The sequence below is a fragment of the Tetragenococcus halophilus genome, assembly GCF_001712815.1.
Taxonomy (GTDB): domain Bacteria; phylum Bacillota; class Bacilli; order Lactobacillales; family Enterococcaceae; genus Tetragenococcus; species Tetragenococcus halophilus.
This window is the reverse complement of record NZ_CP012047.1, coordinates 1038089-1960834: the sequence shown is the minus strand read 5'-3', so window position 1 is coordinate 1960834 and position 922746 is coordinate 1038089. Positions and strand designations below refer to the sequence as shown.

The window sequence follows — 922746 nt, the reverse complement described above, 5'->3', positions numbered from 1 at the left end:
ATGGTATTGATTTTTATTGGTATAGCTCCATTTTTAGCGGGGACACTTATTTTTATCGGACGCAAAGTTCATCCTATTTTTGAGCGAGTTTTTCGAAGTTATGACCATTTAAATAATATCGTACAAGAAAATTTACATGGTATACGAGTCGTAAAATCTTATGTACGTCAAGCATTTGAAATACAAAAGTTTCAGAATATTTCGCAAATCGTTTATAAACGATTTTCAAAAGCGGAGAAACTACTCGCATTTAATCAGCCGCTTATGCAATCGACTGCTTATATTTGTATTCTACTTATTTCATGGGTAGGGGCCCACTTGATTGTTGGACAAACGATGTCTACTGGTGAATTGTCCAGTTTATTTGTTTATACCTTTCAAATTTTAATCAGTTTGAATATGTTTTCTATGGTGTTTGTTATGTTTTTAATTTCCCGCGCTTCTGCCCAACGGGTGGTGGCAGTTATGGAGGAAGAAAGTGACTTAAAAAATAATGATGTTGCACTAACAACTGTTGCCGACGGCCGTGTTCATTTTCATCATGTCTTTTTTCAATATCCAACGGCTTTAAATCATCGTGTGCTAAAAGATATTTCTTTTTCTGCTGAAACTGGCGAGACAATTGGCATTGTAGGGGGTACAGGAAGTTCTAAGACCACACTAGTACAATTGATTCCACGATTATATGACGTAACGGATGGGCAAGTCGAGCTTGCGGGAAGGGATGTAGGCGACTATGATATGGATGCGCTTCGACAAAATATCGGTGTCGTTTTACAAAATAATATACTGTTTTCAGGAACAATTATGGAAAATATTCGTTGGGGAAATCCTCAAGCTAGTAAGCAAGAAGTTAGAAATGCTTGTATTATGGCGCAAGCCGACGAATTTATCCAGGAGCTCCCCGATGGCTATCAAACTTATATTGAACAAGGAGGCTCAAACGTTTCAGGGGGGCAAAGGCAACGCCTATGCATCGCACGTGCATTACTTAAGCAACCTAAAGTTTTAATTTTGGATGATTCAACAAGTGCTGTGGATACTAAAACTGAATCGAAAATTTTGGAAACATTTAGGACAAAATTACCCTATACAACCAAGTTTATTGTTGCACAGCGAATTACTTCTGTACAAGATGCTGATAAAATTCTGGTCCTTGATAACGGTGAGATCACCGATATAGGTGCGCATAATCAGTTATTACAAACGAGTGCTATCTACCAGGAAATTTATGAAGCACAGACGAAAGGATTTGGTGAAGCAGATGCAAAATAACAAAATATTAGCACCTTTGCTACGTATCCTTACTTATATTTGGCGTGATTATAAACTAATTCTCATGCTCGTTATTCTTTTTGTACTTTTGAGCACAGGGGCTAATACATTGGGATCTTTATTTATTCAACAAGTGGTCGACGATTATATTACGCCGCTTTTGTCACAGAGCAATCCAGTTTATACTGGACTTTTAAAAATCATTTTAGTGATGGCTTCTATTTATCTGATAGGTGTCATTGCCTCATTATTGTTTAATCGTTTAATGGTCACCGTCAGTCAAGGCACGCAAAAAAATATTCGTGATGACATGTTTGCTAAGATGCAAAGTTTACCGATACGTTTTTTTGATGAAACACCTTCAGGAGATATTATGAGCCACTACACTAATGATATTGATACGCTTCGTCAAATGATCTCTCAGAGTATACCGCAAGTTTTTCAAGCGGCAACCCAAATGTTAGGCGTTTTTATTGCGATGTTAACTTTAAATGTGCCATTGACCTTTGTCGTTTTATTTACCGTTATTTTGATTTATCTTGTGGTGAAAAAAATCGCTGGTTTAAGTTCGCGTTATTTTGTTTATCAACAACGTTCATTAGGTGAGGTCGACGGTTATATTGAGGAGATGACATTTGGCCAAAAGGTTGTTAAAGTATTTACTCATGAAGAAGCATCCAAACAAGGTTTTGTCAGAAAAAATAATCGCTTATTTGAAGATGCCTCCAAGGCTAATCAACTAGCAAATATTTTGCTGCCTATCATGATTAACTTAGGAAATTTGCAATATGTTTTAATTGCATTAATAGGTGGGCTGTTATCGATCAATGGAATGATTACGTTATCTATTGGTACTTTAATTGCCTTTTTGCAATTGAGTAGAAGTTTCAGTGGTCCGCTTAATCAAATTTCTCAACAGGTAAATTTTATCGTGATGGCTTTAGCAGGAGCGGCACGTATTTTTGAATTGATCGATACAGCTCCAGAAGAAGACCACGGGAAAGTTACCTTAGTTAATGTTGACAAACAAGGAGAACAACTGGAAGAAAGTAGTTTTCGTACCGCTCGTTGGGCATGGAAACAAGTGCGATCTGATGGCAGTGTTCAATATACTGAAGTGAAAGGAAATATTAATTTTGCTCATGTGACCTTTGGTTATAAAGAAAACCAAACAATCCTTCATGATATTTCTCTTTACGCGTATTCTGGTCAAAAGGTTGCTTTAGTAGGTGCTACTGGTGCTGGGAAAACAACCGTCACAAATTTGCTCAATCGTTTTTATGATATTGATCGAGGAACAATTTTTTATGATGGTATTGATATTACAAAAATAAAAAAGGCAGATTTACGACGTTCACTCGGTATTGTTTTACAAGATACAAATTTATTTAGTGCAACAGTGAGAGAAAATATACGTTATGGTAATTTGGAAGCGACAGATAAACAGGTAGAAGAAGCGGCAAAACTTGCTAATGCTCATCATTTTATTGAAGAATTATCGGATGGATATGAAACGCTGATTAGTGGACAAGAATCCAATTTATCACAAGGACAGCAACAATTATTATCCATTGCTCGCGCTGCTTTAGCTAACAATCCGGTGTTGATCTTAGATGAAGCCACTTCTAGTATTGATACTTTAACTGAAAAACTTGTGCAAAATGGTATGGATTCACTGATGAAAGGAAGAACCGTCTTTGTGATCGCCCACCGTTTATCAACGATTCAAAACTCTGATGTAATTGTTGTTTTAGATCATGGACAGGTTATAGAACGAGGCACTCATGATCAACTTATCCAAAACAAGAAAACATATTATCAATTGTATACAGGGAAGCTGGAATTGTCCTAATATATGAAGGAAAGAGTAACAGAAAGGAAATTTTTTAAATGCGGTTAGATCAAGAACAAATTCGTAAAATCGGGCAAAAGCAGATTGTTGAAACAATAAGACTGCGTTTACCCCACGTGGTCTCGTTGTTTGCTTACAATATTTCAAAAACGGATATGAGTGTTTATAGTTTATTACACCAAAATACAGCAGAAACTGGAAACTTATGGATGACATTACGTGTTGCCGACCATCCCTTGTGGTTAAAAAATGCACAACAAGTCTCAATTGATATGGGTTCTCCCGCTGATTTAATCCGCTTGCCCACGGCGATCTCAAAGGTTTTTTCCTGTGATATGAAAGCGAAAAATTGCTATCAAATGACAAACAGTGAACTAGCGGTTTTAGAACTACTAGATAACTGTCAACAAAATGGCTTAGTATGGGCGGTTCGTTTACCAGAAGAAATTTTTACTGCTTTTAAAAAACGTCCTTTGGATTTGCAAAAAGATTTCATGCAAGCCGAAGTTTTTTTAACGAATCGAAATAATGTCAATGCATTACTTATGCCCTTTACAATCCCTTGCTTTCAAGAGCAACTAGCTAAATTATACGGGAGAAATTTATTATTTTCGCAGTTTTCCCGTCATTATTTATTGAAACTTTTACCAACAAATCAATGGATTCAACCAATGTTAGAAAAAGAGCAAAAACTTTTAGATTGGCGACAACAGATCATTTATGACTATGGAGAAGATTTTTATCAGCGATGTCAACAAGCTTTACAAATTTAACTGATTTTATCTCTGGGTTAAAGGAATCAAATTTTATCTAAAAAGACGATAGATAACAAATTGTCTTAATTTTAAAAACTTTTAGAAAAAAGGTTGACTTATTTTGTCAGAAGAGTTAGATTATTCAGTAAATAAACAACAAGAAACACAAAGATGAGAACTTTTTGAGACATGAGACGTTTACAGAGAGGTTTTGATTGCTGGAAGAAATCAGCGTCGTCTTCAAATATATCAGCTCAGAGTGGTAAAAATGGGAATTTTTGCTGGTTGCCTACCATTAAAAAGGGACGCGTATCGTTTAAGTAAGTTTTAACTGTACGTGGAGGTTTTGAAGCATTTTCAAAGCAAAAATAGGTGGTACCGTGGAAACGCCCTATAAAGCATAGGCTTTGTGGGGTGTATTTTGTTGTTGTAAAGTTTTTATTTTTAGTCGAGGGGGATTTTCATATGGCAAAACAAAGAGTAGAAGATTTAGATTGGAATAATTTGGGCTTTCGTTATCGAGACCTACCTTATAGATTTAAGGCAGAATTTAAAGAGGGTAAGTGGCAAGAAGGGGAATTAACAACAGATGCTACCATGTATCTGTCTGAAGCAGCAGAAGTCCTACATTATGGACAAGAAATTTTTGAAGGCTTAAAAGCTTATCGACAAAAAGATGGAAGTATCAACCTTTTTCGTCCCGAAATGAATGCAAAAAGATTTGAAAATTCCGCGCAGAGAATGGCGATGGAAGCTTATCCTGCTGATAAATTTGTAGAAGCTGTCAAAGAAGTAGTCCGTGCTAACGAAGAATATGTACCACCCTATGGCACAGGGGGCTCTTTGTACCTTCGTCCATTTATGATCGGCACAGAACCGCTTGTAGGTGTGGCTCCTTCAACAGCGTTTCAATTTCGTATTTATGCAACGCCGGTGGGTGCTTATGTTCAAGGTTTGACACCTACACCTTATCTGATTAGTGACTTTGACCGTGCAGCTTTTGCGGGTACAGGCCAAGTTAAGACTTCGGGTAACTATGCAGGCAGTCTGTATCCAGCGATGCAAGCTAAAAAAGAAGGTTACGCGGATTGCTTGTATTTAGATCCAAGAGAACATAAATACATCGACGAATTTGGCGGAGCTAATTTTTATGGTATTACTAAAGATGGACAATTTTTAACACCTAAATCAGATTCGATTTTGCCGTCGATCACCAAGCAATCCTTATTTGAAATTGCAGAAAAACAAGGGTTGAATCCTAAAGAGACGTCTATCGCTTTAGAAGATATTGATCAGTTTGTTGAAGCTGGTGCTATGGGAACAGCAGCTGTTATTTCTCCTGTGGGTTCTTTAACTTATCATGGCAAAAAGTATATCTTTAACGAAACTGAAGTAGGACCAAAAACACAAGCACTGTATGATGAACTTGTAGGGATACAACTAGGTGATCGTCCAGCGCCAGAAGGTTGGATTCAAAAGGTTGAGGTCTAAATAAAATTGATAAGAAAAGAAAACTAATAGTGCTTTATAAAGTTGGTTTTCTTTTTACTAAAAAATATACAGTCAACGTTTAAGGATTGTTAATGATAGGAAGTGATCAAATGACGCGAAAAATAGGTGTCATTGGTATGGGACATGTTGGATCTACCGTTGCGCATGACATTATTGCCAAAGGTTTAACTGATGAAATGGTTTTGATTGATACCAATGAAGCTAAGGTAAATGCAGATGCTTTGGATTTTGAAGATGCCATGGCAAACGCAACTTTTCATACCAAGTTAATTGTCAATGATTACACTGCATTAAAGGATGCCGATGTTGTCATTTCAGCTATAGGAAATATCAAATTATTGGAAAATAATACGACAAACGATCGCTTTGTGGAATTACCCTTTACTAGCCAACAAGCGGCTAAAGTCGCGTTAAAAATTAAAGAGTCAGGTTTTGATGGCGTATTAATTGATATTACAAACCCCTGTGATGTTATTACAGCAATTTATCAAACGATGACAGGCTTACCCAAAAACCAAGTAATCGGTACAGGTACACTGTTAGATTCAGCTAGGATGAAACGTGCAGTAGGGAAGGTATTTAAGATAGATCCACGTTCTGTTGCTGGATATAACTTAGGCGAACATGGAAATTCGCAATTTACTGCTTGGTCGACTGTTAATGTTTTGGGAAAACCAATTGTAAAGGTCGCGCAAGAGCGTCCCGTTGATTTTACTCAATTAGATGAAATTGCTCGGGCTGGAGGTTTTACTGTATTGCATGGGAAAAACTATACGAGTTATGGTATTGCAACCGCAGCTGTACGGTTGGCTGATATTGTAATGCGTGATGCTAGAGCAGAACTGCCAGTTTCAAACTTTCGTAATGAATATCATACCTACCTTTCCTATCCAGCTGTGATAGGAAAAACTGGTGTCGTCGAAACACTACAACTTGATTTAACAGATGAAGAGATTGAAAAATTGCGACTTTCAGCGCAGTATATTAAAACAAAATTTGACGACACAATGGAAAATTTACAAGATAACTAATATTTGGGAGGAAAATTATGTCAGTTGGGGAAAAGCTTTATCAAGCTTATCGCACAAATACACCTTTAAAGTTAGGTGAGTTAGGTCTTAATGACAAAACAGAAGCTTATCAGATTCAAGATGAGGTGTTGCAACTTAAAGAAGCAGCAGGAGAAAAGTTAGCTGGTTATAAGATCAGCTTAACTAGCCGAGAGACACAAGACCTTTTTGCTAGTGACTCTCCTTTATACGGTGGTATGACAGATGTCACAGTAAAAAATACTGTTTCTTTACGGGAATATAATCGTCCGCTATTAGAACTGGAACTGGTCTTTTTAGTAGATGAACCCATTTCTTCTGATGACACTGCAGAACAGGTTTTTGAAAAATGTCGTGTAGCTCCCGGTATCGAAGTTCCAGATGGACGTTATGAAGACTGGTTTCCTAAAGCGTCTTTATATGAAGTCGTTGCCGATGGTGCAGTAAATGGCGCAATTGTTATAGGTGACCCGCAAAAGTTGACTTACTCAGATGTTGCTGCTATTAAAGCAACATTGACTTTAGATGATAAATTTGTAAAAGAGGGACCTTCAACAGAAGTGCTAGGTCATCCAGCTAAAGCTGTTTTGTGGTTGGCTAAAGAGTTAGAAAAACATGGAAAAAAATTAAAAGCAGGACAATTTGTTTCTTCAGGTACCTTTGTTTTACCAGAACCACTACAACAAGGACACTATCAAGCTGAATTTGAAAATGTTGGTAGTGTGAACTTAGAAGTAACAGATTAAATAAACAACAATAATTTTTAGGAGCTGAGGGTATTAAATATCTTAGCTCCTAAAATTTGATAAGAAGTATCGTCAAGATTTCGCTGTTTCAAATTTTGTTATTCTTTGTAACTAAATTCGAAATGGCTGATTTTTGGAGATGGGTCACCTGTTATGTCTATCTCTAAAATGATTTCTTTCGTTTCTCCTTGTGTTGTTTCTTCGCCCACTAAGATATATTTTTGTGGGTGATCGATATCTTGGGCGATGGTTTTAATATTTCCTGTACTTTCATCTTCTGTTGTATCGCTATCAAGTTGACTATTGTTAATGGCATCTTCGGTCATGTACTCTTCTACTTGTTCATTTCTTTCAGAAATGTCGGAAAAATTCAACCAGTTCTCACCAAAAGCTTTCAAGGTCGATTCGATTGAAACATTTTGATCATTAGAGCGATTGCTTGTGGTTTCAGTAGTTTCATTTATTGTCTCAGATGTTTCTGCTAAAAAGAAGTCATCATCGCGTTGGCTCAGACGTAATAAGTAAAAAACGCAAATGATAAAAAGAATAATTCCCACGATCCAAAAGAAAATATGACGCTTTTTCATAGCATCCACTCCCCAATTATGTTAATTCCATTATAACAATTTTTTTCATTTATAGACACGTGATTTTTAATGATGAAATAAATCGTTTTATTGCTAATTTTTACAGTAATAAGAGTAAGTGCTAATATAGCAATATACAATAATATTATGAATGAAAGAATGAAAGCAATGAAAAATAAACAAGAAAAAGTAAGGGTAGAAAAAGATTCGCTGGGTGCAATAGAAATTCCAGCAGGTGCGTGGTGGGGACCGCAAACAGAACGTAGTCGCCGTAACTTTACTACGGGAGGAAAAATGCCATTAGTAATTGTTAAAGCAATTTTGCAAATCAAAAAAGCAGCAGCTCAAGCGAATGCTGAGTTAGAAGTATTGGGAAATGATAAAGCAAATGCTATTGTTGCGGCTGTAGATAAGCTAAATTCTTTAGCAGATAATCAATTACGTGTACATTTTCCACTTGTAATCTATCAAACGGGTTCGGGCACCCATACAAATATGAATGTAAATGAAGTGATTGCTTATTTGGCAAATGAACAACAGCCGCAATTGAATGTTTTACCTAATGATGATGTGAATAAAGGACAAAGCTCGAATGATATTTTTCCTACAGCGATGAATATCGTTGCTTCACAATCTATTATTGAAGTGAAAGCTTCTTGTAAGAAAATGAGCCAGACCTTAGAAGAAAAAAAGCAAAAGTACTGGGATACCGTTAAAATAGGACGTACTCATTTGCAGGACGCAACACCTTTAACTTTTGGTCAAGAATTATCTGCTTATCAAAGTATGCTTATGCACGATTTAAGTTTTATTGAAGAAATAGAGCCCAGTCTGCATGAATTAGCTATTGGCGCTACGGCTGTAGGAACTGGGGTGAACGCTCATCCAAAACTAGCAGGAAAAATTACCAATAAATTGTCCGAGTTGTATCAAATCCCTTTTACAGCAGAGGTCAATAAATTTTATAGTTTGTCTGCGCATTCGCAATTAAATGCCATGCATGGCGCACTAAAAACTTTAGCTGCTGATTTAATGAAAATTGCGAATGATTTACGCTTTTTAGCTTCTGGTCCAAGAGCAGGGTATGGGGAGTTAAGTATTCCAGCCAATGAACCTGGGTCCTCTATTATGCCAGGGAAGGTAAATCCAACCCAGGCGGAAGCTTTGACGATGGCTACAATTCGTGTGATGGGAAATGACACTACAATTTCTATGGCTAGTAGTCAAGGGAATTTTGAAATGAATGTTTATAAGCCTTTATTAATTTCCACCTTTTTAGAATCTGCTGATTTACTATCGGGAACAGTCCATTCTTTTACTGAAAAATTTTTGGATGGATTACAGGCAAATAAAAGTCATATGAAAGAACTAGTTGACCAGTCATTGATGCTGGTAACAGCTCTTTCTCCTCATATAGGTTATGAAGAAAGTGCTCAAATCGCGCAGAAAGCCGAAAAAGAAGGGACCACATTAAAAGAAGCAGCACTATCTACAGGTAAAGTTAATGCGCAAGAGTTTGATCATTGGATAGATGCTTTAGCAATGACAAATAATCACAAGACAAGGGATTAGTGTTTAGTTTTCATATGAGCATCCACCTTATTTTAAATAGCGAACGTTTTGTTTAAAGCGATTTTAAAGTTTCTTTAATTAGTTGCAATTTTGTAAGTTTTTATGTTAGTTTCAGAGAAGGTTATCTTTGGTTGCCTTTTAAATCATTGGCAATTTGTAAGAGTTCCAACAGAAGTAAATGTTATTTTTTCTTTATTGGAATCTTCATTATTAGAAAAGAAAGAAGAGTGGATTTATGATGTCAACAGGTATGGGAATCATGTCGATGCTTTCCCCGGTATTAACTTATGTAGCATTAGCAGCTGGAATATATGCGATTATCCGTTTAGCTGTAAGACACGCAATTAATGATACAAAAGAAAAAACAACAATCAAAACAAAAGCAGGAGCTTTCTTTACTGGCGCTTGGTTCTGGTTGATTGTTGCTGTCGTTGTGTTTATTATATCGATGGCTATGTCTATCTTTCCTTATATGGGAATGGGCATGTAATTTTAGAAGATAAATAAAAAGCTGGAAGACGTCCAAAACGTTTTTCAGCTTTTTTATTTGGCTCTTATTTCTTCGGGCCTACTTTTAAAAATGGCATTTTATTTCTTAAAAAGAAAATCACCCAATAGGCCAGTCCAATTTTTCCTGCATTAAAACCAGCTACTAAAATAAAGAATTGGATAAGGATAGAGGTTGGGTTAATAGAGGCCGTCCCTGCTAGTAAGTAACTGAAGTTCATGAGAAGTCCGAAAAAAGCTGCAGTAGTAGTTAACGTGCCAAATATTGAACCTAAGCCGACTAATAATTCTCCCCAGGAAACCAAAAAATCAAATAATTCAATATTAGGAAATACAAATTCTTCTAGAAAATCTGTATACCAAGGGTAAGCATTAACGCCAGTATCATCTAATACCGGTCTTTTATATTCACTGTTAAATAGCAAGTAAACAATTAAGATAACAACAGTAATGAAATACTAGCGTTTATTTCCTATAAGGCATTGTCTTTTGTTTTCATATTGTACTTTTACTAAGACCTTCCTTTGCATAACTAGTAATTTTTACTAAAATAGAAAAGAGGATAGCAATAGTATTATTGCGTCGACCACTACATATATACATAAGTGGTTCTTTCTATTGTCATCTAAAGGGGGCTTTTAGCAGTAGGTTTTACAAAATTATTAAGCTGGAGGAAAGAAAATGAAATTATTAATTGTCGCATTAGGCGTCGCTTTTTTGATTTTTTTGATTGTTAAAGTCAAATTGAACACCTTTATTTCTTTAATAGTCACTGCTTTTTTAGTTGGTTTGGCGCTAAATATTCCATTGGACCAACTACCTGAAATCATCACTAGTGGTATGGGAGACCAATTAGGCGATCTGGCTATTATTTTTGGTATGGGTTCTATGATCGGTAAGCTAGTTTCTGATTCTGGAGGCGGATACCGTATCGCCAATACCTTGATTGACAAATTTGGGAAAAAACAGATACAGATCGCTGTGATTATCGCTTCATTTATTGTCGGATTAGCACTATTCTTTGAAGTAGGTTTAGTTGTCTTACTGCCTATTATCTTTGTTATTGCTAGAGAATTAGAAATTCCGCTTTTGGTATTATCCATTCCGATGGCAGCAACATTAAATATTATGCATGGATTTATTCCACCACATCCAGCACCCACTGCAATTTCGGGGATTATGGACGCGGATATTGGTCAAGTCATTTTATTTGGTTTAATTGTGGCAATTCCGACAATTATTGTTTCTGGACCTATATTTAATTATTTTTTGCATAAATTCTACCCTAAAGTTTATCGGATTCAAGAAAAAATACCAGGGTTAGGTGAAGTAAAAGAATTTAAATTAGAAGAAACACCTTCTTTTTGGATGAGTGTTAGCACAGCTATGATGCCGGTGATTTTAATCGGTATTGCGACTGTTCTGGGTGGGATGTTACCTGCTGGTTCCACACAACAAATTATTGAATTTATTGGCGAGCCAGACGTTGCAATGCTTTTATCATTGTTATTTGCAATGTATACTATACCATGGGGTATCAGCAAAAACGTTCCATGAAAGAAATTAGTACAACCATTGAAGAAGCTATTACGCAAATCGCCATGATGTTGTTCATTATTGGCGGTGGTGGTGCGCTTAAACAAGTATTAGTCGAAGGAGGGATTTCTGAATACATTTCTTCCTTGTTTACAGACATTAATCTTTCACCGATTTTTGCCGCTTGGCTTGTAACAGCGATTTTACGTGTAAGCTTAGGTTCTTCTACAGTTGCTGCTATGACCGGCGCTGGATTAGTCGCTCCTTTAATTGCACAAACAGGAGTAAATCCAGCTATGATGGTACTTGCTGTAGGTGCAGGAAGTATTTTTGCCGATCACGTAAACGACGCTGGTTTTTGGATGATCAAAGAATACTTTGGTCTTTCGCTTAAGGAAACATTTTTAACTTGGACAACATTGACTTCTGTATTATCAGTTACCGGTTTGCTTTGTGTTTATGGTCTTTCTTTAATAATATAGTTGTAAAGACAGGAAAGGAAGTTTTTGTAAATGGATTATGTTATTGGAATGGATATTGGAACAACCAGCACTAAGGCTGTTTTATATAATTTAGCTGGAAATGTTATCGATTATACCAATCATTCATATGAATTATATCGTGATGCAACAGGAATGGCTGAACAAGAACCAGAAGAGATTCTTGAAGCGGTTACTGCTAGTTTAAAAAAAGTTATTGCATCAATTAACTGGCAAAATGACAAACTGAGAACTGTCTCTTTTTCTAGTGCCAATCAAAGTTTGATTGCTTTGGATGAAAATTTTCAACCGCTAACTCGGATTATCACTTGGGGAGACACGCGAGCTGCAGCAGCGGCTACAAAGATAAAAAATTCAGCGCAAGGACAAGATTTATATGAACGTACAGGGACACCGATTCACCCGATGTCTTCATTATGTAAAATCTCTTGGTTAAAAGAAGATGTTCCTGAGGTTTATAATAAAGCTGCCTACTATTGTGGTATCAAAGAGTATGTACTTTATCGCTTATTCGGTATATGGCAAATGGACGTGTCGGTGGCTAGTTGTACAGGGATGTATAACATCTTTGAATTACAATGGGATGACAAAGCTTTAGCGCAAACTGGTGTATCTAAAGAGCAATTGCCAAAAGTTGTGGATGCTTATGAACAGTTTTCTGGTATGAAAGAAGAATACACGAAAATTACCGGTTGTCCACAGGATGTTACTTTTGTTCAAGGCGCTTTTGATGGTGCATTATCCAACTTAGGCGTCAACGCCATTGATGATGGCGTAGCAGCCGTAACCATTGGCACTTCAGGAGCGATTCGTATGGTTAGTGACCATCCAGTGATCGATCCTAAAGGACGGATCTTTTGCTATGCTTTAACGAAAGAGTTATGGGTGATCGGCGGCCCGGTTAATAACGGTGGAACTGTTTTTTCCTGGGCAAAAGATAATTTATTTGACGCCGAAAAAAGTACAGCCGATCTTTTGGCCAAAGATAGTTATGATTTATTGACTGAGATTGCTGCACAAGTCCCTGCTGGTTCCGATGGCTTATTATTCCATCCCTTTTTAGGAGGCGAACGGGCACCTATATGGGACGCAAATGCGCGTGGTTCCTTTTTCGGTTTAACGCAAATGCATACAAGAGCACATATGGTTCGTGCTGTTTTGGAAGGGATTGTCTACAATTTATATACGGTACTTTTGGCTTTAGAAGAAGTGTTGGGACAACCGCAATCTATTTTAGCAACAGGCGGATTTGCTCGTTCAGAACTGTGGCGTCAAATGTTATCTGATGTTTTCGAACGTCCGGTAACGATACCTCAAGCGTTTGAATCTTCTTGTTTAGGCGCTGCTGTCGTTGGAATGAAGTCTATTGGTGTCATTGATGATTTAGCTGAAGTCAAAAATTTTGTCGGTGAAACAGAAACTTATGCGCCTAATCCAGATCATTTTGATGTTTATCGGGAACTCGTTCCCATCTATATTCGATTAACCCGTCAATTAAAAACTGAATATCAGACAATTGCTGAATTCCAGCGTAAATATGCGCAAAAAGATTCAGCTTCTGATTGAAGTTAATCATCAAGATAAATTCGTTTGAATAACTTGTTGTTTGCTGGTCATTAATGTGGAGCCTAAAAAAACTGATCATTGCTTGAGTTGAGCAATGATCAGTTTTTTAGTTATCTTAAGCTTTGACTGAAGCGCTAGAAACACTGTCGACGCTTGCTTTTTCAGAAGCGCCTGAAACACTATCTGCTTGTTCGGATTGCGTGGTTGAAGCGCTTGATGTTGCATCAACTTCAACTGTTTCGTCTTTAGCAAGTCGCTGTCCTGTTTGTTGTAAGTACCAATCAATAATAGGTTGAAAATCTAGGACGTACTCATTGACGCCCATATAGTTCCCTGAGTCATCATGCATTGCTTGATAACTGTGTACTACATATTTATCGGGGCCATGTGTTGGTACATGGATACGAACAACGTCCCTTTTGCCATGACGTAATTGGGAAAGTACCCATTTAACGTTTTTATAAGTAGCAGGTGGGTGACAGTTTGCTAATGGGTTTCCAACTTGTCCCGGTACCCGGCCGGCAAACATTTCTGCTTTATCTTCGGTATAATTATAGAACAAGAATTGATTATTACTATCAGCAAAAGTCAATTCCATCGGCATGGAAGCGAGTAGGGCGTTCAATTGGTTAACCGTTAAAACACCACGGTTTAATTTCACATAAGTATCACCTTCAGCAGCGTCTACTTTTGCGCTAGCTTGTTCTACCCAATCTTCAGCGGACATATCGATACCTTCAATGGTTGTATCAATTTTACCGGTAGCTTCCAAATCTTCTTCTTCTGATAAGTCTTTTTGCGGTTCGTTCATTGAAGATAGAACTTGGATAAAATTAATGAACTTTTCTAAACAAGTTTTCAAAAAATCAACCGTTCCCTGATCTTTTAAATTATTTTGTTCATCAAAAGCTTCTTTTACTTCACCCAGCAGAAATTCATTACCTGGCATGACAATTGCGTTTACGCCTGGAGCTTCTAAAATTTGACGCAAGTGTAATTGTGCGCGAGACGAACCTTGATTATAATAGGATGCGCCAACTAACATGACAGGCTTATTTGAAAGCGGTTGGATTTTAAAGGATAACCATTCAAGCACACTTTTTAAACCAGCGGGAATCGTGTGATTATGCTCAGGCGTTGCAATGATTACGCCGTCTGCATTTAAAATTTTACGATTAAGCTTTTGAATAGGCGCGTTATCTGTTTGATCAAGACTTTGATTAAACAGAGGAATATCTTTAATTTCTAAGATTTCAATATCAACAAGTGATTTAAAGTGCTTTTTTATATATTGTAGTAACAAACGATTATAGGAAAAATCAGCGTTAGAACCTACAATTCCGACTAATTTCATCATAAGAATTCTCCTTTTTTAAATAGTTTCCCAATCAAAATTTTCAGCTTCTTTTTTGTGAGCTTCATGCGCATGGGTCAGTTGTTTTGTAAGTTCAACAAAAACTTGAAAATCTTTGAACAAACCATCTAATTTATCTACTTGATCGAAGTCTTTCAAATCATTTTGCTCATTAAACGCTTGCAATGAATGGCCTAGCAAAAATTCTGAACTAGGCATAATACGAGCTTTTAGTTCAGGTGAGTCTAGAATTTGTCGTAAATGAGATTGCGCGCGCGATGAGCCTAATGTTCCATAAGAAGCGCCTGTAATCATTACAGCTTTATCTACAAATGGATAAACATCATATGAAAGCCAGTTTAAGGCGTTAGTCAAAGCAGCGGGAATGGAGTGATCGTATTCAGGGGTGCTAATAATGACACCATCTGATTGTTCAATTTTTTCTGCCGCTTTTTTTACAACTTCGGGAAGACGGTTTGCTACCGGTTTATTAAAAATTGGAAAATCTTTGATTTCCATTAGTTCAATGGTGGCTTTATCTGAAAAATGCTTTTGCATAAATTGTAATAATTTTCGATTGGTAGAGTTATCTGAATTGGTTCCTACTAATCCAATGAAATGGTTCATAAGAAAACTTCCTTTCTGCCAAATACTATAACAATAAAAGAATACTTTGTTACACTTTTCATTATAAAACTTTCACAAGGAAAGTCAATGACTTTCCTTGTGAACTAGAAAAAAAGTCATGATAAGAGAAATTTAACAAAGATTTTTAACAATGATGTAGTACAGAAAAAGTAGCTGTATTAACTATAATAAATAGATACTATTCCCGTCTTTGCTTGATTTTTTTAAATGTTTTTGGCGATAATTTTCCCAGATCTTTCAATTTTGTTTCAATTAAATTTAAAACTTCATTGCGATTTTCAATATTATTTACATAGTCATATTTTTCACGATCAATTGTTAACAAAATAGCAGAGGGATAGCCATCTGCCCATTTTTCATAAGCATGATGAACACGATGGTAGTAGTCTATTAGTTCTGGTTCCCGTTCTATGCTTTCCATCTCTCGTCCACGTTTTTGGATTTCATTGATCGCATGCTCTGAGTCAATTTTTAAGTAAATGACTAAATCGGGCAAACCATTCCAAGGGATACCATTAACATTTGCTTGCATTTCCTGGGATAAAGTTACATAGACGTTAAAATCTTCATCGGCGATCTCTCCGTGTTCATGTAACTGCGAGGCCATTACAAAATCAGATGCTAAAGAAGAATCCATGACGGCATTTTGTTGCGTAATTGCTTGACGTAATTGTTGATATCGAAAAGTTAAAAAAGCCATTTGCAAGATAGCGCCATTTGATTTTCTACTTTCTTTACCTAAGGAATAAAATTTTTCTAGCATATTCAAAATTAATCCATTATTTTCAATATCTTCATAATAGATAGCGGAGTTTAAATCTTTTGCTAAAATTTTTGCTAAAGATGTTTTTCCTGCAGCAATGGTTCCCATGATATAAATCATCATCATCCCTCCTATAATTTTCATTTTCTCAATAGTCCCATCCTATTGTCCAGTAGAAAGCGCTAAATTTAAAAGTGATAAAAATTTAATAAAAAGTACCTAAATAATAAAAATAAATTTATGTAATTTTTGTATTAAAATAAACATTTGCAAAAATTGGCTATTTATAGCTATCTATCTTATTTTAAAATAAACTTGTTTTTTTTAATTTTATTAGAAAAAGTTTAGTTATTGAAATTGTCAGACAAAAGTGATATTGACGGAAAAGTTTCAGAAAATTAAAATTGAGCTTGTCGTTTTATACGAAGTGAAACAAAATTGAATTTGAATATGGAGGGTTAGCATGAACTCGAATGAAAAGGATGCCTCTTTTTTAGGACACCCTCGTGGACTTTCTACATTATTTTTTACAGAAATGTGGGAAAGATTTAGTTATTATGGTATGCGCGCGATACTACTATACTATATGTATTATTCGGTAGCAGATGGCGGCTTAGGTTTTGACCGAAGTACAGCTTCGGCTATTATGTCGATCTATGGTTCGCTTGTTTTCTTATTAAGTGTTGTCGGCGGATATGTAAGTGATCGTATTTTAGGTAGTAGACGCACAGTCTTTATTGGTGGCATTATGATCATGCTAGGTCATATTGCTTTATCATTGCCTTTTGGAAAGGCAGCTTTGTTTGCATCGATCATACTCATCGTATTAGGTTCAGGTTTACTAAAACCTAATATTTCGGAAATGGTCGGTGACTTATATGATAAAAAAGATTTAAGAAGAGATGCAGGTTTTAATATCTTTGTTTTCTCGACCAACTTAGGTGCATTTATTGCCCCACTTTTTGTCGGTTATTTGGGCCAAGAAGTGAACTTTCATCTAGGTTTTTCATTAGCAGCCATTGGAATGTTTTTTGGTTTAATTCAATATTTCCGTGGCGGTAGGAAATACTTACCAGAAGAAACATTAAAAGCGCGCGACCCTATAAAGTCAGAAGAGGTAAAACCTTTAGTACGTAAAAGTCTATTAGTTATTGCTGCAGTAGCTGTGCTTATACTATTTATGCAATTAGCAGGAATATTAGACATTAATAACGTTATCAACTTGATTACGATTTTTGCAGTTGTTATTCCGATATATTATTTTGTTATAATTATTAAGAGTAAAAAAATCACGACGACGGAACGTTCCCGGGTGTGGGCTTACATTCCACTGTTCATCGCCTCCATTCTTTTTTGGTCGATTGAAGAACAGGGCTCTGTTGTACTTGCTTTATTTGCTGAAGAACGGACAAATTTATCGCTTTTTGGATTTACTATTCCTTCAAGCTGGTTTCAAACATTGAACCCTTTCTTCATTATGATTTATACCCCACTTTTTGTTTGGTTATGGACAAAACTAGGAAACAAACAACCTTCTTCGGCGAAAAAATTCACTTATGGTTTATTTTTTGCCGGAATTTCATTCTTATGGATGATGCTACCTGGGATATTATTCGGGACAGACGCTAAAGTTGGACCACAGTGGTTATTGATGAGTTGGGGCCTAGTGATTATAGGCGAAATGTTAATTTCACCTATTGGACTTTCGGTAACAACTAAGTTAGCCCCTAAAGCCTTCCATTCTCAAATGATGAGTATTTGGTTCTTAAGTGATGCTGTGGCACAAGCCATTAATGCACAAATTGTTCGCTTATACAGTCCTGGTACTGAAGTGCTATATTTTGGTATGGTAGGTGTAATTACAGTAGCTTTTGGCGTGATGTTAATGTTTATGGTGCCGCGTATTCAAAGATTAATGAACGGCGTTAATTAAGTATTGAACCCAAGCCAGTTAAACTAGCAGTCTTAAATAAAGGCTGCTAGTTTTTTTATGTAAACAGTGCTTAAAATGCTGGTTTAGCTAAAATTATTGAATATATAGACTTAAACGAGAGATTTCTATTTTTGTATTGCCTTTGAATATAGAAATCTAGGATTATTTGTTATAATATAAAATGATTCTAAAAACATATACATATTTCATAGATGAAAGAGGGAACAAGTTGAGTGTTTTCAAAGATTTTAAACGTTATAAATTCCTTGTTTTAATTGTACTTATCTTAACTTTCGCTAACACTATCGGCGAATTACTGTTACCCAAGATGATGTCACAAATTATAGACGTTGGTGTCACTGATCAAAATATTTCCTATATTTTAAGACTCGGAACATTGATGATCGGTGTAACCTTGATTACTATTTTAGTCCGAGCTTCAGCGGCTTATTTTTCAGCTAAAACGTCAATGCTATTTTCTAGAGACTTAAGAAAAAGAATGTTTAATAAAGTGAATCGCATGACTTTTGATGAAACTGAATATTTTAGTATTTCTTCATTAATTACACGTACGACAAATGATATAGCACAAATCGAGCAATTAGTGTTGATGGGCTTACGTCCTTTAGCAAGAGCGCCTTTAACTTTTATTGGTGGTTTGTTTATGGCTTTTACTACCAGTGTTCGTTTGTCGATGATTGTATTTGTGAGCTTACCATTTTTAGCCATTGTTTTATATTTTGTTATCAAAGTAGTCGTTCCTTATTTTCCTCGCTTGCAAAAAGCGTTAGATCACATCAATCTTTTATTACGTCAGCGTTTAACGGGCCTAAAAGTGATTCGTGCTTTTTCTAGAGATAAGCAAGAAGAAGAATCTTTTGAAGACGCTAATGATAAATATTACCAAATTGGTTTGAAGGTAAACAAAGTGATGCAGACGATCAATCCCATATTGACATTGATTTTGAACTTGTCTATTGTGGCGACTTTGCTTCTTGGTGTACGTTTTGTCCAACAGGGCACGTTATCGATTGGCGCTTTGATGGCTTTTGTCCAATATATTACACAGGTATTAAACGCTGTGATCATGGTAACGCGTATGATGACTATGCTGCCTAGAAGTGTTGCTTCCATTGACCGAGTTAAGGCGGTATTAAATTATCCTTCACGTTCAGTAGGTGGAAGTAATGTGTTAAATGAACCGATCACTTCTGTAAAAGCACAAGATCTGACATTTTATTACCCTGATGCTAATCTTCCGGCTTTGGAAAATTTGAACTTTTCAGTTTATAAAGGCGAGGTCATGGGGATTATTGGTGGTACAGGTTCAGGAAAATCTACATTGTTGAAGTTATTCATGCAATTTTATGATCCTTCAGAAGGGAAACTGTTGATTAATGACCAAGCAATAGACACATTGAATCCAGAAAGTGTACGCGAAAAAATCAGCTATGTACCACAACAAAATTATTTCTTTTCAGATAGTGTTCGAGGCAATCTATTTTATAGTAATCCAGATGCCAGTGATGAGAAAATGCTTGATAGTTTGGAAACGGCACAGGCAATGCAGTTTTTACCAAAAGAAAAGCCCTTAGAAAAAACCGTTGCTCGTGGCGGGCGTAACTATTCAGGGGGGCAAAGGCAGCGTTTGGCTATTTCGCGTGCTTTAACGCGTCCAGCTTCATTATATGTTTTTGATGATTCATTCTCAGCACTTGATTATAAAACAGATTATGAATTACGTTTAGCTTTACAAGGCAAACTTAATGATGCTGCAACCATTATTGTTGCCCAAAGAGTTGCGACAATCCGGCATGCCAATAAAATTCTGGTATTGGAAAATGGTAAAGTACAAGGCCTAGGCTCACATGACGAATTAATGCAAAGCAATCAGATTTATCGTGAAATTGCTATTTCTCAAGGAGAAGAGGAGGATGTATGATGGCAAACTTTTATGAAAGCTATCCGACAAGTTGGCAGACTGTTAAACGCTTATTTAGCTATCTAAAAAATTATAAAAAAATTCTCCTTTTGTCGTTAACGATGACTATTATTTCTACCATAATGGAAGTTGCAGCGCCGATTGTTATGGGGTCAATTTTAAACCATGTCCAATCGGCGATGACTAGCCAAACCAGTCTTGATTTTAATTATGTGCTTCAAACCGCTTTGTTGTTAACAGCCTTATATATATTCTTGGCCTTAAGTAAGATTATTGTTGAACGCTTATTGGTACGTTTGTCACAATCATTGATCAAGATTATGCGGACGGAAGTTTCGGAAAAAATTAAAAAAGTTCCCTTTAGTTTTTTTGACCAACATTCGACAGGAGATTTATTAAGTCGAATCACTAATGATGTGGAAGCTATTGGACGCAATGTACAACTAAGTGTGAGCCAAATTGTTAATAGCATGTTGATGTTTGCAGGTATTATTATCATGATGGTTTTCATCAGTCCAATTTTGTTTTTAGTCTTTTTCATTACCGTGCCTTTAAATATTTTAGCTACTAAAATTATTATGGGACGTTCACAAAAATACTTTCGAGCAAAGTCTGAACGCCTAGGCGCAATGGTTGGTTATGTCGAAGAAAACTTTACGGGTACAGATTTAATCAAAGCTTATAACTATCAAGACCAATCAAATGAAGAGTTCAGAGCATTTAATGATCGTTTATTTGATGTTTCTTACCGTGCTAGTTTTATGGCTGGCATACTCAATCCAGTGATGACTTTTATTGGCAATGTGGCTTATGTATTAATTGCGATTGTAGGTGGTTTGTTGGTTGTTAACGGGACGATTATGGTAGGAGATGTACTTGCCTTTATGCAATACAGCCAAAATATCCGTCGCCCAATTGATGTGATTGCTGAAATGGCTAATACCTTGCAAGAGACGATTGCTTCTAGTAACCGGGTGTTTCAATTCTTGGATGCACCTGAAGAAGTTGAAAATACCAGCCATAGAATTGAAGGCCCTATTGAAGAAATCAAGCTTGATCACATCGGTTTTGAATACGAGCAAGGACAGCCGGTGATTCGCGATTTAACACTTACAGTTCAACAAGGGGAAACGGTAGCGATTGTCGGACATACAGGAGCAGGTAAGACCACGCTAGTTAATTTATTATTGCGCTTTTATGATGTAACAAGAAATCAGATTTTGATTAATGGTATCGATATTCGTACTGTACCACGCGATAATTTACGTTCCTTTTTTGGCATGGTTTTACAAGATACCTGGTTAACTCAAGGGACGGTCTACGATAATATTTTATACGGAAAAGTCGATGCGACAGAAGATGAAGTCATCCAAGCTTCTAAACAAGCGCATGCACACCACTTTATTGAAACGTTACCTAATGGCTATCGTACAGTGTTAAATGAAGATGCAACGAATATTTCGCAAGGACAGCGGCAGCTTTTAACGATTGCTCGAGCTTTTGTAAGTGATCCAGATATTTTGATTTTAGACGAAGCAACGTCCTCTGTGGATACGCGGACTGAACAACTGATTCAACAAGCAATGGCAAATCTGATGAAAGGTCGTACGAATTTTGTTATTGCACATCGTTTGTCAACAATTGTTGATGCGGATAAAATATTAGTTATGGACCAAGGTGATATTGTTGAACAAGGAAGTCACAAAGAACTTCTGGCAAAAAATGGAATTTATACGGAGTTATACAATAGTCAATTTTCGGAATAAAAAACGAATGCGGGGTTACGAATGGAAAATTTGTTAGAAACATTCAATGAACGACGTGGCGATTTATGGAGTGAACTAATCAATCACTTAGGTATTTCGGTTGTCTCTCTTTTGATAGCCATGTTGATAGCTATACCCTTGGCGATTTGGGTGGTGAGGCATCCTAAAGTCGCTGAAACTGGCTTGCAAATCGCAGGTATTTTACAAACAATTCCTTCTCTGGCCTTACTAGGGTTATTGATCCCCATAGTTGGCATAGGTACGACACCTGCGATTATTGCGCTTGTCATTTATGCCTTATTACCCATTTTTCAAAATACCTACTTGGGTATTTCAGAGATTGATCCAGCCATTGAGGAAGCGGCTGATGCTTTTGGTATGTCTAAAATGCGTAAATTATTTAAAGTAGAACTTCCGATGGCACGCCCAGCTATTGTTTCTGGTATACGTACGGCTATGGTGCTGATTATCGGTACGGCAACGCTTGCTGCGTTAATCGGTGCTGGCGGTTTAGGTACGTTTATTCTTTTAGGTATTGATCGTAACGATATGCCATTGATTATTATTGGTACAATTTCGGCTGCGTTACTATCTATTATTTTAAGTTCATTGATACGTTGGTTTGAGCGTGCAAAACCTTGGCATTCAATGGTCGGTCTAGCTATTCTTATTATTTTACTAGGAGGTGGCGGTGTTTACTCAGCTTATGCTAATCGACAACAAACAGTCGCAATTGCAGGAAAGTTAGGCTCTGAACCCGAAATTTTAATCAATATGTATAAAGAATTAATTGAAGATGAAGATTCAGATATTAATGTTGAAGTCAAAGCGAACTTTGGGAAAACCTCCTTTTTATATAATGCGGTTAAAAATGATCAAGTTGATATTTACCCTGAATTTACTGGAACCGTATTAGAATCACTTATTGACGATGAGTCCATTGATACACAAGGACTTTCCGAAGAAGAAACTTATTCTCAAGCAAAAGAAAAGCTCCAAGAACAAGATCAGCTGACTTTATTAGAGCCTATGAGCTATAATAATGCTTATGCATTAGCAGTCAAAGATGACTTTAAAGAAGAACAGCAATTAGAATCTATAAGTGATCTTGCTAGTATTCAAAGCGATATCCAAGCTGGGATGACTTTAGAATTTATTGACCGTGAAGATGGGTTACGTGGGATTGAAGATTTATATGATTTAGATTTTGAAACAAGCTCTATGGAACCTGCGTTACGTTATCAGGCCATTGATGATGGAAGGGTCAATTTGATTGATGCTTATTCTACAGATAGTGAATTGCGACAGTATCATTTAAGTATATTAGAAGATGACAAGGGGCTGTTTCCAAAATATCAAGGAGCGCCGCTGATGAAAACAGAATTTGCAGATGATAATCCGCAAGTAGTAGAAGCCTTGGATAAATTGGGTGGAAAAATTACGGAAGAAGAAATGCAAGAAATGAATTATGAAGTTAATGTAGAAGATCAAGCAGCAAGTGATGTTGCTCATAATTATCTTGCCGACAATGGTTTGTTAGAGGGGGATGAATGATGAGTACAGCAATTGAATTTCAAAATGTTTCAAAATCTTTTGGCGATACCATGGTCATTCCTGACATGAATCTTTCCATTGCTCAAGGAGAACTATTTGTACTCGTTGGAACTTCTGGAAGTGGAAAAACCACCTCACTTAAAATGGTAAATCGTTTAGAAGAACCAACAGAAGGTAATATTTTCATTAGCGGGAAAAAAGCAAAAGATTATCCTTTGCAACAATTGCGTTGGTCGATGGGATATATCTTGCAGCAAATTGCGCTTTTTCCTACGATGACAGTTGCTCAAAATATCGCTGTTATACCAGAAATGAAAAAAGTTTCTAAAAAAGAAATTAATCGCTTGGTAGATGATTTACTAGCAAAAGTTGGTTTGGATCCTGACAAGTATCGGAATCGTATGCCAAGTGAACTTTCTGGCGGTGAACAACAACGAATTGGTATATTACGGGCTATAGCGTCAAAACCAGATATTGTTTTAATGGATGAGCCTTTTGGTGCTTTAGATCCGCTATCCCGGACTACTTTACAAGATTTAATTTTAGACTTGCACAAAGAATTAGATAATACGATTATATTTGTAACCCATGATATGGATGAAGCGATGAAACTAGGGGACCGAATTGGTATTATGGGAGACGGCGAATTATTACAAGTAGGAACTCCTAGGGAATTAGCCCAAAACCCTACCAATGATTTTGTTCGAGATTTCTTCCGTTCGAGTGCAGATAAGAGCGTTTATCAAGTCTCTGTTAAACAGGTAGCTCAAAAAGAAGGCTACGAATCGGCACCAAATGATGAGAAGAAAGTGAAACAGTTACAAGAAGACGCTACGTTACAAGATGTTTTTACTGCTTTAAGTAGTTATGACTATATTGAAGTGTTAGATTCACAACAAAATTCATTGGGATACTTATCTAAAAATCAAATTTTCCAATATTTAAGTCGAGTGTAAAAAGTAAAATATCCGAACTATATTTAATGAGCTTTACAGTCTTGTCAAAACTCATTCTATAGTTCGGATATTTTTATTTTAAAGATTTTAGAGGTTGTAAAATAAAAATTTGTCTTTTTCCATGTTTTAATCGGTTTACCTGAGTAAAATTATTGTGCGCGATTCGCTCTTTTTTATTGCAAATAATGGCAATTACCGAATTATTCACATCAAGCGTTTGATAAATATTATCTAATAATCGCTTAGTAGGTGGTTCTTTACTATCTCCTTGCCAATGTGTCATATTCCCATAAGGCAAGTCGGTTATAACGATATTAACATTTTCAGAAAAAGTAGGGCTATCTTTTGTGATATCCCATTGAAAGCACTGGACCTCTTTTTGAGGTGCTTTTGCATCTAGTAACATTGTTGCTAAACGATTTGCACTGTTAAGCACTTCTGTTGATTGCGTCTGTTCGTCTTGGGCTTTGTTATCTGCTTGTAATGCTTTTATTTTTTGCTGTAGGCTTTCGCCGGTGAGAAGATCCAAATTTTTGCGAGCATATGTAAGTGCTTTTTCATCGATATCGCTACCATATATTCTTGCTAGATTAGTACTATAAAGAAAACCTAGAACGGTTAATAGATGGGCCCCGCCACAGCAAGGATCATAAATCGTTAAATGATCTGTATTTTTAAGAAAAGACAAGCATCTTGCCATAATCTCGCTTGCAACTCGCACAGGAAAAGCAGGGGTTCTAGGGGCATTTATTAATACTTTGTCACTAGAAAAATCACTATAATCTTTTTTTAAAGCTTCAAATTTAAATTTCATTTTTGCAGACTCTTTTCTAAAACTACTTTTTATTGGCTTTATATCCGATATGTAAAGCACAAGCGCCCAGCATAAATGTCGTATAAAAGGTATTTATAAACCCAGCTTGTTGAAACATCTGTTTAAGTTCTTTTACATGGACAAACTGTTGCGTTGTTTGTTGAAGATAGACATAATCTTTGCGATCGTTATGTTTTAATTTAGCAATTGTAGGAACGAGTTTAAAATAAAGATACCAAAAGGGATAAACTAGTTTATTTTCTGGTTGAGAGGTCTCTAAACAGGCAACCATTCCTCCTGGTTTAACCACGCGTTTCATTTCTTTTAATACTTGAGAGGCATCAGGTACATTACGTAAGCCAAAGCCAATGGTTATTAAATCAAAGGTGTTATCTTCAAAAGGAAGAGCCATCGCATCTCCTTGTAATAAAGTTGTTTGTTTATCAGCGTTGGCTTGTTTTATTTTTTTATTCGCAATTTCTAGCATGTTTTTACTAAAATCTAGTCCCACGACCTTGCCCGTTGTTCCTACAGTTTTGGCTAAATCAATCGTCCAATCACCTGTACCACAACATAAATCAAGAGCTTGTTGGCCTGTTGTTAATGAAAGCTTAGTCATGGTTTTTTTTCGCCAACGTTTGTGCATTCCTAAAGAAATGGCGCTATTTGTTGTGTCGTATGTAGCTGAAATACGATCAAAAAGCGCCTGCACTTTGGCTTCTGAATTTTTATTCGTGCGAGACATTTTCTTCTCCTTTAGTTGAGTTCGTTAGTAAGATTGTATCAAAACGAGGGTAAAACATAAATCAATTGATTTTGGCTAACTGTAGCTTAAAACGAAAAAGAAATTAAAAATTTAATGACCAGTAAGCAAATTTGGTTTAGAATATAATACGGAAGGAGAGATACTATGAGTAAACGAATGGGTTTTAAAGAGGATTTTTTATGGGGTGGCGCGGTAGCTGCTAACCAAGTTGAAGGCGCTTATGATGTTGATGGTAAAGGCCTATCAGTACAAGACGTTACTCCTGATGGCGCTATGGGGCGTATTACAGACGGTCCAACAGAAGATAATCTGAAATTACAAGCGATTGATTTTTATCATCATTATAAAGAAGACATTGCACTTTTTGCAGAAATGGGCTATAAAGTTTTTCGTACTTCAATTGCTTGGAGTCGTATTTTCCCTAATGGCGATGATGAAGAACCCAACGAAGCTGGTCTACAATTTTATGATGATGTATTTGATGAGTGCTTGAAATATGGGATTGAACCTTTAGTTACATTGTCTCATTATGAAACACCTTTACATTTGTCTGAAAAATATGACGGCTGGAAAGATCGACGAATGATTGGTTTTTTTGAAAAATATGCTCGAACAGTCTTTAACCGTTATAAGGATAAAGTAAAATATTGGTTAACATTTAATGAAATTAACTCTGTTTTGCATATGCCATTTATTTCAGGTGGGATTAAAACGCCTAAAGAAGAACTAAGCGATCAAGAGTTATATCAAGCGGTTCATCATGAACTAGTAGCTTCTGCTTCAGTAACTAAAATTGCTCATGAAATCAATCCTGAGTTTCAAGTAGGGTGTATGGTTTTGGCTATGCCGACTTATCCAATTTCATCAAATCCTGAAGATGTTTTAGCAGCAAAAGATGCAGAAAATACAAATTATGCCTTTACTGATATTCATGTTCGTGGACAATATCCTGGACATTTGTTACGCTTTTTTGCGGAAAATGATATCGCTATTCAATTTGCAGAGGGTGATGCAGAGTTACTAAAAAATCATACAGTAGATTTTATTTCCTTTAGTTATTATATGAGTGTTGCAGCTGCAGCACATCCGGAAGAATATAGTTCTGGCGCCGGTAACGTTATTGGTGGTATTGAAAATCCACATTTAGAAAAATCAGAATGGGGATGGGCCATTGATCCCGTTGGCCTTCGAATTGTTCTAAATGATTTTTATGATCGTTACCAAGTACCTTTGTTCATCGTGGAAAATGGTTTAGGTGCAAAAGATCAATTAATCCAAAATGAAAACGGCCAGTATACCGTTGAGGATGACTATCGAATTGATTATATGCAACAACATCTAGCTCAAGCCAAAGAAGCTGTTAAAGACGGCGTTGACCTAATGGGCTATACTGCTTGGGGTTGTATTGACTTAGTGAGTGCATCTACTGCGCAAATGAGTAAACGCTACGGTTTTATTTATGTCGATCGTAATGACGATGGGTCTGGTTCATTCAATCGTTATAAGAAAAAATCGTTTAACTGGTATAAGAAAGTAATCGAAACAAACGGAAAAAATTTATAATTTCAAAAGATACAAAAGGCGGGAGAGCTTATATTCTCGCCTTTTTTTAAATGATAAAATAACGTAAATAATTGTTGTAAACAGGATTTATTTATTGACTCCTTAAGGTTTTCGGGTAAAATAAAATAAAGGCCCCCTTGCTGCACATTCAAATGTATGATACAATTCTGTTCGTTTTGCAGAGGAGTTGAACGTAAAGATGAAAAATAAATTTAATCTTCAAGCATTACTGATCAGCTGTCTTGCAACATTTATTTTGAGTGTAGCAGTGAAAAATGACGCAAATACTTTTGTGGCTGCACCTTTTCAATCAATTCAAGAAAGAATATCAGATGAATCCCATGATGAACAACAGCCTCAAAATTCACAGGAGCAAAGTCAGATAACAGAGACGACGAGCACAACTTCGATGAATGAACAGCAAATGACAATGTCTTCAAATATGACACAAGGCCCTGTTGAAAAAACAAGCGATTATTCAGAAGAGGCAAGTTCTGAAAATCAAACGTCAACTAGTAGTAGTGTTACTGATGATTCAATAACAGAAACGACTGATAGTCAAGAACAAGAAACGACTGAAACAAGTGAGCGCTCAGATTCAAATCAAACAAGCGAAACTACAGATACAACTGAACAGACCGAAACAACAGAGCCTGTAGAAGATACTGAAAACACTGAAGCACAAGAAGGTTCTGATTTTGAATTTTCTGATGCAAATCAGCAAGAAGAAACTGCTGAAAATACAGCGGAACAAGAGCCAACACAAACTTCTGAACAAGAAGAATAATAATGCAGTAAAAGACAAGTATAGAACGGTAGAAATTTCTATACTTGTCTTTCTTTTTTTAGATAAATCGCTGGTAAGTTTTCTACTAACCAAACGCCACTTTTTGTAGAGTAAAAAGCATAACCATCAGTGGCTGCTTTTTTTGCATACACCTGGAAAATGATAGGGGAAGTGTCATGTCGACTACCAATTTTTATTGCGGTTTCTAGCTTTTCTGATAAATGAACAAATTCTCTTCCCATCTTATTTAAACCTTCAGCTTGAATGATTTCAGCTGCAGCTTGGCTAGTTCCATGATATAAAATTTTAGGAGGTATTACAGCTTCTTGTAGCGGCAAGACGGAAACACTATGTCCATATAGCGCTCTGATTTTTGTTCCTTCAATGACGTATCTTTGTCTGGGGCTATTATTGATAATTTCTTCGATTTTTTGTCGGTCGATTTTTCGGCTATAGTGTGCATTAAACTTATTTATTAATTCATTGATTTCCACTCGTCCATATTCGTCTAATGTAATGTTAATTTTTTCGGGGTGATGACGTAAAACAAGAGCCAGTTGTTTGCTTATTTTAGTGAGTTTTTCATCCATATAATCCCTCCTGCTCTTATTATTTTAGCAAAATGGAGGCTATATATCATAGTAATAACTCCTCTAAGCTAATTAAATAAGACACCGTTATGTTTGTTTATAAACTTACCTTTTGTTAGAATTAAATTAATGAATGTGTTGCTGTTTTTCGGGAATTGACAATGAAATGAAAGGAAGAGATTTCATGAGTAAAACAGGAAATATTGTAGAATTAATTGGAAATACACCTATGGTTAAATTAAATCAAGTTGTACCAGAAGACGCTGCAGAAATTTATGCAAAGTTAGAATTTTATAATCCTGGAGGTTCAGTTAAAGATCGTATCGCGCTTGCTATGGTAGAAGCAGCAGAAAAAGATGGACGTCTTCCAGCTGGAGGAACGATTGTTGAACCAACTTCAGGTAATACGGGCATTGGTTTAGCTTTAGTTGCCGCGGCTAAGGGCTATCGGTTAATCATTACGATGCCGGAAACAATGAGTGTTGAAAGACGCTCTCTGATGAAAGGCTATGGCGCTGAGTTAGTTTTGACGCCAGGTGCAGATGGCATGAACGGGGCTATCCAAAAAGCGCATGAGCTGGCCGATGAAAATGGCTATTTCTTACCTATGCAGTTTGAGAATCCAGCAAATCCTGAAATACATGAAAAAACGACTGGACAAGAAATTATCAAAGATTTTGAAGGTAAATCTCCTGATGCATTTATTGCAGGAATAGGTACAGGAGGAACTGTCACAGGTGTTGGACATGCACTGCAAAAAATAAACGAAGATGTTCAAATTTATGGTTTAGAGGCAGCTGAAGCAGCTTTGATTAAAGAAGGAATCAAAGGAAAGCATAAAATCCAAGGTATATCTGCAGGACTTATTCCTGAGACTTTGGATCGTTCAGTTTATCAAGATATAGTAACAGTATCAAGTCAGCAAGCAATCGATATGGCGCATAAAGTAAGCAATAAGGAAGGATTCTTGCCAGGAATCTCAGGCGGAGCAAATATTTTTGGTGCAGTTGAAATTGCTAAAAAATTAGGAAAAGGAAAAACCGTCGTTACTGTAGTTCCAGACAACGGAGAACGTTACTTATCTACCGATCTTTTTAAATTCGATGAGTAAACGATTGAGGTTGTAGCCTTGCTACAGCCTTTTTTTATTCAAAGTTTTGTAGGCTGAATAATAAAGAAAGAGCAGAATATTATCTATTGAATATGTAAGGTACCATAAAGTTTTATGTGGAGATCTGGGACCTTTATAACTCTTATATTTTAACGAATGGATAAATTTTGATATGATATACGTAAAGGAAAGGTGAGCTTGATGTCTGGACGATTGTTTCATTATAATACCTTAGGTACTTTGATGAAAGGCGGATTTGACGGTGCTTTTACGTTTGAAGAAGTATTAAAAAATGGAGGTATCGGTATAGGAACTGTAGATCACTTAGATGGGGAATTAGTTATTTTGGACCATCATGGTTATCGCTTTGATGTCACTGGACAAATTCATGAAGTTCACTTGGAAGACACAACGCCTTATGCTGCAGTAATTGACTTTATCCCGGAAAATAAAACGACTTTAAATGAAAAAATAAATAAAGAGATTTTAGAAGAAAAAATGTTAGGACAATTTTCGAGTAAAAATGTTTTTCAAGCCGTAAAATTACATGGTAGATTTAGTAAAATAAAATGCCGTTCGGTACAAAAACAAGAAAAGCCGTATCCTGATCTAGTGGATGTTGCTAGAGACCAAGCAGAATTTACAGCCGAAGATGTCACCGGAACGCTAGTTGGTATCTATACGCCAGCGCTTTTTGGAACGATTTCGGCTTCAGGTTTTCATCTACATTTTATTAGTGATGACCATCATTTTGGCGGACATGTGTTGGCTTTTGAAATCAATGAACCGTTAATTACATGGCAAACAATTGATACAGTGGAACAAAAATTTCCTGTGGGCGATCCAACATTTATGAAAACAGATTTTGATTATAGTAGCGTATTGGAAGATATTGCGGAAGCTGAATAAATAAAATAAGGAGGCGTTTGATTATGAATAAAGTAGCTGTAGTTTTTGCGCCAGGTTTTGAAGAAATTGAAGGATTAACAATCGTGGATGTTTTACGTAGAGCGCAAGCAGATGTGACAATGATTGGCTTAGCTCAAGAAGTGACTGGTAATCACAATATTACAATAAAAGCTGATCAAGTATTAGATGAAAGCTTACAAGATTACGATATGATTGTTTTACCAGGCGGAATGCCAGGTGCTAAAAACTTAAAAGAAAACACTACGGTTATTGAAAGTTTGCAGAAAGCCTATAATAATGGAAAACAAATTGCTGCAATCTGTGCAGCGCCGATCGCTTTAGAAGAAGCTGGCATACTAAAAGATAAAAATTATACCTCTTTTCCTGATTTTGCCGACGATATTCAATCAGGCAAACGTTCAGAAATGATCGTTGTAAAAGATGGGCAAGTGACGACAAGTCGTGGGCCCGCAACTGCGCTAGCTTTTAGTTATCAACTGGTAGATATATTAGGTGGCAATAGTGAAGAAATTAAAGAAGCGATGCAATATAATAAATTAGTTCATTCCTTTTTGGATAAATAATGATTGACAAATGGAAAAAAACTCGATATATTTAAGCTAATCATTTAGTACGGAGGGTCCAATATGAGTTACGCAAAGCTTAACACTTTTTCATATAGCTGTTGTCAGACGTCGCGTTGTGGCGATGTCTGGCTGGCTTTGCGTGAACTTTAATAAGTTACTTTAAAAGTTCAAACGACATACTAGCTTTGAAGGACCCAGGGCGCGGAAATCTTAATTGATTTTCGCGCCTTTTTTCGTATAAAAAGAAAGGTGGCAATAGTAATTGTTAGTCAAACAAGTAACACAACTGATTGGAGATACTCCTCTGATTGATTTACAAATGGAAATACCCAAGCAAAGTCACATATACGCAAAACTGGAAATGTATAACCCAGGGGGCAGCATTAAGGATCGATTAGGAAAATATTTATTTCAAAAGGCGATGAAAGAAGGAAAAATCAACCAGCAAACAACAATTATCGAACCTACTGCGGGTAATACTGGTATTGGTTTTGCTTTAGTTGCACAAGCTTATCATCTGCCAGTTATTTTGGTAGTACCCGAAAACTTTAGTTTTGAAAAACAGGAATTAATGAAAGCTTTGGGCGCTAAAATTATTCATACGCCAAGTGATGAAGGAATTAAAGGCGCTATAAAGAAAGCCCGGGAATTAGAAAAATCATTAACGAATACATTTGTACCAATGCAATTTGAAAATAAAGAGAATCCAGAAACTTATTATCATACACTAGCCCCAGAAATTACTAAAGACTTACAAAAGCCTGTCACTGCTTTTGTGGCAGGCGCAGGAAGTGGAGGTTCGTTTGCTGGGACAGCTAAATACATGAAAGAAAAATATCCTGATGTTAAAGTAATAGTTGCTGAACCAGAAGGCTCTATTTTAAATGGAGGTCCCATACATCCGCATAAAACAGAAGGAATTGGCGTTGAATTTGTTCCTCCTTTTTTTAAAGATGTAAATATCGACGAAGTATTAACAATTTCTGATGAACAAGCTTTTTCATATGTTAATCAAGTAGCAAAAGAACAAGGGTTGTTTATCGGAAGTTCAAGTGGCGCTGCATTAGCTGCCAGTTTGCAAGTTGCAGCAAAACTTCCTCCAAATAGTAATATTGTCACTATTTTTCCAGATACTAGTGAACGTTATTTAAGTCAAAATATATATCAATAAGAAAGGAGAATTCATCATGGAATTCAATACAAAATTAATACACGGTGGCACTTCAATGGATGAAACAACAGGAGGGATGTCGGTTCCTATTCATATGGCAACGACTTTTCAACAAAAAAAGATCGGGCAAAGTAAATATGATTACTCACGTTCGGCAAATCCGACACGTGAAGCAGTTGAAGAACTGATTGCTGATCTTGAAGGAGGAGCTGCTGGTCTTGCTTTTGCTTCTGGTTCAGCAGCAATTAATACGATTTTTTCTTTATTTTCTGCAGGTGACCATTTTGTCGTCGGTAATGATGTTTACGGTGGGACTTTTCGTTTGATTGACTCAGTGTTAAAACGTCTCGGACTAACATTTACAGTTGTTGATACCCGTGATTTAACTGCGGTTAAACAAGCGATTACCCCTAAGACAAAAGCAGTTTATCTTGAAACGCCTACCAATCCGCTACTTCATGTGACTGATGTAAAAGCTGTCACAGAAATTGCGCATGAAAATAATCTATTAAGTATCATCGATAATACTTTTAGTTCTCCTTATATTCAACGCCCCATTGAATTTGATGTAGATATTGTTATTCACAGTGCTTCTAAATACTTGGGTGGACACAGTGATGTGATTGCAGGTCTTGTGGTTACAAAAGACGCACAATTAGCAGAAGAGCTTCGTTTCTTGCAAAATGCGGTTGGTGCTATTTTATCCCCACATGATAGCTGGCTCTTACAAAGAGGGATGAAAACATTGGGGTTACGAATGAGAGCTCACTTACAAAATGCTGATGCTGTTTTTGACTATCTAAGTAAGCAAGAAATGGTAGAAAAAATTTATTATCCAGGGGATCCTGAAAACGAGGACTTTACTATCGCTAAAAAGCAAATGAATGGTTTTGGCGCGATGATCTCGTTTGAATTACAAGAGGGTTTGGATCCTAGCGCATTTGTTGAACAATTACAAGTAATTACCCTAGCAGAAAGTCTTGGTGCAGTGGAAAGTTTGATCGAAATTCCTGCTTTGATGACCCATGGTTCAATTCCGCGCGCAACTCGTATAGCAAATGGGATAAAAGATGAACTGATTCGCCTATCTGTTGGTGTAGAAGATCCAAACGATCTTTTAGCTGATCTTGAAGAAAGTTTTAACCACTTGAAAGGAAAATAGCTATGTTTGAAACAGCTCGTTCTATTTTAAAACAAGACCCTGCGGCTCATAGCGTGGCTGAAGTTATTTTTACCTATCCTGGGATGCAAGCTCTTTTTTGGCATCGTATTGCGCAATACTTTTTTCAACATCATCATCCCTTTTTAGCAAGCTTAATCAGGCGTCATAACGAGCATCGTACAGGAATATCTATTGCTCCTGGCGCACAGATTGGAAAACGTGTTTTTATTGACCATGGAGTGGGAACAGTTATTGGAGATACAGTAATTATCGAAGACGATGTGGTGCTGTTACACGGGGTTACTTTAGGGTCACGTCGTATTGAAGACACTGGTAGAAGGCATCCTCATATCAAACAAGGGGGTTATATAGGTTCAAATGCTGAAATTTTAGGTCCTGTTACAATTGGAAAAAAAAGTAAAATTGGTGCAGGCGCAGTTGTCTTACATGATGTCCCCGATTATGCAACTGCTGTAGGTAATCCAGCACGCATTATTGAACATAATGATGAGTAAGATGCCGTTATTTCTATACTATATTCTAAAAAAAAGCCAAACTATTATTTGAACAAACCATATTTTAAAGAAGGAACATCATCTGATATAGATAGATAAAAAGAAAAGTGTATGTTTTTTAGTTAAAATTTTTAGTCTCTATAAGACGAGGTAAACGTATTCATGAAGAGAACTAGAAAAAAAGTAAAGTTATTTTTTCGGAAAGAAACGTTATTTAAAAGGGAAAAATGACAAACATTTTTCTCCTTTTAACAATAAATAGGATAGAGAAATTTAAAAAGGATTCAAAAGGCTACTAACCTTTTGAATCCTTTTCGTCTTTAAAAGTATTATCATCCATATTATCTAGAGCGTATTCGCATGCTTGCAGTACAACACTTGTAAAAGTAGTATCATTTTCTTGTGCGATTTGACTGATGCGTTCATTTAAATTTTGAGGAAATCGGATGGTTTTATTTACCGAGTCGTTTTTTTCTGATCTAACTTTAAATTTAGCCATATTCTCACCTCTATCTTTCGTTTTTATTCTAAGGGGTATTTTATTTGATGTATGCACGTTGTTATAAAATGCAAAACGCCTTACATGAAAATTGCAAATTGTGTTTCATAGTGGTAGACTATCTCCTAATAGTTGGAAATACACGAATCATTGCGTAAAAGATGCGCCTTTACATTAATATTTGTGCTTTCTAAGTCTAATACTACTTTTCTAAAGAACTGTAAATATTTTTAGAATAATTATCCATTTTTTAGTTATTAGAAATCTGAGTACAATCGTTCAGTTTTTATGAGTAAGTATTAAAACAGAACTTTAAGGAGAAAAAAATGCAAATTATCTATCATTTATCTTCATTTTTACTTTATTACCCTTTGGTGATGTCTGTATTTTGGTTGATTGGGGCCTTGTTTTATTATTTTTTAATTGAACGCAAGCAAACAGCTATTGATTATAATAAGCAGCGTGAAGGGATTACTTTTATCGTCTCATGCTTTAATGAGGCAGAAACAATTACTGCGACGGTGACAAATATCAGTAAGCTTTCTTATCCACAAAAAGAACTTATTGTAATCAATGATGGAAGTCAAGATGATACAGCTGATGTGTTGTTAAAACTTAAAGAGCTTTATTCTTTTCAATTTATTGATTTGAAACAAAACCAAGGAAAAGCCAATGCTTTAAATTTAGCCGCTAAAAAAGCGAGATATAACTATATCATGTGTGTAGATGCGGATACAATCATTGACGATCCGGCACCATATTATATGATAGATAATTTTTATATTTATGAAAATCTCGGTGCTGTTACTGGGAATCCAAGGATACAAAATAAAAAGAGTTTATTAGGAAAAATACAAAAAGTAGAATTTGCTAGCATTATTGGAGGCATTAAACGAGCACAATCAATGAATGGTTATATTAATACGATTTCCGGTGTGTTTACGCTACTTAGTAAAAAAGCGCTAGAAGATTGCCAGTATTGGGATATCGATATGGTGACAGAAGATATTGCTCTGTCTTGGAAAATGCACTTACATAATTATGTGATTGCTTATGAACCTCATGCGCTTTGTTGGATGATTGTTCCTGAAACGTTGCGTGGTTTACTTAAACAAAGAATTCGTTGGGCACAAGGAAACCAAGAAGTATTGATTCGTGATTTTAGGAAAGTATTTAAAAAGAAGAGTCTTCCTTTCTGGTTTTTGTTTTTAGAACAATTAGTTTCAATCGTATGGGTGACTTCTATTGTTTTTACACTTATTTATTTATTATTAACCCTAAATTTTATTGATTATTATTTTTACGAAGAAACACTAAACATTATTTTAGCTTCAAGTTTTGTGTTGATCACAACAAATATTATTTTATTTTCTGTACAACTTTGTATTGATAGCCGCTATGAGCGGAAAAACATGTTTTATTTCTTATTTTTAAGTTGGTACCCGCTTTTTTATTGGATGATTAATGCTATTACAAATGTTTTTGCGCTACCCAAAGCCTTAAGAAGAAAGAAAGGAGTTTATGCAACATGGAAAAGTCCGGACAGAGGCAACAAAACACGTTAAGAAAAGTTTTGGATAAGTTAAGGGAATTAGCGCTTGTTTTTTTCTCTTTGTTATTATGGGGATTTTCTTTATTAGCGTTTTTAACTATTATATTTACTTTATTGGGCGTTGATCTATATTATGTACAATTGATACGAACGGTTTTAAAGATTACACGTTTAGACCTAATGGATTTAATTCACTTAAATCTTATCGTTGGTGCAGGTATCATTGTTTATTTAACCGTAACTTATTATTTTGGCCCGTTTAAACAAAGAGGTGGAAAAATAAAAGAAAATGAAAAAGCAAAGTAGATTTTACTTAACAATATTCTTGCTTCTTTTTAGCTTGCTCTTTTTTAATCATATAAGTGTAAAGGCGGCAGAAGAAAGTACTGAAGAGTCAGCTGAGCGTTTGGATTATGAGCCAAATTCAGTATTAGCGCTAAACTATCACAGGGTGCGTAATATTAATTGGTTAGATCGTTTTTTGATGTTTTTTTCTAATCCATATGAGTTAAAACGTTATAGTGTTTCAACTGAAGAGTTCAAGCGACAGATAAATTGGTTGATCGACCATGACGCAAAGTTTCTAACATTAGATGAGTTATTAAAATATAAAGAAGCTGGCCAATTTCCCGAAAGAAGTGTATGGATTAACTTTGATGATATGGATCATACGATATATGATAATGCTTTCCCTATTTTAAAAAAATTAGCTATCCCGGCAACAGGATTTGTTATTACAGGCCAAATTGGGAACTTGAATTTTAGTGATATGAACATGATTAATACAAAGGAATTAAATGAAATGTATCAAACGGGATTGTGGGAATTTGCCTCACATACCCATGATTTACATTATTTAGATGCTAAGAATCGTTCATTGTTAGCAAGAAAAAATTATACAACTATCTATCAAGATTTACAAAAAAGCAATCAATATTTAAAAAACGAGTGGGACATTGATAACCGGACACTTGCTTATCCTTATGGTGAAGGAAATGATACAGTAGCAAAAGCACTAGAAAACACAGGAATTCAATATGCTTTTACATTAGAAGAAAAAGTGATCACGCCCGATTTGAATGATCAATATTTACCACGTATTTTGATGAATAATAGTTCTTTTGAGCGTTTAATTGAGACATGGAAAGGATTTGAGACCAATGAAGTCGACTAAAAATATCCATCAATATGTTTTCGTTATTCTTATTATAATAACGATCATCTCACAGATTTTGCTTAGTTATACTTTCAGATCTTCTGTGGATGATAATCAAATTAAAACTTTATTTTGGGTTCGTCATCTTTTTTCTTTTGGCATACCCGGGGTACTTATTTTATGGCAGGTTCAAGATACTATCTTACATGCAAAAGAAAAAGCTAAGGACTATTTATGGGGACGCATACGATATATTTTCATCCCTTATCTTATTTTTGGTCTTATTTATAGCATGTACGAAAGTCAAGTTAATGAAGAAAGTATTTATGATAGTTTCTTGAATATTGTCATTCAAGGAAATTGGCATGGTGCATTTATACTGGTTATTTTGCAATTTACTATTTTGAATCTCTTGTTAAGGAAAAGATTTCGGCATTATAAAACATTGGTAATAATAAGTCTTGTGGTCAGTGTAGGATATCTTGCTAACCAACAAATTTTCCAATACTCTTTTTTTAATAATAGTACAAATATACTAGGATGGTTGTTCTTTTATTTTTTGGGAACTTATATCGGTTATCATTCTCATACTTTAAAAGAACTAACTAAAACTTGAAACCTACTTTTCGATACGTATCCCTTGGTATACCAAGGATCTCATGCACAAAATTAACTTCAACCTGCTTGCTTGAGCTGTTTTTGTATAGAGGAAGGTAGTTTTTCAAGGAACTGTTCGATAATGTTATTTAATACGGCTTCATCCAAAACATATTCATCCGCAAAAGCTTCTTGGAATAAAACGAGTAATTGCAGAATGGCTTCCGATACAGAAAGCTCGGAAAGCTCATCAATGAGAAGATAAAATAACTCGCCAAGCGTTCGGTCGTCTTTACTTTCACGTTCTTGCACCGCTAGGATCATATAACCGATAGCTACCAGTGTCGTATGCGCAAAGATCCCGTCATAAGAAATCCCTTGGTACTTGGCTAATTTTAAGTATTGTTTGCACATCTTGAAGTAGACTTCCACCGACCAGCGTCTAGCATAGAGCTGAATGATCTCGTCTTCGGTCAGATCGATATCGGTCGAAGCTAAGACCAAATAGTCGTTTCGTTTATTGCGATTGCGAATATATACCAACTTAATGGGAAGGACTTCCCCTTCTACGACAGCTTCTACTTGGACACTCAAAAGATAGCGAGAACGACCGCGGCGTTTCTTGTTTCGTTTGAAGATTTCTTTGACATCCATCTTTTGGCCTTGATAACGGTAGTAGATCTTTTGACTACGTTTAACCATCGCTACGCAGTGGCATTTCAGGTCACGGATCTGTTGGAACATTTTGGGACTGGAAAACCAAGTATCGAATAAGACATAATCCGCATGGATCCCTTGGTTCAAAGCCGATCGAAGCAGTTCCAGTGTCACTTCCGTGCCTTTACGAAGCGCTTGAGCTTTACGTTTCCCCCTATTCGTGCGTTGATCCCCGATATCAAGGTCAGATTGGAGCTTTCTTTTCCCGGAGAGCAAGGAAAAAGCGACGGGGACAAAGCTGTTGCCATCACTCCAGCCTAATTGTAAATAACGAAATCCTTTGAAATATTTTTTCTTGGCATGGTCGTATTGTAAAGCGGCACACTCCACTTTTTTCGCATTCAAGCGAGAATACATGGAGTCATCCACGATAAACGTGGTCTTTCGGGCATCATCCGTCAATGGACGTAGGAAAGTAATGACGGATTTAGCCACTAAGATCAGTAATTTTTGCCAATGAATGTGCGGATCATTCAAAACGTTGCGAAATGTTTTATCTGAAAATGATAGCTTTTCCTTTTGCTTTTGGTAAAACCGATAGGTAGAACCGTTGGTAAAGATCGAAGCTAATAGGAACGAAAAAATAACAGAAACGGAGAAACCCTTCCTGTGCACGGCATTCGATTTTTTAAGAGCAGAAGCTACATGGAACTGATGAAAAAAATCAGACACAGAGGTAGAAATTTTTTCTGAATTTGACGTTTTTTGTGTTATAATTGACATGGCATGAACACTCCTTGGTTAGTGGTTTTTCGTTGATTCTATTATACCAGGATTTGAGTGGTTCATGCTATTTTTGTATCAAAAAACGTTTATTTATCAAGGGATGAACTGTATTTTTGAACTTTCAAGTTTTAGGAACTAATTAAAAATAATAAGCCTATCATTGTTTTAGCTACTATATTCGCATTTTTCTTGTTTCCTTATTTTAATGAAGGTTATAGCGCTGAAGTGAATTTATTAGAACCCGCCTTACTTCCTTTTTTTGCTTGTTGCTTTTTCTTAATATATAGTTTGGCAACGAGCCTAGTAGGCTTAAAACAAGATTTGACTAAAAGAATCGCATCCTATGGTTCATTCATATTATTGTTCTTTCCTATCATTGCTCCTTATTTATTTTCTTTCTTTGGTTTCTTAGAAGAACAAACTGCTTTATTATTTATTTTTGGTTTACTATTTATTTTAGGTATGTCACTTGGTGTTGCAGAAATCCTCAATCAGTATACATTGACCCGATTTTTGTTAGCAAAAGCATTTTTTACTGATGATACTAAGTAATTATGGCTGATGAAAATATAGAAAAGTCTATTTGTCTTTTTAAAGTAAAAAGACAAGTAGGTTTTTTATTTTTTAATAGAGAAATAGGGACTATAAAAGTCTTTACGGAATGTTATTTTTATAATTAAATCAATATTGTTAATGATTAGTTTTTTACTAATTATTACAGATAAGCGTTTGAAGGTATTTTCAAACGCTTATCTGCTTTTAGTTATTTGTCCGCTGCAATGGACAATTTTTAGGGAAACGCTTTCTGAAATATAGATTAAGATAAAAATATAAGGGAGGAAGAAAAAGATGTCGGCAAAAGAAAACCGAGAACAAAATCTACTGCTTCTTCTGTCAAAACAAAGAGATTATGCCACTTCAAATAAGTTAGCCAATGATTTAGGCGTTTCAACGAAGACCATTTATCGTTTAATTAAAAAAATTAATAAAGGGTATCCAGAAGGGGATTTAATTTCTGCTGAAAAGGGGCGAGGCTATAAATTAGATTATGAGAAATATATCTCAACTAGTATGACGCAAATTGATAGTAAATTAACATCTTACTCTCCTGAGGCAAGGCGTAACCGTGTAATGGAAGAATTATTATTAACTTCTCCTAAAGCCAAAAATGTATACGATTTATTTGAAGATTATTATGTAGGAGATTCGGTTATTTTTAACGATGAACAAATTATTGCAAATCAACTGGAAGAATATCAGTTAAAGTTAGTGAGAAAAAATCGCACATTAGCAATTAGAGGAGAAGAAGCCAGTGTTCGTCAAGCAATAGCTGATCTTATAAAAGCTTTTAATACGATTGATGTTGAAGAGTTAGCTAGTGTAAAAGAATCAAGTTTAAACACTTATGATGCTTTATTTGTTCTTAACCAAATAAAGAAAATGGAAAGGGATTTAAAAATAACTCTTCCTTATCCATATAATATTAATATTTTTTCTCATCTATATATTTTGCTTACGCGTTCCAGAAACGTTGGTTTAACAAAAATTAATGATAAAAACGATCTAAGTAAAAATGAAAAACAGCAAATGCAAAAAGATAATATATTATATGAAGTTGCAAATGCGACGATAACTAATGTTGAACGGTACTTAAATGACCATTTACCAGAAATAGAAATTTTTTATTTATATCAATATTTAGCTTCTTCTCGTATGCAAGGTATTGCTAATGATACGAGTAAGTTTTCCAAACAAGTATCCCAAATTACTCATACTTATATTGAAGAAATGAGTGAGAAATTAGGTATTATTATTACAGATAGTTTTATTTTTTCTGACTTAGCCAATCATATCAAACCGATGATGAATCGCTTGGAGAATAAAATACGAATCAAAAATGGATTGTTAGATGAAATAAAAGTTTCATATAAAGAAATTTTTGAAGAAGTTTCCAAGGTTTCTAAACAAGTGAGCGAGCTATATCACCTACCGTTTATCAATGAAGATGAAAATGGCTTTATCACGCTTTACTTTGCTCGAGTGTTAGAAGTTTATCAAATGCCGATAAAAACAGTCATTATGTGTACAACAGGAGTGGGGACCTCAGAGCTCTTAAAAGCAAAAATTGAAAAGAAATTTCCAGAACTAGATATTATTAATGTGTTAGCAACAAGAGACTTGGAACGATTTCTGGAGGAATATCCAGAAACAGAATTGGTTTTAACTACGATCAAACTAAAAAAGTCACTTCCTGTTAAATCTTTACTTGTAAGTGCTATGTTAACTTCTGATGACCAGAAAAGAATTCAGCATAAAATTGAGGAGATTAATCATGAAGCATGATCAATTATTCAATATTTATAAGGAACAAAACTTTTCTTCTAAAGAAGAAATTTTAACTTTTTTGAGCAAAGAAAGTTGTAAATACACAGGAATTTCTAACATAGAATTTAAAAATGAGATATTAAAACGAGAAGAACAAGGAAGTATTGAGATTGCTCCGGGAGTTTTACTACCACATTTTGAAAGTTCTTCATTTATTAAAAGTAAAATTTTTATTCTTCCTATAAAACCAGAAATAAAAGAATGGAATGAAGAAATTCAAAATGTCCATCTTGTAATAGCTATTTTATTAAAAACCGATGAAGACAGTTCTATAAAACAAAAAATAACTCAATTTACCAGGAAATTGGCAGATGATGATTATTTAGATCGATTGATGAACGCAGAAACTAAAAATAATAATTAAGGAGACGAGGGTAATGAAAATCGTAGGAGTAGCAGCATGTACAGTAGGGATTGCTCACACTTATATCGCTCAAGAAAAATTAGAAGAAGCTGGCAAAAAAGCAGGACACGAAGTACACATTGAAACAAGCGGCACTATTGGTGTGGAAAATGCGCTAAGTGAAGAACAAATTAAAGAAGCAGATGTAGTGATTTTAGCGATTGATGTCAAGATTAGTGGTCGTGAAAGGTTTGAAGGCAAGCGTGTGATCCAAGTGCCGACAGAGGTGGCTATAAAATCTCCGAACAAATTGATTCAAAAAGCTGAAGAAGTCGTAAAAGAAGATCAAAAAAGTAAGTAGGTGTTGTGAAAAATGGAAATTAGTGAAATTTTAGATCAAAATATTATTAATACAGATTTGAACGTTGCGACAAAAGAAGAAGCCATTGAGCATATTGTTGCTTCATTAAAAGCAAATGATTACATTTCAGATGAAAAAGCATTTGTTCAAGATATTTATGCTCGTGAAAAAGAAGGAAAGACTGGCATTGGAAATTATATTGCCATACCCCATGGGAAAAGTTCTGTTGTAGATAAGGTAGGGGTAGCGATATTTATTAACAAACAAGAAATTCCATGGGAATCCATCGATGAACATGGTGTGAAAGTCATTGTATTATTTGCTGTAGGAGATAGTAATGAAGGAGCAGAGCAACACTTAAAGTTATTAGCGCTTTTTGCTAAAAAATTAGGGAATGAAAAAGTAGTACAGAATTTATTAGAAGCCGATACTGCTGAAAAAGTTATTACAAGTTTTACACAATCGTAGAGGAGGGAATTTTACATGGAGACAATCAGGAAACTAAATCTTAAAGGCCATTTATTAACTGCTATTTCTTATTTGATTCCAATTGTTTGTGGTGCAGGCTTTTTAGTGGCTATTGGTTCAGCAATGGGCGGAGAAAGCCCAGCAGATTTAACGGGTAACTTCAGTATTTGGGATGCTCTTGCAACTATGGGTGGAACAGCTCTAGGGCTCTTGCCAGTGGTTATTTCTACAGGGATTTCTTATTCAATTGCTGAAAAAGTTGGTATTGCTCCAGGATTTATTGTTGGATTAACAGCCAACGTTATTGAAGCAGGCTTTATTGGAGGCTTATTAGGTGGTTTTATTGCAGGTTATATCACGATTTTGATTGTAAGGTTTTTAAAGGTGCCAGAGTGGGCCAAAGGGTTAATGCCAACTTTAGTGATCCCATTTTTAAGTGCATTAGTAAGCGGATTAATTATGGTTTATATTATCGGTACACCGATTTCTGCATTTACTACTTGGCTAACAGGCGTATTAAATAGTCTAAATTCTTCTTCAATTCTTGTATTTGGTATAGTAGTAGGTCTTTTAAGTGCAGTTGACTATGGAGGGCCAATTAATAAAACGGTTTTTGCCTTTGTATTGACGCTACAAGCTGAAGGTATTAATGAACCAATCACCGCTTTACAACTAGTTAACACTGCCACGCCTATCGGTTTTGGCTTAGCTCATCTTTTTGGAAAAGCCATTAACAAACAAATTTACACACAAACTGAGGTTGAAACATTGAAATCCACTGTCCCTATGGGCGTTGTGAATGTTGTTGAAGGTGTGATTCCGCTAGCAATGAACGACATTATTCGTAGTGTAATAGCAAGTGCAGTAGGTGGTGCAGCCGGTGGAGCAGTTTCTATGACTTTAGGTGCGGATTCCACTGTGCCTTTTGGTGGCGTATTAATGCTACCAACGATGTCAAGACCTATGGCAGGTGTTCTTGCACTACTTGCAAATATCGTTGTTACAGCTCTAGTGCTGGTAGTTATTAAAAAGAAACTTTCCCCTGAAGATCTTGCAACACAAAAAGAAATCGAAGAAGAAGACATTGATTTGAATGATATTCAAATTTCCTAAATTTGAGAAAGAAGGTTCATAGATGAATAAGGTACAGTTTTCCCCTTCACTAATGACGATGAATTTGGATAAATTTAATGAAGAAATTCGTTTTTTAAATGAACATGTAGATTCTTATCATATCGATATCATGGATGGTCATTACGTACCCAATATTTCCTTATCCCCCTGGTTTATTGAAGAGACTAGAAAAATAAGTGACGTTCCCATGTCTGCTCATTTAATGGTCACACAACCTAGTTTTTGGGTACAACAATTAGTTGATATAAAGTGTGAATGGATTTGTATTCACGCAGAAGTCTTGGACGGACTTGCTTTTCGTTTAATTGGTCAGATTCATGACGCAGGGTTAAAAGTTGGAATCGTGTTGAATCCAGAAACGCCAGTTAGCACAATATATCCTTATATCTCTTTATTAGATAAAGTAACAATAATGACCGTCGATCCAGGTTTTGCGGGTCAAAAATTTATCGATTCAAGTTTAGACAAAATTGTTCAGTTAAGAGAATTACGGAACAAAAATGATTATCAATATTTGATTGAAATGGACGGTTCATCCAATCGAAAATCATTTGCAAAAATTGATAAAGCGGGGCCGGATATATATATTGTGGGAAGAAGCGGACTATTTGGCTTAACAGAAAATATCGAGAAGTCTTGGCAAACGATGATGAAAGATTATAAAGAAACCACTGGTAAGACTTATTATAAGGAATAAATTTTCAAAACAATTATTTGTATGTAAAAAAGCTGTGATGTCTTGTCATAGCTTTTTTATTCAATATATTTTTAATTTCTTTGAATAGTTAGCTAATTATGCTAAAATTTTAGCAATATCTATCGCTATTAAAATTATTCAGAAAGAAGGAACAGCTAATGAGCACAGTTACTGAAAGTATTCATTATTTAAAAGAACAAAACTGGATAGACTTAACGCATACAGTGACAGCAGAAATGCCCTATTTTCAGGCTTTTAAGCCGATTGCGGAAAAAACATTATATACAGTTAGAAATGATGGTTTTTTTGCCAAAGAGTATACTTTAGCTACCCAATATGGTACGCATATTGATGCACCTGTTCATTTTTCTGAAGGAAAAAGGCCATTAGAAGAGCTAGAGTTAAAGGATTTTATTCTTCCGATGTTTGTTATTCATAAAGAAAAAGAAGTAGAGACAAATCATGACTATATGTTGTCCGTAGATGATATTCTAACTTTTGAAAGAGAATATGGTGAGATTCCTGCAAAAAGTTTCGTTGCTTTTTCTAGTGCCTGGTCTAAACGTTGGGGTAATCCAACAGATTATTATAATTTAGATGAAGATGGACAAGCTCATACACCAGGTTGGTCAGTTGAAGCTCTGAAGTTTTTACATGAAAAAAGAGATGTAACAGCAGTCGGTCACGAAACTTTGGATACAGACCCGGCGATTGAAGAAACTCGAAATGGTCATTTGCTTGCTGAGTTATATTGGTTATCTCAAAATAAATATCAAATTGAAGTAATGAATAATCTAGCGAAAGTTCCTGCTAAGGGAGCGGCGATTTTCGTTGGTGCACCTAAAATTAAAGCTGCGCCTGGTTTCAATATCCGTGCTTTTGCGATTGTTCCAAAAGAAGATGAATAAATTTGCAGCCATCTTAAAAAATAAGATGGCTTTTATTGTGTGCCAGGCATGGCATTTATCTAGCTAGTGAAAGTCTAGTCACGGGTAGTTACCGCCAAGTGTAGCGAGCCACAAGCCGAAATCAGTGATGATGGGGTGAAGGAAGTGGTGGCGCAAATCTCTTGAGCCTACGTACAGGAACTTGATGAGGCTAAATGGGGGAAAAGGCTGCAATACAAGCCGAAGTCCAAAAGGTAAACGTAAAACCAAGACAGTAAATCAAGAGGTTGTGGAGAGAAAGATAAATGTCTTACCCTGGGAGATCTTACGGACGTTTGTGAACGGTCGAAAAAGGTTTGTCGTAAGAAGTCAGCTGAGGCCATAGTAGCTACTGCCTCATGTAGTGAAGGGCTGAATGTTTGTATAGTGTGAATCGCTAGAAGAAAATATCCAAGCAGTCTGGAAATGAGGATACCCTAGAACGGTAGAACGTAACTATCGATGGGAAAAGTAGTGAGGGCGATCTTGGATCCATCTACGTCTAGAGGAGGAACAGCGCATGAGATTCATTGAAAAGATCACGAGTCATCAAAATATGAGACAAGCCATCGAGCAGGTCAGAAAGAATAAAGGCGCTCCGGGTGTTGATAAAATGACAGTCAACGAACTTGACCATTACTTCTATCAACATGGACGAGACCTTGTTCAGGAGATTCGATCGATGACCTATCGACCTAAGGCAGTCAAGCGAGTCTATATCCCTAAAGCCGATGGAAAACAAAGACCTTTAGGGATTCCAAGCGTGGTAGACCGTGTGGTACAACAAGCAACCGCGCAACAACTGAGTCACATTTTCGATGTTCACTTCAGTGAAAGCAGTTATGGTTTTCGTCCCCATCGAAGTGCACATCAAGCGATTGGAAAAGCACTCGATTACTTGAATGAAGGTTATGAGTGGGTGATCGATATGGACATTGAGAAATATTTTGATACGGTTCATCATGATAAATTAATCTCGACCCTTAGAGAAAGGGTCAAAGATAGAGAAACTTTACATTTAATACGTGTTTTCTTAAAAGCAGGGATTATGGAGAATGGTTTAACGAGCCCAAACGAAAAAGGAGTCCCGCAGGGCGGCCCTCTAAGCCCCCTTTTAGCGAATATTTATCTGAATAAATTGGATAAAGAGTTAGAAGCAAGGGGGCTACGTTTTGTTCGTTATGCGGACGACGCGGATATCTTTGTCAAAAGTGAGCGGGCAGCCAATCGTGTAATGAAATCTATTACGAATTGGATTGAAAGAAAGCTTTCCTTACGAGTGAACGTCACAAAAACCAAGGTTGTACGACCGATACAGAGTCAATTTTTAGGGTTTACCTTTTGGAAGAACCAAAAGGGGTGGCAGTGTAAACCGAGCAAAGTCAGTAAAACAAAGCTCTATGACAAAACCAAAGCCATCCTTAAAAGAAAACAGGCGGTGTCGCGACCTTTAGCGGTGACATTCACGAAACTAAACCAAACGATAAGAGGCTGGATCAATTACTACCGTATCGGGCGTATGAAAACCTATCTAGCAAAGTTTGGACAATGGCTACGACATAAAGTCCGAGTGATCATCATAAAGCAATGGAAACTGCCACAACGAATCTATACGAATCTACAACAATTAAACCGATTATTCAAATGCCATTTTACCAAAGAGAATATTTATAAGGTGGCAAATTCGAGGTTAGGTTGGTATAGGAAATGTGGTATGGACGTCGTCAATTTTATCCTAAGTCCGAAAGTTTTAGCCATAAAGAAAAAGGATCGACCTGGATTGGTCAATCCTTTAAATTACTATCTTAATCAAGCGTGAAAACAATACAAATGGAGCGCCGTATACGAGAACCGTACGTACGGTGCGACGGGAGGGGCGGAAATTTATTTCCCCTCTACCCTATTGCCTTTTTAGTTACTAGTATTTAAAAGATTTTCCAAAGTTATTTTACAATTTTTATTGTTTCTAATAGTGACGTTGTAAACAATTTTCTTGTTTATTGTATAACGTCATGTAGCTCATTTTAGTTAAGAAAAATAAACTGGTTATTATTTTAATTAGAGTTATTGGTATGAAAGGTTTGAAAACGATTTGACATTGTTTGATTATGAAAGTAAAATTTGTGTTATAATGAAGTAGCGTTAGTGAAAAAACAAACAATAACTAGTAAATAAAAAGCCATAGATTATTATCGAGAGGAGTTACATAGCAATGGCAGTAGAAACAAAAAGCAGAGAATATGAATATGGATTTCATGATGATGTTAAGCCTGTTTATTCTAGTGGTAGTGGTTTGTCTGAAGAAACCGTTCGAGAAATGTCACGAATTAAAGAAGAACCACAATGGATGCTTGATTATCGACTGCGTTCACTGGAATTATTCAATAAGATCCCATTTCCTAAATGGGGGCCTGATTTGTCCGGTATTAATTTTGATGATGTTATTTATTATCAACGGTCGAGCGAAAAAAATACGAATAGCTGGGAAGATGTGCCGGATAAGATTAAAGACACTTTTGAACGCTTAGGTATACCACAAGCAGAACGTAAGTATTTAGCAGGTGCAGCGGCACAATACGAATCTGAAGTCGTTTATCATAATATGAAGGAAGAATTTGCTAAACAAGGGGTTATTTTTACTGATACAGATACTGCCTTGCGTGAATATCCTGAACTAGTTAAAAAATATTTTGCTAGTGTGATTTCTAATTCTGAACATAAATTTGCGGCATTGAATGGGGCTGTTTGGTCCGGGGGGACATTTATTTATGTACCAAAAGGTGTTCAGTGTGAAATTCCAGTGCAAACGTATTTTAGAATTAATGGGGAAAACGCAGGACAGTTTGAACGTTCATTGATTATTGTAGATGAAGGAGCTTCTATTCAATACATTGAAGGATGTACAGCACCTAATTATTCAGCGAATAGTCTTCATGCGGCAAGTGTTGAGATTGTTGTAAAAAAAGATGCCTTCTTTCGTTATACCACTATTCAAAACTGGTCGGATAATGTTTATAATCTAGTTACTGAAAGAGGAACAGTGGAAGAAAACGGTACTTTGGAATGGATTGATGGTAATTTGGGTAGTAAGGTAAATATGAAATACCCTTGTAGTATCTTAAAAGGTCCAAATGCTAAAACTTCTGTACTATCAATGGCTTTTGCTAACTATGGACAACATTTGGATGCTGGTTGCAAAGTTTATCATAACGCACCAAATACATCTAGTACGTTAATCTCAAAATCGGTTGCTAAAGACGGTGGCAAGACCGATTATCGGGGGCAAGTAAAATTTGGTCGTAATAGTAGAGGTTCCAAATCACATATTGAGTGCGATACGATTTTAATGGATGACCAATCAACTTCTGATACAATTCCGTATAATGAAATTTTAAATAATAATGTAGCTTTGGAACATGAGGCTAGTGTGTCAAAAATTTCTGAAGACCAATTATTTTATTTGATGTCTCGCGGTATTAGCGAAGAAGACGCTACGGCAATGATTATCAATGGTTTTATGGATCCAATCACTAAAGAATTACCGATGGAATATGCAGTAGAAATGAACCAATTGATCAATATGAGTATGGAAGGATCAGTTGGCTAATAGTGGTTTATAAGCCCCACAGGTTGTAAAAATGCAACTTGGGGTTTTTTATTTGAATAGTAATAACTAATTTTTTACTAGCTTGGAAAAAATAATTTTAGGTGCTATAATTAGTCTTGTGAAAAACAAAGCATGATAAGATTATTATATTTCGTTAGTAATTATACTTATAAATATTTAATTAAGCGCTTTCTGATCGTTCGTAAAGGAGATAAGAAGTATGGTATTTCAAAAGTTATTGGATAGTATAAATAAAGGGCAAGATACTGTTTTGGTTACAATCATTGAAAGTATTGGATCTACTCCTAGAAAAATTGGAACAAAAATGTTGATGAGTGAAAGAAAACATTTAGCTGGAACTATTGGAGGAGGTATTGTTGAATACGAATGCGAAGAAATGGCTAAACAGCTAATAAAAGAACAAAAAAATGCACGTCGTTCCTTTAATTTACGACCAGACGATAAAGAAGGTCTAGGAGCTGTTTGTGGGGGTAAGATGGAAGTTTTGTTCCAGTACTTACCTGGAGAAGATCCGTCTTTAAAAAGAATCTGTCAAGAAATGATTTCTCATGAAAAAAATCATCAGCCTGCATGGTTATGGTTTCCTCTTAACTTAACTTCAAAGGATTCTTTAATTTTTTATAGTGATACTACAGGCTGGCTGGGTACATACGACCAGCAAGCAATAAGTACTAAAGCAAAAAGGAAGACTGATAGGTATGAAGTTAATTTAGAAACTTATTTAGTAGAAGAATTATTCCAAGAAGGTAAGGTCGTTATCTTTGGCGGGGGGGGGCACGTATCACAAGCATTGGTGCCTATACTGAATTATCTAGACTTTTATTGTGTTGTGGTAGATGACCGCCAAGATTATTTAAATGATAATTATTTTCCTTTAGCAAATGAATGTATTACGGCTGATTTAGAAAGAATCGAAGCGTTCGTTAGGATAAATTCGAATGATTATACGGTTATTATGACAAGGGGCCATCAATTTGATGAGGAAATATTACGTCAACTGATAGCAATCAAACCGTTTTATATTGGTTTAATGGGTAGTAAACATAAAATAGCAATGATCAGGAAAATGAAGGATTTGCCACAGAAACCCTAAATCAAATTTATATGCCGATCGGACTTGAAATAAAAGCGGAAACTCCAGCAGAGCTTGCGATTAGTTTATCTGCAGAGCTTATTGGAAAAAGAGCGGAGACAAGATAGCTTATGCTAAAACCAAAAGGAAAGGAATCTTCTCAAACAACCTATATGAATTACGCTGCGACTTCATTGCATAAGCCGCAACCGGTAATCGATGCAGTAACAAATTATTTACAAAATAATAATGAGATAACACCACAAAGAAGTTATTTAAATTTTTCTGGGCAGAATATTATATTTCAAGGGCGCGAAGCAGTTGCTGATTTTTTTCATGCAAAAGATTCATCAAAAGTCATTTTTACGCAAAATATTACCTTATCCTTAAATATGATTTTGCATGGCTTGTTGCAAACTGGAGATCACGTAATTACAACTTCTGTCGAACATAATGCAGTTATGCGACCGTTGTATCTTCTAGAACAAGAAGGAGTAGAAGTAAGTTATCTTGCTTGTGATACAGCTGGAGAATTGACCCCTGAAAAGATTGAGTCAGCTTTACAAAAAAATACAAAATTGCTAGTTATGACGCATGCTTCAAATGTACTAGCTTCTGTTTTACCGGTAGAAAGATGTTTTGAAATTGCACATAAGCATAAACTTTTAACTGTACTGGATACTGCCCAAACAGCAGTTTTTTTACCCATTGATCAGCAAAGCTCACATATTGACGTGTTGGCTTTTACTGGACATAAAAGTCTTCTTGCTCTTACAGGAATTGGTGGCTTTATTTTATCAGAAAAAGCGGCACATCAAATGCAACCATGGTTGACTGGTGGAACAGGGTTATTTTCTGATTCTGTTGTACAACCTGATATTTTACCTGATAAGTTTGAAGCAGGAACACCTAACAATGTAGGGATCCTGAGTTTAAAAACTAGTTTAGAATGGATTAAGCAAATAGGAATAAAAAACATCCAGGAAAGTGAACAAGCATTAACTCAACAATTTTTGTCTGGACTTAAAGGAATGCCTTTAAAGATATTAGGAAATACCGACATTACTAATAGAGTACCTGTGGTTTCTGTTGTACCACAACAGTTAGAAGTTAACGAGTTGACGCAATTTTTATATGAAGATTATGGCATTATCACTCGTCATGGACTGCATTGTGCCCCAAGCGCTCATAAAACTGCAGGAAGCTTTGAAACGGGAGCGTTACGCTTTAGCTTTGGTTTTGAAACGACGACGACTGAAATTAACCATTGTTTGACAGCGCTTGAAAAAATTCTGATAAAGGGAGGTAATTAAGTGGAAAATTTTCTTTCTAGCTGTACATCTGGCGGTTGTGGCGCCAAAATTGGCGCCAAAGATTTGACTGGGTTATTACAAGAAATTCCTCGGAAAAAAGACGATCGTTTACTAGTAGGTTTTGATACTGCAGATGATGCGGCTGTTTATCAGATCAATGAGGATCAATCTCTTATTTCAACCATGGACTTTTTTTCACCTATGGTTGAAGATCCCAAAACCTTTGGCAAGATTGCAGCAGCAAATGCTTTAAGTGATATTTATGCGATGGGAGGTAAACCATTATATGCGCTAAATATTGTTTGCTTTCCAGAAAAAATGGATAAAAAATATTTGAAAGAAATGCTAACTGGTGGTGCTGAAAAAATAGAGGAAGCCAATATCGTATTAGCTGGAGGTCATTCGATTTATGATCATGAACCTAAGTACGGACTAGCTGTAACAGGTACGTTGAGTAACAGAAAGATTATCAACAATAATACACCAAAAGAAAAAGATGTATTACTTTTAACTAAGCCTCTAGGGGTAGGGCTTGTACAATCGGCTGTGCGCGTAGGATTAGCAGATAAAGAGATAGAAAAAGCTGCTCTTTTTTCTATGCAGCGCTTAAATAAAGATGCTTCTGAAAAATTGAAACAATATGATGTTCACGCTTGTACAGATGTTACTGGTTTTGGTTTTTTGGGACACTTGGTGGAAATGGTTGAAAAAGACTATACAGCGGTGGTGGATACTAGTCTATTACCTCTTTTGCCTAAAGTTTATTATTTTGCTGAAGAATACTTAGCAACTGCAGGCGGTCAACGAAATCGGGAATTTTTAGAGGAAAAGGTTCCATTGGCAGATATTGCACCTGCCATGCAAGAAATTTTATTTGATCCGCAGACCTCGGGTGGTTTATTAATCAGTGTGGCTGCAGACAAAGCGCAAGATTTATTGTCAGAAATACAAAAAGACGATCCGCAAGCACAAATGATCGGTGAGATTGTCAAAAAAGAGGATGTACCTATTATTCTTTTATAACGGAAAGAAGGAAATTTAGCATGTTAAAAATTAACGCTTTAGGAAAACCATGTCCTATTCCAGTAGTTGAAACAAAAAAGGCACTTCGAGATCGTGGAGAGCAGAATGAGCCCATCGAAGTTTCTGTTGATAATCAAGTTTCAGTGAATAATATTACTAAAATGACGGATGATTTGGGAATTGAAACACAAATAAAACAACTGAATGACGAATACTTTACTATTACTTTGATGCCTAAAAAAGGGCTAGATAAGCTCTCAAATGTTAAAGAAGATACAGTGTTAATGATTGGAAGCAAGACATTAGGTAAAGGTGATTCAGCGCTAGGAGACTTGCTAATGAAAAGTTACATTTATTCTTTAACTGAATTAGATGATCTACCGAGCACGCTGATTTTCTTTAATGAAGGAGCCTTTTTAACCAATTACGGTTCACCTATTCTTGCTGATTTAAAAACTTTGCAGGAAAAAGAAGTCACTATTTTGACTTGTGGTACTTGTGTAGATTTTTATGAATTAGAAGAAAAGATTGCTATTGGAGATATTACGAATATGTTTACTATCAGCGAAATCCAAATGAAAGCTGATAAAGTCGTTACACTGTAGAAATGAGGGTGAATTATGGAATGTTTGTTGACTTTTTCAAACACTCACCAAGTCATGAAAGCTGAGGATGTACTTAATAAACAAAATATTTTTACAAAACCAATGCCGCTGCCTAGAGACCTTGGAAACTTTTGCGGAATTAGTTTACGGATTGACAGAGGACAGATTGAACAAAGTTGTGAAATTTTGCGATGTAATGATGTTAGTTTGGATGGAATTTACGACATTATACAAAAAAATAATAAAAAGGAATACGTTTCATGGAAAAACTAATTGATTGTTTTGAACTCGAGGATTACGAGGTTGTATCGATCATTGGTAGCGGGTGGAAAAACCAGTCTGCTTATATTTCTTGCAAAAAAATATTGTCATGAAAAAGTTTTACTAAGTACAACGACTAAAATAGGTTATCCCAAAGCTAATATTTATGATCGCTTAGTTATTGATCCCTTTGAAAACTTAGCAGCGGAAATTGGCATTACTATGGCAGGAAAAGTTACTGCTAAACATGAAAAAAAGAAAATCAGTATGCCTGAGTCAGCAGCTTTTAAACAATCTTTTCCTCTGTTTGATAAGGTTTTTTTAGGAGCAGACGGCGCAAAACAACGACCTCTGAAAGCTTGGGCTGATTTTGAACCTGTCATTGTAACCGAAACGACAACAACGATCGGAATTATCCCTCTTTGTGTATTGGGGCAGCTAACGGATGAAACAATTATCCACCGCTTACCTTATTATTTAAAGTTAGTTTCTGCTAAAAAAAATTCACCCATTACTGTACAACATTTAGCGCAATTGATTGAACATCCAGAAGGATTATTTGCTAAAGCTAGAGGAGAAAAGATTCTGTATATCAATCATGTGGAAGTGACAAGAGATCTGGAACTTGCCAAACAAATTGTTCAAAAATTGAGTCCAATGTTTAAAAAGCAATTAAAAAAAATTATTGCTGGTAATACATTTTCAAATAAAGGATGGATTTTATGGGGAAAATAGCAGAAACTGTAATAGCAATTCGTGGTGGTGGGGATATTGCAACAGGTGTGATTCAAAAATTATACCATGCCGGTTTTAAAGTAGTGATTTTAGAAACAGCGCAACCTTTAGCGATTCGGCGTACTGTAGCAGCCTGTAATGCTGTTTTTTGGGGAAAATATCAAGTGGAAGATTTACATATAGAAAAAATACAAAAACCAGAAGAAAGTCAGTCTATCTGGCAACAAGATAAGATACCATTGTTGATTGACCCTGAAGGGAAAAGTCTAACTTTTTTCAAACCAATGGTTGTTGTTGATGCAATTTTGGCTAAAAAAAATCTAGGGACTAATATTGGCATGGCACCGTTCACTGTCGCATTAGGTCCAGGATTTACGGCAGCAGAAGACGTGGATGTTGTTGTTGAAACAATGCGTGGACATAACTTAGGCCGCTTATTTTTTTCAGGAAAAGCGCTAGCTAACACTGGTGTGCCAGGAAAACTGGGTGGAAAAAGTGCAGAACGGGTTGTTCATTCTCCCGCTACTGGTAAAGTTAAACATGTTCGAAAGATTGGCGACCATGTAAAAAAAGATGAGTTATTATTTTATGTGGGTGATACGGCAGTTTATTCACCTTTAGAAGGAACTTTACGAGGAGAAATCGCTGAAGATCTTGCTATACCAAAGGGATTGAAATGTGCAGATGTAGATCCTAGACCTTCTCAAGATGTTGATTGTTTCACTATATCGGATAAAGCTCGCGCATTGGGAGGCGCTGTATTAGAAGCAGTTATGATGTATTTAAATAAAAAGACAACCACCACTGTAGTGTCTTCTAGGAGTTAGTGAAAGGCTAGCTCTTAGAAGACACTACTTTTGTTAGTGAAGGCTGTTTTTTATATTAGCCAATATAATTGTATAGTGTATATTTCGATATATTAAAGTATTTCGCTACTTTATCGCCAGATTTAGTGATTAAAAAAGCGCCCTTATTACTTAAAAACTGTATACTTTTGACTTTATCTTCTTTTGTCATCAGTGCTACAGGTTTACCAACTAATTTAACGGATTCTTTAATCAGTTCGTCTAATAGATCGTTAACGTTTTGTGGAATGAAGCTTGGTTCTACTTCATCTTCAGGTTCATCGGTAATGGTTAATTTATGCAAAGTATTTTCTGCTGCAAATAAAGAAGATGTGTCAAAATTTATAGCAAGAATTGCTTCGAGTTTGCCATCCTCTCCTTTATAAAACATTGTACTTGATTTTAATACTCGACCATCGCGTGTGCGGGTTAGATAATTATAATTGTCTTCGATTTCTTCGGGATCTTTTTGCAGCGTTTCCAATACAACTTGAGATGGGCCATCGCCTATATGACGATTAGTTATATGACCGTTTTCTATGGCAATGATTGAATGATCCGTTTTATTTTCGTCGATTTTATGTACCACGACTTCACAGTCTTCACCAAATTGTATTGCTATGGCTTTAGCGATTTGTTTTAAAAAGTTAGCATTTTGTTCAGATAGCATAAAAACCCTCCAGCTAGTATTTTATTTTCTTTTTATAATAGTATCATGTAAATTTTCAATTAACAAATATTTATGAGCTTTGAAACATTTTTAATAGATCCAAAAAAATTTTTAGATAAGCTTTTTATTTTTTAGATAACGTGCTATACTAAAGTCAGCAAAAGTTCGAGCCACAAAAAATTATAGTATACAAATCGTGTACAAGGAATTTCTTGTTGGTAACGAGAATATTAGGAGGACAACTTATGTTACTGCTTGGAAATGGTCACTTAGTCACGCACGAAAAAGAAAAGGGTTTCATAGAAAACGGTGCAGTATTAATTGATGGAAAAGTAATCAAAGAAGTTGCAGATACAAAGACCTTGAAAAAGAAGTACCCGGACGTTGAATTTATCGACGCTCAAAATGGCTTGATCATGCCAGGTTTTATTAATATGCATAATCATATTTATAGTACTTTTGCCAGAGGGTTAAGTATCAATGGCTATCATCCGAAGAACTTTTTGGATATTTTGGAGGGTCAGTGGTTCAAGTTAGATAGCGAAATGACCAATGAAACAACTTATCATAGTGGACGAATCGCCTACTTGGAAAGTCTCAAAAATGGTGTTACTACCATGTTTGATCATCAAGCAAGTTATGGAGAAATCGAAGGAAGTTTAGACCAATTATCAAAAGCTGCTACTGAAATGGGCGTACGTACTTGCTTATGTTATGAAGTATCAGACCGTCATGGAAAACAAGCAGCAAATCAAGCAATTGAAGAGAATCTTCGTTTCATCAATAAAGTTCAAAACCAAACAAGCGATATGCAAAAAGCGATGATGGGAATGCACGCTCAATTTACTCTATCAGATGAAACAATGGAAAAAGCAGTGGGGAAAACACCTGAGGGCGTGGGTTTTCATATCCACGTAGCAGAAGGTATCGCAGATGTACATGATGCCTTGCACAAATATCACAAGCCTATTATAAATCGTTTATTTGACCTAGGTATTTTAGGTAGACAAAGTTTATTAGGACATTGTATTTATATTAACCCGCAAGAGATGCAATTGATTAAAGATACTGACACGATGGTTGTAACTAATCCTCAATCTAATATGGGAAATGCCGTTGGCTGTCCGCCAACTTTACGGATGATGGACGAGTTTGGTATTGTTTGTGGCCTGGGTACAGACGGTTTTACCACTGATATTACGGAATCATATAAGTTTGCGAACTTGATTTATAAACATACTTTAGTAGACCCAGGTGCTGGTGGAACCGAAGTCCCAGAAATGTTATTTGCCAATAACCCTAAGATGGCGAATCGTTATTTTGACACTAAACTTGGAGTCATTGAAGAAGGAGCAGCTGCAGATGTTATTATAGCCGATTATCAAGCCCCTACACCGATAACCGCAGATAATGTTAATGGTCATATTCTAATGGCGGTTAATGGCAACAATATTACAGATACAATCATTAATGGTGAGGTAAGGATGAGAAATAAAGAAGTATTAAATGTCGATGAGGATGAAATTTATGCTAAGGCAGGAGAAGAAGCAAAGAAATTATGGAGTAGAATCAATAATTAGAGGTGAAAAAAATGAGTGATGTAATGCGCCCTATATCCATTGAATCGTTATTAGATTGGGTTATGAAAGAATACAGAAAAACAGGAACTATTTTTGGTATCCGGCAGTTTTATAAAGCGGATAAAAGTAAAAAAATATCCTTATTTAACGAAAAAATGGAAGTACCGTTTGGTCCAGCTGCTGGTCCTCAAACACAATTAGCTCAAAACATCGTTGCGGCTTATGTTAGTGGTGCTAGGTTTTTTGAATTAAAAACAGTGCAAGTGATCGACGGAGAAGACACAGGAATTGCAAAACCATGTATTTCGGCTAGAGATGAGGCTTATAACTCAGAGTGGTCAACAGAATTGCGTGTACCACAAGCTTTTGAAGAGTACACGAAAGCCTGGTTTGTTTTAAAACTATTAAGTCGAGAGTTTGATTTAGGCGATCCTGATGGTTTTATCTTTAATATGAGTGTTGGCTATGATTTGGAAGGAATCCTAACGCCAAAAATCCAAAAATATATTCATGATATGCAAGATGTTTCAAAGACACCAATTTGGGGAGAATGCTTGCAAGCAGCACGGAAATATATGGAACAATTTACACGTATTGATGAAGAATACTTGAATGAAATTAGTCCCTATGTTTCACGTTCTATAACATTATCAACTTTACATGGATGCCCTCCAGATGAAATTGAAAAAATAGCTACTCACTTTATTAAAGAACAGCAACTCCATACTTTCATTAAATGTAATCCAACTTTGCTAGGCTACGATTACGCTCGTGAAATGATGAATAAACTTGGTTTTGACTATATGGAATTTGATGATCATCATTTTGTAGAAGATTTGCAATTTGAAGAAGCTGTTCCAATGCTTAAGCGATTACAAAATTTAGCTGATAGGTTACAACGAAATTTTGGAGTAAAAATAACGAATACTTTCCCTGTAGATGTTGGTCAAAATGAATTACCTGCAGAAGAAATGTTTATGTCTGGTCGTGCGTTGTTTCCTCTGAGTATCGCTGTGGCTAAAAAACTATCTGACGCTTTTTCAGGGAAACTACAGATTTCTTATTCCGGTGGAGCAGATATTTTCAATATTAAAGACTTATTTGAAGCGGGAATTTGGCCGATTACAGTGGCTACTACATTATTAAAACCCGGTGGTTACCAGCGTATACAACAAATGTCCAATGTAATCTCTTCTTTGGAATATCCTAATTATATTCAATTAGAATTGGATAAATTAACAGAACTAGTAGAAAAATCAAAAGCTCAAGCACTTTATCAAAAACCTATAAAACTACCAATTTCTCCCAAAATTAAAGAGAAGTTGCCATTACTTGACTGTTACACCGCTCCATGTCGTGGAACTGGTGGTTGTCCTATTGATCAAGATATCCCAGCTTATTTACGCTATGTTAGTGAAGGAAAGCATTTGGAAGCTTTAAAAGTAATCGTGGATAAAAATCCGTTACCTTTTATTACAGGAACGATCTGTGCGCATCCGTGCCAGACAAAATGTACACGTCAATTTTATGAAAATTCTATCGATATTCGAGGCGTGAAGTTAGAAGCTGCCGAAAATGCTTATGATGAATTAATGGCAACGATGGAAAAACCTGAAAGAAAAGAAAATGCACCAAAAACGGCAGTAGTTGGTGGGGGTCCAGCAGGTATTTCAGCCGGCTATCTTTTAGCCCGTGAAGGTTATCCAGTAACTGTTTTTGAAAAAGGTAATGATGCAGGTGGTGTTTGTAGCCAAATCGTACCAGAATTTCGTATTTCTATGGAAAGTGTACAAAAAGACGTAGATATGGCTAAGTTCATGGGAGCTGAATTTAAAACTGGAGAAGCAGCTCCAGCAATTGATTCTTTGAAAGATGCTGGCTATGAAAATATTATCTACGCCATTGGCGCTCATAAGCACAATAATCTTCGCTTAGATAAAGGTGAAGCAATTAATTCCTTAGAATTTTTAAGTGATTTGCGAGTTGACCCAAGACATAATGTTTATGGTGAAGATATTGTTGTAATTGGCGGTGGAAATACAGCTATGGATTGCGCTCGGGCTGCTAAACGCTTGCCAGGTGTCAAGAATGTTTCCTTGGTTTATCGTCGTGATAAACGAAATATGCCAGCGGATGAAGAGGAACTTTTGACAACTTTAGATGAAGATGTGACTTTCCGTGAATTATTGTCGCCTGTATCATTAGAAAATGGTTATCTGACTTGTGAGGTAATGAAATTAGGAAAAAGAGATGAATCCGGCCGTCAGCGTCCAGAATCAACCGGTCAATTTGTTGATATCAAAGCCTCGACAGTCGTTTCTGCGATTGGAGAAAAAGTGGATGACAGTTACTTTAATGAACTGGGCATTCAAACAGACCCAAGAGGTCGCGTGCTTGTTGATCCTGATACTTTAGAGACAAACTTGGAGCATGTATATGTAGTAGGGGATGCTCACCGTGGTCCAGCTACCATTGTTGAAGCAATTGCAGATGCTACAAAAGCTTGTAGTAGTATTTGCGAAATCCATAATAAAAATTATGAACGTGCGAATAAAAATATTGATTTACAAGAACCTCGGAGTAAAAGAGGAATATTGCTAACAGATGAAGATCCAGTTTCTCAGGCTGAACGTTGTCTGGAATGTTCGACAATATGTGAATCTTGTGTGGATGTATGTCCCAACCGAGCGAATGTTGTTATTAATGTAAATGATCGTCCACAAATCATGCATATCGACAGAATGTGTAATGAGTGTGGGAATTGTGAAACTTTCTGCCCTTATTCTAGCGCGCCCTATAAAGTTAAATTTACCTTGTTTAATAATGAAGAAGATTTTTATAATAGCACAAACCAAGGATTTTATGTGATTGATCAAGCAACAAAAACTTGCTTGGTTCGTTATAAAGATAAGGAACAGACGGTTGAACTTAATACAACAAGTAACACAGATATTGCAGATGGAATCATAGATTTAATGGAAACAGTAATTGATGATTACGATTTCTGTTTAGCTAATTAAGAGGTGAAAATCATTGGCGATGCTAATCAAAGGCGGAACGGTCGTTTCTACAAGCGGCCGTCGTCAATTGGATGTTCGGATAAAAGATGAAAAGATTATAGAGATGGGATGCGATTTAGAGGTTAATGAAGACAAAATTATAGATGCTTCTGCTTGCTATCTTTTCCCAGGATTTATCGATGGGCATACTCATTTAGAATTAGAAAATGACTTAGCGACAACTTCAGATAACTTTGTAACCGGCAGTCAGGCGGCAGTTGCCAAGGGAACAACGACTATCATTGATATGGCGACACCCGTTCGCGGTAGTTCCCTAAATAACTGTTTGAAAACTTGGAACCAAATGGCTGAAGGTAAGGCCTCTTGTGATTTTAATTATCATATGTCACTCATTGAATGGACCCCTGCAATAAAAGCAGAAGTTTCAGAAATGATTGCTCAGGGGATCACATCTTTTAAAATGTATATGGCTTATGACGCGATGCGTGCTAGCGATGCTGAACTCTTTGAAGCTATGAAAGAAATAAAAAAAGTGGGTGGTATATTAGGCGTTCATTGCGAAAACGGTGATGTAATCAATCAATTACAAAAAGATTATTTGCAAACTGGAAAAGTAGCGCCCAAATACCATCCATTATCACGGCCTAATGTATTAGAAGCCGAAGCGATTAATCGTTATCTTACCATTGCAGGCCAAGTAGGTTTAGCCGTTAACATTGTGCACTTAAGTACGAAAGAATCGTTAGAAGTAGTGAAAAGAGCGAGAGCAAAAGGACAAGTAGTGTATGTTGAAACTTGTCCCCAATATCTACTTTTAGAGGATTCCTTATATGACTTGCCGAATTTTGAAGGCGCTAAATACGTTTGTTCACCTCCTTTAAGAAAACCTACAGATAATAAAGCTTTGTGGCAAGGCGTGATCGATGGACATGTTCAAACAATTTCTACGGATCATTGCGATTTTAATTTCTCTAATCAAAAAATTAACGGTAAAGACGACTTTACTAAAATACCAGGGGGCATGCCAGGTGTTGAAACACGTCCAGAGCTAATTTATACAGCCGGCGTTATGACAGAAAAGATCAGTTTGGAACGTTTTGTTGGTTTGTTATCTGAAGATATCGCTAAACAGTTTAATATGTATCCTAAAAAAGGGGTTATTCAAATTGGCAGTGATGCAGATATTGTCATTTGGGACCCTGAACAAAGGGATGTTATTAGCGCAAAAACACAAGTAACAAATTGCGATTACACTCCTTATGAGGGTTTTGAAACGATAGGAAAAGCACGTGATGTTTTTCTTCGAGGAGATAAAGTTGCTGAAAACGGAAAAGTTTGTAAAGAAAAAATCGGAAAATTTGTTTTCCGGAAAATTAATGAATGAAATTGGAGTGAAAAGTTTGGAAAAAATCAGATGGGTTAAAAATGAAATGCCAAAAACCGAGGATCCATATTTATATTTAATGGATAAGGCGAATATGGAAAAGGCACGTGCGTTTCACAAAAGTTTCCCACAATATAATGAAACACCCTTAGCTAAATTGGATCATATGGCTCATTACTTAGGAGTGAAAAATCTTTTTGTTAAAGATGAGTCTTATCGCTTTGGTTTAAATGCTTTTAAGGTATTAGGCGGTTCTTTTGCTATGGCAAATTATATTGCCGAACGTACAGGAAAAGATATTTCAGAACTTGATTATGACACATTAACATCAGATGAATTAAGAGAAGAATTTGGACAAGCCACCTTTTATACAGCTACAGATGGCAATCATGGCAGGGGCGTAGCTTGGGCAGCTAATAAATTGAGGCAAAAAGCAGTTGTATTAATGCCCAAAGGCTCTACTCAAACACGCTTTAATAATATAAAAAATGAAGGCGCTGACGTTACGATTGAAGACGTTAATTATGATGAATGTGTTAGAAAGGCCAACGCATTGGCTGAATCTACTAAAAATGGTGTGATGGTTCAAGATACAGCATGGGAAGGCTACGAAAAAATTCCAGCCTGGATTATGCAAGGTTATGGAACAATGGCAAGTGAAGCTGATGAAGAAATGAAAGACGTTAGTAAACGCCCTACACATGTTTTTATTCAAGCAGGTGTAGGTAGTTTAGCAGGAGCAGTTATTGGTTATTACGCCAACTTGTATCCTGAGAATCCACCTAAGATAGTTGTTATGGAAGCCCAAGCAGCAGATTGTTTGTATCAGTCAGCTAAGCAAAAAGATGGAAAAATTCGTTTTGTTGATGGTGATCTAGATACAATTATGGCTGGTCTTGCTTGTGGCGAGCCCAATACAATTTCTTTTGATATTTTAAAAAATCATGTAGACGCTTTTGTTTCTTGTCCTGACTCTGTATCAGAAAAAGGGATGCGTATGTTAGGCGCACCGATTAAAGGAGATCCACAGGTTGTATCTGGTGAATCAGGTGCTGTAGGAATGGGCTTAATTGCTAGTTTGATGAAAGACCCTGAATATAAGGATCTAAAAGAATATTTAACTTTAGGTAATGATTCAGAGATTGTGTTGTTTTCAACAGAAGGCGATACGGACCCTGATAATTATAAACATATTTTGTGGAGGTAGAAAGAATGGATTTAGAAGCAATCAAAAAACAAGCACAAAATTACGAAAAGGATATGACAAAATTGCTACGTGATTTGGTCAGAATTCCGGGTGAGAGTGCTGATGAAGGAAAAAAATTACAACGTACTAAAGAAGAAATGGATAAACTCGGTTTTGATCAAGTAGAATTTGACCCGATGGGAAATTTACTAGGATATATGGGAACAGGTAAAACATTAATTGCTTTTGATGGACATATGGATACAGTTGCGATTGGCGAAAAGAAAAATTGGCAATTCGACCCCTATGAAGGTTATGAAAATGACAGTGAAATTGGCGGACGTGGAACATCTGATCAAGAAGGCGGAGTTGTTTCTGCTATCTATGGCGCTAAAATCATGAAAGATTTAGGCTTATTGAGCGATAAATATACTGTTTTAGTCACAGCAACTGTTCAAGAAGAAGACTGTGATGGATTATGTTGGCAATACATTATTAACGAAGATAAGATTCGTCCGGAATTCGTCGTTTCTACTGAGCCGACTGATGGCGGAATTTATCGGGGACAACGGGGCCGTATGGAAATTCGGGTTGATGTTCGCGGTGTTTCCTCACATGGATCGGCGCCAGAGAGAGGCGACAATGCAATTTATAAAATGGCAGATATTTTAAATGATGTACGTGCATTAAATAATAATGGTTGTACCGAATCAACTTCTATCTATGGTTTAGAAAAAATGTTACATCAACAATTTAATTCAGATTGGCAAGAAGCACAATTTTTAGGTCGAGGAACGATAACAGCATCGCAAGTATTTTTCTCTTCGCCAAGTCGTTGTGCAGTAGCGGATGGTTGTTCTGTTTCCTTAGTCCGTCGTATGACAGCTGGAGAAACATGGGAAAGCTGTTTAGAAGAAATCCGACAATTGCCAGCTGTGCAAAAATACGGCGAAGACGTTGAAGTTTCAATGTATGACTATGATGTCCCAAGTTATACTGGCCAATCATATCCAATTGAATGCTACTTCCCGACATGGGTTATTCCAGAAGATCATGAGGTTACAAAAGCTTTAGTTGAAACTCATGATCAATTATATGGGGATAAACGGCAAGGACCAGATTCACAAATAAAAATGCGTGAAGTACGTCCTGTTCTTGATAAATGGACTTTTTCAACCAATGGCGTCACTATTATGGGGCGCAATGATATCCCTTGTATTGGTTATGGACCGGGCGCAGAAGATCAAGCGCATGCGCCAAATGAAATCACCTGGAAAGAAGATTTAGTTCGTTGTGCTGCGTTTTACGCAACTTTACCGACAGTTTATACGAAATAAGAAATGAGGAAAAGTGAATGGCAAATTTTGAAAACTTATTAGAAGAAATCAATAGTTACAATACCACAGATATGTTTGGAAATGATTTTATGCAGACTTGGCATAAATCAGAAGATGAATTAAAAGCAACTTTAAAAGTTGCAGATGCGCTAAGAAATTTACGAGAAAGAAATATTTCAACCAAAATTTTCGATTCTGGACTAGGCGTTTCTATATTCCGTGATAATTCAACGCGGACACGTTTTTCTTTTGCGAGCGCTTGTAATATGTTAGGTCTGGCTGTCCAAGATTTAGATGAAAAAAAATCACAAATTTCGCATGGTGAAACAGTTCGTGAAACAGCAACAATGATTTCTTTTATGGCGGATGTGATCGGGATTCGCGACGATATGTATATCGGTAAAGGTGATGCTTATATGCGCGAAGTTATTGAATCCGTAAAAGAAAGCCAAGAAGACGGAATTTTAGAGCGACGTCCTAACTTAGTTGACTTACAAGACGATACTGATCATCCGACACAGGCTTTAGCTGATTTAGATCATATCATTCATGAAGTAGGGGGGATTGAAAACTTAAAAGGCAAAAAAATCGTCATGTCGTGGGCTTATTCGCCATCTTATGGTAAACCTCTATCTGTTGCTCAGGCAATCATCGGCTTGATGACACGTTTTGGCATGGATGTGACTTTGACTCATCCAGAAGGATACGAAGTAATGCCCGAAATCGAAGAACTAGCGCAGGAAAATGCGGAAAAATCAGGTGGTTCTTTTAAAAAGACTTATGATATGAAAGAAGCATTTACCGATGCTGATGTTATTTATTGTAAAAGTTGGGCACCTTTTAAAACGATGGAAAAAAGAACGGAATTATACAGCGAAGGTGACTTTGAAGCAATTGATGAGTTAGAAGATGAGCTATTAAAGCAAAATAGACAGCATAAAGATTGGGCTTGTACAGAAGAAATGATGGAGTTAACAAAAGATGGTAAAGCATTATACATGCACCCACTTCCTGCAGATATTACAGGCATTTCTGCAGATGAAGGCGAAGTAGATGCTTCTGTATTTGATCGTTACCGCAAGGAATTGTACAAAGAAGCTAGTTACAAACCCTATGTAATTGCTGCGATGATTTTCTTAAGCAAATTCCAACTGCCTGGACAAGCTTTAAAAGATTTGGAAAAACGGGGAAAACAACGACATTACGACGAATAATTAGCAAAAGTAGAGAAGTTTTAAGGAAATGAAAAAGATTTCTTTACTTAAAACTTCTCTTTCTTTTTTGAAATGAAATAATAAAAAATTATTGATTCAGGAGGAAAAAGATGACAAAAGTTGTAGTAGCTTTAGGCGGTAATGCTTTAGGAAATAACTTGAAAGAACAGATGGAAGCTGTGAAAAAAACAGCGGTTAATGTAGTGGATCTTATTGAAGAAGGCTATGAAGTAGTATTAGCTCATGGTAATGGTCCACAAGCAGGAATGATTAAACTAGCGATGGATGAAATGACGGCCAAAGATCCTAAAAAGTATCCTCCGGTATCTTTATCCGTTAGCGTGGCAATGAGCCAAACTTACATTGGTTATGACTTACAGAATGCTTTAAGAGAAGAGATGCTTTCTCGCAAGTTGGAAAAACCGGTTGTTACGATCGCGACTCAAGTTGAAGTAGATCCTAATGATCCTGCTTTTGACAAACCAACAAAACCAATTGGTCGTTTTATGGCTAAAGAAGAAGCAATGCAAGCTGCTATGGAAAAAGACATTGTAGTAGCAGAGGATGCGGCCGAGGTTACCGGCAAGTCGTCGCTTCGCCAAAACCCAAAGAGATCATAGAAATTGAAACAATCAATCATTTGATCAGTGCCAATGAACTAGTGATTACTTGCGGTGGTGGGGGAATTCCCGTTATAAAAGGAGAAAATAACCACTTGCAAGGAGTTCCAGCAGTTATTGATAAAGACTTTTGTAGCGCTTTGTTAGCTGAAACGATCAATGCGGATTTTTTAATCATTTTAACAGCCGTTGAACAAGTTGCTTTAAATTTTGGTAGTCCAGAACAAAAAAATCTAGCAAAAGTTTCACCCTATGAGCTACAAAAATATATTAACCAAGGACATTTTGCACCTGGTTCTATGTTGCCAAAAGTTGAAGCGGCAATGAACTTTGTCAAACAAACAGATAAAAAAGCTTTGATCACCTCTTTGGAAAAAGCAAAAGAAGGATTAGCTGGTAAAACAGGTACGCTAATTACAAGTAATTAAGGAAGAAGGTAAGAAATTGACAAAAAATATGATTAATACAAAGCAAGCACCTACAGCTGTAGGGCCATATTCGCACGCTGTTTTAGTAGGAAATCAAGCCTTTATATCAGGTCAATTAGGCTTAGATCCTGTATCAAAAAAATTACAAGCAAGTGTAACCGATCAAGCAAAACAAGCATTTAATAATCTGGGAGCAATACTGCAAGAGGTGGACTTAACCTTCTCTGATATTGTGAAGACTACTGTTTTTTTAACAGATATGGCAGATTTTGCAGCAGTGAATGAAGTTTATGCAGATTATTTCGGCGAATGGAAGCCAGCTCGTTCTTGCTTTGTTGTAAAGGAATTACCATTGGGCGGTTCTTTTGAAATCGAAGCCATAGCTATGAAGTGATGGGTCTGTCTGCCCGCTCGAAAGGAGAAGACGAATGGAGTCGAAAAAAGAATTAAACGCTCTTTATAAATATGATGCTAAACCTCAGTTTGGTGAAATCCTATCTTTAGGTTTACAACATGTAGTCGCGGCGATTGTAGGTATTGTGACCCCAGGATTGATGATTGCAGAAGTAACTAATTTGAACGAAGCCAATACTACTTTAATTTTACAAACGTCTTTAGTCTTTGCAGGAATTACTACCTTGATTCAGCTCTTTCCAATTTTTGGCCGTTTTGGCGCTCGTTTACCTGTTATGATGGGGGCTAGTTTTGCTTATGTACCTATTCTACTGGCAATTGGTGCTGAGTTTGGTATAGGCGCGATTTTTGGCGCGCAGTTAATTGGTGGTTTGACAGTGATCTTTGTTGGTCTGACCATTAAGAAAATTCGTTTTATCTTTCCACCGATCGTAACTGGTACAGTCATTTTAAGTATTGGTTTTTCCTTATTTCCAGTAGCTGTCAAATATATGGCAGGAGGAGCCGGAAATGAAGGCTACGGATCTTGGCAAAGTTGGTTAGTAGCCATTATCACTTTTGTCATTGTTTTTTACTTAAATAATTTTGGCAGAGGATTTTTGAAATTATCTTCGATGTTAGTAGGAATGATTATTGGTTATATTGTTTCATTATTTTTGGGAATGGTTGATTTTGTTCCTATAGCAAATGCCGGAATTGTACAAAGTATTTTGCCGCTTCATTTTGGTTTAGAATTTAAAGCTGTTCCAATTGCGACTTTGGTCGTGATGTATTTAGTTGATTCTGTGCAAACAATTGGGCAATTTACTGCTACAACATTTGGTGCTATGGATCGTCAGCCTACGGATAAAGAAATTTCTGGCGCAATTATGGGTAGTGGACTGGCTAACTTTTTAGGAAGCCTGTTTGGTTCAGTCCCTTGTGCAACATTTGGACAAAATGTAGGCCTAGTTGTTTCAACCAAAGCAATCAACAAATATATTTTTACTTTTGCCTCGGGTGTTTTGTTAATTGCAGGCTTTTTACCTAAAATTGCTGCTATTTTAACAACCATACCGCAATCAGTTATCGGTGGTGCAACGATTTCTGTTTTTGCTACGATTGCAATGACAGGGTTGCGCACGGTAGCTAACGAAGGACTGACACCGAAAAATACTACAGTTGTCGGAACTTCTTTAGCATTTGGGATCGGGATTGCTCTTTCAGAAGGATCACTTGCTGGTTTTCCTGCGTGGGTGACGACAATTTTTGGGAACTCTGAAGTAATTTTAACCGCAATTATTGCAGTAATCTTAAATCTCATTTTAAATAAACCAAAACCAGAAAAAATCCTACAAGAGTAAATTTGTAAAAATAATCAAAAAGGATCGTTTTTTACTGGAAAGCCGTTATCTATTGTATATTAGTGGAGGTTTTTTATGACAAAGCAAAATGAACTATCTTATAAAATGACCTTACGGTTGAAAAAGGGTGAAATTTTTTTTGGTCCTGGCGTTTTAGATGTTTTAAATTTAGTGAATAAAAATGGTTCATTGAGTCAAGCGGCTAAAGAAATGGGAATGTCATATAATAAAGCTTGGCGTATTGTTCAAAAGGCAGAAAAATTATGGGGGAAAAAATTGATTGTTTCAAAAATTGGTGGTTTCCAAGGAGGAGGTTCCCAGCTAACGCAAGAAGGAAAGAAACTTGTCAGAAAGTATGAAAGTTTTGAAAAAGAAGCTAACAAGAAAGTTAAACAACTTTTCCACGATATTTTTTTAACAGAAAAGAAATGATAAAAGTAGTAAAAAACATTAAAATTAATAATTAATAGACAAGAAAAGTAATAAAAAAAGGATGCTTATTTTGACTTATATCATCACAATTATATTTGCCAATAAAACAGAGAAAATATTTTTATTTTACAAAAATATTTTTTTATATGGTATAATGTGAAAAAGATCATTTAAATTAAGGGTGTGTTAAAGGTGTATTCGTTTATAGTGAATGGGGAAACGGTCAGTTGTGAACAAGATAAAAGTCTGATGCATTTCCTACGTGACGAAATGCGACTTACTGGGACAAAAAACGGTTGTGATAGTGGTTCTTGTGGAGCTTGTACCGTGCTCATTGATGGAAAGGCTTGCAAGAGTTGTCTGTTTAATTTATCAAAAGTAGAAAATAAAGAAATTACTACGATCGAAGGGATATCATCACGACAAAAGGATGTATTTAGTTATGCATTTGCTAAAACAGGAGCAGTTCAGTGTGGATATTGTATTCCGGGAATGGTTATTTCTGCGGTCGGATTACTAAAGAAAAAACCTGAACCTTCTGAAAAAGATATTCGTAAAGGAATACGGGGGAATATCTGTCGTTGTACCGGTTATATTAAAATTATCGAAGCGATTCAGCTGGCAGCGCAAATGTTGCAAAAAGATACGCCAATTCCTGACGATAATTCCAATGGACATTTAGGTACGGACTTCCATCGTTTAGATGCAGCTGAAAAAACACTAGGTACGGGAGCTTATGTTGATGATATCAACTTACCTAATTTGTTACATGCTTCAGCAATACGAAGCGCTTATCCCCGAGCAAAAGTATTAAAAATTGATGCAACAAAAGCAAAAGAGCATCCAGATTGTGTCGCAGTTTTCACTGCAAATGACGTGCCAGGAAATAATAAAATTGGACATTTAGAATTTATTTCAGATTGGGACGTTATGATACCTGAAGGAGAAATCACCAGATATGTTGGGGATGCGATAGCTTTAGTTGTTGCAAAAAATAAAGATAGTTTAGACCAAATCAAAGAACAAATTGATATTACTTATGAAAAACTTCAGCCAGTATTGAGTGCAGAAGCAGGCTTAGCCGAAGATGCGCCTAATATTCATCCTAAAGGAAATACATTATCTTATGAACACTTAATTAGGGGAGAGGCAGATGAGGGATTAGCAAATTCTAAATATGTTGTTTCACAACATTACTCTGTTCCTATTAATGAACATGCATTTATGGAACCCGAATGTGCGATTGGGCAGCCTGAAAAGGATGGTGTCCTTTTATGGACTGCAGGACAAGGAATCTATGATGAACAAAGAGAATGCGCACGTATGCTTGGTTTAGCTCCAGAAAAAGTACATGTCCAAGCCAAACTTATAGGCGGTGGCTTTGGTGGTAAAGAAGATATGAGTGTTCAGCATCATGCTGCACTAGCGGCGTACTTGTTACAACAACCAGTTAAAGTGTTATTGACACGTGATGAAAGTTTAATGATTCATCCTAAACGACACGGGATGGAAATGGACTTTACAACTGGCTGTGATGAAGAAGGGAATTTGACTGCTATGAAAGCAGTTATAAAAGCGGATACAGGCGCTTATGCATCGCTGGGCGGCCCTGTGTTGCAGCGTGCTTGTACACACGCTGCTGGACCTTATAAATACAAAAATATTGATATTGAAGGTTTTGCCGTTTACACAAATAATCCGCCAGCTGGGGCGTTCCGTGGTTTTGGTGTATCTCAAAGTGCTTTTGCAATTGAAAATAATATTAATCTGTTGGCAGATAAAGTTGGCATTTCCCCTTGGGAGATTCGTTATAAGAATGCGGTCGCAGCTGGGGATGTTTTACCAAACGGTCAATTAGTTTCTTCAAATTGTGCTTTGAAAGAAAGCCTATTAGAAGTAAAAGAAACATATGAACAAGCTGAGCATGCTGGCATTTCCTGTTTTTTCAAAAATAGTGGTATTGGTGTAGGTTTACCTGACACAGGTCGTTGTATTGTTTCCGTTGAAGATGAAAAAGTTCATATACGGACAAGTGCGGCTGATATAGGACAGGGAATCGCAACTGTAGCGGCACAAGTAGCACTGGAAGCTTTAAACTTATCACCAGATCTTATTGTTGTGGAAGGTTCAGATACACGTAGAACACCGGATTCAGAAACAACAACTGCTTCTCGTCAATCTTTATTCACGGGTGAGGCAGTACGCCGCGCCGCTCAAAAACTACGTATTGATCTAGATATGGGGTACTTACTTAGTGATCTAGAAGGACAAGAGTATTATGATGAGTTTTCGGCTAAAACAGATGCGTTGCATTCAGATAAGAAAAATCCAGTAAGCCATGCAGGATACGGCTATTGTTCAGAAGTTGTTGAGTTAGATGAAAAAGGGAAAATAGCAAATATTGTTGCTGCTTATGATATAGGGCAAGTTGTTAATCCTCGAGCAGCTGAAGGGCAGATTGAAGGCGGCGTCGTGATGGGGATGGGTTATGCTTTAACAGAACAATTTTTAATGGAAGATGGCTATGTTAAAGCTCGTTATACCAATTTGGGATTGTTGGATGCATCGAAGGTTCCACCAATTAAAACAACCTTTGTCAAAGCGCCAGGTCTACATGAAGGCTTAGCTTATGGTATCAAAGGTGTAGGGGAGCTTGCTACGATCCCAACGGCACCCGCGATTTCAGGAGCGTACTATGCCTTTGATGGCAATCTTCGCCCGACTCTGCCTATTGAAGATACACCTTATCAAAAGAAAAAACGAAAAAAATAGTTAAGAAATGTGCAAAGAGGTGTTTGCTTGATTTCACATACTAGTGCAGTGATTATGGCCAGTGGCTTCTCAAGAAGAATGCAACAAAATAAATTATTTTTAATTTATAAAAAACAGACTTTCATTGAAAGAACAGTGGAAACGGCGCAAAAAGCAGGTTTTTTTGAAGTAATTGTTGTCATTCGTCCAGAAGATTATAAAAAGTGTAACTTTCCTGACAACGTAAGAATTGTTTTTAATAGGCAAAGTAATTTAGGCCAAAGTATGAGTGTACGTCTGGGAATAATGAATGTAAGAGGAGATCATGTCATGTTTTTGCCAATTGATCAACCACTTTTAACGGCAAAAGGGCTCCAGAAAATTGCCAATTTTGGCGATAAAAAAGCAATTGTTGTTCCTTTTTATGATAAAAAACCAAGAGGTCCCGTCTTTTTTGGAAAATACTATTTTAAAGAACTTATGCAAGTGACTGGAGACACAGGGGGACGTAGTGTTCGTGATCGACATAAAGAAAATTGGGTCTGTCTTGAATTTTATGATGAACAATTAAAAGACATTGATACTCAAAGAGAATATGCTCAACTTTTCTCAAAAAAGATTGAAATAAAGTAAAAAGTTGTTTACAATAATTCTAAAGAACAAAATAAAAAAATGCCGCACTGTCGTAACTGTCTAGAGGCAGAATCAAAAATGATTCTGTCTTTTTTAATAAAAAAACTTTTCACAAAAAAATTTTTATACAAGCTAATTAAATGTTGAAATTCTTCTTTTTTGTGATATAGTTAACTTAGTTAATAATGATTTTAGTTTGAAGGATAAACTTATAAGTGAAAGGACGTTGGAAGATGACATTAGCAAAGATTGTATACGCTAGCATGACTGGGAATACAGAAGGAATTTCAGAAATTTTAGAGGATCAATTTTCTAATTTAGATATAGAAGTTGAACGTGTGGAAGCAGATGATGCGGATGAGGATTTTTTTGATGATGCAGATATTTGTGTGATAGCAACTTATACTTATGATGAAGGAGAGCTACCCTTTGACTTAGAAGATTTTTATGATGAGCTACCTGAACAAGATCTTTCTGGTAAAGTTTATGGTGTTGTAGGCAGTGGTGATAGTGAATTATACCCAGATTTTTTCTGCGATGCAGCAGTGGATTTTGATAAAGCATTTGCTGAAACTGGAGCTACAAAAGGACACGAAGTCGTAAAAATAGAAAATGACGCAGATGATGAAGATGAAGTTCTTTTGAAGGAATTTGTTAAAGCATTAATTGATGCCTAGTGGTTAGTTTAGATGAGGAGGACTACAGTGTTTACAATTTCCAATTGTAGAAAGCTTGCGGTAAATGAATACGAATTTTGGGTTAAAGCACCACAAATTGCATCTAAGGCAAAAGCAGGCCAATTTGTTATTTTACGAATTGACGAATTTGGTGAAAGACTTCCGTTGACAATTGTTGATAGCGATAAACAGGCAGGTAAGATTCACCTGATTTTTCAAGTAGTTGGGAAGTCTACTGCGGCACTGGCAGAATTATGCGACGGGGATTTTCTAAAAGACCTGGTGGGTCCTTTAGGGAAAGCTACTGAAATTAAAAATTATGGAAACGTTTTACTGGTTGGCGGTGGCGTAGGAATTGCTGCATTATACCCGATTGTAAAAGAACTCAAAAAAGCTGGTAACTATGTCATAACGGTTCTTGGAGCAAAGACAGAAGATTTAATTATCTTGGAAAAAGAGTGCGAAGAGGTATCCGATGAATTATATGTTATGACAGATGATGGTTCAGCAGGCGAAAAAGGCTTGGTCACTGATGCTATGTCGAAAATTTTAACGCATCAAACAATCAATTTTTGTTGGGCAATTGGACCTAGCGTGATGATGAAATTCTGTACGCTTACAGCAGATAAGTATGATCTTCCGATATATGTTTCTTTGAACCCTATTATGATTGATGGAACAGGAATGTGTGGTGGTTGTCGTGTCACCATTTCTGATTCAATTAAATTTGCTTGTGTTGATGGTCCGGAGTTTTTAGGATCAGAGGTCCATTGGGATGAGTTTATCTCTAGGATGGCGCAATATAATGAAGAAGAAGCACTTTCATATGACCAACTTAAAAGGCAGGTGAAAGAAAATGCCTAAAAGAAGCTATACTCAAACGCCTATGGCTGAACAAGAGCCGACAATACGTAAGCATAATTTTGAGGAAGTAGCTTTGGGTTATACAGTGGCGCAAGGAAAACTGGAAGCTAGCCGTTGTTTACAGTGTAAAGACGCGCCTTGTATTAAACATTGTCCTGTTATGATCGATATACCGGGTTTTATTCAGGCGATTAAAGATGATGATATGCCCAAAGCCTATCAAATTATCAACCGATATTCGAATTTACCAGCTATTTGCGGTAGAGTCTGTCCGCAAGAAAAACAATGCGAAATGGTTTGTAAATTAGGTAAATCAAAGAAATTTGAAGCAGTAGCTATCGGTAAGCTAGAACGTTTAGTGGCCGATTGGTCATTTGAGCAATCTTCAAAAGACAAGGCCGTCAAATTAGACAAAGGAAAAGTTGCAGTAGTTGGAGGAGGGCCTTCAGGGCTAACTGTAGCTGGTGATTTAGCAAAAATGGGTTATGAAACTACCATTTTTGAAGCATTACATAAAGCTGGTGGTGTTTTGAGTTATGGCATACCTGAATTTCGTTTGCCTAAAGAGATCGTGGATAAAGAAATACAACAAATTAAAGATTTGGGTGTAAATATTCAGACAAATGTTGTTGTGGGGAAAACAATTGATATGCAAGAAGTTATGGACGAATTTGACGCTTGTTATATTGCAATTGGTGCAGGAACTCCTAAGTTTTTGGGGATATCTGGTTCAGGGCTAAAAGGTATTTATGCTTCAAGTGAATTTTTGACAAGGGTTAATTTGATGCATGGTTATGATTTTCCTAATTATGATACGCCGGTTGAAAAAGGCCGTAATGTTGTTGTTATTGGGGGAGGAAATGTGGCGATGGATTCAGCACGTTCGGCTAAACGTTTAGGAGCTGAGAAAGTAACAGTTGTCTATCGCCGTTCAAAAGATGAATTACCTGCTAGAAAAGAAGAATTTTATCACTCAGTGGAAGAAGGAATCGAGTACAGTTGGCTAACAAATCCAGTTGAATATTTAGGAGATGAGAATGGAAATTTAATTGGTGTTAAATGTATCAAAATGGAACTGGGTACTCCAGATGATAGTGGACGCCGACGACCGGTTCCCATTCCGGGCAGTGAGTTTATTATTAAGGCAGATGAAGCAGTTGAAGCTATCGGTCAAGGTGCCAATCGGGTATTATTAGACGTTTTTCCTGAATTGGACTTGAACCATTGGGGATATATAGATGCGGATGAAGAAACATGTGCTACTAGTATTGCCGGAATATTTGCTGGCGGAGACATCGTCACAGGAGCTGCTACTGTCATCTTAGCGATGGGAGCAGGTAAACTTGCAGCAAAAGAGATAAGCAATTATGTCACGCAGGAAAAGGCGAAGAATAGAGAAGGAAGTTTACAATGAAAATAATGAAAACAATGGATGGAAATACAGCGGCTGCCTATATTTCCTACGCATTTACCGAAGTTGCAGCAATATTTCCAATCACCCCTAGTTCTACAATGGCTGAAGTTGTGGATGAATGGGCTGAACAAGGAAAAGAAAATATTTTTGCCGAACCAGTAGAAGTTGTTGAAATGCAATCAGAAGCGGGTGCTGCTGGCGCTGTTCATGGTTCTTTGAAAACAGGCGCGTTAACTTCAACATACACAGCGTCTCAAGGTTTATTATTGATGGTTCCTAATATGTTTAAAATCGCTGGAGAACTTTTACCAAGTGTTTTTCATGTGGCTGCTCGTGCAGTTTCAACGAATGCTTTGAGCATTTTTTGTGATCATAGTGATGTAATGGCAACGCGTCAAACAGGCTTTTGTATGCTAGCTGAATCAGGCGTACAACAAGTAATGGACCTATCTGCTATTGCTCATTTAGCAAGTATTGAAGGTAGTTTACCGTTTACCAACTTTTTTGACGGCTTTCGTACTTCCCATGAGTTACAAAAGATAGAAGTGATCGATTATGATGATTTGAAAGAAATGGTTGACTGGGATCAGCTAGAAGTTTTTCGTGAACGAGCAATGAATCCTAATAAGCCTTCTGTTTCTGGCTCAGCGCAAAACCCAGATATCTATTTTCAATCACGTGAAATGGTGAACCAATATTATGATAGAATGCCAGCAATTGTTCAAAAATACATGAAAAAAATTAACCAACTAAGAGGCACAGATTACGATTTAACTACTTATTACGGCGCGCCAGATGCCACCGAAGTTGTCGTTTCAATGGGTTCAGTTGAACCAACTGTTCGGCAAGCTGTTGCTTATTTAAATGAAAATGGTGGCAAAGTTGGTCATCTTAATATTCATCTATATCGACCGTTTCCGACCGAAAACTTATTAGAAAAGTTGCCTGACACTGTTGAACGAGTGGCTGTGTTAGATCGTACTAAAGAACCGGGATCTGATGGAGAACCATTATTATTGGATATACAAAGTGCACTTTATCAACATCCTAATCGTCCAATCGTTATCGGAGGACGTTATGGCATTGGTTCAAAAGATGTTACTCCAGATCAAATCGTGAGTGTTTATGATCATATGCAGTTACCTGCGAATGAATTAAAAGCTCGTTTTACAGTAGGCATTGTCGATGAAGTGACCAATTTATCCTTACCTAAAACTGAACCATTAGATCTAACACCAGACTCTACTTTTCAAGCACGTTTCTGGGGATTTGGTTCTGACGGAACAGTAGGCGCTAATAAACAAGCGATTAAAATTATTGGTGATCATACAGATAAATACGCACAAGCTTATTTTGACTATGATTCTAAAAAATCTGGTGGCTTGACGGTTTCTCATTTGCGTTTTGGTGAGGAAAAAATAGACTCTACTTATTTAGTGGAAAAACCTGATTTTGTTGGTTGCCATAATGCAGCCTATATTTATAAATTAGATCTGGTAAAAGGCCTTCGTGATGGTGGCACTTTCTTATTGAATACTGTGTGGAATGAAGAACAAGTTCATAAACATTTGCCAACCAATTTAAAACGTTATTTAGCTAAACATCATAATAAATTCTACATTATTAATGCGATGGATATTGCAAAAGCGACTGGCTTAGGACGTCGTATTAATACGGTAATGTCGGCGGCTTTCTTTGAAGTAACAGATATTATGGATAGAAAAGAATTTTTACCATTGCTAAAAGATGAAATTGATAAAACATATGGTAAAAAATCACAAGAGATCGTAGAAAAAAATTGGCAAGCAATCGATCAAACTTTTGAAAACCTACATGAAATTACTGTACCAAAAGAATGGGCTGAATTAGAAGAAGTGCCTTCTAGATCTTCTAATGAAGAAAAAAGACCTGATTTTGTACGTAACATTGTAGACCCAATCGCTAGAAAAGAAGGCGATAGTTTAACAGTTGGTAATTTAATTGATAATGGTATGTATGATGGTCGTTTGCCTATGGGAACAGCTGCTTATGAAAAACGTGGGATTGCTTTAGAAGTGCCAGAGTGGATTCCAGAAAAATGTACATTGTGTAATGAATGTGCCTTTGTCTGTCCTCATGCGGCCATCCGTCCTTTCTTAGCTGATGAAGAGGAGATGGAAGAAGCGCCAGAAGGTTTCATTGTTCGTGATTTCAAAGGTAAAGATGGGTATAAATACCGTATCCAAGTTTCCTTAGAAGATTGTACAGGTTGTGGTTTATGTGTAGAAGCTTGTCCTGCCAGTGCATTAGTTATGAAAGATTATGAAGATCAGCAAGAACAAGCTATTAACTGGGCATTTGCGATGACATTACGCCAAAAAGAAAATCCAATGAAGAAAAATTCGGTCCGGGGATCTCAGTTTGAACAACCTTTACTTGAATTTTCAGGTGCTTGTGCAGGGTGTGGTGAAACGCCATATGTTAAATTACTGACACAACTATATGGCGACCGAATGATGATTGCAAATACTACTGGCTGTTCTTCTATTTGGGGCGCTTCGGCTCCTGTAACTCCTTACACTACTAATGATAAGGGGCAGGGTCCTGCATGGAGTAACTCTTTATTTGAAGATAATGCAGAATATGGATTTGGTATGCATATTGCCAATCAAGTAAAACGTAATCGTGTTGTCCATAAAGCGCAACGTGCGCTAAATGAGAAATTAGGTTCTGAAGAAACACAAAACTTGCTTAAAGACTGGATTGACCATAAGGATGAAGGTGAAGGGTCCCGACAAAGGGCCACTAAACTGATAGCTGCTTTAGAAACCGAAGATGATAAACAACTACAATCTTTATTAAAAAATCAAGAAATGTTTGTTAAACCAAGTCAATGGTTGATTGGTGGAGATGGTTGGGCCTATGATATTGGTTTTGCTGGAATAGATCACGTAATAGCTAGTGGAGAAGATGTTAATATCTTGGTCATGGATAATGAGCTTTATGCTAATACGGGTGGTCAGATGTCTAAAGCAACACCAACTTCTGCTACAGCAAAGTTTGCTGCAGGTGGTAAAAAGACAGCGAAAAAAGATCTTGGTATGATGGCTGCAACTTACGGAAATGTTTATGTAGCACAAGTTGCTATCGAAGCAAATCAAACACAAACAGTTAAAGCAATTACTGAAGCGGAAAGTTACCATGGGCCATCAATAGTTATCGGTTATACGCCATGTATTAATCATGGATTACGTGGAGGTATGAAAAATTCAGTCAAAGAATCCAAGGAAGCTGTTGAATCCGGTTATTGGCAGTTATATCGCTATGATCCTCGACAAAGTGCTAAAGGGAAAGATCCATTACGGATGGACTTTAAAAAAGCGGACTTTAATAAGATTCCTGATTTATTGAATATGCAAACCCGCTTTACTGCATTGAAGAAAATTAAAAATGATCCAGAACTAGTTGGTCAGATGTATGATCAAACGATGAAAGATATGCAACAACGTGCTGGTACTTACGACCGGATGGGACAGATGAATAAAGCAAAGAAAAAATAATTTAATTAAACTTCTTATGAAAGTTATAAAAGTCTGATGTTTTACTATTTAATTAGTAAGATATCAGACTTTTTTGATTTTTAAACCTAAGTGAACAAAGAATGTTTTCATTTTTCACTAGTTATTCGATTTATGAACAAACAGTGTTTTTCTTTTTCATTACTTGTTCAATGATTCAATAGATAATAAAAAAAAAGTCCCTTTATTTTTTTAATTCTCCTCTTTTATATTTCACATACTTTTTAAACAATTTCTTTGCATTATTATTTTGTACATATTATTATAGAGAATGGAATTACGATAATTGAAAGGAGATTAACAAGTATTATGACTGATCAAAAAATAGATGGGTGGGTTGCAGGACTCAAAGTACTAGAAGAGTGGGGCGTGCAAGACGTTTTTGGCATCCCAGCTGGCTCATTGAATTCTTTGATGGATGCTTTTGAAAAAGAACAAGAAAATATTAACTTTATTCAAGTTCGCCATGAAGAAACAGGAGCACAAGGGGCAGCTATGTATGCCAAATTCAACAACAAATTAGGTGTTTGTCTTGGTTCTGCCGGACCTGGCGCAACTCATTTATATAATGGTTTGTATGACGCAAAATTTGATAACGTTCCAGTATTAGCTATTTTGGGTCAACGTGCACTTAGAGAAGCTAATATGGACGCTTTCCAAGAAATGAACCAAAATCCATTATTTAATGATGTAGCGGTATATAACCGTCGGGTAGCTTACCCTGAACAATTGCCTAAAGTTCTTGATGAAGGTATTCGTGCAGCAATTGCAAATAATGGCGTAGCTGCTGTTGAAGTTCCAGTTGACTTCGGTTGGGAACAATTAGATACAGCAACTCGTTATTCGTCTGCTGAAGATTATCGCGATTTCCCTGAACTTGGATTAAATGAAGCAGATATCGATGCAGCAGTCGAAGCTTTGTCTAATGCTAAACGTCCAGTAATTTATGCTGGAAAAGGTACGCGTGGTCATTCAGATGATGTTATCGCATTAAGCCGTAAAATTAAAGCACCTGTCGCTATTACAGGGATAAACTTTGATGACTATGACTATGAATTTGATGCTCTTTTGGGTTCTGCTCACCGTGTAGGTTGGAAACCAGCGAACGAAGCATTTGAAGAAGCAGATGCAGTTTTATTTGCAGGTAGTAACTTCCCATTTGCTGAAGTAACAGGTAAATTTGATCATGTTGATAAATTTATCCAAATTGATATTGATCAACAAAAATTAGGGAAGCGTCATTTTGCTGATGTTGCAATCCTTGGTGATGCTGCTACTGCTATTCGTGCAATTACTGATAAGATTGACGAAAAAGAAGACAATGGTTGGTATCAAGCAAATATTGATAATGCTGCAAACTGGAAAGCTTATATGCAAAAATTAGAAAATAAGACATCTGGTCCTCTACAACTTTATCAAGTATTTAAAGCAATTAACGATATATCAAAAGAGAATGCTGCTTATTCTATTGATGTAGGGAATACTACACAAACTTCTATCCGTCACTTACACATGACACCGAAAAACTTATGGCGCACTTCTGAAGTATTTGCCACAATGGGTAATGGTCTACCAGGAGCTTTAGCCGCTAAATTAGATCAACCTGAACGCCAAGTTTGGAACCTATCAGGTGATGGTGGCTTTGCTATGGCTATGCAAGATGTTGTGACAGCTGTAAGATACAATTTGCCTTCTATTCATGTAATATTTACTAACGAACGTTTTGGTTTTATTCGTGATGAACAAGAAGATACAAACGATAATTATTATGGCGTTGATATTAACGACGTAGACTTTGCTGCAATTGCTAAAGCACAAGGAGCAGTAGGTTATACAGTGACTGAAATTTCACAATTAGCTGATGTTTTCGCAAAAGCAAAAGCTGATGAAGAAGCAGGACGTGTGGTATTAATCGATGCTAAAATTACTGAAGAACGTCCTCTTCCAGTAGAATCATTGAAATTAGATCCTTACTTCTTCTCAAAAAATGAAGTAGATGAATTCAAATCACGCTATGAAGCTGAAGAACTACAACCATTCAGTCATTATTTGGAAGAACATGGTTTGGAAGTTGACCAACACAAACGCTAATATAGATTAGTTAGAAAAAAGGATAGTTCTTAATAATAGGAACTGTCTTAAGTAAAGAAGCGATCGCAAATGATGTATTCATTCTGCGGTCGCTTTTTTGGCTTATTATAGAAATCATAATAAAACTAGGGTTACTTTGATAAAGCAGCTCTAGAAATTAGCAAAACTAGAGTTAGATAAGGAAAGTAGATCGAGAAATCAAGAAAACTAGAGTTAGATAAAGCAAAGTAGGTCGAGAAATCAAGAAAACTAGAGTTAGATAAGCAAAGTAGGTCAAGAAATAAGAGGAACTAGAGTTGGATAAGGAAAGTCTCTAGAAATAAGTAAATTTAGTATATCAAATCATGTATGTTTAAGCTTTTCTGTTCAATTGTTAAAACTAACTTAAGAAAGCTCTGTTAATATTATAATTCTCTAAGAAATTTAAAGAAAACCAGTATAGGTCAGCAAAACTCGTTAAAATAAAATTGATTAAAGGGGAGAAGTTCCCTAAAAATTAACAAGGAGGAAATGTAGATAAAATGGACGCCAAAACGAAAGTTGCTGCTGGTATTTTAGCTTTGTTGACGTTTTTTTCCGCACCGTTATTTTCACTATTTATGGGCGCGTTAGTTGTTCTTTATTTGCACCTTAAACAAAAAAGAGCAAATGCTTAGAAAAAAAAGGAAAGTCGCTTCTAAACTGAAGGCTTTCCTCTTTTTTTATTTACGTAATTCGTCTAAAAGTTGCGTCTTTGAAGCAGTTTGGTCGTCTTTTGTTTTCAAAATTTTTGCAGGAGTGCCTCCAACAACGCTTCCTGCTTCAACATCTTTGGTTACGACTGAACCTGCAGCTACAATGGCGTCTTTTCCTACACGTACGCCTTCTAAAACCACAGCATTTGCGCCGATAACTACATTGTCTTCAATCACAACAGGATCAGCAGAAGGTGGCTCAAGAACGCCTGCTAAAACAGCACCTGCGCCAACATGTGCGCGTTTACCAACAGTTGCACGTGCTCCTAAAACAGCGCCCATGTCGATCATAGTTTCTTCACCGACGACTGCGCCGATATTAATGACTGCCCCCATCATTACCACTGCATTTTTTTCGATGATTACTTGATCGCGTATCATTGCGCCAGGTTCGATTCGAGCATCGACAGTCGTAAAATCCAGCATGGGTACAGCTGATTTTCTACGATCGTTTTCAAGATAGTAATCGTTGATTACTTCTTTATTATCAGATAAAAATTGTTGAATATTATCAGCATTACCGATTACAAGGTTGCCAAAAGTTTTAACGTTATTGGTAGACATTTGTGAGATGTCGCCATTGATATAAGCTTTAACTGGTGTTTCTTTTTCAGCTTCTTTAATAAAGTTTGCAATTTCATAAGCATCTGTAAAACGTAATTCTGACATTTCATCACCCTTTTATTTTAATAAGTCACTCATAGAATACATTCCTGGACTTTGGTCTTTCAAAAATAGACCAGCTTTTAATGCGCCGTTAGCAAAGATACGGCGGGACAAAGCAGTATGTTTAAATTCGATCACTTCGTCATTTCCAGCATAAATGACAGTATGTTCTCCTGGAATCGTGCCTCCCCGTACTGCATGAATCCCCATTTCATCTATAGGATTAGAATTTTCTTTGCCGCTTCGTCCGAATACATAGTCCTTTTTCGCTTGAGAAGCATCGTTGATACTGTCAGCAAGCAATAAAGCTGTGCCACTGGGCGCATCTTTTTTTTGATTATGATGCTTTTCGACAATTTCAATATTGAAGTCATCTTCTAACGCTGGTGTTATTTTCTGCAAAGCTTCAATTAATACATTAATCCCTAAAGACATATTTGCAGAATAAAAAATTGGAATGGTGTAACTTGCTTCTTCCATTTTTTGTTTGGTATTTTCTGAAAGACCAGTCGTTGCTATAACAACAGGAAGTTTTTTTTGTACACATTGTTCAATCAGTTCAGGAACACTACTTTCATGAGAAAAGTCGATAACAAAATCGGCTGTTTCTTTAACATCTGCAAGTGTTTGATAAACTGGGAAATCCACTTCTTGTTGATTTCTATCAATCCCTGCAACAACACTTAAATCTTCGCGAACTTTTATTTCATTTTGTAATTCTTGTCCCATACGACCAAAGCAACCATTTAAAATAACGTTAAACATTAAGTTTCCCCCTTATAAAAGCCCATATTTTGTCATTTGCGTTTTTAAATTAGTTAAGGTTTCTTCTTCAGGCTCAGCTAAAGGCAAACGATAACTTAATTCGCATTTTTCCAAAAGAGAGACGGCTGCTTTAATTGGCACAGGGTTAACTTCTGAAAAAATAGCTTGAATTAAAGGAAGTTGTTTTAATTGGGTAGCACGAGCTTGTGCAATATTACCCTCTAAGAAATTATGAACCATTGTGGCCCGTTTCTTTAGGCAGTATGTTGGAAATAGTGGAGATTACTCCTGATCCTCCTACAGCTAGAAGCGGTAATACTTGGTCATCATTTCCTGAATAAAGCGCAAAATTTTCATCCACTAATTGTGCTATTTCAACAATTTGAGCAATATCCGCACTGGCTTCTTTAATCCCTACGATATTTGGAATTTGTTTTAGTTCTTTTACTGTTTTGTAGTCTAAATTCATTCCAGTACGAGAAGCCACGGAGTATAAAATAACAGGTAGTTCAATAGTGTCACAAATTGCTTTGTAATGAGCGATAATGCTTTTTTTCGTTGCTTTATTGTAATAAGGAGTCACGACTAGTAGCGCATCAGCTCCTACACGTTCTGCTTCTTTTGCCAAGTGAATTCCATGCTGTGTGTTATTGGAACCTGTTCCAGCGACAACAGGAACTCTTTTATTAACTTTGTTAACAACAGCCTTAATGACTGAGATATGTTCTTCATCGTCTAATGTAGAAGCTTCACCTGTTGTTCCACAAGCGACGATGGCATTAATTCCCTCGCTAACTTGCCATTCGACTAGCTCGTCTAATTTTTTATAATCAACTGAGCCGTCTTTTTTCATAGGCGTGACTAATGCAACACCGGAACCTGTAAATACTGACAATGACGTCACTTCCCTTCAAGTAATTCAATAAATGAAAATTCAAAATTGTTTAAACTTTTTCACTATTGATTAATTGAAATTATATAATATAATAAGGACAAAATTCAATGATTTCAGTGAAACGATAACAACTTTTAATAGAAAGTGGTTTTTTATGCAGATAAAAGAAGATATCCAAAATTTATTAGATGATGTAACAAGCTATCGGCGTTATCTTCATCAAATTCCTGAATTAGGTTTAGAAGAAAAGCAAACAGCAGAATTCATTCGAGAAACATTACAGTCATTTGGTGTTAAGGACATTTATACTATGCTGACAACGGCGACGGTTGCAGTTTTTCATGGAGAAAAGCCGGGAAAAACTTTAGCTTTTCGTTCGGACATCGATGCTTTACCAGTAACTGAAGAAACTGGCGTTAGCTTTGCTTCAAAGACAGAAGGAAAGATGCACGCTTGTGGACATGATGGTCATGCTTCAGCTTTACTGGGGTTTGCCAAATATTTAAGTCAACATCCAGAAGCTGTTAAAGGTAGGATTGTTTTAGTTTTTCAACCGGCTGAAGAAGGTCCAGGGGGTGCGCAACTACTTCTTAATGAAGGATTGATTGAAAAATTTGGTATTGATCAAATCATAGGCATTCATCTTTTTCCCGAATTTCCGGAAGGAACGATTGCTTGTCGTCCTCATGCAATGATGGCAAGAAATGGAGAAATAACGATTAAAGTTAACGGTAAAAGCGCGCACGGTGCTCAGCCTCAGCAAGGCCATGACGCGATACTAGCTACTTCAGCGATTATTCAGGGCCTGCATAGCATTATTTCGCGCAATATCAGTCCACTAGATACGGGCGTATTAACTTTTGGCGAAATTACTGGCGGGCAAGCAATGAATATTATTGCTGGACAAGTAAAAGTTGAAGGAACAATGCGGGCTTTTAGCGACGAAGCTTATGATATAATGACACAGCGTGTGAAAGAAACCGCTGAATTTATTGCCCAAGGATACGGTTGTCATGCAGAAGTCCATTTTAATCATATGTATCGGGTAGTAGATAATGATCCTAAGATGGTAAAAGCCTTGGAAAAAGTAGCTGGAGACGATTATTTTGAATGTCAGCCTTATATGTTGGCCGAAGATTTCTCTATGTATCAACAAGTTATCCCTGGCCTCTTCTTTTTTGTGGGGACGCGTAATGAGAATAAGGGGTATGTTTATCCTCTACACAGTGAAAAAATGCAATTTGAAGAGAAGAACTTATTGCGTGCTATTCACTGTTACGTACAATTGATTGAAAAATTAAATACTAAGGAGACGGCAGATGATTAAAGAAATTAAAGATAACCATTTGTATTGGGATGGTTGTGACACTGTTGAGCTAGCAAAAAATTATGGGACCCCTTTATATGTTATCTCACAAACAGCGATTGAAAAGGAATGTCGCGCTTTACAGGAACAATTTATAAAAAAATATGATAACGTCCATGTCGCTTATGCATCAAAAGCTTTTAACCATTTAGCGATGCTGAAAATTATCGAAAAAGAAGGCTTAGGTATTGATGTAGTTAGCGGAGGTGAGTTATACACAGCAATTTGTGCTGAGTTTCCCGCTGATCGTATAGAGTTCAATGGGAACAATAAGTCTGATGAAGAATTAGCGCAGGCGATTGACTATGAAGTAGGACGTATTATTGTTGATGGTCGTCAAGAATTAGATCATATTATTGATATTTGTCGTAAGAAAGAAAAAAAAGCGAATGTTTTATTTCGAATTACACCGGAAGTGGATGTAAATACCCATCAGTTTATTTCCACTGGGCAGAAGGATTCAAAATTTGGTTTGCCTTTAGATAAAGATTTACTGTTGCCGGTTTTACAACAAGCGATTAAAAGCCCTGAAATTAATTTTTATGGTATTCATTTTCATATAGGTAGTCAGCTTTTTGATAATTCCACTCATTTAAAAGCTGCAGAAGTTGCTTTACAATTGGCTTTAATGATTAAAGAAACTTTTGACTATGAAATAAAGGAGCTTAACTACGGCGGTGGATTTGGCGTACGCTATACACAAGAGGATGAAAGACAGCCCTATGCTTATTTTCTTGATCCGTTAATGAAGCTAACAGAAGATTTTTGTCACAAAAATGACTTAAAACGCCCGACAATTGCTATAGAACCTGGTCGTAGTATTGTAGCTGAAGCAGGGATCTCACTGCATACGATTGGTAATATTAAAAACTTGCCTCATATTCGAAAATATGCTGCTATTGATGGGGGAATGACAGATAATATTCGTCCTGGTTTATATCAAGCAAGCTATACAGGAATGGTAGCTAATAAAGCATCTCAAAGGCCAGAAGAAACAGTTACGATTTCAGGAAAAGCGTGTGAAAGTACGGATATTTTAATTGAAGACATAGAAGTACCGACGATTACCTCAGGTGACATTTTTGCGACATTTACTACAGGTGCTTATGGATATGCTATGGCTAATAATTATAACAAGCTGGCAATACCAGCTGTGGTTCTGGTCAATAAAGGACATGCTGAAATAATTGTAAAACGACAAACGTATGCGCAAATCATCCAGAACGAACGCATACCTGATTCTTTGAAATGAGGTAATTTTATGGAAATTCCCTTTTATAAAATGCAGGGAGCTGCAAATGATTTTATTGTTATAAATAATATGAAGTTAAGGTTATCAGATGAACAACTGGTATCTTTGACAAAGCAAGTGTGTCGTCAGCGTTTTTCAGTAGGTAGCGATGCTTTAATGGCACTTGATTTTCCGCAAGCTAATGCTGATTTTCGGATGAAGTTTTATAATGCGGATGGTACAGAAGCAGAAATGTGTGGCAATGGTGTACGTTGTATTGCACGCTTTGCTTATGAAACAGGTATTGCAAAACAACAGATGACTATTGAGACAAAAGCTGGTAATGTCGATTGCTGGCGTTTGGATAAGCGACAATATAGAGTGCAAATTAACGAACCTTCTGTCGAAAATTTTGATTTGTCATTTCCTGGAACAGACTTTTTAGTGGACTATGTGGAATTAGGTGATCCGGGCGTGCCGCATCTGGTTATCAATTATCCTCAATTAAAAGAAATTACCTTAGCAGATATTAAACCTTTAGCTAAAAAATTACGTTTGTGGGATGCATTAGACAAGGGTGCTAACGTAAACTTTTATGCATTTGACCAAAATAATGAAGTCATTTTACGTACTTTTGAAAGAGGCGTAGAAGATTTTACTTTAGCCTGTGGCACGGGGGCTGTTTCTACGGCTTATGTATTGAAAAAAAAGCAATTGATAAAGAATGATTTCATTACACTTCATGTTTTAGGCGGTGTCCTTGAAGTAGAAGAAAATAAGCAACATTTTTATCTGATTGGAGATACGAATATTGTCACTAAAGGTTACATTTGCGATGAGGATCTTGTGATTTAATAAAAATAACAGGTATTTCTTCATAAAAAATTCAATCCCTGAGTGTATAATAAAAAGAAATGAAAAAACAAGGAGAGAATAAGTAATGTTTCCGATGGGATTTTTCTTTGACCCAACTTTTATTCTGGTCATCATAGGTATGATTATTTCGATGATCGCTTCATCATATGTCAATCGGACCTTTGAACGTTATGATGCGGTAAATAGTAAGCATCAAGTGACTGGTACCGATGCTGCTCGTTATATTCTACGCAATCAAAATATTGATGATGTAGGTGTACAGCAGATTTCGGGGAATTTGACTGATAACTATAATTCGGGTAATAAAACATTGAGTTTGTCACAAGCAACTGCGCAATCGACTTCTGTAGCAGCAATAGGAGTAGCCGCCCATGAGTGCGGACATGCTGTCCAAGACGCACAAGGATATTTTCCTTTACGATTAAGAACAGCTATTGTTCCAATCGCCAATTTTGGAACCAATCTATCAATTCCTTTATTAATTGTAGGGATTTTGATTAGTGGATCGAGTGGACAAATGATTATTAATATTGGTTTGTTGGCCTTTTCCTTAGCTTTTATTTTCCAACTCGTTACTTTACCGGTGGAATTTAATGCTTCAAGACGAGCTTTGCAAATTTTATCAGAGGGTGGTATATTAACAAACGAAGAAGTTCCACAGGCTCGAAAAGTCTTAACCGCTGCTGCTTTAACCTATGTTGCAGCTGCGGTCAGTGTATTGTTGCAATTACTACGTCTGTTTTTGTTATTCGGCGGTGGCCGCAGACGCTAGAAAAATTCCCCCTTTAGAGTGTTTTTATTTGTTTTATCATGTTATTATAGGATTGTAGGAAAATGAAAAAGGAGATGAACAATATGAAAGTAACAACTAAATTAGCATTAGGTTTAAGTGTAACAGCTGCGGCTGGTATTGCTTCAACAGTATTTGTATCAGATAAAGTGATTACTAAAGTTCGTCATATTGCAAATCGTAAAAAGGCTGAACGTTTTGTAGAAGACAAATTTAAAGGCAATGAAACTTTATTAAAATTTGTTGATAATTTAGAGGACAAAGATATTGAGTCCTTCATGAAGGTAGCACAAAAAGTTAGTAGCAAACGTGATAAGGTTGCAGAGTATGGTGACAACGTAAAAAATGCTACTGAAAATGTAAAAGATAAAATTGCCGATTTAATCGAACATAATTGTTAATTATAAACTTCTGAGTAAATGGATTATTTGCTCAGATTTTTTATTTAACTGGAGGGAAAACTCATTGAAAGAATCTTTTCTAACACAAGAAAAAAAGCATTTTTTTATGAACGAAGCCATTAAAGAAGCGCACAAAGCTTTAGCTCTGGCTGAAGTACCAATCGGTGCGATTGTTGTTTTAAATGATGAGATTATTGGACGTGGATATAATAAACGTGAGACAAGCCAGGATGCATTAAGTCATGCAGAAGTCACTGCTATTAAAGAAGCTTGCAATAGCATCGATAGTTGGCGTTTGGAAAATGCGCAGTTATTTGTGACCTTAGAACCTTGTCCTATGTGTGCAGGTGCTATTTTACAGTCACGAATTGAAGAAGTTTATTTTGGGGCTTTTGATCCTAAAGCAGGTGCTTGTGGCAGCTTAATTAATTTATTAGAGGATACACGTTTTAATCATTGGTGTTATGTAGAATCAGGAGTTTTAATGGATCCCTGTGCATCTTTATTAAAAGATTTTTTCAAAGATATACGCGCCAAAAAACAAAAGAAGAAAGAAATGTTAGAAAAGGACTAGTCACATCAAGAAAAATACGATATAATATTAGTGCCGAAAGGCTAGGACAATGGGAACGTTGTGAAGGGTGTCAGATCTGGAAGGAAGCAGCACTAAGCAGCGATTCTCATGTGTCTGATTAATGTTTAAAAGATACACAGCCGAATATAAAAAAGAAACCTAGGAAATGTCCTAGGTTATTTAGTGCTATCGATTTTGCTTTGCAAATTTTTGTCAGCAGCTTGGTTAATAAAGTTGTGAATCAATATTTTGCGGGAAATAGCTCAGTTTGGTAGAGCACTTGCTTCGGGAGTAAGGGGTCGCAGGTTCAAATCCTGTTTTCCCGATTTTTAATGAAGTTACCAAAACGAAATCAGGAGCATTTTTGCTGCCTGTTTTTTTGTATCATCCAAAAAAACAGATGATTCATTTAAAATGTCACTATTTAGAACACGAGGGAGATCATGGAAAAAATACGAATATTACATACCAATGATTTACATTCTCATCTTGAAAATTGGCCGAAAATTCGTCGCTTTCTTCAGGAACGTCAAAAAGTAGAGGAAGAAGAAACGGCGATTACTGTTGATTTAGGAGACTTCTGTGATCGTTGGCATCCTTTAACAGAAGCCACAAATGGCAAAGCAAATGTTGCTTTGATGAACCAAGCGCATTATGATGCAGCTACAATTGGCAATAACGAAGGAATAGGAAATTCTAAGAGCGAATTAAACGATTTATATAGTGAAGCGGACTTTCCTGTGATTTTAGATAATCTTTTTGACAAAAGTACATTGCAGTTGGCGGATTGGGCGAATGAATTTAAGATTATGACAACGAAAATGGGTACAAAAGTGGGATTAATCGGAGCTACTGCCCCCTTTTCTTTGACTTATACGCAAAATGGCTGGGATGTACGTAACTGGTCGGATATTTTGCCTAATATTGTCCAATTTTTACAGGAAAAAGTTGATGTTTTAGTGTTACTAAGTCATTTAGGTGTTAACGACGATCAATTGATCGCTAAAGAGTTGCCAGCTATTGATGTCATCATAGGATCTCATACGCATCACTTATTTGTTAATGGGAAAAAAGTGGGCGATACTTTACTGGCGGCAGCTGGTAGATTTGGCCAATATGTTGGTGAGGTGAGTCTTTTCTTAGATGAAAACCATCGGATAGATACATTACGTGCAAATACATTTGCAACCGAGAAAATGATATCTTATCCTGAAGACGAAGAGGAAATTTTTAATTATAACAATAAAGGAAAGAAGTTATTACAAGAAAAGAAAGTGGCCTGGCTCCCAGATAAACTGAGTGTGGAAAACCAAGAGTATTCTTTAATTGATGAGGCTTTACAAGCGGTGAAAAAAAGAGGAAAGACGCAAGTAGCTATTTTAAACACAGGACTTTTTTTAGATGATTTATCAGCTGGAATTATTAATCAAGATGATTTGCATAAAATTTTACCTCATCCTATGCATATGATTCGCGTTACTTTAAAAGGTTCTGATCTTGTTCGGATGGTTTTGGAAATGGAGAAAAATCGACATTTTTTACGTAATTTTCCTATTCGAGGTATGGGATTTCGGGGTAAAGTGTTTGGTCAGATTGTTTATTCAGGGATACAATATGACAGTATGAATCATTCTGTAAAGTGGATGAATCAAGACATTGATCCAGAAAAATCCTATAGTTTCACCACAGTGGATCATTTCATGTTTATTCCTTTTTTCCCTACGATTGAAATTGCAGGTAAGGTAGAATTTCTTTTTCCCGAGTTTATTCGTACAGTACTAGGCAATTATCTCGCGCAAAAATATCCACTTTCATCAAAAAAATAGGTATAATATAGCTTAGGCGGTGAAAAAATGACCAAAGAAAAAGAGAATATCACAGAAGAAGTCACAGCAGTTTTATCAGAAATTGTAGAAGATGACGAAAAAGAAAAACCACAAAAAGGCAAAGAAGTCCTTCCAATAAGTGAATCAGAATTTATCATTGATAATCGTCGTTATAAGTTAGTGGCCAACTATCGTGAAGGTTTTGATGCGAGTAAATTTGGGGAAAGATATACAGACATCTTAGCAAAATACGATTATATTGTAGGAGACTGGGGCTACGAACAGTTACGCTTAAAAGGGTTTTTTTACACGAAGAATCGCAAATCTTCTCCGGACCAAAAAATTAATATGTTAGAAGATTATTTATATGAATATTGTAATTTTGGTTGTGCTTATTTTGTTGTTGAATGCGTTGATCGCCCCCATACAAAGACAAAACCCAATCGTCGACATAAGAAAACGCATAACAAGAAAAGCAAACAGGCGCATGTAGCTGAAAAAAAGACAAAAGTAGAAAAAAAGCCGACAAGTAAACCTGTTATTAAGAAAAAACAGACAAAAGAAAAACGTTCTGATGCAAAAATGGTTACACAAAAAGAAACAAAAGAATTCGTTATTCGAAAGAAAGAGGACCAATGAAGATGGCATACAAAGGATATTTAATCGATCTGGATGGCACGATCTACTTAGGTTCAGAGCCAATACCAGCAGGCAAACGTTTTGTTGAATCTTTACAAGAAAAAAAGATTCCTTTTCTTTTTGTAACGAATAATACAACAAAAAGTCCCGCTACAGTTCAAAAGCGTTTAGCAAATGAATTTGATATTTATGTAGAAAAAGATCTTGTTTACACAGCTAGTTTAGCTACTATTGATTATATGAAAGATGACGCAAAAGGGCGCAAGGTTTATGTAATTGGTGAAGCTGGCCTTATTGACTTGATTTTAGAAGCTGGTTTTATTTGGGAGGAAGAAACCCCTGATTATGTTGTAGTCGGTCTTGATTCAGAAGTAACATATGAAAAATTTACTATCGCTACCTTAGCTATCCAAAAAGGTGCCAGCTTTATCGGCACAAATTCTGATAAAAATTTGCCCACAGAGCGTGGTTTAGTTCCAGGAGCTGGAGCATTGATAAGCTTGCTAGAAACAGCAACGCAAACAAAAGCTATTTATGTTGGCAAGCCAGAAGCTGTTATTATGGAAAAAGCCTTAAATCGTATTGCTTTAACTAAAGATGAGGTTCTTATGGTCGGAGATAACTATGAAACAGACATACGTTCAGGTATCAATAATGATATCGATACATTATTAGTTCTTTCGGGTTTTACACCCAAAAGTGCTGTGCCTTTATTAGCAGTTGCTCCAACTTACGTGATAAATAATTTAGATGAGTGGGAATTTGATCAATGAAAAAATCACAAATTTGGCTTGAACGTTTAGGTATTGGCTCTTTATTTTTGACACTTATCAGTTTTGCGGTAGCTTTGACGATCAATGCACGTTTTATTTATGTAGCAGATATTGATTATTTAAATATTTTAGATTTTGTGAATTTAAGCAAGGAAAGACTATTGGAAAATTATGATCAACTGATCGCTTTTTTAAACCGTCCTTGGGTAACAGAGTTAAATTTACCAGATTTTACAATGTCTGAAGGCGGCAAAGCCCACTTTTATGATGTGAAAAAATTGTTTCTCTTTGACTATGGCGTTTTTTTAGTAACTTTTATTCCCAGTATCCTCTTTTGTTTCCACTTGCGAAAAAAGAGACGTTTTTGGCGCTTAATTCGTCCTTTTCAATGGGGGATGGCAGCGCCGGTCGCTTTTTTATCTTTACTGGTCATTGGTTTTGATAGATTTTTCATTATGTTTCACCAGATATTTTTTACAAATGACGATTGGATGTTTGACCCGGCAACAGATCCGATTATCAATGTACTACCGGAACAATATTTTATGCATTGTTTTTTCTTCTTTTTTATTTTGATCGAAGTTCTCTTTTTAATTATGATGATGATTGGTAAAAAAGAAGTGCAAGGAGACAGAATCCGTTAACTAATGGATTTTGTTTCCTTTTTTACTATGGAAAAAAATTGCGGATGTAGTTTAGGTTATTTACTTTTAATGTATTACAGTAATATAATAAAATAAGTACAGCTTTTTAAGCGCTTTACTTGTTAAAATTGAAGTCAAAAGAGAAAATGAAGTACAATTAAAAAAAGTATAAAAGAAAGAGGCGGATGATCATGCGATATCATGTAATGGAAAGTAATGATATTCGACGTAATTTAGCAACAGAAGAATACTTAATGGATACAGCGGATGTAACAGAACCTTTGTTACTGTTATATATACAAAATCCATGTATTATTATTGGACGCAATCAAAATGCTTATGAAGAAATCGATTTAAATTATTTACGTCAGCATCAGATTGTATTGACGCGTCGAGTTTCGGGTGGTGGTGCTGTTTATGATGATCTAGGAAATATTAGTTTTAGTTTCGTGACTAAAAAAGGTGACACAACTTTTGGAGATTATCGAGGCGTAACGACACCAATTCTAGAAGCTTTACGAAGTATGGGAGCCAAAGAAGCAACATCTGGAGGTCGCAACGATCTGTACATGGGAGATAAGAAATTTTCTGGTAATGCAATGTATACTAAAAAAGGAAGAACTTATTCGCATGGGACTTTGATGTATGATGTTGATTTAACGGTTTTAGATAAAGTGTTAACGGTTTCTAAAGAGAAAATTGAGTCAAAAGCAACACAGTCTGTTCCTAAAAGCGTAACCAATGTCAAACCTTATTTAGCACCGCAATTTCAAGCTCCCACGATTGAAGCCTTTCGCGATGAACTGATCTGTCATATTTATCAAGTGAACTCATTAAAGGAGATTTCAGATAAAAAATTAGAGCTGACAGATGAAGATCGTCAAGGAATCCAAAAATTAGTAGATAAACGCTATGCAAATGATGATTGGGTTTATGGACAAGCGCCTAATTTTGAATTTAATCAAAGAACACGTTTGGCTGATGTAGGTATTGTCGATGTTCATTTATCAACTGAAAAAGGGAAAATATCAGCGATTCAATTTTTTGTCGATTTTTTTGGTACAAAAGATATTGAAGGTTTAGAAGAAATACTACAGGGGGTTACCTATAAATATGAAACAATCAAGGATGCTTTAGAAGGTGTAGATGTCTCTGAATATATCTTTAATTTTTCTAATCAGGCGTTATTAGACTTACTTATGAAGTAAGGATAGAGCTAGTAATTTAATAAGAAAAATTTTCACGTCTTAAACTTTATTTACATTTAAGATTCACTGTTCTTTCATACCTTGTATGCTAAATTATGTTATAATATTTAAAATATGAGGTAGATGGATAGGGGATATTACGCGTGCTTTTCATATTTCTTATACTTGTATTTTTAATTTGTCTTCAGACGCCTAAAAAAAGTTTAGGCCGTAGGTTAGCAATTTATTATACAAGTTTTTTATATTTAGGGATAACAATATTTTTATATAATCAACAAAAAATAGATCTTTCTAATTGGCAGTCCTATTTTTTATTGCGTTTTGATGATGAAAAAAGTGCTTGGATCAGCTTGTCGACAGCCCTTATTACAGTTAGTCTAACGCTTCTTTTTTGGAAGTTATTTCAGTCAGGTTACTTAAAAAAAGTATATAGTTATTCAAGAAAAAATTGGCTGATTTACGCTCTAGCGGTTCTACTTATTTTTGCGGGTTTTCTTGCTTATTCTAGTAGTCGGTATGCGATGAAAGGTATTGATAATACAAGTCTCGACCAGATTTTATTTACCATGTCACAGCCTATAAGAGGAAGTGACCCCGGACAAATTATTAACTATATGATTGATCCGCTACTTGAAGCGCTTTTAATTACAGTTCCACTCGCAACACTACTTTATTTCGCAACTACATGTTCTTTTAAATTTGGTGCCATTTATCTACAAAGACAGCCCCATTTTAAAACGAAAAAAGTGATTTTTTTTGGTTTGATTGGTTTGATTTTTGGGATATTTTTAGGTGGAAAAGAGATAGGTTACGCTGATATCAGAGCATTTTATTTTGAAAATACGAGTATTTATGATGAACATTATGTGAATCCGCGAGAAGTGGATTTGAAATTTCCTAAGAAAAAACGAAATTTAGTTTATATTTTCTTGGAATCTATGGAAAGTAGCTATTTTTCTAAAGAACTAGGTGGCATTCAAGAACATAACCTATTACCGAATTTTGCTGATTTAGCACAGAATGAGGGAATCAATTTTTCTCATTCGAATAAGCTAGGTGGGATGTTACAAATTCCAGGGGCAAATCAAACGGCTAGTTCTATGGTAGCTCAGACTTCAGGGTTACCGCTACGCCCCTCAACGAGTTTAAATAGTTCGGAAAGTTCAGAAGAAAATAGTGCGGAATATTTCCCAGGGGCATATGCTTTAGGAGAAATTCTGGATGAACAAGGGTACAATCAAGCGCTATTGATGGGCTCTGAAGCTGAATTTGCGGGTAGAGATAAATATTTTACTCAACATGGCGGCTATGATATCCGTGATTATCATTGGGCTGTAGAAACAGGTCGTCTGCCGGAAGATTATTATGAATGGTGGGGTTATGAAGACCGTAAGTTGGTCGATTATGCCAAAGAAACATTAAATGAACTTTCCCAAGAAGAGGCTCCTTTTAACTTAACAATGTTGACGGTGGATACGCATTTTGAAGATGGTTATGCAACAGAGGACACGCCAGATTTATTTGGAGATCAATATAGTAATGTAATCCATGATTCAGACAGACAAATTGCACAATTACTAGAATGGATGAAAAAACAGCCTTTTTATGAAGATACAACGGTTGTTTTAGTAGGGGATCACTTGACTATGGATAGTGATTTCTTTGATTCTGTTGATCCAGATTATCAGCGTTCTGTATTCAATTTGTTTTTAAACACCAATAAACAAAAGGTGCGTAATAAAAATCGAGAATTTAGTGCAGTGGATATGTTTCCTACGACATTATCGGCTTTAGGCGTGGAAGTACCTGGTGATAGGTTAGGCTTAGGTGTTAATCTTTTTTCCGATCAGCTGACACTTATTGAACAATTTGGTTATGATTCTTTCCAAAATGAGCTGATGAAAAAATCAGACTTTTATAATAAGAAATTAATGCAAGACGATGAAAAAGACAAGGACCGTGAGTAAACTTCGTCTATAACTAGCTTATTGTTTATTATTTGTGTTAGTATAGTAAAGGATAATTCTTAGGAGTAAAGGAGAATGAATAATGATTGCAGCAAGTGATTTAAAAGCTGGGATGACTTTTGTTCAAAAAGATGGCTCTTTAATTAAAGTGCTAGAAGCTAGTCATCATAAACCAGGTAAAGGCAATACAGTGATGCGCATGAAGTTAAGAGACGTGCGAAATGGCACCACTTATGATACAACTTTTCGTCCGGAAGATAAGTTTGATCAAGCAATAATTGAAACAAGAACGGTGCAATTTTTATATGCAATGGATCAAATGGCTTATTTTATGGATATGACTTCTTATGAACAATACGAAATTCCAACCGAAAATATTGCAGATGAAATGAAGTATTTGATTGAAAATATGGAAGTAAAAATTCAATTTTATGGCAGTGAGGTTATTGGAATTCAACTTCCTACAACGGTTGAATTGCGAGTAACAGAAACTCAACCTTCGATTAAAGGCGCTACTGTCACAGGTTCAGGTAAACCAGCAACTTTAGAAACAGGTTTAGTCGTAAACGTACCAGATTTTGTCGGAGAAGGCGAAATGTTAGAAATCAATACGCAAGAAGGCGCCTATGTGAAACGCGCTGGTAAATAAAATTAATATTGTCATATACTGCGTTCTTAAATCAAAAATATTTTAAAATGATTAGTTTCTATGTGTCATTTATTACACATGGAAACTTTTTTATTAGGAGAAATAGTATTTTTGCAAAAAGCATTTAAGGATTAATATTTTCTTAGCTTTATTTTCTCATATTTTGTTTGAATTATATTTAAAGATAACGGTAGATATCTTTTTATTTTAGTTTGAATCATGTATACTGTAATTAATCTAAATAAGATATTCAGTTATTCTTTAGTAGTTAAGAGAAGATAGGGCAAAAACAGGGATATAACTGGACGAAATGAAAGGGTTAACATTGTTATTGTTAGTGAAGATTTAATTAGTAAAAAGGGGGCTATTTATGAGGTTTTCGTTTATGCATAAAGAAGGTGGCGCTCACCCAAATGAGCAAAAAGGGTCCACGGATACAAAACCGATTGTAGAAGCTTCAGTACCGAAAATGATGATTTATCCTATGTCTATGCATATCGGCGCGCCAGCTGAACCTATTGTTGAAGTTGGTGACCAGGTAAAAGTAGGGCAGATGATTGCAAAAGAGGGCGGTTTCGTTTCTGCACACGTTTATTCATCGGTTTCGGGTATTGTTACGGCGATTGAAAGTCGCTTACAAGCAGGTGGTAGTGAAGTTGAAAGCATTATTATAAAAAATGATTACATGTATACAAAAGCTCATCCTATCATTACTCCTGGTCACTCAAGTGAAATGTCAAACAAAGAAATCATAGATACTATCAGGAAGGCGGGCATTGTTGGTATGGGAGGTGCTACTTTTCCTGCAGCAATTAAATTAGCACCTCCTGAAGAAAAAAAGCTCGACACAGTTATCTTAAATGGTGCCGAGTGTGAGCCTTATTCTACCTCTGATCATCGAGTAATGTTGGAATATACTAATGAGGTTATTAATGGTATCGATATCGTTTCAAGCTTATATCCTGATTTAAAAAATATTTATCTTGCAATAGAAGATAATAAAAAAGATGTAAAAAAAGCGATGGAAGATGCGACCTCGGGTAATGAAAAAGTGACTGTACAAGAACTAAAAGCAATGTATCCTCAAGGTTCAGAGAAAAATCTAATTAAGAGCTTAACAGGACGTGAGATTCAAGCAGGTGAATTACCAGCAGACGTACATGTCGTGTTACTAAATGTTTCCAGCGCCAGGGCAGTTTACCATGCTTGTGAGCTTGGAGAACCTTTGATTGAACGTGTAATTTTTGTTTCCGGCTCGCCTGTAAAAAACCCGCAAAATTTGAAAGTAAGAATCGGAACACCAGTGGAGTCAGTGATCGAAGATTGTGAAGGTTTTTCAGCGATACCAGGTAAGATTTTATCTGGTGGTCCGATGATGGGAAAAGCGATTAACGATTTGAGTGTTTCGGTGAGTAAAGGAATGACAGCAGTCTCTGTATTGACGCGTAAACAAGCGCAAATTGAAGAACCAAAGGATTGTATCATGTGTGCGGAATGCCTGCATGTTTGTCCAGTGAGTTTACAGCCTATTTTGATTTCGGAAGCCTTTGAACGAGGCGATATTGAAAAAGCAGAAAAATTAGGAGCGATGGATTGTATTGAATGTGGAAACTGCTCATTTATTTGTCCGTCGAATATCCCCTTATTAGACAATATCCGTGGCGCTAAAGCGGCGATTCAGGCAAAACAGGAGGGTTGAGTGTATGGAAAACACTATTGACAGGAAAAAAATAGAAAATAATTTGAAGGTTGGCCCCTCCCCACATATTCGCTCAAAACGTACAGTGGAAGGGATAATGACTGAAGTATTGATTGCTCTTGTACCACCGATTATTGCGGCCGTTTATTTCTTTGGCTGGTGGGTATTTGTTCAATTAGCAGTTGCTATTATTGTTGCAGTTTTTTCTGAATTTTTATATCAAAAAATCACCTACCAAAAAGTAACGATTCATGACCGTAGTGCCTTGGTTACCGGCACGCTGATTGGATTAAGTTTTCCGATTACAGCACCACTTTGGGTCGTGGCGGTCACCTCATTGTTTGCTATTGTCGTTGTTAAACAATGGAATCTAGGTCTAGGAAAAGGAGGTATAGGACGAAATTATTTAAATCCTGCGGTGACAGCACGTGTATGCGCCAAAATTTTCTTTACGCCTTTTTTCACAGATTGGGTTTTGCCTACCGGTTTTTTTGGAGGTCCCTACGGTGGAGTGGATGCGGTCTCTTCTTCTACGCCTTTAGAATTTGTTGGTCATGGGGCGCAAAGAGTTTCCGCTAAAGTGCCTGATTTAGGTGAACTATTTTTGGGGCTCGATTTAGGGGGCAATATTGGAGAAACATCGAAATTAGCGATTGTTATCGGAATGTTATTCTTAATTTTTCGACGTATTATCAATCCCAAGATTCCTATTTTATTTATCGGTTCAACAGTTCTGGTCATGTGTTTTTGGGGAAATTTTAATTTAGAATTTATGCTGACGCATGCTTTAACAGGAACACTTTTTTTCGGCGCAACTTACATGGCGACTGATTATAGTTCAGGTGCTTTAACTCCAGCTGGAAAAACGATATTTGCAGTGGGCGGCGGCGTTTTAACTGCTCTGATACGAATGATCTTTGATTTTCCTGGAGGATTTGGTATTGCCATCATTATTATGAATATCTGTGCACCTTTTATCGATCAAAAGCTAATGCAGAGAATTTATGGGCATCATAAACGTCCGCAGGTAAAATTCGATCGCCAAAACCCAAATCAATTGTAAAAAAACTGCGTACAAGCGGTCTTTTTCAAAAGATAAACTAGTAACGCAGCTTTTTATTTTTAATTACTTTAAGCACCTTCAACCATATCGCGCCGTTTATAACCTAAATAACCGAGGAATATGAGTGCTATACTGATTCCTGTGATGGCAAAGAAAGCAACAGGTTCAAAGCTATCCATCGGCATATGAGCAAGCCAGTTTTCGACAGCAGTATTAAAAAACCACTCGGGTAAATCTAAAATGTTGTTAAAATAGCTAAGAACAAAAGAATATCCTAGGTAGATATAAACAAATTTTCCCAATCTTGGTACCCAACCTAACGCTAAACTTGCAAGTCCCGTATAAAAGAGGACGGATGGTAAAAAGTTATAGCCAGATGTCAGAAAATCCATAAGGTCCATTGAATGATTATCCATCGAATAGATGGCTGTACTACCTAAACTACCTGCAGCGAATAAAATGCCAAGTATTTCACAAAAAACAGCTAATATTACAGTCGTCCAATAAAATTGTCCACGAGATACTTTTGTAGTGAAAAGTTGACTTAAATGTTGGCGGCTTTCTTCTACAAAGAGCTTGTTTACAATATTGATAGGCAAAATGGCGACTAAAAAAATCATGACGAGCATAATTGTGCTGGTAAATGACTCTTCGATGGAAATATCAGAAGCAGTAAACATTTGCTGTATCAGTTCATTACTTTCTATAAAGGTAGCCATATCTCCATAAATAGATCCATAAGCAGCTCCCATAATAATAAAAGCTATCAACCATGCAATAATTATACCTTTGTTAATTTTTATAAATAAACTTGGAACAGATAATAAAGATTGTTTAGCGTTTCCTCGTCCTTGTCTTTCGGGTAAATAACCTCTATCCATATCACGTTTTCCTTCAAGTGAAAAAGCTATAATAGCAGCAACTACACTAAAGATAACAGCGAAAATAAGAAGAATCCAATTATTTTCTGTAAAAGGATAAGTTAAATAAGTCCACCCCAAGGGATTGAACAAAGAAATATCGACATTTGAAACGTCAGTCCCTGCACGTATAATATATAAAAAACCAATGATTCCTAGAGAGGCACCTGTTGCTCCAGAAGAATTTGGCATGATTTGTGCCAAAATCAGAGCAATTGTTGCGCCAGTGATCCCTGCCATAGCTATAGTAGCACCAAACAATAAAGAACCTTCAGCAGAAATCGTATTGATATTAAAGCTGATCATGATACCACTGATAAAAATAGCTAATAAAACATTAATAATTATTGTTTCTATCATAGTTGCAAGAGAATTCGCTTGTCGTCCAACTTGAAATGAACGTACAAGTTCAGTTAATCCAAGATCCTCTTCTTTACGAGTATGGCTTGTTACATGCAAAGCAGCAATTATCAAGGAAAATAAACTACAAAATAGTAACATTTCATTAGCATACATCGCTCCTATTGTATAATCTGTTGCGGATTCAATCGGAGTGGGTCCTACCATAGCTACCATGGCAGGATTTTGCATCGTTTCATACATTCCCTGTAATCCTTGTCCTTTTGCTATCTCTTCAAAAGCTGGGCCAAATCCAGCTGAGAACAGGCCAATACCTAGTATCCAAAGAATGATTTTGAGCCAGTCTCTTTTGAAATATTGGAAGAGCAAGGTTAGCGTTTTATTAAATCTTTCTTGCATAGCATTTTTTTCCTTCTTTCAATGTTTATCCTTTGTAATGGCGCATAAAAAAATCTTCAAGCGTAGGGGGGACAGCTTCAAATTTTTTTACGCCTAACTTACTTGCTTCTAACAAAACTTCATCAAGATATTTATTTTCTACAGAAAATACGGCTTGATTATCTGTTTGTTGGAAGTTATGAATCCCACTTACTTCGGACATTTTGGCTACGTCTTTTTCAGTCACTAAAGTTACAGTAGGACGTGTTAAATGACGTAATTCATCAAGCGACCCTGATTCCACAATTTCACCTTGACGAATAATAGCAATTTTATCTGCTAAATGTTCTACTTCATTTAAACTATGGGAAGAAAGAAGAATGGTCTTTCCTGCATCTTTGATTTTTTGAACTTCTTCTTGGAAAATAGCGCCCTTTAATGGATCTAGCCCCGAAGTTGGTTCATCAAAAATATATAAATCTGAATCGACAGATAAAGCTGCAATTAAGCCAACCTTTTGACGGTTCCCTTTAGAGTAATTTTTAGCTTTTTTCTTTGGATCTAATTCAAAACGTTTCACTAATGACTCTCGTTTTTGTTTGTTTCCACTGCCATGAAGTTTCATAAATAGATCAATAATTTCACCGCCGCTAAGGTTTCCCCAAAGTGATACGTCGCCAGGGACATATGAAATCCGTTTGTGTATGTCGAGACTGTCCTTCCATACATCTTTTCCGAAAATTTTTGCTTGCCCTGCAGAACGTTTGATAATACCTAGTAAAATACGAATAGTTGTTGATTTACCTGCCCCATTTGGTCCAATGAAACCAGTGACTTCACCAGCTTTCACTGAAAAAGTAACATCAGTTAATGCTTGAAACTTGCCGAACTTTTTTTGCAGTTGATTCGTCTTAATGATTTCTTCCATTTTTTATCTCTCCTTTAGTCAATCAAGATACAACTAAGATCTAACAATATATTAAAAACTATATAGTTTAAATTAGTTTTTAAAATAAGATTTAAAGGCTAAAAATAAACTGTATAAGCTTATTTGGTTTTATAATATTATATTTCAATTGAATAGTCAATAATGATGGTTAATAATAGGGTTGCTAGTTTGTGATTTTGCGTATAGAATAGAAGAAAATAACAAAAAGAGAGTGGGGACTCGTTTGAATGGTTTTGAAAAACGAAGAGAGGAAAAAGAAAAGCAAATTCTTGAAGCAACTTTTAACTTATTGAATACAAATGCAAGCCAAGAAAATATAACAATGGAAAAAATAGCTAAGGAAGCACATGTAGGAAAAACGACGATTTTTAAGTATTTTGATAGTAAGGAAAATCTTATTCGCAAGATGTTTCAGTCTTATATAGAACAACTAATCGAAGATGCAAGAAAAATTGTCTATGACGACCGCCCCTTTGAGGAAACATTGATTGCACTGAGTCAAAATAAGATAAATTACTTAAATAAAATTACTCAACAGTTTTACTTGGAATTAATGAACTATATAACTGAAAAAAATGATAATGAATTATCTCTTTTAATGCGACAGTTTACTAAAGAAAATCAGAATATGATGCTTGATCTATTTCATCGCGGCCGAAAAGAAGGCAAAGTCGCTTTGAAATACTCTGATGAATTTTTAATTATTTTTTTCCAAACATTGATTGAAGGAATGTCAAAACCATATGTATACGAAAGGATGAAGCCTTATACGACTGAATGGACGGAAATATTAATTAAAGGTGTTGCCCCCTAAGAATAATATTGTAAGGTTTGCAATTAAAACACAAGTAGGTACAATGAACTTATCATAAATGAGCGTCACTTTAATTTGTTAGTAGTTAAAAGTGATGTTATAGAATTATTTATAGAGATGGTGCTCTCTATAACTGCCAGGGCTGGTTGATGGTGCCTGTTATATACTAGTGTTTATTTGGTTTATAGTTAAATAAACGCTAATATATAGCAGTTTTTTTGTTTTTTAAAGAAAGAACATACTTGCGACTATAAAAGAATTTAAATAAATATCTTTCTTGATAGTTTTCCAATTGTCGTGTCAATATTATAGGAGATTAGGGTAAAGTAACATTACAAAAGCTTATTTATCGAAAATTACTATAAATAATATTATTTTTGCACTTAAGAGGGGAGTGAGCAGATGAAGTATCTACTACGCATTATCATTAGTGAAAAAGCGGGGACGTACCAATTAGCAGATTACAAATGGCTTGAACAATTTTTATGGAAAAATGGTTTTTCTGGATTGACAGTCCGGCGTAGTGAAATGAATCTGAACTATCAAAATAAGCGTCGTATTAGTATACTTGAAGACCAGCAATTTAACGACTTATCGCTTATTGTTGAAACAATAGATAGTGGACAGCGGATTATGAGCGTTTTGCAAGAAATAAAAGATCACTTGAAACATGGTCAGATAAGTATAATAAAAGGAATGGAGGAAAAAGACATGAGTACCCATGATCACTTTGCCGTAAAAGTATACACAAAAGAAGAGAATTCATGGTTTAGAAAAGAAGAATACGAAAAGGTGATTGATTTTTTTCAAGAAAAAAATGCTATTTGGACTTCTATGACTAAAGGGATTGTTGGTTATGGGAAGGACCATGTTATTCACAAACAAAAATTATTTGCTCGCAGTGAGCAGACACCAATTGTTATTGAATGTGTTATTTCTTCTGAAAATCTAGATGAGCTATTACAAGGTCTAGATAGTGTTGTAGAAGAAGGCGCCATATTTACTACACCTATACATTTAATCGCAAATAAATAATTTTTGAGGAGATTCCGGCATGTACTATGTTTTACTTGTTATTTTTGGGGCACTTGGTGCAACTTCTAGGTATATTTTAAGTTTCATTATTGACGCAGGACAGTTTCCTGGCGCCACATTAATAATTAATTTATTGGGGTGTTTTTTACTTGCTTTTGTGACCCGTTTTTTAAGTCAGCTTCCATATTTATCTGCTAAGTTGGTATCAGCGATTGGGACTGGCTTTGTTGGTTCTTTTACCACTTTTTCGACATTTTCTTTGGAATCTGCAGAATTATTTCAAAACGGTGAATATGGTTATGCTGGTGGTTACATACTAGCTAGTTTGTTTGGCGGTTTACTTGCTTGTATCATTGGATATCAAGTGAGTAACTGGCTGATTATTCGGAGGAAAGGAAGGGGCAAAATTGTTCGTTAACTGTCTTACGGTTTCTGCAGGGGCAGCCTTTGGCGTGCTGGTTCGTGTTCTTTCAACAAATTGGATTAAGAGTCAATGGACGTATACTTTTCCATTTGCTACTTTTGTGATCAACATTTTAGGTTCTTTATTACTGGGATTACTGACTGGTTTAAGCGTTGGCTCTGTATTCTCCCTTTTAGCAGGTACTGGATTTATGGGCTCTTTTACTACATTTTCAACTTTTAACGTAGAAAATGTAGAATTACTTCGCGAAAAAAAATATAAATATTTTTTTAGCTATGTAGGAGCTTCTTATGTTTTGGGCATTTTAGCTGCTTTTTTGGGGATTGTTTTGGGAAATTTATTAAAACACTAGTAAAAAATTGCCACAATAAGATAAAAAATGTCAGGCATGTATGCGGCTCAGTCCATTTTGTGCCAGATATTTTTATCTTGATGCAAACGTAAATAATTTTCTTTTTCCATACGGGATAAACTCTTAAAAAAAGCTTCGGCCTGTGTTGCTTGGCTTCTTGTGTCAAAGATCTCAGCGTGAATAATATTAAGTGGGCGTCGACTTTTGGGGTGGGTGTATTTAGCACCAGTCCCTTCGTTATGTTCTTTTAAACGTCGCGTGAGGTCTGTTGTATAGCCGCCATAAAAACTGTTGTCTTTACAAAGTAGTACATAAAAATATTGTTTTTTATTGTCCATAAAGTAACCTGCTTGTTTCTAAAGAATAGTTACCGGCAGTATCATATGTAAACATCGGCGGAAGCACTTTAAAACCGTCCAATTTTCCATCTTTTATTCCTTCGATCAGCAAAATATTAGCATCTTTTTCGGGTTTGGGGTAGACAAATTGGATACGTTTAGGTGCTAAACGATTTTTTTTCATTAAGTCAATGATTTCTAAAAAACGATCCGGGCGATGAACCATAGCAAAGTGTCCATTCATTTTTAATAATTTGGACGAAGTAAATAAAACTTCATCTAGGTCGGTATGTGTTTCATGACGTGCTATGGCATAATAAGGGTTAGGGTTTTTACGATTTGTAGGCAGTCCTTTAAAATAAGGCGGATTGCAAAGGACTAAATCACAAGAATCGCTAGCGATTCTATTTAAACTATCCTTTAAATCCAGCGGAAAAACCTCGATTTGTTTTTCTAAGTGATTAAGTGCAACGCTTCTTTGTGCCATATCCGCTAGCTTTTCTTGTAGCTCAATTTGATAGATTTTACTTTTTGTTTTCTTAGCGATAAATAAACCTACAGCGCCGTTTCCAGCACATAGGTCAACAATTTTTCCTTTTTTAGGGATTTTAGGGAAGTTAGCTAACAACACCGCGTCTAAGGAAAATGAAAAGACTTTAGGACTTTGAATAATTTTAATACCGTCGGCAAAAAGTTGGTCGATACGCTCATTTTCTTTTAAACACACGTTTTAGCAGCCTCCTTTTGTAGTCTACTATGTATTATATCTTTTTTTCTTAAAAATTAAAACGAGTCCCAAATAAAAAACTTGTCAAAAGAAATTTTTTCTTGCATACTATTTTTAGAAGTAAAAAGAACATATTGAAGGAAAGAGCTCATGTTTTATATATTTATGCGTGGTCTTGTCAAAGGAATTTTATTTTTAGCTAATGGCAATGCTCATTATGAAAATAAAAATTTGTTGCCACAAGATGAAAATTATATTTTGGTTGCTCCACACAGAACCTGGTGGGAGCCGCTTTATTTAGCCGTGGCTGCCGGCCCTAAAAAGTTTGCTTTTATGGCTAAAGAAGAGTTGTTTAAAAATCCGATCCTACGATTTATCTTAGTGCATGCAAATGCATTTGCGGTGAAAAGAGACAATCCAGGTCCTAGTACCATCAAAACACCGGTAAAACTATTACGTAATACGGATTTAAGTTTGTTGATGTTTCCTAGTGGAACGAGGCATTCGTCTGAATTAAAAGGAGGTACGGTGGTTATAAGCCGTATGGCCAAGGTGAGGATTGTGCCATGTGTTTACCAAGGACCTTTAACATTAAAAGACTTATTCAAAAGAAAACGTGTGACAGTTCGATTTGGCGAACCGGTTGAATTAGGAGATATTAAAAAGACAGATGAAGCAGGTATGCAGATTGTCGAGCAACGTTTACAAACTGCTTTTGACCAGTTAGATAAAGAAATTGATCCTAATTTTCATTATGAAGCAAAATAGATCATAGTACAGCGCTGCAACAAGGGTGCTGTACTTTTTTGGCTTTAGATGAGCTGAAAAAGTGGTATAATAATGGGAAAGACATTTTTAGAGGTGAAAACTTTGCGATTTTTACATACAGCCGATTGGCATATCGGAAAAAAACTTCATGGTTACGATTTATTAGTCGATCAAAAAGAGATCATTCATCAGATTTTAGATATTGCACTTACACAGCAGGTGGACGCCATTGTTATTGCAGGAGATCTGTATGATCGAAGTGTCCCTAGTGTAGAAGCCTGCGAATTGCTTAATCAAACTTTTATTGAGATGAATCTAGAAAAAAAGCTACCTATTTTGGCTATTTCCGGCAATCATGATTCGGCGGTTCGCTTAAGTACGGGCATGCCATGGTATGAGCAAACTGATTTTCATCTCTATACAGATTTGAAGCAGTCTTTTGAACCAGTTGAAATAGGAGATGTACAATTCTTTTTACTACCCTATTTTGAACCTATTGCAGCGCGTCTTTATTTTGCAGAAGAAAGTTTGTCTTTACAAGCTGCTATTAAAAAAATCATCGAGAAAATGCGGACAGCTTTTGATAAAAATAAAAAACAAGTACTTGTGACCCATTTTTTCATTGCTGGCAGTACGCGTAGTGATTCTGAAACAGCAGTGGAAGTGGGCGGGTTAAATCGTATTTCCTATGAACTGGTGCAAGATTTTGATTATGTCGCTCTAGGGCATTTGCATTCAAAAAATGCTTTAAAAACAAAAAATGCTTTTTATAGCGGCTCGCCATTAAAATTTTCATTATCCGAAAAAGATGATTCAAAAGGCGTATGGATCGTTGATAGTCGATCAGTAGCCCCTGAATTTCATGAGCTGGTAGCTAAACGAGATGTTTGTAGTTTACAAGCTTCTTTTGAAGAACTAACTGATCCAAGCTTTTATCAGCGAATGGATCGTAATTGTTTTTGGTATTTTCAGTTAACAGATCGTAGTGTGATTACAAATATGATGAACCAATTGCGTGCGATCTATCCTAATATATTAGGCGTTGAACGAGTCAATGGACGACGTGAAACAAAACAACTAGAAAAAGTACAACATCGCAAAAATACGCCTTACAGTATGTTGACTTCTTTTTTTGAAGATATTACAGGCGATCGTTTAACCAAAAAGCAGCGGGATTGGTTGGATGAAGGATTACAACAATCACTGGATACAGAAAAGAGGAACGATGATGCAACCTAGAAAATTAATGTTAAAAAACTTTGGCCCTTTTTTGCATGAAACCGTTGATTTCAGTGAATTTCAATCTGCCGGATTATTTTTGATCTCTGGTAAGACAGGAGCAGGAAAAACCACAATTTTTGATGGCATGACTTTTGCTTTATTCGGGGAGACTTCGGGGCGTTTACGTACAGGTAAAGAAATGCGTTCTACTTTTGCTCCAGCACAAGAACTAACAGAAGTTCGCTTTAGTTTTGAACATCAGGAAATGATTTACGAAATTATACGTTCTCCTGAACAAACGGTGGGCAAGAAAAAGGGTGAAGGATTTACCAAGCAGACTGCTAAAGTTCATTTATCGATTTTTTCTACTTCTGGAGCTTTGCTTACGCAATATAGTAAAAAAGGTGAAGTAGACCGTTTTATTACTGAACTACTGAATGTTAACGCAAAACAATTCTTCCAAATTGTTTTATTGCCGCAAGGAGAGTTTCGTAATTTTTTAGTGGCTTCTAGTAACGATAAAGAAAAGCTTTTACGAAATTTATTTGGCACGCAGCTCTATCAGCGACTAAACGAATGGTTGCACGCCCAACAAAAGAATGTAGAAAAAGAGCTAACTAGACAAACGGATCAGTTAGAAAACTTACGGCAACAGTTTCAAGGTGAATTTGAGTCTCCAGCTTCCTACCAAGAAACTTTGCTGAAATGGCAAGATGCCTTAGAACAATTAGAGCGTGAAATTGTTGAAGAAAAAAGACAACTTGAAAAACAAAAAGAAATGAAAAAAGAAGCGGAAAAAGCTTTTTATAAAGGTAAGGAAATTACCAATGCATTGGATGAGTATGATAAATTAATCCAAAAGCAAGAAACTTTAAAAGCAAAAGAATCTAAAATGGAAGAAACAAAGCAATATTTTGCCCAACTTTCTTGGATAAATGAAAAAAAAGATTTGCTCAGACAAGAAGATGATTATGGTAAAGAAATCGAAGAAATCAATCATTCCTTAAAAGATATAAAACAGCAGTTAAAGAAAAACCAAAGTGAACAAGAGGCTTTAAGAAAACAAAAAGAAGACTATGAGAAATGGCAAACACAACAAGAAGATAAGCAGTACGCTTTAAAACGTATTAATGATGAGTTGCCCACTGTTCAAAAGATCAATCAGCTGGCAAAACAAAGTGAGCAGCTTTACGCAAGTATGACACAAAGACAAAATGAAATAGATACTTTAAAAAAACAGTTAGAAAAAAACCAGTCACTAAAAGAGGATTTAAGTCAAAAAACTCAGCAAAAACCAGCTTTACAAGAAGAAAAGTTACAATTATATCGTTACGATGAACTTGTAAGACATTTTGTAGAAGCACAAGCAGAAAAAGACAGTCAAAAAACTGCTTATAAAAAGACACAAGAAGAAATAGAGCGATTAAAGCAACAGTTAGAAGTTTACCAACAGGCAGAAAAAAATAGTAAAGACCAACTAACAACAGCACGTAGTGAAAATGCCAAGATGCAGATTGCTCGTTTACAGTTATTGTTAAAAGAGGAAGAGCCGTGTCCTGTCTGTGGTTCATTACACCATGATTCTGTTTATGCTAAGCAACATAGCTATACATTGGCAGAAATTACACAAAATGAAGAGAACTTAGCCCAAAGTGAAGAAACGTATGCTCAAACATTGGAAGAAAAACAAAAAACTTCGGCAGCTCTAGAAAGTCGTAGAAAAGAACAAGAACAAATCAGCGTGAAACTGACAAAAGCGCAAGAAAATCTGCAAGAACTGACAGAAGAATGTGAAGCTACTTTAGAGATTTCCATTGAAAAAACTGAGCCAAAAGCTTATTTACAAAAATGGCAAGATAAACTAAATAAAGAGATAAAAGAAATCGAAGAAGCTGAGAAAAAGCAGAATTTATTAATAGAAGAAGCTGAAAAGACAAGTGCTAAATTGTCACAATTGCAAGAACAGTATTCAAACGATAAAGAGGAAGTAACAAAACTTTCAGCAGAGCAGGATACCCTAAAGGGGCAGCTAAGTTATCAAAATACTGAAGATCTGGAAAAACAAAAAAGTCAATTAGAAGAAGAGATAACAACCATCCAGAAAAAGATAGATCAGTATAAGCAAGAAGAAGAAAAAATACAAACGGATCTAACAACCTTAAATGAACGAAACAGTCAATATCAGCAACAAGTTCGTCGGTCACAAGAAAAAAGAAATGGGATCAAACAAAAGCTTGATCAAGCGATTCAAAAGAGTTCTTTTGTTTCATCAGAAGAAGAGATGCGTCAACTATTGCCAGAATTAAAGCAATTAGAATCTCTGCGCGAGATCATTGAACAAGATCAAAATGAACGAGAATATACAAAAAAACGCCTGCATGAACTTAAGGATTTTAAAGAAAAGTTTCGCCCGGACTTAAAAAATTTAGAGAAAAAAAGGCAAGATGCTGAAGAAAAAGAAGCATCGGTCCAAACCTCATTGATCCAAAAACAAGAAGTATTGCGTTCGAATCAAAAAATAATGGCGGATTTTCAACAGTTATATGCAACAAATCAAAATGAAATGGAAAACATGAGCCAAATTAAACAGTTGGCAGAAACGATGAATGGTGATAACCTAGAAAGACTGGGGATCGAACGCTATGTTTTACAGTCTTTTTTTGCAGAAGTCTTGGAAGTAGCCAACGTGCGTTTAAATAAATTAACACAAGGGCGTTATCAGTTCTTGCTTTCTAATGAAAAGGGCAGTTATAAAAAATCCACAGGCTTAGAAATTAGTATCTATGATGATCATGCTGGAACGAGCCGGCGAGCACATACCTTATCTGGTGGTGAAAGTTTTATTGCCGCTTTGGCACTAGCTTTATCGCTAGGCGATGTGATTCAAAGTCATGCTGGTGGTGTTTTGATTGAGACGTTATTTATAGATGAGGGCTTTGGCTCCTTGGATGAAGAGGCGCTGGAAATGGCGATTGAAGCTTTAGAAATGGTAGAAGATGAAGGAAGGATGATTGGCATTATCAGTCATGTACAAGAGCTTAAAAATCGTATCACACAACAAATGATCGTAAAAACAGATGGTAGTGGACAAAGTTATATTACTAACCGTGTAGTTGACTAAGGAAAGGAGGAAAGTAAATCATGAAATGGAGTATACCTGAACGAATTATTGAAAGAGGAAGAGAGTACTTAAATGATGGTCGTGTGCTTTCTGTTACCCCTGATCCAGAAAACCAAGTTTGGCATGCTGAGGTTTTAGGTGGAGAATTGTATCGAGTGGACTTAGATGCTAGCGCTAAAGAAGAAGATTACTGTCAGTGTTCTTACTGGGAAGAACATGGCTTTTGTAAGCATACAGTTTCTGTTGAACTATATCTAAGACAACAAGGCAAATCACGTAAGATAACAGCTGCGTCTGTGCCTAAAAGTGATAGTTTTTCAGCTTCAAAAATGTTTTCAAAAGGGCTGAACCATTTGGCACATCAACAAGATCGCTCACAGGTCCCTCTGCAAATCGAATGTCAGTTGGATAGTATAGCCACCAACCCTTATCGTGGAGAACTTGATGTATTAGGCATCTCATTAAAAATTGGCCAACATCACGGACGTAGTTATATGATAAAAAATATCTATAAATTTCTACAAGTTTATCAAACAGAAAAGGTATATGTAGCGAATAAACGAAATAGTTTCTATTTAAATCATAATGCATTTACCCAAGAAGAAAATGAATTATTACAACACTTGGCCTCTTTAGCACAAACTCAGGAACTTTTCGGTCGAACCGGAGTTTTAGTAGAAGGTAAACTAGATAAAAAGTATTTATTATTGCCTGTAGAATATGCCAAAGAGTTTATCCAAAAAATGGCTGACTTTCCTTTTGTATTTCAATTTGATGACCAAAAATTGCGAGAACTAAGCTTTTCTGAACAAACTCGAGTGTTATCGTTTCAAGTAGCTAAAGCAGAAAATTCCTTTAAATTATCGGTTTCCCATGATTTCGATAAAGTTTTTCAATACTATGGTTGGGCCTTATATGATGGAGAAATTGTGGAATTATCAACTGAACAAATGGACATCTATCTGACGATGGAACAGCTGCTTAAACGCTTAAAAGAGCCGATCATCTCTTATCCGCAAGAAGAGTTATCTGAATTATTTAAACAAGTTTTACCGCTGTTAAAAGAAATTGGAGAAGTAGAAGTTGATGATGAAGTTTACCAATATATCAGTGATGTAGACTTAGTGTTACGCTTTTATTTGAAAAAACGTAAAGGTATGATTGAACTACGAATTGATAACGTTTATGGAGATATTATCTTTTCAAGTGATTCTGCGCATCAACAAGTTCCTGAAAATCACCCTGAAGTGTTGCGCGATTATGAGCGGGAACGTCAAGCAAAAGCTGTGGTCGAACAATTAGGCTTTAAACAAACCGAGACAGGTTGGCATAAAAAAATTCCTAAGGGCGAGGAATTGTACCGTTTCTTCAACCAAGAACTGTATTATATGCGCCAATTAGGCGAAATTTATATGGGGAAAAAATTACGTGAACTCTACTTAGATGGTCAGAAATATAAGCCACATATTAATGTGAGTGAGTCAGGTTCATGGTTAGATGTTTCCTTTGATATCAGTGGAATTAACCAAAATGAGGTGGATTCCATCTTACAAAGTTTAATGAAAAACGCTGATTATCATACCTTAGAAAATGGACAAGTTCTTTCACTTGATTCCGAAGAATTTCAAGAAACAAGTCAAATATTATCGCAATTACGTGATTCTATACATTCTGCGAACCAAGGCACTATGAAAGTTCCCTTAAATCAAGGTTTACAGGTGCAAGATCAGCTAGCAGGCCAGGCAAACTTCAGTGAAGGCTTTCAACAGATGACTTATGATCTTACCCATCCAGAAGACTTTTCAGCGCTGGTTCCTGAAGGAGTACACCCGCAGTTACGTGATTATCAAGTTGTTGGCTTCCGCTGGTTAAAAATGTTAAGTTATTACCAATTTGGTGGTATTTTGGCAGATGAAATGGGATTAGGAAAAACCTTACAGGCGATCAGTTTTCTTCTTTCAGAAAAACAAGAGAAAGGCGGAATTAAAACAGTGATTGTAGCACCTGCTAGTTTAACCTTTAATTGGCAACAAGAAATCAAACGTTTTGCGCCTTCGCTTACTTCATTAGTTGTTTCAGGAAATAAGAGCGAGCGACAAAATTTACTAGAGCAAAATGTAGATATTTGGATTACTTCTTACGCCAGTTTACGGCAAGATATTGAAGAATACCGACAATTAGCTTTAAGCTATTTAATTTTAGATGAAGCCCAAATGGTTAAAAATAGTGCGACTAAAACTGCTCAAGCACTACGTTCATTATCGATTGCGCATCGTTTTGCCTTAAGTGGGACACCGATTGAAAATAATTTGGATGAATTGTGGTCCTTATTTCAAATGATTATGCCAGGATTTTTCCCGAATAGACAACAATTCCGTAATTTATCGCAAAACAAAATTGCTTCAATGATTCGCCCCTTTATCTTAAGAAGAGATAAACAAACTGTTCTACAAGACTTGCCTGATAAATTAGAAACAAACTATTATAGCGCATTAACGGATGAACAAAAGAAAGTATATCTAGCTTATCTTGAGCAAATGCGCGAAGAAGTTTCCTCGATGGATACAGAAGACTTTAAGAAAAATCGGATGAGTATCTTAGCGGGATTAACACGTTTGCGCCAAATTTGTTGTGATCCAAGATTGTTTATTGAGGATTACCAAGGCGGTTCCGGTAAGTTGGAACAAGTAAAAGATTTAATCCAAGCAGCTAAAGAAAACAATCGTCGAATTTTACTATTTTCTCAATTTACGAGTATGTTATCTATCATTGAAGAAGAACTGGCTGATTTAGGTATAGAAACCTTCTATTTAAGAGGAAGTACACCACCTAAGGATAGGATCGAAATGGTAGATGCCTTTAATGCTGGAGAACGAGATGTGTTTTTGATTTCCTTAAAAGCTGGCGGTACTGGTTTGAATTTAACCGGTGCAGATACGGTGATTTTATATGACCTGTGGTGGAATCCAGCTGTTGAAGAACAAGCTGCCGGTCGTGCGCATCGTATAGGCCAAGAAAAAAATGTTGAAGTTTGGCGGATGATCGCTGAAGGCACGATTGAAGAGCGTATGAATTATCTGCAACAAGAGAAAAAAGAGCTCTTTAAAAATGTCATTCAGGGCAATGAAGCACAATTACAACAAATGACCGAAGACGATATCCGGTCTATTTTAAGTATTGGCGAATAATATAGACCCAATAAACTTTAAGGGCCTGTGACATAAGTAAAGACAAGACAAAAATACCCGAACTATATTTGATAAGATTCTCTAATTGTCGTGAATTTGCGACGAGTAACCGCAGGAGCAATCTTTCTTATAGTTCGGATATTTTTTTATTAAAGGAACTTATGTCACAGGCTCTTTTCTTTTTTCCAAAAAGGTTTTGCTTTTATGCCGCGACTTTTTTATAATAAAGTTTGTTGTTATCAGTTAAAATGGAGGGTGGTGTTTTGTTGAAACGCTTTTTTGGTTATTATCGACCCTATAAGTCCTTATTTATATTGGATTTTAGTTGTGCTATTGTGGCCGGAATTTTGGAACTTGCTTTCCCTATTGCTGTCAATCAAGTCATTGATAAGATCATGCCGCAAAATAACTTTCGCATTATTTTACTTGCTTGTATTGGTTTATTATTATTTTACATTATTAATACTGTCTTACAATATATTGTCGTATTTTTTGGCCACAAACTAGGTGTTTTAATAGAAACGGATATGCGTGATGAATTGTTCAAAAAATTGCAGAGTCAATCATTTACCTATTATGATGAACAGAAAACGGGAACATTACTCAGTCGTTTGACCACCGACCTATTTGATATTTCGGAAGTAGCACACCATGGGCCAGAAGATGTTTTTATTACGGTTATGACTTTGTTAGGCTCATTTATTTTAATGTTGAACATGCATGTAAAACTAGCGATTGCCACTTTTATATTGGTACCTTTTATTACGGTGGCTTTAGTTTTCTTTAATAAAAAAATGACGAATGTTAATACTGAAATTTATGAGAGTATCGCAGAGTTTAATGCAGGTGTTGAAGCCGCTGTTACAGGAATTCGTGTCACGCAGTCTTTTGCAAACGAGGCTTATGAAAATAGTCGTTTTACCCGATTAAGCCAGTTATATAAACGAGCAAAGTTAATGTTTTACAAAGTGATGGCAATAAGTTCGGCTTACAATTATTTAATGATTCGCTTAATTAATTTATTTGCCTTAGTTTTTGGGGCTTATTATACTATTCAGGGACAATTAACCAATGGTGAGTTTGTTGGCTTTATCTTGCTTTCAAATGTATTTATACGCCCTATTGAAAAAGTGAATAATATGATTGAAGACTATCCTAAAGGCATTGCGGGTTTTAAAAGGTTGACAGAAGAGCTGGATCGCAATAGCACTATAGTTGACTTGCCTGAGGCTATAGATGTTGAAAGTTTAAAAGGGAATATTTCTTATCAAGATATTTCTTTTTATTATGCTGATGATACAAAGGTGTTAGATCATTTTAACCTTGAGATTACCGCTGGTGAAACAGTTGCCTTTGTAGGAGAAAGCGGATCAGGTAAAACGACTTTATGCAATTTGTTACCCCGTTTTTATGAACCGAGCAGTGGAAAAATAACAATCGACGGTATTGATATTCAAAAGATAACTTTAGCTTCATTAAACAAATTGGCGTAGTCCAGCAAGATGTTTTTTTATTTCCTGGTACAATTCGGGAAAATATTATTTATGGTAAACTTGATGCTAACCAAGAAGAGATTGAACAAGCGATTGATTTGGCTCATTTAAGAGGCGTGATTGATCATATGAGTGAAGGCTTAGATACAATTATTGGAGAACGTGGTGTTAAATTATCGGGAGGGCAAAAGCAACGTGTTGCGATTGCTCGTATGTTTTTAAAAAACCCGCCCATTTTGATATTAGATGAAGCTACTTCGGCGCTTGATACAGAAACTGAACAGCTTATTCAAGGCTCGTTAAATTCATTGGCCAAAGGTCGGACCACGCTGCTCATTGCCCATCGTTTGATTACAATCAAACAAGCGACACGAATCATTGTTATGAGTGAAAAAGGAATTTTAGAAGAAGGGACCCATAAAGAGTTGATGATAAAACAAGGGCACTATAAAAAGTTATATGACGCACAGTTTCACGTTTAAAAGATCGTACCAATGAATAGTTTACTTTTTTATTTAATAACAATAAAATTTTCAGGAAATGGACAAATGCACTAGTAATTATTAAAAAGATATGAGATAATAAAACAGTAGTATAATAGAAATAGTTTTGGCTTTACTATCACAAAGGAGTGATGCACATTGTTAACACTATATACTTCCCCAAGTTGTACATCTTGCAGAAAGGCTCGCGCTTGGCTGCAAGAACATGAAATTCCTTTTGTAGAACGTAATATTTTTTCTGAACCATTAACAAGTGATGAATTAACAAATATTTTGCAAATGACAGAAGATGGCACAGAAGAAATTATTTCGACTCGTTCAAAGGTGTTTCAAAAGCTAAATATAGATTTGGATGATCTTCCGCTCAATGAACTATTAAAACTAGTTCAAGAAAATCCAGGTTTATTGCGACGTCCTATTATGATTGATGATAAAAGATTACAAGTTGGTTTTAATGAAGACGAAATCCGGCGCTTTTTACCGCGGGATGTTCGTCAAATGGAACTACGTAATGCACAAATGATGGCAGGTTTATAAAACGTTGAGGGAGATATTTTCCTCAACGTTTTTTTAAGGGTATAAAGAAAGCCTAAGAAAGGTTCGTTTTGAAGTTTTTTCTCTTTACATTTTAAACACTTCAGTTACAATGAACTTAGAGTATGAAAATAAGTGAGGTGTAGCTAATATGGAAATGGAGCACATCAATGAAAATACGATCCGTGTATTAATCAAAAATGAAGATTTAGCTGCCAGAGGAATCACTTTTTTAGACCTACTTGGAAACCGTAAAGAAATAGAAAAGTTCTTTTACAGTATTTTAGAAGAGGTTGACGTTGAAGAAGAATTCAAGGGAAGCGATGCTGTAACTTTCCAAGTATTACCAAAAGGCGATGGGTTGGAATTATTTATTAGTAAAAATGTTCCTTTTGATAACGTTGATCCTTACGAAGCGTATGGAGACTACTATTCTCCTGAAGAAATAACAGAATGGTTGAAACAAGAAGACCCAGACGCTTATGAAGGTTATTCACAAGATGAAATTATGGATTGGTTTAAAAATCAATTCCCTGAAAAAACGCAACAGGAAACAGTCGAACCTGAAGCTGAAAGTTCTAAACATTCCTTTGTTTTTGAAATTGGAACGTTTGAAGATATGATTCAATTATCATCTGAAATTTATTTGGAACAAGCCCAAAGTCGGCTTTATTTGTTGAATCAGGTCTATTATCTAAAGGTAGATTTTGCAGAAGAAGCAGTGGAAACAGTACAAGCAGAAAATCAATTAGCTTATTTAACTGAATTTGCTAAGAAAGTTACTATGACTCCTGATTATCTGATTGAACATGGAGAATTAATTATGGATCATGACGCTTTAGCAAAAACGCGAAAGTATTTCTTATAAGTTGAAAGTGCATTTGGACGAAAAATAAAACTATTTTTCGTCTTTTTTTATTTTTATGTAAAAGTTTTTGCAAAAAAATACGTATTTTCTTTTAAAGGAGGAAATAATGTATGCTTATTGCAAATTCTAAAACAAAGACACATATCGATGCTCGAAACTATAACCCTAAATTAGAGGGTAGTGATGTACTTTTTTGCCCTAGTTGTCAAGAACCGGTCTTTTATAAACAAGGCAAAGTAAAATTATCTCATTTTGCGCACTATTCTAATACAAACTGTAGTAGTTTTAGCGAAGGTGAGACTTACGAACATTTAGCATGTAAAGATTTTTTAAAAGAGTGGTCAAAAAGTGGTCAGTTGGAAGCATATTTACCTGAATTACACCAACGTCCTGATATCTTATATAAAAATATTGCAATAGAAGTGCAGTGTTCGATGTTAGCGATTGAACGTTATCTAGAACGAACCCGAAATTACTTAGCCCACGGTTATTTACCTTGGTGGCTGTTGGGTGAAAAGTTGAGTCCTAAAAATAAATTTGGCAACTTACAAAAGGCAGCTAGCTACTATCACCCAAAGAGTGGATTTCACCTATGGCTAAGTAAAGCCAAGCAAAAAGAAATCTGGTTATTATATCATATTCGTTGGCACTACCAAGTGGGCTTTTTTTATCGTCTGAAAAAATGGAAAACGCATGATTTGCCGCTTTTTAAGTTATTCAAGGTGCTGCCTTCTAAACAACCATCTTTCGTTTGGAGACCTGAACAGTACCGTTTATTTATCTATAAAAAACTAGGGCAAAAACAGGTGAAGACTGTTCGACTACAAGAAAAATTATATACGTTGGGCGGATCTTTTCAAAATTTGCCGGATTGGTGCTATCAATCGAGTTACTATCAGTTTTTCTTTGAAGATGAGTTATTATTTTTACGTTTCTGTTATTTAAAAACTGGATCTTTTTCCCAATGGTTGAAAAAAATCAAGTATTTAGAACATTCTTGGTTATATCCTTTTGCTTCGCAAAAAGCAATCTTACAAGCGATTTATATAGAATGTCAGAAGTTAGCAGGAAATGGCTAGAAGCTTTTTGCGGCTGCAAAAAGTTATGATAAACTTGTATCATGAAAGGTAAATAATTTTTACCTGTATAGTAAAGGAGAAGAGTAAATGTCAGAACCTAAAAAATTACCTAAAAGAGACGAAGTGGCAGAAAATTTGACTTGGGATTTAACAAAAATCTTTAAAGATGACCAAGCATTTGAAAAAGCTTTTAGCGCGCTACAAGAAAAACTGCGGTATGCCGATTCCTATAGAGGAACTCTAGGAGATGGCTCACAAGCATTTCTAGCTGCACTTGAATATTTATTAGATGTTTCTCGTCAATTAGAGACTGTCTATGTTTATAGTCATTTAAAAAATGACCAAGATACCTCAAATACAATTTATCAAGCGCTTAATTCTAGAGCAGAGTCTTTGGTAACACAAGCAGATGAAAAATTATCTTTTTTCGAACCGGAATTATTATCGTTAAGTGATGAAAGGATTTGGCAGTATTTTAAAGACGAACCAAAACTTGAAATTTATCGACATTTTGTTGAACAAATCGTAGCAAATCGTGCCCACGTTTTGCCAAAAGAACAAGAAGCTTTATTAGCAGGCGCTGGAGAGATTTTTGGTGCTTCTAGTAACACTTTTTCTATTATGAACAATGCTGATTTTGTTTTTCCTGTCATTGAAGATGAAAATGGAGAAAAAGTACAGCTTTCTCATGGTGTTTATGGACAATTAATGGAAAGCACTGATCGTTTAGTGCGTGAGAATGCTTTTAAAGGACTATATAGTGTATACAAGCAGTTTGGTAACACTCTTGCTTCTACACTGAATTCACATATTAAAACACATAATTATCAAGCAAAAGTGCGCCATTACCATTCAGCTAGAGAAGCTGCTTTATCAAGCAACCATATTCCAGAAAGCGTTTATGATCATTTAGTAGATGTGGTCAATAAAAACTTAAACCTTCTTCATCGCTATATGGGACTTAGGAAACGTTTATTACAAGTGGAAAAATTGCATATGTATGATGTTTACACGCCACTTTTAGGCGAAGCTCCTATTAGTTTTACTTATGACCAGGCGGTAGATAAAGCGTTTGAAGTACTAGCGCCTATGGGAGAAGAGTATTTAAGTGTCGTGAAAAAGGCCTTTGATGAACGTTGGATCGATGTTGTAGAAAATCAAGGAAAACGTAGCGGTGCTTATTCTTCAGGTACTTATGATACCAATCCTTATATTTTATTAAATTGGCATGATACATTGGATCATTTATTTACCCTGGTACATGAAATGGGGCATAGTGTTCATAGTTACTTTACCCAAAATAATCAACCTTATGTATATGGAGATTACTCAATTTTCTTAGCAGAGATTGCTTCAACTACCAATGAAAATATCTTGACTGAACATCTTTTACAAACAGAAAATGACCCACGCGTTCGGGCATATATATTAAATCACTATTTAGACGGTTTTAAAGGTACAGTTTTCCGTCAAACACAATTTGCGGAGTTTGAGCATTTTATGCACACTGAGGACGCTAAAGGCACACCATTAACAAGTGAGTTTTTAAATGAGCATTATGGAGAGTTGAATAGACGATATTATGGTGATGAAATGGAAGACGATCCAGAAATACATCTTGAATGGTCGCGTATTCCTCATTTTTATTATAATTACTATGTGTTCCAATATGCGACAGGTTTTTCTGCTGCTTCTGCCTTGTCACAAAAAATCTTATCAGAAGACTCGAGTGCCTTGGATCGTTATTTGACCTATCTAAAATCTGGTGATAGTGATTATCCTATCGAAGTGATGAAAAAAGCTGGAGTGGATATGACAAAATCGGATTATTTAGAAGATGCGATGCATGTTTTTGAAGAGCGGTTAAATGAGTTAGAACTACTCGTTGATGAATTAGAAAAATAATAAATAAAAGAAGTGGGCCGATAGCTAGGTTGTTATTGGCTCACTTCTTTTATTTACATTGTTTGTTTTAGCGATCGATAATTATTGTTGCATATAAGCGGCGCGTTCGATTTTATTTTTAGCTGGTCTATAAGTAATATCAAACTTATCTAACAGCTTTTTAAAATCCTGTTTTCCTTTTTCAGAATTTTCGACTTCCAGCTCTAATTCATAGTCATGTTGGTTGGCGTACCAACTTTCATCAAGTGCTAGTAAGCCTTCATCGATCGAAAATTCTGCTCGTTTTGTTGTTAACTCAGCAAATAAAATTAAGTCATTGGCTGCGATAGCATACTCAGCTAATTTATCTGCCACATGGCCATTTGTTAAGATTTTTTGTTGATTTATCAATTGTTCTGTCTGTTCAATATTTAGCTGATCGGTTGTTTCCAGCAAGCCGACTTTTGCTGGTGTTTTTAATGTAAGCTCTCCATAACTTGCAAATTGGCGTATTCGAAGACCACAATGATTCATTGCTAATTTTTGATCAAATGTATCAAAATAGCAATTTTTTTGTGTGTGAAAATCTGTGCCTTGTAATTGATAATATTGAACAATCCGGTTATAATCATTTTTTGTTAATAAAGTTTTGAATTCAATTTCGTTTTGTTGACTCATAACATTTCGCCCCTTTACTTCTTTTTACAAAAAAATTTGTTATCCGTCAATGTTTTAAGCTAAAATGAAATTTAGTATTAAAAGATAGTAAAGCTTTTTTATCGATTATGATAGAATGGTAAATGGATGTTCGCTTGGAAATGAGGGATCGTAAATGGAAAAAAATTGGGAAAGTATATTAGCTCCTTACGAACAAGTTGTTACTGAACTTAAAGTTAAGTTACGTGGTATTCGTAAAGAATTCCGCGAAAAAAATGAGCACATCCCTATTGAATTTGTTACCGGACGTGTAAAACCTGTGGATAGTATTTTAGCTAAATCAAGGTTACGAAATATTCCTTTTGATCGATTAGAAAGTGAAATGTCTGATATTGCAGGTTTAAGAATTATGTGTCAATTTGTAGAAGATATTTATGAGGTAGTAAAAATTTTACGTAGTCGTAAAGATATGAAAGTTATTGTGGAAAGAGATTATGTGACTAACAGTAAGCAGAGTGGCTATCGTTCATATCACTTAGTGATCGAATATCCTATACAATTAGTAGAGGGTCCACGCAATCTTTTAGTTGAGATTCAGATACGTACGCTAGCGATGAATTTTTGGGCAACAATTGAACATTCTTTAAATTATAAATATCAAGGTGATTTTCCAGAAGAAATCAGTAATCGTTTGATACGTGCGGCTGAAGCAGCCTATCGGTTAGATGAAGAAATGTCAAGCATCCGTGAAGAAATTCAAGAAGCGCAACATCTTTTTTCTCATGGTAAAAGAGTAGAACATTCGGTAAGCACTAACGGGAAACCCAGAAAGGAGATGCATGATGACTGATGGAAAAGTAGCAATTATTCAAAATAAACAAGAAGCATCTTCTATTGCCAAAAAAAAGTTAGTCTCCCTTTTACAGGAGGCGAATTATACCATTGATCAAAACGACCCAAATATCGTTATTTCTATTGGAGGCGACGGTACATTCCTTTCTGCCTTTCATGAATTCGAACATAAACTTGATCAAATACGTTTTTTAGGGGTGCATACGGGGCATCTGGGATTTTACACGGACTGGCGAGATTTTGAATTGGAAGAGTTGGTATCTAATTTATCCAATAAACAAGAATCTTCGATCAGTTATCCTTTATTAGATTTACAGGTGAAATATCGCGATCAAAAAGCCCCAAAACGTTTTTTGGCATTAAATGAAGCAACGATGAAACGGGCGACTAGAACGATGGTGGCTGATGTATATATTAAAGATGAATTATTTGAACGTTTTCGCGGAGATGGACTTTCGGTCTCCACACCTACAGGTTCCACCGCCTATAATAAGAGTGTCGGAGGCGCTGTATTGCATCCTAGAATCAACGCCTTTCAGTTAGCAGAAATAGCTTCCTTAAATAATCGGGTATTTCGGACATTAGGTTCACCGATCATTATTTCAGATAGCGAGTGGTTGACCATTAGTTTAGAAGAAAGCTCAGATTATATGGTAACCATCGATCGGGCGACTATCCAGCATGATGATATTGAATGGATCTCATTTAAGATTGCAGATGAACGTATTCACTTTGCCTCTTATCGCCATATGCATTTTTGGCGACGTGTAAAAGATGCATTTATTGGAGAAGTATAAGAGAGTAAATGGCGCAAAAATAGTGTATTTTTAAATCACTACACACCGATCTGAGATACTCTTTTAATACCAATGCTTAAAAGAAAAGTATTGCTGAACCAGCTCAAGGGTATACGAGGAGGTGTAAATCCTATGGAATTTTGTTATGTCTATCAGAAAAAAGAGCCACAACAAGTCAAATTTTTTCTAAAAGAACAAGGAATCTCGAAAGGATTGCTGGCAAAGATCAAATTTCAAGGTGGCAAGATTTTTGTTAATGAACGAGTAGAGAATGTATTGTACCCATTAAAGACAGAAGATAAAATAAGAGTGATTGTCCCGGATGAAGGTAGTCATGAAAGCTTATTACCAGATGATACACCGATTGCTATTGTTTACGAAGATGAGCATCTACTCGTAGTAAATAAACCTGCGGGGATTCCTTCAATACCGGCACAGTATCATCCTAATGGAACCATGGCTAACCGTGTGAAAGCTTATTATCAAAAACAAGGATACAAAGATCAAGTGATCCATGTTGTGACCCGTTTGGACCGAGACACATCAGGTTTGATGTTGTTTGCTAGGCACGGCTTTGCCCATGCTTTGTTAGATAAGGAATTATATAAGAAAAAACTGCACAAAAAATATCAAGCAATTATTTCTGGTAATCTATCCACACTTGAATCACATGACTTAATCAAGCTGCCGATTTTGCGAGATCCAAGTTCGATTATTAAAAGGCAGACGGGCTTTAATGGTAAGTCAGCAGAAACTGAGTATTGGCTTAAGCAACACAACGAGGAATTTGCTATAGTTGATATTCAACTCCACACTGGAAGAACGCATCAGATTCGTGTTCATTTTTCTGCTATTGGTTTTCCGCTAGTAGGTGATGAGCTGTATAGTGGCGTAATGACTGACAGCATACAAAGACAGGCGCTACATTGCGCAAAATTGGAATTTATCCACCCTTTTACTAAAGAAAAGCTTTATTTTAAACAGGAATTACCACATGATATGAAAGAGCTAGAGCAAATGATTGAAATGAGGTGACAAGATTGGATGAAACACAAGAATTGGAAGAACGTTTTGCTCAATTAAGAGAGGATTTAAAAGGAAATTATTTACAGGATTTCCGTGAAAACTTCCTAGAGATGCATATTTATGAACAAAGCCAGTTCTACCAAACCTTAGAAAAAAAGCAACGTCAGCTTGTATATGCCTATCTGTCACCTAAAGAACTAGCCGATATGTTTGATGCCTTGGAAGAAGATAACGAAAATATAAAAGACTACCTGGGAGAAATGCGCGCAAATTACGCAAGTGAGATGTTAGCGCAAATGTATACAGACAATGCGGTAGATTTGTTGAATACCTTGGATAAAAAACAGATGGGTAAGTATTTAAGTTTGATGGATGAAGAAGATGCTTCAGAGATCAAAGAGCTTCTACACTACGAAGATGAAACTGCTGGTGCGATCATGACCACAGAATTTGTCTCAATCGTAGCTAATCAAACGGTACGTTCAGCAATGTATGTATTAAAAAAAGTCGCAAAAGCTGCAGAAACAATTTATTATACCTATGTCGTAGACCAAGATAATCAATTGGTAGGGGTTATCTCGTTAAGAGATCTACTGGTAAGTGATGATGACGAAATGGTGGCTGATATTTTAAATGATCGGGTCATTTCGGTTCATGTGGGCGACGATCAGGAAGACGTTGCCCAAACATTTCGTGATTATGATTTTCTTGCTTTGCCCGTTACTGATTATGAAGATCACCTTTTGGGAATTGTTACCGTTGATGACATCATCGATGTTATCGATGATGAAGCAGCTAGTGATTATTCCGGCTTAGCTGGGGTCAATGTGGAAGAAGTTCATGAAAATCCTGTAAAGGCAGCTAGCAAACGCTTGCCTTGGTTGATTACCTTGCTTTTTTTAGGTATGGCAACTGCGAGTTTGATCAATCACTATGAAGCATTGGTTAGTGAAGCTAGTATTTTAGCTGCTTTTATTACACTGATTACAGGGACAGCAGGTAATGCTGGTACACAATCTCTTGCTGTGGCGGTAAGGAGATTAGCGTTTAATGATAACAAAGCAAAAAGCTATTTACAGACGATATTTGGCGAGGTTTTGACAGGGGTTGTAACAGGTTTTATCACTGGATTAACGATTTTAGTTATTGTTTGGATTTGGAAAGGCAATCCGATACTAGGCTTTGTTATTGGCATGGCAATGATGTGTGCGATAACGGTAGCTAATTTGGCGGGAAGTTTGATTCCTATGTTTATGGATAAATTAGGTTTTGACCCGGCGGTCGCAAGTGGCCCTTTCATTACTACTTTGAGTGATTTAACGAGTGTTTTAATCTACTTTAATATCGCAAGTCTATTTATGAGTTATTTCATTGGATAAGGCTAAAAACTTATAATAAAAACAGCAAAAAGACTTCAAGACCTTTTTGCTGTTTTATTATGTTTCTAAAAAGAAACAATTTTTGTTCCGTGTGCTTCATTTACACCTATTTGGCGAACAATTTCTTCGATATTTTCTGATGTGATCCCTCCGCCGGGTAAGATTGTTATACGATTGTTGGCATAATTATTTAAATCTATCAGATGATTGATATTTTCAGTGATTGCCGTATCGCTTGGCCCTCCATGTGTTAGGATACGAGTGACGCCACGCTCGCTTAGCCAATCAATGGCTTCATATTGACGATCTTTTGCTATCTGATCAAATGCCATATGGAAGGTGATTTGTAAGCCTGTAGCAGCTTCTATTAACCGATCTAAGGCTTCTTCATCCAGCCAATTATTTGGGGTTAGACATCCTAAAACAATACCGTCTACACCTAATTTTTTAGCTTCGATCAAGTCAGTTTCCATGATTCGTAGTTCAATGTCATTATAGATAAAATCACCAGCACGTGGACGAATCATCGTGACAAGAGAGACATCTTTTTCACTAGCGTAAGCAAAACTTTCTTCAATAACCCCTGTACTTGGCGTAGTACCGCCAACACTAAGATTATCACAAAGTTCGATTCGTTTAGCGCCATTTGCGATAGCTGCTGGAATATTTGTATAATTTTCTGCGCAAAATTCCTTTATTAACATATAATTCTCCCTTTTATTTTATTATCTATCTAGTATTCTATCATGAAATTATGCTAAAGTATGGGGATAAGGAGAAGATCATGAAGAAAAAAATAGAAAAAAGTCAAGAATTTATTCATAAATATAAAAATTTATTTCGCTGCCCCCTTTGTCAGCAAAAACTGCAAGAAAAGGAAAAAAGCCTGCGTTGTAGCAATGGTCATCAGTTTGATCTTTCCAAAAAGGGTACCTTATATTTTTTAAATCATCAGATAAAAACAGAATACCAAAAGAAAATGTTTGAACATCGACGAGTGATGATCAAAAGTGGGATGTATCAACCGTTGTTGGAGTTTTTGGCTAGCTATTGTGAAAATGAACAGCTTTTAGATGTCGGTTGCGGAGAAGGCAGTTTTTTACAAGAAATTGCTCAAACTACTGCTATTCAACCAAGTATTGGCTTTGACATCGCTAAAGAAGCTGTTTATTTAGCAACTGAGGATACTCATGATATCTTTTGGTGCGTAGCTGATTTGACGAATATGCCCTTTAATAACCAATCTTTTTCCACCATTTTAAACATCTTTACACCATCAAATTATAGTGAGTTTGCTCGTGTACTGCAAAAAGGAGGACAAATCATTAAAGTGGTGCCGCAAAGTGGCTATCTACAAGAGTTAAGAAAAGCCTTTTATCCCGATGACGATAGGAAACAATCTTATTCAAATGAACAAGTAATTGAAAAATTTAAGCAATCTTTTTCTTTAGATGCCTATAAAAGATTTACTTACCGCTTTGCTTTATCTGAAGAAAACCAGGATTCCCTATTAGAGATGTCTCCTTTAGAATGGGGCGTTTCGGACAAACAAAAAGAAAAGTTAAGGCAAAACCCATTAAAAAATATCACAGTCGATTTGGACGTGTTAATTGGGAAAAATTAGTGAAAAATATTTGAATTTTTTTACTTGAATTTATTGCATTTGCAAAACTAGTTTGTTATATTAGGAACAAGTTGCTTTTCATTGGTTTTTATCAGCATCCTGTTCTGATAAAAGTTAGTGAAAAGAGCTTCACTAACGTAACGACTCGCAGTGCTTGACACCGAGTTGCTACGTTTTTTTGGCTCTTTGTCAAATAGTGTTGTTTAAGCAAAACCTTTATAAAAAGAAGGACTTCGGTTCTTCTTTTTTTGTTATTTTATAAGATCTCAAGAAGCCCTTGTTGAATAAGCACTCGCTTACGTAGATGATTAAAAGAACGAAAGCCAAAGGCAATCCGTTGAATTACTTTAATCAAGTTGTTTTTCCCTTCAAGTTTGCCGTTGGAATACGGTTGAGTAAAAGATAAGGTAATTTCTTTACGGTACTTTTGGAGGTGACGTAAGGATTTTTTAAAGGGTTCTTCTAATAAAGGCGACAGTTGATCAATGATAGCGAAAAATGGTTGCGCTTTGCCGTTTTCAAAAGCGTCAAGCAGATCTTGATAAACATCATAAGAAGCCTTAAGCACGGGATCAATGGTTAATAAGTAATCTACAACTTCCGATTCCGTCACATATTTTTGGCGAAAAAGAGGGAACTGTTTCAAATGGTCGTACCCCAAGTTTTTATGCTTTTTTTGGAGCTGTTTCCAGTATTTTTTTAATTTGCGATAATCCTTCATTTGTTGGGCGCTCTTTTTGTCCAGCTGGTTCATCGACCGAATCCGCTGCTGGTTAAAAGCTCGAGAAATCTGTTGGATAATGTGGAAATGATCCACAAGAATCTTGGCCTTCGGAAATACTTGAGGGATCATTTTTCCATAAGCCGAATTCATATCCATAACCACATGTTGGACTCTTTTCCGCGCTTGTTGAGTAAATCGTTGAAAGTAAGCAATCAGTTTGAAATTGCGGCGATCGTCCAAGATATCGATAATTTTTCCTGTCTGAGCGTCACTGAAGATAAAACACATGGCTCCTTCACAGTCCTTCGTGCCTTTGAATTCATCGATTAACAAATGTTTCGGTAAATGGTTGGGATTGAATTTAAGTCCTTGATAGAAGGTATCCAATACGCGTTCCACGGTTTTAAATGAGACCCCATAGCGTAAAGCAATATCTTTCATCGATAGTTTTTTCTTCAAGTCTATCGCAATGGCAAACTTCAAGGCTTGCGAAATATAACAGTCTTTGGCGATATAATAGGTCCTGGCACTAAAAGTATGATGACAGGATTTACAATAAAATCGTTGCTTAAATAAGCGTAAAACGCTGGGCACTTCCTGATAAGGAATTAATTGAATATCCGAAGCCTTTGGCGAATGTTTAATAAGAAGATTCTCTTCATTTATGAGGCCACAACATTCGCAAGCTTTCGGGGTGTAGGTAAGGACACCGTAAAAGACATTCGTCATTCGATGATGAATGGGTTCTTTTTGAACTGCTTGAGCGGAAAAAAAGATGTGAGGGTCCTTAATATTGAGTAAGTTTTTAAGGCCTACATCTAGATTTTGATCTTTAATTTTGATATCTTTGTATTGAAGCATTTGTTTTCTCCTTTTATTTTGGTGTCCAACTTAATTATAAAGGAAACAAATGCTTTTTTGTTATATAAAAAATTAGTGTTATTACTAATTTTTTTAGTAACAACACTAAATATTATAGACCCGTTTTTTTTTGCCTTTGTTTAAAATGAGTTATTTCAGCTGTCAAACACGAAAAAGTGCGTTATTATAATAGTATTAAATATTTAATGTAAAACAAGAAAAGAGGAACTTTTAGTGAATCATATCGCGTTATTTGAACCATTGATCCCAAATAATACAGGAAATATTGCAAGAACTTGTGCGGCGACGAATTCTCCGCTACATTTAATTGAACCCTTAGGATTTTCGACAGATGACAAACATTTGAAACGAGCAGGATTGGACTATTGGGATAGTGTAGATATTACTTATCACAAAAATCTTGATAATTTTTTAGCTATGGTAGGAGATAATCCTTTGCACTTGATTTCAAAGTTCTCACATAAAATTTATAGTGACGAGAATTTTAATGATGGTCTCGATCATTATTTTCTTTTTGGCAAAGAAACTACGGGTTTGCCTGAGGAATTTATGCGTGAAAATGAAGACAAATGTTTACGTCTTCCGATGGATGATACCCATGTACGATCGTTAAACTTATCTAATACCGTCGTTGCTGTGGCTTATGAAGCTTTGCGACAACAAGGCTTTCCTAATTTGGAGTTAACTCACCACTACGATCATGATAAATTAGACTAAAGAGGGAAGGGGAAATAAAGTGAGGCTATATTTTACTAGACATGGTAAAACAGAGTGGAACGAACAAGGTCGTTTTCAAGGGATGAACGGAGACTCACCTTTACTTCCTACAAGTTTTACGCAGATTCGTGCACTTGGCAACCACTTAAAAGATATTCCCTTTGTCGCTGTTTACTCGAGCCCTTCGCAGCGTGCAAGACAAACAGCTGAGGGGATTGTACAGCAGTGGCAAAATTCAGTACCTATCTATTATGACTCAAACTTAAGAGAGATGGGCTATGGTAAATTAGAAGGCAAAAGTATTGCTGAAATGCATGCGCATTATGGAGAGACACTAAACAATATGCGCCACCATTTGGACCTTTATGACCCTACGGTGTTTAATGGAGAAACTGTAGCTGTTATGCTAAAACGTATGACAAAGACGATTACAGAAGCTGCAAGTCAGTATAATGATCCTATACTTTTTGTAGGTCATGGTGCCTCAATGACTGCAGCAGTACAATTTTTGGCAGGAAAAGACACCGCCGATTTGCGTAATATGGGCGGACTCAAAAATAATAGTTTGTCTATTTTAAAAACAAAAGATAAAAAAATTCCTTATAAATTAACTTTATGGAATGATGTTAGCTTTCTTCCATAAAGTGCTCAATCTACATGAAAGGAGCGGCTTGTTCATTGTCAGAAGATAATTATATCATTGGTAAAATTGCGGCGATTTTTTTTAGAAATCCTAATAATTTTTATAAAGTGCTTCTGGTTAAGATTACTGAAACAGACATGGACTATGGTGAAAAAGAGATCGTAGTTACGGGAAGTTTTGGTAATGTTCAAGAAGAAGAATTTTATCGCTTTTTTGGGGAACGCGTGGTTCATCCAAAGTATGGTGAACAATTTAAAGCCAATTCTTACCAAAAGGATCAGCCGACTTCTGAAACAGGTTTGATCAATTATCTTTCTAGCGATAAATTTCCTGGTATTGGGAAAAAGACTGCTGAAAAGATTGTCGACCTTTTTGGAGAGAATGCTATTGATAAGATTTTAGAAGAACCTTCCTTACTAGAACAAATTACAGGTTTGACTAAAAAAAAGCGGGAAATGTTATTAGATACGATCCGTCTAAATTATGGTATGGATAAAGTTATTGTCGGGTTAAATCGCTATGGTTTTGGTAGCCAATTAGCATTTACTATTTATCAAACATACAAAAATGAAACATTAGAGGTTATTGAAGAAAACCCTTATCAATTGGTTGAAGATATTGAAGGGATTGGTTTTAAAAAGGCTGACAATATCGCTGAGCAGTTGGGTATTGATGCGACATCAGATAAAAGGATTCGTGCAGCTATCTTACATCAAATCTTACAACAATCAATGGAAACAGGAAATACTTATATTGAAGCTAAAAAACTACTAGAGCAAGTCTTACATATATTAGAAAGTAGTCGTCCCGTTGAAATTGATCCAGAAAAAGTTGCCAATGGTGTAATCGAGTTAGTAGAAGAAGGCAAGATCCAACAGGAAGAAACGACCCTTTATGAAATTAGTTTGTATTTTGCAGAATGGGGCATTGCTTCATCTATTCAACGACTCATGCAGCGGAAACAGGAAATCAATTATTCAGAAAATAAAGTGAATAAAAACTTGCGAAAATTAGAAAAACGTTTAGGTATCGTTTATGGAGATTCGCAAGAAGTAGCAATAAAAGAAGCTATTAAATCCCCTTTATTTATCTTGACAGGCGGACCAGGAACAGGAAAAACCACCGTTATCAGTGGTATCGTACAGTTATTTGCTGAATTAAATGAAATTGATTTGGATCCTAGCCAGTATTCAGAAGAGACCTTTCCTATTTTACTAGCAGCACCGACAGGACGTGCCGCTAAACGGATGAATGAAACTACCGGACTACCTAGCAGTACGATCCATCGTTTATTAGGTTTAAATGGGCGAGAAAATAATGCAAAAAATGCGGAGCCTAAAGAACTTGAAGGTGGACTTTTAATTGTTGATGAAATGTCTATGGTAGATACTTGGCTAGCAAATACCTTGTTTAAATCTATTCCTGATAACATGCAGGTGATTTTTGTTGGAGACAAGGACCAACTACCTTCTGTAGGCCCTGGGCAGATTTTACATGATTTATTAAATGTCGCCGAGATCCCACAAAAAGAACTGACTGAGATCTATCGGCAGGGAGATGGTTCTAGTATTATCCCTTTAGCTCACGAAATAAAAAATGGTCAACTTCCTAATGATTTTATACAAAATCAAAAAGATCGGTCTTATTTTTCTTGCCAGGTACAACAAATAGAACCACTGATTTCTAAGGTGGTTTTAAAAGCGAAGGAGAAAGGATTTACTCCACAGGATATCCAAGTTTTAGCTCCTATGTATAAAGGACCTGCTGGCATTAATGCATTAAATAAAAAGATGCAAGAAATTTTTAACTCCAATAAAGAGGGGACAAAAAAGGAAGTTACATTTAACGATACAGTCTATCGTATTGGTGATAAAGTGCTGCAGTTGGTTAATTCACCAGAAGATAATGTATTTAACGGCGATATGGGCGAAATTACAGGTATCATCTACGCAAAAGATTCGGAGGATAAAGTGGATGAACTAGTTATTGCTTTTGATGCAAATGAGGTAGTTTATAAGCGCAACGAGTGGAACAAGATTACGCTTTCTTATTGTTGTTCTATTCATAAAGCACAAGGCAGTGAATTTAAAATGGTTATTTTGCCTATGGTCAATCAGTATTATCGTATGTTACAACGGAATTTACTTTATACAGCTGTCACTAGAAGCAAAGAGATGTTGATTTTACTGGGGGAAACCTCTGCTTATAGTCGTTGTGTTGAACAAGTATCAACGCTACGTTTGACTACTTTAAAAGAAAGAATCAGTGGCATCGATTCGATTTCACAAGCAATGAGGTTAAAAATTTTAAGCTATGAAAATGAGCAAGAAGAAGCACCCTTTGAAATTGGCGCAAGTAAAAGAAAGAACAAAATTAAAGAAAAAGATTCAACAACAAAAGTAGTTACTTCCGATTTATTTGAACAGTCAACTAAAGAGACTTCCGAAGTGTTGTCTGGAGAGTTAACAGAAAAAATGATTAATGAAAAAGCGGTTGATCCTATGATTGGTATGGGCAATCTCAAGCCATATGATTTTCAAACAAGTGGAAAATAAAAATGCAGAGGCACAAGCTTAAGCTTATACCTCTGTATTTTTTATTATACTTGTTTAGAAAAATGTAAATTTTTATCAATAAAATACATGACTGGAGCTGAGATACTCATAATGATCAACTCACTTAAAGCTGTTGTTAGATAAGTAAACCAAAAAGGAAGTTCTGCAGTTAATGTTAACATTAAGGCAATTAAGAACATGCTAAAAGTAAAGAATAAAGTATTCAAAACTAAACGAGCCTTGATATTTGGCACTTTCTTTTCTAATACAGCAGTTAATAGCAGCGCCAATAGTGTTTGGGCACCTCCGAAGATAACATCTAGTGGGCCTTCACCAAATAATAAGTTAAAAACTACCACACCGGCAAATACACCCCATAATAATTTCCTGTTAAAAACGACCAGATGGTTCAAGCTTTCTGATAACCTAAACTGGATTGCTCCAGAAGATAAGGGAGAAATGAAACTTAATGCTACGTAGAGTGCAGTAATAATTGCATTGGCGGTAATGACTTTTATTCTGTTGTTTGTCATGTAAATCCTTCTTTCTCCAAGTTTTGATTACGCAGGATGGTTGATGAACTGCAAAATTTTTAGATCATTAAAAAAGTTCTGGCTAGGACGTAAAAAACAAAAACCACAATTTTCAACTGGCTTTTGAATAAGAACGTGCTTCTTTTGGTTGTTTTTTTATTGTCACGACATTGGGTCTTTTTTTCTTATGAACCTTTTTCTTTCTTTTTATTACATATACTAGAAATAATAAACTATAGCCGATTAATAAAGTGGCTTGCATTCCTACAAAAGCTTTTTTAATGATTGAAGGTAACTCCAGCCCCAAAAAATTTTGTAAGGTGAACTGGATAGCTGTCAATAGCGCAGAAAAACCAATTAAATGGTAATACTTCATATCAATTCTCCTCTTAAAAAGAAAGTATAACAAAATTTAAAAAAAATAGTAACTATTTTTTAACAAAATCTTACTTTTTGTATAGAAAACGCTTGCATTTATTTTGGAAATATGGTATAAAATAAGTGTAAGGAGACATAAGAATTCCCAGTAAGGCAGCCGAAAAAGGAGCTGCGAGAAAAGAATTGTTGTGAATCTTAAATGAACGAAAAAGGATGTGGGAATTTGAGTTACTCCTTACTAATTGAATAGGAATCCGATGAGTGTATGAGCATATGATTGAAGTGGACATACGAACCTTCAAGATTATGTTAGAACAATTACTTTAAGAACGTTGAAAGACTTTCTCAAAAATCATTCTCATCGGATTCTATTTTTTTGCCTTTTTTTGGCTATGAGCGTGTTATAATAGACAGAAAACACTTTGGAGCAGGTTCATGAAATTTCATTATTATCTTTTAATCAATCCAGCAGCTGGGGGCGGCAAGGGTCAAAGAGTAGGAAAACAGATTATTTCGTTAATGGAAGAAAAACAACTGCAATTTACCGTCATACAAACAAAATATCCCTCACATGAAGCCGAGATCGCTAGCGAATTAACGGCTTCTGTTTTATTTAGCTGGAATGCTAAAGAAGATAGCGTGTCTTTTCCTCTACTGATCGTTATTGGTGGAGATGGTACACTTCATCAAGTCATCAATTACCTAACAAGTCAAATTCCTATCGCTTATATTCCAGCAGGTTCGGGGAATGATTTTGCTAGAAGTTTAGGCTTTTTACAATCGCCTGCAAAAATTTTGGAAGATATACTACAAACAAGTAAGCCACGCAAACTTTCTGTACTCAGCTGCTATGAAAAAAATAGCGATATTCATAGTCTTTGCGTGAATAATATCGGTGTCGGTTTGGATGCGGCTATAGTACATGCTACAAACCATTCAGCTGCAAAGCAACAGCTGAATATATATAAATTGAACGCTTTGTCTTACGTAAAAACAGCCTTAGGTGTACTTTTCAGACAAAAAGGATTCCCAATTTCAATTGAATGTAATCATCAAACCTATTACTTTGAACATGCTTTTTTATGTACTGCGACGAATCATCCTTATTTTGGCGGAGGGGTCAAAATAGCACCAATGGCTAATGTATATGAATCAGGAGTTGAACTAGTAGTCGTTGAGAGACTTCCAATGTTAAAAATTTTTTATTTAATTATACTATTAGGACTTCAAAGGCATGTAAATTCAAAATACTTCCATCGCTTTAAGGCTAACAGAATCCACTTAAAAACTTTTAGCAAGCAATTTTTGCAAAAAGATGGAGAGGATTCGAGTAAAGCTTCTTATGATTTTATTTTGTCCTCTCAACAACAACTATTTTGGTTCTAGCTTTTAATATTTTATCAAAAATGTCAGCTCAATGACCCGATTCGGGAAATTTTGCTGACATTTTTTTAAGCATGGTTTGCTAAGTTTTCAATTTCGACAACTTTAAAGTCTTTACTTTCTAAATGACTGATTACTTCGTCTAATGTTTGCTGATTGGTATTAGAAGCTAAAGTGATCATTGTTCGACGAATAAACTCGTCTTTATCGATATCAAGCGTTATGCAACTTGCGATATTACTATACTTTGAGATGATTTTTGTCATATTTGCTAGATCACCTTGTTTACCAGTAGAAGCAATAGTTAAAACATAGCTTCCTTTTTCAACGTTCCATGATTGCGAAAGCATATTTAATAAAGAACTGTGGGTCAAAATACCATAAAAATAGTTATCTTCATCAAGAACAGCGATATAAGGAAGTTCCTTAATGGTAAAGAAAACTTGAAAGAAGGAAGAACTTGTATGAATAAATTTTGTTGCATTTTTTAACAAATGTGTTACAGGTAAGGTCATATCGCCACCGTTTGCTTTGTGACGATAAATATGCATCTTATAAATATTTCCTCGGAAAATTTTATTACTTTCATCTAATATGGGAACACAACGAAAGCCTGAATCTTCTAGGATTTGTAACGCTTCTTCTAAAGTATTGCTTTCTGTTACTGTGGTTAGATCTTGTTTTTTATATACCATCGTTTTTAATAGCATATAATCGCCTCCCTACTTTTTTCTTTATAGGATACTATGATACCATAAATTAATGAATATTTTTGTATCTTTTTTTGACACTAGTGATAATTCGTGGTAATGTGTCTATGCCAAAAAGCAGTTGTAAACCTAGGAGGTAGTGTGAAAAATGAGCAAAAAGAAGACAGCACTTGCTTGTTCAATATGCGGCTCACGTAATTACACAAAATCTACCAGTGAAGGAACAGATGGACAACGTTTAGAAACGAATAAATTTTGTAAGTATTGTAATAAACATACATTGCATAAAGAAACGAAATAATTAATAAATTACCCATTTTAAGGAGGATACAGATGAAATTTTTACGTAGTGTAAAAGACGAAATGAAAAAAGTAACATGGCCAAATGGAAAACAGTTGCGCAAAGATACAGTTGTAGTGATTGAGACATCTCTAATTTTTACTGTGATGTTCTACATTATGGACACAGGCATTCAAAGTCTATTTACTTGGATACTACAATAGTAGTTGTATTTTTTAAATGAAGATACTAGCGAAACTTTTGGAAGAATGCTATAATACACACGAGGAAAACTTCGAGGAGAACTTGGGGTTTTTTTATTTTATAAGAATAAAAGGAGCCGAAAAAATGGAATCTTTTGAAAAAAGATGGTATGTGCTTCACACGTATTCTGGTTATGAAAATAGAGTAAAGATGAACTTAGAATCACGGGCACAAAGTATGCAAATGGATGACTACATATTTCGTGTAGTTGTACCAGAAGAAAAGGATACAGAAGTCAAAAACGGTAAAGAAAAAGAAGTTGTTCATAAAACATTTCCGGGCTATGTGCTTGTTGAAATGGTCATGACTGATGAGTCCTGGTATATTGTTCGTAATACTCCTGGAGTGACTGGATTTGTTGGTTCTCATGGTGCAGGAAGCAAGCCGTCTCCTTTATTACCAGAAGAAATCAATTCTATTTTACATTCACTTGGTATGAGTACAAGAACAGTAGAGCTGAAAGTTCAAAACGGTGAAACTGTAAAAATTATTGAAGGTGCCTTTTCTGGCTTAGAAGGACAAGTTGCTGAAATTGATGAAGAAAAGCAAAAATTAAAAGTAAACATTGATATGTTTGGGCGCGAAACCAGCACTGAACTTGACTTTGATCAAGTAGATAAAATTGACTAAAGATAGAAAAAACTACAGTATCATGACGATGCTGTTGTTTTATTTCCATAAACGCTGTTCAATTAACTCGTTAACTTTCTTATTTTCATGAAGCATACTATGGCTTGATCTATCGCCTTGAATGATAGAATAATCTACCTTGAAACCATTATTTTTTAATAAGGGGTAAGTTGATAAAGCACTAGTTAAAGGGACTGTACCATCGCTATAGTTTTCTTTACTTAATTGACCTGCAATTAATAGCACCGATACATCATCTGGTATTTGGGGTGTTAATTCTGTAAAATCTTGGTATCTTCCAGATAGTTCTTCTGGACCATCTTTTAATAGATCTTCGATTGATTGGTAATTGCTAGTATCAACAAAATCGTTAAAGGGAGCGCCGATCGCAATAAAGTTTTCGACTTCTGGCAATGTATCTTCTTGTCCATAGCTTCCCATATATCTGTAGGCACTAACACCACCCATTGAATGACCTACTAAGTTGACTTTATCTATTTGGTAGTCTTCTTTTAAAAAGCTTAATGTGCTTTTAACCCATTCAGTTTGATTCCATTCATCATTAACATTGTCTTCAAAAATAACTTGTATTAAAGGGTTTGTTTTTTCCCCGCTTAGTTCACCTTGAGTGTCGATAGAACCATCTGCATGCACCGTTATAAGCATTTCACGCTGAGCGATATTTTCTTCTTGCATGTCATTGATCATCGACTTAAACGAGTTGGTCGTTCCTTGATAGCCGTGAATAAATAGCGTGGGTGTTGCTGATTTTTTTAAAGCTGGTTGCAAGCGCTGTGATGCCTTGGTTTCGTTGCTTGCTTCAGTGGTATGATTTGTTTCATCTGATTGGGATGTATGCTGCGCTTGAGCGCCACTTGAACTTTGACATCCACCTACAAACAAGGCCAATATTAAACTGATGGAAAACAAAAATTTCTTCATTCTTGTACTCCTTAAAATTCTTTTGGTTCATTATAAGCTTATGCTGAAAAAATGCAAAGTAATTCAATCGAAAGTTTGAAAAAAATAAAGAAAGGTCTTGCAATAAAGCATATTTTTGATATACTATCTTGAGTGTGCGATGTGTATTTGTCGCATATGATAAGCGTGGGAGGAGAAATTTTTATCTCTAATTAACCACATCACGGACTTAAGGAGGTATGTCTCGTGGCAAAAAAAGTTGAAAATATCGTCAAATTGCAAATTCCTGCAGGTAAAGCAACACCAGCTCCACCAGTAGGACCGGCATTAGGTCAAGCAGGAATTAATATTATGGGTTTTACTAAGGAATTTAACGCTCGTACAGCAGATCAAGCTGGTATGATTATTCCAGTTGTAATTACTGTATATGAAGATCGTTCATTTACCTTTGTAACTAAAACGCCACCAGCAGCTGTATTATTAAAAGACGCAGCAAATGTTGATAAAGGTTCAGGCGAACCAAACAAAAACAAGGTGGCTAAAGTTACTAGTGACCAAGTAAGAGAAATCGCTGAAACGAAAATGGAAGACCTAAACGCAGCTGACGTTGATTCTGCTGTACGCATGGTTGAAGGAACTGCTCGAAGCATGGGGATCACTGTAGAATAGTTAGATCTCTGAACGTAGCTTCTCGGTTGAGTCTATGTTGAAAAACGTAGAACACGTGGGAGGTTCTACCGTTATAACCACATCAAGGAGGAATCGCATATAATGGCTAAAAAAAGTAGAAAAATGCAAGAAGCGCTAGAAAAAGTTGATACAACAAAAGCGTATGCTGTTGAAGACGCTGTTGCATTAGCAAAAGATACAAGTATTGCAAAATTTGATGCAACTTTGGAAGTTGCGTATCATTTAAACGTTGACCCTAAAAAAGCTGATCAACAAATCCGTGGAGCAATTGTTTTGCCAAACGGTACTGGTAAGGATCAAAAAGTTTTAGTATTTGCTAAAGGTGATAAAGCAAAAGAAGCTGAAGATGCTGGTGCTGATTATGTGGGTGAAAGTGACTTAGCTGATAAAATTCAAGGCGGCTGGTTTGACTTTGACGTTGTAGTAGCAACACCAGATATGATGGCACAAGTTGGAAAATTAGGACGTGTTTTAGGTCCTAAAGGTTTGATGCCTAACCCTAAAACAGGCACTGTTACAATGGATGTAACAAAGGCTGTTGAAGAAGTTAAAGCAGGTCGGGTTACTTACCGTGTGGACCGTAATGGGAATATTCACGCACCAATTGGTAAAGTATCTTTTGATGATGGCAAGTTAGTGGAAAACTTTAAAGCTATCCACGATGTACTAGAAAAAGCTAAGCCATCAGCAGCTAAGGGTATTTACATGCAAAATGTTACTGTAACAACCACATTTGGTCCTGGTATTCATGTAGATCCAGCATCATTATAATAATAAAATAAAATATTGACGCAAACACCTTTTCTATGTTAAGGTGTTTGACGTTAATAGTTAAGTTTACCGAAGACAGTAGGTGACATCTCGTCGTAAACCCTACCGAGGACTTTTATTGGTGTATATCAATAGACCCTCTATGTCTGCGGTGGCATAGAGTTTTTTTATTGAAAAAACTCTTCCATCAAAATCAGGAGGTGAAAGAAAAAATGAGTGAAGCAGCTATTGCAAAAAAAGCAGAAATTGTGACCAACGTTGCCCAACAATTAAGTGCAGCAGAATCTGTTGTTTTTGTTGACTATCGTGGTTTAACAGTAGACGAAGATACACGTTTACGTAAACAGTTGCGTGATGAAAATGTTGAAATGCATGTCATTAAAAACTCTATTCTTAGTCGTGCAGCAAAAGAAGCTGGTTTAGACGGTTTAGAAGATGTTTTTGTAGGTCCGACAGCTGTTGCTTTTAGTAATGAAGACGTCATTGCTCCAGCGAAAATTATTGATGAATTTTCACAAGAAGCAAAATCATTAGAAATTAAAGGCGGCGTTATTGAAAATAGAGTGGCTACATTAGATGAAGTTCAAGCGCTGGCAAAACTACCAGATCGCGACGGACTACTATCAATGTTGTTATCTGTATTGCAAGCTCCTGTACGTAATGTGGCTTACGGACTGAATGCAATTATTGAAAAGAACGAAGAAGATGCCGCTTAATGGCAAGCTAAAAAATACTTATCATAATGGAGGAAAATAAAAATGGCATTAAATATTGAAAACATTGTCGAAGAAATAAAAGGTGCGACAATTTTAGAATTAAACGATTTAGTTAAAGCTATTGAAGAAGAATTCGGTGTATCTGCTGCAGCACCAGTTGCAGCTGCTTCTGCAGGAGAAAGCGAAGAAGCTGAAGAACAAACTGAATTCACAGTAGAACTTACTGATGTTGGTGACCAAAAAGTGAAAGTTATCAAAGCTATCCGCGAAGCAACTGGCTTGGGCTTGAAAGAAGCAAAAGCTGTCGCTGATGGTGCTCCTTCACCAGTTAAAGAAAATGTAGCTAAAGAAGAAGCTGACAGTTTGAAAGCTGCTTTAGAAGACGCAGGTGCTTCAGTAGAATTGAAGTAGTCAGTGAACATGATAAAAAAGCTAAGAAATCTTTTGATTTCTTAGCTTTTTTATTTTAAGCAATTAGTGTAAATCTATATTTTTTCAATTGTTTGAAATGAAATATTGTTGGCTTTAAATCAATCACTCAATATAATTTCTTCAATAATAAAAACCAGCAAAAATAAAAAACGTAATTCTTTTCTTTTGATATATGTAAGGTGTAGGATAAATTATGAAAGAAGATAATGAACATTGGAGGGATGGTTGATGAAAATCGCAGTTGTAGCAGCAAATGGTAAAGCAGGAAAATTAATTACAAATGAAGCTGTCAAACGTGATTATGATGTGACCGCGATTGTACGTCACAAAAATCAAACAGAAGCTTCACAAGTTTTACAAAAAGATCTTTATGATTTAACAGCTCAAGATTTAAAAAATTTTGATATAGTGGTTGATGCTTTCGGCGTTTGGGATCCTGCAGATATGGGTTTACATGAAAGCTCGTTGATGCACTTAGCAGATTGCCTGAGTGCTACGAATACCCAATTATTTGTTGTGGGGGGGGGCTGGTAGTTTGTATGTAGATGCTGAACATAAAAAGCAATTGAAAGATACCCCTGGTTTTCCCAAAGAAGCACAGCCAGTCGCAGTTGGAATGGGTAAGGCTTTAAAACGGTTAAAAGATCGTAGTGATGTGCAATGGATTTATGTTAGTCCGGCGGCAAGTTTTGAACCTGATGGAGCAAAGACAGACGATTACACGATCGCTAGTAACGAGTATGTGGAAAACGATGAAGGCGAAAGTAAGATTAGCTACAGTGACTACGCTAGCGGTTTTGTCGATGCGATGGAGTCAGGAAAATATAACCAAGTGCAAATTTCTATTTATCAAAATTAATTTTAAGTGATGTACGATTTAACCATTGATCATAAAAAAAATATGATAGAATTCGAGTTATTTTAGCCTCGTTTTCTATCATATTTTTTAATTTTAGTTTGTAGTAATAGTAATAAAAGAATCTCTGTTATTTTTGTTGTTGAGTATACAATTTATTATCATACATTTTAAAAAATGGATAATAAATAAGAATAGAAACGGCCAAGTTAATAAAGGCAATTAGCACACCACGAAAATCGCCGCCGGTCCCTAAAAATGCGCCCGCTCCAACAGGAGAAATCCAAGGGATACCGGAAATGATTTTGTTGACTAAGCCAACTGAAGCAGAAAAATATGAAATCGTTACATTAACGATAGGCGTTACTATAAACGGGATCATCAAATAAGGGTTATAAACAATGGGCGCACCGAAAATAACGGGTTCATTGATATTAAACAGCCCTGGTAAAATCGCTGCTTTTCCTAATATTTTTAACTGATCTGATTTGGCATTAAAGACCATCAGCAAAACCAGACCTAATGTGCTGCCAGCGCCACCTAGAAAAATATACATATTGACAAAATCGCCAGCAAAAATATTATTAGCGCCATTAATATTTTCGGTTAGAGCGACCAGCAGAATAGGATTAATAAAACTGTTTTTGATAATAGCCGTACCATGAACTCCTACCACCCATAGTAAGTGAATTAGTAACATAATGATAACAATGCCTAGCCAAGAACCTGTCAATCCTTTTACGAACTCAAAAGGCTGCGTTAAAACCGCATGTAAATCGGTATGGAAAAAAGCTAAAATACCATTAATGATCACCATAGTAAATGCGATGAAAATTGCTGGTATTAAAGAAGCGAATGCTTTACTAACACCATCAGGTACGCCTTCAGGCATACGAATGGTAATGTTTTTTATTATACACAAGCGATATATCTGTACCGCTAAAATGGCTGTTAAAATTCCGATAAAAATACCCACACCGCTAAAACGTGTAACCCAACTATCAAGCGCTACGCCGTTATAGATAATTGACTCTTCAGCATTATTTTGCAGCAATTGAGCTTGTCCGTTTTGAATATCCACTTGAACAATTGTTAATAAAAATGCGAATAGTCCTAAAATTGCACCGACAAAACTACTCATTTGTTTTGCAGTATCTTGTCGATAACTTTCTGTTAAATAAAAAGCCGTAGCCAAAGTATAAAATATCGCAATCGAGTCAATCGACATGGTTGTAACCACGCTGTAAAGTGGAGACAATTTCAGCACCGTTTGTTCAAAAAAGGGGGCTAGGGGTGGTATGATTTGTGGTAAATTGTTGATAATTAAAAAGATCGAACCAACAATGGTAAAAGGAACAGTTACTACACCTGCTTGCATGATGGCTTGTATGACACGTAAGTTAGCTAATTTATTAAGCGGTGGCATCAGTTTGTTTTCTAAAAATGTGAACACTACATTCATTAATTTCACCGGCTTTCTGCTGGGATTTTATTTGTTTGGATTAATTTTTGATACCAATAAAAGCTGTCCTTTTTATAACGTCTAAGCTGTTTTAATTCTTTTTCTGTTCTGTCAACATAAATAAAACCATAACGCTTGCTGATCCCTTCATGGACACTAATCAAATCGATCGCTGACCAAGGACTATAACCAAATAAATCAACGCCTGCTTCGATAGCTTCTAATGCTTGTTCAAGATGTTGTTTCAAGTAATCAATGCGGTAAGGGTCATGAATTTTTTTATCTTCAGTTAAATCATCTTTGGCTCCCAGACCGTTTTCAGTGATAATGATTGGTAAATGATAGCGATCATAAAGTGTTTGTAGGGTCGTCTTAAATCCATCTGGGTCAATCGTCCAATTAAATTGGTTTTTCTTAAGATAAGGGTTAGTGACGCCTTTGTAAAAACCCCAATCCATGATGTCCTCACTTTGTTGATCACTGATTCCTTCACTCATATTATTTTTATCCATTGGTTTTTCTACAGTCATTGTTGTATAAAAGTTCATAGCAATAAAATCTGGAAAGTTTTCTTTCATTACAGTTTCGTCCTCGGGTGAAAAAGTAATAGAAATATTTTTCTGTTTTAAATAATCCTTAAAAACTGTATTGTAACGACCAAAACAAGAAAAATCGAGATAAGCCCAATTTCGTACACTATTGAAATATAAGGCAGCCTGATTATCCAGTGGTTTACTTGTCGCTGGATAAACCAATGAGATATTAGGTACAGGTCCTATTTGCCCATTTTCTACCAGTTCATGGCAAAACTTAAAAGCGTATTTTTCTGCCATCATCAAATGATGGAATTGCTGGTATTTTTCTTTGATAGGAATTTGTTTTCCTAAAATTTTTTGATCAACCAGTAGCATGATATTTGGTTCGTTGATTGTTAACCAGTATTTGACCTTGTTGCCATAGGCTTTAAAAACGGTTTGTGCATATTCTTTAAAGGCGTCAACAGTCTTACGATTGGACCAACCGCCTATATCTTCTAAGACTTGCGGCAAGTCAAAATGGTTAAGTGTGATCATAGGTTTTATATTATGTGTTAAACATTCGTCAATAACATTTTGATAATGATCGATACCTGCTTGGTTGACCTCTTTACGACCTTGAGGAAAAATACGAGCCCAGGAAATTGAAAAACGAAAAACTTTGACACCCAGTTCTGCTAATAACTGAATATCTTTTTTATAGTGGTGATAATGGTCACTTGCTACTGTGAAATCGGCAATTTCATGATTATCGCGTATTCTAGTATCTTGGACAGTCAATCCTTTACCATCGCTTTTATAAGCACCTTCTGTCTGGTGTGCGCTGATGGATGCACCCCATAGAAAATTATCCGGGAATTTATGTGACATAAAAAAGTCTCCTTTTTCAATTTAAAAAATCTATTAATAAGTATACTAATTTCTGTGAAAAATTTCTATGATTGGGCTTTAAGAATACCCGTTTGTCCTTTATACAAATCCTAAGTTAAAGATTTAAAAAAGTTCGAATAGGATTTGTTCAAATTGTGGTTTTTTTAAGCAAAATTGCGTATAATAGTAAGTAGCGAATTTTGAAAAGAGGTGGAGAATTTGGTTTATCAAGCACTTTATCGCGTATGGCGTTCACAACGATTTGATGATGTGATTGGTCAAGAAGCCATTACTCAAACCTTAAAAAACGCGATTACGCAAAGTCAAATTTCCCATGCTTATTTATTTACAGGACCACGAGGCACGGGAAAAACTAGTGCTGCAAAAATTCTTGCTAAAGCCGTCAATTGTCCTAATAGTGTCGATGGTGAACCTTGTAATGAATGTGAAATTTGTCGTTCAATTACAGACGGTACTCAAGAAGATGTGATTGAAATCGATGCTGCTAGTAATAACGGCGTTGAAGAAATTCGTTTGATTCGTGAACGGGCAAATTATGCTCCTACTCAGGCTCAGTATAAAGTCTATATTATTGATGAAGTTCATATGTTATCTACAGGAGCTTTCAATGCTTTGTTAAAAACCTTGGAAGAACCTAAAAAAAATGTGATTTTCATCTTAGCCACAACAGAACCTCATAAAATTCCAGCAACCATTATTTCTAGAACTCAGCGTTTTGATTTTAAACGAATTGATACAAAAGATATTGTAGATCATTTAGCATATATTTTAGAAAAAAATGAACTTAGTTTTGAAGATGAAGCATTAAATGTTATTGCACAAGCAGCTGAAGGCGGTATGCGTGATGCTTTAAGTATTTTAGATCAAGCTATTTCCTTTAGTGATGATACCATTACATTACAAGATGCTTTAGAAGTAACAGGTAGTCTGACTTATGATATGATGGACCGTTTTATTTTAGCTTGTAAACAAGAAAATACAGTGGAGTGTTTAAGTTTGTTAGATGAAATGTTGGCTTCAGGTAAGGAAGCAAGGCGGTTATTAGAAAACTTACTGCTTTATTGTCGTGACTTATTGGTTTATCAAAAAGCACCTAAGCTATTAGCTGAAAAAGCCCAGCATTTTACCGCAACATTTAAGCAATCTGCAGAAGAAATTGCTGCCCAACAAATTTATTCGTGGATTCATATTTTAAATCAGGCACAAAATGAAATACGTTTTACCACAAGTCCTAGAATATATTTAGAAGTTGCTACTGTAAAATTGTCTGAAGGAATTTCTACTGAAAATAGTTCTTCGGTGGACGCCGCTGCGCAGCCTGCTGATACGCAAGAGCTAGTAGGGCTAAAAGAGCAAGTAACGGCATTGCAACAAGAAGTTAATCAGTTAAAAAATCGTTTGGAACAACCACAAAAAGTCCAAACGAAGACACAACAGCACAAAGAAAAAAAGCCGGCGTCTACTGGTTATCGTGTGCCTAAAAAACGAGTATTTAAGGTTTTAAAAGAGGCTAGAAAAAAAGACTTAGTGAATGTCAAAGAAATTTGGGAGGATCTCTTAGCAAGTTTGAGTGTAACCCAAAAAGCGATGTTAAGAGCAAGCCAACCCAAAGCCGCTAGTCCTAATGGATTGGTCATTGCTTTTGATTATGAAATTATTTGTAAAAAAGCAGCAAACGATCAGGAATTTGTATTAGCTGTACAAAATAATATTAGCCGTATGATTTCAGACTATGTACCGGATTTAGTCTACATTACTGATGAAAGTTGGCCTACTTTACGACAAGAATTTCTTTCTGGTCATAAAGAGGAAGCAGATGAAGATGAATTGACTGAACAAGAAGAAGCCAAAAGCACTACAACTGACGAACAAAAGGAAAACTTGGCGGTTTCCAAAGCGCAAGATTTGTTTGGTGAATTAGCAACGATTAAAGAAGATTAGAAAGTGAGTGAAGATATATGAAAGGCATGGGTAACATGCAAGGCATGATGAAACAAGTACAAAAAATGCAAAAAGACATGGAAAAAGAGCAAGAAGCGTTAAATAAAAAAGAATTTAGCGGAAAAGCGACGAATGGTTATGTAAAAGTCACAGCAACTGGAGATCGTACAATTAAAGATGTGCAGATTAAAGAAGATGTCATCGATCCAGAAGATCCAGAAATGTTACAAGATTTGATTGTAACAGCTGTAAATGATTGTTTAGAAAATATTGATAAAGAAACAAAACAGACGATGGGCAAATATACACAAAACATTCCAGGAATGTAAAAAATGACTCTTTGTCAGTCGATGCCTATTTTTCTGATTTGTTAATAAAGGAGTCTTAATTGTGCAATATCCAGAACCTATTGCTCGTTTGATTGCAAGTTATATGAACTTACCAGGTATCGGCCAAAAAACAGCGACACGTTTAGCTTTTTATACCATTGATATGAAAGATGAGGCAGTAAATGACTTTGCTAAGTCTTTATTAAGCGTTAAACGTGATTTAACTTATTGCAGTGTTTGCGGAAACATTACCGAAGATGATCCCTGTGAGCTATGTGCAGATACAACGCGAGACCGTTCGTGTGTGCTTGTAGTAGAAGAGCCTAAAGATGTGATGGCTTTGGAAAAAATGAAAGAATACCAAGGACTTTACCATGTTTTACACGGGGTGCTTTCTCCGGTGGAAGGTACAGGACCTGAAGATATTAATATTCCTAACTTGATCAAGCGTTTAGAAAATGAAGAAATAAAAGAAGTAATTATTGCTACTAATGCTTCTACAGAAGGTGAAGCTACTGCGATGTATCTTTCACGTCTGATTAAGCCAGCGGGGATTACAGTCACACGGCTTGCTCATGGCTTGTCTGTTGGAAGTGATATTGAGTATGCTGATGAAGTGACTTTATCAAAGGCAGTAGAAGGCAGAACAGAATTATAAAAAATTGTAGGCAAAAAGGAGGAACTAGGGTGGATGGGCTATTCATAACAATTGAAGGACCAGATGGCGCCGGCAAAACTAGCGTACTTAATGAACTATTTCCGCGCTTACAATTTGCCTCCGAAAAAGAAATGATCAAAACAAGAGAGCCAGGGGGCGGGAAAATTGCGGAAAAAATCCGTGAACTTATTTTAGATCCGGCTTATGAGGAAATGGACGATCGTAGCGAAGTATTACTTTATGCTGCGGCGCGCAGACAACATATTATTGATGTGATTTCTCCGGCTTTAAATAATGGGAAAATTATCTTATGTGATCGTTTCGTGGATAGTTCTATTGCTTACCAAGGTGCGGGTCGGCGTGTTGGGATAGAAGAAGTCGCTCAAATTAATCAATTTGCAACAGAAGGGCTTACTCCTGATTTTACGCTGTATTTAGATGTTGATTCGGACACCGGATTAAAGAGAATTCAAAGATCCCGAGGATATCAAGTTGACCGATTGGAGTCAGAAGGGTTAGAATTTCATCAAAGGGTTCGTCATGCCTATTTAAAAATAGTTGAACAAAATTCAGCTCGGGTACATAAAATTGACGCCAGAACTGATTTACAAGATGTAGTTGACCAAAGCTTTTCAGCAATCTGTACAGCTTACCCAGATTATTTTAAGGAGATGGTAGAATGAAATTAGTATTAGCGATCGTTCAAGATAAAGATAGTAATCGTTTGGCTAATGAATTTATTGAAGCAAACATTCGAGCGACAAAATTGTCATCTACTGGCGGTTTTTTGAAAGCAGGAAATAGCACTTTCATTATTGGGGTAGAAGATGAACGAGTGGAAAAAACTTTAGGTTTAATTAAAAAAACTTGTCAGTCAAGAAAGCAATATGTCTCCACACCTCCAATGACGTTAAATGTTTCTTTGGAAGGTCAAGTACCATATCCTGTAGAAGTGGAAGTTGGTGGCGCTACAGTATTTGTTTTACCTATTGAAAAATTTCAACAATATTGAATTGTCAAGCGGTTATCAGTAGAAAAAACAAGGAGAATTTAAATGGGAGAAGAAAATTTTTTAGCCCAAAGTCAGCCTCTTGTTTATTCGCAAATGAAAAAAAATGTAGAGCATGAGCGTTTGGCTCATGCTTATATTTTTGAAGGGGTTAGTGGTTCTGGAAAACACGATATGGCATTATGGTTAGCCAAACGTTTATTGTGTTTAAACGTCAATGAGAATCAGCCTTGCGATCAATGTGTAAATTGCATGCGAATCAACGAAGGAGAACATCCCAATGTTCAAGTGATTGAACCAGAAGGGCAAACCATCAAAGTTAATCAAATACGTCAACTACAAGAAGAGCTTTCCAAGAGCAGTTTTGAAAAGGGAACGCAAATATCTATTGTGCAAGAAGCTGATAAAATGAATCCGAGTGCGGCAAACAGTTTGTTAAAGTTATTGGAAGAGCCCGTTGGCGACTCAATAGCTATTTTAGAAACAAACGTTTTAGGACAAGTTTTACCGACGATCCAATCGCGTTGCCAAATTGTTCATTTTACGCCTTTAGCAAAGGAACATTTAATCAAACGATTAGAAGAAAAAGATTTGGGAACAAATACAGCCAATTTGATTGCTAATCTAACGAATAGTTATGATAAAGCAGTTGAAATCTCTGAAGATGAATGGTTTAATGAAACTAGGAAAATCATAGCTAAGTGGTTTGATTACCTTAAAAAAGGAGATCCGCAAGCTTTTATTTTTGTGCAAAAAAAGATCACTGCTCAAGCAAAGGAAAAGCAGCAGCAAGGGATGATTTTTGCTATGCTATTAGTTTATTTTCAAGAGGAGCGAAACCACTCGTTAGAAGATAAACAAAAGACACAACGGAACAATAAAATACTTGAGTTGATTTTACAAGCGCAAAAAAAATTAGCTGCTAATGTGGCCTTTCAAGGCATAGCTGAGCAATTAGCTTTGCGAATCATTGACTAGTTCCTTAAGAAAGGATGAGTGACGTGATCAATGTAGCAGGCGTTCGTTATCATAAGGCTGGCCCTATTGATTATTTTTTAGCAGGAGATGAAAAGCTCTTATGTGGTGATAAAGTTTTAGTTGAAAAAAAGCATTTAAAAGCGATTGCTAATGTGGTAATTAGCAATAAAGAAGTGACAGAAAAGGATTTGCCAGGTGAAATAGGTTCAATCTTACATAAAGCGACTAAAGAAGAATTATCACAAGATATGAAAAATAGAATGGACGCCCAAAAAGCACTAAGAATTGGAAAGCAAAAAGTAGATGAATATCGAATTGATATGAGATTAGTTGATGCTGAATATACTTTCGAACGGGATAAAATAATCTTTCGTTTTACTGCAGATAAACGAATCGATTTTAGAGAGCTTGTTAAAGAATTGGCAAGTGTTTTTAAAACAAGAATTGAATTACGTCAGATAGGTATAAGAGATCAGGCAAAAATTATCGGTGGAATTGGTCCTTGTGGACGGCAGTTATGTTGTTCTACCTTTTTAGGAGAATTTGCTCCTGTTTCAATTAAAATGGCTAAGGATCAAGGGCTTTCTTTGAATCCAAGCAAAATATCAGGTCTATGCGGACGTTTAATGTGTTGTTTAAATTATGAAAACGAAGAATACGTGCAAGCTAAAAAAGAATTGCCTGATTATGGTAAGGCAGTTATGACACCTGAAGGTAAGGGACGAGTCGTTGGGCTTAATTTATTAAGTCGTGTGGTAAAGGTCCGTCTAAAAAGTCAACAAGTTCCTGTAGAATATGATTATGAAGAATTGAAAGAAACGCTTAAAGCAGGTGATGCACATGTCGATGGATAAACGTTCTTTGTATGATGGATTAAATGAATTTGAAGAAGATTTACAAAAACTATCACAAAATTTGATGGAGATGAAGGGTTCTTTACAAGAATTGGTTGAAAAAAATGCAACACTAGAGTTAGAAAATCAACGGTTAAGAGAACGTATCCATGAATTAAGTCAGCAGGACGCTAAACTTCCAGAAAGGGAAAAACAAGAACTTTCACGATCACGTTTAAATCTTGAAAAAATTTATGAAGAAGGTTTTCATGTTTGTTATGATTTATACGGTGCAAGACGTGAACATGATGAACCTTGTGCCTTTTGCTTGGAAGTTATTTACCGTGATAGTAGCAATAAATAGGAATTGACTGGATCATTTTTTGATACCCAGTCTTTTTTTATAAAAAAATTTAGTGGAGGCAAGTATTGAAAAAACAAAAAAGTTATCAAGATGAGCTAGGAAAATTATATCTTGTGCCAACGCCCATTGGCAATTTAGAAGATATGACTGTACGTGGTGTAAAAATATTAAAAGAGGCTGACTTAATTGCTAGTGAAGACACACGTAACACACAAAAGTTATTAAACCATTTTAAAATTGAAGTTGCGCAAAAAAGTTTACATGAACATAATTACAAACAACGAATCCCAGAAATTTTGAAGTTATTAAAAAAAGGGCAGACGATTGCGCAAGTAAGTGATGCGGGTATGCCTTCTATTAGCGACCCCGGACAAGAATTGGTAGCTGCTTGTATTCAAGAAGGGATTGCTGTGATTTCTTTGCCTGGTCCAACAGCAGGACTAACAGCTTTGATTGCTTCTGGATTAAACGTTCAGCCTAATTATTTTTATGGATTTTTACCCCGTAGAAAAAAAGATCAAAAAGCAGAATTAAAACAATTGGCGACAATAAAGGCGACAATGATTTTTTATGAGTCGCCTTATCGTTTAAAAAATACTATTTCAAATATGAATGAAGTATTTAATCCCCAAAGAAATGCTGTTATTTGCCGAGAATTAACTAAAATCCATGAAGAATATCTTCGTGGCACCTTAGCTGAATTAAAGGAATATTTAACTGAAAATACACTGAAAGGGGAGTGCTGTCTCCTTGTTGAAGGCCAGCTGGAACAAGAAGTCGACAGATCACTACCACAAGTCCCTTTAAAAGAACAAGTAGAACAATTCATTGCTACAGGACTTAGTCCTAATGATGCAATTAAAGAGGTAGCTAAACAAAACAAGTTAAAAAAACAAAAGGTCTATAATGCTTATCATGAGCTAAATAAATAGAACAATTTGCAGGGGAACGTTCGTTTGAGTATAATGGAACTGAGGTGGGGAAGATGAACGGCTTACAATTTCCATTAAAAAATGATACTTCACGTAAAGTTATTCATATTGATATGGATGCTTTCTTTGCTTCAGTTGAAGAAAGAGATAACCCGAAACTAGCCCAGTATCCACTTGTAATCGCTCGTCATCCTAAAGATACAGGTGGGCGTGGTGTTGTGACAACTGCGAATTATAAAGCGCGCAAATATGGCATCCATTCAGCAATGAGTGCGCAAAAAGCTTATGAATTATGTCCTCACGCGACTTTTGTTCCAGGGAATCATCAAAAATACCGAGAAATTTCTCAAAAAATACGTGAAATTTTCCATTGTTATACTGATATCATTGAACCTGTGTCAATCGATGAAGCCTATTTAGATGTGACAAATAATAAAATAAATAGTAGCTCAGCGATAAAGATCGCTAAATTGATTCAACACGATATTTGGCAAGAAGTTCATTTAACTTGTTCAGCGGGTGTTAGTTATAACAAATTTTTAGCCAAATTAGCTTCAGATTATCAAAAACCGAGAGGGATGACGGTGGTTACGCCGGATGAAGCCGTTGATTTTTTGCGCGGTTTACCTATTGAGAAGTTTCACGGTGTTGGCAAAAAAACAGTACCTAAAATGCACGAGTTAGGAATTTATACAGGAAATGATCTTTACCAAAAAAGTGAAATGGAATTAATCCAGATTTTTGGGAAAATGGGATATTCTCTTTATCGGAAAGTTAGAGGTATCCATAATTCTCCTGTTCAAGTCACTAGAGAACGTAAGTCTGTTGGGCGTGAACGAACTTACGGCAAAGCCTTAACGAGTGAACAAGAATGTTTATCACAGCTAAGAATTATGGCAGAGCAAGTAACAGAAAGTTTAAAGAAAGCGCAAAAGCATGGCAAGACAGTTGTATTAAAATTACGTTATTCTGATTTTGAAACCATTACTAAACGCGCGACAGTCCAAGAATATATTTACCAAAAAGATGATATTTTTTCACAGGCAAGTTTAATCTTTGAAGAAGTGGCTCAAGTGGAAAAAGGGGTGCGACTTTTAGGGATTACAATGACGAATTTAGACCCGTTAACGTATGAGAATATTGTCCTTCCTTTATGGGAAACAGGTGATCCTTATAAATAAATAGATAAAATACTATTTTTTCGTTATTTCATTAAATTAGAATAGTCCAAACAAATTTTTAAAAATTGACGTAACCGTTCTATTGAAGGAAGAAATGATAAGAATTTTCAGCTGTATTTTGTATCATTCTAAGCGCCTGTTGACGGCAGAATTCCAGACTTTTCCCTTTACAAAAATAGTTTAATTTTCAGGCAATTCTTTAATCAGTTCTGAAAATTGAATAACTGTCTGCCAGTCAAGCTGGACTTTCCGATTGGAAGAGAAGTTTTTTGTTGGTAAAAAACCGAGGCTGGGACATAAATAAAGACAAGGCAAAAATACCCGAACTATATTTGATAAGATTTTCTAATTGTCGTGAGTTTATGACGAAGACCTGCTGGACCGCAGGAGTGATCTCTCTTATAGTTCGGATATTTTATTAACAAAGGAATTTATGTCGCAGCCTCTTCGGTTCTAAATTAAATCTTGTTTTTTTATTTGTTCATATTGGGTATCAGCATCATGACATTTTTCCCAGATAACCGCTTGTCCAATTTCCAACGACTTTGCTACATCAATAATTCGCTGATTGCTGCTGCCACGAAATTGTAAATTTAGATTTTTTTTACTCAATTCAAAGCGTCCATCTACTAAGATATCTATTTTTGCAAGCATCTCCAGCTTATCATCAGTATCTTGCAATAATTCTTCAAAAGTATAACCTGACCAGCTCCAGATATCTTTTTTATTACCGTAAACTTCTTTAGTATGGTTGATAACTTGCAAGCAAACTTCGGTATTTAAAAAAGGTTCCCCTCCTAAAAGCGTCAATCCTTGTACATATTCGGGTGCGAGATCCTTGATAATTTGTTCTTCTAGTTCTTGGGTGAAAGGTTGACCATAACGAAAGCTTTGGACAGCTTTATTAAAACAACCTTCACAGGCAAAAAGACAGCCACTTACATATAGGCTATTTCTTACGCCCTCACCATCAACAAAATTGAAGGGTTTATAATCTGCGATATAATTTTTACTATAGTCTTTTGCTTGCCATTCTTTAGGTTTTGGGTTACGCAATATAGTCCTCCTTTAGCAAATAATTTATTCATTTCCCATATGCTTTACACGAGAAGCGATTTCTTTATGACGTCCATGAACCATAGGACGAGCTTGTGGGTTGCCTAGATATCCGCATGTCCTTTTAACAACATCACAAGTTTTAGGATCATGATTTCCACATTGCGGGCATTCAAACCCTTTTTCTGTTGCTTTAAAATCACCTTCAAAACCACATTCATAACAATGATCGATAGGTGTATTCGTTCCTAAATAGCCAACACGATCGTAAGAATAATCCCAGACAGCCTCGAGTGCTTTTGGATTTTGCTGTAAAACAGGGTATTCGCAGTAATGAATAAAACCACCTGAGCAGTATTTTGGATAATCCTTTTCAAAATCTAATTTTTCAAATGGCGTAGGATCCTTACGAATATCATAATGAAAGCTGTTAGTATAATACTCTTTGTCTGTGATGTTTTTTACTGTGCCAAACTTTTCGGTATCTAAACGGCAAAAACGATCAGTTAAGCTCTCACTCGGTGTGCAATAGACGCTAAAGTGATACCCATATTCGTCTCCCCATTGGTCGGTATTATTTTTAAGCTTTTTGACAATGTCTAAGGTAAAGTTTTTAGCTTTTTCATTACTTTCCCAGTTTTGTCCATAAAAAGCTGATGCTACTTCATATAAACCGATATAACCAAGTGAAACAGTGGCACGTTTATTTTTGAATAGTTCATTTACCGATTCTTCGCGCCCTAGACGTTTACCAAAAGCGCCATACATATACAAAATAGGAGCATTTGCAGGATTTGCTTGTTTACAACGCTCTACCCGATAAACTAAAGCGTCCTTTGCAATACTTAAACGTTCATCTAAAATTTTCCAAAAATTTTCTATATCGCCTTCTGCTTGCATGGCTATACGCGGTAAGTTTATCGTAACTACGCCTAAATTCATACGTCCAACATTGACCTCTTCGCCTTGCTCATTTTTCCACCCCTGTAGGAAGGAACGACATCCCATAGGCACTTTAAAGCTACCTGTTAATTCAACGATTTTGTCATAATTTAAAATATCTGGATACATTCTTTTCGTAGCGCATTCTAAAGCGAGTTGCTTTATGTCATAATTAGGATCTTCAGGATGTAGGTTAGTCCCATTTTTAATGCTAAAAATCAATTTAGGAAAGATCGCTGTGCGCTGCTCGCTACCTAAACCGTTGATTCTATTTTGTAAGATCGCCCGTTGAATTTCTCTAGCAAACCAATCTGTACCCAAACCAAAGCCAACAGAAGTAAAGGGTGTTTGGCCGTTTGAAGTAAATAAGGTATTGATTTCATATTCTAGACTTTGCATGGCATCAAAAATATCTTTTTTTGTTTTTTTCATGGCGAATTCTTTTTGTCGCGTCGGATCTTCAATCCAAATTTTTGCTTCCTTCAAATGTTTCTGATAATTCAATTTAGCAAAAGGGGCTAAAGTTTCATCTAAGCGATCGGCAGAACAACCACCGTATTGACTGGAAGCGACATTTGCAATAATTTGTGAAATTTGCGCTGTTGCCGTTTGGATAGATTTTGGCGGCTCAACTTCAGCATTTCCAATTTTAAAGCCGTTGTTTAACATTCCTTTAAAGTCGATTAAACAGCAATTTGTCATCGGAGCATAAGGTTGATAATCTAGATCATGATAATGAATATCTCCTTTTTGATGCGCATTTGCTACATGTGGAGGTAACATTTTAAGGCCGATTGATTTTCCAACAATACCCGCAGTTAGGTCTCTTTGTGTATTGAATACATCGCTATCTTTATTGGCATTTTCGTTGACTACCGTTTTTTCTTTGCCCATTAATTGATCGATACTAAAGTTGATGTCAGTTGCTTGGCTACGTTTAAAATCTCTTTGCGTTCGATAGTTGATATATTCTTGAGCTAGTTCATATTCGTGGTTTTCTAAAAGTGTATGTTCAACGATATTTTGGATCTCGTAAATTTTAACATTTTGTTGAAAACGATAGTTGATTTCACTAATTACTTGTTCTACGATTCGATTGATATGTTCATAATCGAGTGGAGATAAGTTACCTTCTAGGTGCTTTTTAGCTTTTAGCAGTGCATCATAAATTTTTTGTGCGTTAAAATGAACTAAACGACCATCACGTTTGATTACTTTCATATCTGAAAGTTGAGAAGATAAAGAGATACTTTGCTCACTAGTTCTTTTTGTCGTCATAAAATGGACCAACTCCTTTTTTGTATTCAACTATTATCATAATTTATTTATAAAAGAAAATCAACAATATATTGTACTTAAACGGTTGATAATAAATTATATGCACTATATATTGTATATGTAATTTGTGAAAGATTATTAAATTATAGCTTCATGTTAGTACTTATGCTGACTTTTGAAAAATCACAAAGTAAACAAAGTTGTAAAGTTTTTTGTTCGTTGATAAGATAAAAGCATGTTACAATAAGTAAGTGTATAAAAGGGAGGAAAAAGAAAATGATCTATGTGCCAAATGAAAATAACGATCCGCGAGTTAATTTAGCTATCGAAAATTACTTACTTGATAAAATGAAAACGGATGAACCGATTCTTTTATTTTATATCAATGAACCCTCAATTATTATAGGGCGTAACCAAAATACTTTTGAAGAGATCAATCAGGACTATGTCGATGAACATGGCATTCATGTGGTAAGACGACTTAGTGGAGGCGGTGCTGTTTACCATGATTTAGGTAATTTAAATTATAGCTTTATTACACCAGACGATGGTAACTCTTTTAGAAATTTTGCAAGATTTACTGAACCTGTAGTAAATGCACTTCATGATATGGGAGTTGAAGGGGCCCGTCTTAAAGGCCGTAATGATTTAGTGATTGATGATATGAAATTTTCCGGGAATGCGATGTATTCGACCAATGGTAGAATGTATGCACATGGGACTTTAATGCTTGATAGTGATAAAAACGAAGTAACCAATGCTTTAAAGGTTCGTAAAGATAAAATTGAATCAAAAGGGATTAAGTCGATTCGCTCACGAGTAACTAATATTAAGCCTTTCTTGCCTGAAAAAAACCAAGATATGACGACTGAAGAGTTTAGAAACGAAATTTTAGTGAAAATCTTTGGCGTGGACTCTGTGAATGAAGTGAATACTTATGAACTGACAGAAGATGATTGGAAAAATATTAAAGAATATACCGATAAATATTATGGAAACTGGGACTGGAATTATGGACACTCACCCGAGTTTAACGTTGAACGTTATGAACGTTTTTCTATCGGTTCAATTGATATACGTTTAAATGTTAAAGAAGGTAAAATTGCAAATGCTAAGATCTATGGTGATTTCTTTGGTCTAGGCGATATTAAAGATGTAGAAGACCAACTGATCGGTACTAGATATGAAAGAGAAGATTTGAAAAAAGTAGTGGATGCCATTGATGTCAAGAAATACTTTGGTGATATGAAAAATGAAGATTTATTTAATTTAATCTATTAAGTTAAATAAGTGATAAACAGCTGTGCGGCTTTTTAAAGGAAAGGCGGAATGTAGATGTCTACTGTTAAGATCAATCAACAAGAACTTTTTCCCATCGGTTTAGGTACATGGCATATGGGAGAAGACCCAGCTAAAAAAGAGCAAGAGTTAGAAGCCTTAAAAACTGGAATAGAACACGGCGCTGTTGTCCTTGATACTGCAGAAATGTATGGAGATGGTGGCTCTGAACTTTTAGTAGGAGAAGCGCTTCAATCTTTTAACCGCAAAGATCTATTTTTGATTTCAAAAGTGTATCCTTGGAACGCTTCTAAAAAACAATTGCCTGTCAGTTTAGATAACAGCTTAAAAAGATTGGGCACGGATTATTTGGATCTTTATTTACTTCATTGGACAGGTAATGTTCCTATTGAAGAAACAATAGAGGCGCTGGAAGAAGCGAAAAAGGCAGGAAAAATCAAGGCGTGGGGCGTTTCTAATTTTGATGTAAAAGACCTAGAAAAGATGTATCAAAAGGAAAATAGTCAAAACTGCCAAGTAAATCAAGTCCTCTATAATTTGGGTGAAAGAGGAATCGAGTTTGATTTATTGCCTTTTATGCAAGAAAAGCAACTTCCTTTAATTGCCTATGCGCCCATGGCTGAAGGTGATCAATTAGGAGGGCAATTGACTTTTAATGCCAAGCTAAAAGAAATTGCACAAAATCATCAAGCAACGGTTTTTCAAATGCTACTGGCTTGGAGTATAAGAAAAGGTCAAACATTAGCCATTCCGCAATCTAGTAATCCAGAACACGTTATCGAAAATATCGAAGCAGCCCAAATTCAGTTGACAGATGAAGAAATGAAACAACTGGATAAAGAGTTTCCTAAACCAACTTCTAAGCAGACTCTGTCTATTATTTAAAAGGAGTCAAGCAAAACAACATGAAAAAAGCGGAGTTTAGGCAATCTAGCTAGACTCCGCTTTTTGTGTACAAAATTAGTATGCTCGAGCAATCCAAACAGTATGTTTTGCAGGTTTTCCACTCACAATGTCCTTCTCTTTTTTAACAGGCGCTTCAAAAGGAATGTTACGAGTCGTAAAGCCGGTCGCTTCTTTGATTGCTTCTTCTGTTTCTTCAGTACCATCCCAACCGACTAATACAAACCCGGCAGGCTTTCCTTCTTTTTGGCAATTATCAATATGAGCTTTTAGTTCTTCTAAGCTATCAATATTGTAATATTCATTTTCTTTTATGCGTTCTTGGGCTTTTCTCAATAAACGTGGTGTCATAGCAGCAAGTTCTGCAGCTACAAAATGATTGATTTGTTCAAATGGCACTTTTTGTTTGTCCGCTACATCGCGACTTTTGACCATTACATGGCCATTTTCAATGTCACGAGGTCCACATTCAATGCGGATGCAAGCCCCCTTTAATTCCCATTCATTAAATTTATAGCCTGGCGTATTGTCACTATCATCCATACGTACACGATAGCCCGCTTCTTTTAGATCGCTGAAAATTTCATCTAGTTTTTCCATCACGCTAGGATTTTTCTTCCAAGGTCCTACTGGCATTAGAACAATTTGATTGGGTGCGACAGTAGGAGGCAAAACAAGCCCATTTTGATCGCCATGAGTCATAATCAAAGCACCAATAAGGCGTGTAGAAGCGCCCCAAGAAGTCGTATGAGCATAGACGTGTTGGTTTTCTTTATTTAAATAAGTGATATCAAAAGCCTCAGCGAAATTGGTTCCCATATAATGCGATGTACCGGCCTGCACAGCTTTGCCATCTTGCATCATCGCTTCGACAGAATAGGTATCAACAGCACCAGCAAAACGCTCAGAATCCGTTTTTTGCCCCTTATAAACTGGAATAGCTAAAAATTCTTCGCAAAGTCGAGCATATTCATCTAAGACATTCATCGTACGCTTATGGGCTTCTTCTTTGGTTGCATGTGCGGTGTGTCCTTCTTGCCATAAAAATTCGGATGTACGTAAAAATGGCAATGTTTTCTTTTCCCAACGAAAAACATTTGCCCATTGGTTAATTTCATAAGGAAGATCGCGATAGGAATTAATCCAATCAGAAAATGCGTTACCAATCGTTGTTTCTGAAGTTGGGCGTAGGCCTAAAGGTTCTTCTAATTTTTCATCACCTACTTCAGTGACCCATGGAATTTCAGGAGCAAAGCCTTCCACATGATCTGCTTCTTTCATAAAAAAGTTTTGTGGAATCAACATGGGGAAATAAGCGTTACGAATGCCTTCTTTTTTTAAAAATTTGTTGAATTCTTCTTGAATATGTTCCCATAGCTCATAGCCATCAGGACGAAAAATAATAGAGCCTCTAACTGCGGAATAAGCCATCAGCTCAGATTGTTGTACTGTTTGTAAATACCACTCTGTAAAGTCGTTTGTTTGTTCTGCCATTGTTTTCCTCCTTGTAAAATAAAAAAACATCTCATCCTATAAAAAGGACGAAATGTGTTCATTTCGCGGTACCACCTTTATTGATCACTTTATGCGATCCAGCTTCAAAAGGATAAGGGCTTTAACCCGTCTGTTCTTGGTAGGTTCATAAAGACAGGGGCACCAAAGTTTCAGCCGAGCTTTGGTTCTCTAAAAGCGTGTCTTTTATTACTAGTCCAATTTCTGATTTAAGATTAATAGGAAACAAAGAAAAAAGCAAGGGAAAACTGAGAAAAGATTGCAGGTTTTTACAGAAATTCGTATAATAAAAAAAGTGAAAAATACGAGGAGAGACAAATATGCAAAACGAAATGATGCATCGACCAGTAGTTAAAGCAGAACTAGTGGATTATATGCGCAGCCAGCAAAAATCATTAACAGGAAAATTAAATATAATAGAAAAAGATGCTAATAAGCGAGGCGTTCCTATTATTCCACATGAGACAGTCGTTTTTATGGAATTTTTATTAGGACAAATTAAACCGCAGCAAGTTTTAGAAATTGGAACAGCGATTGGATTTTCAGCGAGTTTAATGGCCCAATATGTGGGAGATAAAGGTCATGTTACGACAATTGACCGTTTTGACAAGATGATTGCAGAAGCCAAAGAAACTTTCCGGTTTTTAGAATTGGAAGATAAGATCACCTTACTTGAAGGACAAGCAGCCGATATTTTACCCACGCTAAAAGGAAGCTATGACTTTATTTTTATGGATAGTGCCAAATCTAAATATATCGAATTTTTACCTGACTGTCTGCGTTTGTTAAAAAAAGAGGGCGTTTTAATGGTCGATGATGTTTTTCAAGGAGGGACTATTCTACAATCTGAAAAAGAAATTCCCCGTGGTAAACGAGGAATCCATAAGAAATTAAATCAGTTTTTAGATACTGTGAACCAGCATCCAGATTTGACCTCTTCTTTAGTACCATTAGGCGATGGGGTGATGTTAATTACTAAGAAAGCAGATGAAGTGGTTCTTTAACTAAAACAATTTGGAAAATAAGTGGCATTGCCATTTCGAAAAATATGCAAAAGAATTTGGAAAACATTAAAAAGTAATTGACATTAATAAAAGCTTTTCCTATAATTATCTTTGTTGTCAAAACCATTGTCACAGTAGCTCAGTAGGATAGAGCATTCGCCTTCTAAGCGAACGGTCGGGGGTTCGAATCCCTCCTGTGACGTTATTAATAAGCGGTAAGCCTTGATTTATAGGTGCTTATCGCTTTTTTTGTATCAAAAATGTGCCGAATTTTCTTTAAATAATATTTATAATCAATGTGTTTTATGAGAAACTGAAGGAATCAAAGCAGGTGTGAAATTGGAAGACAATAATATCTTTATGTTATGTAAAAAATTTAATAAGTCAGCTTTTAAAGAACTGGATAAAAAGTATATTGTTAGAAATTTAAAGGAATCGGAAATAGAAATATGGAAAACAATTCACTTTGATACCTATGCAGATAAAAAAGATTATCGTTATATAGTAGATGAATATTATAATAATTATTTCTCTGACAGAAAAGATGAATTTTTAAATGCTTGTAAAGTTATCTGTGATGTAAATAATAATATCTTAGGAACTTGTTTTTTATGGAAAATTAGTGCAGGACTATGGTCAATTCAATGGTTTAAAGTGATTAACCAATATGCCAACAAAGGAGTTGGAAGGCAATTACTGTCTTATGTTTTAACTGAAGTTAAACTGGACTTTCCTATAATTTTACATACACATGCAGCTAGTTTTTCTGCTATAAAGTTATATGGTGACTTTGGTTTTGAATTTTTAACCGATAATTATATTGGTTCTAGAAAAAACGGTTTAAATGACTCGTTCGACTTAATAAGAAAGAATATAAAATTAAAAGAATTTCATTTTACTTCTCTTTCTGATTCAGAAAGAGAAGTGTTAGCTTCTTTTGATAGTGAAGACTTTTAAAGTATTTAGTATATAGTTAATAAAAGAAATACTAATATGTTTTATAGACAATACTAAGCTTTTTCAACTCGCGTTAGCCGTCTTTTTTCAACTTTTCATTGACGAATTCTTTGCTTTTTGATAAAGTAAGTATGTTGTAATTGTGGGCTTTCCTACAGCTACAACCGCTCTGAGCAAGTTTTAAGTGCTATGATAGCCGCTTGGGATGGCGAGTCTAAGTTTATTATTCAAGGAGGTGCACAGGTATGTACGCGATTATTAAAACAGGTGGAAAACAATATAAAGTTGAAGAAAACCAACCGATCTACATCGAAAAATTAGATGCTGAGGCTGGGGAAAAGGTGACCTTTGATGAAGTTGTTTTAGTTGGTGGCGATACGACAAAAGTTGGTAGTCCACTAGTTGAAGGAGCAAGTGTTGAAGGTACAGTTGATAAGCATGGCAAGCAAAAGAAAGTTGTCACTTATAAATACAAACCTAAGAAAAGTTCACACCGTAAACAAGGCCATCGTCAACCTTATACTAAGGTAACGATCAATGTAATCAATGCATAATTTAAGTATAAGCAGGAGCTTACAATGATTAAAGGTACTTTCAAGCGTGACAGTTCTGGAAGGATTACTTCCTATGAGATAACAGGTCATGCAAATGCAGGTGAATACGGATATGATATTGTGTGTGCAGCGGTTTCTGTTTTAGCAATTAGCACAGTTAATGGTATTGATTCATTAGCTGGTATTGAGCCGACTGTTCAGTCAGAGGAAGAAAATGGCGGTTATTTATACGTCGAAGTTCCTTCAGACAATACACAAGAACAATCCAACATTGTGCAGATATTATTAGAAAACTTATTGCTTGGTATGCAATCTGTTCAAGAGCAATATAATGACTATGTTCAATTAGAAACAACTTAATAATTTGGGAGGTGCATCGTATGTTGATGACAATGAATTTACAATTATTCGCACACAAAAAAGGTGGCGGTTCAACAGCTAACGGACGTGACTCTGAATCAAAACGTTTGGGTGCTAAACGTGCTGACGGTCAAACTGTTACTGGCGGATCAATCCTTTATCGCCAACGCGGAACAAGAATTTATCCAGGCGTTAACGTGGGTAAAGGCGGAGACGATACTTTGTTTGCAAAAATTGATGGTACTGTACGTTTTGAACGTTTAGGCCGCGAAAAAAAACGAGTTTCTGTTTATCCAGTTGCTCAAGAAGCGTAAATAAGAACAAAACAGCTTGATTTCTAAAAATGAAATCAGGCTGTTTTATTTTTTAGAGGATTTTATTATTAGGAGGTTTTATAATGAGGGATGATGTAATAACAATTAGAAAAGCGACAGCTGAGGATGCTAGTGAAATTCTAGCGATTTATGCACCTTATGTAGCAGAAACTACGATTTCATTTGAGCAGCAAGTTCTAGAAGTTGCAGAATTTGCTACACGTATTACTAAGACTTTGCCTGATTATCCTTATTATGTTGCTCAAGATAATAAACAAAATATTTTAGGTTATGCTTATGCGGGTGCTTATAATTCACGTGTTTGTTATAATTTAACAGCAGAAATTAGTATATATGTAAAAAAAGATGTTGCACATAGAGGTGTGGGGACAACTTTATATGAAGTGTTGGAAGAACAATTAAAAAGGCAACATGTGGTTAATCTGTTATCAATTATTGCCGTGGGTAATCAACAAAGTGAGCAATTTCATATCAAACAAGGTTTTGAACAAGTTGGTTATTTTCCTCATGTAGGGTATAAATTTGACCGCTGGCTAGATGTGATTTGGATGCAAAAAACACTTCAGACAAATTTATGTTACCCAGGAGACTTTATCCCGTTTTCTGAATTTTAAGAGACAATTTGTTAAGTGTATAATAGGAAAAAAGCTTTTAAAGTAAAAATTAGTTATCTTTGTTTTTCAATTAATTTAGTAGCGAGGGATATATTTATTTACACTAATTGGTAATGATGAACAAAAGAAGGTATAATAAAAAAAGATGATGTGGAATTATTGTTTGGGTTTTGAAACGAGGTGAAAATCGTGAATAAAAGAATGGAAAAAATTTACCAATACATAGCACAAAAAAATAATTCTGGCACGAAAAGTGAGCCAACGGCAGTAACTACAAGTGAAATTGCTCAAGCATTGGCTATTCAAAGAAGCAATGCTAGTAAAGATTTAAATCAGTTGGTACGTGATGAGAAAATAATTAAAACAGACAGTCGGCCAGTTAAATATTTTTTAAATCAAGATATGTCTGAAGAAAAATATGTAAAAAGCTATAAACAAGAACGGGAACCTCGAAAAAAGCAACAACCACAACATGTTCAGTCATCATTTGTTTCAAGAGAGGATATTTTCTCCAATATTATTGGAATCAACGGTAGTATGAAAAATGCTGGTGAACAAGCAAAAGCAGCGATTTTATATCCTCCTAGAGGGTTGAATTGTTTGATTACAGGTCCAACAGGCTCGGGGAAAACCTACTTTGCTCATGCGATGTTTCAATTTGCTAAAGCTAATAATGTTATTGCTAGAAATAAAGAACTCATTGTTTTTAATTGTGCCGATTATGCCAATAATCCAGAACTTTTGATGAGCCATTTGTTTGGTTATGCCAAAGGCGCTTTTACGGGTGCAGATGAAGAGAAAACTGGCGTTATTGACCAGGCTGATCAAAGTATGCTTTTTCTAGATGAAATCCACCGTTTGCCGCCTGAAGGTCAAGAGATGATTTTCTATTTTATGGATCATGGAACTTATAGTCGTTTAGGTGAAACAGGCAAACATCATTCTGCTGAAGTTCGAATTATTGGTGCGACGACCGAAGATCCTAATTCTACGCTTTTGGATACCTTTGTTCGCCGAATACCGATAAACATTCAACTACCTTCTTTTGTATCACGTCCTGCTTTTGAAAAAGTTGATTTAGTCAAGGTAATGGTTTCTCATGAAGCACATCGTATTCAACGTACGATTTCATTAACTGAAGATGTGGTTAAAGCATTAATTGGTAGTGTTAGTTATGGGAATATCGGACAATTAAAATCAAATGTTCAACTTGTTTGTGCAAGAGGATTTTTGAATCATATGCATGAAGAACAAATTGATATTACTATTGAAGATGTGCCAGAAGGGATCCGTTCAGGATTAATTTTGTTAGCTGATAATCGAGGGACATCGACAGAGCTTTCGCAAAACCTTGAATCAAAATTAGTTATCCAGCCCAATGAAGATAGCTTGAATATTCAAGCAGATTCTTATGAATTACCTTATAATTTATATGATATTATCGGAGATAAAGCGGAGTTATTAAAATCAGATGGCATCGATCAAGAAACGATTAATCATTTTATTTCAACCGATATCAATGTTCATTTAAAATCATTTTATAAAGATCACGGTTTTTCTTTTTATGCAGATAATAAATTAAGTGAGTTTGTTGACCGTAAAATTATTGAATTGACCAACCGGATTTATACGATGGTAACCGATCGTTTGGGAAATGATTTTCAATCTAATTTCGTCTACGCAATGAGCTTACATATTAGTTCTTTTCTTAAAAAACTGCAATTAGGTGAAAAGCGAGAAGTTAATGATAATATTAGAGAAATGGTTACTGCTTATCCGCAAGAACTAGAACTAGCTAAAGAGATCCAACAATATATTGGGAAATGGTTTAATATTTTAATTCCTGAAAGCGAGATTTACTACTTGGCTGTTTTGCTGGTTTCTTTAAGAAGTGCCTCTCAAGTGGGAAGAATAGGCGTCGTTGTAGGAGCTCATGGGAATAGTACAGCAACGAGTATGGTGGATGTGGTGAAACAATTATTAGATATTGAACAAGTAGCGGCAGTGGATATGCCTTTGGATATGCCCCCTAAGATTGCTTTAGAAAAACTAAAGCAAGCGGTGCTTTCTGTTCATGAAGGCAGTGGTGTCTTGTTATTGGTAGATATGGGCTCTTTAGTGACCTTTAATGAAAAAATTCAAAGAGACACAGGGGTGTTTGTTCGAACAATTGATATGGTAACAACACCGCTTGTATTAGAATCTGCTCGTAAAGCTTCTGTTTTTGGCACCAGTCTAGACGACCTTTATGAATCGTTAAAAAACTTTCACGGTTACAGTTTAGATTTGCTACCTACAACTTTAACAGAAAACCATCTACCTAAAGCAATCCTTGCCATTTGTGCTTCTGGCGAGGGGACGGCTGTTCATATAAAGAAAATGATTCAAGCAACGCTTAATAAAAAACAAATGACAGATATTGAGGTCCTTACTATTTCAGCTGTGGATTTAAATCAACAATTATCTAAAATTCAACAGCAGTATCAGGTGATTGCAACCACTGGAGTAGTCGATCCGCAATTGGCAGCTCCTTTTATTACATTGGAGAACTTTATTACACAAAATACCGATGAATTGATTGATAAATTATTGTTAAATAATCAGAAGCTAATTTCTGAAGAGCCGCTATCTTTTAACGAAGTGGAGACTAAAGATGTTTGCCTGAATTATTTAGAAAAAAACTTCACTTTTTTAAATCCGCAGAAATTAATCGCACCTTTATTGCAATTTACTGAAGAAATTATGGATAATTGGCAAATCCCTAGAAAAGAACAAGGTTTTTGTATTAATTTTCTTTTACATGCAGCGGGGATGGTCGAACGAGTAGTGCTACAACAACCTTTGACAGTATCTGAAGATGAGAAAGTGGGATTGCAAAATAATTCAGAATATGAAGCACTACATCTTCAAGTAACCTCATTGAGCAGAGTTTTAAATTTAAATTTCCCTGTGTCCGAAGAGTTTTACTTATTGGAGCTAATCAAACGGCAAGAAAAAGAGTAAATATGCTGAAAATACACTAAGAGATACACTAACGACACTGTATCTCTTAGTGTATTTTTTAATTTGTTTTAAAATCCTGTTATGTAAGTAGTGTATCTTTATTTTTTGGCACATAAATTGCTTCTAAATGAATGAAGGAGGTGTGGTAACTGATAAATCAATGAAATTAAGGAGGCGGTCAAAATTTGGATATCCGTTTAGCGCGTATAGACGACCGGTTAATTCATGGACAGGTCACTACATCATGGACTAAACGAACCGATATTAATCGTATTATCGTGGTCAGTGATACTGTTGCGTTTGACCATCTGAGCAAATTCCTTTTGCAACAAGCTGCGCCACCAGGAATAAACGCCAATGTCGTGACAGTAACTAAAATGTTAGAAGCGTATAATAGTGCGTTGTTCCAATCACAAAAAGTTATGCTATTATTCACCAATCCGCAAGATGTAGAAAGATTAGTGCGCGGAGGAATCGTATTGAAATCATTAAATATCGGTGGGATGCGTTTTGAAAATGGGAAGCAGATGGTGACAAATTTTGTTTCGGTAGATGAAAAGGACCAAGCTTCTTTTCATTATCTGGCTAAACAAGGAATTGAATTGGAAGTTCGCAAAGTTCCAACTGATCGCAAAATTAATTTAGTTGATTTGTTGGATAAAAAAGAAAGAACAAAACAATAAAAAATTGTAAATTAGGGGGTAAAAAAATGGTAGGAATCATCCTAGCAAGTCACGGGGACTTCGCCGATGGTATTTTGGAGTCAGCGACCATGATTTTTGGCGAACAAGAAAATGTTGCTTCTTGTGTGTTAAAGCCAAGTGAAGGCCCAGATGATATAAAGAAAAAAATGGAAGACGCTATTCACTCATTTGATGATCAAGAAGAAATTCTTTTTTTGATTGATTTATGGGGCGGTACGCCATTTAACCAAGCGAATAGTTTGTTTGAAGAACACAAAGATAAATGGACCATCGTAGCAGGCATGAATTTACCGATGGTGATCGAAGCTTTTGCTTCTCGTCTTTCTATGGACTCTGCCCAACAAATTGCAACGGCTATCATCCCTAGCGCAACCGATGGGGTCAAAATAAAACCAGAAGAACTGGCACCAGCTGGAGGTAATGATCAAGCAGCGGACGATACGGGCGCACCAGAAGAACCTAAAGGCTCCTTACCTGAAGGAACAGTTGTTGGCGATGGTAAAATAGAATATGTATTAGCGCGTATTGACTCTCGTTTATTACATGGGCAAGTTGCGACAAACTGGGCCAAGGCAACAAATCCCAACCGGATTATTGTTGTTAGTGATGCTGTTGCGCAAGATAGCTTGCGTAAAAGTTTAATCGAACAAGCAGCGCCACCAGGAGTAAAAGCAAATGTTATTCCGATCGATAAAATGATCGAAGTAGATAAAGATCCACGCTTTGGTAAAACAAGAGCTTTATTGCTTTTTGAAAATCCTGAAGATATGCTAAGAGCAATTGAAGGTGGCATGGACGTTCACGAGGTTAATATCGGTTCTATGGCCCACTCTAAGGGAAAAGTTGTAGTCAATAATGTTATTTCAATGGATGAAACAGATATTGAATCTTATGAACGTATGGAAGAATTGGGCGTGCAATTTGATGTACGTAAAGTACCAAGTGATTCAAGCGGGCGCCTGAATGATTTGCTTAAAAAAGCGAAAGCTGGCTTACAAAATGCCAAATAAAAAAGTAAAGACTTAGGAGGTTTATTATGTCAGATTTAAATGCAATTCAGATGATATTGGTCGTAGTTGTTGCATTTTTTGCTGGTATGGATGGAATTTTGGACCAATTTCAATTTCACCAACCATTAGTTGCATGTACCTTGATTGGACTTGTAACCGGCAATTTAGAAATTTGTGTTATGTTAGGCGGTTCATTGCAAATGATCGCTCTAGGATGGGCGAACGTTGGTGCGGCTGTAGCTCCGGATGCTGCATTGGCGTCAGTAGCTTCTGCTATTATCTTAGTTTTAGGTGGACAACAACAAAGTGGTATCTCAACTTCAATCGCTGTTGCCATTCCTTTAGCTGTAGCGGGTCTATTTTTGACAATGATCGTTCGTACACTTGCAGTTCCAGTTGTTCATGGGATGGACAAGGCAGCCGAATCAGGAAGTTATCGTAAAATTGAATTGTTGCATATTTTAGCGGTTTGTATGCAAGGATTGCGTATTGCTCTTCCAGCAGGTGCTTTGCTATTTATTCCTGCAACCACTTTTCGCCAGTTCTTAGAATCAATGCCTCAATGGTTGACTGACGGTATGGAAATCGGTGGTGGCATGGTTGTTGCTGTTGGTTACGCAATGGTTATCAATATGATGTCTAGTCGTGAGGTATGGCCGTTCTTTATCTTAGGTTTTGCTATTGCGGCAGTTACTGATTTAACATTGATCGCAATTGGTGCCATTGGTATTGCTTTAGCACTTATTTATATCTCGCTTTCAAAACAAGGTGGTTCTTCCGCAGGTGGAGGAAGCAATGGTGGATCTGGTGATCCTCTAGGCGATATACTCAATGATTACTAAAACTGATAAAAGGAGGAGATAACTCATGGCGGAAGAAAAAATTAAATTATCAAAAAGAGATCGTTTAAATGTTGCATGGCGTAATACCTTTGCCCAAGGTTCATGGAACTATGAACGTATGCAAAATGGTGGTTTTGTTTATGCGATGATCCCGGCAATCAAGAAATTATATTCAGATAAAGAAGATCGTAAATTAGCATTACAGCGTCACTTGGAATTTTATAATACGCACCCATATTTAACTGCACCGGTACTTGGTGTAACTTTAGCGATGGAAGAAGAACGTGCTAGTGGCGCACCGATTGATGATGTTGCGATTCAAGGTGTGAAAGTCGGAATGATGGGGCCTTTAGCAGGGGTTGGAGATCCAGTATTTTGGTTTACTGTTCGACCAATGTTAGGTGCTTTAGGTGCTTCATTAGCAATTGGCGGTAATATTATGGGACCAATCATTTTTTTCGTAGCTTGGAACGTTATTCGTTGGGCTTTCTTATGGTACACACAAGAATTTGGTTATAAAGCAGGTTCAGCGATTACAGATGACTTGTCAGGTGGATTGCTACAAGATGTTACAAGAGGTGCTTCAATCTTAGGGATGTTTGTGTTGGCTTCGCTGGTAGAAAGATGGGTAAACATCGACTTTCAGCCAGTAGTTTCTCGGACACCTCTGCAAGAAGGAGCTTACGTTGACTGGGACAGTATCTCGATGTCCCCAGAAGGCTTACAATCTGCTTTCCAACAAGTAGAAGAAGAAGGAAGAGCTTTATCGAGTACTGAAGTAACGACATTACAAGACAACTTAGACGAATTGATTCCTGGTCTAGCGGGTCTATTGTTGACTTTCTTGTGTATGTGGTTATTACGTAAAAATGTTTCACCAATTATCATCATTTTAGGGCTCTTTGTTTTTGGTGTTGTTGGTCACGTAATTGGCTTGCTATAATATTTTATAAAAAAGTGGACAAAAACAGCATTCCAAAAGTTTTTGTTTTTGGGCCTGGCCTGTTTTTGTCCTATCTTTTTGTACATAAAAATGATCCATGCTAAAATTACAAGTGAGGTGGAACTGTACATGGTACAATCATTAAACACAAAAATAGATTTAACAATGGACGCGACATCTTTTGTAGGTTTAGCTAAATATGGCCAAGTTTTAATCGGAGACAAGGCGTTTGAGTTTTATAATACAAAAAATGCACAGGATTACATTCAAATTCCCTGGGAAGAGGTGGACTATGTGGTCGCCAGTGTCTTATTTAAAGGGAAATGGATTCCGCGTTATGCTATAGAAACAAAAAAAGATGGGACTTTTAATTTTGCTTCAAAAGACACTAAAAAAGTTTTACGCGCTATGCGACCTTACGTTGCTTATGATCATATGGTACAAGCAAACAGTTTTTTCAAAGTAATTAAAAGAGGATTGCTTTCTTTCGGAAAGAAAAAGAAGCGTTCAAGATGAAAGGGAATATTTTTTATTAGCTCATAAGAAAAACTTATTTTTCTTATGAGCTTTTTTCTTAATAGTTAAAATAACTCTCTGCAATTATTGGTCAATGTGGTTTTACTATAAATTGTCTCAGCGTAAATAAGGGAGACAATCGCTGCTCTTATTTAAACTTCTGGCAAAAATAGCAATACATTCTTGAAAAAACATGATATGATAAATATGTGAGTAGTTGTAGGAAATATGTAGATAAAGATAAAGGAGGCAAGAACTATGGAAAGTTTGTTGCTCACGATCGGGTTTATTGGTTTAGCGTTAGCTGTATTAACACCGCTTACTAAAATTGCCTCTCTTGTGACACTTGCTAGTTTTACTGTTTACTTTTACGCTATCGGGGTAGAAAATTGGATTCCTCTTGTGTTATTTATTTTCGGGTTACTTTTAATTGTTTTCGAAATTTTCATACCAGAATTTGGAATAACGGGCGTATTAGGTGCTATTTTACTAATAGCTGGTTTGTATTGGACAGTTGGGGATTTAATGCAGACGATTCGAGATTTGAGTATGGCCGTTATTATCACAACTGCTTTGGTAGTATATTTGGGAAAAAGAGGCTACTCCTTGACGAATGTGAATAAACTGGTCTTACAAACAGATTTGCCTGCTGGTAGTAAAACTAAGACAGATGATCAGTCACCCAACCTGTATCCAGGCCTAACTGGAACAGCAAAAACACCATTAAGACCTTCGGGAAAAGCAACTTTTGATGAAGAAGAAGGACCAACGTTTGACGTTTTAAGTACTGAAGAATTTATTTTAATGGGAACGCCTATTGTTATTGAAAAAATTCAAGGGACAAAGATTTTAGTAAGAAGTCAAAAAATGAAGGATGGAGGATAAATTTATGAATGATTTACAATTTGGGGGCGGCTTTATCGGGATAGTGATTGCTGCTATTCTTATTGTTATTTTGCTGATCATTTTCTTGCGGTTTGTACCTGTTGGATTATGGGTTACAGCATACTTTTCAGGTGTGAAGGTTGGTATCGGTACTTTGATTGGCATGCGGTTGCGTCGGGTCAACCCGCATCGGATCATTCGTCCACTAATCAAAGCCACAAAAGCCGGATTGTCACTTTCAACGAATCAACTAGAAGCGCACTATTTAGCTGGTGGGAATGTAGACAGAGTGATCGATGCATTGATCGCTTCACAACGAGCAGAGATCGATCTGGAATTTGAAAAAGCGGCGGCGATTGATTTAGCAGGACGGGATGTTTTTGAAGCAGTTCAAGTTTCTGTAAATCCTAAAGTAATTGAAACACCTAAAGTGTCAGCTGTAGCTCAAAACGGGATTGAACTTATCGTAAAAGCTAAAGTAACCGTTCGTGCAAACATTGAACGTTTAGTTGGTGGTGCTGGCGAAGATACAATTATTGCTCGTGTGGGTGAAGGAATTGTTACTACGGTTGGTTCTTCTGAAAAGCACGAAGAGGTATTAGAAAATCCAGATTCTATGTCACAAACGGTCTTGAAAAAGGGGCTTGATTCAGGAACTGCTTTTGAAATCTTATCTATTGATATTGCAGATGTAGATGTAGGCCGTAATATTGGTGCGCAATTACAAACGGATCAATCTGAAGCCGATAAGAACATCGCGCAAGCAAAAGCTGAAGAACGTCGTTCCATGGCAATTGCTCAAGAACAAGAAATGCGTGCAGAAGTGGTACAAGCTGAATCCAAAGTTCCATTAGCGATGGCCGAAGCTTTACGTCAAGGAAATTTAGGTGTTATGGATTATTACAAACTGCAAAATGTCGAATCAGATACTGAAATGAGAAAGTCTATTTCAGGTCAAGCAGATCAGTCAGAAAATGAGTGATTCTATGTTTAATTTTTTGGATTCAATGATTCAGTTTCTCTTAGATAATCTTGGGTTAATTATTGTTTTGCTTTTGTTTGTGGTGAATCTGGGAAGGAAGCGAAATTCGAAAAAACAAAGAAAGCAAAATCATAGTGATAAAAAGGCTTCTTCTTCACAAGACGGTTCTAACAAAAGCAATAGGAAAGGAGCCACAAGTCAAATGAACAAAGAGTCACAACAAGCAAAACAAAAGAGGAATGCCAATAGACAGCGTAATCGGCAAACAGAAACTGTTAATCAAAAAAATGTAGCTAAAACGACACAACAAAAACCAGAACGAATTAGACAACAACGAGCAAATGTTGCACAAACTAGCCGTGATTCTTTGAATAAACGACAAACGATAAAATCAGCCAATCAGCTTAGTTCAAAAAAGCCTAGCACAAAGAAACAGTCAAAAAAGGCTTATCTTGGGAAAAAGAATTTAGTAAATGCTATGATCTACAAGGAAATATTAGATAAACCGCTAAGTTTACGAGATGAAAATAAATAAAAATAACCGAACTATGTTTGATGAGATTTATTGTCGAAAAATTACGACAAACTTCTACTGGAGTGTTTAAATATCTCTATTCATAGTTCGGTTATTTCGTCTGTTTATCATTTATGGATAAATTTAACTCGTTTAACTTATTAGTGAAGTTTGCTATAATAAAAAAGAACTCACACGGAAAGAAGGAAATAAATATGTCACGGTTAGCTCGTTTGAGAGAAAAGATGAGTCAAGAAGAAATAGATGGCTTTTTAATTACCAGCCCGTATAATTTACGCTACTTTACAAACTTTACAGGAACCACAGGCTTAGCGCTTGTAACCAAAGAGCAAGCTTTTTTTGTTACAGATTTTAGATATACACAACAAGCCGCTAAACAAGCTCAAGAATTTGAGATCGTAAAAAATAGTGGTAATATTTTTGCTAAAGTAGCCGAACTTGTCGAAAAGAATGCAGTGCACGCTCTTGCTTTTGAAGAAGATTATATCAGTTTTTCTGAATATAGTTTGTTAGAAGAGTTAATAACTGAAAGTTCACTAGTACCTGTTTCGGGACTTCTGGAAAGTTTAAGAGAAGTTAAAGACGACCAGGAAATTGCAAGGATTAAACAAGCCTGCAGTATTGCCGATCAAGCATTTGATCATATATTGAAAATGGTTCAACCAGGAATGACTGAAATTGAAATCGCGAATCAATTAGACTTTTTCATGCGCTCATTAGGTGCTAGCGGTGTTTCATTTGAAACCATCGTAGCTTCTGGAGTACGCTCTGCTATGCCTCATGGTGTGGCAAGTAATAAGACAATTGAACAAGGCGATATCATTACAATAGACTTTGGTTGTTATTATGAAGGCTATGTTTCTGATATGACCCGGACGTTTGCTATTGGTGATCCGGGAGAACAATTAAAAGAAATTTATCAAATTGTACTAGATGCTCAATTGAAAGTAATTGAAGCAGCTAAACCTGGTGTGAGTGGTATCGAATTAGATGCTGTTGCTCGTGATTACATCGCCTCATTTGGTTATGGGGAAGCTTTTGGTCACTCAACCGGGCATGGTATTGGTTTAGATATTCATGAAGGACCTAATGTTTCAATGCGAGCTGATAAAACATTTGTGCCTGGAAATGTCATTACCGATGAACCGGGTATTTATTTGCCAGATGTTGGTGGCGTCAGAATTGAAGATGATTTATTAATTACTTCTACTGGAAATGAAATATTAACACAGTCGCCAAAAGAGCTGATTATTTTATAAATTTTTCAATTTTTGGCGTTTGAAAAGTTTTAACATAGCTTATCTAATAATTAAATGATAAACTAAAAATGAAAAGCAATCCTAAAATGGAGGAATCTAAATGGCTGATGAAAAGAATTTTGTTTTAGATGCAAATCAAGAACTAGGAGAAATTGTGATTGCTCCTGAGGTGATCGAAGTGGTCATCGGTATTGCTGCTTCAAAAGTTGAAGGCGTCTATCGTATGCAAGGCAATTTCGCTAATAATGTTACTGAATTTTTGGGGCGTTCTACTTATGGTAAAGGCGTCTATTTAACAATGGACGAAACTGGAATTAAAGTTGATATCTATACTTACATGAAATATGGCGTTTCTGTTCCTAAAGTAGCAATGGATATACAAAACCGAGTAAAACAACAAGTCTTGTTTATGACAGATGTGGAACTTGCTGAAGTAAATATTCATGTTGTGGCAGTTATTCCAGAAAAAACGGAACAGTTGGATTTAGACGATTTTTTTGAAAATGATGAGGAAGAAAATGAGTAAAGAACTATCAAGACATGAGATAAGGAAAAAAGCAGTGCAGGCTTTATTTCCACTAGATATAAATCAATCGTTAGCTAAAAAAGATGCAATTGATGCAGCACTAGAATTAGAAAACAGTGAAATCGTTGATAAAGCGCAAGAAAATTTTGTTCCGCCATATTTAGATCTCTTAGTTACAGGGGTTTGTGAAAAAAAAGCGGAACTTGATGAAAGAATAAAAAACCATTTACGTAAAGGATGGCGTCTTGAAAGGCTATCTAAAATGGATTTAGTTGTTTTACGCATTGCTTTATTTGAAATGTTGTATGTAAATGATACCCCTAATAGAGTCGCATTGAATGAAGCAATCGAATTAACAAAAACTTTCAGCGATGAAAATTCGCATAAATTTGTCAACGGTATTTTATCGGCAGTAAATACGGAAATTGAGGCTAGCTTGTGAGGCTAGCTTCTTTTATTTAAAAGTAAAGTTATGCTAAAATAAAAAGATGATTTGAGGGAGTGAACGATAATGACAACATTGATAAATGGTAGACAATTAGCAGATAGTATGCAGGAACAGATGCGTTTAGAAGTTGAAAAGTTAGGAAAACAAAATGCGTTTCCTGCTTTAGTTGTTTTTTTAGTTGGGGATGATCCTGCAAGTAAAACCTATATAAAAAATAAAGAAATTGCTGCGCAAAAGATCGGTATTCATACAAAACTGGAACATTACCCCTCAGATATCAGCGAAGAAAAATTATTGATTGAGATCAAAAAATATAACGATGACCCGCATTATCATGGAATCTTAGTACAATTACCTTTGCCGGAACATATCGATGAGGAGAAAGTATTACTTAATATAGATCCTAAAAAAGATGTGGATGGTTTCCATCCTATAAATATGGGAAAGCTTCTATCTGGCAAAGCAGAAGCGATTCCTTGTACGCCGTATGGTATTATGAAGATGTTTGAATCATATGAGATCGAATTATCCGGGAAAAATGCTATTGTGATTGGACGTAGTAATATTGTTGGCAAGCCAATGGCGCAATTACTTTTAGCTAAAAATGCGACGGTAACAATGGCACATTCTTATACTAAAAACTTAGCAGCATTAGCCAAGCAAGCAGATATCATTGTTTCGGCCGTGGGGATAGGAAACTTTGTCACAAAAGAGTTCGTTAGAAAGGGAGCCGTAGTCATTGATGTGGGCATGAATCGTGATGAAAATGGCAAGTTGATCGGTGATGTCAAATTTGACGAAGTCGAACCTATAGCGAGTTATATCACTCCTGTGCCTAAAGGTGTCGGTCCTATGACGATTACTATGTTAATGCAGCAAACGATTCAAGCTTGTAAACGTCAGGAGTTAAGTTAGACGATGGAATATTTAACAGTCAGTGCACTTACTAAATATTTAAAAAGAAAATTTGATGCTGATCCTTACTTGGAAAAGGTGTTTTTGACAGGGGAAATCTCTAATTTTCGTTTACGACCTAATCATCAATATTTTAGTATAAAAGATGATAAAGCGAAAATTTCAGCTGTGATGTTTAAAAATGCCTTTCGCAAATTAAACTTTCAACCTGAAGAAGGGATGAAAGTGATGGTTGTTGGGCGTCTTTCTATTTATGAAACGACAGGAAACTATCAAATTTATATTGATCAAATGCAACCTGATGGTATTGGCGCTTTATATCAGGCTTATGAACAGTTGAAAAAAAAGTTAGAAGCTGAAGGGCTATTTCAATTGCCTAAAAAAACTTTGCCTAGATTTCCTAAGCGGATCGCTGTTTTGACTAGTCCTAGTGGAGCGGTTATCCGTGATATTATGACAACCGCTAAAAGAAGATATCCTATCGCTCAAATTGTTTTATTCCCAACGGTTGTTCAAGGAGAAAAAGCAGCGGATGATGTTGTAAAAAATTTACAAGGTGTAAAAGAACAAGGAAACTTTGATACAGTGATTATCGGTCGCGGTGGTGGTTCGATTGAAGATCTATGGCCTTTTAATGAAGAGCGAGTGGCTAGAGCGATTGTAGCTTGCGATATCCCTGTTATTTCTTCTGTTGGTCATGAAACAGACACTACGATCGCCGATTTAGTTGCTGATGTTCGTGCGGCAACCCCTACAGCTGCGGCGGAACTTGCTGTACCCGTTTTATCAGAAGAAATTTTACGCATCGAAGAAAAGCAGGCGCGCTTGCAACAGGCTTATATTCGACAAATTCAGCGCAAACAAGAACGTTTCCAACGAGTACAAAACTCATACATTTTTCGTCAGCCAGAACGCTTATATGAAGCACAGTCCATTAAATTGGATCAACTTAACCAACGTATGAATCAAAGTTTACAGCGTCTAGTTTATGAAAAAGAGAAAAACTATACACAGATAGATTATCGTTTTAAGCAAGCAGCGCCTCATACAAGGGTAAAAGAAGCAAAACAAGAGGTAGAATATTTAAAAGAGCGCTTAAAAAATCGAGCGCAGCAAATTATGACGATCAAACAACAGGCTTTTGAGCAGACCGTACAAGCGCTAGATTTATTAAGCCCGCTAAAAATCATGGGGCGAGGATATAGTTATACAACTAAGGATACAAAAGTAGTAAAATCTGTTCAAGAATTAGCCAAAGAGGATCATTTGAATATTCATTATAAAGATGGTCGAGTACAAACAAAAGTGATTGAGATTGAGGAGGATGAAGATGGCAGAGGCAACATTTGAAGAGTCTTTGGAAGAATTGGAAAAAATTGTTAATCGTCTAGAACAAGGAGACGTTGCCTTGGAAGAAGCTTTAGATGCTTTTCAAAAAGGAATGGCGTTAAGTAAACAGTGTAAGGAAACTTTGTCTAAGGCAGAAAAAACTTTAACCAAAATGATGACTGAAGATGGAGAAGAAAAGCCCTTTGAAGAGGAAGAGCAATGAGTACTTTAACAAGTTGGCAAGAAAGCGAATTGCCTAAAGTAGAAAAACAGTTGAAAGATTTTGTGCAAACACATGCTGAAAATGAACAGTTAAAAGAAAGTATGCTATATTCCATTAATGCTGGTGGTAAGAGAATACGTCCTTTATTAGTGTTAGCTACAGTTGAGTTTTTGGGACACAGTCTTACCCAGCAGGTATATCAAGTTGCTGCTGCATTAGAGATGGTTCATACTTACTCACTTATCCATGATGATTTACCTGCTATGGATGATGATGATCTACGTCGTGGTCAAGCAACCAATCATGTGGTTTTTGGTGATGCTTTAGCTATTTTAGCTGGCGATGCCTTGTTAACTGGGGCTTTTGAACTAATTGCTGGAACGAAATTAGCTTCGTATAAGAAAAACCATTTGTTGCGACTATTGGCAAAATCAGCGGGGGCTCGTGGAATGGTCGCCGGGCAGGTTAATGATATCCAAAGTGAGCAGCAAAGTTTGTCATTTTCTGAATTGACAGCTCTGCATCAGAAAAAAACAGGGGCTTTGATTCGTTTTGCTGTGGTTAGTGGGGGAATTTTAACGGGTCAGGATGAAAAAGTTTTAAATCAATTAGATGATTTTGCCACTCATTTAGGATTAGCTTTTCAGATTAGAGATGATTTGCTTGATGTATTAGCCACAACTGAACAGATGGGCAAAAAAACGCAAAAAGACGAACTAGCAGGAAAAAATACATATCCCGGGTTATTAGGAATAGCGCAAGCAAAGACAGCTTTGAGTACGGAATTAGAACACGCACATGCTATACTGGAAAATTTGTCTTTAGATGGTTTTAACTCTAGTTTATTAGAGGAGATTGTTCAGTTATTTGAATTGGAAAGAGGCAAGGAATGAAAAAAGAACGTGTAGATGTTTTGGCCTTCCAGCAAGGACTTTTTGAAACTCGAGAACAAGCGAAAAGAGGCGTGATGGCTGGGACTGTTTATACGCAGAAAAATCAGCGCTTAGATAAAGCAGGCGAGAAAATTCCGCAAGATACTGTGCTTAAACTCATCGGTGAACAACTGCCTTATGTTTCAAGAGGTGGTTTAAAGCTAGAAAGAGCATTAAAAGTATTTGGTCTTCAAGTAAAAGATAAGATTTTACTTGATATTGGCGCCTCCACTGGTGGTTTTACCGATTGTGCATTACAAAATGGTGCAAAGTTAAGCTACGCGCTTGATGTCGGATATAATCAGTTAGCCTGGAAAATTAGACAAGATCCCCGTGTTGTGGTCATGGAGAGGACGAATTTTCGTTATTGTAAACCTTCTGATTTTACTTATGGTGAACCTGAAATAGCTACGATTGACGTGTCCTTTATTTCGTTAAAAAAAATTTTACCCGCTCTTTATCCAATACTCGCAGATAAGGGAGAGGTTATGGCACTAATTAAACCGCAGTTTGAAGCGGGAAGAACTTCTGTTGGAAAAAAGGGAATTATACGTGACCCGCTTGTTCATCAAGAAGTGTTAGCTGATATCTTAGACTTTACCTTGCAAAAAAACTACGATGTAGAAGCTATAGATTATTCGCCAGTTACAGGGGGGCAAGGAAATATTGAATTTATTGTTCATTTGAAAAAGTCAGAACAACTGGGCATCGATCAATCAGATATAAGTATTAGTCAATTAGTTGCTAAAGCTCATGATAAATTGAATAAATAAAAAAGAAACGTCAATCATGCGTTTCTTTTTTTTATGGCTTTTTATTTATTTGTTTAGTAAGAATGCGCGTCTCTGGCTTTTCTTATGGTGCAAAATGAGCTATGATAAATACGATTTAGAAAAAATTTCAAATAAAATAAATAATTTTATCAGGAGGAGCAAAATGCGAAAAGAAGAACGACAACAGCTGATCGTTGAACTACTGGAAGAAGAAAATATTCAAAAACAAGAAGAACTAGTTGCAGCTTTACAAGCACATAATGCTGAAGTTACACAAGCTACTGTATCAAGGGATATCAAAGAATTAAAATTGATTAAAGTTCCAGCAGCAAGTGGTGGCTATCGCTATAGTATTCCTGTAGAATCAGACGAGGACATGAATGAAAAATTAAATAAACTATTAAAAAATGCTTTTGTATCGATCGATCAAATGGATAAATTTGTTAGCTTAAAAACTTTGCCTGGTAATGCTTCGGCGATTGCGAATTTGATCGATAAACGTTTTGATGAAGCCTTATTTGCGATCTTAAATGATGACGATAACATTTTAATGATCGCTAAAACTATGCAAGATCGAGAAATTTTATTTCAAAGCTTACAAAAGTATGTTCAATAAAGGAGCATTTCATATGTTATTAGAGTTGTCCATTGAAAATTTTGCGATTATAAAACAGCTACATTTAACCTTTCATAAAGGGATGACTGCCTTAACTGGAGAAACCGGTGCTGGAAAGTCAATTATTATTGATGCAATGGGATTACTAGCAGGAGGAAGAGGATCGACAGACTACATTCGCCAAGGAAAACAAAAATGTGTGTTAGAAGGTTTATTTGAACTTCCTAAACATTCGTCTTTTAAAGTTTTACTTGATGATTTAGGTATTGATCAAAGAGACGAGCTGTTAATTATTCAACGAGATATAACGAGTTCTGGTAAAAGTATTTGTCGTGTGAATGGTAGAATTGTCACCTTAGGAAACTTAAAAAGGATTGGCGCTTATCTAGTAGATATTCAAGGACAAAATGAACATCAGGATTTATTGCAAGCTGAAAAACATTTACAGTTGGTAGATAGTTTTGGTTCCCAGTCTTTTAAAGATCAACTAGCAGATTATCAAAAAAAGTATGATGCATACCGTGAGTTAGAAAAAAGAGTTCGAGCCATTCAAGAAAATGAGCAATCTTATATACAACGGATTGATATGCTGAATTTTCAGAAAAAAGAAATTGAAGAAGCAGGTTTACAAATAAATGAAGAAGAAAAGCTGGTTGAAGAGCGGGATAAATTAGCGAACTTTCAAAAGATTGTGGACGCTTTTGCTAAAAGCCATGAAATTTTAGCTGGCGAATCAGGAAACAGTTTAGATGGAATAGGCGAAGCAGCGCAAGAAATCCAAGAAGTCGCCTATTTAGATAAAGAGTATGAACAAATTAATGAAAATGTTCAGAACGCTTATTATTTGTTACAAGATGCTGCTGGTGAAGTTTCTAATATCCTTGATCAGATGGAGCTTGACGAGGGGCGTTTAGAAGAAGTGAATGCCCGTTTAGAGGTCATTCGACAGTTAAAACGTAAGTACGGCGAATCCATAGCTGCTGTTTTGTCTTATGATGAAAAAATTTCGGCAGAATTAGAGCAAGTGGATGTTACCGGTAATAAATTAGAGGAAATGCAAGCAGCTCTAGACCAAAAACATCAGAATGTCTGGGAAATTGCTGAGAGTTTACATACGCAGCGAAAACAAATTGCACAAAAATTAGAAAAAGATATTTTACAAGAATTGTCAGATTTGTATCTTGAAAATACGCAATTTGAAGTGCGTTTTTTTGAGGAAAAGAAAGAATTAAACAGAAATGGCCTGGATCAATTAGAGTTTTATTTAACAACAAATCCTGGAGAACCTTTAAAACCCTTAGCTAAAGTTGCTTCAGGTGGGGAGCTGTCACGTATGCTACTGGCTTTAAAATCAATTTTTTCTAAAGCACAAGAAAAAACAAGTATTGTTTTTGATGAAGTAGATACAGGCGTTAGTGGGCGAGTCGCACAGGCGATTGCCGAAAAAATTAGCGGTATTGCCTATGGGTCTCAGGTACTTTGTATTACACATTTGCCACAAGTTGCAGCAGCGGGAGATTATCAATATTTGATCAGTAAAGAAGTTCAAAGTGGCCGGACAAAGACAACGGTTCAAGAGATTGATACAACAGAAAGAGTTCAAGAGATTGCTCGGATGCTTTCTGGTGCTGAAATCACTGATTTGACTATGGAAAATGCGAAAGAGATGCTAACACAAGCAGGAAAAATTGCATAAAAAAACAGCTTCTTTTAACAGAAGCTGTTTTGTTGATTTTTAATACTTACTGATTACATCACAGCTGTTACGGCACTCATTACAATTGTACCAATTGTTGCAATCAGCATAATCCAAATGACTACCTTTGTGATTTTAGAAAAAGTACTTGTGGGCTTTTTATCTCGCATGTTTATTCATCCTTTTAATATTTTAATGATAGTTTACAACCTATATTCATAGAAGACAAGAAAAGAACATGAAAAACTATAAAAGATTCTTTTTCTTTAAAAACTTTATTGTAAACCAGCTAATGACAACTGTAACTAGTATGATGATCCAAAAAGCATAGGGGTTTTTGGCAATGGGTAATCTAACGTTCATACCATAAATTCCACCAATAATCGTTGGAATCGTCAGAACGATGGTTATCGAAGTTAATATTTTCATCACATTATTCAAATTATTGGAAACAACAGAAGAAAAGGTGTCATTCATATGGCTAGCAAATTTTAATTGAATATTTGCTGAAGTTAATGATTGTTGTGTTTCTACTATAATATCATGTAAATGGTGTTTAAATGCATGATTTTTTTGAAATAATTTTGTATTAACTAAAGCTGTTAAAGTTTTTAAGTTAGCTGATGTAGCTTCATCAAAAGAAACCAGACTTTTTTGAATATCCATAATTTGATATAATTGTTCGTTTTGGGTGGAAACTTTAATTTGTTTTTCTAAGTTATCTAAATGATCTTTGGTTTGTTTTAAATAGTCATTAAAAGAAAGAACGACTTGCCACAAAATTTCTAATAAGATATTCATCTCTGGAACGTTATCATTGGGTTTAAACTGATGATTGACTACTGTTTGAAAAAAAGGTAATGGATAATTACTTACTGTAATAATTCTGTTTTCAGGTGTTATGATTAAAGATAACGGAAAAGTTTCAAATTGTTGAAAACCTGAAGGGCTTTTTATCTCATAAGGAAATTGAAGAAGCAAGAGCGCTGCTTTTTTCATCTCTTGTTGATTTAAGCCTTCGCTACGTGAATTTTCTTCATCATCTAAAACAGCTGATAGATAGTCTTTAGGTAGGTTATATTTATTTGTCAAAGTACTGATTTCACGAGAGTTTGGGTCTTCAACATGGAGCCACAATGTTTTTTTATCGCTTGTATCTTGTCTAATTAAGTAGCTATCATGAAATGTATAATAATAAAGCATAAACTCCCTCCTTCATTTGCTTTAACAGCTAATTATATTTTACCAGAAATTTAAAAAACAATGAAATAGCTACTTCGTATATTAAGAAAACTATTTCTTAGAAAGGATGACAATATGTCTACATTTTCACCGATTTATTTATTTTGGTACATCTTCCCAGTCATTGTTTTATTTGCATCAAAGTTATGTATATCTGTTTTTTCGCTAAATAAACGTTTCCGTTTAAAAGCTACAGATATTGCTGTACCATTTTTACTTTTTGGGATACACCAACTGTCAACGCTTAGTTCTCAGTTTTCCATCTTCCCTTATTTTTTAATCACTCTTTTATTATTAGGAATTGCTTTGGCTATATTTCAAGCCTATTTTTTTGAAGAGATTGTGTATCGTCGATTTTTTAAAATGTACTGGCGCTCAGTATTTTTATTTGCATTGGTCCTATATATCATCTTGATTATTTTTAGTATCGTCCAATTTTTTTAGTTTTTCTAAATAAAAACTTTTAAAAATCTTTTTAAACTCTCCTATTGTCAGTCTTATTCATTTGGTAAGAAAAAGTCAAAAAAGTTCTTTAGTAATTTTAGACAAAATGTGGTAGAAAGTGGGGGATTGTGGTAGACTGTGTTTATCAGGTGGTAATTGGGGGGATAAACATGCTAATGGGTGAATTTGAACACTCAATAGACACAAAAGGTCGTTTGATCGTTCCGTCCAAACTTCGTGAACAGCTAGGGGAAAAATTTGTTGTAACGCGTGGTTTAGATGGTTGTCTATTTGGCTATCCTCAAACTGAATGGGAGAAACTTGAAGAAAAATTAGATCAAATGCCCCTTGCTAAAAAAGATGCAAGAAGTTTTGTTCGTTTCTTTTATTCTGCTGCCACTGAATGTGAAATTGATAAACAAGGCCGAATCAATATTCCCAATACATTGAGAAAGCATGCAAGTCTAGAAAAAAATTGTGTAATTATCGGCGTTTCAACTCGAATTGAAATTTGGGATAAAAAACGTTGGGATGATTTTTCTGAAGAAACAGAAGAAAATTTTGATGACATTGCTGAAACAATGATTGATTTTGGCTTATAGAAAGAGGAAATAGATGGTAATGTTTCAACATTTTACAGTGCTGAAAGAAGAAACTGTAGACAATTTGGTTATCGATCCTCATGGTACTTATGTCGATTGTACTTTAGGTGGAGCTGGTCATAGTCAATATTTATTGGAACAGTTAGCTTTAGACGGCCATCTATATGCTTTTGATCAAGATCAAAAAGCAATTGATTATGCTAAAAAACGTTTGGCTCATTATGTAGAAAATGGGCAGGTAACTTTTATAAAACGAAATTTTCGGTTTATAAAGGAAGAACTTGAAAAATTAAATGTGAATAAAGTTGATGGTATTTTTTATGATTTAGGTGTTTCCTCGCCTCAATTAGATGAAGCCCAGCGCGGTTTTAGTTATCATCAAGAAGCACCGTTGGATATGCGGATGGATCAGAGTCAAACAATATCTGCTTATGAAGTCGTAAATGAATATGATTACCAACAATTAGTAAAAATATTCTTTCGATATGGTGAAGAACGTTTTTCTAAGCAAATTGCTCGTAAGATTGAGGCGACTCGTAAAAATCAACCAATTGAAACGACAACACAACTTGTAGACGTTATAAAAGAAGCGATTCCCGCTCCTGCAAGACGAAAAGGCGGACATCCAGCCAAAAGAGTGTTTCAGGCAATTCGCATTGCCGTTAATGATGAATTAGGCGCTATCGAGGGATCATTAGAACAGGCGATTGAGATTTTAGCTATAAATGGACGCATTGCGGTTATTACCTTCCATTCTTTGGAAGATCGTATTGCAAAAAATATATTTAAAGAGTATAGCCGAGCGAAAGAAACACCGCCTGGCCTTCCAGTCATTCCAGATGACTTTCAACCTATTTTGGCTTTAGTGAACCGTAAGCCAATTTTACCGACGGAAGAAGAAATTAAAAAGAATAATCGCTCACGTAGTGCAAAATTGCGTGTAGCTAAGAAAATAAAGGAGGAGTAAAATCAATGGCAGAATTAAAAGCACAAAATGCTTCTTATGAAATGGAAGATGAATTTTCACAAGAGCAGACAAATACTCAACCATCTGATACTCCTAACCGTCCTGATGTGGTGGTTGTTCCTTTATCTCCTACTCGTAAATTAGAAAAAATTTCCCGTTTGGAGAAATTTTTAGTCGCTATTCTAGTGACGGCTTTGATCGGTTTAGGCTTACTTACGATTAGTTTACGGACAACGATAAGTGAAGTAGAACAGGATGTGTCTTCCTTACAAGAAAATGTCAGCCAAGGCCAAGCGGAAGTGACACGTTTACAACAAGAAAAAAACGAATTAACAAAAAGTGAAAGAATTCAAAAAATTGCTGAAGATAAGGGGCTATCGATTGATAGTGAACATTTAAGGAAAGTGAAATAAATGCGTATGATAGAAAAAATCCGGCAATACTTTAAAAAGAAAAATTTATCTGCAAGGAACAATCGCAAAAAAGTAGGAATTATTCTCTTTGCTACGAGTATTGGGTTGTTCTTTTTATTTGTAGCTCGTTTAAGCTATATCGTAGTTGTAGGCGATGTTGCCGGAGAGTCATTAGAAACACAAACAAAAAATTTATATCAAGGATCAGAGGTCGTAAAAGCCAAGCGCGGAACGATTTATGACCGCAATGGAGAAGCTATTGCAGAAGATGCAACATCATATTCTTTGTATGCAGTACTGTCTAAAGCTTATACAAATGGTGATGAAAAACTGTACGCAGAAGAAAAGAATTTTGATAAACTAGCAGAGATCATCTCAGATGCGGTGGGCGATGTTGATAAAAAAGAAACATTGCAGGTATTAAAAGAAGGATCACAAGAAAATCAGTATCAAGTGGATATCCCTAATGCGAAAAGTATCAGTTTACAACAAAGGGAAAAAATTGAAAATGCGATGGATGAACAAAATATTGCTGGTTTATACTTTACCGAACATCCATCTCGTATTTATCCAAATGGTGTTTTTTCCTCTCATTTTATTGGATATGCAGATGTCCAAAATGATGAAGAGACCGACCAAGAAAGCTTAGTGGGCCGCATGGGTATTGAAGAAGATTATAACGATGTCTTAAAAGGGAAAGATGGAAAGATTATTTATCAAAAGGATAATTATCAGAACCCCTTGCCAGGCACAGTCGCTGAGTCACAGTCAGCTGTTGATGGCAAAGATATTTATACGACTTTAGATAATAGATTACAAAGTTATTTGGAAACATTAATGGACCAAGCTTGGAAAGACATTGATGCCCAAGATTTGACTGCTGTATTGATGGATGCTAAATCCGGCGAGATTGTTTCTATGTCACAGCGACCAACTTTTAATCCAGAAACGAAAAAAGGGATCAATGATGATGATTTTGTTTGGTCAAATTTATTTGTAGAAGATAACTACGAACCGGGTTCAACGATGAAAACCATGACCGTTGCAAGCGCAATTGACAATGGAGCGTTTGACCCTGAGGAAACTTATAAACCTGGGGAAACCAAGCTAGCTGATGCTACGATACGAGATTGGGACTATGAAAGAGGATCAAAGCCTAGTTTAACAATGCGACAAGCTTTGTCCTGGTCAAGTAATGTAGGTATGGTTAAACTAGAGCAAAGAATGAAAGATAGCTGGCAACGTTCATTACAAGAATTTGGTTTTGGCAGAAGTACACATTCGGGGCTTTCTGGCGAAAAGAGTGGTACTTTGCCTGAGGATAATGTTGTCAGTCATGCAATGACCGCTTTTGGACAAGCTATTGGTGTGACTCAATTTCAAATGTTACAGGCTTTTAGTTCGATTTCTAATGATGGCGCTATGTTAAAACCACAAGTGATTGATAAAATAGTGGACGAAACAAATGATGATGAAATAGTGAATCAACCTGAAGTTGTCGGTCACCCAATTTCTGAAAAGGCAGCTAAAGATGTACGAAAATATATGCGAGATACTGTAGAAAGTGAAGAGTATGGTACAGCTTATGATCAGTATAAAGTACCTAACGAGCATGTTTCTGCTAAAACAGGTACAGCACAAATTTCTCAAGATGGAAGCTACTTACAAGGGGATTATTTATATTCAGTCGTTTTAATGACACCTTCAGAAGATCCTCAATATGTTATGTATCTTACTATGAATCAACCAGAACAAGAAGATACTGAAGTGTTACCTAGTATTGCCAATCCATTGTTGGAACGGGCGATGGACCTTAATGAGGTTGATGAAAGTGAAGATAACCAAGAAACAAGTAGTGAAAGAGTACGAGTAGAAGATTATCGTAACCTAGAAGCAGATGCTGCAGCTAGTGACGTACAAAAGAAAGGTTTGACCCCAGTAGTTATTGGCGATGGTAATAAAGTAGTGCAACAATCTGTAGACAATGGCGAACGATTGATGTCTTCAGAAAAATTATTACTTTTAACCAATGATAAAACACCAATGATGCCTGATGTTAGTGGCTGGTCAAAAGCTGATCTTGTTAAGCTAGGAGATCTTTTAGATGTTGATGTAAGCTTTGAGGGTGAAGGCTATTGTGTTGAACAAAGTGTAGAACCTTATGCTGAAATTAGTGACAATAAGTTGCATTTTGACCTAGAAGAAGACTAATAACAAAGTAACGAAATAAAAGATAAATTGATATGAGGAGAGAAAAGATATGGATTGGACAAAAATGATTCTGCCACTTGCAAGCGGCTTTGCCATTACAGTCATCTTAATGCCGTTATTTATCGGCTATTTTCAGATGAAAAAATATGGACAGGAGATTCGCGAGGAAGGACCAAAATGGCATAATGTTAAAGCTGGTACTCCTACAATGGGCGGGGTCGTTTTTCTTGTTGGTTCAATCATTACAGCTATTTGGGTTGGCCTATGGCAAAAAGCAGTCACTCCTTCTTTTTCCATACTGCTTTTTGTTTTAATTTTATACGGACTATTAGGTTTTCTAGACGATTTTATCAAAGTATTTAAAAAAAGGAATATGGGACTAACCTCTCTACAAAAACTCATTGGACAAATTGCTGGCGCATTAATTTTTTATTTTGTCTTCTTGTATGAAGGCAACGCAAATGTTCTTAACTTTTTTGGCTTAGCTGTTCCTTTATCAATTTTTTACGGTTTATTTATTATGTTTTGGTTGGTCGGCTTTTCCAATGCGGTTAATTTAGCAGATGGTATTGATGGATTGGTTTCAGGTCTTGCCATTATTTCTTTTGCTAGCTACGCTGTGATCGCTTGGTATCAAAACCAAATAGACGTACTGATCATTTGTTTAAGCGTGGTCGGTGGGTTGATAGGATTTTTCTTATATAATCGAAAACCCGCAAAGATTTTTATGGGCGATGTAGGCTCACTAGCCTTAGGCGGACTATTAGCTGGTGTTTCGATTCTTTTACATCAAGAATGGACCTTACTTTTGATAGGTTTGGTTTATGTTATTGAAACAGCCAGTGTAATTTTACAAGTGATTAGTTTTAAATTGACAGGTAAACGAATTTTTAAAATGTCACCAATCCACCATCATTTTGAAATGAACGGCTGGTCTGAGTGGAAAATTGATGGTATATTTTGGTTAGTTGCCCTTATTTTTTCAATGATTACCTTATTTATTTGTATAAATTAATGGAAAAATAGGCAGTAGAGTTGCAGGAGATGAAAAATTTGAGAAAAATTACAACATATAAAAATAAAAAAATACTTGTTCTAGGATTAGCGAAAAGTGGTGTCAGTGCGGCCAAATTATTACACGATTTGGGCGCACTTGTTACCGTTAATGATGGAAAACCGTTTGAAGAAAATCCAGAAGCACAGGATTTATTAACTTTAGGTATCAAGGTGATTTGTGGAAGTCATCCCATTGAGTTGTTAGACGAAGACTTTTTTATGATGGTAAAAAATCCGGGTATTCCTTATAGTCATCCCTTAGTTAAAAAGGCTCAGGAAAAAGAAATTCCTATTATTACTGAAATTGAATTAGCCTATCAAATCTCAGAGGCTCCTACGATCGCTATAACTGGAACCAATGGAAAAACTACGACTACCACAATGATTGAACATATATTAAACGCTGGCATGGTAGATAATAAGGCACATCTAGCAGGCAACATAGGCTATCCAGCAAGTACAGTGGCAAAAGAAGCGAAAAAAGATGATTGTCTTGTTATGGAGGTTTCTAGCTTTCAACTAATGGGCGTAGAGCAATTTCATCCTAAGATTGCTGTTCTTACTAATCTATATGAAGCTCATCTTGATTATCATGGCAGTCGTGAAGCTTATGTTGCTGCTAAATGGAGAATTCAGCAAAATATGACCTCAGATGATTTTCTGATTTTAAATTGGAATCAAAAAGAAATTAGAGAATTGGCGCAACATACGAAGGCGACAGTTATTCCATTTTCTACGCAAGAAGCTGTTGAAGGTGCTTATTTACATGAAGGAGTGCTTTATTACAAAGATTCAGCCATTCTTTCAGCAAATGAGTTGGGCGTTGCCGGTACACATAATGTCGAAAATGCCTTAGCCTCAATCGCCGCAGCAGCTCTGTGGGGTGTTGACTATCAAGTAATCGCAGATACTTTACGTTCTTTTGCAGGGGTTAAACATCGAACACAGTATGTAGGTCAAATTAATGGTGTATCTTTTTATAACGATTCGAAAGCTACAAATATTTTAGCAACACAAACAGCTTTAAGCGGCTTTGATCCACATAAACTGATTTTATTATGTGGTGGTTTGGACCGTGGCAATGATTTTGAATCTTTAATCCCTTCATTAGAAGGTGTTAAGGCAGTTATCTTATTCGGACAGACAAAATATAAATTAGAAGATGCTGCGAAAAAAGCAGGTGTTTCAACAATTCGCTTTGTTGAAGATGCTGAAGAGGCTGTACCGTTAGCTTATGAGCTGAGTCAAAAAGAAGATACGATTTTACTATCTCCGGCTAATGCAAGTTGGGATCAATATCCTAATTTTGAAGTGCGCGGTGATCATTATATAGCAGCAGTTGATCAATTAAAGAAAGAGAAAAGGAGTCCTCAATGAAAATATTAGTTACAGGCGGAGGCACAGGCGGTCATATTTATCCTGGACTCGCTTTTATCAACTATGTAAAAAAAATTAGTTCAGACTCTTCCTTCTTGTATGTAGGTGCAAAACGAGGGATGGAGAACAAAATTTTACCGCAAACAGATATTCCTTTTCTAACTTTAGAAATTCAAGGCTTTAAACGCAAACTAACTTTTGAAAACTTTAAAACGATTCAATTGTTCTTAAAAAGTATTCGACAAGCCAAAAAAATAATCAAGGATTTTCAACCAGATGTGGTCATCGGAACAGGTGGCTATGTTTCAGGTGCTGTTGTTTATGCGGCTTCCAAATTAAATGTTCCTACAGTGGTTCATGAGCAAAATAGCGTTCCAGGAATTACCAATAAGTTTTTAGCTCGTTATGTTGATAAAGTGGGTATTGCCTTTAAAGATGCAGCGCAATATTTTCCTAAAGATAAAACCGTTCTAGTAGGAAATCCTAGAGCACAGGAAATTGTTGGAATACAGCGTTCGGACTTGTTACGCGATTTTGATCTTGACCCAGAAAAGAAGACACTTTTAGTGTTTGGAGGTAGCCAAGGCGCATTAAAGATTAACCAAGCTGTAGTAGCTGCAATCCCTGAATTTGCTAAAAAAGACTATCAAATTCTTTATGCTTCCGGAGAACGCTACTACGAAGAAATTAATGAAACGATTGGTATGACTAAAGATGCTTTTACCAATATTAGTATAAAGCCCTATATAAAAAATATGACAGAAGTAATGGCTAATTGTGAGTTATTAGTTGGTCGTGCCGGAGCAACTTCAATTGCTGAATTTACTGGTTTAGGTTTACCTGCCGTTTTAATCCCGAGTCCTTATGTAACTAATGATCACCAAGCAAAAAATGCAATGAGTTTAGTCAATAATGGGGCCGCTAAAATGATTAAAGACGATCAATTGACAGCTGAGAACTTAGTCGCTACCGTAGATGAAATTATGGAAGATGACACACTTTTACAACAAATGGCAGCAGAATCAAAAAAACAAGGGATACCAGATGCAGCGCAACGTTTGTATCAATTGGTGCAATCAATTATTTAAAATAAAGAAAATTTAGCAAAGGAGGCGAACAATATCAGTAAAAGAGACAAGCGTGATCGTAATTCTTCAAAAGAAGACGATAATCAAGATGAATTAACTCCTTGGCAAAAAGAGCACTTGCATTATTTAAAAGAACGAGGTAATGAAGAAAAAAATTCAAAAACAAGCGAAACTAATCAAGAAACAAACTTAGAAAATCCTAAAACAGTAGAAGAAGATACGTCGACAAAGACAAGTTTTGAAGAAGCAGAAAAAAAAGAACGTGTTTCTTTTGCTGATCGACTTCCTAAGTTAAAGAGTTATCGGAATAAAAAATTACATAAACGTTTAATTACGATCGTAACGATTTTTGCCGTACCACTTCTGCTTACTCTTTACTATGTTTCGCCACTGAATAGTTTAGCTAAGGTTGAAGTAGCAGGAAATCAAAATGTTGCTTCAAAAGAAATCTTTGCTTCCTCAGGTTTACAACTTAATCAAAATCTGTGGCGTCAGTATTTTGATCGAGATCAATTTACCAGAAGGTTAATTCATAACTTTCCGAGAATAAAAAACGCTAAAATCAGTTTTTCTTCATTGAATCAATTTAAAATTAATGTAACCGAACATCAAGAAGTTTCTTTATTGGCGAAAGATGGTAAATATTTTCCTATTTTAGAAAATGGACAAATTGTTCAAGAACCCCAGGAAAAAGCGGATAAAGAAAAGGTCATATTGGAAGATTTTAAAGAACAAGATCACATCATGGCGACGATCAAAAATTATTACAAGCTACCAAAAGAAATACAAAGTGGTGTTTCTCAAATTAACTATACGCCGACTGAAGATAACGATGAATTAATCACTATTTTCATGAACGATGGCAACCGCGTGATTCTTAATGTTTCGAATATGGATCAACAGATGGAATACTATCCACAGGTTGCAGAGGAAATGGATGAAAAAGGTATAATTGACATGGAAGTTGGTATTTTTGCACGTCCTTATGATGAGAAAAATGAAGAAGATGACAAAGAACAAGAAGCTTCAGAATAAAAAATATAATTTTTCCTATAAATATCTGAATATTTTTCATTAACTTCTTTCTCAAAACGCTTGAACTATGGTAAAATTAGTGACAGTGAATATTAGGAGACTTTATAAAAATAAATATGAACGTTATTTGTTCTCGATAGTAGGTAAAAAAGTAGGAGGGAATCCCATCCATGGCAAAAACTGGAATGTATGTTGGTCTAGATATCGGTACAACTTCAGTTAAAGTTGTTGTAGCTGAGTATATAGAAGGCCAAATGAACATTATTGGTGTAGGAAATGCAAAATCAGAAGGGATCAATCGCGGTATTGTGATTGATATTGATAAAACAGTTCAAGCAATTCAGCGAGCAGTTGCTCAGGCAGAAGAAAAGGCCGGAATACAAATCCGTAATGTCTGTGTTGGTTTGCCTGCCAATCTTTTAGAAGTTGAAAATTGTCAAGGTATGATCGCTGTTAATAATGAGTCAAAAGAAATTACAGATGAAGATGTGCGTAATGTAGCTTCAGCAGCGCTTGTCCGTTCTATCCCTCCTGAAAGACAAATTATTACGATCTTGCCACAAGACTTTACAGTTGATGGCTTTGAAGGAATCAAAGATCCTAGAGGCATGATTGGCGTACGTTTAGAGATGAATGGCTTGATTTTTACTGGCCCCAAAACAGTGATTCATAATGTTCGCAAATGTGTAGAAGAAGCAGGTTTATATATAAATGAAATGGTTATTACACCATTAGCACTAACCAGTTCGATTCTTTCAGATGGTGAACAAGATTTTGGCACGACGGTTATTGATCTCGGTGGTGGAAAGACTACAGCTGCTGTCATGCATGATAAACAATTAAAATTTACTTATGTGGATCAAGAAGGCGGAGAGTTTGTTACAAAAGACATTTCTACCGTGTTGAATACATCGTTTAACAATGCTGAAGCATTGAAAATCAATTACGGAGATGCTTATCCTGACAGAACTTCTACCAGTGAGGAATTTCCGGTAGATGTCATCGGACAATCAGAACCGGTAAATGTTGATGAACGTTATTTATCTGAAATTATCGAAGCTCGTATTGAACAGATCTTTATAAAAGCAAAAGATGCGCTTGATGAAATTGAAGCCCTCGAATTACCAGGAGGGGTTATTTTATCTGGTGGAGCAGCAAGTCTTCCAGGAGTGGTCGATTTGGCGCAAGAGGTATTTGGAGTTAATGTAAAACTTCATGTGCCAAATCATATGGGACTTCGAAATCCAGTTTTTACAAATGTTATTAGTATCCTGGAATATGCTGCTGAACTTGGAGAAGTTTACCAACTAACTAAAAGTGCAGTAACGGGTGAAACAACTCAAGTTGAGCAAAGTTCGCAAGCTTATACTAGAGAAGCAGTTTACGAACAACCGACATATGAACCAGAAGAACCAGATTATCAAGAAGCAGATGAAGCAGAAGAAAAAGAAGGACTTGGCGATAAAGTCAAAAACTTTTTCTCGAATATTTTTGAATAACAAGCGCGAAAGGGAGATAGATTATGGAATTTTCAATGGATAGTAACCTCAATGAGGGTGCAGTAATCAAAGTGATCGGCGTTGGCGGCGGTGGCGGCAACGCGGTGAATCGGATGATTGAAGAAAATGTTAAAGGTGTTGAGTTTATTGCTGTCAACACAGATGTACAAGCTTTAAAAAATTCAAAAGCAGAGACCGTTATTCAATTAGGTCCAAAATTTACACAAGGTTTAGGCGCTGGTTCCCAGCCTGAAGTTGGAGAAAAATCAGCTGAAGAAAGTGAAGACGCTATTCGCGAAGCTTTAGGCGGAGCGGATATGATTTTTATTACTGCTGGTATGGGAGGCGGCACAGGTACTGGTGCTGCTCCGATTGTAGCAGGTATTGCTAAAGAATTAGATGCTTTGACAGTCGGTGTTGTAACCCGGCCATTTACTTTTGAAGGACCTAAACGTGGTCATTTTGCGGCAGAAGGTATTGCAAAATTAAAAGAAAATGTAGATACTTTACTAATTATTTCAAATAATCGTTTGTTAGAAGTTGTTGATAAAAAGACGCCAATGCTTGAAGCTTTCCGTGAAGCAGACAATGTTTTACGTCAAGGTGTTCAAGGAATTTCTGATTTAATTACTGCTCCTGGCTATGTCAATCTAGACTTTGCCGACGTAAAATCAGTAATGAAAAGCCAAGGAACAGCACTTATGGGCATTGGTATTGCCAGTGGTGAAGAACGTGTTGTAGAAGCTACTAAAAAAGCTATTTCTTCTCCGCTATTAGAAACATCGATTGACGGAGCAGAACAAGTTTTACTTAATATCACAGGCGGTTTGGATATGACTTTATTTGAAGCACAAGATGCTTCTGATATTGTTGCTGGTGCTTCCACCGGTGATGTGAATATTATTTTAGGAACTTCTATCAGTGAAGATCTAGAAGATGAAATTCGTGTGACTGTCATTGCAACAGGCATCGACCCTACAAAAAGCGAAAAAAAGCCCGGACGCGCTTCTAGACAAAACCAAAATCAAGCAAGCGAGAAAAGACCAATTTTTGACATGGATCAAGCACAACCTAAGCAAAAAGAAGAAAATGATTTTTCTGATTGGGATATTCGAAAAGAAGAAAATGTTCGTCCCAAGATCGATGATACTCAATATGAAGAAATCGAAAAAAAAGATTTTGATACTTTCAGACGAGAAACATCAAAATCAGATGATGACGAGTTAGATACACCACCATTTTTCCGTCGTAAAAGATAAAGGGGGAAGAGCACATGATTTCTGATAACTTGCGTAAGGTTAAGCAAGAGATGCAGGATTCCTGTGCTCTTGTTTCACGTTTGCGCTCAGATGTTACATTGGTGGGTGTGACAAAGTCTGTAGATCTTGGTCAAACCATAGAATTAGCTAAACAGGGTGTGGACCATTTAGCTGAAAACCGAGTAGACCAATTTTTAAGCAAAAAGGAAAAGATGCGTGATTTTACTAATCTTTCCTGGCATTTTGTTGGTAATTTGCAACGTAGAAAGGTGAAATCAGTCATAAATGAGATTGACTTTTTTCATGCTTTGGATAGTATAAAACTAGCCAATGAAATCCAAAAAAGAGCAGAAAAGACAATTTATTGTTTTGTAGAGGTTAATGTGAGTGGTGAGTCGTCAAAACAAGGCGTTACTTCTGAAAACTTGCTGGATTTTATTGAACAGTTAAAAACGCTTGATAAAATAAAAGTTGTCGGCTTAATGACGATGGCTCCGCTAAATTCAAGTAAAAAAGAACAACATGAAATTTTTGCTAAGTTGAAAAAGTTACAAGAAACAATTCAAAAAAAGAATTTATCTTTTGCACCTTGTACCCAAACAAGTATGGGAATGAGTAATGATTTTTCAGTTGCAATTCAAGAAGGGGCAACATTTATCAGAGTGGGTACAGCTTTATTCAAGGATTAGGAGGAGGGCGTGCTATGTCATTTATGGAGAAAGTTTCAAACTTTTTCGGTTTGGAAGATGAAGAGTATACAAACAGTTATCAAACAGGGCAAAATAAATCAGTACCACCACGGCAAAGTAGTGCTGCACCGGTTAACAAAACGGTAAAGAGTCAGCCTAAAAAACCACAGCCACAAGCTTCTAACGGGCCGGCTGTTCGAAAACCAGTACAAACAAAATCACAACCTAAAAAACAAATGCAAGCAAATTCACCTACGACAAAAACTAGCAATAATGAGCAAAGTCCTAAACAACAAGCACCTAATCGATCCGATAACAATGTTGTGGCGATGAAAGCAAACCAAGTAAAGCAAACGCAAAAAAGTCAATCAGGTAAGATTATGATTATCGAACCTAGGGCTTACTCGGAAGCAATGACGATTGCTAAACATGTTATTGGTGGTGAATCGGTTCTAGTTAACTTTCGCTTGATTGAAGAGCAGCAAGCTCGTCGTATTGTTGATTTCTTAACAGGCACTGTGTACGCTGAAGATGGAGATATCAAACGGGTGGCCGATGAAATATTTTTGTGTACACCAAAAGAAGTTGAAATTGATGGTACAGCACAATCATTAGTCGAAAGTAATTTGTTTGATTTATAGCATGGAGGAGGAAATAACATCGTAATTTATCGATTAGTCAGTTTAATAAATGATATTGCATATTTGTATACAATTTTACTTGTAGTATATGCACTTTTATCTTGGTTTCCAGGTGGTTATGATTCTGCCATTGGTCGCTTCCTACGTAAAATATGTGAACCATATTTGAGTTTATTTGACCATTTAAATTTATCACTTGGTCCTGTCAATTTTAATATAGCTTTTGCTATTATTGTTCTTCAACTGGCTGTACAAGCACTATCTCTTATTATTGGATCGATCTTTTAACGGGGAGGGAAAGTAATGGATGCAAACGTATATCAGCATTTTAGAAGCGAAGAACGCCCGTTTATTGATACCGTAGAAGATTGGATCGAACAAGTAAATATGCAGTATGCTCCAGTACTGACCGAGTTTTTGGATCCTCGACAAGCATTTATTCTAGAAACGCTTGTAAGGCAAGAATCAGAACTGAAATTTCGGTTTTTTGGAGGATATGAAGAGGCAGAAAGAAGTCGCTGTTTAATTTTTCCTAATTACTATGAACCCAGCCAAGAAGATTTTGAAATTGATTTATTTAATGTTCATTATCCTAAGAAATTTACTGTGTTGAGTCACGGAAAAATATTAGGGAGTTTGGTTGGTACAGGTATTCGAAGAGAATTTCTGGGAGATATTATATCAGATGGGGAAAATTGGCAAGTCTTTATTGCTAAAGAAATTAGCAGTTATGTTCAATTACAATTAAGCAAAATAGGCAATGTAAAAGTTCGGTTAGAAGAGCTATCTTATGTAGATATTTTAATACCCAAAGATGGATGGACCAATGAAAATACAACTGTAAGCTCTTTGCGCTTGGATAATGTAATCTCAACGGTATTTAATATCTCAAGGCAACGTGCAAAGCAGTTAACTGAAACAGGAAAAGTGAAAGTAAACTGGGCGCCAACGCAACGGCCAGATTTTGTATTGGATCTTTTAGATATTGTATCTATACGAGGTTTTGGTCGTTTGCAGATTCAAGTGATAGAAGGTACAACCAAAAAAGGGAAAATCCGCTTGGATCTAGGCGTTTTACGTAAATAAAATAAAGAGGTGTATAAAAATGGCATTAACTCCATTAGATATTCAAAATAAAAACTTTCAAACAAAAATGAGAGGTTACGAAAAAGATGAAGTCGACGACTTTTTGGATATTATCGTCAAGGACTATGAAGAAGTCGTACAAAGAAATCGAGAATTAGAAAAATCATTGAAACACTCAGAAGAAAAACTAGAATATTTCAATGAATTAAAAGATGCGTTGAATCAATCGATTGTTGTCGCTCAAGATACAGCAGACAAAGTGAAAAAAAGCGCTAATAAAGAATCTGAAGTAGTCGTTACTTCCGCTCAAAATAAAGCAGACGAATTAGTAGCCAATGCAGAAAAACAAGCAAATCAATTAACTGAAGCGGCACAAGAAAAAGCAAAAGAAATTCTAAGCGACGCAACACAAAAAGCTCGTGAATTGACTACAGAAACCAACGACTTGAAAAAGAAAACCAGGGTCTTTCATAATAATCTATCTCTGATGCTTGAAACGCAGTTAGAACAAGTAAAAAGCCCTGAATGGGATGAGATTCTTGCGCCATTTTCAAGTTATGTACAAGATAGTCATGAAGTTTTTCGTGAAATATTGGCAGAAGAACTTGACAAGGAAAATGATTCTGAAGTAAACTCAGAACAAGTAGATACTGAGCAACCTTCTTCAGAAGAACAAGACACACAAGATGAACAAGAAGATGTGTCGGTTGTGGAATCGAGCAATCGAGTTGTTCCAGTTTCCACAGAAGATCATGAAGATACAGAAGAATACGGTCGATAATAAGTAGAACAGCAAAACAGTTTGTATTTTTTAAAGCGAGTCGGTGATAGTGAAAGTCCGATAAACTCTGCATTTTGTTAGATCATCTACAAATCTTATTCCTGAACTAAAAATTAGGGGATAACGGGTAATCTCGTTAAAGATTCTAGAGGAAAATAGCAATATTTTTAAACTTTGGGTGGTACCACGACACGTTCGTCCCTTTTGGGCGAGCGTTTTTTTGTCGTACAATTTTATTTGCTAAAATAACCATAAAGGAGAATGATACTATAATGAAAATGAAAGATACACTTCATTTAGGAAAGACTAAATTTCCAATGCGCGGCAATTTACCTAACCGTGAAGGAAATTGGCAACAAGAATGGGAAGAAAACAATATTTACGAAAGACGACAAAAAATAAATGAAGGCAAGCCTACTTTTGTTTTACACGATGGCCCGCCTTTTGCCAATGGAAATATTCATATTGGTCATGCGTTAAATAAAATCAGTAAGGATATTATCATCCGAGCAAAATCTATGTCAGATTACCGGGCACCTTATGTTCCTGGTTGGGATACACATGGGCTTCCTGTCGAGCAAGTACTGGCGAATAAAGGCATTAAAAGAAAAGAAATGACTACTGCCGAGTATCGGAAAAAATGTTATGAATATGCGATGACACAAGTTGATAAACAGCGTGATGATTTCAAACGTTTAGGAGTACAAGGAGAGTGGGAAGCCCCTTATCTAACATTAGCTCCTAGCTATGAAGCAGCTGAAATTCGTGTCTTTGGTAAGATGGCCGAAAAAGGTTATATTTATAAAGGAATGAAGCCAATTTATTGGTCTCCTTCAAGTGAGTCATCTTTAGCAGAAGCAGAAATCGAGTATAAAGATATCAAATCACCTTCGATATATGTTAGTTTTCAAATAGTAGATGGTAAAGATCTTTTAGATGAAAATACATCCTTTATTATTTGGACAACAACACCTTGGACAATTCCATCTAACTTAGCAATTACGGTTCATCCAGATTTTAATTATGTACAAGTCAATGCAGATGGTAATAAGTATGTGGTTGCTAAGGACTTATTAGATGAAGTACAAGAAGTTTTGGGTTGGGATAATGTAGAAATACTACAAGCATTTAAAGGACAGCAGTTGGAAAATATGACAGCCCAACATCCTTTTTACGATCGTACTTCTTTACTTATTTTAGGAGATCATGTCACTTTAGATTCTGGTACAGGTTTGGTACATACTTCACCTGGTCATGGGGAAGATGACTATTATGTAGCTAAGAAGTACGGACTTCCAGTTCTCTCACCGGTTGATAGCCGAGGGGTATTTACCGAAGAAGCACCAGGTTTTGAAGGAATTTTTTATGATAAAGCAAATCCCATGGTAACTGATTTATTAAAAGAAAAGGGTGCTTTATTAAATCTTGACTTTTATGTCCACAGTTATCCTCATGATTGGCGCACAAAAAAACCAGTTATCTTTAGGGCAACGCCGCAGTGGTTTGCTTCGATTGATCAATTCCGACAAAATATTTTAGATGAAATTGAGAAAGTTGACTGGATTATCCCATGGGGAGAATCACGTTTGTATAATATGATCCGCGACCGAGGTGACTGGGTTATCTCAAGACAACGTGCTTGGGGCGTGCCACTACCTATATTCTATGCGGAAAATGAAGAAGCGATTATTACCCCAGAAACGGTTGAACATGTAGCACAATTATTTGAAAAATATGGTTCTAATGTTTGGTTTGAACGTGAGGCCAAAGACTTATTGCCAGAAGGTTTTACCCACCCAGGTTCGCCTAATGGAGCGTTTACTAAAGAAACAGATATTATGGACGTTTGGTTTGATTCTGGTTCTTCTCATGCAGGTGTGTTACGTCAAAGAGATGAATTGACCTTCCCAGCTGATATGTATTTAGAAGGTTCGGATCAATATCGTGGTTGGTTCAACTCCAGTATCACTACTAGTGTGGCCGTTAGTGGTAAAGCACCCTACAAATCGGTGTTATCCCAAGGATTTACTCTAGACGGCGAGGGCCGCAAAATGAGTAAGTCGCTAGGAAATACCATTGTTCCGGATAAAGTGATTAAACAAATGGGTGCTGATATTTTACGTTTATGGGTTAGCAGTGTTGATTATGAATCTGATGTTAGAGTTTCTATGGATATCTTAAAACAAGTATCAGAAGTCTATCGTAAGATTAGAAATACGATAAGATTTTTATTAGCTAATACGAGTGATTTTGATCCAAAAACAAATAGTGTAGAATTTGTTGATTTACGTTCAGTCGATAAATATATGATGGTTCGTTTAAATGAAGTAATTAAAGAAGTACGAGATAATGGTTATGAAAAATATGACTTTTTGCACGTTTATCGTACGATTTTGAATTTCATTACGGTTGACCTATCTTCATTTTATTTGGATTTTGCTAAAGATGTTGTTTATATTGAAGAAGAAGACAGTTATTCACGTCGTTGTATGCAAACTGTTTTTTACGAAGCGACAGTGGCAATTGCTAAATTGCTAACGCCAATTATTCCATTTACAGCTGAGGAAATCTGGTCTTATTTAAAAGAAGAAACAGAATATGTACAGTTAACAGATTTTCCTGCTTATCAAGTTTATGCAAATCAGGATGAATTAATGGATATTTGGACGGCATTTATGAACTTCCGTGATAAAGTATTAAAAGCATTAGAAATTGCTAGAGATGAAAAACTAATCGGTAAATCAATGGAAGCTAAAGTAACAATTTATCCAAACGAGCAAGTAAAATCGATGTTAACAGCTACAGATGCTAATATTGCTCAATTATTGATTGTTTCTCCTGACTTCTTTGAAGTTGAAGAAGTTGGTAAAGAGGTACCCGAAGAGGCTGTAGTATTTGATGATGTAGCCATTTTAGTTGAAAAAGCAGATGGTCCAGTTTGCGAACGCTGTCGTCAAGTAAGAAGCAGTGTAGGAGAAAATGAAAACTTCCCGACTATGTGTAGCCATTGTGCTGCTATCGTAGAAGATGAATATCCTGAAGCAGTTCAAGCAAGTTTTGAATAGTATTTAGAAATAAAGGCTTTATAACATAAAAATTTCCGGACAAGATCTTGTCCGGAAATTTTTTGTTTAGCTATATTATTTTAACAAACCACGTTGACGATACCATTCATCAGGTTCCCAAATCCAGTGTCGGCCATCTTTTTCAAGTAATTGATAGGCTTCTTTAGGGCCCATTGTACCGGCTGGATAGCCAGGAGGAGTCTGTTGATCCTTATCCCAAGTTTGGCGGATACGGTCGACAATTCGCCAAGATTGCGCAACTTCATCCCAGTGAGTGAAGTTTGTACCGTCACCATTTAAAACATCAAGCAATAGTTTTTCATAAGCTTCTGGTGTGTTTTCGATAATATCGGCGCTATTACGATGTTCTAATTTTACTGGCTCTGTTTGAAAACCTTGGCCAATTTCCTTACCATTCATAATTAAGGAAAAGCCTTCAGTAGGTTGAATGTAAATCGTCAAAACATTGGAATCCAATTGGTTTTGTTTATGTGGACCGGTAATAGAATTTTTGAAAACATTCACTGGAACTTGTTTAAAGACGATATTAATACGTGTTCCTTTTTCTGTTAAATGCTTTCCGGTACGGATATAAAAAGGTACACCTGACCAGCGGAAATTATCTATTAAAAATTTTCCGGCAACAAAAGTTTCCGTTAAAGAATTTTCATCGACATTTTCCTCGTCTCTATAGCCTTTAAAATGTTGATCATCAATTTCACCTTCAGTATACTGACCTCGAACAAAGTTGTTTCTTACTTCATCTTCTGAATACATACGAATAGAATCTAAAGCTTTAATTTTTTCTGCTCTTATACCTTTTTCAGAAAAAGCAACAGGTGGTTCCATAGCAAGTAGTGACAACATTTGTAAAATATGGTTTTGAACCATGTCTTTTAATGCACCGCTTTTGTCATAATAACCTGCGCGTTCTTCAACACCTACTTCTTCAGCCAGACTGATTTGAATGTTATCGATGTATCGATTATTCCAAATAGATTCAAAGATCAAGTTCGCAAAACGAATTGCTGAAATATTTTGGATCATTTCTTTACCTAAATAGTGATCGATTCGGTAAATTTCATCTTCTGCAAAGACTTGGTTGATTTCTTCATTTAATTTAAAAGCAGATTGGTAATCATTACCAAAAGGTTTTTCAATGATCACCCGATGATAACCCTTTGTATTCATCATTCCCTGAGATTTTAAGTGGGAGACAATAGTGCCAAAAAAGTTGGGGGACATCGCTAGATAAAAAATCCGATTGCCTTGGATATGATATTTTTCATCCAATTGATCACTTAATTCTTTCAATACATCATAGTGACTTGTATCTTTAACATTATGTGACTGATAATAAAAATGAGAAGCAAAATCTTGTGCTTCTTTATCTGATGGTTCAAAACTTGCGATTGAATCTTTAATTACTTGATGGTAAGTTTCATCACTCCATGGGCGACGTGCGGTTCCGATAACTGCAAAATCATCGTTTAAGTCTCCTTTTTGATATAAACGGAATAAAGAAGGATATAATTTACGCCTTGCCAAATCGCCAGTTCCGCCGAATATAGTCATCAATACATTTTTTGTTTCCATTTTTTGCACTTCCTTTAATAAAATTAACCAGAGTCGTTCTTAAATTTTATCAACAAATATGGTGCTTGCTGCTTTATAGCTAACTTGCACGCTTTTAGCTTGCGTTTGGATAGTGATCGGTCCTTCATAAGCAGCAACGTCGGTAATCGTGTATTCTTCATTAATACTTACATTAATATCGACTAGATAATCTAACAATTCACGTTCGTCCAAGACGCGTGCGATGCGTACTTTTGTTCCTACCGGATAATCCGTAAGCTTTTCTCGCTTTTTCTCATGAACTAATTGGTTTTCTTTAGGAATCATTCCACCATGTGGACAATGTTTTGGATGTTCTAAGTATTCGTTTAAATGATGAGCAAGTGTTTCAGAGGTTACATGCTCTAGTACCTCTGCATCGTCATGAACTTCATTCCAACTATACTTCAAATGCTCAACTAAAAAGACTTCCCAAAGACGATGACGGCGAACGAGCGAACTAGCTTTCTCTAACCCTTTGTCTGTCAGGTGAACACCTTGATAGGGGGTGTGTTCTACCAGGTTTTCTTTTACCAGTTTATTGATCATTTCACTGACAGAAGCTGCTGATACATCAAGCCCTGAAACGATTTGTTTGTTATTGATTTTTGATTGATCACCACCAAGCTCTAAAATTAATTTGAGGTAATCTTCCCTATTTGGGGTCATTTTTTTCATCCCTTCTGTATGAAGTTGATTTTAACAAATATTGATCGCTTTTACTACGCAAAATACTTGTACCTCTTAGAAAAACGAAATTTTACAAAAAAAGCAAAAACGAAGAATCTCCGTTTTTGCCGGTGGTTCTTATTAAGCCCAATCGCCATCGCGAAAAACGGGGATAACTGTACCGTCTGCTTTGATGCCGTCGATTGACATTTGATTGGAACCTACCATAAAGTCAACATGTGTTTGGCTTAAGTTTAATCCACGTTCTTTAAGTTCTTCATCGCTCATTTCAGTTCCATCTTGAAGATTGAAGGCATAGGCAGAACCTAATGCTAAGTGGTTGGAGGCATTTTCGTCAAATAAAGTGTTAAAAAAGATGATTCCTGATTGTGAAATAGGCGAGGGATCAGGAACTAAAGCGACTTCTCCAAGAGATTTGGCACCTTCATCTGTTTCTAACAAATTTTTTAAGACATCTTGCCCTTTTTCCGCGGAAAAATCAATGACTTTACCATCTTTAAAAGTAAATTTCATTCCTGAGATGATAGAACCTGCATAACTTAATGGTTTTGTACTTGAAATAAAACCGTCAATACGTCGACTGTCAGGGGCCGTAAATACCTCTTCAGTGGGCATATTTGCAATAAATTTTTCACCCCTAGCGTTAAAACTACCAGCGCCTTCCCATAGGTGATTTTTTGGAAGCCCAATCGTTAAATCGGTGCCGGGGGCTTTATAATGAAGCGTGTCAAACTGTTGTTCATTTAATTCATTAGCTTTTGCTTCTAAAGCGTCATCGTGTTTTTTCCAAGCAGCTACCGGATCTTCATGGTCTACTCGCGCGGTTTTAAATATTTCATTCCATAAGGCGTCTACAGCTTGTTCTTTTGTTAGGTCTGGAAATACCTTTTGGGCCCAGTTCTCACCGGCGGCTGCTACAACGGTCCAACTCACCTGATTTGATTGCGTTGCTTTGCGTAATTTAGCTAAACCCTTACCAGCGGCTTTTTGATAAGCTGCCACTCGCTGGCTATCAACATCAGCTAATGCACCAGGGTCAGAAGAGATAACAGAGATACGACTAGCACCCTTTCTTAGCCATTCATCTGCCTGCTCGATTTTATATTGAGGAAAGTCTTCAATCCGATCGAAGGAAGCATGTGCTAAAAATTCTTTTTGAATGATTTCATCTGACCATTCAACAATTACTTCAGCAGCCTTAAGTTCATAGGCTTTTTTTGTAATAAGTCGGGCTAGCGGCGCTTGTTCAACATTGATTTGTAAAACAACTGTGTGAGACTGTTGTACATTAACACCCATTTCTACAATTAAGTGCGCATATTTATCTAAATTTTCTTTAAACTTTGCGGAATTCATCTTTTATTCCTCCTTTATAATACTTTAATATAATAACATTAAGATATTATAGAAACAAATTATCGTCTTAATGTATGTGTCAAGTTTATTGAGGTTGAATAAAAAAACCGTCTTTGGGGCAGACACAAAGTTATCTTTCAACCTCACTTTCGTTCGGTTTGCCCTCATCATCTCTAACAAAAACAAGTTTTTATTAGAGATAACTCGGAGTCATTAGTAATTGATTTAATCCTTTGGCGAATTGGCCTAAAGGCGCACTTTTCGCTTTTCCTTCGCCAATCTGTCCTTTAAATGCACCTTCATGGGCTTGGAAACGAGGCTTTTTCTGTACCCAACGTTTCATAGCGTGCCAACGTTTTTCCTGGGCAACCACATCATTCGGAAGGGCTTCGTATTGGTTCAACCAACCTTCCAATTCTTGGTTTCTTAAACTATCAATGACACGAATCATGGCTTGGGCCCCAGTTGTTGTCCACAAACGACCTTGGCGCTTCATGCGATAGGTGATTTTCCGATGGGTACTTTCGATCGTGCCAATACAAGCTTTAGGGTCCCTGATTCCTCGTGCTTTCAATGATTTTAAATAAGGCCAACTTCTTTGAAGATAGTGATGCAGTAAACGTAAATGTTCTAACGCTTCGGCCTCCTTTTCTTCAATCAAGCTTTCCGAAGTATCTAAAACCAGCTGGACCTCTTGCCAATTATAATGTTCAATCGCTCGTATCATTCGATGTTGGAGCTGGGGAACAAAAGCCATTCGTTCCTTGATTTTCCGGTGGACATGGTATCGATCACGGAAGTGTTCATGACGCAAACAACCTAAAGCCAGTTCATCAAACACCGCTTTTTCATAACCCGAACCGCCGTCACTATTGGAAATGACCACGGTATGACTTAAATCATAATAGGCTTGAAGATAGGCCATCATTTCTTTGTATGCTTTTTGCCGATTCAGATGACTCACAAAGTGCGGGGCGATCATTTCCGAACGGTTGCCTACTTTCTGGCTGCCTTCACACACTTGAAAACGGTGAACTTCAAGAGATTGTTTCTTCTGTCCGTTGATCTTTACGCCGTCTCCTTCCAGATATAAATAGGGCACTTTTTTCTTGGGGATCACGCCCTCATAACGACTTTCATGCGTGCTTCTGGCTTGGATGAATTCGCCCGTTTTAACCACCAATTGTTGCACATTTTGATGACTCATCTGCCAAGAAGTTAAACAGTCGATCGCTTGAGAAACATGACGATAGACCATGTTACTGCCTAATTGAGCCACGTTTCGCAGAACCAGCGAACTATAACGAAGGCCTTTTCGAATCCCTAGAAATTCATCTAAAGGGTAACGAATGTCGTTGGCTTGATTTTTCATTCGCCGACGAACATAGGTCACGGGACCAAACAAGAAGGTGATGGTTCTTTCGCTTTTACGATCGACGCGAAAGCCTTCTTTCTTACATTGCGCACAAATTTCTTCATCAAGCGTTTGAAAAGCTAGTTGGGTAATGGTCGCTATAAGTTGTGTAAAAAAGATCATCATGGCTCTTTCTCTTGCTAAAAAATTCGTTTCCTTCTTCATTACTTCCACTAAATCTGTTACAATAGAATCCATAAGAAACCGCCTTTGTTCATTAGTGCCTGTCACAGCCCAATGAATAGAGTAACGGTTTCTTTTTTATTCGTCTAGAGGATACCTCAATAAATTTTACACTTAGCTTAATAAGATAAGTATAAATGTCTTATTTTATCGGATTTAACAGTTTTTTGAAAAGAAAAGTAACATGTAATTTTGAATTATTGGAAAAAAATGGTAGAATGAATAAAATGATAAATAACAGTACTCGTCATTTAAGGAGGCAGAAACAAATGGCAAGAAAGAAAACGATCACAAGAGACCAGATCTTAAAAGCGGCTTATGAAGTTGTTGCAAAAGAAGGCTTCGCCAGATTTACTGCACGAAATATCGCGGCCAAAATGAAGTGCTCCACCCAACCGATTTATCTAGAATTTAAAAACATGGAAGACTTAAAGCAAGCATTACTCAAAGAAATTTTCGACTACCTTTCTGCTGAGGTCCTTCCAAAAGAACACTCCGAGAATAAATTAGTCGACTTAGGTTTTAACTACATTGAGTTTGCCACTAAAGAAAAGAAGTTGTATAAAGCTTTATATTTAGAGGAAGGTTTAGGCGATAAATCCATTCAGAAGTTTTCTTTTGATTATTTTGTCAATCTGGTTCAACAAATTCCAGAATATAAAAATTTGCCGGAAGATAAGCTTTCTGCTTTATACGCAGGTTTTTGGATTGTAGTGACAGGACTTGCTGCTCTAACTGCTGCCAATATTATGAAACCAACGAATGAAGAAATTAAAATCTTATTAACAGAAACAATTAAAAATCTAACAACCAATAATGATGAATTAAATCAAGCTTTTTCAAGCTTTAAATTTCATTAAAACAAAAGCAAGGACATTCATTCTAAAGAATGCTCTTGCTTTTTTTATATCATTGCTTGCTGTGTTGTAACTAATTCGGAAGCAAAAGCTTTCAATTGTTGAATATCTTCTTCTTCTGCGGCTAAATCAACTTTGATTTTTTCAGTGCCTTTTTTAGCACCAGCGGTTAAAAAGGCTTCTTCAAAGCTATCTACTGCTGTAGCATAGTTTTCGTAAAAAGTGTCCCCCGAACCGCATACACCAAATACTTTACCTTGTAAATCTAATTGTAGTAAGTCTTCATAAAGATCTAGCATCTCTTCTGGGATTGTGCCTTCGTCATAAGTGTAAGCTGCAATAATACAAATATCAGCTTCTTTAAATTCTTCAGCGTCAATTTGAGTACATTCGTCAATATCTACTTCGATATTTAAGTTTTCTAAAGCTTCACAGACAATATCAGCAATCACTTCTGTGTTTCCTGTTAAACTACCATAAATAATTTTTGCTGAAGTCATATGTTTCCTCCTAATTATCGCAAGCGAAAATGTATATTTATTTTATACCTATTATTTTATTATTATAGCAAATAAAACATCTTAAGTGAAATATCTCTTTGCGTTTTATTCCTTTGAATTTGGAAAAAAAGAAGCGCGTGTGGTAAAATAAGTAAGATTTCAATAAAGGAGACAAAAATATGATTACGCTAAAATCAAATAGAGAAATTGATAGTATGGATGAATCTGGGGCCTTACTAGCGGATGTACATAAACAACTTCGGTCATTTATTAAGCCTGGTGTAACTAGCTGGGATATCGAAGAATTTGCGCGAGATTACATTGAAAGCCACGGTGGAATTGCGGCACAAATTGGCTTTGAAGGATATGAGTACGCTACCTGTACAAGTATTAATGATGAGATTTGTCATGGTTTTCCGCGGAAGAAAGCTTTAAAAGAGGGCGATTTAATAAAAGTTGACATGTGCGTTGATTTAAAAGGTGCCGTGTCTGATTCATGTTGGGCATATGTGGTTGGAAAACCTTCAGAAAAAGTAAAAAAATTAATGGAAGTTACTAAAAAAGCCTTATACCTTGGTATTGAACAAGCACAAGTGGGCAATCGTATTGGTGATATTGGTCATGCTATTCAAACATATGCTGAAGGAGAAGGCTTTAGTGTGGTACGTGATTTTGTTGGCCATGGTATAGGTCCTACAATTCATGAAGAACCCACGATTCCACACTATGGAAAAAAAGGCAAAGGACTTCGCTTAAAAGAAGGTATGGTCATTACAATTGAACCTATGATTAATACTGGAACTTGGGAAATGAAAATGGACTCAAATGGTTGGACCGCATATACACAAGATGGCGGGTTAAGTTGTCAATATGAACATAGTTTAGCGCTTACTAAAGAAGGCCCACGTATCTTGACCTCACAAGGTGAAGAAGGCAGTTACTAAAAGGAGAAGGCGATGAGTAAAAACGAAGTTGGTAACGATCAGAAGAACATTTCGAGATTTTTTAGTATTGCAAAAGAAAGAGTTAAGATATCCGAATTTACCACTTATTCAATTGTAGTGGCTTATTATTTGTTATTATCTCTTTTTCCATTATTAATTACTGTGGGAAATATTCTCCCCTTTTTAAGTATTGATCCTAGTTCCGTATTGCCATATATTCAAGAAATTATGCCAAGTACAATTTACCAATTTTTAGGTCCTGCGATCAAAGACTTACTTACCCAAAGCTCAGGTGGATTATTGTCTATTTCGGCAATTACCACAATTTGGTCTGCAAGTAAAAGTATCAACGCTTTACAAAAAGCAATGAACAAAAGTTTAGGTGTCGAACAACGTACAGGTATTGTTGCGAGAATTCTTTCTGTACTCGTTTTGATTCTTTTCTTGTTTGCAATGGTTGCTTTATCACTTATTATTGGTGCAGGGCAAGTGCTGTTGGATGCTATACAACCGATTTTTGCAATCCCTGATTCGTTTGTAAATATATTCCAAACGGTGAAATGGCCGCTTACTTTTGTTGCTTTATTCTTACTAATGGCGATTATTTATTGGATGATACCTAATGTTAAGATGAAACTACGTTCAGTTCTTCCTGGGGCAATTTTTGCGACAATTGGTTGGTTATTGTTGTCACAAGTATTTGGTTTATATGCTAGGTATTTTGCGACCACAGTAAGTGGTTATCAAATTATCGGAAGTTTTGTTGTTTTGATGTTATGGCTAAATTTTGCAGCTATGATCATTATTTTAGGTAGTGTGTTGAATGCTTCGATGGAAGAGTTTTATAATGGCGAATTGAAAGAAAGTGACAAGATTTTCTGAAGTAAAAAAGATGAATGAAAGCGAGAAAAACGAATGGGTTTCACGTTTCAATTTATATTAAAATTATTTGCGACAATGTTTTTATCAATTATCTTAACGCCATTGCTTAAATTATTGTCTTTTAAAATCGGCGCTGTCGACCGTCCTGGTGAACGTCGTATTAATGAGAAAACAATGCCCACAGCAGGTGGATTAAGTATTTTTATTTCATTTGTTGTGGCTATTGTGTGGGAATTTAATGATATGTTAGATGCAAAGCAGATTTGGCCAATGCTAATTGCTGCTTTTATTATCATTTTAACAGGTTTAGCTGATGATATCTTTGAGATAACACCAATGCAAAAAACATTAGGGATTATTGTCGCTTCTTTGGTGATTTATTTTATTGGAGATATCACTATCGATACGATTTCAATTCCTTTTTTGGGATCCTTTCAATTGGGTTGGTTGAGTTTGCCTATGACACTTATTTGGATACTGGCGATTACCAACGCCGTAAATTTAATTGACGGTTTAGATGGTTTGGCTTGTGGTGTAGCAGTGATTGCTTTAGTAACCATTGGTCTAATTAGTTATTTCTTTTTGCCAACCAACGGTGTTCCACTTGCGATTATGATTTTTTCTCTAGTAGCTGCGATCGCCGGCTTTTTTCCTTATAACTTTCACCCGGCAACGGTATTTTTAGGAGACACAGGGGCTTTGTTTTTAGGATTCATGATTTCTGTTTTTTCTTTGCAAGGGTTAAAAAATGCGACATTTATTTCGGTTTTAACTCCTATGTTTATTTTGGGCGTTCCTATTACGGATACTGTTTATGCAATGTTACGTCGTTATTTTAATAAAAAGCCGATTTCATCAGCTGATAAAATGCATTTACATCATCGCTTGCTTTCTTTAGGATTTACTCATCGTGGTGCGGTACTTACGATTTATGCTTTGGCTATGGTGTTTGCCCTGATTGCACTATTAATGAATTATGCTAGTACTTGGGCAATTATATTACTTGTAATCAGTACATTATTTGGTCTAGAATTATTCATTGAACTAATTGGTTTAGTAGGTGAAAATCGACAGCCATTAATGCACACATTGAAATTTGTAGGTAATCGTAGACACCGCCAACAAATATTAAATAAGACAAAACATAAAAATAAACATGAGAAAAAATAAAAATTGGGAGTTGGTTTATTAGACTTCCAATTTTTTTATATAGAATAATTGTGGAAAAATTAATCCTTTGACAAATTTTGATTACAGATGTAAACTTGTTAAGTAAGAGAGGAGCAGACTTATGAACACATTGGTAGAACCTATTAAAATCAGCGATTCCGAATGGGAAGTTATGCGCGTTATTTGGACTAAGGGAAGTGCTGATGCAAAAACGATCAATGATTTGTTAAGCAGCTCCAAAGGTTGGAAGCTAGCGACGACAAAAACATTATTAGGTAGACTTGTTAAAAAAGATATTTTACAGACCGAACAGCTAGGTAAAAAATTTGTCTATACTGCAAAAGTTACTGAAGAAGAGACTGTTCGTAGTGCGACAGAAAATATTTTTTCACATATATGTGCTAAAAAGGTAGGAAGCACAATTGCTGATATGATTTCAGAGGCAGAATTGACGCAAGAAGATATTGACAATATCCAAGATATTTTATCGGAAAAAATGGCAGTAGCAGATATTGCTTGTAATTGTATTCCTGGGCAATGTATCTGTAAAGAATAAATAAAGAAAGGAAGCTAAAGTATGAAGCAGAAGTTTTCTATCGAAGGAATGAGTTGTGGTCATTGTGTTGCACGCGTTGAAAATGCGGTTAATGAACTACCGGGCATTCAAAAAGTAAAGATACATTTGAAAAGAAGTAATGGTACAGTTAAATTTGATGAAGGACAAGTTAATAGTGAGCAGATTGCAGAAAAAATTAACGATACTGGATATAAAGCTAAAGCAGTTTAAGGTTAAAAAATGAAGGATGTGAATCAGCATTCTTCATTTTTTATTACTTGAAACTGTAAACCTCCCAACTGCCTATGCTATAATAAATTTGATGAAAAAAGGAGGGCAGTGCAATGGAATTAAAAAAGCTTGAAGTGCCAACTTCTTCTATTACAGAAGTAAAACGCTCACCTATGGAGGTATTTGAACAAGCCAAACAAGCAGGTACTGCTGTGTATGTATTTAATAGAGAAAAAGTAGCGGGAGTCATGCTCACACAAAATCAATATGAAACTTTATTACAAGAGTTAGATGCGTTACGCAGTGAGACAAAAGATTTTTCAAGCACACCGCAAGAGCACTTTGTTGATACAGGTTTAGAAGAATTATATCAACGCTTACAGAACAGTTTAATGACAGCTTCCAGTATTTCAGCAAAAACGTTAGATGAGCGTATGGTTTCCAATGGTTTTATTACTAGGAAAACTGGGTTTGGCGGTGTAACAGATATGATCAATGAGCTAAGACAGTCTGGAAAAATTGTCTATCAATTGCGACAAAAATCAAATGATCAAAATGTTGTTGCTGAAATTATGGGTAAACAGGATAAAAGCGAGCACTTATCTGATCACTTAATAGTGGACAAAATTTATATAAAATAAAATGAGTGTAGAGACTGAAAGAAGTAAAATTGTAAATTTCTATTTCGGCCTCTTTTTTTTAAAAAGAAAAATGAGAAATTTTTGAATTTTCTACGTTTTTAGTCTAAATTATGATAGGATAACAACAACTAGAATTACAAGTTTATGTTAAAGGAATGATAAAAATGGCAGACGTTTCTCAAAGATTTAATCCACGTTTAGATCAAATCGCGGTTTCTATGATCCGTCAATTTGATGAACGTGTTTCAACGATACCCAATATTTTGAAATTAACATTAGGTGAACCAGATTTTAATACGCCTGAGCATGTTAAAGAGGCAGGAATTAACGCAATAAAAGAAAATTACAGTCACTATACAGGGATGTCTGGTGTTGCCCAGCTTAGAAAAGCAGCTGCTCGGTTTGTTCATGATAAATATAATTTATCCTATGATTTTCAATCAGAAGTACTAGTTAGTGTTGGTGTGACAGAAGGAATCGCTGCAAGCTTAATAAGTGTCTTAGAAGCTGGTGATAAGGTGATTGTACCTTCTCCAATTTTTCCCGGCTATGAACCTATTATTACCTTAACAGGAGCCCAGCCTATTTATATTGACACAAGCGTGAACGATTTTATTCTTTCACCTGAAGTGTTAGAAGAAACATTACAAAAATACGGAGATGAAATCAAAGCGATTGTGTTAAATTATCCAAGCAATCCAACCGGTGTGACTTATTCTCGTGGAGAAGTGCAAGCTATAGCTGATGTATTGAGAAAGTATTCAGTTTTTGTCATTAGTGATGAGGTATATAGTGAATTAACTTATGAAGGAGAACATGTATCCATTGCCGAATATCTCCGTGAACAAACGATTTTACTTAATGGTTTGTCTAAATCCCATGCGATGACTGGCTGGCGTTTAGGTTTGATTTTTGCGCCGGAAGAATTGACGAAACAAATTATAAAAACCCATCAATATTTGGTTACTTCGGCAGTCACTTCGGCACAGTTAGCCGCTGTGAATGCGCTGACCGACGGATTTGATGATGCTTTACCTATGAAAGAAGAATATCGCAAACGTCGTGACTTTGTTTATGGAGAGTTACATCGTTTAGGTTATGAAGTAGCTAAACCGACCGGTGCTTTTTATATTTTTGCAAAAATTCCAGAAGGTTATATAAAAAACTCGATGGAATTTTGTGTAGACTTGGCTGAAAAAGAAAGCTTAGCAATTATTCCTGGTGCTGCTTTTGGCGTAGGCGGAGAGGGTTACGTACGGTTGAGTTACGCAGCTAGTATGCAAGATTTAGAAGAAGCGATGAAACGGATTGAACATTATATGCAAAACAATAAAGTTGCGTAGTGGATAAAAGTAGAATCGAACAATTTGGTGTTTGCCTTGAGTAAATCTAAATTGTTTGATTTTTTTCATTTTTTAAGCAAAAGGATTGTTAAAAAATATATCTTTATTTTAGGAATGGATAAAAGGACTATTGCAATAGTACATAAAATGGTATAATAGTAGGCGGCTTGGTTAGAAAGAGAAACTTATTTTTAGAGGAATAGATGAATGGTTTTCTCAGAAAAATATATCTGTTTCAACCTTGAGATAATAGCGATAATTAGGCGGAGATGAATAAAATGGAAATTGAAAAAACAAATCGTATGAATACACTTTTTGAATTCTACGCCACATTGTTAACAAAAAAACAAATGAATTATATGGAGTTATATTACGCAGATGATTTTTCTTTAGGAGAAATTGCCGAAGAATTTAACGTGAGCCGTCAGGCTGTGTATGATAATATAAAACGAACGGAAAAGATTTTAGAAGACTACGAATATAAACTATCAATGTATTCAGATTATAGAATTCGAAGTGAGCTGTTGGATCAGCTAACTGATTATATAAAACAAAATTATCCGGCAGATGAAACTTTGACAAATTTAGTAAAAGATATTCAAGAAATCGATGAATAAAGGAAGGAACAATATATGGCATTTGAAAATTTAACAGACCGCCTGCAGCAAGCGATGAAAAAGCTGCGAAAAAAAGGAAAAATTTCGGAGTCTGATGTAAAAGAAATGATGCGGGAAATCCGCTTAGCTTTACTAGAAGCCGATGTTAACTTACAAGTAGTTAAAGACTTTACTAAAAATGTTCGTGAACGTGCGGTGGGTGCAGAAGTATTAGAAAGCTTGTCGCCTGCTCAACAAATCGTGAAAATCGTTGATGAAGAGCTGACGAAAACACTTGGCTCTGAAGCGGTAGGGCTTAATAAAGCCCCGAAGATACCTACTGTTATCATGATGGCTGGTTTACAAGGTGCTGGGAAAACTACATTTGCCGGTAAACTAGCCAATCATTTGATAAAAGATGAAAACGCGCGTCCTATGATGATCGCAGGTGACGTTTATCGTCCGGCAGCTGTGGATCAATTGAAAGTATTAGGTCAACAATTAGACGTACCAGTATTTGAAATGGGAACTGAAGAAAGCCCGGTAGAGATCGTTAGACAAGGGATGGAATTGGCTCATGAAAAGAAAAACGACTATGTACTTATTGATACGGCCGGACGTTTGCATGTTGACGAAGCGTTAATGGAAGAATTACAAGACATTAAAGACATTGCGCAACCTAATGAAATTTTACTGGTTGTTGATGCCATGACAGGACAAGATGCCGTTAATGTTGCTGAAAGTTTTAATGAACAATTAGGTATTTCAGGAGTTGTTATTACAAAACTAGATGGTGACACACGTGGGGGTGCGGCGCTATCGATTCGCTCTGTCACTGGCGCGCCAATTAAGTTCACCGGAATAGGTGAAAAATTAACTGATATGGAAGTCTTTCACCCTGATCGGATGTCTAGTCGAATATTAGGCATGGGCGACATGTTGACTCTGATTGAAAAAGCGCAACAAGATTATGATGAACAAAGAGCCGAAGAGATGGCTGAAAAAATGCGAGAAAATACATTTGATTTCAATGACTTTATTGAACAAATGGACCAGCTATCCAATATGGGCTCGATGGAAGATATCATGAAAATGATCCCAGGGATGAATCAAATGCCAGGAATAGACAATGTGCAATTTGATCCTAAGGATATGGAACGTAAAAAGGCGATGGTTTATTCTATGACGCCTGCTGAACGTGAAGATCCTGATCTGTTGAATCCAAGTCGTAGACGACGAATCGCTGCTGGCTCAGGAAATAGCGTAATCGAGGTCAACCGTATGATCAAACAGTTTAAAGAGTCTCGTAAGATGATGCAGCAAATGTCTAAAGGAAACATGGATAGTATTCCGGGCATGGATCAGATGCTCGGCGGCGGTGTTAAGGGGAAAATTGGCAAAATGGCAATGAACCGCTCAATGAAAAAAAATAAGAAGAAGAAAAAGAAGAAAAAAAAGAAATAGAAGTATTTTAATGTTTTAAGAAATGCTGACACCTTTTTGTTTGTCGTGTTTAATAAAGCATGATATTATAACAGTATCAGAAAGGAGACGATGTGATGAGTACAAATAAAGATGATTTAAAAGGGAAATTCACCGAGGCAAAAGGAAAAGTAACAGGTGATAGTACTGAAGAACTAAAAGGAAAAGCACAACAAGGTCTCGGTAAAGCAAAAGACAAAGCACAAGAAGCTGCTGATAAAGCAGCAGACAAAGTAAATGAGCAAGTTGATGAAAAAAAAGATGAATCACAAGATAATGATTCTGGAAATAACGAATAATAGAGCAGAGATAACGAAATAGTCAATGGCTATTTCGTTATTTTTTAAGTTTCTACCTTCGTATTATCAAATGTTTAGATTTGACGTTGGAAAATATTCAAATTATAATACGCCCCGTTAGATCATATATATAATATTTTTAAACAATAGTTAAATTGATGCAAATGTCAAAGGAGCTTTTCTAAATGAAAAAAGCAACAGAATTTGAAAGATTATTAAAATCACTAGATGGGCAAAAATATGGTGCATACAAACGCACGCAAGGTAGGTATCAGTTCGATAACTATCAACTGTCTATTGATCATGTTCAAGTTGATCCCTATGCCCCACCAACCAAAGCACGAATAATTATTGATCGAAGTGTTCTTGATATCCCTGATGAATGGCTTGACTCAAAATATAAAAAAATTGCTGTTTCAGATTTTTTGACAAGAAACTTTTTTAAAAAATTACAGCCTTTCAATCAAGCAGTTAAAGGAGCCGGAACCAACGGAAAAGTTTTTATAGATCGTTGTGGGCAGGAAATTTTAGAAAGAACGTCGGTCTCCATTAATGACGAGTCAATAGAAGTTCGTTTTGAAGTCGGTTTACCTGCTGCTGGCAGAACAATTTTAGGAAAATCAGCGGCACACATTTTTAATAAAGTCCTGCCACAAGTTGTCAAACAGGCACTGTTTTACCGCAATCTAGATCAGAAAGCACTAAAGAAACAAGTGACATTGGTGTTAGATCAAGTATATATTAGAGAAGAATTAGCTCGTAAAAGATTAGTAGCTTTTGTGGGAAATGATTCTATTTTGCCACGGCAAAGTGGTGTTTCTGATAGACCGCTAAAAGATGCGATTTTATTTACGAGTCCTGAAAATTTTGCGATTACCTTGGATCTACCCAGTGGACAAACTGTTACAGGGATGGGAATTCCAGAAGGTGTGACTTTGATTGTGGGAGGAGGCTTCCACGGGAAGTCTACGCTCTTACAAGCTTTGGAACGTGGTGTTTATCATCATATTGCCGGTGATGGCAGAGAAATGGTGATCACACGTCAAGATGCTGTTAAAGTACGGGCTGAAGATGGTCGGAATATTGAAAAAGTAAACATTAGTGCTTTTATTAATAATTTACCAGCTAAAAAAGATACGACACAGTTCACCTCGGACAATGCTAGTGGCAGTACTTCTCAAGCGGCTAATGTAATGGAAGCTTTGGAAGCTCAGTCTTCTTTATTGTTAATTGATGAAGACACTTCTGCTACCAATTTTATGATTCGCGACGGTAGGATGCAGCAATTAGTTGCACCAAATAAAGAACCTATTACGCCATTTACCGATAAAGTCAGTCCCCTATATGATACATTAGGTGTATCTACCATACTTATTGTGGGTGGTTCAGGGGACTATTTTGAAGAAGCCGATCAAATTCTTATGATGGATGAATATCATCTTAAAGATGTGACAAAAACAGCCAAAGATATTGCAAATTCTGCTGGATATCAAAGGGAAAAACTGACCGATAGTCAATTTGGCGAGACACCAGTAAGAATTCCATTAAAATCTAGTTTTTCTAAGAAGGGAAAAGATGCCCGCCTAAAATCACAAGGGCAACATGCTATTTTATACGGACGTGAACCGATTGATATTTCTGGCTTAGAACAGCTTGTTGATGACAGTCAAGCCAACTGTATAGCAATGATGATTGATTTTTTCCAAAAAGAATTACTCAATGAGCAAGTGACACTTACTCAGGCAGTGGATCAAGTTTATGACTATATTGATCGTTTTGGATTAGATGCGATTTCTCCTTATGATGGACATCCTGGGAATTTGGCTTTAGCTCGTAAGCAAGAACTTTGTGCTGCAATTAATCGTTATCGTGGATTGAAAATAAAAAGTTAATTGAAGTAAAGTTTTGATATGATAATTATAACAATTTTAAAATGAAAAAAACTTTGGTCAGATTTAAAAATCGACCAAAGCTTTTTTTTTTTGTAAAAACTATTTTGTTTATCCGTTGACTCTGCTAGCGATATCTACGACATTGCGAGCTTGTTTTTTCACAGCGGCTTCAACATCTTCTATCATGTTGCCATTGTCATCTACAGTCACTGAAGTTCCATAAGGGTTACCTCCTGCAGTGGTATATTCAGGTTGAGTATAACCAGGTGCTGCAATAATAGCTCCCCAGTGCATCATTTGAATATAAAGAGATAGAAGTGTAGCTTCTTGTCCACCATGAGCATTGTGAGCTGAAGTCATACCTGTTACAACTTTATTTGCAGTTTCACCAGTTGCCCATATTCCGCCTTGTGTATCGATAAATTGTTTCATTTGTGCAGCCATTACACCAAAACGAGAAGGAACGCTAAAGATAAGGCCGTCTGCCCATTTGATATCTTCTGAAGTTACTTCTGGGACATCTTGCGTAGCATCATAGTGAGTTCTCCAAGCAGGATTTGCATCTATTGCAAAATCGGGCGCTAATTCAGGTGCTCTAACTAAACGAGCCTCAGCACCTATGCTTTCTACTGCTTCTTTTGCCCATAGCGCTAATTGATAGTTCGTACCTGTGGAACTGTAATAGATAATTGAAATTTTTGTCATAAAACATTCTCCTTTAAATTAATTCGTAATTTTACTTACAATTAATAAGTTAAAACAAAAGAATAAAAATGTCAATTTATTTACTTATTTTTCGTAAGTTCTTTTACAAAGATTATCCTATAAAAAGTTATTTTTTTGCAAAGAAAATGCATGGGGTTTTTATAAAAAAATTAGTCTGTAAAGAAAAAACTCTTTACACTATATGCAAAAGCTGTTAAACTACACTTTGTGATCAAAATTAATGGAGGTGTGAAATTGGCAGTAAAAATTCGTTTAAAACGCATGGGGGATAACAAACGCCCAACTTATCGTATTGTAGTAGCAGACTCACGTTCACCACGTGATGGTCGTTTTATTGAAACTGTGGGCACTTATAACCCATTGAGAGAACCAAGCGAAGTGAAAATTGAAGAAGATGCTGTATTGAATTGGTTAGCCAAAGGCGCTCAACCATCTGATACTGTTCGTAATATCCTTTCTAAAGAAGGAATTATGAAAAAGCATCATGACGCAAAAAACGCTAAGAAATAAGGTGACTAACTATGACAGATTTGACCGATTTGGTCTTAACGATCGTTCGTCCCTTAGTTACCCAGCCTGATCAAGTGTCAGTCGAAATTGATGAAACTGATAAATTTTTCGAGTATAATTTATCGGTTGCGCCAGTTGATGTTGGACGAATCATTGGTAAACAAGGACGTATCGCAAAAGCAATTCGAATCATTGTTTACAGTGTGAAAACTGACGATCGTAAAAAAGTACGATTGAACATTTTAGATGGCAAAGAGTAATAAAGGCAAAAATCATCACTCGATGGTTTTTGCTTTTTATTTATAAAAAAATAATACATAGAAAAAGATGATAGCACAGGAAAATGAGAAACCCATGTTGAATGAGTAGCGATAGCTCAAAGAAATAGGAGAAATGGCTATTTAGTGTTTTGTTAGTTATTTGAAATTGAATATATAAAGTTAGCTATTTAAATACGGCTAAAGGTGGATGTTTTTTGTGTGAATGTATATCATAATAAGTAGAGAGGAGGCGTCTGTATGGAGACACTTATTGCTTTTGCTATTGGACTTTTTCTTCTAGCGTGGACTATGCGAGCAAGAAGCTGTTTTTCACGTTTTATAGCACTTGTGCTTTTTATTTTTTTACTTTGGGTTTATCGGATCGAAGTTGCTAATGTAGTGGACCAAATCGGCAATATTTTTAATGTAGACAATATTTCGGAACGGTTTTACCATTTTCTAATGACCATGTGGCAAAGACTGATTCAATGGTTTGGCCAGCTGATTCAGTAAAAAATTAAACTCAATTATTTTAAACTTTAAATTTAATCAAAAAACTGCTAGTAAAGTTATTTTACTAGCAGTTTTTTAGTAAATATTATTTTAAATGCGCTTTTATCCAAAGAAGGACAATAAGACACCTGCAGTAACAGCAGAGCCGATGACACCAGCAACGTTAGGACTCATCGCATGCATTAAAAGATAATTATTTGGATTATTTTTAATTCCTTCTTTTTGCACAACACGAGCAGCCATTGGAACGGCCGAAACTCCGGCTGCGCCAATCAAAGGATTAATTTGTCCGTTGGTCATCTTATACATAATTTTTCCTATCAACACACCAGAAACAGTTCCCACTGCAAAGGCAATCAAGCCTAATATGGTAATGACAATTGTTGACCATGTTAAAAAGGTTTCTCCTGTAGCTTTTGCTCCTACTGAAACGCCGAGAATGATTGTAACAATGTACATAAAGGAATTCTGTAAGGTTTCAGATAATTTAGGAACTTGACCACTTTCTCGGATAATATTACCCAACATCAACATCCCAACCAAGGTTGTGGCCGACGGGATAAGTAAACTAACAAAAAGTGTGGTAATAATTGGAAATAAGATCTTTTCTTTTTTGGATACGGTACGCAGTTGTTCCATTTTAACTTTACGTTCTTTTTCAGTCGTGAGTAAGTTCATAAGAGGCGGTTGTATAATAGGAACTAAAGCCATATAAGAATAAGCAGCTAAGGCAATCGCAGGCAAAATATGGTCGGCTAGTTGACTTGTTACATAAATCGCTGTCGGTCCATCGGCACCCCCGATAATTCCAATAGAAGCTGCTTCTTCTGGGGACATCCCTACGACAATAGCTAAAAAGAAGGCGCTAAAAATACCAAATTGTGCTGCACCACCTAAAAGTAATGTCTTAGGATTTGCTAAAAGCGGGCCAAAGTCCGTTGATGCACCTAAGCATAAAAATATCAATGGAGGGTATATTCCTAGATCAATTCCTTGATAAAGATAATATAAAAGACCTCCTGATTCACCATTGGCTGGTTCATCCATTAATCCACTTAATGGCAGATTAACCAACAGTATACCAAAAGCAATCGGTATTAATAAATATGGTTCATACCCTTTTCGAACAGCTAAGTATAAGAAAATAAGGGAGATGATAATCATAATCAATTCCTTATAAGTCATACTAAGTATTCCTGAGCTTTGAACCAATTCGTTTACTATATCTAACATAGACTTGGTACCTCCTCAGAAATTATAGTTCAAATAAAACATCGTCTGCTTCAACAGCTTGACCTTCAGTTACGTTAATTGCTGAAATGGTACCGTCTGCAGGTGCGACAATTTCATTTTCCATTTTCATTGCTTCTAAGACAATGACTGTTTCGCCTTCTTTTACGGCTTGTCCAGCTTTTGCTTGTACTTTGTAAATATTTCCAGGCATTGGGGCAGTCACACTTTCTCCTCCTGATGTTGCTGTAGGGGCAGGAGAAGCTTGCGTTTGTTCTTGTGATTGTTGTGGCTGACTTTGCGTTTGGACTGCTTCTTTTGGTTCGCTTCGCTCGTTTTCGCTAATTTCTTCTATTGTTACTCTATATAATTTACCATCGATTTCTACTTCGTAGTTATTCATTTTCATTCCTCCATTTAATGATGATTTGTTTAATTTCTATCTCTTTTAAATTTATCAACTACTAAACTCATAATAAGTGCTACTTTTTCAGGTGGGATTGTTTCTTGTCTAGCAGTTTCTACTGGACTTTTTTCTTGACTTGCAGAAAGATCTTCTTGATTATTTGCTGGAAGGGGTTGATTATTATTTTCTTTGTCAACTAAATTTTTTACGATGGTTAAAATTCCCCATAAACCGATTAATACAGTAAATACAGCAGCCATAGCTACTATCATTAGCATTAGTCCATCGATTATTGTAAAGTTTGCCATTCTGACACCCTCTCTTTATTATATCTGCGTTACTTTAATTTTTGTAATGTCATCTTCTTTACCGTCCGCTGGTTTATTAGAGTATTTATTTTTTAGATAAGTTAAACCAACTTGCGGGAACAAAGCATAAGTTAATACATCTTCTTCAGTTTTAGCTAAATCACCTAACTCAGCAGCTAATGATTTCATTTCTGGTTCTAAATGATCCGCTGGACGGTCTGTCATGACAGTTTCATCGCCGATGATATTTTTTCGTACAGTTTCATCTACAGGAGCAGGAGATTGCCCATATTCGCCCCGAAGATAACTTTTTATCTCATTTGGCACCATTTTGTAACGTTCTTTAGCAATCACATTAAATACCGCTTGTGTACCGACCATTTGACTCATTGGTGTAACTAATGGTGGATAGCCTAAATCCTTACGTACAGCAGGAACTTCTTTTAATACCTCATCATATTTATCTGTTGCGTTGGCTTGTTTCAATTGAGAGTAAAGGTTGGATAACATGCCACCAGGTACTTGGTAAAATAAAGCTTTAGGTTCTACATCCATCATCTTGTAATCAAAGATTCCTTCATCGATATATTTTTGTTTGATGGGTTTAAAATATTCTGCTACTTCTTCCATTGCATCTAAATCAACATTTAAGTTGTAACCATATTCTTTTAAGACATAGGCCATGGTTTCGGAAGCAGGTTGGCTTGTTCCACTTGCAAATGGTGAAATAGCTGTATCGATAATATCTGCGCCGGCTTCAACTGAAGCTAAATAAGTCATTTCAGAAGTTCCGCTAGTAGCGTGTGTGTGAATTTCAATCGGAATATCTGTTACTTTTTTCAGCTCAGTGACTAATTCTTTAGCGACTTCTGGTGTCATAATGCCAGCCATGTCTTTGACACAAATAGAATCAGCGCCCATATCAACTAATTCTTGGGCAAGTTTACTATAATATTCCACTGTATGAACAGTGCTGATAGTGTAACACATCACTAGCTGAGCATGTTTATTCGCTTTTTTGACTGCTTTAAGTGAAGTCTTCAAATTTCTAGTATCATTCAATGCATCAAAAATTCGAAAAATATCTATGCCGGCTTCAGCTGCATTGGCGACAAAACTTTCAACAACATCGTCAGCATAATTACGGTAACCTAGCAAGTTTTGTCCTCTTAACAACATTTGAAGCTTAGTATTTTTCGCTCTTTTCCGAATTTCACGCAATCTTTGCCAAGGATCTTCGTTTAAAAAACGAATAGCAGCATCATAAGTAGCGCCGCCCCAACATTCTAGAGATGTATAGCCAGCTTGGTCTAGTTTTTCAACAATGGGTAACATATCTTCTGTTGACATTCTGGTTGCCATTAAACTTTGATGAGCATCTCTTAGTACAGTTTCCATGAAATTAATGGTTTTATTACTCATTTTTTTCTTTACCTCCATTTTATTTTTATCTTGCTTAAATTACTAACGCATATAAGTTCATTCTACGGGATAATGAAACTCAGTCAACCAACATCATCGAAAAAAACACTTTAAATACATTGCTATTTATGTTTGTTTTATAGCTATATAGTTTAATAGGGAATTTGGAATCTTTTATGAATAGGATAAAATACTTTTAATGTTTTTTAAGTGTACTTTTGCTAAAAAATTATTGAAACCGGTTGTTGTGTATTTTATGATAATTTGAGTGGTTTAGCGCTGTAGCTAACATTTTTTATTAAATAAAAGGAGAGAAGGCTATGAGTAGTGAAGAGAAGAAAGGGGTAAAACTATATGGTGCCCCCTGGTATTTAACGGTTATTGTCTGTTTAATTATCCTTGGAACCATGTTTATGGGAGGACTAGGGACGGATATGCCGAGTACCTTTGCTTTAATGCTGGCAATTGGTATTCCTTTGTATGAAATCGGTCAACGGTTGCCCATCTGGAACAAGTATATTGGTGGAGGAATTCTTCTAGCATTTATAGGGATGTCTGTTATTGGTACCTATAATTTAATCCCAACGGAATATATTACATCGATTGATAATTTTACTGGTGAAACGAACTTTCTAACGTTTTATATCACTGTATTGATTACTGGTTCTGTGTTGTCACTAGAAAGAAATATATTGTTAAAAAGTTTTGCGGGTTATTTTCCGGCTATACTAGGTGGATTTGCAGGAGCTATCCTACTGGCTATTGTCGGTGGTATGTTTTTTGGTATTAGTCCAGGTGAACTTGTTACTCATTATGCGCTTCCTATAATGGGCGGCGGTAACGGTGGCGGTGCGATTCCTTTATCGGAAATTTATGCGGATATTACAGGAGAAGGAAGCGAAGTTTATTATAGTTTCGCCATTATTATTCTAACGATCGGGAATATTTTTGCGATTTTTATAGCCGCTTTATTGAACAAACTCGGACAAGCATTTCCTAAATTAACTGGAGATGGAAAAACGTTGATTCGTGGCGCTGAAGAATCTGATATTTCAGATAAAACGTACACACCAACCCTTGCCGATGTTGCCTCTGGCTTATTACTTGGTTTAGGCTCTTACTCAGTGGGGCTTTTGTTTAGTAATGTTTTATTGCCGGAAATTTTCGGGTTCCCTATCCATGAGCTAGCTTACATGGTTATTTTCGTAGTCATTCTTTGTGCCTTTGGTATTGTTCCTGAAAATGTACGTATGGGTGCTAAACGTCTGCAGACCTTCTTTACCAAACATTTAACGTTATTGATCATGGTAGGTGTGGGTGCTGATTTAGATTTGAATGAATTGCTTTCAGCCATTACTTTCTCCAATATCGTTGTTTCTTTATTTGTTATCATTGGTGCAGTTGTTGGTGCTGGGCTCGTTGGTTATCTGGTTGGATTTTATCCAATTGATACAGCTGTTACCGCTGGTTTATGTATGGCCAATCGTGGCGGTTCCGGAGACTTAGCGGTATTAGGGGCTGCTAATCGTATGGATTTAATTGCTTACGCCCAGTTATCTAGTCGTCTAGGTGGCGCGATTATATTGGTACTCGCCAGTGTCTTATTCTCCATTTTATTATAGTTGATTAGATTAAAGTTATCTATGTTAATCGTTTTTGAACAATTTTTTTAAATTGTTCAAAAACGATTTTTTTATTAAACTATTCTTTAACCTATCTGTTGACCTAACCATAGGGAAGTAAGCTATTTCTAAAAATGAGATCTCTCCATGAACCCATAAAATTAATGATATTTAAAGTGATAAATTGTTCTTTAAGTGTATTTTTCAAGATAAAGATTGAAAACGATTTCCCGATACACTATTATAAGTTTGTATTTAAGTTATATTAATGAATAAGTTTATTTTTTTATTCTATAGAAAGTGAGGTATGGGAGTGGTTTTATGGTAACAATCGTTTAACAAAATAAGGAGAGTGAATTTTATGGTTAATAATGGAAAAAAAGGGTTTAAATTATATGGTGCTCCCTGGTATTTAACGCTAATCGTCTGTTTAATTATCCTTGGAACCATGTATATGGGAGGGATGGGCACCGATATGCCGAGCACCTTTGCTTTGATGTTGGCAATCGGGATTCCTTTAAATGAAATTGGCAAGCGATTACCCATCTGGAATAAATATATTGGTGGAGGAATTCTGCTAGCTTTTCTAGGATCATCTGTGATTGGTACTTATCATTTGATTCCATCAGAATATGTCACTTCAATTGACAATTTTACTAGTGAAATAAATTTCCTAACGTTTTATATTGTTGTTTTGATTACTGGTTCTGTCTTATCATTAGAAAGAAATATTTTGTTACGAAGTTTTGCCGGCTATTTTCCTGCTATCCTTGGAGGGTTTGCGGGAGCCATCTTACTAGCTATTGTCGGTGGCATGTTTTTTGGAATTAGTCCAGGTGAATTGGTTACTCACTATACGCTTCCTATCATGGGCGGTGGAAATGGCGGCGGTGCGATTCCTTTATCCGAAATTTATGCGGATATTACAGGTGAAGGAAGTGATGTCTACTACAGTTTTGCTATTATTATCTTAACGGTTGGAAATATCTTTGCGATCTTTGCAGCTGCTTTATTAAATAAACTGGGACAGGCTTTTCCGAAGTTAACGGGTGACGGAAAAACTTTAATTCGCGGAACTGAAGAAGCGGACATTGCAGATGAAGAGTATACACCAACTTTAGCTGATGTTGCTTCTGGATTAATGCTTGGACTAGGAGCTTATGTTGTAGGTCTTTTATTCAGTAGCGTATTATTACCGGAAATTTTTGGTTTCCCCATCCATGAGTTAGCTTATATGGTTATTTTCGTGGTAATCCTCTGTGGATTCGGTGTTGTTCCTAAAAATGTACGCATGGGTGCGAAACGTTTGCAAACTTTCTTCACCAAACACTTAACGTTATTAATTATGGTAGGTGTAGGTGTTGATTTAGATTTGAATGAATTACTTGCAGCGATCACTTTCTCTAATATTATCGTTTCTTTGTTTATTATTATTGGTGCAGTTGTCGGATCTGGTTTTGTTGGCTATTTGGTTGGATTTTATCCAATCGATACAGCTGTCACCGCTGGTTTATGTATGGCTAACCGAGGAGGTTCTGGTGACTTGGCAGTATTAGGTGCTGCTAACCGGATGGACTTAATTGCTTACGCACAATTGTCTAGTCGTTTAGGCGGTGCGATTATATTAGTACTTGCAAGTGTTTTATTTTCTATTCTATTATAATAAATACACAAATAAAGCTTCAAAAGGTACATCTTATGAGCACCTTTTGAAGCTTTATTAAATAATTTTTTCTAAAAAACTAAAATAAATGCCTAAACTTAATAAATCAGCTGCGCCACCTGGGCTTAGATGGATCTCTATTAGCTGTTTGTTGAATTTTTCTAGGGCTTTTTTAAAAGTAATGTTGTCTAATTCAGCTTGATGAATGTTTAAACTATCTTGCTTAACCTGCTGCCAACCAACGATGCCACCCCGATGTAAAAGGTTGCTATCTTCTATCTGACTCATGACTAAAATCAAACTACGTAACAGGAATGTTTCGGTGTCTTCTGATGCGTTGTGCTGACGCAAATAAGGTAATAATACATTTGTTAGAGCAGGATATCCTTTCATTGCTTCCCCACGTATGCCTAATGTTCCAGTTTCAATATATAATTTTTCGCCATGCGTTAGTTGTTTTTTTTGTGTTACTTGATAAAAGTCCTGTTGAGCTAAATCTTGGGTCATTTGTGCAACTAAATTTAAGATAGCCTGACTATCTTTGGGCAAAAAAGGCAGTGAATGAGTTTTCATATAAAAACCTGTGGCTCCCAATAACACAGCAAAAGAAAAGTTAGCGCCTTTATGTGTGTTTACGTCATTTGTGGCTAGTAACATATCTTTTTCGGCTTGTATTCCTGCTTTACGTAAATTGTGAAAAAGGTCAGTTAAATCTGCATTGTGTTGCAACCCTAATTGAAAGTACTCTTGAAAGTGAGGCGCTAAGCTTTCGATACTGTTGATAAATGTAAAAAAGTCCATGTCATCGTGAGCCCCATTGTTAAAACGATCTACAAGACCAGGTTTTGGTGAAATAGCTACTTCGTAATAAAGGGATTTTGTTGCAAAACGAGCGATTTGTGTTGTTAATGAGTTATTCAATCTTTCTTCTTTCCATTTCTTTTAGAATAAATTGCAACGAACGGTCGATATGTTCATGTGTAATCAAGGTGATCTGTTCCACATCTTGATTTTTCATTCCGCGATAAATAAGCCAGTGTTCGTTTAATGCTAAACTTCTTCTAGCTGAAGCGCGAATAGAAATATCACGAAAGTAGACAAGATAAGTTTGTAAATTCGTCACAATTTCTTTTAAACGTAACATTTGGCTTTTTTCATAAATAAACTCGTTAAAATCAGAAAAGTTTTGTAGAAGATTATCCACCTGGTCTGTTTTATTGTAATACTCACCGCGCTCTAATAATTGCTCTAGTTCAGCAAAATCTTGCTCATCCATTCGTTCCATTGCTCTGATTGTCGCTAAGGTATCTAGGGCCTTACGTATATCATAAATCTCGTAAGCATCTTTGATACTGATTCCTTTGACGACAATGCCAATGCGAGGGACATGTTCGACTAGCTGCTCTTTTACCAGTTTTTGTAATGCAAAACGGATAGGGGTCCGACTGAAATTTAGTTCCTCCGATAGTTCTTTTTCATTGATTCTTTTCCCGGCTGGAATATTACCTAAAATAATTGTTTTACGTAAAGCTTCATAAACGGCGACTTTTAAAGGCTTATTTTGTGTTAGGTCAAGGTTACATTTTATTGCACTGACAATAGGACCCACCGTTATTCCTCCTCGATTTTTAAGTATTTCGCTTAAAAATGCTTTTTCCTTATTTTACCATAAAATAAAGTGTTGGGATAATAACTTCCTTTTATTAGCTTAAAGACAACTAGAGCCAATGAAATTTTTTATATTTTATGTTTATTTGGTTCTTTTTAGGGCTAAGAACACGAAAAGAACAATTTTATTGCCCATTTTGCCTACAAATTTTGTAAACTTTTCCTATAATGGAGATGTGAGTAATTTTAGAGAGGAGCTTTCTATGCAGCGTTTAAATTAATCGTTATGTAAAGCACAAATCTTGTTTTGTTCTATAATCGCTTGATATCATAAGGCCAAGCTTGCCGTTAGAATTTGGTTGAAATAAAAAAGTGCAATCTTTATAAAAATTAGTAAGCATGTATTGCAGCTGTTAAAAATTTTATTTTATTCCCAAATGTACATGTTCAAAAGGGGATGAAGGTAATGAATAATAAGTATATAAGTAAACGTATCTGGTTGGATAAAGATAAAAGAGGGTTGGAAGATTGGCGTCATCTTATGGAAAAAGCAGGTCTTCAAACAGGAGAAACACTTGATTATACAGTAGGTATCTATGACGATAAAAGATTAATTGCCACAGGCTCTTTTGCTGAAAACATTATTAAGTGCGTGGCTGTCTGTAAGGACTATCAAGCAGAAAACCTACTCACACAAGTTTTAACAGCTTTGATCGAAAAAATGAACGAAAGTGGATACTATCATTACTTTTTATATACTAAACCAGAAAAGGAAAACGTTTTTCGCTCACTGGGCTTTAAGAAAATTATCGCCAATGATGATGTCTTGTTTATGGAACAAGGTCCTGATGACTTTTCGTCTTATCTACAGCATTTGCAAGACAATAAAAAAGCGGGACAAGGCGCAGGAATTGTAATGAATGCGAACCCTTTTACCAAAGGACACCAGTATTTAGTTGAATATGCCGCCCAAAAAAATGACCAGGTTTATGTATTTGTTTTGTCAGAAGATCATTCTGAATTTTCCACAAAAGATCGAGTGAAAATGGTCGAAGCGGGTGTCAGTCATTTGAGTAATGTAACTGTTTTTCCTACAAGAAAGTATCTTGTGTCGCAAGCGACTTTTCCAGCTTACTTTTTAAAAGATAAGGCCGAATTAACGGTGGCTAGGACACAAGCTAGACTAGATGCACAAATTTTTAAAGAAAAAATTGCGCCGGTCTTAGAGATAAATGTGCGTTATGTAGGAGAAGAACCTTATTCTAAGGTGACTGAAGTGTATAACCAAGCAATGGAAGAAGTTTTTAGTGATGATTTAACATTAGTGATTTTGCCTAGAAAAGAGGTTAATGGCTCAGTCATTTCAGCAACCAAAGTTCGCAAAGCAATAGCAGAACAAGATGAAACGTTACTCTTAGATTTTTTGCCCAAAACGACGTATGATTATTTAGAAAAAAATTTTAGATGAGGTGAAAAAAGTGAAAGTTTTACAAAATGCAGTAAGTGGAACAATGGAGTCTAGTGATATTCAAATTACTATCCAACCCGTTGATACAACTGATATTCAAATCGATTTGGATAGCAGTGTTGAAAAACAATTCGGCCGTAAAATTCGTCAAGTGATTACAGATACCTTAGAAAATTTAGCGATACAAGGTGTTAAAGTTACAGCTGTAGATAAAGGTGCATTAGATTGTACTATTCAAGCACGTACGATTACAGCTGCTCATCGTGCAGCTAAACAAGAGCAATATGATTGGAAGGAGATTGACTCATGGAACGTTTAAGAAGAACGATGATGTTTGTCCCGGGCCAAAATGCGGCAATGTTAAGAGATGCGCCATTATACGGGGCAGATTCAATTATGTTTGATTTAGAAGACGCTGTTTCATTGCCTGAAAAAGATTCCGCTCGTACTTTGGTTCATAATGCTTTGCGTACATTTGATTATAGTCAAGTAGAAACTGTTGTTAGAATCAATGCTTTAGATGCTGGTGGTGAACTTGACGTTGAAGCTATGATATTAGCAGGCATTAACGTGATTCGTTTACCTAAAACTGAAACAGCCCAAGATATTGTTGACGTTGAAAAAGTGATTACAGAAGTAGAAAAACAAAATAATATCGAAGTTGGCACAACGAAAATGATGGCGGCTATCGAATCAGCAGAAGGCGTGTTAAACGCCCCTGATATTGCTAAAAGTTCTGATCGATTGATTGGTATTGCCTTAGGTGCGGAAGATTATGTGACCAACCTAAAAACAGAACGTTATCCAGATGGTAAAGAGCTATTTTTTGCACGTAGTATGATTTTACATGGTGCTAGGGCTGCTGGTATTGCTGCAATTGATACAGTGTATTCTAATGTTGAAAATCCTGAAGGACTTGAAAGTGAAGTACGACAAATTAAACAACTTGGTTTTGATGGAAAATCAGTGATTAACCCACGGCAAATTCCAATTGTAAATAAAATTTATGAGCCAACGGAAGATGAAGTGCAAAACGCTAAAGAAATTATATGGGGGCTGCGCGAAGCACAAGAAAAAGGTTCGGGTGTGGTTTCTGTAAACGGAAAAATGGTGGATAAACCCGTCGTTGAACGTGCAGAACGTGTGGTTGCTTTAGCTATAGCTGCAAATATGATTAAAGAGGAGGATATTTAGTTATGGTAGTAAATAATGTTGGCAAAGATATTCCTCAAGAATATGCGGACCAGTTTGGGATTTATGAAGGAGAACTTGCTCATATTAGCGAATATAAAGAAGCAAGCCGTCAAACAAAACCAACAAAACCCAATGATGAAAAATTATTAAAAAGTATTCGAGAAGCTATTCAAAAAACAGGCTTAAAAGATGGGATGACGATTTCTTTTCACCATCATTTCCGTGAAGGCGATTATGTAATGAATATGGTTTTAGAAGAAATTGCAAAAATGGGCATTAAAGACATTTCAATTGCGCCAAGTTCAATTGCGAATGTGCATGAACCATTAATTGATCATATTAAAAATGGTGTGGTAACAAATGTTACTTCTTCTGGCTTGCGTGATAAAGTGGGTGCAGCTATCTCAGAAGGTATTATGGAAAACCCAGTTGTGATTCGTTCCCACGGAGGAAGAGCGCGGGCGATTGCTGCTGGCGATATCCATATTGACGTAGCCTTTTTAGGGGTACCAAGTGCTGATGAATATGGTAATGCGAATGGGACAAAAGGAAAGGCTACTTGTGGATCATTAGGTTATGCAATGATCGACGCCAAATATGCAGATCAAGTTGTAGCTATTACGGATACTTTAGCTGATTATCCGAATACACCGATAAGTATTCCACAAACAGATGTGGATTATGTGGTAGAAGTGGATAAAATAGGCGATCCTGAAGGTATTGCAAAAGGTGCTACTCGTTTTACTAAAGATCCAAAAGAATTAATTATTGCAGAAAATGCAGCCAAAGTGATTACAAATTCACCTTACTTTAAGCAAGGATTTTCTTTCCAAACAGGTACAGGTGGTTCTGCCTTAGCTGTTTCCCGTTACATTCGTGAGCAAATGATTGAAGATGGTATTACGGCAAGCTTTGCATTGGGTGGTATCACGAATGCGATGGTTGATTTATTAAAAGAAGGCTTAGTGGAAAAAATCATTGATGTACAAGACTTTGACCATCCATCAGCTATTTCACTTGATGAAAATGATAATCATTACGAAATTGATGCGAACATGTATGCTTCACCATTGAGTAAAGGTGCAGTGATTAATAAATTAGATACAGCAGTTTTATCGGCTTTGGAAGTTGATACAAACTTTAATGTCAATGTAATCACTGGTTCAGACGGCGTTCTTCGAGGCGCTTCGGGTGGTCACTCAGATACGAGTGCTGCTTGTAATATGAGCTTGGTTATTTCACCTTTAGTTAGAGGTAGAATACCAACATTTGTTGATGAAGTAAATACAGTCGTTACGCCAGGTGATAGTGTAGACGTGATTGTGACAGAAGTAGGTATTGCGATCAACCCAAATCGTCAAGATTTAATTGAGCACTTTAAAGACCTAGATGTACCGCAATTTACTATTCAAGAGCTTAAAGATCAAGCTTATAGTATTGTTGGTCAACCTGATCCGATTGAATATGGAGATAAGACGGTTGCTTTGATTGAGTATCGTGATGGTACTTTAATCGACGCGGTGAAAAATGTCTGAGCAAGTATTTTCAGGGGCTGAAGTTTCTCTAACTGAAATGCTTGACGCTCGTGAAATGCGTGCTAGACGACAAGAAGCGTTTTTGCAGGAGTATCCTGAGACCACGCTTTTGCTGGCGACAATGAATATTCCAGGACAAGTTAAAAATTCGGTGGTGTTAAGTCGAGTTTTTTCACAGATGGTCGCACAAATCAAACAAGAGTTATCTTCTTATTCTATTGTTACAAGCGCTGAGTATAATCTTAAGACAGGACCTGAGTTTTATTTAGTGGCAGATATTACACCGGCAACTTTAAAGAAAAAAATGGTTGGTCTGGAAGAAAATGATGCTTACGGGCGATTATTTGATTTGGATGTCCACTATTTAGAAGAGGGCTTACAAAGCTTGAGCCGTCAAGATATCGAAATTTCTCCAAGACGTTGTTTCATTTGTCAAAGAAATGCCAAAGAATGTGGGCGTGAGCGTCGTCATTCGACTGAAGAAATGCAAGCAAAAGTTGTAGAAATTATCGATAAAGAAGAATAAATAGAGTCAATAATAAAGCAGCGCGTGAATTTTTTGTCACGAGCTGCTTTATTGTTGTGAATAATATGATTGATAGTGAAAGCTATTGTACGGATAAGCGCATAAGATCAGCAAAACTACGTGCAAAACCAGCAATAGGCACATAAGATTAGCGGACTTATGTGCTAAGCGAGCAATAAGCACATAAGAGTAGCAAACGATGAACTATTAGTCATAAAAAAATACTTATTTTTTTGTATTTCAAACAATAAATGAGATGACTATTGTTAATAACGTTAAATAAATAATATTAATCAGATAAAAATTGCGAGTAAACAACTTACAATCATTTGGAATTTGGATACGAACAATTTTATAACCAATCAAATTGGCCAAAGAAGCAATCAATGTGCCTAAGCCGCCAATATTGACCCCTAAAAGAATCGACTGATGGTACTTAGTAAAAGGCGCTAGCAAGATGGCTGCAGGTACATTAGAGATCACTTGCGAAGCCAATATACCATCTAATAGTGTATTCACTGGATTAGTGAATGTTTTTTGTAGCCAGTTAATCAATTCCTCCGATTGACTGAGATTCCCCACAATAATGAAAAAGAAAGCAAAAGTACAAAGTAAGCGATAATCGACTTTTCGGAAAAGTTGGGGCTGCCAAAATAAGACAATAGCAGCGACGATGATAAAGGCTATAAGATACGGAATTATACTAAAAACACCAGCGATCATTACGACCATTAAAAGACCATAAATAACCGCTTTTTGATGATCGAATGGATTGCTAGTTATTGTTAAGCTGAGAGATTCTTTCGGGATAAATTGGATAGATACCATAAGTAATACCAATGATAAAACAGCTAATAGGCCAGTTGAATAGAAAAATTCCAATAAAGGAATATCATAATACGAATATAAAAATAAATTTTGTGGATTGCCAAAGGGGAAAAAACTACTGCCTAAATTTGCCGCGATAATGATATAAACGCTACCTAACAATACGGATTGACGATTGGCAATCACTTTTGTCATTCGCAGATAAATAGGCAATAAGGTTAATATTGCCACGTCATTAGTTAAAAACATTGAGCTAAAAAAGCTCAACAATACAATATAGCGAATGAGCTGTCTTAAAGTTAGACTCTTTTTAACTAAGACTTGCCCAAAATAGCTCAAAATGCCAGTAGAATCTAGCCCACTAATAATCAGCATTAAGCCACCTAGCGTTGCAATGACTTTGATATTAATACCTTGGATAGAAAAACGACCCAAAGTTACAGCAATAATTGCCAATAAAAGTGAAATACTAAAAAAAAGATCGTTGCGGAAAAAACTAAACAAACGCTTCATTCATAAACTCCTTATAAATTTCCTAGTAAAACTATTCTAGCACTCTTTTCTTTAAGGTAAAGAAAAAGAAGTGGATTTGTTTACTTACTAAAAGTAAGATAGTAAAATAAGGCTAATAGAAGGAAAAGAAGGAGCAAAATAAATGATAAATTTTATGAATTTTATCCCAAAAAAGAAATCAAAGAAAAGGGTGATCTTTCCAGATTTTCAGTTGTCTGAGAAAATACGTTTTGGAAAAGCATTGGCAAGACAAAGGTTTTACTTACCAGAAAGACAAAAAAGGAAGCTTATGGTTTATGGACCCAAATGGTATTAAAATAAAATTTGAAATCGCGTCGATTATGCACGAATGACTTCAAATAGTAAGAGAAGAGGCTATAAAAAAAAGCTAACAAGTTGATAAAGTAAGGGCATGATTCCTACTGCATGAATTAGGCGAGCAATTTGAATCATGGCAACACTGTTCATATTGACACCATAGTCCGCTGAAATCAAGGCAATATCTGTAGCCCCAGCAGGACATGAAGCAAACAAAGCTGAAGTAAAGTCCAACCAACCTTTGCGTTTATTTATTTGAGCATATAGATAACTGATGAATAGGTAAATAATAATTAAAAGGACAGCTGGAATAATGAAAGTCTCTAAAGATGCTGCGATTTCACGGGTAAAACTAGAACCTACCATTGAACCAGCTAAAATTTGAGCGAACTGTCGGATTTGGATAGGAAAAGCACTAATGTTGGTACGTAATTTAAACAATGAAGAAAATAGCAAAGACAAACTAAGCGTTCCAGCGGGGAAACCTAACAAGTAACCCAGCAAACCTCCACATATTCCAACGAGCATAACAGTTAAAAACTGTTTTATATTTAAAGCTTGCTTCTTTGTAGCTGTTACTGTTTCTTCTTTTGTTGGTCCTTGAGATTTTTCGCTAGTAAAAAGTTGAATCCAAGCAGGAAAAAGCAATAAGACACCTATACTACGTACTAATTGCATAATGGCAACCACATGAATTTCAGAATCGAAATCTGCGGCGATTAAAGTGGTGTCCATTAAGCCACCTGGGGTAGTTGCTAAAAGTCCGGTTAAGATATTCCAATCAAAAATGTAGGAAAAAACAATTCCGAATATAAATGTATTGATTGTTAAAAGGACTAAAAGAAGAAGCGTCGGCTTTATAACATGTTTTAAATGAATGACGTCAGAACGAGTCAATTTTTGACCGATAAAAATACCGGCTACAATTTGCGCGATCACCTTCGCTTGTTGGGGAAAATAAGCAGTATCTGTGAGTACAGAAAAAAGCATGACCGCAAGCATGCTGCCAATCATAAAAGGCGCAGGTAAATGTAGTTTCTGTCCAGCTTTTGCCCCTATAAATGCGACAGTAAAAGTAAAAAGCATGGAGATGCCAAGAGACATTAGAATAACCTCCATTAATAAAAATGAGTTTATGACAGTTACATTATTACTCCTCTTGTTTAATTTCTTGCAAAAGTTTTTTCATTTCGTCCGTCCATTTGATTTTTTCTAACATATCAGGTCGGCGTTGCCATGTACGTCGCAGTGCTTCTTTTAATTGCCAAGTTTCGATGAGTTTATGATTCCCATTTTTTAAAACTTCGGGCACCTCCATGTCATTGAATACAGCAGGTCGTGTATATTGAGGATGTTCTAGTAAGCCAGTTGAATGGGAATCGGTTTTTGCTGATACTTCATTTCCTAATACTTCAGGTAACAAGCGTACCGTTGCATCGATCATCACCATTGCCCCTAATTCGCCACCAGTTAGTACATAGTCTCCGATAGACACTTCATCTGTCACTAAAGAGCGTATACGTTCATCGTAGCCTTCATAATGACCACAGATAAATACTAAATGCTCCTCCTGAGAAAAATCTTCTGCCATTTTTTGGTTAAAGGGAGTACCTGCTGGATCCAATAATACCACTCGCTTTTTAGACTCAGGTGTCGCTTCTTTAATTGCTTGTAAATTATCATAAATCGGTTGTACTTTTAAAAGCATACCAGCACCGCCACCGTAAGGATAATCATCTACAGTGTGGTGTTTATTATCTGAATAATCTCGAAAATTTGAAATATTCATCTCTAGTTGTCCATTTTCTTGTGCTTTACCTAAAATGGATTCGTTCATAGGTCCTTCAAACATTTTAGGAAACAAAGTTAATACATCAATCCTCATCATCTAACAGCCCTTCTGGAATTTCTACATAAACTTTTTGATTTTCTAGGTCGATTTTTTTTACGACAGAGCTAATAAATGGAATTAAGGCGTCAGCTTTATTCTTTCTTTGCACTACCCAGACATCATTTGCACCAGGCGCAAGAATTTCTTTTACCTGCCCTAATTTTTCTCCATTTTCTTCATAAACATCTAAACCAATGATTTCGTAATAATAATATTCGGCTTTGTCTAATGGTGTAAGTTCAGTTTTAGGCACCATCAGTATACCCTCTCGAAAACCTTCAACATCGTTAATGGAGGGGTAGCCTTCAAAAGATAATAAGTCAAAACTTTTATGTTTCCGATGACTCGCTACGGTTAATTCGACGGGTTCTTTATTTTTTACAAAAACAGTTAATTTTGTGCCTTTTTGATAACGTTCTTGTGGCGCATCAGTTTGTGAAAGCACACGAACTTCTCCTTTAATTCCTTGTGTATTTACAATTTTTCCCACTTCTAAATATTCAACCAATATCTTCCCTCGTTTCTTGTATCGTCTTATTTATTTTAGCACGCTTAGAAAGTGAAAGCTAGATTTGCTGGTTTATGTGAGAAAATACTATGGTATTTTTTTCGTTCATGATATAATAAAAGAAAAGGAGGCGCTTACAATGTTAGAAGCGTATAAAAGAATATTAGTTGCTATTGATGGATCTAATCAATCGGAAAAAGCTTTTAAAGAAGCAATCGAAATTGCCAAACGAAATAATGCTACTGTTTTTTTGACTCGGATTATTAATGATGTTGAATTGACAACCAGCGCTTATGCCTTTTCTCGTCTGTTAAAAGATGAAAAACAAAACATTGAAGAGGATATGGATGACAAAGTAAAAACTGCGCAACAAGCTGGTGTAAACAATATCGAAAGAATTGTTGAAATTGGTTCACCTAAAGAAATGATTGGTATGGATTTACCACAAGAACATGCGATTGATTTGATTGTTATTGGTTCAACAGGTAAAGGGGCGATCGCACAGGCTTTAGTAGGAGCAACGACTTCTTTTGTTGTAAACCATGCACCTTGTAATGTGATGGTCATTAAATAACTTTAATAAATTAAAAAGCAATTAAGGTACAGTTTGTAAAAAGTATCTTAATTGCTTTTTTTGTATCTAATAAAGTATTAAAAAGAAGTTTTTCTATGGTAAAATGTCTTTTAGAAAATTCAGCTATGCTATAATAAAAAGAAAATTAAAAAGGGGAATGACCATGCGTGCAGTTTTGACTGTGATCGGTAAAGATAAAGTCGGTATCGTGGCAGGTGTAAGCCAAAGTTTAGCGACATTAAATATCAATATTGTGGATATGACACAAACAATTATGCAAGATTATTTTACGATGATGATGATTTTAGATATGGATAAACAAACTAGCTTTGATTATATACGTCAAGAGCTAGATAAGACGGGTCAACAATTAGGTGTAAAAATTAGTATTCAAAATGAAGAAATTTTTAACGCTATGCATAAGTTAGGTTAGGAGATAGGACATGGAAAGTAACCAAATATTTGAAACCATCCGGATGATAGAAGAAGAAAATTTAGATATTCGAACAATTACTATGGGCATTTCATTGCTAGATTGTATTGATGCTGATATTGATACAGCTTGCAGTAAGATTTATCAAAAAATCACCACTTGTGCTAAAGATTTAGTCAAAGTAGGTGATCAAATTGCTGCAGAATACGGGATTCCTATTATTAATAAACGGATTTCAGTTACGCCGATTGCAAGTATTGCTTCAGCTACAAAAGCAAGGAGTGTAGATTGCGTGAAATTTGCTAAGACATTGGATCAAGCAGCTAAAGCAGTGGGTGTAAATTTCATTGGAGGCTATACTGCATTAGTAGAAAAAGGATTTCAAGGAACGGATTTGGCACTGATTGAATCGATTCCTCAGGCTTTGGCAGAAACCGACTATGTGTGTTCTTCTGTAAATATTGGTTCAACAAAAGCTGGAATTAATATGGACGCGGTAAAACGCATGGGTACTGTGATTAAGCAAACTGCAGAAAAATCAGATTTAGGTTGTGCTAAACTTGTAGTATTTGCTAATGCTATAGAAGATAATCCATTTATGGCGGGTGCTTTTCATGGTTTTGGAGAAGCTGATAAAGTAATTAACGTAGGCGTTAGCGGGCCTGGTGTTATGAAAAGAGCAATAGAAAAAGTTAAAGGAGAATCTTTTGATGTTATCGCTGAGACTGTTAAAAAGACAGCCTTTAAAATCACAAGAATGGGACAGTTAGTGGGTAAAGAAACTTCCAAACGTTTAGGTATCCCTTTTGGTATCGTTGACCTTTCTTTAGCACCGACGCCGGCCGTAGGTGATAGTGTCGCTCAAATTTTAGAAGAGATGGGACTAGAATCAGTCGGAACCCATGGAACTACAGCGGCATTAGCTTTATTAAATGATGCTGTTAAAAAAGGTGGTGTTATGGCTTGTAATCATGTGGGGGGTCTATCAGGAGCTTTTATTCCAGTATCAGAAGACGCAGGGATGATTCAAGCAGTTGAAGCTGGTGCATTAAATTTAGAAAAACTAGAGGCGATGACAGCGATTTGTTCAGTTGGCCTAGATATGATTGCAATCCCTGGTAAAACACCAGCTGATACGATCAGTGCAATGGTTGCAGACGAAGCAGCTATTGGTGTAGTGAACCATAAAACAACGGCAGTACGAATCATTCCAGCTAAAGATAAAGATGTGGGCGATCATATTGAATTTGGGGGCTTACTAGGTTCAGCACCCGTGATGAAAACCAATGATGCAAGCTCTTCTGAATTTATCCAACGTGGAGGCAGAATCCCTGCACCTTTGCATTCATTTAAAAATTAAAATGGAGAGAGTTAATTATGTGGAATAAAGAAGAAAAACAAAAAGCCTACGAAATGATGATTTCACAGCAAAATGAATTGATCAAAGATGAAAAAAATTGGTTAGCCACTTTATCTAATGCATCAGCTTTGTTAAATATGAGCTTACCAAACACTGTATTTGCAGGATTTTATTTATTTGATGAGAATGAATTGATATTAGGGCCATTTCAAGGAAATGTCTCTTGTACACGAATCCAAATGGGCAAAGGTGTTTGTGGCGAAGCTGCTGATACAAATCAGACAGTGATCGTAGGAAATGTAAAAGAGCATCAAAATTATATCGCATGTGACTCCGCGGCGCTTTCAGAAATTGTGGTGCCGATGGTTAAAGATCAGCGATTGATCGGTGTGCTTGATATTGATAGTAAAGAAATAAATAGTTACGATCAAACCGATAAAAAGTATCTTGAAGATTATTGTAAACAATTACTAGAAGTATTTTAGAGCAAATAAAAAGACTTGACGCTATTTTGCCAAGTCTTTCAAAAGGTATTTCGAGCGGCTATTCAATAATTATGAACCAGAGAATTGACGATATAACCAATCGAATGGCGCAAAGAAAATATCTTCCATATACTCGTCCCCCTCTATTCAATAGAATAACATAAGTACCGATTACAGGTTCATTAGTTTTTATTACAAATTAAATAAGTTATATTTCACACATGTCATATTTGATGAGCGAATTATTTGAAATAGATTTTGTATATGTTATACTAATTATTGGTAGAAATACCCCCTTAATTAAGGGGACGTTACGGATTCGACAGGCATAGATTGAGCTTGAATTGCGCTTTGTAGGTTGCGTCTACGTAAAAACGCTCAGTTAAATATAACTGCTAAAAATAATAACAATTCTTACGCTTTAGCTGCGTAAAACCAGCTAGCGTAGATCCTCTCGGCATCGCCCATGTGCTCGAATAAGGGTCTCAAATTTAAGTGGGATACGCATTAACTTTCCGTCTGGAAGTTAATGAAGAGATCATCAGACTAGCTTTATAAGCGGTTTGTCACTCGACGGCTTATAAAGCGAAATTAATCGAGATGACTATGAGCGTAGATATTCAAGAGGCAATATGTCTGGACGCGGGTTCAACTCCCGCCGTCTCCATTTGGAGATTAATCAATGCTTCTGATTGCTGATTTTTCAGCTTTCAGAAGCATTTTTTCTTGTTAGTTTTTTTATGATAGAATCTTTATACGAGAAAATTATCTGTAATAATTTATAAATCAATGTATGTTAAGTGAGGTTAAAGTAATGCGCTTATGGCATGAAGAATTGGTACCATTATTACCTAGACAACAACTATTGGGGCAACACAGAGAATGTTGCGCCTTACGTGGAAAAGGGTGGGGGAAAAACCATGCGACGGTAAATTATGTTTTCAATCATTCGCCTTATAAGTTGTATCAATACCATGTTTTGGTTATGGAAGAAATCTTAAAAAGAGGATATAAACCAAACGAGCAATGGTTTGATCCTTTATACCGGGGTCAAACTTGTCCAAAATACGAAAGCATAAAAAGTTTAAAGTTGGAAAAACCGATTTATGAGGAACACGATGTTTTATATCTCCAGGATTGTTTGGATAATCTAAAAGAAAAAGGAATAGACCTAACGTAAATAAATAGATAAATATAGATAAAAATTCTTTGTTTTTTGTCGATTTTTGAATGAAAAGCTTCAAATAATTAAATGTCTATAAGGTGTCATAAAAGGTTTCCTCAATTTACAGCTAATTTAAAAAATTATATAAGACGTTGTAACAAAATTACAAAGGTTTCTCAAAGAAAGTGATAATTTATTGGTCCGTTATTTTAATTTAAGTTATACTAGTAAAAGAATGAGAAATGAACAATTATTAGTATCTTATTTAAAATGACTAGAATGTTGTGATTTGTCATAAAAATAAAATCACAAAAGATCAATAAACAAGAGGTGGCAACATGAATGTATTAATGATCGAAGATAATGAATCTGTTTGTGAAATGATGCAGATGTTTTTTGTAAATGAAGGGTGGGAAGTGACTTTTAAATATGATGGACAAACCGGAATTGATGCTTTTTTAGAGAATCCACAAAATTGGGATATGATTATACTAGATTTAAATTTGCCTGAGGTAGATGGCATGGTTGTAGCTCGTAAAATTCGCGAAGTTTCTAGTACGGTACCATTAGTGATGCTAACGGCTAGAGATTCAGAAAGTGACCAAGTGATTGGTCTTGAAATTGGCGCTGATGATTACGTAACTAAACCTTTTAGCCCGCTGACTTTAATTGCACGAATAAAGGCGCTGCATCGTCGTAGTGATTTAAGAAGTACCGCAACAACTAAAGAGGTTTCGAAAAATGATACGGAATTTGATGTAAAAACAGCACATTTTCAAATGAATACAAAAACAAGAGAAGCTTATTTAAATGGCGCAGAGATTGTTGATCTAACGCCTAAAGAATTTGATTTGCTTTACACATTAGCAAATAAGCCGCGACAAGTATTTTCCCGCGAAAAATTACTTGAGTTAGTGTGGGATTATCAATACTTTGGTGATGAACGAACAGTAGACGCTCATATCAAAAAGTTACGGCAAAAGATTGAAAAAATTGGACCACAAGTTATTCAAACGGTTTGGGGCGTTGGCTATAAGTTTGATGATTCGGGTGTTGAATAATGCGTTATTTATACCAACAGTTGCTAGCTTTCTGGATTGTGATCTTAGTGACGCTGGTAACACTAGGGATTACTTTTACCCAGATGACTAAACAAACCATCGAAGAGAACAATTACCATCAACTTTTTGGTTATGCTGATGCGGTTGTAGAAGAAATCAATGAAAATATGCCGGCCAATTCATTGGAGACAGCGATTCAAAACTCATTGAATCGTTCAGAGGCGATGTTAAACCAACAAAATGTCCATTTTACTTTTATTACTGATTCTAAAGAAGTGCTCTATCCAACTAGACCAGAAAAGCAGATTTCATTTCCCTTTAATAATTTTTGGAAGCAACTTCATGCAGGACAGCAACAACAAGTAACAGCCAGTAAGAATATTTATGGGGAAGAAGAAGCGACTTCTTATGCGATGATTCCCTTTAATTTAGATAATGACTTTTATGGTGCGCTGATTGTGACGCAATCGGCTCAAAATGTAAAAAATTCAGTGACAGAATTTACCAATAATTTACTAAAAGGATTTGTCTTATCTGTCATTGTTGCTTTGGTGATTAGCTTTTTATACGCTAAATTTCTGGTAAGGCGAATCAACCGGATGAAGGAAGCAACAAAAGAAATCGCTAATGGAAACTTTGATAACAAATTACCTTCACGTCATCGCGATGAGTTTGATGAATTGGCTGAGGACTTCAATAAAATGACGGATTCTTTAAAAGAATCACAAGAAGAAATCGATCGGCAAGAAGAGCGACGTAGACAGTTTATGTCAGATGCTTCCCATGAGATGCGCACACCATTAACTACAATTAATGGTTTATTGGAAGGACTGCAATACCAAGCGATTCCAGAAGATCAAAAGGATAATGCCATTCGTTTAATGAAAAATGAAACCAATCGTTTAATTCGTTTAGTCAGTGAAAACCTAGATTATGAAAAAATCCGAACAAACCAAATTTCTATTGTAGTGAAGAAATTTGACGGAACACAAGCATTACAAACGATATTAGTACAAATGGAGAAAAAAGCAGAAGAAGCCAATGATCAACTGATTTTAGAAACAAGTGAATCAGTTCCAATTTTTGCTGACTATGATCGGTTTGTTCAAATTATTGTTAATATTATTCAAAATGCTATTCAGTTTACTGAAGATGGCGAAATTCGTATTAAGATTGAAAAGGGTTATTTAGAGACGATTGTCACGATTACCGATACTGGGATTGGTATGACTGAAGACCAAGTAAATAATATCTGGGAACGTTATTATAAAATTGATCCTTCTAGAAAAAATAAAAAATTTGGAGAATCAGGTTTGGGATTGCCAATCGTACAACAATTGGTAAACATGCATAAAGGAACAATCGAGGTTCACAGTAAGCCAAATAAAGGAACTAGCTTTGTTATCACTTTCCCTGATACTGATCCGGATAAAGAAGTCGAATAAGAAAATGCAATAAAAAATAAAACAGCCGAACTATACTTAGTGAGATTTTCTGGTTATCGTGAATTTACGACTAAAACCAGCTGGAAGCTTGGAGTAATCTCTTCATATAGTTCGGCTATTTGTTTTTATTTAAAGAATTTCGTCAATATTTATGGAGTGGAGTAGTTGCTCATTTTTACTAAATAGTAATATGCGTAATGAGTACTTTTGGACAAGTTGATGACAAAAACCTAAAAGCCATTGCATTTGTCCAACAGTCATTTGATCAAAACAGTCATGAAGGTAAATAATCGAATTTTCTTTTAACAACAAGTGTACAAATTGTAATTTGATTTTATCAATTTGAGAAAGTTCGTTTTTCTGCTTGGTAAATAACCTGGGATTAATCTCAGCTAATTTGACATAGGATAAAAGTTTTGGACGTTTGGTTTTTTCTACACCTAGAAGAATATTTTCTTTTAATGATAAATAAGGTAGTTGCTGCCAATCTCCTGTAACTTCACCAATAGTGGGCTGTGTTCGTTTGTTTTTTTGCTCTAAAAATTTCTTTTTGTAAACGTCGGTTGTTACAAGATAAAAGCCAGCAGCTAATTGTTCTACATTAGTTATTTGTTCCAAATTTATGCCTCCAAAAGTAATGAACGCCTATTGCACCGATTTGAGTTGGAAAGACTAAGAAAATAAAATTTCGCATGGTTTGACCAAGTGATATAAAAAGAATTTTTGTCCATTCCTTACTAGACAATAAAATTGTCTGAATCAGTGCCTGATTTGTACGTGGAAAACGTACGACTAAATTGTCTAGATTGTCTTGTCCAAACTGTTCAGTGATTGTATTTGTACCATGGACCATTTCAATTATTTTCAAATGTTGATTTAAAATAATTCCTACAAAAAAATGTTGAAGAAGCATTATCATAGCTGCAAAAATTAAAAAAAAGATGAATAAAGGGAAAATCATTTCTAATAAATTAAAATAAACCCAAGAGAGTGTTCTGTTACCTGAGTTTTTCCAAATCAGGTATTCTTTTTCCTTGATTATTTGACAAATAAAAAAATAAATGAAAAATAGCGCAGTAAAAAAAATAAGGGCTGCTTTTTTTACAAAATCATAATAACGTCCGATAGTTTCAGTAGGTTCTTGTATATATCCTAAGATGCTTTGTTTTTCTAATGAATAGCCAGAAGAACTCAATAAGTCTTCCATATGACTATAAATGAAAGGTAATGAAATTTTTAAACTATCAATAATAAATAATAAAAAAAAGGAAATGACTAAAAAAATTACATAAAAAGCAGTCATACGTCGATGATATTTTAGACTAGCTAAAGCAATTTTTGAAAAAGACATAATTCTCACCTTCTTGATTTTAGTATATAAAATGAGTTTGAAAAAAATATGAATAACTTATAGTAAAAAAAAGAAATCCGAGATCAATCATTGATGTCGGATTTCTTTCGTTGTATCTTACTCATTATTTTCGTTATTGTTTTCTTCTTCTAATTATTCCTTAGCTTCTGGATGATACTCTTGATAGGATTTTGATTCATATTCATCCTCAGTAGATTCATCGCCATTTTCTGAATAGATACTGGTAGATTCATCGCCTAAATCTTCCTCTTTTTTAAGCAATCGCTTATCAATATCTTTGTAATCATAATCATTAGGATCAATTGGATTAAGCCCGCTTCCAGAGTGGAAACGAAGTAAATCACCTTGTGTTACCTTATCGGAAGTTTCAAGCTGTTTATTGACCGCATCTTGTAATTCCTTAACTGTTGCTTGTTGTTCTTCTGTAGGTGATTCAATTGGCTCTCCACTTTCGTTATCATATAATGTACCTGAATAATTTGTATAATCAGGGGATACGAAGGAGCCGTCTCGCATAGCTGCTACTTCTTGGTGTTCGTCAGACAACAGATCTTGTCCCATTTGAATATAATTTTTGGTATCTACTCCCAATAAATGTAAGAGTGTAGGCATCGCGTCTACTTCACCGCCATAGGTATGATCAACGCCACCTTTATCTTGTCCAGGAACATGAATCATGTAAGGAACGCGTTGCATTTGAGCATTGTCATAATTATCCCATTCACTACTATCTTTACCTAATAATTCTGCTAGGTTTTCGTTACGTCCATCAGAAATTCCATAGTGATCTCCGTATAAAACAATGACGGAATTATCGTATAAACCAGATTCTTTCAAGTAATCGAAGAACTCTTCCACAGCTGTATCCAAATAGTTCGCCGTCGCAAAATAACCATTGATTGTGTTATCTGGTGTATCAGCAAGTGGGAAACCAGCTTCATCATTTGTAAACTCAGAATAAGGATAATGATTTGATACAGCGATAAACTTGGAATAAAACGGTTGTTGCAAGTGTTCAAGATATTGGGCAGATTGTTCGAAAAATGGTTTGTCATGTAAGCCATATTGGAATGAATTCTCATCATTGACATCATAATAATTTGCGTCAAAGAAATAATCATAACCAAAGTGTTTGTAAACTTCATTACGATTCCAAAAGTTTCCTTCATTTCCATGGAAGACAGCAGAATCATAATCTTTTGTTTGTTTTAAGATATTTGGTGCTGATTCAAAAGTATTTTTTCCACCGAATTGCGTGAAAAACGATCCTTGGTTTAAACCAAACAGTGAGTTATCCATTAATGTTTCTGCATCACTAGTTTTTCCAGCCGCAACTTGATGGAAGAAGTTATCAAAACTAAAGGTACTATCATCATGGAATAAGCTATTAATAAAGGGCATTACTTCGTGTTTTTCGCCATTTTCATCTTCTAGTTCATAATCAACTAAAAATTGTTGCACACTTTCTAAATGAATATAGATAACATTTTTGCCTTCTGCCATGCCATAATATTCGTCATTAGGCTCAGCATAGTGATCATCAACATAATCTTCAACTTCATCCATATCGTTAGGGCTAGCTTCTGCTCGAACTTGTGTTGTCTGATAAGTTTGAACAGCGTCGTAAGCTGTATAAGCGTTAATACCAAGATATTTTACTAGATAATCACGAGAGAAAGTACGGGTTAATAGACCTGAACGATCTGTTTCTGCTAAAAATAGATTTCCTGAAAAAACCATTACAGCTAGGGCTGTGACAGCTAAAGCTGTTCTAGCTCGGATGGGGCGATCGTCTAACTTGATTTTTTTCATAACAAGTGCGATTGCGATGATAACAAAATCAATAAAGTAGAAGATATCACTTACTTTTAGCAGCTCTAATGTGCTACCTGCCAATCCTCCAGCAACTTTACCGGCACCTAAAATGGTATTAATAGTAATAAAGTCAGTAAATTCACGATAATAAGCGACATTTGCAAAAAGTAATACTGTGACCAAGAAATAAATAAAAAGCATGGTAAAATACGATGCCTTGGTTCTTCTTACATATAAAGCAATGGATAATAGAAATAGCGTTGTCGCTATTGGATTAATTAGCAGAATAAAATACTGGATCGGACTGTCAACACCTAAATTAAATTCTGTAAAATAGGCAAAGATATTTTTAGCCCAAAGTAGTATTGTTAATAGGCCAAAAAAGCCTAATCTTGTATTTAGAAGATTTGGTATTTTTACATTCTTCAAAAGTTTGTTCCTCACTTTCTGACCTGGGTCATGAAAAATTTTTCTACTGTTTTCATTCATCAATAATATTTTACTAAGCCCCGGTTTGACTGTCAATAAAATTAGGTTTGTGTAGGGCAAATTAAGTTTTTCTTATCAATTCTTTCGTGAAAGACAAAAATTGTAGGATTTGATATACTTAATTGGTAAGCATTGAATAAGATGAACAGGTGAAAATATGGAAATTAAGATCACGCAACAAGCGGCAAAACGTGTACAAAATGGCTATCCCTTGTTACAAAAAGATGATTTAATGGATCAAATACAAGAAAACCAATGGGTCGATTTTGTTAACAAAGAAGGAAAACGTATTGCAAAAGGATATCTTGGTGTACAAAATAATGGTGTGGGTTGGAGTTTAACTACAAAAAATCGCCCGCTTAACCATGCATTTTTTGTTGAATTATTTTTTCGGGCAAAAGAAAAACGTCGAGCTTTTTATCAGGACAAAAAAACCGACGCCTTTCGGTTACTTAATAGTGCAGGAGATGGCCTAGGGGGTATGACAGTAGATAAATATGGTGATTTTGCTGTAGTTTCTTGGTATAATCGTACTTTATATAATAAACAAGAAGAAATTATTTCTGCTTTTAAAGAAATTTTCCCCGAAGTAAAGGGAATCTATGAAAAGTTGCGTTTTCAAACAGATCAACCCTATTCAAACCTGCTTGCAGGAATAAAAGCTCCTGAACCGTTACATATTAAAGAAAACAATGTAAATTATGTGGTATATTTAAATGAAGGATTAATGACTGGAATCTTTTTAGATCAGCGAGAAGTTAGAGCTTTACTTGCTTCAGGCTTTGTTAGAAACAAAGATGTTTTAAATATGTTTAGCTATACAGGCGCATTTTCTGTCGCCGCTGCGGTAGGCAAAGCTAAAAGTACCACCAGTGTTGATCTAGCAAAGCGCAGTTTGAAAAAAACAAAAGAACAGTTTAATGTAAATCAAATTGATCTTGAGCAACAAATGATTCATGTAATGGATACTTTTGATTATTTTAAGTACGCCAAGAAAAAAGGTTTAAGCTTTGATTGTATTATTTTGGACCCACCGAGTTTTGCTAGAAATAAGAAAAAAGTATTCCGGGTAGCTAAAGACTATGGGAGCTTAGTTGAAGATAGTGTAGAAATTTTAAATAGGCAAGGAATGATTATTGCTTCAACCAATGCAGGCAATGTTTCTTCTAAAAAATTCCAAACAATGATTGAAAAAGCTTTGCAAGAGAAAAATGTTACTTACAAATTAATAAAAAAATTTCATCTTCCTAAAGACTATGTTGTTCATTCGTCTTTTCCAGAAGGGGATTATTTAAAAGTTTATTTTTATCAAATTGAAAAACGTTAATAGAAATGAGGGAGTTTTTTGTTAGAGATAAAAAATACCAAGATAGGCAACGGACGTCCTAAAATGTGTGTGCCTATTACGGGGAAAACTACAGAAGAAATAGCAGAACAAGCAAATCGTGTAAAACACTCAGTCGCTGAGATTGTAGAATGGCGCGCTGATCTTTTTCATGAAAGTGAAGAGATTGATGATATGATAGATACTTTAGAAATGATTGCAGGGATTCTTCCAGAAAAAATTCTGTTATATACCTTTCGTTCTGTTGAAGAAGGTGGAAGCCGGCCAGTCTCTTTAAAAATGTACCATGATTTGTGTTTGTCAGCAGCTAGCACACAAAAAGTTGACTTAATGGATATAGAATTTGGAAAAGTTGAGTATTTAGGACGTAAGTTTGTGCAAGATTTAAAAATTCAAGGAACTAAAATCATGATGAGTAGCCATGATTATGACCAAACACCAGAAGATGCGACGATGATTTATCGTGTTGGCGTTATGAATCAATTTGGCGCCGATATTGGAAAAATCGCTGCCATGCCTCATAATTTGCAAGACGTATTAAGAATGATGAATCTTGTTTCAAGAGTTCGAGCTTTTAATGAATTACCTATTGCAACCATTTCTATGTCAGATTTAGGGAAAGTCTCAAGGATCACAGGAGAGATTACAGGTTCTGTTCTTACTTTTGGTTCATTGGATGAAGCGCAAAGCTCAGCACCTGGCCAAATTCCTATTGATGAATTGCAATTTGTGTTAGAAACATTAAGTGTAAAAGAAAAATTTAGTACAAGCGATAATGATGAGAGGGAAGTTCATTGAGTAAGAAGAAAAAAGACAAGACGAACGCTATTCGCCTTGTTGAACAACAAAATATTTCTTATCAAGAATATGAATATGCTTGGAATGAGGCGCAGTTGAGTGCTGATCATGTAGCTGATGAGTTAGATGAAAATATTTCTCAAATTTTTAAAACTTTAGTCGTTGTAGGAAATAAAACCGGCACACTTGTTGCTGTGGTTCCTGGAGATAGAGAATTAGATTTAAAAAAGATTGCAAAAGTCAGTCAGAATAAAAAAGTTGAAATGTTACATTTAAAAGGCTTAGAAAAGACAACTGGTTATATCAGAGGTGGTTGTTCGCCTATAGGGATGAAAAAGAAATTTCCTACTTATATTGACATAACAGCCAAAGATTTTGCTTCAATTTTAGTTTCAGCAGGAAAACGGGGGCTGCAGATCGAACTTGCGCCAGAAGATTTAGCAAATTTGGTAAATGGTGAATTTGCTGATATTACAGTATAAAATATGCAATGATAGAATAGTACAGAAATAAGACAATAGTAGAGTAGCTATGTGATAAGTATTTATAAAATTGGCTACTTGGGCTATTGTCTTTTTTTAATAAGTAAAGCGCATTAAGTTCATGATATTTTTTGGATTTTTCGGAAAAATTATTTGAAAATTACAAAAAAAGGTGCGCATAAAAAATTTTTCTGATAAAATAGCAGGAAATACGGAGGAGGTATTTTTATGACAAAAATCAATGATGCAATAACCGCAGTACAAGAAACGGTCCATAATAAAGATCCACATCAGACAGAATTTTTACAAGCAGTGGATGAATTTTTATCTACTGTAAAACCCTTTTTAGAAAAAAATCCTGAATATGTGGAAAAAAATTTATTAGCGATATTGACTGAACCTGAACGTATTTTACAATTTCGTGTGCCTTGGCAAGACGATCAGGGAAATTGGCGCGTTAATCGTGGCTATCGTATTCAATTTAATTCGGCATTAGGGCCTTATAAGGGCGGACTTAGATTCCATCCTAGCGTTAACTTAAGTATTTTAAAATTCTTAGGTTTTGAACAAATCTTTAAAAACAGTTTGACCGGTTTACCTATTGGCGGCGGCAAAGGTGGGAGTGATTTTGATCCAAAAGGAAAATCAGATGATGAAATTATGCGTTTTTGCCAAAGCTTTATGACAGAATTATCCAAACATATTGGACCAAATTTGGATATTCCAGCCGGTGATATTGGTGTTGGTGCTCGTGAGATCGGGTATTTATACGGTACTTATAAACGTTTAAAACAATATGACACCGGGGTATTGACAGGTAAGCCACTAGATTTTTGGGGTAGCAAAGGGCGCACTGAAGCGACCGGGTATGGCGTTGTCTATTTTGTTAAACATCTTTTAGCGGATAAAAACGAAAATTTTAAAGGCAAAACTGCAGCAGTTTCTGGAAGTGGAAATGTGGCAATCTATGCGATTGAAAAATTACAACAATTAGGCGCTAAGCCAGTGACTTGTTCCGATTCTAATGGATATATTTACGATAAAGAAGGTATTGACTTAGATTTATTAAAACAGGTCAAAGAAGTTGATCGTGATCGTTTAACTGCTTATACTAAAAAACGCCCGCAGGCTCAATATTATGAAGCTGGCAATGTGTGGGAGTTAAAAATACCTTATGATCTTGCTTTTCCGTGTGCTACGCAAAATGAAATTGACAAAGAAAATGCAGAAGTTATCGTGGAAAATGGCGCTAAGATTGTAGCAGAAGGGGCGAATATGCCTTGTGTAATGGAAGCTAGCGAATATTTTATTGACAAAGGTATCTCTTATTGCCCTGGAAAAGCAGCAAATGCTGGAGGGGTTGCAGTTTCTGCTTTAGAAATGAGTCAAAACTCACAACGTTTGCAGTGGGAAAAAAATGACGTGGACAAGCAGTTAAATACGATTATGAAGAAGATCTATGAAAGTACTCGTGATGCTGCCCAAGAGTATGGTTCAGAAAATAACTTTATGCTTGGTGCCAACATTGCAGGATTTGATCGAGTGGCTAAGGCAATGACTGAGCAAGGTCTTGTATGATGGAATAATTACTTGAAAAACAATAATAAAAAAAGTATAGTAGCAGTGTATACATTACTACTTTACTTTTTTAAGGAGGAGGCAACATGGGACATATTTCATTTGATTATTCAAAGGTAACACCATTTGTTAGTGAACATGAACTTGACTATATGCAAAATCAAGTAACCGCTGCAGATACAGCGTTAAGAAACGGAACAGGTGCTGGAAATGATTTCTTAGGCTGGATCGACTTGCCGGAAAACTACGATAAAGAAGAATTCTCTCGTGTTAAAAAAGCAGCAGAGAAAATTAAATCAGATTCTGATGTATTAGTTGTGATTGGTATTGGAGGCTCTTATTTAGGAGCACGCGCAGCTATTGAGTTTTTACAACACTCATTTTATAATGCGTTACCAAAAGAACAACGAAAGACACCACAAGTGGTTTTTGCGGGTAATTCCATTTCTTCTACCTATCTTGCAGATCTGATTGAAATGATCGGTGATCGTGATTTTTCTGTAAATGTTATTTCAAAATCTGGTACAACTACCGAACCAGCCATCGCATTCCGAGTATTTAAAGAATTACTGATTAATAAGTATGGTGAAAAAGAAGCCAATAAACGAATTTATGCGACAACAGATCGTCAAAAAGGTGCTGTAAAAGAAGAAGCTGACGCGCAAGGCTGGGAAACTTTTGTCATTCCAGACGACGTAGGTGGACGTTTTACTGTATTAACACCTGTTGGTTTATTGCCTATTGCTGTTAGTGGCGCAGATATCGACGCTTTAATGCAAGGTGCGGTTGATGCTCGTAAAGCGTATATGGATCCAGACTTGAAGAAAAATGAAGCTTACCAATACGCTGCTTTGCGTAATATTTTGCACCGTAAAGATAAAGCTATTGAAATTTTGGTCAACTATGAACCAGGAATGCAATATTTCTCTGAATGGTGGAAACAATTATACGGTGAATCAGAAGGAAAAGATCAAAAAGGAATTTATCCATCAAGTGCGAACTTTTCAACAGATCTTCACTCTGTGGGCCAAACGATTCAAGATGGCACACGCAATGTATTTGAAACTGTTGTAAAAGTAGAAAATCCACGTAAAAGTGTTTCTATTCCAAAACAAGAATCCGATTTAGATGGATTAGGTTACTTACAGGGAAAAGAAATTGACTTTGTAAATACCAAAGCATTTGAAGGAACATTACTAGCACATACGGATGGCAATGTTCCAAATCTATTATTGAAAATTCCAGAAATGGATGAGTATACATTAGGATATACCATGTATTTCTTTGAAATTGCTGTAGGAATCTCAGGTTACTTAAATGGCGTAAATCCGTTTGACCAACCGGGAGTAGAAGAGTATAAAAATAATATGTTTGCCTTATTAGGTAAACCAGGTTATGAAGACTTGGCAGGTAAATTAAATGAACGGCTATAAATCAGTATTTGTAGTCTGTAGGAAGAAAAAAGGCGCTCATTTTGAGCGTCTTTTTTTGCATACAAAAAAGCTGTTAGCAGTAAAAGTGCTCATTACTACTAACAGCTTCAGCAAGAAGAAACAGTTGAATTCATTTGAGAGATCCTTTCTCTAGACGTTGGCTTTTTCAGCATTTAAGTTTTTAATTGCGTGTTCGATGGTTACACCGTAAGCGACATGTTGTTCATCTTTTGAATCAATTGCCATAAATTGGTTTGTGTTTGTATCAAAAGCGATACGATAAGCTAAATCTTCTTTTTTAAATGTCATTTATACATCCCTCCTTAAAATTTTTTATAACAACAACCTTTCGTACTATAACATAATTACAAAGTATGACCAAAAATTTTGTTTGACACTTAAACTATGACCTCAAATTTTTTTATAATAGAAATTGGATGATGTGTTCACTGCCATATAATAAAACGAGACTATATGCAAAGACAGAAGCAGGTTTTGCTAATAAAATAATCCAGGTAAACTTTTTAAAAGAAATTTTAGTTAAACTTGCCATTAAGCACAAAGCATCATCTGGAGCTATAGGGAAAAATATAGCTAAAGTAAAAAGACGATCAAAACGTTTTTGGTTATCTAGCCAATGAATATATTTATAGTAAGTTTTTTCATTTACTAAGCGCAAAACAAGGGGTCTTCCATATTGGCGTCCTAACCAAAAGAGTATCAGAGAACCGATACAAATTCCTATATAATTGTATAAAAAACCCTCTAATGGTCCAAAAAGTAAAACACCGGCAGCTAGAGAAATTCCACCAGGTATAATTGGAATGACCACTTGTAAAATTTGGATCAAAACAAATATCAAAGGAGCCCAAAATGTTTTTTGGCTTACAAATTCCTGTAGACTTTGTAAATCGTCGAAAATTCCTAGATGGTAAAAATATACTGTTAAAAAGATTAAAGCAAAAAAGCCACATAAAGAAATGAAGTTGATTAGTCTTCTTGATGTTGTAATACTCAATATATGCCACCTCTGTTTTCTACCACTCTAATTATAATTATAATCAGAATTATAAAAAAAGCATGCAACTAGCGACCGATTTCAAAAAATTAGTATTTTGTTAAACCCTTCTAAAACGCAACCATTTATTAATAATTTGTTCTACCAAACTAGTTACCATCAAGCCTCCCGCAATACTTATAGCCGTAGTTGTTACAACCATTAATTTTTGAAAACCAGCGTTGGGGTCTTCCAAAGCGAAAGCCCGAACCGCTTCATAAGAAGGTCCGCCGGGAACTAAGGGGATTAGACCTGGAATATAGAAAATGATCATAGGCATTTTCTTTTTCTTTGAGAAAAAGATACTTAAACAACCAATAATAAATGCTGCGGCAAAATTAGGAAAAGCGATGTTATGAAATAATTGATTTAAATAAAAATATATCATCCAGCCTACAGCACCAGTAAAGCCACTAGCTAAAAGTGCACGACGCGGGATATTTGCTATAAAGCCAAATGCTACACTACTAAAAAAACTAAAAGAAAAATGAAGCAAAAAAGTCATGTTAGAATTCCTCCAAAAATAGACAGCACACAAGCAATGCCAATAGCAATTGCTGCAGCTACAATAATAGCTTCAGTACCACGAACAAGTCCACTAACAAGATGTCCGGCTAAAGTATCTCGTAAGGAAGCTGTAATTGCAACCCCGGGTACTAAGGGCATAACCGCGCCAATACACATGTAATCAAAACTAACGGCAAGATTTGTTTGCGTAAAGGCAAAAGCCAGTAAACCGATGACCAATGAAGCCAAGAAAGTATCAAAAAAACGTAAGTCGAAACTTTGTTTAATGAGATGTTTTGCAGAATAACCGACCCCACCTATCAATAGCGTAGGGATGAAGTTTAACCAACTACCGCCAAACAAAATCATTAAAAACGCACTTAAAAACGCTGCACTGAGAATTTGTATCGACAGTGGAAACTCAGGAGTATTTTTATCAATTTTTTTGAGTTGCTGATAGAGTGTTGTTAAATTGACGCTTTTTTCAGCGAACTCTCTGGATAATTGGTTTACAGCTTCAACTTTTTCTAAATTAATATTTCGTTCACCTACATTTTCAATCTGGGTAGAGTGACTACTTTTCAATCCCATGAAAATACCAGTAGCTGTAACATAACTTTTACTATCAGGTTCATTTGCATTTTCAGCAATACGGTTCATCGTATCTTCTACACGATAAACCTCAGAACCACTCTCCATCATGATTTTTCCAGCTAATAAACAAGTATCTATTAATAAATTTTTGGTTTTTTCCATACTTATTCTCCTTGTCTAACAAATAAACAATAATACTTATAAAAAATACAAAAACCTCTTCCATCATTCTATCTGTTTGCCTAGGGACTTACAAGAAAGATTTTAGTGATTAAACAAGGAAGCTCATACTACTTATGTTAAATAAGTCTGTTGATTGAAATAAAAAAGGTAAGTAAAAGAAAAATGTGAATTTTACTGTAACAATAGTTGATTATACACAAATAACCGTTTTTATAAAACGTATATAAATCCCTTTAAAAAATTGTATTTGTCGGTTAAAATAACAGTATACGGGCGTAAAGAAAAAGAAGGGGGGCTATGTTATGCGACATAAAGTATATACAAGAGAACATATTTTAAAAGCTGCTTATGAGCTGATTGAAAAGGATGGGTTTAGTAACTTTACAGCACGAAATGTGGCAAACCAAATGGGTGTGTCTACGCAGCCGATTTACTTAGAATTTGATAATATGGAAGATTTAAAGCAGACCTTGATCAAAGAAATCTTTGACGATCTGACAAAAAAGGTTTTTAGTGTGGAACATACTGGAGATAAAGTAATAGATATTAGTATTAATTATATTGATTTTGCACAAAAGAACCCGCGTTTATTTATGGCGATGTACCTTGATGAAAAAGGTGGCGGTAAAGCGATGTATGATCTTTCTTATCATTTTATCAAGGAAACACTTCTGCAGGAAAAAGAATATCAGAACTTATCTGAAGAATATATTGAAGCTCTTTTTCACGGTACATGGATTACGATTACCGGGCTAGCTACCTTGATGTTGTCAAAAGTTATTGTCCCGTCACGCCAACAAACGATTACTATTATAGAAAACAGTGTAAATGTTATTTTAGAAAGTAATTATGAAGATATTAATTTAAGTGGCGGAAAGAAGTAAAAAAACTAACAACCCATCTTTTTGCTTAGATAAAGGCCGAATGTATGCGCTTTAATTGCTGGCATGACCTTATCTAAGCTTTTTTATTTTTGAAAAAAAGAAATCATTTAAGTTTAACGTAGTCAAAAACGGGGTCAATAAATAAAAACAAGGCAGAAACGCTATTTTATCAACGTTTCTGCCCTGAGGGAAGGAGAGTACGGGATTTGAACCCGTGCACCGCTTTTGTACGGCTCGCTGGATTTCGAGTCCAGTGCATTACCGCTCTGCCAACTCTCCGCAAATAATATTTTCTCATTTTTTTATAAAAATGCAAGAGTCATTTTTTATTTTCTTGAAACATTTCAGCTGAAAGTTTTTATCATGACTATAACCTATAGAAAAAGCAATCTAGCAGAGTCTTTTATTTTTCACTCAATAAGTGATTCTACTAGATTGCTATTATTTTTCAATTAGATAGCTAACAGGTCTTCTAAATATTCGACCATACCGTCTTCATCGTTGGTTTTGTCTGTAATGTCGTTGGCAACACTTTTGACTTGTTCTGTGCCATTTTTCATTGCAACGCCCCAACCCGCATAATCAAGTAATTCAACATCGTTATGTTCGTCACCAAAGGCGATAATATCCTTTTGTTTAATTTGCATTGATTCGGCTACCACTGATACTGCCATCGTTTTTTGCACACCTTTAGGCACTACTTCTAAAACAGCGTTAGGACCGCCCCAAGTACGCACTTCAATGTCATCTGCAAATTGTTTTGTCAACGTTTCAACAACAAAGCTTGAATATTCGTTTTTTGTTTTAAGCATGACAGAAGTCGGATTATTTTTTAATTGAGAAAATAGGTTGGCATCAGAAGCAGTATCTGCGGCAAAGAAGTCCTTTTGAAAGTTTTGCAGGCTGTCGATAAAAAAATTCTCTCGATTTTCGGCTGCGATGAAGTCTAAATGTAGTTTTTCTTTTTGCGCAAGAATTTCAAAAGCGATCTCTCTTTGGATAGAATACTCTTTTTCATACGCCCATTTTTGTTGAGGTTTATGAACTAATGCTCCGTTAAAATTGACCATGGGAGTGTCTAATTTTAACTGTTGATAATAGTGGGCGCTCATGCGATAAGGACGACCGGTTGCAATGCTTACAACATGTCCTTTATCTCTAGCCTTTTGTAGTATCCGTGCTGTTTTAGTGCTGATCAACGAAGTACTATTCAATGTTGTACCATCTAAATCTAGAGCGATTAACTTTTTTGTCATAAAAATCTCCCTTGTTAATGATTTTCATCTAGTCTACCATAAATATTCTCTTTTACAAATTGTTAATAGAAGTCCTCTGTATATTTCGATAAAATACGAACATTTATGTTTAGAAGAATTAATTTTGTTAAGTTTTAATTGAATTGTTGATTTTATATCTCTATAATCAATAGTTGTTCAAAGTAAAGTTAAAGTTTAGAAAGTGTTCTTATTTTTCTTGAACATGATAATTATATGAGGAGTGAAAGAGGGAATGGAGAAGTTTTTCAAGTTAAAAGAAAATGGGACAAACGTTTCAACAGAACTCATGGCGGGAGTAACAACATTTTTTGCTATGAGTTATATTTTATTTGTAAACCCTACAATATTATCAGCGGCAGGCATGCCATTTCAGGCGGTATTTTTGGCCACGATCATTGCTGCAATTATTGGAACTTTAGTCATGGGGTTATTTGCTAATGTACCTTACGCCCAAGCTCCTGGGATGGGGTTAAATGCTTTTTTTACTTATACAGTGGTTTTTGGTTTAGGGTATAGCTGGCAACAAGCTTTAGCGATGGTATTTATTTGTGGTTTAATTAATATCTTTATTACAGTAACAAAAATTCGTAAATTAATCATTCGGGCTATCCCTGAGACTATGCAACATGCAATCGGTGGTGGAATCGGAATTTTCGTGGCTTATTCTGGCTTGAAAAACGCTAATTTACTCACTTTTTCAGCTGACTCTGATTCGGTTATTGACGCTACAGTAGAAAATGGAGAGATAATGAGCGCCGATATTAATGGAGGCATTGTTCCTGCATTATCAAATTTTGATAATGCACCTATGCTTTTAGCTTTGATTGGTTTAGCTTTAATGACGATTTTAGTAGTAGCCAATGTTCGTGCAGCAGTATTAATTGGAATTGTTAGTACGACTATTATTGGGATTTTTATGGGGGTTGTTGATTTAAGTACGATTGATTGGCAAGCGAATTCCCTAATGCAGTCAATCAATGAGTTAGGTACAACATTTGGCGCAGCTTTTGGACAAGAGGGGATGCAATCGTTATTTAATGATTCAGCTAAAATCCCACAGGTAATTATGACCATCATTGCTTTTAGTTTATCTGATACCTTTGACACAATCGGTACATTTATAGGCACAGGTCGACGTACGGGCATTTTTTCAAAAGAAGATGAAGATGCTTTAGAAGATAGTAAAGGGATGAATACCAAGATGGATCGTGCGCTATTTGCAGATGCGGTAGCTACTTCGATTGGATCTGTTTTTGGCTCTTCAAATACCACAACTTTTGTTGAGTCGGCAGCTGGAATTGGTGCTGGTGGAAGAACCGGATTAACTTCTGTCACTGTAGCGGTTATGTTTGCCTTGAGTAGTCTATTTTCTCCATTAATAGCACTTGTTCCTGCCCAAGCAACGGCTCCTGCTTTAGTGCTAGTAGGAATTATGATGCTTTCTTCTTTTAAAGACATTGATTGGACTCGATTAGAAGATGCAGTACCTGCTTTTTTTGCCTCAATATTTATGGGGTTGTGTTATAGTATTTCTTACGGTATTGCAGCTGGATTTATTTTTTATACGATTGTAAAAATTGTTAAAGGTAAAACACAAGAAGTTTCTTCTATCTTATGGGTCATTGATCTATTGTTTATCTTAAATTTTATTATTTTAGCTGTACTTTAAAATTTGGAAATAAGAAGTCTTGAAAGATTCTTTATTTCTCATAAAGTAGTACAAGAATTTAAAATCAGAAACAATTGCTTGAAAAGAATAAAAAACCCGTTACAATAAAAAGAGTAACGGGTTTTTAGTGATTAGTGTGTTTGTTTTTTATTAGGATAAGCGATTGATCCTATAACTATAACGATGATACCGACAATGACAGAACAAATTGCCGTCAAGGTAAAATCATAGTTTGTGCTGGTTAGCGCACTGCCCAAAAAACCAACAACCTGTCCTAAAATTAAAGACCAAATAATTGTGATAAGGTAGCGCATTGCTACACCTTCTTTCAATACTTACATATTCGGTTTCAGTTTATCATAATTTAAAAACTTGTAAAGTGAAAACATTTCAACTTTACGCTTCTACTACATAATTTTTAAGGGAGACATGAAATTGAGCGCTTCACATTTAACAGCATTGTCATCTTACTCTTTATTACAAAGTACGATCAAAATTCCCCAATATGTTCAATTAGCGAAAAAAATGGGCTATAAGTATCTAGGAATTACAGATAGGAATAATCTTTATGGTGCTTTAGCCTTTGTAAAGGCTTGTCAAAGGGAACAAATACATCCGGTGATCGGATTGTTACTTGAATATTACTCCCAACAAACTCAAAAAGAGCATGAAATCTTTTTATTTGCAAAAAATAACCAAGGATACAAAAAGCTTATGCACTTATCAAGCCAAAAAATGAGCGGGACACAAGTTTTATTAGAAGAGTCTTCCTTAACCGACTTATTCGCTATTTTACCTGTTGAAAATGAATTAACTGAATTACGTTTTGAAGACGAAAAAATAGCTAAAAATAGAGTGTCTGCGTTGCAAGCAACCATTGGAAAAGATCAGCTCTTTTATGGTGTTGCTTATCAAGAAGCTTTAGCAGATGAAATGAATGAATGGATGCAACAGCAAGGAGTACAAGCGGCTGCTTATCAATTGATAGATTCACTTTATCCAGAGGAAGCTTTTTCAGTAAAAGTCATGCATCATATTAAAGAAGGGGAACAAATAGAAAATCTCCAACAAGAGATGCAAGGAGTTACTTCTTTTAAAAATTTAGAAGCAGCCGAAAAAAAGGCAGCTTGGTATGAAACAAATGCACCCCAAGCTTTGCAAAAAACTGAAATGATTGCAAAAAATTGTCAGGCACAAATTCCTTTACATCAAAAACTGTTACCACATTATCCTATAAAAGATCATAAAAGTGCTAGCCAGTATTTAAAAGAGCTGTGTGAAACAAAACTCCCCCAACGAGTTGCAAAAGTTGACGCTCGTTATCAAGAACGCTTGGATTATGAACTTTCAGTTATCCACAGAATGGGTTTTGATGATTATTTTCTGATTGTTTGGGATGTTATGGACTTTTTACATGAAAATAAAATTGTAACTGGCGCAGGACGCGGCTCAGCAGCGGGTTCTTTAACTGCTTATGTCTTGTCTATTACAGATGTTGATCCAATTAAGTATGATTTATTGTTCGAACGTTTTCTAAATCCTGAACGTAATACAATGCCAGATATTGACTTAGATATACCTGATAATAAAAGAGGAGAGGTTTTACAATATGTAAAGCAAAAGTATGGACAAAATCATGCTGCACAAATTGCTACATTTGGGACAATGGCTGCTAAGATGGTTTTACGTGATACTTGTAGGGTCTTTGGCTTATCTCAAAGTGAAGCAAATCGTTGGTCTAATGCCATTCCTAAGCAAATGAAAATTACTCTGGAAAAGGCCTATGATCAGTCAAAAGCGCTGCGAGAATTAGTCAATATGAATGAACGGAACAAACAGTTATTTCAAGCAGCCAAGACACTGGAAGGACTACCGCGTCATGTATCAACTCATGCGGCAGGGGTAGTGATCAGTGATCAAGACTTATTAGATTTAGTTCCCTTACAAGAAGGTTCTGAAGGTATTTGGTTAACCCAATTTACTATGAATGATGTAGAAGAAACTGGACTGTTAAAAATTGACTTTTTAGGCTTACGTAATTTATCGATTATTGCTGATACCTTGCAAAGTATTCAAAAGATTACTAAACAAGACATTAGTCAAAAAGATATTCCTTTAGATGATAAAGAAACGTTACGCTTGTTTCAAAAAGGAGATACTACAGGTGTGTTTCAATTTGAATCAGCAGGTATTCGCAATGTTTTACGGCGCTTGATTCCTGAAACAATCGAAGATGTTGCAGCAGTGAACGCATTATATCGGCCAGGTCCGATGCAAAATATTGATACCTTTATTAAAAGAAAACATGGACAAGAAAAAATCGATTACCTAGATTCAAGTTTAGCGCCTATATTAGAAAATACTTATGGTGTTATCGTCTATCAGGAACAAATTATGCAGATTGCTTCGCAAATGGCTGGTTTTACTTTAGGTCAGGCTGATATTTTGCGGCGAGCCATAAGTAAAAAGAAAAAAAGTGTTTTAGACAAGCAACGACGCTATTTTATTGAAGGTGCACAAAATAAGGGCTTTACCCAAGAGAAAGCGAATCAAATGTATGATTATATTGAACGTTTTGCGGATTATGGTTTTAATCGCTCGCATGCCTTTGCCTATTCTTTTGTCGCTTTTCAAATGGCTTATTTGAAAGTTCATTACCCAGCGCCTTTTTATAAGGCCCTGTTACGTTCAGTCTTGCATACGCCTAAGAAGTTAAAAGAATATCTTAGCGACGCTAAAAATGCTGGTGTCAAAGTTTTAAATCCTTCGATAAATCAAAGTGCGTATTCCTTTTATTTAAACTCTTTGCAAGAAATTCGCTTTGGTTTGGGAAGTATTAAGGGCATCCGTCGTGATTTTATTTATGACATTCTTGCAGAAAGAAGAGAAAATGGCAATTACGCCTCGTTAAATCAGTTTCTAACTCGGATGAATCAATATAATAGTAAGTGGTTGAAAGAAGAAAATATCCGTCCCTTAATAGCTATAGGAGCATTTGATGAGTTAGAAGAAAATCGTCGGCAAGCAATTTCTCAACTAGAAGGTAAAATCCAAAATGTAGTATACAGTGGAGGTAGCCTTGATTTATTAGATATGATGGCTTTAAAAAATGAAGCACTTACTGATTTTAGTCTGGAGGAAAAATTAAATTTAGAAGAACAATATTTAGGTATTTATCTATCAGGACATCCTGTAGAACAATTTGAGAAAATCAAGCAAAGAAAAAAAGTAACCGATATTTCTGAACTTGTCGAAAATACTACTGTCAATTTGTTGATCTATGGCACTGAAATTAGAGAAATTCGAACAAAAAAGGGTGAACAGATGGCTTTTTTAGAAGGAAACGATCCAACGGATGAAACTTCTGTAACTATCTTTCCGCGCTTGTATCGTAAAGTTAGAAATCAGCTGGAAGAAAATCAGGTCTATTATATTGAAGGTAAAGTGGAAAAAAATAAATATAATGATCAACTTCAAGTGATTGCTAATCAAGTGGTTGTAGCTAAAACACTGGCTGATACGATTGCTGATAAAACAGCTTATTTGAAGATACCAGCAGCAGCGGATCAAAAGCAACTTGTCGCAAGTTTGCATGCTGTGATTAAACAATTTAGGGGTAATGTACCGATTATTATTTACTACGAAAAAACCGGAGAAACTCGCTTATTACCGGAAAAAAATTGGGTGACTTATACAAAAGATTTGCAGAATTCTTTAGAAGAGATTATAGGCTCAGGAAATGTTGTATTTAAATAATTTTCTGGAATGTTTTCATTAAATATTTTCATAAATCACGTTTTTTTCTTGTTTTACCAAGACATTTACTTTAATTAATGATAGAATATTAAACGAATTGAAGGTTTTAAAAGCAATCATTTGGATTTGCTATATTATACTATTAATGAGGTGAAGTAGAATATGAAGCGCATTGGAATTTTAACCAGCGGCGGAGACGCACCTGGTATGAATGCGGCGATTCGTGCGATTACACGTAAAGCGATTTTTAGCGGAATGGAAGTTTACGGAATCAATTATGGTTTTGCTGGATTGGTAGCTGGAGATATCCGTCGTTTAGAAATAGCTGATGTTGGAGATAAAATTCAACGTGGAGGAACCTTCCTTTATTCAGCACGTTATCCTGAATTCGCGACAGAAGAAGGACAGTTAAAAGGTATAGAACAGTTAAATAAATTTGGCATTGAAGGCTTAGTTGTCATCGGTGGCGATGGCTCTTATCATGGAGCGCTTGCTTTGACAAGACACGGTTATCCAGCAGTTGGTATTCCTGGTACCATTGATAATGATATTCCTGGTACCGATTTTACTATTGGTTTTGATACAGCTACTAATACTATACTAGATTCATTGGACCGTATCAGAGACACAGCGACTTCTCATGTACGCACATTTATTATTGAAGTTATGGGAAGAGATGCAGGCGATATTGCTTTATGGGCAGGAGTAGCTGGAGGCGCTGACGAGATTATTATCCCTGAACATGATTTTCATATGGATAAAGTTGCAAAACGTATTCAAGAAGGTCGCGATCGTGGCAAAAAACATTGTTTAATTGTTGTAGCTGAAGGTGTAATGGGCGCTAATGAATTTGCTGAAAAATTAAAAGACTATGGCGATTTTCATACAAGAGTCTCTATTCTTGGCCACGTTGCCCGTGGTGGTTCACCAAGTGCTAGAGATCGTGTGTTGGCTAGTAAGTTCGGTGGTTTTGCAGTTGAGCTTTTACAAGAAGGTAAAGGTGGTCGCTGTGTTGGCTTGCTTGATAATAAGGTCGTTTCATCAGATATTGTTGATACACTAGAAAATGGCAAGCATCAACCTGATCTTTCCCTTTATGATTTGAACCAAGAATTGTCATTCTGATATTTTCTTTTGATGAGATAAATTAGACATACTATTTTAAATAAATAAGGAGTATATTATTAATGAAAAAAACAAAAATCGTAAGTACCTTAGGACCTGCTAGTAATTCGGTAGATACGATCGCAAAATTGATTGAAGCTGGAGCGAACGTTTTTCGTTTTAACTTTTCTCATGGTGATCACGATGAGCATTTAGATCGCATGGATAAAGTGCATCAAGCAGTTGAAAGAACTGGAATAGACGTAGGGATTCTTTTGGATACAAAAGGTGCTGAAATCCGGACAACAGCTCAAGCTACTGAAACAGGTAAGATCCCTTTTGAGATCGGCGATAGAGTACGTATTGCAATGGATGCGGAATTAGAAGGTACAAAAGACAAAATTTCTGTTACTTATGAAGGTCTTTTTGATGATGTTCATGAAGGTGGACACGTGTTATTTGATGATGGTCTAATTGACATGCTTATTTTAGAAAAAGATGAAAGCAATCGGGAACTAGTTACTGAAGTGCAAAACCCTGGGATTTTGGGTTCACGTAAAGGCGTGAATGCGCCAGGTGTTTCTATCAGCTTACCTGGAATCACTGATAAAGATGCTGATGATATTCGTTTTGGCTTGCAGCATAATATTAACTATATTGCAGCAAGTTTTGTACGTAAAGCACAAGACGTATTAGATATTCGGGAGATTTTAGAAGAAACAGGAATGACTCATGTTCAAATCTTTCCTAAGATTGAATCTCAAGAAGGTATTGATAATATTGATGAAATACTGAAAGTTTCCGACGGTATTATGGTTGCCCGAGGCGACATGGGTGTTGAAATTCCTTCTGAATTAGTCCCTATGGCGCAAAAAAATATTATTAAAAAATGTAATGCTGCAGGTAAATCAGTTATTACAGCAACACAAATGTTAGAATCTATGCAAGAAAATCCACGTCCGACCCGTGCAGAAGCTTCTGACGTTGCTAACGCTGTTTTTGACGGAACAGACGCAACTATGCTTTCTGGCGAATCAGCTAATGGAAGCTATCCAGTTGAAGCTGTTACCACTATGGCTCGTATTGATGTAGAAGCAGAAAAATCAATGTTACAACTTGGTTCTTACCAAATTAACCAATTTGATAAAACGGATGTTACGGAAACAATTGGTCTTTCTGTAGCACGTGCTGCCAAGAATTTGGGTGTTAAATGTATCGTAGCTGCGACTGAATCTGGTCATACAGCTAAGATGATTTCAAAATATCGTCCAGATGCAGATATTTTGGCTGTAACTTTTGATGACCATACTAAACGCGGTCTGATGTTAAACTGGGGCGTTTATCCAACAGTTACAGAAAAGCCTGAAACAACGGATGATATGTTTGAATTAGCAACAAAGAAAACCTTGGAATTAGGTTTTGCTAAAGAAGGCGATTCGATTTTGATTACTGCTGGTGTACCTGTGGGCGAACGTGGTACAACAAACGTTATGAAGATCCAAATGATTGGCTCAAAATTAATTGAAGCCCAAGGCGTTGGCGATCATTCAGTAGTTGCTAATACTGTTGTAGCTAAGAATGCTGAAGAAGCTGTGGCTAAAGCTAAAGATGGAATGGTTCTAGTTGTACCATCAACAGATAAAGAATACATGCCAGCTATTGAAAAAGCAGCTGCTTTAGTTGTAGAAGAAAGTGGTTTGACTTCACATGCGGCAGTTGTTGGTGTAACCCAAGACTTACCTGTCATTGTGGGTGCTAAAGATGCTTTGAATATTATTAATGATGGTGAATTAGTAACAATTGATTCTCGTCGTGGCATTGTTTACCGTGGAGAAACGATGGCAGTTTAATTAAAATAGAACTGTTTAGTTATGATTAGTAAGTAAATAGCGGCTAAAAAGAGCAATATTTACTTCCATTTTAGAGTTTACAGGTGACGAATATTTCGTTGACAAAGATAATTTCCGTCTGTATAATAGCTCTTGTTGCTTAGGGGTGAAATAAATGAAATGGTCTTTAGCAGAATTAAGAAAAAACCAAGAAACACCGCTGCAGTTTAATGAAACACTTGACCTTAAAAATGAATTGATGACTCGAGACAAACAAATTTTAGACCTTGCACCTGTACAGGTTGAGGGTTTGGTTGTGGTAGAAAAAGAAGATTATATTTTACATTATATAGTTACAACAACTATCACTTTGCCTTCGTCTCGTTCACTTGAGCCTGTAGAATTACCAATGAATTTTTCGGTAGATGAAGTGTTTATGACACCAGAGCAGTATGCACAACTAGATGAAACAGTATCAGTTGAAGAGATATTGCTGTTAGAAAACCAGCAATTGGACTTAAGTGATTCGGTTGCTGATAATATATTACTTGAAATTCCCGTGCAAGTGCTCACTGAAGAAGAAAGAAAATATGGCACAATGCCTTCGGGCGATGATTGGGCTGTAATTTCAGAAGAAGAGTACAATAAACAAAAAGAAGCGGAAAAAGAAAAAAGTACAGATCCTCGTCTTGCAGATTTATCTTCATTATTAGAAGATTTAAAAGAAGATGACAGATGATTAATTACCTCAAGCAAACTTTGAATAGATAGATCACACTACAAGGAGGTGTAGTAAATGGCAGTACCAGCTAGAAAAACTTCGAAGTCAAAAAAAGCGAAACGCCGTACTCATCACAAAATGACGATTACTGGATTGAACGAATGTCCAAATTGTGGTGAAATGAAAAAAAGTCATCATGTATGCGCAAATTGTGGCTATTATGATGGTAAAGACGTTACCGCAAAAGAAGAAGCATAGATTCATTTAAATAGAAAATGAGCAAAAACCTTAGGCTGACCATGGTGCCTAAGGTTTTTTGTGCAATAAAGATATTTTAAAAAGTAGTATGGGGAAATAAAAATAAACGATTAACCTTAGGCTATTTTGCCGAACTTATTTTAAATAACGAAATGTTTTTCATAAGAGCAACTTACCATCTTGATTATTATAATTTTTACCTGTTAATGGTTTAATTGAACGATAATTCCCCTGAAAATAAATAAAAAATGATTTATATTTATTTTGTTCGTTTTGTTTTTTTATAAAAACATCAATGTTATTTTAAAGAATAAATTGTGGCTGTTTTATACAATCGTTTATTGTTTGTGTTCTGACATGTAGACATTTTATAAAAAAATGAGGTATAATAGGACAAATGAAGTGTTTGTTTTTATTTTATTTATTATGTTAGGGGGCTGTTTTATATGAAGAAAAGAAATGTTATTAAGTTGGTTATGTTGGCAAGTACATTAGCGTTGGCTGGTTGCGGTGGGAGTGACAATAACGCTGAGGAAGATAATTCCGAAGGTAAAACAGAGGATGCTACAGTTAAAATTAATCAAGGAGACTATGTTTTACAAGACGGCGAAACAGTTGAAGATGGAGAAGGTTATCTAGCTCTAAATGTGGGCATTAAGAATAATACCGAAGAGACCTTACAGGTATCAGCAAGCGAATTATCGCTTTATGATAGTGATGATAATCAGATTTCTAATGCTGATATCTATACAGATGATGATGACTTTGAAATGTTTCGAGGAACAAACTTATCTGGAGGAAAAAGTACTTCGGGTTATGTAGTATTTAAAGTAGATAAAGATAAAAAATATAATTTACAATATGCACCAACAGCTTCTCAAGACGAAGAAGCCGATGCAGAAGAAGTGGAAATTGCATTAGATCCATCAGATTATAATGATCCTTCAGAAGATGTTCAAGAAGTGATGGATCAGTATATTTCTCAAGTATTTTTGGCTGATGAAAATACAGAAGATTCAGACAGTGATACGCAAGTACAATTAGAAAATAATACTGAAGAAGAACATGCAGATTTTAACCAAAGTTTTATTGATGAATTAAAAAATGAATTTGATGCTTACTCTCCTTCAGATGGTGAGCTACAAAAAGCAGTTGAAGCATTTGAAAAGACGAATCAGGAAAAAGCAAATGTTGAATATACCATGGCCTCCTTGACGCCTACTCATGCATCTGTTTATGTAAAACCAGAAGTGATTGATTTTAATAAAATTGACTTTGAAGCTATTACGAATAAATTTGTTGACGAAAACAAAGGGAAATATGACGATTATGAAAAGGCGCAACAAGATGCCGAAAAATATATTTTGCAGGAGCTTCCAGAACAACTTAACGAGGAAGATGTAGAACAGCCGCAGTATATGTCTGCAGATGGTTATAAAATAAATTTAACGCAAGAAGATGGTACGTGGACAGTCGATACTTCAGATTCAAATGATAATTATGATTATAAAGGGTTAATATCTGGTTTTATGGGAGGATTAGGTGACCAATAAAATAAAAAAGATCATCTTAATATTTGCTGTGCTATTGAGCGTTGTTATCGTCATGTTAGGGTGGAACTACTGGAAAAACTCTACAAAACATCAGGTGAAAATACTGACAGAGGCGATTGAGAAAAAAGATTATGAACAGTTTAAAGAAGTTGTTCCAAGCTTTGCTGATGGAAAGAAAATAAACAAACGGACTTTTGCAATTTTTGCGGGTAATTTTTCGGGAGAAAGTAAAGAAACGAACATAGAAAAGTATGTGACTAATTCGAAAATTTTTACTCCTAGAAATCAAGATGATTGGAGGGAACCCACCCAATTTTTGCCATATCCACGTTATGTAGACTTAGAAATAGCAGATACAACAACGGTGACATTATCAGTTGGAAGTCATTTAGTGGAAAATAAGAATGAAAAAGCAGGACCATTAATTGGTGCTAATTATGAAATCTCTTATGGTATTAGCAGTTCCATCTATGGAAAGTCAGAAGAAAAACACAGGGAAAACCTTACTAGTGAAAATCAAACTTTTGATTTTGATGAACAACAATCTTTTGTTCAAAGTAAAGATTTTCAAGAACAATTACTAAAGCAAGTGGTCTCTTATTATGTATCTATGAATCAAGGAATCCAAAATGATTTAAACTTTGAAAATCTTGATGCAGCTCAGAAAAACACGAAGGCATTATTACAATATACTTTTGACGAACTACGTCCCTATGCTGAAATGATTGAACAATCTTTTCAAGAGTTTATCATGAATACCGAATCGCTTAAAATTGAAGGAAGTGACGAACCCACCGTCACATTTGATCTGTATACAGACAATACCCTTTCTGTTGATTTAAAAACAGAAGAAGATAAACAAGAAGAAACACTATCTAATTCTTCCCATAATGCCATTGTGACATTACAATTTGATGAAGATATGGAGGAATGGTTGGTTCAGTCAATTGATTTTGAGACTTATGCGCAAGAACCAAGTGATTGGCAGCAGAATCGGAAATTTCAACTTTCAGAGGCAAATAAAGTTACTTGGCAAGAAAAAGACGGGAAACAAGCTGATCTTTAGAACTAGCTCATAGACAGTCACTTACTTAATAAAAGAAAGAATGTTTTAGTAAAAACTAAATAATAAATCATGAAATCTCAGTGCTTTTCTTTGAATAAGTCTGTTTTTACGCTATAATATAAATGGTTTATTAATTTAAGTAATCTTAGGAGGACTGTAAATGGCAAAACAAGAAGTCGGCGTTGTCGGTATGGCCGTGATGGGTAAAAACTTAGCTTTAAATATTGAAAGCCGCGGATATTCCGTTGCATTATATAACCGCACTGGTTCAAAAACAGAAGCAGTTGTTGAAGAAAATTCCGATAAAAATTTAAAAGCTACCTATAGTGTAGAAGAATTTGTTAATGCAATCGAAAAACCTCGGCGTATTGTATTAATGGTTAAAGCTGGTAAAGGAACGGATGCAACGATTCAATCACTTTTACCTCACTTAGATCAAGGCGATGTATTAATTGATGGCGGGAATACCTTTTTTGAAAATACGATGCGAAGAAATGCTGAATTAGCGGACTCTGGAATTAACTTTATCGGCACTGGTGTTTCCGGCGGTGAAGAAGGCGCATTAAAAGGACCTTCGATCATGCCAGGTGGTCAAAAAGAAGCTTACGATTTAGTAGCGCCAATTTTAGAAAAAATTGCTGCTAAAGCAGAAGATGGTACGCCATGTGTTACTTATATCGGTCCTAATGGTGCAGGTCACTATGTGAAAATGGTCCATAACGGAATTGAGTATGGAGATATGCAATTAATTGCTGAATCATACGACTTGATGAAAAATGTATTAGGATTATCTGTTGATGAAATGGCTGATATTTTCTCAGAATGGAACCAAGGGGAATTGGATAGCTATTTAATTGAAATTACTGCTGATATTTTGACACGTAAGGATGACCAAGGTTCAGACCAACCGATTGTTGATATGATTTTAGACTCAGCAGGAAATAAAGGGACTGGTAAATGGACAAGTCAAAGTTCATTGGACTTGGGTGTGCCTCTACCCTTGATTACAGAGTCTGTTTTTGCTCGCTATATTTCGGCCTTTAAACAAGAACGTGTGCAGGCAAGTGAAATCTTACAAAAAACGCCTGAATATTCCTTTACAGGGGATAAAAAAGAATTGCTCGAAAAAATTCGCCAAGCGTTGTATTTCAGCAAGATTATGAGTTATGCACAAGGATTTGCTCAATTGCGTGCAGCATCTGATGAGTATGATTGGAATCTGCCATTTGGTGAAATTGCCAAAATTTGGCGTGCGGGTTGTATTATCCGTGCACAATTTCTACAAAAAATTACAGATGCTTATGATACAAATCCAGATATCGATAATTTGTTGTTAGATGATTATTTTAAAGAAATTGCGGAAAAATATCAACAAGCGGTGCGAGATGTTATAGGTGTGGCTGTGCAAGCTGGCGTACCGGTGCCAACATTCTCCTCAGCGATTGCTTATTTTGATTCTTATCGTGCGAAAAGATTACCTGCTAATTTAATTCAAGCACAACGGGATTTCTTTGGTGCTCATACTTACGAAAGAGTAGATAAAGAAGGTATTTTCCATTATTCTTGGTATGATGAAAAATAAGAAAAAATGACGATAAAAAAAGAAAGAGATGAGTCCGTTCTAATTTTTTTCGGACGAATCTCTTTTTTATTTTGTATGGACATGATAAACTCTGTATAGTGTTTTATTGTTAATACAGTAAATAAAGCCAAAAAAAGGAGAATAAAATTTAATGAGCGGTATTCTAATAATTGAAGACGAGAAAAATTTAGCTCGGTTTGTTGAATTAGAATTAAAGCATGAATGTTACGATACCGAGGTTCATTATAATGGAAGAACTGGTTTAGACGCAGCGTTAAATAACGACTGGGATGCAATTTTGCTTGATTTGATGTTACCCGAATTAAACGGCTTAGAAATATGTCGTAGAGTTCGTCAAATAAAAAATACACCTATTATTATGATGACTGCTCGTGACTCGGTGATCGATCGAGTTTCTGGTTTAGACCATGGTGCAGATGATTATATTGTTAAACCTTTTGCCATTGAGGAACTTTTGGCACGGTTACGAGCTTTATTGCGCCGCATTGATATTGAAGGAGACAAAAATTCTGGTAAACAGACGACGCTTAATTATCGTGATTTAGTTATAGAAAAAGAAAATCGTGTGGTAAGACGTGGCTCAGAAGTTATTGAGCTAACAAAGCGGGAATACGAACTTTTACTAACTTTAATGGAAAATGTAAATGTTGTTTTAGCAAGAGACGTCTTGCTAAAAAAGGTTTGGGGATATCAGACAGAAATCGAAACAAACGTTGTGGATGTTTATATTCGTTATTTGCGTAATAAGATAGATCTCCCGGATGAAGAAAGTTATATACAAACAGTACGAGGTACAGGGTATGTGATGCGTTCGTGAAAAGAAAAAATAGTAAGAAAAAAGAACTTAGAAAACCTTCTTTGACGTTAAAGTGGGCTTTTGCAAGTTCTTTCTTTATATTTGTAGTCATTACCGCTTTTGCCGTTATTACATATAAAACAGCGGTTAATCTTATGTTTGAAAGAGAGCAAGAAGATGCAGAACAGACCACTTATGAAGCCGTTTCGCATTTAGCTGATGCTAATAAGGAACTAGATAGACAGACTTCTTATGAAAATTTAATTGAATTCCCTGATATAAATAGTAATTTAGAAAAAGACAGTCAAGAAAAGAGCAGTTATGTATCCGAATTTGGACAAGTTAATCTGAGCTTATATGTTTATGATCTACAAGAAAAACTAGTTTTTAGGACAAGTCAAGTTGAGCTAGACTTACAATCACAAAACGCCCAAGGGCCTACACTTACAAGGAATAAAGGGCAACCTGCTTTTTTGTTGGTACAGCCAGTTTACTCAAAAGAAACGCGAGAAAAAATAGGTTATGCACAGGCCTTTTATAATATTTCTTCGTTTTACGATATTCGAAATCACTTACTTCTCACCTTGATTGTATTAGAAATTCTGTTCTTAGTTGTAAGCAGTATTCTGGGGTATTTATTATCCGCTCATTTTTTAAAACCGTTGAAGACACTACGTAATACGATGGAAAATATTCAAAAAGACCCTCAAACAACAATTCATGCTCCTGAGCCAAAAAGTAAAGATGAATTGGCGGACTTATCAGATATATTTAATGATATGCTAGATCGGATGCGTTCCTATACTGAACAACAAGAACAATTCGTTGAGGACGTTTCCCATGAATTACGTACGCCTGTTGCTGTTATTGAAGGGCACTTAAAGATGTTGCAGCGATGGGGAAAAGAGGATCCAGAAGTTTTAGAAGAATCAATAGAAGCCAGTTTACAAGAAATTGCTAGGATGAAAACTTTAGTTCAAGAGATGCTGGATCTTTCGCGTGCGGAACAGGTCGATATCTATTATAAGAACGAAACTTCTTCAGCTAAAGAGGTTGTCTACCAAGTCTTTAACAATTTTAAGATGCTATATCCAGAATTTATGTTTACAATTGATGATGATTTAAATGAAGAAGAAACAGTGAAAATCTATCGTGATCATTTCGAACAAATTTTAATCATTATCATGGATAATGCAATTAAGTATTCTACCCAACGTAAAGAAATCCATCTTTCCATCTCTCGTAACCAAACAGAATTAGAATTGGCTATACAAGATTTTGGTGAAGGTATTACGCAAGAAAATCTCAATAAAATTTTTCACCGTTTTTATCGGGTAGATAAAGCAAGAGCCAGGGATAAAGATGGAAATGGTTTAGGTTTATCGATTGTTAAAAAATTATTAGATAATTATAAAGGTACGATTGTAGCAGAAAGTAGTTTAGGTCAAGGAACTGTTTTTAGAATAAGCCTTCCCTTGGTTTAAATAAAAGGGCGAATTATCCAACTGATTTTTTCTGGAAATTTTAGAAAACAATAACAAATAAACGAACTTTGAAAACGAACTAAGCGTAAAAGTTCGTTTTCAAAATTTTTCTTTATTTCATTAATTTTTATTATTGATTTTTACTCAAAGAATTGCTATATTAATAGATGTGCTTAATAAGCCAACACATTTTTTTGAAATTTATTAGTGAAAAAAGTTGTTGACGGATTTAAGAACAAATGATATTATAACAAAGGCGTTAAATTAAACGTTGTTGTTGGTTAAATGTTAACCACATAATCGATTAAATATTTTGTCTCAAACTTTCAAAAAGTTATTGACAAACACTTGTCGAATTGATAAGATATAAAAGTTGCTACGGCAACAAGCAGTAGACCTTTGAAAACTGAACAAAGCAAGCAAACGAACCAATGTGTCGGGCGCTTCTTTGAAAGAAGAAGCAACCAAGCAATAAACGCGAACAACACGCGAGCAAAAAGTTGAAGAGCTAAGTACGATCAACGGTGTTGATCGATCAAATTCAAGATGAGAGTTTGATCCTGGCTCAGGACGAACGCTGGCGGCGTGCCTAATACATGCAAGTCGAACGCTGCTTAGAAAGAAACTTCGGTTTTTTTCTAAGCGGAGTGGCGGACGGGTGAGTAACACGTGGGGAACCTATCCATCAGCGGGGGATAACACTTGGAAACAGGTGCTAATACCGCATACGGCTTTTTTTCACCTGAAAGAAAGCTCAAAGGCGCTTTACAGCGTCACTGATGGCTGGCCCCGCGGTGCATTAGCCAGTTGGTGAGGTAACGGCTCACCAAAGCAACGATGCATAGCCGACCTGAGAGGGTGATCGGCCACACTGGGACTGAGACACGGCCCAGACTCCTACGGGAGGCAGCAGTAGGGAATCTTCGGCAATGGACGCAAGTCTGACCGAGCAACGCCGCGTGAGTGAAGAAGGTTTTCGGATCGTAAAGCTCTGTTGTCAGCAAAGAACAGGAGAAAGAGGCAATGCTTTTTCTATGACGGTAGCTGACCAGAAAGCCACGGCTAACTACGTGCCAGCAGCCGCGGTAATACGTAGGTGGCAAGCGTTGTCCGGATTTATTGGGCGTAAAGCGAGCGCAGGCGGTGATTTAAGTCTGATGTGAAAGCCCCCAGCTCAACTGGGGAGGGTCATTGGAAACTGGATCACTTGAGTGCAGAAGAGGAGAGTGGAATTCCATGTGTAGCGGTGAAATGCGTAGATATATGGAGGAACACCAGTGGCGAAGGCGGCTCTCTGGTCTGTAACTGACGCTGAGGCTCGAAAGCGTGGGTAGCAAACAGGATTAGATACCCTGGTAGTCCACGCCGTAAACGATGAGTGCTAAGTGTTGGAGGGTTTCCGCCCTTCAGTGCTGCAGTTAACGCATTAAGCACTCCGCCTGGGGAGTACGACCGCAAGGTTGAAACTCAAAGGAATTGACGGGGGCCCGCACAAGCGGTGGAGCATGTGGTTTAATTCGAAGCAACGCGAAGAACCTTACCAGGTCTTGACATCCTTTGACCGCCCTAGAGATAGGGTTTCCCCTTCGGGGGCAAAGTGACAGGTGGTGCATGGTTGTCGTCAGCTCGTGTCGTGAGATGTTGGGTTAAGTCCCGTAACGAGCGCAACCCTTATTGTTAGTTGCCAGCATTGAGTTGGGCACTCTAGCAAGACTGCCGGTGACAAACCGGAGGAAGGCGGGGATGACGTCAAATCATCATGCCCCTTATGACCTGGGCTACACACGTGCTACAATGGGAAGTACAACGAGCAAGCCAAGCCGCAAGGCCTAGCGAATCTCTGAAAGCTTCTCTCAGTTCGGATTGCAGGCTGCAACTCGCCTGCATGAAGCCGGAATCGCTAGTAATCGCGGATCAGCATGCCGCGGTGAATCCGTTCCCGGGCCTTGTACACACCGCCCGTCACACCACGAGAGTTTGTAACACCCAAAGTCGGTGCGGCAACCCTTAAGGGAGCCAGCCGCCTAAGGTGGGACGAATGATTGGGGTGAAGTCGTAACAAGGTAGCCGTATCGGAAGGTGCGGCTGGATCACCTCCTTTCTAAGGAAAAATACGGAAGGTCGACATATCGTTTGCGCTTTGTTCAGTTTTGAGAGGTTTACTCTCAAAACTTGGTTCTTTGAAAACTGGATAGAAAAACAACAATCAACACCAACCGAGAATCCGCGTTGAACACGTTTTTTAACGAAGTTTACGCACATGTTCGAAGGGCTTTGATCGCTCAAAGCAAACACCTTCGAGAAACCCTTGACCGCAAGGTCAAGTCAGGTTAAGTAAGAAAGGGCGCACGGCGGATGCCTTGGCACTAGGAGCCGATGAAGGACGGGACCAACACCGATATGCTCTGGGGAGCTGTAAGTAAGCTTGGATCCAGAGATTTCCGAATGGGGAAACCTCGCATTTTTTATCGAATGCGGCTTGACCTGTGAATACATAGCAGGCAAGCGGAAGACGCAGTGAACTGAAACATCTTAGTAGCTGCAGGAAGAAAAAGAAAAATCGATTCCCTGAGTAGCGGCGAGCGAAACGGGAATAGCCCAAACCAGAATGCTTGCATTCTGGGGTTGTAGGACGTTTATTCACGGACAGGACGGTTAGCCGAAGGCTTTGGGATAAGCCGCCGGAGCGGGTAAGAGCCCCGTAGGCGAAAACTGTCAGGTTCGTAAACGGATCCTGAGTACGACGGGACACGTGAAATGCCGTCGGAAACCGGGAGGACCATCTCCCAAGGCTAAATACTCCCTAGTGACCGATAGTGAACCAGTACCGTGAGGGAAAGGTGAAAAGCACCCCGGAAGGGGAGTGAAAGAGATCCTGAAACCGTGTGCTTACAAGGAGTTAGAGCCCGTTTATGGGTGATAGCGTGCCTTTTGCAGAATGAACCGGCGAGTTGCGCTGGCTGGCGAGGTTAAGTCTGAAAAGACGGAGCCGCAGCGAAAGCGAGTCTGAAATGGGCGTTGAGTCAGACGGCGCAGACCCGAAACCAGGTGATCTACCCATGTCCAGGTTGAAGGTGCGGTAAAACGCACTGGAGGACCGAACCCACGTACGTTGAAAAGTGCGGGGATGAGATGTGGGTAGCGGAGAAATTCCAAACGAACTTGGAGATAGCTGGTTCTCTCCGAAATAGCTTTAGGGCTAGCGTCAAGGAAGCAATGATGGAGGTAGAGCACTGTTTGGACGAGGGGCCCGTCTTGGGTTACCGAATCCAGATAAACTCCGAATGCCATTGATTGCCCCTTGGCAGTCAGACGGTGAGTGATAAGATCCATCGTCGAAAGGGAAACAGCCCAGACCACCAGCTAAGGCCCCTAAATGTATGTTAAGTGGAAAAGGAGGTGGGGTTGCTTAGACAACTAGGATGTTGGCTTAGAAGCAGCCATCATTGAAAGAGTGCGTAATAGCTCACTAGTCGAGTGACCCTGCGCCGAAAATGTACCGGGGCTAAACATACTGCCGAAGCTGTGGAAAACACCTTAGGTGTTTTGGTAGGAGAGCGTTCTAAGGGCGGTGAAGGTCGACTGAAAAGACGGCTGGAGCGCTTAGAAGTGAGAATGCCGGTATGAGTAGCGAAAGACAGGTGAGAATCCTGTCCACCGTAAGACGAAGGTTTCCTGGGGAAGGCTCGTCCGCCCAGGGTTAGTCGGGACCTAAGCTGAGGCCGAAAGGCGTAAGCGATGGCCAACAGGTTGATATTCCTGTACCTGTTATCTTCATTTGAGTGATGGAGGGACGCAGGAGGCAAAAGAAAGCAGACGAATGGAAAGGTCTGTCCAAGCAGTGCATCGGAGAAAGAGTGAAAGGCTTTTTCTTGTCAACGACAAGCTGTGACGGGGAGGGAAATTTAAGTACCGAAGTTCTGGCGTCACACTGCCAAGAAAAACTTCTAGCAAGAAGGTAATGGCCCGTACCGCAAACCGACACAGGTCGTCGAGGAGAGTATCCTCAGGTGAGCGAGCGAACTCTCGTTAAGGAACTCGGCAAAATGACCCCGTAACTTCGGGAGAAGGGGTGCTGCTCTAACGAGCAGCCGCAGTGAATAGGCCCAAGCGACTGTTTATCAAAAACACAGGTCTCTGCAAAATCGTAAGATGACGTATAGGGGCTGACGCCTGCCCGGTGCTGGAAGGTTAAGAGGAGTGCTTAGCGTAAGCGAAGGTACGAATTGAAGCCCCAGTAAACGGCGGCCGTAACTATAACGGTCCTAAGGTAGCGAAATTCCTTGTCGGGTAAGTTCCGACCCGCACGAAAGGCGCAACGATTTGGGCACTGTCTCAACGAGAGACTCGGTGAAATTTTAGTACCTGTGAAAATGCAGGTTACCCGCGACAGGACGGAAAGACCCCATGGAGCTTTACTGTAATTTGATATTGGGTGTCTGTGATGCATGTACAGCATAGGTAGGAGCCGTAGAATTCGGGACGCGAGTCTCGAAGGAGGCATCCGTGGGATACTACCCTTGCATTATGGCCACTCTAACCCGCGCCACTGATCGTGGCGGGAGACAGTGTCAGATGGGCAGTTTGACTGGGGCGGTCGCCTCCTAAAAAGTAACGGAGGCGCCCCAAGGTTTCCTCAGAATGGTTGGAAATCATTCAAAGAGTGTAAAGGCAGAAGGGAGCTTGACTGTGAGAGCAACAACTCGAGCAGGGACGAAAGTCGGGCTTAGTGATCCGGTGGTTCCGCATGGAAGGGCCATCGCTCAACGGATAAAAGCTACCCTGGGGATAACAGGCTTATCTCCCCCAAGAGTCCACATCGACGGGGAGGTTTGGCACCTCGATGTCGGCTCGTCGCATCCTGGGGCTGTAGTCGGTCCCAAGGGTTGGGCTGTTCGCCCATTAAAGCGGCACGCGAGCTGGGTTCAGAACGTCGTGAGACAGTTCGGTCCCTATCCGTCGCGGGCGTAGGAAATTTGCGAGGCGCTGTCCTTAGTACGAGAGGACCGGGATGGACCTACCGCTGGTGGACCAGTTGTCGTGCCAACGGCATCGCTGGGTAGCTAAGTAGGGCAGGAATAAACGCTGAAAGCATCTAAGCGTGAAGTCCCCCTCAAGATGAGATTTCCCCTTTCTAAAAGAAAGTAAGATCCCTGAGAGAAGATCAGGTAGATAGGTTCGAAGTGGAAGACCTGCGAGGGTTGGAGCGGACGAATACTAATCGATCGAGGACTTAACCACAAAGGTTTGGATTTTCGGTGAAGCGAAGCAGTTGTTTTTCATCCAGTTTTGAGGGAACCAAAAGGTTCACTCAACGTCAAGTTGTGTGGTGATGATGGCAAGAAGGAGACACCTGTTCCCATGCCGAACACAGTCGTTAAGCTTCTTAGCGCCAATTGTAGTGAGGGGCTTCCCCTTGTGAGAGTAGGACATCGCCACGCATTATTCCGGCATAGCTCAGTTGGTAGTAGCGCATGACTGTTAATCATGATGTCGTAGGTTCGAGTCCTACTGCCGGAGTTCTCTAATGAGAATATTATTTGAAGAGTTTGGGCTTCTTTGAGCTTGGAGAGTTGTCCGAGAGGCCGAAGGAGCATGATTGGAAATCATGTAGATGGTATTCACTGTCTCAAGGGTTCGAATCCCTTACTCTCCGTAACTAAGTTTGGTCCGTTGGTCAAGAGGTTAAGACACCGCCTTTTCACGGCGGTATCACGGGTTCGAATCCCGTACGGACCATTGACTGATAGTTGGAGGTTTAGCTCAGCTGGGAGAGCATCTGCCTTACAAGCAGAGGGTCATAGGTTCGAGCCCTATAACCTCCATACGGTCTGGTAGTTCAGCTGGTTAGAATGCCTGCCTGTCACGCAGGAGGTCGCGGGTTCGAGTCCCGTCCAGACCGTTGTTTTTAATTTTACAGTGTTGGATCGATAGCTCAGTCGGTAGAGCAACGGATTGAAGCTCCGTGTGTCGGCAGTTCGATTCTGTCTCGATCCATTATGGAGGAGTAGCGAAGTGGCTAAACGCGGCGGACTGTAAATCCGTTCCTTCGGGTTCAAAGGTTCGAATCCTTTCTCCTCCATTTATAGGGACATAGTTCAATGGTAGAACAACGGTCTCCAAAACCGTCGATGCGGGTTCAATCCCTGCTGTCCCTGCCATGGCGAATATGGCGAAGTGGTTAACGCACCGGATTGTGGCTCCGGCACGCGTGGGTTCGATCCCCACTATTCGCCCTTAGCATTATTGGGATATAGCCAAGCGGTAAGGCAATGGACTTTGACTCCATCATGCGCTGGTTCGAATCCAGCTATCCCAGTTAGGTTTCCTATTGAAAAATGGGATTTTTAATAGTATGATGGCGGTATAGCCAAGTGGTAAGGCAGAGGTCTGCAAAACCTTTATCACCGGTTCAAATCCGGTTACCGCCTTAGTACTAATAGTATTTTGCCGGCGTGGCGGAATTGGCAGACGCGCTGGACTCAAAATCCAGTGCCCGTTAAGGGCGTGTCGGTTCGACCCCGACCGCCGGTATTAAAACTAAGCGACAAACATTGAATTACCAGTGTTTGTCGCTTTTTTGTATCCAAATTTATTTTAAAGTGATTTTTCCGATAGATTCGTTCAAACCAACTCTTTTATCATCGACCAAATCTAGTGACTCAATTAAATTTGGCGAGAGTGTAATAAAGAGAATATCTGTCGTTTTCTTTTTAGTAAGAATGTAGTCTAAGTCCATCTCTGTAAGTAGATTACCGGCTTTGACATTTTGGTTTAATTTGACCGTATTATGAAAACCATGTCCATTTAAATCAATGGTATCAATTCCTATATGAATTAAATATTCGATATTATTTTCATCTTGAATACCAATAGCGTGTTTAGTCGGAAATAAACTTACAATTTTACCATCAACTGGTGAATAAACATTACCTTCAAAAGGCGTAACCGCAAAGCCACCTCCTAAAGTTTTATTAGAATAAACACTATCATCTACTTCTTCGATATCTTTTAATTTTCCTTTTGCCAAAGGATAGAGAGGAATCGTAGTATTTTTCGTTTTATTATCATTTATTTCTTTTCGGGTAATACTTTTGAACATTAAGCTTATAGGGCTTTTATTCGTTTCAAATAATCCAGCAATGTTCATTGAAATACTTGATTCTAGGCTATTAAATATTCGTTTTTTATTTATATGATAAAAGACGAGATAAAATAAAATAGACAAAATTGTTCCTAAAAAGACAAAAGAGAATAAATTTTTATGATTCTTTTCTATTGCTTCCCAAGAAAGCTGTAAGCTTAGTAAATAACTAGACAAAATAAAAGCAATACTATATTTTAACTGCTTGACGTGTGAAATAGTTGCTGTCCCGGTCTGAGGAAAACGATTGTCTTTCATACTAACTCACCTTTCTCATAAATTTTAATCAAGTAATTTACTCATCATCTTTATTATAATTTAGCATAAATTATTTCTAACGCAAAATAATTAGTTTCGTAAGAAAGTAATTATAATTACTTTAAAAAATAAAGAGATGATTTATAAAATATCATAAAGTAATTTTAAATGAAATTTGTGATACAATGATTTTAAATAATGGATTAAATAAAAATGGGGTGGACAAATGCGGTCATTTATTTTCGACTTTAATGGTACATTGTTTAGTGATTCGGCCTTACATGAACGGGCTTGGCAAGAATTTATTTTTGAACTTATAGGGCGTAAATTTTCTAAAGAAGAATTCGATCAAATACATGGACGTACCAATCATTTGAATATGGAGGCAATTTTAGGAGAGAAGCTTTCGAATGAAAAAGCAAATCAACTGTCAGAAAAAAAGGAAGCGATTTATCGTGATTTAGTTTTAAAAGAGCAACAAACCCAGTTAATTGAAGGAGTCACTGACTACCTTGATTTTTTAAAGAATAAGCAACAACTAATGAATATCGCGACAGTTTCTCCTAAAGTAAATTTAGATTTTTATTTTGAATTGTTTCAATTAGATCGATGGTTTGACTATCATCAAGTTGTTTATAATGATGGAACACTAAAAAGTAAACCAGCACCTGATTTTTACGTTCAAGCAGCTTTGAATGTAGGCGCTGATCCTAGACAGATGGTGATCTTTGAAGACTCACCGATTGGTTTACAAGGCGCTTATAATGCACAGGCTAATAAAATTATTGCGGTGGCCACAGGCGATAACCACAAGAAATTAGAAGGAACGGGGCTAGTCGATTTTGTTATCGATGATTTTACTGAAGCACGTATTAGAGAGATCTTAAAAGACGAATAAATACATTTACTCTATGAACAACGATTGCAGGGAACTATTATTAACCACGGATTTAAGAATTCGCGATATTGCTATGGGAATTGGGGTAAAACTATTATATAGTTTCATTATTTAGGTAGGCATGATTTGCAAAACAACCCTAATTATGATTATCATATTATAGTAGAACATCATTTACTATAAGGAGATAATATTAGATGGCACTAGAGAAAGAGGATATTTTATCTGCAATTAAAAATGAGACAGAATTATTTTGGTTAAATGAGGAATTATTACCAATAAAAGAAGCGAATCAAAAAACAAAATATTCTTTTGATGATATTCAAGATGCAGAAGCACGTTTACAACGTTTTTCCAGCTTTATAAGAAAAGCATATCCTGAAACTGAAGAGGCGTCTGGCATTATTGAGTCAACGATAACCGAAATACCCAATATGCGACAATTCTTAGATGAAAAGTATCAAAAAAATCTTAAAGGTTCTTTTTATTTAAAACGAGATGATCAATTATCGATTTCTGGTACTGTTAAAGCCAGAGGAGCGATTTATGAAGTTTTGAAACACGCTGAAAAGCTAGCTTTAGAACACGGCCTGTTGACTAGCACAAAAGAAGATTATGCTGTATTTGCTAGTCCAGAGTTTCAAAACTTTTTCTCTAATTATAATTTAACTGTAGGAACCACAGGGAATTTAGGGATTAGTGTTGGTACAATGGGAAGAAAGTTAGGCTTTGATGTAACTGTTCATATGTCTGTAGAAGCAAAAGAATGGAAAAGACAATATTTACGTGATTTAGGCGTAAACGTTATTGAACACGAATCGAATTTTTCCCTAGCTGTTAATAAGGGACGTGAACTTTCAGAAGCCGATCCTAAAAGCTATTTTGTGGATGATGAAAATTCTGAAACTTTGTTTTTAGGCTATACAGTTGGCGGCTATCGTATGAAAAATCAACTTAATCAAAGTGGAATTACAGTAGACAAAGAGCATCCACTATTTGTTTATCTGCCTTGTGGTATCGGTGGTGCTCCTAGTGGGGTGACATTCGGCCTTAAACAAGCTTTTGGCGATAATGTTCATTGTATCTTTGCAGAACCTACAAAAATGCCAAGTATGTTGATTGGTTTGGCTTCTCATCGATTTAATAACGTTTCTGTAGAAGATATCGGTTTAGGCGGAACTACAGTAGCTGATGGTTTGGCTGTGCCGAGAACTTCTGCCCTTGTTTCTCAATTGATTCGCTATTACTTTAGTGCTGGTTACACGCTTCAAGATGAAACGTTTAAACGGTTATTGTGGAATCTATATAATACAGAATCTATTTTCTTAGAACCAGCGGCTGTTGCGGGAGTTGCAGGTCCGTATGTTTTAATGTTAACAAAAGCGGGGCAAAATTATATTAAGGCTTACAATCTGCAAGACAAATTAGACAATGCTACCCATATTGCATGGGCAACAGGCGGTTCAATGGTTCCGGCAGATTATAGAGAAGAATTTATTGCAGAAGGAAGACAAGCAGAAAAAAAGCAACCGAGTCCCGTAAGCTAAAGCCAGTAAAACTATATGATAGAAAAAGCGCTAATTCAGCTGAATTTAGCGCTTTTTCTATTTTACAAGACATGAGATGTTGTGTTCTTCCATAATTTTTCCAAAGTAACCCAAGTCCTCAGTATGAAGTTGCGGAATATCTTGCATTTCATATTTACGATTTAAATTTTCATATTTTTTCTGCCCAAATTGATGAAAAGGTAATAATTCTATATTTTCAACACCCATTTGCTTAAACAAACGAGCAAATTGTCGGGCATCTTCCAAACTATCATTAAAGTGAGGGATGACAGGGATACGTACTGTTAGATCCTTTTGTTTTTCTAAAGCTAAAGCTAGATTTTTTAAGATTAACTTATTGGACGTACCAATTCCTTGGCGATGCTTATCAGGATCGTAATGTTTTACATCAAAATACAAAGTATCCACTTGTGCAATAAATTTTTCAAAGATGTGAGGATTAGCTTGCCCCGTGGTTTCTGAAGCTGTATGGATTCCCTTAGCTTTTAACTGTTTTAACAGTTCAGTAGCAAATTTGGCTTGATACAATACTTCCCCTCCTGAAAGAGTGACGCCACCACCAGATTCTTCATAAAAAGGAAGGTCTTTCATGACTTCTTCTATGATTTCATCAATTGTTTTATATTCACCAACAGTAGTGTATGTTTTTTGCTGATCGTCCCACATTTTTTCTACCTTACCACTTTGTGATTCAGGGTTAGCACACCAATAGCAACGTAAAGGACAGCCCTTGAAAAAAACTACCGTACGAATGCCCGGGCCATCATGGATACTGAACTTTTGAATATTAAAAATACAGGCCTGTAGTGGTGTTTTTGTCGTCATATAAATCCCCTTCTTTTTTTAATCAAGTTTATAATATCACAAAAACTAACATACGTAAAACGTATAAGTTACGAATGAAAGTTTTGCATAGAAAAATTGTTAGCTATTTATAAATATGGTATTCTTAATAAAATAAAAGTGAGGGATAGAAATGTCTCGAGAAGAAGAAATTATTGCCATTGTAAGTGAAAATAAAAAAATAGAAGTTAACGAATTAGCTGATCAATTAGAGGTATCACGGGTTACGGTCCGTAAAGATTTGGATAAATTAGAAGAAAGAGGGATTCTTCATCGACAACACGGTTTTGCTGTATTAAATAGTCAGGATGATATCAACTACCGTTTAGCAATTAATTATGATTTAAAAAGAAAAATTGCTAAAGAAGCAGCAAAATTGGTGAAAGATGGTGAAACTGTCATGATTGAGTCTGGTTCAACTTGTACGTTATTAGCAGAAGAACTAGCTTATCGTAAAAATGATGTGACAATTATTACCAACTCTAATTTTATTGCTTCTTATATTAGAAAAGCTGAAGCGGTTAAAGTATTATTGATTGGCGGAGAATATCAAAAAGATTCGCAAGTGAATGTAGGACCACTGGTAAAAAAAGTAATCAGTGAATTTCACGTGGATAAGTTATTTGTGGGAATCGATGGCTTTGATGAAAAAAGAGGATTCACTGGTAGCGATGTAACCCGTTCTGATACAGCCAATACTTTGATGCATTCTGCTAATCGCACGATCGTTTTAACTGATTCAAGTAAGTTCTTGCAAGTAGGCGTTGTCTCGGAATTTGCATTTGATAAAATTTCGATGGTATATACAGATAAACGTATAGAAAAGGAGAAAATAAAATTTTTAGAAAAACAAGAAACCCAAGTTATTACTGTTTAGTTTATTTAAAAGAGCTGTGTTCAGCTCTTTTTTTTTATGGTTATTTTTGAGTTTTGTGAATAAATATGCTATATTTACTACGAAAGAAAGACAAATGGTTTCAAATGAAAAAAGGAGAATCACTATGAAGATCCAAACAACAGAAAAAGTAACTGGTGAGCTGCCGCATTTTGGATTATTGACGGATCGTATGAATGAATATCGCGAAACTGTGTTAGAAAAGAAGCCCTATATTTGTGCAGAAAGAGCTTTGTTAGCAACTGAAGCTTATAAGAAGAATCAAAACCAGCCAAATGTTTTAAAACGTGCTTTGATGCTGCAAAATATTTTAGATAAAATGTCTATTTATATTGAAGATCAAACGTTAATCGTCGGTAATCAGGCAAGTTCAAACAGAGATGCGCCGATTTTTCCGGAATACACTTTAGATTTTGCTATGAATGAATTAGATACCTTTGAAAAACGTGATGGTGACGTATTCTATATTACAGAAGAAACCAAGGAACAAATCCGTTCTATCGCGCCATTTTGGGAAAATAATAATTTACGTGCTAAAGCAGGCGCATTGCTACCTGATGAAGTCCGCATATTTATGGAAACAGGGTTTTTTGGTATGGAAGGAAAAATGAATTCAGGCGATGCGCATTTAGCGGTGGATTATAAACAGTTACTTGAAGTTGGATTGAAAGGCTATGAAAAACGAACGTTAAACGCTAAAGCAGCATTAGACTTAACTAAACCAGAAAGTATCGACAAATATCATTTTTATAACGCGATTTTAATTGTAATAAATGCTGTGAAAAATTTCGCAAAGCGTTATGCGAAATTGGCAGAAGCAATGGCGGAAACGGCTGATACAAAACGGCGCGCAGAGTTACTTGAAATAAGCCGTATCTGTAACAAAGTACCTTATGAGCCAGCAGAAAGTTTTACAGAAGCACTACAAGCGACTTGGTTCATTCAATTAATTTTACAAATTGAATCCAATGGACATTCTTTGTCTTACGGACGTTTCGATCAATATATGTACCCTTATTTGAAAGCGGATTTAGCTAAAGGTGCTATGACTGAAGATAAAGCAGTTGAGCTATTGACTAATTTATGGATAAAAACATTAACGATTAACAAAGTACGTAGTCAATCACATACTTATAGTAGTGCAGGAAGCCCTTTGTACCAGAATGTTACGGTTGGTGGTCAAACAAGAGATAAAAAAGACGCGGTTAATAAACTTTCATTTTTAGTTTTACGTAGTGTAGCGCAAACCAAATTGCCACAACCTAATTTGACTGTACGTTATCATGCAGGCTTGAATAAAGACTTTATGAACGAAGCAATTGAAGTGATGAAGCTAGGTTTTGGTATGCCTGCTTTTAATAATGATGAAGTGATTATTCCATCGTTTATTAAGTATGGAGTAGCAGAAGAAGATGCCTACGATTATAGTGCTATTGGTTGTGTAGAAACAGCAGTTCCAGGTAAGTGGGGTTATCGTTGCACGGGGATGAGTTATATGAATTTTCCTAAGATTTTAACGATTGTGATGAATAATGGAATTGATCCTGTATCAGGCCATCGTTTTACTCAAGGGTACGGGCATTTTAAGGATATGCAGGCCTTTGCTGATTTAGAAAAAGCCTGGGATAAGACGGTTCGAGAGTTAACACGTATGAGTGTGATTGTTGAAAATGCGATTGATTTAGGGATTGAAAAAGAAGTTCCTGATATTTTATGTTCAGCTTTAACAGAAGATTGTATCGGTCGTGGACAAACAATCAAAGGAGGCGGCGCCATTTATGACTTTATTTCTGGATTACAAGTGGGAATCGCAAATCTTGCGAATTCACTGGCGGCTATTAAAAAATTAGTTTTTGAAGAAGAAAAAGTAACACAAGAAGAGCTTTGGGAAGCCCTAATGACGAACTGGGCAAGTCAAAGAAGTCAAGAAATTCAACAAATGATTCTTCATGAAGTGCCTAAGTACGGAAATGATGATGATTATACTGATCAATTAGCAACTAAAGCTTATGATAGCTATATTGACGAGATCAAAAAATATCCGAATACACGCTATGGGCGTGGACCTATCGGCGGTATTCGTTATTCGGGAACTTCTTCGATTTCAGCAAATGTTGGGCAAGGACGTAGTACCATGGCAACGCCAGATGGGCGTAAAGCTTGGGCCCCTTTAGCAGAAGGATGTTCACCTTCACATAATATGGATCAAAACGGCCCCACTGCAGTGTTAAAAAGTGTATCCAAGTTACCAACAGAAGATATTGTGGGCGGTGTTTTACTGAACCAAAAAGTAAATCCACAAACATTAGCTAAAGAAGAGGACAAGCAGAAGTTAATGATGTTACTGCGTACATTTTTCAACCGATTAAAAGGATACCATATCCAATATAATGTGGTTTCGAAAAAAACATTACTTGATGCACAAAAAAATCCAGAAAAACATCGAGACCTAATTGTACGTGTAGCTGGATATTCCGCATTTTTCAATGTATTATCCAAAGCAACGCAAGACGATATTATTGAGCGTACAGAACATGTGGTATAAAAGCTTCAATGAGGACAGCTAAAGAGATAGGTTGTCCTCATTTTTGTTGTGTGCCAGGCATGGCATTTATCTAGCTAGTGAAAGTCTAGTCACGGGTAGTTACCGCCAAGTGTAGCGAGCCACAAGCCGAAATCAGCGATGATGGGGTGAAGGAAGTGGTGGCGCAAATCTCTTGAACCTACGCACAGGAACTTGATGAGGCTAAATGGTGGATAAGGCTGCATATCAAGCCGAAGTCCAAAAGGTAAACGTAAAACCAAGACAGTAAATCAAGAGGTTGTGGAGAGAAAGATAAGTGTCTTACCCTGGGAGATCTTACGGACGTTTGCGAACGGTCGAAAAAGGTTTGTCGTAAGAAGTCAGCCGAGGCCATAGTAGCTATGATATTACATGTAGTGAAGGGCTGAATGTTTGTATAGTGTGAATCGCTAGAAGAAAATATCCAAGCAGTCCGGAAACGAGGATACCCTAGAACGGTAGAACGTAACTATCGATGGGAAAAGTAGTGAGGACGATCTTGGATCCATCTACACCTAGAGGAGGAACAGCGCATGAGATTCATTGAAAAGATCACGAGCCAGCAAAACATGAGACAAGCCATCGAGCAGGTCAAAAAGAATAAAGGCGCTCCGGGTGTTGATAAAATGACAGTCGACGAACTTGACCATTATTTCTATCAACACGGACATTCCCTTGTTCAAGAGATTCGATCGATGACTTACCGTCCGAAAACAGTCAAACGAGTTTATATCCCTAAGCCCGATGGAAAACAAAGACCTTTAGGGATTCCAAGTGTCGTGGACCGTGTGGTACAACAAGCAACCGCGCAACAGCTGAGTCGCATTTTCGATGTTCACTTCAGTGAAAGCAGTTATGGTTTTCGTCCCAATCGAAGTGCACATCAAGCGATTGAAAAAGTTCTTGATTACTTGAATGAAGGTTATGAATGGCTCATTGATATGGACATTGAGAAATATTTTGATACGGTTCATCATGATAAATTAATCTCGACCCTTAGAGAACGGGTCAAAGATAGAGAAACGCTTCACTTAATACGTGTTTTCTTAAAAGCAGGGATTATGGAAAATGGCTTTGTTCGTCCGAATGAAACGGGCGTTCCGCAAGGCGGACCTTTAAGTCCCATTTTAGCGAATATTTATCTGGACAAATTGGATAAAGAACTAGAAGCAAGAGGACTCTATTTTGTCCGTTATGCGGATGATACGGATATCTTTGTCAAAAGTGAGCGGGCAGCCAATCGTGTAATGAAATCTATTACGAGTTGGATTGAAAGAAAGCTTTTCTTACGAGTGAACGTCACAAAAACCAAGGTGGTACGACCGACACAGAGTCAATTTTTAGGGTTTACCTTCTGGAAGAACCAGAAGGGTTGGCAGTGTAAACCGAGCAAAGTCAGTAAAACAAAGCTCTATGATAAAACGAAAGCCATCCTTAAAAGAAAACAGGCTGTGTCACGACCCTTAGCGGTGACATTCACGAAACTCAACCAAACGATAAGAGGCTGGATCAATTACTACCGTATCGGGAATATGAAAACCTATCTAGCAAAGTTTGGGCAATGGTTACGACATAAAGTCCGAGTGATCATCATAAAGCAATGGAAACTGCCACAACGAATCTATACGAATCTACAACAATTAAACCGATTATTCAAATGCCATTTTACCAAAGAAAATATTTATAAGGTGGCAAATTCGAGATTAGGTTGGTATAGGAAATGTGGCATGGACGTCGTCAATTTTACCCTAAGTCCGAAAGTTTTAGCCATAAAGAAAAAGGATCGACCTGGATTGGTCAATCCTTTAAATTACTATCTTAATCAAGCGTGAAAACAATACAAATGGAGCGCCGTATACGAGAACCGTACGTACGGTGCGACGGGAGGGGCGGAAATTTATTTCCCCTCTACCCTATTAAAAAATGATTTTTTGCATTTAAGGAAGGTCGCTGCTTTTTGTGAAATTCTCCTTATTTGTGTGTAAAAATGTTAGAATAAAGGTGAGAAGGTTATCCATAACAAGAAGCTTGGTAAGAACTGTTAATGATGCAATAAGGAAGGAGGCAACGATATGTCAGAAAAACGATTTGAAGAAGTTTATAAGCAAGGTAAATTAACGGCGGAAAAAATTATTCGTGATAATAAAACAGGCGTTTTGTATTTAGTTTATCAAGAAGGATATGGCATGGGACTGACTGTTATGGTTGATAAAGATGGAAAACCATTAGTGGATGAGTCTTTTAAAGATGAATGAAAAGGTTCATAATTGTTAGTTTTAAATACTATTAAGAGATTTTACGAACGTTTTGAAATTACGCTCTGTGAAATCTCTTTTTTATTTGTCTATTGAGTTTAACGCTGCGTAATACCTTATAGTTTTAGATAAGAAATTCTTATTTATAATCAAAATAAAAAGGTGGTAGCGATGAATTTTTTAGTAGAAGATACGACTAAACAATATGAACAGCTGTTTTCTATGAATAGTGATAGAGATAGACAGGACTACTTTCGATACTCCATGATGAAACCTTTTGAAAAAATGTGGGAAACAATTAATGTTCCGTTAAAGGCGAAAGAATCGAATGGGTATGATGTAATCATGGCGACTCATATGTTGGGTTATCTTGATGTATCGGAGACTGAGACAGGAAAGAAAGCCTTAGAAAAATTAAAAGATATTCAAGCACTTAAGACAGCTTATAATACGTTGGCTGATTGTATCCATTTTATGGAAAAAAACAATTTAAGCATAAATGCGGATGAATTAAGATTTGGCATGTATATTGCGGATCCAAAGAAACTTGAATTACAAAAAGGTTATTGTGGATTCGGTGGTATTCCGGGGTTTATACAAGTGTCTATTTATCCTGATTCTTATAATATTCCTAAAATCCCTGCGGTCATTGCCCATGAGTTTAACCATAATATCCGTTTTTCCTATTTTGATTGGAATCACGGTGATGTAACTGTTGGTGATTATATAATCATAGAAGGATTAGCAGAGTCATTTGCCAAAGAGCTTTATGGAGAAGAGTTTTTAGGGCCTTGGGTCACCTCCTTTGATAAAGAAGATTTAGACTACTCTATTGAAGTAATAAAAGATGCATTAGATGTTAAAGGATTTGCGGAAGTTAGTAGCTATATGTTTGGTGATAAAATTTCAATAGAGCAAGGCTATAAACCTGTAGGATTATCACCGTTTGCTGGTTATGCTGTAGGGTTTCAAGCTGTACAATCTTTTATGAAAGAAAACAATATAGGGATTGCAGAAGCAACCTTGATGGAAACAAAAGAAATAATGAATAACTGTAGATTATTCGGTAAATAAAGACAAGTAAACTAATGGGCAAGAAGCGTTTAGAAGAGAACATGATTTACCAATAGTTAACTTTTGAAAATATAAACTAAAAAATGGCTTATCTTTTACAGCTTCAATCATTTTTCCGGCTCCCCATTGACAACTTCTCTTATTTCCGGTAACATTCAGAAAAATATAAAAATTCTGTGATGAGAAAAGTAGATTTGGAAAACATTTAGAGAGATCTTGTTTGGTGAAAAAGATCTGTTGGAAGAATTGAAAATGGTCTCTGAGAAAAATTGTTGATAGGTAAACAATTTCGGGTTATGTCTACTCGTTAACAAAGGACACCGATAGTAGTAGATTTGTCGGGATAAGAGAAGGAAACTTCTGAACAAAGGTGGTACCGCGATTATTCGTCCTTTTATCAGCATTCAATTGCTGGTAAGAGGGCTTTTTTTATTTTAAAAATTAAAAGAGGAGGCGTTTTTTATGAAAAAAGAATGGAAAAAAATAATCACAGGGTTTTTGGCAATTGCTTCAATGACTTTATTAGGTGCTTGTGGTGCCGGAAATAGTAATGAAGATAGTGAAGATAAAACAGTTAGACTTGGGGTTGTAGGAGAAAATAATGAAGATTGGGAGTATGTACAAGAGGAGCTAAAAGAAAAAGAAGATATCAATTTAGAAATCGTCACTTTTACTGACTATCGTACACCGATTACGGCCTTAGAAGATGGGTCAATCGATCTACATACCTCTTTGACGGAAATTTTTATGGATGAAATCAACGAAGAAGGAGGATTTAGCAATACAACGATTGCTTATACTAACTTAAACCCATTGGGGATTTTTTCCGATAAAATTGAAGACGTAGAAGACTTGGAAGATGAAGCAGAAGTTGCGCTACCTAATGATGTTTCCAATGAAAGTCGTGCTTTATTGCTTTTACAACAAGCGGATTTAATCGAACTAGATGAAGATAAAGGGAATATGCCGACGACAAATGATATCACAGCTAATCCAAAGAACTTGCAATTTGAAGAATTGGACGCGAATCAAACGATTCGTTCGTTGGATGATGTTGATATTGCTTGTGTCAATAATAATGTAGCTGTAGATGCTGGGTATATACCAACTGAAGATGCGATCTTCTTAGAACCAGTGGCAGAGTCGTCTAAACCTTATTATAATGTGATTGCTGCGCGTGAAGACGAGCAAGATAATGAAATATATCAAACAGTTGTAGACTATTATCAAACAGACGAAGTTAAGGAAGTTATTGATGATATGACACAAGGATCAAGTATTCCTGTGTGGTAATTATGGTTTGGACTTATTGAATTTTCAGCTCAATTAGCTCATGATATGGCCGAAAAAAGTCGAGCTGTTATTGCTACATTAGAATAATAAAATAGGGACTGGAAGATAAGAGACATCCTCTTTTAACTTCCGGTCTCTTTTTATCTTTTGTTTCCTGCTTACTTTTCATTCATGATAGCATTTATGAGAAATAAAAGTAAAAGGTAATATTTTAATATTTTGTATGCTTTTTACCTATAGGGGCTATTTTCTATAGGTATTTGCTAACCCTAATAAGCTCATTTATCATGATAATTAATAAGTGATATAGAGGAATTTATACTTTTTTTCTGCTTGACTTAAAGTTCAGGTTAAGTTGTAGGATAAAAGTGTAGTGAGCATTTAAAAATGATGAATAGTTAAACATAAACTATGTAGTTACCTGATAAAAGATACTAAATTAATTTTCTAATGGTGCATAAGTTCGAATAAACTGACATACTTACTAGATACTGATAAAATGGAATTGAAAATTATCTGGTATAAAGAACTGCTGCTACCATTGTTTCAGTTATTGGTCCATAGTTAAATGAAAAGATGACTTTAGTTAAATAAAACAGGAGGCAAAGAATTGAAGATTGTGATAATGGCAAATTCTTTCATTCAGAGGAATGTCTTTAACTATTAAAACTCTATAAAATTCCCTTTAAGGAGGTGACCAGTACTCTTTTTTCAAAATAATTACTAAAAATATTAGGCATTACGAAAGGAGAAACACAGAATGAGCATTTTAACAGAACAATATACTTTATCTAATGGAGTGAAAATTCCGAAAATTGGCTTTGGTACTTGGTTAGTAGACGATGATAAGGTGGTAGAACCGGTAAAGGATGCAATTAATGCAGGTTATCGTCATATCGATACGGCCCAAGCTTATGAAAATGAACATGGTGTAGGCGAAGGGATCCGCAATTCAGGCGTAGCACGTGAAGATATTTTTGTCACAACAAAATTAGCGGCTGAAATTAAGAACCATGATGAAGCTGTAGAAGCCATTAACCAATCACTAGAAAGAATGGGTGTGGATTATATAGATATGATGATTATTCATAGTCCACAACCTTGGAGTGATTTCAAAAATGGCGAACATTACTTTGAAGGCAACTTAGCAGCTTGGCGTGCGATGGAAGAAGCATACAATGATGGCAAGCTTCGTGCGATTGGGGTTTCTAACTTTGACCAAGAAGATGTAGAAAACATTTTAGAAAATGGTAGTGTAAAACCAGTGGTCAATCAAGTTCTTGCACACGTAAGCAATACGCCTTTTAATTTAATCGAATACTGTCAAAAAAATGATATTTTAGTAGAAGCTTATTCTCCAGTTGCTCATGGGGAAATCTTAAATAATCAAGAAGTTAAAGGTATGGCTGAAAAATACAATACAAGTGCAGCGCAATTATGTATTCAATATTGTATACAATTAGGTTTATTGCCTCTACCTAAATCAGAAAATCCGGATCATATTCGCAGTAACGCTGATTTAGATTTTGAAATTTCGGCAGAAGACCTAAACAAACTAAAACAAATAGATCGTATTAAAGATTACGGCGATTCCAGCGGTTTTCCAGTCTTTGAGCAAGACCAAGACTAACTGATTTTTCATTTGAAAGGAGCTTTTTTATGAGTGCTTGGACAAAAGAAGAATTAGATGCCATTTTTAAGGATGATAATCTTTATATATCGATTCCTAATGAAGATGGATCAATGCACAAACCTACCTGGATTTGGATCGCTCAAGCCGGAGAGAATCTATATTGTCGTGGATATGCCGGCACTTCTGCGCGCTGGTATCAATCAGCCAAAAGAGCAGGAGAAGGGCATATTTCGGTAGGCGGTGTAGAAAAAGATGTTCGTTTTGAATTTCCTACAGATAAAGAAACAAACGATCAAGTAGATGAAGGTTATCGTCAAAAATATGAAGGTAGCCCTTATTTACCACCTATGATTAATGAACGCGCTCGACAAGCAACGGTGCGCTTGGTTCCGACTGATTAATTTTCAATTTTATAATTACTAAAAACAGCTTCTTATCAATCAATCTGATAAGAAGCTGTTTTTTTAAAATAAAAGTTTATTCGTTGTAGTGACGGATTGTACCCTTGATTTCACTGATGCTGTAGGGGGTTTTGTCATAAAATTTCTTATCTTCACTTGTATCTAAAGTTTCAGAAAACATTTCTTCATACTGACCGATTGATAATTTTGTTCTTCGTGCTAATTGTTTTTCGTGCAAATATTTCTTTAAATATTTTTGATAGTCTTTGACTAATTTCATACTAAAAAATTCCGCCACCGAACCTGAACCATAACTAAACAGACCGATGCGATCATTTTCTTGTAAGGCCGTACTATTTTCTAATAGAGAGATCAATCCTAGATATAAAGAACCTGTATACATATTTCCTATTTTTTTACTGTAAACTATGCTTTCTTCATAGCGGGAAAGCAGGCGATTTTGTTCATCTTCTGTCCCATTTTTTAGTACCGATTTTAACGCTTTTTTTCCCATTTTTGTATAAGGAATATGAAAAGTAAGTGCAGCATAATCAGAAAAAGAGCTATGGTTTTGTTTTTTGTTTTCCTCCCAGATTTTTTGGAAAGATTGAATATAGGTCTCATTAGATAAGGGGCCATCAACTAAAGGAAAAGTGTAACCGACAGGCCGCCAAAAGTCGTAAATATCTTGAGTTAACATCACATTGTCATCCTCAAAAGTTAAAATTTTTGGTTCAGCACTTACAAGCATTGCGACTGCACCAGCTCCTTGCGTCGGTTCACCACCAGATTTCAAGCCGTATTTTGCTATGTCACTTGCGATAACTAAAATTTTTTTATCAGGATGTAGCGTGACATGTTCTTTAGCAAATTGTAAGCCTGCAGTAGCGCCATAACAAGCTTCTTTAATTTCAAAAGCGCGTGCAAAGGATTGAATACCTAATAAACGGTGCAATATGACTGCCGAAGCTTTAGATTCATCAATACCTGATTCGGTAGCTACGATAATCATATCGATTTGGGTTAAATCAGTAGCTTCTAAAATATTTTGTGCTGCATTAGCTGCAAAAGTGACGATATCTTGTGTTTTGGGAGCTAAGGCCATTTGATCTTGCCCAATACCTATGTGAAATTTAGCAGGATCTACCTTTCGTATATCAGCAAGTTCTGTCATATCGATATAATATGCTGGACTATAAAAACTGATCTTATCAATACCAACGTTCATCTTTGTTTCTCCTTTGTGTTATTTATATAATAATAAATTTAACACACTTTAGATAAATTTAGATAGTTTAGATGTATAATTTAAAGTTTGTTAAAGAATGCTCAGTAGTTTATAAGACTCTAAAAGAACTATTTGTTTTTTTAACAAAGAATGCTATAGTTCATTTTGGAGGTGACGATGTGAAAGATGTTGTAATTATTGATGCTTTGAGAACGCCTGTTGGTAAATACCAAGGATCTTTAAGTCAATTATCAGCTGTAGACCTGGGGGCAGCTGTGTCTAAAAAACTTATAAATAATAACAAAAAAGCGGCTGCTGCAATCAAGCAAGTTATTTTTGGCAATGTGTTACAAGCAGGAAGCGGGCAAAACCCAGCCAGACAAATTACCTTAAATAGTGGATTATCGGAAAGTGTATATGCCTCTACGATTAATGAAGTTTGTGGCTCGGGAATGAAGGCCATTTCGCTAGCTTCACAAGCTATTTTATTAGATGAAGCAGAAGTGGTATTAGCTGGAGGTACTGAAAGTATGAGTCAGGCGCCTTATTTAAGCTATTATAACCAACAAGAAGATACATATTCACAACCTAAACCAGTCATGCTTTCTGATGGTTTAACCGATGTTTTTAGTGGCCAACATATGGGTCTTACTGCTGAAAATGTAGCAGAAAAATTTAATATCACAAGAAAAATGCAGGATGCATTTGCGCTACGTTCACAAGAAAGAGCTGCTAATGCTCAGGAAAAAGGGTATTTTTCTAATGAAATACTGCCTCTTGATATCGCTGGAAAAATGGTAGATAAAGATGAAGGTGTGAGAAAAGACACTTCTCTGGAAAAACTAGCAAAATTAAAAACGGTATTTAAGAAAGAAGGAACAGTAACAGCGGGGAATGCTTCTACGATTAATGATGGAGCGTCAGCTGTACTTCTTGCTTCCAAAAATTTTGCTTTAGCAAATGATCTTTCCTATTTAGCGGTTCTTAAAGATGTGGTGGAAGTAGGCGTCGACCCTAAAGTTATGGGAATTTCTCCTATCAAAGCTATTCGTCAGTTGTTAGAAAAAAATGCATTAGCCATAGAAGATATCGATCTTTTTGAGATCAACGAAGCTTTCGCCTCCTCTTCTATTGCTGTGGAACAAGAATTAGAGATACCTGAAGATAAAGTCAATGTTTGTGGAAGCGGGATTTCTATAGGACATGCGATTGGAGCTAGCGGCGCTCGTATTATTACAACCGCTTGTCACCAGTTAGAACGTGTGGATGGCCGTTACGCTGTGGTGTCGTTATGTGTAGGTGGAGGTCTTGGACTGGCGGCTTTAATTGAACGACCAAAATCTAATAGTTCTCATAAGTTTTATAAACTAACTAGAAAAGAAAGGCTAGATTTCTTAGTCTCTCAGAATAAAATGACTAGTAAAACCGCTGATGAATTAGAAAGAACTATTTTGCCAGAAAGTATTGCGGGCAATTTAACGGAGAATCAAATGAGTGAAATTTCCCTTCCTATGGGTCTGATTCCCTATATGTCTGTTAATCAAAAAGAATATTTTGTTCCTATGGCAACCGAAGAACCCTCGGTAGTAGCGGCTTGTAGCAATGGTGTACAGATGGCTAAAAGCTCAGGTGGTTTTACCGCTGTAATGAAGAAAAAAGAGATCCGTGGACAAATTGTTTTCATGAATGTCACAGATAAAGAGACTGTTATTGAACAAATCAAAAAAAATGAAGCAGAGATTATTTCTACTGCGGAACAATCTTACCCTTCTATCGTGAAACGTGGTGGCGGAGTGAAAAGAGTTGCAGTTCGTGATTTTGCGGAAGATCCCAGTTTTTTAAGTGTTGATTTAATTGTAGATACTCAAGACGCCATGGGAGCAAACATGTTAAACACGATGCTTGAAGCTGTGGCCACGCTTTTTCGCCAATGGTTTTCTGAAGAAATTTTATTTAGTATTTTAAGTAACTACGCTACTGATGCTTTAGTAAGTGCTGAATGTTATATTTCATTTGCTAGCTTAGGAAAAGGCGATGTTGAAAAAGGAGAAAAGATAGCTGAAAAGATTGCTGCTGCTTCAAACTTTGCACAAATTGACCCTTTTCGCGCAGCTACACATAACAAGGGGATTATGAATGGTATCGATGCTGTGGTTCTTGCAACCGGAAATGACACCCGAAGTGTAAATAGCGCTGTTTATGCGTATGCGGCAAAAAATGGAAAATATCAGGGATTAAGCCAGTGGGAGATTGTAGATAATCAACTTAAAGGCAGCATTGAATTGCCACTTGCTGTAGCTACTGCTGGAGGTGCAACGAAAGTTTTACCTAAGGCCCAAGCAGCACTGCAAATATTGGATGTAAATGACGCAAAAGAATTGGCCGAAGTGATTGCTTCTGTTGGATTAGCCCAAAATTTAGCTGCTCTTAAAGCCTTGGTTACTGAAGGCATTCAAAAAGGACACATGGCACTACAAGCGCGCGCTTTAGCATTAAATGTTGGGGCAAAAGACTTTGAAATACAAAAAGTAGCTACCCGACTGAAAAGACAACCGATGAATGAAGAAAATGCGCGGGAGATTCTACAAGAACTAAGAAATAAATAAAAACCGAAAGCATCTGCTTTCGGTTTTTTTGTGAATTGGAGGCACATCGTGAGAGTTGCCACCGATAATTAATAGATTGGAGGCACATCACAAAAGTTGCCACCCGTAATTCGTTATTGAAGAACGAAATAGAAAAGCATTAATCAATAATATGATATTGGTTAACGAAAACGTTATTCAATAAAACGATAAGTTCTCTCTCTAGATGGCCTAACTTTTCATATTTTAAAGAGCACTACATACGGTTAATAATTTCTTCCACGTTTTTTATCGTAACAGAAATCGTTCCATCTGGATTGTTAATAAATTCAATAAGCTCAGTATCTCGATATACATCAAGTGGAACCACCAGCTCAATGCCATTAGAGAGTTTTAGTTTTTGCTTGCCATACTTTTTCTCAGACACTTCACGTACTTCACGCATCATTGGTGTTTGGCTGCTAAGTCCTTGTTCTTCAACTTCTTCTTCAAAAGACATTCTTGCTGTAACATTGTCCTTAAAAACTTGTTCAGCGACTTGTTTTGTATCGATTTGTCCATGTTCTTCGATTGTATCATAAACAGCCTCTTTAACGTCTGCGACTAGATCATAGCTTGGGGTATTGAATTTTTCGCCAATTTCTTCGGCCGTTTTTTTAATCACTTTGACATTGTCTTCTAAAGAAGGGGCAGGTTGGGACTCAATAACTTGATTAGAAAAATAATTCATTTTCTCACCGGAAAAAGTATATTTTTTCTCAATGAGCTCATAAGTTAAATCTGTTAGATTGATCGTGATCCCTTCATCCGCTTTTTGTGTTTTGCCTGCTAATATTGCTCGATTAATAATGAGATCATTTTGAATGCCGTGTTCGTTAGTAGCAACGTAATGCGTATAACCTTCAGTATATTTAACTTTCAAAAAAGCAACGTACATTGTAGTATCAAGTTCATATAACACGATAAAGACATCACTGTCAGGTGCGTCCTCACTTTGTTGATAGCTTTCGTACCAGCGAGTGACAAAAGATTCGCTAAAACTGATGAAATTTTTTTCAGCTTGTTGACTTAATTGCGCAATTTCTGAATCTTCTGCTAAAGTTCCTGTTTTTGTTTGAGAACTTGTTAATTTTTGTATTTTTTTGATTAAATAATCTCGAATGTACTCCGTACTCAAATCTAATTCTACTTGAGAAAAGACAGGGTCGCCTGACTTTCTGTCAATAATATGCATGATCGCTTGTTTTAAATAAATGTCCATAAGTGATGTCTTCCTTTCATTTTCCATTCTATAGTGTACAAAAAAATTATTCGTAAAGAAAGGCAAATAGCTAAAGCAAATTTATTTCTTAGTTATGAAACGGTTTTAATTGAATGTTTTCAAAGTTTTTTCACAAAAATCTCTGTTCAATGTGGTCATTTTTTCTTATAATCAAATAGTATTTTTGAAAGGGGAACATTATGAAAAAGAAAAAATTAGCCAAATTACAACAACAATTTCAACCGTCTTTTAAATCTATACAGTCTAACCTATTTCATAAAATGCAAGAAAAGGTTACTGCTAAGTATGGTTTCAAAGTAAAAGCATTTACGCAAACAGATCGTCCGAATGTATTGATTGTTCGACGCTTAGATTTAGATGAGGATGCGCGAAACAAAGAAATAAATTTATCTTTAGATGAAAATTTCACGAATATGGTTCAACGAATCCAAAACGGAGAAAAAGATTTAGGAGAACTTTTTAGTGATAATTTAGCGCAAGAAGTTGCTAGCCATTGGACTTCTGTTAACGAAACAATTACGCAAAATGATAGTGTTGTAACTGAAAATGAAACAGAAACAAAAGATCAAATGACCTTAAGTGCTTTCGAAGATGAAGTGGCAAGTTACACTAACTTCTATGTAGAAACAACTGACGATCGCTATGAAGTTAAAGAACAAACGAAAACTGAATCTCGCCTTTTAGCAACAATTTCAACGCAAAGTGAAAATGAGTATACAATCGAAACTGCTTTAAAAAGAAAATATAAATTAAAACTAGCACTTATTCCAATTATTGAAGCATTTGCTAATACGCCAATTGAGAATCGTTAATACACTGAAGTTAGGGAGTTTATTACAGAAAAGTGTTATAAATGAATGGCAAAGAAAGTCCAACCAAACAAATGTTAAAGGAATTCAAAGAAAGCTTACTTTTTATTAAAGATTATATTTTTTACGCTTGTTTTATAGACAGTTTTTTCAAGAAATAGTAGGCTAAGTTTTGATCTTAAAAAGGGTTGGATGACAAATTCATGAAAAAAAAGCAGAAGTCGATATTGAAAAAAGTACTATTGTTGATTTCGATAATAATACTTACCCTGGGTGGTTATTATTTCTATAGAAATTATCAAATTTTAAAACAGGTACATCAATATGAAGGTCAAGTCGCAAAAGCGGTACAAAAAGAAAATATTCCACAGCATAAGGATTTAGTACTGGGAATCATTTTTACAGAAACCAAAGGTGAACATGATGATCCTATGCAAAGTTCTGAAAGTAAAAGCGGCTATCCTAATCAAATTGATGAATCACAAGAAAGTATTGAACAAGGCGTGGCTTTTTTAGCAGAAGCGATTGAAAAAGCAGATGCTAAAGGTTGTGATTTGTGGACTGCTGTGCAAGCCTATAATTTTGGTTTAGATTATATTGATTATGTGGCGGAAAATGGGAAGAAACACAGCTTGGAACTTGCAGAACAATATTCAAAAGATACGCTATCACCTCAACTTGGAAATACCTCACAAACAAGATACCGCTATTTAAGTTTACATTCTGTGTTTTACAATGGTGGTTACTTATATCATAACGGAGGGAACTTCTTTTACTCAGAACTGGTAAAAGACAATGAGAAAAAAATAAAACAAACTGACTTTTTATTTTAAAATCAATTAGAAACAGGAGAAAAAGCTAATGAAAAATGAAACTCGGCCAGCGCAATTCGGTACTAAAGACTGGATTTTACGTTTTGTTAAAGGAATGTTTATTGGCTCTGGTTTTATTTTACCAGGTGTTTCTGGTGGTGCTTTAGCCGCAATATTTGGTATTTATGAACGAATTATTGGTTTTTTAGCTCATATTACAAGAAATTTCAAAGAAAGTGTTTTATTTTTTCTTCCCGTTGGTTTAGGTGGACTTACTGGCATATTTATCTTATCATTTGCCGTTAGTTTTTTATTAGGTAGTTATGCAAGTATTATTTTATGGTTTTTTGTTGGTTGCATCGTCGGAACCGTCCCAGCTCTATGGAATGAAGCAGGAAAAAAGGGACGTTCTAAGCGAGAAATTATTATCTTAACCATTAGTTTTATAGCAGCAACTATCTTTTTATGGAAAGGTGCTAGTTTATTTACAGAAGTTCCGCAAAACACATGGACCTGGATGCTTGCAGGGTTTTTGATTGCTTTAGGCGTCATTGTCCCTGGTTTAAGTCCGTCCAACTTTCTTATTTACATGGGAATGTATAAGGCGATGGCGGATGGGTTTAAAATTTTAGACCTTAGCGTCATTATCCCCATTGGAATTGGCGGTATTATCACTGCTTTGAGTTTATCTAAGGTGATTGATTATATTTTTAGCAAAGCTTACCCGCAACTATTCCATTTCATTATGGGAGTGGTCTTTGCTTCAACGATTATGATTATTCCAACTGATTATACGGGCTTTGGCCTTCTTAGTTATAGCGCTTGTGTTGTCATGTTAGTGCTAGGGGTGCTTTTAGGTGCTTGGATGAGTCGTTTAGAAGAGCGGTATAAATAGTAGCAATCAAGCTAGCGCCTGTGAGCAAAAGATTTGTAAACTGTGGAGAATATGATATAATAGTACATGTAGAAAACTGTCTATTTTTTAATCGCACTGATATCATGTTGGTGCGATTTTTTACCGATAGAACAGCTCATCGAGCATTTCTATAGGGGGTGAGTAAACGTGGCGAGAATTCCACAACAAGTGATTGATGACGTCCGTGAAAAAACGAATGTCGTTGATGTTATTGGACAATATGTGCAACTGAAAAAGTCTGGCAGTAAAAATTATTCGGGACTTTGTCCGTTTCATAATGAAAAAACGCCATCGTTTTCTGTTGCTGAGGATAAGCAGTTTTATTACTGTTTTGGTTGCGGTCGTGGTGGCAATGTTTTTTCTTTTATTCAAGAGATTGAAGGTCTTTCTTTTGCTGAATCAGTCATAAAAGTGGCTGAATTAGAAGGGATTGAAGTTGCGGAAAAGTATCAAGATGTTTCAGGTGAAAATGAGGTAAATTCCAAGCAACAACAATTGATTCAAATGCATGAAAAAGCAGCTGAAGTTTATCATCATATGTTGGTGAACACTGCTGCAGGTGAAGCGGCCCTCGATTATTTGCATAAAAGAGGCTTGGATGATCAGTTAATAGAAGAATTTAATATCGGTTTTGCTCCTAATCAACGTGATTTTTTGTCTCGTGTTTTTCAAAATGAGTCATTAAATACAGAGGCTTTTCCTGAAACTGGGTTATTTGTAGAACGTGAAAATGGAGATTTAGCCGATCGTTTTTATCAGCGAATCATGTTTCCTATTCGTAATTATCAAGGGAAGACTGTTGGATTTTCGGGTCGTTTTTTCGCAACGGAAGATTTTGCTGATAAAGAACAACCGAAGTATTTAAATTCGCCTGAAACAACACTGTTTAACAAACGTGAAATTTTATTTAACTTTGATAAGGCACGTAGTAGTATACGTAAAAATGGTACAGTTTACTTGTTTGAAGGATTTATGGACGTGCTTGCAGCTTATCGTTCAGGCGCAACAAACGGCATTGCTTCAATGGGAACTAGTTTAACAAACGAGCAGATTGCTGCAGTGACCCGACTTGCGCAAGAGTTAGTTCTTTGTTATGACGGTGATGAAGCTGGTGTTGCTGCCACAGATCGAGCGATTGGTCATTTACAAGAGTCAAGTCACATTGATCTGTCAGTGATCAGCGTTCCAGAAAAACTTGACCCAGATGAGTATGTAAAAAAATATGGGCAAGAGGCCTTTATGAAGTTACTTGAGCATGGGAAAGAAACTGTATTTTCTTTTAAAATGCGTTATCGACGTATGAATAAAAATATGTCAAACGAAAAAGAACAAGTTGACTATGTTCAAGAATTACTCCATGACTTATTAAATGTAGACTCTTTGATTGAGCAGGACCGCTATTTAACACAATTGTCCACGGAGTTTCAGATTTCTAGAGAAACTTTACAACAGCAGTTACGTGATTTAAGGCAACAACAAAGAAGTAAAAAACAGACACCCAAGCAAGTAGATGTCCCTCCTGTGCAAGAGGCGTCTCAAAGTTCACAAAAAAAGACGCAAGTACAAAAAGCAGAGGAATTATTACTATATCGTTTGTTTAATGATGAAACACTTAATCAGCGTTTTAAACAGGCGCAAGTCACATTTGTTCATGAAATTTATCAAGAGCTATATATGCTTTTTGATGCCTATATAGAAAGTGAAGGTGAATTTGTTCTAGCAAAGTTTTTGGATTTTCTAAAAGATGACAAGCGTTTGCGCAATATTGTTAGTACAATCGCCAGTTTAGATGTGCCAGAAGAAGGAAGTCAACAAGAATTTGAAGACTTACTGACAGTCATACAGTCATCAAGTCTGGTAGAAGAAATTAAAGACAAAAGAATTAGACAGCAAGAAGCTAGTCAAAAGGGTAACCAACAATTAGAATTAGATTTAGCGGTTGAAATTATCAATCTTACTAAAAAGTTAAAGCAAGCCAAGTAGCAGCATCGAAGGAGGACTTCTTTTATGGCAGAAGAAACAAAAGTTAAATACGAAACAGCGGTTAAGGATTTTATTAAGCAAAACAAAACAAAGGGACAAGTCGTTTATGATGAATTATCTAATGCTTTAGCTACTCCTTATTCATTGGGCGCTGAAGGTATGGATAAACTGATTCAACAAGTAGAAGATGCAGGAATCAGTGTGGTAGACGAAAACGGTGAACCTTCATTACGAAGCTTAAAAACTACTGAAAAAGTGGAAAAAGAAAAACCTAGAGATGATCTATCAGCTCCTACAGGTGTAAAAATTAATGACCCTGTTCGTATGTACTTGAAAGAAATTGGTCGTGTTTCATTATTAACAGCTGAAGAAGAAGTTGATCTAGCCTTAAAAATCGAAGAGGGCGATCAAGAAGCAAAACAACGCTTAGCAGAAGCCAACCTTCGTTTAGTTGTTAGTATTGCAAAACGTTATGTAGGACGTGGCATGCAATTTCTTGATTTGATACAAGAAGGTAACATGGGCCTGATGAAGGCTGTAGAAAAATTTGATTATCGTAAGGGATTTAAATTTTCAACCTATGCGACTTGGTGGATTCGTCAAGCGATTACACGGGCAATCGCCGATCAAGCAAGAACTATTCGTATTCCAGTTCATATGGTAGAAACAATCAATAAATTGATCCGTATTCAACGTCAATTATTACAAGACTTAGGTCGTGAACCAACACCAGAAGAAATTGGCGCGGAAATGGACTTGCCAACGGAAAAAGTTCGAGAAATACTAAAAATTGCGCAAGAACCAGTTTCCTTGGAAACACCCATTGGTGAAGAAGATGATTCTCACTTGGGAGATTTCATCGAAGACCAAGAAGCGACAAGTCCTTCTGATCATGCGGCATATGAGTTGTTAAAAGAACAGTTGGAAGACGTTTTGGACACGCTAACCGACCGAGAAGAAAATGTTTTGCGCTTGCGTTTTGGTATTGATGATGGGCGTACACGTACATTAGAAGAAGTAGGCAGAGTATTTGGCGTGACACGCGAAAGAATTCGTCAAATCGAAGCAAAAGCTTTACGTAAATTACGTCATCCATCTCGTTCAAAACAGTTGAAAGATTTTCTAGAATAATAAGTAAAGACTTTTAAAGGCTTGTTAGGCTTTTAAAAGTCTTTTTTTTATAAAAATAGAGAACTTATTGGCGGCAATATCTCATATAAAATGAAAATGATAGACCCCTTTTAACGTATGATAATTATTTGTTCTTCTCTTAATGAAAATAAGTAGAAATCCTCTTGTTTATCCTCTTTAGTTTCGATATGATGTTAAGAAAATAAAGGGTAAAACTAGAAAGGGCATTTTTATGGAAGAAGTGAAATATGAAACGTTTGTAGATGGGATGAAAGCTTGTGTACCTACGATTTTGGGTTATCTGGGAATCGGCTTTGCTTTAGGTGTTGTGGGTAAAGGTGTTGGTTTATCTGTTTTTGCTATTTTTTTAATGTCTGTCATTGTTTATGCTGGCAGTGCTCAATTTATCATTTGTGGTTTAATAGCGATTCAAGCCCCTATTACTTCCATTATTGCTACGGTCTTTTTAGTAAATCTTCGTCATTTTTTGATGAGTCTTTCGGTGGCTCCTTATTTTCGTCAAGCTTCATTATTGGAAAATGTAGGCATCGGTACCTTACTAACAGATGAATCTTATGGTGTTTTGACAATGGCATTAAAAAGAATGGGAAAAGTAAGTGTTGCTTGGACAAATGGATTAAATATTTGTGCTTATTTGACGTGGATTGTCGCAACAGTATTGGGAGGTCTATTAGGAAACTTTATCCCGGAACCAGAGATTTTTGGATTAGACTTTGCTTTGGTGGCAATGTTTTTAGGGCTTTTTTTATTTCAAGTGGAACTACCATTAAAAACTAAAACTAGACAAACTTTGCTTGTTCTACTGAGTGTTATTCTAGTATTATATCTATTGATATGGCTGACAACTCCTGAAATTGCAGTGATTGTTTCGGCTCTTGTAGGCTGCTTGGTGGGGGTGATAACACATGATAAGTATTGAATATTTGTATTTGATGCTAGGTTGTTTTGTCGTTACCTGGATACCTCGAATTTTACCCTTTGCTTTTGCTAAAAAAATGCAATTTCCAGAAAAATTTCGTTTGTTTCTTGATTATCTACCATTGTGTATCTTGGCGGCTTTACTCGTTCAAAACTTATTAAGTGTCCCAACAGGTAAAGCGCCTATATTAAATATTCAAGAAACAATTGCATGTATCCCTGCTCTAATTGTGGGAATTTATACAAAAGATTTGATGAAAATCGTTGTCACAGGTATTATAGCAATAGCACTTATTCGTTTTTTTGTTTAAAGGAGAAAAAATTTTATGAATGAATTACTTGCAACTGTCTTTACTGGGATCGTTACTGATGAAAATGATCATCATTACTTTGTCCAAAAAAACGGTCAAACTTTTAAGTTAAATAAAGAAGAAGGAAACCACGCTTTAGGAGAAGCAGTTGAGGGTTTTGGTTATTTGAATCAAAAAAAGGAAGCTTCTTTTACTACTGAAATCCCTAAAATTAGAAAGGGTCACTACGCTTTTGCGCCAGTGACTGATGTGCGTCGTAATTTAGGGGTGTTTGTTGATATTGGCTTACCTGACAAGGATATTGCTGTTTCTTTAGATGAACTTCCTACAATGCACGAGCTATGGCCAAAAAAAGGTGATCGTTTGATGATTGCTTTAGTTGTTGATAAAAAAGAGCGTATTTGGGCATCTTTAGCAGAGGATAAGAATTTTCAATCATTGAAAAAAATAGCGAATGAAAATATGCATAATAAAGATATTTCAGGTACAGTTTATCGTCCCAAAATTGTGGGTACTTATCTGCTAACAGATGATTATTATATAGGCTTTGTTCATCCTTCTGAAAGATATATGGAACCTCGTTTAGGAGAACATGTTTCAGGGCGGGTCATTGGTGTGCGACCAGATGGTGTATTAAATATCTCGTTAAAACCTAGAGCCTACGAAGCGATTCCTGATGATGCGGCGATGATATATGCTTATTTAAAACAAAGACCTGGACAAGAAATGCCTTATACAAACAAAACGCCTCCAGAAGATATTAAGCAATTATTTGGTATTAGTAAAGCACAATTTAAACGTGCGTTAGGACATTTGATGAAACAAGGTTTAATTGTGCAAGAAGAGGGTCTAACAAAAATGGTACAAAATTCTAATTGAGAACGCTTGTTTATTTTCTCTTTCTATTTTATACTTATTTTAAAGTTTCACTAGCTATTCTATTTTTAGATTATAATAATTATAAATAGTGGAGGTTATTATGAGTACCGTAGAAACATTGAAAAAGACCAAAAAACAACTTCATGAATCAGGATTTAAACTGACACCGCAAAGAGAAGCGACTTTACTTGTTTTGTTAGAAAATGAAAAAGATCATTTATCAGCAGAAGAAATCTTTTTCTTTGTTAAACAAAAAAATTCAGATATCGGTTTAGCTACGGTATATCGAACACTAGATATCTTAGTTGATCTAAAGATCGTAGATAAAATTAGTTTTGACGATGGGGTTGCGCGTTATGATCTTAGAAAAGAAGGAGCTAAACATTTTCATCACCACTTGCTCTGCCTTGAATGTGGAAATATTGAGGAAATTAATGAAGATCTATTAGGGAATGTGGAAGAAATTGTTGAAAAGAATTTTCATTTTGTTGTAAAAGATCATCGCCTTACTTTTCACGGAATATGTCAAAACTGTCAAAATAAAGCCAAAGAAAGCTGACATTCAGCTTTCTTTTTTGCTGTGAATCACTACGATTTAGCGACCAAGGGGAGCTAAGAGTAGATCCTTCAAGGCCTTAGCGACTTGTCGCTTAGACCTTGATGAGATCGAAGCGAAAGCGAAGAGATGAACAGTACTAGGGCGGGCGGAAGCGAGGCGTAGTGTCCTTTATTTTAGAATAAGATTTATGTCTAATGTAATTTTATTTGAAGATGAAACATATAAAGTGATAATTTTTTGCTAAATTGATTGCAGTTTCGCTTTGTTTTGTGAGATAATTCAAAAGCAAACTGAGAAGGTGGGAAATCAATGGATGAACAAGTAACAGATTATTTACACTACCTTTTGATCGAACGAGGTCTTTCTAGTAATACTAGGAAGAGTTATCAGCGAGATTTAGAGCAGTATCTTGCATTTTTACATGAAAAAGAAATTACGGATTGGCAGAATGTGGATCGTTATACGATTGTTTCTTTTTTACAGCTTTTACAAAATGAAAAAAAATCTGCAGCGACTCTAACTCGTATGGTAACAAGCTTACGGCGTTTCCATCAATTTCTTAGACAAGAGCGCTATACTGATCATGATCCGATGCAACATATTGATTCACCTAAAAAAACACAGAAACTACCTGATACACTAAGCCTTAGTGAAGTGGAACGTTTAATTGAGACACCTGACACTAAAAAAGTACTAGGTATCAGGGATCGTACAATTTTAGAAGTAATGTATGCAACAGGACTACGTGTAAGTGAATTAATTGGTTTGAAATTAAATGATTTGCACTTGGCCATGGGATTAATGCAGACTACAGGAAAAGGCGATAAGGAGCGAATTGTCCCCTTAGGTGATATGGCGATTCATTGGTTGGAAACTTACTTGGAAGAAGCACGGCCAATATTGTGCCAAAAACATCCTGAAGAGGAATACTTATTTGTGAATGGGCATGGAACAAGTCTTTCTCGTCAAGGGATTTGGAAAAACTTAAAAGCCTTGGTCTTAAAGGCAGGGATTATGAAAAATGTTACGCCCCATACTTTGCGCCATAGTTTTGCTACTCATTTGTTGGAAAATGGTGCAGATCTTCGGACCGTTCAAGAACTTTTAGGTCATGCGGATATTTCCACCACCCAAATCTATACACATATCACCAAAAAACGAATGACTGATGTGTACAAACAATATTTTCCCCGTGCTTAAATAGTTAAATGTATAAAGATAACGGATGAGGAGCAATCATGGAAGAGATTAAAGTGAAATTGGATGTATTTGAGGGACCTTTGGATCTATTATTACATTTGATTAAAACATTAGAAATAGATATTTACGATATTCCGATTGCACAAGTTACTGATCAGTATATGAACTATATTCATGCAATGGAAAGTTCGCAACTGGAAGTGGCAGGAGATTATCTTGTGATGGCAGCTACATTAATGTCTATCAAAAGTCAGATGCTTTTGCCCAAACAAGAACTAGATGATGATGAGGATACTTATGAAGAAGATCCTCGAGAAAACTTAGTTGCGCAATTACTAGAATATCGAAAATACAAATATGCAGCTGGGCAACTTTGGGAAAAAGCTGAAGAACGAAGTCATTATTTTACCAAAGAACCTATGGATATGGATGAATATAAAGATGAGGAGACATCGCTTGAGGCAAATCAATTTAATACGATCGATTTATATCTAGCTTTTCAATCTATGTTAGAAAAAAAGAAAAAAAGAAAAGTGCTAAAAACAACGATCGCTGCTGATGAAACGAGTATTGATGAAAAAATACGTACAATCGAGACACAACTTTATCAGCGAAAAAATGCGCGTGGCGGTTGTTTGCTGGATAGCTTTATGGATAATTTTGAAACCAGTGAAATTGTGGTAACATTTATTGCATTATTAGAATTAGTTAAGAGCCGAAAAGTTAATGTGACGCAAAATGTTAATTACAAAGACATCCTGCTTTATCCAGTGTATGAAGATGAAGGAGAGCGTTTAAATGGATAACATGGGGAAATTAGAAGCCTTGCTTTTTGCAGCAGGTGATGAAGGGGTACGTTTAGAAGAACTGAGTTTTCTGATTAATCAACCGGCGTCTAAAGTTTATCAATTAATTCAGACATTAAACGAAAAATATCAAGATGATCGCAGTTCTTCTTTAAACGTTCTTGAGTTAGGAAATCACTTTGTTTTAACGGCTAAAAAAGCGTATGCGCCCATTTTAAAAGAATACGCTAAATCTCCGATAGCCAATCGCCTTTCTCAGGCGGCACTTGAGACTTTGTCGATTATTGCATATAAACAACCGATTACTCGCATGGAAGTAGATGATATAAGAGGTGTGCAATCTTCTGGATCTGTACAAAAATTAGCGACCAACCGTCTAATTGAAGAAAAAGGACGGGTAGAAGGTCCTGGTAGGGCTATTTTGTATGGAACTACGGAATATTTTATGGATTATTTTGGATTAAAATCTATGGAAGAATTACCAGATATTCAAGCGATGGAAGAAGAGTTATCAGCTGATATACCACTTGATTTATATGCCGATCGTTACGAAGAACCAACAGAAGAAAAAGGAGATAGTTAAATGCAACGATTACAAAAAGTGATTGCCCATGCTGGTATTGCTTCTAGAAGAAAAGCAGAGGAATATATCACACAAGGGCGTGTGAAAGTTAACGGAGAAGTGGTCAAAGAGTTGGGGGTTCAGGTAGCTAAAAAAGATCAAGTTGAAGTTGATCAAGTACCTATCTACCAAGAAGAACCTGTTTACTTTATGTTTTATAAACCACGGGGCGTTATTTCTGCGGCTTCAGATGATAAAAATCGTACGGTTGTCACAGATTATTTTACAGAAGTAAAAGAACGGATTTATCCGGTTGGCCGCTTGGACTATAATACTTCTGGATTGTTGCTTTTGACAAATGACGGTGATTTTTCGCAAAAGTTAATGCATCCCAAATATGAGATAGACAAAGTCTATATTGCTAAAGTAAGTGGCATTGCAACAAACAAAAAACTATCACCTCTTAGCAAAAAAATGCATATCGAGGGGAAAACATTAGCTCCAGCAAAATTTGAAATTTTATCAAGTGATAAAAAAGCACAAACGAGTATTGTTCAATTGACCATTCATGAAGGTCGCAATCACCAAGTAAAAAATATGCTAAAAGCTTGTGGTTTTCCAGTTGAAAAATTAAAGCGTGAACGTTATGGACATCTGACACTAGAAAACTTACAAGTTGGAAAATATCGCGAATTGAATAAAAATGATGTGAATCGTTTAATTGAAGAAACAAAAATAAAATAGTTGAAATTATTGTTCGTTCATGTATAATGAAGTTGAAAAAAATAATAAAGGTTCGTCTTCAGGGGCAGGGTGCAATTCCCGACCGGTGGTAAAAGTCCACGAACTGCTTGTTACAAGTGGTTGAATCGGTGCAAATCCGATACCGACAGTACAGTCTGGATAAAGAAGATAGAGCATATTTGGTTTAGCTGACTTTTGTTAGTACAAATACTCTATTCTCCCTTGGGAAAATAGAGTATTTTTTTTTTTTTTTATTAACAATATAAAAACCAATAGGTTCGATTGAAGATGAATCCTTGAAATAGGAGGATTTATATGCACAGTAACGCTCGAAAAATGGTGACAGTAGCGATGTTTGCAGCAATGGGTTTGGTGTTACAATATATTGCGTTTCCAGTTATGCCAGCTTTTGGATTTTTAAAGATAGATTTTAGTGATATCCCAGTGATTTTGAGTATGTTTTTATTTGGACCGGTTAGTGGAATCTTGACTGCTTTTCTTCGCTCGTTTTTGCACCTTATCACAACTGGTCTTGCGCCACAAAATATTGTAGGGGATGTTGCTAGCTTTTTAGCAACAACTGTTTATTGTCTGCCAGTTTATTACTTCTTTAATAAAGGAGCAAACTTACGAAACAAAATTTCAGGAACCCTTTTAGGTATACTTTCCATGACCTTGTTTATGAGTGTTGCTAACTACTTTGTTATTACACCTTTATACTTGAGGTTTTTCCAATTATCAGTAGATGAAATGCTGGGTATGCCATTGGCAAATTATGTAGTGTTAGGAATTTTACCATTTAATTTAGTAAAAGGTGGACTGGTAAGTGCTGTATTCTTAGTTCTGCACGCTAAGTTACTCCCATGGATCAGTAGAAAACAAAATCATTCAACGCCTCATTCCTCAACCATTAAATAGAAAAAATCTTATAAAACTAACTAGCCAGTTAAACAAAAACAATGTTTAGCTGGCTATTTCTATCTATTATCAACTTGTTTCATAATGAGTAGAGAAAGAAGGTATTACTAAAAAAGGGAGACACCCCCTTAAAAAATAAATAACTAAAGGAAAATTTACTTTGACTTTATTTCAGAGAAGAAAATTTTGTGTATAATAGATATAGGATTATTTTTCTAACAAAATTGCTCTTACTGGGCATCGCTTATAAGCTTTAATGACATCTTCTTGATCTTTAACAGCGATAAACTGTTGATAGGCTTTGGGCTCTTGAGAAAACAAGACAACACCGTTATCATCATAATCAAAAACTTCTGGTGCGTATAAGGCGCATAAGCCGCAAGCGATGCAGCGTTCTGGGACAATTTTACATAATCGTGACATTTGCTCACATTCTTTCTGGAGGATTATATGGATGAATTTATTTTATCGTTGTTTATAGCAGATAACAAGTTGAAAAAAACTACTCTTTACCAGCTGTTAGTGGGAAAACACACGACTTCTGTCTTATGTTATGCTTATTTTCACGACCTTTTGCCTTTTTTTTCAGTCTTTCCTAGTTTAAAAGAAGAAGAATTTTACCAAATATTAGCAAAAATAAATAAACAAGGCTACATAAAAGAAGAAAAGCAGCAAATAAGTCTAGTAAAAAATTTGTATTCGTCTAATTTGTTACAAACGCCTGCTTTTCAACCATTGAATTTTTTTAAATTTGGAAGAAAAGAAGAAGTATGCTGGCGTTCTGTACGTTTTCTATTACAGGCGGTATCATTTTTGGGAAAAGAAACAAACTATGTTCCTCTAGAAAACGCGCCTATTTATACGCAAAGAGTTCGGACAGTCATTCACCAGTATAATGGCAATTTAGCTGATACTTTGTATCAGGAAACAGCAGAAATACTAGAAGTTTTATCAGAAGAACATGCGGATTTATTAGCACAAACACTTTCAGGTTACCAGCAAGAAGGGGCGGCCTTTTTTCAATTAGTGGCGGATAAATACACACAATATCCATGGTTGGATCTATATAAATCGGCAGCGATCCATCATTTTTTAGCTCAAATGATTAAGCATCCAGAGTATTTATTATATAAGTTTTTACGTCCTTTTCTTTTGCAAAATTATAACCAAAGTATGTTAAAAACTCGCAAGTTAATTCAGCAAGGATGGTCTCTTGATAAAGTGATGCAACAGCGAAAATTAAAAAAAGGTACGATTCAAGATCATCTGATAGAATGGGCGCTAGCAGATTCAGCCTTTCCTTTTTCCAACTTTTTCTCACAAAAAACTCAAAAAGAGTTAGAAAAATTGCCCATAAATTCTTTTGCTTATCCCTTTAAAGAATTAAAAGGGGACTTTAATGCAAGTTTTTTGGAAATTCGACTCTATCAAATATGGAGGAAAAAAGAATCACTATGTTAGAAGAAACATTATATCGTTACTTTCGCTATAAAAGTTTTCGTCCTGGTCAAAAAGAAACGATAAATTCATTACTAGAAGGAAACGACAGTTTAGCTATACTTCCAACTGGTACAGGAAAGAGCCTTTGTTATCAGCTGCCTGCATATTTAAGAGAGGGCACAGTACTGATCGTTACTCCTTTAATTTCTTTGATGGAAGATCAACTGGCTTCTTTACAAAGAAATGGTGAAAAACGAGGCGTGCTTTTAAATGGTAATTTGAATGAACAAGAGAAAATGTATGTATTGGACCATTTTTCTAGTTATAAATTTGTTTTTTTAAGCCCGGAAATGCTTATGCAGGAAAAAATATTATCAAAATTACAACTTTATCATATTGCTTTATTTGTTGTTGACGAGGCCCATTGCATTTCGCAGTGGGGAATTGATTTTCGACCTGAATATAGGAATTTAAAACAAGCTAAAAAACGTCTACATAACCCTGTGACGCTAGCTTTGACAGCAACAGCTACTGATGAGGTAAAAACAGAAATAAAAAACTTATTGTTAAGTAAAAATACTGTAGAACACTGCTATTCTGTCGATCGTCCTAATGTCTCCTTGTCTGTCATACATACACAGGCAAAATTGACGGATTTGAAAAAACTGCTGGATAAAGCTTACGGTTCAGTACTTATTTATTGCGCAACAAGAAAAAAAGTAGAGGAAGTCTATGATCGCTTAAAAAACGATTATATTATCGGCTACTATCATGGTGGATTGGATAGCAGCCAGAGAAGACTTCTGCAGGAACAATTTATTAATGATCAGCTACAAATCTTAGTCTGTACAAATGCGTTTGGTATGGGCGTTGATAAATCTGATATTCGTTTAGTGATTCATTATGAACTACCTGATAGCTTAGAAAATTATATGCAAGAGATTGGTAGAAGTGGTCGCGATCAAAAACCTAGCAACGCAGTTCTTTTATATCAAGAAAAAGATGAAAAAATTCATCATTTTATGCAGCAACAAGCACAACAAGAGCGTCAATTTTTTGAATTTTATTTAGATCAGCAATTACTGAGCAAATTAACCGAGCTGCAAGAAAAATGGTTACAACAAATTAAAGTTTCAGACCAAGATAGTTTTCTTACACAATTGAGACAAAACGAAACAGAAAAGCAGAAAAAACTTAAACAAATGCTTGATTATATTTATTTTGATGGCTGTAGGCGAGAATTTTTATTGAGTTATTTTGGAGAAACATTAACAAAAATTCCTGAAAGGTGTTGTGATTTTCATGGAATAAAAGAAGTAATTGATGATAAAAAGGAATACTGTTTTTCGGTAAATAAAACACACTGGCAAGAAATTTTACTAAAAATGTTTAAAGAAGAAAATTCACAACAATTTAGGAAGACATAAAGAGACAACATATGGTATAATACAGCGGAAAGATAGTGAGTGGGAGGTCATTTAAAGTGAGTAGAAGAGATAGAAGAAATAAAGAATCACAAGGGCAAGAACCATGGGAACAACCCATCTATGATACAGAAAATGAGGATGAAAATTCATCGCGTTCTCAACAACGTCAACAAAAGAAAGGAAGTAGCGGCTTTTTAACGATTGTTGTCGTTTTATTGGTTTTAATTATTGCTGTACCAACTGTTGCTGGTTTATGGGTGATGAGTCGTAATAATGATACTGAAACTGTTGCTAACACCGAACAGACTTCGACAAGTACAACTGAGTCAACGACATCAACAACTACAGAAGAGTCTTCGACAGAAAGTAGTTCCACTGAGGAAAGTTCTTCTGAAGAGCCAGAAGAAAACGAAGATGAGCAAGTTGCTGAAGATGACCAACAAGCAGCTGGGAATCAAGATCAACAACAAGCTGCAGAAGATGACCAACAAGCCGCGCAAGATCAAGGGCAACAAGGCCAAGGGCAAGAAGGTCAAAATCAACAAGATCAAAATCAAGGACAAGGTCAACAGGGCCAAGGACAAGGTCAACAAGCTCAAAATCAAGGACAAGGTCAACAAGACCAAGGCCAAGATCAAGATCAACAAGGCCAACAAGATGATCAAGAAGGCGGCGAAGGTTATGCGACAGTTCAATCTGGGGATGGATTACAACAAGTAGCTGAAAGAAATGGAATGAGCGTAGAAGAACTTGCCGAATTAAACGGGATGGATCCAAGTAATTTCCATATAAATCCTGGACAAGAGTTAAGAACTAGATAAAAAAGCCGCTCATGCGGTTTTTTTATCTATCTATAAACTTTAAAATTTTCAAGTTTAGGCGAGGAGAAACGACATGCATGAAATCAATATAGCTATTGACGGTCCAGCATCTTCTGGAAAAAGTACAGTTGCTAAAATTATCGCACGAGATTTTGGGTTTATTTATACGGATACAGGGGCGATGTACCGCAGTGTTACTTATTTGGCTTTAAAATATCAAGTATCTTTTACAGATGAAATGGCCCTGGTTGAATTAATTAAAAATTATCCAATTACTTTTAAGCAAACAGAATACGGACAACTAGTATTTGCAAATGGTCAAGATATTACAAAAGCGATTCGTGAACCTGAAGTAACCAATAATGTTTCTGAGGTTTCAGCTTTTCCTAGCGTCCGCGCTCATTTAGTTAAAGCACAGCAAGAGATTGCTAAACCAGGGGGTGTGGTGATGGATGGAAGAGATATTGGCACAACGGTCCTTCCAGAGGCTGAGGTAAAAATTTTTTTAGTTGCTTCAGCTCGTGAGCGAGCAAAAAGGCGCTATAAGGAGAACCAATCCAAAGGAATAGAAAGTGATTTTGAAACCTTAAAAAAAGAAATTGAACAACGTGATTATACTGATTCACACCGCAACGCTTCTCCATTGAGACAAGCTGAAGATGCCATTTTAGTTGATACAACTGGGATGTCCATCGATGAAGTGGTGACGGCGATCAAAAGCGTGGTAAAAGAAAAAAAGTGTAAGGGGGAATTTGGATGAAGAAAAAGTTTGTCGCAGGTATTGCTTTTTTCAGTGCTTTGTTTATCGTTGGTTGTTCAAACGAACAAGATGCAGCTGACACAAGTGAAGCCACAAGCCAAACAAGCCAAGCACAAGAAGAAATTACCGCGACAGTTGAGATCGAAGATGAAGATCAAACGGTCGATGAAAAAGAAATAGAGACAACAACAGATGAAACACTCATGGAAGTTATGCAAGATAATTTTGATATTGAAGAAGATAGTGGTATGATTACAACAATTGAAGACATCGAACAAGATGAGGGCGAAAACATGTATTGGACATACACTATAAATGAGGAAATGGTCAATACTGGCGCTGATGAAACCACGCTAGAAGATAACGATCAAGTTGTCTTTACTTACGATAAAATGGAATAGTTATAAGTGATAAAATTATTTCAGATAAATGATGTGATTAATTTGTAAGAAGCCTGTGAAATGTAAATTCAGACTTTTCAATAAAAATATACAGAAATCGCTTTATTTTTTTATTATTATAGCATAGACTAAAGAGTGAAGTGTTTTTTAAATCGTTGGTTAGGAGGACATAAGTTATGACAGAATTTGAAAATAATAACTTTGAAGAAAACGGTGGAACGATGGAAGATGCGTTAAATGCTGTTCACGATGTAAAAGTTGGGGACATTGTAAAAGGTGAAGTGCTTGCTTTAGAAGATAGACAAGCGATCATCGGAATTGAAGGTACAGGTGTTGAAGGTGTAGTTCCTGCTAAGGAATTATCGACTTTACCTGTCGAAGACATCAATGAGGTAGTAAAAGTTGGAGATGTGCTTGATCTTGTCGTTATTTCATCCATTGGAAAAGACAAGGAAAATGGTAGTTATTTACTTTCCAAACGTCGTCTTGATGCGAAAAAGGTTTGGGAAGAAATTGAAGAAAAATACCAAAATGGTGAAACAATTGAAGCCCCAGTAACAAACGTTGTTAAAGGTGGTCTTGTTGTTGACGTAGGTGTACGTGGTTTTGTGCCAGCTTCTATGGTTGAAGACTACTTTGTTGACGATTTTAATGAATATAAAGGAAAAACATTAGAATTCAAAATTATCGAAATTGAACCTTCAGAAAATCGCTTGATTTTATCACATAAGGCGATTGTCGAAGAAGAAAAAGAACAGAAGAAAGCAGAACTACTTGCTTCTATTTCAGAAGGTGATGTCATCGAAGGGACAGTGGCTCGCTTAACTGATTTTGGCGCCTTTATCGATCTAGGTGGCATTGATGGCTTAGTTCATGTTTCTGAAATTTCACACTCACATGTGGGTAAACCTAGTGATGTGTTGAGTGTTGGCGATAAGGTGAATGTAGCAGTTCTATCAGTCGATCCAACGACCGAACGTGTTTCTTTATCCATTAAAGATACATTACCTGGTCCTTGGACTGATATTGAAGAAAAAGCACCTAAAGGAGCTGTTTTAGAAGGCACTGTAAAACGTTTAACAAGTTTTGGTGCTTTTGTCGAAGTATTCCCAGGCGTAGAAGGCTTAGTTCATATTTCGCAAATTTCGCATAAGCATATTGCGACACCGCATGAAGTGTTATCAGAAGGCGATCAAATCCAAGTGAAAGTCTTAGATGTTAACCCTGAAGAACACCGTATTGCTTTAAGCATTAAGGCACTGGAAGAAAAACCGGAAGAAACAGAAGAATCATATGAACCTGAACCTGAAGATTATCAAGACGCTGAAGACGGATCAGGATTTACTATGGGAGATATTTTGGGTGAAACATTAAGGGATGACGAAGAAGAGTAGTTATCACACGTTTATAAAAAAGGCTGTTTTAAACAGTCTTTTTTTTATGAAAAAATGAAATGTTTAAGAGTACTTGCAAGTTTAAGTTTCATTGGGTACACTGGTTAAGTTAAAAAAGTTATCGCATAACGAAAAAGGAAGTTGCGTATTTTTATCGTTTCGGCTATAAGTGCTAGCTATTTTCGTATACAAAATTCGTTGTGCAGTTCAAGATGGAGGGAAGAAAATGGCAAATCCAACGATAGCGATTGTTGGCCGACCAAATGTTGGAAAGTCAACGATTTTTAACCGAATTGCTGGAGAACGTATTTCGATAGTAGAAGATACGCCAGGCGTAACTCGTGATCGTATTTATACAAAAGGTGAGTGGCTAAACCAGGAATTCAACATTATCGATACAGGTGGGATTGATTTAAGCGATGAACCGTTTAAAGATCAAATTAAACACCAAGCAGAGATTGCTATTGAAGAAGCTGACGTTATCCTTTTTGTCACGAGCATTCGTGAAGGGGTAACAGATGCGGATGAAACAGTAGCGCGTATTTTATATCAAAGCAATACACCAGTAGTATTAGCAGTTAATAAAGCAGATAATCCTGAACTGCGTAACGATGTTTTTGATTTTTATACCTTAGGGTTAGGAGATCCTTATCCAATTTCAGGTAGTCATGGTATCGGTCTTGGTGATGTTTTAGATGAAGTCGTCAAATACTTTCCTGAAGAAGAAAGTAACAAAGATGAATCAATGATTTATTTTAGTTTAATTGGTCGACCAAATGTGGGAAAATCTTCTTTGATCAATGCGTTATTAGGGGAAAACCGCGTGATTGTTTCAGAGATCGAGGGGACAACGCGCGATGCGGTTGATACTCGCTTTGTCAGCGAAAGTGGCCAAGAATTCACTATGATAGATACTGCTGGCATGCGTAAACGCGGGAAAGTTTATGAAAAAACAGAAAAATACAGTGTAATGCGTGCGATGACAGCTATTGATCGTTCAGATGTGGTTTTAATGGTCTTAAACGCAGAAGAAGGGATACGAGAACAGGACAAGAAGGTTGCTGGCTATGCGCACGAAGCAGGCCGTGCGATTATAATTGTCGTAAATAAATGGGATTTATTAAAGAAAAAAACGGATACCATGCAGAAATTTGAAAAAAAGATTCGCAATGAATTCTTATATCTAGATTATGCGCCAATTATCTTTGTCTCAGCAGAAACAAAGCAAAGATTAAACCAGCTTCCTGATTTAATTGAACGCGTCGGGATGAATCAGAACCTTCGTGTCCCGTCGTCTATCTTAAATGATGTCATTATGGATGCTGTAGCAATTAATCCAACGCCCACTGATAAAGGTAGACGCTTGAAAATCTTTTATGCAACACAAGTGGCAGTGAAGCCACCAACTTTTGTGGTTTTTGTGAACGATGAAAATCTGATGCATTTTTCTTATGCCCGCTTTTTAGAAAATCAAATTCGTCGAGCATTTGAATTTGAAGGGACCCCTATACGGATTATTCCACGTAAGAGAAAGTAAAGATTTTACCACAGTTTTTGGCTTTTGGCAAAAGAATATCTTTTTTTCTAAATAAATAGCAAAAAAAGAAAAAAATAGCCTCAAAATGGCGAAAATCCTTGATATTAAAAGGTTCTTATGATAACGTTATAACAGAATATTGATCGAATATATCAATATTTGTCACGGGATTTTGAGTGATTCAAATGAACGTGATTTATACCGAAACATCATTATATTTTCAGGAGGTGATTCCATCCATGGCAAATAAAGCAGAATTAATCGAAAAAGTTGCAGAAGCGACTGATTTGACTAAAAAGGACGCAACTGCAGCAGTTGATGCTGTGTTCACAACGATTCAAGATTCTCTAGCTAGCGGCGAAAAAGTTCAATTGATCGGTTTTGGTAACTTCGAAGTACGTTCTCGCGCAGAACGCAAAGGACGTAACCCACAAACTGGTGAAGAAATTAAAATCCCAGCAAGCAAAGTACCAGCATTCAAACCTGGTAAAGCGTTAAAAGACGCTGTAAAATAAAACTTGTATCTTAAAAGACCCTTGATCTCTCAAGGGTCTTTTTGTTAACCAAATTTGCAGACTCAAGTCCTGCCAAAAAAAGTGTAAAACTTTGGCTTTTGTCCATCAATTAAGAAAATGAAGGTGTACCTTTTTATCTAAGTTTCCCTGCCTTTTTGTTTAAATGATGAAATTTCTCAAACGAACTATATTCGTGATATAATAAATATATGTAAACAAAGGCGGGGAAGACCTATGCAATTAACCTACCAAAGACAAGATTTAACCACACAGATCACTTATGGTAAGCCTCTTGCAAGAAGTATCGAAGATGTACTGCCAGATAATAGACATGTGATTATTTTAACCAATCAACGTTATTATGACCAATTTTTTCAAAAGATTCAGCAGGCATTTCCTACAAATGATATTGATTGGTATATTGCACGCAATCAGCTATATTGTAACCATTTAGAAGAAATGATGGAATTCTTGCAGTTTTTAGGTAGGTTTCCTTCATCAGAAAGATACCTTTTCATTGCTTTTGGTAATGAAGGCGTTGTACAATTAACTGGCTTTTTACAGCGTACCGTAATGTTGTCGGGAGAATTTTGGGTTATTCCACCATCTTTTCGCTCTTTTTTCAGTGCATTGGTCGAAAATAAAATGATTTGTAAAGCGCCTTATAATGAGTTGTTACAACAAAAAAATTTACCAACACATATTTTTTTAGATCAAACGATTATTCAAAAACAAAATGATGGGAAACTGGTTGATTTACAAATGTTTATTCAAGCTGGCTTAGTTAGTGATTATGCATTTTTACATCAATTGTTTAAAAATTTTCCGTCACAAAAACAATTACATACTGCCTCTTTTATGGCTTTTGTTGAACATATGACAAGATTATATGAAACGCAGGCTTTAGCCATAACTTCTTATGGCACTATATATGAAAAAGCTTTTTATTTAACGGAAAATGGACATCTACTGTCGGCTTATATGAAACGCTTTTTAGGCTTGCTTTTGCAATTATTTTGGAATTTAGAAATTAATGACTCGACTTTTCGAGTAGAAAATTTTATGGTTTGGTTAAAAAAACTTGGGTATCCCATTGAGTTGCCTGAACGGTTGTCGATTAGTGAATATTTAGAAAATGTACTTACTTTACAAGAAAATCAGAAACTGTCCGTTCTATCGGAAATTGGGGAAACTGGTGCTTCTTGTTTTGCTAATGAAAAGACAATGATAAGGGCGGTAGAACGTTATCAGAAAATTATTTCAAAGATTTGAGGAGAATATATGACATATAGTGAAAAAATGTTAGATGCTTTAGATCAAGAGGACTTTGCTGAGGCACAGTTACAATTAAATCAAGCAATCAAAGAAGATAATGAGGATATTTTAGAAGAATTGGGAGAGTCATTACTTTCAATTGGATTTTTAGAAGAAGCAAAACAGGTTTTTGAAAATTTAAAATCACGCCATCCTGAGCAAAAAGAAAACAATCTGCCGCTAGCTGAAATTGCTGTTGAAAATAATGAGACAGATGCAGCGTTGGAACTATTAGAAGAAATTGGTTCTGATAGTGAATTATATCCGCAAGCTTTGTTGGTTACAGCAGATTTATATCAAGTTTTGGGCATTCCGGAAGTCAGTGAAAGCAAGTTAAAAGAAGCTTCTCGTATTCTTCCTGATGAACCACTGATTCAATTTGCTTTAGCAGAGCTATATCTATCTATGGATCGTTTTAACGAAGCAGCATTTATCTATCAACATTTATTAGAACTTGGTGAAGAAGAAATCAATCATGTGTCAATTAAAGAACGCTTGGGAACAACACTTAGTTTAGAAGGAGATTTTGAAAATGCTGTTGAGTATTTGGAAGCTTCTCTAGAAGAAGGAGAAACTGACGAACGCCTTTTCCAAACGGCTTTTGTTTATCGGCAGTTAAAAGATAACGACAAATCGATACGTTATTTGCAAGAATTGCGTGAATTAAATCCGCAATATCGAGCTTTGTACCTCCCATTAGCTGAAAGCTTACAAGAAGAAGAATTGGTTGAAGAAGCACAAACGGTTATTGAAGAAGGCATTCAAGAAAATCCTTATCAAGTGGATTTATACCATTTTGCTTCTGAGAATAGTTATAGGTTACACGATGCTAAAAAAGCAGAAGATTATCTATTACAGGCTTTAGAACTAGGAGAAAAGACGGAAGAAACACTTTTAACGCTTAGTAATTTGTATATCAATGAAGAACGTTTTGAAGAAGCGATAAAAACAGTACAGCAAATGGAAGATACACAAAATCCATACGCTTTATGGAACTTAGCTCATGCTTATAATGAATTGGAAGATTTTGAGCAAGCTGGCCAGTATTACGAACAGGCTAGCGTTGAATTAAAGCATGAGCCTGATTTTATGAAAGAATACGGTATTTTCTTGCGTGAAGAAGGGCGCTTAGAAGAAGCAAAATCTTATCTTTCACATTATCTTGAACATGAACCTGGAGATATGGAAGCTGAATCAATTTTGGATGATTTATCGGAAAGATGGTGAAAGTATGGAAATTCCTACACTAGATAAAAGACGTTTTTTAAATTGGCTGGTTTCTCATGAGTTTTTTGCAAAAAGAGAAATCCCTTGGATCTTAAATTACTTAGCAAATCATGAACCTATCTTAAAACATGTTCACTTTGTTGAAAAAGCCAGACGAACGCCTAGAGGGATCACGATTTGTTCTCGTCATTTTTATGGAGAGCCTATCGCTTTATTTATTGAAGGAGAAATGTTTAAAGATAGCGATCAGATTTTTCATGAAATACGTTTGAACTGGCAAGATCCACTCTATCTTGAAATACAATTTGATAATGCTTGGAATAATGAACTGTACTTAGGCGTGTTGGAAGACAATCCATATTATCGTTGGAATGACAATATGGACGATAAAACTTTAGCTAGAATAAAACATTATTTTAGAGAAGAAAATATCCAAGCAGAAATAACAGAATTGTATCAGCTAATTGATCTAGCACTAGAAAATGACGATCAAGCGACCTTTATGGAACTTTCGGAAAAAGTAAATCAATTAATTGCACAAAAGCAAAAGGAAGTAAATAATCATTCATAGCAAATAAAGCTCTTGTCACGCTGGATAAAAGGTGGGAATGAGCTTTTTTTGTATTTTGATAGACTTTCCTTTTCTAGGAATTTTAAAGTACTTTTGCTAAAATAGAAAAGAAAACATTAAAAGGAGGCCTTCCATTGTCTGATAATTACACTTTAACAGCTATGCAAAAAGAAGTAGATCAATATATCCAACAATTCAAGTCAGGTTATTTTACCCCTTTAGCGCAAATGGCGCGTCTTACTGAAGAGGTTGGTGAACTGGCCAGAGAAGTGAACCATTATTATGGCCAAAAGCAAAAAAAGCTTTCGGAAGTACCGAATACTGTCGAAGAAGAATTGGGCGATATATTATTTGTTACAATGATTATGGCAAATTCATTAGATGTTGATTTAACTGAAGTGTTTGAAAAAAATATGGCAAAATTCAACCATCGAGATCATAATCGTTTTGAAAGAAAAGATGAAAAACAAGAATGAAAGTATGTAGGAAAGGGCTAAGAAATGAAACTAAGAGAAATTCCAACTGAGTATCAACAAGCATTACCGATTCTAAAAAAGATCGAAAAAGCGGGACATGAAGCTTATTTTGTGGGCGGTAGTGTGCGTGATGTTTTATTAAATCAGCCCATTCATGACGTTGATATCGCGACAAGTGCTTTTCCCGCCGAAATTAAACAAATTTTTCCTAAGACAATTGACGTAGGAATTGAGCATGGGACAGTTTTGGTGTTAGAAAAAGCAGGACAGTATGAAATCACAACTTTTAGAACAGAATCAGCTTATCAAGATTTCCGTCGCCCAGATCATGTTGAATTTGTTCGTTCGTTAAAAGAAGATTTGAAACGTCGTGATTTTACTATTAATGCTTTTGCTATCAGAGAAAATGGTGAAATCATTGATTTATTTGCTGGTCTAAAAGACTTAGACCAGCATGTTTTACGAGCAGTGGGCGATCCTCACGAGCGCTTTTTTGAAGATGCTTTACGCATGATGCGGGGGTTGCGCTTTGTCAGCCAATTAGGGTTTGATTTAGAAAACGAAACTTTTGCTGCCATTAAAGAAAACCATCAACTATTAAAAAAAATATCTGTTGAACGGATTAATGTAGAATTTGTAAAGTTTTTACTAGGAGACTACAGAAAAAAAGGTCTACAAGCCCTTGTTAAAAGTCAATGTTTCGAATATTGTCCTGGTTTAGCAGGTATGGGCGAAAGACTGTTGGCTTTTTCCAAATTACCAGAAAAAGTTATAAAAAATGAGAGCCAAGCTTGGGTTTTGTTGATCGACCAATTAGCTATGGAAGAAAAGGATATCCGTCCTTTTTTGAAAAGCTGGAAATGTTCAAATGAATTAATTAAAACCGTCCAAGGGGTGTTTTATGGCTTACAAGCTCGAAAAAAAGCAAACTTTTCAGTTGATTTGTTATACGAATTAGGTGAAAACTATGCTATCTTGGTAGAGGAATTACTTCCATTTTATGGTTTGACAGCAGATCTTGCAAAAGTACAAGCTGATTATCACATGCTAGCGATTCATTCTTTAAAGGATTTAGCTGTTAATGGAAATGACTTGATGAATTATTTTGCTAAAAAACCGGGAAGTTGGTTGAAAGAGCAGTTAACTTATCTAGAAAGTGCTGTCTTACACCGTCATGTTTCAAACACAAAAGAAGAATTATTACATTTAGCTAAAGAAAAAATGGAAAAATAGTAATGAGCCAAGTAAAAGACTAGTTTTAGATAAGCATCTAGTCTAACCGCTGTATTTACCTTGACTGAGCTTTGTGCTAAACTTAGATTGTAAGATTATTAACAAACAAGATAAGGGGAGGATTTGGAGATGGCAAGACAAATGAAAGCTTTAAAATTATTCTTTCGTAATGGCGAAACTTGGACGATCGATCGTCGGCACATCGGAGATTTATGGATCAAGCAAGTAACGACTAGTTATGGGAGAATTAACGGTAGTGATTTTGTAGAAATTCATCCTTGTGCTGCTTTTAAAATGGAGGTTTACCAAGAAGGAGATCATGTTGCGACTTCTGATATCAACTTAGGTGGCCTAGAAATGGGAATGTTCTCTCGCGCATTAAAATATGAAGATATTGAATATATGCAAATTGTATATCAAAACGGCGAACCTGATACAGTATATTTCCCATATAAGGATAAAGATGAAGAAGGATTAGACAATGTAAATCAAACAACAAAAGTCAGTGAAACGACAAAAAATCTTTATGTTGTCATTGATCCTGAAAATACAGTGGATGATATCTACAGTGATTATTTAGTTTAAGTACTTTAAATGGCGAGAATCTATCAATAGATCCTCGCTGTTTCTTTGTAAAATATATTATGTTAATTGAAAGAGAACAAAAATGGCATACAAACGGAAAAAAACAAGACCTAAAACAGTTAAAGCACTGCTTAGCTCGCTAGTGCTTCTTCTATTATTTACGGCAACTGCTGGCAATGTTGACTTGTCAAAGATTGATTTTAACGATTTTGGTTCTGTAGTTGAAGCATTTGAAACGCAAAATAACACGGCTGATTATTCGCAATTAGAGAATTTACCTGAATATAATGGAGAAGACGAGCTTGTTACTTTAAATAAAGATCAACCATTTTTTACTGAAGAAGAGTTGTCGCTAGAAGAAGGCGCTTGGCAAAGTTTTTCTAATTTAGATAGGATGAACCGAGTTGGACCAGCAAATGCTATGCTACATAAGAAAATGATGCCTGGACAAGAGCGGGGCGATATTTCAGAAGTCTATCCTTCAGGTTGGAAGCAAAAGAAAATCACTGGCGGACAGTGGTTGTATAATCGCTCGCATCTCATTGGCTTTCAGCTAACAGGAGAAGATGACAACTGGAAAAATTTATTTACCGGTACCCAACAAATGAATCAAGGGCCAATGAGAGAATATGAGGAAGAAGTAGCAGTTTATTTGAAAGAAACACAACATCATGTTCGTTATCGTGTAACACCTTTATTTAAAGAAAAAGATCTGGTACCTAGAGGAATTGAGATGGAAGCACGAAGTATCGAAGATGATCAACTTCAATTTAATGTTTATATCTATAATATACAAGATGGCTACCAAATTAATTATGAAACAGGCACTTCTAAAAAAGATTCATAGCAATGCAATAAAAAAATCTCAAAAAAGTGGTAAAAAAACATTTTTTTGAGATTTTTTTTTTATGATTAATGTTACAAGAAATATAATATAACAGACTTAAATAAAAATAAAATTCTTTTGAGATTTTTTTATAAAAACATTAGTTAATTAGCGTTTTATTGAACTATAATTGTTGAATTCTGTTCATAAAAAATAACATAGTTATTTTTTAATTTATAGCTTTTGTCATCTTTTTTAACAAATTGTAATGAATTGTTACGTTTTTTTTACACATGAAATACAAATCAATGGTAAATTATCAATTGTAGCACAAAACAAAACGTTAATTAAAAAAATTTGGAGGACAATGAAAAATGAAATTTAGTAAGACTTTAGTTTTTAGTACAGTATTGGCAGCAGGAGCAACATTAGCATTTGGCGCAAGCGATGTAAATGCAGACGAAACTTACACTGTTAAACCAAACGATTCATTATCAAAAATTTCAATGAAGTTTGCTGGTGACAACAGTTTAGTGAATAAAATTGCAGAAGACAATGATATTGAAAACTCAAATATGATTTTTGTAGGGACTCAATTAACCATTGCAACAGATGGTTCTTCTAGCAATGAAGCTCCTGTACAACAAGAAGCTCCTAAGCAAGAATCAGCGCCTAAACAACAAGCTGCACCTAAACAAACATCAAGTTCAAAACAATCTTCAGGAGAATCATCTTCTGCAAAAGCTTGGATTGCAAATAAAGAATCTAGTAATTCCTACTCAGCTACTAATGGACGTTACATTGGTAAATATCAACTGGATTCATCTTACTTGAATGGTGACCACTCTCCAGCAAACCAAGAAAAAGTTGCTGATCAATATGTTAACAGTCGTTATGGTGGCTGGGATGCTGCTAAAACTTTCTGGCAAGCAAATGGCTGGTACTAATAAGTCGAATAAATAATCATTTTAAAGTCTTATCTTCGGGTAAGGCTTTTTTTATTACATAAAAATCTGGAATATCCATGAAAGTTTATTACTTTTGTTAAATGTATCCAATTAATATTAAATGAGAGTAGATAGACCATAGAAACGGAAAATTAATGTTGAATGGGAAGCAATAGACCATAGAAATAGAAAAACAATGTTGCATTAGAAGAGATAGCTCAAAGAAATAGAGAAACATTGTTGTATTAGAGGATATATTAAAAAAACTGCTAAATAACCAGGAATGATTATTTAGCAGGTGAATGACTTTTTTATTTTGTTTCACGATGCAAAGTAACTTTTCTTTCACGTGGGCAATATTTTTTCTTTTCCAAACGGTCTGGGTTATTGCGTTTGTTTTTGCTTGTTAAATAATTGCGTTCTTTGCATGAAGTGCATTCTAATGTAATGTTTACACGCATGACATTTCCCTCCTATAAATAACTAGATACTCCATTTTTTTGGACTTAACTATCATATCATGTTTGTAGGTAAAATTCTAGAATTTTAGATAAAAATGTTAAGTAAGTTTGCTTGACGCAAAATTTTGTATATCTGTATCTATTTGAACATGGTAGAATAGATACATATTGTCTTAAACAAGTAGAATAATTTTGAGATATTGGAGTGGAAACAATGGATAAAAGCATACTACGACAAGAAGGAAAACAACAATTAGAAGAGTTAGCTAAACATATAGATAAGAAACGAAAAAAGGAACAACAAATTGCCACACTTTTGTTCCATTCTAAATTATGGAAAGAGGCTCAAACAATTGGGATGGTTCGCTCGCAGTCGTTTGAACTCAATACTGAACCTATTATGAAAAAAGCTTTAAGTCAGGGAAAAAAAGTAGTAGTACCTAAAACCTTACCTGAACGTCAGTTAAATTTTTATGAAGTAGATGAAAATACAACTTATCAGTTATCTGATTTTGGGATTGAAGAGCCTATGAATAACTTAGTTATAGCAAAAAAAGATATTGATTTAATATTGGTACCTGGATTGATATTTTCGAAGAAAGGCTATCGTATTGGCTTTGGTAAAGGCTACTATGATCGTTTTTTGGAAGATTTTTCTGGCAAAACGTGTGGTTTAGCCTTTTCTGAACAACTAAATGATGATTGGCAAGCAGAAGAGTTTGACCAAGCAGTGATGCGCATTTATACTGACACTCTTGAAGGGAGCTATGTCTATGAATAACATTCAACTTCGTCGGTGGCTTAATCAACCGATTATTACCTACTTCTTTTTGGGCATACAGATATTGGTGTTTATCATTTCCTATCTTTTTCCTGGCTTAATTGAATCACAAGGTGCGATGTTTGGTCCCTTTGTAGTGTATTATTCGCAATATTGGCGATTTATCACGCCTATATTTATACATTACGGGTTAATGCATTTTGCTGTAAATTCAATTGTGCTATATTTTATGGGGCAGCGCTTAGAAGCTATGTATGGCCATATGCGTTACTTTTTCATTTACCTTCTCAGTGGAGCTGCAGGAAACTTGTTAAGCTTTGCTTTTAATTCACCAGGGGTACAATCGGCCGGTTCCAGCACAGCACTATTTGGTTTATTTGGTGCTTTTGTTGTTTTAGGAGTACACTACAAAAATAATTATGCCATCCAAGTTCTAGTACGACAATTTACTTTATTCATTGGGATTAGTTTGCTTTTTAGTTTATTTGATCGTTCGATAGATATTTGGGGACACATTGGAGGTTTACTTGGCGGTGCGCTGTTAGGTAACTTATTTGGTTTACCCCAACGCTTACGTGATTATTCAATCCATGTTCGCATAATTTCGGGTATTGCGCTAGTATTTTTACTAGGCTTTTGTTTGTTCTATGGTTTTAAAAAATATCAATTACTAGTATAATATTTAGGAAGTGTATATATGGATAGTTTATATGACGTGCAACAATTATTAAAACGTTTTGGCATATTTGTATATGTAGGCAAGCGGATCTATGATATCGAACTGATGAGCATTGAACTCAAAAAGCTCTTTGAAGCACGACTGATAGATCAAGAAACTTACCTAAAAGCTAGAAATATATTAATAAGAGAACATCGAATTGAAGAAAGCTGGGGGGATAATTGAATGGCTGAAGAAAAAATTATGGGAATCGATTTAGGTGGTACGACTGTCAAATTTGCTATTTTGACAACTGAAGGTGAGATTCAGCAAAAATGGAGTATTCAAACGAACATTTTAGATGAAGGTTCTCATATTGTTCCTGATATTATTGCATCAATTAATCATCATTTGAATTTATATGATATGCAGCCTAAAGATTTTATTGGTATTGGTATGGGGACACCAGGTAGTGTTGACCGGAAAAAAGGAACAGTTATTGGTGCTTATAATTTAAAATGGAAGACAACTCAACCTGTCAAAGAACAAATTGAAAAAGAAACAGGAATTTCTTTTACACTAGATAATGATGCTAATGTTGCTGCATTAGGTGAGCGTTGGAAAGGCGCAGGTGACAATGAGCCAGATGTTGTGTTTATGACATTGGGAACCGGCGTTGGAGGTGGTATCATTATGGAAGGTGATCTCTTGCACGGCGCAGCAGGGTGTGCCGGAGAAGTGGGTCATATCACAGTAGACCCGAATGGTTTTGAATGTACTTGTGGTAAAAAGGGATGTATTGAAACAATTGCAAGCGCAACAGGAATTGTTCAAGTAGCCCGTAAATTGTCCGAAGAATATGCGGGAACATCTGAACTGAAACAGAGTTTAGATAATGGTGAGGATATAACTAGTAAAGATGTTTTTAAACTAGCAGAAGAAAAAGAAGATCAGCTTGCATTGATGGTAGTAGACTATGTTTGTTATTATCTAGGATTAGCTTGTGGGAATTTGGGCAATTCATTAAATCCTTCTTCTTTAATATTAGGAGGGGGCGTTTCGGCTGCAGGAGAGTTTCTTCGTAGTAAGGTAGCGAACTATTTTGAACAATTTACTTTCCCTCAAGTAACTGAAAGTACAAAAATAAAATTAGCGCAACTAGGTAACGATGCTGGAATTATTGGCGCGGCTTCGTTAGCTTTGAAACTAAAAGATTAGAAAGGTGACAGAACATGAATTTTTTGCAAACTTTGACGCTTATTTTAGCTGCTATATTAATTGCTATGGGGATTAATTGGTTATATTTTTATATACAAGGAAAGCGTTCAGCAAAGGTCATTGATCAAGAGACATTTCGTCAAGGAATGAGAAAGGCGCAAGTCATTGACGTTCGTGAGAAAAAAGAATTTGACGGCAACCATATTCTAGGTGCCAGAAATATTCCTTATACTTTGTTGAATAATTCAATAGGATCTATTCGTAAAGATCAACCAGTTTATTTATATGATACTGGAAAAACACTAAGCGTACGAGCTGCGAATAAATTACGTAAGAATGGCTATAAAGATATCTACATCTTAAAAGAAGGATTTAACGGCTGGGAAGGTAAGAAAAAGTCTAAGAAAGTAACCTAAAAAAAACAAGACCTTATGTATATCGAACTTTTCAATTGCTTTAAAAAGTTCATACATAAGGTCTTATCTTTTTTATCTAGCAAAACTTTTACGACGTGCTTTTTTGCGATTTTCATCAATCATCGCTTCTTTTTCTTCGATTGGTTCAATCACTTGTTTTTTTACTGATTGTACTAAACAAGCAGTTGCGGCAGTAGTCGCTAAAGAACCTACAATAAATCCAAGAGTAAACTTCTTCATTATTTTTCACCTCATTTATTTATCTTATCTTTATTATGAATGAAATGACTAGATTTGAAAAGAGATATACTTATATTTGTTAAAGAAACTTTTGTCTTTTAGTTTTATTATAATAAAAGACTGTTTCAAAATTTAGTTAACAGAATTCAATATGAAAGCATTTTAATAATAAATTGAAATTATTTACTAAATGTTTTATAATAGTTTTACTAAAAAAATTATTTCTAAGGCTTAGTTTAAAGTAATTTATGTATTTATTTTAAAGGAGCGAAAAATATGGAAAACAAAGTAAAAAAAGTATTTTCTGAAATTTTTGATCATCCGGCACAAGGGACTTACTTTGCCCCAGGCAGGGTAAACTTAATTGGTGAACATACAGATTATAATGGCGGTTATGTATTTCCAGTACCAATTACGCTAGGTACATATGCTGCAGTTAGAAAACGTGAGGATCGTTTAGTTCGACTCTATTCGGAAAATTTTTCTGAAAAGGGAATAATTGAGTTTACCTTAGGAGATTTAACTTATAAAGAAATAGATGATTGGGCAAACTATCCTAAAGGCATGCTATTTTTCTTAAAAGAAGCAGGTTTTTCTATTAATTCAGGTTTAGATATTGCTTTTTATGGCAATATACCTAATAGTGCTGGACTTTCTTCTTCAGCTTCAATTGAATTGTTAATGGGTGTTATCCTACAAGATTTATTTGAGTTATCTATTACTACACTCGATTTAGTCAAGTTAGGACAAAAAACAGAGAATCAATTTATTGGAGTAAATTCAGGTATTATGGATCAGTTTGCTGTAGGGATGGGACAGTCAGATCATGCTTTATTGCTAGATACTAATACCTTGGATTATGAAGTGGTTCCAGCTGAATTTGGGGAATATGTCATTGCAATTATGAATACGAATAAATCACGAAAATTAGCAGATTCAAAATATAACGAGCGCCGTAAAGAATGCGAACAAGCTTTACAATATTTACAAAAGGAATTATCGATTCAATCATTAGGAGAACTGGAAAACAAAGACCTTGTGGCCAATGCAGCTTTGATTGAAGATGAGATATTATTTAAGCGTGCAAAACATGCAGTGACAGAAAATGAACGAACCAAAAAAGCAAAAATAGCCTTAGAAAAAGGGGACCTGGTTGAGTTTGGAGAATTGTTGAATGCTTCTCATACTTCGTTACAAAATGACTATGAAGTGACAGGAAAAGAACTGGATACGCTAGTGTTTGCGGCGCAACAACATCCTGCTGTCTTAGGGGCGCGAATGACTGGTGCTGGTTTTGGGGGTTGTGCCATTGCTCTGGTGAAAAAAACATTCTGGCAAGACTTTGTAAAAGATGTTTCTCAGACATATTTGGATAATATTGGATACGCAACCGATATTTATCAAGCGAGTATTGATGATGGCGCTAGAAAGCTATAAAATGAAACAGATAATATTTATAGAAAATGACCAATTTAAGGAGAGAATCGTATGACAATTTTAGTATTAGGCGGCGCGGGTTATATTGGCTCGCACGCCGTTGATCAGTTAATTAACCAGGAGTATAAAGTGGCTGTTATTGATAATTTATTAACAGGACATCAAGCTGCAATTCACCCTGAAGCTCACTTTTATCAAGGAGATATCCGCGATAAAGCTTTTGTCAGCGAAGTATTTGCAAAAGAAGATATTGAAGGAGTCATTCATTTTGCTGCTAGTTCTTTGGTAGGTGAATCTGTAGAAGATCCGTTAAAATATTTTAATAATAATGTTTCAGGAACTGAAATAGTATTAGAAGTTATGCAAGAATTTAATGTGAAAAATATTGTCTTTTCTTCAACAGCAGCAACTTATGGAGAACCAGAAGAAGATCCGATTACTGAAGAAACCCCAGCTAATCCTAAAAATCCTTACGGAGAAAGTAAATTAATGATGGAAAAAATGATGCGCTGGTGTGATGAAGCCTATGGAATAAAATTTGTTGCCTTGCGTTATTTTAACGTTGCTGGAGCTAAAAAAGATGCTTCTATCGGAGAAGATCATCGACCAGAGACGCACTTGATTCCTATTATTTTAGAAGTAGCTTTAGGACAAAGAGAGCAATTAGCCATTTTTGGTGATGACTATGACACTGCAGATGGAACTTGTGTGAGAGATTATGTCCATGTAGAAGATTTGATAGCAGCTCACATTTTAGCTTTGGAATACTTAAGAGCGGGAAATCCAAGTAATATCTTTAACCTAGGAAGTAATTCAGGTTATTCTGTAAAACAAATGCTAGAAGCGGCTAGAGAAGTAACAAACAAACAAATTCCGGCTAAAGTGGCCCCTAGACGTGCAGGTGATCCTGCTACTTTAGTTGCTGCTAGTGACAGAGCCAAAAGGGTTTTAGGCTGGCAGCCCCAATATACTAGTGTGAAAAAAATTATCGAAACTGCTTGGGATTGGCATGTAAATCATACAAATGGCTATGAAGAGGAGGAAAAAGAATGATCAGTCAAACAATTTCCGACTTTGCAACCTTAGCTATTGCATCCGGTGGTTGGATGGAAATGGATCGCATCTATTTACAAAATCGTATTTTGGGTATGATTGGTGAAACAGAGTTTGAAGAAGCTGAGAATCGTTCATCCTCTAAAAGCTCGACACAATTAATGGACGAGTTAGTCGAAGTAGCTAAAAATAACCATATAGTTGGGGAATCCCTTTCGGAACAAGAAACCTTCGCCTCGCAATTAATGGATTTTTTAACGCCACCACCGTCAGTTGTGAATGCCTTTTTTGCGCAATACTATGCCAAAGGTCCTAAAGAGGCTACGGATTATTTTTACGATTTGTGTAAAACGAATGACTATGTAAAAACTCGTGCGATAGCTAAAAATATTGATTTTCCAGTAGAAACGGAGTACGGCAGCTTAGAAATCACCATTAATTTATCCAAACCTGAAAAAGATCCTAAACAAATTGCCTTAGAAAAAAATACGGCACAAGGAAATTATCCTCAGTGTCAATTATGTATGGAAAATGAAGGTTATAAGGGGCGCGCTAACTTTCCTGCTAGGACGAATCATCGGATTATCCGGATGAATTTAGATGGAGAATCTTGGGGTTTTCAATATTCTCCTTATGCTTATTATAATGAGCACTGTATTGTTTTGTCAGAAAAACATCGGCCTATGGAAATTACGAAACAGACCTTTGACCGATTGTTAAAAATTATTGAAGTTCTACCTCATTACTTTATGGGTTCTAACGCTGATCTACCGATTGTAGGAGGTTCAATCCTTTCTCATGATCATTATCAAGGCGGCCGTCATACTTTTGCCATGGATAAAGCACCGATTGAATTTTCTTTTTCTTTAAATAAATTCCCTGATGTTACTGCAGGAATTGTAAAGTGGCCGATGTCTGTGATTCGTTTGCAAAGTAAAAATAAAGCAGAGCTGGCAAGAGCTGCGCATGAGATTTTTGCCAAGTGGACGGTTTATTCAGATGAATCATTAGATATTTCTGCCTATTCACAAGACGGTACACTGCATCATACGGTAACACCTATTGCTAGAAAAAAAGAGGATTTTTTCGAAATGGATATTGTCCTGCGGGATAACAATGTTTCTGAAAAACATCCTGATGGTATTTTCCATCCACATAAAGATGTTCAACATATTAAACAGGAAAATATTGGTTTAATTGAAGTGATGGGATTAGCTATACTACCGCCACGTTTGAAAACTGAACTAGAAGAAGTAGAAAAATATTTATTAGAAGAAGAAAATAAAATGGCTTCTTATCATAAAAAGTGGGCTGATTCTATTAAAATGAATCATCAGTTAACAAAGGAAAATGTCAATGAAGTCATTCAAAAAGAGCTTGGTCAAGTATTCAAACGGGTATTAGAAGATGCCGGTGTATTCAAAAGAGATGAACAAGGGCAAGCAGGTTTTAAACGTTTTATCGATACTTGTCTTACTCGCTAATTTGGATGTTATCTACTTCAAGGAGGGGAAACTTTGGCAACTATTAAAGATATAGCAGATAAAGCAGGAGTTTCTCCTGCTACAGTTTCACGAGTTTTAAATTATGACCCCCAGTTATCTGTAGGAGAATCTACGAAAAAAGAAATTTTTGAAGTAGCTGAAAGGTTAAACTATACAAAATATAAGCAGAAGCAAAACACACAACTGACGATACGTTTAGTACAGTGGTATAACAAGGAAGAGGAACTAGAAGATCTATACTATTTAGCGATTCGTTTGGGCATTGAAAAAAAAGCAGAAGAATTAAATGTTCAATTACTTAAAGAACCACTAGAGCAGTTATCTGAGACGAATGTACAAGCGACGATTGCCCTTGGGAAATTTGACCAAAATCAAGTGAAAGAACTCGAAAAACACGCTGAAACATTACTATTTGTAGATTCTACTGGAACAATTTCGGGACATAATGCGATTGTGATTGATTTTGAGCAAGGCGTCGAGTTAGCCATTGATCATTTTATCCGTGAAAGGCACCAAAAGATTGGGATTCTTTCAGGAATTGAATATACTAAAGAAAGCCAACACCAGATTAAAGATCTTCGATTGAAATTTTTTAAGGAACAATTGCAACAACTAAAAATGTATCAAGAAAAGTATCATATTGAAGGCAGTTTTACTGTTGCGGGTGGTTACCAAGCGATGAAAGATTACCTGGTCTCAACACGGGATATACCCACAGCTTTATTTGTTTCTAGTGATGCATTAGCTATAGGGGCGATGCGTGCTATCAACGAACGAGGATTTTCAATTCCAGAAGATATTTCGCTAATCGCATTCAACGATTTGAGCGTATCGAAATATGTGAATCCAGCGCTTTCTACTATTCGCGTTTATACAGAATGGATAGGAGAACTAGCGGTAACGACTATGCTAGAATTAGCCAAAGAAACAGCACCTGTTGCTCGTAAAATTACAGTTGAGACTGAATTGATATTACGACAATCAACTGTGATGAAACAGAAATGAAGGAAAAATAATAGCGTTAATAAGCAAATTTGATAAATTTTGTTTATTAGCGCTATTTTTAAGTAAAAACTATTCGATACTAGTGACTACATTTTTAAAGAACCCTCGCTTATCCCAGCAATAAAGTATTTTTGTAAAGAAATGAAGAGGAGAATCACTGGAATAATCGCCAATAATAAGCCGGTTAATGCTAGTTCCCACTGCGTGGTGAATTCACCGAAAAATGAATATAATTCTAACGGTAATGTACGCATTCCCTGCTGATTAACCACTAATGAAGGTAATAGATAGTCGTTCCATATTTTCATTCCATTTAAAATAATAACAGTTACAGTGGTAGGTTTTAAAATGGGTAAGATTACGCGAAAGAAAATACTTATACGATTTGCGCCGTCAATGTTTGCTGCATCATCCAAATCCGTTGAAATACTACGCATAGCGCCGTAATAAAGATAAACCGATAAACTGACCGAAAAGCCAATATTCATGATAGTTAAGCCTGTACGGTTCAATAAATTGATTTGTCCAAAAAGGTTGATTAAAGGAATCATGATCGCTTGAAAGGGGATCAACATTGTAACCCCACAAAAGTAGTAAATGAAGGTGCTTAATTTTGAGTCGCGACGATGCAATACATAAGCCGCCATGGCGCTAAATAATACTGTTAAACCTACACTAGCCACAGTGATAATCACTGAATTGCCAAAACCTGATACATAATTCATAGCCTGAAATGCATTGGGGTAGTTAGCAAGTGTGATTTCTTCAGGTAAACCAATAACGTTAGACAAAATCTCGGTACGTGTTTTAAATGAATTAATGAAAATTAAAAAGAAAGGATATAACCAACTAAGTGATAATACGATAGCTAAAATAATAACTAGTAATTTATTGAAATCGAGTTGTTTTTTCATATATCCATCTCTCGCTTTCTAGTTAAATTCAATTGAATCACTGTTACGATCGTTACAATAATAAAGAATATTACACCCTTTGCTTGGGCATATCCTTGGCTATATTCTTGAAAAGCTGTGTTATAAATGTTCATTGCTAACATTTCTGTGGAACCAAAAGGCCCACCATTTGTTAAAGTTAAGTTTAAGTCGTAAAGTCGAAAAGCATTTGTTAATGTTAAAATAGACTAATAGTAAAAGCGGGAGCTACTGTCGGAAATTTGATATACCAAAACATTTGCCAAGCATTGGCACCATCCATTTTGGCTGAATCAAGTACGGTTTGACTAATTGAAGTTAAAAATGAAATATAAATCAGCATGACATAGCCGCTCATTTGCCATACAAAGACAATGACTAGTGCCCAAAAGCCAGAAACGCTAGTTGCTAGCCAGTTGTCAAAAAAAGGGATACCAGTTGTACTTCCAATAGCAGAAAAAGCTTGGATGAAAATAAATTGCCAGATAAATCCTAAAATGACACCACCGATTAAATTAGGAACAAAGAAAGTGGTTCGTAAAAAGGTGGCAAATTTCCCCTGAATCGTTGTTACTAATAAGCCAAGACCTAGTCCGATAATGTTGACTAAAATAACTGAAAAAATCGAAAACCAAAAGGTAATATTCATACTCTCTAAAAAGCGTTGATCGCTAAATAACTGTTTATAGTTTGTCAGGCCAATAAAGGACATCGTTAAGCCATTAGAATTGGTAAATGAGGTATAAATACCGTAAATAAATGGCAGAACGATAACGAGAAATAAAGTAATTAACACGGGTGCTAAAAAAAGCCAATAAGTTTTTTTCATGTGCTTGTAATGGTTCATTGACATCATCTCCTGCAAAAATAATGAGTTAATCAACAGTTTGCACTTGTCTCATTTGTTTGAAATCAGCTGAGGTTCGCTTTGTTAATTCTTCCCAGGAAAGCTGACCGGCGAGATATTTTTGGAAATTAGGCGCTAAGGAGGCTCGTAAAAAACCATAAGGCTCTTGTTTGTAAGTCATAGGCGCAGCTGTATCGTCTAAAACTTCTTGATATAATTGGCGAGAGACTGGTGCAGAAATGTCATCAATATCCACATCTTTTGTCGGCGGAACTAATTGAAATTCGTCAGAGACGATTTCTTTTCCTTTTTCGCTTGTATATAAGAAATTCAAAAATTCAACCGCTGCTTGTGTTTCATCTTTAGATTTTGTTTTGTTAATACCGATCACCCAATTGGAACCAGCGACATTTCTTCCTGGTAAGTCATCATCAGCAAACACCGGTAAAATCCCTAATTTTTCTTGGACGAAGGAAGGGTCCATATCATCTAAAGCAGGAACAATCCAATTTCCCTGATGAATCATAGCGACTTCATCATTAAAAAATAAATCTTCTACAGAATGGGGATTAGTCATGGTAACTACTGGTTGTACGGTGTGTTGATTGATTAAATCGGTATATTCTTTCATACGATCGCCATTTTTCCAATTTAGTTCTTTGGCGTTAAAGGCGACATTGTTGTCATCGTCAAATTCCGAAGCTGCAAAGTTGGCAAAAAAATGGTTAGCTACATTTTCGTCTTCTCCTTCATAAGCAAATACTTCAGCTAAGCCCAGTTCTTCTTTTTTATCATCCAATGTCTCAACAACTTGCTTGAAATCAGCAAAATTCTGTATTTTTTTTGGATCAATACCAGCTTTAGCAAAAATTTCTTTATTATACATAAAACCAAAACCTTCAATCCCCATAGGTAATGCTAAAATCTCATCATCTAACGTTCCAGCTCCTAGAAGTTGTGGGAGCATTTCGTCTGTAAGTTTGAGATCGCTCATTTCAAGTAGATAATCTTTGTAAAAATCAATATCTGGTAAACCACCCAACATCATCATTGTGGGAGCATTCCCTGAGATAAACTTTGACAATAATGCAGCACCACCATCTCTTGAGGTTACAGTAGTAATGGTGACTTTTACATTAGGATGCTCTTTTTCAAAAGACTTACCAGCATGGCGCAACCCTTCAGCAATTTCTGATTTTTGATTAAAAAATTCAATCTCTACTTTCTGCTTATCCTCGGAACGATTGAAAAAACTAAAACCACTTAAAAATAAAAAAATGAGACTGATAAAGATACTGAATAAAAATTTTTTCTTTTGTCTCATATTATTTTCCGCCTTTCTTTTTTTATAAGACTTTCTAACAAAACAGGGTTACTAAATAAGAAAAATGATAAATTAAAAATAATACGTTTATAATATAATTTTAACGATTTCTTTTGAATAACCGCTAGTGAATGCGCTTTATAATTAATTAAAAAATAACATATAAGTTTTGGAAAAGCCACCAAAACAGTTTCTGTTAATATATTAAAATTGCATTAATAAAAAATTAATTTATTTTTTTAAGTCATTTATGGACAAATAGTGTTTTCCTTTCATCTTGGGTTGTCAATCCTAGTTTCTTTTACAAATTCATGATAAAATATGTAAGGATTTTAAAAGAAGGGAACAGAGAAATGAAAGTACTGGCAATGGATACATCTAATCCGACGATGGCAGTTGCTATTATGGAAGATCGGGAAATTTTAGGTCAATTACAAACGATGGTGAATAAAACACACAGTAAAACGTTGATGCCAGCGATAGATTTTTTAATGGAAAGTGTGGGCCTAACACCTGCTGATTTGGACCGTATCGCAGTTGCGCAAGGACCGGGGTCTTACACAGGCTTGCGCATTGGTGTAACAACAGCAAAAACATTAGCAAATACCTTGTCTATAGATTTGGTAGGTATTTCAAGCTTAAAAACGATTGCGGCCAATTGTATCAATGAACATGATTGGATTGTCCCGCTTTTTGATGCGCGTAGAGAAAATGTTTATGCTGGAGTTTATCAATGGAAAGACCGTAAACTAATAAATATCTTAGAAGATCAGCATATTTCCCTTGAGCACTTATTGGGTCAGTTAAAAGATCAACCATGTCGCTTTGTGGGCGCTGATGTAAAAAAATTTCAGACGCAGATTGCTGAAAAACTTCCTTTGGCAAAGATTAACTCGATTACACAATGGGACTATCCTAATGGCGTAGTGCTTAGCCAATTAGCGCAAGACGAAAGCCCTGTTCGCGATATTCATCAATTTTTACCGAATTATCTGAAACGTGTAGAAGCCGAAGAAAAATGGTTAAAAACGCATCAAAATGGGGTGCAAAATTATGTTGAAAAAATTTAGATCTGCGTTTTCAACTTTTCATCACAAAGAACGTTATGTCACGCATGAACAAGAAATTGCGGACAAAAAATTTATAATACGTGAAATGAGCACAGAAGATATTAAAGAACTACTCCAATTAGAGCGGACGGTTTATGCCGGCGAGCTTCCTTGGACACGTAGTGCTTTTTTAGCAGAATTGTATTCACGTTATGCTCATTTGTATTTGTGTGTCTTATATCAAAATAAGATTATTGGTTTTGTCGGTAGCCGAGCTTCTTTAGATGACTTACATATTACACATATAGCCATACATCCAGATTTTCAAAAAAAAGGTATTGCTTCATTTTTGCTAAAAGAAGTTGAGGCTTTTGGTTATAGACAGCATTGTCAGACAATTTCATTAGAAGTGCGGATAAGTAATATCGATGCCAAAAGATTGTATCGTAAACTAGGATATGAGGCTAAAAAAAGAATGGCAAATTATTATAGAATAGGAAATGAAGACGCACTTTTTATGGTAAAGAAGGTTAAGTGATGCGTTTAATTAATGAATGTTTTTTTCCGCCAAAAAAATTAGCGCAGCAGCTATTTGTGTTGTCTAGTAAAAGTTTTGCTGCAGGCTCTCCCTGGACAAAAGAACAATTTGAAGCAGAAATTCGCAATAAGCATTGTGGGTATCTGATCCTTGAAGATGAAGAGATTGTAGCCTATCTTTGTTATCATCAGTTTTTGGATGAAATGGAAGTCTTTAATCTGGCGATTTCACCCGATGAACAAGGAAAAGGTTATGGACATCTTTTATTGCATCATTTAAATCAAATAGCTTTAGCTGAACAGGTGGAGCAAATTTTCTTAGAAGTAAGAGTATCCAATCAGGCGGCTCAAAATTTGTATTTAAAAAATGGTTTTAATAAGACAGGCCATAGAACCGGATATTATTCAAAACCGGTAGAAGACGCGTTAGTCATGGTAAAAAAAGTGAGGCCAGAAAAAGATAATGAGCGAATTGATATTAGGTATTGAAAGTAGCTGTGATGAAACAAGTGTTGCTATTGTTAAAGATGGTCAAACGATTTTAAGCAATATTGTAGCTTCACAGATTAAAAGTCACAAACGTTTCGGTGGCGTGGTTCCAGAAGTTGCCAGCCGTCACCATGTAGAACAGATTACCCTGTGTATTGATGAAGCCCTGCAAGAAGCACAAATAGATAAAAAAGATTTAACAGCTGTGGCTGTAACTTATGGACCAGGTTTAGTGGGCGCTTTGTTAATTGGCGTACAGGCAGCTAAGGCTTTTGCTTGGGCTAATCATTTGCCCTTAATTCCAGTAAATCATATTGCAGGACATATTTATGCTGCGTGTTTTGAAGAAGAATTGCAGTTTCCTTTACTAGCTTTAGTTGTCAGTGGAGGACACACAGAATTAGTTTATATGAAAGAAGACGCTTCTTATGAAATTATCGGAGAAACCAGAGATGACGCAGCAGGAGAAGCTTATGATAAAGTTGGAAGGGTGCTGAATTTGAGTTATCCAAGTGGTAAAGAAATTGACCAGTTAGCTCATTTAGGAAAAGATCATTATCATTTTCCTCGTGCGATGTTACAAGAAGATAACTTTGACTTTAGTTTTAGCGGACTAAAAAGTGCGTTTATTAATCTTGTTCACAATGCCCAGCAACGTCAGGAAACATTATCGCAAGAAGATTTAGCTGCTAGTTTTCAAGCAAGTGTGGTTGAAGTGCTGGTCAAAAAAACAATACATGCTGCTAAGGCGTATCCTGTTAAACAGTTGGTGTTAGCAGGAGGGGTAGCTGCTAATCAAGGTTTGCGCGAAACAATGAAACAAAAAGTAGCAGAACAATTACCTCATTCTACTCTAATCATTCCAAGCTTACGTTTATGTGGGGATAATGCGGCGATGATCGCAGCAGCAGGACAAACTGAGTTTAATAAACATAACCTAGCGGATTTAAGCTTAAATGCTTGTCCAGGCCTAAGTTTCTAGCTTTTCCACAAGCGCTAGAAGTTTAGCTAGATTAAGAATAAATAGTTGAAAAAATAGTGAAATTATAGTATACTGTTTAAGGTTTCTGAAAAGAGACTAAATCCACATCTTATCGTGATCAGCGAAGTGGTGCTGATATTGTTCAGTTCTTCAATGAGACGATCGATAGGAGAGGAAAATAAAACCACATGGAGGAATTAAAATGGCAGTATTAAGTATGAAACAATTACTAGAAGCCGGCGTACATTTTGGTCACCAAACACGTCGCTGGAATCCGAAGATGAAGAAATATATCTTCACAGAAAGAAATGGTATCTACATCATTGACTTGCAAAAAACAGTTAAGTTAGTAGATGCAGCTTATGAATATATGAGAGAGGTCGCTGAAGAAGGTGGCGTTGCGCTATTTGTAGGTACTAAAAAACAAGCACAAGATTCAATAAAAGATGAAGCAATCCGTGCAGGACAATACTACGTTAACCATCGTTGGTTAGGTGGAACTTTAACGAACTGGCAAACAATTCAAAAACGCGTGACACGCCTAAAAGATATCAACCGTATGGAAGAAGATGGTACTTTTGATGTGCTTCCTAAAAAAGAAGTTGTAGGATTGAATAAAGAACGTGAACGTTTGGAAAAATTCTTGGGTGGTATTGCTGATATGCCTAGAATCCCAGATGTTATTTACATCGTAGATCCTAGAAAAGAACGTATTGCTGTTCAAGAAGCGCATAAATTGAGTATCCCAATTGTTGCAATGGTTGATACTAACTGTGACCCAGATGAAATTGATGTTGTTATCCCTTCTAATGATGATGCAATTCGTGCCGTTAAGTTGATTACTTCAAAAATGGCTGATGCATTGATTGAAGGTAATCAAGGTGAAGACGAAGTCGCAGAAGAAGATTTTGTAGACGAAGAAAATGTAACTGCAGAAAACGCTCCTTCACTTGAAGAAATGGTAGATGTAGTCGAAGGTAATAATCAATCAGCTGAATAAGATTGAATAGCGGGGCTGTTTCAAAGGCTGGGCGAAAAGCTGCACTCTCCTTTGAAACAGCTTTTTTTCAAAAATATTATACAAATGAAGCAGGAGGAATAAATAAATGGCTAATATTTCAGCAAAATTAGTAAAAGAATTACGTGATAAAACAGGCGTCGGTATGATGGATGCTAAAAAAGCACTAGTAGAAGTTGAAGGCGATATGGAAAAAGCTGTAGACTCTTTGCGTGAAAAAGGAATGGCTAAAGCGGCTAAAAAGAGTGACCGCGTGGCAGCTGAAGGACTAGCTTCTGTTGCTGTTGCAGGAAACACGGCTGCTATTGTCGAAGTAAACTCAGAAACTGACTTTGTTTCTAAAAACGAAAAATTCCAAAATCTAGTAAAAGAAATTGCCGAAGTTGTTGCAAAAAACAAACCAGCTGATATGGACGAAGCAATGAAATTAAAAACTTCTAATGGCAATATTGAAGCAGCTTTAATTGAAGCAACGCAAGTGATTGGTGAAAAAATCAGTTTCCGTCGTTTTGAAGTCCTTGAAAAAACAGACAACGCTGCGTTTGGTTCTTATTTGCATATGGGTGGTAGTATTGCTGTTTTATCTGTTGTTAATGGTACAACTGATGAGTCAGTTGCTAAAAACATAGCTATGCACGTAGCAGCAATCAATCCTCGTTATATCGATGAAAGTCAAATTCCACAAGATGAATTAGAACATGAAAAATCTATTTTAACCGAACAAGCACAACACGAAGGTAAACCTGAAAAAATTGTTGAAAAAATGGTTGAAGGTCGTTTGAACAAATATAAAGCAGAAATTTGCTTAGTTGACCAACCTTATGTAAAAGATCCTGATATGACAGTTGAAAAATATGTTAGTGGACAAAATGCTACAGTAAATACTTTTGTTCGCTATGAAGTAGGCGAAGGTATTGAGAAAAAAGAAGAAAACTTTGCAGACGAAGTAAAGAGCCAAGCTAACCAATAATCGTTAGTTCCTTAAAAATAGGAACGCATGCAGATGCGCTCCTATTTTTTGTGAGCCGTGTGTTAACATTTCACAAATAAAACAGTATATAAAATTATTCAAAAATAAAAAGTTATTATTTAAAGTAAAAAATAAACAAGCGCAATTTTTCAACTGCGCAAATACAATGAATATGCTACAATGATAACAGAGAATTTACGGAGGAATCGTGAGGATGAAACCAAAATATCAACGTGTGGTACTAAAATTGAGCGGTGAAGCATTAGCTGGCGAAGATGGCTTTGGCATCAATCCGCCAACGATCCAAAAAATCGCTGAGGAATTAAAAAAGGTTTATGAGTTAAATGTTGAATTAGCTATTATAGTTGGCGGTGGAAACATTTGGCGAGGACAAGTTGGTGCCCAAGTTGGCATGGAACGTGCGCAAGCCGATTATATGGGAATGCTAGCAACCGTGATGAATGCTTTAGCATTACAAGATACTTTGGAAAACGTGGGTGTACCAACACGGGTACAAACTTCTATTGAAATGCGTCAAGTGGCTGAACCTTATATTCGTCGTCGTGCTGAACGACATCTTGAAAAAGGAAGAGTTGTTATTTTCGCTGGGGGTACAGGCAACCCTTATTTTTCAACGGATACTACAGCTGCCTTGCGCGCTGCTGAGATTAAAGCAGATGTTATTTTGATGGCTAAAAATAATGTTGATGGTGTTTATTCAGCAGATCCTAAAGAAGATGAAACAGCTGTTAAATTTGAAGAATTAACGCATTTAGAAGTTATCTCAAAAGGGTTGGAAGTCATGGATTCAACCGCAAGTTCTTTAAGTATGGATAATGATATTCCAGTGGTAGTATTTAATTTAAATAAAGCTGGAAATATCGAGCGCGCCGTCATGGGTGAAAATATCGGAACAACTGTAAAGGGGAAATAACACATGGCAGATAAAGTTTTTCAACAAGCAAAAGAAAATATGGAAAAAGCTACAGATAATCTGCAATATCAACTTGGACAAATACGCGCAGGTCGTGCAAACGCAAGCTTATTAGATCGTGTGAATGTTGTCTATTATGGTGTGCCAACACCGTTGAATCAACTAGCTTCTATTACCATTCCTGAAGCACGAGTATTGATGATCAAACCATTTGATAAAACAATGCTGCAAGAAATTGAAAAATCGATTTTGGCTTCTGACGTTGGCATCACGCCAACTAACGATGGTTCAGTCGTTCGATTAGTCATTCCTCAGCTGACTGAAGAACGTCGGAAAGAATTAGCAAAAGAAGTTGGTAAAGATGCAGAAACAGCAAAAGTGTCGGTAAGAAATGCTCGTCGTGAAGCAATGGATGAATATAAAAAGCAAGAAAAAAATAGCGACATTACCGAAGATGACTTGCGAACTGCTGAAAAAGATATACAAGATTTGACAGATCAAAATATCAAAAATATCGATGATATATCTTCTGATAAGGAAAACGAATTATTAGAAATGTAAATCTTACTTTAAAAAAACAGAACTCTAGCCGGTTCTGTTTTTATTTTGCTTTTTTATGAAAAATCGGAAATAAATACAAAGGAAATAGCAAATCGATGTCGAAAAAGAAACGATAGCATATAAAAACGGTAAACTTATGTTGAATAAGAACAGATAGCACATAGAAACGCTTATGTTGAATGAGAAGGAATAGCTCAAAAAAACAACAAACCTTTGTGCTAGCAAAAGAGCAAGGATTATAAAATTAGTGATGACCTTCTTTTATTTTCAGTGGATAGTAATTTTTAAAAAATTCTTTTGTTCTATTAATATTTTCAATCATATTTTCAATTATTATAGGCAATGAGTTTGTTTATTGTTATAATAAGAAAGATAAAATTTTGTTTCTTTCCCATACATTTAGGGATGAATGAAGTTAGGAGATAAAAACAATGTTGCGTTTTTTTCCAGAAAAAAATAAAACTTTTCAAGAAGAACAAGAGTACACTTTTGATTCAGAATTACCTGTGCCTAAACATATAGCAATTATTATGGATGGTAATGGACGTTGGGCACAAAATCGCAGATTGCCCAGGGTAGCTGGACACAAAGAAGGTATGGAAACAGTAAAAAAGATCACGAAGCATGCTTCTTATTTAGGCGTTAAAGTGTTAACACTTTATGCTTTTTCGACAGAAAATTGGAGAAGGCCTGAAGAAGAAGTCAATTTTTTGATGCAATTACCAGTTGACTTTTTTGATACTTTTGTGCCAGAGTTAATGAAAGAAAATGTTCGTGTAAATGTAATGGGAGAATATGATGTCTTACCAGCGCATACACAAGATGCAGTCAATCGAGCGGTAAAGCAAACAAGTGAAAATACAGGAATGATTCTAAACTTTGCTTTAAATTATGGCAGTCGTGCAGAAATGGTTTCGGCAGTAAAAAATATTGCAACAGATATTAGCGCAAAAAATATTGAAGTTGAGCAGATCGATGATGATTTTATCGCTGACTACTTGATGACAGGATTTTTGCCCAAAGAAATTCGTGATCCAGAAGTTCTCATACGCACCAGTGGCGAAGAACGTATCAGCAATTTTTTATTGTGGCAAATCGCTTATAGCGAGCTACTATTTACAAAAGAGTTATGGCCGGATTATAGCGAAGCCTCTCTTGAAAACTCGATTGCAATTTTTCAACATCGAAATCGTCGTTTTGGCGGTTTGAAAAACAAGGAGGAAAATAAATGAGACAACGGGTCATTACAGCGGTTATCGCTTTGGTACTTTTTTTGCCCATTATCTTTTTTGATTTCGGTGGAATTTCAGTACAATTATTAGGCGCTTTGCTAGCAGTCGTGGGTGTTTACGAACTCTTTAGAATGAAAGGCTTAGCAATTATCAGTTTTGAAGGGATTTTATCAATTATTGGGGCACTCGTGTTAGTATTACCCAATAATCCGTGGTTTTCGTATTTGCCTGATACAACGGATAAGTTAATCCTATTTTATTTCATTGTTATGCTTTTATTAGGGGTATCAGTGTTATCGAAAAATATGTATACTATTGATGAAGCAGGTTTTCCTGTATTAGTTAGTTTATATGTAGGCGTTGGGCTGCAAAATTTTGTAGAAGCAAGATCTACTGGTTTATTGCTACTTTTGTTCGGGCTATTTATTGTATGGGCTACTGATATCGGTGCTTATATGGTAGGAAGAAAATATGGTAAACGAAGTCTTTGGCCAGCGATATCTCCTAATAAAACAGTTGAAGGTGCTATAGGCGGTATTTTAAGCGCACTTTTTATCGCAATTGTCTTTTTGATTATTTATCCAGGAAGCCTTTATTTTGAATACGGTTCTTTTATCATGCTTTTTTGGACAATCATTTTATCGGCGGTCGGTCAATTTGGCGATTTAGTCGAGTCAGCGATTAAAAGACATTATCAAGTGAAAGATTCAGGTAACATTTTACCAGGGCATGGCGGCGTTTTAGACCGCTTTGATAGTATGTTGTTTGTTTTCCCTATTATGCATCTGATTGGCTTATTCTAATATTAGAAAAGTTACTGAGCATTTTCGAAATGATCGGAAATGCTTTTTTAAATTCTTATTACAATCAATCTCATTGATTGTTAATTACATAAGATATGATAAAATAATGAGTAATCTTTGAGATACTTTGACGAAAGAGAGGAAACATACCATGAAGACATTGATTACATTTTTAATCGTCTTCTCAGTAGTTGTGGTAATACATGAATTTGGACATTTTTATTTTGCTAAGAAATCGGGCATTTTAGTCCGTGAATTTTCTATCGGCATGGGTCCTAAGCTATTCAGCCACCAAGCTAAAGACGGTACGACTTACACCATACGAGCCATACCGATGGGTGGTTATGTTCGGATGGCAGGCTATGAGGATGAAGAAGAACTAAAAGCTGGAATGCCGGTATCTTTGGAAGTAAATGAGAATAACGAAGTCATTAAAATCAATACAAGTTCAAAAGTACAGTTAGAAAATGCGATCCCTTTAGAAGTGACTCGTTATGATTTGACTGAGGCGCTTGAAATTACAGGATTTGTTAATGGAAATGAAGATAATGTAGCAAGCTATTCAGTAAATCATGAGGCAATGATTATTGAAGAAGACGGTACGCAGCTGCGTATCGCACCTAGAGATGTACAGTTTCAGTCTGCTAAGTTATGGCAAAGAATGTTGACAAATTTCGCGGGACCTATGAATAATTTCTTATTAACGATTGTGTTATTCATTGCCATTGTATTTTTACAAGGCGGAGTTCCTAATGAAGACTCAACAGTACTTGGTGAAGTAAATCCTGAAGGTGTAGCAGCAACAGCCGGTTTAAGGTCGGGGGATGAAATTGTAGCGATCGACCAAGAAGAAGTATCAAGTTGGCCTGAACTGCAACAAACGATTCAACAACAACCTGATGAAGAGTTATCGCTTGAAGTTAACCGGGATGACCAAACTTTTTCTGTAGATGCAACGCCTGAAAGCGTAGAATCGGGTAATCAAGATATTGGGCAATTGGGCGTACAAGCATCGCTTAAAACTGGTTTTTGGGACAAAGTAGTCGGCGGTGTGAAAGAAAGTTGGGACATGCTTGTCCAAATTTTAGCTGCCTTAAGAAACTTGGTAACTAATTTTAGTTTGGATCAATTAGGCGGTCCAGTTGCTATTTTCCAAATGTCTGATCAAGCTGCTCAACAAGGCGCTATGACTGTCTTACTTTTGACCGCTATGATATCAGTCAATTTAGGTATCGTGAACTTACTACCCATTCCTGGTTTGGACGGTGGAAAATTACTACTTAATATAGTCGAAGCTATACGTGGAAAACCAATTAGTGAAGAAAAAGAAGGGATGATTACCTTAGTAGGTTTTGGTTTGTTGATGTTATTAATGGTATTAGTCACTTGGAATGATATCCAGCGCTTTTTCTTTTAAACCCAGGCCCTTAATTTAGACAGATTGGCCGTTATTTCAAATTCGTATAGTAAAGAAAAGTGTTGTTTAAATGAGGAGTGTATTATGAAACAATCAAAACTTTTAATTCCGACAATGCGAGAAATTCCCAACGATGCAGAAGCTAAGAATTTACAGCTGCTGTTAAGAGCTGGTTTTATTCGACAAGTATCAGGGGGGGTTTACGCTTATTTACCTTTAGCTACTCGTGTATTAAAAAAAATGTATGCGATCATTGGTGAAGAGTTTGAAAAAATTGGTTCAGTAGAAATCAAAATGCCAACATTGTTACCGTCATCTTTATTAGAAAATACTAGTGAAGTTAGTTATGACGATAAAGCTTATAATTTAAAAAATCGTACAGGAAAAGAGTTTGTCTTAGGCTCTGCTTATGAAGGGCTAATTAGTGAATTGATCGGTGATGAAATTTCTTCTTATAAACGATTGCCATTAACCCTTTTTCAAATCGCTACTAAATACCGTAATGATAAACGTTCACGCTTTGGCTTATTGCGCAGCCACGAATTTATCTTAAGCGATGCCTATTCTTTTCATGCAACAGAGGAAAGTTTAAATGAAATGTATCGTGCTTACCAAAATGCCTTTGAACATATTTTTGAACGTTTAGGCGTTAAAGTAAAAGGTTTATTGGGAGATAGTCAAATTGATGAACAAACCGATGCTTTTGAATATATGGCTCTTTCAGAGTCAGGAGATAAAATTGGCGCTTTTTCAACGGGAAGTAATTATGCATCTGACTTGCAGGCGGCAACAAGTGCTTTTATTTCAAAAAAATCTCACGAACCTAACAAGGAAATCGAAGAAGTTACTTTTGAAAAAAAAGAAAATCTAGAAGAAGCAGCACAAGCTTTATCTATTCCTTTGCAAAAAACAATTAAGACTCAACTTTATTTAGCAGATGATAAGCCAGTTCTTGTTTTAGTTCGGGCAGATCAGAAAGTAAATGAGCTAAAGATTAAGAAACATTTGGAAGTAGCACAATTAATTGCTGCTGATGAAACACAAAGCCAAGCGTATTTTCAAACATCTCTAAGTTATTTAGGTCCCGTCGATGTGCCAGATAAATGTAAGATCTATGCAGATTTACAAGTTCAAGATTTGGCAAATGCTTTAGCAGGCGCAAATAAAGAAAATGCTTATTTGAAAAATGTCAATCCGGACAAAGACTTTCCGGTGGACCAGTATGCTGATTTACGTTTAGTACAAGAAGGTGATACCTCACCTGATAATTTAGGAACTTTAGAACTAAAAAAAGGTGTCGAAGTCGGACGTATGATAAAAGTCGGTACTTATTTTAGTGAAAGATTGAAAACAGCTGTATTAGATGAAAATGGACAACATGTACCAGTACAAATGGGGTGTTATGAGCTGGGAATCAGCCGTTTATTAGCGACCATCGTGGAACAAAATAGCGATGAAGAGGGAATTAATTGGCCAGCAGAGATTGCGCCTTTTGACTTGCATATTGTACAAATGAATATGGAAGATGAAGAACAAACAGCGCTAACTAATAGCGTGGAAGAAATAATGTTAGCAGCTGGTTATCAAGTTTTAGTAGATGATAGACAAGAAAGAAGCGGCGTGAAATTTGCTGATGCGGATTTAATTGGTTGCCCAGTTCGTATTACTGTTGGGAATAAAGCCAATGAAGGAGCTGTCAGTATTAAATTTAAACAAACGCAAGCAAAAATTGAAGTGAAAAAAGAAGAATTAGTTTCAACACTTGCAATTTTATTGAATTCAGAAGGCTGATAAAGGGCTGTGACATAAGAAAAGAACCGAACTATATTTGATAAGTTTTGTTTAGCTTAAAATTACGATGTGTGTCTATTAGAGCGTAAAACAAACTTTTTATAGTTCGGTTGTTTTGTCAGCAAAAAATCTTATGAAGTAGTCACTTTCATTGTCTTTTTAAAACGCGTATACTAGTAAAGAAAGATTGTTACATTAAGGAGTGTATAAACTTGTCAAAGGAAGAAGAAACATTTGAAATTCTCTTAGATCAAATCCAACTTGATGAAACTATGCGAGAAAATCCTTTGATCAAACAAGGAAAAATCAAACAAGTTATTGTCCATAAGCAATCACAAAATTGGACCTTTGTTTTAAGCTTTGCAAAAATTTTACCAGCGATGATCTATCAAAGTTTTCGGCAAAATTTAGAAATGGCTTTTCAAGATATTGCTTCAGTTGATATGGTCATTGAAGCAGATGATAATCAATTTGATGAGCAGTTATTACAGGAATATTGGCCACTGATTCTGGCAGATCAAAAATGTGCAACACCTTTTGTACAGCAAGTATTAAAAAGCCAGCAACCCTTTATGAACGGTTCAAAAGTTATCTTGCCGATTTCTAATGAAGCAGTGATACCCAATTTGCAGCAACAGTATTTGCCTATGGTAGAAAAAATTTACCAATCTTTTGGTTTTGCTAAATTTCGTATTAAACCAGAATTTGATCAAAAACAAGCAACTGAAAATAAAGAACAGTTGGAAGCTTTTCAAAAAGAACAACAAGAAGCGTTTATGCAACAAGCAGCAGAATCGATTGCTTCACATAAACAACAAAAGAAAGAGAAAAAACAAGAAAGTCAGCCACTGGACGGTCCGATCGCACTAGGAAGAAATATTTCGCAAGATGAATTAGTTACACCTATGGATAATATTTTAGAAGAAGAGCGTCGGATGACGATTCAAGGTTATGTTTTTGACAAAGAAGTTCGTGAACTTCGCTCAGGTAGACAATTGTTGATTTTGAAAATTACTGACTACACTTCTTCTTTTGTTGCTAAAAAATTCTCAAATGGCGAAAAAGATGAACAAGTCTTTGAAGCGATCCAAGCAGGGAGTTGGCTAAAGGTTCGTGGTAGTATCCAAGAAGACACTTTTATGCGGGATCTAGTGATGAATGCGCAAGACCTAGTTGAAGTCAAACATGAAAGTAGAAAGGATTACGCTAAAGAAGATGAAAAACGAGTGGAGCTTCATTTACACTCTAATATGAGTACCATGGATGCCACAAACAGCGTTAGTGAATTAGTAGAACAAGCGGGAAAATGGGGACATAAAGCAGTTGCTGTGACTGATCATGGTGGTGCTCAATCATTTCCAGAAGCGCACCAAGCAGGCCAAGATAATGGCGTGAAAATTATTTATGGTGTTGAAGCCAATGTAGTAGACGATGGTGTTGCAGTTGTTTATAATCCTCAAGATGTTTCTTTGTCTGATGCAACTTATGTGGTCTTTGACGTGGAAACTACAGGATTATCGGCAGTTTATGATTCAATTATCGAACTAGCAGCGGTCAAGATGCATAAAGGAAATGTAGAAGATTCTTTTGAAGAGTTTATTGATCCAGGTCATTCACTATCTAGTACCACGGTTAATTTGACCGGTATTACTGATGAAATGGTGAAAGGTTCCAAGTCTGAAGAAGAAGTACTGCAAGCTTTTGAACAATTTTCTGAAGGTTGTGTTTTAGTCGCTCATAACGCTTCATTTGATATGGGATTTTTAAATATGAGCTATAAACGGAATAATATCGCTGAAGCTTCTAATCCGGTAATCGATACTTTAGAATTAGCACGTTATCTATACCCAGAATTTAAGCGTTTTGGCTTGGGCGTATTGACGAAAAAATTTGGCGTATCCTTAGAACAACATCATAGAGCGGTCTATGACGCTGAAGCCACGGGACACTTGGCTTGGATTTTTGTAAAAGAAGCGATGGAAAAACATGAAATGTATCTACATAAAGATTTGAATCGTCATGTAGGAAGCGCCAATTCAATCAAAGCTGCTCGTCCTTTTCATGCTTCGATTTTGGTTAAAAATCAAAAAGGGTTAAAAAACTTATTTAAATTAATTTCAATGTCGAATGTAAAATACTTTCACAATAAACAACCGCGCATTCCTCGTTCTGAACTTGTGAAGTTTCGTGAGGGTTTAATGATTGGAACGGCTTGTGACAAAAATGAGGTTTTTGTTGCGATGATGCAAAAAGGCTACGAAGAAGCCAAAGAACTAGCTAAGTTTTATGATTATATTGAAGTCATGCCTAAAGCTGTTTATGCTCCTTTAATCGAACAAGAATTAATTAAAAGTGAAAAAGATTTGGAAGATATCATTGCCAAATTGGTAAATATCGGTAAAGAATTGGACAAACCAGTTGTTGCTTCTGGAGATGTTCATTATATAAATGATGAAGAAGCGATCTACCGTAAAATTTTGATCAATTCAATGGGAGGCGCGAACCCATTAAATCGACATGCTTTACCTGATGTTCATTTTCGTACCACAGATGAGATGTTAACGGAATTCCAATTTTTAGGTAATGAAAAAGCTAAAGAAATAGTAGTAGATAGTCCTAATCAATTAAATGACAACTGTGAAGTTGTCATTCCAGTAAAAGATAAGTTGTATACGCCGAAAATTCCAGGCTCAGAAGAGGAGATTACCGACTTAAGTTACACACAAGCAAAAAAACTTTACGGTGACCCATTACCTGAAATCGTGGAAAAACGTTTAGAAAGAGAACTTGAATCGATTATTGGAAATGGCTTTTCTGTTATCTACTTAATTGCGCAAAAATTAGTGTTAAAAAGTAATAAAGATGGCTATCTGGTAGGTTCAAGAGGTTCTGTTGGATCTAGTTTAGTAGCGACAATGACGGGGATTACTGAAGTAAATCCATTATCTCCACATTATTATTGTCCAGAATGTCAGTATTCAGAATTCTATGAAGATGGCTCTTATGGTTCAGGCTTTGATATGCCGGAAAAAGATTGTCCGAAATGTGGGACTCGTTTGAAAAAAGATGGACACGATATTCCTTTTGAAACCTTTTTAGGGTTTAACGGTGATAAAGTGCCCGATATTGACTTGAACTTTGCTGGTGAATATCAACCTGAAGCTCATAATTATACTAAAGTATTGTTTGGTGAAGATTACGTTTATCGTGCTGGAACGATTAGTACGGTAGCTGATAAGACGGCTTTTGGTTTTGTTAAAGGTTATGAACGAGATTATAATTTAAACTTTAGAAACGCAGAAGTGGATCGTCTAGCCAAAGGTGCTAGTGGCGTCAAACGTACGACAGGGCAACACCCGGGTGGGATTATTGTTATTCCAGATGATATGGATGTTTATGACTTTACACCGATACAATACCCAGCTGATGATTTGAACGCAGAATGGCGTACAACTCACTTTGATTTCCACTCTATTCATGATAATGTTTTGAAATTAGATATTTTAGGACACGATGATCCTACAGTTATTCGGATGTTACAAGATTTGTCGGGGATCGATCCGCTAACTATTCCGACTGATGATCCTGAAGTGATGCGCATTTTTGAAGGCACGGAAGTATTAGGTGTAACTTCTGATCAAATTTATTCCAAAACAGGAACATTAGGAATTCCTGAATTTGGGACACGTTTTGTTAGAGGAATGCTTGAAGAGACCAATCCAACGACTTTTGCGGAATTGCTACAAATTTCTGGTTTATCCCATGGGACTGATGTTTGGTTAGGAAATGCTGACGAGCTGGTACGTCAAGGAATTGTTGATCTAGCGCATGTTATTGGTTGTCGGGACGATATTATGGTGTATTTAATGCATGCCGGTCTTGATGCTGGAATGGCTTTTCAAATTATGGAACATGTCCGTAAAGGTAAAGGAATTCCAGATGAATGGCAAGCGGAAATGAAAAAAAATGATGTTCCTGACTGGTACATTGATTCTTGCTTAAAAATTAAATATATGTTTCCTAAAGCCCATGCTGCAGCTTATGTGCTAATGGCCTTGCGGGTTGCTTATTTTAAAGTATATTTTCCTATTCTTTACTATTGTGCTTATTTTTCGGTTCGTGCAGATGATTTTGACTTAGTTACCATGTGTAAAGGAAAAAATGCGGTAAAAGAACGAATGAAAGAAATTACTGATAAAGGAATGGACGCTTCTGCTAAGGAAAAAAATCTATTAACAGTACTTGAGTTATGCAACGAAATGTTGGAACGTGGTTATGAGTTTGGCATGATTGATTTATACAAGTCTGATGCTGTTAACTTTGTTATTGAAGATAATAAATTGATCGCACCATTTCGTGCGGTGCCAAGTTTAGGAACAAACGTAGCCAAGCAAATTGTAAAAGCGCGAGAAGACGGACCATTTTTATCAAAAGAAGATCTTGCAAATCGTGCGAAGGTTTCAAAAACATTAATTGATTATATGTCTGATAATGGCGTTTTAAATGATTTGCCAGATGAAAACCAATTATCTTTATTTGATATGTTGTAAGCATCATTTTAATTGTATATAATGCCTACTGAATAATTGTGAACTTTGTAAAAAAGCTAAAATAAAGCGTCCAATTCTTTATTTGCCTGCTTTTGAAGACGTTAGATAAAATTTGGCGTAAAGCATCTGCCGTCAATTTAGACAGATTGAGTGCCAAAACGCTCAAAGCAATGCTTGAAAGCGTAGTATCTTTACGTTTAGTTGTTATCAAATCAGCGCCAAAACACCCCTTTAATTGGCTAAATCCACGTTCAACCGCGACACGATCGGCATTGTCTTGTTCATCGATGGTTTTATCACGAACTTCGTTCTTTTTCGGGCGCCCTAGTGCAGGTCCCGATAATCGGATGCCCCGTTGTTTACAATAATTGAGGTTTTTTCGATTACGATAAATCTTGTCTGCTAAGACACGTTCAGGGTAGTTTCCATGTCGGTCGTGGTAACGACGAATCGTAGAAATTAAAATATCTGACTCGTTATAAGCATCGAAACTGCTATATTCTAGGCGGGCGATACCTTGATCAAGACTCATATCAAATTTGGCACCAAACTCGACGGAGGCTTTGGCTTTTCCCCGCACAATAGGACGCAACCATGGTTGATGAAAACTAACGATCCGATCTTGCACAGAGTGGGTGTGATTATCATACATATAACGTTGTTGTTCATAAATGTTTTGAATGGTTGTCCACCAAATCGCTTGTTGTTCTGTTAATTGAGCGCCTCGGTCTAAAAATTTCTGAATCACTTGGATATCACGTTTGACAAATCCTAACATTTTGCGTATTTGCTTCCGTAACCACTTTTTTGCTTTTTTCTTACGACGGACGATATTCAGATAAACTTTTTGCGCTAATTGCCGATAAATCCGTGGTTTCTTCCATTGATAGTCTTGACAGAGGCTATCTACGATTTTTTCCGCATGTGTTCGTGCATCATTTAATAGCTCCGTATCCGTCGGATATTTGATGTTTTGCGGGGCACAAGTCGCGTCTAATGTCAGTGTTCCACTGTTGGAACCGTCTGTGGGCGGTGTGGGATCATCGTCATCTTTTTGATTGTAAGACAAGATTTTTTCGTTGATTTGCATTAGTGTGACTTCATCCAAACGCTTACGAAAGTGGACCATGGAAGAGGCTTCAAAAGGCGCTTCTTCCTGATAGCCAGGCAGCCCCACGAAAAATTGCAGGTAAGGATTCTCTTGGATTTGAGCGACAGTTTCTTCGTCACTGTAGTGATACTCTTTTTGAATTAAAAGCGCGCCTAAGGCCATACGTAACGACTTAGCCACATTGCCTTTGGGATTTGGAAAGTTTTTCGCATAGTCTTTTTCCAGTTGGCCCCAAGGAATTTGTTCCGCTTTTTTTACCCAACGGTTTTCTGGGTTCATATGAAGACCTAAGGGTTGATTGAAATCTTCAAAAGAAATTTGGACGTAGGGTTGTGATTTGTACATGAGCATCCTCCTAAGCAACAATAAGTGCACGATTTAAAAGGTCTTACTGTAAAAAGCCTTGCATCTATTTTAACAAATAGTTTGAATAAATGTTGGTAAATCAACAAATTAATTATAATCAGTAGGCATTATATAAATATATGTTGGGTCATACCTATCTTCTATCTAATGTGTCATTGGATCAGAGGGGTATGATCCAATTGTGTAGAAACCACTAATATTGAATAAAGAAAAAGAAATCCTTTATCCAATAATGAAAAATTGAATAACGGAAATGGAATTCTTTAATCAATAAGGAAATAATGAATAAAGGAATTGAAATCCGTTATCCCAAAATTAACTGAATAACTTCGTAACAGGTCAAATAAAGAGAAATTTACGAATATTGGATAAAGGAATTCAATTTTATTATTCAATAAAATAAAATTGAATAAAGAATGTTAAAACTTTTATTCAATAGTCTCTTCTTTAAGACAAATTGCTTCCTTGGTCAAAAGGTTATAAACTAAAAGGGGAAATGTATGAAAGGGTGAAAAGATGTATACTGTGACCGGTATTCGAAAACTAAAAGGTACTTTTTACCAAGTTACCATCGATCATCAAGAGAAAATTAAAGTTTCAGAAGATCTGCTAGTTCGCTTTCGTTTGCTAAAGGGAAGTGAATTAACAGAAGAACAAATGGCTGACGTCAAAGAACAAGCCAGTTATGATTATGGCTTGCAAGAAGCTTTAAACTATATTAGTTATCAATTACGTACAGAGAAAGAAACACGGACTTACTTACAAAAAAAAGAAATCCCATTAGAAGATCGTCATAAAATTATCGCTCGTTTAAAAGAACTTGATGTTTTGAATGATCGAACATATGCGATGAGTTATGTGCGTACGCAAATTCGTTTAAGTGATAAAGGACCGTCTAATTTATATCAACAATTGCGCAAAAAAGGGGTACAAGATGATTTAATTGATGAGGCGCTGGAATTATATACGCCAGAATTACAGGCAGAAATTGCTGCACGCACTGCGGCAAAAGGTGTAAAGAAAATTCGCGGTAAGAGTTATCGCGAAACTTTACAGAAATTGCGAATGAATCTGACCAAAAAAGGATTTAATCAAGATATTATCCAGCAAGCTGTTGACCAACTTGACTATGAAATGGATGAGGCTCAAGAGTGGGAAATACTACAAAAAGAAGGACAGAAGTTATTACAGCGAGATCGTTCAAAAGATAATGGCAAGAAAAAGATGAAAATCAAGCAAAAGTTGTATCAGAAAGGATTTACGACTGACTTGATTCAACAATTTATTGATAAGGAAGAATTAAATGAAGAGTAAGATGTGGGACCATCAAAAGATCCAAGACTTTCAAACAAGCTTGTTGGATTGGTATTATAAAAACAAGAGAAATTTACCATGGCGTGCGGATACTGATCCATATAAAGTATGGATTTCAGAAATTATGTTACAGCAAACGCGCGTAGATACAGTCATTGATTATTATTACCGATTCATGGAAGAATTTCCTACAATTCAGGATTTAGCCGAAGCTGACGAAGAAAGACTATTGAAAGTTTGGCAAGGACTAGGCTATTACTCTAGAGCTAGGAACTTAAAAGTTGCTGCAAACCAAATCCAAGCAGATTTTAATGGTAAATTTCCTGATACTGTTGAAGGAATTCGCAGTTTAAAAGGAATCGGGCCCTATACAGCAGGAGCGATTGCAAGTATTTCTTTTGGTTTAGCAGAACCAGCTATTGATGGCAATGTGATGCGAGTTATTAGCCGTCTTTTTGGCGTTGAAGAAGATATTGCCAAATCAAGTACATATAAAATCTTTGATAGAATTCTTCGTGCTATTATTTCACACGAGCATCCTGGAGATATGAATCAAGCTTTGATGGAAGTAGGAGCAACAGTTTCTACACCATCAGCCACTGAATGTCCTTCATGGTTAAAGCCATTTTGTTATGCTTGTGCGCATGACGCCCATGATAAGTTTCCGGTAAAAACCAAAAAGGCAAAGCCCAAAGATATTTATTATTTAGCCGCAGTTATTGAAAATAATGCGCATGAACATTTATTGATTCAACGTCCGGAAACGGGTTTGTTAGCAAAAATGTGGCATTATCCTTTAAAAGAGATTGACGTAAAAGAGTATCAAGCGTTAAAACAATATTGGCAAAAAGAAGACACAAATCAATTAACATTGGATTTAGTTTCTGAAGATGAAGCACCAGATATTTTTAGTGAATGGCCAGTAGTATGGCAAAAAAGACATCTTGGTGAAGTAACTCATACATTTACACATTTAAAATGGCATATTCTTATTTTTTACGGACGTACGCAAAATGATTTTTCACCGGAAAATGGTAAATGGTTAGATGAGCAGTCTTTTTCAACCCTCATTTTTCCAAAAGTGCAGCAAAAAATTATCCAACAGTTCAATAAAACTCATAAAGTTAGATAACATTTATAGCAAACAATTAAAATTATTGCTATAATAATTATGGTGCCGGTGTAAAACACCCAAGCAAATACGAGTTTCGTAAGGTGAGGGTTGCTATGAGAATGCCTAAAGAAGGCGAGTTTGTTAGTATTCAAAGTTACAAACATGATGGCAATTTGCATCGAACGTGGCGCGATACGATGGTATTGAAAACCAGTGAGCAGTCGTTGATCGGATTAAATGATCATACTTTAGTTACCGAATCAGACGGCAGACGCTGGGTCACCCGCGAACCAGCTATTGTTTATTTTCATAAAAAATACTGGTTCAATATAGTAGCAATGATACGAGAAAAGGGGGTTTCCTATTATTGTAATCTAGCTTCCCCGTTTATTTTAGACGAAGAAGCGCTGAAGTATATTGATTATGATTTGGATATCAAAGTTTTTCCCGATGGTGAAAAACGATTGTTGGATGTGGATGAATATGAACTACATGGTAAATTGATGCATTATCCAAACAATATTGATTATATTTTAAAAGAAAATGTCAAAATTTTAGTTGATTGGATCAATAATGGAAAGGGACCTTTCTCAGAAGGGTACGTCGATATATGGTATGAACGCTACAAGCAATTGTCGCATAAATAAAAAGCTGCCGATTTTTCGGCAGTTTTTTAACGTCAAAGAAGATATATTTTTTTGACAGATATAGATAGCAGAATATATTTTTAATGAACAACGATAGCACATAGAAATGGCAAACTTATGTTGAATGAGCAACGATAACGCATAGAAACGAAAAATAATGTGCTATGAAGTGATCTGCTAAATTTTTAAATAGAAATTATAAAAAGCAGCTGTTTCCAGGCTTCTTTATCTACTTATTTATCTAGTATCATAGCTATAAATTGGTAAGAAGCAATTATAATACTTGCTTTATTTTTTAAAATAAACTTTTTGTCATTGTAATATGCTCAATACCTGCATCCAAAAAGAAGTCTCCTTCTTCTTGATAGCCTAAATTTTGATAAAAGTTTCGCGCGCTGATTTGTGCGCCTAAAGTCATTTTTTGATAATCATGATTACTTGCATAGTTTTCTGCTTCTTGCATAATAACTTTTCCATAATGACGATTTCTAGCTTGTTTTACAACAGCCATACGTTGTACTTTGACAATATTATTACCAGAAGGAAGTAAACGAACAGTGGCTAGGGGTTCATTTTGGTCATTATATAAAACAAAGTGAATGGCTTGTTGTTCGTTTTCATCAATTTCTCTTTCGACAGGAACTCCTTGTTCTTTTATAAAAACTTCTTTTCTAATAGCTAACGCGTTGACATAAGTATTACTTTGTGTGTCTTTTGTATAAATTACGTGCATTTTACCACCTCGATAAGATTATATCTTTTTGCTAAAAAATTAGCTAATTAAAAATTCCAAAAACAAAAGATAAATATTTCTGTAATATGAATCGGTTTTCATTGAAAAGAAAAAAGCTTTGTGGTAGCATTTTATTGTGGTTGAAAGCCACGTTTTTTTTATAAAAATTGAAAATCTAAGGAGCGAATGCAACTATGAATGCTGACCCCGGGAGTCAGTCGCTGATAGCACAGCTGTTGCTATTACTTTGTTTAACAATAGTGAATGCTTTTTTAGCAGCATCAGAAATTGCTGTGGTTTCGATCAACAAAAGTCGGATCGAACAACAAGCCGAAGAAGGGGATAAAAAATCTCAGAAACTTTTACATACGTTAAAAGACCCAACGAATTTTTTATCGACGATTCAAGTTGGAATCACATTAGTTAATATTTTATCTGGTGCTTCTCTTGCTTCACAATTAGCACAACGTCTTTCGCCTTATTTAGGTGGAGGAGCTGCTGCAACAAGTATTGCACATATCATTATGGTTATGCTTTTAACCTATATTTCGATTGTGTTTGGTGAATTATATCCAAAACGTATCGCCATGAGTAAGACCGAAGAGGTAGCGAAATTTGCTTCTGGAATTATTCGTGTTATCGGAACTATTGCAAAACCATTTGTATGGTTGCTATCAGCATCGACAAATCTACTCGCACGAATTACCCCAATGGAATTTGATGACGAGGACAGTAAAATGACGCGTGATGAGATGCGTTATATGATGGAAACAGAAGGTGTCTTTGAAGATGAAGAGTTATCCATGCTTCAAGGTGTTTTTTCATTAGATACTAAAGTAGCGCGGGAAGTGATGGTACCTCGTACGGATGCTTATATGGTTGATATTAACGACAATGTAGGTGAAATCATCGAAGATATCTTAAAGCAAAATTATTCCCGAATTCCAATTTTTGATGAAGAAAAAGATAAAGTTATTGGCATTTTGCACACAAAAAATTTATTAAAAGGAGCATATAAACAAGGTTTTGCTAATATTGATTTACTTACTTTATTACAAGAACCCTTATTTGTTCCAGAGACGATTTTTATTGATGATCTATTATACGAAATGAAAAAGACACAGAGTCAAATGGCAGTTTTATTAGATGAATACGGCGGTGTCGTTGGTATTGTAACACTAGAAGACTTGCTAGAAGAAATTGTAGGCGAAATTGACGATGAGTCGGATGAAGTCGAAACACTTTATAAAAAAGTTTCGGAATCTGAATATATTATTCAAGGCGGTATGCTGATTGAAGAATTTAATGAAGCCTTTGATACCAACCTTCATATGTCTGATGTGGATACCATGGCAGGTTATTTAATTACAGCTTTAGGAGAAATTCCTGAAGAAGGTGAAAAATTAACTTTTGAAGTGGATAACTTAACCTTGGTATCAGAACAAACTGTTGGCCCACGTATTTTAAAGATTCGCGTCATCTTTCATGACCCAACAAAAAAAGATGAAGTAGAACCTGAAGAAGACCGGCGCTTTTTCCATAAGGAATTTGCAGATGATGAACCAAGGAGATGAGAAAAGTAGGATCTTAATGGGTCCTGCTTTTTTATTATCTTTATTTAATAGGGGGCCTTTAGCTATTTTTATTTATTTTTGCTCAGCAAGATGATATACTGGTCAAGTTCATACATAAAAAATTATTGATAAGAAAGTTTGAAACGAAAGGAGAGACTGTAAGAATAGCAGTCTTGCAGTATAAGAAATGGATAAACAAGAATTAGAAAAAGAAGTCGATGCTAGACGCACCTTTGCAATTATTTCTCACCCGGACGCAGGTAAGACGACCATTACTGAGCAACTTTTGCTTTTTGGTGGTGCGATTCGTCAAGCAGGTACGGTTAAAGGGAAAAAAACAGGAAATTATGCTAAATCTGATTGGATGGATATTGAAAAACAACGTGGGATTTCAGTAACCAGTTCGGTAATGCAATTTGACTATGAAGGAAAACGGGTAAATATCTTAGATACGCCGGGACACGAAGACTTTTCTGAAGATACTTATCGTACATTGATGGCTGTTGATAGCGCAGTTATGGTAATCGATAGTGCCAAAGGAATCGAAGCACAGACAAAAAAACTTTTTAAAGTTGTAAAACAAAGAGGAATTCCGATCTTTACTTTTATTAATAAAATGGATCGCGACGGTCGTGAACCGTTGGAATTATTAGAAGAACTAGAAGATTTACTCGATATTGAATCTTATCCTATGAATTGGCCTATTGGTATGGGAAGAGGATTAGAAGGAATTTATGACATTCATAATCAACGCGTAGAATTATCTCATCCCCAAAATTATGATGGGCAACGTTTTCTTTCATTAGATGATAATGGAGATATCGCTACTGAACATCCATTAAAACAAAATAGTGTTTATCAACAAGCACTCGAAAATGTTGAATTGCTACAAGAAGCTGGCGATGACTTTGATTTAGAAAAAGTAGAGCGAGGAGATCAAACGCCCGTATTTTTCGGTTCTGCGTTGACTAACTTTGGTGTACAAACCTTTTTAGAAGCCTTTTTAGAATATGCGCCTAAACCTCATGCCCATAAAACTAAAGAAGAGGAAAAAGTAGATCCTTACGAAGAAGATTTTTCCGGATTTGTATTTAAAATCCAAGCAAATATGAATCCTGCTCACCGCGACCGTATTGCTTTTTTACGTATTTGTTCAGGAACTTTTACTCGTGGAATGGATGTTACCTTAGAACGAACCGGCAAGAAAACAAAATTAAGCAATGTCACCCAATTTATGGCCGATGCGCGGGAAAATATTCAAGAAGCAGTAGCTGGAGATATCATAGGTATTTATGATACTGGTACTTATCAAGTGGGTGATACCCTTTATGAAGGAAAACTTAAAGTTGCTTATGAAGACTTACCCGTTTTTACCCCGGAATTATTTATGCAGGTGAACGCTAAAAATGTAATGAAACAAAAATCGTTTTATAAAGGCATACGTCAGTTAGTGCAAGAAGGGGCGATTCAAATGTATCAAACCTATATGACGGATGATTTTATTATCGGTGCTGTTGGGCAACTACAATTTGAAGTTTTCCAATATCGTATGAGAAATGAATATAATTCTGAAGTGATTATGAAGCCATTGGGCCATAAGATTGCTCGCTGGATCGATCCGAAAGACTTAGATGAAAAGATGCATTCCAGCCGCAATATTTTAGCCAAAGATCGTTTTGGGCAACCGTTGTTTCTATTTGAAAATGAATTTGCTATGCGTTGGTTTAAAGACAAGTATCCCGATGTTGAATTGAAGAGTTTATTATAAAATACAAAAACAGCTTAAAAAGCACAGTTTAGGGTAAGGACAGTGCTTTTTAAGCTGTTTTTTAATATAAAAACTAAGGAGCTTCACTTATTATTTTTGGAATAGAGATCTCAACAATAGCGTCATCGTCATTGTCAATTTCTGTGATATCTTCTTCATTATAGGAATCCGGAGAAAGTTTTTTCAAGAAGTGTTCCTTAATTTCGGTAATTTCTTCAGAACGGATGGCTCTTTTTTTGTTTACTAATAAAAGTTCATTATGTGTAGGAGCCTCAGTGTATACAATCGAAATATCTCCAGCAGTGTAGACTTTTACTAACACCGCATCTGTATGTTCTAATTGTTGCCTGACCAGTCTTGAATGACTATTTGTAACGTTTACTAGCTTCATATTGATTCACCTCACAATCTTTAAAGCTGATTCTTCCTTCGTATCTATTATATTTTTAATTAAAAAAAAGATAAAGTATAAGGTGTTAAAAAACTGGAAAAGTACAGTAAAAGTACTTTTCCAGTAAAACAGTGGACTTATATTTATTTATTTTCATCTTCTTGTTTATTTTCTACATAGGCACTTTCTGCCGCTTCAATCTTGATTTGTCCATTATCGTCAAGAACTGCCTTAAGTTCTGAACTTCCTGGATTATCGAGGTAGTATTCAGCGATGCCATCTTCAATTTGTTCTTGAATTGTGCGACGTAGTGGACGTGCACCCATTGCTGGATCGTATCCTAATTCAACCAGTTTTTCTTTTACATCTTGAGAAACATCAATATGAATTTTTTGATAAGAAAGCATATTGTTGACATCATCAAGCATCAAAGAAACGATTTTCATCAAGTTTTCTTTGCTTAATTCCTTAAATTCTACAATACCGTCAAAACGGTTTAAGAATTCAGGGTTAAAGAAGTCTTTTAGATGACTCATTACTGAATTTGTTACACCTTCACGGGCAGGGCCGAAACCAACATTGGCTTCAACATTACCAGTACCAGCGTTACTTGTCATGATAATGAGTGTATCTTTAAAGCTTACGGTACGTCCTTGAGCATCAGTTAAGCGTCCATCTTCAAGTATTTGCAAGAACATATGCAATACATCAGGATGTGCTTTTTCCACTTCATCTAATAAGATCAAGCTGTATGGGTTACGACGAACTTTTTCGGTCAATTGACCTGCTTCTTCATAACCAACATAGCCTGGCGGTGAACCGATTAGCTTGGATATACTGTGTTTTTCCATATATTCAGACATATCAAAGCGAATCATCGAATCAATAGAACCGAATAGTTCATAAGACAACTGTCTAGCAAGTTCTGTCTTACCAACACCCGTAGGTCCTACAAATAAGAAAGAACCAATTGGACGATTTTGTTTTCCTAATCCTACTCGATTACGTCGAATAGCTTTAGAAACTTTATCGATTGCTTCGTTTTGACCAATAACTTGTTTTTTCAAGTCGTCACTTAAGCTACGTAATTGATTTTGTTCTTTTTCTTTTAATTCACCTACAGGAATACCTGTTTGTTGTTCGACAATTTGTTCCATTGTTTTTTCAGTGATTACAGGCATTTGTTCATCATTGACTTGTTTTTCTTTCATTTTTTCAAGTTTATTGATTTGGTCTCTGTAGTAAGCAGCTTTTTCGTAATCTTCTTCTTTAGAAGCTTGGCTTTTTTCTTGTTGCGCATCTTCTAATTTTTTATCGATCGTCTTTGGATCAACGTATTGAATGGTCAAGTTTTCTTTAGAACCTGATTCATCCAACAAGTCGATTGCCTTGTCAGGTAGGAAACGATCTTGAATGTAACGATTTGATAAATCAGCTGCTGCTTGAATCGCCTCGTCGGTATATTTTACATGATGATAATCTTCATAGCGTGGTTGTAAACCTTTTAAAATCGAAACTGTCTCTTCGATTGTTGGTTCATCTACGCGTACTGATTGCAAACGACGTTCTAAAGCAGCGTCTTTTTCAATGGTGCGGAACTCATTTAAAGTTGTTGCGCCTACCATTTGCAAATCGCCGCGGGCTAATGCTGGTTTTAAGATATTGCCAGCATCCATGCTACCGTCGCCAGCTGTACCAGCACCTACAATTTCATGGACTTCATCGATAAACAGGATGATATTTTCTGCTTCTCTGATTTCGCTGATCAACTGTTGCATTCTTTCTTCAAATTGACCACGGATACCAGTTCCTTGTACAAGTGAAGCTACATCAAGTCGTACCACTTGTTTGTCCATCAATTTTTGAGGTACATCGCCATCGACGATTTTTTGTGCCAAACCTTCAACGACAGCTGTTTTACCAACACCAGCTTCGCCAATTAAAACTGGATTATTTTTTGTACGACGATTTAAAATTTCGATGACACGTTTAATTTCATCATCACGTCCTACAACGGGGTCGATTTGGCCATCTTTGGCTTGTTGGGTGATATTAATGCCATATTCACCTAAAAGACCAGATAGACCGGAATTGTTTGAGGATTGACCACCATTTCCGTTATTTCCGCCACCAGCTTGTGTTGGAGGCGTTTGTGAGTAATAGGAATTACCACCTTGCATTTGCGACATTTGACGGAAGAAATCATCTAAATTCCCAAAGCCAAATGGATCTTGTTGCATACCTTGCATGCCCCCCATTGGGTTTTCTTGTTGATTTTTTAATTTTTGATAACAATTTTGACAAAAGTCGATTTGTCGTCTTTGTCCACCTACATTTGCATATAAATGAATGGTTGCTTCATTTTTTCCACAGTTTTGACAAAGCATCAAATCTCACAACCTTTCTTTATGTTCAAGTTCTTTTATCTTTATAAAAGGTAAAGAAAAAAGTCAAAAAACATTGACCAACTTTGACCTTTCAAATTCTATTATACAATCTTTACTATATTTTTCAAGGATTTGAACTGGAAAAGCGAAATTTTCTTAAAAAGCTTTACCTTCTTATATTAGGAAAAATTTTTACTGGAAAATTGAGTAATGTCGAATAAAATAACTATTAAAAAAGAAATATCTGATAAATGGTTCTTATAAAGCTTGCAGAAATTTTTCTTTTTATTATAATTTTTTTAGGAAGATAAAGGAGAGAAAAAATGACACAAGAAACATTTGTTGAACTATTACAACAATTAAAAGAGGGTAAGATTGATAAGTTAACAGTTGAACAGCCAGACTTTTTAGAATTTCGTAAAGCTTGGTTATCTTTTTGCGACCGTACGTCTTTTGTAGGTAAAGCAGGCTTACAAGGGACGATCAGTTATAGATACGAGCCAAGTGAAAAAGAAGCTTGAATTTTCACCTAATTCTTCGATTTGTGGTGGAAAACGGTTGTCTAAACAGCAAAAAAATGGTAATCTTATCAATTGAAAGGGTTATTCGCTACTTTTTTTTGTTTATATTTAATTTTAGAAAACCCTCACAAAATTTGATAACTCAAAGGAGATCGATCGATATGGAAAAGAAAGATTTTAATGTAACTGCTGAGACAGGAATTCACGCACGTCCAGCAACTTTATTAGTACAAACTGCAAGCAAATTCAACTCTGATATTAATTTAGAGTATAAAGGTAAATCAGTAAACTTGAAATCTATTATGGGCGTTATGTCCTTAGGCGTAGGCCAAGGTTCTGATGTTACGATTTCAGTAGATGGTGCTGATGAATCAGATGCAATGGCAGCAATTGTAGAAACAATGAAAAAGGAAGGATTGTCTGAATAATGTCTGATATGCTAAAGGGAATCGCGGCAAGCGATGGAGTAGCTGTTGCAAAAGCCTACCTGTTAGTGGAACCAGATTTAACTTTTTCAAAAAAGAATGTCGATGATACTGAACATGAAAAAACACGCCTTGACGAGGCATTAAAAACTTCCGAAAAAGAATTGCAAAAAATTCGCGATAATGCTGCTGAAACTTTAGGTGAGTCAGAAGCACAAGTTTTTGATGCGCATTTAATGGTTGTTGATGACCCAGAAATGACGGGTCAAATCAAACAAAACATTTCAGATAACAGCGTAAACGCTGAACAAGCATTAAAAGATGTTACTGATATGTATATCGGTATGTTTGAAGCAATGGAAGATAATTCCTACATGCAAGAACGTGCAGCTGATGTTCGTGATGTATCAAAACGTATATTGGCTCATTTACTAGGTGTAACTTTACCTGATCCTTCAATGATTAACGAAGAAGTTGTCGTTGTTGCTCATGACTTGGCGCCTAGTGACACTGCACAGTTAGACCGTAAATATGTTAAAGCTTTTGTTACAGATGTCGGAGGACGTACGTCGCACTCCGCAATTATGGCTCGTTCTTTGGAAATCCCAGCAATTGTTGGGTCAAAACAAATTACTGATATAGCTCATGAAGGCGATATTATCGCTGTAAATGGTATTGAAGGAACGGCTGTTGTTAATCCTACAGAGGAGCAAAAATCAGAGTACAAAGAAGCAGGTCAAAAATTTGCTGAACAAAAGAAAGAATGGGAAAAGCTTAAAGATGCCAAAACCGTTACTGATGACGGCAAACATTTTGACTTAGCAGCAAATATCGGTACGCCAAAAGATTTAAGTGGTGTTCATAGCAATGGTGCTGAAGCTGTTGGTTTGTATCGTACTGAATTTTTATATATGGATTCTTCTGATTTTCCTACAGAAGAAGATCAATTTAACGCTTATAAGAAAGTGTTAGAAGGTATGGACGGCAAGCCTGTTGTCGTACGTACAATGGATATTGGCGGTGATAAGGAGCTTCCTTACCTAGATCTTCCTGATGAAATGAATCCATTCTTAGGTTATCGTGCATTGCGTATTAATCTTTCACAACTAGGTGAAAAAATGTTCCGTACGCAATTACGTGCTTTATTGCGTGCTTCAATATATGGTGAGTTGCGAATCATGTTCCCAATGGTAGCAACCTTGCAAGAATTCCGTTCTGCTAAGAAAATATATAATGAAGAACGTGAAAAGTTAATTAACGAAGGCTATGGTGTTTCTGACTCAGTTCAAGTAGGTATTATGATTGAAATTCCTGCTGCTGCAGTTTTAGCTGATCGTTTTGCTAAAGAAGTTGACTTCTTCAGTATTGGAACAAATGATTTGATTCAATACACAATGGCAGCCGATCGCATGAATGAACAAGTTTCTTATCTTTATCAACCATATAATCCTGCCATCCTACGTTTAGTTAAAAACGTAGTTGATTCAGCGCACAAAGAAGGCAAATGGGCTGGTATGTGTGGAGAAATGGCTGGAGATCAAACTGCGGTTCCATTATTAATGGGAATTGGTTTAGATGAGTTTTCAATGAGTTCATCTTCCATTTTGAAAACACGTAGCTTAATGAAGAAATTAGATACGACAAAAATGCAAGAACTTGCTGATCGTGCATTAAACGATTGTGATACAGCAGATGAAGTAATAGCGTTGGTTAATGAATACGCTGGTTAATTTCTTTGATTGAAAAGACCAAGACATTTGATTGTCTTGGTCTTTTTTCTGTGAATCACTACGATTCAACAACCAAGAGGGGCGTTGAGCCAGTACTAGGGAGCGAAGCGAACGTAGTGTTCTTTATTTCCCGCTTTTCAATTAAGATGGGTGAAAACAGCAAGAGATGGATAAAGAAACAGACAAAACATTATCCAAGAATGCAAAGATGAATAAAGAAGAGTCAAAAACATTATCCGAAAATAGCAAGATGAACAAAGAAATAAAGCAAACATTATCCAAAAAGTATTCTCAAACCGATCTTTATAAAAAAACCGAGAAGTTTATCTCGGTTTGGGTGTTACTTATTCCTCTGCTAAGATGAGCTTTTTTTAAATTAGGAAATCTTGATAGAGACGTAAAATATTTTTGTTAAAAATTTGATCTACTTGTTCGCTAGAAAAGTCTGATTTTCTTAATGCATCATAAATTGTGGGTAAAATTGTTCCATCTGGTAAATCTTGATGAACAGTAATACCATCAAAATCAGAACCTAAAGCAACCGCTTCAATGCCGCCTACATTATAAAGATGTCGGGCATGACGACAAATGGCATTGATTAAAGAGCCTTTTTCCTTAGCATCTTGTAAAAAGCGATCGGAGAAGTTGATACCAATTACGCCACCACGTTCGGCTATTTTTTTAATAAGATCATCTGATAAGTTACGATAGTGGGAATGAACTTTGCGTGCATTAGAATGGCTAGCAACAAAAGGCCGATCAGTATATTGTAATACATCGTTAACCAATGCATCTGAACCGTGGGAAACGTCAATGATCATTCCAAGTTCATTCATCCGTTGAACGATTTCAATGCCTTTATGGGTTAACCCTCTTTGTGTTTTTTCCGTGAGCTGTTCATTACCATCAGCAAAAACGGCGTTAGGATATCCAATCTCATTTGGGTAATTCCAAGTTAAGGTCATCATACGCACACCCAAGTTGTAAAACTCTTCTAGTTTTTCAACACTACCTTCAATAGGCGCGCCTTCTTCCATAGTTAAAAGAGCGCTCATTCGTTCGTTTAAGCCGTTGTCTAAAATTTGCTCGTAACGAGTAACAGGACGAATTTCTTCTGCATTTTCGTCCATTTCATTATAGAAACAATCAATCATTGCCTTAGCTTCTTCATAAGGTGAATCAACAGCTTCTTTATCAAGAAAAATGGCGAAGTTTTGTAATAAATAATCACCTTGTTGCATTTTTGGAATATCTAATTGAAAATTATTTTTCTTTAAATGTCCTGGTTCATTTATTGGTGACTGATAAATTTTCATAATCGTATCACAGTGCATATCTACAACATTCATAAGCTAACCTCCATTTTTAAGCTTGTGTGCTACTCTAAAGATATCATTTTTTGTAAAAAGAAACTAGTAAAATAAAAGCGGTTTTTAGAAAGTTTATCTCATAACCACTTTAAATAATCCTTTGCAAATATAAAATAGCGTAGCGTTATTTATGCTAAATATTTAATCCAGCTTAATTTAAGCCCTTAGTTGGAGTTAAGAATAACGTAAAATATGATATACTATAATTGAAAAAAGAAAGGGGAATGAATCCTTGAAAGTGCTGCTTTATTTTGAAGGACAAAAAATGCTGGAAAAATCAGGGATTGGACGTGCATTCGAACATCAAAAAAAGGCATTAGAAAGTGCTGGAATTGATTATACGACTGATGCTAGAAGTAAGGATTATGATATCTTACACATCAATACCTACGGAATAAATAGCCGAAAAATGATAAAGCAAGCTAAAAAACAAGGAAAAAAAGTTATTTATCATGCGCATTCCAATGCGGAAGATTTTAAGAATTCATTCCTTGGAGCAAATACAATTACGCCATTATATAAAAAATATGTGGTCAGTCTATACTCCTTAGGGGATCATTTAATTACACCGACGCCTTATGCTAAAAAGGTTTTACAAACATATGGTATTCAAAAACCTATTGATGCAGTGTCTAATGGCATTAACCTGGAGCAATTTCAACCAGATGAAAAAAAAGAGGAAGCATTTCGTGAGTATTTTAAACTAGCAGCTGAGCAAAAAGTGATTATTTCTGTCGGACTTTATTTTCGTCGCAAGGGAATTATTGATTTTGTTGAAGTGGCCAGACGCTTTCCGCAATATAAGTTTATCTGGTTTGGGCATATCTCCTTATATTCAATTCCCAAAGATATTCGTCGTATTGTACGAAACGATCATCCCGATAATGTAATCTTTCCTGGTTATATCAAAGGTGATATCATTGAAGGAGCTTATTCTAATGCCGATTTGTTTTTCTTCCCTTCTTATGAGGAAACAGAGGGAATTGTAGTATTAGAAGCTTTGGCAAGTTTACAAAACGTACTTGTTCGTGACATTCCTGTATATGACGGCTGGTTAAAAGATAGGAAAAACTGTTATATGGGAAATAACAATACAGAGTTCAGCCAATTACTAGAAGGTATTGTTGAAAAAAAGTTGCCTGATCTTTCTAAAAATGGTTGGCAAACAGCACAAGCAAAAAGTATCCCGCACATCGGAAAAAAATTACAAAATATATATGAAACGGTACTTTCTTAAAAAAAGATAGATTCGTAGTTTGGAGGGAATTTTGTGAAAATCGGGTTTTTCACAGATACTTACTTTCCTCAAGTAAGTGGAGTTGCTACATCAATCAAAACATTAAAAGATGAATTAATTAGGCGCGGGCATGAGGTTATTATTTTTACTACTACCGACCCTAATGCACCAGAATATGAAGAGGGAATTGTTCGCATGCCAAGTGTTCCTTTTATATCCTTTAAGGACCGCCGCGTTGTCGTACGTGGCATGTGGGATGCGTACATGATCGCTAGAAATTTTGAATTGGACTTAATTCATACACATACTGAATTCGGAGCCGGCTTTTTGGGAAAAGTAGTGGGAAAAAAACTGCATATCCCAGTGATTCACACTTATCATACGATGTATGAGGATTATCTACATTATATTGCCCGCGGAAAAGTGGTACGTCCAGCGCATGTAAAAGTTTTTTCGCGTGTTTTTGCCAATCATACATCCGGGGTCGTTTGTCCTAGTGAACGAGTGATTACTACTTTAAAAAAATATGGAGTAGTCTCGCCGATGTGTGTAATTCCAACAGGTATTCAAACGAAAAAATTTGAAGTGGGAGAAGATACAGCTGCTAAAAGTAAACAGTTACGTGCTCTTTTAGGAATACATGAAGATGAGATATTCTTACTTTCTTTAAGTCGAGTTTCTTATGAAAAAAATATACAAGCTTTGATAGAAAGGTTACCTGAGGTTTTACAAGTAAAACCTAACGTGCGCTTAGTCATCGTAGGAAAAGGGCCTTATGAAGAAGCATTAAAACAATTGGCTTATGATAAAAAAGTAAGAAATAAAGTCATATTTGTCGGAGAAGTTCCTAATGATCAAGTGGCTTTATATTATCAATCTGCTGACTATTTTGTTTGTACTTCTACTTCAGAAAGCCAGGGGTTAACTTATTTAGAAGCTATGGCTTCAGGTACACAACTTGTGGTTGAAGGCAATGAATATTTGGATCATTTAATAGATGATCCTTCGCTTGGGGTTACATTTCCAACAGATGACGATTTTGTACCCGCACTACTTTCTTATATGGCAGAAAACCCTCCCAAGAATCAAGCGATTTTAGATAAGAAAAAATATGAAATTTCGGTAGAAAACTTTGGAGAATCCATGCTAGCTTTTTATAATGAAACGATTGCTTATTATAAAAAAATACAAGCAACAGAAAAACAACGAAGCACTTTTGACGAAGATAGCAAAACAAAAAAGCATAGACGCCTATTTAAAGGAATCTTTCACTAAGTGTAAAATTTATTGAGGTTTTCTAGTGGACAAATAAATAGTGAATAACGGATAAAAGTTCGACAATCTATTGTCTGAAAATGAAATCACGGATAATAATTTAGAAAACCCTTATCTGAGAATCCAAACATGAAGAGCGGAATGAAAAAGTTTTATCCGAAAAACAGAAATATAACCTTTATTTTTACTAAACCGGGAGCTCTTAATGTTTGATTCTCTATCTTTGCCCATAGCCTTAAATTGCTTAGCGTTTTCCCTTGAAGACTTTATAATCTTTCATTAATCGTTTCATAAATCTGTATTTTCACGTATACTGAAAGTACAGACTTTTTTTATTTAGGAGGTAATAAAATGAAAATTGGTTTTATCGGAACAGGTGTCATGGGACATGCAATTGTTGGACATCTAATGGATGCAGGACATGAGTTGTTTGTTTATAATCGTACGAAAAGTAAAACAGACGATTTAGTAGCAAATGGCGCAGTTTGGCAAGATACGCCTAAAGAAATTGCTGATGCAAGTAAAATCGTATTCACTATGGTAGGCTATCCACAAGATGTAGAAGAAGTTTACTATGAAGAGGCAACAGGTATTTTTGCTAGCGATGTAAATGGAAAAATTTTAGTCGATTTAACGACCAGTGCGCCATCTTTGGCCGAAAAAATTAGTCAAACTGCAAGTGATAATGGTGCTGCTAGTTTAGATGCGCCAGTTTCTGGTGGAGATTTAGGTGCAAAAAATGGAACATTAACCATTATGGTAGGCGGTGAAGAAGCTGTTTACGAAAAAGTGTTGCCACTTTTTGAAAAAATGGGAGAAAGTTATACCCTACACGGAGCAGCGGGTAAAGGACAACATACAAAAATGGCCAATCAAATTATGATCGCTGGAACAATGACGGGGATGACTGAAATGCTAGTTTATGCTGATAAGACTGGGCTGTCTTTACAAAAAGTGATGGACACACTAGCAGGTGGTGCTGCTGCGAACTGGTCTATGTCGAATTATGGTCCGCGGATCTTAAAAGAAGACTATTCTCCAGGCTTTTTTGTCAAACATTTTATTAAAGACTTGAAAATTGCTTTAGATGAAGCACAAAAATTGTCTCTGGAGTTGCCTAACACACAATTAGCTACACAATTTTATGAAAAACTAGCAGATCAAGGAAATGAAAATGATGGTACGCAAGCCTTGATTAAACTTTGGTGGACAGACCAAACAAATTCTTAAAAAGCGAAAAAAATTGAAAAAAACATCCACAAGTCTTCTTCTTTTTGTTAGAATAAAACAGAAATGTGAATAATAGAGGAGGCACTTAGGATGCAAAATTCCCAATTAGTTGCTATCATTAAACGACTTGAAGCAATGATCGAAGCGCAAGATAGTGAAGTACAAGTACGTCGCTTTGAAAAAGAAGGCGTTGAAAAGTGTATAGTAACCTATGATAACGCCACTGAAACATTTGAGTTAACTGAAGCCCAAACAAATCAAGCTTACCAATTTGATAATATTGATATTGTAGCCATGGAAATTTACGATTTAATTCAATAAAAAAATTCGAGAAACAGTTATTTTAACTTGTTTCTCGTTTTTTTATTGAGGGGGCTTCACATTATAGAAAATCTATTGTAAAATTTAAAAGGACTATAAACACTATATATTGCAAAATAAGATGCAAAAAGTACTATATATTGTATATTTTGCATAAATTAAGGAAGGCGATCGAAATCGTGATAGTAATGGCAGGAATGATTGGTGCAGGAAAAACAACTTATACAACTAAAATAGCAGCTGAACTACAGACAGAACCCTTTTATGAAGCTGTGGACGAAAATCCTATTTTAAATAAATACTATGAGGATCCAGGAAAATACGGATTTGCTTTGCAGATATATTTTTTAAATAAACGTTTCAAAAGTATTAAAGAAGCTTTTTTTGATCAAAATAATGTTTTAGACCGTTCGATTTATGAGGATGCATTGTTTACCAAAATTAATGTAGAAAACGGTAATATCAGTGAGGAAGAATATCAACTTTATTTAGAACTATTAAATAATATGATGGAAGAACTATCAACATTACCTAAAAAAGCACCTGATTTAATGATTTATTTAGACGCTAGTTTTGATCATATATTATCCAATATACAAAAACGAGGCAGATCATTTGAACAACCAACAAAAGAAAATGGTTTGTTAGATTATTATAGACAATTACATACAGCTTACGGTGATTGGTTTGAACAGTATAACTATGGTCCCAAGTTAAAAATTGATGCAGATCGTTATGATGTGACCCAAAGAGCAGATTGGCAAGATGTATTTGCACAAATTCAGACAAAACTTAATGGAAAGGAAGTTATGGTTGGCTAAAGATAGACAAAGCAAGGCGCTTACCAAAATTTATTTAGGAACTCCTTATTTTAATGAAGAACAAAAACAAAGGGTCGAAAAAGCAAAAGACGCTTTAGAAGACAATGATACTGTAGCGGTGGTTCATTTTCCTTTTGACTTTCAATATCAAGAGGCTACTTTTGACGATCCAAAAGAAGTATTTGGTACACTTATTTGGCAAAACGCTACTTACCAAAATGATTTGTCTGCTATGAGCACCGCTGATTGTGGTGTGTTTTTATATGATTTAGATCAAATTGACGATGGTTCCGCCTTTGAAATGGGATTTATGCGAGCACTACACAAACCTGTTTTAGTACTACCTTTTAGTAAAAATTTGGATCAAAAACAATTAAACTTAATGATTGCCCAAGGCACGACAAGTTTTATTGAATCATTTGAGCAACTCAGCAGCTATGATTTTAATCATTTTCCAAGCGAACCCCAAACACCTATTGATGTTTTTTAGCTAAAAATATAGTAACGCTCGATTAAAGCAACCAGTTTATAAAAAAGCTGGTTGTTTTTTATCAGGGAGTAAATCAATCATACGTTCCCCATGTTTTGAATATGAGGGATTATTATTCAAGTTTAACCCCTATCTTTTCAATCTTAGGGGTTAAATCGCTAAGAAGACTCCCCATGTTTATCTACTTTCTTTGAATTTTCTACAATTTTCTTAAAAGATAGGGACTCTTTTTATAAGACGCTCCCCATGTTTTGAATCTCAGGGAGTGTAAACCAACTTTACTCTCTGTTTTTTATCCTGCTATGATTGATCAATAGTAAAGAAAATTAATAAAAATTAAAAGGGAGACTTAAAGCTATTTACACCACAGCTGATTATGTTAAAATTATTTGAAAATCAAAGTAAATTCGATTGTTTGATTTGTTATTTGAAAAGTAAATGAGTGAAAAAATGAAAAAATAAACTTGCATTTTTTCAGAGTTTCATTTATAGTTTGATTATCAAATCGTTTGATAATCAAACTATTCGGATGGTGTTAGTTAATGGAGCCCAATTTTGGACGGATCAATACATTATTAGTTGAGGCTTTTAATGATATTTTAGTGATCGAAGAATCAGAATTAAAAAAATCGCAGTTTAAAGATTTGTCGATTACTGAGATGCATACAATTGAAGCAATTGGTATGTATAAAAAAAAGACCACTTCTGAAGTGGCCAAAGAACTTTCGATCACTGTTGGGACATTGACGATCGCGATCAATCGATTGGTTAAAAAAGACTATGTTGAACGTCTTCGTAGCGAAGATGATCGACGAGTTGTCAAATTAGGTTTGACCAAAAAGGGGAGATTAATCTTCCGTGTCCACCAACGCTTCCATATGGAAATGGTAAAAAGTATTTTACAGGGCATGGATAATGAAGAATCTGTAGCCTTACAAAAGGCCTTAGAGAATCTTCACAGTTTCCTACAAGATTATAAGTGAGTGTAATGGAATGAATAATTTTGGACAAATCACACAAACTGCCAGCTTCGTTCCGAAAAAAGCTGTGACCAACGATCAGCTTGCACAGATCATGGACACTAGTGATGAATGGATTCAATCTCGCACAGGGATTAAAGAACGTCGCATTACAACAACGGAAAATACGTCAGACCTTTGTATTAAAGTAGCAGAAAAGCTGTTGGAAAAAAGCCAGTATTCTGCTGAAGAGTTAGACTTTATCATTGTTGCCACGATGTCTCCTGATTACTATAGTCCTTCAGTAGCTTGTTTAGTACAAGGTACAATTGGAGCAAATCATGCAATGTGCTTTGATTTAAGTGCTGCTTGTTCGGGTTTTGTTTATGCATTATCAGTGGCGGATAAGTTAGTACGCACGGGTGCAAAAAAAGGATTGGTCATCGGCGGCGAAGTTATCTCCAAAACCTTAGATTGGACAGACCGTTCGACGGCAGTGTTGTTTGGTGATGGTGCAGGCGGTGTTTTATTAGAAGCTTCAGAAACAGAGCATATTACGGCTGAAAACTTACAAGCAGATGGGAAGCGAGCGATGTCGTTAACATCTGGTTTTACTGCTGTAAATAGCCCTTATTCCGAAAATGAAACAAGTCAAAGTTCATACTTGTCTATGGAAGGGCGAGAAATTTTTGATTTTGCAGTTAGAGATGTCGTAGAGCAAATCAAAAAAGTGATGAACCAACAAAATAGAGAAATCGATTATTTCTTGCTTCATCAAGCAAATGCGCGAATTTTAGATAAGATCGCGAAAAAGGTCAATGTTTCTAGAGACAAATTTTTACAAAATATGGATAGATATGGTAATACTTCAGCGGCTTCTATTCCGATTTTATTGGATGAAGCGGTCGCTAGTAAAAAGATTGTCCTTGGAAACCAACAAAATGTGATACTTTCAGGTTTTGGTGGCGGATTAACTTGGGCAACCCTATCGGTCATTTTATAAATCTGTAGTGATAATAATAATAGAAAAAATATTGGAGGAATATATTTATGGTATTCGAAAAAATTCAAGAAATCGTAGCAGAAGAACTAGACAAGGAAAAAGACGACATTCAGTTGTCAACAAATATCCAAGAAGACTTGGAAGCAGATAGTTTAGATCTATTCCAAATCATTAACGAAATCGAAGACGAATTTGATGTAAAAATCGAAACAGATGAAAATATTAAAACTGTTGACGATTTAGTAAAATATGTAGAAAAACAACAAGCTTAATTTTCAAGGCTGGGCCAAAAGCCTAGCCTTTGCTTTTTGCTGTGAATCACTACGATTTAGCGACCAAAGGGAGCTAAAAGTAGATGATGAACAGTACTAGGGCGAGCGAAAGCGAGGCGTAGTGACCTTTACTTTCGAATCACTACGATTTAGCGACCAAAGGGAGCTAAAAGTAGATGATGAACAGTACTAGGGCGGGCGAAAGCGAGGCGTAGTGTCCTTTACTTTTCGAATCACTACGATTTAGCGACCAAGGGGAGCTAAGAGAAGATCCTTCAAGGCCTTAGCGACTTGTCGCTTAGACCTTGATGAGATCGAAGCATAAGCGAAGTGATGAACAGTACTAGGGCGAGCGGAAGCGAGGCGTAGTGTCTTTTACTTTCGAATTTTTTGCAGATAATGGCGTTACATACTTTTTTCAATTGTTATGTAGTTATTTGAAATCCATAAGTTTTAAAGGAGAAACGGATGAAAACAGCTTTTTTATTTAGTGGTCAAGGAGATCAATATCCTGGTATGGGAAAAGATCTTTATGATCAGTATGAGATTGTCCAAAAAACATTTGAACAAGCATCCAATGTCTTAAATTACGACATGGCAGAATTATGTTTTACTGAAAATGAACAACTGGATTTAACCGAATATACTCAACCAGCGATCTTAACGGTAAGTGTTGCTTTTTTACGTTTATTAAAAGAAAAAGGAATTCAGCCGGATGCAGCAGCCGGACTGAGCCTGGGCGAGTATTCCGCTTTAGTGGCGAGCCAGGCCCTGAGTTTTGAGACAGCTGTAGATTTAGTTGCAAGGCGTGGGAAATACATGGCAGAAGCTGCTCCTTCTGGTGTGGGGAAAATGGTCGCTGTAATGAATATGCCGGCTGATACAATTGAAAAAGCTTGTCAGCAAGCTAGTGAATATGGGATTGTCTCACCAGCCAATTATAATACACCAAAACAGATTGTCATTGGCGGAGAAGAAAAAGCGGTTGATTACGCATTGGATTTATTAAGCCAAGCAGGCGCGCGCCGAATGATTCCTTTGAATGTCAGTGGTCCCTTTCACACAAAACTTTTAGAACCAGCTTCAAAACAATTAAAAGAAGTACTAAAAGAAACAACTTTTAATGAAATGCAGATCCCCGTTGTTAGTAATACGACAGCCAAAGTCATGAAACAAGATGAAATCAAACATTTATTGGAACTACAGGTTAAATCACCCGTTCGTTTTTATGAAAGTGTTGCAACACTAAAAGAGCTGGGAATTGAACGTATCATTGAAGTTGGGCCAGGAAAAACAATCAATGGATTTATGAAAAAAATTGATAAATCCATAAAAACAGACCGGATTTCGGACTTGAAAACTTTACAAGCAACGGAAGAAACGATTTAGTTAATGGAGGAATCTATGGAACTTCAAAATAAAAATGTATTTGTTACAGGGAGTACGCGTGGGATTGGTTTAGCGATCGCTAAAGCTTTTGCGCAAAATGGTGCAAATATTGTACTTAATGGACGTAAAGAAATTCCTGCTGAATTAATTGCTGAAATTGAAGCCTTTGGTGTGAAATGTATCGGAGTATCTGGAGATATTTCTGATTTTTCAAGTGCCAAAGAAATGATAAAAAGTGCGCAGGATCAATTAGGCGAAATTCAAGTTTTAGTAAATAATGCGGGTATGAATAATGATAAGTTATTACTTCGTATGAAAGAAGAAGATTTCGCAAGTGTTTTACAAGTGAATTTAACTGGAACATTTAATATGACACAACAAATTTTAAAGAAAATGATGAAACAAAAAGCAGGCGTCATTATTAACATCTCCAGTGTTTCTGGTTTGATTGGTAATGTTGGTCAAGCAAATTATGCTGCAAGTAAAGCGGGCGTTGTTGGTTTTACCAAAACAGTAGCCAAAGAAGCAGCCCCTCGCGGAATCACTTGTAATGCGATTGCGCCTGGTTTTATTGCGACTGATATGACAGATGTTTTGTCAGATAAAGTGAAAGCACAAATCAAAGAAACGATTCCACTCCAACACTTAGGAGATCCAGAAGATGTGGCTCAGACCGCAGTTTTCTTAGCCAAAAGTCCATATATTACAGGACAAGTGATTAGTGTGGATGGCGGGTTAGTCATGCAAGGATAATCAGATACGATTGATTTTTTGCAAAATGGAAGGAGAAGCAAGATGAATCGAGTAGTTATTACAGGTTATGGTGTCGTATCGCCAATTGGCAATGATCCAGAAACCTTCTTAGCAAGTTTAAAAAATGGAACAAACGGAATTGATAAAATTACAAAGTTTGATGCAGAAGATACTGGTGTTTCAGTAGCCGGTGAAGTGAAAGATTTTCCTAGAGAGAAATATTTTAAGAAAAAAGATACGAAACGAATGGATCTTTTTTCACTTTATGGCGTTTACGCTGCACTTGATGCTCTTGAAATGGCAAAATTAGATACAGAAAAAACGGACATGGATCGTTTCGGCGTTATGGTGGGTTCAGGTATCGGTGGATTACCGACAATCCAAGAACAAGTAACGCGTATGAACGAAAAAGGAGCAGATCGAGTTTCACCAATGTTTGTACCTATGTCGATTGTAAACATGGTTGCTGGAAATATCGCGATGCGCGTGGGCGCTAGAGGTATTTGTACATCTACCGTTACAGCGTGTGCTTCTGGTAACAACTCTATTGGAGAAGCTTTCCGCAATATCAAACACGGCTATCAAGATGTGATGCTTGCTGGTGGATCTGAATCAACCATTTGTGAAATCGGAATCGCTGGTTTTGCTTCTTTAACTGCTTTGAGCCGTAATGAAGATCCAGATCATGCTTCAACCCCATTTGATACGAATCGTTCTGGATTTGTTATGGGCGAAGGTGCAGGCGTTCTTTTGCTGGAATCATTAGAACATGCGCAAGCTCGTGGGGCAAATATTTTAGGTGAAGTTGTTGGCTATGGCGCAAATTGTGATGCTTACCATATGACAGCACCTAATCCGGATGGTTCTGGTGCTGGAAAAGCGATGAAATTGGCTATGGAAGAAGCACAAATAGCACCTGAACAAATTGACTATATTAATGCTCATGGTACAGCAACGCCAGCTAATGATGTTTCAGAAGCAACAGCTATCCATTATGGATTAGGTGAACGTGGTAAAGATATTTATGTTAGCAGTACAAAATCAATGACTGGACACTTATTAGGAGCGGCCGGTGGTATTGAATCAGTTGCTTCATTATTAGCACTACAACACCAATTTGTTCCTGCTAGTATTAATATTGAAGAAAAAGATCCGGAAATTGATTTAAATGTGGTGCAAAATCAAAGTATTGATGCTAACTTAGAATATGTATTGAGCAATTCAATGGGCTTTGGTGGCCATAATGCGGTATTATTGATGAAACGTTGGGAGGCATAAAGATGCAACAAGAAGAATTAAAAGAATTGCTTGCGATCTTTGATCAATCGACTTTGACAGAATTTGATTTAAAAGATGGAACTTTTGAGCTATACTTTAATAAAACAGCAGCGGCAAGGAGCCAAGCTGGGCAAGTAAATAATACAGGACAGACGCAGGCGGCTGAACCTACGGTAGAACCAACAGCTAACACACAAACAACAACACAACAAACAGTCCAATCTGTTCAAGCGCAAACAACAGAAACTGCAAAAGAAACAGTTGCAGGAACCGATATCGTTTCGCCAATTGTGGGTGTGGTTTACTTGCGACCTGCTCCAGAAAAAGAAGACTTTAAAAAAGTTGGCGATCACGTCGAAGCGGGTGAAGTCGTTTGTATTGTTGAAGCGATGAAAGTAATGAATGAAATCACTAGTGATGTGTCTGGTGAGATTGTTGAAGTATTAGTAGAAAATGAACAAGTGGTCGAGTTTGACCAACCGTTGTTCCGCGTGAAAGAAGGCTAAATATGTCAGTAATGAATATTCAAGAGATCAAAGAAATTATTCCTCATCGTTTTCCTATGCTTTTAATTGACCGTATAGAAGAACTCGAAGAAGGAGAACGAATTGTAGCTAAAAAAAATGTTACAGTGAATGAACCTTTTTTCCAAGGACATTTTCCGCATGAACCAGTAATGCCAGGGGTGCTTATTATTGAAGCTATGGCACAAGCGGGCGCTGTTTCTTTACTAAGTTTAGAACAGTTTCGAGGAAAAACTGCTTATTTTGGCGGAATTGACAAAGCGAAATTCCGTAAAAAAGTAACCCCCGGCGATACATTAATGCTAGAAGTTGAACTTTTGAAGGTAAAATCTTCTGCTGGTGTAGGTAAAGGTGTTGCTCGCGTCGATGGAAAAAAAGTGGCGGAAGCAGAATTAACGTTCATGATTGGATAGGTGGATTATGTTTTCAAAAATTTTAGTTGCAAACCGTGGAGAAATCGCGGTACGAATTATACGTGCTTGTCGTGAATTAGGTATTCATACAGTTGCTGTTTATTCAGAAGCTGATAAAGATGCACTACATGCAGAATTAGCGGACGAGGCGATTTGTATTGGCCCCGCTCGTTCTTCAGATTCTTATTTAAACGTTCAACAAATCCTTAGTGCAGCCATTGTCACTAAGGCTGAAGCCATCCATCCAGGATTTGGTTTTCTTTCTGAAAATGCTCGTTTTGCTGCAATGTGTGAAGAGATGAATGTCGTTTTTATCGGACCTAAAAGCAAAACGATCGATGATATGGGAAATAAAATCAATGCTAGAAAATTGATGCGAGAAGCTGGTGTACCGGTTGTGCCGGGAAGCCCAGGCGTCATTCATGATGTAGAAGAAGCCGTTCAGATTGCTGATGAAGTGGGCTTTCCAATTATGCTAAAAGCTGCCGCAGGTGGTGGCGGAAAAGGAATCCGCAAAGTTTATAATAAAGAAGATTTACCGCATCATTTTTCTTCGGCTCAACAAGAAGCCAAAGCAGCCTTTGGTGATGATTCAATGTATATTGAAAAGATTGTTTATCCTGCTCGTCATATAGAAATTCAAATTCTAGCCGATAATTTTGGACATGTGATACACTTAGGAGAAAGAGATTGTTCTTTACAACGTAATAATCAGAAAGTTATGGAAGAATCTCCTTCTGTAGTGATCGATGAGCAAAAAAGACAAGAGATTGGGATGACAGCTGTTAAAGCAGCACAGGCTGTTGATTATTGCAATGCAGGTACTATCGAATTTTTAATGGATGAAAAAGGCAATTTTTACTTCATGGAGATGAATACTCGTATTCAGGTTGAACATCCTATCACTGAAATGGTTACAGGAGTGGATATTGTTAAAAAACAATTGGAAATCGCTAGTGACCAAGAACTGACGATTGAACAAAAAGATGTGCAATTTAATGGGCACGCGATTGAATGTCGTATTAACGCTGAAAATCCAAGCTTTAACTTTGCTCCTTCACCTGGAAAAATCGAAAATTTATTATTACCAGCAGGTGGCATGGGTATTCGTGTAGAAAGTGCGATGTATTCAGGTTATACGATACCGCCTTACTATGATTCAATGATCGCTAAAGTGATTGCCTATGCAGACACACGCTTAGGTGCGTTGATGAAAATGCAGCGCGCATTAAGTGAACTTGTGACTGAAGGAATTGTCACTAACGCTGAATTTCAGTTAGACTTGATCAGTCATCCTAAAGTACTTTCTGGCGATTATAATACTGCCTTTTTGCAAGAAGAATTTTTACCAAACTGGACACCTGAAGATTAGGAGGCGCAGCAAATGGCATTGTTTAAAAAGAAAAAGGACTATATCAAAATTAATCCTAATCGAAATGCGACACCTATGAACGAACCCACTGTCCCTGATGACATGTGGGCAAAATGTCCAAGCTGCAAACATATTTTATATACTAAAGAAATTGGTGAAGAAAAAGTTTGTCCTAACTGTGGATATAACTTTCGAATCAGTGCTAGCCAACGTTTAGCACTGATCGCCGATGATGATACTTTTGAAGAATGGGATACAGACATAAGTACCAAAGATCCCTTGAATTTTCCTGGCTATAAAGAAAAAGTCAAAAAGATGCAAGAAAAAAATGACTTGCATGAGGCTGTTTTGACTGGTCTTGCAGACATATCCGGAGAGAAAGTAGCGCTTGGTATAATGGATTCTCATTTCATTATGGCAAGTATGGGTACAGTCGTAGGAGAAAAAATCACCCGTTTATTCGAAAAAGCGACGGAACAACAACTACCAGTGGTTTTATTTACCGCTTCAGGCGGCGCTCGTATGCAAGAAGGAATTTTTTCTTTGATGCAGATGGCCAAGGTCTCTGCAGCAGTCAAAAAACATAGTAATGCTGGACTTTTCTACCTAACCGTTTTAACAGATCCAACTACTGGTGGCGTCACTGCAAGTTTTGCGATGGAAGGAGATATTATTATCTCTGAACCACAAGCCTTGATTGGATTTGCAGGTAGACGTGTCATTGAAAACGCGATTAAACAAGAACTACCAGAAGATTTTCAACGAGCAGAATTTCTTTTGGAACATGGGTTTATCGACCAGATTGTTGCACGTAAAGATTTAAAAACGCGCATCTACGAACTGGTAAGCATGCATACAATGAAAGGGTGGCGTTAAGATGGAAAGATCTGCACATGAGATCGTTCAACTAGCTCGTGATCAAAAACGCCTCACTTCACTAGATTTTATTGAACAGATCTTTGATAATTTTCAAGAATTTCATGGAGACCGCTACTTTGCAGATGATCAAGCTGTGGTAGGTGGTGTTGCTTTGTTAGATGGCAAACCGGTGACTGTAATTGGTATCCAAAAAGGAAAAAATTTACCAGAAAATTTAAAACGTAATTTCGGTTCGGCTAATCCAGAAGGTTACCGAAAAGCATTACGTTTGATGAAGCAAGCAGAAAAGTTCCAACGTCCGGTGGTAACTTTTATTAATACATCTGGCGCTTATTCTGGCATTAGTGCCGAAGAACGTGGCGAAGGAGAGGCTATCGCTAAAAATTTATATGAAATGGCTGATTTAAGCGTTCCTATTATCGCTACCATTATTGGTGAAGGCGGTAGTGGCGGTGCATTAGCACTGGCAGTCGCTGATGAAGTTTGGATGCTGGAAAATTCTATTTATGCGGTTTTGCCTCCAGAAGGCTTTGCTTCGATTTTGTGGAAAGATAGTAGTCGAGCAGATGAAGCCGCTGATTTGATGAAAATTACAGCGCAAGAATTAAAAGAATTGGATGTTATCGAACAGGTAATTCCTGAAACATTTAGAGGCGAATCTGTATCAGATGAAGCGATTTTACGCCGTGTCAAAGCTGACTTAACTTGGAAGTTAAAAGATCTTGCGAAAAAAGATCCTACTCAACTAGTTCAAGAACGCTATGAACGATTTCGTAAATTTTAATAAAAATCACCGGCTATTTGAAGCTCGGTGATTTTTTATTATGATATTACATTTTTTAAAAGTTAGTTATTTGAGATAAAGAAAGGAAGTCATTCAAAGTTCCCTTCATTTTACTACAAAAGAAGGAAAGTTATGTAAAAGTCCCTTCATTTTATAAAGAATAGAGGGAAGTTTAGAAGATGTCCCTTCTTTTTTGGTATAATAAAGGGAAGTTATGTGTGAAAAGCTTTATTTTTCGAACAAATTTGTTTAGTAACCATAATTATTTGTTTGCTAATTGTTAAAATAGAAGAATTAATTTAGAAACAGAGGTAGAAAAACATGGAAGAATTTCGGTATTGTCGAGAATCAAAAGTGGTCCAAACTCATCGGATCTTTCCTTCAGATTTGAATCCTTTTGGCGCTTTATTCGGTGGAAAATTAATGACCTTTATTGATGATGCCTCATCAATTTCAATTACCAGACATTGCAGACGAGGCGCAGTCACAGCTTCTATCGATCAAATGAATTTTTTAAAGCCATTGGAAAATAATCATTCGGTTTGTGTAGAGTCGTATGTTTCAGGCACACATCACAAATCTATGGAAGTTTTTGTAAAAGTTATCGGAGAAAATCTGGTAACAGGTGAGCGCTATCTAGCAGCGACTTGCTTTACGACATTTGTTGCTGTTCCTTCTCATATGAATGAAGAAAAAGAATTTACAGTACCAGGAGTTTTCCCAGAAACAGAAGAAGAAAAATTAGTTTGTCATGATTATGAAAAAAGAAGAACGCAACGACTTGCTGAGCGCAGTGAATATAAAGAATTTGCTGCTAAACTCTCAACAGAATTGCCATGGGGGTAATAATAAAGAAAGTGGAGAGACTAAGTTAGTTTCAATTATGAATGTTTTTATTGATGGTACGTGCTAAACGTGTTAATTTATGGTTGTCAGGAAGTATAGCGTATATGCCGATGACACAAAAGCAAATGGTCAAATATCTGGCCAAAAATGGTTGGACAATTGTTCCTAAACAAGGAAAAGGATTACATGTTAAAATGTGCAAATCAAATAGTCGTCCAATCATTATTTTTCATGGTGAATTGAACAAATATACCGAAAGAGGAATTTTAAAGCAAGCTGGGCTTTATTAGCCCACTTGCTACTGACGAAAGGAGCGTGCAATGATGTTAGTCGCTTATCCTGCTTTATTTTATTATGACGCTTCAGCTCAAGCAAAATATTTTGTTACTTTTCCAGATTTTGAAAATAGCGCTACTCAAGGGAAAAATATTCAAGACGCACTTGAGATGGCTTCAGAATACCTGGGGATCATTGTTGCTGATTTGATTGATACACAGAATCATGTTCCAAGTTCCTCAGATATCAATATACTTGATTTAAAAGAAAACGATCCTTTTAAAAATGATGATGATTTCCAATTGGAATATGATCCAGAAAAGTCTTTTATTACGATGATATATGTAAACATAAATAACTATTTAGGTTCACAAAATCCTGTTAAAAAAACTTTAACGATCCCTAAATGGGCAGATGATTTAGGTAAGAAGCACTCTCTTAATTTCTCAAAAACATTAGAGGATGCTATTGTAGAAAAAGTGAATCATTAGTATAGTAGCGATTTAACTATATTAACTACACAGTCCAGTAAATAATTTTTACATTTTTGTTTGCTGGATTTTTTTGTGTACAAAAAATATTAATAAAAGCTGTGACATTTTTATACTTAGCCTCGTTTATAGTTTTCTTCAAAATAGTTGGAAGTTAGAATATTTGCGGTCAGTAAATTCATTTAGTAAGCTTAATATATAAATAACAATTATCTGAGGTGATACTAAATGAACTTTCAAAATATTCAGCTTGATACAACAAATCATTCGTCATTAGACATTTATCAAAGTAATACTGATATTGCTTTGCCTGGTATTGTCGTTGTCGGTGGTGGAAGTTATAAACAATTACGCGAACGCGATACTGAACGAGTTGCGTTGCAATTTGCGACACAAGCCTTTCAATCTTTTGTCGTAAATTATCCGACGGAAGAACAAAAAAGTTATGTCGAAGCTAAAGAAGCCATTGTAGAGGCTTTTGATTATATAAAAAAACATGCTGATCAGTTAAAAGTAGATTTAAATAAGTTAGGAATCATTGGTTTTTCTGCCGGCGGGCAACTTGCTGCTGATTACTCTAACCAAATAGATACGCAAGCGAAATTTGCTTTGCTCGGTTATCCAGTGATCAAGCCTACTTTGGATGAAAAGATGGGTGTTCAAAGCACTGATGTTTCAAAGCTAGTTTCACCTAATACGCCGCCAACTTTTGTATGGGGTGCGATGAATGATGAACTAACGCCGTTTTTAGAACATATTGATGTCTACACGCAAGCTTTGGCACAAAATAGTGTACCATTTGAAGTGCACGAATTTAGTACAGGTAATCATGGAATGGCTCTGGCAAATAAGTGGACAGGCGTTGTAAATGATGGACGAGTCGATCATCATATGTCTCGTTGGTTTCCTTTAGCGGTAGAATGGCTAGATGAAATGATCGGCATTAAATAAAATAAACGAATAAGAAATAACTACTTAAGGATCTCTAACATCTATAACTGTTAGTGATCCTTTTTTTATATTAAAATAACAAAATTATCTATAACCAATTGCGATTTGTTATAAGGTAAGGTAACATTAAATGACACAATTGTTGTAAAAAGGGACTGGAAAGAAAAACGATAAAAGGAGTGAGAAAAGTGTTAGAAGTGAAAAATTTGTCAAAATCCTTTGGCGATTACAAAGCCTTAGACGACTTAACCTTTTCTATCAATGAAGGACAAATTATGGGATTGATTGGACAAAATGGTGCGGGAAAAACAACTACATTTCGTTTAATTCTTGATTTTTTACAAGCAGATCAAGGCGAAATTTTATGGAAGGGACATTCATTAAGTGCAAAAGAGTACAATATTATCGGGTATTTACCCGAAGAGCGTGGCTTGTACCCGCGTATTACAGTACAAGATCAATTGATCTATTTTGCGCGATTAAGAGGAAGAAGCAAAAAAGAAATTGTTCCTAAGATTGACGAATGGATGGATAAATTTCAGGTGAAAGGTAAAAAGACAGATAAAGTAAAAACTTTATCTAAAGGAAATCAACAAAAAATTCAATTGATTGCGACGCTCATTCATGAACCAGAGCTTATTATCTTGGATGAGCCTTTTAGCGGCTTAGATCCAGTAAATGTAGAGTTACTGAAAGACGGCATTATGGAGCTCAAAGAAAAAGGTTCTTGTGTCATATTTTCGAGTCATAATATGGATAATGTGGAAAAGATATGTGACCATTTGATTATGTTAAACAATGGAAAAACTGTTTTACAAGGAGATGTACATGAAATTAGAGAAAAATTTGGACGAACCAAAGTTTTCTTAGAATCGGACTTGTCCCAAGATGAAGTGGCTCAAATACCTGATGTTTCAAGTGTTACAGTACAAGATCATCGTTATTTGGAAATCACATTAGAAAATCCAGAAGCAGGTAAAACCATTTTTGAACAAGCGACAGCACAAGGTTATATCCCGATGTTTAATCAGCAACCACCAACATTAGAAGAAATATTTAAAATGAAAGCAGGTGAAGACCATGAATAAATTTTGGGTTATTGCCGCTGATGTTTATAAGAAAAATGTTCGCTCCATTTCATTTTTAATTATGTTGCTTGTTCCTTTTATCTTAGGAGGCATTGTTTATGTGGCCGGCTATTTTGGAAGTCAAAGTGGTGAGGTTGATACGATTGGTATCACTTCTTCTTCAACAGAGTTGGCTGAAAGCATGAGTGAGGGTGCACCTGAGGACTATGAATTTCAAGTCATCGATTCTCAATCGGCGGGAGAAAAAGATTTATCGGATGAAAAAATTGACGCTTTGTTTGTTGTAGATATAGAAGATAATAATCAGCTAAATGGTACATTATATAGCGAATCGAATATGGGACAGTCAGTTGAGCTAACCTTACAACAAACACTTAATACGATACAAACGAATATGCGAGCCCAAGAGTTAGGTCTGACAACAGAGGAAGTTGATAGCTTAAATCAACCAGCAAGTTTTGAACAACAATCTGTTAATTTCAACGACGCAGAAGAGATGGAGATGGGTGGAGACGATGAGGACTTCAACTATGCTATTAGTTTTGCTTCGACAATTATTCTCTTCGTCTTTATTATCACTTATGCAGGAATTATCTCGCAAGAAATTGCCTCAGAAAAAGGGACCCGAATTATGGAGGTTATTTTGTCCAGTACTCGTGCGCAAGTCCACTTTTACGGCAAACTTTTAGGAATACTACTTGTGGCTGTAACACAGATGGTTGTTTACGCTGCAGCTTTTGCGATTAGTTACCAATGGGTAAAAGATATTGATGTGATTAAAAACTTTATAGACTCGATTTCCTTGCAAGGGATCTTTGGAACTTTCTTGCTGTTTACTTTAGTTTTCTTAGTTTTGGGAGTATTTATCTATGCAGTTTTGGCTGCACTTTGCGGCTCATTAGTCACAAAGACAGAAGATACATCTAAAGTGATTTTACCTGTAACTTATTTGTCTTTAATCGGTTACTTACTAGGGATCTCTTTAGCGTCCTTTGATCCAAGCAATATTATCATCCGTATTACTTCTTATATCCCATTTCTATCTTCTTATCTAATGCCTATTCGATTGGCTAATGAAACGGCTAGTATACAAGATGCGATGATTTCATTAGGTATCTTAGTCGTTTCGACAGTTCTATTGACAATGGCTTCAGCTAAGATGTATAAATCAAATGTTTTAGTTTATAATGATAAAGGACTACTTGCGACATTGAAACAGTCATTTACTTTGATGAAGAATCAATAAGTGTAAACAGTTAAAACATGTAATTTATTTCGAAAATGCCGGAATAAATTGCATGTTTTTTTAGGTAGCCGCTATTTTCCATCCGTAAAAGTACGTTTTGAAGGAACGGCTACAAAAACGATGTTGAACAGGCAAGTTTTGCAACGTTTTAGAGATGAACCAAGTATTGAGTTGGTAGGTACGAAATTACACGTTACAGAAGATAAATAAAGCAAACATGATGTTTGCGCTTTAGTTGCTGACTATTATAACGTTAAGGTAGAGACAAATTTAACTTTATATTGGAGGCATATAAATGGTTCAACAAAAAGAAATGAAAACAATCGCAGTATTAGGTACAGGTATTATGGGAGGACCTATGGCTAGCAATTTAGCCAAAAGTGGTTTTGCTGTACATGTATGGAATCGAACACGAGCTAAAGCTGAAAAACTAATACCAGATGGCCTAAGCGTTTATGATACGCCGCAAGAAGCGGTCAAGGATACAGATGCTGTACTCACGGTTTTAAAAGATGCGCCAACTGTTTTAGAAGCCATGAACTCAGCGCAAGAAAATTTATCTAAAGATGCTATCTGGATTCAAATGACGACAGTGGGCAAAAAAATAGATGAGTTAATTCAATTTGCCGAAAAACACGAGTTAACTTTTTTCGATGCACCTGTACAAGGGACTAAAGCGCCAGCTGAAAGTGGTGAATTGACGGTTATGCCTTCAGGACCTAGCGAATATAAAGAAGTTCTTACACCTATTTTTGATGTTATTGGTAAAAAGACGATCTGGGTTTCTGAAGAAGCAGGAAAAAGTAGTCGCTTGAAACTAGCATTAAATAGTTGGGTATTTGCTTTAACGCACGGTGTAGCTGAAAGTTTAACAATCGCAAAAGAGCTAGGAGTGGATCCGCAACTTGTCATGGACGTGATTACTGGTGGCCCTATGGATACACCTTATTTCCAACAAAAAGGCAAAGCGATTTTAAATGATGATTATACCGCTAGCTTTGCAGTTAAAAATGCGGTAAAAGACGCGCAATTAATTGTAGATGCTATGGAAGACGAAGACTTGCAAATTGATATCACAGCTGCGGGCTTACAACGTTTCCAACGTGCGCTAGAAGAAGGACACGGAGATAAAGATATTGCGGCTTCAGGTTTAGCCGGGAAGAAGGAAGAATAAGTATTACGAAATAAACTGAAATTTTCATTTAATAGATAGAATTTACTAAAAAGCAAAGAAGTACTGACGCTTCTTTGCTTTTTTAGTATAAGAAAACTTTCTAAAAAAAATGGACAATTTGCTTATAGAGATCCGAAAAGACACTGTCTTTACGCCAAACAAAATAAAAATCATGGGTTTTTTGTAAGTCTTCGATCTCGATTCTGCATAATTGATTATCAGCCAGCTCTTGAGTGACTGCGGTTTTATAGAGCGTTGTAATCCCAAGATTGTTTATAACCAGTTTTTTTAAAACGTGAATATTTCCTATTTCAATCAGTTGTTTAAAATCACTTAATACGAAGTTTTGATTTTCTAAGTTCTTTTCTAAAATTGCCCGCGTGCCTGAACCTTTTTCTCTAATGATCAATCTTTCAGTTAACAAATCTTCCAGTAAATGTGGTGTTTGTTTGAAAGGGTAATCTGGTGTTGCGACGCAGATGTATTCTTCTCGTGCATATGGTAGGAAACTATATTCAGATTTTGGGAAATATCCTTCTAATAAAGCAAAGTCAATTTCACCCCTTTGTAATTTATCTAAGAGATAAGCAGTATTTTCTATAATCAACGATAATTGCATACTAGGGTTTTCGTTTAAAAATTGAGTTAACTTATCCGCTAAATAAAATTCACCAATCGTGCGAGTAGCGCCAAAGTTTAAATGCATGATAGACTTGTTATCTTGTAACATTCTTTTTCTTAAAGTTTGGTCATCATAAGCAATTGTTGAAAGTTTTTTATAAAATAATTCTCCTGCAGGTGTTAATGCTAATTTTTTTCCTTCATAGTAAAAAAGCTTTGCTTTATAGTCTGTTTCTAAAAATTTAATATGCTGGGAAACTGCAGGTTGAGTAATACATAGTTTTTCAGCTGCTTTAGTGTAATTCATATATTTACACACGGTTAAGAAAGTACGTGTTCTAAAATCAAGCATGTTTTTCTCCTTTGTCATAACATATTTTTATGTACATATAATAATAAATAATTTTTTGTTATATAAGTAGTATGATAATATATTTTTAACGATATTAACAAGGAGATTAAAAAATGAGTTTTGTAAAGAAAAATTATCAGGGAATTTTGTTATCTTTTTTTATTGCATTAATCGCCACTTTCTTAGGACAACGCTTTTCCATTATAGGAGGTCCTGTTTTTGGTATCCTTTTAGGGTTGATTATTGCTTTATTTCCACGAAAGCAGATGTTTGAACCAGGCATTGCTTTTACTTCTAAAAAAATTCTGCAATATGCGATCGTTTTATTGGGCTTTAGTATGAATCTTTTTCAAATTTTTGCGGTAGGGAGCCAATCCTTACTCATTATTATTACTACTATAGCTACAGCACTCATTGTTTCTTATTTTATCAGTAAATGGTTAAAAGTTCCGACCGATGTTTCTATTTTAGTAGGTGTAGGTTCTTCCATTTGTGGCGGTTCTGCGATTGCGGCAACCGCTCCTGTGATTAAAGCCAAAGGAGAAGATATCGCGACATCTATTTCTGTTATTTTTTTGTTTAATGTATTAGCGGCTTTCTTATTTCCTATCTTTGGAAATATCTTAGGGATGAATGATATTGGTTTTGGGATGTGGGCAGGAACGGCAATCAATGACACTTCTTCGGTAGTGGCTGCTGGGCAAACCTGGGCAGTCAGTCATGCCAGTGATGTGGCTTTAAATTATGCGACGATTGTTAAACTAACTAGAACACTGGCGATTATTCCTATTACCTTAATCTTGGCATTTTATCGTTCGAAAAAAAGTAGCGCAGTTTCCGTTCGGATGTCAGAAACATTTCCTTGGTTTATTCTCTTTTTCTTACTAGCGGCGATTTTTAGTACGGTTTTTCAACTCAATGAAAATATTGTTGATTTTTTAACAACATTGAGTAAGTTCTGTATTACAATGGCACTTACAGCAGTAGGTTTAAATACTAATTTGGTGCAGTTAGTTAAAAGTGGCGGCAAACCTATTTTGCTTGGCTTTAGTTGCTGGGTAAGTATTATGTTGGTTAGTCTTTTGATGCAACAAGTATTAGGCATTTGGTAATAAAAAAATATTTATATAATTAGTACAGAAAGAAATAGCTTTTACAACAGTTGCTGTAAAAGCTATTTCTTTATTTTATTTGGTATATCAATTATTTAACCGTTGACAACTTACTGATAGATAGTATAATAGCTTTAAAAGAGTGGAACAGATTTATTTTCTGTATTAATTTAGGAGGTCGGAAATGAAGAAAAGGCGTTTATTAGGAAAATTGACAGCATTAGCGGCTGTGTCCTTGGTATTTTTAACTGCTTGCCAAAACCAGGAAGCTTCAGAAGAAGATTCAGCGGCTACGGATTCTTCCTCAGATCAAGAGACTGAAGTCCTTCGATTTGGGATTACGGGTGGCTACCCACCAAGTAACTATCATGATGAAGATACCGAGGAGTTAGTGGGTTATGAAGTCGATATGGCTAAAGAGCTCGTCAAAGACTTAGATGGTGATGTAAAAGCAGAGTTTGTGGAGATGTCTTTTGGTTCCATTTTGGAAAGTTTAAATAGCGATCGTATTGATGTAGCGATGCATAGCTTAAGTGAAACACCTGAACGAGCAGAACAGTATGATTTCACTGTACCTTATTTTGACAAAGTGTGGGGCGTTATCGTCGCTGAAGATAGTGACATTCAAACATTGGACGATTTAGATGGCAAACGAGCAGCACAAAGTGTATCAACTTCCTCTGGACAAGAGGCAGAAAAACTTGGGGGCGAGCTTGTTCCTATTGATGATGTGGACGAAGCCATGAAATTAATTACAGAAGATCGGGCTGACTTTTATTTAGGTAGTGATGTCGGGCAACAAGATTATTTAGATAAACAACCGGAACCATTATCTGTGCGTGTGTTAGATGAGACCGTACCCGATGTACCTGCATCACTGGTTGTACCTAAAGGTTCGGATGAGTTAAGAGAAGACTTAAATGAAGTAATTATCGAAAATACGGAAGATGGCACCCTAGCTGAAATCTATGATGAATATCTAGGCATGGATAAATCTATCGAAGATTTTGATGAATATTTAGACGAAGATGAATAAGAACAATTCAAGCGAGGTTAAAAAATCTCGCTTGTTTATTTCATGAGGAGTAGACAGATGTATTTATTTGACCAAAAGCGTAACGGACAAGAGGTACGTGATCCCAAATATAATTATGCAATTGCCAGTTTTTTAGCTAATGAATTACAGCTAGATGAACCGATTATGCGTTTTTATATTAATCAGCCAGCCGTTATTATAGGCAAACATCAGAACGCTTTTGCAGAAGTTGATTTGAACTATTTGGAAGAACAACAAATTGATTTGGTTCGTCGTTCTTCAGGTGGAGGTTCTGTTTATCATGATCAAGGGACATTGATTTATGGTTTTATAGGAAAAAACGATCATGCTTCTTACCAAGATTTTTCCCGTTTTACTCAGCCTATTGTACGAGCGCTGCAGCACTTAGGTGTCAAAGAGGCGCAATTTGGGGGACGTAATGATTTATTAATTCATGGAAAGAAATTTTCTGGCACTTCAATGTTAGTTAATGATAGCAAGGTGATTGTTGGTGGAACTTTACTATTAGACGCTGATTATAAAACTTTGGAACAAGTATTAACGCCTAACAAAAAGAAGCTAGCTGCTAAAGGCGTAAAATCTGTTCAGAGCCGTGTCACTGCTTTAAGACCTTATTTAGCGAAAGAGCATCGAGATATTACGATTGAAGCTTTTCGCAAATTATTAATTAAAGAACTAAAACTTGAAACCTACTTTTCGATACGTATCCCTTGGTATACCAAGGATCTCATGCACAAAATTAACTTCAACCTGCTTGCTTGAGCTGTTTTTGTATAGAGGAAGGTAGTTTTTCAAGGAACTGTTCGATAATGTTATTTAATACGGCTTCATCCAAAACATATTCATCCGCAAAAGCTTCTTGGAATAAAACGAGTAATTGCAGAATGGCTTCCGATACAGAAAGCTCGGAAAGCTCATCAATGAGAAGATAAAATAACTCGCCAAGCGTTCGGTCGTCTTTACTTTCACGTTCTTGCACCGCTAGGATCATATAACCGATAGCTACCAGTGTCGTATGCGCAAAGATCCCGTCATAAGAAATCCCTTGGTACTTGGCTAATTTTAAGTATTGTTTGCACATCTTGAAGTAGACTTCCACCGACCAGCGTCTAGCATAGAGCTGAATGATCTCGTCTTCGGTCAGATCGATATCGGTCGAAGCTAAGACCAAATAGTCGTTTCGTTTATTGCGATTGCGAATATATACCAACTTAATGGGAAGGATTTTCCCTTCTACGACAGCTTCTACTTGGACACTCAAAAGATAGCGAGAACGACCGCGGCGTTTCTTGTTTCGTTTGAAGATTTCTTTGACATCCATCTTTTGGCCTTGATAACGGTAGTAGATCTTTTGACTACGTTTAACCATCGCTACGCAGTGGCATTTCAGGTCACGGATCTGTTGGAACATTTTGGGACTGGAAAACCAAGTATCGAATAAGACATAATCCGCATGGATCCCTTGGTTCAAAGCCGATCGAAGCAGTTCCAGTGTCACTTCCGTACCTTTACGAAGCGCTTGAGCTTTACGTTTCCCCCTATTCGTGCGTTGATCCCCGATATCAAGATCAGATTGGAGCTTTCTTTTCCCGGAGAGCAAGGAAAAAGCGACGGGGACAAAGCTGTTGCCATCACTCCAGCCTAATTGTAAATAACGAAATCCTTTGAAATATTTTTTCTTGGCATGGTCGTATTGTAAAGCGGCACATTCCACTTTTTTCGCATTCGAGCGGGTATACATGGAGTCATCCACGATAAACTTGGTCTTTCGGGCATCACCCGTCAATGGACGTAGGAAAGTAATGACGGATTTAGCCACTAAGATCAGTAATTTTTGCCAATGAGTGTGCGGATCATTCAAAACGTTGCGAAATGTTTTATCTGAAAATGATAGCTGTTCCTTTTGCTTTTGGTAAAACCGATAGGTAGAACCGTTGGTAAAGATCGAAGCTAATAGGAACGAAAAAATAACAGAAACGGAGAAACCCTTCCTGTGCACGGCATTCGATTTTTTAAGAGCAGAAGCTACATGGAACTGATGAAAAAAATCAGACACAGAGGTAGAAATTTTTTCTGAGTTTGGCGTTGTTTGTGTTATAATTGACATGGCATGAACACTCCTTGGTTAGTGGTTTTTCGTTGATTCTATTATACCAGGATTTGAGTGGTTCATGCTATTTTTGTATCAAAAAACGTTTATTTATCAAGGGATGAACTGTATTTTTGAACTTTCAAGTTTTAGTTTATAATATAAAACTCTAGAATTAATTATACATAATGTATAATTTAGGTTATACTTTATGTATAATTTATGCTATAATAAATAAAAGAGGTGAGCAATCATGGAAATTATGAGAAAACGCGGTAAAATTAAGAAGTGGGGAAATACTAAAGGAATTGTTTTACCTAAAGCGATTTTGTCTAATGCCGATTTAAAAAATATTGAAAATGTCAATATAACAGTGGAAACACAGCCTGATGGGAAAAAGCGAATTGTTATTGAAGATGTGACAGAAGATAAAAAAGAATTATTAGAAGATTTAGTAGGTACTGTTAGTTTACCTAAGGATTTAGATGTGAAAACAGAAAGAGCAGAAAGAAAACAGAAACGGTTGGTAAAACATGAATTGCATCATTGACATTAATGTAATATTAGATGTACTAGCAAAAAGAGAAGAATTTTATAAACAATCGAAAGAAGTTTATATGTTATCTGTCTATGGCGTGATTAAGGGATATATAACCGCAAATATGATCACAGATATCTATTATATTCTAGAAAAATATGGTTCGGAAAACGCAAAGAACGAAGTTAAAAAGTTATTACAATTAAATGAAGTGCTTTCTGTAACAGAATTGGATTGTATCAATGCGTTGGAATTAAGCGGGGAAGATTATGAAGATAATTTGATTATAGCTACGGCAACTCGTAACGGTGTAGAAAGCATTGTTACTAGAAATGTTGATGACTATCTTAACAGTGGATTAATTGTCTATACGCCTGAAGAATTAATTCATAAGTTTAAATAATATGCTTTATTAGAAGCGTTGTGCATTCTAAAAAGCATATTATTTTTTTAGTGTTGTTTTGTTAAAAAATTTAGATAAACTTCATTTAAAGTTCAGCGTGTGTTAAAACTGATTTGGGAGGTGTTGGCATGGTATTAACTTCTTTATATTTTACAGATGAGCAATATCGAGAAATTAAAGAATTAGCTGAGTTTGAGAGTGTTTATGTAACCGAATTCATGAAACAAACGATTTTAGATCGAGTACAAAATGAGAATGATTATTATGAAGCGGTTCAAAATTTAAAAGAGAGTCATGGTGAAACTGTATCTAGAGGTGAGGTTAAACGGAGATTAGATTTGATATGATATGAAGACATATAAACACTAGCCGAGGACTATTAAAGACTTATAGCTTATTAATAGTCTATTTTTTGAGTTGTTATTTAGTCTAATAAATTTATTAATGAATTTATCTTGAAAAAGAGTCTAAAAACGAAGGGAAGTCAATAAAAAGTCCCTTCATTTTGTGGTAAATGAATGTAAGTACATAGAACTTCCCTTCCTTTTATTTACAATAAAGGGAAGTTTGCTGAAGTTACCTTGGTTTGGACATTTTTGTTAAAATTCAGAGGAAAAAAGATTTCGGAGAATATGGTAAAATGGACGCAAAGGAGTGAGTGATAGTGATGGAAGAAGAAGCAAACGTTGAGGAGATAAAAAAGCAGAACAAACAGCTACTAGATGAATTTGAACAAGAGTTGATTGATAAAAAGCTTAGTGCGAAAACTATTTATAAACATGTGAATAATATTGATTTTTATATTAATACTTTTCTGCTTTACGATGAGTTCGTGGAAGCCAAAAAAGGAACTTTGTTTATTGGAGAGTTTCTGGGTTACTGGTTTATTAAAAAAGCGATGTGGTCAAGCGTTAAACAAATCAATGAAAATGCTACAAGTTTAAAAAAGTTCTATACTTTTCTGTATAAAAGAGGAGATATTAGGAAAGAAACGTTGGATTCACTTAAGGAAAGAATTAAATTGGAAAAACCGCAGTGGCATGTTGAGATGCGACGTTATGATTTTCCGTTTATATAAATTGTGGTTAAAAAATTTAGAAATTTTGTAGTCAATATTTGGATATCAAGGACATAAGGAGTGAAATTCATGGTAGAGAAATACGATACTGTTGTGATTGGTGCGGGCCCAGCTGGCACGGCGGCTGCTTCTTCTTTGAAAGCTCAGGGACAAAAAGTAGCTATTGTGGAAGAAGATCTGTGGGGCGGTACTTGTCCGAATCGTGGCTGTGATCCTAAAAAAATCTTATATGCTGCAGTAGAAGCAAAAGAAAAAGCGGATCTTTTAGCGGGGCAAGGATTAAATACGCAAAATTCAATCAATTGGTCAGATTTAATGGAAAATAAACGAGAGTATACAAAACAAATAAGTCCGGGCACGCACGATAGCCTTGCAAATAATGGGATTGAAACGATTAATGGTCATGCGCATTTTGTCGATCCACACACGTTAAAAGTTGGGCAACAAACAATTGAAGCTCAAAACGTCATTATCGCTACTGGTTTGCGTCCACGTATTTTAGACATCAAAGGCAAAGAATTTTTACAAACAAGTACAGACTTTTTAGATTTAGATGAAATGCCAGAAAGTATTACAATCCTAGGTGGCGGATATGTTGCTTTTGAACTTGCTGGAATTGCCTCTTCTGCAGGAGCAAAAGTCACATTGATTCATCATAATAATCGTCCTTTGAAGGCTTTTCCAAAAAAATTAGTGAAGAAACTTTGTGATCAGTTGTCCGAAAATGGCGTGGAAATCGTTTTTGATAAAGAAATCACGGAAGTTCAAGAGGACAATGCAAGTTATCGAGTAATAGGCAATGATTTTGATAAGAAAACAGACAAGGTATTTGCTGCAGTGGGTCGGATTGCCAATGTGGATCAACTAGGGCTAGATCAGATCGGCGTTGACTATTCAAGTAAAGGCGTTAAGGTAAATGAACATTTACAGTCAGACGTGTCACATATTTACGCAGTCGGTGATTCGGCAGCTTCTCCCGTGCTTAAATTAACACCAGTTGCCGGATATGAGGCGAACTATGTAGTCGGACAAATTTTAGGAGACCACGCGGAAATTGAGTATCCATATATTCCAACCATCATCTTCTCCTTGCCGAAATTGGCTCAAGTAGGCGTAACGGTAAATCGAGCGCAAGAAGACACAGAGCGGTATGAAGTAAAAACTGTTCCTATGGAGGATTGGATTACCTATAAACGACAACATGAAAAACAACCTCTGGTACAATTAGTTATCGATCAAAAGAACGATCAAGTAGTAGGTGCTGCTTGTTTGAGCATGGAAGCTGACGAAATGATTAATTATCTAACGTTGTTAATTAAACAAGGATATTCCGCAGAAGATGTCAGTCAAACGCCTTTTGCTTATCCAACAATAGCAAGTGACATTCAGTATTTGTATTGAATTATTTGAGATAAAGTATATAAAAAAGGTAAAGATAGGGGGAATGCTATGAAGCTTCCCTCTATTTTTTCATAGATAAAGAGAACTTCCGCCAGCCCTTATTATCCATAAATGTATTAATTAGACTGCTTGTATTTTTAAAATTACAATATAAAAACCAAATGATTAGAAATATATAGAAAAATTATAATATATTCGAATTAATTCGAAATACATGGTAAAATATATATGAGTTTCGAATTAATTCGAAAGTAGGTGGAAATATGATACAAAGAACGAGTTATTTAGAAAAATTAAATCGAGTCAAAGATAAGCAAATTATTAAAGTATTGACGGGTGTACGTCGTTGTGGAAAATCGACAATCTTACAAATGTTTCGACAACAATTGCTTGATGAAGGAATTGAACAATCGCAGATCATTTTTATTAATTTTGAAGACTTGGCATATGAAAAATATTTAGACTATTACGAGTTATACCAATACTTAGATAGCTTAATGGATAAAACGCAAAAATACTATATTTTTTTGGATGAAATTCAAACAGTGACTCATTTTGAAAAAGTATTGGATAGTTTCTTTATTCGTCCTAACGTGGACCTTTATGTTACTGGTTCTAATGCATTTATGTTGTCTGGGGAGTTAGCTACATTACTTTCTGGACGCTATATTGAAGTACGTGTTCATCCTTTATCCTTTAAAGAATATCATAGTGCCTTTAACGGAGATGTGACTACAGATTTTCAAAATTATCTTAACTTTGGAGGTTTTCCTTTTGCTGTCCAATTAGAAGATGAAAAAACATTTGAAGATTATGTTGATGGTATTGTCAATACTGTATTAATTAAGGATGTCCTACAACGTAAGCAACGCAGCGATAGCGCTTTGGTCGAACAAATCGCTCGTTTTTTAACAGATACTGCTGGCAACTTAGTTACTGTTAGAAAGATTGCGAATACGTTAACTTCAATGGGAGAAAAGACAACTAGTGATACAGTTTTGTCTTACTTGTCAGCATTTCTCGATGCCTATTTGTTTTATCGGTGTGATCGCTATGATATTTCTGGGAAAAAGTACCTATCCATTAATTCCAAATATTATCCTGTCGATATGGCTCTACGTTATGCACTTTTAGGAACAAAACGTGTAAACATTGGTAGTCGGTTAGAGACTGTTGTATTTTTAGAGTTATTACGTCGAGATTATGAAATTTATGTAGGAACGATTGAAAATACTGAAGTTGATTTTGTGGCAATTAAGCAAGGTGTTAAGGAATACTATCAAGTTTCTTATACAGTAGTTGACGATGAAACGTATAATCGGGAAGTTTCTGCATTGAAGAAAATCAAAGATGATTACCGAAAAATTTTATTAACGGCTGACCAAGGCTATGCAAATGATGAAGGCATTGAACAAGTCAATGTTATTAATTGGCTTTTGGATGAAGAATAGTAAAAGAGTAAGAAATTTAATAGAACAGCAATCTTGTTAAAATTATTACAGAATAATCTAAACCTCTTTGCTAAAAAGTAAGTATAATTTCGGTTGTTTATTCAAAATCAATTGTATTTTCAGTCGTTTTATTTTACAATTGAAAGCGTTAAAATTATAACAGTTAAAAAAACTGTTTAAATATAAGGAGGGCAATTAGTGAAAAAGAACTTTATTGTTTTATTACTGCTTTTAGGAGGAGTATTAACCGCTTGTACTAACAACGAAGAAAATAGTGCAGAAGAGGATAACAGTTGGCAAAATGTGGAAGAAGAAGGTCAATTAACAGTAGCAACATCTGGGACCTTGTACCCTTCTTCATTTTATAACGATGATAACGAGTTAGTAGGATACGATGTAGATGTTGCGAAAGAGGTAGCTGATCGGTTAGATGTTGATATTGAATTTGAAGAATACAACGTTGATGGACAAATTTCTTCACTTCAGAATGAAAACACTGATTTTGCGGCAAATGATTTTAGCTTGAACAGTGATAGGGAAGAAAATTTCCTTTTATCTTCACCGATAAAGTATTCATTTGCAAGTTTAATTGTGCGAGAAGAAGATGATTCAGGAATTGCTTCTTTAGAAGATTTAGAAGGAAAGAAAGCTGCGGGTGAGCCTAATACTAGTTATATGAGAGCGGCTGAGCAATATGGGGCTGAATTAGTTACTTATGATAATGCTACAAATGAGCAATATCTGACTGATGTTGCTAACGGACGGACTGATACGGTCGTTAATGATTATTATCTGCAAAAAATGACGACAGAAGCCTTACCTGACGTTCCAGTAAAAATTTTAGATGATGTTTATTTTAACTTAGACCATAATGGTTTTTTGTTTGAAAAAGAACATGAGGCTTTGCATGAAAAAGTAAATGAAGTATTGGCTGAAATGAAAGATGACGGCACACTTAAAGAAATTTCAGAAGAATATTTTGATGCGGATGTCTCAGAAAAGCCGGATGTAGAAAATATTGAACAGGTAGATGTTGAATAATGTATATTCCAGGACTTGACTTTACATTGATGTGGGAATCGCTCCCTTTTATCTTACAAGGTTTATCTTATACTTTGGGGATTGCTCTTATGTCGTTACTATTGGGAAATTTTTTCGGTCTTTTGCTAACATTACTTGGCTTAATCCCTAGTAAGATTTTACGAGGAATCGTTCGTTGGTGGCTTTCTTTTTTTAGGGGAGTGCCGGCTTTAGTGCTATTGTTTATCCTCTATTTTGGATTACCTTACCAACTTCATCCCTTAACTGCTTCGATCATTTGTTTTACTTTGACGGGCAGTGCATTTATGGGGGAAATTTATCGAGGCTCTATTTTAGGAATTGACTCGGGCCAATGGGATGCTGCTTATGCGTTAGGCTTTAATTTTACGAAAACGATGCGTTTGATTATTATGCCACAAGCTTTCCGAATTTCAGTACCAGCGTTAAGCAATGTGGCAATGGATATATTAAAAGGAACTTCACTTGCTGCGATGATTACCATACCTGATATCTTTCAGAATGCTAAAATTGTAGGAGGACGTTCATTTGACTTTATGTCGATGTATGTCTTAGTAGCTATTATTTATTGGATTCTATGCTTAGCGATTCAGGCGGTTCAGCAACGTTTGGAGGAGTATTTTGCTAAGCGATATGGAACGTCTTTTAGGGAAAAGTAGTTCTGTACAAGAATAGTATGATAAGGGACTTTTTTGTTTCTTGAATAAAAAGCTTAAATTAAATTCGAATTAATTCGAAGAAGATCGAAATATGATACAAAAAAGCGTAGTGTTGTTAGTGGAAAATGGAATGCCAATTAAGGAAGCTGAATAAAATAAAGAGTACGAGACGGACTGAAAATAACAAAACTTGGAAAAACTGTTCAATTTTTTCTGAAAAATAAACCTGAATGATTTATAAAAATTTGTGGATAACGCATTCGACTGTTCAACGAGGTGACTTTTATGTTATTTTCCCTTTTTATCGCCGCTTTTGAATAAAGAATAGAAAGGGATGATCGAACGACGCTAAAAAAAGATAAAATTCTTCCTAGAGAATGAAAGCCAAGCCTTTTTTATCAAGAGGAAAAGGGGAAAAGTAAACTAGAGATTCAATCGCTGAATTCGTGTAAGGACTTCCCAAAAAAGCGTGTTGTAAACATTCGTACTTGATAAGTGAATTTGCACTTGACGCGCGTGTTCTGTGACTTTTCCAGCAATATGAAATAGTTGAAAACGGATCGTGTCAATCACCGTCGTCTTTTTCTCTTGCGGAAAAGTCAGCTGTTTCATCAAGTGGATGATATTATAGGCGATAAAACTTAGGGCTAAGCGAACCTTATTCGCTAAAAAGGAAGGACTGTCCGTTTTATCAGCGAAAAATCCGGTCTTCATTTCTTTAATGAAGTTTTCCATATTCCCTCGTTTTTGATAGAGCTGAAAAATGGTTTGGGGCGAAAGATGAGCGAAATCGGTCACCACAAATTGAAATTCGGAAAAAAGTAAAGTTTCGGCTTTTCGAGTAGCCTTGATGGCTACTGTTCGAGATCGGTCCCAAGAATCTGCTTGATAAGCCATCTTAAAATATTGATGTTCGGACTTTGTGTAGTCCGTACCGTTGGTATATTGGACAAGATGTTGCGCATAATGAATCAACCGTACGTTATTTTTCAATTTAATCACATAATGGGCGCCTCGACACTCACATTGTTTATAAATTTCCGGTTTGGCAAAGCCACTATCCCCGCGTACAAGCATTGTGGGATCACTCGAACGTTGTTGGTAATGCGCCAACATTTCTACGAGATAATCTTCGGCGTGGGTGGAGGTATAAGATTTGCCATGACGATGGCGAACATCTAATGCCAATCCGGTTAAACCTTCAAATGCCACAAATGGATGATACCCATTGAGGCCATAGTGGTAAATATATTCCCCTGCTTCTTGCTTTCCGTAAGTGGGACAACAGGTGGAATCCAGATCAAGCACGAGTTGTTGGCTGTTTTGCTGGTCCATGCCTAAATCGCCAAGTTTTTTCGCCACTTGTAATAGTTGATTAACATTTTCTTCTGTCAAGGTATGAAGCAAAGTAGACATCATAAATTGCGAACTAAGGCGTTCTTGTTTCAATGCTTCCTTAAAAAGGCGATCATATTGTAAGGTATTGGCGTCTCGGTCTCGAGAATAACCAGCGATCAATTGATATAGCCATTGTTTTACGACATCCAGCCATTCATGTTGGGCGAAGGCACGATACTCTGGAATATGAACGTATTGCGCTAACAGGGAATCAAAACGAATTTGATTTAGAAACTCCGAAAGTAAGACGAGCCCCGCGTCATTGGTTAAGGTGCCACCGTCATTGGCGATCAAGATGGCTTTTTGCTTATTGAATGTAAGAGAATTTTGTTGTAAAGTAATAGACATAAGAACGCACTCCTTTATTGTTATGTTTCGTTGACTTTACAATAACACGAAGTGCGTTCTTTTTGTACACCCAGAAGGTGAAGCAACTCAACCTTTAGAAAAAAGCACATGCCAAGGATTGAATGATCCTGGGAAAAATTTATAAATCATTCAGGATAAATTATTCTTTTAAAGTAATTTTATTATAACGTTTAATTCAATAAAGGAGCGGGTTTATAATGAGAACAATCAAAAATTATATTTCAAAGAATGAAGCATACTTTGGAGTGAGTTTTATCTTAACGTCTGTTTATCTTATTGCTGTTGATAAGTACCACCTTGATTTTTCAAAATGGGTTAGCGATGTAATGAGTAGAGGGATTACAAGTATTTTTGTTGCTGTATTTTTATTAATAGGTTTTTCGTTGCTATGGCTTTATTTTGAACCGGGTGTCAGCAAAAAAGTGGAGAAAAATAAGGCTTTTGTTGGATTAACAATATACCTATTAATATTTGTTATTTGGCTGTTTGACTCTCTTTATTTTGCTTATATAGCAAGTATTTTGTTTCTTCCAGCAACTTTTTTGGTTTTAAAATGGTTAATTTCTTTAATTAGGGATTTAGGTAAATCCTATTCAGAGTTAAGAGGTTTTGAGAAAGCTTCAATAGTAACTTCATTTACTACAGTTTTTTTGAAATCATTATTTAAAAGATGAAAAATTCACGGAAGAAGTTGAGCTGTACAATTATTGTAGCTCAACTTTTTCATAGTTTTCTATTTTCACTGTGTTCCAGCGTCAGTTTGTCTGATATAATTAATAGTAAAAATTAACTAACTAATGTATTTTAAGAGGAGAATTTAAATGTCAGAGAAAAGAGCTTCAACGATTTATCAGGTACTATGGAATAGCGCTGATATATTACGTTCAAAGATGGATGCTACTGAATATAAGAACTACTTGCTAGGTATAATTTTTTATAAATATCTTTCTGATACGATGTTGTATCATGCTGCTGAGTTGCTAGAAGAAGAACCAGCAGACTTGAAGGAAGCACAAAAAATATATATCGAAGCTTACAACGATCCAGAAACGCGAGAAGATTTAATCGATGCGCTAATGTTTGATTTCTATTACACACTTGAACCACAATTAACTTTTACAGCATTAGTAGGAGAAGTACATAAAGGTAATTTTCAACTAGAAGATTTAGCACAAGGATTTCGTAATATTGAACAAAGCAGTGAATTATACGAAAATTTATTTGAAGATGTTGATTTATATTCAAGAAAATTAGGGTCCGGTATCCAAAAACAAAATCAAACAATTGGTGAAATTATGAAGGAACTGGATACGTTAGATATTGCGCATGAGGGTGATGCATTAGGTGATGCTTATGAATATCTGATTGGACAGTTTGCTTCAGCTTCTGGCAAAAAAGCAGGAGAATTTTACACACCACAGCCTGTTTCTCGTTTAATGACACAGATTGTGTTACAAGGCAAGGAAGATAAAAAAGGGTTTAGCGTTTATGACCCAACAATGGGTTCTGGATCATTATTACTTAATGTCAAAAAATTTACGAACGAGCCTGGGACTGTTAACTTTTTTGGACAAGAGCTTAATACTTCTACCTATAACTTAGCACGTATGAATATGGTTTTGCACAATGTATCTGCAGCAAATCAACACTTACATAATGCTGATACTTTAGATGCAGACTGGCCAACTGAAGAACCAACGAATTTTGACGCTGTACTTATGAATCCGCCCTATAGTGCGAAATGGTCAGCAGATAAGGGCTTTTTAGATGACTCGCGTTTTTTTATGTATGGAGTTTTAGCTCCCAAATCTAAAGCAGACTTTGCCTTTCTTTTACATGGCTATTACCATTTAAAAGATTCTGGTGTAATGGCCATTGTATTACCTCATGGCGTTTTATTCCGTGGTGGAGCTGAAGGGAAAATTCGGAAAGAATTACTTGAAAATGGCTCCATTGATGCTGTTATTGGACTACCAGCAAATATTTTTTACAACACAAGTATTCCTACTACGATTATTGTATTAAAAAAAGATCGGAATAACGAAGATGTGTTGTTCATTGATGCTTCAAATGAATTTACTAAAGGAAAAAATCAGAATGTATTGGAAGATAAACATATTGATAAAATCCTTGAAACCTACAAAAAACGCGAAGTTGTTGATAAATTTTCGCATGCAGCAAATTATGATGAGATAGAAGAAAATGATTTTAATCTAAATATACCTCGTTATGTGGATACCTTCGAAGAGGAAGAGCCGGTGGATCTATCGGCTTTAAGTAAAGAGATTGTTGATCTTGATAAAGAGATCAAAAAATCAGAAGCTGAAATTTCTTCTATGATAGATGAACTTGCTGTCACTGATGAATCAAAAGAATTTATCGAAGCAGCAAAGGCGGTGTTTAATCATGAGTAAGGAAGAAAAAAGAGTACCAGAAGTACGTTTTGAAGGCTTTTATGACGATTGGAAACAGCGTAAGTTGGGAGATATTTCTGAAAAAGTTACAGAAAAAAATAAGGATAAAAAATTTACAGAGACATTTACTAATTCAGCAGAATATGGGATCGTCCCACAAAATGATTTTTTTGATAAGGTAATTTCAAATTCGAAAAATATTAGTAACTATTATATAGTCCAAAACGATGATTTCATTTATAATCCGAGGATTTCTAATTTTGCACCGGTTGGACCAATAAAACGAAATAAACTTAATAAAGTTGGTGTTATGTCGCCATTATATTATGTTTTTAGAACAAAGAATATAGACTTGACTTTTCTAGAAAAATTTTTTGATACAAGTTACTGGCATAGATTTATGAAATTAAATGGTGATACTGGAGCAAGAGCGGACAGATTTGCTATTAAAGATTCAGTTTTTAAAGAAATGCCGGTTCCGTACCCTAGTAGCGATGAACAAACTAAAATTGGAAATTTATTAAAACAAATTGATCGTACTATCGCTCTTCATCAACGAAAATTAGAACAATTAAGAGAACTTAAAAAGGCGGCGTTACAATATTTATTTCCCAAAAAAGATGAAGCAGAACCAAAAGTAAGGTTCGCTAACTTCATGGACGACAGGTGGTCGTCATATAAAATTAAGGATATTTTCTTAGAACGTTTAGAAAAAAGTGGAGAGGGAGAACTAATTTCAGTAACTATTAATTCAGGTGTAGTCAAAGCTTCGGAGTTAGATAGAAAAGATAATTCTAGTTTGAATAAAACGAACTATAAAAGTGTTAAACGTCATGATATTGCATATAATTCTATGCGTATGTGGCAAGGCGCTAGTGGTTATTCACCTTACAATGGAATTGTTAGTCCAGCATATACTGTTATAACACCAAAACAAGGGATTAATTCTAAATTCTTTTCGTTTATGTTTAAAAAAAACGAAATGATACAAGCTTTTAAAAGGAACTCACAAGGTTTAACATCGGATACTTGGAATTTAAAATTTCCAGTTTTAAGTTCCATAAAAGTTAAAGTTCCCAAGACTGAGGAGCAGGATAAAATTGAACAATACATGAACAATTTAGATAATATAATAAAGCTTTATCAAGGAAAATTGGAAAATTTTCAGGATACAAAAAAAGCCTTTTTACAAAAAATGTTCATATAAGAGGGTTCCAATAGATTACGAAAAGTAATCTATTGGAACCTTATTTTTACATTAACATAGATAAATGACGCATAATCTTATCATTATCTTGGTTTTCCAGTTCCTGTATAATATGCAAGTAAGTTTCTTGCGTAGTTGCCATACTAGAATGACCTAATCGTGTAGCTACACTAGCGATAGATACCCCGGCAAAAAGTAACAATGAAGCGTGTGTATGTCGTAGACCATGCACAGTTATAACTGGAACATTTGCTTTATTACATAAAACTTTCAATCGATTATTTACTGTTGAATTAAAAACCCTTTTACTAGCAAAGATTGGTTTATCTTCATCAGAATCTTTTATCAACTGTGAAAGTTGCATAGCGATTTGCCAATCTAATTGTACTTTTCTGTTTGAAGATTCGTTTTTTGTCGGCTGAAATTCACCTTTGGAAGTTTTATAATTCCAAGTCTTATTTATATTTAACTTTTGTGTAGAAAAATCAAAATCGTTAGGCGTGAGAGCAAGTGCTTCAGAAAAACGTAAACCAGTCTTAGCCAATAGCAAAATAAACCAATCCCAATTCACCTCACTTTTTAAATCTAATTTTTTTAGTAATAGTTGTAATTCAAATTGATTCAAAAATTTGGTGTTTTTTTGTGCAGCTTCTTTTCCCTTAATTACTATTTTTCTGGTAGGATTTTTATCCAGTATTCCTTCATCTACCGCATCTAAAATTGCTCCTTTAATTTGATGATGAAAATCCATTGTTGTCTGTTTTTCATGAGTTTTGGCATATTCATTTAAAAGTAACTGATAACTTTGTCGATTCAAGTTTTTCATTCGTAATTTGGGTGCTAGTTCAATAATTCTTTGGTTGGTCAAATGATATTTTCTTAACGTAACTGATCTAACTGCGCCTACTTTATACAAATCGATCCATTCCTCAAAATACTTATGAAACAATTGCTCTTTCTGCTTATTTCTTACCATAAAAAAACCTCCTAATAGTATTTGATGACTATTCATCATTACTATTATTGCGAGGTTTTAAACATAATGAAAGTGTTTTAAATAAACATTTTTTGTAAGAAAGCTTTTTTAAAATTTTGTAGTTCTTCCAGCTTTTGTTGATTAAGGTCGTTAATTTCATCAAGACGTTTTAATAAATTTCCAATTTTAAATTGTTCTTGTTCATCAGGATATGGAATAGGCATTTCTTCAAAAACTGAATCTTTAATAGAGAACCTATCTGCCCTCGCGCCTGTATCACCGTTCAATTTCATAAATTTGTACCAATAATTTGTATCAAAAAATTTTTCAAGAAAAGTCAAATCGATATTTTTTGGTCTAAAAACATAATATAGCGGAGACATAATGCCACTTCTATTAAGATTATTACGTTTTATTGGCCCTACAGGAGCAAAAAAAGAAATCCTGGGGTTATAAACAAAATCATCTTGATGTACTATATAGTAATTACCTATATTTTTAGCATTTGAAATTTTTTTATCAAAAAATTCATTTTGAGAGATTATTCCGTATTCAGCTGAATTAGTGAACGTTTCTGTGAATTTCTTATTTTTGTTTTTTCTTCTAACTTTTTCAGATACTTCGTTGAGTTTACGCTGTTCCCATATTTCGTTAAAACTAGTAAACCTTACTTTTGGTTCTTTTTTATCTTGTTGTGGGAATAGATATTGTAACGCCGCCTTTTTAAGTTCTCTTAATTGTTCTAATTTTCGTTGATGAAGAGCGATAAGGTTATTTAGCTGATTAAAAAATTCCCCAATATTTTTCTGTTCTTTAATTTTTGGCATTTTAAAAGGGATTAGAGACAATGTCGGAAATTGTACCCTTTGTTTTTCAAGCAATGAACCAGTTGCATACCTTTTATAAAGATTTAATGCTTGTGTAGTCTGCATCCAAGTATTTATATAATAATCATTAACTAAATCGTTAGAAAACATTGTTACATAATAGCCTGAAACAGCAATAGCTTTACCAGTGTTATTATATCCGATAGCACCTAAAGTCATATTCATTGGATTATATACAAAGTCTCTTGGCATAGCTTTTTTAAATTTATCCTTTTTCTTAATAAGGAAACCTCTTTGGTATCTATCAGTCTTTGGAGTTAATCCATCTTTTATTGTCAAACTCCATAAATCTGTATCAGTTTCTTTTGGATTTATATATTTTGAAGTTTGTTGAAAAATTTCTCCAAGCTTACGCTGTTTCCAATCCATAAAATAGCGCTTTACAGCTAAATAGTAATCAATTAGGTTTTTTTTCGTTTAGTAAAATAAACGAGTACTATAAAAGACGATTTATTTTCATATAACACCTATTGCCCATGCGTTTTTCTATGATAGACTAATAGAAAAACAACGTTTTGAATTTTTACATAATGAATAGAATGATTTATAGCAATTAATGAGGTGAAGGTAGTTGGTACAATTTACAGCAGAACAAGAACTAGAAAATAATTTAATTAAACAATTAATCAGTGGTATATCTCAATGGACATATCGCGATGATTTACATACTGAGGATGAGCTTTGGGAAAATTTTCGTAAGAAATTGGAAGCGAATAATAAAAATGTTTTGAATGGTGTGCCTTTGACAGAACAAGAATTTCGTCAAATACAGAATCAATTACAATTTCCTAATTTCTATGAAGCTGCACGCTGGTTAAGTGGAGAAAATGGGATAGCAAAAGTTCAAGTTCAACGAGAAGACGCGACTTTAGGAACAATTCGTTTACGTGTTATTAATCGTCAGGACGTAGCAGGTGGTTCTTCTTCTTATGAGGTAATTAATCAATTTAAATCAAATAAACGTTCATTAGATGATAATGATCGTCGTTTTGACGTGACACTTTTGATTAACGGTTTGCCTATGATTCATATTGAGTTAAAAAATCGTGCCCATCCGTATATGGATGCCTTTCGTCAAATTCGTAAATATCTAAAAGAAGGAAAGTTCACGGGGATTTATTCTACTTTACAAATGTTTGTGATAACAAATGGGGCAGAGACTCGCTATATTGCTTCGGCAATAGATACAAAACTTAACGAGCAGTTTTTGACTAAATGGGTTGATCATGAAAATAAACCCATTACTGATTACTTAAAATTCGCGCAAGAGGTTTTGTCTATTCCTATGGCACATAAGATGGTTACTCAATATACTGTTATTGATAATAGCCGAAAGTCTTTAATTTTATTACGACCTTATCAAATCCATGCGATTGAAGCGGTAAAACAAGCTTCTATGCAATCAAAATCAGGTTATGTTTGGCATACGACTGGTTCGGGTAAAACATTGACTTCTTATAAGGTAGCTAAAAATCTTTTACAAATTCCTTCTATTCAAAAAACGATATTTATTGTGGATCGACGTGACTTAGACCAACAAACGACAGCCTCATTCTTATCTTATTCAGAAAATGATGTAGTCAATATTGATGAGACTGATAATGTCAATGATTTGATAAAAAAGTTACTTTCTGATGACCGTACAGTTGTTGTGACTACTATCCAGAAATTAAATTATGTGATGAAACGTTTTGCTGATAAAGAAGGTACGAAACGTTATGAGAAAATAACCCAATTAAAATTAGCTTTCGTTGTTGATGAGTGTCATCGCGCTGTCAGTCCACAAAAGAAACGTGAAATTGAGGCGTTCTTCCGTCAATCTTTATGGTATGGTTTCACTGGCACGCCTATTTTCGTTGAAAATAAGAAGAGTGTTTTAGGAGATCTTCCACAAACAACTGAACAGCAATATGGTGAATGTCTACACCAATATACAGTTAAAGAAGCGATTCATGATCAAGCTGTTCTTGGTTTTCAAGTGGAATATAAAGCAACTTTTGCTGAAAATACATTAGATAAAATTATAGAAGAGAGTCACCCACAAAAAAGATTTAATTTGGATGAAATGTTGCTTGAAGAAAGGGAAGAGTTGCTTCCTAAAGATGTTTATGAACGGGAAGACCATATGTTAGAAGTAATTGACTCTATAGTCAATAATTCACGAACGAAGTTGGGCTTTTCTAAGGGAGTTGGACAAACTTACGATGCTATTTTAACGACTAGCTCTATTAACAAGGCACTTAATTACTATGACCTGATTAAAAAAGTAAAAACAGGTGAAACAGATATACGTGTTGAAGAAAAAACAAAGAGAGTTTTACCTGATTTTCCAAAAGTTGCGATTACTTATTCAATTAGTGAAAATGAAGAAAGTTCTAGTAAAGAGCAAGAGAAAATGAAAGAAATTTTACGAGATTACAATGAAGAATTCGGAACAAACTTTACATTAGAAACAATGCGTGCTTATAACCGTAATATTAACGATCGGCTGTCTCGTAAAAAAGAAAAGTATTTAGCCCGTTCAGAACAATTGGATTTAGTGATTGTTGTTGACCGGTTATTAACTGGATTTGATGCCCCTTGTTTATCGACATTATTTATTGATCGCCAACCAATGCAACCACATGATCTAATTCAAGCATTTTCTAGGACGAATCGTCTGTTTGATAAAAATAAAAAATATGGACAAATAGTTACCTTTCAGAAACCGAAAATCTTTGAAGAGGAAGTAAAAAACGCATTAATACTTTATTCAAATGGTGGTGAAACAGAAGTTTTAGCACCTAGTTGGGAAGAAGCTACAGATAATTTTATTGTAGCAATTGAAGAAATGCGTGAAATTGTATCTTCACCTGCAGAGGTAGAAAATTTGAATGAAGCGGAATTAAAGAAGTTTATTAAAGCTTATCAAAAATTAGATAGAGCTTATTCATCTGTTCAGGTATATACAGATTTTACTGAAGACAAAATGGGCACTGTGTTTCCTATCAATGAAGATGAAATAGAAGAGTTTCACGGAAGATATAAAAATGCGTTAGAAGAAATAAAAGAAGATGGTCCGGAGACTGGCGAAGTAGAGCCTATTGATATTTTTTACGAACTAGAGTCAGTCAAAACAGAAGAAATAAACTATGAATATATTTTAAACTTAATTCAAGCGTTTGTTCCAAGTGGTGATGATGAATATGAATTAATCTCCAAAGTAGATCAAAAAGCAATGAATGAAGTGGATCAGTATATAGATCAGTTAGCAAAAAGTAATGAAAAATTAGCTCGATTAATGCGTTATCTATGGAGTAATATTCAACAAGAACCAGAAAACTATCGTGACCAAAACGTATCAAATTTGTTGGAAGATATGATTCAAGGAACAAGCTATGAAGTACAACAAGAATTTTCGGATAAATGGCAAGTAGACGAAGAGGAATTAGCTTACGTTATGGAAAATTATAATCCAAAAAAGAAACATCAAAATGGAGAACAAGAATTACAACGGACAGCTGATTATTCAACTTATAAAGAAAAAGCAGAAGAACCCGTGTCTAAATTGAAATATGGGAAAACGATGCGTAAAGAATTGGATAAGGTAATGAAAGAGGAGATATTGCCTCTTAGAAGACAATAATTGATAGGAATGAAAGTTAATAAGTAAGGTGGAGAAGATTTGGCACTATTTCAGTTGGAAAACAAGCGAGTAAAGCCAATATATGAAAAAACGTTCAAAAAAGAAAAGGATGTACAACAATTAGTTGAAAATAATTTAACTGAGTTAATGAATCTGGACTTTGTTAAGACAGAATTTGCTATTGGAAAGTTTCGTTTAGACACGTTAGCTTATAACAGCGAAACAGCTAGTTTTGTGATCATTGAATACAAAAAGACAAAAAATGAATCATTGGTGGACCAAGGATATACTTATTTAAATATTATGTTGGAACAAAAAGCAGCTTTTGTTCTTGCATTTAATGAAGTATTTCCATATGAGATAAAGGCGATTAAAGACATTGATTGGTCTCAATCAAGAGTAGTTTTTATTTCTCCAGTATTTAGTAGTTATCAAAAGGGTGCAGCTTCCAATCCGCAATTGCCTATTGATTTGATTCAGGTTAAGTCTTTTGAAAAGAATTTAATAGAAATGGAAGAAATAACAAAAACAAATTATATTGCGGATCATAAAAAAGAGAATTTGGAATCTGTGAATAAATTGAATAAGGAAATAAAAGTTTATACAGAAGAAGATTTAATCTCTAAAGGAAACGAGGAGAGTCAAGCACTCTATCACAGTATAAAGCAAGCGATATTAGATTGGGACCCTAATATTCAAGTTACAGCTAATAAACATTATGTTTCTTTTAAAAGAAAAACAAATTTTTGTGATATAGCTATTCAGAAGAAACAAGTAAAAATTTGGTTAAATGCCAAAATGGGGGATTTAGATGATTCACAAAATATATTTCGAGATGTAACGAATATTGGTCACTATGGTAACGGAGATTATGAAGTCAGTATCCAATATGATACAAATGTAGAATATATCTTAAGTGTGATAAAGCAAGCATGGATGAGAGGAAAATGAAATTTTAAATAGTAATGCTAATCGTTAGACAAGGAGGAAGAATTTTAAAATGAAAAAGTGGATAAAAGGGTTATTGTTGGGTACGTTAGGTTTAACATTTCTAGTTGGTTGTAGTTCAAAGGTCTCTGAGGATGAATTAAAAGAAAATAACTGGTCTATTGAACCTGATGAAGAAGATGTACCCAATATGATCGCATCTTTTTCTGATCATGTGATGACGTTAAAAGTCGATGTTGACAGCATGGAATCAACGGCTACTGATGAATGGGAACAAATGGGTGAAGATTTTGCTAAAGAATTAGCTAGTGAGATGGATTTTAAATTTGAATATACATTAGATGGTGATCAAATTACGCTTCAAGATACAGAAAATGAAGACGAAAGTAATACGTTTGATGTCTCTGAGGAAGATGATAATATTACTTTTACGCCAGCGGATGACTCAGATGAAGATGTTGAAACGATAACATTGCAACCGAGGGAAAACGAAGGAGACTAAGTACAATTCTTTCAAAAGTATAAAGTATATTTTATCTTTGTTAGCTTGATAATAATAAGCCTATAGACTTTGTTTCAAAATCTGAACTTTGTCTATAGGCTTATTTTTTAAATCTCGTGATGTGAAGGGATATAAACCGAAGTTATTCATCCCTAGCTTTCACGTAATCAATAAAACGAGTAATTTCAATTAATTGTTCATCGCTAATATCTTCCCAAAGATGAGCAGTAATTTCAGATTTAGCCTTATTTTCAGAGATATCATCAAAATAGGCTAGTGAAACACCTAGTGCATTTGCCAGAACTTTTATGGTGTGAAAATTAGGGTTTTGAGATTCACCATTTTCTAAGCGTGAAATTTGGGAACCTTTAAGACCAGCTTTTAACGCTAATTGATTTACACCTAAATTTTTAATTTGTCTTAAATATTTTAACTGTTCACCTAATTGCATAGTTTTCTTTCCTTTTTCTTTAACAATATCGCCTGTTGTCAACAAAAGCAAAATGAAATAAGAAAAACTATTGCAATAAAACAATAAAAAGTATATAATATTGTTATATTGCAATGAGAGGTGCTTTATGAAAATTGTATTGGATAAAAGTACACTAATCAATTATATGAATCAGTATAATGATAATGTGTATTCATTGGCAAGTCGTATGAATGTTTCTCCATCAACTATCTATCGTATTTTGAAAAGTGAACGTAATGTAGGAAGTAATTTAATAGTTAAATTATTGAAAGCGTTTAATTTGGCTGAGAAGGATTTTGACAAGTTTTTCCGTTTTATAAGTTCATATTAGTTAGATAGTACTGGAAACATAGTTTTTTTAAAACATATTACTTAATAAGAGGGGAGTAACAAAGGCTGGCTTAACCCAAATTTTCATCAATTTGGTTAAGCCAGCCTTTTTGTTGTGTTCATTTTTATAAGCGAGGAGGTGAGAAAGAGTGATAGGAATCTTAATACTTACGCATGGTGAATTAGCTAACGGCTTTTTATCTGCTTTAAAATTAATTTCAGGAAATGAAAGACAAATTGAAGGTATAGGGCTTTTCCATGAGACTGATATCGAAGAGTATAAGGAGGCTGTGACAGAAAAAATAAAAGATATGGACCAAGGAGAAGGAATATTAGTCTTTTGCGATATTTTTGGAGCTAGCCCTTACAATGTAACAGCTCAAAATTTTAAAAATTTAAAGGATGTAGTTCATTACAGAGCTGTGACTGGTGTTAGTTTACCAATGATTATAGAAGCTGTTTATTGTAGGAAAAATATGGCATTAGATGTACTTGCCCAACATGTACAACAAATGGGTAAAGACGGTATAAAAGAGTTATTCGATACAATAAAAAGGAGTGAGACTAATGAGTGAAATTGTGTTGACAAGAATTGATGATCGTTTGATACATGGCCAAGTAATGACGGCTTGGGTACACGAAACAAAAGGTAGTGAAATAATTATAGTTGATGACGAAGTGGCGCAGGATGATTTCTTAAAAATGATAATTAACTCTTCTGCTCCTAAAGGCATTACTGTAGAAATATTTAGCCAGGTTGAAGCTGTTAATTTTTTTAATAAAAGTGAAAGTAACGAAAATAATATAATAATTTTGGCAAAAACTCCTCAGGTTATAGAATATTTGATTAGTCAGAACATAAAGATCGATTCAGTTAATGTCGGAGGGATGGGAGCTAGAAAAGATCGATTTAAATTATTCCGAAATATATCTGTTAACGAGGAAGAAGTGAATAGTTTTAAAAATATCCTTAATGAGAATGTAGATGTTTTTGTTCAGGTGACCCCTGATCAGAAAAAAACCAATATAAAAAATTATCTGTGAGGTGAGAAAAGATGGACATTAATATTTTACAAGCAATATTAATAGGTATTATATATTTTTTGAGTGTAAATGGGACTCCATGGCTCACGGTGCTAGGTAGTACAGTTTTAGCTCGACCTATTATTTGTGGTACCTTGGTTGGATTAGTATTAGGCGATCCAGTGCAAGGATGTATTATAGGTTCTTCAATTAGTCTACCATATTTAGCTTATATATCTGCTGGGGGGTCTCTTCCGATGGACCCGGGGCTAGCAGGAACACTAGGAACAGCTTTGGCTATGGCGGCAAGTGCTTCTCCGGAAGTAGCTGTTTCATTAGCAGTTCCTATTGGTTTATTAGGAACAGTTATTTGGATTGCACATATGACCGTAGATATTTCTTTTCAACATATGATCGATAAAAATGCTACAAAAGGCAATGATAAACAAATTGAGCGCCTTCATATGTATGCTCCTCAAATATTTTTATTTATTATAACAGTAGTTCCAGTTTTCGTTGTTACTTATTTTGGTTCAGGATTAGTCACGAACATATTAGATGCTTTAGAAGGAACTCCTTTACATGCTCTAGAAGTTATTGGAGGCGTGTTGCCTGCACTAGGTATTGCCATGATACTAAAATCTGTTATGAACAAAGAAACAGCAGTATTTTACTTTTTAGGTTTTATATTGGCAGTATATATGGAACTACCCATTATTGCAGTTTCCATTATTGGCTTTATTATTGCCTTTATCTACACTCAACTATTATTTAAAGATAGTTCTGAAGCGTAAAATTAGTTAATGTTTTTTAATAATAAATCAAATAGTGAAAATTTATAGATACTCTTGAATTTATTTGAAAAAGTCTAAATAAGAGAAGAGGAGGATTTAGTTTAATGGAAAATAACAAGGAAAAAAAGCTTACAAAAAAGCAAATAAAAAAGAGTTTTTGGCGTTGGACCTTTTTTTCGCATTCTAATTATAATTATGAAAGGATGCAAGCTTCTGGCTTTTTACATGCTATGTTACCTGTTTTAAATGACCTTTATGAAGATGAAAGTGAAGATTTAAAAGCAAGTTATACCCGTCATTTAGAATTTTTTAACACAGAGCCGCATTTTGGAGGGATCATTGGTGGTTTGACTATTGCAATGGAAGAACAAAAAGCAAATGGTGCTCCTATTACTGGTGATGCTATAAATTCCATAAAAACTGGACTTATGGGACCACTAGCAGGAATTGGAGATACCTTATGGCAAGGCACTTTAGTTCCAATCCTTTTATCAATTGCAATCAGTATCGGAGCTGAAGGTAACTTATTTGGCCCTATTTTTTATACAATTGCTATGTTTGTAATCATGCTGGGAATTGCCTATAACTTATGGTTACAAGGCTATAACTATGGGAAAGAAGGCATCCAAAAATTAATGGGTGGTGATTTGCTAAAAAAAGTCATGCTTGGTGCAAAAATTATGGGAGCTGTGGTTATTGGTGCACTAACAGCGAATTATGTTGAATTAAGTACTGACTTTGTATTTAGCTACGGGGATTTAGAATTAGATATTCAGGAAGATATTTTAGACCAATTGTTACAAGGAATGTTGCCATTAGCGGTTACTATGTTGTCGTTATATTTGTTGAATAAAAAAATAAAATCTACTAGCGTTTTACTAGTTCTTATCGTTATTTCAGCAGTAGGAGCAATTTTAGGCGTTTTTTAAAAAGACAAACTATATTGAATGAAATTATATGTTCCTATCTAAAACTTGAAAGTCCAAAATCATTATAAATTAACTGGTATTTCAATCTTTTTACTTGTGAAATTTTATTAATGACTCCATATACCTTTATTTTCTGATAAATTTTTTGCAGCTTTTTAAATAAAGCATATATAAAACGCAAAGATAGACCATTTAATCAAAAAAATGTTTCAGCCATTTAGGAAAACTTCTGATTGTTATAAGTAAAGGCTATCTTCATGACGAAATTATAGCTGTCAATGGTCATATATTTGAATTCGGAACAATAGTAACTGAATTACCGATATATAAGGTCTTATTTCGTGAGGACTTTAGGAATACTTTCTTATCTTTTGTTTCAAAATCAACTTAAGTGGACAGACTAGAAGATTCTTTTAACTTAAAAATAGCGGCATATCAAGGGCTAATAATAAAAAAGAGCCTTTCAAGTTTTAGCTAATATTTTAATAAATAAATTTGAAAAGAGTGAAACATATATGAAATTACAATTAGCGCTGGATGATCTAAACTTGTTCGACGCTATAAACTTAGGACAAGAAGTAAGAGACTATGTTGATATTTTTGAAATTGGAACTCCCTTTATTCTTAAAGAAGGAACGGATGCTATTCGAGAGTTCAGAAAATATTTTCCAGAAAAAGAAATTTTAGCAGATACAAAAATCGTGGATGCTGGGAAGTATGAATCACAATTGGCATTTGAAGCAGGCGCTGATTATTGTACGGTTATTGCTATAACAGACGATTTAACAATTGCTGCTTGTTTAGAAGCTTGTAAGGAATACGAAAAGCATGTATTTGTAGATACAATAAACACACCGAACCTTGATACACGTGTTGCAACTTTAGAAAATATGAATGTAGATAGGATTAGTGTTCATGTTGGCGTTGATGAACAAACGCTTGGTAGAACACCACTAGATGAATTGCGACAAGTCAAAAGGATAGCCAATTGCTCCACAATTTCAGTAGCAGGTGGAATTGATGTTGAGACAATTGACAAATATATTGCTGAGGAACCAGAAATTGTAATTGTTGGAAGCGGAATCACTAACGCAGCTTCTCCTGTTGGAGCAGCAAAAACTATATTTAATAAAATTCACAAAAAATAATAAAACTAGGAGAATGTTAAATGCCATCAGAAAGATTACAAGAAATTGTTTCCGAAATTTCTGAGCACAGTAAGGAGATAGACAGTCAATCGATCGAAAAAGTTGCTAAAATGTGTTGTGAAGCTAATCGTATATTTGTTGCTGGAACTGGAAGGTCAGGTTTTGCAGCTAGAGGTTTTGCTAATCGACTTATGCAGCTTGGCTTCAATGCTTATTTTGTTGGGGAAACGACAACCACTTCTATCGCAACAGGCGATTTATTAGTTATTGGATCAGGATCAGGTAAAACAAATAGTTTATCAATTGATGCTAGTGTAGCTAAAAAACTGGGCGCTAAACTAGTTACATTAACTATTTATCCTGAAGCAAGTATTGGAAAGCAAGCAGATTCAATTATTGTTATTCCTGGAGAGACGCCAAAAGATGATGACTCAGGGTCTAAAAATTCTGTGACATCTATGCAACCCATGGGAACTCTTTTTGAACAATTAAGTTGGTTGACTTATGATGCATTAGTCTCAGAATTAATGGAAATAACTGGCAAAACAGAAAAGTCTATGTTTCTTCGTCATGCGAATTTAGAATAGATTAAATCATTTACGATTGACTAAATGTCAATAAAGCAGTCATAAAAAATAGTCAACTACGTTAATGGCACTATAAGTTTATTATTAAAAAATATAAAAAAGTGGAGAAAGGGGATTAAAGATGACACTGGATAAGTTTATTTCTCCGTCTATTATGGTTCCTAAGATTTATGAATATGCTGAATATATAAAATTGTTTGACAGATATAATCTTTCTGTTATCCATTTTGACGTAATGGATGGACACTTCGTACCCAATATTATGTTAGGTTCTTCGGTTTTTGATGATTTAAAAGTGATGACCAATATCCCTTTAGATATTCATTTAATGGTCACTCAACCAGAGAACTATATTCCTATGTTTAATGTAACAAAAGGTGACTGGATTAGTTTTCATCCAGAAACTACTAACCACCCTTACAGGTTATTACAAACGATAAAAGAATTAGGGTGTAGAGCTGGTTTAGTGATTAGTCCTGGCACTCCAATTTCCTATGTAGAAGAATCTATTGATCAATTAGATTATATAACACTAATGACAGTGAACCCTGGATTTGCAGGGCAAACTTTGGTACCAAACACTTTCAATAAGATTAGAAGAATCCGAAAACTATTAGACTCGTATGAAACTGAGATTGACCTAGTAGTTGACGGAAATACAACGCCGGAAAATAGTATTAATATGGCTAAAAGTGGCGCGAATGGTTTTGTTGTGGGGAGTGCTTCAAATATCCTTAAAAGCCCTAGTACTTTTGGTAAATTTTATGAAGAATACATGGCTAATTTTAAGTAAACAAATAACACGGCACAATGTTTTTTTGAAAACATGTTGAATATCTTATAAACAAATACTTTTTAGAAAGGTGGTTTTTCTAGATATGAAAAAAGCATTGATTTTTGGCGCAGGTAAAATTGGCCAAGGCTTTATTGGAGACCTTTTGCATGACAATGGTTATGAAATTACTTTTGCTGATGTTTCGGATAAAGTAGTTGAGGAAATTGACAAAAATAATAGTTATAATTTGTTTTTGACAAACCATAATTATGAAGAAAAGATTATTGACAATGTTTCTGCTCTTTCTTTGATAAAAAATCAAGAAGAAATAATTGAACTTGTTACAGAAGTAGATATAATTACGACCTCTGTACTGAAAGCAAATTTAACAGGAGTTGCACCTGTTCTGGCTAAAGGTTTAAAGAAAAGGTTGGAAAAAGGACGAAATAAAGTGATCGTCATGGCTTGCGAGAACGCTATTTTAGCCACTGATACTCTAGTAAATCTTATGATTGATACAAGAATTGTTACAATGAATGAACTTGACAAAATCGGTACTTATCCTAATACAGGTGTTGATAGATTCGTATTTGGTGGTGTCTATAACGGGAAAGAAGGTACTGCAGTAAGTGATTCGCATGAGCTTGCAATTGAACGTCAAAAGTTAGATGACCTTGATAGCGAACCTATTAAAGGCGCAAAATACGTAGACAACTTAGAAGCAGTACTTAAAAGAAAAATATATTTAGTAAACTGCTGGCTTGCTATAACTAGTTATATTGGCTATGTACATGGATATAAAATGGTTAACGATGCACTTCGTGATCAAGATATTCAGACAATAGTAAAAAAAGCAGTACATGAGTCTGCAGCTGGGTTGGAAAAGAAGTTTAATTTCTCTCATGAAGAAATGTCTGATTATATTAATGAAATGATTATAAAACGCTATGACGATTATAACCAAACTGGAATTGAAGATCCAATTGCAAGAGTTGCCCGTCAGCCCATTCGAAAGTTATCATCTGACGATAGAATAATGGGTCCTGCGTATATTGCTTCTGAATATAATTTACCAAATAATTATCTACTATATGGAGCTGCTCATGCTTTTAAATACGATAATGCTGACGATGAAGAAGCTGTAAAGATGCAAAATTATATTCAAAAAAATGGAATTGAAAACACTATCGAAAATATTTCAGGTCTTGAAATTGGTTCCGATATGTTTAACATAGTTTTAGAGTGTTATAACAATATTTAAAAATGCAATATATAAGTATACAAAAATCAACAAAAAAGCCCTCAAGTGAGAGAGCTTTTTTAGCTTTTCTTATTTTCATATTCAAACTTCTAGAATAAAAATCGTTATACTAAATTACTAAAAAATTGCTAGCGGACAGAGAATAAACGTTTTCCCAATATACGTCCCGCAAACGAAACAAAGATAACTGTCAATAATTTATCTAAATAATCTGTAGCAACTTGAACTAGAAATACAGAAAGAGCTTGATTCATTCCTATACCGGTTAATAATTGAACCACGATACTTGAACCTGAGGAAGTGATACCGTTAAATAATATAACAGTGATAATGGTTGAAAGAATGGTTCCTGGTAAAGAAATGGCTAGAGCTAACCACCAGCTATTTTTTATTTGCGTTGTTTGTTTTCGTTTATATAATAGGCCAGCAATTAGACCGATAACTAGTTGTACGGGCATAAAAAATAAAGAGAAGACATCTGTAGTTACGCCCATAAGTACGCCAGTTGCTCCTCCGACAATCATTCCAGCGAGCGGGCCTAAAAAGCTAGCGGCGAGAATGGTACCTACAGCATCTAAATAAATTGGTACTCTTAACATTAAGATAAAATTACTACAAACAATATTTAAAACGATACAGATTGCCATAAGAACAACGGATCGGGTCTTGTTTTTTCTCATAATTTTCCCTCCAATAACTGAGGAAGAATTTGAGCAAGCTTGGTTTCTTCTGCTTTACAAACTCGTGTTAAAAATATGTGCCAAAAAATGGCTGGATCGACCTCGGTCAAAAGGTAGCAATTATTGGGTAACTGCCAAAAGTTGTGATCATCTACGATCGATTGTCCGCGGCCGAGCCCCAATGTTGCTACTTCCACATGACTATTAAAACCTTGAGCAAGTGTTGAATCGAGCAAATAAGCAACAGTTAGAGGATCGTTGATTACGCAACCTAAAACTTTTTCATGTTCCCAGTGATAATCAAAATAAAACCGAGAAATTTGCTGAATAAAAGAATAAATTTGTTTGTTCGTATGTTTCATATATTCTAGAATTGTGGGGGTTAAGACAATTTTTCTAGTGACATCCAGTCCGACCATTTCAATTGGAACCGGGAATTCTTGTTCAAAAACAAATTTTGCCGCATCGGGATCACACCAAAAATTATATTCAGCCACAGGTGAACAATTCCCATGTGAGCGGTAATTGCCCCCCATTACAACAAAACGTGAGACTTGGTCAAAACAACTAGGATCTTCGTTTAAAGCAAGGGCAATATTTGTAAGAGGACCTAAAGCCAACACTATCGTTTCGGGATTTTGGTGGAGGGTCTCTTTTATAAAAAACACTGCGTTTTCTTGAGGGGAAGCCGATGAGACAGATGGGATTTGACTATTACCTAAACCATCTTCACCATGGGTGTCTTGCGCACTTTCAAAGGGAACTTTTAGCGGTTTTTCAGCGCCAATATATACTGGAATATCCAAACGATTGACCAGTTGCAAAACTTTTAATGCATTTTGTGCGCCAATACTTGCTGGCACATTACCGCTGACAATAGTGATGCCAAGTACGTTCAATTCTTTTGACTGTAAAGCCAGGAGTAATGCTAAGCTATCATCTATTCCTGGATCACAGTCAATAATAATATTTTTCTTTGTATTCACTTTCCTACCTCCTTGTGAAGTTCTTGGTTTTTTATTCTGGGAAGTTTGCGAACCAGTCCAAGCACTCTATGCTTGATTTTATGAATACTTATTTAGTATACAACATAGAAGGAATAATGTAAGTAGATGTATAGGAATTCTGAGTAATATTTATTGATGAAACAAAGGGAAAAAGCCTTTTTTGGTAGCATTATTGCAATTTAATTCATTTGAAATTAAATACTCTTGCTTTTGTATGTTCTTTGCCCTATTGTAAAAATAAGAAAGCATAGGGGAGGAGCTCACTTTGTATGGGAAATAATAATTTTACCGAAAAAGATTGGAAGCTTTTTAGAAAGAGAATTGGTGGTTGGCAAGAAGCATACATGGATAAACTCAATAGATCATATATCTATTTATTAAGCGAAGATAAAGAACCATCCGAGAAATTTTGGAATTTATCTAAAAGAATAACAGAGGATAAGAAAAGAACTGGCTTCCAATTAGAAATGAGCCGTTCAAAGTTAATAATGAATATTGTTTCACTTATCATGGATGAAGTGATCAGTTTTGAGGACCTTGAAGAGTTTAGCGGCGAACTGCAAGAAACAATAAAACAAATACTCAGTATAAGAAAGAGTAGCAGTTAGGCCATATCTAACTGCTACTCTTAATATAATTACGTAAAAGGCATCTCTTACGTCCGCTTGTCCAAAAACCGCAACAACACAGTGGCGACACCTGCTGTGGCGAGCCCTGCGACTATGGCTTCTGGAACACCTTGAGCAAAAATGATCGAAAGGATAGCGACGTAAACAGCATTCCCTGCTTCGCCGATGATTTGTGCGTATTCTGTTTGAAACAGAAAGTAAACCATATTCATTACAACAACGGTATTTACAATGCCGCCTAATAAGCCAGCGATGAAAAGTCCTAAGCCTGCTTTACGATTTTTCATTCGCTTTTCAAACCAACGGTAGAAATAATAAGGGACGATGCCGATTAAGATTCGTGGAATAAATGTGATCAATAATGCTTTCCAACTGCCATATCCGCTTTCACCAAAAGGAGCAATAAAAGGAGAGAAGATAAAAGACATCGGGGTTACAATAATTGTCGAACGAATCATACTAATTAAACCGAAACTAGCTCCTAAGAAAGCTCCTAAGCGTGGGCCTAAAACGATCGAAGCGATAATTACAGGGATATGTAAGGTCGTCGCGTTGATAGGTCCAATAGGAATGAAGCCAAGAAAAGGAACGGTGGCTAGTAATAACAAAATCGCTAGGAAGAATGCGGTTAAAACTAGCCGAAAAGTCTTTTGTTTTTGCTGCATAGGGTCTTAAGCCTCCTCGCCCTCAAGTGTATTCACCACTTTTTCTATAATTGTATCAGCGGTAGCTAATGCACCAGAACCAAAGTCACCGCAAGCTAACAATGATTCACGTGGTTGAATTTCTTTATAACCAATTTCTTTTAATGTTTGTAAATTTCTTTGGACGATAGGATGATCGTACATATTAGTGTTCATTGCCGGAGCGATTAATTTTGCTCGATCACTAGGCAAAGCAAGGGCTAGGGTACTGATTAAGTCATCGGCAATACCATTTGCTAATTTCCCTATAATATTAGCCGTTGCGGGAGCAACTAAAAACAAATCAGCTGGCTTGGTCAATTCGATATGGTTAATCTTACTAGGATTCGGTTCATCCATAACGTCAGTATGTACTCTGCGTTTTGTTAAAGACTGTAAGGTCAGCGGCGTAATAAATTCCAGACTGCTTTTTGACATCAGGACATCTACTGTATAGCCTTTTTTTGTTAATTCGTTTGCAATATCAGCTGATTTATAAGCAGAGATACTGCCAGTAACTGCTAATAGAATATGTTTTCCCATTTTTTTGCCTCCTATAAAATTAACGATGATGTTTCATCACTGTTTGTGCGATTAGTTGTGCAATTCCTTCTTTATTTTGTTCTTCTCCAACGATTTCTCCATCTTTATTAATAAGGTAGCCCGGATGTTGGTTATTCTTAATTTTTGCTAGATCGTTAGCTAAAATATAATCTGCTTGGCTAGCTGCAAGGCTTTGTTTGGCTGTTGTCAGTAATGTTTGTTTAGAAACATCGACGAGTAATTTAAACCCAATCAGTAGTGTTCCAGCTTGGATCTTTTTAATTTTTTGGATAACTTTAGGCGTTTTTTGCAAAACCAAATAGAGCTGATCAGTATTAGAAGAAATTTTATTTTCATTCGTTTTTTCTCCTAGACTTAAAGATGCAAGATCATCTTTGTCTAAAGGTCCATTTTTTTCTTGAAATAGCTGATTGATTGCCTCTAAAAAGGCTTCTTGGGAGTAGCTTTGGCTAGGTGCAAAATCGCTAACTGCCATACTGTGAATAACGGCATCATAAGAAAATTTCTGCAACAATTCTTGTAATTGATCGGCTAAATCCTGCGTTCCTGCAATTTCATAAAGATTTAGCTGTTGATTTTCTGTTGGATGTTTGGCCTGTGTTGTGGTGACGTAATCGACAGTGATTTGATTTTTTAAAAATTCTTCTGCTAAAAAACAACCTAATCGCCCGGTAGAATGATTTGTAATGGAGCGCACATCATCGATCTTTTCTGAAGTGCCGCCAGCTGTAATTAATACTTTCATTTATTTCCTCCTATATCGACAATGGTACGACCTATATGGCTACCATTTAGTAAGGATTCGATTGTTTCATCCAAGTCGGTTAAAGCAACTTCGTGATAAGTCTGTTTTTCTAACACGTTTTTATTTTCAGCTAAAAATTGCCAAACTTGCTTTCTTTTTTCCATTTCCACATAAACAGAATCGATGCCAATCATCTTGATACTACGTAAGATAAAGGGTAGAACAGTTGTTTTCAAAGCTATACCGCTAGCGTTTCCGCAAAGAACAGCACAACCATTGTATTGGATAAGAGGAAGCAGGCTTGCTAAGATATCGCCACCTACTGTATCAATGATAGCTGCAAATTTTTGCTTAGCTAAAGGACGTTTCTTTTCTGGTAGGATTTCTTCTGGCGTATTAATAGCCCTAGCTCCAAGATTTGTTAACCAATCGGTCTGTGTTTTTTTCGATGAAAGAGCTGTGATATTACTATAACCTAATTGCTGTAAAAGTGAAATTGCGGTACTGGAGACGCCGCCTGTTGCTCCGGTTACAAGTATAGGGGCATCTTTTGCGTTAATTTCTTGATCTACAGCTTGGACTGCTAAAGCTGCTGTAAAGCCGGCTGTGCCAAACATCATCGCTTCTTTACTATTTAATTTTTCGGGAATTTCGACTAACCACTCAGCGGGTACATCTTGAATTTGGCTAAAGCCACCGTCTAAATCTGTTCCTAGACCGTAACCTGTGACCAAAACTTTTTGACCAATATCCCAGTTTTCGGCATTTGTTTCAAGAATAGTTCCGGCTAGATCAATCCCGGCAATTTTGGGATAATCTGTAACAACGCCACCATTTTTGCTAGCTGCAAGAGCGTCTTTGTAATTAATATCAGAAAACTCTACTTGAACGCGAACATAATCTTTCTTTAATTTTTCATTTTGTTTTTTGACAATCCCACGTGAAAATACATTTTCTGTTTGTGTGACTTCAAAAGCTAAAAAATCTTCCATGCTTATCCTTCCTTTGCCAATCATATTTTATGTAATTTTTTACTAATTTTTATATAGTATTATCATAACATATTTTCTAATTTTGCTGATAATATTTAGAGCTCAGTCGCTAGTAAAAGAAATGATACAAAAGGTAAAAATTAAAAATAGTATTTATATTATCTAAAGGAGCTAAACTCTGGTAAGATAAAAGCAGGTTAATATATTTTTATTTTGATGAAAAAAGGGGAGAAGTTGCATGAAAGTAGAGCATATCGCTATTTGGGTAGAAGATATTGAAAAAATGAAAGCGTTTTATCAGAAATATTTTAATGTTGGCAGTACGGAACTATACCATAATCAAAAAACGGACTTTCGTTCTTATTTTTTAACTTTTGAAGAGGGTAGTCGAATTGAGTTAACAACAAAGCAGCACTTATCAAATCGTGTAGCAGATAGTTTAGGCTATTCACATATTGCACTTGCAGTAGGTGATAAAAGCGCAGTGGATGATTTTGCTGAAAGATTTGTCAAAGATGGCTATCCACTTTTAAATGGACCACGAACCACAGGAGATGGTTACTATGAAGCTGTTATTCAAGATCCCGAAGGAAATTTGATCGAACTAACGTCAGATTGATTTTGTGATAACTTTTTATACTATATTGAAATAAAAAAAAGAGGACAACTTTTTGCTGTCCTCTTTTTGCTGTAAATCACTACGATTCAGCGACCAAAGGGAGCTGAGAGAAGATCCTTCAAGGCCTTAGCGACTTGTCGCTTAGACCTTGATGAGATCGAAGCGAAAGCGAAGAGATGAACAGTACTAGGGCGAGCGAAAGCGAGGCGTAGTGTCTTCTATCTTCGAATCACTACGATTCAGCGACCAAGGGGAGTTGAGAGTAGCTCCTTCAAGACCTTAGTAACTTGTTGCTTAGACCTTGATGAGATCGAAGTGTAAGCGAAGTGATGAACAGTACTAGGGCGACCGTAGTGTCCGAAGTATTTATAATAAATTCTTTAGTGGTGTATGTTCAATTGCTAAATCTTCAGCGACGGCCGGATGTACTAGTTGTCCCTTATAGGTATTCACACCACGATATAATGCAGCTTCATTTTGTAGTACTTCTTCAATTGGCGCTGCAACTAGCTTTTTAGCAAAAGGTAGGGTAGAGTTGCTCAAGGCGATAGTAGCTGTTTGCGCTACAGCTCCAGGCATATTAGCAACTGCGTAGTGAGTGACACCTTCTTCAGTGTAAGTCGGGTCATCGTGGGTAGTTGTTCTTGTTTCCGTTTCGAAAATGCCGCCTTGGTCAATCGCAATATCTACAACAACAGAATGGTTTGGCATATCTTTTACCATATCTCTTGTTACTAAAGTGGGCGCCTTACGTCCAGGCAAAAGGACAGCTCCGACAACTAAATCAGCAGTTTTTATTTGTTCACTAATATTGAAACTGTTAGACATTAAGGTTTGAATTTTTCCGTTAAATTCGGTATCTAATTCTTTCAAGCGATCGATGTTAACATCTAAAATTGTTACATTGGCACCCAGTCCGTAAGCGATTTTTGCGGCATTCGTACCAGCAACGCCGCCACCGATGATGACAACATTTCCTTTACGCACGCCCGGTACACCCGCTAAGACGATTCCTTTACCACCTTTAGGGCTTTCCAAAAATTCAGCACCAATTTGGGCTGCCATCCGACCAGCGATTTCACTCATAGGTGAAAGCAAAGGTAGCGTGCCATTGTCTAATTGGACATTTTCATAAGCAATTGAAGTAACATTAGCTTTTTGTAGTGCTTGAGCTACTGGTTTATTTGCTGCTAAGTGTAGATAAGTAAATAAAATGAGTCCTTGGCGGAAATATTGATATTCTTCTTCCAATGGTTCTTTAACTTTCATTACCATATCTTGTGCCCAAACTTCTTCAGGAGTTTCAACGATTGTCGCCCCTACATTTTTATAGGCCTCATCTTTAAAAGCCGAACCATAACCTGCGTTTGTTTCCACTGCAACTTCGTGCCCGCTTTGAACCAGTTCATAAACGCCGGAAGGGGGTAGAGCCACTCGATTTTCATTATTTTTTATTTCTTTCGGTATTCCGATTTTCATAAAAATCACTCCATCTATTAGAATACTTTAATTATACAAAAAAGCCGACGATTATACAAAAATTTTTTTATTTAAAATAAAAAAAATAAGCTTTCTCGACTGATTTGATCGAAAAAGCTTATCCTTGCTTTATGAAGTTTTTGTTTCTAATTCTTCTAATTGTAGACTTAAGTTCTCCCATTGTTCCATAAGATCATCTTGTTGTTTTTGCGTACTTTGTAAAGACTGGTCTAGCTCGGTTAATTTCACGTGGTCATCTAGATTTTCTGGTAGCGTCATTTCTTCTTTAAGCTGGCTGATTTTTTCATCTGCTGTGTTTAGTTCTTCTTCAATTTGAGACACTTTTCTTTGCAATGATCGTATTTGTTTTTGTAGTTCTTTTGACTGCGCAAAATTTTTCTTATTTGTGGTGGTCTTTTTTTCTTGGCTTGTTTCATTTTGTTGTCTTTCGTATTCAGCCAGTTGTTCTTCTTCCTCTTTTTTCTCTAAGTAGTAATCATAATCTCCTAAATAAAGGCGAGAACCATTTTCTGAAAGCTCGACAACCTTGGTAGCAAGCCGGTTAATAAAGTAACGATCATGTGATACGAAAAATAGGGTGCCTTCATAATCAATCAAAGCATTTTCTAATACTTCTTTATTATCTATGTCTAAGTGGTTGGTCGGCTCGTCTAAAACTAAAAAGTTTTTTTGATCCATCGCTAATTTCGCTAAGGCTACACGAGCTTTTTCACCGCCACTTAATAAAGAGATCGGTTTATCGACATCATCACCAGAAAATAAAAAACTACCTAACATTCTGCGAATATCAACTTCAGGTGTTGCAGGATGTTCATCCCAGAGTTCTTGTAAGATGGTTTTATTCTGGTTTAGCTCGGCTTGGCCTTGATCATAGTATCCAATCGAAACGTTAGTCCCATAGCGTTTTTCTCCTTTGATAAAAGGAATTTCGCCGATCATCGATTTTAATAAAGTAGATTTTCCGATACCATTAGGACCTACTAAAGCAATCGCATCTTGCCGTTTGATATCTAAATTGACAGGTTCAGAAACGATGCTTTGATCATAGCCAATTGCACCGTCTTCTAGTTGAAAGACAATGTTTCCTGAAGCTTTGGTGATTTGGAAAAGAAAATGAGCTGATTTTTCTTTTCCTTGTGGCCGTTCGATACGTTCCATTTTGTCTAATTGCTTTCTCCGGCTTTGCGCTCGTTTGGTGGTCGAGGCACGAACAATATTTTTAGCAACAAAATCTTCTAATTTATTAATTTCAGCTTGCTGCTTTTCGTAAGCTTTCCATTCACTGGCCAGTTGTTGACTCTTTAAATCTAAATAACGGCTATAGTTTCCCTTGTAGTGACGCATCTTACTTCGACTAATTTCATAGATTTCTGTGACGACTTTGTCTAAGAAATAACGGTCATGAGAAACAATCAATAAGGCGCCGCGATAATTTTGTAGGTAACCTTCAAGCCAACTAAGTGTTTCAATATCCAAGTGGTTGGTCGGTTCGTCTAAAATTAAAATATCGGGGCTTTGTAAAAGCATTTTAGCTAAAGCCAGACGGGTTTTTTGTCCGCCAGAAAGGGTTTGGATCGCTTTGTCATAAAAAGACTCATCGAATTGAAAACCATTTAAAACTGCGCGCATTTCATTTTCATAGCCGTAACCATTTTTTTCGATAAATTCTTCTTGTAATTGATCATACTGCTTAAGAACAGCTTCATAATTCTCATCTTCTGGAGAAATCTGACTGATTTTTACTTCTAATTCGTGCATACGTTTTTCTGTCTGTCTTACATCTGAGAAAGCTTCTAGCATTTCTTCCCACACTGTTTTATCAGAGTCTAAACCAGTATCTTGTGCTAAATAGCCTAATGTAATATTTTTATTTTTAGCGATGGTTCCCTTATCAGGCGCCTCGATTCCAGCCAGAATCTTTAACAAAGTCGACTTGCCGGCACCATTACGTCCTACAAGGCCAATACGTGCTCGACTGCTGATTTCTAGGTGAATATTTTCAAATAAGGTATCTGCACCAAACTGGCGTGCAATTTGGTTGGCTTGTAATAAAATCATAGTATCCTCTCTTTAAATGTTTATTGACGTTTATCAATTTTTTCTGTTTTTTGTGTAAATGTTAGTTTATCACAATTTAATGATCTTAGAAAGAAAGAGCAGCTTGGGCTTTTTAGTTATTTTTTATAAAATTTTGCAGTAAACTGAGCAATCAAATTGCTTTTTTTTGTTTTCATCTGTTATGATACTACGTGTTATAAGTGAAATGTTCACAATGGAGGGCTAGAAAGTGAAAGAAAATAATATTCCTAAAGCAACTGCCAAACGGTTGCCTTTGTATTATCGTTATCTACGAATTTTAAATGACGCCGGAAAGGCTAAAGTTTCTTCAACTGAATTAAGTGAGGCGGTCCAAGTTGATAGTGCTACAATTCGCCGTGATTTTTCTTATTTTGGTGAATTAGGTAAACGTGGTTATGGTTATGACGTGGAAAGTTTAATGCAATTTTTTGCCAAGACTTTAAGTGATGACGAAATGACAAACGTTGCACTGGTAGGTGTAGGAAACTTGGGAAGTGCCTTGTTAAAATATAAGTTCCATCAAAGCAATAGCATTCGAGTAAGTGCTGCCTTTGACGTAAATTCAGATATTGTGGGACGTATTGTTGATGGTATTCCCGTTTACCCCATGTCTGATATGGAAGAACAAATAGAGATTCAACGTATTGAAATTGCTATCTTGACAGTTCCAGCTTCTACTGCACAAGATGTGGTAAATAATTTAGTTGAGTCAGGGATTAAAGGAATTCTCAACTTTACGCCAGTACGTATTTCAGCGCCATCCGATGTTTTAATTCAAAACGTTGATTTGACCAATGAGTTACAAACATTGATTTACTTTTTGCACAGTGATGATCGTTTGAATGTATCAACTGAAGAAAAGGAATAAACGATAGTCTTGATTTTTTCTTTACTTGCTTTTGGCAGTGAATAGAAAAAAATCAGGACTTTTTTCTACTAAAAATAAATGAAAAACTACTTATAATTCACAAAATAGTCATAGATTTTAGGTAAACTTGTCATAATTGAATATATATGTTTGTAGTTTGGCAATTTGTTTAGTACAATATAAAAGAGAATGTGTGAACAACTAGGAGAAAGAGGTGTCAAGTGAATGGGGTATAAAGACGAAACGGTACGTTTTGATTTTGATGACAGCCGCAAAAAAGAAGTTAGCGAAACACTTGCGATCGTATACCGTGCGCTTGAAGAAAAAGGATACAATCCGATTAATCAAATCGTAGGGTATTTGTTGTCAGGCGATCCGGCGTACATTCCGCGTTATCGCGATGCGCGTAATTTAATTCGTCGCCATGAACGAGATGAAGTATTAGAAGTTTTGATACGTTTTTATTTAGAAAACCATGGAGTTAACTTATAATGCGCACTATGGGATTAGATGTCGGCTCAAAGACAGTCGGTGTAGCAATAAGTGATCCGTTAGGGTGGACAGCACAAGGAATTGAAATTGTTTCAATTGACGAAGAAGAAGGCGAATTTGGTTTTGCCAGGATAAATGAATTGGTTGAACGATATGAAGTTGAACAGTTCGTTGTTGGTCTGCCTAAAAATATGAATAATTCAATTGGACCTAGAGCCCAAGCATCCATGAATTATGGCAAAAAATTAGAAGAGTACTATCAACTACCGGTGATTTATCAAGATGAACGTCTAACAACGGTTCAAGCTGAGCGGATGTTAGTTGAACAAGCGGACACTTCTAGAAAAAAACGGAAAAAAGTCATTGATAAGTTAGCAGCAGTAGTGATTTTACAGAATTATTTAGATACAATAATGAATTAAACCGGTAATTTTTAAAGAGGAGAATGAATTAATGGCAGAACATACACATGATCATGACCATGATCACCAAGAACATGAACATATTACACTAGTCGATGAAGAAGGAAATGAAACACTATACGAAATTCTACTTACTATCGATGGACAAGAAGAATTTGGTCGCAACTATGTACTATTATATCCTGCAGGTGCTGATGAGGACGAAGAAGTTGAATTGCAAGCTTATGCCTATGTTGAAAATGAAGAAGGTACCGAAGGCGATTTAGAACAAATCGAAACGGATAAAGAATGGGATATGATTGAAGAAGTATTTAATACATTTATGGCTGAAGAAGAAGAATAAATATTTAAAATCAGGCTAAGCTCTTGCTAGATAAGAGCTTAGCCTGATTTTTTAGCTTGCTAAACAAAAATCAGCTGTTCTTTTATTTTCGACGTTTTTGATAATAGTTACTATAATAAAACATTAAAGATGAAAAGTGAGGAGGAAAACTAATGAGAACAACGAATGTTGTAAGTGAATTTGCCCCTTTAAAGTCGGTTGTCTTAGCACAGTCGCAGTTTTGTTTTCCGCAAGATCCTCAAAATAATGTGGATACTTCTTTTTTAGCGAAAGAAAACGCGGAATTTGCTAAAAATATTGGGGGAAAGGATGTAGCAGAGGCTGACGAAAAATTACAAAAAGAGTGGGAAAAAGAAAAAATAAACATGCAAGCAATGCTTGAATCTTATGGAGTTGATGTATTCAGACCTCGTTTACTTACACAGCATGAAAAAGATCATGGGAAAAAGCAGGGCGCTGGTTATAGCAACTTTTTTTCACGGGATCCCTTTTTTACGATTGGTTCTTTTATCATTGAAGGAAACCTACGTTTCATACATCGTCGTAGAGAAATATTTCCTATTCGACCCGTTTTAAATGAATGGGTGAAAAATAATGCAGGCTATTATTTTGCCGCTCCTCAGCCTGACTTAGCAGAAGGTGAAAATAGTGAGGTTGGACCATTTATCGAAGGTGGAGATGTTGTTGTTTTAGGAAAAACTGTTTTTGTCGGTCATTCTGGTTTGGCTAGTAATTTAAATGGCATTTATTGGTTAAAACAACTGCTGGAGCAATTTGATTATAAAGTGGTCCCGGTTCGCTTACATCCATCGATTTTGCATTTGGATTGTGTGCTTAGTATGCTAAAAGAAGGATTAATGATCACCTGTGAAGAAGCTTTCTTAGATGGCATTCCTGAAGAATTGAAAGATTGGGAAAAAATCAACGTTTCGTTAACAGAAGCTGCCAATTTGATAGCTAACGATTTGCCAATTAACGAGCAGGTATATGTTACCGACCAGGCTTTTACTGATCTGATCGCAAAAATTAAAGCCAAAGGTATAAAAGTGGAAACACTTGATTACCATGTTTCTAGAATGTTTGGTGGTTCTTTTAGGTGCACAACACAAGCCTTAATTAGAGAGTAAGATGAGATGATAAAGCACTTGACAACTCTTGTTTTCTAGTGTAAATTACAATACAACAAAACACATGAGAATTCCGTTGATGAGAAGAGTAGTTTCTGATCTTTTTTTTAGAGAGACCTTGTAAGGTGAAAAAGGTTATAAGATAAGAAATGAAGATGGTCTCGGAGGATAAGTCATCGATAGGTAGATGATTTCGAAAGGTTCAATCGTTATCTTGAATGCCATTTCTTTGATTTGAGATGGGTTAAGAGAAGCTTTAGCTTCTAAAACAAGGTGGTACCGTGAAAATTTCGCCCTTTTATCAGTTTACATTGATAAAAGGGCTTTTTATTTGCATTATTGAACTTTTTGTTCGAATGAAAAAAATTTGGAGGGGTTAAAATGAGAGCAAGTTTGAAAAAAACATTATATGCCGGTGTACTAGGACTAACGATTTTTGGTTTAGCGGCATGTTCAAGTGGTAATGATGAAGGCAGTGGTTCTGGTGATGGTGATGAAACATTAACGGTAGGGGCCAGTTCTACGCCTCATGCGGAGATTTTAGAACAGACAAAAGATGATTTGGCAGAAAAGGGCTATGAGTTAGACGTTGAGGTTTTTGACGACTATGTATTACCTAACCAAGCACTGGACGAAGGAGATCTTGACGCTAGTTTCCACCAACATAAACCCTACTTGGATAACTTTAATGAAGAAAACGGTACGGATTTGGTTTCTGCCGGCGAAGTTCATTTTGAACCTTTAGGATTATACCCTGGTAAAACCGAGACAGTTGACGACTTACAAGATGGGGCCGAAATTGCGATCCCTAATGATGCGACAAATGGCGCTCGTGCTTTATTATTACTTGAGGAAACTGGGTTAATCAAATTGGATGCCGATAAGGGAATTGAAGCAACGACCAATGACATTGAAGAAAATCCTAAAGATTTAGAAATAACAGAACTAGAAGCTTCGCAAATTCCTCGTACGGTGCAAGATGTAGATTTATCTGTGATTAATGGAAACTATGCGGTAGATGCAGGTTTTGACATAGCAAATGATTCTTTAGAACTTGAAGATGAAAATTCTGAAGCGGCGCAAACTTATGCAAATGTCGTTGCCGTTCAAGAGGGAAATGAAGATGATCCAGCCATTGAAGCTTTGATGGAATCATTGCATAGTGATGATGTAAAAGACTTTATTAATGAAGAATATCAAGGTGCAGTTGTACCACTATTTTAAAAAAGTGCTCGTAAAGTTCATCCAAACGAACTTTACGAGCATTTTTATATACTTTTTCCAGTATTCCGTTACAATAAAATAAAAAGGGGTTAGTCATGCAGACTTTAAAGGATTATTCAACTTTTTGTCGTAAAGCAGATAAATAAAAGAAGCAATCGAAACAGAGCGTTGAACTGCTATTTCGATTACTTTTTTTAAAAAGAGCGGGGTTGGATATAGTTATCTAACGTTTTTTGATAATCTTCAGTAGACCAGTTTCCTTTGTTGAAATATTCTGCTAACAAATAACCTATATACGGTCCGGTTGTTAAGCCAGAAGATCCTAGTCCACTGGCGACAAAAAGCGTTGGATCATTGGGTAATGAACCGAAAAAAGGCGCGAAATCTGAAGTATAAGCGCGTGTTCCTACACGATAAGTAAAAGAGTTTTCTAAAAGTTTTTCAGGAGTTTGTAAAAAATCTTTACTGTTACTGGTTAATTTTTCAAAGGCTGCAGAAGTGGGGTGCAGATCCCACTGCGCCTTATCTTCATGGGTTGCACCGATGATCATTTGTCCATCATTTGCCGGAATCAAGTCGGCTTCATTATCCAACATAGCAACTGGCCATTGCTTACTTTGACTTTGTTGTGTTTTAAAAACAATAAGCTGTCCTTTTTGCGGGCGAAGATCTACTTGGTAACCAAGAGGTTCTAGTAGTGTTTTACAGTTAGGACCGGCAGCTAATATAATATAATCTGCTAGAAATTGTTGTGCTTTTGTTTTAATTTGCCACTGGTTATTTTCCTTATTTATCGTGACTTTTTCTTGAACTAAATAAACTTGTTTTTGTTTTGCTAGTTTTTTCATATGATTTAAATATAATAAACCATCTAATCTAGCGCCACCTGAAATATACAAAGATTCTTGAGGAGCCAATAAAGGCAGCTTGTTTTCAGTTTGTTTAGCCGAAAGTAGGTTGATCTCGCCAATTTCAGGAGCGTCCGCTTTTCTTTGTTCGGCCAAGTTTGCTAGGTCTTCCAATCCGTTTGTTCGTAAAAGAATCGTACCATTTTTGGCATATATCTTCTCAGAAATCCTCATGTCAGCTACTAGTTTTTGGAAAAAAGCTGCTCCGTCTCTAGCTAAACGATACCATCGTTTGTTCCTGCGTTTAGATAACCAGGGGGAAATAATACCTGCGCTAGCTTTGGTTGCTTGCCCAGTTTCATCATCAAATAAAGTTACATCATATTTTGTTGTATCCAAATAATTGGCTAAAGTAATTCCAATGACGCCACCACCAATAATGGCTATTTTTTGCATAAAATAAGCCTCCTTAAATTTTATTATCCTTTAGTTAATAGATTTTTTCAATTGTTCATTATAGCAAAGCTTCAATGATATCGGGTAAATATTATTTGCTTTTTAATCCTGTTGACTATATATTTAATAGTATATCTGTTAGGTAGTTGTTGCTTGTAATGTGCAAATTGTTTGTTACTTAAGAAAAGGGATATAATATGAGAAAGGAGGAGGTTGCAAGAATTGAAAAGTTGTATCAATAAGCTTGTCGTTCAAAAAGCTCCACCTGCAAAAATATCCAAATGTGATTTTATTTTTCCTTTTTCTAAAACTTTCTAAAAATTAAGGGTTTAAGTCTAACAGTTATTATGATATCATTTTACAAAGTTTATCTGAACTGCCCACTCAATTTAAGTAGTCTGTTGTCAGTTCTTGACAAAAGTAAAGAATTTTTCTTCTTATCTTGTGTACGAAATACAGCTTAAGGCCCCCCTTAGTGTCAGTTAGTTAAGAATACGAACTTTTCTAATGATAGGAAGTTTTTAGTAGGAAATAAGAAAAAGTATGATTCTTTTTTGACAAAGTGACAACATGATGATACTATAATATGGTCACTTTCATGGTAGTTTTCTGAAAAAAAGGAGAAAAGAAGGAGTGTTAACTTTTGAGTAAAAAAGTTCGCGTAGAACATTTAACCAAAATATTTGGTCGAAGAACCCAACAAGCGCTTGAACAAGTAAAAGCGGGGAAATCAAAACAAGAAATCTTAAAAGAAACTGGCGCTACTGTCGGTGTACATGACGTAAGTTTTGATGTTAACGAAGGAGAAGTCTTTGTCATTATGGGCTTGTCCGGAAGTGGGAAATCGACTTTAGTACGAATGATCAATCGTTTGATTGAACCTACTTCAGGTTCTGTTTACATTGATGATGAAGACGTAGCGAAGATGTCTAAAGAAGACTTGCGTGAAGTTCGTCGTACAAAAGCGAATATGGTCTTTCAAAACTTTGGGCTTTTCCCCCAACGGACCATTTTACAAAACACCGAATATGGTCTAGAAGTAAGGGGTGTATCTAAGGAAGAACGCCGTAAAAAAGCGGAAGCTGCTTTAGATAATTCCGGTTTACTTTCGGTTAAAGATCAATATCCTAACCAATTATCCGGTGGGATGCAGCAACGGGTTGGTTTAGCACGTGCTTTAGCGAACGATCCAGAAGTGCTGCTTATGGATGAGGCATTTTCTGCTTTGGACCCCTTGATTCGTCGGGATATGCAAGATGATTTGATGGACTTACAAGAACGTGTACAAAAGACCATTATTTTTATCACCCACGATTTGAACGAAGCTTTGCGTATCGGCGATCGAATTGCTTTAATGCGTGATGGTGAAGTGATGCAAATTGGTACCGGTGAAGAAATCTTAACGCATCCAGCCAATGACTTTGTTCGCGAGTTTACCGAAGATATCGACCGTTCCAAAGTTCTAACGGCGGAAAATATTATGGAACCCGCTTTGACCATCAATGCAGAAGCTGATGGCCCTAATGTGGCTTTACAACGTATGCGTAAAGAAGAAACCAGTATGTTATTAGCGGTTGATCGTAAACGTTATTTAAAAGGAAGTTTAACCGCTGAAAATGCTTTGGATGCACTTAAAAATGAAAAACCACTTAAAGATGTAGTAGATAAAAACGTACAAAAAGTGGAAAAAGATACCTTAGTAACGGATATTTTCAATATAATTCAAAATTCCGCTGCGCCTTTGGCTGTTGTTGACGAAGAAGATCGTGTTGTCGGTGTCGTAGTTCGTGGTAGTGTAATTGGCGCGATGACGGATACCGATACTGGACAATCAGATGAAAAAGAAGCTGCAGAAGAAAACACAGATGAAACAACAGAGTCAGCTGATAAGGAAGAGGTGAATGCAAATGCTTGATTTTTTACAAAATGAGCTTCCCTTTTCGGATTGGGTCGACAATGGCGTTGATTGGCTAACCGAGCACTGGGCTGCCTTTTTCTCATTCTTACAAACTGTAGGACAAAATATCATGGATGCTATGACTAATGGATTGTCCATGATTCATCCCTTACTATTTATTTTGATAGTTACAGTCGCTGCTTTTTTCCTTGGTGGAAAAAAATGGCAATTACCTACATTTACATTGCTAGGTTTGCTATTGATTTATAACCAGGATTTGTGGTCTGATCTGCTAAATACATTGACATTAGTTATTGTTTCAAGTTTGATTTCAGTCATTATTGGTGTACCAGCCGGCGTTTTAATGTCGAAAAGTGATATGGCAAGAAGTATTATTACGCCAATTCTTGACTTCATGCAGACGATGCCAGGTTTTGTATACTTGATTCCAGCCGTGGCCTTCTTTGGTATCGGTATGGTCCCTGGGGTTTTTGCGTCAGTGATCTTTTCATTGCCGCCAACTGTCCGTATGACAAACTTGGGTATTCGTCAAGTGCCAACGGAATTAGTGGAAGCTTCCGATTCTTTTGGGGGCACCGGTTGGCAAAAATTATTTAAGTTAGAAATGCCTTTAGCTAAAGGAAATATCTTTGCTGGTATTAACCAAACGCTAATGTTGTCCTTATCTATGGTTGTTATTGCTTCTATGATCGGAGCTCCTGGTTTAGGACAAGGGGTATTATCTGCAGTACAACGTTCACAAGTAGGTAATGGTTTTGTTTACGGTATAGCTATCGTTATTTTAGCGATTATTATGGACCGCTTTACACAAAACTTAAATAGTAGTGGAAATAGTTCAAATGATTAAAAAAGGCATATAAAAAATAGCAAGTTATGTCTAAAATTTTAGTTTTTTAATCTAATTTCACTAAAAGAAATATTATGTTTAATAGTGAAAGATGATTAAGAAAATTTGAGACATTTGAAAGATGGATAACGTGTGATCACTTTGTTTATCTTTCGGGGTCTCCTAATGATTAGTGAATAAAAATTGTTATTCAATTTTTAAAAAATTAAGAAAGGATGTTTTATTTTGAAGAAGAAGTTAGTAGGTATGTTGGCACTAAGTTCAGCATTTTTATTAGCTGCCTGCAGTAATGGCGGCGGCGATAACGACGCAGAAGGTGGCGGCAATGGCGGTGGAGACACTGTTGAATTATCCTATGTTGAATGGGATACAGAAGTCGCTTCCACCAACGTTGTAGCGCAAGTATTAGAAGATATGGGTTATAATGTAAACATTACACCTTTAGATAATGCTGTGATGTGGGAAGCAGTAGCTAATGGCGAATCAGATGGTATGGTCGCAGGATGGTTGCCAGTAACTCACGAAGCACAATATGAAGAGTTTGGTGATCAAGTAGAAGACTTAGGTCCAAACTTGCCAGACGCAGCAAAATTAGGACTTGTTGTTCCCGAATATATGGATGTTGATTCTATTGAAGATCTAGATGATCAAGTGCCGGAGCAAGAAATTATTGGTATTGAACCAGGTGCTGGTGTGGTTGCTGCGGCAGAAGAAACAGTCGAAACCTATGATAATTTATCGGATTGGGAAGTGACACCATCTTCTAGTGGTGCGATGACTTCACAATTAGGCAGTGCGATTCAAAATGAAGATCCGATTGTCATTACTGGCTGGTCTCCACATTGGATGTTTGAAAGATATGACCTTAAATATCTAGATGACCCAGAAGGAACAATGGGAGATGCTGAAAGTATTCATACAATGGTTCGTGAAGGATTAGAAGATGATATGCCAGAAGTATACAGCATATTGGATAACTTCGAATGGACGGAAGAAGATATAAACACTGTAATGTTAGACATTGAAGACGGTGAAGATCCAGAAGATGCAGCAAGAGACTGGATTGAAGATAACCAAGACAAAGTAGATGAATGGACAGCAGATGCTGAATAGTATCTATTAAAGAGGTGGAGATCAGATATTACTGATCTCTGCTTTTTTTATTCACTGCCATTAGATTTCAGGGAGTGAATGTATAAAATACAAAAAATGAAATCCTTTCTTTTCTGTATTTTTTTGATTAAAATAGTGCAATATATTTTCTTTTTATTATTTTTGCTAGTAAAATTTAAAACTGAGGTGTTTATAAATGGAACGAAATAACCGAAGCGAATTAACATTTACTCTATTTCATCATGATATAAAAATTGATGTCTTCTATAATTTTTTGTATCAAATGAATGATATTATTTTAGCTTTATTTTTTATTGTAGGTAGTTTCTTATTTTTTAAAGAATCAACGACTTTTTATGGAACAGTTCTATTTGTTATCGGTAGTTTTCAACTTTTGATAAGGCCCTTAATTTTGATCAGTAGAGAGGTACATATATATACACTAAAAAACAAATAAATTTTATCCCAATGTCTATTGTGTAATATATTGCATTGAGCTATAATAGTTCTTGTTATGCGGGTGTAGTTTAGTGGTAAAACAGAAGCTTCCCAAGCTTCCGTCGCGAGTTCGATTCTCGTCACCCGCTTAGTTATGTAAACCTTTGTAACAGGATTTCGCTAACCTATAAAAGTTAGCGATTTTTTATTTTTTGTTTCGAATGTCTTTTGACCTTTAACTTTATATCATGGCTGATTCTAGTTTTTATGATAATTTTAATGAATATATGATCTACTTCTCTTATATTTTCTGGTCTTGTTGTTATCTTAATGTTAATATATCATTTAATAGAGCTTTAGCGCTTTGTCGTATTTATATATTAATATTAGCGTTTGAGGAGGAGAATATGAATATATTCATTGATTTGTTTTTAACTTTTAGCCGCATTGGTGTATTAACCTTTGGTGGCGGTTATGCGATGTTACCTATCCTTCAAAGAGAAGTTGTCACAAATAAAAATTGGGCGACAGATGAAGAGCTTGTTGATTATTATGCTATAGGACAGACAACCCCTGGCATTATAGCAGTTAATACGTCTACTTTTATTGGTCAGAAACAGCGAGGGTCGCTTGGGGGCATTGTAGCTACCCTGGGTTTTGTTTTTCCTTCTTATATTATCGTCACGCTAATTTCCATGTTTATGCAAAATTTTTCGGAATTAGCCATCATACAGAATGCTTTTGCTGGTATTCGTGTGAGTGTATATATTCTGATCTTAAATGCTGTGTTGAAGCTATGGAAAAATTCCGTGGTAGATAAAGTAGGGATTTTTATTTTTGCTTTTGTTTTTATCTTGTCTGTATCTACAAGGTGGTCTCCTGTACTACTTATCATTTTAGCAGCTTTTATCGGCGTTGCTGCTAAGCTGCAAGAAAGGAGACGTCAACAAAAATGATCTATTTACAACTTTTTTATGAATTCTTCAAGACAGGCTTGTTTTCTGTAGGCGGTGGACTTGCGACTTTGCCGTTTTTATATGATATGTCCGATCGAACAGGTTGGTTTAGTTATGATCAGCTAGCTGACATGATTGCTATTTCTGAATCAACCCCAGGAGCGATAGGGATTAACATGGCAACCTACGCTGGGAACTTAACCGCTGGCGCTTTCGGGGGCATTGTTGCTACGGTAGGACTGGTTACACCTGCTATTATTCTTATTATCATTATTGGTCGCTTTTTAACCAAATTTAGGAATAATTTTTATGTCGAATCGGTGTTTTATGGACTAAGACCTGCGTCGACTGCACTGATTGCAGCGGCTGGATTTTCTGTGGTATGGATGGATTTATTTGATGTTTCAAGCTTGATTGATGCAGGAGACTGGCTGGGATTTATTAACTGGAAGTCGCTAATTTTAGCTATTTTCTTATTTTTCATCATGCGCCATAGGCTATTTAAAAACCTGCATCCAGTTATTTTTATTGCTCTATCTGCTTTGGTGGGCATTGTTTTCCAATTTGCCGGATAATAAAAATTATTATAAGAAAAGGACCTATTTCGTGTTTTATCGAGATAGGTCCTTAAATTTAGCGCATTAATTTTGTTTTTGTGCGATTTTTTGTGCTTTTTCTGTATTTTTAAAATGAAGCTTTGCGTAGTTTGCTAATAATTCAATGCCGCCTTTTTTGATAATTTTGGCGGCTTGTTTGTCAGACTGTGAACCGGCGCCTGAGGGAAGTTCAATCCCCACTTCTTGTGATTGCTGTTTAAGAGAATTTAGAAATTCAGCGCGGCAAATAATCGAGGCCGCCGCAACAGCTAGATGGTATTGTTCTCCTTTAGTGATGAAATAAAGGTTTTGTGTTATCGGATTTTTTTCGCTTTTCAAATACTTGCGATAAGTTGTTTCTTGAACGAATTGGTCGATTAGAATGGCTTCAGGCTTTTGCGGGCTAATTTTTTCTAATAATAAATGAATACATTGATTATGTAATGCTACTTTCATGCCCACAGCATTATATTGCGGTTGTATCTGATTATATTTTTTTGGCGTCACCACTAGTTTTTGAAAAGGAATAGAGGATTCCAATTGAGGAGCAAGCTTTAGAATTTGCTTGTCATCAAGCATCTTTGAATCTTTTACCCCTAGTTTTTTTAATGTATCTAAATGGTTTTTATCAGCATAGGCAGCACATACAACTAATGGACCAAAATAACTGCCGTTACCTACTTCGTCACTACCCATAATACTTTTTCGGGCAAAACCAGCTGGTAAAGTCGCTGTTTTTTTAGTACTTTCTGTTGGCATACTTTCCCATAGTAAGGCTTCTTGTTTTTCATTATCCCCTTGAAACATGACTTTTCCCGAGTTGTAAGCTGTGATTGTGATGCCGTCTTTTTTTGCAAAAAAAGCAGCATAGGGGATTTTACGTGAGCTTATGTAAGCTTTATAATACTGCTTTACTTCTTTTAATTTTTCTTTATTTAGTTTAACAACGGTTGTTCCCATGAAAAATTTCCCTTCTAATATTATTGCTTTATTTTAGCATAATGCGTTTCTGATTGAAATGTAGTAAAATAAGTGAATACGTAGAAAAAATTAATATTTTCCTTTATAATAGAAAGGTATTTTTAATAAAAAACATTGAAAGTGTTATAATAAAAAAATACTTGTAGATATAGGAGGCTGAGCCAAGTGGTCAAGCAAAAGAATCGTTTTAAAGCGACGATTGAAAATCAAAACTACACCATTATCAGCAAAGAAGACCCCAAACATTTAAAGATGGTGACAGACCTTGTCAACGATCAGCTAAAAGAAATTAAAGGAATGTCTGCCGAGATAGACAGTGAGCAAGCGGCTATTTTGCTTGCTATTAATGCGGTGTCTGATCAGTTAAAAAAACAAAAAGAGTTACTAGATTTAAAAGAAGAAAATGAGACGTTACATAAAAAAGCCAGTGAAGTAACGGAACTTAAGGAACGTATTCAACGCATTGAAGAAATAGAACAAGAAGCAAAAAAAGTGCTGAAAGATCAAGGAAATAGTGAGGCACAAATTCATGATCACTTGCAAGCACAACAAATCTTAAATGAAAAGCGCAAGCAGAGTATTCAAAAAAAGGCAACTCAAGGCTAGCAGAAAGGAAGACTGAATGATCGGTTTTATCATATTTTTATTACTATTATTTTCATTTTATACTGGTGCAAGACGGGCAACAGCTTTACAACTAATCTATACTATAGGTGGTATTCTTTCCTTTTTTCTTGCCATGGGTCTTTATGAACAATGGGGACAAAAGATTGAGCTATATATACCTTATTTATCAGTAACGCCAGAAACAGAGATGGTTTATTATAGTCAAGAGCTATCTTTTGACTTAGACAAGGCTTACTATGCGGCTGTTGCTTTTATTGGCTGGTTGCTTATTGGCTGGCTAGTTACAAAATTGGTTATGATTTTTCTTAGAAACCTTCGCTTTACACGGATTCTGGAAGACGACTGGTTAGCTGCAGGTATTTTAAATACAGTGTTGATGTATATAACGATTTTATTATTTTTGAAAGTTTTAACGATGTTACCAGTGGATGCCATCCAAAATATGTTTAATAGAAGTTTTACTGCTGATTTTATTGTAGATAAAACACCGTTTTTATCTAATATGTTGGATAAACTATGGATAACTAACATTATCTAAAAATTGTAGAGCAGTTTTTGCGACTCGATGCAAAACTGCTCTATTTTCACGCTGATAGAAAATGTTGCGAAAGCAGGTGAAAAAATGAAGGAATTAAATCACGATATTTTAAATACCTTAGAATTTAATCAAGTTAAAAATCAAATCGCACAATATTTAGTGACTGATCAAGGGAAAGAAGAGCTGCGTTACTTGCTGCCGGTAAGCGATGTGTCGACCATTACCTCTTATCTAGAGGAAACCGACGACGCGATGAAAGTGCTTCGTCTACGTGGTGGAATACCAATTCCCAAAATTGAAAATATTCAAGCGCACATGAAAAGAATAGAGATTGGCGCTGATTTAAATGGTGTTGAATTAGCTCAGATTTCAAGAGTGTTAACAACTACAGCAGAAGTGAACACTTTTTTGGAGGAGTTCAAGGAAGATGAAACACCATTCAACCGTTTATACGCTTGGCAAGAACAATTAACCGCCTTGCCGGCTTTAAGGAAACGTTTGAAAAGTGCGATCGATGAAGATGGACGCGTTACAGATGAAGCTTCAGAAACACTTAAAACGATTCGTCGGAATATTACGCGCAGTGAACAAAGTATCCGAGAAAATCTGGATGGTATTATCCATGGAAAACAAGCTCGTTATCTTAGTGATGCGCTAGTAACGATGCGAAATGAGCGTTATGTCATCCCGGTAAGGCAAGAAAACCGCAATGTATTCGGCGGTGTGGTTCATGATCAAAGCTCTTCTGGTCAAACCCTTTTTATCGAACCTGGACAAGTTGTGGAAATGAATAATCGTTTGCGGCAATATCAAATTGCCGAAAGAGATGAAATTGCTCGCATTCTTTCAGAATTATCGGCAGCGTTGGTGCCTAGTCGTAAAGAGATCATGCATAATGCTTATGTTATCGGAAAATTTGACTTTATGAATGCTAAAGCTCGTTTTGCTAAAGATTTAAAAGCGGTCGTACCTTTGGTCAATCAAGACAATCATGTGTACTTTAAACAAGCTAGGCACCCTCTTTTGGATCAAACACAAGTGATTGCTAATGATATTATGATTGGCGAAGATTACCAAGCCGTAGTTATTACAGGCCCTAATACAGGGGGGAAGACCATCACATTAAAAACACTAGGTTTATTGCAACTAATGGGGCAAGCAGGTTTGCCTATACCAGCTGGTGAGGATAGTCAGATGGGGATTTTTAATGAAGTGTTTGCTGATATTGGCGATGAGCAATCTATTGAGCAAAATTTGTCCACCTTTTCTTCTCATATGACGACTATTGTGGATGTATTGAATCAAGTGGATAAAAACAGCTTAGTCTTATTTGATGAATTAGGTGCAGGAACTGACCCGCAAGAAGGGGCAGCTTTAGCGATTGCGATTTTAGATGATTTGGCTGCTAAACAAGCCTATGTGATGGCAACAACCCATTATCCAGAGTTAAAAGTCTATGGTTATAATCGGCCAAAGACCGTAAATGCCTCGATGGAATTTGATGTTGATACACTAAGTCCTACCTATAGATTGTTAATTGGTGTTCCCGGTCGAAGTAATGCATTTGAAATCTCACGTCGGCTAGGGCTTGATCAAACACTTATTGATTCTGCTAAGCAAATGATGAATGGTGAAAGCCAAGACTTAAATGAGATGATCACTGATTTAGAAAATCGACGTAAGATGGCTGAAACTGAGTATTTAGAACTAAGAAATTATGTTAGTAAAGCCAAACAGCTGCATGAAGACCTACAAGAAGCTTATCAATATTTTTATGAGCAAAAAGAAAACGAGTTTGCTAAAGCACGCAGTAAAGCCAATGACATTGTAGAGCAGGCAAAAGATCAGTCTGACGAAATTATTACAAATCTACGTAAAATACAACAACAAAGTGGTCAAAAGAATGTGAAAGAAAATGAATTGATTCAAGCCAAAGGGGAACTAAATCAACTACAACAACCAGAAGATCACTTGAAAAAGAATAAGGTCTTACAAAAGGCGAAAAAAGAAAAACAATTTAAAGCTGGCGATGAAGTGCTGGTTATTCCATATAACCAGCGAGGGGAGCTATTAGATAAAATTGGAAAAAATCAATGGCAAGTACAGTTGGGTATTTTAAAAATGGATGTAGATGAAGAAGATTTACAAGCTATTGCGCCTACTAAAGAAGCTGCAGGTCCCAAACGTCATGTCTCTACTTTAAATTCTTCTGGTCCTCATGTTTCCAGTCAGTTGGATTTACGAGGTAAACACTATGAAGATGCTTTAAGTGAGTTAGACCAGTACTTAGATGCTGCTATTTTAGCTGGATATCCGCAAGTTACTATTGTTCATGGTAAAGGAACAGGTGCTTTACGCAAGGGCGTATTCAATTATTTGAAAAAAAATCCTAGTGTAAAAAATTTCGATTTCGCACCAGCTAATCAGGGCGGTAACGGAGCCACAGTGGTTAATTTTAAATAAAGGTATTAAATGAGCAAGTTAGTTTGCAAGCAGTGACGAAGGTGCTATACTTTGTCTATTGAATTGGAGGTACAAAAAAACATGGCACAAACAGTAACAGATAAAGACTTTAATGTAGAAACAGAACAAGGGTTGGTTATGATCGATTTTTGGGCGACTTGGTGTGGTCCTTGTAGAATGCAAGCACCTATCTTAGAACAAGTTGAACAAGAATACGACGAAGATGAATTTCGCGTAGTAAAAATTGATGTTGACGAAAATCCAGAAGTACCCGCAAGTTTTGGGATTATGAGTATTCCAACATTAATTTTGAAAAAAGACGGAGAAGTTGTGGATAAAGCAATTGGCGTGCAAACAAAAGACCAATTAGAAGAAATGATTTCTTCTCATATGTAAGATTCTGCTAAAAAGATTCCAGGTGATTGATTTCATCTGGATTTTTTTATTTTAAAATTTACATAAAAAGAAGGGAAGATGAGCATACTCCCCCTGATTTTATACATAATGAAGGAAAGTCAGCTATACTTCCCTCGATTTTATACAAAAAGAAGGTAACTTTAGTAGACTTCCCTTCATTTCTCTAAAAATCAGGGGAAGTTTTTACGATGTCCCTTGATTTTTTAGGAACCTTTTCTTATTAAAATATGATCTAAAGAGATGATTGCCTATGTTATAATTAAACTTAAGAAAGTGGTATTAGTGAAGGGAGGAGAAATTTTGAAAAAGAAAAAGACTTTGTTTAAAAGTAGCTTACTGAGTTTAGGACTTGCTAGTTATTTATTATTTAGAAATCAGCCGGAAACGATTGTCTTAAAAGAACCGGTATCAGAAAAAATGAGCTCGGCAGTTTTCGATGATACGACACAAGAAGATACCTACTTGATTACAGAAGATGGATTACCACTGGCTTTAACAATCATCCAACCTAAAAATCAAGCAGTGAAAGCTGTGGTTCAAGTAGTCCATGGCATATTAGAGCATCGCTTACGTTATCGACATTTAGCTTTCTTTCTAGCCAAAAATGGTTTTGCTGTTGTTTTGAGTGATAATCGTGGACATGGCGATTCGGTTGATAAAAAGAACCCCTTGGGGCAAATGCCGAGTGTAAAACGAATGGTAAAAGATCAATTGAAGATTACGCAATTTATTGATGATCGTTTTCCAAATGCGGCGGTTTATCTATATGGACATTCTTATGGTTCGGTATTAGCTCGTCTATACTTGCAAAATAATGATGACAAAATTACAAAATTGTTATTGACAGGAACACTTCACTATCAGAAAAAAGCCAAGTACGGTGTTATGCTTGCGCTTTGTGCGGATGTGCTGGCAGGCAAAAAAAGTTATTCTTGGATTTTAAAAAAATTATCGAATTTTGGCTCAACAGATAAAACGTGGTTGACAAATGACGAGATAGAAATAGCAAAAGCTTTACGTGACCCACGTATGCTTCCAGGTTATAACAATATTGGCGTGACAACACTTTGGGAGAGCATACGGCGGTTAAACGATATCAGTTTTTTTGCTTGTCAAAATCCTGAGTTACCTATCTTAAGTATTACTGGTGCAGAGGATGTATCGATTACTGGAGGAAAAAGAGGACTCGTTGATACTAAAAAAACTTTAAATAAGATTGGTTATCGTAAGGTTGAGATGCTTGATTTTCCTCATATGAAACATGAAGTTATTAATGAAGTTGACCAAGATCTAGTTTATCAAGCAATTTTAGATTTTTTTGTTAAATAAAAAAGTTCTGCAGTTTTTTGCTGCAGAACTTTTTAAATCCCAAAATTAATCTTCTTTGATTACCTCAATTTTATAGCCATCTGGGTCTTTAATGAAATAATAAGATGGAGGAACGCCTGGTAATCCTTTCAGCTCTGTGACATCGAATCCAGCAGCTGCATGTTGGTCATGTAAAGCTTGAAGATCTTCAGTGGCAATTGCGATATGTCCGTAACCATCACCTAGATCATAAGCGCCGTGGTCGTAATTATAGGTAAGTTCCAATTCATAGTCATCATTTGGTAAAGATAAATAAACTAGTGTGAATTCTGCTTCAGGAAAGTCTTTACGGTTGTTTTCAACAAAACCAAAAGCATTTTGATAAAATTCAACTGAAGCATTTAAATCTTTTACACGTACACAAGTGTGCGCCATTCTCATTGTTTGCGTCATCCTTTCTGTTTAGGTAAGGGCATTATAACATATTGAATTTTTAATTTTAAATAAAAAAGATAAAAAGTAAATAAAACTTGTTTCTTTTTGTGAAATCAAGTAAAATGCAAAGAAAACTACTCATGGAGGCAAAAATGAAAGAAGCTGTTTTTGGCAAGAAAGAAGAAGGAAAGAAATATCAAGCACGTTATGGCGCCTATATTGTTATTCATCGTAACGAAAAACAAGAAGTTATTTTAGTACAAGCACCCAACGGCGCTTTCTTTTTACCTGGCGGGGAAATCGAAAAAGGCGAAACGCATGCGCAGACCATCGCACGTGAAATGCTAGAAGAAGTTGGTTTTAAGGTAAAAATTGGCACTTATTTAGGAGAAGCTAAGGAATATTTTTATTCTAGCCATCGTGATACTTATTTTGCGCATCCGGGATATTTTTATCTTGCCGATCAGTGGGAAAAAGTAGCTGAACCGACTGAAAAAAATAATCAGCTTCATTGGGTTACACCAGATGATGCTATGCTTTTACTAAAAAGAGGAAGTCATCGTTGGGCACTACAAAAATGGATGAAAAATAATTATTAGATAAAAAAGAAGCTCTGTCAAACTATATATGATGACAGGCTTCTTTTTTTGATTAAATTAATTCACCATTGTGAATGTGAGAAGCAAATAAGCGATAGGTTTCGCCAAACAGATCAGAATCATTTTGCAATTTTGGATCGATCATTTCTTTAGGAAAGTAAAAGCGATGATCTCCTTGCTCTTGTCCAGCTAAAGCAGCTACCAACTGACTAATCTGGGATAATTCGGTTAGAGTCCCGTCATTTTGTTGCAACTCAATTTGTGTACGATGTTTTTCTAACTTAGGCTGATAAAAATCATAAGGTAGATCATAGCTTGAGTTAATCGCTGTATAGTAATTAGGATTAAAGCCAGCTTTTTCCACAATATGCCCCATTGTTTCTATTAAATTTTCCTGTGTTTCTGGTTCAAAGCGACAAGATTTTAACGGTTTACGATTTAAGAAACGGCGGGAAAGATCGTTTAAAACTGGATCATTAGCCTCTGTCCAAAGATTAAAAGCAGTATTTAATACCCCATCGTCTAAGCGTAAATAATCCTCTAATGTAAAATTTTCTCTAAAAAAGGGAATGAGCAATTGCGCTGTATTTTGAAACATTTCTTTTTCTGCAAAAAAAAGTTCATGCGCACGGTTTAATAAATGTTCAAGACCAACTTCCATACCTCTTGAACTCGGGTGGAAATAGACTTGAATATGCATTTGATATCTTGATACGATATAATCTTCTACAGCATGCATACCCTCCATTGCAAAAACAATACCGCTCTTACAAGGACGAATCATCTGCAATATTCTTGTTAAATCAAAGGTGCCGTATTTTGTGCCTGTATAATAAGCATCACGCAGTAAATAATCCATCCGATCTGCATCAATTTGACTAGAAATCATTTGTACAACTTGTGGGTTAGGGTAAGTTTTAGTGATGACACTAGCTACTTTTTCAGGAAAACCAGCCTCCACACGATTCAATATTTGATAAACTTCAGTTTGCGGTGAAGTAATGATCGCTTCAGTAATTTGTTCGTGATCTGTATGAAAAATATGCTCAAAAGTATGCGAATAAGGGCCGTGGCCAATATCGTGTAAAAGAGCTGCACATAAAGCAATTAAACGTTGTGAATCATCCCAGCCTTCTTCTCCGATTTTTTCTATGGAATAGGTTTGTTTAAAAATGTCACAAATTTGCCGAGTGATTTCATAAACGCCTAAAGAGTGTGAAAAACGACTATGCTCGGCGCCATGAAAAGTAAAAGAAGAAGTACCTAGTTGCTTGATTCGACGTAAACGTTGCACTTCTTTTGAATTAATTAAATCAAGAATCACTTGATGATTGACGTGGATATAATTATGCACCGGGTCACGAAAAACTTTTTCAACCGGTAGCATTTGATATTTATAAGCTAGGGACATCGTTAAGCTCCTCTAATTGTTTATTTCGTTTGGTCATATTTACCAATTTGTTCTCAATTTGTGTTTCTTGTTTATTTTCCTTTACCCAATCTAGTGCATTTTGGGCGACTTCGTCAATATTTAAAGCTTGGAGAAAGCGCCTCTTAGTTTCAGAAATAGAGATCGTTTTATGTAAGACATCCGAAAGAGTAGTCATCGTTAGTGGCCAGACTTCTGGATAACCGTTTTTCCCGTAGTTTTCTGTTAAACTTTTTTGATAGAACGCTTGAACGATTTCTCCACGCTTATTTTGATCTCCGGAAACACTTAAATACATCATGACTGCAATGCCTTCTTTTACTCGACGTTGGGCAATACCTGCAATTTTTTTACCATCTACACTTAAGTCAAATTTTCCTGGGCAATAGGAATGGCTGATTTCATATGCCCGAATCGTTAATTCAGGAAAAGCATTTTGTATGAGGGTCAACATTTTTTCATAACCTTGGTCGATAGAAGTATTACTCTTAGGAAAAATCCAAGAAATATTCAATATCCCCTTATCGGATATGACACCTAAACCGCCAGCATTACGGATCACTAGGTCATAATGATTTTCTTTTAAGACCTTCACGCCAGCCTCTAGATTATCGACACGAGTATCTTTCATTCCTAGAATAAATGTCTGTTCAAATTGCCAAAAATGGAGCAAATTGCTATTGGTTTTACCTGCAGTTTCGGTTAAAACGTCTGTTAATGCAAAAGGAAGCAATGCATTTTTTTTAGTAAAAGTTTCTTGATCAAGTAGTTTTATTTCCATTGATATGTCCTTTTCTAATAATAACCTTATTATATACCACAAAGAAAGATCAGCAAACGGTTTAGACTATTTTTATTGCTAATTTATGTTAAAATAAGTCGTTTGATTGACAAATTAAAAAAAATGTGAAAAATAAAATAGAGGAGACTGGTATTTTTGTCCTTTTCTAGCAAAAGTTATGTTATTGCTTGTGACTTAATTCAGTCTTGATTTGTCGTAAAGGAGAATGGAAGATGGAATCAAAGCGAGGTATTCCTGTCTCAATTCATTTAAAAACAGAAGTAAGACAAGAAAATGAAGCTGAAGAATTTTTGTTTGATATTAGTGGACAAGTGATTAGAATGGGAAACACTCTTTATATTCGTTACAAAGAAGAACAAGAAGATGGCATGTCGCCAGTACCTGTTACGATGAAAATTTTCCCTGATGGAGCTGTTCAACTGACACGCTCAGGAGAAACGCATTCACGATTAAAGTTTATCTACGGAAAAAGTTTTGAAACAACTTATAAAACTCCCTATGGTACAATTTTTTTAACGACTTATACTAAAGATTTGCATTTTACTTTAAATGATCATCCAATGTCTGGGAAAGTTACAGTTGCATATGATTTATTTATGGCAGAACAAAAAGTGGGTAGTTATGATTTGCTATTAGAATTTTCTGCTTAGTTTCGTAAATTTTTTTCATAAAAAATTGCTTTTTTTAAGACAGTTTTGTATGATTGACTTTAGATTTGAAAGGACGTGTCCTGTTTGAAAATTAATGTATTTGAAAATGTAAATAAAAGTGATTTATCGATGGTTGAAGTTGCTCATGCTATTTTAGAACAAGAAGGCGAAGTCATGGACTTTTCTGATATAGTAAATGCTACTCAAGAGTATTTAGGTATTCCAGATAGTCAAATTCGGACTTCTTTGGCTCAATTTTATACGGATTTGAACACAGATGGAAGTTTTATTTCATTAGGTGAGAACCGTTGGGGTCTGCGTTCATGGTATGCGCTTGATTCGATTAACGAAGAAGTTACTCATGGTCTAGAAGATGAAGATGAAACGCGACGTCGTGCGCCTAATAAGGTTAACGCCTTTGCTGGTGGCGATCAAGATGTTATTGACTATAACGCTGACGATCCTGAAGATACTGATTTAGTAGCAGCTGACGACGATGATCTTTTTGATGATGACGATGATGATGAAGAAATTGCCGAATACAATTCGGACTTACAAGAAATCGGTGCTGATAATTCAAATGATGATGATGAAGAAGAGTTACCAGGAAATATCGAAGAGGATTTAACCGTTGTTGATGACGACGATGAAGAAACCGACGATGATGAGGACGAAGAACAAGTCTAGTAAAATATCGCTTCTCGTTTTAAATTTTAAACGCTAAGATATAAACTTTGCGAAGTATATCTTAGCGTTTTTTCTATAGAAAAAAGGATCAAGCAAAGCGGATATAAAATGGGTCTATAATATTTAGTGTTGTTACTAAAAAAATTAGTAATAACACTAATTTTTTATATAACAAAAAAGCATTTGTTTCCTTTATAATTAAGTTGGACACCAAAATAAAAGGAGAAAACAAATGCTTCAATACAAAGATATCAAAATTAAAGATCAAAATCTAGATGTAGGCCTTAAAAACTTACTCAATATTAAGGACCCTCACATCTTTTTTTCCGCTCAAGCAGTTCAAAAAGAACCCATTCATCATCGAATGACGAATGTCTTTTACGGTGTCCTTACCTACACCCCGAAAGCTTGCGAATGTTGTGGCCTCATAAATGAAGAGAATCTTCTTATTAAACATTCGCCAAAGGCTTCGGATATTCAATTAATTCTTTATCAGGAAGTGCCCAGCGTTTTACGCTTATTTAAGCAACGATTTTATTGTAAATCCTGTCATCATACTTTTAGTGCCAGGACCTATTATATCGCCAAAGACTGTTATATTTCGCAAGCCTTGAAGTTTGCCATTGCGATAGACTTGAAGAAAAAACTATCGATGAAAGATATTGCTTTACGCTATGGGGTCTCATTTAAAACCGTGGAACGCGTATTGGATACCTTCTATCAAGGACTTAAATTCAATCCCAACCATTTACCGAAACATTTGCTAATCGATGAATTCAAAGGCACGAAGGACTGTGAAGGAGCCATGTGTTTTATCTTCAGTGACGCTCAGACAGGAAAAATTATCGATATCTTGGACGATCGCCGCAATTTCAAACTGATTGCTTACTTTCAACGATTTACTCAACAAGCGCGGAAAAGAGTCCAACATGTGGTTATGGATATGAATTCGGCTTATGGAAAAATGATCCCTCAAGTATTTCCGAAGGCCAAGATTCTTGTGGATCATTTCCACATTATCCAACAGATTTCTCGAGCTTTTAACCAGCAGCGGATTCGGTCGATGAACCAGCTGGACAAAAAGAGCGCCCAACAAATGAAGGATTATCGCAAATTAAAAAAATACTGGAAACAGCTCCAAAAAAAGCATAAAAACTTGGGGTACGACCATTTGAAACAGTTCCCTCTTTTTCGCCAAAAATATGTGACGGAATCGGAAGTTGTGGATTACTTATTAACCATTGATCCCGTGCTTAAGGCTTCTTATGATGTTTATCAAGATCTGCTTGACGCTTTTGAGAACGGCAAAGCGCAACCATTTTTCGCTATCATTGATCAACTGTCGCCTTTATTAGAAGAACCCTTTAAAAAATCCTTACGTCACCTCCAAAAGTACCGTAAAGAAATTACCTTATCTTTTACTCAACCGTATTCCAACGGCAAACTTGAAGGGAAAACAACTTGATTAAAGTAATTCAACGGATTGCCTTTGGCTTTCGTTCTTTTAATCATCTACGTAAGCGAGTGCTTATTCAACAAGGGCTTCTTGAGATCTTATAAAATAACAAAAAAAGAAGAACCGAAGTCCTTCTTTTTATAAAGGTTTTGCTTAAACAACACTATTTGACAAAGAGCCTATAAAATCTCATTGCTTGATCCTTTCATGTATATAAAACTTCATTTTGTAATCTTTTCCAAGATAGCGTATACTTAAAGTAATAAAACTTACGCACCATGAGGGAGTCGAACCCCCGTCTCAAGAACCGGAATCTTGTGTGATATCCACTACACTAATGGTGCCAAAGCTACCTTACATAGTTTAGCGAATTTTAAGAAAAAAAACAAGGGGTAATAAAAATGAAATTTGAACAGCAATTTTCCCAAAAACAAAGCCAGACACAGAAATTAGCGATGACGCAAAAATTGCAGCAGTCAATTCAAATTTTGCAATATAATACAGAAGATTTAATTGATTATATCGATAACAAAGCTTTGGAAAATCCTTTATTAGAAGTTATGGAACCATCGTATTCTTCAAACTATTCTAAACCTCGTAAATCTTCAGGAGAAGAGATGAATTATCTTAGCCAGATCCCAGATAACTCTATTTCTTTGTTTGAACACTTAATTGATCAAGTTCATTTAAACTATCGAGATACGTATTTACGTCAACTGGTTTTGTATTTAGTTGAGTATATTGATTTGAACGGTTTTTTAAAAATTTCATTAAAAGAGGCTGCTGAAAAAACGGGTGGTTCTGCGATCCAATTACTAGATGCATTGACATTGATTCAGCAGCTAGATCCAGCCGGAGTAGGGGCGCGTAATTTGCAAGAGTGTTTAATGTTACAAACAGAACGGGATAATTCTGCTCCGCATTTAGCTTACGTTGTATTAGAAGAAATGTTTAAAGAATTAGTAGATCGTAAATGGGAAAAAATCGCAAAAAATTTCGACATTTCTCTAAGCGATGTACAAGAGATTTTTGATTATATTCAAAATTTAACGCCCACACCAGGAGCTATCTACGGCGCTACTGAAGGATTGTTTATTATTCCTGATTTAACTGTGAAAATAGACGATCAAGAGCTTAAAGTATTATCAAATCGAAAAAGTATTCCAGAAATCAAATTTCAACAAAATTATTTTGAACGAATGGAAAAAAGCCAAGACCCAGAAGTTCTCAAGTATTTAAAAGATAAGCAACAAGATTATGAATGGCTAAAAAAAACGGTCCAACAACGTGGTGATACCATTTATCGTGTAGGAAAGGCGATCGTTTCTCATCAAAAGGACTTTTTTCTAGATAAGGATCGTCCGCTAAAACCTTTAACCTTAAAAGATATTTCTGAGGAATTAGAAATCCACGAGTCCACGGTGAGTCGTGCTGTAAATGGAAAATATTTGGAAACTGTGTTTGGTGTATTTGAATTAAAATCTTTTTTCAGCAAAAAAATAGGCGAAAATTCTAATGAAAGTTCTGCCAATGATGCTAAACATTTATTGCAACAATTGGTAGAGCAAGAAGATAAGGCAAAGCCACTCTCTGACCAAAAACTTACAGAATTGATGAAAGATAAAGGCATCGCGATCTCTCGCCGGACAGTTGCTAAGTACCGGGACGCATTAAATATTGCTGGCTCATCAAAACGAAAAAGATACGATTGAACCCACAAAAAGCTATGTAATTAAAACATGGCTTTTTGCTGTGAATCACTACGATTCAGCGACCAAGGGGAGCTGAGAGTAGCTGATGAACAGTACTAGGAGAGCGGAGCGCATGTAGTGACCGAATTATTAGAAATATAAACGACAATTAGTTGCCAAATAATGCAGAAAATGATAGTATAAAAACGTAAGGAATTGAGTTTTGACACAAGCTTGATTTTTTTTACAATATACGGGTCGTTTTAAGTCTATACTGGTCGATTAATGTCCCACGGAGGGATTATATGCTTAGTGAACTACAATTGATTGAAGCAATCGCGCCAGACATATTATATGTACTGCAGGAAAGATATCGGATTCTACAAAGTATCTATTGGATGCAACCTATCGGTAGAAGAAGTCTTTCGGAAAGTTTGGCTTTGACAGAACGTGTATTGCGAACAGAAACCGACTTGTTGAAAAAGCTTGATTTAATTGCCACTTCCAAAAGCGGAATGCGCTTGACGGAAAAAGGCGAAGAAGTCTACGAACAATTAGGCGATACAATGGATCAGCTTTTTGGCATGCAACAAAATGAAAGACGATTAGCTGAAATTTTCGGTATTGCACGTTGTATCATCGTAAGCGGCGATTCAGACCAACAAAAAAAGGTTGTGGATGAATTTGGTCGTTTGTTAGATGAAGCTTTGCATAATTATTTACCTAATGGTGAAAATATTATTGCAGTGATGGGTGGTACAACAATGGCGCGCGCCGCTAAGCAATTAACCAATCTTAAAAGCGCTAAGCGTAAAAATTTGTTTGTCCCTGCCAGAGGCGGAATCGGTGAAGCGGTGAATGTGCAAGCTAATTCAGTAAGTGCTGAAATGGCAACTCGTTCACAAGGTGATTATCGGGCGCTTTTTGTCCCAGAACAATTGAGTGCTATAACCTATGATTCATTGTTAAAAGAACCTTCCATCGTAGATGTTCTTAACTTGATCAACCAGGCGAAATGTGTGATTCACAGCATCGGGCGAGCTTTACATATGGCGGCCCGCCGTAAAATGACGGAAGAAGAAATTCTTATGTTGAAAAGAAAAAATGCAGTCGCGGAATCTTTTGGGTATTTTTTCGATGAAGATGGCAAAGTAGTTTACAAAATCCCTAGAGTTGGTCTACAATTAAAAGATATAAGGGACATTCCTTATATATTTGCTGTTGCCGGAGGAAAGTCTAAGGCAAAAGCAATTCGGGCGTATATGGAAAATGCGCCGCAACAAACGTGGCTCATCACTGATGAAGCCGCAGCAAATGAGATTTTAAGAGGGGTAACCCTTTAAAATAAATTTTTTGGTTTTCATAAGGAGGAAATCACATTATGTCAACAAAAGTAGCAATTAATGGTTTTGGACGTATTGGTCGTTTAGCTTTACGTCGTATCTTAGAAGCAAGCGATGAATTAGAAGTTGTCGCAATTAACGATTTAACTGACAACGAAGACTTGGCTTATCTTTTGAAATATGACACAGCACAAGGTCGTTTCCCATACAGCGTAGAAGTTAAAGAAGACGCGCTAGTTGTAGATGGTAAAGATATCAAAGCATATGCTGAAAAAGATCCTAGTCAATTACCTTGGAAAGAAAATGGCGTTGACTTAGTATTAGAATGTACTGGATTATTCACTGATGCAGCAGACGCTCATGCTCATATTGATGCAGGTGCTAAAAAAGTGTTGATTTCAGCACCAGCAAAATCAAAAGATACTAAATTAGTTGTTTATGGTGTAAACCATGAAACAATCACTGCAGAAGATAACATTGTTTCAGCTGCTTCATGTACAACAAACTGCTTAGCACCAGTTGTTAAGGTGTTAAATGATAAGTTTGGCGTTGACCGTGCGTTAATGACAACTGTTCACTCTTATACTTCTACTCAAAACTTGCAAGATGCTCCAGGTGGACGTAAGAGCCGTGCTGGTGCTGCAAACATTATACCTGCAACAACAGGAGCAGCTAAAGCAGTTGGTAAAGTTATTCCAGAAATCAATGGTCGTGTTGATGGTACTGCTTTGCGTGTGCCAACAATTACTGGTTCAATCACTAACCTATACGGCGTATTGAACAAAAAAGTTTCAGTTGATGAAGTAAACGCAGCAATGAAAGAAGTTTCATCTGATGCATTTGCTTATAACGAAGACGATATTGTTTCTTCTGATATTATCGGCTATGCTGCTGGATCTATCTTTGACGCTACCCAAACTGCTGTTATGGAAGGCGAAAATGGGGAACAATTAGTTAAAGCTGTTGCTTGGTACGATAATGAATATGGATTTACTTCAAACATGGTTCGTACGTTAGAATATTTTGCAACAACTTTATAAGCCGTTGTTGAATAAATTCACTTGCTAATATGATTCATTTGAATTTAAGAAATAAAAGCGGGGAAGCGACGCGCTTCTCCGCTTTTTTTAAGAAATTGTTATTTAGGAGGCAGATCCATGGCTAAAAAAACAGTTGAAGATGTTGATTTAAAAGGAAAAAAAGTATTGGTTCGTGCAGATTTTAACGTGCCAGTAAAAGATGGTGCCATCACAGATGATACTCGAATCAAAGCAGCACTTCCAACGATTAAATATGTATCTCAACACGGCGGTAAAGCCATTTTGTTTTCACACTTAGGCCGTGTGAAGACAGAAGAAGATAAAGAAGGCAAATCTTTAGCTCCAGTTGCTGATCGCTTAGGTGAACTTTTAGACCGTAATGTGACATTTGTTCCAGAAACGCGTGGGGAAAAATTAGAACAAGCAATCGATAACTTGCAAAACGGAGAAATCGTCGTTTTCGAAAATACTCGTTTTGAAGATATCGAAGGTAAAAAAGAAAGTAAAAATGACCCTGAGCTTGGAAAATACTGGGCTTCATTAGGAGACGTTTTTGTAAATGACGCTTTTGGTACAGCGCACCGTTCTCATGCTTCAAACGTAGGAATTGCTTCTACAGGCATTCCAACGGTCGCTGGTTTCTTAATGGAAAAAGAAATCGAATTTATCGGCGAAGCAGTAGACAACCCTAAGCGTCCAATGGTTGCTATTTTAGGTGGCGCAAAAGTTTCAGATAAAATTGGCGTTATCGAAAACTTAATCGAAAAAGCTGATAAAATTTTAATCGGTGGCGGCATGACTTATACTTTCTATAAAGCAAAAGGCGAAGATATTGGAAATTCAATGGTTGAAGAAGACAAAGTTGACTTAGCCAAGTCTCTAATTGAAAAAGCTGGAGATAAGTTAGTTTTGCCAGTAGATTCTGTAACAGCTAAAGAGTTTTCTAATGATGTAGCTACTGAAACTTATGAAGGGGCTATTCCTGAAGGTCAAATGGGCTTAGATATCGGACCCAAAACAGTCGAGAACTTTAGCAACATCTTAAAGGACGCAAAAACCGTCGTATGGAATGGACCTATGGGCGTATTCGAAATGTCCAACTTTGCTAAAGGAACCATTGGCGTTTGTGAAGCAATTGCTAGTTTACAAGACGCAACAACAATCATCGGTGGCGGAGATTCTGCTGCAGCTGCAGAAAGTTTAGGTTTTGCTGATAAATTTACACATATCTCAACTGGCGGTGGCGCAAGCCTTGAATTATTAGAAGGTAAGGCTCTGCCAGGACTAGCAGCTATTAATGATAAATAAATTTTAACTTTTAGTTAGGTTAAATAAAGGAGTGTTCATATATGCGCAAACCGATTATTGCGGGAAACTGGAAAATGAATTTAACAGCAAAAGAAGCAAAAGATTTTGCTGAAGCTGTAAAAAACAAAATCCCTTCTAATAAAGAAGTGGATTCTGTTGTAGGTGCACCCGCGCTATTTTTAGAAACATTGGTTAATGAAGCTCAAGGAACTGAATTACAAATTTCTGCACAAAATTGCTATTTTGAAAATTCAGGAGCATTCACAGGAGAAACTTCTCCTTATGCTTTAGCAGATTTAGGTGTTGACTATGTTATTATTGGTCACTCTGAACGTCGTGAATATTTCCATGAAACTGACGAAGAGATCAATAAAAAAGCAAAAGCAATCTTTGATAATGGCATGCTTCCTATCCTTTGCTGTGGAGAAACTTTAGACACTTATGAAGCAGGTAAAACAAGCGAATGGATCGAAGGCCAAATCAACAAAGATTTAGCTGGACTATCTAAAGAACAAGTAGCTAATATGGTTATCGCTTATGAGCCAATTTGGGCAATCGGTACTGGTAAATCTGCAGACGCTAAAATCGCGGATGAAATCTGTGGCGTTGTTCGTAAAAAGGTAGCGGACTTGTTTGATGAAGATACTGCTGAAAAAGTACGTATTCAATACGGCGGTTCAGTGAAACCAGAAAACATTGCTGAATATATGGCAAAAGAAAATGTTGATGGTGCATTGGTCGGCGGTGCTAGCTTGAAAGCTGATTCTTTCTTAGACTTAGTTAAGGCAGCAAAATAATACAGAGTTTATAAATCTTTTAAATTATAGTATTATTAAATAAAGTCATAAGAGGTAACTCTTAGATTAATCATACTCAAAAGGAGAGACAAGTATATGTCAATTATTAGTGATGTTTATGCACGCGAAGTCCTAGACTCTCGTGGAAACCCAACTGTTGAGGTAGAAGTATTTACAGAATCCGGTGCTTTCGGAAGAGGTATTGTTCCTTCTGGTGCTTCAACAGGTGAACATGAAGCTGTAGAACTACGTGATGGCGATAAAGACCGTTACGGAGGTAAAGGTGTAACAAAAGCAGTTGATAATGTAAATAACATTATTGCTGACGCAGTTATTGGTTTTGATGTTCGTGACCAAACGGCGATTGATAAAGCAATGATCGCACTTGATGGTACCCCAAACAAAGGAAAATTAGGTGCTAATGCCATTCTTGGTGTATCACTTGCTGTTGCACGTGCAGCTGCTGACTATTTAGAAATTCCTTTATATCACTATTTAGGCGGATTCAATAGTAAAGTATTGCCTACACCTATGATGAATATCGTTAATGGTGGGTCTCATTCTGATGCACCAATCGCTTTCCAAGAATTCAAAATTTTGCCAGTAGGCGCTAAAACTTTCCGCGAAGCGCTACGTTGGGGTGCAGAAACTTTCCATGCTTTGAAAAGTTTGTTAAGTGAACGTGGCTTAGAAACAGCTGTTGGTGATGAAGGTGGATTTGCTCCTCGTTTTGAAGGAACTGAAGATGCAGTTGAAACAATTGTTGCTGCTATCGAAAAAGCTGGTTTAACACCTGGTAAAGATGTTTATTTAGGTTTTGACGTGGCCGCTTCTGAATTTTATGAAGACGGCGTTTATGACTATACAAAATTTGAAGGTCCTAATGGTGCTAAACGTTCTGCAGCTGAACAAGCAGATTATATTGAAGAATTAGTAAACAAATACCCTCTTCTTTCCATTGAAGATGGAATGGACGAAAATGACTGGGATGGTTGGAAATTACTTACAGATCGCCTAGGTGATAAAGTTCAATTGATTGGAGACGATTTGTTTGTTACAAATACTGAAATCCTTCAAAAAGGAATTGATATGGGTGTTTCCAATTCAATCCTAATTAAAGTTAACCAAATTGGAACATTGACAGAAACCTTTGATGCTATTGAAATGGCTAAGGAAGCTGGCTATACTGCTGTTGTTTCTCATCGTTCTGGTGAAACAGAGGATACAACAATTGCTGATATTGCAGTGGCTACAAATGCTGGCCAAATCAAGACAGGTTCATTGTCACGTACTGATCGTATTGCTAAATACAATCAATTACTACGCATTGAAGACCAATTAGGTGAAGTTGCACAATACAAAGGACTAAAATCCTTTTACAACTTAGCTAATAAATAAATTAAAGAATTAGAGAAGCTGGGACTAAAATGTCTCAGCTTTTTTTAATGAGAAGAAAGATCTGGATTTCATTATTTTATAAAGCAGCTAAAAACCCTTATGTTTAGGATTTTAGGTAGCGTAGCAAAGAAATACACCCCACCTTTTCAAACATGGAAAGTGAATTTCGGATAGACGCCCTATGTTGGACTGTCAAAAATTTAAGAAAGCTAGCACTTGAAAGAAATATTCTTTGACTAAAGGGAGATCAAGTAGATTTCCACTTTCTATCTTTGAACAATTATCTAACACTAGCCAAGCGCATAAAATTATGCTAAAGTGTACTAGACGATAACAAACGAAGGTGAGGGATAAGAGCTTGTACAGTTTAATATTAAGTGCAGTATTAGTGCTTTCTGTCATTTTAGTTATCACAATTATGCTGCAACCAAGTAAACAAAATAGTGCAGCCAGTGCTTTTACTGGCGGTGCAGATAATCTTTTTGGCAAACAAAAGGCTAGAGGTTTTGAGGCGGTTATGAAACGTTCAACAGCAATACTAGGTACAATTTGGATGGTTTTGTTATTTGTTTTAGTATTGTTATCTTCTCAATAGAAAATAGTTAGCAAAGGGTTTGAGCATTATTCTCAAACTCTTTTTTTATGGTAAAATAAAAAAGAGGTGTTAAACAATGCAGATGAATTTACCTAAACCATTACTAGAAGAACATGGGAAAAGAGCGGTTATTTTTTTACATGCCTACTCTGGAAGTCCTAATGATGTTCGTATGCTTTGTCGTTTTTTAGAAAAAGTAAACTACACAGTTTATGCGCCAATGTTTAAAGGTCATGGAACATTGGACCCGCAAGATATTTTAGACCAAGAAGTTGATGCTTGGGCACAAGATACCCAAACTGCTATTGATTATTTGAAAAATAAAGGCTATAAACAGCTTGCTGTATTTGGATTGTCTATGGGTGGTATCATGTCAATGGATGCATTAACGAAAAATGATTCTGCGATTATTGGTGGCGGAAGTTTTTGTTCTCCAATATTTAAAACAGAGACAAATGTGCCAGAAAACTTTTATCTATACGCAAAAAATGTTTTAAATTATGCGGGGCTAGCGCAAGAAAAAATTAATGAAAAGCTGCCAAAAATCGCAGATAGTGCAAAAAAACAATTAAAAGGAATAGAGAGCTTTTCAGAAAGCGTCAGTAAAAAAGTGAGTGCGGTTAAAGTTCCAGTCTTTTTGGCTCAATCGGGTCAAGATCGGATGATCGATGCTTCGACAGTTTTTAAAACTGCGCAAGCTTTGGAACAAAGCAAAATGACTTTACAATGGTATCCACAAAGTGATCATGTGGTCACTGTAGGGCCTGAAAGAAAAGCATTTGAAAAGGACGTGCTTGCTTATCTGGAAAGCTTACCCTGGAATGAGGAATGAAGATGAAAGAGACGATAAAAACTAAGGTTTTGCATTTTATGGAAAACAGTTCTAAAAAAAGTTTTTCCATAGAAGAAATTGCAGAAAACCTAGGATTAGGTAAAAGCAATGATTTCAAAGCTTTAGTGCAAACCGTAGCAACAATGGAAAGAGAACAATTCGTTGTTTTCAACAAAAAAGGAAAAATAAAATTACCACCCAAGCAAGTACTAGTGGAAGGAACATTTCGGGCAAATGAGCGTGGTTTTGGTTTTGTGACGATTGATCCAGAAGAAGATGACGTTTATATTGCTAAAGAAAACACTGCTTATGCTATGGATGGGGATTTGGTAGCGATTGATATTACTAAACCGTCAGATCCTGCTGATGAACTGGGAGCTGAAGGTCGTATTGTGGAAGTACGCCGAAGAAATCTCACACAAATCGTTGGAGAATTTCATTTGTTTTCTGAAGATGAAATTGCAGATACTGATTTGTATGGGGTAATTTCACCTAAAGATAAAAAACTTTCCGGTTTTAAAGTATTTATTTCCGCTACAGGCATCCGTCCGGTAGAAGGAAATATTGTGATTGCTGAGATCACTCATTATCCTGAAAAAGGTTATGAAGATAGTTTAGAGGGAATCGTAAAAAATATTATCGGTCATAAAGATGAGCCAGGAATGGATATTCTAACAGTTTTAGCAGCTCATGATGTGCCTACAGAATTTCCTGAAGAAGTCATTGAGCAAGCTGAACAAGTTCCTGACTCGATTGATCCTAAAGATTATCCTGACCGAAAAGATAGACAGGATCAAATGATTGTAACGATTGATAGTGAAGAAGCCAAAGATTTGGATGATGCAGTTTCAGTGAAAAAATTAGAAAATGGACATTTCTTTTTAGCTGTGCATATCGCAGATGTTTCTTACTATGTTACTGAAAATAGTCCATTAGATAAAGAAGCCTTAAAACGTGGTACAAGTGTTTATCTAACTGATCGTGTTGTTCCTATGCTGCCGCAACGCTTGTCTAATGGAATTTGTTCGTTAAATCCTCAAGTCCCACGACTTGCCATGAGTTGTGAGATGGAAATTGATGAACAAGGAAGTGTCGTTTCTTATGATATATTTCCAAGTGTCATTAAAACCAGTGAACGTATGTCTTACACGGCGGTTAATGAAATTTTGGAAGATGAAAATCCAGAAACGATGGCGCGCTATAAAGAACTTGTACCGATGTTTCAAGCGATGAAAGAATTACATGAATGTTTAGAAACGATGCGTGATAAACGAGGAGCTTTAACCTTTGAAGATAACGAAGCACAAGTCGTTGTTGATGAAAATGGCCATCCTCTAGATATTATTTTAAGGCAAAGAGGCATAGGTGAACGTATTATTGAGTCCTTTATGCTTTGTGCCAATGAAACGATCGCTAAACATTATCAACAAGCAAATTTACCTTTTATTTATCGTATTCATGAAGAGCCAAAAGAAGAAAAGCTGCAGCAGTTTTTTGATTTTGCAGCGACTTTAGGAATTTTAGTTAAGAGTAAAAAAGGTTCGATCCGCCCTAAAGATTTACAAAAGGTAGTGGAAGACGCGGCTGAAAGACCAGAAAGCAAAGTCATTAATACAATGTTGTTACGTAGTATGCAACAAGCACGTTATTCAGAAGAAAATGTAGGTCACTACGGTTTAGCAGCAGAATATTATACACATTTTACTTCTCCTATTCGTCGTTATCCTGATTTGTTGGTTCATCGTTTGATTCGTTCATATAATGAAGATAAATCAGAGAAGAATCAAGAAAAGTGGGCTGAAAAAATTCCTGAGATCGCACAGCATAGTTCTGATATGGAGCGACGTGCAGTAGAGTGTGAACGCGATGTTGATTCGATGAAAAAAGCAGAATTTATGCAAGATCATATTGATGAAGAATTTGAAGGTGTCATTAGTTCCGTTGTTAAATTTGGTTTTTTTGTTGAATTACCTAATACCATAGAAGGCTTGATTCATGTAAGTGAATTACAAAACGATTATTTTCAATTTGTTGAAAGTCAGCTTGCTTTGGTTGGAGAACACACAAACCAAACCTTTAAAATCGGTCAACAAGTAAAGGTACGGGTGACAAAGGCAGATCCTGATACTAGAGAAGTGGATTTTGAATTGGTAGATGCGCAAGAAGTTACGCCCGTTCAAACGAATAAACAACAAAATCATAAACAAGCTAAGAAAAATAAGGAAGATACAAGCAAAAAGAAAAAAAGCAAAAAAGCTAAGAATAAGGAAAAAAAAACTTTCTATAAAGATGTTCCAAAAGGGGCAAAGAAAAAGAAATAAGTTAAGACAAGGAGGCCAGCTATATGCCAAAAGGTGATGGAAAACTAGTTGCTCAAAATAGAAAAGCAAGACATGATTATACCATTCTTGATACGATAGAAGCCGGCATCTCATTACAAGGAACAGAGATCAAATCGATCAGAAATAGTAGAATCAATTTAAAAGACGGTTTTGTCCGTTTTCGTAATGGTGAAGCTTATTTATTCAATGTGCATATTAGTCCTTATGATCAAGGGAACTTATTTAATCATGATCCTCTAAGAAGTCGTAAATTGCTAATGCATAAAAGGCAAATTGCTAAATTACAGGAGGAAACGCAGAAAAAAGGAATCACTGTTATTCCATTAAAAGTATATATTAAAAATGGCTATGCTAAAGTGCTGGTTGGTCTAGCAAAAGGGAAAAGAGAACATGATAAACGTGAAACGCTAAAACGTAAAGATCAAGAACGTGAAATACAACGTGCGCTAAAAGACTATTGACTTTATGCTATCAATGGTCTTTATTTTGATTTTAGGATAAGATTTGGTATATTTGATTGTAAGAATCCCCTTAGAAAAAAAGAAATAGCGGCTGATTTTTTATCATTGATAAAACTTTGGCATTCTAAGTTTTCAATTTGTTTTTTCAATGACCTATTTGTAGGGATTATCGATGAAAAACTTTTGAAATTTTCTTTTTATGGTGGTATGATACCTAATGTTGAATAAATCACAGTGATTTGATTTTGGCTGTGATTTTGGGATTTTATGGGAAAGAAGGTGAGAGTACTTGGATGAACGTTCGCTCTTGTTTCATATTGGTCCCATTTGGTTTGATGGTACAATCATTTTAATGACGCTGCTTACTTGTATTATTATTTTTGCAGTTGTTTTTATTTGTACAAGAAATTTACAAATGAAACCAAAAGGCAAACAAAATTTCATTGAATGGGTCATTGACTTTGTTCGTGGAGTGGTTTCTTCGCAGTTGCCTAAAAAAGAAGTTGGAAATTACGATTTCTATGCTTTTGTTTTGTTTTTATTTGTATTTGTGGCCAACGAAATTGGTCTTATGACAAAAATCGTCATCCATGATGATTTAACCTTATGGAAAAGCCCTACAGCTGACCCTGTAGTAACCTTAGGACTTGCTTTTATGGTTGTTTTGTTGACCCATTTCTTTGGAGTAAGAAAGATGGGGACAAAAGAATACTTGATTAATAGTTATTTGCGCCCAGTAGGCATTGTCTTACCGTTCAAATTGTTGGAAGAATTCACCAATGTGATTACGTTAGGATTACGTTTATATGGGAATATTTTTGCAGGCGAAGTTCTTTTAGGGTTGATTGTTTCAATGGTAAATAATCTTGGTTGGTTATCATTACCTTTGGCGGTGCCACTTGAAATGATTTGGATTGGATTTTCCTTATTTATCGGAGCCATCCAAGCTTATGTTTTTGTTATTTTAGCTATGGTTTTCTTAGATAATAAAATTGGAGAAGAGTAAGTAATAATATATTAGGAGGAAAAATATTATGGAATTTATTGGAGCAGGATTAGCAATTATGGGAGCAGCTATTGGAGCAGGCTACGGGGACTCACAAGTTGTTGCCCAAGCATTAGAATCAATGGCTCGTCAACCTGAAATGTCAGGTCAACTACGTTCTACCATGCTTTTAGGTGTAGCTTTTGTTGAAGCTGTCCCAATCTTAGGGATCGTTATTGCCTTAATTATGATTTTATAATAAGAAAAAAAGCGGAGGTGATCGTCTCTTACGTCCTTCTGCTTTTTTTATCATAAAAGGCTTTTACTTATAAAATATTTTATAAAGGAGTTATCAGCTATGCTAAATCAATTGGTTTTGTCAGTTGCAGATGTGCAAAATACGACAATTTCAAATATTGTTGTTGTTACCGGCTCATTTGTTTTATTATTGGCGCTTTTGAAAAAATTTGCGTGGAATGCAATTGCTGACATGATGAACAAACGTGAAAAAAAGATCGCCAATGATTTAGATTCAGCAGAACAGTCACGTACTCAAGCTAAAGAATTAGAACAAACGCGACAAGAACAATTACAATCTTCTAAATCCGAAGCTTCAGATATTATAAAAAATGCGAAAAGCTCCGGAGAGTCAAGTCGCCAACAAATTATTAGTGATGCGCAAAAAGAAGTCTCTCAAATGAAAGAGAATGCTCAAGAAGATATTTCAAATGAGCGTCAAGCAGCTTTATCTTCGGTTAAAGGCGAAGTGGGTGACCTTTCAGTGCAAATTGCAGAACAAATTATTAATCAAGAGCTTTCTAAAGAAGCGCATGAAACACTAATTAATCAATATATTGAAAGTATAGGTTCAGAAGATGAAACTAGATAAAAATACAGTAGCTAAACGTTATGGTAAGGCAATATACGAGTTGGCGACAGAAAAAGGCCAAGCCGAAGACGTTTATAATGAGCTATTGTCATTACGTGAGATTTTTGAAGCTCTTCCTGATTTGGGAAACATATTAAGTGACAGGCGATTGAACTTACAAGAGAAAAGAAGTCTTATGGATGAGCTTATTCAAAACTTTACAGGTATTGTCTATAATGCTTTGGAAGTTATTTTTAAATACGGTCGTATGTACGACTTATTGTTAATTATCGATGAGTATGAAAAAAGATATGATGATGATAAAGGACTTCTTTTAGGTTCGGTAACTACCGCCGTCCCTTTAAAGAAAGAGCAAAAAGACAAATTAGCAACTAAAGTTGCGCAAAAATTTGGTTATGAAACGGCAAATTTACAAGAAAATGTCGACCCTTCAATTGTAGGGGGAATACTTGTTGAAACAAACGGTCGGGTCATTGACGGTAGTCTTAAGACTCAGATTGAAAATTTGCGGAAAAAATTAAGCAAATAAAAAACAGAGGTGAAGCAAATGGCCATTAAAGCAGAAGAAATCAGTGCTTTACTTAAAGAGCAGATTGCCAATTATCAAGAGAAGTTATCGGTAGAAGAAGTTGGGACGGTAACTTACATTGGTGATGGGATTGCTCGGGCACATGGTTTAGAAAATGCAATGAGTGGAGAACTACTTGAATTTGCCAATGGTTCTTACGGAATGGCACAAAACTTGGAATCCAACGATGTGGGTATTATTATTTTAGGAGACTTTGATGATATTCGCGAAGGTGATAGAGTAAAAAGAACAGGGCGTATCATGGAAGTTCCTGTAGGAGAAGAAATGATAGGACGTGTCGTAAATCCATTGGGCCAAGCTATCGATGGTCAAGGTGAAATACAAACGGATAAAACACGTCCAGTTGAAGGACCAGCTCCTGGTGTAATGGATCGACAATCTGTCTCACAACCATTGCAAACAGGATTAAAGGCAGTGGACGCTTTGGTTCCAATTGGTCGTGGACAACGGGAATTAGTCATTGGCGACAGGAAAACTGGAAAGACCACAATTGCGATTGATACGATTCTTAACCAAAAAGATCAAGACGTGATTTGTATCTATGTTGCCATTGGACAAAAGGATTCTACCGTTCGGTCCCAAACAGAAACATTAAGACAATATGGGGCGTTAGATTATACCGTTGTCTTGGCAGCAGGGGCTTCTGAACCAGCACCATTATTATATCTTGCACCTTATGCAGGTACTGCTATAGGCGAAGAATTTATGTACAATGGAAAAGATGTGCTTGTAGTTTTTGATGACTTATCAAAACAAGCAGCAGCTTATCGTGAACTCTCCTTGCTATTACGTCGCCCACCTGGTCGTGAAGCTTATCCTGGGGACGTCTTTTATCTGCACTCACGTTTATTAGAACGTGCAGCTAAATTAAGTGATGATATGGGCGGTGGTTCGTTAACTGCCTTACCTTTTGTGGAAACTCAAGCAGGGGATATCTCAGCTTATATTCCAACAAACGTGATTTCAATTACGGATGGACAAATCTTTTTAGAAAGTGATCTATTCTATTCCGGAGTGCGTCCGTCTATTGATGCCGGTCTTTCGGTTTCACGTGTAGGTGGTTCTGCCCAAACGAAAGCAATGAAAAAAGTTTCTGGAACTTTACGTGTAGACTTGGCAAGTTATCGTGAACTAGAAGCATTTACCCAATTTGGTTCAGATTTAGATCAAGCGACTCAAGCAAAATTGAACCGTGGGCGTCGTACAGTGGAAGTCTTAAAACAAGGCCTACATGAGCCACTTCCGATGGAAAAACAAGTATTAATTTTATATGCGTTAACTCATAGCTTTCTTGATAGTATCCCAGTGGATCAATTATTGAATTTTGAACACGAACTATTTGATTATTTTGATGCTAATCATTCAGAAGTTTTAAATGAAATTAGACAAACGGAAGACCTTCCTGATGAAGAAAAGATAGATGAACCTATCAAAGAATGCAGACAGACGTTTTTAGATGAAATACAAAATGGATCATTAAGAGACAGCGTACAATCATTGTAATAAGCAAAAGAGGTGAAGGTCTATGGCTGAATCTTTGAATGAAATAAGAGATAGAATCGCTTCTACGAGGAAAACAGGGCAGATTACCAAAGCCATGCAGATGGTTTCAGCTTCTAAACTTACGAAATCACAAGCTCACTCTAAACAATTTCAAACGTATGCGAATAAAGTCCGCGGATTGGTGACTCACATTGTAGCTGGCCAATTAACAAAAGGACATTCAGCTGAAGAATTAAAGCAATTAAATCCGATGCTGGTGAATCGCCCCGTTAAACGGACGGCTTATATCGTGATCACTGCTGATGGAGGATTAGTAGGAAACTATAATAGTTCTATTTTGAAGCAAATGATGACGATGATACAAGAAGACCATGATTCTTCAGATGAGTACGTGATGATTACTATAGGTGGAACAGGCGCTGATTTTTTCAAAGCACGAAATATCGATATTGCTTATGAATTACGCAACTTGTCGGATCAACCAAGTTTTGATGAAGTGAGAAAGATTGTTAATTTAACAACTTCCATGTATCAAAATGAAGTCTTTGATGAGTTGTATGTTTGTTATAATCACCATGTAAATTCGCTAACAAGTCAATTTCGAGTGGAAAAAATGTTGCCTATTTCAGATTTAGACCCTTCAGAAGCTACGGAATATGAACAAGAATATATATTCGAACCTTCAGAAGAGCAAATTTTAGATCAATTATTACCGCAATATGCTGAAAGCCTAATCTATGGCGCGATTGTTGATGCTAAAACAGCAGAACATGCAGCAGGGATGACTGCAATGCAGACGGCTTCAGATAATGCAGATAATATAATTAGTGATTTATCGACTTCGTACAATCGAGCTCGTCAAGGAGCTATTACCCAAGAAATTACAGAAATCGTTGGCGGCGCAGCTGCTTTAGAGTGATTTTATGAACGAATGGAGGAAGAAATATGAGTTCAGGCAAGATTGTGCAAGTCATTGGCCCGGTAGTTGACGTAGAGTTCTCACTGGATGATACTTTACCAGATATTAATAACGCATTGGTAGTATATAAAAACGATGAGGACAAAACACGTGTTGTATTGGAAGCTACCTTAGAACTTGGAGATGGCGTGATTCGTGCTATTTCTATGGGGTCTACTGATGGCTTGCAACGAGGAATGGAAGTTGTGGACACACAAGCACCTATTTCTGTTCCAGTGGGAAATGAAACCCTAGGACGTGTTTTTAATGTCTTAGGTGAAACAATTGATAAGAAAACGCCTTTTCCTGAAGACGCAGAAAAAAACGGCATTCATAAAAAAGCACCGTCTTTTAATGAATTGAGTACCAGTTCTGAAATATTGGAAACCGGAATTAAAGTTATCGACTTACTAGCGCCTTACTTGCGAGGCGGGAAAGTCGGCCTATTTGGTGGTGCTGGTGTTGGAAAAACAGTATTGATTCAAGAATTGATTCACAATGTTGCCCAAGAACACGGGGGTATTTCCGTGTTTAATGGTGTAGGTGAACGTACTCGTGAAGGTAATGACTTGTATTATGAAATGCAGGATTCAGGCGTTATCGAAAAAACAGCCATGGTGTTTGGTCAAATGAACGAACCACCAGGTGCTCGTATGCGTGTTGCTTTAACTGGCCTAACACTGGCAGAATATTTTCGAGATGTTGAAGGTCAAGACGTATTATTATTTATTGATAATATTTTCCGTTTTACACAAGCAGGTACCGAAGTTTCCGCTTTACTTGGTAGAATGCCATCTGCAGTTGGTTATCAACCAACACTAGCAACTGAAATGGGACAATTGCAAGAACGAATTACGTCAACGGATAAGGGTTCTATTACTTCTATCCAAGCGATTTATGTACCCGCGGATGACTATAGTGACCCGGCACCAGCAACAGCTTTTGCCCACTTAGATGCTACAACAAACTTGGATCGTAAATTGACTGAGCAAGGAATCTATCCAGCAGTGGATCCACTAGCTTCTACTTCAAGTGCCCTAGCGCCTGAAATTGTAGGGCAAGAACACTATGACGTTGCAACAAAAGTACAACGTACAATGCAACGTTACCATGAATTGCAAGATATTATTGCTATTTTAGGTATGGATGAGTTGTCTGATGATGAAAAAACTTTAGTATCACGGGCGCGTAAGATTCAAAACTTTCTATCGCAAAACTTCAACGTAGCTGAACAATTTACCGGACAACCTGGTTCTTATGTTCCAGTAAAAGAAACGGTCAAAGGTTTTAAAGAAATTTTGGATGGCGAACATGATGACTTACCTGAAGAAGCGTTTAGAAGTGTAGGTAGAATTGAAGAAGCCGTTGAAAAAGCGAAAAAAGTAGGTAGCTAGAAAGAGGTGCCTTATGGAGCAATATTTAACGGTCAATGTCGTAACGCCTAATGGCTCGGTTTTTGACCATCATGCAACAATGGTCGTTGCGATCACGACAAATGGTGAACTAGGAATTTTGGTAAATCACGCACCGATTGTTGCCCCCTTAGAAATTGATGAAGTTCGGGTCAAACGGACGGATGCAGAAAACCATGTGAATTGGGTAGCTGTTAATGGGGGAATCATTGAAGTTCGTGATAATGTAGTAACAATCATTGCAGATAGTGCTGAAAGAGCACGTGATATTGACATTTCGCGTGCCGAAAGAGCCAAGCAAAGGGCAGAAGAGACGATTGAACAAGCAAAACAAACATCTGATATCGATGAACAACAACGTGCTGAAGTTGCACTCCATCGTGCAATTAACCGCATTAATGTTTCAAAACAAAGATGATTAAAGAGCAGTCGGAATAACTCTGACTGTTCTTTTTTTGCTGCGAATCACTACGATTCAACGACCAAGGGGAGTTGAAAGTAGATGATGAGCAGTACTAGGGCGAGCGAAAGCGAGGCGTAGTGTCCTTACTTTCCGAATCACTACGATTCAACGACCAAGGGGAGTTGAAAGTAGATGATGAGCAGTACTAGGGCGAGCGAAAGCGAGGCGTAGTGTCCTTACTTTCCGAATCACTACGATTCAGCGACCCAAGGGGAGTTGAAAGTAGATCCTTCAAGGCCTTAGCGACTTGACGCTTAGACCTTGATGAGATCGAAGCGAAAGCGAAGAGATGAGCAGTACTAGGGCGAGCGAAAGCGAGGCGTAGTGTCCGTTACCTTAAAAGTTTCATAGCTAGAAATTTAAAAACATTCCTCATCTTTACAAGCATGGAGAGCCAATTTTTTTAATCGCTAGCTTTAAGTTCAATTATTGTAAATTATTTATTGTTTTCAGGGTGATTATTTTTTATTTTATATTTTTTATGTTAACATAATTGTAATAATTGTTATGAGATTTAATAAGTGAGGTTATTTTATGCAAACGTTCGGAATTGATGCTATTATACGTTTAATTAGTCATTTTGCTTTTATTTATTTAGCATTTTGGTCTTTAGGCGCTTTACGCATCGAAGCTTTTTTTAAATCTCTTCATACCGCACAAATAAGGATGTTTATTGTCCTTTTTTCCATTGTGATCGGTTATATAGCAAGTAGTTTTTTCTTAGAAATCATTGCATTAAGTAAAAATATATTCTTAACATTTCTTTAATAAGCAATTCACTATATTATCAAAAACGAATGTGGTATACTTTAAAAGAATTTTGTCAAAAAAGTAACACGTTTTATTTGGAGGGAACAACATGGAAGAGATTATCGTTTATGGTGATAATCCATTAAAAGGAACCGTAGAAATTGAAGGGGCAAAAAATGCAGTTTTGCCAATTTTGGCTGCTAGTTTATTAGCAGAAGAAGGAACAACTAAATTCAATAGTGTTCCGATTCTTTCAGATGTATTTACTATGAAAGAAGTTATTCATCATTTGAACGCAAAAGTGGATTTTGATTTAGATAAAAAAGAAATAACCGTTGATGCTTCATATCCTTTGGAAATTGAAGCACCTTATGAGTATGTTAGTAAAATGCGCGCTTCAATCGTTGTTTTAGGACCATTATTAGCACGCAACGGACATGCAAAAGTAGCAATGCCTGGTGGGTGTGCTATTGGCAAACGTCCTATAGACCTTCATTTAAAGGGATTTCAGGCTCTTGGTGCCACTATTCATCAAAAGAATGGCTATATTGAAGCAGTTGCTGATCAACTTGAAGGCAATAGTATTTATCTTGATTTTCCTAGCGTTGGTGCAACACAAAATATCATGATGGCAGCTGTTAAAGCTAGAGGGACAACTACAATTGATAACGTAGCAAGAGAACCTGAAATTGTTGATCTAGCAAATGTACTTAATAAAATGGGTGCGAAAATTCATGGTGCTGGTACGGAAATAATGCGTATTGAAGGTGTTGAACAGTTACATGCGGTAAGTCATGCAATCGTACAAGATCGTATTGAAGCAGGCACATTTATGGTAGCTGGCGCAATGCCGAACAATGACGTTTTTATTAAAGATGCTATTGCAGAACATAATCGCCCATTGTTGTCTAAAATAAAAGAGATGGGTGCAGAAGTGACAGAAACTGAAGAAGGAATCAGAGTACAAGGACCTTCACAATTACAACCTACTGATATTAAGACACTGCCGCATCCAGGATTTCCAACAGACATGCAGGCACAAACTAGCGTGTTACAATTATTGGCAAATGGAACTAGCGTTACTACAGAAACAGTTTTTGAAAATCGTTTTCAACATTTAGAAGAAATGTGTAAAATGAATGCTCATATGAAAATCGACGGGAATGTAGCCATTATGCAAGGTAATGATTCACTTCAAGGCGCTTTGGTATACGCAACTGATCTAAGGGCTGCGGCTGCATTAGTCCTAGCTGGGCTAAAAGCTGAAGGTATTACTCGCGTACGTAACTTAAAATATCTTGACCGTGGTTACTATCAATTCCATGAAAAGTTACAAAAGTTAGGCGCTAATATCGAACGAGTGAACGATAATCCAGTAAAAGAAGAAGTCCAGGTATAAAATTAGGAGGTCATGATGTACTTAAGTCGTGATGTATTAATTTCATTAATTAAAATTTTATCTGTTATTGCATTAGCCGTGGTCTTGTTTTTTGTTGGTTTAATGATTGGTTATGGTGGAATTGGCGATGGTTCGCCGTTACATGTTTTCAGCCGAGCACTATGGCAGCATATTTTTGAGTTTGTTCAATTTTAAGAGAATGTAGTAAGCATCTCTTTGATAATAAAATAACCGAACTATGAAGTCTGGATGTCTTTGTCGTAGACGCAGAATGAGCGAATCTCATCCAGTGTAGTTCGGCTATTTTGCTTATTTCTCAAAAAGGAGTCCAGACCTTATGCAAAAGTTTTTTTTAATTTTAATCAGAGGATATCAACGGTTTATTTCTCCTTTATTCCCTCCGAGTTGCCGTTATTATCCTAGCTGTTCTAGCTATATGCTAGAAGCTTTAAAAGTTCATGGAACATTTAAAGGTTTGGTGATGGGGATTGCACGTATTTTACGTTGTAACCCATTTGCCAAAGGTGGTATTGACTATGTACCTAAAGAGTTTTCTTTAAAGAAAAATACTGTGGATCAAGAAAAGCCAATATACAGCTATAAAACCCATTAAAAAAAACGTAAAACTATTTAGTCCTCAGGTGCTTGCACCTGAGGTTCATTGTATTTAATATGTAAGTGAAGATGAATATACGGTCTTTAGTATTTTACACAAGATATAAATATAAGCTAGTTTTTAGCTTGATTTTTGTATTTTATTCTAGAAAATATGCTAAAATGAATTTCGAGGTGAGAAGTTTGAAGAAGAATAAAGAAATTGAAGTCCACAGTGAAGAATCTAGTAGAAATATCAAAGGGCAGACTTACCCAGTAACTGAGTTATATATTGGTAAAAAACAGATTGGTGAAGTGCTTAGTTTTGGATCAAAAGAATTTCAAAGTTTTGCGGATGATGAAGATTTAGGAACTAGTAAAACTTTGGATCTAGCGATTGAGACAATTATTCGTCGTTGGAATTTACATGAAAATTAAAATTTATTGCCAAAAATGATTGCAAAAATATAAAATATCTTGTATTATATTTAAGTCAGGTTTTTTACCGGACTTTTTGGAGGAGTAGCGAAGTGGCTAAACGCGGCGGACTGTAAATCCGTTCCTTCGGGTTCAAAGGTTCGAATCCTTTCTCCTCCACCATTGGGATATAGCCAAGCGGTAAGGCAATGGACTTTGACTCCATCATGCGCTGGTTCGAATCCAGCTATCCCAGTTTTGCGGGCATCAGATTTTTTCTGGTGCTTTTTTTGTTGATTTCATTTAATTTTTGCGATAGTCTAAGAGAAAGCTTACATTCAGTGAAAAAAATAAAAAGACCAAATAAATTAATAAGGGAAGTGTGAAGATGAAGCTTGGAAAGAATCTAAAAGGAAAACTTACTGAAGCAGCGGAGACTATTTATGATGTGTCTAAAAAAGATGTGGAAGTAAATATTGGGAAAAAAGGGCTGGCAGTTAAGGAAAAACGTCCAACTCGCCAACGCATTAAATGGCAAGCCAAAATTCGTTAGTTTATGGATATGACTATCTTTAAACTTAAATTAGCGTGTTTGGCTTTCATTTTCCGATTAAAAAATGTTTTAGAAGGAGGTGGCATCTTTGCCAGAAACTTTACCTATGTATCTCCAAATTCATGATAAAATCAAAGATAAAATTGAAGCGGAATATTGGAAAATCGGTGATCGACTTCCTTCTGAAAGAGAATTGTCTGAAGCGTTTGGTGTCAGTCGGATGACGTTAAGACAAGCCATCCAAACCCTGTCTGATGAAGGTATATTAGAAAGAAAGATTGGTTCAGGTACTTATGTAGCGCGACAAAAAGTACAGGAAAAAATGAGTGGTACGACAAGTTTTACAGAAATTATGCTTTCTCAAGGGCGTAAGCCTTCGAGTAAAGCTATTTCTTATTTTTTCACGCAACCAAGCTCAAGTGAGATGGAGCGTTTAAGTTTAACTGAGCATGAAGCCATCTTACGAATGGAAAGAGTTCGTCTAGCAGATGGTATTCCTATATGTTTTGAAGTTGCAAGTATTCCGGAAAAAATTATCCGTGATTTTAGTAAAGAGGAGATTTCTGCTTCTTTATATCGTACCCTAGAAGAAAAAGGACAACACAAAATTGGAGGAGCGAATCAAACCATTTCCGCTGTTGTTGCATCAGAAAAGAAAGCTGAATACTTGCAAGTAAAAAAAGGCGATGCGATCTTACTAATGCGACAAGTATCTTATTTTGAAGATGGTACACCGTTTGAATATGTGCGCAGCCAGTATGTAGGCAATCGTTTTGAATTTTTCTTAGAAAAATAAAGCTAAGCACGGCTAGGCCCGATATAAATGGGGCTTGGCAGTGCTTAATTTTTTATCAAATGTTCATGATAACGTTTCTCACCTTTTTCAAAGCTGGCTTGATCGTTTAATAATTCTGTGACTGCTTCAATAAAAGTATCCAAATTTTCGACAAGTACACATAAAGTAACTTTTTCTAAAAATTCTGTGTTAGCAACCATATACTCTTGTTGTTGCAAAAAGTTTTGTAATTTACCTAGAAGTGGGTAATCAATTGTGACATAAATTTCTTCTTGTAAAATACCTTGGACGATCTTTGTTTCTTCTAGGGCATGGCTAACAGAATGAGAATAAGCGCGTATCAAGCCTCCTGCTCCTAATTTTGTGCCACCAAAATAGCGAGTAACGACTGCGCAAACATTAATCAGTTCCTGTTTTTTCAATACTTCTAACATGGGGTTACCCGCTGTACCAGAAGGTTCGCCATCATCGCTGGAACGCTGTATCTCATTTTCTTCGCCTATGAGAAAGGCACTACAATTATGATTGGCTTTACAATGTTTCTTTTTTAATTCTTGTATAAAAGCTTTAGCTTCATCCTCAGTGTATACTCGTTTTAATGAACAAATAAAGCGCGATTTTTTAATTTCTAATTCCGATTGTCCATCTTTTTGAATCGTACGATAACTTTCAAGCATCTATTTCACCTCTGTTTTTTACTTTCATTTATTAGTATAATATAGTTAAAAGTTAGATGGCAGTATTTCGCTTAAAAGTTGCATTTTGTTCTTTCAGGCGTGATAATGGAAATAAGGAGGGGTTGGCATGGCAGGAAGAAGAAAAAAATATGATGTGATCACTAAATATCTTAAAAATAATGGTGGCACACAAGTCACATTAACTTTTACTCAATTTGATGAGTTATTGTTTCCTGCTCGTGGACTTCCGAGGTCTGCTCGCACCTCTGTTGACTGGTGGACAAATGATTATTTACATCCTGAAAATGGTGCTTATGCTTGGTTAAATGCCAATTACGAAGTTGTTCATGTTAACTTAGAAAAAGAGTTTGTTCTTTTTCGACCATTGCTTAAATCAAGTTGGATTAGACCGATGGATTAAGGAAACGTTGACAATGGTTGGAAAAACTTTATAATTAAAGATATACTTTGTTGCTTTTAGTTTTAAAAGTGGAGGGGGAGATTTATCATGGCCAAAAAAACAATTATGCTCGTATGTTCTGCTGGGATGAGTACAAGTTTGTTGGTGACTAAAATGCAAAGGGCTGCTGAAGAAAAAGAAATTGACTCAGATATCTTTGCAGTATCATCATCAGAAGCAGATATACAATTGGAAAATAAGGATGTAAATGTTTTATTATTGGGTCCACAAGTTCGCTTTATGAAAGCTGACTTTGAGAAGAAACTAGCATCTAAACAAATTCCGGTAGATGTAATCGACATGTCAGATTATGGAATGATGAACGGTAAAAATGTTTTAAATCAAGCACTTAATTTAATTAATGAATAAAAAATGTTGAAAAGGGCAGGAGTCAAAAAAAGATTTCTGCTTTTTTTGCGTATTTATCATTGAGGTGATAAATATGGAAGAATTATATGGACGACAAAAAGGAATGTTAAAAGGCGAACTTTCTCAACTCGATGACTCTTTTCAGTGTCGTAAAGCTTTGTTGGTCACAAATCAGGTGAGTTGCCAACGCTGCGGGAGTTATTTTTCCAAGAATGAAAATCAGCTATCCAGTAAAGAATACTATTGTCCTTATTGTATTCAATTTGGTCGTTTAAGTACTCAGACTTATCTAGTAACGCAAAATGAGACAAAGAAGGCGCCGCGCGAGGTTCGTTTTACTTGGCAAGGAAAGTTAACGCCAGCACAACAAAAGGTGTCAGACAATGTTTTAAAGAATTATCAAAAGGATAAAAATACACTGATATGGGCCGTTACGGGTTCAGGCAAGACGGAAATGATTTTTTCAGTTGTGCGTGATTGTCTACAAAAAGGCGGGCGCTTAGCAATTTCTTCTCCTAGAATTGATGTTTGCCGAGAACTGTATCCACGGATTAATGAAGTTTTTCCAAAGGAAGAAACTTTACTTTTATATGGTGATTCTGAGCAAAAGTACCGTTATAATGCTTTGACCATTTGTACCACCCATCAGTTACTGCATTTTTATCAGGCTTTCGATTTATTGATCATTGATGAAGTGGATGCTTTTCCTTATGAAGGAGATAAAACATTGGCATTTGCTCAGAAAAACGCCTTAAAAAAAGATGGAAAATATATTTATTTAAGTGCGACCCCACCTAATCATCTATTAAGTTCTTTAAAAAAGACTTTTTGTATTGAAAAATTACCTATTCGCTTTCACGAACGACCCTTAGTTGTTCCTCAATTAATTTGGTATGAAAGTTGGCAGCACTGTTATTACTCAAATTGGAAGATAAAGAAATTTGTAGCTTATTTAAAAAAACTATTAGAAGATAATGATGTACTCGTTTTTTGTCCTAGCATTAGTTATATGCAGAATTTATACAAAAGGGTAAGTTATTTTTTTCGTTCAATAAAAATGGACTGTGTCTCTTCTTTGGATAAACAAAGAGAAGAAAAAGTTCAAAATATGCGCGATGGCATCTACCGTGTTTTATTTTGTACTACGATTCTTGAGCGTGGTGTGACTTTTGAACATATTTCTGTCATAGTTATGGGCGCAAATCATAAAATTTATAGTAAATCAGCTTTGGTACAAATTGCAGGTCGTGTTGATCGTAAGGGAAGTTATCAACATGGACAGGTAGTCTTTTTTTATAATCAGCAAACACAGGCTATCCGAGATGCTTGTCAGGAGATCAAGAAGATGAATCGCTTGGCTAAGGAGTGGATCGCCTCATGAGATGTAGTTATTGCCAGTGTGAAATTATTCGGAATCTGACTGTTAAAGAACTACTTTTTCCCTTTTCTATAAGTAGTCAGCGTTGTTATCTTTGCCAAGAAAAATTTGCGCAAATCACAAGTCCGGCTTGTCCTACTTGTGCTAAGCCAGGATGGACAAGTATGTGTGATGAGTGCCAACAATGGCAACAAAGCTATCCTTACTATGATTTTTGCCACCGAGCTTTATTTTCTTATGATGAAGCTTTCAAAGAGTGGATTTACCAATACAAATTTTTAGGAGATTTTCGTTTAAGAAAAACATTTATAACTGAAATTCAACACTACTTTTCTTATAAAAAAGATTGGATCGTGTGTAGTGTTCCTTTGTCTGAAGCACGATTTTTTCAGCGTGGATTTAATCAAGTAGAAGCTTTTTTGCAAGCAGCTGGTATTAAAACGCAAAAATTATTAGTTAAAAAAATAAATAATGCGCCACAATCTGAAAAAAACCGGCAAGAGCGCTTAGCGGCACCTCAAGCCTTTAGTGCAACAGAAAATACGACTAAGATAAAAAATAAAAAAGTATTATTGGTAGATGATGTTTATACGACTGGTAGAACACTTTTTCACGCTGCTGAAATATTACAAACTTATCAACCAAAAGTGCTTCATACTTTTTCTCTTGCTCGTTAAAAAGAAGGTAAAATTGTTAACGATTTCTTTTGCATTTATACCAAAGTTCGATATAATGAATATAAGAAGAGGAAAAAGAACTTTTTTATCTTCTTTAATTGGCAGATGAAAGGGGCAATTGTTATGTTCAGTTACAATGTTCGAGGAGAAAATATAGAAGTTACTCAGGCGATTCGCGATTATGTGGAGAAAAAAGTTGGTAAATTAGAACGTTATTTTAATGACGTGCCTGAAGCAACAGCTCATGTAAATTTAAAAGTTTACACGGAGAAAACGGCTAAAGCGGAAGTAACGATTCCACTACCTTATCTCGTCTTGCGCGCTGAAGAAACTTCGCCTGATCTATACGGAAGTATCGACTTAGTTGTTGATAAATTGGAACGCCAAGTCCGTAAATTTAAAACAAAAATTAATCGGAAAAAACGTGAAGCATCCAAACCTGAAGCTAATCAAGAAGTCTTTTTTGAAGATGAAGAGCCAGAAGAAAATAATGGCTCCGACCTTGACATCGTTCGTACAAAACGTCTTTCATTAAAACCAATGGATAGTGAAGAAGCTGTTTTACAAATGAATATGTTAGGACATAACTTTTTCATTTTTGAAGATGCGGATACGACGGGAACAAGTATCGTTTATCGTCGTAAAGATGGGAAATACGGGTTAATTGAAACAGACTAATATTTAAACAAGCAAAGACTTCAGTTAACTGGAGTCTTTGCGTTCTTTTTGAAATTTTTACTAATATAAAGCTCATAGAATTGTTCTATGAGCTTTTTCATGTTAGATTATTAAAGTATATGAAAATCGTTGTTAAGCTTTCACAAAACGGTAGCAATCAAATAAAACAAATGCTAAAATATAGTGAAGACTTTCTAGTAAATGATAAATAAATGAGTCATTTAAAAACAGTTTTCGCTGTTTTTAAATTGTTTTTAATAAAGGAGATTTTAATAAGAATGGCCAACTTTTTTAAAACATTGATTGAAAATGATAAAAAAGAAATCAAACGCCTCGGCCGTATGGCTAACAAAATCGAAGCGTTAGCGGACGAGATGAGTGCTTTGTCTGATGAAGAAATACGACAAAAAACAGATGAATTTAAGCAACGTTACAATAATGGGGAAACATTAGATGATTTGTTGACAGAAGCTTTTGCTGTTGTACGTGAAGCAGCTAAGCGAGTACTAGGTTTATACCCTTTCAGAGTACAGTTGATGGGTGCGATTGTTTTGCACGAAGGAAATATTTCTGAAATGCGTACTGGGGAAGGAAAAACATTGACAGCAACGATGCCTGTTTATTTGAATGCCTTATCGCAAAAAGGTGTTCATGTGGTAACTGTCAATGACTATCTGGCCTCTCGTGACTCTACTGAAATGGGCGAATTGTATAACTTTTTAGGGCTTACAGTAGGTTTAAATGTTAACTCTAAAACCACAGAAGAAAAACGAGCTGCTTATTATAGCGATATTACCTATAGTACAAACAGTGAAATAGGTTTTGACTATTTAAGAGATAATATGGTGGTTTATCCTAACCAAATGGTTCAGCGTCCACTTAACTATGCAATCGTAGATGAGGTTGATTCAATTTTAATCGATGAAGCAAGAACGCCGTTAATCATTTCTGGACAGGCGGAAAAATCCACCGCTCTTTACTTACGTACCGATAATTTTGTTAAACGTTTGAAAGAAGAAGATGATTATAAAATTGATGTACAATCAAAAACAATCAGTCTTACAGAAGAGGGTATAGAAAAAGCAGAAGAAAATTTTGGCTTGGAAAATCTTTATAATATCGAAAATGCTGCTTTAACCCACTACTTAGATCAAGCGCTACGTGCAAATTATATCATGATTCGTGATAATGATTATGTTGTACAAGATGGAAAGGTAATGATTGTAGACCAGTTTACTGGACGTATAATGGAAGGGCGTCGATATTCTGATGGCTTGCATCAAGCGATTGAAGCTAAAGAAGGCGTAGATATTGAAGATGAAACTAAAACCATGGCTTCAATCACTTTCCAAAACTTTTTCCGTATGTATAATAAGCTCGCGGGGATGACCGGTACAGCTAAAACTGAAGAAGAAGAATTCCGCGAAATTTATAATATGGAAGTTATCCAAATTCCAACAAATGAAGCGGTCATTCGCGAGGATCGATCAGATTTATTATATCCGACTTTAAATAGTAAATTCAAAGCTGTAACACAAGATATCAAAGAGCGTTACCGTAAAGGACAACCTGTACTAGTCGGGACTGTAGCTGTTGAAACTTCAGAGTTGCTTTCTAATATGTTGGATAAGGAAAATGTGCCCCACGAAGTTTTAAACGCTAAAAACCACTTTAAAGAGGCAGAAATTATTTTAAATGCTGGACAAAAAGGTGCTGTAACTATTGCAACGAACATGGCTGGTCGTGGAACAGACATTAAACTAGGGCCAGGTGTTGCAGAAGTAGGTGGCCTGGCTGTTATTGGTACGGAGCGACATGAATCACGCCGAATCGACAACCAATTGCGTGGCCGTTCAGGGCGTCAAGGGGATCCAGGTATTTCTCAATTCTACTTATCACTAGAAGACGATCTGATGAAGCGTTTTGGTTCAGAACGAATTAAAGTCTTTTTAGATCGGATGAAAGTTGATGACGAAGATGCTGTTATTCAAAGCAGAATGTTATCAAGACAAGTTGAATCAGCGCAAAAACGAGTTGAAGGAAATAACTATGATGCGCGTAAAAATGTTTTACAATACGATGATGTGATGCGTGAACAACGTGAAGTCATCTATGGACAACGGCAACAAGTGATCCTAGAAGACCAATCATTATCAAAAACCTTGATGCATATGGTAAAACGTACGATTGAACGGGCGGTTGCTGGTCATACTCAATTTGAAGAAAATCAATTGAACTACGAAGGTATTGCTGATTTTGCCGGAAGTGTCTTGGTGAATGAAGATGCAATCACCGTAGAAGATTTAAAAGGTAAAACAGCCCAAGAAGTAACAGATTACTTATACCAACTTGCTCAAGGGAAATTTGATGAAAAAGCGGAGCAACTAAACAGCCCGGAACAACTGTTAGAATTTGAAAAAGTTGTGATTTTACGTGTTGTTGATACAAAATGGACGGATCATATTGATGCGATGGATCAATTGCGTCAATCGATTGGTTTACGTGCCTATGGGCAAAATAATCCTTTGGTTGAGTATCAAAGCGAAGGTTTTACCATGTATGAAAACATGATTGGTGCTATAGAATACGATGTGACTCGTTTGTTTATGAAAGCTGAAATTCGCCAAAATGTACAACGTGAACAAGTTGCTCAGGGCGAAGCAGAACAAACAAATACAGAAAATACGAATAGCGCTAAAAAACGGCCTGTAAATGTAAAAAAAGTAGGACGTAATGATCCTTGTCCTTGTGGTAGTGGGAAAAAATACAAAAATTGCCATGGCAAAAAATAAAAACAAATAAGGCTGGACAATATTGCCCAGTCTTATTTTGCGCAATGTAGCAAAAAATGGTATGATAGCCACGTTTGAAGAAAGAAGGTACATTCATGGAACTTACAGAAATCCGTAAACAAATTGATGAGATGAAAGAACAAATCGCTAGCTTTAGGGGGTCTCTTTGACCTTGATCAGTTAGAAGAAGATATTGCACAAGCGGAAAATCAAATGGCGGATCCTTCCTTTTGGGACGACCAGGAAAAAGCGCAAAAAGTTATTAATGAAAATAATCGAAAAAAAGAAACCTATGATAATTTTAATCATTTGGCTAAAGGCGTCGAAGATGCTGAAGTCTTGCTTGAAATGTTGCAAGAAGAAGCAGATAGCGACTTAGCCGCTGAATTGGACGACAAAATAGTTAAACTACAAAAAGAAATGGCGGACTATGAACTGGCATTACTTTTAGATGAACCATATGATCGTAATAATGCAATTGTCGAACTTCATCCAGGCGCAGGTGGCACTGAGTCGCAAGATTGGGGGAGTATGCTGTTACGGATGTATACTCGCTGGGCTGAAAATCATCATTTTCAAATAGAAACGATTGATTATCAAGCAGCTGAAGAAGCCGGTATCAAAAGTGTGACACTTTTGATTAAGGGTCACAATGCTTACGGTCTTTTAAAATCAGAAAAAGGTGTACATCGTCTGGTCCGTATTTCTCCTTTTGATTCAGCTAAAAGACGTCATACATCATTTTGCTCGATTGAAGTAATGCCAGAAATGGATGAATCTATTGCTATTGAAATCAATCCGGATGAACTGAAAATAGACACCTATCGTGCGAGTGGGGCTGGTGGACAACATATCAATAAAACAGAATCGGCTGTACGGATTACCCACTTGCCGACCGGTACGGTGGCGGCCAGTCAAGCGCAACGTTCTCAAATAAAAAATCGAGAACAAGCGATGAATATGTTAAAAGCGAAGTTGTATCAACAAGAACGCGAAAAACAAGAACAAGAGCAAGCTGCCTTGCGTGGAGAACAGCTTGAAATTGGTTGGGGATCGCAAATTCGTTCCTATGTTTTTCATCCATATCAAATGGTCAAAGACCATCGTACAGATCATGAAACAGGAAACACCGAAGCAGTTATGGATGGTCAAATAGATGAGTTTATCGATGCCTATTTGAAGATGGAATTAAACAATAAAGATTGAGAAAAGTTATTAAATTGAAAAGAAAATGTAACTTCAAGAAAAAACAATGAAATATTTACATGCTATAATGAAGCGGTGTGATTAAAAATGTTTAGGAGAGATAGCCATGATTGAAATGAAGGATGTAACCAAAAAATATTCGAATGGCACAGCAGCTATCCGTGGGCTTTCGATTTCGATCGACCAAGGGGAGTTTGTCTATGTTGTTGGTCCTTCTGGCGCTGGGAAATCAACATTTGTTAAATTGATGTATCGGGAAGAAAAACCGACCAGCGGCGATTTGCAGATTGCAGATTATGATTTGATGAAAATTAAAAATCGTGAAGTGCCTTATTTACGTCGTGAAATTGGCGTAGTATTCCAAGACTATAAATTGTTGGAAAGAAAAACGGTTTATGAAAATGTTGCTTATGCTATGCAAGTGATTGGACGTAGACCTAGAGAGGTAAAAAAACGAGTGAATGATGTTTTAGAGATGGTCGGTTTAAAACATAAGGCTCGCGTATTTCCAAACCAATTATCTGGTGGGGAACAACAACGTGTTTCTATTGCACGGGCGATTGTAAATACACCTCAAGTTTTGATTGCTGACGAACCGACAGGAAACTTGGATCCAGAAATTTCCTGGGAAATCATGAGATTATTAGATCGTATTAACGCTCAAGGAACAACCGTTGTGATGGCTACGCATAACAGAACCATTGTAAATACGATTCGACACCGAGTGATCGCTATTGAAAATGGTAAAATCATTCGAGACCAAGCGGAAGGGGAGTATGGATACGATGCTTAGGAATTTTTTCCAACATGTTTTAGAAAGCTTAAAAAGTTTACGACGTAATGGTTGGATGACTGTTTCTTCTGTTACGGCAGTGACTGTGACATTAACCTTACTGGGCGCGTTTCTTGTTATTATTTTAAATACTGTAAAATTGGCCCAAGATATGGAAAACAATGTCGAAGTGTCTGTTTACGTTAACTATGAAACAGACGAAGATGAGAAAAAAGAATTAAGAAATAATTTGGAAGAAATTCCTCATGTGGAATCCATTGATTTTTCTAGCAAAGATGAAGAGTTAGCAAGAGTTCAAGCTTCATATGGTGATTCTTGGGACTTGTTTGACCAAGATAATCCCTTGCTCGATGTCTTTATTCTCAGAGCTGATGATCCACAATATGTAGAAGATATCACTGAAGAAGCCAATGGTATGACCGAATATGTTCATGATGCCTCTTATGGCGAAGATCTTTCCGACAGAATTTTTAGCATTGCGCAAAGAACACGGACTTGGGGATTGATTGGTTCGATTGTTTTAATTATCGTAGCGATCTTTTTGATTTCTAATACGATTCGAATGACGATTCTCACACGGAAACAAGAAATTCAGGTTATGCGCTTAGTGGGTGCTAAAAATGGTTACATCCGTTGGCCGTTCTTTCTTGAAGGTGGGTGGATCGGTTTGATAGGATCCATCATACCGATTATTTTAATGTATGCCGGATATAATAAAGTTTACGAGCTCGTCAACCCAATATTAGAACGATCAAACTTTAGCTTGTTACAACCAGGATCATTTAACTGGCAAATGAGCCTTTTACTTGCCGTTATTGGTATTGTCATTGGTTCGGTCGGTTCTGCGTTTTCAATGCGCCGTTTCTTGAAATTTTAGAAAAAGATATAAAAAAAGCAGCTGGTTCATCTAGCTGCTTTTTTTGCGTTATGGTATTATAATTCTTCATGAGTACGTGGGTCTTGTGCTGAAACCCGGGCCTCTTTTTGATCTAAAGCAATGATTTGTTGCAATTCGTCTGTTGTTAATTCAAAATCAAAGATATCAAGGTTTTGCGTTTGCCTTTTTGGATTACGAGATAATGGTAAAGGAAGCGCCCCTAGTTGGTATTCCCAGCGTAAAATAATTTGTCCCACATTTTTATGGTATTTTTCAGCTAAATCAACCAATAGTGGTAGCTCAGTAATAGGTTTGCTTAACTTATGATCAATACCGCCTAGCGGACTCCAGGCTTCTGTTAAGATCTGATGTTTTTTGTGATAGTCTCGTTGTTCGGGCTGGCTAAACAAAGGATGTAGTTCAACTTGATTTACAGCTGGAAGAATCCCAGTTTCTTTTTTTAACTTGTCCAAGTGTTCCGGCAAGAAATTCGATACACCGATTGAACGAACAAGGCCGAAACGTTGTGCATCGATCAGTGCCTGCCAAGCTTCGACGTATTCATCACGTTTAGGATTTGGCCAGTGAATAAGATAAAGATCATAATAATCCAAACCCGCACGATATAAAGATTCTTGAATAGCAGAAATTGCTGCATGGTACTTGTGATGACGTCCAGGTAGTTTAGACGAAAGTAATAATTCTTCTCGTGCTACACTTGATTGCTTGACTGCTTGACCTAGTGTTCCTTCATTTTCATAATTATAGCCAGTATCTAGTAAGCGGTAGCCATGATCGATAGCAGAAGAGATTACGCGAATGCCTTCTGAACCTTTTAAGCCCGAAGTACCAAACCCGACGGCAGGTAGTAAGGTTCCATCACTTAGTTGAAATGTTGGTATTGCCATCAATTATTCCTCCTTATTTAAAAGTTACTATACAACAACCGTATCGTGGGGGAAAATAAAAGTCAAATAAAGTAGTAACATGGAAGTCTTCAAGGGAAAACACTAAGCAATTCAAGGCTATTGGACAAAGAATAAAACGTTGAGAAGCGCTCGGTTTAATAAAATAAAGGTTGTATCCTTGTCTTTCAGTTAAAACTTTTCCAATTCTCTCTCCGTGTTTGGATTCTCAGATAAGGGTTTTCTAAACTATTGTCCGTGATTTCATTTTCAGATAATAGATTGTCGAACTTTTGTCCGTGATTTACTATTTACTTGTCCACTAGAAAATTTAGAGTAACATGTGAACAAATAGATTGATTAAGGAGAAGTAATAAGAGTTTCACTCCCTATGTTCAAGATATCAGGGAGCTTTTTTTTAGCCTATTTTAAGGAATTTTTAATTTAAAAATTACCAATTAAAATTCTGCAATGGCAGTTTAAAATATAAAACGCTTTAATTCAGCAGAACAGTAAAATAAGGTTTTTAACTAAAATGAAACATGCTAAAATAAAGAAGATCATATTTGTCATTAGTCATGAAAACGGCAATTTTGTCGTATAACACGATTCAAATAAAGGAGTACACTAATGAAAAAAAAGTTAATGATATTGTTGACAATTGCTTTTACGATGATCCTTTCTGGTTGTAGTAAATGGATCGATCAAGGAGAATCGGTAACAGCCGTTGGATCCTCTGCTTTGCAGCCTTTGGTTGAGACAGTAGCTGAAGAATTTCAACAAGATCGACCCGGCCAATTTGTGAATGTTCAAGGTGGCGGCAGCGGTACTGGTTTGAGTCAAGTGCAGTCTGGTGCAGTGGATATCGGAAACTCTGATATGTTTGCAGAAGAAAAAGATGGTATAGATGCAAGTCAGTTAGTCGATCATCGCGTAGCGGTTATTGGTATTACACCTATTATCAATAAAGAAGTAGGTGTAAAAAATTTATCTAAAGATGAATTGAAACAAATATTTCTAGGAGAAATTACTAATTGGAAAGAGCTTGGGGGGGAAAATCAGGACATCGTTATTTTGAACCGCGCTTCTGGTAGTGGCACTAGAGATACTTTTGAAAAATGGATACTTGATGATGAAAATGCAGTTTCCGCTCAAGAACAAGATTCAAGCGGAATGGTTAGGCAAATCGTCAGTGATACCCCAGGAGCAATTAGTTATATTGCTTTTTCTTATGTCACCAATGACGTGGATACCCTATCCATTGATAATGTTGAACCTACAGATGAAAATGTGACCACCAATGATTGGCCGATTTGGTCTTATGAACATATGTATACAAATGGTGAACCTAAAGGCTTAACAAAAGAATTTTTGGATTATACTCTTTCAGAAGAGATACAAAAAAATCTAGTAGGAGAACTTGGTTATATCCCGGTATCACAGATGGAAGTTGAACGTGATGCTAACGGAGATATTGTAGAGTAGCATTTACATAAACTTTACAAACTTCGTGTGAACTTTACAAGCTCTTCATTAAAAATTGATATTGTAACGTTAGACTTAAAAGGGTAATAGGAAATAAGGAGGAAACCTTTTGGAAAACGTAAAAGAAGTGCTAACCAAAAAATCGAAAAAATCCAAGCTAGAACGACGTGGAAAACTACTTAGTTTTTTGTGTATTTCTATTATCGTACTAGTTGTATTATCCATCTTTTATTTTGTCGCTAGCAAAGGACTGGCTACATTTTTTGTTGACAATGTAAATGTTATGGACTTTTTATTCGGAACAGAATGGAACCCTGGGCAAGTAGGATCGGACGGGCAACCAATGGTAGGAGCACTACCCATGATTATTGGTTCCTTTATGGTGACTTTTTTATCGGCAATCGTTGCTACACCCTTTGCCATTGGCGCAGCGGTCTTTATGGTTGAGATCTCGCCTAAAAACGGGCAAAAGTTTTTACAACCTGTTATCGAATTACTTGTCGGTATTCCTTCCGTTGTTTATGGTTTTATCGGCTTGTCTATTATTGTACCTGCTATTCGTTATATTTTTGGCGGTACAGGATTTGGTATTTTAGCTGGGACCTTTGTTTTATTTGTTATGATTTTACCAACGGTAACGACAATGACAGTAGATGCCTTAAAAGCTGTACCCCGTCATTATCGTGAAGCTTCACTTGCCTTAGGCGCGACACGTTGGCAAACAATATATAAAGTGGTACTACGAGCAGCTATTCCCGGTATTTTAACGGCCGTGGTTTTTGGTATGGCGCGTGCTTTTGGAGAGGCTTTAGCTATTCAAATGGTTATTGGAAATGCTGCATTAATGCCAACTAGTTTAGTAACACCCGCTTCAACATTAACTTCAATTTTGACAATGGGGATTGGAAATACCATTATGGGAACTGTTGAAAACAATGTACTTTGGTCGCTTGCTTTAATTTTACTATTAATGTCATTGATATTTAATATAGCTATTCGTATGATCGGTAAGAAGGGAGCGATGAAATAATGAAAGCAAAACGTTGGGATAAAATTGCGACAGGTGTACTTTACGCGATTGCTGCTTTTCTTGTTTTGATTCTTGCCTTTTTATTATTATATATACTTATTCGTGGCCTGCCTCATATTTCATGGGAATTTTTAACTCAACCCGCAAAAGCCTATCAAGTAGGCGGGGGAATTGGTATTCAATTGTTTAACTCTTTTTATTTATTGTTGATTACGATGCTAATTAGTTTTCCGATCTCTTTGGGTTCAGGAATTTATTTATCTGAATATGCGAAGAAAAATTGGTTAACCGATGTCATTCGGACTTCAGTAGAAATTTTAAGTTCTCTACCTTCTGTTGTTGTCGGTTTATTTGGCTTCTTGATTTTTGTTGTCCAGTTTCAATATGGATTTTCCATTATTTCGGGTGCTTTAGCCTTAACCTTTTTCAATTTACCACTATTAACGAGAAATATTGAAGAATCCTTGAACGCTATCCATCATACACAAAGAGAAGCCGGTTTAGCTTTAGGACTTTCTCGTTGGGAAACCGTGCTGCATGTGATCTTGCCAGCAGCGACACCAGGTATTTTGAGTGGTGTCATCATAAGTTCTGGTCGTATTTTTGGTGAAGCAGCGGCTTTAATTTATACAGCGGGACAAAGTGCACCTGCTTTGGATTTCACCAATTGGAATCCACTGAGTGTTTCAAGTCCGATTGGTTTATTCCGGCAAGCAGAAACATTAGCTGTACACATTTGGAAAATAAATTCAGAAGGGACTATGCCTGATGGAGATGCAGTTTCTGCAGGAGCTTCAGCTGTTTTAATCCTTGCAGTATTACTATTTAATTTTAGTGCACGCGCTGTAGGAAAGAAATTATATAAAAAGATCACGTCTGCTTGATTGTCCACTATTTATTAGCCTTTAACTAAGGGAGTTTAAATCATTATGGAAGAGTATAATTTACAAGATAGAAACATTATTCAAATGAAAGATCAAGATGTCATTTTGAATACAGAAGACTTACATGTCTGGTATGGAAATAATGAAGCGATTAAAGGCATTGATCTTGCATTTGAGAAGAATAAAATCACTGCTTTAATTGGTCCATCTGGTTGCGGAAAATCGACTTATCTTCGTTCACTCAATCGTATGAACGACGAGATTCCTAATACAAAAATAACGGGGAATATTATGTACAAAGACGTCGATTTGAATTCAAAAGAAGTTGATGTTTTTGAAATGCGCAAACGAATCGGCATGGTTTTTCAGCAACCTAATCCTTTTAGTAAATCTATTTACGAAAATATTACTTTCGCACTTGAACGTCATGGCGAAAAGGATAAAAAAAAGTTAGATGAAATTGTTGAAACTAGCTTAAAACAGGCGGCTTTGTGGGATCAAGTCAAAGATTCCTTACACAAGAGCGCATTGGCATTGTCTGGGGGCCAGCAACAACGACTATGTATCGCTAGAGCGATCGCTATGAAGCCCGATGTGCTTCTTTTAGATGAGCCGGCAAGTGCTCTAGATCCTATATCAACCGGGACAGTGGAAGAAACGCTCATTCAACTGAAAGAAAATTATTCTATTATCATTGTAACGCATAACATGCAACAAGCTGCTCGTATTAGTGATTATACGGCTTTCTTTTATTTGGGAAATGTCTTAGAGTATGATGTGACACGAAAAGTCTTTACCCGACCGAAAATAAAAGCGACTGAAGACTACGTTTCCGGACATTTTGGTTAGCTAAGAAGAAAGGATATAGACAAATGGCAGAAACAATTATAACCACAGAAAATCTCCATTTATACTATGGACAAAATGAGGCATTAAAGGGCATCAATCTTGTTTTGAATAAAGGTGAAATTACTGCCTTAATCGGTCCATCTGGTTGTGGAAAATCTACCTTTTTACGTTGTTTAAATCGTATGAATGATTTAATTCCCAATGTGACAACAACTGGCAGTGTGCTTTATAAAGGACAAGATATTTTTGGTCCTAAAACAGATACGGTGGAGTTGAGAAAAGAAATTGGTATGGTTTTTCAACAACCCAACCCTTTTCCTTTTTCTGTCTATGAAAATATCACCTATGGTTTAAAATTAAAAGGGATAAAGGAAAAAGACGAATTAGATCAGATTGTTGAAGAAAGTTTAAAAGCCGCTTCTGTCTGGGATGATGTGAAAGATAAATTACATGAAAATGCCCTTGCCCTATCTGGGGGGCAACAACAGCGTGTTTGTATTGCTCGTGTTTTGGCAGTAGATCCTGATATTATTTTATTAGATGAACCAACAAGTGCTTTAGATCCAGTATCTTCCGGTAAAATTGAAAATACATTATTGGAGTTAAAAGAAAAGTACACGATGGTCATTGTTACGCATAATATGTCGCAGGCCTCTAGGATTTCAGATAAAACTGCCTTTTTCTTAAATGGTGATTTGATTGAATTTAATAAAACAAGAAATATCTTTTTAGATCCACAAGAAAAACAAACAGATGATTATATTTCTGGTAGATTTGGTTAAAATTTCATATAATAGAAAATGAAAGGGTGAAAACATTATGTTACGTTCCCAGTTTGAAGAAGATTTATTGAATTTGCATAATCAATTTTATGAGATGGGGATGCTGGTTAGCGATGCTGTCTCTAAATCCGTTACTTCTTATATCACACATGATAAAAACTTGGCAAAAGAAGTTATCGATAATGATGAGCATGTGAATGAACATGAAGTAAAATTGGAGAAAAAAAGCTTTGAAATGATCGCGCTACAACAACCTGTTACGACTGATTTGCGTACCATTATTACGGTGATGAAAGCCAGCTCTGATTTAGAACGAATGGGGGATCACGCGGTTTCTATTGCTAAATCCACGATTCGCGTTAAAGGAACAACACGTATTTCCGAAATTGAAAAAATCATTTCTGATATGTCGGATTATATCAAAAAAATGGTAGACAATGTTTTGATTGCTTATGTTAAAACGGACCAAAAAGATGCTAAAATGATCGCCAAAATGGATAAGCAAATCAACCAATATTATCATGAAATTTATGCTAGTACTATTAGAACCATGCAAGAGCAACCGGAGACAGTTGTCAGCGGAACTGATTATCTAAATGTTGCGCAATATTTGGAACGTATAGGTGATTATGTGACAAATATCTGTGAATGGATTGTTTATTTAGCGACTGGAAAAATTACGGAGTTAAATTCAAATCGTCAAATTGATGAACCATAAAAAGGCGTCGATTCTGTTAAAGGATCGGCGTCCTTTTATAAAATAAAAAATTTGGTACTTAAGACCTATGATAATTCAGATAAAAAAAGGCATAATGATATTGTAAGGAAAAACTTTTGAAGGAGGCAATTTTCCATGACTGAAAGAGAACGAATTATGGACTTAGTGAAAAAAGGTGTACTTTCCACAGAAGAAGCCTTGGATCTGTTAGAAGAAATGGCTAAGGAAAAAGACGAAGCACAAATTCAAAAAGACGATGATAGATTAAATGCACAAAAGCAAGCAGAACAACAGACAGATGCTGATGCCTCATTTGAACAAGCAACTAAAGACAAAAGCACGGCGGATAAAAAACGCCTAGAAGAAATGTTAGATGAACTAGCAACTAGAGCCAATAAAGCGTCTGCCGAATTAGATGAAGTAAACGCCGAAATCAAAGGTGTAAAAGAAGAAATGACAGAAAAAAGAGAAGAATCGATGCAAATCGATACAAAAGAAGAGCTAGATGAGTTAGACGAACAAGAGCAAACTAGACGAGAAGAATTAAAAGAAGAAATTGAGGATCTGCAAGCTTCTTTAGATGAACTAAATGAAGAGCGTAGTCATTTAGAAGAAAAATTAAAAACGATCCGAAAAGATCAATGGCAGCAAAAGAAAGAAAAATGGAATGAAAAAATGGATATACCGGATGATTGGAAAGAACAAGCCGGTGAAACATGGAATCAATTCGGCGGGAAAATGGCTGAAGCTGGTAACCAGCTAGGAGATTTTCTAAAGAAAACATTTGATAATGTATCCGAAACAGTCAACGAAAATGTTGAATGGAAAGATATCAATCTTCATGTACCAGGTGTTTCTACGACGAAGTTTGAAAAAACTTTTGAATTTCCGCAATCTGAGGCAAGTATTTTAGATATTAAGGTTGCTAATGGAAGTATGACATTTAATATGTGGGATGAAGATGATATTAGAATTGATGCTAAGATCAAATTATATGGAAAAATGGATGCTGCTACTCCGGAAGAAGCATTTGAACAACGTAGTCAGATTGTAGAAGATGGAGAACGTCTATCATTTCAAGTACCGAATAAACGCATTCGTTGTGATCTAGTCTTTAATTTACCAAAACGAACTTATGACCATGTTTCAATCAAGTCGTTAAATGGTGCGATCAATATTAATGAATTAGATGTAAAAGATATTTATCTAAAAACAACGAATGGTCAAATCGATATTGCTTCTATCAACGCATCTATGTTGGAAATTGAAGGTGTGCATGGCGCGATTAATGTAGCCGACGGCGAAATTATCGATTCGGTCATTGAAACCGTCAATGGAAATGTAACAATGAATGCTAGTCCGCAAAATATTGGTGTTTCTATTGTAAATGGTGATATTCGTTTAACCTTGAATGAAGATAAAGTAAATCGTTTGGATGCAAATTCAATTAACGGAAATATCAAAGTAGCTTTTCCAGCACAATTAGGTTTAGAAGCGAAAGCTAAAACCAATCTAGGATCCATCAATAGTCGTTTATCCGATTACGAAATCATACGACAAAAAGATGAACGAACAAATCAATTGCTCCATTTCCGTCGTAGAAAAGATCCTACAGCACAAGTTGATTTAACTACGACGACTGGAAATATTTATTTGAAAGATTCCGGGAAATAAGTGTAAAATAGCGTTAAGGATATTTATTTGAAGGTGGTGACTGGTGTGAAAAAGAAGTTAACAAAGTCAAGAAATAATGTAGTACTGACAGGTACACTAGCAGGAATTGCGGAATATTTTACTATCGATCCAACGATTGTCCGTATTATTTATGTTTTTATTACGTTAACAGGAATTGGTGCCCCCGTGTTCTTATACATTGTGATGGCCCTGATTATTCCGGGAGATCATTCAAAACGCGGCGGCTATTATCATAAAAATTCTGGGAGTCAACAAAGACAGCGTAAAGAAGCAGAGAAAGTGGATGAAGATGACTGGAGTGATTTTTAGTGAGCTATTTTGAGCGACTTATCGTAAATATGCTGACTTTTATCAGCTTATCGGTATTGCTGCCGCAAATGGTTCATGTTCAGAGTTTTTTGACAGCACTTCTAGCAAGTTTTGTTTTGTCAATTTTAAATCTGTTGATCAAACCCATTTTGACACTCTTATCTCTTCCGCTAACGATTTTAACGATGGGGCTTTTCAGTTTTTTGATTAATGCTGTGATGCTGCAAATGACATCAAGTTTAGTTGGACCCGATAATTTCGGTTTTTCATCATTTGGTGCTTCTTTATTAGTTGCAGTGATTATGTCGGTGGTCAATTTAATTGTGACCGATCATAATATGCGTAAATATGTAAAATAAAAATAGCCGTTTATTTGGATATTTTCAAATAAGCGGTTATTTTTGAATGATGGTGGAAGTAAAAACTAGAGAAAGATTGCTAAAGAAGCTTTCTAGACGTTATAAGAAGTTAATGCAAACTTTACATAGATTGTCCAAAACTTTACATAAAATTTATCTGTAATTTACATTGGCTTGTTAAGCTTAAGTTGTCAAAGGAAAGAATGACAACTTAAGCTTAATTTTTTATAGAAGAAAGGGGAATAAATTTTCATGAAAAAATTAACCAGTATGTTCTTAGTAGCTGGGATTTTATTAGCAGGTTGTGCTGGAGGAAATGCGGAAAATGGCGCTGGTGCTAATCAAACGGGTGATTCTTCACAGGGACAAAATAAAATTGTTGCTGTTGGTTCCACTGCTTTACAACCATTAGTAGATGCAGGGCAAGAAGAATTTGTACAGGAAAATCCTGGCTACAATATTTCTGTTCAAGGCGGTGGAAGTGGTACTGGACTAAGTCAAGTAGAAAGTGGCGCAGTCACAATTGGTAATTCCGATGTATTTGCTGAAGAAAAAGAAGGTGTTGATGCGGATAAATTAGTAGACCATAAAGTGGCTGTGGTTGGTATGGCGCCTGTTGTCAATAAAGATGCAGGAGTGAAAGAACTATCCAAAGAAGAACTGATTGATATTTTTACAGGAGAAATTACAAATTGGAAAGAAGTAGGGGGAAATGATCAGGAGATTTCAGTAGTCAATCGCGCTTCAGGAAGTGGCACGCGAGATACATTTGAGAAATGGGCATTAGATGGTGCTGAAACGGTTCAAGCACAAGAACAGGATTCTTCAGGAACTGTAAAAAAGATTGTTGGTGAAACACCAGGGTCAATTAGTTACTTGGCTTTATCGTATCTTGATGATTCCTTACAGGAATTAGCTATTGACGGTGTAAAACCTACAGAGGATGCTATAAAAACGAACAATTGGGAAATTTGGTCTTATGAGCATATGTATACGCAAGGAAAACCAGATCCAGAGGTAGAAAAGTTTCTTGACTACATGGTTTCAGATGGTATTCAAAATGGTCCTGTCAAACAATTAGGTTATCTACCAATTACAGAGATGCAAGTAGAGCGTGACGCGCAAGGAGAAGTAACAGAAATAAAATAGAAGTAAAAAAACAAGCAGCCAAATATACTGCTTGTTTTTTGCAAGTTATAAAAAGGGCAGGCGAACGGTAAATGTGGACCCTAGGTCTGGATAACTATCTATTTTTACCTGACCGCCCAAAATTTTACTATAGTCTTTTACAATAGCTAATCCTAAACCATTGCCGCCAGAATTACGAGCACGTGCTTTATCTATGCGGTAAAACCGTTCAAAGATACGCTCTTGTTCTTGTTGACTAATACCAATGCCAGTATCTTCCACCAAAAGAATGAGTTCGTTAGCTTCTTTATAAAAACGAATGTTAATTTTACCTTTAGATGAAGTATAATGAACTGCATTTTCAATTAAATTTTTACAGATAGCTGTAAATAACTCAATTTTGCTATTGAACGTGAGATCTTTAGGTCCATCGATTGTCACTTGTATATTTTTTTCTTGAATGATTATACGATAATCATCAACAATCTTTTCAAGGAGATTTGTTAGATTTATTGGGGTGATGACATCGTTTGTATCAGTGCTTTTTGATGATTCTATGATTTCTTGGACTAAATCTTGCAGGCGATAAGCATCTTTTTGCATAATTTCTAAAAATGATTTAAGCACTTCAGGATCATCCTTTGCACCGTCAAGCAAGGTTTCAGTAAAACCAATCAGAGAAGTGACTGGTGTTTTAAGCTCATGAGAAACATTGCCAATAAAGTCATTCTGAAGTTTTTCTAACTCAGAAATACGAGTCATATCGTAGGAGATACCAAAAATGTAACCAGTATCTTGGAATAACCGGATCGTTACATCCAATAAATACTTTGTATCCGTCGTCCGTATTTTCTTGTTTATCAGCTTTGCATCATGGGTCTGATAAATTATTTGGATAAATTGCGGATCTGTAATCACAGCAGTAAAGGGCTGATTGATTTTTTGGGCATTAATATTTAGTTGTTGCGCTAGTGTTTCATTAATAAATATAACATTTCCTGTTTCATCAATAATAAATACACCTACAATCAAGTCATTCAATAAGGTATAAAATTGTCTTTCAGAAGTAGTAAAAGCATAATAAGTATCGCTCATTTGCTTACTCAAAGTATTAATACTCTGGTAAAGCTCTTGCCAGCCAGGAGAATTTTGTAAAATCTTTTTTTGCTGTTCAGGTTCTTTAATCATCTGTTTAATCACAGGCAATATGGTTTCTACAGGACGATTTTGTCTACGTAAAATACTTAGAATAATCAGGGTTAGTATGAGCCAAAAAACAAAGTTAACCCAGAAAATAGCTTGTTTCATTTGGTTTGCTGCAGGCAAAAAATTTTTAGTAGGCTCTGCCATACGGATAATTTGCGTGATTTCTCCGTTTTCTTTTACGGGAATAGCTATATATAAGACTTCTTGTTCTAATGTTGAACTCCTGCGTACCGATTGTCCTGAAACATTTCCTTCTAATACAGCTTTTACTTCAGGCCGTCTAGAACGACTGCCAGAAAGTTCAGTATCAAAGGTGTCAAAAATAATTTCTCCCGTTTTTGTTAGTTGAGTAATTCTTTCATCTGAATCTTTTACATAATCTAAAGCCGTTTCAGTAAAATTTTCATTTTCATTCTTGGTTAAACGAATAAAAGAAGAAGTTTTCTGTTGTAAAAAATCTTCGTGTTGGCTTAAAACTTGTTGATCATAAAAATTACTGATAAGTTGCCAGCTAGCAAAAAATAGAAATAATAAAGCAATTAGCCATGTAATATATTTACCTTTATTTTTTGTCATAGCATTTTACTCCTGAAATTTATAGCCAAAACCTCGAACAGTCTGAATATACTTAGGATGCTTAGGATCTTCTTCGATTTTTTCTCTTAAATGACCAATATGAACATCAACAATTCGATTTTGTCCATCAAAATCAAAATGCCAAATACGATCAAGTAGAATATCACGAGAAATGACACGTCCCTTTCTTTTCATAAAGTATACAAGCAGTTCAAATTCTTTGGGCGTTAATTCGATGGTTTCCTCACTTACCGTTACTCGATAATCATCCATGTTACAAACAATATTTCCGGCTCGTAAAATCTCGGAAGGTCCTTCGTCATTACTTGTTGTTTGTCGTACTTCTAGTCGACGAGAGATTGCTTTGATGCGTGCTATAACTTCTCTAGGGCTAAAAGGCTTGGTTAAATAATCATCTGCGCCAATTTCTAGACCTAAAATTCGATCAATTGATTCATCTTTTGCCGTTAAAATTAAAATAGGGGTATCAATTTTTTCTTGTCTTAATTTTTGCGTCAAATCGATACCGTCGATAAAAGGAAGCATGATATCTAAAATAATAAAATCGAACGTTTGATTCGTTGCTAATTCATAAGCTTTCTTGCCATCTTCAGCACTGGTGACTTGATATCCTGCTTTTTCTAGGTTAAAAGTCAATAGAGTAACAATAGAAGGTTCATCATCCACAACTAAAATTTTTTTCATAATATACTCCTACTTTTGCATATATAGTAATGATAAGCCGCAGTATGGCTTACCTTATTTTAGCATGAAGAAGGACAAAGCACTATTGAAAAATGTTTTAAATGTGCATGCAAAAATTATTTCTCAACTTCAATTCCCATTACCGTCAAATGACCGTTACCGATTAGTTTAATCACTAAGCTAGCTAGTTCTTCTGAAGTCATCGCGTTATCATTTTGTATCCACCAACGAAGCGTACTAATATAAATGGAAGACATAAATTCAATAATAAAACTGATAGGGATCTCGACATCATTTTCAGTAATACGTAAGCAAGCAAAAATATCAATATATTTTTCATAAGTAATACTTGCAAGTTTCTTACGGAAAGTTTCTAATGAATTACCGCTTAAAAGGATTGCAAAAAAATCTCGATTATCATAAATGACATCGTGCAGCTGTGTTAAGATTTGCTTAATTTTTTTAAGTTGTATTTTATTATCTTGCAGCACTTGAGCAGGATCTAGAAGAGGTGTTAACGCATTCAAAGATTGGTCAAAAATTGACTCATATAGATCTTCTTTATCTTTGAAGTGAGCGTAAAAAGTTGCTCTGTTAATCATCGCTTCTTCTGCGATATTTTGAATCGTTACATTATTGTAGCCTTTTTCACTAACCAGTTTCATAAAAGCCTCTAAAATCATTTTTCGAGTGCGAATCACGCGAAGATCGGTCTTACTTTTCATAAAAAATCCCTCACTTATTCAACGAATCCCTCGGCTTTGTTGTTTATATCACAAATGCTAAAAGATTGTTTGTTGCAAACAAAAAGAAAGCATTTTAAACTATACTCAAAGATTATATCAGACTTCTTGTTAGTTATTCAACAAAGTGTTTGATAAGAGGGAAGGTAATCAAGTGGTTTTACGAGCAGGGATTGATGTAGGGTCTACGACGATAAAGCTTGTTATAATAGATCAAAAACAAAATGCAATCTTTTCTAAGTATGAACGTCATTACTCAGATGTAAAAAAAGCAACCGAAAAGATTTTAAGACAGGCCAAAGAAGTTATTGGCGAAAAAGCGCTAACAATGTCAATTACCGGTTCTGGAGGAATGTCTCTAGCAGAAGTGATGAAGATTCCTTTTATCCAAGAAGTTATCGCTTGTACAAAAACTGTTGAAGAAGTGATTCCTAAAACAGATGTTGCGATTGAATTAGGGGGCGAAGATGCCAAAATCACTTTTTTTGAGGGATCTTTAGAACAACGTATGAACGGCAGTTGTGCAGGTGGAACAGGTGCTTTTATCGATCAGATGGCTTCTTTGTTAGAAACAGATGCTAATGGCGTTAATGAGCTGGCTAAAGGATATCAACAGATTTATCCGATTGCTTCTCGCTGTGGTGTTTTTGCCAAAACAGATATTCAACCCTTACTCAATGACGGTGCCGATAAAGAAGATATTGCTGCAAGTATTTTTCAGGCGGTGGTCAATCAAACAATCGCAGGTTTAGCTTCGGGGCGTAAAATCAGAGGAAAAATCGCTTTTTTAGGCGGTCCTCTTTATTTTATGTCGGAACTACGTCAACGTTTTATTGAAACCTTAGAAATCGCAGAAGAAGATGTTATTTTTCCGCAAAACCCGCAACTTTATGTAGCAATGGGCGCTGCATTTTATTCAGAAACAAACAAAATGACGTCGATTGATCAATTGCTGGATTGTTTAATAAACGGAAATGGACAACAATTGATTCCCACAGAAACTTTACATCCTTTATTTGCCACAGAAAAAGAGTTAAGTGAATTTCAGCAGCGTCATCAAAAGGCAACAGTGAAGGAGTCCAGTTTAACAGAATTTAGCGGGAATGCTTTTTTAGGCATTGATGCAGGTTCGACCACCACTAAAATTGTTTTAATCGATGGTAAAGGAAGTATTTTATACTCCTTTTATGGCAATAACGAAGGCGAACCACTACAAAAGACCATCGATGTGTTAACCAAGCTTTATCAAAATATGCCAGCAGATGTTTTTATCGCTAAAGCATGTGTGACAGGCTATGGGGAAAAGCTTATTAAAAATGCTTTAAAAATTGATATTGGTGAAGTGGAAACAATGGCTCACTACAAAGCTGCTGATTTCTTTTACCCAGGTGTTGATTTTATTTTGGATATCGGTGGGCAAGATATGAAGGCGATGACGATAAAAGACGGCGCGCTTTCTTCTATTCAGCTAAATGAAGCTTGTTCTTCAGGCTGTGGGTCTTTTATTGAAACATTTGCTAAGTCCTTAAAATATGGCGTTGAAGATTTTGCGAAAAAAGCCCTAAGCGCAAAGGCGCCGGTTGATTTAGGCTCAAGATGTACAGTATTTATGAATTCAAAAGTAAAACAAGTACAAAAAGAAGGCGCTACCGTTGCTGATATTTCCGCTGGTTTATCCTATTCCGTGATAAAAAACGCTATATACAAGGTTATCAAAGCACGTCGGCCAGAAGCGTTAGGTGAAAAAATTGTTTGCCAGGGGGGCACGTTTTATAATCAAGCGATTTTACGCGCATTTGAACTAGTGACAGGCCGCCAGGTAGTTTGCCCCTCAGTTGCGGGTTTAATGGGAGCCTATGGTGCCGCTTTAATCGCGGCGGATGATTATCAAAAAGGCACAAAAAGTAGCCTGCTTTCTTTAGATGAATTGCAAAATTTTCATGCTGAAAAAGAATTTACTCCTTGTGGTTTGTGTGAAAATAACTGTATGCTGACTGTTACCTTATTTTCTGATGGCAGGCAATTTATTACTGGCAACCGTTGTGAACGTGGTGCAAGAATAAAAATAAAAAAAGAAGATCGCAAAGTAAACTTGGTCAATGATAAATATAAACGTCTGTTCAAATATCGTCCGCTAAGAAAAAAAGAAGCTTTCCGAGGAGAAATAGGCATTCCTCGTGTTTTGAATATGTATGAAAATTATCCATTATGGCATACATTTTTTACTGATTTGAGGTTTAGAGTAAAACTATCTCCTCCTTCCAATAAAGAGTTGTTTGAAAAAGGGATCGAGACAATTCCAAGTGATACGGTTTGTTATCCCGCAAAAATGGCTCATGGTCATATTCAAAAATTGATCGATAAAGGAATTCCACGAATTTTTTATCCAGGAGTCATTTTTGAACGAGCGGAAGATCAAAAAGCGGATAATCATTTTAACTGTCCGATTGTTCAGAGTTACCCTGATGTTATCAAAAATAATGTCGATGACATTCGAGCAGGCAAAGTGGTTTACCATCATCCTTATTTAAATTTAGCCAACGAAAGAGCTATGGTTGAAACGTTAACTGCTACATTTCACGATCTGAAGATCCCAAGAGAAGAAATTGCGCAAGCGTTGCGACATGGTTATGAAGAATTAGATCATTTCAAACAAGATATTCAGCAAAAAGGTGAAGAAACACTGGAGATGTTGATGCGAAAAAATGAGCGTGGGGTAGTTTTAGCCGGACGACCTTATCATTTAGATCCGGAAGTTAATCATGGGATTTCAGAGGTAGTTACACAAGAAGGTTTTCACGTACTGACAGAAGATAGCATTTCCCATTTAAGTGATGTGGGAAATCTTCGAGTGGTTAATCAGTGGGTGTATCACTCACGTTTATACGCAGCTGCTCGCTTAGTCGCAAAAATACAAAATTTAGAATTAGTACAACTAAATTCCTTTGGATGTGGATTGGATGCAGTGACCACTGATCAAGTAGAAGAAATTCTAAGGCAATATGGAAGAATTCATACGGTATTAAAAATTGACGAAGGTTCTAATTTAGGAGCGATCCGCATTCGTTTACGTTCATTAAAAGCTGCTGTTAATGAGCGCGAAAAAAATCATTTTGTGGCAGAAAAAAGATTTGAAGAACCCGAAAAAATTGTTTTTACAAAAGAGATGAAAAAACGTCATACTTTGCTATTACCGATGTTAAGTCCCATTCATCAAGAAGGTTTGGTAGATATCGCGCTGCAGGCTTCTGGTTATCATGTCATTTGTCTGCCAGCACAAGACAGAAAAGCCATTGACGTAGGCTTACAATATGTAAACAACGATGCTTGTTATCCAGCGATTATTTCCATTGGTCAATTGATCGAGGCGTTAAAAAGCGGTAAATATGACTTAAATCATACCAGTGTAATGATGTCACAAACAGGTGGAGGGTGTCGAGCTACAAATTATATTCCGCTTTTAAGAAAAGCTTTAAAAGATGCCGGTTTTTCTTATGTACCTGTTGTTTCTGTTTCCATGGGGAATCAAGGTGTAGAAAGTAATCCTGGTTTTAAATTAAGTTTACCTTTAATGAAACGAGCAGCGGTTGCTTTTATGTATGGGGATTTATTTGAACGAGTCGTTTATCGTACAAGACCTTATGAACTAGAAAAGGGTGCTGTTGACCGTCTGCATCAAACTTGGCTGAAAAAAGTCGAAAAAAATGTAGGAAACGGTTCATTTGCACAGTTCAATCACAATATGAAAGCTATTATTGCAGACTTCGATAAGATTCCTATCACAGATGAAATTAAACCAAAGGTAGGTGTTGTGGGTGAAATTTTAGTGAAGTACTCGCAAACGGCTAATAATGATATCGTTCATCTATTGGAAAAAGAAGGGGCAGAAGTGGTTGTTCCAGATATCGTTGGATTTATGAACTATTCCTTATATAATCAAACTTGGAAATATGAAAACTTAGGCGGGGCTAAGAAAAGTAAATATCTGGCGGAATTTGCGATCAAAGTAATTGAAAAAATCCAAAAGCCTATGGATAAAGCCTTACGCCATTCCAATCGTTTTACAGGATTAACGCCTATAGCAGAACTTGCTGAAAGTGCCAGCAAAATTTTATCAATTGGTAATCAAACCGGAGAAGGTTGGTTTTTGACAGGCGAAATGATTGAATTACTAAAAACAGATGTGAACAATATTATCTGTATGCAGCCATTTGGCTGTTTACCTAACCATGTGGTCGGTAAAAGTGTTTTTAAAGAGTTACGTCAGCAATATCCAAAAGCCAATATTACGGCCATCGATTATGATCCAGGCGTTTCAATGGTTAATCAATTAAACCGTATTCGTTTAATGCTGGCTACAGCCAATAAAAATTTAACTTCCAAAGTATCTATTTGATAACAAAAACCTTCAAATTGTGGAGAAAAATCTCTACAGTTTGAAGTTTTTTTATACCCAGCAATGTTGACTTTGTATCTTTTTTCAAGTAAGTTCATTTCTACTTCTTGAATTGTAATATCTTGATTCGTCGTTACATCTTGGCATATTTGTTTCATTATCAAATATCGATGCTCGATATTTCGTTATTCATACTAAGTGAAAATGAAAATCATAGACATTCTTTCTTGTTTTTACTAATATGTGTAAGCTTCTTAACGGCTTATATTACTAATATATGTGAACGCTTTAATAATATATGTTATTATTAATATAAGATGAAGGAGGTGAACGTAGATGTATAAAGGAATTGAATGTAAGATTTATCCCAATCAACAACAAGCTGATATCATACAAATGACTTTTGGCCATACAAGATTTATTTGGAATCAAATGTTAGGGATGTTAAACGAACGTTATCAAAATAATAAAGCCTTAAAAATGCTTTCTTATTGCACATTATCCTCACTGATTCCTCAGTTAAAACGTGAACACACTTGGCTTAAAGACGTTGATAGTGTAGCGATTCAATGTTCAGTCAAAACCTTATCTGAAACCTTCGAACGTTTCTTTAAAGGATTTTGTCGTTATCCTAAATTCAAATCAAGAAAGCAACATCAACAGTCTTATTTAAGCACGATTCGAGGGCAGAATATTCGATTGAATTACAATCAGAGATATATCAAATTGCCTAAATTAGGTTGGGTGAAGTGTAAACCCAGTGTGCAGCATATTGAAAATGAACGGATCCAATCTGTGACGGTGAAACAACGACCTAGCGGGAAATACACTATTTCTGTTTTGGTTACGAGCGAAAATCAAGCACTAACTAAAACAGGGAAAAGCGTAGGCATTGACTTAGGTGTCTCAGATTTTGCGATTACGTCTGACGGACACAAATACCCTTCGCAAAAATTACACTTAAAATATCAACGTCAACTTCATTATTGGGAAAAACGCATGGCGAGACGACGATTGAAAGCCAAAGCTGCAGGCATTGACTTAAAAGATGCCAAAAACTATCAAAAATCACGCCAACATGTGGCACGAATCCATGAAAAAATCACTAACACACGTAAGAATGATATCCATAAAATCACAACAGATTTAGTTGAAAACTATGATGACATCGTGATTGAAGATTTGAAAACATCAAACATGTTAAAGAATCATAAGTTGGCACGAAGTATTGCGTCGCAGTCATGGCACCTCTTTAAAACGATATTAACATATAAATGTAGGATATACGGTAAACAACTTCGCTGTGTGAATCCGTATAAAACGTCGCAATATTGTTCAAACTGTGGCTATGATAGTGGCAAGAAGGCCTTGGCTATTCGACATTGGACTTGTCCATCCTGTCATACAAATCATGATAGAGATATTAACGCAGCGCAAAATATAAGAAATATTGGCTTGGAACAAGCCTTAGTCAAATAGCTTAGACCGCTGTTTTGTTTTGAAATAAACAAATCAAGTCATAGGTGTTCCTAGAAACTCGTTGCTTTAGTAACGATGTAGTTCATTCCAGTGATATGAAACGTTCAATAGATACAGCTGAAGCTGTTTTAGACGGTTTAGGGCAAGACAATGAAGCAGTCCATGAAATGAAGGGCCTACGTGAAGCTGGCTCTGGGCAATTTGAAGGGGAATCATTAGACACTATTGATGAAGAGCAAGCAAAAGAAGCAGGTTATGACTCTTATGATGAATACGAAGACGATAAACGAAAGACAGATGAAGACGAGTGGTCTTGGTTAGCTAACGCTCACTATTATGCAGATCAATCCGGTTATGCTGAAGGTGCCGATAAAGTCCAAGAGCGAATGACAGATGCTATTGAAAAAATTGCTGCAAAGCAAAATGAAGAAGGCGGTGGTAATGTTTTAGTCGTAAGCCACGGCATGTCTATCAATGTGATGTTAGCGGATATGACTGATAAATATGAGGGTGATTCTTTAGAAAATGCCAGTGTGACTAAAATTCATTACCAAAACGGAGATATGGAAGTAGAAAGTATTGGAGATACTTCTTATCTAGAAGAAGGCGAAGAATAAATGCTTAGTGACGATTAATCAAGTAGGGGAAGTTTTGTTAGTAAGTAAAAATCTTTCATTCGTCTAATAAATCAACAGTAAGATACTAGAAATTTTTTCTTTTCTAGTATCTTTTTGTTTTCAATGATAGAATAGAAAAGAAAATAAGGTTAGAAAAGAGGGAACTAAATGGTAGAAACCATCAAAGTAGGCGATTTAGCTCAAGCTTTGGATTTAGAAGTTGTCAGTGGCGATGAACAAGCTTTGTCGCGCGAAATTATTACTGGTGATGTTTCTCGCCCTGGACTTGAACTAACAGGGTATTTTAATTATTATTCTCATGATCGCCTGCAACTTTTTGGTAGCAAAGAAATTACTTTTTCACGACGTATGATGCCTGAAGAACGCTTGATCATTATGCGACGTTTATGTGCAGAGGACACACCAGCTTTTATTATTTCAAGAGGTTTAGAAGTACCTGAAGAGATGCTTACTACTTGTACGGAAAATCAATTACCTATTTTACGTTCTAAAATTACTACTTCACGCTTGTCAGGGCAAATTTCAAGTTATTTAGATGCTCGTTTAGCGGTTAGAGAGAATGTACACGGGGTGTTAGTTGACGTTTATGGCTTGGGTGTCTTGTTGCAAGGAGACAGTGGTATAGGAAAAAGTGAAACAGCGCTTGAATTGATCAAAAGAGGACATCGCTTAATTGCAGATGATCGAGTAGATATTTATAAGCAAGATGAATTAACTTTAATGGGAGAACCGCCACAAATTCTTGAACATTTGATTGAAATTAGAGGGATCGGCATTATTGATGTGATGCATTTATTTGGCGCAAGTGCCGTTCGTGGACAGATGCAAATTCAATTAGCCGTTTATTTAGAAAGTTGGGAAAAAGACAAAAAATACGATCGTTTAGGTTCTTCTGATGAAACAGTAGAGCTCAACAATGTCTCTATCCCGCAAGTGAAAATACCAGTAAAAACAGGACGGAACCTTTCGATTATTATTGAAGTTGCCGCGATGAATTTCCGCGCAAAAACGATGGGATATGATGCAACAAAATCTTTTGAAGATCGATTGACACGTTTGATTGAAGAAAATTCTGATTTATAGAAAAGAGGCAGGTTAATGACAGGAGTAGTCAGCCGAACGGCATTTGAAATTTTCGGGGTCGATATTTATTGGTATGCGATCATTATTATTTCGGGCCTTGTTATCGCTATGTGGTTAAGTTCTAGAGAAGCTGTGCGAGCCGGGCTAAGGGAAGAAGATGTGACCGATTTTATGTTAGCGGGGATACCGATTGCTTTTATCGGTGCGCGTCTTTATTACGTTTTATTTAATATCGGTCCTTATTTGAATGACCCTATTCAAATATTTAATCTTCGTTCCGGGGGTTTGGCGATATATGGTGGATTAATTGCAGGAGGATTGTGGCTGCTTTTCTTTTGTCAAAGAAACTTCATACCCACTTGGACCTTTTTGGACATTGCAGCACCTAGTGTATTATTAGCGCAAGCTATCGGACGTTGGGGAAATTTTATGAATCAAGAAGCTTATGGTCCAGTCACTACAAGAAGCTTTTTAGAAGGTCTACACCTTCCCGATTTTATTATTAATAATGTGTATATTGAAGGAGCTTATCGGCAGCCAACCTTTTTATATGAGTCTGTGTGGGGCGTTTTGGGCTTTATAGTATTAGTCATATTACGTAAGAAAAAAGGCTTATTCAAAGAAGGGGAAGTTGCTTTAAGTTATGTCATATGGTACAGTTTTGGCCGCTTTTTCATCGAAGGATTGCGTACGGATAGTCTCTATTTATTTGGTTCTATTCGTGTCTCACAACTTCTTTCTCTCGTCTTATTTTTAGGAAGTTGCTTCCTTTTAGTATGGCGTCGTAGGAAAAAGAAACAATTAAAAGATTATGATCGAACAGAAGGCAAAAATCAATATATTATTTAGTAAGCTTTAAAAAATAAATTATGGTAAAATCTAAAACAGTTAGCTGCAAGAAAATAAAAGGAGGTTTCATCGTTGAAACAAAAAATTACCGTGTTAGGCCCTGGATCTTGGGGAACAGCTTTAGCACAAGTGCTAGCAGAAAATGGGCATGAGGTGAATCTGTGGGGAGATAATCCCGCTCAAATTGACGAAATTAATACTTATCATACCAACCGGCACTACTTACCGGATTTAAAAATACCAGAAAGTGTTAAAGGGCAAAAAGATTTAAAAATAGCAGTAAAAGATGCGGATGCGATTCTTTTAGTGGTCCCTACTAAAGCGATTCGTAGTGTAGCTAAACAATTAGCTACACTCGTTGAAAATAATCCTTATATCATTCATGCTTCAAAAGGTTTGGAACAAGGAAGTCATAAACGTATTTCTGAAGTGATCAATGAAGAGATCCCTGCCGAAAAAAGAAAGGGAATGATTGTATTATCCGGACCCAGTCATGCAGAAGAGGTGGCTGTTCACGATATTACCACGATTACTGCTGCAAGTCCGGACGATGAGGCGGCGAAATATGTGCAACAAACTTTTATGAATCATTATTTACGTATTTACACCAATAATGATGTTGTCGGTGTTGAAACGGGCGCTGCTTTAAAAAATATTATCGCTATTGGCTCAGGTGCAATTGCAGGTCTTGGTTTTGGCGATAATGCAAAAGCGGCTATTATGACAAGAGGCTTAGCCGAAATTAGTCGTTTAGGTGTGGCTATGGGGGCTGAAGCTCTAACATTTAGCGGTTTAAGTGGTGTAGGTGATCTGATTGTTACTTGTACAAGCGTGCATTCAAGAAACTGGCGCGCGGGTAATATGTTAGGAAAAGGACAAAAGCTACAAGATATTTTAGATAATATGGGCATGATTGTAGAAGGTGTTTCTACCACAAAAGCAGCGATGGAACTAGCGCAAAAATTAGAAGTTGAAATGCCGATAACTGAAACGATTTATCGGGTCCTTTATGAAGATAAAGACATCGATCAAGCAGCCAAAGAAATTATGATGCGTGATGGTAAAGTAGAAAATGAATTTTCTTAAGAAATAAGATAAAAGGAGACTTCTTTCATGAAAGTAAGAAAAGCAGTGATCCCAGCAGCAGGTTTAGGTACCCGCTTTTTGCCAGCGACTAAGGCAATGGCTAAAGAGATGCTTCCTATCGTTGATAAACCAACCATACAATTTATTGTGGAAGAAGCATTGAATTCAGGGATTGAAGATATTTTAATCGTTACGGGTAAAGCTAAACGACCTATCGAAGACCATTTTGACGCTAATTTAGAGTTGGAAATGAGTTTAAAAGAAAAAAATAAAACAGATTTATTACAATTAGTTGAAGAAACGACGGATGTTAACCTCCATTTTATTCGTCAATCTCATCCAAGAGGGTTGGGTCATGCTGTTTTACAGGCAAAAGCTTTTGTGGGCAACGAACCATTTGTTGTGATGCTAGGCGATGACCTAATGCAAGGAAGAGTACCACTAAGTAAGCAATTGATGGAAGACTATGAAAAAACACATGCTTCTACAATTGCTGTAATGAAAGTTCCTCATGAGGATACATCTAAATATGGGATTATCAATCCAGATGCTCAAGTAGAAGATGGCTTATATAATGTAAACAGCTTTGTGGAAAAACCTGAACCGGAAGTGGCACCGAGTGATTTGGCGATTATTGGCCGCTATCTACTTACACCAGAGATTTTTTCCATTTTGGAAAATTTAGCGCCAGGTGCCGGTGATGAGATTCAATTGACGGATGCTATTGATATTTTAAATAAAACGCAGCGTGTGTTTGCTCGTGAATTTAGAGGTAAACGATTTGATGTAGGTGATAAATTCGGTTTTATGCAAACAAGTATTGAGTATGGGCTTGCTCATCCTCAAATCAAAGATGATTTGACGGATTATATTATCAAACTGGGGAATGAATTAAGTAAAAAAAGGCAATTGACTGAAACAAAAACTAGAAAAACAGATACAAAAGAAAAATAAGGATAGCTTTTGCTATTCTTATTTTTCTAAAATGGAGGTTAAAAATGGTACCCGATAGTATAATTATTGTAAACGCATTGGCGCTTTTTATCTTAATTGCCTTATTTTTAGCCGCCTTTTTTCTTTTAAGACGAAAAGTCAGTATACAAGTTATACCGCTGCTTGTAGGAATTGCTTTTTTTATTATTTTTTCTTTGGTATTAGAACAAGGTTTGCATAGCATCGTTTTACAACCAAATGCCCAAGGACAAATTACTTTAATGAATACTCATCCTTTGTTTTATATCCTTTATGGGATATTTGCTGCAGGAATTTTTGAAGAGCTAGCAAGGTTTATCGCTTTTAAGCTTTTAAAACAAGGTTATGCAAATTTTGGCACTAGTCTGGCCTATGGGCTAGGACATGGGGGTATTGAAATGCTGATTATTGGTGGCGGATCTTTACTTGGAAATTTGGTTATCAGTATTTTACTACGTAACCCCAATGGTCAACTCGCCCAAGAATTATCACCAAGTATTATACAAGCTTTACAAAATACTTCTGCTGGGGAGATATTTTATGTTGTAATCGAACGTTTTCCAGTATTATTAGTACAAATCTGTCTGTCGGTACTGGTGTGGGTTGCAGTGAATAAGACAAAACAGCTTTGGCTTTTTCCATTAAGTATTACAATCCACGCACTCATTGATTTACCCGGCGCCATGGTGCAAGTAGGCTTTTTAAGTAACTATGTTGTTTTATATGGTTCATTATATCTAATGACTGCAGGATTGATCTTTTTTACTATGCGTATATTAAAAAACAATGAACTTTATCCATTAAAAAAAAGGTTGCCTTAAATTTAGCTTATATTATGATAAAAAATCAGCATTTAGAACGATTATTATTTGTTTTAAAATTTTGAAAATGATATGCTTATATATATTAAAGAATACGAAAGGGGTTTTGGTATGACTGCTGGAGGTATTGCTGGTTTAATTGCCGCTATTGCATTTGCAGTGCTAGTTATCTTTCTGGTAAAATTATTGCTGAAAGTGGAAAAGACGGTAGCTTCCGTTGAAAAAACAGTAACAGAAGCGAACAATACAATAGAAGTAGTAACAAAAGATGTAGATTTACTTTCACGAGAAGTGGAAGGGCTACTTACAAAAAGCAACGAACTATTTTCAGATGTAAATAAAAAAGTTGCTACGATCGATCCATTATTTACTGCGATTGCTGATTTAAGTAGCAGTATTTCAGAGCTGAATGCTTCTGGAAAAAATCTTGTCTCAAGAATTGGTGATTTAGGAAAAACAACAGCACAAGCGACAGTTGCTGGAAAAGTAGGACAAACTGCAATGAAGTTTTTTAAACAACGTAATAAAGAAGAATAATTGGAGGGATCCTTATGGGAAAAAAAGATGGATTTATATTAGGCGCTATGATTGGTGGTACAGCAGCTGCAGTAACAGCTTTGCTACTGGCGCCAGAATCTGGGAAAGAACTACGCGATAAATTGGCGAAACAAGTGGACCATGCACTAGATGCTGCTTCAGATTATACTGATATTGCAAAAGACAAGGGCAGTGATTTAACAGATTTAGCTAAAGAGAAGGCTGATGATCTTAGCAAACAAGCAAGTGATCTTGCTGACTCAATGAAAAGCAAAACTAAAGATACAGCTGAAGATGTTAAAGATACAATGTCAGATGCTGCAGAAGACTATAGTGATTTAGCTAGTGACATCGCAGAAGATGCTAAAGCGACAGCGTCAGATGTTTCTGATGAAGTACAAGATACGGCTGAAGATATTATCATTGATGTAAAAGACACTTCAGACGCGGTACAAGATACAGTTTCTGAAGCTGCCGACCAAGGAAGCTCGATCGCACAAGATGCCAAAGATCAAGCAGATGATGTTACTGCAGAGACAAAAGCAAACATGGCTGATGAACACGAAGATATCAAAGAATACTTTGACGATTCAGTAGAAGATTTAAAAGATCATGTTGAAAAAAATAATCCAGGCGAAGAATAGTGAGAAACAATTAAACCGAGCAAAGTAGTGTTATATTACTTTGTTCGGTTTTTTCTTTGGACAAAAGTCTGAGTCCGAAAGTAAGGACCCAAAGCGAAATGTTTAGACCTAAGTCTAGAAAGAAGAGTCAGCAAATAAGTTTTTCAAACACAACTTTACCTTGAAGAAGGGTAGGACATTGTTTTTTAAAACTGTGAGTGATTAGTGGCATCTTTTTAAATGTTCCATCAATGGATAAATTCTTGGAGGTAACTTGCTCTAGTTGGCTCCAATATCTATAAATAATGGTGATAAAAAAGAAGTCAAACGTTATACAAACAAAAATCACCTGCCATGTTAAGCAAAGCAGGTGATTTTCCATCATTTATTCAATAATTTGTAACTCTTTGTTGGTTTTAGTAAATGGCTGACAGCCTTCTTTAGTGACGTAAACACAATCTTCTATACGTACGCCAACTTCGTTTGGCAAATAGATGCCTGGTTCAATAGAAAAACACATGCCTTCTTCTAAGACAAGGTCATTACCGGCAACTAGCGAAGGGTATTCATGAATTGTTGTACCAATACCGTGGCCTAAGCGATGATTAAATGCTTCACCATAGCCATAATTTTCAATGACCTCACGCGCAATTCTATCTAACTCACTAGCTTTAATACCAGGTTTAACTGCTTCTTGTGCAGCAAGTTGCGCTTCTAGTACGATATCATAAATTTTACGTTGAAAAGCAGTAGGTTCTTTAAATGCCACAGTTCTTGTCGCATCACTACAATAATCTTTCCAAAGAACACCTAAATCAAATAAAACAAAATGATTCTTTTGGACTGGATCGTCACCAGGCGTGCCATGAGGATTAGCCGCTTTAGCTCCGGCTAAAACTTCTGTGTCAAATGACATTTTCGCTACACCTTTGCGTTTTAATTGATATTCAATTTCAGCGATAATTTCGGCTTCTGTGGCTCCTTCTTTAATTGCGGAAAAACCAATCTCAAAAGCAACATCCGCCCAAGAACCAGCTTCGACTAACTTATCAATTTCTGCAGGCGTTTTGCGTAATTGCATTTGTTCAATGACCGGCGTTAAGTTTTTAGAAAAGTTTGTTTTGGGAAAATAAGCAGCAAAAGCTTCAAAATGATCTAAACTTAAAGAAGACTTTTCAATGGTAATGTCTCCTGGCGTACCATAACGATTATGAATCTCAGAAGCAATCATTTTCCAAGGATCTTGAGCATCTTGATAGCCAATAACATCATATTGCCAGGAGCTTTCTTTTGCAGCTTGTGCGTCTAAAGCCGGGGTAAATAAAAAAGGATCTTTATCGGCAGAGAAAAATAACGCTAAAATCCTTTCGTGTGGGTCACTTGTAAAACCGGTAAAGTAGGAAACAGTATTAGGATTTGTAATATAAACAAGATCTGTTCCATTCTTTTTCATCCAGTCAGTTAATTCGTTTATTTTTTTATCATTCATAAGTATCCTTCTTTCTACTAACTTAACTAACATTCATTTTAGCATTCTTTGGATATAATTTCTAAAATTTACTTAAGAAAAAAGCATTTTCATGAAAAAAATGTAAAACGGTTGCACCTTTTTTTAAAATTTGCTATTCTAGAAAAGAAATGAAAATACTGTTTTCAGAAAATAAAATGAACAAGGAGTTTTGAAAATGGAAAAACAGACAATTACGATTTATGACGTTGCGCGTGAAGCCAATGTTTCAATGGCAACGGTATCGCGTGTTGTTAATGGCAACCCGAATGTGAAACCTGCGACACGTAAGAAAGTTTTAGATGTGATCGACCGTCTTGATTATCGTCCAAATGCTGTCGCTCGTGGTTTAGCTAGCAAAAAAACAACTACGATCGGTGTTATTATTCCTGATGTCAGCAATATGTTCTTTTCTTCGTTAGCACGCGGGATTGATGATATAGCTACGATGTATAAATATAATATTATTTTAGCAAATTCTGATGGGGATAGTAATAAAGAAGTACAAGTTTTAAACAATCTGTTAGCTAAGCAAGTTGACGGTATTATCTTTATGGGTCACCGAATTACAGAAGAAGTTCGCGGAGAATTTTCCCGTTCAAAAACACCCGTAGTTTTAGCTGGTTCAATTGATCCAGATGAACAAGTAGGTAGCGTTAATATTGATTATACTAAAGCTACAGAAGAAGCTGTTTCTTTATTAGCTAAAAATGGACATGAAAAAATTGCTTTTGTAAGTGGTGCGCTTATTGATGCTATTAATGGACAAAACCGTTTGACTGGCTATAAAGAAGGATTAAAAGAAAACAATTTAGAATATAACGAAGGTATGATTTTTGAAGCTCCTTATGAATTTAAAGAAGGTTTAGCTTTAGTAGATCGTATTTTGAATAGTGGCGCAACAGCAGCTTATATTACTGACGATGAATTAGCTATTGGCGTTTTGGATGGCTTATATGACGCAGGCGTAAAAGTTCCAGAAGACTTTGAAATTATTACTAGCAATAATACGCTTTTGACTGATGTCACTCGTCCTCGTCTTTCAAGTGTTACGCAACCACTATATGACATCGGTGCGGTAGCAACCAGATTGCTAACAAAATTGATGAACAAAGAAGAAATCGAACAAAGAACTATTGTTCTACCATCAAGCATTATGGAAAAAGGTTCAACCAAATAAATTGTAAAATAAAAACATATTGAAAAACGTCTCAGCTTTGAGGCGTTTTTTTAACAAAATTATTTCATTAAAGATTAGGGTCTAATAAATTGCTTATTCAACAAAGGAAAGGTTATAATTTGGGAAAAGAAAGCTTTTTGTCTGTCAACTTTTTAATAACTAAAGCTGTAAAGTAAGTATAAGATTATGTTGATGTTGCTTGTTTTTTTATCCCAGAAGAAGGGGGATAGTATAAAGCAATGAACAATTACGTGATTTATCTTCGAGGCATCAATGTCGGAGGAAAGAATAAAATCAAGATGGCTGATTTGCGTTTGGTTTTGGATGCTACAGGTTTTAATCAGGTGAAGACTTATATACAAAGTGGAAATATAGTTCTGCAATCGTCATTATCTTGCACCGAAATTACTAGTCAGTTAGAAAGTTTACTTGTTCAAAACTTTGAGTTAGATAGTAAATTGGTTAGAGTGTTAGCTTTAGAGCATTCCTTGTATCAAAAAATTATAGAAGAGGCGCCTAAAACGTTTGGTGATAACACTGCTGAAATTGATTATCGCTATGAAGTTATGTTTTTGATAGGCGTTACTTCAGATGAAGTAATGAAAGAAGTGGCAATTCGTGAAGAGATTGATAGAGTTTGGCAAGGTAGTTATGCAGTATACTATCGTAGGTCGGGGCCTAAGCATCCTGATTATACTAAAAGTGCTTTATCTCGCATAATAAAAAAACCGATTTATCAATCGATTACTATGCGTAATTGGAGAACTACAATGAAAATGAATGAGTTGTTAAATACTTTGTAGGATATAAAAAAGCCAAGGAGAGCAGTCGCTTCCTTGGCTTTTTGTTAATCATCATTATCACTGTTGTTATCTTCAGGTCCGTTTTTCCAATAGTCTTCATAGTTGTTGTCACTGCCACCTATACCAAATTTAAAGCTTGGTCCTGGTGGTGTTCCTTTTGCCCAGTAGGAATCTGTTGTATCGCTAGGGACGCTCATTCTTGAACCGTCTACTTCGACGGTATCATTATCGTCTACCTTTGTACCAGTAAATTCAGAAACTTCTTCTTCTTTGACATCATCGTCTAATTCAAAGTCTTCATCAGCTCCTAGGCTATCTGGGTTTGCTTGATAGATCGAATTAGCTAGATAAGACATATATTGGGCAGTGCGTTTGCTAGCGTCACGATCTGTGCCCTGGTTGTCTTCACGTCCTGACCAACTGCTTAAAGTAGCTTTTGGTGTGGAAACAACTAACCATGAGTCTTTATAGTCATCGGTCGTTCCTGTTTTACCCACCCAGTCAGCGTTGGCTAGACTGTAATTTAAGTTACTAACGTCTGATTTAAATTCGGTCGTATGTCCAGAATCTATGACACCACGCATTAAATCATTCATGATCGAAGCTGCTTGTTTTGAATAAACACGTTCAGGGTTTTCTTTATGTTTGTATAAAGCATCTCCGCTGGAATCGGTAATGGAGTCAATCAGATAACCTTCCTGGTAAACACCATCGTTTGCTAAAGCTTGAAATCCATTGGTTTGTTGTAAGGTAGTTACTTCAGTTACACCTGATGAAGCAGACTCATAGGTCCAAGAATCTGTATCAGGATAGTTCATTTTTTTCAAATAATTATCATAAACAAAAGAAGTATCGTCCTCTTCATCTAAAATGTCTCGATAAATGTGATAACTAGCGATATTACTTGAATGTTCAAGAGATTCGCGAACTGTTTGGAATGTTTTCGTTCCTTTATTTGTTGCATTAACGATTGGATCGCCTTTATTTTCTCCTTGTCTCCATTTGGTTGGATAATCAGAAACACGAGATTCTGTTCCAATCAAACCTTGATCAATTGCTGGTCCGTAAACCAATGCTGGTTTAATAGCAGAACCTGCTTGTCGAGTAGAATTAAAGGCGTGGTTAAATTGATTATCTTCGTAATTTCTTCCACCTACAAAGCCAAGAATTTTACCCGTTTCATTATCCATATAGACATTTCCTACTTCAACTTGATTATTATTATCTAATAAGTAGCCATAATTTTCAGCTGTATCTTGCATGGCGTTATAAATGTCCTGATCGATGGTGGTGTTAACAGTATAACCGCCGTTTGCCAATTTTTGTTGGGCTTCTTGAATATAGTTTTGATAAGTTTCTTCTTCAGCAAATTCTTCACTACTGATGTTATCTTCATCAGCTAGCTGTTGAGCGACAATTTCCAATGCTTCATTCATCACAGTATTATATAGAAAGTTGCGCTCGTTATTGTTATCCGAACTTTCTTGCCCTTGAAAATCCGCTGTTAAATCATAATCCCTGGCTTCTTCATACTCTTGTTTTGAAATATCGTGATTGCGGTACATACTAAACAAGACATAGTCTTTTCGATCTAGTCCAGGTTCTAAGTCTTCTTGTAACTCACCCGTATTTGTATACGGACTGTACGCAATTGGACTTTGTGGTAAACCGGCAATAAATGCTGCCTGCGGTAAACTTAGTTCATCGGCATTTTCTCCAAAAATTCCTTCAGCGGCTTCTTGCACGCCTGCGATATTTTCTCCTTTATTATTCCGCCCAAAAGGTGAGACGTTTAAATACATTTCCACAATTTCATCTTTAGAAAAATTTCTTTCGACTTGAGTGGCTAATAAGATTTCATTGGCCTTACGTTCAAAGGTAACTTCATCAGATAAAATTTGTTGTTTGACAATTTGTTGAGTTAAAGTTGAACCACCACTTGATCCAATACCAGTTACTTCAGAGACAAGTGCTCGAAGAACAGCTTTTGGAACAAACCCTTGATGCTGATAGAAGTCTTCATCCTCTGTAGCTACAACAGCATCTTTTAGTAAATCCGACATTTCATCAGAACTTACACTATTACGCTTGATGTCAGTATCAATTGCTGAAATATTACTCCCATCCGCATAAGCTAAATGTGAAGTTTCGTCAACATTTTCTAAATCGCCTTCTAATTCTTCTTTAGTAGGTGCTTTGGTATCTTCAACTAGATAAGCAAAATAACCTGCCCCCATACCTGCGCCAAGCGCGCCAAATAAGATAAAAAGACTAACCACTACTAATAGTAGAGATTGGATCACTCGTATAACAATATGAAAATAAAACCATCCAGAATTTTTCTGTTGCTTTGTTTGTTTTGCTTTTTTGCTATTTTTTCCCTGCTGCGACAAATTCGTCACCTCGTTATATTTTTACTTCTGCCTGATTATAGCAAAAAATCGTTCACTTGAATAGTTAGACTATTTTAATTAAAAACAAAACTAAAGCTTTCTTTTAAAAGATTTTTCAGTTATCATTACAAATGAAACTATTTTACAAGGAGGAAAAGCCATGCATTCAAACTTTTTTCAGGAACTAAAACAACGTGGCTTGGTTCATCAAACAACAGATGAAAGAGCACTAGAAGAACAATTAAATAAAGAGTCTGTAAAACTGTACGTAGGTTTTGACCCAACGGCAGATAGTCTACATATCGGACATTTATTACCTATCTTAATGCTTCGACGTTTTCAACAAAACGGCCATACACCTATCGCACTTGTGGGTGGAGGAACAGGGATGATCGGGGATCCTTCATTTAAAGACCAAGAAAGACAATTAAATCCCCTAGAAACGGTACAAGACTGGTCGAACAACGTTAAGCAACAATTATCTCAATTTATTGATTTTAATAATGAAAAAAATCCAGCGATTGTAGCCAATAACTATGATTGGTTAGGTGAAATGACCTTAATTGATTTTTTAAGAGATATTGGAAAAAACTTTACAATTAATTATATGATGAGTAAAGAAAGTGTAAAGCGTCGCATTGATTCGGGCATTTCTTACACTGAATTTGCTTATCAATTATTACAAGCTTATGACTTTTTAAAGTTGTACCAAAAATACAGCTGTCTTTTGCAATTGGGGGGCAGTGATCAATGGGGCAATATTACTTCTGGTATTGAATTATTGCACCGCGAAGAAGGCGTCCAAGGTTTTGGTCTTACGATGCCTTTGATTACTAAAGCCGATGGCAAAAAATTTGGTAAAACAGAAGGGAATGCGATTTGGTTAGATGCAAATAAAACCAGCCCGTATGAATTTTATCAATTCTGGTTGAATACAGATGACCGTGATGCGGTACGATTTTTGAAATATTTTACTTTCTTTAGTTTAGATGAAATTGCACAAATTGAAGAAGAATTTCAGCAAGCGCCGGAAACAAGAGTTGCACAAAAAGCGTTAGCTAAAGATGTGACGACTTTAGTTCATGGTAAAAAAGGGTATGAACAAGCCAAACGAATTTCGGAAGCATTATTTAGTGGTTCCATAAAAGAACTAAATACCGAAGAACTAGATCAGGCTTTTGGCGGAGTGCCCGCTTATGAAGTAGATTCTGACGATTCTTTGAATTTAGTCGAGATATTAATTGCGGCGGGTATTGATTCTTCCAAGCGACAAGCAAGAGAAGATATCAATAATGGCGCGATTTATTTGAATGGTGATCGCATTCAAGATACAAGCTATGAAATTCAAGCTTCAGACAAATTAGGTGGAAAGACCACTGTTATCCGTCGCGGTAAAAAAAGATATTTTCTATTACGTTTTTAAAAGAAGAGAAAATCATAAGAGACTCGTTTTCTTGTGATCTCATTATTTCAAAAGGAAGTTTTTTATGGGAACAATTATTATACGAGCTGTGGGCTTATTTCTCATTATTGTATTAGCTTATTTTTTAAAGCGAATTGGTTTTTTACATAAAGCAGACGGTTCCAGTTTGTCTATTATCATCATGAATGTGACTTTACCTGCGGTCGTTATTATTAACTTGGCCAATTTAGCAATTGAAAGTAATTTATTGTTGTTCGTCTTGATTGGTTTCTTCTGGTCGATTCTGCAAATTTTTATTAGTTATTTTGTAACCAAAAGAAAATCTAACACTGATCAGCAGTTTTTTATTTACTGTGCGACTGGTTTTAATATTGGAAATTTCACCTTACCTTTTGTACAGGGCTTTTTACCTTCAGGGGTGCCTTTAATTTCTATGTTTGATACAGGAAATAGTATTATGCTTTCTGGAGGAACAAAGGTACTTAGTGATCGCTTAACAGGTCAAAATACAGGGGTAACGTTTAAAAGTGTCTTACGTCAATTATTTTCTTTCATACCATTTACTTGTTATGTAGTGATGTTAGTTTTACGGTTAATTTCTTTTGATTTACCAACAGCTTTTTTAACGGTTCTAGAACCTGTGGCAGATGCTAATGTTTTCTTGTCCATGTTTATGATTGGACTTTACTTAGAACTACGCTTGCCACGTCAAGACCGTCATATAGTGTTTCAGTTATTAACATTACGTTATGTTATGGGATTGGTATTTGTTGGTTTGTTTTACTTGTTGCCCATTGAGCCTCTTGCTAAAATGATATTGTGTTTACTTTGTGTAACACCTGTGCCTTTGTTTGGCGTGGTAAACTCTGTAATAGCTGGTGTCAAAGAAGAAAGCGTAGGCGTTGCTTCGTCGATTAGTTTCTTAATAAGTTTGCCTTTAATGACACTGTTATTATTGTTATTAGGCCCAACTGTTTAAAAAAGAGAAACAAAATAAGGAGGAAAAGTATGTTAATAGGTTCTCATGTTTCTATGAAAGGCAAAAAAATGTTATTAGGTTCGGCTGAAGAAGCAGCAAGCTATGATGCAACCACTTTTATGATTTATACAGGCGCACCTCAAAATACGCGCAGAAAAGCGATTGAAGACATGCGCATTGATGAAGGCAAAGATTATATGAAAGCGCATGGACTGTCTAATATTGTCGTTCATGCGCCTTACATTGTTAATTTGGGCAATACGAATAAACCAGAGATGTTTGAGTTTGCTATTGAATTTATGCAAGATGAAATTCAACGGGCAGAAGCATTAGGGGCTAACCAAATCACTTTGCACCCCGGCTCTCATGTAGGCGCAGGTGCAAAGGCGGGGATTGATCAAATTGTCAAAGGTTTAAATGAAGCCTTGGACAAAAATCAAAAAGCACAAATAGCATTAGAAACCATGGCTGGCAAAGGGACAGAAATTGGTCGTTCTTTTGAAGAACTTGCAAGTATTATTGATGGTGTGACCTTAAATGATAAGCTTTCTGTCACTCTTGATACTTGTCACGCCAGTGATGCTGGATATAATATTCGGGATGATTTTGATGGCGTATTAGAAGAGTTTGACAAAGTGATTGGTTTAGACCGTTTGCAAGTGGTTCATATTAATGATTCAAAAAATGAACCAGGTTCACATAAAGATCGGCATGAAAACATTGGCTTTGGAAAAATTGGCTTTGATGCTTTAAAACAAGTGGCACATCATGATAAATTGAAAAATTTACCTAAGATTTTGGAAACTCCTTGGGTAGGCGAAGACAAGAAGAATAAAAAATCGCCTTATGGTTTTGAAATTGCCATGCTTTATAATGGTGAATTTGATCCAGATTTACTGGAAAAAATAAAGCAACAATAATTTTATAAAAAGCAGAGTCTATTGATGATTCTGCTTTTTTTGTATATGCTATTGTTTTTTTGTATAATAAAATTAGAAAGGCAGGGATGAAAATGATTTTAGATGAAACGTTTCAACTAGTAAATGGGGTAGAAATACCTAAGGTTGGTTTTGGTACTTGGCAAAGCTCTCCAGAAGATGCTTATCGCGCCACTAAGTATGCACTAGATAATGGTTATAAGCATGTAGATACGGCATACGTTTATGGCAATGAATCAGATGTAGGTCAGGCAATCAAAGATGTTCCTGTGTCACGAGATGAAATTTTTGTCACAACGAAAGTTCCAGCAGAAACCGATACTTATGAAAAAGCGATGGAAAATATTAATGAATCCTTACGGCGCTTATCCTTAGATCATGTAGATTTATTGCTTATTCATGCGCCTAGACCTTGGCGTCGAATCGGCGAGCCTCATGAAAACGATGATAAGAAAAATGTTCAAGTGTGGAAGGCATTAGAAGACGCTTTTCGAGATGGAAAAGCAAGAGCTATCGGTGTCTCAAATTTTAATATTGAAGATTTAAAAAATATTATCGAAAATGCTAAAGTAGCGCCAATGGTCAACCAGATCAAATGTTATATCGGTAATTTGAGTACGGGCACAATTGATTTTTGTCAGCAGCGTTCGATCCTGGTAGAAGGATATTCGCCTTTAGCAACTGGTGGCATATTAGACGACAAGCAAATCCAAAAGATAGCGGAAAAATATGAAAAATCTATTCCGCAAATTGCTCTTCGTTATTTGTTAGAAAAAGATATATTACCATTGCCTAAGTCAGTGCACGAAGAATATATCTTAGAAAATGCACAGCTAGACTTTGTTTTGGAAAAAGAAGATATAGATCAACTGGATAAGTTATAAATCAATTGATAAAAAGAGTTGTTTCGAGCTTTTCTTTTCCGGATGTTTCTAGTAAAATACTTCATGGACAGTCTAGAGGAAAGGAGAGTGTGAAATGTCAACTGGTTATGTCATTTTAATTGCAGTGATCGCTTTAGTTGTTGGAGCTATCGGCGGTTTCTTTTTAGCACGTAAATATATGGAAGATTATATGAAAAAAAATCCACCAATCAACGAAGATATGTTGCGCACAATGATGATGTCAATGGGGCAAAAGCCTTCTGAAAAGAAAATCCGTCAAATGATGCAACAGATGAAAAATCAAAAATAAAGAAAAGGCGGATCGTAAAGGATTCGCCTTTTTTCATGGAAAATTAGAGCTACAAGTCAAGAGTAGGTCAAGAAATTAAAAAAACTAGAGTTGGATAAGCAAAGTAGGTTAAGAAATCAGGAAAACTAAAGCTGAAATCAATAAGTAGGTTAAGAAAACAAAAAAACTAGAGTTGAAAACATGACATAGGTCTAAAATTTAAAAAATCTAGAGCAAGTCTTTCTTAGAAGTTCTAGATTTTTTAAAAAGTTAATTTGGAATAATTGCATCAGTCACTTGAATTTTCGGAGGGTTACTTTCATGCATGACTGGTGAAGTGCTAGTGCGATTATCGTACTCTTCTCCAATAGCGATTAAATGCGCCATATTTTTCTGATAATTTTTAGCAAAAACCGTACTGTATAAAATATCTAATAAATAAGAAATTGAAGTGCTGGTGGTATAACTACCAATCTTTGAATAAAGTTTTTCACGTGTAGCTAAACGCAAATGGCAATCAGAAAGTTTTGCCAAAGTATTATCACCAATCCCTGTTAAAACAATAATTGTTGCTCCTTGTTGTTTTAAAATAGGCAAAATTCGTTTAAGCATCTCGTTTTCGCCAGTATACGAAATCATTAGGACGCACGTATTTTCGTCTGTACTATAAGCTTCATAGACATGCTCGCCAATTGTTTCGGCCGCGCTTGTTTGCTTTTTAATTCGACGCATTTTTAAGGCAAAATCTTGTGAAATCAGAAGATTCGCGTTCGAAGTAAAAATTTTAATTTGTTTTGACTGATATAATAGTTCGGTAGCTTTTTGCAGCTGCTGATGTTCAAGTAAAGAAAGTGTGTCAGAAATCGTTTCTTGTTCTAAAGAAGCAATCTTTTGCGCGATTGTTAAAATACTATCATTTTCCGCAAAGGGTAGGTTAGCGTCTGTTTGTACAAAATGATTGTGTAAATAGTCTTGTTCTTTTAAAAAAGCGTCTTTGAAATCGTTCCAACCGTGAAAGCCCATTTTTTTAGCAATCCGAATCAAAGTTGAGGGATGCACGTAATTTTTTTCGGCAAGCTCTTTTACTGTAGCATTTTCAATTCTTGTATAGTCTGTAAGAATATAACGAACAACTTCTCTTTCTGCTGGAGAAAAAGAAACTTCTTCGATCTTTTCTGTTAATAACACAGAACCACCCCATTTACATAGTTTTGATATATATTGTAAACGATATTTACAAATTTTGTCGATACTTTTATTTTATCTGTAAACAATAATTGAAGATTCAATATTTTCTTGCTAAAGGAGATGCTAATATAGATAATAGTCTTGTAAATAAATTGAGAAAGAAGGTGGAAAATGAGGCAAAAAACTTTATCTTATGCATCATGGTCAGACACTATTCAACCAGTTAAAAAGGGTCCAAGGCGCTTGTGATTCTCCTTTAACTGATTTAGGTAAACAGCAAGCTAAACAGGCAGAAGACTATTTTGCACAAAAAGAAATAAATTTTGCTGCGGCATATGCTTCAACCCAAGAAAGAGCTTGCGATACAATGGAAATTATTCGTTCCGATCAAGCCTATACTCGTAAAAAAGGGATAAAAGAATGGAACTATAGAAGTTATATCGAATCTAAAGGCCAAGTTGTAAAAGAAAAAACATTGCGCGCTGAAGATACCCAACAGATTGTCGGCTGGCTAAAAAGTCGTGGGCTAGAGTTTTATTTAGAAAGTAATAACGGTTTATTTGCTAGTGAAAATTTTGCTAGTCGTAGTGTAAAAACAATACAAGAATATATTGCCTATAAAGGAAAACCTGGTGCCAAACAAGCGATATCTGCGACTGTTTTTTCGATATGCTATATGGCAAACCCCTTTACCGCAAGGGTGTGAATAAAATCAGTTTTATTTTAGCGAGTTATGACGACTATTTAGCAGCGCAAGAAAAGTTTTCATCTTTAAAAGTTGGCACATGGGGCGGTAGTGGTGAAAAGGCCTTATTTGGCGATATCACTTTAAAAGATATCGATAAAGCTGTTGCTATTGATGAGTTACTAAGTTTCTTAGCAAAAAATGTCGAAGATACACTTGCTTTTGGGGACGCTAAGGTAGATATCCAGATGTTGGAACACTGTCAAATCGGTGTGGCGATGGGAAATGGCGGTAAAGAGATCAAAGAAATGGCTAATTATATTACTGCATCTGTCGAAGATGACGGTTTATATGAAGCTTTTGAACATTTTCAAATTATTAATTAAAAAGAAAGTAGGAAATAAAATGGGATTTAGAAAAGACTTTTTATGGGGCGGCGCAACTGCTGCAAATCAATGTGAAGGCGGATATAATGAAGGGGGACGTGGATTAGCGAACGTTGACGTTGTACCCAATGGCCCTGATCGCGCGAAAATTATTGCCGGACATAAGAAAATGTTTGATTTTGACGACAAACATCATTTCCCTGCAAAAGTAGGAATTGATATGTATCATCGTTATAAAGAAGACATTGCTTTATTTGGGGAAATGGGCTTTAAAACTTATCGTTTATCGATTGCTTGGACACGCATCTTTCCTAATGGAGATGAAACCGAACCTAATGAAGAAGGTTTACAATTTTATGAAGATTTATTTAATGAATGTCACAAATATGGCATTGAACCCCTTGTAACGATTACACATTTTGATTGTCCAATGCATTTAATTAAAGAATATGGCGGCTGGCGCAACCGTAAAATGGTTACTTTTTATGAAAGACTTTGTCGTGCCATTTTCAATCGTTATAAAGGCTTAGTGAAGTATTGGTTGACATTTAACGAAATCAATATGATTTTGCATGCACCTTTTATGGGAGCCGGCCTTTATTTTGAAGAAGGAGAAGACGAAGAGCAAGTAAAATATCAATCTGCTCATCATGAACTAGTATCAAGTGCACTTGCAACAAAAATCGCACATGAAGTAGATCCCAATAACCAAGTGGGTTGTATGCTAGCTTCTGGATCTTATTACCCTTATACTTGCCGTCCTGAAGATGTTTGGGAATCTCGTAAAACAGACAGAGAAAGCTATTTCTTTATTGATGTTCAATCACGTGGTGAATACCCTGCTTACTTCTTAAAGGATTTAGAACGTCGTGGTATTGAGATTGAAATGGAAGATGGCGATAAAGAGTTGTTAAAAGAAAATACGGTAGACTTTATTTCATTTTCTTATTACTCTTCACGTGTAGCTACAAGTGATCCTGAGTTATTAAAACAAACCCAAGGAAATATCTTTGCCTCTGTGGAAAACCCTTACCTAGAATCAAGTGAATGGGGTTGGCAAATTGATCCACTTGGCTTGCGGATTACGATGAATGATATTTATGATCGTTATCAAAAGCCGTTGTTTATCGTAGAAAATGGTTTAGGTGCGATTGATCATCCAGATGAAAATGGCTATGTAGAAGATGACTATCGTATTGATTACTTGGCAAAACATATTCAAGCGATGAAAGACGCTGTTGAAATCGATGGTGTTGATTTGATGGGCTATACCAGTTGGGGCTGTATCGATTTGGTTTCTGCTGGTAGTGGCGAAATGAAAAAACGTTACGGATTTATCTATGTTGACTTAGATAATGAAGGAAACGGTACACTCGCTCGCTCCAAGAAAAAATCATTTGATTGGTATAAAAAAGTGATTGCTTCAAACGGAGAAGATCTATCGAACGACTAGAAATTTAATAATAAGCAAAAAATTACTTCTATAAGTTATCTTGTAGAGGTAATTTTTTTATTTGATGTAGTCTTTATCTGTTAAGAACAAGTAAAAGCTAATGGAAGGAAAAAAATTGTTCATTCAGCGCTCGAACAAATAATAAAACAGCAAAGTATTATTTTTAATATAAGCAAGTTTTAGTAAACAGACCGTTGTTATATAAAAATACAATTTCTTCTTACTTCTTCCCTGAAAAGCTACGGACTGTGATATAATTAAACTAACAAAATAAATAAAGAGGTGGTTTGTTATGTCCTGGAAGGAAATTTATGAACAGTGGACAAATGATGACGCTTTGGATGACCATTTAAAAACACAATTAGATGAGTTAAAGGAAAAGCAAGAGGAGTTAGAAGATGCCTTTTACGCACCCCTTGAATTTGGTACTGCGGGTATGCGAGGGATTTTAGGACCAGGCATTAATCGTATGAATATTTATACTGTACGTCAGGCAACAGAAGGTTTGGCACGTTTTATGATCAAACAAGGGTTTGATGTTGCTAGAAGAGGCGTTGCTATTGCTTATGATTCAAGGCATCTTTCGCAAGAATTTGCCATGGAAGCTGCCAAAACATTAGCTTATAATAATATTCCATCCTATGTATTTGAAAGTTTAAGACCTACGCCGGAACTATCCTTTGCAGTGCGTTACTTAAAAACATTCACTGGTATCATGATCACAGCTTCTCATAATCCGCCAGAATATAATGGTTATAAGGTGTACGGCGAAGATGGGGGTCAAATGCCGCCAGCAGATGCGGATATGGTAACAACTTTAATTCGTGAAGTTGATAATCCACTAACGATTCCTGTGATGGAAGAAAAAGCAGCCAAAGAACAAGGTCTTATTACCATGATAGGTGAAGATATTGATCAAGCCTATTTGTCTGAATTACAAGCTGTGACGATTGATCAAGATGTGATCGACCAAATGGGCGATCAGCTAAAGTTAATTTTTACGCCGCTACATGGAACGGGCAAAATGTTAGGTGAGAAAGCTTTACGTCAAGCAGGCTTTAAAGAGTTTATCGTAGAACCAGAACAAGCAGTGGCAGATCCGAACTTTTCAACAGTGAAATCACCTAATCCAGAAGAAAGTTCAGCCTTTGAGTATTCTATGCGTTTAGGCCAAAAAGAAAATGCTGATTTATTAATTGCGACAGATCCTGACGCAGACCGTTTAGGAGCTGCTGTGCGTATGCCCAACGGTGACTACAAAGTATTAAGCGGGAATCAAATCGGAGCTTTACTTATTCATTATATTTTAGAAGCTCGGAAAAAGACCAATGCTTTACCGGAAAATGCCGTCATCTTAAAATCAATTGTTTCTAGCGAATTAGCTACAGCTATTGCCCAAAGCTATGACGTACCGATGGTTAATGTTTTAACAGGATTTAAATTTATCGCGGAAAAAATTAAAGAATTTGAAGCAGAGCATAGTCACAGTTTTATCTTTGGTTTTGAAGAAAGTTATGGCTTTTTAGTTCAACCATTTGTACGCGATAAAGATGCGATTCAAGCGCTTGTTTTATTAGCGGAAGTGGCTGCCGCTTATAAAAAACAAGGAAAAACATTGTATGATGCCTTACAAGAAATTTTTGTCGAATATGGTTATTATGCAGAAAAAACGATCTCGTTGACGATGTCTGGTCAAGAAGGTTCTGCTAAGATCACTTCCTTGATGAAATCTTTTAGAGAACAAACACCAACAGAATTTGCGGGCACCAAAGTAGTGCAGACAGAAGATTTCAAACAATTGATCCGTAAAAACGCGGCAGGGACTACAGAAAAGTTAAGCACACCGCCTTCTGATGTTTTGAAATATACCTTAGAAGATGATAGCTGGCTTGCGATTCGTCCTTCAGGTACTGAACCTAAAATTAAATTCTATATAGGTGTGAAAGCTGATTCTGACGAACGCGCACAACAAAAAATTGAACTGTTACAACCTGCTATCAATGAAATTACTGGAAATTAGTTGTATAATAGAAGCGTTTCTTGCTCAAGTTAACAAATGAAAAACATCTAGGGCAAAATTTATAGTGGTTTTTGCCCTAGTTTTTCCATATGAAAACGATAAGAGGAGGACGCTATGGAAAAACCAAGCATCGAAGATATCGAACATGTTAGCCAAATCTTTAAAGTATTAAGTGATATGACTCGTTTGAAAATCGTACTGGCAGTAAAAGAAGGCGAAAAAAATGTTACGACTATTGCCAATGAAGTAAGTATGGAACAGTCAGCTGTTTCTCATCAATTAAAATTGTTGCGTGATAATCGTGTCGTAAAAACCAGAAGACAGGGTAAAGCTGTTTTATATAGTGTCGATGATGCCCATGTTTTAGATATTTTGGAACAAACTTTCAAACACGTTCATCACCGCTAGAAAGGACTTTCAGACAGAAAGTTCTTTTTTTTATGCTGAAATTTTGTTATGCTTAGACAAGTAAATTAGAAATCTATGAAAATACTTTTAATCTCAAAGTTATTCTTTTTTAAACTTTTTATTCTATGAATGATTAAAGATAAACGATATTTTAAAAGGAGCAGCTATGAAAAAAAAAGCAAATATCGCTGTCTTAGGCCTAGGCGTTGTGGCCAACGGTCTTGTTAAAAATTTAATTGCAGCAGAAGAAAAAATAAAGCAGCAGACGGATTTAAGCCTTTCGATTGCTAAAGTATTGGTACGATCAAAAGAAAAAAAGCAAGGTCTAGCACAAAAATATCAGTTAACACTGACCACTGAAGTTGAAGATATCCTTGTTGATCCGACAATTGACATTGTGGTGGAGTTGATTGGCGGAATCCACCCGGCTAAAGAATGGATTACTCTGGCATTACAAAGAAAAAAACATGTAGTGACAGCTAACAAAGATTTAATTGCGCGTTTTGGTAATGAACTTACGGCAACTGCTAAAGCCAATAATGTTTCCTTGCTTTATGAAGCAAGTGTTGCCGGTGGTATCCCTATTTTGCATAATTTAAATACAAGTTTTATGGCAGATGAAATTACTGCTATACAAGGGATTTTAAATGGGACGAGTAATTTTATACTGACGCAAATGAATGAAGCAGGTCTTACATATGAAGAAGCTTTAGAATCTGCTCAAGTTTCTGGTTTTGCTGAATCAGACCCAACAAACGATGTAGATGGTTGGGATGCTGCGTATAAACTAATCATTTTAGTACGCTTAGCGCTTAATCAAGATTTAGTATTAGATGATCTAAGTGTTAAAGGGATCGGTGAAATTACTCAAGTTGATAATTTTTACGCTCACGATTTTGGTTATCAAATCAAATTGCTTGCTTATGCTCGAGAAGTAGACGAGGGGACTTATGCTGCGGTAGAGCCTGTTCTTGTTCCGCAAACACACCCGTTTGCTTTTGTAAAAAACGAAATGAACGGCGTATTTATTGAAAGTAAAATGATTGGTAATTCCTTGCTTTATGGTCCAGGCGCTGGCGCATCACCAACTGCCGAAAGTGTCCTTACAGATATTTTGACTATTGCGAAAAATCTGAACAACAAACAGCAGGCACTTCAAATGAGTCCCTCGAATTTGCCAAGGTGTAAGCTTCATAAAGAAGGATTAATGAACTATTACTTTTTAATTACTGATTGCGCTATAGATTTAACAACCTTTTTAGAAAAACAGCACATAAGACCCATTTCTTTAAAGCAACAAGAAAATAGCGAGGCAGCTTTTATCAGCAATAAATTAACAGTGCAACAAAAACATGACTTGATAAATAAACTGCAAGAAATCAGCCATGTAAAACAAATATTAAGTGTTTGGGAGGATTAAGAAATGAAAATCCGTGTACCAGCTACAAGTGCTAATCTAGGTCCAGGTTTTGATTCTTGCGGTATTGCTTTATCAAGCTATTTAACTATTGAGGTTATTGAAGAAGACAGTAAGTGGAGGGTGGACCATGAGCTGGGTCCGGAAATTCCAAAAGATGAACAAAACCTCTTGATACAAATAGCTGAAAAAGTTGCACCAACAATAAAACCGCATCATTTAAAAATGACAAGTACCATTCCAATTGCTCGAGGTTTAGGGAGTAGTTCTTCGGTGATCGTAGCAGGGATTGAACTAGCCAATCGTTTAGAAAATCTAAATTTGACTGAACGGCAAAAAATAGAAATCGCTACTTCTATTGAAGGTCACCCTGATAACTGTGCACCAGCGATTTGTGGTGACTTTGTTGTGGCTAGCCACTTTTTTAGAGAGGATCAGCCCATCATTCACTATGTAAAACATTATTTTCCTGAATGCCGTATTATCGCCTATATTCCAAATTCGCAAGTATTGACTAAAGAAAGTCGTAGTGTATTACCTGAAAATATTCCATTTGCTGATGCAGTAAAAGCTAGTTCGATCGCAAACGTTATGATTGCAGCTATTTTAAATGGTGATCTAATACTTACAGGAAAAATGATGGAACAAGATCAATGGCATGAAGCCTATCGTGAGAAATTTGTTCCGCATTTAACAACAATTCGTCAAATTGTAAAGCAAAATGAAGGTTATGCGGCATTTCTTAGTGGGGCAGGACCTACGGTTTTAATTTTAGCAAGTGAAGAAAAAGCAGATCTGATAACATTTGAATTAGAACAAATGGCAGGTTCAGCGCAGATCGAACAGCTATCTTTGGATCGTGAGGGCGTACAAGTATTTTAAAAGCTGTGATATAAATAAAAATATCCGAACTATATTGGATAAGAACAGTTATCTTCCTTTATAGTTTGGATATTTTATCTGTAAAAATAATGTTAGAAAGCTTTTTTAAACTTCATCGATTTCCTCTTCTGAACCATAATAGCTATGGTCTTCTAAGTCTAACTCATTTAAAATAACAGAGGCGGTTTCTTCGATAGATAAAGAAGCGACATTGATAGTAATACAACCTAATTTTTCGTAAAGATCTTTGGCAAAGTTTAATTCTTCTTTGATCTTGTCGATATCCGAGTAGGCAGAATCAGGATTGAGGCCGTAAGCGATCATACGCTCTTTTCGGATGGTATTAAGCACTTCTGGATCATTGGTCAGTCCTACAATTTTATTAGGATCTACTTCCCAAATTTGTTTTGGAATATGTGCTTGTGGAACAATAGGTAAATTTGCTACTTTGAGATTTTTATTTGCTAAAAATAAGCTTAAAGGCGTTTTGGAAGTACGAGATACGCCTAATAAAACAACATCTGCTTCTAAAAAGCCGCGCGGATCTTTTCCATCATCGTATTTAACAGCAAATTCCATCGATTTAATACGTCTAAAGTAGTTTTTGTCTAGGTGATGCATCGCTCCTGGTTCATTTGATGGTGCTATGCCGCTTCTTTTTTCGACTTCTAAGACAGGCGGTGTTAAAACGTCAAATTGATATAGCTGATGTTTATCACAAAACTGATGCGTAATTTCTACTAAATGTTTATTGATTAAAGTGTGCAAAATAATAGCATTGTGTTTTTCTGCATCTTTTAGTGCTTTAAGTAGAGATTCATCTGTTGTAATGAATGTACGTCTAAATAAGACGAATTCGACTGTTGGATATTGTGCCATCGTAGCCTGAGCTAACTTTGAAGCAGTTTCTCCAGCAGAATCAGAAATGACAAATATCGTCAAATTTTGTTTGTTATTATCTTCTGGCATATACTTATCCCTCGCTTGCAATTTAATTATGAATATTATAACATATATTAGAAGGTTGAATCGAAATGATTTTGCTTTGGAGGGAATCGAAATGGAAAATCAATCAGCGGTCAAAGAAGCCGTGCAACAAATGAAAGATTATGGATTCAAATATACTAAAAAAAGAGAAACAATTATTTCTTATTTAGCAAAAGCCAATCGCTATGTTGCGGCAAAGGAATTACATGAATTTTTAATGCAAAAATATTCAGGAATTAGTTACGATACTATTTATCGTAATTTACGTGATTTTGCTTCGATCGGTATTTTAGAAGATACTGAATTAGAAGGAGAAATGAAATTTCGATTTAATTGTTCACTTCAAGGAGCAGAGCATCATCACCATCATTTTATTTGTTTAATTTGCGGAAAAACAAGAGAAGTGACAACCTGCCCGATGGATTTTTTCCAAGAACAGTTAGCCGGGTGCACAATCGAAAGTCATCGTTTTGAAATCTATGGACGTTGTGAACAATGTCAGAATATTGGCTGAAAGATGATTCAGTTTTATTTTAGGTCAGTAAGTTCATTTTTATCATTAAAAATAATAATTGCAGCTATTTCATTAACTTCCTTGCAAGCAACAGAAGCAAATTTCTGTTTGCTTGAAAGGATGTTTTACTTAACAAAAGGGGGAATTATCCATTATATGGATTCGAGTCATTTAACAAGTATTATTTTATTTTTTGCTTGTTTACTTATTTCAGCATATTTTTCATCTTCGGAAACAGCCTTTACTTCTTTAAGCGCTGTTCGTTTAAAAAATGAAGCTGAAAAGGGAGATAAGAAAGCTAGGCAAGCAATCAAATTACAAGAAAGATTTGAGCCTTTATTATCGACAGTTTTGATAGGGAACAATTTGGTGAATATTGCTAGTTCCGCTATTGCAACAGTCTTTTTTGTCAATATTTTTCCTGTTTACGGGGCAACAGTTGCAACTATTACTACGACAGTTTTAATGCTGCTATTTAGTGAAATCACACCTAAATTGTTAGCTAAATTAGCACCAGAACAAGTGGCAAAATTTTCAGCGCCTATATTACGTTTTGTGATGTTTATTTTTAGTCCTCTTGTTTGGTTATTGAGTAAGTGGCAAGAGGGGTTTAAAAGATTAATTTCTGTAGATGGCGAGCAATCTATTAGCGAGGCGGAATTACTTTCCTTAGTAGACGAAGCTAGAGTCGAAGGAAGCATTGAAAATGAGGAACATAGCTTGGTTAAAGCAGCGATCGAATTTGATGATGTCGATATTTCTTCGATTTTAACGCCTAGAGTAGACGTGGTGGGTGTGGATATTGAAGATTCTGATGAAAAAATTGAACAAACTTTTGAGCATAATGTTTATTCTCGCTTAGTTGTATATGAAGAAACCATAGATAATGTAATTGGTGTTCTTCATGAAAAAGATTTTCATAGATATTTGCGGGCAAAAGAAAGGAAGGAATCAAAAGTTTCTACGATCGCTGGTTTACTTTCTGAAGTATTGTATGTGCCACCAACCATAAAGCTGGCTGACTTATTAAAAATGATGCAGCGTGATAAAAATCATTTGGCAATTGTTGTAGACGAGTACGGAGGGACTCTAGGTTTGGCAACAATGGAAGATGCGTTAGAAGAACTGGTCGGAGAAATTTGGGATGAAACTGACGTTGTACAACAAGAAATAGAAACCATTGAAGAAGGAAAAACTTATAAAATTAGAGGCACTTATTCATTAGATAAATTGTTTAATCTATTGAATATTCAAAATAAGGAAGAATGGTTATCCAATACAGTGAGTGGTTTTGTTATTGAGCAATTAGAAAAAGTTCCCAAGGTCAACGACTCTTTTACTTTCGATCATCTATATGTCAAAGTACTTGATGTGCAAAAACGACGGGTCAATAAAGTTTTAGTCGAAAAGCTCCCTGCTAAAGAAGACGAACAGTAAACTGTAGATAAAAGTTACTAATCAGTTAAAACTAAACAAAAACTTTCAAGCAAGGGGTTGAATGACCATTGCTTGAAAGTTTTTTTAATTATCTTCAAAATAGTTATTTTCCTGTAAAAATTGTCTGGCAACAATTGAAGGCTCAACTAAATCATTGTCTGCTTGATAGTTTAATTCTTGCATCGTTTTTGTGTCTATGGTATCCACAAGTTTATCTAATATTTCTTTACACTCAGGATATTGGTCTAAAAGTTCTTGTTTTACAATCATGGTCGCATCATAAGGTGGGAAAAATTGATGATCATCTTCTAGTATGACTAAGTTATTACTAGCTACTCGGCCGTCTGTTGAATAACCTAATACCAAATCAACACTACCTGAAGCTACTGCGTCATAAACAAGTCCGATCTGCATAGGTAACATGGTAGCAAAATCAAAACCATATTCCTGTATAAAACCTTGATAGCCGTCACCTACACGTGTGAGCCAAGGACGATCTGTTCCAACCGTTAATTGATCGGAGATTTCTTCTAGATCGCTAACTTTCTCTAAATCGTATTTCTCAGCTGTATCTTCTCGTACCATAAAAGCAAAAGTATTGTCAAAACCGTAAGAGGGGAAACGGACTTGATTATAGCGTGATTTGAGTTCTTCTTTTGATACATCAAAGGCTTTTTTCGGATCTTTGATCGCGTCCATTTTTAAGATGGTAGTGATATCTGTTCCAGTGTATCTACCAGCGGAAATATCAACATCTCCCTTATTTAGCGCTTGTTGGTCAATTTGGGCAGTACCTAAATTGTTGATCACACTCGTCTCATAATCAGTGTAGTGTTCAATCATGCCATCAACAAGCCCCGCTAAAATTTGCGTCTCTGTGGTGATTCCTCCTGAAATTGAAATGACATGATCGTCCTTATTAGAAGGTAACCCTGGTAAAGAAGAGCACGCGGATAAAAATATGAAACAAGATAACAAGAAGAAAATACTTTTTATTTTTTTCATCATATTAGCTCCTTTATCAGAATAATTTTATAAGACTTTTTTAAGTATGCTTGAAAGTAAGAAAAATTACAACCAATACATACAGTTTGCTTTAACAGTACTCTGTAAATTGCAATTGTTATAAAAAACAATTCTGCTTTTGCGAAAACAGCTTGACACATTTTCGAGAGTTAGCTATAATTTTTATTGGACAGTGATGTTATTGGAATAATCATTTATTTCATAACAAAAACGGTTACTATTTGAGCTCGGAGGGAGGGAATTATATGTCAAAAACAGTCGTTCATAAAAACGAATCTCTTGATGATGCTCTTCGTCGCTTCAAACGTTCCGTTTCAAAAGCAGGTACTTTGCAAGAGTCACGGAAACGTGAATTTTACGAAAAACCAAGCGTGAAACGTAAGAAAAAATCTGAAGCAGCTAGAAAACGTAAAAAGAAATTTTAATTTCATCTGTATAGAAGTGGAGCTGGTAGTGTGACACTGCTTACGAAATTAAACGATGATATGAAAGCTGCTATGAAGGGCAAGGATAAAAAGTCTTTACAAGTCATTCGCATGCTCAAAGCATCGTTGCAAAATGAAAAGATCAACCTTGGTCGTGACTTGACCGATGAAGAAGAATTAGCGATTATCTCACGCGAAATGAAACAACGTCGTGATTCTTTAGCTGAATTCGAAAAAGTTGGTCGAGATGATTTAGCTGAAAAAACGAAAAGCGAAATTGCGATTGTTGAAAGGTATCTACCTGCTCAACTGACAGAAGACGAGATTTTTCAAATTGTCAGCCAAGCAATTGAGCAGACAGGCGCTAGCTCTCCCAAAGAATTTGGGAAAGTAATGGGTGTTGTTATGCCTAAGGTAAAAGGTAAGGCCGATGGCAATCAAGTAAACGCGATCGTCAAAGAGTTATTAAATCAAAAATAAAGATAAAAGCTGTTGCAAGTCTTCTTAGTCTTGGCAACAGCTTTATTTATTTACGTTAGATAAAAGCAATTTTTCTTTTAGAATATCTATGGTATGATATGGTAGAAACATTGCGGCTAAACACTTGTCGCTTGTGAAAATAAATAATGAATGGACGAAAAACAGTGAAAAAAGAATCTTAGAAGGCTAGATCTTGGAATAGCTGTGGTAAAAGGAGCGAGTTTTTTGACGGAAGATTTTACGTCTTTTGAATTAAAAGTAACACAACCGCAGGATATGGATTTACTTTTAGGAACCCATGACAAACACGTCAAATTAATAGAAGATGCGACAAAAACGACGATACGCGCGCGCGGCGAAGTGATTCAAATTCAAGGTGAGAAAACGAGTGTGGATTTGGTAGTAGCGGTATTTCAGTCTTTACAAGAATTAATTAAACGTGGCATCGAAATCAACACGCCTGATGTGGTTTCGGCCTTGAATCTAGCAAATCAAGGCGCATTGTCTTCCTTTATCGAAATGTATGAAAAAGAAATTATTAAAGATGATAAAGGTAATCCTATCCGAGCGAAAAATTTAGGACAAAAAGGATATATTGAAGCTGTAAATAAGCACGATGTCACTTTTGGTATTGGGCCAGCTGGAACAGGAAAAACGTTTTTAGCTGTGGTTTTAGCAATCGCTGCTTTAAAAAAAGGAACGGTTAAACGTATTATTTTAACTAGACCAGCCGTAGAAGCCGGCGAAAGTTTAGGGTTTTTGCCAGGAGATTTAAAGGAAAAAGTAGATCCTTATCTACGTCCGGTATATGACGCGCTTTACCAAATTTTTGGCGTAGAACATACCAATCGTTTGATGGAACGAGGTGTAGTAGAAATTGCTCCTTTAGCTTACATGCGGGGACGTACTTTAGATGACGCTTTTGTTATTTTAGACGAAGCACAAAACACGACGATAGCGCAAATGAAGATGTTTTTGACACGTTTAGGTTTTCAATCAAAGATGATTGTCAACGGCGATATCAGTCAGATTGACTTACCTAAAGGAGCGGTTAGTGGTTTAGTCGATGCGCAAAGGACTTTACACAATATTAAAAATATTGCTTTTGTTAATTTTGACGCTAACGATGTGGTAAGACATCCAGTTGTAGCGCAGATTATCGAAGCCTATGAGCAAAAAAATAAGAACGAGCTTGATTAAAAGTTAGCTTAAGACCTCGGTTGGTTTTATCAAAAGATAGACAACAGAGGAGGGAGGAAAAGTAAAGCATGATCATCGCACCTTTAAGACGCTTAAAAAATAGAATGGGGAAAACCTTCTTACCTGTTTTATTTTTACTCTTTTTTTTAATTACTAGCGGAATTTTATATTCAAGTGTGCGTCAACAAGATACCAATTATAAAGAAGGGCAAGTGGCAGAAGAAAGTATTCGGGCAAATAAAACTGTCGAAAATACGCCTGCAACTGAACAAAAAGAAAAATTAGCAGCTGAAGCTGTCGTTCCTGAATATACTTACCAAGAAGATATTACTAGTGAACAACATGAATTGATTGAACATCTATTTGATATGATTGATGATGTAAGACAAGACAGTGAAGAAGAAAATGAAAAACGTGAAGAAGAGGCCGAAAATAACGATTCTGTGGATAAGGTGACAGAGGATGAGAAATTGGCTGCAATGAAAAAAGAATTAGAGAAAATCGATAGCGATAATTTAAATTTTTATCAGCAACTTCCTGCCAGTTTTTATCGGACGGCTTTTAGTCTGAATCAAGAAGAACTAGATCAGGTAAAAGAAGAAAGTCTGGAAATCGTCGACCAGAGAATGTCTGAACAAATTCGACAAAATGATCTAAATACGGCGCGACAAAATGCTGAAGAACAAGTAAAAGTACTTGATTTATCTGATGAACAAAAAGAAGCTACTTCTTATTTAGTAGATGAAGGAATTACGGTTAATACCTTTTTAAATGAGCAAAAAACTGAAGAGTTAAAACAAGAAGCCAAAGATTCGGTACAGCCCGTAATGATTTATCAAGGCGAAATTATTGTGCGTGAAGGTTCGCAAATTGATTCAACAGCTATTCAAAAACTTAATGTATTAGGCATGACCGAGAAAAATCAATCCTTTTTTCCATTTGTCGCCATTGTCTTAGCTGCATTATTACACATTATTGTGCTGCTTTATCTTAGCATTCCAGTAAAAGATAAGGATAAGCGCGAAAATCAGTGGGTCTTTTATGTGGTTGCAATGACACTGAGTCTAGTGTTTATGAAGTTTTTCCAACTTTTTCAAACAGAAGCAGTCCCTTACATACCTCTGTTTTTCCCAGCTGCATTTATTCCTTTAGTTTTGAGTTTCTTTGTGAATCGACGGTCTGGAATCTTAGCAGCTGCGTTTCAAGTTGTTTTTGCAGCCTTTATTTTTTATGAATCCGTAGGTACCAATGTTTTACCGGTTATTTTAATTGTCTATATGTTCTCTGGACTTATGGGAACGATATTGCCAAGAAGACGTATATCCCATCAGGGGCGACAGTCAGTATTGTGGATTGTCGTATTTCCATTTTTGATCAGTCTTACTTTACTGGTTTTACAAGGAGTAGATTTTGCCGATAGTCAAACCTGGATCGCCTTAGCTTGTAGCTTGGCCGGTAGTATTTTATCTTTATTGATGGGTGTGGGTTTATATCAATTGATTGAATTAATGGTTACTGATGACAGTGATACTGTTTTAAATGAGTTGAGTAATCCTAACCATCCACTATTGAAAAAGCTTTTAGAAGAAGCACCCGGAACTTATCATCATAGCATGATGGTCGCTAATTTAAGTGCCAACGCGGTTGCTGAAATTGGCGGACGGTCGTTACTCACCCGTGTGGCTTGTTACTATCATGATATTGGGAAATTAAAGCATGCCAACTTCTTTGTTGAAAACTTGCCGCAAGGGGCTGAAAATCCGCACAATTTCTTACTGCCAGAAGACAGTAAACAAATCATTTTTGGTCATGTGACTGATGGAGTCGCTATATTGGAAAAAGAAAAAATGCCGCAGATGGTCATCGATATCTGTCAGCAACATCATGGAACCACCTTGATGAAATATTTTTATGTTAAAGCCCAAGAGCGTAATCCTGAAGTTACTGAAAATGATTTTCGTTACCCAGGACCGATCCCACAGACCAAAGAAGCTGGTGTAGTCAGCATTGCAGATAGTTGTGAAGCAGCTGTTCGCGCTATGGATGAGCCGACCAATGAAAAAATTAAAGATTTTGTTTCAAATCTGGTTACAGATCGAATGTTAGATGGACAATTAGACGATGCTCAGTTAACATTAAAAGAACTTAAAATCATTCAAAAATCGCTCATTAACGGTTTGTGTAGTACTTTCCATTCTCGGATCAAGTATCCTAAAATGAAGTCAGAAGCTGAAAAAATGAAAGAAGAACAAGAAAGAAGTGACTAATATTGGAAATCACTTTTATTGATGAAACCAAAAAAGTAAGTAAAGATGAACGAGAAGATATTGATAGTCTGTTGCAGTATGCAGCAGACTATCTAAAACTTCCGGAAAATAGCGAAATGTCGATCACTTTTATGGATAATGAACGTATTCAAGTGATCAATCGTGATTATCGTGGTAAAGATGCCCCGACAGATGTCATTAGTTTTGCCATCGAAGAAGCAGGCCAAAATGAAATGCCGATATTTTTTGATGATGAAAAGATGACTGATTTACCCAATGAACTAGGCGATATTATGATTTCCACTCAAAGAGCGCAAGAACAAGCTGCAGAATACGGACATAGCTATGAACGCGAAGTGGGATTTCTAGCCCTTCATGGTTTTTTGCATATTAATGGATACGACCACATGACACCCGAAGATGAAAAAAAGATGTTTGGATTACAAAAGGAAATCTTGAATGCCTATGGACTCAAACGATAAAAAACCTAGTGTTGGAAAAAGTAAAAATCTGTTGAACTCAATCGAGTTTGCTATCAGCGGGATAAAAACTGCCTACAAAGATGAGCGTAATATGCGCATTCATATGTTTTGTGCTGTTTTAGTCATTATTTTAGGCTTAGTGTTAGATCTTGACCGCTTTGAATGGCTTTGGATCGGGTTGTGTATTTTTCTGATGTTGATAATGGAAATCATAAATACAATTTTTGAAAATGTTGTGAATATGGTGACAAATCACCACTTTCATCCTTTAGGAAAAAAGGTAAAAGATGTCGCAGCAGCGGCTGTTTTGATTACAGCGATCTTTTCTGTATTTGTGGGCGCGCTCATTTTTTTACCTAAGATTTATCAAATAATGATACATTAGAAAAGAGGAAGACAAGAAATGACAGAACATAAGTCTGGTTTTGTGGCTATTATCGGCCGCCCCAATGTAGGAAAATCGACTTTATTAAATCGAATTGTAGGCCAAAAAATCGCGATTATGAGCGATAAAGCTCAAACAACACGTAATAAAATTCAAGGGGTTTATACAACTGATAACATGCAGATTGTTTTTATTGATACCCCAGGGATCCATAAACCCAAACATCGGCTTGGCGATTATATGGTAAATGAGGCTTATGGTGCTTTACAAGAAGTTGAAGCCGTACTGTTTATGGTCAATGCGGACGAAAAACGTGGAAAAGGTGATAATTTAATTATTGAACGACTACAAAAACTTGATGTTCCTGTATTTTTGATCGTTAATAAAATTGATAAAATCCATCCGGACGATTTACTAGCAGTGATTCAAGATTACTCTACGCAGATGGATTTTGCTGAAGTTGTTCCGCTTTCGGCAACACAAGGAAATAACTGTGAAACCTTAATGCAGTTACTGGAAGAACAAATCCCTGAAGGGCCGCAGTATTTTCCTAAAGATCAAATTACTGATCATCCAGAATATTTTATCGTCTCTGAATTGGTAAGAGAAAAAGTCCTCCTTTTCACACAAGAGGAGATTCCTCACTCCGTAGCGGTTGTTGTTGATTCGATGAAACGAGACGAAAATGATAAGATTCGTATTCAAGCAACAATTAACGTTGAGCGTGATAGTCAAAAAGGAATTATTATCGGAAAAGGTGGAAAAATGCTTAAACAAATCGGCATTAAGGCGCGTCAAGATATGGAAAAAATGCTAGGAGATAAAGTTTATCTAGAGCTCTGGGTAAAAGTGCAAAAGGATTGGCGTGATAAACAAAGATCCTTGGATGATTTTGGTTATAAAAAAGAGACATTCTAGCCTTTTGCTTAAAGGAGATGAATGATAAATGAATCAAGCAGAAACCAAAGGAATTATTTTGTTTCGCAAAGATCATAAAGAAAAGGATATGTTGGTTAAAATTTTTACTGAATCAAGCGGCAAGTTGATGTTTTATGTTAAAGGTGCTCATCGTAAAAATAATCCGTTAACGCCAGCTATCTTGCCTTATACTCAGGCCACCTATATTGGAAAATTCAATAGTGAGGGGTTATCTTTTTTAAATAGTGCGAAGTTTATTCATCCATTTACACATATACAAGAAGACATTTTTGCTGCTGGTTACGCGACTTATATGATGAATTTAGCGGATGCGGCAATTGAAGATAAGGTCTATGACCCTCATCTTTATAGCTTTTTATCGCAAGCTTTAGCGATGCTAGATCAAGGGATTGATGGTGAAATTTTAACCAATATCTTTGAAATTCAAATTTTACAACGATTTGGGGTAGCGATCAATTGGCAAGCGTGCGCGATCTGTGGACAAACTCAAGGAAAATTCGATTTTTCTTCTAAGTATAATGGTATTTTATGCCAAAAGCATTGGGATCGTGATTTAAGACGTTATCATGCTGATCCCAGAGCGATTCATTTTATTCGTCTTTTTTCGCAAATTTCTTATGATAAAATTCATTCAATTGAATTGAAAAAAGAAACAAAGACGCTCATTCGACAAACGATTGATCAATTGTATGAAGAGTATGTGGGTTTGAATTTAAAAAGCAAAAAGTTTATAGATCAAATGCAAAATTGGGGCGATGTTTTAAAACCCAAATAGGGTGGAAACACATATATATAGTTTAGCTACATTTTTTATTTGACAAATGACGCCTTTTGCGACTATTATAGTATTAATAAAATAGTGCGATGAACATTTAAAGGAAAAGAACCATTTCTTTTAGCGAGCTTGGGAAAGTGGGAGCCAGGCAGAAATTCTTTTACCGTAGGCAAGTGGGAGCACAGTAAAAAAGCTGCCGATGATTGAATCGGAAGTAGGGTGGAACCGCGAAATAATCGTCCCTATATCTATGCAAATGCTGTATAGATATAGGGATTTTTTTATTGGCAAAATTGAAAGGAGTCACAAAATGATAAAAAAAATAACATTACAAGAAATGATTTTACGCTTGCAAAAGTTTTGGTCAGATAATGATTGTATGATCATGCAAGCTTATGATACAGAAAAAGGGGCAGGAACGATGAGTCCATATACTTTTTTACGCGCCATTGGCCCAGAACCATGGAACGCTTGTTATGTGGAACCTTCTAGACGTCCGGCAGATGGACGTTATGGTGAAAATCCTAATCGTTTGTATCAACATCATCAATTGCAAGTTGTTATGAAACCTTCTCCAGAAAATATTCAAGAACTCTATTTGCAAAGTCTGGAATTATTAGGGATCGATCCTTTAGAACATGATATTCGTTTTGTTGAGGATAACTGGGAAAACCCGTCGATGGGTTGTGCTGGCCTTGGTTGGGAAGTGTGGCTAGATGGCATGGAAATTACACAATTTACCTATTTCCAACAAGTAGGTGGCCTAGCTTGTTATCCAGTGACCTCTGAGTTAACTTACGGTTTGGAGCGTTTGGCTTCTTATATTCAAGAAGTTGATAATGTTTTTGATCTAGAATGGACAAATGGTATTAAATATGGAGAAATCTTTAAACAACCTGAATATGAACATTCACGTTACTCTTTTGACTTAAGCGATCAAGAGATGTTATTAGATAATTTCGATAAATTTGAAAAAGAGGCAAAACGTTGTATTGCAGACAGTTTAGTGCATCCAGCTTATGATTATATTTTAAAGTGTAGCCATAATTTTAATTTACTTGATGCCAGGGGTGCAGTTTCTGTCACTGAACGAGCAGGTTATTTAGCTCGTATTCGTAATATGGCAAGACAAGTAGCTAAATTATTTGTTGAAGAACGTAAAAAACTTGGTTATCCATTATTGGATCGTAAAGAAGCTGAGAAGTTACTGAAGGAGGAAGACTAAATGACGGAAAATTTACTAGTTGAGATTGGTTTAGAAGAGATGCCAGCACATGTAGTGGATCCTAGCATCTTACAATTTGAAGAAAAAACGAAACAATTCTTACAAGAAAATCACTTGGACTTTGCTGCAGTAAACTCTTTTTCAACACCTAGACGATTAGCTGTACAAGTGATTGATTTGGCAGAAAAGCAAGCCGATACGAAAGAAGAAGTCAAAGGTCCTGCCAAAAAAATTGCACTGGATGAAAATGGAAACTGGAGTAAAGCTGCGCAAGGCTTTGTTCGAGGTCAAGGAATGTCAACAGACGATATTTATTTTAAAGAAGTCAAAGATACAGAATATGTCTATGTTACCAAGCATACGGTAGGAAAAAACGCACTAGAGATATTGCCTGCTTTAAAAGGGGTTATTACTAGTTTAACTTTTCCGGTTACCATGCATTGGAATAAATTCGAATTTGAATATATTCGTCCGATTCGTTGGTTGGTCGCGCTACTAGGTGAACAGGTCGTACCTTTTGATATATTAGATGTTTCAGCAGGGCGTACTACTTATGGTCATCGTTTTTTAGGAGGCGCTAGCTCATTAGAAAATGCTGATATGTATGAGGAAAAATTACAAGAACAATTTGTCATCGCCAATCGTTTTAAACGACAAGCAATGATCAGTCAGCAAATTCAAGAAATCGCAAATCAACATCAATGGCAAATTGATGTTGATGAAGACCTATTAGAAGAAGTAAACAACCTGGTTGAATATCCAACAGCATTTGTAGGAGACTTCGCGGAAAAATATTTACGACTACCCGATGAAGTATTGATTACTTCTATGAAAGAACATCAACGTTATTTTGATGTAAAATCGCAGGATGGAAAATTATTGCCTCACTTCATTTCAGTTAGAAATGGGAACCAAAATAAAATTGACAATGTGGTAAAAGGCAATGAAAAAGTTTTAGTTGCGCGTTTGGAAGATGCGGAATTCTTTTATAATGAAGATCAAAAATTATCTATTAAAGAATGCGTAGAAAAGCTGAAAAATGTCACTTTCCATGAAAAAATCGGTTCAATGTATGAAAAAATGCAGCGGGTTCAATTAGCTGCTAAAGTTATCGGTAAACATATCAACTTATCAGATACAGAATTGGCTGACTTACAGCGAGCAGCCCAAATTTATAAATTTGACCTGGTTACCAATATGGTGGACGAATTTCCTGAATTACAAGGAATTATGGGAGAAAAATATGCTTTATTAAAAGGGGAAAAACCTGCTGTAGCACAAGCGATTCGCGAGCATTACATGCCAATTGCAAGCGAAGGAGAATTGCCATCTTCTAATATTGGAGCGGTATTAGCGATTGCTGATAAATTGGATAGTCTATTTTCTTTCTTTGCTGCTGGGTTAAAACCAAAGAGCTCCAGCGATCCTTATGCTTTAAGACGACAAACTTATGGTATTGTACGAATTTTAGCTGCAAAACATTGGTCCTTTCCTTTTACAGTTTTACAGCAAAAGATTGAAGAAATGGTTAATCAAAATGAAGAACTTTATGGCATACATTTAGAAGACTCAGCATCTGAAGTGGGAAATTTCTTACGAGGAAGATTGCGTCAATTCCTATCTGCACAAAATTTTCGTTATGATGTCATTGATGCCGTAATTGATGCAAAACAAGAAGATATCCATCAATTGATTGAAGCAGCGAATACTTTGAAAAAACACTTAAATGACGAAGATTTCAAGTCTTCTATTGAAGCTTTGACTCGTGTGATGAATTTAGGACAAAAAGATCAAAGTGAAAACGAAATCGATCCTACTTTGTTTGAAAATGAAGCTGAGCAGAACTTATACCAAGCAGTTAAAACTGTTGAAGAACAGTTTGTGTATCAAACTGTTGAAGAAAATTATCATGCTTTAACACAATTACGTCCATTGATTGAAGATTATTTTGATCAAACGATGGTAATGACAGACAATGAAAAAGTACGTAATAACCGTTTAGCACAATTAAGGAAAATCACGCAAATGGCGATTGCTGTAGCTAGTTTGAATGATTTAGTAACAAAATAAATTAAAAAAGAGGATCGCGCCGACTAGGTAAAACTGTTTGGCGCGATCCTCTTTTTGTTAAACCATATAAATTAATTTCAATAAAAATGGAATATAAAGTAAGTATAATAAGACTGAATAACCAAGGCTTGAAGCTGCAAACTCTTCATCCGCATGGTAACTGCGGGCTAATATAGGTATCGAATTTTGTACAGGCATAGCAGCTTGGATCATAAATACTTGCAACATCAAAGTAGGAACGGTGATCCATTGTCCTAATAACCAGACGATCAAAGGCGAAAAGATATAACGTCCTAAAAGTACGCCGATGATATCTTTATTTAGCTTGAGGTTTTTGATGCCATGAAAGTAAACGATAATCCCTATAGCAAACATGGAAAGCGGCGTGGTTAAATTGGCTAAATAAGTACCAAAATCGGCAACAAATTCTGGAACCTTGAAATTTAACAACATCCAAACTAATCCGATCAAAAAACCTAATAAAGCAGGAGAAAAAACTTTCTTTAGTGCAACCAGTGGATGGAAAGTCACAGTTGCTTCTTTGATATTTGGCGCGTCGTGAGCAATAAGATAAACGCCTAATGTCCAAAAAATCGTCGTATTTACAATATAATATAATAAAACATAAGGAACAGCTTTTTCGCCGAAAATTGCTAAGTTTATCGGTAAACCAATAAAAATGGTATTTGAACATGTAAAAATGGTAGCAAAAGTACCTTCACGACTTTTACTAACATGAGCGAGTCGGCGATAAATCAAACTAACTACTAGTGTAAGAAGCATGGAAAGAACGGGGATGATCATCCCTTTAAAAAGTGATAAAAACTCTTCCTTAGAAAAACTAGACGTTATCGTCAAAAACATATTAAAAGGTAGCGCTAAGTTTAATACTAACTTGGAAAATATATCGGCTGTGTCGTTTGCAAACCATTGTTTATAAGATAAAACATAGCCAATAAACATCAATAAAAAAATAACTAATATATTCAAATAAGCTTCTAACAATGATTAACCTCCTAAAAAAAGCGAAAGAGGAAGAACGTCTTCCCATTTCGCCTTAATTACATCTATTATTTATGATGTTGCTGCTGTTTACCAGCATTCCTATTTCTATTTTTATTCGCGTTGGTTGACTTATTCGTCGTTTTCGGTTTTTCTTGGCTTGCAGGTGTTACATCTTTTTTCTCTGTAACAACTGTTTTAGGTGGATTTTCTTCCATCTCTTTAGCAATTTGCTTTTTAATGCGTGGTTTCATCAATACATTTGTAATAAAGGTTTGAATACAACCAATAAAACCACCGATGACCCAATATAGTGTAACGCCAGCTGGGGAAGAAAGTGATACAAATACAATCATCATAGGTGAAACGATCATCATACTGCGCATTTGTTTTTTCTGTTCAGCAGGGATACCGATCATTGAAATAAATGATTGGGCTACATAAGCTAACCCAGCGATCGCAACTAACAGTAAACTACGTTCTCCTAGGTTCAAGCCAAAAAAGCTAGAGGATTCAATGCCCGGAGTATAACGAGTAGTAAAAAATAAAGCTGAGAAGATTGGCATTTGAATCAATAAAGGAAGACAACCAATACCGCCAAACATACTAACATTATTTTCTTTATAGACCTCTTGCATTTCCTTTTGGGCTTGCATCTGTTCTTCTTGTGTCGTAGCCTTTTTCATATTTGCCTGTGCCACATCGATTTGCGGTTTTAAATACTGCATTTTTTCTGACTGAAACATTGACTTACGTGACTGGTGGATCATCAAAGGCATTAGGATACAACGTATAATAACGGTTAAAACAATGATCGCCCAACCGAAACCTAAGCCCCAATTGTCAGCCATATAGGTCAAAAAGCTACCTAAGGGATTAACTAAAAAACGGTAAATAAGACCATTCGGGTCAGGCGAACCATCATCCAAGCGTTTGACACAACCGCTTAGTGTGATCATTATCCCGATAAGGCCAGGGGCAAGCAGCCATTTTTTAAATTTACTCATGTGATTTTTCCTTTACTTTCCTTAATTTTGCACAAACTTAACTATACTAAAAAATATTCTTTTTTTCAATGTGCAATAACAAATTAAAGAGGAAAGAAAAGGAAAATTTAATTTGCTATAAACTTTTTACGTTCTTTGATTGAAGGATCATCTTCTACTTGGACATTCGATACACTGCCTGCTGGAGAAGGGGATTCTTTTACTCTTTGGATAAACTGTTCGATTGCGCTATCTTCGCCACAAGCTTCCATGGATACTGAGCCATCCATTTCGTTTCTTACAACGCCCGTAACGCCTAGTTCATCAGCGACCATTTTAGTAGAAAATCGAAAACCCACACCTTGTACACGGCCTTCAACTTGAATTCGAACTTTTCTCATGATACATTCCTCCTCTTTTGATTCTATCATAGCGTTTTTTTTAGGAATGGACAAGTAAAGCAAATTTTTGTGTTATAATATTTTTGAGGTGAAATCGTGAAAGAGATTCAAGCGGCAAAAAATAACAAAATAAAAGAATTAAAAAAACTTCAGCAAAGAAAATATCGAAATCAATCGGAAACTTATTTATTAGAAGGTTATCATCTAGTTGAAGAAGCGGTAAAGGCTGGTGTTGAAATTAAAGAAGTCTACCTTGATGAGCGCGGCTTAAAATTATGGCAAGATTGGGTTAAGCAACACGAGCTTGATTATTATCTACTTTCCAATGAAGCGATGAATGCTTTATCTGAACTTCCTACACCGCAAGGAATGATTGCCTTAGTTAAAAAAGAAGAAAATACTCCGGCTGATTTTTCTGGAAAGTGGCTCCTTTTAGACAATGTCCAAGATCCAGGAAATGTTGGTACAATTGTGCGTACGGCAGATGCTGCCGGTTTTGATGGTATTTTTCTAGGAAAAGGGACAGCTGATAGGTATAGCGGAAAAGTTTTACGTAGTATGCAAGGTAGTCAATTTCATTTACCTATTTTTAGTGGGGCTTTAGAAGAGGTCATTCCTGTATTCAAAAAGCATGCTAGTAAAGTTTATGGGACAGCTCTGGATCCCTTGGTTTTATCCTATACACAAGTAAAACAAGAATCATCTTTTGCACTTATTTTGGGCAGTGAAGGCCAGGGTGTTGCTGAAGAAATTCTACAAATGACTGACCAGAATTTATATATTCCTATATATGGTAAGGCTGAATCCCTTAATGTAGGTGTTGCAGCGGGAATTTTGATGTATTCATTTGTTTAATAGGTTAAGGAATTTTTAAAATTAAGCGTTTTTTTTGGCAAGTTACTTAGTTTGTGAATAAAGATGTGTTACATTAGTAAGTGTAGATATATAAAAGTCCAGAAAAGGTGGCAATCAATTTATATGAAAATAGCTTGGCAAGAAGATCCGGAATATGTATCATATGTAGAAGATTTGCTTGAAACACAAGAAGTTCAAAAATTAGGAGAGTTTGTGCAACACAGACATTCAACTCGTTTAGAACATTCCATTAGCGTTTCTTACAATAGTTATAAATTAGCAAAAAGATTTAATGGTGACGCTAAAGCTTGTGCTCGTGCTGGATTGCTACATGACTTGTTTTATTATGACTGGCGTACAACCAAGTTTGATGAAGGAACGCATGCTTATGTACATCCACGCATCGCTTGTAAAAACGCTGAAAAATTAACTGAATTAAATGATATGGAAAAAGATATCATTATTAAGCATATGTTTGGCGCAACTATCGCACCTCCACGTTATAAAGAAAGTTATATCGTGACAATGGTTGATAAATATTGCGCTGTACAAGAAGCAAGTCTTCCAATGAGTGAACGTATTAAACACCGTTGGAACACTACATTTAAGAAAAAACAATCAGTATAGAAAAAACTTGGGTTTGAAAAATCAACCCAAGTTTTTTTCGTTTTATTAGAGGCAACTCTACCCAACTTGCCACCAATATAGAAAAGATTGGAGGCAATTCTGCAAACTTGCTCCCAATAATTCGCGGATTGGAGGGACATTGAGAAAGTTACCACCAATAACTCGCAGATTGGAGGGACATCGAAAAAGTTGCCACCAATAACTCGTGGATTGGAGGGACATCGAGGAAGTTGCCCCCAATAACTCGCAGATTTGCAGATTGGAGGCAACTCCACCAAAGTAACCTCCAATAATAGAGTATAAATTACGAAACAAAATGCGCTATAATAGATAGCAATAATAAAACTGAAGCAAGTAAGCTAATGATGGTAAAATGTAATTTTCGTTTCATGGCAATGATCGCAATAAATTCACGTAAAAAAGCATTCGGAAGATAATAGAATGCTGTTTTTGCGCCGATACCTTCTGCTTTTAGATGAGCCATCCTTGCAAAGATCCCTGCACGAAAAATATGGTAATTATTGGAGGAAAAGATGACTTTAGGCGCTTGTATATCTGCGCGATCGATAATTTCTTTAGAATATTGCATATTTTCCAGTGTTGTTGTCGAATTTGTTTCAATTAAAATATCATCTTCTGGAATACCTTGTTGTAAGGCATAATCTTTCATTGCTATAGCTTCAGCGGTTTTTTCATCGGGACCTTGTCCGCCAGACATAATGAATTTAACCAAGTGGCGTGTGTATTTGCGCTGTTGGTAATAAAAATCAATGGCTTTATGAATACGATTTGCCAGTAAAGGAGAAACCTTTGTTCCTTGAATTAGCCCTGCCCCTAAAACGATAATAAAATCCTGATCATAACTTGGTTGATTAAACTGATATAAAAGTGAAGCACTAAGAAAATTCAAAAAGGCAAAAACAAAGTAAAAGAACATCATAGGTAAAATAGACAATAAGATAGATGCCCAGTCTGGTAACATTTTAGCGATGAATGAATCATAGATCAGCCATATTGTCATTACGACCGCTAAAATCAAGGTTAATAGATTTGCCAATGAGTGTGATTCACGTTTGATGACTACCAAAGCATTCCAGTAAAATAAAATCATCAGTCCGACAAAACCAAATAAACCAACAAGCACAACGAATACTCCTACTAAAAATATAAGGGCAAAAACGATCACATCTTGTGTAATTAAAAAATTATAAAGTAAATAAATGCCAAAGCTAGCTATAAATAAATTCAACAGGAAACCGTTGAGTACTCGTGCTTTTTCGCGATGGTACATCCAAGAAAAAAGAACAAAAAATAAGGCAGGAATGGTAAAAAAATAACTTTTATCCTGTATTTCTGTAATTCCTAAGTAAATAAATAAATAAAAAAAGGACCAGTAGATAAATTTAAAAAAAAGATTGGAACTATTGCTTTTTTTATGTTGTTTTACAAGGATAAATGCGAGCAGTAAATAAGGCAATATAAACCAGGGGACATACCAAAAATTCATAAATTTCACTCCTTATAGCCATAGTATAGCAAATTTTTTAACGATATACCTTTAATATTCGCTCAATTCTCAAAAATTCGTTACAATAAAGAGAAGAAAAAAGAAGGAGATGATTATTTGGAACTTGGAGAAGTTATCCAAACAGCAAAACCAGCTTTTGTTGTGGTCGGCAAGGAAGGACAAGGACCAGCAGAAGACGGAACAAATTGGGTATCTGAACTTTGGAAAGCAGTATACCAAGATTTAGATGAATTAGATACATTTATCGATAAGGAAGCTGAAGAAGCCGATTTATGGGGCTTAATGTCAGATAGCAAAAATTGGCTCGAACCTTGGCAAGAACAAGGTAAATATCTAGCTGGTATTGAATTGCCTGCAGATATTCAAGTACCTGAAGGTTGGCAATACTGGGAATTGCCAGCAATGGAATATCTAGTTGTCAAAACTGACGCGCCTAATCTTGAACTTATGACGCAAAAAATGTTTGAGGAAATTTTACCTGGCGAAGATTACCAACTAGTAGGTGCTATTCAAGAACATTATCTACCAGAATTTGCAGCAGGAGAAGTTGAACTGTATTTTCCCGTTAAATTTTTATAAACATGAAAAGGGCAGCGCTTGATAAAAGCTTCTGTCCTTTTTTATTCATAAAAAAATGAACGACCTCTAGTAATAGGCCGCTCAATTCAATGATTAATTATTAAAAAAGTTTTTGATATTTCGCCAAGTTGTGGTAAAAATATTGGCTTTTTCTGTTCCTTCAGTTGTGATAATAGCACTGTTGGAGCTTTTTTTAGCTTCTTCATTATTCAAATAACCTAAATCGTCATCTTCAACCTGAGCTTGCACATTACCAATATCAGTTCCTGCTTTTACCGGCGCCTGTACTTCGTTGTTGTTTAGAGAACTTTGATAGGAAACATCCTCAGTTGTTTTATCGCTAGGCAACCATAGTTTGATCTCATCTTGTACGGCTACTGGCAGTGTTTGTTTCTTTCCTTGAGGAACATCAACTGAAGCTAAATCAGGAATTCGATCATTATCAGTCAATAATGTTTCTTGTTTCCAATGGTCAAATGTATAGTCCATTAGCTTGCTGGTTTCATCAAAACGAGCAGATTCATTTTCGATATCATCATGATCTATTGCATTTAAAACCACAGTAATGATTCGTTGTCCATCCTTTTCGATTGTTCCTACAAAACAAGCACCAGCTAGATCGGTTGTCCCCGTCTTTAATCCATCTACGCCGTCTTTTTCCGCCAGTAAGCCTGGCAGCATTTTATTGAAATTTTCCATATCAAAAGGAGTAGAAGTTCCCTGACCAAATTCTTTTTCAGGGATTTTACTAACCTCTAAAATATCCGGAAAATCTTGTAATAAATTTCGAGCAACAGTGGCTAAATCTCGTGCTGATAACTCATTTTCATCTTTCTTGCTAGTTCCCGGGTAAATATTGTCACCTAAAAACTCATTGGAAAGCCCTGTACTATTAACGATTTTAGCATCAATAATACCCCAATCTTCGACTTGTTGACGCATTTGTTCAACAAATTTTTCTTCTGAGCCAGCTACTTTTTCTGCTAAAGCAATCGTAGCGGCATTGGCTGACTCAATAACAGCAGCTTCAAATAAGTCCTGTACTGTATAATGCTCATCCTGGCTCAAAGGAACATTAGAAAGTTCGAGGTTTTCACTTAATTCAGCTACATCGTCTGAAATTGCTACTTCATCGTCCCAAGAAAGCTCGCCATTTTGAATTGCATCTTCTACCAGATATAAGCTAATCAATTTTGTGGTAGAAGCGATTCCCATAGCTTTGTCACTATTTTGTTCATAAAAAATCTTACCCGTGTCAGCATCGACTGAAATTGCTGCTTTGGCTCGAATATCTAAATCTTCGGCCGCAACATTGGCAGTAAAAATTGATGAAAAAAGTAAAAAAATAATTCCCATAACAAAGGGAATAAAAAGTTTCTTATTCATGAATGAATCTCCTTTAGTTTAATCAAAATGAATTCTACCAAAAGTTAAGGGAAGATTCAATTAAAAAAGAGCTTAAAGTATTTACTTTAAGCTCACAAATCATGTTCATTATGTCTAACGGGTGCTTTTTCTAAAGCTTCTTCTTGTAGTAACTGATAGCTAAGAAAGGCAAAAGCAGTTAAAATTCCACTGAGTCCGGCAACAGATAGTAAAGATAAAATAGTTGCTAACATATCGATCTCCTTCTTTCTTTTTCTTTCTAAGTCCATTATAACAAATTTTTATTAAATATTAGATGATTTCGCTTAGAAATTTTTACGTAGAAAGTTGGAAGATATGGTAAACTTTTACTAGCAGGTGATGAAATGAAATATGAACATATTCAACTCGCTTATTTTTTGGAACGGAAAAATCGTTTTGTTGCGAGTTGTCGTTTAAAAGAATCAAATGAAATCGTTGATGTGCATGTAAAAAATACAGGACGTGGCAAGGAAGTATTGTTGCCTGAAGCAGTGGTTGCTTTAAATTTTTTGCCAAGTACAAAAAGAAAGACGGCTTATGATTTAATAGCAGTAAAAAAGCAAAATCACTGGTATAATATAGATAGTAGTGCACCCAACGAAGTAGTATTTAGTGCTTTGCTCAATCAGACCATTGTTTTACCAGGTTTAAATGGAAATATTAACTTAGTTAAAAGAGAAGTAAAATATGGGCAGTCCCGTATTGATTTTTATTTTGAAACAGATAAAAAAGAAAAAGGACTGATTGAAGTAAAAGGGATGACACTAGAAAATAAACGTGTCGGCGCATTTCCTGATGCACCCACTGCACGTGGCTTAAAGCATGTCCGTGAATTAATACATGCGCAAGAAAAAGGTGAGCATTGTTATGTTGTTTTTATTGCACAGTTTGCTAATATTGATGTGGCAACCATTCATGAAAAGATGCAACCAGAGTTAAAAGATACTGCAGATACAGCTATAAAAAAAGGCGTACAATTTCTTTGCTACGCTTGTCATGTAAATGCTACACAGCTTGAAATCACTAAAGAAGTGCCATTTGATTTAGAAGCTAGTTTTTGTGACCCACTTGAATAAAATAAAGAAAGAAGGAATGACGATGATTCATTTAGGAATTATAGGCACCAACTGGATTACTCACCAATTTGTACAAGCGGCTCTTGCAACTGGAGAATATGAGTTGACTGCTGTTTATTCTAGAACTTTAGAAAAAGCTCAGGAATTCGGAAAAGAGTATGCGGGTACTAGAGAATACAAAGATGACTTGACAGACTTTTTTGCCTTAGAAGAAATGGACACCATCTATATCGCTTCTCCTAATAGTTTGCACTTTGTACAAGCGCAACAAGCAATTGCAGCAGGTAAAAATATTATTGTAGAAAAACCCGCTTTTTCAAACCCCAAAGAAATGGCGACAATTATTAAACAAGCCAATGAAAATCAGGTGTTCTTTTTTGAAGCAGCTCGGAATATACACGAAGAAAGTTTCAAAAAGATGAAAGAATTCTTGCCTACGCCTAATCACATTATCGGGGCTAATTTTAGCTATATGAAATATTCTTCTCGTTACGACTTAGTATTAGAAGGAAAAGAACCTAATATTTTCTCACCACATTTTTCGGCTGGTTCGTTAGCGGATTTAGGCGTTTATCTAGTTTATGCGGCATTAGGCTGGTTTGGCATGCCTAAGGAAGTTCATCATTTTGCCCGAAAAATTCAAACAGGAGTCGATGGTCTGGGGATGATCATTTTACGTTATGAGAACTTTGATGTGTGCTTGCAACATGGTAAAATCGGAGAAGCCCATTTAGCTTCCGAGATTTATTTTGACGATGGTACGCTTTGGTTAGATGCAGTAAATTCGATCAATCAAGCACGTCTATATAAGCATACAGATGATGGTGCGCCACTTGAGATCGAAGTTTCTGCTAAAGAAAATCCGATGATAGAAGAGGCAAGAGATTTTGCTGAAATTATACAAAATCCTGATAATGAGGCTTATGGAGAAAGATACGAAGAGTGGGTAGAATTGGCGCGCAATGTAAATCAAATATTATACGAATTAAGAAAACAAGCAGGTGTCGTTTTCGATGCCGATCAAGAATAGAGGAAAAATATGGAAGAGCAGTTTCTACCAGAAATTTGGCAAGAAAGAATAAAAAAAGAAGGCTTTGAACAAACAAGTTTGATACAAGAAAAAGTCTTTTCTGCTTTGTATCAAGGAAAAAGTCTTGTGGGTGTCGCTCCTACCGGTACTGGCAAGACCTTGGCTTATCTCTGGCCGACACTATTAAAATTGCAGCCTAAACATGGCAATCAACTGCTTATTGTGACTCCCTCACAAGAATTAGGCGTTCAGGTCGCAGATGTTGCAAGACCTTGGGCTTTGGATTTGAACTTACAAGTACAAAGCCTTATTGGCGGTGCCAATAAAAAAAGACAAATAGAAAAATTGAAAAAAAAGCCGGAAGTATTAATTGGAACACCCGGTCGTTTAGTTGAATTAATAAAAGAAAAAAAATTAAAAGCAGCAAACATTCAAACGGTTATTTTGGATGAAGCAGATCAATTATTGCAAAAAGAAGCAGTGGGCTTTATGCAAACAGTGATTAAAAGCATACCCAATACTAGCCAATATGCCTTCTTTTCTGCGACTGCTACTAAAGCTTTACCTGCGATTAAGCAGTTATTTCAGCAAGAATTTCCAGTTATTGATGTAAGTAAAGAAGATAAAAGTCATCAACAAGTTGCTCACTATTATTTAGTTTTTCCTACAAGAAGAAAAGTGGACGCTTTGAGAAGGTTGGGACATCTAACTGATTTTCAAGGGTTGATCTTTTTTAATGAGGTGCAGGATTTAGGAAGCGCTGAAGAAAAGTTACGATATCATAAACTGCCGGTGGCAAGTCTAGCTTCTGATAAATCCAAGCTATCGCGTAAAGAAGCACTAGAAAAATTCCGAAAACAGCAATTAACGGAATTATTGAGTACAGATGTTGCTTCTAGAGGTCTGGATATCGCTGATTTATATTATGTCGTGAATGCTGAAGTTCCGAGTTCTAAAGAAAGTTATTTGCATCGTGCAGGTCGTATTGGACGGATGGGTAAAACAGGGGCTGTCATTACTATTGTACAAGAAGATAGTTTGCCACAGTTGAAAAAAATCACTAAAAGTTTAGAACTGTCCTTACAAGAGATCTATTTATATGAAGGTCAGTTAACAACAGAAAAACCTAAAGCTCAACCTATAAAGAAAAAGAAAACAGCTAAGAGTCAAGCAAACAAGTCCAAGAAAAGTAAGAAAAAAACCAATAAAAAAAGTCAAAAGACTTCTTCTAATAAAGGTTAGAAATACAGGAGGAGTTGTATGAACCCTAGAAAACAAGAAATTTTACAATTTGTCAAAAAGCATGCTGACGGACTGACAGCTAAGCAGATCGCTGATAGCTTGCAAATCGATCGCAGCAATGTAAGTCGTTATTTAAACGAGCTAGCAAAAAATAAAAGTATTCAAAAATCAACCGGACGACCTGTAGTGTATTATCCTCTTACAACCAACTTAACAGAAGTTGAATCTATAAAAATGGATTTTGAACGGTTGGTGGGTGCAGATGCTTCTTTAAAAGTGAGTATCCAGCAAGCCAAGGCAGCAATGTTGTATCCACCTAGAGGGCTTCATACGATTATTTTTGGCCAGACAGGCACCGGAAAGACCATGTTTGCGGAATGTATGTATCAATTTGCTGTACAAGCGAAAGCTTTAGCGCAAGATGCCCCCTTTATATCTTTTAACTGTGCGGATTACGCGCAAAATCCGCAGCTATTGTTTGGTCACATTTTTGGCGTGAAAAAAGGAGCCTATACGGGTGCTGATGCGAATACAAAAGGGCTTTTAGCCGAGGCTGACGGTGGTATTTTATTTTTAGATGAAATTCATCGTTTGCCGCCAGAAGGCCAAGAAATGTTATTTAGTTTCATCGATAAGGGGCAATACCGTCCTTTAGGTGAAAGCAGCCGAGCATATGAAGCTTCCGTGCAGATTATAGGCGCAACAACTGAGTCTTCAGACGCTTTTTTAGGTACTTTCAATCGTAGAATTCCAATGTCGATTACCTTACCTGATTTAGCCCAACGTTCTTTAGATGAACGTTATGAAATTATCACTCTTTTTATTAAGCAAGAGGCCAGCCGTTTAAATCGAGCGATTAAAGTGGAAAAAGATGCGATTGTAGCTTTTATGTTATACGACGCACCTGCCAATATCGGACAGATTAAGCGAGACGTAAAACTGGTGTGTGCCAAATCATTTTTGCACTATCGTACACGTGAGCAAGATGAACTGATTATTCGTAAAAAAGACTGTCCGCTACAAGTCCAAAAAGGGATGCTTAAAATAAAAGAAAGAGCAGAACGTCTTGATCATTTTCTTGAGGGAAAAGGCGATTATTTGACCTTTGAAGCTCAAGGTAAAGAAGTTAACAGTGCACAAGATAATGATAGCAATATGGAAGTGTATCAAGAAATTGAAGACAAACTTGCTTCTTTAAATCAGCTAGGTGTAGATAATACAGATTTGGAAAAAGTGGTTGCAAAAGATGTAGAGGCTTATTTTGCCAATTATGTAAAAGAATTAACCCAAACTTCGACACAAAGAGGGATGATAGCTTCTAATATTTGGAATTTGACCAATCAGTTATATGATATTGCAGAAAAGAAACTAGAGCGTAGTTACAATGAAAAAGCGCGCTTTGCTTTTGCGCTGCATCTACAACTTACCTTGGATCGTATTCACAAAGGAGAAGCGATCGTTCATCCAGATTTAAATCGAGTAAGAAAAAATTTGAAGTCTGAGTTTCAACTAGCGTTAGATCTATCTACAACTATTGAAGAAGAACTACAAGTTGAAATTCCTTTTGATGAAATCGGTTTTATCAGTATGTTTCTTTCTATCCAATTGGGACAATATGAACAGCTACCCCAAAATAACGTGGGGGTTATTGTGCTGATGCATGGAAATTCTACTGCTTCGAGTATTCTATCTGCCGCTCAAGAGTTATTAGGCACAACAAGTGGTGTAGCGATGGATATGCCCTTAGATACAGTGGTTAATCAAATGTATCAAAAATTATTAAATGATGTGATAGATAATAAATCGCAGTTTTCTAATGGCTTGCTATTGTTGACTGATATGGGGTCGTTAAATTCCTTTGCAACATTGTTATATGAAGAAACTGGAATTCGCACAAAGGCTGTTTCTATGACCAGTACAATGATTGTGATTGAAGCATTACGAATGTCAGAAGCAGGACGAAGCTTAGAAGATATCTATCAAAACATTCAAAGCTCTTTTGAAACGATTGTACGTGAGCAATTCCAAGATGAACACGGGGATAAAGATAATAAAAAAGCGATTGTGGTCACTTGTTTTACAGGTGAAGGTGTAGCTGCCAAATTATATGAACGTATCGCGGCAATTGTTGATCAAGCAAAAGTGGAAATTATACAAATGCAGTTTATTGAAAAAGAAACTTTTAAAAAACATATTGATGGACTGCTAGAGGAGTATGAAATAAAAGCCATTGCGGGGACTGTTGAAGTTGAATACCAAAATATTCCTTTCTTTTCCGCTTATGATGTTTTTGACGATCAAAAACTAAAAGTATTAAAAAGTATCGTTAAAGATGAAATTGCAGCGGATACTATTGTTAACTCACTTGACGGGACAATTACACACGTAGGGTCTTTAGCAGTTTTGGTAGAAACGCTAAAGTCACTTGTTCAGCAAGTACAAACACAATTGCACATTATTTTAGAACCTAGTGTAGAAGCAGGTTTAGTCATTCATTTAGCATTTTTAATAGAAGCATTACGGACTGCTGGGATACAAAGACAATTTCCTGATTTAGCTGTTTTTCAAAAGAAATATCGTCTAGAAACTGATATTTTAAAAACTTCTTTTATTTCAATAGAGAAAAATTATGATATTCAAATTCCAGATGATGAGATTGCGTATTTAACTGAAGCTTTTATTAAAAACCAAATCGATACGCCTTTTAAACTTTACACACAAATTTAGTGTGTAAAGTTTTGCTTTAGTGTGTAACGCTTACCTATATAGTCAAAAAGTTGACTTGTGAGGAAATAGCGTTCGTTAGTATTGGCATGTTTATTGCTTATATAAAGTTGAAAGATAAAAATTAAGGAGTGGAAAAAATGGCAGAAAAAACAATTATGTTAGTTTGCTCAGCTGGTATGAGCACTAGTTTATTAGTAACAAAAATGCAAAAAGCAGCTGATGATAAAGGATTGGACGCTGAGATTTTTGCTTGCTCATCTTCAGAAGCGGATCAAAAATTGGAATCTAATTCAGTTGATGTTCTATTATTAGGCCCACAAGTACGATTTATGAAGGGTGATTTTGAAAAACGCTTAACACCAAAAGGAATTCCATTGGATGTCATTAATATGTCTGACTATGGAATGATGAATGGTGAAAATGTATTACAACAAGCACTTAATTTGATGGAATGATAGCTATCGTTACAAAAGATCAGGGAGAAAAATAGAAATCTACTCCCTATGATTAGAAAGATAGGGAGTAAAAATTACATTTGTTCCCTGAGAATGCAAAGACAGGGAATGAATTGCTAAAAGACTCCCTGAAATTGCCGGAAAACGAGGTTTTTTTTAAAAAATAGAAAGAAAAATGTTAAAGATAGGGATAGAATTTTAAATTTACTCCCTGAGGATGAAAAGATGGGGGTTAAATTGAAGACTCATTCCCTATGATTAACAAGACAGGGAGAAAAAACTACTTTTGCTCCCTGAAAAATATTAGGAGGAATTTTATATGGATGAACAAGAAAATATGGAAGCGGTCATGGGTTTAATTATGTATGGCGGCAACGCTAAGAGTGACGCGATGGAAGCTATTGCAGCAGCTAAAAAAGGGGATTTTGAATTAGCGGATCAAAAACTAAAAGATGCTGATACTTCCTTGAGCCAAGCCCATGAATCACAAACCGGCATGTTAACCAAAGAAGCACAAGGCGAGCATATGGATGTCACTTTGCTCGCGGTACACTCACAAGATCATTTGATGACAGCTATTGCTTTTAAAGATTTAGCGACTGAAATCATTGATTTATATCGTCGCTTAGACGAAAAATAAAAGCTAGCTTCAGGAGGAGAAAAATGGATACATTTGTACGTTTTATGGAAGAAAAATTTGTACCCGTAGCTTCAAAGATTGGCGCCCAACGTTAGTTAGTTGCTATTCGTGATTCATTTATGGTAACCATGCCACTAATGATTCTGGGTGGTTTAGCGACTATGATCAATAACTTGCCTATTCCAGGTTTTCAAGAATTTATGAATTCAATTTTTGCTAACGAATCGTGGAAAGGCTTTGGCGATTCTGTTTGGGAAGGTACTTTTGCAGTACTATCAGTTATGATCGCTTATTTAGTTGCTCATAACTTATCCAAGGGTTACGGGAAAGACCCTGTGGCTACAGGAGTTGTTTCGGTAGCTTCTTTCTTTGCACTAGGCGGTGCGACAGGCATGTCAAGCACAGGTTTGTTTGTTGCTATTATCGTAGCTATTATTTCAACAGAATTATTTGTTCGTTTGATCGGAAATGAAAAATTAGTTATTAAGATGCCCGAAGGTGTCCCACCAGCAGTCGCAAAGTCATTTGCAGCTTTGCTTCCTGCGATGATTGTTATCAGTATATTTGGCTTAATTACAGCAATTTTTGCAGCTTTTGGTTTTGACGATATTATTAATTCATTCTATGAAGCTGTACAACAACCATTTATGGGAATGGCGAATACGTATTGGTCAGCTTTATTGCTAGCATTTATTACACCATTTTTATGGTTCTTTGGTTTACACGGAGCCAATATGATTGATCCATTTATGCAAACTATCAATGCACCTGCAATTGAAGCGAATATTAATGCCATTTCAAATGGGGACGTTGCGCCTTACATTGTAAACAAACCTTTTATTGATAGTTTTGTAAACCTTGGAGGAACAGGAGCTACACTTGGCTTAATTATCGCGATTTATCTTGTAGGTAGAAGAAATAAAGCTTATAAAGTCGTAAACAACTTGAGTGTTGCACCAGGACTATTCAATATTAATGAACCCATGTTATTTGGTTTACCTATTGTATTAAATCCTATTATGTTTATTCCGTTTATTATCGTTCCAATGGTCTTAGTATCTGTTGCTTACTTTGCGACAAGCATTGGTTTAGTCCCTGTTTCAACAGTGATGCCACCTTGGGTGACACCACCAGTTATTGGTGGATTTTTAGCAACGCAAAGTTTTTCTGGTGCAGTGCTGGCTGCTGTTAACTTAATTTTGTCAGTAGTTATGTATATTCCTTTTGTAAAAATGGGCGTAGACCAAGCATTGAAAAAAATCGCAGAAGAAGAATAAAAAAGGCTAAGGTAGCTGTGTAAGAATGGACTACCTTGGCTTTCTTTTAAATTTCGTGTATGTTTAGAGCAGTATATAAAAATGAGGTGAGTAAGTGACAATTAAAAAATTACAAGAAGAAAACTTTACTGAGAGTTATCAATTAGCGCATTACGCCTTTCGTTTTGCAGATGATCAGCAACATCAAGAAGGTTTTACTACATTGTTTAACCATTCAAACGTTTATGCTGCGTTTAACGAACAAGAACTTGCCAGCCAAATGATTGCTACACCTTTAAAGGTACAACTATATAATCAATTATTTGATATGGCAGGGATAGGTTTTGTCTCTTCTGATCCTTCATTTCGGGGACAGGGAAACATTGATCAATTAATGCAAAAAATGCTGGTAGATTGCTATGAAAATGGTGTTTTGCTTTCCTACCTTGATCCTTTTTCTTATCCGTTTTATCGCAAATATGGATATGAACTAACATTTGAACGTATTTGTTATGATTTAGAAAGTTCAGTTTGGCCAGATAGTTCAAAGCCTAAAGGATATGTACGAAGAAAGACTTGGGTACAAGCAAAAGAAGCAATCAAGCAAATTGATCAAGCTTCTTCTAAACATAAACACGGAGGCCTTTTAAGAGAAGACTGGTGGTATGAATATAAATTTAATATCTCGCATAGCTATTATTTTGCGCTTTATTATAATGAAGAAGATCGGCCAGAAGGTTATCTAGTATATGAGATTAAAGACGGTAATTTTAATTGTGTGCGTTGGGTAAATTTAACAGAATCTGCTTATCGAGGAATCAATCGATATATCAGTTCACACAAAGACTCGACGCAACGTATTATTTATGAGAAGGGCTATGCAAAAAATGAAGAGTTTTTCTTAAATGATAATCCAGTTGGAAAAGCAGAAATCCGTCCTGAAATGATGGCTAGAATCGTTGATGTAGAAAGTTTCTTAAATAAAAGTCTTTTAAAAGATATTAAAAAGTCTTTTGCTGTTACGATTGAAAAGGACAGTTACGCCTCTTGGAATGAAGGAACTTTTGAAATTGTAAATGACAAGCAAGCAAATATTGTCAAAAAGGAAGTTAACCAAACCCAGTTACCACAATTAAAAACTAGTGTCCAGCGATTGACGCAGTTATTATTTGGTTATTGTTCCATTGATACATTAATATTTTATGATTTAGTAGAAATAGACAAAGAAATTATCGAAACTATTCGTCAATTAACTCCGCAACAAGCACCCATTCTAGAAGATTATTTCTAAAAAACATCCTATTTTATCGCTGAAATTATCTTGCTCTTTTGCAAGCAAAGCGATAAAATAGGATGTGGCTTTTTTATATGTCCCTGTAGCTCAGCAGGATAGAGCGACTGCCTCCTAAGCAGTAGGTCGGAGGTTCGAATCCTCTCAGGGACGGTAATTTATGAATGCTGAAGTCTTTATTTAACAAAGACTTCAGCATTTTTTTATTTTATAAATAAAAATGTGGTCTAAAAAGCTAAGTTCTACTTAGTTATTGATTGGATAAGTTTGGGTACTCTATAACCCTCGTTATATCAATCATATCATGAGCTTCCATATCTTCTGTGCTCATATTTTCCAGTTGTTTTAGAATAATACTTCTTTTTTCCATTTCTTCTTCATTTTTTGGATATAAAATGAAAGAACCTTCATTTTCAATTGCTTTTTGATTTATTTCTGCGAGTGGTTTCATAACTTTTTCGTAATTTGAAAGTGCATCATCAATATTATTCTTATTTTTTAATTCATTCGCTAAAATATAAGAACCTATTATTGCCAGACTTGATCCTTGTCCCGTTAGAAAAGAAGGGGCGTGGGCAGCGTCTCCTGTTAAAACAATGTTATCTTTTGACCAATCATCCATGATAACCTGGGTTGTAGTATCAAAAAATATTTCTTCTGATTTATCTAATGCTTCTAATAATTTTGGAACAATGCCGCTTATATTTTTAAATTTATTTTTGACCAATTCTTTATGTTTCTCTATATTTCTATGATTAACAAAAGGTTCCTTTTCATCACTAAAAACTAGAAACGCATGCACTGATTCTTTGTTTTCAGTAGCATACATAATAGCTGTTCGTCCTGCTTCTGAATAGATAACAGCCTCTTTATGCATATTTAAATAATTTTCCATAGTGAAACCTGTAAAACAATGACCTAAATATTTGGTGAATTTTTCTTCTTTACCAAACGTTAGTTTTCTTGTATTGGAATGAATACCATCTGCTCCAACCACTAAATCATATTGTTTTTTTATGCCGCTTTCCAATTCAGTTTCGACCCCATTATTCACAGAGACTATTGTTTTAATAGAGTCATTAAAAATAATTTTTATATTTTTCTCCTGTACTGCTTTATACAGGGCATGAGTTAGATCACCTCTTGGAATTTCAATATCCTTATTGTCTTTCATTGACTCATCTGTAAATTTCGAAATGATATTATTTTGACTATCTAGAATATTAAACTTCATATTATTTAAATTTTGGGCGTTCAATTCTTCATGGATTCCCATCATTTGGACTATATTTATAGCGCTTCCTCTTACATCTATAGGATAACCGCCGCCTCGTATTTTGCTTGCCCTTTCAACAATTGTTACGTCAAAACCATTTTCGTTTAACCAATACGCTGATGTAAGGCCGGCCATACTAGCTCCAGATACTAAAACTTTTTTGTTTTCCATATCCCTCATCCTTTTTCATTTATTTGACACTGAGTTTCTTTACTATATCTTACCTTTAGTGAAACTCAGTGTCAATGTAAAAATATTATGATACAATACAATTATAATATTTTGGAGGGGAATAAATGGATAAAGATATAAGAAAGCATGTTCTTGAAATTGCCGATCGTTTATTTGAAGAAAATGGTTATAGCAAAACAAGTATGGAAAAAATCGCACAAGAATCGGATATTTCACGAAGTACATTATTTAGAATGTTTAAAACGAAAAGTGAAATTTTATTTTTAAGTAATAATGACTTATTGAAAGACACACTTGATGAATTTTTAGGAAAAGATTACACATTAAAAGAAATGATTCAAAAAGTAATTGAAGTGTTAGATAGTGCTTCATATACAGATAAAGTAAATTATATGAATTTAATGAAAAAACTTAAATCTGAACCTGATTTTCAATCTCAAATTTTTTTTAAAGCCTTGAAAATACTTCCTGATTTTCCATCTAGTGAGGATGACCCTTATGATGTACTAAAAGGCGCATTTTTTGGAAATGTTATTACTGCTTGGTCTCGAATATTTGAAAATCCTACCATTGATTCTTTAGATCAAGTTAAAATTCAATTGATTGAATTTGAAAAAAAGTTTCTATAAAAAATATAGAAACGTTTAAAAAGTGATCATTAAAAGATAGCTAAATCTTTCCGCTAAACAGCTATTTTAATTGCTAGTAGCTGTTAATGGCCTTAACAGATTATATTTCTTTGCTATTTGTGATAAAATTGTAATGTTTTATTGAGCACCTAATACAATACAATTGCGTTTGATTATATATAAAAACCAGATGATAGATATAAGGAGATTTTGTAGGTGAAAAGTATTTTTAGTAATATGAAGCATCTTGATATATATATTCATTACATCATTGCTCTTTGCGGCGGCTTTTTTGGCATGTATGCAATTACAAGTCGTATGGGAAATTTCGGGCAAGCGCAGACAGCAAATTTAATTGAAGTCGTAAGAAATATATTAGGCAGAAATATGTCAGAAGGCGCGTTGCGCATCGTAGCTGCGCTACTTTTTATGGGCGGGATCATATCAGCTACGATAATGGAAAGAAAAACTAAGATAGATTTACGCTATTTTTCTATTTCTTTTGATTTAATTGCTGCCATTTTGATTGGTTTTTTCCCTCTTAGTATGAACCCAGTTATAGCTCTTTACCCAGTGTTTTTTGCAACAGCATTTCAATGGTGTATATTCAAAGGCGCAAAAGGGTATCCTAGTGCTACCGTTTTTTGTACGAATAACTTAAAACAGGCCACAATATCCATCATTGATTATTTTTTGCTGTCCCAAGGTAATCCCGAAAGAAGAGAAAAAATTGAAAAGGCAAAATTATATGGAGGTACGTGTGTGAATTTTTATTTAGGTGTGCTAATTAGTTATTTGTTATGGTACTTTTTCGGTGTTCATAGTATTTGGTTTATTACACTACCACTTTTAATAAATTTTGTATTAGTTGTTTTGGATAGTAAGAGACACGCCTTCTACCTTAATGTTGAAAAAAACGCAGTTCACGAAAATCTTTCCTATGATACGACAAAGCTATGAAAAAGAAACGGTCAGATGGGAATTTTTGCTGTCTGACTCCTTTTTTAATGATAATGTTATTGATAAGGGCGTTTTATCATGAGTATAAAAGATAAAAAAACTGTTCAGGTTAAGATTGATAAAGAAGTTACTGACCAGTTAGCTAATGAGGGAAAAACCCCAATATTTATTACAGAGGATAATTGTTTGATTGGCATTATTGCAGTTGCCGATACAGTAAAAGGAAATAGTATCGCAGCGACTGATAAATTGCATAATATGGGCTTGCAAGTTGCGATGATCACAGAAGATAATACAAAAACGGCTGAAGTCATTGCTAAGCAAGTGGGGATTGATCGCGTATTCAGTGAAGTTCTACCCGAAGACAAAGCTAACGAAGTGCAAAAATTACAAAATGAAGGACTTCATATAGCTATGGTCGGTGATGGTATCAATGACGCGCCTGTTCTAACACAATAAGACGTAGGTGTTGCGATTGGATCAGGCACGGACGTAGCAATCGAATCAGCGGATATTGTATTAATGCGTAGTGATTTGATGGATGTACCAATTGCGTTGGGTATTCTACACTTATTTGGCGGCCTGCTACTAAATCCAATGTTTTCCGGAGCGGCCATGAGTTTAAGCTCAGTTTCCGTACTATTCAATGTACTACAATTTGAAAGGCTTTAAACCAGTGAGGACGAAAACTAAAGCAAGTAATTCTCAACCAGAAACAGTGAAAAAAGCAGCTGCCTAAAATTGTTCTTTTAAGAAATCTTAAATCAACTTTTTTAGATAAGGTTGTGATATAAAAAAAGTTGCATATCATAAATGGGGAGTGCAGCAGAAATTAGAAAATACTGTTATTCCAGCTGATCACATGGAAGGAATGAAGGATGCAACAGTGACTATTGATAAGGTAATCAGTGGGACAGTTTATATTGTCGATTACAAACCTACAGATGATGGAGAAATTATAAGAGATCATATGAGGTTAACAGAAAACAAAATGGCAGCAAATTAGCAATTTGCTTATTAAAATAAACTTAATATAAAAAAGCATGCTAGGTTAAATTCTTTCATTAAACAGGTAAGTTGTTACAATCTTTAGAAGCGGGAAATTATAACGTTTCCTGTTTTTTTAATTCTAATATTACGAATATGAATACAATAAATATGAGATATCAAAGTAGAAATTAACGTGCATTATTTGGAGGGAAAAACCTGCTAGTAGTAGTGAAATGGAATCAGAATTCTTTGGAAGCTAAATAGTAAAGAGAATTGGAATCAAACAAACCGCATGGCTAGTTGATTATTAGTGGACTAATATTTATTTTAAACGCATTCTTACAACAAAGATGGTTTCTAATAACCCAATTGTTGTAGTAGATCTTTTCCCATTTGGTTATTCATTTATGTTGTTTAAAAAAGGGGTTTAATTAATCAAGACAAACTTGTATTTAAATAAAGAGTGAATTATAAGAAAAAGGAGAAAAACAAATTATGAAAGCACTATATTTTAATGAATTTGGTGATTCTTCAGTATTACAGTATGGAGAAGTTGCTGAACCACAAATTAATGAAAATGAAGTACTTATTAACTAAAACTTGAAACCTACTTTTCGATACGTATCCCTTGGTATACCAAGGATCTCATGCACAAAATTAACTTCAACCTGCTTGCTTGAGCTGTTTTTGTATAGAGGAAGGTAGTTTTTCAAGGAACTGTTCGATAATGTTATTTAATACGGCTTCATCCAAAACATATTCATCCGCAAAAGCTTCTTGGAATAAAACGAGTAATTGCAGAATGGCTTCCGATACAGAAAGCTCAGAAAGCTCATCAATGAGAAGATAAAATAACTCGCCAAGCGTTCGGTCGTCTTTACTTTCACGTTCTTGCACCGCTAGGATCATATAACCGATAGCTACCAGTGTCGTATGCGCAAAGATCCCGTCATAAGAAATCCCTTGGTACTTGGCTAATTTTAAGTATTGTTTGCACATCTTGAAGTAGACTTCCACCGACCAGCGTCTAGCATAGAGCTGAATGATCTCGTCTTCGGTCAGATCGATATCGGTCGAAGCTAAGACCAAATAGTCGTTTCGTTTATTGCGATTGCGAATATATACCAACTTAATGGGAAGGATTTTCCCTTCTACGACAGCTTCTACTTGGACACTCAAAAGATAGCGAGAACGACCGCGGCGTTTCTTGTTTCGTTTGAAGATTTCTTTGACATCCATCTTTTGGCCTTGATAACGGTAGTAGATCTTTTGACTACGTTTAACCATCGCTACGCAGTGGCATTTCAGGTCACGGATCTGTTGGAACATTTTGGGACTGGAAAACCAAGTATCGAATAAGACATAATCCGCATGGATCCCTTGGTTCAAAGCCGATCGAAGCAGTTCCAGTGTCACTTCCGTACCTTTACGAAGCGCTTGAGCTTTACGTTTCCCCCTATTCGTGCGTTGATCCCCGATATCAAGATCAGATTGGAGCTTTCTTTTCCCGGAGAGCAAGGAAAAAGCGACGGGGACAAAGCTGTTGCCATCACTCCAGCCTAATTGTAAATAACGAAATCCTTTGAAATATTTTTTCTTGGCATGGTCGTATTGTAAAGCGGCACACTCCACTTTTTTCGCATTCAAGCGAGAATACATGGAGTCATCCACGATAAATGTGGTCTTTCGGGCATCATCCGTCAATGGACGTAGGAAAGTAATGACGGATTTAGCCACTAAGATCAGTAATTTTTGCCAATGAGTGTGCGGATCATTCAAGACATTGCGAAAGGTCTTATCCGAAAAAGACAATTGTTCCTTCTGCTTTTGGTAAAACCGATAGGTAGAACCGTTGGTAAAGATCGAAGCTAATAGGAACGAAAAAATAACAGAAACGGAGAAACCCTTCCTGTGCACGGCATTCGATTTTTTAAGAGCAGAAGCTACATGGAACTGATGAAAAAAATCAGACACAGAGGTAGAAATTTTTTCTGAGTTTGGCGTTGTTTGTGTTATAATTGACATGGCATGAACACTCCTTGGTTAGTGGTTTTTCGTTGATTCTATTATACCAGGATTTGAGTGGTTCATGCTATTTTTGTATCAAAAAACGTTTATTTATCAAGGGATGAACTGTATTTTTGAACTTTCAAGTTTTAGTTATTAAAACAAAATATATTGGAGTAAGTTTTGCGGATATTTATAGAAGAAGAGGCGATTATCACATAGAGGATCATTCTCCTCCATATATCAATGGTTATGAAGGCGTTGGAGAAGTTGTTAAAATAGGAAAAAATATTAAAAGTTGCTCTATAGGGGAAGATATTTTGTTTGTGGATGTTCCTTTCGCTAATGCAGAACTGGTATCAGTACCAAAGGAAAATATTATAAAAATACCCAAAAATATGAATATAAAGCTGGCAGCTAGTATAGGTCTGCAAGGTTTAACTGCCGAATTTTTAGCCAATGATTTGGGGCAAAATGTGAGAGGAGATAAAGCCTTTATCTACGGGATTAGCGGTGGAGTTGGTCAAATTCTATCTCAAATATTGGGAGCAGACGGTGTTGATGTCTACGGGCTTACTTCTTCAATAGAAAAACAAGAAACTGCATTGAAGCAAGGGGCAAGGGAAGTATTTTTAAAAGAAGAGGAATGGTTTAACGATGTTCAAAATTCCTTTGATACTGTTTATGATGGTGTAGGCATTACTGTTCAGCAGAGTATTGATTTGACTAAAAATAGAGGTAAAGTTGTTCTTTTCGGTATGGCAGGGGGTACACCGCCTCAAGTTAATTTAATTGAACTACTTACAAAATCAAAAAGTATCTTAACTGGAGACTTATGGGATTATTTGACAAGCTACGAAGAAAGAGAAGAAAGAAGCAAACGATTATTTCAATATTTTGTAGATGGTCAAATTACCATTAGTGAACCAACTATTTTTAGATTAAGAAACGGCAAAGATGCTCATGAATTTTTAGAAGCTGGAAAGAATATTGGCAAGGTTTTATTAACTCCTTAGAGATACATTTTGGTATGAGATATTTTCAAAGAGAACAAGAATAGAAGAACTGATCATTTCATAACAAAAGTAGTGTATTCCTGCCATAGTAATCTTAGCGTAAATTTTTGATTACTATGAGAGGAATTTTTATTTTGCTTAAAAGTATAAATAGCTCCCCATTCTCTGGCAAGAAAACAAAAATATTTTTTTATGATAAGTTCGAAAAAATAAAATAAAATCTTTTTTTATATAAACGAAATGTATCAATAAAACTAACCTAATACCATTACTGTTTCTTCCGTTTTTGTTTAATAAACTCAATATAATCCAAGATATCTTCCATTTCATCTTCTGAAACACTATCTCCCATATGCTTGGCTACGGTCTGGCTTTTACTTTCAGGTAAATCATATTCTTTATTTTCTCTTCCTAATAGATAATCAGTAGAAACAGTAAAGACGTCAGCGATTTTTTCTAGCTCGTTAGTAGAGACTTTTCTTGTGCCATTTTCAATTTTATTCATCGCTGATTTGTCCAAATTAAGTTTTCTTCCTAATTCTACTTGTGTCCAGTTATTTGATTCTCTTAGATTTATAATTCTTCTAATCAAAGAAGTATCAGACATATTAAGCGCTCCTTTCGTTGCTAATTACGCAAATATAATAACATGGTTTCTAAAAGTGAAATAAGCAAGTTTCGATATTTGATAAATTATAGTTGACGTTGCTAAAAAAGCAATGTAATCTAAAGGTAGTAGTTGCGCTAAAAGAAACTTGTAATATTTTTCGGGAAATAGAATTGGGAATATAGCAAATTTTGTGAAAATAGGGAGTTGCTGAAAAAGAAACAAAAAAAGAAAGGAGTTTATCATCTAAAATACTTATGCGTTTTTCAATAAACGATAAATTAATAAAATGGAGGAAAGAACAATGACAGAAGAAGAGAATCAATTATTTACTGAAGTTTTTAAGAGCGGTTTTGAATTAGACGGTTTAGTTCAAAATTTAGATTTTTTAACTTTCGAACGTTTTCCAGGTACGAGTATTACAATGAAAGATATTGAAGCTTTACATGGTTTGACAGCAGCTTTTTCAGTTTTATCAAAAAAACATATTAAAGATATTACTACTCTGAATGAATTACATTAAATTATTCTGGAAAAATTTGTCTACAATAAAAAGACGTGTTCTTTAGCGATTGACGGAATATATATAAAAGGCTAGGATTTAACTATAGAATTAAAACCTAGCCTTTTTTGAGGAGGCGCTGTTGTGCGTATAAAACCAAAAGATAAGAGAAAAGTTGCATTAGTGGGAAACTCTGATCCTAGAACGAACCTCCAAGAAGTTTACGATATAAAAGAGATATTAGAAAAATTGGGTTTAGACGTTATACTTAGTCCAACTTTGCAAGAAAATACGCTTTTTAATACTGGTGAAAAGGCTGAAATTATGAATCAATATTATGCAGATGATTCGATAGAAGCTATTTTTGATATCTCTGGAGGTGATATCGCTAATGGTATTTTAGATAAGCTAGACTATTCACTTATTCGGAAGCAGAAAAAGAAATTTTATGGTTATAGTGATCTTACAACAGTGTTAAATAGTTTAATAAGTCAGAGCAATCAAGAGGTAGAATTATTTCAAGTAGCAACTTTACTGTGGGATGCTAGTGGAAAACAAATTGATAAATTTAAATCTTCTTTTTTTGATGGCGCAAAGGATTTGTATCAAACTAGTTGGGAGTTTTATCAAGGTAATGAGATAGAAGGCGAAGTTATTGGTGGAAATATCCGTTGCTTTTTAAAATTAGCCGGAACAAAATATATGCCTGATCTAGCCAACAAGGTATTGTTTTTAGAAAGTCATGGTGGAGGAAAAGAAAGCTTATATTCCATGTTTTATCAGTTAAAAGGATTAGAAGGTTTTGATAAGATTGCTGGAATTTTATTAGGTACTTTTATTTCTTATCAAAAAAGTTATGAGCAACCTATTGAAGAAGTACTTCAAAAGATTTTGCAAGATGATGATTTACCGATTGCAAAAACAGAAGAGATTGGACATGGCGCCAATTCTAATGCATTAAAATTAGGAGAGTATATGGAAATAAGTCACTTTCATAAGTAAGGTTTTATTGTTAATTTAAAAAGGAGGAAGTAAGATGGCAGTTGAGCTAACAAAAGCAGAAGTAACATTAGAAAGTGGATTGAAAGTATCTTGTAAATCTAGAGGTTTTGAAATTACGCTAGATGAACCTGAAGCTGATGGTGGTACCAACACTGGAATGAATCCAGTAGAAGCATTATTAAATTCTTTAGGCGCGTGTTTAACCATTGTGGCAAAGTCTTTTGCAAGAGTTAAAAAAATCAACCTAAAATCGTTTAAGGTTGATCTGGAAGGGGAGTTAGATTCAGATGGTTATTTGGGAAAAAATCCAAATGCTAAAAAGGGATTTTCGAAAATCAAGACAACTTTTCATGTTGAAGCAGACAATACAGTAGAAGAGATCAAAGATTTTATTGAATTTGTCATTCAAACATGTCCAGTTCACGATACCATCGTAAATACGCCAGATTTTGAAACAGAAATTGTGACTAAATAATTTGAAACAAATTTTTGTGTTTGTTACTATCAAAGTGAGAAGTTGTTAGTTTTTGCTAACGGTTTTTTCGATTTTTAGGAGTGATAAAATGAATGCGTTGTTAGGGACGTTATTTTTGTTAGGAATTATTGGTACATGGTATTTTGTAAAGAAAAGACCTAATAAGCAGTATCGTAATATTTCACTTGGCATAGCATTAGTTGCTGCTGTGCTTATATGGCTTGTTCCAAGTAGTTATTTTTACTTTGTTAGCGATAATAATATGACTAAACAACCAGTTGAAAAGGTTATAAAGAATGGACTTAAAAACGAAAATTTAAGTCAAAATTTTGTAGGAGAAAATTAAAAAATATTCTGGAATTAGTGTAACATTTTGTTTCAAAATTTATGAAAAAAGGTGTTCTATGTGGCTGGTAAAAAGAAAGGTACAATGTATCCTTTAAAGGTTTTAGGTAACTTAGTGGGCTGGGTTGTTATTTTTGGCTTAGTAAGATGGGCTATTAAAAATAAACGTGCTAATAAAAATGCTTGAAGCTAAAATAATATTTAACTAATAAAAAGGTTTTCCCATTAATTTTGGAAAACCTTTTTATTGTTTTGTTATTCATTTTTTGGAATGTTCTGTTGATTTTTATCATATTTTAACAACGATCCTTATTCTATGTTAAAGCGAATAAGTTCAGTTGCAGTCGGAATTTCATTTTTCATTTTCTGCCAAGAACTACCATTATATTTTTCATATTGTTTAAAAACAAAAGGAAGTCCTTGCGCAATTTCGGGATTAAAGGAATTCATTAAATGAAAATGTAAGTGCGGCTCGGTAGAATTTCCGCTATGGCCAACTTTTCCTATAAATTTTCCTTTTGGAATTTTATCACCGGTATTAACAGTAATTGAGTCTTTTTGTAGATGGGCAAACACGGCATAGACATTATCTTTTCTTTTTAAAATGACATAATTACCAGCGATTGACTTCAATCCATCTTTTTTAGGACTGAAGAAGAGGGAATTACGAATAGCTGAAGTTTGATCGTTCAACCAAGAAGCTGTTTTTCCATCTGCTATACTATCTTCAACTGTCACAACTTCAGCTGTGAAAGGAGCGTAAACAGCTTTTCCAAAACAGTAATAATTCTCTAAAGGAATCCCTTTTGTAAAATAATCTAGTTTTCTTTTGTCGTGAGTAGGGTGTTCTGCTTTTTGCCAATCAACCTGTACAAAATCAAAAGCGTACCTTAAACCAAATTTGTCTGTTCCGTGACTAGGAACACGATCTGCTGGACTCACTTCGACAAACCATTGGCCACGCAATGGAAGTTCAATAGATATTGGGCTGTTATACATTATTTTCTCTCCTTCTAAACTGACAGTGAAACATAGAAATTTATAAAAAGTTAAAAGCTATAAATACAGAAGAGATAATACTTATAAAACTATGGGTCAACCAACTTGGTAAAATTGAAAAACAAATGGTTTGGATTTAGTATCGAATGAATCGCATCTCTCATAGCGTACGTGTTATATAAAGTATAGCAGGAATGATGAAATAATTGAAATTAATGTTGTTCAGACAATTAAAGTTCAAAGCGTATTATGAGGAATTCTGATTTAGCTAATTCTGATTTTTGTAATCGTTTTCAAAAATGAGTGATAATTAATTGAGCAAAGTGGTGATTATTGCTAAAATGAAATAAAGAGTCGAAAATTTATGCAGCAAAAATATCAACAATCTTTTCATTTAATAAAAAATCGTTTCTCAAGCACAGTCGTGTAACCTTAAGTAGTCAAAGTATTTGAAAATCTTTGCTAAAATACTCTGTGTTATGATAAGAAAAGAAAAACAAACAGAAGAGGTGTCCAAAAGTGGAGATTTATATTATAGGTGCATCCTTTGCAGGAATAAGCTGTGCTTTACATGCCCGTAAATTATATCCAAATGCAAAAATTACTATTATTGAAAAAAATACAATGGTAGGTTTTTTACCTGGTGGCTTACTATTATACTTACAAAATAAATTTGAAAAACTAAGTGATGCAGTATTTGCTACAGAAGAACAGCTAGAAGCACAGTCTATTCAAGTAAAACTTTCGGAAATTTTACTTGATTGTCATCCAGAAAAACATGAAATAACTACAAATAAAGGAAGTTATCATTATGATAAATTAATTTTAGCTAGTGGTTCCGAGCAAAAATCACTGAACATTGGTTTGGAAGATGATGACGAATGGGATCCTAGCTTTAAAAATTATGATTTGTCTAATAAGATTTTAGATCAAATCCAAAATGCTGAAACCATAGCAATTATCGGAGCTGGACAAGCCGGTATCGAAGCAGCAAGTACTTTTGTTGATTTAAAAAAGACAGTTCATTTAATCGAAGCGATGGACTATCCGCTATTTAAATACTTCGATCCAGACTTTTTAGTTCCTTTTTTGTCTACATTAAAACAACAGTCAAACTTACATTTTTATCTTAATACAACGGTGACTGAAGTGGCTAAAGATAAACAGTATGAAATTTTACTCGATGGTCAAACAGTTGTCAGTGATTATGTGATAACAACAGTAAATGTACATCCTCAATTGGCGGCATTTACTAAAAAATTTCAACTGCATAGTGATAATACAATTCAGGTAAATGATTATTTAGAGACCTCTGCAAAAGATGTCTTTGCTGTAGGGGACTTGATACATAGTCCTTTTCAAATTAGGGATGAAAGTGTTTATTTACCACAAATTAATCACGCGACTCGTTCTGGTGTTATCGCAGCTGAAAACCTGTTAAAACAAGAAGTGAAATTTACAGGAGGCCTACGTACTATAGGAACAAAAGCCTTTGGTTGGTATTTGGCGAGTACCGGATTGATTGAAGAAGAGGCCTTTGTTTATAAAAATGAAATCGCAGCTAAAAGTTTTACTCAGCAGTTTTCATTGACCGATAAAACCACAATTTATTGTAAAGTGGTTTATGAAAAGTCTTCGGAAAGATTACTAGGTATGCAGTTACTATCAAAGGCAGGTTGTTTGGAAAAGATCAATACTGCAGCACTAGCTATTGAGAACAATATGACTCTGGATGAATTAATGCAAAATGATCATTTTTTCCAAGCGGAATTTACTAACGTAATGGAACCTTTAAATAGAATCAATCTAGGAAGTGAGGATCGTCATGCGTTTTGAAGAATTGCTAGAAAAAAAAGAAGCAAAGCAAGTTTATCTAATCAAGCAATTGATCATCGCTGGCGGACAAATGAATGTTCATGAGATACGTAAAGTCTTAGAACTAACGAAAAAATCAATCGATAATTATATCGAAGAATTGATAGAGGATTTCAAACCTTATGGTAAATGTTGCCAGCTAACTTATGATGGCGCAACGATTACCTTTTCAAAAACCCCTGATTTTTCTATTGAAGAATTTGAAAAAGCTTTGTATTTAAATTCGCCTAAGTATCAAATTTTATTGGCTTTATTAGAAGAAAAAGAAATAAGTCCTGTTCGCTTGTCCCAAGAATTGAAAATTAGTGAATCTTCTTTATCTCGTAAAATCAGAGATTTGAATAAAATATTGAAAGAATTTGACTTGCGTATTTGGCAAGGAAAACTGATTGGAGAAGAAAGTCAGATTCGCTACTTTTATTTTCAATTGTTGTGGTATTTAAAACAAGGTTATGCCCAAATTTCTGCAAGAGAATCACATATTATAGAAAATATCGAACGTGGCCTTAACTTAGAATTTATGTCAGTTGCTAAACAGCGTGTTCTTCTATGGTTACGGGTAACTAAAAAAAGAATAACCATCCCTGATCCGCAATTTAAGCAATTTAAAGAAAAATTTGAACCTTATAAAAGAGATCCGCTCTACTTGAAACTACTACCTATCATTCGTCGTTCTTTTAGCTTTTATGCTGTGGAACTCAAAGAAGAAGAAATCATGCTTCACTTCGTATTTTTAACCGGTATGTCGGTGCTTTCTCAAAAAGACTTTCATGCCTATTCTTTACAACGTTCAAAGATGACGCCAACAGCCTGGTGTGACTCGATTATTTTAGAAACAATCTTACGGATATACGGTCCAAAAAATATTCGTAAAGAGTTAGAAGAAACTTGCTATTATTATTTATCACAAATCCATTTGCGACTTTATTTTTTCGTTGGAGATGTCGAAGCATATGATCGTAATAATATTTGGCAGCTAGAAGAAACACTTTCAACCAGTAATATCCAGTCACATGTGAATCAGTTATTGGAACTTTCGGCAAAAGAATTACAACCTCAATCAAATGAGCAGAATAGTTTGTGGGCGATGACAGCTATTAAGTACTTAAGTGTGCTGTCGATTATTGATATCCGTGTCAACCGCGAAGTGCGTGTGGGTATTTATTTGCAACTTGATGAATTATTTAAAGAAGCAACTAAAAATATGTTGACACTACAGTTAAATAGTCTGAATGGAGTGATAGTGGAATCTTTTGACGAAGCTAAACATTATGATTTAGTTATTACAAATACTGAACTTGATTTAGATACTAAAATTTATCGAATTACTGAACTAGGTTCAGCTTATGATCTAAAAGAAATCAAAAAGTTAATCCGTCAAGCTTAGCGAAAACGCTGTCAAAATAAGATTTTGTCAGAAATTCCAAAAATTTGAAAAAAAATGGGAAAATAAAGCGTTTCATAGGCGTTAGTATTAGAAATGTAAGGAAAACGTATACAAAAAGGTATACATAAAAAATAAAAGGAGCGTTTTTTATTATGGCAGAGAAAAAATATGTTATGGCGATAGATGAAGGAACAACAAGTGCTAGAGCGATTTTATTTGATAAAAATGCCAATGAAATTGGCAGTTCGCAGAAAGAATTCACGCAGTATTTCCCGGATTCTGGTTGGGTTGAACACAATGCCAATGAAATTTGGAATGCTGTGCAAGCGGTTGTAGCTGGCGCATTAATCGAATCAGGGATTCATCCTAGTGAAGTTGCCAGTGTGGGGATTACTAACCAACGTGAAACAGCAGTTATTTGGGATAAAAATACAGGCCTTCCAATTTATCATGCTGTTGTATGGCAATCACGACAATCATCAGATATTGCTGAACAATTAATCAACGATGGCTATAAAGACTTTATCCATGAAAAAACAGGATTAATTATTGACCCTTACTTTTCTGCTACTAAAATTCGTTGGATCTTAGATCATGTAGAAGGTGCGCAAGAAAAAGCTGAAAACGGCGATTTATTGTTTGGTACAATCGATACTTGGTTGGTTTGGAAATTAACCAGCGGAAATGTCCATGTAACAGATTATTCAAACGCTAGTCGTACGATGTTATATAACATTCACAACTTAGAATGGGACCAAGAAATTTTAGATCTATTAAATATTCCTAAGGCGATGCTGCCAGAAGTAAAAAGTAACTCAGAAGTTTATGGCTATACTGAAACTTATCATTTCTTTGGTAGTGAAGTTCCGATTGCTGGAATGGCAGGGGACCAACAATCAGCGTTGTTTGGTCAAATGGCTTTTGAACCTGGTATGGTTAAAAACACCTATGGTACTGGGTCATTTATCGTTATGAACATTGGAGAAGAACCTCAATTATCTGAAAATGATTTATTAACAACCATTGGGTATGGTATTAATGGCAAAATTTATTATGCTTTAGAAGGGAGTATCTTTGTTTCAGGTTCTGCGATTCAATGGCTACGTGATGAAATGAATATGGTAGAAACGGCACCTGAATCAGAGGAAATTTCAAAAAGAGCTAGCGATGACGATTATGTTTACGTAGTTCCAGCCTTTACCGGTTTGGGCGCGCCTTATTGGGATTCTGGCGCTCGTGGTGCAGTATTTGGTCTGACACGTGCGACGAGTCGAGCAGACTTTGTTAAAGCAACACTACAATCGATTGCTTATCAATCTAAAGACGTTATTGATACCATGAATAAAGATACAGATACTGATATTCAACTTTTGCGAGTAGACGGCGGTGCTGCTAACAACGATATGTTGATGCAATTTCAATCAGATATTTTAAATATCGAAGTAGAACGTGCTGCTAATCTTGAAACAACTGCGCTTGGTGCTGCTTATCTAGCTGGTTTAGCTGTTGGTTTCTGGAAAGATATGGAAGAGTTGAAAGGCTTGAAAGAAGAAGGGAAGACATTTAAACCAGAAATGGATGATGAAAAACGCGAAGACCTTTATGCAGGATGGCAAGAAGCCGTTGAAGCAACCCGAGTATTTAAACATCGTGCAAGGAAAGAAGGATAATTGATGGTCTTTTCATATAAGACAAGAAATGAAGAAATACAAAAAGTTCAAGATGAAGAACTAGACTTACTTGTAATTGGAGGAGGGATTACCGGAGCTGGCGTTGCTGTACAAGCCGCCGCTTCCGGTATGAAAACCGCATTAGTTGAAATGCAAGATTTTGCTGAAGGAACTTCTTCTCGTTCAACAAAATTAGTCCATGGTGGTATTCGTTATTTAAAAACATTTGATGTAGAAGTTGTTAACGATACGGTGAAAGAACGTGCAAATGTACAACATATCGCACCGCATATTCCAAAACCAGACCCCATGCTTTTGCCTATTTATGATGAAGCTGGCGCAACATTTAATATGTTTTCAGCAAAAGTAGCGATGGATTTATATGATCGTTTGGCAGGCGTTACCGGCAAATTTGCTAATTATACCTTAAATAAGTCAGAAGTGTTAGAAAGACAACCTCAATTAGAAAAAGAAGGTTTGCAAGGTGGCGGTGTTTATCTTGATTTTCGCAATAATGATTCACGCTTAGTGATTGAAAACATCAAAAAAGCACATGAAGATGGTGCTCGAGTATTAAATAAAGTCAAAGTTGTTAAAATTACACATGATCAACAAGGTATGGTCAATGGCGCTGATGTTCAAGATGTCATTAGCGGTAGGAATTTCCATATTAATGCTAAAGTTGTGATCAATACTTCTGGACCATGGACAGATGAAGTACGTGATTTGGACAAAAAAGATGACTTATCTGACCAAATGCGTCCTACAAAAGGTGTTCATTTAGTTGTGGATAAAGAAAAATTAAATGTTCCACAACCAACTTATTTTGATACAGGTGAAAACGATGGTCGTATGATTTTTGTTGTTCCCAGAGAGGACAAAACCTACTTTGGAACAACAGATACCGATTATCATGGTGATTTAAAACATCCAAAAGTTACACAAGAAGATGTCGACTACTTGTTAAGAATTGTTAACCGTCGTTATCCTGATGCTAAAATTGGCTTAGACGATATCGAAGCTAGTTGGGCAGGGCTACGTCCATTGATCACTGCAAATGGCGGTTCTGATTATAATGGTGGTGGCGGCGGCAGCGAAAAACTTTCTGATGAAAGTTTCAATAAAGTAGTAAACACCACAAAAGAATATTTAGAAGACGATGCTAAAAGAGACGATGTCGAAAAAGCGATCCAAGAAGCAGATAGTGCACAGGATAGTGGAGAAGTCGATCCATCACAAATTTCTCGTGGAAGCAGCTTGGAAGAAGCTAGCGACGGTTTAGTTACCCTTTCAGGTGGTAAAATTACAGACTATCGTTTGATGGCAGAAGGCGCTTTGAAGAAAATTAACGAGAAATTAGATAGTCAATTTGACTTAATTGACTCTAAAGAATATCCAGTTTCTGGCGGAGATATTGATCCTGATAATGTTGATGAAGAAATTAAAAAATTAGCTAAACAGGCACAAGATAAAGGATTAAATGAAAAAGACGCTCTTTATTTGGCAAATCTTTATGGATCAAATTTACCAACAGTATTGACTTATGATGAACCAATCAAAGGGTTAAGCCAACGTGATAGTTTTTCATTAAATTATGCGTTAAATGAAGAACTCGTGCTAACTCCTGTTGATTACTTCTTACGTCGTACAAACTTTATCTTATTTATTCGCGATGAGTTAGATGCTTTAGAACAACCAGTACTTGATAAAATGGCTGAATTTTATCAATGGAGTGATGAAGAAAAAGCCAACTATCAAAAAGAATTAGCAGAAGTTGTGGCAGAATCAGATTTGAAAGAGTTGAAGGAGGACGAATACCGTGAGTGATAGTTTACAAATATTTAGTGAATTTTTAGGGACAGCTGTACTCGTTTTACTAGGTGACGGTGTTGTTGCCGGTGTAAATTTAAAAAAGAGTAAAGCAGAAGGTGCTGGTTGGATTGCTATAACGGTAGGTTGGGGCATGGGTCTAGCGATGGCCGTATACATTGCCGGTTTTATGGGACCAGCTCATATCAATCCAGCTGTAACACTTGCTTTTGCAGCTATGGGTGACTTTTCTGTCGGACTTGTTGTGCCATTTATTATTGCACAAATATTAGGTGGGATTGTTGGAGCAACAATTGTTTGGTTAGCTTACATGCCGTTATGGAGCGAAACAGACGATGCAGATGGCATTTTAGCTTCGTTTGCTACTGCGCCTGCTGTACGTCATTTCACCGCTAATATGGTTACCGAAATTATTGGTACCTTTGTTTTGGTACTAGGTTTACTCAGTTTAGGCGAAAATGATCTTTCTGATGGATTTAATCCTCTTCTTATAGGTATCTTAGTTCTTTCCATTGGACTATCACTTGGTGGTCCTACAGGTTATGCGATCAATCCAGCGCGTGACTTAGGACCAAGAATTGCTCACCAAATCTTACCAATTGCCAATAAAGGAACTTCTGATTGGTCTTATTCATGGGTACCCATCGTTGGCCCTATCGTTGGAGGACTTGTAGCAGCTGGTGTATTTAGCCTTATTCCATTTTAAGAAATTAAAAAATGAACACTTCTATGTAACGATCTTTATTTCAAGTTTGTTACATAGAAGTGTTTTTTGTTTAAGTAAATTATTGTTTAATTCCCTGTAATAACCATTTTTTTTGAAAGCGGAAATCTTGAACTAACTCTTCTGTATTCCAATTATTGACAATGCAATCAGTAAGAGCATCCATCACTAAATTCATTATGAAATATAAGAAACTAAGAGCCTCATCATAAGAATCCATAACAAAATGATTGTGTTTAAGCAGATCTAACCATTGAGAAAACATAGGTGAATCTGGTGACAGTTTTTTTCGTTGGGTCATTTGTGAATGACTACTTTGAGTAAGTAATTGAAGCATTTGCCAATAGTGATCGTTTCGGTCTAATTCGCTGCAGTATATCAGAAAACTTTCGATACCTAAGAAAAAGTCCTGTTTATGCTGACTGATAGACGTCAAAATATCTTCATGAATTTTCATAGCATATTTATGAATAAGATAGGAGTAGGCATCTTCTAAATCTTGGAAGTATTTATAAAAAGCACCGCGAGACATTTGCATTGCTTCAACGATTTCTGAAACTTTCACTTGACTAATATGTCGATTATAAAATTTTTCCAGTAAGATTTGTTCAATATGCTGCTTTTTTTTCTGTGACAAATTAAGAAAGGTTTCTTTAGGCATTACTTTTCTCCTTTAGTGATCTTTATTCACAGTATACTCGTGCTTACTTTTTTTGTCACTACGGAAAAGAAGCAGCTCAATTTTTATCCATTTTAAGTAATTGACCATCTTTCATTTGGTAGGTTCGATCACTCCATTGAATCATACGCTCGTCATGGGTTACCATAACCGTAGCTTTTTGCTTTTCATGCGCTTCTTTTACTAATAACTTCACTACTTCATAAGCATGTTCTGTATCTAAACTTGCCGTGGGCTCATCTGCTAGGATCAAACTTGGGTTATTAAATAATGCGCGTGCGATAGCCACACGTTGTCGTTCACCACCAGACAGATCCCGAGGGTAGCTGTTTTTCAAAGAAGCAATATCCAAGGATTCTAATAGTTGGTTTATTTGCTCGTTAGAAGTCTTACGTTTATCTACTTTGTCGACTAGAATAAATTGCTCTTTAACCTTTAAAAAAGGAATTAAATTAGAACTTTGTAAAATAAAGCCAATTTCTTTAAAACGTAAATCGGAGCGCTTTTTTTCTGATAAATTAGAAAAAGAACTTCCATTAATTGAAATATCTCCAGCAGTTGAACTCTGTAGGCCACCAGAAATAGTTAAAAAAGTACTTTTTCCTGAACCTGAGGGTCCAATAATGCTTATGAATTCTCCTTTTTTGGCTGTAAAATTAACTTCTTTTAACGCGGTAATTTCTGTATGGCCGGAACCAAATTTTTTAAAAATATTGTCCATAATTAATATATCTTCCATATTTATCCTCCTATAGCAGTGATGGGATCAACTTTAGCGACTGATCGTATCGAGAATAGTCCGCCAATAATAGCGACTGAAACTAAAACGAAACTATAAAGTAGCCATTGGGACCAAATAATGGCAAATGGCATCGCAGTAGGTAAAACCAAACTTGTAAGGTAAGCAAGTATCATCGCGATTCCAGTGCCAAGTATTCCTATTACGAACGATTGGGCAATGATTGATTTTGCTATAAACCAATTCCGTATACCTTGAGCTTTCATCACACCAAAAATGGCGTTTTTCTGTAATGTGATAACATACATAAAAATGCCTATGACGGCTGTAGCTGTTACGAACAAGAAATAGATCATAGCATCTAATGTGAGATTTTGGGCTGAGTAACCAGGAATATTTTCAATTAATTCGGGAGTCGTCAAGAGATCTAAATCTTCATCATTTTCTATTTGGTTAATCTTTTCTTTTGTAGCAATGGCGTTGATTGGTTTTTCCTCATCAGAAGCAAATGGTTGATCGCCGAACTTCAATGATGTCCAAGTTTCTAGATCTGTATAAACCACAGGACTTACGGTATAGTAAGATTCGGGGAAAATACCAGTGATGGTTAAATCTTCTTCGTATTGACCAATATTAATTTTATCGCCAACTTGATAGCCTGTATCTGCTAGGTTTTGCGAAATAATAATATCATCTTTATTTTTGAAATTTTCACCTTGAATTAGTTCAGGCAATAAAAAAGCTTGCTTAGTACTACCAAAAACTGTGATATCTTGTTGAGTCCCCTTAATCGCTCCGCTGTATAAACCAATGGGAGCTTTAGTAGAACTTTGAATATCATCAATATTGCTTCTTGTTAGCTGAGAAGCAGTAAGTGTTTGATTTGCTTCATCAGACAAAACAATTTCTTCAGCTTGCCAGTCCTCCACACCCTTTTTAAATTCTTCTGCTAGTCCTCTTGCTAATCCGGAGAGCATAAAGACGACATAAGCAATTAAAACCATCATTCCAATAATTAAGCCAAAACGTAATTTAGAATAATGCATTTCTTTTAATGCTAAAAACATATTTGTAACCTCCTGAATAAATCATGATTTAATAAAAGTGACGATATGTCACTCGCTTACTATACAACAAAAGTGACAAAATGTCACTGATAAAGTGAAATTTTTTTAAAAGAAGCTTAGACATAAAAAAAGAAGCTACCATCAGGTAACTTCTTTTTAAATAAAGTTTAATCAATTTTCAGCAACATTGCGTTAATAGCAACAATAACTGTACTTAATGACATCACGATCGCGCCAACTGCAGGGCTTAAGATAATACCGATAGGTGCAAGAACACCAGCTGCCAATGGAATAGCTACAATGTTGTAGCCAGCGCCCCACCAGATGTTTTGTACCATCTTACGTTGCGTACGTTTAGCTAATGTTAAGAAATGCATGATATCGGATGGATCGCTTTTGACCAATATGACATCAGCTGAGTCGATAGCAACATCTGTACCAGCACCAATGGCTATACCGACATCTGCTCTGGCCAAGCTAGGCGCATCATTGACGCCGTCACCGACCATCATTACAGTTTGGCCATTATCACGATAATCTTTGACCATTGTTTCTTTGTCTTCCGGCATTAATTCAGCGTGCACATCATCAATACCTAATTCTTTAGCGACAGCTTGTGCTACTTGTTGATTATCTCCTGTTAACATCACAGGTTCAATATTTTGATCTTTTAGTGATTGTATCATGGATTTAGCAGTAGATTTGATTTGATCCCCTTGAGCGACTAATCCAATATTTTTCTCATCAATTAATAGGAAACTAACCGAATTTCCTTGTCTTGATAATTCATCAAAATTATCTTGATCGTAGTCAATCGATTGTTTATTCAAATAAGAAACACTAGCGACTTTAATATCTTTTCCGTTAACAGTTCCTTCTAAACCAACGCCCGGTAAATTATCAACATCAGAAGCTTTTGGAATATCTAAAGATAATTCTTCGGCTTTATTTAAAATTCCGACGGCTAGTGGGTGATTAGAATTTTGTTCTAGAGCTGAAATATAAGTGAGTACTTGATCTGCTGTATAATCCTCACTAAATGAACGATAGTCATTTACCGCAAAGTTCCCTTCTGTCAAGGTACCTGTTTTATCCATTAAAATGACATCAACTTTTTTAGCTGTTTCTAATGCTTCGCGATTTTGTAATAGCAAACCATTTTTAGCACCTAGCGAAGTTGAACGGGCAATCACTAGCGGAATTGCAAGCCCTAATGCGTGCGGACAAGCAATAATAAGCACTGTTACCATACGTTCAAAAGCTGTGCTCAAATCTGCTGTGATTAACCAACCGATAAAAGCGAGAATACCAGCTGCTAGAGCAACATAGAATAACCATTTAGCCACTTGGTCTGATAGGGTTTCAACTTTTGATTTTTCATTTTGTGCATTTTCAACAAGAGTCATAACTTGAGAAAGATAACCTGATTCACCAGTTCCGGTGACTTCAACTGTAATAGTACCCGATCCGTTAACAGAACCACCGATAACAGTATCTTTTTGTTCTTTTTCTACATCTTTAGCTTCACCAGTAACCATCGCTTCGTTAACACTGGTTGTTCCCTTTAATACTGTACCATCAGTTGGAATTTTTTCACCTGCTTTGATTAATACATGTTGACCTTCTTGTACATCTTGCAAAGAAACATCTTTTGTATCTCCATTTTTATCGACAACATGCGCAGTATTTGGTAATAATTGCGCCATTTCTTCTAGGGCGTTTCCAGCATTACTTACTGCATTCATTTCAACCCAATGACCTAGTAACATAATAACGATCAATGTAGCTAATTCCCAAAAGAAATCTGTCACATGGTCAATTTGAGGGATAAAGTTATTGGCAATGAAAGCATATAAACTGTAAATATACGCTACTGTAATCCCTAAAGAAATTAATGTCATCATTGCTGGTTGTTTTGAGGATAGTTCCATTTTTGCACCTTGTAAGAATGGCATTCCGCCATAAAAGAACAAGATTGTAGCTAAGATCAATACGAGCCATTCAGAACCTGGAAATTGAAATTGAAAAGGTAAATCCAAACCCATCATCGGCGACATTAAAATAATTGGGATAGTTAAAATTAATGAAATAAAAAATTTTGGTTTTAAATTTCCCATATGCATGGAATGATCCATTCCAGAATGTCCGCCATGTTCATGGTTGTGTTCCATTGCTGCGTGATCCATATGTTCATGATTTTCACTCATTACGACTCCTCCTTTTTTATCATACATTTATAGTGTAGCATCGTTGTTTACGATTGTAAACGAAAATGATTACTCCTATAGTAATCAATCAGGACAAACCGTCCATACCACCAGCACCGCCGTTATGTCCACCAACTAGATGGCTACGAGCAAGGCTGCGAGCACCTTCTAATTTACTCGTCGCATAAAAAATTGAGTGAAAACCATATTTTGCTCGAATTTTATCGATGATCTTATCTAAGCGTTCTTCGTTTATATAATTATCTACATCTTCAAATAAATCCATTTCTCGGGCCTTAATATAAGTTAATTTAGAATAGGAGATACCAATATGACGAATCGCTTGTCCTTGATAATATTGTCGAAATAAACGCAGGCAATGTGCTTTTAATTCTTTATTAGTATTGGTCGCGGGAATTTTCATCTGATGGGAAAAGTCACCATCTGTTTCACCATAAGCTGCACCGATATAAAGATGTACACATGAGGTGAAATAACCATGTCGCCGAATTCGTGCGGCCACTTGTTCTGCTAATTCGCTGATAACAATCTCAATTTCACGCTGTTTGGTATAATTTTTGGGAAGTACCTGACTATTACCGTAAGATTTTTCTTTAACGGTAGGTGGGGTTTCCGCTAAGATGGTTCGATCGATACCATTGGCATGATGATAGAGCTGTTCACCAATAACGCCAAATCGATAATAAAGTAAATCAATATTTGAATTCGCTAATTGTTCGATGGTGTTAATCCCTATTTTAGCCAGTTGTTTTTTCGTACGCGAACCAATCCCCCAAAATTCAGTCATAGGATCAATTTGCCAAACTTTGTTTTTTACATCCTGATAAGTCCATTCGGCCATATAGCTATTTTCTTTGCGATACTTAGCTTCTGTATCTAAAGCTAACTTTGCTAATAAGGGATTATCACCAATTCCTACAGAGAGAATCAAACCTGTTTTTTCATAGACTTCTGTCTGGATTTTTCTAGCCATTAACCAGCGCTTTTCTTGTCGCGATAAGTTGAGATCTGGAAAAAATAAATTTAATGAATAAGTGATATCCAGAATAGATTCGTCAATGGAATAGATCAATAAATCTTTTGGAGCTACATATGTTTTAAATAAATTATTAAGTAGAACATTTTCTTTAATATATAACCTCATCCGTGGAGGAACCTGCTTTAATAAAGGATGATCGGGCAAATTATCAATTCGCGAGACATTAGATATTCCCAATATTTCTTTGGCTTTAGGCGAAGCAGCTAAAATCAAACCATTACCAGTATTATCCGCGTGGCTAGCCACTACAAGTAATGTTTCTAAAGGATCCCAACCATGATAAATACATTCTACTGTAGCATAAAAACTTTTTACATCAATAAATAAAATATCACGCAAGGGTTCTTTTTTATAATTAAAAGAAACCAAATCCATCACCTGCTTTCTTCTATCATTATACGAACAAACGTTCCTATTTGTAAAGGGGAACTTAATTTAAAGAAAAAATGATGGTAACGTTTTATTTTGTTATAATGCTTAGTCATGGTACACTTAAAATGTAGCATATAAATTATGTAGGAGGGGAATAATATATGGCAAAAATTGGAAGAGAGTTATTAGATCGTTTGTCAAATGAAGGGGTACAAGGTCCATTTGTTACAATTATGATAAATACAAATGTGACTCCTCAAGGCGTTGAAAAAGATCAATTAAAGATCAAAAATTTTATGAAAGAAGCGAAAAAACGCTTTGATAAACGTTATCCAGACCAAGATTGGGAACCATTCCAAGAAAAATTTGACGATTTATTAAACGATAGAACATTTTTCCGTGATGCAACTACAAGTGTTGCCATAATTTTGACTGCTGAAGAAACTTATATTCATCGTTTAAGTATTCGAGTTGATGATCAATATTATGTCGGAGATACACCTTATCTACTGGCTATTATCAAAAATGCGCAATTTAACTACCGTTACTATTTAATGGCGTTAAATCGTAGTTCGATGAGTTTATATTTTATGAGTAATAAAAAACTCTCAGAAGTTGAACTTCCAGAAGATGCACCGACTGATTTAGAAACAGCACTAGGAACAGAACTTACCGGTGGTGACGCCGATTTCCGTTCTGGCTTAGGTTATCATAGCGGAAATCCTAAAGATGAGGAAGTAGAAATCGATTGGAACAATTATTATCAAGCAATCGATAGTTTCTTGCGTAATGAGGTCGAAAATGAAGAAAAAGTACCACTTTACCTTTTTGCTCTTACCGAAAATCAAACCGCATTTAAGAAAAATGCAAAATACAATTATTATGACCCAAGTATTGCTATTTCTCGTTCGCCAGCGCAACTTTCTACCCAAGAAATAGAAGAAGCAACAGGTCCAATTACCGAAGAATTATCAAAAAGAGAAATTGAAAGTTATCAAAAACTGATGAATCGCAAAAGTTTCGAACAAGTTGCTGATATTAAACAAGCTGCGGAATTAGGTCGAGTAGATCAATTCTTTATCGCGACATCTAATTTGCAAGAAAACTTTGGTGAAGATCCTGAGGCTGAATATGATTGGCGTCAAGTACTAAATACAATTGCTCGTGATGTATTACGTAATAGCGGAGATGTATTTGTACTAGAACAAGAAGATGCTCCTGGTGAAAAGAGTTTATATGCCACATTAAGATATTAGTTTGTTTATTAGGCGTAAAAAAGTAAATAATAAAAATCTTTTGCAAAAAGTTAGTTATTTTCTAGTTTATGTGTTATACTATGAAATGTAGTTTTTGTTACGTAATTTATGGTAGCTTGTTTCATCTAAGAACATCTTCCAAATATTCACTTAACAAGGATTTGCAAAATATGTGTTTATACACAAGGAGGATTTTTTTACATGGAAACAGGAACAGTTAAATGGTTCAACGCAGAAAAAGGCTATGGCTTTATCACAGGTGAAGATGGAAACGACGTATTCGTTCACTTTTCAGCTATCCAAGAAGAAGGTTTCAAAACTTTAGAAGAAGGCCAATCTGTTAACTTCGATATCGAAGAAGGACAACGTGGACCACAAGCTACTAATGTAGTAAAAGCTTAATTTAAAAAATCAAGCAAAAAACGGGGCAGTTGCTGCTCCGTTTTTTTTTTAGTCGTTTAGATAACGTGTGTGTTTTTTAAAAAAGAGGATAGTTATTCATAGCGACTCTAGTTTCCTTTAAAACTAAAGTAGGACCGCTAAAGTAGCTCAAGATTTTTTCAAAACTAAATTAAGACTGTCAAAGTAGCTCAAGATTTTTTCAAAACTAAAGTAAGTCTGCCAAAGTAGGTCTAGATTTCTTCCAAACTAGAGTAAGTCTGCTAAAGTAGGTCTAGATTTTTTCAAAGCTAGAGTAGGTTTACCAAAGTAGCTAGTTTTCTCTAAAAAAAGACCTTACTTCAAGTCGCTTTATTTTCCTTCATTGGTTTTTAAGCGGTTCTGTATTATAATGCAGGAAGCAAAGAAAAGGTGAGAAGTAATGAATACCACTTATGCAATTGTAGATATCGAAACAACCGGAACAGATCCTAAGACGGATCGTATTATTCAGTTTGGCTGTGTACTAGTCAAAGATGATAAAATCATCGATCGTTTTGCAGTAGATATCAATCCGATTAAAACAATATCAAAACAAATTCAACACTTAACGCATATTTCGAATAAACGTGTGAAAAAGGCGCCATATTTTGAAGATGTCGCAGCAACCATTTATAACTTTCTAGCAGATACAACTTTTGTTGCTCATAATATTCACTTTGATTATAATTTTTTAAATCATGAATTAACACGTTGTGGGATGCCTGAGTTACAAATTCCAGGTATTGATACTGTGGAGTTGGCACAAATTTTTTTACCTACACAGGTTAGTTTTCGTTTAAATGATTTGGCTGAAAGCTTAGGTTTACAACATGATTCACCGCATCAAGCAGATAGTGACGCTGAAGTGACAGCTGCTTTATTATTACATATTAAAGCAAAGATGCAGGAATTGCCGCTGGTAACATTAGAAAAAATCACGCAACTAAGTGAGGTAACCAGTAAAGAAACCAGTATTTTTATCGAACAAATCACAAAAGAAATGCAAACAAAACTGCCGCCTTTAGCACCGTCATTAGAAGTCATTGAGGGAATTGCTTTGCGTAAAAAAGAAGTCCCACTGTTTGATGAAAACTATTATGAAAAGCCTTATCCTAAAACTAAAAAAGAAAAAGTAAAACTTTATCAAGATAAACTATCTTATCGTAAAGAACAAGGGCAGTTAATGAATACTATTTTTCGTCACTTTACTGAAAGTACAGAAAAGAATTTATTGATTGAAGCATCAACAGGTATGGGAAAAACGATTGGTTATTTATTACCAGCCGCTTTTCTAGCAACACCAGAAAATCCTATGGTGATCAGTACTGTTTCGATTTTACTGCAGCACCAGTTAATTGATCAGGATATTCCTTTGTTAAATACCTTAATTGAACAACCGCTTTATGCAACGGTTGTGAAAAGCAAAAGTCATTATATCGACTTGCAGCGCTTTAAGGCTACTTTGGATACACCTGTCCAGCAGAAACAATATGCTTTATATCAAATGGGGATTTTAGTATGGTTGACGCAAACGATGACAGGAGACTTAGATGAATTAAACTTAATTCGCTTAGATCACTTATTATTTCAAGAAATTAGTCATCGTGGTGTTGCATATTTGTCAGATCAACAGCCGCTTTACCAAGAAGACTTTTTACGTCATTTGCAAAAACGGATGGCACAAAGCAATGTTTTGATCATAAATCATGCTTTCTTAGCACAAGAAACGCAGCGGGCCCAGGCTTTATTACCGAAAAGTCGTTACTTACTTATTGATGAAGCCCATCATCTGCCAGAAACCATGGAAAAAGTGTCCAAACATTATCTTGATACACCAGCGTTTCAACGCAGAGTCAATCAATTTTATGACGATGATCAGTTGTTTGACCAAATAGAAATAATGCTAGAAGATCAAACTGAAAGTTTGCGATTGTTTCATTTATATCAAGAAGAACTACAAGCGATAATCGAATGTCAAGAAGACCTTTTTGCCGAGTGGTTTGAAGAATGGCCAGTACAAGAAGAAATTATCTTGCAGGCAGAACAACGCCAAAATTTGTCAGTAAGTTGTGAGAAAACCATTCAGCGATTATTACTGTATTATCAAGAGTTACTAGAGATTCAGTCACAATTGAACGAGCAGATGAATAAAATAAGCGATGCCTGGTTGGACCGGCAAAGAATTTATTTTGGCGAATTTCTTTCTTTTTATGAAGAAATGAAGGCTCAAGCTTCTTTTATGAAGGACTGGCTGACTAATTGGTCCTCTCATTATGTGCATTGGTTGTATTTATACGGAAATAAGAAAACAGCACGTATTCAGCTTATTGATTTCCATGCGGCAATTTTACCGAATACTTCTTGGTATGATCGTTATGAAAAAATTATTTATATGGGGGGCACGTTGAAAGTTCCTAAAAATAGAAACTATTTCGCTAAAAAATTAGGTATCCCTGAGGCGCCATTAAAAGTAATTCCGCAAACCTATGATTATGCGAATCAAGCCAAATTCTTAATTGCTAAAAATGATATCAATGTAAATGAACTAAGTAGTGATGCTTATGCAAGTTATCTGGCAGAAAACTTAACAGTACTTTTAGAAGATATTAATCAACCAGCTTTAGTTTTGTTTACCTCTCATGAAATTTTGCAAAAAGTATACAAAAAAATTCATCAACATTTTTTAAGTAAAGGTAGAGAAATTCTGGCGCAAGGAATGGGCGGGAGTAAAGAAAAGTTGCTTAAACGATTTATTCAATCTAAACAATCCATTTTATTTGGTGCAGACAGCTTCTGGGAAGGTGTTGATTTGCCAGGAGATGCATTACAGTTATTGATTGTAACGCGTTTGCCTTTTGAAAATCCGCAACGACCGCTTATTAGAGCTAGGAATTATTATCTAAAAGATCAATCACTTGATCCTTTCTCACAAGAAAGCTTACCTAAAGCCGCGTTGAAATTACGGCAAGGATTAGGTCGTTTAATTCGTTCAGAAAATGATAAAGGATTGATGATTTTGTTTGACCGGCGTTTAATTACTAAAAGTTATGGCAAACGATTGGAAAAAGCACTGCCGAAAGAATTACCTATTCAAGAAGCCACAGTTAGTGAAATGAAGCAAGTAATAGACGAATTTTTAGAAAAGCAATAAATTTTGTATAAAAATGGTACAGTTTCCATCTAACTTTTTGTATAATAGAGATTAGCTAAAAAGAAAGGGTGCGTTTAAAAGTGCCAGATAATGAAAAAAGAGAAAAACAGAAAGTCACTGTTTTATTTGTCATCAGCATGGTTTTACTGTTTGTTATTTTCTTTTCTATTATCTTTTATATTCGTGCTTCACGTCCAATGCGACAAGCAAAAAAAGAAGCAGTAGAAATTGCCGAAGAATATGCGAATATTGATACCGTAGATGATTTTTATTGGTTTAGGCGTGATGAAAACTATTTTACGGTAATGGGAAAAGATAAAAATGACCAAGCATTGGCTGTGATTATTCCGGAATCGGGAAATAAAGTAACAATTGAACAGCAAGATGACGGATTGACCGAACTAGAGGCAAAGCAGGCAGTGTTACAGGAACATGAAGATGAAAGTATTGAAAAAGCAAGCTTAGGCATGGTAGATGACACGCCAGTTTGGGAAGTTGTCACTACTGATGACGAAGATGGAGAGGATAGTAATTATTACTTACTGCAATTTGAAGATGGAGAAGAAGTCAAAGATCTTCAGGATATCTAGCTTGTAATTAGAAAGGGATGTATGTACATGAGATTTTCACAACGATCCGAGAATTTAGAGCCTTCTGTAACTTTAGGGGCTTCAGAAAAAGCAAAACAATTAAAGGCGCAAGGCGCTGATGTTTTAAGTTTAACTGTCGGAGAACCAGATTTTACTACCCCAGTTCATATCCAAGAAGCTGCTGTGGAAGCAATTCGTTCTGGAAAAACGAGTTTTTATACACCTACAGCGGGGATTCCGCAGTTAAAACAAGCCATCGTTGCTTATTTGAAAAAATATTATGGCTTAAGCTATGATACATCAGAAACAATGGTAACTGATGGCGCGAAATTTGCACTTTATACCTTATTCCAAGCAATTTTAAATCAAGGGGACGAAGTGATCATCCCTGTTCCTTATTGGGTGAGTTATGGGGAACAAGTAAAATTAGCTGCAGGGACGCCTATTTTTGTTAAAGGTAAGGAAGAAAATCAATTTAAGGTGACCGCTGAGCAATTAGAAGAAGCAAGGACTAAAAATACCAAGGCAGTCATTTTAAACTCCCCTTCAAATCCAACAGGTATGATTTATAGCAAAGAAGAACTCGAAAAAATTGGAGCGTGGGCAGTTGAGCATGATATATTGATTGTTTCTGACGATATTTATGGACGGCTCGTTTATGATGATAATGTATTTACACCTATTGCTACTATTTCTGAGAAAATTCGTCGGCAAACATTGATCGTTAATGGTGTTTCTAAGTCATATTCGATGACTGGTTGGCGCATTGGATTTGTTGCTGGTGACAAAGACTTGATTAAAGCAATGTCAGATATTGCTTCGCAGTCGACAAGTAATCCGGCAGCTGCTAGTCAATATGCTGCAGCAGAAGCATTAAATGGTCCACAAGATTCTGTAGAAGAAATGCGCAAAGCTTTTGAAGAGCGTATGAAACGCATTTATCCATTATTATTAGAGATCCCTGGATTTAAATTGCAAAGACCGCAAGGCGCCTTTTATTTCTTTCCTAATGTAAAAAAAACAATGGAAATTTGTGGTTATAATGACGTAACTGAATTTACAGAGGCTTTATTAAATGAAGCTCATGTAGCTACTGTTACAGGCCAAGGTTTTGGCTCCAATGAAAATATCCGTATCAGCTATGCAACAGATATGAAAACGTTGGAAGAAATGGTGAAACGAATAAAAGAATTCGTAGAGAAAAAACGACAAAATTAAAAATGTTAAATGTAGTATATAGAATGGAGAGACACAATTGGAAAAAATTCAAATTATCGATGCCAACAAGCATGTAGGTGAAGTTGTAAAGATCGGCGCTTGGGTAGCTAATAAACGCTCTAGCGGGAAAATCGCATTTTTGCAATTACGCGATGGTACAGCTTACTTTCAAGGCGTTGTCGTAAAAAATGATGTTTCTGAAGAGATATTTCACTTAGCAAAAGAATTACCACAAGAAACTTCAATTTGGGTTACTGGTGAAATTAGAGAAGATAGTCGTTCAAAGTTTGGTTATGAATTAGGTGTACAAGATATTGAAGTGGTTGGCGAAAGTCATGATTATCCTATTGCTCCCAAAGAGCATGGAACAGAATTTTTAATGGATCATCGTCATTTGTGGTTACGTTCTTCTAAACAACATGCCATTATGCAAGTGCGCAATGAAATTATTCGCGCGACTTACGAATTTTTCAATGATCGTCACTTTACTAAAGTAGATCCACCGATTTTAACTGGATCTGCGCCAGAAGGTACGACCGATTTATTTGAAACAAATTATTTTGATCAAAAAGCTTATTTATCACAATCTGGACAATTGTATATGGAAGCTGCTGCGATGGCTTTTGGCAAAGTATTTTCCTTTGGTCCAACTTTTCGGGCGGAAAAATCCAAAACACGTCGCCATTTGATTGAATTTTGGATGATGGAGCCAGAAATGGCTTTTATGCATCAAGAAGAAAGTCTAGATATTCAAGAAGAATATGTAGCATTTCTAGTGCAAAGCCTGTTAGATAATTGCGATTATGCTTTACATGTTTTAGAGCGTGATCGTTCAGTATTAGAGAAATATACTAAATTACCTTATCCAAGGATTTCTTATGATGATGCAGTAAGTATGTTAAAAGAAAATGGTTTTGAGGATATTGAATGGGGCGAAGATTTCGGGGCGCCGCATGAAACATTTATTGCAAATTCATTTGATCAGCCGGTATTTATTTTAAATTATCCAAAAGATACAAAACCTTTTTACATGAAGCCTCATCCTACCAGAGATGATGTTGTGATTTGTGCTGATTTGATCGCTCCAGAAGGGTATGGCGAAATTATTGGTGGCTCCGAGCGGGCAACTGATTATAATTACTTATTAGAACAAATCAGAAATTATGGTTTGGATGAAAATGAGTATTCCTGGTATCTAGATTTACGTAGATATGGTTCAGTTCCACATACAGGTTTCGGGCTAGGACTAGAAAGAACAGTAACTTGGTTAGCTGGGATCGAACACGTGCGTGAAGCCATTCCATTCCCACGTTTATTGAATCGGATTTATCCGTAAAAAGTTAAACAATATATTTTAAAACTTGAAGCTCCCTCAAAGTAGGGGGCTTTTTATATAGGGTTTAAATGTTATATAAAAGACTTTATATACTTAATAAAGGATATTAAATCCATGTTTTTCATCAAATTGGTATATATAAAAATAATGATTAAGTATTGAAATAATTACTAAATTATAGGCATGAAGTTATGAATAAAATGAAATCGGTCTATATCTATTAAAGAAATTTAGCTTTTTAAAAACTTTTTTTATCAAAAACCTTGTATGTTTAATATATACATGTTATGTATATATTATAGTAATGATTTTATAAGTTCATTTTAGGGGGTAAAACTGATGAATGTAATAGAAAATATTCAAGTAGGGGAACGCTATAAAGTTCAGCCGAGACATTTTCATCGCACCTTTATCGGAAATGTAAAAAGCGTAGAGGGTTCGACGATTGTTTTTGAAGTGGAAAATTACGATCTCGTAGATCAAGAAAAAGTAGATGAGAGTCGATTGGTTACTGTAGATATTTCAGACGTTAAATACTCAATGAAAAATAATTATTTTTTTAGTTAAAATAACAAAATATATCATAAAAGACCCTTCTTCTTGTTATAAAGAAGAAGGGTCTTTTATGTTTTGATGAAAAGAAATACTAGGCGTCTCAATAATCAAAATTTTGAATATATGGTGTTAGGTTAGTTTTATGGACACATTTTTGTAGAGTACTATAATATTCTATGAAAGGATGTTCAATGATGGCAAAACAATACAACCAAGAAACAAGAGAATTGGTCCTTCAATTAAATGAACAAGGACAAAGTGTTCCTTCTTTGGCACGTGAATATGGGATTTCAGAAGCAACGATATTTAACTGGAAGAAAGAATATACTCCGGATAAAGAAACAGGGAAAAGTCAGGCAGATATTCATCAAATGGAGAAGAAAATGCATCGTCTGGAACAGGAAAATGATATTCTAAAAAAAGCTATCACCATATTCACGAAAGAGTAAGTAATGACACGTTGATTTATGAAATTATTGATAAAGAGCGTCAAGAATACCCCGTACGAACATTAACGAACGTACTCGAGGTATCAAAGTCAACTTACTATGCCTCCAAGAACCGTTGTCCGAGCCAAAGGAGCCAAAAGAACGAACAATTAAAAAAAGAAATTCTACAAAATTACGAGAAAAGCAAGCGCCGTTATGGCGCACCTAAGATCACGCATCAATTAATACAGTCCGGCTGGAAAGTCAGTCTAAAGCGCGTGCAACGATTGATGCGAGAACTTGGCATTCACTCGATTATTCGAAAAAAATATCGTCCAGCAAGCAATCATGAAAAAGTGGAATCCCGTGAGAACCTCTTAAAACAAGATTTCTCTACGACTTCGATTAACCAAAAATGGAGTGCAGATATTACCTATATTCATACCCAAAAAGAAGGCTGGACCTATTTAGCTTCTGTCATGGACTTGTATTCTCGTAAAATTATTGGCTATTCTTATGGCAAACAAATGACGACTGCAATTGTGGTGAATGCTTTTCAGCAAGCCATGCAAAATCAACAATTAAAAGATGGTAAGGGACTCATCTTACAAACAGATTTAGGCACGCAATATACGAGCTATGAATTTGAAAATCTTCTCCTTCAGTATCACATCAATCATTCTTACAGTCGCAAAGGAACGCCCTATGATAATTCAGGGATTGAGTCTTTTCACGCGACTTTGAAAAAGGAAGAAGTTTATTTGAAGTACTATAAAAATTTTGACGATGCCCGTCTCGCTTTATTCCAATATATTAATGGTTGGTACAATCGCGAACGGATTCATGGGAATATCAACTACCTAACACCCCAGCAAGCGGAAGATCAAGCAAAAATGTTGGCGTAGGTCTAGAGTTTCCCTACACATTTTTTTGAGGAACTTATCCACAAAGGCCTCCTTGTCATCGTTTCCGCTTAATGTCAAATACGTTTTTCCATTTGATATTAAGCGGAAATGATGACATTCTCGAGAGTGGATTCGTTTCGAAAAAAGACTCTCGAAAAATGTGTCCAGAATATTGACGTAAATCCATTCTTATGTTATAGTAGAAAGGTCTTTTTATAGAAAATTTTTATGTTTTTTCATTGAGTAATACTTGAGATTACTTGAAGGAAAAAGGTAAATTTTCTATGCTGTAATAATAAAGAAGAAATTCAACAGAATGTAAAGGAAAAAAGGTCGCATGAAAAAATTTTTAGCTAATTACAAAAACCAGCTATTTATCTCTTTGATGCTTATTTTTATTGCTTCAATTTTATTACAATGGGTCCAAATAAGTAATAAAAATTTGTACTTAGGGTACGATTGGATTTTTCATTATAATAGGTTTTATGATGCAGCACAACAGATTAAAGATGGGAATTTACAATATTTTATTTCAATGTATGGTTTCTCGCAATCCGGACGAATTATCAATGCATTGTATGGACCCATGTTTGCTTACCTTAATGGACTGTTTTTACTAATTTCTCGTTCTTGGTTCAGTTATCAGCTATTTTCAAATTTTCTGATTACATTTTTATCTGCCAGCAGTATGTTTTGGCTTCTTATAAAAAATAAAATAAGAATTCCTATTTCTTTGATATTTTCTATTATGTATTCATCTTTTTATATGATCCAATCTTGGACGTTTAACCAGTCATTTGGGAACTGGGGGGCTTTTATTTTACCTTTAGTGGTTTTAGCAGCAACTAGGTTTTTACGAGAGAGTTATTCAAAAAAAGATTTGGCATTTTTAGCTTTTGTTATGACACTAGCTATTCAAATACATGTTTTGACAGTTCTTTTTTCTGTGATTATTCTAATCCCTTTCTTTGTATTTGGCTTTTTACATTCAAAAAATAAAAAAACGCTTTTTATGTATACCTTTATTGCTGCTTTAGCCACAATATTTATGACTGCGAATGTCTGGTATCCTTTATTAGAAGTGAATATGGAAAATCAACTTATGAGACCCGCCGTTGTTTGGAATATGGAAAATCATGCAGTTAGGTTAGACTTATTTAAACCTTATAAAGATTTTTCTTTAGTTGTTTGTTTATTATTCATTGGACAATTTCTAGCAGCTATCTATAGTAAAATGAATATACTAAATCGTTTAACCACGATTACTTCGTTTGGGCTATTCGCTTTATCGTCAAAAGTATTTCCTTGGAATGATATAACAGATAAGTTCCCTAGTATATCAATCATACAATTCCCTGGACGTTTGCTATTGCCAGCTATAGTGTTAATCATTTTAGCATTAAGTCTTTCCATGGAAACTATTCTTGATAACAAAGGAACGAGGATAGACAAACGTATAATAATATATCCAATTTTATTTTTAATGCTTTTAGGCTCAGTCAAAGGTCATATGGATTACTCAAATAAAGAGTTACAAAATTGGAAAGGTACGGAGTTATTTTCTTCAACAAAAAATGTTATTTTTAAAACAAAAGATCTAGAAAGTTTGAGAAATAGCTTCAAAGCAAAAGATTTGGGGGCGCCTTTCCGTTTGATTAAAAAAAGGAACTCAGATTATTTACCAGTGGCTGATAAGAGCCTTGCTTATGATAAAGAATTTCATCCATATGGTAAGCAAAAGCGAACGATTATTGAAAACCCGATTAATGAAAAATTAACTAAAAAAGTAAAAAATCACCAACTAGTAATTTCATGGCGGTCTAATGGAGAAGAAACTTTATTACCTTTAATTATTTATAACCGTACTAATGTTGTTGTTAATGGGGAACAGCTAGATAACGCACAAATAAAAACTAATGAGATCGGGGGGCTAATTGTCCAACCGCAAAAGGGAGAAAATACTGTAAAAATTAGTTATAAAGCTTCCTTTGTATTCTATTATATGCTTTTTATTTCAATATTATCATGGTTTTTATTTGCTTTATGGCAAATTATAAGAGTATTGAAGTAATTATTTAATAAGTTGCTTTTAAGTTATTTTGTTATTATAATGATTAAGATAAGTAGAAGTTTATATTTGAAAAGAGTGACAGCATGACTTTTTCGATCGTTATCCCTTATAAAGAAAATAGTTCAAAGTTTTTAGAATATTGTATTGAAAGTTTAGAAAAGCAAGTTTATCGAAATTTTGAAGTGCTTTTTATTCACAACCAGTCGACTATTTTAGAGAGATATTTAAAAAACAGCACTTTAAATTATCGAATTTTTGAAGATGATGGTGAGACCATTGCTAATTTCCGAAATATCGGGATAAGAGAAGCAGCAGGTGATTACATTTTATTTATGGACGCTGACGACTTCTTACACCCTAATGCATTAATTTATGCTAAGCAAATGATTAATGAAAGTAATAATTCGGTAAATGTGCTTAAATTGAGGATAGCCAAAACAGATTTAGATAAAAATTCAGCTTTAAAATTAGAACAAAAGCCATTTTATCGAATTTCTACCTTAAATAGCTTAAATAAAATGTTAAAAAATGAAGGTTATGGTTCTGCAAATGAAGATCAATTTGTAAGCGAGTTATTTAATTATGATGTAGTTCCTCATCCTTATAAAACATTGACTGTAGAAAAATATTTTTCTAAATTGAGCTACCATTTGAAAGCACATAGTTTTATTATAAAGAAAACTTTTTTGATAGAAAACGAATTATACTTTAATTCTCGTAACGACCTGTACGCAGATATTCCATTTTTAGTTCGTCTTTATAATTTAGTTGAGATAATTCAACAAACAACGACTAAGTTATATTATAAGTCCATTCATAATGATCCAATTAACGAACCGTCTACTTCTCAAATTGAACGTGAGGACCGACAATTAAAAAGAGTGCAAGCTTTCAATGAATCTATCCAGGAAAGCACAAACGATATAATTATAAAAAAAGTAAAAAGGGCCGCAATAAATTATTATTTATATAAAATTGTAACGCAATCAACTTTCAAAGATTCTTTTAAAGAAATTCTTCCAATTTATAAGGAATTGTCCCAAGTATTACAAACTGGATCGGAACCAATAAATGTTAGAAAAAGACATAGGCCTGAAGTTAGTAATATCAAAAAAGGTAATTTTAAAACTGCGTATTTTTTTAGCAGAAGCCGTTTGATTGCATACGATACTTCTCGTTTTGTTAAGCCTAAAAAGACGCGTTATAGACAAAAGAGTATCCAAAAACATATTTTCTCTAAATTTCCTATTAAAAAACGAACTATTTTGTATGAGAGCTTTCTTGGAAGAAATTATTCTGATAGTCCCAAAGCTATATTCAACCACTTATTGCAGCAAGAACCTAATAAGTGGCGCCATGTTTGGGTATTAAATGATAAAGAACTGATAAAGGATAACCCAGAATTTCAACATTCAAATGTGAAGGTAATTACGCGTTTTAGTTGGCAGTATTTTTATTATGTAACTATAGCTAAATACTTCATTTTAAATATGCGGCAGCCAAATTACTTAGAGAAAAAGCAAGACCAAGTGATTTTGTCAACTTGGCACGGTACTCCGTTAAAGCATTTAGTTTTTGATATGAACAACGTGACTTCAGCTAATAAACAATATAAAAAGATTTTTTATGAACAATCAAGAAAATGGGATTATTTAATTGCTGATAATAAATATAGTGAAGATATTTTTGTAAGTGCGTTTATGTATCCTCGAGAAAATATTTTGACATATGGTTATCCGAGGAATGATATTTTAATTAATCATACTATTGAGGATCAGCAAGAAATTAAACAAAGGTTAGGTATACCGTTAGATAAAAAAGTGATTTTATATGCGCCTACTTGGCGTGATGATGAGTTTCATTCTGTTGGAAACTACAAGTTTACATTACGTTTAAATTTAGAACGGTTGCGTGAAGAACTAGGCAATGAATACGTAATTATTTTACGTATGCATTACTTCATCTCTGATGTATTAGATTTAAGCGATTATGAAGGTTTTGCGTTTGATTATTCAAAATATAATGATATTAACCATTTATATATTATTAGTGATTTATTGATTACAGATTACTCCTCAGTATTTTTTGATTATGCCAATTTAAAAAGACCGATTTTGTTTTATACCTATGATCTAGCTAAATATAAAGATGAATTACGTGGTTTTTATATTGATGTGCAAAAAGACCTCCCTGGGCCGTTGCTGTATACTTCTGAAGAAGTAATTGATCGAATTAAAAATATTAAATCTGTTATGTATGAATATGAAGAAAAGTATAAGCTTTTCTATGATCAATACTGTGCATTAGATGATGGCAATGCTTCTAAGCGTGTTGTTGAGAAAGTAATAGATAGTTAAAAAATACCCTAGCCACTTTATACGTAAAATGGCTAGGTTATTTTAGTTGTTTAAAAAGTTTTCTTTTTTATTATTTTCGGTTAGAATAATAAAAAAGAATAGAATTTAAATGTATGAAAAAGTATTTTTACTGCGGAAGAGTTATCTGCATAAGATTAAAATGGTTCTGTGTTTATTTTGCGTTTTAAAGTGGTGTTAGGTTAGTTTTATGGACACATTTTTGTAGAGTACTATAATATTCTATGAAAGGATGTTCAATGATGGCAAAACAATACAACCAAGAAACAAGAGAATTGGTCCTTCAATTAAATGAACAAGGACAAAGTGTTCCTTCTTTGGCACGTGAATATGGGATTTCAGAAGCAACGATATTTAACTGGAAGAAAGAATATACTCCGGATAAAGAAACAGGGAAAAGTCAGGCAGATATTCATCAAATGGAGAAGAAAATGCATCGTCTGGAACAGGAAAATGATATTCTAAAAAAAGCTATCACCATATTCACGAAAGAGTAAGTAATGACACGTTGATTTATGAAATTATTGATAAAGAGCGTCAAGAATACCCCGTACGAACATTAACGAACGTACTCGAGGTATCAAAGTCAACTTACTATGCCTCCAAGAACCGTTGTCCGAGCCAAAGGAGCCAAAAGAACGAACAATTAAAAAAAGAAATTCTACAAAATTACGAGAAAAGCAAGCGCCGTTATGGCGCACCTAAGATCACTCATCAATTAATACAGTCCGGCTGGAAAGTCAGTCTAAAGCGCGTGCAACGATTGATGCGAGAACTTGGCATTCACTCGATTATTCGAAAAAAATATCGTCCAGCAAGCAATCATGAAAAAGTGGAATCCCGTGAGAACCTCTTAAAACAAGATTTCTCTACGACTTCGATTAACCAAAAATGGAGTGCAGATATTACCTATATTCATACCCAAAAAGAAGGCTGGACCTATTTAGCTTCTGTCATGGACTTGTATTCTCGTAAAATTATTGGCTATTCTTATGGCAAACAAATGACGACTGCAATTGTGGTGAATGCTTTTCAGCAAGCCATGCAAAATCAACAATTAAAAGATGGTAAGGGACTCATCTTACAAACAGATTTAGGCACGCAATATACGAGCTATGAATTTGAAAATCTTCTCCTTCAGTATCACATCAATCATTCTTACAGTCGCAAAGGAACGCCCTATGATAATTCAGGGATTGAGTCTTTTCACGCGACTTTGAAAAAGGAAGAAGTTTATTTGAAGTACTATAAAAATTTTGACGATGCCCGTCTCGCTTTATTCCAATATATTAATGGTTGGTACAATCGCGAACGGATTCATGGGAATATCAACTACCTAACACCCCAGCAAGCGGAAGATCAAGCAAAAATGTTGGCGTAGGTCTAGAGTTTCCCTACACATTTTTTTGAGGAACTTATCCACGAAGGCCTCCTTGTCATCGTTTCCGCTTAATGTCAAATACGTTTTTCCATTTGATATTAAGCGGAAATGATGACATTCTCGAGAGTGGATTCGTTTCGAAAAAAGACTCTCGAAAAATGTGTCCAGAATATTGACGTAAATCCAAAGTAAAACTATATTGAGTTCTTTTGTATTGATAAGAAGTGCGGAAAATTTTTTGGAGGGGTCAATAATTTATGAATAATATTTATATGGTGTTTTTTGATTTGGGAGTAAACAAGGGGGGGATCACATCTGCTGTTTTAAACAGGAGTCGTCATTTTTATAAAAATGGTTATCTCGCTGATATTATTACATTCGATTATAAATTTGATTATTCTAAAGTTATTAAAGAACTAAAAGATAGCGGTAAAATGCATGTAGAAACGAAACTGTTTAATATGTTTTTATTTTTTGAAGAAAGATCTTTATCTAACAATAACAAAAAAAATGGGGCCTTGTACGATTATTATGATAGCCTAATAAATGAAACTTTGTGTATAGAACAAGATGAAAAAATATCCCGCTATTTTTCTAAAACAACTGGAGAATACTTAGTTTATAAAAAGGGAAATTTCCAAACAGGGAACTATACTTTGGATATATTTGAAAATAATCAAAGAAGAGAAAAGGTGTATTATAAAAAAGGTATATTAAAAAGGATTAAAGAATATGATTTTAAGAATCGGCTAATTTCTGAAAGATTTTTTGATGAAGCTGGAAATCCATTTTTGAAAAGAAATATTAATCGAGAGACAGGAAAAGTAGGGAAGATTTTCCTCTTTGCGGATAATAAGCAATTTGAAAATAGTTCTCAATTATGCTCTTACTTTTTAGGTGAATTAATAAAAGATGATTCGAAAAATATTATAATATGTGATGGTCCAGGAAGTTTTCCTAAAATTATTGATGCTGGTTTTAAATATGTAAAAAAATACGCGGTGATACATACAAATCATATTAATAAGAGAAATAAAGAAGAATCTAAAGAAACAAATATTTTAAAAAATGGAGATAAATTAGATGGTATTGTTTTATTAACGGAATCACAGAAACAAGATATAAGTAGAGATTATAAGTTAGATAATTTATTTGTAAATGGGAACTTTATCGATATACCTGAAATAACTAATAATAATATGGAAAAAAACGAAAAAATAGTTGGTATGGTTTCACGCTTAGTAGAAAATAAAGGTTTCGATTATCTTATTAAAGTAGCTAAAATTGTTACTAATATTCATCCTGAAGTTTCTTTTCGAGTTTACGGTGAAGGAGAATACCGTCCACGAATTGAAGAGTTAATCCGTGAGAATAATCTAGAGGGAAATTTTAAACTGATGGGATATACATCTAACCCAAATAAAGCAATAGAGACATTTTATTGTGTAGCGTCCACTTCTCAAATAGAAGGGCAAGGGTTGAGTATAATTGAAGCTATGCTTCATCAGAAACCCGCGGTTGTATTTGACGTAAAATATGGGCCTTCAGATTTTATTAGAAATAACAAAAATAGCATTTTAGTGGAAAATAAGGACGTAGATAAGATGGCTGAAAGCATTATACATTTAATAGAAAATAAAACGGCTGCTAAGCAAATGGGCGTGCAAGCAAGAGAAGATATTATAGATAAGTATAGCCCTAATTTAATAATGGAACAGTGGGAAAACATATTAGGTTTGTAAAAAAATAGAATTAAAATACAGAAATAAAAGTAAAATCATATTCACTAAAAAGATATTGTTTGTAGTGTTTTAAAGTTTATTACTTTATTTCTGTTTTTTATTGTGATTATTTTTTATTAGTTAGACATAAAAGATCAGTTTTCTTTTTTATTATTTTTCAGGTAAAATAATAAAGTATGGAACAGGAGGCATGGTGTTAGGTTAGTTTTATGGACACATACTTGTAGAGTACTATAATATTCTATGAAAGGATGTCCGTTTATGACACAACGATACAACCAAGAAACAAGAGAATTGATTCTTCAATTAAATGAACAAGGACAAAGTGTTCCTTCTTTGGCACGTGAATATGGGATTTCAGAAGCAACGATATATAACTGGAAAAAAGCGTATACCCCGGATGAAGAAACCGGCAAAAGTCAGGCAGACCTTCGTCAAATGGAAAAAGAAATGCATCGTTTGAGACAGGAGAATGATATCCTAAAAAAAGCTATCACCATATTCACGAAAGAATAGTTGATGACTCCTTCATTTATGACCTGATTGATGAAGAAAGTCAGGAATATCCCGTACGAACATTAACGAACGTACTCGAGGTATCAAAGTCCACCTATTATGCTTCCAAGGACCGTCGCCCGAGTCAAAGAAGCCAAGAAAACGAGCAATTAAAAGAAGAAATTCTACAGATTTACGAGAAAAGCAAGCACCGTTATGGCGCGCCCAAAATCACGCATAAGTTAGTCCAATACGGTTGGAAAGTGAGCTTAAAACGCGTCCAACGATTGATGCGAGAACTTGGTATTCGTTCCATTATTCGAAAAAAATATCGTCCAGCAAGCAATCATGAAAAAGTGGAATCTCGTGAGAATCTCTTGAAACAAGATTTCTCTACGACTTCGATCAACCAAAAATGGAGTGCAGATATTACCTATATTCATACGCAAAAAGAAGGCTGGACTTACTTGGCTTCTGTCATGGACTTATATTCTCGTAAAATTATTGGCTATTCTTATGGTAAACAGATGACCACTCCGATTGTAGTGGAAGCTTTTCAGCAAGCCATGCAAAATCAACAATTAAAAGATGGTAAGGGACTCATCTTACAAACAGATTTAGGCACGCAATATACGAGCTATGAATTTGAAAATCTTCTCCTACAATGTCACATCAATCATTCTTACAGTCGCAAAGGAACGCCCTATGATAATTCAGGGATTGAATCTTTTCATGCGACCTTGAAAAAGGAAGAAGTTTATTTGAAGCACTATAGAAGTTTTGACGAAGCCCGTCTCGCTTTATTCCAATATATTAATGGTTGGTACAATCGCGAACGGATTCACGGGAATATCAACTACCTGACGCCCCAGCAAGCGGAAGATCAAGCAAAGATGTTGGCATAGGTCTAGAGCTTCCTACACATTTTTTTGAGGAACTTATCCACGAGGCCTTCTCGTCATCGTTTCCGCCTAATATCAAATGGAGAACCGTATTTGACATTAGGCGGAAACGATGACACATTCTCGAGAGTGGATTCGTTTCGAAAAAAGACTCTCGAAAAATGTGTCCAGAATATTGATGTAAATCCAATATATGGTATAATACACTAGTGGTGCATTAATATAATCAGAATATTCAGATTTTAACTTTTTCTAAAAAATGACAAAAAAATCAAATGCTTACGCAAGGGATGACTTTTCCAGAAAAAATTTTTTCATTATTTATCTGAATACTGTTGCAACGACGACAAATGCTATTTCGTCACGTAGGAACGAGTAATACCCACAATTCTTCAAAAGGTTGAAAAAGCAGATGTTTTAATAGGCGCTTGATTTGGAACGGGGATTTCTTACTTCCTGTCTCTACTTTGAGTAAATACGTCAATAGACTGGCAATCATGGCGAGAATGATTTGATTGCTTACCCCTTTTTCACTGTGTGAAAATAGCTTTTTAATCGTCATATGTTGCTTGATATGCTTAAAAAATAGTTCAATTTGCCATCTCGCTTTGTACATGTCGGCCACTTCTTGGGCGGTCACATCAAAACGGTTGGTGACAAAGCGTAATTGTTTTCCTTTTTCATCCTGAATCGTGACCAAGCGAAACGGGGAAGTTAAATAAACCTGAGTGCCTAACACTACCATTTGGTCACGCAAAATGTTTTTACTCTGAGAAGGTTCATAAGTTTCTAGGACATGAACTTTGGCGTTTTTCTTCACTCTTGTGACGAAAAAGTAGCCGTCAGCTTCCATCTCGTCCAGTCGCTCGTAATCAATATAGCCACGATCAAAGATATAGGTCGCTTCCGGTTGATTGACAAAAACTTCTAAGTGATTGTCATCATGTTCAACCGCATTCGTGACTTCAAACTGATCCGGATACAAGTGTTCTTTATCCATAAAACAGAGTTTTAAGTGCAGTTTGATCCCCGCTTTGGTTGAGCGAAAGTCCGCCCAAGGGTACCGAGTGGTATTTAACGGAAAGGTGGAAGAATCCACGAGATAGAGTGCGTTTCGTTTGGTCACCGGTATTTTTGACCGTACTTTCTCCAGTAATTGGGCGAAGATCGCCCACAAAATTTCGTCATCCATCTGGGCGAGCTCACGGGAAAGCTGCGAATGACTAATCGAATCTAACGCCATGGTCTGTTGTAGATCAGGCGAAACAAACGCTGTATCTATTTCACGTAAACTTTCGCACTCATTGTCGATGCCATAGAGAAACACTTTCAAAAAGTGTTCAAAATCAAACTTTTTATGATACTTGTCGGCTTGCGAAATTTTCTCACGAATAGAAAAAGGTAAATTTTTGAAATTTATGTTCGAAAGCCATTTATTAAAAGCTGAAATTGTTTTATACTTATCCATGTTGTTGTCCTTTGTATTGGTCTTGGATAAGTCATCCAAGCTCAGTATAAAGGATTTTTTTATGGATGGAAATAGTGTGAAACATAATGAGTGAATTTAAAATGTTTCATGCACCACTAGTGGGTATAATAATGAAAAAAATAACATCAAAATATAGAGGAAGGTTCACATGAAAAAGTCTTTATCTGCTAGTAAAAAACGGCTATTCATTTCTTTGATGATTATCTTTATTGCTTCGATTTTATTGCAATGGGTCCAAATTAGTAATCAAAATTTGTATTTAGGGGATGATTGGATCTTTCACTATAATCGTTTTTATGATACAGCACAACAAATTAAAGAAGGGAACTTCCATTACTTTATTTCAATGTATGGTTTTTCGCAATCTGGCCGGATTATTAATGCATTATATGGGCCGATGTTTGCTTATTTTAATGGCCTTCTTTTATTGATTTGTCGTTCCTGGTTTAATTATCAATTACTTACTAATTTTTTGATTACTTTTTTGTCTGCTATTAGTATGTTTACTTTGCTGATAAAAAATAAGGTAAGGGCACTTATTTGTTTGATATTTTCAATTATGTACTCTTCTTTTTATATCATCCAATCTTGGTCGTTTAATCAAACCCTTAGAAGTTGGGGCGCTATTGTATTGCCTTTAGTTGTTTTAGCAGCAACTAGGTTTTTACGAGAGAGTTATTCAAAAAAAGATTTGGCATTTTTAGCTTTTGTTATGACACTAGCTATTCAAATACATGTTTTGACAGTTCTTTTTTCTGTGATTATTCTAATCCCTTTCTTTGTATTTGGCTTTTTACATTCAAAAAATAAAAAAACGCTTTTTATGTATACCTTTATTGCTGCTTTAGCCACAATATTTATGACTGCGAATGTCTGGTATCCTTTATTAGAAGTGAATATGGAAAATCAACTTATGAGACCCGCCGTTGTTTGGAATATGGAAAATCATGCACTTAGATTAGATTTAATTAGACCTCACAAAGATCTTTCCTTGGTTGTTTGTTTATTATTTGTTGTCCAATTTTTTATAATTATTTATAGGAAAATGAGTAAAACAAATCTTTTGGCTACTATTACAGCTTTTATGTGGTTTGCTTTATCAACTAAAGTTTTTCCTTGGAATGATTTTGCAAATAGGTTTCCCAGTATTTCAATTATACAATTTCCGAGCCGACTTTTGCCGCCGGCAGTAGTTTTAATTATCTTGGCATTGAGTCTTTCAATAGAAACAATATCTTCCAGTGAAAAAAGAAAGATAGATAGCCGTATTTTAATTTATCCATTTCTACTTTTAATGCTTATAGGCGCAGTTAGAAATCATATTGATTTTTCAAAAGAGCGAGAAGAAATTTGGCAAACGGAATTATTTAATTCAACAAACAACGTTATTTTTGCAACAAAAGATTCTAATACCTTAGAGAAAGCTTTTAAGTCAAAAGATTTAGGGGCGCCTCTACGTTTAATTAGCAAAAGGAACTCGGATTATTTGCCAGTAGATGATAAAGACCTTGCTTATGATAAAGATTTTCATCCCTATGGGAAACAAAAGCGAACGATTATTGAAAACCCGATTAATGAAAAATTAACTAAAAAAGTAAAAAATCACCAACTAGTAATTTCATGGCGGTCTAATGGAGAAGAAACTTTATTACCTTTAATTATTTATAACCGTACTAATGTTGTTGTTAATGGGGAACAGCTAGATAACGCACAAATAAAAACTAATAAGATCGGGGGGCTAATTGTCCAACCGCAAAAGGGAGAAAATACTGTAAAAATTAGTTATAAAGCTTCCTTTGTATTCTATTATATGCTTTTTATTTCAATATTATCATGGTTTTTATTTGCTTTATGGCAAATTATAAGAGTATTGAAGTAATTATTTAATAAGTTGCTTTTAAGTTATTTTGTTACCTGAATGATTTATAAAAATTTGTGGATAACGCATTCGACTGTTCAACGAGGTGACTTTTATGTTATTTTCCCTTTTTATCGCCGCTTTTGAATAAAGAATAGAAAGGGATGATCGAACGACGCTAAAAAAAGATAAAATTCTTCCTAGAGAATGAAAGCCAAGCCTTTTTTATCAAGAGGAAAAGGGGAAAAGTAAACTAGAGATTCAATCGCTGAATTCGTGTAAGGACTTCCCAAAAAAGCGTGTTGTAAACATTCGTACTTGATAAGTGAATTTGCACTTGACGCGCGTGTTCTGTGACTTTTCCAGCAATATGAAATAGTTGAAAACGGATCGTGTCAATCACCGTCGTCTTTTTCTCTTGCGGAAAAGTCAGCTGTTTCATCAAGTGGATGATATTATAGGCGATAAAACTTAGGGCTAAGCGAACCTTATTCGCTAAAAAGGAAGGACTGTCCGTTTTATCAGCGAAAAATCCGGTCTTCATTTCTTTAATGAAGTTTTCCATATTCCCTCGTTTTTGATAGAGCTGAAAAATGGTTTGGGGCGAAAGATGAGCGAAATCGGTCACCACAAATTGAAATTCGGAAAAAAGTAAAGTTTCGGCTTTTCGAGTAGCCTTGATGGCTACTGTTCGAGATCGGTCCCAAGAATCTGCTTGATAAGCCATCTTAAAATATTGATGTTCGGACTTTGTGTAGTCCGTACCGTTGGTATATTGGACAAGATGTTGCGCATAATGAATCAACCGTACGTTATTTTTCAATTTAATCACATAATGGGCGCCTCGACACTCACATTGTTTATAAATTTCCGGTTTGGCAAAGCCACTATCCCCGCGTACAAGCATTGTGGGATCACTCGAACGTTGTTGGTAATGCGCCAACATTTCTACGAGATAATCTTCGGCGTGGGTGGAGGTATAAGATTTGCCATGACGATGGCGAACATCTAATGCCAATCCGGTTAAACCTTCAAATGCCACAAATGGATGATACCCATTGAGGCCATAGTGGTAAATATATTCCCCTGCTTCTTGCTTTCCGTAAGTGGGACAACAGGTGGAATCCAGATCAAGCACGAGTTGTTGGCTGTTTTGCTGGTCCATGCCTAAATCGCCAAGTTTTTTCGCCACTTGTAATAGTTGATTAACATTTTCTTCTGTCAAGGTATGAAGCAAAGTAGACATCATAAATTGCGAACTAAGGCGTTCTTGTTTCAATGCTTCCTTAAAAAGGCGATCATATTGTAAGGTATTGGCGTCTCGGTCTCGAGAATAACCAGCGATCAATTGATATAGCCATTGTTTTACGACATCCAGCCATTCATGTTGGGCGAAGGCACGATACTCTGGAATATGAACGTATTGCGCTAACAGGGAATCAAAACGAATTTGATTTAGAAACTCCGAAAGTAAGACGAGCCCCGCGTCATTGGTTAAGGTGCCACCGTCATTGGCGATCAAGATAGCTTTTTGCTTATTGAATGTAAGAGAATTTTGTTGTAAAGTGAAAGACATAAGAACGCACTCCTTATTGTTATGTTTCGTTGACTTTACAATAACACGAAGTGCGTTCTTTTTGTACACCCAGAAGGTGAAGCAACTCAACCTTTAGAAAAAAGCACATGCCAAGGATTGAATGATCCTGGGAAAAATTTATAAATCATTCAGGTGTTATTATAATGATTAAGATAAGTAGAAGTTTATATTTGAAAAGAGTGACAGCATGACTTTTTCGATCGTTATCCCTTATAAAGAAAATAGTTCAAAGTTTTTAGAATATTGTATTGAAAGTTTAGAAAAGCAAGTTTATCGAAATTTTGAAGTGCTTTTTATTCACAACCAGTCGACTATTTTAGAGAGATATTTAAAAAACAGCACTTTAAATTATCGAATTTTTGAAGATGATGGTGAGACCATTGCTAATTTCCGAAATATCGGGATAAGAGAAGCAGCAGGTGATTACATTTTATTTATGGACGCTGACGACTTCTTACACCCTAATGCATTAATTTATGCTAAGCAAATGATTAATGAAAGTAATAATTCGGTAAATGTGCTTAAATTGAGGATAGCCAAAACAGATTTAGATAAAAATTCAGCTTTAAAATTAGAACAAAAGCCATTTTATCGAATTTCTACCTTAAATAGCTTAAATAAAATGTTAAAAAATGAAGGTTATGGTTCTGCAAATGAAGATCAATTTGTAAGCGAGTTATTTAATTATGATGTAGTTCCTCATCCTTATAAAACATTGACTGTAGAAAAATATTTTTCTAAATTGAGCTACCATTTGAAAGCACATAGTTTTATTATAAGAAGAGATTTTTTACTTGAAAATGAGCTGTTTTTTGATACACGAAATGATTTATATGCAGATATACCGTTTTTAGTTCGTCTGTATAATATGGTAGATGCGATACAACAAACATCAACAAAATTATATTATAAGTCAATTCATAATGATCCAATCAATGAACCTTCTGCGTCACAAATCGAACGAGAGGATCGCCAATTAAAAAGAGTTCAAGCTTTTAACGAAGCCGTACAAATAAGTGATAATGACATCATTACAAAAAAAGTGAAAAATGCTGCTAAAAATTATTACCTATATAAGGTCGTAACAAATGATTCATTTAAAGTATCTTTTGAAGATATCGTTCCAATTTATCAAGAATTATATCAATTATTACAAATTGAATCAGAACCAATAAGTATCAAAAAAAGGCATAAACCTGAAATCAATAGTATTCAAAGCGGTAATTTTAAAACTGCCTATCGTTTGAGTAGAAGTCGCGTGATTGTTTATAATGCCTTACGCTTTATGAGTCCTAAAAAGAAACGTTATCGACAAAAAAGTATTCAAAAAAATATTTTCTCCAAACTACCGATTAAAAATCAAACAATTTTATATGAAAGCTTTTTGGGTAGGAACTATTCTGATAGTCCGAAAGCTCTTTTTAATTATCTATTACAAGAAGAACCTGATAAATGGAAACATGTTTGGATTTTAAATGATAAGGAGTTAGTTGAAAAGTCGCCAGAATTCCAGCGCTCAAATGTTAAAGTAATTACTCGATTTAGTTGGCAATATTTTTATTATGTGACAATTGCGAAGTATTTTATTTTGAATATGCGCCAACCTAATTATCTTGAGAAAAAGCAAGATCAAGTGATTTTATCAACTTGGCACGGTACGCCTTTAAAGCATCTAGTGTTTGATATGGATAATGTTACTTCAGCTAATAAAAACTATAAAAAAATATTCTATGAGCAGTCTAGAAAATGGGACTATTTAATTGCTGATAATAAATATAGTGAAGATATTTTTATAAATGCGTTTATGTTTCCGCGTGAGAATATTTTAACCTATGGCTATCCGAGAAACGATATTTTGATTAACCATACGGCAGCAGATGAACAAGAAATTAAACAAAGATTGGGTATACCATTAGACAAGAAGGTTATTTTATACGCTCCTACATGGCGTGATGATGAATTTCATTCTGTGGGAAAATATAAATTTACTTTGCGGTTAGATCTTGAACGACTACGTGAAGAGTTAGGAAATGAATACGTCATTATTCTGCGTATGCATTATTTTATTTCTGATGTGTTAGATTTAAGTAACTACGGAGGCTTTGCATTTGACTTTTCAAAATATAATGATATTAATGATTTATTTATTGTAAGTGATCTTTTGATTACAGATTATTCTTCAGTCTTTTTTGATTTTGCTAATTTAAAACGTCCTATTTTGTTTTATACCTATGATTTGTCAAAATATAAAGATGAATTACGCGGATTTTATATTGATGTGTATAACGATTTACCAGGTCCACTGCTGTATACTTCAGATGAGGTAATTGACCGAATAAAAAATATTAAAGCGGTTATGTATGAATATGAAGAGAAATATAAGAGTTTCTATGAAGAATTTTGTGCACTTGATGACGGCAAAGCTTCAGAAAGAGTAATAGAGACAGTCTTAGAGAAATAAAAATTATTTTGATGCCTAGAAACTTCATAAGAAAGCTTCTAGGCCTTTTGTGCGCTCGGCATGGGCGATAACTTGGTGGTGAAAGTCCACTACAGGCTTGGCAGTAGGAACTGTTAGCCAAAAGCAAGGGTGTCCACTGCGAAGTGGAATCTGAAGGAAGCTGGAGGCAAACACTCGCACTGACGAACAGGAATCTCATAAGAAGGCTGAATTGGGACGGACGAGCTTGCAAAACAAAGCAAAGTCCAATACTGCCCGAATCCCATACAGTAAATGAGGCGGTGACGTGAGTGGAAAGTTATCACACCTTACCCGAGGAGGTCTGCCTAGCGATAGAAATCGTAGTAACAACGAATAGGCAGAAGTCAGCCAAGGTCATAGTAGTATCCTATGGATATGAAGGACTGAACAATAATAACTTTGAAGTAAACAAGGAGGTGGACGTGCTCACCAGGACCGCAGCCAATACCGTGGTAAAGACCGATAGGTAGCTCACTCGTGGAAGGATAAGCTGGAAGCAAAAGAAGAAATGAGGAGCGCGTAAGGGAGCACGACAATAAGATGATGAACCAAAGTGGCTTTCCATTAATGAACGAACTCGTCAGCTCAATGAATATAGATCGAGCGATCGAGAAAGTCAAAAAGAACAAAGGAGCACCGGGAATCGATGATATGACGGTATCTGAAATCAAATCTCATTTGAACAAGTATCGTCGTCCCTTTGTACAAAAGCTGAGAGAAGGGACCTATCGCCCACAACCAACAAAACGTGTGGAAATTCCTAAAGGAAACGGCAAGAAACGAAAATTGAGCATCCCCGTCGTACGGGACCGCGTAGTACAACAAATGATTTTACAAGTCATCACGCCCTTGATCGACCCGACCTTTTCGGAAAACAGCTATGGGTTTAGACCTGGAAAAAGCTGTCAACAAGCAATAGCGAAGGCAGGCCAATATTATGAAGAAGGCTATGACGTGGTTGTCGACTGTGATTTAAAGAGCTATTTCGACACGATTAACCATCAGAAACTTATGCATCGTATGCAATGGTACATCGAAGAAAAGGCCGCTCTCCAACTTATTTGGAATTTCTTAAACGCAGGAGTAATGGAGGGCGAAATTCTTCGTCCAACTTCAAAAGGAGCCTCCCAAGGGAGCCCGCTTTCTCCTCTTTTAGCCAATGTTTATCTGGACCAATTGGACAAGGAACTCGAAAGAAGAAACCATCGGTTTATTCGATACGCGGACGATTTTATTATCTTTGTCCAAAGCGAGCGGGCCGCTCAGAGAGTCCAAGAAAGTATTACCCAATTCCTGGAAAAGAAATTACGATTGACGGTGAATCAAGAAAAGAGCCAAATCATTAAGGCGCATCAATTAGAATACCTGAGCTATCGTATGAGAAAAGATAAGGGAAAGTAAAGAGCCGACCCACAGCGTCGGCCAAACAAAAGTTCAAAAGAACGCTGAAAAGATTGACGAACCGAAAAAGGGTGGGCACGCTAGATGAGATGATCAAAACCATCAATCAGTACACCCAAGGTTGGATTCAATACTATAAAGACGGAGAACTAAAAACTTTCCTAGCTAAACAGATGGAATACTTACGACATAGGTTGCGAGCCTTGATTTGGAAAAGATGGAAGAAAGTCGATACGAAATACCGCCAACTGAAGGCAAGAGGGGCCTCTCATAAAGAGGCCATGACGTATGCGAATAGCCGGAAACAGTATTGGCGAATTTCAAAATCAAAACTTCTAAATAGAATCTTCAGCAAAGAAAAGTTCAAACAATGGAAACTCAAGGATTTCATTGAAATCCTTGAGAAATAAAAGCTTAAATTATTGAACCGCCGTATACGGAACCGTACGTACGGTGGTGTGAGAGGTCGACTAATCAATTAATGGTTAGTCTCCTACTCGATTAATGATTTGTAGTTTTCTTATAATTTTAAATTGAAAGTTTTCTTTTTTATTTACTTTCAGTTAAAATAATAAAGAACAAGGCATAATAAAGTCAGAACTTTTAGCAGTTTACTTAAAAAGCTTGGAGGCTAATAGACTATGAATAATATCTATATGGTATTCTTTGATTTGGGGTTGAATAAAGGCGGAATCACCTCTGCTGTCTTAAATAGAAGTCGATATTTTTATAAAAATGGTTATCCGGCAGATATTGTTACTTTTGACTATAAGTATAATTCTTCCAAGGTTGTTAAAGAATTGAAAAAAAGTGGAAAAATGTATTCAGAAACCAAATTATTTAACATGTTTGATTTTTTTGAATCGAGATCTTTAGTAACTCATAGTGAAAAAAATCAGTTCTTGTATGACTATTATGATCATTTGTTGAACGAAAGCTTATGTATAGTACAGGATGAAAAAATTTCTCGGTATTTTTCTAAAACAACAGGTGAATATTTGCTTTATAAAAAAGGAAATTTTGAGACGGGAAATTATGTTCTAGATCGATTTGAAAATAATCAAAGAAAAGAAAGAGTCTATTATAGAAAGAATGTGCTAAAAAGAATCAAAGAATACGATTATAAAAACCGTTTAATTTCTGAGAGGTTTTTTGATGAATTGGGCTTTCCATTTTTAAGAAGAAATATCAACCGAGAGACAGGCAAAGTTGGGAAAATATATCTTTTGACCGATAACAAGCAATTTGAGAACAGTTCTGAATTGTGTTCTTACTTTTTAAGCGAATTAATAGAAGATCGTTCTGAAAATATCATCATATGTGACGGTCCAGGAAGTTTTCCTAAAATTTTGGCAGCGGGATTTACTTATGTAAAAAAATATGCATTTATTTATACAAATCATATTAATGTGAGAAATAAGGAAAAAAACAAAGAGACATATATTTTAAAAAATGGAGATCAATTAGATGGTGTTATTGTATTAACTGAGTCCCAGAAAAATGATATAATTAGAGACTATAATTTAAACAATGTTTCTGCTATTAGTAATTTTATTGAAATACCTGATGTAGTGAACAAACCTAACAACGATAGTAAAAAAATAGTAGGTATGGTTTCTAGGTTAGTTGAAAACAAGGGTTTTGTTTACCTCATTGAAGTAGCAAAAATTGTTACTAGTATTTATAGCAATGTGTCTTTCAATATTTATGGTGAAGGTGAATATCGCTCAAGGGTTGAAGAATTAATCCAAGAGAATGGTCTGGAAAATAACTTTAAATTGATGGGATATACTAATGACCCCAATAAAGCCATAAGTGAGTTTGATTGTGTGGTTTCTACTTCACAAATAGAAGGACAAGGTTTGAGCATCATTGAAGCAATGCTTCAACAAAAGCCCGTTGTAGTATTTAATGTAAGATATGGTCCTTCAGATTTTATTAAACACGAGCAAAACGGTATTTTAATTGAAAATAAAGATACAGAAAAAATGGCCAATGATATTATATATTTGTTAGAAAATGAAGAAACAGCTAAAAAAATGGGTAAACAAGCTAGAGAAGATATTATAAAACAATATCGGCCTGAGATGATAATGCAACAATGGGAAAAAGTACTTGATTTACAGTGAAATTAGTTTAAATAGATTGAATTGATTAGGAGGCAGTTTTGTGAACAATCCGCTTGTTTTAGCAAGCAAAGAAATCTATCTTCGGCTTGTTCATTCGGTAAGTAAAAAAAGTAAAATAAAGAATAATAAAATCGTGTTTCTGCTGAGTTTTCCTTCTGCTAGTCAGTTAGCTTTACAAACGCTATTTGATAACTTTTCGGAAGAATTGGTGATTTGCTATACAAAAAGCAGTAAAGAACTAGCCTCTTATTATCAAAAAAATGGCTGTCTTACTTACAATATTGACGATTTTCCAGTATTATTAAAAGACATTGTCCCAATGGTAACCAATAGCCAGCTGGTTTTTTGTGATAATTACTACGCTTTTTTAGCTGGCATTAATTTTCAAGCTAGAACAAAAGTAGTGCAATTGTGGCACGCAAATGGTGCAATTAAGACTTTTGGTCTTGAAGCAGCCTATACAAAAAAAGTCTCTAGAAAGGACCAGCAAAGGTATTTAGAAGTATATAAAAAATTTACGCATTACGTGGTGAGCTCACAAAAAATGGCGAATATTTTTGCCAAAAATTATCGGCAAAAAATTAATGAGTTGTCTTTTGCTTACTTACCTACGGATTTTTATTTTGATAAAGACTGGATGCACAATGCAAAAAAAATGTTTAGAGATAATATTTCAACGAAGAAAAAAATTGCACTATATGTACCAACATATCGAGAAAATAAAGTAACAATACCACTGAACTTTTCTCGTTTAGCGAATCAGTTAGGCGATGAATGGCAAGTTCTAGTGAAAGCACATCCTCATGATAGCAACCTTTATCAACAAGTAAAAGACGAAAGTAACATCGTTTCTAATTTTAATGGACTAGATCTGGCACAGATATTACCTTCTGTTGATTGTTTGATTACAGATTATTCTTCTATCCCTTTTGAATACTCCTTAGCTAATCCTGAAGGGAAGATGGTCTTTTTTTGTTTTGATTATGAACAATATAATAAAGAAGTTGGTATTGAAGAAGGATTTGAAGATTGGGCACCAGGTCAAATTGTAACAACCCAAGAGGAGTTAATTTCAGCGATTCAATATCCTTTTTCGCAAGATTTTACTTCATTTAATCAGATGTGGAATGAATATACGCAAGGGGACGCGTATAAGCAATTGGTAAGGTGGGTGGAAAAAGCATATGACAACTGAAAAAATCATGGACTTTCCTGTAGATATTATCAATTATGATGATGTAATCGATGACCTAGCCAATTATCTTCAAACTGACAAGAAAATGAGTGCTATTAGTGTGAACCCACAAATTATTATTGAAGGGCAAAATTATCCTGAAATACAAGAATTTGTCAAAGAAAGTACACATCGAATTCCTGATGGTATTGGTATTGTATTAGTCTCAAAGTTAACTGGTGGACAAATCAAAGAACGTGTTGCCGGGATTGAGTTGATGTTTCGGTTTTTAGACTATGCAAATGCTTATAAGAAAAGCATTTTTTTATATGGAGCAAAACCACAAGTTGTTACTGATGCTGCAAAGCAAATAAAAAAAGACTATCCTAATTTAATTTTGAGTGATAAAATCGATGGGTACACAAATTTGTCTGAAGAAGAAGTTGTTGAAAGAATTAACCGAGCTAAACCAGACTTTCTATTCGTTGCTTTAGGTTTTCCTAAGCAGGAGGAATGGTTGGCAAGAAATATTGAACGTTTAGATGTTTCAGTCTTTCAAGATGTTGGTGGAAGTTTTGATGTATTAAGTGGTCATGTTAAACGTGCACCGCAATTTTTTATTGATACTCACTTAGAGTGGTTGTATCGTTCATTAACGGATCGTAAAAGATTCAAGCGGATTTTACAGCTACCAGTGTTTGTCATTAAAAGTTTATTTTGGAAGGTTCGTACAAAAGATGATTAAAAGGATTATTAGTAAAGTATATAAAATTATTTTTAATATTACGGCTACAGTTTTTTCTGTCCGTAAAGATGTTGTCTTATTTGAATCGTTTAATGGAAAACTTCCTTCAGATAATCCGTATGCGATTTATCAGGAATTAGTTAAACAAACAGATAAGGCAAATTTATATTGGGGAATAAAAAAAGTTCATATAAAAGAAGCAAAGCAACAATTTCCTGATCTAAATCTTGTCCCTCGTTTTTCAGTTAAGTGGTTGTGGCTTACTACTCGGGCGAACTTTTGGGTATTTAATTCACGTATGCCAAATTGGTTAAAGAAAAATAAGGATACGATCTATATCCAGACTTGGCATGGAACTCCTTTGAAAAAATTAGGCGCTGATATTCAAGAGGTAGCGATGCCAGGAAACGACACAGAAAAATATAAAAATAATTTTATCTTTGAAGCAAGCCGTTGGGATTATCTTATTGCGCCCAATCAATATTCTGAAGATATATTTAAACGGGCATTTCAATTTAAAAATACATTTTTAGAAATTGGATATCCACGAAATGATGAGTTAGTGAATAATAAAAACAATCAGAAATTACAAGATGGATTGAAAGAAAAAATCATTGGTAAAAAAAACGGTAGGGTAATTCTTTATGCTCCCACTTGGCGAGATGACTATTTTATTAAAAAAGGAAACTATAAGTTTTATATGCCGTTTAGCTTAGAAAAAATAGTGAACTGCTTAGATCAAGATGACACTTTAATTATCCGTCCGCACTATTTAGTTGGTGATTCAATTGATATTAAAGGTTACGAAGATCGAGTGAAAATATGTATAGATGAAAACATCAATGAGCTTTATCTAATTAGCGACCTATTAATTACAGATTATTCTTCTGTAATGTTTGATTTTGCGATATTGCAACGACCAATGTTATTTTACCCATATGATATGGCGCATTATAAAGAAAAATTGCGTGGGTTTTATTTAGATTATAACGAAGTTCCAGGGCCTATTGCAGAAGATGAAGAAAATTTGTATGAATTTATTCGTAATTTTGTTTCGCAGGGGCAATTTTCAGAATATGACAGTAAAAAAGAACGATTTGAACAGTTATTTTGTAGTTGGGAAAACGGGGGAGCTTCACAACAAGTTACTCAGTTAATGTTGGAACTTAAAAGGTTGTAGAATAAGACTAACAATAGATAATTTAAAAAAAATTGTTACTGAGAGAACAATGTAATAATTAAAATATATTTGAAGGTGACAGAGCTGTGCTAAATAATTTTAAGCGTACTTTAAGAAGAAAATTTAAATTGTATGATCTTAAATCAAGTAAGGAAATGCTCATTATGCAATTTAGTTTATATAATTTTATTGCTTTTAATAGTAAAGATTTTTATATAAAAATAAATAATCATTCTATTCCGTATAAATTTAAAAAAATTTCTAAAAATATTGTAGAAGCGCAAATAGATAAGCAATATATAACAAAAGATGAAAATATTATTGGTTTTTATTATAAAAAACAAAAATTATGGTTATCTTCTCCTCAAGGTTTAGAAGAAAAATTTGAGATAAATGATAAGATATACATAAGCAAAGTTAATAAAAATCTTATGTTAAGTCGATATAAAACTAACCCTAACTTATGGGGAGATATTGAATATATTATAAGTACGGGTAGTAATAAAATGTTATTGAAGAAAAGATTGATCCAAGACAAATATTTTTATGATAATGATGAATTTTACGAAATTACTTTCCAACCATGAAATTATTTTATAAATTTTTAAGTCGTTTTGCTAAAACTGTGGATAACCGCATTATATTTGAAAGCGGAGTGGGTAAAAGATATGAAGATAGCCCACGTGTGATTTATGAAAAAATGGTTGAAAATGAAGAAAACTTTGACTTTATTTGGGTTATGAACAATAATGAACCATTAAACGTAAACCCAAATACCAAAATTATTAAGCGCCTATCGCCTAGTTTTTATAAGTACTTAGCTACTAGTAAATATTGGGTCAACAACCAAAACTTCCCGACTTATTTAACGAAACCAAAGAAGACACAATATCTACAAACTTGGCATGGTACGCCTTTAAAGAAAATGCAACATGACCAAGAACAAATTGAAGGAAGAGATGAGGGCTATTTAGACCGTGTGACACATGCAAAAAATCAGTGGAGTGCTTTAGTGTCTCCTTCCTCTTATGCAACGAATGCTTTTCGTTCTGCTTTTCAATACAATGGACCAGTATTAGAACTAGGGTATCCAAGAAACGATATTTTTTATACAGAGGATTTAGAAAAAAGAAAAGGCAAAATTAGACAAAAACTAGCTATACCCGAAGATAAAAAAGTAATTCTTTATGCGCCTACTTTTCGTGATAATGAGAAAAAAGGAAAGAAATTTGTAAGAAAAAATAAAATCAATTTTCGTATCTTTGAACGTCGATTAGGAGAAGACTATATTTTGTTGATTAGAGAACACGTAGTTGTATCTAATAAGTTAAAAATACCAGAAGAATTTCGTCATAACATTATTAATGTTTCAAAATATCCTGATATCCAAGAGTTGATGATAGCTTCAGATATGTTAGTAACGGATTATTCGTCTGTTATGTTTGATTATGTAAATACGGGTAACCCTGTGTATTTTTATTGTTATGATTTACATGAATATAATGATATGCGTGGCTTTTACTTTGATTTAGAAAAGGAAGCCCCTGGACCGATTGTTAAAAATTCTTCAAATCTTTGTCGAGCAATAGCTAAAAAAGATCAATACTGGGATAATTATAAAGAACAGTATCAAGCCTTTCAAAATCGTTTTACGCCTTTGGATGGCCCTAACCGTTCCGAGGAAGTTTATAAAAAGTTTTTTAAAAGTTGATTAAATGAGCGGTTTAAAATTTTTAAATAATTTTTCTTTTTAAAAATTATTTTGAAATAGAGGAGAATGGCAGTGGAAACTTCGGGAAAAATAAAATTGAACAATAGGGATAACAGAAGAAAGGTCCGCTTAACAAAAAAACAAATCATTATTGCTTTATCCATTATTATTTTAGCAGCTTTTTTAATGGTATCTGCTCAGCTTTATAAACACGGAATCATTCTTGGAAATGATATGATGTTTCATTTCAATCGTTTTTATGAAGCGTATATGCAAATAAAAACAGGTGATTTTAATTATTTTCAGTCAATTTTTTCTTTTGACCAATCAGGAAGAATCGTTAACGCATTATATGGACCTGACTTTTCTTATTTACAAGGTTTGTTAATGTTTTTTACTAGAAATTGGTTTCGTTATCAATTATTGACTTCATTCCTTTGTTTTTTTATTGCAGGCTTAGCAATGTTTTCTTTGGCCAGTAAAGCGCGGGTTCATTATAAATTTTCTATCTTTATTTCATTACTTTATATGAGTAGTTCAATGGTTTCTCATTATGCGTTATCGCAAAATATGACAAGCTGGGGCGCGGCTTTTATTCCTTTTATTTATATTCCAGCTGTTAGAGTGATCCAGGATCAAGAAAGACCGATAAAGCCTATTGAATTAGCACTTGCTGTGACAAGTGTTGGATTTTTACACAATTTAACGTTATTTCTTGGAATTCTCTCAAGTGTTCCCTTTTATATAGTTGGTTTTTTACGTACAAAACATAAAGGAAAAATGATAAAAGATTTTTTTATCGCCGTTTTTCTAACGATTTTACTTAATATTAATACTTTAATAGGGTTTTTAGAAGTTTCCTTAACTAATCAACTTGTGTATCCTAAATTCTTTGATGATGTCTTATCTTATACAACTTATTTTGATATTGGAGATAACAATTATTCTAGTCTAGGCATGGTCTTTTCTTGCTTAATGTTGTTTCAAATTTTTTATTTCTTTGTTAGCTGGAAAGATACTTCTATCGTTGAAAGGCTGTTAACACTTGTGGGGGCTTTCTTCTTAATTCTTTCTACGAATTTTATACCTTGGGAAGATATTTCTCTTTATACGAGTTTTGTTCAAATCATTCAGTTTCCAAGAAGGTTTGTTTTGATAGCTTATATTTTTCTGCTTATTGCTTTTGCTTATACACTAGAGAAATTAACTAAAAACTTGAATGCAGATAAGAAAAAAGTTATGTACTCCTTTTTATGTATGCTTTCATTTTTGATGATTGCAAATGTTAATTTAAATATATTACGAAGTGCCGAAGCCTGGGAAAGCGATACGCCAACTTCTTCAGGAAACAACGCTCCTTGGGTTACCACCAATGACCCGGACGAGCTTCGTGCAGGTTTTACAAGCGGGAGTTATGAAGATGCGTTTAAAGTTATCAAAAAGCCAACCCCTGATTATTTACCATTATTAAATGATATGACCCAAGAAGAGCTGGACGAACAAGGTGGCTATCAAATGTATGATGAGCAGATCGTCAATAATAGTCTTGATGTCTCAAAAACAATTGATGAGAAAAATAGATTAGTACTAACATGGAAAGGAAGGGAAAACCAAGAAAATATCTTACCAACTATTGTTTATACAGGAAGCCAGATCAATTTTAATGGAAAAAACTTGACGTCAAATCAGCTACAAAAGACAACTCTAGGCGCGCCGATTGTTCAATCTAAAAAAGGCGTAAACAAATTTACTATTGGATATAAACCTTTAGTGAATATAAAACTACTAATGAGTATTAAGTTTGTTACGATTGTGTCGTTATTTATTTTTGCTTTTGCTAAAATTATAAATAATTTTATTTATTTCAAACAAAAGTGAGTAGGTAAACATTGAAAATATAGAATTTAAATGTTTGTTTTATCAATTTATTGGTCACGATTTAGTACCTTCCAATGAATAATGTGTAATAGGCTGATAAAAACTATATCATGGTATACTAATAATTATGAAATTCAAGATTATTAGCTATCATGATTTTTTCTTTAGAGTGACTATTTAAAAAATAATTTCTTTTTTGATCTCATAACATTTAAGAAAGAGAAAGAAAATAGTAAAAAACATTTTATTTGGATACACTTTCAGGTATAATAGGAGAGTTAGAAACTTGAATGAAGATTAGGAGGCGTTGTTTTGAGTGACAAGAACCAATCAGAAGACAACCAAACTTCAGATAAAAAACAAAAAACAAATAATAAAACAAATAATAAGCCAAAAGATGTAAAAAAACGAAAGAATCGAAGGAACAAGGAAGATCGAGTTGTTCATAAGATTGTTTTAGTCATTATTTTAGCTTTAGTTGTTGTGGGGTTGATATTTGGTTTTTCTACTTATAATTATGTAAAATCTAGTATTAAACCATTGGAACCAAATAGTGAAGAATCGGTCGCTGTAACCATTCCTAATGGGTCTTCGAATAAACAGATTGGTGAGATTTTAGAAAATGAAAATGTGATCAACAGCGGTATGGTTTTTAATTATTATACGAAATTTAATAATCAAGATGGCTTTCAGGCAGGTGAATATGTCTTTTCTCCAAGTATGAGTTTAGATGAGATCGTAAATAGTTTGAAAGAAGGAGAAAGTGCATTTGACCAAGCTAGAATTGCTGTACCTGAAGGTTATGATGTCGAAGAAATTGCTGAAGAAATTGATCAACAGACAGAATTTAGTGAAGACGAATTTCTTGATTTAATGAAAGATGAGGACTTTTTCGATGAATTACATGACAGCTATCCTGAGCTTTTAGATGATGCAGCCGAAGCTGAAGACGTTCGTTATCGTTTGGAAGGTTACTTGTTCCCGGCTACTTATGATTATCAACCGGATATGAGCTTGGAAGAGCTTGTAGAACAAATGGTCGCAACCACGGATTCAACGCTAGAAGGTCATTATGATGAAATTAAAAATTCTGATTTGAATGTGCAAGAAACGATGACGGTTGCTTCTTTAGTAGAAAAAGAAGGTGTGACAGAAGAAGATCGCAAGGATATTGCTCAGGTGTTCTTTAATCGTACTGAAGCTGATATGCCGCTACAATCGGATATTTCGATCTTGTATGCCTTAGGTGAGCATAAAGAAACTGTTACTTATGAGGACCTTGAGGTTGACTCGCCATATAATTTATATCAAAATGTTGGTTATGGTCCTGGACCATTTGATAATCCGAGTGAAGATTCTATCGATGCGGTCTTGAATCCGACAGATAATGATTATTACTACTTTGTCGCGGATGTATCTACAGGTGAAGTTTATTATGCAGAAACCTATGAAGAACATAATGAGTTGATTGACGAGCATATGGACAACTAAAAAACGGTTACAAAATAAATCGAAATTAGGTTTACAATTTAAAAAAATAGTGGTAATCTTTTGTGGACTTGAAAAGATTACCATTATTTCTTTTTTAATAAAAAATGTAAAAGAAGTAATTTATGAAGGAGATTTTAGAAATGGCAGAAGAAAAAGTTTACCCAATGACACCAGAGGGTAAAAAACAATTGGAAGACGAATTAGAAGAACTGAAAACTGTTAAACGTGGTGAAATTATCGAACGAATTAAGATTGCACGCGGTTTTGGTGACCTTTCCGAAAATTCAGAGTATGAATCAGCTAAAGATGAACAAGCCTTTGTCGAAGGGCGCATTACAACATTAGAAAATATGTTACGTTTTGCTCAAGTTGTCGATAGCGATGAAGTTGATAAAGATGAAGTATCTATTGGAAAAACCGTTGTATTTAAAGAATTGCCAGATGAAGAAGAAGAGGAATATAAAATTGTCGGAAGCGCTGAATCCGATCCATTTTCTGGCAAAATTTCCAATGATTCACCTATTGCTCAAGCATTGATTGGTAAAAGAAAAGGCGATAAGGTAACCATTGAAATACCTAATGGTAATATGGACGTAGAAATTGTTAGCGTAAAAGAAAGCTAAGATGAAATAGGAATGAGCCCACAGGGTTTATTCCTATTTTTTCAGCCGGAAGGCGGATGAGCCTTAAATGGTTTTGTAGTAAACTATAAGAAATAATGTTTTAACGAGGAGTGGAGTATGTGAGAAAACCCGGACGATTTTTCTTTGTCATTGAGAGTTTATTATTATTGCTTGTTATTTGGCAGACGATCCATAACCCACTTTTACTCATATTGATTGCTTCAGGCGCTTTTTTCATTTACTTGGCCTTGCGTCGGAAAAAGAAAGCAAAGACAAGTAACTTTAAACTATTTTTAGGGATCATCTTGATTTTATTTGGCTTGCTTAGTAATCCAGCAGTATGGCTTATGTTGGTTTTTACAATCCTTTTTATTGGCTTAAAAGGGATTGAAATTTCAGGTGTTGATTTTTCTAATTATGCTTTTTGGAACAAAAAACAAATGATTATGGTTCAAACTCAAGAAGCTAGAAACCATGATGGAAAAAAGAAAAAACAACAATGGCTTGGTAACGAGCGTATTGGTAACCATGTTTATGAATGGGACGATATTAATATCAATGTATTATCTGGTGATACGATCATTGATTTAGGAAATACGATTTTGCCTAAAAAAGATAATGTTGTTCTTGTTAGAAAAGGTATCGGACGAACACGTTTATTAGTCCCTACAGGAATTGGCGTTCAATTAGAACATACTGCTTTAATGGGCACAGTTTATTTTGAAGACTATGAAACAAAGTTAAGGAACGAAACGCTTAAACTTTATAGCAAAGAATATAATGAAAGTGCACGCCATCTGAAAATTATAACCAATGCCTTGGTGGGAGATATCGAGGTGTTTCGTGTATGACAGATAAAAAGACACGAAAAATGTTGTCTGCATTTAGTAGCCTTTTTGCTTTGTTAATGATGCTTATTGTTTTATTTTTTTACATGTTAGGAACAGATCAAACACAACCTTGGCTACAATTATTCCAAGTACGCATCGCTTATGTTCCACTTATATTTTATATCATTGGCATCGCACTCGGGTGTGGCTTAGTTACCTTTGTTGTGTTTACGTATTTTCAGAAGAAGGAAATAGCGCCTATTGCAGAAAAACTCCGCTTACTAGTCAGTGGTAACTTTAAAGACGCCAGTTTAAATCGTTCAGATATTTACTCAGATGAAAGTAAAGGACTTACTACGATACATCAAGATATTTTTCAAATCACAGAAAAGTTAAAGGGTATGTCCAGTGAGCTACAAGAACTTAACACGAGACCACAATATATTGACGGTCAAACAAAAGAAGAAATCCTAGCAAGTGAAAGACATCGTTTAGCAAGAGAGTTACATGATTCTGTCTCACAAGAGTTATTTGCAGCTATGATGATGATGTCAGCTGTTACGGAAAAAGCCAACGAATCAACTATTTCTGAGGCGCAACAAAAACAACTGCAAATGATTTCTTCTATTATTAACAACTCGCAATCAGAAATGCGTGCGTTACTATTACACTTACGTCCAGTAACTTTAGAAGAAAAGAGCTTGAAAAAAGGAATTGAACAATTATTACGAGAATTACAAAGCAAAATTAAACTTTCTTTGAAATGGGATATTGAAGATGTGGATATTCCACGTCATATTGAAGATCAGTTATTTCGCGTAATACAAGAATTATTATCAAACACTTTACGTCATTCTAAGGCCAATGAACTGGAAGTTTATTTACATTTGATTGAAGAAAATGTGTTATTACGTGTCGTAGATGATGGTGTTGGTTTTAATCCAGACCAAAAAGAAAGGGCTGGAAGTTATGGGTTACGTAACGTTCGTGAACGCATAGCAGCTGTTGGTGGGACAGTTAAAGTGATCAGTTTTAAAAATCAAGGAACAAGCATTGAAATAAAAATTCCTTTAATCAAGGAGGGTGTTAATAAATGATCAGTGTTTTATTAGTGGATGACCACGAAATGGTGCGTTTAGGTGTGTCTTCTTATTTGTTGGTACAAGAAGATATTGAAGTCATTGGAGAAGCAGAAGACGGTCAAGAAGGTTATGAAAAAGCGGTCCAACTGCGTCCAGATGTTATTTTGATGGATTTAGTTATGGACGAAATGGACGGAATCGAAGCGACTCAGCTGATTTTACAAGAATGGCCGGCAGCTAAAATTCTAATTGTGACAAGTTTTATTGATGATGAAAAGGTTTATCCAGCCATGCAGGCAGGTGCTGCTGGTTACTTATTAAAGACTTCCAGCGCAGCTGAAATTGCTGATGCGATACGTGCAACCAAGCGAGGAGAGCGCGTAATAGAATCAGAAGTATCAGATAAATTAAATCATCGTCAATCTTATGAAGCAGCCCAATTACACGAAGAGTTGACAATTCGTGAAAAAGAAGTTTTAATGTTGATTGCACAAGGAAAAAGTAATCAAGAAATTGCAAGCGAATTGTTTATTACTTTAAAAACAGTAAAGACTCATGTATCGAATATATTATCAAAATTAGAAGTGGAAGATCGTACACAAGCTGCGATTTATGCTTTTAAGCATAATTTAATTAATTAAAGGAGATCATTATGAAACAAAATTATGCTATTATAGGTTTAGGGCGTTTTGGTGGGAGTATTTGTCAAACTTTGGTAGAATCAGGCCGAGAAGTGTTAGCTATTGATAAAAGCGAAGATCGTGCGAATGCATATATGGATATTGCGACGCACGTAGTGGTAGGCAATGCACAAGACGAGATGACGTTGCGCTCATTAGGAATTCGTAATTTTGACCAGGTAATCATAGCTATTGGTGAGGATATCCAAGCAAGTATTTTGGTTACTCTGATGGTCAAAGAAATGGGCGTGCCAAATATTTTAGCTAAAGCCAATAATGGGTATCATGCGCGTGTTTTAGAAAAAATCGGTGCAGATAAAGTCGTGCATCCAGAACGAGATATGGGAATACGGATCGCACATAAGATGGTTTCTAGTAACATCTTAGATTCTATTGAGTTATCTGATGAATATTCCTTGGCTGAAATTCGTGTGAAGAATAAAAAATTCTTTAATAAAACTTTGTTAGAAATGGATTTCAGGCGACGTTTTGGATTGACTATAGTGGCTGTTCGTCGTCGTAATGGAGACGTGATTGCTTCTCCTGCTGCAGAAGAAGTTGTTCGTGAGAACGACCATTTGCTAGTAATAGGAAATGTTGAGGAAGTTGATCAATTAGATGCAAAATTAAATGAGTAGGAGTGGAGTAGATGAATATTACAGTCACACCAGAAGCGCTGGCGTGGTTTAAAAGAGAAATCGAGTTAGAATCAGGAATGGGCATTCGTTTTTTTGGAAAAGTTTATGGAAGCACGCAAGTACACGACGGCTTTTCGATTGGTATGTCTGTTGATCGTCCAGAAAATCCCTTGGTAAAAAAAGAAATTGAAGGTATATTATTTTTTGCCGAAAAAGAGGACGATTGGTTTTTTAAAGGCTATGATTTAACGGTAGATTATGATAAAAAATTAGATGAGCCAAAATATATTTTTACAGAGAACTAATTGTATAAATGCCAAGTGCTTAAAAGGTGCTTGGTTTTTTTGGGAAAAAATACAAGTTATCAAATTTTATGGTATAATTTAAAAAAATTATGAAGAAAGTGTTGTTTATGTTACTTATTTTAATTCTTTTCATTTTATTAATTTATATAGCGCTAAAAAAGAATCACAAAAAATTTATTCTGAATATTCTTTTCCTAAGTGTGGGCTATATTCTTTTGTCGTTCTTTTTATGGCATCGATATGATCGAGCGTTGTGGAATTTACCGGCGTTGTTTTATTCACCTGTTAGGAATCCGCAAAATATGGTATTGTGTGTCATTGCTGCATTGGTCTTATATGGTATTGTGTTACTCTATTTATTTATTTCAAATAGGGGCTACATTGTACGAACTAGTCATTTTAATAAACGACAATGGGTCGCCTTCTTTTTTCTTATGCTCTTTATTTTTGCAGGGAGTTTAATCTACACCGGTAGTTATTGGACAATGCATGATATGGGGAATGTTCGCTTTGATCAAATCGTTTATATTATGAGCCAACCGCTACGTGGAACAGATCCTGCACAAATACGAAAGTTTATTGTAGACCCCTTATTTTCGGCCATTTGTTTCACTAGTATTAGTATAGTCATTGTATATTCTTTGGCGACCCGTCAGTTTAGCTTGAAAAAGAACAAACCGATTAAAAAGAAGAAAATCTTGTCTCCTGTTTTTCTTTTGTTGGGCGTTCTAATGTTTTCTTCTGGTTTAAGTCTGGGTATTAGAGAAATTGGCTATGCGGATGTTAAGGCTTATTATTTTGAAGACACAGAGATATATGACAATAACTATGTGGATCCAGCTGATGTTGACCTGCAATTTCCAAAAGAGAAAAGAAACCTGGTTTATATTTTCCTCGAATCAATGGAAAGTAGTTATGCAGACAAATCTATTGGAGGAAATGAAGATGAAAACTTGATTCCTAATTTGACGGATTTTGCTTTGAATGAAGGAACTCAATTTTCTAATGCCGGTCCAGGAGAAATAGGGGGAATGATGCAGATTCCAGGCGCGAATCAAACAGCAAGTTCGATGGTTTCACAGACGTCAGGTGCGCCTTTAAGAGCAAGTAATGGTGTCCTGGACGTCAATAATTATGGTATGGAGGAACCTGGATCTTTTTTTCCTGGCGCATATAGTTTGGGCGAGGTATTAGAAGAAGAAAATTACAATCAAATGTTATTTATGGGGTCACAAGCTGAGTTTGCTGGTAGAAAGGCCTACTTCCAACAACATGGAAATTATGACATTCGTGATTATCATTGGGCGCAGGAACAAGAGCTCATTCCAGAAGATTACTATGAATGGTGGGGATATGAAGATGAAAAACTTTTTGACTTTGCTAAAGATTCATTGACAGAAATAGCAGATGAAGATGAGCCTTTTAACTTTACAATGTTGACGGCTGATACTCACTATGAAGATGGTTATGCGACAGATGAAACACCTGATTTGTTTGGGGATCAATATAGCAATGTCATACATGACTCTGATGAAAAAATTAAGGAGTTTATCGATTGGATGAAAACTCAACCATTTTATGAGGATACGACCGTTGTACTAGTGGGGGATCATTTAACAATGGACAGCGACTTTTTTGAAGATATTGATCCAAATTATCAACGAACAGTATACAACGTTTTTTTGAATACGGGTAAAAATGAAGTAAACAATAATAATCGACTATTTAGCGCATTGGATATGTATCCTTCTACTTTATCAGCTTTAGATGTTCAGATTCCAGGTGATAGACTTGGATTAGGGGTTGATTTGTTTTCTGGTGAGCAAACATTAATGGAGCAGATGGGGTACGAAGCGTTTGACGAAGAGATGACCAAACGTTCGGATTACTATGATAAGTATTTGATGCAAGGATCAGATTATGATATCGAACGAAGAAATGCTGACGAATAAGAAAATGAATGTTATAATAAATTTGAAATTGTAACTGAAGTAGGAGGCTTTAAAATGCTGTCAATCATTGTTCCATGTTTCAACGAACAAGAATCTTTACCTTATTTTATAAAAGAAGTGGAAAAAAACTCCCCGTCAATTAAGCATTCAATTGAATATATTTTTGTAAATGATGGTTCAAAAGACGATACTTTACAAAGTTTGAGGAAATTATATCGAGATATGCCCAACCGTGTTCGTTATATTTCATTTTCAAAAAATTTCGGCAAGGAATCAGCTTTATATGCTGGTTTACAAGCTGCTAAGGGTGATTTAATTACGGTCATGGATGCTGATTTGCAAGATCCACCAGATTTATTGCCCCAGATGATCGAACGAATCGAGACTTCTGATATCGATTGTGTAGGTACCAGACGTCAAGATCGAGAAGGTGAACCCGTCGTTCGTAGTTTTTTTGCTCGCTTATTTTATAAATTAGTCAATAAATTTGGCGATACAGAAATGATCGATGGTGCTCGTGATTTCCGCTTGATGACAAGGCAGATGGTGGATGCGATTTTGTCTATGACAGAGTACAATCGTTTTTCAAAAGGGATATTTAGCTGGGTTGGTTTTAACACTGAATATATTTCTTATGAGAATCGTGAACGAGTCGCAGGAACGACTTCTTGGTCGTTTTGGAGCTTATTTAAATACTCAATTGATGGTATTGTTAACTTTTCAGATGCTCCTCTAACATTAGCTTCATTTATTGGGGCCTTTTCTTGTATAGCGGCTGTTATTGCTTTGATCTTTATTGTACTTCGTGCGTTGTTGTTTGGGGATCCGACGACTGGTTGGCCTTCTTTGGCTTCGATCGTGTTGTTTATGGGGGGATTACAGTTACTGTTTTTAGGAGTTATTGGCAAATACATCGGTAAGATATTCTTGGAAACCAAAAAACGACCTATTTATATCATTAAAGAAACTGAAAAAGATATAAAAAAAGAAAGATGATCCAAATTTTTAATGGACCATCTTTCTTTTTTAATAACCAGAATTCAAAGAAACTTCGTTTTCTACAAGTTTTCCTTCGTTAACAAAACTAGATAAATCATCCAAAAATATTTCCATAAATTTCTTTTGAAAATGTGGGGTATAACCTGAGATATGTGGTGTGATCAGGATATTTTTTAGAGACCATAAGTCATTATCAGAAGGTAAAGGTTCTTCTTCAAATACGTCAATAGCTGCAAAATTGATGTCTTTATTTTTTAAGGCAGCATATAAATCCTCTGTATCAACACTTGAACCACGTCCAACATTTATAAAGGTCCCAGTAGCCTTCATACTATTGAAAAATTCAGTGTTATATAGATGGTAAGTATCTTCTGTTAAAGGCAAGATATTAATTACTATATCAGAAAAAGAAGCTTGCTGGTTTAGTTCACTTAATGGATATGTTTCTGTGAAGTGTTCTATCGAGCGTCCATTTGTATTGATGCCGACAGGTTTACAACCAAATACATCAAGATATGATGCTAACTTTTGACCGATTTTTCCCGTGCCTACGATCAATACTCGCAAATCATACAGATAAGAATAATCAGCGTTTTTATCCCAAGTGGCTGTCAGTTGATTTTGTATGGCAGTAAATATCCCTCTACTTTGCATAAATATAATGGCGAATAAATGATCTGCGATCGATTGCGCATGGAGGCCGCTCGAATTGGTCAACTGTATACCGTAGTTTTTAAACTTAGTAAGAGGTAAATAATCTACGCCAGCTGAAATGGAATGGACCCATTTTAAGGGCGTACCTTCAAATAGTAATTTTTCATTCCAATCCTTACGCCAACCTATCGTAATTTCGACATTGTTCCAAACATCAGCTTCGTTTAGTCCATCAGCAGTTACAAATTGGTAATCAGGATCAATTCCCTTCATTTTTTGCTGAAATTCTTCACGAAATGGACGAACTGATAAAATATACTTTGTCATATTATCCGCTCCTTTATCAACTAGTATACAATATTTTAAAGAAAAAGACATTTCCAGCTGGCTGAAAATGTCTTAAGTTTATTCAATTTTTTTCGTACTTTTAATAGCTTGCATAAAGATAAAGAATGCTAAAATAGCGATCAACATTGTACTATCGAAACCTGGAGAAAAACTATTGATCACCGCGCCTATAATGACAGGTAAAGTTGCGCTTGCGATCATGATTTTTAAATTATCCAAAAATCGATTGCTAGTACGCTGAATACGGCTGTATAAGTTTCCAATGATCGTCGTAATCAATAAAATGACGATCAGGTTGATAAAAGAAGGATAAGTAGCAACCAGTAATGCCACTAAGAGTGTCCACCAAGGTAGTTTACTTTGACTTAATTCATTTCGAATCATTTCCCCAGTTAAATTTTGCATCCGACTATCATCATAAGATAACTCAAACTGATTGTTGCCAAATATCGTTTCTGTTGCTTCATTGGACTGAAGGCTTAACACTGCTTCTTCTTGTAACAAACCTATGCTCAAAAAATTACCGATCATATCTTTTGAAATATCATCAGAAGTTCGTTGTCCTTCAGGGTCAAAGGTGAAAATAATCGAATCCGTCTGATAGATAAATCCATCTTGTTCATTTGTCTGCATTTTTCCATCTTCGACTGTGAAATCAGGAATCTGTTCAGCGATTTCTTGTCCGTCCGATTGGATATCCGAAAAAACCTGACGTACTTGCAGTGTGATAGGTATGGCTGCAATTAGACTTAGTAACAATAGATAGAGGATCATCTTTCCAAAACCGATATTTTTGGCGTTTTTTAACTCATTAAAATGCAGTATTGAATTTTTTACTAACTGAAGAAAACTCATATTGTAACCCTCTTAATTTTATTTTTATTCATACCTAATATTTTATCTAACTAAAAGTGAGAAAACAAGAATAATTCTAACTTTAATCTTAAAAGAGACGGTTTGAAATCAACTAGTGTCCTAGCTTAAAGGAAGATATTTTATAAAAATTTTCTAGAAATGAAATAATTTGTTGTATTTTAAATGAAAATAGGATATTTTTATTTAGAGTTATAAATTCGTACTGAAGTGGTGGATGAGGTGACAAATTGAAGCAACTAATCAAAAGATTAAAAGAGGACCAGAAACTACAAGAAATTATTGCTTATTTATTTTTTGGTGGTATGACCACTGTCGTAAATTTTATTACATTCTTTTTAGCTAGAAGATTGTTTGGCTGGAATTTAGTTATATCAAATACACTTTCATGGATTTTTTCTGTGTTATTTGCTTTTGCTACTAATAAAAGATGGGTTTTTAAGTCACAAACAACTAGCATGAGGCAGTTTTTTTCTGAATTAAGTAAATTTTTCTTTTACCGCATTGTTTCCTTTGGTATCGATATGGGGTGCATGTTGCTCTTTGTTGATAGTTTAAATATGAAAGAGTTTTGGGCAAAACTCATAACCCAGATTATTATTGTAGTTGCTAATTATGTTTTTAGTAAATTTTTTATTTTTACGCAAAAAAATACCTGATTTTTAAGGAGTAATTTTTCATGCAACATCTTCGTCAATACAAAAATTGGCTAGAACGTAAGGGACTATGGGAATTTGTTGCTTATCTTTTTTTGGGCAATTAGCGACGATTGCTAATATCATTATTCATTTTTTGTGCATGGGATTTTTTCACGTTCATTATATGACAGCCACGATTATTTCTTGGTTTTTAGCGAATGTGTTTGCTTTTATAACAAATAAATTGTGGGTTTTTCATTCGAAATCGACTAGCCGTTTTGCTTACTGGAGAGAATTTTTACGATTTATGTTGTTTCGCTTGTTTGCTTTGGCAATTGATATCAGCTGTATGTATTTATTAAGAGAATGGATACAGCTTGGTAACGGCTTAGCTAAAGTGTTGACGCAAATCTTGGTGGGGGTTGCGAATTACTTATTTAGTAAATTTTTGGTTTTTCGTCACGTTTCTTAAAAAAAGAGAGCATTTGCTTTGAATAAAATCGCTTTCTTTGATAGTCTTAACTTGTAATTAATAAGTATTATTTTAGGAGGATTTTAGAAATGGCTTACACTTTACCAGATTTACCTTATGCATATGATGCTTTGGAACCTTACTTTGATGAAGAAACAATGCATTTGCACCATGATAAGCATCATAACACTTACGTTAACAATTTGAATGCAGCTATTGAAAAACATCCGGAGCTGGGTGAAAAATCAGTAGAAGATCTAGTTGCTGATTTAAACAATGTACCTGAAGATATTTATACTGCGGTTCGTAATAATGGTGGCGGTCATGTAAACCATGCTTTCTTTTGGAAGATTTTATCTCCTGATGGTGGGGGCGAACCAACCGGCGCATTAAAGAACGCGATCGACAAAGAATTTGGTAGTTTTGATTCGTTTAAAGATGAATTTAAGACAGCGGCTACAGGACGTTTTGGTTCTGGTTGGGCTTGGTTAGTGTTAGATAATGGAAAATTAAAAATCACTTCCACACCGAACCAAGATTCTCCATTAACAGATGGTCAAACACCTGTACTTGGTTTAGACGTATGGGAACATGCTTATTATTTGAAATACAAAAACGTAAGACCTGATTACATTGCTGCTTTTTGGCATATCGTAAATTGGGATCAAGCGAATAAAAATTATGAAGCAGCAAAATAATTTTGTTGTTTTGGCATAAGTAGAATAAAACCTCTCGCCAGAAATGCGGGAGGTTTTATCTAATAGAAGGTTTGTACAGAGGGGTTTGTCGCTTTGGAAAAAATAAAAATTACCACAAAAGAACAGTTAGATGATTTTTATCCTGTTTTAGTCAAAATTTGGAAAGAAGTTTTCACACCGGTTATAGGTAGTAATCAGGCAGAATACATGTTGGAAAATTATCAAAGCAAAGACTTGATCATGCAAGAGATTACTGCTGGTATAAATTATTATGCTTTATTAATAAACGGTGTGTATGTTGGTTATATCGCTTATGAAGTGAGAGAGGACTATTTATATTTAAGCAAGATTTACATTGCAAATGAATATCGGAATCAAGGCTTTATGCGAGAAATTTTTGACTTCTTTGAGGAATTAGGACAAAAATATGGATTAAAACAGCGTTTATGGGTGAATCAAGGAAACACGCAAGCGATCCGTGTTTACCAACATTTGGGTTTTCAATTGTTAGAAGGAAAAATTACAAATATTGGTGAAGGTTACCAAATGGTAGATTATGTTTTTGAAAAAGCATAATAATTATGAAATATTTTTTAGCTTTTTTTCAACAAAGTTGCTATTTTTTTATTTTTTTGATATCTTCAATATATTAAAAATAAGTGAGGTTAGAACATGAAAAGAGTGATTACATACGGCACGTTTGACTTACTGCATTATGGACACATTAACTTATTAAGACGTGCTAAAGAGCAAGGCGATTATTTGATCGTTGCTTTATCAACTGATGAATTTAACTGGAAAGAAAAACAAAAGAAATGTTATTTTGATTACGAAAAACGTAAGCAGTTACTTGAAGCGATTCGTTATGTTGACTTGGTTATCCCAGAAGAAGGATGGGGTCAAAAGGTAAAAGACGTTGTAGAATATCATATTGATACTTTTGTTATGGGAGATGACTGGGTAGGTGAATTTGACTTTGTTGAAGAACAAACGGATGCAACAGTCGTTTACTTGCCACGCACGCCAGAAGTTTCAACCACGCAAATAAAAAATGATTTGAAATTATAGTAAGTAAAAAGTCGAGGCGACTCGGCTTTTTTGCTGTGAATCACAGCGACTCAGCGACCAAAGGGAGCTGAAAGCTGATGATGAACAGTACTAGAGCGAGCGAAAGTGAGGTGTAGTGTCTTTAATTTTCAAATCACAGCGACTCAGCGAGCGAAGGGAGCTGAAAGCTGATCCTTCAAGGACTTAGTGACTTGTCACTTAGCCCTTGATGAGATCGAAGCGTAAGCGAAGAGATGAACAGTACTCTAGGAGAGCGTAAGCGGACGTAGTCTTCTAATTATTCATAGATCTTCATTAAAAAAATACTAAATTGCTTATTAGTTTTTTTGTTTGTATTCTTTTCACAGGAAAAATATGCTATGCTATAAATGTTTTGTTATATAAAGAGTAGTTAAGAATGGATGAATAAATTGAAAAACGATGATGTAAAAGTACGAGCTACTTTAGTTACTAAGGAATACGATCTTTATAAGAAAAAATCAGATAAAATAAAATCGCTTTTTAAATTTTCTCGTAGTAACATTCCTAGTTTCTGGGCTTTAAAAGGTGCGAGCTTTGAAGTAAAGGATGGGGAGTCCATTGGTCTCATTGGAATTAATGGATCTGGAAAATCCACCTTATCCAATATTATTAGTGGTATTATCCCACCTACTTCAGGAACAATGGAAATCAATGGAGAACCTACGATTATCTCCATTGGTGCTGGTTTAAAAAAACAATTAACTGGGCTTGAAAATATTCGTTTGAAAGCATTAATGTCTGGTATGACCAATAAACAAATTGATGAACGCATTGATGATATTATTGCTTTTGCTGATTTAGGGGATTTTATACACCAACCAGTGAAAAATTATTCCAGCGGGATGCGCTCACGTTTGGGCTTTTCTATCGCGGTACATAATGATCCGGATATTTTAGTTATTGATGAGGCTTTATCAGTTGGTGATGATACGTTTTACCAAAAATGTGTTGATAAAATTTTGGAATTTAAAATGCAGGGTAAGACGATTTTTTTTGTAAGTCATTCTTTGAAACAAGTAGAAAAGTTATGTGATAAAACCATTTGGATGCACTATGGGGATATACGAGAATTCGGTCCTACAGAGCAAATCATGGAACATTATAGAAAGTTTATCCGTTGGTTTAAAAAATTACCTAAGAAGAAACAAAGTAAGTATCAAAAACGACAAAAAGATAAGCAAAAGTCCTTTACGCTTGAAGAACTAGAAGCGCATGTTTCTGAGGATGAAAAATTACAAGAACAGCATTTAAGCGATAGACAACTCGCTAAAAATTTGGAACGTACGCCATTAGGGGACAAAATGTCAATTCCGACTCGTTTAATTTTGTTTGTGACGCTACTTGCAACAATTTTTTGTATGATAGTGTCATTTAGTGGGAAATCGTTGACCTATGCTATTGGCAATCCGTCAGATGTTATTATGCGTGTTTTCAAGTAATTATTGTTGTAGAAAAGGAAGAGTTTTGTGAAAGAGATTATTACGGTCATAAAAGAACAATTTCAGCATATCGGCATGATATTTCGAATGTCTCGATATGAAGATAAAGCGGATTATCAAAGTCATTATTTAGGACTTGCGTGGCAAATCTTAAATCCAGCGATCCAAGTTGGGATTTATTACTTAGTTTTTGGTGTTGGCCTCAGACAAGGTCAAGAGGTTGGAGATCTTCCCTTTATTGTGTGGATGTTAATTGGAATTACCGCCTGGTTCTATATTAATTCTTCCATTTTAGGGGCGTCAAATAGCATTTATAAACAAATCAGTCTAGTGTCTAAAATGAAATTTCCAGTCAGTGTCTTACCAACCACTAATATTGTGGGTAATTTGAGTTCGTATTTTCCTATGGTGGCTATTGTTATTGGAACAGTTTTATCTTTTGGTATTAGTCCGAGTGTATATTGGATTCAATATATTTATTATTTCATTTGCATGATTTCATTTTTATTTGCCTTTGGCTTATTAAATGCCACCATTACAATATTGGTCCGTGATTACCACATTTTCTTGCAGTCTGTTATAAGGCTTTTATTTTATGTATCTGGAGCTATTGTAAATATTGAAGATAGTGGGTTGCCAGATTTTATTGTAAAGATTTTAAGGTTAAACCCTATTTACTATATCATTGACGGTTTTCGCGATACTTTTTTGAGTCGAGGATGGTTTTTTGAAAAAGCTACCTATACCTTAGTTTTTTGGGGAATTGTATTTATTTTATTGATATTAGGTAGTCATTTGCATATGAAATTCCGTGCTAAATTTGTGGATTATATTTAAATATATTTTTCGTTTTTTAAAATTTGGTAATAAAAAAAACGGTATATTGTAAAGTTAAGGGAATTATGCCAAGATTATATGTAATATCTTTTTAGGAGAAAAAGAGGTGTGGGATGCGTTTATATCAGAAAATTATCGTGGGTATATTAACAGCACTCGCTTTAGTCGTTGCTGGCATAACTGCTTATGGAATGCAGGCTTTAGATGATGCAAACAGTGCGATAAATAATATTAATGAAGAGATTAACCGAAGATCAGGTAAAAGAGATAAGGAAGTCAGTATTGCTGATCGTGAACCTTTTTCTATTTTGCTACTAGGGGTTGATTCAGGTGGCTTAGGTCGTAAAGAAGACGATGAACATCCAGCTCGTACAGATAGTATGATGGTGGTGACAGTTAATCCCGAAAAAGAAGAATCCACTATTGTGAGTTTAGAACGTGATATTATGGCAGATATGCTTGATGATGGTCAAACCTTTGATAAATTAAATCATGCTTATGCTTATGATGGCGTGAGTCTTACTATGGATGTTGTGGAACAATTGCTAGACATTCCTATTGATCATTATGCGACAATTAATTTACAAGGAATGACTGATTTAATTGACGCTATGGGCGGCATTGAAGTCGATAATAAAATTGACTTTACTTTAGAAGGTGTCCATGTTCCTGATGGCAAACATAAATTGGACGGCGAAAAAGGACTTGCTTATGCCCGAATGAGAAAAGACGATCCAGAAGGCGATATAGGTCGACAAAGAAGACAACGTGAAGTTGTTACAAAAATTGTTGATAAATTGGTTAGTATTGATAGCGTGAGCAATTATCGGAGTCTCTTAAATGCGGTGGAAGAAAATTCCAAAACAGATCTTTCATGGAATGACATGCTTGATATTGCAAGTAATTATTATCCAGCTTTTGATAATGTAGAACAAGAACAGCTTCAAGGTCAGAACCAGATGATTAATGGCGTCTCTTATCAAATACTAGGGATGAATGAGTTGTTGGATCTGCAAAATCAGCTGAAAAGAGAGTTAGAATTACCAACCAGTGAAGAACTTGAAATCGATCCACAAAATGAATACTCACAAAATGGTCTTATTGGTAATCAGTTCTATGATGATAGTGACGAGACAGATAGCCAAGAGGGCGACGAGCAAGAATCAGAAAATCCTGATGACGCCCAAAATCCAAATGAAGAAAATCCTGAAGCACAAGAGCAAGAACCTGAATTACCAACTGAGCCTCAAGAACCAGACGAAACACAGGAACAAGAACCACAAGCGCCACAGGAAGAAGTACCGCAAGAAAATTACGAACAACCGGCAATACCAAGTTATGATCCAGTTTACGAGCAAGAGGCAGATACCGGTAATAATGGTTTGTTTAATGTTTATCAGTGATAAGATGGAACTCATGGATGCCATGGGTTCTTTTTTATAAAGGATTATATTTTTCTTAAGAAGTTATCCACACTTAAAAACAATCTGCAAATGTTTCACGAAATGTTGCAAATTAATCTCTTGTAAAACAAATAGTTCCTTTGTTTTATAAAAATTGTTTAATGTGTTGTGAAACAAAAAGAGCTTTTATTCTTATTTTTTGTATTTTATATAAATATTTTTTGAAATCTGTGTTTTTGCTTTTTTAATTTGAAATTTTTGGTAAAATGGAAAAAGTAGACCGACTATGGAAGGAATGTCATCATGTCTAAGAAAAACAATCATTTGCGTAATTCTCAAAACAATGAGAATGAAGAAAAAAATTATACATATAAAAGATCGCATGTTCCTTTTCGCTTAAATGTGTTATTTGTGGTGATTTTTATCTTATTTGTGGCTTTAGTGATACAATTAGGAAATTTACAAATTGTTAATAGCGATAATATGGAAACTAGAATCAAAGCGTCTACAGAACGCACAATTGAGCAAGGTACGCCAAGAGGAACGATTTATGACTCTCAAGGGGAGCCTTTAGTTGACAATAATTCAGAAGCTTCGATCACATTTACTAGAGGTTTAGATATGCAAGCGCAAGATTTATTGGATATTGCAATAAAATTAGATGATTTGATCGATATTGACGTAGACGAAGATAAGTTGACGGAACGGGATTTAAAGGACTTCTGGTTAGCAGATGAAGACCACCTTGAGACTGCTCGTGATCGTTTAACAAGTAAAGAATCCAATTTATCAGATTCTGAAGAATATTCTGCTTTGGTGGATAAAGTAGAAGATGATGAGATTGATTTTAATGAAGATCAATTAAGATTGGCTACGATCTTTCAACGGTTAAATGGTACGCAAGAGCTAAGTACTGATTTTGTTAAAAATCAAGATGTTTCTGATGAAGAAATTGCTCGCGTTTCAGAACGCAGTACTGAATTACCGGGCGTATCTACTGGAATGGACTGGACCCGTAAAACAGTTACTGATGATAGCCCATTGCAAAGTGCTATCGGCCAAGTTTCCACACAAGAACAAGGTCTGCCTGCCGAAGAGGAAGAAGAGTATATTGATAAAGGCTATTCTCGTAATGACCGCGTAGGAACGAGTTATTTAGAAAAACAATACGAAAGTGTTTTGCAAGGTACTAAGGCAAAAATTGAAGTTTCTGTTGATCGTAACGGACAAATTGTCGATCAAAAAACACTCTCTGAAGGTGAGAAAGGTGATAACCTAAAACTTTCTATTGATTCAGAATTTCAACAAAGAGTGGATAAGATTGTTAGAGATAATTATCAAGGCTTGATTGACGATGGTATGGCTAACTATTCTCCTGGGATTTATGCTGTGGCTATGAATCCAAAAACTGGCGAAATCCTTTCAATGAATGGGTATTATCATGAAACGGGTTCTTCTGATATAAGTGAAGATGCCATTGGGACGTATACAAAATCATTTACACCAGGTTCTGTTGTTAAGGCAGGGACATTAACTGCTGGCTGGAAAGCAGGTGCTATTCAAGGCAACCAAGTACTCTATGATCAACCTATTCGTTTAGCTGGCTCAAATAATAAGGCTTCTATTTTCAATAGAAATGGGAATAATAACCAAAATGTTTCTGCCCAAAAAGCTTTAGAATACTCTTCAAACTCCTATATGATCCAAGTAGCTTTAAAAATGATGGGGATCAATTATGATGGTGAAACAATTGCTATTCCTGGCGTGCAAAATCAAAAAGGTGTTTACAAACAATTACGTGATGCCATGGCACAATATGGTCTGGGTGCTGAAACCGGGATTGATTTGCCAGGGGAGACAACCGGGATTCGCACTCCGGTGGATGATTTAAGTGACGCCAAAGGACAAGCAGGAAATGTTTTAGACTTAGCTTTTGGACAGTTTGATACCTATACACCGATGCAGTTAGCACAATATGTTTCAACTGTAGCTAACGATGGTCAACGAGTTCGCCCCCATTTAGTTACTGGAATTTATGGCAATGATGACAAAGGCGGACTTGGCGACGAGAAAGACAAAATTGATACAGAAGTACTCAATGATGTGGATATTTCAGAAGGAAATCTCAATACTATTCAAAAAGGGTTTCATGATGTAGCACACGGAGATGATGCTTGGACAACTGCTAAAGGTTTGGATGATGCTGAAATGGATTTAGCAGCTAAAACTGGGACTGCTGAAATGGTCGTTGTTGAAGATGGCGATGAAATTCAGGTGGATGGTTTAAGCATGGTAAGTTATGGTCCTTATGATGACCCTGAAATTGCTTTTGCTGTAATGATTCCGCAAGTTCGACGCAGTGACGATAGAGGTAAGCCAAACGAAAAAATTACCAAAGAAGTTATGGACGCTTACTATGATTTGTATAAAGACAATTAATTAAATAAAAAAGTGGGAAAGCCCTGAAACGCCCCGCAAAAGTTAGCATCTTCTTCTGGCTTTTGCGGGGCGTTATACACTGTGCTTCCTGCTTTTTTTGTTATATGATAAAAACGAATGCTTTTTAAATTTAGAACATTTTTTTAACTTGGAACCTTTACAGTAAGCAATTATTTTGTGATACAATAAGATGGATCGGAGGAAGATATCGTGAAAGAATTAAAGGTTAGCGATCTTTCAAAAACATACGGGGATAAAGTACTTTTTGATCAAATTTCATTTATTATTCATGAACATGATCGTGTAGGATTGATTGGTGTTAACGGCACCGGAAAAACGAGTTTGTTGTCGATCCTAGCTGGTTTACAAGATGACGATGGAGATCAGCGACATGTTTTTTACCCCAACGATTATCGCATGAGTTATTTACCGCAAGAAACGACATTAGCAGCTGATCAAACGGTGTTAGAAGCTGTATTTCAAGGGGAGAATGAACAAGTTGCTGTAGTAAAGCAATATGAATCAGCTTTACTTGAACTAGAAAATAATAGTCAATCGACTAAAGCACAAAATAGATACGCTGCAGCTCAAGAAGCAATGAATGAAAAAGATGCCTGGAATACTGATACCAACGCTAAGATCATTTTACAAAAATTAGGGATTTCAACTTTAGATAAAAAGGTAGGCACATTATCAGGAGGACAGCAAAAGCGAGTGGGCCTGGCGCAAGTTTTGATCGACGAACCTGATTTGCTTTTGCTTGATGAGCCAACCAATCATTTGGATTATGAAGCAATTGAATGGCTGGAAGACTATCTAGCCCATTATAGAGGCGCACTTTTAATGGTCACCCATGATCGTTATTTTTTAGATCATGTTACTAGTCGCATTTTTGAACTATCCTTTGGTAAACTTTATGAATATCAAGGCAATTACGAAACTTATGTAATGGAAAAAGCGGAACGACAAAGAGTAGCGGCTGAACAAGAAGAGAAGCGTAAGCAATTATATAAGCAAGAATTGGCTTGGATGCGTACAGGACCTAAAGCACGAGGAACGAAACAACAAGCACGCATTAATCGTTTTGAGGATCTAAAAGATAATCTTCATCAAGTACAAAATGATGAACAGGTTGCTTTGGATTTTGCGACTAAACGTTTAGGCAAAAAAGTATTGGAAATTAAAGATGGTTCTTATCAAATGGGGCAACAAACGATTTTAGAACATTTTAATTTATTGGTGCAGTCAAGAGAACGTTTAGGGATTACAGGTGAAAATGGTGCAGGTAAATCGACTTTATTAAATATCCTGGCAGAGCGTTTACCACTTGACTCCGGGGAACTTATTGTTGGTGAAACTGTAAGAATCGCTTATTATACTCAACAAAATGAAGCAATGGATGAAGATAAGCGTATGATCAGTTATTTGCAAGAAGCAGCTGAAGAAGTTACTCAAAGTGATGGTACTACAACAGATGTCGCCGAAATGCTGGAACAATTTTTATTCCCGCGATTTATGCACGGCACTAAGATAGGTAAATTATCCGGGGGAGAAAGACGTCGTTTATATCTATTAAAATTATTGATCGGACAACCCAATGTTTTACTTTTAGATGAGCCGACTAATGATTTAGATATTGATACCTTGACGATTTTGGAAGACTATCTGCAAACATTTCCGGGAGCAGTTATTGCGGTTTCACACGATCGTTATTTCTTAGATAAAGTAGCAGAAAAATTACTCATTTTTAACGGAAATGGTGTCATCGATTCGTATATGGGTTCTATTGCCGATTATCGACAAGAAAAATCAACTAGCGTCAAACCTTCTAAAGCAAAGTCAGTTGCTAAAAAAATAGATCCCAAAACACCGAAAAAGAAAAAATTAACATATGCAGAACAAAAAGAGTGGGAAACGATTGAAGATGAGATCGATACTTTAGAAAGAACAATTGCTCAATTAAAAGAAGAAATGAATCAACAGAGCGATAATTATACTAAACTGCAAGAATTACAAGAAGATGTCGATCAAAAAGAAGAAGAATTGACGAATAAAATGGCGCGTTGGGAATACTTAAGTGAGTATGTATGAATAAGGGGAGGAAGACTGAATGGAGCAAGTTTACCTGGATTTAGGCCGTAAAATTTTAGAAGAGGGAAATCAAAAAGAAGATCGTACAGGTGTGGGTACTAAAAGTATTTTTGGCTACCAAATGCGTTTTGATTTGAGCAAAGGCTTTCCGCTATTGACGACTAAACGAATCCCTTTTGGTTTAATAAAAAGCGAATTATTGTGGTTCTTAAAAGGAGATACGAATATTCGGTTCTTGCTTGAGCATAATAATCATATTTGGGATGAATGGGCTTTTGCCAATTATGTACAAAGTGAGGACTATAAAGGACCAGATATGACTGATTTTGGCCGGCGTTCTTTGGTGGATGAAGCGTTTAATCAAGCCTATAAAAAAGAACATGACAAGTTTTGTGAGATGATCTTAAACGACCAAGAATTTGCAGAGAAATACGGCGACTTAGGCAAAGTTTACGGCTATCAGTGGCGTCACTGGGAAACGACGGATGGGAGTTTTATAGATCAAATGAAAAATGTAATCGAATTGATTAAAACAAATCCTGATTCACGTCGCATGATTGTCACGGCTTGGAATCCTGAAGATGTTCCAAGTATGGCTTTACCCCCTTGTCATACCATGTTTCAGTTTTATGTGAATAATAACAAACTAAGCTGTCAGTTGTATCAGCGTAGTGGAGACGTTTTTTTAGGTGTACCTTTTAATATTGCAAGCTATGCGTTGTTAACCCATCTAATTGCACATGAAACGGGATTAGATGTAGGTGAGTTTGTTCATACATTAGGCGATGCTCACTTGTATAATAATCATTTTGAACAAATGAAAGAACAGTTATCACGTGATATCAAACCAACGCCAAGTTTGATATTAAATCAGGAAAAACATTCGGTATTTGATTTTGATATGGATGATATCCAAGTAGAAGGTTATGCGCCACATCCCGGGATCAAAGCACCGATCGCAGTGTAATGGGAGGTAATATGAATTGTTAATCGCTATTTGGGCACAAGATAAGAATGGATTAATTGGAAAAGATAATAAACTTCCTTGGTATTTACCTAATGATTTAAAGTTTTTTAAAAATAATACAATAAATAATACCTTAGTTATGGGAAGAAAAACATTTGAAGGCATGGGTGGGCGTCCTTTACCTGATCGTGAAACGATTATTCTAACAAAAGATCCTAACTACAAAGCAGAAAATGTAAAAATTTTACATTCGATAGATGAAGTTATTGGATTAGCCAATCGACAATCTACGCCTGTTTTTGTTGGCGGAGGAACAGAGATTTTTCGGGCACTTCTTCCACATTTTGATTATTTATATCGTACTTTTATTGATGAGGTTTTTACAGGAGATACTTATATGCCAGAAGTAGATTGGTCTCAATGGAAGCTAAAAGAAGAAAAAGAGGGTGTGATTGATGAAAGAAATCATTATAAACATCGCTTTGAGATTTACGAAAGAGTATAGTTCGCTAACATGAATGTTGAATTGAATTTTGTGTAAATAAGCGAAGTTTTACTCAATTTTGATTTTTTGAGTAAAGAAATAAAATTCGTTTCTTCAATAATGAAAAGTTGAGGAATGAAATCGAAATTCATTCCTCATAAAAGTGATAAATCGAGCTATAAATACAATTTTTATCTTAAGTAAGACGGAATTGAATAAAGAAATAAGGAAAGTTTCCTCAATTTTTGGATAATAAGGAATGGAACTTAAATCTTTTACTCAACAATAAACGATTCGTTCACTTATATACCACTTTGAATACTTCACAAAGACAGGGAATATCTTCTGAAAATGTTTTGTTTGCATCAGCGTATTCTCGTTTAAAAAAGTCTTCATGTACTTTACGCCAATACGAAAGTGTACGATCACCTTCGCCTTCGTGATAGGCATGTTCTGCGGATACAAAATTAAAAGGGACTATTTCTGCAACTTTGGTTTGGGTAATGCAAACTGGGTGATGATTCCCGTCAAGAATCATATTGTATTCGCCGACTTCCGGTATTTTTTCGCCAATTTCGTATAAGTCATAAGCTGAGGTTGTAGCTGTTTTATCGCCTTTAACGACCAATTCGGCTAGTTCATCAGCCATTTGTTTACTGTCGCCAAAAGACCAAGCTGAATAGTTTGTGGTACTGATGCCTTTTTCCTTAACAAACTGTTTCCAGTAATTTTCAATTTCAGTTTGATTGTTCAAATAAAAAATTCCTTTCTTTGATAAAAAAATTTCCTCAAGTATTGGTTAAAGGGCGAATACTTGAGGTTTTATTTTTCTAATTTAAGTAAAAAACAAAACGGAGAAGTACATAAATCCTGCACCTAACATAACAAATAAGTGCCAGACAACATGCATAAACCGTACATTTTTTAGACTATAAAAAATGGAGCCGATCGTATAAGCCAGACCGCCGCTAGCTAAAAGTAGAGCCCCCGAAATTCCTAGAGAGTCGATCAATGGCCGAAAGGCAATAATACATGCCCAACCCATCAAAACATAAATTAAAGTAGAAAGTTTCGAGACAGTTTCTTTTTTGTGCAACGTACATGATTTGTAGACAATACCCGCAATCGCTAACAGCCAAATTACACTGCACAATACCCAGCCAAAGGTGCCGCCAATGCTTAATAAACAAAAAGGTGTATAGCTGCCTGCGATCAGTAAATAAATAGAAGCATGATCGAAAACTTGAAAGACTTTTTTTGCTTTGGTAAATATCAGACTATGAAATAGCGTAGATGTTAAGAAAAGTAAAATCAACATTGAACCATAAATTGCATAAGATACAATATGGATAGACGAGCCCAAGCGCGTTCCGCTTACTAGTAAAATGATGAGCCCGGCAACGCTTAAACCAAAACCAATGCCATGAGTTATCGCATTAAAAACTTCGTTTGTTATTAAGTATTTATTTGTAAATTTTTTCGCCTCCACTAGCTTCCCTCTTTCCAGTAAAATATGTTCGATCTTTAATTCGACTATACACGTAAACGTTTTTTTATTCAAGAATATTTGCTAAAAGTAACGATTGTTTTAATAAATTCTTATGTGTGCAAAAAATTAAACGAATATTTAGAAAATTATAATTATAATACGCTTTCAACGTTGACTTCAGAAAAAATAAGTTGTAAACTTACTCCAATTTCAATAAACAAGGAGTGTGGCCATGAATATTAATGATGAAGTTCGTCCTGGAGGAAATCGTTATGTTAGCGGAACGAATGTTATAAAAGATCTACCCGAATATTTAGCAGCTTTTAAAGATATAGCCATTGTTACAGGAAATGTTTCTTACCGAGTTTTTAATGATTATTACCAAGAAGAATTGCCTTTTCCTGTTTACCGTTATGATGGCAGTGCGAGTTATGAAAACGCGCAAGAAATCGCAAACCAAATTGGTAAAGCAGATGTCATTGTTGGTATTGGAGGTGGACGTGTCTGTGATACTGCAAAGTTAACAGCTGAAGTATTAAACTGCGATGTTATTTTAGTTCCAACTTTGATCTCAAATTGCGCGCCGTTTACCCCAATTACAGCTGTTTATTATCCTAATCGTACTTTTAGATGCATGGGCTTTCAAACTCGTGCGCCTTATCTAACTTTGGTCGATTGGCAATTTCTATTGGCGACACCTAGAGAATACTTCGAAGCAGGCATTGGCGATACTTTGGCGAAGTGGTACGAAATTGAAGGGATTACCCGACGTTTAAATGAAGAGGATAAATCCGCTTATACACGTTTGGGGATTGCTTGTGCCAAAGAAATTGCAGCAATTTTATTTGAAGATTCACAAAAAGCAATCAACTCTTTGAATCAGCAGACCATTACACCAGCTTTTGCTCGAGTGGCGGACACAATTGTTGCACTGGCAGGAGAAACAGGTGGCTTTGCGGTAAGTTATGGACGTTCAGCGGGTGCTCATGCAGTCCACGATGGGCTTTCTTACTTGGAAGAAACGCATAAGGCACTGCATGGTAAAAAAGTTGCTTATGGTATCTTAGTGCAGTTAGCCTATACCAATGACTTTGATGAAATAAGCAAGATCCTTCCATTTTATGAACAAATTGGCCTACCTAATAAATTAGCACAAATGAATATTGAGAATGCGACAAAAGAAAGTCTAGCACCAGTGATTCAACAAGCGGCAGCAAAAGATGATACTTTTCCTATGATAGATCCAGAAGTGACCGAAGAGCAAGTTTTTGCCGCAATTCAAGCGGTGGAAGCTTTATAAGTTTAAGCATTTATTTTTGATGAAAATTCAAGTTCATTCTGTTATACTATTTAAAGAAATGATTTGGCTTTGACCACTTAAAAAAGGGTGCAGCTAAAAGAAAGAGTGAACAGAAAATTATGGCAAAACTGAAAATAGTAACAGATTCGTCAGCTACGATGAAGCCAAGTTTAAGGGACGAATACGATATTCATATTATCCCTCTTTCTGTTATGATCGACGGAACGGTTTATACTGATGATGAAAATCTTACTGGCGAAAATTTTATGGAAATGATGGCAAAAGCCAAAAAATTACCCAAAACCAGCCAACCACCTATTGGCGAATTTGTTAACTTATATGACGAATTAGGAAAAGATGGTAGTGAAATTCTATCTATTCATATGTCTGAAAAGCTTAGTGGAACTGTTGGAGCTGCAAGACAGGCAAGTAATATAAGCCAAAGTAAAGTAACAGTTATTGATACAGAAACAACAGATCAATCCTTAGCTTTTGCGGTGATGCGTGCTGCGCAGCTGGCACAAGATGGAAAGACTTCAGAAGAAGTATTGCCTGAAATTCAACAAATGTTAAAAAATACAAAATTATATATTGGCGTTTCAACGCTCGAAAATCTTGTGAAGGGTGGGCGTATCAGCCGAGCAAAAGGCCTTTTGTCAAGTATATTGAGTATACGTGTCATTATGGAATTTAAAAACGGAGATTTATTTCCTATCGTAAAGGGACGAGGATCTAAAACCTTCAATAAATGGTTTGAACGTTTGAAAAATGAATTGAAAGAAAATTCGACGGTAAAAAAAATTGGTATTTCTTATGCTGGTGGCAAAGAACAGTGTGAAAAGTACAAAAATGAATTACAGGAATTATTCCCTCAACTGGAAATTTATCTACTGCATACAACACCTATTATTGCGACGCATACGGGAAAAGATGCATTTGCGATTATGTATTATGCGGATCAAGTTTAATAAAATAATGAAAGAGGCTGGGAAAAAAGTCACTTTTCAGTAATGATCATAAAAAAAGTTTTTTGCTTAGAAAGTGATTATTGCTGGAGACATTTGTCCCAGCTTATTTTGATTTTTTAAATTTTGGTGAACAAATTGAAAATCAGTACGATTTTTTCATTATTTTTGATAAACTGATTGTGTGTAAATTTGCAAGAATAAGATTAAATCTTAGAAAGAGGAAAGAGCCATGAAGAATAAAAAATTTTTTATTCCAATCTTTAGCGTGGCGGCTATCGCTTTAATCATTTTTTTGGTCCTTCAGCTAAGTTTTCCTAAAGCTCAGCCTAAATTAGTCGATAGTGCAAGCGCCAATGATAGTAAGGTCAAAGATCATATTCACTATACAGCTGTGGGTGACTCTCTCACTGAAGGTGTAGGAGATGCGACACAAAATGGTGGCTTTGTTTCTCTTGTGGCGGATGATTTGCAAGACGATTATGCTTTAAGCAGCGTTGAAGTGGATAATTATGGCGTTGCAGGTGAACGAAGTGATCAAATTTTAGAACGTATCAAAGAAGATGATAAGACACAAAATGATATTGCTAGCTCTGATCTTATTACAGTGACAGTAGGTGGCAATGACATTATGAAAGTCATAAAAAGGAATATTTTTGGTCTAAGTGTTGATTCATTTGAAGGTCCGTTAGAAAAATATCAGGATAATCTTTCTGAAATATTAGAAGAAACTCGTTCTCTAAACGCAGATGCGGGCATTTATGTGCTAGGTGTATATAATCCTTTTTATGTTAATTTTCCCGAAATTGAGGATATGCAAACAATCATCCAAAATTGGGACGAAGGAACAAAAGAAATTGTTGAAAAAGATGAAAATGCTTATTTTGTCCCTATCAATGAAGTGATTTCGCAAGGAACTGGTGATGAAGCAGCGCTTAATACGAATAAAAAAAGTTCCTCTTCTGAGGAAGATGATGACCTAAATACGGTGAAAAATAAGGCACTTTATGAGGAAGACAATTTCCATCCTAATACGACAGGGTACCAATTAATCACACGTGAAGTGATGAAAAATATTGATACAACCAAAGATATTTGGTTAAAAGAGGAGAACGCATCGTGAAAGAGGAAAAACGTAAGCATAGAAAATCAACAGAGGAAAATGAAAGAAAAGCAGTTAATAAATGGAAAGTTTCATTTATTATATTATTAGGAATCATCTTAGGATTAGCTGCTTTCTTTTTCTTTCGCGCGACACAGCAAAGAGAAGTGATTCAATACGATACACAACCTATTGTGCAGCGTGAAGGAGAGCCCGTTCTATCAATCAATAGTAATAAAGAACAGATCAATTTATTGATGGATTTTTATTTGCAAAATTATCAAGCAGACTCTGATGTAGAGTACCATTTTCAATTAGAGAATCAAGCCATGTTAACAGGTGATTTTGAGGTCTTAGGCGCACCTATTACTTTTTATTTGTATTTTGACCCATATGTTACTGATAATGGAAATGTACAACTTAAAGCAGATAGTCTTTCAATCGGTACTTTGGATCTTCCAGTGGGTCAAGTGATGAAAATGATCGAAAAAAGCTTTAAATTTCCAAAATGGATTGAGTTTGATCCCGATGAAGAAACAGTACTTCTTCGACTTGATCAATTTCGTATGGAAAATGGGTTATTTATAAAAGCAGAGAAAATCAATTTAGTTGATGATGACATCCAAGTAAGTCTATACTTACCTCAGGACAAAGAAAAATAGGAGTGATTGTATGAAACAAAGAGCAATTTTTGCTGGCGGCTGTTTTTGGTGTATGGTACATCCTTTTGATGAACAGCCTGGAATTTATTCAGTAGTATCAGGTTACACCGGTGGTCATGTAGAAAATCCAACTTATGAACAAGTTGTTACCAAGACAACCGGACACACAGAAGCAGTTGAAATCATTTTTGACCCAGAAATTATTTCTTACAAAGATTTAGTCGAACTTTACTGGCAACAAACAGATCCAACAGATGCTTTTGGACAATTCCAAGATCGCGGAGATAATTATCGTCCAGTCATTTATTATTTAAATGAAGAACAAAAAGAAATTGCGGAAAAAAGTCGTCAAGCACTAGAAAACAGCGGTCGCTTTAACAAACCGATCGTTACCCAAATTGAACCTGCGCAAACATTTTATCCTGCGGAAATGTATCACCAAGATTTTTATAAGAAAAATCCCGAAAATTTTGCTAGAAATCATGCAAAACGCGCTGCCTTTATAAAGGAGAATTGGGGCGAATGAAGCGTAGTTTTTACCATTATTTAATGACCTTAAGAGGCCCAAATGCAGCTGATGAAATTCAAGTCTTTGCTAACAATGCGGCTAAAGATATCCAATTTCCTAAGCAAAGTGATAGTTATGAGGAAATTTCTGATTACTTAGAGATGAATGTTGATTATTTAAGTAATATGGATATTTTTGATAGTGTTTGGCAAAAATATTTAGAAAACAATCGGTGAAGTTCTTTATTAGAATTGAGGTGTTACATGAAAAATAAAAAGATATCTTTGAAAAGCTTCATTATTTCTTTAGTTCTTGTAGCTCTTATATCGGGAGGCCTAGTTTATTGGGTCACTTCAAGTGAATTTTTCCAATCTTCTTCTCTTTCCCAGAATGATTTGTACAAAGTTCATGCTTTGTATAATGATATTCAAGAAAACTATTATGAAGATGTTGACGATGAAGACTTAATTGAAGGTGCACTGGAAGGAATGACGGATTCTTTAGATGATCCTTATACTTCTTATCTAGGAAAACAAGAAGCCGGAGAATTTACCGAGTCATTATCTGGTGATTTTGAAGGGATCGGAGCAACTTTGACGATTGTCGATGACTTGCCAGAAGTTTCTGAAGCACCTGTAAAAGATAGTCCCGCTGAAAAAGCTGGCTTACAGGCAAAAGACAAGATTCTTGAAGTTGATGGAAAAAAGACCGAGGGTAAAGACCTTGATTCAGTTGTGCAGACCATTCGAGGCAAGAAGGGTTCTACTGTAAAACTAGCTGTGGAGCGTGACGATGAAAATTTTGATGTCGAAATCAAGCGCGATACAATCCCGCTTGAGTCTTTGGATTATGAACTTGATGAAGACCATCAAGAGGTGGGCAGTATTGAAATTGCCAGTTTTAATGAAAATACAGCTAAAGAGTTAAGAGATGCAATTAAGGATTTACGCAAACAAGGAGCCAAATCTTTTGTGATTGATCTCCGTCAAAATCCTGGGGGTTATTTAGATCAAGTAGAGGAAATGGCTAGTATGTTTTTAGCTGATGGTAAAACTATTGTTCAATTTGGAACTGATGAAGAGATTACAGGTAAAAGTAAAGCTTCTGAAAAATTGGACGGCGGTTTTAAAGTGAACGAGCCTACCACGGTACTAGTGGATAAACAAAGTGCTTCAGCTTCAGAAATTTTTGCGGCGGCTTTAAAAGAGTCAGCTAATGCGCCGATTGTTGGAACGAATACTTTTGGAAAAGGAACTGTTCAAAGCGTGAGTGACTTTTCTGACGATAGTGAAGTCAAAATGACCGTACAAAAATGGTTAACGCCAAAGGGCGAATGGATCAATGAAAAAGGTGTTGAACCAACAATAGAAGCTGATTTACCGGATTATGCTTACTTACCTCCGCTACCAAAAGATGAAACTTTTGAGAAGGGCGATCAATCAGATACGGTTAAGAACTTGCATAAGTTTTTGCAAGCATTAGGGTATGACACAAAAGGCGATGAGTTTAACGATAAAACTGTACAAGCTGTAAAAGACTTTCAAGAAGAACAAGACATTGAACCAAGTGGTAGTGTAGATAAAAAGACTAGCACAGCTATTGAACAAGAGGTTGTTAAAAAGATCCAAAATTCTGATTCAGTGTATAAAAAAGCAATTGAAGAACTAACAAAATGAGGAACTAGACGAGGTCGATAGCTAGATGAATAAAGAACGATTTTTCGAATGGTTTTGGCTGATAATAAAATATTCATTTGCTGCTGGTCTGCTAGCACTTTTGATTCGAGGGTTTTTGTTAATTCCTATGCCAGTGCAAGGAAGTTCAATGGAAGATACTGTGTCACAAGGAGATATGGTATTAGTTGAGCGTTTATCAAGTGTTAAACGTTTTGATGTTGTTGTTTTTAACCTCCCAGATGGTAGCACTTATGTTAAAAGAGTTATCGGCTTACCAGGCGAATCGGTTAGTTATAAAGATGATCAGCTTTATATCAATGATAAAAAAGTAGCTGAACCTTTCCTAGAAGATAATCTCCATAGTGATGACGAATCAGCTCCTTATACCCATGATTTTGATTTTGAAGAATTAATGGGTGTAAAGAAATTAGGAAAAGATAGTTATTTTGTCATCGGTGATAATCGTCGTCTTTCAAAAGATAGTCGTTCTTTTGGCGCAATTTCAGAAGATGAGATCTTGGGAACCGCTCATTTTGTTTACTATCCTTTGCCACATATGAAATTTATTTAAAGAGAAATCTTGTAAAGTTCAAATAGCCGACTTTACAAGATTTTTTTGTAAATGATTTTAATGAAAAGAATAATTATTTTTATTTTGCTAACTAGGATTAGGAAACAGTATTTGCAAATGTTTTTAAGTAACTAAAAAGTGGCCCTTTTTTACTTATATTTAAGACCAATTTTATATTTTTGGCCCTTTCCTTCTTAGACTTTGGGCCAAGTGCTTTATGTTTGGCCCTTTCTTAATTGTTTTTAAGTCCAAATGTTTAGCTCTTGGACCTTGTTCTGCTTGGTTTAGGGCCAAATATTTAGCCTTTGGCCCTTGTCATACTGAACTTAGGTCCAGTGGCATTACTTTGTTCATTAAGTTTAACTTTAGCATTTTAAATTAATTGCCATTTAATACTTTTACACTCTCCTACTTGAAGTTTCCGAATGAAAACTCTATAATGAGAAATGTGAAAATGTTTACTTATTATCACTAGTGGTGCATGAAACATTTTAAATTCACTCATTATGTTTCACACTATTTCCATCCATAAAAAAATCCTTTATACTGGTCTTGGATGACTTATCCAAGACCAATACAAAGGACAACAACATGGATAAGTATAAAACAATTTCAGCTTTTAATAAATGGCTTTCGAACATAAATTTCAAAAATTTACCTTTTTCTATTCGTGAGAAAATTTCGCAAGCCGACAAGTATCATAAAAAGTTTGATTTTGAACACTTTTTGAAAGTGTTTCTCTATGGCATCGACAATGAGTGCGAAAGTTTACGTGAAATAGATACAGCGTTTGTTTCGCCTGATCTACAACAGACCATGGCGTTAGATTCGATTAGTCATTCGCAGCTTTCCCGTGCACTCGCCCAGATGGATGACGAAATTTTGTGGGCGATCTTCGCCCAATTACTGGAGAAAGTACGGTCAAAAATACCGGTGACCAAACGAAACGCACTCTATCTCGTGGATTCTTCCACTTTTTCGTTAAATACCACTCGGTACCCTTGGGCGGACTTTCGCTCAACCAAAGCGGGGATCAAACTGCACTTAAAACTCTGTTTTATGGATAAAGAACACTTGTATCCGGATCAGTTTGAAGTCACGAATGCGGTAGAACATGATGACAATCACTTAGAAGTTTTTGTCAATCAACCGGAAGCGACCTATATCTTTGATCGTGGCTATATTGATTACGAGCGACTGGACGAGATGGAAGCTGACGGCTACTTTTTCGTCACAAGAGTGAAGAAAAACGCCAAAGTTCATGTCCTAGAAACTTATGAACCTTCTCAGAGTAAAAACATTTTGCGTGACCAAATGGTAGTGTTAGGCACTCAGGTTTATTTAACTTCCCCGTTTCGCTTGGTCACGATTCAGGATGAAAAAGGAAAACAATTACGCTTTGTCACCAACCGTTTTGATGTGACCGCCCAAGAAGTGGCCGACATGTACAAAGCGAGATGGCAAATTGAACTATTTTTTAAGCATATCAAGCAACATATGACGATTAAAAAGCTATTTTCACACAGTGAAAAAGGGGTAAGCAATCAAATCATTCTCGCCATGATTGCCAGTCTATTGACGTATTTACTCAAAGTAGAGACAGGAAGTAAGAAATCCCCGTTCCAAATCAAGCGCCTATTAAAACATCTGCTTTTTCAACCTTTTGAAGAATTGTGGGTATTACTCGTTCCTACGTGACGAAATAGCATTTGTCGTCGTTGCAACAGTATTCAGATAAATAATGAAAAAATTTTTTCTGGAAAAGTCATCCCTTGCGTAAGCATTTGATTTTTTTGTCATTTTTTAGAAAAAGTTAAAATCTGAATATTCTGATTATATTAATGCACCACTAGTGACTTATTATAAATTAAGTTTGGAGGCTTTTATTTATGAAAATTGCAATTGCAGGGGCCGGCGCGATGGGTTCCCGGTTCGGACTGATGTTGAAACAAGGTGGTAACGATGTTTTGCTAATCGACGGCTGGCAGGAGCATATCAATGCCATCAAAGAAAACGGATTGAAGGCTAATTATAATGGCGAAGAAATTACTGTTAAAGTCCCAATTGTTAATCAGAATGAGGTGCCCACTGGTGAGCAATTTGATTTGATTATCTTATTCACGAAGGCAATGCAGTTGGAAAAAATGCTGCAGGATGTTAAACCATTAATTGCTGATCACACAGAAGTTTTGTGTCTTTTAAACGGTATCGGTCATGAAGACGTAATCGAAAAATTCGTACCGATGGAAAAAATCTTTATCGGCAACACCATGTGGACTGCTGGTCTAGAAGGTCCCGGCAAGGCTAAATTATTTGGCAGCGGGTCTGTTAAATTGCAAAATCTAGGTATTGGCCAAGAAGAATCAGCGAAAAAATTGGCGGAAACTTTGTCCGCGTCTGGTTTAAATGCCAAATATTCCGACAACATTCATTATTCAATTTATCGTAAAGCTTGTGTCAATGGTACGATGAATGGCTTATGCACGATTTTAGACGTCAATATGGCGGGGCTTGGTGCAACCAAACCTGCTCATGACATGGTAGTGACTATTGTTAACGAATTTGCAGCTGTTGCTGCCAAAGAAAACGTCAACTTAGACATTCCCGAAGTAATCGAACATGTAGAAACTTGTTTTGACCCGACTACGATTGGTATGCATTTCCCATCGATGCACCAAGACTTGATAAAAAATAACCGTTTGACCGAGATTGACTACATCAACGGAGCCATTTCTCGTAAAGGTAAAAAATATGGCGTAGTAACTCCTTACTGTGATTTCTTAACGCAACTGGTTCATAGTAAAGAAGAAATTCTAGGAGCGAAATAGTAATCATTAGAAAGAGGACGAGAAAATGGAAGAAAAATTAACTCCAAAAATATTTTTAAATAAAGTATTAGCGGGTACCGCAACGGGGATCATCGTAGGGTTGATTCCTAACGCGGTATTGGCAGCAATTTTGAAATTATTTGGTGAAAATACCTTAGCAGTAACGATCACACAAATGGCAGTTATTTTCCAACTAGCTACTCCACTATTGATTGGCGCTTTGATTGCGGTGCAGTTTGGCTTCAAACCAATGCAAATGTTAGTAGTTGCCGGTGCAGCTTTCGTTGGCTCCGGTGTTGTGAAATTCAATCCTGACACAGCTACTTATATCGGTGCTGGTACCGGAGACATCATCAATACCATGATTACTGCATCAATCGCTGTCGGCATGATCTTGTTGATCGGCGAAAAATTTGGGTCCGTGGCAATTGTTGCAACACCAATCGTTGTTGGTATCGGCGCTGGTCTAATCGGCTATTATTTATATCCTTACGTAACCAAGATTACTGCCGCTATCGGTGACTTAATTAATACCTTTACTACTTTGCAACCAATTTTGATGTCAATCTTGATTGCATGTTCCTTTGCTTTCTTGATTATCTCGCCGATCTCTACAGTTGCCATTGGTATGGCAATTCAATTGAACGGTGTTTCTGCTGGTGCAGCCGCTATGGGTGTTGCCGCAACAACAGTTGTCTTGGTAGTTAACTCTTGGAAAGTCAACAAACCAGGGGTTACTTTGGCCATCGCATTGGGTGCTATGAAAATGATGATGCCAAACTTGTTTAGGAAACCAATTATCTTGGTGCCATGTCTATTCACCGCTATCATCTCAGCAATTCCAGCAGCGTTATTCTCAGTCTCAGGGACTCCTGCTTCTGCTGGTTTCGGTTTGGTAGGGTTGGTAGGTCCGTTGGCTTCATTGGACGCCGGTTTGAGTATTATTCTACTATTAATCAGCTGGTTTGTTGTACCAATCGTAGCTGCTTTCGTAGGTCAAATCTTATTTGAAAAAATCTTGAAATTGTATGATCGTAAAGATGTTTTCGAATTTTTAGGATAGTCAACTAGAAAAAGTGTGAGCCTTGTGCTCACGCTTTTTTGTGCAATTGAAGTTGGTGAATCTCAGCGAAAAGAGAAAGGTACCTTAAATAGTGTGTTTCTGGTCAATAGCACAATGAAATATCTAAATACATTATGAACTGCTTTTCGTTTTATGAAGAGCAGTTTGTGCTATTTGAGAAATTGCTCAATTTAATCATTAAGTAGTTTCATCAATGGTGACTATGCTACTGCAATTCTTGTTGTACCAACCGGGAGCGTCAATAATTTTGTGTAAATAACTCGTCCTTCTGCAAAATAATGGGTTACTCAGTAAACATTGAAGCTAATGTATCCGTCACTTGTTGGAAGCCTTTATGGCTTCTATTTAAGAATTTTTGATTGTATGTATCAAAGATGGATACTAGGAAACGCTCTAGTGATTCTTCATTTTGAAACTGCTCTTTTCTGCGGCTGTATTTCTTGATTTATTTATTGAAAGATTCGATTAAATTAGTTGAGTAAATGCTTCGGCGGATGCCAGGCGGAAACTCATAAAAAGTCAATAAATCTTGATTTTTTATCAGTGACTGCGTCACTTTAGGATAAGTTTTCTGCCACTTCTCAATCATACTCCCTAAAAAGGTATTTGCCTCTTCCTTTGAGCTAGCTTGATAAACAGCCTTAAAATCATCACAGATTTCTTTTCGATCTTTGACACGTACTTTATGAGCAATATTACGGGAAACGTGAACACAGCAATGTTGGTATTTAGCTTTAGGATAAATCTGGTGAATCGTATCTTTCATGCCTTTTAAGCCATCGGTAATAAACACTAAGACATCATGAACCCCTCTGGAGTAAATGTCCTGTAACAACTCATTCCAAACGTAGGTCGATTCAGTCGGAGCAATCGCATAACTTAGTACTTCTTTAGTGCCGTCTTCTCGTATACCAATGGCAATATAGATTGCTTCTTTGGAGACGGTTTGCCGTTTTAAAGGAATATAAGTAGCATCCATGAAAATAGCGACATACTTATCATTTAGAGTTCTAACTTTAAATGCATTTACTTCTTCAGTCAGCACTTTAGTCATGTTGGACATGGTTTGGGGCGTGTAGTGATGCCCATACATTTTCTCAATCAAGTCTGCGATTTCCGACATGGTAATACCTTTTCGGAAGAGGTGAATGACGGTCTCCTCTAAGGTATCATTCGTCCGTCTATAAGCAGGAACAGTCTGTTGCTTGAACTCGCCGTTGCGGTCGCGCGGAATTCTGTGAATGTGTTATGGTAACTCTATTCTACAGAAGAGACTTCCTTTTTTCTATTTACACAAAATATTTTATACTCTCGATTAAGGATTCAGAGATAATTTTTTAATTGAAGAATATCGAGAAGAATTATTAAAAAGGTATATTTTATAATAAACTTAGCCACTTCATAAAATAAAAAACATCATTACCCAATTTCATGTATTATTGAAGTTCCCACACAATCAATAAAGGATGAATTGTCCTGAGGATTTCACATATTTACGCAAAGGCAAACACCTTAAGTATCAGGAATGAAAAAAATTGAAGCTTGGAAATAACGTGACCGACAGCTATCCAATCGTGCAATCGCAAAATTACTCGAACGGCTCCTCAAACAATTCATACTGAAGTAAAAAACGGTACGGTCCGTCAAATTAAACGTCAAGTTCAAAAAGGAAAAACCTATGGCTATGAGCCCTTCGTTTATTCCGCCGATACTGGTCAGGCTTCTTATGAAAGAGCTCAAGTAAACTGTCGCAAACAACCGAAATGGGTTGCAGCTCCAGACTTCATGGCGTATGCTGATTATCAGATGAAGAAAAAAAAGTATTCACCCGATGTCCATGTGGGACGTGCAAAAAAACTGAACTTATTTCCCCATGAAGAGATTCCTTGCACGACAACGCTGTACAACTATATTGATCTTGGCTTAATGGAAACAAAAAATATTGACCAGCATCTCAAGATTCGGCGGAAAACCAACAAATCGCGAAACAGATGAAACAAAAAAATTTTTGGCGATCTGATCGAGAAACGACCGGATATGGTGGATAAACGGGAATGCTTCGGCGCTTTATCTCGAAGGGAACACGTATGGAACATGTATCCCTATCATTGATACGGCGTGTCCAAGACTGGATGAACAGGTTACCAAGAAAAATATTAGGCTACGCCACTCTCCCCGTGAGTGTTTACTTGAAGAGATGTCGAAACTTGCGCTCACTGCCGCATGAGCTTGATGATGAGACTCCTTGGCATGATGGTCTTTGGACAGTTCTTTGGAGTTAATCTCAGTACTTCTGACCAATCTACTATGCGCAGTGCCATGCCCGAGCTCATTTTCAAGCGCATGCTAGATAGTGTTTAAAATAGAATAACTAGTGAATTTCAATAAGTTGCTAAGTTCTACTTGAAATTTGCGTCTTATATATATAACAAATTTATGAAAAGCAAGATAAGATATTAGCTTTAACTGTTTGTGAGGCGTATAGACAATTCCTGTCTGTATGCCTTTTTTATTTTGAAAAAAATTTAGTTTTTTCGAAAAATGCTCACTCCCAAATTGTAGTAATAATGGAAAGGGATAGAAGTAAAACGAGTTGAATGAATTTTTTGAGGAGGAAAATTTATGGGCGACTCAGGGGAAACCCACATTCGACACGCGTTTGACAGTTTTTGTAAGAAAGTAGTCCGCAACGAGGCATTAAACATTCAAAAGAAATACGCTAGATTTCGCCAACGTCAAATCTCAATGGAGATATTGAAACAAAAAGGACTGGATACAGAGTTTTATTATTCAGAACCAAATATGAATAGTAGTGGTAGCTTTATTGTCCTAGGTATAAAGATTTTTATTTCAAATGAGGAGTTGTCAAATGCGATTGCAGCATTATCTAGTCTAAGACAAGAAATCATTTTGATGTCCTTCTTCATCGGTCTCAACGATCGTGAAATTGGCGATATTATTGGGAAAAGTCTCGGCGGTGTTTGGTACCAACGACAAGTGGCCTTGGAAGAGTTAGGAAAGTATTTGGGTGGCAATTATGAAGCAAAATAAACGATATATACCGTTTATACCAGTAGCTACTATTGAAGCCGCAGTCTCTGGTGATTCAATCGCCATGTCCATCGTTCTGTCAAAATATCAAAATTATATATCACGATTAGCCATGAAACCTGTCTATGAAGAAGAAAAAGGAATGGTTATGTACGTAGATGAATATATGCGTAGACAACTGGAAACGAAATTGATTGAGAAGATACTTGAATTTGACACAACTCGTTAAAGTATTTTTTCCCTTTCCTTTTCATTCTATGGAAGTTTTTTATCAGTTTACAATAAAGGATTTCCATAGGCTGAAAATAGCCTAACGCTCTTTGACAAGTGAATAGTAAATCTATCAGTACATGTAGATTGCGATTTTCTAGTTACGCCATGAAAAGGTTATCCTTTGAGCGACAAGTTTAATATGAAAATTATGACTACGATAATGATACTTCCGTAACCAAATTGGCCCGCCATTACTGGGGGGAGGTGAAATTCCTATGTGCTTTTGGCAGAGCAGCTGATAGATTAGAATACTTTCGAATTGATTCTGATTTCTCAAAAAGAAATAGTGAGATAATTTATTTGTGTATAGTATGTACTATTTAATAGGAAGGAATTGAACTTTTGATGAAACTTACTAAAGATGAAGAATTAGAGACCGAGTGGACTAACAAAAAAGGCTTAATGAAAAGATATGAACATCTGAATGTCAATACGCTGAGTCATTGGTTGATGGAGATGAGAAGAAGTAGAGATTTTAGGAAATACGTTATTAACCCGACTCCAAAATTAGTTTGGATAAATATTAATGGATTTCATGAATTTTTGAAATATAAGCAAAGAACCAATTTCCGTTAAGTCGCTGTTAAAACAAAGTTGGTGTGATAAAATAGTGACTGGAGGAGATCTATTACACGTTTTTACAATCAATATCACACCAACTTATAGGAGTGATTTGAGATGGCATCACATGTAAAATTACCAAGTGGAAATTTTCAATGTATTAGCCGATATACTAATCCTTTAACTGGAAAGAGAACGAAAATTACTCTGACTTATTCTGGCAGCACTCGGAAAGCTCAAAGAAATGCTGAACGTGAATTAGAAGACAAGATTGATCGAATTTTAGAAGAATATGAATATGCCCAACCAGATAGAATATTACGTTTCTCTCAACTTGTAGAAAAATGGCTTGAGCATTGGCGAGTCGGAGTTAATGAAAGAACAGTAGAACGAGAAATTTTAGTGATTCGAAGAGTGAATGAATTAATTGATGGTGACGTTTTAGTTGAAAGTATCACACCATTATTACTCGAAAAATTGTTAACTGATTATCAAAAAAATACGATAGTTCATATTCTACGATGATTCATATTAAGAGTACCTTAAATAAAATTTTTCGATATGCAGTAAAACATCGTATTTTAGTTTATTCTCCCATGTCTGTTGTCGAGTTGAATTTACCTCGAGAAAAGAAAATGGAACCCAAAATAAGAAGAAAGTTAAAATATCTCGAACCACATGAGCTAAATGCTTTCCTAACAGAGGTTAAGAAATCGGTGAATCCAGTTTATTACCATCTTACTTTGTTCTTAGTAAATACTGGACTTCGAATTGGAGAGGCAGGAGCTTTAACAGTAGATGATGTCGATTTTGAAAATCGGAGAATAACAGTCACAAAAAATCTAATTCAAATTGGCAAAGGGAAATTTGAGTATGGGCCACCTAAAACAGAAGAATCTGAACGGGTAGTCGGATTGTCCCAGGTAGCTTTGAAAAGTTTAATTGTTGCTATGGAAAAAAGCAAACAGTTAGATAGGAGATATCAAATAAAACCTTGGAAATCATATGTCCAAACAGACTCAATATTCAGAACGTTAAACGGTGCGCCAGTTACTTCCAAATCCTACCGAACGTTTATTCATAGGATTCAAGATGATTTAAGAGAAAACTGCGAAAGTAAGTATGGGTTTAAATGGGTTGAAAATATAACTCCTCACTCTTTTAGGTTTATTAATATTACTTACTTAAAGGATAGTGAGGGGGTTGATCCAAAATCAATCCAATCTCATGTGGGACATACAGATTTGAGAACTACAATGAACGTTTATGCTCAAACTTCAAATAAAGGTACAACACGAATTGTAAATGCTCTTGATCATTGGCTAGATAAAGACAATCCACTTGATTTTTATCCGGAGGTTTTCTGTAGTGAGTATTCAACTAGGCTCAATAAGATTTTGAGAGAAAATATAGATAAAGATGTAATCAAGTTTACTCTCGAAGATTTTAAAAGAGCTTTAGGAATTCCTCCCGAATACCAAACTAGACACTTAAAGAATAACATTCTTCAGAAGATGATTAGTGATTTGAGTGAAGAATGGCAAGCATTTGATATTGAAACAATTTATGGTAAAATGCGAAAGATACTAGGTTACAAGATAACGTATGGAAACAATCTGGTGTTGAAGGGCAATCTTTAAATTGTCCCATGTTTGTCCCATGCGAAGTATTTTAACTTAAATTCTATGAGTCAAGGCCTTTAAAACCTTGATATGAAAGGAGTGGACTTAATAATATGACGATTCAATGGTTTCCTGGCCATATGGCAAAGGCGAAGCGCCAAGTATCCGAAAAAATAAAACATGTTGATATTGTTTTTGAGTTGGTTGATGGACGTCTTCCGATTTCTTCTAGAAATCCAATGCTAGACGAAATTTTACAACAAAAGCCTCGTCTTGTATTAATCAATAAGGCGGATCTAGCAGATCCTGCGCAAACAAAAAAATGGGAAACATATTTTAACGAGCAAGGTTATGCCGCTCTTGCTATTAATTCACAAGATAATAAGGGCAGTAAATCTATTCTGCCCAAAACAAAAGAAGCACTCGCTGAAAAACTGCAACGTGAACAGGAAAAAGGGTTAAAGCCAAGGGCTATACGAGCTATGGTAATCGGTATTCCTAATGTCGGAAAATCAACATTACTCAATCGTTTGGCAGGGAAAAAAATGGCTCAGACGGGAAATAAACCGGGCGTCACAAAAGGTCAACAATGGATACGTTATAAAAAAGATTTAGAATTATTAGATACACCGGGTATTTTATGGCCTAAATTTGAAGATCAAGAAATTGGTAAAAAGTTAGCACTAACAGGTGCCATTAAGGACCAATTGTTTCATCAGGATGATATTGCTATTTATGCTTTGGAATTTTTCAAGCAATTTTATCCAGAACAACTTGCAGATCGTTATCAATTAACACAAGAAGACTTAGCGTTTTCTACAGCTGAACTATTAATGTTGATTACTAAAAAGCAAGGTTTTCAAGATGATTACGATAAAGGAAGCCAACGTATCATCCATGATGTAAGAGAAGGCAAGTTGGGTAAGTATACTTTAGATCGTTATGAAGAAATGAGTGAGTAGATGGCAAAAGAAGCAATTTCTGAGATAAAAACGCATTTATTAGCTACTGAAACGATGACTGATCCTTATGTTAAGCAATTGCAAATGGATGAACGTAAAGGTGTGCAAAAACTTCTCTTGCAATTAGAAAGACGTTTAGCACAAAAAGAAACATTAAAAGAGCAGTTTTATACCATGCAAGCTTTCGAACGTTCATGTTACAAACAAGGTCACCATTTGATTGCTGGCATTGATGAAGTGGGACGGGGACCTCTGGCTGGACCGGTTGTCGCGGCAGCGGTTATTTTACCTGAAGGTAGTGAAATTTTAGGACTCAATGATTCAAAACAACTTAGTGAAAAGAAGCGCCTAGATTTGGATAATAAAATTAAAGAACAAGCAACGGCCATCGGAATTGGCGAAATTTCTGCTGAACAAATTGATCAAGTAAATATTTATCAAGCAAGCAAAATGGCGATGACAAAAGCGGTGGAAAATTTAGCAGTAAAAGCAGATCATCTATTGATTGACGCGATGTCTATAGATATTAATATTCCACAAGAAAAAATCATAAAAGGTGATGCTAGAAGTGTATCGATCGCTGCCGCTAGTATTATTGCTAAAGTTTACCGTGACCAGCTGATGAAAGAATATCATAAGATACATCCTCATTATGCTTTTGATAAAAATGCTGGTTATGGCACTAAGGCTCATTTAACTGGATTAAAAGAATATGGTATTACAGCCATTCATCGTAAGTCGTATGCACCAATAAAAAAATATTTATAAAAAAGAAATCCCTCTTTTTTGCGTATTTATTAATAAATACTTAAAAAGAGGGGGATTTTTTTGAATTACGAAAAATTATCGATGATTGAGAAAACAGTATTGAAATTAACTTATTGTAAAGGGATCGGTTTAATTGGAAAATGGAAAATTGTGAAATTTTATGAAAAATTCCAGGCTGAAAACTTTTTTGTGGAAGATGTGATACAGATTGCACAAATCAATCGATATAAGGGAATGTTTCGGCAAAGCTTTCGAGAAATTAGTGATGATTGGCTAAAAGAAAAGTTACAAGATCAGCAATATGTCACTTGGTTATCATCAGATTACCCAGCAGAATTACTAGAGCTGCCTTATCCTCCATTAGTGATCTTTTATAGAGGCAATCTTGACTTGTTAGATTATCCACGTTTAGCTTTTGTAGGCGCGCGACAAGCAAGTAAATACTCAACACAAGTTATCAGTAAACTACTTCCTACTATTGTAAAGCGACAGTTTGTGATTGTAAGTGGTTTAGCAAAAGGTGTTGATCGAATGAGCCATGAAATGACAATTCGTTCAGGCGGTTTAACCATCGGTGTTGTTGGCTGTGGTTTGGATATTTGTTATCCCAGGGAAGTTAGTGCACTTTTTGGTGAAATGAAGAAAAATCATTTGGTTTTAAGTGAATACCCACAAGGTACACCAATTCAAAAAAATCATTTTCCTATGCGGAATCGAATCATCGCGGGTTTAAGTAAAGCAACTTGCGTCATCGAAGCAAAGGAGCGTAGTGGATCTTTGATTACTGCACAATTAGCGCTAGATTATGGAAAAGAAGTTTTTGCTATACCAGGTGAAATTTTAACTGGCCAATCTGATGGTTGTCATCGTCTTATTCAAGACGGTGCCAAATGCGTGGTTTCAGTACAAGATATTTTAGAAGAATTGCCTAATTTTTAAAGCAGTATTTAAGACCTATGTGTTTCCTTTCTTGACAAACTCATTTCAAATGGCTATGATAGGCTACGATTTGTTATTTGAAAATTAAATGGCACGATATATAGAATAAACCATTTACGAAAGGGGCCTTTTAATGGCTTATAAATATTTGGTGATTGTGGAATCACCAGCAAAAGCTAAAACGATTGAAAAATATCTTGGCCGTAATTATAAAGTTGTAGCCAGTGTTGGACATGTTCGTGACTTACCAAAAAGCAAAATGGGCATCGACGTTGAAAACAACTATGAGCCTTATTATATCACGATCCGTGGTAAAGGTGATGTTATTAAAGATTTAAAAAAACATGCAAAAAAAGCAGAAAGAGTTTATCTTGCTAGTGACCCGGATAGAGAAGGGGAAGCTATTGCTTGGCACTTGTCTTATATTTTAGGCTTAGATCCTCATGATAAAAATCGCGTGGTCTTTAATGAAATTACAAAAGACGCTGTTAAAGAAGCCTTTAAAGAACCAAGAACGATTGATTTAGATTTAATTGATGCGCAACAAGCACGTCGTGTGTTGGATCGTTTGGTTGGTTACTCTATTAGCCCGATTCTTTGGCGTAAGGTAAAAAAAGGTTTGAGTGCGGGGCGTGTGCAATCAGTTGCTCTTAAAATGATCATTGACCGAGAAAAAGAAATCCGTAATTTTACGCCAGAAGAGTACTGGAGTATTGACGGTAATTTTAAAAAAGGTCGAAAAAAATTCAAGGCCAATTTTTGGGGACTTGATGGTAAAAAGAAAAAATTACCTAATGAAGATGCGGTTAAGGAAGTTACTCAACGTATATCTGGCAAAGATTATAATGTAACTAAGGTTGAAAAAAAAGAACGTAAAAGAAATCCAGCCGCACCTTTTACCACAAGTAGTATGCAACAAGAAGCTGCTCGTAAATTGAATTTTCGAACAGGCAAAACAATGATGGTCGCGCAACAGTTATATGAAGGAATCTCTTTGGGAAAAGGCGGTACGACTGGTTTAATCACTTATATGCGTACTGATTCTAAAAGAATTTCTGATACTGCTAAACAAGAAGCGACAGATTTTATTGAACAGACTTATGGTAAAAACTATGCCGCTCATAGTAATAAAAAATTAAAAAATGCGCAGGGCGCCCAAGATGCTCACGAAGCAATTCGTCCAACAAGTGCGATGCGTAGTCCAGAAGAAATTGGAAAATATTTAGATAAAGATCAGTTGAAGTTATATCGTTTGATTTGGTCACGTCTTATCGCCAGTCAAATGAAACCAGCCATTCTTGATACAGTAAAAGCTACCTTAGATCAAAATGGTGTTATTTTTGTGGCAAATGGTTCTAAAGTGAAATTCAAAGGTTTTATGGAAGTATATGTTGAAGGCCGAGATGATGGTAAGAAGGACAAGGAAAATGTTTTGCCAGAACTAGCATCTGGCGATATTGTACAATCAGAAGACATTACGCCAAATCAGCACTTTACCCAACCACCTGCTCGTTTTAGTGAAGCAACACTTATTCGAACTTTGGAAGAAAATGGTGTTGGACGGCCATCTACTTATGCGCCGACTTTACAAACAATCCAGAAACGTTATTACGTTAAGCTCACACAAAAACGTTTTGAGCCTACTGAATTAGGTGAAATTGTCGACAACCTTATTGAAGATTTCTTTCCGGAAATCGTCGATGCGTCCTTTACAGCTGGAATGGAAGAGGACTTAGACCATATTGAGGAAGGAAAAGAAGAGTGGGTTAAAGTCATCGATCGTTTCTATCAACCGTTTGAAAAAGAGTTAGAAACGGCTGAAGAAAAAATGGAAAAGATAGAGATCAAAGATGAACCAGCTGGCTTTGATTGTGATGTTTGTGGGCATCCAATGGTTATAAAATTAGGTAGATATGGTAAATTTTATGCTTGCAGTAATTTCCCTGAATGTCGTAATACCAAACCAATTGTCAAAGAAATCGGCGTAACCTGCCCTAAATGTCAAAAAGGACAGGTCATTGAAAGAAAATCAAAGAAAAATCGTATCTTTTATGGCTGTGACCGTTATCCTGATTGTGACTTTATTTCCTGGAACAAACCCATTGGACGCAATTGTCCGAAATGCGATCATTATCTAGTTGAGAAAAAGAAAAAAGCTAGTAAACAAGTCGTTTGTTCCAACTGTGATTATAAAGAAGACGAACAAAAATAAAGAAAAAATTTCCATGATGTCTTAAGACATTATGGATTTTTTCCCCTTTGAAAAAGTTATAAAAGATGGGTAGATATAAAATTCATAATTTTTTCAATTGTGAGCAGAATTTGAAATATTGGTTAAATTCTGACAGTTTATTTGTATTTTTATCCGTTCTATGCTACATTTTAAAAGAAATAGGAAAAAGAGGAAGTGCAAGATGACAAAAGATTGGCCAAAGGAATATTACCGTTATCTCACGGTTGAGCGCGGTTATTCTGAAAAAACAAAAGAGGCTTATAAAGAAGATATTGATAATTTTTTTGTCTTTTTAAAAGACTCTGGAGATGCTAATTATTTGCAGATTGATCATCGCGATGTACGCGTTTATTTAAGTGAATTAAATGAACAAAGTTATAGTCGTAACACCGTTAGCCGCAAAATTGCCAGCTTGCGTTCTTTTTATCATTTTTTATTAAAACATGAAGTGATAGAAGAAAATCCCTTTTCTTATGTTCATTTGAAAAAAAAGAATGTCAAATTACCTCGCTTTTTTTATGAAAAAGAGATTGCAGTGTTATTTGATAGTGTTCAAGGAAACAAACCTTTGCAACAAAGAGATCGCGCTTTATTAGAGGTCTTATATGGTTCTGGTTTGCGAGTGAGTGAGTGTGCTTCATTGACGCTTGAGCAAATTGATTGGGAAAACAGTGTATTGTTTATCCATGGAAAAGGAAACAAGGATCGTTATGTGCCCTTTGGCGCTTACGCACAAGAAGCCTTAGATGTATATCTATCTGAAGGACGTTCTTTTTTGATGGAAAAATACCATAAAGATCATGCATATGTTTTTGTTAACCGTTTAGGTGATGGTATCACTTCAACGGGTATTGAGTATGCCTTAAATCAGGTAATCAAAAAAAGTAGCTTGGACTCACAAATTCACCCGCATATGTTACGACATACTTTTGCTACTCATTTATTAAATAATGGGGCGGATTTGCGGACGGTTCAAGAGCTATTAGGGCATGCTAATTTATCAACAACACAAATTTATACGCATGTAACTAAAGAAAACTTACAAAGAAATTATCGTCAGTTTCATCCAAGAGCATGAAACTAAATGAAAATTAGGAGGAACAAATACAATGGAATCACAATTTCATTCAACAACGATATGTGCGGTTGAAAAAGACGGCAAATTTGCTATGGCTGGAGATGGCCAAGTAACTATGGGAGAACAAGTTGTTATGAAGGGTACAGCGCAAAAAGTACGTCGTATCTATAACGGAGAAGTTGTTGTTGGCTTTGCTGGTAGTGTAGCTGACGCATTTACTCTAGAAGAAAAATTTGAAGAAAAACTAAATGAATATCACGGAAATTTACAAAGAGCTGCTGTTGAACTAGCGCAAGAATGGCGTACACAACGTTCAATGCAAAAGCTTGAAGCAATGCTAATTGTTATGAATAAGGATGAAATGTTACTTGTTTCAGGTACAGGCGAAGTGATCACGCCGGACGATGGTATTTTGGCCATTGGTTCTGGAGGGAATTTTGCATTAGCTTCTGCTAGAGCTATGCGTAAATATGCCAGTGATAAATTGTCTGCTAAAGAAATTGCAGAAAATGCCTTGAATATTGCAGCAGATATTTGTATTTTTACCAACCATGATATTAATGTGGAGGAATGTTAATTTTATGCCAAATCGAGAAAGAACACCTAAAGAGATAGTAAATGAATTAGATAGTTATATTATTGGCCAAGATCAGGCGAAAAAATCAGTAGCGGTGGCTTTACGCAATCGCTATCGACGTTTACAGTTAGACGAACAAATGCAACAAGATGTTACCCCTAAAAATATTTTGATGATTGGGCCGACCGGCGTTGGGAAAACAGAAATTGCGCGGCGTCTAGCAAAGACCATTTCAGCACCTTTTGTAAAAGTGGAAGCGACGAAATTTACCGAAGTCGGTTATGTCGGTCGTGATGTAGAATCTATGGTGCGTGATTTGGTTGAAAATGCAATTCAAATTGTTAAAAAAGAAAAATACAGCGGTGTTTATAGCCAAGCAGAGAAAAAAGCGAACCGTCGTTTAGCTAAAGCTTTAGCACCAGGGATCAAAAAAGAAAAACGGAACAATCAAAATCCCTATGAACAAATGATGAATATGTTTAACCCCAATCAACAACAACAAGAAAATGAAGAACCTGAAGAAGAATTAACTGAAGAAATTAGAAGTAATCGCCAAGCTATTTTTGAGCAATTACAAAAAGGGGTTTTGGATAGTCGTGAAGTGACGATTCAAGTAGAAGAAGAAAAAAGTCAAAACCCCATGATGAATAATGGCTTAGAACAAATGGGAATTGACTTAAGTGAAGCATTCTCTCAATTAAAACCCAATAAAAAAGTTGATCGTACTTTGCCGGTAAAAGATGCTAGAGAGCTTTTAATCCAAGAAGAATCAGCAAAATTAGTTAATGATGCTGATATTCACAGTGAAGCGATTAAATTAGCTGAATCTAGCGGTATCATCTTTATTGATGAAATTGATAAAGTTACGGCAAAATCAGAGCAATCTGGCGATGTTTCCAGAGAAGGTGTACAAAGAGATATTTTACCGATCGTTGAGGGCTCACAAGTAAACACAAAATATGGTGCTTTACAAACAGATCATATTTTGTTCATTGCGTCTGGTGCTTTCCATGTATCTAAACCAAGTGATCTCATTCCTGAATTACAAGGACGTTTTCCAATCCGCGTTGAATTAGATGATTTAAATGCAGAAGACTTTGTTAAGATTCTAAAAGAACCTAATAACGCTTTAGTTAAGCAATACGTTGCTTTATTAGAAACTGAAAATGTAAGTGTGACATTTACTAAAGAAGCGATTGAAAAAATTGCTAATATTGCCTTTGAAGTTAATCGTGACACCGATAATATCGGAGCTAGACGTTTGCATACCATTTTAGAAAGATTATTAGAAGACTTGTTATTTGAAGCTTCTGACATGCAAATGGGAGAAATCCAAATCACAGAAGCATATGTTGAAGATAAATTGTCTGATATTGCTAAAAATAAGGATTTAAGTCGTTACATTCTGTAAAAATTTGTCGAATAGTTGGAAAGTAAGTAAAGGAGAAGATGATGAGTACACTTTTAGAACAAACAAGAAAAATTAATGAGTTATTGCAGCAAAATAACACTTTTAACACAGATTCGGACTTACCTTATGGTGAAATGGCGGATGTATTAGGAGATATTTTAAATAGTAATACCTACATTATTAGTGCTGATGGTAGTGTCTTAGGCTTTACGGAAATATTGGATGTCAATAACGAACGTGTCAAAAATATGTTTTTACAAAAACAATTTCCTACAAGTTATGCGAATATGGTCGATCAATTGAAATCAACAGAGGCCAATATTACTATTGAAAGTGATATGACAGCTTTTCCGGTGGAATTGCGGGAGAAATATCCTAATGGTTTAACCACCGTGGTTCCGATCTTCGGCGCTGGTGAACGTTTAGGAACAATTATCTTATCGCGTATTGAACAGCCCTTTGATAATGATGATCTGGTTCTAGCAGAATACAGCGCAACAGTTGTTGGTATGCAAATCTTATACCAAAAATCACGGAGTATTGAAGAGGATGTGCGTAGTACAACGGCTGTACAAATGGCGGTTGGTACACTTTCTTATAGTGAATTAAAAGCTGTTCAAGCAATTTTTGAAGCCTTAGATGGTGATGAAGGACGTTTAACGGCTTCAAATATTGCCGATAAGATCGGTATTACCCGTTCTGTTATTGTCAATGCTTTGCGAAAACTTGAATCTGCGGGTATTATTGAATCACGTTCATTAGGTATGAAAGGAACTTATCTGAAAGTTTTAAATCATCGCTTTAAAGATGAATTAGATAAAGCCTAATTTTGAAGAAAAGAGGAATATGCGATGGCGGTTACGATTGAAACGGATCATTTAAAAGCAGTTCTCAATGAAAAAGGCGCTGAGTTAGCGAGTTTAAAACGTAAAGACGCTGATATTGAATATATTTGGCAAGCTGATCCAAATTATTGGAAAAGACATGCGCCAGTTTTGTTTCCCATCGTCGGTTCATTAAAAGACAATACTTATGTATATAAGGATAAAAGTTATCGTTTATCTCAACACGGATTTGCCAGAGATATGGTTTTTGAAGTAATCGAGCAAAGAGAAGATTCAGCTAGTTTTCGTTTAAAAAACACGGAAGAAACGAAAAAAGTATATCCTTTTGATTTTGAATTAATTATTGGCTATAGTTTGGGTGGTGATGGTTTAACAGTAAACTATCAAGTAAAAAATACCACCGATGAAGAAATGTATTTTTCCATCGGTGGTCACCCTGCTTTTAATGTACCTTTAGAAGGTCATTTGTCCTTTACAGATTATTTTGTGGACCCTTCTCCGATGAAGTCAAGGATCAATCTACCATTAAAAGATGGTTTGATTGACTTACAACAGCGGACTTTAGGCCAAACCAATACTTCGATTGCTTTAAATCATGAATTATTTAAAAATGATGCGTTGATTTATGAAACAAAAGGTTTGAACGCTTTTACGATTCGTAGTGAGAAATCACCACATTCTGTTACATTAACTTTTAAAGATTTTTCCTATGTTGGGATTTGGTCTACTTATCCTACACAATCGCCTTTTGTATGTCTTGAACCTTGGGTTGGTATTGCTGATACAACAGAGACAAGCGGCGATTTGACAGAAAAAGTGGGCATCCAAAAATTAGCAGCACATGATACATTCCATACAAAATATGCTATCGTAGTAAAATAAAAAAACTTTGCGCACTTTTTTGCGCAAAGTTTACTTTTACTTTTTCTTTTCTTGTTTGTTTAAGCCAAAAGAAATACGGCTTTCAGTTCCTTGTCGAATTCGCTGAATATTTTGTCTATGTAAATAAAAAATGAATGCAGTAACAATAACAGCAATACAAGATAATAACCAATCTTGTTCAGGCAGTAAAACAGGCAAGATCGACGGTAGTATGAAAGTAGATAACGTGATAATAACGGCAGCAATCATACTAGATAAACTGACCATGCTGGTAATAAATAATAAAATTAAAAAAAGTGCTAGTGAGCAAAAAAAGAAAAGCGGATTATAACCTAAAAGCATGCCGGCACTAGTTGCCACAGCTTTTCCGCCTTTAAATTTGGCAAAAACAGGGAAAACGTGACCTACAATAGCAGCTAAACCAAACCACAGCGGATTGGTATCTACGCTGGGCAAATAGGCTAAAGAAGTTGCTAAAGTACCCTTTAACAAATCGGCCAAAAACACTGCAAAGCCGGCTTTAACCCCTAATATACGAAAGGTATTGGTTGTGCCGGAGTTTCCACTGCCAAATTGACGGATATCTTTTTTATAAAAAGTTTTTCCGATCCATAAACTGGAAGGTATAGAGCCTAGTAAATAGGCAATAATTATTAATATTATTGTTTTCATATGAACCAACCTTTTGTTAGATTAGCAATATTTTAGCATGAAAACGCAAAAGCAACAACTTAAATCACTTGTTTTAAAGCAAATGAAATAATAAATTTTCAAAGGAGTATGATGATAATGGCTTTTAAAAATCCAGATGAACAAACAATACAACAATATTTAAAAGAAGCGAAAAATATTGCTATTATCGGTTTGAGTGATAATAAAGAACGGACAAGCTATCAGGTGTCAAAAGTTGTACAAGAACATGGTTATCATATTTTTCCTGTTAATCCAAAGCTAGCTGGAGGAAAGATATTAGGTGAAACTGTTTATGCTCGTTTGCAAGATATAAAAGAACCCATTGACATTGTAGATATTTTCCGTCGTAGTGAATTTTTAACTGATGTTGCTGATGATTTTTTAGAAACGGATGCAAAAGTTTTTTGGGCACAGTTAGGTATCGAAAGTGAAGAAGCAGCGCAGAAACTACAAGATGCGGGTCGTAATGATATTGTTATGGATCGTTGCATTAAAATTGAGTTAGGAAAAATGGATCAAAATTGATGAACGTTTAGCTATTGTTCAATGATTTTTATCATCATTGTATAGGTAATATTTTACTATAACTTAAAACGATCTTTTTAAGAAAAACTTCATCTAGGGGTTTTTCTTCTTTTTTTTATGTGCTTTTTAGCGTATGATATAGTATGTTCATGTATATGATTTAATTAATAAAAATTAAACAAAGAAAATAATGTTAGCAAGGAGCGTTGACTTTGGCAAAAAAAACCAATGAATATAACGATGCTTCTATTCAAGTATTAGAAGGGTTGGAAGCAGTAAGAAAACGTCCTGGGATGTATATCGGCTCCACGGATCAGCGCGGCTTACATCATTTGGTGTATGAAATTGTGGATAATGCAGTAGACGAGGCGCTTTCAGGTTATGGCAACACGATTGATGTTACTATTTGTGAAGATAACAGTGTTCAAGTAACTGATTATGGGCGCGGTATGCCAGTAGGAATGCACTCATCGGGGATACCTACTGTCGAGGTTATTTTTACTGTATTGCATGCTGGAGGAAAGTTTGGACAAGCAGGAGGGTATAAAACTTCTGGCGGATTACATGGTGTAGGTGCCAGTGTGGTAAATGCTCTTTCTAGCTGGTTAGAAGTTACTATTGTTCGTGATGGCATTCAATATAAAGAAGTATTTAAAAATGGTGGAAAACCTGAAGGTACGTTGGAAAAAATAGGAAAAACGAAAGAAGCAAATCGTACAACGGTACATTTTCTACCAGATCCTACAATTTTTTCAGGGGCCAAAATTTCTTATGATATGTTGGCTGAACGTTTACGTGAGTCTGCTTTCTTACTAATGGGAGTTGAAATTAACTTAACGGATTTACGTGGGGAAGAAAAAGTAGAGGAATCTTTTCTTTATGAAGAAGGGATCAAAGAATTCGTTGATTATTTAAATGAAGAAAAAGATACTTTGACACCTGTTGCCTATTTTTCAGGAGAAAAAGATGGTATTGAAGTAGAATTTGCTTTTCAATATAATGATGGCTATTCAGAAAATATCCTTTCTTTTGTCAATAATGTACGGACGAAAGATGGCGGTACTCATGAAGCGGGAATGAAGGCTTCCTTGACGAAATCATTTAATGAGTATGCTCGTAAAGTCGGTTTATTAAAAGATAAGGATAAAAATTTAGAAGGTAGCGATTTTCGCGAAGGACTGGCTGCTATTTTGTCAGTGAGAATTCCAGAAAGCTTATTACAATTTGAAGGACAAACCAAGGAAAAATTGGGTACACCAGCGGCTAGAACAGCAGTTGATAATGTGATCGGTGAACAGCTGATTTTTTATCTACAGGAAAATAGCGATATGAGTCAGATGCTTGTTCGTAAAGCGAGTAAAGCACGTTTGGCGCGTGAAGCTGCTAGAAAAGCACGCGAAGAAAGCAGAAATGGCAAAAAACGCAAGAAAGGAGAGTCATTGCTTTCCGGAAAACTAACACCAGCGCAATCTAAAAATCCAGAAAAAAATGAATTATATTTGGTTGAAGGAGATTCCGCAGGTGGTTCGGCAAAGCAAGGACGTGATCGTAAATTTCAAGCAATTCTACCTTTACGAGGAAAAGTAATCAATACCGAAAAAGCAAATATGCAAGATATCCTAAAAAACGAAGAGATTAATACCATGATTTATACAATCGGTGCCGGTGTTGGTCCTGAATTTAGCTTAGAAGATTGTAATTACGATAAAATAATCATTATGACAGACGCAGATACCGATGGTGCGCATATTCAAGTGCTACTTCTTACCTTTTTCTATCGCTATATGAAACCTTTAGTAGAACAAGGCAGAGTTTATATTGCTTTACCTCCTTTTTATAAGGTAACTAAGGGTAGTGGAAAAAAACAAGAGGATAAGTATGCTTGGACAGATGAAGAGCTTGAAGTTATCACTAAAGGTATGGGCAAAGGTTATACATTGCAACGTTATAAAGGTCTAGGAGAAATGAATGCTGAACAATTGTGGGAAACTACAATGGATCCAGAACATAGAACATTAGTCCGTGTTAGAATTGATGATGCTGCTCAAGCAGAACGTCGTGTGACGACTTTGATGGGAGATAAGGTTGCCCCTAGAAGAAAATGGATCGAATCAAATGTGCAATTTAGCTTAGAAGAAGATGGTAGTATTTTGGAAACTGCAGAATCTACAGAAGAAAAAAATACGTCCTTACAAGAAGACTCTCTTTAGACAAAGAAATTATTTGATAAATAGAAGGTGAATTTTTGGAACAAAATAGTCAGATTCAAGAATTGACATTAGAAGAAGTAATGGGCGATCGTTTCGGACGCTATTCGAAATATATCATTCAAGAACGGGCTTTACCTGACATTCGTGACGGGTTAAAACCTGTACAACGTCGTATTTTATTTTCAATGAATAATGATGGGAATACTTATGATAAGAGCTTCCGGAAATCTGCTAAATCTGTTGGAAATGTTATGGGAAATTATCATCCTCATGGTGATAGTAGTATTTATGAAGCTATGGTTCGGATGAGCCAAGATTGGAAGTTACGTGAAGTTTTAGTTGAAATGCATGGCAACAATGGGAGTATGGATGGTGATCCACCTGCTGCAATGCGTTATACAGAAGCTCGTTTATCAAAATTGAGTGGACAAATGTTAAGTGATATTGAAAAAGACACCGTAGATATGGTGTTAAATTTTGATGATACAGAAGAAGAACCTACTGTGCTACCAGCTAAGTTTCCAAACTTGCTAATCAATGGTTCTACTGGAATATCTGCCGGTTACGCTACTGAAATCCCTACTCATAATCTAGCAGAAGTTATAGAGGGAACAATATATTTAATCGATCATCCCAATGCTTCTTTGGATAAATTAATGGAATTTATCCCTGGTCCCGATTTTCCTACGGGGGGAATTCTTCAAGGAAAAGAAGAAATCAAAAAAGCTTATGAAACGGGCAAAGGAAAAGTTATTTTACGTTCTAAAACCGAGATCGAAAATTTGCGTGGCGGCAAACAGCAGATTGTGGTTACAGAAATTCCATATGAAGTCAATAAAGCCACTTTGGTTAAAAAAATCGATGAGATACGTTTAGCTAAAAAAATCGAGGGTATTGCTGAAGTACGTGATGAAACCGATCGGACAGGTTTGCGTATGGTGATTGAATTAAAAAAAGATGTCAACGCTCAAGGTGTATTAAATTACTTATTTAAAAATACTGAGCTTCAAGTGAATTATAGTTTCAATATGGTAGCCATTGACAGCATGCGGCCACAACAAGTTAACTTAAAACATATTTTAGAAAGTTATGTTAATCATCGACGTGACGTTGTTTTAAAACGGAGTCAATTTGAGTTAAATAAAGCGCAAAAAAGACAACATATTGTGGATGGCTTGATGAAGGCTTTATCAATACTTGATCAAGTAATTGCGACCATACGTGCTAGTAAGGATAAAAAGGACGCGAAAAATAATTTAGTTATTCAGCATCAATTTACTCAAGCACAAGCAGAAGCTATCGTTAATTTACAATTGTACCGTTTAACAAATACTGATATTACTGAGCTAGAAAATGAAGCTGAAGAATTAGCAGCTTATATTGCTGAATTACAAAAAATATTAAGCGATAGTACGGAATTAATGAAGGTCATCAAAAAAGAGCTACGTGAAGTGAAAAAACAATTCAGCAATGCTCGTTTGACACAAATTGAAGAAGAGATTGAAGAGATCAAAATTGAAACAGAGGTTCTCGTTCCTTCAGAAGAAGTGATGACAGCTATTACCCAAGAGGGTTATGTAAAAAGAAGTAGTCTACGTTCTTATAATGCGTCTAGACCAGAAGAGCTTGGTATGAAAGATAGCGATGAAGTGGTATTTTGCCAGCAATTAAACACTTTAGACCATTTGTTGTTAGTAACAAATAAGGGAAATATGATCTATCGTCCTGTCTTTGAGTTGCCAGATTTGAAATGGAAAGAAACAGGCGAACATCTTTCACAAAATTTGTTGAATTTTAGCTCGGATGAAGTGATTTTGGCTGTGTACAGTTTTAACGAATTAGATCCAAGTAAAAATTTTGTATTCATGACGCAAAAGGGTATGATCAAACAAACGCACATGGATGAATTTAGCCCGTGGCGTACCTATAAAAGTCGGGCAACGACAGCTATGAAATTTAAAGATGATAGCGATGAATTGGTTAGTGTGTACTTGATTGACAGTAAGGAAGAATTGGATGTCTTTTTAGCAAGCTATAAGGGAATGGGGCTTCGTTATTCATTAACTGAAGTTCCTGTTGTTGGCTCTAAGGCAAGTGGCGTCAAAGCGATTAATCTTAAGACAGATGATGAAGTGACAAGCGGTATGCTAGTTTACAGTAACGGAGATAATCCAGTGATTATTGTCTCCCAACGAGGTGCCATAAAACGTATGCTAGCACAAGAGTTAACGCAGTTAAGTCGTGCCAAGCGTGGCGTGATGATTTTAAGAGAGCTTAAGAAAAATCCTCATCGCATTATTTATATGGGCGATGGTCAAGAAAAAACTTTACTTCTTACAAATGAAAAAGGACAACAAGTAGAAATTGAAAGTAATCAATATCCAATCAGTGATCGTACTTCAAATGGTTCTTTTGCAATAGATGAGAAACAAGGCGGCAAGGTATTAGAAGTAAAAGAAACGTTTGAATATCAATCTGAATAAAGCAGTAATGAAAGGGATAAATCTAAATTTTTAGATTTATCCCTTTTTTGTCAAAACTGTTACATTACCTATTATAATTTTCTGTATCTGTAGCAGTACAGAGAGAAAAAATTGCTGAGTTTGTTCACTATTTTACAATTATTAAAAATTTAATTTGATTTATTTGTCACAAGTAAAATTGTTGATATTATAGTTTATTTTATGCATATAATTCATTTTATGTGATTTTTTGTTAATATAATTGCTTGTAACGGCTTGCAAAAAACTCACTATGTGTTATACTGTTCACAGTAAAGCTGTTACATTTTGGAACAGAAATTAAGGAGGAGCAATATATGGCATCTGTAACAAAAGATATTGAAAAAGTAAATGCGGCTGCTTGGCAGGGTTTCAAAGGAGAAACTTGGCGCCACGAAGTAAACACTCGTGATTTTATCCAAGAAAATTATACTGAATATCGTGGAAATGATGAATTTTTAGAACCTATCGCTGAAAGTACTGACAAATTATGGTCGAAGTTGCAAGAATTGTTTGATGTAGAACATGATCACAATGGTGTTTATGATATGGATAATGATATTCCATCGACAGTTACTTCTCATGGACCAGGTTATTTAATTAAAGATGAAGAAAAAATCGTTGGACTACAAACTGATAAACCATTAAAGCAAGCTTTCCAACCATTTGGTGGCATTAAAATGGCAAATAATGCTTTAAAAAGTAATGGTTATGAAGTAGACGAAGACATGAACAAGATCTTCACCGACTGGAGCAAGACGCATAACCAAGGTGTGTTTGATGCTTATACGCCGGAAATGCGTCGAGCTCGTTCAAACAAAATCATTACAGGTTTACCTGATGCTTATGGTCGTGGTCGTATCATCGGTGATTATCGTCGTATCGCTTTATATGGGATCGATTATTTAATCGAACGTAAACAAGATGACTTAGCAAATACTGGCTATCGTACCATGACAGATGACGTTATTCGTTTAAGAGAAGAAGTTACTGAACAATTACGTGCTTTAAATGATTTGAAAACAATGGCTGCTTCTTATGGTTTTGATATTTCACGCCCGGCAGCTAATGCGCAAGAAGCTATTCAATGGTTATACTTTGGCTATCTAGGTGCTATTAAATCACAAAATGGTGCTGCTATGTCCTTTGGCCGGGTTTCGGCATTCTTAGACATCTATATCCAACGTGATTTGGATGAAGGTGTAATTACAGAAGCTCAAGCACAAGAATTAATCGATCAATTAGTATTGAAACTTCGTATGGTAAAATTTGCTCGCACACCTGAATATAATGAATTGTTTTCCGGTTTTCCAATTTGGGCCACATTATCATTGGCTGGAATGGGTATTGATGGTCGCTCGCTTGTAACAAAAAATGATTTCCGTCTGTTGCATACCTTATCCAATATGGGGCCAGCCCCAGAACCAAATATGACGGTTTTATATTCCTCACACTTGCCTAAAGGATTTAGAACTTTTGCGGCAAAAATGGCCAGAGAAAGCTCTTCGATTCAATTTGAAAATGATGATCTTTTACGTGCAAACTGGGGGTCAGATGACGTTTCGATCGCTTGTTGTGTATCGGCAACGGTAACTGGTAAAGATATGCAATTCTTTGGTGCGCGTGCTAACTTATGTAAAGCAGCACTTTATGCGATCAATGGTGGTGTCGATGAAAAAACGAAAAAACAAGTGGGTCCTAAATATCGTCCAATCACAGGAGATACCATTGATTATGACGACTTTATGGATAAATATAAAGACATGTTAGATTGGCTAGCTGAGCTTTATGTAAACACATTGAATGTTATCCATTATATGCACGATAAATATTCTTATGAAGCAGCGCAACTTGCTTTGATGGATACCAATTTGAAACGTACTTTTGCTACAGGTATTGCAGGGATTTCACATGCAGCTGATAGTATTATGGCAATTAAATACGGTAATGTAAAAGTGATCCGTGATGAAACAGGATTAGCTGTAGACTACGCACCGCAAAATGAATTTCCAACTTATGGTAACGATAATAAAGAAGCTGACGATATGGCTAACTGGATTGTAGAGTACTTCATTACTCAAATTAAACGTCAACACACTTATCGTGATTCGACACCAACAACATCGTTATTAACGATTACTTCCAATGTTGTTTATGGTAAAGCAACCGGTAATACACCAGATGGACGTCGTGCTGGAAAACCATTAGCTCCAGGTGCAAACCCATCTTATCAAGATGGCCAATACTTGGGTGAAAAGAACGGCTTATTAGCTTCATTAAACTCAACAGCTCGTTTGAACTATGAAAATGCTATGGATGGTATTTCAAATACGCAAACAATTAATCCAACAGGTTTGGGTAAAGATGAAGATACTCGCATTAACAATTTGACAAATGTTTTGGATGGTTACTTTGATAAAGGTGCTTATCATATCAATGTTAATGTATTCTCCAACGATCTATTGCTTGATGCGCAAGAACATCCAGAAAAATATCCTAACCTAACGATTCGTGTTTCGGGTTACGCTGTTAAATTCCGTGATCTAACACGCGAACAACAAAATGACGTGATTTCAAGAACAGCTCACGATAGAATGTAAAGAAGCTTTTTGAGGGTGACAAGGCTCTTGTTGCCCTCTTTTTAAATAATGGTTAAAAAGCTAGCCATGCTTAAATAACCACCGATTTTATAAATTACAGCAAATAAACACTTAACTAGTTGTTGTTTTGCTTTTCTAATGAAAGAGGGATTTTTATGACAGATCCAATTATGGGTCGAATCCATTCTACAGAAAATTTTGGTACAGTAGACGGACCGGGCGTTCGTTTTGTTATCTTTGCGCAAGGTTGTCGTATGCGCTGCCAATTTTGCCATAACCCTGATACTTGGAATATTAATTCCAAAAAAGCACAAATGCGTACTGCCGACGATGTGCTTGATGAAGCGTTAAATTATCGTGCTTACTGGGGTGAAAAAGGGGGAATTACTGTAAGTGGTGGTGAACCTTTATTACAAATAGATTTCTTAATTGACTTATTTAAAAAAGCTAAGGATAAAGGGATAAATACTACACTGGATACTTGTGGGAATCCTTTTACCAGAAAAGAGCCTTTTTTTAGTAAGTTTGAGGAATTAATGAACTACACGGATCTATTATTGTTTGATATCAAACATATTGATACCGTTCAACATAAAAAATTAACTAAACATGGGAACGAAAATATTTTGGAGATGGCTCAATATCTATCAGAAATTGGTAAACCTGTTTGGGTTCGTCATGTGTTAGTGCCATTTCGTAGTGACTATGATGAGTTTTTGGATCGTTTAAATGAATTCATTCAGTCTTTAAATAATGTGGATAAAGTTGAAATTTTACCTTATCATACGATGGGTCGCTATAAATGGGATGAATTAAATCTAAAATATCCACTAGAAGGAATCGAACCTCCAGGACAAGACCGGGTGGAAAATGCGAAAAAAATTCTTCAAGTGGACCAATACACTGGATATCAAACAAGATAAAGAAGAAACACTGAAAACATTTTTTCAGTGTTTTTCTCATTTTAGAAGAGTCACTAAGAAGGAATAGCTTAAAGATCAGTGGAAAATATTTTACTAACTCAAACAAATAATGGATTAACATTTCCTTGTTTTACTTCTGTTTGTGAAAATCATGGAAATTTTTAGAAGTTTTTGCTATCATTATTATTGAATTGAAAGATTGGAGTGAAAGTTATGGCAAAGATTTTAGTTTTTGGTCACCAAAATCCTGACACAGATGCGATTGGGGCGGCTATTGCTTTTTCTGAATTACAAAAACAAAAAGGACAAGATACTGAAGCTGTTGCTTTAGGAAAAGTTGGAGAAGAAACGCAGTTTGCTTTGGATTATTTTAATCTTCAAGCACCTAGAGTGATTGCTAAAGCTGGCGATCAAACAAATGATGTAATGCTTGTTGATCATAATGAATTTCAACAAAGTGTAGCTGATATTGAAGATATTAAAATCTTATCAGTGATCGATCACCATCGTATATCCAATTTCCAAACAGCTGATCCACTATACTATCGCGCTGAACCTGTAGGATGTACTAGTACTATTATTTTGAAGTTATATAAAGAAGCTGGTTTAGCACCAACAAAAGCAGTTGCTGGTATTATGCTGTCAGCCATTATCTCTGATACCTTATTGTTTAAATCACCAACATGCACACAAGAGGATATCGATGCTGCTAAAGAATTAGCAAATATTGCCGAAGTGGATACTGATACTTATGGTTTGGAAATGCTTAAAGCAGGAACTAATCTTACAAACAAATCAGCCGAAGAGTTAATGGATATGGACGCTAAAAGCTTTCCAATGAGCGATAAAAATGTACGTATTGCACAGGTAAATACTGTAGACTTAGAAGAAGTTTTCAAGCGTCAAACTGAACTTGAACAAGCTATGGAAAAAGCAAATAAAGAAAACAACTATGATTTATTCGTTTTGCTTGTTACTAATATTTTAGATAGCGATTCAGAACTACTTGTTGTGGGGGATCCTATAGAAAAGATTGAAAAAGCATTTAATGTTACTCTAAATAACCATAGAGCATTTCTAAAAGGTGTTGTATCTCGTAAAAAACAAGTTGTACCTCCTTTAACAGAAAGCTTTCAATAAAATTTAAATTAAAACGTCTTAAAATATAAAGTGAATGCTTTTATTTTAAGACGTTTTTTAATTATTTTATACCACGCTATTTAATCTGACTGAAAAACTTTTTTATTGTATTTTCCCAGTTATTTTTCCCTTTAGAAAATATTTGTTTTAAAGAAAATTCAGAATGGTTCTTTTATACTTTATGAAAAAAATGAAAGAAGCTAAATTTGTTAAAAATAAAATTTTTCTGCATATAATGAAAATTACTGATTTTATCGTATTTATTTATAAAAATATTGAAAAAGAATCGGGGATAAAGCTAAAGTTTTATTTCATATATTTTGAAAATGCTTTCGTAAATGTCATTTTTATCGACGTAATTTAAAAAACTTTTTTAATTTTGTTATTTTTTAGAATAATAAAAAAATTCATTTGAAAAAATTGTGATTATGATCTAATAGACATAGAAACAAAAGTTCAAATTATGCTAAATAAACGCACTTGTTTTTAGTAGGTATTTTTTCGTTATTTTTTAAAGGAGGGTTGATATGCTTGAATCAAGTAAAGAAGTCTTAGAAGCTGAACAACGTTTTTTAACGGGAGAAAACTTTTATGTTCAACATTTTTTAGGTGTTCACAAAAATGAAAACGGATACGTTTTTCGAGTATGGGCGCCTCATGCCCAGCAAGTATATTTGGTAGGAGATTTTAATGACTGGGATGAGTCTTTGCCCATGGAAAAAAGAGAAAAATCAGGCGTATGGGAGCTTGCAACTTCCTTGGCGGAAGAAGGACAATTGTATAAATTTTTAGTTCAACAAGCAAATGGTCGTAAAATTATGAAAATTGACCCTTTTGCGGTTCGTTTTGAAGAAAGACCTGGAACAGCAGCAGTCATTTATACTATTCCTGAAAAAAATGGCATGATAATTTATGGCGTGGTCGTCAAAAAAAGACACAAACATTGAAACGCCCTATGAATATTTACGAAGTTCATGCTAGCTCTTGGAAGCATGATGAAAGTGGGCAGCCTTATACTTTTAAAGAGTTAGAAGAAGAGCTCATTCCTTATGTTAAGGAAATGGACTATACACATATTGAATTTCTCCCGTTGATGGAACACCCTCTTGGCGCCTCTTGGGGTTACCAATTAACAGGTTTTTTTGCATTATCTTCTTATTATGGTACACCAGTTGAGTTTCGTGATTTTGTAGATTCTTGTCATAAGAATAATATTGGTGTATTTGTGGATTGGGTGCCTGCTCATTTTTGTGTTAATGAGGATACATTACCTTATTATGATGGAACACCAACTTTTGAGTATGAAGATCCAAACCGAGCGCATAACATTCGTTGGGGAACCATTTGTTTTGATCTTGGTAAACCACAGGTACAGAGTTTCTTGATTTCAAGTGCATTATTTTGGCTAGATGTTTACCATCTTGATGGTATGCGTGTGGATGCCGTTACTAGCATGTTGTATTTAGATTATGACGAAGGTCCATGGCAGCCTAATCATGAAGGAGGCAATCGAAATTTTGAAGGCTTCTATTTTCTACAAAAACTTAATGCTGTCATTAAACTTGCCTTTCCACAAACTGTTATGATGGCTGAAGAAAGCAGCTCGGAAACCCAAATTACCGGTATGATTGAAAGTGGCGCATTGGGCTTTGATTATAAATGGAATATGGGTTGGATGAATGATGTACTACGTTTTTATGAAATGGATCCTGTTTTCCGTAAAGATAATTTCCATTTATTGACCTTTTCTTTCATGTATATGATGAATGAACATTACATTCTTCCTTTTTCTCATGATGAAGTTGTTCATGGTAAAAAAAGTTTAATGCATAAAATGTGGGGCGATCGTTATAAACAATTTGCTCAATTACGAAATATGTATACTTTTATGATGACACATCCGGGCAAAAAAATCCTCTTTATGGGAAGTGAATGGGGTCAGTTTCTCGAGTGGAAATATAATGAAGGTTTGGAATGGGTGGATCTGGAAGATGAACTGAATAATAAAATGCAACATTTTACTGCTAAACTAAATTCCTTGTATAAAGATGAGCGTAGCCTATGGGAATTAGAGGATACAGCGGAAACTGTAGAATTAATTGATGCTGATAATACCGCAGAGAGTGTATTGACTTTTATACGTAAATCAAAAACCAAAAGGGATTTTCTTATTATAGCGCTAAATCTAACGCCTGTAGAAAGACAAGATTTTGCGATCGGTGTTCCTTATCCAGGAAGTTATCAAGAAGTATTGAATACAGAAAAAATTGAATTTGGTGGTACTTGGACTAAAAATAATAGTCGCTGTCAAAGTATTGATCAGCCATTTAAACAGTTTAATCAGCAGATACAGACGGTTTTACCCGCTTTAGGTGCACTTATTATTAAACCTGAGGAAATTCAAATGAAATAAGAAAAGAAGTAGGATTATTGAGAGGAGGAAAGGTGTTTTCACCGTAATCATGAAAACAGAGACAGTAGCTATGATATTAGCAGGTGGACAGAACACGATTAGGAAAATTAACCAAAAATATGGCTAAGCCTGCAGTTCCCTTTGGTGGACGTTATCGGATTATTGATTTTACATTGAGTAATTGCGCTAATTCGGGAATTAACAATGTAGGTGTTGTTACGCAATACCAACCCTTAGAATTAAATGCCCATATTGGAAATGGTGCCAGTTGGGGCTTGGATGGAATTGATTCAGGAGCGACAATTTTACAACCTTATTCAAGTTCAGAAGGAAGTAAGTGGTTTGAAGGAACAGCGCATGCGATTTATCAAAATATGGAATATATTGATCAACTAGATCCTCAATATGTTTTAATTTTATCAGGTGATCATATTTATAAGATGGACTATGAAGCGATGCTGGAAAACCATAAAGAAAAAAGGGCGTCCCTTTCAGTAGCTGTTATTGAAGTGCCATTTAAAGATGCTTCTAGATTTGGCATTATGAATACAGATGAAAATGGACGGATTATCGAATTTGAAGAAAAACCGGAAAATCCTAAGAGTAATTTAGCTTCAATGGGGATCTATATTTTTAACTGGGGAAGACTACGGAGTATTTTACGTACTGGTTTTGCCAAAGATAGTACGATGAGTGATTTTGGTAAACATGTGATCCCTGCTTATCTTGATAGCGGAGAAAACGTGATCGCTTATCGTTTTGATGGCTATTGGAAAGATGTGGGAACAATTGAGTCTTTATGGGAAGCGAATATGGAATTTTTAGATCCGGAGATGGAACTAGATATCCGAGATAAAGGATGGCGTGTTTATTCTAAAAACCATATTTCCCCGCCTCACTTTATCACGGAAATGGGGTCAGCTAAAGATTCGTTGATTTCAGATGGATGTTATGTTGCTGGAGATGTAAAACATAGTGTCTTATCTGACGATGTGCAAATAAAAGATGGCGCTAGTGTATCTGACAGTGTCATTATGTCAGGGGCGACTATCGGTAAAAACGTGATCGTTAAACGAGCGATTATCGGCGAAAATGCAATTATCGGTGATAATGCTGTGATCGATGGTACTGATGAGATAGAAGTACTGGGCTATAATGAAGTGATTGGGGTGACCATGGATGAAGACTAATAAGATGTGTGCTTTGGTAGGTAATTTGCATAGATATAAAGAATTAATGCCTTTAATAAAAAATCGTCCGTTAGCCACCTTGCCTTTTGATGGTAAATATCGTTTAATTGACTTTAACTTATCAAATATTGCCAACGCAAACATAAAATCACTTTTTATGGTATTTAATGAAGGGGAAACGCAATCGGTTTTTGACCATGTAGGTGGTGGAAAAGAGTGGAATTTAGATGGTATCCAAAACCGCTTTTTTATCCATACTTATCAAAACTTCGTTCGTCAAGATGATAATAATAGCAGTTATTATGATGTTTTAATTGACTATCTACGCAAATCAAAATCAGAATACGCTGTTTATATGGGAAGTAAAATTTTATGTAATATTGATTTAAAAACACTTCTGCATATTCATCAAGCACGAAATTGCGATATGACAGTCGTTTATAAAAAAATAGATCTAGAAAAAACAAATAGTGATGACATTTTACTTACATTAGATGATGAGCATACGATTAGTGAGAAGACTTTTGCTAAAGATGCGACAACTCAGAGTGAGGTAAATCTGTGCGCCGATATTTTTATTATTAAAACTCACTAGTGGTGCATTAATATAATCAGAATATTCAGATTTTAACTTTTTCTAAAAAATGACAAAAAAATCAAATGCTTACGCAAGGGATGACTTTTCCAGAAAAAAATTTTTCATTATTTATCTGAATACTGTTGCAACGACGACAAATGCTATTTCGTCACGTAGGAACGAGTAATACCCACAATTCTTCAAAAGGTTGAAAAAGCAGATGTTTTAATAGGCGCTTGATTTGGAACGGGGATTTCTTACTTCCTGTCTCTACTTTGAGTAAATACGTCAATAGACTGGCAATCATGGCGAGAATGATTTGATTGCTTACCCCTTTTTCACTGTATGAAAATAGCTTTTTAATCGTCATATGTTGCTTGATATGCTTAAAAAATAGTTCAATTTGCCATCTCGCTTTGTACATGTCGGCCACTTCTTGGGCGGTCACATCAAAACGGTTGGTGACAAAGCGTAATTGTTTTCCTTTTTCATCCTGAATCGTGACCAAGCGAAACGGGGAAGTTAAATAAACCTGAGTGCCTAACACTACCATTTGGTCACGCAAAATGTTTTTACTCTGAGAAGGTTCATAAGTTTCTAGGACATGAACTTTGGCGTTTTTCTTCACTCTTGTGACGAAAAAGTAGCCGTCAGCTTCCATCTCGTCCAGTCGCTCGTAATCAATATAGCCACGATCAAAGATATAGGTCGCTTCCGGTTGATTGACAAAAACTTCTAAGTGATTGTCATCATGTTCTACCGCATTCGTGACTTCAAACTGATCCGGATACAAGTGTTCTTTATCCATAAAACAGAGTTTTAAGTGCAGTTTGATCCCCGCTTTGGTTGAGCGAAAGTCCGCCCAAGGATATCGAGTGGTATTTAACGGAAAGGTAGAAGAATCCACGAGATAGAGCGCATTTCGTTTAGTCACCGGTGTTTTTGACCGTGCTTTTTCCAGTAACTGTGCGAAAATCGCCCACAAAATTTCGTCATCCATCTGGGCGAGCTCACGGGAAAGCTGCGAATGGCTGATGGCATCTAACGCCATGGTCTGTTGTAGATCAGGGGAAACAAATGCCGTATCCATTTCACGTAAACTTTCACACTCATGATCGATGCCATAGAGAAACACCTTCAAAAAGTGTTCAAAAGCAAATTTTTTATGATACTTGTCGGCTTGAGAAATTTTCTCACGAATAGAAAAAGGTAATTTTTTGAAATTTATGTTCGAAAACCATTTATTAAAAGCTGAAATTGTTTTATACTTATCCATATTAAGTTCCTTTGTATTGGTCTTGGATAAGTCATCCAAGCTCAGTATAAAGGATTTTTTTATGAATGAAAATAGTGTGAAACATAAAGAGCTAATTTAAAATGTTTCATGCACCACTAGTGGAAAAACTATCTGGTAGAAGAGCAAAAACAAGTTTATTATTTTTCGATTGAGTTTTTGCCTGGAAAATTACTAAAAAGTAATTTATTAAATTTAGGGATTTTAGAAGAAGTAAGAACCACCTTAGCTGATATCAATATTGACCTGGACGAATTAGCTGATGTTGAAAGAGATATGGCTTTAGGTAACGGTGGTTTAGGAAGGCTTGCTTCATGCTTTATGGATTCGATCGCTTCTTGTGGTTTGCCTGGAAATGGGAATGGCATTCGTTACGACTATGGATTGTTTAAACAGCAGTTTGTCGATGGTTATCAAGTCGAACTTCCTGATGAATGGTTAAAAAGAGGGAATGTTTGGGAGATTCGTCGTGAAAGTAAAGCTTGCGATGTACATTTATTCGGTAATGTTTATATGAAACGTCTTTCCAATGGCAAACTACAAGCTATCGAAGAAAATCAAACTACTGTACGTGCAGTGCCTTATGATACAGGGATGATCGGTTATCAAAACGGAATTGTAAATACAATGCGTTTGTGGAGTGTAGAAATCCCTGTTTCAGAAGAAGCTAAATATCAAAGCCTTGATGAAAGGCGTACAATTGAAGATTTGACTGCTGTTTTATACCCTGATGATTCACAGGAAAGCGGTCGTTTAGTACGCTTAGCACAAGAATACTTTTTTGTATCAGCAGGGCTTCAAAGTATCATTCGTTATTATAAAAAGCTCAATCTTCCTTGGCATTCATTAAGTGAAAAAATTGCTATTCACATTAATGACACACATCTTGCCATGTGTGTCCCCGAGTTAATGCGCATATTGATGGATGAAAATGGAATTAACTGGGAGTTTGCTTGGGATATCACGGTCAAAGTGCTAAGCTACACCAACCATACAATTATGGCAGAAGCTTTAGAAAAATGGCCAATTTATCTGATGAAACGGGTTGTGCCAAGAATTTATCAAATTATTGAAGAGATTGACCGTCGTTATGTTATGTCTATGCAAGGCATTCATCCACAAGATCTGATTCAAAGGACCCGTTTGTTACAAAATGACCAAGTCTATATGGCACACTTGGCAATTATCGGTAGCCATAGTACCAATGGCGTGGCGAAAATGCATTCTGATTTATTGAAGACAATTGTTTTACGTGATTTTTATAATATTTATCCTGAGCGTTTTAATAATAAGACAAATGGTATTACAGAGCGTCGCTGGATGCAGCTAGCTAATGAGCCTTTGTCAGCTGTTATGGATGAATTGATCGGTGATTCTTGGCGGAAAAACCCACAAGATTTAAAACGATTAATGAATTATCAAAACGATAAGAAAGCTTTAGAAAAACTGCGTGACGCAAAAAGAAAGAAAAAAGAAGAACTTGCTGCATATATATTGAAGACAACGGGCATCGAGGTATCAGCTGATGCAATATTTGATGTACAAATTAAACGACTTCATGCTTATAAACGTCAGTTAATGAACTTGCTTCATATTTTAAAGATATATTTCGAAATAAAAGACAATCCAGAGATAGATATTACACCTCGTGTGTTTATCTTTGGCGCTAAAGCAGCACCCAGCTATACTTACGCTAAATCAATTATCAAAGCGATCAATGAAACAGCGAATATGATTAACAACGACCCTGAGATACAAGATAAAATCAAAGTAGTCTTTCTATCAAATTACAATGTTTCTTTAGCTGAAAAAATTATTCCAGCAGCTGATGTTAGTGAACAAATTTCATTGGCCTCCAAAGAAGCATCGGGAACTAGTAATATGAAATTGATGCTTAATGGCGCTATAACTCTTGCTACACTGGATGGCGCAAATATAGAAATCAAGGACGCTGTTGGCGATAAAAATATCTACATTTTTGGCTTAACCGAAAAAGAGGTATATGATTACTATGAAAAGCAAGATTATTCTTCGCAAAAGATTTATGACGAAGATGAAGAACTGCAAAGAATTTTAAACGCATTTGTTGATGGCACTATTCCAAATGTTGAAATTGAGGGACGAGAAATTTTTGATTCTTTATTGAAGTTTAATGACGAGTACTTTTTGTTACGAGATTTTCGAGATTACGCTCAAGCGCAAGAAAAAATCAATCGTGATTATAAAGATTCGGTTTTATGGCAGAAAAAGAGTTTAGCAAATATTGCAAATGCTGGTGGTTTTTCGGCAGATGAAACAGTTAAAGCTTATGCAGAAGATATCTGGCAGATTGAACCAATTTTTGCTCATACAGAAAAAGAGGGGACAACTAATGGCAGTCATCCGTTTTAATCCTTGGAAAATTACCCATAAGAAACCTTTTGGTGCAGTAAAAGAAAACGAAGTTGCGACATTTACCATTGAAGTGATAGCTGAAAAAATCATGGCCGTTTATTTGGTTATTCATAAAGATTTCCAAGAAGAAAAGGTAATTACTATGAAAAAAAAGGAAGAAACACAATTTTCCTGTGAATATTTCTTTAACCAACAGATTGGATTATATTACTATCATTTTGTGGTACAGACCCAAGAGAACGGTAAAACTTTGACAGAATATTATGGACCTACAAAAAAGGGAGGGGAAGGGCAAAAGTTCTCTTCCTCTGAAGCTGTTTGGGACTATCAGGTCACTTGCTACAAAGAAGAGGAAAAAGCACCAGAATGGTATCGTGAAGGAATCTTTTATCAAATTTTTCCTGATCGATTTGCCAATGGCAATCCTGATCAGATCATTAACTCCCCCAAAAAAAATTCTTATATTTATGCTACCGAAGAAGATGATCCGTTATATGTCAAAGATGCAGATGGCGAAATTTTACGCTGGGATTTTTTTGGAGGAAATTTTAAAGGTATTCTACAAAAAATCCCTTACCTGAAAGAATTAGGCGTTAATGGCATTTATTTGAATCCTATATTTGAAGCAAGCAGTAATCATCGTTATGATACAGCTGATTATTTTGCTATCGATCCAGTTTTAGGTACACAAGAAGACTTTGAAACATTGGTAAATACTTTACATGAAAACGATATGCGTTTAATTTTAGATGGTGTTTTTAGTCATGTAGGTCAGAATAGTCGCTATTTTAACGTTAACGGAAATTATGGAAAAGACAAAGGCGCGTACAACGATCGTTATAGTCCGTATTACTCTTGGTTTACTTTTTATGATTATCCAGATGATTATGCATCTTGGTGGGGGATCAAGGATTTACCAGAAGTAAATAAAGAAGATCCTGGATTTCAAGCATTTATTTACGGAAATACTAACAGTGTTTTGTCGAAGTGGAATCAGTTAGGTGTTGATGGTTGGCGCTTGGATGTGGCAGATGAACTTTCTGATGAATTTATTAAAGGGATTCGAAAAAATCTAGAAAATTTTCCAGAAAAAGTTTTATTAGGAGAAGTTTGGGAAGATGCTTCCAACAAAATTTCATACCATCATAGACGAGAGTACATTCTAGGAGACCATTTACAAGGTGTCATGAATTATCCACTGCGCAATAGTGTTATTGATTTGTTGAATGAAAATAAAACGCCAGAAGATGTTGCCAAGTCATTGATGGTCCTATATGAAAATTATCCAGCAGATATATTTTTTAATAACCTAAATAATATAGGTACACATGATACAGAACGAATTTTATCTGAATTAGGAAATCATTTACAAAAACTTGATTTAGCTTTTGCTATGATGTTTATTTTCCCTGGCGTACCTTGCATTTATTATGGGGACGAAGCGGGGCTTACTGGTGGTAAAGATCCAGAAAATCGGAAATTTTTTCCTTGGAATACTATTAATCAAGATATTTACGATGATTGTCAAAAATGGATTAGTTTTCGTAAAAAAAATGCTTTATTAACAAAAGGAGATGTCTGCTTTTTCTACGGTCCACAATTGTTTGGAATTTTACGCTATTCTGAAGATAACTATGTAGCACTTTTAATAAATCCCGGCAATTATCCTACCACAGTAAATGGGAATTTAACCTTTATTGCCGATGACACAGCTATGATTAAAGAAGTTCATCAACGTTTTTCTGATCGAACTTTAAAAGAAAATAGTTATTTATTGATTACGAGTGAACAAAAAAAGAAAAGTATTGAAAAATATCGGGCTATAACAAAAAAGTAAAACTTGTTCATCATTCCTTCGTCTATAAATATTTAATCTAAATTTTTGATAAAAGAAAGTTTGTGATTTAAGATGGTTATATGATAAATAAGAGGAGGAATGTAAAGATGGCAACAAAAGTAGCACTAGGAAATTCCGGCTTAAATGTTAATCCAATTGGTTTTGGCGCTAACGCAATTGGAGGTCACAATTTATATCCTAATTTAGATGAAGAGGAAAATAAAAAATTACTAAAATATGTCATTAATTCTGGCATTGACTTTTTGGATACAGCTTACGTTTATGGCCTAGGACGCTCTGAAGAGTTGATAGGTGAAGTTGTTAAAGAGTTAGGTAATCGAGACCAATTAGTTATTGCTTCTAAAGGAGCACAAAACGGAGAAAATATTGATAACTCACCTGAATTCTTAAAAGAGTGTGTAAGAAAATCTTTAAAACGGCTGCAAACAGATTATATCGATCTATTTTATATTCATTTTCCTGATGAAAACACGCCTAAGGATGAAGCAGTTCAAGCTTTAAAAGAATTAAAAGATGAAGGTTTGATTCGTTCAATTGGTGTTTCTAACTTTTCGCTGGATCAATTAAAAGAAGCTAATAAGAACGGAGATGTCGATGTATTTGAAGGTTATTATAACCTATTGCATCGTGAACCGGAAAATGATCTATTCCCTTACTTACGGGAAAATAACATTTCATTTGTTCCTTACTTCCCATTCCAATCAGGACTTTTAACTGGTAAGTACAACGGCAATGAAACATTTCCTGAAGGAGATTTACGTGGTGGCCAAGAAGACTTTCAAGGTGATAAGTTCCAAGATAACGTCCAAAAAGTAAATCAGCTGAAAGAAATAGCGGAAGTAAAAAATACCTCAGTTGCCAATATTGTATTGGCGTTTTACTTACAGGTAGATGTTATCGATGCTATTATCCCTGGTGCTAAACGCGAAGAACAAGTAGATAGCAATTTACAAACCTTAAATGTTCAATTGACAGATGAAGAAGTACAAAAGATTGATAAAATATTTGCCTAAAACAAAAGCTTTACAAAGGGAGAGAATTTTCCTTTGTAAAGCTTTTTTTATATTGTTTCCACAAGAATTATTGTCGATCACCACTTTTCTTAAAAAAATGATTCTAGAATTTAAAAAACTAGAACTACTTTGCCAAACTAACTCAAGATTTCGGAAAAACTAGAGCTACTTTGTCAGACTAACTCAAGATTTCGGAAAAACTAGAACTACTTTGCCAGACTAACTCAAGATTTCGGAAAAACTAGAGCTACTTTGCCAGACTAACTCAAGATTTCGGAAAAACTAAAGCTACTTTGTCGGACTAGCTCTAAATTTTAAGAAAACTAGAACTACTTTGCCAGACTAGCTCTAAATTTTAAGAAAACTAAAGCTATTTTGCCAGACTAGCTCAAGATTTCGAAAAAACTAAAGCTACTTTAGCAGACTAACTCTAAAATTCAGAAATCTAGCTACTTTGGTATAAAGAATTTATAGGAGAAAGGGCTATAAAACTAAATATAGATAAAAAAGTAGCTAGACATCATAGGTCTAGCTACTTCTATCCAAACAATGCGGATGGTGGGACTCGAACCCACACGAGCGATATGCCCACAAGATCCTTAATCTTGCTTGTCTACCAATTCCAACACATCCGCAATCGACAAAAATTATTATATCAATATGTATATTTTTGTCAATAATAAATAAAAAATGAGCGTTTTTTCATTCATTTACCCTTCTCGAAAGTATCCATTTTCTTTCAGATCATTTGTATCTTCCTCAATCATACCCTTGAGTGAACGATTAAGTATACCCGCCTTTTTATTTTTTGCCTTCGTTTGTTCTCTATTAGATAACTCATTTTGATCATACTTATGAATACGCACATCACTGTTATCTTTTGACTTAAGATTAGTATCATCAGTCTCAAACATCAAATAATCCTCTTGAGATTTTTTCAACGAATTTAAAAGCTCTTTTTCTGACTTCTTATGTTCATTTTTATTGTTGGCCTCTGTCGCTGGCACGTATTTAGAAGCAAAATAGGACCTTCGATTATTTTTTCTTTGCAAAGAATCAGTCGGACTTTCATTTTTTGCAGTTGCGTGTGTATACGTGCTTCCAAAAGAAGAATTATGCTTAGCAGAATAATCGGGTAGATGCTTTTTATGTTCTTTTAGTTCATTTTCTTCATATTTAGTCAGACCGGTTTTTTCTTGGCTAACTTTTTTGGAACGGCGGATCCCTCTTTTTTTCTTATTTTGTTTCAACAATGTTTTCGTTAGCGGTGCATCATTATCCTCGGTTAGGATCCAAGGTTCATCATTTGAAAATGATGGATGATTTTTTTCAGATTGAAGTTTAACACCTGTCTCATCGGAGAAAGCAGGAAAACGAGAATGTTTTCGCTTAATTTGATTAATATCTTTCATGAAATTCATTCCCTTATTCGTATTTTTTCTTCATCATACCATAAAAAACAAGGCGATAACAGACTTCTTATCGCCGAGTTAGTTACAGTGACAAGGCTAAATTATTTTAGTATAAGTGAAAGTAATTTTATTTTATAAATGCTAACTCGAGGGAGGAGTCTTGGTAGATAAGAGTTTAGCTAATAAAAAAACAAATGATTGACGGCGCGGCGCCTGACAAATAGAAATGAGCTTTGAGTATACTTCGTTTTATAATGGCTTCTTATATTTGTGGATTATAAATTTTTCAAAATTAAGATTTCTTTCTACGTTTTTTAAAAGTTTTTTGCTATAATATAGTCTTGAAATCTTATTCTATCTTTTGTTATAAACAAAGGATTTCTGGAAAGAGGAAGGCTTATGAGAGATTTTGAAAAATCCGGTAAACTTGAAGGTGTCAGTTACGATGTAAGAGGACCGGTGGTAGAAGAAGCGGATCGTATGCAAGAAGAAGGGGTTAGTATTTTAAAATTAAATACTGGTAATCCTGCGACTTTTGGATTTGAAGCTCCGAATGAAGTGGTTCGCGACTTAATTATGAATGTACGAGAATCAGAAGGGTATTCTGATTCAAAGGGTGTTTTTTCAGCAAGAAAAGCGATTGAACAGTACTGTCAATTACGTGATTTTCCTGAAGTTTCAATTAATGACATCTATACTGGTAACGGTGTTAGTGAACTGATTACAATGTCAATGCAAGGGCTTTGTAATAATGGAGACGAAGTACTTGTACCTATGCCAGATTATCCTTTGTGGACAGCTTCAGTATCTTTAGCAGGTGGAAAGCCCGTTCATTATATCTGTGATGAGGCCAGTGAATGGAATCCGGATATAGATGATATTCGTTCTAAAGTAACTAGTAAAACAAAAGCGATTGTTTTGATCAATCCTAACAATCCAACAGGAGCAGTTTATCCTAAGGAAGTTTTAGAAGGCGTTGTTCAAATCGCTAGGGAATTTGATCTGATTATCTTTTCTGATGAAATTTATGATCGTTTAGTCATGGATGAATATAAACATATTCCCATTGCAACTTTAGCACCGGATCGTCCGATTGTGACCTTTAGTGGTTTGTCGAAATCTCATCGTGTAGCTGGTTTTCGTGTAGGTTGGATGGTAATCAGTGGGGACAAATCTCATATCAAAGACTATATTGAAGGCTTAAATATGCTTTCGTCTATGCGTTTATGTTCAAATGTTTTATCACAACAAATTATCCAAACAGCATTAGGCGGATATCAAAGTGTTGATGAACTACTACTTCCTGGTGGGCGAATTTATGAGCAACGAGAGTATATTTATAATGCGATTAATAGTATAGAAGGCCTTTCAGCCGTTAAGCCTAAAGCAGCTTTTTATATTTTTCCTAAAATTGATACCAAGCGTTTTAATATCTTGGATGATGAACAGTTTGTATTGGACTTTTTACACGAATATCATGTTTTATTAGTTCATGGCGGTGGTTTTAATTGGCAACAGCCTGATCATTTCCGAATTGTTTATCTGCCTAATTTAGATGATTTAAAATTAACGACAGAGAAAATGAAAGAGTTCTTGGCTACTTATAAGCAAAAATAAAAAATACTACGCTCATATACCCAAAGTGATGTATGTGAGCGTAGTATTTTTGCCTTTAATTGTCTTCTTTGATTTTACATGCTTTTTTACTAACAACCATTCGGCCATTATAACTATCAGCGATTTCTTTAGTTGGGTTGTCAATTTCAACTAAATATGAATTTTCATATTCTTTTGAAACCTGACCAGATAAGGTGGTGTTTTCCCACTCAAATGTTACTGTTGTATTTTCTACCATATCATCGGCTCCTATCTAATTAGTTGAGTCAAGTAAAAATACCTGGATGATACTTTTAGGCTTGTTTTAAGGGCAGACAAATTAAGCATTGCCAAATCCTCTTGCTAGACTATACTATTATTTTTTCTATGATGCAAGGATTATTTCATGGGGAAAAAACGGTGTAGACCATTCTTGACTTTACTATAAAATTAGCGTAGGTTAATTGTAGGAAAAGAAGCAAACGAGGAGAGATTAAAATGAGAGAATTTCTAGCAGCAGATAGGTTTTTTTTCGCGTCCCATGTTGAAGATAAGGGTTATTTAGAAATTGTAGATGGAAAATTTGGACAATACTATAAAACACTTCCCGACGAAAAAGTAAATATTATTGACCAAAGTGGTAAATGGATCGCACCTGGTTTAGTTGATACACATATTCACGGCTTCAAAAATCATGATGTGATGGATAATGATGCACAAGGAATGAATGAAATTTCAGAAGGGCTACTTTCTTGTGGCGTGACTTCCTTTTTACCAACAACCTTAACTTCAAGTAGAAAACATTTAAAAGATGTAGCTAAAATGTTAGGAGAGGTAAAAGGTAGCGAAAAAGGAGCTAAAATTCAAGGGATTTATTTTGAAGGTCCTTTTTTTACGGAAGAACACAAAGGCGCACAAAATCCTGCTTACTTTAGTGATCCGGATACTGATACTTTTCATGAATGGCAAGAAGCTTCTGGAGGTATTATTAAAAAGATCGCGCTTGCGCCCGAAAGAGATGGTGTAGAAGATTTCGTTAAACAAGTCAGTGATGAAGATGTGGTTGTATCTTTGGGCCACAGTAGTGCTACTTTTCAACAAGCATCTTCTGCGGTTGAAGCAGGCGCTGATGTTTTTGTCCATGCTTATAATGGCATGAGTGGTTTGAATCATCGTGAACCTGGGATGGTAGGTGCCTTGTTAACATTAAACGATGTGTATGCTGAACTGATTTGCGATGGCTATCATGTTCATCCTAAAGCAGCAGAATTGCTTATTCAAAAAATGGGCTATAATCGTGTTTCTTTAATTACAGATTGTATGATGGCTGGAGGAATGCCAGACGGCGATTATATTCTAGGAGAATTTCCAGTAGTTGTTAAAGATGGTACAGCTAGAATGAAAGAAGGAAACTTAGCTGGAAGTATTTTGAAGCTAAAAGAGGGTGTGAAAAACGTTGTAGATTGGAACATTGCCACACCAGAGCAGGCAATTACAATGGGAAGCTTGGTTCCAGCAATTAGCTCAAATATTGATGATAGCTGTGGAAGAATTAAAAAAGGTAGAGCTGCGGACTTTATTGTTTTAAATCCAGATATGACCTTGAGTGCTACTTATTTGGATGGACAAGAAAGATATCATGCTTAAATTCAATAAAAAAGACAAGTGAGTTTTTGCTTCACTTGTCTTTTTTTTCCTCATCCTTTATTCTGTCATGTATTTGCGATAATTCATTTTGCAACGCTTGTTCTTGTTCTTTTAACTTTGTTAAGTCGTTTTCTATTTCTCTTTGTTCTTCTGTTTCTGGTGGCTTTATAACAATATTTAAAAAGATAGCAACGCCAACGCCAATAAAGGTATCAACAATCCGATCGAGCGCTACAATAACTGATTCTGCTTGAGGTGTACTTAAGGTAATCAAGATAAAAGTAGCAATACCGGTAATGATGCCAGAATTGTTGTCAATTCCATCTTGAAAAATAACCACTATAGCGACTAATATAGGTAACAAGACTAGCTGTAAAAACAATGTGTGTGGGAAAAAGTGTTGTACCACAAGATAAATCATAGCAGCAACACTGCCCACTGTATTACCTAAAATACGTTCTTTTCCTATACTAACAGTCGATGTCATATCTTGCCGCAAAGAAACAACAGCTGCGATTGTTGCGATCAACGGATTATCCCGACCAAGAACATGAAAAAGCAAAACACACACTACCACAGATAAAGCAGTTTTGAATGTCCTCATTCCAAGCCTAAACCGACCGATACCGATATGCATAGTATTGGTGCTCCTCCCTATAAACATATTTTACTCAATTTTAGGTGTTTTTTCCAGTGCTAGACAATGGATAAATAGCAAAAAGAAAATACGAGAAACCCCAGGGAAATTCCTGGAGCTTTGGTTTATTGAGCTTCCCAAAAACTACGCATTTCATCTAAGACTTGAATAACGTCAGTTGTCAGTGGAAGTGTTGTATTCTCATTTCCCTTAATAGTGTCTATCATATTTTGTACTTCATAATTTAAGGCATCTTTTGCGTTTCCAGCTTCAACGGTTTGCGTTTCCCCCGTGCGATAGGTAATTTCAGCTTGTTCAGCTCTAGGATACTCGTCAATCGTAATATATCCTTTTTCATAAGCAATAATTCCCTTTTTAGGCATTTTTGCTTGGAAAGACAGATTTACAGAAGCCATTTCGTTATGGTCATTTTTCAAAATTGTCATGGATTCTTCATCAACGCCCGTTTCAAAAGGAATCATTTCGCTATACGATACACTCGGAGCTGAGCTTAGGAAAAAACGTGCAAAAGAAACGGCATAGGTACCTATATCTAATAAAGCACCACCAGCTAGATCCGGATTAAAGAAACGATTGTTAGGATCTGGCTCTTTGTAACTGCCAAAAGGTGCTTGGATCATTTTTAATTTTCCTAGTTCACCTGAGTCGGCGATTTCTTTTAATTTTTGGTATAATGGCATATTAAAAATTGTCATTGCTTCTTGTAGGACGAGCTTATTTTCGTTTGCCAATTCTGTTTCTTCTTGTAATTCAGCACTAGTCATTGTAATTGCTTTTTCACATAAAACATGCTTTCCTTTTTGTAAAGCTTTTGTGATATAGTAGTGATGGATGTTATTTGGCACTGCGACATATACCATATTAATGTCTGGATTATCTAACATTTCTTCAACTGTTTCGTAAACACTAGAGATTGAATACTCTTTTGCAAAAGCTTTTGTTTTTTCAAAGTCTCTAGCAGCAACACCTGTGATACTACTTTCTGTACTTTTAAAGTTTTTAGCAAATTGATGGGCGATATCTCCTGTTCCTATGATTCCCCATTGATAATTTTGCATATTATCTCTCCTTATTGACATTTTTTCATGTTATTACCTAGTATAACAGATAGATGATAAAATTGACTAAATGTTAGAATAAAAAGTTTTTATTTATGTGATATTTTCAGTAAAATATGAATAGGAGGAATTTACAATGAATGATATATATATTGATTTGATCATTAGTACAATTATTGAAAATTATGGCTCTGAAGAAGCGTTTTATGAAGACCGCTTAGGTGTTTCACCCTATAGATGGCAAAATTGGAAAAAAAGTCGAGGTAATTTATCTCCTGAAGAAATGCAAAAAATCAAAAATCTTTTTAGTGACTATGAGTGGATGTTACTGCAAAAAGTCTTGCGCCAAACCATTATTTATCCGGAAAAAAGAATGATTGCTGTTTCTGAATTTCGTCGCATGAAAACTAAAATTGCAAGACAATGGCTAAATATCGGTCTTGCGACGGTAGAAATCCTCGATACAAAAGAAGAAAATAATTACGGACAGTATCTTGACATGAGAGTAACTATTCATTATGGTGAGTGGGGTTTTGATGATATCATCAATTTCCGTTTACCCGCTTATATTCAACAACAGATCGATAATGAGCAAGTTGCGTTATTGGATTGGGTAAATGATAAATTAGAAGAGACTTATAATTCTTAATAGTAAGGAGGTGTCTAATTTTTTTGAAGCGTTATTTAAAAATAATTATATTGAGTATTGTTGGTGTTTTTTTAATCTATGGTATTAATCGCTTTGTAACAAAACCATTTGAAGAACCTGGTGGACAAGAAGCTGTTGCAAAAGATTCAACTAGTAAAACTGATGAAGGTCAAACACAAAATAGTGAAAATGATGACTTGCCTGATTCCTCAGTTGACGATTGGTCACTTACTTTAGTGGGTCCAGATGATGCTTTAGAAAAAGACATCTCCGCTGATAAAATTGCAGATATTCCAAATACAAACATGCAATTAGATAAACGAGTGATAGAACCTTATCAAGAGTTTAGCGAAGCCGCACAAAAAGCAGGTTATCCTTTGGTTATTATTTCAGCTTATCGTTCGATAGATTATCAAAAACAAGTTTTTGATAGACGTGTTGCTCAGTTTGAAAGCCAAGGAATGGATGAAAAAGAAGCAGAAGATAAAACAAAAGAAACTTCTACTGAACCTAAACATAGTGAGCATCACACGGGTCTTGCTTTGGACATTGTAGATGAAAATTGGCAACAATCTTATTCGGATGAGGTTTTGTCTGCTGACTTTGGTAAAGAAGATAGCGCTAAATGGTTAGCTGATCATGCAAGTGACTATGGATTTATTTTACGTTACCCTAAAGGCAAAGAAGAAATCACTAAGATTAGTTATGAACCCTGGCATTTTCGTTATGTCGGTAAAAAGAACGCCAAATATATAGAAGAACACGAGCTGACGTTGGAAGAATATCTTGATCAATTAAATGAAAAGTAGGTTGTGTATGGCAAGAAAGAAGAAAAATCAACTTAAAATGCCCGCGATAATTGTGGGTTTTCTCTTGATTTTAGTAGGTTTTGTCTTTTCCTTGATGAGTTTATCAGACCCTGTGAACAATCATAGCCCGCTTGTTCATCAGGAAGATGAGGATATGACAAAACAGGAGTTTATTGACCGTCTACGCCCACATGCAGAAGAATTACAAGAAGGATATGGTATTCTCCCTAGTATTATTATCAGCCAAGCAGCATTGGAATCTAACTGGGGACGCAGTCAACTAGCTCATGAGTATAATAATTTGTTTGGTATCAAGGCCTATGGAAATCAAGACAAGGTGAATCTTGAAACAAAAGAGTATGTAAATGAGCAATGGATCACTATCGAAGGAGATTTTCGTGTATATCATTCTTGGGAAGATTCTATGGATGATCATACGATGCTATTTGTAAACGGTGTTGATTGGAATCCGCAAAAATATGAAGATGTATTAACAGCACAAAGTCATCAAGAAGCCGCTGAAGCATTGCAAGAAGATGGTTATGCGACAGATCCTGGTTATGCTGATAAAGTAATAGAAGTGATTGAAAATTATCAGTTAGACCAATATGACTAGAGGAGTTGGTTTAAAATGAGCGATCAATTTATCCCTAATATCACTACTGAATTGAGAAAAGATATCGTTAAAGTACCTGAAGCGATTCAAGAGGCAAGCGGGATCATTGTTTTTGGTAAGAAAATTCGGTCAATTATTTATACAACAGATATTGCGATTATTCGTAATACAAATGCTAATGCTGTAATTGCGGTTTATCCTTTTACACCCCACCCAGCGATTACCAAAAGTATTATTGAGGCAGCTGATATCCCTGTTTTTTCAGGTGTTGGTGGCGGATTAACACAAGGTATCAGAGCCAATTATATGAGTCTTTTTGCAGAAGCACAAGGTTCTATAGGTGTGGTGCTGAATGGTCCCACGCCAGTCGATACGGTAGAAGAGGTTTGTAAAATTGTCGATATTCCAGTTGTCTGTACTGTGACTAGCGCTTATTCTTTGATAGAAGAAAAGCTGGAAAGTGGTGTAAAAATTATTAATATCAGTGCTGGAAGGGACACGCCAGAAGTTGTCGCTTATTTTCGTAAACTCTATCCAGAATTGCCGATTATGGCTACTGGCGGTCCAACAGATGAAAGCATTCGAGCTACTATTCAAGCCGGAGCTAATGCGATTACTTATACACCACCTTCTAATGGGGAATTATTCAGTAAAAAGATGGATCTATATCGACAACAAGAACTGGAAAAATATAAAAGGTTATATTGAGCCAAAACATGATGAAAATAGATACCTTTTTGTTTAGTCAAAAAGGTATCTATTTGTGTAACTTTAAGTTTAATATAAAATCAGATTACGGTTGCGACCTGCATTTTAAATGAAAGCTAATTAAGCTTGTTAAAAGTTGATTTTTAAATGTAAATAGTCTCAACAGATCATTGTTTTCATGAGCTTAGCTTTTAAAACTAAAGCCCTTTTAATAGTTAGTAAGAAAAAGTTGAGGGCATATAGACGCAAGTAGGTTGAAGCACTATAATTAATGTAATAAAGAAAGTGAATAGGAGGTAAAAATGTTTTCCTTATTTATTTTGCTTTTTGAACGTGTCGGTCTTATTATACTGATCGCATATTTATTATTAAATATGCCGTCTTTCAAACAAAAATTAACCAATCGCAAGAAGGGGTCCACGCAAGCGCTACTTATTTTGATTTTTGGCTTATTCGCGATTATTTCTAATTTTAGTGGTATTGAAATACAGAATGGAGAAGTTTCTTCAAACATTTTATTAGCAAAATTATCCGAGCAAGCTTCTTCAGTTAATACTAGAACACTCACAATTGGCATCTCCGGAATAACTGGTGGTCCAATCGTAGGTATTGCAGTAGGTGCTATTTCAGGTATTGTACGTTTCTATCAGGGAGGGATCGATCCGCAAGTCTATGTTTTTTCTTCTTTGTTTATCGGCCTAGCAGCTGGTTTGTATGGACAAAAATTTATTAAAAAAGAAAGCTTTCCGCTACCCGCAAAAGGTGCACTAATGGGAGCAGGCGTAGAAATGATTCAGATGGCTTGTATTCTTTTATTTAGCAGTTCATTTACTGATGCTTGGCAACTCGTTCGCTTTATTATTTTGCCAATGACATTAATCAACAGTTTCGGTGTGGCGGTTTTTCTGTCTATTATTCATACGGCACAAAGACAAGAGTTACAAGCAAGAGCAATTCAAACTCACGATGTGTTGGAGCTAGCTAATGCTACGCTTCCTTATTTTCGTTCTGGTTTAGATGAACGATCTTGTAAAAAAGCGGCAGAAATTATAAAGAAATTTATGAAAGTTTCTGCGGTCAGTATTACCGATAAAGAACAAATTCTTGCTCATGTAGGTGTAGGAAGTGATCATCATCTTCCTTCTCATGAAATAAGTACAGACTTGTCTCATGATGCTTTGCACACAGGAGAAATTAAAGAAGCACATTCTCATGAAGAAATTGGTTGTGATGTCCCTGGTTGTTTACTTGAAGCGGCAATTGTCATCCCTTTGAAAACTGCAAAAGGAATTGTGGGGACGTTGAAGCTGTATTTCACAGACGCTGAAGAACTAACATTTGTTGAGCGTCAATTAGCTGAAGGTTTGGGCAATATTTTTTCTAGTCAAATCGAATTAGGAGAAGCAGAGGTTCAAGCAAGACTTTTACAAGATGCGGAAATAAAATCTTTGCAGGCACAAGTAAACCCGCATTTCTTTTTTAATGCAATCAATACCATATCAGCACTGATTCGCGTGGATAGTGAAAAAGCAAGAAAACTATTGATACAGCTGAGTCAGTTTTTCCGCTCAAATTTGCAAGGAGCACGTAAGAATCTTATTCCTTTGGAAAAAGAGCTCGAGCAGGTAAAATCTTATCAACTTTTAGAACAAGCACGTTTTCCAGATCGTTATACCGTCCATCTTGAAATCGAGGAAGGTTTGGAGAAAATTGCTGTGCCACCATTTATCGTGCAAATCTTAGTAGAAAACGCTTTTAAGCATGCGTTTCGTTCAAGAAAAACGGATAATCATGTTTGGATTAATGTATCTAAAAAAGAAGATGATGCAAATATTCAAGTACAAGATAATGGCGCGGGTTTATCAGATGGTATTGTTCAACAACTAGGTAAAGAAGTGGTTCCTTCTCAAAAAGGGACAGGCTCTGCTTTAGAAAATTTAAACCGGCGACTTGTAAGTTTATTTGGAGAAAAATCCTGCCTTACATTTGACTCCAATCAAGAAGGGACACTTGTATCTTGTCTAATACCTATGAAAAAAGAGAGTGATTGAATGTACGTTTTATTAGTAGATGATGAAGCTTTAGCTCGTAATGAGTTAAAATATTTGTTAAAGCAGTGTGAAGGCGTTGCTTCTATTATGGAAGCAAGCACAGTACAAGAAGCCTTAGAAATTTTGTTGACTACAACTATTGATTTGGCTTTTCTCGATATTCAATTAACGAACGAATCTGGTTTAGATTTAGCAGATAAAATAAAACAAATGCCTCATCCACCATTTATTGTTTTTGCTACAGCTTATGATGAATATGCTATTGAAGCTTTTGAAAAAAACGCAAGAGATTATATCTTAAAACCCTTTGAATTAGAAAGAGTACAAGAAGCAGTAGATCGTGTCCGCCAAAGTAATCAATCGCAGCATTTGTCCTTTGAAACAAAAGAACAAAGTCAAGCAAAACAGAATATACCTATTCAGGATGGAGATCGGATTATTATGGTAAAGGTGGCTGATATTTTGACTCTGGAAGCATCAAAAGGTATAACAAAGATTTATACCAAGGTCAAAACTTATCATACCCAATCATCTTTAACTTATTGGCAACAGAGGTTAGATGAAGAAACTTTTATGCGAGTCCATCGTTCTTTTATCGTTAAAATTGCTGCTATTCATGAGATTCAACCTTGGTTTAATCATACTTATCAGCTAACCATCACAGACCAATTGAAAATTCCTGTGAGTCGGTCCTATATCAAAAGTTTCAGAGAAAGATTAGGGTTGTGAAAAATTTCGCAAAAATACTTATATATGTATCTGAGTAAAGCAGGTGTGTAAGTTGGCCTGCTTTTTTGTCATTTCGTTATGAAAACGATTTATATATCTTTTCATCTTTTATACTTAACTCAAGAAATAGAGGGGGGCGAACAAATGATAACATTATTAGGTGGAATAGGGTTATTAATTCTTGGCTATGTTTTCTATGGTGCTTATATAGAAAAAAACTTTCAAATCAAACCTGATCGCGTGACACCAGCTAAAGCGTTACGCGATGGTTATGATTTTGTTCCTATGTCAAAATCTAAAAACGCCATCATTGAATTATTAAATATTGCAGGTACAGGTCCTATCTTTGGTCCGATTATGGGCGCACTTTATGGTCCGGTTGCTTATTTATGGATTGTTTTAGGTTGTATATTTGCTGGTGGTGTTCATGACTACATGCTTGGTATGATTTCACTAAGAAACAACGGGGCTCATTTACCGGAATTGGCAAGTAAATATTTAGGAAGTCCTGTAAAACATGTGGTCAATATCTTTTCAATGTTACTTTTACTACTTGTAGCTACAGTTTTTGTATCTTCACCTGCGAATTTGATGGCGGATATCACACCAAGCTGGATGACGGTTGGCATTATCACGGCCCTTATTTTTGTTTATTATTTAATTTCTACAGTATTACCAATTGATAAAGCACTTGGGAAAGTTTTCCCTATTTTTGGGGCAATCTTAATTATCAGTACTGCTGCTATAGGTGTAAGTTTATTATTTAGTGGTTACAGTATTCCCAATCTAAGCATGCAAACAATGAATAATTTTCATCCTGAAGGAACAGCTATTTTTCCAGCACTTTTCTTCACGATTTCTTGTGGGGCTCTGTCTGGCTTCCATGCTACACAAGCACCTATGGTTTCACGTACGACTGAAGGGGAAAAAGAAGGACGCTTTACTTTCTACGGTATGATGATAGGCGAAGGTGTCATCGCGATGATTTGGGCAGCAGCTTCGATGACGTTGTTTGATGGGCAAACATTAAACGGTATGATCAATGCAGGTACACCTTCTGCTGTTGTAAATGAAGTTTCTATTAACTTGCTTGGGAATGTTGTAGGAACAATTGCGATTATTGGTGTCATTGTTCTTCCGATCTCTTCTGGTTTATCAGCATTTAGAAGTTGCCGAACAATTTTGGCGGATTATATTGGCATGAAACAAGATAAGATCAAAAAGATTTTAATGGTTGCTGTTCCTTTATTCGCCATTTCATTTGTGCTTACACAAATTGATTTTAATATCCTTTGGCGCTATTTTAACTGGGCTAACCAGGTAACTGCGGTGATCTCATTATTGGTTTCTACTCGTTATCTCTTTTTGAAAGAAAGAAATTATTTCGTTACCTTTATTCCTGGGGCTTTAATGCTGTATGCTTGTATCGTCTATATCCTTAGCGAACCGATTGGCTTACAGATGGGACTCACGCCATTATCTTATACTTTAGGTGTTGTTTTGACGCTAGGAATTCTTTGGTTATTCTGGCGTACAGGTTTGAAACAAAAATCGGCACTTTCACCAAACAGCCAATTTATAAACGATCAATGGCCAATTAAAAGTTTTACAAAAAGTAAAGAAGCCTCTGACGTAGGTAAATCATAAAAAAACGTCTTATGAGTTAAATATTACAAAATAAACGATAAGTATTTGATTAAAACACAAATACTTGTCGTTTATTTTATACTAGAAATAGTAGTTTTGTTACTTTTTTAGTTTTTTCAGAAAATATTTTTGCAATAGCTTGTAATTTATCTTGTATCAAGGCATAATATTTATAAGTACTATATACTTATATATAGCCGTAATTGGACGGCTGTCTCTACCCGATACCGTAAATATCGGACTATAAGTCAAAAATGTGTCTAACTGCACACTTTTTTGACTTTGTTCAAAAAAGGTGCTTTTTTTAATTGAAAAAGGAGAGTAGAAATGGAAGAATTGGTTCGCCGTATACAAAATGATGGTAATGTTTTGTCTGAGGGTGTATTAAAAGTCGATCGATTTATCACCCATCAAGTAGATCCTGAATTAATGGAAAAAATTGGTGCTAGATTAGCAGAAGTTTTTGCTGATAAGAAAATTACTAAGGTGGTAACCATTGAAGCATCAGGTATTGCTCCTGCAATATATGCGGCACAAAGTTTAAACGTGCCAATGATTTTTGCTCGGAAAGCTAAAAGCTTAACAATGGATGAAGAATTGCTCACTAGTTCAGTTTATTCTTTTACTAAACAGCTAGCTAGTACGATTTCTATTTCACGAAAATTTTTAAACGAACAAGATCATGTCTTGATCGTAGATGATTTTTTAGCTAATGGTCAAGCGGCTAAAGGATTGATCGAGTTGTGCCAACAAGCAGGGGCAGAAGTAGAAGGCATAGGTATCGTGATTGAAAAAAGCTTCCAAATGGGTAGGCAATTACTAGAAGATATGGGTGTACCTGTTGTTTCCCTAGCTCGTATTGATTCACTAGATGACGGGAAAGTTTCATTCAAAGAAGCAGATGCATAGAAGTTGCGAAGTTATCTAACCAACTAAACAAAAAGCCTGTTTAGTTGGTTATTTCTTTTTAAATGAAAAGTTAAACGATTTCAATTTAAAATGTCTAAACATTTTTATTTTTAATAAAATTTTTCATTTAACTATTTAGTGACTACTTGCGACTCGGTGATTTTCAAGGTATCATTTAAAAGTAGATATGAAACAATAATGGAAAGTAGGGATCAACTTGGTCAGACCTTTGATGCCAGGTGGAACAATTGGTATTGTCGGCGGAGGACAACTTGGAAAAATGATGGCTATTAGCGCGAAAAATATGGGTTTTCATGTAGGGGTATTGGATCCTGTAGGTGATTGTCCAGCTGCTCAGCTAGCAAATTGGCATATTGTTGCTGATTGCGATGATGTCCTTGCCTTGGAAGAACTAGCTAAACGAAGTGATCTTATCACTTATGAAACAAGTAAAATCAGCGTGGATGGCCTAAATGCTATCATTGATTCTGTCAACGTCCCACAGGGAACTGATTTACTGGCGATCACGCAAGATCGTTTGATGGAAAAATCATTTTTAGAAACAAATAATATTGTTATCCCGCCCTATGAAACAATTATTAGCCCCACTGATATTCAAGAAGCCATTGATAGTATTGGCTTTCCTTGTGTACTAAAAACGACACGTGATACAGACCAACAGTATATCTTAAAGGATATGTCTGATTTAGCTCCTTCTATGAATTTGCTTAGAGAAGGAACGTGTGTATTAGAAGCTTTAATTCCTGTAAAAAAAGAATTATCTGTTCTAATTGCTGGAAACGGCTTTGAATGTTCGTCCTTTCCAGTAGTCGAAACTATTTATCGAGACAGCGTTTTATTTGAAACAATTGCTTCTGCTGATGTAGAAAAAGAAGTCGCAGAAGAGGTAAAACGTATTGGCGTACAAATAGGAGAGGCTTTAAATCTGCGTGGCGTTTTAGCTATTGAAATGGTTTTAACAGCCTCTGGAAGTATCTATACTACCAAGTTAACGCCGCGCCCTCATAGCATTGGAAATTATTCCGTTGATGTTTGTAACATAAGCCAATTTGACGCACATATTCGTGGCATTTGCGGTTGGCCTTTAGGCGATATTCAGTTATTTAGTAAGGCTGTGACAGTAAATATTTTAGGTGAGGCTTTAAATACCAGTCTAAAATTAATTTTAGAAAAAACGAATTGGAATTTTTATTATTACGGTAAAAAAAGAACGGTAAATAATCGCAAAATGGGACATATTACTATCCCAACTGCAACACCTGAGGCGATTTTAAACGAAATTGCTGCGACGAATTTGTAAGTAAAAGGAGAAAAATATGTTAGATCGTTATACTCGTAAAGAGATGGGAAAGATTTGGTCAGATGAGAATCGCTATAATGCATGGCTTGCTGTTGAAATTCTAGCAGACGAGGCTTGGACGGAATTAGGAGAAATTCCGCAAGAAGATATGAAAAATATCAAGGACAAGGCTTCTTTTGATATAACTCGAATTCAAGAAATTGAAGCACAAACGAAACATGACGTGGTAAGTTTTACAAGAGCGGTTTCTGAATCTTTAGGTCAAGAAAGTAAATGGATACACTATGGACTTACTTCTACTGATGTTGTTGATACAGCTTATGGTTATTTAATGAAACAAGCCAATGAAATCTTGCGTCAAGATTTAAAAAAATTCGCTGAGGTAATTGCTGCAAAGGCTAAAGAATATAAATATACAGTTATGATGGGGCGGACGCATGGTGTTCATGCCGAACCTACGACTTTTGGCTTGAAACTTGCCTTATGGTATGCAGAAGTAAAACGTCACATTGAACGTTTTGAACATGCTGCTAGTGGGGTAGAAGCTGGTAAAATAAGCGGTGCTGTAGGGACATTTGCGAATACACCACCATTTGTTGAACAATATGTGTGCGAGAAGTTAGGCTTGCGTGCACAAGATATTTCTACTCAAGTTTTGCCACGAGATTTGCATGCTGAATATATTGCAAGTATGGCGCTAGTTGCGACCAGTATTGAAAAATTCGGCACAGAAATTCGAGGTCTGCAAAAATCGGAAACACGTGAAGTTGAAGAATTTTTCTCCAAAGGGCAAAAGGGCTCTTCAGCTATGCCGCATAAAAGAAACCCCATCGGTTCTGAGAATATGGCTGGTTTAGCTCGCGTTATTCGTGGTCATGTGATCACTGCTTATGAAGATGTTACTTTATGGCATGAACGTGATATCTCTCATTCTTCAGCGGAAAGAGTGATCTTACCTGATACAACGATCTTACTTGACTATATGTTGACACGGTTTACGAACATTTTGGAAAACCTTACTGTATTACCAGAAAATATGAAAAAAAACATGGGGGCAACCTATGGGCTGATTTACAGTCAACATGTATTGTTAAAATTAATTGATCATGGCATGACTCGTGAAGAAGCTTATGACTTAATCCAACCAAAAACAGCACAAGCATGGGACGAGCAAACCGATTTTCGTTCTTTATTAGAAAAAGATGCCGATATTAGGAATGTGTTATCTCAAGAAGACTTAGATGAGGCTTTTGATTATCGTTATCATTTAAAAAATGTGGATGAGATTTTTAAACGGGTAGGTTTAGATAACTAAAGGAGGAAACGACCATGAAACAGCTGAAATTTGGATCAACTGGCATTGAAGTCCCTAGTGTAATATTAGGCTGTATGCGGATGAATTCTGCAACAGAACCAGAAAAAGTGCTGCAAACAGCGGTAGAGCATGGCATAACGTTTTTTGACCATGCGGATATTTACGGTAGCGGCGAATGTGAGCAAGTGTTTGCTAATAGTTTGGCTAAGACATCGATTAAGCGAGAAGATTTATTTATTCAATCAAAGTGCGGTATTGTGCCAGGAGAAATGTATGATTTTTCTAAAGAACACATTATACAAGCAGTCAATGGAAGTTTAAAACGTCTGCAAACTGACTACCTAGACGCTCTACTTTTGCACCGTCCTGATACATTAATGGAACCTGAAGAAGTTGCCGCCGCTTTTGACGAGTTAGCAACACAAGGCAAAGTCCGGCATTTTGGTGTAAGTAATCATAATCCTATGCAGATTAAGTTGTTGCAAAAGACAGTCAAGCAACCTCTTGAGGCGAATCAATTACAATTTGGTTTAATGCATACAGGCATGATCGATGAAGGACTATATGTTAACCGCAAAGAGACGCAGGCAAGTGAACGTGACGGGGAAATTTTAGAATTTTCTCGTTTAAAAAATATGACTATTCAGGCATGGTCTCCTTATCAAGCTAGTTCAGTAAAAGAAGTTTTTATCAATAATGATCGCTTTCCTGAATTAAACCAAAAATTAGCTGAGTTGGCTGAAAAATATCATACTACGCCTAATGGACTTGCTTCTGCCTGGGTTTTACGTCATCCAGCGAATATGCAAATAATTGCAGGAACAATGAACAGCAAAAGAATTGAAGAGATCGCACAAGCATCTGAAATTCAACTCTCTCGAAAAGATTGGTATCAACTTTATCTCTCAGCTGGCAATGGTTTACCATAAAAAAAGCGGCCGATTGTTCGTTAAACACGAACAATCGGCTGTTTTGTTTATAGAAAAGTAAAAGTTTAATTGCAAAAAAGTTTCATTTACGCTAAGTTATTAGAGGTTCGATAAAAAATAACGAATAAAGCGAGAGGATGTTATCGATGTTTGATATGCAAGTGTTTGATTATGAGGATATTCAATTAATACCTAATAAATGTATCGTCGACAGCCGCTCAGAATGTGACACCAGTGTTACTTTAGGGAAACATACATTTAAAATGCCAGTGGTTCCAGCAAATATGCAAACGATTGTAGATGAATCTATTTCGCAGCATTTGGCGGAAAATGGTTATTTTTATATTATGCATCGTTTTGATGAAAAAGCAAGAATTCCCTTTATCAAAAGAATGAAGAAAAAAGATCTCATTACTTCTATTAGCGTCGGCGTTAAAGAGGGCGAATATACTTTTATTGACGAGTTAGCAAAAGAAAATCTTATTCCGGATTATATAACTATTGATATTGCCCACGGGCATTCAAATTCAGTGATTGCTATGATTCAGTATATCAAGAAAAATCTACCACAAACCTTTGTTATTGCCGGAAATGTAGGAACGCCAGAAGCTGTTCGTGAATTAGAAAATGCGGGAGCTGATGCGACTAAAATTGGTATCGGTCCAGGAAAAGTATGTATCACTAAATTAAAAACCGGTTTTGGTACAGGGGGGTGGCAATTAGCTGCGCTACGTTGGTGTTCAAAAGCAGCTAGAAAACCGATTATTGCTGACGGAGGTATTCGTACTCATGGGGATATCGCTAAATCCGTGCGCTTTGGTGCCGCTATGGTTATGATCGGTTCTTTATTTGCAGGACACGAGGAATCGCCTGGTGAAACAAAAGTTGAAAATGGGACAGTTTACAAGGAATATTTTGGTTCTGCTTCTGAGTTTCAAAAAGGTGAGAAGAAAAATGTTGAAGGTAAAAAGATTTGGGTCGTGCACAAAGGATCATTTCAAGATACTTTAAACGAAATGCAACAAGATTTGCAATCGGCTATTTCTTATGCAGGGGGCAAAGACCTAGATTCTATCCGTACTGTAGATTATGCTATTGTAAAAAATTCAATATTTAATGGGGATACAATTTAGTATGGTTTGTTTTTATTTTGTTTGGTAGAATAATGCTGAGGTGAAAGAGATGCCAATTAAAGTAATGACGATATTTGGCACACGGCCAGAAGCAATCAAAATGGCGCCGGTTGTCAACGCATTAAAAAAAGATGAGCGTTTTTCCGCAAAAACAGTAATTACTGCGCAGCATCGAGATATGCTAGATCAGGTATTACAAATTTTTGATATCAAGGCTGATTATGATTTAGATATTATGTCTCAAGGTCAAACGTTGACAGATATCACAACAAAAGTTTTATTAGATTTACAGCCGATTTTACAAAAAGAACAGCCTGATATAGTGCTTGTTCATGGAGATACGACGACTACTTTTGCGGCAGCGACTGCAGCTTTTTACCAACAAGTCAGAATCGGTCATGTCGAAGCAGGCTTGCGAACTTGGAATAAGTACTCCCCTTTTCCAGAAGAAGCGAACCGGCAGATGACCGATGTATTAGCTGATTTATTTTTCGCGCCAACTGAACAAAGTAAACAAAATTTACTAGCAGAAAATCATCCTGAAAAAGCGATTGTTATTACTGGAAATACTGCGATTGATGCGATGAAATTTACCGTAAGAAAAGATTACAATGCGCCTTCTCTAGCATCAGCAGGGCAACGTCAATTGGTGCTTACTATGCATCGTCGTGAAAATTTGGGCTCACCTATGATTCAGGTATTTTCTGCTTTACGGCGAATTGCTCAAGAATTTCCCGATGTATCTATTGTTTTTCCTATGCATAAAAATCCGCAAGTACGTAAACTTGCTAGTGAAAAGTTAGCTGATTTAAAAAACGTTCAGTTGATTGAACCTCTCGGAGTCATTGATTTTCACAATTTTATCGCTAACAGTTATTTAGTTTTAAGCGATTCTGGGGGAGTACAAGAAGAAGCACCTTCCTTAGGTGTGCCGGTACTTGTTTTACGAGATACCACTGAACGTCCGGAAGGAATTGACGCGGGCACCTTAAAACTGATAGGAACTCAGGAAGAAGAAGTTTATCGATCAACGAAGATTTTATTGAATGATCAGCGAATCCACACAGCTATGGCACAGGCAAAAAACCCATACGGCGATGGCTTTGCAAGTGAATACATTTTAGATAGTATTTATAGCTATTTTAATGATAGCAAGATATAAAAATTTAAGTTAGATATCATATCTAATCATAAAAGAAACTGTACAGGCATATCATTGTGTTTGTACAGTTTCTTTTGTTAAGAAAGCTATTATTTGTGATTTGGATAACGCAATATAAAGGAAGTAAACTTATAAGGGTTATTCATCTGTTTCTTTCATTTTTTTAAACTGTACTAATTTTGTGATAAAAAACACGAACTCATTTTATAAAAGCGAACGTTTCCTAAATCGTTTACTTTTTTTAAAAAACTTTATTTTTTTAGGGCTATAAAACAGGAATAATACAATTTTCATAAATAATTTACTTGTATTTTTGTAATAAAAATGATAATTTTATAATTGTAGGCGGTTAAAACAGTAATACAGAATTTTTTGCTGTTATAATGAGCCATAACATAGAAACAATTGATAAAAAGAGAGGACAGTGTGACAAGATGGCAAAGAAGAAGACGATTGACTTTCAAGCATTGCTAGATGAAGTTGATACGCTATTTCCAACTTACCAAGCTATGGATAAAGATGGAAACATAGTAGATGAATCATTGGTACCTGATTTAAGTGATGAAGATTTAGTTGAATTGATGAGTCGAATGGTGTGGTCACGTGTATTAGACCAACGCTCAACTGCTTTGAATCGTCAAGGACGTTTAGGATTTTTCGCTCCGACTGCTGGACAAGAAGCAAGTCAATTGGCAAGTCATTTTGCTTTTGAAAAAGAGGATGTTTTACTTCCTGGATATCGTGATGTACCCCAATTAATACAACATGGTCTTCCGCTATACCAAGCGTTCTTATGGTCACGTGGACACGTTGTGGGAAATGAATATAGTGATGATTTACATGCTTTACCACCACAAATCATTATTGGTGCACAATATGTACAATCCGCTGGTGTAGCCCTAGGTTTGAAAAAACGTGGAAAAAAGAATGTAGTATTTACTTATACAGGTGATGGCGGTTCTTCTCAAGGGGACTTCTATGAAGCATTGAACTTTGCTGGATCTTACAAAGCAAATGGTGTATTTTTTGTACAAAATAACGGCTTTGCGATTTCTGTACCACGTGAACACCAAACAGCTGCTAGCACCCTTGCGCAAAAAGCGGTTGCAGCAGGAATTCCTGGAATCCAAGTAGATGGTATGGATCCATTTGCCGTATATACTGTTTCAAAATTAGCTCGCGAATGGGCAGCGAATGGTAACGGACCAGTGTTGATCGAAGCTGTAACTTACCGTTATGGTGCACATACATTGTCAGGAGACGACCCAACCCGTTACCGTTCAAAAGACTTGGACGAAGAGTGGGAAAAGAAAGATCCATTGATCCGTTTCCGTAACTATTTAGAAAATAAAGGCCTTTGGTCAGAAGAAAAAGAAGAAGAAGTTATGGAAAATGCAAAACAAGAAATCAAAGATGCGATTGCTGAAGCGGACAAAATTCCAAAACAAAAAGTAACTGATTTCTTGAAGAATATGTTTGAAGAACAACCGCAAAATATTCAAGAACAAATTAAACAATACGAAGCGAAGGAGTCGAAATAATCATGGCACAAAAAACAATGATTCAAGCAATCACGGATGCCTTAGCTGTTGAATTGGAAAAAGATGAAGATGTCTTGGTTTTTGGTGAAGACGTTGGTAAAAACGGTGGCGTATTCCGTGCTACTGCTGATTTACAAGATAAATTCGGCGAAGATCGAGTTTTTGATACACCATTAGCTGAATCAGGTATTATGGGTTTATCTTTTGGGTTAGCTTTAGAAGACTTTCGAGCTGTGCCTGAAATTCAATTTTTCGGCTTTGTATTTGAAGCAATGGACGAAATTGTTGGACAAATTGCACGTACGCGTTATCGCATGGGAGCTAGTCGTAACTTACCAATTACACTGCGCGCACCATTTGGCGGTGGTGTGCACACGCCAGAATTACACTCTGATAACTTAGAAGGATTGATCGCTCAAGCACCTGGTATACGTTTGGTTATTCCTTCCAACCCTTACGATGCAAAAGGTTTACTTATTTCTTCTATTAGAAGTAATGATCCAGTTGTTTTCTTAGAACATATGAAACTTTATCGTTCATTCCGTGAAGAAGTTCCAGATGGTGAATATGAAGTGCCACTAGATAAAGCTGGGATTGCCAAAGAAGGAAACGATGTAACGATCGTAACTTATGCTGCTATGGTACGTGAAGCTTTGAAGGCGGCCGAAAATCTGGAAAAAGAAAATATCAGCGTAGAAGTTATTGATCTACGTACAGTTTCTCCAATTGATTATGAAACAATCATTGCGTCTGTTGAAAAAACGAATCGCGTTGTGGTTGTGCAAGAAGCACAAAAACAAGCAGGTGTAGCTGCAAATATTTCTTCTGAAATTGCTGAAAAAGCAATCCTTTCATTAGAAGCTCCAATTGGACGTGTTTCAGCACCGGATACAATTTATCCATTCGGACAAGCTGAAGGTGATTGGTTACCAAATGCAAAAGACATTGAAGAAAAAGTTAGAGAAACTGTAAACTTCTAATAAAAAATTGAAGATGTTTTTTAGAGATAAGAGTAAGAAGTTATTTTTCTCTTATCTCTTCAAAATGTCTGTTTGTAAAATGAACGCTAAATAAAGGAGATATCAAAATGGCATTTCAATTTAAATTACCAGATATCGGTGAAGGGATTGCCGAAGGTGAAATTGTTAAATGGATGGTTAAGCCTGGTGATACGATCAATGAAGACGATACATTGCTTGAGGTACAAAATGATAAGTCGGTAGAAGAAATCCCTTCTCCAGTTACAGGAACAATTAAAAATATTTTAGCTGATGAAGGAACAACTGCAGCCGTTGGTGATACATTAGTAGAAATTGACGCAGAAGGTTATGAAGATGAAGATAGTAACAACACAGCTGCTCCTAAAGAAGAACAGACACCTGCAGCGCCAGCATCAGATGCTGAGTCTGGTGAAGAAGGCTTTTATGAGTTCAAATTACCAGATATTGGTGAAGGAATGGCAGAAGGTGAAATCGCTAAGTGGATGGTTAAAGCAGGCGATACGATCAATGAAGACGATACATTGCTTGAAATTCAAAATGATAAATCAGTAGAAGAAATTCCTTCTCCAGTTACAGGTACGATCAAAAATATCTTAGTAGACGAAGGCACTGTGGCGAATGTAGGGGATACATTAGTAGAAATTGATGCGCCTGGCCATAACACTTCTAAAGCAAGCGCTCCAGCTGCTAGTGGAAAAACAGAAGAAGCAAGTACAGACACCACAGGCTCCACGGGCGTAGTTGAAGCTTCTGATCCTAATAAACGGGTATTAGCAATGCCATCTGTTCGTCAGTTTGCACGTGAAAACGATGTTGATATTACACAGGTTACCGCAACTGGGAAAGGTGGTCGTGTAACTAAAGAAGATATTGAAAGCTTCATTTCTGGTGGTTCTAAAGAAACAGCAGCTCAAACTCAAGAAACTGGTGAAAAAGCTGCAGCAGCTCAGCCAGAAGAAAAAGCGGCACCAGCTAAACCATTTGCTTCTAGCTTGTCTGACTTAGAAACACGAGAAAAAATGACGGCAACGCGTAAAGCTATTGCAAAATCAATGAGAAATAGTAAAGACACAGCACCACACGTTACTTTACATGATGAAGTTGAAGTAACAAAACTTTGGGATCAACGTAAGAGATTTAAATCCGTTGCCCAAGAAAATGGCACAAAATTAACGTTCTTACCATATGTAGTTAAAGCATTGACAGCTACAGTGAAGAAATTCCCTGTTTTGAATGCTTCTATCGATGATGTGTCTCAAGAAATTGTATATAAACATTATTACAACATCGGAATTGCAACAGATACAGACCATGGTTTGTATGTGCCAAATATCAAAGAAGCTGATCGCAAAGGTATGTTTGCTATTGCTGACGAAATCAACGAAAAAGCTGGTCTTGCCCACGAAGGTAAGTTGTCAGGTCAAGATATGCGCGATGGCTCAGTTACTATTAGTAACATCGGATCTGTAGGCGGTACTTGGTTTACTCCAGTCATTAACTATCCTGAAGTGGCTATTTTAGGTGTAGGTACGATCAAACAAGAACCTATCGTAAATGATGAAGGTGAAATTGTAGTGGGTCGTATGATGAAGTTATCATTGAGTTTTGACCATCGTATTGTAGATGGAGCTACTGCACAAACAGCAATGAATAATATCAAACGCTTGCTCAATGATCCAGAGTTACTATTAATGGAAGGATGATAAATAAATGGTCGTTGGAGATTTTGCCATAGAGTTAGATACAGTAGTGGTTGGTTCCGGACCTGGTGGCTATGTAGCTGCCATCCGTGCCAGCCAAAAAGGCCAAAAAGTTGCTATTATTGAAAGAGAAAACATCGGTGGTGTTTGTTTAAATGTAGGATGTATTCCTTCTAAAGCACTAATTGCTGCAGGACATCACTATCAAGATGCTAAAGATTCTGAAGCTTTTGGTATAAAAACAGAGAATGCTACTTTAGATTTTAGCAAAACACAAGAGTGGAAAGAAAATCAAGTTGTTAATAAATTAACTTCTGGTGTAAAAGGGCTTCTTAAGAAAAATAAAGTAGATGTTATCGAAGGGGAAGCTTTTTTTGTTGATGAAAATAGTTTACGTGTCATTCACCCTGATTCAGCCCAAACATATACATTTAATCATGCTATTGTGGCTACAGGCTCTCGTCCTATTGAAATTCCAGGTTTTAAATTTGGAGGCCGTGTCATAGATTCTACTGGCGGTCTGGCTTTAGAACAAGTGCCAGAAAAATTAGTTATTATCGGTGGCGGTGTGATTGGCGCTGAATTAGGTAGTGCTTATGCTAACCTCGGCTCTGAAGTAACTATTCTTGAAGGAACACCACAAATTTTGCCAACTTATGAAAAAGATTTGGTTAAACTTGTTGAAAATGACTTCAAAAAGCGGGATGTTAATATCATTACAAGTGCAATGGCTAAAGAAGCTATTGATAATGGCGATAGTGTAACTGTTAACTACGAAGCTGATGGGAAGCAAGAATCTGTAACAGCAGATTATGTCATGGTTACTGTTGGTCGTCGTCCGAATACAGATGAAATGGGTCTAGAACAAGCCGGTGTAGAAATTGGAGATCATGGTTTATTACCTGTAGATAACCAGGGTCGTACAAACGTTAAAAGTATCTTTGCTATTGGCGATGTTGTCCCAGGTGCTGCTTTAGCTCACAAAGCAAGTTATGAAGCAAAAATTGCTGCTGAAGCTATTTCAGGCGAAAAAGTTGCTGTAGATTATAAAGCCATGCCGTCCGTTGCTTTTACGGATCCTGAAATTGTAACTGTTGGCATGACTATTAATGAAGCTAAAGAAGCTGGACTAGATGCTAAAGCTTACAAGTTCCCATTTGCCGGCAATGGTCGAGCGCTTTCTTTGAATAAAACAGAAGGTTTCATTCGTCTTGTGACTACTGTTGAAGATGACGTTATTGTAGGAGCACAAATAGGTGGTGTTGGCGCATCTGACATGGTTTCGGAATTAGCCTTAGCTATTGAATCAGGAATGAATGCAGAAGATATTGCATTGACGATTCACCCACACCCTTCTTTAGGCGAAATTACAATGGATGCTTCCGAGTTAGCACTTGGTCTACCAATTCATACGTAAAAATTAATAAACCTTGTTAGATGGGAACGTCTAACAAGGCTTATTTTTTTCATTTTAAATCTTCATCACTTTATCCACTACACAATATTTTTTCACCACAAATTGATTTTTATTGTTGTAATTGCCAGCAATAACTATATTATTATCTTCTCTAACTTCGTATAAAAAATTCAACGAATGACTAGCGATAAGACAACTAATATTATTGACCTTAAAATGTATAAGAGGACGAGTGCTAAGTTTAATGACTTTAATCTTTGTTACTTTACCTTTTATTGTTATCAACTCTACTCACTCCTTGATAAACCAAGTTTGTTCAAATTGTCATCTTATAACCATTATACGAACAAACGTTCGAAAAGTAAAGTGTATAAATTTTATAGTACTAATAAGTGGTCATTTATTTTATGAAAATTGCTTACAAACTGTTTGCATGAGAGTTGTTCATTTTTTTAGTTATTGGTACACTAGAATTATGAGATAAAAGAAAATAGGTGAAAATATGCAAGATTATCAATATCCATTAGATACGGAATGGTCAACAGAAGAAATGGTCTTAGTTATGAATTTATGGCAAGCCCTAGAAGATAGTTACGAAAAGGGGATTTCTGCTGAGAAATTCCTCGAAGCTTATAATGGTTTTAAAACAGTTGTTAAGAGTCTAGGGGAAGAAAGAAGATTAGGTCGAGCGTTTGAAAAACTATCGGGATACTCATTATATAAAACAGTCCAAGAAGCCAAAGCGCATCCTGACAAGAAATTAAAAATGAAAGGATGAATTAGATGCAGATTATGATTAATGAAATAAAAAATTGGATAAAAGAAGCAGCAGATTTGGTCAAAGAAGAAATCGCTAAAAATGACATGACAATCGATACAAAAGAAGGTCGTAAAGACTTAGTTACTAGTGTTGATAAAAAAGTGCAAGATTTTTTAGTCGAACAAATCAATAATTTTGACCCAGAAGCCAAGATTTTGGCAGAAGAAGACGGTCGTGATCGTCTTACTGACTTTTCTGGGCGTGTTTTTGTTATTGATCCGATTGATGGTACGTTAAATTTTGTATTAGAAAAAGAAAATTTTTGTATTATGATTGGTGTCTATGAAGAAGGGAAAGGAAAATTAGGCTTTATTTATAATGTCATGCAAGATCATCTTTTATGGGGCGGCAGAGAAATTGGGGTTTTCATCAATGAAGAAAATCTAACAGTACCAAAAGATTTGTCTTTAAAAGATGGTTTAGTAGGCATGAATTCGAGTATGTATCGTAAAAACGCTTATAATGCGCAAATTATGGCTGAACGGTCCATGGGTGTCCGGATGTCCGGATGTGCCGGCTTAGAATTAATCGGTTTAATTGAAGGAGAACGAAATGCTTATGTTTCAAGTTTAGCGCCTTGGGATTATGCAGCAGGAAGTATCATGTTAGAAGCACTAGGCATGGAAGTTTCCGATATTAATGGGAATCCTTTAAAATTTGCTGGAAGGGAACTTTTTATGGCGGGAACGCCTTCGGCTTATAAAGAAATGAGAGCTCTAGTTGAACAGAGTGAAACTGAAAATAGCTAGTTATTAAGAAAATTTCATATTTGAAATGTTTTCACTAGTTTTCAGAAAGATTTTTTGATATAATGATTTGTCGGGAGAAATATACGCGCTAAAAGTAGACATAAGTTTTATTATCATTTAATTTGATGGATAATCTGGTTAGTTTTTAAAGGAGCAAATGAATATTGAAATATAGAGATACAATCCGTAACGTAGCAATTATTGCCCACGTTGACCACGGAAAAACAACATTAGTTGATGAACTATTAAAACAATCTGAAACATTAGAAGGAAGAACAGACCTACAAGAAAGAGCTATGGATAGCAACGACCTTGAAAAAGAACGTGGTATTACTATCTTATCTAAAAATACTGCCGTACAATATCGCAATACACGTATAAATATTTTAGATACGCCTGGCCACGCAGACTTCGGGGGTGAGGTCGAACGTATTATGAAAATGGTTGATGGTGTGGTTTTGCTAGTTGATGCTTATGAAGGGACGATGCCACAAACTCGTTTCGTTTTGAAAAAAGCATTAGATCAAAATGTAACGCCCATTGTGGTTGTTAATAAAATTGATAAACCGGCAGCTCGACCACAGTTTGTTGTAGATCAAGTGTTAGAATTGTTTATCGAATTAGGTGCTGATGATGACCAATTAGATTTTCCGGTAATCTATTCTTCGGCTATCAATGGTACTTCAAGTCTTTCAGAAGATCCTAGTGAGCAAAAAGCAACAATGGCGCCGATATTTGATACGATTATTGATCATATTCCAGAACCTGTTGATAACAGCGATGAACCTTTACAATTCCAAGTTTCCTTATTAGATTACAATGACTATGTAGGTCGTATTGGTATTGGTCGTGTCTTTCGCGGGAAAATCAAAGTTGGCGATCAGGTAGCTTTGATCAAACTGGATGGCACTGTTAAAAAATTCCGTGTAAGTCAGCTGTTCGGCTATTTTGGCTTGCAAAGACAAGAAATTCAAGAAGCTAAAGCAGGAGACTTAATAGCAGTTGCTGGTATGGGAGATATTTTCGTTGGTGAAACTGTAACACCTTCTGATCACCAAGATGCATTACCCATTTTACGTATTGACGAGCCTACGCTGCAAATGACATTTTTAGTTAATAATTCACCGTTTGCAGGTAAAGAAGGTAAGTATATTACAGCACGTAAACTTGAAGAACGTTTAATGCTAGAATTACAGACTGACGTTTCATTACGAGTGGAGCCTTTAACACCAGAATCTTGGACGGTTTCTGGACGTGGTGAACTTCATTTATCTATCTTGATTGAAAACTTACGTAGAGAAGGCTATGAACTTCAAGTTTCTCGTCCGGAAGTTATTGAACAAGAAATTGATGGTGTGAAATGCGAACCATTTGAAAGTGTGCAAATTGATACCCCAGAAGAATACATGGGATCTGTTATTGAATCATTGGGCTTGCGTAAAGGTGAAATGCAAGATATGATCAACGGCGGAAATGGGCAAGTACGGTTGATCTTTCAAGTGCCATCACGTGGTTTAATTGGTTATAACAATGAATTCTTATCCATGACACGTGGTTATGGCATTATGCACCATACTTTTGATCAATATTTGCCAATGCTTAATGCGCAACTTGCTGGTAGAAATCATGGAACATTAGTTTCTATCGATGCGGGTAAGGCTACTGCTTATTCTATTATGAATCTTGAAGAACGTGGCGAGATTTTTGTAGAGCCTAACACTGAAGTCTATGAAGGAATGATTGTTGGTGAAAATTCACGGGAAAATGATTTGTCTGTAAATATTACCAAGGGTAAGCAAATGACTAACGTTCGTTCGGCTAACAAAGACCAAACTTCTACCATCAAGAAACCACGCATCTTGACTTTAGAAGAATCTATTGAGTTCATTAATGAAGATGAATATTGTGAAATAACGCCAGAAAATATTCGGTTACGTAAACAAATCTTAAATACGAATGAACGAGCAAAAGCTTCTAAAAAACAAAAGAAAGCTTAAAAGTAAAAAAATTCCAGAGCCTTTTATTGAGGCTCTGGTTTTTTTATGAAGAATTCATAAAAAAGATGTATCTAAATTTTAATAAGAACATTTTATTGTATAAACAGTGTTCTTATTCAGAACTACTCAAAGAGTAGTGTGAAATAAGTAGGTAAAATCTTACTAATTCTCTATTTCCTTGTAATGCTTCTTCTGATAAACTTTTAAATAAATTATTTAATTTATTATGAATTGCTAGAACCAACTGCCCAATTTAGATAAAGTTTGTGCTATAATAGTAAAACGTAAGAATAGGAGGGAATATAATGGAATCTATTTCTCCGGAATTAGCATTAGATTTGCTTTATCAAGAGGCTGATCGTATCAAAATGTTAATTAAAAATCAGCAAAACCAATTTTGTATTTCTCAGTGCAAAGCATTTGAAGAAGTTGTTGATACACAAATGTATGGTTTGTATAGGCAAGTATCTTTTTCAGTGCGCCTAGGAGTTATTTCAGAAGAAGAAGGGCAGCAGTTGCTTAGTGATCTCGAGCATGATTTAAATCAATTATACAATGAAATATATGAAAAAAACAAAGCTATTGAAAATGGCAAGGAGGTATAGCACTTGCCTGAAAAAATAAAAAAAAGACGTTTTTTAGATTGGGGAATCCTGATCCCTTATTTAATTTTGAATGTTATTGGCTTGATGATGGTCTATAGTACGACTTCTTATGTATTATTAGAAAATGGTCAAAATCCTGGCCGTCAAGCACTTTTTCAGTTAACATTTTGGCTTATCAGTTTATTTCTGATTGCTTTTATTTATAAACTGAAAACAAATGTTTTAAAAAATAAAAAGACGGTTGCAGTCGCCTTACTCTCTGTTATTGTTTTGTTATTAGTTGCTTTTGTATTTAGTCCAGTAAATGGGGCATACGGCTGGATACAGATTCCTGGAATGGGGACGATTCAACCGGCGGAATTTTTAAAGATCGTTATCATATGGTTTTTAGCTACGATTTTAGCGCAACAACAAAGCCAAGTTCAGCATCATTTTCTATATAGTATCAGGGGTTCATTAATTGCTGCGTTCATTCCAACTTTGATTTTGATGTTTTATCCAGACTTCGGAAACGCAGCTATTATTGTTTTACTTATTATTGTCATGCTACTGGCAAGCGGTGTTAATTACGTTTACACACTTTATACAGGCTTGATCGGTATTTTCGGAAGTATTTTGGCGATATTTGGCGTCAATACGATTGGTAAGTATTTTTTACCTGATTATGTACTTTCCAGATTTGCTGTATTCCGCAATCCTTTTATCGACGAGTATGGCGATGGTTATCAAATGATTCATGGTTACTATGCTTTGTTTAATGGTGGATTGTTTGGCAGAGGCTTAGGAAACAGTATTCAAAAAAAAGGTTTTTTACAATTTGCTCATACTGACTATGCTTTTGCTATAGTGGTAGAAGAACTAGGCTTAATTATAGCAATTCTCATTTTAGGTATTTTATTTTATATGATCGCACGTATTTTATTAATCGGCATTCGTTCAAAAGATCCTTTTAATTCTATTATGTGTATCGGCATCGGCGCGTTATTTTTAATTTCCATTTTTATTAATTTGGGAGGCATTACAGGTGTCATTCCTTTAAGTGGAATTACGTTTCCTTTTATTAGTCAAGGCGGATCGAGTTTAATTATGTTTTCGGTTTGTGTTGGCTTTGCCTTAAATATTAGTGCTGATGAGAAGAAAAAAGCAATGTTGAATGAAATAGAGCAAAAAGAGGCTGAAAAATAAGTATTGTCTTATTTTTCAGCTTTTCCATAAAAAATTTTAAGGAGTGGTTGGATGGATAAAATTCTTGTAGCTAATAGAGGAGAAATTGCAACACGTGTTTTTCGTGCGTGTGTCGAATTAAATATACAAACAGTAGCGATTTATGCAAAAGAAGACGAATATTCGGTTCATCGTTTTAAAGCGGATGAAGCTTACTTAGTAGGCGAAGGTAAAAAGCCTATAGATGCTTATCTGGACATTGAAGACATTATTCGTATTGCTAAAGAATCAGGGGCTCAGGCGATCCACCCTGGCTATGGATTTTTATCTGAGAACTTAGAATTTGTTACTCGTTGTGAAGAAGAGGGTATCACTTTTATCGGTCCGTCCTCTCATCATTTAGATATTTTTGGTGATAAAATTAAGGCCAAACAAGCAGCGGTTGCTGCAGGAATTCAAGCGATACCGGGTTCAGATGGACCTGTTTCTGGTGAAGAAGAAGTTGTTACTTTTGCTAAAGAAAATGGCTATCCTATTATGATTAAAGCTGCTTTAGGCGGCGGCGGTCGTGGTATGCGTGTAGCTCATGATGAAAAAGAAGCCCGTGAAGGTTTTGCGCGTGCAAAAAGCGAAGCGAAAGCCGCTTTTGGAAGTGATGAGATCTATGTGGAAAAATATATCGCTGATCCTAAGCATATTGAGGTACAAATCTTAGGTGATAAACATGGGCATGTGATTCATCTATTTGAAAGGGATTGCTCCGTTCAAAGAAGACATCAAAAAGTTGTTGAAGTAGCACCTTGTGTTTCGCTTGATAAAAAATTACGTGAGAGAATCTGTACAGCAGCAGTTGATCTAATGCAACATGTAAGCTATATAAATGCAGGAACTGTTGAGTTTTTAGTTGAAGATGGGAAATTTTACTTTATTGAAGTCAATCCACGTGTGCAAGTAGAACATACAATTACTGAAATGATCACTGATGTAGATATTGTGACCACACAAATTTTAATTGCTCAAGGTAAAGATCTTCATCAAGATATTGGCTTAGCTAAGCAAGAAAATCTGACATTTAAAGGAGCCGCTATTCAGTGTCGTATCACAACAGAAGACCCATTGAACGATTTTATGCCTGATACTGGAAAAATAGATACCTATCGTTCTCCGGGTGGTTTTGGGGTAAGACTAGACGTAGGAAACGCTTATGCTGGAGCGGTTGTCACGCCTTATTTTGATTCTTTGCTGGTCAAAGTATGTACACACGCTGCAAGTTTTGAACAAGCAATTGCCAAAATGGCTCGTTGTATTCAAGAATTTCGTATTCGTGGTGTAAAAACAAACATGGCGTTTTTAAAAAACGTTATTTCCCATCCAGAATTTCGTTCAGGAGAAATGACGACTACCTTTATCGATCAGACACCTGAATTATTCGAATTTTCCTTTACTCGAGATCGCGGAAATAAAACAATGAAATATATTGGAGAAATTACGATTAATGGCTTTCCTGGTATTGAAAAACAAGAAAAGCCTTTCTATGAAGCCCCACGTTTGCCGAAAAATCTTATAGATGCAAAGAATGAACAAACCGCTAAAAATATTTTAGATCAACAAGGAGCAGACCAACTGAGTCAATGGGTGCGTCGACAAAATAATGTTTTGTTGACAGATACAACTTTCCGTGACGCTCACCAAAGTTTACTAGCTACGCGCGTACGTACACACGATTTGTCAAGGATCGCTGGACAAACAGAAAAAGGAATTCCGCAGCTGTTTTCTAGTGAGATGTGGGGCGGTGCCACTTTTGACGTGAGTTATCGTTTCTTAACTGAAGATCCATGGGAAAGGTTACGTCTTTTACGTAAAAAAATGCCGAATACCTTGCTGCAGATGTTATTCCGCGGCTCAAATGCAGTAGGCTATTCTAATTATCCTGATAATGTGATCATTGAATTTATCAATGAAGCCGCAAAACAAGGAATGGACATTTTCCGTATTTTTGATAGTTTGAATTGGTTGCCGCAAATGGAAAAAAGTATTCAAGCGGTAAGAGATACCGGCAAAATTGCTGAAGCTGCGATTTGCTATACGGGAGATATCAATGATCCAAGCCGACAAAAATATTCTGTACAGTACTATAAAGATATGGCACAAAACTTAGAGCAACTAGGCGCACATATTATTGCTATTAAGGATATGGCGGGGTTGTTGAAACCACAAGCGGCTTATCGTTTGATCAGTGAATTAAAAGATACAGTCGATCTACCGATTCATCTGCACACGCATGATACAAGCGGTAATGGTATCATGACTTACTCTGAAGCTGTCAGAGCAGGAGTGGATATTGTCGATGTCGCTGTTAGTGCAATGAGTGGAGGTACCAGTCAGCCAAGTATGAGTAGTTTATACTATGCTTTAGATGATAGTGAGCGTGTACCACATATTCAGATCGAAAATGTGCAAAAATTAAATCATTATTGGGAAGACGTGCGTCAATATTATCAAGCCTTTGAAAGCGGGATGAATGCACCGCAAACCGAAGTTTATATGCATGAAATGCCAGGCGGTCAATATTCCAACTTACAACAACAAGCAAAAGCGGTCGGTTTATACGACCGCTGGGATGAGATTAAAGAAGTCTATCATAAGGTAAATATGATGTTTGGAGATATTGTGAAAGTAACGCCTTCTTCTAAAGTTGTAGGAGATATGGCCTTGTTTATGGTACAAAATGATTTAACAGAAGAAGACATTTATGAAAAAGGAGAATCCATCAGTTTCCCTGAATCGGTCATCTCCCTTTTTCAAGGGGATTTAGGACAACCTGTCGGTGGTTTTCCTAAAAAGTTACAAGAAATTATTTTAAAGAGTAGAAAACCTTATACGGATCGTCCAGGTGCTTTTGCAAAACCGGTAGATTTCAATGAAGTAAGTGCCGAACTAGCAGAATTGATCGGTTATACGCCTAATCAAGATGAAGTGTTAAGTTATTTAATGTATCCTGATGTTTTCATCGCTTATCGCAAAGCTTACGAACAATATGCAGATATTAAAGTTTTAGATACACCCACTTTTTTCAAGGGAATGCGTCAAGGTGAAAAAATTACCGTAACAATTGAAAAAGGGAAAGTTTTAATTATTCGACTAGATGATATTGGAGAACCAGATATTGAAGGAAATCGTACACTCTTTTTCAATTTAAACGGTCAACGACGTGAAATTGTTGTAAAAGACACCTCTATAAAAACGAGTGTAGCTGTTAAAAAGAAAGCTGAACCAACGAATAAAGAACATATTGGTGCTACAATGTCAGGTACCGTTTTAGATGTTTTGGTTCAACGTGGGGACCGCGTAAAACGTGGGGACACACTTATGGTAACTGAAGCAATGAAAATGGAAACTTCTATTGAAGCTGGCTTTGATGGTGAAGTAAAACATGTTTATGTAGCAGCGGATGAACCTATTGCTTCAGGCGATTTATTGATTGAAATCGAAGAAAAATAGTGGAAAGGTTGTATTCTCATGAAAAAAAGAAGTCTCCTATTTACAGGTTTGTTTCTTATTTTTCTTCTTGCATTATATATGCAACCTATTTGGTTTCCGCAAGAGCCAGCAGAAGATGAGACAACTAAGCAGCTTCCTAGAACGCCCCCTGCTACTAATTTGAACTATGAAACGATTGAAACAGAAGGATTTGCACATTGGATCGAAAAAGACTTAGATGCATTTGAACAGGACTATGGTCAACCAGAAGAAAGTATGGCTTCTGGTTTCTCCTTTACCATCAATCGTTATTTAATAGATGATGAATTATTGGAAGTCAACAGTGAAGACAAAGTCATTAAAAGTATTAAGTATTTAGGAGAAGAAGATGATACAATCAAACCTTTTAAATTCGGCATGACTATGGATGAGTTATCAAAAATTGCCATGGTTTATCCAAACTTTACGATTGACTATCAAGATGAAACGATTGATTTAGAACTTGAAGAAGACGATATGAACTATCGCCCTTTAATTGCTTTTGATAATGGAACATTTGCTATTTTATTTTTTGAGCAGATGCAAGGAGAAAGTCAGTTATATGCTGTTGATTATTTAGATAGTGAAACTTTATTAAAACTTGCGCCTTATACTGTTGCTGATGATCAAGGTCCTCGCTATGCGCAAGAAAAGGGTAGTGATTGGGAAGAAATTCATCAGTTTAAAAGACAGCAAACAAGTGACTTCCTTCAGTTATTACGCAAAAGAAAGGAACAACCTACTTTTTCACTCGATAGTAATCTTCAAATGACTAGTGAAAAAACATTAGCTACTTTTATCAATGATAAAGAAGATATTTTAACCACAGAAAGGTTACAAGAACTGCAACGATTTGAAGAGGAAGAACCGGGTACTTTTATGTTAAATGATAGCGAAATGACCGATTTATTAGATGATCCTTCAATCTCTGGACACTTTGAGATGCCAGTTTATGATCCCAGTTTTTCAGTTTTATCTTGGTATAGTACACCAAGGCTTAACGAGCGGTTGTTAGCCTCAAATGAAGCCTCTTTAGCCGTTGCCTTTTCAAAAGAAAATGTGTTAATCTTATGGAAAGAATTAGATTATCAAACAGAGGAAAGTGAAAGTAATTGATTTATGATGAGCAATTATTTGCTATTGAGGATCAAATGGATGATTTATGCGAAGTGTTGGTAAAAAGTGCGACTTTCCAAAATTATTTAAGGCAAAAGGGGCTAATGTATGAAGATAAAAACGTACGGGTGTTACGTGATGATTTTATAGCCAAAAAAGAGGACTTTGAAACGGTCGCGGCTTATGGAAAATACGCCCCTGACTACAGAAAAAAACAACTCGCCTTGCGTAAAGCCAAACGAACTTTAGATCTTCATCCTAAAGTTGCTGAATTTCGCTTAGCTGAAACTGACCTGCAGTCAGTATTAGATACTATTGGAAGTAAGGTTGCGAGTACAGTTTCTGAGGGTGTTAAGGTGGATGCAGGCACTCCTTTTTTTGAAAACAATTTAGGTAAAGGAGGGAACTGCGATGGCGGATAGTTCAAAAGCATTCGAGATGCAAAAACGGCGTGGGCTCGTTGTTTGGGTATATAGTCTAAAACAATTGAAAAATTTGCGTCGCTATGGTTTTGTTCATTATGTTTCAAACAAAATGAAATACGTTATTTTATATATTAATGAAGAAGACATGCAAAAAACCATCGACAATTTACATCGTCTTCATTTTGTAAGAGATGTTGATATTTCATATCGTCCAGATATTGATATGAGTTTTGGTGAAACAGTTGGTACTGAAGCTGCTTTTCAAGTCTCAGAAAACAATGAAGAAAACCTTAGTGAATGATATTTTGTATAACCAATGGAAGGAAGTGCGATTTTGCGTGTAATATCTGGAAATTATCGAAAAATGGCATTAAAAAGTTTGTCAAAAGACACCACTCGGCCAACAACAGATAAAATTAAAGAGTCCTTGTTCAATATGATCGGTCCATACTTTGATGGGGAAAATGTGTTAGATCTTTATTCTGGTAGCGGGGCTTTAGCTATCGAAGCTATTTCCAGAGGAGCAAGGAGTGCTGTTTGTGTAGAAAAATATTTTCCAGCGTTAAAAGTAATTCAGGAAAACATCCGTTTAACCAAAGAAGAGCAAAAATTTGTGACTTTAAAGCAAACTGCAGAAAGAGCTCTTTTACAACTTGCTCAGGATGAAGCGTTGTTTGATATCGTTTTTTTAGATCCGCCTTACGCCAAACAAACGATCGTACAGGATATCGATCAACTTTTACAGTTAAATTTATTAGGACAAGATTGTTTAGTGATTTGTGAAACGGATAAAAATGTTGATTTACCTGAAGAGATAAAGCCTCTACAGCAAGTACGTAAACAAAATTATGGTTTAACAAAAATAACGATTTATAGAAATGAGGCGTAAGTATGAAAAAGATTGCATTATTTCCTGGAAGTTTTGACCCTTTAACGATGGGACACTTATCTACTATTGAAAGAGGCGCACAGATATTTGATGAAGTAATTGTTGGTATTTTTATCAACACGAATAAAAAATCTCTGTTTTCAACGGATGAAAAGGTCCAATTAGCTAAGGAAGCTTTAGCGCACCTGTCCAATGTTAAAGTCATTTCACAAGAAACTGAGCTAACTGTACAAACGGCAAGACGACTGGGCGCAAAATTTTTATTACGAGGGATTCGAAATTTTAATGATTACGAGTATGAAAAAGAAATCATGACGATGAACCGTCACTTAGCTCCTGATATCGAAACGGTCTTTTTGATGGCTGAAACAGAGTATAGTCATATTAGTTCTAGTTTATTAAAAGAAACGATGCTATTTTATGGTGATGTGAAAAAGTATTTGCCAAAAAATGTTTACAAGGCCATAAAAAAGAAGCGTGAACAAGATGAAGCGTGATTCTTTAAAAAAAACGTTAATACTTTTGATCATTGCACTCGCTATTTTCGCGAGTGTCTTTTTACCTTTACCCTATTATATTGAAAAGCCCGGTTCTACAATTGAACTTAAAGATTTAATCACTGTTAATGATAAAAAAGACCAGGAAGATGGTTCTTTTTCCCTAACTTCGGTAGGTGTTCAGCAGGCTTCAGTTGTTACAGCAATAAAAGCAAAGATTTCTCCTTTTGAAGAATTGGTTTCAGAAGAAGATCTTTTCGGTGGGGCGAGTGGTGAAGAATATGATCAGATGCAAAATTATTATATGGAATCCTCGCAAAACGCAGCGATTCAACAAGCGCTAAAGTTGGCAAAGCGCCCTTATAACTTTGAGTATAAGGGTGTTTATGTGATGAATGTGATGGAAAATTCGAGCTTTAATGGAAAAATAGATGTTGGTGACACAGTAACGAAAGTCGATGGAAAAAGCTTTGATAATAACCAGGATTTTATGGATTATGTTCAGCAAAAGTCAATTGGTGACACTGTAAAAGTAACTTATGAACATAATGATAAAACAAAGAAAGCTAGTGGCAAGCTGGTAGAACTACCAAGTAATCAAAAAGCAGGAATCGGCATTACTTTAGTAGATCACACAGATATTACTTCAAAAGACGATATTGATTTTGATGTAGAGGATATTGGCGGACCTTCTGCTGGTTTAATGTTTACACTAGAAATTTATGAACAACTGACTGAAGAAGATTTGAGAAAAGGAAAAGATATCGCAGGAACAGGTACCATTGATGAAAAAGGCAAAGTCGGGCGAATCAGTGGTATTGACAAAAAAGTGGCCAGCGCAGATGAAGCAGGTGCGCAAATCTTTTTTGCGCCCAATGATACAATAAGTAAAAAAGTATTAAAGAAAAACCCCGGCTTAAAATCTAACTATCAGGAAGCTAAAGAGACAGCTGATAGTTTAGATACGGACATGAAAATCGTTCCGGTAAAAACCTTACAAGATGCTATTGATTATTTAAAACAGATGGATTAAATAAATAAAGAGTAAAAGCTGGAAAATAAGCTATAACAGTTATTTTCCATTTTTTTGTTTCGTATATATTTATGCTATACTTAAATTTGAGAGGTGAAGTATTTGGAAATCAAACGACAACAGCCGTTAGTGGAGGCTTATCATTTTGACCAGCGAAAAAAAGAAGAAGCAGATCTTCAGACGGGGATAAATATTGGTCTAACGCCACTTAAAGCTCCTGATGAAAGCTATCCTAAGGAAAACAGTATCATTGGTACACGTTTGCGTTTTGAGATCGTCTTTTCGCAGTTTATTATTCGGGGCGCTATGGGGCAAATCAATCATATTGTCAATCAAAATATTCAAAGTCAAGATGATTTGACTAGAGAAGAAATTGATGAATTGATGGACCCTTTATTTGATATTTTACAACGATTAACTTATGAAGTAACTGAAATTATTACTGATAAACCAGGCGTTAATTTAGATTTTGAACGCAAAGAGTAGAAAAGAGGAGAAGATGTTTTCAAATAAAGTACAGATTAGTCTTTTTGTAGATGATGTAAAAAAAGCAGTTGACTTTTGGCAGTCTTTGGATTTTGCAGTGATAGATAGTCAAGAAACAGACGGCACTTTAGTAGTGGAGATTGCGCCAAGTGAAAAAGCGGAAATGAGTTTTGTCTTATATGATAGAAACTTTATAGAAAAGCAGTCTCCAGATGTAGCTACAAATCCACCACAAGTGATGTTTTTTGCGGAAAATATTACTGATTTATACAAAAAAATGGAAAATTTACCGATTGAAATTGGAGAATTAATTCAAATGGAAGAAACATTAGTGTTTAATTTCGTTGATCCAGATGGTAATTATTTTGCGGTGTCTGAAGCCTAAAGACTTTAGGACAAAGGAGGTTTTTTATCTTGAAACCTTATGTTTATGTGATTAGTGATATTCATGGAGAATTGGCACTGTTTGAAAAACTTTTAAAAGATTTTGATCCAGTAATTCATCAACTCGTTTTAATCGGTGATTTAAACGATCGCGGCAAAAAGAGTAAAGATTGTTTTTTACTAGGCAAAAAGTTAGTTGAAAAATATCATGCGATATATTTGCGTGGAAATCATGAGGAATACTTTTTACAATTTTTAAATTCTCCTGAGGATTGGTATCAAGCTTATGTACAAAATGGTGGTAAAGAAACGATGGAGAGTTTGTTATTTAAAGGATGTTGTGAAGAGTACTCGCCAACAGAAATCGCGATGACTATTCGTTCTTATTATAAACAACTGCTTCAGTTTTTAGTTGAAAGACCTTTGTATTTTGAGTGGGAAAAATATATTTTTGTCCATGCGGGGGTTGATCTGAATAAAAAAGATTGGAAGAAGACCAACCCACCGGACTTTATTTGGGTCAGGGAACCTTTTCATCAAGGAAAAAATAATACGGGGAAAACAATTGTCTTTGGACATACAATCACGCCCTTATTATATGGTGATATGCAGACAACTGCTTTGTGGATTTCCGATCACAAAATTGGTATTGATGGTGGCGCAGTATTTGGCGGCTCAGTTCATGGCGTCATTTTTAATAAAGATGGCATCGTACAAGATATTGAATATCACAAACTGACAGCAGGCTGGCAGCCTAATTTTTAAAGAAAGGAGGACTTTTTAAACAAAGTTCTCTCTTTTTTATGTTATAATAAAAGTTATGTGAAATGAAAGGTGTGTCAAAATGGCGCAAGAAATTAACGAAAAACTTCTTCCTTTATTACAGGAAGAATTAACACAATATCGCACAAAACAAATACATACTGTATTAACTTTATTAAATGATGGGAACACGGTGCCTTTTATTGCCCGTTATCGAAAAGAGATGACCGCTGATTTAGATGAAGTTCAAATTCGAGAAATTGAAGAACGTTATCATTACTTGGAAAATTTGGAAAATCGTAAAGAAGAAGTTTTGCGACTGATCGAGGAACAAGGAAAGCTAACTTCGGATTTAAAAAGTAAGATTTTAAAATCTCCTAAAATGCAGCAAGTGGAAGATCTTTATCGTCCGTACAAGCAAAAACGAAGGACAAAGGCAACTATCGCCAAAGAAAATGGATTAGAGCCTCTTAGTCAATGGTTATTAACTTTTCCGCAAGCAGATGTTTATGCTAAAGCAGAAGAGTTTGTCAACGAAAAAATAGCCACGACCGAAGACGCACTAACTGGAGCGCATGAAATTATGGCTGAACAGTTCGGTGATATAGCCAAATTCAGAAGCTGGATTCGTAATGAAACTTTTCAAAATGGCCGCTTTGAAAGTCAGGCAAAAGATAAAGAAAAAGATGAAAAAGGCGTTTATGAAATGTATTACGATTTTTCAGAGCCTATTAAAAAAATAGTTTCACATCGGATTTTAGCTTGTAATCGCGGTGAAAAAGAAGGCATATTAACGGTTTCGCTTAAAAGCGATGAAACAAAAATATTGAATTATCTAAATCGGCAATTAATAAAAGATGCATCATCTCCAGCTGCTTCATTAGTGGTTGCAGCTTATCAAGATGCTTATAAACGTTTTATTGCTCCTGCCATTGAACGTGAAATTCGTAATGAATTAAAAGAGAAGGCAGACGAACAAGCGATCGCGATTTTTGGCGAAAACTTACGCAACTTGTTATTGCAACCTCCTTTAAAGGGCAAAACAGTTCTAGGCTTTGATCCTGCTTATAGAACAGGATGTAAACTGGCTGTTTGTGATGAAACTGGGAAAGTGCTTGCTATTGAAGTGATATATCCACATAAACCTGCTTCTGCTGAAAAAAGAAAAACAGCGGATGAACAGTTCAATCAACTTGTGGAAAACTATCAAGTAGATATGGTTGCTATTGGTAATGGTACGGCAAGTCGTGAATCAGAACAATTTGTTGCTAGAAATTTACAATCGATTACGCGTGATGTTTACTATGTAATTGTCAATGAAGCTGGAGCTTCAGTTTATTCAGCTAGTACGATTGCGCGTGAAGAATTCCCCAACTTACAAGTAGAAGAGCGTAGTGCGATTAGTATTGGTCGTCGCTTGCAAGATCCTTTAGCAGAATTAGTGAAAATTGATCCTAAAGCTGTAGGTGTGGGGCAATATCAACACGATGTTTCACAAAAAAGATTGAATGAGCAGTTGGATTTTGTAGTAGAAACAGCTGTCAATCAAATTGGTGTAGATGTAAATACCGCTAGTCCGCAACTTCTACAACATATTTCAGGTTTAAATAAAACAACGGCAGGAAATATTGTTAGTTATCGGGAGGAAAATGGCGCTTTTACGAAGAGAACACAGTTGAAAAAAGTCTCACGTTTAGGTCCTAAAGCTTATGAACAAGCCATTGGCTTTTTACGGATTCTCGGAGCTAAAAACATTTTAGATAATACTGCCATTCACCCGGAAAGTTATACTGCAGCCAAAAGCTTACTAGAAAACCTACAATTGGATTTATCAGATGTTGGTACTTCCTATGCTAAAGAAGTGCTGGAAAGTTTGTCTCCGGAAAGTTCGGCTGCTAAATTAGATATTGGTGTGGAAACACTTAAAGATATTATCTACGCGCTTATTCAACCCGGACGTGATATGCGTGATAGTATGCCCGCGCCGCTTTTACGCAAAGACGTTTTATCGATGGAAGATTTGAAAGCAGGCATGCAATTAACAGGAACGGTCCGCAATGTGATTGATTTTGGCGCTTTTGTGGATATAGGTGTTAAACAAGATGGACTTGTGCATATTTCAAAATTGAGTCCGAAATTTGTTAAACAGCCCACTGATGTTGTTTCAGTCGGTGATATCGTTACTGTTTGGATTGAACAGGTTGATTTGAAAAAAGGACGCATAAGTTTAACGATGATCGATCCAGGAGAATCAAAATGACTGAGGATGAATTACAATTATTAGTGGAAAAAATTTCCATACAGTTTTTTAATAAACCTTTTTTACATCAGGCATTTTTTAATCAACGTTTACAAACAACAGGTGGCAGATATCATGCAAGTGACCACCACTTAGATTTTAACCCTAAGATGGCTAAACTTGATCACAAGATCTTTATTGGAATTATTAAACATGAGCTATGCCACTACCATCTGCATATTGAAAATAAAGGTTTTCAACATAAAGACGCAGATTTCAAGGAATTGTTGACAAAAACGGGTGGTTTACGCTATGCTCCAGATATTCGAACGAAGCAAAGCTTTCATGTGTATAAGTGTCAAAACTGTCAGTTGACGATTACTAGACAAAAAAGAATTAATACACAACGCTTTGTTTGTGGTAAATGCAGTGGTAAACTGCTATATCAATATACCTATACAAAAAAAATCGGAAAATAAAAATCTTTTGCTATTTTTTATCTTTTATTAGATAATATATTCCAGTTTGGTAATGACGCTTTGGTTGTTATCAATTTTTCCGAGAAAAGAGGATTCTAATAATGACAAATCAAGATAAAAAAATCTACCATTTTGTAGGGATTAAAGGCTCAGGAATGAGTTCTTTGGCATTAATTTTGCATGAACAAGGAGAACAAGTGCAAGGATCTGATGTAGAAAAGTATTTTTTCACTCAGGTTGGCTTAGAAAAAGCTGATATTCTTATTTACCCATTTGATGCAAATAATATTACGGAAGGTTTGACTGTGATAGCCGGTAATGCTTTTCCTGATACTCATGAAGAATTAGTTCGAGCCCGTGAGTTAGGTTTAGAAGTCATTCGTTACCATGACTTTATTGGACACTTTATTCAACATTTTACAAGTATTGCTGTTACTGGCTCGCACGGGAAAACGAGTACAACCGGTTTATTAGCCCATATACTAAGTGGCATTGAATCGACTAGCTTTTTAATCGGTGATGGTACAGGTCATGGAAGAACCGATGCTGAATTTTTTGCTTTTGAAGCTTGTGAGTACCAACGTCACTTCTTAGCTTACAGTCCAGATTATGTAATTATGACGAATATCGATTTTGACCATCCAGACTACTTCAAGAGTATCGATGATGTATTTTCTGCTTTTCAAACCATGGCTAAGCAAGTTAAAAAAGGGATCTTAGCTTTTGGTGATGATCCTTATTTACGAAAATTAGAAGCAGATGTTCCTATTTATTATTACGGTGCGAATTCAGATGATGATATTCGGGCTGAAAATATCGCACGTACCACGACTGGTTCAGCTTTTGATGTTTATTTCCACGATGATTTCATCGGACACTTTGATTTGCCGGCTTTTGGTCAACATAATATCAATAATGCCTTAGGTGTTATCGCTACGGCTCATTTAGAAGGTTTTGATATGAAAGAAGTTGCCGAAGAAATGGCTTCATTTTCTGGAGTAAAACGTCGTTTTAGTGAAAAGAAAGTCTCTGATATGGTAATTGTCGATGACTATGCACATCATCCAGCAGAAATTAAGGCTACAATTGACGGTGCTCGTCAAAAATACCCTGATAAAGAAATCGTGGCAGTTTTTCAACCCCATACTTTTTCGCGTACCATTGCTTTAATGGATGATTTTGTCGAAGCACTTAATTTAGCAGATAGTGTTTATTTATGTGACATATTTAGTTCTGCGCGTGAACAAGCTGGTGATGTAAAAATAGAAGACTTAGCAAATAAGATTGATCAAGGTGGCGAAGTTATTCAAGAAGACAACGTTTCTCCACTTCTAGATCATAAAGATGGCGTGATTATTTTTATGGGCGCCGGAGATGTGCAAAAATTTGAACGCAGCTATGAAGATCTTTTAAGTAATACAACACGAAGTGTATTATAAGAGCGTTAGCTAGCTTGACACTTTTTTTATAGTTGATAAAATAATAAAATAAAAATCATAGACATAGGAGGCTAGTTGATTGGATATAGGGAAGTTAAATAATTTAGGAAAGGCAATTGATGAAATCGAAGAAGGGCAGACCATGTCTGTGACTGAAGCGATTGAAGATGACCAGCTATTATTATATTTAGGTTTGACCAATGATGCGAATCCTTTGTATATCCAGCATGATTATGCCCGTAAAACGATTTATAAGCAACCGCTCGTGCCTTCAGTATTATTGATTGGTATTGTAACCAGTACGATCTCAAAACACTTTCCAGGACCCGGTTCACATGTGGTGAATTTATCGGTTAATTTTGTAGAAGCTGTTTATCATTACGAAATGTTGACTTTTTTACTAGAAGTTATTAAAGTGGATAAACATAAAGACGTCGTGACTATTTCTGTAGAAGCTGTTAACACTGAAGAAAAGCGGGTTTTAGATGCGGTCGTTATGGTTCAACCTCCTATGATTTATGAAGAAGAAAGCGAGGAAAATAATGAATAATAATCCAGCAATTGAAGCAAAAGGTGTGAATCACTTTTATGCTAAGGTATATGGCATCTTTGCTTTAGGGCTTGGCATCAGTGCTATTTCAGCGTATTTAGCAATGACGATGTTTTTTGAACAAACCATTTCTTTTATCGACAGCTTTCCTTTAGGATTAACCGGCATATGGTTGGCTGAAATCATTTTAGTGGTTTTGCTTAGCGCTAAAGCACAAAAAAATCCTTCGTTAACCATCGCAGGTTTTGTTGTTTATTCGCTGTTAAACGGGCTTGTTTTATCGGTTACTTTATCGATGTATACGCAAGCCTTGGTCGGAAAAGCTTTTGCTACAGCGACAGCTACCTTTTTAGCTATGGCTTTATATGGGGCGATGACAAAACGTGATTTAAGCGGAATTGGTCGTGCAGCGATTGGACTTTTAATTGGTGTGATTGTGGCAACACTCATCAATTTCTTTTTACAAAGTCCAGCTGTTGATTATCTTTTATCCTATTTAACAGTCGCGATCTTTTTAGGTTTAACTGCTTATGATAATCAACAAATAAGAAATTTATATTTTGCTACAGCTGGTCAAGATAATACCGGTTTTGCTGCCTTTATGGCATTACAACTTTACCTAGATTTTATTAATCTATTCTTATCCTTCTTACGTATTTTTTCTAGAAATTAAAAGAAGTTTAACGTTTCGATGTTCTGAGAAAACCTCTCTTTTCATTCGGAGCGTTTTTTTAATAATCGTTAGTTTACTTAAGGATAACAAACCATAAATGATCGCTTTCGTCCTCATTGTTTGTTAAAATAGGTAAAGAGAATTTGAGTGAGGGGATAAAAAAATGGCAAAAAATAAATTACTACTGGTAGATGGTAATAGTGTTGCATTTCGCGCATTCTATGCCTTACACAGTTCATTAGAACGCTTTAAAAATCCAAGCGGTCTTCACACCAATGCAATTTATGCTTTTAATTTAATGTTTGAAAATGTAATGGAAAAAGAAAAGCCTAGTCATGTACTAGTAGCTTTTGATGCAGGCAAAACTACTTTTCGTAATGAAATGTATGAAGATTATAAAGGTGGACGGGCTAAAACACCGGGAGAATTAAATGAACAGCTTCCTTATATAAGAGAGTTGATTAATGGCCTTGGAATCTCTTATTATGAGTTAAAAAACTATGAAGCAGACGATATTATCGGTACTTTAGCCGAGCAAGTAGATAAAGATAAATTTGATGTTACTATTCTCACAGGAGATCGGGATTTAACCCAGTTAGCAACTGATGATGTAAAAGTCGCTATTACCAAAAAAGGTGTCAGTGATACAGAAGATTATACGCCAGAGCATATTGCTGAAAAATATGATGGTTTAAAACCTAAACAAATTATCGATATGAAAGGACTAGCGGGAGATTCGTCTGATAATATTCCAGGCGTAACAAAAATTGGGGATAAAACTGCAATCAAATTATTAAATCAATATGATTCTGTTGAAGGTGTTTACGAACATATTGATGAGATGAAACAAAGCAAGATGAAAGAAAACCTAATTAATGATAAAGAAACTGCCTTACTTTCGAAAAAATTAGCCACAATAAATATATCTGCTCCTATTGATGTTTCTATTGATTCTTTAAAATATGAAGGTAGCGATTTGGATAAACTTGTTCCTTTTTATAAAGAAATGAATTTCCGAACATTTTTGGATAATTTGGATGTCGGAGAAGAAGAAAATAAGATGGAGGACATTTTATTTGAAGTGGTTGATGAACCGACAGAAGAAATGTTTACCGATGAAATGGCTTTATATGTCGAAATGTTGGGTGAAAATTATCATGTAGAAGATATTGTAGGCGTTGTATGGGGTAACGATAAGAAAATTTATGTCACAAAAAGCGATAAGATTTTTGAAAATAAGGCTTTTAAAAACTGGTTAACCGATAAAAGTAGAGGAAAAAGAGTCTATAACGCAAAAAGCACCCAAGTAGCGTTGAATCGTTACATTGCTTTGCCTGAAGGTTTTTCTTTTGATGTTTTGGTTGCTGCTTATTTATTGGACAATACAGATAATACGGATGATATTGCAGGGATTTGTGCACATTATGATTATCAAGATATCCAATCAGATGTGGCTGTTTATGGTAAGGGTGCAAAAAAAGGTCTACCCGAAGATGATGAGACGTTTTTTGCCCATTTAGCAAGAAAAATCAAGGCTATTCAATGGCTTACGCCTAAATTAGAAGGTGAGCTTAAAGATAAAAATCAACTCGATCTATATAAAAATTTGGAAGCTCCTATTTCTTCCATTTTAGCTGAAATGGAAATAACAGGTATTACAGTAGATGCCCAACGATTGAATCAAATGAAGGATGAATTTGCTCAAAGCTTACAAAAAATTGAGGAAAAAATCTTTGAGCAAGCTGGAGAAAAATTCAATATCAATTCGCCTAAACAACTAGGGCATATTTTGTTTGAAAAGATGAACTTGCCTGTCATTAAAAAGACCAAAACAGGTTACTCGACGGCTGTTGACGTTTTAGAGCAGTTAAAAGATAAATCACCGATTGTTGAAAATATCTTAAAATACCGGCAGATTGCTAAGATCCAGTCAACTTATGTTGAAGGACTTTTAAAAGTCATTTTACAAGATGGTAAAGTTCACACGCGTTATCTGCAAACTTTAACGCAAACAGGGCGTCTAAGTTCGGTCGATCCAAACTTACAAAATATACCTATTCGTCTAGAAGAAGGACGAAAAATTCGACAAGCTTTTGTTCCGCAAAAGCACGACTGGGTCATTTATTCTTCTGACTATTCACAAATTGAATTGCGCGTGCTTGCTCATGTTTCAAAAGATGAGCATTTACAAGAGGCATTTAATGAAAACCAAGATATCCACGCCAGTACTGCTATGCGTGTGTTTGATATTGAAAAACCTGAAGATGTAACAGCTAATATCAGACGTCAAGCCAAAGCAGTAAACTTTGGGATTGTTTATGGTATATCAGATTATGGTTTATCACAAAACCTAGGTATTTCTCGTAAAGAAGCCAAAAATTATATTGATACTTATTTTGAACGCTACCCTGGCGTGAAAAAATATATGAACGATTCTGTAGAACAAGCAAAGGAAAAAGGTTTCGCTGAGACGCTTTATCATCGTCGTCGTTATCTTGAGGATATTAATTCTAGAAACTTTAACTTAAGATCTTTTGCCGAAAGAACAGCGATTAATTCACCGATTCAAGGTAGCGCTGCTGATATCTTAAAAATTGCTATGATCGAATTAGATAAACAATTAAAAGAAAAACAACTAGAAACGAACATGCTTTTACAAGTACATGATGAGTTAGTTTTTGAAGTTCCAGAAAGTGAACTTAAAACACTAGATCAATTGGTAAAAGAAGTTATGGAAAATGCTGTTCATTTAGATGTTCCGTTGATTACCGAAAGTAGTTGGGGGAAAACTTGGTATGATGCAAAATAAAGAGGTGTGTACAGTTGCCGGAATTGCCAGAAGTAGAAACAGTTAGAAAAGGGCTAGTTACCCTTGTCCAAGACAAAACTGTTGCAGAAGTTATTGTTAGATGGCCTAAAATCATTGAATCACCGGCAGTTGATACATTTTGCCAAAAACTAATCGGACAAGTTATCAATGATATTGCGCGTAGAGGGAAATTTTTAATTTTTGAATTTACTGATTTTGATTTGATTTCTCATTTACGTATGGAAGGTAAGTACGAATATACACCAAAGAATACTGAAGCTCCGGTTGATAAACATACTCATGTGATATTTAAATTTACAGATGGGAGTCAACTGTCCTATCATGATGTAAGAAAATTTGGACGCATGGCTTTAGTAGAAAAAGGACAATATCCGTTTTATAAAGGGATTAAGCAATTGGGACCAGAACCAGTAGAAGAAGAATTTTCATTGCAAGCATTTGAGAAAAAACTACAACATTCTTCTTCTTTAATAAAACCTCTGTTACTTAATCAAAAAGTTGTAGCAGGTCTAGGAAATATTTATGCGGATGAAGTATTATGGCTAGCTAAAATTCATCCTCAACAGCCAGCTCGCACTTTAACAAAAAAAGAAGCAGAAAGTTTACACCAGGCAATTATTGCTATTTTAGCTAAAGCAGTTAGAGCGGGTGGGACAACCATTCGTTCTTATAAAAATGCTTTAGGTGAGGCAGGATTTTTTCAAGTGAGTTTAAATGTTTATGGTAAAACAGGTGAACCCTGTCCTAGATGTGAAACGCCTATTAAAAAAATTAAAGTGGCGCAAAGAGGCACACATTTTTGTCCGCATTGTCAGAAATTAAAGAGGAGGAAGCTGTCATGAGTTTTATCCTCGGTATCACAGGAAGCATAGCTACAGGAAAGAGCACAGTTGTTAATATTTTTAAACAGTACGGCTTTTCTGTAGTTGATGCTGATATTATTGCAAGAGAGGTCGTTGAGCCGAATACAGCGGGGTTAAAAAAGGTTGTTGAAACTTTTGGAAGCAGTGTGCTTTGTTCAGACGGCTCATTAAATCGCAAACAGTTAGGTCAAATAATTTTTAGTGATACAAAAAAAAGACAGGCACTTAATGCGCTACTTGCGCCTTTTTTACAAGAAGCAATTATCGAACAAATTAAGCGAGCAAGTGCTGTTTCTTCTTTAGTTATTGCTGATATTCCTTTACTTTATGAAGCTGGTTATGATAAGTATATGGATCAAGTGGCGGTAGTTTATATCCCTGAAGACTTACAAGTACAGCGTTTAATGAAAAGAGATCGTATAACAAAAAAAGAAGCGCAAAAAAAAGTTGCTAGTCAACTTTCCATTGAAGAAAAAAAGAAACGTGCGGATATTATTTTTGACAATCAAGAAAGCCTATCATCTATCCGCCAACAAATTTTTTCTTGGCTTAAAAAAAGACAATTTTTATAAAGCTTTAAAACTCTAGTCATTTCTAGAGTTTTTTTGTCCTTAAACTGTTAGTATAGGAAGGTTTCATGTTATAATATTAATAAGAATTTTTATAAAAACAATTGAAATTTTAACGAAATAATCATAAATGAGGTGAACAACATGCATTGTCCAAAATGTCATCACAACAATTCGCGTGTTATTGATAGTCGGCAGACAGATGATGGTCGTGCTATTAGAAGAAGAAGAGAATGTGAAAATTGCGGCTACCGCTTTACAACTTTTGAAAGGCTCGAAGAAACGCCGCTTTTGGTGATTAAGAAAAACGGTGCACGTGAAGAATTCAATCGAGAAAAAATATTGCGTGGCTTGATCCGTTCGGCTGAAAAACGACCGGTAGCTATGGAACAAATGGAACAAATTGTTGATCATGTGGAAAGTAGAATTCGTGAATTGGGAGAAAACGAAATTTCTTCTAATTTAATCGGCGAATATGTGATGGAAGATTTAAAAGATGTAGATGAGATTGCTTATATTCGCTTTGCTAGTGTCTATCGACAATTTAAAGATATGTCAGTATTTTTAAAAGAGCTAGAAGATATTGTCGGTAAGGCAAACGATTCAAATTAACAATAAGGAGGGACTCTTTTGCATAGCGCTTGGGATGAAGTACAACCTAATAATATTTATCAAGTGACCAAAAGCTTTCCTCTAACAGAAGAAGGAAATAACGGTTTGGTTTATCTTTACCAACCGATTATTGGCCAAAATGCACTGGCTTTATATTATGGTTTTATAGGAGATAAAGAAGATCAGTATGAAAATGAGTTTGCACATATTGATATGCTAGATGCCTTAAATATTGGCCTGCCAGATTTTTTACAAGCACGTAAACAATTAGAAGGTATGGGTTTATTGTCTGTGTTTACCAAAGAGGATCCGGAATTTGGCAAAATGTTTCTTTATCGTTTAGAAGAACCTATTCACCCGCAGGATTTTTTTCGCGATGAAACCTATAGTTTTTTATTATTAAATACTATCGGGGAAAGAAAGTTCCGGCAGATGGTCCGCCGTTTTCAACCTGAAAATCCTGATTTAACGGCTTATCAAGAAGTCACAAGTGGCTTTCGTGAGGTCTATGGAGCCTTGGATGAACGTTTATTTATTCGTAATGCCCAAAGCCTGGAAAAAGTTTCCCAGGACTATCAAGTACCTTCAAATAAACAATTACAGTTAGATGAAGGTCAAATTGACTGGGATTTTTTGTATCAGTTAGCACAACGAAAGTTTATTGTTAAAGAGAATTTTGATGATTCTTTTAAACAACAGCTAACTTTATATGCCAACTTATTTGGCTTTGATGAAATGAAATTAGTTGATTTAATGACTGAGGCGGTTTCTTTATCTGATGGCAAAGTCGGTCGAAAAGCATTGGATAAGGTTATTAGAAAGCAAGCGACAGTAAAAAAAGAAAAACAAGCAGATAACTATGACGAACAATCTGATGAACAGAAGCGTCGCTTCAATACTTTACGACAAACGGGCTTTTCTGAAAATGATATACAGTTAGTTAAAATTGCACAAAGTTCAGCGCCCATGGATTTTTTACAAGCGATAAAAAATGAAAAGCATAATTTTGTTACAGATCCTGAAACTTGGTTATTAAAGACGCTAGTCGAACGTAGTCCATTACCTAATAGTGTGATTAATGTTTTAATTCATTATATTCTGGTTGTTAAGAAAAATAGCTTTTTACAGTCCAATTTTGTCAATCAAATTGCTACAGATTGGTCAGAATTAGAAATTAACAGTCCAGAACAAGCGATTAAACACGTACGTGATTTAGTAAAAGAAGTTAAGAATAAGCCAAGTAAAAAGAAAAATTATGCAAATAATAAGCAACAGCCTATTCGTAAGGAAAGTTTGCCAGACTGGGTGGACAAACCTAATGAAGAAGTGGAAGACCCGGCAGTACAAGAAGAAATTAATAAAAAACTTCAGGATTATCTGAAACGCAAAGAAGGTGAAAGCTAATGGAAGATGTGGGAAAAAATCTAAATAAGTTAATGAATCAAAAAAATTATCGAACGCGTTTTTCTGAAATGATGACTGAGGTATTAAAAGATCAAGATGTGCAAAATTTTTTGGATGAGCATAAAAATGAGTTGTCAGAAGATGACATTGAACGTAGTTACGCGAAGTTATATGAATTTGTGCAGGAAAAAAGAAAATTTGATTTAAACGATCCAACAATGATTGCACCCGGTTATGAACCCCAATTAACATTGAACTATCATTCGGTGGATGTCACTTATATTCCGACGGAAGAATTAGTAGCCAAACAAGAGCAAGAAGAGATCCGCAGTCGTATTCAAGCACTGAATATGCCTAAAGATATTCAAGAAGCCCGTATGGCAAATTACGAAGGAACAACAGGACGCGGCAAAGCCTTTATGAGTGCGATTGATTTTATCAACGCTTATAAAGATAATCCGCAAGTTTTTCATAAAGGTCTTTATCTAGTGGGTAGTTTTGGTGTAGGAAAAACGTATTTGTTAGGTGCGATTGCCCGAGATTTAGCTGAAGCGGGTTATACATCGACACTGCTGCATTTTCCTTCATTTGCAGTAGATATGAAACAATCGATCAAAAAAGATGAAGTTGGCGAAAAACTTGATGCGGTTAAAAGTGCTTCAATCTTGATGTTAGATGATATTGGGGCAGACGCGATGAGCAGCTGGATCCGCGATGATATCTTTGGCGTTATCTTGCAATACCGTATGCAGGAACAGCTTCCTACTTTTTTTAGTTCTAATTTTACCATGAAAGAATTAGAGCAACATCTATCAGTGACACAGCGCGGAGAAGAAGAGCCGTTAAAAGCTAAGCGTTTGATGGAACGTATACGTTATCTAGCACAAGAAATTGAGCTGACTGGAAGAAATCGAAGAAACACTTAGTATAAATGATAGTCTGTGGCATCCTTTTCTTTGCTGATAAAATAGCCGAACTATAGAGAGGTTGTGTTTGTAATTGCTCCTCGCAAATTTACAACAACCAACAAATCTCAGCAAGCATAGTTCGGTTATTTTTATGATGTTACAGCTCTTTTTCTAAATTAAGAGAAAGGAAGAAAGCTTTTTGAATAGCCATATATTATCTCAGCGTTTGGCTGCGGTTGCTGAATTTGTTCCCAGAAAGGCTCGTTTAGCCGATATTGGTTCTGATCATGCGTATTTGCCTATATTTTTAGTAAGGGCGGGCAAAGTAGACTACGCTATTGCTGGAGAAGTTGCCCAAGGCCCTTTAAAAGCTGCTAGCGCACAAGTAAAAAGATATGATCTTGAAGAAAAGATCACTGCTAGATTAGCTGATGGTCTAACAGCTATCTATCCGAAAGACCAGATTGACACGATCGTGATTGCGGGTATGGGCGGGATATTGATCGAGAGCATATTAACCAATGGCCAGAAAGATGGTTCTTTAAAAGGGCAACGGTTGATTTTACAACCCAACAACCATGAATCTGATGTACGGCATTGGTTAGCAGCTAATCATTATAAAATTTACGACGAACAGATCATTGAAGATTATGGAAAATTTTATGAAATTATTGTTGCTTGCTATCAAGAAAATAGTCATTATACAAGCAAAGAATTATATTTTGGCCCTGTTTTAATGCAAAAAAAGACAGCTAGTTTTCAAAAGAAGTGGCAGAAAAAGTTAGAAATAAAACAGAAAGTTTTAAGGAATCTAAAAAATGCCTATCGCGTACCTAAAGACAAAATTGAAGCGGAAAAAAGACAGATGGCGTGGATCGAGGAGGTATTATCTTGAGTCTTGATGCAAAAGAGTTTATTAATAAATTTGAAACATTTTGTCCTCTTTGGTTGGCTGAAGAAGGTGATCCTTGCGGACTTCATCTAGGAACATTAGATAAAGAAATTGAACGTGTCATGATGACATTAGACGTGCGTCCAGAAGTTGTTAAGGAAGCAATCGATAAAAATATCGATTTGATCATTGCTAAACATCCGCCGATTTTTCGCCCTGTAAGCCGTTTGACTGCTGATGATCCGCAAACTAAGATGTATATTGATTTACTAAAGCATGATATCGCAGTTTATGCTGCACATACGAATATGGATATTATCTGGGATGGATTAAACGACTGGTTTTGTGAAATGTTAGGTGTTAATGTCGACAATTATTTGGTAAAAACTCATGAAGTAAGTTTTAAAAAATTAGCAGTATATGTTCCTATAGAAGACAGCAAGAAAATGCGGCAAGTCTTAGCTGATATTGGGGCTGGTATGCAGGGGAATTATCGTAATACAAGTTACTCCCTAGTAGGCACGGGCCGTTTTACACCTAATGCACAAGCCAATCCAGCCATTGGTAGGAGTGATCAAGAAGAGAAAGTGCAAGAAGCACGAATTGAAGTGATTTTTCCAGAAACGATTCAAGAAAAGCTCCTCCAAGCGATGTTTGCTGCTCATCCTTATGAAGAACCTGCCTATGATATTTTACCTTTGGATAATCCAGGGGAATCATTTGGGCTTGGACGAATAGGGCATTTGGATACTGCGGTTGATATAGAAGATTTTGTGCAAAAGGTAAAAACAACATTTCAGCTTGATGGACTACGTCTCATTCAACCAAAAATGGCAAAACAGAAAGTACAGAATATAGCGATTTGTGGCGGATCTGCTGGGAAATTTTATCCTGAAGCAATTAAAAAGTCAGCGGATGTTTATATTACTGGAGATGTCAATTATCATACAGCCCATGACATGCAATCTAACAACTTGACGGTCATTGATCCGGGGCATAATATTGAGGTAGTTTGTGTGAATAAATTTATAGAAAAAATGGAAGAATGGAAGCAAGAAGAAAATTGGGATATTGATTTTATCCCTTCTTCTACAAATACAAACCCCTTCCAATTTAGATAAAGGAGATAGCATATGTACGAAAATTTACTAGCACGTTTTTTACGTTATGTTAAAACTGAAACTCGCTCGAATCCAGAAAGTGAAACTATTCCATCCACTCAATCACAGGTTGATTTTGCAGATAGCTTAAAACAAGAACTGATTGAGTTAGGATTAGAAAATGTTCATTATGATAATAATAATGGCTATGTTAGTGGCACACTTGCAAGTAATATTGAAAAAAAGGTGCCTAGCATCGGCTTTATTTCCCATATGGACACTGCTGATTTTAATGCAGAAAATGTAGCTCCTCAAGTGATTGAAAATTATGATGGCATTTCAGAAATTCAATTGGATGAAAAAGGTGAATACAGCTTAAATCCCAATGATTTTCCTAGTTTAAATAAATACCAAGGAGAAACCTTGATCACTACTGATGGCTCCACACTCTTAGGTGCAGACGATAAAGCAGGGATTGCCGAAATTATGACGGCTATGGAAATTTTAAAGGCTAACCCTGATATTTCACATGGTGAAATTAAAGTAGCTTTTGGTCCTGATGAAGAAATCGGGACAGGCGCAGACAAATTTGATATAGAAGATTTTGATGTCGATTTTGCTTATACGATGGACGGGGGGCCTCTTGGCGAACTTGAATATGAAACCTTTAATGCAGCACAAGCAGAAATTACTATTAAAGGAAAAAACGTTCATCCGGGAACAGCAAAAAATATGATGATTAATGCCTTACAATTAGCCATTGATTTTCAAAACCAACTTCCTCAAGATGAAGTACCGGAAAAAACTTCAGGAAGAGAAGGATTTTTCCACTTGATGAATTTAAGTGGCAGTCCAGAAGAGGCAAAGATGTCTTATATTATTCGTGATCATGATCATCAAAAATTTGAAGCGCGTAAACAAAAAATTAGCGCTATTCAAACGAATTTAAATGAAGCATTCGACCAAAAACGTGTATTTGTTGATATGTATGATCAGTATTACAATATGAGAGAAATCATCGAAAAAGATATGAGTATTGTTGAGCTAGCTAAAAATGCCATGCTTGATTTGGCTATCGATCCGATTATTGAACCAGTACGTGGAGGAACAGATGGTTCTAAAATCTCCTATATGGGTCTTCCAACACCTAATATTTTTGCGGGTGCTGAAAACATGCATGGTCGTTTTGAATATGTATCTTTACAAACCATGGAAAAAGCAACAGCGTTAATTGTAAAAATCGCTGAATTAAATGCTGGATAATTATAAAAGAGGAAGTAAAATAATATCTTCCTCTTCTTTTTCTATCCATCTCATTGGTTTTCTGGTTAAAGGAGAAGTTGATGAAAAAAAATCCAAAGTGGAAAATCGTGTTAAATTTAATTTTACTTCTGCTTATTTTGGGTATTATGTTTTATTTTATCCAAAATTCAATGCGCGAAATTTTTGTGGAATTAAAAGAAACGAATCTTGTGATTTTGTTGGGTGTTATTTTCTTAGGATTGTTACATCAGTTTTTTGAAGGCTATGGTATCAAAGAGACTGTAGGTAGTTTTGCCCCTAATTTTTCAGTATTTGATGGTATGATGACATCTTTTTACACTGCATTTTATCGAGTTGTTACTTTTGGCGTAGGCACTTTACTGGCTGAAATCGGTTTTTATAAGAAAAAAGGCATTAAAATTAGTCAAGGCGTAGGGGCTTCAGCTCTACATATGATCAGTTATAAGGCCGCTATTGTGACTTATGCTGTACTAAATTTGTCCTTTTATTTCAATGCGATTTTAAACCAACGTCCAAAGATGATCGCGGTGATCATAACAGGTATTGTTTTAACTGTTTTGCTTATTGTGACATTGATTGTATTATCTTTGAGCTTGAACTTACAAGTGCTGGTATTGCTATTTTGCAATCGATTTATTCGTAATCAAAAATTACGTGTCTATATCGATCAGTTCAATTTACAAATCAATGCACTACACCACGCGATGCAATCTGTATTAAATGATAGGACTTCTCTTTTAAAAATTTATTTGTTTAATTTATTAAAAGTAGGCGCCTGGTATGTTATTCCATTTGTTTGTTTACAAGAAGAATTTAACGATATTGATTTCTTTTTAACATTTGCACTTATTAGTTTTACTTTGGTTGTATCAGGTGTTATTCCCTCGCCAGCGGGTATTGGATCATTTGATTTTGTTTATTTATTGATGTTTCGTCCGCTAAGTGGCACAGTAGATGCTGTATCTTCCTTACTTTTATATCGTTTTGCTAGTTATGTCTTACCGTTTTTGTTAGGATTTTTAGTCTTTCTGAAAGAACGAAGAACAGCTATTACTACTGAAATTGAAAATTCTTCTCAAATTTAGTTGTTAATCTTTGACCAATTTTGACCAATGAGCTATACTAGTTAATGGAGATAAATTCTCAACCTTAACTGATTGGGGGAAAACAAATGAATATTGAAAAAATGACAACCACATTACAAAGTGCAATTGCTGAAGCACAACAGGTTGCTGTAACAAGAAAACAACAAGAAATAGATATTGCTCATTTATGGAAAATATTTTTACAACCAAAACAATTTGCTAGAAATTTTTATAAAGACTTAGGTGTTGATCTTAACGCTTTTGAACATGAAATTGATCAAACGATCGATAGTTTACCAAGTGTTGAAGGCGGTAATGTACAATATGGTCAAAATATTAGTCAAAATTTATACCATTTATTAAATGAAGCAGATCAATTGGCGAAAGATTTTAAAGATGAGTTTTTATCTACCGAAATTGTTTTACTTGCATTGATGAAGTTAAAAAATTATCGTTTGACAAAATTTTTAAAAAATCAAGGTGTTAATGAAAAACAAATAAAACAAAGCATTGAAAATATTCGACAAGGGGATCGGGTCACTTCCCAAAACCAAGAAGAACAATATGAAGCCTTAGAAAAGTATGGAACAGATCTTGTTCAAGAAGTGAAAAATGGCGAGATGGATCCGATCATCGGCCGTGATGAAGAGATTCGGGATGTTATTCGAATCTTATCACGCAAGACTAAAAACAACCCTGTTTTGATTGGTGAAGCTGGGGTAGGTAAGACGGCAATTGTTGAAGGTCTTGCACAGCGTATTGTTAAAAAAGATGTACCTGAAAACTTGAAAGATAAGACTGTATTTTCTTTAGATATGGGTGCTTTGATTGCGGGCGCTAAGTATCGGGGTGAATTTGAAGAAAGATTAAAAGCCGTTTTGAAGGAAGTTAAAAAAGCGGACGGTCGTATTATTCTATTTATCGATGAAATTCATAATATCGTAGGCGCTGGGAAGACTGAAGGTAGTATGGATGCCGGTAATTTATTAAAACCCATGCTAGCTCGAGGTGAATTGCATACAATCGGTGCAACGACCTTAGATGAATATCGGGAAAATATTGAAACGGATAAAGCGCTAGAACGACGCTTTCAAAGAGTCAGTGTTCAAGAGCCATCGGTAGAAGATACGATTTCTATTTTACGTGGCTTAAAAGAACGTTTTGAAATCCATCACGGCGTAAATATCCATGACAATGCTTTAGTTGCTGCGGCTACCTTATCTGATCGCTATATTACAGATCGTTATTTACCAGACAAAGCCATTGATTTAGTCGATGAAGCTTGTGCCAATATTCGGGTGGAAATGAATTCAATGCCAACTGAATTGGACCAAGTAACAAGACGTTTAATGCAATTAGAGATTGAAGAAGCGGCTTTGAAAAAAGAAATAGACGATGCTTCAATGAAACGTTTAGCATCTTTACAAGAAGAACTGGCTGAATTACGTGAAGAAGTCAACTCAATGAAGCTACAATGGGAAACAGAAAAAGAAGAAGTAAATGCTGTTTCAAATAAACGGGCAGAAATTGATAAAGCGAAACATGAATTAGAAGACGCCGAAAATAACTACGATTTGGAAAGAGCTGCTGTTTTAAGACATGGCACTGTACCACAGTTAGAAAAGGAACTTAAAGAATTAGAAGATAAAGATGATCAAACTGTTCTAAAAATGGTACAAGAGTCGGTGACTGCTAATGAAATCGCAGTGGTTGTAGGACGTTTGACAGGCATACCTGTAACGAAATTAGTTGAAGGCGAACGAGAAAAATTACTTAACTTGAACGAAACCTTGCACAAGCGAGTGATTGGTCAAGATGAAGCTGTTAATGCAGTAAGCGATGCAGTGATTCGTTCTCGTGCTGGATTACAAAATCCGGATCGACCATTAGGTTCTTTCTTATTCCTGGGACCCACAGGTGTAGGGAAAACTGAACTTGCTAAAGCTTTAGCAGAAAATCTTTTTGATTCTGAAGATCATATGGTACGGATTGATATGAGTGAATATATGGAAAAACATACGGTTTCTCGTTTAGTCGGTGCACCTCCTGGTTATGTAGGTTATGAAGAGGGCGGACAATTGACTGAAGCCGTACGTCGCAATCCTTACACAATTATTTTGCTTGATGAAATTGAAAAAGCTCATCCAGATGTCTTTAATATTTTACTACAAGTATTAGATGATGGTCGTCTGACAGATTCAAAAGGTCGAGTTGTTAATTTTAAAAATACTGTTTTAATTATGACAAGTAATATCGGTTCGCAAATATTATTGGAAGGTGTTTCGGACCAAGGAGAGATTTCAGCAGAAACAAGATCTCAAGTGATGAATATGTTACAAGCAGCGTTTAAACCAGAATTTCTCAACCGAATTGACGATACCATCGTTTTCACTCCGTTAAATATAGAGGACATGAAAGGCATCGTTGAAAAAATCATTGAGGAATTATCACAAAGATTAATGCAACAGGAGATTTTCCTTGAAATATCAGATGAAGCAAAAGCTTGGATCGCTCAAAATGCCTATGAGCCAGCATATGGCGCTAGACCTTTGCGACGTTATATTACACGTGAAGTAGAAACACCATTGGCTAAAGAAATTGTTTCAGGACGTGTCATGCCAAAAACAAAAGTGACTATCGAATTGCTTGATAACCACTTAGTATTTCAAAATGAACCAATGGAAGAGGAATAAAAAAGTATTCGGAAGTTGAATATCCAACTTCCGAATACTTTTTTTATGGAATATATTATTTTGTTTCTTCAGTATCATCTAGCCAATTTATTGTGATAATTTTTAAGATAGCCGCGATTGGAACGGCTAGAAACATTCCTAAAACCCCGAAGTAGGCACCACCTACTGTAATTGATATGATGATGATGATCGGGTTAAGATTTAAGGCACCACTCATAATACGCGGACCGATAACATTTCCATCCAGTTGCTGTAAAATAAGTAATGAAATCAATGCTGTGATAGCTAGTTGAAGGTCTGCACTGAAAAAAGTGATGACTGTCGTTACAATCGAAGCAAAGATAGAACCAAAATAAGGGATCATATTACATACGCCAAGAAGAATTCCTAAGGTTAATGCGAAAGGCACGTCTAAAAAGTAAAGTATAATCGTTGCAAAAGTCCCAATAATACAAGCATCCAAAAATTGCGAACTGATAAACTTATAAAAAATCGTATGGGTTGCTGCTAGCCATTGTTTACTACTTAAATGAATTTTTTCAGATAGTATTTTTCTTCCTAACTTATCGAAAAATGACAAGATAGAGTCTTTAAACAATAGTGCATAAATGGAAATAATCAAAGCTAAAAATCCATTAAAAACAAAGGAAGAAAGACTCCTTGTGATGGCTCCTAAAGAAGTCAGGGCTTGTGTCCATTGTTGTAATAAGTTTTCTGGTGAAAAGTCTGAGGTAAAACTTTGAAAAAACTCTTCTAAATTCAAAGATTCAAAGACACCTTCAGATTCTAATCTTGCGATAAGATCCATCAGATAATCATAAAACTGCGGTAATAATCCAAGTAAGTCGATCACATTATTAATCATCAAAGGAATGACATAATTTAATGCTAGAAAGAACACATAAAAAATAAATAAATATAAAGTCACAACACTTATACCGCGGCTATGTTTTTCTATAAAGGGTAATTTGGTTTTTTCAAAAAGTAGTTCTAAACGCCTTACAGCACCATTTAAAAGATAAGCAAAAATAAAACCAATGATAAAAGGCGATAGAATACCTAATAAATTAGATAGGCTATTCATTATAAATTGGTAATTTGTAATCAATTTATAACCAACGACTAATGCCATCAAAAATAAAAACCGTATAAGCCAATAATTCCAGTCAACTCTCATTTTTTGCACTACATGCACCTCGCTCAATAATTTCTTTTTATTTCTGATGTCTCTTAATATAATAAACGATAGTACAAAAAAAGGAAACAAGCTAGTCAAAATAAAAATAAAAATGGATTTACGTCAATATTCTGGACACATTTTTTGAGAGTCTTTTTTCGAAACGAATCCACTCTAGAGAATGTCATCATTTCCGCTTAATATCAAATGGAAAAACGTATTTGACATTAAGCGGAAACGATGACAAGGAGGCCTCGTGGATAAGTTCCTCAAAAAAATGTGTAGGAAGCTCTAGACCTATGCCAACATCTTTGCTTGATCTTCCGCTTGCTGGGGCGTCAGGTAGTTGATATTTCCATGAATCCGTTCGCGATTGTACCAACCATTAATATATTGGAATAAAGCGAGACGGGCTTCGTCAAAACTTCTATAGTGCTTCAAATAAACTTCTTCCTTTTTCAAGGTCGCATGAAAAGATTCAATCCCTGAATTATCATAGGGCGTTCCTTTGCGACTGTAAGAATGATTGATGTGACATTGTAGGAGAAGATTTTCAAATTCATAGCTCGTATATTGCGTGCCTAAATCTGTTTGTAAGATGAGTCCCTTACCATCTTTTAATTGTTGATTTTGCATGGCTTGCTGAAAAGCTTCCACTACAATCGGAGTGGTCATCTGTTTACCATAAGAATAGCCAATAATTTTACGAGAATATAAGTCCATGACAGAAGCCAAGTAAGTCCAGCCTTCTTTTTGCGTATGAATATAGGTAATATCTGCACTCCATTTTTGGTTGATCGAAGTCGTAGAGAAATCTTGTTTCAAGAGATTCTCACGAGATTCCACTTTTTCATGATTGCTTGCTGGACGATATTTTTTTCGAATAATGGAACGAATACCAAGTTCTCGCATCAATCGTTGGACGCGTTTTAAGCTCACTTTCCAACCGTATTGGACTAACTTATGCGTGATTTTGGGCGCGCCATAACGGTGCTTGCTTTTCTCGTAAATCTGTAGAATTTCTTCTTTTAATTGTTCATTCTTTTGGTTCCTTCGGCTCGGACAACGGTTCTTGGAGGCATAGTAAGTCGACTTCGATACCTCGAGTACGTTCGTTAATGTACGTACGGGGTATTCTTGACGCTCTTCATCAATAATTTCATAAATCAACGTGTCATCACTTACTCTTTCGTGAATATGGTGATAGCTTTTTTTAGGATATCAATCTCCTGTTTCATACGATGCATTTCCTTCTCCATTTGATGAATATCTGCCTGACTTTTGCCGGTTTCTTCATCCGGGGTATACGCTTTTTTCCAGTTATATATCGTTGCTTCTGAAATCCCATATTCACGTGCCAAAGAAGGAACACTTTGTCCTTGTTCATTTAATTGAAGGACCAATTCTCTTGTTTCTTGGTTGTATCGTTGTGTCATAAACGGACATCCTTTCATAGAATATTATAGTACTCTACAAATATGTGTCCATAAAACTAACCTAACACCAAAAGTTAGTTTATGTTTTATTTAGAGCTTATTAGACACTTAATCAATGTTAGACCATTTATGATATGACTTCAATTCTATATGTTTTATCGTATCATAAGCAATAAAATTCTCTTCAATGAAGATACCATCTTCATTATAACCTTTTATCTTTCCAACAGTATCAGGCAAATAGTTATGATCCCAGAGTTCATTGCTTTGTACGGCGACTATTTTATCTTTCAACAAAGCTTCTTCCATTATTTCTGCGATCTCCTGCTCGGCCATATCACTTTTTTCTTCTATTGTAGTATATTCTTCAAAAGCGCTTTGATCGATTTGCGCCGTATGTTCTGATAAATAAAATCCCATCCATTTTAATCTTTTACGATCAACATAATCATGTAATGTGCTCAATTTTTTCACCTTCTTAAAGATATTATCAACTTCATTATACGAACAAACGTTCCTTTTATAAAGCGAACAATTTATTAAAATTTACTTTTTAATAAAAAAATAGAGCACTGGCAGAATAAATGATAAAAAACGTGGAAAAGCTGAAATTAACTTTCCCACGTTTTTTTAATCATCATCGTCCATTTCAAGTACAGCAAGAAAGGCTTCTTGTGGTACGTCGATGGAACCGATTTGTTTCATTCGTTTTTTTCCTTCTTTTTGTTTTTCTAGTAATTTTCGCTTACGAGAAACATCACCACCATAACATTTAGCTAATACGTTTTTGCGTAGGGCTTTAATATCAGAGCGAGCAACAACTTTTTGTCCAACAGTTGCTTGTACCGGAACTTCATATTGTTGCCTTGGAATCAAGCTTTTCAATTTTTCAACGATGGCTTTGCCACGTTCATAAGCAAATTCACGATGGACGATAAAACTTAAAGCATCCACTTTATCACCGTTTAGTAGAATATCCATTTTTACCAGATTGCTTGTACGATAACCTGATTCTTCGTAATCCAAAGAAGCGTAACCTTTGGTATTAGACTTTAGCTTATCAAAAAAGTCAAAAACAATTTCAGAAAGGGGAATATTATAAATAACATTTACCCGATAATCATCCAAATAATTCATCGTGACAAAATCGCCACGTTTTCGTTGACATAACTCCATGACCGGTCCTACAAAATCATTAGGAACCATAATTTCTGCTTTGACAAAAGGTTCTTCAACTTTTTCGATAGCAGAGCTTTCAGGAAAGTCAGCAGGATTGTCGATGTCAATTTCTGTGTCATCTGTTTTAGTCACATGATAAACCACAGAAGGCGCAGTTGTTATCAATTCTAAATTCGCTTCACGTTCTAAACGTTCTTGGACAACATCCATATGAAGCATGCCTAAAAAGCCACAACGAAAACCAAAGCCTAAAGCTTGTGAAGTTTCTGTTTCAAATTGTAGGGCCGCATCATTTAATTGTAGTTTTTCCAAAGCTTCACGTAGATCGTTGTAGCGCGAAGTATCTACCGGATACATACCGCAGAAGACCATCGGATTTTTTTGCTTATAGCCAGGTAACGCCTTTTCCGCTGGCCGGTCAGCTAAAGTGATTGTATCTCCGACCCGGGTATCTTGCACTGTTTTGATAGAAGCTGTTAAGTAACCAACATCGCCAACCATTAAATAATCTCGAGCAATAGCTTTAGGTGAGAAAATACCTAATTCAGTAACTTCAAAAGTCTTTCCATTGTTCATCAATTGGATTGTATCACCTGGACGGACGATACCGTCAATGATACGTATACTTAAAACAACGCCACGATAGACATCGTAAACTGAGTCAAAGATCAAAGCTTTCAAAGGGGCTTGAATATCCCCTGTAGGCGCAGGGACAATTTCTACGATTTGTTCTAAAATTTCTTCAATCCCTAGTCCTGACTTGGCGCTAGCAAGTACTGCTTGACTGGCATCAATGCCAATAACATCTTCAACTTCTTGGCGAACACGTTCAGGATCTGCTGCTGGCAGGTCAATTTTATTAATAACTGGCAAAATCTCCAAGTCATTATCCACTGCTAGATATACATTAGCTAAGGTTTGTGCTTCAATGCCTTGAGCAGCATCGACAATTAAAATTGAGCCTTCACAAGCCGCTAAACTACGTGAAACTTCATAAGAAAAGTCTACATGTCCAGGAGTGTCGATTAAATGAAATATATAGGTTTGACCATCTTTAGCAGTATAATTTAGTTCAACGGTGTTTAATTTGATCGTAATTCCGCGTTCTCTTTCTAAGTCCATCGAATCTAGTAATTGGTTTTGCATTTCTCTTGAGCTTACGGTATGTGTCTGTTCTAAAATACGATCAGCTAAAGTGGATTTTCCGTGATCTATATGAGCGATGATTGAAAAGTTACGAATCATCTTTTGTCTTTGTTTCATTTCTTCTAAGTTATCCATGGAATCATTCCTCATTTCTTTTCCTTCAGCTTATTAATTATACCAATCTAAATAGGAGAATAAAAGCTTTTTGTAAGATTTGCTTAAGGGAAGTCATGATTTTTTGCTAGTATTTAACGAGTAGATTTGATAAAGTAGTTGTGATCGATTTGGTCAGGACAACTTTATTGGAGGGACTTACATGAAAGTTTATTTTGCTGCACCGATGTTTGCTAAAAGTGATTTATTTTATAATTCTTATTTAGTAGATAAAATTCGAAAAAGGTATACGGAGCTTACAATTTATCTTCCGCAAGAAAATGCTGCGATCAATGATAAAACAGCTTTTGCGGATAGTAAAATGATTGCACTAGCTGACACTAAACAAGTAGAAGAAAGTCAGCTGATGATCGCTTTATTGGATGGAAATACCATTGATAATGGGGTAGCTTCTGAGATTGGTGTGGCTTACGCTAACGGTGTTCCGATCCTTGGCTTATATACAGATTCTAGGCAAGAAGGCGCTGATAACCAAGAAAAATTAGCGGCAATTTCAACAGTAGCCGAAAATCAGTTTCATTATTTGAATTTATATACGGCTGGTTTAATTAAATTAAACGGTCAAATTTTTTCTACAGAAGAAGAGCTTCTAACTGAAATCTATCAATTTTTACAGCAGGGCGTTTCTAAATGAGTAGCTATGTAAAGAGGCAACGTACGTTAGTTTTATTTGGTTTTTTGACTTTACTGGTTATTATCTGGGAATATTTTGTAGGGCTTGTTACTATTGATACGACCTTTACTAAAATTGTTGAATGTTCTGCCGGGATCCTCTTAATCTATGCGCCAGAGATTTTAAATCATTTTTTTCGTTTAAAATTTGCCAACTTTGTTGTCTATTTTTTCTGGATTTTTATTTTCTTAGCTATTTTCCTAGGGACTTGCTTACATTTTATGACGTTTATTCCTTTGTGGGATAAGTTGTTACACTTGGTAAGTCCGATGATTTTAACTGCTATTGGTTATGGCATTTTAAGTGAATTTTTAAAAGGACAAAATATAACAGCAATATCGCCTTGGCTATTTCTGATTTTCGGTTTTTCGTTTGCAGGAATATGTGGCGTTTTTTTGGGAATTTTGGGAATGGAGCTGGGATATGCTTTTAGATATGAATCTACAACGTTATAAAAGTGGTAACACGGTTTTTGTAGGGCGACGAGTATTGCAAGATACCATGGGAGATTTATTGATCAATGTTATTGGTTCGTTTCTTCTTAGTTTTTTCGCTTGGTATAAGAGTCGATATAATAGCGCCTATTTTGAAAAGTTTAGGGTTCAATTTTTAAATAGTTAAAGGAGTCGTAATATGACGCAGGATCGTTCGTTTTTTTCTACCTATGAATTAGCTTACTTAGCCATGACAGTAGCGACTTGTACAGTGGGACGACTTTTATTTCAATTTATACCCAATATACAACCGATGACCGCTATATTTTTAATTATTACCTTACAATTAGGTATTTTCCGTGGACTTTTAATCAGTACTTTATCTGTGCTTATAACAAATATCTATTTAGGCATGGGTATCTGGACAATTTCCCAGATTTTTTCTTTTACGATCATTATTTGTTTGATGGGACTTTTCTGCAGTGTATCGATATTTCGAGAAAGTAGAGCATTACAGACGCTTTTTAGTATTTTTGCCGGATTTTTATACGGCTTTATTATTGCTTGTATCGACGTAGAGGTTTACGGTATGCCGCAATTTTGGCCTTACTATATTTCAGGGCTTTCCTTTGATTTATTACATGCAATAGGAAATGGTGGTTTTTATTTATTATTGACGCCGGTTTTTCAAAGGTTATATAAAAAGACAGTAAAAAAGAAGGCTTGATTGCTAAGCCTTCTTTTTGCGTTCTTCTAACATTGTTAAGGTTTCTTCTAATTCATTTAAAACTTCTCCATCTGTTTCTTTTTCTTCTAGTTCGTAAAGCAAGTCAATTGCTTGTTCGGGTTGTCTTTTCGTTAACTCTCCGATTGCCCAAACAGCCGTACCGCGAATGACGGGTCGAACGTCTTCAAGACATTGACATATTTTGACTAGACTTTGTCGATCCCCTAAGTTAGCCAGAGCAATCAGGGCGTTTCTTTGTAGAGGTTTTTTTCCTCGCCAAGTCCCCGCCAGGTGTCCAAATTGTTCCTTAAATTCTCGGTTTGAAATTGATAGCAAAGGGGCTAATTTAGGCCTTACTTCATCGACTGAAGGTTCCATTTCCTTATGAAAATGAAAATCTTTTCCTTGATTATAAGGGCAAACTAGCTGACAAATATCACAGCCATAGATAACGTTATGAATTTTTTTGCGATATCTTTTAGGCATCATCGTTTTTGTCTGCGTTTGATAAGAAAGACATTTTTGCGCATTCATTTTTCCATCGCCTAATAAAGCACCAGTAGGACAATGGGTGATACAACGCCTACATTCACCACAGCCAAAAACTTTGGGTTCATCAGGTTCAAATTGAATATTTGTTATAATTTCCCCTAAATAAACAAAAGAGCCGTATTCTTCTGTGATCAATAAACCGTTTCGGCCGATAAAGCCTAAGCCTGCTCTTTGAGCGACAGCTACATCCACGAGTTCTCCAGTATCAACTTGTGGTGAAAAACGCCAATTTTCGGCATCTTGCGTATTCGCAGCTTCTTTTTGAATAAATGCAATAAGCTTTGTTAGACGATCCTTTAAAATATCATGATAATCGATTCCCCAGGAAGCACGAGCCAGTTGTCCCCGTTTCTCATCTCTAGGCACTTTTTCATGAATTTTTGTTGGATAAGCTAGAGCAATTGCGATGATACTTTGCGGGTTTTCAAAAGTTAGTTCAGGATAAAGACGTTCATCAATATTTTTATGTTCAAAGCCAGAAGTATGTCCAGCTGCTTTTTGTGCAATTAAAGACTCTTTTAATTCATCAAATGGTTCAGCAGTTGTAAAACCGATCTTATCAATTCCTAAATTTTTACTTTCTGCAATAATTTTTTCTTTCAGACTTGGCATGCTTTTCACTTCCTAAGCACTTTTTTTCTACTATACCATAAGTTAAAAAATAAGAATACATATGTTTAATACGCCTGCTTTGTGGTATATTAAAAGGAAATAAAAAAATAGAGGAGATAGTCAATGACTTTATTTTATAAAAGTACCAGAGATTCTGAGAACGTCGTTTCAGCTTCGCAAGCGATTTTACAAGGATTGGCTGTAGACGGCGGTTTATATGTTCCTACAGAAATCCCTGAAATTGATTTAGATTTTAAGCATTTAGCTAATCAAAGCTATCAAGAAATTGCGGCTTTGTTTATGCAACTATTTTTACCTGATTTCACTCAAGAAGAATTATACGAATGTATTAATATGGCTTACGATCAAAAATTTGATAATCAAGAAATTGCCCCTTTAGTAAAAGTAGGCGATCAGTATTATTTAGAATTGTTTCATGGGCCAACCTTAGCCTTTAAAGACATCGCTCTGTCCATCTTGCCGCACTTAATGAAAAAAGCAGCACAGAAAAATCATATGGATAAAGAAATCGTTATTCTTACCGCGACTTCGGGTGATACTGGAAAATCGGCTATGGAAGGCTTTGCTGATGTCAAAAATACTAGCATTATCGTTTTTTATCCGGAAAGTGGTGTCAGTCCCATACAAAAAAAGCAAATGATTACGCAAAAAGGTGAGAACACCTTTGTTGCTGCAATCAAAGGGAATTTCGACGATGCACAAAGGAAAGTAAAAGAACTTTTTAATGATGCGAAGTTACGTAGTAAAATGGCAGAAAATAATAAAGTATTCTCTTCAGCAAATTCTATTAACATTGGTCGTTTGGTTCCGCAGATTGTTTATTATGTTTATGCGTATACGCGATTAGTAAAATCGGGCCAAATAGAAAGTGGAGAAGAGGTCAACTTTTCAGTTCCGACAGGAAATTTTGGAGATATTTTGGCTGGTTTTTATGCAAAAAAAATAGGCCTTCCGATTCGTCGGTTAATTTGTGCATCTAATCAAAATAATGTGTTAACAGAATTTTTCCAAACTGGTAATTATGATCGTAATCGTCCTTTTTATGTTACATCTTCTCCATCAATGGATATTTTAGTTTCTAGTAACCTAGAACGTTTATTGTTTTATCTAACAAAAGAAGACACTGTAAAAACAAAACAACTGATGGATGACTTAAATAAGAGGGGGAATTATAAGATTACAGCAGAGATGAAAAGTGCTTTATCCGACTTTTTTGCTGATTTTGCTTCTGAAAAAGAAACTGAGCAAACAATCCGTGAAGTTTATGAAAAAGAAAACTATGTCATCGATCCGCACACAGCTGTGGCAACTTGTGTGGCGAATAAGTATGAAGAAAAAATGTTACCAACTATTATTCTTTCAACGGCTAGCCCTTACAAGTTTCCTCAAGCTGTACTTCAAGCGATCAATAATGAGGGTGAAAAAGCAGAAGGAATAGCGGCGCTCAATAAGCTGGAAACATTTGCTGAAATTCCTGTTCCTGCGGCTATAGAGGAATTAGAAAATGCAGAAATTAAACATAATGATAAAATTTCTGCTGAAGAAATGACACATTATGTAGAAAAAGTATTGAATTTAAAATAAGAAGGAGTTTGTCATGGGAAAGTGGTTACAAAATGTCAAAATTGAAACATCTTATGCAAAAGAAGGGGAATTTGTTTCAGGAACTAACACACAGTTAGTCGATTTATTCATCGAAAATGGTAAGGTAAGTAAAATTCAAAATCACAAGCAAGTAGAAGATGGCTATGAAAAGATTGATGGTCGCAAGTATTTGCTTTTACCTGGTATCCGAGAAATGCATTGTCATTTTGATAAAACCAAGTTGGGTACGAACTGGCAGCCAATTACACCTGCTAACTCAATTATTGAGCGATTCACAAAAGAAATTCCAGAACTAAACACCTTAGAGCTCCCGCTTTCTGAACGTATGAAGCATTAATTGATAGAGAAATGCAGCATGGTGTTAGTTTTTTTCGTTCACATATAGATGTTCATCCAAAAGTGGGGCAGAAGTTCTTACAGCAAACTATAGAGGCTTTAAAAGCGTATCAAGAAAAATTTGCTTATCAATTAGTTGCTTTTCCTCAACACGGTATGCTTTTATCTAACGCCTACAAAGATGTCCAAACAGCCTTAGCAAACGGTGCAGATCTTATCGGGGGAGTGGATCCGACTGTACTGGATAAAAATACAGAAAAATCTTTATACTATACCTTTGATTTAGCGACAAAGTTTAATGTACCTATCGATATTCACGTACACGAACGGGCAGAAGAAGGCAAGAAAACATTTTATGAATTATTAAAATTGACAAAAGAAAGTAATTGGCAAAATAAAGTAACCGTGAGTCATGCTTTTGGTTTAAATGATTTTAGGGGAGATGAACGTAAAGAATTTTTCCAAGAATTAGCAGATCAACAAATTTCTATTATTTCAAGTGTGCCTCTTGATGGCGTGATTCCACCCTTGGAAGAATTGCGTCGCTATGGGGTGGATGTTTCTTTGGGTTGTGATAATGTTTATGATTCATGGTCACCTTTTGGTAGTGGCAACATCCTTGAAAAATTAAACCGATACGCTGAAATTTTCGGTATAACAACCCAAGATGGTTTGACAGATTGCATGGAACTGGTCACAGGTAAAAAGACAGTAGGAGAGAATTTGTGGCTCAAAGAAGGCGATGAGGCTACATTTATACTAGCTGATAGTTCATGCAGTGCTGAATTTGTTGCACGAAAGTCAACTGTCTGTACAAGCTATTATAAAGGCAATGCTGTATTTTCTTTATAATTTAAATAAAAGCAAAAAAACGACTGTTCACAAAAAACAGTCGTTTTTATTTCTTTTGTTTTGAAAGTGTTAGTATGGTTAAGGGGATAATTAAAACAACATAACCAATAACTGCAACTAGAATTATAGCGAGCCAGATATTAGTGATTGAAAATAATTTAGTAGCTAACATCGCTATAGTAATGGAAACAAAATAACAAATAAATAATTGGACAAAGCGTTTGATTGTCAACTTAACATTCCTTCAATATCACGCTATTTACTATTTGCTAAATATAAGGAACGTACTTCATTTTGCATGTTAGAAGTAATTTTTAACTCATTTGTTAAATAATTCTTTATACCACCGAATTCTTCGTTAACCATTTGATAGAAAGTATCTAAATAAGAAGAATCAACGGTTAAAGCGATTTTTAATGCTTCGATTGTTTTACTATCCGTGCCTTCTTTGATCGCTTTAGCAATGATTTCGTCGTTTTCTTGTACGCGCATAGCATTAGTTGCTAGGTAGTCTTTGTAGATCGTTTCTTTAGGCACATTTAAAATTTCTAATAGCAAAGTGGCTGAAACCCCGGTGCGGTCTTTTCCAGCAAAACAATGAAAAAGAAAACTCTTATTAGAATCAACACTTAAAGCTGATTCAATCACTTTTTTAAAACCTTCTTGCGCACTAGGGTTGACTGCCATCGTACGGTAGGTTTCTTTCATATAATTTCTAGCTGTATCAGGCGAAAAAATTTGTTTAAAGTCATCAAGTCCTGTTCCTTGTCCCTTAACATTTTTAAAAATATCAATATGTACATAATCTGTATTTTTAAAATGTTCATCTGGACGTTCTTTAATTTCTTGGCTTGAACGTAAATCGGTGATCTTTCCCAAGCGATAGTTTTCCACTAGTTCATTTTGATCTTGCGGTGAGACTTTACTTAATTCTCCAGAACGTAGTAACTTTTTTCCAGCTAGTACTTGACCTTCACGATTTTTTATACCACCTAAATCTCTAAAATTTGTAATAGTTTCCATAAAATTCCTTTCTACATTCCTCTTTTATTCCCATCTTACCATAATTTTTAATCGTTTAGTATACACTTGTTTTCTCACTAAGTGTAAAATTTATTGAGGTATCCTCTAGACGAATAAAAAAGAAACCGTTACTCTATTCATTGGGCTGTGACAGGCACTAATGAACAAAGGCGGTTTCTTATGGATTCTATTGTAACAGATTTAGTGGAAGTAATGAAGAAGGAAACGAATTTTTTAGCAAGAGAAAGAGCCATGATGATCTTTTTTACACAACTTATAGCGACCATTACCCAACTAGCTTTTCAAACGCTTGATGAAGAAATTTGTGCGCAATGTAAGAAAGAAGGCTTTCGCGTCGATCGTAAAAGCGAAAGAACCATCACCTTCTTGTTTGGTCCCGTGACCTATGTTCGTCGGCGAATGAAAAATCAAGCCAACGACATTCGTTACCCTTTAGATGAATTTCTAGGGATTCGAAAAGGCCTTCGTTATAGTTCGCTGGTTCTGCGAAACGTGGCTCAATTAGGCAGTAACATGGTCTATCGTCATGTTTCTCAAGCGATCGACTGTTTAACTTCTTGGCAGATGAGTCATCAAAATGTGCAACAATTGGTGGTTAAAACGGGCGAATTCATCCAAGCCAGAAGCACGCATGAAAGTCGTTATGAGGGCGTGATCCCCAAGAAAAAAGTGCCCTATTTATATCTGGAAGGAGACGGCGTAAAGATCAACGGACAGAAGAAACAATCTCTTGAAGTTCACCGTTTTCAAGTGTGTGAAGGCAGCCAGAAAGTAGGCAACCGTTCGGAAATGATCGCCCCGCACTTTGTGAGTCATCTGAATCGGCAAAAAGCATATAAAGAAATGATGGCCTATCTTCAAGCCTATTATGATTTAAGTCATACCGTGGTCATTTCCAATAGTGACGGCGGTTCGGGTTATGAAAAAGCAGTGTTTGATGAACTGGCTTTAGGTTGTTTGCGTCATGAACACTTCCGTGATCGGTACCATGTCCATCGGAAAATCAAGGAACGAATGGCTTTTGTTCCCCAGCTCCAACATCGGATGATACGAGCGATTGAACATTATAATTGGCAAGAGGTCCAGCTGGTTTTAGATACTTCGGAAAGCTTGATTGAAGAAAAGGAAGCCGAAGATTTTGAGCATTTACGTTTACTGCATCACTATCTTCAAAGAAGTTGGCCTTATTTAAAATCATTGAAAGCACGAGGAATCAAGGATCCTAAAGCTTGTATTGGTACGATCGAAAGTACCCATCGAAAAATCACCTATCGCATGAAGCGCCAAGGTCGTTTGTGGACAAAAACGGGGGCGCAAGCCATGATTCGTGTCATTGATAGTTTAAGAAACCAAGAATTTGAAGGTTGGTTGAATCAATATGAAGCCCTTCCGAATGATGTGGTTGCCCAGGAAAAGCGTTGGCAAGCTATGAAACGTTGGGTACAGAAAAAGCCTCGTTTCCAAGCCCATGAAGGTGCATTTAAAGGACAGATTGGCGAAGGAAAAGCGAAAAGTGCGCCTTTAGGCCAATTCGCCAAAGGACTGAATCAATTAATAATGACCCCGAATGTTCTCTAATAAAAACTTGTTTTTGTTAGAGAGGATGAGGGCAAACCGAACGAAAGTGAGGTTGAAAAATAACTTTGTGTCTGCCCAAAAGACGGTTTTTTTATTCAACCTCAATAAACTTGACACATACGTTTTCTCACTTATAATTTAAAAAAGGTACTTGCTAGCGTATAATGAATTTATGAAAGCAATAACAGGAGGCGTTTTATATGAAAAAAATCTATCATACAGAAGTTGTTAACGATCAAGGTTTAAAAGGTACAGCCTACACTAGAGGTGAGCACGAATTAGCTGTTGTTACATCTAGTCCAACAAGCACTGAAGCAGGAACAAATCCAGAACAACTTATCGGACTTTCATGGGCAACTTGCTTTAATTCAACCATTGAAATTCTTTTAAAGAGTAAAGGAATTGAAAAAAAGAGTCGAGTGGAGGTTCATATAGACTATTGTGAAGATCAAAATACCAAAGAACATTTTTTTGAATTAAAAGCCTATGCAGCTATCGACGGAATTGATCTCGATGAAGCCACAAGTTATGTAGATACAGCAGCGAAACGTTGTCCGGTATCAAAAATTATCGGAGATTATCCATATGCTTCTTATGAGGTTATTCCTTATTCTGAATGAAATACAGACAAGACTCTTTTACTTAAATCATTGAATCATAAAAAAGCTTGTAACTACCAAATAAAGGCGTTACAAGCTTTTTTGCTGTGAATCACTACAATTCAGCGACCAAAGGGAGCTGAGAGTAGCTGATGAACAGTACTAGGGCGAGCGAAAGTGAGGCATAGTGTCCTTTACTTCGAATCACTACAATTCAGCGACCAAAGGGAGCTGAGAGTAGCTGATGAACAGTACTAGGGCGAGCGAAAGTGAGGCGTAGTGTCCTTTACTTCGAATCACTACAATTCAGCGACCAAAGGGAGCTGAGAGTAGCTGATGAACAGTACTAGGGCGAGCGAAAGTGAGGCGTAGTGTCCTTTACTTCGAATCACTACGATTCAACGACCAAAGGGAGCTGAGAGTAGCTGATGAACAGTACTAGGGCGAGCGAAAGTGAGGCGTAGTACCCTTTATTCTACTGTCACTGATTTAGCTAAGTTTCGTGGCTTATCGACATCATAACCACGTTGCAGGCAAGCATAGTAAGCGATCAACTGTGTTGGAATAACAGCGACCAAGCTTGTTAATAACGGATGCACTGTGGGTAAAATGATTTGGTCTTCTTGTCTTGCCATTTCTTCTGAGGCAATCACAATGGTATTAGCACCACGACTCTCAACTTCTTTTAAGTTTCCGCGTGTATGGGCACCCGTATTTTGACCGGTAATAATGCCCAGTACTGGAGTACCTTCTTCAATTAAAGCAATTGTTCCATGTTTTAATTCACCAGCAGCAAATCCTTCTGCTTGTACATAGGAAATTTCTTTTAGTTTCAATGCAGCTTCTGAGGCCACATAATAGTCATTTCCACGACCGATATAAAAAGCATTGCGAGTAGTACTTAAATATTGTTCGACTAAACTTGAGATATAGTCTTTTTCATCTACCATACTTTCCATAGCAGTTGCTACGATGGATAGTTCATGAAAAGCATCAAATGAAGTACTTGCTTTACTATTTTTATTTTTTCCTACTGCTTGCGCTAAAATTGCCAACATCGCAATTTGTGCTGTATAAGCTTTGGTGGAAGCCACAGCAATTTCAGGACCGGCATGAAGCAGCAGCGTATATTTAGCTTCTCTGGATAAGGTTGAACCCGCAACATTGGTAATTGTTAATGACGGAAAGCCTAAACGATTGGTTTGGACTAAAACTTGTCGACTGTCTGCTGTTTCCCCGCTTTGAGTTAGAAAAATAAAAAAGGGTCTTTCTGAAAGTAAAGGCATGTTATAACCGAACTCACTGGAAAGTTGTACTTCAACCGGAATTTGCGTCACTGTTTCAAGTAAGCTTTTAGCAGCCCAGCCAGCATTATAACTTGTTCCGCAAGCTACAATATAAATACGATCACTTGCCGAAACTTCTTCAACCAAGTCCTTATCGATGTTCACTTTTCCTTGATCATCTCGGTATTCTTGCGTTAACTTACGCATTACCGTAGGTTGTTCGTCAATTTCTTTTAGCATATAAAAAGGGTAAGTTCCTTTTTCGATGTCAGAAGCATCTAATTGGGCTTGATAAGCATCGCGTTGAATGATTTCGCCCTTCTGATCTTCAATCACAATACCATCAGCAGTAACTGTAACCAATTCATTATCTGCGATTTCCACGAATTCATGCGTTTGGTCCAAAACAGCTAAAGCATCACTTGCAATCACATTAAAACCTTCACCTAAACCAATCAACAATGGGCTTTTATTTTTAGCAACATAGATTGTTTCAGGCTCTTCTTTATTCACTAAAGCAAAAGCATATGAACCATGTATAACGCTAAGCGCTTTTTGGAATGCTGTTTTAGTAGATAAGCTTTCTTTTTCCATAAATGAAGCAATCAAATTCACGACAATTTCAGTGTCTGTTTGACCATAAAAATTTTCTTCAGCTAGATAATCATTTGCAAGTTCCGCAAAATTTTCGATAACGCCATTATGAACTAAGACTAATTGACCGTTTTGTGAAGTATGCGGGTGTGCATTTTCTTCTGAAGGTTTTCCGTGAGTTGCCCAACGTGTATGGCCGATTCCTATTGTCCCATTCACTTCATTTGTTAGTTTTTCTTGTAAATTTTTGATTCGACCTTGAGATTTGACCAAATGCTCCTGTTTTTCATCTGATACAAATAAACCAGCCGAATCATAACCGCGATATTCTAAACGTTGTAAACCATTAATGATAATTTGTTCTGCATGAGTCTTTCCTACAATTCCTACAATTCCACACATAATGAGATTCCTACTTTCTTTTGTCATTACGTATTTCTAACTGCGCGACAAAATTTTTGTTACAAACTTTGCAGCTTGTTTTTGTTCTTGTCTTTAGAGTGCAGACCCTAGAGCCACCCGCCGAATATTTCGATAAGCTCTTTTCCTCGTCATCTGTAAAACAGATCTGGCGCTGTTAAATAATGGTATAGCTATCCTCCTTGTTATTTGTTATTTAGAAATACATTGGTAATGATATACATAATTTGATTTTAAGTCAAGAAAAAATCAAAAATAAATAAATTGGTCTAGATTGAAGCGAAATTAGTTTTTCTTTTTTCCTATACTAAATAGCAAACTTTCGGTAAAATAAAGTGAGCAATGTTTTATTTGTATAAAATGAAAAGGGGAGGGTATAAATGAATAAAAGACGTTGGGTCGCGGTGATTATTGCTGCAGCTTTATTTATCTTCGCAGCTGTTTCATCTTTTATGACAGAAGATACAGACGAAAAAAATTTAAGCGGGGCAGACGCGCTATTATTCGGTTCAAATGAAATAACAGAAGGAATTGTGGAAGAAGGAGGAGAGGATCAGCGGATCGCTCAATTAACTATTGATGGAACGATTGCTGATACTGGAGAAAATAGCTTTTTCTCAGGCGAAGGTTATAACCATCAATTTTTCATGGATCAATTAAAAGAGCTACAAGAAGATCCAACAGTAGCAGCTGTTTTACTAGAAATGAATACACCAGGTGGTGGTGTCTATGAAAGTGCGGAAATCGCCAAGGAAATCCGAGCGATTCAAGCAGCTGATATACCCGTCTATGTTAGTATGAAAAATATGGGTGCAAGCGGAGGCTACTATGTATCTGCTTCAGCTGATAAGATTTTTGCTACTTCTGAAACTTTAACCGGATCGATCGGTGTCATTATGTCTAGTGTAAATTTTTCTGAGTTAATGGATAATTTAGGCATCGAGGATCAAACATATAAAAGTGGTCCTTTAAAAGACGTGGGATCGGCTATGAGAGAACCGACAGAAGAAGATGAAGAAGTGATGCAAGGTTATGTCGATAACTCTTATGATCGCTTTGTGCAAATTGTCTCTAAAGGACGATCTATGTCAGAAGACCAAGTGCGTGATATTGCTGATGGTAGGATTTATGATGGACAACAAGCTAAAGATAATGATTTAGTAGATGAGATCGGTTTTCCAGACGATGCTTTAACTGCTTTAAGAGAAGATGAAGGCTTAGAAAAAGCGCAAGTATTTGAATACGATATTGCTAGTACTGGTTTTGACCAAACTTGGTTAGGGTCTAAAATCGCTCAAGCAAAAGGTATGAAGCAAACAGAAACAGATCGTATGCTCAATGTTATCGAACGTATCGGTACACCAGAAGCACCTAAACCAATGTATTATTATGGAGGTGAATAAGATGTCCGAACAAGAAAATGAAACAAAACAAAAGGATTTTTATCAAAAGGTTTTAACTTCTTTTAAGTCTAGAGAATACACAGAAGATGAAGCTGCGCAAAAGAAAATTGAATGGCAGAAATATGAGGAAAAACCAGAACAAAGTCGTTATTCAAACGATTTTCCTAATTATTTCTTTGCCGGTTTTTGGATCCGTTTATGGGCTTTTTTGATAGATTTGCTTTGTATTAACGCGATCACTACGATTCTTTTGGATGCTACTTTCACCTGGTTTGACATCGAACGTTCTACTGAATTTTTAAGCGCATATAGTTTACTTGCTTTGCTGATTTATCTTGTTTATTTCACTTTTTTAACTAAACTAAATAAGGGGCAGACAATCGGCAAAATGATTTTTGGTATCCGTGTCATTTGTCTCACTGAAAAAAACTTAAGTTGGAAAACAGTTTTTATTAGAGAAACCGCAGCGAGATTTGTTTTACAACTTCATCCGTTCTTATATTTGGGATATGCACCTACGCTTTTTACACGGAAAAAACAACATGTGGGTGACTATTTTGCTGATACTAGCGTTGTAACGATCAATTTGATCCAGGCGTTTAATCAAAAGGTTAACGCATAAATAAAAGAAAGAGGATTGCATGGCAGATATTATTAATTTTCCTGATGAAAGTAAACGATTGTTAGAGAGTGCTAATAAAAAAATGCAAAATCAAGATTATTTGGCGGCAAAAAAGGACTTTGAGCAACTTTACCAGCAAAATCCAACATATACCTATGCTAAAAAGTTGGTGACAGTATTGCAGCATTTAGATGATTATACACAAGCCCTAGCATTGGCTAATGAACATTTCAACGCCTTTATAAATGACGCAGACGGTTTTGTAAGGTATTTTCATTTATTACTTTTAGATACGCAATTTTTAGCTGCGCACAAGTTATTATTCTATGAGAAAAATCAAGATCAGTTTTTTGCATTAAAAGAAGAACTTACACAGTTAGAAAATGCACAATCTTTACTAGCTGATGATCTTAAAATGGCAAAAAGCAGACACCTTGATTCTCTAGATAAAATGCAAGAGCCCATTGCGCCTAAAGATTGGCAAGAACTGATAAAGGGAATCTCTTTGCCGGATTTTTTGATGATTTGCCAAAAATATTTAAAAAACGCGCAGAATCCCTTTATACCCCCTAAATTAGTTGAAGAATTGGTAAAAGATGGTGCTAGAGAAGAAGTTATTATTAACGATAAAAAAGTTGATTTATCCGAACTTCCTTTACCCGAAAACGCAGAGGTATTAGATAAAACAATCGCACTTATTGAAGAAGAAGTACAAGATAACCCACAATTAGAGGCCCTTATTATTCCAGAAGTTAGAGCGCATTTTGCTTTATTATATCCTTTTTTGCCTGACAAAAAATATGCTGCGGATTGGGCACAAAGTTATATTTTAGAATACAAAGCAATGTTTGGTGAAGACATTTCAACTAGACAATTAGATAATTACGCAAAAATTCAAGAAAAAAAGAAAAAAATTCGACAAATTTATCAAAAATTAGGATAAAAATGCTAGAAATTAAGGAAGTTTGCTTTTAAAATGTTTACAATTTAAAAGCGTTAGTGTACTATTTATAGGTATGCATGAAACTATTTCATATGTAAATTTATTAATCAATTCGGAGGGAATTACATGACTGCAAAATGGGAAAAAACAGGCACCAATGATGGTGTGTTAACATTCTCTATTCCACAATCAGAGATTCAAGAAGGCTTAACTAAAACATTTAATAAGGTAAAAAAAGACCTTAATATTCCAGGTTTCCGTAAAGGAAAGGTTTCACGTAGTGTTTTTGATCGTATGTATGGCGAAGAAGCCTTATATGAAGATACAGTGAACGATCTTTTACCTAGCAATTACGAAGCTGCAGTACAAGAAGCTGGGATCGAACCTGTTTCTCAACCTAAAGTAGATATTGAAAGCATGGAAAAGGGTCAAGACTGGGTGATCAAAGCTGAAGTAACGGTAAAACCAGAAGTGAAATTAGGTCAATACAAAGATTTGAAAGTTGAAAAACAAGAACGTGAAATCACGGATCAAGATGTAGAAGATCGTCTGCAACGTGAACAAGATCAACATGCAGAAATGGTGATCAAAGAAGATGAACCAGCAGCTGAAGGCGATACTGTCGTGATCGATTTTGAAGGATTCGTTGACGGAGAATCTTTTGAAGGCGGAAAGGCAGAAAACCATTCACTTGAATTAGGATCTAACTCATTTATCCCTGGTTTTGAAGAACAATTAGTTGGGGCTAAAGCAGGTGATAACCTTGATGTGACAGTTACTTTCCCTGAAGATTATCAAGCAGAAGATCTAGCAGGAAAAGAAGCGGTATTTAAGGTTACAGTTCATGAAGTAAAAGAAAAAGAACTACCAGCCTTAGACGACGAACTAGCAAAAGACTTAGATGACGAAGTCGAAACTTTAGATGAACTAAGAGAAAAATATCATAAAGAAATGCAAGAAAGCAAAGAAAAAGCAGCACAAGATGCTGTTGAAGAATCTGCAATTAAACAAGCAGTTGATAATGCTGAAGTGGTTGAACTGCCAGATGTAATGATTCAAGATGAAGTAAAAAGAGCAAAAGACGAATTCTTGAATAATTTACAACAACAAGGTATCAGCGCTGAAATGTATTACCAAATCACAGGGACTAGCGAAGAGGATTTGGATCAACAATTCGAAGGTGAAGCTGGTACACGCGTGAAAACAAACTTGGTTATTGAAGCTATTGTAGCCAAAGAAGGCTTTGAAGCAACTGAAGATGAAGTTAATTCTGAAATTAAAGACTTAGCTGAAAATTATAATATGCCAGAAGCACAGGTTCGTTCTGTTTTATCAGAAGATATGCTTGAACATGATATCAATATGAAAAAGGCAGTAGATCTTGTAACTTCTACTGCTATCGAAGAATAAAAGCCAGTTAGATAATAGTGATTTATTAAAGACGATCTGCATTTCATTGCAGGTCGTCTTTTTTAAAAAACCTTAATTAACAAGGTTAAAAAGCTTTTTCTTTTATTTTAGGTGTGCTAAAATGATGAAAGGTTGTTTAAGAACAAATAACTGTATTAAGCGATTTTTATACAGAAGCGTTAAGTATTTATAAATCGCTAAACAAGGAGTGAACACTATGTATGACAACACAAATACAAATCAACCGGTTCGCTGTTCTTTCTGTGGTAAAACACAAGAAGAAGTAAGAAAAATCGTTGCCGGTCCGGGTGTTTACATTTGTGATGAATGTATTAATTTATGTAAAGATATTATCGATGAAGAATTTTATGAAGATGTTGACCAAGAACTTACTGAAGTACCAAAACCTCAAGAAATTTTAGATGCGTTAAACGACTACGTTATAGGACAAGATGAGGCTAAAAAAGCATTATCAGTAGCTGTTTATAACCATTATAAAAGAGTGAATGCACAAGCTTCTTCAGAAGATGAAGACGAGGAAGATGTAGAATTACAAAAAAGTAACATTTGCTTGATTGGTCCTACCGGTTCAGGGAAAACTTTCTTAGCGCAAACATTAGCAAGAACTTTGAATGTACCTTTTGCGATTGCAGATGCAACCAGTCTTACCGAAGCTGGCTATGTTGGTGATGATGTAGAAAATATTCTCTTAAAACTTTTACAATCAGCAGATAATAATGTTGAAAAAGCTGAAAAAGGGATCATTTACATTGACGAGATCGATAAGATTGCACGTAAAAGCGAAAATGTTTCGATTACACGAGATGTTTCAGGTGAAGGCGTACAACAAGCACTGCTGAAAATCTTAGAAGGTACTACTGCAAGTGTACCTCCACAAGGCGGACGTAAACATCCACAACAAGAAATGATTCAAATTGATACAAGCAATATCTTATTTATTGTTGGCGGGGCTTTTGACGGCATCGACGCTATTGTTAAGAATCGCTTAGGTGATAAAACGATTGGATTTGGCGCTAATAATCAAAGTATTTCAGAAGATGATAGCGTAATGCAAAATATTATTCCAGAAGACTTGCTAAACTTTGGCTTGATCCCAGAATTTATCGGTCGTTTGCCTGTAACAGCAGCTTTAGAAAAATTGACAGAAGATGATTTGATTCGTATTTTAACTGAACCTAAAAATGCTTTAGTTAAACAATATAAGAAATTGTTGGCTTTAGATGATACTGAACTTGAATTTGATGAAGATGGTTTGTCAGCTATTGCTAATAAAGCGATTGAGCGTGGTACAGGTGCTCGGGGACTACGTTCGATCATTGAAGAAATCATGATGGATACGATGTTTGACGTTCCTTCTAAAGAATCAATTAAGAAAGTCGATATTACTGAAGGTGCGGTTAATGGCACCAGCGCGCCAGAAATTACCTATGAAGAAGAGAAAAAAGCAGGCTAGTTACATTGAACCGGATAGAGTGATTTCTATCCGGTTTTGTTTCTAAAAAGTCAACTAGGAGGAAGTTATGAAAGTTCATGCAGCAGAAATTGTCATCAGTGCTGTTTCCAAGAAACAATATCCTAAATCTGCTTTAGCTGAAGTTGCTTTAGCAGGACGTTCAAATGTGGGGAAATCTTCGTTTATCAATACTTTAATTGATCGAAAAAAATTAGCACGTACCTCTTCTAAACCAGGTAGAACGCAAACCATTAATTTTTATCTGATCGAAAATAAATTTCACTTTGTAGATCTACCAGGTTATGGTTATGCTAAAGTGTCAAAACAAGAACGCGCCAAGTGGGGTGAGATGATTGATGAATATTTTGCCAATCGTAAGCAACTACAAGCGGTTGTATCTTTAATCGATATGCGTCATGACCCTTCAGAAGGGGACATACAAATGTATGATTTTTTGAAGTATTATAATTTTCCAGTGATTGTCGTCGCAACTAAGGCTGATAAAGCGGCTAAGAATAAGAGAGAGCAACAAATAAGTAGAATTAAGGAAATCTTGGATTTTGATGAAAATGATCGTTTCGTGGTGTTCTCGACTGTAACTAAAGAAGGTAAAGAAGAAGCCTGGAAAGCGATAGAAGAATTTATATAAAAAAGTTCCGAGAGTAGGCGAAATAATCGTACTTCTCGGAACTTTTTTATTTTTTATTTTTTTCGACTGTATTTTCTTCTTTATCTTTTTTAGACTCTGGATGTAAGAAGCGTTCTAAGTCTTGCTTTTCATCCTTTTTATTTTTGTCTTCATCGGGTAGAAAGGCGAATTCATCAAACTTTTGATCTAAGATATTATCTTGTTTAAATTTTAATCCCATAATACCACCTCCACTAAAAGTAGTCTATCACGAAATTTTTGTTATTGCATATAAAACGGAATAATTTTAACAACACTTTAAAAAAATTTTTTATAAGTACATTAAAGTGACAAAACAATGAGATTAGTCAGAATTAAAAACAGTACTTTCAGAAATTAACGAACTAGTTATCTTTTTGAACAATAGTGTTGTACATACTAGATATGAAAAAAACTTCGAGTAAGAAGAATTTTCTCTTTACTCGAAGCTTTTTAATGAAAAGATCATATAATTATTTAATTGGCTTTTTCAAAAGACCTAACATAACGCCTGCAATAATTGCGCCAATGATAACAAATAATATATACCATAGCGGTTGGCTAACAAGAGCAATGACAAAGATACCGCCGTGAGGAGCCATCAAACGAATGCCCATAGCACCAACTAAACCACCAGTGATTGCAGAACCAACGACAAAACTTGGAATTGCGCGAAGTGGGTCAGCAGCGGTAAATGGAATGGCACCTTCAGTTACAAAGGAAGCTCCCATAATAACGTTAGTTAAACCAGCTTGATTTTCTTGCTCAGTAAATTTATTTTTAAATAAGCGAGTGGCTACAAAGATTGCCAAAGGTGGAACCATACCACCAGACATAACAGCTGCCATTACAAGACTTCCGCCTTGAGCAATTGTTGCTGCAATCGTACCTGTACCAAAAACGTAAGCTGCTTTATTGAAAGGACCACCTAAGTCAATAGCCATCATTCCAGCTAATAGTGCACCTAATAAGGCCGCATTAGCGCCACTTAAGTTCAGTAAGAAACTGTTCAATCCATCATTGATTACTTTCATCGGAACGTTAATTAAAAGCATAAGGAAGCCAGTAATTAAAAGACCAAAGAAAGGGAAGAACAGAATGGTTTTAATTCCATCTAGTGATTGCGGTAGACCTTTTAATATTTTACGTAGAAATTCAACAACATAACCACCAACGAAACCGCCTATTAAAGCACCGATAAATCCAGCGCCGCCTTGTTCAGCAATCGCACCAGCAGCAAAACCAGTAACTAAACCTGGTCGGTCACTAATACTCATTGCAATAAAACCAGCTAATACCGGAAGCATAAAGCCAAAGGCAGCATTACCAATTTGGTTGAACCAATCAGCGACTTGGTTATAATTTCCTAATTGATCTAAAGCATCTTGTGGAACGCCCATCCATTGGTCGATCATAAAGGAAAGAGCCATCATAATTCCACCGGCAACAACAAATGGTAGCATGTGAGATACACCATTCATCAAATCTTTATAAATCTTTTGTCCGACGGATTGTTTTTCGCCTTCAGAACTGCTTTGGCTTTGGCTTGATTGTTCCTCACTACTTTGATAAATTGAAGCATTCCCACTTAAAGCATTGTTGATGAGCTCTTCAGGTCGACGAATACCATCACTAACTGGGCGAGAAACGACAGGCTTACCACCGAAACGATTCATTTCTACGTTCGTGTCAGCAGCAATTACCACGCCACTTGCACGAGCAATATCATCTGAAGTTAAACGGTGCTTGACACCTTCAGAACCATTAGTTTCGACTTTAATGTCAATCCCCATGTCTTTAGCTTGATTTTTCAGAGAGTCTTCTGCCATATAAGTATGGGCAATTCCTGTTGGACAAGCTGTTACAGCCACAATAAATGGACGATCAGCTGAATCAGTTGATTCCGTTTTTTCTGCAGATGATTGATCTGTTTGTTCTTCTTCATCCTCATCATCTTCTTGTTCCACTTTTGCAAAAGCCGCTTGAACGTCATCAGGTGTTTGAGCATTGTTTAATTCTTCTACAAAATCTTGGTTGACTAATTGACGTGATAGGGCAGCTAAAGCTTGCAAGTGGGTGTCATCAGCGCCTTCAGGAGCAGCGATCATAAAAAACAGATAAGTCGGCTGTCCATCAAGCGCTTCATAGTCCACGCCTTGTTTACTTTTAGCAAATAGAACAGTCGCTTCTTTTACAGCGTCATTTTTTGCGTGAGGCATAGCGATGCCATCGCCCAAGCCAGTAGAAGTTTGTTCTTCGCGCGCTAAAATTCCATCTTTAAATTGGTCAATATCAGTAATTCTGCCAACATCGTAAAGCTTTTGTACCATCTCATCGATCGCAGCTTTTTTCTCTGTTGCTTGCAGATCCATAATCATGGCTTCTTTAATCAATAAATCATTGATATTCATTATATAAGCCTCCTATATATTTTTAACTGTTATTTCTGGTAACAAGTCGTTAATAAATTTAGCACTAGCTAGATCATCTGAAAAAGTCGTCGCACTGCCACAAGCAACGCCCCATTTAAAAGCTTCTAGCGCATCGCTGCTTTTAGAAAATTCTCCGATAAAACCAGCAATCATGGAATCACCAGCACCGACTGAATTTTTAACTTCATGTTTTAAAACATTAGAAAGGTAAGTGCCATCTTCTGTAATCAATAAAGCGCCATCGCCAGCCATAGAAATAATCACATTTTTGGCGCCATCAGTTAACAATTTCTTCCCATAAGTAATAATATCATCTAATGATTGCAAGTTTGTATGGTAGAGTTCAGCTAATTCATGGTTGTTTGGTTTTACTAACAATGGTTTTTCTGGCAGAGCAGCGAGTAAATCATCACCCGTTGTATCAATCACAAATTCGGCACCATTTTCTTTTATGATCTTCACTAATTCTTGGTAAAAACCTTCTCGTAGACTACCAGGCGTACTTCCTGATAAAACAACAATATCGCCAGTAGTAATAAGTTCAGAGAGGGTGAACTTCAAACGATTAATTTCATCGTCATTTAAATCAGGGCCTAATCCATTGATTTCTGTTTCTTCTTCAGCTTTTAATTTAACATTGATTCGCGTATCCTGTTCAACTTTAGTAAATTGACTGCGAATGCCTTCTTCAACCAACCATTTTTCAATAAAATCGCCAGTAAAACCACCTAAAAAGCCAAGGGCACAAGAAGATGAACCAATACGTTGTAAAATACGAGAAACATTGATTCCCTTTCCTCCAGGAAGCTTAAAGTCTTCTGTCATACGATTTACATTTCCAGTGTTTAACTGCTTGATGTGAACAATGTAATCGATTGAAGGATTTAGTGTTAAGGTGTATATCATTGCTTGACCTCCTTTAGCATTGTTTGTTCTTGGAAATCCTTTAGAAGTTTTGATGGACAACTATCAGTAATAATTTTAGCCGCTTTTAACGGAGCAACTTGAGCAAAAGCGATTTGCTGAAGTTTCGAATGGTCAATTAATACATAGTTTTGTTGACTCTGTTTTAACGCCCATTTTTTGACAGCTGCTTCTTCTGGATCTGGTGTAGTAAAACCAGCTTCTACTTCAGCACCGTTCATTCCTAAAAAAGCTTTACTGAAACGAAACTTACCTAATTGTTGAAGGGCGGTAGAACCTAAAGTGGCATTTGTTGATAGCTTAATCGTACCCCCTAAGATAATCGTTTCAATTTGCCGATCGATTAAAAGAGAAGCATGTTTTACTGAATTTGTAACGACTTTAATCGATAGATCCTGTGAAATAAACTGAATCATCTCAATTGTAGTTGTTCCTGCATCAAGATAGATAACATCTTCTTTATTTAGTAAATCAGCGCAAAATTTTGCGATCTGAACTTTTTGTTGATGAAACTTCTCTTCTTTTTCATCCATCGAGGCTTCAAAAGTGAGATGTGATGGTTTTTTTGCGCCCCCATGAACACGAGCAAGCATTCCTTGTTCTTCAAGATTTTGTAAATCACGACGAACAGTTGATTCTGATGCTTTGAGCGGTTTCATAAGTTCGCTTACTGTGATTACATTATTTTCAGTCAAAAGATCTAAAATAATTTGATGTCTCTTTTCTGTAAGCATTTCCAATCAATCCTTCCGAACACATTTTATCACGATTTATTTTCAATATCAATCAAAAACAAGCATAATCAGTCAATTATTTTGCTAAATAGCGATATAGTCAAAAAAAGTGTCAGTAAGCAATGATTTTAAGTCCTACTTACTGACACTTTTGCTAGATCATTTTATTTAATCAAAGTCTTTTGTCTCAATTCTTTTTTTACCAAGGCGGCATGCTGGCTGTCTGTTAAGATAATAAGCATATCTCCCATCTGTAAAATTGTATCGCCGTGCGGTATAATATCTTCTTGTTCACGTCTTATAGCCACTAGCAATGTGTCTTTTGGCCAAGAAAAGTCACGGACTGCATAACCATCTAACACACTTTCAGCAGTGACTGGGTACTCGATTGTTGTCTTCTCGCCTGTATTGGCAATTTTTTTATGGGAAACTAAGCGATCAAGCAGAGATTCATAGATTGGATGTCCTCCCAGCAAATCTACTACAATATAAGCGATCAAAGAAACAAAACCTAGTGGCATTAAGTGATTGATCGAGCCGACCATTTCTGTTACAAGAATAATTGCTGTAAGTGGTGCTTTTCCAATAGCTGTAAAATAACCAGCCATTGAAATAATAATAAAGTTTTTTAAATAATATTCTTCAACACCTAAATAGCTAATTGAAAATTCCCCAAAGAGTGCTCCTAAAATAGCACCTAATGACAAAATAGGTAAAAATATCCCTCCTGGAAGATTGGAACCATAAGAGATCATGGAAAAGATGTAACGTAATAAAAATAAGAACAAAAGTAGAAGAAGTGGAAAATGATTTTCTTCCAAACTTAAAATAATTTGATTACCCCCACCTAAAAGTTGTGGAAGATAAAAGCCAATTGGAATCACTAGTACTAAAGGGACAATCCCGTAAAAAGCAGCGGGAATAGGTAATTTGTTAAACCACTTTGGCAGATCGAGTAAATTTTTTTGATAGAGTCTGCCTAAAACACCTAAAATTATTCCTAGTATCATGAGTAAACCATAATATTTTAAAGGTAAATCCTGCATATGTCCCAAATACAAAACAGGCTGTAGCCCGAATATATAAAGAGAAATAAAATTAGCAATAATTGCTGAGACAAGAGAAGTTAACCAGATCAGTGGGGAAAAGGTATGATGAATCTCTTCGACAATAAATAATACCGCTGCGATAGGCGCATTAAAAGCGGCCGCTAAACCGGCGCTAGCGCCGCTAGAAATTAAAATCTTTTGCTCGTATTTAGGAGAGTGGTACATATTACTTAATCCTTGTCCCACAGAAGCGCCTAATTGGATCGAAGGACCTTCACGTCCCAGAAATAAACCAGTCCCTACTGAAAGGATACCACCGACAAATTTACGCCAAAGAACTGGAAACCAACGATAATGAACTTCTTCTTCTAACATGCCTTCAACTTGTGGAATTCCACTGCCGGTAATATGAGGTTGTCCCTTAATCAGATAACCTACAAATAATGCGATAACAACAGATATTACGCCCCAAAGAATAAGCCATAGAGGCTCATTCTGCGAAAACACATAGAAATTTTGGACATATTCGGTCATTTTTTCAACCGCTAGACGAAAGATACTTCCTAAAACTCCAGAAATAAGTCCGACGATCACACCCTTTAAAATAAATATCGATCTTGTTTGTTCAATTTTATTAAATTTATTTAACATTTTTTCACCTTCGTTATAAGTTTACCGCGCTTTTTCTTTAAGGACAAATATTTTTTTATAATAACTAAAACTTGAAAGTTCAAAAATACAGTTCATCCCTTGATAAATAAACGTTTTTTGATACAAAAATAGCATGAACGACTCAAAACTTGGTATAATAGAATTACCAAAAAACCACTAACCAAGGAGTGTTCATGCCATGTCAATTATAACACAAAAAACGTCAAATTCAGAAAAAATTTCCAACTCTGTGAGTGATTTTTTTCATCGATTCCATGTGGCTTCTGCGTTGAAAAAGGCAAACGCAGTCCATAAAAGGGGTTTTTCGGTTCCTGTTATTTTTTCGTTTTTATTGGCCTCGATCTTTACCAACGGTTCTACCTATCGGTTTTACCAAAAGCAGAAGGAACAGTTGCCTTTTTCGGATAAGACCTTTCGCAATGTCTTGAATGATCCGCACATTCATTGGCAAAAATTACTGATCTTAGTGGCTAAATCCGTCATTACTTTCCTACGTCCATTGACGGATGATGCCCGAAAGACCACGTTTATCGTGGATGACTCCATGTATACCCGCTCGAATGCGAAAAAAGTGGCGTGTGCCGCTTTACAATACGACCATGCCAAGAAAAAATATTTAAAAGGATTTCGTTATTTACAATTAGGCTGGAGTGATGGCAATAGCTTTGTCCCTGTTGCTTTTTCGTTGCTCTCCGGGAAAAGAAAGCTCCAATCTGATCTTGATATCGGGGATCAACGCACGAATAGGGGGAAACGTAAAGCTCAAGCGCTTCGTAAAGGCACGGAAGTGACACTGGAACTGCTTCGATCGGCTTTGAACCAAGGGATCTCTGCAGATTATGTTTTATTTGACACCTGGTTTTCCAGTCCCAAAATGTTCCAACAGGTCCGTGACCTGAAATGCCACTGCGTAGCGATGGTTAAACGTAGTCAAAAGATCTACTATCGTTATCAAGGCCAAAAGATGGATGTCAAAGAAATCTTCAAACGAAATAAAAAGCGCCGCGGTCGTTCTCGCTATCTTTTGAGTGTCCAAGTAGAAGCTGTCGTAGAAGGGGAAGTTTTTCCTATTAAGTTGGTATATATTCGCAATCGCAATAAACGAAACGACTATTTGGTCTTAGCTTCGACCGATATCGATCTAACCGAAGACGAAATCATCCAGCTCTATGCTAGACGCTGGTCGGTGGAAGTCTACTTCAAGATGTGCAAACAATACTTAAAATTAGCCAAGTACCAAGGGATTTCTTATGACGGGATCTTTGCGCATACGACACTGGTAGCTATCGGTTATATGATCCTAGCGGTGCAAGAACGTGAAAGTAAAGACGACCGAACGCTTGGCGAGTTATTTTATCTTCTCATTGATGAGCTTTCCGAGCTTTCTGTATCGGAAGCCATTTTGCAATTACTCGTTTTATTCCAAGAAGCTTTTGCGGATGAATATGTTTTGGATGAAGCCGTATTAAATAACATTATCGAACAGTTCCTTGAAAAACTACCTTTCTCCATGCAAAAACAGCTCAAGCAAGCAGGTTGAAGTTAATTTTGTGCATAAGATGCTTGGTATACCAAGGGATACGTATCGAAAAATAGGTTTCAAGTTTTAGTATAATAACTAAAAAACAAATGGTATCATTTGTTTTTAAACGTTGTCAAAAAGCAGGGAGTGAGCACTGTTCGGTTTATTGAAAGAAAAGAACATGCTATAATTGAATGGATTGAAAAAGAAAGGATGTTTATCGGTGCCATCCCAAAAAGAATTATTAAAAAACATGAATCAAAAACAAGAAGAAGCAATCACAACAACTGAAGGTCCATTACTTTTAATGGCAGGTGCGGGTAGTGGGAAAACACGTGTACTAACACATCGTATCGCTTATTTAATTGAAGAAAAAAGTGTAAATCCTTGGAATGTTTTGGCGATTACTTTTACAAATAAAGCTGCCAAGGAAATGAAAGAACGGGTGAAAGCTTTACTAGATGTTCAAGCAGAAGGTGTTTGGGTCTCGACCTTTCATTCAATGTGTGTCCGTATTTTAAGAAGAGATGTAGATCTTATCGGCTATTCACAAAACTTTACAATAGTGGATCCTGCCGAACAACGCACATTAATGAAAAATGTGTTAAAAACACTCGACATCGATCCTAAAAAATATGATCCGCGAGGGATTTTAGGAAACATCTCCAACGCCAAAAATGCTTTACTTACACCTGAAGAGTATCAACAAACGCAAGGGAGCTATTTTGAAGAGATTGTAGGACGTTGTTATGAAGTATATCAAAAAGAACTACGCAAAAATCAAAGCATGGACTTTGACGATTTAATCATGAATACTATTACATTACTTAAAAATAATGAAGAAGTTTTACAGTATTATCAAAATAAATTTCAATATATCCATGTAGATGAATATCAAGATACCAACCATGCGCAATACATTTTAGTTAACCTTTTAGCTAAACGATTAAAAAATTTATGTGTGGTAGGAGATGCTGATCAAAGTATTTATGGTTGGCGTGGCGCAGATATGCAAAATATTTTGGACTTTGAAAAAGATTATCCTGAAGCACAAACGATTTACTTAGAACAGAATTATCGTTCGACTAAAAATATTTTACAAGCTGCTAATCAAGTCATCACAAACAATCAAAACCGTAAAGATAAAAAATTATGGACAGATAATACAGCTGGACAAACAATCTCTTACTATCGGGGAGATTCTGAGCGAGATGAAGCGCAATTTGTAGTTAAAAATATCCAGCAAACCATTGACACTGAAGGAAAAGAATATGGAGACTTTGCTGTATTATATCGTACAAATGCACAATCTCGTGTCATTGAAGAAATGTTATTAAAGGCTAATATTCCTTACACCATGGTGGGAGGACATAAATTTTACGATCGGAAAGAAATCAAAGATGTCCTAGCTTATTTAAACGCGATTGCTAATCCTGAGGACTCATTGAGTTTAGCGCGTATTATTAATGTACCCAAACGTGGTATTGGTCCGGGAACGTTGGAGAAATTAAATGATTTTGCCGACTTTAACGGCATGCCGCTTTTAGAAGCGACAGAAAATATTGAATTGTCGAATATAAGTGGTAAGGTAATGAAAAAATTAAAAGCGTTCGGCGATATGATGGTTAATTTTCACCAAATGATTCCCTATTTGTCCATGACAGAATTAACTGAAGTGGTATTGCAAAAAAGCGGTTATTACGATGAATTGAAATCGCAAAATACACTTGAAGCTCAAGCACGTCTGGAAAACTTAGATGAATTTCTTACTGTTACACAAGAATTTGATAAGCAGTATGAAAATCAAGCAGAAGAAGACAGAGAATCCCCAGAAAATAAGTTGACTGTTTTTCTTAATGACTTATCCTTATTATCCGATGTGGATCAATATGAAGAAGAAAGCTCAGAAGTCACTTTAATGACGCTGCATGCGGCAAAAGGATTAGAATTTCCGGTGGTTTTTCTCATCGGCATGGAGGAAAATATCTTCCCACTGGCGCGCGCAGCGATGGAAGAAAGTGAATTAGAAGAAGAACGTCGCTTAGCTTATGTTGGCATTACACGTGCAGAGGAAAAACTATACTTAACGAATGCTCTTTCTAGAATGTTATATGGAAAACCGCAATACAATCGTCCTTCACGCTTTATAGAAGAAATTGATCCAGAATTATTGTCTTCTGATCAACCAGTGATTTACAAAAATCAACTTATTTCTGCAAGAGAGCCTCAAGGGCACCAAAGCTTTGCTGTTAAAAGGAATGCTGGAAGTAAAGCGGCTCCCATTCAAAATCCAGCAGCTGCAGAAAACACAGATTGGCAAATTGGGGATAAAGCTAAACACAAAAAATGGGGCACAGGTACGGTTGTAAAAGTTAGCGGGAATCAAAAAGACGTAGAACTTGATATTGCTTTTCCTGATATGGGAATTAAGCGATTATTGGCAACTTTTGCGCCGATTGAAAAGGTAGAGTAGAGGAGGTCAGCTAAAGTGGTTGAAGACTCAGTTATAAAAAGAGCAAGAGAGTTAAGAGAACAATTGAATCAGTACTCATATGAATATTATGTAAAAGACAGGCCCAGTGTTGAAGACTTTGTCTATGATTCTTTATATCAAGAGCTTGTTGACATTGAAAATAAGCATCCTGAATTAATAACTGAAGACTCGCCTACGCAACGTGTAGGCGGCAGGGTGTTAGAAGGTTTTGAAAAAGTCGTTCATGATGTTCCTTTGTATAGTTTAAATGATGTTTTCAACAAAGAAGATATCACCGCTTTTGATCAACGTGTACAAAAAACTTTAGGCCACCAAGTATCTTATACCTGTGAGTTAAAAATCGATGGTTTGTCTGTTTCTTTACGCTATGAAGATGGAAAATTAGTGCAAGGAGCAACCCGCGGCGATGGGACAGTCGGTGAAGACATTACAGAAAACCTTAAGACAGTGCGCTCTATTCCATTAAAATTAAAAAATTCAGTTACTTTGGAAGCCCGGGGTGAATGTTACATGCCCAAAAAGTCTTTTATGCGTTTGAATGAAAATTGCGAAGAAGAGGGACAAGATGTATTTGCGAATCCAAGAAACGCTGCGGCTGGAAGTTTACGGCAATTAGATACTAAAGTAACCGCTAAACGAAGTCTAAGTACATTCTTATATTCTGTAGCAGATACCGATTCTCTTTCCTCTTCTTCCCAATACGATGCCTTACAAGAATTAGAAGATTTAGGTTTTCAAACTAATCAAGAACGCAAGCTTTGTCGCTCCATTGATGAAGTTTGGGATTATATTGAAGATTTCCAAGAAAAACGCGGCGATTTACCCTATGAAATCGACGGCGTGGTGATTAAAGTGAACGACTTTGAGCAACAAGAGAAACTGGGGTATACCGTCAAAGCTCCACGCTGGGCAATTGCTTATAAATTCCCGCCTGAAGAGGCTCAGACAGTTATCAGAGACATTCAGTGGCCAGTGGGTCGTACAGGCGTTTTAACCCCAACGGCGATCATGGATCCAGTGAAAGTAGCAGGAACGACTGTAAGTCGGGCAAGTCTGCATAATGATGATTATATTCAAGAAAAAGATATTCGAATAAATGATAAAGTCGTCATTTATAAAGCTGGCGATATTATTCCTGAAGTCGCTCACGTAATTTTTGAAGAACGGGACAAAGACAGTGAGGCTTATCAAGCCCCGGAAACTTGTCCAGTTTGTGGCAGTAAAGTGGTCCATTTGGATGAAGAAGTTGCATTACGCTGTATTAATCCAAAATGTCCAGCACAAATCAAAGAAGGGCTCAATCACTTTGTTTCAAGAAATGCGATGAATATCGAAGGCTTAGGTCCACGGATATTAGATCAGATGTATGAAAATGGCTTGATTAAAGATGTTGCTGACCTATATTATCTGGAAAAAGAAGATTTACTAGGACTTGAAAAAATTAAAGATAAATCAGCGAACAATATTTTAAACGCCATTGCAGAAAGTAAAGGTCGTTCAGCTGACCGTTTGATTTTTGGCTTAGGTGTATGGCATGTTGGTGCTAAGGCAGCTAAAATATTACTTGAACATTTTAAAACTGTTCGCGCCTTGCAAAAAGCCTCAAAAGAAGAAATCAATTCTCTTTATACCTTGGGAGAAACAATCGCTGATAGCGTGGTGACCTATTTTTCTAAAAAAGAAATGGATGAACTACTAACTAAATTAGAAAAAGCGGGGGTCAATTTTGAATACTTAGGTAAGACTTCAAGCGAATTGGCAGAAGTAACGTCTGTTTTTAAAGATAAAACAGTTGTATTAACTGGGAAATTAAATCAGTATACTCGCTCAGAAGCTAAAAAACAGATTGAAAATCTGGGAGGCAAAGTCACTGAGAGTGTTTCTAAAAATACAGATATTGTTGTAGCTGGCGAGGATGCAGGGAGTAAATTAACCAAAGCGCAAGATTTAAATGTTACCGTTTGGCAGGAAGATCAGATGGTTGAAGCATTAGAAAATAGTTCGACCTAAAAAAATAATAATGTAAACTTTATTGATAATTATTCAATGATTTTCAATAAAGTGATATAATACAGTGAAAATAATTTGTAAAAATATAATGAAGATACAATTGAGGGGGATATTATGGCGATTCGTGAAGAACAAGCAAAACATGTAGCCACATTAGCAAAACTATCTTTTTCAGAAGATGAATTACATCAGTTTACTGAGCAATTAGGAGAAATTATTGATCTAGTTGAAACGTTAGAAGAAGTAGATACAACTGATGTCGCACTTACTTCTAATGTCAATGATGAAATTAATGTAATAAGAGAAGACCAACCATTGAATGGAACTGATCGTAACACTTTAATGAAGAATGCACCAGAATCCGAAAATGGTTTTATAAAAGTACCTGCGATTCTTGATGAAAGGGAGAGTGAAGCATAATGTCGAAAATTCACGGTAAAACATTAGAAGAATTACATGCTTTACTCGTTTCAAGGGAAATAACAGTAGTGGAATTGATTGAAGAAACTTTTGATCGTATTAAAGAAGTAGAAACAGATATTGATTCTTTTATCACTTTAAATGAAAAAAAAGCTTTAGAAATGGCAAAAGCAATTGATGAAAAAGGCGTTAGTGAAGAAAATATTTTAGCAGGGCTTCCGATTGGAATCAAAGATAATATCGTAACGAAAGATCTTTTGACAACTGCCGCTTCTAAGATCTTATACAATTTTGAACCAATATATGACGCGACTGTCATGGATAAAGTTTATCAATCCGATATGATTCCTGTAGGAAAATTAAATATGGACGAATTTGCTATGGGGGGTAGTACGGAAAATTCTTACTTTAAAAAAACAAAAAATGCATGGGATCAAACAAAAGTTCCAGGCGGTTCTTCAGGTGGTTCTGCTGCAGCAGTAGCTAGCGGTCAAATCCCGCTTTCTTTAGGGACTGATACGGGAGGTTCAATTCGCCAACCAGCAGCATTTAACGGTATTGTCGGTATGAAGCCAACTTATGGACGCGTTTCTCGTTTTGGTCTGATTGCTTTTGGTTCTTCTTTGGACCAAATTGGACCTTTGACACGTACGGTTAGAGATAACGCTTTGGCTTTAAACGCAATCAGCGGTTTTGATGAAAAAGATGGGACTTCTTCTGGGAAAAGCGTACCTGATTTTACAGCCGGACTAGATAGCGGGGTCAAAGGGATGAAAATCGCTTTGCCTAAAGAATACTTAGATGAAGGTGTAGATTCTGATATTAAGGAAGCTGTTTTAAAAGCAGCGGACACTTTCCGTAAACTGGGTGCGACAGTAGAAGAAGTCAGTCTACCTCATTCTAAATATGGTGTAGCTGCCTATTATATTATCGCTTCTTCTGAAGCTAGTTCTAATTTACAGCGTTATGATGGTATCCGTTATGGTTATCGCAGTGAAAATGCAGCAACTTTAGAGGACGTATATGTCAACTCTCGTAGTGAAGGTTTTGGCGATGAAGTGAAGCGTCGTATCATGTTAGGGACCTTTTCTTTGAGTGCTGGTTATTATGACGCTTTCTTTAAAAAGGCGGCACAAGTTCGTACGCTGATTAGAGAAGATTTTAAAAAAGTATTTGCTGACTATGATTTGATTCTGGGCCCAACTACACCAACAGTTGCTTTTGGCTTAGGCGAAAAGATCGATGATCCAGTGACGATGTATAGCAACGATGTTTTGACCATTCCTGTGAACCTTGCTGGTTTGCCAGGTATGTCACTTCCTTGCGGCTTTTCTAATGACTTGCCAATTGGACTACAATTAATTGGAAATCATTTCGATGAAAAAACAATCTACAAAGCAGCGTATTCTTTTGAACAAACAACGGATTTCCATAATAAAAAACCTGAAATATTTGAAAGGAGTAAGTAAATGAACTTCGAAACTGTGATCGGACTTGAAGTCCACGTTGAATTAAAAACCAATACGAAGATTTTTTCTCCTGCTCCTGCTCATTTTGGAGCAGAACCCAATAGCAATACTAATGTTATCGACTGGGGGTATCCAGGTGTTTTGCCAGTAATGAATAAATCTGCTTTAGAATATGGCATGAAAGCTGCTTTAGCTTTGAACTGTGATATCTCACAAGAGACCCATTTTGATCGGAAAAATTATTTCTATCCAGATAATCCAAAAGCCTATCAAATTTCTCAACTTGATGATCCTATTGGTCATGATGGTTGGATTGAAATTGATGTTGAAGGACAAAAGAAAAAGATTCGTATTGAACGTGTCCATTTAGAAGAAGATGCGGGAAAAAATATGCATGGTATCGGTGGATATTCCTATGTTGATTTAAACCGCCAAGGTACACCACTTATCGAAATCGTTTCTGAAGCGGATATGCGTTCTCCTGAAGAGGCTTATGCTTATCTGGACGCTTTACGCTCAATTATCCAATTTACCGGTGTTTCTGATGTAAAAATGGAAGAAGGATCGCTACGTTGTGATGCTAATATTTCATTACGTCCTTTGGGTCAAGAAGAGTTTGGGATTAAGACTGAATTGAAAAATTTAAATTCCCTAAACTTCGTGAGAAAAGGTTTAGCTTTTGAAGAAAAACGTCAAACCAAACTTTTACTATCTGGCGGTTCCTTACAGCAAGAAACACGCCGTTTTGATGAAGCAACAGGTGAAACAGTGTTAATGCGGGTAAAAGAAGGTTCGTCTGATTATCGTTACTTCCCTGAACCAGACATTCCGAATTTTGAAATTGATAATGCTTGGGTAGATAAGATCAGAGATTCACTACCAGAAATGCCTAAAGATCGTCGCCAACGCTATATCAATGAATTGGGTATACCAGAATATGACGCCAAAGTGCTTACGTTATCAAAAGAAATGTCGGATTTCTTTGAAGAAACCATTCAACAAGGCGCGGATGCTAAGCAAGCTTCAAACTGGCTGATGGGAGATGTTTCAGCTTATCTTAATAGCGAAAAGCTAGATTTAGCCGATACACAATTGACCCCCAATAATTTAGCTAGCATGATCCAGTTGATCAGTGATGGTACGATAAGTTCTAAAATCGCTAAGAAAGTTTTCCAAGAGCTAATTGAAAAAGGCGGCGAACCTAAAGATATCGTAGAAGCCAATGGATGGATACAATTATCAGATCCAGCACAGTTACTGCCTATGATCAATGAAGTTTTAGATAATAATCAACAATCGATTGATGACTTTAAAAATGGAAAAGACAAAGCGATCGGCTTTTTGGTAGGTCAAATTATGAAGTCCACTAAAGGTAAAGCCAATCCAGGTGTAGTCAATAAACTGTTAAAAGAAGAACTAGAGAAACGATAAGAGGTAATCATGGAAAGAGCGCGGGTAATTTATAATCCAACTTCAGGAAAAGAGTCTATGAAAAGAAACTTGGCTGATATTTTAGCTGTTTTGGAAAAAGCAGGCTATGAGGCAAGTGCATTTGCTACGACTTCGATTCCATATTCTGCAACAAATGAAGCCAGAAGAGCAGGGCAAGCTGGCTTTGATCTCATTGTTGCAGCGGGTGGTGATGGCACAATCAACGAAGTAGTCAATGGAATAGCTCCTTTAGAAAAACGTCCAAAAATGGCGATTATTCCTGGAGGTACAACAAATGACTATGCTAGAGCCTTGAAAATTCCAAGAGATAATATAAAAGCGGCTGCTGAAGTTATTTTAAAAAATCAGACAGTAAAAATGGATGTCGGTAAGACACCTAACAACTATTTTATTAATATTGCAGCGGGTGGCCATTTAACAGAATTAACCTATGAAGTTCCTTCAGAGTTAAAAAGAGTGTTTGGTTATCTAGCTTATTTAGCAAAAGGCGCGGAGTTACTGCCGCAAATTAGGCCCATCAAAATGCACTTGAAATTTGATGAAGGAGAATATGATGGCAAAGCTTCTATGTTTTTCTTAGGGTTAACAAATTCTGTCGGTGGATTTGAACAAATTGTTCCTGACGCAAAACTTGATGATGGTAAATTTTCTTTAATCATTGTAAAGACCGCGAATATCTTTGAAGTTTTACATTTAGTAGCGATTATGCTTAGAAATGGAAAACACGTGGAAGATCCCCGAGTGATTTATACGAAGACGACTAAATTAGAAGTTTCCGTACCGCAATCACAAAAACGATTAATGATCAATTTAGATGGAGAATACGGTGGCGATGCACCTATGACTTTTGAAAATCTGCACCAGCACATTGAAATGTTTGCCGATGTAGATGAGATACCAGATAGTGCCGTATCGACTGAAGAAGAGCTGGAAGAAATCAGTGAAGGATTCATCAAAGAAGTCGAACGTTTAAATGATGAAGAAATCGATGATGAAAACAAAGAAAATGATGAAAATAGCTAACTTTAAGCTATTAACGAATATTTGTATTGAAAAAAGGGAGCACATGAAGTGTTTCCTTTTTCTTCATTTATGGATAAATAGGTGCTATAATTTATTTCTGAGCGTTCTAAATGGTTTGAGAAGGAGAAAACATTTATGGAAGAAATGCCTGTTAAAAAAAATCAGGAGTTAGAAGTAACGGTCGTTGATTTATCTCATTTAGGCATGGGCGTTGCAAAGGTCGATGCCTATCCAATTTTTGTCGAAAATGCTTTACCACAAGAAAAAATACTAGTTAGAATTGTTAAAGTAGGTAAAAAGTTTGGTTTTGGAAAGATGCTTTCTATTATCCAGAAAAGCCCTTACCGTCAAGAAGTAGAAAATGAAGATCTATTACGAACAGGTATTGCACCGCTTAGTCATTTAAAGTATGAACAACAGTTGGCATTTAAACAAGCACAAGTTAAAAATGTTTTAAAAAAGACAGCTAGAATGCCTGAGATCCAAGTTGAAAAAACGATAGGCATGCGGCAACCCTTTGGTTATAGAAATAAAGCACAAATTCCCATTCGTAAAATTGATGGTATTTTACAAACAGGCTTTTATCGTAAGAATAGTCATGAATTAGTACCTATCGATCATTTTTTTATTCAAGATCCAGCAATTGATGCAGCGATTATAGTTATTCGAGAAATTTTACAACAATTTGAAGTAAAAGCCTATAACGAAAAAAATAATAGCGGATTTTTACGACATATTGTTATTCGTCGTGGCTATCAAACACATGAAATGATGGTTGTTTTAGTCACTCGTAAAGAACATTTTGTCCAAGGAGAAAAAATTGCGCAGGCTATTCAAGAAAAACTGCCAGAAGTTGTTTCTATTATGCAAAATGTGAATCCAAAACAAACCAATGTAATTATGGGCACCCAAGAAAAAGTTTTACTAGGACGCAATGATATCTATGATCGTTTATTAGGAAAAACTTTTCGCATTTCAGCTAAATCATTTTATCAAGTAAATACCCCTCAAGCTGAAGTTTTATATCAAAAAGCCTTTGAATTAGCTGATTTAAAAAAATCAGATGTTGTCATTGACGCTTATTCAGGAATCGGAACCATTGGATTGTCACTAGCCAATCAAGTCAAACATGTTTATGGCATGGAAACAATTACACAGGCAGTAATAGACGCCCAAGAAAATGCGAAATTAAATAATATCGACAACGCCGATTATGTTACTGGTAAAGCTGAAGACGTCATGCCAAAATGGCAAAAAGAAGGCATTCAGCCGGAAGTGATTTTTGTCGATCCGCCGCGTAAAGGATTAGATCAATCTTTTATTGAAACTGCCTGTCAGATGAAACCAGAAAAATTTATCTATATTTCATGTAATCCGGCAACGATGGCAAGAGATCTAAAAGTATTTGCAGAACAAGAGTACTTTACAGATAGTATCCAACCCGTTGACTTATTTCCGCAAACGCATCATGTGGAAACAGTGATGATGTTAAAACAGAAATAATTAAAGTAAGAAGAAATGTTTACTTTAGTTTTTAAGTAAACATTTCTTCTTTATAACATAATACTGATATTTAACAAACAATTGCTTAACTTAATCTTTAGTTTCAGCAGTAATATTTAGTTTAAAAATTCGTCTATTCAAATATACGAATGTAGGCATTTTCTCTTTTTAAAAGGCTAACCATATGATATTTACAACAAATGAATTGTAAGGAAAAGTATTTAAAGCAACGACCTTCATGTTTTAATATCAAGCTTACTTAGCTCAGTTCGTGAGTGGATAATGTTTTCACTTTTTATTAGTCCTTCAATGACTCGATAAATGATAAAAACAACTAAGTTCCACTATTTAAATACAAACTTCAAATCAGATCTTGGTAAAAATAATTCACTTGATGTTATGATTAAGTATAGAAGTGAAGAGGAGATGTTTTAATGAAAGTATTAGTTATTGGTGCCCATGGTAGTGTTGGTAAAATCTTGGTAAAAAAACTACAAGAATCCCAAAACCACTTTCCAATTGCCATGGTACGTAAAAAAGATCAGTTAGAAGCCTTCAAAGAGCAAGGTGTAGAAGCTGTTTTGGCAGACTTGGAAGGATCTATTAGTGATATCAGTCAAGCAGCTAAAGATGCTGATGCTATTGCATTTACCGCAGGTTCTGGTGGTAGCACTGGTGCAGATAAGACCATGTTTGTCGATCTAGATGGTACGGTAAAAGCCGTAGAAGCAGCTAAGGATGCTGGTATTGATCGTTTTGTTATTGTTAGTGCACTGGGTAGTCAACAATGGTTAGAAGATCCTCATCCAGACTGGTTAGATCAATTAGGTCCTTATTATCCTGCGAAATTTTACGCCGACCAATGGCTTAAAAATAGCGGCTTAGATTATACAATCGTACGTCCAGGCCTTCTTTCCGATGATGAAGCTGCAGGAAAAGTTAAATTAGCCAAAACACTCGTTGAAAGCGGGAAGATTACTCGCAGTGACGTTGCACAAATTATTGTTGATAGTATAGATAATGATGACACTCGTAAAAAAGAATTCGACGTCATAAATGGTGACACTCCGATCAAAGAAGCATTAAAAGAGTTAGAACAATAAATAAGTACTAAATTAATATGAAAAGCAATTGTGTTCTTTTTAAAAGAGCCTAATTGCTTTTTTTGTCATTCTATAGAATAATAGTGGAATAACTAACTGCTAAGGAGGTATTTATGCAATACAAAATTCGCGCAATGGAAGAAAAAGATTGGTCGTCTGTCTATGATATCTATCGCCAAGGAATGGAAACAAATTTAGCAACTTTCACTGTTGAAAATTTAAGTTATGAAGAATTCGATCACGAGCGTCTAAAAGAAGGCCGTTTTGTACTATTAGATGAACAAAAAGTTGCAGGTTGGACAACTTTGAAACAAGCTTATACGATTCCTCAATACCATGGAGTAGCGGAAGTTAGTATCTATATCGATCAAAATTACCAAGGAAAGGGTGTAGGATCAAGATTATTAAATCATCTAGTTGATTATTCAGAAAGAATCGGTTTGTGGACTTTAGAAGCTGATATTTTTGCTAACAACTATGGCAGCCAGCGTCTACATGAAAAATGTGGCTTTCGTAAAGTTGGTTATCGGGAAAAATTAGGAAAAGATCAATACGGTATATGGCGTGATTCTGTATTAATGGAGCGCAGAAGTAAAAAAGTAGGTATTGAATGAAAGGAGCTAATGAATGACAGTTCGTTGTGATTGGGCTAAAACAAGTCCTTTAATGCAAGATTATCACGATTATGAGTGGGGAAAAACTACGCAAGATGATAGGAAACTTTATGAATTGCTTCTATTGGAAAGTATGCAAGCAGGCTTGAGTTGGTCAACTATTTTAGATAAAAGAGAGAATTTTCGCTCAGCTTTTGACCAATTTGATTACACAAAAGTTGCAAATTATAATGACAATAAGATTGCGGAATTGTTAACTAATCCCAAAATCATTCGTAATCATTTAAAAATAAACGCTGCAGTGAATAATGCCCAAATGATTTTAAATATGCAGGAAAAATATGGGAGTTTTTCAACTTATATTTGGTCTTTTGTTGAAAATCCTATCATTAACCACTGGCAAAGCATGGAAGAAATACCAGCAAGTAGTAACTTGTCAAAACACATAAGTAAAGAATTAAAAAAAGTAGGATTTAAATTTGTGGGGCCTACCATTATTTATTCTTTCATGCAGGCAATCGGAATGGTCGATGATCATATAGAGACATGTTCATTTAAATACGAAAATAAATAAACATTGCATTTTTATTCACGGATCTTTTTTGTATAATAAATGAATATATGCATTTTTAATAGGATGTATATAAATTTAATGAACATGTAGTTAGCTACTTTATCCAACATATATATACTTTAATATGGGATATTCAGAAAAATGTATAAAAATAAAATAAAAAATACTTTCTCTTTTGTTCAAATTATGATAAGATAAATTGCAATTAATAAATGAATTTTTATGCAATTATTTTAAATAAGAAGGGTAGATAGCAAATGGGAAAGTTTAAAAGGGTATTTTTAGTTTTATTACCGTTGTTTCTATTGTTTGCACAGCTGTTTCCGATAACACAGGTAGCAGCTGAGGAAGAACAAGATGAACATTATGAGGCTATTCAAGATCGTGGGGAGCTAGTTGTTGGCTTGTCAGCTGACTATGCACCTTATGAATTTCATGCTACAGTAAATGGAGAAGATGAAATCGTAGGTTTTGATATTTCTATCGCACAAAAGATTGCGGATGATATGGGCGTAGATTTACGTGTCGAAGAAATGGGCTTTGATGCTTTACTGGGCGCTTTAGATACAGAAAAAATTGATTTGATTATTTCTGGTATGTCGCCAACACCTGAACGTTTACAGGAAGTGGATTTTTCTGAACCATACATGAATTCACAGCAACGTTTAGTGGTAAGAGAAGAAGACCAAGATAAATACACTAGTGGTGAGCAATTTGAAGATGTTCCGGTTAGTGTTCAAAAGCAAACTACTCAAGAAGAACTAGCAAATGATGAATTAAAAGACGCACAAGTCACTTCCTTGCAAAAAATTCCAGATGTTGTAATGAACCTAAAAAACGAGAAAGTAGATGCTGCTATATTAGAAGGTCCGGTGGCTGAAGCTTATGTAGAAGAAAACGACGATCTGGCTTTATCTGATCTAGAATTTGAAGAAGGAGACAAAGAAACAGCGGTCGCCTTTCCTAAAGACTCGCCAGTGTTAGCTGAAAATATTAATGGTTCTATTCAAACAATCAATGATGAAAACTTAATGGAAGGCTATCAAGAAGAAGCTAATGAATTGATGTTTAGTGAGGAAGACCAAGGTTTTTTTGCTAAATATTATCCTTACTATCTTTCAGGAACTGGCTATACTATTCTTTTAGCGATCATTGGCGTAATTTTTGGTATCATTCTCGGTGTCATTTTTGCTTTGATGAAATTGTCTTCTATAAAAATTTTACGAGTATTAGCTTCCATCTATATTGAGTATGTTCGAGGAACGCCTTTATTAGTACAAATCTTTATTGTTTATTTCGGAACAGGAATCTTAGGTCTTGATTTTTCACGTTTTGTGGCTGGCTGTATTGCATTATCGCTTAATAGCGCCGCTTATGTCGCAGAAATTATTCGCGCAGGGATCAACGGTGTAGATAAAGGGCAAATGGAAGCTGCGCGTTCACTTGGTATGGATCGTACAGAGTCTATGCGTTATATTATTTTCCCGCAAGCAATTAAAAATATCCTTCCAGCTTTAGGGAATGAATTAGTTACCGTCATCAAAGAATCCTCAGTGATTTCTGTAATTGGTGTTTCCGAGCTGATCTTTCAAGCTGGGAATGTACAGGGCGCAAGTTTTAAACCCTTCTTGCCTTATCTAATTGTTTCACTGATTTACTTTGTATTGACGTTTACGCTTTCTCGTTTGTTAGGATTTGCTGAAAGGAGAATGAAGACAAGTGATTAATATTGAAAATCTGCATAAATCATTCGATAAAAATGAAGTGTTAAAAGGAATTGACTTATCAGTTGACGCGGGTGAAGTTGTCGTGGTTATCGGCCCGTCCGGTAGTGGCAAAAGTACTTTCTTACGTTGTTTAAATTTATTAGAACAACCCACCGAAGGAACGCTTTTATTTGAAGGTAACGATCTTTTAGCAAAAGAAAATGACATTGATAAATTAAGACAAAAAATGGGAATGGTCTTTCAAAATTTTAATTTATTTCCCCATAAAACGGTTTTAGAAAATATTACGATTAGTCCTATTAAAGTAAAGGGACAAAGTGCAGAAGAAGCAAATAAAAAAGCACATGAATTGTTGGACTTAGTAGGTTTAACTGATAAAGATGACAGTTATCCAGCGAGTCTTTCAGGCGGACAGCAACAAAGAGTAGCCATTGCAAGGGCTCTGGCGATGGATCCTGACGTTATGTTGTTTGATGAACCTACTTCTGCTTTGGACCCAGAGATGGTAGGCGAAGTGTTATCTGTTATGAAGACCTTAGCTGAAGGAGGAATGACGATGATCGTTGTCAGTCACGAAATGGGTTTTGCAAAAGAAGTCGCTGATCGAGTGATTTTTATGGATGATGGTATCGTTCAAGAAGAAGGTTTACCCGAAGAGATTTTTGACCATCCAAAAAACGAACGAACACAAAGCTTTTTGAAAAAAGTATTATAAAGTAAGTGGGAGGAAATTACTCATGAATCGCTATAATTTAGCAAAAAAGTATCAAGAACCAGAAGAAAATATTATGATGGACATTGGGGCATTAGCGAAAAGTCAGGAAGAATTGATCGATTTATCGATTGGTGATCCCGATTTAATTACCGATGAACGTATCATTGAACAAGCAGCCCAAGATGCCAAAGCTGGACATACGCGTTATACCGCTTCTGATGGTAGTGCAGCTTTCATTCAAACGGTCATCGACCATTATAAAAGTCGTTATGATCTAGACTTTGCCGCTAAACAAGTACGCGCGACTGTAGGAGCGATGCATGGCATGTATTTAACACTTTTGGCGATTACCGATCCTGGTGATGAAATTATCATTCATGAGCCTTATTTTTCTCCTTATAAAGATCAAATTGAATTAGCTGGGGGCATTCCAGTTGTTATCCCTACTTATGAAAAAGATGGCTTTCAACTAGAAGCAGATATATTAGAACAAGCAATTAGCAAAAAAACAAAAGCAGTAGTAATTAATTCGCCTAATAACCCGACTGGAGCGGTTTTTTCAGAGGAAACTTTCCAAAAAATTGCGGATATTGCAATTCAACATGATTTATTTATTCTTTCTGATGAAATCTACGAAGAACTGGCTTTTGATCATTCATTTACGCCTATGGCAAAGTTCGCGCCAGAAAATACCATAACATTCAGTGGCTTTTCAAAGTCTTTTGCGATGACAGGTTGGCGTATTGGTTATATGATTGCCCCCGCTTATGTTAGTGAAATAGCCAAACTAATCAACGAAAGCATCACTTATTCCGCGCCATCTATCTCGCAACAAGCGGGTATTTATGCATTACAACACGCCGACGAACTTATCCCAGAGGTCGTCAATGTTTTTAAAGCGCGTCTTGCCTATGTAAAGAAACGGGTCGATGAGATTGATTTTCTCCATTTAGGAAAAGTGCAAGGAACAATGTACGCATTTATAAATATTGCTGATACACACTTAGATTCTGCTGCTTTTACTAAAAAATTACTGGATGAAACGCAAGTCCTGGTGGTACCGGGTAAAGCATTTGGCGTTATCACTGGTGATCAACATGTCCGTCTAGCTGTCACACAAGAAATCGCTATGTTAAAAGAAGCTTTTGACCGGATTGAACAAATGAAATTTTAAACCTTCAAACCAACAGTCAATTAAATTTAGTTGTTGGTCTCTTTTTTACAATGGATGATACTTTTCGTAAAAATCATGGTAAAATAATTAGGAAAAATAAAATTAAAGGAGTCATTTCATTGTTTAATACCTTTATTTGGGATTTTGATGGTACATTGTTTGATACTTATCCGATGATTGTACAGGGTTATTTGCAAGCTTTAAAAGAATATCATATCGATAGTACAAAAGAAGAAGTTTATCAGATTTTAAAAGAATATTCTTCGGCTAAGATTGCTGAAAAATATCAATTAGATTTTGCCGAGTTATCTAAAAAGGCAAAAGTTTATGAAGAAAAATCTGCTTACGAGCCTCAAAGTTTTACAGGAACAAAAGATGTTTTGTCCTTTATTGTTGCAAGACATAAAGGAAATATGATTTTATCTCATCGTAGACAAGCATCAACACAAGCCTTATTAAAAAAAGAACAATTAGCTGATTTAGTTACAGAAGTTGTAGGTCCAGAAAATAATTTTCCCAGAAAACCGGATCCAACTTCACTGAATTATTTGTTAAAGCAGTATGGACTTGATCCTAAAAAAACGGTAATGATCGGCGACCGTGCCTTAGATATAGATGCTGGAAAAAACGCTGGCGTTGCTACCATATTTTTTGATAATGAGCATTTGCTTACTGATATTCAAGCAGACTATCGAGTCACATCTATGAAAGAAATAGAGAAATTTGTTTAAACACCAAAACTTTTTAACTTAGAAAAAACTTTCTTTTGTTAAAAAGTTTTGGTGTTTTTTTGCGTACTTATAGGTGAAAGGAGGAGAGAACACCGATGGTAAAAGAACGGCTTAAAAAATTTTTACCTTTAATTTTAGCTACTTTAGCTACAGTTTTTGTGCTTGCAATTTATTTTAGTCAATCAAATAATGAACAAGCCGATGCTTGGGAGGAAAATGAGAGTGCATTTCAACAAGCAACTGAAGATAGTGAAAAAACAACAGAAGAAACAGGAAAAATCATCGTAGATATTAAAGGAGAAATCAATAAGCCTGGCGTTTATGAACTAGAAGGCGATGCGCGAGTAAAAGAGGTCATTTTAGAAGCAGGAGGTTTAACCAAACAAGCAGAAGAAAAGCAATTGAATTTAGCTGAAAAGTTACAAGACCAACAAATGATTTATATACCTAATAAAGAAGAAGCCGAAGAAATGGCGATTGATGGAGATAAAGAAACAGGAGATAACAATGAAGATATGATCGATATTAATGCAGCAGATATCAATGAATTACAAAAAATAAGCGGCGTAGGACCTGCCAAAGCACAAGCTATCGTTGATTATCGGGAAGAAAATGGTGCTTTTGAGAGTGTCGATGAATTAAATGAAATTTCAGGATTTGGGGAAAAGACAGTTGAAAAATTGCGTGATTCGATTAAAATATAGTATAAGTAAGATCAAGAAAGGAGGAAAATGATGGCAGACAAACGCATTCCATGGGATCAGTATTTTATGGCCCAAGCACTACTTTTATCATTAAGAAGTACTTGTAGCCGTCTGGAAGTTGGCGCGACTTTAGTTAAAGACCGACGGATCATCGCCGGAGGATACAATGGTTCTGTTTCCGGTGATAAGCATTGTATTGACCATGGCTGTTATCTTGTGGATGGTCACTGTATTCGTACGATTCATGCAGAAATGAACGCTATTTTACAATGTGCTAAATTTGGGATTTCTACTGCAGGCGCAGAAATTTATGTGACTCATTTTCCTTGTTTGCAATGTACTAAAGCATTGTTACAAGCAGGTGTTAAGACAATTCATTATCTTAATAATTACCATAATGATTCTTACGCTTTAGAATTGATCAACCAAGTTGGTGGCGCCGTCCACCAAGTCACGCTTGAACCTCATTATTTTGAAAAATTATCTTTTGGTCAATTGCATGAACCACAGGATTGATTTTTCCTGGAAAAATCAATTAGTCTTCCCCATAATTATAGCTGCTAGCTTATTAAATGCTTATTTACTGCAACAACCCCTTTTATTGTTGGTTAGTATTTACTTTTCATTTGTTCTCTGCTGCAAAAAGCAAGTTGTCTTAGGGCTATTGTGTATTTTTTGCAGCTTTTTTTTATTGCTAAGGGCCCATACTATGGCTTTACCTCAAGCTCCAGAAGCAGAAAAGGAAGTATCTACAAAAATTAAGATTTATAATGATACGATTAAAGTAAATGGAGACCTAGTTTCTTTTGAAGGAAAAATTGACGATTACAAAATAGACGGACAATATCAAGTTGAAAACAAGCAAGAACAAAAATCTTGGAAAAGACGTGCAAACTGGAGTAAAGAAATCCAAGTATCAGGTACTTTTTTACCCCTAGAAGGTAAACGAAACTTACATGGCTTTGATGCAAAATGGTTTGCTTTTTCCAAGCATAAGCTGGGAACTTATAGAATTGAAGAGATTCAAAATAAACGTCCGCTAAGCGGTATTTCGTTTTTAAGGCAATGGCGAGCTTTCTGTATTGATTGGGTAGAAGCAAATTTTTCTTCCAAAACAGCTACTTATATTCTATCTTTGCTTTTTGGTTATCGCGATACAAGTTTTCAAGAAATTAAAGAAGTCTATAGTAGTGCAGGTATTTTACATTTATTTACTATCTCCGGTATGCATGTCTATCTATTTTATGGTTGGCTTTTTTTCTTTCTTCGTCGCACCAATCTAACTTTTGGTGAGTTTGGTTTGTTTTTCTTTCTACTTATTTTTGTAAGCACTATTTTATTTGGGCAAACAATCAGTGTTTGGCGCGCTTCTTTGATGTATATATTACGTTTGTTTTTCAAAGAAATAAATATTAAACTTGCAAGTCTAGATCGGTTTAGTATTGTATTGTTTCTACTATTATTATACGACCCAAAAACATTGCTACAATTTTCGGGGATTTTATCTCTATGGATGTCCTGGGTAATTTTACTTCATCAAAGTTCCCCCAAAAAATATGGGCAGCGTTTATTACACTCTCAAGAAATCTCTTTATTAGCTGCACCACTCATTATGTATATGTTTTTTGAAGTACCTCTGTTAGCTGGCTTGTTAACAGCGTTATTTGTTCCTTTGTTTAGCCGAATCATATTACCCTTGTTAGTTGCTAGCTGTTTTGTAAATTTATTGGGTTTTTCCCATAATATCTTAGAAATAGTATTAGAAAAGTTAATCATTTTTTTTGAAAAAACGCTTAGCTTTACTAAGTCCTTTGTTTTAACAACAGGACAACCCCCTTTATTTTTGACTATACTTGCTTTAATTGCTGGGATTTATATTTATCAAAATCATCGTAAAATTTGTTTGCTTCTTCCTAGTTTTTTATTAATTGTCTTCCAATTATTTTCTTTAGAAACTTCTATTGCTTTTGTTGATGTAGGACAAGGAGATAGTATTGTTATACAAACTCCCTTTAAACAGGAAGTATATGTTATTGATACTGGAGGAAAAATGAACTTTTTTCAAGAAGATTGGCAAAGGCGCAATTACCGCTCAAATGCGGAGTATACGTTAATTCCATACTTAAAAGGAGAAGGTGTCAAGAAAATTGATGGTTTATTTATAACCCATGGTGATATTGACCATATGGGGGATGCACAAGAAGTCATGGAAGCCTTCAATGTCAAGTCGCTTTATCTAGGAAAGGGTAGCTTTCAAAGTGAAAATATAAAAAAACTTTTAAAAAACACAACAAAAAATACAGTTATTGAAGAAATTGGTAGTAAAGATCATGTTGGTAAAAAATTAAAACTTCATATTTTAGGACCTGAACATGTGGGAAAGGGTGAAAACGAAGACTCCTTAGTTATTGCCACTACAATTTATGGTACAAATTTTGTAATGACTGGTGATTTAGGACAAGAAGGTGAAAAAAAGGTGATAAAAGACTATCCTCATTTGCAGGCTGACGTTTTAAAATTGGGTCATCATGGCAGCCATACCTCGTCAGCGCCTGAATTTATTGAACAATTACAGCCTAAACAAGGCATCATCTCTTGTGGTGAAAATAATCGTTTCGGCCATCCACATCCAGAAGTGATGGATACTTTACAAGATTACGGAGTAAAAGCGCTACGAACAGATAAACAGGGAATGCTGCGCTATTCTTGGAGTACTTTAACTCCTAAAATGCAAATTACAACACAAAAACAAGACTAGTCATTCCGTCTGTTTCATGATAGGATTTCTTTTGAGAAGTAAAAAGAGGGGCTATTTTATGAACGTTCAAAATGCTTTACAGATTATTTATGATCAAAAGTTTCAAGCTATTTATTTAGTAGTTGGGACAGAAGAATATCTACAAAAACAAATACACCAAGCTTTTCTTGAAAGTTTACATCTAGGGGTTGATGATTTAAACTTTGCTGCCTTTGATCTAGAGGAAAACACGGTGGATGAAGTACTTGATGAAGCAGAATCTATGCCTTTTTTTGGCGATTATCGTTTGATTTTTGTTGAAAGTCCGTTTATTTTAACAGCTGAGAAAAAAACAAATGCACCAGAACATGATGTTGAACGTCTGGTATCTTACTTGAAAAATCCGGTCGACACCACAATTTTAGTTTTTTTCGCTGATTATGAAAAACTCGATGAACGTAAGAAAGTTACGAAACAATTAAAAAAACAAGCAGAAACGATCGATGTAGAGCCTATGAGTGAAGCACAGCTACGCCGTTTTTTGCAACAGACATTAGATAATGATGGCATTGATATGGACAGAGAAGCTTTTGAGTTATTTATTCGGCTAACGGATGCTAATCTTACAAAAGCTATGAGAGAGTTACAAAAGTTACAATTATTTGCTTCTAAAACAAAACGTATAAGAAAAAATGATGTTGAAAACTTGGTTCCTAAAACGCTCGAAGATAATGTATTTGATTTGACCAATTATGTGTTACAAGGCAAAACAGCTGAAGCTTTACAGTTATATGAAGATCTGCATGTACAAGGAGAAGAGACGATCAAGATTAATGCTATTTTAATTAGCCAAATACGTATTTATTTACAGACAGTGATCCTATTAAAGATGGGCTATCAACAAGGTAATATTACGCGCACTTTAAATGTTCATCCCTACCGCGTGAAGCTTGCGATTCAACAAGTACGTAAGATTGATAGCAAAATCCTAACTCGACTCTATGATGAGCTTATTGAAAATGATTATAAAATCAAAACAGGACAGATGGATAAAGAATACTTATTTCAATTGTTTCTTTTACAAGCGGCTTAATTTTAGCCTAAAAAAAAGATTTGAAGCTTTTAACAAACTTCAAATCTTTTTTTTATTTAGCGGCGATTTTGCTTAAACGTGATTTATCACGCGCTGCTTTATTTTTATGAACTAATCCTTTTGATTCAGCTGTGTCAATTGCGCTTACAGCATCTTTGAACAACGCATCTTTATTATCAGCATTTTCACGGGCTGCTTGTTCTGCTTGTTTGATAGCAGTACGCATAGCACTCATTTGAGCTGAGTTTTTAGGAGTAACTTTATAATTTTGGCGAACTCGTTTGATTGCACCTTTAATTTGTGGCATTTATTTCACCTCCGGATCAGAAAATATTATACGAAAATAACGTATAATGCAACAATAGTCATTATACATAATGCTTCAGTTGTTTGCAATAACAACTTATAAAGAATTTTATTGTTAAAACATTACAAGAGCAGATACATTTGAGGGAAAGATTTTAATTTTTTGTTTTTCAAATAAAAAACCGAATTAAAGCACAAATCAACTCCATATTGACTAGCTTTTGTGCTATGATAAGCTCGAACTATGAATGGTGGTGTAATTTTGAGCGTTGCATTAGTAATTACAGTTACCCTAGTTATGGATGTTATCTTTGTAAATGGTTGGACGGATGCACCTAATGCTCTGCCTATATTGGACTCTTATATTTCAGTGTCCTATATAGGCAGAGCGTATCAACTTGCTTTGTAACTTAGCTTTTATTTGTTTTAATTAAGCTTCTTCTAGTTCTTTGCCTTTTTCAATATAAGCTGTTGAACCAACTTCTTGGCAAGAGAAATCGCCATTTTCATAAGTTAAACGAGTCACAGAGCCATTTTCTAAGTCCATGCGAACGTTACTTTCCTCATTAATTAAATTCAATAAGAAGGCAATCGTTAAACCATGAGAGACGACTAGTGCTTTGCCACCACCATTTTTTTCAATACGATGAGCGATATCTTCAAAACCAGTACGCACACGATAACTTAGTTCATCGTAGGTTTCGGCCCAGTTTGCTGTATCCGCATCATAGATGGCTTCGCAGATCTGTTTAAAACTGGTTTGTTTATCGATCATTTCATCGTAATTATGAAAATTCAAAACTCTAGGAACAACGCCCCACATTTCAGCGTCGTAACCTCCTTCTAGTGAACCAAAACACCATTCCCGAATTCTTTTATCTACACGAAAAGGAACCTTAGCGCCATTTGGAAGTTGGCTTAAAATAATTCTTGCAGTTTCGATAGCACGACCGGAATCACTAGCATAAGCTTCTTCAAAATTAATATCTTTAAGTCCTGCCCCTAGATATCGGATACCTTCTTCCCCTGTCTTTGTAAGGGGAGTATCACACCAACCTTGCACTCGTTGTACTGTATTAAACATAGTTTTACCATGTCTTACGATGTATAATTCTGTTTTTGTCATTTTCTTCACTCCTTGGTTAATTAATCAACGAAAAAGGGATTCGTTATTTTTTCATGACCGATCGAAGTTATCGGACCATGTCCTGGATATACTGTATATTCATCGGCTAATTGGAATAACTGCGAATTAATGCTATCAAGTAGCTGATCGTAGTTTCCCGTATAAAAATCAGTTCTACCAATGCTGCCATTAAACAAAACATCCCCTGAAACAACAAAATCATCAAAAATAAAACTTACACTGCCTATCGAATGTCCCGGAGTAGGAACAACTTTAAAGGAAATACCAGCTAAATTATAATCACGCAGTTCTAATTTATACTCTGCGGGGCGAACGATTACTTGTCTTTCTTCAGGTAATTGCACGGATAAATTTAAAACTGGATTTTGTAGCCAGTCAAGTTCTAAAGGGTTGAGATAAACGGGAATTTGATATTCATCGCGCAACTCATCTACAGCGCCAATATGATCAAAATGAGCATGAGTTAATAAAATCGCGACGGGTAAGGCATCTGTTTGTTTAATTTGTTGTTTAATATTAAAGGCATCAGCGCCTGGGTCAATAATTAAAAGTGACTGGTCCTGCCATATTAAGTAACAATTTTCACCAATATCGCCCGTTACCAATCGATTGATACGCATAAAAGTTAACCCCCCCTCTATAAAATACTAACTCAAGTATAACTTAAATTATTCCGACAAACAAAGAAGATGAGTGGATTTTTTTATCTTGCTGTAAAAATAGCTAAAAGTATTCTATAATAATAGTTTGGAAGAAGGTGGCAACATGTTTTCTGAGAAAATTTCGGTCAGACATCTCGTTGAGTTTATTCTACGTAGAGGAAATCTTAGCAGTCAAAAAAATAGTAATCATACTGCACAAGAAGGCGCAAAAATTCATCGCAAACTACAAAAAGCTGCAGGAGAAAATTATCAAAAAGAAGTATTTTTAAAAGAAGAAATAACTGTTGAAAATGATAAGATCATTGTTGAAGGTCGCGCAGATGGTATTTTTCAAGAAAACGAAGAGTGGATAATTGATGAGATAAAAACTTCGGAAGTACAATTTGAAGAATTAGAAGATGATCAAATTGAAATTTACTTCTATCAAGCAATGGTCTATGCGTATATCTACTCTTTACAAAATCATTTAACAAATATCCAAGTACAGCTAACTTATTATCAAACGATTGAAGAAGAAACCGTCCAAAGAAGACGTTCATATGAATGGAGTTTTTTAAAAGACTTTTTTGATAAGCTGATAAAAGAATATCATAAGTGGTTGGTCTTTCAAAAAAATTGGCGAGATCAACGTAATAAAACACTGCAGCAAATGTCTTTTCCCTATCAAGAGTTTCGTAGTGGACAACGCGAATTAGCCGCCGCAGCTTATAAGACTTTACGTAGCCAGCAAGAGCTATTTATTGAAGCCCCTACCGGAATAGGCAAGACGATTTCTACACTTTTTCCAGCGTTCAAAGCTTTGGGAGAAGACCGCGCGGATCGAATTTTTTATTTAACAGCTAAAACAATCACTAGACAAGTGGCCGAAGATACATTAACCGTTTTAGCGGATAAAGGTGCGCAAATAAAAAGTGTCACCATCACAGCAAAAGATAAAATACGTTTTCCAGAAGAACAAGAGGGCAATCCAGACGATAGCCCTTATTCTATAGGATATTATGATCGAATCAATGAAGCACTATGGGACATTTTGCATCATGAAAACCAAATGACTCGTTCTGTAATTGAAAGTTATGCAAAAAAACATGTCGTTTCTCCTTTTGAATTCTCTCTTGATATTAGTCTATTTTGCGATGTGATTATTGGTGATTATAACTATTTATTTGATCCTACAGTATATTTACGTCGTTTCTTTGAAGATAATAGCGAAGCGTATTACTTTTTGATCGATGAAGCTCATAATCTTGTGAATCGTTCGCGTGAAATGTATTCTGCTTCTATTCATAGACAATCTTTTAACAGTGTTTTTAAAAGTTTTTCCAAAAACGATAAAAAGATTCTCAAAAATCTCAAAAAAATCGATCAAGAATTTGCCGCAATTGAAGAAACTGCGCAGGAATCTGGCTGGACTTTCCATCATCAAAAAGGACAGGCGGATACTTTGCTTAAACTTTTATTTCGTTTTAGCGAATTAGTCAAAGAATGGTTAGCTGCAAATGAAGGAAATCCACAGGAGGAGAAAATCTTAGACCTTTATTTTGATGTTCTACGATTTTTAAAAATGAGTGATTTTTATGATGAAACATACGAAACAACTATTGAAATTATGTATCATGATTTGAAAATCCGACAATTTTGTATGTCACCAGCACCATTTTTAGCGGATACGCTTCATAAAGGGAAAGCTAGTCTACTTTTTTCTGCGAGTTTGACACCCTTGCCTTATTACCAAGAAGTATTAGGAGGGCATCGGGAGGCATTACGTTATCGTCTAGCTAGCCCATTTCCAGAAAAAAACCAACAAGTCTTCATTGCCGATTATATCCAAACAACTTATAAGAAAAGAAATCATAGTTATCAAGCAATAGCTCAAGCTATTGCAGAAGCAGTTTTTGCTCAAAAAGGGAATTACTTAGTGTTTTTTCCATCTTATAAATATCTAGATGATTGTTATCAAATTTTTCGCGAACAATTTCCAGAAATCGATACGATTGTACAAGATACACAAATGAATGAAAAAGAACGCGAAGATTTTTTGGCAAAATTTGTTGAAAGGCCAACACAATCTTTGGTCGGCTTTTGTGTATTAGGCGGTGTATTTTCTGAAGGTATTGACTTAAAAGCTTCACGCTTAGTAGGCAGTATTATCGTAGGTGTTGGGCTGCCTCAAATGAATCATGAACAAGAATTAATTAAAGAATATTTTGATGAAAAAGAGGGAAAAGGCTTTGCGTATGCTTATCAGCTGCCGGGAATGAATAAAGTATTACAAGCCGCTGGTCGTGTCATTCGAGATAGTACTGATAAAGGCATTGTTTTACTTTTAGACCAAAGATTTACGACTAAAGCCTATCGCCAACTCTTTCCTGCCCATTGGCAGAATATGAAAATTTGTCACAATCTTGCACAATTAAAACAAGGAATGGAAAGTTTTTGGCAAGAAGTTGAATAAATCTCCCCATTTAAAATATTGACAAAATAGAATTTAGTTAAAAGATAAAAGATTGTTAACTTATCTACAAATAGCGTTTACAAATGATATAAAACAAGGTATGATTTGCTTGGAGAGAAAAGTAGAGGGGGGATTAGAAAACATGAGTGTCGCACGAACAGAAGAAGAAATTGAAGAAATAAAAGATAATATTTTAATGGCACTAGAAACTGTTATCGATCCAGAGTTAGGAATCGATATTGTCAATTTGGGTTTAATCTATGGCGTAGAGTTCGATGATGCAACAGGAGACACTGAAATCAAAATGACACTGACAACGATGGGATGTCCTTTAGCTGATATTTTGACTGAGGCAATTTTGGATTCACTAAATGAAGTGCCTGAAGTAAATCAGGTAGATGTAAAACTCGTCTGGTATCCACCATGGACACCGGAAAAAATGAGTCGCTACGCGCGAATTGCATTAGGAATAAGGTAAATAAAAATATTAAATTGTTTATTCAATTTATTAAAACTAAGGAAAGCTTCTTTATTAAAAAAATTAATAAAGAAGCTTTTTTAAGTGATTTTAGATAAATACTTCCATGGGGGATTACTTTAGTACAAAAGACAGGCTAGTGGTCTCTTCCTTGTTAAACTTTGAGACAATTACTCTGTTCATGGCCCCTTCTTTGGCTGACTCAGGGACAAATAATAAATGATCGGTCTCTACTTCGCCATACTTAGGGACAATAGCCAAAGTTTTGGCCTCTTTTTTATTTGAGTTTAGGACAAAAACCTACATACTAGTCTTTTTTTATTAGATTTAATTTTATCTGTTTTTATAACTGATTCTTTCATTGCTTTTTGTTTTAAATTTGTATAAACTACTAACAAATATTAAAGAGATCATCTAGGAGGACAAACCATGTTTGAAGTAACTTTCCAGGATTATACATTTCAATCTCCGCTAATGAATGCTTCAGGTGTTCATTGTATGACCAGTGAAGAATTAAACGGCTTAGTAGACTCAAGGGCGGGGACATTTATAACCAAAAGCGTAACACAGCAGAAAAGACAAGGGAATCTGGAACCTCGATATTATGAAACAAAACTAGGTAGTATTAATTCAATGGGTTTGCCTAATTTAGGATTTGATTATTATCTTGATTATGTCAATGAATATCAGAAAAAATTTTCTACTCCGATGTTTTTTTCAGTGGCTAGTATGAGTATGCAAGAAAATATTGAAACTTTAAAAACGCTTGAAGATAGCAAGTTTCATGGTTTTACTGAATTAAATTTATCTTGTCCTAATGTAGCGGGTAAACCACAAGTTGCTTATGACTTTGCATTGACCGAGCAAATTTTAACTGAAATCTTTTCCTTTTATACAAAACCACTGGGTGTCAAACTTCCCCCATATTTTGATATCGCACATTTCGACCAAATAGCTAGCATTTTAAATAAATTTCCTCTGGCTTTTGTCAATTCTATCAACTCAGTTGGTAACGGACTGGTGATTGACCCAGATAAAGAACAAGTGGTGATCAAACCTAAGGAAGGGTTCGGTGGAATTGGTGGCGAATATATCAAACCCACTGCTTTGGCAAACGTACGTGCTTTTTATACGCGTTTAAATCCAAGTATTCAAATTATTGGAACCGGCGGGATTGTTTCTGGTCAGGACGCTTTTGAACATCTTTTATGCGGTGCTTCAATGTTACAAATTGGTACGCAATTATATAAAGAAGGCCCCTCAGTTTTTGCTAGAATTCTCGACGAACTGGCTGCGATCATGAATGCTAAGGGGTATAGCAGTATTCAACAATTTCAAGGAAAGTTAAAAATAATAGAAGAGTAAGAGGTCATAGGATGATTTTTAGAACAGCTGACATCCAAGATATTCCCAGAATTATGACGTTGACTGCACAAGGAATTGCAGTATTAAAAAAACAAGGCTCTCCTCAGTGGCAAGATGGTTATGGCCCGAGTTGGCAACAAATTGAACAAGATATTAAAGAGGGCGCAGGCTACGTGCTTGAAGATGAGGAAGTTATTGCTTACGCCGCCTTAATTAAAGGAACTGACCCAGTTTATACAGTGATAAAAGAAGGTGCCTGGTTAAAAAAAGGACCTTATGTATCTATTCATCGAGTTGTCGTTGACAGTCAAGAAACTGGGAAGGGACTGGCACAAAAACTATTACGTCATTTAATTGATGTCAGTCAGCAATTGGGCTATTGCGATGTTCGTATCGATACTTATCACTTAAACATCGGCATGCAAAAGGCGATAATAAATGCTGGCTTTGTTTATCGCGGCAAAGTTCAATTTCCTATACCTTACGGCGGGCGCTGGGCATATCAATATTTACTAGAATAGGAAAGGGAGTTTTTTCTTACAAACAAATTTGTTTGTAAGAGAATTTTAAAGAAACGAAAATAAAATAGCATATTCGCCCTATTTTTGATATGATTTCTATGAAAGAGTTGTCAAAATTACATCATTTTTGTTTCGAAATAATTTATAAAGTTACTAAGAACAAAGCTTCTTTTTTCTAATAAACATGATAAAATGGTAACAAAGCAACAGAGGAGGTTACACTATGCCTAAACAAACAGGGCGCCAAAATAACGAAGATTCTACAGATAAATTACAAGGGCCAAGTTTTAATGAAATTAAAGAGGTCGCTTTTCAAAATGTAGGCTCGATGCTTAAAGATTTACAAGCTTTTGAACAAGCGATTCAAAATGAAGATATTGCTGAAATCTATCGTATTTATAAAGGGAAATTACATGAAGAATTAAAGAAAACCTCAAATAAAAATCATGAGATCGATGAATTATTAGCACAAAAAATTCATGATAGTTTTACTCAGGCTTTTCCTTTTATTCATCACGAACAAAAAATATCTCCCACTATGAATTACTACCGTCTAGGTGATTATTATCGTGAGCGTGCAACGATCGGTATTGATGCGAGTACGCCCGAGATATTTGTTTTACCCAATATTGATAAAGAATGGCGTGAATTTGCGCCCGGTAAGCGTGATGCTTTAAACAAAATTGAAAAAGAAATGGACGAACTCGATGCCAACATTATCACTGCTGAATCAGAGATCTCAAACATCGATGAACAGATAAAAGAGATTGAAAATGAAAAAACATCGGTGGAAAATACCAAAGGTCTGTTTAATCGAAACAAAACTGAGGAAGAAATTGAAGACTTAGATAACAAATTACAAGCATTGGCAGAAAAAAGAGAAGGTTGGTTACCTTATATAGAAGATAAAAGTAAAACCAATAAAAAAAGAGAGGAACTGATGAAAAATCATCACGATATGCGTCTAAAACAAGCAGTTGTGACGAAAGAATTTCGTTTGATCCAGCAATATTTTGGCTCATTAAAAGCAATGAATCAACAGATTCAAGATTTTCTAACAGCTTATCTAGGTTCAGCTAAAGGAGGGAATCACGCATGAGTGCAAAAGAAAATAAATCTACAGAATTAAAAAAAGCATCGCAAAATAAAGAAGAAACGGATCCTTATTATAAAGAAAAGGAACAAAATCATGCCGAAATGGTTTCCTGGATCGCTTCAGCTGAAAAAGAACTAGCTGATTTACGCTTACGAAAAACTTTACTAGAAGATGATTTTACTGAGTTACTAAACGAATACAGACGTTTAATTGTAACAGATGCAGCGATCTCAACCGTTGCTAAAACCAGTTTACTGGCTTATCTTACTTATGAATTATTGAAACCTTTAAATGACGCTACATTAAAACAAACTGACAGCTATAATGTATGGGAAGCAAAATATTTCTCGATTAAATATCAGCTGACTGACAAAAGAGATTTAGCGTTAAGTTTTAAAATGAACGTCATTGATACTCGCTTTGAAGCGAAGTTTATGCCTTTATTTTTATTGGATTTACAAGAGATGTCAGTTACAGTAGACGAACGTCAGGTGTTAGAACTCATTCGTTTATGGTATTCTGAGAAAGTATTTTCTCGTAATCAGTTAACTTTGATTAATTACGACTTGAATCGTTTGTTAGCGAATTTTAAACAATTAGGCTTTACTGTTTCCGCAAGTCTTTTAGATAATACTAGAGCACTTTCAGTAGATCTGGAAAGTGACTTTCCTTTAGAAACCAACATTTTAGACGATATTTTTATCACTGCGATGGATTCTACCGAGTATGACTTTGATAAAATTGGTCAAAGGTATTATCAAGTAAAATTAAATCAAGAGCAAAATGTGTATATTCAATCGAAGAAAAATAGGACACACCTATTTATCGATTCCAATAATCGTCGTCGCTCAATTTTGGATTTTTTCACTCATTATCCATTCTTTGTACCATTGATTGTGCGAGAATAAGTAAGAAAGTCTGGAGTTAATTTCCGGACTTTTTTCATTAATAAGGATGAAAGTTATGCAAGAAAAATTAAAAGAGATAAAACAATTTTGGGATGATTTTGCTAGGGAGTATACAGACATCCAAGAAGAATCACAACTAACTATTCAAAAAGATGTGCTCGATTTTTTTAAAAAGCAAGGAATTTTACCGCAAAATAATTTACTAGATTTGGCGGGAGGAAGCGGGAAGTATATTCCCTTCTTTATTTCCCAGCTACAAAATTATGTGCTAGTAGATTTATCTTCTGAAATGTTAAAACTTGCTTCAAATAAGTATCCTTATAACAATTTAAACTTGATTGAAAGTAGTCAACAATCTTTTTTACAGCAAACAAAAGATCATACTTTTGATATTGTTTTTAGTGCTATGAATCCGGCATTGACTTTACAAACGCAATTAAAAGAAATGATAAGGGTTGCTAGAAAATATGTCTGTATTCTACGGCTAGTAAAAGAAGAAGACCAATTATTTTCACCAATTGAAGAAAGACTATACGGTAAAGCAGAGCATTTAGCTTGGATGTCTACTTATAAAAGTTGGTTTAAAAATGCCTACCAAAGCAAAACTTTTCATTATGTAATAAGTGAAACGATCAGTAAACACTTCTTTTATTCGTATTTTAAAGACGAATTGCCTAATGATGAACTAGAAAAAGCAATTGCGAGCTTGTTTCAGGATGAAAAAGAAGTTGAAAATACCACCTATTACACTTTTGAATTGCTTTACTGTCGCCTAGAAAAGCAAAAAGCTGAGTGAGGTGAAACAATGCGTTTTGTCGATCTACTAGATAAAGATCAGAAAGTTCAGGTCAGAATTTTGGCGTATTTTTTGCAACATGCAAAAACCATTAAAATGAAAGATCTTAATGATTATATGGATGTTTCCTACCCAACATTACAAAAGGAAATCACAGCTCTTGCGGATAGATTGCATCATTTTGAGATAAGTGCAGCGTTAAGTAGAAAAGATAGTGATTTTTTACAATTAAATTTACCCGATGATTTTTCTGTTAAAAATTTTTTGTATAGCTATTTAAAACAAGCGATAAATTACCGTTTGCTCGTTAGCGTTTATCAAGAAAAAGAGTTAACTGTAACTAAGCTAGCCTTGGATAATAATTTGAGCGAGGCTTCAATTTTTAGACGTTTAAAAGTGATCAATCAGTTGTTAGGGGAATTTAACTTACAGTTTAAAAATAAAAAACTATATGGCAGTGAGCTACAAATTCAATTTTTTTATTTTCAACTTTTTAATGGTGCCATCCCCGAAAAGCGCTTAACCACCTTGATGACGAATCAGGCAATTAAAAATTTGATACACGTTATTGAAAGTCATTTTCAGTTACAATTTAGCAAAAAACAAAAGCATATGCTCAGCTTACATCTACATATTTTGCAGCAAAGGCTAGACTATAGAAAAATGCCTAAACGTGAAATCTCAGAGGATATGCTAAGACAAATAGAACAAGATCATTTTTATCAAGAGCTAGATAATATTTTCAAACGATTTTTAAGTCGTTTTGCTTTAGCGGCAAGTGGGTATGAAGCGGTTTATTTGTATCTTTTTTTTATTACTGAAGGGCTTTTACCACAAACAAGTCAATGGTGGAAAAAATCATCTTTTATTCAGCATTTTTTAACAATCGATAAACAAATTTATCAAACAATTACCAAAGCAAAAATGTATGATCCTACTTTTGCTAGTTTTCTTTTACAAAATCATGTGAAAGTGACTTTTTATGAGGGAGAAATTAACTTTAACCATAACAATCAATTACTTTTGTCCGATATTGATTTTCAAGCGATGAATCAATGTATGTCGCTTATTGAAAAAAATTTATCCCGTGAAGTTTCAAATGCTCAATGGGAAATGCTTGATCATTCCTATGGTTTGATTTGGGATATCCATCAAAGGCGACAACAAAAAGAAGTTTTGGTGGGGGTAGTGGATGACGGTTCACTATATGCCGAGGAAATTTTTCGTTTTACTAAACAGACTTTAGCAGGCATGTCTCATGTTACAGTAAAAAAGGCTAAAAAAAGAACTTACGATTTGCTGATTGCTTCTGATGATTTAGATATACAAGCATTTAATTATCAAAAGCTTTATCTTTTAACAGGCGCTTTATCCTCATTTGAAAAAGAACGTTTAGAACAAGCTGTAACAACGATTATTCAAAAAAAGTAGAAGGGCGGTAACGCTATGCGTGTTGTTATTATTGGCGGATCTCATGCGGGAATTGCAGCTGCCAGACATTTAAAAAAAGTCAATCCTAATGTTGAAGTGTTGATGCTCGAACGCTCCAATGTTTTAGGCTATATTGGAAGTAGCTTAAATCTTTATTTAGAAGGGACGATTGCTGATTTAGATGAAGCTAAAACCGCCACTGTCTCGCAACTAATGTCTGAAAATATCAATGTATTTATTGATACAGAAGCGATCGATATAGATACTGAAAAAAAAGAAGTCGTGGCTTTAACTAAAATAGAGCAAGAACCAACAAAAGACCATTTTTCTTATGATTATTTGATATTAGCGATGGGATCTAGTCAGTATCAAACGGGACTTTCTTTACAAAGCGATCGTGAAATTACAAATTATAAAACTTTAGAACAAGCGCAACAAGCAATCGACACTTTAAACAAAGTAAATAAAATTGCGATTATTGGTGCAGGTTTAATCGGATTTGAATTGGTAGAGTCCTTAACCAAGTTAAGAAAAGAGATCTATTTGATCGATCGTATGGACAATGTGTTATTTCGTTATTTTGATGAGGAGATTACTCAGAAACTACTGACAAAATTACCGGATAATGTCCATATTATTTTAAATAGTAATGTAAAAGAAATTCAATTAGACGCAAGTGAACGTGTGTCAGGAATTACTTTAACAAACGGACAAAGGATTTTTTGCGATGCAGTTGTTTTTGCCATCAATCCTAGACCTAATGTATCTTTAGTTGAAGGTGAGTTAGCGATTAACATGGATGGGACGATAACAACTAATGAACACTTACAAACTTCAGATCCTTTTATCTATGCTGTAGGCGATTTGGTTTCTATCAACTTTAACGAAACGGCTTCTTCCATTTATGTTCCGCTGGTCACTAATGCTTACCGTAGCGCTATGATTGCTGCTTCCAATATTTTATTAGCGGAAAAAATTGCTTTTCCCAAAGTACAACGTACGATAGTAACAGAACTTTTTGGCTCTTACTTTGCTAGTGCGGGTGTCAATGAAGAAGAAGCGCCTTTTTATGGTCTTAAGGTTGCTTCGTTAACTAAAACCTATACTCAACAACACTTATTGGCAGAAAACGGTACTTTCGAACTCACTTTAAAATTGGTTTTTGATGCTAAGAGTCAACAGATTCTGGGTGGACAACTGATGACAAATCAACGGGATCAAGTAGAAGTGGTCAATACTTTATCAAGCTTGATCACTATGCAAGCTAACTTAAATCAACTGAGTACCATGGACTTTTATTTTAATCCTAAGTTCTCTCTTCCTTTACATTTTTTAAATGATTTGGCAATGGAAGCACTTATCAGGCAATAACTTTATTATTTTGATTAGAAAAATGACAATGATGCTGATTATTTTTTCTTAAATTCATCGATTAAAACTTGTTTCGCAAATTTTCTTAGTTTACTATTAAGGATTGAACAAACAAAAGATAGGAGAAAGTCGATGAATAAAAAAGTAATCAGCGGGGTCGTTTTTTTTATTTTTTGTGTCATCGTAAGTTTTGCTATACAGCTAAAAAGCAGTACTTTATACAATCAAGCTGTCGCAAAAATCGATCAAGTAGAAATAAGTAATCATCAACAAGAAATTAGCGCAACAAAAATGAATGGAAAGGATAAGGGAGATATTGTTCATTTAACAGCTGACTATCGTAAAAACGAATTAGATACAATTGATTATTCTAAAGGCGAGCAAGTCTTTTATTCGCATAATAAAGTGGACGAAAAAAAACGTGATGGTTATGTCTTTTTTATGATAGCTTCCTTACTGTTTACCTTAATTTTTGTGGGGGGAAAGTCGGGCGTCACTACTTTTATCAGTGTTGTTTTAAATAGTGCCGCCTTATTTTTAATCGTTAACGTGTACCGCAGTTATACAAATCTCTCTCTGGTTATTTTTACCGCGATTTATACGGTGCTTTCTATAGCTATTACTTTATTTCTTATTGATGGGATTAAAAAAGATAGTTTACAAAAGTTTTTTGCAACACTTTTAACCGTTTTTAGCGCTTTTTTTATTTGTTTTATCGCAATGGAATTTTTTCAGGATGAGGGATTACGCTTTGAAGATATGGGTGTTTTGACTCGACCGTATCGTCCGATATTTTTATCTGGTTTATTAGTGGGGGCAATAGGTGCTTCCTTAGACACTGTCGTTTCAGTGGTTTCGACGCTAGAAGAAATCGAACGTAAAAATCCTGCAGTGACGCTTAATCAGTTAGTTCGCTCAGGCAAAAGAGTCGGTCAAGATGTCAGCTCGACCATGGTTAACGTCCTCATCTGTTCTTATTTCAGTAGTGCGATCCCTATGATGTTAGTCTATTTGCATAATGGCTGGCTTTTTGGGGAAACCGTTAGTATGCTACTATCTTTAGAAGTTGTACGAGTACTGTGCGGTGGTTTTGGCATTTTGCTTTCTATCCCATTTTCACTTCTTTTCTTTCAATTAAGTAGAAGGGGGGTACGACAATGAATGTAATCTCTAGTTTATTACTTGTATTTATCTTATTAGTTGTTTTAATTTTAGGAAGATCGTCTTTCTTTGTATTGAGCGGCTTGTTTATGAATATTTTGTTGTTTTTTCTTTTGATTTTTTGTCTACATTTGGGTCTTTCAGTTTATCTAGCAGCCCTTGCTTATATTCTTTTAAATAGTTTGATTACCTTAGGATATGTGAACGGGTGGAATGAGAAAACGAAAGCGGCTTTTTACAGTTTGATATTGTTTTCTTTTATCGTATCTTTAGTATTTATTCCTTTTATTCAAAAAATATCAATTTCAGGCTTTTCTTCTCAAGAATTAGAAGAGCTTGCAGCGTTTAATTTGAATGTCCCTGTCTCCTTCACTCAATTGAGTGTTTCGGTTATTCTCATTGGTGTTTCAGGAGCATTGATTGATGGAAGTATGTCGATTGCTAGTTCCACCGCGGAAATTTTTCATCAACGTTATCAAAAGCTAGATGTAAAAATGTTGTTTAAATCCAGTATGTCAGTGGTCAGAAGTATCCTAAATTCAACAGTCAATACATTATTATTCGCCTTTATTAGTACAGGATTAGCCCTTATTTTTTGGTATCAAGACCTAGATATCCCTTGGTATGAAATGATGAACTCACAAGCTTTTGTTTTTGAATTTGCCGTGGTTATTCTTTCAAGTATTAGTGTTGCATTCATATTGCCTTTTACAAGTATCATTACTTGTTATTATTTACTAAAAAAATCAAGCTAAGTGTTTCATTCAAATAGACATCAATTGTTTTCGTAAAATTATTCCTTTTTAAGTTGACAAAAGGACATTTTTGCTATATTTATAGGTTAGTTAAATATTATAAATTTAGCACTTATTAAAATCAGAAGAAGTGGTGAATAAATGAGCTACCTGGATCGAGACGTTTTCTTTAAAGCACCTCAACAAATTCTACTAGGATTTGCGGGTATTATTTTAGCAGGGACTTTTATCTTAATGTTGCCTTTTGTTACACGAAGCGGTCATAGTACAAATTTTTTGGACGCGCTCTTTACTGCTACTTCTGCGGTATGCGTTACGGGCTTAACCACAGTTTCGACTATCGGACATTGGAATATGTTTGGTCAAGCGGTTATTTTACTTATGATTGAAATCGGTGGTTTAGGTTTTATGTCTTTACCGGTTCTTTATTTTACGCTCACCAAAAGAAAAATAAATTTAAGTATGCGTATGATTTTAAAAGATTCCTTGAACACCTTTGATATGTCTGGGACAGTTAGCTTAATGCTTGCAATTTTGCGGATAGCTTTTATTATTCAATTTTTAGGCTTTTTGTTACTAAGCGTAGACTTTATTCCGCGTTTTGGTTGGGGAAAAGGACTTTGGTACAGTTTTTTTCATGCGGTTTCTAGCTTCTGCAACGCTGGTTTTGATCTTTTTGATAATAGTGTAATCGGTTTTCAAAACGATCCTTGGGTTTTAATGGTCATCAGTTTTCTAATTATCGCAGGAGGACTTGGTTTTATCGTATGGCAAGATTTATTAAAGAATAAGTCATTAAGAAAATTAAGATTGCACAGTCAGATCACATTAAAAGTAACAGGGTTATTATTAGTGTTAAGTAGTATTTTCTTTTTCTTTACGAATACCGTTGGTTCAAATCCTTTATCGAGGTTATCCAATGCTTTTTTCTTAGCGGTCACGCCACGAACAGCAGGATTTTTTTCTATTGATTATGCAACGATGAGTCATGCGGGTCTTGTATTAACGATGATATTAATGTTTATTGGTGGAAGTTCGGGTTCTACTGCGGGAGGCTTTAAGACCACAACATTAGGCATCATTTTGATTAAATTGTATAGTGTGATAAGGGGACGTTCAAAGGCGCAATATAAAGGACGCACGATTAAAGAAAACACAATCTCGCAAGCGTTTATGCTATTTTTTATCTTTTTAATCATGATAATAAGTAGCACAATGATTTTGTCTGTTACTGAAACAATCCCTAATGTTGATCAGTTAGGGCTAGAGTATATTGTCTTTGAAGTCATCTCTGCTATGGGAACGGTCGGGTTAAGTTTAGGCTTATCTGCGCATCTGACTTGGATCGGAAAATTAGTGCTTATTTTCTTGATGTTTATCGGCAGAGTAGGGATTTTAACAATGATCTTTTCGACGATTAATCAAGCGCATAAAAGGAAAACGAATTATAAATATCCAGAAGAGAGTGTAATTATTGGATAAAGCTTAGGAAAAACTAGAGAAGCGACAATGATTAATAGAAGCATCTGAATTACTCAAAATAGTAAACGAGATGTTTCTATTAATTTTTTACAACTTTCAAAGAAATGCTTTTGCTATAAAGAAATAAACTTTATACTAAAATATAAGGAGATTTAAAATGAAAACCCCATTAACAACACAAATGGAAGAAACGCTTTATTATTATATTAGAGAAAATGGTGCTGTAGTTGTCGAAGAAGTCACGATGCCTGAAGAACAAGGAATCGTCGATACGCTTAGCTGTCATTTAAATAATCAGCAACAATTCGAATGGCGCTGTTATGAACTAAAAGTGAGCAAATCGGATTTTCGCTCCAATGCAAAACTTTCGTTTATTGGCCATTATAATTATTTTGTTTTGCCAGAAAACCTATACACAATGGTAAGTGAAGAAATTCCTTCTCATATCGGCGCTTTAGTTTATCACCCTTACTTGTCAGATGATGTAGGTGCTCCTGGTTTTTTTACGACTGAGAAAAAGCCCAAAAAACAAGTTTTGCAAGTCGATGAGCAGGAATTACTCTATCGTTTAATCACCTCACAAGCACGAGAAGTAAATAAAGCTAAACAAACAGCACGTGGTTTGCGCGTATTTGGGACAAAGCAACTTTATCAAGAGTTGAAAAAACGTCAGCCAGAGTACGATTTGTTTGGCGGCGGCGTAAATTACTATGATCGTTTTATTGAAGAAACACAAAGTCAAGCTGTAGAAGTGCTAAAAGAGGAACTAGAAGCAACCCGGTCTGCATATTTTCAATTGGAGCAACGCTTTTTAGAGGAGAATGAATAATGTATTACCCTTATTTCAGAGGAAAGCAATTTGATCTATTAGCCTTGCGAGAACTGATAGAAAAAGGGTTATTATCTGAAAAAATTCAGCCTATCATTGAACCAGTAAAAAATACCGCTACTTTTCAAAAATTTTTATTAAGCGCTCAAAACTACCAACATCCTATTTATTTGATTCAAAATCCACAGTTAGGCGAGTTTAATACAGAAACAGGAAATATTAAATTAGAAACTTTTCCAGCAAGAAAAGCCAGTGTTGTTAGCCAGGCACTAGAAACAATGACGCAAAGGTCTGAAATGTTAATTATTGATCAGCCTTCCATTGCTTTAGCCAGTGATTGGGAAAATAATCAAAAAAAAGTATTAGTCCCACCTGAGTTTCGTTTGCTAAATAAAATAAAAGGGGACAAAATTCTTTCCTTAGATCATTTTACTCGCTTACCAAGTCTTAATTTTTATCAAGAATGTCCTGATGAATTGTTTTCAACAGATTATTTAAACTACCAAAAAAGAGGTTTTGTAGGATTTAGTGATTTTTCAATCGATAGTCGTATCTATTATGAGAAGGGCTATCCCTCTCCGATATTAAGTTTACATCTCGTTTATTTTTTTCAAGATACACTTCGCATCCACCATTTTCTATCATCAGAAGAAGGAGTAACACAAAAAGAGAAATTTTTAGTATTAATGGAAGAAGTAAAGTCTTGGTGTCATCTCTTAAGCAGTGAACAACTCACTTTAGGGTTAACGATCTTGTTTGATTATGCTGATAAAGAAAAGTTTCCTGGTATGGGAGTTATGCGTAAAGCTTCTGTCATGCATCATATGGAATTAATGAGCCGTTATTTGCAATAAGTATAGAAAAATGTTTCAGGCTTTTAAATTTACTTATGTAAACGTCGATGTTATATTGTAGGTGTATAATAAAAAGGGAGATGAAAGAAATGAGAAAGAGGAAAGCATTGCCATTTGTTACTTTATTCACTTCTGTGCTATTGTTAGGTGCTTGTAGTAATAATGAAAATGATCAACAAGAACAACAAGCAGGCAGTACAGCAGAAAGTACCGAAATGAGCCACATGGATGATTCTGGCCATCATATGGAAGATTCAAGTGGACACATGGATCACGGCAGTATGGAAATGGAGCACAACCGCAATGAAGATGAACCAGAAGATATGCAAGATGCAAGCAATCCGCAATATTCAGTGGGGGATAAAGTAGAGGTTACTGATGCGCATATGGATATTATGGAAGGTGTTACAGCGACCATTACTGGTGCTTATGATACCACCTTGTATCAAGTAACATTTACACCTGAAGATAGCGATGAACCGATGGAAGATCATAAATGGGTGGTAGCAGAAGAGATGGCTTCTGATGATGATAATGAAGATTATGAAGAAGGAGACGAGGTAACTCTTACTGCTGATCATATGGCAGGTATGCAAGGACAAAGCGCTGAAATCACTGGGGTTCATGAAGGACCAGCTTATATGATCGATTTTGAACCAGCAGACGGAAGTGAAAAATTTACCAACCATAAATGGGTGACAGAAGACGAGTTAGGACCAGCGGATGAAGAATAATAACCTAGTGAGTGAATGAAATGAATTATTTGTAGCGTTTTTTCTGATTTGTTAGAGTATAAGTAGAGCTTAAAACAGCTTAATTGGAGCAAGGAGGAAATAACCATGGAAACATATGATAAATTATTTTATGACGGCAAATGGCAAGATGCACAATCCAATGATTATTCAGATGTTATTAATACGGCAAATGAAGAAGTGATTGCTAAGGTGGTCAAAGCCTCTCATAAAGATGTAGATCAAGCAGTCGCAGCTGCAAAAGCGGCTTTTGAACAATGGAATAATACTTCTCCTGAAACACGTGCGAAATATATTGAAAAAATCAAAAAGGGTATAGAAGATCGTCAAGACGAAATTGCTGATACCATGGTAAAAGAGTTAGGCGCTTCTAAAACATTTGCTCAAAATGGCCAAGTGCCACAATCATTAAATGAAATTCAAGGGACGCTAGACGAATTTAAAGACTTTAATTTTGAAGAAGAAGTCGATAATGCGACAATTATTAAAGAAGGTTATGGTGTAGTTGCTTGTGTGACACCTTGGAATTACCCAATGAACCAAATTCAACGTAAAATTACACCCGCTTTACTTGCAGGAAATACCGTTGTGGTAAATCCGGCAACGAATACACCACTTACCGCAATTATCTATGCAGAAATTATTGAAGAAGCAGGATTACCAAAAGGCGTCTTCAATTTAGTAACGGGTAGCGGTAGTGATACAGGGGATTACTTGACCAAGCATCCAGATGTAGCTGTGGTCTCCTTTACTGGTTCAACAGCTGTCGGTAAGGGTCTATATGAAAATGCTGCAACTTCAGTGAAAAAATTAGTTCTTGAATTAGGCGGTAAATCTCCTATGGTTTATCTCAAAGGCGGCGATTTACAATTAGCTGTAAGATCAGCTGCAAGTACTGTTTTAGATAATCAAGGTCAAACTTGTTCGGCACTGACTCGCTTATTAGTTCCAAAGGATGAACTTGAAAGAACGAAAGAAGTTATCCAAGATTACTATAAAGATATTAAGGTAGGCGATCCATCTGAAGACGATACACGAGTAGGACCTATGGTGTCTGAAGATCAAATGAATACTGTTTTGGATTACATTCAAACAGGTATAGATGAAGGAGCAAATGTATTCCTTGGAGGCAATCGGATCAACCGCAAAGGATACTTTGTCGAACCAACTGTTTTTACAGATGTTACGAACGATATGACGATTGCCCAAGAAGAAATTTTCGGCCCCGTTTTAGTTGTTATCACTTATGATACACAAGAAGAAGCTGTTAAAATTGCTAATGATTCTTCTTATGGACTATCTGGTGGTGTCGTAGGACCAGAAAAAGAAGCCATGGAAGTTGCTCGTCAACTAAGAACAGGAAATATAGCAATCAACGGTGGTTCCCGTACACCAAAAGCACCATTTGGCGGATACAAACAATCAGGTATCGGCCGTGAAAACGGGCTTTATGGTTTAGAAGATTATTTAGAAGTCAAAGCTTTATTTAAATAATTTCATTAGCCGAAAATACGCTAAATGACAATAATATGTTATTTAGCGTATTTTTCTTTTTTTATATTACAAAAATGTAGTAAATAAAATAAAGAAATTATTTTATGGAGGGAAATGTATAAGTACGTTAGACAATAATAATGAATATGTCATTGTCGGTGGCGGTATGGTTGCAGGTTATACTGTAAACGGTATACGAAAAAAAGATATGAATGGTTCTATTTTTGTCGTTTCAAAAGATGCAGATGTGCCTTAAGTAAAAAATTATGGTTAGACGGTGAAATTACGGAAGAAAATATAAGAATCAGAGCAGAAGATCAACCCAATGTAACTTTCCGATTTAATATGACAGCGAATAAAATCGATCGCAATAATAAAGAGATTCAACTAGGTGATGATGTCGTTGTCCATTACGATCAATTGTTACTTGCCACAGGTGGTGAAACCAATGACAATTGACGGACCAGATGATCCGCATTTGATTATGTTTAGAGATTGGTCAGATTACCGCAAATGTTTGTTAAAAGAAACGATGGCACAATTGTATACTTCTTAAAAGAAGAGCAATAGGTTGGCGTTTTAGTATGGAATGTAGCAGTAGATTTAGACGATGTCCGTGATTTATTAGCATATCCACCTGCTAATAAAGAGGATTTAGTTGGTTCGATCAAAGATTAGATCTCAGAAAGTCGCAGCAAAAAAAGAAAGTCTCTAGACAAACAAAAATTTTTTTGCTATAGTATAAAAGAACGCAAATAAAAAAACAGGTTGAGCGCAAGCTTTCAAGACATGTCTTCCAAGGGTGAGGAAGTCTTTGTTTGCTTACGCTTTTTTATGTTTTTATAAATGAACTAGAAAGGATGAAAAAAGTGAAGCTCTATCAACAACCAAAAGAGCAAGTTATGGAGGATTTTCAGGTTGATTTAGAAAATGGGTTAACTGATGAACAGGTAACGCAACAACGTGAAAAATACGGTGAGAATAAACTGCCTGAGAAAAAAGAAGATCCTTATTGGAAAGTTTTTCTTAAAAACTTTAAAGAACCTATCGTAATTGTATTAATGGGGGCAATTGTTTTGTCGCTATTAAATGCTTTTCATGATATTCAGATCCAAGGAAATATGGAAACTGGATATGAGTCCCTATACGAAGCAGCCGCTATTTTTATATTAATTATTATTAATGCCTTTCTAGGGTTTTGGCAGGAAATTAGTGCTCGTAAAAGTTTAAATGCTCTAAAAGAAATGAATAGCCGACATACTACGGTGTTACGTAACGGGAAATGGCAAACTATTCCGGTTAACGAAATGGTTGTAGGCGATGTTGTAAGTAACCAAGTCGGCGATTTTGTAGAAGCAGATATTCGTTGGTTGGACGTCAATGAACTTCAAGTGATTGAATCCCATTTAACTGGGGAGGCTGACGCGATCGAAAAAGACACGGAGGCTATCAGTGAAGACGTCGAACTTGGCGATCGGACTAATATGGGCTTTTCTGGTTCTACAGTTTCTAACGGCCAAGGGGTTGGTGTTGTTGTTGCGGCAGGCGCAAATACCGAATTAGGTAATATCGCGCAAATGATCGAATCTGTTGAAACAAAACCATCTCCACTTCAAAATACCGTTAATAGACTAACAAAAACTCTTATGGTAGTTTCTGGAATTATTGTCATCTTTACCATTATTACAGGAATTATTCAAGCAGGTGAATTAAGCTTTGAATCGATTGGTTCCGTTCTTTCTACTTCGATCGCGCTGGCTGTTGCATCTATTCCAGATGCGTTACCAGCTGTTTTGTCAATCGTACTAACTATCGGTGCTAGTTCCATGGCTAAAAATAAAGGTTTAATCAAGTCATTAAACAGTGTGGAAACTTTAGGGGCGACTTCATATATTTGCTCTGATAAAACAGGGACCTTAACGAAAAATGAAATGACCGTTGTGCAATATTATGCTAATGGCCATAAATATGAAGTTAGTGGACTAGGGTATAATCCTAATGGTGAAATTAAAAATCAAGATAATGACGATCCAGTCGCTACATCAAAAGCCTTCTTATATGGCGCCGTATTATGTAATGATTCTTCCGTTCAAGAAAATGACAACGGAGAGTATACGCCTCTTGGAACGCCAACGGAAGTTGCTTTGACTGTATTAGGGAAGAAAGTAAATATTAGTCGTGAAAATTTACAACAAGACAAAGAAATTGTCCGCACACTACCATTTTCAAGTAGTCGAAAAATGATGAGTGTCGTTGTAAAAGAAAAAAGTGGTAAGTATACCTTATATATCAAAGGTGCCCCAGATGTTATGATCAATCGAAGCAGTGGCATTCTAAAAGACGGCGAAGTTGATCAAACAGAAGAAGAAAAAAATAACTTTATGTCTATCGTTGATGATTACGCTGATGATGCTTTACGTACATTGGCTGTTGGGCAAAAAGAGATTACCGAAGATGAAGCAATGAATGGTACAACAGACACATTAGAACACTCTTTCGTATTAACTGGGGTTGCAGGAATTATTGACCCATCACGTGAAGAAGTGAAAGTATCTGTGCAAACCTTGCATAATGCTAACGTTGAAGTAGTTATGATTACAGGAGACCACGAGAAAACAGCTCGAGCTATTGCCTATGATTTAGGTATTGTTGATAGTAAATCTGCTCCTGTTGTTAAGGGCGTGGAAATTGAAAAAATGTCCGACGACGAATTGTATGAAACCGTAAAAGAAACAAATGTTTATGCTCGTGTATCGCCAGAACACAAACAACGTATTGTTAAACAATTACAAAATTATGGTCAAATTACCGCTATGACGGGTGATGGTGTAAATGACGCTCCTGCATTGCGTGTCGCAGATATTGGTATTGCAATGGGTGTTGCCGGAACAGAAGTAACGAAAGATTCGGCAGACTTGGTTCTATTAGACGATAAATTTACTACCATTGAAAATGCCGTTAAAAGTGGTCGTACCATTTATGGTAATATTAAAAACTTCATTCGTCACGAATTGACAACCAACGTAGCTGAAGTGTTATCTATATTGATTGGTTTACTATTTTTCACTCAAACCATTGGCAATGTACCTGGAGCTACACCTACGCTATCAGCTTTGATGGTTTTATGGGTGAACATGATCAGTGACGCCGTTCCGTCCTTTTCTCTAGGTTATGACGTTCCCGAAGCAAATATCATGGAAGAATCTCCACGTGATCCGAACGAATCTGTATTAGCTAACTATACTTGGTCTCGTGTATTAATTCGTGGTTTCTTTATGGGATTATTGGTATTTATAGCATTCCTTTGGGCTGCGCATCAAGGAATGGGAAGTAGCCAAGCACAAACAGTCGCTTTCTTAACCTTAGTTTATGGTCAACTGTGGCACGTTTTTGATGCTCGTAGTACGAGAACTTTATTTGAACGTAGTCCATTTGAAAATAAATACTTGGTAGCTGCTGTATTGTTTGCTGGAATTACTTCTTTCTTAGTAACAATTATCCCATTCTTTAATACAGTTATGGGAACAGCACCACTTGATGGATACGTTTATCTAATGGTTTTATTTATTCCTGCAATACCTACACTTATTTTGTCAGGAATCAAAGAACTATTTGGCGTAAAGATTTGGTAAAAAAGTTTGCTAAAAAGCATGCGGTGACTAAAATCACTGCATGCTTTTTATTTATAAATAAATAACGAATACGTTTTTAAAAGGTGATATTAATATTAGGATCGTTATAAACAGCTTTTTTCCAAAGGTGTATGAGACACTTTATAAATAAAATTCGTTTTTAAAAGTTGTTGACAGTAGAAATAAAAACTTTGATAATATAATTGTTAAAAAAAAGAGTGGAGGAGATTTTTATATGGAAAAAGACCCTATGGCTAAAAATGGATTAGATTCTTATCAAAGTAGTCGTAACCAAAATGTTGGTAACAATCCAGAATTACAAACAAATGCTGGAGCTCCAGTTTTCAACAATGACAATACGATGACAGCTGGAGAACGTGGTCCTAGTATGCTACAAGACGTTTGGTTACTCGAAAAACTTGCTGATTTTAACCGTGAAGTGATTCCTGAACGTCGTATGCATGCCAAAGGATCGGGTGCCTTTGGAACTTTTACAGTGACACATGATATTACTAAGTATACCAAAGCTGAAATATTTTCTGAAATTGGTAAACAAACGGAAATGTTTGCTCGTTTTTCTACAGTTGCCGGAGAACGTGGTGCTGCAGATGCTGAACGAGACATCCGTGGTTTCGCATTAAAATTCTATACAGAAGAAGGAAATTGGGATTTAGTTGGCAATAATACTCCTGTGTTTTTCCACCGAGATCCAAAGCACTTTATTGACTTGAATCGTGCGATTAAAAGAGACCCTAGAACAAATATGAGAAGTCCTAACAATAACTGGGATTTTTGGACGTCATTACCTGAGTCATTACACCAAGTAACCATTACCATGAGTGATCGAGGAATACCCTCTTCTTACCGCTTTATGCACGGGTTTAGTTCTCATGCTTATAGCTTGATTAATGCAGATAATGAACGAGTTTGGGTAAAATTTTATTTCCGTTCTCAACAAGGAATACAGAACTTAACCGATCAAGAAGCAGATATTGTTAACGCAAATACTCGTGAATCCCATCAAGCAGATCTATACAATGCCATTGAAGAAGGAAAATATCCTAAGTGGAAAATGTACATCCAAGTGATGACCCAAGAAGAAGCGAATCAATTAGACTATAATCCTTTTGATTTAACAAAAGTTTGGTACAAAGAAGATTTCCCTCTAATGGAAGTTGGAGAATTTGAATTAAATAAAAATCCAGATAATTACTTCCAGGATGTGGAAGAAGCATCATTCAACCCGGCAGCACAAGTACCGGGGATTGGCATTTCGCCAGATCGTATGCTACAAACTCGCGTCTTTGCTTATCAAGATGCCGCACGCTATCGGATTGGTGTAAATCATCATCAAATTCCGGTTAATGCTCCGCGAGGTGTAAAAAATCCTCATCCTTATAGTCGCGATGGACAAGGACGGATGGACGGAAATCTTGGTAGTGAAGTTCATTATACCCCTAATAGTTACGGAAATTATACAGATCATAAATTTATGGAAGAACCAACAATGCAAGGTGGAGATGTAAAAAATTATGACTTTAGAGAAGATGATCATGATTATTATACCCAGCCTGGCATGCTTTTCCGCCGTATGACAGAGGAACAACAACTTGTATTATTTGAAAACACGGCTCGTAATATGGGTGATAGTACTTTACAAATCAAGCACCGTCATATCAATAATTGTTATCAAGCAGATCCAGATTATGGCGCAGGTGTGGCTAAAGCATTGGGAATCGATCTCAAAGATGTTGATTTAACACCGACACCTCGTGATTCAGAAGAAGCTAACGACAAAGCAAATGCTAGAGGTCACAAAGATTTGAATGTACCCACAGAGCCTGCTATGCCGGAAACTGCAAAAGATTTAGGACCTGAAGGACGCGATACTAACGTAGAAGATCCTTTCTATTTGACTGATCCTATGAACGATCCATTTTTATTATAATGTGAAATAATTTTTGCAAGAGTATAGGCTGCTAATAAAATAGCGCCTATACTCTTTTAGTTTTACTAACTATTATAATGCATAATTTTTTATCTTTATGTACTTTTTTATTACAATAGAAATAGAAACATTAAAGAGAAAATCAGGAGGGTTAAAATGAGTCAATTACAAAATAACAATAGCTATGAATATGTGATTGTTGGTGGCGGTATGGTTGCAGGTTACGCAGTTAAAGGTATACGTCAAGAAGATACAGATGGTTCTATCCTACTTGTCTCAAAAGACGCGGATGTTCCTTATGAACGTCCTGCTTTAAGTAAGAAATTATGGTTAGATGATGAATTTACAGAAGAAGATATTCGAGTAGGCGCAGAAGATTATCCTAATGTTAGTTTTAAATTTAATACAACAGTAAACAAAATCGATCGAGAAAATAAGAGTATACAGTTAGGTGACGATAGCGTCGTTTATTATAATAAATTATTACTAGCAACTGGAGGCGAACCGATAACTATTGATGGAGCAGACGATAATCATGTAATTGTCTTTAGAGACTGGTCCGATTATCGTAAATTGCGTCAATTTAGCGGAAATAATAGACACGTTATTCTTATTGGTGGCGGCTATATTGGAAGTGAAATTGCAGCCGCACTGGCACAAAATGATACACAAGTGACAATGGTCTATCTGGAAAATACTTTAGGTGAAAATCAATTTCCAGAAGAAATTACTGCTGAATATGAAGGTACTTTTAAAAAGAACGGCGTTGAACTAATTAGTGGTAAAAAAGCTGAATCCTATCAACGTGATGGCGAGCAATTGGTGGTTACCTTAGATGATGGTTCACAAATCAAGGGAGATACCATCGTCGTAGGTTTAGGCGTCTCACCAAGAATTGAACTTGCAAAAGCAAGTAGATTAAAATTAGATGGAGATGGCGTTGAAGTAGATGAATATCTACAAACTAGTGATTCTGCTATCTGGTCAGCTGGAGATATTGCTTATTACCCTGATAAAATCTTAGGCTATCAAAGAATTGAACACGTAGACCATGCGAGAAATTCCGGTGAGCAAGTAGGCAGAAATATGGCAGGTGCGCATGAGGCTTATACGCATACCCCTTATTTCTACTCCAATATATTTAATATTTCATGGCAAGCAATCGGTACAATGGATCCAACATTGCCACAAATCTTTGATAAAAGAGAAAATGGAACGATTGTTTACTTCTTGAAAGATGACCAACTTGTAGGTGTTTTAGTTTGGAATGTTAATGTAGATTTAGATGATGTACGAAATCTATTAGCAAATCCTCCTGCTGATAATGATCAATTGCTTGGATCTATTAAAGAAAAAGCTTAAGAACAAAGGAGACAAACAGTTTATCCATTTTTTATTGGATAAGCTGTTTTTTTATCAAAATAAATTGAATGAATAACTTTAAATAATGAAGCTATTGGTTATTAGAAAAGAAATAATTATCATGTTATGATTTAAAGAAGAACAAACTTAGTGGAGGTATAACGAATGAAAATTGTCATTTTAGATGGGTACTCTTTAAATCCTGGCGACATTGATTGGGAACCATTAAAAGAAATAGGCGAATGTGAAATATATGATAGAACGTCATTTACTGATAAAAAAGAAATTTTGCAACGAATCGGTGATGCGCGGATTGTTTTGACGAATAAGACACCTTTGGATGAAGAGGTCCTTCATGCTGCACCTAATTTAGAGTATATAGGTATCTTAGCTACTGGTTACAATATTATCGATATTGATGCAGCAACTAAAGCTGGAATTACAGTAACGAATGTTCCAGCATACGGGACAGAGGCGGTCGCTCAATTCACATTTGCTTTGTTGTTGGAAATCACAAGTCAAGTCGGTTTACACAATCGTCTGGTACATGAAGGACAATGGTCGAGCAATCCTGATTTTAGTTTTTTTGCCACACCGCTGACAGAACTACAAGGAAAAACGCTAGGGCTTGTTGGCTTCGGACGAATTGCTCAAAAAGTGGCTGAAATTGGTCATGCATTTGGCATGAAAGTCATCTTTTATAACCATCGTCCTAAAAATGTTAAAGCTGAATGGTTACAACAAGTGAGCCTAAATGAACTATTAAGCCAGTCTGATGTCGTTAGCTTGCATGTACCGCAGACTCCTGATACAAAAGAGTTGATCAACAGCTCCTCACTGCAAAAAATGAAAAATACTGGGATTTTGATTAATACTGCGCGTGGTGGTTTGATTAATGAAGCAGACCTTGCTGAAGCCTTAAACAACGAACAACTTGCCGTAGCAGCCATGGACGTAGCTCAACAGGAGCCCATCAATGAAGATAGCCCTTTACTAGCAGCTAAGAATTGTTACATTACACCACACATAGCCTGGGCACCACAAGAAACAAGAAAACGATTATTAGATATTGTCGCTAGTAATTTAACAGAATTTCTAGCAGGTCGAAAGCAAAATACAGTGACTAGTTAAGAAATAACTTTAAATCACCAAGAAAGTTGAAGTACTTTCTTGGTGATTTTTATTGAATTTTTAATTGAATTATCAACATTTTTATTGTAATGTAGTCATTAAATTAAGTTTTGGTGATAGTAAGTAGAGGAGTGAATTTTGTGTTTCAAAAAAGAAAAGAGGTCTCTTTTAAGCAAGTTTTTTGGACAAGTACATTTCTAATAATGATTTATTTTCTTTTTCAACCATTTCATTGGATAAACTTAATAGAAGCATTATTTATCTTATTAGTTATCATTCCAACTGTTTATTATTTTAGTAACAGCCATAGTTTTAAAGCCATTTCTTTTGAAAATGAAACATATTTTGCTGGTGTTAGTACTTTTTTTATTTTGTTAACCACTGTATTGACCATTTTAATTACGGTGTTAATTAGTGCTTTTGCTCCTAATTTACTTTGATAAAATAGAATAAGGCGAGGAAAGGTAGGAATGTCTTATGTCTTTAGAACGGGTAAAAAATTATTTTTCAACACTAGGTTTAGAAAAACGAGTGAAAGTTTTGAACGGGTCTAGTGCTACGGTAGAACAAGCAGCTCAAACATTAGGTTGCAAGCCTGAAAAAATCGCTAAAACAATGTCGTTTTCATTAAACGAAAGTCAAAATATTCTTATCGTGATGGCAGGAGATGCGAGAGTCGATAATAAAAAATATAAGTCCTTTTTTGGCAAAAGAGCAAAAATGATTCCCAAAGAATTTGTCGAAGAAGCTATTGGACATTCACCTGGAGGCGTCTGTCCTTTTGCGATAAATGATGACATAGATGTGTATTTAGATAGATCACTAGAAAATTTTGACTGGATTTATCCCGCGGCAGGAGATAGTCAAAGTGCAGTGAAGCTAACACCTGAGGAACTAGAAAATTATTCATCGGCTAAAGAATGGATTGACGTAGCAAAAGAGCAGTAAAAGGGGATAGAATGGAAATTATGGCTCTTTGTCAAATAGTGTTGGTAAAGAAAACACGACGAATAAAGGAAGCAGTTAGGCGCTATTGTCTAGCTGCTTTTTTTCGCTTGTATAGGTAAGGAACCAGGTTGGAAATATTTTCCTCGGTATAAAAAGATCCGTTGCCGAAAGTTCTCAAAGCTATGGAACCCATAAGCGACTCGTTTTAGCACTTTAATATGATTATTTAACCCTTCTAAAGGACCGTTAGAATAAGGCACTGTCAAAGCAAGATGAATCTCTTTTCGATATTTTCGGAAGGTTTTGATTACAGGTTGAAAAGGGTCAGGAAGCTGGGACCCATCGGTTTTCAGTAATTGATCAAAACGTGCTGTGTCTTGCTTATGAAATGCGGAAAGAAAGGATTGATAGAGTTTATAGCCTTGTCTAAGGGCAGAATGATAACGTAATAAGCGATCGACAATCTCTTGCTCGGTTAAATGATCCCGAAAACTAGGCCGCCAATATCGATTTTTATAATCAAGCGTCCAAGCTTTTTTCTGTAGAAGTTTCCAGTATTTCTTAAGGTGCTTATATTCCTTTTGCCGACGGTTAAAGGTGTTCATCACTTGTTTCCGCTGTTGTTGGAAAGCTCGTCCAATATGTTGGCTCATGTGGAAACGATCAATGACTAACTGGGCATTAGGAAAAAGGGTTTTGACTAAAGACGCATACGGACTGTAAAAATCCGAAACGACATAGTGCACCTTGGCTCTTTCCTCTCGAGGATAACGTGCAAAATATGCTTCTAAATGAGGCAGTTGTCGATTGGCGACAATCTCTAAGAGCTGCCGCGTTTGGCCATTCATCATGATAAAACTCATGGCACCGGAAACCCGTTTGACCGATTGAAATTCATCAAAACAAAGCACTTCTGGTAAGGAAGTATTGGGTGATAGCTGTTTGGGTTTAAAACTGTGAAGCACACGTAAAACCGTTGTCGGCGAAACATGCTTCAACCGAGCGACCATCGACATCGATAAGGGGTGCGATAATTTTTCTGCAATGGCGAGTTTGACACGACGAGCGATCGAACAATGACGATCTGCGACACTGGTTTCGGCGATAGACGTTTTCCCGCAAGTTTTACAACGAAAGCGTTGTTTCTTCATTTTAAGTAAGGTTTTGTATTCACTCACATCGTTGAGATTTGTTTGGTAACTTTATTCTACGAGTTTTCAAGGTGTCTGTTTTATATTTTGCTCAGAAAACATAAAAAAACTAGTATTGACTACAAGAAATTGATTCTTGTTTACCAACACTAGAAATTATAGAGCCGAAATTATTCGATACGAAGAACGCTTTAAGCAAGATTTTATTGAAATGAACAAAGATTGGACTCAAGAATATTTCACCCTTGAAGCGCATGACTTAGAGCAGTTAAACGATATTGATAAATTAATGTCTGATGGCGCTATGATATACTTTGCAATTGAAAACGAAAAAGTATTATCAACATGTATGACCGCTCCTATAAAAAATGATACTTGGGAAATTTGTAAATTTGCAACTAATAAAAATGCTCAAGGTAAAGGCGCTGGAAAGGCCGTTTTTAAAGCCGCTTTAGACTACGCCATTAAAAAAGAAGCAAAAAAGGTGGTTATTTACTCAAATCATTCTTTAAAACCTGCATTACATATCTATCATTCTTTTGGTTTTAAAGAAGTTCCAGTGGATATTGATGATTATGATCGTTGTAATTATCAAGCAGAGTTAGTTGTTGGAAATTAAAAAAATAGAGAGCATCAGAACATAGATAAAATTGAAAAAAGTTTATCTATGTTTCAATTTGTAATCGCTAGTAATATAATCGATTTGAGGTGATGAATTTGAATAAAAAATCAAAAGAACGTAAAGTGATACAAGCTCGATTAGATAAAGAATTAGTTGATAAAGCAGAAGAAATTTTCAAAGATATAGGAATTGATCGTTCGACTGCGCTTAGGATTTTTTATCGACAAGTTGTTTGGAATAATGGTTTGCCTTTTGAACTGAATCGTCCAGAGATTCCAAATGAAGAAACCATTAAAGCATTAAATGAGGATTTAACTAATGCAAAGAGGTATACAGATGTTGATGAATTGTTTAAAGATATTCTAGAAGATTAATTTATAAAAAAGTAATTTATTAATTTCAAAAGAATTAGTTTAAAGCAAAAGGTAGTATTTATTGTTCGCGGCGACTATTTTAAAATTTATGTTCTAGTTTACATAATATATATTATACAAAGTTATAACTGAAGATTAACTTTATATTTGAAATAAATCATTTAACTTTTTACAACTTACTTTTTGTTTTTACGTCCCTTTTATTTACTTTTTTTGTCTTTAACTTTGATTTGTGCAATTATATGGCATATTTATTATTCTCGTTTATTTTTTCCATATAATAGTTTTTGAGTTGTTGTCCTCTTAAATTTACAATATTAGTTCTAATAACCTCATAGCTACATGCTATAAAAAATGGTTTTGCTGTAACTGAAGCAAAAGTTGAGAATTTTCTGCTCTGGATGCTTTTTTCCAGATAACTAATCAGCTTACTAGCTATGGTCTGATTTTGAAAATCCTTGTGCACGAAAATTGATCTAAATAGCCCTTGTTATCCATATCGGCAAAACCGATTATTTTATTATTCCAATCATTGACCATAACGATTGCTGAATGGTCTTTTACAGTAGTTCTCCATGAATATTCATCTATAGATGACCAAGCAGTTAGTTGTGCTTTACTGTAATCGTTTTTATTAACTTCTTGAATTGTTTGTTTGATCATTTTAATTGTTTCTTTTTCATCAGAAAAAGTATAATTTCGAATATATATGATAGTCCACCTCCAAATTGAAATATCATTCTACTATATCAAGCAAAGTCGGCAAATGAAACGCTACAACCTCCATAAGAAATTTTGCTGTTTTTTTTCGATAGTTTCTGGCGCCACTTTCAAAAATCGCGTATAAATGGGCATCAAAGACTGCGATTTGTTCCAGATAAGGCGGTGTTTTGATGATCTTTAAAGCTGTTTTGCTGTTTAGTTTACCATTAGAAAGCTGTTCATTTGAAAAAATATAAATTTTAGAGCTAACGGGTCCAAAAGATTGAGATATTAAACAATATTCTTTATAAAAAACCATGGATTGAGCTCTTTTGGGAATATCAATTGTTTCGTCCAGGTTGTCATCGTTAGTAAAGTCCTCCTCTTTTTCAAATGTCTTTTTTATAACCACACCATCTTTTGTTTTATCAAAGGTTCCTGTAAATAAAGAATTTTCTTTTATTGTGATAAACGAAGCTTGAGGAATCGTGGGAAAATTAATGCTATGATAATAAGAGATTATTTCAGAACTTGGCATAAAATGATAATTCAATATATCGTCTTTGAGAATAGCAGAAACTTGTCCGTGATTTTTTGCAGCAGAACAAACCCATAAGCATTGCCGGTTCTCATCATAAACAAGCCCTCCTGCATGTGTCCGATCTTTTAAAATCATTGTTTTTGTAGGATCGTTTTCTTTTTTATCAAGCATAAAAATAACAGAATGATGTTCATGACTGTAACAATAAGCAGAAATAAATATGTGGTTTTCAGTTACAGCTAGTCCTTGTGGCGTTATATCAAAACAATTATCCAATTTTTTACTATCATTTTCCAATGTCTGTGTTTTAAATAAACCTGGAATTGAAAAAGTCATAGAATCTAATTTTGTGTTTTTAAAAGCTTTATATAAATCCGGGTACCGTTTTAAAATATCTAGCAAAATATCAGAGGAATCCTTTTTTAAAAAGCGGATTTTTTCGGTATAAAATAGAATAAACGCTAAAGAAAATAACAGAATGATGTTTATTAAGACAAATATCACTTTACCTACCTCCCCTTTCTTTTAAATTATAACGTAAAAGGAAAAAAAGAAAAGCGCCTGATAAAATGACAATTGTTTGTTTCACTTTCTAAAATACGTTAAACTGAAAGTGTAAGGATATTATTACTGAGGAGGAATATTGAAAATGGCATTCAAAGAAATTCCTGAAACAAAAGTAAAGTTAAAGGAAGTAAAAGATTTATATAATGCTGGTTACGAGGTCTTAAGCGAGCTACGTAATGAAGTTAAAGCTCCAGTTGTTAAAGCTTCTCTTTTAAACCAAGAAATTATCGCTGTTTACGGACAAAATGCGGCTAAAAAATTCTATGACGCTGATAACTTTAAGCGTGATAGTGCTATGCCTACGCCTATTTTAAAAACACTTCAAGGTGAAGGCGGTGTGCAAACATTAGATGGCCAGCAACATTATAAACGTAAAAGTATTTTTATGGACTTAATGACCCCTGATCGTATGGAAGATTATCGAAAGATTTTAGAAGAAACATTAAAGGAAACATTAGATGCTCAAACAGGAAAATTTGAGTTATATCATTTGACAAAAAACGTACTTTTTAAAGCGATTTGTAAATGGGCTGGTGTTAATTTAGGAAATTATACCACAGAAGAAATTGATGAATTAGCAGATACACAAGTGAACATGTTTGAAGGTACAGTGAATTCAGTAAGTGATCACTTACAAGGCTTAGAAGGACGTAAAAAAGCTGAGAAATGGGCGCAAGAATTGCTGGCTGATGCTCGTGAAAACCCAGTTCCTGGAAAAGAAAATGTGGCTTTATACGCTTTTGCTGATGCTCGCGGTGTCGACGGAGAGTTATTACCTCTAAATATTGCTGCAGTAGATTTTCTAAATATCATTCGTCCAACTGTTGCTATTACAGTTTGGGTAAACCTGATGGGACATGCTTTATTTGGTCCTAATAATGTCTATAAAGAACTAAAACAAAATTTTGATCACTTACAAGATTCCTTTATCCAAGAGTTAAGACGTTATTATCCATTTTTCCCAATGGTTCCTGCTATTAGTACAAGGGATGTTGATATTGACGGCTATCTGGTTCCTGAAGGCAGCTGGGTTGTTTTAGATCTTTATGGAACCAATCACGATGGACGTTCGATAGATAATCCGGATTCTTTTGTAATAGACCGTTATGTAGGACGAACAAAAGAGATCTCTTATGATGAAGAATATGAAATGATCGCTCAAGGTGGCGGCGACTTTCGAGCAATGCACCGTTGTGCTGGAGAATGGATTACGTTGCACACATTACGGGTATTTAGCGATAATTTAGTTAACCATTATGAGTTTTCGGTTCCTGAACAAGACTGGACAGTTCCAATGAATAAATTCCCTACTTTCCCAGAAGATAAAGTTTTATTGTTTAAAAATGAATAAACTACAAACAAAACGCACAGAATGCTACTTTTTAGCTCTGTGCGTTTTGTTTCATTATAATGGCATTTAGTTTACATAATTATATTATGGTTAATTTAATAAGTTCATGATGTTGCTTTTATTCAGCGCATATAGCAAAGCCTAATGCTTTTTCTCCTAAATGAGTACCGATTACTGGGCCGAAATGGCCAATCTCCACTGTAATATCAGGGTAACTTTTTTCCAGGCGTGCTTTTTCTTTTTTCGCTAATTCTAAGTGATTTCCATGAATAACATACAATTTTACTGGGTGATTGATTTCATTTTTACGTTCTCCAATCACTTCTTCACAACGACGCAGTGCTTTTTTAGTAGACCTTATCTTTTCAAATAACACGATTTTTCCGTCTTCAAACTTTAACACTGGCTTAATTTTTAATAAACCACCAATCAAAGCAGCACCGTTAGTTAAACGCCCACCACGTACTAGATGATTTAAATCATCCACAATTAAATACGCGTAGGTATTCGCACGAATGATATTTAAATGTTCTAAAATTTCATTTAAAGAATTATCAGCATCCCGCATATTCAAGGCCGCTTCCACCATATGTCCCATAGGCATGCTTGTAATTAAAGTGTCATAAGGAATAATGGTCATCCCTTCTACACTATCTTTGATACTATCAAGATTGTTCACATATCCTGAAATACCGGAAGATAAGTGTATACTGATAATCGTGTCATATCCTTTTTCTTTTAATTTCTTGTATAAATCTAATGTTTCACCAAAAGTTGGCTGTGAAGTTTTGGGAAACTCTTTACTTTCATTCATTAACTTATAGTATCCATCAGCTTGAATATCGACATCCTCATTATAAACTTTACCGTCCAAAATGACTGGAATGGGTATAACAAACAAATCTGGATGCCTCCTCACCCTTTCAGGTAGGAAAGCTGTACTATCAGTGACTATTGCTAATTTCATCCTTTATCCTCGTTTCAATTCAAGCATTTTTCATACTCCGATAATTATCATAGCATAAACAAGTACTTATTTGGAAGCATTTGTTATTATTTTGCTAGAAAGTCTTGAATGGCTTGCTGATTTTCTTGTTGATCCATGATCAAAACGCTACCGCCATCATAACTTTGACCATAACTCCAGGTATCTTCAGCAGGTATGCTTAAACGATCCACTCCAGAAGCTCCTTTAGCAATTGAAAAACTATTTTTTGCTAAAAAGCTCATCGGAACATCATTAGCAGAATAGCCCATTGCTTTTCCTGCGGCATAAGGTAGTTTTAATAACGCAATAGGATTTTTTAGTTCACTAAAAATAGCAGAAATGACTTGTTGCTGGCGCCTTACACGACCAAAATCCCCTTCTTCATCCATACGAAAACGTGCATACTGTAATAGCGTTAGACCGTCCATTTTTTGTGGACCTTTTTTAATAGGTGTTTCTAGATTTTTACTCATATCTTTTTCGGCATCAATATCTACACCACTAGAAAATAATGTATCGATAACTTTCTCAAAAGTTTCAAAATCCAATGTCATATAATATTTACAATCTATACCAAAATTTTCAGATAATGTCTGGCGTACCAAATCTGCGCCCCCGTAGGCATAGGAAGCATTAATTTTATTGTCTCCTGCACCAGGTATGTTCACATAGGTATCCCGCATAAAGGAAACTAATTTAGGTTTTTTAGCTGGACCGTCTAGTTGTAAAACCATGATCGTATCGGCCCGCGCATTTTCTTCGCCGCGGCTATCACTACCGATAAGCAAAATATTATTGCCACCATTGGCGTCTGAAAAACCATTAAAGTTTTCTGCCTGCGGGGCTTCATTATCTTCACTTTCTCCTACTTTTTCACCTATATAAAATGAAATTCCAGAATAAGCAATCAACAAAATGAGTACTGTAAGAATAAAACGTAAAAAAGGATGTTTCTTTTTGCGCTTTTTCTTAATTTTCTTTTTTGGGCGATTCCCAGGAGGTTCATCTTCTGCATGTTCTCTATCGGCTTCATAGTAATCTTCTTCAAAGGACTGCCAGTTATTTTGATAATCTTGTTCGTATTCCTCTAAACGATCGCTATCCTCATCTGATGATTGTCTACGCTGTCTTCGAGCGAAAATATTATTATGTGAATTTTGCTTGGACGTTTGCCCTTTTTCATGTCTATATCTATCCATCCGGCTCATTTACTTTCCTCCAAACCGTTGTTCAATTTATAGCATACAATACTTATGTAATAAAGCAAAATGAAAATCAAAGAATTAATCATTTTAAAGATATTTTAACAAAAAAACAACGCCATCTGCATTGTTTTTAAGTAATTTCATCAACTGGATAATTCCCTACCCATTGAACTTTAGCATGTAGTAATTCAATTTCTTTTATTGCATTTTCAATTAATACTTCATTTTCATTGAGTAGAATATCAATAATGAAAAAGTACTCACCTAAATAAGTCTTTAAGGGTCTGGATTCGATTTTGGCTAAATCAATCTTACGCCAAGCAAAAGCCGATAATACTTGGTGAAGAGCGCCGGGTAAATTGGCTGGTAAGCTAACAAATAAAGTCACTTTTTTATTTTGGTATCTAGCAAGATTTTGCTTATCTTTATCCATGCTTAATAGCCAAAAACGTGTTTTATTCATTGAGTTATCTTGGATATCTTTTGCTAAAATTTGTAAACCATATTCTTCAGCAGCTTTTTTTGAAGCAATCGCTAAAACTTTATCATGAGGATGTTCTGCCACATATTGAGCTGCGGCTGTTGTTGAGCTGACTGCTTCTAATAGTACTTCTGGAAAATGTTTTTTTAAGTATTGTTCTGTTTGTGCCAATGCTTGGGGATGCGAAAGAACTTTTTTAACTTGTTCGACAAAATGTGTACCCAACAGTTGTTGGCGTATGGGTAAGATTACTTCTTTTTTTATAGTAATAGCTGTCTGGTCAAATAAATAATCGACCGTAGCGTGTACCGATCCCTCCAAAGAATTTTCAATAGGAACAACTGCAAAATCAAGCGTCTTGTTCTCAAGTTGCTCAATTGTCAATGGAATAGAAGCAAATGGAATTAATGTATTTTCTGGGAAAATTTCATTAGCTGCTTGGAAAGTAAATGAACTCTTAGGACCTAAATAGCCAACTTTCATTGAAATACCTCTACTTTATCTAAAATTTCTTGTACGATGTCTTCCGGTTTTTTTGTTGTTGTATCGATAACTAAATTTGCACTTTTTTCATATAAGCTAATTCGTGGAAGGTAAACTTCCCGAATTTCATCTATTGATTTTGAACTTGCTAGGGGGCGCACATTACGCTTGTCTAATACTACGCGATGGACTAACTCATCTAAGTCAGCTTTTAAATAAATCACATTGGGGTGTCCTTGTAAAAAGTGTTGATTTTCTTTTTTCATTACGATACCGCCACCTGTTGAAATAATGCCATCTAAAGTCAAACTTTGTTCTAAAACCTTTGTTTCAATTTCACGGAATGACTCACTGCCATAACTGGCAAAATAATCAGCAATACTCATCCCTATTTGTTCTACTATAATTTTATCAAAATCATGTTGCTCTGTATGAAGTTTTTCTGCTAAAAGTCGTCCAATTGTTGTTTTTCCTGCTCCCATAAAGCCGATTAATATAATATTCATGTTAACACTTCCTTTTTGCTAAATACTTGATATCTTGAAAAAAATGAGGATAAGATACAGCAATAGCTTCTGGATTTTCTAGCTCTACGTCTCTCCTGCTCAAAAGTGCTGCAATTTGTAACATCATACCGATCCGATGATCATTATGACTAGAGACTTTAGCGGTATGTAAAGTTGTTTTTCCTTTAATAACCAGCCCATCATCTGTTGCAGCAATATTTGCGCCCATTTTTTTCAATTCTTGCGCTGTTGTATCAATCCGATTTGTTTCTTTCACTTTCAATTCTTGCGCGTCTTTGATCACAGTCGTTCCTTCTGCTTGAGTAGCCAATAATGCTATAATAGGTAGTTCATCAATGACGCGTGGGATCAAGGAACCCTCGATAGTCGTTGCTTTTAGTTCGGAACTTTTTACTATTAAGGTCGCAGCACCATTTTTTTGATCTGTTTGTGTAAATTGGATATCTGCCCCCATCTCTTGCATGACATCAATTATGCCAGTACGAGTAGGATTGAGACCAACATTTTTTAAAGTTATTTTACTATTTGGAACAATAGCGCCTGCGACTAAAAAGAAAGCAGCTGAAGAGATATCTCCAGGAACACGTAATTCTTGTCCTTTTAGTCTTTGAGAACCAGGAAGCATAATTGTTTTTTGTTTAACTTGAATTTTTCCACCAAATTGCGTAATCATCTCTTCTGTGTGATTGCGAGAGACTTCTTTTTCAATAATCTTTGTCACGCCCTCGGCTTGCAACGCTGCAAAAAGAATAGCAGACTTTACTTGCGCACTTGCGATTGGCATATGATACTCAATCGCTTGTAATTTAGCATTAGTTTTTACCGTAACGGGCGGAAACTCACTATGATTATTGCCAGTTACTTCTGCCCCCATTTGTTTCAAAGGATCCATCACCCGCGCCATAGGACGTTGATTTAATGAAGCATCCCCGGATAATGTTGTTTCAAAAGTTGTACCCGCTAAAATTCCCAAAAGTAAACGCATCGTTGTTCCCGAGTTTCCTACATTAATGATACTATTTGCTGGTTTTAAACCAGCAAAACCTACGCCAGTTATCCTTATAGTTTTTTTATCATCATAGATAGGAACGCCTAATGCTTGAAAAGCTTGTAGTGTATTTAAGCAGTCTTCAGCTCGTAAAAAGTTATGAATGGTCGTTTGCCCTTCAGCAATTGCACCGAACATAATACTACGATGAGCAATAGATTTATCTGGGGGGATTTCAACTGTACCTTGCAAGTAATCCGCATTTATTAATTTCATACTTCTCCTCCTTAGGCGAAACGACAATCATAGTCCGTATTTTCTTCAATATGTGCCTTTGCAGCCTGTAACTCTCTCTCTGTTTTAAAAGTTAACTGTAATACGCCGCTGATTTCTTCGCGGGTTTCCAAAATTTTAATATTGGTTAAAGAAATTTGAAATTTTCCCAGCAAACCAGTAATTTCGGCAATGCTGCCTGGTTGATCCAATACATCCACAAATAAATCATAAAAAGCAGGTATAGCTCCCTTATCGTCGATCGGAAGACGATCGCGCAAGCTTTTAGCATTTGAAAAAAATTGTTGTATTTGCTTGCTGTCTCCAGCTTTTAATAAAGTAGAAATTTCAGAAACCTTTATTTGCCATTTTTCTATCAGCTCTAGCAATATCTGACGATTGCTTAACAAAATGTCTGTCCACATCTGCGGATCAGATGAAGCGATGCGCGTGATATCTCGAAAACCGCCTGCCGCTAATTGTTGTGCTCGTGGATATTTTGGGTTTAAAAAATCTGCTTGCTCAACCAGTGCCGAAGCAATAATATGAGGTAAATGACTTAACATGCCGGTAATTTCATCATGCTCTTCTGGTTTTAGTAATACATATTTTGCTCTTGTACCCAAAAACAACTTTTTTAATTGTTCGACTTGATACTTTTGTTCTTTGTATAGAGGAGTAAAAATATAATAAGCATTTTCAAAAAGAAATTCATCGCATGCTAGAATCCCTGATTTATGTGAACCTGCCATTGGATGTCCACCAATGAAATTTAAATGGTGAAAATTTGCTATTTCCACCATTTTTTGTTTTGTACTCCCAGTATCCGTAATAATTACTTCCTTTTTTAATGGAAGTTCCGCTAATTTTTTTAAATAATGTTGTGCGGTCATTATAGGAACGGCTAATAGGATAACATCGCTATTTATTGCAGCTTCAGCAAAGTCTTGCGGAATTTGGTCAACGATTTTATTTTCTTTGGCTATTTTACTTGTTTTTTCATGATCCCAGCCATACAAAAAAACATCTGGATGCTCTTTTTTTATACATACAGCCAAAGATGAACCGATTAAACCTAGCCCGATAATCATCATATTTTGTTTTGACATGGGAAATTCTCCTAATAATTTTTTAGATACTCTCGGTAATTTGTGACGGCTTCTTGTAACTCTGTAAATGAATCACTAGAAAATTTTTCTAAGATTTCTTGTGCAACAACTGTTGCCACCACATTTTCACAAACAACGCTGGCTGCTGGGACTGCTGTACTATCAGAACGCTCCACACTAGCCTTATAAGGCTCTTTTGTATCGATATCAACGCTTTTTAAAGGTTTATACAAAGTCGGAATAGGCTTCATAACACCACGAACAACAATCGGCTGCCCATTTGTCATTCCTCCTTCAAAGCCTCCTAGATTGTTTGAGCGACGAGTGTAGCCTTCATCTTTACTCCAAATAATTTCATCCATCACCTTTGAACCAGTGAGTTGTCCAGCCTCAAATCCTACGCCAAATTCTGCTCCTTTAAAAGCGTTAATACTCACTACTGCTTGGGCGATTTTAGCATCTAATTTTTTATCCCATTGTACATAACTTCCCAGACCTGCAGGAACGCCTCCTACTAAAACTTCTACCACACCTCCGATGGTATCACCGTTTTTCTTTGTTTGATCGATTAAATCACGGATAGGCTGTTCAACGCTGGGATCAATAACCCTTACATCAGAAGCTTCGGACTTTTCTTTAATTTCTCTAAGGTTAATCGCCTCAGGAATTGTAGAGGCAATGCCACCTAGCATACGAACATGTCCTGCAACTTCAATACCAAGTTCTTTCAATATTTTTTTGCTTACTGCACCAACAGCTGTGCGTAATGCAGTTTCTCTAGCCGATGACCGTTCCAACACATTACGCAAGTCTTGATGATGATATTTCATACCACCAGCTAAATCTGCGTGACCTGGACGAGGTCTAGCTACTCGTCGCATCTTTTTTTGCTTTTCTGGCACAGCTTCTATTCCCATAACTTTTTGCCAATTTTTCCAGTCCTTATTCTCAATAACTAAGGTTAACGGCGATCCTAATGTTTTTCCATGGCGCAAACCTGAAGTAATTTGCACTTGATCTGTTTCGATGATCATTCTACCGCCCCGACCATAACCAACTTGCCGACGAGCTAGTTCGTCATTGATATCTTCTGGTGATAAAGCTAAACCTGCTGGTAAACCCTCAATAATTGCGGTTAATTGTGGTCCGTGAGATTCTCCTGCTGTGATATAGCGCATAATTTAGTTCTCCTTTATAAATATTCTTTCATTTTTTCTAAATGAATAGGGACAATCTTAGCTTGACCGATTTTTTCTAGTAAAACAATGTTTAACTGATTGTCTCTTACTTTTTTATCATGAATAATCGCTTTATTGATTTGCAATGGATCCCAATCTGAAAGCTCAGTAGGTAAATGAAATTTATCTAACATTTGCTGTAATTCTTTTGTTGTGTTTTTAGCTGTTAGACCGATTTCTTCGGCATGTGCTGTAATCTTTAGCATGCCAATCGCTACACTTTCGCCATGACTGATTTTACCGTAACCAATTGTTTTTTCAATGGCATGGCCAATTGTGTGACCAAAGTTCAGTATTAAACGTTGGTTTTGATCGAATTCATCTTTTTCAACAACTTCTTGTTTTACTTTTAAAGCAGCAATGATGACTTCTTCAGCATGTTGTTTTAAATCCACTGTATCCTGCAAACGATCGAGGAATTGCCATAATTGATCGTCAGCAATCGCTGCTGCTTTGACAATTTCAGCAATTCCTTCTTCTAAATGCTTTTGGGGCAGAGTGGACAAAACATCAGGATCGATAAGAACACCTTCAGGCTGATAAAATGTGCCTACTAAATTTTTAGCTGCAGTTGTATTTACAGCAGTTTTCCCTCCAATGCTAGAATCTACTTGTGCTAGTAAAGACGTAGGCACTTGTACAAAAGCTAGTCCTCGCATATAAGTTGCAGCCACAAAACCGGCTAGATCACCGATAACACCGCCGCCTAAGGCGATGATACCATCACTTTTAGTAAAATAATTTTGTGCCAATTCTGCATAAAGCTTTTCTGCCATAGCTAAAGACTTACTGCTTTCACCACTTGCTACTTCCATAATAGTTACTGCAAATCCACTATCTGTAAGTGATCTTTCAACTTTTTGTGTGTAAAGTTGGTTTACTGTGCTATCTGTGATAATAGCGATTTTGCGCTTTGACCAAATATCTTTTAGCCACTCGCCAATGTTGGTTAAACTGCTTTTCTGAATCTTTATTTGATAGTTGTGTTCTTTTAAATTAACTGTTAGCAGCATTTTTCTACCTCCCAGCAGTAAGCATCTCTAATGAATGAATCTCATTCATAGCAGCATTTAACACTTCAATTTCTTGCATCATTTTACGGTAAGTATCTTCATTTAATGATTGTTGACCATCGGACCAAGCATTTTCTGGGGCTGGATGAATTTCAACGATCATTCCATCAGCGCCTGCTGCAACTCCGGCACGGGCCATTGGTGGCACTAAATCCCTTACACCTGTCCCGTGACTTGGATCCACAATGATCGGAAAATGACTCATTTTTTTAATCAAGGGAACAGCGCTTAAATCAAAGGTATTACGCGTAGCATCTTCAAATGTACGAATCCCTCTTTCAATAAATATTACGGGACTTTTTCCAGCAACTGCCACGTATTCTGCTGCGTTAAGCCATTCATTGATCGTACCAGAAATTCCTCGTTTTAAGCCAATGGGTTTACCCGTTTTCCCTACAGCTGCTAGAAGTTTAAAGTTTTGCATATTACGTGCACCAATTTGTAAAATGTCACTGTATTGTGCAACCAAATCAATATGAGATTCATCCATGACTTCAGTGATAACTTTCATATCTAGTTCATCTGCTGCCTGTCTTAAGTACTTTAGTCCCTCTTCTTCCAAGCCTTGAAAAGCATAAGGAGAAGTCCGAGGTTTAAAAGCCCCTCCTCTTAAAATTTTTGCGCCACCAGCTTTAGCGATTTGTGCAGTTTGTCGGATTTGATCCAAGCCCTCTACTGAACAAGGACCTGCCATCGTAATAAAACTTCCGTCTCCAATTTTAACGCCATCTACATCCACGACTGTATCTTGCGGATGAAATTCACGGGAAGTTAATTTATAGGTATTGCTGATACGAATCGTCGTATCTACCCCTTCGTAACTACGAAAAGCTATATCCTGTACACTTCGCGTGTCTCCAAGCAGGCCTAAAACCACCTGTTCTTTATCTTGATTTATTTGTACATCTAAACCGATATCTTTGATTCGATCAATCACGCTAGTTACTTGTTTTTTTGTTGCGCTTGGTTTCATAATAATAATCATATTTATTCCCTACCTTTTTATATTTCTTCTAAAATCGTTTGAATCTTTTTTACTGGCATTTTTTTATGGGTCCATAATTCAAAAGAAGCAGCTCCTTGATATAACAACATTCCTAATCCATTTAAAGTCCTGGCCCCTTGTTTTTTTGCTTGTTTTAATAAATAGCTTTCTCTAGGCTGATAAATCGCATCATAAACCACTAAATCTTCTCTTATAACCGAAAAATCATTGATTGGACTTTCATTTTCTTTCATACCTATACTCGTAGCATTGACTAAAATATCTGAATTAGCCACCGCTTTTTTAAAGCGTTCATCATCATAGAAATTGTTTAGCGTGACGCTACAAGATGTTTGTCTTTGCATACCCTTGACTTTTTCTTTCATTTGTTCAAAGCGTGGGCCTGCACGACTAAATATATGAATCTTTGTCACTCCTTCTAAAGCTGCCTGGCAAACCATAGCGGTGGCAGCGCCTCCTGCTCCTAAAATAGTCATTGTTTTACCTTTATAATTGATCCCTGCACTTTGTAGGCTTTGCATAAAACCAATGCCATCAGTGTTATACCCAAATAGCTTTTTATCGCGTAAAACAATAGTATTGGCTGCACCAATCAAATGACAGCTCTTGGAGTAGTGATCTAAATACTGTAATACGGTATTTTTATGAGGCATTGATACATTAGCGCCTAACATATTAAAAGTAAATATAGATCTTAAGGCTTCTTCTATCTGACCTTCTTGTATTTCAAAAGCAAGATAAATGGCATCTGAATTTGTCAGTTGAAAAGCTAAACTTTGTATTTTAGGTGATAGACTATGTTGGGCTGGACAAGCAAAAAACCCAACTAATCTAGTTTTTCCATTAATTTGTACTTCCATTTTTTTCCTCCTTTTAAAATACCTTAAAATAAAAAAGGTGTCCGCTAAGTTAAAAAACTATAGCGAACACCTTTATAAGTGTCTACATCATTGAAATTTATCAGTAGGCTCGCTATAGATTTTTATCGATCTATGCGGCCTTTTGTCAACTCAAAATCCTCTAGCCATCATAGATACAAACGCTGTTGTGTTTGTATCCACGATTTTATGAATACAAACCTATCTAAAATAGCTAAAGAAATAATTATTCAGTTGTATTTGCATTAATTTTATCATAAAAAATCGCTCCAAACTGAATTGAGATTGAACTTAGTATAGAGCTAAGCTAGAAGAATGTCAACAATTTTTTTAATTTTCAATTGATTTCTTCGAAAAATTGCAACAAATCAGTCATTGTCAGCTTAGCCTTTTCTTTTTCATTTAAATCTTGAATAATTTTTCCCTTTTGCATGACAATCATACGATTACCATATTGTAATGCATCCTCCATTCGATGGGTAATCATTAAACAAGTTAACTGTTGTTCTTTGATTCGCTGAGCAGTAATATTCATCAATAATTTAGAAGTTTTAGGGTCAAGAGCTGCTGTATGTTCATCTAAAAGTAACAATTCTGGGGTTTGAATAGTTGCCATCAATAAACTCAAAGCTTGCCTTTGCCCCCCTGACAAATCACCTGTAGGCGTATTTAGATGATTTTCTAGCCCATTACCAACTTCTTTGGTTAGATCATAAAAATTATCTAGGTTTTGTTTTAATTGACGTAAGCGAAAACGCCTCTTTTTTCCACGACTTTTCGCTAATAATAAATTTTCTGCGACCGTCATTCTGGGCGCTGTTCCCATCTTAGGATCTTGAAAGACGCGGGAGATAAGTGAAGCGCGATTTTCTTCACTTTCTTGTGTAACATCTTGATCTTCAATAAGGATTTTACCGGAAGATAAGGGCATAGTACCAGAAATTGTATTAAATAAAGTACTTTTTCCGGCGCCATTACCACCTAAAACAGTGATAAATTCGTTTTCTTGAATAGAAAGATTAATATGATCCAATAAAACCTTCTTTTCCTTAGGACCATTATTAATTAATTTCGCTGCATTTTGCATTTCTAAAACACTCATTTTTCTCCCTCACTTTCAAAGCCCGTTTTTAATCGTAGTTTTTCTTTAAATTGTGGAATTAATAGACATATAGCTAAGACGATAGAAGAAAATAGTTTCAGATAAGTTGTATCAAAGCCTAGACGAATAATCAATAAGATCAATAATTGATAGATGATACTTCCGATTACAATTGCCAGTAGACGTTCAAAAAATGTTAATTCTCCGTATAAAACTTCTCCAATAATAATCGAAGATAGACCAATCACAATAACACCTATCCCTTTGTTTACATCGGCATAGCCATCATTTTGTGCGATTAAGGCACCTGATAAAGCAATTACACCATTGGAAAGTACTAAACCGGTAATTTTCATTCGATCTGTCTTAATCCCTAATGATTTAGCCATATTTTCATTATCCCCTGTAGCGATATAACTTTGGCCAAATTCTGTACTAAAGAAAAAGAACAAAATAGCAATAATGACAATAACAACCGATAAACCGAGAAATACCGTGTCAAAGTTGGGCGGCAAGTTCATATCAGTAAAGAAGTTCAAGACATTGGATTGATTCAATAAAGATAAATTAGGTGACTGCATAACAAATAACATTACCGAATTCAAAGCTGACATGACAAGAATTCCTGATAAAATAACCGGGATTTTCCCTTTGGTGTACAAAAAGCCCGTGACAAGTCCAGCACACATCCCTGCTAAAACACCTAAGAGTGTAGCAACAACGGGTGAAAAACCGTTAATGATCGCTGTAACACAGACAGCGCCACCTAGTGGAAATGAACCTTCAGTTGTCATATCCGGAAAGTTCAGAATTCGATAGGTCATAAAAATCCCCAAACCAAGTACACTCCATAATAAACCTTGTCCAATTGATGATATGATCATTCGTCTTCCCCCTCTACATAAGTCGCTTCATCTGTCACTGATTCAGGTAAGTCGATATTTAACTCTTCTGCTTGTTCTTTATTAACGATAACGTCTCCTGTATCAAAAGTATAAATAGGTGTGCTTGCAGGATTTGCATCACCATCAAGTATATCGGCTAGCATTTCACCGGATTTAACACCTAGATCATACTGATTTACGCCAATAGTAGCCAGACCGCCTTGTTCAACCATGCTATCGACCGAAGGAATAATAGGAACATCCTTTTGATTTGCCTCATTTACCACTGTAGGCATAGCATTAGCAATAGTATTATCTAAAGGAATGTAAATCATATCCACTTCATCTCCCATTGTCTGTACTGTTTGGGTGATTTCATTAGCTGAAGGCACAGGATAGTCTTCTACTTGGTAACCTGCTTTTTCCGCTTCTTTTGTCGCTTCGGCTACTTGGTATTTTGAATTGTCTTCAGTAGAGGAATATAAAATCCCCACTTTTTCCGCTTCGGGCAGTAGTTCTTGGGTTAGCTCCATTTGTTGATCCACGGGCGCTTTATCTGACACTCCAGTGAGGTTGCCGCCAGGCTCGTCCATGTCATCGACCAAGTTTGCCCCCACCGGATCAGTAACGGCACCTAAAACAGTAGGGATATCTTCTGTAGTATTGGCCAGACTTTGTGCAGCTGGAGTAGCAATCCCCACTAAAGCATCAGGCGAATCTTGTACCAATTGTTGGCTCATTGTTTCTAACTTACTTTGGTCGGCTTGACCATTTTGATATTCAATCGTTAAATTCTCACCCTCAGTGTAGCCGTTTTCTTCAAGCCCATCTACTACACCTCGTCTGATTTCATTTAAAGCAGGATGACTGACATATTGCAATATTCCTACAGTTTTATTTTCGTTGTCCGTATTTGCCTGATCTACATTGCTTGATTTACCCATCTCAAAAACGAAGGTAATAATAAGTGTTGCAAATAAGACAATAATAGTTAAAATAAGTCCTCTATTTTTCATTGGCTTTCCTCTTTCTTTAAACATTTTAACGTTAAAAAGAACACGACAAGTTTTTCATACAATAAAAAAAGACAATTGTCTTTGCGGCAACTGTCTTAACAACAAAAACCGCATAGATGAATGATCTATGCGGCGTTTTCTTATATGTAGACCGGCATAGATACAAAACTTTAGAGTGCTCTTCTAAAAAGTTGTATCTATAGGAAGAATAAAAAACCTATCAATACAACGTTTTGTACCAGCTTTGCCATGTTTGTCTTACTTGCTTAATATAAACGTTTTTCATGATGGCTTTTGCTCCCTTCCTTATTAATTGAATTAATCATAACTGATTCATTATTTTACGTCAACTATTTTTTATTTTCTTCTACTTCAATATTCCACATAGGCAGCCGATTTAACTCCGGGATGAAATTTTCTTTCGGATCTTTCACTGAGTTTAATGTAAAACGATTTTTTTCTTCACCGTTTTGGAAAAAAACAAAAGTGACTTCATCAGATGCTATATTATAAGTATTTTTAATTTCTGGTGTTTGATAAACCAGAGGATAGTAATAAAATTTTCGATTAAGCTCGTCTTCTTTTTGCTTAATGATTTGTAGCGCTTTTCTTGTTTCTGTTTGATTAGGTTTAGCAAACATCACTGAAACTGCTTTTTTTTCATTAATCATTTTATCCCCTTCTCCATAGGAAAAAGGAACAATCTTTTTTGTTGGAAGATCTTCATAAATTAGATTATCCATTTGTGCAGCACGTATTTTACTATTAACCGTTAAGGTAAGAAAAGTAAGAGCTATTACCAGCAAAAGGGCAAGAAATACACCTAAAATACTCTTTTTCTTATTCGCATTTATTGTATCTGCAAAACCATGCCATAAAGCTTGCAGGCTATTTTTTATTTTTTTTACCAACCGACTTATCATAAACCCATTTCCACCTGCTTTAACACTTGTCATTTTAATTTATACTAGCAGTAAATAAATACTGACGTCAAGCACTATCACAAAAACATTTGATTATTTTTGTGTTACATTTTGTTTTCTTTTCTATAATTCGTTATAATAGATAAAGACAAATTGAAGAAATGAGGGAATATCATGTCATTTGATGGTATATTTACCCATTTAATGGTAGAAGAGTTGGCTAACCAGTTACAAAATGGACGTGTTCATAAAATTCAGCAACCTTATGACCATGAAATTGTACTAATTGTACGCGTGCAGCGTCAAAATCATAAATTATTACTTTCCGCCAATTCTAATTATGCTCGAATTCAACTAACAAACATGCGATATGATAACCCAACAACACCTCCTAATTTTGTTATGATGTTAAGAAAGTACTTAGAAGGTGCTATTTTACAGTCTATTGAACAAGTAGCTAATGATCGCATTATACATCTTACCTTTTCCCATCGTGACGAACTGGGAGATTTGGAAAATATCGTGTTAGTAGTCGAGTTAATGGGTCGACACAGTACGATCCTATTATTAAACCAAGAAACGGGCAAAATTTTAGATGCCGTTAAACATATCGGATTATCGCAAAATACCTATCGCACCCTTTTACCAGGAGCTACTTATATCGCGCCTCCCAAACAAGAAGTGCTCAATCCGTTTACTGCAGATGATACGCAGATCTTTGATCGACTGTCAACACTTGAGGAAGTAACAGGAAAAGCGCTGCAAACGCAATTTCAAGGTTTAGGTCGAGATACAGCTGATGAACTAGCTTTTCGCTTAAACGAAAAGCCCAATGAAAAAATCGCTGTTTGGTCTGACTTTTTTACTGCATTAACCCAACACACACAACCGACTTATACAAAAACCGAAAAAAGGGAATTTTTTACCCCCATTGTTTATCATCATTTAGAACAACAACAAATTGAACATGACACTTATCCTAGCTTAAGTCAATTGTTAGATTCCTTTTATATAGAAAAAGCAGAAAGAGATCGGGTGAAACAGCAAGGGAACTTTTTGATTAAAAGAGTTGAAAATGAGATTAAACGCAATCAAACAAAACTAAAAAAACGGGAAAAAACCTTGGCAGATTCCAAAAATGCAGAAGAATTTCGACAAAAAGGCGAACTTTTAACCACATTTATGAATCAAGTGCCTCGAGGGAAAGATCAAGTTGAACTAGCTAATTATTATAATGAAAATCAACCACTTAAGATTTCTTTAGACCCTGCCCTTTCGCCTAGTCAAAATGCGCAAAAATACTTTCAACGCTATCAAAAGTTACGCAATGCTGTCAAAGTTGTCGGTCAACAAATCAAAGATGCCAAGGATGAATTGGCTTATTTAGAATCAGTGATGGCACAAATTGAACTAGCTTCTCCTAGCGATTTAAAATTAATTAGGGAAGAATTGACTACACAAGGCTATATTAAGTCCCCTAGTAAGAAGAAGAAAAAACAAGAGAAAAAGTCTCAACCTGAACACTTTCTTGCAAGCGATGGAACGCCAATTTTGGTCGGAAAAAATAATTTACAAAACGATCGTTTAACCATGAAATCCGCCAAAAAAACCGACCACTGGTTACACGCTAAAGATATTCCAGGTTCGCATGTGATTATTCGAAGTGCTGACCCTGCCGAAGAAACGGTCATAGAAGCGGCTAAACTGGCGGCTTACTTTTCTAAATATCGTTTTTCTTCTTCAGTACCAGTGGATATGGTTCAAGTAAAACACATCAGAAAACCTAATGGCGCTAAACCCGGCTTTGTTATTTATGAAAACCAAAATACTTATTTTGTTACCCCTAGTAAAGCGGATATCGATCAATTAAAAAAAGAATAAAATAAGAAAATCACTAAAGCTTGATGTGAATGATCAGACTTTAGTGGTTTTCTTATTTTTTATAAAAAATGGGACGTTGATTTTTATTTTGCAAAGGGCGATTATTAGGTAAAAGACTGGTTTTAAAATCTTCGATCAAAGAGCGGCTCATTACGCCTATTTGATCAAAAACAAACCACTGAACGGGTCCTTGGGTAGGTGGGGTTGTAAGTGAACCTTCATAATGAAAATAAGTGATATTTTCCGGCAAAAAAATCTCAGGATTTAGTAATTGTTCTTTATCTTTATCAGCCTCTAATATCAACTTGTCCTTATTACATTTTTTGTCTTCATTTTCAACTAAATCAAAAAGTACAGCACAAACTAAAGGATTCCCACCTTCGTCTTTATGTACTAGATGAAACTCTAAAGGCGCTTGTTGTTTATTGATTACATGCTCACTAGGCATATGAAAATGAATATCTGTTAAATAGTAACGATTTTGGGCAAATTCAACAAAACTTGCTGCATCTACGGGAACAAAGTGCATCGTCTCGTTTACTTTTTGCACATAAATATTTTTATTTTGTTCAACGTAAGTAAATTTAAGTGCTTCTTCTAAAGCTTGTGTTTCTTCATAAGATAATGCAATAGGTGATTGTAAAGGAAATTGAGCTGCTGTATAAAATTCTTCACAAAGTTCAGGCCAAAATTCTGGTCCAGTATCGCCTGTATAACTCCAGATTTGTGACATAAAAGAATTCCTTTCTTTATTTTACTTTTGTTCCATTTTCGCCCAATGATCAGGGTCTTTTTTCCAAGCTTGTAATGACTGTAACTCGTTTTCTTCGATATAATTTTCAGCTAAAGCTGTATTGATTAAAGTAGAATAATTGGTCAATGTGATAAGCGGCATATTATTTTTCTTAAAGTTATCTTTTCCGCTTTGCAACTCATAGGTAAAAATCGCTGCCACACCTAATACATCAACCCCTTCATTTTCGGCTGCGCGACAAGTTTCCAAAACGCTAGCACCTGTTGAAATCAAATCTTCGATGACAACAACCTTTTGCCCTTTTGCTATTTTTCCTTCAATTTGATTGGTTTTCCCGTGATCTTTTTTCTTGCTACGAATATAAATCATCGGTAAATCCAAAATATCAGCCACCCAAGCTGCATGCGGGATACCCGCTGTTGCGGTGCCCGCAATGACTTGCGTGTCAGGAAATTGTTCTTTAATTTTTTTAGCGAGTTCAGTAGCGATTAATTTTCTTACTTTAGGATAACTCATTGTGATACGGTTATCACAATAAATTGGACTTTTTATACCACTAGCCCAAGTAAACGGTTGGTTGGGACTTAAAAAAACCGCCTCAATATCTAACAAATTTTGCGCAATTGTTTTTTCGCTATTATTCATCTGCTATATCATTCCAATCTGTTTTAATGTTTTGATAAGCCTTATAAGGGTCATCAGCTAAGGTGATAGGTCTTCCCACTACAATCGCATTAGCGCCCATTAAGTAAGCCTTACCAGGCGATACTACTCTTTTTTGATCATCTGCAGCTTTTCCGTACGGACGAATGCCAGGTGTTAGGCATATGAAATTTTCAGAAGTTACATCATGAATTTTTTGTGCTTCCCAAGCTGAACAAACCACACCGTCTAAACCAGCTTCTTGCGCGCCTTTAGCGTAATGGAGTACACTCTCTTCCAAACTTGCTTGTACTAATTGTTCTTTTTGCATCTGCGCTTGGCTTGTTGAGGTCAACTGAGTTATAGCAATTACTTGAGGCGGGGTTTGTCCTGCAGGTGTTCCCTTATCTAATCCTTGCTTGGCTGCTTGCATCATTTGATGGCCGCCGGCTGCCTGTACAGTGGTAATAGCTACACCCATTTTAGCTAAGCCTATCATTGACCGCTGCACTGTATTGGGAATATCATGTAATTTTAAATCTAAGAAAATATCATGTCCAGCTTTTTTGAGCCACTCAACAATAGCAGGACCTTCTTGGTAAAAAATTTCCATGCCCACTTTAACAAAAAGAGGTTCATCTTGTGGGAATTTATTTAAAAAAGTCTTGATTTCAGCTTTAGAAGAAAAATCTAAAGCAATTATCGGACGTTCAATCATTTTCTCTATCCTCTCTACCCTATTATTTTACCATTGTTAAATTTCTTTCGTTGAAAATGACCTGGATTGGATCACTTTTAAAATAGCGACTACAGTATCTAATGAAGTAAATACAGCAACACCTTGCTCTACGGCCTTGCGAAAAATTGCAAGACTATTATAAGAAACGTTTTGACGATTGGGTCTTACCGTATTGATAATCATTTGAATGTGGCCATTTTCTAAACGTTCGAATATTGTCTGTTCATTTTTAGTAGACGATTTCGCTAATTTACGTACTTTTAAACCATGGTCATCAAAGTATTCTGCAGTTTTTTGTGTTGCGGTGATATTAAAGCCTACTTCAGAAAAGCTTTGTGCTAACTGCAAAGCCATTTCCTTATCTTTATCTGCTACAGTAAATAACACGGACCCAAATTCCGGAATAGCTAAACCAGCCGCCGCAAAAGCTTTATATAGAGCTTTCTCTAAGCTTATATCTGATCCCATCACTGTGCCAGTAGATTTCATTTCCTGTTTTAAGTAACTATCAGTAGCTACTAAATTTGTTAAGGAAAAAACGGGTGCTTTCACATAAAACTCCTTGCTAGCTAAAGACATATTATACTCCATATCCTCCAGCTTATCACCTAAAATCACCCTTGTTGCAATTTGTACTAGCGGGACTTTTTTAATCTTACTCAAAAATGGAAGCGAGCGACTCGCATATGGCAACACCCTGTTCACATATACTTGGTTTTCAGAAATGACAAATTGAATGTTCATAACACCGATTAAATCAAGATGCTTTATTATCTGTTTACTATAGACTTCAACTTTTTGTAAAACTTCTTTAGAAAAATTTTGCGCTGGATAAACTGTGATTGAATCTCCAGAATGTACATCTGATCGCTCGATATATTCGGTAATACCAGCTATAAAGATGGTGCTACCGTCATAAATAATGTCAGCCTCACATTCTCTAACAGAAGTATAGTTTTCAACCACTAGTAGTGGGCTATCCCCCTTGTGTTTCAAATAGTTTAAACCAACAGCAAGTGTTTCTTTTTCATCAACACGACGCACATTATCCTCATTGAATAAATCATAGGAACGTATAGCAATAGGAAAGCCCATCGATTCAACGCTAGCAAGTGCTTCTTTTTCTGTAGAAACGACCTGTCTTTGCCGCGGATTTATTTCTAGTGTTTTTAACATCCTATCAAATTTTAGCGGATCTTTTATCTCTTGTAATTTGTTTAAGTCCATAGCTAATAAATTGATCCCTAATTCAGCAAGTTCTTCACTTAAGCGATAAGTTGATGTACCTCCGAATTGTCCTATAACACCCACCGGTTTTTCTTGTTCGACGATATCGTATACTGCTTCAGAAGTGAGTGGTTCAAAATATAATTTATCTGCGATCATAAAATCGGTAGATAGACTGCTAGGATTATCGTTAATAACGATTGCCTCATAACCAGCTTGTTGTACAGCACTTATAGCCTGGACATTAGCATAATCAAATTCAAGACCTTGTCCAATGCCAATAGGACCGGCTCCTAAAAGTAAAATTGCAGGTTTTTGTTTACTGCTACTTTCGTTTTCTGTTTCATAGCTTCTATAAAAATAAGGTCTTTTAGCGATAAATTCACCTGCACAGCTATCCACCATTTTAAATACGGCAGAGAGACCTTGCTGCTTTCTAAAATGCAGAATTTTTTCTTTTTCAGTATGCCATAATTGTGCAATCTTTTGATCAGAAAAACCGTTTTGCTTAGCAACTTTTAACACATCAAAATCATCTTTTCTTTCGCTTAATAGACTTTCGATTTCTACAATATGAGCGATCTTGTCCAAAAATAACAAATCAATCTTTGTGATTTCTGCCAGTTCCTCAATCGTATTATAACCTCGACGTAGGCTCTCAGCTAAAGCAAATAAGCGATCTTCTTGTGCATGCACGATTTTTTGTGTTAAATCATCATCAGTGAGTTGTTTTAAAGAGACAAGCTCGATATGAGAAGTATCAGCCAATGATTGGATTGCTTTTAATAACGACTCTTCTAGATTTCGTCCTAAAGCCATTCCTTCACCTACAGACTTCATCTGCGTATTCAATTGACATTGTGCGCTTTTTCTTAAATCAAATGGCCAATGCGGAATCTTGGTCACGACATAATCCAAACTAGGTTCAAAATTAGCAGAAGTCATTTCTGTCATTGGATTTTTTATCTCAGCTAAGGACATGCCTATAGCAACTTTTGCCGCAATTCTGGCAATTGGATAAGCTGTTGCCTTACCGATGAGTACACTTGAACGAGTTAAACGTGTATTAATATCTAATACATAATAGTCAAAACTTTGAGGATCAAGCGCAAGACGCACATGACAGCTTCCATTGATTTTTAACGCATGAATAATTTGTAGTGAAACATCACGCAATAATTGGTATTCATGATCAGTTAAAGTTTGACTAGGAACAAAAGCTAGGGAATCTCCACTATGAATGCCTACCGGGTCAAAATTTTCTATATTTCCAACCGCTAAAGCATTGTCTGCAGAATCGCGTAAAACTTCAAATTCAATTTCCTTAAAGCCACTTAAACTTTGTTCAACTATACATTGTCCAGCAGGTGATAAATTAAGACCTTCTGCTATACATTGCTTAAGTCTGTGTTCGTTATAACAAATACCACTAGCTGCCCCTGCTAAGGTTAATAAAGGTCGTACAAAAACTGGATAACCTATTTCATTTGCACAAGCAAGCGCTTCTTTTTCTGTAGTAACCACTTGTAAAGATTGTACAGGTTGATTTAATGAAGTTAATAATTTTTTAAGTAGATCTGGATCTTCTGTTTGTTCAATCACTGAATTTTTTGTTCCAAGAATTTCTATATTTAACTCAGTTAAAATACCTGAAGCGACCAACTCACCTGCAAGATTTAAAGCAGTTTGCCCGCCAAAAGTCGGCAAGATGGCATCTGGTAATTCTTTTCTTAGCACGCGCGAGAGAAATTCTGTGGTTACAGGCTCAATATAAATATGATCGGCATTTTCTTTATCTGTCATAATAGTCGCAGGATCTGAATTAACCACGACCGTTTCATAACCCTCTTCTTTTAAAGCGATACAAGCTTGTGTGGCGGTATAATCAAATTCGGCAGCTTGACCAATAACAGTCGGGCCTGAACCGATGATCAATATTTTTTTAATGTCTGTTCTTTTTGGCAAAGCTAAACCGCTCCTTTTTGTGCGTCCATCATTTCGATAAATTCATCAAATACATGTAAAGTATCGTGAGGTCCTGGTGCAGCGTCTGGATTAAATTGCACGGTAAAGGCTGGATAACGACGATGTTTTAACCCCTCAATACTACCATCGTTTATGTTGTAATGAGTCACTAAAAGTCTTTTTCTATCTAAGGAATCTTTTTTAACAGCAAAGCTATGACTTTGTGAGCTCATATCAATACGCCCAGTCGCTTTTTCTTTCACTGGGTAATTTTGTCCGTGATGTCCAAAACTCATCTGATAAGTATCACAATCATTAGCTAAAGCGAATAACTGCTGCCCTAAACCCACCCCAAAAATAGGAATTTTTCCTTGAATTTGGCGGATTTTTTCTATTACATCAGGAATACTTTTAGGATCTCCTGGACCGTTCGTTAAAACAAGGCCATCAGGTGCTAATTCTAAGATTTCTTCAGCTAAACTATCATGTGGCATAACGGTCAAGTTACAATTACGCTTAGCTAACTCTCGCATAATACTATGTTTTAATCCTAAATCAATAATCACTACATTGTGTCCTGTCCCTGGACTTGGGTAAGGCTTTTGTGTAGAAACTTGTTCTACTTGATTTGTGGGTAATACATTGGCTTTTAATTGATCATAAGCATGTGTAAAAGTATCTCCAGAATCTACGATACTAGCTTTCATAGTACCAGAGCGCTGGATTTTATGCATTAATGCACGTGTATCAATCCCGGCGATACCAGCAATATTTCTTCTAGCCAAAAATTCAGAAAGTGACATCTGATAACGCCAATTACTTGCCAGACGAGGATACTCTTTTACTACGATTCCTTTACAAGCCGGCGAAAGGGACTCATAGTCATCCCGATTAATCCCGACATTGCCGATTACTGGATAGGTAAAAGTAATAATTTGTCCGTTAAAATTTTGATCGGTGATCGTCTCCTGATAGCCAGTCATACTCGTACTAAAAACAATTTCGCCAAAAACGTTTAATTGGGCACCAAATCCTTTACCTTCAAAACAAGTGCCATCATCTAAAATTAGCCAACGATCCATTTTGATTCCCACCTTGCCAAACAATTTTTCCATTTACCAGTGTATAAAGGGTATCTCCAAAAAGTTCTCTGCCAATAAATGGCGTATTCTCTGCTTTTGATAAAAACTTTTTCTCATCGACGGTGTAACTATGCTCAATATCAAATATTGCTAAATCCGCGGGATCACCAACATTCAAACGATTAACCGTTAAACCAAACAACGCCGCCGGTTTAATTGCCATCCAATCGATCACTTGAGCCAGGGTAAAGATCCCTTTTTTAACAAAGGCAGTATAAATTAATTGAAAAGCATATTCTGAGCCTACAATACCAAAAGGAGAATGATTAAAATCTTGGTTTTTTTCCGCAAAACTATGAGGCGCATGATCAGTCGCGATGCAATCGATTGTACCATCTAGTAAACCTTCGATAAGTGCATTTTGATCTTCTCTAGCTCTTAATGGCGGGTTCATTTTCCAGTAGCCGTGGTTTTTAGGGATGTCTTCATCAGCAAATAATAAATGATGAGGACAAACTTCACAGCTAACCTGGATCCCTGCTTTTTTAGCTTCTCGGATCACCCGCACGCTTTCTTTTGAAGAAACATGACAAACATGATAATGGACGCCGGTTTCCTCCGCTAAAAGTAAATCACGAGCAATTTGTGAAGACTCTGCAGCGCTCATAATACCAGCTAAGCCTAATTCATCCGCCTTCTCTCCCTTATGCATAACACCATTAAAAAGTAGTGATTCGTCTTCAGTGTGGGCCACGATTGCGCGCTGATTTTTTGCTGCTTCTTTCATTGCCAAATACATGGTACCAGCCTTTTGAACGCCCACACCATCATTAGTAAAAGCAAATGCCCCAGCATTTTTTAAAGCTGCTTGATCTACTAAATCCTCACTTCGTAAGTTTTTAGTGATCGGAGCATATTGGAGCACATGATTGACTGCACTTTGAGAAATCAACTCTTGTACTTGATTATATTTCTCAATAGTATCAGGTACAGGTTCTAAATTAGGCATGGCACAAATCGTAGTAAAACCTCCACGACTAGCTGCCAAACTTCCCGTTTTGATCGTTTCTTTATAAGTAAATCCGGGCTCTCTAAGATGGACATGAACATCTACTAAACCTTGTGTCACTAGCTGGTTTTTCGCATCAATGATTTGTTCGAACGAACCTTCATCGAAATTTTTGCCAATTGCATGAATCCTTTCGTCTTTGATCCATATTGCTACTGCATTCAATTGATTATCATGGATAATCATACAAGCATTTTTGATTAATAAATCCATCATCTTGCCCTCCTTTATAATAAGCTAATTATGCTTTTCCATGTAAGATAGCTTCTAATATAGCCATTCGGACATATACGCCATTTGTCATCTGCCTAACGATCCTTGATTGTAGCCCTTCTACTAATGAATCCGCAATTTCAACATCTCGATTTACCGGAGCTGGATGCATTATAATGGCCTGCTCTTTCATTTTCTTGGCACGATCATCTGTTAAACCAAATTTCTTATGATACACTTCTTTTGAGAAACTTTCGTTGGGATCATGACGCTCATGTTGAACACGTAGCATCATCAATACATCCATTTTACCTATTAATTCATCCAAAGGTAAATAAGTACCATAAACATCAAAAGTCTCATCATACCATTGTCTAGGTCCAGAGAAATAAACATGCGCCCCTAAACGCTTGAGCATTTGCATGTTTGATTTCGCGACTCTAGAATGGGTGATATCTCCAACAATCGCTACATTCAACCCCTTAAAAGATCCAAATTCTTCATAAATTGTCATCAAGTCTAATAAGCACTGTGTAGGATGTTGACCACTGCCATCACCGCCGTTAATAACACTACATTGGATCGTAGGACTTTGAATCAAGGCATCATAGTAATTTTCATCACTGTGTCGTATAACCACACAATCAACCCCAATAGCTGACATGGTTAAAACTGTATCATAAAGTGTTTCTCCTTTTTGTACTGAACTTGTAGCAGTGGCAAAGTCTATCACATCGATCCCTAGTTTTTTTTCGGCAACTTCAAAGCTTTTATGCGTTCGCGTGCTACTCTCAAAAAAGAGATTAGCGGCGAAATATTGCTTTTTTTCTGGACGCCATACTTCCCCATTCTTAAAGGCTTGTCCCCGATGGATCAATCCCATAACTTCCTGATCAGACAATGCTTCAATCGTTAAAACTGACGCTTTCAGAGCGAGCGATCATACGCTGACCTCCTTATTCTTCACTTCTAGCTTTTACAGGTAACACCAAGTTTAAAATAATCCCAATAACAGTCGCTAAGGCCATACTAGTTAATTCGAAACTGCCTATTTTCAAGTATGCCCCGCCGATACCAATCACTAAAACTGCTGCAGTGATCATCAAATTACGTTTTTTATCAAAATCGATTTGATTGTCAATTAAGATACGTAATCCACTAGAAGCAATTACACCAAATAATAAGAAGCTGATACCGCCGATGACTGGTGTGGGAATACTATAAATTAAACTACTTATTTTTCCCACAAAGCTAAACAATACAGCTAGTAAGGCGGCTCCGCCAAGAACAAACACACTATGGACTTTAGTGATTGCTAAAACGCCGATATTTTCTCCATAACTTGTGGTTGGAGGGCCCCCAATAAAACCGGCAATAATGGTCGAAAGTCCATCAGCAAATAAAGTTTTTTTCAAGCCCGGTGATTTGAAAAAATCGCGTTTTGTCGTTTTACTTAATACCATCAAGTGTCCCATATGTTCAGTCATTGTTACAAAAGCGATCGGTGCCATACTAATTAAAGCAGCTAGAGAAAAATGAAAGTTATAATCAACAAACATGAACTGAAAGTCAGGTACTTGAAACCATGGCGCAGCTTTTACTGCTTCCAGGTCAACAATCCCTACGACTAAGGCAAACAAATAGCCGCCAATAATCCCTAATAAAATCGGAATTAGACTCAAAAATCCTTTTAAAAACATATTGAAAAAGATCGTAATAGCTAAGGTAACCAAGGCAACTAAAAAGTACTTGGCATCATAATTTCCTTCATTAAACATTGCATTTTCAGCAGCATTTTGCGCTAGCCCTAAACCGATAACCATAATCACAGGTCCTACAACGATCGGTGGTAAAACTTCATCGATCCAATCAGAACCGGCTTTTGCGATAATAAAAGCTACAATCAGATAAACGATCCCAGAATAGATAATTCCTTGCGCAACAGCTGGATAACCACTGCTTCCCATTAATGACTGAATAGCTGTAATAAAAGCAAAACTACTACCTAAATAAGCAGGTACGGTTCCTTTGGTGATTAGAATATATAAAAGTGTGCCTACGCCCGAACTAAATAAAGCGATACTTGGATCAAGGCCGACTAATATTGGAACTAATACTGTTGCACCAAACATCGTAAATAAATGTTGTAAGCTAAGACCAATCCAAGGCAAAAATTTGGGCCGATCTTTAATATCTAAAATTGCGTCTGGATTACGAAATTCATTTTTTTCTGCCATTACTGTTCTCCTTTTTTATTGATTAAAATGCGGTCTGTACCATCTGTCTCCATCATTTCAACAATAATTTCTTCTGCTGAAGAAGTAGGGATATTTTTCCCAACAAAATCAGCTCGGATCGGTAATTCTCGATGCCCCCGATCGACCAAAACGGCTAAGGCGATTTTTTGTGGACGACCAAAATCCATAATAGCATCTAGCGCAGCACGAATCGTACGCCCCGTAAATAATACATCATCGACAACAATTACTTCTTTTCCTTCCAAATCTTCTGGAATATCAGAATCGTGTAATTCTGGTTGCCCTGATTGATTTCTTTTATCGTCTCGATACAAAGTAATATCCAAAGCTCCCACAGGTACCTCAACATTTTCTAATTGTTGCAAACGTTGAGCAATACGTTGAGCAATATAAATGCCCCTTGTCTTTATACCAATAAGTACCAAGCGATCGATATCATAATTTCTTTCGATAATTTCATAAGTAATCCTAGTGAGCGCGCGTTTCATCGTCACTTCATTAATCACTTCTTTTTTTGCCATATGACACCCTCCCATTTTTTAAACATAAAAAAACTCCTACCCGTTAGAGGCAGGAGTGAGTATACACTGATGGTTAAAAAAGTATATTAAAATTCAACAATGAAAAATTTGCTCTTCTTTGTCTATTTTATCACGTCCTTTTTAGCCTCACGGGACTAACTTAAAGGATAAGTTATGAAATTTTATTAGTTCAACTATACAGTTATTTATTTCAAAAATCAATTGGTTTTTCTAAATTCGCTAAAGTTTTTTGAAAGATTTCCGGCAAAGCGGCTTCAAAAGTCATCCATTGATCAGTTACCGGATGATTAAAACCAATAACACCCGCATGCAAAAATTGTCCGTTACCCGCTAAAGTTTTTTTGGGACCATAGACTGGATCTCCTGCAATAGGATAGCCAATATATTTCATATGCACACGGATCTGATGTGTTCTTCCGGTTTCCAACTGTAACTTAATCAAAGTAAAATCTGTAAAGTGTTCTAACACCGTAAAATGAGTCACTGCAGGTTTCCCATCTTCAACCACATCTTGCATCTGGCGATTCGTTTTAGAACGACCGATAGGTGCTGTGATCGTTCCTTTCTGATGTTTAATATTACCATGTACTAATGCTGTATATTCCCGCAAAGTTGTTTTATCTTGTAGCTGTTGGGCTAATGAAGCATGACTATGATCATTTTTAGCTACCATTAAAAGTCCTGAAGTATCCTTATCAATACGGTGGACAATCCCTGGCCGTATCACACCATTAATACTTGATAAGTGATCTAAATGGAATAATAAAGCATTTACCAAGGTATGATCAGGATGTCCCTTGGAAGGATGGACTACCATACCTTGCGGCTTATTAACCACTGCCACATCCTGATCTTGATAAACAATATCAAGTGGGATATCGCTAGCTTTAATATCTAATGTTTTTTCTTCGGGAATATTTATAATAAAATGATCTTCAGCTCTTACTTTATAATTTGCTTTTACTTGTTGATTGTTTAAAAGAACCAAACCATCTTTTAACCACTGTTGGATCTGTGACCGACTATAAGAAGGTAGCTTTTCTGATAATACCTTGTCAATCCGTCCTTGCTCTTTTGTAATTGTAATTTCTAATTTATCCGACATGATTTTTTCCTTTCAAACGATCTTCAAATATTGTATAAATAAAGATACAAATAACTCCTATGACTAAAGAACAATCCGCGATATTAAAAATAGGAAATTGGATAAAATCTACTTGTATCATATCTACAACATAGCCTAAACGGATACGGTCGATAAAATTTCCCACCGCTCCTGCAAGTACCAAGGCAAGCCCTAAGTTTAAAAATTTACTGTCATTACGATAACGAATCATTAAGTAAATAACAACAGTAACGGCAACAATTGTAATGATTGTAAAAAAAGTTGTTTCTCCTTCTAAGATACTCCACGCAGCCCCAGTATTTTGAACGTAGTTTAACGAAAAGAAGTGTTCAATTACATTTTGACTTTCGCCAATACCTAGATTAGCAACCGTCCACAATTTTAGCCATTGATCAAGACTGATAACTATTATACTTAACACAAAAAAGATGGTTAGCAATCACTTTTCCTCATTTCTTAAAATTTAAAAGATATCACGGGGACGAACGATCCCTAGTAAATTACCATTAGGATTGCCATCTTTAGTAATAAAAACAGCATCTAACAATCCATTATTGCGAAATTTTTGTTCGACTTCATTGATCGTGGTGTCTTTAGCCACGAAAGCAAAATTCGTTTGTTTTCCGTCAGTAATAATCAGGTCTTTTGCCGTACGATTTTTTAAGTCAATTTTACCCTTGACTCTTTCCTTAGCAAACCAATAACCTAATGCTTTTAAGGTAATCAATCCTTGAAAATCCCCTTTTTCATACAAGGGAAATTGCGAATAACGTTTATCTGCCACAATCTTTAGTAATTCAATAATCGGTATATCTTGTTCAAAACCTGTCACGTTTTTGGCAAAACGAGGGATAACAGTTTCTGGTTGTATTAATGCCGCTTCAATTTTTTTAATACGATCTAAAATCCATTGGTTCGGCTCAGCGATCACGAAATCATCGTCGATTTGTTCATGGACGATCGCATTACGTAATTGCGAAATTTGCAGTAAATCATTTTCGTAAGTTTTTACCGGCAATTCTTCGCGGTTGCTTAGTCTACGTACCATTTGATTAAAACCCATATTTTGTGGATTATCTAACTGGTCATTTAACCATTTTTCAATCCGATTAAAGCTGCTTAAAAAAGCGTCCGCGCGCGCTCCCATTTGTGAACCCTCCTTTATATTTTGACAGTATTTATCATTTAAAGTATGTTAAAACAAACCACTAGCATTTCCCTTTTCATCAACATCCATATCTAAAGCTGCGGGTCTTTTTGGAAGACCCGGCATGGTCAACACATTTCCTGTTAATACTACCAAAAAGCCAGCGCCTATCTTAGGACTGATTTCTCGTACCGTTAAATCAAAGTCTTTAGGTACACCCAACAAGCTGGCATCGTCAGAAAGTGAATACTGGGTTTTAGCAATACAGACCGGTAATTGATCCCAACCTAATGTCTTGATATCTTCCAGTTGTTTTCTGGCATTTTTCTCGAAAAACACATTTTTTGCTCCGTAAATATTGCGCGCGATTTTTTTGATTTTATCTTCTACAGGAAGTTGATTTTGATAAAGTGGCCTATATTTTGCTTTTTTATCTGCGATCGTATCCACCACTGTACTTGCTAATTCTTTAGCACCAAGTCCACCATTAGCCCAAGTAGAACTTCGTAAGGCTTTAACTCCAACTGCTTGACACAGTGTTTGTAATAAAGAAAGTTCGCTCTCTTGATCAAAAGCAAATTCATTGATCGCTACGACTACAGGTAAGCCAAAACTTTGCATATTTTGGATATGTTTTTTCAAATTAGCGAATCCTTTTTCCAAGGCAGGCAAGTTCTCTTTATTTAACTGATCAACGGCTACTCCCCCGTGCATTTTTAAAGCGCGAACAGTAGCAACCATTACTACCACATCAGGTGATTTTTCTAAATTAGGAACTTTAATATCCAAAAATTTCTCCGCACCTAAATCAGCGCCAAATCCGGCCTCTGTTACCACATAATCACCTAAACGTAAAGCAGTTTTAGTGGCAACGACACTATTACATCCATGGGCAATATTAGCAAACGGTCCGCCATGAATAAAAGCAGGCGTTTGTTCGATGGTTTGTACTAAATTAGGCTTCATGGCCTCTTTTAATAAAAGAGCTAAAGCCCCTTCGACTTGCAAATCCTGCACCGTCACAGGTTCTTTTTGATAAGTATAGCCAATCACAATGCGAGCTAGACGAGCTTTTAAATCCGAGAGATCGCTAGCTAAACACAAAACAGCCATGATTTCACTTGCTACTGTAATGTCAAAGCCTTCTTGCCGAGGGACGCCTTGTGCTTTATTTCCTAACCCTACGAGGGTATTTCGTAAAGCCCGATCGTTTAGATCTAAAGATCTTTTCCAGATAATTTGTTGGGGGTCAATCCCTAACTCATTTCCTTGATGGATATGATTATCGATAAAAGCCGAAAGCGCGTTGTTAGCTGTAGTAATAGCATGAATATCTCCAGTAAAATGTAAATTGATATCTTCCATAGGCAAAACTTGTGAATAACCGCCACCAGTAGCGCCACCTTTTAAACCCATAACAGGACCTAATGATGGCTCTCTTAAAGCTAAAACGGCATTTTTATGTAATTGGTTCAAACTATCTGCTAATCCGATAGAAACAGTCGTTTTCCCCTCACCGGCTGGGGTTGGATTAATAGAAGTTACTAAAATAAGTTTTCCTAAAGAAGCTTCATCATCTTCTTTTAAAGAAACTTTGGCTTTATGTTTACCATATAGTTCTATAGACTCCGAAGAGATTCCTAATTTTTCAGCGATTTTTGTAATTGAAGAAAGCTTACTTTGTTGTGCAATTTCAATATCTGATAACATGAATTTTACCTTCTTTCATAGCTCAATTAAAAGCACTTTATATGCGTTTGATTTTACTTATTCCGAATACACAGTTACTTCTTCTGGTAATAGTTTCCAAAATAATTTCACTTGCTTTTTACTTAAACTTAATTCCAGTTTTTGTTTTTTTAGGTTAATGATTACAAAATTAACAGAAATTTGGACAGATTCAATCTGATTAAACGGTAAATAATCAGTTTTCCAAAAACGAGCATAATTTATTTGTAAGCCATTTTTATGAACGATAATCGCTCGTCGATAGCCTAAATAAAAAAGAAGTAGAAATATCACCATAAAAAGCATACTTTTCCAATGTACTTCAGCACGTTCTAAAATAAATGTCAGACTTAAAAATAAAAATATAAGGGTCACTGACCAATAAATAATAGCAAGAGAACGTTCTGGTTGCCAGCGAATTTTATAATTTTTCAAGTGGCTCTCCTTTCATCTATCATTTAAGAATTCTGTATATTATAATCAAATTACTTGAACAGTATTTGTAGGAGGTTTATAAATGATAAAATCTTATATTGACGCTTCAACCAAAGGGAATCCGGGGCCAAGCGGCGGTGGCATTGTCCTTTTAGGAGAAGATATCTACGAACAAGAATCTTTTGCTCTCACTCAGCTAAGCAATCATCAAGCGGAGTTTGCCGTGTTTAGCCACTTGCTGGATGATTTATATAAACGAGGCTTGCATACACAAACAATTCTTGTCTATACAGATAGTAAAATTTTAGCGCAAACTGTGCAGAAAGACTATACAAAAAACCGAGATTTCAAAAAATACTTGGTTGAAATTCAAGAAAAATTAACAAATTTTCCTCTACTACTTATTCAATGGATTCCCGAAAGTAAAAATAAGGGGGCTGATCATTTAGCCAGACAAGGGTTACAAAAAGCCATACAATTAGAGGATCGGTGAAAGTAAACGAGAGAAATTTTGTTTAAACTTCAGCCAATACGATTGTTGTTTGATCATTTCTTGTGTTAATAAAGTAGAATGTTTCATATCCTCTTCAAAGATTGTCGCAAGTTCTTTATTCACCTTTTCATCATAAGCAAAAGCACTCACTTCAAAGTTGAGTTCATAGCTTCTGATATCCTGATTTGTTGTACCAAAAGAAGCAATCGTATCATCAGCAAGCAAAGTTTTGGCATGAATAAAGCCGCCTTCATAAATATAAATTTTAGCACCAAGTTTTTGAAACAAATTGGCATAATATTGCGTCGCGCGATAAATAAATGGATGGTCTGGCATGCAAGGGATCATGATTCGCACATCTACGCCAGAACGAAGTGCAACCTGTAGTGCACTGGTCATTGAGTCATCCGGAATCAAATATGGCGTTTGAATCCAGACCCTTTCTTTAGCCGCTACAATCGTTTTAATAAAGCCGCCTTCAATAACTTGTTCTATTGACTCAGGGCCATCAGCCACCACATGCATAGGAACATCCACATTATCATCTTGTGTTGGAAGCACGAAATAAGATTCTTCGTATTCTAATAAATCTTTTTTATTTTTTATCGAAGCATTCCAATCGCGGATAAATATCTCTTGTAAGGAAAAAGAAGCTGTACCCACAATTCTGGCATGCGTATCGCGCCAATAGCCGAATTTTTCCGTTGTCCCCACATATTGATCTCCAACATTAAAGCCACCGGTCCAGCCGATTTCACCATCAATGACAACAATTTTGCGATGCAAGTGATAGTTTAAACGTGTTTTGCGAATCAAGTTTCTTGAAGTGATAAAGGGAATGACTTTGCCTCCAGCCTCTTGCAAAGGTTTAAAAAATCGGACGTTCGTTCGACCACCCCAAGGGTCAAATACCAAGCGAACCTCTACACCTTCTCTGGCTTTTTTTACCAACAAGTCTAAAAAAGCATTGCCGATTTCATCGTTAAAAAAAGCATAGTATTCTACATGAACATTATCTTTTGCTCTTCTTATATCTTCAAATAAATGAGAAAATTTTTGCTCACCATCAGTAAAAAATTCAACATGATTTCCCCTTGTTAAAGGAGACTCGTCCATTCCGGCAAAGTATTGTTTTAACAAATCCGCTTCATATGGATAAGTTTTAGGAGGATAGTACTGATTGTTCTTTTCAATCATTTTGTTGATCTCTCTGATTCTTTTTTGATGTTGCTCACTAAATAAGTAAACAGTTTCTCTGTCAATCCCTCTACCGCAAAAAGCGTATAAAATAAAACCCAAACCCGGAAGAAAAACCAAGGTCATCATCCACGCAAGTATACTGGTAATTGAACGCGGTCGACGAAAAACAGTAATAAAGGCGACAACTGTATTAATAAGGATTAATCCCCAAATAATTTGATATAAAATAGCCAAGTCTGTTCTTAAATCCATTATTTCCCCCTATAGTAAATAATTATGGTCTAGTCTTACATCTAAGTGATAATTTCCGATTCTTTTCATCACTAATTGACGTATGTCCTCTACTAGCTGATTCTCATTTTCAGTAATGCCTTCTGGTATAACCAAATCAAACTGTAATACATTATGGTTTTTTATGCGCAAGTCATGCATTTTTAATCCTTGATTTAAGTCAGCTAAAATATTGTTCAATTCTTGATTGATCTTTAAATATTGATCATCATGAATAGCCACTGGATCAAGGTGACAAACAAGTTCTACCTCAAGATTTTCTTTAAAGTCTTTTTCAATCATATCAATAACTTGGTGCGCATCAGTTAAATCCCAAGAAGCGTCAACTTCAATATGTACCGAAGCAAATTTGCTTTGAGGGCCATAATTGTGAACTAACAAATCATGATAACCTAAAATTGAAGGATAATTTGCAAGGCGTGCTTCCATGATCTGTATTTCATAATCCAAAGGACGACTCCCTAATAACTCATCAATAAAATCTTTAATCATTTTAATACCAGTATAAATAATATAAAGCGCTAAAACAAACCCAACAAAGCCATCAATATGCCAACCACTGATGTATTCAACTAAGGCGGATAATAATACTGTAATGGTTATAAAGACATCGTTTAAGCTATCTTTGCCTGAAGCTTGTAGTGTCTGTGAATCTATTTTTTTTGCAAGCTTTCCATACATCTTTCCTTGCCAAATTTTGATGATAATTGAGGCGAGTAAAACAATAAAGATCAAAACAGAAAATGTGATACTTTCTGGATCAAGAATTTTATTAAAAGAACTTTGTAAAAATTGCACGCCCACAAGCATGATGATAAAAGAAACAGCTAACCCACTAATATATTCGAAACGTTCGTGGCCATAAGGGTGTTCTTTGTCTGCTGGTTTGGCTGCGACTTTAAAACCAACCAAAGTTAAAATTGAAGAGATCATATCGGATAAACTGTTGATTGCATCTGCCATAATTGAAACAGAGTTGGCAATAAATCCAATAGAAAATTTCCCCAAAAATAAAACAATGTTGGAAACTAATCCTACCACGCCAGCAATTTGTCCAACTTTTGTGCGCTGTTCTTCTTTATTCTTGTTTTTTATCATTTTTTCTACAAAATGCTCTAGCATTGTCACAAACTCCTTATTATAGCAAAAATCAATAAATGAAGCAGCATACGATAGAACCACATTGTATCCTGAAATACTTAAAAATAACAACTAAAAAGGAGGAAAAAGGTTGGAAAAATTAAAATAAATCTTTTTCCAACCAACGACCTGCTTCTTCTAATGCTTGTGAAATACCGTCGGGGTTTTTTCCGCCCGCCTGAGCCATGTCCGGGCGACCACCACCGCCACCAGAAACTTTAGGTGCGATTGCTTTAATCAAATCACCTGCTTTAATTCCTTTAGCGATTGTCTCTTTAGAAACAGCAGTTAAAAGATTCGCTTTCCCATTACTTTCTGTCGCCAAAACAAGTACATCAGAGATATTTTGTTGTTTCCATTGATCTGCCAATTGACGCAATTGATTCATATCTTTTACATTTACCTGAGCGGCTATATAAGAAAGATTACCTGCGTATTTGATATCTTTAAAAACATTGTCAGCTTGTTGATTGGCCATCTTGCTAGATAATTTCTCATTTTCCTTTTGCATTTGTTGAAGTTGTTCTTGCAACTGCTCTGTTTTAGCAACCACTTCGCTAATCCGTGGCAATTTTAATATTTCAGCCGCTTTTGCTAATTCATTTTCTTGTTCTTTAAACTGCTGATAAGCTTCTTTGCTGGTTACAGCATCGATTCTTCGGGTGCCAGCGCCAATACCAGCCTCAGAAACAATTTTAAAAATGCCAATGTCTTCAGTGTTTTTTACATGATTTCCACCACAAAGCTCAATCGACCAGTCTGCTATATTGACAACTCGAACTTCATGACCGTATTTTTCACCAAACAGCGCCATAGCGCCCATATTTTTCGCCGTATCAATATCAGTTTCGATCGTTGTTACCGGCAAAGCTTGCCAAATTTTTTCATTGACGATCTTTTCCATTTCTTGCAGTTCTTCTGCCGTAATTTGACCAAAATGCGTAAAATCAAATCGTAAATGATCTGGAGCGACTAATGAACCTGCTTGATTCGATTGGCTTCCTAAAACCTCTTTTAAAGCCTTGTGCAGTAAATGAGTAGCTGTATGGTTCTTAATAATCCTATTATGTCGATCTTTATCAACTTGCAGGGTATATTCTTGGCCTTTTTGCAGATCTTTTTTTACTTCAATCTGATGTAAATATTGTCCTTTAGGTGCCTTTTGGACGTCTCTTACTGTAGCGCAAATTTCTCCAGTTTGATTAAAAATAACGCCTGTATCAGCAACCTGTCCACCCATTTCAGCATAAAATGGTGTTTGAGAAAAAATTACTTCTGCCTGTCCATCGTTTACATCATCAACAAATTTATCATTTTGCAGCAAAAGCGCAAGTGTACTTTTTGTTTCTAAAGTGGAATAGCCAACGTATTCACTGTCAACATCGATTTGTGTTAACAAACTAGATTGCAATTTCATTGATTGTTCTTTGCTCCGAGCATTACGCGCACGTTGTCTTTGTGCCTCCATTTCGCGTTCAAACCCAGTATGATCTACTCCAAAACCTGATTCTTCAGCAATTTCTTCCGTTAACTCCACCGGAAATCCATAAGTATCATATAGTTTGAAAATATCTGAACCACTGATCATTTTTGTTTGTTCATTTTTTTCTTTTGCAAGAAGCTGATCTAAGATTGCCATACCTTCATTGATTGTTTCGTAAAAGCGTTCTTCTTCACTTTTAATCACTTTTTCGACAAAGGCTTGTTGTTGCAACACTTCAGGGTAATAACTATTCATGATTTTTCCCACAGTGGCAACAAGTTGATATAGAAACGCTTGATTAATGTGTAATTTTTGACCATGCATATCAGCCCGTCGCAACAAGCGACGTAATACATAGCCTCTGCCCTCATTAGAAGGAAGAGCGCCATCCGCGATGGCAAATGCTAAAGCACGAATATGATCAGCAATGACTCTAAAAGAGACATCTGTTTCTTGTTTTTGACCATACTTCACTTGACCACTGATTTTTTCAATTTCTTCAATAATCGGCATAAATAAATCTGTTTCATAATTTGTTGGTGTATCTTGTATAACTGAAACAATTCGTTCCAATCCCATACCCGTATCAATATTTTTGCTGGGAAGCGGTTCGTAAGTATTTTCTGGCTTATGATTAAATTCGGAAAAAACTAGGTTCCAAATTTCTAAATAGCGTTCATTTTCTCCCCCAGCGTAGTTTTCAGGATCATCTTCGGCTAAATTATTAAATTTTTGTCCTCGATCATAAAAAATTTCCGTATCCGGGCCACTTGGTCCTGCACCAATATCCCAAAAGTTATCCTCAATTTCTACGATATGATCGCTAGAAAGGCCGATTTCTTCTTGCCATATCCGTTTGGCTTCTTCATCTTTAGGATAGACTGTCACATATAGACGCTTAGGATCAAAACCAATCCAATCTGACGAAGTTAAAAATTCCCAAGCAAAATGGATGGCTTCTTCTTTAAAATAATCACCTATAGAAAAGTTTCCCAACATTTCAAACATTGTTTGATGACGTGCAGTCAGTCCCACATTTTCAATATCATTGGTGCGGATTGACTTTTGCGCATTGGCGATTCGTGGGTTATCAGGAACGACTGAACCATCAAAATATTTTTTTACGGTAGCCACTCCTGAATTAATCCATAATAAGGTCGGGTCATCTATTGGTACTAAAGAAGCACTAGGTTCAATCGAATGTCCCTTTGATTTGAAAAAATCTAAAAACATTTGCCGAATTTCAGCACTTGATAAATTTTTCATAATTATTCTCCTTATAATAATATTATAATTTTCTGTTTTCTCTCAATAAAATTAAAAAGACACCTTTGCAAAGCAAGGACGTCTACACGCGGTACCACCTTGCTTGCAATGATGTCGATCATTACCTCTTAAGCTTCGATAACGCCGAAGTTGCGTTGATATTCCTACCAAACATACTAAAAGGGAGCAGTCAAAAAGCACCTTGTTTTTCTCTCAGCACTAAAAAACTTTCTGTAGAAGGATTGTATCTTTGACCATGTCCTTTATTCCTTCCAAAGTATAGGCAAATTTTCAGAAAATGTCAATTCATTTCAACGTCTTCCTATAAAATATCAGCCATTTTGAATAACAATCGCTTTACGAAAACGAAAATCGCACGGATCCATTAACTCTTCTTTAGCTAAATTTTTACGTGAACGATAATAAGAGGCTAGCGGCAAATGGTCGAATAAGGGATGGCCTATTTTTTCACTTTTCTCCGCTTTTAAATACATAGAATCCGTTAATTCCCAATAAGAAAGATCGCTTGCGAAATATAATCCAAACATATTCGCTTGCCGTATTTTTTGACTTGTCTGTTTCCCATAATAACTATCGTCTTCTTCTAATTCGCCTCCCCAACGGAATAACTTACGTGTAGCACCAGAAATGGCATACTCCAACTGATCTTCTGTCAGTAAGTCAAACAATTGATCATCCATTTTCTTCTGCAACTGATTTAAATGACAAGTTTCATGTCTGTAAACAGCATATTTTTCATTTTTTTCTGAAAGCAAGGCGTAAAACTTATTTTTTTCAAAAATCTCTTGTGGAGGCACAAACTGTAAACTTTCCTCAAAAGTTTGCACTTGCTTAAAATAACTGAGCAGTGATTGTTTGATAGGTGAAAAATCTTCCAAACGTCCGCTAAACTCACCTGTGATAATATCTAGGTCACCAATATAAGTGGTCCCAACAGGTTGTGCCCTTTTTTGCACAAGCATAGGTGCAACATTGCGTTTTCGCAAAGGAGAAGTTGACTCATTCACAAATATTTCCCAATCTTCAGCAGTCTTTAGACCATAACTACTTTTGATTTTACGATAGGCCTCGTTCTCTTGAGTAGGCGTTTGATCCCACAAATTGCGTGCTATGCCCTGTGTGCCCGATCCCCAGCCTAGTATTGCCGCTTGGTTTCCTGGCACTAAAACAAAACGTTCTCCGTCAATTGAACATTCGAAACTGCCACATTTCACACCATCTAGCTCGAATTGCTGATAAGTGACATCAGAAATTTTTTTTAGGCTGACAAAATACTTCAGCACTTGATTCATCACCTGCGTTTTTAATTCAAGCGATAAGTTTTTCCACTGGGTTGATTCTAAAGCCTCAAAGATATTCACACTCACTACTCTCCTCATTTTCTATGTTTTGTATCAGTAACTTTGGTAAAATAAAGTATAACATTTTGCTACTTAAAAATTACAGTTAGGAGTTAGATAACGATGCAGACAGGTCTAGCGCCCGTTTTTAATAAAAATACCGAAATTTTGATCCTAGGTAGTGCGCCTAGTGTTCAGTCCTTAGAAAAACAACAATATTATGGTAACCAAGCAAATCGTTTTTGGCAAATTATTTTTACAGCTTTACAAGTTCCTGATCCCAAAACTTATCATAAACGACTACAAGTCCTATTGGACCATCATATTGGCCTTTGGGATGTTTACCAAAGTTTTGAACGCAAAGGAAGTATGGATCATCGTTTTAGCAATTATAAATTAAATGATTTTAGCCAATTGCTTGAAACTGCACCTATTAAAACAGTCATTGCTAATGGTAAAACAGCTTATCAAGAAATTATAAACCAACAACTCTTTGTTGAACAAAATATCTATTACTGTCTATCAACAAGTGGTGCCAATAACAGTCGTGCTGATAAGCGACAAAAAGAGTGGAAGCAAGCATTGGATAATAGCTATACAACTTTTTTTGGCAACGATCACTGGATCAAAGCAGCTGCCTTTTACCTTCGCTATCAAGTCTTTGTATTGGAACAACAAATTAAACCTTACTTAGAATTTGATGAACAAACAAATGCATTCAACAACTACTTTGTCACTTTCAAACAAAAAGAAGCTCTTGCTACTATACGTTATGAAGCTTTTGATAGTAAGACGATCTCTCCTGATCGTTTTTGTGTAGCTAAAAAAGCTAGAAAACAAGGGATTGCTAGCAAATTATTAAAAATTTTTGAGACAAAAGCTATCAGCCAAGGCTATCAATTCAGTCAGTTAACAGCAGAAAAACAAGCTGTTGCATTTTATCAAAAAAACGGCTATCTAATAATATCTCAGGAATTTCTAGAAGATGGACTTCCTTGTGTGAAAATGCAAAAGACTTTAACGATTTGAATTTTTCTTTTCTCTTTTTGCGGCTCGTTGTTGTTTTCGCCGTTCTAATTTACGCTTTTCTTGATTACTTTTATTAATTTCCTGTTTGATTTTCTTTTTATAACCTGGTTTTACTTTTTTCTTTTGCTTTTTAACATAACCAATCGTTTCAGGATCCAACTCTTCAGAAGTTTTTTCTCTTTTTTGACGTCGATTACGGTCATAAGTTGTAACAATTTCTCCCTGTTTGATTTCTTTAGGCTCAAAATCAATCCCCATTTTTTCTAGTGAATTGATGGCATACTCATCACTGGGATCATACAGCGTAATGGCCGTTCCCTTTAACTGATTGCGACCAGTTCGTCCGACTCGGTGAATAAAGAAATCTAAGTCACGAGGCAGCTCTGCGTTAATTACATGACTGATTCCCTCGATATCAATCCCACGAGCTGCTAAATCTGTAGCAACGATATATTGATAATCCAGATGGTGAATTTGTCGCATGATCCGTTTCCGCTGTCTAGCAGGAATGTCTCCATGGATTGTCGCTACTTTTAATCCTTGATTTTGCAAAAAATCGCTAATTTCATCCACATGTTCTTTAGTGTTAGCAAAGACGACAGCTAAATAAGGTTGACCGATGGTTAGTAATTGAAAAATCAACTGGTTTTTATCTCTTCCTTTTGTGGAAATCAACCAATTTTCAATGGTATCAGCAATCAAGGATTGCGGCTTTATGTCTTCAACTACCGGATGTGTTACATATTTTTTTAAAAATGGACGCAACTTTTCCGGGATAGTCGCAGAAAACACCATCATCTGTATATCTTCTGAAAATTTTGTAGCAATCTGGTCTACTTCAGGCAAGAACCCTAGATCCAGTGTCATATCAGCTTCGTCAACAACGAATGCTCGGCTTTTATAAATAAGCAGTGCATTTTCATTGACCATATCTAAAATCCGCCCAGGAGTACCAATGACTATTTGGGGTTGCTGATGCTGCAACTGTTCCAGTTGTCTTTGTTTATCGGTACCGCCCACAAACTTTGAGACGCGAATATCCTTAGGCGCAAATGCGGTAATCTGTTTAGCCGCCTGATAAATTTGTTCTGCCAATTCCCTACTTGGTGTTGTAATGACAACCTGAACTTCATCTTTATCTACTTCCACTTGATCGATCAAAGGAAGTAAAAAGGTGTGCGTCTTGCCCGTGCCTGTTTGTGATCGCCCTACAATATTACGTCTTTTTTGGATCAAAGGAATTAATTTTTCTTGAACTTCTGTGGGTGTTTCAAAGCCACTTTCATTTAATGCTTGATAAATAAATGGTTGAAATGCGAATGATTCAAAGGTCATTCATCCACCTTCTTTCTTTTTATTATATAATTATCTTTATCATGGAAATGAGCATAGAAATAGAATGTTTGTTAATGGTTTGACTATATCAGATTAATATTGATTTTTCATACCTTAAAGACAGAAATAAGATACAGGTTAAAAGATTTTTAGCGAATAAAGACCTTCTAACCTGTATCTCTTAAATAAAGTCAACAAATTCATAATATTTAACTTGTACCGGGCTATCAATAGACATCGTCGATAAAATACCTAACTCCAACTGAATAAATTTTTCCTCAACTATAGTATAACAATTTTTCTCAAAAGCTTCTTCTACATAAGGAAGTAGCTCTTCCTCGTCTCCTTGGCTTTCTTGATCGATCCCCTGAATTTGTTGAAAAATACAGCCATCATCTAAAACAAAATATTCTTGACCATACTTATAAACAGCGACATTATAGTCACGAGTGGTAAGTTTAGTATGAATAGCAAACAAGCATTCGTTGACATTGGGAACGACAAATGCCAATTCCTTCGGCTTTAACATATGTTGAAAAAACAATCTTCACGCCCCTTTCTCTTTCATTATAAAGAAAGAAATAAAAAATGAAAATAATTTACTCTGAAAAAAAGAAATAATGGACAAATTTAGCACTCTTTATAAAATTCCTCTAAAAAGTCTTCCATAAATGCTTTTCGACGGTTTCCTTCTTTTTTTCCGTAATAGGTATTCATCATTTCTGGCAGTAAAAACAGTTTTTCATACATATGATTGATCATGGTTGATGGTCGACGATAATCTTCTTTGCTATGAAAGTGTTGCACAGCTTTATTTTCATCATAGATCGCTTGACCGTGGGCACCGCTAAAATAAGCAGCTCGTAGGATTCCAACGGCCCCTAGCGCTTCCAAACGATCTGCATCCTGTACAATTTTTCCTTCTAATGAAAGTGACTTTGCTTTTGCAAACATTTCGGCGGAAAAAGATAAATTTTGAATAATTTCTAAAATCGCTTCGATTTCTGCAAAAGAACAATTTATTTCTTGCAAAAAATGAACTAAGGTTCGCTGTGCTTTTTCAGGCTCGTCTGTCACTTTGTCATCAATCATATCATGTAAATAAGCACTTGCCATAACAATAAAATTATTTACTGCTAATTGGTCTTTTTTTATGATCTTTTCTGCTAAACCGGCTGTTCTTTTTGCATGCTCAAAATCATGCCCTGTACTTTCTTGCGCTAAATTTTCTTGCGCGTATGAAATAACGTCTTTTAATTTCTCCATATTTTTCCTACTCGCTTATTTGATAGACAGCAAAATAAATTTCTTGTAAATAATCAAGTAAATACTGTGGATTCAATGCTTCACCACTAGCGTCATAAATCAATTGATTGGGTTTTTTAGAAGCCCCATATTGATGAATATTTTGACTTAGCCATTTTTGAATAGCTGAGTAATCATCCGATTTCAAAATTTGATCGACATCCAGTTCTTTTTTCATGGCATAGTAAAGTTGACAAGCATACATATAACCTAAGGCATAGGATGGAAAATAACCAAATTCAGCTGCTGACCAATGAACGTCTTGCAATATCCCTTCTAAATCATTTGCTGGACGGACGCCTAGATATTTTTCATATTTATCATTCCAAAGTTGTGGCAAATCCTCTACCTTAACCTCTTCATTAAAAATCATTTTCTCAATCTCGTAACGAATGATAATATGTAAAATATATGTAAGACTATCTGCTTCAATTCGAATCAAACTGGCTTGTGTCTGTTGGAGTGAGGCATAGAAATCTGTAAATGAAATATCAGCAAAAGTACCATCAACGCACGCTTGCAAAAAAGGATATTGTTTTTGCCAAAAAGATTTACGACTAGCAATGACAAGTTCATTAAATAATGACTGGGATTCATGGATTCCCATAGAAGCACCTTCATGTACCGGTGTATATTCAAATTTTTCAGCAATATTTTGCTCATAAACACCATGTCCGGCTTCATGAATCAAACCAAAAATTCCCATAGAAAAGTCTGTTTCATTCCAGCGGTTGGTTAAACGTACATCCTGATGATTAATCCCTGTAGCAAAAGGGTGAATTGTGTCGTCAATACGCCCACGGCTAAGATCAAAACCGAGATCTTCTACAACTTTTGTGACAAATTTTTGTTGCTGCTCTTTTGCTACTTTACGATGTAAAAAATCTGTTCTTGGTTTTATTCCGTAATTTTCAATTTTTTGATAAATCGCCATAATTCCATCACGAACTGTAGAAAATACATCATCTAAAGTTTCAGTTGTCATATTTGGTTCATAAATATTTAGTAATACATCGTAATCAGTCTGCTCATCTTTTTTCCAATAAGAAATCAATTCTTTTGTTAAACGAATATTATTTTTTAACGCATCATAAAACAAAGAGAAATCCTTTGCCTGTCTTGCTTTTTGCCAAGCATGATGGGCATTAGCCGTAGCTTTACTATATTCAACCATCAACTCATTAGGCACGGCTTGTTCTCTTTCATATTCTTCTTTTACTAATGTCAGCGCAGCTTTTCCAACTTCAGAAAGCTTTTCTGGGTGTTGCGAAAAATATGCAATCGCTTCAGACATTTTAGGACCGATTTTTTTAGAAAAATATTTTCCATATAAATAACTGGATACTTCTGCACGAGCATTGCTAGCTTCAGCTGGCATCCCAGTTTGTGCGTCCCATTCTAAGATTGCCAGTGCTTGTTGCAGCATATCCATTTCTTTTAATTCTGTTAAAAACTCTTGTTCTTTCATTTCAGTACCCCTTAAAAAATAATTGTAAAACTTGCAATCACTAACAACGAACTTAGTAAAGTGCCTAATAAATAATATTCCGCAAATTTAGGATCTTCAGCTATTTTGTTATAACGAGCAATTGATTTAGCAGTTAGTACAAAACCAATAGCTGCGTATTGATTAGCATAAAGCATAAACAAAATAAGTAGACGTTCAAAAACGCCGATAAGTGCTCCTGCGTTAGCAACCCCCTCATCTGAAGACTTGGGATCAAAGTGGTCGAGAACTTTTCTGATTGTAATACTGCTTGGTTGTAAAACCAAAAGCAACACCGTTACCCAAGATAATATCTCTTTAAAGTCAACATTCAAATACACAAATAGTTCTTTTAAGAAAAGAAGGTAATTGATATCTATTTGAGCCAATGCAATAAATGTCACTAGCAATAAAATGGTTAAAATGTGTAACAGCTGGTCCGTAAAATAAAGAAGGACATTTTGTAAATCGTTAAATGTAAAATATTTATTGAGTAAGGCTTTACAAGCATCAATGAAAAAGTGAATCATCCCAATAAAAAGTGCTCCCCAAAATAATGGCCAGTTAAACAATGGAAAAATAACTATAACCATGGTCACTAGATAAATAAAACAATGCAATAGTAAATAACGGAATGTGCTTTCTTTTTCTTTGGCTATTGTCGAAGTCTGAAAATAATAATCGGCTAAGATATGCCCAATAAAAAAATGTAAAAATAAACTATTTACCATATACTCCCATCTCCAGCTACAATTCATTAATCACGTTTTGCAGCGTGATTAATGAATTGTTAAAGGTATAAAACTCCGCGCTATTCAATGCTTTATTGACACTCGACTGTCCAATATTTAAAGCTTCAGCAGTCATATATTGGTTTTTTTCATTTGCTAAATAAGTTCGAATAATTTCTTTTTGTCTTTCCGTCCATTTCGTCTTTATAACAGACTCTAGAGAAAAAATCGTATTAATGAGCTTTTCATAATGAACAGCTTGCTCCCCAGTGGACAATAAAATATTGGAATAACATTGCTCGTATTGCTTTTCGCTTCTTTCAATCTGTTCAATCATTGCTCGAGCTCGGTGGTAAGAAGAACCATCGTTTAATAAAGAATTTTCTGTATTAAGCTCTGTTTCAATATCACCTAAACCAATACCTATACGTAATTCAATAGGCGCTAAACTCAGCTCAAGTTCAAAAAGCATTACCATTAGATGGCTGGCATCTTTCAATAAACCTTGAAAAGCATCGCCCATACTCACTGTGAACTGAGCTGCTATATCTTTCTGATACACATGATTTAATCGTGCTAAAGTTTTAGTAAATTTCTGCTGGTTTGCTTTTCGATGACCTAAATTTCTTGAATCTTTAATATCGCCAATAACCGCTATATAGGGATAATAAGTTGTAGCCGTAGACATGCTAAACACCTCCTAAACCCATTATACGATTCCTTTAGTAGCGAATCAATCAATTTAATTCACTTTAAAACGAATCATTGTTAAAGATTTATCAAAAAGGGAATTAATTGTGAAAATGTCTCTAATTAACGTCCCTTATATTGTGTTCTCACCTAAATCGACTTAACTTTTCCACCGTCAACCAGAAGATTTTGACCTGTCAGATAAGAGTTAGCCCCCGAAACTAAGAAAGTAGCTACTTTTGCAAATTCCTCTGGTTTTCCATAACGTCCCATAGGAATAGTTGAAAGATTCGCTTCTTGTACAGCTTCTTTTGTCTCTCCCTTTTTCTTCGCATTCACTTGGTCAAGTTCGTCCACTCGTTTTGTTTGAATACGTCCTGGTCCAATCGTATTTACTAATATGTCATCTTGAGCTAATTCTTGCGATAATGTTTTTGCAAGGCCCAAAATCCCTACTCTAAATACATTAGATAAAGTCAGCCCATCAATGGGTTCTTTTGTCGAAGAAGAAGTATTATTTAAAATACGACCCTTATTTTCTTTTAAATCCGGTAAAACCATACGAATAACTCGAATATAACTTAATAAAGTAAGCTCAAATGCTTTTTGCCAGTCTTCATCTCCAAAATCTTCGAAATTTCCAGCAGGAGGCCCGCCAGAGTTATTCACTAAAATTGAAATAGAACCGAATGTTTCCCTTGTCGTTTTTACTGCTGCTGCAATGCTTTCATTTTTTGTCTGATCTAACAAGCAATAAGCAACAGAACCAGTAGCTGTTTTTTCAATTTCTTCTTTAGCTAGCTTTAAATTCTCTTCTGTGCGGCTAGTCAACATAACATTAGCTCCTTCATTGGCTAATTCCTGAGCAATGGCCTTACCCAAGCCATCGCTTGAAGCTAGTACTAAAGCCGTTTTCCCTTTGATTTGTAAATCCATTAATTCATTCCTCCTATCAAAACGTTATTTATTTTTTAAATCGCTTTAAAAGCTATTAAATAATGCCATGTTCTTTTAATACTTGCGTCTCATCTCCAGTGACCCAACCAAAGATTTTAGGCTGCCTTTCTCTAAATTGAATAAGATAATTCGATGTAAAAGGAATAACTATTTCTTTTTCTTCTTTAAGATAAACGGCTTTCCAATGAGTAGTAGCAACTGCATGCTGCTCGTCAAGAGGTATAGTATCAATAGACTGGCATTTCATTTCTTTTGTACCAATTAAACGGTAATATTCATACCCTTTATCCATTGCCTCTTTAAGCTGATCATTATTTTCTCCCGTTTTTACCCCAGTTGGATTAGCAGCGATAAATTCTTCCGTATAAAAATTCGCAATAGTTTCTAAATCAGCCTCTTTAGCCAAAGAACTATTCATTTGCTGCTCATAGGATTTATTTTATCTTTCATTTGGGAAGGCTCCATTAATTACATCCTTTCTATTGCTTATAGCTTAACAAAGCTCTGAGTTTAGTACAAAGTTTTTTCTAATAAACGTAACAACAGTATACCATAATGCTTGAGAAAACGCTTTTTATCTTTAGAAACTAGTCAATGAAATTTAGTGAAAGATCCCTTTATTTCACTCATTATAACTAAAAAATTAATTTAGATATTTGATTACAGAAATGAAAATGATATAATACTTCTGATTATATTATATTTTGGTTGTTTATGAATGAGAACATGAGAAAAGAGAGGATTTGCCTCTCTTTTTTAATGTTCTCCTAAAGACAATCATCACGAGCGCTACATTAATAAAAAAATAGAAAGGAAATCAAATATTGCCTGAAAACAAAGAGAATCACACTCAGAAGCAAGCGAGAAAAGGAAATCGTAGACGTGGAAAAGAAAATACAAGATCAAAACGTAACCCAGAACTTGAATCAGAACGCGAATTAGCTAGAAAAATGCGCAAAGAAGAAGCCCGAGCGCGTAAAGAAGCCATAGAAAATCGGCCACCATTTAGAGGTTTGCAAATAAATCCTACGACGTCTTTATTCGATGAAGAAGGAAAAGAAGAAATTGGGGAACGTAATTGGAAAGGATGGGGCGTTGATATTCACCCCCAAGTTACCATTCCTGCGACTATCATCTTGTTATTATTCATCATTTTATTATCAATATTTTCGCAAGAAGCAAATGTCGTTTTTGATTACATTTTAGACGCTGTTACAAATTACACAGGTTGGTTTATGATTTTAGCAACCGCCATATTTATTGGCGCAGGTCTCTTTTTTGCTTTCAGCCGTTATGGAAAAATCGTCATCGGCGGTAACGATGCTAAGCCAGAATTTTCCAGGTGGGGCTGGTTTGCGATGTTATTAAGTGCAGGAATGGGCATCGGACTTGTTTTCTGGAGTGTCGCAGAACCCATCTCACACTTAGGTGAACCTTCTCCCATGTTTAATGTTGATCCAAATTCTGCTGGAGCGGTTAAAACAGCATTGACCTCATCTTTCTTCCACTGGGGGATACATCCCTGGGCAATTTATGCGATCGTAGGTTTAGGACTTGCTTTCTTTTCTTATAATAAGGGGCTTCCTTTAACAATACGCTCCCTTTTTTACCCTTTGATAGGAAATAAGATATACGGCTGGTGGGGTAACATCATTGATATATTATCTGTTTTAGCAACAATGACGGGATTGGCCACCTCTCTTGGACTTGGCGTTTCACAAGTTAATGCTGGTTTAAATCATCTTTTCGGGATATCAATAAGTCCAGGCATTCAGATTGTATTAATCATTGTAATTACCGCTTTTGCAACAACTTCAGTCGTTTTAGGGCTTGATAAAGGTGTACAAAAATTAAGCGAAATCAATATGGTCTTAGCAGCAATTTTTGCTCTTTTCATCCTCTTAGTAGGCCCTACGGTATTTATACTGAGCGGCTTTACGCAAAATCTTGGGTATTATGCTGCGAACTTTATAGAAATGAGCTTTTGGACAGAAACCTTCACTAGTACAAATTGGCAAGGTAGTTGGACATTGTTTTATTGGGCTTGGTGGATTTCTTGGTCTCCATTTGTAGGAATGTTCATTGCCAGGATTTCTAAAGGTAGATCCGTTAAGGAATTTATCATCGGTGTCGTTCTTGTCCCAACGATCATCTCAGCAGTATTTATGAGTATACTTGGAGGAACTGCCTTATATCAACAAATCAATGGTATAAACGATTTAGCAAGTGTCGTTAATGTGGATGAATCCTTAGCCTTGTTCTCATTATCAGATAGCTTGCCACTATCGAGTATTTTATCACTTGTGGGAATCATATTGGTTACAGTGTTCTTTATTACTTCTTCTGATTCAGGTTCATTGGTGATTGATCACTTAACTTCAGGAGGAAAATTGGATACTCCTCTCGCACAAAGAATTTTTTGGGCTATCATAGAAGGTGCTGTAGCTGCAGTACTACTTATTGGTGGAGGTTTGACTGCCTTACAGACAGCTTCGATTATTACCGGGCTACCGTTTACCTTTGTTTTACTTGCTATGGTTTATTCCTTATACCTAGGATTAAGACAAGAGTTTTTGATCGAACGAGCGGTTAGAGAAAAACTCCGCAAAGTCAGAAATGATCATATTATCACTGAAGTCGTACAATCTAATGTTGAAGACAAGGCTTTAGTCGAAAATGTTGCTGAAAAACTTGCTGAAGAAGAAGATACAAACGAAGAAACAAATGAAGATGACTACAATACAGAAAGTCAAAGCTCGCAGTAGAATTTTTCAATTAAAAAAAAGAGAGGGTCGTTAGGTTTACTTCATTTGATCTAACGACCCTCTCTTTTTTATCAAATCTATTGTTAGCTCAATAAAAACTAACTAAAATTCTACACACAGCAACTTCTACTAGAATTCATAGAATTACTTGCATAAGTAAACCCTATAGAAAAACTATCCAAAAAAGAAGCCAGTTTTTTATACGTTTCTATAAGTTGTTTAGGTATTCCTGCTTGTATAGCAAGCTGCTGAGAAGGTATTTTTTTCGTTTTACTATATACTTTATCCGCCAGACCAAAAAGACTTATCCAAGTAAAGACTTCTTCCCAAGATTCAATCTCATTTTGCGAATCAAAATTTTGCTCAATAAGATCTTCCAGATAATGAAAGTATTCCTTTAAATGATTATATAACTTCTCACCTTTTATCGTACTATGCTGCCTTTTTTTGAGGTTAAAATAAAGCAATCGCCGCTCTTTTTCCACTAAAAATCCATTTTCAATCAAGAAATTCTTTGAATCATTCATCAATTTATTTTCTAAAGAAACAAAAAGTAAAGCATCCTTTTTAACGATGTTTTTAAGTTCTTGATCAGTTATTTTGTTTTCCTCATCCGCAGCTTCCAATAAAATATTCCAAAGTAAAGACGCAATCGTTTCCTCTTCCTTTTTATCTTCTGTTAATAAAAACATTGTAGTAGGCGCTCTTTTGATCAATGAATCGTTCTCCAAGATAAGAATTCTCTTTTCAATAGCCCACTTCAAAAAACAAACTTGCGCGTAATTTTCAAGTTTCCCTCCACCGATTCTTTGTAGGTAAAATGCGACATCTAATACATTGTCTCTAAGCGGACTATAAGTTGTTGTCCGATTTTTTTCCACTATTACCCCTTCTTAATTTTTTAGTTTATAAAGATAAACAACTACTATTTCTTTTATTTTAACAGAAAAAGCGCTATCAAAAAATAAAAATCAAGTAAGTTGACCTATGAAACTAGAAAAAGACCAAGGAAAAAGACCTTCATTGTCTTCCTTGGTATCATTCTCTGTAATCTCTGACTATTTTTCCGAATTTTTAAAACGATCCAGTAGAACAACCATATGCTCTACCCCTTGATAGAAATCAGCCAAACGAATATTTTCATTCGGGCGTGTGCTCCGGATTTTTCCCATTCAGTGCCACTTCCAAGAATAGGAACATTTAAATACTTGCCAAAACCGTACATAGGACCCGTTCCAGCAGAATTAGGTTCTAAAACAACTTTATCCTCCCCATAGACTTTTTTTGCAGAGTCAATAACAATTTCTACAAAAGGATCTTCTAAATTTGTTCTAAACGGCATAACTGATGTGATCAGCTCTAAGGCAACATCTTCAAAACCATTACTATCTAAGTGTTTCCTCAATAGTTCTGTTACCTTATCAGGCTCATATCCAGGAACTAAACGAACATCAATTTTTGCCATGGCTTGTCTAGGCAAGATGGTTTTAGCACCAGGGCCCGTATAACCAGATAATAAACCACTGATCGTTAACGTCGGATAAAAAACCAAAGCTTCTTCGGGTGTATACGGCAATTGATCTGTAATCAATGGGTGCTTCAAACCGTAAGTTTGCTTACTAGCTTCAGGATCAAAAGGTATACGATTAGCTACCCTTTTTTCAAGATCTGTTGGAGCTGTCATCATGTCATAAAAACCATCTACTGTAATTTCGTTGTTAACATTTCTCATACTTGCTAAAGCTTGAACTAAACGCCATGCTGAATTGTCAGCAATAGCCGCTAAAGATGAATGCATATCAATATCAGCACTCTTTACACGAGCTTCATAATAAGCAATACCTTTGACGCCTGCTGAAATCTTCAAACGTTCTTCAGAATCTTTCGAACTTGACTCCCATATACAAACATCGGCAGCAAATAAATCAGCATAGGCTTCAAGATAATCATTTACATGAGGACTCCCGATTTCTTCTTCTCCTTCGACGAAGAACTTGACATTAACAGGTAATCCCCCTTCTGTATTTTTATAGGCTTCTATCGCATTGATGCGGGCCACAAAATTAGCTTTATTATCGGATACACCGCGAGCATACAAAAGGCCATCTTTTTCAGTCGGTTCAAAAGGAACAGTGTTCCACTCATCTAATGGGTCTTCTGGTTGTACATCATAATGGTCATAAAATAATAATGTCTTCTCAGCATCACCAGATGGTCCAGCCGCAAAAAAACCATAAACAACTGGATGAGCACCTTCTAATGCTAAAACCTTTGCCTCTCCTCCAGTATTTTCAATAAATGATTGTACAGCTTCGGCTGTTTGGTTAATTTGTCTTCCTTGAGCTGACACTGATTCTAACCTTAAGTAATCATAAAAACGCGCCATATTTTTGTCTGAAATACGTTTGATTTCTTCTGTACTAATTTGACTCATATACTCACTCCTTACCTTTTACTCATTAACTAATTTTTAAATAATTAGAAAATTCAATATGTTTTAAAGATTACGCCAATTAAAGAACAGTGTCAACGCCAATAATAAAATAAAATGGAATTTACTAGCAAAATATAATTTAAATGTTCTACAGCTTTAAAATATATACGTTTTGTATCCATATATTATCATCGACTTTTCTAATTTCGATATGAAGCATACTCGAACCTAACGTAACCAATTTCAGAAGCATTTTTCATCAATTCAAGATTTAACCAAGCAGCCAATTTATGAAATTCCACTGTATTGTTAAATGGGAATTCACTGTAACTTTTACTATATAGCTCTTCTTCTGTTACACTATCTAACTTTTCTTGCCATCTTTCTATTAGAGAGTTAATGCTTATCTTAACTGATTCCACATTTTCATAAACATCTATGTCTTCTTTTGTTAATGTTCCATTACCAAAAGAGTGATTAAAGACCATCTTCCACCAAAACGTTATATGCCACAACGTCCAAGCAACACTGGGTGTTCCGAGCTCATAATTTTCATGTTCAGGGAAGTTAGCATACCAGTTGCCATTTATTTTTTGAATATATAGCCCACAGTTAGGTGAACGCCATAAATATTCATCTTGGCTGAGTGAATCAAGATGATATTCAAGAAGCTTTTTAGAAATATCGAATTGAAATTTAATATTATCTATTAACGCCTGATTGCTTTCCATCATAAATATCTCCTTTTATCTATAAAAAAACTCCCTTTAAATCAACTTTCAAAAGTCTGTTTTAAAGAGAGAATATATTTAGCAATTTTTATATTCATTCTATACTTTTACAAATTCTTCCCCTTTTTTATTTATAATTCTTTTTGAAAAGGGTTGCCTTATTCCTAAACTGTGTTTAGCAATTTTAACAGAATGGTCTGATATACGTTCTAAGTTAGAAACAATATCCACAAATAAAATCCCATCGGAAGGTTTACCAATCCCTTTGTTCAAATTAGAAATATATGTGCTTCGGATACTTTCTTCCAGATTGTTCACATCTTTTTCTCTTTTGATAACTTTACCCGCAATAGAATGACTTTCTGTTTCATAAGCTTGCATCGCTTCTTGGACATTTTGTTTAACTAAGTTGAATAATTCAAGCAAATTTTCATTGTATAACATATTCTTACGATCGCTGTTTCCATTCTTTTTCTGTAACTTCTCAGCAGCATTAACTTCTTCAATATTTTTCAGAATGTTTTCAGTATGATCACCTATACGTTCTAAGTATTTCCCTATTTCACCCATTTGCGCATGTTCATTAGAATTTCTAGCGGGTAAACTTTCTCCTGAAATATACATCAGATACTCTGTTATTTGAATATCTATACGATCTACGACATCTTCTATTTTAAGTACATGATCGTAACTTTTCTTATTTTGTTTAAGGTAGTAATCAAACATTGTATCATACTCTTCTAACACGAATTGTCCCAATTGAATGATTTCATGTTTAGTTTGATCCAATGCGATAACTGGCGATCTTTGAACCAATGAGTAGTCTAAATTTGGTTCATACATTTCAATCGTATCCTCTTCACCAGGAATAATTTTACTTACGACTCTTGCCAATTGTGGTGTAAACCAAATCATTATACCTACCGATAACAAATTAAAAAGCCCATGGGCAAAAGCAATCTGTAACTCAGGGTTTAAGCGAAGTGTATTCGTCAAGGTATTTAAAACCATGGTAAAAGGGGTAAAAAGCACCATAGCAAAAATTGTTCCAAAAACGTTAAAAATAACATGAGCCAGTGCTGTCCTTTTGGCGGCAAGACTAGCCCCCACTGCAGCAAGAATGGATGTAAATGTTGTCCCTATATTGGTACCAAAAAGGATAGGTAAAGCAGCTTCTATCGTCATCGCATCTTGAGAAAACAATTGCTGCAAAATCCCTGTAGTAGCAGAAGAGCTTTGTAAAATAAGTGTCATAACTGACCCTGTTAGGATACCTAAAAATGAATTATTAGACAACCAAAGCATTAAATCACTAAATGCTTGAAGATTTTGCAATGGCTCAAGTCCACTACCCATTAAATCTAAACCATAAAACAGCGCACCAAAACCAAAAATAATTTGTCCAATACTGGTAATCAACTGGTTTTTAAAGAAAAACAGAAATAAAGCGCCTGCTCCTATGATTGGAAGCGCATAGTCACTAATATTCAAACCGATAATAAAAGCTGTAATCGTGGTACCAACATTGGCACCCATTATAACACCAATCGCTTGAGTTAAAGACATAAACCCTGCACTAACTAAACCAACAGTAAGTACCGTAGTCCCTGTACTACTTTGGATAAGGGCAGTAACAATAGCACCAGCTAAGACAGCTCTCAAAGGAGTGGAAGTAAATGTATTTAAAATACTTCTGAGGTTATCACCAGCGGCTTTTTGCAGCCCATCTCCCATATATTTCAATCCGAATAAGAAGATCCCGATTCCTCCTATGAATTGAAATATGATCTGTTGTGCGTCCAATACGTTTACCTCCATATTTTACCTATAATAAAAACATAGCTATAGAATTTTCTTTTTTATTTTAACCCACCCCCCATTTTAAAGAAACCCTTGCTGAAAAGAAAGGAAGTTTTGAGAAAAACTTATAAATGATAAACTTTTAGCATTCTAACTAAATATGATCATTAAGTTGAAAAGTTCTGATATTTTGTATCTTCCCTTGTATTTCTGATTCTTTGATTTATTTCCTTAGTAATACCGTCTAGCTATTGTGGGGCCAATCCCGTTTCTTTTGATTTTTGTCGAATGATTTTTTTCATTTTCTGTTTATTTAGCAATGGTCAAAACCTTGTTGTTAATTACTCCTCTAATATTGAATGTCTTCCGTATTCTTTTAACCGTTCAATATTTTTATCTTCTCTACTCAAGTAATTATCCACTATTTCTTCTACAACGTTTGGAGAAGTTTTTGTATATCTCAACATATCGACAACCGTTTTCTTCAAATTGGTAACCATTAGTGGATTTGAATCCAAACTTTCCACCACATCAATATATTCATCAGTCAATTCTTTTTTTGAAATATAATGAGACTTAATATTTTGTTTACTAGCATTGGTTAAATGATACCCTTTTGGAAATGATATATGGTAAACCAATGAATAATTTGTGCTTAACCAATGCAGCATAATCGCTGTTTCATGAGAAAAAACACTTTTAGAGTACTTTAATTAGAGCATATAAATATCATCAAAATAAAAATTATCTAAGAAATAAATGCCGCGACAATACTTTTGAATATCATTTCGGGCGACTGCTTTTCTAAGCGTCGAATCAGCAACACCATATTCTTTTGTCATTTGCGTTGTCAAAATCCCATGATATTCCTCGAACAGTTCGATTAATTGCGACTGAATCACGGCTATCACCTCAATATTATCATACCAAAATTCACATTCTATACAACAATCAACGTATTATTTCTTCACTCATTTCGGTTGGTTCATCACTGATATAGGATCCTGATTCCGTTTCAGGTACAACAACTGAATGCAGATTAATAATATCTTTCCAAGCCACATCTTCATTTAATAAACATTGTGTCAACGGCGCTTACATCGTCATAAAATCCACCATAAACTTTGATATCATCAATTTCGTAAATAATCGCATCACCACACTCGCCAAACCTGTACCATTATCAATTAATTCTTTAAGGATTTCAATAAACTACTTACAGAAGCTAAAAGTGTTGAAACAGCTGAGCTGATACTTGTAATGAATTTTGGAAAATTAAATAAATCGTGTAAGAGTTAAAATTCAGAAAATAAAAAAAGAGAGAAAGACTGTCATATCAATCTTTCTCGACACTATTATTTACGTTGTCCCCAGTACTGAAACAGGTCTGTTCGCAACGACCCATTGTATAATTTTCTCTTTTTTGTCGCTTTTTGACCGTAAAAATCTTCAAAAGCTAAATCACTAGTTAAAATATATTTACTCCAAGTTATTAGCGGTTTGAATACCTCTCCCATTTCTTTGTAAAGCTTACGCGCGCTGTCTTCTTCTCCTAAACGCTCACCATAAGGTGGATTGGCAACAATAACCCCGTTTTCTTTTTCGGTACTAAAATCTTTTAATGCTTGTTGCTTAAATGTGATTGAATCCCCTAGTCCTAATTCATCAGCATTGGCGCGGGCAATATCAATCATTTCACCATTAATGTCAAAACCTGTAATATCTAATTCAACATCATAATCAGCTGCTTGCTCTGCTTCATTACGCACTTGTTCAAATATTGCATCTGGCACCCACTCCCACTTTTCACAAGCAAAATCTCGATTAAAACCTGGCGCAAGTTGATGTCCGATCAATGCTGCTTCAATACATAAAGTACCAGAACCACATACAGGATCAATAAAAGGTTTATCTTTATGCCAATTTGTCAACTTAACTAAAGCTGCAGCCATGTTCTCTTTTAAGGGCGCTCCACCTTTTTCTAAACGATAACCACGTTTAAATAAACTTGGGCCTGTTGTATCCAATAAAATCATCACATGATCCTTACGTAAAATAACTTCTAAGCTATACAACGCACCTGTTTCGATTAAAGGAACGTTTTGTGGACGATGATAATAAGTTCTCATACGCTCTACGATTGCCTTTTTAGTGATCGCCTGACAATCAGGCGTGCTATACAACTTAGATTTAATTGACTTACCAGCTACCGGAAAAGCAGCGTCTAAAGGTAAGTATTCTTCCCATGGCAAAGCTTTAACTTTTTCAAATAGTTCATCAAAAGTATAAGCGTCAAATTCTCCTACAACAATTTTTACCCTGTCAGCTGTTCGTAACCATAAATTCGTTTCCGCTATGGTTTTTACGGTTCCTTGAAAGCGCGCACGCCCATTTTCAACTTGACAATCAATTCCTAAGTTTCGCAATTCCTTTCCTGTTAAAGCTTCCAATCCGCTTGCTGCAGTTGCTATCAGATTAAAGCGTTGGTTATCTTCCATAATTTCCTCCGAAATAATTTTCATTTTTTAATAAAAAAACCTCCCGTACTGGAAGGACTTTTCCCTGTTTATTGTGATTTTCTATAAGCCATGTTTTGTCCAGTCATCTTACAGGGGCAAGATAACTTGGATAATCATCTGTCTACAATGAAACATTGTCTTTTTGCTAGCGTTGAATTCCGCCGCAAAAAGCGCCCCGACCTTTGTTTGGGTTGCTCACTCGAGGGGTTTACCGCGTTCCACCAATAAGATTTCTCTTATTGCTTCGTCACTGTGGCACTTTCAAGGATACTCAAGCATAGTGTATCAAATACACCTTAGCTTTTTTTCCTGCCGTTATCTTAAATAAATGAAATACCTCAGCTTATTTTTTCGCTGAGCACGAACACTACAGACATCTCAGTCTGTGTGAGCATGGACTTTCCTCAGTTAGATTTACTCAAACCGCGATTATCCGAAAACCACAATTTTATATTTTAAAACTGACGCGTTTTTTCTAGATCATCGTCATCTGATGAACGGTTAGTATTTGATCGACTTTCAGTTGTCCGATTATCTCGTAAGCGAGTATCATTAGAGCGACTATAGTCGTCAGTCGATTGAGAAGTACGTATTTCCTCATTTTCTTCTTGATCTAATTTTTTACCAAAAACTTCTTTTTCCAAATTAGACAAACGTTTTAGGATATCAAAATTCGTTACTGTCTGACTTTTTGAAGTACTTTCTGATTGGTTCCGTGAATTTGTCGCTTGATTCTTACTTAATTGCGCAATTTTTGCATTCAAACGATCATTTTCTTCTTGTAGCGTTAAAATTTCTTTATTATAAGCTTCGTAATCTTTAATGACGCCATCTAAAAATTCATCAACCTCCACAGGATCGTAGCCGCGCATTTTTGTTTTAAACTCTTGCTGTAAAATATCTTTAGGAGTATATGTTATATTTGCCATTTTTCCACCTCATTGTTTGTTTGTACTACTTCTTATCTCAATTCTATTCTATCCAAAAAAAAAGAATAAATCAAACAGAATCATCGAAAACTGCATTTTGTAAATCATCCATTGTAATTAAATGGAGTAAAAAATTGTGCTTTTCAGCGTATTCTCTTGCGTCGTGTACAAAATAAGTACTTTTACCAGAAAATTCATCATCATATACAACAATAGCACCATCTACATGAGTAAGTAAAAAGTGTGTATGATTTTTTAATTGACTTGGATCTTTATAAGATAAATGGCTCACAGCATCTACATAATCAGCTTTTTCTACAATTTTTTGTAACATCGCTTGGTTTGCTTCATTCCAATTATCGCCAAATTCCAAGTAAGGATAAATGATTGAAAATTTCAATTCTGGGTACTCTTCTTTTAATTCATCAATCAGTTGAGCTGTCCAAATTTCGACACCTAAATTACCACCTATGATAACCCATTGTAATCCTTCTTCTAAATACTGTTCGAGCGTTGTTTTTATAACTTTCTTAATAACTTTTATTTTAGGATCTGTTTCTTGAAAAACGCCTAACTCAAAGCTTCTATAACCGGTAACGAACAATGTGTGAACAGCTTGCATAATATTACCTTTTCTTTCTTTTTATCTTTTTGGTATAATATGGTCTAGGAGTGTGAGAATCATGGTCTTTCATTATCCCAATGGCCATCCTAGCCACTATAATGAAGCGTCAAAACAAAAAATGCAAGGAAAAGATAAATCAATTAATTTTGCCAATCGTGGGATGCGTTTTGAAGACGCGATTAATCAAAGTAATGATTATTATCGTAATCACAATCTTGCTGTGATACATAAAAAACCAATACCACTACAAATAGTAAAAGTAGATTACCCCAAAAGAAGCGCTGCTGTTATTAGAGAAGCTTACTTTAAAGAGGCCTCTACCACCGATTATAATGGCGTATATAAAGGTTACTATCTTGATTTTGAAGCAAAAGAAACCAAAAATAAGACATCATTTCCGCTTAAAAACTTCCATGAGCATCAGATTGCTCATATGGAAAAATGTATGGAACAAGACGGTTTATGTTTTGTTTTATTATGGTTTTCGTCGTTAAAACGTTGCTTTTTCTTAGATAGTAAACAGCTTGTTTATTATTGGCGTAATAAAGAAAATCAAAAAAAATCAATGCCAATAACTGCTATTGAAAAGAATGCTATCGAAATCCAACCTAAAATAGCACCACGCATTCCTTATTTAGAAGCAGTTGATCAGTATTTGCAAGCAAAGGAGAAAAACTAACATGGCAAATCAATCAGATTCACGAGTCAGTCGACATAAGCAAGATAAACCCAAAAAGCGCGGTGTCGGCTCTATTTTACTTAAAATTATTATTTCTTTGTTTATCTTTGCTTGTATCGTTTTAGTTGCTGGAGCCGGTCTGTTTATGTTTTATGCAAAAGACGCACCTGAGCTGAGCGAAGACGAGCTAGATGCAACCGTCTCTTCCAAACTGTATGCTGCAAATGGAGAGATTTTCCAGGATATCGGTTCAGAAAAACGTGAAGAAATTTCCCCGACCGATGTTCCCCAACAATTAGAAGATGCGATTGTATCAATTGAAGATCGTCGTTTTTATAAACATATCGGGGTCGATCCAATAAGGATTGCAGGTTCCGCTTTTTCTAATGTCACTACAGGAGGAAAACAAGGAGGAAGTACTTTAACCCAACAGCTGATCAAACTTTCCTATTTTTCTACCAGCGAAAAAGATCAAACGCTAAAACGTAAAGCTCAAGAAGCTTGGTTAGCAGTTAAATTAGAACGGCAAAAATCTAAGCAAGAAATTTTAACTTATTATATCAATAAAGTGTACATGTCAAACGGCCTTTATGGTATGCAAACAGCAGCAGAGTCCTTTTATGGCAAGCCTTTGGAGGAACTATCGCTTGCGCAAACTGCGATGATTGCTGGCATGCCAAATGCGCCCAATTATTATGACCCTTATGAACATCAAGAAGAAGCAAAAGAGCGACGTGATACTGTTTTATATACAATGTTAGATAATGACAAAATCACGCAACAAGAATATGATGATGCCAGTAATACACCAATTGATGATGATCTGCAAGAACTAGAAGAAGACGATGATGACGGGAAGTATTATGACAATTATACAAAAGAAGTCATCAAAGAAGTTGAAGATAAAACCGGAAAAGATGTATATCGAGATGGACTTAATATTTATACAAATTTGGATGAGGATGCGCAAAAACATCTATACGATATTGTAAACTCTGATGAATATGTTGATTACCCTGATGAGAAAATGCAAGTAGCTTCTACACTGATTGAGCCAGATACTGGCCAGGTTAAAGCACAAATCGGTGGCAGAAATGTTAAAGAAGGAACGGTTTTAGGCAACAACTTAGCTGTTAATACCTCAAGAGATTTCGGTTCCACGGTAAAACCAATAGTTGACTATGGGCCAGCTTTTGAATTTAAAAAATATTCAACAGCTAAAACGATTGTTGATGAACCTTATTCTTATGAAGGTAGTGATACCCAAATTAATAATTGGGATAACTCTTTTATGGGCTCTATGACGCTACGTAAAGCCCTTGTACTTTCAAGAAATATCCCTGCAGCTAAACTTTTTGCAGACGTAGGCACCGATTCGATTCAAGGATTTTTGGAAAATCTGGGAATCCAATATAAAAATTTAAACCAATCAAATGCTATATCAAGCAACGCTGATGAACAAGATGGTGCTAATTATGGTATATCTAGTCTGAAAATGGCGGCTGCTTATGGCGCTCTTGCTAACGGTGGAACATATTATGAACCGCAATATGTTAATAAAATCGTTTATCAAGACGGCTCTGAAGAAACAGACGCTTTTGAAGTTGAAGGTCAAAAAGCTATGGAAGATACAACAGCTTACATGGTCACCGACATCTTAAAAGACGTTATTACAGACGCTGATGGTACAGGAACGAATGCCGCAATTTCCGGTTTATACCAAGCCGGTAAAACCGGAACTTCTAATTACACAGATGAAGAATTGGAAAAGCTTGAGGGTAATCCATCCTCTCCTTCACCAGATTCTAACTTTGTTGGTTATACTAGAAATTATTCGTTAGCTGTATGGACAGGTTATAATGATAAAATGACGCCTGTAACTAGCGAATCTTCTCATGTAGCCTCTGATGTTTATCGTGAATTAATGGAATATGTATCTTCTTCGGTCGAAAATAACGATTGGACAATGCCTGATGGTTTAGTTCGTATTGGAAAAGAACTTTACTTAAAAGGACAAGATGATACAGCTTCAACTTCAAGAAGGACAAGGCGAAGTGCACCATCATCTTCTTCTACTCCTTCTTCACAAAGATCATCACAGACATCAGAAGAGCCTTCGACGGAGACAGAAGAAGAAAGTAATACAGAAACAGAACCAACTAGCGAACCAGAAGAAAGTTCTTCAACAACTGAAGAAGAGGAAGAAACAACGGAAACAGAAGAAGAACCCTCTCAAGAGGAAGAAGAAAGTTCAGAACCAAGTAGCGAACCAGAAGAAGAACCTTCATCATCAGAAGAAGAGGAGCCACCTGAAGAGGAACCAGATACTAGTGAACCTGATGAAGGAAACAACGATGATGGAGGAAGTAGTGAAGAAAACGGAGGCGGAAACGAAGAAGAAAGTCCACCTGATACAGGTGATGATGGGAATCAAGAGGAGTCTTCGGAATAACAAAAACGGCAAGAGAGCAATAAAACTCTCTTGCCGTTTTTTTATTTTCACTTGATGAAAGTCATTCGTCTTCTAACCAATTATGTAAAGAAACATTTGGTAAGTCTTTTTCATTCCTACTACTTTCTTTTTTCATCATATTCCTTTTACGTTTTTTTTGTTCTTCTTCTACTTGTTGCTCAGTCGTAATGTTTTTCCGTTCCCAAGAGAGCAAAACGCGATCAATATAATTTAAACTATAAGCTTGATTTAAAACAGCTTCTTTTAAAGCTAAACGTATTAAATCTGGAGAATATTGATCCTCCTCGATCCATTGACCGATGCGTTGAAACTCAATTGGCGATAACGCTCGACCAAATTCTTTTTCAAACAATTGATACAAAGATCGGATCTTTTGCTCGTAGTCTTTTTCTCCTTCTTTTTTGCGTTTTTGGCTTTGCAGTAATTCCAGTTTTTCAAAAATAGCTGAAAAATCATAAAAATCATTTCTAATTCCTTGCCTATTTTTTTCCGATTCAATAGTGATCACTTGTTTTTCTACCAGTTGATTCAATAAATTATAAATTTCTTTTTGGTCACAGCCCATATTTTCCGCAATAGGAGCTAAATCAGGAAAATCATTACCCAATTCATGATATTTATATAGCTGAATCCATAAAATAAATTCATCATTGCTTAATCCCAATTGCCTGTAGTGTTCAATTAAAAGGTTGGAAAGTACAGTTTGTCCACCCTTTAAATAATCTTGTAATGAAATCATAAAAATGCTCCTTTATAAGTTACGAAAAAGCTGTTTCTTTCTTTTTAATAGAAACAGCTTTTTTATTATATTATTTTTCAATTCTTGTTTGGCATCTTGGACAAAGTCCATATACTTCCAAACGATGGCTATCGATATTATAGCCTGTTAATTTTCCAGCTGCCATTTCCACATCTTCTAAACCTGGATAGTAAAAATCAGTCATTTGTCCACAATTTCTACAAATTGCATGATAATGAAGTTCTGTAAAAAAGTCAAACCGACTAGAAGCGTCTCCATAATTCATTTCTCTTATTAAGCCAATTTTAGTAAATAACTTTAAGTTATTATAAACTGTTGCTACACTCATTCCAGGAAACTTATCTTCAATTGATTTATAGATCGTCTCAGCAGTGGGATGTTCATTTGAGTGAGCTAAAAACTCTAGAATAGCTTTGCGTTGCGGCGTGATCCGGATATGTTCTTCTTTTAACCGTCGTAATGCTTCATCAAAACTTCTCAATGCGACCCCCTCCATTTTCTACTAATTTTATAATACTATGACTTTCGCTTTTTTTCTAGCATTTTTGTTAAGTTCGTGCAAAAATGGCTGAGATAAAAATCCCTAGCAATGTTCATTCTTTGAATAACTAGAAGAAAAATTCTTCAATTCAGTTGAGTTTCCCGTAAAAACTGAATTTGTTAATTAATGAATCATTGCTAAGGCTCTATATCTCAGCACTTGAAAAAAATATTAAACATTTAATTGTTGCCCTACTGTAACCATTTGGTCTGTTAGTCCATTATTAGCCATTAACTCATCTAGAGAAATTCCTTGGTTTTGTGCAATATCCCATAAAGTATCGCCTTGCTGTACTGTGTAGGTGGAGCCTGTATTAGAAGATGTCTGCGTTTTTTCAGAAGTCGACTCACTTTCTGCACTAACTTCTGTCTCTTGAATCGACTCTGTAGTATTCCCAGCTTGTGCTGGTGTATCAAACTGCGTTAAATTATAAGCTTCAATTAAGGCATTAAGTTTTTGACCATAATCCGGATCAGTAGCATATCTTCCCGTAAGATAAGCCGTTGCATCTGTATAACTAGATGTTTGGCTTTTCCAAGTTCCTTCATAATTAGGAGCACCAGATGAGTAACTAGAAGCTTTCAAAACAGCTGCATGATCTTGTAAAGACTCTTCATAACTATTGTAAACTCTAAATGGTTCGTCCATAGTTTCCCACTCTCCATCAACATATTCTTTGGTGGACATCCAAGTCGAAGGCTCTTGACCATAAGCCTTCACACCAAATAGGTTATATGTAGGAGAAGAAGAAAGAGAAGAGTTACCATTCCCGCTTTCTAACAAAGCTTGTGCAATCATAACAGAAGCATATAAGTCATTACTGTCTGCAATTTGTTGTGCTGAAGTACTAATTTGATTAATTAAATAAGAAGCCTCATTTTCTGATGGTTGATACTCTTCTGCATAGCTTTCCTGTGGAAGTAAAGCTGCCGTAGTCGGAGCAATAACCAAGCCTGTACCTACTAATGATAATACTGTTTTCTTATTAAACTTTTTATCAAGCGTTCTCTTTTTTTGATGACGCTCACTACGCGTTCTGTAAACCATAACATCCTCCTTCGGAAAACTTTAAAAAAACTTTATTAAGAAAATTAAGAATTCTATAAAAATAATTGTAAAGTAAAAAAGAAAATAAAACAACATTTTTACTCCGTTTTATTCAAAAACTCTTTATATTGATCTTTCTATATACTGATATAAAGGCAAAAACTTTTAAAAATTTTTTAAAAGTTTTTGAAAAAATAACAAAAAAGCACGGAAACTTTACTAAGATTCCGTGCTTCTTAGCGCTAGTCCATTGATTTAAAAATCGATACAATGTTTTCTGCAGTAAATCCGTATTCTTCTAATACTCTACCACCTGGGGCTGATGCTCCAAAGCGATCGATTGTCAGTAACTCGCCATCGTCTTTAACGTATTTATGCCAACCAAATGAAGCTCCTGCTTCGATACCTAAACGTTTTTTAATACCGCTTGGTAGAACAGATTCTTTATAGGCTTCACTTTGTTGTTCGAATAAATCAAAACTTGGAAGAGAAACCACTGAAACATCAATATCGTCACTTGCTAATTTTTCTTGGGCTTCTACTGCCAGATGAACTTCGGAACCACTCGCAATTAAAATACCATCCGGTTTGTTGCCTTTTTGTGGAGAAATGACATATCCACCCTTAGCTAGATTTTCTTCAGCATCTTCTGTTGTACCTGCTAGTGTGGGTAGATTTTGACGACTTAAAACAAGCATTGTTGGATGAGTTTTAGCCTGCATAGCCATCTTCCAAGCTGCTCGAGTTTCGTTTCCATCAGCAGGACGGATAACACTCATGTTTGGCATAGCACGTAAACTAGCTAAATGTTCAACCGGTTCGTGAGTAGGTCCATCTTCACCTACAGCAACAGAATCGTGAGTAAACACATAAGTTGTAGGTAAATGTTGAATAGCTGCTAAACGTAATGCAGGACGACAATAGTCACTAAAGACAAAGAATGTTCCACCATATATCTTGGTCCCACCATGTAATTGGATACCATTCATAATCGCAACCATTGCAAATTCCCGTACACCAAACCAGATATTACGTCCTTCATATTGGCCAGGCGCAAAATCTTGATCGTCAGTTGCCATTGTATTGTTTGAAGAAGACAAATCTGCCGATCCTCCCCAGAAAGAAGGCAATGCTTTAGAAATCGCTTGAATGACATCCTGGCTGGATTTACGACTAGCTTGTCCACTATCTGTATCATAATAAGGTAACTCTTTATCCCAATCTGTTGGTAGTTCACCAGCAAAAGCTTTTTTCAATTGTTCTGCTTCATCTGGATATTTCTTCTCGTAAGCCGCAAATAAGTCGTTCCATTCAGCCTCCGCCTTTTCACCACGATCTATCATCGTTTCCTTAAAACGAGCGGCTGCTTCTTCTGGCACTGTAAATTCAGGATAATCCCAGCCAAAGAAATGCTTAGCTGCGGTAACACCTTCCTCACCAAGAGCAGCACCATGAACAGCTGCTGTTCCTTCTTTTGGTGAACCTAAACCAATGACTGTTTTTACTTCGATTAAAGTGGGTTGATCTGTATTTTCTTTTGCTTGTTCTATTGCTTTAGCAATGGCTTCCATGTCTGTGCCATCTTCCACTAATAAATATTGCCAACCATATGCTTCATAACGTTTGCCTACATTTTCAGTAAACGCTTTAGAAGTTGGGCCATCTAAAGAAATCTCATTGGAATCATACAAAACAATCAATTTTCCCAATTGTAAGTGACCTGCTAAAGAAGACGCTTCTTGGGATACACCTTCCATTAAATCACCGTCACCTGCTAATGCATAAGTATAATGATCAATAATGGAGAAATCTTCTTTATTATATTGTGCAGCCAAGTGAGCTTCTGTCATTGCCATACCTACGGCCATAGCAAGACCTTGACCTAAAGGACCTGTTGTTGCTTCTACTCCATCGATGTCACCAACTTCTGGGTGGCCTGGTGTTTGACTACCGTACTGGCGAAAGTTTTTTAGATCATCTATTGAAATATTATAACCAGAACAGTGCAATAAACTATATAATAAAGCTGAACCATGTCCTGCCGATAAAACAAAACGATCCCGATCGATCCAGTTCCGTGAAGTTTTCGGATTCACTTTTAAATATTTTGTCCATAAAGCATAAGCCATTGGCGCAGCTCCTAAAGGTAAGCCGGGGTGACCTGAATTAGCTTTTTGGACAGCGTCAATACTCAATGTTCGCAGCGTATTTACGCCTATTTCATCAGTCTCATCAAACAATACGAACCCTCCTATTTAGGTTAAATTTACTTTTAATACTATTTCATTATAAAAGATCAATCGCTTTTTTTCAACTAAAATTGAAAAGGGATACACCGCTTATCAACGATCATGTAATCCCTTTTTCTTTTGTATTTTCTTTAATTTTTCTGGTGTAACATCTTTTCCGTCAGGATCCACAACTTTCATACCTTCAATATGTTTTCTCATACCTCCGCGAAAATCTTGCAGATATTCCTTTCTTAGTGTATCTTGTTCATTTTGTTCTTTATCTGTTAAACCTTCTGTCTTTTTTTTATTTGCTAATTCATTAATACGATTTATTTTTTCATCTGATATCATTTCTATAGCCCCTTTCCTAACCTTTATCATACACAAGGATAATAAAAAAAACAAACAACAACATCTAAATTAATGCGAACGTTTGTTTGAATTCTATAACAACATATGCTAAACTTTAATTAATAAGAAAGAGAGAAGGTGTTAACTTTGGCAAAACGAACAGAGAATCGACAGATTGAAGTCCTTAAATTTATCCATACATGTGTCAGCCAAAAAGGATACCCACCTACTGTTAGGGAAATTGGTGAAGGCGTTAGTTTATCTTCTACTTCAACTGTTCATGGGCATTTATCACGTTTAGAAAAAAAAGGAATGATTCAACGTGATCCTACAAAACCGCGCGCTATTGAGCTAACTTCTTTAGGATTAGAAGCAATCGGTGTGCAGCAAGAAAATATTCCAATGCTTGGTACTGTCACAGCTGGTGAACCTATTTTAGCTGTTGAAGAAGCTTCAGATTATTTTCCCATTCCGCCTAATTTAACAAGTCTTGATGGGCAATTATTTATGCTTACTATTCGTGGCGAAAGTATGACCAATGCAGGGATTCTAGATGGAGATCAGGTCATTGTTCGCAAACAAAATTTTGCCGAAAATGGAGACATTGTCATCGCAATGACTGAAGATGAAGAAGCAACCTGTAAAAGATTCTATAAAGAAAAGGATCATATTCGTTTACAACCTGAAAATGATTTTATGGAACCGATCATTTTGCCAATAGTTAAAATCTTAGGACAAGTTGTTGGTCTCTATCGCCATTTCTAACAAAATACCAGTAAGATCTTCAAAAAAAATGAAGATCTTTTCTTTTTTGCTTTACAAAGGGAACAAATATTCGTATAATAGAATTACAAACATTTGTTCGCATATAAGGAAGGAGTAATTTACTATGAAAGGAATACGTCGTTTTGGGTTGATGATCGTTATATTATTAATCGGTATCACAATCGGTCACTTTGGTCTTTTTATTTCAATTTTATTTGTCTGTCCTTTAATAACCCTATGGCTATTACTCTGGGATGATAAAAAGAGTAGTCAAATAGAATATAAACGTCAAATACATCGTTATCAAACAAAGTCATAAAAAAGAAGCTTAAAACCAACTTATATGGTTTTAGGCTTCTTTTTATAACGCTTTACTCTTTTAAAAACAAGGGATTAATAGTCTAATAAAGTAAGTATCTCGTAGTCTTCAATCTTATCTCTTCCATGTAAATCTAATAATTCAATCAAGAAAGCACAACCGATAACGACTCCCCCTAATTTTTCAACTAGATCTATCGTAGCCTTTACAGTGCCGCCAGTAGCTAGCAAGTCATCACAAACAAGTACTCTTTGTCCAGGTTTAATAGCATCCTCGTGTAGCGTCAAGGTATCCTGACCATATTCTTTATCGTAGGTTACTTCAATCGTTTTACGAGGTAATTTGCCTGGTTTACGCACAGGAGCAAAACCTACACCAACCTCATAAGCCACGGGACAGCCTACGATAAACCCACGTGCTTCAGGACCTACCACCATATCAATTTGTTTTTTATCGGCATAATCAACAATTTTATTAACCGCTTCACGGTAAGCTTTACCATCTGCCATAAGAGGTGAGATATCTCTAAAGGTAACGCCTTCTTCGGGATAATCAGGAATACTTGCAATATAATCTTCTAAATTCACTTATTTTTCCTCCTAATAAACGTGCGTATAATATTTTTAATATCGAATACTTATTTTTTATGTTGCTAACCAACTTTTCAAAGAGGGTAAATCACTTAGCAATAAAAACTCTTCTGTTTTGATTTTGTTCAACCGTTTTTGATAAGCTTGGCTTTCGGTCAATGCTTGAGGTTTTGGATCTTGTACTTGATTCATAATCCCGTCTGTTATTGTAACAAATCCTAAGTCAAAAAACACTTGAATCATAAAAAACAATAATTTTTCTGGAATAGCTAAATATTGTGCAATAACGGGTAACTTGTATCTCACATCCACTTGCTGTTGTTTGGAGATAAAGTGAAATAACTTAGCATACTGTTCTCGCGTGCCTACGCCATCTAGATAAGCATCATCTTTAGCTGAACACAAGAAAAATACACGTGAGACTTGAGCTGCTTTAATAGCTGCTTTAGCCTCTTCTAATTGTATTGGACAGTTAAAAAGTACCAACTGATTAAAAGTAGTCTTTTCTATTGCAGCAAGAAAATCCTGTGAATCTTTATAAGTGACTACCGGATGTTCAATTCTTTCCTCAATCTTTTTGCTTTCTTTTTCAGAAAAACTAACAAACAATGTTGGCTCTACAAATGTTAGATTTTGTTGATGCTTTTTTGAACGATAGTCAAATACTTGCATGTGATTGATACGATAATCCTTTAAAATAATTTGAGGAATACGTTTATGATTCCACTCATTAATCGACAGTTGCGCTACAATATCAATAAATTCACTTTGAAATTCTAACATATCAGGACCAAAACCAAAGCCGATGCCTTCCACATTTTCTTCAGAAGAATCTTTTAAGGACAGTTTCAGATGTTTGCCATCCGCTCCAACAGTCCGGGTATTTATCGCGGAACAATCTTTAAACAAAATATACGGCAAAGGATTATCCATACCAAAAGGCGCTAAATTTTGCAGCGCTTCAATATGTTGTAATTTAACATCTGACAAGCTAAGTACTGCATCAACTGAAAGTTGATTAGCCGGCTGAATATTATTTGAATCAAGTATTTCATTCACTTTTTTTATTAGTAAAGACAAATTCTCTTTTTGTATACTAAGTCCAACAGCGGCATGGTGTCCGCCAAAACTGGTCATTAATTCGCGAGTTTGGTCTAAAAGCTTGAATAAATTAACTGTATCAACACTGCGTCCTGAACCCTTTAAGAGTCCTTCTTGCGTCTGAGTCAAAACAATCGTAGGTTTTCCTACTTTTTGTGCAATATTTCCTGCTACAATCCCTAGTACGCCTTCATTCCAACTTTCTCCTGCGATTATTTGAACTTTTTTATCCGGAGATAATTGTTGCATGGCTTCTTCAGTTATTTCTTGGGTAATTGCTTTTCTTTGTGTATTCACTTGATTCAATTGTTCAGATAAGTAGGCAGCTTTCTCTTGATCAAAAGTAGTTAATAACTCTACCGCTTCATTAGGATCTTGTAAACGTCCTAAAGCGTTTAATCTGGGCGCGATCGCAAAACCAATGGTTGACTCGTCCACTTCTTCTAAACGGATTTGACTCACCCGTAACAATTCAAGTAAACCGATTCGCTGTGTTTGTTTTAAAGCCTCTAGTCCAAAAACAACGAGCGCGCGATTTTCATCAGTAAGTGAAACCATATCAGCGACGGTACCGATGGCTACTAAATCTAAAAAGTCTGTGGATACTTCATCAAGTAACGCACAAGCAAACTTAAAAGCAACACCAACGCCGGCTAGTTCACCAAAAGGGTATTGTCCTTCTGGATGACGCGGATGAATAATAGCATAAGCATCAGGCAATGACTGGGGTAATTCGTGGTGATCCGTAACGATTACATCTACATTCTGACTGTTAGCAAAATCAATTGCTTCATGGCCAGAAACGCCGTTATCAACTGTAAGTATCAGTTGAACACCTTCAGCTATTTTTTCTTTATACACCTCTATATTCGGACCGTATCCGTCTTTAAAGCGATTTGGTAAATAATAATCAACATCAGCACCTAAAAGCTCTAAGGTTTCTTTTATCAATGATGTACTTGTAATACCATCAGCATCGTAGTCACCATAAACCAAAATTTTTTCTTCATTTTCCAGTGCTTGTTGCACCCGTGAAACGGCCTCTTCCATATCAAATAGTTGAAATGGATCATATAATTGATCCAGCGACGGATGAAAAAAAGTTGCTATTTCCTGCGGACTTTGAATCCCACGTTGCCAAAGAAGTTTTCCCAAAAAGCGAGGTATCTTTTCTTTTTTTAATTGATCTATAAATTCTTCTGGCAATTCTACATCTGATGGAAGTTGCCAATTATAATTTGCTGGTTTCAAACAATCACTCCTAACCACAACATTACATTATAGCAAACCTAAACAAATAAGCAAAGAAAGGATAATTTTTTAGTTAAAACATCCTTTCTTTGCTAGTTTTTATTAACTATCTGAAGAGTGTTCTTCTTCCTTTGCTTGTGCTGTTTCTTCTTCAACTGCAGCACTTTGGTCACTGTCTGCTTTTAAAGCAGCTATTTTATTATTGTATTCACGTTCTAATTCTTGTCGTTTATCCGCTACTTTTTGGTCAAGTGATTGTTCAAGTTCACCTAATTGTTTTTTTAAAGATTTGATTTCTTTTCTTTGATGCCAAATCGTACTAGTAGCAACCAATGCAATGACTATGGCGCCTAAAAATGCTGACCCAATAATAATAATAACAAGTGGTGCTGATAGTTGGGAAAATCCAAAATTTATAGGAACATCCATGTTATTCATCACCGCAAATAATACAATCAATAAGGTTAAAACAAATCCAAGAATAATTCGCCATTGACTTTTCATAAAAACACTCCCTCACTTTATACTAATGAAACTATTTTTGATTGAAGATACCCGCTGCTAAAAAATCACCGACTTTAGGAAATAGTTGATAGGCTCTAGCAGCAAATTCCATAATCGCCGGTTGGTTAATTTCTCGTTTAGGACGACTTATCTGTTTGACGATTTTATGTGCCAGCTTATTAGGTTTTATAACAAAAGCATCCACATTTTCCAGATAATTGCCACTAGGATCGGCTTTGTCGAAAAATTCAGTTCGAATCGGACCTGGATTCACAGTTGTCACTGCAATACCAAATGGTTTTAATTCTAAACGTAAAGCATTTGAAAAACCAAGAACAGCAAATTTAGTCGCAGAATAAATACTAGACTTAGGCGTAGCCATTTTACCTGCCATTGAAGCAATATTTATAATATGTCCGCGTTTACTTTCTAACATATCTGAAGCAACACGTTGCGTTAGAAGCATTAAGCCTAAAACATTCACTTCAAACATCTCTCTGATTTTTTCCTGTTCAAAAGAGACAAAATTATCAAAATGGCCAAAGCCTGCATCATTAACCAAACAATCGACAGCCCCTACTTCTTGTTTTACTCTTTCATACATACGCTCAATACTGTCAGGATCTGAAACGTCAAGTTGAAAAGCATAAGCTTCATTTTGGCTAAGTTGCTTACATTTTTCTTTTACTTGACCGATCAATTGGATACGTCTTGCACATACAATGATAATTGCCCCTCTTTTGGCGGCTTCGTAACAAATCTGTTCACCTAAACCTGAAGAAGCTCCCGTAACTAGAATAACTTTATTTTTTAAATTCATTGATTTTCCTCCCTTTCTTGAAATGGAATCATCATACAATAAAAATCTCTTGCTATGACCGTATGAGGAAAAACTTCTCGCGCTTCTTTTTCCAATTCTATCGTATCTTTATTAAGGTAACGAGCGCTAATATGGGTTAAAATTAATTGATTCACTCGCGCTTTTTTAGCCACTGTTGCCGCCTGTTGGGTTGTCGAATGATAATATGCCTTCGCAAGTTTGGCTTCATGCTTGTTAAAAGTACTTTCATGAACCAAAACATCAGCATCTTCAGCTAGAGCAATGGCGTTTGCCGTATAACGAGTGTCACCCAAAATTGTTACCACTCGCCCTTTTTTAGCTTGACCAACAAAATCCTTTCCGTTAATTGTCTGACCATCTGTTAAAGTAACACTTTCACCTTGCTTTAATTTACCATAAATAGGTCCTGGTTTAACACCCAAAGCTTTTAGTTTTTCTACTTGCAATTCACCTTTATGATCTTTTTCTGTCACCCGAAAGCCAAAACTGGCAACACCATGGTCCAGTCTTTTACAAGTCACAACAAATTGATCATCTTCAAATAAGATTTCTTCATCACTTGATATTTCGATAAATTTTAAGGGATAGTTTAAATGTGTTTTCGAAATTTTAAGGGAGGTACGAATAAAGTCTTCTATGCCTTTAGGGCCGTATATCTCTAGCGGTTTATCTCCTGCTTGGTTTGATCGGCTAGTAATCAAACCGGGTAAGCCAAATATATGATCACCATGTAAGTGACTAATAAATATCTTCTCAATTTTACGTGGCTTGATTGTTGTATGTAAAATTTGCATCTGAGTTCCTTCACCACAATCAAATAACCAGATAGCATTACGCTCAGCCAAAAGCCGTAACGCAATACTAGTAACATTACGATGTTTTGCCGGTAAACCGGCCCCTGTTCCCAAAAATTCCAGTTCCATAATTTACCTATCTTTCTTTTCTAAACTCTGAATTATCGCTTTATTTTTGATGCTTTTCATCCCATTTTTGTTTTGTATTTTCCTTGGTCGTTTCTTCTACTTCTTGTGCTTTTTTGATTTCTTCTTGTACTTCTGCTAAATCAAAACGCGCAATCTCTCCGCCTATCTCCATCATAATAAGTTGGTTAAGCACACGATTATCTGTTTCATCTGCAATCAGAATCAAACCTGTTTGACCAGCATCTATTTTCTTACCCACAAAATCAAAAATCGTACGCGCCTCACGAATTTCCTTACTATCCCTAGAAGCTCCGAGCACACTGCCGCCGAACCAACCCAAAAGAACTCCTAAAGGACCACCCAATAAACCTACCATCATTCCGATAAGGCCACCTTTTGAACTTTGATTTGTACCGGTGAAATCTATGAAATCTTCCACATCGAATTGGTGTTGGCCATTAGCCGAATGAGTCACAACCGCCATTTGATCACCGCTGAGTTCCTTGTTTCCTTGCGCTTTTTTAATCATTGAAAAAGCTTGGTAAGCTTGTGCATTTTCCTCAAAGTTTATAATAATCACACGTTTTGTCATTTGTTTCCTCCTCTAAGGACTTTATTGCATACTATTTATTCAACAAATTCAAAAACAAAATCACGAATTCTTACTAAATCACCATTTTGCGCACCTCGTTGACGTAGGGCTTCATCAACCCCCATTTTACGTAATTGTCGGGTAAAGCGTCTAATGCCTTCCTCGTGTTCAAAATCTGTCATTTCGAATTGTTTTTCTAGTTTTCTTCCCGTTAACACCCAAGTTGCATCTGGATCACGTTGAATTTCAAAGCTTGACTCTTCAGGAGTATAGCCATATTGTACGACATCTTCAGATTCCGCCACTTTTTCATCAAGTGGGAATACGGGCGCTTTTTCTAGTAAATCAGCTGTAGCATTTACCAAAGGATCTATCCCTTGATTTGTTACACCAGAAGTTGGAAAAATTAAAGGCATTTGGCTGTTTTCATTTGCATATTGTTGCGCTAACTTTTCCTTAAACTCTTTTAACTGATCTTCTGCACCTGGCATCTCAATTTTATTAGCGACAATAATTTGCGGCCGTTCTAATAAACGAAGATCATAAGAAGACAATTCTTGATTAATCGCCAAATAGTCTTCGTAAGGGTCGCGACCTTCCATACCGCTCATATCAACCACATGTAAGATCACGCGTGTTCTTTCTATATGACGCAAAAATTGAACACCTAGTCCTACACCTTGAGAGGCGCCTTCAATTAATCCCGGCAAATCTGCAATAACAAAATTAGTCCCATTTGAAGTAGACACCATGCCTAGATTAGGAACGATCGTCGTAAAATGATAAGCACCGATTTTAGGCTTAGCTGCTGAAATGACAGATAATAATGTAGATTTTCCAACTGAAGGAAAACCAACCAGACCCACATCAGCTAATACTCTTAGTTCTAGTTCTATTTTTCTTTCTATACCCGGCTCACCATTTTCCGCCAACTCAGGCGCTGGATTTTTTGGCGTAGCAAAGTGAACATTACCACGTCCGCCACGTCCACCTTTTGCAACAGTTAACATTTGTCCTTCTTCTACTAAATCTCCAAGAAGTTCTCCTGTATCCTTGTCACGTACGATAGTGCCTTGTGGAACTTTAACATAAAGATCTTGTGAAGAGCGCCCATGCATATTTTTATGCATACCATTTTCGCCTGCAGAAGCTTTAAACCGTCGATTATAACGGAAATCCATTAACGTACGTAAGCCCTCATCTACAATCAATATGACATCGCCGCCACGTCCGCCATCGCCGCCAGCAGGACCGCCGTTAGGAACGAACTTTTCCCGACGAAAAGCAACCATTCCATTACCGCCGTTTCCTGCTTTTACGTCAATTGTTGTTTGATCTAAAAACATGGACATACTTGTGTCCTCCATTCTATATACATACTGACTATCCTTGAACCTTTCCTATTGTACCTAGCATTTGTGTGTTTGTCCATCATTTCCTTACTACTCACTTATCATACTTTTCTAAAAAAGTTTGTACTTTATCTTGATAAAGAGCTGGATCTTGATTATAACTATCCGCATGAGCTGCATTATTCACTGCCCACTTTTCTTTTGGTGCGTTTGTGGCTTGATAAAGCTCATCCAACATAGAAAAAGGAACAAATTTATCTTTTTTTCCGTGAATAAAAAAGATGGGGCGTGTATTTTTAGCTAATTGTTTGCTCGCATCGGCTTCATTAAAGAAATAACCTGCACGAATTTTGGTCACTAAACTTGTAATTGGAATCATAGGAAAGGCAGGCAAATCAAATTGATCTTTTAACTGATAAGTTAATTCTTCTTCTACAGAGGTATAGCCACAGTCTTCTACAATCGAAACCACATTTTCAGGAAGTTTTTCACCAGAAACCATCATCACTGTAGCCGCACCCATACTGACCCCATATAGCGTAATTTTTTCCTGATCCCCTTGTTTTTGCAAAATTTGATCGATCCACTGCAAATAGTCTTTTCGCTCATGCCAGCCAAAACCAATATAATCACCTTCGCTATTGCCGTGTCCACGCGCGTCAGGAACTAATACATTATAGCCCATATCATGATACATTTTAGCATATTCTGCCATCGTTTCAGCTGTATCCATATAGCCGTGAGCTAAAATCGCTGTTTTTCCTTCCGATTTTTCCGTCGGCAAAAAGAATGCGGACAATTTCAAACCATCTTTTGAATACAAGGTCCATTGTTCACGATTTTTATCATTTGTATACCAGTCTTCAATTTTTTGTGTCTCAGTCGTTTTGGTTTCTGTATCCGAACTTAAAAAATCTTTTTCTGAGGGAATAACCGCATACTCGTAAAAGTAATTCCCGGCGTAAAGTAGCCCCCCTATTGTTAAGATTGCCAAAGTAAAAATAAACCATTTCAAAATTTTCACTATTTTTTTCCTCATCACTATTAAAAATTTCTAGTCTAGTATACGAAAAAAGTCCAGGAAATAAAAATACTTTGCGTTTTGGTTTACATAACTTTTATACAGTAAACAAAAACTAGAACGTTAATTTTTACGTTCTAGTCAATCATTTTATTTATTTTCAATTAGACGAAAACTAGACCAAGGTTTTAAAAACTGGAGTAAAAATAAATCTTCTTCAGAAATAGCGCCTACGACATTGACGCGACCATCATTTTGCATAGCTTGTAAAGCAATCTGTGTTTCTCCTTTATACTGCTCATACTCTACATTATCGATCAGCACATCACCGCGCTTCATATTTTTTGTATGATGTGCAGGAAAAGGTTTTTCCTTATAATAAACACGAGTCATTGTTGATCGTAACAAATACTCAGAAGCATCCCCGCGATAACTATGCAGATTATCAAACAAACAAATCCGCTCATCTTCTGTAATATCGTCAACAACATCCACTCGCAAAGTTGGATAAAGCGCGTGAAAACTTTCAGACATCGTTTGTAATTCAGCTTCTGAAGCATAGGCATTCGCAATGGTGATATCATCAACTAAGCCTGTTAGAAGTAAGTGCTTTACTTGGGTTTCAATAGCTAATGCTCTATGTTCTTCTAAAGTACAGAGTCCATCTTGTGTGGGCCAAGGGCCAAAAGTTGCTGCTTGTGAATTAACAAAAGCCATCGTATTTAAATTATAACGGCGAAACTTTTCAGAACAATAAGCAAAATGCTTATAACCTAACCCTGTATAACGGTGCGGATAGAAATTATGAGAACCCAGCAGATTTTCCTTCTTAGGCGAAAATGACATAATATTATCTACGTAATTTGTTCCCGTACTCATGTTAATTTCTATTTTTAAATGATAAGGATTGCGTGTCATTCGAGCTTCTTCAGCTCCCGTAAATCCCAAATCCAGACGAACCCCATCTGCACCTAATTCATGAAAAAAAGAAAGATCATCGTATGAAATCCCCAGTTGTTCAAACAAGCTAGGATTAATATCCACCATAACTTCCATATCTAAAGTATTAGCATAGTCTACCACTTGTTTAAAATCAGCCAATACTTTATCCCTTTCTTCTTTGATCTGTAATAAACTAGTGAACACCCGCTTAAAACCATACTTATATGCTAAGTCTAAATACGCCTTGTCTTTTGCAAAATTCGAACGTTCAGGATAAAGTGAGATACCTAATTTTCCCATAAATTCCCTCCTATAAATAAGATGTTACTTCATTGTATTATAACAAAGCGCTAACAAGTGGTCTATATCTTAATTTTATAGATTTTAGAATTATTTTTGCCAAACTTATTGATTTACTAATAAAAAAACCCGGAAACGACGCAATAATCTAGTCGCTTTCGGTCTTTTTTTACTCATCGCCAACTATAAAAGTAAATTCACATTCAGCAGCTATTTTATCTTCAACCGTTGCTTTAGCTACGGCCGTACCTACAGATCCCTTCGTTTTAGTAATCTCAAAGGAAAGTTTTAAAGTATCCCCTGCTAGTACTTTTTGCCGAAATTTTGCTTTATTTATTCCACCAATGTAGGCTGTCTTTCCTTGAAATTCGTCAGATTTCAAAATCAAAATCGAGCCTGCTTGAGCTAAGGTTTCTAAGATTAACACGCCTGGCATTACCGGATTATCAGGAAAATGCCCCTGGAAGAAATCTTCGTTAATCGTCACATTTTTTGTCGCTATAATTTTCTTACCTGATTCAATATGATCGACATAGTCTATGTAAAGAATCGGATAGCGATTAGGTATTACCTTTTTTACTTCTTCTTCAGTTAAAAATTTTTCCATTTCATTTATCCCTCTCAAATTGCTTGAATACTTTGATTATCAAACTAACACACTTTCTTTTATTTCGCAATAAAAGAATAAATTAAGTAAATTTAGTTTGACAATCAAACAATTTTATCTAATAATAAGAAATCATGAACCTTTTCATGAATTGTACTTGAAATTATTATACTATTTTATTTAAGGAGTGTATTTATGGGCTTTCTAACTGGAAAAAAAATTGTTGTCATGGGCGTTGCTAATAAAAGAAGTATTGCTTGGGGTTGTGCACAAGCTATCACTGAACAAGGTGGCGAAGTGATTTATACCTATCAAAATGATCGGATGAAAAAATCTTTAGAAAAAATTCTCAACGGTGATGAATATCTAGTTGAATGTGACGTTGCTGATGATGACAGTATTAAAAGTGCTTTTGAACAAATTAAAGACTATGCCGGTGAAATCAATGGTGTTGTTCACGCAATTGCTTTTGCTGATAAAAATGATTTGCAAGGAAATGTTTCTGACATTTCTCGTAAAGGTTACGCTCTTGCACAAGATATCAGTAGTTACTCCCTAATTGCTGTAGCACATTATGCAAAACCTTTATTGGCTGAAAATAGTGGTATTGTCACATTGACTTATTTCGGTTCGCAACGTTCAGTTCCCAATTATAATATGATGGGCATTGCCAAAGCTTCATTAGAAGCAACTGTCCGCTATTTAGCAACCGAATTTGCGCAAGATCAGGTACATGTTAATGCTATTTCTGCAGGCGCAGTGAAGACATTAGCTGTAACAGGCGTTAAGGATTATCAAAAATTAATTCAACTATCTCAAGACCGCACAGCTGATGAAATAAGTGTTACTACGAATGAAATTGGTAATGTTTGTGCCTTTTTAGTGAGTTCTTTAGCCAGTGGTGTTATCGGAGAAACCGTCTTTGTCGATAAGGGTGTACATTTATCTTAATTTTTGTTTACTCCTATACTTTTTTGATTTTCTTTTTTCAAAAAGCTTGTTACAATAATTAAGCATTAATTTTGGAGGGATCATCATATGTCTTTACTTATAGGAGCGCAAAAAATCCTTGCGACGACAGCTAATACTAATTCTACTGTCGATACTTCGGATTCAACGGTCATAGAACCGACAACAGAAAAACTAAACGCTTTTCAGCGTTGGTGGAATAATATCAACTGGGAAGATGTAACAGGTACACTCATTTCAAAAGTAATTACTATTATTGCTTTAACCATTTTATTTTTTGTTTTGTTGCGCTTAGCCGACTACTTTATTAATCGAGGCTTTCGCCTTAATAAAAAGAAAAAGCAAAGTGAAGTACGAGTAAAGACGATGAACACGTTGGCAAAAAACGTCGCACATTACACATTAGGCTTTTTTTATGTGTATTCATTGCTCTCTTCAGTGGGTATTCCTGTAGGGTCTCTTTTAGCTGGGGCTGGAATTGCTGGCTTAGCCATTGGTCTCGGTGCGCAGGGGCTGATGAGTGATATTTTCACGGGTTTTTTCATTATTATCGAGCAACAATTTAACGTTGGTGATTATATCGGGCTATCGGATCTGGGGCTTGAAGGAACAGTTATTTCCGTTGGATTACGAACGCTTCAGTTACAGTCAGCCGATGGAACCGTACACTTCGTTCCTAACCGTAATATAACTACGATTAGTAACACTTCACGTTTTGACATGCGTGTATTAGTCAATGTAAGGGTTCGTCCAGAAGAAGGAATTGAAGGAATTCAACAATCAATAGAACGAGCCAATCAAAAAATCGTTGATGAGTATTCTGATTATATCC

857 protein-coding genes, 21 tRNA genes, 3 rRNA genes, 3 other RNA genes, 20 pseudogenes, 3 riboswitches and 5 other annotated features (2 of these 912 only partly in view) are annotated in these 922746 nt (G+C 35.8%); of the genes and pseudogenes, 684 read left to right on the top strand and 220 right to left on the bottom strand.

All coding sequences use genetic code 11. The annotated features are described in order from the left end of the window. The 6 genes from AC806_RS09355 to AC806_RS09330 all read left to right on the top strand — a co-directional run. Positions 1-1275, top strand: partial view of an ABC transporter ATP-binding protein gene (locus tag AC806_RS09355; RefSeq protein WP_061840811.1) — the 3' portion only. It extends 465 nt beyond the left edge of the window; 1275 of the gene's 1740 nt are visible here — the last part of the coding sequence; its start codon lies off the left edge, out of view; its stop codon occupies positions 1273-1275. After that, entirely contained in the window at positions 1265-3127 is a 1863-nt protein-coding gene (locus AC806_RS09350) for an ABC transporter ATP-binding protein (RefSeq protein ID WP_069029204.1), read from the top strand. The genes AC806_RS09355 and AC806_RS09350 overlap by 11 nt, the downstream gene beginning before the upstream one ends. A 38-nt stretch (positions 3128-3165) precedes the next feature. Then, entirely contained in the window at positions 3166-3900 is a 735-nt protein-coding gene (locus AC806_RS09345) for a hypothetical protein (RefSeq protein ID WP_069029203.1), read from the top strand. A gap of 447 nt (positions 3901-4347) precedes the next feature. Next, positions 4348-5373, top strand: a complete 1026-nt coding sequence (locus AC806_RS09340; protein WP_069029202.1) for a branched-chain amino acid aminotransferase — start codon at positions 4348-4350, stop codon at positions 5371-5373. Positions 5374-5483: 110 nt separating this feature from the next. Beyond that, positions 5484-6425 carry an L-lactate dehydrogenase gene (locus AC806_RS09335; protein WP_061840808.1) on the top strand — a complete coding sequence of 314 codons (942 nt, stop codon included), beginning with the start codon at positions 5484-5486 and terminating at the stop codon, positions 6423-6425. Between the two features lie 17 nt (positions 6426-6442). Beyond that, positions 6443-7189, top strand: a complete 747-nt coding sequence (locus AC806_RS09330; protein WP_061840807.1) for a 2-keto-4-pentenoate hydratase — start codon at positions 6443-6445, stop codon at positions 7187-7189. 98 nt (positions 7190-7287) lie between these two features. On the opposite strand, the gene AC806_RS09325 is transcribed toward AC806_RS09330, so the two are convergent. Further along, a complete protein-coding gene (locus AC806_RS09325) occupies positions 7288-7776 on the bottom strand; it encodes an EF0163 family protein (protein ID WP_061840806.1) in 489 nt (162 codons plus the stop codon). Positions 7777-7944: 168 nt separating this feature from the next. Between AC806_RS09325 and AC806_RS09320 the strand changes: the two genes are divergently transcribed. Further along, positions 7945-9348, top strand: a complete 1404-nt coding sequence (locus tag AC806_RS09320; protein ID WP_128973735.1) for a class II fumarate hydratase — start codon at positions 7945-7947, stop codon at positions 9346-9348. A 235-nt stretch (positions 9349-9583) separates the two neighbouring features. After that, positions 9584-9838: a hypothetical protein gene (locus AC806_RS09315; RefSeq protein WP_014123969.1), complete on the top strand. Its 255-nt coding sequence runs from the start codon at positions 9584-9586 to the stop codon at positions 9836-9838. A gap of 64 nt (positions 9839-9902) precedes the next feature. On the opposite strand, the gene AC806_RS09310 is transcribed toward AC806_RS09315, so the two are convergent. Then, on the bottom strand, positions 9903-10280 hold the full coding sequence (locus AC806_RS09310; RefSeq protein WP_014123970.1) for a hypothetical protein: 378 nt from the start codon (positions 10278-10280) through the stop codon (positions 9903-9905). 256 nt (positions 10281-10536) lie between these two features. Between AC806_RS09310 and AC806_RS09305 the strand changes: the two are divergent. Together AC806_RS09305 and gntK are read left to right on the top strand one after the other, a co-directional pair. After that, positions 10537-11873, top strand: a pseudogene (locus tag AC806_RS09305) (gluconate:H+ symporter). Positions 11874-11903: 30 nt separating this feature from the next. After that, positions 11904-13457, top strand: coding sequence for a gluconokinase (gntK, locus tag AC806_RS09300; protein WP_014123973.1), 1554 nt, complete (start codon positions 11904-11906; stop codon positions 13455-13457). A 115-nt stretch (positions 13458-13572) separates the two neighbouring features. On the opposite strand, the gene AC806_RS09295 is transcribed toward gntK, so the two are convergent. The 3 genes from AC806_RS09295 to AC806_RS09285 all read right to left on the bottom strand — a co-directional run bounded on the left by AC806_RS09295 (position 13573) and on the right by AC806_RS09285 (position 16342). Further along, on the bottom strand, positions 13573-14811 hold the full coding sequence (locus AC806_RS09295) for an NAD(P)H-dependent oxidoreductase (RefSeq protein ID WP_061840804.1): 1239 nt from the start codon (positions 14809-14811) through the stop codon (positions 13573-13575). A gap of 18 nt (positions 14812-14829) precedes the next feature. Continuing rightward, positions 14830-15438, bottom strand: a complete 609-nt coding sequence (locus tag AC806_RS09290) for an NADPH-dependent FMN reductase (protein WP_061840803.1) — start codon at positions 15436-15438, stop codon at positions 14830-14832. Between the two features lie 199 nt (positions 15439-15637). Continuing rightward, on the bottom strand, positions 15638-16342 hold the full coding sequence (locus tag AC806_RS09285; protein WP_069029201.1) for a deoxynucleoside kinase: 705 nt from the start codon (positions 16340-16342) through the stop codon (positions 15638-15640). 343 nt (positions 16343-16685) lie between these two features. Here AC806_RS09285 and AC806_RS09280 point away from each other — a divergent pair, with 343 nt between their 5' ends. The 5 genes from AC806_RS09280 (at position 16686) to AC806_RS09260 (ending at position 24373) form a co-directional block, all read left to right on the top strand. Beyond that, on the top strand, positions 16686-18155 hold the full coding sequence (locus tag AC806_RS09280) for a peptide MFS transporter (protein WP_061840801.1): 1470 nt from the start codon (positions 16686-16688) through the stop codon (positions 18153-18155). 229 nt (positions 18156-18384) lie between these two features. After that, entirely contained in the window at positions 18385-20097 is a 1713-nt protein-coding gene (locus AC806_RS09275) for an ABC transporter ATP-binding protein (RefSeq protein ID WP_061840800.1), read from the top strand. After that, positions 20097-21863, top strand: a complete 1767-nt coding sequence (locus AC806_RS09270) for an ABC transporter ATP-binding protein (RefSeq protein ID WP_227869087.1) — start codon at positions 20097-20099, stop codon at positions 21861-21863. Before AC806_RS09275 ends, AC806_RS09270 begins: the two co-directional genes overlap by 1 nt. A 21-nt stretch (positions 21864-21884) precedes the next feature. Then, complete coding sequence (locus AC806_RS09265) at positions 21885-23417, top strand: ABC transporter permease/substrate-binding protein (RefSeq protein ID WP_069029199.1); 1533 nt, start codon at positions 21885-21887, stop codon at positions 23415-23417. After that, complete coding sequence (locus AC806_RS09260) at positions 23417-24373, top strand: ABC transporter ATP-binding protein (protein WP_061840797.1); 957 nt, start codon at positions 23417-23419, stop codon at positions 24371-24373. Before AC806_RS09265 ends, AC806_RS09260 begins: the two co-directional genes overlap by 1 nt. Positions 24374-24446: 73 nt before the next feature. On the opposite strand, the gene AC806_RS09255 is transcribed toward AC806_RS09260, so the two are convergent. Together AC806_RS09255 and AC806_RS09250 are read right to left on the bottom strand one after the other, a co-directional pair. Continuing rightward, positions 24447-25187, bottom strand: coding sequence for an N-6 DNA methylase (locus AC806_RS09255; protein ID WP_061840796.1), 741 nt, complete (start codon positions 25185-25187; stop codon positions 24447-24449). A gap of 22 nt (positions 25188-25209) precedes the next feature. Then, complete coding sequence (locus tag AC806_RS09250) at positions 25210-25932, bottom strand: demethylmenaquinone methyltransferase (protein WP_069029198.1); 723 nt, start codon at positions 25930-25932, stop codon at positions 25210-25212. 165 nt (positions 25933-26097) lie between these two features. Between AC806_RS09250 and AC806_RS09245 the strand changes: the two genes are divergently transcribed. Then, positions 26098-27516, top strand: a complete 1419-nt coding sequence (locus AC806_RS09245; RefSeq protein ID WP_373852603.1) for a glycoside hydrolase family 1 protein — start codon at positions 26098-26100, stop codon at positions 27514-27516. A 199-nt stretch (positions 27517-27715) separates the two neighbouring features. Further along, positions 27716-28303 carry a hypothetical protein gene (locus tag AC806_RS09240; RefSeq protein ID WP_069029197.1) on the top strand — a complete coding sequence of 196 codons (588 nt, stop codon included), beginning with the start codon at positions 27716-27718 and terminating at the stop codon, positions 28301-28303. Between the two features lie 38 nt (positions 28304-28341). On the opposite strand, the gene AC806_RS09235 is transcribed toward AC806_RS09240, so the two are convergent. After that, positions 28342-28893 (bottom strand): RNA 2'-phosphotransferase, encoded by a 552-nt coding sequence (locus AC806_RS09235; protein ID WP_069029196.1) that lies wholly within the window; start codon positions 28891-28893, stop codon positions 28342-28344. A gap of 184 nt (positions 28894-29077) precedes the next feature. Here AC806_RS09235 and cysK point away from each other — a divergent pair, with 184 nt between their 5' ends. The 6 genes from cysK to epsC all read left to right on the top strand — a co-directional run bounded on the left by cysK (position 29078) and on the right by epsC (position 34348). Then, complete coding sequence (gene cysK, locus AC806_RS09230; RefSeq protein WP_014123987.1) at positions 29078-30004, top strand: cysteine synthase A; 927 nt, start codon at positions 29078-29080, stop codon at positions 30002-30004. A 201-nt stretch (positions 30005-30205) separates the two neighbouring features. Continuing rightward, on the top strand, positions 30206-30913 hold the full coding sequence (gene budA / locus AC806_RS09225; protein ID WP_069029195.1) for an acetolactate decarboxylase: 708 nt from the start codon (positions 30206-30208) through the stop codon (positions 30911-30913). A 23-nt stretch (positions 30914-30936) separates the two neighbouring features. Next, positions 30937-31497 carry a DJ-1 family glyoxalase III gene (locus tag AC806_RS09220; protein ID WP_069029194.1) on the top strand — a complete coding sequence of 187 codons (561 nt, stop codon included), beginning with the start codon at positions 30937-30939 and terminating at the stop codon, positions 31495-31497. Positions 31498-31762: 265 nt separating this feature from the next. Next, positions 31763-32671: a PLP-dependent cysteine synthase family protein gene (locus AC806_RS09215; protein WP_069029193.1), complete on the top strand. Its 909-nt coding sequence runs from the start codon at positions 31763-31765 to the stop codon at positions 32669-32671. A gap of 16 nt (positions 32672-32687) precedes the next feature. Next, a complete protein-coding gene (locus tag AC806_RS09210; RefSeq protein WP_069029192.1) occupies positions 32688-33833 on the top strand; it encodes a trans-sulfuration enzyme family protein in 1146 nt (381 codons plus the stop codon). Between the two features lie 2 nt (positions 33834-33835). After that, on the top strand, positions 33836-34348 hold the full coding sequence (epsC, locus tag AC806_RS09205; protein WP_061840787.1) for a serine O-acetyltransferase EpsC: 513 nt from the start codon (positions 33836-33838) through the stop codon (positions 34346-34348). 295 nt (positions 34349-34643) lie between these two features. Here epsC and AC806_RS09200 read toward each other — a convergent pair whose 3' ends face one another. Beyond that, a complete protein-coding gene (locus tag AC806_RS09200; RefSeq protein ID WP_061840786.1) occupies positions 34644-34847 on the bottom strand; it encodes a hypothetical protein in 204 nt (67 codons plus the stop codon). A gap of 326 nt (positions 34848-35173) precedes the next feature. On the opposite strand from AC806_RS09200, the gene pgaC reads away from it, so the two are divergent. The 4 genes from pgaC to AC806_RS09180 are packed head-to-tail and all read left to right on the top strand — an operon-like array spanning position 35174 to position 38171. Beyond that, positions 35174-36412, top strand: coding sequence for a poly-beta-1,6-N-acetyl-D-glucosamine synthase (pgaC, locus tag AC806_RS09195; protein WP_069029191.1), 1239 nt, complete (start codon positions 35174-35176; stop codon positions 36410-36412). Continuing rightward, positions 36376-36705 carry a polysaccharide biosynthesis protein gene (locus tag AC806_RS09190; RefSeq protein WP_014123997.1) on the top strand — a complete coding sequence of 110 codons (330 nt, stop codon included), beginning with the start codon at positions 36376-36378 and terminating at the stop codon, positions 36703-36705. Before pgaC ends, AC806_RS09190 begins: the two co-directional genes overlap by 37 nt. Continuing rightward, on the top strand, positions 36689-37573 hold the full coding sequence (gene icaB, locus AC806_RS09185; protein ID WP_069029190.1) for an intercellular adhesin biosynthesis polysaccharide N-deacetylase: 885 nt from the start codon (positions 36689-36691) through the stop codon (positions 37571-37573). Before AC806_RS09190 ends, icaB begins: the two co-directional genes overlap by 17 nt. Beyond that, positions 37560-38171 (top strand): acyltransferase family protein, encoded by a 612-nt coding sequence (locus tag AC806_RS09180; protein WP_069029189.1) that lies wholly within the window; start codon positions 37560-37562, stop codon positions 38169-38171. Before icaB ends, AC806_RS09180 begins: the two co-directional genes overlap by 14 nt. A gap of 59 nt (positions 38172-38230) precedes the next feature. Here AC806_RS09180 and AC806_RS09175 read toward each other — a convergent pair whose 3' ends face one another. Further along, positions 38231-39592, bottom strand: a complete 1362-nt coding sequence (locus AC806_RS09175; protein ID WP_069029188.1) for an IS4 family transposase — start codon at positions 39590-39592, stop codon at positions 38231-38233. A 324-nt stretch (positions 39593-39916) separates the two neighbouring features. Between AC806_RS09175 and AC806_RS09170 the strand changes: the two genes are divergently transcribed. From AC806_RS09170 to yqeB, 17 genes and pseudogenes are all read left to right on the top strand, one after another. Next, on the top strand, positions 39917-40147 hold the full coding sequence (locus tag AC806_RS09170) for a hypothetical protein (protein ID WP_156768850.1): 231 nt from the start codon (positions 39917-39919) through the stop codon (positions 40145-40147). Between the two features lie 297 nt (positions 40148-40444). Further along, entirely contained in the window at positions 40445-41938 is a 1494-nt protein-coding gene (locus tag AC806_RS09165) for a BglG family transcription antiterminator (protein ID WP_069029186.1), read from the top strand. After that, positions 41928-42344 carry a PTS sugar transporter subunit IIA gene (locus AC806_RS09160; RefSeq protein WP_069029185.1) on the top strand — a complete coding sequence of 139 codons (417 nt, stop codon included), beginning with the start codon at positions 41928-41930 and terminating at the stop codon, positions 42342-42344. Before AC806_RS09165 ends, AC806_RS09160 begins: the two co-directional genes overlap by 11 nt. 13 nt (positions 42345-42357) lie before the next feature. After that, on the top strand, positions 42358-42684 hold the full coding sequence (locus AC806_RS09155; protein ID WP_069029184.1) for a PTS fructose transporter subunit IIB: 327 nt from the start codon (positions 42358-42360) through the stop codon (positions 42682-42684). Positions 42685-42696: 12 nt separating this feature from the next. Next, entirely contained in the window at positions 42697-43152 is a 456-nt protein-coding gene (locus AC806_RS09150; protein WP_069029183.1) for a PTS sugar transporter subunit IIA, read from the top strand. Between the two features lie 15 nt (positions 43153-43167). Further along, positions 43168-44265 (top strand): PTS fructose transporter subunit IIC, encoded by a 1098-nt coding sequence (locus AC806_RS09145; protein ID WP_069029182.1) that lies wholly within the window; start codon positions 43168-43170, stop codon positions 44263-44265. 22 nt (positions 44266-44287) lie between these two features. Beyond that, entirely contained in the window at positions 44288-44983 is a 696-nt protein-coding gene (gene alsE, locus AC806_RS09140; protein ID WP_069029181.1) for a D-allulose 6-phosphate 3-epimerase, read from the top strand. Between the two features lie 158 nt (positions 44984-45141). After that, the gene (locus tag AC806_RS09135; RefSeq protein ID WP_014124009.1) at positions 45142-45891 is read left to right on the top strand and encodes a cyclase family protein; all 750 of its coding nucleotides are present in this window, start codon (positions 45142-45144) and stop codon (positions 45889-45891) included. Between the two features lie 538 nt (positions 45892-46429). Further along, a complete protein-coding gene (gene ltrA / locus AC806_RS09130) occupies positions 46430-47728 on the top strand; it encodes a group II intron reverse transcriptase/maturase (RefSeq protein ID WP_014124458.1) in 1299 nt (432 codons plus the stop codon). A gap of 393 nt (positions 47729-48121) precedes the next feature. Beyond that, on the top strand, positions 48122-49516 hold the full coding sequence (gene sufB, locus AC806_RS09125; protein WP_014124010.1) for a Fe-S cluster assembly protein SufB: 1395 nt from the start codon (positions 48122-48124) through the stop codon (positions 49514-49516). Between the two features lie 220 nt (positions 49517-49736). Then, positions 49737-50737 (top strand): annotated as a pseudogene (locus tag AC806_RS09120) (XdhC family protein). 3 nt (positions 50738-50740) lie between these two features. Next, positions 50741-51922: a selenocysteine lyase SclA gene (sclA, locus tag AC806_RS09115; RefSeq protein ID WP_069029180.1), complete on the top strand. Its 1182-nt coding sequence runs from the start codon at positions 50741-50743 to the stop codon at positions 51920-51922. Further along, positions 51923-52945 (top strand): selenide, water dikinase SelD, encoded by a 1023-nt coding sequence (gene selD / locus AC806_RS09110; RefSeq protein ID WP_069029179.1) that lies wholly within the window; start codon positions 51923-51925, stop codon positions 52943-52945. 20 nt (positions 52946-52965) lie between these two features. Further along, on the top strand, positions 52966-53550 hold the full coding sequence (yedF, locus tag AC806_RS09105; RefSeq protein ID WP_069029178.1) for a sulfurtransferase-like selenium metabolism protein YedF: 585 nt from the start codon (positions 52966-52968) through the stop codon (positions 53548-53550). 15 nt (positions 53551-53565) lie between these two features. After that, complete coding sequence (locus AC806_RS09100; protein ID WP_069029177.1) at positions 53566-53823, top strand: putative Se/S carrier protein; 258 nt, start codon at positions 53566-53568, stop codon at positions 53821-53823. Between the two features lie 30 nt (positions 53824-53853). Further along, on the top strand, positions 53854-54546 hold the full coding sequence (gene yqeC, locus AC806_RS09095; protein ID WP_231960489.1) for a selenium cofactor biosynthesis protein YqeC: 693 nt from the start codon (positions 53854-53856) through the stop codon (positions 54544-54546). Continuing rightward, complete coding sequence (gene yqeB / locus AC806_RS09090) at positions 54534-55373, top strand: selenium-dependent molybdenum cofactor biosynthesis protein YqeB (protein ID WP_061840283.1); 840 nt, start codon at positions 54534-54536, stop codon at positions 55371-55373. The genes yqeC and yqeB overlap by 13 nt, the downstream gene beginning before the upstream one ends. 55 nt (positions 55374-55428) lie before the next feature. On the opposite strand, the gene AC806_RS09085 is transcribed toward yqeB, so the two are convergent. After that, positions 55429-56061 (bottom strand): helix-turn-helix transcriptional regulator, encoded by a 633-nt coding sequence (locus AC806_RS09085; protein WP_061840284.1) that lies wholly within the window; start codon positions 56059-56061, stop codon positions 55429-55431. A gap of 245 nt (positions 56062-56306) precedes the next feature. Here AC806_RS09085 and ssnA point away from each other — a divergent pair, with 245 nt between their 5' ends. From ssnA to AC806_RS12175, 18 genes and pseudogenes are all read left to right on the top strand, one after another. Next, positions 56307-57641, top strand: coding sequence for a putative aminohydrolase SsnA (gene ssnA / locus AC806_RS09080; protein WP_069029176.1), 1335 nt, complete (start codon positions 56307-56309; stop codon positions 57639-57641). 11 nt (positions 57642-57652) lie between these two features. Further along, the gene (ygfK, locus tag AC806_RS09075; RefSeq protein WP_069029175.1) at positions 57653-60661 is read left to right on the top strand and encodes a putative selenate reductase subunit YgfK; all 3009 of its coding nucleotides are present in this window, start codon (positions 57653-57655) and stop codon (positions 60659-60661) included. A gap of 13 nt (positions 60662-60674) precedes the next feature. Then, positions 60675-62045 carry a dihydropyrimidinase gene (gene hydA, locus AC806_RS09070; protein WP_069029174.1) on the top strand — a complete coding sequence of 457 codons (1371 nt, stop codon included), beginning with the start codon at positions 60675-60677 and terminating at the stop codon, positions 62043-62045. A 16-nt stretch (positions 62046-62061) separates the two neighbouring features. Next, a complete protein-coding gene (gene dpaL, locus AC806_RS09065) occupies positions 62062-63252 on the top strand; it encodes a diaminopropionate ammonia-lyase (protein ID WP_041591911.1) in 1191 nt (396 codons plus the stop codon). Between the two features lie 5 nt (positions 63253-63257). Next, on the top strand, positions 63258-64568 hold the full coding sequence (locus AC806_RS09060) for a YgeY family selenium metabolism-linked hydrolase (protein WP_069029173.1): 1311 nt from the start codon (positions 63258-63260) through the stop codon (positions 64566-64568). Between the two features lie 17 nt (positions 64569-64585). Then, a complete protein-coding gene (ygeW, locus tag AC806_RS09055) occupies positions 64586-65782 on the top strand; it encodes a knotted carbamoyltransferase YgeW (protein ID WP_069029172.1) in 1197 nt (398 codons plus the stop codon). A gap of 110 nt (positions 65783-65892) precedes the next feature. Then, a pseudogene (gene arcC / locus AC806_RS09050) lies at positions 65893-66830 on the top strand (carbamate kinase). A 16-nt stretch (positions 66831-66846) separates the two neighbouring features. Next, complete coding sequence (locus AC806_RS09045) at positions 66847-67224, top strand: RidA family protein (RefSeq protein ID WP_014124028.1); 378 nt, start codon at positions 66847-66849, stop codon at positions 67222-67224. Positions 67225-67258: 34 nt separating this feature from the next. After that, entirely contained in the window at positions 67259-68587 is a 1329-nt protein-coding gene (locus tag AC806_RS09040; RefSeq protein ID WP_069029171.1) for a uracil-xanthine permease family protein, read from the top strand. A gap of 75 nt (positions 68588-68662) precedes the next feature. Next, on the top strand, positions 68663-69019 hold the full coding sequence (locus AC806_RS09035; protein WP_069029170.1) for a winged helix-turn-helix domain-containing protein: 357 nt from the start codon (positions 68663-68665) through the stop codon (positions 69017-69019). A gap of 192 nt (positions 69020-69211) precedes the next feature. Continuing rightward, positions 69212-71791: a selenium-dependent xanthine dehydrogenase gene (gene xdh / locus AC806_RS09030; protein WP_061840290.1), complete on the top strand. Its 2580-nt coding sequence runs from the start codon at positions 69212-69214 to the stop codon at positions 71789-71791. A 27-nt stretch (positions 71792-71818) separates the two neighbouring features. Then, entirely contained in the window at positions 71819-72403 is a 585-nt protein-coding gene (locus tag AC806_RS09025) for a nucleotidyltransferase family protein (RefSeq protein WP_083207580.1), read from the top strand. A 233-nt stretch (positions 72404-72636) separates the two neighbouring features. Continuing rightward, entirely contained in the window at positions 72637-73080 is a 444-nt protein-coding gene (locus AC806_RS09020) for a flavodoxin (RefSeq protein WP_014124033.1), read from the top strand. Between the two features lie 12 nt (positions 73081-73092). Continuing rightward, a complete protein-coding gene (locus tag AC806_RS09015; protein WP_069029169.1) occupies positions 73093-73944 on the top strand; it encodes a sulfide/dihydroorotate dehydrogenase-like FAD/NAD-binding protein in 852 nt (283 codons plus the stop codon). Next, positions 73937-75358: an NADPH-dependent glutamate synthase gene (gene gltA / locus AC806_RS09010; protein ID WP_069029168.1), complete on the top strand. Its 1422-nt coding sequence runs from the start codon at positions 73937-73939 to the stop codon at positions 75356-75358. The genes AC806_RS09015 and gltA overlap by 8 nt, the downstream gene beginning before the upstream one ends. Continuing rightward, positions 75355-78897, top strand: a complete 3543-nt coding sequence (gene nifJ, locus AC806_RS09005; protein WP_014124036.1) for a pyruvate:ferredoxin (flavodoxin) oxidoreductase — start codon at positions 75355-75357, stop codon at positions 78895-78897. Before gltA ends, nifJ begins: the two co-directional genes overlap by 4 nt. Positions 78898-79224: 327 nt before the next feature. Beyond that, the gene (gene spxB, locus AC806_RS09000; protein WP_069029167.1) at positions 79225-81006 is read left to right on the top strand and encodes a pyruvate oxidase; all 1782 of its coding nucleotides are present in this window, start codon (positions 79225-79227) and stop codon (positions 81004-81006) included. Between the two features lie 521 nt (positions 81007-81527). Further along, positions 81528-81662 (top strand): hypothetical protein, encoded by a 135-nt coding sequence (locus AC806_RS12175; protein WP_256729053.1) that lies wholly within the window; start codon positions 81528-81530, stop codon positions 81660-81662. Positions 81663-81707: 45 nt separating this feature from the next. On the opposite strand, the gene dapD is transcribed toward AC806_RS12175, so the two are convergent. The 3 genes and pseudogenes from dapD to dapA all read right to left on the bottom strand — a co-directional run bounded on the left by dapD (position 81708) and on the right by dapA (position 84066). After that, positions 81708-82409: a 2,3,4,5-tetrahydropyridine-2,6-dicarboxylate N-acetyltransferase gene (dapD, locus tag AC806_RS08995; protein WP_014124038.1), complete on the bottom strand. Its 702-nt coding sequence runs from the start codon at positions 82407-82409 to the stop codon at positions 81708-81710. Positions 82410-82421: 12 nt separating this feature from the next. Beyond that, complete coding sequence (gene dapB, locus AC806_RS08990; RefSeq protein WP_014124039.1) at positions 82422-83171, bottom strand: 4-hydroxy-tetrahydrodipicolinate reductase; 750 nt, start codon at positions 83169-83171, stop codon at positions 82422-82424. Positions 83172-83183: 12 nt separating this feature from the next. Next, a pseudogene (gene dapA / locus AC806_RS08985) lies at positions 83184-84066 on the bottom strand (4-hydroxy-tetrahydrodipicolinate synthase). A 154-nt stretch (positions 84067-84220) separates the two neighbouring features. Between dapA and AC806_RS08980 the strand changes: the two are divergent. The 17 genes from AC806_RS08980 to AC806_RS08900 all read left to right on the top strand — a co-directional run bounded on the left by AC806_RS08980 (position 84221) and on the right by AC806_RS08900 (position 99772). After that, entirely contained in the window at positions 84221-85393 is a 1173-nt protein-coding gene (locus AC806_RS08980; RefSeq protein ID WP_069029166.1) for a M20 metallopeptidase family protein, read from the top strand. Further along, complete coding sequence (lysA, locus tag AC806_RS08975; RefSeq protein ID WP_069029165.1) at positions 85386-86684, top strand: diaminopimelate decarboxylase; 1299 nt, start codon at positions 85386-85388, stop codon at positions 86682-86684. Before AC806_RS08980 ends, lysA begins: the two co-directional genes overlap by 8 nt. A 9-nt stretch (positions 86685-86693) precedes the next feature. Beyond that, positions 86694-87518 carry a diaminopimelate epimerase gene (dapF, locus tag AC806_RS08970; RefSeq protein WP_069029164.1) on the top strand — a complete coding sequence of 275 codons (825 nt, stop codon included), beginning with the start codon at positions 86694-86696 and terminating at the stop codon, positions 87516-87518. A gap of 85 nt (positions 87519-87603) precedes the next feature. Further along, positions 87604-88311, top strand: a complete 708-nt coding sequence (locus AC806_RS08965; protein ID WP_014124044.1) for a zinc metallopeptidase — start codon at positions 87604-87606, stop codon at positions 88309-88311. Between the two features lie 83 nt (positions 88312-88394). Further along, positions 88395-88730 (top strand): hypothetical protein, encoded by a 336-nt coding sequence (locus tag AC806_RS08960; protein ID WP_014124045.1) that lies wholly within the window; start codon positions 88395-88397, stop codon positions 88728-88730. A gap of 64 nt (positions 88731-88794) precedes the next feature. Next, positions 88795-89304, top strand: a complete 510-nt coding sequence (gene tadA, locus AC806_RS08955) for a tRNA adenosine(34) deaminase TadA (RefSeq protein WP_014124046.1) — start codon at positions 88795-88797, stop codon at positions 89302-89304. Positions 89305-89337: 33 nt separating this feature from the next. Then, positions 89338-89437, top strand: an RNA gene (gene ffs / locus AC806_RS08950) — signal recognition particle sRNA small type. Positions 89438-89556: 119 nt separating this feature from the next. Beyond that, positions 89557-89630, top strand: a tRNA-Pro gene (locus AC806_RS08945). A 117-nt stretch (positions 89631-89747) separates the two neighbouring features. After that, the gene (locus AC806_RS08940; protein WP_061840297.1) at positions 89748-91130 is read left to right on the top strand and encodes a bifunctional metallophosphatase/5'-nucleotidase; all 1383 of its coding nucleotides are present in this window, start codon (positions 89748-89750) and stop codon (positions 91128-91130) included. A gap of 27 nt (positions 91131-91157) precedes the next feature. After that, the gene (locus tag AC806_RS08935; RefSeq protein WP_061840298.1) at positions 91158-91769 is read left to right on the top strand and encodes a YutD family protein; all 612 of its coding nucleotides are present in this window, start codon (positions 91158-91160) and stop codon (positions 91767-91769) included. A 2-nt stretch (positions 91770-91771) separates the two neighbouring features. Next, a complete protein-coding gene (locus tag AC806_RS08930) occupies positions 91772-92542 on the top strand; it encodes a TIGR01457 family HAD-type hydrolase (protein ID WP_069029163.1) in 771 nt (256 codons plus the stop codon). Then, positions 92539-93186: a TIGR01906 family membrane protein gene (locus AC806_RS08925; protein ID WP_069029162.1), complete on the top strand. Its 648-nt coding sequence runs from the start codon at positions 92539-92541 to the stop codon at positions 93184-93186. The genes AC806_RS08930 and AC806_RS08925 overlap by 4 nt, the downstream gene beginning before the upstream one ends. A 191-nt stretch (positions 93187-93377) precedes the next feature. Then, a complete protein-coding gene (locus tag AC806_RS08920; RefSeq protein ID WP_069029161.1) occupies positions 93378-94394 on the top strand; it encodes a lipoate--protein ligase in 1017 nt (338 codons plus the stop codon). Between the two features lie 143 nt (positions 94395-94537). Then, positions 94538-96361, top strand: a complete 1824-nt coding sequence (locus tag AC806_RS08915; protein WP_069029160.1) for an LTA synthase family protein — start codon at positions 94538-94540, stop codon at positions 96359-96361. Between the two features lie 82 nt (positions 96362-96443). Continuing rightward, positions 96444-97010: an elongation factor P gene (efp, locus tag AC806_RS08910; protein ID WP_061840302.1), complete on the top strand. Its 567-nt coding sequence runs from the start codon at positions 96444-96446 to the stop codon at positions 97008-97010. 370 nt (positions 97011-97380) lie between these two features. Next, entirely contained in the window at positions 97381-98709 is a 1329-nt protein-coding gene (rsxC, locus tag AC806_RS08905; protein WP_069029159.1) for an electron transport complex subunit RsxC, read from the top strand. Between the two features lie 4 nt (positions 98710-98713). Beyond that, positions 98714-99772 (top strand): RnfABCDGE type electron transport complex subunit D, encoded by a 1059-nt coding sequence (locus AC806_RS08900; protein ID WP_014124055.1) that lies wholly within the window; start codon positions 98714-98716, stop codon positions 99770-99772. Between the two features lie 68 nt (positions 99773-99840). On the opposite strand, the gene AC806_RS08895 is transcribed toward AC806_RS08900, so the two are convergent. Further along, on the bottom strand, positions 99841-101451 hold the full coding sequence (locus tag AC806_RS08895) for an ABC transporter permease (protein WP_014124056.1): 1611 nt from the start codon (positions 101449-101451) through the stop codon (positions 99841-99843). Between the two features lie 25 nt (positions 101452-101476). Next, positions 101477-102358, bottom strand: a complete 882-nt coding sequence (locus AC806_RS08890) for an ABC transporter ATP-binding protein (RefSeq protein ID WP_014124057.1) — start codon at positions 102356-102358, stop codon at positions 101477-101479. 244 nt (positions 102359-102602) lie between these two features. Here AC806_RS08890 and AC806_RS08885 point away from each other — a divergent pair, with 244 nt between their 5' ends. From AC806_RS08885 to AC806_RS08870, 4 genes are all read left to right on the top strand, one after another. Further along, a complete protein-coding gene (locus AC806_RS08885) occupies positions 102603-103193 on the top strand; it encodes a TetR/AcrR family transcriptional regulator (protein ID WP_069029158.1) in 591 nt (196 codons plus the stop codon). Between the two features lie 402 nt (positions 103194-103595). Next, positions 103596-104228 carry a DUF190 domain-containing protein gene (locus tag AC806_RS08880; RefSeq protein WP_069029157.1) on the top strand — a complete coding sequence of 211 codons (633 nt, stop codon included), beginning with the start codon at positions 103596-103598 and terminating at the stop codon, positions 104226-104228. A 19-nt stretch (positions 104229-104247) separates the two neighbouring features. Further along, positions 104248-104646 carry a fluoride efflux transporter FluC gene (locus tag AC806_RS08875; RefSeq protein WP_061840307.1) on the top strand — a complete coding sequence of 133 codons (399 nt, stop codon included), beginning with the start codon at positions 104248-104250 and terminating at the stop codon, positions 104644-104646. After that, positions 104636-105004 (top strand): fluoride efflux transporter FluC, encoded by a 369-nt coding sequence (locus AC806_RS08870; protein ID WP_061840308.1) that lies wholly within the window; start codon positions 104636-104638, stop codon positions 105002-105004. Before AC806_RS08875 ends, AC806_RS08870 begins: the two co-directional genes overlap by 11 nt. 47 nt (positions 105005-105051) lie before the next feature. On the opposite strand, the gene AC806_RS08865 is transcribed toward AC806_RS08870, so the two are convergent. Beyond that, the gene (locus tag AC806_RS08865) at positions 105052-105342 is read right to left on the bottom strand and encodes a GIY-YIG nuclease family protein (protein ID WP_061840309.1); all 291 of its coding nucleotides are present in this window, start codon (positions 105340-105342) and stop codon (positions 105052-105054) included. Beyond that, positions 105332-106069 (bottom strand): tRNA1(Val) (adenine(37)-N6)-methyltransferase, encoded by a 738-nt coding sequence (locus tag AC806_RS08860; protein ID WP_069029156.1) that lies wholly within the window; start codon positions 106067-106069, stop codon positions 105332-105334. Before AC806_RS08860 ends, AC806_RS08865 begins: the two co-directional genes overlap by 11 nt. Positions 106070-106219: 150 nt before the next feature. Between AC806_RS08860 and AC806_RS08855 the strand changes: the two genes are divergently transcribed. The 9 genes and pseudogenes from AC806_RS08855 to pepF all read left to right on the top strand — a co-directional run bounded on the left by AC806_RS08855 (position 106220) and on the right by pepF (position 120749). After that, on the top strand, positions 106220-106837 hold the full coding sequence (locus AC806_RS08855) for a lysophospholipid acyltransferase family protein (protein ID WP_061840311.1): 618 nt from the start codon (positions 106220-106222) through the stop codon (positions 106835-106837). A 102-nt stretch (positions 106838-106939) separates the two neighbouring features. After that, positions 106940-108076, top strand: coding sequence for an exonuclease SbcCD subunit D (locus AC806_RS08850; protein WP_061840326.1), 1137 nt, complete (start codon positions 106940-106942; stop codon positions 108074-108076). Then, positions 108066-111179 (top strand): AAA family ATPase, encoded by a 3114-nt coding sequence (locus tag AC806_RS08845; RefSeq protein WP_069029155.1) that lies wholly within the window; start codon positions 108066-108068, stop codon positions 111177-111179. The genes AC806_RS08850 and AC806_RS08845 overlap by 11 nt, the downstream gene beginning before the upstream one ends. Positions 111180-111199: 20 nt before the next feature. Continuing rightward, positions 111200-114367 carry a DEAD/DEAH box helicase gene (locus tag AC806_RS08840; protein WP_061840315.1) on the top strand — a complete coding sequence of 1056 codons (3168 nt, stop codon included), beginning with the start codon at positions 111200-111202 and terminating at the stop codon, positions 114365-114367. A gap of 263 nt (positions 114368-114630) precedes the next feature. Continuing rightward, a pseudogene (locus AC806_RS08835) lies at positions 114631-116342 on the top strand (ABC transporter ATP-binding protein). Between the two features lie 159 nt (positions 116343-116501). Further along, positions 116502-116900, top strand: coding sequence for a transcriptional regulator SpxA (gene spxA / locus AC806_RS08830; protein WP_014124069.1), 399 nt, complete (start codon positions 116502-116504; stop codon positions 116898-116900). Between the two features lie 148 nt (positions 116901-117048). After that, positions 117049-117765, top strand: coding sequence for an adaptor protein MecA (locus tag AC806_RS08825; protein WP_061840316.1), 717 nt, complete (start codon positions 117049-117051; stop codon positions 117763-117765). 110 nt (positions 117766-117875) lie between these two features. Continuing rightward, positions 117876-118844: a competence protein CoiA gene (locus AC806_RS08820; RefSeq protein WP_069029154.1), complete on the top strand. Its 969-nt coding sequence runs from the start codon at positions 117876-117878 to the stop codon at positions 118842-118844. Positions 118845-118931: 87 nt separating this feature from the next. Further along, positions 118932-120749: an oligoendopeptidase F gene (gene pepF, locus AC806_RS08815; protein WP_069029153.1), complete on the top strand. Its 1818-nt coding sequence runs from the start codon at positions 118932-118934 to the stop codon at positions 120747-120749. Positions 120750-120830: 81 nt separating this feature from the next. Here the strand turns inward: pepF and AC806_RS08810 are convergent, their stop codons facing one another. Next, a complete protein-coding gene (locus AC806_RS08810; RefSeq protein WP_061840319.1) occupies positions 120831-121406 on the bottom strand; it encodes a CYTH domain-containing protein in 576 nt (191 codons plus the stop codon). A gap of 154 nt (positions 121407-121560) precedes the next feature. On the opposite strand from AC806_RS08810, the gene yjbM reads away from it, so the two are divergent. The 4 genes from yjbM to mgtE all read left to right on the top strand — a co-directional run bounded on the left by yjbM (position 121561) and on the right by mgtE (position 125439). Then, positions 121561-122235, top strand: coding sequence for a GTP diphosphokinase (gene yjbM, locus AC806_RS08805; RefSeq protein ID WP_014124074.1), 675 nt, complete (start codon positions 121561-121563; stop codon positions 122233-122235). Then, a complete protein-coding gene (locus tag AC806_RS08800; RefSeq protein ID WP_061840320.1) occupies positions 122228-123034 on the top strand; it encodes an NAD kinase in 807 nt (268 codons plus the stop codon). Before yjbM ends, AC806_RS08800 begins: the two co-directional genes overlap by 8 nt. 132 nt (positions 123035-123166) lie before the next feature. After that, positions 123167-124069 (top strand): RluA family pseudouridine synthase, encoded by a 903-nt coding sequence (locus tag AC806_RS08795; RefSeq protein ID WP_069029152.1) that lies wholly within the window; start codon positions 123167-123169, stop codon positions 124067-124069. Between the two features lie 5 nt (positions 124070-124074). Continuing rightward, positions 124075-125439, top strand: a complete 1365-nt coding sequence (gene mgtE / locus AC806_RS08790; protein ID WP_041591768.1) for a magnesium transporter — start codon at positions 124075-124077, stop codon at positions 125437-125439. 65 nt (positions 125440-125504) lie between these two features. On the opposite strand, the gene AC806_RS08785 is transcribed toward mgtE, so the two are convergent. After that, complete coding sequence (locus tag AC806_RS08785; protein ID WP_061840322.1) at positions 125505-126143, bottom strand: copper homeostasis protein CutC; 639 nt, start codon at positions 126141-126143, stop codon at positions 125505-125507. 80 nt (positions 126144-126223) lie between these two features. On the opposite strand from AC806_RS08785, the gene AC806_RS08780 reads away from it, so the two are divergent. After that, positions 126224-127063, top strand: coding sequence for a putative RNA methyltransferase (locus AC806_RS08780; protein WP_014124079.1), 840 nt, complete (start codon positions 126224-126226; stop codon positions 127061-127063). A 256-nt stretch (positions 127064-127319) separates the two neighbouring features. On the opposite strand, the gene AC806_RS08775 is transcribed toward AC806_RS08780, so the two are convergent. Then, on the bottom strand, positions 127320-128648 hold the full coding sequence (locus AC806_RS08775; protein WP_012345024.1) for an ISL3 family transposase: 1329 nt from the start codon (positions 128646-128648) through the stop codon (positions 127320-127322). Between the two features lie 234 nt (positions 128649-128882). Between AC806_RS08775 and AC806_RS08770 the strand changes: the two genes are divergently transcribed. Genes AC806_RS08770 through recD2 form a run of 3 tightly spaced genes read left to right on the top strand, consistent with a single transcriptional unit; the run spans position 128883 to position 132584 of the window. After that, on the top strand, positions 128883-129386 hold the full coding sequence (locus AC806_RS08770) for a tRNA (cytidine(34)-2'-O)-methyltransferase (RefSeq protein ID WP_061841409.1): 504 nt from the start codon (positions 128883-128885) through the stop codon (positions 129384-129386). A gap of 19 nt (positions 129387-129405) precedes the next feature. Further along, entirely contained in the window at positions 129406-130029 is a 624-nt protein-coding gene (locus tag AC806_RS08765) for a histidine phosphatase family protein (RefSeq protein ID WP_061841410.1), read from the top strand. Positions 130030-130043: 14 nt separating this feature from the next. Continuing rightward, positions 130044-132584 carry an SF1B family DNA helicase RecD2 gene (gene recD2, locus AC806_RS08760; protein WP_069029151.1) on the top strand — a complete coding sequence of 847 codons (2541 nt, stop codon included), beginning with the start codon at positions 130044-130046 and terminating at the stop codon, positions 132582-132584. Positions 132585-132628: 44 nt separating this feature from the next. Here recD2 and AC806_RS08755 read toward each other — a convergent pair whose 3' ends face one another. Both AC806_RS08755 and AC806_RS08750 read right to left on the bottom strand, forming a co-directional pair. Beyond that, positions 132629-133117: a QueT transporter family protein gene (locus AC806_RS08755; protein ID WP_061841412.1), complete on the bottom strand. Its 489-nt coding sequence runs from the start codon at positions 133115-133117 to the stop codon at positions 132629-132631. 112 nt (positions 133118-133229) lie between these two features. After that, a complete protein-coding gene (locus tag AC806_RS08750; RefSeq protein WP_061841413.1) occupies positions 133230-133493 on the bottom strand; it encodes a hypothetical protein in 264 nt (87 codons plus the stop codon). Positions 133494-133930: 437 nt separating this feature from the next. Here AC806_RS08750 and AC806_RS08745 point away from each other — a divergent pair, with 437 nt between their 5' ends. Further along, the gene (locus AC806_RS08745) at positions 133931-134881 is read left to right on the top strand and encodes a diacylglycerol/lipid kinase family protein (RefSeq protein ID WP_061841414.1); all 951 of its coding nucleotides are present in this window, start codon (positions 133931-133933) and stop codon (positions 134879-134881) included. Between the two features lie 65 nt (positions 134882-134946). Here AC806_RS08745 and cbpA read toward each other — a convergent pair whose 3' ends face one another. After that, entirely contained in the window at positions 134947-135588 is a 642-nt protein-coding gene (gene cbpA / locus AC806_RS08740; RefSeq protein ID WP_061841415.1) for a cyclic di-AMP binding protein CbpA, read from the bottom strand. A 148-nt stretch (positions 135589-135736) separates the two neighbouring features. Between cbpA and rpmG (AC806_RS08735) the strand changes: the two genes are divergently transcribed. The 3 genes from rpmG (AC806_RS08735) (at position 135737) to nusG (ending at position 136762) form a co-directional block, all read left to right on the top strand. After that, positions 135737-135889, top strand: a complete 153-nt coding sequence (gene rpmG / locus AC806_RS08735) for a 50S ribosomal protein L33 (protein ID WP_061841416.1) — start codon at positions 135737-135739, stop codon at positions 135887-135889. A 32-nt stretch (positions 135890-135921) separates the two neighbouring features. Continuing rightward, the gene (gene secE, locus AC806_RS08730; RefSeq protein WP_014124088.1) at positions 135922-136092 is read left to right on the top strand and encodes a preprotein translocase subunit SecE; all 171 of its coding nucleotides are present in this window, start codon (positions 135922-135924) and stop codon (positions 136090-136092) included. 124 nt (positions 136093-136216) lie between these two features. Further along, positions 136217-136762, top strand: coding sequence for a transcription termination/antitermination protein NusG (gene nusG, locus AC806_RS08725; protein ID WP_014124089.1), 546 nt, complete (start codon positions 136217-136219; stop codon positions 136760-136762). Positions 136763-136801: 39 nt separating this feature from the next. On the opposite strand, the gene AC806_RS08720 is transcribed toward nusG, so the two are convergent. Beyond that, positions 136802-137704 carry an alpha/beta hydrolase gene (locus tag AC806_RS08720; RefSeq protein ID WP_069029150.1) on the bottom strand — a complete coding sequence of 301 codons (903 nt, stop codon included), beginning with the start codon at positions 137702-137704 and terminating at the stop codon, positions 136802-136804. 225 nt (positions 137705-137929) lie between these two features. On the opposite strand from AC806_RS08720, the gene rplK reads away from it, so the two are divergent. The 5 genes and pseudogenes from rplK (at position 137930) to AC806_RS12320 (ending at position 141151) form a co-directional block, all read left to right on the top strand. Beyond that, positions 137930-138352 (top strand): 50S ribosomal protein L11, encoded by a 423-nt coding sequence (gene rplK / locus AC806_RS08715; protein ID WP_014124091.1) that lies wholly within the window; start codon positions 137930-137932, stop codon positions 138350-138352. 102 nt (positions 138353-138454) lie between these two features. Beyond that, entirely contained in the window at positions 138455-139144 is a 690-nt protein-coding gene (rplA, locus tag AC806_RS08710) for a 50S ribosomal protein L1 (RefSeq protein WP_061840418.1), read from the top strand. Between the two features lie 51 nt (positions 139145-139195). After that, positions 139196-139322, top strand: a sequence feature (ribosomal protein L10 leader region). 34 nt (positions 139323-139356) lie between these two features. Next, positions 139357-139860, top strand: coding sequence for a 50S ribosomal protein L10 (gene rplJ, locus AC806_RS08705; protein WP_061840417.1), 504 nt, complete (start codon positions 139357-139359; stop codon positions 139858-139860). A gap of 42 nt (positions 139861-139902) precedes the next feature. Further along, entirely contained in the window at positions 139903-140271 is a 369-nt protein-coding gene (gene rplL / locus AC806_RS08700) for a 50S ribosomal protein L7/L12 (protein WP_061840416.1), read from the top strand. Between the two features lie 249 nt (positions 140272-140520). Next, positions 140521-141151 (top strand): annotated as a pseudogene (locus tag AC806_RS12320) (NAD(P)-dependent oxidoreductase). A 127-nt stretch (positions 141152-141278) separates the two neighbouring features. Here the strand turns inward: AC806_RS12320 and AC806_RS08690 are convergent. Both AC806_RS08690 and AC806_RS08685 read right to left on the bottom strand, forming a co-directional pair. Then, positions 141279-142610 (bottom strand): PTS transporter subunit EIIC, encoded by a 1332-nt coding sequence (locus tag AC806_RS08690; protein ID WP_061840421.1) that lies wholly within the window; start codon positions 142608-142610, stop codon positions 141279-141281. Between the two features lie 5 nt (positions 142611-142615). Further along, a complete protein-coding gene (locus tag AC806_RS08685; RefSeq protein WP_061840414.1) occupies positions 142616-144016 on the bottom strand; it encodes a glycoside hydrolase family 1 protein in 1401 nt (466 codons plus the stop codon). A gap of 219 nt (positions 144017-144235) precedes the next feature. Between AC806_RS08685 and dnaX the strand changes: the two genes are divergently transcribed. From dnaX to dinB, 10 genes are all read left to right on the top strand, one after another. Further along, on the top strand, positions 144236-145978 hold the full coding sequence (dnaX, locus tag AC806_RS08680) for a DNA polymerase III subunit gamma/tau (RefSeq protein WP_069029149.1): 1743 nt from the start codon (positions 144236-144238) through the stop codon (positions 145976-145978). A gap of 17 nt (positions 145979-145995) precedes the next feature. After that, positions 145996-146307 (top strand): YbaB/EbfC family nucleoid-associated protein, encoded by a 312-nt coding sequence (locus AC806_RS08675; RefSeq protein WP_061840413.1) that lies wholly within the window; start codon positions 145996-145998, stop codon positions 146305-146307. 61 nt (positions 146308-146368) lie between these two features. Beyond that, positions 146369-146965 (top strand): recombination mediator RecR, encoded by a 597-nt coding sequence (recR, locus tag AC806_RS08670; RefSeq protein WP_069029148.1) that lies wholly within the window; start codon positions 146369-146371, stop codon positions 146963-146965. 29 nt (positions 146966-146994) lie between these two features. Further along, positions 146995-147648 carry a dTMP kinase gene (gene tmk, locus AC806_RS08665; protein WP_061840412.1) on the top strand — a complete coding sequence of 218 codons (654 nt, stop codon included), beginning with the start codon at positions 146995-146997 and terminating at the stop codon, positions 147646-147648. Then, a complete protein-coding gene (locus AC806_RS08660; RefSeq protein WP_014124102.1) occupies positions 147645-147977 on the top strand; it encodes a cyclic-di-AMP receptor in 333 nt (110 codons plus the stop codon). The genes tmk and AC806_RS08660 overlap by 4 nt, the downstream gene beginning before the upstream one ends. A 42-nt stretch (positions 147978-148019) precedes the next feature. Continuing rightward, entirely contained in the window at positions 148020-148952 is a 933-nt protein-coding gene (gene holB, locus AC806_RS08655; protein WP_061840411.1) for a DNA polymerase III subunit delta', read from the top strand. A 23-nt stretch (positions 148953-148975) separates the two neighbouring features. Next, positions 148976-149806 carry a PSP1 domain-containing protein gene (locus tag AC806_RS08650; protein WP_061840410.1) on the top strand — a complete coding sequence of 277 codons (831 nt, stop codon included), beginning with the start codon at positions 148976-148978 and terminating at the stop codon, positions 149804-149806. Then, a complete protein-coding gene (locus AC806_RS08645) occupies positions 149799-150149 on the top strand; it encodes a DNA replication initiation control protein YabA (protein ID WP_180991266.1) in 351 nt (116 codons plus the stop codon). Before AC806_RS08650 ends, AC806_RS08645 begins: the two co-directional genes overlap by 8 nt. Before the next feature lie 65 nt (positions 150150-150214). Beyond that, positions 150215-151081 (top strand): 16S rRNA (cytidine(1402)-2'-O)-methyltransferase, encoded by an 867-nt coding sequence (rsmI, locus tag AC806_RS08640; RefSeq protein WP_069029147.1) that lies wholly within the window; start codon positions 150215-150217, stop codon positions 151079-151081. Positions 151082-151134: 53 nt separating this feature from the next. Then, on the top strand, positions 151135-152262 hold the full coding sequence (dinB, locus tag AC806_RS08635) for a DNA polymerase IV (protein ID WP_061840407.1): 1128 nt from the start codon (positions 151135-151137) through the stop codon (positions 152260-152262). A gap of 183 nt (positions 152263-152445) precedes the next feature. Here dinB and AC806_RS12145 read toward each other — a convergent pair. The 3 genes and pseudogenes from AC806_RS12145 to nrdD form a co-directional block, all read right to left on the bottom strand. Further along, positions 152446-152547 (bottom strand): annotated as a pseudogene (locus tag AC806_RS12145) (site-specific integrase); the annotation flags it as partial. A gap of 168 nt (positions 152548-152715) precedes the next feature. Next, on the bottom strand, positions 152716-153318 hold the full coding sequence (gene nrdG, locus AC806_RS08630) for an anaerobic ribonucleoside-triphosphate reductase activating protein (protein ID WP_061840406.1): 603 nt from the start codon (positions 153316-153318) through the stop codon (positions 152716-152718). 24 nt (positions 153319-153342) lie between these two features. Next, entirely contained in the window at positions 153343-155538 is a 2196-nt protein-coding gene (gene nrdD, locus AC806_RS08625) for an anaerobic ribonucleoside-triphosphate reductase (protein WP_069029146.1), read from the bottom strand. Between the two features lie 276 nt (positions 155539-155814). On the opposite strand from nrdD, the gene AC806_RS08620 reads away from it, so the two are divergent. Beyond that, on the top strand, positions 155815-156819 hold the full coding sequence (locus AC806_RS08620) for a lipoate--protein ligase (protein ID WP_069029145.1): 1005 nt from the start codon (positions 155815-155817) through the stop codon (positions 156817-156819). Positions 156820-156873: 54 nt separating this feature from the next. Next, the gene (locus AC806_RS08615) at positions 156874-157722 is read left to right on the top strand and encodes an aldo/keto reductase (RefSeq protein WP_069029144.1); all 849 of its coding nucleotides are present in this window, start codon (positions 156874-156876) and stop codon (positions 157720-157722) included. A 75-nt stretch (positions 157723-157797) separates the two neighbouring features. On the opposite strand, the gene proS is transcribed toward AC806_RS08615, so the two are convergent. Then, entirely contained in the window at positions 157798-159234 is a 1437-nt protein-coding gene (proS, locus tag AC806_RS08610; RefSeq protein ID WP_069029143.1) for a proline--tRNA ligase, read from the bottom strand. Positions 159235-159572: 338 nt separating this feature from the next. On the opposite strand from proS, the gene AC806_RS08605 reads away from it, so the two are divergent. The 26 genes from AC806_RS08605 to recN all read left to right on the top strand — a co-directional run bounded on the left by AC806_RS08605 (position 159573) and on the right by recN (position 181213). After that, the gene (locus tag AC806_RS08605) at positions 159573-160256 is read left to right on the top strand and encodes an O-methyltransferase (protein ID WP_069029142.1); all 684 of its coding nucleotides are present in this window, start codon (positions 159573-159575) and stop codon (positions 160254-160256) included. Between the two features lie 128 nt (positions 160257-160384). Continuing rightward, a tRNA-Arg gene (locus AC806_RS08600) sits at positions 160385-160458 on the top strand. 137 nt (positions 160459-160595) lie between these two features. Further along, complete coding sequence (locus tag AC806_RS08595; protein ID WP_050989748.1) at positions 160596-161213, top strand: GNAT family N-acetyltransferase; 618 nt, start codon at positions 160596-160598, stop codon at positions 161211-161213. Positions 161214-161365: 152 nt separating this feature from the next. Continuing rightward, positions 161366-161439: a sequence feature (ribosomal protein L21 leader region), on the top strand. Positions 161440-161458: 19 nt separating this feature from the next. Next, on the top strand, positions 161459-161767 hold the full coding sequence (rplU, locus tag AC806_RS08590; protein WP_014124117.1) for a 50S ribosomal protein L21: 309 nt from the start codon (positions 161459-161461) through the stop codon (positions 161765-161767). Between the two features lie 24 nt (positions 161768-161791). Then, entirely contained in the window at positions 161792-162127 is a 336-nt protein-coding gene (locus tag AC806_RS08585) for a ribosomal-processing cysteine protease Prp (RefSeq protein WP_014124118.1), read from the top strand. Positions 162128-162147: 20 nt separating this feature from the next. Beyond that, complete coding sequence (rpmA, locus tag AC806_RS08580; RefSeq protein ID WP_061840401.1) at positions 162148-162441, top strand: 50S ribosomal protein L27; 294 nt, start codon at positions 162148-162150, stop codon at positions 162439-162441. Between the two features lie 83 nt (positions 162442-162524). After that, a complete protein-coding gene (locus tag AC806_RS08575; protein WP_014124120.1) occupies positions 162525-163076 on the top strand; it encodes a GNAT family N-acetyltransferase in 552 nt (183 codons plus the stop codon). 189 nt (positions 163077-163265) lie between these two features. Next, positions 163266-166079 carry a sigma-54-dependent transcriptional regulator gene (locus AC806_RS08570; protein ID WP_231960488.1) on the top strand — a complete coding sequence of 938 codons (2814 nt, stop codon included), beginning with the start codon at positions 163266-163268 and terminating at the stop codon, positions 166077-166079. Between the two features lie 185 nt (positions 166080-166264). Further along, positions 166265-166762 carry a mannose/fructose/sorbose PTS transporter subunit IIB gene (locus AC806_RS08565; protein WP_061840400.1) on the top strand — a complete coding sequence of 166 codons (498 nt, stop codon included), beginning with the start codon at positions 166265-166267 and terminating at the stop codon, positions 166760-166762. Between the two features lie 26 nt (positions 166763-166788). After that, positions 166789-167793: a mannose/fructose/sorbose PTS transporter subunit IIA gene (locus tag AC806_RS08560; RefSeq protein WP_061840399.1), complete on the top strand. Its 1005-nt coding sequence runs from the start codon at positions 166789-166791 to the stop codon at positions 167791-167793. Between the two features lie 26 nt (positions 167794-167819). Further along, complete coding sequence (locus AC806_RS08555; protein ID WP_061840398.1) at positions 167820-168635, top strand: PTS mannose/fructose/sorbose transporter subunit IIC; 816 nt, start codon at positions 167820-167822, stop codon at positions 168633-168635. 25 nt (positions 168636-168660) lie between these two features. Next, positions 168661-169578: a PTS system mannose/fructose/sorbose family transporter subunit IID gene (locus tag AC806_RS08550; RefSeq protein ID WP_069029141.1), complete on the top strand. Its 918-nt coding sequence runs from the start codon at positions 168661-168663 to the stop codon at positions 169576-169578. A gap of 129 nt (positions 169579-169707) precedes the next feature. Further along, positions 169708-170094, top strand: coding sequence for a DUF956 family protein (locus tag AC806_RS08545; protein ID WP_014124126.1), 387 nt, complete (start codon positions 169708-169710; stop codon positions 170092-170094). A gap of 258 nt (positions 170095-170352) precedes the next feature. Then, entirely contained in the window at positions 170353-170979 is a 627-nt protein-coding gene (locus tag AC806_RS08540; RefSeq protein ID WP_061840396.1) for an NfeD family protein, read from the top strand. A 4-nt stretch (positions 170980-170983) separates the two neighbouring features. Then, complete coding sequence (gene floA, locus AC806_RS08535) at positions 170984-171961, top strand: flotillin-like protein FloA (RefSeq protein ID WP_162302218.1); 978 nt, start codon at positions 170984-170986, stop codon at positions 171959-171961. Between the two features lie 4 nt (positions 171962-171965). Next, positions 171966-172496 (top strand): hypothetical protein, encoded by a 531-nt coding sequence (locus AC806_RS08530; RefSeq protein ID WP_124175430.1) that lies wholly within the window; start codon positions 171966-171968, stop codon positions 172494-172496. 194 nt (positions 172497-172690) lie between these two features. Next, a complete protein-coding gene (locus AC806_RS08525; RefSeq protein WP_014124130.1) occupies positions 172691-173755 on the top strand; it encodes a M24 family metallopeptidase in 1065 nt (354 codons plus the stop codon). A 100-nt stretch (positions 173756-173855) separates the two neighbouring features. After that, a complete protein-coding gene (locus AC806_RS08520; protein WP_014124131.1) occupies positions 173856-174281 on the top strand; it encodes an Asp23/Gls24 family envelope stress response protein in 426 nt (141 codons plus the stop codon). Beyond that, positions 174274-174723: a transcription antitermination factor NusB gene (gene nusB / locus AC806_RS08515; protein WP_014124132.1), complete on the top strand. Its 450-nt coding sequence runs from the start codon at positions 174274-174276 to the stop codon at positions 174721-174723. Before AC806_RS08520 ends, nusB begins: the two co-directional genes overlap by 8 nt. A gap of 69 nt (positions 174724-174792) precedes the next feature. After that, positions 174793-175644, top strand: coding sequence for a bifunctional methylenetetrahydrofolate dehydrogenase/methenyltetrahydrofolate cyclohydrolase (locus AC806_RS08510; protein WP_014124133.1), 852 nt, complete (start codon positions 174793-174795; stop codon positions 175642-175644). A 3-nt stretch (positions 175645-175647) separates the two neighbouring features. After that, positions 175648-176994 (top strand): exodeoxyribonuclease VII large subunit, encoded by a 1347-nt coding sequence (xseA, locus tag AC806_RS08505; RefSeq protein ID WP_014124134.1) that lies wholly within the window; start codon positions 175648-175650, stop codon positions 176992-176994. Continuing rightward, on the top strand, positions 176975-177196 hold the full coding sequence (locus AC806_RS08500; protein ID WP_014124135.1) for an exodeoxyribonuclease VII small subunit: 222 nt from the start codon (positions 176975-176977) through the stop codon (positions 177194-177196). Before xseA ends, AC806_RS08500 begins: the two co-directional genes overlap by 20 nt. Then, complete coding sequence (locus AC806_RS08495) at positions 177193-178089, top strand: polyprenyl synthetase family protein (RefSeq protein WP_014124136.1); 897 nt, start codon at positions 177193-177195, stop codon at positions 178087-178089. The genes AC806_RS08500 and AC806_RS08495 overlap by 4 nt, the downstream gene beginning before the upstream one ends. Beyond that, complete coding sequence (locus AC806_RS08490) at positions 178086-178901, top strand: TlyA family RNA methyltransferase (RefSeq protein ID WP_014124137.1); 816 nt, start codon at positions 178086-178088, stop codon at positions 178899-178901. The genes AC806_RS08495 and AC806_RS08490 overlap by 4 nt, the downstream gene beginning before the upstream one ends. Positions 178902-179064: 163 nt before the next feature. Further along, positions 179065-179517, top strand: a complete 453-nt coding sequence (gene argR, locus AC806_RS08485) for an arginine repressor (RefSeq protein WP_014124138.1) — start codon at positions 179065-179067, stop codon at positions 179515-179517. Positions 179518-179530: 13 nt separating this feature from the next. After that, on the top strand, positions 179531-181213 hold the full coding sequence (gene recN / locus AC806_RS08480) for a DNA repair protein RecN (protein WP_014124139.1): 1683 nt from the start codon (positions 179531-179533) through the stop codon (positions 181211-181213). Between the two features lie 53 nt (positions 181214-181266). On the opposite strand, the gene AC806_RS08475 is transcribed toward recN, so the two are convergent. After that, positions 181267-181383, bottom strand: a complete 117-nt coding sequence (locus AC806_RS08475) for a DUF4044 domain-containing protein (protein WP_014124140.1) — start codon at positions 181381-181383, stop codon at positions 181267-181269. A 76-nt stretch (positions 181384-181459) separates the two neighbouring features. Further along, positions 181460-182416 (bottom strand): magnesium transporter CorA family protein, encoded by a 957-nt coding sequence (locus AC806_RS08470; protein WP_014124141.1) that lies wholly within the window; start codon positions 182414-182416, stop codon positions 181460-181462. 114 nt (positions 182417-182530) lie between these two features. Here AC806_RS08470 and AC806_RS08465 point away from each other — a divergent pair, with 114 nt between their 5' ends. The 17 genes from AC806_RS08465 to ileS all read left to right on the top strand — a co-directional run bounded on the left by AC806_RS08465 (position 182531) and on the right by ileS (position 200668). After that, positions 182531-182899: a DUF3397 domain-containing protein gene (locus AC806_RS08465; RefSeq protein WP_014124142.1), complete on the top strand. Its 369-nt coding sequence runs from the start codon at positions 182531-182533 to the stop codon at positions 182897-182899. A gap of 170 nt (positions 182900-183069) precedes the next feature. After that, positions 183070-183501, top strand: coding sequence for a division/cell wall cluster transcriptional repressor MraZ (gene mraZ / locus AC806_RS08460; protein ID WP_014124143.1), 432 nt, complete (start codon positions 183070-183072; stop codon positions 183499-183501). Positions 183502-183514: 13 nt separating this feature from the next. After that, positions 183515-184468 carry a 16S rRNA (cytosine(1402)-N(4))-methyltransferase RsmH gene (gene rsmH / locus AC806_RS08455; RefSeq protein WP_069029139.1) on the top strand — a complete coding sequence of 318 codons (954 nt, stop codon included), beginning with the start codon at positions 183515-183517 and terminating at the stop codon, positions 184466-184468. 5 nt (positions 184469-184473) lie between these two features. Beyond that, positions 184474-184881, top strand: a complete 408-nt coding sequence (gene ftsL / locus AC806_RS08450; protein WP_014124145.1) for a cell division protein FtsL — start codon at positions 184474-184476, stop codon at positions 184879-184881. Beyond that, positions 184882-187092 carry a penicillin-binding transpeptidase domain-containing protein gene (locus AC806_RS08445; RefSeq protein WP_069029138.1) on the top strand — a complete coding sequence of 737 codons (2211 nt, stop codon included), beginning with the start codon at positions 184882-184884 and terminating at the stop codon, positions 187090-187092. A gap of 49 nt (positions 187093-187141) precedes the next feature. Continuing rightward, entirely contained in the window at positions 187142-188107 is a 966-nt protein-coding gene (gene mraY / locus AC806_RS08440) for a phospho-N-acetylmuramoyl-pentapeptide-transferase (RefSeq protein WP_014124147.1), read from the top strand. Between the two features lie 38 nt (positions 188108-188145). Continuing rightward, positions 188146-189525 (top strand): UDP-N-acetylmuramoyl-L-alanine--D-glutamate ligase, encoded by a 1380-nt coding sequence (gene murD / locus AC806_RS08435; RefSeq protein ID WP_014124148.1) that lies wholly within the window; start codon positions 188146-188148, stop codon positions 189523-189525. Then, on the top strand, positions 189522-190613 hold the full coding sequence (gene murG / locus AC806_RS08430) for an undecaprenyldiphospho-muramoylpentapeptide beta-N-acetylglucosaminyltransferase (protein WP_069029137.1): 1092 nt from the start codon (positions 189522-189524) through the stop codon (positions 190611-190613). The genes murD and murG overlap by 4 nt, the downstream gene beginning before the upstream one ends. A 117-nt stretch (positions 190614-190730) precedes the next feature. Then, positions 190731-191648 (top strand): cell division protein FtsQ/DivIB, encoded by a 918-nt coding sequence (locus AC806_RS08425; protein ID WP_061840388.1) that lies wholly within the window; start codon positions 190731-190733, stop codon positions 191646-191648. Positions 191649-191818: 170 nt separating this feature from the next. Further along, positions 191819-193147, top strand: coding sequence for a cell division protein FtsA (ftsA, locus tag AC806_RS08420; RefSeq protein WP_069029136.1), 1329 nt, complete (start codon positions 191819-191821; stop codon positions 193145-193147). Positions 193148-193170: 23 nt separating this feature from the next. Beyond that, positions 193171-194406, top strand: coding sequence for a cell division protein FtsZ (gene ftsZ / locus AC806_RS08415; RefSeq protein ID WP_069029135.1), 1236 nt, complete (start codon positions 193171-193173; stop codon positions 194404-194406). A gap of 14 nt (positions 194407-194420) precedes the next feature. Beyond that, the gene (locus AC806_RS08410; protein WP_014124153.1) at positions 194421-195095 is read left to right on the top strand and encodes a YggS family pyridoxal phosphate-dependent enzyme; all 675 of its coding nucleotides are present in this window, start codon (positions 194421-194423) and stop codon (positions 195093-195095) included. A gap of 14 nt (positions 195096-195109) precedes the next feature. Continuing rightward, positions 195110-195736 carry a cell division protein SepF gene (locus AC806_RS08405; RefSeq protein WP_014124154.1) on the top strand — a complete coding sequence of 209 codons (627 nt, stop codon included), beginning with the start codon at positions 195110-195112 and terminating at the stop codon, positions 195734-195736. An 18-nt stretch (positions 195737-195754) separates the two neighbouring features. Continuing rightward, positions 195755-196024, top strand: a complete 270-nt coding sequence (locus tag AC806_RS11755) for a YggT family protein (RefSeq protein ID WP_282957121.1) — start codon at positions 195755-195757, stop codon at positions 196022-196024. Positions 196025-196039: 15 nt separating this feature from the next. Next, entirely contained in the window at positions 196040-196822 is a 783-nt protein-coding gene (locus tag AC806_RS08400; protein WP_014124156.1) for a YlmH family RNA-binding protein, read from the top strand. A gap of 19 nt (positions 196823-196841) precedes the next feature. Continuing rightward, a complete protein-coding gene (locus AC806_RS08395; RefSeq protein WP_061840385.1) occupies positions 196842-197603 on the top strand; it encodes a DivIVA domain-containing protein in 762 nt (253 codons plus the stop codon). 272 nt (positions 197604-197875) lie between these two features. Next, on the top strand, positions 197876-200668 hold the full coding sequence (gene ileS, locus AC806_RS08390; RefSeq protein WP_069029134.1) for an isoleucine--tRNA ligase: 2793 nt from the start codon (positions 197876-197878) through the stop codon (positions 200666-200668). 75 nt (positions 200669-200743) lie between these two features. On the opposite strand, the gene zwf is transcribed toward ileS, so the two are convergent. The 4 genes from zwf to AC806_RS08370 form a co-directional block, all read right to left on the bottom strand. After that, positions 200744-202264 (bottom strand): glucose-6-phosphate dehydrogenase, encoded by a 1521-nt coding sequence (gene zwf, locus AC806_RS08385; RefSeq protein ID WP_061840383.1) that lies wholly within the window; start codon positions 202262-202264, stop codon positions 200744-200746. Between the two features lie 39 nt (positions 202265-202303). Continuing rightward, complete coding sequence (gene efaR, locus AC806_RS08380) at positions 202304-202951, bottom strand: transcriptional regulator EfaR (RefSeq protein ID WP_061840382.1); 648 nt, start codon at positions 202949-202951, stop codon at positions 202304-202306. 141 nt (positions 202952-203092) lie between these two features. After that, on the bottom strand, positions 203093-204328 hold the full coding sequence (locus AC806_RS08375; protein ID WP_069029133.1) for an aminopeptidase: 1236 nt from the start codon (positions 204326-204328) through the stop codon (positions 203093-203095). Between the two features lie 193 nt (positions 204329-204521). Beyond that, positions 204522-205940, bottom strand: coding sequence for an ISLre2-like element ISTeha1 family transposase (locus AC806_RS08370; RefSeq protein WP_069029132.1), 1419 nt, complete (start codon positions 205938-205940; stop codon positions 204522-204524). A gap of 254 nt (positions 205941-206194) precedes the next feature. Between AC806_RS08370 and AC806_RS08365 the strand changes: the two genes are divergently transcribed. After that, on the top strand, positions 206195-206785 hold the full coding sequence (locus tag AC806_RS08365) for a TetR/AcrR family transcriptional regulator (RefSeq protein WP_014124162.1): 591 nt from the start codon (positions 206195-206197) through the stop codon (positions 206783-206785). Between the two features lie 44 nt (positions 206786-206829). Here the strand turns inward: AC806_RS08365 and AC806_RS08360 are convergent, their stop codons facing one another. Beyond that, positions 206830-207282, bottom strand: a complete 453-nt coding sequence (locus AC806_RS08360) for a flavodoxin (protein ID WP_014124163.1) — start codon at positions 207280-207282, stop codon at positions 206830-206832. Positions 207283-207461: 179 nt separating this feature from the next. On the opposite strand from AC806_RS08360, the gene map reads away from it, so the two are divergent. From map to AC806_RS08305, 11 genes are all read left to right on the top strand, one after another. Then, a complete protein-coding gene (gene map, locus AC806_RS08355; protein ID WP_061841353.1) occupies positions 207462-208226 on the top strand; it encodes a type I methionyl aminopeptidase in 765 nt (254 codons plus the stop codon). 12 nt (positions 208227-208238) lie between these two features. Continuing rightward, the gene (locus tag AC806_RS08350) at positions 208239-209108 is read left to right on the top strand and encodes a YihY/virulence factor BrkB family protein (RefSeq protein ID WP_014124165.1); all 870 of its coding nucleotides are present in this window, start codon (positions 208239-208241) and stop codon (positions 209106-209108) included. A gap of 33 nt (positions 209109-209141) precedes the next feature. Next, positions 209142-210278 (top strand): glycosyltransferase family 4 protein, encoded by a 1137-nt coding sequence (locus AC806_RS08345; protein WP_014124166.1) that lies wholly within the window; start codon positions 209142-209144, stop codon positions 210276-210278. Between the two features lie 121 nt (positions 210279-210399). Continuing rightward, a complete protein-coding gene (locus AC806_RS08340) occupies positions 210400-210834 on the top strand; it encodes a CopY/TcrY family copper transport repressor (RefSeq protein ID WP_014124167.1) in 435 nt (144 codons plus the stop codon). Positions 210835-210855: 21 nt separating this feature from the next. Then, positions 210856-211065, top strand: coding sequence for a copper chaperone CopZ (gene copZ, locus AC806_RS08335; protein WP_014124168.1), 210 nt, complete (start codon positions 210856-210858; stop codon positions 211063-211065). A 113-nt stretch (positions 211066-211178) separates the two neighbouring features. Next, the gene (locus AC806_RS08330; RefSeq protein WP_014124170.1) at positions 211179-211706 is read left to right on the top strand and encodes a prevent-host-death protein; all 528 of its coding nucleotides are present in this window, start codon (positions 211179-211181) and stop codon (positions 211704-211706) included. Positions 211707-211870: 164 nt separating this feature from the next. Continuing rightward, positions 211871-213049 carry a pyridoxal phosphate-dependent aminotransferase gene (locus tag AC806_RS08325; protein ID WP_061841350.1) on the top strand — a complete coding sequence of 393 codons (1179 nt, stop codon included), beginning with the start codon at positions 211871-211873 and terminating at the stop codon, positions 213047-213049. Positions 213050-213327: 278 nt separating this feature from the next. Beyond that, the gene (locus AC806_RS08320) at positions 213328-213666 is read left to right on the top strand and encodes a putative DNA-binding protein (RefSeq protein WP_014124172.1); all 339 of its coding nucleotides are present in this window, start codon (positions 213328-213330) and stop codon (positions 213664-213666) included. Between the two features lie 15 nt (positions 213667-213681). Then, on the top strand, positions 213682-215109 hold the full coding sequence (gene ffh / locus AC806_RS08315; protein ID WP_061841349.1) for a signal recognition particle protein: 1428 nt from the start codon (positions 213682-213684) through the stop codon (positions 215107-215109). Between the two features lie 95 nt (positions 215110-215204). Further along, the gene (locus AC806_RS08310) at positions 215205-215426 is read left to right on the top strand and encodes a CsbD family protein (RefSeq protein ID WP_014124174.1); all 222 of its coding nucleotides are present in this window, start codon (positions 215205-215207) and stop codon (positions 215424-215426) included. Between the two features lie 185 nt (positions 215427-215611). Further along, positions 215612-217318 carry an ABC-ATPase domain-containing protein gene (locus tag AC806_RS08305; protein ID WP_069029131.1) on the top strand — a complete coding sequence of 569 codons (1707 nt, stop codon included), beginning with the start codon at positions 215612-215614 and terminating at the stop codon, positions 217316-217318. A 108-nt stretch (positions 217319-217426) separates the two neighbouring features. Here AC806_RS08305 and AC806_RS08300 read toward each other — a convergent pair whose 3' ends face one another. Next, positions 217427-218023: an NAD(P)H-dependent oxidoreductase gene (locus AC806_RS08300; RefSeq protein WP_069029130.1), complete on the bottom strand. Its 597-nt coding sequence runs from the start codon at positions 218021-218023 to the stop codon at positions 217427-217429. A gap of 255 nt (positions 218024-218278) precedes the next feature. Between AC806_RS08300 and rpsP the strand changes: the two genes are divergently transcribed. The 3 genes from rpsP (at position 218279) to AC806_RS08285 (ending at position 219327) form a co-directional block, all read left to right on the top strand. Continuing rightward, the gene (rpsP, locus tag AC806_RS08295; RefSeq protein ID WP_014124177.1) at positions 218279-218554 is read left to right on the top strand and encodes a 30S ribosomal protein S16; all 276 of its coding nucleotides are present in this window, start codon (positions 218279-218281) and stop codon (positions 218552-218554) included. Positions 218555-218565: 11 nt separating this feature from the next. Next, positions 218566-218814, top strand: a complete 249-nt coding sequence (locus AC806_RS08290) for a KH domain-containing protein (RefSeq protein ID WP_061841346.1) — start codon at positions 218566-218568, stop codon at positions 218812-218814. Between the two features lie 258 nt (positions 218815-219072). Further along, positions 219073-219327: a hypothetical protein gene (locus tag AC806_RS08285; protein ID WP_014124179.1), complete on the top strand. Its 255-nt coding sequence runs from the start codon at positions 219073-219075 to the stop codon at positions 219325-219327. A gap of 102 nt (positions 219328-219429) precedes the next feature. On the opposite strand, the gene AC806_RS08280 is transcribed toward AC806_RS08285, so the two are convergent. From AC806_RS08280 to AC806_RS08265, 4 genes are read right to left on the bottom strand one after another with little or no spacing between them, the layout of a single operon-like run. Continuing rightward, entirely contained in the window at positions 219430-220560 is a 1131-nt protein-coding gene (locus tag AC806_RS08280; protein ID WP_014124180.1) for a sodium ion-translocating decarboxylase subunit beta, read from the bottom strand. 22 nt (positions 220561-220582) lie between these two features. Next, a complete protein-coding gene (locus tag AC806_RS12195) occupies positions 220583-220960 on the bottom strand; it encodes a biotin/lipoyl-containing protein (RefSeq protein WP_061841345.1) in 378 nt (125 codons plus the stop codon). A gap of 29 nt (positions 220961-220989) precedes the next feature. Then, entirely contained in the window at positions 220990-221271 is a 282-nt protein-coding gene (locus AC806_RS08270) for an OadG family protein (protein WP_014124182.1), read from the bottom strand. Positions 221272-221289: 18 nt separating this feature from the next. Next, positions 221290-222693, bottom strand: a complete 1404-nt coding sequence (locus AC806_RS08265) for an oxaloacetate decarboxylase subunit alpha (RefSeq protein ID WP_061841344.1) — start codon at positions 222691-222693, stop codon at positions 221290-221292. 320 nt (positions 222694-223013) lie between these two features. On the opposite strand from AC806_RS08265, the gene AC806_RS08260 reads away from it, so the two are divergent. Together AC806_RS08260 and AC806_RS08255 are read left to right on the top strand one after the other, a co-directional pair. Continuing rightward, on the top strand, positions 223014-224315 hold the full coding sequence (locus tag AC806_RS08260) for a 2-hydroxycarboxylate transporter family protein (RefSeq protein WP_014124184.1): 1302 nt from the start codon (positions 223014-223016) through the stop codon (positions 224313-224315). A 361-nt stretch (positions 224316-224676) separates the two neighbouring features. Beyond that, a complete protein-coding gene (locus AC806_RS08255; RefSeq protein ID WP_069029129.1) occupies positions 224677-225978 on the top strand; it encodes a 2-hydroxycarboxylate transporter family protein in 1302 nt (433 codons plus the stop codon). Between the two features lie 57 nt (positions 225979-226035). Here the strand turns inward: AC806_RS08255 and citG are convergent, their stop codons facing one another. Both citG and AC806_RS08245 read right to left on the bottom strand, forming a co-directional pair. Then, complete coding sequence (gene citG / locus AC806_RS08250; RefSeq protein WP_069029128.1) at positions 226036-226899, bottom strand: triphosphoribosyl-dephospho-CoA synthase CitG; 864 nt, start codon at positions 226897-226899, stop codon at positions 226036-226038. Beyond that, positions 226892-227587 carry a GntR family transcriptional regulator gene (locus AC806_RS08245; RefSeq protein ID WP_069029127.1) on the bottom strand — a complete coding sequence of 232 codons (696 nt, stop codon included), beginning with the start codon at positions 227585-227587 and terminating at the stop codon, positions 226892-226894. Before AC806_RS08245 ends, citG begins: the two co-directional genes overlap by 8 nt. Before the next feature lie 465 nt (positions 227588-228052). Here AC806_RS08245 and citC point away from each other — a divergent pair, with 465 nt between their 5' ends. Genes citC through citX form a run of 5 tightly spaced genes read left to right on the top strand, consistent with a single transcriptional unit; the run spans position 228053 to position 232309 of the window. Continuing rightward, positions 228053-229054, top strand: a complete 1002-nt coding sequence (gene citC / locus AC806_RS08240) for a [citrate (pro-3S)-lyase] ligase (protein ID WP_061840139.1) — start codon at positions 228053-228055, stop codon at positions 229052-229054. Positions 229055-229064: 10 nt separating this feature from the next. Next, positions 229065-229373 carry a citrate lyase acyl carrier protein gene (gene citD, locus AC806_RS08235; protein ID WP_014124189.1) on the top strand — a complete coding sequence of 103 codons (309 nt, stop codon included), beginning with the start codon at positions 229065-229067 and terminating at the stop codon, positions 229371-229373. After that, a complete protein-coding gene (gene citE / locus AC806_RS08230) occupies positions 229361-230248 on the top strand; it encodes a citrate (pro-3S)-lyase subunit beta (RefSeq protein WP_014124190.1) in 888 nt (295 codons plus the stop codon). The genes citD and citE overlap by 13 nt, the downstream gene beginning before the upstream one ends. A 2-nt stretch (positions 230249-230250) precedes the next feature. Further along, on the top strand, positions 230251-231783 hold the full coding sequence (gene citF, locus AC806_RS08225; protein ID WP_069029126.1) for a citrate lyase subunit alpha: 1533 nt from the start codon (positions 230251-230253) through the stop codon (positions 231781-231783). Next, a complete protein-coding gene (gene citX / locus AC806_RS08220; protein ID WP_014124192.1) occupies positions 231776-232309 on the top strand; it encodes a citrate lyase holo-[acyl-carrier protein] synthase in 534 nt (177 codons plus the stop codon). Before citF ends, citX begins: the two co-directional genes overlap by 8 nt. Before the next feature lie 240 nt (positions 232310-232549). Here the strand turns inward: citX and AC806_RS08215 are convergent, their stop codons facing one another. The 4 genes from AC806_RS08215 to rimM form a co-directional block, all read right to left on the bottom strand. Then, positions 232550-233650, bottom strand: coding sequence for an SLC13 family permease (locus AC806_RS08215; protein ID WP_069029125.1), 1101 nt, complete (start codon positions 233648-233650; stop codon positions 232550-232552). Between the two features lie 375 nt (positions 233651-234025). Beyond that, a complete protein-coding gene (locus AC806_RS08210) occupies positions 234026-235072 on the bottom strand; it encodes an AbrB family transcriptional regulator (RefSeq protein ID WP_162302219.1) in 1047 nt (348 codons plus the stop codon). A 46-nt stretch (positions 235073-235118) separates the two neighbouring features. Continuing rightward, on the bottom strand, positions 235119-235853 hold the full coding sequence (gene trmD / locus AC806_RS08205; RefSeq protein ID WP_014124195.1) for a tRNA (guanosine(37)-N1)-methyltransferase TrmD: 735 nt from the start codon (positions 235851-235853) through the stop codon (positions 235119-235121). Then, on the bottom strand, positions 235843-236367 hold the full coding sequence (rimM, locus tag AC806_RS08200) for a ribosome maturation factor RimM (RefSeq protein ID WP_014124196.1): 525 nt from the start codon (positions 236365-236367) through the stop codon (positions 235843-235845). The genes trmD and rimM overlap by 11 nt, the downstream gene beginning before the upstream one ends. A gap of 139 nt (positions 236368-236506) precedes the next feature. Here rimM and AC806_RS08195 point away from each other — a divergent pair, with 139 nt between their 5' ends. The 8 genes from AC806_RS08195 to AC806_RS08160 all read left to right on the top strand — a co-directional run bounded on the left by AC806_RS08195 (position 236507) and on the right by AC806_RS08160 (position 242890). Next, positions 236507-236941 carry a universal stress protein gene (locus AC806_RS08195; RefSeq protein WP_014124197.1) on the top strand — a complete coding sequence of 145 codons (435 nt, stop codon included), beginning with the start codon at positions 236507-236509 and terminating at the stop codon, positions 236939-236941. Between the two features lie 163 nt (positions 236942-237104). After that, entirely contained in the window at positions 237105-237374 is a 270-nt protein-coding gene (locus tag AC806_RS08190) for an ACT domain-containing protein (RefSeq protein ID WP_014124198.1), read from the top strand. A gap of 10 nt (positions 237375-237384) precedes the next feature. Continuing rightward, positions 237385-238734, top strand: coding sequence for a PFL family protein (locus AC806_RS08185; protein ID WP_061840132.1), 1350 nt, complete (start codon positions 237385-237387; stop codon positions 238732-238734). 17 nt (positions 238735-238751) lie between these two features. Further along, entirely contained in the window at positions 238752-239219 is a 468-nt protein-coding gene (locus AC806_RS08180; protein WP_061840131.1) for a GAF domain-containing protein, read from the top strand. A 304-nt stretch (positions 239220-239523) separates the two neighbouring features. Further along, positions 239524-239889: a transfer-messenger RNA gene (gene ssrA, locus AC806_RS08175) on the top strand. Between the two features lie 144 nt (positions 239890-240033). Then, entirely contained in the window at positions 240034-240399 is a 366-nt protein-coding gene (locus AC806_RS08170) for a TIGR02328 family protein (RefSeq protein WP_014124201.1), read from the top strand. Between the two features lie 323 nt (positions 240400-240722). Continuing rightward, positions 240723-241445 carry a response regulator transcription factor gene (locus AC806_RS08165; RefSeq protein WP_014124202.1) on the top strand — a complete coding sequence of 241 codons (723 nt, stop codon included), beginning with the start codon at positions 240723-240725 and terminating at the stop codon, positions 241443-241445. Beyond that, positions 241445-242890 (top strand): sensor histidine kinase, encoded by a 1446-nt coding sequence (locus AC806_RS08160; protein WP_061840080.1) that lies wholly within the window; start codon positions 241445-241447, stop codon positions 242888-242890. The genes AC806_RS08165 and AC806_RS08160 overlap by 1 nt, the downstream gene beginning before the upstream one ends. Before the next feature lie 129 nt (positions 242891-243019). Here the strand turns inward: AC806_RS08160 and AC806_RS08155 are convergent, their stop codons facing one another. The 3 genes from AC806_RS08155 to AC806_RS08145 form a co-directional block, all read right to left on the bottom strand. After that, positions 243020-243508, bottom strand: a complete 489-nt coding sequence (locus AC806_RS08155) for a hypothetical protein (RefSeq protein ID WP_014124204.1) — start codon at positions 243506-243508, stop codon at positions 243020-243022. Beyond that, the gene (locus AC806_RS08150) at positions 243492-244241 is read right to left on the bottom strand and encodes a hypothetical protein (RefSeq protein WP_061840079.1); all 750 of its coding nucleotides are present in this window, start codon (positions 244239-244241) and stop codon (positions 243492-243494) included. Before AC806_RS08150 ends, AC806_RS08155 begins: the two co-directional genes overlap by 17 nt. 153 nt (positions 244242-244394) lie before the next feature. Next, entirely contained in the window at positions 244395-246506 is a 2112-nt protein-coding gene (locus tag AC806_RS08145; protein ID WP_041591777.1) for an LTA synthase family protein, read from the bottom strand. 217 nt (positions 246507-246723) lie between these two features. Between AC806_RS08145 and AC806_RS08140 the strand changes: the two genes are divergently transcribed. From AC806_RS08140 to AC806_RS08120, 5 genes are all read left to right on the top strand, one after another. Next, complete coding sequence (locus AC806_RS08140; RefSeq protein ID WP_061840078.1) at positions 246724-247893, top strand: class I SAM-dependent rRNA methyltransferase; 1170 nt, start codon at positions 246724-246726, stop codon at positions 247891-247893. A gap of 18 nt (positions 247894-247911) precedes the next feature. Beyond that, positions 247912-248709 carry a type I 3-dehydroquinate dehydratase gene (gene aroD / locus AC806_RS08135; RefSeq protein WP_014124208.1) on the top strand — a complete coding sequence of 266 codons (798 nt, stop codon included), beginning with the start codon at positions 247912-247914 and terminating at the stop codon, positions 248707-248709. Further along, positions 248706-249191 (top strand): Cys-tRNA(Pro) deacylase, encoded by a 486-nt coding sequence (ybaK, locus tag AC806_RS08130; RefSeq protein ID WP_061840077.1) that lies wholly within the window; start codon positions 248706-248708, stop codon positions 249189-249191. The genes aroD and ybaK overlap by 4 nt, the downstream gene beginning before the upstream one ends. 228 nt (positions 249192-249419) lie before the next feature. Next, on the top strand, positions 249420-250769 hold the full coding sequence (gene gdhA, locus AC806_RS08125) for an NADP-specific glutamate dehydrogenase (RefSeq protein WP_014124210.1): 1350 nt from the start codon (positions 249420-249422) through the stop codon (positions 250767-250769). A gap of 86 nt (positions 250770-250855) precedes the next feature. Further along, a complete protein-coding gene (locus AC806_RS08120) occupies positions 250856-252202 on the top strand; it encodes a glucose-6-phosphate isomerase (protein WP_014124211.1) in 1347 nt (448 codons plus the stop codon). 150 nt (positions 252203-252352) lie between these two features. Here AC806_RS08120 and AC806_RS12045 read toward each other — a convergent pair whose 3' ends face one another. From AC806_RS12045 to AC806_RS08105, 4 genes are all read right to left on the bottom strand, one after another. Further along, positions 252353-252511 carry a hypothetical protein gene (locus tag AC806_RS12045; RefSeq protein WP_014124212.1) on the bottom strand — a complete coding sequence of 53 codons (159 nt, stop codon included), beginning with the start codon at positions 252509-252511 and terminating at the stop codon, positions 252353-252355. A 112-nt stretch (positions 252512-252623) separates the two neighbouring features. After that, positions 252624-253220 (bottom strand): TVP38/TMEM64 family protein, encoded by a 597-nt coding sequence (locus AC806_RS08115; RefSeq protein WP_014124213.1) that lies wholly within the window; start codon positions 253218-253220, stop codon positions 252624-252626. 100 nt (positions 253221-253320) lie between these two features. After that, on the bottom strand, positions 253321-253764 hold the full coding sequence (locus tag AC806_RS08110) for a threonine/serine exporter family protein (protein WP_014124214.1): 444 nt from the start codon (positions 253762-253764) through the stop codon (positions 253321-253323). After that, positions 253761-254522 (bottom strand): threonine/serine exporter family protein, encoded by a 762-nt coding sequence (locus AC806_RS08105; RefSeq protein WP_014124215.1) that lies wholly within the window; start codon positions 254520-254522, stop codon positions 253761-253763. The genes AC806_RS08110 and AC806_RS08105 overlap by 4 nt, the downstream gene beginning before the upstream one ends. A gap of 323 nt (positions 254523-254845) precedes the next feature. Between AC806_RS08105 and AC806_RS08100 the strand changes: the two genes are divergently transcribed. After that, positions 254846-255427 (top strand): TetR/AcrR family transcriptional regulator, encoded by a 582-nt coding sequence (locus AC806_RS08100; RefSeq protein ID WP_014124216.1) that lies wholly within the window; start codon positions 254846-254848, stop codon positions 255425-255427. A gap of 191 nt (positions 255428-255618) precedes the next feature. On the opposite strand, the gene AC806_RS08095 is transcribed toward AC806_RS08100, so the two are convergent. Further along, positions 255619-255706 (bottom strand) — tRNA-Ser (locus AC806_RS08095). A 173-nt stretch (positions 255707-255879) separates the two neighbouring features. After that, entirely contained in the window at positions 255880-256683 is an 804-nt protein-coding gene (locus AC806_RS08090) for a Cof-type HAD-IIB family hydrolase (protein WP_061840076.1), read from the bottom strand. A 253-nt stretch (positions 256684-256936) separates the two neighbouring features. Between AC806_RS08090 and AC806_RS08085 the strand changes: the two genes are divergently transcribed. Then, entirely contained in the window at positions 256937-258373 is a 1437-nt protein-coding gene (locus AC806_RS08085; protein WP_061840075.1) for an NCS2 family permease, read from the top strand. Positions 258374-258504: 131 nt separating this feature from the next. On the opposite strand, the gene AC806_RS08080 is transcribed toward AC806_RS08085, so the two are convergent. Then, positions 258505-258687 carry a YjzD family protein gene (locus AC806_RS08080; protein ID WP_061840074.1) on the bottom strand — a complete coding sequence of 61 codons (183 nt, stop codon included), beginning with the start codon at positions 258685-258687 and terminating at the stop codon, positions 258505-258507. Between the two features lie 115 nt (positions 258688-258802). Between AC806_RS08080 and dnaE the strand changes: the two genes are divergently transcribed. From dnaE to AC806_RS07955, 25 genes are all read left to right on the top strand, one after another. Beyond that, positions 258803-262129 (top strand): DNA polymerase III subunit alpha, encoded by a 3327-nt coding sequence (gene dnaE / locus AC806_RS08075; protein ID WP_069029123.1) that lies wholly within the window; start codon positions 258803-258805, stop codon positions 262127-262129. A 162-nt stretch (positions 262130-262291) separates the two neighbouring features. Next, positions 262292-263254: a 6-phosphofructokinase gene (pfkA, locus tag AC806_RS08070; protein WP_014124287.1), complete on the top strand. Its 963-nt coding sequence runs from the start codon at positions 262292-262294 to the stop codon at positions 263252-263254. A gap of 62 nt (positions 263255-263316) precedes the next feature. After that, positions 263317-265083 carry a pyruvate kinase gene (gene pyk, locus AC806_RS08065; RefSeq protein ID WP_014124288.1) on the top strand — a complete coding sequence of 589 codons (1767 nt, stop codon included), beginning with the start codon at positions 263317-263319 and terminating at the stop codon, positions 265081-265083. A 154-nt stretch (positions 265084-265237) separates the two neighbouring features. After that, positions 265238-265801 (top strand): YceD family protein, encoded by a 564-nt coding sequence (locus AC806_RS08060; protein ID WP_069029122.1) that lies wholly within the window; start codon positions 265238-265240, stop codon positions 265799-265801. A 57-nt stretch (positions 265802-265858) separates the two neighbouring features. After that, positions 265859-266041 carry a 50S ribosomal protein L32 gene (gene rpmF / locus AC806_RS08055; RefSeq protein ID WP_014124290.1) on the top strand — a complete coding sequence of 61 codons (183 nt, stop codon included), beginning with the start codon at positions 265859-265861 and terminating at the stop codon, positions 266039-266041. A 446-nt stretch (positions 266042-266487) separates the two neighbouring features. Then, the gene (locus AC806_RS08050) at positions 266488-267594 is read left to right on the top strand and encodes a DUF4352 domain-containing protein (protein WP_014124291.1); all 1107 of its coding nucleotides are present in this window, start codon (positions 266488-266490) and stop codon (positions 267592-267594) included. Beyond that, positions 267584-268660, top strand: a complete 1077-nt coding sequence (locus AC806_RS08045) for a hypothetical protein (RefSeq protein WP_069029121.1) — start codon at positions 267584-267586, stop codon at positions 268658-268660. The genes AC806_RS08050 and AC806_RS08045 overlap by 11 nt, the downstream gene beginning before the upstream one ends. A 160-nt stretch (positions 268661-268820) precedes the next feature. After that, positions 268821-270242, top strand: coding sequence for an NADP-dependent phosphogluconate dehydrogenase (gene gndA, locus AC806_RS08040; RefSeq protein WP_061841421.1), 1422 nt, complete (start codon positions 268821-268823; stop codon positions 270240-270242). Positions 270243-270393: 151 nt separating this feature from the next. Further along, entirely contained in the window at positions 270394-271080 is a 687-nt protein-coding gene (locus tag AC806_RS08035; protein WP_069029120.1) for a response regulator transcription factor, read from the top strand. After that, a complete protein-coding gene (locus AC806_RS08030) occupies positions 271077-272543 on the top strand; it encodes a HAMP domain-containing sensor histidine kinase (RefSeq protein ID WP_069029119.1) in 1467 nt (488 codons plus the stop codon). The genes AC806_RS08035 and AC806_RS08030 overlap by 4 nt, the downstream gene beginning before the upstream one ends. A gap of 542 nt (positions 272544-273085) precedes the next feature. After that, positions 273086-274644 (top strand): 16S ribosomal RNA (locus AC806_RS08025). A 227-nt stretch (positions 274645-274871) separates the two neighbouring features. After that, positions 274872-277784 (top strand): 23S ribosomal RNA (locus AC806_RS08020). Between the two features lie 84 nt (positions 277785-277868). Continuing rightward, positions 277869-277984: ribosomal RNA gene (gene rrf, locus AC806_RS08015) — 5S ribosomal RNA — on the top strand. The 16S, 23S and 5S rRNA genes sit together here with 12 tRNA genes alongside, the layout of an rRNA operon. A gap of 5 nt (positions 277985-277989) precedes the next feature. Then, a tRNA-Asn gene (locus AC806_RS08010) sits at positions 277990-278063 on the top strand. Positions 278064-278110: 47 nt separating this feature from the next. Further along, positions 278111-278199, top strand: a tRNA-Ser gene (locus AC806_RS08005). Between the two features lie 11 nt (positions 278200-278210). Next, positions 278211-278282 (top strand) — tRNA-Glu (locus AC806_RS08000). 13 nt (positions 278283-278295) lie between these two features. Beyond that, positions 278296-278368: transfer RNA gene (locus AC806_RS07995), tRNA-Val, on the top strand. Positions 278369-278371: 3 nt separating this feature from the next. Continuing rightward, positions 278372-278445: transfer RNA gene (locus tag AC806_RS07990), tRNA-Asp, on the top strand. 22 nt (positions 278446-278467) lie between these two features. Next, a tRNA-Phe gene (locus AC806_RS07985) sits at positions 278468-278540 on the top strand. 4 nt (positions 278541-278544) lie between these two features. Further along, positions 278545-278625, top strand: a tRNA-Tyr gene (locus tag AC806_RS07980). 5 nt (positions 278626-278630) lie between these two features. Further along, positions 278631-278704: transfer RNA gene (locus tag AC806_RS07975), tRNA-Trp, on the top strand. 2 nt (positions 278705-278706) lie between these two features. Beyond that, a tRNA-His gene (locus AC806_RS07970) sits at positions 278707-278779 on the top strand. A gap of 11 nt (positions 278780-278790) precedes the next feature. Continuing rightward, positions 278791-278862, top strand: a tRNA-Gln gene (locus AC806_RS07965). Between the two features lie 41 nt (positions 278863-278903). Next, a tRNA-Cys gene (locus AC806_RS07960) sits at positions 278904-278974 on the top strand. A gap of 18 nt (positions 278975-278992) precedes the next feature. Then, positions 278993-279077 (top strand) — tRNA-Leu (locus tag AC806_RS07955). Positions 279078-279135: 58 nt separating this feature from the next. Here AC806_RS07955 and AC806_RS11750 read toward each other — a convergent pair. After that, positions 279136-279945, bottom strand: coding sequence for a PTS sugar transporter subunit IIA (locus AC806_RS11750; protein WP_083207578.1), 810 nt, complete (start codon positions 279943-279945; stop codon positions 279136-279138). 226 nt (positions 279946-280171) lie between these two features. Between AC806_RS11750 and AC806_RS07945 the strand changes: the two genes are divergently transcribed. Both AC806_RS07945 and AC806_RS07940 read left to right on the top strand, forming a co-directional pair. After that, positions 280172-280843 (top strand): HAD family hydrolase, encoded by a 672-nt coding sequence (locus AC806_RS07945; RefSeq protein ID WP_061841317.1) that lies wholly within the window; start codon positions 280172-280174, stop codon positions 280841-280843. A 197-nt stretch (positions 280844-281040) separates the two neighbouring features. Beyond that, on the top strand, positions 281041-282390 hold the full coding sequence (locus AC806_RS07940; protein ID WP_061841318.1) for a D-serine ammonia-lyase: 1350 nt from the start codon (positions 281041-281043) through the stop codon (positions 282388-282390). Between the two features lie 57 nt (positions 282391-282447). Here the strand turns inward: AC806_RS07940 and AC806_RS07935 are convergent, their stop codons facing one another. Next, the gene (locus AC806_RS07935; RefSeq protein WP_061841319.1) at positions 282448-283236 is read right to left on the bottom strand and encodes a glycyl-radical enzyme activating protein; all 789 of its coding nucleotides are present in this window, start codon (positions 283234-283236) and stop codon (positions 282448-282450) included. Between the two features lie 151 nt (positions 283237-283387). Between AC806_RS07935 and AC806_RS07930 the strand changes: the two genes are divergently transcribed. The 8 genes from AC806_RS07930 (at position 283388) to AC806_RS07895 (ending at position 293368) form a co-directional block, all read left to right on the top strand. Then, entirely contained in the window at positions 283388-284131 is a 744-nt protein-coding gene (locus tag AC806_RS07930) for a DeoR/GlpR family DNA-binding transcription regulator (protein ID WP_061841320.1), read from the top strand. A gap of 124 nt (positions 284132-284255) precedes the next feature. Beyond that, positions 284256-286694, top strand: coding sequence for a glycyl radical protein (locus AC806_RS07925; protein WP_061841321.1), 2439 nt, complete (start codon positions 284256-284258; stop codon positions 286692-286694). 551 nt (positions 286695-287245) lie between these two features. Next, a complete protein-coding gene (gene ltrA / locus AC806_RS07920) occupies positions 287246-288544 on the top strand; it encodes a group II intron reverse transcriptase/maturase (protein ID WP_014124169.1) in 1299 nt (432 codons plus the stop codon). 240 nt (positions 288545-288784) lie between these two features. Then, positions 288785-288967, top strand: coding sequence for a DUF6440 family protein (locus AC806_RS07915; protein ID WP_061841322.1), 183 nt, complete (start codon positions 288785-288787; stop codon positions 288965-288967). A 171-nt stretch (positions 288968-289138) separates the two neighbouring features. Further along, positions 289139-290041, top strand: a complete 903-nt coding sequence (locus tag AC806_RS07910) for a DUF2268 domain-containing putative Zn-dependent protease (RefSeq protein WP_061841323.1) — start codon at positions 289139-289141, stop codon at positions 290039-290041. A 167-nt stretch (positions 290042-290208) separates the two neighbouring features. Then, positions 290209-290438 (top strand) — a binding site (T-box leader). Positions 290439-290503: 65 nt separating this feature from the next. Next, complete coding sequence (locus AC806_RS07905) at positions 290504-291334, top strand: MetQ/NlpA family ABC transporter substrate-binding protein (RefSeq protein ID WP_061841324.1); 831 nt, start codon at positions 290504-290506, stop codon at positions 291332-291334. Positions 291335-292094: 760 nt separating this feature from the next. Then, a complete protein-coding gene (locus AC806_RS07900) occupies positions 292095-292964 on the top strand; it encodes an aldo/keto reductase (RefSeq protein WP_061841325.1) in 870 nt (289 codons plus the stop codon). A gap of 29 nt (positions 292965-292993) precedes the next feature. After that, on the top strand, positions 292994-293368 hold the full coding sequence (locus AC806_RS07895) for a DUF2255 family protein (RefSeq protein ID WP_061841326.1): 375 nt from the start codon (positions 292994-292996) through the stop codon (positions 293366-293368). Between the two features lie 76 nt (positions 293369-293444). Here AC806_RS07895 and AC806_RS07890 read toward each other — a convergent pair whose 3' ends face one another. Continuing rightward, positions 293445-294596 carry a hydroxymethylglutaryl-CoA synthase gene (locus tag AC806_RS07890; RefSeq protein ID WP_061841327.1) on the bottom strand — a complete coding sequence of 384 codons (1152 nt, stop codon included), beginning with the start codon at positions 294594-294596 and terminating at the stop codon, positions 293445-293447. Between the two features lie 179 nt (positions 294597-294775). Between AC806_RS07890 and AC806_RS11745 the strand changes: the two genes are divergently transcribed. Further along, positions 294776-297202 carry a hydroxymethylglutaryl-CoA reductase, degradative gene (locus tag AC806_RS11745; protein WP_083207577.1) on the top strand — a complete coding sequence of 809 codons (2427 nt, stop codon included), beginning with the start codon at positions 294776-294778 and terminating at the stop codon, positions 297200-297202. 235 nt (positions 297203-297437) lie between these two features. On the opposite strand, the gene AC806_RS07880 is transcribed toward AC806_RS11745, so the two are convergent. Next, positions 297438-298442 carry a nucleoid-associated protein gene (locus AC806_RS07880; protein ID WP_061840642.1) on the bottom strand — a complete coding sequence of 335 codons (1005 nt, stop codon included), beginning with the start codon at positions 298440-298442 and terminating at the stop codon, positions 297438-297440. Positions 298443-298642: 200 nt separating this feature from the next. On the opposite strand from AC806_RS07880, the gene AC806_RS07875 reads away from it, so the two are divergent. The 14 genes from AC806_RS07875 to AC806_RS07810 all read left to right on the top strand — a co-directional run bounded on the left by AC806_RS07875 (position 298643) and on the right by AC806_RS07810 (position 311032). Then, positions 298643-299275, top strand: a complete 633-nt coding sequence (locus AC806_RS07875) for a hypothetical protein (RefSeq protein ID WP_014125389.1) — start codon at positions 298643-298645, stop codon at positions 299273-299275. Between the two features lie 200 nt (positions 299276-299475). Continuing rightward, positions 299476-300105 carry a lysozyme family protein gene (locus tag AC806_RS07870; RefSeq protein ID WP_069029118.1) on the top strand — a complete coding sequence of 210 codons (630 nt, stop codon included), beginning with the start codon at positions 299476-299478 and terminating at the stop codon, positions 300103-300105. A gap of 28 nt (positions 300106-300133) precedes the next feature. Beyond that, positions 300134-300979, top strand: a complete 846-nt coding sequence (locus AC806_RS07865; protein ID WP_069029117.1) for a DUF368 domain-containing protein — start codon at positions 300134-300136, stop codon at positions 300977-300979. A gap of 168 nt (positions 300980-301147) precedes the next feature. Next, on the top strand, positions 301148-302983 hold the full coding sequence (dnaG, locus tag AC806_RS07860; protein WP_061840638.1) for a DNA primase: 1836 nt from the start codon (positions 301148-301150) through the stop codon (positions 302981-302983). Positions 302984-303007: 24 nt separating this feature from the next. Then, positions 303008-304114 (top strand): RNA polymerase sigma factor RpoD, encoded by a 1107-nt coding sequence (gene rpoD / locus AC806_RS07855; RefSeq protein WP_069029116.1) that lies wholly within the window; start codon positions 303008-303010, stop codon positions 304112-304114. Positions 304115-304346: 232 nt separating this feature from the next. Then, positions 304347-305054, top strand: a complete 708-nt coding sequence (locus tag AC806_RS07850; protein WP_061840636.1) for an AzlC family ABC transporter permease — start codon at positions 304347-304349, stop codon at positions 305052-305054. Continuing rightward, positions 305041-305364: an AzlD domain-containing protein gene (locus AC806_RS07845; protein ID WP_014125383.1), complete on the top strand. Its 324-nt coding sequence runs from the start codon at positions 305041-305043 to the stop codon at positions 305362-305364. Before AC806_RS07850 ends, AC806_RS07845 begins: the two co-directional genes overlap by 14 nt. Positions 305365-305379: 15 nt before the next feature. Further along, positions 305380-306243: a CvfB family protein gene (locus tag AC806_RS07840; protein WP_014125382.1), complete on the top strand. Its 864-nt coding sequence runs from the start codon at positions 305380-305382 to the stop codon at positions 306241-306243. A 100-nt stretch (positions 306244-306343) separates the two neighbouring features. Next, positions 306344-306802 (top strand): ferric iron uptake transcriptional regulator, encoded by a 459-nt coding sequence (gene fur, locus AC806_RS07835; RefSeq protein WP_014125381.1) that lies wholly within the window; start codon positions 306344-306346, stop codon positions 306800-306802. A gap of 309 nt (positions 306803-307111) precedes the next feature. Continuing rightward, positions 307112-308002, top strand: coding sequence for a site-specific tyrosine recombinase XerD (gene xerD, locus AC806_RS07830; protein WP_014125380.1), 891 nt, complete (start codon positions 307112-307114; stop codon positions 308000-308002). 38 nt (positions 308003-308040) lie between these two features. Further along, positions 308041-308808, top strand: coding sequence for a segregation/condensation protein A (locus AC806_RS07825; protein WP_069029115.1), 768 nt, complete (start codon positions 308041-308043; stop codon positions 308806-308808). Continuing rightward, positions 308801-309391: an SMC-Scp complex subunit ScpB gene (gene scpB, locus AC806_RS07820; RefSeq protein ID WP_069029114.1), complete on the top strand. Its 591-nt coding sequence runs from the start codon at positions 308801-308803 to the stop codon at positions 309389-309391. The genes AC806_RS07825 and scpB overlap by 8 nt, the downstream gene beginning before the upstream one ends. Next, complete coding sequence (locus AC806_RS07815; RefSeq protein WP_014125377.1) at positions 309392-310114, top strand: pseudouridine synthase; 723 nt, start codon at positions 309392-309394, stop codon at positions 310112-310114. It abuts the gene before it with no gap. 50 nt (positions 310115-310164) lie between these two features. Further along, positions 310165-310288: riboswitch (FMN riboswitch) on the top strand. A 141-nt stretch (positions 310289-310429) separates the two neighbouring features. Next, positions 310430-311032, top strand: coding sequence for an ECF transporter S component (locus AC806_RS07810; protein ID WP_061840634.1), 603 nt, complete (start codon positions 310430-310432; stop codon positions 311030-311032). 207 nt (positions 311033-311239) lie between these two features. Here AC806_RS07810 and AC806_RS07805 read toward each other — a convergent pair whose 3' ends face one another. Then, positions 311240-311455: a ferredoxin gene (locus AC806_RS07805; RefSeq protein WP_014125375.1), complete on the bottom strand. Its 216-nt coding sequence runs from the start codon at positions 311453-311455 to the stop codon at positions 311240-311242. Positions 311456-311482: 27 nt separating this feature from the next. Here AC806_RS07805 and AC806_RS07800 point away from each other — a divergent pair, with 27 nt between their 5' ends. The 16 genes from AC806_RS07800 (at position 311483) to apf (ending at position 326506) form a co-directional block, all read left to right on the top strand. Continuing rightward, positions 311483-312493: a YpbB family protein gene (locus AC806_RS07800; protein ID WP_014125374.1), complete on the top strand. Its 1011-nt coding sequence runs from the start codon at positions 311483-311485 to the stop codon at positions 312491-312493. Continuing rightward, a complete protein-coding gene (locus tag AC806_RS07795; RefSeq protein ID WP_061840633.1) occupies positions 312487-313899 on the top strand; it encodes a RecQ family ATP-dependent DNA helicase in 1413 nt (470 codons plus the stop codon). Before AC806_RS07800 ends, AC806_RS07795 begins: the two co-directional genes overlap by 7 nt. 56 nt (positions 313900-313955) lie before the next feature. Further along, entirely contained in the window at positions 313956-314720 is a 765-nt protein-coding gene (locus tag AC806_RS07790; protein ID WP_061840632.1) for an SAG1386/EF1546 family surface-associated protein, read from the top strand. Between the two features lie 73 nt (positions 314721-314793). Beyond that, on the top strand, positions 314794-315480 hold the full coding sequence (gene cmk / locus AC806_RS07785; protein ID WP_014125371.1) for a (d)CMP kinase: 687 nt from the start codon (positions 314794-314796) through the stop codon (positions 315478-315480). Next, a complete protein-coding gene (locus AC806_RS07780) occupies positions 315477-315881 on the top strand; it encodes a DUF4430 domain-containing protein (protein ID WP_061840631.1) in 405 nt (134 codons plus the stop codon). Before cmk ends, AC806_RS07780 begins: the two co-directional genes overlap by 4 nt. Before the next feature lie 176 nt (positions 315882-316057). Continuing rightward, positions 316058-317275, top strand: coding sequence for a 30S ribosomal protein S1 (gene rpsA / locus AC806_RS07775; protein WP_061840630.1), 1218 nt, complete (start codon positions 316058-316060; stop codon positions 317273-317275). Between the two features lie 226 nt (positions 317276-317501). After that, complete coding sequence (gene der / locus AC806_RS07770; RefSeq protein ID WP_061840629.1) at positions 317502-318812, top strand: ribosome biogenesis GTPase Der; 1311 nt, start codon at positions 317502-317504, stop codon at positions 318810-318812. Positions 318813-318997: 185 nt separating this feature from the next. Beyond that, positions 318998-319327 carry an HU family DNA-binding protein gene (locus AC806_RS07765; protein ID WP_157978101.1) on the top strand — a complete coding sequence of 110 codons (330 nt, stop codon included), beginning with the start codon at positions 318998-319000 and terminating at the stop codon, positions 319325-319327. A gap of 234 nt (positions 319328-319561) precedes the next feature. Continuing rightward, the gene (locus AC806_RS07760) at positions 319562-320599 is read left to right on the top strand and encodes a hypothetical protein (protein ID WP_069029113.1); all 1038 of its coding nucleotides are present in this window, start codon (positions 319562-319564) and stop codon (positions 320597-320599) included. A 9-nt stretch (positions 320600-320608) separates the two neighbouring features. Beyond that, a complete protein-coding gene (locus AC806_RS07755) occupies positions 320609-321868 on the top strand; it encodes a tetratricopeptide repeat protein (RefSeq protein ID WP_069029112.1) in 1260 nt (419 codons plus the stop codon). Between the two features lie 4 nt (positions 321869-321872). Further along, the gene (locus tag AC806_RS07750) at positions 321873-322439 is read left to right on the top strand and encodes a YpiB family protein (RefSeq protein WP_069029400.1); all 567 of its coding nucleotides are present in this window, start codon (positions 321873-321875) and stop codon (positions 322437-322439) included. A 161-nt stretch (positions 322440-322600) separates the two neighbouring features. Further along, positions 322601-322915 (top strand): nucleotide pyrophosphohydrolase, encoded by a 315-nt coding sequence (locus AC806_RS07745; protein ID WP_180991268.1) that lies wholly within the window; start codon positions 322601-322603, stop codon positions 322913-322915. A 24-nt stretch (positions 322916-322939) separates the two neighbouring features. After that, positions 322940-324148, top strand: a complete 1209-nt coding sequence (locus AC806_RS07740; protein WP_014125362.1) for a CCA tRNA nucleotidyltransferase — start codon at positions 322940-322942, stop codon at positions 324146-324148. A 129-nt stretch (positions 324149-324277) separates the two neighbouring features. Continuing rightward, positions 324278-324733, top strand: coding sequence for a hypothetical protein (locus tag AC806_RS07735; RefSeq protein ID WP_061840625.1), 456 nt, complete (start codon positions 324278-324280; stop codon positions 324731-324733). Positions 324734-324815: 82 nt separating this feature from the next. Beyond that, on the top strand, positions 324816-325580 hold the full coding sequence (locus tag AC806_RS07730) for a DNA/RNA non-specific endonuclease (protein WP_069029111.1): 765 nt from the start codon (positions 324816-324818) through the stop codon (positions 325578-325580). A gap of 353 nt (positions 325581-325933) precedes the next feature. Further along, positions 325934-326506, top strand: a complete 573-nt coding sequence (gene apf, locus AC806_RS07725; RefSeq protein ID WP_061840623.1) for an aggregation-promoting factor — start codon at positions 325934-325936, stop codon at positions 326504-326506. A 311-nt stretch (positions 326507-326817) separates the two neighbouring features. Here apf and rpmG (AC806_RS07720) read toward each other — a convergent pair whose 3' ends face one another. Further along, positions 326818-326967, bottom strand: a complete 150-nt coding sequence (gene rpmG, locus AC806_RS07720) for a 50S ribosomal protein L33 (protein ID WP_010753318.1) — start codon at positions 326965-326967, stop codon at positions 326818-326820. A gap of 214 nt (positions 326968-327181) precedes the next feature. Between rpmG (AC806_RS07720) and AC806_RS07715 the strand changes: the two genes are divergently transcribed. From AC806_RS07715 to AC806_RS07695, 5 genes are read left to right on the top strand one after another with little or no spacing between them, the layout of a single operon-like run. Next, entirely contained in the window at positions 327182-327748 is a 567-nt protein-coding gene (locus AC806_RS07715; protein ID WP_014125358.1) for a 5-formyltetrahydrofolate cyclo-ligase, read from the top strand. Further along, the gene (locus AC806_RS07710; protein ID WP_014125357.1) at positions 327741-328427 is read left to right on the top strand and encodes a rhomboid family intramembrane serine protease; all 687 of its coding nucleotides are present in this window, start codon (positions 327741-327743) and stop codon (positions 328425-328427) included. The genes AC806_RS07715 and AC806_RS07710 overlap by 8 nt, the downstream gene beginning before the upstream one ends. A gap of 18 nt (positions 328428-328445) precedes the next feature. Further along, complete coding sequence (locus AC806_RS07705; RefSeq protein ID WP_014125356.1) at positions 328446-328652, top strand: YqgQ family protein; 207 nt, start codon at positions 328446-328448, stop codon at positions 328650-328652. After that, entirely contained in the window at positions 328653-329624 is a 972-nt protein-coding gene (locus tag AC806_RS07700; RefSeq protein ID WP_014125355.1) for an ROK family glucokinase, read from the top strand. Positions 329625-329638: 14 nt separating this feature from the next. Continuing rightward, on the top strand, positions 329639-330040 hold the full coding sequence (locus AC806_RS07695) for a rhodanese-like domain-containing protein (RefSeq protein ID WP_014125354.1): 402 nt from the start codon (positions 329639-329641) through the stop codon (positions 330038-330040). A 72-nt stretch (positions 330041-330112) separates the two neighbouring features. On the opposite strand, the gene AC806_RS07690 is transcribed toward AC806_RS07695, so the two are convergent. Beyond that, entirely contained in the window at positions 330113-330280 is a 168-nt protein-coding gene (locus AC806_RS07690) for a DUF3042 family protein (protein WP_014125353.1), read from the bottom strand. A 276-nt stretch (positions 330281-330556) separates the two neighbouring features. Here AC806_RS07690 and AC806_RS07685 point away from each other — a divergent pair, with 276 nt between their 5' ends. The 4 genes from AC806_RS07685 to AC806_RS07670 are packed head-to-tail and all read left to right on the top strand — an operon-like array spanning position 330557 to position 335280. Next, a complete protein-coding gene (locus tag AC806_RS07685; RefSeq protein WP_014125352.1) occupies positions 330557-331717 on the top strand; it encodes a galactokinase in 1161 nt (386 codons plus the stop codon). Between the two features lie 51 nt (positions 331718-331768). Next, positions 331769-332770 (top strand): UDP-glucose 4-epimerase GalE, encoded by a 1002-nt coding sequence (galE, locus tag AC806_RS07680; protein WP_061840618.1) that lies wholly within the window; start codon positions 331769-331771, stop codon positions 332768-332770. Then, the gene (gene galT / locus AC806_RS07675; protein ID WP_061840617.1) at positions 332767-334254 is read left to right on the top strand and encodes a UDP-glucose--hexose-1-phosphate uridylyltransferase; all 1488 of its coding nucleotides are present in this window, start codon (positions 332767-332769) and stop codon (positions 334252-334254) included. The genes galE and galT overlap by 4 nt, the downstream gene beginning before the upstream one ends. Before the next feature lie 33 nt (positions 334255-334287). Beyond that, positions 334288-335280: a LacI family DNA-binding transcriptional regulator gene (locus AC806_RS07670; RefSeq protein WP_061840616.1), complete on the top strand. Its 993-nt coding sequence runs from the start codon at positions 334288-334290 to the stop codon at positions 335278-335280. An 86-nt stretch (positions 335281-335366) separates the two neighbouring features. Here AC806_RS07670 and AC806_RS07665 read toward each other — a convergent pair whose 3' ends face one another. The 3 genes and pseudogenes from AC806_RS07665 to AC806_RS07655 all read right to left on the bottom strand — a co-directional run bounded on the left by AC806_RS07665 (position 335367) and on the right by AC806_RS07655 (position 338383). Beyond that, positions 335367-336194, bottom strand: coding sequence for a carbohydrate ABC transporter permease (locus tag AC806_RS07665; RefSeq protein WP_014125344.1), 828 nt, complete (start codon positions 336192-336194; stop codon positions 335367-335369). Then, positions 336191-337059: pseudogene (locus tag AC806_RS07660) on the bottom strand (carbohydrate ABC transporter permease). The gene AC806_RS07665 and the pseudogene AC806_RS07660 overlap by 4 nt, the downstream one beginning before the upstream one ends. 28 nt (positions 337060-337087) lie before the next feature. After that, entirely contained in the window at positions 337088-338383 is a 1296-nt protein-coding gene (locus AC806_RS07655; protein ID WP_069029110.1) for an ABC transporter substrate-binding protein, read from the bottom strand. Positions 338384-338736: 353 nt separating this feature from the next. Here AC806_RS07655 and tsaB point away from each other — a divergent pair, with 353 nt between their 5' ends. The 13 genes from tsaB to AC806_RS07590 all read left to right on the top strand — a co-directional run bounded on the left by tsaB (position 338737) and on the right by AC806_RS07590 (position 354716). After that, positions 338737-339453, top strand: a complete 717-nt coding sequence (tsaB, locus tag AC806_RS07650) for a tRNA (adenosine(37)-N6)-threonylcarbamoyltransferase complex dimerization subunit type 1 TsaB (RefSeq protein ID WP_069029109.1) — start codon at positions 338737-338739, stop codon at positions 339451-339453. Next, positions 339437-339970, top strand: a complete 534-nt coding sequence (gene rimI / locus AC806_RS07645) for a ribosomal protein S18-alanine N-acetyltransferase (protein ID WP_014125339.1) — start codon at positions 339437-339439, stop codon at positions 339968-339970. The genes tsaB and rimI (AC806_RS07645) overlap by 17 nt, the downstream gene beginning before the upstream one ends. After that, on the top strand, positions 339970-340458 hold the full coding sequence (gene rimI / locus AC806_RS07640) for a ribosomal protein S18-alanine N-acetyltransferase (RefSeq protein ID WP_061840610.1): 489 nt from the start codon (positions 339970-339972) through the stop codon (positions 340456-340458). The genes rimI (AC806_RS07645) and rimI (AC806_RS07640) overlap by 1 nt, the downstream gene beginning before the upstream one ends. Next, a complete protein-coding gene (gene tsaD / locus AC806_RS07635) occupies positions 340433-341440 on the top strand; it encodes a tRNA (adenosine(37)-N6)-threonylcarbamoyltransferase complex transferase subunit TsaD (protein WP_069029108.1) in 1008 nt (335 codons plus the stop codon). Before rimI (AC806_RS07640) ends, tsaD begins: the two co-directional genes overlap by 26 nt. Positions 341441-341642: 202 nt before the next feature. Beyond that, positions 341643-342440 (top strand): 30S ribosomal protein S2, encoded by a 798-nt coding sequence (rpsB, locus tag AC806_RS07630; RefSeq protein ID WP_061840606.1) that lies wholly within the window; start codon positions 341643-341645, stop codon positions 342438-342440. 106 nt (positions 342441-342546) lie between these two features. Next, complete coding sequence (gene tsf, locus AC806_RS07625) at positions 342547-343428, top strand: translation elongation factor Ts (protein WP_014125335.1); 882 nt, start codon at positions 342547-342549, stop codon at positions 343426-343428. A 214-nt stretch (positions 343429-343642) separates the two neighbouring features. Beyond that, positions 343643-344362, top strand: coding sequence for a UMP kinase (pyrH, locus tag AC806_RS07620; RefSeq protein WP_041591846.1), 720 nt, complete (start codon positions 343643-343645; stop codon positions 344360-344362). Positions 344363-344365: 3 nt separating this feature from the next. Continuing rightward, complete coding sequence (gene frr / locus AC806_RS07615) at positions 344366-344923, top strand: ribosome recycling factor (protein ID WP_014125333.1); 558 nt, start codon at positions 344366-344368, stop codon at positions 344921-344923. A gap of 431 nt (positions 344924-345354) precedes the next feature. Continuing rightward, positions 345355-346155 carry an isoprenyl transferase gene (locus tag AC806_RS07610; protein WP_014125332.1) on the top strand — a complete coding sequence of 267 codons (801 nt, stop codon included), beginning with the start codon at positions 345355-345357 and terminating at the stop codon, positions 346153-346155. Continuing rightward, positions 346152-346958, top strand: coding sequence for a phosphatidate cytidylyltransferase (locus tag AC806_RS07605; RefSeq protein ID WP_014125331.1), 807 nt, complete (start codon positions 346152-346154; stop codon positions 346956-346958). The genes AC806_RS07610 and AC806_RS07605 overlap by 4 nt, the downstream gene beginning before the upstream one ends. Before the next feature lie 151 nt (positions 346959-347109). Beyond that, positions 347110-348375, top strand: coding sequence for an RIP metalloprotease RseP (gene rseP / locus AC806_RS07600; protein WP_061840602.1), 1266 nt, complete (start codon positions 347110-347112; stop codon positions 348373-348375). An 84-nt stretch (positions 348376-348459) separates the two neighbouring features. Then, positions 348460-350166, top strand: coding sequence for a proline--tRNA ligase (locus AC806_RS07595; RefSeq protein ID WP_069029107.1), 1707 nt, complete (start codon positions 348460-348462; stop codon positions 350164-350166). A gap of 212 nt (positions 350167-350378) precedes the next feature. Further along, positions 350379-354716 (top strand): PolC-type DNA polymerase III, encoded by a 4338-nt coding sequence (locus AC806_RS07590; protein ID WP_069029106.1) that lies wholly within the window; start codon positions 350379-350381, stop codon positions 354714-354716. A 25-nt stretch (positions 354717-354741) separates the two neighbouring features. On the opposite strand, the gene AC806_RS07585 is transcribed toward AC806_RS07590, so the two are convergent. Beyond that, positions 354742-356172, bottom strand: a complete 1431-nt coding sequence (locus AC806_RS07585) for an IS5 family transposase (protein WP_014123813.1) — start codon at positions 356170-356172, stop codon at positions 354742-354744. A 537-nt stretch (positions 356173-356709) separates the two neighbouring features. Between AC806_RS07585 and recX the strand changes: the two genes are divergently transcribed. The 3 genes from recX to ntdP all read left to right on the top strand — a co-directional run bounded on the left by recX (position 356710) and on the right by ntdP (position 359268). Continuing rightward, on the top strand, positions 356710-357507 hold the full coding sequence (recX, locus tag AC806_RS07580) for a recombination regulator RecX (RefSeq protein ID WP_069029105.1): 798 nt from the start codon (positions 356710-356712) through the stop codon (positions 357505-357507). Further along, positions 357497-358639, top strand: a complete 1143-nt coding sequence (gene mutY, locus AC806_RS07575) for an A/G-specific adenine glycosylase (protein WP_061841342.1) — start codon at positions 357497-357499, stop codon at positions 358637-358639. Before recX ends, mutY begins: the two co-directional genes overlap by 11 nt. Before the next feature lie 95 nt (positions 358640-358734). Then, positions 358735-359268 (top strand): nucleoside tri-diphosphate phosphatase, encoded by a 534-nt coding sequence (gene ntdP / locus AC806_RS07570; RefSeq protein WP_014125325.1) that lies wholly within the window; start codon positions 358735-358737, stop codon positions 359266-359268. Positions 359269-359563: 295 nt separating this feature from the next. Here ntdP and AC806_RS07565 read toward each other — a convergent pair whose 3' ends face one another. Continuing rightward, positions 359564-360001, bottom strand: a complete 438-nt coding sequence (locus tag AC806_RS07565) for a GNAT family N-acetyltransferase (protein ID WP_061841341.1) — start codon at positions 359999-360001, stop codon at positions 359564-359566. 194 nt (positions 360002-360195) lie between these two features. On the opposite strand from AC806_RS07565, the gene AC806_RS07560 reads away from it, so the two are divergent. Next, positions 360196-361575: a hemolysin family protein gene (locus AC806_RS07560; RefSeq protein WP_061841340.1), complete on the top strand. Its 1380-nt coding sequence runs from the start codon at positions 360196-360198 to the stop codon at positions 361573-361575. A 187-nt stretch (positions 361576-361762) separates the two neighbouring features. Continuing rightward, entirely contained in the window at positions 361763-363343 is a 1581-nt protein-coding gene (locus AC806_RS07555; protein WP_069029104.1) for a peptide chain release factor 3, read from the top strand. Between the two features lie 73 nt (positions 363344-363416). Here the strand turns inward: AC806_RS07555 and AC806_RS07550 are convergent, their stop codons facing one another. Together AC806_RS07550 and AC806_RS07545 are read right to left on the bottom strand one after the other, a co-directional pair. Then, complete coding sequence (locus tag AC806_RS07550; protein WP_061841338.1) at positions 363417-363734, bottom strand: DUF1827 family protein; 318 nt, start codon at positions 363732-363734, stop codon at positions 363417-363419. A 143-nt stretch (positions 363735-363877) separates the two neighbouring features. Then, positions 363878-366121, bottom strand: coding sequence for an ATP-dependent Clp protease ATP-binding subunit (locus AC806_RS07545; protein ID WP_014125320.1), 2244 nt, complete (start codon positions 366119-366121; stop codon positions 363878-363880). Positions 366122-366444: 323 nt separating this feature from the next. Here AC806_RS07545 and AC806_RS07540 point away from each other — a divergent pair, with 323 nt between their 5' ends. From AC806_RS07540 to AC806_RS07525, 4 genes are all read left to right on the top strand, one after another. Further along, positions 366445-366642 (top strand): hypothetical protein, encoded by a 198-nt coding sequence (locus tag AC806_RS07540; protein ID WP_014125319.1) that lies wholly within the window; start codon positions 366445-366447, stop codon positions 366640-366642. Between the two features lie 161 nt (positions 366643-366803). Continuing rightward, complete coding sequence (locus tag AC806_RS07535; protein ID WP_014125318.1) at positions 366804-367070, top strand: phosphocarrier protein HPr; 267 nt, start codon at positions 366804-366806, stop codon at positions 367068-367070. Then, positions 367070-368797 (top strand): phosphoenolpyruvate--protein phosphotransferase, encoded by a 1728-nt coding sequence (gene ptsP / locus AC806_RS07530; protein WP_069029103.1) that lies wholly within the window; start codon positions 367070-367072, stop codon positions 368795-368797. The genes AC806_RS07535 and ptsP overlap by 1 nt, the downstream gene beginning before the upstream one ends. A 166-nt stretch (positions 368798-368963) precedes the next feature. After that, positions 368964-369161 carry a hypothetical protein gene (locus AC806_RS07525; RefSeq protein WP_014125316.1) on the top strand — a complete coding sequence of 66 codons (198 nt, stop codon included), beginning with the start codon at positions 368964-368966 and terminating at the stop codon, positions 369159-369161. Positions 369162-369168: 7 nt separating this feature from the next. Here AC806_RS07525 and AC806_RS07520 read toward each other — a convergent pair whose 3' ends face one another. Further along, positions 369169-370146 carry a dipeptidase gene (locus AC806_RS07520; protein WP_061840952.1) on the bottom strand — a complete coding sequence of 326 codons (978 nt, stop codon included), beginning with the start codon at positions 370144-370146 and terminating at the stop codon, positions 369169-369171. 253 nt (positions 370147-370399) lie between these two features. Between AC806_RS07520 and AC806_RS07515 the strand changes: the two genes are divergently transcribed. The 25 genes from AC806_RS07515 (at position 370400) to AC806_RS07400 (ending at position 391239) form a co-directional block, all read left to right on the top strand. Beyond that, entirely contained in the window at positions 370400-371404 is a 1005-nt protein-coding gene (locus tag AC806_RS07515) for an LTA glycolipid anchor biosynthesis glycosyltransferase, IagA/BgsA family (RefSeq protein ID WP_061840951.1), read from the top strand. Between the two features lie 33 nt (positions 371405-371437). Next, entirely contained in the window at positions 371438-372679 is a 1242-nt protein-coding gene (locus tag AC806_RS07510) for a glycosyltransferase family 4 protein (protein ID WP_014125313.1), read from the top strand. Between the two features lie 351 nt (positions 372680-373030). Further along, positions 373031-373909, top strand: a complete 879-nt coding sequence (locus AC806_RS07505; RefSeq protein ID WP_069029102.1) for an NAD(P)-dependent oxidoreductase — start codon at positions 373031-373033, stop codon at positions 373907-373909. Positions 373910-373999: 90 nt separating this feature from the next. After that, on the top strand, positions 374000-374230 hold the full coding sequence (locus AC806_RS07500) for a YkuJ family protein (RefSeq protein ID WP_069029101.1): 231 nt from the start codon (positions 374000-374002) through the stop codon (positions 374228-374230). A gap of 179 nt (positions 374231-374409) precedes the next feature. Further along, on the top strand, positions 374410-375051 hold the full coding sequence (locus AC806_RS07495; RefSeq protein ID WP_014125310.1) for a deoxynucleoside kinase: 642 nt from the start codon (positions 374410-374412) through the stop codon (positions 375049-375051). Further along, entirely contained in the window at positions 375044-375541 is a 498-nt protein-coding gene (locus AC806_RS07490) for a nucleoside 2-deoxyribosyltransferase (RefSeq protein ID WP_014125305.1), read from the top strand. Before AC806_RS07495 ends, AC806_RS07490 begins: the two co-directional genes overlap by 8 nt. Positions 375542-376083: 542 nt before the next feature. Next, positions 376084-376524, top strand: coding sequence for a fatty acid biosynthesis transcriptional regulator FabT (fabT, locus tag AC806_RS07485; RefSeq protein WP_014125304.1), 441 nt, complete (start codon positions 376084-376086; stop codon positions 376522-376524). A 10-nt stretch (positions 376525-376534) separates the two neighbouring features. Continuing rightward, entirely contained in the window at positions 376535-377503 is a 969-nt protein-coding gene (locus tag AC806_RS07480; protein WP_069029100.1) for a beta-ketoacyl-ACP synthase III, read from the top strand. A 47-nt stretch (positions 377504-377550) separates the two neighbouring features. Further along, positions 377551-377775 carry an acyl carrier protein gene (locus tag AC806_RS07475; RefSeq protein WP_014125302.1) on the top strand — a complete coding sequence of 75 codons (225 nt, stop codon included), beginning with the start codon at positions 377551-377553 and terminating at the stop codon, positions 377773-377775. 468 nt (positions 377776-378243) lie between these two features. Then, the gene (gene fabD, locus AC806_RS07470; protein ID WP_061840948.1) at positions 378244-379164 is read left to right on the top strand and encodes an ACP S-malonyltransferase; all 921 of its coding nucleotides are present in this window, start codon (positions 378244-378246) and stop codon (positions 379162-379164) included. A gap of 15 nt (positions 379165-379179) precedes the next feature. Beyond that, on the top strand, positions 379180-379917 hold the full coding sequence (gene fabG / locus AC806_RS07465; protein WP_014125300.1) for a 3-oxoacyl-[acyl-carrier-protein] reductase: 738 nt from the start codon (positions 379180-379182) through the stop codon (positions 379915-379917). Between the two features lie 42 nt (positions 379918-379959). Further along, positions 379960-381195, top strand: coding sequence for a beta-ketoacyl-ACP synthase II (gene fabF, locus AC806_RS07460; RefSeq protein ID WP_014125299.1), 1236 nt, complete (start codon positions 379960-379962; stop codon positions 381193-381195). A gap of 2 nt (positions 381196-381197) precedes the next feature. Further along, entirely contained in the window at positions 381198-381701 is a 504-nt protein-coding gene (accB, locus tag AC806_RS07455; protein ID WP_014125298.1) for an acetyl-CoA carboxylase biotin carboxyl carrier protein, read from the top strand. 11 nt (positions 381702-381712) lie between these two features. Then, a complete protein-coding gene (gene fabZ, locus AC806_RS07450; protein WP_180991148.1) occupies positions 381713-382132 on the top strand; it encodes a 3-hydroxyacyl-ACP dehydratase FabZ in 420 nt (139 codons plus the stop codon). A gap of 7 nt (positions 382133-382139) precedes the next feature. Further along, positions 382140-383504: an acetyl-CoA carboxylase biotin carboxylase subunit gene (locus tag AC806_RS07445; RefSeq protein WP_014125296.1), complete on the top strand. Its 1365-nt coding sequence runs from the start codon at positions 382140-382142 to the stop codon at positions 383502-383504. 12 nt (positions 383505-383516) lie between these two features. Continuing rightward, positions 383517-384380, top strand: coding sequence for an acetyl-CoA carboxylase, carboxyltransferase subunit beta (gene accD / locus AC806_RS07440; protein WP_014125295.1), 864 nt, complete (start codon positions 383517-383519; stop codon positions 384378-384380). A gap of 1 nt (position 384381) precedes the next feature. Further along, entirely contained in the window at positions 384382-385167 is a 786-nt protein-coding gene (locus tag AC806_RS07435) for an acetyl-CoA carboxylase carboxyl transferase subunit alpha (protein ID WP_014125294.1), read from the top strand. A gap of 321 nt (positions 385168-385488) precedes the next feature. Further along, complete coding sequence (locus tag AC806_RS07430) at positions 385489-386013, top strand: acyl-CoA thioesterase (protein WP_014125293.1); 525 nt, start codon at positions 385489-385491, stop codon at positions 386011-386013. Positions 386014-386117: 104 nt separating this feature from the next. After that, positions 386118-386303 (top strand): type II toxin-antitoxin system HicA family toxin, encoded by a 186-nt coding sequence (locus tag AC806_RS07425; protein WP_041591998.1) that lies wholly within the window; start codon positions 386118-386120, stop codon positions 386301-386303. Positions 386304-386336: 33 nt separating this feature from the next. Continuing rightward, positions 386337-386780 (top strand): type II toxin-antitoxin system HicB family antitoxin, encoded by a 444-nt coding sequence (locus AC806_RS07420; RefSeq protein ID WP_041591845.1) that lies wholly within the window; start codon positions 386337-386339, stop codon positions 386778-386780. A gap of 228 nt (positions 386781-387008) precedes the next feature. Then, positions 387009-387731 (top strand): alpha/beta hydrolase, encoded by a 723-nt coding sequence (locus tag AC806_RS07415; protein WP_069029099.1) that lies wholly within the window; start codon positions 387009-387011, stop codon positions 387729-387731. Positions 387732-387919: 188 nt separating this feature from the next. Further along, complete coding sequence (locus AC806_RS07410; protein ID WP_014125289.1) at positions 387920-388819, top strand: ABC transporter ATP-binding protein; 900 nt, start codon at positions 387920-387922, stop codon at positions 388817-388819. Then, on the top strand, positions 388812-390065 hold the full coding sequence (locus AC806_RS07405) for an ABC transporter permease (protein ID WP_061841385.1): 1254 nt from the start codon (positions 388812-388814) through the stop codon (positions 390063-390065). The genes AC806_RS07410 and AC806_RS07405 overlap by 8 nt, the downstream gene beginning before the upstream one ends. A 48-nt stretch (positions 390066-390113) precedes the next feature. After that, positions 390114-390275, top strand: coding sequence for a hypothetical protein (locus AC806_RS11875; RefSeq protein WP_014125287.1), 162 nt, complete (start codon positions 390114-390116; stop codon positions 390273-390275). Positions 390276-390360: 85 nt separating this feature from the next. Further along, positions 390361-391239 carry an NAD(P)-dependent oxidoreductase gene (locus AC806_RS07400; protein ID WP_061841384.1) on the top strand — a complete coding sequence of 293 codons (879 nt, stop codon included), beginning with the start codon at positions 390361-390363 and terminating at the stop codon, positions 391237-391239. Between the two features lie 100 nt (positions 391240-391339). Here the strand turns inward: AC806_RS07400 and AC806_RS07395 are convergent, their stop codons facing one another. Further along, a complete protein-coding gene (locus AC806_RS07395) occupies positions 391340-392212 on the bottom strand; it encodes a LysR family transcriptional regulator (RefSeq protein WP_014125285.1) in 873 nt (290 codons plus the stop codon). 113 nt (positions 392213-392325) lie between these two features. Between AC806_RS07395 and AC806_RS07390 the strand changes: the two genes are divergently transcribed. The 3 genes from AC806_RS07390 to AC806_RS07380 all read left to right on the top strand — a co-directional run bounded on the left by AC806_RS07390 (position 392326) and on the right by AC806_RS07380 (position 395143). Beyond that, entirely contained in the window at positions 392326-393324 is a 999-nt protein-coding gene (locus AC806_RS07390; RefSeq protein WP_061841383.1) for a YeiH family protein, read from the top strand. 184 nt (positions 393325-393508) lie between these two features. After that, complete coding sequence (locus AC806_RS07385) at positions 393509-394360, top strand: transporter substrate-binding domain-containing protein (protein WP_069029098.1); 852 nt, start codon at positions 393509-393511, stop codon at positions 394358-394360. 57 nt (positions 394361-394417) lie between these two features. Beyond that, positions 394418-395143: a lipoate--protein ligase family protein gene (locus AC806_RS07380; protein WP_069029097.1), complete on the top strand. Its 726-nt coding sequence runs from the start codon at positions 394418-394420 to the stop codon at positions 395141-395143. On the opposite strand, the gene AC806_RS07375 is transcribed toward AC806_RS07380, so the two are convergent. Next, on the bottom strand, positions 395127-396488 hold the full coding sequence (locus AC806_RS07375) for an IS4 family transposase (RefSeq protein WP_069029096.1): 1362 nt from the start codon (positions 396486-396488) through the stop codon (positions 395127-395129). The genes AC806_RS07380 and AC806_RS07375 overlap by 17 nt on opposite strands. 235 nt (positions 396489-396723) lie before the next feature. On the opposite strand from AC806_RS07375, the gene AC806_RS07370 reads away from it, so the two are divergent. From AC806_RS07370 to AC806_RS07335, 8 genes are all read left to right on the top strand, one after another. Further along, positions 396724-397020, top strand: coding sequence for an AbrB/MazE/SpoVT family DNA-binding domain-containing protein (locus AC806_RS07370; protein ID WP_014125279.1), 297 nt, complete (start codon positions 396724-396726; stop codon positions 397018-397020). Further along, positions 397004-397411 (top strand): type II toxin-antitoxin system VapC family toxin, encoded by a 408-nt coding sequence (locus AC806_RS07365; protein WP_014125278.1) that lies wholly within the window; start codon positions 397004-397006, stop codon positions 397409-397411. The genes AC806_RS07370 and AC806_RS07365 overlap by 17 nt, the downstream gene beginning before the upstream one ends. Before the next feature lie 128 nt (positions 397412-397539). Beyond that, the gene (locus tag AC806_RS07360; protein ID WP_014125277.1) at positions 397540-397758 is read left to right on the top strand and encodes a DUF6290 family protein; all 219 of its coding nucleotides are present in this window, start codon (positions 397540-397542) and stop codon (positions 397756-397758) included. A 320-nt stretch (positions 397759-398078) separates the two neighbouring features. Further along, a complete protein-coding gene (locus tag AC806_RS07355) occupies positions 398079-398489 on the top strand; it encodes a hypothetical protein (RefSeq protein ID WP_014125276.1) in 411 nt (136 codons plus the stop codon). A gap of 69 nt (positions 398490-398558) precedes the next feature. Beyond that, entirely contained in the window at positions 398559-399890 is a 1332-nt protein-coding gene (locus tag AC806_RS07350; protein ID WP_069029095.1) for a dihydrolipoyl dehydrogenase family protein, read from the top strand. Between the two features lie 263 nt (positions 399891-400153). After that, positions 400154-401341, top strand: a complete 1188-nt coding sequence (locus tag AC806_RS07345) for an ATP-binding protein (RefSeq protein ID WP_014125274.1) — start codon at positions 400154-400156, stop codon at positions 401339-401341. Positions 401342-401539: 198 nt separating this feature from the next. Continuing rightward, on the top strand, positions 401540-402382 hold the full coding sequence (locus tag AC806_RS07340; protein ID WP_014125273.1) for a transporter substrate-binding domain-containing protein: 843 nt from the start codon (positions 401540-401542) through the stop codon (positions 402380-402382). Then, entirely contained in the window at positions 402382-403059 is a 678-nt protein-coding gene (locus tag AC806_RS07335; protein ID WP_069029094.1) for an amino acid ABC transporter permease, read from the top strand. The genes AC806_RS07340 and AC806_RS07335 overlap by 1 nt, the downstream gene beginning before the upstream one ends. Positions 403060-403482: 423 nt before the next feature. Here AC806_RS07335 and AC806_RS07330 read toward each other — a convergent pair whose 3' ends face one another. Continuing rightward, positions 403483-404805 carry an IS1380 family transposase gene (locus AC806_RS07330; protein ID WP_014124571.1) on the bottom strand — a complete coding sequence of 441 codons (1323 nt, stop codon included), beginning with the start codon at positions 404803-404805 and terminating at the stop codon, positions 403483-403485. 218 nt (positions 404806-405023) lie between these two features. On the opposite strand from AC806_RS07330, the gene AC806_RS07325 reads away from it, so the two are divergent. From AC806_RS07325 to AC806_RS07315, 3 genes are all read left to right on the top strand, one after another. Then, the gene (locus AC806_RS07325; RefSeq protein ID WP_069029093.1) at positions 405024-405500 is read left to right on the top strand and encodes a hypothetical protein; all 477 of its coding nucleotides are present in this window, start codon (positions 405024-405026) and stop codon (positions 405498-405500) included. Between the two features lie 147 nt (positions 405501-405647). Further along, entirely contained in the window at positions 405648-407240 is a 1593-nt protein-coding gene (locus AC806_RS07320; RefSeq protein ID WP_069029092.1) for a type I restriction-modification system subunit M, read from the top strand. Then, positions 407233-408447, top strand: coding sequence for a restriction endonuclease subunit S (locus AC806_RS07315; RefSeq protein WP_083207575.1), 1215 nt, complete (start codon positions 407233-407235; stop codon positions 408445-408447). The genes AC806_RS07320 and AC806_RS07315 overlap by 8 nt, the downstream gene beginning before the upstream one ends. Positions 408448-408493: 46 nt before the next feature. Here AC806_RS07315 and AC806_RS07310 read toward each other — a convergent pair whose 3' ends face one another. Both AC806_RS07310 and AC806_RS07305 read right to left on the bottom strand, forming a co-directional pair. Then, positions 408494-409423 carry a site-specific integrase gene (locus tag AC806_RS07310; protein WP_069029091.1) on the bottom strand — a complete coding sequence of 310 codons (930 nt, stop codon included), beginning with the start codon at positions 409421-409423 and terminating at the stop codon, positions 408494-408496. Between the two features lie 77 nt (positions 409424-409500). Beyond that, entirely contained in the window at positions 409501-410679 is a 1179-nt protein-coding gene (locus AC806_RS07305) for a restriction endonuclease subunit S (RefSeq protein ID WP_069029090.1), read from the bottom strand. 202 nt (positions 410680-410881) lie between these two features. Here AC806_RS07305 and AC806_RS07300 point away from each other — a divergent pair, with 202 nt between their 5' ends. The 3 genes from AC806_RS07300 to AC806_RS07290 are packed head-to-tail and all read left to right on the top strand — an operon-like array spanning position 410882 to position 415385. Further along, entirely contained in the window at positions 410882-413935 is a 3054-nt protein-coding gene (locus tag AC806_RS07300) for a type I restriction endonuclease subunit R (RefSeq protein WP_069029089.1), read from the top strand. A 39-nt stretch (positions 413936-413974) separates the two neighbouring features. Next, entirely contained in the window at positions 413975-414886 is a 912-nt protein-coding gene (locus AC806_RS07295; protein WP_069029088.1) for a DUF5655 domain-containing protein, read from the top strand. A gap of 49 nt (positions 414887-414935) precedes the next feature. Next, a complete protein-coding gene (locus AC806_RS07290) occupies positions 414936-415385 on the top strand; it encodes a hypothetical protein (protein ID WP_069029087.1) in 450 nt (149 codons plus the stop codon). Positions 415386-415527: 142 nt separating this feature from the next. Here AC806_RS07290 and AC806_RS07285 read toward each other — a convergent pair whose 3' ends face one another. Next, positions 415528-415836 carry a helix-turn-helix domain-containing protein gene (locus AC806_RS07285; protein WP_069029086.1) on the bottom strand — a complete coding sequence of 103 codons (309 nt, stop codon included), beginning with the start codon at positions 415834-415836 and terminating at the stop codon, positions 415528-415530. A gap of 127 nt (positions 415837-415963) precedes the next feature. Here AC806_RS07285 and AC806_RS07280 point away from each other — a divergent pair, with 127 nt between their 5' ends. From AC806_RS07280 to AC806_RS07240, 9 genes are all read left to right on the top strand, one after another. Then, on the top strand, positions 415964-416188 hold the full coding sequence (locus AC806_RS07280; protein WP_069029085.1) for a helix-turn-helix domain-containing protein: 225 nt from the start codon (positions 415964-415966) through the stop codon (positions 416186-416188). Positions 416189-416336: 148 nt separating this feature from the next. Continuing rightward, positions 416337-416762: a PTS sugar transporter subunit IIA gene (locus AC806_RS07275; RefSeq protein ID WP_069029084.1), complete on the top strand. Its 426-nt coding sequence runs from the start codon at positions 416337-416339 to the stop codon at positions 416760-416762. Continuing rightward, positions 416755-417231: a PTS sugar transporter subunit IIB gene (locus AC806_RS07270; protein WP_069029083.1), complete on the top strand. Its 477-nt coding sequence runs from the start codon at positions 416755-416757 to the stop codon at positions 417229-417231. The genes AC806_RS07275 and AC806_RS07270 overlap by 8 nt, the downstream gene beginning before the upstream one ends. 11 nt (positions 417232-417242) lie before the next feature. Next, complete coding sequence (locus AC806_RS07265) at positions 417243-418004, top strand: PTS mannose/fructose/sorbose/N-acetylgalactosamine transporter subunit IIC (protein ID WP_069029082.1); 762 nt, start codon at positions 417243-417245, stop codon at positions 418002-418004. 104 nt (positions 418005-418108) lie between these two features. Then, positions 418109-418933: a PTS system mannose/fructose/sorbose family transporter subunit IID gene (locus AC806_RS07260; RefSeq protein WP_069029081.1), complete on the top strand. Its 825-nt coding sequence runs from the start codon at positions 418109-418111 to the stop codon at positions 418931-418933. Between the two features lie 515 nt (positions 418934-419448). After that, positions 419449-420081 carry a 3-hexulose-6-phosphate synthase gene (gene hxlA, locus AC806_RS07255; RefSeq protein WP_069029080.1) on the top strand — a complete coding sequence of 211 codons (633 nt, stop codon included), beginning with the start codon at positions 419449-419451 and terminating at the stop codon, positions 420079-420081. Positions 420082-420101: 20 nt separating this feature from the next. After that, complete coding sequence (hxlB, locus tag AC806_RS07250) at positions 420102-420668, top strand: 6-phospho-3-hexuloisomerase (protein WP_069029079.1); 567 nt, start codon at positions 420102-420104, stop codon at positions 420666-420668. A gap of 121 nt (positions 420669-420789) precedes the next feature. Beyond that, positions 420790-421461: a ribulose-phosphate 3-epimerase gene (locus AC806_RS07245; protein WP_180991188.1), complete on the top strand. Its 672-nt coding sequence runs from the start codon at positions 420790-420792 to the stop codon at positions 421459-421461. A gap of 85 nt (positions 421462-421546) precedes the next feature. Next, complete coding sequence (locus tag AC806_RS07240; RefSeq protein WP_069029078.1) at positions 421547-422704, top strand: mannitol dehydrogenase family protein; 1158 nt, start codon at positions 421547-421549, stop codon at positions 422702-422704. 128 nt (positions 422705-422832) lie between these two features. On the opposite strand, the gene AC806_RS07235 is transcribed toward AC806_RS07240, so the two are convergent. Together AC806_RS07235 and AC806_RS07230 are read right to left on the bottom strand one after the other, a co-directional pair. Next, complete coding sequence (locus AC806_RS07235; RefSeq protein WP_069029077.1) at positions 422833-423384, bottom strand: ECF transporter S component; 552 nt, start codon at positions 423382-423384, stop codon at positions 422833-422835. Continuing rightward, on the bottom strand, positions 423381-424370 hold the full coding sequence (locus AC806_RS07230; protein WP_069029076.1) for a nucleoside hydrolase: 990 nt from the start codon (positions 424368-424370) through the stop codon (positions 423381-423383). The genes AC806_RS07235 and AC806_RS07230 overlap by 4 nt, the downstream gene beginning before the upstream one ends. 17 nt (positions 424371-424387) lie before the next feature. After that, positions 424388-424432: riboswitch (PreQ1 riboswitch) on the bottom strand. 228 nt (positions 424433-424660) lie between these two features. On the opposite strand from AC806_RS07230, the gene AC806_RS07225 reads away from it, so the two are divergent. Then, entirely contained in the window at positions 424661-424999 is a 339-nt protein-coding gene (locus tag AC806_RS07225) for a multidrug transporter (protein ID WP_069029075.1), read from the top strand. Between the two features lie 47 nt (positions 425000-425046). On the opposite strand, the gene AC806_RS07220 is transcribed toward AC806_RS07225, so the two are convergent. The 4 genes from AC806_RS07220 to AC806_RS07205 are packed head-to-tail and all read right to left on the bottom strand — an operon-like array spanning position 425047 to position 428004. Then, entirely contained in the window at positions 425047-425685 is a 639-nt protein-coding gene (locus AC806_RS07220) for an ECF transporter S component (RefSeq protein ID WP_069029074.1), read from the bottom strand. 6 nt (positions 425686-425691) lie between these two features. Next, positions 425692-426246: a phosphopantothenoylcysteine decarboxylase gene (coaC, locus tag AC806_RS07215; RefSeq protein ID WP_014125247.1), complete on the bottom strand. Its 555-nt coding sequence runs from the start codon at positions 426244-426246 to the stop codon at positions 425692-425694. Positions 426247-426265: 19 nt separating this feature from the next. After that, positions 426266-427012 (bottom strand): phosphopantothenate--cysteine ligase, encoded by a 747-nt coding sequence (gene coaB, locus AC806_RS07210; protein WP_014125246.1) that lies wholly within the window; start codon positions 427010-427012, stop codon positions 426266-426268. Continuing rightward, positions 427009-428004, bottom strand: a complete 996-nt coding sequence (locus AC806_RS07205) for a YhdH/YhfP family quinone oxidoreductase (protein WP_069029073.1) — start codon at positions 428002-428004, stop codon at positions 427009-427011. Before AC806_RS07205 ends, coaB begins: the two co-directional genes overlap by 4 nt. 238 nt (positions 428005-428242) lie before the next feature. Between AC806_RS07205 and AC806_RS07200 the strand changes: the two genes are divergently transcribed. Continuing rightward, positions 428243-428623: a VOC family protein gene (locus AC806_RS07200; protein WP_069029072.1), complete on the top strand. Its 381-nt coding sequence runs from the start codon at positions 428243-428245 to the stop codon at positions 428621-428623. A 366-nt stretch (positions 428624-428989) separates the two neighbouring features. Here AC806_RS07200 and ald read toward each other — a convergent pair whose 3' ends face one another. Beyond that, positions 428990-430102 carry an alanine dehydrogenase gene (gene ald, locus AC806_RS07195; protein WP_069029071.1) on the bottom strand — a complete coding sequence of 371 codons (1113 nt, stop codon included), beginning with the start codon at positions 430100-430102 and terminating at the stop codon, positions 428990-428992. A 129-nt stretch (positions 430103-430231) separates the two neighbouring features. Next, positions 430232-432181 (bottom strand): ABC-F family ATP-binding cassette domain-containing protein, encoded by a 1950-nt coding sequence (locus AC806_RS07190; protein WP_069029070.1) that lies wholly within the window; start codon positions 432179-432181, stop codon positions 430232-430234. Between the two features lie 229 nt (positions 432182-432410). Between AC806_RS07190 and AC806_RS07185 the strand changes: the two genes are divergently transcribed. The 6 genes from AC806_RS07185 to AC806_RS07160 all read left to right on the top strand — a co-directional run bounded on the left by AC806_RS07185 (position 432411) and on the right by AC806_RS07160 (position 436678). Continuing rightward, positions 432411-433070, top strand: coding sequence for a redox-sensing transcriptional repressor Rex (locus AC806_RS07185; protein WP_061839879.1), 660 nt, complete (start codon positions 432411-432413; stop codon positions 433068-433070). Positions 433071-433295: 225 nt separating this feature from the next. Beyond that, the gene (locus AC806_RS07180) at positions 433296-433562 is read left to right on the top strand and encodes an IreB family regulatory phosphoprotein (RefSeq protein WP_014125240.1); all 267 of its coding nucleotides are present in this window, start codon (positions 433296-433298) and stop codon (positions 433560-433562) included. Beyond that, on the top strand, positions 433562-433984 hold the full coding sequence (gene ruvX / locus AC806_RS07175) for a Holliday junction resolvase RuvX (protein ID WP_061839880.1): 423 nt from the start codon (positions 433562-433564) through the stop codon (positions 433982-433984). Before AC806_RS07180 ends, ruvX begins: the two co-directional genes overlap by 1 nt. Before the next feature lie 31 nt (positions 433985-434015). Beyond that, entirely contained in the window at positions 434016-434327 is a 312-nt protein-coding gene (locus AC806_RS07170) for a DUF1292 domain-containing protein (protein WP_061839881.1), read from the top strand. A 152-nt stretch (positions 434328-434479) separates the two neighbouring features. Continuing rightward, positions 434480-435454 (top strand): dimethylarginine dimethylaminohydrolase family protein, encoded by a 975-nt coding sequence (locus AC806_RS07165; protein ID WP_069029069.1) that lies wholly within the window; start codon positions 434480-434482, stop codon positions 435452-435454. 67 nt (positions 435455-435521) lie between these two features. Next, positions 435522-435755, top strand: a binding site (T-box leader). 80 nt (positions 435756-435835) lie between these two features. Continuing rightward, the gene (locus AC806_RS07160) at positions 435836-436678 is read left to right on the top strand and encodes a MetQ/NlpA family ABC transporter substrate-binding protein (protein WP_069029068.1); all 843 of its coding nucleotides are present in this window, start codon (positions 435836-435838) and stop codon (positions 436676-436678) included. A gap of 194 nt (positions 436679-436872) precedes the next feature. Here the strand turns inward: AC806_RS07160 and AC806_RS07155 are convergent, their stop codons facing one another. Then, the gene (locus AC806_RS07155; protein ID WP_069029067.1) at positions 436873-437982 is read right to left on the bottom strand and encodes an NAD(P)/FAD-dependent oxidoreductase; all 1110 of its coding nucleotides are present in this window, start codon (positions 437980-437982) and stop codon (positions 436873-436875) included. A gap of 643 nt (positions 437983-438625) precedes the next feature. On the opposite strand from AC806_RS07155, the gene AC806_RS07150 reads away from it, so the two are divergent. The 6 genes and pseudogenes from AC806_RS07150 (at position 438626) to AC806_RS07120 (ending at position 443829) form a co-directional block, all read left to right on the top strand. Next, positions 438626-439897 carry a quaternary amine ABC transporter ATP-binding protein gene (locus AC806_RS07150; protein ID WP_014125231.1) on the top strand — a complete coding sequence of 424 codons (1272 nt, stop codon included), beginning with the start codon at positions 438626-438628 and terminating at the stop codon, positions 439895-439897. Continuing rightward, positions 439890-441860, top strand: a pseudogene (locus AC806_RS12315) (ABC transporter permease/substrate binding protein). Before AC806_RS07150 ends, AC806_RS12315 begins: the two are co-directional and overlap by 8 nt. 196 nt (positions 441861-442056) lie before the next feature. Continuing rightward, positions 442057-442317 carry a YrhK family protein gene (locus AC806_RS07135; protein WP_069029065.1) on the top strand — a complete coding sequence of 87 codons (261 nt, stop codon included), beginning with the start codon at positions 442057-442059 and terminating at the stop codon, positions 442315-442317. Between the two features lie 59 nt (positions 442318-442376). Beyond that, positions 442377-442447 (top strand) — tRNA-Gly (locus tag AC806_RS07130). A gap of 258 nt (positions 442448-442705) precedes the next feature. Then, on the top strand, positions 442706-443254 hold the full coding sequence (locus AC806_RS07125) for a chromate transporter (RefSeq protein WP_069029064.1): 549 nt from the start codon (positions 442706-442708) through the stop codon (positions 443252-443254). Then, positions 443251-443829 carry a chromate transporter gene (locus AC806_RS07120; RefSeq protein WP_069029063.1) on the top strand — a complete coding sequence of 193 codons (579 nt, stop codon included), beginning with the start codon at positions 443251-443253 and terminating at the stop codon, positions 443827-443829. The genes AC806_RS07125 and AC806_RS07120 overlap by 4 nt, the downstream gene beginning before the upstream one ends. A gap of 66 nt (positions 443830-443895) precedes the next feature. Here AC806_RS07120 and rnhC read toward each other — a convergent pair whose 3' ends face one another. Continuing rightward, positions 443896-444810, bottom strand: coding sequence for a ribonuclease HIII (gene rnhC, locus AC806_RS07115; RefSeq protein WP_069029062.1), 915 nt, complete (start codon positions 444808-444810; stop codon positions 443896-443898). A 186-nt stretch (positions 444811-444996) separates the two neighbouring features. Between rnhC and AC806_RS07110 the strand changes: the two genes are divergently transcribed. The 5 genes from AC806_RS07110 to AC806_RS07090 all read left to right on the top strand — a co-directional run bounded on the left by AC806_RS07110 (position 444997) and on the right by AC806_RS07090 (position 450205). After that, positions 444997-445437, top strand: coding sequence for a cell division protein ZapA (locus AC806_RS07110; protein ID WP_069029061.1), 441 nt, complete (start codon positions 444997-444999; stop codon positions 445435-445437). A 16-nt stretch (positions 445438-445453) separates the two neighbouring features. Then, positions 445454-445996, top strand: a complete 543-nt coding sequence (locus tag AC806_RS07105) for a CvpA family protein (RefSeq protein ID WP_061839888.1) — start codon at positions 445454-445456, stop codon at positions 445994-445996. A gap of 84 nt (positions 445997-446080) precedes the next feature. After that, the gene (locus AC806_RS07100) at positions 446081-448459 is read left to right on the top strand and encodes an endonuclease MutS2 (protein WP_069029397.1); all 2379 of its coding nucleotides are present in this window, start codon (positions 446081-446083) and stop codon (positions 448457-448459) included. 63 nt (positions 448460-448522) lie between these two features. Further along, the gene (gene trxA / locus AC806_RS07095; protein ID WP_327796031.1) at positions 448523-448855 is read left to right on the top strand and encodes a thioredoxin; all 333 of its coding nucleotides are present in this window, start codon (positions 448523-448525) and stop codon (positions 448853-448855) included. Positions 448856-449176: 321 nt separating this feature from the next. Continuing rightward, a complete protein-coding gene (locus tag AC806_RS07090; RefSeq protein WP_069029060.1) occupies positions 449177-450205 on the top strand; it encodes an alpha/beta hydrolase in 1029 nt (342 codons plus the stop codon). A 45-nt stretch (positions 450206-450250) separates the two neighbouring features. On the opposite strand, the gene gloA is transcribed toward AC806_RS07090, so the two are convergent. Continuing rightward, complete coding sequence (gloA, locus tag AC806_RS07085; RefSeq protein WP_061839892.1) at positions 450251-450625, bottom strand: lactoylglutathione lyase; 375 nt, start codon at positions 450623-450625, stop codon at positions 450251-450253. A gap of 146 nt (positions 450626-450771) precedes the next feature. Here gloA and AC806_RS07080 point away from each other — a divergent pair, with 146 nt between their 5' ends. Beyond that, a complete protein-coding gene (locus tag AC806_RS07080; protein ID WP_069029059.1) occupies positions 450772-451218 on the top strand; it encodes an NUDIX hydrolase in 447 nt (148 codons plus the stop codon). A 52-nt stretch (positions 451219-451270) separates the two neighbouring features. Here the strand turns inward: AC806_RS07080 and AC806_RS07075 are convergent, their stop codons facing one another. Together AC806_RS07075 and AC806_RS07070 are read right to left on the bottom strand one after the other, a co-directional pair. Continuing rightward, complete coding sequence (locus tag AC806_RS07075) at positions 451271-452629, bottom strand: HD domain-containing protein (protein WP_069029058.1); 1359 nt, start codon at positions 452627-452629, stop codon at positions 451271-451273. Further along, on the bottom strand, positions 452613-453428 hold the full coding sequence (locus tag AC806_RS07070) for a lipoate--protein ligase family protein (RefSeq protein WP_069029057.1): 816 nt from the start codon (positions 453426-453428) through the stop codon (positions 452613-452615). The genes AC806_RS07075 and AC806_RS07070 overlap by 17 nt, the downstream gene beginning before the upstream one ends. Positions 453429-453661: 233 nt before the next feature. Between AC806_RS07070 and AC806_RS07065 the strand changes: the two genes are divergently transcribed. The 3 genes and pseudogenes from AC806_RS07065 to AC806_RS07055 all read left to right on the top strand — a co-directional run bounded on the left by AC806_RS07065 (position 453662) and on the right by AC806_RS07055 (position 456346). Continuing rightward, positions 453662-454099 carry a YwiB family protein gene (locus AC806_RS07065; protein WP_014125150.1) on the top strand — a complete coding sequence of 146 codons (438 nt, stop codon included), beginning with the start codon at positions 453662-453664 and terminating at the stop codon, positions 454097-454099. 84 nt (positions 454100-454183) lie between these two features. Then, entirely contained in the window at positions 454184-454786 is a 603-nt protein-coding gene (rpoE, locus tag AC806_RS07060) for a DNA-directed RNA polymerase subunit delta (RefSeq protein WP_069029056.1), read from the top strand. A gap of 232 nt (positions 454787-455018) precedes the next feature. Further along, positions 455019-456346, top strand: a pseudogene (locus tag AC806_RS07055) (ISL3 family transposase). A gap of 168 nt (positions 456347-456514) precedes the next feature. Here the strand turns inward: AC806_RS07055 and AC806_RS07050 are convergent. Next, positions 456515-456586, bottom strand: a tRNA-Arg gene (locus AC806_RS07050). A 57-nt stretch (positions 456587-456643) separates the two neighbouring features. Between AC806_RS07050 and rpoN the strand changes: the two genes are divergently transcribed. The 27 genes from rpoN (at position 456644) to AC806_RS06920 (ending at position 479357) form a co-directional block, all read left to right on the top strand. Continuing rightward, positions 456644-457954: an RNA polymerase factor sigma-54 gene (gene rpoN / locus AC806_RS07045; RefSeq protein ID WP_069029055.1), complete on the top strand. Its 1311-nt coding sequence runs from the start codon at positions 456644-456646 to the stop codon at positions 457952-457954. A 284-nt stretch (positions 457955-458238) separates the two neighbouring features. After that, a complete protein-coding gene (locus AC806_RS07040; protein WP_014125145.1) occupies positions 458239-459276 on the top strand; it encodes a sugar-binding transcriptional regulator in 1038 nt (345 codons plus the stop codon). A 38-nt stretch (positions 459277-459314) separates the two neighbouring features. Then, on the top strand, positions 459315-460316 hold the full coding sequence (gap, locus tag AC806_RS07035) for a type I glyceraldehyde-3-phosphate dehydrogenase (protein ID WP_014125144.1): 1002 nt from the start codon (positions 459315-459317) through the stop codon (positions 460314-460316). A gap of 117 nt (positions 460317-460433) precedes the next feature. Then, positions 460434-461624, top strand: a complete 1191-nt coding sequence (locus AC806_RS07030; RefSeq protein ID WP_014125143.1) for a phosphoglycerate kinase — start codon at positions 460434-460436, stop codon at positions 461622-461624. Between the two features lie 41 nt (positions 461625-461665). Beyond that, entirely contained in the window at positions 461666-462421 is a 756-nt protein-coding gene (gene tpiA / locus AC806_RS07025) for a triose-phosphate isomerase (protein WP_014125142.1), read from the top strand. Positions 462422-462517: 96 nt separating this feature from the next. Further along, the gene (gene eno / locus AC806_RS07020; RefSeq protein ID WP_069029054.1) at positions 462518-463819 is read left to right on the top strand and encodes a phosphopyruvate hydratase; all 1302 of its coding nucleotides are present in this window, start codon (positions 462518-462520) and stop codon (positions 463817-463819) included. 358 nt (positions 463820-464177) lie between these two features. Beyond that, entirely contained in the window at positions 464178-464414 is a 237-nt protein-coding gene (gene secG / locus AC806_RS07015) for a preprotein translocase subunit SecG (protein ID WP_014125140.1), read from the top strand. Between the two features lie 76 nt (positions 464415-464490). Beyond that, positions 464491-465246 (top strand): alpha/beta hydrolase, encoded by a 756-nt coding sequence (locus tag AC806_RS07010; protein WP_069029053.1) that lies wholly within the window; start codon positions 464491-464493, stop codon positions 465244-465246. Between the two features lie 2 nt (positions 465247-465248). Further along, entirely contained in the window at positions 465249-467567 is a 2319-nt protein-coding gene (rnr, locus tag AC806_RS07005) for a ribonuclease R (protein ID WP_069029052.1), read from the top strand. A 23-nt stretch (positions 467568-467590) separates the two neighbouring features. After that, positions 467591-468049 carry an SsrA-binding protein SmpB gene (smpB, locus tag AC806_RS07000; RefSeq protein WP_061839906.1) on the top strand — a complete coding sequence of 153 codons (459 nt, stop codon included), beginning with the start codon at positions 467591-467593 and terminating at the stop codon, positions 468047-468049. Between the two features lie 289 nt (positions 468050-468338). Continuing rightward, positions 468339-469055 carry a F0F1 ATP synthase subunit A gene (gene atpB / locus AC806_RS06995; RefSeq protein WP_069029051.1) on the top strand — a complete coding sequence of 239 codons (717 nt, stop codon included), beginning with the start codon at positions 468339-468341 and terminating at the stop codon, positions 469053-469055. A gap of 28 nt (positions 469056-469083) precedes the next feature. Then, on the top strand, positions 469084-469293 hold the full coding sequence (gene atpE, locus AC806_RS06990; protein ID WP_028790152.1) for an ATP synthase F0 subunit C: 210 nt from the start codon (positions 469084-469086) through the stop codon (positions 469291-469293). Between the two features lie 99 nt (positions 469294-469392). After that, entirely contained in the window at positions 469393-469923 is a 531-nt protein-coding gene (gene atpF / locus AC806_RS06985; protein ID WP_069029050.1) for a F0F1 ATP synthase subunit B, read from the top strand. Beyond that, the gene (locus AC806_RS06980; RefSeq protein ID WP_028790154.1) at positions 469910-470452 is read left to right on the top strand and encodes a F0F1 ATP synthase subunit delta; all 543 of its coding nucleotides are present in this window, start codon (positions 469910-469912) and stop codon (positions 470450-470452) included. The genes atpF and AC806_RS06980 overlap by 14 nt, the downstream gene beginning before the upstream one ends. Positions 470453-470470: 18 nt before the next feature. Continuing rightward, positions 470471-472015, top strand: coding sequence for a F0F1 ATP synthase subunit alpha (gene atpA / locus AC806_RS06975; RefSeq protein ID WP_069029049.1), 1545 nt, complete (start codon positions 470471-470473; stop codon positions 472013-472015). 22 nt (positions 472016-472037) lie between these two features. Continuing rightward, on the top strand, positions 472038-472934 hold the full coding sequence (locus tag AC806_RS06970; protein ID WP_069029048.1) for a F0F1 ATP synthase subunit gamma: 897 nt from the start codon (positions 472038-472040) through the stop codon (positions 472932-472934). A 26-nt stretch (positions 472935-472960) separates the two neighbouring features. After that, complete coding sequence (gene atpD / locus AC806_RS06965) at positions 472961-474367, top strand: F0F1 ATP synthase subunit beta (RefSeq protein ID WP_061839913.1); 1407 nt, start codon at positions 472961-472963, stop codon at positions 474365-474367. 13 nt (positions 474368-474380) lie between these two features. After that, positions 474381-474803, top strand: a complete 423-nt coding sequence (locus AC806_RS06960) for a F0F1 ATP synthase subunit epsilon (RefSeq protein ID WP_069029047.1) — start codon at positions 474381-474383, stop codon at positions 474801-474803. Between the two features lie 579 nt (positions 474804-475382). After that, the gene (locus AC806_RS06955) at positions 475383-475616 is read left to right on the top strand and encodes a DUF1146 family protein (RefSeq protein ID WP_061839914.1); all 234 of its coding nucleotides are present in this window, start codon (positions 475383-475385) and stop codon (positions 475614-475616) included. A 91-nt stretch (positions 475617-475707) separates the two neighbouring features. Beyond that, on the top strand, positions 475708-476997 hold the full coding sequence (murA, locus tag AC806_RS06950) for a UDP-N-acetylglucosamine 1-carboxyvinyltransferase (protein ID WP_069029046.1): 1290 nt from the start codon (positions 475708-475710) through the stop codon (positions 476995-476997). A 15-nt stretch (positions 476998-477012) separates the two neighbouring features. Beyond that, a complete protein-coding gene (locus AC806_RS06945) occupies positions 477013-477192 on the top strand; it encodes a DNA-directed RNA polymerase subunit beta (RefSeq protein WP_041591839.1) in 180 nt (59 codons plus the stop codon). A gap of 142 nt (positions 477193-477334) precedes the next feature. Continuing rightward, positions 477335-477610 carry a membrane protein insertion efficiency factor YidD gene (yidD, locus tag AC806_RS06940; RefSeq protein WP_014125124.1) on the top strand — a complete coding sequence of 92 codons (276 nt, stop codon included), beginning with the start codon at positions 477335-477337 and terminating at the stop codon, positions 477608-477610. A gap of 185 nt (positions 477611-477795) precedes the next feature. Further along, positions 477796-478029, top strand: coding sequence for a DUF2969 domain-containing protein (locus AC806_RS06935; protein ID WP_014125123.1), 234 nt, complete (start codon positions 477796-477798; stop codon positions 478027-478029). A 78-nt stretch (positions 478030-478107) separates the two neighbouring features. Beyond that, positions 478108-478191 (top strand) — tRNA-Tyr (locus AC806_RS06930). A gap of 1 nt (position 478192) precedes the next feature. Continuing rightward, positions 478193-478264 (top strand) — tRNA-Gln (locus tag AC806_RS06925). 132 nt (positions 478265-478396) lie between these two features. Then, positions 478397-478561 carry a hypothetical protein gene (locus AC806_RS12040; protein WP_014125122.1) on the top strand — a complete coding sequence of 55 codons (165 nt, stop codon included), beginning with the start codon at positions 478397-478399 and terminating at the stop codon, positions 478559-478561. Between the two features lie 106 nt (positions 478562-478667). Continuing rightward, a complete protein-coding gene (locus AC806_RS06920) occupies positions 478668-479357 on the top strand; it encodes a GntR family transcriptional regulator (protein WP_371862648.1) in 690 nt (229 codons plus the stop codon). Between the two features lie 44 nt (positions 479358-479401). Here the strand turns inward: AC806_RS06920 and AC806_RS06915 are convergent, their stop codons facing one another. Further along, on the bottom strand, positions 479402-480034 hold the full coding sequence (locus AC806_RS06915) for a YigZ family protein (protein ID WP_069029045.1): 633 nt from the start codon (positions 480032-480034) through the stop codon (positions 479402-479404). Between the two features lie 127 nt (positions 480035-480161). Here AC806_RS06915 and AC806_RS06910 point away from each other — a divergent pair, with 127 nt between their 5' ends. From AC806_RS06910 to ftsX, 9 genes are all read left to right on the top strand, one after another. After that, on the top strand, positions 480162-480455 hold the full coding sequence (locus tag AC806_RS06910; protein ID WP_014125119.1) for a DUF7662 domain-containing protein: 294 nt from the start codon (positions 480162-480164) through the stop codon (positions 480453-480455). An 87-nt stretch (positions 480456-480542) separates the two neighbouring features. Next, positions 480543-480863: a PTS sugar transporter subunit IIB gene (locus tag AC806_RS06905; protein ID WP_069029044.1), complete on the top strand. Its 321-nt coding sequence runs from the start codon at positions 480543-480545 to the stop codon at positions 480861-480863. 73 nt (positions 480864-480936) lie between these two features. Next, positions 480937-482244 (top strand): ATP-dependent helicase ComFA, encoded by a 1308-nt coding sequence (locus AC806_RS06900; RefSeq protein WP_069029043.1) that lies wholly within the window; start codon positions 480937-480939, stop codon positions 482242-482244. Continuing rightward, positions 482241-482918, top strand: coding sequence for a ComF family protein (locus AC806_RS06895; protein ID WP_069029042.1), 678 nt, complete (start codon positions 482241-482243; stop codon positions 482916-482918). The genes AC806_RS06900 and AC806_RS06895 overlap by 4 nt, the downstream gene beginning before the upstream one ends. Positions 482919-483041: 123 nt before the next feature. Then, positions 483042-483596 (top strand): ribosome hibernation-promoting factor, HPF/YfiA family, encoded by a 555-nt coding sequence (hpf, locus tag AC806_RS06890; RefSeq protein ID WP_014125115.1) that lies wholly within the window; start codon positions 483042-483044, stop codon positions 483594-483596. Between the two features lie 278 nt (positions 483597-483874). Further along, entirely contained in the window at positions 483875-486388 is a 2514-nt protein-coding gene (gene secA / locus AC806_RS06885; protein WP_069029041.1) for a preprotein translocase subunit SecA, read from the top strand. 95 nt (positions 486389-486483) lie between these two features. Beyond that, positions 486484-487594 (top strand): peptide chain release factor 2 gene (gene prfB, locus AC806_RS06880; protein WP_103103564.1). Its coding sequence is split into 2 segments (ribosomal slippage): positions 486484-486555 and positions 486557-487594, totalling 1110 coding nucleotides; the frame shifts between segments, so codons are not numbered across the junction. 106 nt (positions 487595-487700) lie between these two features. Next, positions 487701-488387: a cell division ATP-binding protein FtsE gene (ftsE, locus tag AC806_RS06875; protein ID WP_069029039.1), complete on the top strand. Its 687-nt coding sequence runs from the start codon at positions 487701-487703 to the stop codon at positions 488385-488387. Then, complete coding sequence (gene ftsX / locus AC806_RS06870; RefSeq protein ID WP_069029038.1) at positions 488380-489264, top strand: permease-like cell division protein FtsX; 885 nt, start codon at positions 488380-488382, stop codon at positions 489262-489264. Before ftsE ends, ftsX begins: the two co-directional genes overlap by 8 nt. Before the next feature lie 56 nt (positions 489265-489320). Here the strand turns inward: ftsX and AC806_RS06865 are convergent, their stop codons facing one another. Next, positions 489321-490172 (bottom strand): aldo/keto reductase, encoded by an 852-nt coding sequence (locus AC806_RS06865; protein ID WP_014125110.1) that lies wholly within the window; start codon positions 490170-490172, stop codon positions 489321-489323. A gap of 627 nt (positions 490173-490799) precedes the next feature. Between AC806_RS06865 and AC806_RS06860 the strand changes: the two genes are divergently transcribed. From AC806_RS06860 to AC806_RS06815, 10 genes are all read left to right on the top strand, one after another. After that, positions 490800-491654: a phosphate ABC transporter substrate-binding protein PstS gene (locus AC806_RS06860; protein ID WP_061839922.1), complete on the top strand. Its 855-nt coding sequence runs from the start codon at positions 490800-490802 to the stop codon at positions 491652-491654. A gap of 109 nt (positions 491655-491763) precedes the next feature. Then, a complete protein-coding gene (pstC, locus tag AC806_RS06855) occupies positions 491764-492684 on the top strand; it encodes a phosphate ABC transporter permease subunit PstC (RefSeq protein WP_014125108.1) in 921 nt (306 codons plus the stop codon). Then, positions 492684-493568, top strand: a complete 885-nt coding sequence (gene pstA / locus AC806_RS06850) for a phosphate ABC transporter permease PstA (RefSeq protein WP_014125107.1) — start codon at positions 492684-492686, stop codon at positions 493566-493568. Before pstC ends, pstA begins: the two co-directional genes overlap by 1 nt. A 45-nt stretch (positions 493569-493613) precedes the next feature. Continuing rightward, complete coding sequence (gene pstB, locus AC806_RS06845) at positions 493614-494417, top strand: phosphate ABC transporter ATP-binding protein PstB (RefSeq protein WP_069029037.1); 804 nt, start codon at positions 493614-493616, stop codon at positions 494415-494417. 23 nt (positions 494418-494440) lie between these two features. Beyond that, positions 494441-495199: a phosphate ABC transporter ATP-binding protein PstB gene (gene pstB / locus AC806_RS06840; protein ID WP_069029036.1), complete on the top strand. Its 759-nt coding sequence runs from the start codon at positions 494441-494443 to the stop codon at positions 495197-495199. 37 nt (positions 495200-495236) lie between these two features. Then, positions 495237-495917: a phosphate signaling complex protein PhoU gene (phoU, locus tag AC806_RS06835; RefSeq protein WP_069029035.1), complete on the top strand. Its 681-nt coding sequence runs from the start codon at positions 495237-495239 to the stop codon at positions 495915-495917. Between the two features lie 135 nt (positions 495918-496052). After that, positions 496053-497591 (top strand): daptomycin-sensing surface protein LiaX, encoded by a 1539-nt coding sequence (gene liaX / locus AC806_RS06830; RefSeq protein WP_069029034.1) that lies wholly within the window; start codon positions 496053-496055, stop codon positions 497589-497591. A gap of 45 nt (positions 497592-497636) precedes the next feature. Continuing rightward, positions 497637-497921, top strand: coding sequence for a PspC domain-containing protein (locus AC806_RS06825; RefSeq protein WP_014125102.1), 285 nt, complete (start codon positions 497637-497639; stop codon positions 497919-497921). Continuing rightward, positions 497921-498280, top strand: coding sequence for a phage holin family protein (locus AC806_RS06820; protein WP_069029033.1), 360 nt, complete (start codon positions 497921-497923; stop codon positions 498278-498280). Before AC806_RS06825 ends, AC806_RS06820 begins: the two co-directional genes overlap by 1 nt. A 252-nt stretch (positions 498281-498532) precedes the next feature. Next, positions 498533-499429 (top strand): phosphate ABC transporter substrate-binding protein PstS family protein, encoded by an 897-nt coding sequence (locus tag AC806_RS06815; protein ID WP_069029032.1) that lies wholly within the window; start codon positions 498533-498535, stop codon positions 499427-499429. Positions 499430-499474: 45 nt separating this feature from the next. On the opposite strand, the gene AC806_RS06810 is transcribed toward AC806_RS06815, so the two are convergent. The 3 genes from AC806_RS06810 to AC806_RS06800 form a co-directional block, all read right to left on the bottom strand. Beyond that, a complete protein-coding gene (locus AC806_RS06810; RefSeq protein ID WP_069029031.1) occupies positions 499475-501190 on the bottom strand; it encodes a sensor histidine kinase in 1716 nt (571 codons plus the stop codon). Between the two features lie 6 nt (positions 501191-501196). Further along, positions 501197-501895, bottom strand: a complete 699-nt coding sequence (locus tag AC806_RS06805; RefSeq protein WP_069029030.1) for a response regulator transcription factor — start codon at positions 501893-501895, stop codon at positions 501197-501199. A 116-nt stretch (positions 501896-502011) separates the two neighbouring features. Next, positions 502012-502620 carry a TetR/AcrR family transcriptional regulator gene (locus AC806_RS06800; protein WP_061839930.1) on the bottom strand — a complete coding sequence of 203 codons (609 nt, stop codon included), beginning with the start codon at positions 502618-502620 and terminating at the stop codon, positions 502012-502014. Positions 502621-502792: 172 nt separating this feature from the next. On the opposite strand from AC806_RS06800, the gene AC806_RS06795 reads away from it, so the two are divergent. The 10 genes from AC806_RS06795 to AC806_RS06750 all read left to right on the top strand — a co-directional run bounded on the left by AC806_RS06795 (position 502793) and on the right by AC806_RS06750 (position 515143). Further along, positions 502793-507034: a 2-hydroxyacyl-CoA dehydratase gene (locus AC806_RS06795; protein ID WP_069029029.1), complete on the top strand. Its 4242-nt coding sequence runs from the start codon at positions 502793-502795 to the stop codon at positions 507032-507034. A gap of 336 nt (positions 507035-507370) precedes the next feature. After that, a complete protein-coding gene (locus AC806_RS06790) occupies positions 507371-508513 on the top strand; it encodes an RNA-guided endonuclease TnpB family protein (protein WP_014125095.1) in 1143 nt (380 codons plus the stop codon). Positions 508514-508557: 44 nt separating this feature from the next. Then, positions 508558-509130 (top strand): histidine phosphatase family protein, encoded by a 573-nt coding sequence (locus tag AC806_RS06785; protein WP_257784579.1) that lies wholly within the window; start codon positions 508558-508560, stop codon positions 509128-509130. Between the two features lie 168 nt (positions 509131-509298). Beyond that, on the top strand, positions 509299-510234 hold the full coding sequence (gene hprK / locus AC806_RS06780; RefSeq protein WP_014125093.1) for an HPr(Ser) kinase/phosphatase: 936 nt from the start codon (positions 509299-509301) through the stop codon (positions 510232-510234). A 15-nt stretch (positions 510235-510249) separates the two neighbouring features. After that, positions 510250-511083: a prolipoprotein diacylglyceryl transferase gene (gene lgt, locus AC806_RS06775; RefSeq protein WP_061839933.1), complete on the top strand. Its 834-nt coding sequence runs from the start codon at positions 510250-510252 to the stop codon at positions 511081-511083. Between the two features lie 72 nt (positions 511084-511155). After that, positions 511156-512169: an NAD(P)H-dependent glycerol-3-phosphate dehydrogenase gene (locus AC806_RS06770; RefSeq protein ID WP_061839934.1), complete on the top strand. Its 1014-nt coding sequence runs from the start codon at positions 511156-511158 to the stop codon at positions 512167-512169. A 27-nt stretch (positions 512170-512196) separates the two neighbouring features. Beyond that, the gene (gene galU, locus AC806_RS06765; RefSeq protein ID WP_061839935.1) at positions 512197-513123 is read left to right on the top strand and encodes a UTP--glucose-1-phosphate uridylyltransferase GalU; all 927 of its coding nucleotides are present in this window, start codon (positions 512197-512199) and stop codon (positions 513121-513123) included. 44 nt (positions 513124-513167) lie between these two features. Further along, positions 513168-513962 carry a YhfC family intramembrane metalloprotease gene (locus AC806_RS06760; protein WP_083207573.1) on the top strand — a complete coding sequence of 265 codons (795 nt, stop codon included), beginning with the start codon at positions 513168-513170 and terminating at the stop codon, positions 513960-513962. Between the two features lie 111 nt (positions 513963-514073). Then, positions 514074-514499 (top strand): DUF948 domain-containing protein, encoded by a 426-nt coding sequence (locus AC806_RS06755; RefSeq protein ID WP_061839937.1) that lies wholly within the window; start codon positions 514074-514076, stop codon positions 514497-514499. 14 nt (positions 514500-514513) lie between these two features. Continuing rightward, positions 514514-515143 (top strand): YtxH domain-containing protein, encoded by a 630-nt coding sequence (locus AC806_RS06750; protein WP_069029028.1) that lies wholly within the window; start codon positions 514514-514516, stop codon positions 515141-515143. 364 nt (positions 515144-515507) lie between these two features. Here AC806_RS06750 and AC806_RS06740 read toward each other — a convergent pair whose 3' ends face one another. Beyond that, complete coding sequence (locus AC806_RS06740; protein ID WP_061839939.1) at positions 515508-516611, bottom strand: aminopeptidase P family protein; 1104 nt, start codon at positions 516609-516611, stop codon at positions 515508-515510. Positions 516612-516807: 196 nt separating this feature from the next. Between AC806_RS06740 and ccpA the strand changes: the two genes are divergently transcribed. Beyond that, positions 516808-517809 carry a catabolite control protein A gene (gene ccpA / locus AC806_RS06735; RefSeq protein WP_069029026.1) on the top strand — a complete coding sequence of 334 codons (1002 nt, stop codon included), beginning with the start codon at positions 516808-516810 and terminating at the stop codon, positions 517807-517809. Positions 517810-518048: 239 nt separating this feature from the next. Further along, positions 518049-518612, top strand: a complete 564-nt coding sequence (locus AC806_RS06730; protein ID WP_069029025.1) for a DUF1697 domain-containing protein — start codon at positions 518049-518051, stop codon at positions 518610-518612. A gap of 44 nt (positions 518613-518656) precedes the next feature. On the opposite strand, the gene AC806_RS06725 is transcribed toward AC806_RS06730, so the two are convergent. Then, positions 518657-521005 carry a transglycosylase domain-containing protein gene (locus tag AC806_RS06725; protein WP_399391521.1) on the bottom strand — a complete coding sequence of 783 codons (2349 nt, stop codon included), beginning with the start codon at positions 521003-521005 and terminating at the stop codon, positions 518657-518659. 160 nt (positions 521006-521165) lie between these two features. Between AC806_RS06725 and tyrS the strand changes: the two genes are divergently transcribed. The 5 genes from tyrS to AC806_RS06700 all read left to right on the top strand — a co-directional run bounded on the left by tyrS (position 521166) and on the right by AC806_RS06700 (position 525539). Further along, positions 521166-522428: a tyrosine--tRNA ligase gene (gene tyrS, locus AC806_RS06720; RefSeq protein ID WP_069029023.1), complete on the top strand. Its 1263-nt coding sequence runs from the start codon at positions 521166-521168 to the stop codon at positions 522426-522428. Between the two features lie 64 nt (positions 522429-522492). Further along, complete coding sequence (locus AC806_RS06715) at positions 522493-523407, top strand: AEC family transporter (RefSeq protein WP_061839944.1); 915 nt, start codon at positions 522493-522495, stop codon at positions 523405-523407. A 29-nt stretch (positions 523408-523436) separates the two neighbouring features. After that, on the top strand, positions 523437-524327 hold the full coding sequence (locus AC806_RS06710; RefSeq protein WP_061839945.1) for a deoxyribonuclease IV: 891 nt from the start codon (positions 523437-523439) through the stop codon (positions 524325-524327). 92 nt (positions 524328-524419) lie between these two features. Next, a complete protein-coding gene (locus tag AC806_RS06705; protein ID WP_069029395.1) occupies positions 524420-525229 on the top strand; it encodes an aldo/keto reductase in 810 nt (269 codons plus the stop codon). Positions 525230-525323: 94 nt separating this feature from the next. Beyond that, entirely contained in the window at positions 525324-525539 is a 216-nt protein-coding gene (locus tag AC806_RS06700; protein WP_068708663.1) for a YneF family protein, read from the top strand. 249 nt (positions 525540-525788) lie between these two features. Here the strand turns inward: AC806_RS06700 and AC806_RS06695 are convergent, their stop codons facing one another. Then, positions 525789-526706, bottom strand: a complete 918-nt coding sequence (locus AC806_RS06695) for a MurR/RpiR family transcriptional regulator (RefSeq protein WP_014125077.1) — start codon at positions 526704-526706, stop codon at positions 525789-525791. A 193-nt stretch (positions 526707-526899) separates the two neighbouring features. On the opposite strand from AC806_RS06695, the gene AC806_RS06690 reads away from it, so the two are divergent. The 7 genes from AC806_RS06690 (at position 526900) to thrB (ending at position 533957) form a co-directional block, all read left to right on the top strand. After that, positions 526900-527412, top strand: a complete 513-nt coding sequence (locus AC806_RS06690; RefSeq protein WP_061839948.1) for a histidine phosphatase family protein — start codon at positions 526900-526902, stop codon at positions 527410-527412. Continuing rightward, on the top strand, positions 527409-527777 hold the full coding sequence (locus AC806_RS06685; RefSeq protein ID WP_061839949.1) for an HAD hydrolase family protein: 369 nt from the start codon (positions 527409-527411) through the stop codon (positions 527775-527777). The genes AC806_RS06690 and AC806_RS06685 overlap by 4 nt, the downstream gene beginning before the upstream one ends. A 19-nt stretch (positions 527778-527796) precedes the next feature. Further along, positions 527797-529230: a 6-phospho-beta-glucosidase gene (locus AC806_RS06680; RefSeq protein ID WP_069029394.1), complete on the top strand. Its 1434-nt coding sequence runs from the start codon at positions 527797-527799 to the stop codon at positions 529228-529230. A gap of 292 nt (positions 529231-529522) precedes the next feature. Then, complete coding sequence (locus AC806_RS06675; protein ID WP_069029022.1) at positions 529523-531250, top strand: phospho-sugar mutase; 1728 nt, start codon at positions 529523-529525, stop codon at positions 531248-531250. 114 nt (positions 531251-531364) lie between these two features. Next, positions 531365-531658 carry an ArsR/SmtB family transcription factor gene (locus AC806_RS06670; RefSeq protein ID WP_069029021.1) on the top strand — a complete coding sequence of 98 codons (294 nt, stop codon included), beginning with the start codon at positions 531365-531367 and terminating at the stop codon, positions 531656-531658. Positions 531659-531824: 166 nt separating this feature from the next. Further along, positions 531825-533078 (top strand): homoserine dehydrogenase, encoded by a 1254-nt coding sequence (locus tag AC806_RS06665; RefSeq protein ID WP_069029020.1) that lies wholly within the window; start codon positions 531825-531827, stop codon positions 533076-533078. 3 nt (positions 533079-533081) lie between these two features. Beyond that, on the top strand, positions 533082-533957 hold the full coding sequence (gene thrB / locus AC806_RS06660) for a homoserine kinase (RefSeq protein WP_014125071.1): 876 nt from the start codon (positions 533082-533084) through the stop codon (positions 533955-533957). 105 nt (positions 533958-534062) lie between these two features. Here thrB and AC806_RS06655 read toward each other — a convergent pair whose 3' ends face one another. Beyond that, the gene (locus AC806_RS06655) at positions 534063-534926 is read right to left on the bottom strand and encodes a pyruvate, water dikinase regulatory protein (RefSeq protein WP_014125070.1); all 864 of its coding nucleotides are present in this window, start codon (positions 534924-534926) and stop codon (positions 534063-534065) included. A 91-nt stretch (positions 534927-535017) separates the two neighbouring features. Here AC806_RS06655 and AC806_RS06650 point away from each other — a divergent pair, with 91 nt between their 5' ends. Beyond that, the gene (locus AC806_RS06650) at positions 535018-535458 is read left to right on the top strand and encodes a Fur family transcriptional regulator (protein WP_014125069.1); all 441 of its coding nucleotides are present in this window, start codon (positions 535018-535020) and stop codon (positions 535456-535458) included. 156 nt (positions 535459-535614) lie between these two features. Beyond that, positions 535615-536895: an HlyC/CorC family transporter gene (locus AC806_RS06645; RefSeq protein ID WP_014125068.1), complete on the top strand. Its 1281-nt coding sequence runs from the start codon at positions 535615-535617 to the stop codon at positions 536893-536895. 84 nt (positions 536896-536979) lie between these two features. Here AC806_RS06645 and AC806_RS06640 read toward each other — a convergent pair whose 3' ends face one another. Then, on the bottom strand, positions 536980-537900 hold the full coding sequence (locus AC806_RS06640; RefSeq protein ID WP_069029019.1) for an osmoprotectant ABC transporter substrate-binding protein: 921 nt from the start codon (positions 537898-537900) through the stop codon (positions 536980-536982). A gap of 266 nt (positions 537901-538166) precedes the next feature. On the opposite strand from AC806_RS06640, the gene rpsU reads away from it, so the two are divergent. The 10 genes from rpsU (at position 538167) to glyS (ending at position 548169) form a co-directional block, all read left to right on the top strand. Next, positions 538167-538346: a 30S ribosomal protein S21 gene (gene rpsU / locus AC806_RS06635; RefSeq protein WP_014125066.1), complete on the top strand. Its 180-nt coding sequence runs from the start codon at positions 538167-538169 to the stop codon at positions 538344-538346. A 30-nt stretch (positions 538347-538376) separates the two neighbouring features. Continuing rightward, positions 538377-538826 carry a GatB/YqeY domain-containing protein gene (locus AC806_RS06630; protein WP_014125065.1) on the top strand — a complete coding sequence of 150 codons (450 nt, stop codon included), beginning with the start codon at positions 538377-538379 and terminating at the stop codon, positions 538824-538826. A gap of 225 nt (positions 538827-539051) precedes the next feature. Next, entirely contained in the window at positions 539052-540026 is a 975-nt protein-coding gene (locus AC806_RS06625) for a PhoH family protein (RefSeq protein WP_041591835.1), read from the top strand. 68 nt (positions 540027-540094) lie between these two features. Further along, positions 540095-542293 (top strand): HD family phosphohydrolase, encoded by a 2199-nt coding sequence (locus tag AC806_RS06620; RefSeq protein WP_014125063.1) that lies wholly within the window; start codon positions 540095-540097, stop codon positions 542291-542293. Positions 542294-542295: 2 nt separating this feature from the next. Beyond that, on the top strand, positions 542296-542775 hold the full coding sequence (gene ybeY / locus AC806_RS06615; RefSeq protein WP_014125062.1) for an rRNA maturation RNase YbeY: 480 nt from the start codon (positions 542296-542298) through the stop codon (positions 542773-542775). After that, complete coding sequence (locus tag AC806_RS06610) at positions 542753-543160, top strand: diacylglycerol kinase family protein (RefSeq protein WP_014125061.1); 408 nt, start codon at positions 542753-542755, stop codon at positions 543158-543160. The genes ybeY and AC806_RS06610 overlap by 23 nt, the downstream gene beginning before the upstream one ends. Before the next feature lie 18 nt (positions 543161-543178). After that, positions 543179-544078: a GTPase Era gene (gene era / locus AC806_RS06605; protein ID WP_014125060.1), complete on the top strand. Its 900-nt coding sequence runs from the start codon at positions 543179-543181 to the stop codon at positions 544076-544078. Positions 544079-544106: 28 nt separating this feature from the next. Beyond that, positions 544107-544874 (top strand): DNA repair protein RecO, encoded by a 768-nt coding sequence (gene recO / locus AC806_RS06600; protein WP_014125059.1) that lies wholly within the window; start codon positions 544107-544109, stop codon positions 544872-544874. 310 nt (positions 544875-545184) lie between these two features. After that, positions 545185-546099: a glycine--tRNA ligase subunit alpha gene (gene glyQ / locus AC806_RS06595; protein ID WP_014125058.1), complete on the top strand. Its 915-nt coding sequence runs from the start codon at positions 545185-545187 to the stop codon at positions 546097-546099. Next, entirely contained in the window at positions 546100-548169 is a 2070-nt protein-coding gene (gene glyS / locus AC806_RS06590; protein WP_061839962.1) for a glycine--tRNA ligase subunit beta, read from the top strand. A 57-nt stretch (positions 548170-548226) separates the two neighbouring features. Here glyS and AC806_RS06585 read toward each other — a convergent pair whose 3' ends face one another. The 3 genes from AC806_RS06585 to AC806_RS06575 all read right to left on the bottom strand — a co-directional run bounded on the left by AC806_RS06585 (position 548227) and on the right by AC806_RS06575 (position 550558). Then, positions 548227-549174 carry an AEC family transporter gene (locus tag AC806_RS06585; RefSeq protein ID WP_069029018.1) on the bottom strand — a complete coding sequence of 316 codons (948 nt, stop codon included), beginning with the start codon at positions 549172-549174 and terminating at the stop codon, positions 548227-548229. 65 nt (positions 549175-549239) lie between these two features. Then, on the bottom strand, positions 549240-550178 hold the full coding sequence (gene yidC, locus AC806_RS06580; RefSeq protein ID WP_069029017.1) for a membrane protein insertase YidC: 939 nt from the start codon (positions 550176-550178) through the stop codon (positions 549240-549242). 107 nt (positions 550179-550285) lie between these two features. Beyond that, complete coding sequence (locus AC806_RS06575; protein WP_014125054.1) at positions 550286-550558, bottom strand: acylphosphatase; 273 nt, start codon at positions 550556-550558, stop codon at positions 550286-550288. Positions 550559-550654: 96 nt separating this feature from the next. Between AC806_RS06575 and AC806_RS06570 the strand changes: the two genes are divergently transcribed. Both AC806_RS06570 and AC806_RS06565 read left to right on the top strand, forming a co-directional pair. Next, positions 550655-551413 carry a TrmH family RNA methyltransferase gene (locus tag AC806_RS06570; RefSeq protein WP_069029016.1) on the top strand — a complete coding sequence of 253 codons (759 nt, stop codon included), beginning with the start codon at positions 550655-550657 and terminating at the stop codon, positions 551411-551413. A gap of 123 nt (positions 551414-551536) precedes the next feature. Next, positions 551537-552040: an HD domain-containing protein gene (locus tag AC806_RS06565; protein ID WP_061840846.1), complete on the top strand. Its 504-nt coding sequence runs from the start codon at positions 551537-551539 to the stop codon at positions 552038-552040. Positions 552041-552344: 304 nt separating this feature from the next. Here the strand turns inward: AC806_RS06565 and AC806_RS06560 are convergent, their stop codons facing one another. After that, entirely contained in the window at positions 552345-553547 is a 1203-nt protein-coding gene (locus AC806_RS06560; protein WP_069029015.1) for a YdcF family protein, read from the bottom strand. A gap of 117 nt (positions 553548-553664) precedes the next feature. Here AC806_RS06560 and AC806_RS06555 point away from each other — a divergent pair, with 117 nt between their 5' ends. Next, positions 553665-554147, top strand: coding sequence for a GyrI-like domain-containing protein (locus AC806_RS06555; RefSeq protein WP_061840844.1), 483 nt, complete (start codon positions 553665-553667; stop codon positions 554145-554147). A gap of 93 nt (positions 554148-554240) precedes the next feature. Here AC806_RS06555 and AC806_RS06550 read toward each other — a convergent pair whose 3' ends face one another. Together AC806_RS06550 and AC806_RS11870 are read right to left on the bottom strand one after the other, a co-directional pair. Further along, on the bottom strand, positions 554241-555533 hold the full coding sequence (locus AC806_RS06550; protein ID WP_014125049.1) for a serine hydrolase: 1293 nt from the start codon (positions 555531-555533) through the stop codon (positions 554241-554243). A gap of 92 nt (positions 555534-555625) precedes the next feature. Next, positions 555626-555766, bottom strand: coding sequence for a hypothetical protein (locus tag AC806_RS11870; RefSeq protein WP_155982960.1), 141 nt, complete (start codon positions 555764-555766; stop codon positions 555626-555628). A gap of 132 nt (positions 555767-555898) precedes the next feature. Between AC806_RS11870 and sfsA the strand changes: the two genes are divergently transcribed. The 9 genes and pseudogenes from sfsA (at position 555899) to AC806_RS06505 (ending at position 565424) form a co-directional block, all read left to right on the top strand. Then, positions 555899-556630, top strand: a complete 732-nt coding sequence (gene sfsA, locus AC806_RS06545; RefSeq protein WP_069029014.1) for a DNA/RNA nuclease SfsA — start codon at positions 555899-555901, stop codon at positions 556628-556630. Between the two features lie 22 nt (positions 556631-556652). Then, positions 556653-557660, top strand: a complete 1008-nt coding sequence (locus AC806_RS06540) for a Gfo/Idh/MocA family protein (protein ID WP_014125047.1) — start codon at positions 556653-556655, stop codon at positions 557658-557660. Positions 557661-557669: 9 nt separating this feature from the next. Then, positions 557670-558902: a DEAD/DEAH box helicase gene (locus AC806_RS06535; protein ID WP_069029013.1), complete on the top strand. Its 1233-nt coding sequence runs from the start codon at positions 557670-557672 to the stop codon at positions 558900-558902. Between the two features lie 18 nt (positions 558903-558920). Next, on the top strand, positions 558921-561629 hold the full coding sequence (locus AC806_RS06530; RefSeq protein ID WP_069029012.1) for a sigma 54-interacting transcriptional regulator: 2709 nt from the start codon (positions 558921-558923) through the stop codon (positions 561627-561629). A 137-nt stretch (positions 561630-561766) separates the two neighbouring features. Continuing rightward, positions 561767-562084: a PTS sugar transporter subunit IIB gene (locus tag AC806_RS06525; protein WP_014125044.1), complete on the top strand. Its 318-nt coding sequence runs from the start codon at positions 561767-561769 to the stop codon at positions 562082-562084. 319 nt (positions 562085-562403) lie between these two features. After that, on the top strand, positions 562404-562724 hold the full coding sequence (locus tag AC806_RS06520; protein ID WP_014125043.1) for a PTS lactose/cellobiose transporter subunit IIA: 321 nt from the start codon (positions 562404-562406) through the stop codon (positions 562722-562724). A gap of 23 nt (positions 562725-562747) precedes the next feature. Then, positions 562748-564001: pseudogene (locus tag AC806_RS06515) on the top strand (PTS sugar transporter subunit IIC). A 94-nt stretch (positions 564002-564095) separates the two neighbouring features. Next, positions 564096-565271, top strand: a complete 1176-nt coding sequence (locus AC806_RS06510; RefSeq protein ID WP_014125041.1) for a GNAT family N-acetyltransferase — start codon at positions 564096-564098, stop codon at positions 565269-565271. A gap of 79 nt (positions 565272-565350) precedes the next feature. Next, a tRNA-Arg gene (locus AC806_RS06505) sits at positions 565351-565424 on the top strand. Between the two features lie 97 nt (positions 565425-565521). On the opposite strand, the gene AC806_RS06500 is transcribed toward AC806_RS06505, so the two are convergent. Beyond that, positions 565522-566718, bottom strand: coding sequence for an FAD-dependent monooxygenase (locus AC806_RS06500; RefSeq protein ID WP_069029011.1), 1197 nt, complete (start codon positions 566716-566718; stop codon positions 565522-565524). A 125-nt stretch (positions 566719-566843) separates the two neighbouring features. On the opposite strand from AC806_RS06500, the gene AC806_RS06495 reads away from it, so the two are divergent. The 5 genes and pseudogenes from AC806_RS06495 to AC806_RS12130 all read left to right on the top strand — a co-directional run. Continuing rightward, positions 566844-567368: a TetR/AcrR family transcriptional regulator gene (locus AC806_RS06495; RefSeq protein WP_069029010.1), complete on the top strand. Its 525-nt coding sequence runs from the start codon at positions 566844-566846 to the stop codon at positions 567366-567368. Positions 567369-567584: 216 nt separating this feature from the next. Further along, positions 567585-568328, top strand: coding sequence for a YoaK family protein (locus tag AC806_RS06490; protein ID WP_069029009.1), 744 nt, complete (start codon positions 567585-567587; stop codon positions 568326-568328). Between the two features lie 78 nt (positions 568329-568406). Further along, a pseudogene (locus AC806_RS11740) lies at positions 568407-569067 on the top strand (HAD-IC family P-type ATPase); the annotation flags it as partial. A gap of 81 nt (positions 569068-569148) precedes the next feature. Next, on the top strand, positions 569149-569334 hold the full coding sequence (locus AC806_RS06480; RefSeq protein WP_014125035.1) for a DUF1541 domain-containing protein: 186 nt from the start codon (positions 569149-569151) through the stop codon (positions 569332-569334). Positions 569335-569813: 479 nt separating this feature from the next. Next, positions 569814-569909 (top strand): annotated as a pseudogene (locus tag AC806_RS12130) (alcohol dehydrogenase); the annotation flags it as partial. A 72-nt stretch (positions 569910-569981) separates the two neighbouring features. Here the strand turns inward: AC806_RS12130 and AC806_RS06475 are convergent. Next, positions 569982-571343: an IS4 family transposase gene (locus AC806_RS06475; protein ID WP_014125033.1), complete on the bottom strand. Its 1362-nt coding sequence runs from the start codon at positions 571341-571343 to the stop codon at positions 569982-569984. Positions 571344-571459: 116 nt separating this feature from the next. On the opposite strand from AC806_RS06475, the gene AC806_RS06470 reads away from it, so the two are divergent. Then, positions 571460-572341 (top strand): zinc-binding dehydrogenase, encoded by an 882-nt coding sequence (locus tag AC806_RS06470; RefSeq protein ID WP_014125032.1) that lies wholly within the window; start codon positions 571460-571462, stop codon positions 572339-572341. A 268-nt stretch (positions 572342-572609) separates the two neighbouring features. Here the strand turns inward: AC806_RS06470 and AC806_RS06465 are convergent, their stop codons facing one another. Further along, the gene (locus AC806_RS06465) at positions 572610-572948 is read right to left on the bottom strand and encodes a helix-turn-helix domain-containing protein (RefSeq protein WP_014125031.1); all 339 of its coding nucleotides are present in this window, start codon (positions 572946-572948) and stop codon (positions 572610-572612) included. A 304-nt stretch (positions 572949-573252) separates the two neighbouring features. Here AC806_RS06465 and AC806_RS06460 point away from each other — a divergent pair, with 304 nt between their 5' ends. The 5 genes from AC806_RS06460 (at position 573253) to AC806_RS12170 (ending at position 575459) form a co-directional block, all read left to right on the top strand. After that, entirely contained in the window at positions 573253-573471 is a 219-nt protein-coding gene (locus tag AC806_RS06460; RefSeq protein ID WP_041591834.1) for a hypothetical protein, read from the top strand. A 123-nt stretch (positions 573472-573594) separates the two neighbouring features. Next, positions 573595-574452 (top strand): S66 peptidase family protein, encoded by an 858-nt coding sequence (locus AC806_RS06455; RefSeq protein ID WP_014125029.1) that lies wholly within the window; start codon positions 573595-573597, stop codon positions 574450-574452. A gap of 34 nt (positions 574453-574486) precedes the next feature. Continuing rightward, positions 574487-574927, top strand: coding sequence for an OsmC family protein (locus AC806_RS06450; protein WP_014125028.1), 441 nt, complete (start codon positions 574487-574489; stop codon positions 574925-574927). An 88-nt stretch (positions 574928-575015) separates the two neighbouring features. Then, entirely contained in the window at positions 575016-575273 is a 258-nt protein-coding gene (locus tag AC806_RS06445) for a DUF3290 family protein (protein ID WP_014125027.1), read from the top strand. A gap of 60 nt (positions 575274-575333) precedes the next feature. Continuing rightward, positions 575334-575459: a hypothetical protein gene (locus AC806_RS12170; protein WP_256729043.1), complete on the top strand. Its 126-nt coding sequence runs from the start codon at positions 575334-575336 to the stop codon at positions 575457-575459. A 122-nt stretch (positions 575460-575581) separates the two neighbouring features. Here the strand turns inward: AC806_RS12170 and AC806_RS06440 are convergent, their stop codons facing one another. Continuing rightward, positions 575582-576271, bottom strand: coding sequence for a M23 family metallopeptidase (locus AC806_RS06440; RefSeq protein WP_069029008.1), 690 nt, complete (start codon positions 576269-576271; stop codon positions 575582-575584). Positions 576272-576790: 519 nt separating this feature from the next. Between AC806_RS06440 and AC806_RS06435 the strand changes: the two genes are divergently transcribed. From AC806_RS06435 to AC806_RS06415, 5 genes are all read left to right on the top strand, one after another. Then, positions 576791-578107: an NAD(P)/FAD-dependent oxidoreductase gene (locus tag AC806_RS06435; RefSeq protein WP_069029007.1), complete on the top strand. Its 1317-nt coding sequence runs from the start codon at positions 576791-576793 to the stop codon at positions 578105-578107. Continuing rightward, complete coding sequence (locus AC806_RS06430; protein WP_069029006.1) at positions 578097-579533, top strand: helix-turn-helix domain-containing protein; 1437 nt, start codon at positions 578097-578099, stop codon at positions 579531-579533. Before AC806_RS06435 ends, AC806_RS06430 begins: the two co-directional genes overlap by 11 nt. A 152-nt stretch (positions 579534-579685) precedes the next feature. Next, positions 579686-581203, top strand: coding sequence for a glycerol kinase GlpK (gene glpK, locus AC806_RS06425; RefSeq protein ID WP_014125023.1), 1518 nt, complete (start codon positions 579686-579688; stop codon positions 581201-581203). A gap of 3 nt (positions 581204-581206) precedes the next feature. After that, complete coding sequence (gene glpO / locus AC806_RS06420) at positions 581207-583030, top strand: type 1 glycerol-3-phosphate oxidase (RefSeq protein WP_061840825.1); 1824 nt, start codon at positions 581207-581209, stop codon at positions 583028-583030. Further along, complete coding sequence (locus AC806_RS06415) at positions 583023-583739, top strand: MIP/aquaporin family protein (protein ID WP_014125021.1); 717 nt, start codon at positions 583023-583025, stop codon at positions 583737-583739. The genes glpO and AC806_RS06415 overlap by 8 nt, the downstream gene beginning before the upstream one ends. Before the next feature lie 79 nt (positions 583740-583818). Here AC806_RS06415 and AC806_RS06410 read toward each other — a convergent pair whose 3' ends face one another. The 5 genes from AC806_RS06410 to AC806_RS06390 all read right to left on the bottom strand — a co-directional run bounded on the left by AC806_RS06410 (position 583819) and on the right by AC806_RS06390 (position 589884). Then, entirely contained in the window at positions 583819-584418 is a 600-nt protein-coding gene (locus tag AC806_RS06410) for a TetR/AcrR family transcriptional regulator (protein ID WP_014125020.1), read from the bottom strand. Between the two features lie 76 nt (positions 584419-584494). After that, the gene (locus AC806_RS06405) at positions 584495-585175 is read right to left on the bottom strand and encodes an ABC transporter ATP-binding protein (RefSeq protein WP_014125019.1); all 681 of its coding nucleotides are present in this window, start codon (positions 585173-585175) and stop codon (positions 584495-584497) included. Between the two features lie 2 nt (positions 585176-585177). After that, a complete protein-coding gene (locus AC806_RS06400) occupies positions 585178-586242 on the bottom strand; it encodes an ABC transporter permease (RefSeq protein WP_061840824.1) in 1065 nt (354 codons plus the stop codon). 167 nt (positions 586243-586409) lie between these two features. Next, positions 586410-588449 carry a heavy metal translocating P-type ATPase gene (locus tag AC806_RS06395; protein ID WP_014125017.1) on the bottom strand — a complete coding sequence of 680 codons (2040 nt, stop codon included), beginning with the start codon at positions 588447-588449 and terminating at the stop codon, positions 586410-586412. Positions 588450-588537: 88 nt separating this feature from the next. Continuing rightward, positions 588538-589884: a Y-family DNA polymerase gene (locus tag AC806_RS06390; RefSeq protein WP_014125016.1), complete on the bottom strand. Its 1347-nt coding sequence runs from the start codon at positions 589882-589884 to the stop codon at positions 588538-588540. 158 nt (positions 589885-590042) lie between these two features. Here AC806_RS06390 and AC806_RS06385 point away from each other — a divergent pair, with 158 nt between their 5' ends. From AC806_RS06385 to AC806_RS11735, 13 genes are all read left to right on the top strand, one after another. Then, positions 590043-591137, top strand: coding sequence for a baeRF6 domain-containing protein (locus AC806_RS06385; RefSeq protein WP_014125015.1), 1095 nt, complete (start codon positions 590043-590045; stop codon positions 591135-591137). A 201-nt stretch (positions 591138-591338) separates the two neighbouring features. Then, entirely contained in the window at positions 591339-591539 is a 201-nt protein-coding gene (locus AC806_RS06380; RefSeq protein ID WP_014125014.1) for a cold-shock protein, read from the top strand. Between the two features lie 418 nt (positions 591540-591957). Continuing rightward, positions 591958-594708 (top strand): helicase C-terminal domain-containing protein, encoded by a 2751-nt coding sequence (locus AC806_RS06375; protein WP_069029005.1) that lies wholly within the window; start codon positions 591958-591960, stop codon positions 594706-594708. Positions 594709-594788: 80 nt separating this feature from the next. Then, entirely contained in the window at positions 594789-595298 is a 510-nt protein-coding gene (locus tag AC806_RS06370; protein ID WP_390092902.1) for a cell wall elongation regulator TseB-like domain-containing protein, read from the top strand. Positions 595299-595325: 27 nt separating this feature from the next. Next, the gene (locus AC806_RS06365) at positions 595326-596516 is read left to right on the top strand and encodes a pyridoxal phosphate-dependent aminotransferase (RefSeq protein ID WP_069029003.1); all 1191 of its coding nucleotides are present in this window, start codon (positions 595326-595328) and stop codon (positions 596514-596516) included. Positions 596517-596553: 37 nt separating this feature from the next. Continuing rightward, positions 596554-597852, top strand: a complete 1299-nt coding sequence (gene asnS / locus AC806_RS06360) for an asparagine--tRNA ligase (protein ID WP_069029002.1) — start codon at positions 596554-596556, stop codon at positions 597850-597852. Between the two features lie 339 nt (positions 597853-598191). Further along, positions 598192-598419, top strand: a complete 228-nt coding sequence (locus AC806_RS06355) for a hypothetical protein (protein ID WP_061840820.1) — start codon at positions 598192-598194, stop codon at positions 598417-598419. A 179-nt stretch (positions 598420-598598) separates the two neighbouring features. After that, a protein-coding gene (locus AC806_RS06345; protein ID WP_156768847.1) for an IS3 family transposase occupies positions 598599-599740 on the top strand; the annotation gives its coding sequence in 2 pieces (ribosomal slippage) (positions 598599-598830 and positions 598830-599740; 1143 coding nt in all). Positions 599741-600077: 337 nt separating this feature from the next. After that, positions 600078-601811 carry a hypothetical protein gene (locus AC806_RS06340; RefSeq protein ID WP_069029001.1) on the top strand — a complete coding sequence of 578 codons (1734 nt, stop codon included), beginning with the start codon at positions 600078-600080 and terminating at the stop codon, positions 601809-601811. Between the two features lie 83 nt (positions 601812-601894). Next, on the top strand, positions 601895-604168 hold the full coding sequence (locus AC806_RS06335; RefSeq protein ID WP_069029000.1) for a CDP-glycerol:glycerophosphate glycerophosphotransferase: 2274 nt from the start codon (positions 601895-601897) through the stop codon (positions 604166-604168). 257 nt (positions 604169-604425) lie between these two features. Beyond that, positions 604426-605567 (top strand): IS3 family transposase gene (locus AC806_RS06325; protein WP_156768847.1). Its coding sequence is split into 2 segments (ribosomal slippage): positions 604426-604657 and positions 604657-605567, totalling 1143 coding nucleotides; the frame shifts between segments, so codons are not numbered across the junction. Positions 605568-605824: 257 nt separating this feature from the next. Continuing rightward, a complete protein-coding gene (locus AC806_RS06320) occupies positions 605825-607309 on the top strand; it encodes a glycosyltransferase (RefSeq protein WP_069028997.1) in 1485 nt (494 codons plus the stop codon). 243 nt (positions 607310-607552) lie between these two features. Then, positions 607553-608709 (top strand): IS3 family transposase gene (locus tag AC806_RS11735; RefSeq protein ID WP_390093209.1). Its coding sequence is split into 2 segments (ribosomal slippage): positions 607553-607799 and positions 607799-608709, totalling 1158 coding nucleotides; the frame shifts between segments, so codons are not numbered across the junction. A gap of 358 nt (positions 608710-609067) precedes the next feature. Here AC806_RS11735 and AC806_RS06305 read toward each other — a convergent pair. Then, entirely contained in the window at positions 609068-610174 is a 1107-nt protein-coding gene (locus AC806_RS06305; RefSeq protein ID WP_069028994.1) for an IS4 family transposase, read from the bottom strand. 169 nt (positions 610175-610343) lie between these two features. On the opposite strand from AC806_RS06305, the gene AC806_RS06300 reads away from it, so the two are divergent. After that, positions 610344-612074 (top strand): hypothetical protein, encoded by a 1731-nt coding sequence (locus tag AC806_RS06300; protein WP_069028993.1) that lies wholly within the window; start codon positions 610344-610346, stop codon positions 612072-612074. 232 nt (positions 612075-612306) lie between these two features. Here AC806_RS06300 and AC806_RS06295 read toward each other — a convergent pair whose 3' ends face one another. After that, entirely contained in the window at positions 612307-613629 is a 1323-nt protein-coding gene (locus tag AC806_RS06295; protein WP_014124543.1) for an IS1380 family transposase, read from the bottom strand. 208 nt (positions 613630-613837) lie between these two features. On the opposite strand from AC806_RS06295, the gene AC806_RS06290 reads away from it, so the two are divergent. The 19 genes from AC806_RS06290 (at position 613838) to AC806_RS06200 (ending at position 634947) form a co-directional block, all read left to right on the top strand. Then, positions 613838-616111 carry a CDP-glycerol:glycerophosphate glycerophosphotransferase gene (locus AC806_RS06290; RefSeq protein WP_069028992.1) on the top strand — a complete coding sequence of 758 codons (2274 nt, stop codon included), beginning with the start codon at positions 613838-613840 and terminating at the stop codon, positions 616109-616111. Between the two features lie 561 nt (positions 616112-616672). Next, on the top strand, positions 616673-617533 hold the full coding sequence (gene ltrA, locus AC806_RS06280; protein ID WP_014125684.1) for a group II intron reverse transcriptase/maturase: 861 nt from the start codon (positions 616673-616675) through the stop codon (positions 617531-617533). Positions 617534-617586: 53 nt separating this feature from the next. After that, positions 617587-617943, top strand: a complete 357-nt coding sequence (locus AC806_RS11730; RefSeq protein WP_014123482.1) for a group II intron maturase-specific domain-containing protein — start codon at positions 617587-617589, stop codon at positions 617941-617943. Between the two features lie 231 nt (positions 617944-618174). Continuing rightward, the gene (locus AC806_RS06275; RefSeq protein WP_069028991.1) at positions 618175-619662 is read left to right on the top strand and encodes a glycosyltransferase; all 1488 of its coding nucleotides are present in this window, start codon (positions 618175-618177) and stop codon (positions 619660-619662) included. Positions 619663-619702: 40 nt separating this feature from the next. Beyond that, positions 619703-620857 (top strand): CDP-glycerol glycerophosphotransferase family protein, encoded by a 1155-nt coding sequence (locus tag AC806_RS06270; RefSeq protein WP_069028990.1) that lies wholly within the window; start codon positions 619703-619705, stop codon positions 620855-620857. Then, positions 620847-621581 (top strand): WecB/TagA/CpsF family glycosyltransferase, encoded by a 735-nt coding sequence (locus AC806_RS06265; protein WP_180991304.1) that lies wholly within the window; start codon positions 620847-620849, stop codon positions 621579-621581. The genes AC806_RS06270 and AC806_RS06265 overlap by 11 nt, the downstream gene beginning before the upstream one ends. Continuing rightward, a complete protein-coding gene (locus tag AC806_RS06260; protein WP_069028989.1) occupies positions 621574-622761 on the top strand; it encodes a CDP-glycerol glycerophosphotransferase family protein in 1188 nt (395 codons plus the stop codon). Before AC806_RS06265 ends, AC806_RS06260 begins: the two co-directional genes overlap by 8 nt. 86 nt (positions 622762-622847) lie before the next feature. After that, positions 622848-623348: a hypothetical protein gene (locus tag AC806_RS06255; RefSeq protein ID WP_069028988.1), complete on the top strand. Its 501-nt coding sequence runs from the start codon at positions 622848-622850 to the stop codon at positions 623346-623348. Beyond that, positions 623345-624472: a CDP-glycerol glycerophosphotransferase family protein gene (locus AC806_RS06250; RefSeq protein WP_069028987.1), complete on the top strand. Its 1128-nt coding sequence runs from the start codon at positions 623345-623347 to the stop codon at positions 624470-624472. Before AC806_RS06255 ends, AC806_RS06250 begins: the two co-directional genes overlap by 4 nt. Before the next feature lie 72 nt (positions 624473-624544). Further along, on the top strand, positions 624545-626350 hold the full coding sequence (locus tag AC806_RS06245; protein ID WP_083207572.1) for a glycosyltransferase family protein: 1806 nt from the start codon (positions 624545-624547) through the stop codon (positions 626348-626350). Positions 626351-626662: 312 nt separating this feature from the next. Then, positions 626663-627841 carry an endolytic transglycosylase MltG gene (gene mltG / locus AC806_RS06240; RefSeq protein ID WP_014124987.1) on the top strand — a complete coding sequence of 393 codons (1179 nt, stop codon included), beginning with the start codon at positions 626663-626665 and terminating at the stop codon, positions 627839-627841. A 140-nt stretch (positions 627842-627981) separates the two neighbouring features. Then, a complete protein-coding gene (greA, locus tag AC806_RS06235) occupies positions 627982-628464 on the top strand; it encodes a transcription elongation factor GreA (RefSeq protein ID WP_014124986.1) in 483 nt (160 codons plus the stop codon). Between the two features lie 119 nt (positions 628465-628583). After that, positions 628584-629315, top strand: coding sequence for a cell wall-active antibiotics response protein LiaF (gene liaF / locus AC806_RS06230; protein WP_014124985.1), 732 nt, complete (start codon positions 628584-628586; stop codon positions 629313-629315). Next, complete coding sequence (locus tag AC806_RS06225) at positions 629312-630391, top strand: sensor histidine kinase (RefSeq protein WP_069028985.1); 1080 nt, start codon at positions 629312-629314, stop codon at positions 630389-630391. The genes liaF and AC806_RS06225 overlap by 4 nt, the downstream gene beginning before the upstream one ends. Continuing rightward, entirely contained in the window at positions 630388-631017 is a 630-nt protein-coding gene (locus AC806_RS06220; protein ID WP_061841156.1) for a response regulator transcription factor, read from the top strand. The genes AC806_RS06225 and AC806_RS06220 overlap by 4 nt, the downstream gene beginning before the upstream one ends. Positions 631018-631028: 11 nt before the next feature. Further along, the gene (locus tag AC806_RS06215; protein ID WP_061841155.1) at positions 631029-631694 is read left to right on the top strand and encodes a potassium channel family protein; all 666 of its coding nucleotides are present in this window, start codon (positions 631029-631031) and stop codon (positions 631692-631694) included. Between the two features lie 11 nt (positions 631695-631705). Beyond that, the gene (locus AC806_RS06210; RefSeq protein ID WP_069028984.1) at positions 631706-631999 is read left to right on the top strand and encodes a HesB/YadR/YfhF family protein; all 294 of its coding nucleotides are present in this window, start codon (positions 631706-631708) and stop codon (positions 631997-631999) included. A 302-nt stretch (positions 632000-632301) separates the two neighbouring features. Further along, on the top strand, positions 632302-633951 hold the full coding sequence (locus AC806_RS06205; RefSeq protein ID WP_231960487.1) for an LTA synthase family protein: 1650 nt from the start codon (positions 632302-632304) through the stop codon (positions 633949-633951). Positions 633952-634005: 54 nt separating this feature from the next. Further along, positions 634006-634947 carry a glycosyltransferase family 2 protein gene (locus AC806_RS06200; RefSeq protein ID WP_061841153.1) on the top strand — a complete coding sequence of 314 codons (942 nt, stop codon included), beginning with the start codon at positions 634006-634008 and terminating at the stop codon, positions 634945-634947. A 30-nt stretch (positions 634948-634977) separates the two neighbouring features. Here the strand turns inward: AC806_RS06200 and AC806_RS06195 are convergent, their stop codons facing one another. Beyond that, positions 634978-635931, bottom strand: a complete 954-nt coding sequence (locus tag AC806_RS06195; protein ID WP_069028982.1) for a phosphoglycerate dehydrogenase — start codon at positions 635929-635931, stop codon at positions 634978-634980. A gap of 78 nt (positions 635932-636009) precedes the next feature. Further along, on the bottom strand, positions 636010-636807 hold the full coding sequence (locus tag AC806_RS06190) for a DUF1189 domain-containing protein (protein WP_061840494.1): 798 nt from the start codon (positions 636805-636807) through the stop codon (positions 636010-636012). Between the two features lie 248 nt (positions 636808-637055). On the opposite strand from AC806_RS06190, the gene AC806_RS06185 reads away from it, so the two are divergent. The 12 genes from AC806_RS06185 to AC806_RS06130 all read left to right on the top strand — a co-directional run bounded on the left by AC806_RS06185 (position 637056) and on the right by AC806_RS06130 (position 649403). Further along, complete coding sequence (locus AC806_RS06185; RefSeq protein ID WP_014124976.1) at positions 637056-637484, top strand: GtrA family protein; 429 nt, start codon at positions 637056-637058, stop codon at positions 637482-637484. Positions 637485-637551: 67 nt separating this feature from the next. Next, entirely contained in the window at positions 637552-637935 is a 384-nt protein-coding gene (locus AC806_RS06180) for a GtrA family protein (protein ID WP_083207571.1), read from the top strand. 89 nt (positions 637936-638024) lie between these two features. Then, positions 638025-638633 (top strand): superoxide dismutase, encoded by a 609-nt coding sequence (locus tag AC806_RS06175; protein WP_061840503.1) that lies wholly within the window; start codon positions 638025-638027, stop codon positions 638631-638633. A gap of 93 nt (positions 638634-638726) precedes the next feature. Beyond that, complete coding sequence (locus tag AC806_RS06170; protein WP_069028981.1) at positions 638727-639209, top strand: GNAT family N-acetyltransferase; 483 nt, start codon at positions 638727-638729, stop codon at positions 639207-639209. A gap of 96 nt (positions 639210-639305) precedes the next feature. Beyond that, on the top strand, positions 639306-639701 hold the full coding sequence (tagD, locus tag AC806_RS06165) for a glycerol-3-phosphate cytidylyltransferase (protein WP_014124972.1): 396 nt from the start codon (positions 639306-639308) through the stop codon (positions 639699-639701). Between the two features lie 401 nt (positions 639702-640102). Further along, complete coding sequence (locus AC806_RS06160; protein ID WP_069028980.1) at positions 640103-641161, top strand: ABC transporter ATP-binding protein; 1059 nt, start codon at positions 640103-640105, stop codon at positions 641159-641161. 27 nt (positions 641162-641188) lie between these two features. After that, entirely contained in the window at positions 641189-641998 is an 810-nt protein-coding gene (locus tag AC806_RS06155) for an ABC transporter permease (RefSeq protein ID WP_069028979.1), read from the top strand. A 113-nt stretch (positions 641999-642111) separates the two neighbouring features. After that, positions 642112-643401: an LCP family glycopolymer transferase gene (locus tag AC806_RS06150; RefSeq protein WP_014124969.1), complete on the top strand. Its 1290-nt coding sequence runs from the start codon at positions 642112-642114 to the stop codon at positions 643399-643401. A gap of 303 nt (positions 643402-643704) precedes the next feature. Continuing rightward, the gene (locus AC806_RS06145; RefSeq protein ID WP_069028978.1) at positions 643705-645840 is read left to right on the top strand and encodes a penicillin-binding transpeptidase domain-containing protein; all 2136 of its coding nucleotides are present in this window, start codon (positions 643705-643707) and stop codon (positions 645838-645840) included. Positions 645841-646050: 210 nt separating this feature from the next. Next, entirely contained in the window at positions 646051-647931 is a 1881-nt protein-coding gene (locus AC806_RS06140; RefSeq protein ID WP_069028977.1) for an ABC-F family ATP-binding cassette domain-containing protein, read from the top strand. 19 nt (positions 647932-647950) lie between these two features. Beyond that, positions 647951-648898, top strand: a complete 948-nt coding sequence (locus AC806_RS06135) for a thymidylate synthase (RefSeq protein ID WP_014124966.1) — start codon at positions 647951-647953, stop codon at positions 648896-648898. 16 nt (positions 648899-648914) lie between these two features. Beyond that, positions 648915-649403: a dihydrofolate reductase gene (locus AC806_RS06130; protein ID WP_061840521.1), complete on the top strand. Its 489-nt coding sequence runs from the start codon at positions 648915-648917 to the stop codon at positions 649401-649403. 277 nt (positions 649404-649680) lie between these two features. Here AC806_RS06130 and AC806_RS06125 read toward each other — a convergent pair whose 3' ends face one another. Further along, positions 649681-650136, bottom strand: a complete 456-nt coding sequence (locus AC806_RS06125; RefSeq protein ID WP_069028976.1) for an ASCH domain-containing protein — start codon at positions 650134-650136, stop codon at positions 649681-649683. A gap of 81 nt (positions 650137-650217) precedes the next feature. Beyond that, positions 650218-650871, bottom strand: coding sequence for a PAQR family membrane homeostasis protein TrhA (gene trhA / locus AC806_RS06120; protein WP_014124963.1), 654 nt, complete (start codon positions 650869-650871; stop codon positions 650218-650220). 232 nt (positions 650872-651103) lie between these two features. Between trhA and AC806_RS06115 the strand changes: the two genes are divergently transcribed. From AC806_RS06115 to AC806_RS06065, 11 genes are all read left to right on the top strand, one after another. Continuing rightward, positions 651104-652171, top strand: a complete 1068-nt coding sequence (locus tag AC806_RS06115; RefSeq protein WP_061840524.1) for an iron-containing alcohol dehydrogenase family protein — start codon at positions 651104-651106, stop codon at positions 652169-652171. 119 nt (positions 652172-652290) lie between these two features. Next, complete coding sequence (locus AC806_RS06110) at positions 652291-653139, top strand: DegV family protein (RefSeq protein WP_061840526.1); 849 nt, start codon at positions 652291-652293, stop codon at positions 653137-653139. A 229-nt stretch (positions 653140-653368) separates the two neighbouring features. Continuing rightward, entirely contained in the window at positions 653369-654259 is an 891-nt protein-coding gene (locus AC806_RS06105; protein WP_069028975.1) for an SGNH/GDSL hydrolase family protein, read from the top strand. Beyond that, entirely contained in the window at positions 654253-654900 is a 648-nt protein-coding gene (locus tag AC806_RS06100; RefSeq protein ID WP_371873145.1) for a YpmS family protein, read from the top strand. Before AC806_RS06105 ends, AC806_RS06100 begins: the two co-directional genes overlap by 7 nt. A 10-nt stretch (positions 654901-654910) precedes the next feature. After that, entirely contained in the window at positions 654911-655426 is a 516-nt protein-coding gene (gene msrA / locus AC806_RS06095) for a peptide-methionine (S)-S-oxide reductase MsrA (protein ID WP_014124958.1), read from the top strand. Next, positions 655423-655644 (top strand): YozE family protein, encoded by a 222-nt coding sequence (locus AC806_RS06090; RefSeq protein WP_014124957.1) that lies wholly within the window; start codon positions 655423-655425, stop codon positions 655642-655644. The genes msrA and AC806_RS06090 overlap by 4 nt, the downstream gene beginning before the upstream one ends. Positions 655645-655671: 27 nt before the next feature. Then, positions 655672-657084, top strand: a complete 1413-nt coding sequence (locus tag AC806_RS06085; RefSeq protein ID WP_069028974.1) for a S41 family peptidase — start codon at positions 655672-655674, stop codon at positions 657082-657084. 25 nt (positions 657085-657109) lie between these two features. Further along, a complete protein-coding gene (lepB, locus tag AC806_RS06080) occupies positions 657110-657655 on the top strand; it encodes a signal peptidase I (RefSeq protein ID WP_061840530.1) in 546 nt (181 codons plus the stop codon). A 591-nt stretch (positions 657656-658246) separates the two neighbouring features. After that, positions 658247-659353, top strand: a complete 1107-nt coding sequence (locus AC806_RS06075) for an IS4 family transposase (protein WP_069028973.1) — start codon at positions 658247-658249, stop codon at positions 659351-659353. Between the two features lie 191 nt (positions 659354-659544). Then, positions 659545-660483 (top strand): 2-dehydropantoate 2-reductase, encoded by a 939-nt coding sequence (locus AC806_RS06070; protein WP_014124954.1) that lies wholly within the window; start codon positions 659545-659547, stop codon positions 660481-660483. 25 nt (positions 660484-660508) lie between these two features. Then, positions 660509-661546, top strand: coding sequence for a PTS sugar transporter subunit IIC (locus tag AC806_RS06065; protein ID WP_014124953.1), 1038 nt, complete (start codon positions 660509-660511; stop codon positions 661544-661546). A 304-nt stretch (positions 661547-661850) separates the two neighbouring features. On the opposite strand, the pseudogene AC806_RS06060 reads toward AC806_RS06065, so the two are convergent. Continuing rightward, positions 661851-662804 (bottom strand): annotated as a pseudogene (locus tag AC806_RS06060) (IS256-like element ISEfm2 family transposase); the annotation flags it as partial. A gap of 229 nt (positions 662805-663033) precedes the next feature. Between AC806_RS06060 and AC806_RS12330 the strand changes: the two are divergent. The 14 genes and pseudogenes from AC806_RS12330 to AC806_RS05995 all read left to right on the top strand — a co-directional run bounded on the left by AC806_RS12330 (position 663034) and on the right by AC806_RS05995 (position 676769). Continuing rightward, positions 663034-663794 (top strand): annotated as a pseudogene (locus AC806_RS12330) (transposase). Positions 663795-664189: 395 nt separating this feature from the next. Then, the gene (locus AC806_RS06055; RefSeq protein WP_002335626.1) at positions 664190-664618 is read left to right on the top strand and encodes a sigma-70 RNA polymerase sigma factor region 4 domain-containing protein; all 429 of its coding nucleotides are present in this window, start codon (positions 664190-664192) and stop codon (positions 664616-664618) included. Then, entirely contained in the window at positions 664605-664847 is a 243-nt protein-coding gene (locus AC806_RS06050; RefSeq protein ID WP_002335627.1) for a helix-turn-helix domain-containing protein, read from the top strand. The genes AC806_RS06055 and AC806_RS06050 overlap by 14 nt, the downstream gene beginning before the upstream one ends. 722 nt (positions 664848-665569) lie before the next feature. Continuing rightward, positions 665570-665977: a hypothetical protein gene (locus AC806_RS12125; protein WP_014124949.1), complete on the top strand. Its 408-nt coding sequence runs from the start codon at positions 665570-665572 to the stop codon at positions 665975-665977. A gap of 110 nt (positions 665978-666087) precedes the next feature. After that, positions 666088-667092, top strand: coding sequence for a tyrosine-type recombinase/integrase (locus AC806_RS06040; protein WP_231960486.1), 1005 nt, complete (start codon positions 666088-666090; stop codon positions 667090-667092). A gap of 95 nt (positions 667093-667187) precedes the next feature. After that, entirely contained in the window at positions 667188-668036 is an 849-nt protein-coding gene (ylqF, locus tag AC806_RS06035) for a ribosome biogenesis GTPase YlqF (RefSeq protein ID WP_014124947.1), read from the top strand. Further along, complete coding sequence (locus tag AC806_RS06030) at positions 668037-668804, top strand: ribonuclease HII (protein WP_061840533.1); 768 nt, start codon at positions 668037-668039, stop codon at positions 668802-668804. It abuts the gene before it with no gap. 60 nt (positions 668805-668864) lie between these two features. Then, positions 668865-669743: a DNA-processing protein DprA gene (dprA, locus tag AC806_RS06025; RefSeq protein WP_069028972.1), complete on the top strand. Its 879-nt coding sequence runs from the start codon at positions 668865-668867 to the stop codon at positions 669741-669743. Positions 669744-669876: 133 nt separating this feature from the next. Continuing rightward, entirely contained in the window at positions 669877-671955 is a 2079-nt protein-coding gene (gene topA / locus AC806_RS06020) for a type I DNA topoisomerase (RefSeq protein ID WP_014124944.1), read from the top strand. Positions 671956-672157: 202 nt separating this feature from the next. Continuing rightward, on the top strand, positions 672158-673054 hold the full coding sequence (gene xerC, locus AC806_RS06015; RefSeq protein ID WP_014124943.1) for a tyrosine recombinase XerC: 897 nt from the start codon (positions 672158-672160) through the stop codon (positions 673052-673054). 31 nt (positions 673055-673085) lie between these two features. Next, complete coding sequence (hslV, locus tag AC806_RS06010) at positions 673086-673631, top strand: HslVU peptidase proteolytic subunit (protein WP_014124942.1); 546 nt, start codon at positions 673086-673088, stop codon at positions 673629-673631. Positions 673632-673635: 4 nt separating this feature from the next. Further along, positions 673636-675042, top strand: coding sequence for an ATP-dependent protease ATPase subunit HslU (gene hslU / locus AC806_RS06005; RefSeq protein WP_014124941.1), 1407 nt, complete (start codon positions 673636-673638; stop codon positions 675040-675042). Between the two features lie 41 nt (positions 675043-675083). Further along, positions 675084-675869, top strand: a complete 786-nt coding sequence (codY, locus tag AC806_RS06000; protein WP_014124940.1) for a GTP-sensing pleiotropic transcriptional regulator CodY — start codon at positions 675084-675086, stop codon at positions 675867-675869. Positions 675870-675893: 24 nt separating this feature from the next. After that, positions 675894-676769, top strand: coding sequence for an aldose 1-epimerase family protein (locus AC806_RS05995; protein ID WP_014124939.1), 876 nt, complete (start codon positions 675894-675896; stop codon positions 676767-676769). A gap of 36 nt (positions 676770-676805) precedes the next feature. Here AC806_RS05995 and plsY read toward each other — a convergent pair whose 3' ends face one another. Continuing rightward, on the bottom strand, positions 676806-677441 hold the full coding sequence (gene plsY, locus AC806_RS05990) for a glycerol-3-phosphate 1-O-acyltransferase PlsY (protein ID WP_069028971.1): 636 nt from the start codon (positions 677439-677441) through the stop codon (positions 676806-676808). Between the two features lie 117 nt (positions 677442-677558). Between plsY and AC806_RS05985 the strand changes: the two genes are divergently transcribed. The 9 genes and pseudogenes from AC806_RS05985 to AC806_RS05940 all read left to right on the top strand — a co-directional run bounded on the left by AC806_RS05985 (position 677559) and on the right by AC806_RS05940 (position 691559). After that, positions 677559-677987 carry a CoA-binding protein gene (locus AC806_RS05985; RefSeq protein WP_014124937.1) on the top strand — a complete coding sequence of 143 codons (429 nt, stop codon included), beginning with the start codon at positions 677559-677561 and terminating at the stop codon, positions 677985-677987. A gap of 212 nt (positions 677988-678199) precedes the next feature. Continuing rightward, a complete protein-coding gene (gene parE, locus AC806_RS05980) occupies positions 678200-680197 on the top strand; it encodes a DNA topoisomerase IV subunit B (RefSeq protein WP_041591828.1) in 1998 nt (665 codons plus the stop codon). 80 nt (positions 680198-680277) lie between these two features. Then, entirely contained in the window at positions 680278-682680 is a 2403-nt protein-coding gene (gene parC, locus AC806_RS05975; RefSeq protein WP_399265897.1) for a DNA topoisomerase IV subunit A, read from the top strand. Positions 682681-683015: 335 nt separating this feature from the next. Then, positions 683016-685298 (top strand): formate C-acetyltransferase, encoded by a 2283-nt coding sequence (gene pflB, locus AC806_RS05970; protein ID WP_014124934.1) that lies wholly within the window; start codon positions 683016-683018, stop codon positions 685296-685298. Between the two features lie 155 nt (positions 685299-685453). After that, positions 685454-686221 (top strand): pyruvate formate-lyase-activating protein, encoded by a 768-nt coding sequence (gene pflA / locus AC806_RS05965; RefSeq protein ID WP_014124933.1) that lies wholly within the window; start codon positions 685454-685456, stop codon positions 686219-686221. Positions 686222-686434: 213 nt separating this feature from the next. Then, the gene (locus tag AC806_RS05960; protein WP_014124932.1) at positions 686435-687361 is read left to right on the top strand and encodes a manganese-dependent inorganic pyrophosphatase; all 927 of its coding nucleotides are present in this window, start codon (positions 686435-686437) and stop codon (positions 687359-687361) included. A gap of 527 nt (positions 687362-687888) precedes the next feature. Next, a pseudogene (gene glgB / locus AC806_RS05950) lies at positions 687889-689774 on the top strand (1,4-alpha-glucan branching protein GlgB). A gap of 49 nt (positions 689775-689823) precedes the next feature. Next, positions 689824-690964 (top strand): annotated as a pseudogene (locus AC806_RS05945) (glucose-1-phosphate adenylyltransferase). After that, complete coding sequence (locus AC806_RS05940) at positions 690954-691559, top strand: sugar phosphate nucleotidyltransferase (protein WP_014124928.1); 606 nt, start codon at positions 690954-690956, stop codon at positions 691557-691559. Before AC806_RS05945 ends, AC806_RS05940 begins: the two are co-directional and overlap by 11 nt. A 151-nt stretch (positions 691560-691710) precedes the next feature. On the opposite strand, the gene AC806_RS05935 is transcribed toward AC806_RS05940, so the two are convergent. Beyond that, complete coding sequence (locus AC806_RS05935) at positions 691711-692817, bottom strand: IS4-like element ISTeha5 family transposase (protein WP_069028969.1); 1107 nt, start codon at positions 692815-692817, stop codon at positions 691711-691713. A gap of 123 nt (positions 692818-692940) precedes the next feature. Here AC806_RS05935 and AC806_RS05930 point away from each other — a divergent pair. The 3 genes and pseudogenes from AC806_RS05930 to AC806_RS05920 form a co-directional block, all read left to right on the top strand. Further along, a pseudogene (locus AC806_RS05930) lies at positions 692941-695226 on the top strand (glycogen/starch/alpha-glucan phosphorylase); the annotation flags it as partial. Beyond that, positions 695207-697066, top strand: a complete 1860-nt coding sequence (locus AC806_RS05925; RefSeq protein ID WP_069028968.1) for a glycoside hydrolase family 13 protein — start codon at positions 695207-695209, stop codon at positions 697064-697066. The pseudogene AC806_RS05930 and the gene AC806_RS05925, both read left to right, overlap by 20 nt. Positions 697067-697173: 107 nt before the next feature. After that, positions 697174-698100, top strand: coding sequence for an aldo/keto reductase (locus AC806_RS05920; RefSeq protein ID WP_014124925.1), 927 nt, complete (start codon positions 697174-697176; stop codon positions 698098-698100). Positions 698101-698650: 550 nt separating this feature from the next. On the opposite strand, the gene AC806_RS05910 is transcribed toward AC806_RS05920, so the two are convergent. After that, positions 698651-698735, bottom strand: a tRNA-Leu gene (locus AC806_RS05910). 75 nt (positions 698736-698810) lie between these two features. After that, complete coding sequence (locus AC806_RS05905; RefSeq protein WP_014124924.1) at positions 698811-699512, bottom strand: hypothetical protein; 702 nt, start codon at positions 699510-699512, stop codon at positions 698811-698813. Positions 699513-699911: 399 nt separating this feature from the next. Here AC806_RS05905 and AC806_RS05900 point away from each other — a divergent pair, with 399 nt between their 5' ends. Next, the gene (locus AC806_RS05900; protein WP_014124923.1) at positions 699912-701129 is read left to right on the top strand and encodes a pyridoxal phosphate-dependent aminotransferase; all 1218 of its coding nucleotides are present in this window, start codon (positions 699912-699914) and stop codon (positions 701127-701129) included. A 55-nt stretch (positions 701130-701184) separates the two neighbouring features. On the opposite strand, the gene AC806_RS05895 is transcribed toward AC806_RS05900, so the two are convergent. Next, positions 701185-701367, bottom strand: a complete 183-nt coding sequence (locus tag AC806_RS05895) for a hypothetical protein (protein ID WP_014124922.1) — start codon at positions 701365-701367, stop codon at positions 701185-701187. Between the two features lie 239 nt (positions 701368-701606). Between AC806_RS05895 and nagA the strand changes: the two genes are divergently transcribed. After that, a complete protein-coding gene (nagA, locus tag AC806_RS05890) occupies positions 701607-702755 on the top strand; it encodes an N-acetylglucosamine-6-phosphate deacetylase (protein WP_014124921.1) in 1149 nt (382 codons plus the stop codon). 31 nt (positions 702756-702786) lie between these two features. On the opposite strand, the gene AC806_RS05885 is transcribed toward nagA, so the two are convergent. Both AC806_RS05885 and AC806_RS05880 read right to left on the bottom strand, forming a co-directional pair. Further along, positions 702787-703386 carry an FUSC family protein gene (locus tag AC806_RS05885; RefSeq protein ID WP_371862633.1) on the bottom strand — a complete coding sequence of 200 codons (600 nt, stop codon included), beginning with the start codon at positions 703384-703386 and terminating at the stop codon, positions 702787-702789. Between the two features lie 131 nt (positions 703387-703517). Next, positions 703518-704471 carry a Gfo/Idh/MocA family protein gene (locus AC806_RS05880; RefSeq protein ID WP_061840491.1) on the bottom strand — a complete coding sequence of 318 codons (954 nt, stop codon included), beginning with the start codon at positions 704469-704471 and terminating at the stop codon, positions 703518-703520. Positions 704472-704607: 136 nt separating this feature from the next. Here AC806_RS05880 and AC806_RS05875 point away from each other — a divergent pair, with 136 nt between their 5' ends. The 17 genes from AC806_RS05875 to lpdA all read left to right on the top strand — a co-directional run bounded on the left by AC806_RS05875 (position 704608) and on the right by lpdA (position 724108). Further along, positions 704608-705120 (top strand): hypothetical protein, encoded by a 513-nt coding sequence (locus AC806_RS05875; RefSeq protein WP_061840489.1) that lies wholly within the window; start codon positions 704608-704610, stop codon positions 705118-705120. Positions 705121-705143: 23 nt separating this feature from the next. Further along, positions 705144-705929, top strand: coding sequence for a M15 family metallopeptidase (locus AC806_RS05870; RefSeq protein ID WP_014124917.1), 786 nt, complete (start codon positions 705144-705146; stop codon positions 705927-705929). 7 nt (positions 705930-705936) lie between these two features. Continuing rightward, positions 705937-706545 carry a glycoside hydrolase family 73 protein gene (locus AC806_RS05865; protein WP_061840487.1) on the top strand — a complete coding sequence of 203 codons (609 nt, stop codon included), beginning with the start codon at positions 705937-705939 and terminating at the stop codon, positions 706543-706545. 15 nt (positions 706546-706560) lie between these two features. Then, a complete protein-coding gene (locus tag AC806_RS05860) occupies positions 706561-707253 on the top strand; it encodes a beta/alpha barrel domain-containing protein (protein ID WP_061840485.1) in 693 nt (230 codons plus the stop codon). Positions 707254-707555: 302 nt separating this feature from the next. Continuing rightward, positions 707556-709304, top strand: a complete 1749-nt coding sequence (locus tag AC806_RS05855; RefSeq protein WP_061840477.1) for a sensor histidine kinase — start codon at positions 707556-707558, stop codon at positions 709302-709304. Beyond that, on the top strand, positions 709305-710033 hold the full coding sequence (locus AC806_RS05850) for a LytTR family transcriptional regulator DNA-binding domain-containing protein (protein ID WP_061840475.1): 729 nt from the start codon (positions 709305-709307) through the stop codon (positions 710031-710033). A 144-nt stretch (positions 710034-710177) separates the two neighbouring features. After that, positions 710178-711680 (top strand): carbon starvation CstA family protein, encoded by a 1503-nt coding sequence (locus tag AC806_RS05845; protein ID WP_061840474.1) that lies wholly within the window; start codon positions 710178-710180, stop codon positions 711678-711680. A 167-nt stretch (positions 711681-711847) separates the two neighbouring features. Then, positions 711848-711944: riboswitch (purine riboswitch) on the top strand. 63 nt (positions 711945-712007) lie between these two features. Then, positions 712008-712589, top strand: coding sequence for a xanthine phosphoribosyltransferase (locus AC806_RS05840; protein WP_014124911.1), 582 nt, complete (start codon positions 712008-712010; stop codon positions 712587-712589). 232 nt (positions 712590-712821) lie between these two features. After that, positions 712822-713910 carry a 5-(carboxyamino)imidazole ribonucleotide synthase gene (gene purK / locus AC806_RS05835; RefSeq protein ID WP_014124910.1) on the top strand — a complete coding sequence of 363 codons (1089 nt, stop codon included), beginning with the start codon at positions 712822-712824 and terminating at the stop codon, positions 713908-713910. A gap of 16 nt (positions 713911-713926) precedes the next feature. Continuing rightward, the gene (gene purB / locus AC806_RS05830; protein ID WP_061840473.1) at positions 713927-715225 is read left to right on the top strand and encodes an adenylosuccinate lyase; all 1299 of its coding nucleotides are present in this window, start codon (positions 713927-713929) and stop codon (positions 715223-715225) included. 14 nt (positions 715226-715239) lie between these two features. Next, on the top strand, positions 715240-716154 hold the full coding sequence (locus AC806_RS05825) for an aldo/keto reductase (RefSeq protein ID WP_014124908.1): 915 nt from the start codon (positions 715240-715242) through the stop codon (positions 716152-716154). Positions 716155-716309: 155 nt separating this feature from the next. Then, a complete protein-coding gene (gene guaC / locus AC806_RS05820) occupies positions 716310-717287 on the top strand; it encodes a GMP reductase (protein WP_014124907.1) in 978 nt (325 codons plus the stop codon). Between the two features lie 49 nt (positions 717288-717336). Further along, complete coding sequence (gene wecB, locus AC806_RS05815) at positions 717337-718449, top strand: non-hydrolyzing UDP-N-acetylglucosamine 2-epimerase (RefSeq protein ID WP_014124906.1); 1113 nt, start codon at positions 717337-717339, stop codon at positions 718447-718449. 434 nt (positions 718450-718883) lie between these two features. Then, a complete protein-coding gene (gene pdhA, locus AC806_RS05810; RefSeq protein WP_061840471.1) occupies positions 718884-719990 on the top strand; it encodes a pyruvate dehydrogenase (acetyl-transferring) E1 component subunit alpha in 1107 nt (368 codons plus the stop codon). A 2-nt stretch (positions 719991-719992) separates the two neighbouring features. Further along, entirely contained in the window at positions 719993-720970 is a 978-nt protein-coding gene (locus AC806_RS05805) for an alpha-ketoacid dehydrogenase subunit beta (protein WP_014124904.1), read from the top strand. A gap of 107 nt (positions 720971-721077) precedes the next feature. After that, complete coding sequence (locus AC806_RS05800; RefSeq protein ID WP_014124903.1) at positions 721078-722694, top strand: dihydrolipoyllysine-residue acetyltransferase; 1617 nt, start codon at positions 721078-721080, stop codon at positions 722692-722694. Positions 722695-722701: 7 nt separating this feature from the next. Next, positions 722702-724108, top strand: coding sequence for a dihydrolipoyl dehydrogenase (gene lpdA, locus AC806_RS05795; RefSeq protein WP_014124902.1), 1407 nt, complete (start codon positions 722702-722704; stop codon positions 724106-724108). A 54-nt stretch (positions 724109-724162) separates the two neighbouring features. Here the strand turns inward: lpdA and AC806_RS05790 are convergent, their stop codons facing one another. Further along, a complete protein-coding gene (locus tag AC806_RS05790) occupies positions 724163-724393 on the bottom strand; it encodes a hypothetical protein (RefSeq protein ID WP_041591825.1) in 231 nt (76 codons plus the stop codon). Positions 724394-724610: 217 nt separating this feature from the next. Here AC806_RS05790 and AC806_RS05785 point away from each other — a divergent pair, with 217 nt between their 5' ends. The 31 genes from AC806_RS05785 to clpB all read left to right on the top strand — a co-directional run bounded on the left by AC806_RS05785 (position 724611) and on the right by clpB (position 758174). Then, complete coding sequence (locus AC806_RS05785; protein WP_014124901.1) at positions 724611-724886, top strand: UPF0223 family protein; 276 nt, start codon at positions 724611-724613, stop codon at positions 724884-724886. A 5-nt stretch (positions 724887-724891) separates the two neighbouring features. Continuing rightward, the gene (locus AC806_RS05780; protein WP_069028967.1) at positions 724892-725677 is read left to right on the top strand and encodes an inositol monophosphatase family protein; all 786 of its coding nucleotides are present in this window, start codon (positions 724892-724894) and stop codon (positions 725675-725677) included. A gap of 164 nt (positions 725678-725841) precedes the next feature. Continuing rightward, entirely contained in the window at positions 725842-727674 is a 1833-nt protein-coding gene (gene typA / locus AC806_RS05775) for a translational GTPase TypA (RefSeq protein WP_014124899.1), read from the top strand. 305 nt (positions 727675-727979) lie between these two features. Continuing rightward, positions 727980-728279: an Fpa/YlaN family protein gene (locus tag AC806_RS05770; RefSeq protein ID WP_014124898.1), complete on the top strand. Its 300-nt coding sequence runs from the start codon at positions 727980-727982 to the stop codon at positions 728277-728279. A 3-nt stretch (positions 728280-728282) separates the two neighbouring features. Further along, a complete protein-coding gene (locus AC806_RS05765; protein ID WP_014124897.1) occupies positions 728283-729464 on the top strand; it encodes an FtsW/RodA/SpoVE family cell cycle protein in 1182 nt (393 codons plus the stop codon). A gap of 51 nt (positions 729465-729515) precedes the next feature. Continuing rightward, positions 729516-732944 carry a pyruvate carboxylase gene (locus AC806_RS05760; RefSeq protein WP_069028966.1) on the top strand — a complete coding sequence of 1143 codons (3429 nt, stop codon included), beginning with the start codon at positions 729516-729518 and terminating at the stop codon, positions 732942-732944. 18 nt (positions 732945-732962) lie between these two features. Further along, a complete protein-coding gene (locus AC806_RS05755) occupies positions 732963-734078 on the top strand; it encodes a CAP-associated domain-containing protein (protein WP_014124895.1) in 1116 nt (371 codons plus the stop codon). Beyond that, entirely contained in the window at positions 734075-734500 is a 426-nt protein-coding gene (locus AC806_RS05750) for a YlbF/YmcA family competence regulator (RefSeq protein ID WP_014124894.1), read from the top strand. Before AC806_RS05755 ends, AC806_RS05750 begins: the two co-directional genes overlap by 4 nt. Next, entirely contained in the window at positions 734490-734804 is a 315-nt protein-coding gene (locus AC806_RS05745; protein ID WP_014124893.1) for a YlbG family protein, read from the top strand. The genes AC806_RS05750 and AC806_RS05745 overlap by 11 nt, the downstream gene beginning before the upstream one ends. Positions 734805-734837: 33 nt before the next feature. Next, complete coding sequence (rsmD, locus tag AC806_RS05740) at positions 734838-735392, top strand: 16S rRNA (guanine(966)-N(2))-methyltransferase RsmD (RefSeq protein WP_061840465.1); 555 nt, start codon at positions 734838-734840, stop codon at positions 735390-735392. Between the two features lie 2 nt (positions 735393-735394). Further along, a complete protein-coding gene (gene coaD, locus AC806_RS05735) occupies positions 735395-735889 on the top strand; it encodes a pantetheine-phosphate adenylyltransferase (protein WP_014124891.1) in 495 nt (164 codons plus the stop codon). After that, the gene (locus tag AC806_RS05730; RefSeq protein WP_014124890.1) at positions 735879-736922 is read left to right on the top strand and encodes a SepM family pheromone-processing serine protease; all 1044 of its coding nucleotides are present in this window, start codon (positions 735879-735881) and stop codon (positions 736920-736922) included. The genes coaD and AC806_RS05730 overlap by 11 nt, the downstream gene beginning before the upstream one ends. A 102-nt stretch (positions 736923-737024) precedes the next feature. Next, entirely contained in the window at positions 737025-737408 is a 384-nt protein-coding gene (locus AC806_RS05725; protein WP_014124889.1) for a DUF1149 family protein, read from the top strand. A gap of 13 nt (positions 737409-737421) precedes the next feature. Continuing rightward, entirely contained in the window at positions 737422-737793 is a 372-nt protein-coding gene (locus tag AC806_RS05720) for a VOC family protein (protein WP_014124888.1), read from the top strand. Positions 737794-737822: 29 nt separating this feature from the next. After that, positions 737823-738557 (top strand): metallophosphoesterase, encoded by a 735-nt coding sequence (locus AC806_RS05715; protein ID WP_014124887.1) that lies wholly within the window; start codon positions 737823-737825, stop codon positions 738555-738557. A 79-nt stretch (positions 738558-738636) separates the two neighbouring features. Then, on the top strand, positions 738637-740814 hold the full coding sequence (locus tag AC806_RS05710) for a Tex family protein (protein ID WP_069028965.1): 2178 nt from the start codon (positions 738637-738639) through the stop codon (positions 740812-740814). Beyond that, positions 740811-741272 (top strand): SprT family protein, encoded by a 462-nt coding sequence (locus AC806_RS05705; protein ID WP_014124885.1) that lies wholly within the window; start codon positions 740811-740813, stop codon positions 741270-741272. Before AC806_RS05710 ends, AC806_RS05705 begins: the two co-directional genes overlap by 4 nt. A gap of 101 nt (positions 741273-741373) precedes the next feature. Continuing rightward, positions 741374-742711 carry a UDP-N-acetylmuramate--L-alanine ligase gene (gene murC, locus AC806_RS05700; protein ID WP_069028964.1) on the top strand — a complete coding sequence of 446 codons (1338 nt, stop codon included), beginning with the start codon at positions 741374-741376 and terminating at the stop codon, positions 742709-742711. 79 nt (positions 742712-742790) lie between these two features. Continuing rightward, entirely contained in the window at positions 742791-743261 is a 471-nt protein-coding gene (locus AC806_RS05695) for a MaoC/PaaZ C-terminal domain-containing protein (RefSeq protein ID WP_014124883.1), read from the top strand. Next, the gene (locus tag AC806_RS05690; RefSeq protein WP_014124882.1) at positions 743254-743934 is read left to right on the top strand and encodes a Bax inhibitor-1/YccA family protein; all 681 of its coding nucleotides are present in this window, start codon (positions 743254-743256) and stop codon (positions 743932-743934) included. The genes AC806_RS05695 and AC806_RS05690 overlap by 8 nt, the downstream gene beginning before the upstream one ends. Positions 743935-744097: 163 nt before the next feature. After that, positions 744098-746743: a DNA polymerase I gene (gene polA, locus AC806_RS05685; protein WP_014124881.1), complete on the top strand. Its 2646-nt coding sequence runs from the start codon at positions 744098-744100 to the stop codon at positions 746741-746743. A gap of 14 nt (positions 746744-746757) precedes the next feature. Next, positions 746758-747606, top strand: a complete 849-nt coding sequence (gene mutM, locus AC806_RS05680) for a DNA-formamidopyrimidine glycosylase (protein WP_014124880.1) — start codon at positions 746758-746760, stop codon at positions 747604-747606. Next, positions 747603-748199, top strand: coding sequence for a dephospho-CoA kinase (gene coaE / locus AC806_RS05675; RefSeq protein ID WP_014124879.1), 597 nt, complete (start codon positions 747603-747605; stop codon positions 748197-748199). Before mutM ends, coaE begins: the two co-directional genes overlap by 4 nt. A gap of 141 nt (positions 748200-748340) precedes the next feature. Continuing rightward, a complete protein-coding gene (gene nrdR / locus AC806_RS05670; RefSeq protein WP_014124878.1) occupies positions 748341-748808 on the top strand; it encodes a transcriptional regulator NrdR in 468 nt (155 codons plus the stop codon). Positions 748809-748826: 18 nt separating this feature from the next. Further along, the gene (locus AC806_RS05665) at positions 748827-750212 is read left to right on the top strand and encodes a replication initiation and membrane attachment family protein (RefSeq protein ID WP_014124877.1); all 1386 of its coding nucleotides are present in this window, start codon (positions 748827-748829) and stop codon (positions 750210-750212) included. After that, a complete protein-coding gene (dnaI, locus tag AC806_RS05660) occupies positions 750212-751138 on the top strand; it encodes a primosomal protein DnaI (protein WP_061840457.1) in 927 nt (308 codons plus the stop codon). Before AC806_RS05665 ends, dnaI begins: the two co-directional genes overlap by 1 nt. 181 nt (positions 751139-751319) lie before the next feature. Further along, entirely contained in the window at positions 751320-752015 is a 696-nt protein-coding gene (locus AC806_RS05655) for a tRNA (adenine(22)-N(1))-methyltransferase (protein WP_061840456.1), read from the top strand. After that, positions 752012-753133 (top strand): Nif3-like dinuclear metal center hexameric protein, encoded by a 1122-nt coding sequence (locus AC806_RS05650; protein WP_061840455.1) that lies wholly within the window; start codon positions 752012-752014, stop codon positions 753131-753133. Before AC806_RS05655 ends, AC806_RS05650 begins: the two co-directional genes overlap by 4 nt. 12 nt (positions 753134-753145) lie before the next feature. Next, positions 753146-754375, top strand: coding sequence for a peptidase T (pepT, locus tag AC806_RS05645; RefSeq protein WP_061840454.1), 1230 nt, complete (start codon positions 753146-753148; stop codon positions 754373-754375). Positions 754376-754452: 77 nt separating this feature from the next. Beyond that, the gene (locus AC806_RS05640; protein WP_373852594.1) at positions 754453-755481 is read left to right on the top strand and encodes a lysylphosphatidylglycerol synthase transmembrane domain-containing protein; all 1029 of its coding nucleotides are present in this window, start codon (positions 754453-754455) and stop codon (positions 755479-755481) included. Between the two features lie 86 nt (positions 755482-755567). Next, positions 755568-758174, top strand: a complete 2607-nt coding sequence (gene clpB / locus AC806_RS05635; RefSeq protein ID WP_061840452.1) for an ATP-dependent chaperone ClpB — start codon at positions 755568-755570, stop codon at positions 758172-758174. 55 nt (positions 758175-758229) lie between these two features. Here clpB and AC806_RS05630 read toward each other — a convergent pair whose 3' ends face one another. The 4 genes from AC806_RS05630 to lepA form a co-directional block, all read right to left on the bottom strand. Continuing rightward, a complete protein-coding gene (locus AC806_RS05630; RefSeq protein WP_014124870.1) occupies positions 758230-759360 on the bottom strand; it encodes an AI-2E family transporter in 1131 nt (376 codons plus the stop codon). A gap of 288 nt (positions 759361-759648) precedes the next feature. After that, a protein-coding gene (locus AC806_RS05625) for an IS3 family transposase (RefSeq protein WP_371862654.1) occupies positions 759649-760805 on the bottom strand; the annotation gives its coding sequence in 2 pieces (ribosomal slippage) (positions 759649-760559 and positions 760559-760805; 1158 coding nt in all). Positions 760806-760895: 90 nt separating this feature from the next. Next, positions 760896-761252, bottom strand: coding sequence for a hypothetical protein (locus tag AC806_RS05615; protein WP_061840275.1), 357 nt, complete (start codon positions 761250-761252; stop codon positions 760896-760898). Between the two features lie 165 nt (positions 761253-761417). Then, complete coding sequence (gene lepA / locus AC806_RS05610; RefSeq protein WP_069028963.1) at positions 761418-763247, bottom strand: translation elongation factor 4; 1830 nt, start codon at positions 763245-763247, stop codon at positions 761418-761420. Positions 763248-763428: 181 nt separating this feature from the next. On the opposite strand from lepA, the gene AC806_RS05605 reads away from it, so the two are divergent. From AC806_RS05605 to AC806_RS05595, 4 genes are read left to right on the top strand one after another with little or no spacing between them, the layout of a single operon-like run. Then, positions 763429-763920: a nucleoside 2-deoxyribosyltransferase gene (locus AC806_RS05605; RefSeq protein ID WP_069028962.1), complete on the top strand. Its 492-nt coding sequence runs from the start codon at positions 763429-763431 to the stop codon at positions 763918-763920. After that, on the top strand, positions 763917-764414 hold the full coding sequence (locus AC806_RS05600; RefSeq protein ID WP_231960484.1) for a DUF2238 domain-containing protein: 498 nt from the start codon (positions 763917-763919) through the stop codon (positions 764412-764414). Before AC806_RS05605 ends, AC806_RS05600 begins: the two co-directional genes overlap by 4 nt. After that, entirely contained in the window at positions 764383-764580 is a 198-nt protein-coding gene (locus AC806_RS12120; protein WP_231960483.1) for a hypothetical protein, read from the top strand. Before AC806_RS05600 ends, AC806_RS12120 begins: the two co-directional genes overlap by 32 nt. A 12-nt stretch (positions 764581-764592) precedes the next feature. Further along, entirely contained in the window at positions 764593-765120 is a 528-nt protein-coding gene (locus AC806_RS05595; protein ID WP_069028961.1) for an ECF transporter S component, read from the top strand. A 3-nt stretch (positions 765121-765123) separates the two neighbouring features. On the opposite strand, the gene queG is transcribed toward AC806_RS05595, so the two are convergent. Continuing rightward, positions 765124-766284 carry a tRNA epoxyqueuosine(34) reductase QueG gene (gene queG / locus AC806_RS05590; protein WP_069028960.1) on the bottom strand — a complete coding sequence of 387 codons (1161 nt, stop codon included), beginning with the start codon at positions 766282-766284 and terminating at the stop codon, positions 765124-765126. A 123-nt stretch (positions 766285-766407) separates the two neighbouring features. On the opposite strand from queG, the gene thrC reads away from it, so the two are divergent. From thrC to AC806_RS05580, 3 genes are read left to right on the top strand one after another with little or no spacing between them, the layout of a single operon-like run. Further along, positions 766408-767889, top strand: coding sequence for a threonine synthase (thrC, locus tag AC806_RS05585; protein WP_069028959.1), 1482 nt, complete (start codon positions 766408-766410; stop codon positions 767887-767889). A 13-nt stretch (positions 767890-767902) separates the two neighbouring features. Further along, entirely contained in the window at positions 767903-768247 is a 345-nt protein-coding gene (locus AC806_RS12310) for an amidohydrolase family protein (RefSeq protein WP_373852590.1), read from the top strand. Positions 768248-768258: 11 nt separating this feature from the next. Further along, positions 768259-769098 (top strand): amidohydrolase family protein, encoded by an 840-nt coding sequence (locus AC806_RS05580; protein WP_373852589.1) that lies wholly within the window; start codon positions 768259-768261, stop codon positions 769096-769098. Between the two features lie 46 nt (positions 769099-769144). Here the strand turns inward: AC806_RS05580 and AC806_RS11720 are convergent, their stop codons facing one another. Together AC806_RS11720 and AC806_RS05575 are read right to left on the bottom strand one after the other, a co-directional pair. Further along, a complete protein-coding gene (locus AC806_RS11720) occupies positions 769145-769330 on the bottom strand; it encodes a hypothetical protein (RefSeq protein ID WP_014124861.1) in 186 nt (61 codons plus the stop codon). A 23-nt stretch (positions 769331-769353) separates the two neighbouring features. Further along, positions 769354-770121 (bottom strand): tyrosine-protein phosphatase, encoded by a 768-nt coding sequence (locus AC806_RS05575; RefSeq protein ID WP_014124860.1) that lies wholly within the window; start codon positions 770119-770121, stop codon positions 769354-769356. Between the two features lie 180 nt (positions 770122-770301). Between AC806_RS05575 and AC806_RS05570 the strand changes: the two genes are divergently transcribed. Both AC806_RS05570 and AC806_RS05565 read left to right on the top strand, forming a co-directional pair. Next, positions 770302-771720, top strand: a complete 1419-nt coding sequence (locus AC806_RS05570) for an ISLre2 family transposase (RefSeq protein WP_069028958.1) — start codon at positions 770302-770304, stop codon at positions 771718-771720. Positions 771721-771920: 200 nt separating this feature from the next. After that, the gene (locus AC806_RS05565; RefSeq protein WP_014124859.1) at positions 771921-772340 is read left to right on the top strand and encodes an OsmC family protein; all 420 of its coding nucleotides are present in this window, start codon (positions 771921-771923) and stop codon (positions 772338-772340) included. A gap of 449 nt (positions 772341-772789) precedes the next feature. Here AC806_RS05565 and glmS read toward each other — a convergent pair whose 3' ends face one another. Continuing rightward, positions 772790-774601 carry a glutamine--fructose-6-phosphate transaminase (isomerizing) gene (glmS, locus tag AC806_RS05560; protein WP_061840273.1) on the bottom strand — a complete coding sequence of 604 codons (1812 nt, stop codon included), beginning with the start codon at positions 774599-774601 and terminating at the stop codon, positions 772790-772792. A gap of 398 nt (positions 774602-774999) precedes the next feature. On the opposite strand from glmS, the gene sppA reads away from it, so the two are divergent. The 6 genes from sppA to yihA all read left to right on the top strand — a co-directional run bounded on the left by sppA (position 775000) and on the right by yihA (position 781120). Next, positions 775000-776022: a signal peptide peptidase SppA gene (gene sppA, locus AC806_RS05555; protein WP_061840272.1), complete on the top strand. Its 1023-nt coding sequence runs from the start codon at positions 775000-775002 to the stop codon at positions 776020-776022. 1 nt (position 776023) lies between these two features. Beyond that, positions 776024-776644: an RDD family protein gene (locus AC806_RS05550; protein ID WP_061840271.1), complete on the top strand. Its 621-nt coding sequence runs from the start codon at positions 776024-776026 to the stop codon at positions 776642-776644. Between the two features lie 19 nt (positions 776645-776663). Further along, positions 776664-777587: a hypothetical protein gene (locus AC806_RS05545; protein WP_061840270.1), complete on the top strand. Its 924-nt coding sequence runs from the start codon at positions 776664-776666 to the stop codon at positions 777585-777587. A gap of 126 nt (positions 777588-777713) precedes the next feature. Beyond that, positions 777714-778997 carry a trigger factor gene (tig, locus tag AC806_RS05540; protein WP_061840269.1) on the top strand — a complete coding sequence of 428 codons (1284 nt, stop codon included), beginning with the start codon at positions 777714-777716 and terminating at the stop codon, positions 778995-778997. Between the two features lie 217 nt (positions 778998-779214). Continuing rightward, on the top strand, positions 779215-780471 hold the full coding sequence (clpX, locus tag AC806_RS05535; protein WP_061840268.1) for an ATP-dependent Clp protease ATP-binding subunit ClpX: 1257 nt from the start codon (positions 779215-779217) through the stop codon (positions 780469-780471). Between the two features lie 67 nt (positions 780472-780538). After that, the gene (yihA, locus tag AC806_RS05530) at positions 780539-781120 is read left to right on the top strand and encodes a ribosome biogenesis GTP-binding protein YihA/YsxC (protein WP_014124852.1); all 582 of its coding nucleotides are present in this window, start codon (positions 780539-780541) and stop codon (positions 781118-781120) included. A 46-nt stretch (positions 781121-781166) separates the two neighbouring features. Here yihA and AC806_RS12035 read toward each other — a convergent pair whose 3' ends face one another. From AC806_RS12035 to AC806_RS05510, 5 genes are all read right to left on the bottom strand, one after another. Then, positions 781167-781340: an SPJ_0845 family protein gene (locus tag AC806_RS12035; RefSeq protein WP_014124851.1), complete on the bottom strand. Its 174-nt coding sequence runs from the start codon at positions 781338-781340 to the stop codon at positions 781167-781169. A gap of 271 nt (positions 781341-781611) precedes the next feature. Continuing rightward, entirely contained in the window at positions 781612-783549 is a 1938-nt protein-coding gene (locus AC806_RS05525) for a PTS fructose transporter subunit IIABC (protein WP_061840267.1), read from the bottom strand. Between the two features lie 12 nt (positions 783550-783561). Beyond that, on the bottom strand, positions 783562-784476 hold the full coding sequence (gene pfkB / locus AC806_RS05520) for a 1-phosphofructokinase (protein ID WP_014124849.1): 915 nt from the start codon (positions 784474-784476) through the stop codon (positions 783562-783564). Beyond that, entirely contained in the window at positions 784473-785228 is a 756-nt protein-coding gene (locus AC806_RS05515) for a DeoR/GlpR family DNA-binding transcription regulator (RefSeq protein ID WP_069028957.1), read from the bottom strand. The genes pfkB and AC806_RS05515 overlap by 4 nt, the downstream gene beginning before the upstream one ends. 164 nt (positions 785229-785392) lie before the next feature. After that, complete coding sequence (locus AC806_RS05510; protein WP_069028956.1) at positions 785393-786928, bottom strand: ClC family H(+)/Cl(-) exchange transporter; 1536 nt, start codon at positions 786926-786928, stop codon at positions 785393-785395. 199 nt (positions 786929-787127) lie between these two features. Between AC806_RS05510 and AC806_RS05505 the strand changes: the two genes are divergently transcribed. The 19 genes from AC806_RS05505 to holA all read left to right on the top strand — a co-directional run bounded on the left by AC806_RS05505 (position 787128) and on the right by holA (position 810014). After that, positions 787128-788489 (top strand): IS4 family transposase, encoded by a 1362-nt coding sequence (locus AC806_RS05505; protein WP_069028955.1) that lies wholly within the window; start codon positions 787128-787130, stop codon positions 788487-788489. A 205-nt stretch (positions 788490-788694) separates the two neighbouring features. After that, on the top strand, positions 788695-790944 hold the full coding sequence (gene pcrA, locus AC806_RS05500) for a DNA helicase PcrA (protein ID WP_069028954.1): 2250 nt from the start codon (positions 788695-788697) through the stop codon (positions 790942-790944). A gap of 15 nt (positions 790945-790959) precedes the next feature. Continuing rightward, positions 790960-792975: an NAD-dependent DNA ligase LigA gene (gene ligA, locus AC806_RS05495; RefSeq protein WP_061840264.1), complete on the top strand. Its 2016-nt coding sequence runs from the start codon at positions 790960-790962 to the stop codon at positions 792973-792975. Between the two features lie 114 nt (positions 792976-793089). Further along, positions 793090-793395, top strand: a complete 306-nt coding sequence (gatC, locus tag AC806_RS05490; protein WP_061840263.1) for an Asp-tRNA(Asn)/Glu-tRNA(Gln) amidotransferase subunit GatC — start codon at positions 793090-793092, stop codon at positions 793393-793395. Further along, positions 793395-794864, top strand: a complete 1470-nt coding sequence (gene gatA / locus AC806_RS05485; RefSeq protein WP_069028953.1) for an Asp-tRNA(Asn)/Glu-tRNA(Gln) amidotransferase subunit GatA — start codon at positions 793395-793397, stop codon at positions 794862-794864. The genes gatC and gatA overlap by 1 nt, the downstream gene beginning before the upstream one ends. Continuing rightward, complete coding sequence (gene gatB, locus AC806_RS05480) at positions 794865-796295, top strand: Asp-tRNA(Asn)/Glu-tRNA(Gln) amidotransferase subunit GatB (RefSeq protein ID WP_014124842.1); 1431 nt, start codon at positions 794865-794867, stop codon at positions 796293-796295. Positions 796296-796304: 9 nt separating this feature from the next. Continuing rightward, a complete protein-coding gene (locus tag AC806_RS05475) occupies positions 796305-797339 on the top strand; it encodes a diacylglycerol kinase (RefSeq protein ID WP_069028952.1) in 1035 nt (344 codons plus the stop codon). A gap of 135 nt (positions 797340-797474) precedes the next feature. Beyond that, positions 797475-798842, top strand: coding sequence for a 23S rRNA (uracil(1939)-C(5))-methyltransferase RlmD (rlmD, locus tag AC806_RS05470; protein ID WP_069028951.1), 1368 nt, complete (start codon positions 797475-797477; stop codon positions 798840-798842). Between the two features lie 434 nt (positions 798843-799276). Then, entirely contained in the window at positions 799277-799945 is a 669-nt protein-coding gene (locus tag AC806_RS05465; RefSeq protein WP_069028950.1) for an SDR family oxidoreductase, read from the top strand. Between the two features lie 113 nt (positions 799946-800058). After that, on the top strand, positions 800059-800559 hold the full coding sequence (locus AC806_RS05460) for a GNAT family N-acetyltransferase (RefSeq protein WP_069028949.1): 501 nt from the start codon (positions 800059-800061) through the stop codon (positions 800557-800559). Between the two features lie 13 nt (positions 800560-800572). Further along, positions 800573-801133, top strand: a complete 561-nt coding sequence (locus tag AC806_RS05455) for a DNA-3-methyladenine glycosylase I (protein ID WP_069028948.1) — start codon at positions 800573-800575, stop codon at positions 801131-801133. A gap of 257 nt (positions 801134-801390) precedes the next feature. After that, positions 801391-802860 carry an ABC transporter substrate-binding protein/permease gene (locus AC806_RS05450; RefSeq protein WP_069028947.1) on the top strand — a complete coding sequence of 490 codons (1470 nt, stop codon included), beginning with the start codon at positions 801391-801393 and terminating at the stop codon, positions 802858-802860. Continuing rightward, complete coding sequence (locus tag AC806_RS05445) at positions 802853-803575, top strand: amino acid ABC transporter ATP-binding protein (protein WP_069028946.1); 723 nt, start codon at positions 802853-802855, stop codon at positions 803573-803575. The genes AC806_RS05450 and AC806_RS05445 overlap by 8 nt, the downstream gene beginning before the upstream one ends. 22 nt (positions 803576-803597) lie before the next feature. Beyond that, positions 803598-804749, top strand: coding sequence for a pyridoxal phosphate-dependent aminotransferase (locus AC806_RS05440; RefSeq protein WP_069028945.1), 1152 nt, complete (start codon positions 803598-803600; stop codon positions 804747-804749). A 119-nt stretch (positions 804750-804868) separates the two neighbouring features. Continuing rightward, positions 804869-805480, top strand: a complete 612-nt coding sequence (locus AC806_RS05435) for an HAD-IA family hydrolase (RefSeq protein ID WP_069028944.1) — start codon at positions 804869-804871, stop codon at positions 805478-805480. 95 nt (positions 805481-805575) lie between these two features. Next, positions 805576-806184: a helix-hairpin-helix domain-containing protein gene (locus AC806_RS05430; RefSeq protein ID WP_061840254.1), complete on the top strand. Its 609-nt coding sequence runs from the start codon at positions 805576-805578 to the stop codon at positions 806182-806184. 30 nt (positions 806185-806214) lie between these two features. Then, the gene (locus tag AC806_RS05425) at positions 806215-806700 is read left to right on the top strand and encodes a ComE operon protein 2 (protein ID WP_041591822.1); all 486 of its coding nucleotides are present in this window, start codon (positions 806215-806217) and stop codon (positions 806698-806700) included. 193 nt (positions 806701-806893) lie between these two features. Continuing rightward, entirely contained in the window at positions 806894-808942 is a 2049-nt protein-coding gene (locus AC806_RS05420; protein ID WP_014124825.1) for a DNA internalization-related competence protein ComEC/Rec2, read from the top strand. Positions 808943-809000: 58 nt separating this feature from the next. Then, a complete protein-coding gene (gene holA, locus AC806_RS05415) occupies positions 809001-810014 on the top strand; it encodes a DNA polymerase III subunit delta (RefSeq protein ID WP_014124824.1) in 1014 nt (337 codons plus the stop codon). Between the two features lie 52 nt (positions 810015-810066). Here holA and rpsT read toward each other — a convergent pair whose 3' ends face one another. The 3 genes from rpsT to AC806_RS05400 form a co-directional block, all read right to left on the bottom strand. Then, positions 810067-810321, bottom strand: a complete 255-nt coding sequence (rpsT, locus tag AC806_RS05410; protein WP_014124823.1) for a 30S ribosomal protein S20 — start codon at positions 810319-810321, stop codon at positions 810067-810069. 429 nt (positions 810322-810750) lie between these two features. Further along, the gene (locus AC806_RS05405; protein ID WP_061840253.1) at positions 810751-811446 is read right to left on the bottom strand and encodes a histidine phosphatase family protein; all 696 of its coding nucleotides are present in this window, start codon (positions 811444-811446) and stop codon (positions 810751-810753) included. 20 nt (positions 811447-811466) lie between these two features. Continuing rightward, entirely contained in the window at positions 811467-812087 is a 621-nt protein-coding gene (locus tag AC806_RS05400) for an MBL fold metallo-hydrolase (protein WP_061840252.1), read from the bottom strand. Positions 812088-812232: 145 nt separating this feature from the next. On the opposite strand from AC806_RS05400, the gene AC806_RS05395 reads away from it, so the two are divergent. The 23 genes and pseudogenes from AC806_RS05395 to AC806_RS05290 all read left to right on the top strand — a co-directional run bounded on the left by AC806_RS05395 (position 812233) and on the right by AC806_RS05290 (position 838895). Then, positions 812233-814581 (top strand): helicase C-terminal domain-containing protein, encoded by a 2349-nt coding sequence (locus AC806_RS05395; RefSeq protein WP_061840251.1) that lies wholly within the window; start codon positions 812233-812235, stop codon positions 814579-814581. Between the two features lie 142 nt (positions 814582-814723). After that, positions 814724-815059 (top strand): metal-sulfur cluster assembly factor, encoded by a 336-nt coding sequence (locus AC806_RS05390; RefSeq protein ID WP_061840250.1) that lies wholly within the window; start codon positions 814724-814726, stop codon positions 815057-815059. A 429-nt stretch (positions 815060-815488) separates the two neighbouring features. Next, entirely contained in the window at positions 815489-816424 is a 936-nt protein-coding gene (locus tag AC806_RS05385; RefSeq protein ID WP_014124815.1) for a dihydroorotate oxidase, read from the top strand. Positions 816425-816435: 11 nt separating this feature from the next. Beyond that, positions 816436-816945: a GNAT family N-acetyltransferase gene (locus AC806_RS05380; protein WP_014124814.1), complete on the top strand. Its 510-nt coding sequence runs from the start codon at positions 816436-816438 to the stop codon at positions 816943-816945. A 223-nt stretch (positions 816946-817168) separates the two neighbouring features. Further along, entirely contained in the window at positions 817169-818044 is an 876-nt protein-coding gene (locus AC806_RS05375; RefSeq protein WP_014124813.1) for a V-type ATP synthase subunit I domain-containing protein, read from the top strand. Continuing rightward, entirely contained in the window at positions 818041-818949 is a 909-nt protein-coding gene (locus tag AC806_RS05370; protein WP_061840249.1) for a hypothetical protein, read from the top strand. The genes AC806_RS05375 and AC806_RS05370 overlap by 4 nt, the downstream gene beginning before the upstream one ends. Before the next feature lie 55 nt (positions 818950-819004). Beyond that, positions 819005-819745 carry a class I SAM-dependent methyltransferase gene (locus tag AC806_RS05365; protein ID WP_061840248.1) on the top strand — a complete coding sequence of 247 codons (741 nt, stop codon included), beginning with the start codon at positions 819005-819007 and terminating at the stop codon, positions 819743-819745. A gap of 9 nt (positions 819746-819754) precedes the next feature. Continuing rightward, positions 819755-821176, top strand: coding sequence for a helix-turn-helix domain-containing protein (locus AC806_RS05360; protein ID WP_069028943.1), 1422 nt, complete (start codon positions 819755-819757; stop codon positions 821174-821176). Positions 821177-821191: 15 nt separating this feature from the next. Continuing rightward, positions 821192-822547, top strand: a complete 1356-nt coding sequence (locus tag AC806_RS05355; RefSeq protein ID WP_061840245.1) for an FAD-dependent oxidoreductase — start codon at positions 821192-821194, stop codon at positions 822545-822547. Between the two features lie 132 nt (positions 822548-822679). Then, complete coding sequence (locus tag AC806_RS05350; RefSeq protein WP_069028942.1) at positions 822680-823708, top strand: YibE/F family protein; 1029 nt, start codon at positions 822680-822682, stop codon at positions 823706-823708. Further along, positions 823705-824463 (top strand): YibE/F family protein, encoded by a 759-nt coding sequence (locus tag AC806_RS05345; protein ID WP_069028941.1) that lies wholly within the window; start codon positions 823705-823707, stop codon positions 824461-824463. Before AC806_RS05350 ends, AC806_RS05345 begins: the two co-directional genes overlap by 4 nt. A 141-nt stretch (positions 824464-824604) precedes the next feature. Further along, entirely contained in the window at positions 824605-825945 is a 1341-nt protein-coding gene (locus AC806_RS05340) for a TrkH family potassium uptake protein (RefSeq protein ID WP_069028940.1), read from the top strand. 157 nt (positions 825946-826102) lie between these two features. Continuing rightward, complete coding sequence (locus tag AC806_RS05335) at positions 826103-826774, top strand: hypothetical protein (RefSeq protein ID WP_069028939.1); 672 nt, start codon at positions 826103-826105, stop codon at positions 826772-826774. Further along, complete coding sequence (locus tag AC806_RS05330; protein WP_069028938.1) at positions 826774-827628, top strand: sce7725 family protein; 855 nt, start codon at positions 826774-826776, stop codon at positions 827626-827628. The genes AC806_RS05335 and AC806_RS05330 overlap by 1 nt, the downstream gene beginning before the upstream one ends. Positions 827629-827717: 89 nt before the next feature. After that, a complete protein-coding gene (locus tag AC806_RS05325) occupies positions 827718-828362 on the top strand; it encodes a YdhK family protein (protein WP_069028937.1) in 645 nt (214 codons plus the stop codon). Between the two features lie 105 nt (positions 828363-828467). Next, on the top strand, positions 828468-829874 hold the full coding sequence (locus AC806_RS05320) for an aldehyde dehydrogenase family protein (RefSeq protein ID WP_069028936.1): 1407 nt from the start codon (positions 828468-828470) through the stop codon (positions 829872-829874). 118 nt (positions 829875-829992) lie between these two features. Further along, positions 829993-830388: pseudogene (locus AC806_RS11715) on the top strand (FAD-dependent oxidoreductase); the annotation flags it as partial. 252 nt (positions 830389-830640) lie between these two features. Next, positions 830641-830686, top strand: a sequence feature (sodium ion sensor (DUF1646 type); this cis-regulatory element may regulate processes involved in with the transportation of sodium ions). A 57-nt stretch (positions 830687-830743) separates the two neighbouring features. After that, positions 830744-833506 (top strand): cation-translocating P-type ATPase, encoded by a 2763-nt coding sequence (locus tag AC806_RS05315; protein ID WP_069029392.1) that lies wholly within the window; start codon positions 830744-830746, stop codon positions 833504-833506. 235 nt (positions 833507-833741) lie between these two features. After that, positions 833742-835454, top strand: a complete 1713-nt coding sequence (locus AC806_RS05310; protein ID WP_069028935.1) for a catalase — start codon at positions 833742-833744, stop codon at positions 835452-835454. Positions 835455-835610: 156 nt separating this feature from the next. Continuing rightward, positions 835611-836816 (top strand): NAD(P)/FAD-dependent oxidoreductase, encoded by a 1206-nt coding sequence (locus AC806_RS05305; protein ID WP_061840232.1) that lies wholly within the window; start codon positions 835611-835613, stop codon positions 836814-836816. A 165-nt stretch (positions 836817-836981) separates the two neighbouring features. Next, positions 836982-837947 (top strand): D-2-hydroxyacid dehydrogenase, encoded by a 966-nt coding sequence (locus AC806_RS05300; protein WP_061840231.1) that lies wholly within the window; start codon positions 836982-836984, stop codon positions 837945-837947. A 140-nt stretch (positions 837948-838087) separates the two neighbouring features. After that, the gene (locus AC806_RS05295) at positions 838088-838387 is read left to right on the top strand and encodes a hypothetical protein (RefSeq protein ID WP_014124792.1); all 300 of its coding nucleotides are present in this window, start codon (positions 838088-838090) and stop codon (positions 838385-838387) included. A 37-nt stretch (positions 838388-838424) separates the two neighbouring features. Next, entirely contained in the window at positions 838425-838895 is a 471-nt protein-coding gene (locus AC806_RS05290; RefSeq protein WP_061840229.1) for a YbaK/EbsC family protein, read from the top strand. 89 nt (positions 838896-838984) lie between these two features. Here AC806_RS05290 and AC806_RS05285 read toward each other — a convergent pair. After that, positions 838985-840082 (bottom strand): annotated as a pseudogene (locus AC806_RS05285) (ISL3 family transposase); the annotation flags it as partial. A 100-nt stretch (positions 840083-840182) separates the two neighbouring features. On the opposite strand from AC806_RS05285, the gene AC806_RS05280 reads away from it, so the two are divergent. Both AC806_RS05280 and AC806_RS05275 read left to right on the top strand, forming a co-directional pair. Beyond that, positions 840183-840665 (top strand): GNAT family N-acetyltransferase, encoded by a 483-nt coding sequence (locus tag AC806_RS05280; protein WP_231960515.1) that lies wholly within the window; start codon positions 840183-840185, stop codon positions 840663-840665. A 98-nt stretch (positions 840666-840763) separates the two neighbouring features. After that, the gene (locus tag AC806_RS05275; protein ID WP_050989764.1) at positions 840764-841042 is read left to right on the top strand and encodes a type II toxin-antitoxin system RelB/DinJ family antitoxin; all 279 of its coding nucleotides are present in this window, start codon (positions 840764-840766) and stop codon (positions 841040-841042) included. Positions 841043-841280: 238 nt separating this feature from the next. Here the strand turns inward: AC806_RS05275 and AC806_RS12305 are convergent, their stop codons facing one another. The 3 genes from AC806_RS12305 to AC806_RS05265 all read right to left on the bottom strand — a co-directional run bounded on the left by AC806_RS12305 (position 841281) and on the right by AC806_RS05265 (position 842789). Then, on the bottom strand, positions 841281-841508 hold the full coding sequence (locus AC806_RS12305) for a GNAT family protein (RefSeq protein WP_157728004.1): 228 nt from the start codon (positions 841506-841508) through the stop codon (positions 841281-841283). Beyond that, complete coding sequence (locus tag AC806_RS11710; protein ID WP_083207568.1) at positions 841478-841705, bottom strand: GNAT family protein; 228 nt, start codon at positions 841703-841705, stop codon at positions 841478-841480. Before AC806_RS11710 ends, AC806_RS12305 begins: the two co-directional genes overlap by 31 nt. Positions 841706-841778: 73 nt before the next feature. Continuing rightward, complete coding sequence (locus tag AC806_RS05265; RefSeq protein WP_069028934.1) at positions 841779-842789, bottom strand: hypothetical protein; 1011 nt, start codon at positions 842787-842789, stop codon at positions 841779-841781. Between the two features lie 145 nt (positions 842790-842934). On the opposite strand from AC806_RS05265, the gene AC806_RS05260 reads away from it, so the two are divergent. Beyond that, complete coding sequence (locus AC806_RS05260; RefSeq protein WP_069028933.1) at positions 842935-844203, top strand: cytochrome P450; 1269 nt, start codon at positions 842935-842937, stop codon at positions 844201-844203. A 118-nt stretch (positions 844204-844321) separates the two neighbouring features. Here the strand turns inward: AC806_RS05260 and AC806_RS05255 are convergent, their stop codons facing one another. From AC806_RS05255 to AC806_RS05190, 14 genes are all read right to left on the bottom strand, one after another. Then, complete coding sequence (locus AC806_RS05255; RefSeq protein ID WP_014124784.1) at positions 844322-845170, bottom strand: DegV family protein; 849 nt, start codon at positions 845168-845170, stop codon at positions 844322-844324. A gap of 86 nt (positions 845171-845256) precedes the next feature. Further along, positions 845257-846399 (bottom strand): LCP family protein, encoded by a 1143-nt coding sequence (locus AC806_RS05250; protein ID WP_014124783.1) that lies wholly within the window; start codon positions 846397-846399, stop codon positions 845257-845259. A 127-nt stretch (positions 846400-846526) separates the two neighbouring features. Beyond that, entirely contained in the window at positions 846527-847360 is an 834-nt protein-coding gene (gene pheA, locus AC806_RS05245) for a prephenate dehydratase (RefSeq protein ID WP_014124782.1), read from the bottom strand. Continuing rightward, a complete protein-coding gene (locus AC806_RS05240) occupies positions 847357-847866 on the bottom strand; it encodes a shikimate kinase (protein WP_014124781.1) in 510 nt (169 codons plus the stop codon). The genes pheA and AC806_RS05240 overlap by 4 nt, the downstream gene beginning before the upstream one ends. 1 nt (position 847867) lies before the next feature. Then, the gene (aroA, locus tag AC806_RS05235; RefSeq protein WP_069028932.1) at positions 847868-849151 is read right to left on the bottom strand and encodes a 3-phosphoshikimate 1-carboxyvinyltransferase; all 1284 of its coding nucleotides are present in this window, start codon (positions 849149-849151) and stop codon (positions 847868-847870) included. An 11-nt stretch (positions 849152-849162) separates the two neighbouring features. Continuing rightward, positions 849163-850257, bottom strand: coding sequence for a prephenate dehydrogenase (locus tag AC806_RS05230; protein ID WP_069028931.1), 1095 nt, complete (start codon positions 850255-850257; stop codon positions 849163-849165). An 11-nt stretch (positions 850258-850268) separates the two neighbouring features. Next, on the bottom strand, positions 850269-851435 hold the full coding sequence (gene aroC / locus AC806_RS05225) for a chorismate synthase (RefSeq protein ID WP_014124778.1): 1167 nt from the start codon (positions 851433-851435) through the stop codon (positions 850269-850271). A gap of 14 nt (positions 851436-851449) precedes the next feature. After that, positions 851450-852508: a 3-dehydroquinate synthase gene (gene aroB / locus AC806_RS05220; protein WP_014124777.1), complete on the bottom strand. Its 1059-nt coding sequence runs from the start codon at positions 852506-852508 to the stop codon at positions 851450-851452. Between the two features lie 4 nt (positions 852509-852512). Then, positions 852513-853553, bottom strand: coding sequence for a 3-deoxy-7-phosphoheptulonate synthase (aroF, locus tag AC806_RS05215; protein WP_069028930.1), 1041 nt, complete (start codon positions 853551-853553; stop codon positions 852513-852515). 17 nt (positions 853554-853570) lie between these two features. Further along, positions 853571-854434, bottom strand: coding sequence for a shikimate dehydrogenase (gene aroE, locus AC806_RS05210; RefSeq protein ID WP_014124775.1), 864 nt, complete (start codon positions 854432-854434; stop codon positions 853571-853573). A gap of 355 nt (positions 854435-854789) precedes the next feature. Then, positions 854790-855554, bottom strand: a complete 765-nt coding sequence (locus AC806_RS05205; RefSeq protein WP_014124774.1) for an ABC transporter ATP-binding protein — start codon at positions 855552-855554, stop codon at positions 854790-854792. After that, complete coding sequence (locus tag AC806_RS05200) at positions 855551-856438, bottom strand: ABC transporter permease (RefSeq protein ID WP_014124773.1); 888 nt, start codon at positions 856436-856438, stop codon at positions 855551-855553. Before AC806_RS05200 ends, AC806_RS05205 begins: the two co-directional genes overlap by 4 nt. Next, positions 856435-857454, bottom strand: a complete 1020-nt coding sequence (trpX, locus tag AC806_RS05195; RefSeq protein ID WP_041591820.1) for a tryptophan ABC transporter substrate-binding protein — start codon at positions 857452-857454, stop codon at positions 856435-856437. The genes AC806_RS05200 and trpX overlap by 4 nt, the downstream gene beginning before the upstream one ends. A gap of 350 nt (positions 857455-857804) precedes the next feature. Beyond that, on the bottom strand, positions 857805-858377 hold the full coding sequence (locus AC806_RS05190; RefSeq protein ID WP_061840552.1) for a hypothetical protein: 573 nt from the start codon (positions 858375-858377) through the stop codon (positions 857805-857807). Between the two features lie 174 nt (positions 858378-858551). Here AC806_RS05190 and AC806_RS05185 point away from each other — a divergent pair, with 174 nt between their 5' ends. Further along, positions 858552-860258 carry an NFACT RNA binding domain-containing protein gene (locus tag AC806_RS05185; protein WP_014124770.1) on the top strand — a complete coding sequence of 569 codons (1707 nt, stop codon included), beginning with the start codon at positions 858552-858554 and terminating at the stop codon, positions 860256-860258. A 52-nt stretch (positions 860259-860310) separates the two neighbouring features. Here the strand turns inward: AC806_RS05185 and AC806_RS05180 are convergent, their stop codons facing one another. The 14 genes from AC806_RS05180 to AC806_RS05115 all read right to left on the bottom strand — a co-directional run bounded on the left by AC806_RS05180 (position 860311) and on the right by AC806_RS05115 (position 875185). After that, a complete protein-coding gene (locus AC806_RS05180; protein WP_069028929.1) occupies positions 860311-860991 on the bottom strand; it encodes a carbonic anhydrase in 681 nt (226 codons plus the stop codon). 21 nt (positions 860992-861012) lie between these two features. Then, positions 861013-861657 carry an orotate phosphoribosyltransferase gene (pyrE, locus tag AC806_RS05175; RefSeq protein ID WP_014124768.1) on the bottom strand — a complete coding sequence of 215 codons (645 nt, stop codon included), beginning with the start codon at positions 861655-861657 and terminating at the stop codon, positions 861013-861015. After that, complete coding sequence (pyrF, locus tag AC806_RS05170; RefSeq protein WP_069028928.1) at positions 861650-862372, bottom strand: orotidine-5'-phosphate decarboxylase; 723 nt, start codon at positions 862370-862372, stop codon at positions 861650-861652. The genes pyrE and pyrF overlap by 8 nt, the downstream gene beginning before the upstream one ends. 36 nt (positions 862373-862408) lie before the next feature. Then, complete coding sequence (locus AC806_RS05165; protein ID WP_069028927.1) at positions 862409-865585, bottom strand: carbamoyl phosphate synthase large subunit; 3177 nt, start codon at positions 865583-865585, stop codon at positions 862409-862411. A gap of 2 nt (positions 865586-865587) precedes the next feature. Further along, positions 865588-866667: a carbamoyl phosphate synthase small subunit gene (locus AC806_RS05160; protein WP_014124765.1), complete on the bottom strand. Its 1080-nt coding sequence runs from the start codon at positions 866665-866667 to the stop codon at positions 865588-865590. Then, positions 866642-867949: a dihydroorotase gene (locus AC806_RS05155; protein WP_041591819.1), complete on the bottom strand. Its 1308-nt coding sequence runs from the start codon at positions 867947-867949 to the stop codon at positions 866642-866644. Before AC806_RS05155 ends, AC806_RS05160 begins: the two co-directional genes overlap by 26 nt. A 28-nt stretch (positions 867950-867977) precedes the next feature. Beyond that, the gene (locus AC806_RS05150) at positions 867978-868880 is read right to left on the bottom strand and encodes an aspartate carbamoyltransferase catalytic subunit (protein ID WP_069028926.1); all 903 of its coding nucleotides are present in this window, start codon (positions 868878-868880) and stop codon (positions 867978-867980) included. Positions 868881-868905: 25 nt separating this feature from the next. Further along, positions 868906-870186 (bottom strand): uracil permease, encoded by a 1281-nt coding sequence (uraA, locus tag AC806_RS05145; RefSeq protein ID WP_014124762.1) that lies wholly within the window; start codon positions 870184-870186, stop codon positions 868906-868908. Then, positions 870186-870728, bottom strand: a complete 543-nt coding sequence (pyrR, locus tag AC806_RS05140) for a bifunctional pyr operon transcriptional regulator/uracil phosphoribosyltransferase PyrR (protein ID WP_014124761.1) — start codon at positions 870726-870728, stop codon at positions 870186-870188. The genes uraA and pyrR overlap by 1 nt, the downstream gene beginning before the upstream one ends. A gap of 211 nt (positions 870729-870939) precedes the next feature. Beyond that, entirely contained in the window at positions 870940-871854 is a 915-nt protein-coding gene (locus AC806_RS05135) for an RluA family pseudouridine synthase (RefSeq protein ID WP_069028925.1), read from the bottom strand. Further along, positions 871844-872314: a signal peptidase II gene (gene lspA / locus AC806_RS05130; protein WP_014124759.1), complete on the bottom strand. Its 471-nt coding sequence runs from the start codon at positions 872312-872314 to the stop codon at positions 871844-871846. The genes AC806_RS05135 and lspA overlap by 11 nt, the downstream gene beginning before the upstream one ends. Before the next feature lie 24 nt (positions 872315-872338). Continuing rightward, positions 872339-873022, bottom strand: coding sequence for a CBS domain-containing protein (locus AC806_RS05125; protein ID WP_069028924.1), 684 nt, complete (start codon positions 873020-873022; stop codon positions 872339-872341). Positions 873023-873070: 48 nt separating this feature from the next. After that, on the bottom strand, positions 873071-874732 hold the full coding sequence (locus AC806_RS05120; protein ID WP_069028923.1) for a formate--tetrahydrofolate ligase: 1662 nt from the start codon (positions 874730-874732) through the stop codon (positions 873071-873073). Positions 874733-874789: 57 nt separating this feature from the next. After that, positions 874790-875185, bottom strand: coding sequence for an EbsA family protein (locus AC806_RS05115; RefSeq protein ID WP_069028922.1), 396 nt, complete (start codon positions 875183-875185; stop codon positions 874790-874792). An 82-nt stretch (positions 875186-875267) separates the two neighbouring features. On the opposite strand from AC806_RS05115, the gene AC806_RS05110 reads away from it, so the two are divergent. After that, positions 875268-875678 (top strand): ribonuclease HI family protein, encoded by a 411-nt coding sequence (locus tag AC806_RS05110; RefSeq protein WP_014124755.1) that lies wholly within the window; start codon positions 875268-875270, stop codon positions 875676-875678. Here AC806_RS05110 and cls read toward each other — a convergent pair. The 4 genes from cls to AC806_RS05090 form a co-directional block, all read right to left on the bottom strand. After that, a complete protein-coding gene (gene cls / locus AC806_RS05105) occupies positions 875664-877130 on the bottom strand; it encodes a cardiolipin synthase (protein WP_069028921.1) in 1467 nt (488 codons plus the stop codon). The genes AC806_RS05110 and cls overlap by 15 nt on opposite strands. A 9-nt stretch (positions 877131-877139) precedes the next feature. Continuing rightward, positions 877140-878291 (bottom strand): cation diffusion facilitator family transporter, encoded by a 1152-nt coding sequence (locus tag AC806_RS05100; protein ID WP_014124753.1) that lies wholly within the window; start codon positions 878289-878291, stop codon positions 877140-877142. Between the two features lie 118 nt (positions 878292-878409). Then, positions 878410-881058, bottom strand: coding sequence for an alanine--tRNA ligase (gene alaS, locus AC806_RS05095; RefSeq protein ID WP_069028920.1), 2649 nt, complete (start codon positions 881056-881058; stop codon positions 878410-878412). Positions 881059-881390: 332 nt separating this feature from the next. Beyond that, positions 881391-882440, bottom strand: a complete 1050-nt coding sequence (locus AC806_RS05090; protein WP_069028919.1) for a DUF7278 family profilin-like fold-containing protein — start codon at positions 882438-882440, stop codon at positions 881391-881393. Positions 882441-882542: 102 nt separating this feature from the next. On the opposite strand from AC806_RS05090, the gene AC806_RS12235 reads away from it, so the two are divergent. Next, the gene (locus AC806_RS12235) at positions 882543-883448 is read left to right on the top strand and encodes a DNA-deoxyinosine glycosylase (RefSeq protein WP_307718920.1); all 906 of its coding nucleotides are present in this window, start codon (positions 882543-882545) and stop codon (positions 883446-883448) included. Here the strand turns inward: AC806_RS12235 and AC806_RS05080 are convergent. From AC806_RS05080 to AC806_RS05045, 8 genes are all read right to left on the bottom strand, one after another. After that, positions 883437-884783 (bottom strand): DEAD/DEAH box helicase, encoded by a 1347-nt coding sequence (locus AC806_RS05080; RefSeq protein ID WP_061840574.1) that lies wholly within the window; start codon positions 884781-884783, stop codon positions 883437-883439. The two genes, AC806_RS12235 and AC806_RS05080, sit on opposite strands and share 12 nt — an antisense overlap. A gap of 181 nt (positions 884784-884964) precedes the next feature. Continuing rightward, entirely contained in the window at positions 884965-885327 is a 363-nt protein-coding gene (locus AC806_RS05075) for a hypothetical protein (RefSeq protein ID WP_041591816.1), read from the bottom strand. A gap of 86 nt (positions 885328-885413) precedes the next feature. Then, complete coding sequence (locus tag AC806_RS05070) at positions 885414-886049, bottom strand: HD domain-containing protein (RefSeq protein ID WP_014124747.1); 636 nt, start codon at positions 886047-886049, stop codon at positions 885414-885416. Between the two features lie 7 nt (positions 886050-886056). After that, positions 886057-887556 carry a carboxypeptidase M32 gene (locus AC806_RS05065; protein WP_014124746.1) on the bottom strand — a complete coding sequence of 500 codons (1500 nt, stop codon included), beginning with the start codon at positions 887554-887556 and terminating at the stop codon, positions 886057-886059. An 11-nt stretch (positions 887557-887567) separates the two neighbouring features. Beyond that, on the bottom strand, positions 887568-888305 hold the full coding sequence (locus AC806_RS05060) for a DUF3307 domain-containing protein (RefSeq protein ID WP_014124745.1): 738 nt from the start codon (positions 888303-888305) through the stop codon (positions 887568-887570). A gap of 16 nt (positions 888306-888321) precedes the next feature. Further along, entirely contained in the window at positions 888322-888993 is a 672-nt protein-coding gene (locus tag AC806_RS05055) for a SatD family protein (protein ID WP_014124744.1), read from the bottom strand. A gap of 152 nt (positions 888994-889145) precedes the next feature. After that, positions 889146-889931 (bottom strand): SDR family oxidoreductase, encoded by a 786-nt coding sequence (locus tag AC806_RS05050; protein WP_014124743.1) that lies wholly within the window; start codon positions 889929-889931, stop codon positions 889146-889148. A gap of 55 nt (positions 889932-889986) precedes the next feature. After that, a complete protein-coding gene (locus tag AC806_RS05045; RefSeq protein WP_069028918.1) occupies positions 889987-890370 on the bottom strand; it encodes a hypothetical protein in 384 nt (127 codons plus the stop codon). Between the two features lie 406 nt (positions 890371-890776). On the opposite strand from AC806_RS05045, the gene AC806_RS05040 reads away from it, so the two are divergent. Continuing rightward, complete coding sequence (locus AC806_RS05040; protein WP_231960514.1) at positions 890777-892717, top strand: BCCT family transporter; 1941 nt, start codon at positions 890777-890779, stop codon at positions 892715-892717. Positions 892718-892827: 110 nt separating this feature from the next. Here AC806_RS05040 and AC806_RS05035 read toward each other — a convergent pair whose 3' ends face one another. The 11 genes from AC806_RS05035 to AC806_RS04990 form a co-directional block, all read right to left on the bottom strand. Then, complete coding sequence (locus tag AC806_RS05035; RefSeq protein ID WP_156768844.1) at positions 892828-893433, bottom strand: hypothetical protein; 606 nt, start codon at positions 893431-893433, stop codon at positions 892828-892830. A 389-nt stretch (positions 893434-893822) separates the two neighbouring features. Then, positions 893823-895151 (bottom strand): M20/M25/M40 family metallo-hydrolase, encoded by a 1329-nt coding sequence (locus AC806_RS05030; RefSeq protein ID WP_231960513.1) that lies wholly within the window; start codon positions 895149-895151, stop codon positions 893823-893825. A gap of 200 nt (positions 895152-895351) precedes the next feature. Further along, complete coding sequence (locus AC806_RS05025; RefSeq protein ID WP_014124737.1) at positions 895352-895885, bottom strand: DinB family protein; 534 nt, start codon at positions 895883-895885, stop codon at positions 895352-895354. Positions 895886-895981: 96 nt separating this feature from the next. Next, positions 895982-897685, bottom strand: a complete 1704-nt coding sequence (locus AC806_RS05020; protein ID WP_231834345.1) for a Na/Pi cotransporter family protein — start codon at positions 897683-897685, stop codon at positions 895982-895984. 338 nt (positions 897686-898023) lie between these two features. Continuing rightward, positions 898024-898353, bottom strand: a complete 330-nt coding sequence (locus AC806_RS05015) for a hypothetical protein (RefSeq protein WP_014124735.1) — start codon at positions 898351-898353, stop codon at positions 898024-898026. Between the two features lie 42 nt (positions 898354-898395). Then, complete coding sequence (locus AC806_RS05010) at positions 898396-898584, bottom strand: type IV toxin-antitoxin system AbiEi family antitoxin domain-containing protein (RefSeq protein WP_041591815.1); 189 nt, start codon at positions 898582-898584, stop codon at positions 898396-898398. Between the two features lie 49 nt (positions 898585-898633). After that, entirely contained in the window at positions 898634-898771 is a 138-nt protein-coding gene (locus AC806_RS11855; protein ID WP_155224153.1) for a hypothetical protein, read from the bottom strand. A gap of 266 nt (positions 898772-899037) precedes the next feature. Continuing rightward, positions 899038-900180, bottom strand: a complete 1143-nt coding sequence (locus AC806_RS05005) for a THUMP domain-containing class I SAM-dependent RNA methyltransferase (RefSeq protein ID WP_069029389.1) — start codon at positions 900178-900180, stop codon at positions 899038-899040. A 79-nt stretch (positions 900181-900259) separates the two neighbouring features. Next, positions 900260-900642, bottom strand: an RNA gene (rnpB, locus tag AC806_RS05000) — RNase P RNA component class B. Between the two features lie 14 nt (positions 900643-900656). Continuing rightward, positions 900657-901130, bottom strand: a complete 474-nt coding sequence (gene gpsB, locus AC806_RS04995) for a cell division regulator GpsB (protein WP_061840586.1) — start codon at positions 901128-901130, stop codon at positions 900657-900659. Positions 901131-901200: 70 nt separating this feature from the next. Next, the gene (locus AC806_RS04990; protein ID WP_014124731.1) at positions 901201-901752 is read right to left on the bottom strand and encodes an SLOG family protein; all 552 of its coding nucleotides are present in this window, start codon (positions 901750-901752) and stop codon (positions 901201-901203) included. A gap of 61 nt (positions 901753-901813) precedes the next feature. Here AC806_RS04990 and recU point away from each other — a divergent pair, with 61 nt between their 5' ends. Continuing rightward, positions 901814-902434, top strand: a complete 621-nt coding sequence (recU, locus tag AC806_RS04985) for a Holliday junction resolvase RecU (protein ID WP_014124730.1) — start codon at positions 901814-901816, stop codon at positions 902432-902434. A gap of 1 nt (position 902435) precedes the next feature. Continuing rightward, positions 902436-904886, top strand: coding sequence for a PBP1A family penicillin-binding protein (locus AC806_RS04980; protein ID WP_014124729.1), 2451 nt, complete (start codon positions 902436-902438; stop codon positions 904884-904886). A 61-nt stretch (positions 904887-904947) separates the two neighbouring features. Here AC806_RS04980 and AC806_RS04975 read toward each other — a convergent pair whose 3' ends face one another. From AC806_RS04975 to AC806_RS04955, 5 genes are all read right to left on the bottom strand, one after another. Next, a complete protein-coding gene (locus tag AC806_RS04975; protein ID WP_014124728.1) occupies positions 904948-905646 on the bottom strand; it encodes a DnaD domain protein in 699 nt (232 codons plus the stop codon). A 70-nt stretch (positions 905647-905716) separates the two neighbouring features. Beyond that, positions 905717-906163 carry a Fur family transcriptional regulator gene (locus tag AC806_RS04970; RefSeq protein ID WP_014124727.1) on the bottom strand — a complete coding sequence of 149 codons (447 nt, stop codon included), beginning with the start codon at positions 906161-906163 and terminating at the stop codon, positions 905717-905719. Positions 906164-906379: 216 nt separating this feature from the next. Next, the gene (locus AC806_RS04965; protein WP_014124726.1) at positions 906380-907255 is read right to left on the bottom strand and encodes a glucosaminidase domain-containing protein; all 876 of its coding nucleotides are present in this window, start codon (positions 907253-907255) and stop codon (positions 906380-906382) included. 242 nt (positions 907256-907497) lie between these two features. Continuing rightward, positions 907498-909495, bottom strand: a complete 1998-nt coding sequence (gene tkt / locus AC806_RS04960; protein WP_069028917.1) for a transketolase — start codon at positions 909493-909495, stop codon at positions 907498-907500. A 102-nt stretch (positions 909496-909597) separates the two neighbouring features. Beyond that, a complete protein-coding gene (locus AC806_RS04955) occupies positions 909598-909837 on the bottom strand; it encodes a DUF896 family protein (RefSeq protein WP_014124724.1) in 240 nt (79 codons plus the stop codon). A gap of 147 nt (positions 909838-909984) precedes the next feature. Here AC806_RS04955 and lexA point away from each other — a divergent pair, with 147 nt between their 5' ends. After that, positions 909985-910602: a transcriptional repressor LexA gene (gene lexA, locus AC806_RS04950; protein WP_061840978.1), complete on the top strand. Its 618-nt coding sequence runs from the start codon at positions 909985-909987 to the stop codon at positions 910600-910602. Between the two features lie 124 nt (positions 910603-910726). Further along, positions 910727-910921 carry a hypothetical protein gene (locus AC806_RS04945; RefSeq protein WP_061840977.1) on the top strand — a complete coding sequence of 65 codons (195 nt, stop codon included), beginning with the start codon at positions 910727-910729 and terminating at the stop codon, positions 910919-910921. Positions 910922-910995: 74 nt separating this feature from the next. Here AC806_RS04945 and AC806_RS04940 read toward each other — a convergent pair whose 3' ends face one another. The 10 genes from AC806_RS04940 to fabZ (AC806_RS04895) form a co-directional block, all read right to left on the bottom strand. Beyond that, positions 910996-911508, bottom strand: coding sequence for an adenine phosphoribosyltransferase (locus AC806_RS04940; protein WP_014124721.1), 513 nt, complete (start codon positions 911506-911508; stop codon positions 910996-910998). 57 nt (positions 911509-911565) lie between these two features. After that, positions 911566-913863: a single-stranded-DNA-specific exonuclease RecJ gene (gene recJ / locus AC806_RS04935; RefSeq protein ID WP_069028916.1), complete on the bottom strand. Its 2298-nt coding sequence runs from the start codon at positions 913861-913863 to the stop codon at positions 911566-911568. A 102-nt stretch (positions 913864-913965) separates the two neighbouring features. Beyond that, positions 913966-914367: a LapA family protein gene (locus AC806_RS04930; protein WP_069028915.1), complete on the bottom strand. Its 402-nt coding sequence runs from the start codon at positions 914365-914367 to the stop codon at positions 913966-913968. 31 nt (positions 914368-914398) lie between these two features. Continuing rightward, positions 914399-915187: an SDR family NAD(P)-dependent oxidoreductase gene (locus AC806_RS04925; RefSeq protein WP_014124718.1), complete on the bottom strand. Its 789-nt coding sequence runs from the start codon at positions 915185-915187 to the stop codon at positions 914399-914401. Then, positions 915184-916131 (bottom strand): ribonuclease Z, encoded by a 948-nt coding sequence (gene rnz / locus AC806_RS04920; RefSeq protein ID WP_014124717.1) that lies wholly within the window; start codon positions 916129-916131, stop codon positions 915184-915186. Before rnz ends, AC806_RS04925 begins: the two co-directional genes overlap by 4 nt. A 40-nt stretch (positions 916132-916171) precedes the next feature. Then, positions 916172-916723, bottom strand: coding sequence for a DUF1269 domain-containing protein (locus AC806_RS04915; protein ID WP_069028914.1), 552 nt, complete (start codon positions 916721-916723; stop codon positions 916172-916174). Positions 916724-916758: 35 nt separating this feature from the next. After that, positions 916759-918075 carry a GTPase ObgE gene (gene obgE / locus AC806_RS04910; protein WP_069028913.1) on the bottom strand — a complete coding sequence of 439 codons (1317 nt, stop codon included), beginning with the start codon at positions 918073-918075 and terminating at the stop codon, positions 916759-916761. 94 nt (positions 918076-918169) lie between these two features. Further along, positions 918170-919114, bottom strand: coding sequence for an alpha/beta hydrolase (locus tag AC806_RS04905; protein ID WP_061840983.1), 945 nt, complete (start codon positions 919112-919114; stop codon positions 918170-918172). Between the two features lie 132 nt (positions 919115-919246). Next, entirely contained in the window at positions 919247-920338 is a 1092-nt protein-coding gene (locus AC806_RS04900) for a DUF871 domain-containing protein (RefSeq protein WP_061840972.1), read from the bottom strand. Positions 920339-920507: 169 nt separating this feature from the next. Beyond that, positions 920508-920945, bottom strand: a complete 438-nt coding sequence (gene fabZ, locus AC806_RS04895) for a 3-hydroxyacyl-ACP dehydratase FabZ (protein ID WP_014124712.1) — start codon at positions 920943-920945, stop codon at positions 920508-920510. Between the two features lie 195 nt (positions 920946-921140). Between fabZ (AC806_RS04895) and fabI the strand changes: the two genes are divergently transcribed. Beyond that, complete coding sequence (fabI, locus tag AC806_RS04890) at positions 921141-921896, top strand: enoyl-ACP reductase FabI (protein ID WP_014124711.1); 756 nt, start codon at positions 921141-921143, stop codon at positions 921894-921896. 87 nt (positions 921897-921983) lie between these two features. After that, on the top strand, positions 921984-922746 hold the 5' portion of the coding sequence (locus AC806_RS04885; RefSeq protein ID WP_014124710.1) for a mechanosensitive ion channel family protein. 179 nt of this gene lie beyond the right edge of the window; the window shows 763 of its 942 coding nt (coding positions 1-763); the start codon lies at positions 921984-921986; its stop codon lies off the right edge, out of view.

Coding starts and splice junctions, on each gene's coding strand:
- frr (WP_014125333.1), top strand. CDS start 344,366: ATGGCAGATAAAGTTTTTCAACAAGCAAAAGAAAATATGGAAAAAGCT.
- AC806_RS07285 (WP_069029086.1), bottom strand. CDS start 415,836: ATGCAATTAGGTGAACAGTTAAAATATTTAAGACAAATTAAAAATTTA.
- pstB (WP_069029037.1), top strand. CDS start 493,614: ATGGAAGAGTATAATTTACAAGATAGAAACATTATTCAAATGAAAGAT.
- AC806_RS07655 (WP_069029110.1), bottom strand. CDS start 338,383: ATGAGACAAAAGAAAAAATTTTTATTCAGTATCTTTATCAGTCTCATT.
- AC806_RS07240 (WP_069029078.1), top strand. CDS start 421,547: ATGAAAAAAGCATTGATTTTTGGCGCAGGTAAAATTGGCCAAGGCTTT.
- AC806_RS09330 (WP_061840807.1), top strand. CDS start 6,443: ATGTCAGTTGGGGAAAAGCTTTATCAAGCTTATCGCACAAATACACCT.
- AC806_RS07260 (WP_069029081.1), top strand. CDS start 418,109: ATGGAAAATAACAAGGAAAAAAAGCTTACAAAAAAGCAAATAAAAAAG.
- AC806_RS08035 (WP_069029120.1), top strand. CDS start 270,394: ATGAGCGGTATTCTAATAATTGAAGACGAGAAAAATTTAGCTCGGTTT.
- AC806_RS06405 (WP_014125019.1), bottom strand. CDS start 585,175: ATGGAAGATATATTAATTATGGACAATATTTTTAAAAAATTTGGTTCC.
- dapF (WP_069029164.1), top strand. CDS start 86,694: ATGGAAATTCCCTTTTATAAAATGCAGGGAGCTGCAAATGATTTTATT.
- AC806_RS09135 (WP_014124009.1), top strand. CDS start 45,142: ATGAGCACAGTTACTGAAAGTATTCATTATTTAAAAGAACAAAACTGG.
- AC806_RS06305 (WP_069028994.1), bottom strand. CDS start 610,174: ATGGATAAGTATAAAACAATTTCAGCTTTTAATAAATGGCTTTCGAAC.
- AC806_RS05785 (WP_014124901.1), top strand. CDS start 724,611: ATGCAAGATTATCAATATCCATTAGATACGGAATGGTCAACAGAAGAA.
- AC806_RS07475 (WP_014125302.1), top strand. CDS start 377,551: ATGGTATTCGAAAAAATTCAAGAAATCGTAGCAGAAGAACTAGACAAG.
- AC806_RS08165 (WP_014124202.1), top strand. CDS start 240,723: ATGAATGTATTAATGATCGAAGATAATGAATCTGTTTGTGAAATGATG.
- AC806_RS04945 (WP_061840977.1), top strand. CDS start 910,727: ATGAAAGGAATACGTCGTTTTGGGTTGATGATCGTTATATTATTAATC.
- AC806_RS05390 (WP_061840250.1), top strand. CDS start 814,724: ATGAGTGTCGCACGAACAGAAGAAGAAATTGAAGAAATAAAAGATAAT.
- pflB (WP_014124934.1), top strand. CDS start 683,016: ATGGCATCTGTAACAAAAGATATTGAAAAAGTAAATGCGGCTGCTTGG.
- AC806_RS06790 (WP_014125095.1), top strand. CDS start 507,371: ATGTATAAAGGAATTGAATGTAAGATTTATCCCAATCAACAACAAGCT.
- AC806_RS12195 (WP_061841345.1), bottom strand. CDS start 220,960: ATGAATAACTACGAAGTAGAAATCGATGGTAAATTATATAGAGTAACA.
- AC806_RS12235 (WP_307718920.1), top strand. CDS start 882,543: ATGCAGACAGGTCTAGCGCCCGTTTTTAATAAAAATACCGAAATTTTG.
- AC806_RS05360 (WP_069028943.1), top strand. CDS start 819,755: ATGCGTTTTGTCGATCTACTAGATAAAGATCAGAAAGTTCAGGTCAGA.
- AC806_RS11710 (WP_083207568.1), bottom strand. CDS start 841,705: ATGATCAAACAAACAATTCAAGAAGTTAATAAAAACGATTACAGTAAA.
- AC806_RS05935 (WP_069028969.1), bottom strand. CDS start 692,817: ATGGATAAGTATAAAACAATTTCAGCTTTTAATAAATGGTTTTCGAAC.
- rpmF (WP_014124290.1), top strand. CDS start 265,859: ATGGCAGTACCAGCTAGAAAAACTTCGAAGTCAAAAAAAGCGAAACGC.
- recX (WP_069029105.1), top strand. CDS start 356,710: ATGTATACTGTGACCGGTATTCGAAAACTAAAAGGTACTTTTTACCAA.
- AC806_RS08120 (WP_014124211.1), top strand. CDS start 250,856: ATGGGACATATTTCATTTGATTATTCAAAGGTAACACCATTTGTTAGT.
- AC806_RS08395 (WP_061840385.1), top strand. CDS start 196,842: ATGGCATTAACTCCATTAGATATTCAAAATAAAAACTTTCAAACAAAA.
- AC806_RS09340 (WP_069029202.1), top strand. CDS start 4,348: ATGGCAAAACAAAGAGTAGAAGATTTAGATTGGAATAATTTGGGCTTT.
- AC806_RS05440 (WP_069028945.1), top strand. CDS start 803,598: ATGAATCGCTATAATTTAGCAAAAAAGTATCAAGAACCAGAAGAAAAT.
- AC806_RS07270 (WP_069029083.1), top strand. CDS start 416,755: ATGAGTGAAATTGTGTTGACAAGAATTGATGATCGTTTGATACATGGC.
- AC806_RS09100 (WP_069029177.1), top strand. CDS start 53,566: ATGGAATGTTTGTTGACTTTTTCAAACACTCACCAAGTCATGAAAGCT.
- rlmD (WP_069028951.1), top strand. CDS start 797,475: ATGGAAGAAATGCCTGTTAAAAAAAATCAGGAGTTAGAAGTAACGGTC.
- fabZ (WP_014124712.1), bottom strand. CDS start 920,945: ATGGAAAAATTTTTAACTGAAGAAGAAGTAAAAAAGGTAATACCTAAT.
- AC806_RS05895 (WP_014124922.1), bottom strand. CDS start 701,367: ATGGTAGAAAATACAACAGTAACATTTGAGTGGGAAAACACCACCTTA.
- AC806_RS08520 (WP_014124131.1), top strand. CDS start 173,856: ATGGCTGATGAAAAGAATTTTGTTTTAGATGCAAATCAAGAACTAGGA.
- AC806_RS12045 (WP_014124212.1), bottom strand. CDS start 252,511: ATGACATTTAAAAAAGAAGATTTAGCTTATCGTATCGCTTTTGATACA.
- AC806_RS06335 (WP_069029000.1), top strand. CDS start 601,895: ATGACTTTTTCGATCGTTATCCCTTATAAAGAAAATAGTTCAAAGTTT.
- AC806_RS06250 (WP_069028987.1), top strand. CDS start 623,345: ATGAAATTATTTTATAAATTTTTAAGTCGTTTTGCTAAAACTGTGGAT.
- rpsB (WP_061840606.1), top strand. CDS start 341,643: ATGGCAGTATTAAGTATGAAACAATTACTAGAAGCCGGCGTACATTTT.
- AC806_RS07370 (WP_014125279.1), top strand. CDS start 396,724: ATGGAAATTATGAGAAAACGCGGTAAAATTAAGAAGTGGGGAAATACT.
- AC806_RS06710 (WP_061839945.1), top strand. CDS start 523,437: ATGTTAATAGGTTCTCATGTTTCTATGAAAGGCAAAAAAATGTTATTA.
- AC806_RS05370 (WP_061840249.1), top strand. CDS start 818,041: ATGAGTGCAAAAGAAAATAAATCTACAGAATTAAAAAAAGCATCGCAA.
- AC806_RS07220 (WP_069029074.1), bottom strand. CDS start 425,685: ATGCAGCAAAAACAAAAGACTTTTCGGCTAGTTTTAACCGCATTCTTC.
- AC806_RS08325 (WP_061841350.1), top strand. CDS start 211,871: ATGGCAGACGTTTCTCAAAGATTTAATCCACGTTTAGATCAAATCGCG.
- alaS (WP_069028920.1), bottom strand. CDS start 881,058: ATGAAAAATTTATCAAGTGCTGAAATTCGGCAAATGTTTTTAGATTTT.
- AC806_RS07420 (WP_041591845.1), top strand. CDS start 386,337: ATGTTAGTCGCTTATCCTGCTTTATTTTATTATGACGCTTCAGCTCAA.
- AC806_RS06195 (WP_069028982.1), bottom strand. CDS start 635,931: ATGACAAAGTATATTTTATCAGTTCGTCCATTTCGTGAAGAATTTCAG.
- AC806_RS09315 (WP_014123969.1), top strand. CDS start 9,584: ATGATGTCAACAGGTATGGGAATCATGTCGATGCTTTCCCCGGTATTA.
- AC806_RS05065 (WP_014124746.1), bottom strand. CDS start 887,556: ATGAAAGAACAAGAGTTTTTAACAGAATTAAAAGAAATGGATATGCTG.
- AC806_RS08310 (WP_014124174.1), top strand. CDS start 215,205: ATGAGTACAAATAAAGATGATTTAAAAGGGAAATTCACCGAGGCAAAA.
- wecB (WP_014124906.1), top strand. CDS start 717,337: ATGCCAATTAAAGTAATGACGATATTTGGCACACGGCCAGAAGCAATC.
- AC806_RS05185 (WP_014124770.1), top strand. CDS start 858,552: ATGTCATTTGATGGTATATTTACCCATTTAATGGTAGAAGAGTTGGCT.
- AC806_RS07505 (WP_069029102.1), top strand. CDS start 373,031: ATGAAAATTGGTTTTATCGGAACAGGTGTCATGGGACATGCAATTGTT.
- AC806_RS07030 (WP_014125143.1), top strand. CDS start 460,434: ATGGCTAAAAAAACAGTTGAAGATGTTGATTTAAAAGGAAAAAAAGTA.
- AC806_RS05005 (WP_069029389.1), bottom strand. CDS start 900,180: ATGGAAGATAACCAACGCTTTAATCTGATAGCAACTGCAGCAAGCGGA.
- lpdA (WP_014124902.1), top strand. CDS start 722,702: ATGGTCGTTGGAGATTTTGCCATAGAGTTAGATACAGTAGTGGTTGGT.
- nusG (WP_014124089.1), top strand. CDS start 136,217: ATGGAATCTTTTGAAAAAAGATGGTATGTGCTTCACACGTATTCTGGT.
- AC806_RS06715 (WP_061839944.1), top strand. CDS start 522,493: ATGGGAACAATTATTATACGAGCTGTGGGCTTATTTCTCATTATTGTA.
- gatB (WP_014124842.1), top strand. CDS start 794,865: ATGAACTTCGAAACTGTGATCGGACTTGAAGTCCACGTTGAATTAAAA.
- AC806_RS11750 (WP_083207578.1), bottom strand. CDS start 279,945: ATGAAAGACAATCGTTTTCCTCAGACCGGGACAGCAACTATTTCACAC.
- AC806_RS05985 (WP_014124937.1), top strand. CDS start 677,559: ATGGCTTTTAAAAATCCAGATGAACAAACAATACAACAATATTTAAAA.
- xseA (WP_014124134.1), top strand. CDS start 175,648: ATGGAATATTTAACAGTCAGTGCACTTACTAAATATTTAAAAAGAAAA.
- ald (WP_069029071.1), bottom strand. CDS start 430,102: ATGAAAATCGGAATACCGAAAGAAATAAAAAATAATGAAAATCGAGTG.
- AC806_RS06390 (WP_014125016.1), bottom strand. CDS start 589,884: ATGGATTTGGTTTCTTTTAATTATAAAAAAGAACCCTTGCGTGATATT.
- obgE (WP_069028913.1), bottom strand. CDS start 918,075: ATGTCCATGTTTTTAGATCAAACAACAATTGACGTAAAAGCAGGAAAC.
- AC806_RS05455 (WP_069028948.1), top strand. CDS start 800,573: ATGACAGTTCGTTGTGATTGGGCTAAAACAAGTCCTTTAATGCAAGAT.
- AC806_RS07750 (WP_069029400.1), top strand. CDS start 321,873: ATGGAAATTCCTACACTAGATAAAAGACGTTTTTTAAATTGGCTGGTT.
- rplA (WP_061840418.1), top strand. CDS start 138,455: ATGGCTAAAAAAAGTAGAAAAATGCAAGAAGCGCTAGAAAAAGTTGAT.
- AC806_RS04915 (WP_069028914.1), bottom strand. CDS start 916,723: ATGACAAAACGTGTGATTATTATAAACTTTGAGGAAAATGCACAAGCT.
- AC806_RS06620 (WP_014125063.1), top strand. CDS start 540,095: ATGATCATCGCACCTTTAAGACGCTTAAAAAATAGAATGGGGAAAACC.
- AC806_RS06385 (WP_014125015.1), top strand. CDS start 590,043: ATGGCAAAAATTGGAAGAGAGTTATTAGATCGTTTGTCAAATGAAGGG.
- xerC (WP_014124943.1), top strand. CDS start 672,158: ATGACAAAAGATTGGCCAAAGGAATATTACCGTTATCTCACGGTTGAG.
- AC806_RS07550 (WP_061841338.1), bottom strand. CDS start 363,734: ATGAAGCTAGTAAACGTTACAAATAGTCATTCAAGACTGGTCAGGCAA.
- AC806_RS06265 (WP_180991304.1), top strand. CDS start 620,847: ATGACAACTGAAAAAATCATGGACTTTCCTGTAGATATTATCAATTAT.
- ygfK (WP_069029175.1), top strand. CDS start 57,653: ATGAGTGATGTAATGCGCCCTATATCCATTGAATCGTTATTAGATTGG.
- AC806_RS07350 (WP_069029095.1), top strand. CDS start 398,559: ATGGTAGAGAAATACGATACTGTTGTGATTGGTGCGGGCCCAGCTGGC.
- ftsX (WP_069029038.1), top strand. CDS start 488,380: ATGCTTAGGAATTTTTTCCAACATGTTTTAGAAAGCTTAAAAAGTTTA.
- proS (WP_069029143.1), bottom strand. CDS start 159,234: ATGGCAGAACAAACAAACGACTTTACAGAGTGGTATTTACAAACAGTA.
- AC806_RS05160 (WP_014124765.1), bottom strand. CDS start 866,667: ATGGATCGTTGGCTAATTTTAGATGATGGCACTTGTTTTGAAGGTAAA.
- AC806_RS08965 (WP_014124044.1), top strand. CDS start 87,604: ATGTTTCCGATGGGATTTTTCTTTGACCCAACTTTTATTCTGGTCATC.
- AC806_RS06210 (WP_069028984.1), top strand. CDS start 631,706: ATGAATATTACAGTCACACCAGAAGCGCTGGCGTGGTTTAAAAGAGAA.
- AC806_RS05940 (WP_014124928.1), top strand. CDS start 690,954: ATGAAGACTAATAAGATGTGTGCTTTGGTAGGTAATTTGCATAGATAT.
- galU (WP_061839935.1), top strand. CDS start 512,197: ATGAAAGTAAGAAAAGCAGTGATCCCAGCAGCAGGTTTAGGTACCCGC.
- AC806_RS05705 (WP_014124885.1), top strand. CDS start 740,811: ATGACTGAGGATGAATTACAATTATTAGTGGAAAAAATTTCCATACAG.
- AC806_RS07930 (WP_061841320.1), top strand. CDS start 283,388: ATGTCTCGAGAAGAAGAAATTATTGCCATTGTAAGTGAAAATAAAAAA.
- AC806_RS06910 (WP_014125119.1), top strand. CDS start 480,162: ATGGCAGGAAGAAGAAAAAAATATGATGTGATCACTAAATATCTTAAA.
- AC806_RS09035 (WP_069029170.1), top strand. CDS start 68,663: ATGACAAAGCAAAATGAACTATCTTATAAAATGACCTTACGGTTGAAA.
- AC806_RS05845 (WP_061840474.1), top strand. CDS start 710,178: ATGATAACATTATTAGGTGGAATAGGGTTATTAATTCTTGGCTATGTT.
- rseP (WP_061840602.1), top strand. CDS start 347,110: ATGAAGACATTGATTACATTTTTAATCGTCTTCTCAGTAGTTGTGGTA.
- AC806_RS06375 (WP_069029005.1), top strand. CDS start 591,958: ATGAATACCACTTATGCAATTGTAGATATCGAAACAACCGGAACAGAT.
- ylqF (WP_014124947.1), top strand. CDS start 667,188: ATGACGATTCAATGGTTTCCTGGCCATATGGCAAAGGCGAAGCGCCAA.
- AC806_RS08180 (WP_061840131.1), top strand. CDS start 238,752: ATGTGGAATAAAGAAGAAAAACAAAAAGCCTACGAAATGATGATTTCA.
- AC806_RS06705 (WP_069029395.1), top strand. CDS start 524,420: ATGATTTTAGATGAAACGTTTCAACTAGTAAATGGGGTAGAAATACCT.
- rpmG (WP_061841416.1), top strand. CDS start 135,737: ATGAGCAAAAAGAAGACAGCACTTGCTTGTTCAATATGCGGCTCACGT.
- AC806_RS06805 (WP_069029030.1), bottom strand. CDS start 501,895: ATGAAAAAAATTTTAGTTGTGGATGATGAACCTTCTATTGTTACTCTA.
- AC806_RS09335 (WP_061840808.1), top strand. CDS start 5,484: ATGACGCGAAAAATAGGTGTCATTGGTATGGGACATGTTGGATCTACC.
- AC806_RS05345 (WP_069028941.1), top strand. CDS start 823,705: ATGAATGTAATCTCTAGTTTATTACTTGTATTTATCTTATTAGTTGTT.
- AC806_RS07880 (WP_061840642.1), bottom strand. CDS start 298,442: ATGGACATTTATTTAAAACAAGCGATCATGCATATTATTGACAGAAAG.
- AC806_RS07345 (WP_014125274.1), top strand. CDS start 400,154: ATGATACAAAGAACGAGTTATTTAGAAAAATTAAATCGAGTCAAAGAT.
- AC806_RS07500 (WP_069029101.1), top strand. CDS start 374,000: ATGCAAAATTCCCAATTAGTTGCTATCATTAAACGACTTGAAGCAATG.
- AC806_RS08320 (WP_014124172.1), top strand. CDS start 213,328: ATGGAAATTGAAAAAACAAATCGTATGAATACACTTTTTGAATTCTAC.
- AC806_RS05925 (WP_069028968.1), top strand. CDS start 695,207: ATGGCAGTCATCCGTTTTAATCCTTGGAAAATTACCCATAAGAAACCT.
- AC806_RS07435 (WP_014125294.1), top strand. CDS start 384,382: ATGGAAAGATCTGCACATGAGATCGTTCAACTAGCTCGTGATCAAAAA.
- AC806_RS08185 (WP_061840132.1), top strand. CDS start 237,385: ATGGAAAGTAACCAAATATTTGAAACCATCCGGATGATAGAAGAAGAA.
- AC806_RS07390 (WP_061841383.1), top strand. CDS start 392,326: ATGAGTTTTGTAAAGAAAAATTATCAGGGAATTTTGTTATCTTTTTTT.
- AC806_RS05595 (WP_069028961.1), top strand. CDS start 764,593: ATGACGCAGGATCGTTCGTTTTTTTCTACCTATGAATTAGCTTACTTA.
- AC806_RS05420 (WP_014124825.1), top strand. CDS start 806,894: ATGGCTTTACCTCAAGCTCCAGAAGCAGAAAAGGAAGTATCTACAAAA.
- pdhA (WP_061840471.1), top strand. CDS start 718,884: ATGGCAAAGAAGAAGACGATTGACTTTCAAGCATTGCTAGATGAAGTT.
- coaE (WP_014124879.1), top strand. CDS start 747,603: ATGAGTTTTATCCTCGGTATCACAGGAAGCATAGCTACAGGAAAGAGC.
- rnz (WP_014124717.1), bottom strand. CDS start 916,131: ATGGAACTGGAATTTTTGGGAACAGGGGCCGGTTTACCGGCAAAACAT.
- AC806_RS09285 (WP_069029201.1), bottom strand. CDS start 16,342: ATGATTTATATCATGGGAACCATTGCTGCAGGAAAAACATCTTTAGCA.
- plsY (WP_069028971.1), bottom strand. CDS start 677,441: ATGAAAACAATAATATTAATAATTATTGCCTATTTACTAGGCTCTATA.
- ltrA (WP_014124169.1), top strand. CDS start 287,246: ATGAGATTCATTGAAAAGATCACGAGCCAGCAAAACATGAGACAAGCC.
- sfsA (WP_069029014.1), top strand. CDS start 555,899: ATGAAATATGAACATATTCAACTCGCTTATTTTTTGGAACGGAAAAAT.
- AC806_RS06055 (WP_002335626.1), top strand. CDS start 664,190: ATGGGCGACTCAGGGGAAACCCACATTCGACACGCGTTTGACAGTTTT.
- AC806_RS05450 (WP_069028947.1), top strand. CDS start 801,391: ATGGGAAAGTTTAAAAGGGTATTTTTAGTTTTATTACCGTTGTTTCTA.
- AC806_RS05405 (WP_061840253.1), bottom strand. CDS start 811,446: ATGACAAAAACAGAATTATACATCGTAAGACATGGTAAAACTATGTTT.
- citC (WP_061840139.1), top strand. CDS start 228,053: ATGAATAATAAGTATATAAGTAAACGTATCTGGTTGGATAAAGATAAA.
- AC806_RS05355 (WP_061840245.1), top strand. CDS start 821,192: ATGCGTGTTGTTATTATTGGCGGATCTCATGCGGGAATTGCAGCTGCC.
- AC806_RS07525 (WP_014125316.1), top strand. CDS start 368,964: ATGGATAAAGAAACAGACAAAACATTATCCAAGAATGCAAAGATGAAT.
- epsC (WP_061840787.1), top strand. CDS start 33,836: ATGTTTGAAACAGCTCGTTCTATTTTAAAACAAGACCCTGCGGCTCAT.
- AC806_RS07155 (WP_069029067.1), bottom strand. CDS start 437,982: ATGCAAAAAATAGCCATTATTGGTGGTGGCGTCATTGGAATTACTTTA.
- aroF (WP_069028930.1), bottom strand. CDS start 853,553: ATGATTATTATTATGAAACCAAGCGCAACAAAAAAACAAGTAACTAGC.
- AC806_RS07555 (WP_069029104.1), top strand. CDS start 361,763: ATGGATAAACAAGAATTAGAAAAAGAAGTCGATGCTAGACGCACCTTT.
- AC806_RS07445 (WP_014125296.1), top strand. CDS start 382,140: ATGTTTTCAAAAATTTTAGTTGCAAACCGTGGAGAAATCGCGGTACGA.
- AC806_RS08490 (WP_014124137.1), top strand. CDS start 178,086: ATGAAAAAAGAACGTGTAGATGTTTTGGCCTTCCAGCAAGGACTTTTT.
- tpiA (WP_014125142.1), top strand. CDS start 461,666: ATGCGCAAACCGATTATTGCGGGAAACTGGAAAATGAATTTAACAGCA.
- dnaE (WP_069029123.1), top strand. CDS start 258,803: ATGAAATTGAGCGCTTCACATTTAACAGCATTGTCATCTTACTCTTTA.
- gatC (WP_061840263.1), top strand. CDS start 793,090: ATGGCGATTCGTGAAGAACAAGCAAAACATGTAGCCACATTAGCAAAA.
- mraZ (WP_014124143.1), top strand. CDS start 183,070: ATGCTAATGGGTGAATTTGAACACTCAATAGACACAAAAGGTCGTTTG.
- AC806_RS04905 (WP_061840983.1), bottom strand. CDS start 919,114: ATGAGGAAAAAAATAGTGAAAATTTTGAAATGGTTTATTTTTACTTTG.
- AC806_RS07535 (WP_014125318.1), top strand. CDS start 366,804: ATGGAAAAGAAAGATTTTAATGTAACTGCTGAGACAGGAATTCACGCA.
- AC806_RS08935 (WP_061840298.1), top strand. CDS start 91,158: ATGACCAAAGAAAAAGAGAATATCACAGAAGAAGTCACAGCAGTTTTA.
- AC806_RS07190 (WP_069029070.1), bottom strand. CDS start 432,181: ATGATTTTATTACAAGCCAACCAAATTGCACGCCAGTTTGGTGCAGAT.
- AC806_RS06900 (WP_069029043.1), top strand. CDS start 480,937: ATGGAAGAATTATATGGACGACAAAAAGGAATGTTAAAAGGCGAACTT.
- codY (WP_014124940.1), top strand. CDS start 675,084: ATGAGTACACTTTTAGAACAAACAAGAAAAATTAATGAGTTATTGCAG.
- AC806_RS08820 (WP_069029154.1), top strand. CDS start 117,876: ATGCTTATTGCAAATTCTAAAACAAAGACACATATCGATGCTCGAAAC.
- rpmG (WP_010753318.1), bottom strand. CDS start 326,967: ATGCGTGTAAACATTACATTAGAATGCACTTCATGCAAAGAACGCAAT.
- AC806_RS08370 (WP_069029132.1), bottom strand. CDS start 205,940: ATGGATTCTATTGTAACAGATTTAGTGGAAGTAATGAAGAAGGAAACG.
- AC806_RS08550 (WP_069029141.1), top strand. CDS start 168,661: ATGGCGGAAGAAAAAATTAAATTATCAAAAAGAGATCGTTTAAATGTT.
- AC806_RS09160 (WP_069029185.1), top strand. CDS start 41,928: ATGAAGCATGATCAATTATTCAATATTTATAAGGAACAAAACTTTTCT.
- AC806_RS07560 (WP_061841340.1), top strand. CDS start 360,196: ATGAATGCTGACCCCGGGAGTCAGTCGCTGATAGCACAGCTGTTGCTA.
- AC806_RS07595 (WP_069029107.1), top strand. CDS start 348,460: ATGAAACAATCAAAACTTTTAATTCCGACAATGCGAGAAATTCCCAAC.
- AC806_RS07075 (WP_069029058.1), bottom strand. CDS start 452,629: ATGTCCCTAGCTTATAAATATCAAATGCTACCGGTTGAAAAAGTTTTT.
- AC806_RS08800 (WP_061840320.1), top strand. CDS start 122,228: ATGACTGATGGAAAAGTAGCAATTATTCAAAATAAACAAGAAGCATCT.
- AC806_RS06320 (WP_069028997.1), top strand. CDS start 605,825: ATGAATAATATTTATATGGTGTTTTTTGATTTGGGAGTAAACAAGGGG.
- AC806_RS07355 (WP_014125276.1), top strand. CDS start 398,079: ATGGAAGAAGAAGCAAACGTTGAGGAGATAAAAAAGCAGAACAAACAG.
- aroC (WP_014124778.1), bottom strand. CDS start 851,435: ATGCGCTATATCACAGCAGGAGAATCTCACGGACCACAATTAACCGCA.
- yedF (WP_069029178.1), top strand. CDS start 52,966: ATGTTAAAAATTAACGCTTTAGGAAAACCATGTCCTATTCCAGTAGTT.
- AC806_RS12125 (WP_014124949.1), top strand. CDS start 665,570: ATGGCATCACATGTAAAATTACCAAGTGGAAATTTTCAATGTATTAGC.
- AC806_RS04975 (WP_014124728.1), bottom strand. CDS start 905,646: ATGATTTCATTACAAGATTATTTAAAGGGTGGACAAACTGTACTTTCC.
- AC806_RS06920 (WP_371862648.1), top strand. CDS start 478,668: ATGTATCTCCAAATTCATGATAAAATCAAAGATAAAATTGAAGCGGAA.
- greA (WP_014124986.1), top strand. CDS start 627,982: ATGGCAGAAGAAAAAGTTTACCCAATGACACCAGAGGGTAAAAAACAA.
- pyk (WP_014124288.1), top strand. CDS start 263,317: ATGAAAAAAACAAAAATCGTAAGTACCTTAGGACCTGCTAGTAATTCG.
- AC806_RS06550 (WP_014125049.1), bottom strand. CDS start 555,533: ATGAATAAGAAACTTTTTATTCCCTTTGTTATGGGAATTATTTTTTTA.
- AC806_RS05400 (WP_061840252.1), bottom strand. CDS start 812,087: ATGCGTATCAATCGATTGGTAACGGGCGATATTGGTGAAAATTGTTAC.
- AC806_RS05320 (WP_069028936.1), top strand. CDS start 828,468: ATGGAAACATATGATAAATTATTTTATGACGGCAAATGGCAAGATGCA.
- AC806_RS07765 (WP_157978101.1), top strand. CDS start 318,998: ATGAACGTGATTTATACCGAAACATCATTATATTTTCAGGAGGTGATT.
- AC806_RS06655 (WP_014125070.1), bottom strand. CDS start 534,926: ATGCCAGAAGATAATAACAAACAAAATTTGACGATATTTGTCATTTCT.
- coaD (WP_014124891.1), top strand. CDS start 735,395: ATGAAAAAGATTGCATTATTTCCTGGAAGTTTTGACCCTTTAACGATG.
- AC806_RS05745 (WP_014124893.1), top strand. CDS start 734,490: ATGGCGGATAGTTCAAAAGCATTCGAGATGCAAAAACGGCGTGGGCTC.
- nagA (WP_014124921.1), top strand. CDS start 701,607: ATGAGAGAATTTCTAGCAGCAGATAGGTTTTTTTTCGCGTCCCATGTT.
- phoU (WP_069029035.1), top strand. CDS start 495,237: ATGTTACGTTCCCAGTTTGAAGAAGATTTATTGAATTTGCATAATCAA.
- gltA (WP_069029168.1), top strand. CDS start 73,937: ATGCCTAAAAGAAGCTATACTCAAACGCCTATGGCTGAACAAGAGCCG.
- AC806_RS08785 (WP_061840322.1), bottom strand. CDS start 126,143: ATGTTAATAAAGGAATTTTGCGCAGAAAATTATACAAATATTCCAGCA.
- AC806_RS07165 (WP_069029069.1), top strand. CDS start 434,480: ATGAGAACAACGAATGTTGTAAGTGAATTTGCCCCTTTAAAGTCGGTT.
- AC806_RS06450 (WP_014125028.1), top strand. CDS start 574,487: ATGGCAGTTGAGCTAACAAAAGCAGAAGTAACATTAGAAAGTGGATTG.
- AC806_RS06520 (WP_014125043.1), top strand. CDS start 562,404: ATGGATGAACAAGAAAATATGGAAGCGGTCATGGGTTTAATTATGTAT.
- AC806_RS07070 (WP_069029057.1), bottom strand. CDS start 453,428: ATGGAAATAAAACTACTTGATCAAGAAACTTTTACTAAAAAAAATGCA.
- recU (WP_014124730.1), top strand. CDS start 901,814: ATGGTCTTTCATTATCCCAATGGCCATCCTAGCCACTATAATGAAGCG.
- AC806_RS08775 (WP_012345024.1), bottom strand. CDS start 128,648: ATGCTTCAATACAAAGATATCAAAATTAAAGATCAAAATCTAGATGTA.
- parC (WP_399265897.1), top strand. CDS start 680,278: ATGGGCGATCGTTTCGGACGCTATTCGAAATATATCATTCAAGAACGG.
- AC806_RS09200 (WP_061840786.1), bottom strand. CDS start 34,847: ATGGCTAAATTTAAAGTTAGATCAGAAAAAAACGACTCGGTAAATAAA.
- AC806_RS05125 (WP_069028924.1), bottom strand. CDS start 873,022: ATGGGAGCGCGCGCGGACGCTTTTTTAAGCAGCTTTAATCGGATTGAA.
- AC806_RS07940 (WP_061841318.1), top strand. CDS start 281,041: ATGGCACTAGAGAAAGAGGATATTTTATCTGCAATTAAAAATGAGACA.
- AC806_RS08940 (WP_061840297.1), top strand. CDS start 89,748: ATGGAAAAAATACGAATATTACATACCAATGATTTACATTCTCATCTT.
- AC806_RS08085 (WP_061840075.1), top strand. CDS start 256,937: ATGGAGAAGTTTTTCAAGTTAAAAGAAAATGGGACAAACGTTTCAACA.
- galT (WP_061840617.1), top strand. CDS start 332,767: ATGATCAGTCAAACAATTTCCGACTTTGCAACCTTAGCTATTGCATCC.
- AC806_RS06665 (WP_069029020.1), top strand. CDS start 531,825: ATGAAAAAAAAAGCAAATATCGCTGTCTTAGGCCTAGGCGTTGTGGCC.
- AC806_RS06750 (WP_069029028.1), top strand. CDS start 514,514: ATGGGAAAAAAAGATGGATTTATATTAGGCGCTATGATTGGTGGTACA.
- AC806_RS08285 (WP_014124179.1), top strand. CDS start 219,073: ATGGAGACACTTATTGCTTTTGCTATTGGACTTTTTCTTCTAGCGTGG.
- AC806_RS05340 (WP_069028940.1), top strand. CDS start 824,605: ATGAGCTACCTGGATCGAGACGTTTTCTTTAAAGCACCTCAACAAATT.
- AC806_RS06440 (WP_069029008.1), bottom strand. CDS start 576,271: ATGTATAACAGCCCAATATCTATTGAACTTCCATTGCGTGGCCAATGG.
- holA (WP_014124824.1), top strand. CDS start 809,001: ATGAACGTTCAAAATGCTTTACAGATTATTTATGATCAAAAGTTTCAA.
- AC806_RS07690 (WP_014125353.1), bottom strand. CDS start 330,280: ATGAAGAAGTTTACTCTTGGATTTATTGTAGGTTCTTTAGCGACTACT.
- AC806_RS07715 (WP_014125358.1), top strand. CDS start 327,182: ATGGATAAAAGCATACTACGACAAGAAGGAAAACAACAATTAGAAGAG.
- AC806_RS07710 (WP_014125357.1), top strand. CDS start 327,741: ATGAATAACATTCAACTTCGTCGGTGGCTTAATCAACCGATTATTACC.
- AC806_RS05760 (WP_069028966.1), top strand. CDS start 729,516: ATGGATAAAATTCTTGTAGCTAATAGAGGAGAAATTGCAACACGTGTT.
- spxB (WP_069029167.1), top strand. CDS start 79,225: ATGACTGATCAAAAAATAGATGGGTGGGTTGCAGGACTCAAAGTACTA.
- AC806_RS05290 (WP_061840229.1), top strand. CDS start 838,425: ATGTCTTTAGAACGGGTAAAAAATTATTTTTCAACACTAGGTTTAGAA.
- AC806_RS07375 (WP_069029096.1), bottom strand. CDS start 396,488: ATGTCAATTATAACACAAACAACGCCAAACTCAGAAAAAATTTCTACC.
- AC806_RS06905 (WP_069029044.1), top strand. CDS start 480,543: ATGGCCAAAAAAACAATTATGCTCGTATGTTCTGCTGGGATGAGTACA.
- AC806_RS05025 (WP_014124737.1), bottom strand. CDS start 895,885: ATGATGGAAAGCAATCAGGCGTTAATAGATAATATTAAATTTCAATTC.
- AC806_RS07430 (WP_014125293.1), top strand. CDS start 385,489: ATGGAAGAATTTCGGTATTGTCGAGAATCAAAAGTGGTCCAAACTCAT.
- AC806_RS06175 (WP_061840503.1), top strand. CDS start 638,025: ATGGCTTACACTTTACCAGATTTACCTTATGCATATGATGCTTTGGAA.
- AC806_RS09290 (WP_061840803.1), bottom strand. CDS start 15,438: ATGAACCATTTCATTGGATTAGTAGGAACCAATTCAGATAACTCTACC.
- AC806_RS08530 (WP_124175430.1), top strand. CDS start 171,966: ATGTTTAATTTTTTGGATTCAATGATTCAGTTTCTCTTAGATAATCTT.
- galE (WP_061840618.1), top strand. CDS start 331,769: ATGACAATTTTAGTATTAGGCGGCGCGGGTTATATTGGCTCGCACGCC.
- AC806_RS05780 (WP_069028967.1), top strand. CDS start 724,892: ATGCAGATTATGATTAATGAAATAAAAAATTGGATAAAAGAAGCAGCA.
- AC806_RS07695 (WP_014125354.1), top strand. CDS start 329,639: ATGAATTTTTTGCAAACTTTGACGCTTATTTTAGCTGCTATATTAATT.
- AC806_RS08685 (WP_061840414.1), bottom strand. CDS start 144,016: ATGTCACATAAATTCCCGGATAATTTTCTATGGGGTGCATCCATCAGC.
- AC806_RS04930 (WP_069028915.1), bottom strand. CDS start 914,367: ATGAAAAGTCAATGGCGAATTATTCTTGGATTTGTTTTAACCTTATTG.
- AC806_RS07875 (WP_014125389.1), top strand. CDS start 298,643: ATGAAAAAGAAAAAATTAGCCAAATTACAACAACAATTTCAACCGTCT.
- pgaC (WP_069029191.1), top strand. CDS start 35,174: ATGCAAATTATCTATCATTTATCTTCATTTTTACTTTATTACCCTTTG.
- AC806_RS07480 (WP_069029100.1), top strand. CDS start 376,535: ATGAATAATTTTGGACAAATCACACAAACTGCCAGCTTCGTTCCGAAA.
- AC806_RS08470 (WP_014124141.1), bottom strand. CDS start 182,416: ATGCTTTATTATTATACATTTCATGATAGCTACTTAATTAGACAAGAT.
- efp (WP_061840302.1), top strand. CDS start 96,444: ATGATTGCAGCAAGTGATTTAAAAGCTGGGATGACTTTTGTTCAAAAA.
- AC806_RS08150 (WP_061840079.1), bottom strand. CDS start 244,241: ATGTCTTTTTCAAAAATTGCTTTAGCTAGTCTAAAATATCATCGACGT.
- rplL (WP_061840416.1), top strand. CDS start 139,903: ATGGCATTAAATATTGAAAACATTGTCGAAGAAATAAAAGGTGCGACA.
- AC806_RS05900 (WP_014124923.1), top strand. CDS start 699,912: ATGAGAGATTTTGAAAAATCCGGTAAACTTGAAGGTGTCAGTTACGAT.
- AC806_RS06105 (WP_069028975.1), top strand. CDS start 653,369: ATGAAGAATAAAAAATTTTTTATTCCAATCTTTAGCGTGGCGGCTATC.
- ssnA (WP_069029176.1), top strand. CDS start 56,307: ATGTTACTGCTTGGAAATGGTCACTTAGTCACGCACGAAAAAGAAAAG.
- AC806_RS08795 (WP_069029152.1), top strand. CDS start 123,167: ATGGAATTTTGTTATGTCTATCAGAAAAAAGAGCCACAACAAGTCAAA.
- AC806_RS08090 (WP_061840076.1), bottom strand. CDS start 256,683: ATGACAAAAAAGTTAATCGCTCTAGATTTAGATGGTACAACATTGAAT.
- AC806_RS06675 (WP_069029022.1), top strand. CDS start 529,523: ATGTCCTGGAAGGAAATTTATGAACAGTGGACAAATGATGACGCTTTG.
- ptsP (WP_069029103.1), top strand. CDS start 367,070: ATGTCTGATATGCTAAAGGGAATCGCGGCAAGCGATGGAGTAGCTGTT.
- AC806_RS07320 (WP_069029092.1), top strand. CDS start 405,648: ATGTCAGAGAAAAGAGCTTCAACGATTTATCAGGTACTATGGAATAGC.
- secE (WP_014124088.1), top strand. CDS start 135,922: ATGAAATTTTTACGTAGTGTAAAAGACGAAATGAAAAAAGTAACATGG.
- AC806_RS07915 (WP_061841322.1), top strand. CDS start 288,785: ATGTCAGAAAAACGATTTGAAGAAGTTTATAAGCAAGGTAAATTAACG.
- glyS (WP_061839962.1), top strand. CDS start 546,100: ATGACGGAAAATTTACTAGTTGAGATTGGTTTAGAAGAGATGCCAGCA.
- AC806_RS07265 (WP_069029082.1), top strand. CDS start 417,243: ATGGACATTAATATTTTACAAGCAATATTAATAGGTATTATATATTTT.
- yidC (WP_069029017.1), bottom strand. CDS start 550,178: ATGAGTAAATTTAAAAAATGGCTGCTTGCCCCTGGCCTTATCGGGATA.
- AC806_RS06670 (WP_069029021.1), top strand. CDS start 531,365: ATGGAAAAACCAAGCATCGAAGATATCGAACATGTTAGCCAAATCTTT.
- fabD (WP_061840948.1), top strand. CDS start 378,244: ATGAAAACAGCTTTTTTATTTAGTGGTCAAGGAGATCAATATCCTGGT.
- AC806_RS05920 (WP_014124925.1), top strand. CDS start 697,174: ATGGCAACAAAAGTAGCACTAGGAAATTCCGGCTTAAATGTTAATCCA.
- AC806_RS09235 (WP_069029196.1), bottom strand. CDS start 28,893: ATGGATGAAAAACTCACTAAAATAAGCAAACAACTGGCTCTTGTTTTA.
- AC806_RS05570 (WP_069028958.1), top strand. CDS start 770,302: ATGGATTCTATTGTAACAGATTTAGTGGAAGTAATGAAGAAGGAAACG.
- AC806_RS08195 (WP_014124197.1), top strand. CDS start 236,507: ATGTTAGAAGCGTATAAAAGAATATTAGTTGCTATTGATGGATCTAAT.
- AC806_RS05575 (WP_014124860.1), bottom strand. CDS start 770,121: ATGGAAACTATTACAAATTTTAGAGATTTAGGTGGTATAAAAAATCGT.
- AC806_RS09190 (WP_014123997.1), top strand. CDS start 36,376: ATGGAAAAGTCCGGACAGAGGCAACAAAACACGTTAAGAAAAGTTTTG.
- AC806_RS12175 (WP_256729053.1), top strand. CDS start 81,528: ATGGACGCCAAAACGAAAGTTGCTGCTGGTATTTTAGCTTTGTTGACG.
- AC806_RS05045 (WP_069028918.1), bottom strand. CDS start 890,370: ATGAATAGTTCTTTGGCTAAAGAGGCTGATTTAGAAACTATTGCGAAT.
- AC806_RS07125 (WP_069029064.1), top strand. CDS start 442,706: ATGAATATATTCATTGATTTGTTTTTAACTTTTAGCCGCATTGGTGTA.
- AC806_RS09240 (WP_069029197.1), top strand. CDS start 27,716: ATGAAAAATAAATTTAATCTTCAAGCATTACTGATCAGCTGTCTTGCA.
- AC806_RS07400 (WP_061841384.1), top strand. CDS start 390,361: ATGGTTCAACAAAAAGAAATGAAAACAATCGCAGTATTAGGTACAGGT.
- clpB (WP_061840452.1), top strand. CDS start 755,568: ATGAATATTGAAAAAATGACAACCACATTACAAAGTGCAATTGCTGAA.
- AC806_RS07730 (WP_069029111.1), top strand. CDS start 324,816: ATGGCATACAAACGGAAAAAAACAAGACCTAAAACAGTTAAAGCACTG.
- AC806_RS05460 (WP_069028949.1), top strand. CDS start 800,059: ATGCAATACAAAATTCGCGCAATGGAAGAAAAAGATTGGTCGTCTGTC.
- AC806_RS06225 (WP_069028985.1), top strand. CDS start 629,312: ATGACAGATAAAAAGACACGAAAAATGTTGTCTGCATTTAGTAGCCTT.
- AC806_RS07180 (WP_014125240.1), top strand. CDS start 433,296: ATGGGGTATAAAGACGAAACGGTACGTTTTGATTTTGATGACAGCCGC.
- AC806_RS07925 (WP_061841321.1), top strand. CDS start 284,256: ATGAAGATCCAAACAACAGAAAAAGTAACTGGTGAGCTGCCGCATTTT.
- AC806_RS05545 (WP_061840270.1), top strand. CDS start 776,664: ATGGCAGATATTATTAATTTTCCTGATGAAAGTAAACGATTGTTAGAG.
- glpO (WP_061840825.1), top strand. CDS start 581,207: ATGGTCTTTTCATATAAGACAAGAAATGAAGAAATACAAAAAGTTCAA.
- AC806_RS06430 (WP_069029006.1), top strand. CDS start 578,097: ATGCGTTTTGAAGAATTGCTAGAAAAAAAAGAAGCAAAGCAAGTTTAT.
- AC806_RS06460 (WP_041591834.1), top strand. CDS start 573,253: ATGACAGAAGAAGAGAATCAATTATTTACTGAAGTTTTTAAGAGCGGT.
- AC806_RS08080 (WP_061840074.1), bottom strand. CDS start 258,687: ATGCGCTACCTTATCACAATTATTTGGTCTTTAATTTTAGGACAGGTT.
- AC806_RS09210 (WP_069029192.1), top strand. CDS start 32,688: ATGGAATTCAATACAAAATTAATACACGGTGGCACTTCAATGGATGAA.
- AC806_RS07415 (WP_069029099.1), top strand. CDS start 387,009: ATGAACTTTCAAAATATTCAGCTTGATACAACAAATCATTCGTCATTA.
- AC806_RS06030 (WP_061840533.1), top strand. CDS start 668,037: ATGGCAAAAGAAGCAATTTCTGAGATAAAAACGCATTTATTAGCTACT.
- scpB (WP_069029114.1), top strand. CDS start 308,801: ATGGATAACATGGGGAAATTAGAAGCCTTGCTTTTTGCAGCAGGTGAT.
- AC806_RS09085 (WP_061840284.1), bottom strand. CDS start 56,061: ATGCTATCTGAACAAAATGCTAACTTTTTAAAACAAATCGCTAAAGCC.
- pepT (WP_061840454.1), top strand. CDS start 753,146: ATGTACGAAAATTTACTAGCACGTTTTTTACGTTATGTTAAAACTGAA.
- AC806_RS07800 (WP_014125374.1), top strand. CDS start 311,483: ATGGATGAATTTATTTTATCGTTGTTTATAGCAGATAACAAGTTGAAA.
- AC806_RS05205 (WP_014124774.1), bottom strand. CDS start 855,554: ATGAGTGTTTTAGAAATGCAAAATGCAGCGAAATTAATTAATAATGGT.
- nifJ (WP_014124036.1), top strand. CDS start 75,355: ATGAAAATAATGAAAACAATGGATGGAAATACAGCGGCTGCCTATATT.
- AC806_RS08215 (WP_069029125.1), bottom strand. CDS start 233,650: ATGAAGCGTTTGTTTAGTTTTTTCCGCAACGATCTTTTTTTTAGTATT.
- AC806_RS09180 (WP_069029189.1), top strand. CDS start 37,560: ATGAAGTCGACTAAAAATATCCATCAATATGTTTTCGTTATTCTTATT.
- AC806_RS07160 (WP_069029068.1), top strand. CDS start 435,836: ATGAGAGCAAGTTTGAAAAAAACATTATATGCCGGTGTACTAGGACTA.
- AC806_RS07605 (WP_014125331.1), top strand. CDS start 346,152: ATGAGACAACGGGTCATTACAGCGGTTATCGCTTTGGTACTTTTTTTG.
- AC806_RS05690 (WP_014124882.1), top strand. CDS start 743,254: ATGAATAATAATCCAGCAATTGAAGCAAAAGGTGTGAATCACTTTTAT.
- citF (WP_069029126.1), top strand. CDS start 230,251: ATGGTAGTAAATAATGTTGGCAAAGATATTCCTCAAGAATATGCGGAC.
- ftsA (WP_069029136.1), top strand. CDS start 191,819: ATGGCAAAAACTGGAATGTATGTTGGTCTAGATATCGGTACAACTTCA.
- hpf (WP_014125115.1), top strand. CDS start 483,042: ATGTTCAGTTACAATGTTCGAGGAGAAAATATAGAAGTTACTCAGGCG.
- trpX (WP_041591820.1), bottom strand. CDS start 857,454: ATGAAAAATAGAGGACTTATTTTAACTATTATTGTCTTATTTGCAACA.
- AC806_RS06565 (WP_061840846.1), top strand. CDS start 551,537: ATGAAAATAGCTTGGCAAGAAGATCCGGAATATGTATCATATGTAGAA.
- AC806_RS04970 (WP_014124727.1), bottom strand. CDS start 906,163: ATGGAGGGGGTCGCATTGAGAAGTTTTGATGAAGCATTACGACGGTTA.
- msrA (WP_014124958.1), top strand. CDS start 654,911: ATGAAACAAAGAGCAATTTTTGCTGGCGGCTGTTTTTGGTGTATGGTA.
- AC806_RS05060 (WP_014124745.1), bottom strand. CDS start 888,305: ATGGTAAATAGTTTATTTTTACATTTTTTTATTGGGCATATCTTAGCC.
- AC806_RS09325 (WP_061840806.1), bottom strand. CDS start 7,776: ATGAAAAAGCGTCATATTTTCTTTTGGATCGTGGGAATTATTCTTTTT.
- AC806_RS08890 (WP_014124057.1), bottom strand. CDS start 102,358: ATGGAAGAAATCATTAAGACGAATCAACTGCAAAAAAAGTTCGGCAAG.
- trmD (WP_014124195.1), bottom strand. CDS start 235,853: ATGAGGATTGATGTATTAACTTTGTTTCCTAAAATGTTTGAAGGACCT.
- AC806_RS06810 (WP_069029031.1), bottom strand. CDS start 501,190: ATGACAAAAAATAAAGGTAAATATATTACATGGCTAATTGCTTTATTA.
- AC806_RS08350 (WP_014124165.1), top strand. CDS start 208,239: ATGAGTAAAAACGAAGTTGGTAACGATCAGAAGAACATTTCGAGATTT.
- pstA (WP_014125107.1), top strand. CDS start 492,684: ATGAAAGCAAAACGTTGGGATAAAATTGCGACAGGTGTACTTTACGCG.
- aroA (WP_069028932.1), bottom strand. CDS start 849,151: ATGAAATTAATAAATGCGGATTACTTGCAAGGTACAGTTGAAATCCCC.
- AC806_RS07065 (WP_014125150.1), top strand. CDS start 453,662: ATGGAATCAAAGCGAGGTATTCCTGTCTCAATTCATTTAAAAACAGAA.
- AC806_RS05335 (WP_069028939.1), top strand. CDS start 826,103: ATGAAAACCCCATTAACAACACAAATGGAAGAAACGCTTTATTATTAT.
- lgt (WP_061839933.1), top strand. CDS start 510,250: ATGACAGGAGTAGTCAGCCGAACGGCATTTGAAATTTTCGGGGTCGAT.
- AC806_RS06205 (WP_231960487.1), top strand. CDS start 632,302: ATGGTATTGTGTGTCATTGCTGCATTGGTCTTATATGGTATTGTGTTA.
- AC806_RS08545 (WP_014124126.1), top strand. CDS start 169,708: ATGGTACAATCATTAAACACAAAAATAGATTTAACAATGGACGCGACA.
- AC806_RS07040 (WP_014125145.1), top strand. CDS start 458,239: ATGCTTAGTGAACTACAATTGATTGAAGCAATCGCGCCAGACATATTA.
- AC806_RS07745 (WP_180991268.1), top strand. CDS start 322,601: ATGCAAAAAGAAGTAGATCAATATATCCAACAATTCAAGTCAGGTTAT.
- AC806_RS06700 (WP_068708663.1), top strand. CDS start 525,324: ATGTCAACTGGTTATGTCATTTTAATTGCAGTGATCGCTTTAGTTGTT.
- AC806_RS07610 (WP_014125332.1), top strand. CDS start 345,355: ATGTTGCGTTTTTTTCCAGAAAAAAATAAAACTTTTCAAGAAGAACAA.
- tagD (WP_014124972.1), top strand. CDS start 639,306: ATGAAAAGAGTGATTACATACGGCACGTTTGACTTACTGCATTATGGA.
- ffh (WP_061841349.1), top strand. CDS start 213,682: ATGGCATTTGAAAATTTAACAGACCGCCTGCAGCAAGCGATGAAAAAG.
- gntK (WP_014123973.1), top strand. CDS start 11,904: ATGGATTATGTTATTGGAATGGATATTGGAACAACCAGCACTAAGGCT.
- AC806_RS05300 (WP_061840231.1), top strand. CDS start 836,982: ATGAAAATTGTCATTTTAGATGGGTACTCTTTAAATCCTGGCGACATT.
- gdhA (WP_014124210.1), top strand. CDS start 249,420: ATGACAAAAATCAATGATGCAATAACCGCAGTACAAGAAACGGTCCAT.
- AC806_RS07310 (WP_069029091.1), bottom strand. CDS start 409,423: ATGGTAAGAAATAAGCAGAAAGAGCAATTGTTTCATAAGTATTTTGAG.
- AC806_RS07805 (WP_014125375.1), bottom strand. CDS start 311,455: ATGTCACGATTATGTAAAATTGTCCCAGAACGCTGCATCGCTTGCGGC.
- AC806_RS05110 (WP_014124755.1), top strand. CDS start 875,268: ATGATAAAATCTTATATTGACGCTTCAACCAAAGGGAATCCGGGGCCA.
- AC806_RS07225 (WP_069029075.1), top strand. CDS start 424,661: ATGGGAAATAATAATTTTACCGAAAAAGATTGGAAGCTTTTTAGAAAG.
- AC806_RS05260 (WP_069028933.1), top strand. CDS start 842,935: ATGGCATTCAAAGAAATTCCTGAAACAAAAGTAAAGTTAAAGGAAGTA.
- nrdD (WP_069029146.1), bottom strand. CDS start 155,538: ATGACGACAAAAAGAACTAGTGAGCAAAGTATCTCTTTATCTTCTCAA.
- AC806_RS12120 (WP_231960483.1), top strand. CDS start 764,383: ATGCTTTTAGATATGAATCTACAACGTTATAAAAGTGGTAACACGGTT.
- rpsT (WP_014124823.1), bottom strand. CDS start 810,321: ATGCCACAAATTAAAGGTGCAATCAAACGAGTTCGCCAAAATTATAAA.
- ltrA (WP_014125684.1), top strand. CDS start 616,673: ATGATGAACCAAAGTGGCTTTCCATTAATGAACGAACTCGTCAGCTCA.
- rplJ (WP_061840417.1), top strand. CDS start 139,357: ATGAGTGAAGCAGCTATTGCAAAAAAAGCAGAAATTGTGACCAACGTT.
- AC806_RS08260 (WP_014124184.1), top strand. CDS start 223,014: ATGAGTAGTGAAGAGAAGAAAGGGGTAAAACTATATGGTGCCCCCTGG.
- AC806_RS05720 (WP_014124888.1), top strand. CDS start 737,422: ATGTTTTCAAATAAAGTACAGATTAGTCTTTTTGTAGATGATGTAAAA.
- AC806_RS06190 (WP_061840494.1), bottom strand. CDS start 636,807: ATGAGTTTTCTTCAGTTAGTAAAAAATTCAATACTGCATTTTAATGAG.
- tsaD (WP_069029108.1), top strand. CDS start 340,433: ATGAGCGAATTGATATTAGGTATTGAAAGTAGCTGTGATGAAACAAGT.
- AC806_RS08345 (WP_014124166.1), top strand. CDS start 209,142: ATGGGTTTCACGTTTCAATTTATATTAAAATTATTTGCGACAATGTTT.
- AC806_RS06260 (WP_069028989.1), top strand. CDS start 621,574: ATGATTAAAAGGATTATTAGTAAAGTATATAAAATTATTTTTAATATT.
- liaX (WP_069029034.1), top strand. CDS start 496,053: ATGACTGAAAGAGAACGAATTATGGACTTAGTGAAAAAAGGTGTACTT.
- hxlB (WP_069029079.1), top strand. CDS start 420,102: ATGCCATCAGAAAGATTACAAGAAATTGTTTCCGAAATTTCTGAGCAC.
- AC806_RS08875 (WP_061840307.1), top strand. CDS start 104,248: ATGTACTATGTTTTACTTGTTATTTTTGGGGCACTTGGTGCAACTTCT.
- AC806_RS06355 (WP_061840820.1), top strand. CDS start 598,192: ATGAATGTAATAGAAAATATTCAAGTAGGGGAACGCTATAAAGTTCAG.
- AC806_RS08330 (WP_014124170.1), top strand. CDS start 211,179: ATGGAATTAAAAAAGCTTGAAGTGCCAACTTCTTCTATTACAGAAGTA.
- AC806_RS07360 (WP_014125277.1), top strand. CDS start 397,540: ATGGTATTAACTTCTTTATATTTTACAGATGAGCAATATCGAGAAATT.
- holB (WP_061840411.1), top strand. CDS start 148,020: ATGGGAGAAGAAAATTTTTTAGCCCAAAGTCAGCCTCTTGTTTATTCG.
- AC806_RS08375 (WP_069029133.1), bottom strand. CDS start 204,328: ATGAATTCCGCAAAGTTTAAAGAAAATTTAGATAAATATGCGCACTTA.
- AC806_RS08340 (WP_014124167.1), top strand. CDS start 210,400: ATGAACACATTGGTAGAACCTATTAAAATCAGCGATTCCGAATGGGAA.
- AC806_RS08280 (WP_014124180.1), bottom strand. CDS start 220,560: ATGTTAGATATAGTAAACGAATTGGTTCAAAGCTCAGGAATACTTAGT.
- AC806_RS07395 (WP_014125285.1), bottom strand. CDS start 392,212: ATGCTTGATTTTAGAACACGTACTTTCTTAACCGTGTGTAAATATATG.
- AC806_RS08050 (WP_014124291.1), top strand. CDS start 266,488: ATGAAGAAAAGAAATGTTATTAAGTTGGTTATGTTGGCAAGTACATTA.
- AC806_RS08620 (WP_069029145.1), top strand. CDS start 155,815: ATGATCTATGTGCCAAATGAAAATAACGATCCGCGAGTTAATTTAGCT.
- fabG (WP_014125300.1), top strand. CDS start 379,180: ATGGAACTTCAAAATAAAAATGTATTTGTTACAGGGAGTACGCGTGGG.
- AC806_RS07935 (WP_061841319.1), bottom strand. CDS start 283,236: ATGACGACAAAAACACCACTACAGGCCTGTATTTTTAATATTCAAAAG.
- AC806_RS08575 (WP_014124120.1), top strand. CDS start 162,525: ATGAGGGATGATGTAATAACAATTAGAAAAGCGACAGCTGAGGATGCT.
- AC806_RS06645 (WP_014125068.1), top strand. CDS start 535,615: ATGGATTCGAGTCATTTAACAAGTATTATTTTATTTTTTGCTTGTTTA.
- AC806_RS07665 (WP_014125344.1), bottom strand. CDS start 336,194: ATGAAAAAACAACTCGATTTCAATAAATTACTAGTTATTATTTTAGCT.
- AC806_RS05565 (WP_014124859.1), top strand. CDS start 771,921: ATGAAAAAAATCTATCATACAGAAGTTGTTAACGATCAAGGTTTAAAA.
- cls (WP_069028921.1), bottom strand. CDS start 877,130: ATGGATTTAAGAACAGACTTGGCTATTTTATATCAAATTATTTGGGGA.
- AC806_RS06760 (WP_083207573.1), top strand. CDS start 513,168: ATGGTACCCGATAGTATAATTATTGTAAACGCATTGGCGCTTTTTATC.
- AC806_RS06755 (WP_061839937.1), top strand. CDS start 514,074: ATGACTGCTGGAGGTATTGCTGGTTTAATTGCCGCTATTGCATTTGCA.
- ntdP (WP_014125325.1), top strand. CDS start 358,735: ATGAGAATGCCTAAAGAAGGCGAGTTTGTTAGTATTCAAAGTTACAAA.
- AC806_RS07890 (WP_061841327.1), bottom strand. CDS start 294,596: ATGAACGTTGGTATTGATAAGATCAGTTTTTATAGTCCAGCATATTAT.
- AC806_RS05710 (WP_069028965.1), top strand. CDS start 738,637: ATGGCGCAAGAAATTAACGAAAAACTTCTTCCTTTATTACAGGAAGAA.
- AC806_RS06955 (WP_061839914.1), top strand. CDS start 475,383: ATGCAAACGTTCGGAATTGATGCTATTATACGTTTAATTAGTCATTTT.
- AC806_RS08960 (WP_014124045.1), top strand. CDS start 88,395: ATGAAAGTAACAACTAAATTAGCATTAGGTTTAAGTGTAACAGCTGCG.
- AC806_RS05305 (WP_061840232.1), top strand. CDS start 835,611: ATGAGTCAATTACAAAATAACAATAGCTATGAATATGTGATTGTTGGT.
- AC806_RS09255 (WP_061840796.1), bottom strand. CDS start 25,187: ATGAAATTTAAATTTGAAGCTTTAAAAAAAGATTATAGTGATTTTTCT.
- AC806_RS05580 (WP_373852589.1), top strand. CDS start 768,259: ATGCAGCATGGTGTTAGTTTTTTTCGTTCACATATAGATGTTCATCCA.
- AC806_RS09020 (WP_014124033.1), top strand. CDS start 72,637: ATGACATTAGCAAAGATTGTATACGCTAGCATGACTGGGAATACAGAA.
- AC806_RS04925 (WP_014124718.1), bottom strand. CDS start 915,187: ATGAATTTAAAAAATAAAGTTATTCTAGTTACGGGAGCTTCTTCAGGT.
- AC806_RS05230 (WP_069028931.1), bottom strand. CDS start 850,257: ATGTCAAAACAAAATATGATGATTATCGGGCTAGGTTTAATCGGTTCA.
- nusB (WP_014124132.1), top strand. CDS start 174,274: ATGAGTAAAGAACTATCAAGACATGAGATAAGGAAAAAAGCAGTGCAG.
- AC806_RS05510 (WP_069028956.1), bottom strand. CDS start 786,928: ATGTTAAATAAATTTAATAAAATTGAACAAACAAGATCGATATTTATT.
- AC806_RS08615 (WP_069029144.1), top strand. CDS start 156,874: ATGTCTACTGTTAAGATCAATCAACAAGAACTTTTTCCCATCGGTTTA.
- AC806_RS08755 (WP_061841412.1), bottom strand. CDS start 133,117: ATGACAAACAACAGAATAAAAGTCATTACCGCCAATGCAATTATTACT.
- AC806_RS06150 (WP_014124969.1), top strand. CDS start 642,112: ATGCGTTTATATCAGAAAATTATCGTGGGTATATTAACAGCACTCGCT.
- AC806_RS08825 (WP_061840316.1), top strand. CDS start 117,049: ATGGAAATGGAGCACATCAATGAAAATACGATCCGTGTATTAATCAAA.
- AC806_RS05475 (WP_069028952.1), top strand. CDS start 796,305: ATGGAAAGAGCGCGGGTAATTTATAATCCAACTTCAGGAAAAGAGTCT.
- pflA (WP_014124933.1), top strand. CDS start 685,454: ATGACAGATCCAATTATGGGTCGAATCCATTCTACAGAAAATTTTGGT.
- AC806_RS08525 (WP_014124130.1), top strand. CDS start 172,691: ATGTCACGGTTAGCTCGTTTGAGAGAAAAGATGAGTCAAGAAGAAATA.
- recO (WP_014125059.1), top strand. CDS start 544,107: ATGAATCAAGCAGAAACCAAAGGAATTATTTTGTTTCGCAAAGATCAT.
- hslV (WP_014124942.1), top strand. CDS start 673,086: ATGGAATCACAATTTCATTCAACAACGATATGTGCGGTTGAAAAAGAC.
- dnaI (WP_061840457.1), top strand. CDS start 750,212: ATGGAAGATGTGGGAAAAAATCTAAATAAGTTAATGAATCAAAAAAAT.
- atpE (WP_028790152.1), top strand. CDS start 469,084: ATGGAATTTATTGGAGCAGGATTAGCAATTATGGGAGCAGCTATTGGA.
- AC806_RS07330 (WP_014124571.1), bottom strand. CDS start 404,805: ATGTCTATTACTTTACAACAAAATTCTCTTACATTCAATAAGCAAAAA.
- ftsL (WP_014124145.1), top strand. CDS start 184,474: ATGGCAGAATTAAAAGCACAAAATGCTTCTTATGAAATGGAAGATGAA.
- AC806_RS05525 (WP_061840267.1), bottom strand. CDS start 783,549: ATGAATATCAATGATTTATTGATTAAAGAAGCCATGATTATGGATCTG.
- atpF (WP_069029050.1), top strand. CDS start 469,393: ATGCTAAATCAATTGGTTTTGTCAGTTGCAGATGTGCAAAATACGACA.
- AC806_RS06530 (WP_069029012.1), top strand. CDS start 558,921: ATGAACCCTAGAAAACAAGAAATTTTACAATTTGTCAAAAAGCATGCT.
- AC806_RS05800 (WP_014124903.1), top strand. CDS start 721,078: ATGGCATTTCAATTTAAATTACCAGATATCGGTGAAGGGATTGCCGAA.
- AC806_RS06895 (WP_069029042.1), top strand. CDS start 482,241: ATGAGATGTAGTTATTGCCAGTGTGAAATTATTCGGAATCTGACTGTT.
- AC806_RS09060 (WP_069029173.1), top strand. CDS start 63,258: ATGGATTTAGAAGCAATCAAAAAACAAGCACAAAATTACGAAAAGGAT.
- AC806_RS06540 (WP_014125047.1), top strand. CDS start 556,653: ATGATTCATTTAGGAATTATAGGCACCAACTGGATTACTCACCAATTT.
- AC806_RS05805 (WP_014124904.1), top strand. CDS start 719,993: ATGGCACAAAAAACAATGATTCAAGCAATCACGGATGCCTTAGCTGTT.
- AC806_RS09270 (WP_227869087.1), top strand. CDS start 20,097: ATGGCAAACTTTTATGAAAGCTATCCGACAAGTTGGCAGACTGTTAAA.
- cmk (WP_014125371.1), top strand. CDS start 314,794: ATGCATGAAATCAATATAGCTATTGACGGTCCAGCATCTTCTGGAAAA.
- hslU (WP_014124941.1), top strand. CDS start 673,636: ATGCCAAATCGAGAAAGAACACCTAAAGAGATAGTAAATGAATTAGAT.
- thrB (WP_014125071.1), top strand. CDS start 533,082: ATGAAAATCCGTGTACCAGCTACAAGTGCTAATCTAGGTCCAGGTTTT.
- AC806_RS05905 (WP_014124924.1), bottom strand. CDS start 699,512: ATGAAAGATATTAATCAAATTAAGCGAAAACATTCTCGTTTTCCTGCT.
- guaC (WP_014124907.1), top strand. CDS start 716,310: ATGCAAGTGTTTGATTATGAGGATATTCAATTAATACCTAATAAATGT.
- AC806_RS06915 (WP_069029045.1), bottom strand. CDS start 480,034: ATGCTTGAAAGTTATCGTACGATTCAAAAAGATGGACAATCGGAATTA.
- coaB (WP_014125246.1), bottom strand. CDS start 427,012: ATGAAAGTATTAATTACAGCTGGCGGCACTTCAGAAAAGATCGATGAT.
- AC806_RS06290 (WP_069028992.1), top strand. CDS start 613,838: ATGACTTTTTCGATCGTTATCCCTTATAAAGAAAATAGTTCAAAGTTT.
- AC806_RS08410 (WP_014124153.1), top strand. CDS start 194,421: ATGATTTCTGATAACTTGCGTAAGGTTAAGCAAGAGATGCAGGATTCC.
- murG (WP_069029137.1), top strand. CDS start 189,522: ATGAAAATATTAGTTACAGGCGGAGGCACAGGCGGTCATATTTATCCT.
- AC806_RS08810 (WP_061840319.1), bottom strand. CDS start 121,406: ATGAGTCAACAAAACGAAATTGAATTCAAAACTTTATTAACAAAAAAT.
- AC806_RS05120 (WP_069028923.1), bottom strand. CDS start 874,732: ATGTTATCAGATATTGAAATTGCACAACAAAGTAAGCTTTCTTCAATT.
- AC806_RS06410 (WP_014125020.1), bottom strand. CDS start 584,418: ATGCCTAAAGAAACCTTTCTTAATTTGTCACAGAAAAAAAAGCAGCAT.
- AC806_RS06500 (WP_069029011.1), bottom strand. CDS start 566,718: ATGGAAAACAAAAAAGTTTTAGTATCTGGAGCTAGTATGGCCGGCCTT.
- AC806_RS07780 (WP_061840631.1), top strand. CDS start 315,477: ATGAAGAAAAAGTTTGTCGCAGGTATTGCTTTTTTCAGTGCTTTGTTT.
- AC806_RS09295 (WP_061840804.1), bottom strand. CDS start 14,811: ATGAAATTAGTCGGAATTGTAGGTTCTAACGCTGATTTTTCCTATAAT.
- AC806_RS06560 (WP_069029015.1), bottom strand. CDS start 553,547: ATGAATTTTTGGTATGTCCCCTGGTTTATATTGCCTTATTTACTGCTC.
- AC806_RS07565 (WP_061841341.1), bottom strand. CDS start 360,001: ATGCACGTAATTTATACAAAAGACACACAAAGTAATACTTATGTCAAC.
- AC806_RS05465 (WP_069028950.1), top strand. CDS start 799,277: ATGAAAGTATTAGTTATTGGTGCCCATGGTAGTGTTGGTAAAATCTTG.
- AC806_RS08110 (WP_014124214.1), bottom strand. CDS start 253,764: ATGACTTTTTTGCTTCATTTTTCTTTTAGTTTTTTTAGTAGTGTAGCA.
- AC806_RS06200 (WP_061841153.1), top strand. CDS start 634,006: ATGCTGTCAATCATTGTTCCATGTTTCAACGAACAAGAATCTTTACCT.
- AC806_RS05375 (WP_014124813.1), top strand. CDS start 817,169: ATGCCTAAACAAACAGGGCGCCAAAATAACGAAGATTCTACAGATAAA.
- thrC (WP_069028959.1), top strand. CDS start 766,408: ATGACTTTATTTTATAAAAGTACCAGAGATTCTGAGAACGTCGTTTCA.
- AC806_RS08675 (WP_061840413.1), top strand. CDS start 145,996: ATGAAAGGCATGGGTAACATGCAAGGCATGATGAAACAAGTACAAAAA.
- ruvX (WP_061839880.1), top strand. CDS start 433,562: ATGCGCACTATGGGATTAGATGTCGGCTCAAAGACAGTCGGTGTAGCA.
- sclA (WP_069029180.1), top strand. CDS start 50,741: ATGCTAAAACCAAAAGGAAAGGAATCTTCTCAAACAACCTATATGAAT.
- AC806_RS07895 (WP_061841326.1), top strand. CDS start 292,994: ATGAGTGCTTGGACAAAAGAAGAATTAGATGCCATTTTTAAGGATGAT.
- pyrE (WP_014124768.1), bottom strand. CDS start 861,657: ATGAATAATAGCGAAAAAACAATTGCGCAAAATTTGTTAGATATTGAG.
- AC806_RS05080 (WP_061840574.1), bottom strand. CDS start 884,783: ATGACCTTTGAATCATTCGCATTTCAACCATTTATTTATCAAGCATTA.
- yjbM (WP_014124074.1), top strand. CDS start 121,561: ATGGAAAAAAATTGGGAAAGTATATTAGCTCCTTACGAACAAGTTGTT.
- alsE (WP_069029181.1), top strand. CDS start 44,288: ATGAATAAGGTACAGTTTTCCCCTTCACTAATGACGATGAATTTGGAT.
- AC806_RS06575 (WP_014125054.1), bottom strand. CDS start 550,558: ATGAGAAAAGTTCGAATTCAAGTTGAAGGCCGTGTACAAGGTGTGGGT.
- AC806_RS08360 (WP_014124163.1), bottom strand. CDS start 207,282: ATGACTTCAGCAAAAATTATTTATGGTAGTTTAACAGGAAACACAGAA.
- ftsE (WP_069029039.1), top strand. CDS start 487,701: ATGATTGAAATGAAGGATGTAACCAAAAAATATTCGAATGGCACAGCA.
- AC806_RS08560 (WP_061840399.1), top strand. CDS start 166,789: ATGGTAGGAATCATCCTAGCAAGTCACGGGGACTTCGCCGATGGTATT.
- AC806_RS08895 (WP_014124056.1), bottom strand. CDS start 101,451: ATGCAAGAAAGATTTAATAAAACGCTAACCTTGCTCTTCCAATATTTC.
- AC806_RS06945 (WP_041591839.1), top strand. CDS start 477,013: ATGTACTTAAGTCGTGATGTATTAATTTCATTAATTAAAATTTTATCT.
- tig (WP_061840269.1), top strand. CDS start 777,714: ATGACTGCAAAATGGGAAAAAACAGGCACCAATGATGGTGTGTTAACA.
- AC806_RS05860 (WP_061840485.1), top strand. CDS start 706,561: ATGAGCGATCAATTTATCCCTAATATCACTACTGAATTGAGAAAAGAT.
- AC806_RS08865 (WP_061840309.1), bottom strand. CDS start 105,342: ATGGACAATAAAAAACAATATTTTTATGTACTACTTTGTAAAGACAAC.
- AC806_RS08500 (WP_014124135.1), top strand. CDS start 176,975: ATGGCAGAGGCAACATTTGAAGAGTCTTTGGAAGAATTGGAAAAAATT.
- dapD (WP_014124038.1), bottom strand. CDS start 82,409: ATGTCAGAATTACGTTTTACAGATGCTTATGAAATTGCAAACTTTATT.
- cysK (WP_014123987.1), top strand. CDS start 29,078: ATGAGTAAAACAGGAAATATTGTAGAATTAATTGGAAATACACCTATG.
- AC806_RS07795 (WP_061840633.1), top strand. CDS start 312,487: ATGTTAGAAGAAACATTATATCGTTACTTTCGCTATAAAAGTTTTCGT.
- AC806_RS06610 (WP_014125061.1), top strand. CDS start 542,753: ATGCCTATGGACTCAAACGATAAAAAACCTAGTGTTGGAAAAAGTAAA.
- AC806_RS07545 (WP_014125320.1), bottom strand. CDS start 366,121: ATGCTTTGTCAAAACTGTGGAAAAAATGAAGCAACCATTCATTTATAT.
- AC806_RS08170 (WP_014124201.1), top strand. CDS start 240,034: ATGCGCTTATGGCATGAAGAATTGGTACCATTATTACCTAGACAACAA.
- mraY (WP_014124147.1), top strand. CDS start 187,142: ATGGATTGGACAAAAATGATTCTGCCACTTGCAAGCGGCTTTGCCATT.
- AC806_RS05825 (WP_014124908.1), top strand. CDS start 715,240: ATGAAACAGCTGAAATTTGGATCAACTGGCATTGAAGTCCCTAGTGTA.
- AC806_RS08300 (WP_069029130.1), bottom strand. CDS start 218,023: ATGACAAAAATTTCAATTATCTATTACAGTTCCACAGGTACGAACTAT.
- AC806_RS07870 (WP_069029118.1), top strand. CDS start 299,476: ATGAAAAAAAAGCAGAAGTCGATATTGAAAAAAGTACTATTGTTGATT.
- der (WP_061840629.1), top strand. CDS start 317,502: ATGGCAAATCCAACGATAGCGATTGTTGGCCGACCAAATGTTGGAAAG.
- AC806_RS05070 (WP_014124747.1), bottom strand. CDS start 886,049: ATGGAGAAATTAAAAGACGTTATTTCATACGCGCAAGAAAATTTAGCG.
- sufB (WP_014124010.1), top strand. CDS start 48,122: ATGGCAGTAGAAACAAAAAGCAGAGAATATGAATATGGATTTCATGAT.
- AC806_RS06160 (WP_069028980.1), top strand. CDS start 640,103: ATGAATAAATTGAAAAACGATGATGTAAAAGTACGAGCTACTTTAGTT.
- pyrF (WP_069028928.1), bottom strand. CDS start 862,372: ATGATTGAACGTCCGATAATTGCTTTAGATTTTTCTTCTAAAGCTGAA.
- AC806_RS05250 (WP_014124783.1), bottom strand. CDS start 846,399: ATGAGCCGGATGGATAGATATAGACATGAAAAAGGGCAAACGTCCAAG.
- fabI (WP_014124711.1), top strand. CDS start 921,141: ATGGGCTTTCTAACTGGAAAAAAAATTGTTGTCATGGGCGTTGCTAAT.
- AC806_RS05430 (WP_061840254.1), top strand. CDS start 805,576: ATGGTAAAAGAACGGCTTAAAAAATTTTTACCTTTAATTTTAGCTACT.
- AC806_RS07520 (WP_061840952.1), bottom strand. CDS start 370,146: ATGAATGTTGTAGATATGCACTGTGATACGATTATGAAAATTTATCAG.
- AC806_RS04965 (WP_014124726.1), bottom strand. CDS start 907,255: ATGGTTTACAGAACGCGTAGTGAGCGTCATCAAAAAAAGAGAACGCTT.
- rpoD (WP_069029116.1), top strand. CDS start 303,008: ATGGCAGAAGAAACAAAAGTTAAATACGAAACAGCGGTTAAGGATTTT.
- AC806_RS06865 (WP_014125110.1), bottom strand. CDS start 490,172: ATGGCAATACCAACATTTCAACTAAGTGATGGAACCTTACTACCTGCC.
- AC806_RS09345 (WP_069029203.1), top strand. CDS start 3,166: ATGCGGTTAGATCAAGAACAAATTCGTAAAATCGGGCAAAAGCAGATT.
- AC806_RS07335 (WP_069029094.1), top strand. CDS start 402,382: ATGTATATTCCAGGACTTGACTTTACATTGATGTGGGAATCGCTCCCT.
- AC806_RS06380 (WP_014125014.1), top strand. CDS start 591,339: ATGGAAACAGGAACAGTTAAATGGTTCAACGCAGAAAAAGGCTATGGC.
- AC806_RS07380 (WP_069029097.1), top strand. CDS start 394,418: ATGTATTTATTTGACCAAAAGCGTAACGGACAAGAGGTACGTGATCCC.
- AC806_RS05960 (WP_014124932.1), top strand. CDS start 686,435: ATGGCAAAGATTTTAGTTTTTGGTCACCAAAATCCTGACACAGATGCG.
- AC806_RS07425 (WP_041591998.1), top strand. CDS start 386,118: ATGCCGATGACACAAAAGCAAATGGTCAAATATCTGGCCAAAAATGGT.
- AC806_RS05310 (WP_069028935.1), top strand. CDS start 833,742: ATGGAAAAAGACCCTATGGCTAAAAATGGATTAGATTCTTATCAAAGT.
- AC806_RS07840 (WP_014125382.1), top strand. CDS start 305,380: ATGAATGAATTACTTGCAACTGTCTTTACTGGGATCGTTACTGATGAA.
- recN (WP_014124139.1), top strand. CDS start 179,531: ATGTTATTAGAGTTGTCCATTGAAAATTTTGCGATTATAAAACAGCTA.
- AC806_RS06980 (WP_028790154.1), top strand. CDS start 469,910: ATGAAACTAGATAAAAATACAGTAGCTAAACGTTATGGTAAGGCAATA.
- AC806_RS05240 (WP_014124781.1), bottom strand. CDS start 847,866: ATGAATATTATATTAATCGGCTTTATGGGAGCAGGAAAAACAACAATT.
- AC806_RS08270 (WP_014124182.1), bottom strand. CDS start 221,271: ATGGCAAACTTTACAATAATCGATGGACTAATGCTAATGATAGTAGCT.
- AC806_RS08400 (WP_014124156.1), top strand. CDS start 196,040: ATGGATGCAAACGTATATCAGCATTTTAGAAGCGAAGAACGCCCGTTT.
- AC806_RS08475 (WP_014124140.1), bottom strand. CDS start 181,383: ATGCGAGATAAAAAGCCCACAAGTACTTTTTCTAAAATCACAAAGGTA.
- AC806_RS07315 (WP_083207575.1), top strand. CDS start 407,233: ATGAGTAAGGAAGAAAAAAGAGTACCAGAAGTACGTTTTGAAGGCTTT.
- argR (WP_014124138.1), top strand. CDS start 179,065: ATGCGAAAAGAAGAACGACAACAGCTGATCGTTGAACTACTGGAAGAA.
- AC806_RS09260 (WP_061840797.1), top strand. CDS start 23,417: ATGAGTACAGCAATTGAATTTCAAAATGTTTCAAAATCTTTTGGCGAT.
- yqeB (WP_061840283.1), top strand. CDS start 54,534: ATGGGGAAAATAGCAGAAACTGTAATAGCAATTCGTGGTGGTGGGGAT.
- AC806_RS05840 (WP_014124911.1), top strand. CDS start 712,008: ATGGAAGAATTGGTTCGCCGTATACAAAATGATGGTAATGTTTTGTCT.
- gloA (WP_061839892.1), bottom strand. CDS start 450,625: ATGAGAATGGCGCACACTTGTGTACGTGTAAAAGATTTAAATGCTTCA.
- pfkA (WP_014124287.1), top strand. CDS start 262,292: ATGAAGCGCATTGGAATTTTAACCAGCGGCGGAGACGCACCTGGTATG.
- AC806_RS05155 (WP_041591819.1), bottom strand. CDS start 867,949: ATGGATTTATTAATCAAAAATGCTTGTATGATTATCCATGATAATCAA.
- pfkB (WP_014124849.1), bottom strand. CDS start 784,476: ATGATATACACCTTAACACTAAATCCTTCAATCGATTACATTGTTCAC.
- AC806_RS12035 (WP_014124851.1), bottom strand. CDS start 781,340: ATGGGATTAAAATTTAAACAAGATAATATCTTAGATCAAAAGTTTGAT.
- gndA (WP_061841421.1), top strand. CDS start 268,821: ATGGCAAAACAAGAAGTCGGCGTTGTCGGTATGGCCGTGATGGGTAAA.
- AC806_RS05505 (WP_069028955.1), top strand. CDS start 787,128: ATGTCAATTATAACACAAAAAACGTCAAATTCAGAAAAAATTTCCAAC.
- AC806_RS08540 (WP_061840396.1), top strand. CDS start 170,353: ATGGAAAGTTTGTTGCTCACGATCGGGTTTATTGGTTTAGCGTTAGCT.
- AC806_RS06475 (WP_014125033.1), bottom strand. CDS start 571,343: ATGTCAATTATAACACAAACAACGCCAAACTCAGAAAAAATTTCTACC.
- AC806_RS08210 (WP_162302219.1), bottom strand. CDS start 235,072: ATGTCTCTTGGCATCTCCATGCTTTTTACTTTTACTGTCGCATTTATA.
- queG (WP_069028960.1), bottom strand. CDS start 766,284: ATGCCAAGTCTGAAAGAAAAAATTATTGCAGAAAGTAAAAATTTAGGA.
- AC806_RS04955 (WP_014124724.1), bottom strand. CDS start 909,837: ATGATATCAGATGAAAAAATAAATCGTATTAATGAATTAGCAAATAAA.
- mutY (WP_061841342.1), top strand. CDS start 357,497: ATGAAGAGTAAGATGTGGGACCATCAAAAGATCCAAGACTTTCAAACA.
- AC806_RS05325 (WP_069028937.1), top strand. CDS start 827,718: ATGAGAAAGAGGAAAGCATTGCCATTTGTTACTTTATTCACTTCTGTG.
- lepB (WP_061840530.1), top strand. CDS start 657,110: ATGAATAAAGAACGATTTTTCGAATGGTTTTGGCTGATAATAAAATAT.
- AC806_RS06800 (WP_061839930.1), bottom strand. CDS start 502,620: ATGAAAAGTAAGACCGATCTTCGCGTGATTCGCACTCGAAAAATGATT.
- AC806_RS08925 (WP_069029162.1), top strand. CDS start 92,539: ATGAAAAAATCACAAATTTGGCTTGAACGTTTAGGTATTGGCTCTTTA.
- AC806_RS09150 (WP_069029183.1), top strand. CDS start 42,697: ATGGAAATTAGTGAAATTTTAGATCAAAATATTATTAATACAGATTTG.
- AC806_RS08105 (WP_014124215.1), bottom strand. CDS start 254,522: ATGGAAAAAACCAAAAATTTATTAATAGATACTTGTTTATTAGCTGGA.
- purB (WP_061840473.1), top strand. CDS start 713,927: ATGTTAGATCGTTATACTCGTAAAGAGATGGGAAAGATTTGGTCAGAT.
- AC806_RS05850 (WP_061840475.1), top strand. CDS start 709,305: ATGTACGTTTTATTAGTAGATGATGAAGCTTTAGCTCGTAATGAGTTA.
- AC806_RS07825 (WP_069029115.1), top strand. CDS start 308,041: ATGGAAGAGATTAAAGTGAAATTGGATGTATTTGAGGGACCTTTGGAT.
- aroB (WP_014124777.1), bottom strand. CDS start 852,508: ATGCTGCTAACAGTTAATTTAAAAGAACACAACTATCAAATAAAGATT.
- tyrS (WP_069029023.1), top strand. CDS start 521,166: ATGCATTCAAACTTTTTTCAGGAACTAAAACAACGTGGCTTGGTTCAT.
- AC806_RS08160 (WP_061840080.1), top strand. CDS start 241,445: ATGCGTTATTTATACCAACAGTTGCTAGCTTTCTGGATTGTGATCTTA.
- pepF (WP_069029153.1), top strand. CDS start 118,932: ATGTCAGAACCTAAAAAATTACCTAAAAGAGACGAAGTGGCAGAAAAT.
- rimI (WP_061840610.1), top strand. CDS start 339,970: ATGCGTTTAATTAATGAATGTTTTTTTCCGCCAAAAAAATTAGCGCAG.
- AC806_RS06395 (WP_014125017.1), bottom strand. CDS start 588,449: ATGAGTGAAAATCATGAACATATGGATCACGCAGCAATGGAACACAAC.
- rpmA (WP_061840401.1), top strand. CDS start 162,148: ATGTTGATGACAATGAATTTACAATTATTCGCACACAAAAAAGGTGGC.
- clpX (WP_061840268.1), top strand. CDS start 779,215: ATGTATGACAACACAAATACAAATCAACCGGTTCGCTGTTCTTTCTGT.
- AC806_RS08305 (WP_069029131.1), top strand. CDS start 215,612: ATGAAAAAAGCAACAGAATTTGAAAGATTATTAAAATCACTAGATGGG.
- AC806_RS06050 (WP_002335627.1), top strand. CDS start 664,605: ATGAAGCAAAATAAACGATATATACCGTTTATACCAGTAGCTACTATT.
- AC806_RS07815 (WP_014125377.1), top strand. CDS start 309,392: ATGCAACGATTACAAAAAGTGATTGCCCATGCTGGTATTGCTTCTAGA.
- AC806_RS08745 (WP_061841414.1), top strand. CDS start 133,931: ATGAAATTTCATTATTATCTTTTAATCAATCCAGCAGCTGGGGGCGGC.
- AC806_RS08445 (WP_069029138.1), top strand. CDS start 184,882: ATGCGTATGATAGAAAAAATCCGGCAATACTTTAAAAAGAAAAATTTA.
- AC806_RS07700 (WP_014125355.1), top strand. CDS start 328,653: ATGGCTGAAGAAAAAATTATGGGAATCGATTTAGGTGGTACGACTGTC.
- AC806_RS05395 (WP_061840251.1), top strand. CDS start 812,233: ATGTTTTCTGAGAAAATTTCGGTCAGACATCTCGTTGAGTTTATTCTA.
- ccpA (WP_069029026.1), top strand. CDS start 516,808: ATGGAAAAACAGACAATTACGATTTATGACGTTGCGCGTGAAGCCAAT.
- nrdR (WP_014124878.1), top strand. CDS start 748,341: ATGCATTGTCCAAAATGTCATCACAACAATTCGCGTGTTATTGATAGT.
- pstB (WP_069029036.1), top strand. CDS start 494,441: ATGGCAGAAACAATTATAACCACAGAAAATCTCCATTTATACTATGGA.
- AC806_RS07405 (WP_061841385.1), top strand. CDS start 388,812: ATGAATAAATTTTGGGTTATTGCCGCTGATGTTTATAAGAAAAATGTT.
- AC806_RS07235 (WP_069029077.1), bottom strand. CDS start 423,384: ATGAGAAAAAACAAGACCCGATCCGTTGTTCTTATGGCAATCTGTATC.
- AC806_RS05865 (WP_061840487.1), top strand. CDS start 705,937: ATGGCAAGAAAGAAGAAAAATCAACTTAAAATGCCCGCGATAATTGTG.
- AC806_RS05730 (WP_014124890.1), top strand. CDS start 735,879: ATGAAGCGTGATTCTTTAAAAAAAACGTTAATACTTTTGATCATTGCA.
- AC806_RS07850 (WP_061840636.1), top strand. CDS start 304,347: ATGGAAGAAGTGAAATATGAAACGTTTGTAGATGGGATGAAAGCTTGT.
- AC806_RS05755 (WP_014124895.1), top strand. CDS start 732,963: ATGAAAAAAAGAAGTCTCCTATTTACAGGTTTGTTTCTTATTTTTCTT.
- AC806_RS07010 (WP_069029053.1), top strand. CDS start 464,491: ATGCAGATGAATTTACCTAAACCATTACTAGAAGAACATGGGAAAAGA.
- hprK (WP_014125093.1), top strand. CDS start 509,299: ATGGTAGAAACCATCAAAGTAGGCGATTTAGCTCAAGCTTTGGATTTA.
- AC806_RS07865 (WP_069029117.1), top strand. CDS start 300,134: ATGAAAAATGAAACTCGGCCAGCGCAATTCGGTACTAAAGACTGGATT.
- rpoN (WP_069029055.1), top strand. CDS start 456,644: ATGAAATTTGAACAGCAATTTTCCCAAAAACAAAGCCAGACACAGAAA.
- rsxC (WP_069029159.1), top strand. CDS start 97,381: ATGAGGTTTTCGTTTATGCATAAAGAAGGTGGCGCTCACCCAAATGAG.
- accD (WP_014125295.1), top strand. CDS start 383,517: ATGGCATTGTTTAAAAAGAAAAAGGACTATATCAAAATTAATCCTAAT.
- ileS (WP_069029134.1), top strand. CDS start 197,876: ATGAAAATGAAAGATACACTTCATTTAGGAAAGACTAAATTTCCAATG.
- AC806_RS08690 (WP_061840421.1), bottom strand. CDS start 142,610: ATGAATGTAGTGTTCACATTTTTAGAAAACAAACTGATGCCACCGCTT.
- AC806_RS08255 (WP_069029129.1), top strand. CDS start 224,677: ATGGTTAATAATGGAAAAAAAGGGTTTAAATTATATGGTGCTCCCTGG.
- AC806_RS08060 (WP_069029122.1), top strand. CDS start 265,238: ATGAAATGGTCTTTAGCAGAATTAAGAAAAAACCAAGAAACACCGCTG.
- AC806_RS06180 (WP_083207571.1), top strand. CDS start 637,552: ATGGGAATTTGTTGCTTATCTTTTTTTGGGCAATTAGCGACGATTGCT.
- AC806_RS06145 (WP_069028978.1), top strand. CDS start 643,705: ATGTCTAAGAAAAACAATCATTTGCGTAATTCTCAAAACAATGAGAAT.
- AC806_RS07685 (WP_014125352.1), top strand. CDS start 330,557: ATGGAAAACAAAGTAAAAAAAGTATTTTCTGAAATTTTTGATCATCCG.
- AC806_RS06110 (WP_061840526.1), top strand. CDS start 652,291: ATGGCAAAACTGAAAATAGTAACAGATTCGTCAGCTACGATGAAGCCA.
- AC806_RS05515 (WP_069028957.1), bottom strand. CDS start 785,228: ATGCTTACAGAAAAGAGACATCAAATTATTTTAGATCTTTTGACTGAA.
- eno (WP_069029054.1), top strand. CDS start 462,518: ATGTCAATTATTAGTGATGTTTATGCACGCGAAGTCCTAGACTCTCGT.
- AC806_RS06040 (WP_231960486.1), top strand. CDS start 666,088: ATGGAACCCAAAATAAGAAGAAAGTTAAAATATCTCGAACCACATGAG.
- fur (WP_014125381.1), top strand. CDS start 306,344: ATGAGTACCGTAGAAACATTGAAAAAGACCAAAAAACAACTTCATGAA.
- AC806_RS07280 (WP_069029085.1), top strand. CDS start 415,964: ATGAAAATTGTATTGGATAAAAGTACACTAATCAATTATATGAATCAG.
- AC806_RS07845 (WP_014125383.1), top strand. CDS start 305,041: ATGATAAGTATTGAATATTTGTATTTGATGCTAGGTTGTTTTGTCGTT.
- AC806_RS05550 (WP_061840271.1), top strand. CDS start 776,024: ATGTCCGAACAAGAAAATGAAACAAAACAAAAGGATTTTTATCAAAAG.
- AC806_RS07810 (WP_061840634.1), top strand. CDS start 310,430: ATGCACAGTAACGCTCGAAAAATGGTGACAGTAGCGATGTTTGCAGCA.
- AC806_RS07290 (WP_069029087.1), top strand. CDS start 414,936: ATGAAAAAGTGGATAAAAGGGTTATTGTTGGGTACGTTAGGTTTAACA.
- AC806_RS06090 (WP_014124957.1), top strand. CDS start 655,423: ATGAAGCGTAGTTTTTACCATTATTTAATGACCTTAAGAGGCCCAAAT.
- tsf (WP_014125335.1), top strand. CDS start 342,547: ATGGCTAATATTTCAGCAAAATTAGTAAAAGAATTACGTGATAAAACA.
- AC806_RS08495 (WP_014124136.1), top strand. CDS start 177,193: ATGAGTACTTTAACAAGTTGGCAAGAAAGCGAATTGCCTAAAGTAGAA.
- AC806_RS06075 (WP_069028973.1), top strand. CDS start 658,247: ATGGATAAGTATAAAACAATTTCAGCTTTTAATAAATGGCTTTCGAAC.
- AC806_RS06495 (WP_069029010.1), top strand. CDS start 566,844: ATGGATAAAGATATAAGAAAGCATGTTCTTGAAATTGCCGATCGTTTA.
- ygeW (WP_069029172.1), top strand. CDS start 64,586: ATGGCAAATTTTGAAAACTTATTAGAAGAAATCAATAGTTACAATACC.
- AC806_RS07945 (WP_061841317.1), top strand. CDS start 280,172: ATGCGGTCATTTATTTTCGACTTTAATGGTACATTGTTTAGTGATTCG.
- AC806_RS05880 (WP_061840491.1), bottom strand. CDS start 704,471: ATGCAAAATTATCAATGGGGAATCATAGGAACAGGAGATATCGCCCAT.
- AC806_RS08365 (WP_014124162.1), top strand. CDS start 206,195: ATGGCAAGAAAGAAAACGATCACAAGAGACCAGATCTTAAAAGCGGCT.
- AC806_RS06465 (WP_014125031.1), bottom strand. CDS start 572,948: ATGTCTGATACTTCTTTGATTAGAAGAATTATAAATCTAAGAGAATCA.
- atpD (WP_061839913.1), top strand. CDS start 472,961: ATGAGTTCAGGCAAGATTGTGCAAGTCATTGGCCCGGTAGTTGACGTA.
- AC806_RS05135 (WP_069028925.1), bottom strand. CDS start 871,854: ATGTCGGATAAATTAGAAATTACAATTACAAAAGAGCAAGGACGGATT.
- polA (WP_014124881.1), top strand. CDS start 744,098: ATGGCAAAAAATAAATTACTACTGGTAGATGGTAATAGTGTTGCATTT.
- AC806_RS05190 (WP_061840552.1), bottom strand. CDS start 858,377: ATGATAAGTCGGTTGGTAAAAAAAATAAAAAATAGCCTGCAAGCTTTA.
- AC806_RS08555 (WP_061840398.1), top strand. CDS start 167,820: ATGTCAGATTTAAATGCAATTCAGATGATATTGGTCGTAGTTGTTGCA.
- AC806_RS09040 (WP_069029171.1), top strand. CDS start 67,259: ATGGAGTCGAAAAAAGAATTAAACGCTCTTTATAAATATGATGCTAAA.
- pyrR (WP_014124761.1), bottom strand. CDS start 870,728: ATGGCAAAAAAAGAAGTGATTAATGAAGTGACGATGAAACGCGCGCTC.
- AC806_RS08100 (WP_014124216.1), top strand. CDS start 254,846: ATGCGACATAAAGTATATACAAGAGAACATATTTTAAAAGCTGCTTAT.
- AC806_RS06860 (WP_061839922.1), top strand. CDS start 490,800: ATGAAAAAAAAGTTAATGATATTGTTGACAATTGCTTTTACGATGATC.
- AC806_RS06400 (WP_061840824.1), bottom strand. CDS start 586,242: ATGTTTTTAGCATTAAAAGAAATGCATTATTCTAAATTACGTTTTGGC.
- AC806_RS07385 (WP_069029098.1), top strand. CDS start 393,509: ATGAAGAAAAGGCGTTTATTAGGAAAATTGACAGCATTAGCGGCTGTG.
- citE (WP_014124190.1), top strand. CDS start 229,361: ATGGAACGTTTAAGAAGAACGATGATGTTTGTCCCGGGCCAAAATGCG.
- AC806_RS06690 (WP_061839948.1), top strand. CDS start 526,900: ATGCATCATGGTCAGACACTATTCAACCAGTTAAAAAGGGTCCAAGGC.
- AC806_RS07365 (WP_014125278.1), top strand. CDS start 397,004: ATGAATTGCATCATTGACATTAATGTAATATTAGATGTACTAGCAAAA.
- AC806_RS05600 (WP_231960484.1), top strand. CDS start 763,917: ATGAGTAGCTATGTAAAGAGGCAACGTACGTTAGTTTTATTTGGTTTT.
- AC806_RS05855 (WP_061840477.1), top strand. CDS start 707,556: ATGTTTTCCTTATTTATTTTGCTTTTTGAACGTGTCGGTCTTATTATA.
- AC806_RS08880 (WP_069029157.1), top strand. CDS start 103,596: ATGAAGTATCTACTACGCATTATCATTAGTGAAAAAGCGGGGACGTAC.
- AC806_RS07080 (WP_069029059.1), top strand. CDS start 450,772: ATGAAAGAAGCTGTTTTTGGCAAGAAAGAAGAAGGAAAGAAATATCAA.
- AC806_RS06740 (WP_061839939.1), bottom strand. CDS start 516,611: ATGAATGATAAAAAAATAAACGAATTAACTGACTGGATGAAAAAGAAT.
- rimI (WP_014125339.1), top strand. CDS start 339,437: ATGTTGAAAAAATTTAGATCTGCGTTTTCAACTTTTCATCACAAAGAA.
- coaC (WP_014125247.1), bottom strand. CDS start 426,246: ATGGGAAAACATATTCTATTAGCAGTTACTGGCAGTATCTCTGCTTAT.
- sppA (WP_061840272.1), top strand. CDS start 775,000: ATGAATAAAAGACGTTGGGTCGCGGTGATTATTGCTGCAGCTTTATTT.
- AC806_RS06365 (WP_069029003.1), top strand. CDS start 595,326: ATGAGATTTTCACAACGATCCGAGAATTTAGAGCCTTCTGTAACTTTA.
- AC806_RS05380 (WP_014124814.1), top strand. CDS start 816,436: ATGATTTTTAGAACAGCTGACATCCAAGATATTCCCAGAATTATGACG.
- AC806_RS09175 (WP_069029188.1), bottom strand. CDS start 39,592: ATGTCAATTATAACACAAAAAACGTCAAATTCAGAAAAAATTTCTACC.
- secA (WP_069029041.1), top strand. CDS start 483,875: ATGGCCAACTTTTTTAAAACATTGATTGAAAATGATAAAAAAGAAATC.
- AC806_RS07100 (WP_069029397.1), top strand. CDS start 446,081: ATGAAGGAATTAAATCACGATATTTTAAATACCTTAGAATTTAATCAA.
- AC806_RS05180 (WP_069028929.1), bottom strand. CDS start 860,991: ATGTCACAAATCTGGAGTTATACAGGCGATACTGGACCAGAATTTTGG.
- smpB (WP_061839906.1), top strand. CDS start 467,591: ATGCCAAAAGGTGATGGAAAACTAGTTGCTCAAAATAGAAAAGCAAGA.
- AC806_RS08750 (WP_061841413.1), bottom strand. CDS start 133,493: ATGAAGTATTACCATTTAATTGGTTTTTCTGCGCTATTGACAGCTATC.
- AC806_RS09145 (WP_069029182.1), top strand. CDS start 43,168: ATGGAGACAATCAGGAAACTAAATCTTAAAGGCCATTTATTAACTGCT.
- AC806_RS08465 (WP_014124142.1), top strand. CDS start 182,531: ATGTCTACATTTTCACCGATTTATTTATTTTGGTACATCTTCCCAGTC.
- AC806_RS11870 (WP_155982960.1), bottom strand. CDS start 555,766: ATGTTAGCAACTATTTTATCTTTACTATCTGTTGCCGGACTCAGTGGA.
- AC806_RS05100 (WP_014124753.1), bottom strand. CDS start 878,291: ATGCTAGAGCATTTTGTAGAAAAAATGATAAAAAACAAGAATAAAGAA.
- AC806_RS05995 (WP_014124939.1), top strand. CDS start 675,894: ATGGCGGTTACGATTGAAACGGATCATTTAAAAGCAGTTCTCAATGAA.
- AC806_RS09265 (WP_069029199.1), top strand. CDS start 21,885: ATGGAAAATTTGTTAGAAACATTCAATGAACGACGTGGCGATTTATGG.
- AC806_RS04900 (WP_061840972.1), bottom strand. CDS start 920,338: ATGGGAAAATTAGGTATCTCACTTTATCCTGAACGTTCGAATTTTGCA.
- AC806_RS07705 (WP_014125356.1), top strand. CDS start 328,446: ATGGATAGTTTATATGACGTGCAACAATTATTAAAACGTTTTGGCATA.
- hxlA (WP_069029080.1), top strand. CDS start 419,449: ATGAAATTACAATTAGCGCTGGATGATCTAAACTTGTTCGACGCTATA.
- AC806_RS05055 (WP_014124744.1), bottom strand. CDS start 888,993: ATGTCTACGGCTACAACTTATTATCCCTATATAGCGGTTATTGGCGAT.
- AC806_RS06215 (WP_061841155.1), top strand. CDS start 631,029: ATGAAACAAAATTATGCTATTATAGGTTTAGGGCGTTTTGGTGGGAGT.
- apf (WP_061840623.1), top strand. CDS start 325,934: ATGAAATTTAGTAAGACTTTAGTTTTTAGTACAGTATTGGCAGCAGGA.
- rnhC (WP_069029062.1), bottom strand. CDS start 444,810: ATGGGAACAACCGTTGTTAAACTAAATAAAGAAAAATTAAAAGAAGTA.
- AC806_RS05255 (WP_014124784.1), bottom strand. CDS start 845,170: ATGAAATTAGCAATAGTCACTGATAGTACAGCTTTCCTACCTGAAAGG.
- AC806_RS06535 (WP_069029013.1), top strand. CDS start 557,670: ATGGAAGAGCAGTTTCTACCAGAAATTTGGCAAGAAAGAATAAAAAAA.
- AC806_RS05770 (WP_014124898.1), top strand. CDS start 727,980: ATGGAATCTATTTCTCCGGAATTAGCATTAGATTTGCTTTATCAAGAG.
- AC806_RS06275 (WP_069028991.1), top strand. CDS start 618,175: ATGAATAATATCTATATGGTATTCTTTGATTTGGGGTTGAATAAAGGC.
- AC806_RS08510 (WP_014124133.1), top strand. CDS start 174,793: ATGACAACATTGATAAATGGTAGACAATTAGCAGATAGTATGCAGGAA.
- AC806_RS05425 (WP_041591822.1), top strand. CDS start 806,215: ATGGCAGACAAACGCATTCCATGGGATCAGTATTTTATGGCCCAAGCA.
- AC806_RS06680 (WP_069029394.1), top strand. CDS start 527,797: ATGGGATTTAGAAAAGACTTTTTATGGGGCGGCGCAACTGCTGCAAAT.
- lysA (WP_069029165.1), top strand. CDS start 85,386: ATGATTAAAGAAATTAAAGATAACCATTTGTATTGGGATGGTTGTGAC.
- AC806_RS07910 (WP_061841323.1), top strand. CDS start 289,139: ATGAATTTTTTAGTAGAAGATACGACTAAACAATATGAACAGCTGTTT.
- xerD (WP_014125380.1), top strand. CDS start 307,112: ATGGATGAACAAGTAACAGATTATTTACACTACCTTTTGATCGAACGA.
- ltrA (WP_014124458.1), top strand. CDS start 46,430: ATGAGATTCATTGAAAAGATCACGAGTCATCAAAATATGAGACAAGCC.
- gap (WP_014125144.1), top strand. CDS start 459,315: ATGTCAACAAAAGTAGCAATTAATGGTTTTGGACGTATTGGTCGTTTA.
- AC806_RS05015 (WP_014124735.1), bottom strand. CDS start 898,353: ATGCTGCATTGGTTAAGCACAAATTATTCATTGGTTTACCATATATCA.
- cbpA (WP_061841415.1), bottom strand. CDS start 135,588: ATGCTATTAAAAACGATGGTATATAAAAAACAAGATCTAACCACAGTA.
- fabT (WP_014125304.1), top strand. CDS start 376,084: ATGGAGCCCAATTTTGGACGGATCAATACATTATTAGTTGAGGCTTTT.
- dinB (WP_061840407.1), top strand. CDS start 151,135: ATGAACGGCTTACAATTTCCATTAAAAAATGATACTTCACGTAAAGTT.
- AC806_RS08980 (WP_069029166.1), top strand. CDS start 84,221: ATGCAGATAAAAGAAGATATCCAAAATTTATTAGATGATGTAACAAGC.
- floA (WP_162302218.1), top strand. CDS start 170,984: ATGAATGATTTACAATTTGGGGGCGGCTTTATCGGGATAGTGATTGCT.
- AC806_RS05200 (WP_014124773.1), bottom strand. CDS start 856,438: ATGATCATATCATCAATTGGACAAGGTTTATTATGGAGTGTACTTGGT.
- AC806_RS05875 (WP_061840489.1), top strand. CDS start 704,608: ATGAATGATATATATATTGATTTGATCATTAGTACAATTATTGAAAAT.
- budA (WP_069029195.1), top strand. CDS start 30,206: ATGTCTGGACGATTGTTTCATTATAATACCTTAGGTACTTTGATGAAA.
- AC806_RS09350 (WP_069029204.1), top strand. CDS start 1,265: ATGCAAAATAACAAAATATTAGCACCTTTGCTACGTATCCTTACTTAT.
- pyrH (WP_041591846.1), top strand. CDS start 343,643: ATGAAACCAAAATATCAACGTGTGGTACTAAAATTGAGCGGTGAAGCA.
- AC806_RS07200 (WP_069029072.1), top strand. CDS start 428,243: ATGAAAGTAGAGCATATCGCTATTTGGGTAGAAGATATTGAAAAAATG.
- AC806_RS07105 (WP_061839888.1), top strand. CDS start 445,454: ATGATCGGTTTTATCATATTTTTATTACTATTATTTTCATTTTATACT.
- AC806_RS06085 (WP_069028974.1), top strand. CDS start 655,672: ATGAAAAATAAAAAGATATCTTTGAAAAGCTTCATTATTTCTTTAGTT.
- AC806_RS09155 (WP_069029184.1), top strand. CDS start 42,358: ATGAAAATCGTAGGAGTAGCAGCATGTACAGTAGGGATTGCTCACACT.
- AC806_RS08605 (WP_069029142.1), top strand. CDS start 159,573: ATGCAAAACGAAATGATGCATCGACCAGTAGTTAAAGCAGAACTAGTG.
- copZ (WP_014124168.1), top strand. CDS start 210,856: ATGAAGCAGAAGTTTTCTATCGAAGGAATGAGTTGTGGTCATTGTGTT.
- glyQ (WP_014125058.1), top strand. CDS start 545,185: ATGATAAAAAAAATAACATTACAAGAAATGATTTTACGCTTGCAAAAG.
- rnr (WP_069029052.1), top strand. CDS start 465,249: ATGAAAGAGACGATAAAAACTAAGGTTTTGCATTTTATGGAAAACAGT.
- pheA (WP_014124782.1), bottom strand. CDS start 847,360: ATGAAAGTTGGCTATTTAGGTCCTAAGAGTTCATTTACTTTCCAAGCA.
- AC806_RS05365 (WP_061840248.1), top strand. CDS start 819,005: ATGCAAGAAAAATTAAAAGAGATAAAACAATTTTGGGATGATTTTGCT.
- AC806_RS06135 (WP_014124966.1), top strand. CDS start 647,951: ATGGAGCAAGTTTACCTGGATTTAGGCCGTAAAATTTTAGAAGAGGGA.
- icaB (WP_069029190.1), top strand. CDS start 36,689: ATGAAAAAGCAAAGTAGATTTTACTTAACAATATTCTTGCTTCTTTTT.
- AC806_RS07585 (WP_014123813.1), bottom strand. CDS start 356,172: ATGTACAAATCACAACCCTACGTCCAAATTTCTTTTGAAGATTTCAAT.
- purK (WP_014124910.1), top strand. CDS start 712,822: ATGCCAGGTGGAACAATTGGTATTGTCGGCGGAGGACAACTTGGAAAA.
- topA (WP_014124944.1), top strand. CDS start 669,877: ATGGCTTATAAATATTTGGTGATTGTGGAATCACCAGCAAAAGCTAAA.
- atpA (WP_069029049.1), top strand. CDS start 470,471: ATGGCCATTAAAGCAGAAGAAATCAGTGCTTTACTTAAAGAGCAGATT.
- AC806_RS04980 (WP_014124729.1), top strand. CDS start 902,436: ATGGCAAATCAATCAGATTCACGAGTCAGTCGACATAAGCAAGATAAA.
- rpsU (WP_014125066.1), top strand. CDS start 538,167: ATGTCAAAAACAGTCGTTCATAAAAACGAATCTCTTGATGATGCTCTT.
- AC806_RS06300 (WP_069028993.1), top strand. CDS start 610,344: ATGAAAAAGTCTTTATCTGCTAGTAAAAAACGGCTATTCATTTCTTTG.
- AC806_RS06960 (WP_069029047.1), top strand. CDS start 474,381: ATGGAGCAATATTTAACGGTCAATGTCGTAACGCCTAATGGCTCGGTT.
- AC806_RS08290 (WP_061841346.1), top strand. CDS start 218,566: ATGACAGATTTGACCGATTTGGTCTTAACGATCGTTCGTCCCTTAGTT.
- AC806_RS08140 (WP_061840078.1), top strand. CDS start 246,724: ATGGAAATTAAGATCACGCAACAAGCGGCAAAACGTGTACAAAATGGC.
- AC806_RS09245 (WP_373852603.1), top strand. CDS start 26,098: ATGAGTAAACGAATGGGTTTTAAAGAGGATTTTTTATGGGGTGGCGCG.
- AC806_RS08920 (WP_069029161.1), top strand. CDS start 93,378: ATGCGATATCATGTAATGGAAAGTAATGATATTCGACGTAATTTAGCA.
- AC806_RS08660 (WP_014124102.1), top strand. CDS start 147,645: ATGAAATTAGTATTAGCGATCGTTCAAGATAAAGATAGTAATCGTTTG.
- murA (WP_069029046.1), top strand. CDS start 475,708: ATGGAAGAGATTATCGTTTATGGTGATAATCCATTAAAAGGAACCGTA.
- AC806_RS09220 (WP_069029194.1), top strand. CDS start 30,937: ATGAATAAAGTAGCTGTAGTTTTTGCGCCAGGTTTTGAAGAAATTGAA.
- AC806_RS05030 (WP_231960513.1), bottom strand. CDS start 895,151: ATGAGTCAAATTAGTACAGAAGAAATCAAACGTATTTCAGACAAAAAT.
- AC806_RS08585 (WP_014124118.1), top strand. CDS start 161,792: ATGATTAAAGGTACTTTCAAGCGTGACAGTTCTGGAAGGATTACTTCC.
- era (WP_014125060.1), top strand. CDS start 543,179: ATGACAGAACATAAGTCTGGTTTTGTGGCTATTATCGGCCGCCCCAAT.
- AC806_RS07735 (WP_061840625.1), top strand. CDS start 324,278: ATGGCAAGACAAATGAAAGCTTTAAAATTATTCTTTCGTAATGGCGAA.
- AC806_RS07170 (WP_061839881.1), top strand. CDS start 434,016: ATGGCAGAACATACACATGATCATGACCATGATCACCAAGAACATGAA.
- yidD (WP_014125124.1), top strand. CDS start 477,335: ATGCAAAAGTTTTTTTTAATTTTAATCAGAGGATATCAACGGTTTATT.
- ftsZ (WP_069029135.1), top strand. CDS start 193,171: ATGGAATTTTCAATGGATAGTAACCTCAATGAGGGTGCAGTAATCAAA.
- citX (WP_014124192.1), top strand. CDS start 231,776: ATGTCTGAGCAAGTATTTTCAGGGGCTGAAGTTTCTCTAACTGAAATG.
- AC806_RS05050 (WP_014124743.1), bottom strand. CDS start 889,931: ATGGATTTACAAATCAAAGGGAAAACGGCTTTAGTACTAGCTTCAAGC.
- AC806_RS12040 (WP_014125122.1), top strand. CDS start 478,397: ATGAAGCTTGGAAAGAATCTAAAAGGAAAACTTACTGAAGCAGCGGAG.
- AC806_RS07205 (WP_069029073.1), bottom strand. CDS start 428,004: ATGGAAGATTTTTTAGCTTTTGAAGTCACACAAACAGAAAATGTATTT.
- AC806_RS09165 (WP_069029186.1), top strand. CDS start 40,445: ATGTCGGCAAAAGAAAACCGAGAACAAAATCTACTGCTTCTTCTGTCA.
- fabF (WP_014125299.1), top strand. CDS start 379,960: ATGAATCGAGTAGTTATTACAGGTTATGGTGTCGTATCGCCAATTGGC.
- glpK (WP_014125023.1), top strand. CDS start 579,686: ATGGCAGAGAAAAAATATGTTATGGCGATAGATGAAGGAACAACAAGT.
- AC806_RS07120 (WP_069029063.1), top strand. CDS start 443,251: ATGATCTATTTACAACTTTTTTATGAATTCTTCAAGACAGGCTTGTTT.
- uraA (WP_014124762.1), bottom strand. CDS start 870,186: ATGGCAGAAAAAAATGAATTTCGTAATCCAGACGCAATTTTAGATATT.
- AC806_RS05605 (WP_069028962.1), top strand. CDS start 763,429: ATGAAAGTTTATTTTGCTGCACCGATGTTTGCTAAAAGTGATTTATTT.
- murC (WP_069028964.1), top strand. CDS start 741,374: ATGACAAATCAAGATAAAAAAATCTACCATTTTGTAGGGATTAAAGGC.
- AC806_RS08840 (WP_061840315.1), top strand. CDS start 111,200: ATGAAATGGAGTATACCTGAACGAATTATTGAAAGAGGAAGAGAGTAC.
- rplU (WP_014124117.1), top strand. CDS start 161,459: ATGTACGCGATTATTAAAACAGGTGGAAAACAATATAAAGTTGAAGAA.
- map (WP_061841353.1), top strand. CDS start 207,462: ATGATTACGCTAAAATCAAATAGAGAAATTGATAGTATGGATGAATCT.
- AC806_RS07135 (WP_069029065.1), top strand. CDS start 442,057: ATGGAACGAAATAACCGAAGCGAATTAACATTTACTCTATTTCATCAT.
- zwf (WP_061840383.1), bottom strand. CDS start 202,264: ATGGAAACAAAAAATGTATTGATGACTATATTCGGCGGAACTGGCGAT.
- AC806_RS06445 (WP_014125027.1), top strand. CDS start 575,016: ATGAATGCGTTGTTAGGGACGTTATTTTTGTTAGGAATTATTGGTACA.
- AC806_RS08265 (WP_061841344.1), bottom strand. CDS start 222,693: ATGAGTAATAAAACCATTAATTTCATGGAAACTGTACTAAGAGATGCT.
- AC806_RS06970 (WP_069029048.1), top strand. CDS start 472,038: ATGGCTGAATCTTTGAATGAAATAAGAGATAGAATCGCTTCTACGAGG.
- AC806_RS06070 (WP_014124954.1), top strand. CDS start 659,545: ATGAAAATTGCAATTGCAGGGGCCGGCGCGATGGGTTCCCGGTTCGGA.
- AC806_RS06340 (WP_069029001.1), top strand. CDS start 600,078: ATGAAAAAATTTTTAGCTAATTACAAAAACCAGCTATTTATCTCTTTG.
- AC806_RS08190 (WP_014124198.1), top strand. CDS start 237,105: ATGCGTGCAGTTTTGACTGTGATCGGTAAAGATAAAGTCGGTATCGTG.
- fabZ (WP_180991148.1), top strand. CDS start 381,713: ATGAATATTCAAGAGATCAAAGAAATTATTCCTCATCGTTTTCCTATG.
- AC806_RS04990 (WP_014124731.1), bottom strand. CDS start 901,752: ATGCAAGCTGTTCACACATTGTTCGTTACCGGTTATAGAAGCTTTGAG.
- AC806_RS08405 (WP_014124154.1), top strand. CDS start 195,110: ATGTCATTTATGGAGAAAGTTTCAAACTTTTTCGGTTTGGAAGATGAA.
- AC806_RS08780 (WP_014124079.1), top strand. CDS start 126,224: ATGAAGAAAAAAATAGAAAAAAGTCAAGAATTTATTCATAAATATAAA.
- AC806_RS07540 (WP_014125319.1), top strand. CDS start 366,445: ATGACACAAGAAACATTTGTTGAACTATTACAACAATTAAAAGAGGGT.
- glmS (WP_061840273.1), bottom strand. CDS start 774,601: ATGTGTGGAATTGTAGGAATTGTAGGAAAGACTCATGCAGAACAAATT.
- gatA (WP_069028953.1), top strand. CDS start 793,395: ATGTCGAAAATTCACGGTAAAACATTAGAAGAATTACATGCTTTACTC.
- AC806_RS06650 (WP_014125069.1), top strand. CDS start 535,018: ATGGAAAATCAATCAGCGGTCAAAGAAGCCGTGCAACAAATGAAAGAT.
- dapB (WP_014124039.1), bottom strand. CDS start 83,171: ATGTTTAACGTTATTTTAAATGGTTGCTTTGGTCGTATGGGACAAGAA.
- rpsA (WP_061840630.1), top strand. CDS start 316,058: ATGACAGAATTTGAAAATAATAACTTTGAAGAAAACGGTGGAACGATG.
- AC806_RS08900 (WP_014124055.1), top strand. CDS start 98,714: ATGGAAAACACTATTGACAGGAAAAAAATAGAAAATAATTTGAAGGTT.
- AC806_RS08930 (WP_069029163.1), top strand. CDS start 91,772: ATGGCATACAAAGGATATTTAATCGATCTGGATGGCACGATCTACTTA.
- AC806_RS06295 (WP_014124543.1), bottom strand. CDS start 613,629: ATGTCTTTCACTTTACAACAAAATTCTCTTACATTCAATAAGCAAAAA.
- AC806_RS05330 (WP_069028938.1), top strand. CDS start 826,774: ATGTATTACCCTTATTTCAGAGGAAAGCAATTTGATCTATTAGCCTTG.
- AC806_RS06730 (WP_069029025.1), top strand. CDS start 518,049: ATGAACAATTACGTGATTTATCTTCGAGGCATCAATGTCGGAGGAAAG.
- AC806_RS07760 (WP_069029113.1), top strand. CDS start 319,562: ATGCAATTAACCTACCAAAGACAAGATTTAACCACACAGATCACTTAT.
- AC806_RS07900 (WP_061841325.1), top strand. CDS start 292,095: ATGAGCATTTTAACAGAACAATATACTTTATCTAATGGAGTGAAAATT.
- AC806_RS12310 (WP_373852590.1), top strand. CDS start 767,903: ATGGGAAAGTGGTTACAAAATGTCAAAATTGAAACATCTTATGCAAAA.
- AC806_RS08720 (WP_069029150.1), bottom strand. CDS start 137,704: ATGAAGAAATTTTTGTTTTCCATCAGTTTAATATTGGCCTTGTTTGTA.
- AC806_RS08845 (WP_069029155.1), top strand. CDS start 108,066: ATGCAACCTAGAAAATTAATGTTAAAAAACTTTGGCCCTTTTTTGCAT.
- gpsB (WP_061840586.1), bottom strand. CDS start 901,130: ATGGCAAATATAACATATACTCCTAAAGATATTTTACAGCAAGAGTTT.
- AC806_RS06525 (WP_014125044.1), top strand. CDS start 561,767: ATGGCAGAAAAAACAATTATGTTAGTTTGCTCAGCTGGTATGAGCACT.
- lepA (WP_069028963.1), bottom strand. CDS start 763,247: ATGGATAACTTAGAAGAAATGAAACAAAGACAAAAGATGATTCGTAAC.
- AC806_RS07305 (WP_069029090.1), bottom strand. CDS start 410,679: ATGGATTGGAAACAGCGTAAGCTTGGAGAAATTTTTCAACAAACTTCA.
- AC806_RS08855 (WP_061840311.1), top strand. CDS start 106,220: ATGTTTTATATATTTATGCGTGGTCTTGTCAAAGGAATTTTATTTTTA.
- AC806_RS06640 (WP_069029019.1), bottom strand. CDS start 537,900: ATGAAAAAAATAAAAAGTATTTTCTTCTTGTTATCTTGTTTCATATTT.
- AC806_RS09280 (WP_061840801.1), top strand. CDS start 16,686: ATGAACTCGAATGAAAAGGATGCCTCTTTTTTAGGACACCCTCGTGGA.
- efaR (WP_061840382.1), bottom strand. CDS start 202,951: ATGACCCCAAATAGGGAAGATTACCTCAAATTAATTTTAGAGCTTGGT.
- tsaB (WP_069029109.1), top strand. CDS start 338,737: ATGAAAGTACTGGCAATGGATACATCTAATCCGACGATGGCAGTTGCT.
- rsmH (WP_069029139.1), top strand. CDS start 183,515: ATGGTAATGTTTCAACATTTTACAGTGCTGAAAGAAGAAACTGTAGAC.
- AC806_RS07245 (WP_180991188.1), top strand. CDS start 420,790: ATGACACTGGATAAGTTTATTTCTCCGTCTATTATGGTTCCTAAGATT.
- AC806_RS07325 (WP_069029093.1), top strand. CDS start 405,024: ATGAGAACAATCAAAAATTATATTTCAAAGAATGAAGCATACTTTGGA.
- recD2 (WP_069029151.1), top strand. CDS start 130,044: ATGAAAGGAGCGGCTTGTTCATTGTCAGAAGATAATTATATCATTGGT.
- AC806_RS05350 (WP_069028942.1), top strand. CDS start 822,680: ATGAATAAAAAAGTAATCAGCGGGGTCGTTTTTTTTATTTTTTGTGTC.
- AC806_RS06115 (WP_061840524.1), top strand. CDS start 651,104: ATGAATATTAATGATGAAGTTCGTCCTGGAGGAAATCGTTATGTTAGC.
- aroE (WP_014124775.1), bottom strand. CDS start 854,434: ATGGAAGTACAAATTAATGGAAAAACTAGATTAGTTGGGTTTTTTGCT.
- AC806_RS06220 (WP_061841156.1), top strand. CDS start 630,388: ATGATCAGTGTTTTATTAGTGGATGACCACGAAATGGTGCGTTTAGGT.
- AC806_RS07905 (WP_061841324.1), top strand. CDS start 290,504: ATGAAAAAAGAATGGAAAAAAATAATCACAGGGTTTTTGGCAATTGCT.
- AC806_RS09320 (WP_128973735.1), top strand. CDS start 7,945: ATGAAAAATAAACAAGAAAAAGTAAGGGTAGAAAAAGATTCGCTGGGT.
- AC806_RS06815 (WP_069029032.1), top strand. CDS start 498,533: ATGAAAAAATTAACCAGTATGTTCTTAGTAGCTGGGATTTTATTAGCA.
- AC806_RS06065 (WP_014124953.1), top strand. CDS start 660,509: ATGGAAGAAAAATTAACTCCAAAAATATTTTTAAATAAAGTATTAGCG.
- accB (WP_014125298.1), top strand. CDS start 381,198: ATGCAACAAGAAGAATTAAAAGAATTGCTTGCGATCTTTGATCAATCG.
- AC806_RS07740 (WP_014125362.1), top strand. CDS start 322,940: ATGAAACTAAGAGAAATTCCAACTGAGTATCAACAAGCATTACCGATT.
- AC806_RS09015 (WP_069029169.1), top strand. CDS start 73,093: ATGAGGAGGACTACAGTGTTTACAATTTCCAATTGTAGAAAGCTTGCG.
- yihA (WP_014124852.1), top strand. CDS start 780,539: ATGAAAGTTCATGCAGCAGAAATTGTCATCAGTGCTGTTTCCAAGAAA.
- AC806_RS09250 (WP_069029198.1), bottom strand. CDS start 25,932: ATGTCTCGCACGAATAAAAATTCAGAAGCCAAAGTGCAGGCGCTTTTT.
- AC806_RS05385 (WP_014124815.1), top strand. CDS start 815,489: ATGTTTGAAGTAACTTTCCAGGATTATACATTTCAATCTCCGCTAATG.
- AC806_RS08645 (WP_180991266.1), top strand. CDS start 149,799: ATGGATAAACGTTCTTTGTATGATGGATTAAATGAATTTGAAGAAGAT.
- AC806_RS07755 (WP_069029112.1), top strand. CDS start 320,609: ATGACATATAGTGAAAAAATGTTAGATGCTTTAGATCAAGAGGACTTT.